Consider the following 744,478-nt stretch of genomic DNA (forward strand, 5'->3'; position numbering starts at 1 on the left):
CAACACTCCTTGCGCTTACGCAGTTTGTAGTGTGTTGCATCGACGGGTTGAAATCAAGGCCGAAAGCAGCCAATCAAGAAAAGACTGCTTCCTAGGTGCGTCTCACCCTGAGGGTCTCAAACAAGCAAACTGCCGCAGCGGTAGATACGTTAAGCGATTCCACTCTCGGATCAATTGGAATAGATACGCCTTTAGCTTGAGACATGAGATCTTCAGAAACACCTTGTCCTTCACTTCCCATCACCCAAGCAACTGGATGCATTAATACCTTAGGCATATTGAACAGATCAAGCTCACCATCAGCAGTAGCGGCTAGTAAAGGCGCCGTTACAGCGCTCAGGACTTGCGGGGTTGACCAACCCTCATACAGGTCTAGCAAACGATGGGCGCCCATACCAGCACGCAATACCTTGCTTGACCACAGATGGGCACAACCCGTTAATGCGATTACTTGAGTAAAGCCAGCTGCTGCAGCTGTGCGTAAGATAGAGCCCACATTACCCGCATCCTGAATACGATCCAAAATAATCACATCCCCAGAAATCGTCGCAACTGATTTTTGGGGATTTAATGCGGACTCCGGGAGATCTAGTAAGCCCGCAATCTGCGGAGCATTGACCAAATCACTCAGCAAATCCCATAGACCTTTATCCAACTGATAAACACGAGTATCAGGACAAATTTCTACATGGTCATATACAGCTTGAGCAATCTCTGGGTTTTGCAAACCCAATTCAGATGTAATTAAGGTCTTGAGTCCTGGATTGCCTACCCAGGTTTGCACTAAATGAATCCCTTCTAGCAAAGCCTGACCGCAAGCAAACCTTGCCTTCTGACCTTTGGGGCCAGTGGCTTGTAATTGACGTATCTCCTTAAACAAGGAGTTGTCTTTTGAGCTGATAAATTCCATTTTCATAATTGGGATTATCAGCTATGCAGGGCCAAGACATTGCGAACAGGAGAAAAGCTCCGACGATGCTGATCACAGGCACCAAACTCTTTAAGAGCGGCAAAGTGCGCTTCTGTCGGATAGCCCATATGCTGAGCAAATCCATACTGTGGGTGAAGCTCATGCAAAGCCATCATTTGACGATCACGCGTCACCTTAGCCAGGATCGATGCCGCTGAAATCGCCGGCTCCTTTGCATCACCCTTCACAATAGCTTCAGCTGAGATCGGAAGCTCAGGACAGCGATTGCCATCAATTAAGGCTTTATCTGGCCAGCCGCCCAAACGTGTGGTGAGATCTTCGATTGCACGGCGCATTGCGAGCATCGTTGCTTGCAAAATATTGATCTCATCAATCTCAGCTGGACTCGCTTCGCCAATCCCCCAGGCTTTTGCCTTGAGCTGAATTTGCTCAAACAAAAACTCGCGTCTCGCTGCTGATAACTTCTTAGAATCTTTTAATCCAGCAATGGGGTTTTCAGGGTCGAGAACGACAGCACCAGCGACAACCGCCCCCGCTAATGGGCCACGCCCTGCCTCATCAACACCGCATACCCAAATCATGCTCACACAGTGGTCCGATTTTTACTGGCAGTAATTGTTTGTGCCACAGCCTGAGCAACCAATAAGCCCGTTGGCCTACGCAAGGTCTCATGCATTTCTGCAAAACGGGTTTTTAGTTGAGTAACTTTGCTAGGATTATTTAACCAAGCCAATAAAGCATCAGCCAATTTACTTGGAGTCGCATCATCTTGCAGAAGCTCAGGGACAACGAACTCGCCACAGAGGATATTCGGCAAACCTACATAGGGTAAGTAACCTTGTCGCTTCATGATCTGTGCGGTTAACCAAGGCACTTTATAGGAAATCACCATCGGCTTTTTCCAGAGCGCCGCCTGCAATGTTGCGGTACCACTGGCAATCAACACAACATCAGCAGCTTCTAGGACTGTATCCGCCTCACCATCAATTAAATGGATCTGAAGGTCTGGGTATTTATCAAGGGAAGTTTTAAGTAAAGCTTCTAGCGGTGCACTTAAGCGCGGTGTAGCAACCGGAATGACAAAATGAATCGCTTGCCCCGGCATGCGCTTCGTAAGCTCGGCCATCGTCTCAAAAAATACTGGCGCGATGAGCTCAATCTCGGAACTGCGACTACCCGGTAGAACGGAAACCACAATGCCATTTAATGCATTGGGTGCGAGGCTCAAGGTCTTTTCTATCTTTTGCCTGGCTGTCGTTGGATTTGGCTCTAGTGGAATCTCACTTGCTAGCGGATGCCCAACATAAGTAGCACTAATGCCAGCACGTTCATAAATCTCAGTTTCAAAGGGAAAGATGCAGAGCATACGCTCTACCGCTTGTTTAATCTTCGTAATACGCCCCGCTCTCCAGGCCCAAATAGATGGCGATACGAAGTGCAAGGTTGGAATGCCTGCCTTACGCAAAGCCAACTCAACACCCAAATTGAAGTCCGGCGCATCAATACCCAAATACACATCAGGGCGACCTTCACCAGTGAGATTGCTAATGAGTTCCTTACGTAGTTTTAGAATGGCAGGCAGTTGCTTGATAGCCTCAACATAACCACGAACACTCAGGGTCTCCATTGGCCAATCCGAGCGCAGACCCTCCGCCTGCATACGAGGGCCACCAATACCATAGACCTCTAGACCGGAAGTATCAGGGATCTGCTTTAGCGCACTCAATACTGGCGCTGCCAGCAAGTCACCCGAGGGCTCTCCGGCAACACAAGCAAGTTTGGACACTCGATTGACTCTATCGAATAATGCCGCGCGTGGAGGCGGCAATAAAGTCATGAAACTCGGTCAGCTTTTCTGCTGTAGCGGCATCAGATGCACTAGCTTGCGCCATCTTCTGAATCTCTACCTTAGCCTCTTCGAAGCTGAGGCCGTCCTTGTAAAGAACTTTATATGCCTGACGCAGCGCAGAAATCGTTTCACTGGAGAAGCCCCGGCGCTTGAGGCCTTCAACGTTAATCCCATGTGGAGAAGCTTTGTCTCCGGCCGCAATCACAAATGGTGGAATGTCTTGCACTAATGCAGAGGCGCCACCCAGCATAGCGTGTTGACCGATGCGGACAAATTGATGCACACCAGACATGCCACCCATAATCGCCCAGTCACTCACCTTCACATGACCAGCAATTTGTGCGTTACTCGAGAAAATCGTGTGGTTACCAATTTGGCAGTCATGCGCAATGTGCACATATGCCATGATCCAGTTGTCATCACCGATGCGAGTAATGCCTTCATCCTGAGATGTACCAGTATGGATAGTCGTGAACTCACGAATCGTATTGCGGTCACCAATAATGAGTTGTGTTGGCTCGCCACGGTATTTCATATCCTGAGGGGCGCCGCCAATAGCCGCAAAATGTGCAAAGTTATTCTCTTTACCGATCGTGGTGTAACCCTCAATCACCGTATGGGAGCCAATCTTGCTACCAGCACCAATTTTGACGTTTGGCCCGATAACAGAATATGGACCAATCTCTACGTCGCTAGCGATCTCAGCCTTACTATCAACTACAGCGGATGCATGAATCCGAGTCATTACGCACCTTTCGTACGAACAGCACAAGTGATATTGGCTTCAGCAGCAAGCTCACCATCAACCGTAGCTTGCACTTGAAACTTATAGATGCCAGCACGCTCGCGCTCTAACTTGGCTGTCATGATTAATTGATCACCAGGCAATACCGGCTTCTTAAAGCGGGCACCATCAATACCAGCGAAATAGTAAATAGCATTTTCTTCACGCACTTCAGAAAAGGTGAGGAGCGCAGCAGTTTGTGCCAGCGCCTCAATAATTAAAACGCCCGGCATGACTGGAAAATCTGGAAAGTGTCCCTGAAAAAATGGCTCGTTCATGGTGACATTCTTAAGCGCAGTAATACTTTGGCGAGGCTCAATCTCCAACACGCGATCAACCAATAAAAAAGGATAGCGGTGTGGTAACAACTTCAAAATTTGATTGATGTCGATAGCGATGGGTTTGCTCATGTATTTACCTACTGGATAAAGTTTCTATTTTTTTAATATGGTGACGAAATTATTTAGATTTATCTAATAATCGTAAGCGTTGACGTATTTTATCGAGGCCACGCAAAATAGCTGCATTTTTCTCCCATGCGCCATGAAGCATTGAAGGGTAAACGCCCGTGAAGTGCTGGCCCGGCTCTGTGATAGAACGAATAATGGAGGTATTTCCAGAAACAGTAGTTTTATCAGCAATGGTGAGATGACCTGCAAAGTTGGCGGCACCACCAATGATGCAGAAGTTACCAATTTTGGTACTACCAGAGATAGCAGCACAACCTGCAATGACGCAACAGTTGCCCACCACTACGTTATGAGCAATCTGAACTTGGTTATCAATCTTCGTTCCATTGCCTATGATGGTATTACTCATGGCGCCACGATCGATGGTAGTTGACGCACCAATTTCAACATCATTACCAATCACTACAGCACCAGTTTGAGGGATCTTGACCCACTCAGCACTACTTGCAGAAAAATCAGGGGCAAAACCAAAACCATCCGCGCCGATCACAGCACCACTATGAATAATGCAGCGTTCGCCTATGGTGGTTTCTGAATAAATAGATACATTGGGGTAGATCAAGGCGTCGCTAGCAATACTGGAATTGCTAGCGATAGAAGTATTGCCCAACAAGACCACCCGCTCGCCCAATTTCACGCCAGGACCGATTTGGACAAACGGACCAATGTGACATGAAGCAGGAATAGTTACAGAAGAATCAATGGCAGCGCTAGGGTGCACTCCAGGCGCATAAACAGGAGCCAAGGTCTTGGCAAAGCACTGCGCCATTCTGGCAAAAGTAGCGTACGGATTCTTGGAAACAAAATAGACGCGCCCTACTGAGCCACTCCCAGGATTTGCCTGAAGAAAATCCGCATCCGCTTGATTAACAATCAAGCCACCAGCAGCACTATCACTAGCCTGTTGACGATATAGCGGATTTGAGAGAAAGGAGATCTGACTAGATTGAGCTCGCTCGAGCGGAGCGAGACCCTGAAGCGCGAGGGAGCCATCCCCCACCAAGCTTACTTGAAACTGTTCGGCCAGCTCGATGGCGGTGGGCATAAAACTTACTTGAGACTATTCAAAGCCTTGATGACATCATCAGTTACATCAACCTTAGGATTGGCATAGGCTGGATCTTGAATAATGACATCAATTTTTCTTTGGTCAGCAATTTGCTTGAGGGCTTGGTTTGCTTTTTCAGCAATCTTGGCACGCTCTTCAAAGTTGCGCTGATTTAGATCTTCTGTGTACTCTCGTTGCTTGCGCTGCAGTTCACGATCTTGGTCAGCCAACTCGCGCTGACGACGAACACGATCCGCTTCGGACATCACTGCTGAATCACGATCTAATTTTTCTGCTGCAGCCTTAATTCTTTCGGCGCTACTACGAATCTCATTCTGGCGCTTTGTAAATTCATTTTGCAACTTAGTCTGACTGGCTTTAGCCATATCCGATTCGTTGAATACTTTTTCAACGTTCACAGCCGCAACGCGAGTGCCGGCATCTTGCGCAAATGCCTGCGGCAAAGCGATTAGTGAAGAAACAGCAATTAAGCTGTATTGAATCCATTTTGAAGAATGATGAAGATTCATAAAACTTTCCTTAAGCAATTAAAACGCTGTACCAACTTGGAACTGCAAACGCTGGATATTATCCGTTGGTAACGACTTGATTGGAATACCATAACTGAATTTTAGCGGGCCCAGTGGTGATATCCATGATAAACCTAAGCCATAAGAATATCGCAAGACGAGATTGATGTTTTCGTTATAAACGTTACCGCCGTCTACGAAACCAAATACGCGCAAGGTTTTATCAACGCCAGACCCAGGAACTGGGACGGTGTACTCGACGTTACTCACAATTTTGGACTGACCGCCGGTAGGTTGATTCAGACCGGTATAGGTATTCACGTAGGTAGGCCCAAGTGATCCTGGAGCGTAGCCTCGAACAGAGCCAATACCACCCACATAGTAGTTTTTGGTAATCGGGAATGGGTACTTACCGTATGCTTCACCGTAGCCAACCTCTCCGTTAAAGGACAGGATATTACCCTTTGAGAAAGAGTGATATTTTTGATATTGACCAAACAGGCGGTAGAACATCATGTTTCCAACCGGTGTACCCACTTCAGCATTAAGCTGCTGCAAAGAACCTGTTGATGGAATCAGCGCGCTATCTCGACCATCACGTGACCAGCCAATTGTGATTGGAACGTTGTATGTATTCAGTGTTGCAGGATAGCCTGGGGCTGCAATGCCATAGTCCTGCATGTAATTCAAATATGGTGTTGGCGTGTTAATACTGGACTGGATTTGGAATACCTCAAATCCAGTACCGAAGAAGACTCGATCCACCTCGGTATAAGGAACACCAAACTTAATATTGCTACCAACAGATTTGATTTGGTAATCAGGGTCACCGGTGTAGTACAGCGGCTTGGATGAGCGGTAGTACAAATCGGTGAAGCGGCTAATACCATCCTCAGTGAAGTAAGGGTCATAGTTTGATAAAGCCAAACTTTGATTAATCTTACCGAGGGAGAAATTCAATCCCACTGCAGTACCGGTACCGAAAGCATTCTCTTGATTTATACCAGCGGAAAGAATCAACTTCTCGGTAGATGAGAAACCGGCACCCAAAGTAATTGCACCAGTTGGCTTCTCGGTAACTTTCACGTTCACATCAACCTGATCCGCAGATCCTGGAACATCTTGCGTAGATACATCAGTCTCTGTGAAATAACCCAAGCGACCCAAACGCTTTTTAGACAGGTCAATCTTTTCGCTATCGAACCAAGAACTTTCAAACTGGCGCATCTCGCGACGAATCACCAGGTCACGAGTCTTTGCATTACCGGTAACGTTGACTTGGCGAACGTATACGCGACGGCCCGGATCAACTACTAAAGTCAAGTCCACTTCACTTAATTCGCGACGAATGTCTGGCTGTGGATTAATGGTTGCAAACGCATAACCATATGAGCCTAGAATTTCTGCAATGGCTTTAGTGCTCTCGGTCAACTTAGCGGATGAGAAGGTATCACCTGGCTTGAGACTGACAAGCTGAATCAACTCGGCCTCTTTGCCCAACAATTCACCAGCTAGACGAACATTTTTGACTGTGAACTTATTGCCTTCACGAATACTAATCGTGAGATAGATACCTTTTTTATCAGGGGTAATAGAAACCTGAGTTGACTCAATCACAAACTCAAGGTAACCGCGATTGAGATAGTAAGAGCGAATATTCTCTAAGTCAGCTGTGAGTTTTTGCTTGGAATATAAATTGTCTTTGCTATACCAAGAGAGCCAGCCACCAGTTTTCAACTGCATCTGACTCTTGAGGGTGCTCTCACTGAACACATTATTACCAATGAAGTTGATCTCTTGGATCTTGGCTACAGGGCCTTCATCGACATTGAAGTAAATCGCTACTTGATTGCGCTCTATTGGGGTTACGGTTGCAACTACCTCGGCAGCATACATACCCTTGCCAACATACTGTCGCTTCAGTTCTTGCTCTGCTTTGTCAATCAAGGCTTTGTCATAGAAGCGAGCTTCAGCAACCCCGACAGCTTTGAGCGACTTCCGAACAACCTCTACATCAAACTCCTTCATGCCCGTAAACTCAATCCGAGAGATGGTAGGACGCTCTTCAACGATCACAATCAAGACGTTACCCTGAGCCTGAATTTGCACGTCTCGGAAAAAGCCAGTGCTGTATAGCGCCTTAATGGCCTCAGCACTCTTCTCTTCAGAGAAGGTTTCGCCCACCTGAACTGGCAGATAACTAAATACAGTCCCAGGCTCTACTCGCTGCAAACCCTCAATTCGAATGTCTTTAATAACGAAGGTGTCAGCTGCTTGTGCGTTTACACAAAAACCTGCCGCAATAATGAGAACGACTTGAGCAATAAATCGAGTTGCGGTGCGAAAAGAAGAGGTCAAAAAATTCAAGGTAAAAGGTAGCGTTGCAAATCATTAAACAAGGCTAGTAAGGAAAGGCCTATCAGCAGCAAAAAACCCACTTTTTGGAGCTTTTCCTGCAGAGATATTGAAATTCGCTTACCAGCAACCAACTCCCATGCATCATACAGGAGCTGACCCCCATCTAGCATTGGTAAGGGCACTAAATTCAAGAGTCCAATGCTGATACTCATGAGGGCCAAAAAGGCCACAAATGGCTGCCAGCCCACCTGAGCAGACTTCCCGGCCATATCGGCAATACTCAGGGGTCCGCCAAGCTGTTTTAAGGTCGTTTTGCCGGTAAATAAACCCACCATGAGCCTCGCCGAGACCTTGGTGATCAAATAGACCCGCTGACAAGCAAAGCCGAGGGCATCGATAGGCCCCAATTTGAGCTGATTCCACTCTGAAGGCGGGGTGATCTCGGGAAACAAGCCCAAAGCTTTAAGTGGGTCTGATTCTGGTGTAACTGGCGGTAAATCACCTTGTCTAAAGGATTTGATATGACGCCCACCAGAAACATCCCGTATCTCCAGGGCGAAGCCCTGCTCCCCAGTTACGGCGTCTAAGAGCTGCCAACGGAGGGCATTCCAACTTGGGACGGGGTCAAACTCCTCAAGAATTGGGGCACCGCTATAGTCAGATAGCAACGATTGCCAACCAATCACTTGATCGCCTGCTGCTACCCCTAGTTTGGCAGCAATCGATTGCTCAGGGGGAGCCTGAAGTTTTGCCGGCAACTGAGGTACGCCTGTGACGTAAATGATCGAAAATAAAATGACTGCCAAGAGGAAATTAGCAAATGGTCCGGCAGCCACAATGACAGATCGTTGCCAAAGCGGCTTTACATCAAAGGATTGGGAGCGATCCTCTGCTGAAATACTTTGCTGACCATCGCGGCCATCCAATAATTTGACATAGCCACCTAAAGGGATTGAAGCTACAACCCACTCCGTACCGCTCCTGGCGCGAAAAGTAAATAATGGCTTGCCAAAACCCAAGGCAAAACGAAGTACTTTGACACCGCATAAACGGGCTGCTAAAAAATGACCATACTCATGAAAGCTAACCAGTACACCTAAGGTGACTAAGAATGAAGCAAGGGTGATTAAAGCCTGCACAAATCGCCGATCTATCTTTTGAGATCGCGAATGAAATCATTCGCAGTGCGACGAGCCAGAGCATCAGCCTCGAGAATCTTTTCGAGAGAACTGGCATCAACCGAAGGTAAGGTACTTAAGCAGTGCTCCACTACATTGGGAATGCTTAAGTATGGCAAGCCATCATCCAAGAAAGCGGCCACAGCAACTTCGTTCGCAGCATTCAATACAGCAGGAGTGGTACCCCCAGCTTTTGCCGCAGCAAAGGCCAAACTAAGACAGGGAAATTGAGCAAAATTGGGTTCAGTGAAGCTGAGGCCACTCAAATCAGTGAGATTCAAGGGGGCAACACCAGCATCGATGCGTTCAGGCCAGGCAAGGCCATAAGCAATTGGAGTCCGCATATCAGGCTGACCCATTTGCGCCAGCACCGAGCCATCTCGATAACGCACCATCGAGTGCACTACGCTCTGCGGATGAATCAATACCTTAATCTTTTCTAGCGGCAAGCCAAACAACCAATAAGCTTCGATAACCTCCAAGCCTTTATTCATCATGGTTGCTGAATCAACTGAAATTTTTCTACCCATCACCCAGTTTGGGTGTGCACAAGCTTGCTCAGGTGTAATGCCGGATAAATCTGCAAGCGGTCTGTCTCTGAATGGTCCACCAGAGGCAGTTAACCAAAGCTCTTCAACACCTAAATGCGCAGATGGATTTTTTGTAAAGCGATCGGGCAGACATTGAAAGATCGCGTTGTGCTCACTGTCAATGGGAAGCAACTCTCCACCGCCAGCCTGCATGGCCTGCATAAATAAGTTACCTGACATCACTAGCGCTTCTTTATTAGCCAACAACACCCGCTTACCTGCTTTTGCCGCAGCCAGGGCCGGTACTAGGCCAGCCGCACCCACAATCGCTGCCATAACGGTATCGCACCCCGATTCGGTGATGGCGCTTACTAATGCCTCAGGCCCGTAAAGAACTTGAGTTGCGATCTTTTTTGCTTGCAGGAGTTGAGCCAGCTTGGCTGCGCCCTCAGCGTCAGCCACTACTGCGATAGTCGGTTTGAACTCAATACATTGCTCGGCTAAACGTTCAATCTGTTTAGCAGCGGTCAAAGCGACCACCTTGAAGCGATCTGGATGAGCACGAATAACGTCTAAGGTATTAACGCCAATCGATCCCGTAGATCCTAAGATAGCAATCTGTTTAAGGGGCATCAAATCAATCCAGCTAGTAATGCGGCAATTGGCATTGTTGGGATGAGGGCATCAACCCGATCTAAAACGCCGCCATGGCCAGGCAATAAATGACTGCTGTCTTTGACGCCAGCTAAGCGCTTCAACTGAGATTCAAACAAATCACCAAAGATGCTGAACGCCGCTAATACGGTAACCATCAAGAACATGGGCACCCAACCAAATCGAATAGCCCAAGCACCAAACAAGGTATCACCTAGAGGCAAATAGACCACACATAAAAATGCATAGAGATAGCAAAGAACTAGGCCGCCTAGGGCTCCCTCAATCGACTTTCCAGGACTGATATTCACAGCCAACTTATGTTTACCAAAAGCCTTGCCAACAAAATATGCGCCAATATCGGCAACCCAGACCAAAGCCATAGCGCTTAATAAAAAGACTAGGCCTAGCTCACGTAAAAAGACCAGAGCAAACCAAGTAGCTGGAAGAATAATTAAACCCAGAATGCTATAGAAAGGTTTGAATTTCTGGAGCGAGAGGTTCATCCCCTTTGCCAAAATAAATGGTGCCAGAAAGAACCAAAACAGGACTGCCATCATGAGCAGAGAGAACTGCCATGAAATCGCCTGAGTAGCCAGCAAAAACAAAATGATGGCCAAACAAAAGGCAGCATAGAGCCATGCCGCCTTTTTTGCCTCAGGGGCAATCATGCGACTCCATTCCCAAGCAGCAACAACTAGCGCAACAAGAAAAAATCCGCCTAAGTAGATTGGTGGCAGTAAAAATAAGATGGGCAATAGCACTGCCATCAAGATGGTGGCAGTAATGATTCGGGTTTTTAGCATAAGAGAATAAGAGTGCTTAGACTGCGTCGCTCAAGGGCGCGGAAGCCAGTTGAGCACTAGTGCGTCCAAAACGACGCTCGCGCTGACTAAACCAGTCAAACGCTTTGTGTAATTCAGCCTCATCAAAATCAGGCCAAAGGATATCCGTGAAATACAACTCGGTATAGGCCAGTTGCCATAGCAAGAAGTTGCTGACCCTTTGCTCGCCACCAGTACGAATAAACAAATCTGGTTCTGGAGCATACGCCATGGATAAATGGGGTTGTAATAACTCCTCTGATACTTGCTCCGGCTTTAAGCCAGGATTAGCAGCCAAACATTGACGCATCGCCTGCAAAATATCCCAACGACCACCATAGTTAGCTGCAATCGTAAAAGTTAAACTTTTGCAGCCAGCAGTTTTTTCTTCAGAGAACTGCACCATCTCCTGGATCGCAGAATCAAATCGACTGAGATCGCCAATGAGGCGTAAGGCAATATCGTTTTCAGCCAGCCGAGAGACTTCACTTTTTAATGACTTGAGGAACAGCTTCATTAAAAAACCGACCTCTTCTGGTGGCCGGCGCCAATTTTCAGAGCTAAATGCAAATACAGTGAGGTATTCAACGCCGAGACGCCGGCACTCTTGAACAATCTTTCGTACTGCGCCCAATCCTTCGGAGTGCCCCGCTACCCTCGGCATGAAACGCTTGCTGGCCCAGCGCCCGTTACCATCCATGATGATGGCAACATGGCGAGGAATAGCGCTCACCTCGGGAACAACCAAGGTAGAACTAGTGTGCTGGGTCATGAAGCGAATGATAAAAAATGAATCTGACGATTAAACCGTCATGATCTCTTTTTCTTTTTCAGAAACGATTTTATCGATTTCAACAACGGTACGATCTGTCATCTTCTGAATCTCATCAGTTGCACGACGCTCATCATCCTCAGAAATTTCTTTATCTTTAGTGAGGCGCTTGAGGTGCTCATTGGCATCACGACGTAAATTACGTACGGCGATTTTGGCATCTTCACCCTCGTTCTTGACCACCTTAGTTAAGTCGCGACGACGCTCTTCTGTCAATGCCGGCATTGGTACACGAATCACTGTACCTTGGGAGGCTGGATTGAGACCTAAATCAGAATCACGAATCGCCTTCTCAATTGCGCCAACCATCGTCTTTTCAAATGGTTGAACGTTAATTGTTCTAGCGTCAGCCAAACCTAAGCTAGCCACTTGGCTCAGCGGTGTTGGGTTACCGTAGTAATCTACTTGAATGTGCTCCAAGATTCCTGGGTTTGCACGGCCAGAACGAATTTTTGCCAAATTGGATTTCAAAGCCTCAAGAGACTTCTGCATCTTTTGATCGGTAGTGGATTTAATTTCTGCTGCGGACATCAAGCCTCCTATTAAACGTGTACTAAAGTGCCTTCAGATTCACCCTGGACCACGCGCATCAATGCGCCTGGCTTGAGAATTGAAAACACTTTGATGGGTAATTTGCGATCACGACACAATGCAAAAGCAGTTGCATCCATCACTTGCAAGTTTTTGATGATGGCCTCATCAAAAGTAATTGTCTTGTAAAGAGTAGCTGTTGGATCCTTCATTGGATCGGCACTGTAAATACCATCTACCTTAGTGGCCTTCAGAACAATCTCTGCCGCCATCTCAGCACCACGCAAGGCCGCAGCTGTATCAGTAGTAAAGAATGGGTTTCCTGTACCTGCAGCAAAAATCACTACCTTGCCTTCAGTCAAAGCACGAATTGCACGAGGACGAATGTAAGGCTCAACCACTTGATCCATTCTGAGAGCAGATTGCACTCGCGCTTCGACACCTTTTTGGCGCAAAGCATCTTGCAGTGCAAGTGAGTTCATCATGGTGGCCAGCATTCCCATGTAGTCAGCAGTTGCACGATCCATACCGGCTGCACCACCTGCTACACCGCGGAAAATATTTCCGCCGCCGATCACGATAGCCAACTGAACACCGCTATTCACTACATCGGCAATTTCTTTCACCATGGAATCGATGGTGACTGGATTGATGCCAAAAGCATCATCCCCCATGAGGGCTTCACCAGAAAGTTTTAAGAGAACACGTTTGTAGGCTGGCATCGTTTTATTTTCCGTAATTTGCCAAGCAATTTACTTGCTTAGCTTATTGATCTTTAAGTACTTTTTAATAACTTGCCCAAATTATAAAGGGCTTGGCACAGATCAAACAAAAGGGCATAGAAACCAAGATTTCTATGCCCTTTTGGGTATTACAGCCTTACTGGGCAAGCCCAGCAGTTTTGGAGCTAATTAAGCGCCTTTAGCAGCGGCAACCTGAGCAGCAACTTCAGCCGCAAAGTCGTCTTGACGCTTCTCAATGCCCTCACCCACAACAAACATGGTGAAACCCTTGATTGTTGTGTTAGCGGCCTTGAGCATTTGCTCAACAGTTTGCTTGTCGTTTTTAACGAAAGTTTGGTTCAATAAAGAAACCTCTTTGAGGTACTTCTGAATAGAACCTTCAACCATCTTCTCAACGATTTCTGGCGGTTTGCCAGATTCAGCAGCTTTTTGAACAGCAACACTACGCTCAACAGCAATTGCTTCAGCAGGAACATCAGCCATCGACAAAGCCACTGGCTTCATTGCAGCAATATGCATTGCCACGTCTTTAGCTGCAGTCTCGTCACCTTCAAACTCAACCATCACACCAATACGTGTGCCGTGAAGGTAAGAAACCAACTTGTTGCTACCAGCAAAACGCTTGAAGCGACGTGGCATGATGTTCTCGCCGATCTTACCGATCAAGGCGCTACGAACTTCATCAACAGTTTGACCATTCATTGGCAATGCAAGTAATGCAGCAACGTCAGCTGGATTCTTTTCAGAAATCAGATTTGCGCAGGCCTGTGTGAATGCCAAGAAATCATCATTCTTGGAAACGAAGTCAGTTTCGCAGTTCACTTCCAACAAAGTACCAGTGGTGCCATTGATTGCAGAAGCAACAATGCCTTCAGCAGTAACGCGGGATGCCGCTTTACCAGCTTTGCTACCAAGCTTTACACGCAGAATTTCTTCTGCACGAGCCATGTCACCATCAGCTTCAGTCAATGCTTTTTTGCACTCCATCATCGGAGCATCAGTCTTGGCACGTAACTCGCCAACCATTGCAGCGGTAATAGCAGCCATTATTCAGCTTTCCCTTCTTCAACAAACTCTTCTTCGCCTTCTTTAACGGCAGTCAAGATTTCTTGAACAGAATTAGCTTTACCTTCGAGAATTGCATCAGCAATACCGCGAGCGTAGAGAAGAACAGCTTTGCTTGAGTCATCGTTACCAGGGATGATGTAATCAACACCTTCTGGTGAGTGGTTAGTATCAACCACAGCGATAACAGGAATACCAAGCTTGTTAGCTTCGGTGATAGCAATCTTGTGGTAACCAACGTCCACTACGAAAATTGCATCAGGAACGCCGTTCAAATCTTGAATACCGCCAAGCGCTTTTTGTAACTTGTCGAGATCGCGATCGTTAGTCAAAGCTTCTTTCTTAGAAAGCTTTTCCCAATCGCCAGCTTCTTTAGCAACTGCCATATCCTTCAAACGCTTAAGGGAACCTTTAACAGTTTTGAAGTTAGTGAGCGTACCGCCCAACCAACGGCTGTCGATGTAAGGCATACCAGCACGAGCAGCTTCTTCAGCAATGATCTCGCGTGACTGACGCTTAGTACCAACAAATAAGATAGTTCCACGATTAGCAGCAACTTGTTTTGCAAATTTCAGGGCGTCCTGAAACATTGGCAATGTTTTTTCTAAGTTGATGATGTGAATTTTGTTGCGATGGCCGAAAATGTAAGGGGCCATTCTTGGGGACCAGAAACGGGTTTGGTGACCAAAATGGCAACCGGCTTCCAGCATTTGACGCATAGTTACTGACATAACTTCTCCTAAGGGTTAGTTTCTAAGATTGAGTCCTAGCTGCGCTAAAAAACGCCACCCTGGAAGGCTCAACCCGCGATTTCAGATCTAAATTGACCTGAGAACGAAATTATAGCTTAAATATCAATCACCTAGACCCCTCCCACCTCACTCAAGCAATCTCAAGCCCCGTGTAAATACCTTGAAATGGACTATTTGCCCAATTTTTGAGCATTACAGATCTACCAAAAACTGCCAAGTCGTTGATAATCAAGGCATGAATAGTGTATTTACCGCCGAAAAAGACATCCAAGGGATGCGCGAGGCTGGCCGCCTAGCCAGTGAAGTTCTTGACCACGTAGCCCCGCACGTTAAAGCTGGCGTGAGTACAGCTGAATTGGATCGTATTTGCCACGAGTACATGCGCGATGTCCAAAAGACCATTCCAGCCCCTCTAAATTACCAGCCGCCAGGCTACCCACCCTTTCCGGCATCTATCTGCACTTCAGTCAATGATGTGATTTGCCATGGCATTCCTGGCGAGAAGATTTTAAAAACTGGTGATGTTGTGAATCTCGATATCACCGTCATTACGCCCGATGGTTACTACGGCGATACCAGCCGTATGTTTATGGTTGGTGAAGTTTCCGTATTGGCGAAACGTCTCACTCAAATTACTTTTGAATGCATGTGGCTTGGCATTGCTCAGGTAAAACCAGGTGCATCACTAGGTGACATTGGTCACGTCATTCAGCAACATGCTGAAAATGCTGGCTACTCTGTTGTGCGTGAGTATTGTGGCCACGGTATTGGCAAGGTGTTTCATCAAGACCCGCAGATTCTTCACTACGGCAAACCAGGTACTGGCGAAAAACTGAAAGAAGGCATGACCTTCACTATTGAACCGATGATTAATGCTGGCAAGCGCGATATTCGTACCATGCCCGATCAGTGGACAGTGAAGACTAAGGATCGCAGCCTCTCCGCCCAATGGGAGCACACGCTTTTGGTAACAGCTACGGGTGTTGAGGTGCTCACTTGGTCAGAGGGTAGCAATCCCGCTCCTGATTGCGTGAAAAGTCTTTCATTTAGACCAAGCTTAGCCAACGCTTAATTAATCATTTAGTTCAAACGCAATGGGTCAACCTCTCACAGCGATGAAACCTATTGCAGACGTTGCTAGCTTAAGAGCCGCTCGAGAGTTGGTCTATGCTGATTTTCGCGAGCATCAAGTTGTTGGGCGATTAACCAAGCAATTGAGTAAGCTCAGTGATGAACTCCTCATTAGCTTATGGAACTCCTGTGATTTAAATGCAGATGCTGCTCTGGTAGCGGTAGGTGGGTTCGGTAGAGGTGCACTGTTCCCCTACTCCGATATTGATATTCTGATTCTGCTGCCTGAGGATAAGAAATTCTTCGAAGAAGTATTAGCCACCAAGATTGAAAAGTTTGTAGCGCAATGCTGGGATACTGGCCTAGAGATTGGTTCCTCAGTAAGAACAGTCGCCGAATGCGTCTCGGAGGCAGAGCAAGACATCACCGTTCGTACCTCCCTGCTAGAGTCACGACTCATTTGCGGTAAGAAAGCCCTCTTCAAGGAATTTGAATCTGTTTATGAAAAGACTTTAGATCCCAAGCCCTTCTTTCAGGCAAAGCTAGCAGAGCAAATTCAACGTCACTACAAATACCAAGATACCCCCTACTCACTTGAGCCCAATTGCAAAGAGAGTCCCGGTGGCTTACGTGACCTACAGGTCATCTCTTGGGTCAGTAAAGCAGCGCACCTAGGCAATACGTTTAAAGATCTTAGCCTTACTGGATTGGTAACTCAACGTGAGTTAACTGAGCTCAATCGCAACCAGCGTTTTTTAGAGACCCTGCGTGCTAACTTGCACCTGCTTGCAAAGCGTAGGCAAGACGTATTGGCGTTTGACCTACAAGCTCCACTTGCCGCAGCGATGGGGATTAAAGAAGAGTCTTCCAGACTAGCCAGTGAAGCCATCATGCGTCGCTACTATTGGGCAGCTAAAGCAGTTAACCAATTAAATGATGTGCTGCTGCAAAATATTGAAGCGCTTCTCTTCCCCCAAGAGTCCAAAACAACTCATGCAATTGCTGGTGAAGGTAATGAGTGCTTTATTGAACGTCAAGGTGTCTTGGATATCAGCGACCCCGAACTATTTCAGAAGCATCCAGAGAAAATTCTGAGAACCTTCTTGGTATTTGCTCAAACAGCAAACGTCAAGAGCTTGTCTGCAACGATCTTTAGAGCGCTATACAACGCCCGCCAGAAGATGGATAGTAAATGGCGAAAAGATCCAGTCAACCGCGCACTATTTATTGAGATTCTAAAAGAGCCAGAAGGAGTGAGCCGGGCCTTCCAGCTCATGAATCGCACCAGTGTTCTCGGCCGCTATTTGCCCGCCTTTAGAAAAATTGTTGGTCAGATGCAGCATGACTTGTTTCACGTTTACACAGTCGACCAACACATCTTGATGGTGCTGCGTAATGTACGTCGCTTTATGGTGGTTGAACATACCCATGAGTTCCCCTTCTGCAGCAGCCTAATTGCCCATTTTGAAAAACCTTGGCTATTGGTGATTGCCGCTCTCTTTCATGACATTGCCAAAGGACGTGGCGGCGATCACTCTGAACTTGGCAAAGCAGATATGCGCAAGTTCGCAAAAGATCATGGCTTGGATAAAGCGGATACCGAGTTATTGGTATGGTTGGTTGCGGAACACTTGAATATGAGTCAAGTAGCTCAGAAGCAAGACATCACCGATCCAGAGGTTGTCCAAGCCTTTGCTAAAAAGGTGGGTGATGAACGTCACCTTACCGCGCTATATCTGTTAACGGTTGCCGATGTCCGCGGAACTAGCCCTAAAGTCTGGAATGCCTGGAAAGGCAAACTATTAGAGGATCTGTATCGCGTTACCTTACGTGTATTGGGTGGCGCAAAACCAGATGCATCTTCCGAGCTCGCTCAGCATCAAGAAGAATCCCGTGCCAAGTTGCGCCTCTATGCAATTGAGGACTCTGCCTACGAGAATTTATGGAAGCAATTAGATGTTGCATTCTTTTTACGTCAAGATGCGGCGGATATCGCCTGGCTTACACGCCATCTCTACAACAAGGTGGATAGTGAAATTCCGGTTGTACGGGCTCGCCTCTCTCCAGTTGGAGAAGGCTTACAAATTGCTGTCTACGTCAAAGACCAAGAAGATCTCTTCGCCAGAATTTGTGCTTACTTTGAGCGTCATGGCTTCTCGATTTGGGATGCCCGCATTCACACAACAAAGCATGGCTATGCACTGGATACATTCCAAATCTCAGGCAGTAATTTGGTAGATGAAGGCGGTAGTTACCGCGATCTCATACAGTTAGTGGAATATGAACTGACAGCCGCACTGCAAAACAATGATCCACTGCCCTCACCCAGCATGGGAAGGCTTTCAAGACAGTCTCGCACCTTCCCTATCCAGCCACGCGTTCATATGATTCCAGATGAACGTGGTCATTACTACGCACTGTCTCTATCGGCAAGCGATCGCACCGGCCTACTGTATGCAATATCCAGAGTCTTAGCTAAACACCAAGTCTCATTACATACCGCACGCATCAACACATTGGGCGAGCGAGTGGAAGACGTATTCCTATTGGATGCAGCTAACTTGAGCAAGAACCCTAAACTGCAGATCTTGCTGGAGACGGATTTATTAGAGGCGCTAGGGGCTTAATCGGCAATATCTCCAATGCTTATTTACAAGCAGTGCTTAACATAGATTGCTGCCGGAATGTTCGCCAACGGCCCGAAGCAGACTTTAATGCCTTTATTTCATATGGGCACAACAGATGTCTAGCCAGACCTTCAATCTAGCTAACTCATAGGCATAGTGAAATCTCTTCTTGAACTCAGCTCGCTTTTGGCATTGCCTACCAACCTCAATGCACCTCTCTAATGTCCATGTTGCAGGAACAGAGGGCTTTCTACGAAACCCTTTGATGTGCGTAGTGCATTTGGTAAGCCAACCCCGTTTTATAGCCTTGCTGTAACTGATCGGGCTTTCCCTTTCCCACTGCTCTCTTGTGGAAAAGTGCGACGCCTCTGTAATGCAACGCCCAAGCGTCCAATAACTCTCTTCAACAACTGATTGATTCAAACACCAGCTTCTCACTGGTATCGTCGTTCTGAATTGTTTATAGGGGATACTTGGAAAATTTGAGCTTGCATTAATGTCTCCTACCAATTTATTAATCTGCATAAGCTCCAGCCGATTGGATTACTTTGCCCCAACGATCAACTTCAGCTTCTACGAATTTTTTGTGACCTGTAGGCGTATTGCGATCATCCTTAATGACTGAAATTCCTAGAGCTTCTTCACGCTTAATAAATTCTGGGTCTTTCAAGGCTACTTTTAAAGCAGAATTTAGCTTTGCAATGATTTCTGGTGGCGTGCCCTTTGGTGCATATAAGCCGTGCCAAACTTGAACGTTGAAATCCTTCAAGCCAGACTCGGATAAGGTTGGTACATTTTTTAGTGCGGGAATTGTTGCTCTCTTAGTACTTGTTACTCCAAATACCTTAACCTTACCGCCCTCAATTTGGGGCACTGAATTAGTCGCCTGCTCGCACATAATGTCTACTTGACCAGCCATCAGATCTGCCATTGCGGGCGCAGTACCCTTATACGGAACAGTTGTTAAATCCGCCTTTAATGCCTGCTGAATCATCAACCCACATAAGTGTGACGCAGAACCAATACCAGCGTTTGCCATATTTAATTTACCACCGCTTGATTCAATGTATTTTCTCAGTTCGGCGAAATTTTTAGCGTCAACTGTTGGCTTTGTAATTAAAGTAGATGGAGCTTCATTTACTAAGCCTAAAAACTCAAAATCATCAGGTACTTTGTAGCTCAATTTTCGATATAGAGCTGGGGCTGTCGCCATGCCAATGTGATGAACCAATAAGGTATAGCCATCAGGCTTTGCATTGGCTACCTTGGCTGCGCCAATAGTTCCACCCGCCCCACCAGTGTTATCAACAACAATGGTTTCTTTAAGTGGCTTGCGAAGAGCCTCGGCTAAATCACGAGCAATCTTATCGGATGGCCCACCGGCTGCGAAAGGAACAACGATCGTAATAGGTCTATCAGGATAATCGGCTAGCGCAAATGGTGTTGAACTAGCAATACCTACCGCTATAAGAACTTTAGTTAATAGCTTCATCTTTATCTCCTCAGATAATTAATGTTTTAAGCAGACAACTCACGCATTACTTTGATCAAATCCGCTTTGCCCTCAAATCCAATACCAGGCAAATCAGGCATCGTGATGTAACTGTTTTCCACCTTCACGCCATCAGGGAAACCGCCAAACGGTTGGAATAAGTCGGGATAGCTCTCATTACCGCCCAAGCCCAAACCAGCAGCGATGTTCAATGACATTTGATGACCGCCATGTGGAATGCAACGCTTAGCTGACCAGCCATGCTCTTTAAGCATCTCTAGCGTACGCAGATATTCAACCAAGCCATAGCTCAATGCACAGTCAAACTGAAGGTAGTCGCGGTCTGGGCGCATACCACCGTAACGAATGAGGTTGCGAGCATCTTGCATGGAGAACAAGTCTTCACCAGTTGCCATTGGGTTCTTGTAGTAGCTGCGTAGTGATGCTTGGAGCTCGTAATCCAAGGGATCTCCTGGCTCTTCGTACCAGAACAAGTCGTATTGCGACAATGCTTTTGCGTACTCAATCGCAGTATCACGATCAAAACGACCATTAGCATCTACGCACAACTTCTGACCATCGCCCAATACACTCAAGATTGAGTCAATGCGACGCAAGTCTTCATCTAATGATGCGCCACCAATCTTTTTCTTAACCACTGTGTAACCACGATCAATATAGCTACGCATTTCATCTTTTAGCTTCCCATGGTCTTGACCTGGATAGTAGTAACCACCAGCAGCGTATACAAAGATCTTACGATCTGGTTTTCCATCTCCATAACGGTCAGATAACAATTGGAACAATGGCTTGCCTTCAATCTTGGCAACTGCATCCCAAATAGCCATATCAATAGTTCCCATAGCTACAGAACGCTCGCCGTGACCGCCTGGCTTTTCGTTGGTAAACATCGTCGCCCAAATCTTGTGTGGGTCAAGATTCTTACCAGTGCTATCAAGTAAAGACTCAGGATCAGCTTCCATGATGCGGGGAATAAAGCGCTCACGCATCAAAGTACCCTGACCATAACGGCCATTTGAGTTAAAGCCATAACCCACTACTGGTTTGCCATCACGGATCACATCGGTCATCACAGCCACAAGACTCAAAGTCATCTTGCTAAAGTCAATGTAAGCATTTCGGATAGGCGAACTAATTGGCAGTGTTATTTCTCTAATTTCGGTGATTCTCATGTCTTCTCCAGTAGTTATGAACAACGATGGAAGAATCTTAGGGCCAACTATTTTCTAGCGCCAATGCTGTTTTTCTCGTATCCTATGCTTTGAAAGCATAACTATGAAGACAATGAACTTTACGTGGCTAGAGGACTTCCTAGCCCTAGCCAGCAGCGGTAACTTCTCACGGGCAGCTGAAGAGCGGCACATGACGCAGCCCGCCTTTAGTAGGCGGATACGGGCTTTGGAAGAATGGATCGGGGCAGATTTGTTTAATCGCTCTACTCAGCCAGCGACGCTGACCGATACGGGCACTTGGTTTGAGTCCGTTGCCAAAGACATGATAACTAGAGCAGCAAGAATACCGGGTGAAGCTAGAGCCTTTAATGAGGCGAATTCAAATGCCTTGCGTATTGCCTCGACACACGCGCTGTCATTTACATTCATGCCTAGCTGGTTAAGAGGTCTTGAATCAAAGATCACTATTGGGCAGGTTCAATTAGTTTCGGATGTAATGCAGCGATGTGAAGCTCTATTGCTTGAGAGCCAAGTTCAGTTTCTACTAACCCATTCAAATTCTAATGTTGAGGGCGAGCTTGATAAAGAAAAGTACCCATTTGCAGTCGTTGGCAAAGACACGTTGATTCCTGTCTCAGCACCAAATAAGGCTGGTAATCCCCAGTTCACTTTAGATAAAGCTACGGCTAAGAACCCAATTATGTTGTTGAGCTACAGCCAAGAGTCTGGCATCGGAAGAATTGTTAATGAGATGCATAACAAGCTCACAGACTCACTACCAACCCAGAACATATTTACCGCCCATCTAGCTTCTGTTCTGCGAACAATGGCCTTAGACGCACGTGGTATTGCATGGCTTCCAGAGACATTGATTGCTGAAGATATTGCAAACGGCAAGCTGGTTGAAGCAGCGCCGCATAACTGGTGCATTGAGATGGAGATAAGACTCTATCGCGACAAGGCGACCATTAGCAAGGCAGGCGAGGCATTTTGGGAAGCAATCAAACCCACTAAACAAAGCAAATAGCCAAGCTACTAGAGGCTGCTCATGGCCGAAAGCAGCCATTAAGATTGACGGGTATTTAGCTTAATAAGTCCAGCATTGCAGCTTCATCAATCACTGGAACGCCTAGCTCTTCAGCTTTAGTGAGTTTGCTGCCAGCGTCTGCTCCAGCAACCACATAGTCGGTTTTCTTGGAGACTGATCCAGCGACTTTAGCGCCTGCTTTTTCGAGAAGATCTTTTGCTTCATCACGCGTCATTGTTGGGAATGTACCTGTCAGAACAAAGGTTTTTCCTGCTACGGCTGCGCTGATAACTTTTTCTTCGACAGACAGCTGCATTCCTGAAGCTAAGAGTTGCTCGATCACTTCGCGGTTATGGGCTTCTTCCATGAAGCTGGTGATGGAGTCAGCTACTACGGGGCCAACATCTTTAACTGTTAGCAAGTCTTCGAGATTGGCATCCATCAGGGCGTCCATGGATTGGTAGTGATTGGCCAAGTCTTTGGCGGTTGTCTCACCCACATGGCGAATGCCCAATGCAAAGATGAATCTGGCTAGCGTCGTATTTCTGGATTGATTAATTGCTTGGATTAAATTATCTGCCGACTTCTCACCCATGCGTTCTAGGTTGGCGATTGCAGTAAAGCCCAGGCGGTAAAGATCAGCTGGCGTTCGAACTAAATTGTGATCGACTAATTGGTCAACAATTTTCTCGCCTAGACCCTCAATATCTAACGCTCTTCTGTGAGCAAAATGAATTAAGGCCTGCTTGCGCTGAGCGCCGCAGAATAATCCGCCGCTACAACGCGCAACCGCTTCATCTGCCAAGCGCTCGATATGTGAATCACATACAGGGCAGTGTGTTGGCATTACAAATTCTGCTGCATTAGCTGGTCGACGCTCTTTTACTACCGAAACCACCTCAGGAATCACATCCCCTGCTCGTCTCACTGAAACGGTGTCGCCAATACGTACATCTTTGCGCTTCACTTCGTCTTCATTGTGGAGAGTCGCATTAGTGACAGTGACACCCCCTACTTCCACTGGAGCAAGTCTTGCGACTGGAGTAATGGCGCCTGTACGTCCGACTTGCACATCAATTCCGAGAACGGTAGTTAAGGCTTCTTGCGCTGGGAACTTATGAGCTAAAGCAAAGCGTGGAGCTCTGGATACAAAGCCTAACTTAGCTTGCTCTGCAAAGGAGTTGACCTTATAGACAACTCCATCAATGTCATAAGGCAAAGAATCACGTTTGGCACCTACTTCGTTGTAGAAAGCCAAAATTTCTTCTACAGATTTGAGAACGCGGCGCTCTGAGCAAACTGGCAAACCCAGCTTGACGTAAGCATTGAGCAACTCTTCATGAGTTTTTGGTAGCCACGATTGTGGCTCCAGCGCTCCGAGCCCATAGGCAAAAAATGATAGCGGTCTTTTTGCCGTGATCTTGGAATCGAGTTGGCGTAAGCTCCCTGCTGCTGCATTGCGAGGGTTGGAAAATTCTTTTTCACCCTGAGCAGCGGCTTGCTCATTCATTTTCTGGAAGTCTTTGAGATACATAAAGACTTCACCGCGCACTTCTAATAATTTTGGAATATTGTCACCAGAGAGCTTAAGTGGGATAGCGCGAATCGTTTTGATATTCGCAGTGACATCTTCACCGCTGGCGCCATCACCTCGAGTAGCCGCCCTCACCAATGATCCATCTTCATAGCGCAGGGAGATTGCCAAACCATCAAATTTGAGTTCGCCCGCGTAATCTACATGATCAATATGCAAACCCTCACGACAGCGCCGATCAAAAGCAATCAACTCAGCATCTTCAAACGCATTGTTTAAAGAAAGCATCGGCACGGCATGGGTAACTGAATCAAACTCTTTTAACGCGGTACCACCCACCCTTTGTGAAAGTGAATCTGCAGTAATCCATTCCGGATGAATTGACTCTATCTCGATGAGTTCTCGATATAGACGGTCATACTCGCTATCAGGAACTATAGGGTTATCTAAAACGTAGTAAGCATGCTCAAGGCGCGCCAACTCAGTTTGCAAGAATGCGTAGCGATCCGCTAAGTTTGTCGGACTAGAGGACGACAAAGCGATTCCTTAGCTAAAGAGTCTGCCAGCGGTAGAAGAGCCAGCTGGAACGCCACCCTTCTCAAGATTGGCATACAAAATATCAAGATGCTGGCGAATACTGATCACTGCAGCTTCAGTCAGATTAATGCCGTTGTCATCTACCAAGCGACCGTGGGCAGCCTGGGCAATCTCAATACCTTCACCCAACATACGCTCAAAAGCACGCTCATCATGGGATACCAAAGGTACTTCCAGCAATAGAGTTACTTGTTTGACCGGTGCATTAGGATCAATTTCTGCACTAGTAAAGATAAGTGTGCCATTACTAAAGAACTCATAAGCACGACCATTTCGAGAAAGTCTAAAGCCACGCTTGCGCATCAAGGCATCAAAGTTGGCGCCAGGCGTTGGTTCATCGAACAATACATTGATACTCAATTGAATATCACTCTCAGCAGCCATAGCATCAAGCTCTTTTGCGCTCTCAAGCATAGTGTTCACACTCGGCATATCAATCTGGGAACCCAAGGTTTCTGCAAGCGCTTGAGCGCGTGAACAGAAATCAGATAACTCCAAAACGCCAATTGGGCCTCGACGATTTGCTAACTGAATTGCTAATTGCAACTCAGAATAAGACGCTTCTGGGCGTAAAGCTTCCCAATCTTCAGCGGCATCGACATCTGCATTTAAGCCTTCGCACATCCAACGAGCTGTTGAGCTAGATGGCTCATCAGTCCATGACTTCATTTCATCAAGAATTTCAGCACCGCTAATACCCTCGTCGAAACGCAGAGTGATAACGCAATCGATCCGAGGATCAATTGAAAAAGTTTCTGGGGCGGATACAACTGGGAGGTTTATCTCACCAAAAGAAGGTTCGGAACGCTCTCCAGCCTCAGCAAAGCCCTGGCCAAAAGAAGGCTCTTTGGCAAAACGATCATCAGCAGAGTATTCGCCAGCTGCTTTTGCCTTACGGCGTGCGCGAGCGTACTTAAGATTAAGAATGGCTACTGCTATGAGAATCAGTAGGCCAATAACAGCTAAAGCGAGCTGCAAGTCAGACAAACCTAACATTGTCATGAATTGCTCTAGATCCACTTAAGCTGCCTCCACCATAGATACCGCAGAAGAAATATCCACCGCCACAATACGAGATACACCCTGCTCTTGCATGGTGACACCAATCAACTGATGCGCAATTTCCATAGTGATCTTGTTATGTGAGATGAACACAAATTGAGTCTTATTAGACATTTTGGCAACCATCTGCGCATAACGCAAGGTATTCGCATCATCCAAAGGTGCATCAACCTCATCGAGCAAACAGAACGGTGCAGGATTGAGGAGGAATAAGGAGAAGACTAAGGCAATCGCGGTCAAGGCCTTTTCACCACCAGAAAGTAAGTAGATAGAGCTATTCTTCTTGCCTGGAGGTTGAGCCATCACTTGCACGCCAGCGTCGAGAATCTCTTCACCTGTCATTACCAACTCAGCATGACCACCACCGAATAACTCAGGGAATAGTTTTCCGAAATGGGTATTGACCTGATCAAAGGTGCCCTGCAAGAGATCACGGGTTTCCGCATCGATCTTGGCAATCGCATCCGTCAAAGTCTGCATTGCTTCGTTCAAGTCAGCAGACTGCGCATCCAAGAACTGCTTGCGCTCACGTGAGCTAGATAACTCATCCAAGGCAGCCATATTGACTGGGCCCAAAGATTGAATCTCTGAGTTGAGGCGATTGACCTCGGTTTGTAAGGCACCCACTTTGAGATCAGGACTAAAGCTAGCTTCTAATGCAGTGAGGTCTGCTTCAGCATCTGACAGTAAGGTTGCAAACTGTTCAAAGTTCAAACGGGCAGCCTGTTCACGCAACTGTAAATCGACCACTTTGTCACGCATTGGCTGAAGGCTACGCTCAATCTGTAAACGCACTTCATCCGCTTCGCGCAATTGATGCAATAACGCATCTTGTTCTGTACGTGCATTTGCTAATGCGGCTTCGCGAGCACTGCGAGCCAATAGGAGGCCCTGTAATTTATCTTGCGCCTCTTCATCACTTAGTGTTTCAAGCTCTTGCTCTGAAGTGGCCTGCTTATCCTGAATCTCCATAATCTGCACGCGCGCAGTACTTTGATCACGTTGCAAATCTGCAATACGCTGCTGCAAGGAACGGGTAGCAAATGCCGCCTCTTGAGCTGACATCTCGGATGAGCGCAAAGCTTCACGTAGACGATCACGCTCTTGAGTAGCTAACTCGAGTTTTTCTTGGGCAATAGCCAGGTTTTCTTGCAAGCCTTGCTTAGATTCCTCTGACTGAGCAAGCTCTTCAGCCGATTGCTCTTGAGTCTGAATTAATTGCTCCATTTGTTGGCGCAACTCACTTAACTCACCCTGAATTTGTTCAGCGCGTTGGCTGTACTTTTCTTCAGCTTGAGTTAACTGCATTCTTTCTACTTCAAAGCCGTGCACTTCTTGTACGGCTTGCTCAGCAGCAATGCGGGTTTGCTCAGCAGCTTGGTGTGCAGCCTGATAGTTGGCAACACATTGATCCAACTCACCTTGCAATTCACTTTGAATTAACTTCTGTGCGCGTAATTGCTTCTCGAGACCTTCCATCTCTTGAGCACGCGCCAACATACCAGCCTGCTCGGAGTCGGCTGCATACAACTGCACGCCCACACGACTGACCAAATGACCTTGTTGGGTAACAAAAGCACCGCCAGCAGGTAACTTCTCGCGACGATGCAGAGCATCTTCCAAGCTATTGGCAATATAGATGTTATCTAACCACTCTTGCAATACAGCGGCAACACCTGGCGCACCTGCGCTCTGAACACGAGTCAACAAAGGTGTGAAATCCGCTGGCACATTAGTATGCGCAGGAGAAATATCTTCTGTTAACAAAATTGCTAAACGGCTGGGAGGGGCATCATTTGCTAGAGCCAAAGTTTCTTGAACGCTCTTCGCTGTAACGGCAGCCAAGCGCTCACGCAATACAGACTCTAGGGCAGCTTCCCAACCACTCTCTACTTTGAGCTCTTGCCACAAACGCTTGCTCTCTTTTAAGCCTTTGCTCTCAAGCCATGGGCCGATTTTGCCTTGGGCTTGAACGCTGGCTTGCAATGCAGTTAATGCAGTGAGCTTTGCTTCGGTTTGAGCCAACTCTTGGTTAGCCGACTGAATTTGTTGTTGCGCAGTGTTGCGAGCCTCATCCGCAGCTGGAACGCGTTGTTGCGCTTCGCCTGCTTTTTGTCTTGCTTCGTCGACTTTGCGCTGTGCCATTGCATGGCGATCGATTGCCATTTGCAATGCTTCAGCATCAGGTCTGCGCATACCTGCAAGCTCAGCCTCAAGACGGGTATCGCGCCCTTTGAGCTCTTCTACTTGAGTAGTAATAGCTTTAACACGCTCACCTAAACTCGCCAAGCGCTGATCAATCGTTGCTAAGTTCTCACGGGCATCATTGAGTTCACGTGCATGAATTTGATAAGCCTCTTCGCGGGCCGGCATTTGCTCTTGCAAGCCAGATAAATCCGCTACTAATGTTTGCTCTTTTTCAGCAGCTAAGCTGAGCTCTTGCTCAGCAGTACGTTGTGCTTGGGCAGCATCTGTTTCTTGTACAGTCCAACGCTGCAGTTGGGCTTGTAAATCTTGAGATTGCTGTTGCAAACGCTGACGTGCTTCTTGCACGTAACGAATCTGTGACTCTACTTGACTGACATCAGCATTGGTTTGATACAAATCACCTTGCGCTTCAGAAACCTTATCTTGCAATGCGTATTGTTGTGTGCGCATCGTCTCAAGCTCAGTTTCAGCATGACGCATTTTTGCGGTCTGCTCTTCTAAGCCTACTTGAGTGTCACGAATACCATTGGCATGACGTTCTTGCTCTTTACCAGCCTCAGTCTGACGAACAAACCAGAGCAACTGTTGCTGCGACTTCATCTCTGTGGACAGTTCAGCATGGCGCTCAGCAACAGTCGCCTGCTTCTCTAAGCGAGTTACCTGCTGATCGAGCTCGCGCAGAATGTCTTCTACGCGCACTAAGTTTTCTTTTGTGTCTTCTAGACGTGAAGCAGTCTCTTTGCGACGCTCTTTGTATTTTGAAACGCCGGCAGCTTCTTCCAAGAACACACGTAACTCTTCTGGCTTGGCTTCCAAGATGCGGTTGATGGTGCCCTGCCCAATGATGGCATAGCCTCTTGGACCCATACCCGTACCCAAGAAAATATCTTGAATATCTTTGCGACGAACAACTTGATTGTTCACGTAATAGCTAGAATTACCATCTCGCGTCAGAACACGTTTAATACCCAATTCTGTAAAAGCACTCCACTGACCTTGAGCGCGCCCTTCTGAATTATCAAAAATGAGCTCCACACTGGCACGGCCAGATGGTTTACGTAAACCAGAACCATTAAAAATAACGTCCTGCATCGATTCGCCACGCAACTCACTAGCGCGAGACTCACCCAAAACCCAACGAACAGCGTCAATAATGTTCGACTTTCCGCAGCCGTTAGGGCCCACAACACCGATCAATTGACCTGGCATTTCAAAGTGGGTTGGATCGACGAATGACTTAAAGCCGGAAAGTTTGATGGATTTCAGTTGCACGGCGTACTTTGCAGGGAAAAAAGGGGTTCAAATAAGGGGGTAAAAATTATTACTAAAGTGGGAAGATGATAGCAAGCTTAGGGCTCCTCACACGGGTTTTTGCCCCACCGATATAATGATTAATCTACTTCCAGGGGCAAAACCCCTTAACAATCTGATAGTTAACCGAAAAGCATGAGCCAATCACCACAAAGCATCATCGAACAAGCCTGGGAAAACCGCGCAAACCTCTCTCCTGAAGCCGTTTCCGGGGAAATCCGCAACGCCGTGAACGCTGTTCTCGAAGGCCTAAATACAGGCAGCATTCGTGTGGCTGAACGCCGTAGCGTCGGCAAATGGGAAGTAAACCAGTGGGTAAAGAAGGCAGTTTTGCTATCTTTCCGCCTGGAAGACAACAAACCCATGGGTGCTGGTGGCTATACCCAGTTCTACGACAAGGTGCCAAGCAAGTTTGAGCACTACACGGCAGAAGACTTCGCCAATGGCGGATTCCGCGTAGTTCCCCCTGCAATGGCTCGCCGCGGCTCATTTATTGGCAAAAACGCTGTTTTAATGCCTTCCTACGTCAATATTGGCGCTTATGTCGGTGAAGGCACCATGGTTGATACCTGGGCAACGGTAGGCTCATGCGCCCAAATCGGTAAAAACGTTCACCTTTCTGGTGGCGTTGGCATTGGTGGTGTTTTAGAGCCAATCCAAGCTGGCCCAGTCATTATTGAAGATAACTGCTTTATCGGCGCCCGCTCTGAGGTCGTTGAAGGTGTCGTTATTGAAGAAAACGCCGTGCTTTCTATGGGTGTTTATATTGGTCAAAGCACCAAGATCTACGACCGCGAAACTGGTGAAATTCATTATGGCCGTGTGCCAGCAGGCTCTGTTGTGGTCCCAGGCTCACTTCCATCAGCTTGCGGCAAGTACAGCCTGTACGCTGCGATCATTGTGAAGAAGGTCGATGCCCAAACTAGAGCAAAGACCGCCATTAACGAACTCTTGCGTGATTAAGTTAGATCTATGAGCGCTACCCTCGAGTTAACTGAAGCCCTCATCTCCTGCCGCTCGGTCACTCCAGCGGACGGTGGCTGTCAGGAGCTCATTGCCCATCGGCTTCAAGCAATTGGTTTTCATACAGAAAGCGTTATCAGTGGTCCCGAGAATTTCCAGGTCACTAATCTTTGGGCAATCAAAAAAGGTACATCAGGCGATCAAGGTGAAGTCTTAATGTTTGCTGGCCACACTGATGTGGTGCCTACTGGCCCATTGGAAAAGTGGACTAATGATCCATTTACCCCAACCATTCGAGATGGCATGCTCTACGGTCGTGGCGCTGCGGACATGAAGACCTCGTTAGCTGCCTTTGTGGTCGCCACAGAAGAATTTGTCATTACCCACCCCAATCACAAAGGCTCGATTGCCTTTTTAATTACCAGTGATGAAGAAGGTCCAGCGAACGATGGCACCGTCATCATGTGTGAGCGCTTGCAAAAGCATGGTCAGCGTTTAGATTACTGCGTGATTGGTGAACCAACTTCTGTTGATCAACTAGGCGACATGATTAAAAATGGTCGTCGAGGCTCACTCTCAGGCAAGCTTCGAATCAAGGGTATTCAGGCGCATATTGCCTACCCTCACCTTGGCAAAAATCCCATTCATATCTCCTCACCTGCGATTCAGGCACTAGTTGAGACTGAGTGGGACAAGGGTAATGAATATTTCCAGCCAACCAGCTTTCAGATTTCCAATATTCATGCGGGCACTGGTGCGAACAACGTCATTCCAGGCGAGTTGGTAGTGGATTTCAACTTCCGCTTCTCCACTGAGAGCAAACCAGAAGAGTTGCGTAGCCGCCTAGAAGCAATTCTTAGCGCCGCTGGTCTTGAGTTTGAAGTTGATTGGGTCTTAGGCGGCAGTCCATTTATCACTGGTGATGGCGCCCTTGCTGGCGCTCTACGCAAAGCCATCAAATCCGAAACCAAAATCGATACTGAACTCTCTACCACTGGCGGCACGAGTGATGGCCGCTTCATTGCAAAGATTTGCAAAGAGGTTGTTGAGTTTGGCCCGATTAATGCGACGAGCCACAAAATTGATGAGTGTGTGAATGTGGATGATGTTGTGCCACTCAAAAATATCTTCCGCAAGACTCTCGAGCAACTCGTTGCTTAAACATATTCAGCTAATTACTTCCGACATCAATTCCTAATGGATCCTGCGCCCCAGCAATCTCTATCTCTTGATCAATGCATTGATCAAATTGCACAACGACTAGAAGCGGCAGATTTACATTACGGTCATGGCGCCATCGATGCGCAAAGTGAAGCTCTGTGGATTGTCAGCAAACAACTAGATCTCAGCCCTGCTGATGCACTCGATCACTTAGAGCAGATCATGACTGCCGAGCAAATTGCTAGCGGTTTTGAGGTTGCACAAACTCGCATCTCTACACGCAAGCCCTTGGCGTATATCTTGGGTGAGGCCTGGTTGATGGGTGTGCCATTTTTCTCTAGCGAGCAGAGCATTGTTCCCCGCTCATGGATTGCAGAACTTATCGTAGATGGCTCACTAGAGCCTTGGTTGCCTGCCGATGGCAAAGCGCTCGATCTTTGCACTGGCAATGGCTCTCTAGCGATTTTGCTGGCTTTATCCTGCCCAGATATTCATGTCAGTGCTTGTGACATTAGCTTGCCTGCATTAGCAGTGGCATCTCGCAACCTGGATCGCCATGGTCTCACCTCTCAAGTAGAACTTTTTGAAGGTGATCTCTGGGATGCGCTACCAGAGCCCCACGAAGATAATCTTTTTGACCTGATCATTTGCAACCCGCCTTACGTCAACGCCAATTCCATGAACGCCCTACCCGCTGAATATCATGCAGAGCCTGCCCTCGCATTAGCAGGCGGTGATGACGGCATGGATCTCATTCGCAAGATTATTGCTGGTGCTCCCGACTACTTATCTGAGCGTGGTGCCATTCTGATTGAGATTGGCAATGAGTATGAGCACTTTAAAAAGGCATTCCCACAGATCCCTGTCATTTGGATGGAAGTGTCTGCAGGCGATGAGCAAGTCCTACTCATTCAAGCGGAAGACTTGCGTTAACTTATTGATGTCTTAGCTGAGTTCTGCAGCCGCAGAGATAGCTTGATCAATTCGCTCTACTGGTATCACCCTTAATCCCGGAATCTTTGTCTTTGGCATATTGGCCTTGGGAATAATTGCCACCGTGAAGCCAAGCTTAGCTGCTTCTTTCAGGCGCTCCTGGCCCCGTGGGCAAGGACGAATCTCTCCAGCCAAACCAACCTCACCAAAAACAATTAACTCTTTAGGCAAGGCTTTATTCCGAATCGAAGATTGGATTGCCAATAACACTGCCAAGTCAGCCGCTGGCTCGGAGATCTTCACGCCACCCACTGCGTTTAAGAAGACGTCTTGATCAAAGCACGCTACACCAGCATGACGATGCAAGACTGCCAAGAGCATTGCAAGGCGAGCTTGCTCCAAACCAACTGCTAAGCGACGTGGATTGGGAATATGCGCCGTATCTACTAAAGCCTGAATTTCTACCAAGAGTGGGCGACTACCCTCTTGCGTTACCAATACACAGGCGCCGGGCACCATCTCCGCATGTTGGGATAGAAAAATGGCAGAAGGATTAGCGACGCCACGCAAACCTTTTTCAGTCATAGCAAAGACGCCGAGCTCATTGACTGCACCAAAACGGTTTTTAATCGAGCGAACCAATCTAAATGAAGAGTGCGTATCACCCTCAAAGTAGAGAACTGTATCAACAATGTGCTCGAGCACACGGGGACCAGCTAAGTGACCATCTTTTGTCACATGCCCTACCATCAGGACACAGATGCCACTGGATTTAGCAGCTCTCGTCAGTTGCGCAGCACACTCACGCACTTGCGCAACAGAACCTGGAGCTGAACTCAATACTTCTGAGTACAGGGTTTGAATAGAGTCCACCACTAAGACCTGAGGCTTCACCGTATCCATAATGGATAAGAGTTTTTCCAGCTGAATCTCTGCCAGCACTTCTAATTGAGGGGCATCCAATGCGATCCGTTTTGCACGTAATGCGATTTGCGCAGCCGATTCTTCACCGCTACTGTAAAGAACATTCATGCCAGCAGCACTCATCTCTGCAAGCGCCTGTAGCAGTAAGGTGGATTTACCGATACCTGGATCACCGCCTAACAAAACAACCCCACCAGGAACTAATCCGCCACCCAACACACGATCAAACTCTTCGACACCAGTACTAAAGCGCGGGAGATCTTCGGCCGAAATGGCAGAAAGTTTTTGGCGAGGAAGTGACTGGGCCAAACCCTGAAAGCGGGTATTGGAGCTCGCCTCAGGCAAACCTTCTTCCAGCGTATTCCATGCCTGGCATGAAGGGCATTGCCCTTGCCACTTAGCAGAGGTTCCACCACATGACTGACAGATATAGATTGTTTTAATCTTGGCCAAAGTATTACCTAGTAATTAATAAGTGAGTGCAGCAGTAAAAATCAATTAATCGAGCTGTGTGCCCGCTTTATTCTCTTGAGCACGCTTAGGTGCATCTTTGCGACGTTGCTCAACATCTGCCGCACGAGCAGCTGCTGCCTTTTGCTTCTCTTCAAATTCTTTCTGATTGGCTGCACGCTCAGCCGCTTTTTCAGCAGAGGCACGTTCAGCGATCTTAGCGGCATCGCGCTGATCCTTAATGCTGGCACGCAACTTACGCTGGACTTTATGCAACTCGACTTCTTGTGCGCGAATCGGATCAATCTCTTTGCGGTACTGGGCACGAGAATCTTTCAAGCAACTGTTCACCCAATACTTTTGATAGCACTCAGAGTTGGTTTTTTCCCAGCGGTACTTAGCCCAATCGCGTTGTAACTCCAGCTCACGTTCAATTTTGTCGAGCTGCTCAAGCTGAGCTTCTTCGGCAGGAGTAGCCAGCACTAAAGTGCTGAAGGAGCACACCAGCAGGAACGCTCCTGATGAAATAAGCGAGCGCAAGTTGACAGGCTTTATCAAATTTCCACCTTTGCGCCCAGCTCAACTATGCGATTAGCAGGAATCTTGAAGAAGTCGGATTGGCGACCAGCATTTTGATACATCCAACAGAACAGGCGTTCACGCCATATTGCCATTCCCGGAATTGCTGATGGAACGATCGTATCGCGCGACAAGAAGAATGAAGTGTTCATTAAATCAAACTTCATACCGAAAGTCTTCTCAATCAAATCAATGATGGAGCCCATATCTGGAGTTTCTTTAAAACCATAGATAGCGCGTACTACATGGATGTTGCCACCAAGATCCTTCATAGTGATGCGCTCTTCATCGCTGACATAAGGTACATCCCAAATGCTGACCTTCAAGAAGAAAACTCGCTCATGTAGAACGTGGTTATGTTTAAGGTTGTGCAAGAAAGAAACTGGCAGGTAATCAACATGCGCCGTGAGGAATACAGCAGTACCCTCTACACGATGTGGTGGGTGCTTGAGCAAGGATTCAATGAAACTACCCAGCTGAATACCCTCTTCCATAGCGCGCTTACGCAAAATCTGACGGCCCCTGAACCAAGTAATGAGACAGGTAAAGCACAATAAACCGAGCGCTAATGGATACCAACCACCATCTTTAATCTTAATTAAATTGGCAGTCCAGAATGCAAGGTCAACTACGAAGAAGGCGATCGTGACTAAGCTCACCAAAATGATGTTCATCTTCCACTCACGGAACATCACTACAGCTAGCAGAATGGTTGTAATCAGCATGGTTGTAGTCACTGAAATACCGTATGCCGCTGCCAGATTCATAGAACCTTTAAAGGAAACAACCGTTGCAACCACCATGAAGAGTAGGGCCCAGTTCACAATCGGAATATAAATCTGTCCTTGCTCAGAATCGGATGTGTGCAAGATATTCATACGCGGCATAAAACCAAGCAAGATAGCCTGACTTACCAGCGAGTAAGCGCCAGAGATAACGGCCTGCGAAGCAATCACAGTAGCAACAGTAGCTAAACCCACTGTTGGCCACAAAGCCCAATCTGGAACCATTAAATAGAACGGGTTTTTAATCGCCTCTGGGTTAGATAGAACTAAAGCACCTTGACCTAAATAATTAATTAACAAGCTAGGTAGCACTACGAGTAACCAGGCGTAACGCACTGGGGTACGCCCAAAGTGACCCATATCTAAGTACAGTGCCTCAACACCAGTCACAACCAATACAACTGCACCCATCACAATATAAGCAGTGGTTGGATGGTCGATGATGAAACGCACGGCAAACGCAGGATTAAATGCCTCAATGATCTGAGGTGCTTCCCCGATATTAATAATACCCAATACAGCGAGAGTTAAAAACCATACCAAGGTAACCGGTCCAAATAACTTACCTACGGCTGCAGTGCCTTGCTTCTGTATCAGGAACAAGGCAACCAAAATTACCAATGAAATCGGAATAATGAATTTATGCAAAGCGGGTGCGGCAATCTCAATACCCTCTACTGCAGATAAAACAGAAATTGCCGGCGTGATAACAGACTCACCTAACAGCATGCATGCACCAAACATGCCGATAATCATGAAGAAGAAGTAACTTTTTGATTTGCTATCAAAGGAGCGTAGGGCAAGAGCCATCAGCGAGAGAACGCCACCCTCCCCCTTGTTATCTGCTCGCATAACGAACAAGACATACTTCACTGTCACGACCAAAATCAGGGCCCAGATCATCATGGAGATCACACCAAAGAGTGCCTCTGGTGTGAATGCAATACCATGCTGTGGATCAAAACATTCTTTCAGCGCATAGAGCGGACTGGTACCAATGTCACCGAAGACAACTCCAATCGCCGCAAGCATCATGACGCCGAGGCTTTTTTTATGCTCGCCGCCTGTTCCATGAACCTCAACTGGGTTCAAAAGTGTGGAGCTAGAAAACTCTGGATTGCTAATGGACATCTCAAAACCTTAAGGTGATGTTGCACGGCAATATGTTACTCCTTATGCAGGTTGACTCAGGGAGGATATTGACCCCTCAAAACCGCTTATTTAAGCTCTATTTACAGGTATATCTCGACAGAGAGCCCTAAAAAATGGTAGAATTTCAGCTTCAGACGCGGGGTGGAGCAGTCTGGCAGCTCGTCGGGCTCATAACCCGAAGGTCGTAGGTTCAAATCCTGCCCCCGCAACCAGTATTCATAAGGCTTTCAGGTTAATCGACTTGAAAGCCTTTTTACTTTTCTTGGCCCTCGTAGACGCATCGTAGACAAATAATGGCAAAGGGACCCCCTCAATTTACGTAAAGAACGTTTTTGAGAGGTTTACAGTCGTTCAGCTCGCTACAGCGAGACGAACTACTTACAATGAAAGTAATTAAATTGATAACAAATTCAACATGTCAAATGAAGCATTTGCCAGAGCAAAAATTGATGACCTTCTAAAGGATGTTGGCTGGAACATTACCGATGGAATTAGCGTAAGGTTTGAACATCCGCTTGATGGAACCATGAGGGCGGATTATGTTTTGAATGATCGTCACGGGAGGCCATTAGCCGTCATTGAGGCAAAGAAGGCCTCAATCAACCCTGCTCAAGCAGCAGATCAGGCACTTGCTTATGCGAAAGTATTAAATATTCCCTTGATCTTTTTGACAAATGGTGAAGAAATTCGTTTTTGGGATTATAAAAACGAGGCTCATCCAAGATTAGTAAAGACTTTCTTTAGTCAGCCTGACTTGGAGAGACAGTCAGCGGCTAAAACTCTGAAAGTAGATCTATTAACTATTCCAATTGATTCCAAGATTGCTAGTCGTGATTATCAGCACGAATGTATAGATGCCGTATGTAAGGAAATATCTTTAGGTCGCCGAAAGATGTTGATTGAGATGGCTACCGGCACAGGCAAGACTAGAACTGCTGGAGCTTTAATTAAGAGACTACTTCAAGCCAATCAAGCAACCAGAGTGTTATTTTTAGTTGATCGTATTACTCTTGCGAAACAAACCGAAGATGTGTTCGCTGAAGTATTAAGAGACTACCCCGCCTATGTGTTGAGAGCTGGTCGAGTTGTTGAAGATCAAAAAGTGATCACAATTTCAACTCTACAGACAATGATCAATGAATATCACAAATTTTCATCAGGTTATTTTGATCTAGTAATAAGTGACGAGTGCCATAGATCAATCTATGGTCAGTGGAGCGGCGTTCTTAAGCACTTCGATGGAATTCAAATCGGTTTAACGGCTACGCCTTGTATTGCTAGCGATGAAGTAGAAACAGATGATGACAAGTTTGTTAAAGATACCCTTCGCTTTTTTGAGGTGACTGAGCCAACTTATAAGTATCAAATGAAGCAAGCAATTGATGAGGGGTATCTGGTTCCTTATCACATCTATAAAGCAAAAACAGTAAAAACAGCAAGCGAGGAGGGCTTTCCAGTTAAGCGTAAAGAGTTAGATTGGTCAGCAATGGATGCTGAAACTTCAGCAACTTTTGAAGAGCTGTTTGAGGGAAAAAAAGAAATCATTGTAGATCCAAGCGCCTTGGAAAGAAAATTCACTATCCCAGAGCGAAATCGCTCTATGGTTCGTGAATTCAGAAGGGTTCTCGAAGACGGATTTACATCAAAAGATGGCGTAAAAAGGTACCCTCTTGATGGTAAGACAATTGTTTTTGCTGTTAATAAGCGCCATGCTGAAACGCTTGCCCAAATGTTTGATCAAGAGTTTGCTGATAAAAAGCCAAGTCCTGATGTTAGGTATGCTGATTTTGTTGTTTCTGATTCAGGCGCTGACGATACGATAGATGCCTATACAAAGATAAAGAGATTCAAGGATGAAGAGCTTCCAAAGATCCTTGTAAGTGTGAATATGCTTGACACAGGCTTTGATTGTCCTGAAGTTGTTAATTTAGTGATGGCCCGTTTTACTAAGAGCGCTATTCTTTATCAGCAAATGAGAGGTCGAGGCACTCGTAAGGCTGATCATATTCATAAATCACTCTTCACGATTTTTGATTTTGTGGGTGTTACGGATTATCACAAGGATAATGAGGGCAAAACTGAAGGTGGTTATGTAGTGATTAGTAAGCCACCTGAGCAGCCACAAGGTAAAACAAGGAAGTTGCTCGTATTGGACGTAAATGATTACATTGATCCCTCTAGTAGAGAGTGGGTAACCTTAGACGATGAGGGTAACTATATTTTCACAACCGAACAACAGGTAAGGGCAAATAAACTTGGACTAAAGTTCGAGGCTTGGATTGGCGTTAATAGATTCAACAGTGATCAACTCAGATTACTGAAGATTATGGCTGAGCAGATTAAAGCTAATGTTGAAACAATTACAGAGTGGGATGAATATCTTTTTGTGAATCCTCCATTCTCCTCAATGGGCGGTATTCAGAGGGCGATACAAATCTTTGGCGGCAAAGCAGGACTTGACGCTATGATTAGAAGCCTTAATAAAACTCTCTTCGATAATATTGATACAGTCTACGCTGACAATCAGGCGCTAATAAATTAGGAATTGATATGGCTTTAACGCCTGAATTAAGAAAAGGTATCGATCAGATACGGAATTATTTATTTGGCGGTGGTTATCCCGACCCGATGAGCAATGCTGAGCAATTGTCATTCTTATTCTTCTTCTATTTGATCGAAGGTCTTGATTACGATAACCAGTTAAGAGCAAAAGCAACCAAGCAAGAATATCAAAGTATTTTTTCTGGTGATTGGCAAGTTGTTAATCCACTCAACTCGCCAGATAAAAAGTCTCTAACTATACCCGCAGATCATCTTAGGTGGAGTGTGTGGGCAAAGGGGATGACTGGTGAATTACTCGTTAGATTTGTCAGAGACGAAGTATTTGCTTTCTATTCATCAATAGCAGAAAAGTCAGCCATGAACTTTATGGATGGCGCTCGTTTAGGCGTTGATGAACCTACAGTCCTGACCCAAATTGTCGGGTTAATCGACAACCTAAGACTTGATCAGGCAGACGCTGATACAAAGGGTGACTTGTTTGAGTATGTTCTCAAGCAAATAAATCAGGCTGGAGAACTTGGGCAATTTAGAACTCCGCGCCATGTAATCCGATCAGTTGTAAAGATGGTTAATCCCAAAATCGGAGAAACAATCTACGACCCTGCCGCTGGAACTGCGGGATTTCTTGTTGCCGCCTACAACTATATTCGCCTGGCTAACTCCTCTTTAAATGCCACTGAAGAAATAGAAATGGATGGTAAGCCTGTTCTTCGGGGTTGGGGCGACAAGTTAAGTAAGGAGCAAAACTCAATTCTGGGCAATCAAACATTCTACGGAAACGATGTTGATCCAAAGATGGTTAGATTGGCGACAATGAATTTGACATTGAGGGGCCTGCCAAATGTACGAATTTTGAAAAGAAATGCTCTCACTACGAGCATGGATAAGACAGAAAAAGCAGAGCTAGGTATACCGCTTAATGGTTATGATGTAGTACTTGCCAATCCGCCATTTAGCGGAAGCGTAGATAAAGATCGAATTGTTGATGATGTAAAGATTGGTAATACCACTACAACTGAATTGTTGTTTATGAAGTACATACTCAACTGCCTTAAAAAAGGTGGTCGTTGTGGGGTCATTGTTCCGGAGGGTGTTTTATATGGCTCAACAAATGCTCATAAAGAATTGAGGCGCCAACTTTTAGAGACTAATTCATTGAAAGCCGTAATTAGTTTGCCAGGCGGTGTTTTTCAACCTTACGCTGGTGTGAAAACCTCTGTACTCCTATTTAATAAAGGTGGAACAACAACCAAAGTTATGTTCCTACAAATTGATAACGATGGTTATCGTTTGGATACTAATCATGATGTTGCTATAGAGGAAGATGATTTTCCTGAGGCTATGCGTGATTATCAACACCTTGATGATCGCTGGATGGAATGGCAAAAGCATGATCAAAAATCTGAGTGGTCTAAAAAGTGGTGGTTCTCAGAAATCGAGAAAATCAAAGAAAAAGAGTACAAATTAGATGCTAGTTCTTATCGTCCTTTAACTCTTTCAAAAACAATTCATCGCTCTCCATTTGAGATTATTGATGAATTGAATCAGGTAGAGGATGAAATCAAGGTTGAGATAGTGCTCCTAAAAGAGTTACTTAAGAAAATAAGTTAATGATTGGCGACTTAAAAAATCTTGGCAGTATTGCTCATGTCTTTAATGGGAAAACACCTTCCAAATTAGAGCAGCGAAAGCAAGGGCATCCCGTATTAAAAATTAAGAATGTAAGTGAAAGTGGTATTTTTAGGGGAAATAATGAAAGTTTTGTTGACTCCTCTCTCGCCGATAAATATAAAGATAGGTGGATCCAGGAAGGGGATATATTAATTCTTAACGCTGCCCATAATGCTGATTATGTTGGCAGTAAAGTATTTTTTGCGGATAAGAGTGTTGTAGGATTTCTACCAACTGGTGAGTGGCTCATTATCAGAGCAAACAAACAATGTATTAGCCCAGATTTTTTATTCTTTTGGACTATCAGCCCGAATACAAAAATTAAAATTCGTAAGGTTGTTAAAGGAATTCATCTCTATCCAAAAGATATTGCTGACTTGAAAGTTCTTATCCCCTCTTCTAAAGAAATTAATGAAGTCTTAGAAGTATTAGTATCAGCAAGAAAGATACAGGCGCTAAGACTATCCCTTATTGACTCTATGGCCGAACTTAAAAAGGCTATATTTTTCGAGATATTTGGAGATGTAGTCATAAATGATAAAAGATGGAATTTAGAAAAATTTTCCAATATCGGCGTATTGGATAGGGGAAGGTCTAGGCATAGGCCTCGTGATGCCGCTCATTTGTATGGCGGACAATACCCATTTATTCAAACGGGAGATGTTTCTAATTGTGGTGGCTTGCTAGATACATATACAAATACATATAGCGAGGCTGGGCTTGCTCAAAGTAAGTTATGGGATATTGATACTCTCTGTATTACTATTGCCGCAAACATTGCTAAGACGGGTATATTAAAAATTAAGGCCTGTTTTCCTGATAGCGTTGTTGGCTTTACAGTTAATAAGTCAAAGGCAACCAATAGATATGTTCAGACTTGGTTGAGTTTTCTTCAACCAATTCTTGAGGCCAATGCTCCTCAAGCGGCACAAAAGAATATTAATCTTCAAATACTTAGAGATTTACCTATACCAGTTCCACCGCTTCATATTCAAAATTCATTTGATGAGAAAATAAGTCAAATAGAGGCCATAAAAGAAAAGCAAAATGTTGCTTTGAATAAATCAAAGGAAATCTTTCAATCTTTGCTGAGCAAATTCTTCCCTTAATTTGATTAAGCTCTTACCAGCCTTTAATTGTTGGTACCTGAGGGGCCTGTCTTGGTGTGCTAATAGCTGTATTTAGCTGTGAGTTTATCGGAGCAATTGAACTGCCTTGGTATTGACCTTGTGGAATATAGAAATTAGTCTGCCTATTGATTATCTGACCAATTAAGTTGACTGTAGTATTTCCAAATCAAGAGCGCCTCTTAAAATTTGATATTTACCCAAAAGCACAAGCAATTCATCCCTTTCCATTAACTTAATGCTTAAATTAATTGACTGCTCTCTCGCCGTTTGATTGAAATACTTATTGGTAATAGCAAGCTTTTGAAAGCGCACAGCTGGATACCTAGCTTGATAGGCTGGACTTCCTGCTGAAATTTCTTTTACAGCGTCCCAACCAATCTCTTCTGATCCTGTATGTTTACATTGACAAAGAAGACCTAGTCCACCCTCTTTAAAAACAACAAGATCAACCCCGCCATCCCCCCTGGCCTTTTTAGTTACCTCGGCTCTTACTGCGTCCTGAGATAACAATAGTCTACAAAAGACTTCAAAACTGTTTCCATCAAGCCTATCTACATCGTCAATAGTTACATATTTCTGAGTGTTATTTGATCCTGCCGGGCCAGAGCCTGGCATCAGGCTTGAGATTGATATATCAGACCCTACTCCATCAAGAATATCTCCTGCCAGATCAGATTTAAAACTCATTAACTTGTCTAGATTTTCCTCAAAAGTTACAAAGTCGTTCGCAATAATTGTTGGGCAATAAACTTTTACGTTTCTTGCTTGACCAATTCGATACGCCCTATCAGTTGCTTGCCCTTCTTTAGCTGGATTCCAGGTTCTTGAATAATGAATAACGTGATTTGCCTCCACAATATTTAAGCCAAAGCCGGCAGCAAGCGGGGAAAGAATGATTACCCCGAATCCAGGGCGCTGTTGAAACTCATCAATCACATCTTGCCGCTCATCGGTATCTCCGTTTATCACTAAAGGGGAAAATTTGAAAGTGTGGTGGATGAATTTCGCCAGCGCACGCTGTACTTCACGAATTTCTGTAAATACGATTGCCTTCTCCGAGCTCTCTTGAACATTTCTTAGTACTTCAAGAAGCCACTTCATTTTTGGAGAGTTAGCCTTATGCTGCTCATATCCATTTTTATCGACTTCAAAAGTTCTACTGGGTAAGCAATATGGTTCAGCACATACAGCTTTCATAAAATGTAAGCTAGCAAATGAGAGCGCCCCACGCCTCTTTGCGTCTTTTTCCATGGCAGCAATCTCAAGCTGCCTTAGGCCATCAGCATATAGACCCCTCTGATATTGAGAGATATTAATCCTAAGCCTTTCCCTGTCTTTACCCTCAAAGAAGTAAGAATCATTGGAGATATTCATCTTCTTAGGCAATTCAGAGGCAATTTCCTCCTTCATGCGCCTTAACATTTGCGGATCTATATAAGCCCTTAGTAATGCCTTCATTTCCGCGGCGGAGTCCCCCTTGGATTCGATCGGCTTACGGTACTTATCACTAAATTCCTGTAAAGAGCCCAATAAGCCAGGCTGTACGAAGTCAAATAAACACCAAAGGTCAGCTAGGGAATTTTCAACAGGAGTACCCGTACAGGCAATCCTAAATTTTGCTTTTTGCTTTTTAGCTGCTAATGTAACAAGAGCATTTGGAGTTTTTATCTTCTGAGCCTCATCACAGATCATGTAAGTAAAATCTTGGCGAGCTAATGAGAATTCATAATCACGCAACACCTCATAAGTTGTCAAGACAACCTTGGCGTCGCCAAGCCATCCGGGCTTGAGTAGGCTATCAATTTTTTTATTAATCAATGCCTCAGCTATTTGCCCCTTTGGCTGCCTTCTAATATCTAAATTCCGACTATGAAGCAATAATATTTCAGGGAAATTGTCAAAAAACTTTGCCGCTTCATTAGTCCAGTTTTTCATTAATGCTATCGGAGCAACTACCAATGAAGGCGGATCATTAGCTTTATATTGGTAATGTGCTGACAGTAGCGTTAGCAATTGAAGTGTTTTCCCCAAGCCCATATCATCGGCAAGAATCGCCCCTCTAGTGAGGGTGGGCGACCTGGAGTACAGGAACTGTAACCAAGCCACCCCTTTTAATTGGTGAGACTTAAGTGAAATACCAGGCTTTAAATTTGACGGTAGGGTTGGAATAAAGCCCGACGAGACCGCTAAAGCTTTGGCACGTCCTTCGGCCTCTTCCGTTTCCGTATGCCTCATTTGAGAAACGTTATCTTTGAGGAGCAGAGTCTCCTTCAAAATCTTTGGCTTTTTTGGAGGTCCAGGGGGTTTTGGGGGCGTTTCCCCACCACCGCCGCCACCACTTCCGCCGCCGCCAGGTCCATCGGGTGGAATATCAATTGGAGGCTGAGGTGGTACATCAATTGGGGGTTGCGGTGGAATGTCAACCTCAACCCCTACTTTTAATAGGGTCTGTAGCTCGGCTAACAATTGCTTTGCTGCCTCCAAATTAAGCGGAAAAGGTAAACGACCATCAATAACAATATCTTCTCTAGCTAATTCTGCGAGCTTAATTTTGTCTTCAAAATTAGATAGCCATTCACCATCCAGTTGAATGTAAGTCTCAATCCCGTTTGGGGGTAGGCTAACCTTTAATAAAGGTACTAAGTTCTCTGGAATCCATGGGCCCTTGTTGATCGGAGCTATGTATGGAGAATAAATTGGCTTTGCTTGGCCTATTCCTTCAATTTGATCGCCATAGTTTTCAAGACAGTAGACATCCTCAAAACGAATGAATGAATTAGCTTGATTATTCCAAACGGACAGAATTCCTTTGGCATTTTCAAGCTGTGTATAGGTATCACCATCTATATCAATGGTGTGAGTTCGCCACACAAAATATTGTTTTTCGTTGGCAATTGCCTCATCCATCGCCCCAACTAAGGCAGTCAAATCGCCTATAGATGCTACTACTTCACGCTGAGATTGTGAGGTAAAGTCATCAAAGGTTTTTGATACAACCGCTATTACCTCGCTAAGCAACCCCTCTTCATTTTGATAGGCCTTTATGAACAATGAAGTTGGAACAATTCCTGCTTCTTGTTTGGCAATTTCAATTTGTTTTTCTTTGAGGACTGTATGAGCAAACTCACCCAGCACAGCAAAGGGATTTCTAACGAAGGCTTGAGCTTTAGCTCCGGTGGCTCTTCTTGAAGGAAACTCTCTCTTAATTACTGCCAGGACCTCCCTTACTGGTTCAGACAGAATAAGTTGTAAGCGCCCACCAGGTGTTGAGAAATCAACATCTTTTGGAATTGAATCAGAACTCCACCTATCAAATGCCTGAAGCCATTCTTGAGGTGCACCTTCAAATCCCGGTTCGATAGTTACGACTTCAACCCCAACATAGTCACCTTTAGAAAAATAAATATCTAAGGTATCTTTAGTAATAACAACTGTTTCTTTTAAATACTTAGAGAGCGAAGCATTGGCTGATGATGCTAAAGGCCTCATCTCACCCCATTTTGACTCATTGGTTAGCTGATTTTTTTCGGAATCATTAATTAAAGAGAAGTCGTCAATCTTCTTAATCAAAAGCCACTCTTGAGGTGGCATTAACCAAGTTTCATTACCCCTCTGACAATAGGCACCTACTCTAGTTATTTGGCTGAGTCTTTGATTTCTATCTTCAACGCCATTGATAATGATTTTGAATTTTTTATCTGAAACCGTCCCTAGCTCGCTAATTTTCCATATAGACGTTTTAATCTGGGGAATATTGAGCAAAAAATAACTATCCCGATGATCATCGCTATGGTTTATGTAGTAACAATCCTCCCAGTAAACATTAAACTTACCGTTTTCAAAAGAGGCTAAACCCTCATCAACGAGCTGGGCAAGGTATAGGGCCTGCTGTCCTCCACTTTCAAGCTCAAGAGCCCATTCCATCAAATGCTGCTGGGTAACAACCGAATTTAATCCGGAATAAACGTAAACAAATCCAGAGGCACTCACTGATGGAGATACCAAATCGCTTGAAAGCAAATCAAAATCACTTTTTGACTTTAATTTTGAATTCACTGTGGGCGAATTAAACAATCTGGAAAGCCAATTCATCGTAGGATCCACCCAATTCCATCAGTAAATTTCAAACCAAAGAAACCAAGCTTTTCGGCAACGGGTCCTTTATCTCGCATATATTTGACTATAAACCTTGCACTCTCTTCTTGATATTCGACACCATTTTCTCTGGCCAATTGAATTGCTTTTGCCTTAGCCTCAAAATACTTAAATAGAACTGGTGGATTTGGCGTTTCAGCCCCACCCTTGATAGCAACTTCAACATCTATGTTTGTAGGAACAAATGTAGGTATTTCAAGCTCCGCGTCTTTAACGCTAAACTTAATTTCCTCTGGAGCGGCCGAGTATCCACCCGTAAAGTAATCTCGAACATTAATTGTTTGATTTAAATTTGATGCTCCCGTGATGCGAACCGATGAAGGCGTAATGCCATATTCTTTGCGCAATTTTGCTGGCGCTCTATGAGCATCTGTCCAACCAGGAGTATGGGCAAAGTCCATACCCCCCGTCCTATATTTCTCTTTCAAACCTTTTCTTGAAGTGCTTGAATAATGATATTTGTCAGTAATATTGAATTGATTCTCACCATGCCTATAAACATAACATCCGCCACCAATACTAAAATCCACGATCAAGCAATTTCCAATCGTCATTAAAAAGGCATCATTTCCTGGATTTTGATCTTCGCGCAACTGGGAATAAGCATGCCCATCCCTTTTAAAGACCTTCTTATAGTCCGCCCTACTTTCTACGAGCCCCCGAGAAGTCGGACCCAAAGCTAGCCTTGAAGATTTGACTTGAGGGATAAATTTCAACCAGAAATTTAATCTTTCATCGTCAGCATGACCCCGCTCTTTAAGCAACTTGAAGAATAGACGTAAATTGGTTTCATGAACCCAATTAAGAACCATTGCTAGAGCTGGCTTACTAACAAATTTCCACTTTGATCCAGCTAATTCATGCCCCTCAGGACTAGCCCATAAATCTAACGCATACTCTTTCAGCATTTCATTAACGCTTGTATCCGAACAAATCGCATACCTATCCAAAACAGCGCATAAACCTTTATCTCGATAAATTTTGTGTTTATCAAACAATTTCAGTAATTTAGGGATCGCCTTTTTAAAGCCAAATTCATCAAAATTTAATACGTTTTGAAGGCATGTAACAAAGAGCCTCTCCCAGAACCAACTATTTGAGGAAATTTGAAGATCTCCAGAGATCCTTAGCACCAAGTCTTCATGCCCGTCAAACCACTGCTTAGCAAACTGATCACAGGGATTTTTACCCAATAGCTCGATGTTTTCATCTATCGCCTTCATCCAAGAAAGCCTTAACTCTGTAGAACCTAAAACTGAGCTCCATGTAGAGATCAAAAAGCGTCTAATGTCCTCAAGGGATCCTTCAAACTGTTGTCGATTTGGTGAGTTATTAGGACTTAATTCAAAATAAGCCCCCATTACACCGCGCCAAGTAATCAACATGTCTCTACCGGAAGTACATTTAGCAGAATAGTTATCAAGTAGCGCTTTAAGTTTGCCCTCATTATTAAAAAGGGTGCTTTCCAGCGTTGATCCAACAGGTTTAGCTAAGGCAAATGCAATTAAATCAATGTCTACTTCATCTAATTGAGCCTCTCCAGACAAAAAACGGGAGGCTGCTTTAAGAGCAAGAGCCTCAGGAGGGCTACCGGCATTTTTGAATTTCTTTTTTATTTCTTCAAAGACTAGTTCAAGTGAATTTAACTGCTCTTTTTGTTGAAAAAGCTCTTTCCGAGGCGCTAAAGCACCTGTAATTTGATTAAGAGATTGTCTTAGACGATCTAATTCCAACATTTACCAAACTTCTTATCTGACAAATCAACGCGCTTAGGATTTTCACTATTAAATTTTGCCTCTTCGCCAACTTGCCAGAACTCAAGCTTAAGAACTACAACTCGATTTTCTGCTTTTGAGGGTTTGAAGGAATTAAAAGAGAATCCGCCTACTAAAAATAAGTCTCTAATCTCATTTTGAACAGCCTGAGAAATTGGAATAGACGACCCTAATTCAGGCGAGAGTGAGCACACCACCTGCTGACTACGCCTTAAAGATAGATCTAAGTTGAAGAGATAGTCCCCATCGGTATCGGTATAGCCCTCTACGACAACTCGCCTGAAGTACTGCTTACAAGCAGAAGATTTAACAGCGCTCAATATAGAAGGGATATATTTCCTTAAAAAATTAACTCCTTCTGGACTGATATTGGACTGTCCGGACTGGAAATTAACAATCGATCCTAGATTAATACGAATCGCATCAACGGAGTTGTAATCAAGCTTAGCTTCAGGAAACAAATTTTTTGCCTCACCCCTCAACTCATCAAAGCACTGACCAACAGCCTTTGTTCGCTCGAAAGACTCCTTTGTTGAATATTTCTTTTCCAGTGAAACAATAGTGACCGCCATAACAACTAAAAATAAAGTCATACAAGCAGTCATCAAATCAGAGAAGGAAATCCAGAAGGGCTTTTCAGCCTCATCTTTTCTTGACCTTTTAGGCGAGCGACCAAACAACATTAATTATTTTCCTTGCGTAATTTCAGCACGGAAGCCACCATTACCTCAACAGCACTACTCAATGAACTTGCTGCGGAACTGAGAATCTGAACATTTTCTTTGTTCATTTTTTCAACGGAAGACAGCATTTCAGCATTAAATGTTTCAAATGAATCCTTGAGTACTGAATTGATCTTATCGAGATACTGTGTGCTAGATGCCTCAGCTGTTCTCATGGTGCCTATGACACGCTCCATTTCACCAACAATCTTCTCACCTACGCCGGCCTCTCTTCTCGCAATTTCTACGAGTCCAGTAAGCTCAAGAACATACTTCTCATTTTCACGTTTTGACTGCTGGTAGCCATCAAATAGCTCCCTAACCATTGAGCTGGTTGACTGAAGTGTTGAAGCCGCTTCTTCCATTTTTGTAGTAATACCCTTGCTTTGCTCAAGAACATTATTAACAGCATCACCGGCATTTGTGAATTTATCAGCCGCAATTTTCATATTCAATGCACCATCATTCATTCCAGAAATGGCGCTTGTGGAAACGCGTTGGATCTCGCTAATATTTTGTTCAGTCTTAATTGTGGAATTTTTTATATCTTCAATTAACTTAGAAACATTTTCTGATAATCCACCGTAAAGAGCTTTGGTAGAGTCTGTCAAGTTTTTGGTTCTGTCTCTATCTTGGTCGATCTGAGCTCCGCGCTCAGTCGAGATACTTCTAATTGCCGCCTCTAATTCAGATAAAACTTTTTTCATAGTTTCATCCATGGCATTTTTAGTTTCGCCCTGTTGTTGAATAATTAATTCCTTCAACTCGTTAATAAACGCCCTTAACTGCTCATTCATTCTTTCTTGGGCCTGTGCAGCCCGCTCCATAGACTCCTCTAGCTTTTTAGACATTTGGTTTGTTGCATCCTCTCCAGCGGTAGAGATGTCGCGAACCAAGCCAGTTAGCGCTGTTTGAACGGATACCATAGCATCGGAGGAACGTTGAATTGCCTCATTAACCCCCTGTATCTGAGAACCAAACGTTTGATCCATTTTCTCCATGAAGCCAGCTATCAAGTTTTCCAGAAGACTTGAAACTGCCTGACCTTGCCCGCTTGAAAAGTCTTGCACTACGCCGCCAATTTTTTCCAGAGGGGCTTTCAGTGCCTCACCAATAGAGCCACTAATTTGAACTGATTGTTTATTCATCAATTCCTCAAGATCTCTAATCAGAGCATCTTTAAGGCTTGCTGCATGTGTAGCGGAACTTTCAGAGGCTTTTACAAGGCGAGCGAGATAGTCCTCTCCAACTCCAGCTGCATAGATACTATCGAGTGATTTATTTAACTCTTCTACTTGCTGATAGCACTGGTTTAATACTCGTTTTTCGAAAAAAGTAATGAGAATTGCAAAGAAAATCGCAAATCCTGAACCAATAAATGCCGAGGTTACTTCGCCAAGCAATAAATTTAAAGTGTCACTAGCAGCTTCAGAATTAAATTTACCAAGACCCCACACTAACCCGCTGAAGGTTCCAATAATTCCAACGCCCGTCAAAATCCCTGGCAAGTGCTTATAAAAGTCTGCGTTGACATAGGTGTCAACAATTGACTCCTTATTGAAATACATTTCTGAGCTAGAGGTAGCTCGAATGCTGCTCTTCTCACCATCCTCGCTTGTCATTACATGAAGGCTTTGGCGATACTCTCGCCATAAATTGAGAAACGGTTTTTCACGAAATAAGTCTGCTAGCTCCTCCGGTATAACTGCACCAAAGTCTCTTAAAGATAGTTCAGCTAATAGTGCATTTATTTCTATCAACCGAGCTTTTAGTTGGTTGGCTGGGATTTGATAATGTTTATAGTAAAGATAAGATGGGCCCAAAACAAATATTGAAACAATACCCAAAATTACGGGGTTTAAATGCGAAAGAAAATTCATTTTTTCCTTAATTACCTATTTACTTAAATCATTATTAATTTTATTGACACCCGTCTAGATACTACCCTTTTGGCAGGCTCAATTAGTGAGCTCTTACTATTGTTCAGTAGACCCATAATCTTGCAGTCCACGTCATAAACACGGTCATAAAACACTTCCCCACAACTTTCTTTTTTAACTTTTCTCATAGTAACAGTAATTATTTACAGTTACAGTGTTAATATATTTCTATGGAAGAAAAAAAATACACTTTTGAAGAACTCTGCACCCTAACCGGCGTCAGCTCAAGAACCCTGCGCTATTACATCCAAATTGCTCTGGTAGATAAGCCTATAGGACAAACCCGGGGGGCTCACTATTTGAGCCTTCACATTGAGAAGATCCTTCGTATCAAGCAATTAACTGAAGCGGGTATATCACTTGAGCGAATACGTGAAGTGCTTTCTGGCTCGCCAATGCCGCTACCTGAGCGGGCTAAAAAGCCGGGAGACATTTCGGTACGCACTCACCTATGGGTAGGAGAAGGTATTGAAATAGAAGTCTCGGCTGAAACAGCGGGTTTGAGCCCAGAGCAATTACGTCAATTTTTAAAGGGCGTGATGCAGGTATACGAACAAGTCAAAAAGGATGCGCAATGATCGTCATTGAAAAGGTAAAAAACGTATTTTCTAGCGATAAAAAGAAGTTGGTCCTGCAATCATCCTGCGCAACTGGTGTAGCCAATGGTTTATTGCTCGATTTGACCATACGCCAGCACTATAAAAACAACACCAACAAAACTTTGGAGGTTGTTTACTCATTTCCCATGGCTTGGGGTGCCACATTCATGGGAATGCAGGCAGAGATTGGTGGCCAACGCTTGGTCGGCACTGTGATTGAAAAAGCCAATGCAACCGAACAGTATGAAAAAGCGATAGCTGATGGCGATGCCCCCATCATGATTGAAAAGAATTCTGATGGTCTATATACCGCTAACCTCGGAAACCTTGAACCCAATGAAGATGTAGTCATTGAATACATCTACTCGCAACTTCTCAAGTACGAGCAAGGCTCGATGCGCATCAGCATTCCTACGGTCATCGCTCCGCGCTATGGCGATGCTAAAAAGGGTGGTATTGAAGATCGCCATAGTGTTGAGGCTGATTTCTTAACTGAATACCCATTCACCCTATCTCTGCAATTAACCGGTGGCCTAGAAAAAGCCGTCGTTGAATGTCCATCGCATCAAGTGCAAGTGGCTAAACAAGATAAAAGCTTATTAGTCTCGATTGAACGTGAAGCTTTTTTAGATCGCGACTTTATCCTCAATTTAACTGGCCTACAAAATCAATCTTTTTATATTGTCACACCAGATAAACAACTCGGACCCGATGGTTGCACTGTCTTAGCAAGTTTTTGCCCACCAACCATCGACAATCAAAAAGATAGCTCACTAGATCTGAAGATCTTGGTTGATTGTTCAGGCTCCATGGAGGGTGATAGCATTCAATCGGCAAAACGCGCCCTGCATCACGTATTGAGCCACTTAACTGCAGAAGATCGATTTAGTTACTCTAAGTTTGGCAATCATACCAACCACCTATTTTCTAAAGTTAAGCCAGCCGACCAATTTCATATTTCTGCCGCCTCTTTATTGATAGAGAACACAAATGCCGATATGGGTGGCACTGAAGTAGAAGCGGCATTGCAATCGACTTTCGATCTAATGGGTGCCCAAGGTACGGCAGATGTTCTTCTCATTACCGATGGTGAAGTTTGGTGTACAAATGAAACCATTGCCGCAGCCAAAGAAAGTGGGCATCGCATCTTTGCCGTAGGAGTAGGCTCCGCGCCAGCGGATACCCTTCTAAAAGAATTGGCTGAAATGTCCGGCGGCGCATGTGAGCTAATCTCGCCCAAAGAAGATATTGAGAAAGCGATCGTGCGCATGTTCCACCGGATTCGCCAGCCTAGAGCATGCAATATTGAAATTGACTGGGGTCACCCAGAACAACCAGAATGGACTGTTGGTACCAATACCGCCATCTTTAGTGAGAATACAACTCATGTATTTGCTGGGTTTAAATCCGCCCCATCAAAGCCAGCCTTGCTAAGTTACCAATTTGGCAATAGCTCACAACGCACAGGCATTGGGGCTTCTCAGATCACACACTCTAAATCTCATAACCTACCTCGTTTGGCAGCGGCGCAAAGAATCAAAACTGCGCCCGAAGGAGATCAAATTGCTTTGGCCCTTAGCTATCAACTCATTACAGAGAAGACCAATTGTTTATTGGTTCATATTCGCGCCGAAGACCAAAAGGCAACTGAATTGCCGGAGCTGATGACCATAGCGCAGATGCAAGCGACTGGATGGGGCGGCGCGGGTTCAGTCCTAGATGGATCACCTCATATTCTATTTAGCAAGAGCAAATCATTTACCTCCAAATGCGCTACGCTTAATCTCTCTAGCGCCACCTATGCTTCGTTTGACATGCCAAGGGTATTTAGATCAAGCCCAATCACAGGGGATTCACCCATCTCATTACAAGAATCTATAAGTGGAAATCCAGATTATTACGACATCCCGGCATTCCTCAGAAAGCAGGCAGCCGAGTCAGAACAGGCCGCTCCAAAAATCAAATATCTTGATCCTACTGATGTTATTGAGATAGCGAATACCATTATTTTGAGCAAGACACTTTTTGCCAATTTTGTTAAAACAATGGATCAGTCCTTGTTTGATGCTGAAGTATCAGAAGTGTTTAATAGTTGCTTGAAGTTTTTATCCAAAGAGCAATTGTGGACCACCGCTCTAGCGTGGTTACTCCTCCATCTAGAGGAGTCTGGCAATTGGAATGAGAATACTAAGAGCGCTATTCAAGAACTTACCAACGAGATGGATGCTATTGAGTTAAGTAAAGCATTGCGAGTTTTCAATACCAAAATGAACAACATTGGTATGCATGAATGGCTCTCTTAACTATAATGAACAATAAATTTTTGTTGCTTGTAGTTGTTGCGTCGCAGTGGGTTGCTTGTTTTGAATAGTTAGTGCGGCCCAGTGGATTGGGTACGTTCATCTGCGAACATAAGAAAGGATATATGCCTTTCTCTTACTAACCTCACCAGTCAAAGCAATCCCAGCACCCTCATGCACCAACGCCATTGGCTCTTGCATCATTGCCTTATCCGACAAATAAGGATTTCCATTGGAGTCACGCAACCTGAATTTAGGTAATCCCAAGATCTTGGCGCAATCTACAAAAGCGCCAACCATAAAAAATGGGTTAATCCGATGCCTATAGTGATCGTGAACTTGGATCTGCAAAGGTAGCAATATGGTTATCAAAATTACCCCAAAAATCATTATTTTTTCCATTTTTTAATATTTATTTAAATTGTGATGTGCCACTAGCTCAATAAATGAGCTATAAATATTCATGTGTATTAGGTCAATATATTTATATTGTTAGAAAGCTGAAAATGAGCACCATAGAGCGTCTGCATAAGATCAAATACATGATCCAGGTTCGCAAATGCGTACCTCGCCAAGATTTTCTTGATGAACTCGAAATCTCTCCCGCGACCTTTAAACGCGACTTGGAATATCTGCGCGATCGCATGAATGCCTCAATCATCTATGACCGATCTGATGGAGGTTATAAATTTGAAAAACCCAATGCTGGAGAAAAATTCGAATTGCCAGGCCTATGGTTTTCTGAAAAAGAAGCCACCGCCCTAGCCCTCATGCAACATCTACTCTCATCCCAAGATAAGGGTGGTCTTATTGGTCCCCATATTGAGCCCTTAATGTCAATCATTGACGGGATCTTAGGCCAGTCATCCGCCACCTCTAAAGAGTTGCGTAAAAGGATTAGGGTCTTTGGAATGGCCTCACGCAAAAGCGCGATTGAAAACTTTGAAGAAATTGGTAGCGCTCTACTCAAACGTGAGCGCCTACATATTGCGTATTACTCCAAGGGCACCAATCAAACCACAGAACGCGAGATCTCTCCTCAGCGCCTCATTCATTATCGGGATAATTGGTACCTAGATGCCTACTGCCATCTACGTAATGAGCTACGTAGCTTTGCAGTTGATGGAATTAAATCAGCCGCATTAACCAACAAAAAGGCGGATGATATTTCCGAAAAAGAGCTTCACGAAAACTTTGCCGAAAGTTATGGCATCTTCTCCGGAAAGGCAACCCAAAGAGCAAAGCTGCGGTTTTCCCCGGAGCGCGCCCGCTGGGTTTCTGGAGAGCAGTGGCATGGGCAACAAACTGGCAAATTTGACGACAAAGGCTTTTACATCCTGGAGTTTGATTACAACCAAGATCCCGAGCTAGTCATGGATATTTTGAAACATGGCTCTGAAGTTGAGATTTTGGCACCAGCAAGCCTTAAAACCAAGGTGGTTAATGAACTCAAAAAGGCGCTGTCTAAATATTAGACTGCATGGACTAAATATATTTTCTATTAGCCGATGATCCTAGCTCATTTTTTGAGCTTAAGACACCCTAAGATGGAGTCATAGCACATAGGAGAAGTGATGAAAAAATTAATTGCAATGGCACTTATTGGATTGACATTGAATAGTTTTGCTCAGACTATCAACTGGAATAGCAGCCCACTGAATTATCAAAATAGCGAACTAAACTATAACAACAGTCCTTTAAATTATCAAAACAGTCCGCTCAATTACCAAAACAGTTCATTAAATTACAACTCAAGCAATGGGGTTTATGACAATAGTGGCAATCGGATTGGTTATGAAGTTCAATCACCGCAGGGCGTAACCAATATTTTTGATAACAACGGCAATCGGATTGGCTACTCACCAAGCCAAAGGTCAAAATAAAATATAGACAATATTAGATCACGATAAATCTATTTCGTATAAGCCTAACTGCGTATTGATTGCCCATTAAAACCTAAGTTTTCTGAGATTACTCAATTATAGGAATTAGCAAATATCGCTCTATAGGGATCAACATCAGTATGTTAATTTGAGTATTAGCCATTAAAGATCAAAACTTCTTACCTGACCATTTTTAACGCTTTGATCCATGAAATGATTAATCAAGTCCGCAAGACGTTGGCGGCGATACTCTAAGAACTTACCAAAATTGCCAATCTCACGCATTTCAAATCCTAGTGGTATGGCTTGCTTTAATAGCACATCACCACCCTGGGTATCCACAATTTCCTGGAAGTAGATATTAGGTGCTTTATTAGAAATATTACGATTGGCTTTGCCGCTAATAAAAGCCATATTGGAGATCTCATTAATATCAGCGCCATCAAAACCAGCTTTCTGGAGCAAAGATTTCGGAAAAATATGGTGATACTCAATTAAATGGCTATGACCCTGATGAAACAGGGAGAGCCCCAGGCCTGTATTCCAATCTACTGCATTGGAATATTTCAGCGCCAGATAACTTAACGAGAATAAGAAACTGCGCTGTCCGCGTCCAGCCAAATCCCGAGGTTCAACATTAATACGTCCAAAGCGTTGCTCAAGCATTTGCACCAAATCACCAAAATTTCCGCCATCAAGTAATACGCGTAAATCCGCATCCAAGCTAGATTCACTTGATCCTGAGAAATGCCCTTTAATACCGCCAGCAAAGAGCCATTGGAGCATCTGACTTGAGTCACTAGGGGCTAACTTATAGTCCTTCAGATCCCCATATACTGCAATCGGGATTAAATAATATGGCGATGCAAGCAAAGACATGCCTTCAATACCGGCATTTTGCTTGAGAAAATTAATAGCGTAATCGATTCCGTTCTTGGTTTTCTCCCAACTACTCTGAAGCTTTGCCAGGGGGATCGTACTTACCGTTCTAAAGCGAGATTGTCCGGTAGCAAAAACTACCAATAACCGAACTAACAATCCCGTATCGATATAAAAATTGCTTTGCTCTTCGCAAGTATTTGAAAAATCCTCAAAGATAGTGAGCGACCCAGGCCACTTAGCGGTAATTTGCGCTAAAGCCAAATCTGAGCCCTTGAGCTTGGCACCTAATGAGTTCACCCGCACGAAGATTTCTGCCACCTCCTCATAAGAGAGGTTGCGCGGCAAGATTTCCATGGTGTAAAGGTAATCTTTGATAGCTCGCAGGCGATTTAAACGATTCAAATAGACCGCAAACTGTGGATCATTTGGTGAACTCACTAAATCCTTGACCAGCTCCCAATCATTTTGGCTAGCAAAGACTTTAGAAACACTCACCCAATTTGGGCGATTTAATATTTGACTAGATGCAACCGCAAAGACGCGGCCATTTAATCTCTGCAAAACATTCTCACCACGATCATCATCCGATCCCTCGTCGACTTCCGTGCCCTCCTCATTACCATTAGCATCATCTTCCACCTCGAGAAGATCTATAGGAGGCCCTTCAGGATGATTTAAGTTAAAAGCAATATCAATAGGCCTTTGGCGATTGCGGACCTCAATAGGCTTTCCTGAAAGCACCGCAGTCAAAGATGTTAAACGCTGCTGACCGTCAAGCAATAGTTTCTGAGTGGCAAACGCATTGGGCTTTTGCTGAACTTGTAAATCTCTGGGCTGCTGCTCAGCATCAGTTTCCCAAACAAGAATTGTCCCCGATGGGTAGCCACGATATAGAGAATCCAATAAGTCCCGCACTCGAGTAGATGTCCAAACATAGCGACGCTGCATCTCAGGGAGTCGCAATTCGCCACACTCAATCATTTGCACCAAATCTAAAACACGGGTTTCCTGTTTTGGCATTCCTCAGTCCTTTGTAAAATCTAAATAGTAATAATAACTATACGCTGATTAGCATTAACTTCTTAATATTAATACGATCCAATAGACTTCAAGCTCCAAGCCCATTTTTGAGGGCTATGATCGTGATTGCAGGCAACCAAAAAGTAGATTATTAATTTTGATAAACAGCTACCGCCTTCACCAATACCTCAGATACATGATTTCTTAGGGCTGGAGGATCCACCACCTCGACATCGGCACCTTGGCGCAGAATATCCAAAGTCAACTCCCTCTCATCGCTATAAGGAATTTCTAATAGATAAGAGCCATCTTCCATCACTTCACCACGCTGCTTGGGATGCCATAACTCTTTAGAAACCCACCGGGCTCTAAAGGGCGTAAATTTGAGCCTAGCAATTTGATATTTTTTGCCAGCAAAGATCCCATAAGAAGATTCCAATTCGGACACCAAAACATTCTCATCAACCGATACAGCAGGCTTCTCCAGCCCCTTTATCATCTCAATGGCATCTAGTGAGAATGTTCGCAGATCATCGCGATCGTGACAAAAAGCATCTAAGTACCAGTTATCGCGGTAGTAAACCAATCTCTGGGGTGATACCTCGCGCTCACTGATGCTTTCGTTATATCTTTGCAAATAACGAATATGAATCCGTTTTCTTGCCAACAAAGCATTGGCAATTAATTCAAAATAGGCCGGGGATGTTCTACGTCTGGCTAAACCTACAATCTTAATTCTCTTGGCCACCTCTTTCAGAGAAAAACTACTTTCATCTAGCAACTTTTCTAAGCGACTGCGAATAGGATTAACCTGCGCATTCACCATGCCATTGGGTTCAATATTTTTTAATAACTCAATAACGGATAGCCAAGAATGAATCTCTGATTCATTTAACCAAAGTCCAGGTAGCGAAGTTAATGAATCAACGCCATCCTTCTTGCCATTAAGAACATACCCTTTAAGATCTGCATTCCACTCAATTGGCGCACCCAATCGATCTCGCAAATACTCTAGGTCTCGCCTAAAGGTCGCCCGAGAAACTTCAAGTACTTTCAAAAAGTGTTCAGCGGTAACTACTTGGCGCTCTCCTAACAATTTTTGAATCTTATAAAACCGTTCCGTTCTATCCATTAATTTGCCTTACGTCCTCGTTATGAAATTTATTTAGATTTATTTCATTTTGAGTAGTCACAGTCTCATGGGGTGAGCCTGGCTCAAGTCAAAAATGAATTCTGTTTAATTTTTATAAGGATCGTTATGAAAAAGCTGGGTATATATACAGTAGTTACTGCTTTGTTGACTGTTGGAACAATTGCAAGCGCTAATGCACAATCAAAATTTGAAGGTGCATACGGCCAAATTGGTATTGGCTATGAAAACATCACGCCAACTTTTAACTCTAGTGGATTAAATATTATTGGCGTTGGGGCGGCACCAATTAGCACAAACGTTTCAAGCCAAGGCAGTGTGATGGGCGTTGTCACTATTGGATATATGGCGCCAATTACCAAAGACTTTTTGCTGGGCATCGGCGCTGAATATAACCCGTTTAACTCACAGTCTGGCAATTACAACTACGGCGTAAGTAATGTGAGAGTAAATGGTACATATCAATCACAAAATCAATACAACATCTTCCTTTCACCAGCAACTCCAGTTGGCACAGATGGTTTACTCTACGGCAAAGTTGGCTACACAGGCGCTTCTGTAAAAGCTACCGAAGGTGGCGTTTCAAACACCCAAAACCTAACAGGCTACTCACTTGGACTTGGATATAAGCAAATCATTCAAGGTGGTCTATATGGCTTCGGTGAAGTGAATTACATGGGCTATGGCAATCACACCAACTCTTACAGTGGTGTTGCTGGTGGCTACACTTATAGCTATTCCTTGACCTCTAGCGCAAATGTATTTAACGCGGTTGTTGGTATTGGTTACAAGTTTTAAACAATAAGTTAAAGGGGGATGCAAATCCCCTTTTGAAAAATCACTCTTCATCATCCTCTTATCCAGTCTTGGATGAACTGCATTATCCGGGCACTATTCAACATCCTTGGTGAGCCAAGAAAAGGATATGAACGCTGCCAAGGACGAAGGCGATAACCTATCGATTACTAAGTCTCAAAAAGAGATCAAAGTGGATATGAGCTCATCAGATGCCATCTCTATATTGGGCTCACCCAATATGCTCGCTACCGAAGGGAAGCGACGTGAGTCTTGGGCATAGAAGTTATGGCCTCAAGCTCAGCCGATCGGTCATTTCTACGGTTTCTCGCAGATAGAAGTGCAACCGTGAGTCGAACCAAAAAAATGCCACCCATTGTCATCAAGTGTGATGACAATGGTAATTTAATATATTTACAGTTATATTTACATTAATAGTGTTAATATAACTAGATGGAAACTCAAAAACTCACCTTTGATGAACTTTGCGCCTTATCGGGCTTAAGTTCGCGCACTCTGCGTTACTACACCCAAATTGGCTTAATTGATAAGCCTATAGGGCAAACAAGAGCAGCTCACTACACCAGCCTTCATCTTGAAAAAGCCCTGCGCATCAAGCAATTAACTGAGTCAGGTATATCACTAGAGCGGATACGCGAAGTTTTATCCGGCGAGACTTTACCCCTCCCCGTTCGCACCAAAAAACCAGGGCAAATTGAAGTGAAAACCCATCTTTGGATCGCTGATGGTGTTGAACTCCAAGTCTCCCCAGAATCGGCAAATTTAAGCCCAGAAGCATTACGTGAATTTTTGCAAAGCGTGATGCACTCCTATGAGCAGATTACAAAGGATAAGAAATGATCGCCATCCAAAATCAATCCCCATTACCGTTCAGCCGTAATCAATTGATGGCACTGCAATCAGTAAAAGCCACAGGGGTGGTCAAAGGCCTCATGTTGGAAATGACCATTCGCCAGGAATATCAAAATTTCACACAAGACACTCTTGAGGCTTCCTATACCTTTCCCATGGGTTGGGGTGCTAGCTTTATGGATCTTCATGTAGAAATTGCAGGCAAGCGACTGCGCGGCTTAGTCATCGAAAAGCAGGCGGCAATCACGGGATATGAAAAAGCCATTGCCGAGGGGGACACCCCCATCATGCTCGAGAAAAACTCCGAAGGCATCTACACCGCTAGCTTGGGTAACCTCAAGCCTGGCGAAACCGCAACCATTGAATATCGCTATGCGCAATTGCTACAAGTCGAAGAGGGATGCGCCAGAATTTGTTTGCCCACCACCATTGCACCACGGTACGGAAAAGAACGGTTTGGCGGCATTCAAGAGCATCAAAGCACCCAAGCAGATATATTGGTGCAATACCCTCTTACCCTCTCATTGTGGCTTAGTGGGGGCACCGAAAAATGCACGATTGAGTCCCCCAGCCATCACATTAAAGTAACGCAAAACACCTCTAGAACGCTGGTTGAATTAACTCGCAATGGATTTTTAGATCGCGACTTTATTCTTAACTTGAGCGGACTCAAAAACCAATCTTTTTGCATGGTTGCACCGGATACAAATAGGAAACCAGAGGCTTACACTGTACTAGCTAGCTTTAATCCCAATATTGATAGCAATGAGATTGCTGGACCCATTGCACTGAAGATCCTGGTAGATTGCTCGGGCTCCATGAATGGCGATAGCATTGAATCTGCCAAGGAAGCATTGCATCAGGTTTTAATGAATCTTAATTCCGATGACCAACTTAGCTACTCCCAATTTGGCGATACAGTAAAGCATGCCTTTGAAAATCTGCAACTAGCCACCCCATTTAATATTGCTGCGTCATCCATCTTTATCAGCAATACCGAAGCCAATTTAGGCGGCACACAGATTGAACATGCCCTCCTTTCCACCTTCAAACTCAAAGCGAAGGACGCTCAGGCAGATATTTTGCTTATTACCGATGGTGAAGTTTGGGATACAGCGAACATCATTGAGACTGCCAAGCAATCTGGGCAACGCATCTTTGCCATTGGCGTTGGCAACGCTCCTGCTGAAACGCTCTTACAAGAACTCGCTGAAGAGACTGGTGGCGCTTGCGAACTAGTGCCACCCAACGGGGATGTTCAGATGGGAATTACTCGCATGTTTCACCGCCTGCGCCAGCCTAGAGCACGCAATATTGAAATCGATTGGGGTCATGATGGAAAGCCTGAGTGGGTCAGCGGCATCAGTGCAGCTATATTTAATCTCAATACCAGTCATGTATTTGCCGGCTTTAAATCGCCGCCCCAACGCCCTGCCACCCTATCTTTTCAGCTCGGAAGTAATCCTAAAAGATATTTGGCGCAGGCAAACACCTTAATGCAATCCGATTCAGATCTGATTCCTAGACTAGGAGCAGCACAAAGGCTTAGAATCATGTCTGATGAAGATCAAACTACCTTAGCCATCAATTACCAATTGATCACTAGGCATACGAACTACCTACTCACATATATTCGCCCAGAAGAAGAAAAAGCCACTGGCTTACCAGAGCTCCAAAAAGTAGCTCAAATGCTAGCAGCGGGCTGGAGTGGTGCTGGAACTAGCAAAGACATGAGTGGGCCTCAAGTTCTATTTTCCAGGAGCAGACAATCATTTGATGCTAGTTACGATTTGCCCAGGGTCTTTAGAAGCACGGCAAACTCAAAAATAACAATTCAAGAGTGTGATGATGAATGCAATTCCTTAGAAGAGTTGGCGGCACCAGAAAAAGCAAGCAATCAAAGAACTCAAGGGCCACTCACACCCCATGAAATCATTGATCTTGCCAATCAGTGGATTCAAAATCCCGCAGATATTGGGCAATTTGTAGAAGCAATCCAAGCGCAATTGATTGATGCGAATCTAACGTCCTTACTGAAACAATTTACTCCCATCCTATCTGATAAAGACGCCTGGACTGTCATTCTGTCTTGGTTATTGATTGACTCGCGCACTAAAGGGAAGTGGAAACCAAAAACGAAAACAGCGATTGAGGCTTTGGCAAATACATTGCCCGCAAACCAACTCAAGACCTCACTAGCAATTGTGAAACCCTATTTAAGCAGGCTATTGGATAACCATCCATCGCCTGAAACTGCGACCGTATGGAGCCTCCCCAACTGGCTACGCAAATTAGCTGATTAGGATCTGTTATGAAAAATATTTTACGTCTATCCTTACTGACACTTTGCCTCACAACGGTCCCAGCGCTTGCCCAAAGTGACTTATGCGACTACTACCAACCTCAGTGCGTCAAAAAGTTTGATCAATACACCGAGACAGCGAAACAATTGGATGTTCAGGTAAAAAACAAAGAGTTATCCAATCTTGAAGCAGCGCAAAAAGCAGTTGCATTATCAGATTCGCTTTATCCAAAAGATGTATTGCTGGCGAGTATCAATAAGCAAAATCTCGTGATGGCTCAATTTGCTGAGCGCTACCACCTCTCAGAGAGCCAAATGAGTGAACTCGATAACTCCGCAACAGATACATTTCGTCAAGCCCTATTAGAGCGATTCGCCGTCATGAAAGCAGCCAAGGAAGTCGGTCAGTTTTATAGTCAATATCAGGCGCCACAGCAATATCAACCGCCCCAACAAAATCCAGCCAATACTGCTGCAATAGCGACTTTGCTTAATGGTATTGGCAAGGCTTTTACTAACTCATTTGGTCAATCGATTACCCCACCACCCCGTATCTGCAATTACTACGGCGGCACGAGTTACTGCTTTTAGGAGATTCCTACTGTGAATCCAGAGACAAAACACACGGTATGTCTTTCCTTCTGGAGAAGTCTGAAGGGTGGAGTTTGCACCTCTTACCGAGCTGATGCTGCCATCATTGAAAATGAGGGCTGGCCTGAAATCACGAGTGCACTCTCAATTGAGGGGCTACTGTTTAAACCTACGGTACGAGACTACTATCTGCTCAGACGTCGACCCATCATCCATAAATTGTTTACAAACCACACCACCAATCTGCGTATTTATGGATCATCAAATTCTATATTTGAAATAGAGGATGAGGACTCCAGAATATTTCGCTTTGATCATGCCGGAAAGCAATTTGAGACCAGCATTATTTGGTCGATTGATGATTCATACACACTTTCAAGCATTCTTCATGATGTTCGTAATGCAAACTTCGTCACTGCTTCTATTGAGCTTCTATGCAGCGATAGTTTCTTTGATTTATCTAATCCAAAGTTTGAAGAGGTTGATGAATACGGGCAAACTGAAGTTCATCAACATGAAATTAATATCAAGCGGATTAATTTGGTTTTTGAATAACCGCTGTTGATCAGCGTTATATTTTTTACTAGAGTGATACCTCTACGGTAAAATTTCCCTATTCTCACCAAAAGTGGGAATAGCCCTCGTACACGGCTGGAGCGAGACTTACTTCAATGTAAGCTTTCCAGATTGCCCTGCGGGGGCTTCTTCAAAAGAATGCTGTCATTAAAGCTTCATTGCAGCATGCTACCCACGTTATTTCAACCTTGCTTTTAGAGGATTTAGGATTTGATCGTTAAATACAAAGGCAGGTATTTAAGCCGTTCACGGTAAGTCATCCAAAAACTGTTTAGCAGTGATTTATCCTTAACGCTATGACTGACCCCAAGCCCTCACCCCCTCGGCGGATTGCCCATTTAGATATGGATGCTTTTTTTGCCTCCGTGGAGTTATTGCGCTATCCGCAGCTCAAGGATCTACCGGTAGTGATTGGTGGTAGTGGACATGCCACTACCGAAGAGCTCTTTGCGAAGATTCTTCAAAGCGAACCTGAGTGGGATGACTTTCGTCCTCACAAGATTCCCTTGCGGTTTTTTCCCAGACTATCAAGTTATGTGGGCAGAGGAGTAATCACCACCGCAACCTATGCCGCCCGTCAGTTTGGCGTGGGTTCAGCTATGGGGCTCATGAAAGCGGCTAAGTTATGCCCGGAAGCCATTTTGCTACCAGTCGATTTTGAGCGCTACCGGCATTACTCAAGACTAATGAAAGAGACCGTAGCCGAAATTGCCCCTGTTATAGAGGATCGTGGTTTGGATGAAGTCTACATTGACTTTACAAATGTACCGGGGGTGCAGCGCAAAGGTGGTCATACTTTAGCTCGGGTCATTCAGATGACGGTGCTCAGTAATACCGGATTGACCTGTTCGATTGGCGTAGCCCCCAATAAGCTACTTGCCAAAATGGCCAGTGACATGCACAAACCCAATGGTATTTGTGTTTTACAGGCGTCTGACTTAGAAAGCCTGATCTGGCCCTTACCCTGCCGAAAAATCAATGGCATTGGCCCCAAAGCCGATGCCAAGCTTGCGAAACACGAGATTGCCACCATTGGGCAATTAGCCAGCCAAGATCCGATTTGGCTGATGCAAGAGTTTGGCAAAAGTTATGGCGCCTGGCTTTATGAAAGCGCCCATGGTCGCAATGAGGATCCGGTCTCACCTAGAGGAGAGCCAGTCAACATGAGCCGAGAAACCACCTTTGAAAAAGATCTGCACCCCAAAAAAGATAAAGAAACGCTAGGCCCGATATTGACGCAGCTATGTGAGCGTCTATCCCAAGATTTAAAAGCCAAAGGCTATCTTGGTAAAACCATTGGCATTCGAGTGCGATATGGCAACTTTCAATCGATTACAAGAGATATGACGATTGATGCACCAAGCAATGATCCAAACATCATTCGCCAAACGGCAGGACAGTGCATAAAGCGCATTGATCTTAATAGAAGTTTGAGGCTACTCGGGGTCAGGGCAAGCAACCTTCAGAAATTAGAGGGAAATAAACAGCCTAAAGAAAAAGGTGCGGACAAGGAAGCTCAAGGGCAGCTAGATCTAGAGGGCTCGTAATCAGCCAAAGCGGACATCCGCTCTTAATTAAAATTAGTCGGTTATCGACCCACTTCAGCCGGTGGCCTCGTTGTGAAAAGCCTACAAAGTAGCGTCATTATTTAAGTCGAACTGGCTCAGCCGCAATTGGAATCACAGGAACCTTGACCATTAGGCAGCTAATAGAGCCAACGCTATTCGAGTCGTAAATTAGTCCCTCTGAGGTTTGCTTACGACTGGCTGCATCAGGAGCAAGAACATAGCAGACCACGTTATCAGATTGATCAAATAATTTATAGATGCTTACCCCTGCTTGACCAGCATCAAAAGCGCCCAAGAATTTCATTTTAGGCTTTTCATTGGCCTTTTTTTCTTGAGCATGCACACCCATCGAAATGGTTAATCCCAAGATAATGAGCAGAATGTTTCTATACATAAGATCCATCTATTGAAGAAGAAAAACCCCACCTAAGTGGGGTTATCAATCGGACTAAAAACCACCAAATTAAAAAGAGATACCAGCACCCAATCCATAGACTGTGTTTTGGCTTGAACCTGCGTTATAGCCGTTATTGGTATTGCTTGATGCAACAGAAGCTTTTAGATAAGCGCCATCCATGATGCGGTAGGAGCCACCGAGCGCCAATGAGGTTTGACCCATGTAATTACCAAGGCCAACACCAACAGCAAAATCTTTACCGTTTGCACCCGTCGCAATAGGAATGTTCGCCATCGCTGCAGTACCTGCAACGCCCGAAGCTACAGATTGCAATTGACGATAGTTAACAGCATCAAATGCACCAGTACCATCGGCAACACCGGTTACCTTGATGGGAGCCCCACTTGCCACATTCGCAAAAGTGGCTACGTTATTACTCATTGTGAGGCTAGTTGCACCTGCGCCGTTACCACCAGACATAACTGCCAAGTTTTGATTAGCGACAAAACCATTGCTATTACCCGCAGCATTAACAACCACGATGCCAGCAGCCGACTGATTGGTTGTGCCGGTAGAGATTAGGCCGTTCGGACCCACATTAAAACCAGTAGCGCCTGAGTTAGTAGCCTGAATGGTTGCCAAGTTAGATGCGCTACCAACCGTTGTCGTAGCTTGATTATTCGCCAAAGTTGAAGCTGCATTACCAGCATAGCTATTAATCGTAGTAGCAGCGCTGGTATTACCAATATTGTTGACGCTAGCGACACTGCCGGTACCAATATTGTTCGTCGTGGCATAAGCATTGACACCAATATTGTTGGTAGCGCCATTTAAATTGGTTGATGTACCGTCCTGTCCTATTGAAATTGTCGTTCCTGCTTCGTTTGTAGAAAGCACATTACGTGAAGCTTCAGTGATAGATAAAATCTCACCCGTACCCGTTGTTCCATCGGAATTGCTAATGATGCTCACACCATAAGAAGGATTTGGATTTAAATCACTCGTTGCAGAAAAAGCTAAGCTCGAAGTAAGAGATGTCACCGCTGCAATAAGTAGCGACTTCTTCAATTTCCAGTTCTTGGGGTTTTGATTCATATAAATCTCCATATAAAAAGATAAAGTACTACTAGTGTTAAATGGGTGCGACCTTAAAAAGGTTCATACTAGTTATCAAGATGGTGTTTTAAAGAGAGTTTGCGTGATTGATCAGCGCTTAACATTAAATTACAAACCCACCGTATAAGTCGCCATCACGGTGGTAGTTGATACAGCTTGATAAGCTTCTTGACGATAGATGCCGGTAATACCTAAACGTTGATTCTTGGCTACATCATATGTAGCGCCTAACATCGCTGTTGGTCTGGTTTTGACTGGGTTGGGGTTAAAGTTCACCGGAGTGAGTCCAGTTACGCCTGTAGCAGAGTAAGCACCATTAGCGGTATTGGTATCCGTTTCTACACCCGCACTAGCAAAGAGATTGGTTTGCGGAATGCCTCTGTACGATGCTCCTACTCCCGCTAAGGCGGTAGTCGCGTTGGTATTGAGGGCACTGTAAGTCAAAGGTGCAGTAACGGTTGAACTAGTTGCCTCTGTATAGCCACCCATATTGTTCTGGGTATAACGCATACCAGCATAAGGACTAACAATCACATTGTCCGCAACGCCAAAACCATACTTAGCGACTACTTGAGCGCCCTGACTATTGAGCTGTGAACCACCAGAACCCGCCTCACTAGTGCCAACTACTTGACGATTGATAGTGGTGTTCTTTTGACCGTATGCAGCCGAGACTTTGACTTCAGTACCCGTACCATCGACACGTTCATTCCAGACGCCGAACACACCAATGAGTGGAGTGTTATTACCAAGATTGACTGTAGAGCCGGCATTATTCACTGAGAGGTTTTGATCGGCATAAGCACCCACCCGGTAGTTGGGGTGAGGACGATAGGCGGCAATCAACAGACCGCTAGTATTGTTCAGTCCATTAGCTGCTTGTACTGCGGTATTACGGCCACCAGCAGAGACACAGACATTATTCTTATCAAAGAGAGAGCAGTCATAGCTAAAGCTGTTCGCTAGGACTGAGTTCTGAAGCGTGTAGGTGTTTTGTAGAGCAGCAGCGGTATTGACGAGGGATTGTTGGGTATCGGCGGTGGAGGGGCCGGATGGGGGGGGTAATGTCACCAATATCCAGTACCGTGTTCCCGCGATAAATTCAGCATCAACTAGAGGAATTTGAGACCCGCTGTAGTTTGACACTGAAGTACTACCGAAGCTTATGAAATATTGGGGAACTGAGTTAACAGATAAAGCAAAAACACTAGAGCCACTTGTTAAGCTGGATTGAATAGCGCTATAAATGTGGGTTACTAAGGTCATCTGGGCAGAAGTCCACGCATTCCATCCGCCAGAAGCCCACCATGGCTGCAATTGCAATGTGGGAAGGGCTGTTGCAGTATTGACACCCCAATATTCACTCACATTGTATGTTCCTTCAGCGACGGTAAAGGATCCTAAGTTAACTGTGGTTGCTTGAGCAAAAGCTGAAATTGAACTTCCAACAACCAAAGCTGAAACAATGGCAATTTTTCCAATCTTTAAGACATTCATACAAAAGACGCTCTTTAAGTGACAAAGCTGGGTTGCTCGGGAAATGATTCAGCCCCAATGCTAGTGAATTGCCCCTACTGAGATAACCTACTTTAGTACAGGGTGACCAAAATATTGCACAGATTATTGGTTTGATTGGCGTCTATCTTTTTGTGAGTGAAGTGCTCGTAAGCATTCATAATTGAACTAATTGAGATAAAAAAATGAATTTATTAAGCCCGCTTGCCATTCTTTATACGATGCTAACCCTCACCTCTGGGGGCTTGCTCTATCTAACCCTTAGGGGGAAAGTGGATGCATCAGCTGGATATTTTTTAATTGCTCAGCTCCTTAACGCATTTGGAGCTTCAACCATTTATTTAATTAATAGCGGGATTCAATGGGAGGTGCAGTTCATTTTTGCTGTGCAAAACTTCTTTTTGATTGGCTCAGAAACCGCCATCTTCTTTAGCATTAATTCCATTTTGAGGAGAACGCCCAGAAAGCGCTATTACATTTCAATCTTTGCAATTGCTGTCTACTGCGGCCTAATGGAGCTTGCGCGAAATGTATATGGCATTACCGCCCCAATGTACATGATGAATGGGTTAACTGGCATTTTGGCATTTATTACTTTTAACCTTCTCAGAACTACAACTCAAAATAAACTTAAGGAACACTCATTTTTAGTTCGGCTTAAAGAATTTGAATTCATCATAGCTATTTTTTGGGGCATTCAGGTTTTAGCCACAGCTTTAGGGCACCCACCCATTCCTCGACACCCTACAACATTAACTGTATGGATATATGCCTTCTATATCAGCATTAGCATCTTTCGATATATCTGCTACATCGGCTTTCGAATCACTTGGCTGGGATCAAATAGAACGACTCGCAACAATCTAAATCACCCATTTGCAATGGCAATTGAAGAGAAAGAGAAATTGGAAGATGGATTGATGGCGTCTAATAGGATTATTGGTATTAGCGCATTAGCTAGCAGTCTTGCCCACCAGCTAAGCCAACCGTTAACGGCAATCGCACTTCAGGCGGAGTCTTCTAATCGTGCGCTTAAAAAATCCGTAAATGCGACGCCAAGACTACTTAATTCTCTTGAGGATATTCAGCAACAATCATCAAAATTATCAAGTCTTGTTGATAATTTGAGACAACTATTTAATGAGAAAAAATCCTCATTCCATTCATTTGGTTTAGTTGATGCAAGCAATGAAGTTTTAGAAATTATTGAACCATCTCTGTCACCCAAAAATATTGATTTGGTAAAAGATTTTTATGCCAACCCGATTGTGTATGGCGATGCCATCCAAATCCAACAGGTACTAATAAACCTATTTAATAATGCAGCTGACGCTATTCAAGCCAAAGGCAATAAAGGCGGAAAAATCACCTTAACCATAGGTGTTATCGGCACGAATGCCTACATTCAACTTCAAGATAGCGGCATTGGATTAGATCTCAATTTGCTGCCATCAATTTTCGATTTGCATTACACCACGAAAGAAGATGGTCTTGGTGTTGGTCTATGGCTTTGCAAGACAATTATTAAAAATCACAATGGCTCAATATCAGCATCTAATAGTCCGGCAGAAGGTGCGCTATTTGAGGTGCAAATCCCCTTGGCAACTTGTCCCGAATAAATATCATGAAAAATACTAGGGTAATTATTGTCGAGGATGATCTCGCCGTCCAAAGAGGATTGGTTGAGTGGCTATCTGATGACCATGAGATTAAATGCTATCCGTCTGCCGAACTTTTTTTAGGGGCCTTAAATAATTTTGAATTTGAAGATGGGATCCCTAGCTGTATTTTGCTGGATTTTCAGATGCCCGGTATGAATGGGGTTGAGCTACAGGGGGAACTCAAGAGAATGAATGCAGCATATCCCATAGTATTTATGAGCGGAAATGCTAAGCAAGCCGACATCATTGATGCTTGGCATGGTGGTGCCGTGGACTTCATTCTAAAGCCATTCTCAGGAGATCAAATTAGCATTGCACTCATTAAGCTACTCGACACCCTAAAAGAAGACACCGCAGAATTAACGTTAACAACAGAAGAAATTGATCAACCTATTAGCATCCCCATCTCTCCACGGGAGGCTCAAGCCCTGCTTTTACTGGGAAAGGGTCACCGCCAGAGCGAGGTTGCCGAGATAATGGGGATCGCCCTCACAACCGTCAAAATGTATCGAACTATCTTGAAAAACAAATTAAATCTTTATACCCCTGTCGAGCTTTCAAGATACTGCGACCGATACAAATCTCGAATAGAAGAAATATCAAAAGTGAACTCCAAATAGGTTTGATGGGCACCCAATCACTGAATTTACTTTTTAAGGGTAGTGTTAGATCTCTCGCTGAATACGATGTAGACACTCGGTTATGTGCGGCCCCTCGACTGTCTCAAGGTGGCCGATTTCTGACCCTCAGAAAAGCCCATCGTCCGTCCGCTCAAACTTATAAAGCCGACATTAGCCATACAGTTGAGGCTCTTTTATTCGGAATAAGCAACCCAAACCCTATTGGACCAGTCATAAAGGCAAAACCTCAATCAAAATCCTTTACGCCCCTACCGGAAACTGCCCCCCCCCTGTCGCCATCCCTTCCCATTCACTAGCATCCATGACGCTAGGCTCCACTAAAACGCCATGTGGCTAAACGGATACACATAGGGAACAGGAGCTTTTGCCAGGCACTGCCTGTGTCAACAAACCAATCAATGCCGCGAGTATTCATCACGGTACCGCATTGGCCAGCCGACCCCAAGGGCCATTAACCCCCGTTAAAACCCCTGAAACTCCTATTTTGAAGAGTTGGGGTGCAAAGAAAACTATTCACCAGGCGTCAAAAAAGTCTCAAGCGCTGCAATTACATTCGCCTTGTGCCCCAAGTCAAGACCGGCCGCTCTATCTTCAACCTCTGTAATACCGACTCTCTTTAATACTGTCTTATAGTCAATTCCATGCACCTCGCATACCTCTTTTAACGCCTCAAAATGGGCGGCAATGATTTTCTTCCACCCTGTCAGCAATTCCACATAACCGTCTCTTTTCTGGATGTCGCCTGTAATATGGTGATATGCCATTCCGAGCACATCACCAGCAGATAAAAATTCTAGTCGCCAATAATCATTGGCCCATAAGTAGCCCATGAGATGGAGATGCTCCAAAGCATCTATGAACTGAGCATCCATCATGGAGTAAGTCTTCCAAGGAATTGCCGCTTTAATGCGCAGCGACTCCAATTCATTATCGGCATGGGCGTAGGCTGCCGCTGCAAGCTCTCTACTAGTCATCCCCTCATAAGCTGCGCTTAATGGTCTTTGATTCATTTTTTGACCTTTCTCATTTTGTTTACCTGATCGATTACTTCCACCCGGCGCTGTAGCTCACAAGTCTCATGGGCTTTACGCACCATATCTAAGACATAGGCCAGACGTGTACCGTTCTGCGTGTCAATGCGCCCCATCCTCATATCTCTATAAACCCTGGCCATCTCCATTCGGATGGTTTCGGCATCGTTGAGCCTGATCTTGCTCATGCTATTTAAGGGGGTGGGGTCTAGCAATTTGCCGCCTGTCAGTTGGCTTTGCGGTTGATCTTCTGACCTATACTCGTCTCCAGAATTCAGCCTTTGGTTAGTCGCATCCAAGGACACTATTAGGGCCTCCCTCATGCCTAAACCTCCAATAATGAGGCTTGAGCATTTGCGTGACCTATTGCACCCTCTTCAATAGTCTGCGTGTCCGAGATAACAGCGTCGCCATCATCCCCCACATCACAACCAGCAATGCGGCAAACTGTTTGCACCTTCGCGTAAAGCTTTTTAGCGCTGATTAGATGACATAAGTCCAAATGCTTATCATCAGAAAGCTCCCCCCAATGCTCATAGATAGCATCTGCGAGCTCACCTAATTCAGTGCGCATTACTTGACCCATCCGGGCTGTATGGTTAACCTCAAGCAGATTCATTTGCTCAGCCAATATTTTTATATGAAGTCTATTGAGCTTGATCAGATTTGCTTCCCCGCTATTCACAGATGATTGCTCGAGATGAACCTCATCCAAGTCATGATCAATGAAATAGGCTAGTTCGTAAATCTTAGTTAATTGCTGAGTCATTTTTCATCCTTATTAAGTATTTGAAGTTGGGTATTACGCAGATCGTCAAGAGCCATCTGATTCAAACGCTTTTGATCTAACGCCATCCAATTCATTGAGTAAGTTTTCTCATTCTTTAATGGGTTGTTTAGCTGTATATATGGCATATCTAAGTAGCTCCTAATAATTGGGAATGCATGAGATGAAATTTCTGTATTCTGAGTATTCCCATTCATCCCTTTAGATTGCTTGGGTTTAGTCTTTTTTGATGGGCATTCCCATTTTTGAGTTTGCTCCCTCCCAATTTTTGACCCCTCATTTTTTTCAATGCAGGACTCCAATTGCGATAAGCATTGCTCACAAATTGATTCAAGAATTGCCCCTCACCCTTATTAATAAGTTTCCAAGTAATTGCAAATAAGCTACATACACCGCTAAGACTTCCTCCTCGCCGAGTTTGATAGATAAAACCATGCGCTATCAACTCCTTTACCGCCTTTGTCATGGTGTTTTTGGACAGCCCCCTGTTAATGACGGTTTTGGCTGCTATGTATATGGAGCCGTTATTGTTGCCTCTGTAAAAATGAAGCATCTCAACGAGTATGGCTCTGGCTGAGTAGCTCAAATCTTTATAGGCAGCACTATTCAGCACTTCCGAGGGTATCTGCACGAATGGCTCAACCTCCCTCTTAGGAGGGTGCGACTGAGCGACACCCCTACGGTGTCTATCTTCAGCCATGGGACACCTCCGCATACCCGCTGGTTTGATATTCCACAACCTCTTTGCCAATGTGGCTGCGTGATTCCACCCCCAAGGATTCGCCATTCAAAAGTTTGGCAATCTCGGAGATGGGCCACAATAGGCGCCCACCTACTTTTACAGGTCTAATGCCGTAGCAATGGCCTGTTAGGCAGTGGTTCTTTCTGATTGTTTTTGCTGAGCACTTTAACGACTTGGCGAGCTCTTGCGTTGTTACTACTTTCTGCAAATCCATGATGATTTACTCCTCTATACATTTCCCGATGTGCTGGTATGTGTATGACGATATTCATCATGGATCTTTATGTCATTTTTGTAATTTGGTGTAATTAATGTCTTTTAAATCCTTACAAATCAATGAGTTATATTGCATGAGTGTAATTTGGTGTAATTTGGGGTAATTATTTTTTAGACTTTCCACCCATATGAACCATCCGACCAATCATCTTGGATTGAATTGATTGTGCCGGAGAATTTTTCTTAATCTTTTCAGTGCCTCTAATGGCATTCTGAATTGTATTTTTAGTAATTGGATAATCGGGATTTTTTTGATTCCATATTCGAATAATTTCATCGTTACTAACAATTGCAATCATCACTCTAATCCATCCATTACGAGTAGCAATATCGCTATATGGTGGCGCCGAATAACCATCTACTTTCGGCAAAAATTCTTCGGCAATTTTGCGCGCATCAAACCCCTTCTCAATGCCCCTTTTTTCAATCTCCGAAAAATCCCCTTGAAGATGCTCATCAAAGATGCAGTAACTAGCCACCCCAAGCAACCGAAATGAGTCTAGGAGATGAGATACATCAGCCTGATTCATATCGCCACCAAGAATCTTGGCTTTCTCAACCCTTCTACTTAGGGAGTGCAAAGCTTCTCGCGCAGATACATAGGCCCCAAGTAACTGTCGCTTTTCAGGAGAGTCATAGGCTTTTTTCAAAATGACCCAATTATCCGAATCTCTTAGACTTGACTTACATTTATCTACATCAACCTCTACCCCCAGTCTATCGGCTGAGTTCTTATATAACTCAATTGCCTCTGATAACGCACCATCTAGCTTATCCTGGATTAGTGATGTGTTTAGAGAAGAATTCTTTCCATTGCTTGTATCAAGCAGATTCTTCTCATGACTCTTATCCTGTTTTTTCATAAGACGTTAAGCCTCTTTGCCGTTAACCACTAAACGCTTAATTTTTGGAATGCGGCCTTTCTTAGCCTGCCATAAGTCCCATTGCAACTGCATACCAAGCCACAAGTCTGGCGAAGTACCAAGCCATGCGGATAGTCTTAGCGCCATGTTTGCAGAGATTCCCGCTTTTCCATTCAATATCTTGGAAAAAGTGGGGCGAGAGACTTTCAATTGCTCGGCGGCGTCTGTAACCGTTAAATTCTCAGGCATCCATTCCCGCAGCACTTCGCTAGGGTGAGATGGGTTACGCATGAAGCTCAGCTACGCTCAGCCGTAAACCAACTGAATGCAAAATTCTATTCATGGTATCTAGCGTAGGGTTACCGCCCTCAGCCAATGATTTAAACAATGTTTTCTCTCCCAATGACGCGCAACGAGCTACCTCTGCCATACCGTGAGCTTTAGCCACTTGGCGCAATGCCACCAATAGCGCTGCTTGATCTTCTAACTCCATGACGGCATCCAAATACGCTACCGCCTCTTTTGGGTCGGTTAGCGATAGGACTAGACTGTCCTCATAGTTTTTATCTCGTTTACTCATGGCTTACCCCGCCCTTTCCAGTCTTCCAAATACTCAATAGCTTGCTTAATAGCTCGGTCTTGGTCGCTCTTATCGCTGCCGCATAGCAATAGAACAATCTCATCGCCTTGCCTACTTAAATACACCCGGTAACCCGGGCCGTAATCAAGTTTTAATTCCTGAACTCCTGCGCGCAATGCTTTGCAGTCTCCAAAGTTTCCGGCCTCCACTCTAGCCAGCCGGGCGCGAATCTTTGCCCTTGCTTGAATGTCCTTTAAGCCATGAAGCCAATCTTCAAAAGGCGCCTTACCTTGCGTGTCGGTGTATATTCTGAGTTTCATTATAGTATCTTTTAGAATACCGTCAATTAATTTGTGCCGCCAACTACTTTAAGTAATTGCGCCCCCTCTTGGGGCTTAAATTCAATGCCTGCCTGCTCCAAAATCCAAGCCTCATATTTGGCATGCCAAATCCCCAACAACTCTAAGGGGCGTGATTTATAGTGCTTCTCTGCCGTTGCGCTGGGCTTATGCCCCATAATTTCGGCAACAATACCCACGGGCATTTCTACCCACTCAGCCAATGAGGCAAAAGTGCGCCTTAATCCGTGAATCGTGACGGGCGGGGACTTTTCTCCGTTAGCATCAACACTAATGAGCCCCGCAAGTTCTTGGACGCGATAGTGCGATACGCTAGGGTCAGCGTATCTACCTTCTTTTGAGGTGGGGCTACTAAAAACCCACTCATTGCGCCTTGGTAGGCTCTCAATCAGGCTTTTTAGATACGGAGTGAGTGGAATTTTTCTACCCTCCTCGACCACTTTATCTTTGAGCCATATCGCGCCCCATTGAAAATCCACATCAACCCATTTCAGGTTTGCCATTTCTTCACGTCTTGCACCAGTGAGTATTAGGGCCTGCAAGTAGGCTTTAGCAACTTTACTATTTAGGGCATTAACCGCCTTAAACCATGGCTTTAACTGGGCGCGGTCCAATACATCAAAACGCTTGCTTTTACGACTAGGCACTTCATCGCGCAGCTCCTTATTCTCTACTGCATTGAGATCAACAATCCGCGCAAACTCAGGCCGAATTGCACACCAACGCCAAAAGGCTCTAAACATTTCGAAACCTTGGCGAGCATTATTTGCTCTGGTTGAGGCTTCCACTTTTTGCCAATCTTTAAGGACGTCGGCATTAATATCAGCCATGCGCATAGACATGAGAGGATATAAAACCCCTGCCTTAGTTTTTTCTTTGCTGCGCTTTCTTTCCTCACCACCCGCCTGAGATAAATTCTCATGGTCTTTAAGGTGCCTCGCACCCCACTTCTTACCGCGCTCTATATGAGTGCGCATCATCTTGTCTTTTTGATACTTAAGATACTCATTCCAAGCTTCACCAACCAAAAGCTCTTTGCCCTTTGCTTCAGCCTTCTTTGCCTGCGCTTGTTCTTCCTTGGCTTTAGCAACATCTCTAGGATCTATACCTTGATCAGTTAATGCTTTAAGGCGGGTTGCCTCTGCTTGAGCCTGGCTGATTGTGTAAGTGCGCATATCACCTATGGTCAATCGCGCCGGAGATCGAGTTCCATCTATTCTTGATTCAAAGATATAGGTCTTTTTGCCTGCTGCCGTAACTCTAAGTCCCAATGAGGGCGTTTTAGCGTCCCAATAAAAGCTTTGCTGTTTGCCTTTTTCGCACTCAAAGCCATCTACCCGCCCAGCTGTGAAATTCACTTTTTTAGCCATCATCTAAAATCCGTAGACATATCGTAGACAAATAATAGCAAAATAAGGAAATATAAATCAACCCGAAAAATATACAAAAATCCTTAAATCATTGTATTTAAAGGGTTTTATGGTTAACAGGGGAATATATAGTAATGCGGGTAAACCCTATTATATGCGGGCTCATAACCCGAAGGTCGTAGGTTCAAATCCTGCCCCCGCAACCAAGATTTACAGCTCTAAGCCCTTATTTTTAAGGGCTTTTTGCTTTTTTGGGGTTTGGAGTCCAATTCGCGCCCCAAAATAGGGAAAAGATCCTTTTTGGATGCTCCCAGTCGTCTACTATCTTAAATACAAGGAATGAATCAACAATTCCTATGAAATGCCTATTTTGGAGAACAAGTAATGACATTAACAAGTAAATTGATTGCGATAGCCTGTGGCTCACTCATTAGCTTGGGGGCGATCGCTCAGAACTATCCTAACAAACCCATCAGAATCGTTGTGCCGTTTGCCCCAGGCGGAAGCACTGACATCATTGCGCGCAGTATGGCTGAGCCTTTAGGTAAGCAACTCGGCCAATCTGTCATTGTTGAAAACAAAGCTGGTGGTGGTGGCTCTCTTGGCGCATTAGAAGTGGTTCGCGCTCCCAAGGATGGATACACCCTAGGCATGGCTACCATTTCTACTACAGCTTCTAATCCTGCGATTAATACCAGGATTGGTTACGACCCGCTAAAGGATTTCACAGCAATTACGAATATTGCTGCGACACCTAATGTGATTGTGGTGAACCCGTCATTCCCAGCAAGAGATTACAAAACCTTTATCGAGGTCATTAAAAAGAATCCTGGCAAATATTCCTATGCGAGCTCGGGCACTGGTGGCATCGGTCATATGCAAACAGAATTATTTAAGAGTTTGACTGGAACCTATATCGTTCATATTCCTTACCGTGGTGCAGGCCCCGGCCTCGTTGATGTTGTAGCTGGTCAAGTACCCATCATGTTTGACAACCTACCTTCTGCCCTTCCCTTCATCAAAGATGGTCGCCTCATTCCGATTGTTATTGCTGCTCCAAAACGCCTGGCGATCTTGCCAAATGTGCCTACATTTGCTGAGGTGGGCTTAGCACCAGCAAACAGAATGGCTTACTACGGCCTCCTAGGACCTGCAGGCCTACCTAAAGATGTTGTAGACAAGATTTATGCAGCCGCTCAAAAAGCAGTCTTAGATCCCGCAGTCAGAAAGCGCATTGAAGATACTGGCTCCATCATTAATGTGAATGGTCCCGAGGCCTTCTCTAAGGAAATGGCTGCAGAACTTACAACTTATAAAGAAGTTGTTGCTAAGCAGAAATTAGAATTAGAGTAATGACTAAATAACTAAGCAATTAAGAGCCACCTAAGAATACTGCCCAAGAAAATTTGAGCAGTTTGGCTAAGCTAGATGAAGGGATTGAGTGCGGCGATGAACCGCACCCAATCCCTTTTTCTATGGCCAGTTTTACATCATAGAACCAGCTCAATTAAACCTATCAACATCTCTGCCAGATGCGTGCAAAGCCTTTTGACACAGCGGACAGGTAATGCCATCCCAATCTTGCAATGAGTCAGCCTCATCACATTGACTGCAATTTATACGTTCACTCAATCCAATTGAGTTGGGAACTGTGTACTCAGCAACAGCATGACACTTCTGGCAAAACTTGACGACATGGGTAAAGTAGACATCCCTCCCCCTGGCAAAGGAGCCAATGCAATTAAACCCACAGCCTCGACAAGCAAAGCGATATCTAGTCGTCATAGCAATGGATTTATTTATTTAAGGCGTCAAGAAACTGCATCTTGAATTGAGTCATCAATAAAGAACGCTCCTGATTTGCAACGCCAATCGTAATTTTTTTATAAATTAAGTCATCGTACACACGATCTATTTTTGCGAAATAGCTTTGATAGACCTTGCGAAGAGACGGATTTTGAATTTTCATTGCAATCTGCCTGCACTTTTGTGTTTCTCGCTTGAACTTTGCAAGCAACACCGTCTCATCTGCGCTTAATTTGTTGGGAGATGAGTACAAGAACTTAGAGCTTGGATTCGAAGGGTCTAATGCAAAAATAGTGCCGTCAATCGATTGGGCAGTTTTACCCTCATTGACCGCCTGAATACACTGAGCAATCTCATTTTGAATGTCATCCTTTGGCTTTGGCGCAGAAGCACTCTTCGAGGGCGCAATTGATGGTTTAGATTGCATAGTTGCCACATTCGATTGCGTTGAAATATTTTCATTGCTAGCGCAACCACCCAAAAGCCCAAAAACAATAGAGCCGATTAATAATAGTTTTTTCATTTTTACCCAAATATCTAAAGCAAATAACTCCATGAGTGAAGTCTTTGCTAAATTAGTAATAGCTCTCGTAAGCAGAATGAAGAATACGAAAGCCCTAAATACCTAACATCCATGCATTTGCATGGCATACGCCCTTGCTAGCAAATATCGCTAAACAAATGGCGGGTTTTAAGGAATTAGGATTTGGGTGGCTTGTAAGGACAGTCGGCTATATCGCCAAGAATGGGCCTATCCTCAGATAGGTTGTACGCAGATTGAAAATCTGGTGATACCGGAAGATCTAAGGATGTACTTCCCACATTTCCGGTGACGTGAGACATCAAAAATAAAGTGTATACAGGCTCTTCATCACTTGCCACTTCAACTGCAGATAACGAATTTGCGCTGAGCTCAAGATTTGTGCAGCCAGACGAGTAAAGGCAAGCGCGCTCTACTGCGCTCTGAATAAAAATATTACCCGCCATCACCTTGAAGGTAACAATAAAAATGCAAATAGCGAGAATTAAATTTTTCTTGTTCAAGAACATTGCAAAGATTTTATACTTTTTGTCACATATGTAATTTCATCATACAAAAAAACAGTATCCGCTCAATTGATGATTAATAAGTTGTAAAAAATCATGCACTTAGAGCGCTAAATAGCGATGATCAGCAAGAATCAAAGAGTTTAAACATTCAATAGGTATACTTTGACTTCAGATATCTCCACAGGAGAAGAGCATGAAAGTATTTCTAATGCGTCTATGGAGAAAATTAAATTATTTTCTTCGCACTCAATCTCAAATTGCAGTTCAGTCAAGCAAAGAGGTTTTGCGCAGACAAGAAACACCTAATCAGACAGACGCCCTACATCCAGCACTTTGTAGTGTTGTCATTCCAGCGCTTAATGAAGAGAAGGCAATTGAGTCGGTCATTCAATACGCACAAAAAGATGCTTTCACTGGAGAGGTGATTGTGATTGATGACAGTTCGATTGACAACACAGCTCAAATAGCCCGGGACGCTGGAGCGCAGATTCATACAAGCTCAATGCTGGGTAAAGGCGCCTCGATGCTTGACGGTGTTCAGGTCGCCACGTATGAGTACATTGTTTTTTTAGATGGCGACCTATCGGGCCTAGAAGAAAATATCATTGCAAAAATGTTAGCGCCGTTGATTGCAGATCAGGCTGACTTTGTAAAAGCAAAATTTGGCAGGGGCGGCGGGCGAGTTACCGAACTAACTGCAAAGCCCATGCTCAAGGTATTTTTTCCAGAATTAGCTGGGATTTCTCAACCACTCGGTGGAATTATTGCAGCCAAAGCCTCCTTACTTAAAAAGCTTACTTTTGAATCTGGCTATGGTGTAGATATTGGCCTTCTTATTGACGCTCATCTTAAAGGGGCACGCATCTGCGAGGTTGATATTGGTTCTTTAGAGCATGATAGCCAGCCTTTAGTAGACCTTACAACCATGGCCAATGAAGTGGCTCGTGTGATTCACCACTACTCCCGTCATGCTGGAAGACTACATGTAGAGCAAATTTCTGAAATGTATGAGGAGCAGAGACTAGCTTCAGCCTCATTTGATTACATAATCAATCGTCGCAAGGATCGTCGTAAAGTAGTGCTATTGGATATGGATGGCACCATCACACCAAATCAATTTATCCGGGATTTGGCAAGCTTTACTCATACGGAAGAAACTTTGGCGGCCATACTTGATCTCCATAAAAATGATGCTAGCACTCGCGAACAGAGGGTTGCAGAGATCTTTAAATTTACCCATCGAACTCAGTTTGAAAAGGTCGCAATGTCGATGCCCATCAAACCAGGCGTCGTGGAATTTGTAAATCAAATGAAGCGCAACGGCTTTATGGTTGGACTGATATCCGATAGCTACTTTATTGCCGCAGAAATCATGCGCAAGAGAATTTTTGCAGATTTTGCAATTGCGCATACCCTCAAATTTAGAAACGATATCTGCAGTGGCGAGTTAAATCTCAATAAAGATTTTTATCCAGATCGTAGCCATGGCAATTTGCAGCCTTGCAAAAGCAACGTGATTAAACAATTTCTCTCTAAAAACAATAAACCAAGTTTCACTGAAGTTTGGGCTATTGGGGATCAGTTAAATGATCTTGATATGCTATTACTGGCTGATAAGGCCTTTGTTGTCGACCCCAAGTCTCCAGAGCTATTGAAGCACAAGCATATTAAACATGTTTCTTCGTTTGAGGATTTATCTCAAGTCGATGTCATCATTTAAACGGCTTTGAGTTCTCTCAATTAGACGGGTGTGCCCAAGGATTCGAATTGCCAACTCAAGCAGTTAATGCCAAATGCGCAATGAATGCGGATCTGTTTTCTCCGGCTTTTTTTGCTTTTGCATCCAATCTAGCCAATACCCTTTTTGGAAGGGTGATATTGATTCGCTCTATTTCATCAGAAAGCAAGGCTGGATCAATCTCTACAATCGCCCAAACCCACCCTTTAAATTCTTTCCGCTTTTGCAACTCCCTCAACGAGCTTGGTTTTGGTATTTCTTGATTACGCTCTAAAGCAAGCTCAATCCAAATCTCTATAGCCTCTTTTGCATTTTCTATAGCCTCATCAATATCTCTATCTCCAGCTGAGAAACAGCCTGCCAAATCTGGCACAACTACACCCCAGGCTTCCTTGCTAGATCCCGGCTCAATTGCAATCGGATATTTCATTTATGGCCCCTCTTGATATCTGCCTGTTTTAATATTTTTTCCACTAAACCAAGACCCAAATCCTTTTTAGGATGAGGAATGCAAATATGCCCATCCTTTGTTCTGTGAATGAAGATATGATGCGAACCCCTCGTCCTAATGAGTACCCACCCATCACTCGTCAATAGCTCAATTAGTTTTTTACTGTGCATCGATCTCCTTTTAAATTATACACACCATACACACCATATACGCATATATTGATCTACTCTCCTTTTCGATGCCATAGGCGCTGGCTATGCTGGCGCCAAAATAGCGGCTCACTTTGGTTTAACTCCCATTTAGCTGGAAATTCCCAAACCTGCGCACCAGTGCTTGGTGTTTGATAAAAAGGAATATTCATACTTTGATATCGGGCGGTGACTGTTGGATGAGGGTGCCCGTAACGATTGCGATAGCCGTTTTGCGCAAATGCTTCATCAGGATTCAGTAACCATAGGAGATTTTGGGATGAGGATGTTTTGCTACCGTGATGTGGAGCCATAAATATCAGCGCCTTGTCTTGTAAGTCATTGAGTGCTTCTTGGGTTAAGCGCTCAGTGATATCGGCTTCACCCTGCTTCTCCACATCACCCGTTAACCAGAACGAAGTGTTTGAGTTACGAACCTCCAGAACACAACTGACTTCATTGGGCTTTCTAGGGTGTTGATCTTCAAAAACTGTATCCGCATGCGGATGCCAAATATGAAACTCCACCCCATCCCATGACCATTGCTGGCCGAAGCGACAGGGGATCGCAGGAATCTTTCTACTCTCTAAATTTGCGAGCAATGGGTTGGTACTCGGCAAGGATCCCATCATTGAGTCAAACTGTATTTCTTTTAAAAGAGTTGCGGCTCCTCCAATGTGATCGCTATCACTATGACTAATCACCATACGATCAATATGATTAATTCCCCTCCCTCTCAGATACGGCAGGATGATTCTTTGGCCTGCATTATCTTTCCCTTGAATGGGTCCAGTGTCATATAGCAATCGCTTTGTTTTAGTTTCGATTAGGACTGATGTGCCTTGACCGATATCGAGTACCGTTGCTCGAAATTCACCTAGAGCCAAATTAGTGTTTTGACTTGGGTGGATAAATAAACTCGTAGTGAGTGCGAGCCCGACGACTCTAGAAAACCAACTCTCTCGAATGGATCCAGGGCGAATCGCCAAGATGATGCCAGCGGTGGAGAGTGTTATCGCCCACCAAGCGGGCTGACTGAACCAGGCAACTGCCCATCTCCAATTAGCCATCCAAGCCAGCATGATAGCTAGGCAATCCATCGTGGCATGGGCTGATATTAATAGCCACTTACCCATGAAGTCAGGCAATAAGGCGCCCGCAATCGCCAGAGGCGTCACGATATAACTCACCACAGGAATAGCAATTGCATTTGCCAATGGCGAAACTATCGAGACTTGATAAAACCAATACAGAGTCAATGGCAAAAGTGCGATAGTAACTACGGCCTGCACACGACAAGCCTCTTTAAGCGCTTGAGAAAATCTATATCGCCAATCAAGCTCCAACTCTCTGCCAGTGGGTAGCCCCAATAAACCATCCGAATCCTGCATGGCGAACAAAATTGCCGCTACCGCCCCAAATGAGAGCCAGAATCCCGGCGTATAGGGCGCCATTGGATCAATCAGTAAAACAACAAAGAGAGCCCACCACCAGATATCAAATGATCGGGGGTTTCTGCCAGACCATAGGGCAAACGCAACTACGCCTACCATATACATCGTTCGCTGTGCCGGAATCTGAAATCCAGCTAACCAAGCATATACAAAGGCCGTTAGAAAACCGACTACCGCAGCAAACTTCCCAACAGGAATCAATAAGGGCAGATTATTACGACGCCATAAAAAGGTGGCCAGCATCGCACCGAAGCCAGCCAGCATGGTTACATGCAGACCCGATATCGATATGAGGTGGCCAATACCAGTGGCATTGAATACACGCCAGTCTTCTTGGTCTATTGCATTTTGGTCCCCCATGACCAGTGCTGCAATCACCCCGCCATAACGTGCACTCTTTGGAAGCTGGCGCTGAATTTTTTGCCTTAATTTCCAGCGCTGATATTCCATGGCTAGAGCGAATTCAGACATACCAATATCTTTTTCAAGAAGTAACTTGCCAGACCTCACTGATCCAATGGCACCAAAGTCTTTATGAAAAGACCAGCGCTCAAAATCAAAGGTGTAGGGATTGAGTGACCCATACGGCCTTTTGATTTTGACTTTGAACTCCCAGCGCTGACCTGGAATAATTTGGGGGACATCTTGAGGGTTACGCCATGCTGGCTGCCAACTTAAATACACCTGCGTAGGAATTGAATCAATTGACTCCTTGCCTAACCATGCCCGATCCACCTCAAAAGAAAACTTGGCGCCACCGGACGAACTTTGTGGCAAGGCATTGACTCTGCCTTCAAGAACAAGATCCTTACCCTCATACTCGATGGAAAGAACATGAGTCAGTCGACTTTGTGCGTAATGTGCATTCCATGCAAATCCCAAAGCAAAACAGCATGTAGTGAGTAATGCGCTGCTGACATAGCAATATTGAATTAACGAGCGATTGATGTAGGCGCAGGATAGAGAAATGAAGATGGTTATTATGCATATCCAATACCAATACTCTGGCACAGTAGGCAAAAATAGAAGAAGCGATCCCCCGGCGATGAACGCCGCAATATTGATACGCAAGCTCTTAAGAAGCGGATTGTGGGTTTAGTTTATTGGCCATTAATAATGACCAACGGGGCAATACCTGCATCGCGTTTTGCCAAACTACTTTTGAAAATACTTCTTCACTAATACCGCGAATGCTAGCTAGTTGCTGAGCAATTCTGGGGAGTAAAGCGGGCTCATTGAATTGCCCACCCTCTTCCCTAAGCCATGCCGGCGGAATATCCGGCGCATCTGTTTCAGTAACGATGCTCTCAAGCGGCAATTCGTTTAAAAGACGACGAATCTGCAATGCCCTATCGTAGGTTGCCGCCCCACCAAATCCCAGTTTGAAACCCAATTCAATAAATTGCTCAGCTTGCTGATGACTCCCATTGAATGCATGCGCTATACCGCTGGGAACTTTTCTTTTGCGCAGCGCTTTGAGGATGGCATCTTGTGAGCGGCGCACATGCAAAATGACTGGCAACTGGAACTGTTGAGCCAAATCGAGTTGCTTATGAAAGAAATACTCTTGGCGCTGAGGATCAAGACCCTCGACAAAATAATCTAAGCCAATCTCACCAATACCTACAAATCGAGGATCGTTCAATGATTGCTCAATTTGCTTCTGAAGAATCTCGATATCACTCTCTTGGGCTTGATTGATGTATAGCGGATGGATGCCCAGGGTATAAACCAAGCCTGGAATTTGATTACTAAATTGATCTGCTAATTCTCTAGCCTTAAGCCAATCAGACGATTGAACTGTAGGCAGCAAGATAGCTTTAACGCTTTTACTTGCTGCTCTTGAAACAATTTCAGGAAGTGAGTTTGAGAACTCCGGCGCATCTAGATGGCAATGGGTATCAACCCATGCGAGCTCTTTGCCAACTTCGCTCATTGCGCGAAAGTCTTTAATACTCCGCGCTCTAAATGCAAAATCCGGTCACAACGTTTAGCGCGAATAGGGTCATGGGTCACAATCACGAAAGCAGTACCCTGCTCACGAGCAATATCTAACATCAAGTCAAATACACCATCAGCAGTTTCAGTATCGAGATTGCCAGTTGGCTCATCCGCTAAGACGCAAGCGGGATTGCCCACTAAGGCACGAGCAACCGCTACTCGTTGACGCTCACCACCAGATAGCTCGCCTGGGGTATGTTGAACTCGCTTTGCTAAACCGACCGCATGCAACATCGTATTGGCACGTTCCATAGACTCTTCATTACTCAGTCCACGAATACGTAAAGGTAAGGCGACGTTTTCAACAGCACTGAATTCATCTAAGAGATGATGGAACTGATAAATAAAACCCAAACTCTGATTGCGCAATTGATCCAGTTTTCTCACTGGCAATTGATGGAGATTTTCTCCAGCCAAAATGACTGTCCCTGAGCTAGGCGTATCTAATCCACCCAACAAATGCAACAAAGTGCTCTTACCAGAACCCGAAGATCCAACAATAGCTACCTTCTCAGAAGCGTTTACCTGTAAATCAATTTCCTTAAGGACGTCAACTGCTGTTGGTCCTTTGCCATAAGTCTTTGCAAGGTCGGATGCACTCAGAATCACGCCATTGTTTTTTTCATTCTTGAAATTACTCATAGCGCAATGCCTCCGCAGGTTGAACTTGGGCGGCACGGCGACTTGGATACAGGGTAGCTAATACAGAAAGGCCGAAAGCCATCAAGCCCACTGTCACCACATCAGATAAACGCACATCCGAAGGCAACTCACTAATAAAGTAGACATCGCGTGGCAAGAAGCGCACTCGGAAGATCGCTTCTATAGCAGGAACAATCACATCAATATTTAAAGCAATGAGAAGACCAAGACCAACACCGGCTAAAGAGCCTAGCAAACCAATCGCCAATCCCTGAACCAAGAAGATGCGCTGAATGAGCCCTGGGCTTGCACCCATCGTTCTCAAGATGGCAATATCGGCCTGCTTCTCATTCACCGTCATTACCAAGGTAGAAACCAAATTAAAGGCAGCTACAGCAATAATCAGGGTCAGGATGATGAACATCATCTTCCTTTCGGTTTGAACTGCTGCAAACCAATTCCGATTCGAGCGTGACCAGTCGCTAACCCACAAAGCTTGCGGAACAACCTGGGCTAATTCAGCAGCAATTTCTGGCGCACGTTGCATATCATCGACCTTCACGCGCAAACCAGATGGATCTTGTAAACGCAATAAAGCTGCGGCATCTTTCCAATGCATGATGGCAAGGGAGCTGTCGTATTCATAATGGCCGCTATCCACAATACCAACTACCTGAAGCGTGCGCATTCTAGGCATAGCGCCTGCAGGAGTGAGATCGCTTTCTGGCACGATGAGATTAATGCGATCACCCACGCGTGCCCCAACAATATTAGCGAGCTGGGCGCCCAAAGCAACACCAAAAGCACCTGGCTTCAGATCCTCAATGCTGCCGGCAACAAATTGCTTTGGTAAATCAGAAACCTTACCTTCTTCGCTTGGAAGCACCCCTCGGATCGCGACGCCACGCATCACACTATCGCGACTCAATAAACCTTGTGAGCTCACCATGGGGGCGACACCAACAACGTGAGGCTGAGCAGCCACCTTCAGTGCAATCGGCTCCCAATTGGCCAAACCATCTGGAGCAGTAATTTCAACATGAGAAAGGACGGAAAGCATCCGATCGCGCACTTCCTTTTGGAACCCGTTCATCACTGAAAGCACCACAATCAGGGCGGCAACGCCCAAAGCAATGCCTGCGGTGGAGATTCCGGAGATAAAAGAAAGGAAGCCATCACGCTTACCCACGGTCTTCCGACGCTTAGATCGGGTGTAGCGCAGGCCAATTTCTAGCTCAATAGGAAGTCTCAACATACACACAGTTTAGTGAATTAAATGGGCAAACCGATGGATTCTGTAAATGCCACCTAAAATCAGGGGAATGACTGCCAATTTGACCTCCCCAGCAAGTGCTTTGCGACGCTTTACCCTTATGGTCTCAGGGGAAGATGCTATTGACGCTGGACCGGACCAGAATGTCCCGCCAAGCGGACTGCCACAAGAGCGGTTTCTATTGGGCGATAGGCTCCCAATAGCGCCAGTATTGTTGTTAGGTCAGAGTGACTTGGCGATCAATCCAAATGAAACCATTGCCTGCCTTCAACCGGTACATCTGCACGCTACCCGAGATCACTTGATTTTGATGGCACAAAGTCAGATAGATCTGACTGAAAATGAATCTGCCAGATTACTAAATATTGCCCTCCCATTTATTGAAGAGGATTTTGGCAGCAAAGTCTTATTCCAAGGGCAGCGTGATTGGTTTATTCCAGCAGGACCGTTTGCTAGTCTAGCTACTCACTCGATTGATCAAGCACATGGGCGCAATATCGATTGGTGGATGCCACGCGATACGAGTGAAATTGGAATTGCCAAGCTCTGGCGCAAACTCCAAAATGAAATTCAAATGCTCTGGCATATTGACCCAGTCAATGAAGAACGAGAGCAACGCGGATATCCCAGCATTAACTCGCTTTGGATTAGTGGCATTGGAAAACTAGCGGATATTCAAACTCCTCAATTGTTTGAGAAAGTAAATCAGATATATGGAGATCATGCCCTTCTACCTGGACTGGCAAAGTATCTTGAAATTTCCCAGCGGAACGAAATTGACTTCTCACAACTTCAGAATGCCTTTGCGTGGATTGATCGCCCTGAGGGTATTTTGGATAATTTAAGAAGAGCTCTCTTGAGCAATGAGTTAGATGAAATTGAAATCATCGATTTTCCAAAGGGGCAAGCCCGCCACAGAATCTTCACAGCAAAAGACTTCAATAAAAAGTCTTGGGCCTTCTGGAAAAAATCAGAACCCTTAACTTGGTCAGAAATTATTGCAACATGAGTGTATTTTCTCAGCGCCCCTTTTCTGATCGCACGGCCAGTTGGTTGCAACAAAGCGGTTTACACCCACTACTGGCTAGACTGTATGCAGCGCGTGGCATTGATAAACCCGATGAACTCTCATTAGATCTCAAACAACTTCTCTCGCCAGTGGAGTTGAAAAACTGTATCAGCACTGCTACCCTACTCGCCGATATTCTCGATCGTAAGGAAGCGATGCTGGTGGTAGCAGACTACGACTGTGATGGTGCCACCGCCTGTGCTGTTGCGCTCAGAGGCTTAAAGATGTTGGGTGAGCCAGATACCCCTATTCAGTTCTTGGTGCCAAATCGTTTTACGATGGGCTACGGCTTAACTCCAGAAGTAGTTGACTTAGCGGCTCAGCAAAGTCCTAGGCCTAAATATCTTATTACTGTAGATAACGGTATTGCCAGTGAAGCTGGGGTAGATCGAGCTCGCGAATTGGGTATGGAAGTCATCGTGACTGACCACCATTTACCAGGCGATAGATTACCAAAAGCTACTGCAATCGTAAATCCCAATCAGCCCGGCTGCACCTTTCCAAGTAAAGCACTTGCAGGCGTGGGTGTGATGTTCTATTTATTAGTTGCTCTACGCGCAGAACTTCGTAAGCGTGGGAAATTTACTGCCGAGACTCAACCCAAAATCGAGAACTTATTAGATTTGGTGGCCTTGGGTACCGTAGCAGATGTGGCACAACTTGACCGCAATAATCGCATCCTGGTTTCCAATGGTTTGAAGCGTATTCGGGCTGGCGCATCTCAGGCTGGTATTCAAGCCTTGTTCCAGGCCGCGGTGCGCGATCCGCGCAAGGCGAATACCTTTGACTTAGGGTTCGCTATCGGCCCTCGCTTGAATGCCGCTGGTCGCTTGGCAGACATGACTCTCGGCATCCGCTTATTGCTCAGCGATAAACCCGATGAAGCTATTGAACTAGCTTATGAACTTGATCGCATTAATCGCGAGCGACGTGTGATTGAAGGCGGTATGCAAGAAGCTGCCCTCGCCCACCTCGCAGAAGATCAATTGACGGGCACCATGGCAGAACGCTCAAGCATTTGTCTTTGGAACGCAGAATGGCATCAAGGCGTTGTAGGCATTGTTGCTTCCCGCCTCAAAGAGAGATTCAATCGTCCTGCCATTGTGTTTGCTCCAGCAGATGGCGCTAGTGGTGAAGAATTGCGTGGCTCCGGTAGATCATTGACTGGGTTTCATCTGCGCGATGCTTTAGACATTGTTTCTAAGCGCGAGCCGGGCCTGATTCTCAAGTTTGGTGGTCATGCCATGGCAGCGGGCCTGAGTATCAGAAAAGCAGATTTTGAAAAGTTTGATGCGGCATTTCAAGAGGTTGCCAATCAATTACTGAACGATGAACTATTAGAGCGTCGCCACATTCATGATGGTCCACTCGATCTTTCTGAGTTCACACCCGAAACAGGCGATCTTCTTGCTGAAGAAATCTGGGGCCAAGGCTTTCCTCAACCGATTTTTTATGGGGAATTTGAGGTCGGACAACAAAGCCTCATGAAGGAAAAACACCTACGCTTGCAGCTTCGTCCGATTGGGGATGGGAAGCTAGCTAGCAAGCCATTTACCGGTGTTTGGTTCAACCGGACTCAGCCCTTGCCGGCCAAGGCCAAGCTGGCCTACCGCCTGGTAACCGACCGCTTTCAGGGTCAAGCTCGCGTACAACTCATGGTTGAGGCCCACGACGAGGGTTGAGTAGCAATAACCCCCTTATAATTAGGGGATGGAAGCCGAACAACTCAATATTATTTCAAATACCTTGTCCGATCTGCTCACTCGTGAGCAAGCACTTCGGGGGTATCTTTGACTTCGAAGTAAAGTCACGACGCCTTACTGAAGTTAACTCTATTCTTGAAGATCCCACTATCTGGGACGATCAAAAGAAAGCACAAGCCCTCGGCAAAGAAAAGAAATTGCTCGATGGTGTTGTTGCTACCCTCACCGATTTAAATAGCAATATCACTGGTGCCCTCGAATTATTCGACATGGCTAAGGAAGAAAGTGATTTTGAAACGATTGCTGCTATCGAGCAAGACGTTGAGAGTTATAGCAAGATCATCCACGATCTTGAGTTCCGTCGCATGTTCCATAACGAGATGGATTCCTGTAATTGCTTTATTGACATTCAAGCAGGCGCTGGCGGAACAGAGGCTTGCGACTGGGCCAGCATGCTCTTCCGTCAATACCTCAAGTATTGCGAACGCAAAGGCTATAAAACAGAAATTCTGGAAGAGTCTGATGGTGATGTTGCTGGCATTAAGAGCGCCACTATCAAAGTGGATGGTGAGTATGCTTACGGTCACCTCCGCTCAGAGACTGGCGTTCACCGTCTAGTTCGTAAATCACCATTTGATTCATCAAACGGTCGTCACACCTCTTTTGCCAGTATTTATGTGTATCCAGAGATTGATGACTCGATTGAGATTGATGTCAATCCAGCTGATATTCGTACTGATACCTATCGCGCCTCTGGTGCAGGTGGTCAGCACATTAATAAAACCGACTCTGCAGTTCGCTTGACCCACCTTCCAACCGGAATTGTGGTGCAGTGTCAGAATGATCGAAGCCAACACCGTAATAGAGCTGAAGCGATGACGATGTTGAAATCACGTTTGTATGAGCATGAGATGCAAAAGCGTCGTGCAGAGCAAGACAAACTTGAAGCCAGCAAGACCGATGTAGGTTGGGGTCACCAGATCCGCTCCTATGTACTGGATCAAAGCCGCATCAAAGACTTGCGTACAAACGTTGAGATATCCAATACACAAAAGGTATTGGATGGTGATCTTGACGCCTTTATTGAAGCCAGCCTGAAACAAGGCGTTTGATTTATTTCCCCTATTCCAGTTATTTATATTCCATATGAACGATCAAGTGAACTCCAATCCCAATCAAGCTACTGAAGCTGTTGATGAAAATCACATCATTGCAGAGCGTCGCGAGAAACTAGCTAAGTTACGTGAAGGTGGAGTAGCGTTTCCAAATGACTTTGTGCCAACCCACTTAGCTGCAGATCTTCACACCCACTACGACAGCCTCACCAAAGAAGAATTAGCTGCTAAGAAGGTACATGTCAAAGTTGCCGGCCGCATGGTACTCAAGCGCGTCATGGGTAAAGCCAGCTTTGCGACTATTCAAGATCGTAGCGGTCAGATTCAGTTCTACATCAATGATGAAATCAGTGGTGCAGATACTCATGGTGCATTTAAGCACTGGGACATGGGCGACTTTATCTCTGCTGAAGGCAATTTATTCAAGACCAATAAGGGTGAGCTCTCAGTTGAATGCAGCAATCTACGCCTCCTGAGCAAATCGTTGCGCCCTCTTCCAGATAAGTTCCATGGCCTCTCAGATTTAGAGACTAAGTATCGTCAGCGCTATGTTGATTTGATTGTGAATCCAGAGAGCCGCAATACTTTTAGAGCGCGTAGCAATACGATCGCCTCCTTGCGTCGCCATATGCTAGATGCGGACTTCATGGAAGTTGAAACACCAATGCTCCACCCGATTCCTGGTGGCGCTACCGCTAAGCCATTTATTACGCATCACAATGCTTTAGACATGCAAATGTTCTTGCGTATTGCTCCAGAGCTCTACTTGAAGCGCTTGGTAGTAGGTGGTTTTGAGCGTGTCTTTGAAATCAATCGCAATTTCCGTAACGAAGGCGTTAGCCCACGTCACAATCCAGAATTTACGATGATGGAGTTCTATGCGGCCTATACCGATTACCGCTGGTTGATGGACTTCACAGAGGGTTTGATTCGTGCGGCAGCGATTGATGCGCAAGGCACCGCTGTTCTGACTCACCAGGGCCGTGAACTCGATTTGAGCAAGCCATTCCAGCGCTTAACTATTACTGAAGCGATATTGAAGTATTGTGGCCAATCCAATAAGAGCTATGAGCCAGCCCAACTGGATGATGCTGCATTTATTCGTGCTGAATTGAAAAAAGGTGGTGAGAACCCAGATTCCCCTACTCTCAAGAATGCCGGTATTGGCGCCCTTCAATTGGCTTTATTTGAATTGGTTGCCGAGTCACATCTCTGGGAGCCAACTTACATCATTGATTACCCAATCGAAGTCAGCCCTCTTGCTCGTGAATCCGATACGCGTCCTGGCATTACTGAACGTTTTGAGTTGTTCATTACCGGACGTGAGATTGCCAATGGCTTCTCAGAGTTAAATGATGCCGAAGATCAGGCCAACCGCTTCCGCAAGCAAGTGGAGCAAAAAGAAGCAGGTGATGAAGAGGCGATGTACTTTGACCATGACTTCATTCGTGCACTTGAATATGGCATGCCTCCAACTGGTGGCTGCGGCATCGGTATTGACCGCTTAGTCATGCTATTGACTGATGCGCCCAATATTCGGGATGTGATTTTGTTCCCACATCTGCGTCGTGAAGAAGAGTAATTAGCTCAAACTCTATTTCTAGAAATCAAAAAGCCGCAGGAATTAAATTCTGCGGCTTTTTTCTTGCTTGCCTGGCTTTGCTTATCTTTACTCGCCTGCCGCAATTTTTTTCAAAAACATGCGTACAAAAAATATCGCCATGCCAATAATAAACAGTATTACCGCCAAGCTGAGTTGACCAGCAAAAGTGCCAAACAATTCTTTAAATAAGACCATCTCCATCTCCTTTTAAATTTCCCAATACCACTTTAGGCTTTTCAAAAGGAGACTGTTTTGACCCAAATCAAAGGAAAGTCTTATATCACTGGATATAACTGCTGATTATTAGAGTCGATCACTGTCACATTAACTGGAATACCCAGGCTAACGCTAGAAGATACGGTGCAGAAATCCTGAAACTGAGCCAATACTCGATCCAGGTTTTCTAAAGTTGCGCCTGGAACGCCAATATGAATATCAACGTAGATCGCCAGAATACGTAAGCGGTTTTGTTCATTTCTACCAATCTCGCAACGCGCCTTGGTTTCTATCGGCTCTGGATTTTGCTTAAACTTTCTTAATGCGAATAGCAAGGAGTCAGACAAGCAATTGGCTACTCCAGCCAATAAAAACTGAGATGGCGTAGCACCTTGAGACCTTCCAAGGGGTGGCGGCTCATCGCCATAAACCGGATCACGTTCCTCGTTGTAATAAATAGCAAATTGATAAGCGGACTGTTGAACTAGTCTTACTGATGGGGATTCACTCATATGAACTCCTTAAATGACTGTTTTTAAACAACATTAATGACTACTCAAATACTACAGCTTCGGGCTTGGCAATTGGGTAACCTGCTTCGCTCCAAGCATCAAAACCGCCGCCAATTGATTGGACATGTTGATATCCCATCTCACGCAAGGCTTTTGCAGCTAAGGCCGCCCTTCCACTTGTCTTGCAATAGAGCACAATCTTTAAATCTCGAGCACTGAGTGCCGGATTGCCGCTTAACTTAAATTCCAGCATCCCTCTCGACATGTGGATGGCACCAGGAATATGGCCGCTCGCATACTCATCCGCCTCACGGACGTCCAGCAAGATGTCTGCATTCTGAATTGCCTGCGGTGCATCTGCCAAGCTCACCTCTTTAATGCTACTCTTGGCGAGAGCGACTAAATCATGCGCTGTTTTCATCTGAATTCCTTTTATTTACATTTAATAACATTATATATAAATATATACTAATAGCAGCCTGGAATCAACTTTTTGACTCTGCGCTGATATTCTTTATATGCAGGAAAACGCTCTACCAGCCAAATCTCCTCCCTTCTCGCCTTGACATCAAATAAAACAAGCAAGGCAATTGCATAAGCCAAAACATAAACACCGGGGAAGATAAGCAACCAAGCAAAAGCTGCCAGAAGCACCCCAAAATATATTGGATGGCGCACATAACGATAGAGGCCAGACTGCACTAACTGCGCATTGTCTTTTGGGCATGGCAAGGGGGTAAGATTTTTACCAAGATTGATCACCGCAATAAGCATCACTAAGATTGAAATCAGACCAACCGAAATACCACAGGACAGAAAGATATTTTTGAGAGGCTCGGAAGTCAGTAAATCTGGCCCCCTAGGACCGAATAAAATCAAGCCAATCAGAATTGCCTGAATCACGACATACCAAGCGCCGCGTTCAATAATAGATTTTGGAGCCAAGGTGTTCATTACTAAAGCCTTACGGGGAGCATGTCACAGTCTACCCTTAACAGCAGGTGATGGCTATCTCAAATGTCTCGTTCGGTTTAAAGACAATCACCCTGTTATCACGGTATTAAAGACACTTAATGAAATTCAGGGTAAGCTTTGAAACATAAAAGAATCTCCATCAGAAGGATTGCATGAAAGCTCTCATTTTATTTGGCCACGGCGCCCGTGATGCTCGCTGGCGTGAGCCATTTGACCGCTTAAAGGAAAAATGGGTGGCACAGCGTTCCAATGTATTGGTTGGGCTCGCCTTTTTAGAGCTGATGGAGCCTAGCCTCGAGATGGCAGTAAGTTCTTTAGTATCCAAGGGCGCCAAAGAAATAACGGTTCTGCCCGTCTTTTTTGGACAGGGCGGCCACTTACGTAATGACTTTCCTACCCTACTCGCCGCTTGTCGTGAAAAATTTCCTCAAATTACTTTAAGCACTACGCCGGCAGTCGGTGAGGACGAGGCTGTTTTGCAGTCCATCATTGAGTACGCTACAAGAGTCATCTAACTCCGAGGACAATACTTGTTGCTTCTGTCTTAACGCTTCGCCAATCATAATTAAAGCTGGCGAAGCAGCATTAAACCACCCATTTGCTTCACCATTCGCCAATCGACCAAGAGTACTGGACCAATGACGTTCATTCTTGGTGCTGACGGCCTCCAGAATATGGACAGGCGTCCCATCATCGTGCTTGGCATCACTCTCAATTAATTGCTTGGCAATACTTGTTGCATCTTTACGCCCCATGTAATACACCAAGGTATCTGCATTGGGTTGCGCTAGAGGGGCATGTTCTGATTTTGAAGGATTATCGCCGTCTGAGTCTTGCCCTTGCGCTACAGTGACAAAAGCTACACTTCTACTAACGCCTCGCAAGGTGAGTGATTGCTGCATGGAGGCAGCCCCAGCTAAAGCGGCAGTGATGCCAGGCACCACTTCCACCTCAATACCAGCTAGCTTGAGTGCTTGGATTTCTTCATCAGCACGACCAAACATCATCGGGTCGCCACCTTTTAACCTAATAATGATTTGATGTTTTTTTGCCGCATCCACTAAGCGCTTATTAATAAAATGCTGTGCGGAAGAAAGCTTGCCGCAACGCTTGCCTACAGCTACTTTAGTTGCCTGAGGGCAAAGCTCCAACATTGTTGGATCCACCAAAGCATCGTGAAACACGATGTCCGCCTGCGCCAATAATCTTGCACCACGCAAAGTGATGAGGTCTGCAGCCCCGGGGCCTGCCCCGACTAAAAAAACCTTACCAAGTTCTGGAGTGTGAGTTGTAGACATTCGCTGTTTCTGTAAGGAGTTTATGCAATAGTGGCGCGTTGATCGCGCCAGCTGTTTTGCGTCACCACCGAAAAAAGATCAAACTGCTTGAGAGCAATATTGAGGTTTTGATCGGGGCGTAATTCAAAGGCATCAAAGCCAACCCGTGCACCTTGTAAGAGCTGATCAATCAAGACATCGCCAATGGCACGCACCTCACCCTGCCACTCAAAGCGATCTCTTAGTAGAGCGGCAGTACTAAAGCTTCTACCATCCCTAAAAATAGGGAAATGCGCCCCAACCACCGGCCAGAGTGATTTGCCCTCTTCAATGATTTCAGAGTGCTTCAGAATGTCATCATCGGCAGCAAACCAAACGCCAATCTCGCCTTTACCTGCTCTACTGGCTACATCAGCGTTCTTGTGATGTGTAATCCACCAATGGAATGGCACTAGAACCTTACGAAATCCATGCTCCAAATCTGGAATGCCGCCTTCATCGCGCTCGCCATCCCATACCTGCCAATCATTGGCAATCAAAGTTGGCTTTCCGCCTTTAGGGTAATAAATAATCTGCTGGTTCATAGTGTTTTTGTAATTAGACCGCTGCGCCCTTGGAGGGTTTGCCATTATTTTTATAGGCGGCTTCCTTAAATGGGATCACACCCAATCTGCGATAGGTCTCAATAAAAGGTTCGTCAGTTGAGCGTTGTTCTACATAAGTGTTAATGATGCTGGTCATCACATCCGGAATCTCATTAGCGTAGAAAGAAGGTCCAATGACTTTTCCGATAGAAGCATCATTACCTTGATCACCACCTAAAGTAATCTGATACCACTCTTCGCCATCCTTATCGACACCTAGAACCCCAATGTTGCCGACATGATGGTGGCCGCAGGAATTAATACAGCCAGAAATATTCAAACTAATATCACCTAAGTCATGCAAATAATCCAAGTCATCAAATCGCTCTTGTATAGCTTTAGCTATCGGTAGCGATTTAGCGTTAGCGAGCGAGCAGAAGTCACCGCCTGGGCAAGCAATGATATCTGTGAGTAAGCCAATATTAGGCAGTACTAAATTATAGTTTTTAGCGGCTCGCCAAAGATTCAATAGCTCTGCTTGCTCCACATCAGCTAAAACCAAATTTTGTTCATGCGTTACACGAAGTTCACCAAAACTATATTGGTCGGCTAAGTCAGCGATGGCATTCATTTGCGCGCTAGTGGCATCGCCAGGAGCCGCAGTACCATGGGGCTTGAGCGACAGAATGACTGAGGCATAACCAGGTACTTGGTGCGGCTTGACGTTGCGCCCCAACCAGCGAGTAAATGCAATCCTCTCATTGGCATCTAGCTTTGATTGAGCATGAGACTGCAATTGCTCTTCACTGATTGCTGGAAGTGTTTTGTAGCTTGGCTTGGTAAAGTGCTTGGCGACACGCTCCCACTCAGCTTGTGTGAAGTTATCTTTACCCTGCTTAGTTGCATTATGCAGTTGAGCCCACTCACCCTCTACTTGCCGTGCGAATTCTTCTGGACCCAAAGCCTTGACCAAAATCTTGATCCGAGCCTTGTACAGATTGTCACGTCGACCAAATCGGTTATAGACCCGTAAAAGCGCTGTTAAGTAACTAGGTAGAACCTGCCACGGAACATTCTGCTTGATGAGCGAACCCAGAATCGGAGTGCGTCCCATGCCACCACCAGCATAGATATTTGCTGTCAACTCACCATTATTGATGTCGGGATTTTTCTGGAGCTCAATGCCGACATCATGACAAAGCAATACGGTGCGATCTTCTTTGGCACCATTAATTGCAAATTTGAACTTACGTGGCAGGTGAGCAAACTCGGGATGCAGTGTTGACCATTGACGGAGTAATTCACAGATAGGTCTTGGGTCGATGTATTCATCGGCAGCCACTCCAGCAAATGCATCGCTAGTAATGTTGCGAATACAGTTACCTGAGGTTTGGATAGCATGCATCTCGACTTTGGCTAGCTCAGCCAAGATATCGGGAGTTTGTTCCAGCTCTACCCAGTTAAATTGAATATTTTGACGAGTTGTAAAGTGGCCATAACCACGGTCATACTTATCTGCAATGAAAGCGAGGGTGCGTAACTGTCTTGCACTCAACAAGCCATATGGAATAGCAACGCGCAACATGTAAGCATGGCGCTGATGGTAGAGGCCGTTTTGTAGTCGGAGCGGGCGGAATTCTTCTTCAGCGAGAGTGCCGTTAAGGCGACGCTCAACCTGGTCTCGAAATTGGGTAACCCGCTGATCTACCAGCGTTTGGTCAATATGGTCGTATTTATACATAGCCTGCACATTGTCTAGTTATAGTCATATTTCAACAAATAATTAAATGTAGAATCTATATATCTTTATAGATATATAGAAACTTCCTGCTCAACTAGCCAAAGGCAGCAGACAGGAAGAGATTGGAATTTAGAGTTAGACGCTAAATTCTGAGAGGTCCTTATGCATGGACAGGTCCACAACCTACTTCGATTAGTAAGTAATGGCCTTTTCAAAAGCCTCATCAACATCAGCTTGATCTTGCGCAAATACATGCTGAACAATCAAAAACACTCCCGAAAAAAAGCTAACGCAGACTAATAAACCAAAGGCATGGAATTGATTGAGGCCATTTTGATTAAGCACTTCAAGATAGCTAGCACTCTCCAGAGCAAGGTAAGTCGATAGACTCAAAAGGGCCAAACCCAGCAAAACTCTGGTTAAGGCTAAAAATAAAGATTTTTCGCTTGATGGCTTTGTGGACATAAGACTTCCTTCAAATAGGTACAGGAGGATCTTATGGGCTTGGCGTTTATAAGTAAAAGAATCCCTTTTTATAAGCTAAATACTTTTATATCTATAGAACCACACTCAGAATGAGGATAATTAAGGTTTACACCTCACTCATCAAGTATTTATGGCAGCCTATAACACTGAAACCGTACTCACTGTTCATCATTGGAACGACACCCTCTTTAGCTTCACCACCACTAGAAACAAAGGCTTACGCTTTCGTAGCGGGCATTTTCTGATGATTGGCTTAGAGGTTGAAGGAAAGCCTTTGGTGAGGGCTTATAGCGTTGCTAGCCCAAATTACGAAGAACACTTAGAGTTCTTGAGCATCAAAGTTCAAGATGGTCCCCTCACCTCACGCCTTCAGAAAATTCAGGTAGGCGATCCTATTTTGGTGAGCGAGAAATCTGTTGGCACCTTGGTCATTGATGACTTAAATCCAGGCAAACATCTCTACTTATTTAGTACGGGTACAGGCCTAGCGCCATTCATGAGCATCATTCGTGATCCAGATACTTATGAGAAGTTTGAAAAAGTCGTTCTCATTCATGGTGTACGTTTAGTGAGCGAACTGGCTTATGGTGATTACATTAAGAATGAGCTCACTCAAGATGAATACATTGGTGAGATCATTCGTGAAAAATTGATCTACTACCCAACTGTTACACGCGAAGCATTCAAACACACCGGCAGGCTAACTACCGCCATTGAATCTGGCCAACTCTTTAAAGATATTGGTTTGCCACCCCTAGATCCAGCAGTAGATCGCGCGATGATCTGTGGCAGCCCCTCTATGCTCAAAGAGACCGCAGAGATGCTCGATGCTAAAGGATTCAAAGTCTCCCCAAGCTTGGGGCAATTAGGTGACTATGTATTTGAACGTGCATTCGTAGAGAAGTAATCTATCTTATATAGCTAAAAGTAATTTATTTATATCTATATATTCCTTGTGGATATATAGACCCCTTGGTAAATTATCATTAACGAGATATTTACCAAGGAATAAAGAGATGTCACCCGTACGCGAGCATTACAACCCAATCATTACTAAACTTCTGAAAGAGCACGATCAGTTGCCACATGAAAATGTAGCGGAACGGAAGAGTTTTCAACGCAGAATTTTATTCCTGATGACGACCATCAAGATGGAAGAGTTTGAAAGCGCGTACTTATCCTAAGAAAAATTACCCACCAATGGAGTCTCGATTTTATTGAATTCCATTAAGCCCATTACGAGGAAGTTGTACGACTAAAAACTGGTGAGCCAAAAGCCTGCTGGACAGGCATTAATTCAAGCCTATTGATGCTTACGTGAGAGGGCAGCGTTGCAGCCCAATATATTGCCTCGGCAATATCATCGGCACATAAGGCATTGATTCCCTCATATACCTTGCTGGCTCTAATATCATCACCTAATCTAACATTTGAAAACTCAGTGCCGCTGACCATACCAGGCTCAACTGATGTTATGCGAAGTGAAGAGCCTTCGAGTGACTCCCTCAAGTCTGCTGTATACCCATGAACAAAAGCTTTGGTGGCGCCATATACATTGCCCCCAGGATATGGATAAGTACCAGCGACAGAGCCCACATTAAATATATGCCCCCTAGATCGACTAACCATACCCGGAAGAGTTAGGTTGGTTATATTGATTAAGCCTTTGATATTCGTATCAATCATCTGATCCCACTCATGCAATTCAGCGCGATGGGCGAGATCCAAACCAAGCGCAAGACCCGCATTATTAATTAAAATATCTACCGACTTAAATTCCTGAGGAATACTCTGCACAAAATTCTTGGTAGCCTCACCATCAGAAATATCAAAACTTGAAATTAAAAGGTTCTCTTGCTTCGCCAAAGGGAATGAATTCTTGAATTGCTCTAAGAGAGCATTACGTCGCCCAGTAACAATAACCTTGTGTCCCTCATTAATAAAACGAGAGGCAACCCCGGCGCCAATTCCAGAGGTTGCACCCGTAACTAGAACAATAAATCTCATAATCCCCCCTCAAATAAGCCTGCATACCCACTTCAGCAAAGGTATCAAGGAGTCAATATAACATTCAAGAGCATATTGAGGCTTAATATCGCAAAAGATTAACTGCCTCCTGTGCCGTCAGGACCCCCTCATCCGTGGGTACGACCCATACCTCCACAGAACTACTTGGGGAGCTAATTTTAGTAGTAATATTTTCCGTGGCTTGTCGGTTTAACTCCCCATCCAACTCAATGCCTAGCCAAGCCAATTTCTCACATACAGAAAGTCTTAAAAGAGAATCATGCTCACCTATACCACCGCTAAATGATAAGAGATCTAGTCCGCCAAGACATGCAATCATAGAACCACCCTCACGAATGATTCTATAAATAAATAAATCAATAGCTTCTTTGGCCAAAGGATCAGGATCAGCCCTCAACCTTCTCATGTCAGCTGAAATACTTGATACGCCCAATAAACCGCTTTTACGGTATAAAAGATCCTGTAATTGATCGTGCGTATACCCCCTCTCAACCAAGTACATTAAAACCCCTGCATCAAGAGAGCCGCTGCGAGTTCCCATCATTAGGCCATCTAATGCTGAAAATCCCATAGTAGTTGCAACGCTTCTCCCATTGATCGCTGCACACAAACTCGCGCCATTACCTAAATGGGCCATTAAAACCCTGTCCTTTGCACGAACACTGCTTTCCTTAAGCTCACCAATAATGTACTGATATGAAATTCCGTGGAAACCATAGCGACGCACACCTTGATCAGTGATCTCCTTTGGAAGAGCGAGTGAAGTTTCGAGACTTCCCATTGTTTTGTGAAATGCCGTATCAAAACATAAGACCTGAGGAACGCTTGGAAAAACCTGAGAAAAAGCCCGCACCCCATCTAAGCTGTGAGGCTGATGCAATGGAGCCAGTGCACTAATAGCAGATAACTCCTCAAGAATTACTTTTGTAGAAATAACAGGTCGAAAGAAGCGCGAACCTCCATGCACAATTCTGTGAGAAACAGCCCGAATTTCCGGCAAATCAACAATAGAAAGTATTAGCCCCTTCAAATGCATCAATGCAGCAATAAAAGGATCTTGATTAAGATCCTTAAAATATTCATGACGCTCTACCCCTTGATGGGTGTAGCGCAGCTCCGTATCGCCCCCAGGCTCCAAACCCTCAAAAGTCCCAAATAACATTGACGGAAGAACGGAGCCATGCGAAGTAGGATAAATTGAAAACTTCAAAGAGGAGGATCCAGCATTAACAGTAAGTATTGCCATGAGCGTTTGGTTTATTAAGCATTAGAAAGTGTGGCCTATTAAAATATAGCCACAATGGTCATATCATAACAATGACAATCACCTTCCAAGCTTGTATTTTCGTGTCCCTAGATATTATTCAGGCTGCCGATGTGACATACAAGAAGTCAAATTAACAAGTTACTGAGATTAAGTATTTAATCCTAGAAAATAGCGCTAGATCTCACCAATGAGGCCTACTGAACCCTTGCTTTCGGGGAATAAACTAGTCTTCAATTTGAAAATAAACCTCTGAATTTTCCTGCGGACAAAGTTTTTGAGGAATATAGCCAGCATCAGCATTATTCACGGATGATTTTTTACCAAAAAATGTCGCAGTAAACTCTAAGGACAAATGTTGCTCTCGATCGATGGCTTGCTCCAAGGGATGAACCTTTCATAAAAATTAGCCCTCAGAATAAGACACCCTGCCATGTTCGGGAACAACGAAATTTTTATGTGCTTATATCCAATTAGGTATATACCCAAAAAAAACACCGCTACGAGATGGTAGCGGTGTTTTTTCTAACTAAGCTTAGCCTTGAATTAATTGACTGATGGTAGCCAAGTAGCCAATTGAGGGAATATCAATAATAAAATAACAGCGATAACTTGTAAGACCATAAACTGCGACATTCCAGCGTAAATGTCCGAAATCTTCCAAGTTGGCGCAACCCCTTTCAGGAAATACGCCGAAAGAGCGACAGGTGGCGATAACCAAGCGGTCTGGAGCGTTACCGCAACCAATGTACTAAACCATAACAAATCAATTCCAGCGGCTTTGATAATTGGCAAAAAAATTGGCACCACAATTAGAACAATTGGAACCCACTCTAAGGGCCAGCCGAGCAAAAAAATCAAAAACAGGATCAGAATTAACATTACCATTGGTGGCAACGGCAATGAAGCCAAGAAACCAGCAATCAGATCGGCGCTACCAAGCCTTGAAAAAACTGCTCCAAACAAATTGGAGGTTGTCACCAGCATCAAGATCATGCTTGAAACTTGCAAGGTTTGCGAGATGCAACGCTTTACCTTCGCAAATGAAAGCCGTCCGGATAAAAAAGTAAGTAAAAAGGTTGCCACGCACCCTACTGCACCAGCATCAGTAGGCGTTGCAATCCCTGCCAGAATGACACCCAAAGTAGCAAACAAGACAACGATAACAGGAGCGATTCCTATTGCAAGATCAATCAATACAGGCTTAAGTGATTTTGCCCTCAGCTCTGGAGGTAGTGCAGGCCCAAGATCTGGATTAATCCAACAACGCACCATACACCATGCGGCAAATAAAAACGCTAGTAAAAGACCCGGCAAGACTGCAGCAGCAAATAAATCTGTAGCTGGTATGCCCACCACTGGCCCCATCACAATCAACATCACAGATGGCGGTATCAAGATACCTAACGTACCGCCAGCAGTAATCGCTCCCGCAGACATTCGCACATCGTAGTTGCTCTTAATCATCGATGGAGCCGCCATAACACCCAAAAGAACAACCGATGAACCGACTATTCCAGTTGCCGCAGCAAAAATGGTAGCAGTGACAATCACAGCTAGATAAAGGGATCCCCTAACCCCCGAAAATAATTGTTGTATGGCATCAAAAAGGCGCTCCATAATACCTGATTGCTCTAGCAAAAATCCCATAAAAAGAAAAAAGGGAATGGACGCTAAAACGCTGTCCTGCATCACCGATAGGGTTTGCAAGATTGCAAGATCAAAAACCATGGGGCCAAGCGCAATAAAACCCATGCCAATACTAATTGCACCTAAGGTAAAGGCGATTGGAAACCCAATAAAAATAGCGGCTAGCAAACAAGCTAAGCCAATAATCCCAAGAATTTGATCATCCATTACCGTGCTCCATTCTCACTTGGCTCTAGGGGCCACTGATTTGATCGAATGGCAACTAAGCATTTACCCCCCTCAGAGAGTCCTTGAATAAAGAGCAGAAAACCTGATAAAGGCAATACCAATTTAAATGGCCAAGTTATCGCCATCCATGGACTAGATACAAATCGCTCATCTGTAGTAAACGCCTTATAAAAATATTCCCATCCTTCAATCAAAAAAATAAGAGTAAAGGGATAGAAAAACAAGATGTAGCAAACAAGATCAACAAGCGCTTGTTTTCTTGGCGGCCAGTTGTCATAAAACATGTCGGTACGTATATGACCTTTTTTCTGAAGGGTATAACTAGCGCCCAACATAAAAAAAGCGCCGTACAACATAAAAGTCATATCGTAAGCCCAAATCGTGGGCGCACCAAACGCATACCGAGCAACTACCTCATAAGTTAGGCCAAGAATCATAGGTATAAGCATCCAGCCAACAATATTCCCAGCCAGGGATGTGAATCGATCTATTTTTTTTGAGAATGCGATTAATCCATCGTAATTTTGCATTGATAATTCCATTTAAAAAGAGGGGCAATTCCTTGCCCCTCTTACAAGCATCATTTAACCAACAAATTACTTTTTCTTACTAGTGACGGTTGCGCCAATGTTGTAGTACAGACCATTGATTTGTGTCCAGTAAGGAACAACTACTCCAGCAAATTTCCGCTGAGATTCAAGCACTTCTTTAAAGAATGCATTTTTCTCAGATTCACGAGCATAGACAACTGCAGTAGCCTTTTGGAATGCAGTAAAGAACTCTTTTGGCGTGTCATGAACAGTTACCCCATGATCCTTTTTAAGCTTCTCAAGCGCAATTGCGTTGCGATATACGTTAAAAGTATATGTTTCAGCTATGGTTGCGGAAACAGCAGTTTCAACAATTACCTTAAGATCGGCGGGTAGCTTATCCCAGAAAGTTTTATTGATTAAGAGTTCTGCCACGTCTGTGGACTGGTGTAGACCTTGAAGATAATAATGTTTAAATACATTTTGAAAACCCAGAATCATATCGTCAGCCGGTCCAATCCATTCGGCAGCGTCGATAACGCCACGCTGAGCAGCTGGGACGATTTCTGAACCTGGCATCGCGACAGTTGTCAGCCCCATTTCTTTAAATATCTCAGCTGTCAATCCTGGAGGGGACCGGTACTTCATTGGCTTCATATCGGCGATTGAGTTGATTGGTTTTTTGAACCAACCAAATGGATCGGGCCCCATAGGTTGAATCATAAATGGCTTGATATTGGTTTTTAATACCTCAGTAAACAGCCGGTCGTAGAGCTGATCACCACCACCATTTTTCAACCATGCCATATGCGAAACTTGGTCTAAGCCCACACCTGAACCTGATGCAGGATTGGAAAAGAGCGCGGCGGCAGAATTTTTCCCTGACCAATAATGGGTCCACGCAAAGCCGCCATCAACAACGCCTTTATCGACAGCGTCAAGAATTCCAAAAGCCCCTACGACAGCACCATCAGGCAAAACCTCAACTTTTAGTCGACCATTAGACATCTTGTCTACACGATCACCAAAATTCTTCATTAGTTCATAGTAAATACTTGCGGATGGCACGCCAGTTTGAATTTTCATCTTTATCGGGGCTGACTGGGCGTATGCAGCCCCGCAGATGGTCGCCGACACCACTCCAACGACAGCAACACGTTTTAAAAAATTAATAAGCATTTAAAACTCCTTTTTGAGTTAGTTATGCACTGCTTTCTTCATCTTTGCAATTAAACAGATTTTGTACTCTTAACACCATTGATATTTCCTTAGATGAAATGTAAACTATCACCTGATGAAATACTTTAGGGGTAAACACCTAAAAAACCAAAAAAATCATATGCCTCAGAACTTATCCCGTATTACCCCACCCTCGGAAATGCTCGAAGAATCAGCCAAATCCAGCATGGCGGAAAAGGTATTGCTCATACTAGAAACCATTTCTCTATCGGAGTTTCCTTTGACCTTGGAGTCCATCTCCACAATTACTGGGCTCGCTAAACCAACCGCTTTCAGACTTTTAAATATCTTGGTTGAACAAAGTTTTCTGGAAAGAGATCCAAATGGAAGACGCTTTCAACCAAGCTCAAAACTCAGAATAATGGGCATTAATGTCTTGTCCGTAGATTCAATTCGATCCCAGCGAGTGGCAGTAATGAAGCGCCTTGTCGAAGAAATAGGAGAGACATGTAACTTTAATATTTTGGACGGTAATCGCGTAATGTACTTGGATCGCGTTGAAACAAATGCGCCAATTCGGTTGCATATTGATCAAGGTATGCGCGTTCCACTACACTGCACCGCAAGTGGTCTTTTGTTTTTATCAAAAATGTCGAGGCAGCAAGTTAGCAGAGCTCTGGGAGAAGAGCCTTTTGAAAGTTATTCAGTTAAATCAATTACAACTTATGCCAAGCTTCTACCTGAATTGGATCGAATTCGCTTGAATGGATTTGCATTCGAGGAATCAGCATTCTTGGATGGCTTTATTGGAATTGCAGTACCCGTAATGAATGATAGGAATAAAACATATGCCACCATTACAGCACATGGGCCAGCAAACCGAATACTAGAAAAATCAATTGATTTTTATCTCGCTCCGTTAAAAAGGGCTGCGCAAGACATCCAAAATACCTCATCAGAATCTAATCTAAATATTTAAAAATCAAAACCCCGATTAACATATGGAAAATAACATTTTTAATTACATCGTAGTGGGCGGGGGATCATCTGGCTGCGTTCTGGCGAGTCGCCTATCCGAAGATCCCAACATTAAGGTATGCCTTATTGAGGCGGGCCCAAAAGATCTTTCGCCCTGGATTCACCTTCCAATTGGCTATGCTAAAACAATGTGGGACTCCAAGCTGAATTGGAAGTTTCAGACTGAGCCTGATCCCGGCATGAATAACCGACAAATTTACTGGCCACGTGGAAAAACATTAGGTGGCTCAAGCTCCATTAATGGCTTAATCTTTATTCGGGGGCAAAAAGAGGATTACAACACTTGGCGTGATCTTGGGAATCCTGGCTGGGGCTGGGATGATGTACTGCCCTACTTTAAAAAAGCGGAAGGTAATGATCGCCTCGGTGAGCCCCTGCATTCTCAAACGGGCCCGCTCAAAGCCTCATCAATCCCCAAACAACATCCCCTAGTTGAGGCATTTAAAAAAACTGCGAATGCTCTTGGGGTACCCAGCACAGAGGATTTTAATAACCTTACACAAGAAGGCGTTGGCTATTATCAACTTACAACCAATAAAGGATTCCGCTGTAGCACCGCAGTTGCCTACCTAAAACCCGCAAAGCATAGAAAAAATCTAACGATCCTTACTGAGAGCCAAGCCTGTCGCGTAATCTTTGAAAATAAAAAGGCTCTCGGAGTCGAAATATCTTGTCATGGGGTTAAAAGCATTATTCGCGCAAACCAAGAGGTGGTACTGAGCGCCGGAGCTATTCAAAGCCCACAAATTCTGCAACTATCCGGGGTAGGGCCCGCAAAACTCTTGCAAGAATTTGGCATTCCACTCATTCATGATTTACCGGGAGTGGGCGAGAATTTACAAGACCATCTTCAACATCGACTCATTTATGAATTAAATCAACCCATTTCCACTAACGATCAATTGTCATCATGGTGTGGTCAATTAAAAATGGGTTTAGATTGGCTTCTATTTCGCGGTGGCCCGCTTTCAATTGGAATTAATCAGGGCGGTCTATTCACCCGAGTCATGGCAGACTCCAAAACCCCGGATATTCAGTTTCATCTCGCGACACTTTCGGCTGAAATGGCGGGAGGTAAAGTTCACCCCTTCTCAGGATTTACGATGTCAGTCTGCCAACTGCGACCTGAATCACGCGGACATGTCCGCATTCAATCCAATGACCCCCTTGTACCTCCAAAAATGTTTGCGAACTATTTGGCCACTCAGTATGATCGGGACATCAGTATTGCAGCAGTTAAATACGCACGGAAAATATCTCAAACAGAACCGCTCCGCTCTTTAATTGTGCGAGAGGTTAAACCAAACAATCCTCAAACTGACGATGAGATTTTGGAGTTCTGTCGCAACAATGGCGCGACGATTTTCCATCCAACAGGCACCTGTCAAATGGGTCCAGATAGCGATCCGATGGCAGTTCTCGACTCTTCATTAAGGGTAAAGGGGGTGCAAGGTCTTAGGGTGGTTGATTGTTCAGCCATGCCAACCCTACCCTCAGGAAACACCAATTGGCCTGCTGTGATGCTTGCTGAAAGAGCTGCTGATCTGATTTTGGGTCGCATTTAATTCTAATGCGCTGGCAACTACCGTTTACCAAGTGGCTTCCTGAATATCAAACTGCAGGAACAATACGCGCAGATATTTTTGCAGGACTAACTGGAGCTATTGTTGTCATGCCCCAAGGCATTGCGTTCGCATTGCTGGCAGGCATGCCGCCCCACTATGGCTTATACGCAGCCATGATTCCATGTCTCATAGCGGCTTTATTTGGCTCAAGCCGGTTAATGGTTACCGGCCCCGCTAATGCCATCTCCTTAACAACAATGGCGCTCATTTCTCCGCTAGCACTTCCAGAATCAAGCCAATATGTTGGTTACGTTTTAACCCTGAGCTTTTTAGTAGGCATATTGCAACTTGTACTGGGGGTTGCCAAGGCTGGCAAATGGGTGGAGAAGATTCCTCATTCCGTGATTGTTGGTTTCACCGTCGGTGCCGCCATTCTCATTATTAATAGCCAACTAGGCACTCTCCTTGGAATCAACATTCCAAGAGGAAAGGGGGTTCTAGAATCCATTGGCGCTGTAGCATTAGCACTTTTAAACAACCAATGGCAAATCTCTGCCCCGGCGTTAGTACTCTTCACTTTAATTGCCATTCGCCTTTGGAAACCACTCAATCGATTTCTACCAGCAATGCTTGTGGCCGTTGTACTAGGAAGTATTGCGGCAGCTTTACTAGAAACATTTATACCTGGCATCACCATCTTTAAAAGAGTGCAAGAAATACCGGGGGCATTCCCACCAATTTCTAGCCCAGATTTAAGTAGGGAAAATTTACAAAAGTTATTTAGCGCCGCTCTCATCATGACACTTTTGGCATCGACCGAAGCAATGGCGATCGCTCGAGCGATCGCGTTAAAAACAAAAGATAGTTTTAATGCTAACCAAGAATTTATTGGGCAAGGATTGGCTAATGTATGCGGATCTTTTTTCTCAGCCTACCCTGCTAGCGGCTCTTTTAATCGCACGGGCGTCAACCTTGCTTCAGGAGCAAAAACACCTCTATCAGCAATTTGCGCAGCAGTTTTTCTACTTATTTTACTTGCCTTTGTCTCGCCACTAGCCAAACATATTCCTTACGTAGTTATCGCCTCGCTATTACTGGTGGTTGCCTGGAATTTAATAGATATAAAACAGATTCGCCATGAATTTCACATGGGGGCAAGAGAGTGGGTTCCGATGTTAATTACTGGCATTGGCACCATCACATTCCCATTGGAATGGGCAATACTTTCTGGGATCGCCAGCTCAATACTAATCAGGCGACTCACTAAAAAAACCTAGAAAATCTAGTGCGCTTTCCGCAGATCTAATAACTTTAAGCGCTGAACTTTGCCCGAGGGTCCGCGCGGGAGATCCTCCATAAAGAGAATAATTTTTGGCGTCCTAAATTTACCCAACTCTTTTAAGCAAAATGAGCGCATTTCATCTTCAGAGCATTTTGTATCTGGCTTTAGAACAATGCACACCATAATTTCTTGTCCATAGTTACTATCTGGAATGCCCACTGCAGCTGCATCTAATACTGCGGGATGTTTTAAAACCGCTTCATCGATTTCGCGTGGGGCGATATTTTCACCACCCTTGATGATTAACTCTTTGAGGCGCCCGGTGATGAAATAAAAGCCATCGTTATCACGCATACCCAGATCGCCTGTCTTTAACCAACCCTCATTATCAAAAGCTTTGGCAGTTTCTAGCTCTGCCTTGTAATAAGCATTGAGCACATTCCCACCACGTAGACAAATTTCACCCACAGTTTCGTTACTAAGAGGATTGCCTTCGGCATCAATTACTTTTGCCTCTACACCACAAGGCTGGCCTGGGCTACCATAGCGCCTGCTTTCATCATGGGGGTTACAAAAAACCATTGAAGCTGACTCTGTCATACCCATACCCTCAATGACAGTGATTCCAAATAAAGACTCGAATTCACGATGATGCTCAGGCGGCAATGGAGCGGAAGCAGATCGACCAAATCGTATTGATTTCAAATCCTCACGGCTCGGCAATGCCCCACCACTCTTCGCAGCATTAATCAAATACGCAATGATAGTTGGAACCATATTGATCCAGGTACATTGATACTGAATCGCCAAACTCCACCAACTTGAAACAGAAAAAGCGTGTGGCGCAACTACGGACCCGCCGGATACGAATGGCGTGATAGTTGAGATGACCTGCCCATTGATGTGATAAATCGGCAATGAGCTGAGCACAATATCCGACTGTGTTAATGAGTGCCATGCCGCCATAGAGCGTGCAGCATGCAATAAATTATCATGGGTAAGTAAAACCCCTTTGGGAGTTCCCGTTGTGCCAGAGGTATACATTAGAAGCGCCGGCTTTGAGGAATCAACCGAGGGCAACCCACCAGTTGCGCACTGCATAAACGGTCCCTCAAGTGCATCTGGATCAAGCTCGAATACTTTGAACTTTCTTTTAGTCTTCTCAAGCGCCGCAAATAATCCCTGCTTCTTGTCTGGAGAATAGAACAAAACCTCAATATCACTGTGATCTAATACCCATGCCAGCTGATCGGTAGGCGCCAACAGATTAAAAGGCGTGATAACTCGCCCACAAGCCATGGTTGCCAAAAAAACCGTAGTGGTTTGGCGCCCATTTTGCGTGAAGAGGCCGACATGAGCTTGAGCGCTAATGCCCTCTTGTTCTAGCCATGTTGAAAAATGGCGAGCTTCTTTTGCAAGCTGCCCATAGGTTAGAGCAACTCTAATCTCAGGGGCGAACAGGAATGGTTTATCAGGCTGCACACCCTCCCAATGCGACAGCACCTCACCCAAGCTCTTACAAGAAGAAGTCATATTCAGGCTAAGTCTGAGGATAACGACTGAAATACTCTTTCAGTAAATCTTCAACTTTGGGAACATGCTCAGGAATTGGTCTTACCACCCTCGTAATGTTGAGGTAATGACGATAATTCATATTTTCTGAGAAGTTATTCTTGCCCCATGTTCCACAACCCATGGACAAAGAAAACGGTAGGCTATTTTCAAAACTACCGCCAGTAGCTATTGCATGAGCCTGATTCACAATAATTCTAGCTACCGGCAATTGCTGTGCCAAGGCTGCAGCCCTCGTCTCCAAGACCTCACCGCTTTGCGCAGTATGTAACCCAACAGAATGTCCAGCGCCTTGATATGCATATACATTGGCAATCAATTCTTTTGCCGCCTCAAAGTCAGACGCCTTCCAAACCGTCAAGACTGGACTTAATTTCTCGCCAGAAAAAGGCGCTGATGGTCCAAATCCTTGCTCTTCAACCATGAAGAATTTAGCTGATTTTGCCTTTGGGTTTTGCAATTGCGCACGATCAGCAATCACCGCCGGATTCTGTGCAGTCAATGCTGAAGTCAGCCTGCCATTGTGAAACATGACATCCTCAAGACGCTTCTTATCAGCAGCATCTAACATTAAGCCACCCACCGCTTCGAGTGCGCTAATTACCTTGTCATAAACCTGAGAGCAGATCACCGTACCATTTTCACTAGAACAGCTAGTTGCGTTATCAAATGTTTTGGACTGCAGTATTTTATTAGCAGCACTAGCAAGATCAGCATACTCATCAACAATGACGAGAACATTACCAGCCCCAACACCAAAGGCAGGAGTGCCGCAGGTGTACGCAGCGCGAATATTTGCTTGGGATCCGGTTGCAACCACTAAATCTGCCAAACGCATTAATTCATTGGTGGAATCCTTGGTAATTGGTGAAGGCAACATCTGGACCAAATCTCTCGGCGCATTGACTAGATCTAATTGTTGATGCACAAACTCGAGTAAACGCGCACAGGTAGAGTAACCCTTCGGCGATGGCGCCACCACTACTGCATTACGACACTTCAAAGCATTTAAAATCTTATTAATGGGGGTAGCACCTGGATTGGTTGATGGCGTAATGGCCGCTACAACCCCGACTGGACGAGCATACTCGGTAAGTCCAGTTTTTAAATCCTGTGAAATTATGCCAACTGTTTTTGCGGAACTTAAGTCGCGCACTAAACCTAAAGTTTTTCTGAAGTTTTTTTTGAACTTGTCGGCCACATCACCTAAACCGGTATCTTGAACGGCAAGCTCTGCGAGCTCCTGGTTTCGCTTTGGCTCAAGAATGGACCAGGCTACTGCCTCAACCACTAAGTTCACCTCAGATTGCGTGTAGCCTTCATATATCTTTTGAGCTACACGTCCACGTTCAACAATCGCTTCAACTGGCGTCATCATTAATACTCTTATCTTTCTTAATTGCAGTCAATCTTTAGGCTCATATGCTTACTCAGCTCGAATCGCCGCATCCTTGGTTACCTTTTTCCACTTAACCAATTCAGTTTTCACAATTGCGCCCAGCTGAGCAGGAGTGCTACCAACCGCTTCGGCACCTTGCGCAATTAACTTTTCTTTTACAACTGGTTCGGCTAGCACTTTCACAGTTGCCTTATAGAGAGCATCAACAATAGCTTGCGGTGTTTTGGCAGGGACAAACATTGCATACCATGAGTCCACTTCATAATCTTTAAAACCTAATTCAGCCATCGTTGGCACATCCGGAAATACTGGTGAGCGCTTTACAGTCGAAACCGCTAAGGCGCGCAGCTTTCCAGCTTTCACATAGTTGGCTGCTGCAGGAATCGAAACCCAAAGCAGAGGAACTTGGCCGGCTATCACATCAGTAATAGCTGGGCCGCCCCCACGGTAGGGAATATGCATCATTGAAACACCAGCGGAACCGGCCATCATGGCGCCAGCCAAATGGCCCGGCGATCCGTTACCCACTGATGCATATGAAATCGCATCTGGTTTTGCCTTCGCCATCTCGATCACCTCTTTCACAGACCTGGCTGGAAAGTCTGGATTGGCTACTAAAATTTGCGGCAAAGAAGCTACAAGGGAGACCGGTAGAAAATCTTTTTCGGTATCAAAAGCGAGCTTTGGATAAATTGCAGGATTGATGGTGTGTGATGAAAGCGTGAATAAGACGGTGTAGCCATCCGATGGCGCCTTGGCAGCAATATCGGTTCCGATGGAACCTCCAGCGCCGCCACGATTATCAATAATGACTTGCTGGCCAAGAGCCTGGCTCAATGGCTCTTGCACAATACGCGCAATCACATCTGTACCCCCACCCGGTGGGTAAGGGACAATAAATTTAATTGGCTTGGTTGGCCAGGACTGCGCCAGGGCAAGTTGCGTCAGACCCAGCGAACCCACAAAAGCGATTGTTGACAGAACAGCTACTAATAGATTGCTTCTACGCATGACCAATCTCCTGTTTATAACTACTCTTTTAGGCCTATCTTAGCCCTTTATATTTACTACAAAATGAGCATAAATGATCTTATTCAATGGAACAAGTTGTTTCGTATAAGTAAAAATACTAACATTTTCCCTAGAATTTACAACTTTGTTCTATTAGAATGAACAAAATGACATACTTCATGAGATTTCACCCCTATGCTTGAATTAGAAATCATCGAACAACCGGATACTTCTAAGAAAGATAATTCCAGCGAAAACTCTTCCATGTTGAAGGGTGTAGTGATCTTGGAGGCTCTGGCGGCCCTGCAGCAACCTGCCACCTTGGCTCAACTCATGCAGATTACCGGAATGCCAAAAGCTTCACTACATAGAACTTTAGCTATTTTTGAAGAGGCAGGGTTGGTGGCAAGAGAGCCAGGGGGTCGAACTTATGCGCCAGGCGAGCGACTTTCGCGTTTAGCAATGTCTACCCTGACGCACGATAGCGTTTCAGCCATACGACACACTATTCTTCGGGGCTTGGTGGCTGATCTAGGCGAAACCTGCAACCTTGCCGTCTTGAGACGCGGGGAATTATTTTATCTAGATCGGGTAGAGGCTGACTGGGCCCTGCGCCTTCACCTGCCACCAGGCACAGTATTACCTCCACACTGCAGTGCCAGCGGAAAATTACTTCTCGCATACAAGCCTGCAGATGAGCGCTCCAAGATTCTAGAGAATATGCCACTTCAACAATTTACCCACAGAACCATTACCGATCGCCACCTATTGGAATCAGAAATGGAAAGAATTGTGAGTACTGGTTATGCAATTGATAACGAAGAATATGTATTGGGAGTCTCTTGTGTGGCAGTACCAGTCAGGGACTCTCTAGGCGAGGTAGTAGCTGCAATTGCGGTTCATGCAGCAACAGCAAGACTCCCTTTAAATCAAGCAATGGAGCATATTCCCAAGCTTAAAGAAGCATCTGAGCGTATTTCCCAAACACTTTCCTAATTAGCTCAGCGTCATAGCCACCTTAGGAGAGATCTAAACGTGAAATATCCACTCTTAGAAAAAATGATTGACGAAGCTAGGAGCGATCTACCCCTGGGAGTCGTCTACCCCCTTAGTGCACCAGCTCTAGAAACTGTTTTTGATCTTATTAAAAGACAGTTGTGCACTCCAATTTTGATAGGCCCTAAAAAAGATATTGAGGAGCTTGCAGCAATTGAAAAGCTCTCATTGGACGGCATACAGATTGTCGATACACCTAAAGATCCAATCTTAGCAACCAAGAAGGCAGTTGAGATGGTGAAAGAGGGGAAGTTAGCCGTGTTGATGAAGGGTTCTTTGCACACCGAAGATCTTATGGGGCCAATTGTGCATCGAGATGGGTTGCGCACCAATAAACGCATAAGTCATCTCTTTTTGTTTGAACTTGCCCGTTACCACAAGCTGCTTGGCGTCACTGATGCTGTTGTGAATATTGCGCCTAACGCTCAACTCAAAAAAGAAATCCTAGCCAATAGCTTAGATGCCTTTAAGAGATTAAGTATTAGCAATGTCAAAGTGGCGATCATTGCTGCGACCGAAGTTATCAACCCAGCAATGCCTTCAACCACCGATGCAAAAGTGATTGTTGATGAACATACAGCTTGCCCGATTTTTCCTGATACGGTTATTGAAGGTCCATTTGGATTTGATAATGCAATTTCTGCCCAGTCAGCAAGAACAAAGGGGATTTCCTCAAAGGTTGCAGGAGATCCTGATTTGTTGCTAATGCCTGATTTACAGGTCGGCAATATCCTCTATAAGTCTTTTGTGTATATGGCAGATGCTGAATGTGCTGGGACCATTCTAGGCGCACAAGTTCCAATCACACTGACCTCCAGATCTGATTCTGTTTTTTCTAGAGTGGCATCTACAGCGATGGCCATTTTGCTTGCTAAAAACCCTCAATAATTGAAAAGACCATGTTTAAAATATTTTCTAGCGATCCCGTGCATGACCCGATTAATAAGGAAGCACCAGCAACGGAGATCAAAAAAACAACCTGCTATATGTGCGCTTGTCGTTGCGGTATTCGAGCACATCTTCGCGATGGCAAATTAGTTTATATCGATGGCAATCCTGAACACCCTTTAAACCAAGGCGTCATCTGCGCCAAAGGTTCTTCGGGAATCATGAAACAAAATTCTCCTGCGCGCATCACACAGCCACTATTGCGTAAAGCAGGCAGCGAGAGAGGTAATGGTGAGTTTGAGCCTATCAGCTGGGAAAAGGCGTTTGATATTCTGACCGAGCGTCTTGCGAAAATTCGCACTACCGATCCTAAGAAATTTGCCCTCTTTACCGGTCGCGACCAAATGCAAGCCCTAACCGGGTTATTTGCAAGGCAGTTTGGTACACCTAACTATGCAGCACACGGCGGTTTTTGCTCTGTAAATATGGCTGCTGGCATGATTTACACCATTGGCGGGAGCTTCTGGGAGTTTGGTGGGCCAGATTTAGATCAAGCCAAATTATTTGTCATGATTGGCACAGCAGAAGATCACCATAGCAATCCAATGAAGATTGCATTATCGAAATTTAAACGATCAGGCGGTCGCTTTATCTCAATTAATCCAGTGAGAACTGGATACTCCGCTATTGCTGATGAATGGATTCCAATTAAGCCGGGGACTGATGGTGCACTGTTTATGGCCTTGATGCATGAACTTATCCGCCTCGAAAAGTATGATGCTCCATTCCTAAAGCGCTTTAGTAACTCAGCACAATTGGTTTGTATGGATCCGGGGCCGGAAGAAGGTTTATTTTTGTATGACCCTGACTCTGATCCATTAAATACAGATTTACCTCATAACAAATATATTTGGGACGAAAAATCGCAAAGCGCTAAACCTTGCTTTGCACATGAAACAACACCTGCTCTAGTAGGTGAATACGTCATGGGCCAAGGCCCTCACCAAGGTAAAAAAGTAAGCCCTGCATTTGAGCTACTTAAGAGGCAGGTAAGCGAGACAACACCAGAGTGGGCTGCAGCCATTACTAGCATTCCGGCGGAGCGCATTCGCAAGCTTGCTGTTGAAATGGCAGATACCGCATTTGGTCAAGAATTTAAGTTACCGATACAGTGGACTGACTCTTGGGGTGAAAAACACGAGTCCGTAACTGGTAGACCAGTTGCATTTCATGCCATGCGAGGATTATCTGCCCATTCAAATGGATTCCAGACAACCCGCGGTCTGGCTGTACTGATGTCGCTCTTAGGCACAATTGATCGTCCTGGCGGCTTTAGACATAAAGCTCCCTATCCAAGACAGGTGCCTCCTAATGCGAAACCCCCTTCCTCTGAAAACGATATCAAGCCAAATACCCCACTAGCCAAACCTCCGCTAGGATGGCCAACCCAGCCAGAGGATTTAGCACTGGACTCCGATGGTAAACCACTGCGAATTGATAAAGCCTATTCTTGGGAGCATCCTTTAGCTGCACATGGATTAATGCATAACGTGATTACCAATGCAGTGAAAGGCGACCCTTATTCCATTGATACGCTCATGATCTTCATGGCCAATATGTCCTGGAATTCGACGATGAATACCATGGAAGTTCGCGAACACCTCAATACAAAAAGTGATGATGGCGAATTTAAAATTCCATTCTTGGTAGTATGCGATGCATTCCAGTCAGAGATGGTAGATTTTGCAGATTTAGTACTTCCCGACACCACCTATCTCGAGCGCCACGATGTAATGAGTATGCTCGATAGACCGATTTCTGAATTTGACGGCCCTGTTGATTCCGTGCGCATTCCTGTTCTAGAGCCATTAGGAGAATGCAAGCCATTTCAGGAGGTACTTATTGAACTGGCTACCCGCTTAAAGTTCCCTGCGTTCACCACTCCAGAAGGCGAACGTAAGTTCAAGGATTATCCCGACTTTATCACCCGCTTTCAAACCACCCCTGAATCAGGCATTGGGTTCTTAAGTGGCTGGCGCGGCAAAGATGGAGACAAGCCGCTGCGTGGTGAACCCAATCCTAATCAGTGGCAAAGATACGCTGAAAATAATTGCGTCCATCAATATCACATGCCTCCCGAGCATCAATACATGCGTAACTGGAACAAGGGCTATTTGGATTTCTCAAAAGAGAATGCTCTGCGCCAGAAAAATGATCCAATCATGATTGCGATCTACTCAGATATCTTGCAACGCTTTAGATTAGCATCCACTGGAAAGCGTCCAGGCGCACAACCTCCAGAGCACCTCAAAGCACGTATTTATAAATACTTTGATCCACTACCTTTCTGGTATCCGCCACTTGAAGATGAGGCAACAGACCTCAGTAAATTTACACTCAATGCAATTACTCAACGTCCGATGGCAATGTACCACTCATGGGACTCACAGAATGCCTGGCTAAGGCAAATACATAGTCATAACTATCTATACGTCAACACCGCTACCGCACTCAAGAGTGGTATTGCTGATGGGGCATGGATGTGGATTGAGTCCCAATGGGGAAAGGTTCGTTGCATGGCAAGACACTCAGAGGCGGTTGACCCGGGAACAGTATGGACCTGGAATGCCATCGGCAAAGCAGAATCTGCTTGGAGCCTTACAAACGATGCAGATGAATCTAAAAAAGGATTTCTGTTAAACCACCTCATCTCAGAAGAACTTCCATTGGGCGGCTTTACTGTCAGCAATTCCGACCCAATTACTGGACAAGCTGGCTGGTATGACGTCAGAGTTCGGCTGGCTCCAGCGGATGAGAATGAACCAAAAGAAACTTGGCCACAAGTAAAAGCATTTGAAGTTCCTGGTATGGCCCTCAAAAAAATGGGCGAAATAAAATGAGTAAAAAAAATAAACAGCTAGCTCTCGTTATTGATTTAAATGTGTGCGTGGGATGCCATGCGTGCGTCACCTCTTGTAAGGAGTGGAATACCTCCGGCTCAGCAGGTCCTTTGACTGATCTCAATGCTTATGGGGCTAGTCCAAGCGGCACCTTCTTCAACCGAGTCCAAACCTTTGAAGCAGGCACTTTTCCAAATACGCAAACAGTCCACTTTCCAAAATCCTGCTTGCATTGCGAAGAGCCTCCATGCGTCCCTGTTTGCCCTACAGGTGCAAGCTATAAGCGTAAAGAGGATGGCATTGTTCTAGTTGATTACGAGAAATGCATTGGCTGTAGCTATTGCTCTTGGGCCTGCCCTTACGGTGCGCGCGAGTTAGATCAAGAGCGTCAGGTCATGACCAAGTGCACGCTCTGCGTAGATCGAATCTATAGCGAGACCTTGCCAGAAGCTGAAAAAAAGCCAGCTTGCGTACTCGCCTGCCCTACCAGTGCGCGTATCTTTGGCGATGTCCACGATCCAGAATCTGCCGCCAGCAAAGCAATAGAGGAGCGTTCAGGCTATTCACTCATGCCTGAATGGGAAACTCAACCAGCCAATCACTATTTACCGCGCTCAATTATGGAAACCATTGATGCAGCAAGGAATGACAAATAATGCGTCCACAATTTTCAATTATTTTCTTTACCACCTTGGCCGGCATGGCTCAAGGCCTGTTATTTTTTATAGCGCTAGCAAACTTGCATAGTCAAGCCATCCCCAGCATCTTTCTCACCATTCTTGCTCTACCGGTTGCCTTTGTGTTGCTGACTTTAGGTTTAATAGCCTCATTCTTTCATTTAGGCCACCCTGAGCGGGCGTGGCGCGCTGCCATGATGTGGAGAACCTCCTGGCTCTCAAGAGAAGTTATCGCTCTACCCGCAGTAATGGCCGTAACTGCAGTAATTTACTTTTATGCAGGCGTTAGCGAAGTACCTCGGCTATTATGGTTTGCCCTTCTTTTCACCACACTGGCTCTTTGGATATGCACCGCAAAGATCTATCAATGTATTCGCTTCATTCAAGAGTGGTCACATCCCACTACCTTAGCTAACTTCATCTTGCTGGGAATGACTTCTGGCTGGATTTTGCTAGAGCTGTTGATTGCACTATGGGGTGATACCTCTGTTAAAATGATTGACGCTCCACTTTCTATCATCGCGCCCTCACTGTTATTTCTGTCATTTAATCTGAAACTCTGGATTTGGAGCCGCAACCGCAAACTTAAACCAAAGTCGAATTTAGCTACAGCGACCGGGATCAAAGGCTCCAATATTCGTCAAAGCTCAATGGGGCTCATGGGGGGCAGTTTTAATACTCGCGAATTCTTTCACCATCAAACGGATAAAGTGATCGCCAATTTACGCAAAACTATTTTGCTCTGCGCCTATATCATCCCGATGGCATTAATGGCGTATGCGATCACATCATCCAACTCCTTAGTGATTGCATTGGCATTACTTATTAACTACCTAGGTTTACTTGCCGAAAGATGGATGTTCTTTGCGGAGGCAAACCATCCACAAAATTTGTATTATCAGCGAGTCTCATAAATACACCGGATGCCGATGGATCAATTCGCCATACAACTTATCCACGGAAGAACCCATATATCGCCCAAAAGACTGGGTAACCCTGGCCCCAGCGCATCTCAAAAAGAAACTATCCTCTTGGCAGCTAATGCCGCCCCTGATCACGGCAGAAGGGTGCCATGGCGCTTCATTGAGATTCAAGAAAGTAGTCGCCCCGTACTAGGAGAAGTCTTTCGCCAATGCCTACTGGATCGTGATCAAGAAGCCAATCCAATACAGCAACAAGAAGCACTTGATAAGGCTTATCGTGGCCCACTGCTCTTACTGGCAGTAGCAAATTACAAGGACAGTAATGAGGATATCAGCAAGCAAGAAAAGCTGATATCTCTTGGCTGCGCTATTCAAAATATTCTCTTAAGTACTTATGCCTTAGGATATGGCTCTGGATTATCCAGTGGCAGAGCCTTACAGAGTGATCGCATTAGGGCGCTATTCAAACTCATGGATGAGGAAGAGCCAATCTGCTTCATTACTATTGGAACTGTAATAAAAAATAAGCCCTACCGTATTCGGCCGAACTTATCTGAGTACCACTCAACTTTTTAGATCAACCCTAAAGCACCTCAACCGTTTGGTTTTTGGTATCAATTCGCAACCTGTTTCCACTAGCAATAGCCTGCGTGATATCACAATCAAAACCACTTAGCATAGGTATGCCAGCATGCGCTGCACCTTGAGCCAAGATTGGATTCACAGCATTAAAAATAATGGCTGATGGACAAAGATCTCTGGACTTCATTTCGAAGAGCATCCAGGCGCTTGCCACGCCGCCTTTAGCAGCATCCAGCACTAAAATTTTATCTTTATAAGACTGGCCAAATAGCTTATGAGCAGGTCGTGAAAACACACCCTTTAGGCGATCTAAATCATAGCGAGCTGAAAATCCATCGGATGCACTGAGGCATTCGCCCTCAATACTCTCGCCCTGAGCATGTTTCGCCTTATATATTTTTGCACTCACTTAAGTCTCCCAGTTACGGCTGCTTGAACACAGTCTTCCATTGAAGCCAACATCGGCGTATAGCCATAGCCACCCAAAATATTAACTATCTTTGCACTATTCGTTGCCAATACTTTCCAGCCATTTGTCTCAGCAATTTCTCGCGCATAAGATTGGTAGAAACACATACCAGAAAATACCGTGCCACCAGCACTTTCAATCATGTCGGTATAGCCCATACGATCGGAGTCAGGCTTCACTTGTGGGCTTGTCATTGCAAGCAAGGGTTTGATAAATTTTTTCCCATTACATAGCTCTGCAATACTCTTCATTTCCATTAGACTTAATTGCGGGGCCGAGAAAACAACCACATCAATCTCTTCCGCAATCCGATATGAGCTTTGTAGGCCCATCACCTCTTCTTTAGTAATGATAATCTCCGGGAGATGTAAATATTCAAGATCTCGGGGGCGCAATGCCTCAGGCGTCACACCCAACACATGAAATAGAGCTGTAGAACCAAAGCTGGCCATGGCTGCGCCGAAGTGTTTCATAGCATCAGAACCCGGATGACCCTCAATCCCCTCAAGTAGCGGCACCGACCAATAGTTGCCCGATTTTTTGCCGATCAATCCACCTAGTGCACCCCATTCATTTAAGGTCTGAGGAGTCCATAAAGTTTTGAAACGATGAGTTGGTCTACGATGTTCATCCAGGTGATAGCCGTAACGTGGCGTTCTGCCGGTAAGACCCGCTGCTAATGCAGAAGGACCGCCCTCAAAATTAGAGCGGGCACCACAAACACTATTTGAGTAAATAACAACACCAGTGTCGCCAAACGCTAAATGCTCACCATATACAGGAGCCATAATTGTTTGATAATTAATACAGGTATCAGTCATCGATACCCCAATTTTCACAAAGGCATCGATTGCACGCCTTTCCAGCTCAAGCATTTTTTCAGTTTGGCCTAATTGCTTTGCCTTAGTGAAATCCGTACCCCTTGGGTCAGTAATAGTTGGAATGCGAACTATTCGGTCTGCAACAGAGTTTTTCGCTAGACTCTCCAACCATTCAACACCCGCCTCGCCCAGACTCTCGGTATCAGCCATAATGTGAGCCTGAGATACAGCAACCATGTCTTCAGCCCCAAAAAATTCACCTACCTTGATTTGATGTTGAATTGCGGTCTGCCTGACCGGACCCAACTCCCCAGCCAGCATTGCCTTTTCTTCTGCGTTAAGTTTCATTTTTTCTCTTTTTTACTATTAATCAATAGTGGCACCGGAGTCCCGAACTACCCTAGCCCACTTAGCAATTTCACTAGTTTGAAAGTTAGCCAAACTCTCCTTAAAGTCAGTGTTAGGCTGGACGCCCAAATTTCCCAAGCGCTCCTTAAAGGCGGCTGATTGCGCGACCTTCTCTGCATCAATTCTCAAAGTTTTAGTGATTGGTTCTGGTAATTTTGCGGGGGCAAATAGAGCCCACCATGCAGTTGATTCAAATTGTGGATAACCTAACTCGGCTACAGTAGGTATGTTTGGTAACAAAGGTGAGCGAGTCTTACTCGTTACCGCTAACGCGCGTAATTTTCCAGAGGTGATATGCGGCAATACCGACTGAATTGGGTCAAAAACTAAAGGTATCTGATTCCCAATCAGATCGGTTACTGCGGGCGCACTTCCTTTATAAGGAATATGTTTCAGCTTAATTTGTGCTGTTGATTCAAATAGAGCGCCAGTTAAATGCCCTGGAGTTCCATTTCCAGCCGATCCATATGCGATAGTTTCAGGTTTTGAACGAGCCTCTGCAATCAACTCAGCGAGTGTCTTGATTCGCTCGCTTGAGTTAACCACAATAACAACCGGAGCCGAGGCCACTAAAGCAATAGGTGTGAAATCCCTGGTCATGTCATATGGCAGCTGTTTATACAAACTACCATTAATGGCATTGGTACCTACCGTTCCCATGAATAAGGTGTAGCCATCTGGCGCCGACTTAGCAGCTAGATCAGCCCCAATGGAGCCGCCAGCACCACCCTTATTCTCAATAACGACCTGCTCTTTTAAGCGTTCACCCAAAAGCAATGCTAATGGTCTAGCAACAATATCGGTCGGACCTCCAGGGGGAAATGGCACGATCAAGCGAATCGGCTTACTTGGGTAGACTTGCGACATTGCATTACCTGCAAGCACAAGCAATCCAAGATATACCAAGAAATATTTAAAACCCTTTATTGCTAAGTTATTCATAGCGATCGATCTATATATATGGGGACAGGCTTTACTCTACTGCACGATTTAATTAATGTATATTTATATTTAATTAACTTAAATATAAGTTTTACTTATGAATATAAATCAGATCGATTTGAGACTTCTCCGTAGCTTTATTGCTGTTGCTAGGACTGGCAACTTTGTAAAAGCCTCTGAGATCTTAAACATTACCCAGTCCGCTCTTTCACAACAAATGAAAGAATTAGGGGCCCATCTCGACCTCCCAATTTTAGAAAAAAAGGGGCGTAGTTTAGTTTTGACAAATTTCGGAAATGATTTACTTAATAAGATAGAGCCATTACTAGGCCAGATTGAAGAAGCGCTTCTGCAGACCTCTGATCAAGATCAAAATATTGCGGGCACCTTGCGTGTAGGAGCAACAAATACTTATTCCAAAATAATTGCTCTACCAACTAGCATGGAATTATTAAAAGAAAATCCAAACCTCAAAATTGAGTTGCAGGAGTTATCTGCGCAGAGGGTTTTAAGGGAGCTTTTAGAGGGCGCCATTGATATTGCAATCCTGCCTCAAGACTACCAATTTGCCGAACTTTATTGGCACGACCTTATTACCGAGCAATTCTCAGTGATTGGAACCCCTGTTAGCATCGAGAAGTTGCCAAGAAACATCACAATTAAATCCCTGTCAAGTTATGAACTGGCGGGGCTTAATAGGCAATTTTTAATGCGCCAAAAAATTGACGCTCAAGCTCGAATGGAGGGGGTTTCCTTAAACTTTCGAATGGAGGTCTCGACCATGGGAGCCCTCTTAGAAATCGCCAAATCCGGCGAGCTTTTGGCATTGGGCAGCTCAATTGCTTTGGCAAATGATAAAAAATTATGCGCAAAAGCAATTAAGGGTAATTTTTTAACAAGAACCGCAGCCGTTTGCTGGAGAAAGACAAAGTTCGTCACAAGCGCAATGAGCGCGTTCCAAGAAAAAGCTACTGAAATCGCAAATTTACTTCAATCTGAAATCAGTAAAAGAAAAGGTCCAGCTTAGCCGGACCTTTACCTTGCATAGGAGCTAACTTATACGTAGTCTTTGTACTTATCCAAGAAACGTACTGGCTTAGATAAGGCATCGCGACGGAATGGATCACCAAGCTCACGAGTACACATAATCTCGATGACACAAGTCTTGCCCTCATTCATCTGCATTTCAACTGCTTTCTTGAGTGCTGGCCCAACTTGATCAAGCTGATCAACCACGATACCTTCAGCGCCCATAGATTGAGCAATACCAGCAAAACTTGGGCTCTCGAGCTCACCTGCTACAAAGCGACGGTTATAGAAATCTACCTGATTCTTTTTCTCAGCACCCCACTGACGGTTATGGAACACAACCGCAGTAACAGGGATGTCATGACGAACGGCAGTCAAAATTTCAACCATGCTCATTGCCCAGGCACCATCTCCGGCATAAGCGATTGCAGGACGATTTGGCGCTGCTGCCTTAGCTCCAATAATAGTCGGCAATGCATACCCGCAATTACCAAAGCTCATTGGGGCGAAGAAACTACGTGGCTTTTCAAAGCGAAGATAACTATTGGCAACGGAGTTGATATTGCCAATATCGGTAGACACCATTACATCAGCGGGCATAGCCTTCTCAAGCTCACGCAGAACTTGACGTGGGTGCAAGTAATGACCGCCTGTTGGAGTCACCTCTTTTTTCTGCTCTTCAATCATGTCCAAGCTGAATGAGTCTTTTTCATGAGTCCACTCATCCAGCTCCTTTTCCCATGCAGCTTTTTCAGCTGCAATCGTTTTGGCGCGCTCTGCTTTGGTTGCATCGCAGACCAACTTCTTACCCTCCAAACGCTTAGTTAATGCAACTGCAGCTGCCTTTGCATCACCACAAATACCTACGGAAATTTTCTTCACCAAGCCGAGCATCTTATTATCAGCATCAATCTGAATGATCTTGGCATTTTTTGGCCAGTAGTCCATACCATGCTGTGGCAGTGTGCCAAATGGTCCGAGACGTGAGCCCAATGCAACTACTACATCAGCCTGAGCCATCAACTTCATTGCAGCCTTAGAACCTTGATAGCCAAGGGGACCGCACCATAAGGGATGGCTAGCAGGGAAAGAATCGTTGTGTAAATAACTATTTACCACTGGGGCGCCAAGGCGCTCAGCAAACGCCTTGCATTCCTCAACTGCATCGCCCATCACTACGCCACCGCCAGAAATAATTACTGGAAACTTTGCGTTAGCCAGGAGTTCTGCCGCCTCATCCAAACTCTTTTCGCCACCAGGGCCCCGATCAAGGCGATTAGGCTGTGGAATCTCGACTTCGATTTCGCCATAAAAATAATCACGCGGAATATTCAACTGCGTTGGACCCATCTCTGATAGGGCACGATCAAAACAACGGCCTGTAAATTCAGCCATGCGCTTAGGGTTGTTAACATGACCCTGATATTTTGTGAACTCTTCGAACATTGGCAGTTGATTGGCCTCTTGAAAGCCTCCCAAACCCATACCCATTGTTCCCGTCTCAGGCGTGATGATTACCACGGGACTGTGCGCCCAATAAGCAGCTGCAATTGCGGTAACGCAGTTGCTAATACCAGGGCCATTTTGTCCGATCACAACACCGTGATTTCCGCTAACACGCGCATAGCCATCAGCCATATGTGCCGCGCCCTGCTCATGAACAACTGGAATCAAGCGAATCCCGGCCGGCGCAAAAATATCCATCGCATCCATAAACGCGGAACCCATAATTCCAAAAATATCTCTCACCTTATTAGCGACCATAGTCTCCACAAACGCTTCGGAAGGGGTCATTTTTTGTGGGCCGGTAGGCAGATTGGCGCCAGACTTAGACATAAAGCTCTCCTAGGTATTCAATTAAACGGAACATTTTGTTCTACAATCTGAATAATAATAGCGTATTTTGAGTAAAGTCAAGCATATAAACCCCAATATGGAATATATTTCACAACATATTAAGACTTTTAAAGGTAAGGAAATGGCTGAACACGCTTCTTCAATAGATTTAATGGGCTTACAGCCTGAAAAGTGGGTTTCCCTGCATGCCGCCTTTCCGGAATGCAGAAGCTTTGCTGATTTTGAGATCCCAGCATTCAACCAAACCAGCGAACTTGTACCCGGAACTGATCCAAGCTACCAACTTAATCCAGAAGCAACATTGGCGATACTGGCGGGGTTTGCCTTCAATCGCCGAGTCATGCTGCAAGGTATGCATGGCACTGGGAAATCAACCCATATAGAGCAAGTGGCAGCTAGATTAAATTGGCCTTGCTTGCGCATTAATCTAGACGGTCAAATCACCCGCATGGATCTCATTGGCAAAGATGTTATCAGTCTAGAAGATGGCAAACAAATCACTCGCTTTCAAGAGGGGCTAGTACCGTGGAGCTTGCAACGACCTGTTGCACTCATTCTTGATGAATACGACGCAGGTCAACCAGATGTAATGTTTGTCATTCAGAGAATGTTAGAACGCGAAGGTCGCCTCACCTTGCTTGATCAAAATAGAGTAATTAATCCCAATCCCGCATTTCGTATCTTTGCTACCAGCAATACTGTTGGTCTTGGAAATTGGAATGGGCTATATCAAGGTACGCAACTATTAAATCACGGTCAAATGGATCGCTGGGATATTGTTGCTGCCTTAAATTATTTAGAGCCCGAAGAAGAAGAGAAAATTTTACTCGCCAAGGTTCCTGAGCTGACAACAGAAACTGCTAGTCAAATGATTGCCTTAGCTAACCTAACCAGAAAAGGCTTTGAAACTGGGGACATCTCAACACTCATGTCTACCAGGACTCTGATTACATGGGGGGAAAACTGGCGCATCTTTAAAAATCTACAACTCAGTTTTAATTTAGCGTTTGTAAATAAATGCGAAACCGAAGAAAAAATATTAGTAGCCGAATACTATCAGCGCTGCTTTGCAGTCGAGTTCCCTATTAATCCAAACTAAACCACCAACAGCGACAAACCTTGCAAACCGAATCTCATGATGCAGTAGTGCTACAAGATAGATATAGCGCTCTTGTGCGCTCAATATCAGGAGATGAGCACCTTCAAATTCGAGATTGGCACCTCTTTCGCAAAGGCTTAGCCATAAATACCCTTGCGCCACATCTCAATCTAAAGCATCTATATACCTCTTGGGCAAATCCACGAGGAATTCTGGATGGCATTGCATTACGCCTCAGATACTCAGACCAGGATCTTCATTCAGCACTTTCCCCAAATGGCCTAGTCGAATCGTTAGTATTTGAAGTGCTTGAACAAATCCGAGTTGAAAGCATCTGCCCTATGGAGCTAAAAGGTAGCAAGCAAAATATAGAGAGTCAATTTATTGCTTGGATGCAAGAGTTTATGGCGAATGGCGGGGTAGAGGGCAGTATTGGTCTTTTATTGCTTTCGATTTTTTCTACCGCCTGGGTCAAACTGAACCATCGACCACTTCCACAGCTGATGCAAGATATTGTGGAGACAACTCGAGCGGGTCTCGCAGAGACTGTTGGGCATCATCTGGTTCAGCTCAAAACGGATCAATTTGACCAGGCTAGCTATGCAAAAACTGCACTTGAGATAGCCAAGCTGGTTTCTCACTTAATCGAAGATGAATATCAAAAAATTACAAGCATTAGCACAAAACAAAAAAATATTAGCAATAGTTTTTTGAAGATTGAATGGGCCCAGCCTCCAATACAGAATGCAAATTTAAAATATTCGCAGCATCCAACAGCTCAAACTTCAAAACAGTCCTTGGTTCATGCACTAGAAAGATATACGGTATTTAATACTAGCTACGATATTGAAACTGAAGCTAAAAAGAAAATTCGCCCAGCACAACTTGCAATCTATCAACATCAATTAAATGAGGCAATTAGCAATCTCAATATTCCATGGGGAAAACTAACAAAATACTATCAAAGCATTTTCCTTTCGAAGACACTAAAAAAATGGGAAAACTCCGAATCTGAAGGGTTAATAGATCGACGCTTCTTTACCCGGATTGCAACAGCCCCACTTGATCCGGTGATATATAAGCATCCATCCCAGAAAATAGAGTCTTTGGGTAGGGTGAGCCTGTTAATCGATTGTTCTGGCTCCATGAAAGAGCAACGAGAAAAGATTGCTAGCTGCGTAGACGCGCTTGTAAGAATATTAGAACAAGCACATATTCAAACGGAGGTATTGGGATACAGCACCAGCACTTGGCAAGGGGGTCGTCCCTTCAAAGAATGGCGACGTAGCGGTCAACCCCCTAATCCTGGACGCCTCAATGAGCGCGCCCACTGGATCTTCAAAGACTTTCATACCAATTGGCGTAGAGCTAGACCAGGAATCGCTGCGCTACTTAGACCAGAAATCTATGCTGAAAGTATTGATGGAGAAGCATTGTTATGGGCTGCAGAACGCCTACTGAATAATGGCGGCAAAAATTCTATCAATAAAAAACTTATTTTATTTTCTGATGGATGCCCAATGGATAGAGCGACCATTGAGGCAAATGGTGAGTACTTTCTAAAAAATCACCTATTACAGGCTATTGAGTGGTGCAATGAACAACATTATCTAGAGCTATGGGGGTGTGGGATCGGTGAGGAATTAAGGTCATTCTTTCCAAATCGCCTAAGCTGGGATCGAGAAAATGAAAGCCCACTAGAAAGTCTACTTCATTGGGCGGAAGAGCTAAAAACCCGAAAACCCTAGGCTACTAACTCGCTAAAATATTCGTACTGAGTTGTATTGAGGGTTGATATACGCCACTCTATCGGATCATCCTGAAGACCCAAAGCCACTCTGCGAATCATTAAGACTGGCGAATCCGCATTCAAGCCAAGCCATTCAGCATGTTGCTTTCCAGCAAGACCAGCGCGAAGACGCTCACTACTACGGACAACCGTCTGACCATACTGCGCTTGATACATTTGATAAATACTTCCAGTTCGATCAATAAAGTCTGAGCGAGTAAGATTTTTAAATCGCTTCTTATCCAAAGTAATCTGATCAATCATGACGCATCGCCCCTCCAAAGAAAGGCGATTCGTAATCCTCCAGACTGGGGTGCCCTCTTTGATTTGTAATTTACTAGCCTCTTCTTTATTTGCAGTAGCGCTATTGAGAGAAGCGAGTTCAACCTTGGGATACACCTTTTTTTCAACATCATGCTTCACAACATGAAAAAAATAATACAAAAGTCTTTTGAGATCATGCTCAACAACATAGGTTCCCCTGCCTTGGCGACGGACCACAATACCTTCCGCGACCAACTCGTCCACCGCTTTGCGCAGGGTTCCTATAGATACATCTAACTCTTTCGATAAATCCTTTTCAGCAGGCAATGCCTGCCCCATAGGATAACGACCCCTGACCAGATCTTCGGTGATCTTTTGCTTTACTTCTTGATAAGCGGCCAGGGATTTCATTACTAAGTCTTAAGCTGATTCGTATAAACGAGTTAATACGAACTCACGGTGACCGAGAATCTCAGAAGCAGTCAACTCACCATCAGCTGTGCGCTTTAAGCAGTCCAATAGCTTGTTGCCTGCATCATCCATATTCTCTTCACGACGCAATAAGCCGGACACGTCAACGTCAATGTGCTCACCCATCGTACGAACAGTCTTTGGATTTGCGCAAATCTTAATTACCGGAAGAATGGCATTACCAATCACGTTACCCTGACCTGTTGGGAAGAAATGGGCTGCGAAACCAGCTGCAGCACACAGAGTCACCATTTCAGCTGCTGCTGATGATGAATCCATAAAATGCAGTCCAGGAATCTTTGGCTCTTCACCCTTATCAAGCACGCTATCCACAATACATTTTTTACCAATTTTTTGGATATTGCCGAGGGCTTTCTCTTCGATAGTTGTTAAACCACCTGCAATATTGCCTTTCGTTGGCTGAGAGTCAGATAAATCGCTTGTCTTATGACGCTCAATCACATCCTGATAGCGGTCAAACATCTCGCGAAACTTTTTCTTTACTTCAGGAGTGCGGCAACGCGCCTCAACCAAGTGCTCACCACCAGTCAATTCTGTTGTTTCGCCGAAAACTAATGTAGAGCCAATTTCATAGAGTTTGTCGAATGCATCACCAACGGTTGGGTTTGCACCGCAACCAGAAGTGGTATCGGACTCACCGCACTTAGTAGACACCCACAATTCTGATAAAGGTGCGGACACACGTTTTTGCTTAGATGCATGCTTCATCATGCTGTAGGCAGCTTTGCTTGCAGAAGCAATAGTTGCGGTGTCGCCATTACCTTCAATCCAGAAACCTTCTACCGGCTTGCCAGAAGCTTTGATGCCGTCTACAACAATCTTTGTCCACTGTGGCTCAATACCAATAACTACGACAGCAGCTACGTTAGGGTTGCAGCCAGTTCCAATTAAGGTGCGGAAATGCAAATCTAAGTCAGCTCCGAACTGCAAACGACCATAGGAATGCGGGATTGCCATTGCACCTTTAATGTTGTTTGCTACTGCTTCACAAGCCGCGTTAGACAAGTCATCTAAAGGCAAAATCAATACGTGATTACGAATACCCATGCGGCCGTTTTCACGGCGGTAACCTAAAAAGGTCGCGTCTTTCAAATTAGTCATTTTTTATATCTCTTTCAATGAATAGGTAAATAAGGTGCCGGATTACCAGCGCTTAGTTTTTACGTTTTGGACGTGAAGGTGCTCGCCTTTTTTGATTGGAGCTACCACCTTGCCAATATCAACGCCGTATTTCATCACCGTGTCACCTGGCTTGAAATCGTTCAATGAAATTTTGTGACCAATAGGAATATCACTTTCAGACTTAATGTTTAAGGTGAGATCGCCATCCATGACCCAACCAATTAAATCAGTTCCAGCTTTTACACCCTCAACTACTACTACACCTACGCCATCTGCTGGCTCATGCACGACAAAGTGGATCATTACTATCTCCTCAATAATCTCGTTTAAAAAAACTACTTAGCCCATGACTGGCGAATACCAGCCTGAATTTCCTCTACAACAACATCCGAAACTGTTACGCCGTCTTTAAACCCTGCTTCGCGCCGTTGAAAACGACGCTGGCCAGGGAGACGAGTTCCCGCATCAGCACTCAATACCTTCAAGAAGTCTTGAATACGACTGGCAAAAACAGCTGGGCCTGCCAAGCCTGGATCAATAGCCAATATCAACTGACCAATTCGCGGGCGATTACCCTTGGGGTCAAAAAAAGAATCTGCCTCATATGAAAACCGGCTGCCCGAAAGTCCAACCACTAGCAACTCAACGATCAAAGCAAGCAAAGCGCCCTTATCTCCACCAAGCGGAACCATTAAGCCCTTTAGGCCTTCTTGTGGATCAGTGGTTGGCTTGCCTTCAGCGCTCAAAGCCCACCCCTCTGGAATCTGTTGGCCATTTTTTGCTGCAACCAATAATTTTCCACGAGCAACCGCAGAAAGCGACATGTCAATCACCAATGGATCGGCGCCAGCAATTGGAAAAGCCGCAGCCAAAGGATTGGTCCCAAAAATTGCTTTTGCGCCACCAACCATAGGCATTGCTGCTGGAGTATTCCCAAACAGCAGAGAAATATAACCAGCTCGTGCTGCAGCTTCAACGTAATGGCCCGCAACCCCAAAATGATTGCTATTGGTGACTGCCACCAAACCCAAGCCATTGCTCGAAGCTAAATTCACCGATAAGTCGGTAGCAAAACGAAGTGCTGGAAAAGCCAACCCATCACGCGCATCAACCAAAGCGGCTGAGGTCTTAAATGGCCTCACCTTTAACTTGGGAGCTAATTCAATACGCCCATTTTTAGCATGTCCAGCGTATTGAGCCACTCTCGTTAGACCATGCGATGCAAGGCCGTCTAGTTCAGCCAGAGCCAAAAATTGAGCTGTTTCATGCGCCGCTACCGCATCTATGCCGGCAGCTTTGAGGCCCGAATCCGCTAAAGCGAGTATTTCAGGGTATGTGAGATTCATGCTGGCGCTTTGCAATCAAGAACAATCAAAATCAATCCTGTAAAACACAGGGTTTTAGAGGCTTGACTTAAATGAATGTTAGGGATCAAAATAGGATGCATATCTGAATCATATAGATGATTTAGATATCTTGCAAGAACCAATTCATTGTGCAGCGCAACGAATGTAAAGTGGTGCTACATGATGGGTGGGGGAGACAGTAGTGACGTATAAGCATATAACTAATAAATAGCAATAAAGCGTATTTTTTGATAACAAAGTAGCTAAGATATAAAAATCAAATTACCACTGGAGGTCACCAATGTTTAAGATTGAAAAATATAAGTTAAGTCGACGTTTAGTTTTACTAGTCGGCGCACTTACCCTTGCACTACCGCAGCTAGCAACAGCACAATCTTGGCCCACCAAGCCAATTAAATTAATCATTCCCTTTAATGCAGGGGGAACTACTGATATTTTGGGCCGATTATTAGCCCAGCAGTTAACTAAGGATTTAGGTCAAAACGTCATCGTTGAAAACAAAGGTGGTGCTGGTGGCAATATCGCAGCTGAATTTGTTGCCCAGTCTCCAGCTGATGGCTACACCATCATGCTTGCCTCAGGCAGCATGCTCACCGTGAACCCGAATCTCTACAAAAGATTGCCCATTAATTACAGCAAAGATTTTGTAAACATCACCAATGTGGCTAGCGGTCCAATGATGCTTTCTGTAAGCAATAAAATTCCCGTTAAGAATTTAAATGAGTTCATCACCTACGCGAAAACTAAAGATCTCAATTTTGGATCTGCAGGCATTGGCAGCCAAGTACACATGGCCGGTGAAAATCTCACCTACGCTGCAAATATCCCAGCAACTCATGTGCCTTATAAGGGCGAGTCTGCTGCCATCAATGATTTAGTTGCGGGTCAAATTGACTTTATGGTTGGTAACCTCACCGCCGCAACTGGCTTTGCAAAGAATGGACAAATCAAGCCTATTGCAGTTACTAGCGCTAAGCGTGTTAAGCAACTCCCTGATGTCCCTACTGTTGCAGAGAGCGGCATCCCTGGATTTGAGAGCACCGGCTGGTTTGGATTAGTAGCTCCTGCAAGCACGCCTAAGGCTATTACCGATAAGATCTATGCCGCGACAGTAAAGGCGGTTAACTCTGAAGCAATGAAAAAGAGTTTGGATCTAAATGGCCTTACTGCTGTTGTAAACACTCAAGATGAATTTAATGCCCAAATTAAAGCAGAGTCTGCCAATTGGGAAAAAGTCATTAAAGGTCGCAATATCAGCCCTCGATAACGATCCGGTAAATAATAAAAAAGCGAGGATGAATCCTCGCTTTTTTATTTACTGCTATCGAATTATGCAATCTGCCTAATCAACAGAATTGCACCAGCAAATAGCAAGATTAAACCGTAAGCGAAGCGCATCATTGCATTACTCAACTTAGTATGGACATGTGTGCCAGTCCATATTCCCAAAAAGGCTACTGGCATCAGAAGTACTGCTAAACCCACCACTTCCCAACTTAATATCAATCCAGTTACCAGCATCAGAATCAGTCGCAAGAAGGTCAACATAAAGATGGCAAATGCCATTGTTGCGCGCAATACTTTGGGATTATTAATGCGAAGACCCAGGTAAGAAACGTAGAGAGGACCTCCGGTAGCAAAGAGAGCGGTAAATGCACCCCCCAAGAATCCAAGGGGTAGCGCCCACCATTTACTAATGGGGTCTCTAATTTCGACATTCCTCTGGATGAGAACCCTCATTCCATTGACTGCCGCAAATAATCCAAGAATCAATAACAAAGGTTCGCTGGGGGATTTAACCAGCAAGAAAATACCCAAGAACATCCCCAAGACACTAAAAGGAAAGAGCCATTTAAGCTCTTGCATATCAGCATCACCTGAGGACTTCCTGCCAACATATAAAGAGGCGAAAATGTCCACCAACACCATCATTGGCACGACTACTTTTAAAGGGTACATCTGAACCAGTAGTGGGACTGCCACTATTGAGGATCCAAATCCTGACACCCCAAAGATAAAGAATGCACATAAGACTATTAGTGCTGCCAGCGCAAATGAGAGTGGCTCTATTAAATCAAAAATAATTAGCTCTCAACTAAGATCGTCTCGCCTGGCTTAATCATGGTGAATTGGACTGGTCTTTTTTCAATCTTCAAACCCTGATCGCCTAACTGCACCGCCGTGAAATAAGAGCTTTCTAATGGTCCCGGCTCCGGATAATCATCGCGATAGTGAGCTCCTCTTGAATTTTCTCGCGCAAGAGCCGCTTCAGTTACTGCCTTACTCACCAGAATCAAATTACGTAAATTCATCCAATCCTGCCATGTAATGCTGTACTGCCTCTGAATGTCGCCGACACCTATTTGATCTAGCTGTTGACCCAGTTCATCTAATTTAACTCGAGCCTGAATCAAATTTTCCTTGCTACGGGAAATTCCAACATCGTCCCACATGCACTCCGCCAGAGCATCGCGAATCATTTCAATATCACCTGCGGGTTTCTTGAGAGGAGATTCGTGAGCTTCAATACTAGCTAGAACCTCTGACATATTGCACTCTTGCAAAGATTGTGAAGTCACCCACTTGGCCATCTCTTCACCCGCAATACCGCCATATACAGTGGAATTAGCCACCCCATTACCGCCCAAGCGATTAGCGCCATGCACCCCACCAGTATCTTCACCAGCAGCAAATAATCCCGGCAACTCTGTGCTGCAATCTTTTTTAAATACTAGGCCACCCATCATGTAGTGCGCAGTTGGCACCACCTCCACCAAGTCGCCAGCAAGATCAAATCCACTATCAGCGCAACGCTCCACCATACCCTTAAATTGCTGACGGACATTATCTGGTCCTAGATGACTCATTTGAATATAAACACCACCATTAGGCGTTGCTCTACCAGCCCGAATCTCTGAGTTAATCGATCTCGAAACAATGTCTCGTGTAGCACGCTCATTACGAGGATCATAGTTACCCATAAATCGCTCATGATTGCCATTGAGTAAATATCCGCCTGCACCACGCAGACCTTCCTCAAGAACAGTGCCAGTCATCCTAGTTCCAGGCCCTGCTAACATTCCTGTTGGATGGAACTGCACCATCTCCATGTCACGCAGAGTAAGGCCTGCGCGTAGCGCCATAGCCAAGCCATCACAACTCTTATCACCTGAAGGGGTGTGATACTTATACATAGTAGGTCCACCACCCGTAGCTAAAAGGACTGCCTTAGCGCGTACGAGAGTGAACTGGCCAGTTTGCATGTTGAGCATTAGGACGCCAGCAAGGGATTTGCCATCTGTACTATGAATCAATTCAACAGCCCTGTGCTCCTCGAGACGATGAATACCTCTTGCCCATACTTGCTCGGCAAGACGATTAATAATTTCAATTCCAGTTAAATCACCCTTGTGCACTGTGCGATCAAAGGTTTGTCCTGCAAATGCTTTTTGATGCACAGTCCCATCTGGATTGCGATCAAAAAAACAACCGAGTTCATTCTCCAGCTCATGAATACGTTCTACAGCCTTACTGACCAAAGTCCATGCAAGCTCTTGATCGGATAACCACTTGCCACCCTCAATCGTGTCCATAAAGTGACGCTCTACAGAGTCACCTTCAGCCAACGCTACGTTGTAACCACCCTGAACCATGCGGGTACAACCGCACTTCCCAAGTAAGCCCTTCACAGCTATCGTGATGTGAAGATTTGGATTGGTTTGATGTGCATGCAAAGCTGCAAACAGTCCTGCGCCACCAGAACCCAGAATCAGGATGTCCGTTTCAAGCGTGGCGATATTCATGATGTAATTCCTAGGCTCTTCAATACAGCCTCTTTATTACGAGCAACATCACCTTTAACTTCTTGATAAATACTTCCGCCATGACTATCCATCGCCACTAGCAGAGGGCCAAAATCTTTAATCTTGAAACGCCAGAGAGACTCTGGATTGAGATCATCCATATCTACGTCTTCAATCTGCTCAATCCAAGTTGTCTCAAGCGCTGCTGTACCACCAATAATTGCAAGATACACGCCGCCAATCTCCTGAAAGGCTGCCGCAGATCCTTCGCGCATGCCACCCTTACCAACAATCATGCGAACGCCATTTTCAGTCATTAATGGGCGGGTAAACCGCTCCATGCGATCAGATGTAGTAGTGCCAATACAAATAGCTTGGTATCCAGCTGGAAATTCTTTGCTAACAGGAACTTTGCGTACATTAGGTGCCGTATGGATGACAGCATGGCCACTCAAATCAAATCGAGTTTTCCGACCTTTATCAAACAAGTGAATCTGTGTTGCATCCCGAATACCAAATAAGGTATTTTGCAAAGTGACCGTGTCATTAATGCGCAGTTTACGAATATCAGCCTCACTCACGGGTGTTGGAAGATTGTAATGAGCCATTGCTTCTCCTAGAACCCGTAAGTGACGCCATTAGGCGTAAAAGTGGCACGCGCCCTCCGGGCAGAGTGACATTGCATATTTACGGCTACAGGATTAAGAGTGATATGGGTATGAGCCAATTCAACATGAACTGCAAATGCTGTGCCATCACCACCCAAACCCTGGGGACCGATACCCAACTTATTGACTGCGGCCGTTAACTCTTGCTCTAACTTAGCCCCCTCTTCATCGCTACAGATGCTACCCAAAGGTCTAGTAGCTGCCCTCTTAGCCATCGCAACACATTGTTCAGATGTGCCGCCAATACCAACTCCAACAATAGTTGGGGGGCAAGTTTTGCCTCCAGCAGAAACAACGCTCTCAATCACAAAAGCTTTAACGCCATTAATTCCATCAGCAGGAATGGCCATCTTTAAAAAGGAATTATTTTCTGAGCCGCTTCCTTTTGGGACCATCTCAATTTCAAGCATTTGGTCATCATCACAAAAATCAATGCTAATTGCTGGCATATCAATACCGCAAGAAGTGTGATTATTTTTTCTCGTAATGGGGTGAACTACTGAAGAGCGCAATGGGTATTCAGTGGTTGCACGCTCACAGCCTTTTCTAATAGCTGCCTTAAGCTCCATGCCGTCAAACTGAACATTGCGACCAATCTTTACTTTGTAAATAGGCAAGCCAGTATCTTGGCAGAGAAGGTTATCCTCGCGCTCAGCTACTGAAATATTAGTGATCATGGTTTTTAAGACAACCTGAGCACGTGCATCTGTCTCACCTTGATTTAAACGCTCGATACCAGCCTTCACATCATCTGGCAGAACTTTTAATGCTCGGATATAAAGCTCCTTACAAGCTTCTTCAACTACTTTCATTTGTAACTGCATCACATTGCCCAATCAGTTTGCTAAATACAAAAATAGAAGGCCACAAGCTATACCAAATAAGATAGCTGCTTGCGTCCAAGCCTTACGCAGGCCGCGCCACGGACCAAACTCAATCATGAGCAATCGAATTCCGCCGACCAAATGAATGGCCAGCAAAATAACGAGGGCCCATTCACCAAATTTGAAGACCCAAAAATCGGTTAACCCCAGATAGCGCTCAAAGCCACTAGCTCCGCGCAAAGACTGAGAAAGCATTAAGAAATGCAAAGGAATAAAACAGGCTAATAGCAAGCCAGAGAAACGATGGCATACATAAGCAAAATAAGAGAGATGACTTTTTGCGCGTAAATCGAGTTTTGGCCTAGACCTCATGGAGCACCTCCGGTATAGATGCCAATAACCGCTGCAGTTCCCAGAGTAATAATGAGAGCTCCTAGAATCCAAGATAGCGCCTTGGAAACCAATCCCTTGCAACATGTTTCTTCGAGAATATTAGCCAAGCCAATAGGTGCATGCACAAAGCAGGCCAAGACAAAAATCTCATAAAAAATAGCAAACGCAATATTGCCCTGGGTGCGCCCCAAGATCTCTTCAGCAGTTAGGCCGCCGCGTATTGCGTAGAAAATAATGACGAGATGAATGCTGACACAGAGCCCCAAAATCATGGCGCTAATTCTTTGTGCATACCAAAGCTTCGCCTGCAATACCCCCTGGCTCATAACTTACCCCATTTGCTGCCACGAACAGCAGCTCGGGCCACTAGCTTCTTAAGACCAGCAATGCTGGCTGTAGGCTCCAGCTTCTTCGGGCAGCGCTCAGTACAAGACCCTTGCGTGTGGCATGCATGACAACCTTCATCGCCCGCAACTGCACGCAGACGATCCAATTGCTGTACATCACGTACGTCATTTGTTAGCGTCCACGCACGATTCAAAGCTGCAGGACCAAGATAGTTAGGACGTTTTTCAACCACCTCACAAGAGGAATAGCAGACTCCACAACCAATACACTCAATACCGGCATTTGCCAATTGGCGCTCGGTTGACTCTGGCTCTACTCTTGCAAAATCATCATGACGGGTTTTATCACCCTTAAAGAAGCCAACAGCGCCTTTCCACTTATTAAAGAACTCACGCATATCGGTAGCGAGATCTTTAATTACAGGAAGATTATTTAATGGTGCAATCTCTAATGAATCACCCTCAACAATTTGAGAGACATGGGTGCGGCAAGTCCAACGAGCAACACCGTTAACGGTCATAGCGCAAGAGCCACACATACCAACTCGACAAGCAAAGCGATAGCTAAGAGTTGGGTCTAACTTTCGCTGAATGTAGGTCACCACATCCAAAACCGTTTGATTTGGATTGCGTGGCACTAAATACTCAACAAACTCACCTTCTTGAGCACCGCGCCAGACTTTTACCTTGAGATCTGAATTTGGCATGGATTCATTATATCGATAGATAATAAAAAATAAATCGAATATAATTTTCTTTGAGATAAAGAATAATTTTATATAAATATTGCCATGTCTAGCATTCGGATACTAAAAAACTTTCTAGCAATAACAAGGCACAAGAGTGTCGCGGCTGCAGCTAAAGAAATTGGGCTCACGGCTGCAGCAGCAGGCCAGCAACTTGCGCAATTGGAGTCTGAGCTTGGCGTAGAGCTATTTGATAGAACCAAGCGCTCTCTTAGCCTAAATCACCAGGGTAGATCGTTAATAGAGCCAATTCAAGATATTGTTGCGCGGTATGAGGCCTTGGGTTCTGAATTGAAGTCCGAGCTCAGCGGAACTATTGTTTTGGGCGCTCTTGTTTCAACCTTGATGGGGGCCTTCGGCAGCACTCTCAATAAACTTAAGCAGACCTATCCCAGTCTTGAGGTAAAGCTAATAGCAGGTCTATCCAGCAACTTTTTAGATCAAGTACTTGAAGGGAGTTTAGATGCAGCGATTGTTACTGAGTCCCCATATGCGTTACCGCAAAACATTCAGTGGACGGAGTTGTACACCGAACCCATGGTCTTGATTTACCCTACAGTTAAAAACGCAAAAGGCTCTGATCCTAAAAATATCGCACATGACTTACCGTTTATTCGCTTTGAGAGAAACACTTGGACGGGTCATCTTGTAGATCAAACTATTCGATCTAGTAAGTTAAACGTTAAAGAGGGCATGGAACTCAATTCAGTTGAGGCCATTATTGAGCTAGTACGCCAAGGGCTTGGTTACTCTATTGTTCCCAAGCTAGCCAATATCGCCTGGGAAAGCGACCGCCAACTCAAAATATCCGCACTACCCGGCAAAACAATTTACAGAAAAGTTGGTTTATTGGAAAAACGTAAACACTCCCGTCAAAACATGACTCAAGAAATAAAAAAGTACTTTTTAGAGCAAGTGGGTACAAAAGAAAAACCACCCCGCAGGGTGGTTTGAAAATAAATCTATGGAGGTAAAACTAAAGAATGAACAACAAGTTCATCGTATTCCTCCGGCCCCTCCCTCAATTTTTGGTTTGCCTACTTTAAGTGCGATATGCTTCAATTTGGTGCATTTAGCTCAAATAGCGCCATTTAGTAGAATGATTCTTATTTATTAACACTTAATGAAGGAGTGCCAATGGTGGCATCAAAGAAGGCGGGAATGCCCTCTCGCTTAATTGCAAGTCTTCTCACGGCTGCCCTAGCGCTTCCAGCTGCGGCACCAGTGGCATTTGCTCAAAATAGCAGCCAACAGCAAGCGGCAAAGCTTTCACAAGCACAATTAGAGGCCTTGGTAGCACCAATTGCCCTCTACCCGGATGCACTGGTTTCGCAAGTGTTGATGGCATCAACCTACCCTCTTGAAGTAGCTGAAGCATCTAATTGGATCAAATCCAATGCCAACTTAAAAGGCGATGCTCTGAATAAAGCATTGCTACAGCAAAATTGGGATGCTAGCGTCAAATCTTTAACGTCATTTCCACCAGTGCTGGAGATGATGGGATCCCAGTTGAGCTGGACACAGCAACTTGGTAATGCAGTATTGGCTCAGCAATCTGATGCCATGAGTGCGATTCAAGCATTGCGTGCCAAGGCGAAAAAAGCAGGCACATTAGAGTCAAACTCTCAGCAGACAGTGACCACACAAGGCAGCGGTAGTAGCCAGACCATCATTATTGAACCTGCGAACCCACAAGTTGTCTATGTTCCTACTTACAACCCAACCGTTGTTTATGGCGCATGGGCCTACCCAGCATACCCCCCATACGCATACTATCCACCTGGATACGTAGCAGGCACTGCCCTCCTCTCTTTTGGAGTTGGCATGGCAGTTGGAGCAGCACTTTGGGGTGGCTGCCATTGGGGAGGTGGTTATGGCGGTGGATCACTAACCGTCAATAACAATAACTTCAACAATTTCAATAAGAACACCAATAACAACTGGAACGGTAATCGCAATGGCGGCTCCAGCGACTGGAAACCAGACCAACAGCGCCGTAATGCAAACCTCGGTGGAGGTGCCGGTGGCGCGAACCGTAATGCAGAGCGAGATCAATTACGTCAGAATCTGCAGCGCGGAGATTTGAGTGGTAATCGTGCTGGCGATCGCGCAGGCAATACAGGCGGCGACCGTGGCGGCAATCGGTCAGGCGCTGACAGAACAGGTGGCGACCGTGGCGGCAATTTTGGTGGTGGTGATCGCAACGTCGGCGATCGATCCGGAGGTGGCGATCGATTTGGTGGTGGCGGTGGCTTTGGCGATACACGCGGCGCTCGCTTTGATGGTGGTGGCGATCACTTTGGCGGCGGCCATGGCGGCTTTGGTGGTGGCGGTTTCCGCGGCCGTCGCTAATTACCCTCACACATCTACATTGATATATACAAATTTGATTAAAGGAATAAACATGAAGAAATTTTTATTTGCCGCTACCCTAAGCCTCGGATTGGCAACTGGTATACAAGTAGCCAATGCAACGACTACTGATGAGTTATTGCAATATTGCAAAGGCGAAGGAAGCACGAATGTCACTTGCCAAATTTATGGTCAAGCTGTTTATGACACCTATCTCGCAACTCGTAATCCAAAAACTGCTCCTAGCAAAATTTGTGTCAAGCAGCCTGCACCATCTCGCATACAAGTAGTTGATGAGTATATTGCTTGGGCCAATGCAAACCCAGCCAATGGGCCAAAACCAGCAGCAGAAACAATGTTGAAGTTTTTAGAGGGCGTATTCCCTTGCGGAAAGTAATGCACTACATCTCACTACTCAATCAGATGATTACGTAACAAAAAGCCACCTTCAGGTGGCTTTTTTATTTCTTCAACCGTTCGAAGGTCCTTGAAATAATTAGTGATTTTCTTTTGCGTGATTGATTGAGTATTTTGGAATTTCAATCACCAAGTCTTCGCGGGCAACAATCGCCTGGCAAGACAATCGAGACTGAGGATTGAGTCCCCACGCACGATCCAATAAGTCTTCTTCATTCTCATCGGGCTCATTAAGACTCTGATAACCCTCTTTCACAATGACGTGGCAAGTAGTGCAAGCACAAACCATATCGCAGGCATGCTCAATCGGAATATTATTTTCTAGCAGTGCTTCACAAATAGAAGTGCCGGGAGTTACCTCAACTACAGCACCCTCTGGGCAATATTCACTATGGGGTAGAACAACAATCTGAGTCATCTTGGTAATTTTCTTTGATTAAATTTCTGCAACGTTCTTGCCAGCTAAGGCCTTCTGAATACTTGAGTTCATGCGCTTTTGAGCAAAATCATCGGTAGCTTTTGCTGCATGATCCACAGCCTTTCTGAGAACATCGCTATCGGCCTCTTCTGTAAGAATCTTTTGCAAAGTGGCCATCTCATGATCTACTGCAGCCTGCTCTTGAGGATTTAATAACCCACGATCAGAATTCAATGCAGTTTGAACAGCATCCAATAGTCGCTGTGCATTTACTTGTTCTTCACGCAAAGATCTCGCTAAAAGATCTACTTTGGCAGAAGCAAAACCGTCTTGCAGCATGCGAGCAATCTCAGCATCCGTCAAACCATAAGAGGGCTTAATATCAATCGAGGCTTGAACACCTGAGCCCTGCTCTGTTGCGCTCACTGAAAGCAAGCCATCGGCATCTACCTGGAATGTGACCCGAATACGGGCAGCACCAGCAGCCATAGGCGGAATGCCACGTAACTCAAACTTACCTAAAGAGCGGCAATCTTGCGCCAACTCACGCTCACCCTGCACTACTTGAATAGCTAAGGCTGTTTGACCATCTTTAAATGTCGTGAAATCCTGGGCACGCGCTACCGGAATTGGCGTGTTACGTGGAATAATTTTTTCTACCAAGCCACCCATAGTTTCAATACCAAGGGAAAGTGGGATAACATCCAATAAGAGCCACTCATCATCTTTACTTTGATTGCCGGCAAGCAGGTCTGCTTGCATAGCAGCACCTAGGGCAACAACTTGATCTGGATTGAGATTGTTTAAAGGCTTAGTACCAAAGAGTTCGCCAACAGCACGCTGGACATGGGGCATGCGAGTTGCGCCGCCCACCATCACCACGCCCTTAACCTCATCCGCCTTGAGGCCTGCATCACGCAAGGCCTTCTTTACAGCAACTAAAGTTTTATTGATGAGGTTCTGAGTGATCTCAAAGAACTGAGCTTGGCTGATGCCCACATTAACCACTGTGCCATCGGCAAGCGTTTCGTGAACGCGAGCTAAAGGGTTGTGACTCAATTGCTCTTTTGCATGCTTACAAGAGAGCAAGAGCTTGCGATGATCCTGAATTGAGAGCGGTGGAAGTTTGGCTTGCTCAATCACCCAGCAATATAGGCGATGATCAAAATCATCACCACCCAAAGCGGAATCACCGCCAGTCGAGAGCACTTCAAATACCCCCCTGCTCATGCGCAGGATAGAGATATCAAATGTGCCACCACCTAAGTCATACACAGCGTAGATACCTTCAGAGGCATTATCTAGACCATAGGCAATGGCAGCAGCAGTAGGCTCATTGAGTAAGCGCAATACTTCAATTCCAGCCAACTTAGCAGCATCTTTAGTGGCTTGTCGTTGCGCATCATCAAAATAGGCTGGAACAGTTATGACTGCACCAACGATGTCATCATTAACCGAGTCTTCTGCTAGCTGGCGTAAACGCGCCAAAATTTCTGCAGACACTTCAATAGGACTCTTGTCGCCAGCCACTGTTCGTAGCTTCAACATGCCAGGCTCATCTACAAAGTCGTAAGGAGTGCTTTCAATGTTTTCTACATCGACGATACCGCGACCCATAAAACGTTTGACAGAAACAATCGTATTCTTCGGATCAGAAACAATGCTTTCAATAGCTTCAAAACCAGCTTGCGTTCTCCCATTGGGAAGATAGCGCACAACTGAGGGGAGCAATTCTCGGCCCTCTGAATCTGGGAGCACCTTAGGCAAGGCATCTCGCACAATTGCCACTAGGGAGTTGGTTGTACCCAGATCAATACCCACCGCAATTCGACGTTGATGCGGTGCGAGTGATTTACCAGGTTCGGAGATTTGTAATAAGGCCATGGGGACTAGAGTGTAAAGCTATACCAAGACTGAGATAGCATCATCTAGCTCAAGTGCAAACTTATCAATAAAGAGCAGACCCCTAAGTAACTCAGCGGCACGCTCATAGTTCTTTGCCCCATCAATAGCCTGGGTAATTTCTGCCAGGGTGTCACGCTTGGATTGATCGACTTCTTCTGCCAATGCCTCGAGCGCCCCAAGATCCTCATCTTGATCTTCAAGACTCTCGCGCCATTCCATTTGCTTCATGAGAAAAGCCGCAGGCATAGCGGTATTGGTTTCTAAACGGGCATCTACCCCATGGAGCTGGCAAAGATAGAGGCCACGCTGAATGGGATTTTTGAGGGTCTGAAAAGCGGTATTCGCTAAGGTGGCCATTTGCATGGCGAGTCGTTGCTCAGTATCACTACCCCGAGCATGCCGATCCGGATGCACCTCTTTTTGAATTGCTAGATAAGCCTGATCTAATGCAGACAAATCCAAATTGAATTTCTGCTCTACACCAAAGAAACGAAAGTAATCGTCAGACGCGGAAGGATTCACCACAACCACACTCATCTTTTACGTTTGGATTCTGGAACTTAAAACCTTCATTCAAACCTTCGCGAACAAAATCCAATTCGGTGCCATCTAAATAGGCCAAGCTCTTAGGATCAACAAAGATGGTGATGCCATTGGATTCAAACTGAGTATCCTCGGGCGCAGCCTCATCCACATATTCCAGTTGATAGGCCAAGCCAGAACAGCCAGTAGTACGAACACCTAAGCGTAAACCGCAACCTTTTCCACGCTTATCTAGATTGCGCTGAACATGTTTCGCTGCTTTGTCGGTTAAGGTAATTGCCATGATGAAAGCCTCTTTATCTTTACTTGGCTGGGTGCTTATCTTTGTAATCAGCCACTGCGGCCTTGATGGCGTCTTCAGCCAAAATTGAGCAATGGATTTTTACTGGTGGCAATGCCAACTCTTCAGCAATTAAAGAGTTCTTAATCTCTAAGGCTTGATCCAAGGTTTTACCCTTAACCCACTCAGTTACCAAAGAAGAAGAGGCAATTGCAGAACCACAACCGTAAGTCTTGAACTTGGCATCTTCAATCACGCCTTGATCATTTACACGGATTTGTAATTTCATAACGTCGCCACAGGCTGGCGCACCAACCATGCCAGTACCCACTTGGTCGTCGCCCTTTTCAAAGGAGCCGACGTTACGGGGATTTTCATAATGATCGATTACTTTGTCGCTATATGCCATGGTATTTCCTCGTTATTTCTTTTGTCTTTTATCTTGTTTAAATAATCCATCTTGCTTAATGCGCGGCCCACTGAATGGTGCTGAGATCAATACCATCCTTAAACATTTCCCAAAGTGGTGAGAGCTCGCGCAACTTAGCAATCTTCTCTTTAACTAGCTTGATAGTGAAATCCACTTCCTCTTCGGTAGTAAAGCGCCCTAAAGTAAATCGGATTGAGCTATGGGCCAATTCATCATTACGACCCAGTGCGCGCAATACATAAGAAGGTTCTAAAGATGCCGAAGTACATGCAGATCCAGATGAGATAGCTAAATCTTTCAATGCCATCAACATAGATTCGCCTTCAACATAGTTAAAACTAATATTGAGGTTATGCGGAACACGATCATCCATGTCACCATTGACGTAAACTTCTTCGATATCTTTCAAGCCAGTCAATAAGCGATCGCGCAATGCACGGATACGCGCATTTTCTTCAACCATTTCAATGCGGGCAATGCGGAAAGCTTCACCCATGCCAACGATTTGATGAACTGCTAGGGTGCCAGAACGCATGCCACGCTCATGACCGCCACCATGAATTTGCGCCTCAATACGAATACGAGGCTTACGACGGACAAACAATGCGCCAATACCTTTTGGACCATAAGTCTTATGAGCAGAGAAACTCATTAAATCGACTTTGATCTTTTCTAAATCAATTTCTACTTTTCCAGTGGCTTGTGCTGCATCCACATGGAAAATCACGCCGCGGGAACGACACAATTCACCAATTTTCGGGATATCTTGCACAACGCCAATCTCGTTATTCACATACATCACTGATGCCAAGATCGTTCCAGGCTTCATTGCTGCTTCAAGCTGAGCGAAATCAATTAAACCATCTGGCAAAACATCGAGATAAGTTACTTCAAAACCTTCGCGCTCGAGCTCGCGACAAGTATCCAAGGTAGCCTTGTGCTCAGTCTTCACAGTGATGATGTGATTGCCGCGCTCTTTATAAAAATGGGCAGCACCTTTGAGTGCCAAGTTAATACTTTCAGTAGCGCCGCTAGTAAACACAATCTCTCTTGGATCTGCATGAACTAACTGGGCAACTTCTGAACGCGCCCACTCAACTGCCTCCTCCGCAGCCCAGCCGTAGGCGTGACTACGAGATGCTGCATTACCAAACTGCTCGCGCAAGTACGGCAACATCTTGTCCACAACACGCGGGTCAATCGGCGTAGTAGCTGAGTAATCCATGTACACCGGAAAGTGTTTAGGGCTAAACATCGGTACTGGTTGCTGAGGAATGTCTTGTGGTGCGTTCATTTTTTACTTATCGATTAATAGGCTAAGAAGCTAATCTCTTAACTTTGCTGAGCCAGGTTAAAAACAGAATTCACGAGAGGTCGCTTTGGAGCGGCTTCTTTTGTTGCTGCAACTGCCGATGCCGGCTTTTCAGCCTTGACACTTTCAGTCTTGATTTTCTTGGGGCGCAAATCATGCAATACGATTCCACGTCCTGATTGCTGCTGCACTAAATCACGCAAAGAGACTGAGCTGAGATACTCCACCATCTTGGCATTGAGGTTTGACCACAGATCATGAGTCATACAGCGGCCATGATTCTCTTCATCGTTATGGCAACTACCTTTACCGCCACATTGGGTTGCATCCAATGGCTCGTCCACAGCCACAATGATGTCGGCTACGCTAATTTCCTCTGACTTGCGGGCTAGGGTGTAACCACCGCCAGGGCCACGAGTGCTCTCAACAATATTGAAACGGCGTAATTTGCCAAACAACTGCTCTAAGTAAGACAGGGAAATCTTTTGTCTTTGGCTAATTCCAGCCAAAGTTACAGGCCCGTGCGTCTCGCGCAGGGCTAAATCAATCATTGCGGTTACTGCAAAACGGCCTTTGGTTGTAAGTCTCATATGTCACCTTGGTAATGGATTGTTATGGACAGCTAACAGTCGGGCGGGTAATACCCGACCATTCCACTCAACTTTAACATATACCCCACTAATCTGCTCGGGATTAAAACAGCCCTAAATAGCATCCCTGGAGCGTGCGCCAAAAGCCATCTCCTTAACCTTAGTAAGGCGATCACGGGTAGCTGCAGCCTTTTCAAACTCTAGATTCTTGGCCTCAGAGTTCATTTGCTTCTCCAAACGCTTGATTTCGCCCGCCAGATCCTTCTCGCTCATGTCCTCATAGCGAGCCCGCTCCTGTTCCACCTGCATCTCAGAGCGCTTCTCCTGGACGTCATAGACCCCATCAATAATGTCTTTAATGCGCTTTTGGACGCCCCGCGGCTCAATTCCATTCGCCTTATTAAAGGCAATTTGCTTAGTTCGGCGGCGCTCGGTCTCCCCCATCGCCCGCTTCATGGAGTCAGTAATCCTGTCAGCGTACAGAATGGCCTTACCTTTAATGTTTCGAGCCGCCCTACCGATTGTTTGAATCAAACTCCGCTCGGAACGTAAGAAACCTTCTTTATCTGCATCCAAAATTGCGACGAGTGAGACCTCAGGAATATCCAAGCCCTCGCGCAATAAATTAATGCCCACCAAAACATCGAAGACACCTAAGCGTAAGTCGCGCAAAATTTCTACGCGCTCTACAGTGTCAATATCTGAATGTACATAGCGCACTTTCACACCGTTGTCAGATAAGTAATCAGTTAACTGCTCAGCCATGCGTTTTGTGAGTACTGTTACCAACACCCGCTCATGTACTTTGACACGCTCATGAATCTGACTGAGTAAATCATCTACCTGCGAACTTGCAGGTAAGACTTCGATTTCTGGATCGACTAGTCCTGTTGGTCTAGCTACTTGCTCCACCACTTGTCCAGTATGCGTATTTTCATAGTCAGCAGGTGTTGCCGAAACAAATACCGTCTGACGCATCTTCGTTTCAAACTCTGTGAACTTCAGTGGTCGGTTATCCATTGCTGACGGTAAGCGGAAACCAAACTCCACCAAAGTGTGCTTGCGAGACTTGTCCCCGTTGTACATCGCATTGAGCTGTCCAATCAGGACATGGCTCTCATCTAAGAACATCAAGGCATCATTTGGGAGATAGTCGACCAAGGTGGGCGGTGCCTCGCCAGGCATAGCCCCTGAGAGATGGCGGGAGTAGTTCTCAATACCCTTGCAGAATCCCAATTCGTTCAGCATCTCCAAATCAAAGCGAGTGCGCTGCTCTAAACGTTGTGCCTCAACCAACTTTCCATCTTTAACAAATTCATCCAGGCGTGTACGTAATTCCGTCTTGATTGTTTCAATTGCTTTTAAAACAGTATCGCGCGGAGTGACGTAGTGCGAGCTTGGATAAACAGTGAAACGTGGAATCTTCTGACGAATTTTTCCAGTAAGAGGATCAAAGAATTGCAAACTCTCAATGACATCATCAAAGAGCTCAACGCGCACAGCTAATTCATTATGCTCAGCAGGGAAGATATCAATCGTGTCACCTCTCACCCGGAACACTCCGCGCTTGAAATCCGTTTCATTGCGGTCGTACTGCATTGCAATTAAACGCATCAAAATATCGCGCTGACTCATCTTATCGCCTGGGCGCAAGGTCATCACCATGCTGTGATAGTCGCCGGGATTGCCAATGCCGTAAATTGCAGAGACAGTTGCTACGATGATGACATCACGTCGCTCTAACAAACTCTTAGTAGCAGACAATCGCATTTGCTCGATGTGCTCATTGATTGATGAATCTTTTTCAATAAACAAATCACGTGTGGGTACGTAAGCCTCTGGCTGGTAGTAATCGTAGTAACTAACGAAGTACTCCACCGCATTTTTGGGGAAAAACTCCCGAAACTCACTATAAAGCTGGGCAGCCAAGGTCTTATTAGGGGCAAAAATGATGGCGGGACGGCCTGTTCTAGCGATCACATTAGCCATCGTGAAGGTTTTGCCAGAACCAGTGACTCCCAAAAGGGTCTGGAAGGTCAATCCATCCTCAATTCCGGCCACTAGAGCATCAATTGCGGCCGGCTGATCACCAGCAGGCGGAAATGGCTGATAAAGCTGAAACGGCGAATCTGGGAAGGAAACGAACTTGACTGGATCCAGGTCGTGACCTACCTCACCCAAAGGATCGGCCATAGGGCTTTTCTTGCTTTCTGCGACTTTGGAATTTGAGGAACTTTTAGGCAACTTAGGGGGCATCTCAGCTATCATTTCACCTGTGAGTTTTAGTTCACAGCGAATTTTGTACAAACATTGATTTTGCCGTTTTTATTTGGAAATAGTTGAATCTAGCCTCAAAAACAGCCATTTAAAGTAAATTTAACTGAATTTAACGTCAATTAACCCTGAAATACCTACTTTAAACACTTTCACCACACATTTTTGACCCTCAAATGAACCTTTTTACTTCAGTCCAACTAGCCCCTAAAGACCCTATTTTTGGCCTCACAGAAGCCTATGTCGCCGATCAACGTGCTGACAAGGTCAACCTAGGCGTTGGCGTCTATTACACCGACGAAGGCAAGGTACCTCTTTTGAAGGCGGTAATTAAGGCTGAAGAAGCAATTGTTGCGAAGCACTCCCCACGGAGCTACATTCCAATCGAAGGTCCTAACCCATACAACAGCGCAGTACAAAACCTATTATTCGGCGCTGACTCTTCCCTAATTAAAGATGGTCGCGTTGTAACAGCAGAATGTCTGGGTGGTACTGGTGCGTTACGCGTTGGTGCCGACTTTATCAAGCGCCTCAATTTGAATGCACCTTGCGCCATTAGCAACCCTACTTGGGAAAACCACCGCGGTATTTTTGAATCCGCAGGATTTGAAGTGCTTGAGTACACCTACTTCGACGGTAAAACTCGTGGTGTTGATTTTGATGGCATGGTGAAATCTTTAGAGTCTTTTCCAAAGTTCACCACTGTCTTGTTGCATGCTTGCTGCCACAACCCAACTGGCGCTGATATTACCGAATCTCAATGGCGTCAAGTCATTGATATTTGCAAAGCAAAGCAACTCATTCCATTTTTAGATATGGCTTACCAAGGCTTTGCCGCTGGTATCGAGCAAGACGGTATCGCAGTGCGCTTATTCGCTGAATCCGGCATGTCTTTTTTTGTCTCAAGCTCTTTCTCCAAATCATTCTCACTCTATGGTGAACGAGTAGGTGCTTTATCTATCGTGACCCAAAGCAAAGATGAGTCTACTCGCGTACTTTCTCAACTGAAGCGCGTGATTCGTACAAACTATTCCAATCCACCTACACATGGCGCTGCGATTGCAGCTGCAGTTCTCAATTCACCAGAACTCAGAAAGCTCTGGGAAGATGAGTTGGCTGAAATGCGCGAACGTATTAAAGCAATGCGTCAGGGGCTTGTACAAAAATTGGCCGCTGCTGGCGTAAAGCAGGATTTTGCTTTTATTGAAGCTCAGCGCGGTATGTTTTCTTACTCAGGATTAACTGCTGAGCAAGTAGAGCGTTTACAAAAGGAAGATGGCATTTATGCCCTCTCCACAGGTCGTATTTGTGTGGCTGCCCTCAATACTAAAAATATTGATAAGGTGGCCAAAGCAATCGCCCGCGTATTGGCGTAACAACGCGTAATAAGCGGTTACACTGAATTACCAGGAGGCATCATGCTATATCAGTTACATGAATTTCAAAAAGCTTTACTTCAACCAGTAAGCTCATGGGCTCGAGCAGCATCTGAGGCATTTATCAATGCCTCTAACCCTGCTTCAAAAGTTCCAGGGTCTGATCGTTTGGCTGCCAGTTATGAACTTTTATATCGCCTAGGTAAAAATTACAAAAAACCAGAGTTTGGTATTCGTGCAGTGCAGGCTCATGGTCGCGAAGTCGCCATTCATGAAAGAACAGTTTTAGCTAAACCCTTTTGCAATCTGATTCGCTTCAAGCGCTTCTCCGATGATCTTGATGTCATCAAGAAACTCAAAGAGGATCCAGCGGTATTGGTTGTTGCTCCACTATCCGGGCATCACTCCACATTGCTGCGTGACACTGTTCGCACCCTTTTGCAAGACCATAAGGTGTACATCACCGACTGGATTGATGCACGCATTGTTCCTGCAGATGCTGGCGATTTTGGTCTAGATGACTATGTTCACTATGTACAAGACTTCATCCGCACTATCGGTGCCGAGAACTTACATGTGATCTCCGTTTGCCAACCAACAGTGCCTACACTAGGTGCAATTTCCCTGATGGCTTCCGCTGGTGAAAAGACCCCTGCCTCCATGATCATGATGGGTGGCCCAATTGATGCGCGTAAGTCACCAACTGCGGTGAATAACTTGGCTGACCAAAAGTCCTATGACTGGTTTGAAAGTCATGTAATTTACAAAGTGCCGCCAAGCTACCCAGGCGCTGGCCGCAAAGTGTATCCAGGCTTCCTGCAACACACTGGCTTTATTGCCATGAATCCCCAGAACCACTTGCAGTCGCATTGGGATTACTTCCAGAACTTAGTACGTGGCGATGAGCAAGATGCTGAAGCTCACATTCGCTTCTATGATGAGTACAACGCAGTGCTTGATATGGACGCGAAGTTCTACTTGGACACCATTAAAACTGTGTTCCAAGACTACTCATTACCAAACGGTACTTGGGAAGTTGCTGGCGATCTAGTGAAACCACAAGATATTAAGCAAACTGCCCTCCTCACCGTTGAAGGTGAATTGGATGACATCTCTGGTAGCGGACAAACCCGTTCAGCACACGCCTTGTGCGCTGGGATTCCGAAGGCTGATAAAGACCATTATGAAGTTGCGGGCGCTGGCCACTACGGTATCTTCTCTGGCCGTCGTTGGCGCGAGAAAGTGTATCCAAAGATTAAGTCGTTTATTCGTGAGCACCAAGGTGTTCAGAAGAAAACAAAAGCTAGACCCCCAAAACTGGGTACTAAGAAAGCTGCATAAATCAGCGGCGCGACTTTCGGGTCGCGCTTCTAGTTTTAGGGCTCGTAACTTGCAATGAACATCAAGCAGACGAAAGAACTTGCCGATCGTCTCGAGGATATCCTTCCTCAAACTCAATGTACTAAATGCAGCTACCCAGACTGCAGAGCCTACGCAGAAGCAATGGCGACAGGTGAGGCGCTGCCTAATCGTTGCCCACCTGGAGGCGTAGAGGGCATCCAGAGGCTTAGCGCCATCCTGAAACCTATCTTTCCTCAGGATGCATTTGAGCTTCACCCCAGAATCGACCCTGAATGCGGCATCGAGCGCCCTAGACCGGTTGCTTTTATTGACCCTAAGACTTGTATCGGCTGCACCTTGTGTATTCAAGCATGTCCTGTGGATGCCATTGTTGGCGCCTCTAAGCAAATGCATGTAGTCTTAAGTGAATGGTGTACTGGTTGTGATCTCTGCATACCACCCTGCCCTGTAGATTGCATCTCCATGATTGATGTTACTGATGAGAAAACTGGCTGGGAAGCCTGGTCACCAGAATTAGCAGGGCTAGCACGAGCGCGATATGAAGCTCGCGATCTACGATTAGATCGCGAGCAACGCGACAATGATGAACGGCTAGCAAAGAAAGCGGCTGCGAAATTACAAGCAGTCAATGCAGAAAATCCAGAATCAGAAGAGGCGCTAAAAGAGCAAGAGAGAAAGCGCGCCATTATTGCCGCCGCCATTGCGAGAGCACAGCAAAAGAAATGATGAATCTTGAAAAGCGTCAGACCTTCTTTGAATTGCTCAGGGAAAATAATCCTCACCCAGAGACTGAACTGGAATACAGCTCCCCATTTGAACTACTCATTGCAGTACTGTTATCCGCACAAGCAACCGATGTTTCAGTAAACAAAGGCACTCGCAAGTTATTTAAGATTGCAAACACCCCACAAGCCCTTCTTGACCTGGGAGAAGAAGGTGTTAAGCCCTTCATTCAACATATTGGATTGTTTAATTCTAAAGGCAGGCATATTCAAGAGACTTGCCGACTGCTCATAGATAAACATGGTGGTGAAGTACCCCAAAATCGTGAGGAGTTAGAAGCGCTTCCAGGTGTCGGTAGAAAAACTGCGAACGTCATTCTCAATACCGCCTTTGGTCAACCCACTATGGCAGTCGATACTCATATCTTTAGAGTATCCAATCGGACAGGATTGGCGCCCGGTAAAGATGTTGTAAAGGTTGAAGAGCAGCTACTGAAGCGTGTACCAAAGGAGTTTTTGATGGATGCGCACCATTGGCTTATTCTGCATGGTAGGTATACCTGCAAGGCGCGCAACCCTGATTGCGAGCAATGTATTGTTGAACCACTCTGCAGCTTCAAACAAAAAACTGGGAAAGGAAAAGTTCGTGGCAATATTTAACCCCACTCGTGAAGAAGTGCGTCGTTTTTTTTGTGACACTTGGAAAAAGAAAACCGAGGATCAAATCCTGACGCCAATGGAAATGATTGCTAGCGACTGGATGGTAGAACACCCGGAATATCATGCAGTGTTGGCGGACCCAGAAGGTGCGGTTGCGCAAGACTACACACCAGAACGCGGTGAGACCAACCCCTTCTTGCACCTTTCAATGCACCTGTCGATTAGCGAGCAAATATCCATTGATCAACCGCCAGGAATAAAAGAGATTTTCGAAAACCTGACTATGAAACTAAGTTCCAAGCATGAGGCACAGCACGCCATGATGGAATGTCTTGGTCAGGTTATGTGGGAAGCGCAGAGAGAAGGCCAACCTTTAAGCCCCGAGAAATATTTAGAGGCATTAAAGAAGCTAAATTAGCCGGCAAGCCTTATCAATGCCGCTTAACAAACATCCTTTTACTCAACACTACCGTTGATACCACCAGAAACGCAAAGATCATATTCATCAAGGTTAGTCGATCGCCCAGGATAAGACTGGCTGCAATTAGCGTACAAAAAGGTTGGACCAGTTGCACTTGACTCACTCTAGCAATCCCACCAATAGCGAGACCTCCATACCAAAAGAAAAAACCGAGATACATCGGAAATAAGCCGAGATAACAGAAGCTCATCCAAGTAAAAGAGCTGGCACTCCAATAAGTAGCATCAAATGAGAAATACGTTGCCACCAAATTCACCGGCAATGAAATAACTAAGGCCCAGGAAATCACTTGCGGCGGGCTCATCTTGCGAGATAACTCACCACCCTCCACATAGCCAACACAGGCACAAATACCGCCAAGCACCAAGAGGGCATCAATATAGGTGAAACTCCCGGAGTTTTTAAGAAGCGCATAAACCACAACCAATCCCGCGCCCAATATTGAAACTAGCCAAAATCCGAGAGATGGTCGCTCTTTAAAACGAATAACGCCGATCACAGTAGTTGCTAAGGGCATCATTCCTAAAATCACTGCACCATGGGCTGATGAGCCCTCTTCCATTGCGATTGTTGTCAAAATTGGAAATCCAAATATCACCCCCAAGGCGATAACCACCAACTTCACCAGATCAGACTTAGTGGGAAGCGACGCTTTTGTATATAAGAGATAAGCCAATGCAAATAGACCAGCTAAGAGAGCTCTTCCGAACGCAATGAAATAGGGATTAAAGCTGACTAGAACAATCTTCGTAACAGGCAGTGTGAGGCTAAAAATTAATATGCCAACAAAGCCAATCAGCATTCCCTTGGTTTCTTTATTCACCGTCACCCTTGGGGAAAAATAATGCTAAGCAGTTTTTATGAGAGCGCAGCGATAGCGGCTTTGATTGAAGCAGGCAATTGATCAGCAAGCTGTTTTCGCTCTGCGATCTTATTGACGGGGGCCTCTTGGATTCTTTGCGACCAAGCTGACCCTGGAAAGAATGCATCGTCCTTGTATCTCGGAATGACATGCCAATGTATATGCGGAACCATATTTCCGAGCGCGGCTATGTTGAGCTTATCTGGGTGCATTACATGACGCACCGCCTCCTCCACCGCAAATACCAAGGCCATGAGATGCTCTCGCTCACCATAACTCAGGTCAGTCATTTCTGCGACATGGCGATTCCAGATCACGCGGCAAAAACCCGGCAGGTCGGGATCATTTACAAGGATAATGCGACAGTCATCACCGCGCCAAATCAACTGGCCTTCTTCTGGCTTGAGTTCGTCTTTACAAAGTACGCAATTAGTCATGTGAAGAATGTAAACGAAAACGGCACCTAAGTCACCCTTATGGGGTTATTTAGGTGCCGCGGCAGTATTGGTGTGCTACTGCTTACTACATACTACTTAGGGATTTCTTAGTGGAACTGCTCTTCTTCTGTAGAACCAGTCAATGCTGTTACTGAAGACTTGCCACCTTGAATCACAGTAGTAACATCGTCGAAGTAACCAGTGCCAACTTCTTGCTGATGGGATACGAATGTGTAACCACGATCACGAGCAGCAAATTCTGGCTCTTGTACTTTCTCGATGTAAGCAGTCATACCGCGCTGCATGTAGTCTTGCGCCAAGTCGAACATGTTGTACCACATAGAGTGAATACCAGCCAATGTGATGAACTGATACTTGTAGCCCATTGCACCTAATTCGCGTTGGAACTTCGCAATCGTTGCGTCATCCAAGTTCTTCTTCCAGTTGAAAGATGGTGAGCAGTTGTAAGCCAACATCTTGCCTGGGAATTTCGCACGAATTGCTTCAGCGAACTGACGAGCAAAGTCCAAATCAGGCGTACCTGTTTCACACCAAACCATATCAGCGTATGCAGCGTATGCCAAACCACGGGAGATTGCTTGATCCAAGCCCTTACGTGTTTTGTAGAAACCTTCAGCCGTGCGCTCACCTGTCAAGAATGGCTTGTCATTTGCATCGTAATCAGATGTCAACAAGTCAGCAGCTTCAGCATCAGTACGAGCCAAGATAATGGTTGGAACACCCATTACGTCAGCGGCCAAACGTGCAGAGATCAATTTCTGAACAGATTCAGTAGTAGGTAACAATACTTTGCCACCTAAGTGACCGCACTTCTTAACAGAAGAGAGTTGATCTTCGAAGTGAACACCAGCAGCACCCTGCTTAATTAATGCCTTGCTCAATTCAAATGCATTCAATACACCACCGAAACCAGCTTCCGCATCAGCAACGATTGGAGCAAAATATTCAATATAACCAGCATCGCCTTTATTGATGCCTTTAGCGGTTTGAATTTCATCAGCACGTTGGAATGAGTTGTTAATGCGCTCAACCATCTTTGGAACTGAGTCAACTGGGTATAAAGATTGGTCTGGGTACATCGCTGCGTATGAGTTACCGTCAGCAGCAACTTGCCAACCTGACAAGTAGATAGCCTGAACGCCAGCCTTAACCTGTTGCATTGCTTGACCACCAGTTAAAGCACCTAAGCAGTTAACGTAAGCTTCGTTGTTAACCAATTCCCAGAGACGCTCTGCGCCATGCTTTGCCAATGTGTGCTCAATCTTCAATGAACCACGTAAACGTACAACGTCCTCGGCTGTGTAGCCACGAGTAATACCCTTCCAACGTGGATTGGTATCCCAGTCTTTTTGTAGTGCTGCGATTTCTGCTTTGCGATCTGTCATGTTTTTCTCCCTAAGTTAAACAAGTACTTCAAATATTTGGACATTCAAGTCTTATGTCTTATATAAGAGTTTAAGTATCTAGGAAAAGCATGCAAGAACTATTTCAGCATTTATTGAAAATAATTAGTCCAATAAATTCAATAAGTTGAATTTAATATTTCGCAATATGAAATCATTCACCAAGGGGTGATAGAAACCCCAGACTGAGATGTTGCACTGCATTTTGCGTATGGTAATGTCTTTTCACATTATGAAAAGTTAGAGGATCGTTTACGCAGTTTTGGGGGTGCTGATGCTCGCAACCTTAAATCCAGTCAAAATAATCATCAACTGAAGGACTGCCACACCTATAAATAAGAACCTTGGCAAGCCGATGTCCAAGAAGATCCCGAAGATTAATGGACTCATCGCTGCACCGAGATCAATGCCGGAATAGACGATGCCATACACCCTGCCCGATGAGCCGGAAGGTGTCGCTGAGCGAATCATCAAATCCCGTGATGGGGCAGCGATGCCCAATCCAAGGCCAATCACAATAAAAGAAATCACAATCAATTCAATTGGCACCAATCCGGTAGCCAACAAAAGACCCATCGCGATATTCACCGTGAAGCAGATCGTAATAATGCGTTCGGGCACTTTTAATTTACTAGCCAGATAGCCGCCTAAAAGCATTCCTCCAGCACCGCCCATAGACATCAGAGTGAGATAGTAATTTCCAGAGCTGACGGCAATGTCATAGATTTTAAAAAGTGCTGTTGGTGCAAATGATTGCAAGCCAGTAGTTGCAGCCATGCTAAAGAAAAAGAAAATCCAACAAAGCCAAACTACAGGCAACCTCAGAAAGCCAAAGGTACTCATCGGACCGCCGCCAGGATTACTTTGGGCATGGCTTGCCTTTGATTCTTCTTGCCTCGCATGAACATCATCAATTAAGCGTGCCCGTCCTAGCCACAGGGTTAGCAGTATCAAAGCCTCAAGCAATGCTGCAGATAAAAAGGCGATACGCCAATCAGCAATGCTAGCTACCGCCACCATAAATGCTGGGGCTGCAGCCCAGCCGATATAACCAGCTACCCCGTGAATGGAATAGGCATAAGGCAAATTGGGTGGTGAAATTTTGTGATTGATTAGCGTGTAATCAACAGGATGAAATATCCCATTACCGCATCCTGCAATTACCGCACCCAGCACCAGCATGGCATAACCATTGCTCTGTGAATAAGTGAGCGCAGCCAATGCAAGCAAACCCACTCCAGCAAACAATACAGGTCGAGCCCCAATGCGATCGACTAAAAATCCAGATGCCGCTTGAACAATGCAGGAAACCACAAAGAAAATGGTCATAAGCAGACCTAGCTCTGCATAGTTAAAGCCAAACTCCGCCTTCAACCATGGGAACATGGGTGGCAGAATTAAATGGAAGAAATGGGAGCTGCCGTGAGCCAGGCTAATAAGACCAACAACCCGGACATCACTGGCGCGCCTCATTACTAGGGCATCAGTCATGTACCGAGTTTACTGGCACAGGAATATTCCTGCTGAAATACAGCGGTGTTACTTGCTAAAGCTGAAATCGCCGTTCTTATCGACACCCACAGGAACCGTATCCTTAGGGCCAAACTTGCCTTCCAAGATCATCTTGGATACTGGGTTCTCGATATATTGCTGAATTGCACGCTTCAGTGGTCTGGCTCCAAATATTGGATCAAAACCGACCTCTGCAATCTTGCTTAGAGCAGCATCACTCACTTCCATCTGCATATCGACCTTTGCCAGACGATCCGACAAATTCTTCAGCAAGATCTTCGCGATATTCGCAATATTGTCTTTATCCAAACCATGGAACACGACGATTTCATCAATACGATTGAGGAACTCAGGACGGAAGTGATTCTTCAACTCTTCGAATACCGCATCCTTGATTTCAGATTGCTTCTTATCTGTCATCGATTGAATGAGATGTGAGCCGATATTGCTAGTCATCACAATCACGGTGTTCTTGAAGTCCACAGTACGACCTTGACCATCGGTTAAGCGACCATCGTCCAATACTTGCAAGAGTACGTTGAAGACATCTGGATGCGCTTTTTCAATCTCATCAAACAAGATCACGCTATACGGATGGCGACGCACTTGCTCGGTTAGGTAACCACCCTCTTCGTAACCCACATAACCCGGAGGCGCACCGATTAAACGAGCAACGCTGTGCTTCTCCATAAACTCACTCATGTCGATACGGATGAGATGATCTTCACTATCAAACAAGAAGCCGGCCAAGGCTTTGCAGAGCTCAGTCTTACCAACGCCAGTAGGCCCTAAGAATAAGAATGAACCATAGGGACGATTCTCTTCGGCAAGACCAGCGCGGGAGCGACGAATCGCATCAGATACCGCACGAATAGCCTCTTCTTGACCAACCACGCGCTTATGTAAGAGCTCTTCCATCTTGAGTAGCTTATCGCGCTCACCTTGCATCATCTTCGACACTGGAATGCCGGTTGCACGTGACACGACCTCTGCAATCTCTTCTGCACCTACTTGGGTCCGCAAGAGCTTATTCTTCACTACGCCATCTTTATCGCCTTTGGCTTCAGCAGCGGCTGCAGATTTGAGCTTTGCTTCGAGCTCAGGCAACTTGCCATATTGCAATTCAGCAACTTGCTCCAACTTACCATCGCGTTGTAACTTGGCAATGTCGGCGCGGACTTTTTCAATCTCTTCTTTGAGATGGGCGGCGCCCAGCACGGCACCTTTTTCTGCTTTCCAGATTTCTTCTAGATCAGCATACTCAGCACCTAAGCGTTTGATCTCATCTTCGATCAAACCCAAACGCTTTTGCGAAGCCTCATCTTTTTCTTTCTTGACAGCTTCACGCTCAATCTTGAGCTGAATGAGGCGACGCTCCAGCTTATCCATCACCTCAGGCTTGGAATCAATCTCCATCCGAATACGTGAACCGGCCTCGTCAATCAAATCGATAGCTTTATCCGGTAAGAAGCGATCCGTAATATAGCGGTGTGACAACTCGGCTGCCGCCACAATAGCGGGATCGGTGATCTCAATGCCGTGGTGAAGCTCATAACGCTCTTGCAAACCACGCAAGATCGCAATGGTCGCCTCAACGCTAGGCTCTTCCACCATCACCTTTTGGAAACGACGCTCGAGTGCTGGATCTTTCTCAATGTATTTGCGATACTCATCTAAGGTGGTTGCACCAATGCAATGCAACTCGCCACGCGCTAAGGCAGGCTTGAGCATATTGCCGGCATCCATTGCGCCATCACCTTTACCAGCGCCAACCATGGTATGAATTTCATCAATAAAGATGATGGTTTGACCTTCGTCTTTAGCTACATCGCTCAGAACAGCCTTAAGGCGTTCTTCGAATTCACCGCGGTACTTAGCACCAGCCAATAGCAATGCCATATCCAGCACGAGGACGCGCTTATTCTTGAGAGTTTCAGGAACTTCGCCATTAATAATGCGTTGAGCTAAGCCCTCAACGATGGCAGTTTTACCAACGCCCGGCTCACCAATCAACACCGGGTTATTTTTACCGCGGCGTTGCAAGATCTGTATGGTGCGACGAATCTCATCATCACGACCAATCACAGGATCAAGCTTGCCCATACGAGCACGCTCAGTTAAATCGACGGTGTATTTCTTTAAGGCCTCACGTTGACCTTCAGCATCTGCACTATTCACTGATTCTCCTCCGCGCACTAAATCAATAGCCGCTTCTAACGATTTACGATTTAAACCATTCTCACGAGCAATCTTCCCGAGCTCACCTTTGTCATCGGCCACCACCAGCAAAAACAATTCACCGGCAATAAATTGATCATTGCGCTTGTTAGCCTCTTTTTCACAGAGGTTGAGCCAGTTACTTAAATCACGGCCAACCTGCACTTCGCCACTAGTGCCCTGCACTTCAGGCAGGTTACTAATGAGTTTTTCGGTAGCTTTCTCAAGACCAGGAACGTTGACGCCTGCGCGGGTTAATAAACTCTTGGCACCGCCGTCTGAATCACGCAACATAGCCAACAATATATGGGCTGGCTCGATATATTGATTGTCTTTTGCCAAAGCAAGGCTTTGCGCCTCACTGAGTGCCTCTTGAAACTTAGTAGTTAATTTATCTATTCTCATTTTTCAATCCTATCTACTTCAACTATTTTTAATACATATCTATCTATAGAATATAGGGGCATTCTTCATAATTTCAAGTCTGTTTGACCTCTTTTTAAGCGAATTTACCCCTATTTTGACCTGGCTTGTTTACCTACTAGAGTGTTCTGATGGCAGCTATTACGCTGGGATTACGAACCGCCTAGAACATCGCTTGGCAGCCCATAATTCAGGGGAAGGCGCTCGCTATACAAGGGCTCGTAGACCAGTCACCCTTTTGGCGACCCAAGAGCACCCAGATCGATCTGAAGCCTCTAAGGCAGAGGCTAAATTAAAGAAGTTACCGAGATCAGAAAAGCTGGGCTTTTTTAAAACCTAGAATAGGGTTTCGGACACCCATCACCACACAGTAGCATGGGAGGGTAAAGGATTGCTATTTACCTTGATACTTCGCAATACTTGCCTTCAGATCGCTGTACTCCTCACAACCAAATAGGCAGGCCTTATCTAGCCTAGCCAACATAGCCTCAGCCCCAGGCAAATCCTTCTTCATCAACAGCAACTCACCGTAATATTCCAATGCAGATCTATGGCTTGGATCGATCTTGAGTGCTGCCTGGTAATACTTTTCAGAAGAAACCAAATCAGGTGGCTGCTTTTTGCGAAGACTGTATCCCATCAGGTTATTCCAATCCGCAGAATCGACATCATTGGCTGACTGCAACTGCTTCAATGCTTGGTCGTAATTGTTAGATTTGATGCTGGAGCGAGCATCGGTTAGCCAAGCAGGATCAGATTTAGTTGGAGCACTATCAGCAGCAACAGAAACAACCCATGGCGCTATTGCAATTGCTAAGGATGTAAGTATCTTGCTAAACACATTCCACTTCATTGCCTTCATCTTTTGGAGCCTTATATTGATTCTGCTTTTTGTAGGTAGTCGCCAAAACTGAAAATGGAATTTGGTCCCAGTGGAACATCTTCTACTTTCTTAAAGTGGGTTTTAACTACCCTCTGCACTTCGCCCTTAGACGGCTTGCTCACCTTCAATTCTGGATAAGAAAAAGTCTGACGCTCTGGCGCGGTTTTGGCATCGCTAAATCGTGGTACATAATCTTTAATAGCATCGGAGAGATTCATATTGGCCATGCAACTGAGCATGTAAGTCTCCAAGGATTGGTAGAGCTCACTTGCAATATCGCAAGCTTCAACCTTACGCTTTTTAATGTAATTCATGGCCAACACAACATCCTTAATAGTGACCATTCTAGGATCCTGTAAAAGCGTATAACCTCCGTTCCGACCCTTTGTGCCCTTGACAATTCCGGCGGCACGCAATGCGCTGAGCAAAAGCTCGATTCGGCTAATCGATAATTTTTGGCGCTGCGCCAACTCTAAGCCAGTAACCGGATGGATGCCAGTTGAATGGGTTGCTATGTCAACCAGAGTATTTAGTGCGGCTTTAACAGCGGTATTAACGTTCATGTTGAATTTAACAAATATATTGAATTGAAATCAGTATCGGATTGAATGCCATATTTTGTTGAGCTAGGATCTTTAACCCTTTTTAAGTCATGGTTGTCATTAACCCAAATAAGCTCTTAACTCAGCAATCAGGCTTTTAATTTGCTCTGGCCTGAGGAACTGACCAAGTTCAACCTTCTGCCCCGTCTGCTCTACAAAAAATACCTTCCTATTGCCTTCTGGCTGAGACAACCTCACCCAGCGGGTATTAAATTCCATCACAGTCTCTTTATAGGCAATAAACTTTCTCACCAATAATTGAGTGCCACTGATTTCGACCGCCTCAAAATCCAAGGCATGACGGCAGTAGATCAAAAAACCGACGGTCACCGCGGTCAGCTCTATTGCAGTGAATATCAGGATGATTTTTACGCCAGCCAATAAAAAACCTGTGGCTACAGTTAAGGAAAGAACAACCAGAGCAATGTAGAACTTGAGCAGCTGACCGGGGGTCAATGCGCAATTTCGTCTCATCTTCCAGATTTTCATTGTGAGATATGGATCGTCGTTAATCTTGCGATTTAACTATTCCTTGATTTGGCTTTTTTGGCCTTTTCAAGCTGTGCAGCACTGCGCTCCTGAAAATCCACCATGGGGTGATAGCCCATTTGGTAGCAAGGGCAATGTTTACCTAAAATCCAGCGCGCGAGCCTCACTCGCAGTTTTTGCATCATATTTTTTCTCCTGTGGATACTATGTAACGTAATTGAAATTTGTCATTCCTGTCTGACAAGCGAAAAAAGGCTTACCCCTCGGATGCAGTTTTTTTGACCTCAGGAGCTAAAACGGTTACAGGACTTTTTGCTGACATGAGGGGTGGCGCACTCATTTTCTCGCCATCCCATACTTGGCCACACCAACACTCTCCAGTTTCATTGATGATGCAAACGCCTGAGCCACAGCAACGTTTATCTGGTGGTTTCATGTTTCACCTTTTAATCCCGAACAATTCATAATGAAACCTATTCTAGAGTTTTTATTGAAATAAGGTATTCACCCTGGCTGATAGACAACCCATGCAAAACCAGTTATTTGATCTGCCAGATACCGCCGAGCCGGTAGTCATACTGAAAAAAGATGGGTTGGCTGAATATCTCCATCATTTTTACGATTCCGAAGAATCTGATCATCTTTATAAAAGGCTGCTGAACTCGCTTTCCTGGGAGTCGGATGAGATCAAGATGTTTGGCAAGTTAGTCAGGACAGCAAGAAAAGTTGCCTGGGTAGGTGACCCGGAGTGCATGTACACCTACTCTGGAGTGCAAAAAGCCCCTCAGCCCTGGACCAAAGAGTTAGCTCAAATGAGGCGCAAGCTTGAACAATTCACTGGGCACGCCTATAACTCTTGCTTAATGAATCTTTATCACACTGGTGATGAAGGCATGGGATGGCATAGCGATGATGAGAAAGAGCTAGATAGTACAGCCCCCATCGCATCACTCAGCTTAGGTGCTCGACGTAAGTTTACATTTCGCCATAAGCAGGACAAAACTACTATCTCAGTATTTCTTGATCATGGAAGTTTACTCATCATGCATCCACCCATTCAAGAACATTGGCATCACAGCCTCCTCAAGACAAAGACTGTTACAAGCCCCCGCATTAATCTCACCTTTCGAAAAATACTTCCCGGAAAATGAGGGGTGGCTAATTAATTCCAACGGGCCATTGCAGCATCGTCAGTGACGCGGGCATCAACCCACTTACCACCTTCAGGAGTCTCTTCTTTTTTCCAAAATGGTGCCGCTGTTTTGAGATAGTCCATGATGAACTCACAAGCAGCAAATGCTTCACCTCTGTGGGCGCTAGTAACCGCCACCAGGACAATTTGATCTTCGGGCAAAAGCGGCCCTACTCGATGAATGACTAGAGTCTTGTAAATATCCCAGCGGCCTCTGGCTTGTTGAATGATTTCCTCTAGGGACTTTTCCGTCATGCCAGGATAGTGCTCCAGCGTCATGCCTTTAACTTGACTGCCGTCATTCATATCTCGGACGGTGCCAATAAAAGTCACTACCGCACCTACGCGAGGATCATTCTTGCGCAGTGCCTTCACTTCATTAGTGAGGTCAAAGTCTTGCTCTTGAATGCGGATGAAATCGTTTTGCATCTTAGCCACCAGTGACCGGGGGGAAGAAAGCCACTTCAGCGCCTTCTACTAAGGGAGTGGATTCGCTCACCATCTCTTGATTTAAGGCACAACGAATTACCTTGCTACTTGCCAGCACCTCATCCCAAGGGTTGCCTCGTTGGGCAAGATAACTTCTTAAGTCGGCAATGGTTTTGACTTCAGCTGGCGCAGTGATGCTCTCGGTGGAAAGCCCTAGACCCTCCCTTAAAGAGGCAAAGAATCGTAATTCGAGTTTCATACTGAGATCGTAATACGATTAAGCGAGGAGCGCGTTAAATGGAATGTACTTCACCATATCGCCAGCCTTGAATGTTGCCCCAGGGGCGCAATCTACTAAACCATCACCCCATGAAGCGCTTGTGAGCACTCCAGAGCTTTGGTTGGGAAATAGATCTAAACCACCCTGCGCATTGATTTTTACGCGCAGAAACTCATTGCGACGATCTCCCTTAAGCCAATCAAAGTCGGCTCGCATTGGGTAAGACTGTGGCATACCCGCATCTCGTCCTTGTAGCTTCAGAATAAACGGGCGCACAAATAGGAGGAATGTCACAAAACTAGAAACTGGGTTACCAGGTAGTCCAATAAACCAAGTTTCACCATCTTTATTCTCGGTTGACTTGCGCACAGCACCAAAAGCCAAAGGCTTTCCTGGCTTAATGCCAATCTGCCAAAGATCCAATCTACCCTCAGCAGTCACTGCCGGTTTGATGTGATCTTCCTCGCCAACGGATACTCCACCAGAAGTAATAATCAGATCATGATCTTTGCTGGCCTTGCGCAGCGTTTCTTTCGTAGCCTCAAGACTGTCGGGAACGATTCCAAAGTCTGTGGCATCGCAGCCCAAGGATTTAATGCATGCCAGTAAAGTATCCCGATTGGAGTTGTAGATACCGCCCGGTTTGAGCGGCTCACCAGGAAGAGAAAGCTCATCACCGGTAAAGAATGCAGCCACCCTGACCTTACGCTTCACATTTAAATGCGTTAGGCCAGCAGAAGCTGCAACACCCAATTCTTGTGGGCGTAGGAAAGTGCCTGCACTAAGAGCTGTTTTACCTGCAGTGAGGTCCTCACCTCTTCGGCGAATCCATTGACCTGATGTTGGTGCAATATTGACCTGCACTTGATCAGTTGAACCCTCTGGAATAGCGCAATCTTCTTGCATGACAACTGCATCAGCACCTGGAGGAACTGGGGCACCAGTAAAAATTCTGGCAGCAGTGCCTGGCTCTAGCTGCGTACCCACAGATCCCGCCGGAATACGTTGCGCAATCTTGAGGGTGCTTCCAGGAGTTTGGGTATCGGCAGTACGCACCGCATAACCATCCATGGAGGTGTTATCGAGTGGAGGCACATCTACCAAGCTGTTAACACTTTCAGCAAGCACGCGGCCGAGCGCAGCCTGCATAGCAACTGTCTCATTCTCACCTACAGCTTTTGCATTTGACAGAAGGTGGTCTAAAGCCTGCTGAGCAGTCAACATCGGAGGCTTAGTCATGGCGCTTGATTTCTGAGTTAATTAACGTGGGCAGTAATGAAGTTTTTCACTTGAGTGACATCGGCATCGATATTTTCAACGCGCTGCGGCTTTGACTTGATATCTTTAAATGCTGGCGGGCATTCTGCAGGACGCCCCAATGCCACTTCAATCGTTTCTTCAAATTTAATAGGTAAAGCAGTCTCGAGAACAATCATCGGAATGCCTACTTGCAAGTGCTCACGCGCAACCTTGACGCCATCAGCTGTATGTGTATCAATCATGACGCCATACTGCGAGTCAATATTACGAATTGTCTCAAGGCGGTTTTCGTGAGTACTGCGGCCGGATTGGAAGCCGTACTTAGCAATATCTTTAAAGACGGTATCTTTAGAAATATCAAAGCCACCAGCCTCATCAACCTGCTTAAACATAGTAGCGGTTGCCTTGCCATCTTTGCCCATCAGATCAAAGACAAAGCGCTCAAAGTTACTTGCCTTAGAGATATCCATAGACGGGCTTGAGGTATGTAACGTCTCAGCAGACTTACGCGCACGATACACACCAGTGCGGAAGAACTCATCGAGAACATCATTCTCATTCGTAGCAGCAATCAAATGGGCAATTGGTAAGCCCATCATGCGGGCAATGTGGCCAGCACAGATATTGCCAAAGTTACCAGACGGCACAGTGAAAGATACTTTTTCCTCGCTCGATTTTGTGGCCAACAAATAACCCTGGAAGTAGTAAACCACTTGGGCAACCACACGACCCCAGTTAATCGAGTTCACTGTACCGATTTGGTTATTTGCTTTAAAGGCGTGGTCATTACTGACCGCCTTGACAATGTCTTGGCAGTCATCAAATACACCTGCAACCGCCAAGTTAAAAATATTTGGATCTTGCAAAGAATACATTTGTGCGGATTGGAAAGCGCTCATCTTGCCGCGTGGTGAAAGCATAAATACCTTCACACCCTCTTTGCCACGCATAGCGTATTCAGCCGCACTGCCGGTATCACCAGAAGTCGCGCCCAAAATATTGAGCTTCTGACCTTTTTTCTTTAACGCGTATTCAAAGAGATTGCCGAGCAACTGCATCGCCATATCTTTGAACGCCAATGTTGGTCCGTTAGACAGGCTCAGTAAACCAATACGAGTACCCTGCTCTTCGCCCAACCAATGTAATGGCGTAATGTCTTTGGCATTATCTTCAGTCCGGCCATTGCAATAGACCTGCTCTGTATAGGTCTTGCGTAATAAAGCACGCAAATCCGCTTCAGGAATGTCATCACAATACAAACTCAAGACTTCATAAGCGAGATCTGCATAAGACAATCCGCGCCAAGAATCTAACTGCTCTTTCGTGACTTGTGGATACTCGGTCGGTAGATACAAACCACCATCCGGCGCTAATCCACCAAGAAGGATTTCTAAAAAAGATTGTTGCGGGCTGTTGCCACGAGTTGATTGGTAACGCATGTATTTATTTTAGGAAAGATTTTCTAGGCGGATCTTCACTACTTCGCCAGCAACAGTTTTGAGATTCTGGATCTCAGCAATCGCTGCCAACATGTGTTTCTCTTTAGTCTCGTGAGTCAATGCAACTAAATCAGTCTGGCTTTCGCCTTCGTCTGCTTCTTTTTGTAACAGTGCATCAATGGAGATACTGTGAGATGCCAAAATCTTAGTGATGTCGGCTAATACTCCAGCCTGATCGGCTACACGTAAACGCAAGTAATAGCTGGTGGTGATTTCGCCCATTGGCAATACGGCGATATCACGCACTGCATCCGGCTGGAATGCTAAATAAGGAACGCGATTCTCTGGGCTTGCACCCAATAAACGGGTGATATCTACCAAGTCAGCGATCACAGCAGAAGCGGTTGGTTCTGAACCCGCACCTTTACCGTAATACAGAGTGGTACCAACAGCATCACCAAATACCTGAACGGCATTCATGGCGCCTTCAACGTTTGCAATTAAACGCTTAGTTGGAATCAAGGTTGGGTGCACACGTAACTCAACACCAGTAGTTGTCTTCTTGGCGATACCGAGCAACTTAATGCGATAGCCCAACTGCTCAGCATATTTAATATCGATGGCATCCAGCTTCGTAATGCCCTCAACATGCGCTTTTTCAAATTGCATTGGAATACCAAATGCAATTGCGCTCATGATGGTGGCCTTGTGTGCAGCGTCTACACCTTCAATATCAAATGTTGGATCTGCCTCTGCATAACCTAAACGCTGTGCTTCTTTAAGGACGGTAGCAAAGTCCAAGCCTTTGTCACGCATCTCAGAAAGAATGAAATTGGTTGTTCCGTTAATGATGCCGGCGATCCACTCAATGCGGTTTGCAGTCAAACCTTCGCGGAGTGCCTTGATGATTGGAATACCGCCAGCAACTGCAGCTTCGAACGCAACCATCACACCTTTTTCATGGGCGGCTTTAAAGATCTCATTGCCATGCACGGCGATCAAAGCCTTGTTGGCTGTGACTACATGCTTGCCAGCGGCGATAGCCTCGAGCACCAAATCTTTAGCGATGCCGTAACCACCGATCAACTCAACAACAATATCAATCTCAGGGTTGTTGATCACAGCACGCGCATCGCTCACCACTTGGGCACGATCTTTTACCAACTCTTTAGCGCGCTCTACATTGAGGTCGGCAACAGTATTAATACGGATACCACGGCCAGCGCGACGGGTAATTTCATCCTGGTTACGCTCGAGAACAGTAAATACTCCACCACCTACAGTGCCAATACCTAATAGACCAACTTGAATCGGTTTCATGATGCCTTTGTTGCTGTTGAATTAGCCGCTTTACGACTATGTTTTTGACGATAACGCTCTAGAAAACGTGCAAGACGACCAATCGCCTCTTTAAGCACATCTTCGTGAGGTAAGAACACTACACGGAAGTGGTCTGGCTTACCCCAGTTAAAACCGGAGCCCTGCACTAACAACACTTTTTCTTCTTTCAAAAGATCGGCAACAAATTGCTGATCATCCTCAATCGGATACATCTCGGGATCGAGCTTCGGAAATAAATACAAAGCAGATTTTGGCTTGACGCAAGTCACACCAGGGATCTCAGTAATGAGTTTCCAAGCAAGATCACGTTGCTTGGCTAAGCGACCACCCTCATTTACTAAATCATTAATACTTTGATATCCACCCAGCGCCGTTTGAATGGCGTACTGACCTGGAACGTTGGCGCATAAACGCATTGAGGACAACATATTGAGACCTTCGATGTAATCTCGAATCATCTCTTTATCCCCAGAAACTATCATCCAGCCAGCACGGTAGCCGCAGGAGCGATAGTTCTTGGATAAGCCGTTGAAGGTAATAGTGACTACATCGGTGGAAAGAGATGCCAAAGAGATATGCTTCTCCTTGTCGTACAACATCTTGTCGTAAATCTCATCAGCAAACAGAATCAATCCATGCTCACGGGCGATGGAGGTTAGCTCTGTCAGCACTTCCTTCGAATAAATAGCGCCTGTTGGATTGTTGGGGTTAATCACCACAATTGCTTTAGTGCGCGGTGTAATCTTTTTACGCAAGTCTGCTAGATCAGGAGCCCACTCTTTGGACTCATCACAGAGGTAGTGGACTGGGGTGCCACCAGACAAACTCACGGCAGCCGTCCACAACGGGTAGTCAGGAGCCGGCACCAAAACTTCATCACCGTTATTGAGCAATGCGTTCATTGCCAAGACAATCAGCTCAGAAACGCCATTGCCGGTATATATGTCATCCAAAGTAACGCCTTGGATGCCTTTTTCTTGGCAATACTGCATGATGGCCTTACGGGCCGCAAAGATTCCTTTGGAATCGGAGTACGCTGAGGCATTACCCAAATTGCGGATCATGTCCAACTGAATCTCTTCTGGAGGATCAAAGCCAAAAACACCCACATTACCGATGTTTAATTTGATGATTTTGTGACCCTCTTCCTCCATGCGCTGAGCAAGCTCCAGCACGGGTCCACGAATGTCGTAGCAGACGTGATTGAGTTTTTCGGACTTTAGGATTGGTTTCACAATAAATTAAAGGGTAAGTTCTTGAAAACTAGGAAAAAACAGCTAGCTATAATCCTCATAATTATGACAGAGAGTCCATGTGAAGCTTCAATCTGACCCCCATTCAGGAGCCAATACGATCACCGGTTACGGTGATGGCTACATCGAGATCAATAAGATCCCCTACAGTCACGCGGTTTTATTGAGCTCGGATGGCGAAATCCTTGAATGGGGCGTTAAATCCTTTGAGGAGCTGAGTTCGGCAGATTTCACTCAAATGGCCTCCCTCAAGCCTGAATTAATCATTATTGGCACCGGAAAGCGGCAGCGCTTTCCAAAGCCCGAGTTACTAAAGACCCTCATTGAGGCCAAGCTAGGCTTCGAAATAATGGATTCTCAAGCAGCTTGTCGCACCTACAACATTCTTGTCGGCGAAGGTCGCCAGGTTCTACTTGCCCTTATTGTGGAAGCTATCTAATGCAGTTTGGCCAAATTCGGCAGTCGAGCGCCCTCAACCCGGCATCTATTTTGGTTCTGGTGCTGATTTATGCCCTAGTGTGGTTTGGCACCTTGAACTACCGCCATCTGATTCCATCAGACGAAGGACGTTACGCTGAAATTGCTCGCGAGATGCTCGTCACTGGTGATTGGGTTACCCCTCGTTATAACGGCTACAAGTATTTTGAAAAACCCCCATTACAAATTTGGGCTACCGCTACCGCCTTCAATCTTTTTGGCATCGGCGATTGGCAAGCGCGTTTATGGACTGCGCTCACTGGATTTCTCACAATCGTATTTATTGGGTTTACTGGTGCACGCATCTATAGCGCTCGAGCAGGCTGGTTGGCCGCTATTGCTTTAGCATCCAGCCCAATGTGGGTGATTGGTGGACACATCAATTCACTGGATATGGGCTTGTCAGCTTTTTTAGTAGCTGCACTCTGCAGTCTTTTATTGGCGCAAACGAGTCATAACCCGAGTGGTACCAGAAGGTGGATGTGGGCCTGCTGGGCCTTCATGGCCCTAGCAACACTATCCAAGGGTGTCATTGGGCTAGCCATACCGGGAATGGTATTTATTGTTTATTCCATTACGGCTTGGGACTGGAAAATCTGGAAGCGGCTACACATCATTAGCGGCACGATTTTATTTTTAATTATTACTGCGCCTTGGTTTTTTCTAGTAGCCCAACGCAATCCAGAGTTTCTAGAGTTCTTCTTTATTCATGAACATCTGCAACGTTTTACTCAAACTGCTCATAGTAGAACAGGGCCGATTTATTACTTCATCCCACTGCTGCTGCTAGGCTTTTTGCCATGGATTGCACAAACCCCCGGAGCCCTTGCTCAGGCTTGGCGGGAGCGCAACCGTGAGTTCTCGAGCGGCTGGTTGCTCACCTGCTGGTTTGCCGTGATCATGGGCTTCTTTAGTGTTTCTCAATCGAAATTACCTGGCTACATCATTCCAGTCTTTCCAGCCTTAGCAATGCTTGTCGGTCATCGCTTGGACCGCAATCTGGGCTTTAGCAATTCACTGGGAGTGCCTTGGAAGTTGCAAGCCCTCTTCTTTGTAATCTTGGGGGGCGTAGGCTTTTTCTTTTTAGGTGAAGTTGGCAAGCAAGCAAGGCCAGATGAGATTGAATCCTACGCTCAATATACCTATTGGATCGTTGCAGCACTGATCACATTAATTGCATTTAGCTTGCTGGCATTCATACAAAGCAAACGCAATGGTTTGAGCAGCATCACGAGTTTTGCAAGTGGCTTTTTTCTCTGCGCAATGATCGCGGGCACGGGCCATGAAACTCTGGGTCGTGCGGTCTCTGGCATCGACCTAGTGGAAAAAGTGAAATCTGAGATCCCAGAAAAGGTGAATTTTTATTCCATCCGAATCCTGGATCACACAGTACCCTTCTATTTAGGTAGAACCATGATCATGGTGGAGTTTCCGGATGAGCTGGAGTTTGGTGTAAAGCAAGAACCCCAATTGTGGCTTCCAAGCTTTGATGCATTTATCGAGCGCTGGCAAGAAGACCAGACTGCTTATGCCTTAATGGTTCCAGAGCAATATATCGAATTACAGAAACTGAATGTCCCAATGCAAGAAGTAGGAAGAGATTCGCGGCGCGTCATTGTTAAACACCCAGAGCCACAAAGCAGCTCTGCACAATAAATTCCTAAGGCCACTATGTCAGTCACCCTAAGTACCCTGCCTTTTATTCCATTTACGCGCCCACACTTCAATCAAGAAACGATTGATGCTGTTGCCGAAGTGTTGCGTTCTGGCTGGGTGACTTCAGGACCCAAGTTAGCTGAATTTGAGGCGACCTTAAGTGACTATTTTGGTGGTCGCCCTGTGCGCTGCTTTGCCAATGGCACTGCCACCATGAAAATCGCCCTGCAAGTTGCTGGCATTGGACCGGGTGATGAGGTAATTACCACCCCAATCTCATGGGTAGCTACTTCCAATGTCATTCTGAGTGTTGGGGCAACACCTGTATTTGTGGATATTGATCCCACCAGCCGCAATATCGACTTAAATAAAGTAGCTGTAGCCATAACACCTAAGACGCGCGCCATCATGCCCGTCTACTTAGCCGGACTACCAGTCAACATAGATCAACTCTATGACTTGGCTAAGCAGTACAAGCTGCGCGTGATTGAAGATGCTGCTCAAGCCTTTGGCTCGCAATGGAAAGGCCAAAAGATCGGTAGCACTGGTGATCTCGTGAGCTTTAGTTTTCAGGCAAATAAAAATTTATCCACAGTTGAAGGTGGATGCCTTGTACTCAACAATGATGACGAAGCAAAACTCGCAGAAAAGTTTCGACTACAAGGACTCACCCGCCAAGGCATGGACGGCATGGACGTTGACGTCCTTGGTGGCAAAGATAATTTGACAGATGTGAATGCTGTTATTGGTTTACATCAACTTAAACAATTACCAGGATTTCAGGCACGCAGAAGTGCTTTGGCAAGGCAGTACTTTGATGCGATTCGCAGCGAATTGAAGTCTGCTGGTTTAGATCAACTCAAGCTAGAGTTACCAGTAGAAAACTTTATCGATAGTAATTGGCATATGTTCCAAGTTGTTCTGCCGCTTGAGCAATTGAATGTAGATCGCGCGCAGGTGATGACTGAACTCAAAGATTTGGGCATCGGTACAGGCGTTCATTACCCCACCATTACTGGATTTACGCTTTATCAAAAGCTGGGTTACAAAGTTGAAGCTACCCCAGTGGCCGAGCGTATTGGCCGCTCCATTTTGACCCTCCCCCTCTTTCCAGGCATGGCAGATCAAGATATTGGCCGTATAGCCAGTGCTTTGACTGGGATTCTGAAGAAACATCGCAAAATCTAGTACCGCGAGTGGAATCAGGCAAAATTGCAGCATGACTGCAAATTTAGCTACCCAAGCCTGCAATCCGACACTCAGTGTTGTCATTCCCGTTTACAACGAGGAAGACGGTCTTCAAGCCCTCTTTGATCGCCTATATCCTGCGCTAGATGTCATGGCTAGCAAGCGCAACATTGCTTATGAAGTGGTGTTTGTGAATGATGGCAGTAAAGATCGCTCAGCTGGCATCCTAGCCAATCAAGTTGAATTGCGCCCTGATGTCACAAGGGCGGTTTTATTTCATAGCAACTTTGGTCAGCATATGGCGATCATGGCTGGCTTTGAATACTCCCGTGGTGAATACATCATCACGTTAGATGCTGACTTGCAGAATCCCCCTGAAGAAATTGATGCCCTAGTTAATGAGTTACTCAAGGGTCATGACTACGTTGGCACTATTCGCGCCGATCGTCGCGATAGCTTCTTCAGAAAATTTGCTTCACGCGCAATGAATCATTTGCGAGAGAAGATTACTCGCATCACAATGACTGACCAAGGCTGCATGCTTCGTGGCTATAGTCGTCGCATTGTTGATCTTGTTCGTCAGTGCGATGAGAGTAATACTTTTATTCCAGCACTGGCTTACACCTTCGCATCCAACCCAACTGAAATCAGCGTCAAGCATGAAGAACGTTTTGCGGGTGAGTCGAAATACAGCTTGTATCAACTCATTCGCTTGAACTTCGATTTGGTAACCGGTTTCTCGGTCATGCCTTTGCAGATTTTCTCGATCCTGGGAATGCTCTTAGCCATGGCTGCAGGCAGCCTGTTTATATACCTCCTAGTCCGCCGCTTTGTTCTAGGCGCTGAAGTGGAAGGAGTGTTCACACTCTTCGCCCTCACCTTCTTCTTGATTGGTGTGATGCTATTTGGCCTTGGCTTGCTCGGTGAATATATTGGCCGCATCTATCAACAGGTTCGTGAGCGTCCACGCTATGTTGTGCAAACTGTTTTAGAGAAAAAATAATTGCACGCAGTCGTCTTTGCTTATCACGATGTTGGCGTGAATTGCCTCAAGGCATTGCTCAATGCAGGCATAAATGTTGATCTAGTAGTCACGCATCAAGATGATCCCAATGAGAATGTTTGGTTTGGAAGTGTTGCCAAGCTTTGCGAGGAGCGGCAGATTCCTTACATCACACCCAATGCAAATCAACTGATGAATCTCGTGCCCCAGATTCAGAAACTGGCGCCTGATTACCTCTTCTCTTTTTACTATCGCCACATGATCCCGGCAGAACTCTTGGCCTGCGCCAAGATTGGCGCCTTAAATATGCATGGCTCACTACTGCCAAAGTATCGTGGGCGAGCACCGGTTAATTGGGCGATCCTCCATGGAGAATCCGAAACTGGTGCCACTTTGCACATCATGGAAGCCAAACCAGATGCCGGAGATATTGTTGGTCAATCCGCAGTCCCGATTGGACCCAATGAAACTGCCACAGATGTCTTTGGCAAAGTCAGTCAGGCTGCAGTTACCGTAATGAACCAAACTCTCCCGGAGCTTGTACAAGGCCGCATCCCCAAAAAACCCAATAATCTAGCCCAAGGAAGCTATTTTGGAGGTCGAAAGCCTGCGGATGGGCAAATTTTGTGGCATCAGACTGCTCAGCAGGTTCACAACCTCGTCAGAGCCGTTGCACCCCCTTATCCCGGGGCCTTTACCGACTGGCAAGGTCAGCACATAATTGTGACCCGCACGAGCCTAGAGGGGCCATTTCCAAGGCAACTGGATCTTCAGGCTCCCGGCATCCAAGTGGTTGATAATCAGGTATTCGGCGTTTGTGGCGACCAGAGAGCGGTAGCGATACTGGACTGGTTCCCAGCAAACAGCTAACAAATTAAAAGCAGCACTCTTTAGATTAAAAACGAGGCAGTAAAGATGAAAAAAGTACTCATTCTTGGCGTAAACGGCTTTATTGGTCACCACCTCTCAAAGCGCATCCTGGAGACAACCGATTGGGATGTCTATGGCATGGATATGCAAAACGATCGCCTTGGTGATTTAGTGAACCACCCCCGCATGCATTTCTTTGAGGGTGATATCACCATCAATAAAGAGTGGGTTGAATATCACATTCGTAAATGCGACGTCATTCTGCCTTTAGTAGCTATCGCAACACCGGCCACTTATGTTCAGCAGCCACTCAAAGTATTTGAGCTCGATTTCGAAGCCAACTTACCCATCGTGCGCTCTGCCGTTAAATACAAGAAACATTTAGTGTTTCCATCCACATCTGAAGTCTATGGCATGTGTGAAGATAGCGAATTCGATCCTGCCAAATCGAATATGGTTTATGGCCCGATCAATAAGCCACGCTGGATCTATGCTTGCTCCAAGCAATTGATGGACCGTGTGATTTGGGGTTACGGCATGGAAGGTTTGCGCTTTACCCTCTTCCGTCCATTTAACTGGATTGGCCCTGGCTTAGATAGCATCTATACACCAAAAGAAGGCTCCTCCCGCGTGGTGACTCAGTTCCTAGGTCATATCGTTCGTGGTGAATCTATCAACGTCGTAGATGGCGGCGCGCAGAAACGTGCTTTTACTTATGTTGACGATGGTATCGATGCTCTAATGCGCATCATCGATAACAAAGATGGTGTTGCTAACGGCAAGATATACAACATCGGCAACCCAAAGAACAATCACTCCATTCGTGAGCTTGCTAATCAGATGTTGGAGATTGCTCGTAGCATTCCTGAGTATGCAAAAACAGCGAATGAAGTAAAGATTGTCGAAACCACTTCTGGCGCTTACTACGGCGAAGGCTATCAAGACGTTCAGAATCGCGTTCCTGCAATTGACAACACGATGAGTGAATTAGGTTGGAAGCCAACTACCAATATGAGTGATGCACTGAAGAATATTTTCGAAGCCTATCGCGAAGATGTGGAAAAAGCACGTCATTTGGTAGATAACGAATAAGCACCGAGGTTCATGGCTAAGATTGCACTCAAGGTAGATGTTGATACCTTACGCGGCACCAAAGAAGGCGTCCCCAACCTAGCACGTACGCTTGAACGCTTTGGCCTTAAAGCCACTTTTCTATTTAGTCTGGGTCCCGACCATACTGGTTGGGCTCTCAAGCGAGTCTTTAAACCAGGCTTTCTAAAGAAAGTAAGCCGCACTTCTGTTGTTGAACATTACGGCATTAAGACCTTGCTCTACGGTGTCCTCCTACCTGGTCCCGACATTGGAAAACAAGCTGCTGCCGAAATGCGTGCCATTGATGCTGCCGGTCACGAGACTGGCATCCACACTTGGGACCATGTAGCCTGGCAAGATGCAGTGCGTAATCGCGACCCAGAGTGGACCAAAGTACAGATGCAAAAAAGTTGGGATCGCTTTGTAGAAATTTTTGGTCATCCGCCTATTACTTATGGTGCTGCGGGCTGGCAAATGAATGAAGCCGCTTTTGAGCAACTCGATCAATGGGGCATTAAATATTCCTCCGATGGCAGAGCCGAGCCTAACTTAATGCCTTATCGCTTTGATCTACCCTCCGGGAAAGCGAAACATGTCCAGTACCCCACCACCCTCCCCACTTTTGATGAGTTGATTGGCATTGATGATGCCGACGAGTTTGGCGCTGTAAAGAAACTCTTGGAAATTACCCAAAGCAATCCAAATGATCAGGTGTTTACCTTGCATGCAGAACTAGAAGGTCAAAAGCTGCTCCCCGCTTTTGAGCAATTGCTCGCTGGATGGCTAAACCAAGGTCACGATCTGGTCACGATGGGCGAACTACATCAATCCTGGGAAGCCACTAAGCAACTCGATAAAATAGCAGTGCAGCCTGTCACCTGGGGAGAAATCCCTAATCGCAGTGGCGAACTCATTTTGCAAGCAGTTTAAGCAGCATCAGAATACGTAATACATAAAGTTAAATAAGAGAGACCATCATGACAGTAGAAATCGGTAAACAAATGCCCCAGTGCGCAATCCCAGCAACATCCGGATTAACCTTTACGCCAGATTCCGCTAAGGGGAAAAAGCTAGTCATCTACTTTTATCCAAAAGATATGACTCCTGGTTGCACCGCAGAGTCTGGTGAATTCCGTGACAACATTGATGCCTTCACTAAAGCCAATACTCTGGTTGTTGGTGTTTCTCGAGATAGCCTGAAATCACATGATAATTTTCGCAGCAAACTGGAGCTACCATTTGAGCTGGTTGCCGATACCGAAGAAACTCTCTGCCAACTCTTTGGCGTCATGAAGTTGAAAAATATGTATGGCAAACAAGTTCGTGGTGTTGAACGCAGCACCTTCCTTTTTGATTCTTCAGGCAAGCTCGTAAAAGAGTGGCGTGGCCTTAAGGTTCCTGGACATGTGACAGAGGTATTACAAGCAGCCCAAGATACTAAATAATTTTTTTAAAGAATTTAATCTAGGGTACTTGCAAAGCCCAAAATTTGGGGTAAAGTTGTTTATATGCACCGTAAACGACGGGAAAGTCTAACAATCCGTTTGACTCCTCAGCCTGAACATTTAAGAACAGGCTCGGTAAACATCCCCCGCCGTTTTACAGATTGTTTTACACCCAGTTTTGTTATAAACCGTCAATGCAATCCGCTTGACGGTTTTTTCTTTTAGGAGAGTCTGCATGCCATTGCCCCCAATCCCAACTCAAATTGCTGGCCAAGTAAAAATTAGCAGTAAGGACACTCCAAATCTAAAGAAGCGCCCTGCACCAGCAAAAACTGTTGTGATGGAAAGTCATGCTCCAGATTGGGCGACAGATGCAGAAGAGGATTTATCTGCCGCTGAAGTCGCGCTTGAAAAAATCAAAAGTGACCGCAGTCCAGTTGCACCGCGTAATGAGCGTGGCGATAGGAAAGCGGCAAGCGTCCCAGAAAAGCCAAAGCGCATTGTTCGGACTGGCCCACCCAGCTTATTTGTACTTGATACCAATGTATTAATGCACGACCCAAGCTCCCTATTCCGCTTCTCCGAGCACGATCTCTTCTTGCCAATGACCACTCTTGAGGAATTAGACAACCACAAGAAAGGGATGACTGAGGTTGCTCGCAATGCTCGTACCGTTAGTCGCTCTTTAGATCAATTGGTTGCTGGCACTAGTGGCACGCTGGATGAGGGCATTCCACTCAATAAGTTGGGTAATCAGGATGTCTCTGGTCGACTCTTTTTCCAGACCAAGTTAACTACCCAAGCGCTGCCAGAGGGATTACCTGAAGGCAAAGGCGATAACTTGATCTTAGCGGTGGTGAGCGAGCTCCAAAAAACCCGTAAAGGCCAGGAAGTTGTCTTGGTATCTAAAGACATCAATATGCGTATTAAGGCTCGCGCCTTAGGTCTGCCTGCTGAAGACTACTTCAACGATCAAGTGCTAGAAGATCGCGATTTAATGTATTCAGGAGTCATGACATTACCGGCAGACTTTTGGCCTAAACACGGTAAAGACATGGAGAGTTGGGCTGACGGCAAATCTGGCACGATGTTCTATCGTGTTACAGGCCCCTCAGTTCAAAGCATGCTGGTGAATGAGTTTGTCTATCAAGAAAATCCTGATGGCTCGACACCTTTCTATGCTCAAGTCAAAGAGATCAACGGCAAAACTGCTCTCCTTCAAACTTTGCGAGATTTTTCTCATCAAAAGAATAATGTTTGGGGTGTAACAGCACGCAACCGCGAACAAAACTTTGCCATGAATCTACTCATGAACCCGGATGTGGATTTCATTACATTACTAGGCCAAGCTGGTACCGGAAAAACCCTTCTGGCCTTAGCTGCTGGCCTGGAGCAGGTCCTAGATAGTAAGCGCTATAACGAAATTATCATTACACGCGCTACGGTTCCTGTAGGCGAAGATATTGGCTTTTTGCCAGGTACCGAAGAGGAAAAAATGCAGCCTTGGATGGGTGCTTTTGACGACAACCTTGAGGTCTTGCAACGCAATGAAGATGGTGGTGCTGGTGAGTGGGGACGCGCCGCTACTCAAGAATTGATTCGCTCACGCATTAAAGTGAAGAGCATGAACTTTATGCGTGGTAGAACCTTTGTGAGTAAGTTTGTGATTATTGATGAAGCACAAAACTTAACACCAAAACAAATGAAGACTTTAGTAACTCGTGCAGGCCCAGGAACGAAGATTATCTGTTTAGGCAATATTGCCCAGATCGATACACCTTACTTAACCGAAGGCTCTTCAGGTCTTACTTATGTGGTTGATCGCTTTAAAGGCTGGCGTCATGGTGGGCATGTGACTTTGGCTCGTGGTGAGCGTTCACGTCTTGCGGATCATGCTGCTGACGCACTCTAAGTCATCTCTCTCATGCCGCACTCTAATAGGGTGCGGCATTTTTATTTGCACCCTTCTCTCGCTATCGGGATGCGCTAGCTTCGGATCAAAAAATAATGCTGCCAAGGTTTCCCAATTTAAACAAGATACTAGCGTAGGCACTGAAGATATCTCCATTGCTGCAGTAGGTTTGGTGGGGGTGCCCTATCGCTATGGTGGCAATAATCCAAAGGGCGGATTTGATTGCAGTGGACTCATTGCCTATGTTTACAACAAGTCTGCCAATATCAAGCTACCGCGCACCATTCAAGAAATGAGCACCAAAGGTAAAAGTGTTGAAAATCAACCGCCCGCACCAGGGGACCTAGTGTTTTTCAATACTACCGGCGCAAAGTATTCACATGCGGGGATCTATGTGGGGCAAGGCAGATTTGTGCATGCGCCAAGCGCTGGGGGGACAGTGCGCCTTGAGTACATCACTAAGCCCTATTGGGCGGCAAGATTTACTGAGGCAAGAAGACTGACTTCAACAAGTCCCCAGAATTAGATTAGAGACCAACCGTATAGGTAGCCATGACTGTAGTTGAAGTAATGGCCTGATAGGCCTCTTGCCGATAAATTGCCGAGAGCCCAATGCGCTCATTGACACTTAAATCATGAAAAGCTCCCAAACTTGCAGTTGGTCTTGTGCTTCGATAATTATTGTTCATTGCAATATTGAAGTAGCCATTTCCAGTAGTAACTAAATTACCTACATTGGAATTGGTATCTTTTTCTACGCCAGCACTCGCAAGTAAACTTGTTTTCTCGCTCAACCTATGAACCCCAGAAATACCCGCGAGCACAGTGGTTGTGTAATTATTAATAGCGTCATACGTCAGCGGACTGGAAACCGTATTTGATTGGCTCTCACCGTACCCACCCATTACACCAACCATATAGCGCATGCCGGCATATGGTGAAAGTATCGTTTTATTTCCCATACCAAATCCATACTTAAGCAAGCCAAGTACGCCTTGTGATGTCAAAGAGGTTGAGCCCGTGCCCGCCTCAGAGACACCAACCACTGGACGGGTTAAGCTTGCACCCTTGTTTGCATACCCCGCAGAAAGCTTTGCCTCCAAACCCGTGCCATTTGGGTTTTGCGACCATACCCCAAATACACCAACCATCGGACTGCCATTATTTAATTGAGCAATTCCACCTGGAGTGCTTTGAGATAGATTTTGATCTAGATATCCACCAAATCGAAGATTATTTGAGAGGCGATAAGCCCCAATGATCAGCGCACTGCTATTGTTGTACGGGTATGCGCTAACGTTAGTAAATCGACCACCTGCTGAAATACAAATGTTATTAGCACTAAATAGCGAGCAGTCATAGCTCATGCCATTGATTACCCCAGCAGACTGCATTGCAAATAATCCTTGCAAGGTGTTAGCCATTGAATTGAGCGCAATCTCAGTATCAGGTCCAATCGGAACAATTAAAAGAGACTGAGCTGCAAGAGTCTCCTCGAGGGCATCTAAGGTTGGCTGTACAACAGTACTCAATACTAAATCTGCCTGATCAGCGGACCCATTAATGCGATGCACCAGCGCCCACTGATACTCAGTTCCACCAATAGTGACCGTCCCATAAGAGTTAGCGAGATTATTAATCTTGATGCCTGAAAGTACTGTGGAGTATGTGGTTGGGGATACCGTTGAATTGGTAGTGATGCCAAAGTTCATTACCCCAGTTACCACCCCATTACCGGCATCCAACTTTCCATAATTGGTCGCACTAGAAATCTTAGTGTTGTAATTACTTGGCAGCACTCCTGAGTATGTTAGTGGATTCGATCCACCTTGAGAATTAGTCATAGTGGTGATATTTCCAGCACTATATATACCAAATGCATTTACCCCATTAGCTGTGATCGTTCCAGTGTTTTCAATCGTGACTGCCCCAACCCCCGATACCTGAATACCATGAGCCGCTGAACCATTTGTCGTAATAAGGCCAGTATTTACAATGGAATTCACCACAGAACTTGATGTGGCGCCAGAAACCAAGCGCATGCCTGCGGCACCAACACCATCAGTCTGAATGCGGCCATTATTAGTTAAGGCATTAGCAGCTGATGAAGCATTAGTAGCGCTTACGTACATACCAGCAGCATAAGTTCCACCGGCATAAATTGTGCCATCTGATTCATTCGTAAAGGAGGTTCCCCCTGCTTGAGACCGGCCATTTGCGCCGGAAGACATGCCATACCCATAATAAAAAGAGCTGGTATTTAAATTTCCATGGTTACTAACACTTGCATTGCTGCCAAGCCCGATGGTTGAACCATTAATTACGAGCGAAGTTCCATTTGCAACATCTACTGTTACATTATTTCCAACTGTAGTTGAATTCTGAGTTGAAATGACGCCAGTAGTTGCCGCCGGAGTTATGCTACTAGTACAAGCAACAGTCTGGGAACTTCCGCTTACTGTATTTGGAGTATAGGAGTCGCATCCGCCAGTTGATTGCGCGATGGCAATATTAGACATAGCAGACAAAGCAGCCATCGCAGCAGTCCAAATTAAATAATGGCGCAAGAAACTTATAAATTGCATGGCTAGGTATGTAAAAGAAATTTATTTAAATTTCTCCAATAATAATTAGCTATAAAGTTAATATCTATTAACCCTTAAGCTAATATCCTTATATATAGTTATTGGAAATAATCACTATTAATGGGTTTTTATATTTTTGCTTGAACCACATAGGAATTTAGCAATGAATCAAATTGATTTAGATCGTATTCAGGAGATTTTGGTAACTGCTGCTACGGATATTGGCCTCAAGATCTTGGCAGCCATTGTCTTTTGGGTTGTGGGCCGCTGGTTAATTAGCGTCGCCTTAAATATTTTGCGTAGAGGATTGGAGCAACAAAAGTTAGACCCAACGATTCTGCGATATGTTGGCTCAGTTGTTTCCGTAACACTAAACATTCTGCTCGTTATTGGAATTCTGGGTTATTTTGGCATTCAAACTACAAGCTTTGCCGCTTTAATTGCTACTGCTGGTATTGCAATCGGCGCCGCGTGGGCAGGTCTGCTCTCTAATTTTGCAGCCGGTGTATTTGTGATTGTGTTGCGCCCCTTCAAGGTCGGTGACTTCGTTACTGCAGGTGGCGTCACTGGAACCGTTAAAGAGATTGGACTGTTTTCCTCAACCATCTATACACCAGACAATATTGCAACGATGGTTGGTAATACCAAAATTTTGGGTGACACCATTCAAAACTTTAGTAACAGCCCCTATCGCAGAGTCGATCTCAAGTGCCAATTGGCTGGTGCAGCAGATCAAAATGCTGCCATGAAACTGCTTCGCGAAAAGATTGCCTCAATTCCAAACGTGCTGCAAGATCCAGCTGTTGAAGTCAATATTTTGGAGTTCAATTTAGTAGGCCCAGTATTAGCTGTTCGCCCTTACTGTAACAATGATCACTACTGGCAAGTCTATTTTGATAGCAACCGCGTTATGAGTGAGTCCCTTACTGCAGCTGGCTTCCCTGCTCCAGTAGCCACCCAAAACATGGTGATGAAACAGAATTAATTTCGCAGCAACCAACCAGGAGAATTTCACATGAAAAAAAAAATGATTATCGCTTTAAGCATTGCATTTAGTTTTGCAATTCCATCTATCGCTTTTGCGGATCAAGCCGCCTGTGAAGCTAAGGCAGTTAGTAAAGATGGTAAGCCACTCTACGGTGCAGCTAAAGATGCATCTATTAAAAAATGTATGGGAGATGCCAAGCCCAGTGATTGTGAAGCTAAGGCAGTCAGCAAAGATGGTAAGCCACTATATGGTGCAGCTAAAGCCGCATCGATTAAGAAGTGTGAAGGTGGCAAGTAAATATCTTTTGCATCAAGTTAAAAAGCCTCGCATTGCGAGGCTTTTTTATTTCAATTGTTTGTTATTGTGGAATTAGAAAGGCTCGTATCCACCAGAGGAGTAGCCAACCGATCCCATAGCCAAATTGTCGAACTTGGTATACGGGCCCTGCCAACTGAGACGCACAGTACCAATTGGTCCGTTACGCTGCTTGCCAATAATAATCTCTGCCATGCCTTTATCAGTTGTCGTATCTGGGTGATAAACCTCATCACGATAGATAAACATAATTAAGTCGGCATCTTGCTCGATCGCGCCTGACTCTCGCAAGTCCGACATGATTGGGCGCTTGTTCGGGCGTTGCTCAAGACCACGATTTAACTGTGACAGGGCCACTACAGGGCACTGCAATTCTTTTGCGAGTGATTTGAGTGAGCGTGAGATCTCAGAAATCTCAGTAGCTCGGTTCTCCGAACCAGAGCCACTCATCAACTGCAAGTAATCGATTACAACGAGGCCAAGCGTTCCACCAAAGTTACGGGCAATACGACGTGCACGTGCACGCAACTCTAAACTGGAAAGAGCACCAGTCTCATCAATCAAAATTTGGGTATTACTTAAGCGGGCAATTGCATCGGTAACGCGTGGCCACTCATCATCCTGCAGCTTACCTGTACGCATGCGACCCTGGTCAACGCGCCCTACTGAGCCTAGCAAGCGAGCAGCTAATTGCTCGCCAGACATCTCCATTGAGAAAACAACGACTGGCAATCCTTCAGCCAATGCGACGTTCTCTGCAATATTGAGAGCAAATGCAGTGTTATGGGTTACTACATATTCATTGGTTACGTAGGTTCTATCTGGGTGACTGACAGAGATGCATTGAGCTTCAGACACTCTAGATGGCTCGATACTCTTAAAGGTAAGTCTGCGCTGGCGATCCCAAGTTGATCTGAGTCTTTCTTTCTTTTCAGGCAAAGTGAATGCTTGAAAGCCAGGGCCAAAACTCATATTCAGAACATAAGATAGGCGTCCCTGCTTCTTCTCACCTTTATAGGTATAGCTTGTTTGCTTATGAGCGATTGAGCAAAAACCACCCAATGATCTAGCCAAGGATGCAACATCTTCTGACAATTGCTTACTAGCTGTACAAAAACGAATAGAGCCCCACTTCTCAATCCAGCCATCAGTGTCCATCAGACCCTGAAAGAGTGCGAGACGAGAGGTCTTATTTGCCTCAAGGTAAGTAGCGGGAATATATTTATCAAAACTTCTGCAACCAAGAACACCTAAGTCTTGTAATGCAGAACGGAAATAATTTGTTGGTACAGATTGACGCTGGCCATTGGCAGCAATTCTGGTTTTGGAGACTAATCTCCAGTCATATGCGTTTGCGTGAACCAACTCCATCTCATAGCCAGCTAGAGCATTCATGCGCTCAATCAGTTCTGGAGATTTAGTGGAGAACATCACGCTGCCATGCGATAAAGCTAAAGTTCCATCACCAAGCAATGCACCCAGTACCCAAGGATTTATTGGGAGTTTATTTGAATGGCCAAAATCACCTGAAACAGGATCAATCCACAAACGATTCTTGTATCGAACACAAGAGAGCATTTCCATTAAACGTGCAGTATTAATGACTTTAGGTGCATCCCAGTCACGATACATAACTCGCCACAAATGCTCATAGCAGCACTCAGCCTCTCTACCGTCAGAAAAGGTGACTTTGTAGATCTGCTTAATGCCTTGAGGATAGATGCCAGTAACCATCGAATGCTGACCATCTACAGAGGCTAGGCGATCGCCGAAACGCAAATCGCCCATCAACTTCCAACCATCAACCGTTTTTACTTTTGCATCTAGCGGCTGCGCCTTACCCATCGACGGTCTGCCTGCAACAATCACTAAGTCGCCTTTTTGTAGGCCACTAGTTTGTTTATCTAAATCAATAAATCCAGTTGCAATACCGGTGATGTCGCTACCGCCTTGACGGTTGTATAACTCATCAATACGAGCAACAACGGTTTTGAGTAAGGGTTCGATTTCGAGGTAGTCAGCTTTACGACTACCCTCTTCACCAATTTGTAGAATGCGTGACTCCGCTTCATCCAAAAGCGTTCTCACTGAACGGCCCTCTGGAACAAATGCAGAGTTCACAATGTTGTCAGAAACTTCAATTAGGCGACGCAGAATGCTGCGGTCACGAACAATGTCGGCATAGCCTTTGATATTCGCTGCGCTTGGAGTGCTTTGCGCTAAAGAATTAAGGTAATCAATTCCGACCAAATCACCACCCTGTTCAGACTTAACAGCCTCATGAACAGTAATGACGTCAGCAGGATGATTGTCGCCAACTAAACGCTGAATGACCTTATAGATCAGAGCATGTTCAGGGCGATAGAAATCTTTATCAGTTAACACCCCACCCAGGCGATCCCAGGCTGTGTTATCGATCAGTAGACCGCCGAGCAAAGATTGCTCGGCTTCTACAGAATGCGGCGGTACTTTTAAGGCCTGCAAGGCTGCATCCCCAGAACCCATCATGCCAGGATTTGACATAAGGGAGCGTGAGCGGGATTCAGCCATGAGGCTAGCTTACAGATCTAAAACTTAAGCTTGCTCGCCAACGACACGGATAGTGATGTCAGCCACTACATCGGTATGAACAGCTACCGCTACAGGGTGATCACCAACCATCTTCAACGGGCCAGTAGGCATACGTACAGAAGCTTTTTCGATTGCAAAGCCTTTGGCTTTCAAAGCATCAGCGATGTCATGATTGGTTACAGAACCAAACAAACGACCGTCAACACCTGCTTTTTGACCGATTTCGAGAACCAAGTCTTTGAGCTTCGCGCCAACTGCTTCAGCAGCAGCTAATTTCTCAGCAGCCAATTTCTCTAACTCTGCGCGACGTACTGCAAAGTCAGCGATAGCTGTTTCAGTTGCACGACGAGCTTTGCGTTGTGGGATTAGGAAATTACGAGCGTAACCGTCTTTAACACGAACGATGTCACCGAGGTTGCCCAGGTTAATTACTTTTTCTAAAAGAATGATTTGCATTGAGGGCTCCCAATTATTTCTTGTGTTGATCGGAGAATGGCAACAAAGCCAAATAACGAGCACGCTTGATAGCAGTGTCTAACTGACGCTGATATTTAGCTTTTGTGCCTGTCAAACGTGCAGGAGTGATCTTGGCGTTTTCGCCAATAAAGTCCTTCAATGTGTCTACATCTTTGTAATCAATTTGTTCTACACCAGCAACAGTGAAACGGCAATAACGCTTACGCTTGAACAATGGGTTCTGAGCTGGTTTCTTTTTGAAATCGGGTTTCTTTCCAAACGCCATGATGATTTCCTCTTTAATTTTTCAATTGAATATGGGTGATATGGAAAACAAGTCTTTGATTACGTAGAGTCTTGGGTGCTAAGAATCCCTCAAACACTGCCTCGGCTCCTAAATCCATTTGCTCTAAGCCCTTTTGTATCGGGCCAATCGCTATGGCTTCAACGCTCATCTGAATTTTCCTTGCATTTCCTACCTCGCTTACTTCGCCGCTATGTTCTAGCTGGCAATGCATCACCGGTATTCCTGCTGGTGTAAATCGAATTGCGTCTTTAGCTACCAAGAATGCAGTTAGGGTGAAATGATTCAACGCCGCTCCGTCACTCTGATACGTTTTCTAGTCTGTGTATTCCTCTTCAAATTTCTAACTTAAGCCGCTGCTACAGGAGCGTCGGTTTGAGCTGATTTGCGCGCTTCTTCACGTTGCACTTCTTTCATCATGATGGAAGGCTCTGTTTCAGCTTTCTTAGTCTTGATGATGAGGTGACGCAAAACAGCATCGTTAAATTTGAATGCGTGCTCGAGCTCGTCCAGAGTTTTCTGGTCGCACTCAATGTTCATACAAACGTAATGGGCTTTAGCAAGTTTGTCGATCATGTAAGCCATCTGACGACGACCCCAATCTTCCATACGATGAATTTTGCCGCCAGCAGCAGCTAATGTCGCTTTGTAGCGATCGATCATCGCAGGCACTTGCTCGCTTTGGTCCGGGTGGACGATAAAGACGATTTCATAATGACGCATCTAACACTCCTTAAGGATAAAGTCACCTGGGCGTCTTGCTAACTTCCGATGGTTTTAAAGTTAGCGCCAGTGTGACAAGGTAGTAACAAATTGTAGGTAAAACTAACTACAGAAATTTACAGCTTTTTAAGTCCTTACCGAATTTCAGGTAAGTCCGCTATTCTAGCAAAAAAATCCTGCCAAGTCAGGGGTTTACCAGCTTTATTCGCCTGGTTTGCCGCATTTAAAGCCAATTGGAGAGCAATTCTGGCTCTTGGAGCGGTGAATGATCCAGAGGCTCTGCATCCCGGGGGATCCAGTTCAGGAATATGAGGCAAAGTAGATCCAGCGCCAGTTCTGGTTGTCCTGACCAGAGCAATACCTTGAGCCATTGCCTGATCTAGGGGCTGCACCCATGCATCATGAAAGCCGCCATGCCCTGAACCGGCAAGCACAAAGCCCTGAACATCACTATCCAGCCACTGCATGATGGTTTCAGGACGCGCACCTGCATGACTAGTCAAAATCTCAACCCAAGGCCACTCACCCACCTCAGGAATAGGCAAATCTTCATTCCAAGCTGCCTGTACGGCCTTCACCCCAGATAACCAAGATGGATTAATCAGGCCTACTGAGCTTGATGGGGCATTTTGCAAGGGAGCGTTCAGAGCCGTAGCGTGGCGCTTAGCCAAATCCATTGCCATGCATCCGCGCCCATCCATCACCGCATAGACGCCACCAGGACAGTTATCTATGGAAGTCGACGCCCAGCGCAAGGCATCCAGAAGATTAGACGGGCCATCAGCCCCAGGCGCATTACTTGGCAACATTGCCCCTGTCAAAATGACCCGCTTGCCCTGTGTCTGAGCCAGCTTTCCGCAAGTTGCCTGCAAAAATAAACCGGTCTCTTCAATCGTATCCGTGCCGTGGGTAATCACAATCCCCCTTACAGCGGTATCCAATAGCGCCTCTCTCACTGCAAATCCCAATGTACTGAGATTGGCATCAGTCAAATTGCGACTATTCACGTTTGCTACCTGCCGGGTCACCAGCTTGACCCCCTCAGGCACAACTGATTGAACATGCGCCACCAATACGTCAACCCCTACTTGACCAGCCTGGTATTGGAGAGGGTTTTCATCGGGGTTAGGCGCCAGGCCTGCAATCGTGCCGCCCATGCCCAAAACTAAAAGATGGGGTGTATTTTCAGAAACATTCGAAATTGAGCTCATTTCTCCATTATCCGCCTCCAAATTGCTTGAATATTCAAATAGTGCTGTATACAATCCCAGTATGGACATAAATACAGTCGATTTTCCAGAGGAGCTGACTGCCCTCCCCAAACTCACCTCACGTCAAAGTGAGATTTTGGAATTGATTACCAAGGCCATCGATGAAAGTGGCTCGCCACCAACTCGCGCGGAAATTGCAGCGCAACTCGGCTTTGCATCTGCGAACGCTGCTGAAGAGCACTTACGCGCATTAGCAAAAAAAGGATATATCGAACTGACGCCCGGAACTTCGCGCGGCATTCGTATTCCACAACGCTTTAACCAGACACACAATCCAAACAAATATCGTCAGATGTCTTTACCTTCTGGCGCACTTCAGCAACTTACACTGCCACTCATTGGTCGTGTTGCTGCAGGCTCTCCAATCACAGCAATCGAACACATTGAAAAGCAAGTGCCGATTGACCCAAGCTTGTTTAGCAAAGGTGCTGATTACTTATTAAAAGTGGTTGGCATGAGCATGCGCGATGCTGGTATTTTGGATGGCGACTATCTTGCCGTCAGAAAAACTTCTGAAGTACGCAACGGCGATATCGTGGTTGCACGCTTAGATGATGAAGTCACAGTAAAGCGTTGGAACCAAAAGAAAACTACGGATGGCATGGTGATTGAATTACAAGCCGAGAACCCAGACTTTAAAAACATTTTGGTAGACAGACATCAACCGAACTTCGCTGTAGAAGGCCAGGCTGTTGGCCTGATTAGGGCTGGCGGGCTCTAAGCCCTCACCCAGTAAAGAAAAAGGCCTCGTTTAGAGGACTTTCTATTGCTACTGTTGTAACTAATTTATTTCCTGGTCGGCGCAACTACGTTTGCATTTTTTGGTGATGCCGTAATTATGATGATTGTTTTAGGCCCACCAAATGAACCTTCATTTACCTCGATAGTTGAAGTGCGATCACCTTTAGTGAAAACCAAAATACTGGTTTTTGATTTCACGGCACTTACAGTAGTCCATCCTACCTTAGGATATTCTGCTTGGAAGAAAGCATAAATATCAGTTGGGGTTTGTACGCCAGACAAAACTACACGACCTACCCAGTTATCACCACGGCCAATGATTAAAGAATCTGAGCCAATAATTTTTGATGCCGCGGGCAATGGCATATCGCCCAAGAGTTGTGACTGAATTTCCTGAACTTCACTAGGGGTGCCTGTAGGAGAGTCACCAGAGGATGCACAAGCAGCTAACAGTAGAGAGAGCCCTACAGCTGATGTAAATGTTTTGAGTCGCTTGAGTCGGATCATCATGTTCTTGCCCTGGTAATCAATCTAAATTACTGGAGGCGCGTGAGGGAATCGAACCCCCGTACGAAGCTTTGCAGGCTCCTGCCTAACCACTCGGCCAACGCGCCATATGCTTGAATCAAAAATGGGAAGCTTTTTAGGGCTTCCCATCGAACTTGGAGCGGGAAAGGAGGTTCGAACTCCCGACCTATACCTTGGCAAGGTATCGCTCTACCAGCTGAGCTATTCCCGCATAACAGGGCAGTAGTTTAACAAACAATTTGAGAGAACGCATTATTTCTGGGTAAGACTAAAAATTGACAGCCTTTATGTTTACACCAAACCCTTATCAGCATTGGGTTTGAGGACTTTATTTAGCCTTCTCTACGAGTTGAGGCAAAGCTTTTTTCATGTAATAGAACATCGACCAAAGTGTTAAAAAGGATGCGATCCAGATTAACCAAGTGCCCACTTGCGCACAATTTAGCCATCCAAATAAAGTGTCGTTTAGCAATAAAAATGGAATAGCCACGAGTTGAGCAGTAGTTTTTAACTTACCCACCATGTGCACCGCAACGCTTTTTCCAGCGCCTAAAAGCGCCATCCACTCTCTTAGCGCTGAGATAGTAATTTCGCGACCAATAATGATTAATGCCACCCAAACTTGGACGCGATCCATATTGAGCAAAACAAGTAATGAGGCAGCAACAATTAATTTGTCTGCTACCGGATCTAAGAATTGCCCAAATGCTGACTCTTGTTTCATTTTGCGAGCCAAGAAACCATCGAGCCAATCAGTCACTGCCGCAAAAACAAAAATCACGGTAGCGGTGAGATTCTTATCAAAAGGAGTTAGCCAGCTATTAGGCAGATAGAACACTGCAACCACGAGCGGAATTGCGGCTACGCGCAACCAGGTCAGGGCAATAGGCAAATTAAATGGCATGACTCAAGCATAAACTAATGTGCATGCGCTGGGCAATCAATGAAGCTGCCTGTAGATTTGCTCAGCCAATGCCGTAGATATTCCCTCAACACTGGAAAGCTCTTCAATCGAGGCATTAGAAACGCCACGTAGTCCACCAAAACGAGCCAGTAATTTTTGACGGCGTTTTGCGCCAATCCCCTCAATTTCCTCCAACTGAGAAACCGTTCTGGCTTTTGCCCGCTTTGCACGCATTCCCGTAATCGCAAAGCGATGCGCCTCATCGCGGATTTGCGCTACCAACAGCAAGGCGGCACTATCAATGCCTAGCTCGAGCGACTTACGTCCATCAGCAAAGATCAGAGTCTCAAGACCTACCTTACGCCCCTCACCTTTAGCGACGCCCACAATCAATCCAATATCCATCCCGAACTCAGGGAGAACCTGCCTTGCCATCTCAACCTGCCCTTTACCACCGTCGATCAAAATCACTTGCGGCATCTTTTCAACAGGAAGCTCTTGGAAGTTCGCATAACGGCGTTGCAAGACCTGACGCATGGCTGCGTAGTCATCACCCGGGGTAATGTCATTGATATTGAAACGGCGATACTCACTAGGCTGCATCGCGTTTTTGGAATACACCACACAAGAAGCTTGCGTAGCTTCGCCAGAAGTGTGGCTAATATCAAAACATTCGATGCGAAATTGCTCAAGACTTTCTAATTCCAAAGCCAATACATCAGCCAATGCTCGTGCTCTTGCCAGTTGACCGCCCGTCTCTACCAAACGCTTTGCTATCGCAATCTTGGCATTGCCTTCAGCCATAGCTAGCCAATGCCGTCTCTGTCCTTGCGGCTGGTGAAGGAAGGTAATGCGCTTACCAGCTTGTGCATTAAGCAAATCGTGCAAACCCTCTGGAGCTGATTGCTCCGAAACATCCTCAGCACTCTCTTCTGGTGCCGCAATATCATCCACCAGCTTTTTCAGGGGATGATTCAGAATCAGCACTGGTGGAATTAAATTAGTTGTAGCTTCACCATCACCAGACTTCTCCTCCAGATAATGCTGAGCAATAAAGGCTTCGAGAATTTCTGCAGGTGGCGGCAGCTCTCCTGAACTTGAGCGCAAGCCTTTCGGGAAATAAGCGCGGTCACCCAAATGTCGACCACCTCGAATCATTGCCAAATTGACGCAGACCACTCCCTCCATTTGAGCGACGGCAATCACATCAACATCACCCTCGCCATCTGCAACAGCGTCCATTGATTGTTGCTGCAGGACACTAGAAAGATCTGCAATGCGATCCCTTAGTACTGCAGCCATTTCAAATTCCATCGCGTTGCTATATGCGTGCATTTTCTTTTCAAGCTCAGAAAGTACGCGACTATGATCACCTTCTAAAAACCGGGTTGCTTGGGCTACGTCCTGCCCATACTGCTCAACACTCAGACGCCCAACACAAGGCGCGCTACAGCGATGAATTTGATGCAATAAACAAGGACGGCTACGATTTTTAAATACAGAGTCCTCGCAAGTTCTCAGGCGAAAGACTTTCTGCAGAATCTGCACGCTATTGCGAACTGCCCATGAATTTGGGAATGGCCCAAAGTAGTTGTTACGCTTATCCGTTTTACCGCGATAGGAGGCCAAACGTGGAAACTGGTGTCCCGTCAACATCACATAGGGATAGGACTTATCATCTCGAAAGAGAATATTGAATGGGGGAGCCAACTCCTTAATGAGATTGTTCTCTAGAATGAGGGCTTCGGTTTCTGAGCGTGTTACTGTAGTTTCGTAGCGGGCAATTTTTCCCACCATCAGCTCTATTCGTGGTGAAAGCTGGGTTCGCTGAAAGTAACTAGATACACGCTTTTTGAGGTTGCGCGCTTTCCCGACATACAAAATATGTCCCGCCTCATCAAAGAAGCGATAGACTCCCGGCAGTCCGGGTAGCCGTTTAACATCCTGCTGAAGGGTTTCAAAAAGCGAATTGCTCATGCGTTGGGATATTTTCTGTCAAATCGTAGACAACTATGGTGATGCCGGTGTTTGCTGGCGTCTAGCAAGAAGCTTAACAAGTCTTCACGGCCAAGACGTGCGCATTTTCTGTGACGATCTGCCAACCCTTAATTTACTCGCTTCCGGAGTGAACCGGGAAATCAAAGATCGCATTGACATCCAACCCTGGGAAGCTAGCCATAACAATAGCCGGCATCCAGTAGAAACGCCTGATGTAGTCATTGAGGCATTTGGGTGCGACCTTCCCGAGCGCTATCTTGCGGGCCTGCTGATTGCTCCTAAAAAACCAATCATCATCAACTTAGAGTATTTAAGTGCAGAACCCTGGATTGTGGACTTTCATCAAAAGGCATCCCCACAGGCACACGGCATTCCGAAGTACTTCTTCTTCCCAGGCTTCCAGGAGAATGCGGGCGGCATTTTGATTGACCCAATACCTCAGGAGCAATCACTCACCGAGCAATTGATTCCGGACAGTTTAAAAGCGAGCTGGAGACTCCTGCGACCCAATACCAATCGCATCAGTGTTTTTTGCTACCCGGGAGTACCGCTACTGAAGTGGCTAGAAGATCTAGCGACATTAGATGAGAACTTTGACATCGTGTTGACGCATGGTCAACGTGAGCAATTGCAGTTCAGCTCTACCCACCCTACTCAGCCACTTTCCCTACCCGACTCCATTCAGTTAATCTCCATTCCGTTTGTTTCTCAAGATGAATACGATTGGGTGCTTTCACAATGTGACTTCAATATCGTTCGGGGTGAGGATTCTTTTGTCAGGGCACAGTTAGCTGGCAAGCCCTTCATTTGGCATATTTATCCGCAAGACGATGGTGCTCACAAAACCAAGTTGGCCGCCTTTTTAGACCTCTATCTTGAAGATGCATCACAAGAGCTTAAACACGCCGTAATAGCTGCAATGACTTGGGCAATGCCTAGCGAGTGGTATCAATCTATTGATGAATGGGGTGCCCATTCCAAGGCTTGGCGAGAGGATTTACTCGAAAAACAAGCTGATGGTGGCCTGGCTGCCCGTCTTATGAGGTTTGCAGCCTGATCTTGAGCAAAATCAGCCTGCGGGCGGTTACAATCTTGTTTTTGATAAAAACCGCAGAAAATCAGCTCTGCACCCAGGAATAGCAAGATGAAAACAGCACAAGAACTCCGCGTTGGTAACGTAGTAATGATCGGCACCGATGCCATGGTCGTTTTAAAAGCAGAATACAGCCGCTCAGGCCGCAACTCTTCAGTTGTAAAAATGAAATTTAAGAACTTGTTAACCGGCGCACCTAACGAAGGTGTTTACAAAGCTGATGACAAGTTCGATGTAGTGATCCTCGACAAGAAAGACTGCACCTACTCTTACTTCGCAGATCCAATGTATGTATTTATGGATGGTGACTATAACCAGTACGAAGTTGAAGCTGAATTCATGGGTGATGCATTGAACTACCTCGAAGAAAGCATGCCTTGCGAAGTAGTGTTCTACGAAGGTAAGGCACTCTCAGTAGCAATGCCTAACTCTTTGGTTCGTGAAATCATTTACACAGAGCCAGCAGTTAAAGGCGATACCAGCTCAGGCAAGGTATTGAAGACTGCAAAATTGGCTACTGGCTATGAATTGCAAGTTCCATTGTTCTGCAACACTGGCGACAAGATCGAGATTGATACTCGTACCGGTGAATATCGTAGCCGCGCTAACTAATTAGCTCACTCGATAGCAAAAAGCCCGGTTCGCCGGGCTTTTTTCTTTCCCAAGTACAAGTCATAATATCCAAACTATGACTAATACCAACCCCCCAGAAATCACCAGATTAAAGCCAGCCGATCTTCCTCAGCTGATTGACTGCGTTCGCCGCTGTTATGGTGAAAGCTATCCAAACAAGGTGATGTATGACATCAATCAATTAGAAGAAATTACCGAGAATAAGTTGATGCACTCAGTGGTAGCAAAACTCGGTAGCGGTCAAATCATTGGGCATTGCGCTCTTACATTTGATGGCACTCATAATGTTTCGCCTGAAGCCGGAAAGATGATGGTTGATCCAAATTTTAGAGGTCAGCATATCGCCGAAATCATGGCAAAGGAGCGAATTGAGATTGCCCAAGAACTTTCTTTGCCGGGGTTTTGGACTGAGTGCGTAACCAACCACCCATATAGCCAACATGAAATGATTACCTTTAACGCCAAAGAAACGGGTTTGTTTATTGGCGATACCCCAGCAACTATCTCTATGAAAGGTCTAGAAAATCATCCTGATACCCGGATGTCACTGCTAGCTTTTTATTTGCAGCTAAATGATCGCCCGCACACCATTTTTATGCCAGCCCAACATGCAGAGCATGCAAAATCATTGGTGCAGGATTTAAATATTCAACGCAATATTGTGAGCTCGAATATAGCGGCTAGCGGAACAACGACATTTCATACCGTTATCAATTCCAATATTCAAACAGCCAATATTGCAATCGATCGCATTGGTAGCGATTTAGTTGCTGCAGTCAAACATGAGCTCACTAAATTAGAAGCCCTCAATCTGGCATCTATTTATTTAGATATACCGATTGAACAAGAAGCGGCAGCCCATGCTTATCTTGAGCTAGAGAGTATTGGATTTTTCTGGGGATCCTGGATGCCAAATTTTTCAACTAAAGGTGACATGCTAAGACTGCAAAAGATATATCAGCCGGTCGATGTAGAAACCATTGTCTGCGCCAGAGAGCAAGGTTACAACATTAAAAAATTTGTTCTCGCCGAATGGGAAAGAGTTTCAAGGAAATAGAAACTCTATCCAATCAAATTCAGTTGCTGCAGCAAGGCTTTGGCATGTTGATATTGGGCTTCAGACTGCAACTCATCCCAGGTTGGAGCTGTGGCAGTTGGCATCAAGCGATTTAATCGAATAGCAGACTCTGCTTGTTTTGCTTTGGGGACTTTCAACTGGCTGAGCAATTGATCTGCAAGGTCCGGACGATTGCAAATCAATACAGCATCACATCCTGCTTCAAGCGCCATATCAGCGCCCTTCACTACAGAGCCGGCAACACTGGCACCTTCCATCGAAAGATCATCGCTAAAGATCACGCCTTCAAAGCCTAACTCTTGACGCAAAATAGAATGCAACCAAACCTTAGAAAAGCCTGCTGGGTTCTTATCTACTTTTGGATAGATCACATGGGCTGGCATGACTGCGGTCAAACTCAGATCCAACCACTCGTAAGGCTTAGCATCCTCATTCAGAATTTCTTTCAAAGGACGCTCATCCACCGGAATAGCTACATGAGAATCTGCCTCTGCCCAGCCATGTCCAGGGAAGTGTTTACCGCAGTTCGCCATACCTGCAAGACGCAGACCTTCATTCAGACTCTTAGATAATGCAAAAGTAATTTGTGGGTCACGGCTAAATGCACGATCTCCAATGACACCGCTACGACCAAAATCAAGATCCAGCACCGGAGTAAAGCTGAAGTTCACACCACAAGCACGCAACTCGGCAGCTAGGACATAACCACAAGCTGTTGCTGCTGCCATCGCAATAGCAGCCGACTCCGCGGGATATTTTGATTTATCCGTTGATTTAATTTTGGATCCCCAGAGTTCACCAAGCTTGCGCATAGCAGGCAAAGGGGTAAAGCCATCAGTCCTACAGCGCTGAACGCGTCCGCCTTCATGATCAATCGAGATCAGCACATCAGAGCGGAGTTTTTTAATTTCTGCAGTGAGTTTGGTGAGTTGCTTGCGACTACTAAAGTTTCTACCAAACAAAATTACACCGCCAGTCAGTGGATGCAAGATGCGACGACGATCTTCTGCATTTAACTCAAGGCCCACAACATCTAAAGTAATTGGGCCTGGGCTCATAGTCGACTTACTCATATTTTCCTCGGTATGTAGATGGTGTATTGCTGTTATTTATTACTGTGTTTATCTTTGCGTCACAATGACATGGGCAATTCCCATGTCTTGCTCATCACTGACCGTGACATGCGCTTCCCAGTTCTTTTCTTGCATAAATTGGGCCAGAGCACCTAAATAAGAAGTAACCGGCTTACCGCTGGGCTCATTTAAGGTTTGCAATGAGCGCCAAGTCATGGGCATTCTCATGCCCAGGCCAATTGCTTTGGAAAAAGCCTCTTTAGCAGCAAAGCGTGTTGCCAAGAAAGCAATGCCCCGCTTGTGATTCCTGGCTAAGCGATGCTTGAAAACTACCATCTCATCTGGCCCCAGGATTTTTTCAGCTAGGCGACCATTAGTACGATCGTAAGCAGCTTGAAGCCGCTCAATCTGCAAAATGTCTGTGCCAATACCGATGATCATATTTATATTACTTAGCTGATTCTGGTTTGGAAGCGTTAGCCCTGCCCTGATCCATCAGAGCCTTCATATCGGTAATTGCTTTTTGCCAACCCTTAAATAGGGCCTCGGCAACGATGGCGTGACCAATATTGAGTTCGGAGAGTTCGGTAATGGCAGCCATCGGCATCACATTACCCTCGTGTAAGCCATGACCTGCATTAACTCGCAAGCCAATACTTTTTCCAAACTGCGCTGCTGCTCTGATGCGCTCGAGCTCTTGCTTCTGTTGATCGCCAGCTAGGTCTGCGTAGCGACCAGTATGCAATTCCACAACGGTTGCACCAACATCTTTGGCAGCCTGAATTTGCTTTTCTTCTGGATCAATAAAAAGGGAAACCCGAATACCTGCAGCTTTTAACTGTGCAGTAGCTGCTTTGACTGCATCAAAGTGACCCAGCACATCCAAGCCACCCTCAGTAGTCACCTCTTCACGCTTTTCAGGAACCAAGCAAACATCATGCGGCTGAACACGACAGGCAATATTGATCATCTCCGGCGTCACGGCGCACTCCAAGTTCATACGCGTCTGGATTAAGGGGCGTAAGGCCATCAAATCCGCATCTTTAATATGGCGGCGATCTTCGCGTAAATGCAGGGTGATTAAATCAGCACCCGCCTCTTCAGCTAAACGGGCGGCCTTTAAAGGATCTGGGTAAACCGTGCCACGTGCATTACGCAAGGTGGCGACGTGATCGATATTGATGCCAAGCTCAAGCTTTGATTGGGTATTCATGAGCTTAGATTACTAGATTTTCTTCAGATCAATCAAAATCTGACGGGTGGTGAGCACTTGATCCTGAAGATGCAATCCCAATAAGAAGCGCATGAGCTGTTTACTCTCAGAAAGCGTCTCTTGATCAGAAAAGTCTCCCGCTGCAATAGCTAGCAGGGATTTGCCACTCAAGACCGGCCAGTGGCCTGGATCGTCCCCTTGAGCAGGCCTCACGCCACGCTCTGGCTGATAAACATATTGCTCATTCGAGATGGGGGCACTATTGGTTTCAACGCAGCGATCCAGCGCTGCAGCATAACCAGTTTCTTGTAAGAGTGTTAACTCAAAAGGACGCAGAATTTCTTCTAGACCCTTGGATTCAAATTCAAGATTAGATAAAGCGGAGATGGTATCGGTGTAATGATCGTAGAGTTTTTCGTAGTCATCCTCACGAGCCAGGAACTTGACGAGCAACTCATTGAGATAAAACCCGCAGAGTAAGGCATCGCCCACCAATGAAGGTGTACCGCCAACCCACTCTGACTTCGTTAAAGTGCGCAACTCGGACTTGCCACTCCATGAAACCAATAGAGGCTGAAAGCGCTGCAAAACTGGACGGAGGGTTGAGTGCGGACGCTTAGCGCCCTTAGCAATCAAGGCCATACGGCCATATTGCCGAGTAAAGACATCCAGAATTAAGCTGGTTTCCTTATAAGGAATGCTGTGCAATACAAAAGCAGGTTCGTCAGCAACACGAATGGAGGCCATGAATAATTACTCTAGACCTTGCGCCCGTAATTCAGCACGATCATCTGCCCAGCCACGCTTCACCTTGACCCAAGTCTCTAGGAACACCTTCCCATCAAAGAGCTTTTCCATATCAATACGGGCATCAGTAGAGATCTTCTTGAGTCGCTCACCCTTGGCGCCAATAATCATCGCCTTATGGCTATCACGATCAACCAAAATAGTGGCAGCGATACGGCGCATCTTGCCGTCCATCTTGAACTGATCAATGACTACTGTGCTGGTGTAAGGCAACTCTTCCCCGGTAAATCGGAAGACCTTCTCACGCAGGATCTCAGCAGCCAAGAAACGCTCGCTGCGATCAGTGATGGTATCGCCATCGAACACAGCCGGCGCCTCAGGCAAGTAGCCTTCAAGCACATCTAATAATCTTTCGACATCCCCAGGGCTTTTGGCACTCATCGGGACGATTTCAGCGAACTCACACTTCTGATCTTCATGGCCACCTAATTCACACCAAGGGCGGGCCATCTCTTTAATAAAGTTGAGTAATGCCTGATCCCGCTCAGAGGGAGTCTGAAAACGACTATTAAATAAATCCAGTTTATTTAATACCAAAACAACAGGTAGATCATCTGGCAGTAACTTCAAAACCTTCTTGTCATCCTCACCAAAGTAACCTGCTTCAACTACAAAGCAAGCTACGTTCACATCCTGCAATGCTGTGGTTACAGTACGGTTTAATGCCTTGTTGAGGGTATTCATTAAACGAGTCTGAAAGCCTGGCGTATCGATGAAGATGAACTGTGCCTCTTCACGATTCTGAATACCTAAAATACGGTGGCGCGTAGTCTGAGCTTTACGGGAGGTAATACTGATCTTCTGACCAACCAAAGCATTCAAGAGAGTCGATTTGCCCATATTGGGACGGCCAACAATGGCGATAGTGCCGCATCTAAACACGATTAGCCCTTCAGCTTAAGATTTAACTGTTCTTCGGTAGCTACTTTTTTTGCCGCTTTCTTTTTTGCTGACCGAGTCTTTTTAGGTTTACCCAATTCTTGTGGCAAAGCTTTTAGTGCGGCAATTAAGGCAATTTTCGCGGCTGCCTGCTCTGCTGCACGTCGAGATGCGCCTTCCCCCTTAACCGATACCTTGAGATTCGGTATTAAGCACTCAACCTCAAATTGCTGGTTATGTGCCGCACCACTTGTACCGGTCACGTTATAAGCAGGTAGCGGCAACTGATAACTCTGTAAACACTCTTGCAACAAAGTCTTATCGTCTTTACCCAAAGTCTTAGGATCAACGTTAGCCAAGATGATGGAATACAGCTTACGAAGACAGGTCTTAGCTGCGTCAAATCCACCATCCAAAAAGATTGCACCAGTGACTGCCTCAAGCGTATCCGCCAGAATAGATGGACGACGGAAGCCACCGCTCTTTAACTCGCCCTCGCCCAAGCGAAGGTAGTCCGATAAAGATAAGGTTTGAGCAATTTCATAGAGCGCTTGCTGCTTGACCAAGTTAGCTCGAACACGAGAAAGGTCACCCTCATCTAAATCGGAATAACGCTCATAGAGCATTTCAGCAACAACACAATTGAGGATGGAGTCACCTAAAAACTCCAGGCGCTCATTATTTTTCTTGCTATGGCTTCGATGCGTAAGAGCTTGATTCAGTAGCTCCAGCTTTTTAAATGTATAGCCCAGTTGCGCTTGCAGTGGTGCAGTTTCGATGACGGCGCGGGCATTCATAGCATTACTCGAAGCCGCCAATGCGACCAAGATCTCCGAGGTTCAACCAAACAAAGAATGCTTTACCTACGATATTTTTATCTGGTACAAATCCCCAGTAACGAGAATCTGCACTATTGTCTCGGTTATCGCCCATAGCAAAGTAATGGCCAGCAGGCACCTTGCAGGTAAGTCCAGCATTAATGTATTGGCAGTTTTCAAATCCAGGGAAACGTTCTGTAGGGAACATGCCAACAGGTCGATCAGGATGATTCAAGATCTCATGCTGGTTGCCGCCTAAGTCTGCAGGAAATGTTTCTGAAAAGCGCTTGGCATAACGCATATTTTCTGGGTCAAGGTAAGGCTCACCGCCACTGTATTGCAATGGCTGATTATTTACCGTTAAACGCTTATCTTGATAGGTAATAGTGTCACCAGGTATGGCCACTACGCGCTTAATGTAATCAATGGATTCATCGCGTGGATAGCGAAATACCACAACATCGCCACGTTTTGGAGATCCTAAATCAATCACCTTCTGATTGATTACTGGCAAACGAATACCGTAGGTAAATTTATTCACCAGAATAAAGTCACCAATTTGCAGGGTTGGGATCATCGAGCCCGATGGAATTTTGAATGGCTCTACAAGAAATGAGCGCAATACAAATACCGCGCAAATTACCGGGAAGAAGCCGGCCGTATATTCCAACCACAATGGCATGCGATCAATACCAGCCACACGTCTTTGCGGAGCAAAGTAGTAGCGGTCAGCAATCCAAGCGATACCTGAGACCACTACCAAGATAAAAAGGATGAGGGCAAAATTCATTAATCGTCCACCTGCAAAATAGCCAAGAAGGCTTCTTGTGGAATCTCCACGTTACCCACTTGCTTCATGCGCTTCTTACCTTCTTTTTGCTTCTCTAATAATTTGCGCTTACGAGAAATATCGCCGCCATAACACTTAGCCAATACGTTTTTACGTAAAGCCTTCACGTTTTCACGTGCAACAATATTGCTGCCGATCGCCGCCTGAATGGCGACATCAAACATCTGACGCGGAATAATGCCGCGCATCTTAGCAACCACTTCGCGCCCGCGATGCTGGCTATTGCTACGGTGAACGATTACCGACAGCGCATCAACGCGCTCGCTATTAATCAGGATGTCGACTTTAACCACATCAGCTGGACGATATTCTTTGAACTCGTAATCCATGGATGCATAGCCACGCGAGATGGATTTCATCTTGTCAAAGAAATCCAAAACAATCTCAGCCATGGGTAGCTCATAAGTGAGCTTCACCTGCCGGCCAAGGTAATTCATGTCCATCTGAATACCGCGCTTACCAACACATAGCGTAATGATCGAACCCACATACTCTTGTGGCATGTACAAATTAACCGTCACGATGGGCTCAAGAATCGTATTGATCTTGCTGGCCTCAGGCATCTTTGATGGGTTATCTACCGAAAGAATGGTGCCGTCAGACTGCTCCACTTGATACACCACCGTTGGTGCAGTAGTGATGAGGTTCATGCCGTACTGACGCTCTAAACGCTCTTGCACAATCTCCATATGGAGAAGACCCAAGAAGCCGCAGCGGAATCCAAAACCCAGTGCTTGTGAAACCTCAGGCTCATACAAGAGTGAAGCATCATTTAATTGCAGCTTCTCTAAAGACTCTCGGAGTTGATCGTATTCACTAGACTCAACCGGGTATAGACCTGCAAAGACCTGCGGCTTTACTTCTTTAAATCCAGGAAGCGGTTCTGTCGCAGGCACTCGACCTTGTTGTCCAGGGCTATGCGTAACCGTATCACCCACCTTGGCAGCTTTTAACTCTTTGATGCCAGCAATCACGAAACCTACCTGACCAGCAGATAACTCTGGGCGATCTACGGACTTTGGACTAAATACACCAACATGCTCGACCAAATGACTTGAGCCATTTGCCATCAAGGTAATTTTTTCTTTTGGCTTTAAGGTGCCGTTTACAACGCGCACCAGCATCACCACGCCAACGTAGTTATCAAACCAAGAATCAATGATCAAAGCCTGTAAAGGATCTGATGCATTACCCTTTGGTGGAGGTACGAGCGCAATCATTTCTTCAATGACATCCTGCACGCCTAATCCTGTCTTAGCAGAACAGGTCACTGCGTCTGATGCATCAATACCAATGACATCTTCAATTTCTTTTTTGGCACGCTCTGGATCTGCCTGCGGCAAATCAATCTTGTTGAGCACTGGCACAACTTCAACGCCCAACTCCAGCGCCATATAACAGTTAGCAACTGTTTGAGCCTCTACCCCTTGACTCGCATCCACCACCAGCAATGCGCCTTCGCATGCTGATAAGGAACGACTCACCTCATAGGAGAAGTCAACGTGTCCCGGTGTATCAATCAAATTGATGTTGTAAGTTTTACCGTCTTTGGATTTATAAGTCAGCGCTGCTGTTTGCGCCTTAATCGTGATCCCACGCTCACGCTCGATATCCATCGAGTCCAGAACTTGCGCTTCCATTTCACGATCAGAGAGACCACCGCAAAGCTGAATAATGCGATCAGCAAGCGTTGATTTGCCGTGATCAATATGGGCGATGATAGAAAAATTGCGGATTAAATCCATAGCGTCTTATTTGGTCTTCAAAAAACGCCTTGTCAGAACGCACCACAATGATGCGCTGCAAAAAGCCGTCTTAAAGTGATTGTAATGGGTGGCGCCAAAATAGCGCCAAACCCGTTTATTTCATCGAAAAACCCTGGTTTTGGCTTATTTTGACCTTACAGGAATAATCATGGTGCTATCAGCACGACGGACAAAAACTGGGACCGTCTTATTGGAATCCAAGGCCTTTACCAGCCCCTCAAACTGCTTTACTCCAGTGATGTCAGTATCCGCAATCCGAATGATCACATCCCCAGGACGCACTCCTGCACGCGCCAAAGGACCTTCGCCCAAACTGGTAACCTCAACGCCCCCACGGATATTAAGCTCTTTCTTCCTGCTATCTGAGAGCTCGGCAACTGCCACCCCAAGAGAATTGGCATTGCCACTAGATGGCCCAGATTTATCAGCCTTCTTCACAGCAGCAACAGCTTCAGTATCGGCTACAGTTACCATCAAGTCCCTAGAGCTTCCTTTACGCCAGACCTGCACTGTCGCACTAGTTCCGGGTTTGGTCTCCCCAACAGCTCTTGGCAGGTCGGTAGACTTTGCAATATCACGGCCATTGAAACTGAGGATCACATCCCCAGACTCAATCCCACCTGTAGCTGCCGGACCACCAGGCTCTACGTTCCGAACATAAGCACCGCGCGGTTTACCTAAACCTAAACTTTCAGCGATCTCTTTAGTCATCTCACCTAAAGCAACACCAATACGACCACGCGACATTTTTCCATTGGTACGCAATTGATCTGCAACCCGCATCGCCTCATCAATTGGGATGGCAAAGGAGATGCCCATGTATCCGCCAGAGCGACTAAAGATTTGCGAGTTAATGCCAATTACCTGTCCAGCTGTGTTTAACAAGGGGCCACCAGAGTTACCTGGATTGACCGCCACGTCAGTCTGAATGAAGGGTAAGTAATCACCAGTATCACGACTCTTGGCGGACACAATGCCTGCCGTCACCGTATTTTCCAAGCCAAACGGAGAACCAATGGCCAATACCCACTCACCCACTCTTACGCGAGAAGAATCGCCGAGTGGCAGCTTAGGCAAATCACGCGCATCAATTTTGACCACCGCCACATCGGTACGCTTATCCATACCCAATAATTTGGCCTTGTACTCACGCTTATCGGTCAAAGTCACATAAATGGTGTTCGCACCTTCAACCACGTGGGCATTTGTCAAAATCAAGCCATTAGACTCAATAATGAAACCGGAGCCTACGCCGCGATCAGCTTCTTGCGGCTTACCGGAGTTTGGTTGAGCCTGTTTAGGTCCGTTGGGCATTCCCGGGATAGGCACACCAAAAAAACGGCGAAAGAATTCCGCTTGATCCTCCGGCATTCCTGGGATACCACCCTGGGCTTGCTGCTGCATCACCTTTTCAGTAGTTCGAATATTGACCACTGCTGGACTGGCACGTTCCACCAAATCAGCAAAATCTGGAATAGAAACCCGCGGGCTCTGAGCAGAGGCCTGAGAAATAAATGCAAATTGCCCCAAGCTGAAGATAGCCAAGAGCGTAATAAGGTACTTTTTCATAATGCTATAGACCTGCTTGGTAAAAACCAACAAATGAAGAAACAAAGAAAGGAAAAAACCTAATATGTATATTAGGTCAGTTTGCCAAAAATCAAGGTACCGTTAGTACCCCCAAAGCCAAAGTTGTTTTTGACGGCATGGTCAATCTTCACATCACGAGCGGTATTGGCGCAGTAGTCCAAATCACACTCAGGATCTTGATTGAAGATGTTGATTGTCGGTGGAGACTTTTGATTGTGTAAAGCCAGAATAGTAAAGACAGACTCCAAGCCGCCAGCGCCACCCAGGAGGTGACCAGTCATTGACTTGGTGGAGTTAATCAAAGTCTTCTTGGCATGGTCGCCAAGAGCGGCTTTGATGGCACCGGTTTCATTCTTGTCACCCAAGGGTGTAGATGTGCCGTGTGCATTGATATATTGAATTTGATCTGGATTTAAACCTGCATCGCGCATGGCATTGACCATACAACGACGTGGACCATCCATATTTGGGGCAGTCATGTGGTACGCATCGCCACTCATACCAAAGCCCAAGAGCTCACAGTAGATTTTGGCGCCACGGGCTTTAGCGTGCTCGTACTCTTCTAACACAACAACACCAGCACCCTCACCTAGAACGAAACCATCACGATCCCTATCCCATGGACGAGAAGCAGTAGCAGGATCATCATTGCGAGTAGACAGAGCTCTCGCAGAAGCAAAACCACCAACACCCAATGCAGAAATCGTAGATTCAGCGCCACCAGCAACCATCACATCGGCATCGCCGTACTGAATTAAGCGAGCTGCTAAGCCAATGCTATGCAAGCCAGTAGTACAAGCCGTCACTGCAGCAACGTTTGGACCTTTGAGACCGAACAAGATGCTGAGATGACCAGAAATCATATTAATGATTGAACCTGGTACAAAGAATGGCGAGATGCGACGAGGTCCACGAGCCAACAACTCAGCGCCGGTCTCTTCAATCATCGGCAAACCACCGATGCCTGAACCAACCATAACGCCAACGCGCTCGGCGTTCTCTTCTGTTATCTGTAAACCACTGTCACGAATTGCTTGCGTACCAGCAGCGATGCCGTAATGGATAAAGGTATCCATATGACGCGCTTCTTTAGCAGAAACATATTCTTCGACATTGAAATCTTTCACCTCGCCGGCGAAATGCACGCTCAGCGGAGTGTGGTCAAACTTCGTGATGGTAGCAATGCCTGATTTACCCGCGAGCAAATTAGACCAAGCTACATCAACCGAGTTACCAACTGGTGAAATAAGGCCTAAGCCGGTAACTACAACCCGGCGGCGGCCATTTGATGCTGACACAGTAATAGCTTTTAACTAAGCTAGGGAATTAACCCTGAGCTTTTGACTGAGCAAAATCGATAGCGAGCTGAACAGTAGTAATTTTTTCAGCTTCTTCATCCGGAATTTCAATCCCGAATTCATCTTCCAAAGCCATTACCAATTCAACAGTGTCAAGAGAGTCTGCGCCCAAGTCATTCACAAAAGAAGATTCATTCTTGATCTCTGCTTCTGCGACGCCCAATTGCTCAGCGACGATCTTCTTAACGCGTTGTTCGATGTTATCCATTAATTCCCCCAAGGGTTGTAAAAAAACGATGAAAAGGATTTTATCAGCTTGGCGAGCTAAATTAGTAAATCCGCCCAAAAATGATCAAATTTCTGCCTTATTTTTAGGCTAAATAAAGGCCACCATTAACGTGTAAGGTGTTACCCGTAATGTATCCAGCGGCTGGAGAGGCTAAAAACGCCACTGCCTGAGCCACATCTTCGGGGCTACCTAGGCGAGCCAAAGGAATGTTCGCTTTTAGCGAATTTTGCTGCTCTTCGCTCAAAGCGCGGGTCATATCGGTATCAATAAAGCCAGGGGCTACACAGTTCACCGTGATATTACGGCTACCGATTTCGCGTGCCAAAGCACGAGTCATGCCAGAAACACCTGCTTTAGCAGCGGCGTAATTGACCTGTCCAGGGTTGCCCATATGGCCAACAATCGAGGTGATATTAATAATGCGGCCACCGCGAGCTTTCATCATGGGGCGCATTACCGCCTGTGACAAACGAAAAACAGCGCTTAAATTGGTATCGATTACATCGGTCCATTCGTCTGTTTTCATGCGCATGGCTAAGTTATCGCGGGTGATGCCTGCGTTATTCACCAAAATATTGATGCCGCCAAAATCCTTCACGATTAAATCAATGATGTCTTCGCAAGCCTTTGGATCAGTCACATTTAATACCTCGCCACGACCACCACTCGCTTGTAAACGCGTATTGATTGCTTTAGCGCCATCCTCAGACGTGGCAGTACCAATTACTTTGGCACCACATTTCACTAACTCATCTGCAATAGCCTGACCAATACCGCGCGATGCGCCCGTAACCAGTGCAATTTGTCCGCTTAAGTCGAGATTCATAATTATCTTCCGTTGTTTCTTCGTTATTTCTTTGTTATTTCTTTGTTATTGCGGGATCGTATTTTTACTTTACTGCAGCCAATGCCTCGTTGAGACTGACTTCATCAAAAATAGGTAATCCAATAACATTCTCATTGATACGCTTAGTCAGCCCAGCCAATACCTTGCCAGGACCACACTCAATCACTTGGGTGATGCCTTGTTGCGCCATGGCATTGATTATTTCTTGCCAGCGAACTGGCTTAGCAGCTTGACGCACTAAGGCATCCTTAATCGCCGCAGGATCATTGAGGACGTTCACATCAACGTTGTTGACCACAGAAATAGTAGGCACCTTAAATTCAATATCAGCCAAATAGCCTTTGAGTTTATCTGAAGCAGGCTGTAGTAATGATGAATGAAACGGTGCAGATACGGGTAATGGCAAAGCGCGTTTTGCGCCAGCTGCCTTGAGCAATTCGCAAGCCTTAGTCACTGCATCACTACCACCTGCAATAACCACTTGCCCTGGCGCATTGAAGTTCACCGCTTCCACGACACCACCAGATGCAGCAGCAGCTTCAGCGCAAACAGTTTTCACAATTGCATCATCCAAGCCCAAGATCGCAGCCATGCCGCCAGTACCAACTGGTACCGCTGTTTGCATTGCTTCAGCACGAAAGCGCACCAAAGGTACTGCATCTTTAAAAGAGATGACACCGGCAGCAACCAAGGCGGAGTACTCACCAAGGCTATGACCAGCCATCATCTGAGGAACCGCGCCACCAGAGGCCAACCAAGCGCGATAAAACGCGATCGCTGCAGTCAACATCACTGGTTGAGTATTGGTAGTTAAGGACAATGCTTCGGCAGGGCCCTCTGCAATGAGTTTTGCAATATCTTCACCTAAAGCTTCTGAAGCTTCTTGAAGGGTCGCACGCACTTCAGGGCGATCGGCAATCGTGTTGAGCATCCCCACTGATTGGGAACCTTGGCCAGGGAATACAAATGCAAATGTCATATGAATAATCGCTGAATAATAGTTATGAATGTATTTTTAGCTTTAGTGTTTTGCTTTAGTGCTTCGCTTTAGTATTTAATAACTGCCGCACCCCAAGCAAAGCCTCCGCCTACGCCCTCTAGCAAGAGGTGTTGACCGCGTTGAATTTGACTAGAGCGCACACCTGCATCTAAAGCAAGTGGAATTGATGCAGCGGAAGTATTGCCATGCTCATGGACAGTCACAATCACTTTATCCATTGACATGTTCATCTTGCGGGCCGTGCTCTCCATAATGCGAATATTGGCTTGATGGGGAACCAGCCAATCAATTTGTTCTGGCTTGAGATTGGCTTTTTCTAGCGCTTCATGAGCAACTTGCTCGAGTACTTTGACTGCCAACTTAAAGACTGCGGGACCATCCATAGTTAAGTAAGCAGAGCCATCTACACCGCCCTGCTTAGCACGCCCTGGTACGCACAGAATATCGCGTTGACTGCCGTCAGCATGTAAAGCGGTTGCCAAAATGCCGGGCTCTTTTGAAGCCTCGAGAACTACTGCCCCAGCACCATCACCAAACAAAACAGAAGTAGTGCGATCCTGGAAATCCAAAATACGGGAGAATGTTTCTGCGCCAAGAACTAAAACTTTTTTGTAAGTCCCCGTACGAATAAAGGCATCTGCAATCGCGAGAGCATAAGTAAATCCGGCACATACTGCCTGGACGTCAAATGCTGCGCAATTGGTATGCGCGCCTAATTTATCTTGCACTACGCAAGCTGTACTAGGAAAACCACCTAAATGATCTGGTGTAGAGGTTGCCAAAATAATCAGATCAAGATCTTCTGAAGTGCAAGCAGCAGCCTCTAATGCCGCTTGAGCAGCTTTGACCGCCAAGTCACTGGTGAGTTGATTATCTGCAGCAAAGTGACGTGCAGAAATTCCACTGCGAGACACAATCCATTCGTCGCTAGTCTCAAGACCAATCTTAGCTAAACGCTCAACAAGATCGTGATTCGTTAAACGCTGCTCCGGAAGATAGCTTCCAGTTCCCGCTATCCGTGAATAGGTACTCATGATTATTTTGTCTCCACCACAAACGCCTGAGCAATACGCTCTACCATGCGATTCTTTGCCGCTTCATATGCACGATCAAGTGCAAAACCAAATGCAAAACGATCTGCTGAGCCATGACTCTTGATGACGCAACCACGCAAGCCTAAGAGTACTGCTCCGTTGTAGCGACGATGATCTACACGCTTGCGAACACGCAAGAGCGGTACCATGGCACAGATCGCCATGAGCTTAGTAAGCCATGATCGATTAAATTCTTCTTTAATTAAACCACTCATCATCTTCGCCAAGCCTTCGCTTGCCTTGAGGACTACGTTACCAACAAATCCATCGCACACCACGATATCCGTAGTGCCTTTAAAAATATCATTACCTTCTACATTGCCATAAAAGTTTAAGTTGGTTTGGCGCAGCAACTCACTCGTCTGCTTTACCACCTCATTACCTTTAATCACTTCTTCACCAATATTCAGTAGACCGATTGAAGGGTTTTGTGTGCCATCAACCACTTGAACCATGACGTTCGCCATTTGTGCAAACTGCACTAAATGCATAGGCTCGCAATCTGCGTTAGCACCGAGATCCAGCATGGTGGTGCCGCGTCCTTTTTCATTGGGAATCGCAGTAGCAATCGCAGGACGATCAACACCATCAAGGGTTTTGAGAATGTAGCGAGAGATCGCCATCAAGGCGCCTGTATTGCCAGAGGAAATAATCGCGTCTGCTAGACCCTCTTTAACTTGCTCGATAGCGACGCGCATCGAAGAATCTTTTTTACGACGTAGTGCCACCTCGATGGGGTCATCCATCAAGACAACCTCGCTAGCGGGAATAATTTGAATGCGCTCCATTGGCGCTTTTGGAAATTTACTCAAAGCTTGCTTGAGCACTTCCGGATTGCCAACCAAGGCAATCTTCACATCAGCATGTTTTTCGAGAAAATCGCAACAAGCGGGAACCGTAACAACTGCTCCGTGATCTCCGCCCATGGCATCGATAGCAAGAGTGACACTCATAAAATCAGGTATTGCTGCAAGTGGTTTTATCCAAGAAAAAAGCGGCTTTAATGTGAGCCGCTTCTATCTTTTTAGACTAAAGAATTAGTCGTTTTTGGTTTTAACAACTTTACGACCACGGTAGTAGCCGTTTGGTGAAATGTGGTGGCGCAAATGAGCCTCACCAGTTGTGGCTTCAACAGCCGTAGCAGGTGCGGTCAAAAAGTCGTGCGCACGGTGCATGCCACGTTTGGATGGGGATTTTTTATTCTGTTGGACGGCCATATTGAACTCCTAAGCAAGGCGACATTCTAGCATGTAAATTGAGCTAAATGCTTGATTAATTGATAAAACAGGTTTGAAATGCAAGCCCTCAAATATTGGGTCAAATCAATTTTTCTTCATATTTTTCAATATGTTAAAGGGATTCTGAGGCTTTTCAGAGGCATCGGCAGACTCACCAGCCTCTCCAAATGAGGAGGCATGTGGCTGGCAAGCACCCTCTGGATGCTTTGGAATTAAAGGGAGGGAGAGGAGGATTTCATCCTCAATTAAGCCCAATAGATCAAAGTGCTGGCTTGCTACCAAAGGCTCCTGTTGGTCATCCTCCATAGGAAAGGCATCTGCTGCCTCCTCGGTAGCAACCAGGACAAATCGACTCTCCTGAGCCAAATCTAGGCAACAGTCCTGCAAACAGCTCTGACAGATAAGGTGAATCTGCCCTTTTACGGCCAATTCTAGAATTTGCTGAGACTCAGAGCCTGGAGAATCAGCAAAATGGGTCTTTACCTGCCATTGGAAGCCATCACCCGGCTCAACACTAGAAGCCTCTTGAGCCACCCGTGGCAAGGCTCCAATCTCCAGAAATCCAGCCCCTTGATAGGACTGAGGGGCGCAAAAATCGATCCGACTCAAAGCCTTGGGATCGGTGGATAGCTCAACTTGAGGTAAAACTTGATTACGATTCATGACATCAGTCTAAATGAAGGCTTCAGCGAAAGTACAAGTAGCAATGAGTAATTCTGCAAAAAAACTAATTCTGGCATCCACCTCGGTCTATCGTCGAGAGCTCTTGGAGCGCCTACGCATCCCTTTTGCTGTCATCTCACCCAAGGTTGATGAAACCCCTCTCCCTGGTGAAAGCACTGTGGATCTCGCCTTACGCTTAGCCAAAGCAAAAGCTACTGCAGTAGCCAAAGATCACCCCGAGGCCTGGGTCATTGGCTCTGATCAAGTGGCTGACCTTTGTGGTGCGGCAATTGGTAAACCAGGAAACTTTGAGCGCGCCATGGCGCAACTGCAACTGATGCGCGGCGCAACGGTGACTTTTCAAACAGCGCTATGCCTGATGCGTGGTGATGCAGAAACAACTGTCAATGTTCCTACGCAAGTGACCTTTCGCAAACTATCGGATGATGTTCTTGAGGCATACCTTCATGCCGAAGAACCCTATGACTGCGCTGGTAGCGCCAAATCTGAAGGCTTAGGAATCTCGCTCTTGGAATCCATTCAGAGCGATGATCCCACTGCATTAATTGGCCTGCCATTGATAGCGCTGAGCGGACTCTTGCGTGATGCGGGTTTTGTCATTCCAGCAAAAAAATGAATGAACTTAATTAAAAAGAAATTTAGCAAAGAGAAAAGAATTAAATAATGAGTTCAACCTTAGGCACCCTCTTTTTAATTCCCAATACTTTGGGTGATGATTCTCGCGTTGAACAATTACCGTGGGTGCTACCCAATGAAACCATTAGCCAAACTGCCAAACTCACCAACTGGATTGTTGAAGATGCAAAAACAGCCCGTGCGTTTTTAAAGGCAATCGATAGCGTTTCACCTTTAGCTTGCACCATTCAAGAAATGCAGATGAGCGAGTGGCGCGGTGTTGCACGCAATGCTAAGTATGGTGATGCCGTCAAACCAATGGACCTACTCAAACCCCTCATCGCCGGGAAAGATATGGGCCTCATGTCAGAGGCTGGCGTTCCGGGAGTTGCAGACCCGGGTGCAGAGCTTGTATTGGCAGCGCATAAGTTAGGCGCCAAAGTGAAACCCTTGGTTGGCCCAAGCTCTATTCTGTTAGGTCTGATGGCTAGTGGTTTAAATGGTCAGCGCTTTGCATTTCAAGGCTATGTTCCGCATGATGCGCAAGACCGCATTGCACGACTCAAGCAACTAGAAGTGGAATCTAGAAAACTACAGCAGACACAAATCTGGATTGAAACGCCATATCGCAATACCGCCATGCTGATGGCTTGTTTGAGCGCACTGTCACCGCAATCATTATTGTGTCTTGGCATGGATCTCAGCCTGCCAAGCGAGACCATTACAACGCTTTCGATTGCAGACTGGCGTAAGCGCTTCCCAAATGAAGCTGCCTGCGCCCCACTACAAAATAGGCCAGCAGTATTTCTATTGCTGGCCTAGGTGTTTGATCTACTACTTTGTTGATCTATCGTTTTTACTTCAGGTCTGGCGTCTTAATTAAAGCCTTGCCTGCCGCAGCGCCAACCTCAGCACCGAAACGTTTAGCAACACGCTCTGCGAAATTCTCTTTCATGGTGTAGTCCAGAATGTCTGGCGCTTTAAAGATATCGCGCGCTACAGTCTCTACCGTGCCATAGCCATCCACCAAACCAATTTTGATTGCTTGCTCGCCATTCCAAACGCGACCCGAGAACATTTCTGGAGTTTCTTTGAGACGATCGCCACGACCTGCTTTGACCACCTCAATAAATTGCTGATGAATTTCATCGATCATGGTTTTAATCATCTCCACTTGCTGTGGATTTTCTTTAGAGAACGGATCCATCATCCCCTTATTCGAACCTGCAGCAATCATGCGACGAGTTACGCCTAACTTATCCATCAAGCCAGTGAAACCAAAACCTTCCATGATCACGCCGATAGATCCGATCAAACTCGCCTTATCAACCAGAATTTGATCTCCCGCGACGGCCACATAGTAACCACCTGAGGCACAAATATCTTCCACAACGACATACAGTGGTTTAGCTGGATAGAGTTTGCGTAAGCGATGAATCTCATCATTCATCATGCCGGCCTGCACTGGAGAACCGCCAGGGCTATTAATACGCAGGACAACACCAACGCTATTCTCATTTTCGAATGCAGATGTGAGTGACGAGTTGATGTCTAAGGCATTTGCCATCGAGCTTGAGGAAATCTCCCCTTCGATCGTTACCAAAGCGGTGTGCTTCTCTGTACCCATACCGCGACCAGGTAGATTGAAATCAAATACTGCCAGCACTACGCCAATAAAGATGATCAGAGTGAGGATGCGAAAAACTGCTTTCCAGCGGCGCGCTTTACGAGTCTCTTTTAAATTCTCCAGCAATAAATGCTCAAGGGCTTGACGCTCCCAATTTTGATTCGCGTTTTCGGATTGATTTTGATCCATCTTTTTAATCCTTAATGACTAACTAGTTTTTAACAGTGAGATTGTTACTAAGCCATTGACTTAGCTGTGAGACATCATCCACATGAATTAATGATGGCGCCTCTTTTAAAGTGCTCGGAGGGTGTGCGCCATAAGTTACCGCTACCGCATCAACGCCTGCATTAGCCGCCATATCCAAATCATGGGTGGTATCACCAATCATCAACATCCGACGCATCGGAACTTGCATGACATCAGAAAGCTCCAAGAGCATTCCAGGATGGGGCTTTGAGAAAGACTCATCTGCAGTGCGTGTCTCATGGAACATCTGCTCTAACTGATGATGCTGTAGAGATCGATCCAAGCCCACGCGGGATTTGCCTGTGGCAACACCTAATAGGTAGCCATCCTCACGCAAGCGATGCAGTAGCTCACGAATGCCTGGGAATAAATCCAACTCGTGATCTTTAGCGAGATAGTGATAACGAAAGCGCTCAGTCAGCTTGGGGAAATGCGCTGGCTCAATCCACGGCACCGCTCTTCTGAGTGAATCCTGAATACCCAGACCAATGACTGAACTCGCAAGAGTGTCGTCCGGCTCCTTGAAACCCAAATCCCGACACGCCTGCTGAATACAGTTCACGATCGTCGGCGTGGAGTCCATGATGGTTCCATCCCAGTCCCACACGATCAAGTCATAACGTCTATCGGGTTTTTGCTCTTCAGGCATTGCTAGGCACTTCAAAGGTTTTCATCATGGCAGTAAATTCAGCAGGTAGTAGTGATTCAATGCGCATTTTCTCGCCAGTACGGGGATGCGTAAAGCCAGCCAAGTGGGCATGCAGATACAGACGTTTGGATTTCACAATCTTGTCTTGATCTTCAAAGCCATATTTATCATCACCCAAAATCGAGTGACCCAATTTTTGGAGATGTACGCGGATTTGGTGAGTACGTCCGGTTTTGAGCTGAGCCTCAGCCAAGGTGACTGCCGTATCTCCACGCTTCATTACTTTGGTAACACGCAAAGCGGTATGGCTTGGCAGACCATCTGGGTCAACGCGAACACGACGCTCACCGTTGGCCAATAGGTATTTATGTAATGCGAACTTCAGTTGCATAGTGCCCGCACCTTGAGCAATCTCGCCATGGGCTAGCAAGTAGTAACGCTTGTCTGTTTGACCCTCGCGGATCTGGCGATGTAATTCCACTAAAGCGCTGCGCTTTTTAGCCAAGAGCAGGACACCGGAGGTATCGCGATCCAAACGGTGTACCAATTCCAAAAATTTGAGCTCAGGGCGTGTAATACGCAAGGTCTCAATCACACCCAAGGCAATGCCTGAGCCACCATGGACTGCTAAACCTGCTGGCTTGTTCACTATTAATAGAGCCTCATCCTCAAACAAAATAGGCATTTTGTCGGAATAGCCCTGCGCCCGATTCTTAGTTTGGGCGGTATTGACTGCCGCCATTTGGGCAGGCTCCGCAATCCGAACTGGTGGAACTCTGACCACATCCCCCTCAACTAGTCGTGTAGTTGGTTCGGCCCTTTTCTTATTCACCCGAACCTCGCCAGAGCGAATAATCCGATAAACGTGGCTTTTAGGAACCCCCTTGGCCCAGCGTAAGAGATAGTTATCCAAGCGCTGGCCAGCCTCTTCTGGACCAATAGTCTGAAGATGAACAGCGGCCGGAGCACTGGTTTTTGCCTGCAAAGGCTTGGAAATGGGTTCGGATTTCATGATTTATCTCTCTTGCCACCCCGACGGAGGTCGACAAGGGACTTAACAATACCCCATTGTCCTTCAACTTGTGCCGTATAATCAACGCTCTAGCCAATTTATTGGCCCGAGACTAGCCTGATTCAGGCTCGAATCGTGGAGCTTGGAGTCGCCCTTAATAGACTCCCGGGGTTGCCCCTCCCCCGTTGTAATGAGGCGCAGGGTTGGTGTGCCGTATGCCGCGACCCGCGATTAGAAGACAGTTTTCAGGCGCGCGCCTGCATTGATGACCTAAAGGAGGTCTCTGCGGCGATCGTCAAGTGTGGCACCGGTTTAACAACATTGAACTTGGTGTACCAGGCAATAAATGCCTGGATTTGCTTGATCCACACTCCAAAGCCGCCAATGGGCTATGCCCCAAGCGGCAATTAACCTGTCCCTAACGCAGCGCGCAACGACGCACTCCCAATAGGAGAGTGTTATGAAACGCATGTTATTTAATGCAACTCAACAAGAAGAGTTGCGAGTTGCCATCGTCGATGGTCAAAAACTCATCGATATCGATATCGAAGCTGCCGGTCGTGAACAACGCAAAGGCAATATTTACAAAGGTGTTATTACTCGTATTGAGCCTTCGCTCGAAGCTTGCTTTGTAAATTACGGCGAAGAACGCCATGGCTTCCTGCCATTTAAAGAAGTTGCCCGTACCTACTTTAAAGAAGGTATTGATGTCCGTAATGCCTCTATTAAAGATGCTTTACGCGAAGGCCAAGAAATCATTGTTCAGGTAGAAAAAGAAGAGCGCGGCCAAAAAGGCGCTGCCCTCACCTCTTTCGTCTCCCTAGCGGGCCGCTATTTGGTATTAATGCCAAATAACCCACGTGGAGGCGGCGTTTCTCGTCGCATTGAAGGCGAAGATCGTCAAGAACTCCGTGAAGCAATGTCCCAATTAGAAGTACCAGATGGCATGAGCATCATTGCTCGTACAGCCGGTATTGGACGTGACGCTACTGAATTGCAGTGGGATTTAAGCTATCTCATGCAGTTGTGGACTGCAATCGATGAAGCCGCTAAAGGCAATTCAGCACCATTATTGATTTACCTCGAATCCAGCTTGGTGATTCGTGCGATTCGTGATTACTTCCAGCCAGATATTGGCGAGATTCTCATCGATACGGATGACATCTACGAGCAGGCTGCAGCCTTTATGTCTGTAGTAATGCCGGATAACTTGCCTAGAGTGAAGCGTTACCAGGACGATGTTCCATTGTTCTCCCGCTTCCAAATCGAGCATCAGATTGAAACTGCGTACTCACGTACCGTGCCATTGCCATCCGGCGGCGCGATTGTGATTGACCATACTGAAGCTTTAGTTTCAGTGGACGTTAACTCTGCACGTGCAACCCGCGGCTCTGATATTGAAGAGACTGCAACCCGCACCAACTTAGAAGCTGCCGATGAAATCGCTCGTCAAGCACGTTTACGTGACTTGGGTGGCTTGATCGTGATCGACTTCATTGATATGGAATCGAGCAAAGCACAGAAAGATGTTGAGAATCGTTTACGCGATGCTCTGCGCCACGACCGTGCTCGTGTTCAGATGGGCAAGATCTCCAAGTTTGGTTTGATGGAAATGTCACGCCAACGCTTACGCCCTGCTCTGTCTGAGGGTAGCCATGTAACCTGTCCACGTTGTAACGGCACAGGCCATATCCGCGATACCGAATCTTCTGCATTGCAAGTCTTGCGCATCATCCAAGAAGAGGCAATGAAAGAAAATACTGCTGCTATTCATTCACAAGTTCCAGTCGAAGTGGCTGCATTCTTGCTCAATGAAAAGCGCGCTGAAGTCATCAAGATTGAGACACGCTTCAAAGTCAATGTCTTAATGATTCCAAACAAGCATTTAGAAACCCCGCATTACAAGCTCGAGCGTTTACGTCATGACGATCCACGTCTTGATGACCAAAAAGCCAGCTATGTAATGGCTGAAGAAGCTGCTGCTGAACTCGAAACAGATACCGCAGTAAGTCGCAAAGATGCAGATGTCAAAGTTCGCCCAGAAGCTGCTGTTAAAGGTATTACGCCAAATGCACCAGCACCTGTAAGTCAGCCACGTCCTGCACGCACTGAAAAAGCGAGCGCTGAAACTGCTAGCTCCGGTGGATTCTTCGGATTTATTAAGAGCCTATTCTCTTCAGCACCTGCGCCAGAAGTGAAGCCTGCTCCAAGCGCACCACGTGGTCGCAATCAAAACAATCGTAACGGCAATAACCGCAACCGCGGTCGTCGTGGCGAACGTAGTGATCGTGGTGAGCGTTCAGCCGAAGGTGCAGCAAGCGCCGAGGGTACAAATGCTCCACGCGAAGCGGGTGCAGGTAGAGGTCGTCAAGATGGTCGCAACCGCAATGGCAATAACGGTAATCGCAATCAAAATCCAAAATCAGAAAGCCCAGCTGCGGTAACTCCAGCTACTGAGGCTGCTCCCGGTACTGATGCAGCACCGAGTGCGGATGGTGAAGAGCGTCGTGGTCGTGGTCGCAACCGTCGTGGTCGTGGTCGTGGTCAACGTGGTGAGCGCACCGAGTCTACTGGTGATGCGGCGATTGCTTCTGTTGTCGCAGTAGCCACTTCATTCTCCGGTCCTCCAGTTGGAATGGCTGGGGCATCTGCTTCCATGCCGATCCAAAACCTTGCCCAAAGCTTTGGAAATACTGTTGCACCTGTAGCCTCTAACGAAGTAAAAGAGCGCGCACCTCGCGCACCTAGAGAGCCAAGAGAGCAACGTGCACCACGTCAGAACAATCGTCCTGATAACACTGCTGTAACACCTACCCCACAGGTAGCGGTTGCAGCCGTAACAGCAGCGATTGAAGTGATTGTGAAGCCAGTGCCTGAGCTTCCTAAAGTTGCCTTCCAGGCGCTCGAAGAAACTCCATTGCATAGCGTAGTTCAATCTGCTGGCATGGTTTGGGTGGCTACAGACTCAAGCAAACATCAAGAAGCGCAATCACAAATCAAAGCTGAGCCAGAAATTTTGCCTATGGGCAGAACTCCTAAGGCTCCGGTTAGCTTACAAAATGGTCCAATGGTTTTAGTTGAAACTGGCGGCCAAGAAAAAACGGTTTAATCCAATTTCTCCAGACTGCTATTTATCCCACAAGGATATTTGGCAGTTTGGCAGAAACACCGTTTCACAGCCATAATGAGACATGGTTGAAAAAGTCATTCCCATACGTGTAGATGAAGGCAAAGGCCTGACGCCGTCCATTCCTGGGCAGCTTGTTGCCGCCAATACTTTAACCAAAGATACTCGTGGGCGCCCTCTTCGTGATTTACGAATCTCCGTAACCGATCGATGTAATTTCCGCTGCACCTATTGCATGCCTAAGGAAATCTTCGACAAAGACTATCCCTATCTCTCTCATAGTGATTTACTGAGCTTTGAAGAGATCACCCGCTTAACAACTATCTTCGCTACGCTTGGTGTGGAAAAAATTCGTCTTACCGGTGGCGAACCATTGCTGCGTAAAAATCTCGAGGTGCTTGTTGAAATGCTGGCCAAAGTTCGTACTACAGTAAATCAACCGCTTGATTTAACGCTCACTACTAATGGCAGCATTTTGCGCAAAAAGGCAGCCGCGTTGAAAGCGGCAGGCTTGCATCGCCTCACCATTAGTCTGGATGGTCTAAATGACGACATCTTCAAAAAAATGAATGATGTCGATTTCCCAGTTACAGATGTACTGGATGGAATTGCTGCGGCTCAAGAAGTAGGCTTCACTAATCTCAAAGTCAATATGGTTGTTAAGAAGGGTACAAATGACCAAGAGATTATTGGCATGGCCAAGCACTTCAAAGGTAGTGGTGTGACGCTACGCTTTATTGAATTTATGGATGTGGGCAGCTCGAACGGTTGGGATATGTCACAAGTACTCCCCTCACAAGAAGTTGCCAATCGTATTAACGCTGCCTTCCCAATAGAGCCCATTGAGGCCAACTATCCTGGTGAAGTAGCTCAGCGCTGGCGCTATCTTGATGGCTCCGGTGAAATTGGCTTTATTTCTAGCGTGACGCAAACTTTCTGTCATGAGTGCACACGCGCTCGTATTTCCACAGACGGTCAAATGTATCTTTGCTTGTTTGCAAACGAAGGTTTTGATTTCAAAACCCTCTTGCGTTCTGGTAGAAGTGATTTAGAAATTGCCAACGCCATCATGTCCACATGGTCCGGACGCAATGATCACTATTCAGAAATTCGGGGATCCAATACCGCTGGATCGAAATCCTCGCGCAAGGTAGAAATGTCTTACATCGGCGGCTAATGATTACCTCAGAACACATTACTGGACTCATTTTGGCAGGAGGTCGCGCTCAGAGAATGGGTGGCATCGATAAAGGTTTAATCCCTTTTCATGGCAAGCCCCTGATTGAATCTGCCATTAGTCGACTCAAGCCTCAAGTCAGCACCATTCTGATTAATGCCAATCGCAGCATTACCAAGTATGCACACTACGGTTACCCGGTACTCATGGATGAAACCCCTGACTTCTCCGGCCCCTTGGCTGGTTTTTCAGTAGGCCTCAAGCACTGCAAAACACCTTACTTACTTACATCACCCTGCGACTCCCCTTTATTGCCGGACGATCTTGCCCAAAAAATGGCAGCTGAACTGGAGAGTAATAATCTAGAGCTCGTCTTTGCTTCCTCAAAGGAAGAAGATGGCAAGATTTGGTCTCAGCCTGTTTTCTGCTTAATGAAAAGTCATTTACAGGATTCTCTGGATACCTTTTTAAGTAAAGGCGAATTAAAAATTGATCGCTGGTTTAAAGAGTTGCGATCTGGCACGGTGGTTTTTGAAAATCCACAAGCGTTTGCCAATGTGAACACACCAGAAGAGTTGGCGGTTTTAGAAAAAATATCTTCATGTCGAACTTAAAGCACATACCTCCAAGCGATCCGATTTACATCAGCGGCTCACTGCATGTTGACCAAGCTCGCATCGCGATCTCCGATCTAGTAAAAGACTTAATCGCCGAATCACCTGAAGGTGCTGAGTCTGACGCTATTGAATGCATCACATTAGATCAAGCTATCAATCGCATCCTGGCGAAAGATTTGCTCTCACCGATTGATGTTCCTGTTGCCGATAACTCAGCAATGGATGGCTTTGCATTTAATGGCGATTGCCTAGATCAAAGCGAAGATCTGATTACCCTCAAAGTGATCGGCACTGCCTTTGCTGGCAAGCCCTATGAAGGTAGCATTGCTCCAGGGGAATGCATCAAGATCATGACTGGTGCCCTGATGCCAAATGATTGCGATACCGTAATCCCTCAAGAATTTACGGAACCCCAAAGTCCTGGTGATGACTCGATCACGTCATTCAAGGCAAACCGAGTGAAGCGTGGTGAAAACCGACGCTTACGTGGAGAAGACTTACAACAAGGCAAACCAGCAATTGCTGCAGGGCGCTTATTGCGCCCTTCTGATCTCGGTCTTGCTGCCTCCCTCGGCATCTCCGAACTTGAAGTCCATCGAAAGTTAAGGGTCGCCATACTCTCTTCAGGTGATGAATTACGCCCATTGGGACAAACATTAGAAGCTGGCAATATTTACGATAGCAATCGCTATAGCTTGATCGGATTACTCAAGCGCCTGGACTTAGAAATCATTGATTGCGGAATTGTGCGTGATGATCCCGCCTCACTGAAAGCCGCCTTTATAGATGCTGCCTCAAAAGCAGATGTCCTCATCTCTTCTGGTGGCGTCTCTGCTGGTGAAGCAGACTTCACTAAGCAAATCATGCAAGAACTCGGTGATGTCGGGTTTTGGAAAATCGCTATGCGGCCAGGTCGCCCCATGGCTTTTGGGATGCTGAGGCCAGTTCAAGGCTCCAACCGTAAAACCCTCTTCTTTGGCTTGCCTGGAAATCCAGTAGCAGTGATGGTGACCTTCTATCAATTTGTGCGTTCCGCTTTATTGCAACTCAATGGCGCAAGCCAGACTGAGCCACCAATCATGCAGGCGATTGCCGAGGCGCCCATTAGAAAGCGTCCGGGCCGGACAGAGTTTCAACGCGCCATTTTGGAGCGCGGCGCAGACGGAAAACCTGTGGTCAAGCTGACTGGCAGCCAAGGCGCTGGAATTTTGCGATCCATGAGTGAGGCAAATTGTTTTGTGATTCTGTCTCACGAGCAGGGAAATGTGGCTGCTGGGGACTGGGTAGATGTGGCGCTTTTCGACGGACTGCTTTAAGATTGCACCTCATGAAACTCACCAAAAAAGAAATTGTCTTCCTAGACCCAATGCATACCGCCAAAACTCTGGTTTTGGTTTACCTCTGCTTCTCTGTTCCAATTGTGTTGTTAGCCTTATTTGTGGCATTCATTCGTGATGGTGCGATACCTGGATTTACCGTACTATCAGCACTGATACTCAATGCCTTACTTGGCTTCGCACTGCTGTGGATTGCCTGCAAGGTTTACAACTGGGTAGCAGGAAAATTTGGTGGGATCGAACTGGCTCTTCGTGAGCTTCCAGAAGAAATTGAAGCCGACTAATTTCTTAGTCGACTTCATTTTTCCAGCTTATTTGATTGTCTCTTACTTAAGCACTTAATACTTCAGCATTAATTAAGCTTGGTGGTTTTTTTCCATCAAGTGCTGCTCGTAAATTTTGTACTGCGAGATCAACCATCGCTCTACGCGTTTTTTCTGTAGCGCTGGCAATGTGTGGAGCCAACACAATATTGCTGCACTTGAGTAACTCCGGATGCACTTGAGGCTCACCTTCAAAAACATCTAAGCCTGCCGCAAATATTTTTCCACTTTGCAATGCTTGCGCTAACGCTGCATCATCCACAATACCGCCGCGAGCAATATTCACCAGGGTTGCAGATGGTTTCATCATGGCGATTTCTGCGGCGCCAATCGTGTGATGATTCTGCGCTGTGTACGGTAGAACTAGTACAACATGGTCAGCAGTGCGGAGCAATTCTTCTTTCGACACATAAGTAGCGCCGCACGCTTTTTCATCAGCTTCAGATAAAGGTTTTCGATTGTGATAAATCACCTTCATCCCAAAACCCAAAGCACGCTTAGCAATACCTTGACCAATACGGCCCATACCGATGATTCCAAGAGTGCTGTGATGCAAATCCATTCCTAATGGGTTAGTCACAATCGACCATTGCCCCCACTTACCAGCCCGTACCCAATGTTCGGATTCCGTAATCCGCCTTGCAGTTGCCATTAACAAAGCAAAGCCAAAATCAGCCGTTGTATCCGTAAGAACATCAGGGGTATTAGTCGCCATGACACCAGCAGCAGTAATCGCTGGGACGTCAAAATTGTTATATCCAACAGAAATATTGGCGACCACCTTCAAATTTTTAGCCCCTGAAAGAGCGGTAGCATCAATCCTCTCACTACCTGCTACCAAAGCCCCTTCAACCTCTGAAAGCGCTTTTTTTAGCTCCTCAGGGGTCATTACTTTATCGGGTTGGTTAGAGATAACCTCATAGGACTCCTCCAATTTAGCTAGCGCCTCAGGAAATATCGCCCTGGCGACCAAAATCTTGGGTTTAGAGGAAGTTGTAGAGTGATTTGCTGGAGTATTCATAGCGTAACTTTACCTCATCTAAATTGCGGACTTTGCCTGAAAGATAGGCTGATTCAGCTAAAATTGAGTTTTTATAACTTGGCAGTCCATTGGTATGGACGCCTTACAAGTAAACCATCATGACTTACGTTGTTACCGAAGCTTGTATCCGCTGCAAATACACTGATTGCGTTGATGTCTGCCCAGTCGATTGCTTTCGTGAAGGCCCTAACTTTTTAGTAATCGATCCTGATGAGTGTATCGATTGCGCGGTCTGCGTACCTGAGTGCCCAGTCAACGCAATTTATGCAGAAGATGATGTGCCAGGTGATCAGCAGGCATTCATCAAACTCAATGCTGAATTGTCACCTTCATGGACATCGATTACCAAATCTAAAGCTGCATTGCCAGAGGCGGAAGAGTGGAAAGACGTTAAAAATAAACTTGACCAACTGGTAAAGTAAATTGCACTCCCCCATTGAAACCGATGCAGTCATCATTGGCGCCGGTCCGGTGGGACTCTTCCAAGTCTTCGAGCTTGGACTTCTAGAAATTAAAGCGCATGTCATTGACTCCCTTCCTGAAGTAGGTGGTCAATGTATTGAGCTCTATCCAGATAAGCCAATCTATGACATTCCGGCAATTCCGGTTTGCACTGGTCGCGAACTGATTGGCAATCTACTCAAACAAATTGAGCCATTCAAGCCACAGTTCCACTTAAATCAAGAGGTCTCCACTCTAGAAAAGCAAGCTGATGGCCGCTTTCTGATTCGCACAAGCCAAGATCAACAATTCCTAACTAAGGCCATTTTTATAGCTGCGGGCGTTGGTGCATTTCAACCACGCACACTCAATCTGGATGGCATTGAGGCCTTTGTAGATAAACAAGTCTTCTATCGCGTCACAAACCCTGAACAATTTTCAGGCAAGCGCATGGTCATTTGTGGTGGCGGAGATTCCGCGCTAGATTGGGCCTTACATTTTGTTGATCATGCTGCAAGCGTCACACTAATTCACCGCAGAGATGAATTTAAAGCTGCGCCTCAATCAGTTGCCAAGATGCGCGCGCTTTGCGCCGCCGGGAGGATGCAACTCATCATCGGACAAATTACCGGTCTTGAAAGCTCTCATGACAAACTCACTGAAATTGCTGTTACCAATATTGATGGTGAAATTCAAAACATCGGCCTAGATGCACTCTTATTGTTTTATGGTCTCTCCCCTAAGTTGGGCCCTATTGCTGACTGGGGTCTCGGTATCGATCGCAAGCAAATTGCTGTAGATACAGCCTGCTTTCAGACTAGCACTCCCGGCATTTACGCTGTTGGAGATATCAATATCTACCCTGGCAAGAAAAAATTGATTCTGTCCGGCTTTCATGAGGCGGCATTAGCAGCCTTTGCTGCCGCAGCCTATCTGGCCCCAGAAAAGCAGATTCAGCTCCAATACACCACCACCTCCCCAAAGCTTCATAAAGCGCTTGGGGTCAGCCCACCGACATTCGAGTAAGCTCTTAATATCACTGAATCATTTAGCTGAATAAACCTATGCGTCAATATCACAACCTCATGAAGGAAGTCCTCGAAAAGGGCGTCCAAAAGTCCGACAGAACCGGAACCGGAACGATCTCCATCTTCGGCCATCAGATGCGTTTTAATCTGGCTGAAGGCTTTCCGATGGTCACTACCAAGAAGCTCCATCTCAAGTCCATCATTCTCGAATTACTCTGGTTTCTGAAGGGCAGCACCGATAACAACTGGCTCAAAGAGCGTGGTGTTTCTATTTGGAATGAATGGGCAGCTCCTGATGGTGACTTGGGTCCAATTTATGGCTACCAGTGGCGTTCATGGCCCGCGCCCAATGGTCAACATATCGATCAGATTGCCGAAGTGGTTGAGACTCTCAAAAAGAATCCAGACTCGCGTCGCATTATTGTCTCCGCATGGAACGTGGCGGATATTCCTCGTATGGCTTTAGCACCTTGCCATGCTTTCTTTCAGTTCTATGTTGCTGATGGCAAGCTTTCTTGCCAGCTATACCAGCGCAGTGCCGATATCTTCTTAGGCGTGCCTTTCAATATTGCTAGCTATGCCCTATTGACCCACATGATGGCTCAGCAGTGCAATTTAGAGGTAGGTGACTTTGTCTGGACTGGCGGCGACTGCCATCTGTATAGCAACCATTTAGAGCAAGTAGATCTTCAATTATCAAGAGACTTCTTCCCACTGCCTAAGCTCAATATTTTGCGCAAGCCAGACTCCATTTTCGATTATGAATTCGAGGATTTTGAAATTGCTGGCTATGAGTCCCATCCCGCCATTAAAGCTCCAGTAGCTGTTTAAGAAATGAGAACCGCATGACTGTAGCTAAACACCCCGCTATCTCGATGATTGTTGCCCGCTCACGTAATCACGTGATTGGTCGTGATAACCAAATGCCTTGGAAGATTTCTGCTGATCTGCAGTTCTTTAAAAAAGTAACCATGGGACACCCCGTCATCATGGGTCGCAAGACTTGGGAATCTATTGGTCGCCCGCTTCCTGGACGTCGCAATATTGTGGTGAGTCGCAATGCTGACTTACAGCTCACAGGCGCAGAAGTCGTCAACTCACTCGATGCAGCACTCACTACTTTGAACGAATTCCCACGCGTATTTGTGATTGGTGGAGAACAACTCTTCACCCAAGCATTCCCTCAAGCAGATCGTCTTTACATCACAGAAATCGATATGGATGTTGAGGGTGGGGACACCTTCTTTGAAGTTCCCGATCCAGAGCAATGGAAAGAGATTGAGTGCACCCCAGCGTCTGAGGGAGAGATTGCCTTTAGCTTTATTACGCTTGAGCGCAACTAAGTAGATTGAAAGGTAAAAGACAAAGGGCTCCTAGGAGCCCTTTTCTAATCCACTGCCAGCATCCAAAGTTTTAAAGTTTCTTCGCAAAACTGTATTGTGCAAATGCCTGTTCTGCGACATTAAACCACTGCGCTTCCATGTTTCTGAAGACGCGATAGTCTTCAAAGATCTTTTTGAACTGAGGGTTCTTGGCGGATTCCTCAGCGTAGGTTTCTTGGCTAGCCTTAAAGCAGGCATCCATAACTGAGGCATTGAACTTGCGCAATACTGCGCCACCTTGAACCAGTCGTTGTAACGCCGGTGGATTCAAGGCATCGTACTTGGCACACATATCAGTGTGAGCCTCAAAACAGGCTGCTTGCCATGCAGCTTGGTATGCAGGCGGCAATGAATCCCACTGCTTTTTATTCACTAGGAATGAAAGGCTAGCCGCACCCTCCCAGAATGCGGGGTAGTAATAATTTTTAGCAACCTTAGCTAAGCCCAACTTCTCATCATCATAGGGGCCCACAAATTCTGCAGCATCAATCGTACCTTTTTCTAATGCTGAATAAATTTCGCCAGCAGGCAACTGTTGTGGCACCACACCTAACTTCGCAAGCACTTGGCCCGCAAATCCAGCGATACGGAACTTGAGCCCCTTGAGATCTTCTGGTGATTTAATTTCTTTGCGGAACCAGCCACCCATCTGAGTACCAGTTTGCCCACCCAAGAAGTTGACGACGTTGTAGCTAGCGTAGAGCTCGCGCATCAACTTCATGCCGTTACCATGCAACATCCAAGCAGATTGCTGGCGCGCTGTCATGCCAAATGGTGCTGCAGTATCAAAGATAAAGGCGCTGTTCTTGCCTATGTAGTAATAGCTGGCAGTATGACCACACTCCACCGTACCATTTTGAACTGCATCCAATACTTGTAGGGCTGGAACTACCTCACCCGCAGCGAATACTTTGACATTGAACTTACCATCAGTTGCTTTGCGCAAGGCGTTGGCAAATACTTCCGGCGCACCAATTAAAGTATCTAATGATTTAGGAAAACTTGAGACCAAACGCCAATTCAAGGTTGGCAAACTCTGTGCAATAGACGGAGCAGCTAATGCAGCTGCACCCGCACCAATAGTTGCCTTCTTTAAAAAGGAACGTCTTTGCATCTTCTTCTCCATAATATTTTTATTTTATAAGGTTGTTTCGTATTTTTATTTACCGCCAACAGTCATTGATCCAATTAAGATGGAGCCCGTTTCTTTGGTTCCACGAATCAGCGAATCACTACCAATCATCTGAATATCCATCAGCATATCGCGCAAGTTACTCGCAATCGTAATTCCCTCTACCGGGTACTGGATCTCACCGTTCTCTACCCAATAACCAAAAGCGCCGCGAGAGTAATCGCCAGTGACGTAGTTCACGCCTTGGCCCATGAGCTCTGTGACTAAGAGACCCGTACCCATTGCCTTTAAGAGTGCGGGTAATCCACCTTTAGGTGTCTTACGACTTTGTAATGTCAGGTGATGGGAGCCACCAGCATTACCAGTAGTTTTCATGCCGAGTTTTCTGGCGGAGTAAGTGGACAAGAAATAACCCTGCAAGACACCCTTGTCAACCACTGTTCTGGCTTTAGTTTTCACGCCCTCTTCATCAAAAGGTGCGCTACCCGTCATCGATTTTAGGTGCGGGTTTTCAAAGAGGCTTACGTGCTTAGGTAATACTTGTTTACCCAGACTATCCAACAAAAAACTCGAGCGACGATATAGAGCACCACCAGAAACGGCCTGCACCAAACCACCTAAAAGTCCAGCCGCTAAGGGCGCCTCAAAAATAACGGGGCAACGGCGGGTCGTTAGTGATCTTGCCTTAAGGCGTGAGAGTGCACGCTCTGCCGCATACTTACCAATCGCAGCCGGATCAGCCAATTCTTCTGGGATACGCGAACTGGAATACCAATCGTCTCTTTGCATCAGTGACTTCTTACCGCCCTCATTTGCTATTGGTGCGCAAGAAATGTAGTGACGAGAGAATGGGTAGCCACCCATAAATCCATGGCTAGTCCCCATCATGAAATGCGCATGATGTGCCGATACCGAAGCTCCATCGCTATTTTGAATTTGCTTACTCACTGCAAAAGCGGCACCTTCAGCAGCGCGCGCAATATCAATTGCAGTTGCTGAATCTAAATCCCATGGATGAAACAAGTCGAGATCAAGCGGATGTTTTTCGAGAAGTTCTTTTTCAGCAGGGCCGGCGCATAAATCTTCCGCCGTATGTTGAGCGATATGGTACGCAGCTTCAACCGTAGCCTTTAAAGACTCCTTGGTGAAATCACTGGTACTAGCATTGCCGCGGCGATGGCCCAGGAAGACCGTTACCCCAACCTGCTTATCCAAGCTTTGCTCTATGGTCTCAACCTCACCCTTGCGGACGGTAACGGAAAGACCTTGCCCCTCAGAAACTTCTGCCACCGCATCTGAGGCACCCCGCCTTTTGGCTTCCGTGAGCATGAAATCAATGATTTCTTGAAACTGATTTGATGAGTATGTAAACATGTCCTAATAATAGCTAGAATAGAAACATGAAGCATACCGAAGCCTGGAAACGATCCTCCCCTGACGAAATCAAAATTGGCCTAATCTCGATCTCTGACAGAGCGAGTAAAGGCATCTACACGGATGAAGGGGTCCCCGCCCTCCGAAGCTGGCTAGAAAGCGCCCTCAGCACACCCTATGTCTTTCATGAGCGCCTGATTGCCGATGAGCGAGAAGTCATCACTGAAACCATCGTGGAGCTCACGGATGATCTTGGCTGTGATTTAGTCCTCACCACAGGCGGCACAGGCCCTTCTCGGAGGGATGTAACCCCTGAAGCCACTATGGATGCCGGAACCCGGGAAATGCCCGGATTTGGCGAGCAAATGCGCCAAATTAGCCTACGCTTTGTACCTACGGCGATTTTGTCCCGACAAACCGCTGTTTTGCGAGAAATCGAAGGGCATACCGCCCTTGTCATCAACTTACCAGGACAACCCAAATCCATCAAGGAGACGCTCGAAGGGCTGAAAGACGCTGAAGGCAAGCCCGTTGTGCAGGGTATTTTTGCTTCAGTACCCTACTGCATTGAGCTGTTTGGCGGTCCCATTATCCAAACTCATGAATCGGTCATTAAAGTCTATAGACCCAAAAGTGCCGTCAAGAAGTAAGGCGTCCTCACGATTGAATAAAAAAGGGTCTATTACTAGACCCTTTTTACATTACTCATACCAAGAAGCCGAATTACTCCGGTAAAGGCACGATGAATTTTTCTCGGTAGTACTTAAGCTCTTCAATAGACTCTTCGATATCCGCCAAGGCAGTGTGAGCCTGCTTCTTGGTGAAGCCCTTTACCAACTCCGGATGCCAGCGCTTGCAAAGCTCCTTGAGAGTAGAGACATCGATATTTCGATAATGAAAGAATGCCTCTAGTTTTGGCATGTACTTCGCCATAAAACGGCGATCCTGACCAATCGTATTGCCACACATTGGAGCAATACCAGGTTTGATGTACTTCTTCAGAAAAGCGATGCATTCTGCTTCAGCGGCCGCTTCATCCATAGTCGATGCCTTGACCTTATCAATCAGCCCAGAACGTCCGTGGGTACCCTTATTCCAAGCATCCATGGCATCCAATAGGGCATCTTCCTGATGAATCACCCAAACAGGGGCGGTGGCAATGGTGTTGAGATGCGCATCGGTGACAATCACGGCGATTTCCAAAATACGCTCTTTTTCAGGGTCTAGGCCCGACATCTCCATATCCACCCAAATCAGGTGTTCACTGGGTGACGCTGTCTTAACTGCTGGGATAACTATTTTTTCACTCATATCTATAATCATCTCATGACATTCACAATTGTTTTTCTAATCGCCTTCATCGCCAGCTTTGGTCTACGCCACTGGTTATCCCAACGCCAAATTCGTCACGTCGCCCTTAACCGCGATGTGGTGCCCACCGAGTTTGCCCCTCAGATCTCACTAGCCGAGCATCAAAAAGCGGCCGACTACACCATCGCTAAATTGCGCCTCGGTATTTTTGAAAACGGTGTCAGCGCAATTATCTTGATCAGCTTCACACTCTTGGGTGGTCTGCAAATTTTAAATCTATCCCTTCTGCAACTATTGGGGGAAGGCATTGCGCAGCAAATGGCTTTACTTATATCCATCGTCATCATCTCCGGAATTATTGACCTACCTTTCTCCTGGTACAAGCAATTCTATTTGGAAGAACGCTTTGGCTTTAATCGTATGAACGCTCGACTATTCTTTAGCGATATGTTCAAAGGTCTAGGGGTTGGTGGTGCGATTGGTGTTCCCCTCCTCTGGGTCATTCTGAGCTTGATGGCCCAAGCAGGAGACCTTTGGTGGCTCTGGGCCTGGGGCGTTCTTACTGCCTTCAGTTTGTTAATGCAGTGGGTATTTCCGACCTTTATCGCACCAATCTTTAATAAGTTTGAAGCACTAGAAGAAGGCGCACTCAAAACACAAATCGAAGCCCTACTAAAACGCTGTGACTTTGCAAGCCAAGGTTTATTTGTGATGGATGGCAGCAAACGTAGCGCACACGGAAATGCATTTTTTGCCGGCATGGGTAAAGCAAAGCGCATTGTCTTTTTTGATACCTTGATTGAGAAACTCAACGCCGGCGAAGTAGAGGCAGTACTGGCTCATGAACTCGGTCACTACAAGTGCAACCATATTCGCAAACGCCTACTGGTTTCTTTTGCCTTAAGCTTTGTCACTCTCGCGCTATTAGGCTGGGTCAGCACACAGCCATGGTTCTACAGCGACCTTGGTGTGATGCCCAACCCGAATGGATATAACGGCGGCTTGGCTTTAGCGCTCTTTATGCTGGTATCACCAGTATTTAGCTTCTTCCTCACCCCACTATCTAGCTTGGCATCACGTAAACATGAATACGAAGCAGATGGTTTTGCTGCAGACAAATCCTCTGCAAATGATTTGATCTCTGCCCTGGTCAAGCTCTATCAAGACAATGCTTCTACTTTGACGCCCGATCCGATCTACACCACTTTTTATAGCTCGCATCCTCCCGCACCATTGCGCATTGCTAATCTCAAACGATTCAACCAAGCTACCTAGGATTGATGGGGTTAATGGAACAATTTCATGCGCTATTGACTGCCTCCTATGGAAGACATTATTTAGCGCAGCGCTTAGTAAAAGATGAGCGCGGCAATGAATCTCCTATCGGTGAATTAATTCAGGTAAGCACACCAGCAAAGCAGCACATCGGCGCGGTAGGTGATCGCATGTTGTTGGAGATGACTTCGGCCGATCAAGCGCGCATTATTCGCATCGAGCCACGAGAAAACTTACTCTATCGATCGGATGCCTTTAAAAGCAAACTCATTGCCTCAAATGTTGATCAAATATTGGTGGTACTAGCTACACAACCCGCATTCTCTCCTGACCTACTAGGAAGAGCGGTTGTTGCTGCTGAGACCAATCAAATTGGTTTGCATATTCTGCTCAACAAATGTGATCTCAAAGACAACTTAGAGCATGCCCGCAAAATCATTGCGCCCTATGCGCGTATGGGCTACCCCATAACAGAGGTATCTGCCAAGTTTGATGAAGCCTCCATCGAAGCATTACGCCCCGCTATCTGCGGGAAGGTTTCCGTGTTTGTAGGTCAATCTGGCATGGGTAAATCTAGCCTACTCAATGCCTGGGTTCCCAATGCAGCAGCAATTACTCAAGAGTATTCAGTTCGCTTAGATACCGGTAAACACACCACAACAGCTTGCCGCTACTTTGAGTTGCCAGAAACTTGGGGTCGTGATGCTAGCGGAAAATTGGGCGCCTTAATTGACTCCCCAGGTTTTCAAGAATTTGGTTTAGCCCACATGTCTGTGAGTGAACTAGAGCATGCCTTTAGGGAGTTTCATGATCTGCTAGGCAAGTGCCGCTTTCATAACTGCGCACACCAATCCGAGCCAGATTGCGCAATACGAGAAGCAGTCGACAGAAATGAAATAGCGCCAGAAAGACTGGCGCTATTTAGACAATTGCGTTCTGACTCAAAAACAGCTGATACGCAGATTCAGGGAATTAGCCAAGCCAAAGAGCGATGGTCAGCATTAGCAATAAAGCCATCCAAGCGATAACCAAACGCCATACCAAGCCAATTGCAGATCGCATCGTGCGCTCATTCGGCTCAAGACCTACTTCGTAAACAACAGGCTCACCTGCTTCAGCCATACGCAAAGCTTCATCGCTGTCAGGCTCACTCATAGGCTCACCAAGTCGCACGCCTAAGGCACCACTACCTGATGCCAAGATTACTGCTGACAAGGAGTCAGACCATTTGCCAGTGAGGTGGCGCCATGCATACACAGCGCCTTCGAAGTTACCAACAATCGCAAAGCCCATTGCGGTGATGCGAGCTGGGACCCAATCCAATACGTAGAAGAAATGACGAGCGGCTTCGCTGAGATTGAAATCACCTTTTTCTGACCAACGCTGGGCAGCTGTATCAGCCAAGCGATACAAGACCACGCCTGCTGGCCCCATTGGCATTAAGAACCAGAACAGCACACCAAATACATGGTGATGTGCGCCAATAATGGCGCGCTCTAAAGCAAGTGAAATGACTTCAGTCTCGGTGAGATTGGAAGTATCCAATTCGGGGCCGTACCAGTCGCCTAAAGCTGCACGTGCCGCCGGCAAATCATAATTTGCAATTGCCTCATGAACCAGCGTAAAGGAGTGGCTAAATTGACGGAAGCCAAAAAATAAATAGGCAATGATGACGTTCCACACAAATCCCAAAATTGGGAAGGTCACCATAAACACAACATAAATAATGAAGACCAAGAATGTTGGCAGTATGAATGCAACTAGGCAGGCCATACGAGCACCAACCGGGCTTGCACCTTCCTCAGTCTTGCCGCCGAATTCGCCAGCAACCCAATCCAACCAGCGAGCACTCATGCGGGCACTCCAATGACTTGAAGTTACTGGTCGGTATTGCTCAGCAATGAGGGCGAAAAGAATAGAAAAGAAAGTCATACTTTTAATAAATGATAAAGGTTACGCAACATTCCAGCAGTAGCACCCCAGATAAAACGATTTTCATAGGGCATTGAATAAAACCGACGACTACCCTGATCACTCTCCCAGATCCGCACTTGATGATTCGCGGGATCCATTAAAAAATGTAAAGGCACTTCAAACACATCTGCTACTTCAAAAGTATCTAAGACATATTCTGCCTGAGGTTTTACAAATCCAACAACCGGAGTCACACTATAGCCCGAAACCGTTAAATACTGGGGTAAATGGCCGATGATCTCCACTGCAGCTCGATCAAGTCCAATTTCTTCTTCACTCTCCCGCAAAGCAGTGTCATGAGGGTCAGCATCACCCGGATCCATGCGACCGCCTGGAAAGCTAATTTGACCAGCATGATCATGTAAATGATCGGTTCTCTGGGTTAGTAAAACAGATAAGCCTTCACTCCTCAGCAACAAAGGAATTAAAACTGCTGCCCGAGTAATCTTCCCAGCCGCCTGACGCTTGGCAATAATATCGGCAGCAATCACCTGACGATTTTCATCGGTAATCTCTGGCTGCCAAACTGGGGGGCTCTGAAAGCGACTTTTCAAAGCTAAAGGATCCAGAATATGCTGGGCTACCTTGGCCTGATCGTGACACACCTCATGGATCGGAATGGCCTGCGCATCAAAACCCAGTGGAGCTGCAGCACTCAATCTTTGATCTTGGGGTTTGGACTTTTGTGTCATTCGCTTATTTTAGGGGAATAAAAAAAGGCAGCCTAGGCCGCCTTCTTTTTGGATTAAAGCAAACCTTATTCCGCTGCTGTCTCAGCAACTGCTTTAACTTTGCGCGCAGGAAGTTTTTCTTTAATACGTGCAGACTTACCTGAACGATCACGCAAGTAGTACAACTTCGCGCGACGTACATCACCGCGACGCTTAACTTCAATGCTAGCGATCAATGGTGAGTAAGTTTGGAATGTACGCTCTACACCTTCGCCAGATGAAATCTTGCGAACGATAAAGCTGGAATTGAGTCCGCGATTGCGCTTGGCAATCACAACGCCTTCAAAGGCCTGGGTACGCTTACGTGTACCTTCAACTACGTTTACACCAACAACTACTGTGTCGCCAGGAGCGAAAGTAGGAAGCACTTTGTTAGCACTTAAGCGAGCAATTTCTTCTTGCTCAATTTTTTCGATCAAATTCATTATTAATCCTTAAACATCTTGTCAGCGTTTAATCCCGAGACTTTCATCAACGGACCAGACAGAGGATGCAGTTAAAACCATTTCACTAAATCAAAACACAAACACTTCATTCAAAACCATAATCACTTACAGCGTTCGAAGAAATTGCTCATCTTCTTTACTTAGCAACCCATTTGCTCTTGCTGATTTAATTAAATCAGGTCTAAGCTTGAACGTCAGCTCTAAAGACTTCTGCCGACGCCAATCCGCTATTTTAGCGTGATGTCCGCCCAAAAGCACGTCTGGGACAGATAAATTTTCATATATTTCAGGACGGGTGTAGTGCGGATAGTCCAAAAGACCGTTAATAAAGCTATCTTGGACGGCAGACTCCCCATCCCCTAAGGCCCCTGGAATGAGGCGAATAACCGCATCCATCATGGTCATAGCGGGTAATTCACCACCAGAAACCACAAAATCACCCATCGAGAGCTGTAAATCGACATTTCGATCAATAAATCGCTGGTCAACAGCCTCATATCGACCACAAATAAAGGTTAAATTGCCGTAATTGAGGATATCTGTCGCTATCTTCTGAGAAAAGACCTCGCCTTGAGGTGCCAAGAGGCAAATGGGACCAGATTGAATTTTTTGCGCCTGATGAGTCGCTTTAACAGCAAATATCGTATCTTCCAAAGGTTTTGCCATCATCACCATGCCAGGGCCGCCACCATATGCCCGATCATCCACAGTCTTACGTGGATCGGAACAATAATCCCGAGGATTCCAGAGATTGACCTTAGCGAGACCTTGCTCACAGGCGCGCCCAGTGATGCCCCACTGCGTTAATGCGGAGAACATTTCAGGAAATAAGGTGACTACATCAAAGCGCATATTAGAAATGGAAAATCAGTTACTTTTTTTGAGCTTAGCTCCTACTACCAGTCAAGCTGCCAATCTAGAGTAATGAGTCTATTAGGTAAGTCAACGTTTTGCACCACTTCTTTTACGAAGGGCACCAACTGTTTTACTGTTTTAGTTTCTGGATCGCCAAGTGCAATGATTCCGTGAGCTCCGTTATCGTTAACGTCAATCACCACACCCAGACTCTCGCCTTCAAGATTAACTGCCTTACAGCCAATCAGATCAACCCAGTAATAACTATCGCTCTCTGCTTTTGGAAATACTTCGCGTGCAACTAAGATGCGAGCACCTTTTAAAGCCTCGGCCTGGTCACGATCGGTGATGCCATCTAAAGCGATCACTACGGTACCGCTATGCATCTTGGCCTGCTTCACCTTGTAAAGCTTTAATGAAGCCTGCTCATGAGACGCAGCAACACCAGCACTCCGACGAGGAATGAGAGATAACCAAAGTTCTTTGCTAGATAAGAGCGCTACGGGATCGGAAGAATGAGGGCGAACCTTAATCTGACCCTGTAAGCCTTGAGCGTCCTGAACTGCACCGAGCTCAATCAAATCATCTAGGGAAGGTGTATTCATATTGAAGCCACCTCAACTCCCCAAATAACACTACCAGTAAATTCTGCTACCAAAGACTTCATCACTAAGAAAAAGTCTTTGGATGTGAAGTCTTTAGACTGCAGGATTGTTTTTGATCAAACGAACTACTGTTGGAGAGATCTGCGCGCCAACTCCAGTCCAATAGGTCAAACGATCTTGAGCGATACGCATTGCTTGCTCAGTCGCTGCTGCCTGTGGATTGAAGTAACCAATACGCTCGATAAAGTTCGAGTCGCGACGATTGCGCTTGTCTGTAGCCACGATGCTATAAAAAGGGCGCTTCTTTGAACCGCCGCGTGCCAGTCGAATGACGACCATACTTATTCCTTAAAATCTAAAATGAAAACAGGTTGATTACAACCCAATGAAATTACTACAAAATCTTGGGCTCCAACTAACTGAGCAAATTAACAAAACAAATGCACGGTATAGCGGAAAACCTCACATTCTAGACGAAAACCCCTACTTGATCCACCTATTTAAGCGGGCAGCCTTTTGGCTTCAACAGTAGAATAGATTGCAATCAAACCCAAAATAATTATTAAAAACAATAACTTACAGAAATATTGAGATGAAAACTGCCATTTTTAGACCCTCCAGAGGCCCTATAAAGCGCTTTTTTCTGATTCTTTCTTGCCTCAGCTTGGGTTTTTTGACCGCTTGCGCCAATGTGATTCCACCCTGCACCGCCAAAACTAGCCCGCCCAGTACTGAATTCCGAAACACCAAATGGGAGCTAGTTCGCTGGAATCTAGCGCCCAATGCCAGAGGCGAGGTGCGCGCCAGACAAATCCCTCAGGGTGAGAATAGCAACCCAATCCAAATCACCTTTGATGCCAATGGTGAACGTGTGAGTGGATCTACAGGATGCAATCGATTTACCGCTCGTATTACTGAAGATGCCAGAGGCTTCACGCTTGATCAAATAGCAACTACAAAGATGGCCTGCACACCACAACGCATGGAGCTAGAGAATGACTTTCTCTATGAATTAAATGATTACCGCTCAATTGTGCGCAATGGCGATCAGCTATTGATGATTGGCGCGGATCGTCAAGTCTTAAGCTTTATACAAAAAAGCAATTCAACAAAATAAAATATCTCATTATTGAAATTAAAGTTCATCACTGAAAGTCTGAATGAAAAAATACAAACTCCTATTCTGCTCACTCGGATTATTTTTCCCTGGGACTGGCTTGAACTGTTTTTATTTGCAAGGGCTTAAATCCTTCTGGGGCTGGGCTCAACTCTTTTCATTTATTGGTGGAATTGCTGGTTGGCTTATCCTTAAAGACTCGCAATTTAATTCTGCGCCTGGTTGGGTTCTCATCACGTTTGGCTTTATTAGTTTTGAGGCAAGCTGGCTAACCACCATCGCCTATGGTTTACGTGCTGATGAAAAGTGGGATGCGGAATTTAATCCAAACATAGATCCGAGCAAAGCCACTAAATCAGGCTGGCCGGTTGTATTAACTGTGATCTTTTCTTTAGTGTTTGGCGCTGGCGTCATGATGACCTTCCTCGCCATTGCCTTTGAGCAATTCTTTATTTCGCAGCTTCAGGAAGCAAGAAAGCTATCCCAGTAACGCGGATAGCTTTTTGAATGGCGGTGACAGTTTTTTAAATCTTAAAACTGCTCCGCTGTCAGCGCATTCGTGGAATGCCCGCTCTCTAGGATCGAGGTTGCTAGAGCTTGAGATTGTGGCAATAGATTTTCTGCAAAGAATCGTGCAGTGGCAATCTTGGCATCATAGAAATTAGGATCACCCGCGCGCAGCTCCTGCGCAGCCAGTAAGGCACGTGCCATTTGCCAGGCACCTAATACCAAGCCACATAAACGTAAGTAAGCAAAGCTACCGGCGTACACAGCCTTAACATCTGTCTTTGCATTTTCCACAATAAACTCAACAGCAGATTCAAAGGCAATACGTGCGGCGGTTAGTTGCTTTAGCACTGCCTTTGCATCTGCGGTGCCACTGCTTGCGAGATCTTTTTCAGTTTGCTGAATTTTTTCAGAGAATAGTTTTGCAGTTGCGCCACCATCACGCACCGTTTTTCTACCAATCAGATCATTTGCCTGAATAGCTGTAGTGCCCTCATAGATTGTCAGAATACGAGCATCACGGTAGTGCTGCGCCGCGCCCGTCTCCTCAATGAATCCCATGCCACCGTGCACTTGCACACCGAGGCTAGCTACCTCAATCGACATTTCAGTTGAGAAGCCTTTCACAATCGGCACCAGAAATTCATAAACCGCTTGACTCTGCTTGCGAGCGGCTTCATCAGGAGATGCATGTTGGGCATCATATGCAGCCGCAGCGTAATACGCTAAGGCTCTAGATGCCTCAATATAGCCGCGCATAGTCATCAGCATCCGCTTTACATCTGGTTGATGAATAATTGCTACAGGACCTGGAGAGCCGGCTAGATCGCGACTCTGTACGCGGTCTTTTGCATACTGCACCGCCTTTTGATATGCACGCTCTGCAACCGCAATACCCTGCATACCAACTGCAAAGCGAGCTGCATTCATCATTACGAACATGTATTCCAGGCCACGATTTTCTTCGCCTACTAAATATCCAGTTGCGCCACCATGATCGCCAAACTGTAAAACTGCAGTTGGGCTAGCCTTGATACCAAGCTTGTGCTCAATCGAGACACAGTGAACATCATTACGCTCACCAAGTAAGCCATCTGCATTCACCAAGAACTTCGGCACCACAAATAAAGAAATACCCTTCACGCCTTCTGGCGCATCTGGCGTTCTAGCTAATACGAGATGGACAATATTCTTTGCCATGTCGTGCTCACCATAGGTGATATAGATCTTGGTGCCAGAAATTTTGTATGTGCCATCGGCTTGGGGCACGGCACGAGCGCGCACCATTGATAGATCAGAGCCAGCTTGAGGCTCTGTGAGACACATGGATCCAGTCCACTCTCCAGAAATCATCTTCGGCACATAGCGCTCTTGCAACTCAGGGCTTGCTGCAGTTAACAAAGCCTCAATAGCACCATCGGTCAGCATTGGGCATAAAGCAAACGATAGGCTAGCTGAATGAACCATCTCAAAACAAGCTGTTGCAATAAGCTTTGGTAAGCCCTGACCGCCAAACTCTGCAGGATGAACAACGCCCTGCCAACCTGCCGCAGCAAATTGCTCAAAAGCATCTTTAAAGCCAGGGGTAGTGGTAACGATGCCGTCCTTTAAAGAGCTAGGATTTTGATCGCCAGCCCAATTAAGGGGTGCTACAACATCTTGATTGAATTTGGCAGACTCCTCCAAGATTGCTGGGGCTAAATCGACATCAGCTCCAGCCTCAGCATAGGAAGGATATGAAACAACCTGAGATAGCCCCGCTAGTTCGTTCATCACAAATAGCATGTCTTTTACTGGGGCTACATACGGCATAAGTATTCCTATGGATTAGATGTAAAGATAGTTAAAGGGATGTCCTAGCCAAGCAAGTTAGTCAGTTCAGGTACAGCGGTATTCAAATCCGCAACTAAGCCGTAATCAGCAACACTAAAAATCGGCGCTTCAGGATCTTTGTTGATTGCTACGATTACCTTAGAGTCTTTCATACCTGCTAAATGCTGAATCGCACCAGAGATACCTACTGCGATATACAACTGTGGAGCAACAATCTTGCCAGTCTGGCCCACTTGATAGTCATTCGGAACATAACCGGCATCTACCGCAGCACGGGAAGCACCCAAAGCAGCACCAAGCTTGTCCGCTAAAGGCACAACAATCTCTTGATACTTCTCACCAGAACCTAAACCGCGACCACCAGATACGATAATTTTGGCAGCAGTGAGCTCAGGACGATCCGACTTAGTCAGCTCGCGACCCACAAAAGAAGATTTGCCAGAAACCTCAGTAGCCGCTTGCTTTTCCACTGCAGCAGATCCACCGCTTGCAGCAACTGGATCAAAACCGGTTGTACGAACAGTAATCACTTTGACGGGGTCGGTGGATTGCACAGTAGCAATCGCATTACCGGCATAAATCGGGCGCTCAAAGGTATCAGACGAAACAACCTTAGTGATATCGGATAACTGCGCAACATCTAACTTTGCAGCTACCCGTGGCAATACATTCTTACCATTGGCAGTTGCTGGAGCCAAGATGTGGCTATAGCCATTAGCAATCGAAAGAATCTGCGCCGCTAAAGGTTCAGCGAGTTGATCTGCTAAAGATGGGGCGTCCACCTGAATCACTTTACGTACTCCAGCAATTTGAGCAGCAGCAGAAGCGGCAGCATCTGAGCCACTACCAGCCACCAATACATCTACTTCTGGGGAGCACTGCAAAGCAGCTGCTACCGCATTGAGTGTGGCTGCTTTTAAAGATTGATTATCGTGTTCAGCAATAACGAGTGCGGCCATTTAAATCACCTTCGCTTCATTTTTAAGTTTATCTACCAAAGCTACTACATCAGCCACCATCACACCAGCAGAGCGCTTTGGGGGCTCTTCCACTTTAAGAGTTTTAAGGCGTGGAGCAATATCTACACCAAGCTCTTCAGGCTTCACAATTTCCAAAGCCTTCTTCTTCGCCTTCATAATGTTTGGCAAAGTTACATAACGCGGCTCATTTAAACGCAAGTCAGTAGTAATCACCGCAGGCAAGGTAATCGCGATTGTTTCTAAACCGCCATCTACCTCGCGAGTCACACTTGCTTTACCGTCTGCAACTACCACTTTGGAGGCAAAAGTTGCTTGCGGAATATCCATCAAGCTAGCCAACATCTGTCCAGTCTGATTGCTATCATCATCAATTGCTTGCTTACCCAAAATTACAATCTGCGCTTGCTCTTTTTCAGAAAGGGCTTTCAGAATTTTTGCAACCGCTAAAGGCTGCAGCTCGGCATCAGTCTCTACCAAGATGGCGCGATCTGCGCCAATTGCTAAGGCAGTGCGCAACGTTTCCTGGCATTGAGTTGGGCCGGCAGAAACTACTACTATCTCAGTCGCAACACCCGACTCCTTGAGTCGAACCGCCTCTTCCACTGCAATCTCATCAAAAGGATTCATACTCATTTTGACGTTCGCCAAATCGACACCAGAGTTATCCGATTTCACCCGAATTTTGACGTTGTAATCAACGACACGCTTTACTGCTACTAAGATTTTCATGCTGAATTCTCTATTTTTGAGTAACTTTTCTATTTTATCCGTCTAGTACCAATTAGAGCTAGACGTCGATTGCTGAAGCGGATCCTGCCTGCTTACGCAATTCAAACTTCTGAATCTTGCCGGTAGAGGTCTTTGGTAACTCACAGAACACAATAGCTCTTGGCACCTTAAAACCAGCCAAATGCTGCTTGCAATGGGCGATGATGTCGGCGGGCGTCACCTCCATACCGGGCTTGATCTCCAAAAAGGCGCAAGGCGTCTCGCCCCACTTATCGTCAGGCTTAGCAACTACTGCGGCAGCAATGACTGCTGGGTGACGATAGAGAACATCTTCAACCTCTACAGAGGAAATATTTTCACCACCAGAAATGATGATGTCCTTACTGCGATCTTTCATCTTGATATAGCCATCAGGGTTCATCACCGCTAAATCACCAGAATGAAACCAGCCCCCCTCAAAAGCCTCTTTGGTTGCCTTCTCATTCTTGAGGTAACCCTTCATGGCGATATTGCCTTTAAACATAATCTCGCCCATGGTCTCGCCATCAGCAGGGACGGGCTCAAGGGTCTCAGGATCAAGAACGGCAATTGCTTGTTGCATGTGATAACGAACACCTTGACGGGCATTGAGGCGAGCTCTCTCACCAATATCCACATCATTCCACTCATCCTGCTTCACGCAAACTGCTGCGGGACCGTAGACCTCAGTTAATCCGTAGACGTGCGTCAAGTCAAAACCAAGCTTTTCCATACCTTCAATAATCGAAGCTGGAGGCGCGGCGCCTGCGATTAAACCCTTCACACCAGAAGGTACACCCTCTTTTAATTCATCGGGAGCATTGACTAATAGGTTATGCACAATGGGAGCCGCACAGTAATGCGTAACATCGTGCTCTTTAATGGCGGCAAAAATATGTTGCGCATCAACGCGACGTAGACAGACATTAATACCTGCACGAGCCGCTATCGTCCATGGGAAGCACCAACCATTGCAATGGAACATGGGTAGTGTCCAGAGATAAATGGGGTGCTTATTGATATCCCAATCCAAAATATTTGAGACAGCATTAATCGCTGCGCCACGATGGTGATACACCACGCCTTTTGGATTGCCGGTAGTTCCAGAGGTGTAATTGAGGCAAATAGCTTGCCATTCATCGGCGGGGACTTTCCATGCAAACTGGGGGTCGCCCTCAGATAAGAGCTTCTCATAAGTCAGTGTGCCTAACTTCTCACCAGGAACATCAAACTCTTTTTCCTCAACATCAACCACCAAAAACTCGCGGCCACTTTCTTTCTTGGCGATTTCAAGAGCTTTTTTCATCACTCCCGAGAATTCGGGATCCACCATCACCACTTTTGCTTCACCATGATTCAACATAAAGGCAACTGACTCTGGATCAAGGCGTGTGTTTAGGGCATTTAATACCGCTCCAGCCATCGGGATTCCGAAATGTACCTCAACCATTGGGGGTGTATTGGGCAACATCACGGCAACGGTATCGCCCAAGCCAATTCCATGCTTTTGCAGAGCGCTTGCTAGGCGACGACAACGCTCATATGTCTGACTCCAAGTCTGGCGTAGCTTGCCATGAATGATTGCCAAGCGATCTGGATAAACCTGGGCTGATCGCTCAAGAAATAATAGTGGGGTAATCGGAGTGAAGTTGGCCGAGTTTCGCTCTAAACTTTGCTCAAAAATATTAGCCATATGCGCCTTAAATATTGGTCATTTTTTAATCTGAATTTCTAATTCCGCTTAGATATCTGCGAGTGCTTTCACATGCGCAACCACGCTACGGCCTAAAGCAGACAGGTTGTAGCCACCCTCTAGGCAACTGACAATGCGACCTTGGGCATATTGATTTGCAACCCCCTTAAGCTGCTTAGTCATCCAAGCATAATCATCCTCTACTAACCCCATCTGCCCTAAATCATCCTCACGGTGAGCATCAAAGCCTGCAGAGATGATGATGAGCTCTGGCTCAAAGTCTCGTAAACGAGGCAACCATTGCTCTTCCACTATCGAGCGCACCACATCACCACGTGTAGATGCAGGAAGCGGAACATTCACCATATTGTTTGCCCCATCCAAGCCACTGTAGGGGTAAAACGGGTGCTGAAAGAAACTACACATCAGCACATTGGGATCATTAAAAAAAGCAGCTTCAGTACCATTGCCATGGTGCACATCAAAGTCAATAATCGCGACTCGCTCAATACCATACTGTTCCATCGCATATCGTGCTGCTACGGCAACATTATCAAAAACACAAAATCCCATAGAGCGGGTTGGCTCCGCATGGTGGCCTGGCGGGCGCACCGCACAAAACACGTTTTCAACCTCACCCTTCATTACGGCGTCCACACCGGCGATAGCAGCACCCGCAGCACGCAGAGCGGCACTCCAGGTATGAGGGTTCATAATAGTGTCACCATCGAGCATGAAGTAACCGCTTGCAGGCGAACGCTCTTTAACAAAGGCAATATGATCTGGGCTGTGAACTAACTCCAATTGATCTTCAGTTGCTAGTGGCGCATCTAAATGATGCAGAAAGCGATCTACACCACTGCGAATCAGTTGATCATTAATTGCCTGAATGCGCTCTGGGCACTCGGGATGATGACTACCCATCTCATGCTTTAGAAAGTCTGGATGAGTTATGTATCCTGTTGTCATTACTAGAAATCCTCAAATAACAAAACTATTATTTTTATAATTTAATCAAACCTAGCAAAACATCAAAAACCCAATTTCTTATCCATGAATTTTCGCGTCTCCTACCTCACTTCAACACTCCTCACAGTGCTTCTGCTTGGTGCTTGCTCCAGCGTTCCCACCCAGCAAGTTAGCCCTACAGAGACTATCGTAAACCAGTCTGAAGATGTCGCAACAGAAGCCCGTTTTAGCCAAAATCTCAATCAATTAATCACTCAAATTGCCCAAACCCAGGGAATCCCTCAGGCCAGCCTAGAATCAGGCTTCTCTGATGCTAAAACGATCCCCTCCATACGCAAATTGGTATTACCCCCAGCAGGTGGCTTTAAAAAGAATTGGGTCGCCTATCGCAAGCGTTTTATTGAGCCAGTTCGCATTAAGGCTGGGAAGGCCTTTTGGGAGCAAAACCAGGCATTCTTAAGCAAGGTTGAGCAAGAATCAGGCGTCCCAGCTGAAATCATCGTCTCCATTATTGGCATTGAAACCATTTATGGCCGTCAAACTGGAAACTTCCGGGTCAAGGATGCACTTTCTACATTAGCCTTCAGCTACCCAGATACACCCAATAAAGCTAGTCGAGAGCAACTCTTTAAAGACCAACTTCAAGAGCTCATCCTGATGTGCTGGACCGAGGGGGGTGGCAACTTGCCTGCCAACAATAGCAAGCAAGGATTGAATCAGGCACGGTTTAATGCCTGCCTAAATCAGAATAGCTCCTATGCCGGTGCGATTGGTCTGCCACAGTTCATGCCAAGCAGTATTCGCAGCTTTGCAGTAGATGGCGATGGAGATGGGCGTATTGATCTCAAACAAAGCCCTAAGGATGCTATTGCTAGCGTAGCTAACTTTATGAGAAAGCATGGCTGGCAACCTGGCATGCCGATTTACTTCCCCTTACAGGAAGGATCAATCAGTGAGGCAAGCGCCCTAGCTGATGGGGAGCCTCAACTGAAGTACTCAGTTCAAGAACTCATCGCAAAAGGTATCCTCACTAAAGAGCAAGGTGACCTTCAGTCAGGCGGGGTTGAGCCGCAAAGCAAGGCCCTTATTGTTGATCTACCCTACCCAGATAAAGATGGTAGCGATCAGGTTCGTTACGTAGTTGGGCTCAATAATTTTCTGGCGATTGTGCAGTACAACCGCAGTTACTTTTACGCGCAAAGTGTTGCTGAGTTTGCAGAAGCATTAGGATATAAAAATCAAAGTGCAGTTCCTACCTCAACAACTAAAGCGAAGTCAGAAACAAAGTCAGCAGAACCGGTCAAATCTAAACCCAAAAAGTCTGCCAGTAAGAAAAAACAAAAGCAGGCTTAATGCACTCAGACTGAATGTATTACGCTGGGAAAACGCCAGTAGAAAGATAACGGTCGCCACGGTCGCAGACAATAAAGACAATCGTGGCATTTTCCACTTGGCGAGCAATGCGTAAGGCAACAACCAAAGCACCGCCAGCTGAGATACCGCAGAAGATACCCTCTTCAGCAGCAAGGCGACGAGCCATTTCTTCAGCATCCGCTTGGGTCACATACTCAATGCGATCAACTTTATCACCCTGATAAATCTTTGGCAGATACTCTGGAGCCCATTTACGAATACCTGGAATCTGTGAACCCTCTTCCGGCTGCGCACCAATAATCTGAATAGCGGGATTCATGGACTTGAGATAAGTGGAGACTCCGGTAATTGTTCCGGTGGTACCCATCGCTGAAATGAAGTGGGTAATCTGACCATCGGTATCACGCCAGATTTCGGGACCAGTGGTCTCGATATGAGCACGAGGGTTATCTGGGTTCGCGAACTGATCAAGCAATCTACCGCGCCCCTCTTTTTGCAATTGCAATGCATAGTCTCGGGCAAATTCCATACCGCCAGATGCTGCTGTCAGGATTAACTCTGCACCGTAAGCAGCCATACTTTGGCGGCGTTCAATGCTTTGATTTTCAGGCATCACCAAAACCATCTTGTAGCCCAACATCGCAGCAGTCATCGCCAACGCAATGCCAGTGTTGCCACTGGTAGCTTCAATCAGAGTGTCGCCTGGTTTAATTTCACCACGCTCTTGAGCGCGTAAGATCATCGACAGCGCAGGCCGGTCTTTAACCGACCCCGCTGGATTATTACCCTCTAACTTTCCTAAGATCAGATTATTTTTAGTATCGTTTTCAGCGCCAGGAATACGTTGCAAACGAACCAAGGGCGTATTACCCACGGTCTGCGAAATAGTTAAGTAAGAAGGTGTGCTCATGAAACCATTTTAGCCATAAGCTAGGCTAGACGTAAAAGGGTTTAATTTCGGCGATTTGCTTCCGCACGATCCTGATTATGGCGAGAGCCACTTTGACCGCGCGAGCCACGTCTGCTAGCCTTGGAGCCCTCTTTATTGGTTCTACCATGCGGTTCACGAAATGAACTGGGCGCCTCTATGGTTAAGCCGTTATCCACCATCTTTTCAACTGATTTCATACCAATGCCACGCACGCGCTTTTGCAGGTCATTGGCATCCTGAAAATGCCCACCATCCAAACGTTCAGCAATAATGGTTTTCGCTTTAGACGGCCCAATACCTTTAATACTTTCCAATTCGGACTGGGTTGCAGTGTTGACGTTGACTGGTGAAGCAGCAGCCAATCCTGAGACAGCTACAAATACTGAAAATACCAAAGACTTTAATAATTGATTCATTTAATCTCCATCGGTTAATAAAAAATCCACTTACACGAAGTGCAAGTGGATCAGTTACAACGAATGAAGATTCAGTCGGTTGACTGTTTTTTAAAGCTTAAAGTGGACTTGCCAAGAAATCTGAATTCTCTGATAGCCAGGCAATATAACGACTGACACCCTGCTCCACATTGAGGAAGGGCTCAGAGTATCCAGCGGCACGCAGCTTAGTTAAGTCAGCCTGAGTAAAGCACTGGTACTTGCCTTTGAGTGCATCTGGAAATGGAATGTACTCAATCGCTTTTTCTTTGACCAACTCTTCCAAGCTAGCAGGATTGGCTTTATCAATTTTGCGCATGGCATTGGCTACCGCATGAGCAACATCATTAAATGGTTGCGCGCGACCACTGCCGAGATTAAAGATGCCACTGATTTCTGGATGATCCAAGAAATATAAATTCACTTTCACCACATCTTCTACCGAAACAAAGTCACGACTTTGTTCACCGGCGCCATAACCACCATATTCGCCAAAGAGCTTTACCTTACCGTTGGCTTTGTACTGATGGTATTGATGAAAGGCTACTGAAGCCATGCGACCCTTATGGGATTCACGTGGGCCATAGACATTGAAATATCGAAAGCCCACAACTTGTGCTGTATTAGCCTTCTCGGCAAAACGCTTACGCATCACTTGATCAAATAAGAATTTAGAGTAGCCATAAATATTCAATGGCTTCTCATGCTCGCGACTTTCAACAAAAACATCTGAGCCACCATAAGTAGCGGCAGATGAAGCGTAGAGCAGCTGGACTTTTTGCTCTGTACAGATATCAAGCAGGTCCATGGTGTAGCGGAAGTTGTTTGCCATCATGAAGATGCCGTCAGTTTCCATCGTATCGGAGCAGGCCCCCTCATGAAACACCGCCCTGACCTTACCAAAACGACCGCTTCTAAATGCTTCTAGAAACTCATCCTTATCAAGATAATCAATGATGTCTAGATCAGCCAAATTACGATACTTATCAGCGGGACGTAAATCATCAACCGCAATAATGTTTTTCTCACCACGCGCATTGAGCGCTTGAACAATATTGGCGCCGATAAATCCGGCAGCGCCAGTTACGATAATCGTCATTGCAATTCCTCAGAAGTAACGGTGGCTGTTCCTAGCTTGCCAACCACAATACCACCAGCTCGGTTAGCTAAAGCCATGGCTCTTTCCAGGGGCCAGCCAGCTGCTAGCGCCACTGCCAGCGTACCAATGACAGTGTCACCTGCGCCAGACACATCAAATACTTCGCGCGCCTGCGCCTTTACATGACTCACACCAGCCTCAGTAAATAAACTCATACCCTCTTCAGAGCGAGTCAGGAGAAGCGCTTCCAGGTTTAATGATTTTCTAAGATCTTGCGCTCTCTTTGTGAGATCTTCTTCACTAGTCCATTGACCAACTACCTGACGCAACTCACTACGATTAGGTGTCAGTACGGTTGCGCCACGATACTTAGCGTAGTCATCACCCTTAGGGTCCACCAAAATCATCTTCTTCTGAGCACGAGCCTGCTCGATCATCAAAGCCACTTGTCCCAATGCACCTTTGCCGTAGTCAGACAAAATCACCACATCAGCATCACCGACTAGCTTCTCATAACGCTCCAACTTATGAGCGAGGGCAGCCTCACTAGGGGCTTCTTCAAAATCCAAACGAATCAATTGCTGTTGCCTTGCGATGACACGTAGCTTCACAGTTGTTGGTACCTTGCCATCAACCTCAAGCTGACTATCAACGTGACTAGATGTCAGCAATTCAGAAACACGGCGGCCTGGCTCATCATCACCAATCACACCCAAGATGGTTGTCTTTGCACCAAGAGCGGCTACGTTACGGGCTACGTTAGCCGCGCCCCCCAAACGTTCATCAATCTTACCCACTTGAACTACAGGAACTGGTGCTTCTGGAGAAATCCGATTCGTATCGCCAAACCAATAGCGATCCAGCATGACATCGCCCACCACTAATAAACAGGCTTTAGAAAATTGTTCTCGGTTGGCTTTTTCCACGATGTAACTGATCTCTCTAATCTTTCAAATAGATTCTTTTGTGCTGGTAATTAATTATGACGACCAATACCTTGGTATTCAATGCCTAATTCTTGCATAGCTTGTGGCTCGTACAGATTGCGGCCATCAAAGATAATCGGGTTCTTCAAATTGGCTTTGAGTTGCTCAAAATCGGGGCTACGGAAGGCTTTCCACTCAGTCACGATGACTAGAGCATCAGCACCTTGGGTAGCTGTCATGGGGTCATCTACCAAAGTCACTTGTTTGAGGCCGTCTGGGCTGCCTTTAAAGTCCACCTCAAGACAATGCTTGGTCTCCGGCATCGCTACTGGATCGTGAGCCACTATCTGGGCTCCGCGCTTAACCAGCTCTTGAATAATCACACGACTCGGGGCTTCGCGCATGTCGTCGGTATTGGGCTTAAATGCTAATCCCCACATGGCGAACTTCTTACCCTTAAGATCCGCACCAAAACGTTTTTCAATCTTCTCTACCAAGATGTATTTTTGCGCTTCGTTCACGGCCTCTACGGCATCGAGGATCTTGAGATCACGGCCATGCTCAATTGCAGTCTTAGATAAGGCGGAGACGTCTTTCGGAAAGCAAGAACCGCCATAACCGGTACCGGAATACAAAAATCCGTAACCAATACGAGAGTCCGAACCAATACCTTGGCGCACTGCTTCAATATCCGCTCCAACTAAGTCTGCCAAATTAGCCAACTCGTTCATAAAAGAGATACGGGTAGCCAACATCGCATTTGCGGCGTATTTAGTCAACTCGGCACTTTTGACATCCATGTAATAAGTGCGCTCATGATGGCGGTTAAATGGGGCATAGAGTTTGCGCATTTGCTCTTTAGCGCGCAGACCTGCTGGGGTGCTTTGTGTGCCAATCACAATGCGATCGGGGCGCATAAAGTCTTCTACAGCCGCCCCCTCTTTGAGGAACTCCGGGTTAGAAACTACGGAGCACAGCTCTGGTGAGAGGCCTCTTTTAGTAAGTTCCTCTGTAATCGCAGCAGAAACCTTATCAGCAGTGCCGACGGGTACAGTTGATTTATCGACAATCACTTTAGCTGTGGTCATATGACGGCCAATATTGCGAGCTGCTGCCACTACGTATTGAAGGTCAGCCGAACCATCTTCATCAGGAGGGGTGCCAACGGCAATAAATTGAATATCGCCATGGGCAACAGAAGCGGCAATATCAGTAGAAAACTGCAAACGGCCAGCAGCGCGATTGCGCTCAATCATCTCTTTTAAGCCTGGCTCATAAATCGGCACGCCGCCAGAATTGAGGATCTCGATCTTTTTAGGATCAACGTCGACACAAAAGACGTTATTGCCCTGCTCCGCTAAGCAAGCGCCAGTAACAAGTCCAACGTAACCGCTGCCGATGATGGTGACTTTCAAGATATCTCCAAGTAATTCAGATTACATTGAAGGGCCGCTAGGAACGGCTCCTTCACTGCGTCTTGGGGAGTATGCCTCCCAATGATTGCAACCTGGGCACTGCCAGTAAAAACGCCGCGCACGGAAACCACAATTGCCACAGGTATAGCGGGCCAAACTGGTTGTACGCTGCTTCAATAAACTGAGTGTTGCCTGTAAATCTGATACTCGCTCTGGTGTACCGTTACTTTCCGCTAAAGCTAAACGGGTCTCAGCCAACTTAGAAAGCGCACTCAAGCTTGGTGAATGCTGCATCACCTCAACCAGCATCACTTCAGCAGCTTGAGCCCCACGAATTTGAGTCATATGCTTTTGCACAATATCGAGCAATTCACCAGAAGCTTGGGTCTTTAACAATTCACAAAGCGCACTTAAGCCTTCATCGGCTTTATTTAGCGCAGTATGTGCCGCCATCCACCGATCTGCAAGCAAATGCATGTAAGCAGGATGTGTTTTAGCAATCACTGCCCATACTTCGATTGCCTGGGCCGGACGATCCATGGCAATTAAATAATCACCTTGCAAAATGAGTGCACGAGCATGATGCGGAACTGCTTGCAATGCCAATTGGACAGATTGCTCAACCTCTGGCAAATCCTTACGGCGTAATGCTTCTTGGCCCAACTCACAATGAAATTGCGCTATCTCAGTGTGATGCGACTTACCCTGTAAGCCCTCAAGCTCGCTGGCAGCAATAATAGCTTTCTTCCAATCTCGCTCGATCTGATACATCTCGAGCAGACTTTCTTTTGCGGGAGCGGCAAACTTACCCTCACCCACACGATTTAATGATGCTTCGGCTCGATCCAATAAACCGGCACGCAGAAAATCTCGACCTAATTCATAAGCAGCATGATCTCGATCACGGGGCTTCAAGTCATCGCGATTAGCCAAGTGTTGGTGTACTCGAATTGCACGCTCCGTCTCACCGCGGCGACGGAATAAATTCCCCAAAGCAAAATGAAGTTCAATGGTTTCAGGATCGAGCTGAGCAATCTTGACTAGAGTTTCAATCGCCTGATCTGGCTGCTCGTTTAATAAGAGACTTAAACCTTTAAAGGTTGAACGTTGCTGACGCATACGCTCACGCTCATCCATGCGATTCTCAAGACGCAGATCCCAGCGCGAAGCCAGCCAACCAATACCAAACATGACTGGTAGTAACAGTAGCCAAGAGGTTGCAATCTGGATCATGCTGTGCAGAACTTAAATAAAAAAATGGTCCGAATGGACCACTGGATATGCGCTATTTGACTAGGCACCAGAACCCTCTTTAGGGCTCACTTGCTTTAGAGGCTTGTAGTCAACGCGCTCACGCAATTCTTTACCAGGCTTGAAATGGGGCACTCGTTTTTCTGGGATCAATACCTTCTCACCAGATTTGGGGTTGCGACCAGTACGTGCAGGACGGTGATGCAAAACAAAGCTACCAACACCGCGCAACTCAATACGCTTGCCTTCGGCTAAAGCGTGAGTCATCGTGTCTAGCAATGTTTTTACTGCCAACTCCACATCTCTAGGAAGTAGCTGGGGGAATTGTTCCGCCAAGCTCTCCACGAGTTCGGAGCGAGTAATTGCTTGTTGCTCTTGATCTGACATGATCTATCAATAAAAAAACCGCCGCTCTCCTAGTGGAAAGCGGCGATATTGATTTAGCCTTGATTGTCCAACTTCGCTTTTAACAAAGCACCCAAGTTGGTTGTGCCGGACTGCGCATCACCTTGGAGCTTGCTCATAGCGTCTTGTTGGTCAGAGCTGTCTTTAGCTTTGATTGAAAGATTGATTGCACGTGACTTACGATCAATATTAATGATCATGGCAGTCACAGTGTCGCCTTCTTTCAATACATTGCGTGCATCTTCAACGCGATCTGTTGAGATCTCAGAAGCACGTAAGTAAGCTTCAACTTCATCAGCCAAGTGAATAGTTGCACCCTTAGCATCAACAGCCTTCACAGTACCAGTTACAAGGCTACCCTTGTCGCTGACAGATGTGTAGTTATTGAATGGGTCACCAGACAATTGCTTGATACCGAGAGAGATACGCTCTTTCTCAACATCAATGGCCAATACAGTAGCTTCAACTTCGTCGCCTTTTTTATATTTCTTAACAGCTTCTTCTCCTGGCTCATTCCATGAAAGGTCTGAGAGGTGAACCAAACCGTCGATACCGCCAGGCAAGCCAATGAACACGCCAAAGTCAGTAATAGACTTGATTGCGCCAGTCAACTTGTCGCCTTTTTGTTGGCCACGTGAGAACTCTTCCCAAGGATTTGCTTTGCACTGCTTGATGCCCAAGCTAATACGACGCTTGTCTTCATCAATATCCAGAACCATGACTTCAACTTCGGTTCCTAATGCAGTAGCTTTGCTTGGAGCAACGTTCTTGTTAGTCCAGTCCATTTCAGAAACGTGTACCAAACCTTCGATACCAGATTCGATTTCCACGAATGCGCCGTAGTCAGTCAGGTTAGTTACCTTACCGAATAAACGGGTGTTTGGTGGGTAACGACGAGCGATACCAACCCACGGATCATCACCAAGTTGTTTCACGCCGAGTGAAACACGGTTCTTCTCTTGATCAAACTTCAAAATCTTAGCGGTAACTTCTTGACCAACAGTCAACATCTCGCTTGGGTGACGCACACGACGCCATGCCAAATCGGTAATGTGCAAGAGGCCATCGATACCACCGAGGTCCACGAATGCGCCGTAGTCAGTGATGTTCTTAACGATACCTTGAACAACGCTGCCTTCTTTGAGGTTAGACATCAACTTAGCGCGCTCTTCACCTTGGCTAGCTTCAACAACTGCACGACGTGACAACACAACGTTGTTACGCTTACGGTCAAGCTTGATAACCTTGAACTCCATCGTCTTACCTTCGTAAGGGCTGGTGTCTTTGATTGGGCGTGTGTCAACGAGTGATCCAGGCAAGAATGCGCGGATACCGTTAACCATGACTGTCAAGCCGCCTTTAACCTTACCAGTAACAGTACCGGTAACGATCTCAGCTTGCTCGAGAGCTTTTTCCAAGTTCATCCATGATGCCAAGCGCTTAGCTTTGTCACGGGAAAGGATTGTGTCGCCATAGCCGTTCTCAAGAGCGTCAATAGCAACAGAAACGAAATCGCCAGGAGCTACTTCAATCTCGCCAGCGTCGTTATGGAATTCTTCAACAGGAATAAACGCTTCGGATTTCAATCCAGCGTTAACAACGACGAAGTTATGGTCGATGCGAAGTACTTCAGCCGAAATAACTTGGCCGGTCTTCATATTCGATCGGGTTAATGATTCTTCAAATAATTCTGCAAATGATTCAGACATTTATATATTCACTTTGTGCCGCCAGAAGGCCTGACGGGTTAGGTTAAAAAAGCCCCAAGAAACACGCTAAATTAGAAAATCGCGTTGTAGAGTTTCTTAAGACGCCAAAACAACTTCTACTACTGTTTACTACCCACCAAAAACTAAGCTATTTTTGATTGATACCAATCCAAAACCGTCTTAACCGCTTGATCTATCGATAATTCTGATGTTTCAAGCACTTTAGCGCCGTCTGCAACTAACAAAGGTGCGGCACCTCGACTACTGTCTCTGGCATCGCGCTCTTGTAAATCTTGCAGCAAGTCATCGAGTTTAGCAGAAATTCCCTTAGCTATCAATTGCTTATACCGACGTTCGGCCCTAGCTTCAGCCGTTGCCGTCAGGAAAACCTTCAAAACCGCATCAGGGAATATCACGCTAGCCATATCCCGGCCATCAGCAACCAAGCCAGGAGGGACCCTAAAACCATGCTGAACACCCACTAAAGCATGCCTAACCTCTGGGTGCACCGCAATTGCTGAGGCGCGCAATCCAATCTCCTCGGTGCGAATAGCGTCAGTGACATCTTCAGAATTGAGCAAAATTTGGCCATTTTTGAAGGAAATCACCAGTTTTTTAGCCAAAATACCCAGTTCTGGGCCATTTTGAGGATCAATGGATGCTTTCTGACTACCCAAGGCAACCAGTCGATACAAGGCCCCACTATCCAGATAATGAAAACCTAACTTTTCTGCTACCAAGGAGGCAACCGTACCTTTGCCAGAAGCGGTAGGTCCATCAATCGCGATGACTGGAGGTAAATTCATCAAAAAAGACTTTTAAGAAACGATCTTTGCAAATTCAGCAAAGTAAGTAGGGAAGGTTTTTGCAACGCAATTGGGATCATTGATCTTTAGCGCATTAGGGCCAAAAGCAGCCAATGAGAAACACATCGCCATGCGATGATCATCATATGTATCAATGCCTTCAGCGGGAGACTTCCAATCAGCAAGCGATGAAGGCGCCTGCACCACGATGTAGTCAGCGCCCTCCTCAACCATAGCGCCAACTTTTTTCAACTCTTTGGCCATCGCTGCAATCCGATCGGTTTCTTTTACGCGCCAACTGGCAATATTGTTTAGGCGAGTCGGGCCCTCAGCAAACAATGCAGCAACAGCAAGTGTCATCGCCGCATCCGGAATTTCGGTGCAATCAATCGTGATGCCATTCAATTTGCCATTGGCATTCGCAACACCAGCAACTTCAATCCAATCTTCACCAGAAGAAATCTTTGCACCCATTAATGCGAGTGCATCAGCAAATGCAACATCACCTTGAATGCTCTCACTACCCACACCCAAGACGCGCACCGGTCCACCACCAATGGCGCCAAGTGCCAAGAAGTAAGAAGCCGAAGATGCATCACCCTCAACAGATAAAACGCCGGGACTTTGATAGACCGCGTCAGAAGTTTTGGCAGGGATTACAAATGACTGTGCATCAGGAGAAGCTACTTTGACGCCAAAGCGTGCCATGAGCTTGAGTGTGATATCGATATAAGGGCGAGAAATCAATTCACCAATCACTTCGATCTTGACGGGCTCTTTTGCCACCAAAGGTAAAGCCATCAACAAAGCAGTAAGGAACTGGCTAGAGACATCGCCACGGACCTTCACAACATCGTTGATTTCAATATCCGCAGCAAGAATCTTGATGGGTGGATAGCCTTCTTGTAATTCGTAGTCAATCTTCGCGCCCACTTGACGCAATCCATCAACTAAATCCCGAATAGGACGCTCATGCATGCGAGGCACGCCAGATAAACGATAGTTACCACCTTGCATTGCCAAAGCCGCCGTTAAGGGACGAATCGCTGTGCCTGCATTACCCATGAAGAGGTCTGCGTTTTGTACGGGGAACTTGCCACCGCAACCCTCGACTACGCAGACTTTGTCAGCTTGATCGGTTACCGACAAACCCAATTGACGAAGCGCATTACGCATCACTTGAGTGTCGTCAGCATCCAATAAATTTTTGAGAGTTGTTGTGCCTGAAGATAAGGCAGCCAATAACAAGGCGCGATTGGAAATGCTCTTAGAACCTGGCAACACAATCGAGCCTTGTGCTCGTTTGAATGGACCAATCTGGATATCAGGCAAACCACTCATCAAAGCACATCCAAATCTTGACGTGCTTTACTGGCTTTATTAAATAGTTTTTCTAAGCCCGCACCATCATTATCAGCAATCAATTTACGCATGTGATTGACGATGAGTAGATATTGATCGAGCTCTTTCAGAACTGCTGTGCGATTACCCAAGCAAATGTCGCGCCACATTTCCGGGCTCGATGCAGCGATGCGGGTGAAATCCTTAAAGCCTGCTCCAACATGACTGAGCTTTTGATCGGCATCTTCAGAATTAACCACGCTGGCCATTAATGCATAAGACAGAATATGTGGCAGATGAGAAACCGCTGCGTAGATCGCATCATGTTGTACACAAGAAATCTTTTTCACTACAGAGCCAACCGACTGCCAGAAACCCTCAATGAGATCTGTATCTTGCGGGGAGTTTTCTTGTAGCGGACAAAGAATTGTTTGTTTACCCACAAATAAATCAGCTTTAGCAGCGCTCGCACCATGTTGCGCGCCGCCAGCAATGGGGTGTGCAGGAACAAATTGGCAAGCCTTCTTACCCAATACTTCCTTAGCAGCCAAAATCACATCACCTTTAGTGCTGCCAGCATCTGTCAACATAGTCCGAGGTTCTAAGTGTGGCTCGATGACTTCAAAAGCAGTGCGCATTTGAGCAACCGGTACACACAAGACAATCACATCAGATTGTTTTGTAGCCTCAACCAAATCGACCACTGCATCAATCGCGCCCATCTTGAGGGCTTGATCTAGATTCTGCACACTGCGTCCAACACCCAATACTTTATTGACCACACCAGCTTTTTTGAGAGCCAAACCCAAAGATGCACCAATCAAGCCAACACCAACAATAGTGACGGTACCGTAATTACTGGATGGATTGATGATGGCCATTGGCTAATTCAGCTTATCTATTTTTTATTGAATGACTACTTCGCCAAAATATCTTTGAGTGCGGTAATAAAGGCGGCATTTTCTTCGGGCAGGCCAATGGAAATACGCAACCATTGCGGCAAACCATAATTACCCACTGGGCGAACAATAATGCCGCGCTTCAGTAACTCTAGATTAATGCGAACACCGGCACCATCATCCTCGCCTACCTTGACCAACACAAAATTGCCAGCCGATGGGAGATAAGTCAGGCCAAGCGCATCAAATGCCTGGGTTAACTGAGCAAATCCAGCACGATTGAGTTCAAAGCCTTGTTGCAAGAATGCAGAATCCTGAAATGCTGCGATCGCTGCTGCTTGTGCAAGGCTATTCACGTTAAATGGCTGACGAATGCGATTCAATAAATCGGTCAAACCAGGCTGGGCAACGCCATAACCAATGCGTAAGCCTGCTAAACCATATGCCTTAGAAAAACTGCGCGACAAAATCATATTGGGGAAACGCTTCACCCAAGCAATTGCGTCATAGCGCTGCTCTGGAGTGAGGTACTCGTTATAAGCCTCATCCAAAACTACCACTACATGCGGTGGCAATGCTATCAAGAAATCTTCGATTTCTTTCGCTGTCAGATAGCTACCAGTAGGATTATTTGGGTTAGCGACAAATACCAGCTTAGCTTTATCGTCCGCAGCTTTTACTGCTTGCAGCATCGCAGGCAAGTCATGACCATACATTGCAGTAGCAGGCACTTCAACTGCCTTAGCACCAACAGCCTGTGTCGCCAGCGGATAAACCGCAAAAGCATGTTTAGAGAAGATAACTTCATCTCCAGCCTGAGCAACTGCACGCGCAGCCAACTCCAAAATATCGTTACTTCCATTGCCTAAGGTAATCCAATCTGTTGGAACACCTAAACGCGCTGCTAAAACATTCTTCAACTCAAAACCATTGGAGTCGGGATAGCGCCCCAAATCTGCCGCCGCCTTAAGCATCGCATCTTGCGCGGACTTTGGCATACCCAATGGATTCTCATTGGAGGCGAGTTTCACAATCTTGCTTTCATCCAGACCGTATTCGCGCGCAACCTCACTGATAGGTCGCCCACCAACATAGGGCGCTATCGCATGAATATGCTTTAAACCGATATTAGATTTTGATGTCATGCTGAACGAGGATAGGAGCCAAGATTTTTATAAAAAGCGGCTGTTGTTTTTAACTCTTCCAATGCTTTGGCTACTTTTGCGTCTTCAGCGTGACCAGCAACATCGATATAGAAGTGATACTCCCATGTACCCTTGCGAGCCGGGCGAGATTCAAAGCGATTCATAGAAACGCCGTGCTTGGCCAAAGGCTCTAGTAAGCGATGAACAGCACCCGGCTGGTTATCAACCGATAGCACTAAAGAGGTTTGATCTGCACCAGTGGGCTGACACTCGTAAGTGCCGACCACAACAAAACGGGTACGGTTATGTGGATCATCCTGAATCTGCGCAGCAACTGCCTGTAAGCCATAAGCTTCTTGCGCTGGGTCGCCGGCAATCGCAGCCAAGCTTGGATCGATTGATGCCATGCGGGCTGCCTCAGCATTACTGCTAACTGCTTGGCGTTTTAATTGTGGAGCATGCACACTCAGCCATTGCTGACATTGCGCTAAAGCTTGGGCATGAGCGCAAACAGTTGTGACGCCATCTAGCTTGCCACTCTTCGTTAAAAGATGATGGCGAATCGGTAGAACTACCTCACCGCTAATACGCATTGGAGAATCCAACAGCAAATCTAAAGTGCGAGAGATAGCCCCCTCACTAGAGTTCTCAACAGGAACAACGCCGAACTGGGCTGCACCCTTCTCTACTGCCTCAAATACTTCATCAAGGCTATTGCAAGGTAAGCCAGCAATCGAGTGACCGAAATAGGTTTGCGCCGCTTGCTCTGAAAATGTTCCCACTGGTCCGAGATAAGCAATTGTCTGACGAGCCTCCAAGGCGCGACAGGCAGACATGACTTCACGCCAAATTGCAGCGATGCCATCCGCTAATAGTGGGCCCTTGCTGAGTTCCTGTAAGCGCGCAACCACCTGACGTTCACGTTCAGGCCTAAACACTGGGGAAGAAAATCCGCCCTTAATGTGTCCAACTTCTTGAGCCGCTTTTGCACGCTGAGATAACAACTCCAAAATCTGCGCATCGAGCGCATCAATCTTGTCGCGAATAGGTGCTAAGCGCTGCTCTTCAGTGCTTTGGTCTTTGGAGCTCATTAGGCACGCCTTTCAAAGTCACGCATAAATTCCACCAAGGCTTTAACACCCTCGATTGGCATTGCGTTGTAAATACTGGCACGCATACCGCCAGCAGCCTTGTGACCACGCAGAGCAACTAAGCCTGCTACATTGGATTGCTCCAAGAACTGAGCATTAAAATTCTCATCCCTCAGGAAGAAGGTGACATTCATGCGGGAGCGATATTCTTTAGGAATGCGATTCTCATACAAGCTACTTTGATCTAAGAAGTTGTAGAGCAAATCTGCCTTTTCTTGATTGCGCTTCTCAATCGCCTTCACGCCACCCTGTTTGAGTAGCCACTTAAACCCGAGGCCAGCCATATAAATCGAAAAAGTTGGTGGTGTGTTGAGCATCGAGTCAGTAGCAGCTTGTTTTGACCAATCCCAAATCGATGGGGTGATCTTCATACTGTGGCCCATCAAATCTTTGCGAACAATCACAATCGTCACACCAGATGGGCCAATATTTTTCTGAGCTCCACCAAACCAGACGCCGCACTTAGTGACGTCCATCTCTTTAGAAAGAATGTTGCTAGAAATATCTGCAACCAATAACTTGCCCTTGACATCAGGCACATCTGGAAACTCCACACCGCCAATAGTCTCATTGGCACAGTAGTGAACATAGGCAGCATCATCTGAGAGCTGCCAAGTAGAACGATCTGGAATCGTATTGAATTTTTCGGAGGCAGAAGATGCGGCTAAATGAGCAACACCATATTTTTCGGCTTCTTTAAAAGATTTTTCTGACCAAATACCAGTCACCAAAAAATCTGCCTTTGGGCCATTCTTAGCTAAGGGCATAAGGTTCATTGGAATGGCGGCATTTTGACCTAAACCACCACCCTGCAGCATCAAGATTTCATAGGAATCTGGGATATTCATGAGGGTGCGTAGATCTTGCAGCACCTCCTCATAAAGCGCCATAAACTCTTTGCCGCGATGACTAACCTCCATCACGCTTGCGCCTAAGCCCTGCCAGTTCAACATCTCCGCTGCAGCCTGCTTTAACACCTCTTCCGGCAAAGTAGCAGGCCCCGCAGCGAAATTGAAAATGCGGCGGTCAAACGTCATGATGAATTAATTAACCTTGTATGAATGCCAATTAGGCATCACCAGCTTCATCAGAATTGGAATCGACTGCTGGATCAGCTGAAACATCTCCACCCTCACCGTCTTCACCATCATCCAAATCATTCTCATCATCCGAATCGCTTTCAGCAATGCGCTGCAAACCAGACAAACGTGTGCCTTCATCGACGTTGATCAATGTGACGCCTTGTGTTGCGCGCCCCATCTCACGAATCTCTGAAACACGGGTGCGAACCAAGATTCCGCCAGTCGTAATCAACATGATTTGATCTTCAGGGGATACCAAAGCAGCAGCGACGACTTTACCGTTACGCTCAGTTGTCTGAATCGCGATCATGCCTTTAGTGCCACGACCATGACGGGTGTATTCACCAATTGGAGTGCGCTTACCAAAACCATTTTCTGTTGCAGTCAATACGCTACTTGGAATGGCAAGGCCATTTGCATCAACCACAACTGCTTCTGCACCTTCAGCAGCTTCAGCCGGGGCAACCAACATGGCGATGACTTGATGACCCTCACCCAAATTCATACCGCGCACACCACGTGCCGTACGACCCATTGGGCGAACATCATTCTCATCAAAGCGGACTGCTTTACCAGCGTCAGAGAACAACATCACATCATGCTGACCATCAGTAATTGCGGCCCCAACTAAGAAGTCGTTTTCGTTTAAATCGACAGCAATAATTCCGGCCTTACGTGGATTTGAGAAGTCAGACAAACGTGTCTTCTTCACGGTACCCAGGCTGGTTGCCATAAAGACGTAATGATCATCTTGATATCCCTTAATCGGGAGAATCACAGTAATCTTTTCGCCTTCAATCAATGGGAACATATTGACGATCGGCTTGCCACGTGAGTTGCGGCTACCTTGTGGAACCTCCCACACTTTGAGCCAATACATACGTCCGCGATCAGAGAAGCACAGAATGATGTCGTGCGTGTTCGCAACGAAGAGTGTTTCAATCCAATCTTCATTCTTCGTAGCTGCAGCTTGTTTGCCACGACCACCACGTTTTTGAGCGCGATATTCACTCAGAGGCTGGCTCTTCATATAGCCGGTGTTCGAAAGCGTGACCACCATATCTTGCGGAGTGATCAAATCTTCTGTGAACAACTCGGTTGCGTTCATTTCAATAAATGAACGACGACCAGTGTCACCACCAGCAATACCAAACTCAGCTTGGACTTCTTTCAATTCGGACTCGATGACTTGAGTGACACGCTCCGGCTTAGCAAGTAAGTCGAGCAAATCAGAAATCTCTGCCATCACATCTTTGTACTCATTCACAATCTTGTCTTGCTCAAGGCCAGTCAAGCGTTGCAAACGCATCTGCAAAATTTCTTGCGCTTGACTATCAGACAAACGATAGAGACCAGTAGATTGCATGCCGTACTCAGGCAATAAACCTTCAGGACGATAGGCATTGCGACCGCCCGGAGTATCCGTCTCTGCGCGTGCCAACATCTCGCGCACCATGGAAGAATCCCATGCCTTACTCATCAATTCTGACTTAGCCACCACTGGGTTTGCTGCAGCTTTAATGATGGCAATAAATTCATCAATGTTTGCCAACGCAACTGCCAAGCCTTCTAAGACATGGCCGCGTTCACGTGCTTTGCGTAATTCAAAAATCGTACGACGCGTCACAACTTCACGACGATGTTGTAAGAAGTACTCCAACATTTGCTTCAGATTCAATAGGCGCGGCTGGTTATCCACCAGAGCCACCATATTCATACCGAAGTTGTCTTGCAGTTGAGTGCTCTTGTACAAATTATTGAGAACTACTTCCGGCACTTCACCGCGCTTGAGCTCGATTACTACGCGCATACCTGACTTATCAGACTCATCACGCAGATCAGAAATGCCTTCTACTTTTTTCTCATTCACTAACTCAGCAATGCGCTCGAGCAAGTTCTTTTTATTCACCTGGTAAGGCAACTCGTCAACGATGATGGCCTGACGAGCGCCCTTATCGAGGTCTTCAAAGTGGGTTTTGGCACGCATCACGACACGGCCACGGCCAGTGCGATAGCCTTCACGAACCCCTTGAACACCATAAATAATGCCGGCGGTCGGGAAATCCGGAGCGGGAATGATCTCAATCAGCTCATCAATCGTGCATTCTGGGTTGTGTAATACATGCAAACAGGCTGTAACCACCTCATCCAAGTTATGGGGAGGGATGTTGGTTGCCATACCCACAGCGATGCCTGAACTGCCGTTAATCAGCAAATTAGGCACTTTTGCAGGAAGAATCAGGGGTTCTTTCTCACTACCGTCGTAATTTGGCCCGAAATCCACGGTTTCTTTGTCCAAATCGGCCAATAACTCATGGGCGATCTTACGAAGGCGGATCTCGGTATATCGCATCGCAGCAGCGTTATCACCGTCTACAGAGCCAAAGTTACCCTGTCCGTCAACCAGCATATAGCGTAGAGAGAAGTCCTGAGCCATACGAACAATGGTGTCATACACCGCAGAATCGCCATGTGGATGGTATTTACCGATCACATCGCCAACTATACGGGCAGATTTTTTGTAAGCGCGGTTCCAATCGTTGTTTAATTCATACATAGCGAATAAAACACGTCGGTGAACCGGCTTCAGGCCGTCACGCACGTCTGGCAGGGCTCTGCCGACAATGACGCTCATTGCGTAGTCCAAATAGGACCGCCGCATTTCGTCTTCGAGGGATATTGGTAGTGTTTCTTTAGCGGCTTGTTCCATTTAGAAATAATATCATTTTGATGACTGATAGCCCCTATGCTAAGATTCTGTCAGTTTGTACGAAATTGAGATGTGTCGCTTTGCGGTTTTTGCTTCAAAGTAGGGCGAATTACATTTAAGTTTGACTTTAATTAAAAAAGAGATTTTTGAGGACTAAAAATGAACAAAACCCTAAAAGTGTTGTTAGCTTCTGTTGTTACTGTTTCTGCTTCTGCAGCAATGGCTTCTGATAACTGGGAAAACAGCTCTGGCTTGAACTGGAAAAACGGCGACGGCACATTGTGCTGGCGTGATAACAACTGGACTCCTGCTACTGCAGCTCCTGGTTGCGATGGCTACTTAACAGCTAAAAAAGCTTCTGGTGTAAGCCAAAGCAAGATCACTTTGCAAGCTGACACACTTTATGACTTCAACAAGTCTGACTTGAAGCCAGAAGGTAAAGCTACTTTAGACAAAATCGCTAAAGACTTAAGCAAGATCAAATTAGAAGTAATTATTGCTGTTGGTAACACCGATAGCGTTGGTACTGATGCTTACAACATGGCTCTCGGCCAGCGTCGTGCTCAGTCCGTTAAGGCTTACTTGGTAAGCAAAGGTGTTGACGGTAGCCGTATTTACACAGAATCAAAAGGCAAGAGCAATCCAGTTGCATCAAATGCAACTGCTGAAGGCCGCGCTAAGAACCGCCGTACTGACATCGAAGTTGTTGGTACAGCTAAAGTTAAGTAATTCTTTTTTACTTGTAAAAAAGCCCGGTTCTGCCGGGCTTTTTTATTTCCGCTATATTCGTAATTCCTTTATCTCCGGCACACATTGTGCCCTCACCCTATGAACGTCGATCAATCTGAAATCGCTAAATTCAGCGCTCTAGCCCATCGCTGGTGGGATCCCGAGAGTGAATTCAAGCCCTTGCATGCCATCAACCCATTGCGCCTGAACTGGATCAAGACCTTTGTCGACCTTCATGGCAAGAAAGTATTGGATGTGGGTTGTGGTGGCGGGATTCTAGCGGAGTCTATTGCCCAATCAGGCGCCGATACCTGCGGAATTGATTTGTCAGAAAAAGCTCTCAAAGTAGCTGAATTACATGCACTTGAAGTAGGCGCCACTCTCCAATACCGCTCTATTTCAGCTGAAGCGCTGGCTGTGGAAGAGCCAGGGCAGTATGACGTTGTGACTTGCATGGAGATGCTAGAGCATGTCCCTGACCCGGCTTCAGTCGTTCAGGCCTGTGCAAAGCTCTGTAAGCCAGGTGGCACCCTCTTTTTTAGCACCCTAAACCGTAGCCCTAAGTCCTACTTATTTGCCATTATTGGCGCCGAATACGTCCTCCGCCTGCTACCAAAAGGTACCCACGAATACGCTAAATTCATCAAACCTTCTGAATTAGTCGCATTTACTCGCCAAGCAGGCTTAGAAATGATTGGCATGAAAGGTATGAGCTATAACCCTCTCACTCAAGTCTATAGCTTGGGTGATGATGTTGATGTGAACTACATGATTGCCGTACGTAAATGAGTAGCGGGTTAGCAAGCCCTTACAAGGGTGTCTTTTTTGACTTGGATGGCACGTTAGCTGATACCGCCCCAGACCTTGTGGCAGCAGCCAATCAGCTTCTCATCGCCCGTAATCTTCCTCCCAAGTCATATGAGGTCTTACGCCCCTGCGCCTCTGCAGGAGCCCGTGGCTTAATTGGGGGTGCATTTGGAATCAACCCTGAGCACCCAGACTTTATTCCGCTGCGAGATGAATTTTTCAGGAATTATGAAAAAGCACTCTTGGTCAACAGCGTGATTTTTGACGGCGTTGACCACCTCTTAGATCAATTGGATGAAGCAAAGCTCCCTTGGGGCATTGTGACTAACAAAAGTGAACGCTTTACCCATCCACTGACAGACCTCATGGGACTTCGTCAAAGAGCAGTCTCTACAGTTTGTGGTGATACCACCCCACACTCAAAACCCCACCCAGAACCCATTCTTCACGCAGCCAGAATCGCCAATATCGATCCCAGTAAATCAGTCTATGTTGGCGATGACATCCGGGACATCATTGCCGGTAAAGCTGCAGGCATGATGACTATCGCAGCAGCCTACGGCTATTGCGGCTGCGAGGAACCCCCAGAAGCCTGGGGCGCAGATTATCTTGTACGCCACCCAAAAGAATTACTCCAAATCATCTTCCCGCAGTAGGGCTAAATCGCTAATCTGCAAGTTATCCAGCAATTTAAGGCTAAGAGCCTTAAAATAGAACCTCCAATGCATGCATTCTGGGACCGACATGGTTTCGACGTGGGTTACAAAGCATCAAGGGCATACCGAGGACCCGTTATCTCGTAAATCAATGGGAATGTAATAACTGCAAACGACGAACGTTTCGCACTAGCCGCTTAATTGCGGTTGCCCCTGAACTGACTCTCTCTTGGGTCAGCTAGCGCAAGCTAGATCAGGGTCATTTACAAGAGATAAGATCATTTCATGTCACGGGGAATGGTTCGAAAACTTAGTGAATCGCCAGCGTGGAACATGTCAGTCTGTGACTAGCTAGCTAAATTAAATGACATGACTAAGTATGTAGAACTTGTTGTAGAGGATTTGCGGACGCGGGTTCGATTCCCGCCGGTTCCACCATTTTGAAGTACGTAACAGTCTAACGCCACCCACTAGGGTGGCGTTTTTCTTTTAGCGCTTCGGTGTTTTTCCTGCCATCTTCACTGCTCTCAGAAAATCAAAGTCCACACCTTTGTCTGCTTGCGTAACTGTATCTAAGAATAGCTTTAGATAGCCGCGCTCTGCAGTGGGCTCGACTACTGGATTATCTTTTGCGCGCTTAGCCAATTCTTCTTCTGAGACTAGCAAACTAATCTCGCGATTCTTCACACTCAAACGAATGCGGTCACCATTTTTTACATATGCGAGTGGCCCACCAACTGCGGCTTCTGGAGTCACGTGTAAGACGATCGTTCCAAATGCTGTGCCACTCATGCGGCCATCAGAAATACGCACAATATCTTTTACACCAGCACGCGCAAGCTTCATCGGAATCGGAATATATCCCGCTTCAGGCATGCCTGGCGCACCTTTGGGACCAATATTTTTTAGCACCAAAATATCATCTGCAGTGACATCTAAATCAGGGCTATCAATTCGATTGGCAAGATCTTCAGAATTCTCAAAGATAACTGCTCTACCCTCATGCTCCATCAATTTTTCGTGAGCCGCTGACTGTTTGATGATGGCGCCACCAGGCGCTAAATTGCCATGCAATACGGCAATACTGCCACGGGGATAAATTGGATTGCTAAACGGGCGCACTACATCTTGTTTAAAGCTGGGTGGGGCGGCATCAATTTCTTCACCCAAGGTACGACCTGTTACCGTCATTGCATCTAACTTTAATAATGGTTTTAGCTCACGGAGCAAGGTGGTCATACCACCAGCATCATGAAAGTTCTCCATGTAGTGATCACCGGAAGGCTTGAGATCAACTAGAACCGGGGTTTCATCACCCATCTTATCGAGTGCGTCCAAGTCAATCTCGAGCCCCATGCGGCCAGCAATAGCAGCTAAGTGAACAATGCCGTTGGTTGATCCACCAATCGCTAACAACACACGCATGGCGTTTTCAAATGCATCGGCGGTGAGCACCTTATCAATAGTTAAGCCATCTTTTGCCATTTGGACTGCACGTGTGCCCGTCTCTTCTGCAATCCGAATGCGGTCTGCAGTGACCGCAGGTGGCGTTGCACCGCCTGGCACAGTCATTCCCAATGCTTCAGAGATACAGGCCATGGTGCTAGCGGTACCCATTACAGAGCAAGTGCCAACACTCGCTACCAATTGATCATTCACCTCATCTTTTTCAACTTCATCAATTTCACCGGCGCGGAATTTTCCCCAATAGCGGCGGCAGTCTGTACAGGCGCCCACACGCTCACTACGATGAGACCCCGTTAACATTGAGCCGGTAATTAACTGAATTGCTGGCAAGCCTGCAGAGGCTGCACCCATCATTTGAGCTGGCACAGTCTTATCGCAACCACCAATCATGACCACTGCATCCATCGGTTGAGCGCGGAGCATCTCTTCCGTATCCATGGACATGAGATTGCGCAAATACATACTGGTTGGCGCAGCAAAACTCTCATGAATGGAGATGGTTGGGAAGTCCATTGGCAATCCACCCGCCAACATCACACCCCGTTTCACAGCCTCAATTAATTGCGGCATATTGCCATGACATGGGTTGTAGGAGCTTCCCGTATTAATGATGCCAATGACAGGACGATCTAAGACGCTATTGGTATAGCCAGCCCCTTTAATGAATGCCTTACGCAAAAATAAAGAGAAGCCTTTATCGCCATAACTTGTTAAGCCCTTACGCAAGCCACTTTCAGGAGTTTGATTTTTGTCTTTATTGTTATTGCTTGTCATAGGTGAATGTCTCTTATTTGGCACAATATTTTTATATCGCAAATATACTAAACTTTGCCTTAATTAACCTTTTAAGCTTTAAAACTACAGCCAAAACAAATACAAGGACATCCATGTCAACCATCCAACCCTTTCACCTTGCCTTTCCAGTTAACGATCTAGCGGCTGCTCGTACCTTTTACGGCAGCACACTAGGCTGTCCAGAAGGACGTAGTTCAGATGAATGGATTGACTTTGATTTCTTTGGACATCAACTCGTTGCACATCTTGCCCCTGAAGAATGCGGCCATGCGAGCTCAAATGAGGTTGATGGGCATCAAGTTCCGGTAAAACATTTTGGGGTTGTTCTTACGATGCCAGATTGGCATGCGTTGGCTGAAAAATTAACTCAGAGTGGCATCAAATTCATCATCGAGCCGCAAATTCGCTTTAAAGGCAAAGTTGGTGAGCAGGCCACCATGTTCTTTTTAGATCCTGCTGGCAATGCTTTGGAATTCAAAGCATTCGAAGATCCAAGCCAGCTATTTGCAAAATAATTGGCTTGGATAATTGAGCTATCAATTTTTAAAAGAATTGGTAGCTCATCCCCGCCTGAAAGTTTAAGGGTGCACCAGCAAATATCCCATCCGGACTTCTGCTAGAAATATAACGTCGATTCAAGAGGTTGTTGACCACCCCAAAGATTTTTAAAGATTTATTCACCTCATAATTTGCACTCCAATTCACAGTGGTGATCGAAGGGATCTCACCTAAAGTACCAATTGCGTTTTGAATTACAGTGTTCGCGGAATCCGCATATTGGGATGACAGGTAATTCAGGCTTAGCAATGTTTTAAAACCATTCGCCTGATAATTAACCCCTAGGTTTGAAACCAACTTTGCGGTGTATGGAATTCGATTTCCATCGGCGCCCATAGACGAATTTCCGACAAACTTTGCAACGGGAATATAAGTCAGATTTCCATTGATGCCCCATCCTGTATCTAGTTGATACCCCAAAGCTAGCTCCGTACCTTGATGCAAACTCTTGCCACCATTTGCTTTAGAAATGCCTGAAGCAAGACTTTGATGCACAATCTGATTGCTAAAGTTCATACTAAAAACAGCCGCGTCATATGTGAATCCGGCATTCTTACCGCGCAAACCGAACTCAATATTGGTGGAGCGCTCCGGATCTAATTGCTGATCTACACCCTTTTCACTAATGGCAGTTGCAAGTTGTGCCGGCGCAAACCCTTTGTAAATACTGGAATAAATCTGTAGCTCAGGTTCAATCTGCCAAGTTGCTCCAATTTGAGGAACGTATTCGAGGTTTTTAGTGCTTCCCGAGGCATTTGTGATGACGTTGTTTCTACTCTGCCTATAGCTCTCAAGTCGCAACCCAGGAATAACAGCTACGTTCTTGCTCAGCAGAAAACGATTCTGAAGATACATGGCCATTGAGTTAGCCTTATTTTCCTCGTGACCTAGAACGCTCCCTGACTTCACAAAACTAGTTGAGCCCACCATTTGGTTAATTTGCGACTCAGTATGTAAACGTATTCCAAACTCAAGTTCATTATCAATCCCCATAGCATTAAAGGATTGATTTAAGCGGGAGTCCATTCCCAACATTTGGAATTCACGATTGCGCCCGAACATGCAGTTGGCAGAGCCATTACAAGTATTAAAGACTGTTTGATCAGCATTTCGGGTGCGGATACTTTGCCGCCAATAATCACGGTCCAATTTGCTCCAATAGACCAAGGTATTTAACTTAGTGTCGGGACCAATCTCCCACGAGTGGTTTAGATCAACTGCATTGCGTTGAGTAACAAAATAATCGTTTGGCGCTGGATTTGCTGAATACTTGCCCAGGTATTGATTTGGCCTTAAGCCAACATATGAAGTATTGATATTGTTGTCGTAATGGGTGTACTTCAGACTCAGCCATTGGTCTTGATCAATCGCTATCCCACCCTTAAATAAAATGTCGTACATCTTGTAGCCATTTGCCTGATAGCCATCAGATTCTGATTTGATGATATTGATCCCTGCAACTGCGCCATTAGATTCAGACTTACCGCCAGCCTCAATCTGAGCCAATCGATACCCGTAATTACCGGCTTTGCCAGAAAGCTTAAAGCCATGTTCAGGAGTCTTAGTAAGGTAGTTAATGACGCCTCCAATATTTGAAGGCCCATATTGAAGTCCAGATGCGCCCTTAAGCACCTCTATTCCACTCATACGATCTACTGGAGGGCTGTAATAGGATGCACTCGAAATAAACAAGCTTGGATGAATTGGCGCTCCATCCTCTAAGAGCAATACTTTTTGGCTACGACTGGGATTTAAACCCCGTATTCCAATATTTGGTATGGAACCAAGTCCGCCCTCGTCCCCACGAATATTGACGCCTGGAACAGTCTTTAGAGCATCCTGAAGCGATAAGGGCTGGAGTAGCTCTAATTGCTGCTGATTAATAACATCAACCGTACCTGGAATCTTTGAGCGCGCACTCTCATCTCGCCCCACTATATCCATTCGTGGTAACTCCACATCTTGAGCATAAGCACTCATTACCAATGTTCCTCCACAAGCCAATAGGGCGCTTGAGGCCAACGCCATTCCTTGCTGCTTCATATGCAATCTCCAGAGATATAAACAAAAAATCGCTGGCTACTTGCATATTGAAAATACGTTTGCTGGCTAAAAAGGGGTACGCACTTACTTAGTCAAAATTAACTTTCCAAGTTTAGTAATGCTTAAAACATAGCGCTGATCATCATGCACAATGACGACTGACTTATTTTTTCCAAGTAAGCTTTCGCTTGATATCGCCTTGCCCCAAACTGGGTCGTAGCTTGGAGCTAATTGAGCAAGATCACTCATGCGCAGATTCATATCAGGACTCCAATTGAAAGTGGATCGGTAGTTGATAACATTCAGGTGCATTTTCTGATGTCGCATTCAGCGCCGAAAATCTCCATGCTTTTACTGCTTCAATAGCAGACCGATCTAAGTTTTGGTAGCCCGAGCTTTGGGTCATTTGCACGCTCTCGACAAAGCCACGAGATTCAATACATAGCTGGAGATGAACAGCTCCTTGCTCACCCATGCGCCGACTCGCTAGCGGATAAGAAGGCTTCGGATTAAAAAATAGACTTCTTCCTGCAAGTTCATGAGCACTTTTCTTGGATGATGAACCCTGCTGAGCAGCATTCTGTACCGCAGGCCTTCCTTGAGTTGAGATAGTTGCGGTAGAGACATCATTTTTTGTAGCAAGCGGGGAAATATTGACACGATTTGAGAATTGATTTTGAGCTTGAGTGCTAGAGCGGCTCTCCCCGCCGTGCAAACTGAGGGTAATGACATTCTGTGAATCAGAATGCAATACTCCTAATGAGGTATACAAAGTCAAGATAAGTAATCCCACATGCACAGCAAGAACCAAGCAGACAAATGGGAAATATCTTCCAAGCGTGGATTGCTGGTCCTTCACAAAAATACCTTTTTACACATTGACACACCCATATTAGATGATAATTATTCTCATTTATTTTATGGAATGGCAATGGCATTAACAACCCCTGCAAGCAAGTGGACGAATGCTGTAGGGGTATTAAAAGTTTACGAAAGTAACAAAAATTACTTAACTGCTAAGCGCCACAGAGATGTGGTTTCAGCAGATCTTGGAAAGTACAGAAGGTCAGATTGATCAAAAGGCTTATGGTGCTTTGGCTTAGTATCAATACGATTAATTACCTTAAGCCCTCCTGCCTCAATCCACTCTAGCAATTCTTTTCTTGCTCTTAACCCGAGATGCTCGGCTAAGTCAGACAAAATTAACCAAGCCTCTCCATCGGGTAGTAAATGGTTTTTTAAATCAACTAAAAACCATTTCAGCATTTGGCTCTCAGGGTCATAAACAGCATGCTCCAAAGTGGAACTGGGTCTTGCGGGTATCCACGGAGGATTGCAAACAATCAAAGATGCTTTCTCTTGCGGAAATAAATTAGCCTTGATGATTTGGATGCTGGAATCCAAACTCAATCGCTTGATATTTTCTTGAGCACAAGCAAGCGCTCGATCATCTTGATCAGTGGCAACAATCTTTTGTACGCCTCGCATTGCCAAGATAACTGACAACACGCCAGTCCCTACGCCGATATCAAAAGCAATGGACTCTTTTTCGAGTGATTTAGGCAACGGGGCGCTACAAACTAACTCGAGATACTCCCCGCGTATCGGCGAGAAAACACCATAATGGGGGTATATAAAAATAGGTTCGCCTTCCCCATCAGCGAGAACGGGTACACCATTTTTACGCCACTCATGTGCACTGATCACTCCCAAGAGCTCACGCAAGGAAATCACATAAGACTCAGTAGTTAAGCCATAGGCCTCAAGGCAAGCAACCGAAACATCAGGCGCGCGTCGCAATGGAATAGTGTGATCAAGATTGCATTGAATTAGCAACATGCCGAGGATTCGAGCTCTTTGTGACTGAATCAAACGATGCTTGTTAAATAGATCAATCGAAGTTGGCGATTGAAGATCACCGGAAGATTGATCTACTCTCTTACCAGCGCGCTTGGATTTCTTAGAGGGCTTATCAATGCGTCTTACCAAAGCTTGCAATAACTGACGGGCATTCTGGAAATCACCCTTCCATAAGATCGCAGTTCCCTCACAGGCTAGGCGATAGGCGTCGTCCGCCGTGAGGGTGTCATCAGCAATGACTACCCGTTTATGCGCAGCAATGCCATTCTCAGAATGCCAGGCCGCTGAATATGTCTGACCACCTTCTTGCCAGGTAATGGAGTTGCTCTGGCTCATGAATTACTCAGGAGGATGCTCCTCAGGATTCACATCCAAGGCAATCAAAAATCGAGAAACCATGTTGTAGGCCGCCACCACAGTCACAAGCTCAACAGTGTCAGTATTGCCAAGCGCGGTTTGCAAACGTTTCATCAGCGCACTATCAACCTGAATATTGCGTGTCATCTGAAATGTCAGCTCTACCGCATCGTTTTCAAGGGTAGAGAACAAGGTGGTTGGGAAGTTAGGCTGGCCAATTAAACGCAGCGCCTTCACTTGTTCCTCGGTACCGCCTGCTTTGATAAATGGAGGAGCGTGATGAAAAAACTCGTACTCAGCACCATTGAGAACAGCTACCCCACACATTGCAAGTTCACGCAGCTTTGGATCCAAGGAGAGGTTATTGCGTATCTCACCAACAAAATGATTCCAGCCCTCAGCAATGGGGGTGCTGTGTAACAGCATGCGGTCTAAATTGATGAATTGGCCACCTCGACGCTGGCGAATCGCGGCGACTAGCTCGGCCGGCTCTGCCAAATCCATAGGCTGGTAAGGGATTAAACGTTCAGACATGGGTGCTCTTTGGGTTTTTATAGGATTGGGTCTGTAGGATCGTAGATTATCACTCGAATACCATCTTCCTCGATAATGTCGCAATCGACACAAAATATTTGCCATGAAACCGATTCTGAACATAGCCGCCTACTTATTTGTCAGCCTAGACAATCTGATTGAATTGCGCGCCAAAATTCTTGAAGAATGCAACGCCCGGCAACTTAAGGGAACCATCCTCTTAACGGGGGAAGGCATCAATATGTTCTTGGCTGGTAGTGAGCCAGAGTTAAGGGGCTTTTTGGATTGGCTGCGATTAGATCCACGTTTCAAATTATTGGAATCAAAAGATAGCTGGTCCGAAACACAACCATTCAAAAAAATGTTGGTCAAGATTAAGAATGAAATCATTCGGATGAATCACCCTGCGATTCGTCCAGAAGAAGGTCGTGCAAATTTCATTACACCGAAGAAATTACAAGAATGGCTCGATCGCGGAACGGACGACTTAGGTCGCCCTGTAGTCATGGTGGACACGCGCAATGCATTCGAAGTTGAGTATGGGACGTTTGAGAATGCACTGCATTTCAATATCGAGAAATTTACAGAATTTCCAGCAGCAATCACTGCGCATAAAGATGCACTAGCCGATAAAACATTGGTAAGCTTTTGCACTGGCGGAATTCGCTGCGAAAAATCCGGTCTCTACATGCGTGAGATTGGTATGCAGCATAGCTATCAGCTAGAGGGCGGCATCCTCAAATACTTCGAGGAAGTTGGCTCAGACCACTACACTGGGAGTTGCTTTGTATTTGATGAGAGAGAGGCTCTAGAGCCCAACCTGGACTCTATCCCACTAGAGCGCTCTATTCGTAAAAAACAAACTGCCTAAATACTAAAAACCTAGTCGGATTTACCGACCAAAGTCATGTGCTCAACAAAAGGTGGCTTTGCAAAGAAAGGGCCAACAATGGCTCGCCAATCAGCAAATGCTGCTGACCCCCGAAAGTCCACAGTGTGATTTTCCAAACTATCCCAGTAAATTAGCAGCAAGTATCGTGCTGGACTCTCAATAGTGCGGTTCACCTTAAATCCTCGAAACCCTTTAGCTTTGGAGATCACAGTATTGACGCCATGCAAAATGGCTTCTTCAAACTCAGCAGACTTACTAGGATCAATTTCTATATCGCAGTGTTCCAAAATCATGGGTATTCCTTTATCAAAATCAATAAAGATAGATAGTAAACTCAAACAGCATAATTAATAACGATTCGAGAGACATGGCTAATTTACCTAACGTTGTCATTCTTGGCGACTATGAGCGCGCCCTCCGTCGCTTTTCCAATTGGGACAAAGTAGATCGGCGCTGCCATATCACCATTCATCATGAACCCCTTCATGGTGAAGCCCTATATGAAGCAATTAAAGATGCAGATGTCATTGTACTGGTGAGGGATCGCACCCCGTTTAATGAAGCTCTAATTGCTCGCCTCCCAAAGCTGAAGTTATTCCTATTTACCGGCAAGCGTAACGGCACCCTAGATGCACCTGCCCTGATTTCACGCAATATTCCGGTCGCCTGCACGCCAGGAGGCCCCTCCAAGGAAACTACTACCGAGTTAACTTGGGCTTTAATTCTAGGTGCTTCAAAACATTTAGTTCGCCAAAATAACTTGTTGCACTCAGGTGGCTGGCGCGATGAACTTTCTGTTCTACCAATGCTCTCCGGTGAACGTCTTGGAATTATTGGCTTAGGCTCGATCGGTAGTGCCGTTGCCAAAGTGGGGAAAGCCTTTGGAATGGAGCTTGTCACCTGGAGCCCCAATATGACCACTGAACGGGCTGCCGCCCAAAATGCCAAGTCCGTCAGTCTAGAAGAGCTTCTAAAAACATCTAAGGTTGTTAGTCTGCATCTCGTAGCTGGGCCAAAAACAAAGGGATTGATTGGCGCCCAAGAATTAGCGATGATGCGGTCCGACGCACTGCTCGTGAACACCTCACGTTCCGCCCTCATTAATACACAGGCCCTACAAGCAGCGCTAGCCGCTGGTAGGCCCGGTCAAGCAGCCATTGATGTATTTGAGATTGAGCCACTCCCCATAGATGATGCCCTAAGAAACATACCCAATTTACTTACCACGCCTCACCTAGGGTTTGTGGCTGAACCTGTTTTTGCAACATTCTCCAAAGGAATTGTTGATACTCTAGAGTCATGGCTCGAGCACAAGCCGCTACTACATCCATTTGAGCCTTAATCATTCTTTGAAGACGCTTACTCCGACAGAATTATTTATCAGCTTCAGCAAAATCGGTATGTCTGGTTTTGGTGGTGTCCTGCCATGGGCGCGACGCACACTAGTTGAGCAAGACAAAATTCTGACGTCTGAAGAGTTCAGCTCCATCCTAGGTATCTGCCAAATTGTTCCCGGCCCAAATATTGTCAACCTAGCAGTGTGTATTGGCTCACGCTTTGGTGGGGCCAGGGGTGCTTTTGCAGCAGTTGCAGGCCTGACATTGGGGCCAATTTGTATCGTCATGTTGCTGGCACTCCTGTATACACACTATAGCTATTTGGAATCAGCTCAAGGGGCTCTACGAGGAATATCTGCTGTTGGCGTTGGCTTAATCGCCTCCACTGGCATCAAGATGTTGCGTGATGAGTTGCGCTTTCCGGCAATGCTCCTGGTGGTGCTTGTGACTGTAATTGCTGCCAGCTACTACCAGCTTGGTCTTGGCTGGGTGGTGCTGATTGCATCACCACTTGCTTGGATTTTGGCGCAAAAGAAAGCTCGCAAACTATGAGTATTTTGCTGAGCCTGTTTCTCAAGCTATCGGCTTTTTCGCTCATTGCATTCGGCGGAGTAAATGCACTACTTCCCAGCCTACTCAATTTATCGGTTTACCAAGAGCATTGGATAGACCTTCAAACTTTTGCCGATTACTTTGCAATTGCTCAGGCCGCTCCAGGGCCAAACTTCATGACAGTCACGCTGATTGGATGGCATGTCTATGGAGTTTTAGGTGCCCTGATTGCAACCATTGCCATTTCGTGGCCTTCCTCCATCTTGGTTTATCACTTGCAGCGTCTGATCTTGAGCATGAAGGATCAGCACAAAAAGAAGTCTATTCAATATGCAGCGGCAGCTCTTGCCATTGGCTTAGTGCTTTCTTCAGCGTGGCAAATTGCACTACAAATTAATCACAGCTATGCCGCATATGCACTCACACTCACCACCATTGGAGTTACTGTTTTTACTCGCTGGCACCCTTTGTATTTAATTGGTCTAGGAGCGGCTTTGGGCGCCTTGGGGCTCATCTAAAGTTTACTTCAGTGCCTGGTAGGTCAAAATACCCAAGAAGGTTAAGGCGAGCGAGCCAAACAAATTTAGAAGTGCAGTTCCTAGCGCCCATGTCATTTCGCCACGCTGCATAAAACCAACCACTTCAGCAGAAAAACTAGAGAAAGTGGTGAGGCCACCCAAGAAGCCAGTAATGATGAACAACTTCCATTCAGGGGAAAGACTTGGGTTATTGCCAAAGAAGGCTACGCCAATTCCAATCAAGTAGCCGCCAACCATATTGGAGATAAAAGTTCCCAAAGGAAGCGTCGCCGCAAGACCAACTGTTGCAAGATTAAACCCGGCTCTCAGCAAAGCTCCGAAACCAGCACCACAGAAGATTGCAAGAATAGATAGCCACATATTAGATATTTATTGAATTGAAAAAGTAAGCATACCGATGGAACCCATTTCTATTCCATCCACCAATACTTTAGGTACCTCATCGTGTTCTTGCAAAGCAAGGATATACAAGGCAGGCCAATAATGTTCAGAGGTTGGAATAGACAAATGAGCAGAGTCACCAAATTGCTCCCAATGAATCAAAGTCTCATGGTGACTAGCCTTCATCTCTGAAACAAAGAAATCATTGAACTCTCTAGCCCATGGATAGGGTGTTACACCCTCACCCCAATCAATGGTGCGTAAGTTATGCACAACATTGCCACTCGCCAAAATCAGAATATTCTCATCACGCAAAGGACGTAACTTCTTGGCAAGTTCGTAGTGCTCATCCGCAGACATTGCGCCATCTAGACTCAACTGAACTACAGGAACATCAGCATCGGGATAAAGGTGTTTGAGGACAGACCAGGCACCATGATCAATACCCCATTCATTCTCTTCAAGAACAACGGGAACATCTAGCAGCTCTTTCACTCGATCAGCTAACGCGGGACTACCAGGCGCTGGATATTGAATATCAAACAAGGCTTGCGGAAATCCACCAAAGTCATGAATTGTTTTGGGTTTAGGCATTGCGGTAACCCACACTCCCCGGGTTACCCAATGTGCCGAGATGACTAGGATGGCATCTGGACGTTTAAGCGATTTACCAAGACTGGCCCATGCCGCCGTGTAGCGATTGGGCTCAATAGCGTACATCGGACTGCCATGGCCAGCAAATACTGCAGGTTGGCGATGGCTAGTCATTAATGCAGATTAGCCGAATACGTAACCAGTATGAGCAGCAACCAATGCAAACAAAATAGCCAGGCTAGTAGCGGCTGCCAACATCACGATCAAAGTGATGATTTTCTTATTGACTTCGTCTTTTGACTCGTTATGCCATTCGTTCATGCTAAATCCTCATTAAACACATTAATTAGTGCTGCAATTATCCACTATCGGCCGCGGCCAGCCTTACGCATCATGCCTTTTCCGCCGCCAAAGCCTGCTTGAGGCCTGCCACCAGGACCAGATGGGCCTTTTGGGGCTGGTGGACGGGCTACCGGCTTGGCTGCCACTGGTTTAGCCAGGGTCTTTGATTCAGGTTTTTTATCGTCAGTCACTTTTTGCTCCTATGGATATCATATTGCCATGATTACTGACTATTCTATCCAAGCTATCGCTATTAATGCGATTCCTTTGATTTTTGCCATCACCATCCATGAGGCAGCACATGGCTATGCAGCCCGCTATTTTGGTGACAATACCGCGTATATGCTAGGCAGGGTCAGCCTGAACCCCATTAAACATATAGATCCAGTGGGCACTATCCTGATCCCCCTGATGTTGATTTTGGCAAGCTCACCATTTTTAATTGGCTACGCCAAGCCGGTACCGGTGAACTTTGGGCGCTTACGCAACCCCCGAATTGACTCGATTTGGGTAGCCCTAGCAGGACCTGGCTCAAATTTCGCTCAAGCCCTCATTTGGGCTATTTTCTTGATTACCCTCATTGGATTTGGAGTTAATGAGCGGTTCCTATTGGGAATGTCACAAGCTGGTATCACTTGGAATTTAGTGCTCATGGTGTTTAATCTATTCCCCCTGCCACCCTTAGACGGGGGTCGCATTCTATCCAGCCTTTTGCCGGCGCGCCAATCGATTGCCTTGGGTAAGCTGGAGCCCTGGGGTTTCTTTATTGTTCTTGGGCTTGTATTTACCGGCATCATTGGCAGCTTTTGGATGGAGCCTTTGATTGCCTTCTTTAAATCCATCCTCTACTTCGTAACGCTGCCATTACAGATGGTTTTCTAAATAAACTCCAACTGCAAGGATCGGCATTCGAGAGTATGCTGATCAGATAAAACCTCACCCCCATATTTAATGAAATGAATGGAGCCCTTATGAAACTCAAGCACCTTGTTATAGCAGCACTTGCACCAACATTATTGGCAAGCGGAATCGCTTATGCACAATTTAAAAAACCAGAAGATGCCATTAAGTATCGTCAAAGCGTTTATACGGTAATGGCTAATTCTTTTGGAAAAATTGGCGCAGTAGTCAAAGGTGAAGCACCATTTAATAAAGATGAAGTGGCCAAGAATGCAGCGGTTGTTGCCATGCTCTCCACTTTGCCATGGCAAGCATTTGGTCCAAGCACTGAGGGCGGCAATGCACTTCCAGGCGTTTGGTCAGATAACGCTAAATTTAAAGCTGCTGGAGAAAAAATGCAGCTTGCCGTGGCAAACCTCAATACTGCAGCACAGTCAGGCGATCAAGAAGCCATCAAGAAGGCCTTTGGTGCGGCTGGTGCTACCTGCAAAGGTTGCCATGATGACTTTAAGAAAAAGTGATCAGCCCTTGATGAAGTAAACCAGAACTAATGCAATCAGGCTTAGCAGCAATAAAGCCAGGCCGCGTTGCAGACCTCCATCCTTGGAGGCTTGACCCAAGTCAGATGGCAGATACTTTGCCTGCTCGCTTGGGTCAATTTCTTTATCACCCACTAGCATGGGTTTGATTAAATTCTCGCCTTTGAATTTTTGGTAATACACAATCGCACAAAGATGGAGTGCGATCAATACGATGAGGATGTTCTCATTAAAGTAGTGAATTGAGGTTAGCAGCTGAACCGTATCATTCGAAACATATTTTGCGAATGGTCCCTCAAAAGCGATATCGTCATTTGCAAATAAACCAGTTACGGCCTGAAGGCCAACTGAAAAAAGTAAGCCTAGAACGGATAAAGCGCCCAGAGGGTTATGACCAAGACCAGCCTTGGTTTTACCTAATAGGTAATCAATCAGTCCTTTAGGGCTTGGGACAAAATGAATGAAGCGGGCATGGTATGAACCAATCAAACCCCAACAGATTCGAAAAATAATTAAGCTCAGAACGCAGTAACCGACTAGCGCATGGAACTCCATGGCATTGCCGCCAATCTTGACAGTAATAAAGCTCAGAACAATACAAATCACTAAGAGCCAATGAAACAGGCGAATCGGCAAATCCCAAACACGAATGATTTTTTTCATCTGTGCAGAATAAATCAATGTAAGAGCTTGCCCCTGGATTTATTTAATCTCAGGCAAATCCTTTTGAATAATCTTTAACCCTTCCCGCAAAGCATCTTGATAACGCTCTCGCTCTGCCTTCATGGTCTCTGCGGTCCAAGAATAGAAACCCTCACCGGTTTTCATACCCAACTTACCGCTGGCGATACGATCACTTAAGCATTTCGCAATATCAGGCGAGTTGTTCAGGGTTGGATATATCGTTGCTCCGCCTGCACCATGAACATCTAGACCCGCATGATCTCTTTGCATTGCAGGGCCTGCGGCAATGTAACGAAAGCCAAAGCCAAAGCGGACAGCCTTGTCGATGTCTTCCAAGCTAGCGATGCCAGCATCGACCATGGCAAAAGCTTCGCGTGATAAAGCATGTTGCAAACGGTTAGCCAGAAAACCTGGCAGATCTTTTTTCACGGTAACAGGAACCATGCCACAAGCTGTCATCAGACGAGAAAGGCTTTCGCCAACCATGGGAGAAGTCTTCTCTCCATAAACCACCTCAACGCAAGGCACTAAATGCGCAGGCATGAAGAAGTGCAAACCAATCATCCTTGCAGCCGTCTTTAATCCTCTTGAGATATCGCTGATTGGAAAGCTGGTGCTGTTGCTGGCTAGCACTGCCTCTGGTTTTGCGTATTGCTCCAGCTTAGCAAATAACTCTTGCTTAATATCCAAGCGCTCGGGGACACACTCAATCACCAAATCAATCTCTGACCAATCTATCTCCTCCAAGGATCCAGCAGTAGTCAGCAAATGCAGACGATGTTCGTAACCCAAGTCAATCATGGTATTTGCAAAGTAATCTGGCAAAAGTGCTCGACGCTCTGTAGTTGGCTCCAGCACCTGAACCGCGCAACCCCCGCGTGCGCATACAGCCGCAACATCAGCACCCATAGTGCCGCCACCAACGACGACGACCTTTGTTTCAGACGGGGTAAACAACATTTCCATTTCTCCTTCGGGGGTAAGATAAGGATTACAAATCCTCTTACAATGATTTCATTATTCCAATAAAAAAGTAAGTGAGACATGATCCCAGTCAATTCAGTGCTGCAGGTCGGACAATTTCCTGAGGTAATGCAAACGGCAATTGACCAGCGCATTACCCCAGTTCGATATCCAGACCTCAACTCCAGCATTCCGCCCGGCTCTTACGAGAGCATTTTGATTCGCTCAAACACTCAACTACCTATTGAGTTACTAGAGAAACTCCCCCAGGTAAAGATGGTAGCTACTTGCGGTGTAGGCTATGACAACCTTCCCTTAGACTATCTCAAAGCCAAGGGAATCAAAGCCAGCAATACCCCAGGCGTTTTAAATGACGCTGTTTGTGAACTGGCGGTTGGCATGATGTTTGGCTTATTGCGTCGTATACCCCAAGCGCATGAATTTGTTAAAAGTGCAGCCTGGTCAAAAGGTTTATTTACAGTTACCACTACTCTTGCCGGCAAGTGTGTCGGCATTGCGGGAATGGGTCGCATCGGACAAGACCTGGCTAAGCGCCTAGAAGCATTCAATGTCAAGATTGCCTACACTGGCCCAAGCCGTAAGGAAGTTCCTTATGAGTACTTTCCCGATATCCAATCTTTAGCAAAGGCATCTGACGTCCTTTTTCTGGCCTGCCCTGCCACCCCAGAAACAGAAAGAATGATTGATGCTGAAGTCTTAGAGGCCTTAGGGTCTAAGGGCTACCTGATCAATATCGCACGCGGGAGCGTGGTGGATGAGGCTGCACTTTTAGTTGCACTGCAGCAAAAAATCATTGCTGGAGCGGCGCTCGACGTGTTTGAAAATGAACCAAATCCGAACATCGGGTTTCTAAATCTTGATAATGTCTTACTAACACCGCATATTGGAAGTGCCACTTCCGAAACGCGACAATTAATGACAAACCTGGCGATAGATAATTTAGAAGCTTTCTATAATAAAAAACCACTTCTGACAGAAGTAAAAAATTAAAACGGAGTAAGCATGACAATTTCCCTACACCCTTCCACACTACCTGCGGTGCTCTCACCTGTACTGACTCCATTTAAAGAAGATGGCAGTCCCGACGCCCAGAAATTACTGAAGCAATGTCAATGGCTTGAGGCTAATGGTGTTGGCCAAGCGATCTTCGGGACAAACTCTGAAGCTAATTCCATGTCTGCCCGCCAAAAGATGGCTACATTGACAACACTAGTAGAAGGCGGCTTAAACCCAGCACACATGATGCCTGGCACGGGCGCTACATCTATTGATGCCGCAGTCAATATGACTCGTCACGCTCTTGACCATAAGTGTGCTGGCGTATTGATGCTGCCACCGTTCTACTACAAAGACATTACCGATGACGGTCTCTTTGCCTACTTCTCAGAAGTGATTCAGAAGGTTGGCAATGCAGCATTGCAAATTTATATTTACAACATACCTCCAGTTACCAAAATTAACCTGAGCCTTTCTTTACTTGAGCGCTTAGCCAAGGAATATCCAAAAACTGTTGTTGGCATGAAAGACAGTTCTGGTGATTGGGCTTACACAGAATCCGTCATTAAGTTATTAGCGCCATCAGGCTTCCGCGTATATGCTGGTAGCGAAGTCTTCCTCATGCGCACCCTCCGTGCGGGTGGAGTTGGCTGCATCTCAGCAACTGCTAACGTAAACCCTAGGGCTATTGCTGAATTAGCAGCGCATTGGAGAGAATCTGACGCAGATCAACGTCAAGCTGCCTTAGATCAAGTACGCTCTGTATTTGCTCAGTATCAAATGATTGCCGGTATGAAAACTGCAGTTGCCCATTTCAGTAAAGATCCAGAGTGGTTACGCGTACGCCCACCACTCATGCAACTCAGTGCAGACCAGCAAGCAAAGTTACTTGGCGAGCTACAAAAAATCAATTTCAGCATGCCGGGCCTTTAATTACATAGATGTAAAACAGGAGACAAAAATGAAGCTTATTAAAGTAATTGCAGTATCACTCACCATGTTGTTCGGTTCAGTACAAGCACAGAACCTCTCAATTGCAACCGGCGGTACTGGTGGCGTTTACTACCCTATGGGTGGTGGCTTAGCCTCAGTACTTTCTAGCAAAGTACCGGGTATGTCTGCGACTGCTGAAGTTACTGGCGGATCAGTAGATAACTTGAACCTAGTTGGCTCTGGAAAACCTTATGTTGGCTTCTCCATGGCCGATGCTGCTAAAGATGCTGAGTCTGGCCAGGGGAAATTCAAGGGTAGACCAATTGATTTGAGCACGCTACTCGTTCTCTACCCAAATCTCATGCACGTTGTCACAGTTGAATCAACTGGCATCAAGTCCATGAAGGACCTCAAAGGTAAGCGCGTTAGTACTGGCTCACCAGGTAGCGCTACTGAAGTAATGGCATTTCGCCTGCTTGAGGCTGCTGGCCTAGACAAAGATAAAGATGTTCAACGCGAGCGTTTAGGTGCAGCAGAGTCTGTTAATGCGATGAAAGACCGTAAGATTGATGCCTTTTTCTGGGTAGGTGGCTTACCAACCTCTGCAGTGACTGACTTGGCTAATAGCCCAGGTATGACTATTGTGATGGTTGACAATGCTGATGAAGTAGCCGCTATGAACAAGAAATATGGCAATCTCTACTTCAAAGCAGTAATTCCTAAAGCTACCTACAAAGGTATGGCTAAAGACAATCAAGCTGCCGGTGTTGCCAACATTTTGGTTGTTAACGCAAAAATGCCAGATGACGAAGCATACAAAATTGTTAAAGCGGTATTCGATAACAAAATTGATTTAGTTCGTACTCATAAGGAATACATTAACGTAACCCTTGAAAATCAAAAGCAAAGCTCCTCTCCAGTGCAGTATCACCCTGGTGCTTTGAAGTACTTCAAAGAAAAAAACATTAACGTAAATTAATGTAGTTAAAAAGAGCGAGGCATGCCTCGCTCTTTTTTTGCAACCCCAATAAAAAATATAAGTAGAGACATGACTCAAAACGTAATAGACAACGAGACTCAAGCCAAGCTAGACGCCTTCATTAAGGAAGAGGAAGGTGATTCCAATGACTACAAAGGATTGCTAGCAAAATTTATTACCCTGGTGGCGGTGGGGATGTCTCTCTTTCATCTCTATGCAGCATATTCAATTGTTCCAACTCAAGAGTTACGGGTTATTCACGTTGCTCTTGTACTCTTTTTGATCTTTTTAAGCTTCCCCATTGCATCTCGCTTTAAGAACCGACTCATGTGGTGGGATGTCATATTTGCAGTTGGCTCGCTATTAATTGCGTATTACATGCTGAGTAATGCAGATGACTTGTTTGACAGAAATACATTTCCAACCCAATTTGATGTTTTTGTGGGGATTTGCCTAATCCTCATGATTCTCGAAGCAGTACGAAGAACCAACGGCCTAATTCTAGTTACGGTAACTGTTCTATTCCTCTTGTACGCTTTATATGGCAATTACCTTCCCGCTCCATGGACCCATAAAGGCTACGATCTTGATCGTTTAGTGGGCTACATGTACATGACGCTTGAAGGTATTTATGGCACCGCAGTAGACGTGTCAGCAACCCTAATTATCCTCTTCACAATTTTTGGCGCCTTCTTGCAGTTCACTGGCGCAGGTAAATTCTTTATTGATTTTTCGTTTGCAGCTATGGGTGGCAAATCCTCTGGTGTTGGCAGAACTATTGTGATGTCATCATTCCTATTAGGAGGACCATCTGGTTCTGGTGTTGCAACCACTGTTACCGTTGGCTCTGTAGCAGCTCCCATGCTAGAAAAAGTAGGCTACGAAAAAAATGCGGCGGGCGGCTTACTGGCTGCAGGTGGTTTAGGCGCCATCATTTCTCCGCCAGTTCTAGGGGCGGCAGCATTCTTGATCGCTGACTTCCTCAAAATATCGTATTTAGATGTGTTACTGATGGCTACCATACCAACCATCTTGTTTTACCTTGGCTTATTTGTCATGGTAGAAATTGATGTTCGTAAATATGGAATGAAGAACCTGCAATTCAAGGCAGCTGAAACCGCCTGGCAATTAACCAAAAAATACTGGTTCCACTTTTTCTCTCTAATCTCCATCGTTGTATTCATGATGATGGGATTCTCACCAATCATGTCTGTCTTTGCTGCAACAATCGTGTCGGCTTTTTCAAGTATGTTGCGTGAAGATACCGCCATCATTCCATGGGCCTGGTTTAGAGGTAAAGAGCCGTTTTGGTCTGGCCTTTATCAATCCAACCTAACAAAATCTCTTGCTGCTGGTTCAACTGGGGTGTTAGCAATCGCTGCTACTTGTGCTGGCGCTGGTCTGATTGTGGGTACAGTTACCTTAACGGGCTTAGGACTGAAATTTAGCGCTATTGTGATTCAGTATGCTGGCGGCTCGCTACTGCTAACTGCGATTTTTACCGGCTTGGTTGTCTGGGTGGTTGGTCTTGCAGTGCCAGTTACGGCGTCATACATTATTTGCGCTGTGATTGCCGCTCCTGCCCTAATCAACTTGGGTGTACCTGATTTTGCGGCGCATATGTTCATCTTCTACTACGCTGTACTTTCTGAGGTTTCCCCTCCAACAGCCCTCTCGCCATTTGCGGCGGCAGCAATTTGTAAAGGCAATCCTTACAAGACAACACTTCAAACCTGGAAGTATGTTGCCCCCGCCATCTTGGTGCCATTTATGTTTGTTTTAGATAAATCTGGTGTGAGCCTTTTATTAATGGGATCAACCACTGCATTAGCCCAAGCGGATTGGAGTCAAATTGCCTGGATCTCCTTTACTGCAGTCATGGGCGTGATTTGTCTTGCAGGCGGATTGCAGGGTTGGTTTATTGAAAAAACCAATATATTTGAGCGAGTGGTGATGGTGGCTTCAGGTGTTGCTCTCGCCTACCCCGCAAATGAAGCTGATTTATTAGGCTTTGCAGGATTTGGTATTGTGCTCATCACGCAAGCGCTCAGAAACCGTCGCCTTCGAAGAATTTCGCCGTAAACTAAACGTCATCAAACAATAAAAAATCCCGCATTATGTGCGGGATTTTTTATTTTCTAGCAAGCTACTAATTACATTAGGCAATCTTAGTCCAGACCGCTTTACCGGCATACTTTTTAACTGCAGCCTCATCAAACTCAAAACCCAATCCTGGGGTTTTATGCAGAATTAAATCGCCGTTCTTAAAGGCCAGCTGTTTGTTAATTAATCTACGGAAGTTCAAGACCTGATCATCCAAGAAAAATTCCACAAAGCGGGCATTAGGAGTTGCGGCCACTAAAGGCGCATGTAGGTCATGCATCCAATGCGGGCAAACAATCACCCCTTTTAAATCTGCATAGGCTGAAATACGACGCCATTCGGTAATGCCGCCACACACCGCTGCATCCGATTGCAAAATAGCTGCACCGCCAGCATCAATCAACTCCCTAAAACGCCAGCGTCCAGCCTCCATCTCGCCGGTAGCGACGTTGATCTTAGTTTGGCGTGCCAGCGCCGCATGCAGGTCAATCGCATCTGGTGAAAATGGCTCCTCAATCCAGTAAGGGTTGTAAGCCTCAAAGCGACGGATGTATTCCAGAGCAGTTGGCAGATCACGCCAAGCATTATTGGCATCCAAGGTCAGCAAAACATCCTCGCCTACAGCCTTACGAGCAGCCTTAACACGTGCCTCTTCTTCTCTTGGGGATAGGCGCCCCACCTTCATTTTGACGGCCTTAAAACCCTGTTTAACGTAAGACTCCATCTCCTTACCCAGCTTGGCAGGTGTTTTACCATCTAAATAATATCCACCACTGGCATAAGCCGGCACACGGTCATCTACAACTGAGCCCAAATAATGGTGAAGAGGTAATTTTGCGGCGCGGGCATTTAAATCCCAAAGTGCGGTATCCAAAATGGAGATGCCACGCATGACTGCGCCAGCACGCCCCTGCAAAATAGACTCGTTATACATATCCATCCACAAGCCTTCGCTGCGATGACTATTTTGACCAATCAGTTTTGGGGCCAGTAATTGCTCTACCGCAATCTTGGCAATATCCCCGCCAGCACTACCAACGTAGCAAAAGCCAATACCTTCATTACCATCCTTACCACGCACCTTGACTAAGCAGTAGTGGCGCTCTGAAACTGTGCGCGTGGAAAAAGAGGTGACCTTATCTAGAGGCACTGCTACTGCAGCTACTGATACTGACTCAATAATGGGCATGAGGGCTCCTGTATTCAAAAAATTATTGTAGCCATAATTAGGGATGTATGACGGCCCATAAATAAGGAATAATGGGTCGCTAATTAACATGCATCATTTACAAATTTGGGAAAGTTATGAGTAAAGTCATTGTGATAGGCACAGGTACCATGGGCGTGGGTATTGCTGCCGGCTTTCTGGCATTTGGTGCCAACACGATTTTGCTGGGCAGAGATCTTGAGAAAGCAAAACTGAGCCTTCCCAAAGTGGAGGCATGTGCCGACTCTATTAATCCAACATGGCGAGAAAGCCGTGCGCAACTCATTGCCGGCACCATTGCAGACTGGTCGGATTGGGACAATACCGATCTCATTATTGAAACTATCTCTGAGCGTCTTGAACTTAAACAAGCAATATTTAGCGAACTTGATCAGCGTGTACCACCCAGCATTCCGATTGGTAGCAATAGCTCAGGTTTCCCCATCAGCGATATTGCGCAAGGTCTTCCAACAAGCCACCGCATGTTCAATACCCACTACTTCATGCCTGCCCATATCGTTCCCTTGGTGGAAGTGGTATTGGGCACAGCATCAGATACTCAAATGGCAGAGCAGGTTTGCAGCCTCTATCGCGCCCATGGCAAAAAACCCGTGTTGGTCAAGCGTGATATCCCGGGATTTCTGGCTAACCGAATTCAGCATGCCTTAATGCGCGAAGCACTCTCTCTGGTTCAAGAAGGAATCGCCACGCCAGATGATATTGACACTGCGGTGCGCTATAGCTTTGGCTTTCGTTACGCAGCAGTTGGTCCAATGACTCAAAAAGAAATTTCCGGATGGGAGGGTATGGCACTAGCTGCAGAGGTAATCTACCCTTCCCTCTCCAACATTACCAAGCCACCTGCTTGGGTCATGGATCTAGTGAGTAGCGGAAATACGGGTATGGCCAAGGGCGCAGGTTTTAGAGAGTGGTCACCAGAAGAAGCAAGGGAGATGAAGCAAGTCTATGAAATGCGCCTCAAAGCAGCGTTTGAGGTGCTCAAAATAGCCCCCGAACTCAATTAAGTCGATATTGTTGCGGCACAGCATATTCCAAAACACGTAGATCTTTGGCAACAATATTGGATAATTGATGAGTGAAGAAAAAAGTCTGTGAATGGCCCCTGTTTTTAAAAAGGGTAATCAAAGTAACTGGGTTTGCCCTTCTAGGGTTTATTCAACTGCCAGGGGTAGAGCTCGTCTCTAGCGCTCTGGCGCAAACTACTAGCCAAAACAGTAAGGCCAGCAAAGTGCCTCAAGTCAAGCAAAAGGCTGTAGTACCAAAAAGCAAGCAGGCCGGGCTTCAAGTGAAGAATGACTCTTTAAGTCAGTCCTCCAAAAGTATGAGTTTAAATCCCGAGTTATTCAAACGAATTGAGGGAGCACCCAATAATCAAGATATCGCAAACCTAGATTACCGCGTACAGCGTGGCTGTCTACGTCGCAGCTATAACGAAGAAAATCTCCCAGCCAATTTAGGCTTAGACGATAGCAACTTGAATGATTTTTTTAAATCGCAAACCAAAGGGTTTTTTGATCGAATGCGTGGCAATTGCATTCCTTACGCTCTAGCCCTGGGAAGTCGCAATCGCTTTGAATCCCTCAGCATCATGAATGGCCCCATACAAGATGCTAAGACGGAGATTTGGACTTTTACACCTTCGGCAGCTGGTAGCTTCTTGATTCAACAAGACTACCTCAGGGATGAGTCCAAACGCTTTACAGAGATTCAATTACCACTGAGCGATGTTTTGTATGACCCTAAAAAAGTAGGCGATAAATTACCAGTTGAACTGGTTTGGGAACTGAACTCGGTCATCAAGCAAATTTATCCAGAAGAAAATAATGCGCTTGAAAATACCAATAGCGTTGTTCGACTGATTGTGGACTTTGGCGATAAAGAGCGCTGGGCACAAATTTGGGCTGCGGAAATTATTGACCCAGCAAGTGGCGAAGTCTTTTCAAGCGCATTTTGGGTTGAGCGGAATGATATTCCGGGTGGTTTTTATACCGCTAGCGGGGAATCTATTGAGCGCACTTTTTGGACTAACCCCTTAAGCTATCGACGCATATCCAGAGGTGTCGGCAGCGTGCGAGCATCCAGCAAAAAAGCGGCGCCGTCCAAGAATGGTGCACCTGTAGCAGCACCTAAACAGCGCTATCGAACTCATATGGGCATTGATTATTCAGCGCCAAAAGGCACGCCAGTTTTTAGTGTAGCCACAGGCAAGGTAGTGCATCTAGGCTATAGCGGCGCGTTTGGCAACCTGATCATCATCGAACACCCTGGAAACTATCGCACCTACTATGCGCATTTAAGCGCCTACAACGTTGAGTTACAAGTGGGCAACGAAGTCCGACGCGGTTTAGAGATTGGCTATGTTGGATCAACTGGTCGCTCTACTGGACCCCATCTTCACTTTGAATTAAGAAAAGATGGGGTCTATGTCGATCCCTACGCCTCAAAAACACAATTAGATTTATGGAATATGCGCGATAGCGATAGCGGCTTACTTACCAGAGAAATTCTATTGCTAGGAACACCTGTATTAAATTAATTTAGTGAATTTATTTAGTAGATTAATTTTTTGCAAATAAAAATGAATATAAAAAAGGGTCCAAATGGACCCTTTTGTTTGACGCTATCGATATCAGCCGATAACTAATACTGGCAACTTGGAGTGCACAATCACCTCATGTGTTTCGCTACCCAATAAAACACTCTTAATACCAGTGCGTTTATGAGAGGCCATCACGATGACATCGGCTTTGGCTTTCTTGGCACCATCCAAAATACCTTCAGATAGGTTGCTATTGGCAATATGCAGGGTATTAGCCTTAATAGCGGCACCCAATGCAACTGCTGACTTTTTCAGGATATCCGCTGCAAATGCATCACATACCTTTTTATGCTCTTTTAGAGAGATGCCATACCCCATGGTGCTATCGGAATACACCATCGGCGGCATTGGATCAGATACATAAACCAATGTCACTGCGGCCTTATCCGCCTTAGCAAGCTCAGCGACCCTTTTTAAGGACTTTTTACTGATATCCGAACCATCAACCGGTACTAATAAGTGCTTGAACATATTGACTCCTGTTAAATTAAGCCTCAATGGCTTTCATTCCATCATAATCCTTAATACTCTCGTATAAAAGCATAAAAAGGAAACTGAATTGCTCAAGTATTTAGCGGTATATTTTTCATTTCTAATGTCATTCGTCATCATTGATTTCATTTGGCTTCTTGGTATCGCCAAAAATCTCTATCGCGATGACATGGGCTCGCTCATGGCCAGCGAGCCCAAGCTATTAGCTGGGCTTGGCTTCTATTTACTCTATGCGCTTGGTGCATCTATTTTTGTCATTCTTCCAGCAATTTCAAAACAGTCTTTCTTATATGCGGTGCAATATGGCGCCCTATTTGGTTTCTTTTGCTATATGACTTACGATCTCACCAATCTTGCCGTCATCCGTGACTTCCCTATGCGACTGGCATTTGTGGATATCGTTTGGGGCTCAGCGGTAACCGCGGCATCCTGCGCTCTAGCCTACTGGCTTGGTAGTAAGATAGCCTGAAAATCTTTTTCCCATGAATCTATTTCACCCAAAACTACTTGATTCCTTTAAGGGCTATAACGGCGCCCTTTTTAGTAAAGATATATTGGCGGGCATCACGGTCGGTGTAGTTGCGCTACCTTTAGCAATGGCCTTTGCAATTGCCAGTGGACTCAAACCAGAAGCAGGCATTTTCACAGCGATTATTGCTGGCGGACTCATTTCTGTATTAGGAGGTAGTCGCGTACAAATTGGTGGGCCAGCGGGCGCTTTCATTGTCATCGTTTACGGCATTGTTGAGCATTACGGTCTTGCTAATTTGCTGTTGGCAACTGCCATGTCTGGGGTGTTCTTATTTTTGATGGGACTCTTTCGACTTGGGACTTTAATTCGCTTTATTCCAATTGCCGTCATTATTGGATTTACCAATGGTATCGCCGTCTTAATTGGTCTTTCTCAAGTCAAAGAGTTTTTTGGTCTACAAATTACCAAGATGCCTGCTGAATTTTTTCAAGCAATCGAAGCTTTGTATGCTGCCGCTGATACAGTAAATCCCATTGCCCTTATGTTGTCCATAGGCAGCTTAGCTCTTTTAATTGCTTGGAGAACTTTTCAGAAACGTCTTGGACACCTAAGCCATATCCCAGCAACAGTCATTGCAATGACTGTTGCCACCATCATCACCAGCATATTTAACCTGCCTGTCGACACCATTGGCAGTCGTTTTGGCGGTATACCATCAGGACTACCTAGCTTTGAATGGATTCCAGTGAGCTGGAGTACTGCACAGTTTGTCATTGCGCCAGCTATCACATTAGCCGTGCTTGGGGCCATTGAATCGTTGCTATGTGCACGCATTGCCGATGGACTGATTCATGATCGCCACAATTCTAACCAGGAGCTGATGGCGCAGGGAGTAGCTAATTTAGTCACTCCATTTTTTGGTGGCATGCCAGCAACAGGAACAATTGCAAGAACAGTTACCAACATCCAGAGTGGCGCTAGCACACCGATTGCCGGCATAGTTCATGCCTTGACATTGCTGGTGATTGTTTTATTTGGAGCTCCACTTGCAACCAATATTCCTTTAGCTAGTCTAGCTGCGATTCTCATGTTTGTTGCTTGGAATATGGGTGAGTGGAGAAAGTTTGCTGATCTCAAGCAATTCCGCATGCCTTATCGCTTAACAATGTTGAGCGTGTTTTTCCTAACCATCATCTTGGATCTCACTGTTGCAATACAGGTGGGCCTGTTATTGGCCTTCATTACTTTCATCTATCGCATCTCCAGCCTATCTCGCTATGAGTCGGCAAGTGCAATCGATTTTCCAGAACTACAAACACATCAAGGAAAAATTGCTGTTTTCAGAATCTATGGCGCCATCTTTTTTGGGGCAGTCAAGCTTCTAGAAAATATCGAAAAGGAATTACCTTCACAAGTTTTAGTCTTGGACATGAAGAATGTGATCTATATCGACGTCTCCGGAATGGATGCCCTGCTTGAGCTTGAGAGCGTTTGCAAATCCAAGGGTGTCAAGCTCGTGATTTGTGGTCTAGTACATCAACCCTATGATATGGCAGTGCGTGGAGGCCTATTTGATAGAGTGCCTCAGGATTACATCCAAGCTGACCTGCAGCAAGGCATTCGCACTGCAGTCAGTCACGTCAGCTGATACAGAAACCACCTTTTAGCAAAGCTTCCGGCAAATACCAAGCACGATAAAGGCCGAAAATTCCTGCGGACAATAGCAGACCTGCAGCGATATATCTCACCCAAACATATTGCCCAAACTGCGTCAAAGCAGCTGAGAATTTAGATATCAATAAGAGGTTGGGTAAGGTGCCCAATCCAAATGCCAGCATAAGTGCGGCACCCGTCAAGACATCTCCAGACAAAAAGGCTAGTGGTAAAACGCTATAGACCAAGCCGCAAGGAACCAGACCCCACACCATTCCGCTAAACCAGCGAGATGAACGACCCGTGAAACTCCCTAAATATTTAGCCCAATAGCTAGCCATCCGTGCACCAAGCCACTTGCCGACCAATAAGGGACTATTCGATCTCTGTCGCAAAAGACGCAAGCCCATTACTAGCAAAATCAGTGAAGTCAAAGCGAATAGAGGTCGCTGAATAGGCACTACGTTTTGCTGCCACAGTACGGCGCCTACCCACCCTGCAACAGCGCCTAGCAAAACATAGGTCGTCAAACGTCCAAGGTGCATGATGAGCTGGAGATGAAAAAGCTCAGACTTACTTTGCAATGGGATGTAGGTCGCCCCCTGCGTATTGCCTTGGCGCTCAATTGCCGCAGCTATACCGCCACACATTAAGGCGCAATGCCATCCACTGACCAAAGCCCCCAAAAATACCGCCAGCAAAAGGCTAGTAGTCAGCATTTAGGCATCCAGCGCTGCATAGAAATATTGAAATTGCACATTATCCGAGTAGAATAAACTGAACTGGTAACTTGATCCAATATGAATTACACCAACTCAGATGTCCCTAGTAGCAAATGCTCAGTCTGTGTACTGGGTCAGTTTTGTCTGCCAGTCGGAATCAGTCCGAGTGATATTGCCAAGATTGACACCCTCGTCAAAGAACGTGTCCACCTACAAAAAGGTGAAAGCCTCTACCGTCATGGAGACCCACTCTCTGCGGTGTACAGCGTACGTTATGGGACTCTCAAGACTGAATATGGTCTCGAAGATGGACGTCAACAGGTAATTGGCTTTCATTTACCTGGCGAAATCTTGGGGCTGGATGGTATTGGTGAAGGTAGCTATCAATCTGAGGCCATTGCCCTAGAAGAAAGCGAAGTCTGCATCATTCGCTATGAAGCATTTGAAGATTTAGCACGCCAAATTCCAGTACTGCAAAAGCAGTTTCACCGCATTCTAAGCCGTGAACTCACGCAAGATCAACGTCACCTACTCTCGCTCGGCAGCTTGCGTGCTGAAGAGCGTTTAGCAGCATTCTTATTGAATCTTTCTCAACGCCTAGCCGCTCGTGGTTATCAAAACAATGAATTTGATTTACGCATGAGTCGCGTAGAGATTGGTAGTTACTTGGGAATTCAGATTGAAACGGTTAGCCGCATGCTCTCACGCTTTGCTGAATCAGGCTTGATTCAAATTAAGCAGCGTCATATCAAACTGATAGATATGGATGGGCTTTATGAATTGGCCAGTATTCCCAACCCAGACCGCGCACTTCAACTCAAGCCAATTAGCGCTTAAATACCAGGCTTAAATCAAACCCTGATCTGACTCTTTACTAGTGTCCTCGCTGATGCCCGGCAGAATATAAGCAGTTAAAGCGCTGGAGAATGAGCAAAATATCCAGATGATAAAAAATCCGATGGTGTAAATACCTTCATCTGAAATATTAGGGTGATGGCCAAAGAATAAAAGTTCAGAGGGATGCACAATACTAAAGAGCAAGCCCTCAGCCAGGATCGAGACCAAAAATGATGGCCACATAATCCAAATGAATAGGCGGTACTTCATTTACGATCCTGGTCTACTTTAAGCTGCTCAACCTTGAGTCCACGCTTGACTACGCCATCACGGACCGGCTTATCTGAGTAAAGGTTTACAGCCAAATAAATAGTGATCACACAACCAATAGCCGCCACAGCAGGGCCGCTAATCAGTAGCCATGGCCAGAGCTGTTTAAACCAAGGCTTATTTATTTCGTGTTCTGACATATTCATCCTCTCCATCTTTCGCTATCTAGCTTAGCGGGGAACAATAAAGCTTGATTTTTCATCACGCGTCCTGGTAATCAATTCATTACCCGACATCTCATGACCAATTACATCAAAATGAATTGGGTAATTACCAGGCTCGTGCACTCCAACCGTAGTACTTACTTTAACCGGAATCAGCAGATTGCTGGCAGGCCCCACTTCAATTTCAGTAACAACTTGTCCCTGGGAATTCAGGATTTTTAGGTCATCCAAGCCTGTTGCCTTAACTTGCACGTTCATATTATTTTCTGAGGCGTTCATGATCTGAATACGGTAAATGTTCTCAATCCGAACCCCATCAACCTCCCTAGCCAGTGCGCCACGGTCCCGCATCACATCCACCCGCAATGGGTTTCGGGTTACCAGGGAAATTAAGAAAGCACTGGTCAGCACTGTAATAAATGCAATATAAATCAATACGCGGGGACGCAAGATATGGCGTATCGCACTTTGATTGGTCTCTTTATCCTCAATGGCTCGCTCGGTCGTATACCGAATTAAGCCTTTTGGATAATCCACCTTCTCCATCACTTGATCGCAAGCATCAATACATGCCCCGCAACCAATACACATGTATTGAAGGCCATCACGAATATCAATACCAGTTGGGCAGACTTGCACGCAAATACTGCAATCAACACAATCACCTAAGCCCAAGGTCGTATGATCAACTGACTTACTGCGACTACCTCTTGGCTCGCCACGCACTTTATCGTAGGTCACAAGGAAGGTGTCTTTATCCACCATCACGCTCTGAAAGCGTGCATATGGGCACATGTATTTGCAAACTTGCTCGCGCATGAAGCCAGCATTACCCCAGGTTGCAAAGCTATAAAAACATAGCCAGAAGGTTTGCCATGGGCCAAGCGAAAAATGCAGAATAGCAGTACCTAAGGTTTCAATTGGGGTGAAGTAGCCAATAAAGGTAAAGCCAGTCCAGAAGGCGATCAGGAGCCACAAGAAATGCTTCGTGATCTTGAGGCGCCACTTACGAATACTCCAAGGCCACTCCTCCCCATCCAAGCGAATGCGGGCAAATCGATCACCTTCAACCTTGCGCTCGATCCACATAAAGATTTCGGTATAGACAGTTTGTGGACAAGCGTAACCACAAAATAAACGACCAGCAATTGCAGTAAAGAGAAATAGCGCAAGTGCGGAAAGAATTAACAGGAGCGTGAGATAGATCACATCCTGCGGCCACAACACGAGGCCAAAGATATAGAACTTACGCTGAATTAAATCAAAGAGTACTGCTTGGCGATCATTCCAACTAATCCATGGAAGGCCATAAAACAGCAACTGAGTTGCAACAACCAAAATGATGCGCCAGCGGGCGAATAGCCCAGTAACAGAACGCGGGTAAATCTTTCGCCGGACCTCATAAAGAGATTCCTCGATAACATCTATAGGAATAGGCTTCCCAACCGGCGAATTATCTGACACTGATTACTTAGCTGCTGCAGTCTTATTGTTAGATAAACCCCAAACATAAGCCGTCAAGAGATGAATCTTCTCTGGACTCAACACTTTGTCTTGAGCTGGCATCATCGCCATGCGGCCCTTGGTGACAGTCTCAACAATCGCTGCCTCTGAACCACCGTACAACCAGGTTTTATCAGTCAAGTTAGGGGCACCTAAAACAATATTACCTTTACCATCTGCACCGTGACAGGCCACACAATTGGCCTTAAATACTTCTGCGCCACGAGCAGCCTTCAAGTCATCCGATGGTAAACCTGAAAGGCTACGAACATAATTAGCTACATCCACGATTTGCTTACTATCAAGCTGTGGGAATGGAGGCATTACACCAGCGCGACCATTAATCAATGTAGTTTTGATATTTTCTGGGGAACCGCCATAGAGCCAGTCCTTGTCAGTTAAATTCGGGAAGCCTTTTGCACCACCCGCATCTGAACCATGGCACTGAGCGCAGGAATTCAAGAACAAACGTTGACCCATCTCGCGTGCTTTTGGATCAGCAGCAACTTGCTCAATATCCATCTTCACGTATTTCGCGTAGACCGGCTTTAATTCATCGTTGGCCTCTGTCATAGAGCTCATTAAAGCGCCATCAGTTGTATAACCAACTACACCTGGAAATGAGCCTAAACCTGGGAACAGAACCAAGTAACCCAGCGCAAAGAAACAAGATAACAAGAACATCCAAGCCCACCAGCGTGGCAGCGGATTGTTCAGTTCACGCAAATTTCCATCCCAGACATGGCCAGTATCCGCTACTGCGCCATCTTCTGTATGGATTACCTTAGCTTTGCGCTGCGAAGCTAGTAACCAAATACACCAAACAATACCGACTAATGAAACAAGCGCGATGTAATTACTCCAACCGCTATTAAAAAAGTCACTCATGATTTGTCCTTACTAAATTCATCTGGAAGATCAAATGGAAGCTCTGCCGATTCTTCATTGGCTGACTTTCTGCCAGGCGACCAGGCCCACCAAACAATCCCAACGAAGAAGACGAGTCCAATTACTGTTGAAAAAGCGGAGAGATAGGCTGTGATCTGTTCCATTTGATTTATATAGTTTTAAATTAATAACCTTGGTGATTACTTCGTTACCACTTCATCAACCATGATGTAGCGACGATTGACACCCAAACCTTGAAGGTAAGCAATCAAAGCATCTTCTTCGGTCTTGCCTTCCAACTCTTTAGGAGCTTCTGCAATCATTTCATCGGTGTAAGGAACACCCAAACGACGCATTGCAAGCATATGAGACTGAATAGAGGAGGCATCAGCAGCATTTTTCTGCAACCAAGGATATCCAGGCATATTGGACTCAGGCACCACATCACGCGGATTACGTAGGTGAATACGATGCCAATCATCAGAATAGCGAGCACCAACACGAGCTAAATCAGGACCGGTACGCTTACTACCCCACAAGAATGGATGATCAAATACTGACTCACCAGCTAAAGAATAAGGACCGTAACGCTCGACTTCAGAACGCAGTGTACGAATCTGTTGTGAGTGGCAACCAACACAACCTTCACGCTGATATACGTCACGGCCAGCTAAACGCAATGCTGTATATGGCGCTACGCCAGGACTTGGTTCAGTGGTCGTGTGCTGAAAGAACAATGGAACAATTTGCACCAAGCCAGCAATCGAAACCACAATAATCGTGGCAATAATTAACCAACCGACGTTTTTCTCAAGCGTTCCGTGGGAAAAGAATTTATTTTCATTAGACATTTTCTTCTCCTTAGTGAGCAGTTGCAGATGTTTGTGGAATTGAGGCATTCACGAATGTCTTACCAATCACTGTCTTATAAACGTTGTAGGCCATTAAGAACATGCCACTCAAGTAACAGAGGCCACCTAATAAACGAATTACGTAGAAGGGGAATGTTGCTTTTACAGATTCAACGAAGCTGTATGTCAAAGTTCCGTCTGGCTCAAAAGCTCTCCACATTAGACCTTGCATCACTCCAGCAATCCACATCGCAGCGATATACAGAACAACACCGATCGTAGCGATCCAGAAATGCACTTCAATTAAGCGTGTGCTGTACATATCCTTTTGACCAACTAAACGTGGGATCAAATAGTACAAAGAGCCGATCGTAATCATGGCAACCCATCCAAGAGCGCCTGAGTGAACGTGGCCAATAGTCCAGTCTGTGTAATGGGACAAACTATTTACAGTCTTGATCGACATCATTGAGCCTTCAAACGTAGACATACCGTAGAAAGACAGTGCTACTACCAAGAATTTCAAGATTGGATCGGTGCGCAATTTAAACCAAGCGCCAGATAAAGTCATGATGCCGTTAATCATGCCGCCCCATGATGGGGCCAATAAAATAATGGAGAACACGGTTCCCAATGACTGAGTCCAGTCTGGCAGGGAAGTATGTTGTAAATGGTGAGGACCCGCCCACATGTATGTGAAGTTCAAAGCCCAGAAGTGAACGATGGACAAACGATATGAGTAGATTGGACGCTCTGCTTGCTTAGGAATGAAGTAGTACATCATGCCCAAGAAGCTGGTGGTGAGGAAGAAGCCAACCGCATTATGGCCATACCACCACTGAACCATGGCATCTTGCACACCAGCATATGCAGAATAAGATTTCCACAGGCTTGCTGGCATTTCTAAGTTATTAAAAATATGCAGAATTGCAATGGTCAGAATGTAGGCACCGAAGAACCAATTGGAAACATAAATATGTTTTGTTTTGCGCTTCATGATGGTGCCGAAGAACACTACTGCATAAGCTACCCAAACTAATGTAATGAGCACATCAATTGGCCACTCTAATTCAGCATATTCCTTTGAAGTTGAATAACCCAAAGGCAATGTAATGGCCGCCAAAACAATAACCAACTGCCAGCCCCAGAAAGTGAAAGCAGCTAACTTGTCACAAAAAAGTCGTGCCTGACAAGTGCGCTGCACAATGTAATAAGAAGTCGCAAATAAGGCCGATCCACCAAATGCGAAAATTACCGCATTGGTATGCAAAGGACGTAAACGACCATAGCTTAACCAAGGGATATTGAGTGTGATATCAGGCCAAATGAGCTGCGCAGCGAGGATAACCCCCACGAGCATGCCCACAATTCCCCAAAGTACCGTAACGATGGCAAATTGGCTGACAACCTTGTAATTGAAGGTATCTTGATTGCTCCCCACGGTAATTCCCATGGTCTCTCCTTTTTTTGTGACCAAACAGCGACATAATCCAAATAGACTGCTGTCATTATCAAAGTAAGGTCGAGGGTGTGTTTTGATCTATGTCAAAAAGGATGCCTGCATTTACGATTTACAGAAACTGCTGTATTAAGGCGTAATTGCTAACTAATTGATAAATATAGATTTTTTAGTTAGTTATCACTAACATTTTTAGATTTAGGCGTATCGTCATCCATCAAAATCGCCTCACCCGGCCCCTCTAAATCATCAAACTGACCTGCCTTCACAGACCAGAAGAAAATCCAGGCCAAAAGACCAATTAAGAGCAATGAAATGGGGATTAAGAGAAAAAGACTTTCCATCCCTATAGTCTAGGCCTTTCTGAGTCGCCAGGCGTTCAATGTGACTGCCAGGGAAGACAAGGACATGCCGATACCCGCAATCCAGGGATTGACCCAGCCCATCATGGCCGCCGGAATAGCCAAGAGGTTGTAAACCAGAGCCCAAATCAAGTTTTCTTTAATAATCATTTGAGTTTTGTCTGCCAGCAATAGAGATTTGGCTAGAGGAGCCAAGGAGCTCGCCGTCAAAATTGCATCTGCACCTGCGGTTGCAAGCGGTGCGCCTGCACCAACCGCAATCGAAACATCTGCTTTTGCTAATAGAGGTGCGTCGTTAATGCCATCTCCAATCGCCCAAACAAAATGGCCTTCTTTTTGCAAACGCTCAATGTAGTGATATTTATCTTCTGGTGAGCAAGCGCCTTGGAAGCGATCAATCCCAACGTGATGAGCCCACCATGACACTGTTGCAGGATCATCTCCAGAAACCAAATGCACGGTGATCTTGCGAGATTTTGCAGCAGCCAATAATTTCTCGAGCCCCGCTCTCGGAGTATCTAAGAACAAAAAGCTTGCAATCAATCCTTTGTCATCAGCCAGATGCACTTGCCCATATTGCCCTTCTTGCGCAATCTGTTGAGCACCTACCCATGCCGCACCTCCCAATCGATATAAACCGGAGCTCAAGCCTTTACCCAATTGATTGGTAACAGGCTCAGCTAAGTTTTTCAGTGGGCAATTTTCAGTTTCAGCTGCACGCAACAAAGAAAGTGCCAGAGGATGTTTTTGCCCAGCCTCCATTGATGCGGCAATACCCAGTACATCTGCTCTAGAAAACTCTGAGCGCGCAATCAGCACCTCTTTTAATTCTGGCTGCCCCATGGTGAGAGTGCCAGTCTTATCCAAGACCAAGTCGGTAGTTTTGACCAAACCTTCCAGTACATGGCCGCGCACAATTAATAAACCCAATTTGGTTACGGCACCTTGGGCTGCAGCCATGGCTGTTGGAACGGCAAGCGATAAAGCGCATGGACAACTAGCAACGAGAACTGAAACTAAAACTGTCCACGCTCTGCTGGGATCGACATACCACCAAATTGCAGAAGACAGAAATGCCACGATTAATAAGAAACCAACAAAGTATCCAGCCCACTTCTCTGCCAGACTAAGCATCAAAGGCTTCGCTTGTAATGCTTGATCCAGTAATGAAGCAATGCCTGCGATACGAGTTGATTGACCTACCGCATCAATTCTCATGAGCATGGGATTCAGAATATTGTGCGTACCTGCATACACACGATCACCAATCTTTTTATCAATGGGTTTTGATTCGCCAGTCAGCAGTGACTCATCTAAAGCGCTCTCGCATTCAATCAATATGCCATCAGCTGGGACCACATCACCAGGTGGAACACGAAGCACCTCACCAGGGTTGCAATTAATAACCGGAACAATCTCTACTTGCTGAGATGCGGGATAGTTGGGCAACCTCTCACAAGTGGCGGGCAACTGTTTTGCTAAAGCCTCTGCCCCACCCTGCGCATCTTGACGTGCTAATAACTCTACATAACGTGCCGCCAAGATAAAGGCAACAAACATGGTGATGGAGTCAAAGTAGCCTTGACCTGAGCCGGTAGCAAGGTTCACGGTACCAGCAGAAAATGCTAGAGCTAAAGCTAGGGCAATAGGAACATCCATGCCCAACATATGCGTCTGACGAAATGAGGCAACGCTTCGCCATGCAGCCTGAAAAATCGGACCAGCTGAATACACCATCACTGGAACAGTGAGAGCCCAACTAGTCCAACCCAGCAAGAGGTCATACTCAGCGGTAATATCACTATCACCTACGTATGTTGGCCAGGCATACATCATGACTTGCATCATGCCTAATAAAGCAACGCCTAGTCTCGTCAGCAACTGACGGCGTTCTTTCTTGGATTTTTCAATTGACAGTGAAGGCTCAAATGGCCAAGCCTCGTAACCAATGCGCTCCACTTCAAATAGCAAACGCGCTAAGCTGGTTTGCTCAGGAGAAAACTCTGCCTTGACCTTTTGACTTACGTAATTAATCTGCACATCTTTCACGCCAGGAATGCGCCTGAGATGTTGCTCACATAACCATACACAAGCAGCACAGCGAATCTTCTCAAGTCGCAAAGTCGTTTCTAGATTACCCTCCTCACCACTGGGTCGAGTGTATCTTACCAACAAAGAGGGATCGTCATAAGGAGTAAGGCTGTCTGGAATTTCATTGGAAGCAAGGTAAGCGGCAGGCTTATCACTTGACTGTGCACGACGTGCATAGAACACTTCCAAACCTTCACCATGAATAGTTTGCGCAATTGCCATGCAACCAGCACAACAGAATTTTCTGCTGACCCCTCCCAATTCAATTTCATAAGAGTCATCCGGAAGAATAAAACTTCCACAGTGATAGCAGCTATTACTTGGCATGCTAGAGCTCATGAATATGTCATTAATTGCGAGTAAAGGACTTGCTTACCCAGCCATTGCGGCGTTCATATAGAACAAATAGAACACCCCAGATCACGATAGCGAAATATGCCCAGACCCAAGCAATTTGCGAGCTACGTGAACCTGTTAAATCAAGCACAAATCCAAAAATCGCCGGACCCAACAAACCGCCACCAAAACCCATTAAAGAATGGAGGCCCATTGCAGCACCTTTAATATTTTCTTGCGCACTCACCACCAAACCCGCAGTTAAAGTGGCGGAGTCAGCCATAATAAAAATCGCGTGCCCCGTGGCCAAAGCAACAATTAACCACCAAGATTGTCCGGTTGATAAAGCCAGCGCCATACCAAATGCTGCACTAGTGAGCATGACAATGAAAATCCATTTTTGACGCCCTATTCTTAAGGCAATCTCATTTCCGGTAATGGATGCTGGAACACCAAAAAAGTTAATGACACCAGCAAGGGTGGTAGCGGTTAAGAGAAAAGAGTCGCCAGTCGTGATTGCACAGAAAGCAAAAAAGGCAACCAACCAGCTACGAGAAGCAAATAGTTCAATCGAATGTACGGTGTAACCAAAAATAAATCCTGAAGCTGTTTTGTCTTGCAAAACTAAGCGCCATTTTTCCACCGGAAAAATATCATGCAATCGAATATGAATAGGGCCATGCCATTTTTCATGAGTGAGTGCAGGGATAAATATCAGCACAATCAATAATGCGATAAATGGACCTAAGGCAATGATTCCAAAAACATAACGCCAACCTAAGCCATCCAATATCCAGCCTGAGCAAAGATATGAAAAGCCAGTACCAATACCAAAGAACGCGGTATAAAAAGCAATGTGGCGGCTCAACTCTCCAGTCTTAATGCGATCAGAAAGAATCTTTAAGCCAGGCATATAGGTGCCCGCTAAACCAGCCCCATTAATCGCCATAAAGATCAGGGCAGTCCAGAAGTTATAAGCAAGGATCCCCATGCCAAGTAATCCACAGGTAGCTAAAAGACCACCTACAAGATAGACTTTTTTTGCATCGACACGATCTGTCAACGCTGTTGCCAAGGGAACCATCAGCATATAGCCGAAGAAAAAAGCGCTCGCAATTAAACCTGACTGCAAATTACTGAGATGCCATTCATCTTGCAATGTTGTTAACACGACAGCGTAGCAAGCGAAACCTAGTAATGCACAGGTTTGCGCCATCAGCATGAAAGGGGTGTAACCGGTAGGTTTAAAGCGCATAGGGCTTATTGCTGACTACGACCTGGTGAATCCTGGAAGCCATTCGAACGGAAAGTGAGAACAAGAGTATCCCTATAGCCGTGAGGACCTAAGGGCTGAATGGGAGTCGACTCATGAATCATGCGCTCATCATTCATGAGCAATAAAGACCAAGGTTCAGAAAGTGTAAATCTCAAACCAGCAGAACCATTTGCATCAAAAATGCGAGTCTCACCACCCTTAATGCCAACTCGATTGAGCAAAAAGACAGCTACAAAATCCACGCCATCACGATGCGCACCTTCGGGAGTTGGGCGGCCAATTCCATCAGTCGTATCAATCCGAAATTGATGCGCTTCAACAAACCAGGTATTGACCTGCTTTACTCCATTCAGAATATGGGCCAGTCCCAACAAAAGAGATTGCCAGGCAGGATTATTCGTGAGCTGAGCCTGCGAGGGTTCAAACCAACGCTCGATACCGCCATGCAAGGCGTTGTAGTCAACAGACTGCCAATGGGCACGATGCGGCACTATAGCCAGACTGCCACCCTTTATCTCGAAGCTTGAATGGCGTCGAAATCGATAGCGCCCACCATCTTTTAGATACGGATCACGTGGCAAACCTTCCCAAAACTGGTTGAGACTTAAGAGCTGCTCTAGATCCACATGGGCTATTTTCGCCACATCCTGTGCGGATAGGACTGCATAACCCTGCTCTCGCAAAGATTGGGGCAACTCTTTGACGGGAGTCAGCGGGGGCAACAGGCTTGAGAGATTCATAGGCTTATTTTAGGCGTTTAGCAATCAACTTAGGAATGCAAATTCAAACGGCCACGCACCTCTCCTACATGCCCCTTTAAGTCGTATAGCTCTTTTGCGTCCAGCATGGACACCTTGATATTGCCCACCCTTCTCTCAATATCCGCCAATTCCTTAAAGTTCTTTTCCTTCAGGTCTGGATTAGCGGCATTTTTCTCTATCACCTTTAGCTCTTCATAAACTCTAGATAACTTGAGTCGCAATAACAAATTCTTGGCTGCAGGAATATAGGTAAACAAGGGAATAAAAATCACTAACAGTGGGATAACGATTTTTGCAAATCGCCCAATCCAGACTGCAGTCCAGAAAGGTAAATGGCGATGCAATAAAGAAGGTCCGTCCTTCATATAGATTTCTGCATCCACATGCAAAGGAAAATCAAGCCCGGTGCCCGATGGAAACTCTCCTGGCTTTTGTAAATAGGCATAGGACTTCAAAATATCGTAAGTGTCGCCAAGCAATAATGTCACCAAAGCAGGACTGATGCCCTCCTTACCTACCAAAGTAGCTGTTGCTGCCAAGACCTGAATATCTTGGCGAGGCAAGTCATACGCAATACTGACCACTCCACGCGGGACTGTTACCTTAGAAAGAAATGGGAATAAATGAACATAAGCTTCAGCCTGCTCAAAACTCATTAAGCGGATGCCGGGAGTTTCGTAAAAATTTTTAAGTAAAGGTGCTTCAGCAGCGCTCACTAAAAAAATGGCGTCCAACTCCCCTTTTTTGAACTTTTCTAATGCCTCCAGTGGCTTGAGCTTTTCAGCGCGAATATCGTTCATACCGATTCCGCTTACCTCCAGCAATTTCGAGGCTAAATTTAAGGTGCCACTTCCTTCATTGCCGATGGAGACGCGCTTGCCTTTCAGTTGACTCAGCAGACCCAAGCGACCAGCCTCGTTAGGAAAACTAGCCTCTCGATACCAAACCCATACAGGCTCATAAAACAGTCCTGCAATAGAAACCAGGTTGGGATGTTGAGATAAATCTGCCACTCCACCTTGAACCATTGCAAAATCGATACCTGAATGCGGATCATTTAATAAGGCCAAGTTATCACTTGTGCCACCAGTGGTTCTCAAGCGCAGAGAAATTCTTTCCTCAGCAAGCTCTTTCTGAAGTCTTTCACCAAACTGCTGATACAAGCCAGTAGGAAAGCCTGTTGCCAATTCGATGGACCTGGGGGGTGGTGGCACCAAAACCCACAAGGTGGCAAAAAGTATCGCCACCAGTACTAAAAAGGCTACGCCGAATGCGATAGGGTTATAGATATTTTTGCGTATGAAGTCCATAAGAATTCTTCTTGTTTTTGCCATTATGCCCCGAGCCCACAGATCAAGAGCGGAATGAATTCATCCCGATTCATTTAGGATAAGATGAATCTTTTAAAAGAACCCTTAGGATCGAAATGAACTCAAACCTCAATAAGGTAGCTCTGGTTACAGGAGCTGGAACGGGTATCGGCAAGGCGGCTGCAAAAGCGCTGCTCAAGGGCGGCTTTCAAGTTGTCTTAACTGGCAGAAACCTTGAGAAGCTAAATAAAGCCATTCAAGATATTGGCGGAAATAGCCAAAACTGCTTAGCTCTTGCCTGCGACGTGGGTAGACCAGAACAAGTAAAGCAGTTATTTTCAGAGATCAAAAAACATTTTGGCCGCATTGATGTGCTCTTTAATAATGCGGGTATGGGTGCTCCAGCAATCCCGATGGAAGAGATCAGTTACGAACAATGGATGAACGTGGTCAACGCAAACCTTTGCGGGGCTTTTCTTTGCTCGCAAGAAGCAATTCGTATGATGAAGGCGCAATCACCTCAAGGTGGCCGCATTATCAACAATGGCTCGATCTCCGCGCATGCGCCACGCCCAATGTCTGCTCCTTACTCATCTACTAAGCATGCCATCACCGGACTAACTAAGTCCATTGCCCTAGATGGTCGCCCGTTTAACATTACCTGCGGTCAAATCGATATTGGTAATGCGGGTACTGAAATGACCATCCCTATGGCTGCCGGAATTTTGCAAGCCGATGGTTCAAAGAAGGCTGAGCCATTAATGGACGTGGATCATGTTGGGCAAGCTGTACTGCACATGGCTCAACTGCCTCCAGAGAGCAACATTCTGACAATGACCATCATGGCAAGCAATATGCCATTTGTTGGCCGAGGCTAGTTAAGGCCTAACCTGATCGATCAATATGCGGGCATCTGTCGTGCCCACTTTGATGGTTTGCGCAGCAGAAATCAAGTCACCAGATTCTGGCATTGCCATACCCGTTTTGGAGATGCGCACCTCAACTGATACCTCAGGTAATTGAGAGATCAAGGCATTTGGACTCATTGCTAAAGCATCATTTAAAACAAAGCTCACCGGGAATGTAGTCACTGGGGTTTTGAGAACTGCTACTGGCATACGTTCGCCAGGCTTACGAGCAATCACCATCAAAGTATCGCCTGCATTGACTTTGGATTGCAGTGCGGAAGATATTCCTACTCGCCCGCTCACCCCTCGATTATTAATCGCTGGTGTAGCAGCTGGTGCTAACCCACCCTTGCTGCGAGCTTCAGCAATAGAGCCGGCAATTGCACGCGCCTCATCTGTTTCAGGAGGCAATTGCTTTTCTAGTTTTTCCCAATATTGCACTGCGGCTTTGTAGTTTTGTGCATTAAAAGCTGCAGTTCCAGAAAGCCACAAGGCCAATAAATTATTTGGATCCAGCGCCAAAGCTTTATTCAGTAATTGCTGTGGTTTACCAGCAAAGTTACCATTCGCATTGGCTGCCAATACATCGGCATAGTCAGCCAATAGCTGTGGATCAGTATCCACAAAAGAGCCGGCACGAGCATAGGCTTTTGCGGCCTCAGCATTTTGACCCAAAATTCGGTAGGAGCGTGCCAGCATGGCCCAGCCCTTTAGATTGTCAGGCTCTTTCTCCATCTTGGCGGCAAACTCAGTCACCATCTTTTCAACAGCCTCTTGGGTCATTGGCTGCTCAGCACTCTTTTCAGCAATTCGAGCGGCATCACCAAGATAGAAATACAGCCCCGCTGAAAGTAACACTACAAACAGACAAATCCCAACGATAGTTTTCTTTGGGGAACCCAATACAGCGAGATCATCCGCCTCATCCGTATCTTGAAAAAGGCGTTGACGCATTTCTGCATGAGCTTGCTCATAATTATCAGCATCAACCGTGCCTGCCAAACGATCAGCCTCGAGCTTATCGAGCTCCTCCCGATAAATAGCAGCATTCATCTGACGACGGGAAGTTTCTGATTCTTTGGCTGGAAAAAATAATGGGCGTAGCAATAACACCAAGACCAAGATCAACAAAAGGAGGGCGGGTATTAAAAAACTAGTCATGTGCATTTTCTGTTGAACTGGATTTTGCATCCCGAAGTAATGCATCAATACGACGATTGTCCTCTGCGGACAGCGTAGTACTTGGCACACTTTGATTTCTGCGGCGTAGATAAACCAACAGACCAATAATGCCAGCAAGCAAAATCACAAAAGGGCCAATCCATAAAAGCCAAGTGATCGGTTTAACTGGCGGGCGATACAAGACAAAGTCGCCATAGCGCTCCACCATAAATTCCCGAATTTGTTTATCGGTTTTGCCTTCGCTAATCAAAATCCGAATTTCTTTACGCAAATCATTTGCTAAATCAGATCGTGATCCCGCAAGCGATTCATTCTGACAAACCAGGCACCGCATTTCTTCTGAAATGGTAATAAGACGCTGCTCGGTAACTGGATCATCCGCAAGCGGAACAGCATCTTTAGCTGAAGCGATATTGATCGTGCAAGCAATCACAATACTTGTAAAAGTCGATAGGATTAGCCTATGCAATATCACTTGAGCTCACCCAACAAAGGAATAATCTTCTTGTTCAATAGCTCCATGGTGATTGGACCGATATGTTTGAACCGAATTACTCCGCTCTTATCAATAACATATGTTTCTGGAACACCATACACACCATAGTCAATACCAACGCGGCCGTTAGCATCAAAAGCAGATAAAACGTAGGGGTTGCCTTGGCGAGCCAGCATGGCCATCGCATCTTCACGCTTGTCTTTGTAATCCAAGCCAATAATCGGCGCGACACCCAGCTTACCCAACTCAACCAAAACGGGATGCTCTTCACGACAAGCAACGCACCAAGAGGCCCATACGTTCAAAATCCAGGGCTGACCTTTCATACTCTCTGGCGAAAAGGTTTTTTGGGGATCAGCCAATTGGGGCAATTCAAAAGCTGGGGCTTGCTTACCAATCAGTGGTGAAGGTATTTCATGTGGATCGCGATTCAAGCCTATCGCTAAAAATCCAACCAAAATTACAAACAAGAAAAGTGGAATTAAAAACTTGGCTTTCATGCTGCAGCTTTCCGCAATTTCATACGGTAACGCTTATCCGATATTGCTAGAACGCCACCCAGAGCCATCAATAGACAACCGCCCCAAATCCAATCGACAAAAGGCTTGTAATAGACGCGTACAGCCCATGCTTTATCTTCGAGCTCTTCACCCAAGGAGACATAGATATCTCTAGTGAGGCCTGCATCAATTGCAGCTTCAGTCATTGGCATAGTGGAAGAGAAGTAGCTTCGTTTTTCTGGGTACATCGTGGCTTCTAACTTCCCATTACGGGAAAGCAAGAAAGTGCCTCGCATTGCGTTGTAGTTTGGGCCCGGTACAGTACCAACCCCTTGAAGCTGAATTTGATAGCCACCAACACTGACACTTTCACCAGGCAGCATACGTACGTCTTTTTCTTCTTGGTACGCACCGACCATGGTGACGCCAATAACGAATACTGCTATACCTAGATGCGCTACCTGCATACCAATAAAGGAACGTGTAGGCTTACCTGCTTTTGCTTGACGAATGATCTGCAAAACGCCCGAGGAGATTACCCAGAATGCTAATAAGAAACCAAGACTGCTGAGCCAGGTGAATTCACCCATGGTGAAGGGAATCAAAGCGGCAGCAATCACCGCCACTAGAGCTGCAATCCACAAGCGCTTAATGACATCAACAAGATTAGAGTTCTTCCAACTGGTCCAAGGCCCAATTCCCATTAAGACCAGCAAAGGAATCATGATGGGCACAAATACACTATTAAAGTATGGAGGACCTACTGAGATCTTTCCTAGGTGCAGAGCATCGATCAGCAAGGGATAGAGCGTACCCAAGAGTACAGATGCAGCAGAGGCCACCAAGAAAACATTGCCGAGCAAAATAAAGGTTTCGCGGGAGGTGAAACTGAACTTACCACCCAGCGTGCTTTTGGGAGCGCGCCAAGCGTAGAGAGTTAAAGAAGAGCCCACTACCAGCACCAAGAAAATCAAAATAAAGATGCCGCGCTTAGGGTCAGTCGCAAATGCATGCACTGAAGTGAGCACTCCAGAGCGCACTAAGAATGTTCCTAAAAGTGAAAGTGAGAAAGCCGTAATAGCCAAGAGTACTGTCCAACTCTTAAATCCACCACGCTTCTCAGTAACCGCAAGTGAATGTAACAAAGCAGTGCCAACTAACCAAGGAATGAATGAAGCATTCTCAACAGGATCCCAGAACCACCAACCGCCCCAACCCAATTCGTAATAAGCCCACCAAGAGCCTAGTGCAATACCCAGAGTTAAAAATACCCAAGCAGCTGTTGTCCAAGGACGTGACCAGCGTGCCCAAGCAGCATCAAGGCGACCAGATAATAAAGAAGCAATTGCAAATGCAAAGGCTACTGAAAAGCCAACATAACCCATATACAACATTGGCGGATGAAATACCAATCCTGGATCTTGTAAGAGCGGATTAAGAGATCGCCCCTCCTGAGCAGCTGGCAACAATCGCTCAAAGGGGTTAGAAGTTAAGAGAACAAATAAGAGTAGTCCAGTAATAACCAAGCCCAAGACACCAATGACACGAGCCACCATAAACTCATCCAAGGCTTTGGAAAGTTGGGCTACTAAAAATGTCCAAGTTGATAGCAAGAAAACCCACAACAATAGAGAGCCTTCGTGACCACCCCAGACCGCACCCAAACGGTAGATGACTGGCATTTGTGAGTTGGAATGATCTGCAACATAGAGCACAGAAAAATCATTCGTATAAAAGCTCCACGCTAAGATGATGAAGGCAATAGCGAGCAATAAGAAAACAGTTTGCGCAGCTGGCCTGGCTAACAAAATCCATTCACGGCGACTTTGATGCGCGCCGACCAATGGAAGAATTCCCTGAAGAATGGCAACACATAAAGCCAGGATTAACGCGTAATGCCCAAACTCAGGAATCATTGTTTATTTCCATTTTTTTGAGCCTGATCCAAGGCATGCTTGGCCTCTGGTGGCATGTAGTTCTCATCATGCTTAGCCAGCACTTCGCTAGCAACAAATTGTCCATCGGGATTTAGGCGACCTTGGATAACTGCGCCCTTTCCTTCTTTAAATAAATCCGGAAGAATGCCTGTATAGGCAACAGGAATATCTTTCGCCATATCGGTAATCACAAAGTGCACAGTCAAACCATCTCGCTTCACTGAACCATCTTTGACCATGCCGCCAATCCGGAAGACTTGACCAGCCGGTGACTTACCAGCAGCAACCTCGCTGGGGGTGACATACAAAGCAATATTGCTATTGAGCGCATTCAAAATCAATGTTGCTGCGATGCCAATGGCAATGAGTGCACCAACAATAATGGCAGCCCGTTTATGTCTTGGTTTCACTTACCGCCCTTTTGATCAAACTGTTCCGCCATCACTTCACGCTGAAGTCTTCGCACAATTACTCTGTGTCGCGCCCGAACAGCCAAGGGCTCAAGTAAGAGTACCAAGGCACAAACGCCAAAGCTACTCCATACATAGAGCGCATAACCACCCATCGCAAAGAATTCAGCCGGACTATTCCACATTAACGCTTTACCTCATTTAATTGCTTAACCCAGTCAGTATGAGCCTCGCGCTCCAAAATAATGGCGCGCACACGCATTAACCCTACTGCGATTGAGTACATCCAGAAGCATAAAGCCATTAATAACATTCCCCACAGCATGGTCTGGGCCATTGCCGGAGCCTTGGTTAAGGAAACCGAGGCGCCTTGATGCAAGGTATTCCACCATTTCACTGAAAAATAAATGATGGGGACATTCACTACGCCAACTAAAGCCAAAATTGCCCCTGCTTTGTCAGCACGGCGAACATTATCAATCGATGCTTGCAGGGCAATAAATCCAAGGTATAGAAAGAGCAGAATTAACTCGGAAGTTAAGCGTGCATCCCATACCCACCAAGCACCCCACATGGGCTTGCCCCAGAAGGCCCCAGTCCATAGGGATAAAAAAGCCATCCAGGCACCGATTGGTGCGAGCGCCTGAGCCATCATGGCCGACAGACGCGCATTAAATATCAAACCTAATCCCGCCCAGGCGGCCATCACTAAGTAGATGAACATCGACATCCAGGATGCAGGTACGTGAACAAAAATAATGCGATAACCTTGACCTTGAACAGCATCTACCGGAGCCACAAAAAAACTGACCCACAATCCAGCAAGGCCAAAAATAATCGTTAGCGCCCAAAACCAAGGAATCATTTTTCCAGCAAGCGGATAAAAGGTGCTCGGGCTCGAGAATTTGAACCAGTTAATGATGCGACTAGAAGATGGATTGTTTACATTACTCATTCGATAGCAATCTTTACTGCAATAGCACTGACCCAAGGGATAAATGCTAATGCCAAAATCAATAAGGCGCCCAATAGGGAGAAATGTCCTGTGATATCAAGCCCTACGCTGCTAGCGTACACAGCACCAGCACCAAAAATCAATACGGGAATATACAGCGGCAAAATCAGTAGACTCATTAAAACGCTGCCACCCCTTACTCCTAGAGTTAAAGCAGCTCCAATCGAACCCACCAAAGATAAAACCGGCGTTCCCAACAATAAAGATGCCATTAAGACCTGCAAAGACTGCGCATCTAAATCAAACTGAATTCCAATCACCGGCGCCAGCAAGACTAAAGGCAGTCCGCATACCAACCAATGGGCAAGCACTTTGCCAAACACCGCTACTGTAAAGGAATTTGGGGACAAGACCAATTGCTCTAGAGTGCCATCCGCGTAATCAGCTGCGAACATCCGCTGCAAACCAAGCAAGGTGGAAAGCAAGGCAGCAACCCAAATGACGCCGGGCGCAATTTTTCTTAGTAAAGCGGTATCAGCCCCGATGCCCAATGGGAACAAGCTAGTTACGATGACAAAGAAAAATAATGCAGTTAAGACCTCGCTCTTGCGACGCATCACTAGCAATAGATCACGATGAACAATGGCTACAAAGGCGTTCATAGATCCAACACTCGCAGACCAGGAATAGATAAGGGTTGATGACTGGTGAGTACTACCACGCCATTGTGCTCAAGATGCTCTGCTATCAAGCCAAGCAACTCTTGGGCTGCATGAGTATCTAGAGCATTAAAAGGTTCATCCAAAATCCAAACTTGCGCCCGTCGCGTCACCATGCGAGCCATCAAGACACGCTTTTTTTGGCCTGCAGATAAGCAATTGACTGGCAGATCTTCGCGCCCCTTCAGACCAAATCGCCATAAGGATGCAAATGCATCTTGCTCGGAAAGCAAAACGCCATCAATCGCTGCATACATACGCAAATTTTCAAGGGCGCTGAGATCCTCTTTCAAGGCATCGCGATGACCTAAAAATAAGAGCTTGCCGTGATACTCCGATGCCGCTTCTTTAATGGAATGGCCATTCCACAAGATGTCACCAGACTCTGGGGAAGCTAAGCCGGTAAGTAAACGTAAAAGACTTGTCTTACCAACCCCATTCTCACCCCGAATATGGAGGCACTGACCGGTAAGGACCTGTACATTTAATCCTGAAAACAGGGTCCGCTCGCCTCGCACGCAAGTAATCTCCCGAGCCTCAAGAGCTACATTTGGAGATGCTGGGAAGGAAGAATAAGTGGCTGTCATCGGAAGAAATGGCTTGAATCAAACCACCCCAGGCATTGTCCAAGACCCACTAGGGACTGTCAAACGACCTAAAACAGCAATTAGAGAATAAATCTCTTTTAATTCAAGCGCTTAGCCAATTATAGAGGCTATTCAAGCAGAATAGCTCACCTAGAACGCCAGGGATTACCTATGGCAAGCGCCTTATTTCCAAAAAATAGCCAGTTTTTGGGGTCCAGAGCCCTGAATCAGTACAGACTTCTTCTGGATACTTCCCTGATAGGAGGCTTCGATCTGATATTGGCCGGCAGTCAAATTAATCAACATATAGGGTCCATCGGCCTGTGCATCAAAAATCACTTGATTCTTGGTATTGAGCACTTTGATCTTTGCACCAAAAATCCAAACGCCACGACCATTTTCCAATTGCGATAACTCAAGCAATAAAGGCCATTGCTTTGACTCCTTCAAAATTGCTTCTGATTCTCCCTCACCAACCCCGCCTGAGATATAAGAAATTCCTTGGGAATATTGGGTATCTGGTATTTGTGCAAACACCATTGAAGAAAACGTGAAACATGCTGCAGAAAGAATCAATCGGGCGTTGAATTTCATGTGAGCCTCATTTCATTAGCGTAAGTGTGTAATTCATTCTACAGTCAAGCGCTTTACTCAAGTAAAAAAAATGGTCATTAAAAAAGCCCCGCACAAACGGGGCTTTTCAACAAACTAGTTTAATCAAGCTAATGTTCGGTAACCCACATTAAGGGATCATGATGATCGCACCCGAGACTTTTCTTCCTTCGGCTGCTTTATGCGCCTCAGCAGCTTGTTCAAGTGTGAACTTGGCACCAATTTGCACCTTCACTCGACCTTGTGCAATCGCATCAAACACTGCACGAGCATTTTCTTGAAGCAGCTCTGGAGTAGCGTTATGTGGAAATACAGAAGGTCTGGTTAAAAAGAGGCAGCCTTTCTTATTCAGAATCTCCGGCTGAATCTCTGGGGCTGGACCTGAGGCAGCACCAAATAAAGCAACCATGCCAAATGGTGCAGCACAATCGAGCGATCCCAGGAATGTCGTTTTAGCAACGGAGTCATAAACCACATTCGCTTTACGTCCACCTGTTGCCTTGAGTACCTCTTCCACCCAATTAGGGTTTGAGTAATCCACCACAGCATCGCATCCCGCTTCCTTAGCTGCTGAAACCTTGGCTTGAGAGCCAACAGTGCCGACAACAAAAGCACCTAATGATTTTGCCCAGCCAGCCAAGATTTGACCAACACCACCGGCAGCAGCATGAACTAGCACGACATCGCCAGCCTTTACCTGATATGTTTTCTGAATTAAATACTGCGCAGTCATTGCCTTAAAGAACACGGCTGCAGCGACTTCATCAGATACGTTGTCTGGCACTGAGACCAACTTATCTGCTGCGACATTACGTGCACTCGCATAAGCACCAATACCAGCATTGATATACATGACACGATCACCGATTTTGAATCGAGTGACACCCTCACCAAGCGCCTCAACTACACCAACCGCTTCATGACCCAAACCTGTTGGCAGCTCGAGTGGGTAATAACCAGAGCGCTGATAGACATCAATAAAGTTAAAACCAATCGCAGTTTGACGAAGCTGAACTTCCCCTTTTCCTGGAGCTGGCAGCTCTTTATCAATTAACTGAATCACATCAGCATTGCCGAGTTCTGAAAGATTAACAATTCGAGCAGTTGTCACAAGTCACCTTATTATTTTTATAGAAAAATTTATCTTACTGCAACAGCAGAAGAGGCAAGCTCTTCATCCTCAACAACAGCCCAAGTACTATCTCCGAGCTTTTTGACCGCCATAGAATAAGTCCAGGAATCAGGGATACCGCAACTCCATTGATCTGGGCCATTCTGAATCAACACATTGGCGCCAATGCGACTATCAAAATACAAATGATATGTTTTGCCATGCAGAGGGTTAAAACTGAATTTGGCACTATGCACCATCTCAGTGGCATCTAATCGCGCTTGAAGCGAGCGCGCTTGCTTCATTAATACTTCAGCCTGCTCCATAATGCGATCGTATTCGAGCTTGGCATTTTGACGAGCAACATTGACTGCCTTGTCTTTTTCTTCCAAGACTTTAATCGGCGCAAACACGGGTGCGCCGACCTCCATGGGATATTCAATGCCGGCATGCCGTGCTGGATCGGTGTCTTCTATTCTCATGGCTTAATTAACCCACTGATTTATATAGCGAAAGTGTGACACAAATTCACAAAATGCGTTGCTGCTGCTTATGGAGCAAATAAGTCAATTACAGGGCGTTCAAATCTTCTAGAAGCCCTTTGGCATGAATTTGGATTTCCTGCTGATCAGCATCGCTAATGCGAGATAAGTTGGCAGTCATCAGCCTGGTCCGAGGGCTGGCCTCAAACTGCTGACGATGCTTTATTAAGAAATTCCAATACAGATTGGTCATTGGGCAGGCGCCCTCCCCAAACCGAATATCAGGCTTGTATTGGCAAGACCCACAATAGTTATTCATTCTCTTAATGTAGGCGCCACTGGCAATATAAGACTTACTAGTGAAACGACCACCACTCGCAAATAAGGCCATGCCCGCCGTATTGGGCAACTCCACCCACTCAATCGCATCAATATAAATTGCCAGATACCAATCACACACCTCTTTTGGCAGAATTTCTGCGAGCAAGGCAAAGTTACCCGTCACCATCAAGCGCTGAATATGATGTGCATAGCCATACTGCAAGGTCTGCCCTATCGCCTCTTGCATGCATTTCATATTCGTTTTGCCAGTCCAATACCAATTGGGCAATGGATTGCGATGGTCGTAAAAATTATCCTCAGCCATTTGAGGTATATCCAGGTAGTACATGCCGCGGACAAATTCTCGCCAACCTAGAATCTGACGAATGAAACCTTCTACTGTCGCCAACTCCAAGTCATCTTTTTTCCAAGCCAGTAAAACGGCATCAATGACTTCTCTGGGATTGAGCAACTTTAAATTCAGCGAACTCGACAACAGCGAGTGCCAACCAAATGGGGTATCTGTCCACATCGCATCTTCATAAATGCCGAAGGTCGCTAAGCGATGCTCTACAAACCCCTCGAGTGCTTGAAGTGCTTGCTGGCGAGTCACCGGCCACTGAAAGTGAGTCAGCGATCCAGGGTGATCCGAGTAACGCTCTTCTACCTCAAGCAATACGGCTTTAGTAATCGCATCTGGTTCAAATAATTCTGGAGGCGGAATAAGGCCCGGCCCCTTCTTAGGAAAGGGTTTGCGATTATCTCGATCGAAGTTCCACTGCCCACCCTCTGGATTACCTTCTTTATCAACCAGGATGTTGTGGGTCTTGCGCATGAGTCGATAGAAATACTCCAAACGCAACTCTTTTTTGCCTGCAACCCAGTTAGAAAATTCATGGCGTGAACAATAGAAATGGGGATCCTCCTGCATTTCTAATTCAATACCCAATTCAGAGGCCAATGTTTCAATCTCGCACTTAAGTCGATACTCCCCAGGCTCAAGACAAACTAAATGAGTGCATTGATCATTTTTCAGAATTTCGCGCAATGTGTCAGCAATTGATTTGGGGGATTGCTTGATATATTGCAGCGGTATACCAAGCCCTTCTAATTCCTTAGCGAAGTGACGCATAGCCGACAAAAACAAGGCAATTTTTGCTTTATGGGACCAAACATACTGAGCCTCATCCGCAGACTCAATCATGACTACCTGATCAGCCTGAGGATTGAGATTTTTTAATACCGGACTATTGATGTCTAGCTGATCACCCAAAATGAGAACAAGCTTCTTCAAATATCTTTTCTCGCCAATCGCTGGGCTTAGCGCTTGTAAAAGCTCAGGGTAACCTCGCCAAGATCAATTCCAAATTTACTCATCTTGGCCTTATTCAGCATGACCTTGGGTGTGACAAGGTACATCCAATCATTAAATTGCATGTGATAAATTGTGCCGTCTACTGGTAATGCCAAGGTGTAAGCCCAGTTAAGGGCATTACCCGCTGACTCACCCAGTGCATCACCCACTACATCATCTGCCCTACCAATATATTTACCTGGTGCAGTTTCAGTCAAAGTCCAGATACGCTTTTGCTTAGTGCCGTCGGAATATTCAAAGCTCTCATCGAGAGTGCCCACTTTTTTACCATCAACGACTTTCCACTGCGCCACCAAGAGAACCGTGAAGCGCTTCTTAACTTCGCCACTGCGGTCAGTAAAGATTCCATAGGCATCTATCGTGCCGTTAAAGTATTCACTCAGATCTAGATTGGGTTTCTCATTAGCGTACTGCGTTACCGAAGGAGAAGAACAGCCAAATAGACCGAATGCAAGCAAGCAAACACTTAAGCACTTTGAAACGAAATGGATCTTGCACATTAACATGCTCCTGAAATGAGTGGTGGCGGGCAGCCCTGCCCCAAGAGTTCAGTCCTGAGTTTTGGGACGCTTGTTTTTGAATCTAACCAAATACCAAAAAAAGCTTTTGCAAAATCAGCACCCTGAATTTGCGATATCTTCCTGCCCTCATAAAAGAAGCTGGTGCCCTGCTTAGGGATATAGACAGCAGCAATAGTCTGGCCAGGCTCCACGTTGGGAAGGATACCTGCTAGCTCCTTACCCCAAGATGTTGCTTGGGGATCGGCAACACCTAAGCTTTTCATTTCATCAGCCGTACGGTTGGCGATTGCCTCCCCTAAGAATGCCCTCTGATACTTCAGCTCGAGTGCGAACTCCTGAGAATCCTTAGCGGCACCACGATATAGATTGGCATCGTAAACGTGAAAGCCCCAAAAGTTGAGTCTGCCCAGCCCCTGCAATTGTGTTTGACCCATCATACTTTTAATATGCGGCGGCTCTTTAGCGAAACTCATAGGAGTTGCTGCGCCAAGGGCTAAGGTGATTACCAATACATGAGAGAGTTTCATATCCTTATGCCTTTCTATTGACCAGTCGCAAAGCAAGCGGTCCCAGTAGTGCCGAAATAGCATGGCGATGCTTTGCGAAGAATCGATAACCCACATTCCAAATCGGCTTGAGAGTTGACCTAGAAAATAGCCATACCAATTTAGGAAGATTGGCCCGGCTATAGGCTGCTGAAAATACCTCCACTCCTTGGATCAGCTCACCATCATCATATTGGGCGCACATAGAGGCCAAAGCTTGGTCGCAAGAGACACCAACACGATCAGGGGCATATTGCTCCGAATTAATATCCACGAAGCTAAGCAATCCTGCTTGATTACGCCCAGAAAGAAACTGGATTTCTGCCTGGCATAAAGGACAAAGTCCGTCATAGAACATGGTCAGCTTTTTCATGATGCCGATTTTTGCTTGTACTGAGTTGCGCAGTAAGCGCGGTTAACTAATTTACTGCGTAGGGCGAGATGCTTAGTTGCTCTGCCAGTCACCCGCTTGCGCCACAATTCAAAGGAGTTGCGTTTTAGCTGCTTTCTCATCAAAGCAATCACTTGAGGCTCTGAATACCCAAAAGTAAGTTCAATGGCATCAAAAGGCGTGCGATCCTCCCAGGCCATCTCAATCAACCTTGAGAGGTCCGCTTCTGAAAGCGTCTGGGGTAGTCGTGTCGTCATCGAGCAAGTTTAAGACTTATTCAATAAACTGGCTGAGACCTCCTCCAAATACCCTATTCATGCCATTAATTCCAAATTCCTTCCGTGCGCTTGTGATTGGCTCCTCCGGAACCATCGGCTCTGCCTTCATGGAATTACTGGAAAAGCATCCCGCATGCACGAAAGTAATAGGCATGCATCGAAACTCTGCCAATCCGATTGATTACCAAGATCTCAACACCATTGAAGAGGCAGCAAAAGCCCTTTCAGGAGAAGCTCCTTTTCAGTTGATCATCAATACCATCGGCGTATTGCACTCTGCGGATTGGATGCCAGAAAAGAAACTGGATGATCTCAATGCCGAGCAATTGCAGTTATTGATGCAAATGAACGCCATTGGTCCTGGATTAACTATCAAGCACTTTTCTAAGTTACTGGATCCAGCCAACTCGGTCATGGCAACGCTCTCTGCCAAGGTTGGCAGCATTGAAGACAATCGTCTCGGCGGCTGGTACAGCTACCGCGCCTCTAAGGCAGCACTCAATATGCTGATCAAGACGGCATCGATTGAATTCTCCAGAACTAAACCCAATACCGCACTTGTGGCACTTCACCCAGGGACCGTCAATTCTCGCTTATCAAAACCCTTCAAGGGCGAGCAAATTGGTAGACCCCCTTTAGATGCTGCCAACGATATGCTCAATGTTCTTTTCTCGCTCAGCAAAGAAGATTCAGGTAGCTTCATTACTTACTCTGGCGAGAGACTACCCTGGTAACTCACAACATCTGATGAGCTATTTTTCTCATATTTTTCTCTCACTACTCATGCTTGTCGGGGCGCAAACTTCTCTCTTCGCGTAAACTGAGTTCGCTAGGGCTATGCAAGATGGTCAACATGTCTTGCTCATGCGTCATGCTGATGCGCCGGGGTTTGGTGATCCTCAGGGTTACCAGTTAAGCCAATGCTCCACGCAACGCAATCTAGGTGAGCGTGGCAAGAAACAGGCTAAGGCCACTGGCGATTGGCTGGCCAAGCAGGGCATTACGAAGGCGCAGGTCTACAGCAGCCCCTGGTGTCGTTGCTTTGATACTGCAAACCTACTCAATAAGGGCGAAGTTAAGAAGGAGGCGGCACTCGGCTCCTTCTTTGATGACATGAGTCAAGCCCAAAAGCAGACCGAAGCTTTAGCGAAACTCATTCAGCTTGAGCGCATTCAGCATCCAAAAACACCAATCATTATGGTCACTCATCATGTCAATATTGAATCCTTCACTGGCCAGGTTCTCAATTCGGGTGACATGATCTTGGTCAAAGTAGATTCTTCAGGCAGAGCGCTATCTCATACGCGATATCCAAGCCCATAGCGTCTTTTTTATTTAACAAACTTCATGCAATCGAAAGCATCCATCATGACTGACTTACCCCTGAATGTTCTTGGACAACCACTGGTTCCCTGCTCTTTTGATCCTTTGACGGGATTTTTTAGAGATGGCTGCTGCAAAACAAATGAACAAGATCTCGGCAGCCATTTGGTCTGTGCGATTGTCAGCAATGACTTTTTGCAATTTAGCCTTAAGCGCGGCAATGATTTGATTACCCCAAGACCGGAATACCAGTTTCCAGGTTTGATTGCGGGTGATCAGTGGTGTCTTTGCTTGAACCGTTGGATCGAAGCTTTAGAAGCGAATTGTGCGCCGATGATTAAATTAGAAAGTACTCACATCAAAGCTTTAGAGAAAATCTCTCTAGAAGTGCTGGAGCAATACGCAGCATTGGAGCAGTTATAAAACTCTACTAGGATGAGAGCCAAAGCTTGCGGTAGATTTCTTTTGGATCGTGGTCTTGAGTTTGCTTGGCAACATTAAAGGGTCTACCTCCCCTGGGGTCAGTACCTCGTCCAGCTATATAGAGCCAATTACCTTGATTGCTGTAGACGTCATAGTCGATTAGTTGAGACTCAAACCAGGCCGCACCCGCGCGCCAATCACCCTGCATGTCGTATATCCAGTAACTAGCCACAATCTGACGCATCCTATTGGAGAGATAACCGCTCTGGTAAAGCTCACGCATGCCAGCATCCACCAACTCAGATCCAGTATTGCCAAAGCGCCATTGTTCAAAACTAGCCTGAGATGATGGTTTTACAGCGAGCCCCGTTAAGCCGCTAGCGCGATACAGGTTCTGGCCATACTTGAAGTGAATAAAGCGGAAATAATCCCTCCAGAGTAATTCAAACCAAAGCCAATAAGTACCATCATTAGCACCATAGCGATTTTCATAATCGCTTAATTGAGCCGCTATCTCACGCGCTGAAATACAACCCAAGGCAAGCCATGCTGAAAACTTACTGGAGTAATCCATACCAATCAGTTGATTGCGAGTCTCTTTATAGCTGTCGGGTAAACGCCGCTCAAGATATTGCTTTAAATGGGCCTGGGCATGACTAGCCCCTCCCACAAAATACGGATGTGAAGCTGATTGAGTTCTAGAAGGTGCTACTGAGCGCTGAGGTAAAGACCCTGGTAGCAAGGGAATATTCTTGGGCGTATTGATGGGCTGTGCAAACTTGAGCTGTGCCCGTTCAACCTCACGCCTAAATCCCGTAAATACATCGGGCATCTTTTCTAAAGCAAATGGTAAGTCTTGCGGCTCCAACATACTCGATTGCCAGAACTCCTGAACCTCAACTCCCTGCTCTTGCAAAATGCGTACTTGCTCTATTTCTTCGGGTGCTTCAATTTGCTCGCAATAAATTGCTGTTGCAGCAGCATCCTTAACTAACTGCAACAACACCTCCGTCGACTTGCCAGCCAACTCGAATAGATCTGATCCCTGGGCCTGTAGCTGAGCCTTTAAGTCATTCAATGAGGCTCGCAAGAAGGTCTTTCGATGCAGTCCTTGTCGCTCAAAACCATAAACCATGTCTTGCTCTTTGGAATCATGTATGTACACCGGCAAAAGAGAATCCGCATTTAAGCAAGCTTGTGCAAATGCTGGGTTATCCGCCAATCGCAAGTCATTTCGAAACCAGTAAATTAAGGTGCACATCGATTACACCTCAGCCTTACTGCCGGACTTTTTGGAGCGGCAGGCATCAGAGCAATATTTGACCTCATCCCAATTTTTGGCCCACGACTTACGCCACGTCATCTCCTTGCCGCAGACCAGGCAGGTCTTGCTGGGCAAAAATGATTTATTCCCCTTAAAGCCTGCTTTTTCAGATCGAGCCATACCTACCTATAGAAAAACGAATAGACTATTCAACACAATTAAAAGTCAAATGAAAATAAGATTGCTTTGAAAGCTTTTTATACCGACCACTATGTTTTACCACTTCCACCGGGACACCGCTTTCCGATGGAAAAGTACAGCCAGCTGCGCGACCTCGTTACACAACTAAAGGGCATCGAGCTCGTAGAAGCGCCTGCCGTTACCGATACACAAATTCTGTATGCGCACGACCCTAGCTATCTCATGAAAGTCATTGCGGGGGATTTAAGCACGAAGGAACAACAGGAGATTGGCTTTCCTTGGAGCGAAAAAATGGTGGAGCGATCACGCCGTTCCGCTGGGGCAACTGTGGCAGCGGCAAAGGCGGCACTAGATGAAGGTTTGGCAGTAAATCTAGCGGGCGGCACCCACCACGCCTATCGGAATATGGGTGGTGGATTTTGCGTTTTTAATGACTCCGCGATTGCAGCGAGAACCTTACAAAAAGAAGTGGACTCAACACTGAAAGTAGCCATCGTCGATTTAGATGTACATCAAGGAAATGGCACAGCATCTATTCTTCAACATGACAAATCCATCTTCACGCTATCGATTCATGGTGAAAATAATTTCCCATTTACTAAAGAGCAGAGTGATTTAGATATTGGCCTACCCAATGGATGTGCAGATGAGGATTACCTCAAAGCTTTAGACCAGGGACTAGAGATACTAGATACATTTAAGCCTGACTTCATCATTTATCTAGCTGGTGCAGATCCCCATGAGGGCGATAGACTGGGAAAGTTAGACATCAGTAAAGCGGGCATGCGCCAAAGAGATGAGCGTGTCTTTCAATATAGTGCAGACCGCCAGATCCCAATTGCCTTCTCAATGGCAGGCGGCTATGGAAAAGAGATTTGTACTACTGTAGATATTCATTTCCAAACCATTCAAACTGCACTTCAATTTACTTCTGCTTCTTAGGTAAATTATTGAGCGTCCTAGCATCGTTGAGCTGCTGATCAACTAGGTACAGCGTTCCGCCATAGTTGGCCTGTAAGTCGTAGCCCTTAAGCCCAACCGTATAAATAGTGATGTAGGGATTAAATGAGCGGATAGTGCCACCAGAGCCAGCAGAAAAATTAGCATCCACATCCATGCCGCCACGTTGCCCATCAATAGAGGTTAATAAAAACTGATCGATCGCATCTGTATTCTTAAAGAGAATAATTTGATATTGATCTTGATATCCCGCACCAATACCCTCACCGGTTTTCATGGCTTGCATAAAGATAGGCTCTGGACGGCGCTTATCAAATAAGACACCCTCACCTCTCGCCAGTACCAATAAGACCACATTGACATTAGTAGTGTTAAAGACTGCATATCCTGGAGCGGCCTCTATATCCTTCCTGATTGCGGGATTTTGCTTAATGAGAGCAGCCAAACCCACCTTAGACATTTCAAGAGTTGCATCTCTTTTTTGCACAATCTCTTGAGCAGTTAAAGGCTTTCCGTCGACTCCTGTTGACTGGCAGCCAGATAGCATCACCAAGCCAAATGCCATGCATAAGGCTGGGAATATTGTGGAAGGGTGATTCATGGCGGCCTAAGAAAGAGTCAATATTCAAAAAATAGGGTTATCAAGCCTTATTTTATATGCCTTAGATAAGCTTAATAAAAGATATCGAAATGCACATTAAAATCGCCGAACTATGTTTAGGATTAAAAATCTCCTCCTGCTGATGGCTTTTGGGCCAGGTTTAGCTTGGGCGATCGATTTACAGCCGAACGATATTGTTGCCCCTGCACCCAATAAAAACTACTTAACTTTGAGTTACATCAATTCAGAGAACACCACTCAATACAGAAAGGGCTCCGCGCAACCTGGTAACCCAGTAATTGGTACGCAAAGCGCAATTTTGCGCGGCTCTCGTACCTTCAATATAGGTGACTTGCCTGCAGTAAGTTATCTTCAGTTACCTTATGGAGCGATCAGTCCCGCCGGTTCTTTTGCGAGTGCGCCTGGCGATACCGGCATTGGCGACCTTAGCTTTGCTACCGCAATCTGGCCCTATGCCAATAAAAGTACTAGAACCTATTTAGGAATAGCTGGCTATCTCATTACTCCAACAGGAAGCTATTCCAGCCAGAGAGTCTTTAATCTTGGTGAAAACCGTTTTCGAACAGACTTGCAGATTGGCTTTCAGACTCCAATCACTTCAAACGTCGATGGCATGATTGCCGTAGATACGATGTGGTTTGGTGGCAATAGTCAGTGTGGAGCAGCTTGCGGACTCAGTACCAATGGCTCCTTGAGCCAAAAACCCCTCACCACCACACAGCTTGGCCCAATCTATCGTATTAACCAAATCTTTACTGTTGGTGCCTCCTATTTTTATGTAGCAGGAGGAGCAACCTCGATTAATAACAATTATCTAAATAACGTGGTGAACACCCAAAGATTTTTGCTAAGTGGTCAGGCGCACACACCTATTGGAAGATTCTCCCTGCAATACGGCAGAGATATGGAAATCAAAAATGGATTTGTGCAGACTCGAGTACTCGCAATCAGACTCGCAAAAGAGTTTTAAAGCTATCTTATAGGTGGCAATGGGGAGCCACAAGAAGAACAATAATGATCCTCACGGCCATATCCATCGCGCATACAAATTAAACAGGCACGATCACTATTTGCTCGATGCGCCTTTTTTGTATAAGACATTTCTGCTGTAACAATTCCGGTGGGCACTGCTAGGGTTCCCCAGCCCATTAACATCATGAGCGAGGCAATCAACTTGCCTAAATCCGTTTGCGGGGTGATGTCACCAAAACCTACCGTGGTCATTGTGGTGATTGCCCAATAGATCGAAACCGGGATGCTCGTAAAGCCATGGACCGGCCCCTCAACCACATACATCAATGTTCCCATCACCATCACCACCATGAGAACAACAGACAGAAAGACCAAAATTTTTCTTCTGCTAGCTGCCATCGCATCAGCTAGATGCTGATATTCAGACATGTATTGAGTCAGCTTAAAAATTCGGAAGACCCTAATGAGGCGCAAAATTCTGACATCAATTAAGGCATGCAACTCTGGGAAGAGTAAGGCCAAATACGTTGGCACGACGGCAAGAAGATCGATGATGCCAAAAAAACTCGTAATGTATTTAATGCGATTCGGGGCGCAGTAGATTCTGACAAGATATTCCACCGTAAAGAGTCCCGTAAATACCCACTCAAAAAACGAGAGCTCTGTATGGAAGTTTTTCGATACTGACTCAATGCTATCCAATACCACCACCAACAAGGAAAGTAGTATGGCGAAAATTAATACCTGGTCAAAACGAAGGCCTAAAGGTGTGTTCGCCTCAAAGACAATTACTCTCAGCTTTTCTTTGAAGGAAATTTGTCTAGGCATTTTGTCTACTCGGCTCCATTCGATCTAGATAAAGTCCAATACTTTTGCATCTCGATAAAGAGAAATGAAGCAGACCAGGTAATCAGGATGAAGCCTGTGAGCGCCTCTACTCCAGTCAAATAACGTAAGTAGCCTTGTGCCACGATCTCGCCATAGCCCAATGTCGTAAAGGTAACAAATGATAGGTAGGCGCAATCTAACAACATGCCATGGCCTGAAAGCTCGCCAACAAGTCCGCCCATCACGGGAAACTGCAAGGTAACGAAGTAGCCTAAGGCAAACAGCCAGATCTCCGCCACGTGCGCCATGAAGATGGCGCCGACCCCTATTAACACCCGAAAACGTGGTGCAATGTGGGCTAGCTTGGGGAGCAGCTTATCAAGCTGAAAAAGGGCCTCGTAATGCAAAAGGATCGCAATAAGTGCTAGAGATCCATTGATGACGAAGGCAGTAATGAGCAACATCGATAAATTATCCCCCATTTTCAGGGGGATAAAAACATCAACCAGTAATAACGGTATCGCCTTTTAGAGCATCTACTTTGGCAAAGTACTTTTTAGCGTAAGCCAATAATTGCCCATCAGTAGGATGGTCTACAGTTTCAATACCAACCACCTTTTCAGCAATGGTGTGATCGTGCTTAGTGGCATGCTTCATCAAATCTAATTTTGCAGAGCCAGGGCCCACGATCAAAATCTCTTTAGATTCCATCACCGCTTGAATCACTTCATGTAAGTAATGCTGATCTGGCTCAGCACGTGCGCCACTGACAGAGCCACTTTTGTGATGAACATTCTTATGAGTAGATCTAGTCTTAATAACTTCGCTCTCACTAGCAGTGGGGTTGAAGTAAATAACGTGCGCCTCTTGATGATCGATCCAAATTACTGAGTGATTAAATGACATACTTTCTCTTTCTAAATAAAACAACAAAATATTAAATGCGGTAGACCGGAAATGCTTAATCTAAAACTAAGTCGTGACTAAACACATGTACTGCACCATCTACAGCGTGACCGGCTAAAATTTTATTTTCCGCAATCGATAAAAGCTTTAGCTGATGATTCTGGAATAAACGCAAAGAATCCTTTTCAACTCCATCTGCATCCAAATCTTGCAGCGCTTCAAAGCTAAAAACACATTGCATTGGCTTGGCATCAAGTAATGCCGGAAATGCCACATTGCCATTCTCTAATAGGCTGGCAGGGCCAATAAACTCAAGCTTCATTATAAGACTCACTTTATTTAGAAATATACAAATCGCTTTCTTATTGTGGTCTTATTTGACATGGAAGTGTTGATTTATATCAAAGATCTATCCATCGCACTCAGAATGGGTCAAATTTCATTGTAAAAGAAAATTCTGCGCCGTTCTAGGAAGATGAATTTCATGGGATTTACTGAGCTGGGCAGATCGGCGCAATAATTCCTCGGCCGATATCTTTAATAAATCCCCTTTGCAGGCAAAGAGAATTTGATTATCTGATACCCTAAAAAGAAACACCCGCATCAGCGAGTGTTTCTTTTGCAAACTGTACCGATCAGGACTTACTTAAGACTCACCTGCTTACCATCAACCCAAGTTGCCTTGACTTTGATATTACGAATTTCTGCAGGTGGTGTCTTGCGTGGATTCTTCTCCAATATCACCAAGTCAGCCTGCTTGCCGACTTCTAAGCTACCAACAATATTATCAGCAAAGATTTGATATGCGGCATCAATCGTAATCGCACGAATCGCATCATCAACAGAAACGGCCTGAGTTGGTCCAAGCACTTTCTGCGGAGGCAGTTGCCATAAACGTGTTACTTCTTCGCTCACATAGTTCAAAGGGCCAACATTGGAAACTGGCGAGTCACTATGCAGCGTAAATTTACCGCCTGCACGCTTAAAGTCTCCAGCCGGGTCAATACGCTCAGCACGCTCAGGCCCAATGATGTGGTTATTAAAGGCTGCGCCCCAGTAATCAACGTGGCCAATAGTAAAGCTTGGTATTACACCCAATTTGACAGCCTTATTAACGTGCTCTGGATGATTGACCGTGAAATGCTCAATACGCAGACGACGCTCTTGCGGCTTAGGATTCCCTGCCAATAATTTAGCGTAGCTATTTAAAGCCTGATCAATTGCTTTATCACCATTGGAGTGCGAAGAAATCTGCCATCCTTGATCAAAATACGACTTCATGGATGCATAAATATCTGCATCTTTAAAGTTGAGTGAACCACTCCATTTGCTATCTTTGGGATAGCTATATGGCTGATTGAGCGCGGCAGTTAAGCCTTGAGTAGACCCATCAGTAATGTATTTAACGCCAATGAAGCGCAACTTATCATCGCCATCATTGGGCTTAATGGCTTTATATCCAACAGGTAAGGTCTCGCTAAATAAGTATCCGCGCACCCGAATCGGTGGTGCATTCTTTGCAAAAATAGCTTTATAAATAGCCACTTCTTTATCAACACCAAAATTACCACCAACACTCATATCGGAGGCTGTTGTTACTCCAGTGGATGCCATTTTCTTCATGGTGCCCTCAATAGCAGCAAACAATTGCTCTTCTGTTGGGTTTGGCATTTTGGCCATAAATGGTAAATAAGTTGGTGGCTCCACTAGCTTGCCAGTGAGTTGACCCTTTGCATCTTTCACATAAATACCGCCGCCAGCTGGATTTGGGGTTTTGTTTGTAATACCGGCAAGTTCTAAAGCCTTGTGATTAACGTAGCCGATATGACCAGATTGATTGACGATAAAAATAGGAACTGTAGTGGATACCTTATCCAAATCATCAGCAGTGAGTTCTGCCATAAATGGCGTGGTACGTGATGGATCAACACCAAAACCAAATAACCAACCACCAGCAGGCACATTCTTTAGTCCTGCTTTCATTTTTTGAATTAAAGTTTCTTTAGTGTCATAAGGCAAGGTGAAGTTACTTAAATTCAATCCCAAGCCTTCAAAGACCGCAGTCACCATGATGTGCACGTGAGGCTCTACAAAGCCCGGCATCAGTGTTTGGCCTTGCAGATCAATGGCCTTAGTATTGCCAGCCTGCCACTCTTTGGTAACTGCGTCTTTAGTCCCGACTGCAACAATCTTGCCATTTTGGACAGCTAATGCTTGAACTTCTTCGTTCTTCGCATTAACGGTGACGATAGGGCCACCATAAAAAATAGTATCTGCATTGCCTTTAGCAAATGCAAATGCACAGTGAGCAATCAAAAGGGATGCGAGTAACTTGGGTGCGAATTTCATACTTATTTCCTAGATGTGAACGGCGATTATTTGAGGCTTATTTGAGACTTACTTAGAATTTGAAAGTTACTGCCACTTGAGGGCCTTGCATAGTGGTCTTTTGCAATACACCACCAGCTTTCATATCGTAATAGAGTGCGCGATAAGTTAACGAGGCATCAACCAAGCTGCCAAATGATTTTCCAACGCCGGCCATTACCTGCCATGTTAGGTTAGTAGTGCCACCGCCGCTACCAATATCAGCATACGCAGGGATGTACCAACTAGTGTCTGCAATGCGATAGCGGCCTTTTGCGCCCACTATAGGATCAACAGTAGATGTGGTCTTAGATGCGGTGCCATACCCATTGACATTCAAAGTTGCGGTTGCATAAATTGCACGTGCTCCGAGCATGGCATCTACATATGCATCTTTAGTATTGGCTACTGTATAGGTAGCAACGCCCGTTAAGATTGTTTGCTGAAGTGTAATCTTGTCGCCGACTGTGTCTCCAGTGTTTGGAATCGCACCAGTTTTTTGCAATGTTGCAGATACTACATCACCCATCACACCCCACTGACCCTTATGTGCCTCGGCTGAAATCATGCCGCCCGACTTGAGATTACTCACCACATCGTTAGATGTAAAGTCAGCGGATTTAGCCAACCCACTATCTAGGCCAAGAGTACCCTTAATCCCAGAAGCCCAAAGATAGGGTGTGATTTCAAAGCGCCACTCATTTGAGGCCTTGGGAATTGGAGATACTTCTTGGGCAAGAGCAAAACTTGAGGAAGCTAGTAGCGCGAAGATTCCAAAGAAAGCCTTAAAGAGGGAGTTTTTCATAAGGGGTGAGTAATTCAGAGTTAATTAGGAAGGCGATAAAAATGACAATCGTTATTTTAAATGGCTTTACCTATTTAAAGGCTTATTGGAAACCCCAATAATGTTGGTGACTCTGCAATTAAGCCTAGGCTCCGCTAAACTCATTTGAAACAACCATACATACCCCTAAAAGGATCAAAAATGAGCTTAATTGATAAATTGCAGTGGCGCTACGCGACTAAAAAGATGGATGCCACAAAGCTGGTTCCAGAAAGTAAGGTCGAGCAAATCCTCGAGGCTATCCGCCTGACTGCAAGCTCAAGCGGACTTCAGCCCTACGAAGTGATTGTTATTACCAATAAAGATATTCGCCGGAAGATTAGAGCAGCTGCTAATGATCAGTCTCAAGTCACTGATTGCTCCCATTTACTCGTTTTTGCTGCATGGGATAACTACACCGCAGATCGCATCAATGCCGCCTTTGATATGACTGAATCCATTCGTAACTTTACAAGCGAGTCAGGCACTGCATACCGCCAAATGCTCCTGAAAGCATATCCCGCTAGAGACGCTGAAACAAACTTCACCCACGCTGCTAAGCAGGCCTATATTGGCTTAGGCACAGCTTTAATTGCTGCCGCCTATGAACAGGTGGACTGCACTCCTATGGAAGGCTTTAATCCAAGCGCAGTGGATGACATTCTGGATCTGCCTGCCAAGGGCTTAAGAAGTGTGATCTTGCTTCCCTTGGGATATCGCAATGCCGATGAGGATTGGCTTGTCAAACTCAAAAAGGTACGGAGAGCAAAAGAGCAATTCATCTCTTGGATTAAATAAAGCAATATCAGCTTGCATTCAATCTAGATTAAATGCCCGGTCTTCACAAAGATCGTGCAACCTTCTTTACTAAAAGGTTGATGCAAGCTCATATGCGGGCTGCGAATCCATGAACCAGCTGGATAGCGTCCATGCTCATCCTCAAATACGCCATCGACTACAAAAATCTCTTCGCCACCATAATGCTTATGTGGGTTGAAGTAAGTTTGCGGCGCCCACCTGACTAATGTAGAGCCCGCACCCTGCCTCATCAGAGGCATTACGGTTAAACCAGGCACCATCCCCTGAAACCATGGCGCAGAGTGGGTATCGACAATCTCACGCTCAATCTGCTCAGGCCCCAGATGTCGTAACTTTACAAAAAGAGTGCAGCCTTTCTCACTAAAAGGCGCATGAGATGAGCCAGGAGGATTCATGATGTAGGTACCGGCTGGGTAGTTGCCAGTCTCATCACTAAGCACCCCCTCCAACACCAAGATCTCTTCTCCAAATTCATGGGTATGGACTGGAAATTTCGCCCCGGGTTCGTATCTAACGATTGAGGTAGCTTTCGCTACTTCATCACCCTGTCGATCAAGCATGCGTCTCTCAACACCCTTTGCAGGACTTGATGCCCAATTGAGATCATGATGATTCAGTACTACACGCTTACTGTAGTCAGAATGAATATCCATAAAATATTTTCAGTAATTAATGATTGGGTATAAGAATAACAATGGAACAGAATTGCTGCTCAAATGAGAAAAAACCACCCGAATGAACTGACCCACAACAGTTGGACAGTTTGATTGCTATTTTCTACCAGCTGCCTTCGGGCACATTTCTGGATTGGTAGAATCTTTTTGCCATTCTTTAAAACAAGCACCTTGATGGTCTAGAGTTAAAGGCGTAGCTTGATCCCAACGTCTAGCCACCACTAGCTTTTGTTGATTAATCCATAAGTTATTTTGTAGATTCGTTGAAAATAAAACTTGGTGCGCTATCTCTTTATTAGGCGCAATATTAGGAGGGTAGAAACCTTCCTCTGGCACCAATGAATACAAGGCACTGGCAGCAAATTCGCCAGACTCTTTTGGAAGATAGTTAGCTACAAGCGTATAGGCTTGAGAGTACTTTGCAATATCAAACCACATATACATGCCTCGATTGCTAGCTGCCGGCACCAATCCCTTAGGAATATTCACTTCACCGCCATACGCCTTGCCATCGTACATTGCTGGAATCAGGATAAGATTTGCCCTATTTAAAGCATAAACTTCCGTTAGCTCAGGAATGCGCACCTCATCATTGAGCATGACAGCGACTCTACCTAAGTCATTAGTACTGAATACAGGGAGATCATTCCCGGCCGTGGCCCACTTCTGCTCCTCAGCATTTAAATGTGATTTACGATACACGCCAACTTGCTTACCATTGAAGTCAAGCAGGATCGCAGTTTCATAGTACTTTCCATCCTTTGATTCTGGCATTGAAAATAAAAGATAAGTCTTATATTTTTTTGCAATATCAGCAGCCAATGATGCGCTCTTACCGTCAAGAGCCTCAGCATATTGAGAAATATTAGACTTATTTAGGGCTACTTTTCCCAAAAATGAATTGAATGGCAGAACTGCGATATTAAATCCATTGGGATTGGCATTAATCAAACCATCCACTTTTTTAGCATTGGCACTAACATCCCCATTGACCGGATCATATTGAACTAAAAGGGCTGCAATTTGATTCTGAGAGTTATTAGTCGCTGGATCATCCGGCGCTTTATATAAGTTATAGATGCCATACAGCTCGGGTCTGCGATTCTTTAACCAGAATTCTTTTTGATCACTCTTTTTAGCTGTATCAATTGTGGCGTATATGATCTGAGGATCTCGAGGCTTAGTCCAAGTGGATGCCTTTGAACTAGCGAGCTGTTTACCACTACTGCTCATAATAGAGGAGCCACCAACGAACTGATCAACAAATTGAATTTTTGGAATGCGGACTAAGCCAGCTTGATTTGTAGCAACAGTATTGATGCCAATCCAAGGTGACAACGTAGCAATATTTGCAATGGTTGAGTGATTTCCAATGCTTGCTTTTTCAAACTTAGGCATTGCATCGGAGCCAATTGGTATAGCCAATATATCCATTCCACGCAAACTGGGAAGCAATAGAGACTGTAGGCGGCTATCATCGAAACAAATCAGCATTCCTATCCTGCCAATCTCAGTGTCAAAGACGGGGAAGCCAAGATTTCCAGGTGTAGCCGCTTCAAAATCCCCAGGGGGTAATTGATTTTTACGGTATTTACCGATGTATCCCTTTGGCCCTATAAGAGCAGCTGCATTGTGAGTTAATCCGGTTACAGGATCATTTTCATATAAGCCAATCACAACATAGTTGTTATATTTCTTCGTAATCTTTTCCATCGCTGCAGTCGCTTTACCTGGAATCGTATCCGAGTCCTTTTTACTGGCGATAATCCAACCTGTTACAGCAACCTCTGGCAGAACAATTAACTTAGCACCATTCTGAGAGGCAGTCGTTACTTTCGTGACTATCCCATCGATATTGGCCTGTACATTCTGTTCAACAGGATTAAATTCGACGGCAGCAACCTTAATTTCTGCAGCATGAATCATGACTGGGAAGAAGGCTAAAAAAGTAATGAGGGATGCTGTAATTTTTTTCATGGGCTTGATGGGTTGGCTTGGCTTGGCTTGGCTTGGCTTAGCTTGGCTTGGCTTGGCTTGGCTTGGCTTCAAAAACTATATCAGATACTAGGGATATTCATTGCTACGTGCTATTTAAATAAAAGCCACCCGAAGGTGGCTTTCCAATAGAGATGAGTAACTACAGCACACACTTAAAACTTCAAGTTGTTAAAGAGGTAGTGCGGGAAGCATTTTCCCTGGATTAAGGATGTTGTTTGGATCAAATACTGCTTTGATTGCACGCATGTATTCAATCGCATCGGCACCATGCTCTTCAAGCATAAATTGTATTTTATGCATGCCTACCCCATGCTCACCTGTGCATGTCCCGCCAACACTAAGGGCATCTTGAACAATAAGTCGATTCAATCTCTCTGCTTCTTGAATATCCTCATTACGATTGGGATCAATGATGATCAAGGCATGAAAATTACCATCACCTACATGGCCTAGTATGGTGCTCTTTAAATAGGATTGATTGAGCATATCTCGAGCCCGATCAATGCAATACGCCAACTTGGAGATTGGCACACAAATATCAGTATTGAGGATGCGCGCTCCGGCTTGCATTTGTAAACAGGCGTAATAAGCATTGTGCCTAGCTTGCCACAGCCTGGTTCGATCCTCTGGATTTGCGGACCACTCAAAACCACTTCCATCGAATTCTGAACATATCGATTGAGTATTTTCAGCTTGCTCTTGCACGCCAAGCGGCGATCCATGAAACTCAAAAAATAGGGTTGGTCTCTCCTGCAGACTCAACTTGGCATAGCGGTTTATCGCCGTTATAGCAGTCTCATCCACTAGCTCAACACGCGCAATCGGAATGCCGTATTGAATAATGGCAATAACCGCTTGAACCGCAGCGCTCACTGATGGGAAAACACATGTTGCGGCAGAAATTCCCTCTGGCAAGGGGTAAAGCTTTAAGGTAATTTCTGTAATGATTCCGAGGGTACCTTCACTGCCAATAAAAAGCCGCGTTAGATCATATCCAGCAGATGATTTACGTGCACGAGAACCAACTCGAATGATAGCTCCAGCGGAAGTGACTACAGTTAAAGCGACGACATTCTCACGCATGGTGCCGTAGCGCACAGCATTAGTTCCAGAGGCGCGGGTGGCACACATTCCGCCAATACTGGCATCTGCCCCAGGGTCTACAGGAAAGAATAATCCCTGATCTTTGATTTCCTGATTGAGCTGCTTACGCAGCACTCCAGCCTGTACAGTCACTAGAAAATCATCGGGTGAAATTTCTAGAATGGCATTCATTTGACTTAGATCGAGACATATTCCACCATGAATCGGCAATACATGCCCTTCTAAGGATGACCCTGCACCATAAGCTACTACTGGCACATGATGTTCATTGCATAGCTTAACTACACAAGCCACTTCTTCATTGGTCTGGACAAATACTACGGCGTCTGGAGCCAATTCGGGATAAGGTGATTCGTCACGCCCGTGTTGATCTCGCACCGCCTTTGCCATGCTAAAGCGATCGCCCAGAAGGGCTTGTAATTCTGTAATTACTCCCAGAGGCAATAACATCCCAGGAACTCTCTTTCAATAGATTTATCTGTTCTATTGGATATTATCAGCGTTAAATTAGCTCTCACAAGCAAAAATATAAACATTGCTTCAATCAACCTTCAAATGACAAAACCCTCACCATTGCTGATGAGGGTTTGCATTTCTGGTGGGCCCACCAGGACTTGAACCTGGGACCAAAGGATTATGAGAGCAGAAACCCAAGATAGACCCTTATAAAAAGAGGCTCTGCGGGTGGTCAATGTCGGTGTGTAAGTAAATGTGTAAGCAAATTCGTGGATTTAAAAGAAGTGTGGAGTCACTCTTTGGTTTTCAAAACCAAAGGATTTTTGGAGCAACCATCTAGCACTTCGTTTCTCCAAAGTTCTTTTTTTGAAGATTGATAAGCGTTTCTTTAAGTAACGCTTAAGAGGTATGCTTCTTGGAGAGAAATCAAAATCCGTTGCCCCAATTTCTAAAAAATTACTGTCACATTGTGTTGAAGAGGTAGTCATGATGGCTCCTCGTATTATTCGACTTAACAGCTTCGGTACATCGCATGTTTATTAACTACGCTTTGAAAGTCGATTCAGAAAAATGAGTCCCAACACAGGGCCCGGCAGCAATAGCCAGGTGATGTATTGATTCATAAATGGTAAGACTACGATACTGATTTGAATTGAGATCATCGTTATCGTAAAGCCAATTGCATTTTGAATAGTAAGTGCAGTACCGACAATCTCGGGCGGGCATGCTTGTGCTGATAGCGCTGAAAATTGTGGCGAATCAGCGACGACACTCATTCCCCAACTGCCCCAAAAGAGAATTTGTGCCCATAACGGTAATCCAGAAATCCATGGATACAGTAGACAACAAATTCCCGATAGCGCCAAAGCTGTTGAGGCAACTTTCACTCCCCCAATAGATTTGCTAAGTTGCCCTCCAAGAAAGCAGCCAATTGCGCCAATCCCGATTACTGAGAATGCTAGCCCCGATAAATGAATCGGATTCTGAATTGAATAGGTGCTAGCAATCAGAAATGGCACAAGTGCCCAGAATGCATAGAGCTCCCACATGTGACCGAAATATCCCAAAGCAGATCGACGATATTCTGAAATTGCAAAGAGTTCACGAAAGCCGCTTAGTTTGATTCGTGAAGTACTGCCTAATTTGAGATGAGGGCCATCACCGAGCCAGAAAATCATTCCCATTGCAACCAGAGCGAAGAAGGAAGATAAAAGAATAACCTCTTGCCAAGGCCAATCGACACCGAAGTAACGGGTAGCATGCGGAATTGCTGTTCCCAGCGTTAGCATTCCAACCAATTGAGCAATGCGCGAGCTCGCCTTTTGGGGGTCCCAAGTCATGATGAGCTTCATACCAATTGGATAGATACCGGCCAAACAAATTCCAACTAAAAAGCGTAAGCAAGAACCTACCAAAATACTGTCAGCCCAGATAGCAAATGCAGCGTTAAATAATGCCCCAAGTAGAGCACATGCAGAAAAAATATGGCTGGGCTTGTACCGATCTGCCATCCCACTAAAGGCAAAGACCAAAGTACCTGCCACAAAACCGAGTTGCACAGCATTGGTAAGTATGCCTATGCCTGCAAGATTGGTGCTCCACGATTCTATTAAATTGTCAGCCACTCCATTGATAGAAAACCACAAAGAGGTACCCATCAACTCCGCAATTACAATCAATAGTGAGGCTAAATTAGGACTTATGGGTCGAGAAGTTGTCGTATTAGTCAATTGAGGATAAAAAAATTAGTGACAGTCGAAGCAACTTCATTATGTTACGACCTTAATCCCAAAACTAAAAAATATTTAACGATTTTTATTTAGGTTTTCAATATCACGCTATTGATCTTGAAGCCATTAAGGCATGCATTATTTGATCCAAACTAAAAATCATTTGAGGCCTAAATACTCTCCTCGACCCGACGAATATTGAGAACATGAGCATCAAGCATCGCTTGTAGCTGAAAGCGAATATTCGGCTCTTGAATTCTTGGAATTAATTTTTCTAGACGTCGTGCTACCCATGCCTGCCCTCGATTCAAAAAAAGCAAGCGTTCCTTGAGATCTTCAATGGAGATCGCTTTTTCATAAAATTCACCCGTGGCAGTTGATGGCGAAAAACCGAGTGATCCAATAATTCCGAGCAACATCTTGCACCAGCGCACTTCATCGTGTTGAATATCGGTGACTAACGGAGCTAATTCGTGACTCTTTATTTGATTGGCTGTTTCCAAGGTTACTCGAGCGCCAGCCCTTTCCGCCTCCAGCAATTCATTTAGGGCAGCAATCAGCTCATCGCCGCTAATTGGATTTAATGCTGATAAATCATGCATATGATGACCTCTTGTGAATGGGATGCTTATTTCCTAGCAATATCTCATGTATTTGTGACCATTCTAGGGCGATTTGCTCATACTGCATATGAAAACAGCCAAACTTACCAAAATTGGGAGAGTGTCATGGCTCGGGACAGAATCGACCAGGGAAAAGGGTTCTTGACTCTAGCTCTGGACTGTCGTTTAAAACGACACGAATTGATAATGATTTAATTCTCTTTTCTATCTGATTGCTTTTTCAATTAATCGATTAAGGCGAATTAATTGCTTAAAGTCCTCAACCACCGATGGCACCAAGTTTGAAGATGTGAATTTTGTGTCACTGAGTGTCTTTACAACTAAGAAGTTTTTGAGCATAAGCCAATCCATATCCGGATGGTTTGGATCAAAACCGCGTGGAGGGCGAGAGGCTACGTTCTCACGAGAAAAATTTGTCTTAAAGCGTGACTTGAAAGCTGGGTCAGCAAATAAGGCATGGAAAGGCCGAGCGTCTTTTGCTATCGCCTCCCTCATCTTTTTTAATTGGGGGCCAGATGGCATAAAGAGCCCACCGGCGACAACTACCCCCATGTATGGAGGGATATTGTGAAGAATGCCAAAGAATAAGTGTGGGTTTCTTTCAAAGCGAGACTCAGAAGGTTTCGCAATCGAAATAGATAACCAGCTTTTATAGCAGGTACTGCCACGCACAATCTTATTGGCATTCTTTTTAATCCTACCAATTCCTTTTGTAGGAAAGTGATAATCTGGAACGCTACTTTGTAACGAAGTCTTAAGTCGCTCCGCTAAATCAATAAAAGGCTGCCTTACGAGTGTTTCGTAGCTTTCTTGATTCTTATCGAGCCAAGTTGGATCTGTTTGTTTACCAGCCTCAGTCATGAAAGGAAGAGTCTGCTTTGAAAATTTAATACTCATAGCTTTTCCAATCTTGTATTGAATTAATCTAAATAAAACATGTTTCTCTTATTAGCATCATTCTACTTAAAGGGGGCAGGTAATACGTGGAAGACACCAACCAACACAGAAACAAAAAAACCACCCGAAGGTGGTTTATAGAATCTTGGTGGCCCGGGACTGAATCGAACCACCGACACAAGGATTTTCGACCCTCTGCTCTACCGTCCGCTATTGGCCGCTTTAAGCGTTGCTTGTTACAGCTGCGCTGTCGGTTTCAGGAAGAAATCCATTGCCAACGCAACCACTGACGGCTCGATGCGGTGCGGGCCTCTGAATTCCAAGGGGGTTACGTCATGACCTGCGGCCTTAAGTTTGGCTACGTGAGGACGGGCACTAGTTTCAATTGGCAGCTGCTCGTCTTCCAAACCGTGAGCGATGAAGATGCGGGGTGTACCATTTTGCTGAAAGACTGACATAAATCCTGCGGAAAATGCGATCACGTGACTAACGACGTCGCCATTGGTCAAGCCTACTGACAGCGCATAGCTGCCTCCATCTGAAAACCCAGCAAATCCCAAGCGGCATGGATCGATAGAAAAACGTGACGCCACTTCGCGTAATGCTTTATCCAGCCGCTCTAGATCTGGGCCGTTACCGCCCACAACTAAGTCCCAAGTCGGAAACTGAGACTGCGGCAGCAGAAGCAAAAAGCCATGCTGATACGCGTGGTCGATCACGAATGGCAGCACCTTCTCGGCGCTGCCACCAGCGCCATGAAACATCACCAGCAGAGGAACTGGAACTCCAGGCTGCAGGCCGTCCGGCACGATCAATACAGCGTCGCGCTCGCTAGCAATACCCAGGTCGTGACGACCAGCGGGCAAGGCTTGCTTATCGGGTACAGTGCCGGATCGAAAACTGAGCCGGCCCAGCAGCGAATCTCCCAGGAAAGATGCGTCAAACATTGCCATCCTCGACGGATTTACCGATGCTGCGGAAAGCCGCGCACTGAGCAAAGGCTTCCTCACTAAGCAATAAATTCCTACCCTTGCAAAACTTGAGTGTCAGTTTGAGTAACTCCTTAATATCGCGGCCACTGGCAGCTGCGTAGGTTATTACCAAGCGCTCAACTAGGTCGTCGGGCAGTTCGGTGTTGAACTGCTGCGCTAGCGATTTCCATAGTTGTTTCGCCTGCTCTTGTGTCGGTGTCTCAAACTGAATGATGGCGATGCAGCGCGACAAGACAGCGTCATCAATGTCGGCTACGCGGTTGGTAGTCATGAACAGTAAACCATTGAAGTACTCAAGGGTACGCAAAAACTCAGCGACGATGGCGTTGTGCTGCAGATCGTTATCGCGGCGGCGAATGTAGACGTCGGCCTCGTCGAGCAACAGCACCGAGTCCCAGCGCGCAGCGCGCCGCAGGATTTTCGACAGGCTGGCTTCTACTGAGCTTGCCGTCACGCCGAGTTGACCAGAATGTACGCGGTATAGTGGTTTCTGGACAACCTCGGCATAGACCTCTGCTGTCAGCGTCTTGCCTAAGCCAGGCGCGCCTTTGCACAGAATGGTTGTGCCGCCCGACTTACCCTCGACGATGTCCTCCATTAGGAAGTTACGATCAGCGGTCAAGATATCAATCAGCTCGCGATGAGCATGCGGCAGAACCAGCTTGTCACGCAATTCTGGCTTGTAACGATACGACTCAACATTTTGCACATGCACCCATATGCTGCGGTGGTAATCCAAGTGGAATAGGTGTAGATAGCAATGCTGGGGAATTCGTTCAAAACCCTCGCTGATACCGCTTCCGCGCCAGAAGCTTGCATCGGCAGTCGTGTCAAAGTGGCGTTCTAGCAGCTCTTCGTCATTGACGCATCGGGCAGTTGTGCCTGCCTGCAACCGCATGCATTCGAGTTGTGGACGAGACCCTTCGCTGGACATCCAGACTGCACCAGAAACAGTAAACTGCGCACCAAACTTCGGCTGCATCTGCATGAAACGCTTTAAGTGTCTCTCGTATTCATTCTTGAATTCGGCACATTCTTTAAAGTAACCATAACCTGTCATCAATTCGGGAATCGTGCAATCCAGAATATCTTCAGCATAAAAGGTGATGCTGTTGGTCATGCCAGTACGCCTTAGCCTCGGATCGGTAACCGGCCCCCGTTCTGCAGCCTGCAAGGTATTAGCCAGAAGGCCGATGATGACATAAGCCGCACTATCGACAGGCTGCACAAAGCGCATGGAATGGACCAGCCAGGGCAGCAACACACCATCCTTGCCGAGCTTATAGAGCCAGCCATCTATCATGTCACGCGACAGCCAAGCGATCAGACCAGGGATCAGATGCTCCAAGCTAGGAATTTTTCGGGCAGCTGGCGCGGCGTGGATATTGTCCAGCGCCAACATTTGGAACATTAACCCACGCTCGTTGGCCGTTCGGCACAGGCCGTAGAGTGTGTTAAGTGAGGCGGCGTCGAAAAGGTGGCTGGGCACCACACGTTTGCCTCGGGAAAGGCCGTACTCGCTCAGCCGCTTAGCAAGCAGTGAATCTTCATCGATCGTTCCAAGTAGCTCATTGGCCAGGGTTTCTGGTATTTCGAATTCCATGTGCTCTTTTTACTCCTTTTACTAAATCATAAAAAGTTAGGTCTGAAACATGCTTGACTGCAGTCAATGTGGGTCAAAATAGGGTCCATTTCGGGTGTGGTGTGCGCCCGCAGATGACTTACGACGCCGACTCCAGCCATCCCATTTTTGATCTTTTCTTTTATGTGTTGACTTGCCTGCATACGTTTGAACTTCTTCAGCGTCATCAAGAAACTCACATAGCTTTTCAACTCAACTTAGATCTTGTTCTCTCTTCAAACTGCCTCTTATTAATGATGATCCTCTCATGACATCCTTTGGATACTAATTCCACGTCATCATAGGCTTCAACAGAGAAGATGAGCTTCTTGCCACGTACCTCAGTTAACTCAACCTTCGCTGTAACTTCCATGCCAGGAGGAGTGGCTGCTTCATGCGTGACGCTAATGAAAGTACCAACTGCCTGCTCTTCGGGCCAATCTAGATGAGAAGTAATAGCCTTGACACAAGCCAACTCCAAAAACCCAATCAAAAAACCTGTGGCAAAAACTTCAGGCCTCACTGCTGCTTCTTTGGACTCTGGATACATAGCAAGAACAGTTTGCGCATCAGTCACCATGAATTTGTATTCGTATTTAATGCCAGGTTTTAGGGAAGTCTTCATTGCAAACCTAACTCTAACAATTTAATTCGATTCAATATCTTCATTTGAGGAGCGAAAATGCTCTCTATACTCCAGCGGAGTAATACCCAACCTTCGGACAAATATTCTGCGAAGAGCTTCGGCGCTCTCTAAGCCACAACGCTGAGCTATATCCCTATATCCCATATCTGTTGACTCAAGATATCGCCGTGCAAAATCGATACGAGCATCATTTACGTAATTCATCGGAGTCATGCCGCATTCTTTCTTAAAAATACGAGTTAAATTTCTTGGACTCATATTTAAATGCTCGGAGATTGACTCTAAAGTATGACGAGCCTCGGGATTGCCAAGAATATAGCTATGGACAGATGCGACTACGGAATTTTCAGCAGCTTGAGATTCAAGTAATGGGCTAAATTGACTTTGCCCTCCAGATCTTCACAAATACACAATCAAATATTTGGCTACATCAAGCGCCATCTTCTTATCAATATCTTCCTCAATAAAAAGGAGCGATAAATCTATACCAGCAGTTACCCCAGCAGTCGTATAGATATGGCCATCTTTTACGAAAATACGATCTGGCTCGATAACAGCACGTTTAAACATACTGGCTAATCGCGGGACATCCATCCAGTGAGTGGTGACTGTCTTGCCATTAATCATTCCTGCGGCACCTAATGCGAAGACTCCATTGCATATGGCGCTGATTCTTCTGCACTCATCCCCTTGTTTGACAATCCAATCAATCACAGTGGAATCCTCAAGAAGATTAAAGATTCCGAGGCCTCCGGGGATAATCAAAGTGTCAAAATGAGGGCATGGATCAAAAATCGTGCGATCAGGCGTTAAGGTAATTCCACTTGAAGACTGTACTGGACCCCTAGTTGTGCCAACAGTGAAAATTTCATACTCTGATTCACCATTGCTCAGGACCTTCACCTCTCCAAAGGCATCGCAAGGACCGGCTAAATCAAGCAGTTGAAAGCGCGGAAATACGAGGATGCCAATAGTAATCTTACGCATAGGATTGACACTCTACACAGCAAGCTAATTAAGCGCCATGATTGAATTAAATGATGTCCACATATGAAAATATTGTGCCTTATTTACACTCTACTATGGCTTAAATTGTCTGGATGGTAAAAAATAGACATAAATAGTTAGCCCATCAGACAACCGTTACTTAAAGTAAGGCTCAAAAAAATACCAACCCGAAGGTTGGTATTTTCATTTCTGGTGGGCACACCAGGACTTGAACCTGGGACCAAAGGATTCCGGTTTGCCTAGCTTTCACTACTCCCTGGACTATGCTTTCACCATGTGCTTACGCACTTAAATGAGGTGTCCAGTTTTTATCCCAAATTACTTTGAGCAGCCTTAATCATTTTTTTGACCTCTAGGCTCTCATTAATAGAGTGAATAGTAATTTGAGGATTTTGATTTACAAAAACTCGAAATACTTCATCTGCGAATGCCTGACCAATTGACTCAACACCCTTAAAGTCCAATAACACTGTCTTAAAACGATCCACGCGATTTAGAATTCTTTTCGCCTGCGAACGCGAAATAAGCTGCCCACCTTCATACAGAGCTAGCTTAACTGGAACAATGGTTTTATTAAATGCGTAATCCTCGTCTTCCGTTCCGCTAAAACTATCAAATACTTCACGTAGCGTTCTTTGGGAGTTGAGTGCAATTTTCATGATCACCCGTGTGCCTTTATGACTCTTTTCGTTATGAAGCAAGAAGTCCATATCCGAACCATCAGCATGCGTAAAAACTAAATCACCAGAGAAAATAAAAAATTCATCAAAGGCTCGGGATGAGAAAAAGATTCCTTGCCCAGTATGATTACTTGGATCAGTAGTGAGCTTACCTTTGCTCAACTCCAAAATAGACTCTCGTGGATCGTGCAGCTTTAATAATCTTGCGATGTGGTTAAAAATTCCCTCGCCATTATCAACAATTGATATTGAAACAAAATCGGGTGTTCTCTCTACATGAATATAGACCTCAGTACCCTCTGAGTGATCAATAGCGTTGTTCAGTATTTCAGTAAAACCGTAATGGCAAATATTGGCAATTTCTTTAGGCAAGTCATTAAATATTTCCCCAAAATCACGTGAATAGACCTCAGACTCCTCTAGCCCCTTTAATTTAAATAGGCCATCATGAAATCGCTTTGTGCCCAACTGATATACACGCGCCTTCGTACTGCCGCTGGAAGCTAAAAATCTATCCCTGACCAACGCTGCGAAATGCGCATGAATAGCCTGCCTTGTCAGGCCAAACTGTTCCATTGCAGCATGAGCTAAGTCAGGCCTATTGGCCTTGACCCCATCCACCAGGAACTGACGTACTTCTTGGGAGCGCTTTGTATTGGCAAATTTCATGTCTATTTTTGTAAAGTTTTATGAAATTATTGTAAAGTTTTATGAAATTATTGTAAAGTTTTTGATCAAGGATTGACAAGAAACCATCAATAAATAGTGCTTATATGCACTCTGAGGCCTATTTAACTCTATTTACTGCCAATTCAAACTGAGTCTCTTTAGTAGTAGCCCATATCCACTTGTTATCTACCTTATAGCGACATTGCCATACGGCACTATGCTCGCGTTGATAAGCGTTACTTAACGCATCGCTCAAATGACAAACCCCCATCATTGCTGATGAGGGTTTGCTTTTCTGGTGGGCCCACCAGGACTTGAACCTGGGACCAAAGGATTCCGGTTTGTGTTAGTTTCCTAACTCCCTGGACTATGCCTTCATCATATCGATTGCTCGACTTAGATGGGTGCCGTCTAGTCTCTACACGTTCAAAGTATTTCTACTAAGCTTCGCTCGGCGTTAGCTTGTGCAGCTTTTGGCTACCTTTAGCTTTCTCCGAATTTGACACCATCCCATATACAGTTTCCACGTATATGGCACAACTTACGCCATGAGTCCTCTGCTCTAACCAACTGAGCTATAGGCCCTAAAATTACACTTTTTAACCCGATAAAACTGGGCTAAAACTACTGCTTTACAACTTGCCTCGGTGTGTAAGCGGTGTGCAAGCAAACTTATCTACCCTTACCACGCTAAGACCCTTATGTTTATTAGGTTCTTAGCAAAATACAACGAGGTTGTCTCTCTTATGAGTCCTCTGCTCTAACCAACTGAGCTATGGGCCCGTATAAACCTTGTTGGAATCTATAGGTGGCTATTGTAATAGTTTCTCTATGCTAACGAATGTTCTGACTGTGCTAATCCTATCAAACCTTTATACCTTCAAGGGTGGGAGTGCTAGATAATGCCTAAGTCTAGCTAGAAAGTTGCTGACCAGCCTTAGCCAACTGAGCTTGTGCCTTAGCGACCTTCTGACGCTGACGCTCTGCTTTCACAGCTTCTTGACTGCGTTTAACTTGTTGCTTGAGCGTGTCAATACGCTGTTGCTGTGGCGTCAGTGGCTTTATAGGCTTGATGGTGGCAATTTCTTTGATGAGCATATATCTACTTATCAAACACCTTGCGAACATTGACACTTGCGTTGTTGATTTGTGCGTCAAGCTCTCCAGCCTCAACAGCTTGCTTCACAATCTCTAACGCCTTAATCAACGCTGATGCACTATCTACTTCAATGCTGTATTTTCCTTTAGCAAGTTCAATCATCTGCGTTCCATAACGAATGTTTACGCACATCTTTCCTTGCTCATTCATAAACCACCACTCACGAAGACGCTTAGGAATCTCAACTTGCTTACGCAAACCAGTTTCTTTATCAACAACACTTCTGAACTTTTTCACAACAAATTGTGTTCCATCAATTTGACTTTTAGCTAATTGAATTTGCTCCCACAGCTTATTCGATAGTTTGTTGCGACGAAATACTACTGCTGGAATATGTGCTGGTTTTTTTGCTGTGCTAAGTTTTAATCCATCTAATGTGCTCATAGTAATCTCCTATTTAAGTAAGCATCTTTAATATAGTTTCGAGAAAGCAATGAGAACAACCAGAAATTTTGGTCAAATCAATAGTCATACCAAATAAATGGATGGAAAATATAACGAATCATTTGGTTATGTATAAATATATATATGCGTAATGACGAAAAAGTAGCAAATGATTGGTTAAAGCAAAATGGTATTGCTATAAAGCATATGGACAAAATGGACTTATGCTTACAGCAAGCACAAATGGTTGCAACTAACTTACTCAAACATCACGCAAATTGGCTAAACAGTGAGCAGCTCAATTTACTTACGACATATACGAAAATCGTGCAGATAAAGTCCAAGCAGAATATGGCTTGTAGGGCGATGGCTTACAAAGTGCTGAATTTAGGAAAAAAATTGAATAGGCAACTGTTTAGAAAGAACAACACAATGGACGCACACAGATAAGTCACTGTGCAATAAAGGACAAAAACACGAAGTGGAATATAACGGCTAATGACTTCGTGCTCGTATAGCAATCGCTGTAAAGGTTGCGATACATATGAGCGAGCCGCAGAATTACTGTTTAGCAAACCAATGCAAAAACTGGTTGAGAGTTTCAATACATTCGTCTCTCGTTAAATTCTTTTACAGTTGTATGTGATGGAATCAGAACATTACATACAAACGACGACTATCAATGCTACTTTTATACAAGTCGCATATAGCCGTTGTTTGCTCCAAAATCAGTCAAACAACAAAGCAAAAGCAAATCAATAATGAGCTGAAGAAAGTGTGGCGAGCGAAAGCGACAGCTTTAGCGAAGACACAGCAAGCAACGAAGTTGGCTTGCTTAATCAATACGCTTATTTGTCTTTTGTACTGTCTCAGAAATTAACCCACCCACAAACCAAATTGAAAAAATAATTTGTGTAACAGCGCTTCCATATAAGAATGACCCGATTAACAACAATCCGCTAATAGCAGTAAATATTGATACAAACATAAAGACCCTTCTTAAAAAATCTAGTATTCACCTTATGCCTTATTGCTATCCTTTTAATGGTAATGGCTTCCAGCTTGATTGCTCTGAAAAAGAAGCTGAACATTGCCAGCATTCAACATCCTTTGAGTTAATTGGCGCATCACAGTTTGGACAAATGGCATCTACAACTTCAGGCTGAGCTTTACGAGTTACAGTTTCTATTTTTGGCGTATCGCACTTGTACGCATAATTTAAGGCATCGTCAACAGTATCAAATAACTTATCTTTGCAAATTATCTTATTCAATGCAAGGTTTTTATTGATGTTATATTTTTTAGTAAGAAATATTTTGTACGCATCATTATCAATATTTTTTTCTTCAGAAAAAGTCATTTCTTCTGATGCCAATTCCTTATTAGCATGTGATTTTTTATGTAATATAAACAACATCATTCCGAACAGCACAAGCACACCACCAATAATCATTGTTGGAAAGTTAGCAACTCTATTCCCATAAATTCCAACCTGAGTACCAACAACTCCTCCCCAAAGCAGCATTACAAACCCAACAACCACAATAATTGTAGCCACCATATATAGCCTTTCTTATTTTCGAGTTTATTAACTTTACTCTACCACCAAATCCACGCTGTAAGCAGTTAAAACATCTCTGCGAATATCTACTTAGTAGAGATTACCTAAAACAGCGTATAGACGCTGTACGCAAGTCTGCGTCTTTTTGTAGTCAATTCACAACAAATCCAATAAATACTCATATGTAAGGAAATATACAAATCATTACATTTCGCTTTTAAAACAGCATATCCCATTGATTATTGGAAGGATTTTAATTTGACAGAGTATTTTCACAAAGAGGTCGCAGAAAAGAAACAAAGAAAACACAATTTAGCTATAGCAAAACTTTGGTTAGGAAGAAAGACTATGGCTAAACAAGCAAAGACACTTACACAAGTAGAAATTCGTAGAGTTTTAGATTTCGTAGCTACACGCAAACACAGCACACGCAATCGTGCATTAGTAATGACAACCTTTTTGAGTGGTGTTCGAGTTGGCGAATTGGCAAGTTTGCAATTTAAGGATGTTGTTGATACAGAAGGCAATATAAGGAATGAAATTAGATTGAGTGCTGAACAAACAAAAGGAAATGAAGCAAGAGTTGTATTTGTTAGCGAAAAACTACGCAAGGAATTGGAGCGCTATACAAAATTCTATCAACCTAAAAACATCAACTGCAAGTTCTTTTACAGTCAAAAAGCAGATAGCGATGGATTTACAGCAAATACGCTAACTCAATTCTTTCACTACTTGTATAAGCGTAGTGGAGTATATGGAGCAAGTTCGCATAGTGGTAGACGCACTTTCATTACCAATTTGGCAAATAAAGGAATTAGCGTAAGAGTTTTGGCAAGTTTAGCTGGACACAAAAATATCAGCACTACGCAATGCTACATAGATGTTAATGACGAAATGAAGCGTAAAGCTGTAGAGTTGGTATAACTTGGTTGGGATGGTTTGGATGGTTTGGATGGTTTGAGAAATTATCACAGCAGAAAAACAAGCATATGTAGGACATATAGCTATTGGGCTGTATATGTAGGTTTTTCTGCTGTGTTATTAGCAAAACCAACCATCATCAAACCAAACAACTATCTACGCTTCTTCAAATCTGCAAGCAAGCTCTTTAACTTCAATGCTTGTTGATTATTACGCTCAATTTCAGCTTCAACATCTTCTGCTGTTACTTCTTGCTTATCAAACTCTTCAAATGCTTCACGCAACACATCTAACTTAACCTCAGACATTGTTTGCCAACCAAACCTTTTCATTCCTTCGTCTTTTGCCAAGTTATCCAAACTTTTACTTGTTATGACACGAGGCATACCTATAGGGTCAATACTTAAATGACTGCCAAAATTAAAATCAATATCCCTATCAAACCAAATGCGTAATGTTTGATCAGCTGAAATTATTTCTTCCAATCTTTCCATTGCATCCTCAAATAAACTATCTGTCTTATTGCTTAGTTCGTCTAATATTTTCTTACGCTCTATATAAGTGCCAGATTTATGATTTTTATCCACAGTAAATTGTTCATATCTACCATACATCATTAGTGCTTCTTGTAGCATTCGTTCATACTCTTTAACTTCACTTGGGGCTTCCATTTTTCGTATCTCTTGTTGCTCAGCCCAACGCTGTTTGTATAGCTTTGCAAAGTTTTTACCAACAGCATTCTCAAAATCACGCTTGGTAACTTCCAAGTTTTTTTCGAGCATACGCATTAGCTCTTTAATTCGCTTCTTGCGTGTCTCGTTATTAAAGCGTGGCATATTTACATAAACAAAAAGTAAGCAGATACCTAAATATTACAACTATGCCAACATTTCAGCACTAAGCATTGGGGTTATCTTGCTATAGTGCTTTTCAATCATCAAAACACTTGTTCCCATTTGGCGTGCCAATGTGTGTATATCAACACCTTTTGCCAAAGCTCTTGTTGCGTATGTGTGACGCAAGCTATACAGCGTTCTTCGCTGTCCTCCACTATCAAACATTAGCTTGCTATGTTTCATTAAATTACGAAATATATTTTCCATATTGCTAATTTGCTCACCAGTCGTCAGTCTAAATATCAACTTGTCCAACTTATCTTCAATCAATGCATCTAATGTAGCGTATGGAAGTTCGTGCCAAAGCATTATCTTCTCCAATACTGCAATTACTTCATTCTTAGCAATCAAATAGCGTGGTCCAGTTTTACCACTCACCCAAATTCTCAAATACTTCTTCTCACCTATCCAATGCCACTGCAAGTGTTTCCATCTCAATGGCAATGCTTCAGTTCCGTGTCTAATTCCAGTATTGACGAGAAACTCTATATACGCACCACACAATATTCGCATCAACCTTGTTCTTGTTGTATAAGATTTTTCAACCCAACTTGGGACAAATGCAATCATCGCCTCCAACTCCTTGTCAGCAAAGGCTGGGCGAGCCCTACTCTTTTCTCCTTTGCTATCTAACATTGGCACAATACGAGTGCTACTAATTACACCTTTTTCTTTTGCTAAGTTGATGACGCGTATATAGGCTGATGCGTGATTACGCTTTGTGCTTGACATTGGTATCTTACCCATCATCGCAATACGCCATCCTTCAAAGTCTTTTAATAACTCTGTAGTAATTTTCTCTATCGTATAGTTGCCAAAAAATGGAATGAGATATTTGTTGATAGCAAATATATAGTCTCTGTATGTTCTCTTGCCAACACCATTTGCGATTGCTTGTGACATATTCGCCAACTCTTCTGTAGCAATTTGCTTAAATGTTTTTGTCACTGGAGTTAGTCCAGCTTCAGTTTTTATTTGGACTGTTTGATAAATGTATTCAGCATTTGTTACTGCCTCATCTTTATCTGCTGTGCAAGTTGATTGCGAATGCCACTTCCCATTCGCTAACTTAAAACGCACTTGCCAATGCATCGAGCTGGAACGCTTATACAGCGTGGCTTTTCCAGCCACTGCTTTTATTTTTTTATCAGCGTCAGCATCAACTTGTGCTTTGTAGAATTGTTGTAGTAGTGACATACACACAAGTGTGCTGTCAAAAACATTTTCTCGCGACTACATACGCTTGAGAGCGTTGTCACAAACCCACGAATATGCAACGAGATTGCTGTAAGGAGGACTTACAGTTTTGCTGTGCTTAAAACAATGTAGCAAAACTGTATTAGTCCTCTATCCAACTTTATGAGTCCTCTGCTCTAACCAACTGAGCTATGGGCCCGTTAGTCTTTGGATCAATCTTCTTCGAGGAAGGTCTTGAGTTTGTCGCTACGGCTTGGATGACGCATTTTTCTCAAGGCTTTGGCTTCGATCTGACGAATACGCTCACGAGTAACGTCAAACTGCTTGCCCACCTCTTCGAGAGTGTGGTCTGTGCTCATCTCAACACCAAAGCGCATACGTAATACTTTTGCTTCACGCGGTGTTAGTGAATCCAATACATCTTTAACCACATCGCGCATGGAGTCATGCAATGCTGCTTCAGCTGGAGCCAAGGTATTGCCGTCCTCAATAAAGTCACCCAAATGAGAATCTTCATCGTCACCAATTGGTGTTTCCATGGAGATAGGCTCTTTAGCGATCTTCATAATCTTGCGGATCTTGTCCTCAGGAATTTCCATCTTGAGCGCCAAGGTTGCGGCATCTGGCTCATGACCAGTTTCTTGCAAGATCTGACGGCTAATACGGTTCATCTTATTGATCGTCTCAATCATATGAACTGGAATACGGATCGTACGTGCTTGGTCAGCAATCGAACGAGTAATCGCCTGACGGATCCACCAAGTTGCATAAGTAGAGAACTTATAGCCACGACGGTATTCAAACTTATCTACCGCCTTCATCAAACCGATATTACCCTCTTGAATCAAATCCAAGAATTGCAAACCACGGTTGGTGTATTTCTTGGCAATAGAGATCACCAAACGTAAGTTGGCTACAGTCATCTCACGCTTAGCTTCACGCGCACGCTTCTCGCCCGCAATCATTTGCTTGTTCACTTCCTTTAATTCTGGAAGTGGCAATACAACACGAGTCTGAATATCAATTAACTTCTGTTGCAGTTCCTGAATGGCCGGAACATTACGTTGTAGCAATGCTGTATATGGCTTGTTTTCTTTTAGGAGCTTTGTGGTCCACTCTAAATTCATGGACATCTTCGGGAAGTCTTTGAGTACTTCACCACGATTGACGCCCACCTTATCCACCAACAAACTCACAATACCGCGCTCAAGTTTCCAAACTTGGTCTACTTGTGAGCGCATGGTGTCGCATAACTTCTCAACACTCTTGGCAGTCAAGCGGAAACCAAGTAGCTCACCACGAATAGCTTCTTGTGCCTTGATATACGCTGGGCAGTTGTAACCCTCTTTATCAAAAGCACGGCGCATTTTGTCAGCTTGAGTGCGAACAATTGCAAACTTCTCTAATGAGATTTGCTTCAATTCTTCTAACTGCTTGGCGTTAGCCGTAGCTGTGCCACCGCCGCCACCGCCGCCTTCATCTTCTCCGCCTTCTTCATCGCCCTCTTCAGCATCTGGATCAATTTCAGGCTCTTCTGGTCCAAGCTTAATATCTTCGGCATTAGGATCAACCAATCCGTCAACGAACTGATCAATCTCCATCTCACCGCTAGCAATCTTGTCTACGTTAGCCAAGATCTCGCCAATTGTGACAGGGCAAGCAGCCAAAGCCATCACCATGTCTTTAAGACCTGCTTCAATCTTCTTCGCAATGACGATCTCGCCTTCACGAGTCAAGAGGTCAACAGTACCCATCTCGCGCATGTACATACGCACTGGATCGGTTGTACGTCCGAACTCTGAATCCACGGTAGCTAAAGCAGCTTCCGCTTCTTCTTCAGCCTCTTCTTCGGAAGTAGTTGCTGAAGCATTTTCATTGAGCAACAGTGTTTCAGCGTCTGGAGCTTGTTCGTAAACAGTAATGTTGATGTCGTTTAAGAGACTGATCAATGTTTCTAATGCATCTGCATCAGACAGCTCATCTGACATCACGTCATTCATTTCGCCATGAGTTAAGTAACCCTTGGACTTACCCATCTTGATCAATGTCTTCAAACGGGTACGACGTAACTCTTGCTGCTCTTCAGAGCCCAGCTGTTGTGCTGCAAATTCTTTTAAGAGGGCTTTTTCTTTTGCTTTACGTTCACGCGCTTTTTGGCGATCAGTCAATACAGGCTCAGCGCCTTCTGCAGGAGCGTCCGCTTTTGGCTTGCGACCTTTCTTCACTTCTTCAGTGGCAACACTCTCAGTCCCAACATCAGCTGCTTTGGCTTTTTTTCCCTTAGCTTCTTTTGTCTCTTTAACTTCTTTTGCAGGCTTAGCTTCTTTAACCGCTTCAACCTTAGGGGCTGCTACCTTACCTTTTTTAGGGGCCTCAACCTTGGCAGCTTTAGCTGGAACTTTTGCAGGAGCCTTGGTAACTGTTTTAGCTGGAGCCTTACTTGGCTTAGCTGCAACCTTTACTACCGCCTTTACCGGCTTTGCTGGAGCTTTTGCTACAGGTTTAGCTGGGGCTTTTGCTTTCGGTGCTGGTTTTGCTGGGGCTTTTACTGGCTTAGCAGGCGCCTTCGCTTTTGCTGCAGGTTTAGCTGGGGCTTTTGCTTTCGGTGCTGGTTTTGCTGGGGCCTTTACTGGCTTGGCAGGTGTCTTCGCTTTTGCTGCAGGTTTAGCTGGAGCCTTTGCTTTCGGTGCTGGTTTAGCAGGTGTCTTGGCTTTTGCCACTGGCTTTGCAGGTGCCTTAGCTTTCACTACAGGCTTGGCTGGTTTAGCTGCTGGTTTTTTCTTAATATTTGGCATTTATTCGCACTTACTCACGTTACTGATGATTGTTCTCGACTGCTTAGGCGCAGCTACTTTGTCCACTTGCCCCAAATTTCTTCAAAATAAAGCGCAAGTGGCTGAATTAAATCGGTTTTTTTCTGGGAATAGAGGATTATAGTCGATTGCGACTTTTTTACCCCCTCCACCACTAAAAATATGGGGTAATTTTCGGGTTTTTCTAGGGCTAAATCAGAAAATTCTTAGAAGAATTTCAATTTTTCGCCCAACTCGCGATATCGAGCCCGATCTTGCTCGGTTGCCGTGCTTGCAGCGATCTTTTGGGCGATTTCTGTCATTTCAGTTTTGAGGTGGGTGAGCTCAAGCTTTTTGAACGCCCCTTCAAGATCTGCAACCGCTCCCTCGAGATCCAAATCCGAACCCATCACCCGCTTTCTAAGGACTTCATATAAGGGGGCGAGATCACTGCGCGATAGTTGGTCTTGGAATAAAGCAAATGCACCAGCACCTACTGTAGATGGCTTGCCGTTTTCACCAGGAATCAATTCGACCTGATCGCATTGAGCTAATAAATCTTTCATCAGCTCAAGTGCTTTTGCAGAACGTAATTCAGAGGCTTGCAAAGCAAGGGCCCTCTTATTGGCATCTAGTGCTTTGCCCAAATGGGGAAACTGAATCAAGACCCGCAACATCTGCTCAGCTAAATCAGTTGGTGCTTGTGGTGGTGCAATATTTTGTATTGAGACTCGCTTAGCGGAACCCTTGGATGCCTGCCATGGAGCACCTTGAGTTCTGTTGCCAGAATTGCCTTGGTTGAAATTGGGTGCACGCTGATTGGTACTGGAGTAAGAACCTTGCTGCACTGGTGCAGGTGCTACTGTTAATCCACAGAAAGACTCTAACTCGGCAGGCGTTGAATTTGTTCGAATTGCCAGCTCACGCAGAATTTGCGTACGCAACGCAATTGGTGGCATGGATAGCAATAACGGTTTTGCAGCATGATGGGTTTGCGCTCTACCCTCTGGAGTTGTCAGCTCATGATCTTGGCTAACGATCTTGAAGAAGAAGCTTGAGATCGACATGGCTTCTTTAATAACCTTCTCAAAGGCAGGCGCGCCATAAGCACGAACATAGCTATCTGGATCATGCTCTGTCGGCAAAAATAAGAAGCGAATCTCTTTGTCATCCGACATTAATGGCAGACATGCTTCTAATGCACGCTGTGCAGCACGCTGACCCGCAGAGTCGCCATCAAATGAAAACACTACTTTATCCGTTTGGCGTAACAGCATCCGTACGTGATTTGCAGTGCAAGCTGTACCTAAAGTGGCAACAGCATTAGGGAAACCTAATTGTGCGAGCGCCACGACATCCATGTAACCCTCACATACGAGGACATATTCTTGCGAACGAATGGCTTGCCTTGCCTCAAACAAACCATACAGCGTATTACCTTTAGAGAACAGTGGCGTTTCAGGGGAATTTAAATACTTCGGCTCACCTTGATCTAGGATGCGCCCACCAAAGCCGATGGTCTGACCCTTAGGATTACGAATAGGAAACATGATGCGATCACGAAAACGATCGTAGCGCCGTGTTGTTTGATTTGCAGTCTGATGATTGTCAGCCTGCTCGCTCTGAATCAGCAGACCACCTTCAAGCAAAGTTTTTGCCACTTCATCATTGGCATAAGTACCAAAGACCGCTTCAAGACCCTGCCAGCCATCGGGTGCATAACCTAAGGCATAGCGTTTAGCTATCTCGCCAGTCAGGCCGCGCCCCTTAAGGTATTCCACTGCACGAGGCGCTGTTTTGAGTTGCTGGCGATACCAATCGGCTGCTGCACTCATGACCTCACTTAAGGCCATAGTCTGCTGTTGGCGCGCAATGTCATTTGCGGTACGCTCTTCACGCGGTACATCTAATCCCGCAGAGCGCGCCAAGTCTTCGATAGCATCCACATAGCCAAGACCGGAGTACTCCATGAGAAAACTAATCGCAGAGCCATGTGCGCCACAGCCAAAGCAGTGATAGAACTGCTTGGTAGGCGATACAGAAAATGAAGGAGATTTCTCAGAATGGAAAGGGCACAAACCCTGAAAGTTCGCGCCCGCTTTTTTTAACTTCACGTGCTGCCCAACCACATCCACGATGTCAACCCGATTTAACAAATCGGCGATGAAGGATTGGGGAATGAGAGCCATCAGTAGTGGGTGAGGCTTTTTTAAGTGTTGAGTTTTAGCTTATTTCGAACTTACTTCGCGAGCGCAGCTTTAACCAAACCAGAAACTTTGCCCATATCGGCTTTACCAGCCAACTGACCTTTCAGAACGCCAATCACTTTGCCCATGTCTTGTGGGCCAGCCGCTCCAGTTGATGCAACTGCTGCAGCTACAGCTGCTTCCACTTCAGCATCAGATAATTGCGCAGGCAAGTAGTCTTGCAGAATAACCATCTCAGCAGCTTCAATTGCGACTAAATCATCACGATTGGCTTTTTCAAATTGAGAGATCGAGTCTTTACGTTGCTTAATCATCTTCTCAACGGTAGCAATGACACTCGCATCATCCATCACAATGCGATCGTCTACTTCACGCTGTTTGATGGCCGCCAATAAAAGACGAATAGTTCCAAGGCGTGCCACTTCTTTTGCACGCATCGCGTTTTTCATATCTTCGGTGATTTGATCTTTCAGACTCATGGCATTTTTCCCGGTATTCAGTATCTAATAAATTGCTGGTGATTCAAAAGCAAAAACCCGCTGCGTTTCACCGTCAGCGGGTTTCAAAGCCTCTCGGTGAGGAGAGCTTTTAAATTCGATTAGTAAAGCTTTTTAGGCAACATCTGGCTGCGAATACGCTTGTAATGGCGTTTAGCAGCAGCGGCCTTCTTACGCTTACGTTCAGCCGTTGGCTTCTCGTAGAACTCGCGGGCACGCAAGTCTGTCAAAAGACCATTTTTTTCAATGGTGCGCTTGAAACGGCGCAATGCCACTTCAAAAGGTTCGTTCTCACGGAGGCGGACTGTAGTCATACTTGTTTAACTCGTATATGCTCGAAAAATATCGAAAAATTAACTGAAACGCGATTCTAGCACGACCAAGCAAAAAAATGATTGTTTTAGGCATAGAAACTTCTTGTGATGAGACCGGGGTGGCCCTCTACGACACCTCCCCCTGGGAAAACCACGCCCCAGCCCATCAAGGCATCCTAGGACAGGCTTTGCACTCCCAGATTGCCATGCATCGGGATTATGGGGGTGTTGTCCCAGAATTGGCCTCCAGAGACCATATAAGACGGGTTTTACCCCTTTTGGACGATGCTTTGCATGAAGCTGGGCTCAAATTAAAGGATATTGATGCCGTGGCCTATACCCAAGGCCCTGGATTGGCTGGCGCCCTTCTGGTAGGTAGCGCTTTTGCCAAATCCTTGGCTCAAGGCCTGAATTTGCCCTCCATTGGGGTGCACCACCTCGAAGGACACCTACTTTCACCGCTTTTAGGGGCTTCAGTACCGGAATTCCCCTTTATCGCCCTCTTAGTCTCCGGTGGGCATACCCAGCTGATGCTGGTCAGCGGGGTTGGTAAATACCAACTTCTGGGGGAAACATTAGACGATGCTGCCGGCGAAGCCTTTGATAAAACCGCCAAATTATTGGGTTTGGACTACCCCGGCGGTGCCGCCATCTCCAAATTGGCAGAAAAAGGACAATCTGGACGATTTGATTTGCCCAAACCAATGCTGCATTCAGGAGATTTAGATTTTTCTTTCTCCGGACTAAAAACTGCGGTCCTGAACCAGGTGAAAAAATTTGAGGTACTGGGCATTACCGATCCTAAAGAGATTGCAACATTTCATGCAGATCTTGCACGTAGCTTTGTCGATTCTTTAGTAGCAGTGCTGGTCAGCAAATCAGAGAAAGCACTCAAGCAAACGGGTTGTAAACACTTGGTACTAGCTGGTGGTGTAGGCGCCAATTTGCAATTGCGCGCAGCTCTCAATGCTAGCGCCAAGAAGAATCGATTTGAAGTGCACTATCCACCAGTCGATCTATGTACCGATAACGGCGTCATGATTGCATTTGCTGGAGCGCTGCGCATGTTGGCAGAAAATAATGGCTCAACAACTTCAGGTGCTTTTGATATCAAACCCCGTTGGGATCTGGCGAGCAATAATCTGAGTTGATTACTTAGCTAGACTAATTTTGGCGTAGGCACTGTGATTGTGAATCGACTCAAAGTTCTCAGCCTCAACCACCAAAGACAAAATACGATCATCGTCTTTTAGTTGGCCAGCAACATCACGCACCAAGTCTTCTACAAACTTTGGATTGTCATACGCACGCTCTGTAACCCACTTCTCATCAGGGCGCTTGAGTAAGCCCCACAACTCGCTTGAGGCTTGGCTCTCAGCGGCTGCAACCAAATCTTCTACCGTCATCTTGGTCTGCGGATCAAGCTCAACAGACATGGTTACGTGTGAGCGCTGATTGTGTGCGCCATATTCAGAAATCTCTTTAGAGCAAGGGCACAAACTCATCACTGGAACTAAGGCGCGGAGGTTTAACTCAACGTCGATTGCACCAGCCGCATTTTGTTTTGCTTTCGCGGTCCAAGTCACTTCGTAATCCATCAAGCTTTCAACACCAGATACGGGCGCAGCTTTTTTTACGAAGTGTGTGTAGGTAAATTGAATACGACCTTCTGTTGCATTCAGTAAAGGCAACATCTCACGCACCATGGCTACGACCGATGCACTGTCAATTGGTTCATTGTGTTTTTGCAAAAGCGCAATGAAGCGGGACATATGAGTACCCTTCACATGCGCAGGCAAAGCTACATCCATTTCAAAATTACCAACAGCTGGCATCACACCTGTCTGGGTGCGAATGCTTAATGGATGACGCAACCCCCGAATGCCCACCTGCTCAATTGGTAGCGCACGCTCATCATGCGAGGACTGAATGTCCGGCATGGTTTGCGGTTTGAGAAAGGCGGTGTTGATGTCGTTCATGGCTCTATTTTCAGGCAAAAATGACTTATTTGCCTGCGGCGACAGGATTTGCAGCGGTTTTAACAGGAAAACGCAAGGAAATCGCCTTTGCAATCCCCTCGGAGTCTAGGCCACATTTACTCATCAGCAGCTTGTAATCACCATGCTCCACGAATTGATCTGGAAGACCTAGTTGCAATAGGGGCTTGTTAATACCCATAGCAGAGAGGGCTTCTAAACACGCACTACCAGCACCGCCCTGAATCGCACCATCCTCAATCGTCACAAAATAATCATGGTCTTGTGCCAAGGATTTGAGCAGCTCAAGATCTAATGGTTTTACAAAACGCATGTTGGCAACCGAGGCATCCATTTGCTCTGCCACTTCAAGCGCTGGGTACAGCAAAGTACCAAAAGCCAAAATCGCAATACGCTGCCCAGCAGATGCATTGGACTTACGGCGTAACTCACCTTTGCCTAATGGCACGGTACGCAATTCTTTTGAAGGAATCGTCCCCACACCGGCACCACGTGGGTAACGCACTGCGCTTGGGTGAGGCTGATGAAAAGCAGTGGTCAATAAATCACGGCACTCCGCTTCATCTGCCGGCGTCAATACCAACATATTCGGAATACAGCGCAAGAACGGAATGTCATATGCGCCTGCATGCGTTGCTCCATCTGCGCCAACCAAACCAGCGCGGTCCAATGCAAATAGCACTGGCAAATCCTGAATAGCTACATCATGAATCAGTTGATCGTAAGCACGTTGCAGGAAGGTTGAATAAATCGCAACGACCGGCTTCATGCCTTCGCATGCCATACCCGCAGCAAAAGTGACTGCATGTTGTTCGGCAATGCCGACGTCGTAATAACGCTTCGGGAAATTCTGTTCAAACTCAACAAGACCGGAACCTTCACGCATGGCTGGTGTGATGCCAATCAACAATGGATCGGCATGCGCCATATCGCAGAGCCACTCTCCAAATACTTGCGTAAAGGTTTTTTGAGTTGCACCAGTGGACTTCTTAACACCCTCTTCCGGATTGAACTTACTTGGTCCGTGATACAGAACTGGGTCTGCTTCAGCTAACTCATAGCCCTGACCCTTGCGCGTCACGACATGCAAGAACTGTGGGCCACGGCCTTCAAGCGCCAAGCGGCGTACGTTTTGCAACATCGGAATGAGCGCATCTAAATCGTGACCATCAATTGGGCCGAAATAGTTAAAGCCAAACTCTTGAAAAATCGTAGAGGGTGAGACCATGCCCTTGGCATGATCTTCTAAGCGTTTAGCAAACTCACGCAAAGGAGGCGCAATGGATAGAACGCTATCAATACCCTTTTTGGTTGCAGAGTAGATATTGCCACTCAGCAATCTAGCGAGGTGTCGATTGAGCGCGCCCACTGCTGGAGAGATCGACATATCGTTGTCATTCAGAATTACTACCAATGGTAAGTCGTCATACACACCGGCATTGTTCATGGCTTCAAATGCCATGCCGCCAGTCATTGCGCTATCACCAATCACTGCAACGGCAACTTGTTTCTCGCCCTTGGTCTGGAAGGCACGTGCCATACCCATCGCTGCAGAAATACTCGTAGAAGAGTGGCCAGTACCAAAGGCATCGTATTCACTTTCAGCGCGACGAGGAAAACCGGACAAGCCATCGAACTGACGCAAGGTATTCATGCGCTCGCGACGACCAGTTAATATTTTGTGCGGATAACTTTGATGACCCACATCCCACACCACACGATCGGCCGGTGTATCAAACACATAGTGCAGCGCGATTGATAACTCGACCGTTCCTAAATTAGAGGAAAGGTGTCCCCCTGTTTTAGAAACAGAATCCAAAACAAACTGACGTAACTCATCTGCGAGTGCAGGAAGCTGCTCACGGGGAAGTTTTTTTAAATCTGCAGGGGAGTGAATGGAATTTAAAGTCATCAAATCTTCAGTAATCTTATTTGCCTCTATTAACTACTAACAGAGCCAAATCTTTTAGGGCTTGGGCTTTAGGACCAAAACTCTCTAAGCTAGCAATTGCCGTTTCTTGCAAATCTTTTGCCGCTTTCTGTGCATAGTCTAAACCCATCAAGGTCACATAGGTTGGCTTGTCATTCGCAGCATCTTTTCCGGCAGTTTTACCCAGGGTTTGACTATCCGCAGTGGCATCGAGCACATCATCCACAATTTGAAAGGCCAGACCTAAGGCTTGGGCGTAATTTTGTAGATGCTGCATTTGACTTGGATTAAGTTTGGCAGCAATACCACCCATCTCTACCGAACAAGAAAGCAGAGCTCCTGTTTTCATCGCATGCATTTGCTTTAAGCCAGCGAGATCCAGCTTCTTTCCCACGCTGTCCAGGTCGATTGCTTGCCCGCCTGCCATGCCGCGCGAGCCAGATGCACTAGCTAATGCACTAATCATCGCCAAGCGAATGTCGGCGTCACACTGCGCATTTGCCAACACTTCAAATGCGCGAGTCTGCAATGCATCGCCAACCAACAAGGCAGTTGCCTCGTCATAGGCCTTATGTACTGTAGGTCGACCACGACGCAAATCATCATCGTCCATACAAGGTAAGTCGTCATGCACCAAGGAATAAGCATGAATGCATTCAATCGCCACTGCAGCCGCATCTAAGGCAGCTTGCCTTACTTCACTGGTTTCATCACCTAACTCACCAGCGGCATAAACCAATAAAGGACGAATACGTTTGCCGCCACCTTGAGCGGCGTAACGCATAGCTTCATGCAAACGCGCAGGGTTTGTATTGGCAGCATCGAGCAAGTTCTCTAAAGCCAATTCAGTTCGTTGCCCGTGAGCACGAACCCAATCCTCGAATGAAAGCGTATTGTTCATGAAGGCTTAATTTGCGCGTGACTTAGGCTTCAAATACTCGAACTTGCTGCTCAACTTGAGCCAGCATGGCCTGGCAGTGTTTCAGGAGAGCTGCACCACGCTGGTAAGCCAAAAGTGTCTCTTCCAGGGAGAATTTGCCAGACTCCATGTCAGAAATTAGCTTTTCCAGCTCCTTTACAGCCTGCTCATAACGCAAGTTAGGGTCGATTTGAACCTCAAGACCGGGTTTCTGACCCTCAGATTTCTTTGCTGGCATTGGCTTATTTCCTTCAAATTTCTTACAGATATAGCCCTACATATTAAAGCGAGACGGGGGTCAGATGGGTATAATCCCCTCCTTCCTTTCCAATATCGATCCGTCGATGGTTGGATTGGTTATTCCGCTTAGCTTCGGCTGACGTTTTCGGGGGTGGGGAGAATGACTAATCTGGCTACCGCGCAGCAGCTTGCGCCGTCCAACTTACAACTGCCGGTTTCGGCTTATTTTGACGTTGAGCTCTATCAGCGTGAAATTGAACTGCTTTTTAAGCAGGGCCCGGGCTATGTTGGTCACGAACTCATGGTTCCTGAAGTTGGCTCCTACCAAACCTTGACCTCAGAAAATGAAGGTCGCCTCTTGGTCCGCAATCAAGAAGGTATTGAACTCCTATCCAATGTCTGCCGTCATCGCCAAGCACTCATGCTCAATGGCAAAGGCAAAGCGGACAATATTGTTTGCCCATTGCATCGTTGGACCTATGATTTAAATGGTCAACTCATGGGCGCACCCCATTTTGAAGATAAGCCTTGTCTAAATTTAGGTAAATCTCCTTTGCAGAATTGGCAGGGACTCTTATTTGAAGGTCCGCGTGATGTGCGAACCGATCTTGCCAAACTCGGCGTCGCTAATGATCTCAACTTTGAAGGTTATGTACTGGATCACGTTGAAGTCCATGAATGCAATTACAACTGGAAGACTTTTATTGAGGTCTACCTCGAGGACTATCACGTTGTTCCATTTCACCCAGGCTTGGGTAAGTTTGTTTCTTGCGAAGACCTGCGTTGGGAATTCGGTGACTGGCACAGCGTACAAACTGTTGGCATTCACAAGAATCTAGAGAAACCTGGATCACCGGTTTATCAAAAGTGGCATGAAGCAGTACTGCGCCACCACGAGGGCAAAACACCCCGCCATGGCGCCATCTGGCTGACCTACTATCCGAATGTGATGGTGGAGTGGTACCCAGGCGTGCTATGCGTCTCCACCCTGCACCCCATGGGTCCGAATAAAACTCGGAACGTAGTTGAGTTCTACTACCCAGAAGAGATCGCCCTCTTTGAGCGTGAGTTTGTGGAGGCAGAGCGTGCAGCCTATATGGAAACCTGCATTGAAGATGATGAAATTGCGGAACGTATGGATGCCGGTCGCGCCGCCCTGCTAGCCCGCGGTCAAAATGAAGTGGGCCCATACCAAAGCCCAATGGAAGATGGCATGCAACATTTCCATGAATGGTACCGTCGCGCCATGAGTTACGAAGGCGCATAATTTAGTAACACCCATCCCGCTCTCAATAGGAAGCCATCATGACGCCTCTCATCACTGCAAACCAGTTAGAAGAAATCATTAACAGTGGCGAGAATGTATTGCTCTGTGATTGCCGCTTTGATTTAGTTGATCCAGAAGCTGGTCGCAAGTCTTATTTAGAGGGGCATATTCCTGGGGCTCTTTATGTCGACCTGGACCACGATTTGTCTGGTGAAAAGACAGGTAAGAATGGCCGTCACCCGCTACCTAGTCCTGAGGCTTGGGCACAAACTAAATCGCGCTTGGGTATTGATTCAAATACCTTGGTAGTTGCTTACGATAATCAAGGTTCCGTATATGCCAGTCGCTTATGGTGGATGCTCAGAGCTACTGGCCATGCAAATGTGCAGGTCTTAGATGGTGGTCTAGACGCCTGGAATGGCCCGATTGGCACAATGCCACGTGAAGCAAAACCCACAACAACACCGGTACCTGCAATGCCTTATGTTGGCCTAGTAACGGTAGAGGAAGTTGTTCATAATCTCCAAGCCAAAAATAATGTCGTTGTGGATGCTCGTGCAAATGATCGCTTCCATGGTCAAAATGAAACCTTAGATCCTGTTGGCGGACACATCCCCAATGCAATGAATTATTGCTTCAGAGAAAATCTCTCCAGAAAAAGTTTCAAGACCCCAGAACAACTTTATAAAGACTTTGTAGGCCTCTTGGGATCAACCAAAGCTTCTGAAGTCATTCATCAATGTGGCTCTGGAGTTACAGCCTGTCATAACCTGTTGGCCATGGAGATTGCTGGCCTCAAAGGTTCACGTCTGTATGCAGGTAGTTGGAGTGAGTGGTGCGCCGACCCAAGCAGGCCAGTAGCGCTTTAATGCAGTAGCGAGAGCAAGATTACAAACCCAACGCCGCAAGCAATCAAAATCGTTTGACGTAAAGACTCGGCCCAATGTGGGCGGCGATGCATTTGTGGAATAAGATCACTCACTGCAATGTAGATAAAACTACTTGCAGCAATCACGAGCAAATAAGGCATTGCCGCATTCACTCGCTCTAAAAAGAAATACGCCAACACCCCGCCGACTACCGCAGATAAACCACAAATCAGGTTGTACATGAGCGCACGCGTGCGCGTGAATCCTGCATTGAGTAATACGATGAAATCGCCAATTTCCTGCGGGATCTCGTGGGCAATAATGGCAATCGCAGTAAAGATACCAACCTGGTAATCAGCCATAAATGCAGCTGCAATCAAAACACCATCAACAAAATTATGCAGTCCATCGCCCACCAAAATCATCCAACCACTGCGGCCTGCTACTTCTGCATCATGTCCATGGTGATGGCCATGACCATCCCCTTCGTGATGATGGCTATGACGTAGTAAAGCAATTTTTTCAAGCAAGAAAAAGCCCAAGAGGCCTGCCAGCAAGGTAGCAAATAGCAACTGAGCATCTACACCTGGCATCGTAAATGCCTCAGGCAATGAATGCAGCAAGGCAGTAGCTAGCAAAATACCTACCGACACACTGACCATGCTGTGAACCATCTTTGACAGAAAAGATAATGAAAAGCTTGCTGCAACAAGAACGCTAGCAGCTCCTGCTAGCGCTGTTACCAACAAAATGCTTTGTAGTACTGACATGTAAATTAAGCAACCCCGTTTTGTTTAAACCAGGCAATACATTTTTCCCAGCCATCTTTAGCTGGACCTTCGCGATATAAAGCGCGATAGTCTGCGTGGAAGCCATGAGGTGCTTCTGGATACACCTCAAAACGAGAAGCTTTAGCAGCTGGATTTTTAGGGGCTGCTGCTAGCGCTTGACGCATTTGCTCAACAGTTTCGAGCGAGATGCCCGCATCGGCTCCGCCATATAAACCTAAGACTGGGGCCTTCAAGTCAGCAGCAATATCAACCGGGTGACGAGGATTACCTTCAGTTTTTTCACCAACTAAACGGCCATACCAAGCTACACCCGCCTTGACCTGAGGTAGCGTAGCTGAGAGCCAAGTAATACGGCCACCCCAGCAAAATCCTGTGACGCCAACTTTTTTTACATCACCACCGTTTTTGCCAGCCCATTGAATAGCTGCCTGCAAATCATTTAAAACTTGAGAATCCGGAGTCTTGGCAACAATATTGCTCATGATCTCGGCAGTAGTTCCATAGGTATTAGGATCGCCTGCACGGATAAAGAATTCCGGGGCAATCGCCATGTAACCCAATTTAGCAAAACGTCTAGTAACGTCAGCAATGTATTCGTGTACACCAAAGATTTCGCTAGCGACGATCACAATCGGCAAATTACCTTTGGCTTTTTCTGGACGAGCAACATAAGCTGGCATCTGAAAGCTGCCGACTGGAATCATTTGCTCACCCGCTTTAATGCCCTTGAAATCCGTTTCGATTGCTTGTGCCATCACAGGCTCTGAAGCAGCTACAAAACCAATTCCCATCGTGGTTGCCGTAATGGCAGAAGCTTTCATGAAGCCTCTTCTGTCGGTAGCAATTGCTTTTGAATCCAGATCTTTTTTAGCAGTCATTTTTTGTCTCCCCACCTGTAATTAATGTGCTTCTTCCCAATTATCGCCAATCCCAATACCCACTACCAAGGGAACCTTCAACTCAGCCACCTTACACATCAGATCAGGTAGCTTTGCCTGCAAGAGCTCCAGCTCATCTAAGGGTACGTCAAATACCAATTCATCGTGCACCTGAAGCAACATGCGAGTCTTGAGACCCTCTTTTTCTAGCCAATTTTCAACTGCCACCATGGCTAATTTAATCAGGTCGGCCGCAGTTCCTTGCATAGGGGCATTAATCGCAGCCCGCTCCGCACCCTGGCGACGAGGGCCATTTGAACCCTTAATCTCCGGCAGCCAGAGGCGTCTACCAAAGACTGTCTCGACATAGCCATTCTCTCTGGCCTCCAAGCGAGTGCGCTCCATATATTGAGCAACCCCAGGATAGCGATCAAAGTATTTGGCAATGTAATTCTGAGCTGCCGAGCGTTCAATACCTAAGTTTCCAGCTAGACCAAAAGCGCTCATGCCATAGATCAGGCCAAAGTTGATGACCTTGGCATAGCGACGCTGCTCTGAATTAACACTCTCGAGCGGCACACCAAAAATCTCAGCGGCGGTAGCTTGGTGAACATCTTTACCAGCAGCGAATGCAGCTAGCAAGTTTTCATCTTCAGCAATGTGTGCCATGATGCGCAATTCAATTTGAGAATAGTCGGCAGAGAGAAGCTTGCAACCTTCAGCTGGAATAAACGCCTCTCGAATTCGTCGACCCTCCTCTGTACGAACAGGAATATTTTGCAAGTTCGGATCGCTTGAAGCCAAGCGTCCTGTCACTGCAGTCGCTTGAGAAAAACTCGTGTGAACGCGGCCGGTTTTAGGATCAGCCATGCGTGGCAACTTCTCAATATAGGTCGACATTAACTTAGCAAGACTGCGGTAATCCAAAATACGCGCAGGCAAAGGATAGTCTTCAGCTAACTTTTGCAAAACCTCCTCATCAGTTGATGGTGCGCCTGATGGTGTCTTCTTAATTACGGGAAGCTCTAGCTGTCCAAACAAAATTTCTGCAATCTGCTTAGGGGACTGAATGTTGAATGGCTGTCCAGCAAGCTTATGAATCTCTCCCTCCAAGGCAAGCAAACGCTTGCCGACCTCTTGGCCTTGCTGAGACAACAGCGCAGAATCAATCCGAATGCCATTGCGCTCCATGATGCCGAGCACACGCATTGCTGGTATCTCAATGTTTTCATAAACATAAAGAAGGCCTGGGCTTGCCTGGATTTGCGGCCATAACGCTTGATGTAAGCGCAAGGTAATGTCGGCATCTTCTGCCGCATAGTCTGTAGCAATCTTTAAATCTACTTGATCAAAACCAATCTGATGCACTCCTTTACCACATACCTCTTCATACTTAATGGTCTTCATGCCGAGGTGTCGCTCAGCTAAGTTATCCATGTTGTGAGGCATGTGCGATTCCAGGACGTAAGACTCCAGCATGGTGTCAAATGCAATGCCCTGCATAGTAATGTTGTAGTTCGCAAATATATGGCTGTCGTACTTGAGGTTTTGACCCACCTTCAGATGGGTGGCGCTTTCTAGCCAGGACTTCATGCGCGCTAAAACCAACTCACGGCTCAGTTGAGTCTCTCCATTGCGGTGCGTCACCGGGATATAGCAGGCCTCTCCAGGAGTGACGCAAAGCGAGATACCGACTAGCTCAGCAGCCAACGCATCCAGGCTAGTAGTTTCTGTATCGACAGCTGTTAGTTCTGCGCCTTCAATCTTTTTAATCCAGCGATCTAGCGCAACTTCATCAACAACACACTCATAGTGTTTGGCAATCGCACCTTGCAGATCGGTTGTTTCTTGCGATAAGGCAGTTGTTGCCTCTGTAGCAGTGGGGCCAAACTTCTTGGTAGCAGCTTTTACATTTTCTTCCGAAGAGTTTTTGATGGGGCTGCCAGCTAAATCAAAACCGCCGCTAGCTTCAGGAGTCGCTCCACCCAACTGCTTCTCTACATCACGCAACCAAGTCTTAAATGCGTAGCGTTCAAATAGCTCACGCAGAAGTGGTGCGTCTTCTGGTTTTGCGTGTAGATCATCTAAGCCAGGAAGGTGAGGAGATAAATCGCAATCTGTCTTTACAGTAATGAGTTGGCGAGCCTTTGGAAGCCATTCCAAACTATTACGCAGGTTCTCACCAACAACGCCTTTTACTTGATCGGCATTGGCCATTAAATTATCTAAGTCGCCAAACTCAGCTAGCCACTTATTGGCTGTTTTAGGACCCGCCTTCGGAACACCGGGTACGTTATCAACGGTATCCCCAATGATCGAAAGGTAATCGACAATGCGCTCCGGAGGTACGCCAAACTTGGCAATCACCCCATCGATGTCCAATTTCTCGTCGGTCATCGTATTAATCAAGGTGACCGAAGAATTTACTAACTGAGCCAAATCTTTGTCGCCAGTAGAAATAATGGTTTCCCAACCAGCTTGAGTAGCCTGGCAAGCTAAGGTACCAATCACATCATCAGCCTCAACCCCAGAAACCATTAGTACTGGCCAGCCCAAAGCCTTCACCATGGCATGGATCGGCTCAATTTGCTTAACCAGATCCTCAGGCATGGGAGAGCGGTGAGCCTTGTACTCGGAGTACATTTCATCTCGGAAAGTCTTACCTTTGGCGTCAAAAACACAGGCAATATGGTCAGCCTTGAGTTCCGAACGGGCTCGGCGCATCATATTGACCATCCCATAGATTGCCCCCGTTGGGTCACCAGCCCCATTTCTGAGGTCTGGCATGGCATGAAAGGCGCGATAGAGGTAGCTAGAACCGTCTACCAACAAGAGTCTATGTTTAGTCATACCGCAATCGTACAATCTAGTTGCTAACTGCCTACAGATCAGGTTCAAATCCTCCTGAAAAGAGGCCTAAAAAGGTGAAAAATGATGCAAGCTCTAACTAACTTACTCCACTCTTCTGTGAGCCAACCCCTTGTTCTAACAAGCTTTTTAGTGGCTTTTGCCGCTTTTGGCCTAAATTCAGCGCATGCCCAAAACAATTCTCAGGCATTGAGCCCATCAGAGCTGCAACGCATCAATAACCAGCCATTAGCACCAGCCGTCAGCGCATCTGAAGTAACGAATGCACCCGAAGGTCGCAAACCGAGCTTTCAGCATAAAGAGGTTACTGGCACTGAAATTACTGAATACAAGGATGCGAATTCACCAACGCAAGTGGACGTAAAAACACGCTACACCACTTATGAAATGGCGCCCCCAGCAACCGTTATGCCGGGAGTCCCGAAGGAAACTGATCTCATTAGCGTTCCAAGCGTCAAGATTCCTTTTTAATCATTAACACTCTGCTCCTCACCGTTCGCATCTTTCATTTTTAGTCATGGCTGTTTTCACACCTGTTGAATTGAGCGATATCTCACATTGGATCGCAAGTGATTTTGATATTGGCCAAGCAGTCGATATTCGCGGTATACATGGTGGCATTGAGAACTCGAATTTCTTTCTCGACACTGAAAAGAATGGCAAGAAACAGGAATACGTTCTCACTATTTTTGAAAGACTATCAGCGGAGCAGTTGCCGTATTACTTAGAGTTAATGCGTCACTTGGCTAACAAAGGTATTCCAGTACCTAAGCCACTTGAGAATAAACAAGGGCAAATTCTGTTTAACCTAAAGGGTAAGCCTGCAGCTATTGTGAGCAAACTTCCAGGCCTTTCCAGGCTCGCTCCTGAAGCAAAGCATTGCGCCCTAGTTGGTGAAAATTTAGCCAAGATGCACTTGGCTGGCAGTGACTTCAAGCAGACTCAAGAAAATCTTCGTAGCCTGTCTTGGTGGAGAAAAACGGTTCCTCAGGTGCTCACTCACTTGAGTGATTCTCAAAAAGAATTGCTTACAACTGAGCTCGCCACTCAAGAACAATTCTTTAGCTCTGAAGCTTATGCATCACTACCCCAGGGTGCAAGCCACTGCGATCTGTTTAGAGATAACGTACTATTCGATCCCCAAGGTGCTGGCGATAGCTCTCAAGATCAGTTAGGTGGTTTCTTCGACTTTTATTTCGCTGGAACAGATAAGTGGTTATTTGATTTAGCGGTGACGGCAAACGATTGGTGTCTTGCCGAAAACAAACAGGATTTAGATCCTGCTCGCTTCTCAGCCTTGATGGATGCCTATCAATCTGTTCGACCACTCACCGACAGCGAGAAAGTAAGTTGGCCATTAATGGTGCGCGCTGCGGCTCTGCGTTTTTGGATTTCTCGCTTGTGGGATTTTTACTTGCCGCGTGATGCGCAAATGCTGACCCCACATGACCCTCGTCATTTTGAAAATATTCTCTTAAGTCGCAAAGCAATATGAAACTAAATTCCGTCTCCCCAAAAGAAGGCTATACCTGGATCCGTCAAGGTATTTGGCTTTTTAAACAAAATCCATTGGGATTTTTAACTTTGATTTTTCTGTATGTCTTTGTGGCACAACTAGCAGTTCTCGTTCCGGTGATTGGTGTTTTTGCCGTTTTATTACTCACACCTACTTTATCGGTTGGCTTTATGACAGCTTGTCGCTTAGCCATTCAAAAAGAACGCATTCGTCCAACAGTCTATGTGACTGCCCTGCAATCTACCCCCCTGATTCGCAAACGTATTCTTCAGTTAGGTTTGGTGTATGCAGCGCTCATTCTGATGTTGAGCTTTATCTTGGGAATGATGGTGGATTTTGATGTACTGATCCCGCTCATGACAAATGAAAAACCCATTACACCGGAAGCACTCAACCAGATTTATTTGATTCTCTTTTTTGGCAGCCTGCTCTATGTACCAGTTGCGATGCTAATGTGGTTCTCCCCTGTGCTCGTTGCTTGGGCTGACATGCCAGTAGCACAGGCGCTCTTTTCTAGCGCCATTGCGTGCTGGACAAATCGTGGTGCATTCTTTTTATATATCGCAATTTGGGGTGCGATCCTGGTGGCCATTCCATTAAGCATTGGCTCCATTCTGGATGCGCTAGATTTTGGTCAAGCTGCATCATTCATCATTGCCCCCATCTCCATGGCGGGACTTACTGTGATGCATTGCTCTTTCTTTGCAACCTGGAAAGCATGCTTTGCTGAAAAAGAATCGGCAACCTTGATTGCGTAATTGCAGGCTTAGCTTCTTATTTAGTCTATTGCAGCAAGCTTAGCGATACTGAGCTGTAGCCATTTGACACCATGGCGCTTGAAGTTCACTTGAGCGCGCGCATCAGCATCATTACCCTCCAAGCCTGTCACCCTTCCTTCGCCAAACTTGGTATGGAAAACATTTTGACCAATCGTAAATGGGTAATTGCCACGAGGTGGCGAGGCCATTCTGGTCACTGAGGTTGAGGCGGAGCCTACGCGTCCAATTTGTCTTGCAGGTCTCTCACGCTCATTACCGCTGTCAAAGAAATCATTCGATCCAAACTCGCGTTGACGCGTGTAGCCATCTTGCCAAGTTGATCCTGCACGACCACCATTTCCACCATTAGTTCCGCCCCAGCGAGCATCCTTTACTTTTGGAGTGAGCCACTTCAGCGAATCGGATGGCAACTCTTCCAAGAAGCGAGACGGCATGTTGTAACGCACCTGGCCATGCAGCATACGTGACTGCGTATGGGAGAGATAGAGACGTTCTTTAGCACGGGTAATCGCGACATACATTAAGCGACGCTCTTCTTCTAAGCCATTCTGCTCATTAATACTGTTCTCGTGCGGGAACAGCCCCTCCTCTAAACCGGTAATAAATACGGAGGTGAATTCAAGACCTTTTGCCGAATGCACCGTCATCAACTGAACAGCATCTTGACCTGCCTGAGCCTGATTGTCACCAGCCTCGAGAGAAGCGTGAGAGAGGAAAGCTGCCAAAGGGGATATCTCCACCGTGCCAGGCGCGTTTTCACCTGGTAGCGTAGCAGCAGTAGCGTCTTGACCATAACCCTCTTCGGCAATAAATGCAGTTGCAGCGTTAATGAGTTCTTGTAAGTTTTCTACGCGGTCTTGGCCTTCGCGCTCTGAGAGATAGTGCTGAATCAAGCCGCTATGCTGAATCACAAACTCTACGGTCTCCGGCAAGGTGTTATGACGCGTAGCTTCACGCATGTGATCTACCAGACGCACAAAGCCGCCTAAAGCTGCGCCCGCCTTGCCGTCCAATGTCGATGCCGCTAAATACAAAGAGCTATTTTGCGCACGAGCGGCATCTTGCACAGCTTCAATCGATCTTGCGCCAATTCCGCGCGTTGGGAAATTGACTACACGCGAGAAGGAGGTGTCATCGTTTGGATTTTCCAAAAGACGGAGGTAGGCAAGAGCGTGTTTAATCTCAGCACGCTCGAAGAAGCGCAGTCCACCGTATACGCGATATGGAATCGCTGCAGAAAATAAGGCGTGCTCGATGATGCGTGACTGAGCATTACTACGATAGAGCAAAGCAATTTCAGTACGCTTGATGCCGCTATTAACTAGTGCTTTGATTTCATCTACGAGCCAAGTGGCTTCGGCATGATCGCTCGGCGCATCATAGATGCGGACTGGCTCGCCATGCCCAGCATCGGTGCGCAGGTTTTTACCTAGGCGATCTGTGTTGTTGGAAATAAGATAGTTGGCTGTATCTAAGATGTGGCCATGCGAACGATAGTTTTGCTCAAGCTTAACCATCATGGGGTGGTATTGCTTTTCATATAGACGCATATTCTCTACGTCCGCACCACGGAAGGCATAAATACTTTGATCATCATCGCCCACTGCAAAAACCGCACTACTTCCCATACCGCTAACATTTACACGGCTAGCGTCGTGGCCAGAAAGTAATTTAAGCCAAGCGTATTGCAGTGCATTGGTATCTTGAAACTCATCAATCAAGATATGACGGAAGCGCTCTTGGTAATGCGTCCGAATCGCTTCATTGTGTTTCAGCAATTCATAACTGCGTAATAAGAGTTCGGCAAAGTCGACTACACCCTCACGCTGACATTGCTCATCGTAAGCTTCGTATAACTGGGCCATCTTGGCCTGAAAGTCATCTCCGACAGATAACTCTTTCGCACGTTGGCCACGCTCTTTGGCGTGCGCAATGAAATACTGCAACTGCTTAGGGGGGTATTTCTCATCATCGACCTTTAAACCCTTCAAAAGGCGCTTAATCGCAGAAAGCTGATCTTGAGTGTCCAAAATCTGAAAAGTGGACGGCAAACCTGCTTCTTTGTGATGGGCACGCAGTAAACGGTTGCAAAGACCATGGAAAGTGCCAATCCACATACCCCGGGTATTAATTGGCAACATCGCGCTTAAGCGCAACATCATCTCTTTGGCCGCCTTATTGGTGAAGGTCACCGCGAGTACACCAATGGGCGATACCTGCCCTGTTTGGATCAACCAAGCTATACGGGTCGTGAGGACGCGGGTCTTTCCACTGCCAGCACCAGCCAAAATCAGGGCTGACTGGGCCTGGCCATTTGAATTTACAGGCGGGAGGGTCACTGCCTCGCGTTGTTCTGGATTAAGGTTTGCGAGCAAGTCTGAGTACATCGCCCCAATTATAATTTGCCTCTTATGCCAAATGCTTCGAATACCCCCAATTCACCTGCGGCCAGTTCCTTAGATGAACTAGCCAAATCCTACGAACCTGCCCCAATTGAAGCTTATTGGGGTCCGGAATGGGAACGCCGAGGCATTGCCGACGCCACCCTAGATGAGGGCAAGGGAGATTTCTCGATTCAATTGCCGCCACCGAATGTGACAGGCACCCTCCACATGGGTCATGCCTTCAATCAAACCATCATGGACGGCTTGGTACGTCATGCCCGCATGTCTGGCAAAAATACTTTATGGGTTCCAGGCACAGACCATGCTGGTATCGCTACACAAATCGTGGTTGAACGCCAACTTGATGCACAGAAAGTTTCTCGCCATGATTTAGGCCGTGAGAAATTCTTAGAAAAAGTCTGGGAATGGAAAGAGACTTCAGGCAACACCATCACGCGTCAGATTCGTCGCTTAGGCGCTTCGATTGATTGGGGTAAAGAATATTTCACAATGGACAGCAAGATGTCCAAAGCGGTTGTTGAAGTGTTTGTTCGTTTGCATGAGCAAGGCTTAATTTATCGTGGCAAACGTTTAGTGAACTGGGATCCGGTTTTAGGAACAGCAGTTTCGGATTTAGAAGTGGTGAGCGAAGAAGAAGATGGCTCGATGTGGCATATCCGCTATCCATTAGCAGATGGATCCGGACACCTGACCGTTGCCACTACTCGCCCAGAGACCTTATTGGGTGACGTGGCTGTGATGGTTAATCCAGAAGACGAACGCTACAAACACCTCATTGGCAAGTCAGTACAACTGCCACTATGCAATCGCGAGATCCCGATCATTGCAGATGATTATGTAGATTTGGCTTTTGGTACTGGCGTTGTGAAAGTGACTCCTGCTCACGACTTCAATGACTATGCAGTTGGACAACGCCACCAGTTACCACTCATTAATATTTTGACACTTGATGCCAAGATTAATGAGAATGCACCAGTGGTGTATCAAGGTCTTGAGCGTTTTGCTGCACGCAAACAAATTGTTGCTGATTTGGATGCTGCTGGTTTATTAGAAAAAGTACAACCGCATAAATTGATGGTGCCCCGTGGCGATCGCACTCAAACCATCATTGAGCCCATGCTCACTGACCAGTGGTTTGTGGCAATGTCTAAGCCAAGTCCAGACAATAAATATCAACCAGGTTCATCCATTGCTGGCGCAGCATTAGATGCAGTAACCAAGGGTGACATTAAGCTCGTCCCTGAAAACTGGATTAATACCTATACCCAGTGGCTAGAGAACATTCAAGACTGGTGCATCTCACGTCAACTCTGGTGGGGCCATCAAATCCCAGCCTGGTATGGCGATGATGGCCAGATCTTTGTCGCTCGCTCTGAAGAAGAAGCCAAGGCCAAAGCTGCTGTTGCAGGCTATACCGGCAAACTCAACCGCGACCCTGATGTCCTAGATACCTGGTTTAGCTCCGCACTGGTGCCCTTTAGCTCATTAGGCTGGCCAGAAGAAACGCCTGCTCTCAAGCATTTCTTACCTTCATCTGTTTTGGTCACTGGTTTTGACATCATCTTCTTCTGGGTAGCCAGAATGGTCATGATGACTTGTCATTTCACTGGCAAGGTCCCATTTAATACCGTCTATGTTCATGGCTTGGTACGTGATGCCGAAGGTCAGAAGATGAGTAAGTCCAAAGGAAACACTTTGGACCCAATCGACCTCATTGACGGCATCAAGATTGAAGATTTGGTTGCTAAGCGCACCACTGGCCTAATGAACCCTAAGCAAGCGGAAAGTATTGGCAAGAAAACCAAGAAAGAATTTCCGGAAGGTATTCCCGCGTTTGGGACGGATGCTTTACGCTTTACCTTCGCTTCACTCGCTTCACTTGGTCGCAATATTAACTTTGACCAAAAGCGCTGTGAAGGCTATCGCAACTTCTGCAACAAGCTTTGGAATGCCACTCGCTTTGTGCTCATGAATTGCCCTGGCAATGAACAAGAAAATGGTTTTGCTCATTGCGACAACCAATGCGGCCCAGAAGGGCAATTAGACTTCTCTCCCGCAGATCGCTGGATTGTTTCTTTACTGCAGAGAACGGAAGCTGATGTTGCTAAGGGCTTCCAAAACTATCGCTTTGACAATATTGCTAGCAGCATTTACCAGTTTGTTTGGGATGAGTATTGCGATTGGTACCTAGAGTTAGCAAAAGTTCAACTACAAACCGGTACGCCTGCGCAACAACGCGCAACTCGCCGTACCCTGCTGCGCGTTTTAGAAACTATCTTGCGCATGGCCCACCCACTCATTCCATTTATTACCGAAACCTTATGGCAAACCGTTGGGCCTAAAGTCGGCAAAGAGTTGGCGCAACAAGATAAGCAAACGATTGCACTGCAGCCCTACCCTGTTGCTCAGCTCGATAAGATTGATGAGCAAAGCGAAGCTTGGGTAGCCCAGATTAAATCGATTGTGGATGCTTGCCGCAATTTACGTGGTGAGATGCAAGTCTCTCCCGCACTCAAGGTGCCTCTCTGGATTAGTGGGCCGCAAGACTTCCTGAAGAAGGCTAGCCCATACTTAACCGCGCTGGCCAAGTTATCCGAAGTCAAAATCTACGATGACGAGTCTGCTTTGGAGAAAGATGCTCCTGGCGCCCCAATGGCCTTAGTTGGCAATCTCAAGCTATTACTCAAAATTGAAGTGGATGTTGCGGCTGAGAGAATTCGCCTGAGCAAAGAAATTGAGCGCCTAGCAATCGAGATTACTAAAGCACGCAGCAAGCTAGGTAACGAAAGTTTCGTAGCTCGAGCCCCAGAAGAGGTAGTTGCCCAAGAAAAGCAACGTCTTGCTGGGTTTGAGCAGAACCATGAGAAGCTTGTTGCACAATTAGAGCGACTGAAATAAAGCAGCAATAAAACTGATCGGAATTTCTATGCCATTAAGCACTAAAGCCGTTACCAAAGCTGTCTTCCCTGTTGCAGGTTTGGGTACACGCTTCTTGCCAGCTACTAAAGCCAGTCCAAAAGAAATGCTGAATGTCGTGGATAAACCCCTGATTCAGTATGCGGTTGAAGAAGCGATTGCTGCCGGCATTACTGAAATGATTTTTGTTACCGGCCGCAGTAAGCGCGCCATCGAAGATCACTTTGATAAGGCTTATGAATTAGAAGCCGAACTCGAAGCCAAAAATAAGCAGGCACTCTTAGAGATTGTCCGTAGCGTTAAACCAAGTCATGTGGACTGCGTGTATGTACGTCAACCTGAAGCGCTAGGTTTGGGTCATGCCGTTCTGTGTGCAGAAAAGTTGGTTCGCGATGAACCCTTTGCCATCATCCTTGCGGATGACTTACTCGATGGTCAACCACCAGTTCTGAAGCAGATGCTCAAAGTGTTTGATGAGCAAAACGGCTCAGTCTTAGCAGTAGAAAAAATTGATCCTTCCAAAAGCAGCTCCTACGGCATTATTTCTGGGGCGGAAGTGTCCAAAGGGATCTATCGTTTAAATGGGATTGTGGAGAAGCCACAACCTCAGGATGCACCATCCAACTTGGCGGTGGTGGGTCGCTATGTTCTGTCTTCAGACATCTTTAATCACATTCGCAATCTCAAACCCGGTGCTGGTGGTGAAATCCAACTCACCGATGCGATTGCCTCACTACTCAAAGAAGAGCCAGTCTTCGCTTATGAATACGATGGTGTGCGCTATGACTGCGGCAGCAAGCTAGGCTACCTTAAAGCTTCTGTGGAATTTGCATTACGCCATCCAGAGGTGAGTACTGAGTTTGCGGCGTATTTAAAAGGCCGCTCTTTAACTTAGACTCAAGTTCATCTTGGGCAGATTTAAATTCTGCGGGATAAAAGCAAAAAAGGCAGAAATCACTTTCTGCCTTTTTCTTTGATGCTGAGAGTTTCAGACGTTTAAAGCACCCTATCTTCTCTTGAGGAAGAAAACCAATACATCGCCCTCGGTAGTACTGGAAAGTAATTCATTGCCAGTCTGTTTTGCAAAGGCAGGAAAGTCATTTGCCGCACCTGAGTCAGTAGCCTTGACTTTCAGGACTTGACCAGATTGCATTGTGGCTAAAGCCTTCTTAGTACGTAAGATCGGCAAAGGGCAATTCATGCCAATGGCATCGACCTCGAGATCAAATTCAATGGGATTACTCACTTAGAGGCCACCCAATCTTTCACACCAGCTAATGCCGCGCCCAACTTGCTTGGGTCAGTACCGCCAGCCATCGCCATCTCTGGTTTGCCGCCACCCTTGCCACCAACCTGCTGGGCAACAAAGTTCACCAAGTCACCCGCTTTAACTTTGGCAATCGAATCTGCAGTCACGCCAGCAATGAGGCTGACCTTATCACCCTGCACAGAAGCCAAGACAATTGCGGCTGTTTTCAATTTCGCCTTTAAGGCATCCATGGTTTCGCGAAGTACTTGCGCGTCTGCACCATCCAAACGAGCGGCTAAGACCTTGATACCGTTGACATCAATTGCTTGTGTCGCCAATTCATCACCTTGGCTTGCAGCAAGCTTGGAATTCACTTTATCCAACTCACGCTCGGCTTGACGTAGGCTTTCTTGGAGTTGAGCAACACGATTTACTAAATCACCTGGATGGGTTTTTAAGATTGTTGCTGCTTCGTTGATCTTATCTTCCATGCCTTGCAAGAAGTTCAAAGCGTTTCTGCCAGTGACCGCTTCAACACGGCGAATACCTGCAGCAACACCACCCTCAGAAACAATCTTCAAGCTACCGATATCCCCAGTACGACCAACGTGGGTACCACCACAGAGCTCTTTAGAGCTACCGATTTCTAGAACGCGGACCTCGTCGCCATACTTCTCACCAAAGAGCATCATGGCGCCCGTTTTTTGCGCATCATCCAAAGACATTACTTTTCCGGAGGTCGCAGTATTAGCAAGGATCTCCGCATTCACAATATCTTCTATGCGACGAATCTCTGCTGCAGTAATAGGTGCATTGTGAGTAAAGTCAAAACGGGTTTTACTGGCATCCACCAAAGAACCCTTTTGCTGCACATGATCACCCAAGACTTCACGCAACGCTTTATGCAGGATATGCGTAGCACTGTGGTTGCGCATCGTTTCAGTTCTTTGTTCAATATCTACCAAGGCATTGATTGCATCGCCCACCTTGAGCTCGCCTTCTTGCACTTCACCTTGATGACCAAACACATCAGCCTGAATCTTGAAGGTATCTTCCACTGCGAAACGCACTGCCTCATTGCGCAACTCACCCTTATCACCAACCTGTCCACCAGATTCAGCATAGAAAGGGGTGTTATCTAATACGATCACGGCGGCATCACCAGCCTTGACAGACTGCACGGCTGAGCCATCAACGTAGAGTGCTGTTACTTTAGCGCCCTCATGCTTCAGAGTGTCATAGCCATGAAACTGGGTTGGTTTGCCGGAGTATTCCAGGCCTTGTGCCACTTTGAACTTGCCGGCTGCTCTTGCTTGATCGCGCTGCTTTTGCATCGCTAATTCAAAGCCTTCTGCATCAACTGTCACGTCACGCTCACGGCAAACATCGGCAGTTAAATCCAATGGGAAACCGAATGTATCGTGCAAACGGAAAGCAGTTTCACCATCAACCGTCTTCGCACCGCCTGCAAGCGCACCTTCCAAAATCTCCATACCGTTAGCGATTGTCTGGAAGAAGCGCTCTTCTTCCTGCTTAATCACATCACTTACTTTGTCCTTGGCAGCTTGTAACTCTGGATAAGAAAGCCCCATCTCTTTTACGAGGGCGGGAACAAGTTGATAGAAAAACGGTTTACGTGCACCCAACTTGTAGCCATGACGAATTGCGCGGCGCGTAATACGGCGCAGGACATAGCCGCGCCCAGCATTACCTGGGATCACACCATCCACCACAATAAAACTACATGCACGAATATGATCAGCAATCACCTTCAGTGAAGGGCTGTCAATATCGCAATTTCCGCCGCCAGCTGCATCAACTGCTTCTTTAGCAGCCTTGAGCAAATTCACAAAGAGATCAATCTCATAGTTGGAATGCACGTGCTGCAATACTGCTGCAATACGCTCCAAGCCCATACCAGTATCGACGCTAGGCTTAGGCAAGGGATGCATATTGCCCGCTTCGTCGCGGTTGAACTGCATGAACACGTTATTCCAGATCTCAATATAGCGATCACCATCCTCATCAGGGCTTCCTGGAGGGCCACCAGCAATATGCGGGCCATGGTCATAGAAGATCTCGGTACAAGGACCACAAGGACCGGTGTCACCCATCATCCAGAAATTATCTGAAGCGTAACGCGCTCCCTTGTTATCGCCGATGCGAATAATGCGCTCAGCTGGTACACCAATTTGCTTATTCCAAATCTCATAAGCTTCGTCATCTTCCGCATACACGGTGACAAGTAGCTTTTCTTCTGGAAGCTTAAAGACCTCGGTAAGTAATTCCCAAGCAAATTGGATTGCATCCTTCTTAAAGTAATCCCCAAAAGAGAAGTTACCCAGCATTTCAAAGAAGGTGTGATGACGGGCTGTATAGCCAACGTTATCTAGGTCATTATGTTTGCCACCCGCACGGATGCATTTTTGAGCAGTGGTTGCGCGGTTATAGGGACGCTTATCAAAACCCAAAAAGACGTCCTTAAACTGGTTCATCCCCGCATTTGTAAATAACAGGGTTGGGTCATCCCCTGGCACTACCGGGCTGGAGGCGACAATTTGATGGCCTTTTTGGGCGAAGAAGTCCAGGTATGCCTGGCGAATTTGGGAGACTTTCATGCGAATAATTATCGCATTGGCACTAGTCGGGGGCAAACCCTAGGCAAAGCGCCCTAATCCTGCCTTACAATCCTCCTACATTAATAAATAGATCGGCATTTGAGCCGATATAAGGAGCTCAACTTGAAAATTCGCAATCAACGGGATTTTGGCGCTGGAATCATGTACATGGTGATCGGCCTTTTCTTTGCAGGCATCGCTACTACCTATTCTTTGGGCACCGCGGCCAAGATGGGGCCTGGATATTTCCCGCTTGCCCTGGGAATACTCATGTTTTTATTGGGTTTACTTGTACTCGTTACCTCATTGAGGGCTAGTGCAGCTATAGACCAAATCCCCAAATTTAATTGGCGGGTGATCGGCATTATTACCGGATCAATTTGTCTTTTTGGCATTTTGTTACCAACCATGGGAGTTTTGGTAGCGATTTTTGCCCTGGTTTTTGCATCCTCCACAGCCAGCAAGGAATTTAGCTGGAAAGCAGCTACCCTGAATTCTATTGTGCTGATGGGATTTACTTACCTGGTGTTTATCGTTGGCCTTAAGCTCACGTTCCCAGTTTTACCGTTCTTTTTCGAATAATCACCGGGAACCTGAAAAATGGAATTATTTAATAATCTCGCTCTCGGCTTTGATACCGCGTTTACCCTTCAAAATTTAATGTATTGCTTTATTGGCTGCCTATTGGGCACGCTAATTGGCGTACTCCCAGGCCTAGGCCCTGTAGCTACTATTGCTATGTTGCTCCCAGCAACCTATGCACTGCCTCCAATTGCAGCCTTGATTATGTTGGCCGGTATTTATTACGGCTCACAGTACGGCGGGTCTACTACTGCAATTTTACTCAACATCCCTGGGGAAACGTCCTCGGTGGTGACGGCGATTGATGGCTACCAAATGGCCAAAAATGGGCGTGGTGGTGTTGCTTTATTTACTGCCGGTATGGGTTCATTCTTTGCTGGTTGCGTAGCTACTTTAGTTTTAGCCGCTTTTGCCGCACCACTCTCTGAATTAGCATTTAAGTTTGGTCCAGCCGAATACTTCTCCCTGATGGTTTTAGGATTAATTGGTGCAGTTGTGTTGGCTTCAGGATCTTTGATCAAAGCGATCGGCATGATCATCCTGGGTCTCTTGATGGGCTTGATCGGTACCGACGTGAACTCTGGCGTTGCTCGTTACTCCTTTGACATCCCACAATTAAGCGATGGTATTGGCTTTGTTAGTGTGGCTATGGGCGTATTTGGCTTTGCTGAAATCATGGGCAATTTGGAGAAAAAAGATGATGAAGAGGGCTTCCTCAACAAAGTCACCTCCATGATTCCTACCAAAAACGATATTAAGCGCATGGTTCCATCCATCCTGCGCGGCACTACTATTGGCTCTATTTTGGGAATTCTGCCAGGTGGTGGCGCAGCTCTAGCCGCCTTTGGTGCTTACTCAGTTGAGAAGAAATCCTCAAAATACACCCACGAATTCGGTAAGGGTGCTATTGAGGGTGTTGCGGGTCCAGAAGCAGCCAATAATGCTGCAGCTCAAACCTCTTTCATTCCATTGCTCACTTTGGGTATTCCGCCAAATGCAGTGATGGCTCTGATGGTTGGAGCGATGACTATTCATAACATTCAACCTGGTCCACAAGTGATGACTAGCAACCCAGCCCTGTTCTGGGGTCTGATTGCGTCCATGTGGATTGGTAACGTGATGTTGATTCTCTTGAACTTGCCTCTCATTGGTATCTGGGTAAAGCTCTTGAAGATCCCTTACCGCTTGATGTATCCAGCCATTCTGGTCTTCTGCTGTATTGGCGTTTACACCGTCAACAACTCCGTATTTGACGTTTACGTAACTGCTGGTTTCGGTTTAGTTGGTTACCTCTTCTTCAAACTCGGCTGCGAACCTGCTCCATTACTCCTTGGCTTCGTACTCGGGCCAATGATGGAAGAGAACTTCCGTCGCGCTTTGTTATTGTCACGCGGTGATTTCACAACCTTCTTTACGCGCCCACTATCTCTGAGCCTGCTCATTGCAGCGGCTCTCTTGGTAGTGATCGTAGCCCTCCCGTCGGTTAAGAAAACCCGTGAAGAGGCTTTTGTAGAGGAATAATTCCCGAAAGCTTCCCAGAAACGAGCCCGCAGTAGTTTGCGGGCTTTTTTCTTTCTGGGCGGGGGTTTTCTCTACAATGGGCGCATGTCCCAAGATAGCAAACCCTCTAAAGTTCCTGCCAGCGCGCTTGCTGAGCCTTCTAACTTTTTGCGCCAGATCATTGACCATGATTTGGCGAGTGGCGCCTATCAGAACCGCAGTAGCCGTGATGGCCAAGCTATCCCCTCCATCATTACGCGCTTTCCCCCTGAGCCCAACGGCTACCTTCATATTGGTCACGCCAAAAGTATTTGCTTGAACTTTGGCTTAGCTGCTGATTACAACAATCAAGCAGGTGGCGCCCGATGCAATATGCGTCTGGATGACACCAATCCAGTTAAAGAAGATATTGAATACGCCGATAGTATTTTGGATGCGGTCAAATGGCTTGGCTTTGATTGGGGATCACACCTGTATCACGCGAGTGATTACTTTGATCAGCTTTATGAGTTTGCAGAAATTCTGATTCAGAATGGCAAAGCCTATGTCGATAGTCAAAGCGCGGATGATATTCATACCAATCGCGGCAACTTTGGCCAAGCAGGAAAAAATAGTCCTTATCGCGATCGCACTCCAGATGAGAATCTCGCTTTATTCCGCGAGATGCGTGATGGCAAATACAAAGATGGCGAACATGTTCTACGTCTAAAAATTGATATGGCGCATCCTAATATTGTGATGCGTGATCCTGTGGTCTATCGCATTCGTCATACCGATCACCACCGGACTGGCAGTAAGTGGTGTATCTACCCTTTATATGATTTCACGCACTGTATTTCCGATGCACTGGAAAATGTCTCACACTCGATCTGCACTTTGGAGTTTGAAAATAATCGCCCGCTCTACGATTGGATTGTTGCCTCACTAGCAGAACTGGGGATCTTCAAAAATCCAGTGCCACATCAGTATGAATTTGCCCGCCTTAACTTAACTTACACCATCACTAGCAAACGTAAGTTGCTGCAATTAGTCGAAGAAAAACATGTTGATGGCTGGGATGACCCGCGAATGCCAACCATCGTCGGCATTCGTCGCAGAGGCTATACACCAGAGAGTATTCGCTTGTTCTGCGAGCGCATCGGGGTTTCTAAAGCGGATAGCTGGATCGACATGAGCACGCTGGATCAAGCCTTGCGTGATGATCTTGAAGCCAAGGCACCACGTGCCACAGCGGTTCTGAAGCCACTCAAACTCGTCATTGAAAATTTTGATGCCTCTGCAAGTGAACCTTGCTCAGCACCGCGCCATCCTCAGCACCCTCAATGGGGCAATCGAGAATTTCATTTCACAAAAGAATTGTGGATTGAGGAAGATGACTTTATGAAAGAGCCCATCAAGGGATTCTTCAGACTCTATCCACCAATCGGTGATCAGCCCGGTGGACGCGTGCGTTTGCGCCATGGATTTGTGATTGAGTGCACTGGCTTTGAAGTAGACGCCAATGGCAATGTGATTCAAGTGAACGCGACTCACTTCCCAGATAGTAAGAGCGGTACTCCTGGTTCAAACAATTACAAGGTCAAGGGCAATATTCATTGGGTCAGCGCAGCTGAGGCTGTGCCTGCGCAAGTGCGTCTCTATGATCATCTGTTTAATGATCCACATCCAGATAGTGGTGATAAGAATTTCCTTGATGCGATTAACCCAAGCTCTAAGCAAACGATTACTGCCTACTTAGAGCCTTGCATGAAAGATGCTAAAGCAGAAGATCGCTTCCAGTTTGAGCGCCACGGTTACTTTGTGGCGGACCAAAGCGATTCTAAGCCGGGTCAGCCTGTATTTAATCGTACGGTTGGTCTTAAGGATTCTTGGAAATAGTTTTCAGAAACTCTGCGACGCTGGGATAGCGTAGCGGAGTTTTTAATTCTGCCAGTCGTGTATTCGTTACGCGCCGAGACTCACGCATAAAAGACCACAGCATGGGAGATACGATCTTCTCCAACTGCGCAGCAGGCATTCTTGGTGGCCGATCTAAGCCAAAGGCATCAGCCACTTCATCAAAGTAATCGCCCATCCTAGTTTCACCGCCGTCACAGGCATTAATGACACGCTGTGGTTTACCGTGATAAACGGCAGCACAAACCAATCTCGCCAAATCATCACTCTGAATATGGTTTGAGTAGGCATCCTCATCTGCGATTAAGGCGGGTGTTCCCGCTTGAATACGCTCAACTGGCAATCGGTCAGCAGCATAAATACCTGGCACACGCAAAATCGTCAGGGCTACACCGTGAGCTGGGGCCCAAAGGCGGAGGCAATTTTCTGCATCCACTCTTCGCGTAGCCCTCTCACTTTGGGGGTTAACAGGGGTCACTTCACTCACCCTGCCACCTGCGTGATCTCCATAAACACCGGTAGTGCTCACATAAATCAAGCGCCCAACAGTATCAGAGCCTTGGGATAAAATTCGGAGAAGGTTGCGAGTTCGGCAATCACGATGACCTGTATTTTGGGGTGGTGCCAGGTGGATCACGGTTTGCGCTAATCCACTTAAACGCCACAAGCTATCGGGCTTATCCAGATCCCCCAAAATCGGAATCGCGCCAACCGCTCTCAACTCCTGAAAACGGGTTTTCTGGGAAGTTAAGGCATATACCCGATGACTTCGGGCAAGCTGCTTGGCAACACGAAGGCCAATGTCGCCGCAGCCAATGATCAGGATTCGAGGTTTACCAAAAGATTGCATAGGTCACATCGTAACGATTTATTGAAAGGAATGAGAGTGTCTTACCAAGTCACGCTCAAGGCGAGCGGCAAACAATTTACCGTCCAGAAGGATCAAACCCTACTTGAAGCAGCGCTCCAACAAGGCATCACGCTCCCGTATGGCTGTAAAAACGGTGCCTGCGGATCCTGTAAGGGCAAGGTTTTAGAAGGCGAGGTGGAGCACGGTCAACATAGTGCTGCCGCCTTAAGCCCTGCTGATGAAGCCGCTGGGGGCACCTTGTTTTGCTGTGCCCATCCTAAGTCAGACCTTTTGATCGAGGCTCGTGAAGTTCAAGGTGCCGGCGATATCGCCATCAGAAAGGTGCCTTGTCGCGTGAATGCGATTACCAAACCAAGCACTGATGTGGCGATTCTCAAACTGCAATTACCAGCTGCCGAGCGCTTTCAATTTCTGGCGGGTCAGTATTTAGAATTCCTCCTCAAAGATGGACAGCGCCGCGCCTACTCCATTGCCAATGCGCCCGATCAAGAGGGGCCTCTCGAGTTACATATTCGCCACTTACCGGGCGGGCTCTTTACCGACTTCGTTTTTGGTGCAAAAGATCCCGCATTAAAAGAAAAAGATATCCTGCGCTTTGAGGGTCCATTAGGTAGCTTCTTCCTCAGAGAGGACTCCAAGAAGCCCATCATTTTTGTTGCGGCAGGCACTGGCTTTGCACCCATCAAATCCATTGTTGAGCAAATGCAGCTCAAAAAGATCCAGCGCCCGATTCATTTGTACTGGGGTGGACGGCGCCCTAGCGACCTCTATTTGGATGAGCTCTGTCAGTCATGGGCAAGAGATATTCCTAATTTCAAGTACATCCCCGTCGTTTCCGATGCACTTCCAGAAGATCAATGGACTGGGCGCACAGGCTTTGTGCATCAAGCCGTGATCGCCGACTATTCTGACCTTAGCCCCTACCAGGTCTATGCCTGCGGCGCCCCTGTCATGGTCAACGCAGCCCGCCAGGACTTTTCTTCTCAGTGCAAGCTACCTGAGGAGGAGTTCTTTGCAGACTCCTTTACCAGCGCAGCTGATCTTGCAACAAGCTAGCCTGCTAAGCGTGATAATAGAAACTTCATTTGATCTCACTTCGCACACGATATGAATAAGCCAGCCCAATCCGTAGATGCCCACTCAGTGATGTTTATTACTCCACGACCAGAAGTGATGATGGTTGAGGGCAAAGGTTCATGGCTCACCGATAACAATGGCAAGCGTTACTTAGACTTCTTGCAAGGCTGGGCTGTGAACTGCCTGGGTCATAGCAACCCAGGAATGATTGAAGCGCTCAATGCTCAAGCAAAGAAACTGATTAACCCGAGTCCAGCGTTCTATAACGAACCAATGATTCGCCTCTCCAATCTTCTAACTGAGAACAGCTGCTTTAACAAAGTATTTTTTGCCAATAGTGGCGCTGAAGCAAATGAAGGTGCTATCAAGCTGGCTCGTAAATGGGGTCAACTGAATAAACCAGGTGCCTTTGAAATCATCACCTTTGATCACAGCTTTCATGGTCGTACCTTAGCGACCATGAGCGCATCTGGCAAGCCAGGTTGGGACACCATGTTTGCCCCGCAAGTTCCCGGCTTTCCAAAAGCAGATTTGAATGACTTGGACTCTGTCAGAAAACTAGTCACTGACAAAACAGTTGCAGTCATGCTCGAGCCAGTTCAAGGCGAAGGTGGCGTGATCCCCACTACGAAAGAATTTATGCAAAGCCTGCGTAAATTCACTAAAGAAAACAATATTCTGTTGATCGTGGATGAAGTACAAGCCGGCTGTGGGCGCACTGGAAAACTCTTTGCCTATCAACATTACGGCATCGAACCAGACATCATGACCTTAGGCAAAGGTATTGGTGGTGGCGTTCCCCTGGCCGCGCTAATGGCAACTGATGCAGTTGCATGCTTCGTTCCAGGCGATCAGGGCGGCACCTATAACGGCAACCCACTCATGACCGCAGTAGGCATTAGTGTGATCGAACAGTTATTAGCTCCAGGATTCTTGGATGCAGTCCGCGCAAAGGGTGAACTACTTAGCAAAGAGTTGTTTTCTATCTCTGCAGAATTTAATCTGAATGGTGAACGTGGTGAAGGCTTATTGCGCGCCCTCATGCTGAGCAGTGATGTTGGCGCCAAGTTAGTTGAACTTGCTCGCGATAGAGGTCCAGAAGGATTGTTGATCAACTCACCAAGGCCAAATCTCCTGCGCTTTATGCCTGCACTCAATGTATCCGATGATGAAATCCGTCAGATGTGCAACATCTTGAGAGAGCTCCTAAAGCAGGTGACCTAAAAGTATCTAGATGGAATGTAATAAAGGAGCCTTAGGCTCCTTTATTGTTTATGGCTAGCCAACTAAATTCTTTGGTAGCGAGAACGTGACATCCTCCACAACGCCCTCCAAGTTGCGAATGGAGCGTGGGCCAAATTCTTGAATCTTTTCCACAATCGAGAGCGCTAAGCTCTCTGGCGCTGACGCACCTGCAGTAAGGCCAACACGTTTCTTGCCCGCAAACCATTCAGCTTGAAGCTGTCCGGGTGCATCAACCATGTAAGCTGGTACACCGAGTTTTTCAGCTAATTCACGCAAGCGATTCGAGTTCGAGCTTGCCTTGCTTCCCACCACAATAACTACCTCAACCTGAGGTGCCATAAATTTCACAGCATCTTGTCGGTTCTGAGTGGCATAACAAATATCTTGTTTACGCGGCTGAACAATATTCGGAAATTTTTGAGTCAAGGCGTCGACAATTTCTTTCGTCTCATCTACGGAGAGTGTAGTTTGCGTTACAAAAGCAATTTTTTCATTCTCAGTAAAAGGCAAATTCGCAACATCTGCCACCTTTTCGATCAGATGAATGCCTTTGTCTACCTGCCCCATCGTGCCTTCAACTTCGGGGTGTCCTGCATGACCAATCATCAGGACTGTAAAACCATCTTTACACATTTTGACGACCTCAAGATGCACCTTGGTAACCAATGGGCAGGTAGCGTCATATACCTGCAATCCGCGTGCTTCAGCATCTTGGCGCACCTCTTGAGAAACACCATGAGCACTAAATACCACGATGCCGCCTTTGGGAACTTCATGCAACTCATCGACAAATACAGCACCTTTTTCGCGCAGTCCATTGACGACATAGGCGTTGTGAACAATTTCATGACGCACATATATTGGTGCGCCAAAACGAGTCAATGCTTCATTGACAATATTGATGGCACGATCCACGCCCGCGCAAAAACCGCGAGGCTGCGCCATCAAAATTTCTGCTTGGACTTGATTGCTCATCAGTTACAGAATCGCAACGATTTCAGCTTCAAAGGTAACAGGCCTTCCAGCAAGCGGATGATTGAAATCAAACCATGCACCTTCTTCATTAATGGATTGCAGTACCCCGGCATATTGAGCGCCACCAGGCGCATTAAATTCAATCACGTCGCCAGGATTAAATTCCACATCATCATCGCGCCCTTCTTTGAGCGCCCCCAAAGAAACCCACTGAATTAATTCTTCCTTACGCTCACCAAAGCTTTCTTCAGGCGGCAGCAAGGCACTTTTCTTTTCACCCACAGCTAACCCGATCAACACCTTTTCAAAACAAGGCGCAAATTGTCCAGAACCCATCAACACCGTCGCAGGGCGATCAATAAAAGTATTGATGTAATCATCCCCGCTGGGCAAAATCAGCCGATAGTTGAGGGTCAAGAAGGAATTGGGCAAAACCGTAAGCTTAGTCATAAGGTAATTGTATCTAGGCCCGACGCGAGCGTGCACTCGCCGATTACCGATTGGCCAAAAATAGAGCAGCCACGCGAGAAGCTGCGCACCCTTGGAGCGGCAGCCCTAACTGATGCCGAATTACTGGCGATCTTTCTGCGGGTTGGCGTCAAAGGCAAAACCGCTGTGGCCCTAGCTGAAGATCTTCTCCATCATTTTGGCAATTTGCCACGCCTCCTATCCTGCGCTCCAGAAGAATTAACCCAGATTCATGGCATGGGTATTTCCAAATGGTCTCAAATTCAGGCAGCGTACGAGCTCGTCAAGCGCAGTCTTGAGGAATCCCTTTCTCAGGAGTCAGTTTTCTCGTCACCAAGCTATGTCAAAGAGTTCTTGCAAGCCCGATTTGGGCGTCTACCGCATGAAGTCTTTCTTTGCCTATACCTTGACTCCCGCCTACACCTGATTGAGTGTCAGGAGCTCTTTAGGGGCTCCTTGACCCATACAGCTGTCTACCCCCGAGAAATCCTCAAGGAAGCCCTTGCCAGGAATGCTAGCGCCCTTATCGTGGCCCATAACCACCCTAGCGGCAACCCACTGCCCAGCCTTGCCGACCAGGAATTAACCAAAACGCTATCTAAAGCCTTGCAGTTGGTGGATATTCCGCTCCTAGATCACTGCATAGTTAGCGATAGCGGATTTTTCTCATTTTCAGATTCAGGCCTTATGAAAAATGACTTTAATCATAAGTAATCACTAACTTTTTGCTTATTTTTGACCCATATTGGCGGCTAAACCGCTAAATCCTTAAAACTAAAGCGAATTAGGGCTAGATCAAAGTACTCGGAGACTGATACAATCTTCTTTTTTCGCAATTAATGGAGTTATGTCATGGCAAAAGTTTGCCAAGTCACTGGGAAGAAGCCGATGGTTGGCAACAATGTATCCCATGCAAACAATAAAACGAAGCGTCGCTTTTTGCCGAATTTGCAAAACCGTCGTTTCTGGGTTGAATCTGAAAACCGTTGGATTAGCTTGCGCTTAACCAATGCTGGTTTGCGCGTTATCGACAAGAACGGCATTGATGCTGTGTTGTCTGATCTCCGTGCACGTGGCGAAATTTAAGGAGCGCACAAATGGCTAAAGGCGGCAGAGAAAAAATCAAATTAGAGTCATCAGCTGGTACTGGTCACTTCTATACCACTTCAAAAAACAAGCGTACAAAGCCTGAGAAAATGGAGATCATGAAATTCGATCCAACCATTCGCAAGCACGTTGCTTACAAAGAAACAAAGCTCAAGTAATTTATCGATTCGATATTTATTTGCTGCAAATAAAAAACCCGCTACATCAGCGGGTTTTTTATTGTCTTGATTTTCACCAAGATCAAAGTCATGCCATCACCTAAGCGTAACGACGTAATCTCAAAGAGAAGTCACGCAGACTAGATAAACCACTCTCCTCGGCACGCTGACACCATGCATGCAATTGAGAAACCAACTGATCGCCTGTAGCGTTAGAGCGACTCCAGATGGCTTGTAAATCACGACGCATCTCAATCATCTTGCGAAGCTGCGCATTACTTGCCATCAACTCTTCTAGTTTGATTTTTTCTTCCGCAGTCAAACGGGATTCATCTTTACCTAACCAGGTACGCGCATCCTTCAGATGAGCAGCCAACACTTGCATGTGCTGAACTTCATTGCTGAAGAAAGTGCTCAGAGTCTTACTGTAACGGGCCATGATTTCATAACGATTTGCAATGATGGCTTCGAGCGTACCTTGATCGGCGGGGCGTAAGTCACTGAGTACCGGCTTAGGAGATGTCTTCTTCACTTTAGCCAAGCCCACTGCACTCATCATCTGAATGTACATCCAGCCAATGTCAAATTCATACCACTTGCTAGAGAGCTTAGCGCTCGTGGCAAATGTGTGATGGTTGTTATGCAGCTCTTCGCCGCCAATCAAAATACCCCAAGGGAAAATATTTCTAGAGGCATCTTCACAGTCGTAGTTGCGATACCCCCAGTAGTGACCAATACCATTAATAATTCCGGCGGCAGTAATTGGAATCCACAGCATCTGCACTGCCCACACAGTTAAACCAATAGCGCCAAACAAAAACACATCGATGATCAACATCAAGGCAACACCTTGCCAAGAAAACTTGGAATAGACATTGTGCTCGAGCCAATCATCTGGTGTGCCATGACCAAACTTATCTAGAGTCTCTTGATTGTGAGATTCTTTTTTATATAACTCCGCACCGCGAGAAAGCACGGTGTTGATACCGAGAACTTGCGGGCTATGCGGGTCATCAACAGTCTCACACTTGGCATGGTGTTTGCGATGAATGGCTGCCCATTCTTTAGTGACCATCCCGGTAGTTAGCCATAGCCAAAACCGGAAGAAATGGGACATGATCGGATGCAGATCTAAAGCACGATGCGCTTGGCAACGATGCAAGAAGATCGTTACAGCGGCAATCGTAATGTGTGTTGCCACCAAGGTGAAAACAAGAATCTGCCACCATGACCAATCCAAATAGCCATTAGCAAGCCAGTGGAGAAAGACATCAAAACCTGAAGCTGAATTCAAAAGGGTTTCCTTAAGAGGAGGTATAAACCCTTATTTTAGTTCTTTAGCGACTTTCTTGGTTTTGATCTTTGTCTCTTTTTCTTCGCCTTTTACGTCATCCTGATCAATCTTCTCAACAGGAGCGGAAGCCTTCTTTTGAAAAACAGCCCCAAAGAAGCCGTCTGTCCCGTGAATATGAGGCCAAAGCTGCCACCAAGGGTTGTCAGGACTACATCCCATGGGGATTTTATCCTTTGGAAACAATGGCTTAAGAACCTCAGCTGCTCGAACAACCTCAAAATTGGGGTGCTTTGCCAAGAAATCTTCTGCAATTTGCTGGTTTTCTTGAGGTAATAAGCTGCATGTGGCGTAAACCAAGCGGCCTCCTGGCTTGAGCAAGCGACTTGCCGAAGCCAATATATTCATTTGCTTTTGATTAAGTTCCAGAACCCCTTCTGGGGTCTGACGCCATTTCAGATCCGGATTACGGCGCAAAGTACCCATACCACTGCAGGGTGCATCCACTAAAACGCGGTCAATCTTGCCGGCCAAGCGCTTGATCTTGGTGTCATTCTCGCTATCAATCCAAACGGGATGGACGTTAGAAAGGCCACTACGAGCTTGACGTGGCTTCAAATTGGCTAAGCGACGCTCTGATGTATCCAGCGCATACAAACGGCCTGTGGAGCGGATGATGGCTCCAATCGCCAAAGTCTTGCCACCAGCACCTGCGCAAAAGTCCACCACCATCTCACCGCGCTTAGGCGCCAGCAAATAAGCCAAGAGCTGACTGCCTTCATCTTGAACCTCAAACATCCCCGCTTTAAAACCAACCGTATTTTGCAAAGCAGGCTTACCCATAATGCGCACACCATCAGGAGCATACGGAGTTGGGATTGCTTGATAGCGACCGCCAAGGGCATTCATCTCAGCAAGCAATTGCTCACGAGTCGTCTTCATGGTGTTGGCACGCAAATCTAAAAGAGCTGGGTGCATGAGTGATTTAGCTAACTCTTCGCGAGATTCTTCACCAGGATATTTTCCAAAAGCTTCCCATAACCATTCTGGCAAATTATTCCGAACTAAAGGATTGAGTGCAGATGGATCCACTATTGCAAAACGTTGCAACCATTCATACTCACCTGTCTTCAGCACATGGGCTAAGTCGGCAATTGCACTCTCAGCTCGATTAGCAGAACCAAGACCACCTTCAGACAGAGCAGACAGCAAACCCAATAGGGCTAAGCGTCTGGCCTGTGATCCCTCACCACTTGAAGCAAATTGTGAAAACTCATTTTTACGACGCAAGATGGCAAAAGCACTCTCAGCAATTAAAGCGCGATCGCGATTACCTAGCTGCGGTTCAGAGCGGAAATACCGACTCACTACACGATCAGCTGGTTGCTCAAAATTCAGTAGCTCTGGCAGCAAGCGCTCCAAATGAATCGCATGTTGTGGCAATGCTTTTGCATTGGAAAAGTTTTTTTGACCTTCGGGCGCAATGATGTTTCCGCTCGCATTACGACGCTCTGGGCGACGCAATGGATCCTTAGATTTAGCGGCATAACTCTTTTGTGGGCCTAGGCGTGATCCAGATCTGGATCCAGACTTTGAGCCAGTACCGGCTCCGCGGGATGAACGTTCTTTACTCATAATTTTATTAATTGCGACTCCGGTGGTTGAACCTGAACTTGATTACCTTCTATTCGCAATCGTCCATCTAGGAACCATTTTACGGCCCGCGGGTAAATCTGATGTTCTGCAGCTAAAACTCGTGCCGCCAAACTATCTGCATCATCGCCCGGAAGCACTGGGACCGAGGCCTGGCAGATGATGGGGCCTTCATCGACACCCTCGGTAACAAAGTGCACACTGGCACCATGTTCGGCTACACCAGCCTCCAAAGCCCGCTCGTGGGTATGCAAACCTGGGAAGGCTGGCAGCAAGGCTGGGTGAATATTGATGAGTCGACCCTCAAAATGGCGGATAAAGCCCGGGGTCAGAATGCGCATAAAACCCGCGAGAACCACTAAATCAGCCCCCAATTCATCGATTTTCGCGATGAGGGCGGCATCAAAGGACTCGCGCGTAGCATGCTCTTTGTGCTCAATAACAAAGGCAGGAATGCCCTGAGAGCGAGCAAAATCAAGGCCCTTAGCCGCAGAGTGATTAGCAATCACCCCCGCAAACGTGACGGGCCACTGCTCATTTTGAGCTGTTTTGACGATAGCCTCGAAATTGGATCCGCGGCCTGAGATTAAGGTGACGATAGATGGCATGCCCACAATATAATTGATGGTTACCCCGAAAGCGACCCTGAAAGCGATTTAGTGAACGTATTCCGTGGCCCCACCCAGTTTTCTGCAGGACCGGCTTGTGCCTTAACCATCGGTAATTTCGATGGCGTGCACAGGGGTCATCGCGCCCTGCTCAAACAACTGAAGGATGGCGCCCAAGAGCGTGGCTTGGTTAGCTGTGTGATGACTTTCGAGCCACACCCTAAGGAATTCTTTTCCCCAGAGCAGGCGCCGCCTCGCATTTTAAATTTACGCGATAAGCTTGCCGCCTTTGCCGACATCGGCATCGATCGTGTAGTGGTGGAACATTTCAACACTGCTTTCGCTCGACTAACTCCAGAAGAGTTCGTTTCTGAAATCATCATCAAACAACTCAATGCCAAATGGATTTTGATTGGGGATGATTTTTGCTATGGCGCAAAGCGCGCGGGCAATTTTGGAAGCCTCAAAGCTGCTGGTGAAAAATATGGTTTCGAAGTTTCCAGCATTCACACCGTGCAAGAAGATGGCGAAAGAATTTCCAGCTCAGCACTTCGCAATGCCTTAGCTAACGGAGACATGGATCAAGCCAGCAAGTTATTAGGACGCCCCTATGGCATTTCTGGTCATGTCATTCACGGACAAAAGCTAGGGCGCACTTTAGGATTCCCCACACTCAATCTCGCTGTTGCCAATCACCTGCATCACCGCAAACCTGCCTGTTCTGGCATATTTACTGCACAAGTAGTAGGCCTTGGAGACAAGCCACTTCCTGCTGTAGCCAGCCTCGGGGTAAGGCCAACAGTCGAAGACGAAGGTCGAGTTCTCTTAGAGACACACATCTTTGATTACAACGCAGATGTTTACGGAAAAATTATTACCGTTGAACTCTTAGAAAAAATCCGTGACGAGGCGAAGTACTCTGACCTCGACACTCTTACCAAAGCGATTGCATCTGATGCAGCGCATGCCAGAAATTATTTCCAGAAAAAAGCTTATGTCTGAAAAAGAAAACTCTTATCCCGTTAATCTTCTAGAGACCTCATTCCCAATGCGGGGAGACCTGCCAAAGCGTGAGCCTCAATGGGTTGCTCAATGGCAGAAAAATATACTCTACGAAAAGATTCGCGCAGCACATGCTAATCAACCAAAATTTATTTTGCATGATGGCCCCCCGTATGCAAATGGCGATATTCATATTGGTCATGCCGTAAATAAGATCCTCAAGGATATGATCGTGAAGTCCCGCTGGTTAATGGGCTTTGACTCTACATACGTGCCAGGCTGGGATTGCCATGGCATGCCGATTGAGATTCAGATTGAAAAAGAGTTTGGCAAAAATCTACCTACTGCTGAAGTTCAATCAAAAGCTCGTGCTTACGCCAAGGTACAGGTAGACAAGCAGAAAAAAGACTTTGAACGTTTGGGTGTATTGGGCGACTGGAATAACCCCTATCTCACCATGAATTATCGCAATGAGGCCGATGAAATTCGTGCACTCGGGAAAATCTGGGAAAAGGGATACGTATTCCGCGGCCTAAAGCCTGTCAACTGGTGCTTTGATTGCGGCTCCGCATTAGCCGAAGCTGAAGTGGAATACCAAGACAAGACTGATCCAACGGTCGACGTTGGTTTTGCTTTTGATGATGCGCAGCGTCCACAATTGGCAAAAGCATTTGGTCTACCTGAGATTCCAGCCAAGCCCGGAATGATTGTGATTTGGACCACAACACCTTGGACCATCCCATCCAATCAAGCGCTGAATGTTCACCCTGAACTCAGCTACGCTTTGGTAGATACCGGCGATAAGTTACTCATCCTGGCAAAAGACCGAGTAGAGACTTGCCTCGAAGATTTTGGCCTTGAAGGTAAAGTGATTGCTACTTGTTTAGGTAGTCAATTAGCAAACATCTCATTCTGGCATCCGCTTGCTCCATTGCACGAGGGATACAAGCGCCTCTCACCAATCTACCCAGCTGAATATGTCACGCTCGATACTGGTACTGGTGTTGTGCACTCTGCACCAGCCTATGGTGAGGAAGACTTTAAGTCTTGCAAAGCAAATAAGTTAGCAGATAAAGATATCTTGAACCCAGTGATGGGTAATGGCGTCTATGCCTCCTGGTTGCCACTCTTTGCCAATGAATATATTTGGAAAGCCAATCCGAAGATTGTCGAAGCCATGCGTGAAGCAGGCAGCCTCTTGCGCGATAAGACTTATACCCACTCTTACATGCATTGCTGGCGTCACAAGTCGCCAATTATTTATCGTGCAACCTCACAGTGGTTTGCAAGCATGGATAAGAGACCATCTGATGGCAAAGCAAGTCTGCGCGAGGCAGCCTTAACTGGCATTGAAAATACTGAGTTCTTCCCGGCCTGGGGTAAGCAGCGCCTAAAGAGCATGATTGCCAACCGTCCAGATTGGACCTTGTCACGTCAACGTCAATGGGGTGTGCCCATGGCCTTCTTTGTGCACAAGGAAAGCGGTGAACCCCATCCTCGTACAGTGGAATTACTCGAAGAGATTGCAAAGCGAGTTGAAAAAGAAGGTATTGAAGCTTGGCAAAAACTTGAGGTGGCTGAACTGCTTGGTGAAGAAGGGGCTCAATATGAGAAGAATCGTGACACCTTGGATGTGTGGTTTGATTCCGGCACTACGCATTGGCACGTCATTCGTGGCTCACACCGTGATGAGCTCTATCGCCCTGAAGCCGAAAGCGCTGATGGTCGTTTAGCTGATTTATATCTTGAAGGTTCAGACCAACACCGCGGTTGGTTCCACTCATCTCTGCTTACTGGCGCAATGCTCGATGGCAAGCCGCCGTACAAAGCACTGCTGACGCATGGCTTTACCGTCGATGGACAAGGCCGCAAGATGAGCAAGTCTGTGGGTAACGTCATTGCACCTCAACAGGTTGCCGACAAGCTGGGTGCAGAGATTATTCGCTTGTGGGTAGCGTCTACCGATTATTCCGGTGAGATGACCATTTCCGATGAGATTCTGAAACGGGTAGTGGAAAGCTATCGTCGTATTCGCAATACTTTGCGTTTCTTGCTGGCCAACCTCTCCGACTTTGATCCATCAAAGCACAGCATGCCTGCAAGCGAGTGGCTTGAGATTGATCGCTATGCTGTTGCTCTCGCCAATCAATTACAAAATGAAGTTCAGGCTCACTACAAGGCTTATGAGTTCCAGCCTGCTGTAGCTCGCATGCTAACTTTCTGTTCGGAAGATTTGGGTGGCTTCTACTTAGATATTCTGAAAGACCGCCTCTATACCAGTGCTCCAGACTCTAAAGAGCGTCGTGCCGCACAAAATGCACTGTTTCACATCACTCGCAATCTACTTAAATGGCTAGCGCCGTTCCTCTCCTTTACCGCAGAAGAAGCCTGGACATCGCTCCCCCATGCGGCTAATGAAAAACTCAGTGAATCCATCTTCATGGAAGAGTTTGGCACCTTCCCAAAAATCAACCATGCAACAGAGCTACTTGCAAAGTGGGGACGCATTCGCGAAATTCGCTCCGAGGTAACTAAAGCTATTGAGATTGAACGTGAGGCTGGCAACGTAGGCTCATCCCTGCAAGCAGAGCTGACCATTAAAGTGGGTGATGTCGATTTTGCGATTTTGCATTCTCTTGAAGATGACTTGCGCTTCGTCACCATTACCTCCAGTGCCAATATTGAATTGAGTAATGGCGGTCTAGAAGTCCTTGTGCGAGGCAGCCAATATAAGAAGTGTGGCCGTTGTTGGCATCACACTGCCGATGTTGACGCTAATGCTGAACATCCAGAGTTATGCGGCCGCTGCATCAGCAATCTTTTTGGGGGTGGTGAAGCACGTTTGTTTGCATAAACAATCAGCATTCATACCACTACATCATGAGCGCAAACCTATCATTTCTTCGTTATCTAGCAATTGCAATCATTACGCTATTGCTAGACCAACTGAGTAAATGGTCTGCCTTAAGCAATCTTCAATTAGGCGTACCGGAACCGGTCCTGCCATTTATGAGCTGGTTGCTGCTATTTAACCCAGGAGCTGCGTTTTCTTTTTTAGCGCAGAGCTCGGGGTGGCAGCGCTGGTTCTTTACGGTCTTAGGCTTATTAGCCTCAGCTTATATCCTTTGGTTGCTACACAAGAGTCTGGCCGACAAAATGCTCTGCTGGGCTCTCAGTCTCATTCTAGGGGGCGCTCTAGGGAACGTCTTGGATCGCATCATGTATGGTGCTGTAGTAGATTTTATTGACCTACATTACGCCAATTGGCATTGGCCCGCATTCAATATTGCCGATAGCGCCATTTGTGTTGGTGCTGGCCTCATTATTTGGGGCGAGCTTCGCAAGTCATTTGGCAAAACGCCTCAATCCTATTAAGCTGGCCCCATGCAATCACTTTTAAATAAGAAAATCGTTCTCGGCATTTCTGGTGGCATTGCGGCCTACAAGTCGGCTGAGCTAGCACGTCAGTTAATACAAGAAGGTGCCAGCGTTCAAGTGGTGATGACCCAAGCTGCTCAACAATTTGTGACACCAGTCACCATGCAAGCGCTCACAGGCAATCCGGTTTACACCAGCCAATGGGATAGCAGCATTGCCAATAATATGGCTCATATTGAACTATCTAGAGCTGCAGATGCGATTTTGATTGCGCCAGCAAGTGCAGATCTGATGGCTAAACTATCTCTTGGCCTGGCTGATGATTTACTCACCACACTTTGCCTGGCAAGGGATTGCCCCTTATTGCTTGCTCCCGCCATGAATAAACAAATGTGGGAGCATGCCGCAACCCAAAGAAGTGCTGAACGACTGATTAAAGACAATGTCACCCTACTCGGCCCTGCAAGTGGCTTTCAGGCGTGTGGCGAAGTGGGTTTTGGTCGCATGCTCGAACCCGCAGAAATTACCGAGCAATTAATTGCCTTCTTTCAGAAGAAACCGTTGGTAGGTAAGAGAGTTTTAATTACTGCGGGACCTACCTTTGAAGCAATCGATCCTGTTCGCGGTATTACCAATCGCAGCTCTGGCAAGATGGGGTTTGCAATCGCTCGCGCCGCTGTAGAGGCTGGTGCAGAAGTTCACCTGATAGCTGGCCCTTGCGAGTTAGATACACCACTGGCTGCCACTGGCAAAATTACGCGCACTAATGTAGTTAGCGCCAGAGAAATGCACGCAGCCACCATGCAATCTACAGACTGCGATATTTTCCTTGCGGTATCTGCTGTTGCCGATTGGGGTATTGCAAAACCCGCCAAAGAGAAGATAAAGCGTCAAGGCAAGCAGGCTCCAAACCTTGAATTTATTGCTAATCCAGACATTCTGGCGGATATTGCAAAGACAGTAAAAACAAAAGGTGGCAAGCCCCACCCTTATTGCGTTGGCTTTGCTGCAGAATCCACAGACCTTCTGAAGCATGCGCAAGAAAAACTGCAGCGCAAAGGTATTCCGATGATCGTAGGCAATATTGGCCCCGATACTTTTGGCAGCGATCTCAATGAATTACTCATTGTAGAAAAAAATACTAGTAAGAAAATTGCCAAGGCTGACAAGCTTCAGCTAGCACGCCAACTCATTGCACTAGTTGCTAAGAAAATTTAATCCCCCAAACCAATACCCTGCTTTAGGAAATTGTATGCAAGAACTTCAAGTCAAAATTCTCGATGAACGTATGCGAGACCAGTTGCCAAGCTATGGCACACCAGGCAGCGCCGGTTTGGATCTGCGCGCCTGCATTGATGAAGCCATTGAAATCGCTCCAGGACAAACCGTTCTCATCCCAACAGGTTTAGCGATTTATGTAGAAGATCCACGCTATGCAGCGTTCATCCTACCACGTTCTGGTTTGGGCCATAAACATGGCATCGTACTGGGGAACCTCGTGGGACTGATTGATTCAGACTACCAAGGCCAACTCATGGTGAGCACCTGGAATCGCGGATCTACAACATTCAAGCTCGAGCCTATGGAGCGCCTGGCTCAGTTAGTAGTGATGCCAGTGCAACAAGTTCAACTCAAAGTAGTTGAAGAGTTCACTGAGAGTAGTCGTGGTGCGGGTGGTTTTGGGAGCACTGGAAGAGCGTAGTTACCTACTCAATACGGGATGTATTCGCGCATCACGAGTGTCAATGATTGTTTTGAATCCAGATATGGGATCAATAGTTTCTGTATAGCTAGCGCCTAAGTTTGAGATTACAGCAAACTGCTGAGGTATATCAAATGCGAGCGCTTCCGCTTTTTTCCGCAATTCATCCTCCTGCTCACGAAGCTTAATGCAGCTGGGTGCAGCTGCAGAATATTTACTGGTGCATTTAATTGCTAAGGCATCTTCATACATACCAACCTGATCAAATGATCTTGCCGCCTCAAAAGTCATGCACTCTGCTGCCTCCCAGGATGAGCCAGCACTAAAACCAAACAAGACTGCAGAGCCCCCAATAGATGTGGACCCCATACAGGGAGCAGTGGGATGATTTGCCGGAGAAAATGCTGTAGCTACAGGAATCTTAGGGGCTGCATAGGAGGTTGAAATGGTGGTGTTTCCTGAAATATTTCCTTGCGAGCTGGAGGCGCCTGTAGAGGTATTGCCTACTGATCCACCGAGCGATGTTGAGCTTGATGATCCAGTAGTAAGGTCTCCAACACTTGAACTCGACGGGCCAGCTATGACGTCACCGACAGTGGAAACAGAATTACTGAGAGGGCTACTGGTAATAGCACCACCTGTAGTAGTCGCTGATGTGTCGATATTAATTTGAGCATGGGGCATGCTACATACAAGCGCAATTAAACTTGCCGTTGCAAGTTTTTTAAACATATAAAAAATTTTCTGAGAAGAATGAGGCCTACTCTAATTCGCTAGAGAGGATGACTGTTACGTGAGGTTGAGAAGCCCAAGGCTGTAACAGTTATAAGCCTTCGGATACCTTAAAGATACTCTTTAAGCGCAACAATAGATATAACTCATTGGCAAAGCCTATCTCAGCGCTTGAATGAGAGTTTATTTACAGGGTGAAGACTGATATTCAGCGGTGTGCCGCCACATTAAATACAAAAACCACCCGAAGGTGGCTTTTGAGTAACTAAGAGTTAAGGATAAAGTAAGTTAAATTTCTTCAACTGGCGCTACATCCGCCTTAGGCCGCTTACCCGGAATCACGGGGGCATCAAACTGAAGTTGAACTTTGCCATCAGCATCAATGTCAACGTCCACATGACCGCCCTGCGCCAATTTACCGAATAGCAATTCATCAGCCAAGGCTTTGCGAACTGTATCTTGAATAATGCGTTGCATTGGTCTTGCACCCATAAGTGGGTCAAAACCATGCTTAGCCAGATGCGCGCGCAATGCCGGACTAAAGCTTGCATCCACTTTCTTCTCATGCAATTGCTCTTCTAACTGCATTAAGAACTTATCAACAACTCGCATGATGATAGTTTCATCAAGCGCCTTGAAGGAAACAATCGCATCTAGACGGTTACGGAACTCTGGTGTGAAGAACTTCTTGATATCCGCCATCTCATCACCAGACTCACGTGCATTGGTAAAGCCAATGGTGGACTTCTGCATGGCTTCGGCACCAGCATTAGTGGTCATAATGATGATGACATTACGGAAGTCGGTCTTACGGCCGTTGTTATCCGTGAGGGTGCCATGATCCATTACCTGCAAGAGAATATTGAAAATGTCTGGATGAGCCTTTTCGATTTCATCAAGCAAGAGTACGCAATGTGGCTTTTTATTTACGGCCTCAGTCAGCAAGCCGCCTTGATCAAAGCCAACATATCCAGGTGGCGCGCCAATCAAGCGGCTGACAGCATGACGCTCCATATACTCCGACATATCAAAACGCAAAAGCTCAATCCCGAGTATGTAGGCAAGCTGCTTAGCAACTTCAGTCTTACCAACACCAGTTGGACCAGAGAACAAGAATGATCCAATTGGCCTATCGATCTTGCCAAGACCAGCGCGAGTCATCTTAATAGCACTCGCCAACGCCTCAATTGCAGGATCTTGACCAAACACCACGCTCTTAATATCGCGATCCAGTGTTTGCAACTTGCTACGATCATCCACAGTTACAGACTGTGGCGGTATGCGAGCAATCTTCGCAACGATCTCTTCAATCTCTGGACGGCCAATGGTTTTCTTCTGCTTAGACTTTGGCAAAATGCGCTGCGCTGCGCCTGCTTCATCAATTACATCAATTGCCTTGTCTGGCAAATGACGATCATTGATATAGCGTGAAGATAGCTCAGCAGCAGCCACTAAAGCAGCGGAAGCATATTTAACACCATGATGCTCTTCAAAACGAGATTTAAGGCCACGCAGAATTTGCACAGTCTGATCGACGGTTGGCTCAACCACATCCACTTTTTGGAATCGACGTGATAGCGCTGCATCTTTTTCAAAAATGCCGCGGTATTCAGTAAAGGTAGTTGCGCCGATACACTTCAGCTGGCCATTTGATAAAGCAGGCTTTAATAAATTGCTCGCATCTAATGTACCGCCTGAGGCCGCACCAGCACCAATCAGAGTATGAATCTCATCGATAAATAAAACGCCATGCGGGCTGTCTTTTAAGGACTTGAGAACACTCTTCAAGCGTTGCTCAAAATCACCGCGGTATTTAGTACCCGCCAAGAGCGCGCCCATATCCAATGAATAGACTGTGGCATCAGCCAGGATTTCAGGCACATCGCCCTTCACAATTCTCCAGGCAAGGCCTTCAGCAATCGCAGTCTTACCCACACCAGCCTCACCCACCAAGAGCGGATTATTTTTACGACGACGGCAAAGCACCTGAATCACACGCTCAACTTCGCTCTCACGGCCAATGAGTGGATCAATCTTGCCCTGTTTAGCCATGACATTCAGGTTCTGAGTGTATTGCTCCAATGGACTCTCTTTACCGCCAGAGGATGCGTCTTCAGTCTCTTGAGTAGATTCAGCAGGCTTCACTTGCTCAGTTTGATCCTTGCGTACACCGTGGCTAATAAAGTTCACGACATCCAAACGAGTCACGCCTTGTTGCTGCAAGAAATAAACCGCGTGCGAATCTTTTTCACCAAAGATGGCAACCAGTACGTTCGCACCAGTCACTTCTTTTTTGCCGCTTGATGTGGATTGCACATGCATGATGGCGCGCTGAATTACGCGCTGAAAACCTAAGGTTGGCTGCGTATCAACTTCATCGTTACCAGGTACAACTGGTGTGTTGTCATTAATAAAGTTTTTGAGTTGCGCACGCAGCTCAGCAATATTGACAGCACAGGCTTTTAAAACCTCGACTGCCGTAGCGTTATCTAACAAAGCGGCAAGCAAATGCTCAACCGTAATAAATTCATGTCTTGAAGCTCGCGCATCAACAAATGCCATGTGCAAACTGACTTCTAGTTCCTGGGCAATCATGCTTCCTCCATAGTGCACTGTAGTGGGTGACCCGCTTCGCGGGAGAGCTCGATAACTTGATGCACTTTTGTTGCCGCAACATCACGTGTAAATACACCGCAAATGCCTTTGCCAACTAAATGAACCTGCAACATGATCCGTGTAGCTGTTTCATGATCTTTATTAAAATACTCCTGAATAACCATCACCACAAATTCCATTGGTGTGTAATCGTCATTCAATAGTAAAACTTTATACATCGAAGGCGCCTTTAATTTCTCGGCCTGCTTTTCGAGAAGAATGGTGTCTTCAATGTGAGGGTTATTTGGATTGCCAACCGTGGGATTTTTCGTTGTACGACTCATGAGAAACATTCTAAACACAGATGTAAAAATTTGGATTTGAGGGCTTTGTTGCAAAAAACCATCAAGAAAGGCCTCCTAACCCCATATTGGGGCATTTTTCGATAAAAAAAGGGGTCTTTAGCAGTAACTATCTTTACCCAACCCCTTGACACCCCACCATAAAGGGCAAACAATCAGGGGGTAGGCTTTATTTGGAGTCCTATTTAGGCGTGTTGTAGAGCGAGACTGATTAAAAAGTATTCACCCTCATCACGGTTGTTTTAAGTTTATGTAATGGAGTTCGCATGGCGACCGGAATTGTTAAGTGGTTCAATGATGCAAAAGGTTTTGGCTTTATCAAACCTGATGATGGTGAAGAAGAGTTGTTTGCGCATTTCAGCGCAATCACAATGCCTGGGTTCAAAACCCTCAAGGAAAACCAAAAGGTAACGTTTGACATTACCCAAGGCCCTAAAGGCAAACAAGCTACTAATATCCAAGCAGCTTAATCTGCTTTAGATCATTATTAAAAACCCAGGACTTGTTCCTGGGTTTTTTTTCGCCTGAATTTTCTTTCCCTGCTTGTACCCTGACTTAGAATTACCCTCACACCAACGGATCACTCAGAACACCATGCTCCAATCCAAAATCAAAAAAATTCTTACCCTACTAATCACCGCTTCCAGCTTCTTTTCTGCTGTTAGCTTCGCGCAGGTCAATACTGGTCTGCCAATCGTTGAGCTTAAGGCTGGTATCTATCGCATTCAGGCGGAGTTAGCCGACACCCCTAAAGCACGTGAAGTCGGACTCATGAATCGCACCAACATGCCTACTAACTCAGGCATGTTGTTTATCTTTGAGCAAAAAGCAGGGCATTGCTTCTGGATGAGCAACACCAAGATCCCACTATCCATCGCCTTCATTGCTGATGATGGCAAGATTGTGAATATCGAAGAGATGCAAGCGCAGACAACTAACAATCACTGCCCTCAAGCTCCAATTCGCTATGCTCTAGAGATGAATAAACAGTGGTTCTCTGAAAGAGTGATCGTGCCAGGTACCGTTATTCAAGGCTTGCCCAAGAGATAAGGTCATTCAGTCGGGGTTAGCAATAAAAAACGCAGACCGAGGCCTGCGTTTTCTTTTGGATGCAAGAGGAATGCTTCTCTTGTTTGCTCGCCTACTTATTCAAAGTGGCAAACATAGTGCACTGGTGACTCGGCACGGATAATGAAATAACCACCCTTTTCCACTTCCCAGCTTTGACCAGCCTTGAATTCGACTTCAGGAGCGCCGTTGATGCTGACAAATGCATTTCCATCGACTACTTCCATGACTTCTTTAGTGCTCAGATCAAAACGTAAAGTACTTGGTAACACTACGCCGACAGACTTACGAACGCCATTAGGCAAAGTCACAGTGTGAGATACGCACTTACCATCAAAAAATACATTGGCTTTCTTGCCTACAGAAACTTGATCAAATTGCATCTTTATTCTTTCTAATCTGAATTTACTAGTTAGTTATTTATCGAAATTATTTAGCACGCTTACGTCTTGCAGTTTCAGCAATTCGCATGCGCAAAGCATTGAGCTTGATGAATCCACCAGCATCAGCTTGGTTGTATGCACCACCGTCATCATCAAAGGTGGCGATAGTTTGATCAAACAGGGTGTTCGCTGAATCACGTGAGATCACAGAAACAGACCCCTTATACAGCTTCAAACGCACAACGCCATTAACCATCTGCTGCGTATGATCGATCAATGTTTGCAGAGCCAGACGCTCTGGCGCCCACCATAAACCGTTGTAGATCAAGCTGGCGTAACGTGGCATCAAATCATCTTTGAGGTGGGCTACTTCACGATCCAAAGTAATGCTCTCAATACCGCGGTGCGCTTTCAACAAAATAGTGCCGCCAGGAGTTTCATAGCAGCCGCGGCTCTTCATACCTACAAAGCGGTTCTCAACCAAGTCAAGTCGACCAATGCCATGCATGCCACCGATGCGATTGAGCTCAGCCAACAACTCATGGGGCTTATATGCCTTGCCATTGATGGCTACTGGATCACCAGCACGGAATTCAATTTCAATGATTTCTGGGGTATCTGGAGCCTTCTCAGGAGAGACCGTCCAGCGCCACATGGATTCTTCTGCTTCAGCATTTGGGTTCTCGAGATGACGGCCCTCGTAACTAATGTGCAATAAGTTGGCATCCATAGAATATGGGGAACCACCTTGCTTGTGCTTCATCTCAACTGGAATACCATGCTTTTCTGCATAAGCCATCAATTTTTCACGAGAAAGCAGATCCCACTCACGCCAAGGAGCAATGACTTTGATTCCTGGCTCAAGTGCGTAGTAACCCAGCTCAAAACGAACTTGGTCATTGCCTTTTCCAGTGGCACCATGCGATACAGAATCAGCACCAGTTTGGCGAGCAATTTCAATTTGACGCTTAGCGATTAATGGACGCGCGATGGAAGTACCTAAAAGATATTCACCTTCGTAAATCGTATTAGCGCGGAACATCGGGAATACAAAGTCACGCACAAACTCTTCGCGCAAATCATCGATAAAAATATTTTCTGGCTTGATACCAAACTGCAGCGCTTTAGCGCGCGCTGGCTCAAGCTCCTCACCCTGACCTAAATCGGCCGTGAAAGTAACGATCTCGCATTGATAAGTATCTTGAAGCCATTTCAAGATCACGCTAGTGTCAAGACCGCCGGAATACGCTAGAACTACTTTTTTAATATCAGACATGATTTCTTTTCAATTAAAAATGAACTAATAACCAACCAAAATAAATTGCTTCAAAAAATTAATCCAAACGGCCGCAGAGTAAATACTCCATCAAGGCCTTTTGAACATGCAGACGATTTTCAGCTTCTTCCCAAACAATACTTTGAGGGCCATCAATCACTTCCGCCGAAACCTCTTCACCACGATGGGCAGGCAGACAATGCATGAACAAGGCATCTGGCTTTGCCAAAGACATTAATTCTTCATCCACCATCCAGTCCTTAAAAGCGCTCATGCGTGAGGTGTTCTCATCCTCATAACCCATGCTGGTCCATACATCGGTAGTCACCAAGTCAGCATCCTTGCAGGCATCTTTTGGATCAGCACAAACAGTAAGGTGTTGCTTCGCTTTAGCAGTCAATCTAGACTCATCAAGCTGATAGCCGCCTGGCGCAGAGAAACGAATTTGGAAATCTAAACACTCAGCTGCCTGTATCCAGGTATAGGCCATATTGTTAGCATCACCCACCCAAGCTACAGTTTTGCCTTGGATCGGGCCACGAGCCTCAACGAAAGTAAAGATATCGGCTAATACTTGGCAAGGATGGTATTCATTAGTAAGGCCATTGATCACCGGCACACGAGAATTCGCAGCAAAGCGCTCAATAATCTCTTGGCCGAAAGTGCGGATCATGATGATATCGGTCATCCTAGAAATGACCTGCGCAGCGTCCTCTACAGGCTCGCCACGACCCAACTGGGTATCTCTGGTGTTCAGGTATACCGCATGCCCGCCAAGCTGGTGTATGCCAGCCTCAAAAGAAAGACGAGTACGAGTCGAATGCTTCTCAAAGATCATCGCTAGAGTGCGATCGTGCAGGGGATGCCAAGTCTCGTAACTTTTGAACTTAGTCTTGAGCCAAGCAGAACGCTTGAGGAGATAGTCATACTCTTCGCGTGTCAGGTCAGCAAACTGCAAGTAATGCTTAACCTGGCCAGGCACTTGAGGCTTTGCCAAAGATGTCATTGTTGAGCTTTCTACTAGAGTTTTAGCTTGCATTTTTTGTTTGGAGCACCGAACTGCACGAAAATAGTTCCTAAAGTCATCTTAAGGCCTTCGCAGACTGTTAAGCTAGAGGGCTGAGTAACACTGATTCCTTACAACGATTTCTACGCCAACTTGAACCACAAAAAGCTTTTTATTCAAGGCATTACAACTTCTGGCAAACCTTTTCGTCCCAGCGACTGGGCCGAACGTCTTTGCGGAGTGATGGCCACTTTTCGCCCACCAGGCGATGCTGGTGACCCCCGCTTCACTTACTCACCTTATGTCAGGCCAGTGGTTATTGCAAAAGTGAAATGCGTTGTTATTGATACCAGACTGAGAGACCTTGATCCGAGAGCGCTCGACTTTGTCATGAACTTTGCCAAAGACAACAGCCTACCAATCGAAGAGGCCTGTGAATTCGAACCGAATTCACAATCCCAGTCCTAAAAACAAAAACCCGCTCTGATAAGGAGCGGGCTTAGACCCCGATTACTCTAGAGTCTGCCTAAAACTATAAAAGTCTTACGCTGCCATTGCCTTGATAGCTGCAGACAAACGTGACTTCTGACGTGATGCAGTATTTTTGTGAGCAATCTTTTTATCAGCAATCTTGTCGATTGTTGATTGAGTTGCTGCGAACACTTTAGCTGCAGCAGCCTTGTCGCCAGTTTCAATTGCTTTGCGAACTGCCTTGATTGAAGTGCGAAGCTTTGAACGCAAACTGGAGTTGTGCTCATTCTGTTTTACTGCCTGCCGTGCGCGTTTACGCGCTTGTGCGGTATTGGCCATCTTTAAACCTTGCTATATAAAAATTACAAAATACGATTAACTGAAAATCTGCGTGGGTTCGCCAAATTTGTAAGCTGACTCACCAAAACCCAAGATTTTACATTAAAGGACTAAAAAAGCCCAGTCGCTTGATAAATAGGGGAAAATTAGCCCATGAATCTGCTTTCTGCTGCCGCCAAGGTTAGCTCCCTCACCATGCTCTCTAGGATCACCGGACTCCTCCGGGAGACCCTGATTGCCCGTAGTTTTGGGGCCTCTGAGTGGACGGATGCCTTTAATGTGGCCTTCAGACTGCCTAATTTACTACGCCGACTCTTTGCTGAAGGGGCCTTTTCTCAGGCATTTGTACCCATTTTGGGGGAAATTTCCAGCAAGGGTGACGTAAAACAGTCCCAAATCCTCGTAAATGCCGTTGCCACGCTCTTATTCTGGGCTTTGTTGCTTACGGTACTCCTTGGAGTGATCGGCGCCCCCTTGTTGATTTTGGTGATTGCTACAGGCTTTGAGGGCGGACCAGCATACGAGGCAAGCGTAGTCATGACCCGAATCATGTTCCCTTACATTGGCCTTATTTCCATGGTTTCTCTGTCAGCTGGGATCCTCAATACTTTTGGCCGCTTCGCCATTCCGGCGTTTACCCCAGTTTTACTCAATTTAGCCCTGATCGGCAGCGCCATATTTTTGGCGCCCCACTTGGATCAACCGATTTATGCCTTGAGCATTGGCGTGCTCGTGGGTGGCTTCTTGCAACTGGCGATTCAGGTTCCAGCGCTATCCCGCCTCGGCTTATTGCCTAAAGTAGGTCTCTTGCCAGGCGCCATCAAAGCAGCCATTCAAAATCCAGATGCAAGGCGCGTCATGAAACTCATGGGGCCTGCGGTGTTTGCAGTCTCTGTTGCCCAAATTTCTCTGATCATCAATACCAATATTGCTTCTCGCTTGCAAACCGGTAGCGTGTCTTGGCTCTCTTACGCGGATCGTCTGATGGAGTTTCCTACGGCCCTATTAGGCGTAGCACTAGGAACCGTCTTACTGCCAAGTCTCAGTAAAGCAAATGCAAAAAATGATTTAGTGCATGCTGGTGAACTTCTTATTTGGGGATTGCAGCTCACCTTTTTGCTAGCGGCCCCTTGCGCAATTGCTCTCTTTATTTTTGGTGAGCCACTAGCAGCGGTGCTGTATCACTACGGCAAGTTCAACGCCATGGATGTCCTAATGACACAGCGTGCACTAGCAGCTTATGGCGTTGGACTGATTGGTCTCATTTTGGTGAAGATCCTGGCTCCCGGCTTTTATTCACGACAAGATATCCGCACACCAGTGAAAATTGGTTTGTTGGTCTTGGTTGCGACCCAATTGGCTAATTTAGTTTTTGTTCCTTGGTTAGGCCATGCCGGCCTCGCCCTTTCCGTGGGTGCTGGTGCCTGCCTAAATGCAACGCTACTCTGGGTTGGCCTCCATCGTCGTGGCGCTCTACCTAGCGCTGCATGGTTAAAGTACTTAGGGCAGCTCTTACTTGCCTTAATTCCTTTTGCCTTTCTCTTGTATTACGCCGCTACTGCACACGATTGGATTGAGCTGCAATCTAGTCCATGGATTCGCATTGGATTAGTGGCTGCATGGCTAGCTGCTGCAGCTGTGGTTTATTTTGCAGCCCTATGGCTTGTTGGCATTCGCTGGCAAAAATTCCTGCGTCATGCAAAATAGCTTTTATGCCAACACAACAACTTGACTATTTCACATCCCTCGTAGCTGAGGACGAGCACTTCCCTTTAACTGAGGCGACGGTTGCGGTTGCACAACATGCTTATCCTGATCTGGATGTTCAAGGTGTTCTCGATCAGATCGATCAATGGGGCAATAAGTTGAAGCAACGCATTACTTCTGATACGCCACCGATTCAGCGCCTGCAATTGCTCAAGCATTTCTTTTACAACGAATTGGGATTTGGCCCCAATCCGAATGATTTTTACGCGCCCGAGAATTCTTATCTTCATCAAATCATTGAGAATCGCCGCGGCATTCCAATCTCATTGGCAATCTTGATGATGGAGCTTGGTCAGCAAATTGGTTTGAATATTCGCGGGGTATCTTTCCCTAATCACTTCATGATGCGCATCTCCTTACAACAAGGTGAAATCATCATGGATCCTTTGAATGGCGAGTCCCTCTCCAAAAATCAATTACAGGAAATGCTCGATCCTTACCTCGATGCCAAAGGCTATCGTGGTGAGCTCAGTCTGCCACTCAATATTTTCTTGCGCGCCTCTAGCTCTCGAGAAATCCTTTCTCGCTTTATGAGAAATCTCAAAATGATTTACTCCGAAGATGAGCGTTGGGAGCGTCTGCTGGGTATTCAAGAACGCCTTGTCATTTTGTTGCCAGAGTCAAGCGAAGAGGTTCGGGATCGTGGATTAATCTTCGCGCAACTAGAGTACGTTCGTCCTGCGATAGCCGACCTTCATCGCTACTTAAGTGAAATGCCTGGCGCAGAAGATGCAGCCGACATTCGTGAGCATATTGCCACGCTAGAGAGTCAAACAAAACTACATTAAGCAGTAGGCTCGTTAATCTCAATAGAGATTGCAGCATTTCATTCCTATAATGTCTTATGCAAACTGAACCTCACATTCAGCCTACGCATTTACCTCATCAGCCACCCATACTCTGTATTGTTGGCCCTACAGGCGCAGGCAAAACTCATCTCGCCATGGCTTTGGCAGAGCATGCCAAGCTCATAGGTAGAACCGTTGAAATCATCAGCATGGACTCTGCCCTGGTTTATCGCGGACTAGATATTGGAAGTGCCAAACCAAGCAAAGCAGAGCAGGCTGCGGTTCAACACCACCTGATTGATATCTTAGAGCCCACCGAATCCTATTCAGCAGCACGCTTTGCAAATGATGCTAAGCGACTATGCGAAGAAATTCGTGATCGTGGGAATATTCCCATTGTGGTGGGTGGCACGATGTTGTATTGGCGGGCCTGGGCCTATGGACTCTCTTCTTTACCGCCAGCAGATCCAGAAATCCGCTCCCGCCTCGATGAGCAAGGCAAATTGATTGGCTGGCCTGCGATGCATGCCGAACTCGCCAAAGTAGACCCCATCACTGCGGCACGTTTACAACCCAATGACTCACAACGGGTACAACGCGCTTTAGAAGTTTTTGAAATTACTGGCAAACCAATGTCGGAACTGCTCGCAGATGCGCCAAGCGAAGATGGCAGAGAAGGTTCAACTATTCCGGAGTGGATTGACCTCATTTCGCTCGAGCCCAGCGATCGCTCGCGCTTACATCAGAACCTAGAAAAAAGATTTGATGAAATGCTCATCGGAGGATTATTAGAGGAGGTTCAGCTGCTCAGAAAAAATCCAGACCTGCATGGTGACTTACCTGCGATTCGCTCTGTTGGCTATCGACAAGTCTGGGAGTTCTTATCCGGGGAAGTTGATCAGACTGAAATGCGCTACAAAGCACTCGCTGCGACTAGGCAGCTTGGTAAGCGGCAATTAACTTGGTTGCGTGCAATCGCTGGAAGAAAAACATTTGACCCATTTAACCCAAGCGAGTTGAATGCGGCCCTAGAGCACTGCAAGCAAAGCCTCAGCAAATAGGCTTTAGGCTTATTAAATAACGATGGTTTGTGGTGCGCCAGTTGGACGCTCTACAACCTCACCAACCGTCCATGCATGCAAACCTTCAGCCTTGAGAGATTGAATTGCAGCATCTGCCTGATCGGCAGACACAATGACCACCATACCAATACCGCAGTTAAATACACGCACCATTTCTGCATCGGCAACGCCACCCTTCATCTGCAACCAGCGGAAGAGTTCTGGCATTTGCCAGCTATCGCGATGTAATACAGCTTGCGTATTTTCTGGGAGAACACGCGGCACGTTATCCACTAAACCGCCACCAGTAATATGCGCCATGCCCTTTACATTGATCTCATTGATCAACTTCAACAGCTGCTTCACGTAAATTTGTGTAGGGGCCATCACCACATCACCCAATGAACGGCCACCTAAATCATCAGTTGGTTTTGCGCCGGCACGCTCAATAATTTTGCGAACCAATGAGTAACCATTGGAATGGGCGCCACTCGAAGCAATTGCCAACACCACATCACCCGGAGCAATCGTTGCACCAGTAATGATTTTGGATTTTTCAACAGCGCCAACAGCAAAGCCGGCTAAGTCGTATTCACCTGGAGGGTACATGCCAGGCATCTCAGCGGTTTCACCACCAATCAATGCGCACCCCGACAATTCACAGCCCTTAGCAATGCCACCAACGACAGTAGCCGCAGTATCGACAGTAAGCTTGCCGCATGCGAAGTAGTCTAGGAAAAAGAGGGGTTCAGCACCCTGAACCAAAATGTCATTCACACTCATTGCCACCAAATCCTGGCCGATCGTGTCATGGCGATTCCACTCAAAGGCTAATCTGAGCTTTGTGCCAACGCCGTCAGTACCAGATACCAATACTGGCTCTTTGTAGCGTTTTGGCACTTCAAACAGGGCACCAAAGCCCCCAATACCTGCCAATACGCCTTCGCGCATGGTTTTCTTAGCCAAAGGCTTAATGCGATCTACCAGATCGTCTCCAGCATCGATATCGACACCAGCGTCACGGTAGGAAAGGCCTTTTGCGGAAGAATTGGTAGTTGAGTTCATGGCAGAGATAGAAGATTAGTAAAAAACGCTACTTGGTCGGTAGAATCATTGAATTCTAGAGGATTCGAGCACGATGGCTGAAATTTTTACCCCTTTTCTAACCGCATTTATTCTGGCTTATGCCTTGCGCCCAGTTTGCTTGTGGCTTGAGGGGCATAAGCTACCCCGTGCAGCTGCAGCAGCGATTGCCATGATTCTGGGCCTGGGAGTGGTTTTTTTGATTTTGAGCCTGTTTATTACCCTCCTCAAAACCGAAATCCCCCTTATCAAGGCGCAATTTCCAGAATGGATTCAAAACACGCAAGCCTGGCTTGGGCCAAAACTGAGTGAATTTAATATCCATGTGGATTGGAGCACTCTAAAGTCCAGCGCCACCGAGAAAATTACGACGCATCTCAATGACAATTCCGATGCACTGATGACATCCACACTAGAGACGGTATTGATGTCTGGTAGTTCAGTAATTACCGGATTCGTAAATGCAGTGCTGACGTTATTTGTGATGTTTTATCTACTGATCGACTGGGATCATTTTTTTCAGTTACTGAAAAAAATTGTGCCTCTGAGAGCGCAAGATACAGTGCACCATTTAATCAAGCATGCTGATGGCTTACTCTCGCAATATCTGAGAGGCATGCTCATGGTGATTTCCATCATGTCTGTTTTTTATAGTACTGGATTAAGCATCATCGGAATTAAAGGCGCCGTGGCCTTAGGCGTATTCACCGCACTCATGATTGTGATTCCTTATATTGGCATTACCGTGGGATTCACCTTGGCCATCCTCGCAGCCCTTCTGCAATTTGGACCGGGTGGTGCAATCATTGGCGTGCTGGTGCTATACGGGCTGGGTCAATTCATTGAAGGCTTCTTCCTCACGCCACGCCTAGTGGGCGAGCGTATTGGCCTTCATCCAGTTGCCGTGCTATTTGCATTGCTACTGTTTGGAAACTTATTTGGCTTTTTTGGCGTGCTCCTAGCATTACCAATCAGCGCAGTCGGTTTGGTACTTTTGCAATATGGCTGGTCACGCTATACCCAAAGCTCTTGGTATCAAAAGTAAATTTCTGCAGCAATGAATAAGCCGTCACTACCAAAGCAGTTTGCGCTCGACATTGGTCATACACCCAAACCCAGTTTAAGTAATTTTTTGGCTGGAGAAAATCTTGCGCTGCACTCTGCTTTAGTAGCACTAGTCAAATCCTGGGAATCACACACTCCAAGATTGGTCAGCGAGAATCCCCTGAATCAACGCTGGATCTATTGGTGGGGGTCAGAAGGTTCTGGTCGCACCCACCTACTCGATGCAATTGGCAACGCAGCGCAACAATTGGGTTTGGAATACTTCCCCCTCACGCCCAATGAACCCATTTCCTGGGTTCGCCTGGAGGAAGGCCTACCCGCCCTCTGTGCAAGCGATAAACCCTCTGTAATCACCGTGGATGACGTGGATCGACTGGATGAGCGTTTGGTGGCCTCTTTATTTCGTATTCTGAATGCGATTCAGGGCAGCAAAGCGGTGCATATTTTTATGGCTGGCAATGCCGCCCCAGGCGCTTTAAGGCTTAGAGAAGACCTTCGCACCCGCCTGGGATGGGGCTTGATCTTTCAAACTCACCTTTTGGGCGATGATGAGAAAATAGAAGCCTTACAACAAGCGGCGCTAGCGCGCGGTTTAGTTTTATCCCCAGATGTATTGCCTTGGTTATTAAATCGCTTTTATCGCGATATGCCTAACCTCATGGCCTTAATTGATGCTTTGGATGCCTATTCACTAGAAACAAAACGTGCTGTCACATTACCTCTCGTACGAGAGCTGTTGCAGCCAAAATAAATTAATTCATATTCAATTCGTGACCCAATTAGCCCTTTTCGACCTAGATCACACATTACTCCCCTGCGATAGCGATTATGAATGGGGCCAGTTCTTGGCACGCATAGGCGTAGTAGATAGCAAATACTATGCACAGCAAAACGAACGCTTCTATCAAGATTACAAGGATGGAAAGCTCAACATCCAAGAGTTCCTTCGGTTTGCTTTAAAACCGCTCTCAGAACATTCTCGCGCGCAACTCAAAGAATGGCATGACGCCTTTATGCATGAAGTAATTACTGGTCAACTTCGTCAAGAGGCGATTGATCTAGTGAAGCGTCACCAAGATGCTGGCGATCTTTGCTGCGTTGTCACTGCAACCAATAGCTTTGTGACTAGGCCCATTGTTGAAAGTTTTGGCATAGAACATCTTGTAGCCACTGAACCTGCCACTGTGGATGACAACCCCCTCGCTGATTTCACTGGTGAAGTCAAAGGTATTCCGAGTTTCCGGGAGGGCAAAATTCAGCGAGTACACGATTGGCTTGCCACGCAAAATCACGCATTGGATCAGCTGCCACAAAGTTATTTTTATTCGGACTCGATGAATGATTTACCTCTCCTGGAAAAAGTCAGCAATCCTGTTGCCACCAATCCAGATACCCGCCTGCGTGAAGAAGCTACAAAACGCAACTGGCCCATACTTGAACTGTTTGCATGATTACCAAATTTATTAAACGTATTTTGCGTCGTGACCCCATGGTCAGACACACTGCCGTACATACCTCTGGCGCGCCCAAACGAATTCCTAAAAAATCTCACCGCATTGACCCGGCCTTACTCTCCAAAAATGCAGTGAAAGTAACCCAGACATTGCAACAAGCTGGCTATGAAGCTTTTATTGTCGGTGGTGCAGTGAGAGATTTAGCGCTAGGCATTGGACCTAAAGATTTTGATGTGGCAACCAATGCCACGCCTGAGCAAGTGCAAAAACTGTTTCGCAAAGCGCGCTTGATTGGTCGCCGCTTCCAGATTGTGCACGTCACTTTTTTTGGCAAAGGTCAACCTGAAATCATTGAGGTATCCACCTTCAGGGCCTTGCTGGAGAACGCTGGAGAACATGTCGCCGAAAATGGTCGCATCCTGCGTGATAACGTCTGGGGCAGCCAACATGAAGATGCTGCACGTAGAGATTTCAGTATCAATGCGATGTACTACGATCCCGCCACCGAGACCGTGCTTGACTATCACGGCGGTATGGCTGACATGCAGAAGAAAACATTACGCATGATTGGCGATCCCGCCAAGCGCTATCGCGAAGATCCCATCCGCATGCTGCGTGCGATTCGATTTGCAGCTAAAACGGGCTTTACTTTGGATGCGGCGACAAGTGCGCCTATCGCTAAATTGGGCAAGCTGATTCATGATGTTCCATCAGCCCGCCTCTTTGACGAAATCCTCAAGCTACTGATGTCCGGTTATTCATGGGCTGCGATTCAAGGTTTAAAAGATGCAGGACTACATCACGGGCTGCTTCCTTTACTCGATCACATCTTAGATAAGGGCGCGGATTCTAAAGAGGCAAATGATTTTGTGCGCATTGCACTAGCCAATACCGATCAACGCATTCAATCTGGCAAAAGTGTTTCAGCAGGCTTCTTGTTTGCCACCTTGCTCTGGCCAGACCTTCTCAGCAATTGGAAAAAGAATATCGCCAAAGGGATCTCCAATATTCCCGCATTACATGATGCGATGGATGAGACCATTGCCAGCCAAAGTAGCGGCATGGTGATCCAGCGTCGCTTCGAAAGCGATATGCGAGAAATCTGGTCTATGCAACCTCGCTTTGAAAAGCGTGTTGGACGTTACCCGTACCGCCTCATTGAGTCCCCTCGCTTTAGAGCGGGTTATGACTTTATGTTGTTGCGCTGCGCCACTGGCGAGAAAAGCCCATCCCTAGGTCAATGGTGGACCGACTTCATTGCTGCCGACCCCGCAGGGCAGGAAGCCTTGATGGCCAGCGTCAAAAATGAGGCAGGTAATAGCGCCTCCCCTGCAAAACGACGCCGCCGGAGAAAACCCAAGGCAGCTAGCCCAGCAGAAGCTTCAACAGACTAAGCAGACTTGAGAAAAATTCAGTAAAGTAGGCCCGATAGTTTCATGTAGTTTTCTCTTGTTTGGAATGAGCATGGCTCGAGCTTTTATTGGATTTGGCGGCAATATCGGTGACACACGTCAGCTCATTACTGACGCGATTGTGTGCCTCGCGCAGCGTTGCGAACTCCAAATTCTTGCCAAAAGCTGTTTCTACCAAAGCGCCCCTTTTCAAGCTGTTGGGGGTGACTACATCAATGCGGTCATTGAAATTGAAACGCAACTAAGCCCTTACGGCTTATTGCACGTCTGCCAAGCAGTTGAACAAGAATTTGGCCGTGAGCGGCCTTACACCAACGCACCTCGCACAATTGATCTGGACATCCTGGCATTTGAGGGTGTATCCCAAACAGATACAGAACTCACTATTCCCCACCCCAGAATCATTGAGCGCTCTTTTGTTCTCCTACCATTACTGGAAATTGCCCCGGATTTCTTTTTACCCAACTGGGGTGAGCTCAAGGCCTATCTACCCAACGTAGCTGACCAGCGCATCGAAAAACTCCCTTGCCGCAACTGTAATTGCGGTGAAAAAGACGTTTATAGCCAATCAGCGCATTAATTCATTAAACTCACGCCATGGGTTACTTACAAGGCGAAAAGCCAATCACAATCTCTAAACTCCTCTCCATGCATGCTGAGGGTGAAAAAATTTCGATGCTGACAGCATACGACTCCACCATGTCGGCCTTATTAAATCGCTGCGGGGTGGAAACTATCCTCATTGGGGATTCCTTGGGTAACGTGATTCAAGGTCACTCATGTACTACGCCAGTAACCGTTGAGCAAGTGGCATATCACACCGAATGTGTAGCCCGCGCCAACTCTCACGCCTTCATCATTGCCGATCTTCCTTTTGCCAGTTATGGTGATCCGGTTCAAGCCTTAGACTCGGCTGCAGAACTCATGCGTGCTGGTGCAGATATGGTCAAGCTTGAAGGTGGTGATTGGCAAATCGACATCATTCAATACCTTGTAGAGCGCAGTGTTCCTGTTTGTGCCCACCTGGGACTGCTGCCTCAATCTGTGCATCTCTTGGGTGGCTACAAGGTTCAAGGTAAATCAAAGGATGCCGCAAGCTTAATGTTGGAACAAGCGATTGCTTGTGAGCAAGCAGGTGCCCAGATGATTGTGCTCGAGGCCATCCCCTCTTCATTGGGCAGACTCATTACTGAATCACTTTCTATTCCTACCATTGGAATTGGCGCAGGGGCAGATTGCTCCGGTCAAGTGTTGGTATTGCAAGATATGTTGGGCATCAGCCCTGGAAAACCACCAAAGTTTGTAAAAAACTTTTTGGATGGTCATGCCTCAATTGAAGCTGCAGTCAAAGCCTATGTTCGAGAAGTGAAAACCGGAAAATTTCCCGGACCCGAACACGGCTTTGCTGGATAAACTTTACTAGCTAGCTAAAAAAACTCTTCACGCCATCAAACCAACCCTTTTGATGAGGGTTATGTTTGTCGCCACCAGATTTGAGGCTGTCATCAAACTTCTGCAGTAATTTTTTCTGCTCTTCAGTCAGCTTCACCGGCGTTTCAACGGCAACGTGAACGAAAAGATCACCTACCATCGTAGAGCGCAAACCTTTAATTCCCTTATTACGCAAACGGAATGTTTTTCCGGTCTGCGTTCCCTCAGGAATTGGAAACTCGACGCGCCCTGAAAGCGTTGGCACCTCAATATCACCACCAATTGTCGCGGTAGCAAAAGAGATCGGCATTTGCACATGCAGATCGCTACCATCGCGCTCAAATACCTTGTGGGGCTTCACTCTCACTTCGACATAGAGATCGCCAGATGGTCCGCCATTTACACCTGGCTCGCCGTTACCAACTGAGCGTACGCGCATACCATCATCAATACCCGCAGGGATTTTGATTTCGAGTGTTTTTTGTTCTTTGTGTTTACCGCTGCCATGGCAAGTCTTACATGGCTTCGGAATGTACTCGCCAGTGCCACGGCACTTAGGGCAAGTTTGTTGCATTGAGAAGAAGCCTTGCTGGACACGAACTTGGCCATGACCATCGCAAGTAGTACATCTCTCAGCTTTGCTGCCAGGCTCAGCGCCAGTACCGTGACATGGTTTGCAGTCACTCCAACTTGGCACTCGAATTTGCGTGGTGTAACCCTCAGCAGCTTGCTCGAGAGTGATTTCCATGTTGTAACGCAAATCGGCACCCTTATAAACCTGAGGTCCTGACTGACGTCCACCACCCTGGCCGAAGATATCGCCGAAGATATCGCCGAAAGCATCAGCAAATCCACCGCCAGCAAAGCCGCCGCCAAATCCACTAGACTGATCAACACCTGCATGACCGTATTGATCATAAGCAGCACGTTTGTTGGGATCGGTTAAGGTTTCGTAAGCTTCTTTAACTTCTTTAAATTGCGCTTCTGCTGTTTTGCTATCGGGGTTGCGATCAGGGTGATGCTTCATCGCCATTTTCCGATAAGCCTTTTTTAGCTCCTCATCGCTGGCACCTTTCGCAACACCAAGCACTTCGTAATAATCGCGTTTACTTTTAGGCACAAAATTCCTCTCAACAACCTGAATGACACAAGTCGGCACGAGGCCGACTTGTTATTGAAGTACTTCTAAACTACGTTAAATGGCTCTCAATTAAGGGATTATTTCTTGTCATCCACTTCTTTGAAATCTGCATCTACTACGTCAGCATCTGGAGCAGCCGCTTGCGCACCGCCAGGAGCTGCGCCAGGTGCAGCGCCACCAGCTTTAGCTTGTTCAGCAGCCATGGCTTTTTCACCCAACTTCTGACTTGCTTTACCTAAGGCTTCGGTCTTAGCTTCAATAGCAGCTTTATCGCTACCCTTGATTGCCTCATCCAAGTCTTTCAAGGCGGCTTCGATAGCTTCTTTCTCAGAAGCTTCTAAAGCGGAACCATGCTCTTCCAAGGCTTTCTTGGTTGAGTGAGCTAAAGCATCAGCGGTGTTGCGCGCCGTTACCAATTCCAACGCTTTTTTATCTTCATCGGCATTCGCTTCAGCATCTTTCACCATGCGCTGAATTTCTTCTTCAGTCAAACCAGAGTTTGCCTTGATGGTGATCTTGTTCTCTTTGCCAGTCGTTTTGTCTTTTGCAGTGACATGCAAAATACCGTTGGCATCAATATCAAAAGTCACTTCAATTTGTGGCATACCACGTTGTGCTGGAGCAATGCCTTCTAAATTAAACTCACCGAGCAATTTGTTGGCAGCAGCCATCTCACGCTCACCCTGGAAGCACTTAATTGTTACCGCAGGTTGGTTATCTTCCGCTGTGGAGTAAACCTGTGAATGCTTAGTAGGAATGGTTGTGTTCTTCGGAATCATCTTGGTCATTACGCCGCCCAAGGTTTCGATACCCAATGACAATGGGGTTACGTCCAAGAGCAATACGTCTTTACGATCGCCAGACAATACGGAGCCCTGAATCGCAGCACCAACAGCAACAGCTTCGTCTGGGTTCACGTCTTTGCGTGGCTCTTTACCAAAAATCTCTTTTACCTTGTCTTGCACAGCAGGCATACGAGTCTGACCACCAACCAAAATCACATCGTCGATGTCAGATACATTGACGCCAGCATCTTTGATTGCTGTCAAGCAAGGACCAGCCGTACGGTTGATCAACTCTTCTACCAAAGACTCCAACTTAGCGCGAGTCAGTTTCAAGTTCAAATGCTTAGGACCGCCTGCATCAGCAGTCACATATGGCAAGTTGATTTCAGTTTGCTGTGCAGATGACAATTCGATCTTAGCTTTTTCAGCAGCATCTTTTAAACGTTGCAATGCCAATACGTCTTTGCTCAAATCGACGCCTTGCTCTTTCTTGAACTCAGCAATGATCCAGTCAATGATGCGTTGGTCAAAGTCTTCACCACCCAAGAAGGTGTCGCCGTTAGTGGAGAGTACTTCGAACTGCTTCTCACCATCTACGTTAGCAATTTCAATAATGGACACGTCGAATGTACCGCCGCCCAAGTCATACACAGCGATCTTACGATCCACTTTGTCTTGCTTGTCGAGACCAAATGCCAATGCTGCAGCGGTTGGCTCGTTGATGATGCGTTTGACATCCAAACCAGCAATACGGCCAGCATCTTTAGTAGCTTGACGTTGGCTATCGTTGAAGTAAGCAGGAACGGTAATCACTGCCTCAGTCACTTCTTCGCCGAGATAATCTTCGGCTGTCTTTTTCATTTTGCGCAGAATTTCTGCTGATACTTGTTGTGGCGCCATTTTTTTATCACGCGCTTCAACCCAAGCATCACCATTGTCTGCTTGAACAATTTTGTAAGGCATCAAACCGATGTCTTTTTGCACTTCAGCATCAATAAACTTACGACCCATCAAACGCTTCACCGCGTAGATGGTGTTTTTAGGATTGGTAACTGATTGGCGTTTTGCGGGTGCGCCAACCAATACTTCACCGTCTTCAACGTAAGCAATGATGGATGGGGTTGTGCGAGCGCCTTCAGCGTTCTCAACAACTTTAGGTGCATTGTTTTCTACAACGGAAACGCACGAGTTTGTGGTTCCTAAGTCAATTCCGATAATCTTTCCCATAATGGCTCCAAAAATTAAGTTATGTGTAATTTCGTAATACTGCGAATAAATCGATATCCAATAAATGGGGTCAAAAAGAGGGAATTCAAGGGCTAAAAATGCAAAAAAGGCAGATTTCTGCCTTTTTATCCCGCTTCTTGGTGAAAAACCCCTAATTTAGGGGTTTAAATGACTTATTTCGGTGCGCTCACGGTTACCAAGGCTGGTCGCAAAATGCGATCGGCAATCGAATACCCCCTCTGGAGCACTGAAACCACGGTATTTGCCTCTTGATCAGATGGCACCGAAGCTATCGCCTGGTGGTGGTGCGGATCGAACTTGTCACCTACAGCAGGATTAATCTCCGTCATACGACCTTTTTCAAAGGCGGAAAGTAGCTGTTTTAGGGTAATTTCCAAGCCCTCTTTAAAGGCTTTGGCATCCACTGCCTCTGTATTCAAAGCGGCATACAGACTATCGGTAACCGGCACGAGATGCTCAGCAAAACTCTCAATCGCAAACTTATGGGCCTTAGAGACATCTTCAGCAGCACGACGACGAATATTCTCGCCTTCAGCCTTGGCGCGAAGATAGTTATCTTGCATCTCGGTGAGCTTTTGGTTTAACTCAGCAATCTCTTGCTCTGGAGTTTTGACTTCATCGGATACGGGCGCCGCATCAGCGCCACCCTCTGCTTGAGCAAGCGGCTCAATATTATCTTGCTCAGGGGATGGATTTTGATTTTCTTGGGTCATGGGTACAAATTCACTTTTCTATCAGAATGGCTACTTCTCAATGATATGGGGCTGATTCAGGTAATTTCAAGAGTGACGGAGTTTAAGCAATTCTGGCTTTAGCCAACTCAGCCAAGCGATCACGCTCCTGCAATACCGCATCAGACTCAACACCCAGACTCCAGCCAGATAAATGCTGCTGGGCAATCTCGTACATTGCATCAATCCATTTTGGATTGCTATTGAGGCACGGAATATAGCGATAGTCTTTGCCGCCATGCTCTAGAAAGATCTCGCGTGCTTCCATGGCAATTTCCTCCAATGTTTCCAAGCAATCTGCTGGAAATCCTGGGCAAAAAATATCGACTCGCTTGCAGCCTTGTTTGCCCAACTCCTCAATCATTGGAGCTGTGTACGGCTTGAGCCATTCGGCTTTACCAAAACGAGATTGGAAAGTTACTAGATACTGACCGGGCTCTAGACCCAAAGATTCGCCAAGTAAGCGACCAGTTTTTAAGCACTCGCAATGATAGGGATCGCCCTTCATCAGATTTCGCTTGGGCAAGCCATGGAAAGACATCACTAGACGATCACCAGAAGCGAAATCTGGGCGACCATCTTTATCCCATGCGGTTAATACTTGGTCGCGCAGCGCGCTAATGTAGGCAGGATTATCGTGATAGTGCTTTATCAAGCGCAGCTCAGGTTGGTTACGCCAAGTTCCGAGAACACGAAACACTTCATCAAAACTGGAAGCAGTCGTTGTTGCTGAATACTGCGGGTATAGCGGTAACAACAAAAGACGCTCCATACCTTGTGCCTGCAAGGCTTCCAAGGCTTGCTGTGTAGAAGGCTCACCATAGCGCATGGCTAAATCTACCAGCACCACCTCCCCATGATTAGCGAATTTCTCACCCAACTCTTTGGCCTGTAGGCGCGAGTAATGCATCAATGGGGAACCTAATTTTGGCAACCAAATAGAGGCGTATTTCTTTGCAGAAGCGCCACTACGAATCGGCAAAATAATGCCATTCAAAATGCACCACCAAATGATGCGAGGAATCTCTACAACACGAGGATCAGATAAAAATTCTTTGAGATAAGCCCTCACCGCTTTAGCGGTTGGCGCGGAAGGAGTGCCCAAGTTCAGCAATAGCACTGCTGTCTTGGTAGGGCGTAAATGGGGATTTTGGTTCAAGGAGGATCCGTCTTAATTAAAAAGAGCTAAAAAATGATTACTAAAGGTTTGTTGGGGAACTCAACGCGCCTGACAAGAGCTTAGAGGTGATATCAACGATCGGAATCACCCGATCGTATGCCATACGAGTTGGGCCAATCACACCAAGCGTTCCAACAACCTGTCCATCCACACTGTAGGGCGCACTAATGACCGCCAAATCTTCGTAAGGTAGCAAATCACTCTCGCCCCCAATAAAGATCTGAATACCATCAGCATGACTAGATACGTCCAGTAACTGCATGAGTACCGACTTTTGCTCCAGCATATCGAACATCTTGCGCAGCTTGTCTAAATTGGTACTGAGGTCACCGACATTGAGTAAACGACGCTCACCCGATAGCAGCATGTCTCCTTGGCCCATGCCGTAGTCACTCACACCACTGTGGAGCGCCAAGGCCATCAAGCCAGAGATATCGCTTCGCAAGTTATCCAGATCGGAGGCCAAATGTGCACGCACCTCAGCAAAGCTTTTACCGGCGAACTGCGTATTAATGTAATTGCCTGCTTCTACCAATTGGCTTGGGGTGTAGTCCTGTGTAGTAGGCAGTATGCGGTTTTGAACATCGCCTTCAGGAGTCACCATAATCAGCAAGATCTTGCCTTCACCCAGCCGCAAGAACTCGATGTGCTTGAATACTTGGGCCCGCTTCGGCGTCATCACCACCCCAGCAAAATGGGTCAAATTAGACAGAATTTGGGCGGCGGAGTTCATTACCCTTTGCGGAGAATCTGGCAAAAGGCCTTTTTCCATCTCACGGGTGGCAATTTCTTCTAGGGGGCGAACGGTCACCATCGTATCTACAAAGAGGCGATAACCTCTTGGGGTGGGTATGCGACCAGCCGAGGTATGGGGGCTAGTCACTAAGCCCATCTCCTCTAAATCCGCCATCACATTGCGAATCGTGGCCGCAGAAAGATCCAATCCCGAGAACCGCGATAGGGTACGTGAGCCAATAGGCTGCCCCTCTTCGATATAGCGCTCGATGAGGGTTTTCAGTAAGGCGCGTGAACGATCATCCATAGTGGAAGGGATTTTATGCGTATGGTTTAATCGTTATATGTTAAGCCCATCCCCAAATTCCAGCAAAAAGGCGTTTAGCCGGGTTGCACTCGTCGGCAAATATCAGGCCGACGGTATGCAAGAGCGCCTTAAAGACCTAGCCAGCCTTCTGGCCGAGCAAGGCTGTGAGGTTTTTGTCGAAAGCGCTACCGCAAGCCATTTGGGGCTAACTGCCTACCCAATCAAGAAAGTCGAGGAGTTTTCGGATGCCATCGATCTAGCAGTTGTTTTGGGTGGTGATGGCACGATGCTTGGGATTGGCCGTCAGTTGGCAGGCAGCAAAGTCCCTCTAGTTGGCATCAATATGGGTCGCTTGGGTTACATGACCGATATCCCAATTCAAAACGTTCAAACAGTCTTGCCGCAAATTATTGCTGGTGAATATGAAGCTGACACGAGGACCCTACTCGATGCAGTTGTCATGCGCAATGGCAAACAGATTAATCAAGCCCTCGCATTAAATGATGTTGTTGTAAATCGTTCCGGAATTTCAGGAATGGTCGAACTTGCAGTCCGCGTTAATGGCTCATTCATGTACAACCAACGCTCTGATGGCTTGATTGTATCGACCCCAACTGGCTCAACCGCCTACGCACTCTCTGCTGGCGGACCTATTTTGCATCCGCGCGTTGCTGGAATTCTGTTAGCCCCAATTGCCCCGCACTCTTTATCTAATCGCCCTATCGTATTGCCACAAGATATTGTGGTGAGCATTGGGGTGGTGGATGGCAGAGAGGTAATTGTGAACTTTGATATGCAATCGCAAACAGACTTGCAAACAGGCGACACTATTGAAGTTAGTCAGTCTCAAAAAACGATCACCCTACTTCACCCTCGCAGTCATAGTGATTACAAAACCTTGCGAGAAAAATTACATTGGAATGAGTATCCATCGACATTCTGATGTCGAAATTTTCGGTACGCTAAGGCATGCTTCAAACACTATCGCTTCGCGACTTTGTCATTGTTGACCAGCTAGAGTTAGATCTTTCCTCAGGCTTCACAGTCCTCACCGGTGAAACCGGTGCTGGTAAATCAATCCTCTTAGATGCGCTCAGCCTAGTATTAGGTGAACGTGCGGATAGCAGCCAGATACGCGAGGGCTGCAACCGAGCGGAAATCAGTGCCCTCTTTCGAATCGATCCCCAGCTAATCCAGCACTTTAATCAATGGTTGGATGAGCAAGGCTTTCCGATTGATGATGAAGGACAAACCCTACTACTCAAAAGAACTGTAGAGAGCAATGGCCGCAGCCGCGCGTTCGTTAATGGCAGCGTAGCAACCTTGGCTCAACTACGTGAGGCAGGCGATCAGTTGGTGGATATTCATGGGCAACATGCACATCAATTGCTACTTAAAGGCGGTGCACAACGTGAGCTACTAGATCGCCACGCAAATCACATGGATCTGGTTGCCGAGGTCTCTCAACTATTTAAAACCCTCAATGAATCACGTCGCAAGCTAGAGCAAGCTGAAAATGCTGGGCAAGATATCGAGCGTGAACGTGAGCGTCTGGAATGGCAGCAAGAAGAACTGAGTGAACTCTCTCCACAAGAAGGGGAATGGGCGGCCATTCAAGGTGAGCATGCTCGCCTAGCAAACGGGGCAAAAATTATCAGTGGCTGCCAAGAAGCAATTGATGTTCTCAGCGATGCTGATAACTCGGTAGAGTCCATCCTCTCTAAAGCCAGCACCAATATGAGTGCATTAGCAGAACATGACGCTACATTGAGTGCTATTAGCGAAGCATTGGAGTCTGCACAAATCCAGATTGATGAAGCAGTGCATAGCCTTAATCGCTACTTACAAAAATTGGACTTAGATCCAGCCCACCTTAGTGAAGTTGAGGAGCGTATGCAAGCTCTCCATGGTGCCGCAAGAAAATATCGCACTGAAGCAGATGATTTACCAAAACTACTTCTAGATACTACAGAGCGTTTAGAGGCATTAACAGCCTCACAAAATATTGAGGCATTACGAGAAAAAGTAAAGCAGGAAGAACTTGCCTACCTGAAACAAGCAAAGCAACTCACACAAAAGCGCAACAAAGCCGCGCTGGATTTAGGCAAGCAGGTTACCGCTGCTATGCAAGACCTATCGATGGCAGGCGGGCAACTGGAAATTGCCTTGCAGCCCTTAAACGAAGGCGGTGCTCACGGTCTTGAGCAAATTGAGTTTTTGGTTGCGGGCCATGCTGGCAGTACCCCGCGCTCACTAGCAAAAGTAGCTTCCGGCGGCGAATTGGCTCGCATCAGCCTAGCCATTAGCGTCATCACTAGCAAGGCGGCATTTACCCCAACTCTGATATTTGATGAGGTCGATGCTGGTATTGGCGGCGCTGTTGCAGAGACGGTTGGCAAGTTATTGCGTCAACTAGGCGAATCGCATCAAATTCTCTGCGTGACCCATTTGCCACAAGTAGCTGCGCAAGGAAATCACCACCTGAAAGTCAGCAAATCCCAGGAGGGTGATACAACTCTTTCCCAGGTCATGCCACTAGGTAGATCTGAGCGAGTAGAGGAAGTGGCTCGTATGCTGGGCGGAGCAACCATTACCGACACCACACGCCGACATGCGAGAGAACTGCTAGAGCAACATTAAGTTTTCAAGTGTTCGATGGCGCAAGAAATATCTCTTGCCATAAAGCTAACACCACTTCTCTTGCTTTAACCAATTGAGGTTCAAGCTCCAAATCTACCCGTGTCTTTTCAGCGCCATCTAAACGCAAACGATGTTGACGCGCTCGCAGCAAGCGATAAGCATCCCCGACCTCTTGAGCCATAGAAGCTTGAATTAAACCTACCTCTCCAGCAATTCTGAGCAAGGCGATATTACCTAGATTGCCGATCAGTTGTGGGTGGGTATTTGAAAATGCCAAGACTAAAAACTGTACGATAAATTCAATATCGACCATACCGCCGGCATCATGCTTTAAATCAAAATCAGGTGTCGGATTTGGATGTCCAGCATGGACCTTTCGACGCATTTCTAAAATCTCATGGCGGAGCTGATCAATATCACGCTTTTGGCTTAAGACTTCAAAACGCACATCATCAAAGAATGCTCCAACCCCTTTACTTCCCGCAGAGAACCTTGCGCGCGTTAGGGCTTGATGCTCCCAAACCCATGCAGCATTATCACCTTCACGTAGTTGGTATTTTTTAAACGCATCGGCATTGGTTACTAAGAATCCTGCAGAACCGTTTGGGCGAAGACGTGTATCGATTTCAAACAGGCTACCGGCAGATGTGTAAGCTGTCAGCCAATTGATCATGCGCTTGGCTAGTAAGGCGTAAATTTCTTGAGCAGCAAAATCCGTTTCCTCGGCTTGATATAAAAAAACCAAATCCAAATCGGAGGCATATCCCAATTCTTTACCGCCCAACTTTCCGTAGGAGATCACCGCAAAGGGTGCGGCCGCATCAAGATGTAACCCAAACTTCTTAGCAACGCTAGGCCATACACGCTCAAAAGTAGTCTGCAATATTAAGTCGGCTAAAGCGGATAAATGATCGCTAACCTTCTCGACTGAAAGCTCATGATCAACACCAATTCCCAAATCAGCCAACAGAGTGATGAATGTTTCGGTATGGTGGGTAATGCGCAAAATATCCATGGCCTGCTCTGAGCCATCGCCATCAGCCATCACGTCATCCAAACGCATTTCTAATGTGGCTTTTACTTCCCGCCAATATTGCTCAGGATGTTCAATAAGCGCTTTTTCGGTGCGTGAGTTCAGCAGATAATCCAGGAGGTGGGGGTGCCTAGTTAAATACTCCGCACCCCACTGAGAGGCCTTGAGCAAAGCCAATACATTAGATAGCGCCTGCGGATACTCGGAAAGAATCGACAGATATGCACTGCGCCGAGCAACCGCCTCTAATAAATCAAAAAAGCGAAGCAAGGTCTGGTCTGCACTAATTCCTGTAGGCTGATCTGCTTGCAAACTATCTGCAGCTTTACGAATCAGATTATTAAAAATGATTCTGCTTTTCTCTGGCAACTGTCTTTGCTTGGAGCTATCAGCCCAAGACAGCCAGCGAGCTGCAGAATCTGGGAACACCTTTCCGTCCGGCTCCCATCCAGCCGGTAAGGAGGTATTGTCTAGACGTGCAGCATCATCAAGTACAAATGCTTTTTCAAAATACTGCGCTACTGCCGCTTGATGTTTATCGAGCTCCGACATGAAGGCATCTTGCCCTTGAACTTGATTGGGGCCAATCATGCTTGCAGCTAAGCGAGTGCGCGCACCTTCATCCTCAGGTAAATAGTGGGTCTGCTGATCTTCCCAAACCTGAATACGGTGCTCTAAGCGGCGCAAGTATATATAAGCCGCCTTCAGATCTTCCACCTCACCAGCAGGCAGAATTTCTTTTTGCTTGACCAAGTCCAAAACTTCTAGAGTAGGACGAATGCGAAAACGCGGATCCGTACCTCCGCGCATTAACTGAAACATTTGCGCCAAGAATTCAATCTCACGAATGCCGCCACGGCCCAACTTAATATCCCTGGATCGACCATGATGATTGGAGGAGCGCTTCTCAGCTTCATGCTGTATCTGCGCATGCAATTCTCGGATGGATGCAATCACACCATAATCTAGGTGTCGGCGATAGACAAAAGGACGAATGAGTTGATCCAGCTCCCGCTCGCAATGAGTAAAAGCCGGTGATTCCGGTAAAGGCGCAATCAACCTTCCCTTAATCCAAGCGTAGCGCTCCCACTCCCTGCCTTGTACTAGGAGGTACTCTTCGAGCATATCGAGACTACAGACTAAGGGGCCAGAATCTCCATTGGGTCTCAGGCGCATATCCACCCGAAATACAAAACCATTTGCATCATGCTCTGCTAATAGCTTTATCAAACGCTTGCCCATTCGAGTAAACCACTCGTGATAAGAGAGGCTCTTAGGTCCGCCTTGCGTATCCCCTTCATGCTCATACAAAAAGATCAGGTCGATATCAGAGGAAAGATTGAGCTCTAAGCCACCCAACTTACCCATACCCACCACCATCAAAGGCATCTCTGAATCAGTGACCTTGCTCCAAGGCAAACCAAAGCGACGCTGCAGGTCTTCGCGAATATAGGCAATCGATAGTGCTACCACCTCCTCAGCAAAGTGACTGAGTGCATGCGTCACCTCACCAAGACTGGCCATACCATTGAGATCTCGGAAGGCAATCCAGAGCATGAGGCGCTGCCTCGCCAACCTCAGATCAGCCATAAATTGAGCCTCATCCTGGTCTGGAACTGCCAAAGCATCACGACAAGGCCTCAATAGATCCCTAATTCCGGCAACATCTACTTTGCAAGAGCCCTGTAAACAAAGCCACTCTACCCATTCAGGGCGAGAATGAAGCCAACGTTGAGCGTAGCTGGAGTGCTGCTTTAGAAATTCAATTTGGGCAGGAAAGCTGGTCATTTCTCTATATTAATCCGACTCTAAATTGAAACCGCAGAAGCTTGGCGAGTAAGCAAGGGCTGACGGATAATAGAGCCCATGCTTCGAAATATCATCCGGACTCGCCTGCAAAGCGTACTTCAAAAACGTCCACCAGGTTCTGGCGGTCGTTGGCGTAAGCGTGCACTCATTCTTGCTGGCATCACCGTGGCTTTTTTTGTACTTGGCCATCTTGGGGTGCGCTTCATTCTCTGGCCTCAGATCGAAAAATCTAAGCCCACACTAGAGCAGTTGATGAGTACGCGCTTAGGTGCCAATATCACGATGGACGACGTACAAGTATCTTGGACTGGAATTCGTCCGAGTTTTGCAGTTCAAGGATTGAGATTTAACAGCACAAAAACATCAACCCCACCCCTATTTATTCAAAACATCAAGGGGCAGCTTAGCTGGCTATCTTTTTATCACTTAGCCCCGTACTTTCATGAGATCACATTTGATCAAATTGAACTTTACGCACAACGAGATGCAAAAGGTGCAATCTCGATTGCTGGAATTCCTATTCACAGCAAAGAAGATGATTTTTCTGCCGAGAATTGGTTGCTCGCCCAAAACGACATAAAAATTAATAACGCTAAAGTTTTTTGGGAAGACCAGCAAAGTCGAAAGCTAAAGACTTCAGTTAATGTTCAAAGTATCCATCTAACAAATGGTATTCGCAGACATGAGGGTCAATTAATTGCTCAGACCCCTTGGAGCCCAAACACGATCCGTCTACAAGCTGACTTTGTGCATCACCTTGGCGGACAAGAAGGAGATTGGCGAGATTGGATCGGCAGTTTTTCATGGGAGCTTGATGAACTCAACCTCAGCCAAATTTCCAAGGATCTTAGCCTTCCACTCTCTGACCTCGGCGGCAATGTCAGCACTAAGGGCAGTATCAAACTCGATAGCGGGAAAGCTGATGGCGGACAAATCTTTTTGGCAGCCGACAATCTCCGAGTCCAATTAAATAAAGGTGAAGATCCCCTTGAGTTCGGCAGGTTGGAAACCAATCTAGTACAAGGAATAGATGGCGGCCTAAATTCCATCACAACAAAAACTTTGGCATGGCGCAATATCGACAGCCCCAGCACCGCCCCTCTTGAAAAATTAAGCCCCATAACTTTCCGCTGGCGCACACCAAAAGATGGTGGCGAGATCACAGAGTTCGGCTTTTCCTCACCCAAAATACAAGTAGAAGATATTGCACTCTTTGCACTCAATCTTCCTCTGCCGAAAAAAATACATCAGTGGATCAAGATTTCTAAGGCAGATGGCGAGCTGGAGAACTTAGATATCAATTGGTCTGAAAAAAAATCTGCTTTATCGACTTTACCAATTCCGGGAAATTGGTTTTCCGCCAATAGGCTTGATTACACCATCAGCGCAAAACTCAATGAGATCAGCTTTGCCGGAGTGAATAATTCGATGCCATCAGCATCGAATTTGTCCGGCACCTTAGTCGGCGATCAGAAGCAGGGTAGCTTCACGCTTGATTCTATAAACCTTGAATTGGAGATGAATGATTTTTTATCTGATCCCGAGATTCAATTAGACCGCGCAAAAGGCGCCATTAGTTGGTCCAAGCAAAAAGGTGGCTGGCTCATTAATGCCAAGAAAATGCAGTTGAGCAACCCCGAAATAACCACTAATTTTGATCTCAGCTACCTTATTGGGGCGCCTAAGCAACCCGATCAAATGACGTTGGATATGGAATTCGTTAAGGCCAAATTAGCGACAGCTCATCGCTATCTACCCGTTGGAATGGATAAGGATAGTCGCGTCTATCTCAGTAAATCTTTTGAGGCTGGAGAGATTCAGAATGGTTCTCTCCACATCAAGGGAGATCCTGATCAAGTACCCTTCCCCACAGGAACAACTGGCGAACTTACTCTTCATTTGCCTTTTTCAAAAGCCATCTTTAAGCCGGCACCCTTATTGCCAAGAAGCAAAGGGGTTTGGCAAGCCTTCAACAATGTCAGCGGTAACATTGACATGAAGCAAGCAATTTTGAATGTTGATATCGATAAAGCCAACTACAAAAAAGTGGTGCTTACGAATGTCAAATCACAAATCCCTAATCTCAGCGCCAAAAATTTGACCTTACTCATTGGCGGCTCTGTTGAGGGTGAGGGCTCGGAAATCTTGGACTATCTATTTGCGTCTCCAGTAGGAGTACGGCAAGCCAACCTAGCCAAGAACTTCACATTACAGGGTCCAATTAGTCTGGGTCTTGATTTAAAAATTCCACTCTCCGGAAATGATGATGTTAATTTCGATGCAAAAATTAACCTCACCGGAAATCAAGCTCAATGGGGGCAAACTCCCCCACTCCAGAACCTAAAGGGCAAGATACGTATCACCGAAGTCAATCCTGAGTTTGAAAATGTCACTGCAAACTTTTTAGGCGGAGCCTTGAAAATTGCAAGCGCACCTTCCACAGCAGGAAATACTAGCTTCACTATTGGAGGTGACATTAATGCAAGCTTCATCAAAGATTACATTTCAGGAAATTTAAAATCTCCAGCTCATCCAGCACTACTAACTGCAATGGGCGGATCAGCTAAATACGAAGGCTTGATCAACTTTAATAAAGCAGGAAGTCAAACCGATCTGAAAATCGATTTACGCAATTGGGTGAGCTCTGCCCCCGCTCCCGCCAAGAAATTAGCAGGGACCCCCATGCTGGGCGAGCTTAACTTAAGAACTCACACAGCAGGTAAAAATAGTCCAGTGCGCGCAGATTGGTCGGGGAAATTGGGCGATCAATACTTCCTTCAAGGAAATCTCAACTTCGCGAATGAAATCAAAAACGCCATAGGAGTTGGGTCCCCAGCGCCGCCGCTACAACCAGGTACTTCCCTTCATTTAGCAAGCAATGAACTCGATCTTGATGAGTGGGTTGAGTTTTTGGGTAAAGGAAGGCCAACAAATAAAGTGAGTGGGGCTAAACAGTCTGAAGCACCTGAGGAGGATGTCCAAATATCCGCTCAAGTAAAGAAATTAATTGCTCTAGATCGCGAATGGATGGATGTCAGCATGCAGTCCCAGAAAAGAAACATGGTCTGGCAACTGAGACTAAATGCACCTCAAATTGCCGGACAAGCGCAATGGCACCCCAGCAGCAGCGAACATCCGAGCGGATTGCTTGCTGGAAAACTTGCACGCTTGAAAGTACCAGATCAGCGCATAGCTCCAGACTTACTCAATAAGGAAGATGGTCCACAAAAACCATCTCCACTGAAGACCCCCGTCAGCCCCAATGCGATTCCCAGTTTAGATTTAGTAATTGATGACTTGAGTTGGACCAAGGCAAAACTGGGTACAGCAAAGATTAAATCCAAAACTAGTCAGGATCTCATTAAGGTCGAGTCTATTCAGATTAATAATCCCCAAGGCAACTCCACCATCAAAGGTCAATGGAGCGCCAAAACTCCAAATGTCGCGGAACAGAGTGCTTTCACTGCGAATGTGAATATCCAAGATGCTGGACAAATCATTTCGCATTGGAGTAACTCTAAATCGGTGGAAGGCGGAGAAGGAAAACTCAATGCTTCACTCTCATGGTCTGGATCACCCTTTTCACCAGCCTATGATTCACTGGCCGGCGATGTCAGCATCAATCTGGCAAATGGTCGCTTGCTCGAAGTCAATTCCGATGGCGCGAAATTGCTGGATGTCTTGAGCCTACAAAGCTTGTTTAAGTTTGCCACTTTGGACTTAAAAGGCAGTCTGGGCAACTTGGTCACCAAGGGTACGCCATTCAACTCAATTAATAGCAATTTTGAGGTCGCGCAAGGAATTGCACAAACTAAACAATTCACGATGATTCTGGATCAGGCCCGTGTTGCAATGACAGGGCAAATTAATGTGCCCAAAGAGACCCAAGATTTACGCATTACCATCTTCCCAACAATTGATGCCACAGCCGGATCACTGGCGGCATTTGTGATTAACCCGATCATTGGTCTAGGAGCAGTCGTAGGCCAATACCTCATTACCAATCAAATTAATCGCAATATGCAAACAGATTATCTGATTCAGGGTTCTTGGGATAATCCAGAAGTGATCCCGCTCGATCAGAAGGGCCAACCGCTTGATGCAAAAACCCTAGAAACAATTCGCACTAAAAATCTTTTGAAAGAGCAAACTAAACCTAGTACGCCAAATTCTGCACCCGCAAGTCCACCTGTAAATCAAAACATCTCTAATTAAATTCCAGGCTAATAAGATGAATTTGCCAAAAAATCCTTCTGAACTCAGTATGGCCTCGATTCAAATGGTATCGACCCCTAGCCTCAGTGAAAACCTTGAGGTTGCGGCAGGCTTGATTAAAGCTGCCGCAGATTGCGGCGCTCAGCTGGCTGTACTGCCTGAATATTTTTGCTTAATGGGCTTGAAAGATACGGATAAAGTAAAGGCGCGAGAAGCTGCCGGATCAGGTCCAATTCAAGAGCGCCTCGCAGCCATGGCACAGGAAAATAATATTTATCTCGTCGCCGGAACCATTCCTCTTGAGGCGAAAGAATCCAATAAAGTTCTCAATACCTCTCTAGTATTTGATCCCCTGGGTCAGCAAATCGCTCGCTACGACAAAATCCATTTGTTTGGCTTTCAAACTGAAACAGAGCGTTACGAAGAATCGGAAACGATTGCAGCAGGCAGCCAACCAGGTCAATTTGCAATCAGGATCAATGAAGTTGACTGGCGTTTTGGCTTAAGCATTTGCTATGACCTACGCTTTCCAGAGCTATACCGCGCCCTTGGACAAGTCGATTGCCACATCATTCCAGCCGCATTTACCTACACAACCGGTAAGGACCATTGGGAGATCCTCTTGCGTGCACGCGCTATTGAAAACCAATGCTACGTACTAGCTTCTGCTCAAGGTGGTGTGCACCTCAATCAACGTCGAACCTGGGGAGAGAGCATGCTCATTGACCCTTGGGGAGAGGTCCTGAGTAATCTGCCCGAGGGGGAGGGATTTATTCAGGGCAAACTGAGCAAAGATAAATTAAAAGAGGTACGCTCTAAGCTACCGGCACTAAAACACCGCAAGCTTTAATACAGAAAGTTCAGCTAAATTAAGATGAGAGCACCAGAAGCATTATTTCCGAGCGATTGGACCAAGCCAAAGAAGCAGGCCGACCTTCTTAAGCTAGCGAAATCGATTTTGTTGGAACCTACTGGCCTCTCCGAGCAGGATTTGCGCCATACCTTTGGCAATATGTTTACGCACCAACTCGATGATGCTGACCTTTACTTCCAGCACACTCGTAGCGAGAGCTGGAGTCTTGAAGAAGGCATCGTGAAATCCGGTAGCTTTAGCATTGATCAAGGCGTGGGAGTGCGCGCAATTTATGGAGATAAAACTGCTTTTGCTTACTCCGATGAAATTAATTTAGAAGCTCTTAACAAAGCAGCTAAATCTACTCGTGTGATTGGGCCCCAAGGCGGTACACGTGCTGTTGCAAGCAAAATCTTTACGCCCGTTTCTAACCAGCTCTACTCAGACTTAAATCCCCTAGACTCACTCGCACCGCAAGAAAAAATTGCGCTTCTTGAAGGGATTGAGCGTCGTGCAAAAGCGCGAGACCCGCGCATCATTCAGGTCATGGCCAGTCTTGCTGGTGAGTTTGATGTGGTGCTCGTGGTTCGGGCTGACGGCTTATTAGCTGCTGACGTACGTCCGCTGGTGCGAGTATCAGTACATGTGATTGCAGAACAAAATGGTCGCCGCGAGTCTGGATCTTCGGGTGGCGGCGCTCGTCATGATTATCACTACTTCAATACAGAACTCATTAATCAATATGTTGACGAAGCTGTGGATGGCGCCCTGATTAATTTAGACTCCCGCCCCGCTCCAGCTGGTCCAATGACAGTAGTCATGGGGCCAGGATGGCCTGGAGTGTTACTACACGAAGCTGTAGGTCATGGCCTCGAGGGTGACTTTAATCGCAAAGGCTCTTCTGCTTTTGCTGGCTGCATTGGACAACGCGTTGCCGCTAAGGGTGTCACTGTAGTAGATGACGGAACACTTTCTGGTCGTCGTGGCTCACTCAATATTGATGATGAAGGTACGCCCACCCAATGCACCACTCTGATTGAAGACGGCATTTTGAAGGGTTACATTCAGGATAGCCTGAATGCCCGACTCATGAATATGCCCCTCACCGGCAACGGAAGACGGGAGAGTTTTGCCTCTTTACCAATGCCTCGGATGACCAATACCTACATGATGGCTGGCAAAGATGATCCCCAAGAAATCGTAGCCAGCATTAAACGTGGTCTTTACGCAGTGAACTTCGGGGGCGGCCAAGTCGATATTACGAGTGGAAAATTCGTATTTTCAGCTTCCGAGGCCTATTGGGTAGAAAACGGCAAAATTCAATATCCCGTTAAAGGCGCAACCATCATCGGTAGCGGCCCCGAATCCCTAAAACAGGTCTCTATGATCGGAAATGACCTGAAATTAGATGGTGGTATCGGGGTTTGCGGCAAAGAAGGTCAGAGCGTCCCCGTAGGCGTTGGACAGCCAACTTTACGTATCGACAGCCTGACTGTCGGAGGAACTGCTTAATACGGCTTAAAATAGCCGTATGAGCCAACAAAACACTAATCCCGCAAACTGGTACGCTGCCGTCGACAAAACGTCAGACACAGATGATCAACGCATTCACAACATTACTGTTCTGCCACCGCCAGAGCATTTGATTCGCTTTTTCCCGATCTCGGGAACGCCGACTGAGGCATTGATTAGCAAAACGCGTAAAAAGATTCGCGACATCATTCATGGAAAAGATGATCGCTTGTTAGTCATTATTGGGCCTTGCTCGATTCACGATCCTAGCGCTGCTGTTGAGTACTGCCAACGACTACTTGCTGAGCGCGATCGTTTTGCAGGCGAACTTGAAATTGTGATGCGTGTCTATTTTGAAAAGCCACGCACGACAGTGGGTTGGAAAGGTTTGATTAATGATCCGTACTTGGACGAGAGCTATCGCATTGAAGAAGGTTTGCGGATTGCACGTCAAGTGCTGATGGAAATCAATCGCCTCGGCATGCCAGCTGGTAGCGAATTCTTAGATGTTATTTCTCCACAATATATTGCCGACCTGATTTCTTGGGGCGCCATCGGAGCACGTACAACCGAAAGCCAAGTTCACCGTGAACTAGCATCAGGTCTTTCTGCGCCAATCGGATTTAAGAATGGTACCGACGGCAACATCAAGATCGCCACTGATGCGATTCAAGCAGCTAGCCGTCCACACCACTTTTTATCTGTGCATAAGAATGGCCAGGTTTCTATTGTGGAGACTAAAGGCAATAAAGACTGTCACGTTATTTTGCGTGGTGGTAAAGAGCCAAACTATGAAGCGCAGTATGTTCAAGCAGCCTGCTCCGAGCTAGCAGCAGCAAAGCTTCCAGCCAGTTTGATGGTTGACTTGTCGCATGCAAACTCCAGCAAAAAACATGAGCGTCAAATTGTGGTGGCAGAAAATATTGCTGAGCAAATTGAATCTGGCTCAAATCAAATTTTTGGAGTGATGATTGAGAGCCACCTGAATGATGGTGCGCAAAAATTCACACCTGGAAAAGATGATCCAAATAAGTTGGAATACGGAAAGAGCATTACCGATGCCTGCATTAACTGGGAAGATTCAGTCAATGTATTGCAACGCTTAGCATTAGCCGTAAAGAATCGTAGAAAAGCGAAGAAATAAGATGTAAGAAAATAAAGCAAAGATGCTTTATTCATTCAAAAAGAGACTATTTATTTAGTCTCTTTTTTTTCATGTTTCCAGAGAACATCTTGGCCGCCTGCCGCACGATTGAGAACACGCGCCAATACAAACAACAAATCGGATAAGCGATTGACGTATTGACGAGGAGCATCGTACAAAGGCTCTTCCCAACCCAAACGCACAATCGAACGCTCGGCACGCCTGCAAACTGTTCGACATACATGGGCCTGAGCGGCAGCACGTGTCCCACCTGGGAGAATAAATTCAGTCAAGGGAGGCAAAGTTGCATTGTATTTTTCTAGCCAAACATCCAGTTGGGCTACATGCTCAGGTTTAAGCAAGGTGTAATTAGGAATGCAAAGCTCGCCACCCAGGTCAAATAAATCATGCTGCACTTGCAAAAATAAAGCTTTTAACTCCTCAGCAAGGCTCTCAGGGATCGATTCAGTCATCAAAACACCGATTTCGGAGTTCAATTCATCTACATCGCCCATGGCGCAAATGCGCAAATGATCCTTTTCTACTCGGCTACCATCACCAAGCCCGGTCATGCCTGCATCACCAGTTCTGGTGGCTATTTTTGAAAGTCGATTTCCCATGAACTAATTATAGGTAAATGGCTAAAATGATTCTTATGAATATGGTGACCCCACCCCCCGAGCTCGCGGCCATTACCGCCCTTCAATCCAAATTGGTATCGGCCTTGCGCCCCATTCTTCCAGAGCATGCTTTGCTTTGGGAGCCTGAGGACACGATTCCCTATGAATGTGATGGTCTAGCAGCCTATCGACGCATGCCCCTAGCAGTAGCCTTACCGGAGACTGAGGAGCAGGTTTCCCAGATCCTAAAGACCTGCTTTGAAATGCAGGTACCGATCGTTCCACGCGGTTCTGGCACTGGCTTATCCGGTGGCGCCATGCCTATTTCTCAAGGCTTAGTGCTCTCACTGGCTAAACTCAAAAAGATTATCAGCATTGATCCCTTTACCAGAACTGCGGTTGTGCAACCCGGTGTTCGCAATTTAGCTATCTCAGAAGCAGTTGCTCATCTTGGCCTGTATTACGCTCCAGACCCCTCTTCACAGATTGCCTGCTCCATTGGTGGCAATGTGAATGAAAACTCTGGCGGGGTGCATTGCCTGAAATATGGGCTCACGCTTCACAACGTATTAAAAGTCCGTGGCATTTTGATGAACGGCGAGATTGTGGAATTTGGCAGTCTTGCTCCAGACTCCCCAGGGCTTGATTTATTAGCAATCGTGATGGGCAGCGAAGGCATGCTTGCAGTAGTGACTGAAGTCACGGTCAAGCTGATTGCTAAGCCAAAATTAGCTCGCGTCATCATGGCCAGTTTTGACGATATTGAAAAAGGTGCAGATGCAGTTGCAGCCATCATCGCTGCCGGCATCATTCCTGCTGGCTTAGAAATGATGGATAAAGCCACTACTCGTGCCGTAGAAGAATTCGTTCATGCAGGGTACGACCTTGAAGCTGAGACCATTCTCCTGTGCGAGTCCGATGGCACGCCTGAAGAGGTTGCAGAAGAAATTGAGCGCATGACCAAGGTGCTTGAACTAGCAGGTGCAAGCGGTATTCAGATTTCTCAAAATGAAGCGGAGCGCCTGAAATTTTGGAGTGGTCGCAAAAATGCCTTCCCTGCAGCTGGACGCTTAGCGCCTGATTACTACTGTATGGATGGAACAATCCCTCGCAGAAATATTGGCACTCTACTCAGACGCATTCAGGTTATGGAAAAGAAATATGGTCTTGCTTGCTTGAATGTATTTCATGCGGGCGACGGCAATATGCATCCACTCATTTTATTTAACGGCGCCGATCAAGATGAGTGGCATCGCGCTGAAGAATTCGGCACTGAAATTTTAGAAGCCTGTGTCGAGCTTGATGGCACGATTACTGGTGAGCATGGCGTTGGAATTGAAAAGATTAATTCCATGTGCGTTCAATTTGGTGAAGGTGAACGTGAATCTTTCTGGGGTGTTAAAGCCGCATTTGACTCTGAACGATTATTAAATCCTGATAAGGCTATCCCCACATTAAATCGCTGCGCTGAATATGGTCGTATGCGCATTAGTGGTGGTAACTTGCCGCATCCTGAGTTGGAGCGCTTCTAATGTCCACATCCAACAATATGGCTATTGATTTATTTCGCGAACAAATTCTGGCAGCAGCCAAAAATAAAACACCCTTATCCATTGAAGGTGGTGGAACAAAGTCTTGGTATGGCAATACCAATTCCTATGCCAAGTTAGATACGCGCTCCTACTCTGGCATCTTGGAATACCAGCCTGAAGAGTTGGTGATTACCGCTTGTGCTGGTACGCCATTAAAAGAAATTGAAGCAGCACTAGCTGAGAAAAATCAAGTGCTGGCTTTTGAGCCTCCCCATTTTGGTGATAACGCAACTTTTGGTGGCGCCATAGCTGCGGGCTTAGCAGGACCTGGTCGTATTAGCACTGGTAACTTACGTGACTTTGTTCTTGGTGCACGCATCATGGATGGCAAAGGCCAAGACTTATCTTTTGGCGGCAAGGTGATGAAAAATGTGGCGGGATATGACGTTTCGCGTTTGATGCCAGGATCTTTGGGAACCCTCTCACTATTACTCGAGGCCTCTGTAAAAGTGCTGCCAAAGCCAGCAGCAACAGCTACCCTACGCTGCCAGCTCAGCCAAGAAAAAACTTTGCGCCTCTTAAATGAATGGGCTGGGCAACCCTTACCACTCTCAGCTAGTTGCTGGATTGGAAGCCCAACCGGTGGTGATGGTGAGCTAACTATTCGTCTCGCTGGCGCCGCTGCCGCTGTTAAGGCCGCGATTCCATTGATGAATGCAGCTATCGATGCTGTTGAAGTAGATCCGGTAGTTGCACAAAATTTTTGGACCGACTTACGTGAACAGCGCTTAGCTGTTTTCACAAGCCTAAATAGCACCGACACACTCTATCGCTTAGCTCTGCCAGCCGCATGTGGCCCACTAGCAATTGAAAATGCTGTTGGTGATATTGCTTTGGAATGGCATGGACAGCAACGCTGGGTTAAAGCGCCTGGCGATGATGCGACTTTTGCATCCATCAAAGCATTAGCCAATGCTAATGGTGGACATGCAACACGCTTTAAGCAAGGAAGCAGTGTTGACTCAAGCAAGCAACGCTTTACCCTTCTGAGTGAGCAAGCGCACTCAACTGCTTTAGAGGCAGTACAAGCACGCCTAAGAGCCGCCTTTGATCCAGCAGGCGTATTTGCTACTTCACGCCTTCCTTAAGTCTTTATATGCAAACTCAATTAGCCCCCCAATTCGCCAATACTCCTGAAGGAATAGAGGCTGCCAGAATTCTTGGAAAATGTGTGCACTGCGGCTTCTGCACTGCTACTTGCCCCACCTATCAAATTCTGGGTGATGAACTCGATGGTCCGCGTGGTCGCATCTACCTCATCAAGCAAATGGCTGAAGGGCAAGCGCCGACTGAAAAAACACGTATGCATTTAGATCGCTGCCTCACTTGCCGCAATTGTGAAAGTACTTGCCCAAGCGGCGTGCAATACGGCAACTTAGTGGATATTGGTCGCAAGTGGGCAGAAGAAAACACTCCTGAGCGTCCTCTTGGTCAGCGCCTCACCCGATGGGCTCTGAAAGAAGGTTTAACTAGTCCTAAGTTATTTAATTCAGCGATGGCGATTGGTCGTTTAGTCCGCCCACTGATGCCGGCTGGTATCCAGCGCAAAATTCCGGAAGCTAAAAATAAAGCGCTCAATACAAATACAGATCCCTATGCAAGGCCACAGACTAGCCACTCTCGCAAGATGCTATTGCTCGAGGGTTGCGTCCAACCAGGCATGCTTCCCAATATTAATTCGGCTACTGCGCGCGTTTTAGATGCACTCAAGATCCAGCTCATTAGCGCGCCTAACGCCACATGTTGTGGCGCATTGCGTTATCACCTAAACGATCAAGCTGGTGGCCTTGATAACGCCAAACAAAATATTGATGCCTGGTGGCCACAAGTTGAACAAGGTGTTGAAGCCATCGTCATGACTGCATCTGGTTGTGGCGTGATGGTCAAAGACTATGGCCATTTATTTGCAAATGATCCGCAATACTCAAGCAAAGCAAAGAAGATTTCTGATCTCACCAAAGATATTTCAGAAATATTGCCGGCGCTTGAGAGTGAGTTGATTTCTCTAGTAGGTAGCAATCCCAAGCCTGGCGTGGTGTATCACCCACCCTGCACACTGCAACATGGTCAACAAATTCGCGGGAAGGTAGAAGGCCTGCTAGCTAGCATTGGTATTGGTGTGCGCTTATGCACTGATAGCCACCTCTGTTGTGGCTCTGCAGGCACCTACTCTGTAACCCAGCCAGAACTCTCAGAGCAGCTGCGCAATAATAAACTGACCCACCTGAATGCCGCTTGCGAAGAGTCTGGTGCGAAAGTCATTGTGTCCGGAAATATTGGTTGCATCACCCATCTTCAGCAAGATGACACCCCAGTACTACATTGGATCGAGATGGTTGATCAACTCATCAGTCAACAAGGTCAGACTAGATAATGAGTCAAGTGACCACCAACCTGATGTTGGTAAGGCGAAGGTTGGAGCTCGCAGCGTTAGCAGCAAAACGTGAGCCGGAAGACATTCAACTACTTGCGGTGAGTAAAACCTTTCCAGCAATAGCGGTTGAAGAGGCCATGCATGCCGGCCAAACTGCCTTTGGTGAGAACTATGTTCAAGAAGGTGTTGAGAAAATTCAACAACTTGCGAAGTTGCGTCCTTGGCTAGAGTGGCATTTCATTGGTCCACTTCAGAGCAATAAAACGCGAGATGTCGCAGAACATTTTGATTGGGTACACAGTATTGACCGCCTCAAAATTGCAGAGCGTCTTTCCGCTCAACGCGGAGAATTTCCTGACCTGGGTGAACTTCAAGTCTGCGTTCAAATCAATGTAAGCGAAGAAGAGTCCAAAAGCGGGATAGCGCTTGAGGAAGTTGAAACACTTTGTGATGCCGTTGCCAAACTTCCCAACCTGGTACTTCGTGGACTGATGGCCATCCCAGCGCCCAGCGATGATGTGAGCCAACAGCGCCAAGCCTTTGCTGCTGTCAGGGAGTGTTTTGTCGGACTTAAAGCAAAGCACAGCAATGATCTTGGGTATGACTTTTTCGATACCCTCTCCATGGGAATGTCGGATGATATGGAAGCTGCAATTGCTGAAGGCAGCACCATGTTACGTATAGGAAGCGCTATTTTTGGGAAGCGCGATAAGATAAAAGTATGAGCACACAACAAACAAACCAAAATGCCCACATCACCTTTATTGGCGGTGGCAATATGGGTCGCGCATTAATTAGCGGATTACTCGCCAACGGTTTTGAAGCCAAGCAACTTTCTGTAGTGGAAGCCAATGCGAGCACGGGCCTGCAATTGCATCAAGATTTTGGCGTGCAGATCATTGGCGCTTTGGATCAAATTGCTTTTGACTTCTCTAAGAACAATGTTGTAGTCATGGCGATTAAGCCTCAGGACTTCAATGTAGTGGCAAAGTCTTTAAGCGCAAAACTAAAACATGCAACAGCACCAGGTCCGTTGATCCTCAGCATTGCTGCTGGCATCCGCCTCAAAGATATGAGTCGCTGGCTTGACCACGCACGTTGCGTTCGCGCTATGCCAAATACCCCCGCCCTCATTGGTAAAGGTATTACAGGTCTATTTGCAGATCCTGGCGTCAGCGCATCTGATCGCGCTCTAGCAGAAACCATTTGCAATGCAGTTGGCCAGGCAGTCTGGGTCAATGAAGAAAAACTCATGGATGCTGTGACTGCGGTTTCCGGAAGCGGGCCAGCCTATGTTTTTGCCTTCTTGGAAGCCATGCAATCGAGTGGTGAAAAGCTTGGGCTTGATGCAGCCACTGCTCGCAAACTAGCTTACGCCACCCTAGAAGGTGCCACACAGCTTGCCCATAACTCTGATGAGCATGCAGGGGTTCTTCGCGAACGGGTCACTTCTAAGGGCGGTACAACTGCTGCTGCACTCGATACACTCAAGCAACTTGATTGGCATGGTGCGCTTGAAAAAGCGATTGATGCTGCAAGTCAACGTGGCAAAGCCATGGGCGATGAACTAGGTAAGACCTAAAAGGATTCCAAAAAATAGGAATCCCCCCAGCCAGTTGTTGTGGCGAAATGCCTTGAAGCAATCCTCACGCTTGCGGGTCGATACCAGTTTCAGGTGATAGATGGCGCAAGTTAAAGCCAAACACCAACCCACCCAGAAATAATTATTGAGATTTGCCAGTTGGGCAACCAAAACTTGGCTCAGAAATAGCACGCCGTAACTCAGCGCAATTGCAAGCACGTCAAAGCGACCAAAAGTAATGGCTGAAGTGCGCAAGCCCAAGCGCAAATCATCATCACGATCAACCATAGCGTAAGCCGTGTCATAAGCAATGGCCCAGAAGATATTGCCGATAAACAGAATCCAAGCCTCAAGAGGAATAAAGCCAAGAACTGCGGCATAGGCCATCGGAATGCCGAAACCAAAGGCGATACCAAGAACGGCTTGTGGAATCGCAAAGAAGCGTTTGGTAAAGGGATAGAGGATCGCAACTGCCAAGGCAAAGAAAGAGAGTTCTTTGGTCAGAGCATTTAGAGGTTGAATGAGTAGGTAGGCTATAAAGGCTAAAGTGGCCGCTACGACTAGCGCCTCTTTTCCAGAAATCTTGCCGCTGGTAATCGGTCGATCCTTAGTTCTCAAGACATAACGATCAAAATCTTGATCCGCATAGTCATTAATGGCACAACCGGCACTACGCATTAAAAATGTACCCAAGCTAAAAATGATGAGTAGATGAAATTCAGGAAAGCCGCCACTCGCGAGCCAAAGTGCCCACAAAGTTGGCCACAATAGTAGTAGCGTGCCGATCGGCTTATCTAGACGGATTAAATAGGCGTAAGCAACAATGCGATTGCGCATTAGATCAATCATCTTTCTTTTTAACAATCATGCTCATGATCGCATTATCAAGCTTTTAGAAATTCGGTACGAGAGCCAAGCCAACGCTCTAAATGTCTTTCTACCAACTCCCCATGCTCTGCTAGCAAACGCTCTGCGGCCATCTGGGCCAACTCAATTAACCAGGCATCCCGCTGTAGATCCACAAACCGCAGCATCGCATCACCAGATTGCTTGGCACCCAATAACTCGCCAGGACCCCGCAATGACAGATCTCTCTCGGCAATGACAAATCCATCTGACGTTTCTCGTAAAGTTTGTAAGCGCTCTTTCGCAGCTAAAGATAGAGGTTCTGCATACATCAAGATGCAAACCGAATCTGCTGAACCCCGTCCTACACGCCCACGCAACTGATGAATTTGCGCATAACCAAAGCGCTCTGCATGCTCTATCACCATGAGAGCTGCATTGGGCACATCAACACCGACTTCAATCACGGTAGTTGCAACTAAAAGCTGGATTTCATTGGCTTTGAAGGCTGCCATCACCGCAGCTTTTTCTTCACTCCTCAAGCGGCCATGCACTAAACCCACTTTGAAATTTGGCAAAGCTTGTGTGAGCTGCTCAAAACTTTCAACCGCAGTTTGCAATTGCAATACCTCTGACTCTTCAATCAAAGGACAAACCCAATAGGCTTGCAGTCCCTTTGCTAGCCAATCATGCAAACCGCTAATCACTTCATCCCTACGTGCAGCCTTCACCACCTTCGTCGCAATCGGTTTTCTACCAGGAGGCAATTCATCAATCACGGAAACGTCTAAGTCAGCGTAATAGGTCATCGCCAAAGTCCGTGGAATCGGAGTGGCCGACATCATTAATTGATGGCAATAGAACAGCTCCGAGCCAACGCGTTGCTGAATCTCTAGACGCTGTCTCACACCAAAACGATGTTGCTCATCAATCACTGCTAAACCCAACTTAGCGAAACTCACCTTATCTTGAATAAGAGCATGTGTGCCGATAATGAGTTGGGCCTCACCACTCTCAATTATGTCTTGGGCAAGTCTTTTCTCTTTAACCTTCAAGCTGCCAGAGAGCCAGGCAATCTTGATGCCTAGAGGTCCAAACCACTCCTGCATTTTGAGGTAGTGTTGCTCCGCCAGAATTTCTGTAGGCGCCATGATGGCAGCTTGATAGCCATGATCCATGGCTCGTGCAGCAGCTAATGCGGCAATCACCGTTTTTCCACTACCCACATCGCCTTGCAATAGGCGATTCATTGGAAAGGTATTGGATAGATCAGCTCCAATCTCTGCCCAGACTCGGGCTTGAGCACCAGTCAACTTAAAGGGCAAAACTTTCAGTAAGCCATCTTCAATACTGGTAGTTTTTTTGCTTACCTTACTTACTGACTGATCCTTTGCAAAACTAGGAGCACGCCTTTCTCTACGAATAGCATGCGCCCGCTTTAAAGAAATCTGCTGGGCGAGCAATTCTTCGAACTGCACCCTGCGCCATGCAGGATGTGTGCGCTCCAGCAGAGATTGGGTATTAGCGTCGGCAGGTGGCTGATGCAAATACGCAATTGCATCTTGCAGTGGCGGCCAATCATTGCTTGGCAAAATTTCTGTCATGAGTTTGGTGGGCAAAAATTCCGCCAAACTTTCTTTCAGGCTAGCATCCCGTAAAGCCTGTAAGACCGCCTTACGAATAATCGTTTGTGAGATACCTGCACTTGCGGGATAGACCGGGGTCAAACTTGCTGGCAATGGCGCATCTGGCGTTACAGCCCGAACTATAGGGTGAACCATTTCAGGGCCTTGATAACCCTCTCGGACCTCGCCTCGTACTCGGACATGGGCGCCAACTGCCATTTGCTTTTGCTGGCTTGGATAGAAATTGAGGAAACGGAGCTGTAGCGAAGCGGTGTCATCTTCAATCGTGACCAAAAGCTGCCTTCTAGGGCGGAACATCACCTGATTTCGAATCACGACACCTTGAGTCTGAATTGAATGAAACCTTCCTAAACCCAAAGCCTCCTCGATAGTGAAAAGCTCAGTCTCGTCCTCGTAACGGGATGGCAGGTGCAAAGCAAGTGCCATAGGGCTGTTTAAACCCATCTTTTCGAGTGCAGTTGGTGGTCGCTTAGTCGTCATCGTTAAAATCCAATACCTGATGGTAATGCTATGCAACTTTCCGACTTCAATTACGACCTCCCGCCCGAACTAATTGCCCAGCATCCCCTGGCCAATAGAACGGATAGTCGCCTCTTAGAACTGAATATAGAGGGGGGTAATGTCGCCCAATTGATCGATCGGAAATTCCCAGACATTCTTAACCTTATCAAACCTGGGGATTTACTCGTCTTTAATGACACCAAGGTAATCCCTGCGCGCCTACATGGCAAAAAGGAGACGGGTGGCAATGTGGAGCTCCTCATTGAACGCATCAGTGGCGATCAACAAGCCTGGGTGCAAATTAGAGCTTCCAAGGTTCCCAAGACCGGGAGCATTGTCCATGTCCACAACAAAGCGGGTGAAACCTTCCCAGTGGAAATGCTTGGCTATGACGGCAGATTCTATGAAGTGCGCTTTCCAGAGAATGTGTTTGATTTGCTTGAGCGATTCGGTGAATTGCCACTGCCACCATACATAGAGCATCAGCCAAATCAGGAAGATGCCAATCGCTATCAAACTGTGGTTGCCAAAAACCCTGGTGCTGTTGCAGCCCCTACGGCAGGATTGCACTTTGATGAAGTTATTTTGAAGAAGCTAAATGAGCTTGGAGTTAATCAAGCTACCGTCACCCTCCATGTAGGCGCAGGTACTTTCACACCAGTTCGCGAAGAAGACCTTAGCAAACACAAAATGCACTATGAGTGGTTTTCGGTTCCAGCAGATACTATTGAAGCAATTAAAACCACTCACAAAACAGGTGGCAGAGTCATTGCTGTCGGGACAACGAGTCTACGAGCCTTAGAGAGTCAGGCTCAAAGCCAACAAGCCAGCGGCGAAACCAATTTATTTATTACCCCAGGCTATACCTTCAAGGCTGTAGATTGTTTGCTTACAAACTTTCATCTACCAAAATCCACTTTACTGATGTTAGTGAGTGCCTTTGCTGGTGTAGACAATATCCGCCATGCCTATCAACATGCCATCCAAAATGAATATCGCTTTTTTAGCTACGGCGATGCGATGTTCTTAAGCCGTACCAACTAAACAAGCACATGACAAAACCCGTTCACTTTAATATTCTCGCGCGCGACTCTGCGAGTCCTGCACGTCTTGGCCAACTTGATCTTCCTCATGGCAGCGTTCAAACGCCGATCTTTATGCCGGTCGGAACATATGGCACGGTGAAGGCCATGACGCCTCGGGATTTAAATGAAGCCAAGGCGCAAATTATTTTAGGCAACACCTTTCATCTGTGGCTAAGACCCGGTTTGGATGTGATTAAGAAGCATGGTGGCTTACACCGCTTCATGGGCTGGGATAAACCCATCCTCACTGACTCAGGCGGCTTTCAGGTCTTTAGCTTGGGAGCTCTACGAAAAATCTCCGAAGAGGGTGTGACCTTTGCATCTCCAATCAATGGCGATAAATTATTTATGTCTCCAGAGGTGTCGATGGAAATTCAGGCGGTACTCAATAGTGACATTGCCATGCAATTTGATGAGTGCACGCCTTATGAAGTCAAAGGACAAGCAACCTCAGAAAAAACTGCGCGTGCTTCACTAGAAATGTCCCTACGTTGGGGTGATCGCTCCTTAAAACGCTTTCGCGAGCTCGAAACAGGCAATGGCCTCTTTGGCATTGTTCAAGGTGGCATGTTCGAGAATTTACGAGAATTCTCCTTGGATGCTGTCAGCCAACAAGGCTTTGATGGCATTGCTATTGGGGGCCTGTCCGTTGGAGAACCGAAACCCGAGTTTGAGCGCATTCTGAATTTCACAGCCCCCAAGCTGCCAGAGCATATGCCTCATTACTTAATGGGGGTTGGGACACCAGAAGACCTCATGCTTGGCGTCAGCCTAGGCATCGATATGTTTGACTGCGTGATGCCAACTCGCAATGCTCGAAATGGCTGGCTTTTTACCCGCTTTGGCGACTTGAAGCTGCGTAATTCAGGCTACAAGGACGATGACCGCCCTGTCGACCCTACTTGCGGCTGCTATACCTGTAAAAACTTCACCAGATCCTACCTAAACCACCTGCAGAAGGCGAATGAAATCCTTGGGTCACAGCTGAATACGATTCACAATCTCTCCTACTACCTCCAGCTCATGGAAGAGGTGAGGGACTCCCTTGCCAAGGATCGATTTAGCGCCTATCGCGAGGAATTCCATCGGAATCGTCAGCGCGGCGTAGAGCCTGGACAGGATTAATAGCCCTAGAGCGTCAATGGGCACCTCCTATTGACCCAAAATCAGCCCTCCAAGCCCCATACAGTTTAGAATTGCGGGTTTACGGCTTTGCTTTAAAAGCCTAAAAACTGAAGCATTTTCCAATCGGTAACTCATGGAGGTTTTGTATGTGGATTAGTAACGCTTTTGCCCAGGCTCCAGCCGCGGGTGCAGATTCTGGTGGCTTGATGAGCTTCCTCCCCCTGATTTTGATGTTTGTAGTTTTGTACTTCATCATGATTCGCCCACAAATGAAGCGTCAAAAAGAAACTAAAGCAATGCTTGAGTCTCTTGCTGTTGGCGATGAAGTAGTGACAGTTGGCGGCATCATCGGCAAAGTGACCGGATTGAAAGACCAAGTAGTGACTGTTGAAATTTCTGCTGGCACTGAAGTGCAAATGCAAAAAGGCGCCATTACAACAGTATTGCCAAAAGGCTCAATGAAGTCTGCTTAATAAGCTTGTTTAAAAGTATCTCGATATGAATCGCTACCCCCTCTGGAAATACATAGTCATCCTATTTGCACTGCTGATTGGAGGACTATATTCATTACCCAATTTCTACGGGGAGGCTCCAGCGGTTCAAGTCTCGTCCGCCAAACCAACCATCAAGGTTGATTTGGCGACACAGTCTCGAGTCGAAAAGATTCTGACGGATGACAACATTAGTAATACTGGCATCTTCTTTGAATCTACAGGCAATGTAGGTTCAATCAAAATTCGCTTCAACAATACCGATATTCAATTGCGCGCACGTGACTTGCTGCAACAGAAATTGAATATTGATCAAAATGATCCCAATTTCACAGTTGCATTAAACCTACTCTCCAATACACCGAGTTGGCTCAATGCGCTTAATGCATTACCGATGCCTCTCGGCCTTGACTTGCGTGGTGGCGTTTACTTCTTGCTGCAAGTGGATATGAAGGGCGCAGTTCAAAAGAAGGTTACTTCTTTGGCAACCGATATTCGTAGTCAGTTGCGTGATAAATCGATTCGTCAACAAGGAATTGAACGCGGCCAGGACAGCATCACGTTAACTTTTGGTAGCACTGAAGATGCTGAAAAAGCACGTTCAGTATTGATGGCTAGCCAGCCTGATCTGATCTGGCAAATTAAGCCTACTGGGCTATCACCTAAACTCGTAGGCGAATTTAAGCCAACTGCCTTAAAAGAAATCCAAGACAACGCAGTGAAGCAAAATATCGTGACGCTCAATAAGCGTGTGAATGAGCTGGCCGTTAAAGAGCCGGTCATTCAACAGCAAGGTGCAGAGCGCATTGTTGTTCAACTGCCAGGCGTACAAGATACTGCTCGCGCAAAAGACATCATTGGTCGCACAGCAACTCTGGAGTCCAGATTGGCTGACCCCATCGTCTCGACTATTGCGATTGGTGAGACCCCTCCCCCAGGAATGGATGTTTTCCGCTTTGGTGAAAACCGCCAAGGCGTGTTCAAAAAATCTGTGATCTTTAGTGGTGATCGCATTACGGATGCAAGCGCAGGCTTCGACCAAAACCAACGTCCTGCAGTGAATATTTCTTTAGATGCTGCCGGCGGTCGCGTAATGCAAGAAGTGACACGTGAAAACATTGGCAAGCCAATGGGCATGATCTTGTTTGAAAAAGGCAAAGGTGAGGTTCTCACAATTGCCACTATTCAAAGTGAGTTTGGCTCCAAGTTTCAGATCACTGGTCAACCAACTACTGAGAGTGCGAATGATTTGGCACTCTTGTTGCGTGCGGGTTCCTTAGCAGCCCCAATGGAAATCATTGAAGAGCGGACGATTGGACCAAGCCTCGGTGCTGAAAATATTGAGAAAGGCTTTAAATCCCTCATCATTGGTTTTACAGCAATCGCTATTTTCATGATTGCCTACTACCTCTTGTTTGGTACTTTCTCAGTTGTGGCACTAGCAGTGAACTTACTGCTCTTAATCTCCGTTTTATCCATGCTGCAAGCTACCTTAACCCTGCCAGGCATTGCTGCGATGGCATTGGCACTGGGTATGGCGATTGACTCCAACGTGTTAATTAACGAGCGTATTCGTGAGGAGCTACGTAATGGTGCAGCTCCGCAAACAGCTATTGCTATTGGCTTTGATAAGGCCTGGGCAACCATCTTGGATTCAAATATCACTACCTTAATTGCTGGTCTAGCATTGCTGACATTTGGCTCCGGCCCAATCAAAGGCTTCGCGGTAGTGCATTGCCTTGGTATTTTGACTTCGATGTTTTCAGCGGTCTTTTTCTCACGTGGCCTGGTTAACCTCTGGTACGGCAGAGGTAAAAAAGTTCAAAAACTCGCTATCGGCCAAGTTTGGCGTCCTCAGGAGAAATAAGTCATGGAATTTTTCCGGATCAAAAAAGACATTCCCTTTATGCGCCACGCATTGGCGCTCAATGCAGTCTCTCTCATCACCTTCTTAGCTGCCGTTTTCTTCCTCTGGCATAACGGTCTTCACCTATCAATTGAATTTACTGGCGGTACGGTAATGGAGGTTACTTATCCACAAACCGCCCCTTTAGATTCAATTAGATCGAATGTGGAAAAGTTAGGTTATTCCGATACCCAGATTCAGAACTTTGGTAGCTCACGTGATGTGATGATTCGCCTGCCACTCCAAAAAGATGCCGAAGGAAAAATGATTTCCTCTGCTGATCAAAGTGCGGCTGTGATGCAAGCGCTTGAGCCAGCAACAACTGGAGCAAAGCTACAGCGCGTGGAGTTCGTAGGCCCCCAAGTAGGTCGTGAACTCGCAATTGATGGATTAATGGCCTTGTTGTTTGTAGTGATTGGCATCGTGGTTTACCTTTCTTTCCGCTTCGAGTGGAAATTTGCTGTTGCCGGCATCATTGCGAACTTACATGACATCGTCATTATTTTAGGCTTCTTTGCTTTCTTCCAATGGGAATTCTCACTCTCCGTTTTGGCCGCAGTACTGGCTGTGCTGGGTTACTCAGTCAATGAGTCAGTGGTGATCTTTGACCGTATTCGCGAAAACTTCCGCAAGTACCGCAAGATGAATACCCGCGAGATTATTGATAACGCCATTACCAGCACCATTAGCCGCACCGTAATTACTCACGGTAGTACTGAGATGATGGTTCTGGCGATGCTGATTTTTGGTGGCCCTACCCTCTTCTACTTTGCCTTAGCATTAACCATCGGTATTTTGTTTGGTATTTACTCTTCTGTATTCGTTGCTGCGGCTTTAGCAATGTGGCTTGGTGTTACTCGTGAAGATTTAGTGAAGGGCGACAAGAAGCCGGATGATGCTGCCCGCAATGATGATCCAAACTTTGGAGCTCAGGTCTGAGCTCTATCTGAACGGTTAATTTAGTGTGAAATTCTGATACTCAAGGGCGGCTAATATTTTCTTAGTCGCGCCTTGATGCTCAATCGAGTAGGCCGTTGCGGCACTCGACATCCTTGCCAGCTCGGCAGTATTCAAAAGTAATTCTTTTAAAGCTTCCATGAGAGCCACTGGTTCACTCAATATAAGCTCACCCTGAATACGCTTTGCAGCGCCCATCTTGATAGCATCCAAAGCAGCCTGCTGAAAGTTGTAGGTATGCTCACCGAGTAATACCGGGCAACCAGCAGCACATGCTTCAATCAGATTCTGACCACCAAACGGAAGAAGGCTTCCGCCCATCACTACCAAGTCAGCGGCGCTGTAATACATGGGCATCTCACCCATGGAGTCACCCAGAATCACATCCACATCAGCATCACCCTTTGGCGCTTCAATCCATTCTGAACGGGGGCGAAATTTCAATCCGGCATCCTGAATTTGATTTGCAACTTCTGAGAAACGCTCGGGGTGACGGGGCACCAAACAAAGTAATGGGGCAACATCAAAAGCATTGCTGAGGAGCAAATCCCTCCACGCTTGCAAAATAATCGCCTCCTCACCATCACGGGTACTGGCAGCACAAACCATCAGACGCTGATTTGCATGCAACTCTTGTTTCCAGGATTTACCTTGTTGGACCAGGCTTGGATCTAGTGGCACATCAAACTTGAGATTGCCAACAATCTCCACATTGTTTACGCCAAGGCTACGGTAGCGGTCAGCATCGAATTGGGTTTGAGCCAAGATGCCTGTAAATGCTTGAAACAAAGACCTTCCTGCTTTACCAAATCGATTTACTCGACGCGCACTGCGCTCAGATAAGCGCGCGTTCACCAAAAATAATGGCAGGCTGATTTCTGCGCAATAGAAGACTACGGTTGGCCAAGCTTCGGTCTCCATAAATAGACCGAATTTCGGCTTAAATGCGCGCATGAAATTGGCAACCGACCAACAAAGGTCATAGGGCAAATAGACTTGACGTAGTCGACCAGCGGCAATCGCCTTAGCAAATAAGGCAGCTCCAGTGCGACGGCCATTAAGCGTCATATGGGTCAGCAGAACTGTTTCACCACGCTCTAGATAAGCCTCAACTAAAGGTTGGGCAGCCCTGGTTTCACCAACTGATACCGCATGAATCCATACTGATCCCTGAGTGATATTTTTGCCGTAAGAAAAGCCTAGACGCTCAGAGAAATGATTTAAATAGTCAGATGAGTGGCGCATGCGCCAGGCAAGGCGAATAAATGCAAAGGGCAATAAGAGATGCCAAAGCAGTTGATAAACGGCAAACCAGATCTTTGGGCGGGCACCGTATTGCAAATCCTGCGGTGCGCGCCCAAGGTTTGGAGTCAAACTCACTTTTTCAGACGTTCGGTCAATTCGACCGCCTTGCCCAAATAAGAAGATGGTGTCATCTCGAGCAACAAGGTTTTTGCATCATCAGGAATTTGCAAACCACGAATGAAGGTTTGCAAATCAGCCTGATTAATTCCCTTGCCACGAGTGAGCTCTTTGAGTTGCTCATACGGATTTTCAATGCCATAACGACGCATGACAGTTTGCACTGGCTCTGCTAATACTTCCCAGCACTCATCTAGGTCAGCAGCGATCGCCGCATGGTTTACTTCCAATTTACCAAGGCCACGCAAGGCGCTGTCATAAGCCAAAACGCTGTGGCCAAAAGCTGGGCCGAGGTTGCGCAATACAGTTGAATCAGTAAGGTCACGCTGCCAACGAGAAATTGGTAACTTCTCAGCCAGGTGACGCAATAAAGCATTGGCTACACCCAAGTTGCCTTCGGAGTTTTCAAAGTCAATTGGGTTCACTTTATGCGGCATAGTTGATGAACCAATCTCACCTGCTTTAGTGCGTTGCTTGAAGTAACCGATCGAAATGTAAGCCCAGAAATCACGGTCCATATCCAACAAGATTGTGTTGGCGCGAGCAATCGCATCAAACAGTTCAGCCATGCCATCGTGCGGCTCAATCTGAATTGTGTACGGATTAAATGTGAGACCTAAACGCTTTTCGACTACGTTTTTGGAAAAATTTTCCCAATCAAAATTTGGGTAAGCAGATAAGTGGGCATTGTAATTACCAACCGCGCCATTCATTTTTCCTAAAAGCGGGACTGCGGCAATCGTTGCAATCGCTCGCTCTAAACGTTTCGCAATATTAGCCAATTCTTTACCTAAGGTGCTTGGGGAAGCTGGCTGACCATGCGTACGCGACAACAAAGGAACCTTCGCATTCTCAATTGCCAAATCCGTTAATACAGAAAGAACTTTTCTGAGTTGCGGCAATAACACTTCGTCACGCGCACCACGCAACATCAAACCATGTGAAGTGTTGTTAATGTCTTCAGAGGTGCAGGCGAAATGAATAAATTCACTAGCTTTCAATAGATCTGGTCGACCAGCCACTTTTTCTTTTAAGAAATACTCAACCGCTTTCACATCATGGTTGGTCACCGCCTCAATGTCTTTAATGCGCTGCGCATCGGCATCAGAGAAGTTTTCAGGCAAAGACAATAAAAATGCCTCATCTGCTGCACTAATTTTTGGCACATCAGGAAGTCCTGCCGAGGCCAATGCCAATAGCCAATGAATCTCAACAAATACACGCTGGCGCATAAATGCGGCCTCGGATAACCAAGGCCTTAAGGCATCCAGTTTGCCGGCATAGCGACCATCTAAAGGGGAAAGTGCATTAAGGGTAGAAATCGGCTGACTCACGAATATTGCCTTTACATTGAATGTGTCAATAAACCCTGATTTTAATCGTTCTAAGGGGGCAACCCAATTTGGCTGAGATAGCTATACTTGGGAATATGAAACTCATCGGATCCCTCACTAGCCCCTACGTACGCAAGGTACGTATTGTTCTCATGGAAAAAAAGGTTGATGTTGACCTAGAACTTGAAAATGTCTGGGCTGCAGATACCAAAATTGCCCTCAATAACCCCTTAGGCAAGATTCCTTGCTTGATTTTGGATGATGGCGAGGCCATTTATGACTCCCGAGTGATTGCGGAGTATGCCGATACCCTGAGCCCAGTAGGAAAGCTGATTCCGGCAGGTAGCCGCGAACGTGCCACAGTCAAAACCTGGGAGGCTTTGGCTGATGGGATTAAAGATGCTGGCATTTTGGCTCGTTTAGAGCATACATTTCATACGCCTGAGCAGCAGAGTGATACCTGGCTTGAGCGCCAAATGGGCAAAATTGATGCTGCTTTAGCCCAAATGTCCCGTGAATTAGGCGAAAACCCCTGGTGTCACGGCAACCAGATGACTTTGGCTGATATTGCAGTGGGATGTGCACTGGGCTACCTGTTGTTCCGCTTCCCAAATGTAGCGTGGCAAGCTCAATACCCCAGTCTAGACGCTCTGTATCAAAAGCTGATGCAAAGACCTTCCTTTACAGAAACAGCGCCTCCAGCGGCTTAAATTCAGAAATTACTTCTAAAGTACCTGAGGGTACTTAGGCGGAAATAATTCCGCCGCCCAAGCAAATATCGCCGTCGTACAAGACGGCAGACTGGCCAGGCGTCACTGCCCACTGAGCCTCCGGAAAAGTTAATTGGAAACTGAGGGGCCCTTCAACTCCTGCGACTAGCGAGCATGCAGAGTCAGCTTGGCGATAGCGGGTTTTTGCAGAATACTGGCCAGGCATTGGAGCTGTGCCTGCAACCCAGCTGGCATCAATTGCAGAAAGCTGATTGGCTAGAAGCCATGCGTGCTCGTGCCCTTGTGCCACATATAGCGTGTTGTTCACTACGTCTTTGCGGGCGACATACCAAGCATCCCCATTGCCATTTTGACTGCCGCCTAAGCCAATACCTTTACGCTGACCTAGAGTGAAAAAGGCAAGCCCCATATGCTCTCCCACCGTTTTGCCTTCAGGGGTTTTAATGGGTCCAGGTGTACGAGGCAAGTAGCGGTTTAAGAACTCACGGAAGGGGCGTTCGCCAATAAAGCAAATCCCAGTGGAATCTTTTTTGCGCGCATTGTGTAAACCAATTTGCTCGGCGATCTTGCGGACCTCTGTCTTTGGAATTTCCCCAAGTGGAAAAAGAACGTTTGCTAATTGGGCTTGGGTTAAGCGGTGCAAGAAGTAGCTTTGATCTTTGCTGGCATCAAGCGCCTTTAATAATTGCGTCCGCCCACCCTCATGACGCACCCGCGCATAGTGGCCAGTAGCAATCGCATCTGCACCCAAGCTCATGGCATGGTCTAAAAAGGCTTTGAACTTAATTTCTGCATTGCACAAAACATCAGGGTTGGGCGTTCGCCCTGCAGCGTATTCGCGCAAAAACTCGGCAAAAACGCGCTCTCGGTACTCGGCAGCAAAATTGACCGCCTCAACATCAATTCCGATGAGATCTGCCACGGAAACGACATCTAGCCAATCCTGGCGTGCGGAGCAATACTCATCATTGTCATCGTCTTCCCAGTTTTTCATGAAAAGGCCAATCACTTCATAGCCTTGCTGCTTCAGCATCCAGGCCGCAACAGACGAATCTACACCCCCAGACATGCCTACAACGACTTTGGATGGCTTTGAAGCGGGTATTGCGGAAGAATTGAGCGGGATCATCAAAAAATGCGAGAATTCAATATAAGCTGAAAACCCCATTGTAGAAGCCTTAACTCAAGTTAGCCTGAAGAGCTTAAATGAGCCGGTACAAAACATAAGGGTATGCATATATATGTGTATTCGCGTATATATACCTAAAATAGATTATTTGAATCATTAGCATTTGGAGACATGCCATGCGCATAGGAGTACCGCTGGAAATCAGACCTGGGGAAACTCGGGTTGCTGCCACACCGGAAACCGTTAAGAGGCTGATTAGCCAAGGTCATACGGTTGTTATACAAAAGGATGCGGGCGTAACAGCCAGCCAGCCAGATTCTGCCTATGAAGCCGTTGGCGCAACAATTGGTAGTGCTGTTGACGCCTTTGGTGCAGAGATCGTACTCAAAGTACGTGCGCCCGAAGCTACCGAGCTCAAACAAATTAAATCTGGCAGCGTGCTACTTGGCATGCTTGACCCATTTGATAACGAAAATATTGCAGCCATGGCTGCGCAAGGTGTGACCGCATTCTCATTAGAGGCTGCTCCACGAACCACACGCGCCCAAAGTATGGACGTTCTGTCTTCTCAAGCGAACATCGCAGGTTACAAAGCCGTCATGGTCGCAGCCAATGAGTATCAGCGCTTTATGCCAATGCTCATGACTGCAGCTGGAACGGTTAAAGCGGCACGCGTGCTGATCTTGGGTGCCGGTGTTGCTGGTCTTCAAGCGATCGCAACGGCGAAGCGTTTAGGCGCTGTTATCGAAGCATCTGATGTACGCCCTGCTGCTAAAGAGCAAATCGAATCTCTCGGCGCGAAGTTTGTTGACGTTCCTTATGAGACTGACGAAGAACGTGAAATCGCTCAAGGTGTTGGCGGCTATGCTCGCCCAATGCCAGAAGCCTGGATGAAGCGTCAAGCAGCTCTCGTTGCTGAACGCGCTCAACAAGCTGACATTGTGATTACCACTGCTTTGATTCCAGGTCGTAAGCCACCCGTCTTATTGCACAGCGATACCGTTGCCAATATGAAACCAGGCTCTATCGTGATCGACTTAGCAGCTGGTCGTGGCGACAATGGCTCAGGCAACTGTCCTTTGACAGAGGCTGACAAGATCGTTGAAAAAAATGGTGTGAAGATTATTGGTTACACCAATCTCGCAAGTATGGTGGCAGCAGATGCTTCTGCTTTGTATGCCCGTAACTTACTCGACTTCATGAAACTGATCGTTGATGCTGAGGCGAAGTTAGTAATCCCAACGGATGACGACATTGTTACTGCCTGCCTCATGTGCCGTGATGGCCAAGCCATCCGTAAAAACTAATAAAAAATTATTCAAAGGAAACATCATGGATCTCGCTGCTTTTCAAAGCATCCTCACAGTCCAAAACATCACCGTGTTTGTGTTGGCCATTTTTGTTGGTTACCACGTGGTTTGGAACGTCACTCCTGCACTGCATACTCCACTCATGGCGGTTACTAACGCTATTTCTGGAATCATTATTGTTGGCGCCTTACTTCAAACTGAAGTGATTGGTGGCGATGAGATCACTCTCACCAGCATCATTGGTGCGATTGCAGTCTTTTTGGCTTCAATCAATATTTTTGGTGGCTTTATGGTCACCCGTCGCATGCTGGAGATGTTCAAGAAAAAAGCCCCAAAGGCTGATGCGGCTGGAACTAAATAAAACTAGAACAAGATCTTATAGAGACCACAATAATGTCAAACATAACCGCGATTTCCTATCTCATTTCATCGGTGCTGTTCATCCTCGCTTTGCGTGGATTGTCTTCACCAACTACTTCACGCCAAGGTAACACCTTCGGCATGGTCGGCATGCTGCTCGCCGTGATCACCACCTTCATGATTCCTGACTTTAAGCCAGTCTTCTCATTGATTATTGGCGCGATTGTTGGTGGCGCTATCATTGGAACGATTGCCGCTAAGCGCGTGCAGATGACGAAGATGCCTGAGCTCGTAGCGCTCATGCACTCCTTCGTTGGCTTATCAGCAGTATTGATCGCTATCGCAGCGGTATATAACCCTGCTCATGATCACACTGGCGCACAAAAGATCGAACTCTTCATTGGTGCATTTATTGGCGCGATTACCTTCACAGCTTCCGTTATTGCTTTCGGCAAATTATCAGGAAAAGTGAGTGGTAAACCAGTGACTTTTGCCGGTCAACATTTACTCAATTTGATTCTTGCTATCGGCATGGTTTCTGGTGGCGTTATGTATTTCATGACAGGCAGCCACGAAGCATTCTTGGTAATGTGTGCCATTGCTTTGGTATTGGGCGTGACATTGATCATCCCAATCGGTGGTGCCGATATGCCGGTGGTGGTATCGATGCTGAACAGCTACTCTGGTTGGGCAGCTGCAGGTATTGGTTTCACATTGAACAACCCAGTTTTGATTATTGCCGGCGCTTGCGTGGGATCTTCTGGCGCAATTCTGTCTTACATCATGTGTAAGGCCATGAATCGCTCTATCTTGGCGGTCTTGCTGGGCGGCTTTGGCGCCGAAGCTTCTGCTGGTGGTGCTGATGATGGCGGTCCAAAGAACTACAAAACTGGCTCCCCAGAAGATGCGGCCTTCCTCATGGAAAACGCTGACACTGTGGTGATTGTTCCTGGTTACGGTTTAGCAGTTGCCCGCGCTCAACATGCTCTCAAAGAATTGACAGAGAAGTTAACTCACCATGGCGTCACTGTGAAGTATGCGATTCACCCAGTGGCTGGTCGTATGCCTGGTCATATGAACGTACTCTTAGCTGAAGCTGAAGTTCCATACGATCAAGTATTTGAGATGGAAGATATCAACAGCGACTTTGGACAAGCTGACGTAGTGCTAGTACTTGGTGCAAACGACGTGGTGAACCCTGCCGCTCGTACACCAGGCAGCCCAATCTTTGGTATGCCGATCCTGGAAGCATTTAAAGCTAAAACGATCATCGTAAATAAGCGCTCCATGGCTGCAGGTTATGCAGGTCTTGATAATGAACTCTTCTACATGGACAAAACGATGATGGTCTTCGGTGATGCGAAGAAAGTTGTGGAAGATATGGTGAAGTCTGTCAGCTAAGTATCTAGCTGTATTCATCTAAGTGAAATTTAGATGGTTAACAAGTTAAACGGTGGATAAGTGAAAAACTTACCCACCGTTTTTTTATTCCTACCTACTCATTATTTATTCATTATTCAAATGAAACTACTTAAATTTATCGCGCTCATTTTCATATCTATAGCATCTCAATATGCTCAGGCTGATGCAGAACGAAAACATTACTACACTGATATTCCGGGCGTAGAGGCTAATGTCTTAATCAAAACTACAAAGTCATGGAATGGTGCCGTACTTCCCTCATATGGCGAAGGTCAAGCTGAAATTACTATTATTCGATACAGATTTGCTCCGGGCGCATCCATACCAATGCATATGCATCCCGTTATTAATGCTGGAGTTCTGCTCAAGGGTGAGCTCAATATCTTTACAAAAACTGGTGAAAAAATAACCCTCAAAGCGGGTGAGCCATTGGTAGAACTGTTTAAAGAATGGCACTACGGCTCAAACCCAGGGACTGAGCCAGTTGACTTAATTGTTGTCTATGCAGGAACGGTCGGGACTCCCTTAACAATTCGGAAGAAGTGAGCTTAGAAATCAATCCTATTCAGGAATAAAAAAACGCCTGGTCTTGTGAACCAGGCGTTTTAGTTTCTACAGCTTGATAGCTGAGGAAATTACGGCTATTACATCATGCCGCCCATTCCACCCATACCACCCATGCCGCTCATATCAGGCATCCCACCACCAGCGGAATCATCCTTTGGTGCTTCGCAGATTGCGCAATCAGTAGTCAACAATAAGGCTGCAACAGAAGCGGCATTAACCAATGCAGTTTTTGTTACCTTAGTTGGGTCGATCACACCTTGAGCTACGAGGTCGCCGTATTCACCAGTTGCTGCGTTGTAACCGTTGTTGCCTTTGCTAGCCAACACTGCATTAACAACTACGCTAGCTTCGTCACCTGCGTTAGAAACGATGATACGAATTGGCTCTTCCATTGCGCGCAATACGATGTTGATACCAGCGTCTTGGTCAGCGTTATCGCCTTTCAAGCCCTTAATACCCTGCATCGCACGTAACAATGCTACGCCACCACCAGGAACAATACCTTCTTCAACCGCTGCACGAGTTGCATGCAATGCATCATCAACGCGGTCTTTCTTTTCTTTCATTTCAACTTCAGTAGCAGCGCCAACACGAATTACTGCAACACCACCTGCCAATTTGGCAACGCGCTCTTGCAATTTCTCTTTGTCGTAGTCACTAGTTGCTTCATCGATCTGAACACGGATATTCTTCACGCGAGCTTCAATTGCTTTAGCATCGCCAGCACCGTCAATGATGATGGTGTTTTCTTTGCCTACTTCGATACGCTTGGCTTGACCCAAGTGCTCAAGAGTTGTTTTCTCGAGTGTGAGGCCGATTTCTTCAGCGATTACTGTACCGCCAGTCAAGATTGCAATATCTTCCAACATGGCTTTACGACGATCACCAAAGCCAGGAGCCTTAACAGCGCAAGTCTTGATGATGCCGCGAATGTTGTTTACAACCAAAGTTGCTAAGGCTTCGCCTTCAACATCTTCTGCAATGATCAACAATGGACGACCAGACTTAGCCACTTGCTCGAGTACTGGGAGCAAATCACGGATGTTGCTAACTTTCTTGTCAAACAAGAGAACGTATGGAGTTTCCAATACGGCAACTTGCTTTTCAGGTTGGTTAATGAAGTATGGAGAGAGGTAGCCGCGGTCAAACTGCATACCTTCAACAACTTCAAGCTCATCTTCCAATGACTTGCCATCTTCAACAGTGATAACACCTTCTTTACCTACTTTTTCCATTGCCTCAGCAATACGCTGGCCAATGCTGTGATCGCTGTTAGCTGAGATTGAACCAACTTGAGCGATTTCTTTAGTGGTTGTGCAAGGCTTGCTGATCTTCTTGAGTTCTTCGATTGCAGCTGCAACCGCTTTATCAATACCGCGCTTCAAGTCCATTGGGTTGTGACCTGAAACTACGTATTTCATACCTTCGCGAACGATAGACTGAGCCAATACAGTAGCGGTAGTTGTACCGTCACCAGCGATGTCATTGGTTTTGGAAGCAACTTCCTTCACCATCTGAGCACCCATGTTCTGGAGCTTGTCTTTAAGTTCGATTTCTTTTGCTACGGATACACCATCTTTAGTGATGGTTGGGCCGCCAAATGAACGCTCGATAACCACGTTGCGACCTTTTGGTCCCAAAGTTGTTTTTACTGCGTTCGCAAGAATGTTTACGCCTTCTACCATCTTGGTACGGGCGTTATCTCCAAATACGACGTCTTTTGCTGCCATGATTGAGTTCCTTTCTTAGGTACCGATTACTTCTGTACAACAGCCATGATGTCTTCTTCGCGCATTACGAGAAGCTCGTCGCTGCCGACCTTAACTGTTTGACCTGCATATTTGCCGAATAACACGCGATCGCCAACCTTGACGTCTGGTGCATTCAACTTACCGCTGTCATCACGCTTGCCTGGGCCAACTGCCAATACTTCACCTTGGTCTGGCTTTTCAGCAGCAGCATCCGGAATAATGATTCCAGAGGCGGTTTTTGATTCTTGATCTAAACGTTTAATGATTACGCGATCATGTAAAGGACGCAGATTCATTCCTTCTCCTATGTTAGTAAGTGTTAACTAATTAAAAAACCAATATAAATCAATGTGTTGCAGTCTCTTAACACGAAGGCAACAAGCTTTTCAGCTGAATAAGCCTGTTTTAGCACTCGCGTGTAGGGAGTGCTGATTATATAGGTCTGATTCCAGGGATTTCAAGGGCAAATTCACCTTAAATTTCAAAAGGAATCCCGCGCTTTCTATAATGGAGGGAGGCAAGTAGGTAGATTCCTACATATAAATAAGCCTTAAGCCCTTACCGCTCCAATCTGACCTGCCTAGACTGGCTATTCAATGATTGGAGAATGCTGATGAGCCCGAAATCCCGGCTGTACACGCTTGTAAAGGCTTGGAAGAACAAACCCTTCCAAGAAGTGCGCGACGCCTGCGGCCAGCCTTGGCTAGGCCTTAGTGGCGAAGCGCTCGAAGAACACCGATCCTGGTCCCAGCGACAAGCGATTAGCAACGAACCTATCTTTAATAGCCAAGGAAGCAAGCTGACGAGCTCATTATTTAGACCATTACTGGCGGCCACCGACACACAGCTCCTCAGATTGTTCATGGAGGGCTTGGATACGATTACCTATTGGTACCGAAGTGGTCGCTTCATTCCAGGCATCTTGCCTCTGCCGACTCAACACTTAGCTTCAGCTGGGTTTATTGATGCCTTAAGCGACCTCATCCTGAACTCACGACTCCCGGTTGGTCTCATTAGTTTAGGCATCAATAAGCTCAATGATGTTGACTCCATGCATTCCTGCATGGAGGGCTTATTGAGAATGCGCCGTCTCGGGGTTTTGATTCATCTTCTAGATTTTTCTGGAAGTAGCTCTCAAATCCGGTGGATCGAAGAAATGGAACCTGAAGGCATACATATCGATATAGGGCAATTCCGTGCCGAAGGATTGCCAAATGAAATGATTTCTCTTCACCAGAAATTCCACACCCAAATCTATGCCGGCAACATCACCCTGGTAAAGGATTTAGAAAATGCCATGGCAATGGGAGCGCACCACTGCTATGGCGGACTGATGATGTCACCGATAAGTCGACATCAAATGTTACACACGAGCGATAGCCGTATCGCTAAGGCCATTTTTTCGCTGCACCCTCATAAAAACCTAAACGGAGACAAGTAATGAGAAAACGCGTGATGTTGGTAGATGACCATCCAGCAATGCTGATGGCATTAAAAAGTATGTTGCAGGATCAATTGCTTTTTGAGATAGCAGGACAAGCGCAGCATGGAGAAGAGTGTCTTCGCTCAATCAAAGAAGTCAATCCCAATATGGTGATCTTAGATTTAGATATGCCCAAGACCGATGGCTTTGATGTCATTCGCCGGATTGGCTTGATGTATCCAGACGTTCGCATTCTGGTTTTATCTAGCTTAGATGAAGCAGTCTACGGGGGTAGAGTGCGCTCTCTAGGGGCTCATGGTTTTGTAAATAAGACCGCTGGTGCTGATGTCATTTTGGCGGCATGTGTTGCGATCTCACAGGGGTACACCTTCTTCACGCACGGGAAGAATGGCAATACCTCTTTAAGTGATAACGATAAATTGGCACTGATATCGGATCGCGAGCTACAAGTCATGAAGTATCTCGGCAAAGGCAATACCAATCAGCAGATATCAGACTTACTTCACATTAGCAATAAGACCGTGGCAACCTATAAGACTAGAGTCTTTGACAAACTGGGCATTAACAATATTGCCGACTTGATCTTGTTCTGCCGCATGAACAACATCATCGAAAGCTAAAGACGGCATGCATCGATTCATTTTGAAAAAAGTATTTGTACTCTGCTCTGTCTATGTAGGCCTGACATATGCAGGCCCATTTAACGCTGCAGAGCAATCATGGATCGATGCCCATCCAGTTGTGCGATTTAGCATTCATGAAAAATATGCCCCCTACCTTAACCAAACTTATCAGCAAGAAGGTACTGCACCATTTAAAGCTCTCATATCAAAAATTGAAGAATGTACGCGACAGCAATATGTAGCGGTATGGAGAAAATCAGATCAAGAAGGTTTAAAACAGCTCAGCAAAGGCGATGTGGATTTCATCATCGATCCACCCAGAATTAATGATCATGTTCTGCAATTTGGTTCCTTATCTGAAGCCATCTTTTGGGGGCATGATGCCGTTGTTACCAAGAACTCGAGTAAGCTAGATTCTCCGAGTCTAAAAATTGCCTATTTCGATCGAGGCCTTGAGAATACGCCTTCCATCTTTAATGACTATGCCAAAGATAAAGAGGATCAGTCACCCGATGACTTGATGCAATCCCTGATCAAAAGCGATATCGAGGCATTGGTGATGCCAATCCGCTTAGCGCGTCGATTGATACAAGAAACCCCAAATTCAGATCTAAAAATAGATGGGCTATACAGTCGAGATCCATTTGCCTACCGCTGGTTAATCTCCGATCAAGATGCTCCACTGCATGATGTATTGAGTCATTTTTTAAATGACTTGGATCCCATTGCCTCACGCCAGCTCTTTGCCTTAGGTGATGAAGCCAAGCCAAAATCAAGCTTACTGCCCTGGCTGAGTGCTATCCTGGTATTCATTATTGGCGGGGTAATGCTCTATCAGCTCCAAAGAAAGTATTTTCATCAGAAGAAAACTGCTCTTGAGTTGTTGCAGTCTAAGGAGTTAGCTGAAAAGGCCAATGCAGCCAAATCCGCATTTCTCGCAACCATGAGTCATGAAATTCGCACTCCCATGAATGCCATTCTAGGAGTGCAGGAGCTGCTACTCAGTAGCGCGCAATTTCCTAAAAAAGATAAATCACTATTAAAGAGCGCTCAAGCTTCAGCTGAATCACTTTTAGGGATGCTCAATCAAGTATTGGATATTTCAAAGATTGAAGCTGGCAAGCTCACTCTCAATCTCGAGCCATGCAACCCCCATCAATTGATCATGGATATTCATGCGGCATTTTCTACTATGGCTCAGAAACAAAATCTACTACTGCATACCTCGATTGACCCCAGAATCGCCGAAGTACTGATGATAGATTCCTTACGTCTACGACAAGTTCTGCAGAACTTACTCAGCAATGCCATTAAGTTCACCAATGAAGGCGAGGTGTACTTTTCTACCACCGTGCTCGCAGATGATCATGCTGGTCAATTACTCGAGTTCAGAGTGATCGACACTGGGGTGGGCATGGGCAGCGAGCAAATTAAACTGGCTCTGCAAGCTTTTGAGCAATTACCGGCTACGCAGGACTCTTATCAATCAGAACAAGATAGGGGTACAGGGCTTGGGCTTACTATCACCAATCATTTGGTGAGCTCCATGAACAGTCACCTCTATTTTGAAAGTGCTCCCGGATTTGGAAGTAACGTTCATTTCTCAGTAGCTTTTCCGAGAACGAGTATTGCTGCCCCCCAACCCACTAGCTTCGATTCCTTACAAACGTCATCCAAAAACTTGATCTCAAAAAAGGTGGGGCGGAAAAACTGTCCCATTCAAGCCTTGGTAGTGGAAGATCATCCGGCCAGTCGACAAATTTTGTCACTGCAATTGGAGGCATTAGGAATACACACTCGTGTTTGTGAGAATGCTGCCGCTGCACTCATATTGTTGAAAGACCATCATTTTGATCTCATGCTCACAGATCAGTCTATGCCAGGTATGCAGGGCTCTGAGCTGGCTAAACAAATTCGATCTCTGGGTAATCGTGACTTAGTCATCATTGGCGTCACGGCTGATATTTACGCTTTAGACTCACGCCATCAATTTTTATCCTCTGGCATGAATGGTGTTCTTATCAAACCATTGAGTTTGAGTGCCCTTGAAAATGAACTCATGCGCTATTTTGAATCTAGCCAAGACCCCAGTAGTAGTTATGAGGTCTATTCATTTGAGGCTTTCTCCAATCTCATTAAAGATGACCCTCAACAAATCATCGTGATTCTGGAAGAAATTGAAAAGGTACATCTAGAGGTTCTAAATCAGCTTGCATTCAATAACGATCAAGCCCCTATTAACGAGGCGCAGTTTCGAAGCCTGGTCCATAAAGTCAAAGGCGGGGCACAACTGTTACAGGCTACTGAATTTATCCACACCTGTGAATCACTTGAAATTGACGGGCCGCTATCAGATCGGATAAAGCGATTTATGGCCCTTCTCGAAGAACAAAACCAAACTATCGATACTTATAAGAAAAGATATCAGCATTAATTTGCGGCTGTTGTAACCCACCGGGCATCAAGGTTTATCCTATGGGGAATGCGTACCCAGAATTCTTCAACCTCAGTCCTAGCTCAAGCGGCCATTCTTTTGGCTGGCCTGTCCATTCTGGTCTTGATCCCTCAGGCACACTCTGCCGACTTAGTCTCGCAAGAGACTGCTCTCAAATACATCCCCAAGGCTGTAGCTGCTAGCCTTGAGAAAAGTCAGATTCCTAAAGATGCGATCAGCATATCCGTGATGGAAATTGATCAAGCACGACCAGGAAAAGTGACAGCAAAAACAGAATTGGACTGGCGCTCTCAAGAGGCAATGAACCCTGCGTCCACCATGAAGCTCATCACCACCCTTGCCGGATTGGATGTATTAGGCCCGCAATATCGTTGGCGCACAAATATTTATACCGATGGACTGATTCGCAAAGGAACTCTTAAAGGCAATCTCTATTTACAAGGCACGGGCGATCCTAAGCTCATCCCTGAAGAATTCGCCAAAATGATGAAGGCTATACAGAATTTAGGTATCCAAAAAATTGATGGCAATTTATTCTTTGATCGAAGTGCTTATGCTCCTAGCGTGATGGAACACAACACGATCGATGGCGAATCTTTGCGTGCCTATAACGTCCCACCAGATCCCCTGCTGTATGCATTTAGGACCCTCTCGTTTCAACTGGGCAAATCGCGTACTGCAGACTTTATTGACATTAGCTACACACCGCCACTTTCCCAACTCAAAGTGATTAACCAAATGCAATTGGTTAATCAATCCTGCGACAGCTGGAAAAGCAATCTTCGTTTTAACTTAGAACCTGAGGGTGATGGCACCAGCACTAACCAAGCTCTCACTGCGCAGTTCTCAGGTAGTTTTCCCAATGCCTGCAAAGGGGTGAATTACAACGTTGTCGCCCTGGATGCCAATACCTTTCTGACTCAAGGCTTTGCTGCAGCCTGGGAATTGGCTGGCGGCACTTGGGCCCAAGCACCCACCGGAAATTCTGGCGCCGTTCCCTTGGCGGCACGACTACTGCTACAGTTTGAAGGCATCCCTTTAGCTGATGATGTACAAGATATCAATAAGTTTTCTAACAACGTGATGGCAAGGCAATTGATGTTGACCTTAGCATTTGAGAAGATGGGTAAACCAGCGACCACTGAAAATGGTGAGCTTGTGATTCAGAGCTGGTTAAAGGGATTGGGGCTCGAGTTTCCAGAACTGATCATTGAGAACGGCTCTGGCCTATCACGTACTGAAGCAATATCTGCCGAGCATTTGACGCAATTATTAGTAGCTGCTCGCAATCTATCTGTAGCGGACAATTTTTATAACAGCCTACCGATTGCAGGAACAGACGGCACCATGCGCAATCGCCTCATGGGGCATTTACGGAAATTTCTGCATTTAAAGAAAAAACCTGAGGCCCGAATTAAAACAGGATCGCTGGTTGATGTCCGAGCAATATCGGGTTATGTGATGAGTAAGTCCGGGAAAATGTATGCGGTGAGCTCATTCATCAACCATCCCAATGCTGGGAAAGGTTTAGAGGCGCACGATCAACTATTAGCGTGGCTACTGGATGATGGTCCAGAACCAAAACAGGCCCGCTGAAGTCGGTCCCTGACGCCATCCCACTCTTCCCCTGCTGGCGGCTCCGGAAACAAAATCAGATCCCATCCTTGCTGATCTAAATCTCGCAGGGAGCGATACAAGCGACTTGCAAATGCAGCGCTATCACTAGGCACGAGCACTTCCTCAAAATGAGCTGATGGGTGTCCATCAACGCCTAATGAAGATTCCGAATCCCATACTGCAACCGCTACTCGCGACTTAATATCCGGGAACTCGCTGAGCGCATCCAAGACTCTGCCCGAGGCATACATTCTGAGAGGGGTTGTCGGGGCGTAATGGGCACGAAGACTACCAGAGACCCTTGGCATATCTCCACCCTGCTTCACCGAATCAATTTCACCAGGCAAATAAACTTGAATACCCGTTTTGGCAAGAATTTCCCCTGGAGTAATAAGGCCTGGGCGCAATAAAACTGGATGATCACCAGAAGACAAATCAATGATGGTCGATTCAATACCGACTTCGCAATCACCACCATCCAAAATCATAAGCTCCAACATGCCTTCAAACTCGCTACGCACATCAGCTGCACTAGTGGGTGAAACTTTTCCGAAACGATTAGCCGAAGGAGCAACCACCCCACCCTTAAACTTACGCAGCAATTCTTGTGCAATCGGGTGCGCAGGCGCCCGAATCGCCACGGTATCTTGACCGCCGGTAAGTTCATTTAAAACGCTTTTATCTTTTTTAAAGACTAAGGTCAGCGGACCCGGCCAAAATGCATTGATGAGTTTTAATGCGTCTTCTGATAAGTCCCTTACCCAAGGCGCTAGAACTGGAACCCAATCAACCTGAGCCTGGTCAAACTTATCAGACGCTGCCAAGTGAACAATAAGCGGGTGATTTGAAGGTCTGCCTTTAGCGGTAAAAATCCGTTTGATGGCATCAGGGTTCTTCGCGTCCGCCCCTAAGCCATAAACAGTCTCAGTCGGAAAGGCAACTAAGCCACCATCTCGCAAAGTCTGTACTGCTTCATTAATCACTGCGGATGATTGCAGTGAGCTACTATCGCTGGGCATTTCTAGGGCTCGATCCCTAATTCAAGTGCAACAGCTGCACAATTTTGGCGCGCTTGATTCAGCGACTCACCCAAGCAATTGATGTGACCCATCTTGCGACCCATGCGTGGATCGGATTTTCCATAGAGGTGTAACTTGGCATCTGGATGCGAGAGCACCTGATCCCAAGCAGGTTCTCTTGCCTTATCTTCGCTACCTTCATACCAAAGATCACCTAAGAGATTAAGCATAGAGACTGGTGCCAGCAAGCGGGTATCACCCAGAGGTAGACGAGCCATGCTTCGAACCTGCTGCTCAAATTGACTACTGACACAGGCATCCATAGTGTAGTGGCCAGAGTTATGCGGACGAGGTGCAATTTCATTAGCGATGATGTCACCGCTCTTGAGGACAAAGAACTCGACACATAAAACACCTACGTAATCAATCTTACGAATGAGTGCTTTTGCAGCCTCAATAATTTTTTTCTCTTGAGGAGGCTTCAGCGATGGTGCAGGCACAGTGGAGGTGTGCAAGATGCCATCACGATGGATGTTTTGAGAAACTGGATATGCAACAACCGCATCATCATATCCACGCACCACTAAAGCGGACACCTCAAAATCCAAATCCATACGCTTTTCAAGAACACACGGCACCTTACCCAATTCAGCCCAGGCAGCAACTAGATTGGCAGAGTCGTAAACAGTAATTTGTCCTTTGCCGTCGTAACCCATGCGCGCGGTTTTCAGAATACCAGGGAATAAATCCGCAGGCACATGCTCAATATCGGCATCATGCTCGACTACGCAATAAGGAGCGGGGCCAATATTGGTTTCCGCTTTCCAGGTAGCTAAGAATTTTTTCTCAGCAACGCGGTTTTGAGCCAAAGAAACACAACTACTGCGAGGCGCTACGAAGACACCCAAAGATTCCAGCTCATCTAAAGCTTGAGCAGGAACATTTTCAAATTCGGTGCTAACGGATTTACATAATGCTGCCATCTCTTTTAGAGCTGCGGAGTCAGTGTAATCAGCTTGAATGAATTTTTCTGCAATAGAACCTGCAGGGCTATCTGATCCAGGATCCAGCACGCAGACCTTGTACCCCATAGCTTGAGCTGCCTGGGTAAACATGCGCCCCAATTGACCACCACCTAAAATTCCTAAATACGAGCCCGGCAAGATGGGCTCCAAACGATCTGCCATCTTTTAATATCCCGGCAAATTCATGGCGCGCGCAGTATCGGACTGCTTCACACGGAACTCTTCTAACTGTTTTGCTAAAGCAGCATCATTGACCGCCAAATTAGCAATCACATGCAAAGCGGCATTTGCAGCTCCAGCCTCACCAATCGCAAATGTTGCCACTGGAATGCCCTTAGGCATTTGAACGATGGAGTACAGGGAGTCTTCACCACGTAAATATTTGCTGGCAACCGGAACACCGTAGATTGGAACGATTGTTTTAGATGCCAACATGCCTGGCAAATGCGCAGCACCACCAGCGCCAGCAATAATTGCCTTTAGTCCATTTTTGGAAGCATTTTCTGCATACGCAAACATATCGTCTGGCATGCGATGAGCTGAAACCACTTTAGCTTCATGAGCAATACCAAATTGCTCCAGCATTTGAGCGGCATGCTGCATGGTGTCCCAATCTGAATTGGATCCCATTACTATTCCAACTACTGGCTTTTTGCTCATTGACCTCTCCAAATGCCCTGATCTACACCGTTAATCTATCTAAGGTCTTATTATCCCAGCCTTTTTAGGGGCCCTAGGAAATTAGCCCTTAGTTAAGCGAGCGAGGGCTTCGCGGTACTTTTCTGCTGTTTTATCAATCACATCAGCCGGCAAAGCAGGCGCAGGGGCCGTTTTTGGCCAAGGCTTACCGTCGACCATGGCTGTTTCTAGCCAGTCTCGAACGAATTGCTTGTCATAAGAAGGTGGATTTGCACCGACATAGTAGGTTTCAGCAGGCCAAAAACGGGAAGAGTCGGCAGTGAGGATTTCATCCATTAAGACTAACTGACCATCATCATCCAAACCAAACTCAAACTTGGTATCAGCAATGATGATTCCACGAGTCGCGGCAAATTCAGAAGCTTCTTTGTATAAGCGAATGCTGACCTCACGAATTTGATTGGCTAATTTCTCACCAATCATCTCAATCACCTTGTCAAAGGAAATGTTTTCATCATGCTCACCCACTTCTGCTTTAGCTGCAGGAGTAAAAATAGGTTCAGGTAACTTCTGTGCGTTTTCTAAACCTTCTGGCAATGCAATACCGCAAACTTTTCCAGTCTCTTTGTAGTCTTTCCAACCGCTACCAGCTAGGTAGCCACGCACTACCGCTTCAACCAAAATTGGCTTCAAGCGTTTAGCCACTACCGCACGACCTTTAACTTGATCCACTTCATCAGCAGGCACAACGCTCTCAGGATCAATACCTGTCAGGTGGTTCGGAATTACCTTGGCTAATTTGTCAAACCAAAAGTTGGCCATTTGGTTAAGCACAATACCCTTCTCAGGAATCGGCTGACCCATGACTACGTCAAAGGCAGACAAGCGATCGGTGGTGATCATGAGTAGCTTGTCATCACCTAGCGCGTATACATCACGCACTTTTCCTTTGGAGAGCAAAGGCAGGGACTTAATGGAGGTGGCGTACAAAGCTGGCATATTTATCTCACTTCACGATCTGGGCTAATTTGCCACTCTTGTAAAGCTCTGCCATTTTTTCCAGGGGAATTGGCTTAATTTTGGATGCTTGACCTGCGCTGCCGAAAGCATTGAAACGTGCAATACAAACCTTCTTGGCGGCTTCACGTGCGGGCTTTAAATAATCGCGTGGATCAAACTTGCTTGGGTTCTCGAACATATAGCGGCGAATAGCAGCAGTCATCGCCAAGCGAATATCGGTATCAATATTGATCTTACGCACACCATTCTTAATGCCCTCTTGAATTTCTTCAACAGGCACGCCATAAGTTTCTTTCATATCCCCACCAAACTCACGAATCTCTGCGAGCAATTCTTGTGGAACGCTAGAAGAACCATGCATCACTAAATGTGTATTCGGAATACGTGTGTGAATTTCTTTAATACGCTCGATAGCCAAGATGTCACCAGTAGGCTTCTTCGTAAATTTATAGGCACCATGACTAGTACCAATCGCAATCGCTAAAGCATCGCACTGCGTAGCCTTTACAAAGTCAGCCGCTTGCTCAACGTCTGTCAACAACTGCTCACGCGTCATCTTGCCATCAGCACCATGACCATCTTCTTTGTCGCCCTGCATCGTCTCCAATGAACCTAGAACACCCAATTCCGCTTCAACCGTAACCCCAATAGAGTGGGAAAACTTCACCACTTCCCTAGAAACATCGACGTTGTATTCATAGCTGGCAACCGTCTTGCCATCGGCCTCTAGCGAGCCATCCATCATCACGCTAGTAAAGCCGCTCTTAATCGCAGCCATACAAACCGCTGGACTTTGGCCGTGGTCTTGATGCATTACAACGGGGATATGTGGGTAAGCCTCAACCGCAGCAGAAATCAAATGACGTAAGAATGATTCACCGGCATATTTACGAGCACCAGCAGAAGCTTGCATGATGACTGGAGAATCAGCCTCATTTGCTGCCTCCATGATTGCTGTAACTTGCTCTAAATTGTTCACATTAAATGCTGGCAAGCCATAGCCATTTTCAGCTGCGTGATCCAAGAGTTGTCGTAAAGATACTAAAGCCATGATGGTCTCTTAATTAAAAATGTTAGTAATGAATTATTTGAATCAATATTTTAAAAAGTGAATTACTTCACTTGAATAATCTTGAGTGAGTTCGTGCCACCTGGCTCACCCATAGGCTCACCTGAAGTTAGAACCACTACATCACCCTTCTTCACCGCCCCTAACTTCTTCAGGCAATCCTCCACCTCTTGCAGCGCAGTATCACGTTGCTTGGTGTAATCTAAGCCAACAGGAAATACATTCCGATAAGTGCTCAAGGCACGCTGAGTTGCAATCTTTGAAGTTAAGGCAAAGATGGGCAAATGAATATTGTGTCGACTCATCCAAACCGCAGTGGATCCTGATTCTGTCAAAGCGGCAATCGCATTGGCATTGAGGTGATGCGCTGTAAAGAGCGCGCCCAGGGCAATTGTTTGATCAATGCGTGAGAAGGTTTGATCCAGGAAATCAGTATCCAGCTTTACACGGTCTGACTTTTCAGCCTCAACACAAATCTCAGCCATCGCTTTGATGGTTTGCACGGGATACATACCAGCAGCAGATTCAGCAGACAACATCACTGCATCTGTGCCGTCCAATACCGCATTAGCTACGTCACTGACTTCAGCACGAGTAGGCACTGGAGCATTAATCATGGACTCCATCATTTGTGTAGCGGTAATTGTGAATTTGTCAGCCTCAAGTGCCAGCTTAATCATGCGCTTTTGCAAAGCAGGGACAGCAGCGTTACCCACTTCAATCGCTAAGTCGCCACGCGCAACCATGATCCCATCACTCTCCGCGATGATGCTGTTCAATGCATCAAACTCAATCGCCTCTGCACGCTCTACTTTTGCAATCGTGCGCACTTTACCAACACCATACTTTGCGCTAGCGGCATCTGCCAACTTGCGGGCATAAGCCATATCTGCGCCATCTTTAGGAAAGCTAATCGCCAGAAAATCTACACCCATCGCGATCGCTGCGTCTAAATCAGCAATATCTTTTTCTGTCAGCGCTGGTGCAGTCAGACCACCACCAGCACGGTTAATGCCTTTGTTATTCGAGAGTGGGCCACCTTGCTCAACGAGGGTAAAGATTTCTCCACCTTTAACACTCTCAACGCGAAGTACAACTAGACCATCGTTTAACAAGAGGCGATCGCCCGGTTTGACATCTTGTGGCAACTCTTTGTAATCCAAACCAACGCGCTCTTGATTGCCCAACTCACATGCGACATCCAGAATAAATTGCGCGCCTTCTTTTAAAAGAATTTTGCTATCAACAAATTTACCCACGCGAATTTTTGGACCTTGAAGATCGGCCATGATGCCAACCTCTTTCCCAGCTTCAGCAGAAATACTGCGCACTAAATCATGACGCGCCTTATGGTCAGCAACAGTGCCATGAGAAAAGTTCATCCTCACGACATCCACACCTGCACGAATCATCTCACGCAATACTTCTGGCTTTTCTGATGCAGGGCCTAATGTGGCAATGATCTTTGTTGCTCTCAACATAGTTAGTCTTTCGCTCTTTCAGCTAGTACTGCAAAGGCTGGCAAGGTTTTGCCTTCCAAGAATTCCAAGAAGGCACCGCCGCCAGTAGAGATGTAATCCACCTGATTTTCAATACCGTATTTCGCAATTGCAGCCAATGTGTCACCGCCACCAGCAATTGAAAATGCTGGTGAATGCGCGATTGCTGCAGCCAACATTTTGGTGCCACCGCCAAACTGGTCAATCTCAAATACGCCTAATGGGCCGTTCCAAACGATCGTGCCAGCATGCGCCAACATGATGGATAAACGCGCAGCAGTTTTAGGGCCAATATCCAAAATCATGTCGTCTTCCGCAACTTGATCAGCAGGCACACGATTCGCACGCGCTAATGGAGAGAGTTCGTTTGCAACCACGACATCCTCAGGAATGGGAACGTGCGCACCGCGCTTTTCCATAATCTCCATAATTTCTCGCGCCTCATCAACCAAATCCGGCTCTGCTAATGACTTACCAATCGGTAAGCCTTTAGCCAACATAAAGGTATTTGCAATGCCGCCACCCACAATCAACTCATCCACCTTGTCAGCCAATGCTTTCAGAATGGTCAGTTTTGAAGATACCTTAGAGCCAGCCACAATCGCCACCAATGGGCGCTTTGGGCTTGCTAGAGCACGGCTCAAAGCATCTAACTCAGCGGCCATCAAAGGACCGGCACAAGCAATCGGCGCAAACTTAGCAACGCCATGCGTGGTTGCTTCAGCGCGGTGAGCAGTACCAAAAGCATCATTGACATACACATCACACAGAGCGGCAATCTTCTTAGCCAACTCATCGTTATTCTTTTTCTCGCCCACATTGAGACGACAGTTCTCTAGCAGTACCAATTCACCTGAATTGACTTCAAAGCCACCATCAACCCAATCGCTAATTAAGGGAACCTTACGATTTAAGAGGGTGGCAATTCGATCGGCTACTGGAGCCAAACTATCCTCGGGCTTGAACTCGCCCTCAGTTGGACGCCCTAAATGTGAGGTGACCATGACGGCCGCACCAGCATCCAAGCACATTTGCACCGCAGGCATAGAGGCCTTAATACGGGTGTCTTCTGTGATGTTGCCCACATCATCCTGAGGCACATTGAGATCGGCGCGGATTAAAACCCGCTTTCCCTTCAGCAGACCTGCTGCAGCGAGATCACTGAGACGTTTTACTTTAAAGAGAGTTTCCGGCATGAGAATGGCAAAATTAGTGGTTTTAGGGGAATGCTCCATTCTAAATCGTCTGGGCTTTCTACCCCAAAGGAATTGGACTACCTCACCCCGCTCCCTGCTCTACAATAAAGGCTGAGACGTATCCCAGGCCTAGGGGCTCCCTAGCAGCATGGCACCCAGTTTTACCGAATTGAATCACCCTATTTATTACATATTTAAAAGGTAGAGAAAATGTCGATGTCCGACCGCGATGGCTTTATTTGGTCCGATGGGAAGCTCATTCCCTGGCGTGAGGCCAATATTCATGTGCTAACCCACAGTCTCCACTACGGAATGGGTGTATTTGAAGGCATTCGCGCCTACAAAACCCCCCAGGGCACCGCTATTTTCCGCCTTCCAGAGCACGTTAAGCGCCTTTTCAATGGAACTAAGATTTTCCAAATGACTATGCCTTGGACCCCTGAGCAAATCACCAGCGGCATTATTGAGGTCGTTAATAGCAATAAGCTGGAATCTTGCTATATCCGCCCAATCATCTTTATTGGCTCCCAAAAGCTCGGCATCTCTCCAAAAGGTAACAGCATCCATACCGCGATCGCCGCCTGGGAATGGGGTGCTTATTTGGGTGAAGATGGCATTAACAAGGGTATCCGCGTTAAAACCTCCTCATTTACACGTCACTTTGTAAATTCATCACTGGTACGCGCCAAGGCCTCTGGTTACTACATCAACTCTATTTTGGCCAACCAAGAAGTAACGGCTAATGGCTACGACGAAGCCCTGCTACTGGATACAGAAGGCTATGTATCTGAAGGATCTGGTGAAAACGTTTTTATGGTGAGTGATGGGATCGTTTACACCCCAGATCTGGCTTCTTGCTTAGACGGCATTACTCGTGACTCCATTATTGAGATCGTCAAAGATCTCGGCCTTGAATTGCGTGAGAAGCGCATCACCCGCGATGAGATCTACTCTGCTGATGAGGCTTTCTTTACTGGTACCGCTGCAGAAGTAACGCCAATTCGTGAATTGGATGACCGCACTATTGGTGACGGTAAGCGCGGTCCGATTACCGAGAAAATTCAGAAGACCTACTTTGATGCGGTCTACGGTAGAAGCGATAAGTACAAGTCTTGGTTAACTTACGTTAAGTAATAGGAAATCAGAGAATGAGTGAAGCTCAAGTTGTGATGGTGAATGGCAATACTGATTTGCCTTTACATTGCCCAACCAATAAAACCCCTAGCTGGAATTCACATCCACGTGTATTTCTGGATGTTGCTAAAACGGGTGAGGCAAAGTGTCCTTATTGCGGCACTGAGTACAAACTCATTCCTGGCACCGAACCCCACGGGCACTAAGCCCATCAGCACCCCGCTCCGGGGTGCTGTGTCGGGATACCTCATATGAATCGTATTCTGATCATCGCCCCCAACTGGATTGGTGATGCCGTAATGTCCCAGCCTCTGCTGGCGAATCTCAAAGTAATTTACCCGCAGTCGCAGATTGATGTTTTAGCAAGTCCATGGGTTGCGCCCATCTATCGCGCCTGCGCTGAAGTTCATCAAGTCATTGAAGCGCGCCTAGAGCATAAGCAATTGCAGTGGGGTCTACGCAAGCAGCTAGCAAGGCAACTGGAATTAACTAAATACGACGCCTGCTTTGTTCTTCCCAATAGCCTGAAGTCTGCCTTCATTCCTTGGCTCGCTAATATTCCGCTACGAATTGGCTATCGCGGAGAGATGCGTTTTGGACTCATCAATTTTGCTTTAGATAATCCCAGTAAGACTAATCGCCCCCCGATGGCAAATCATTACTTTGCACTGAGCAATGTAATACAGCCTTCACAAAAGATTGATGTCAATCAATCAGCAGATCCCACACTCAACATCTCACCCGCAGCCAAACAATCTGTCAGCACTAAGTTGCAAACAGCGGGAATGAATGAAAAATCAATCTATGTGTTTTGCCCAGGCGCTGAGTACGGCGTCACTAAACGCTGGCCCACCGATCACTTCGCTACTCTCGCAGAGCAATTAATCACGCATGAATCTGATGCGCATGTCATTCTCTTGGGCAGCAAGAGTGATCACAAATTGGGTAAGGAAATTATTTCCCAGGTGACAAATACTTCTCAGATTCAGAACTGGTGTGGCGAGACTTCACTGGATGAAGCGATTGCACTCATTGGTATGAGTAAGGCACTGGTCAGCAACGACTCTGGCTTAATGCATATCGGCGCAGCACTAAAAGTTCCTCAAGTGGCGATCTTTGGCTCAAGCGATCCACACCATACGCCACCGCTATCCGATAAGGCAAAAGTCATTTGGCTTAACTTGCCATGTAGCCCCTGTCACAAAAGAGAGTGCCCGCTTGGGCATCTCAAATGCTTAAAAGATATTTTGCCCACGACTGTATTGGGCACCATTCAATCACTCCACTAATTTTGTCGCGATACACATCACCAGAAAGTAAGCCATGACTAAACTTGCCAGACTTTTTCATAATGCCGATGAAGTGGTGGATGCCTGGCGTGATGCGTTGAAGCATCGTGACGTCAAAGGCGCCCTGGCAATCTGGCTAGATGACGACTCAATTACTTGCGTGCTCCCAGAGGGGCAACGCTTAAGTGGACATGCAGAAATTCGGGAGGGTTTAGAACGCCTGTTGGCAAAGCAAGCTCTCTTTTTAGAGCCGATTGCCTGTATTAGCCATTCTGTTTTAGGTGCCGCAGTCTACGACACTACTGAAGCCGTGCATCTGCGCGCCGATCAAATTGAAGCCGAGTTCTTCCTCAATATCACTTTGGTCTTATTGCAGGATAGTCAGGGCTGGCGCATTGCTCACCTGCATGCAAGCCATTCAACTGAAGATACTTTTGATGCCCCATCTACTCCACACGGACTGCACTAATTAGTGATGGCTCAAAGATTGCCACTTCATGGATGAGCAAGTACTCCGGTCTCTCATTAAGTGGCCCAATGTTCCTCACTGCTTTGGATGGTTAGCCCTGGATCGTCGCGGTCAATGGCGTATGCGCGATGAGTTCGCCCAAACCAACAAACTAGCTGGCAGCGTCATTCAGCATGCGGCCCTCAATGAATTTATCTGCAGAAATTATGCGCACGATGAATTAGGTCGATACTTTTTTCAGAATGGTCCACAACGGGTTTTCATCACACTGGATGCCACGCCATGGATTGCCAGAATCATTCCCACTGAAAGTGGTCCTCAGCTATTAACCCAGTGCACTACAGAAATAAAACCGCAGGGTGCTCTGAGTGATGAAAAAGGCAACATCTACATTACTGGACTGATCCCTCAATCAAGCTCAGATCAAGTCGATGACACCGCGTTCGCCAAAACAGAATCTTTATCGGTTGCACTATTGCATGATCATGATTTGGAGCTCTTCTCAGAACAATCTCAAGTTCAAGAAGATGCCTGTAGCTTCAGAGGATCTTGGCGGTGGCATGGCAAAAATTTACCGATCGAACCCATTCATTCGGCGGAACTAAGTGAGCGCTTCCACTTCATCAAAGCGCCTAGCAATTAATTAGCTAGGCATATTTTTGCCCTGCTCCTTCAGCTCTTCTTGATACTCTTTCTGCATTTCACGCAGGCGCGCATCAATACTAGAAGCCTGATAAAAGTCGGCGCCACCAGAAGATCTAGCAATCTTGAGTTGCTCAATGGCGGATGGCCAAGCACCCTCTAGCGCATACTTCTCTCCAAGAGCGTAATGGCGCATCGGCACATTCTTTGCCTGATCATAGGCATTCGATAGCATGGTCCACCACACCACCTCATTAGGCTGCAACCTAGTGCGCGCCTTTAACCAGGCAATGGCATCATTAGTGCGGCCTAGTTTCAGGTAAGCATTCATCATCGCTGCGCCAGCAGCATAGGATTGTGGGAAGGCCTTTAAAGTCGCTTGAGCAATTTGCAGGGCCTCATCACCCTTACCCCTAGCTAATGCTAATTCGGAGGCGGTAATGTCTAAAGATAGGCTCTGTCGAATTATGGGAGATCCAGACGCACTTGCGCTATTGGCTAGATTGCGTGCTTGTTGCAAATAGCTGGCAGCCTGATCGAACTTACCTTGCTTTTGAGCAACGAGCGCTAGCCCATAAAAACCTTCCATCTGTTTGCCTGGAGAAGACTGCTTACTCAAGCTATCAAAGGTATTTTTTAAGTCATACATTTGACTAGAGCTTCCAGACTGCTCCATACGAGCACGTGCCTTAATGAAATAAAACTCCACCGCAGTTGGCACATTTCGGCTGGCGACATTACGAGCGCGATCTTGCATATCCGCAATACGATCAGTGGTTAATGGGTGAGTGCGTACATAGGATGGAACACCGCTATCCATAATCCCCGTAGCTTTTTGCAACCTCTGGAAGAATCCTGGTGCACCATTCACGTCGTAACCGCTTGCCGCCAGAATCTGAAAGCCAATACGATCAGCCTCGCGCTCAGCATCTCTGGAGTAGGAGAGTTGATTGTTCACTGCCACCGCCTGACCACCCTGCATCAAACCAGAAGCAGCTCCTGGGTTACGTGAGGCGGCTAAGGCGCCCAACAAAATACCTGCAAGGGCAATCATCGTGTTGGTGGTCTGCTTGTCCATCTGACGCGCTAGATGGCGCTGTAAAACGTGGCCAGTCTCATGCCCCATAACTGAGGCTACCTCTGAATCTGTTTCAGCACTCACTAACAAGCCTGTATGAAAACCAATAAATCCACCAGGCAATGCAAACGCGTTAATACTGCTGTCTTTAACAGCGAATACCTCAAAGTTATAGGCGCCACTGCCCTGCTCATTAGCCCCACCCAATTGCAAACGTTTTGCAGCTTGCAATAGGCGTCGCTCCATTTGATTTAAATAATCATAGATAGGCAAGTCATTGGAATAATCTGGATCTGGACGAATCTGGCGCATGATCATCTCGCCATACTTTTTCTCATCCATACGACTTAAGCTATCGCCACCTGGATCACCCATATCTGGGAGTACAAAGCTTGGCTGAGTTAGGGGTGTATTGCGAGAGGGTAGATTTGAAGAGCGGGCATCGGGCGACTGAACTGCTCTATCCAGGTTCTGCAAGGCTGCAGACTCACCCTGAACCGAGACATCCCCTGTGATTGAGGAAGGCGCAGGACCAGCGGCATAAACAAAGCCGGCACTTGGCCAAGCCAAGCTCAGAATGAGCTGAGCAGCCAAAATTCGCTTAAATAGCGATAGTTTTTGCGATGTCTTTATGACTTCCATCCCTATATGGTAAAACCTATTCCATGAACAAACTAACTCATTTTGATGCCTCCGGCCAAGCCCATATGGTTAATGTGGGCGACAAACCCAATACCCACCGAATCGCCCTTGCCGGCGGCAAGATTTCGATGTTACCCAGCACCTTCAAAATGGTAGAGGAAGGAACGCATAAAAAGGGTGACGTTCTCGGTATCGCCAGAATTGCAGGTATTCAGGCATCTAAAAAGACATCTGATCTGATCCCGCTTTGCCACCCCTTGGCCTTGACTCATGTAAGCCTAGAATTTCTCCTACACCCAGAAACCAGTAGCATTAGCTGCCAAGTGAGAGCGGAAACCACCGGGCCCACAGGCGTTGAAATGGAAGCCCTTACTGCAGTCCAAGTTGCCCTACTCACAATCTACGATATGTGCAAAGCAGTAGACCGTGGCATGGTCATGGGGGATGTGAAGCTACTCGAGAAGAGTGGTGGCAAGTCTGGCGAATGGAAAATTGCCGAATAATTTTGGAGGATATATGGCTGGAAAACTCAGTAAAAACAGTATTGCAATCCTTGCCAGCTTGGGTGTTGGCATCACCATGACTATTTTGTACTTCAACGAAAACATCAGCTTGTTTTTCGCTATTGTGTTTGCTTTAGTGTTCAGCACAATCTCGAATTACGTCATCCTCGGTAGGGAAGCCTTCAAAGACAAATACGGCATGAACAAGAAGAAGAAATAAAAAATGCCCGTCAGGGCATTGATTTAACTCTTCTTTCTACCCCATGGCTCCATATGGGCATGGCGACGAATAATAAAATCGAAAATAATCTTCATCCACAAGGTTGAACCAGCAATTGCTGACCAGGTTTCGTAAGGCAAACCTAAAACCACTACGCCAAAAATAGCGTAAGTCATGATTAAACCCCCAAGCAAATTGAGAGCGCCAACAATCAGGGCAAATTTTTGAGGATTCTTAGGTGACTTACCGCCCTTCAGAGCTACCTCTGAGTAGTCTTTCTTAACCAGCACCCTCCAGGCGCGGCGATACCAGTAAAACGCAATAGGGAACATGGCCAGAAACAAAATCCATGTCAGGGCTGTACTGATATCAAAAACCATTGAATACCTCTTTAATTAAAGTCGATTCATTTTAGACTAATAAAAAAGGCCCTCTTGCGGGGGCCTTTTTTATTAGTCGGCACTAGCGAACTAGTACCGACAATGACATGCACTCTAATTAGTGTGCGCCATCTACTGCTTTTGAACCACGTGGGATACGTACAGCTTCAACCATTGCTTGGATGTGTGCTGGTGGCTCTTTAGTCACTTTATCTACCATGAAGGCAACGATAAAGTTCACACCGGCACCAACTGCACCGAAGGCTTCTGGAGTGATACCAAAGAAGCTGTTCGCACCACCAATGAGACCAAGATACTCAGTACCCTTGATGAAGAAGATACCTTTGTGTGCGAACACATAGAACAAGGTGATGAATAGACCAGCAAGCATACCGGCAATTGCACCTTCTTTGTTCATCTTCTTAGAGAAGATACCCATCATGATTGCAGGGAACAAGGAACTAGCAGCAATACCGAACGCTAACGCCACAGTACCCGCCGCAAAGCCTGGTGGATTGAGGCCCAAATAACCTGCCACGACGATGGATACCGCCATTGCAACCTTACCAGTCATCAACTCACCCTTCTCACTAATCTCTGGCATAAATACGTTCTTCACCAAGTCATGAGAAATCGCAGCAGAAATCGCCATCAACAAACCAGCCGCTGTAGAAAGCGCCGCAGCCAAACCACCCGCCGCAACCAGACCGATAACCCAGTTTGGCAACATCGCAATTTCAGGGTTAGCCAACACGATGATGTCAGCATTCACTGTCAACTCGTTGCCTTTCCAACCAGCAGCAGCAGCCTTGTCAGCAGCAGCTTGATTTTTGGTTTTGTCGTTGTAGTACTGAACACGACCGTCACCATTTTTATCTTGCCACTTCAACAAGCCAGTTTTTTCCCAACGAGCCATCCATCCTGGACGATCATCAGCTTTGATGCTTGATTCAACAGCATATAAATCACCGTTTGTTGCAACAGCTGTATTTACTGTAGCGATCAAGTTGTACTTAGCCATTGCTGCAACAGCAGGAGCAGTAGTGTACAAAGCAGCAATAAAGATCAATGCCCAACCAGCAGATGAACGTGCATCAGCAACTGTTTTCACAGTAAAGAAGCGCATGATCACGTGTGGCAAACCAGCAGTACCAATCATCAATGAGAGTGTGTACACAAACATATTGAGCTTGCTACCAGCAGTTGTGGTTGTGTACTGACCAAATCCAAGCTCAGTTACAACAGTGTCAAGGCGAGATAACAGGGACACATCTGTGCCAACCAAGTTAGAACCCAAACCGAACTGTGGAATTGCTACACCAGTCAATGCTAAAGAGATGTAAACAGCTGGAATGATGTAAGCAACGATCAATACGCAATACTGGGCTACTTGGGTATAAGTAATACCTTTCATACCACCGAACACAGCGTACGCAAACACGATAGCCATACCGATATAAATACCAGTTTCCTTAGAAACTTCAAGGAAGCGGGCAAATGCGATACCTACACCAGTCATCTGACCAATAATGTAAGTTAAAGAAGCTACGAGCAAGCACAAAACCGCCACTGTAGATGCTGTCTTGGAGTAGAAGCGATCACCAATGAACTGCGGTACTGTGAACTTACCGAACTTACGCAGGTATGGAGCAAGCAAAAGAGCCAAGAGAACGTAGCCGCCAGTCCAACCCATCAGGAAGAGACCGCCGCCGTAGCCCATATTGGAAATCAAGCCGGCCATCGAAATGAAAGAAGCAGCAGACATCCAGTCAGCAGCTGTCGCCATACCGTTCATAACAGGGTTAACGTCGCCACCGGCAACGTAGAACTCGCTAGTAGACCCAGCACGGGCCCATATCGCAATGCCGATGTAGAGCGCGAAGCTCAGACCAACAGCGATATATATAGTTGTTTGTAAATCCATGAATATCTCCTGTTAATCTTCGTGAACGTCAAACTGACGATCAATCTTGTCCATACTGCTCTTGTACCACCAGATTAAGGCGATAAAGATTACTAAGGAACCTTGTTGAGCAAACCAGAATCCAAGTGGATATCCACCAAGATAAAACGCATTCATTTGTTCAACAAATAAAATGCCGGCGCCGAAAGAAACTAGGAACCAAACAATCAGGATCTTAGTCAATAAGCTCAGGGTTGCTTTCCAGTAGCCGTGAGCGTCATGAGAATGTTGCATATTCCCTCCAGAGAATCGCTTTTGTTATAACCATAATTCCAGGTTTCCCCAGAGTCCTATCCGATCAATAACCGCAAAACACGCAGCTATTCATCATTAACCGCTAATATCCTGGGTATTGGCAAAAGAAATAACTAGTATTAACCCTAAAAATTGCTAGGTATTAACCCCTGATTTCCTTATAAAAAACAAGTACTTAATTGAGTCAAACCCCAGCCCTTTAGGGGTTGCGCGGGATTTACTAGTGACGAGGCAATTTGCGCAGACGCTTCTCGAGTTGCTCAATGTCTTCAATTGAGCTGGCATGCTGTCTTAATAGTGGCCAAATCTGCATCATGATTTCTGCAGTGGCAAAGGTATCAGCTGCAGCCTGATGACGCACTGCACACTCAATCCCTAAAAACTGCATCCAATCATCCATATATTTAGCCTTTACTTCAGGATGACACTTCGCCACCAATGGCTCAATGTCAATCCAGGCATTCTTTAGCTTTCGCCCTAAGAATTGCTTAAAGGTTTTTTGAATCATGGCCTCGTCAAATACCGCATGAAAGGCAAACAATGGAGAATTACCAACCCACTCCTCAAACTTGAGTAGTGCGGTGGCTGGATCGATACCCGCCTTTTGAGCCTGCACCCCAATACCATGCAGCAAAATATTTTCTTTATCAGATGTCTTGTTGGCTTGCTGCTTGAGCACAATTTCAAAGCTATCAGCCAGGTCAATTTTTATAGTTTGGGTCACTGGATCCAAATGAATGCAGATTGCAGCAATTTCTATCAAGCTGGCTTTTCGGGTATTTAAGCCGGTAGTCTCCACATCCAACACAACCCAACGATAAGGATCCATGGGCGCCGCGCCCCACAAACCCTTAATCCAATCGATATTCATGTTTATTGACCAAATGCGCGCTCGAGGCGCTGCTGGAAGTTTCGTGTGACGCTCAGGGATTCTTTCAAAATACGTCGATCAATATTATTTAAGCTATTGAGCTCAATAGCATTTGGATTGCCATCGATTTCATGGCCATCAATCTGAATCGATAAACGTAGCATCTGTAGATATTCAAATGCTGTCACCCAGGACATGTACTCTGCCTCAGGGACTTTTAAAGCCTGACCTACTGCTATGAGACGCTCTCTGGTATTGGTTTCAGGTATGGCGTTTGCCAAAGCATAAATTCGTGCAGCATCCACCAAGATAGCAGTGCCATGTTTTTTCAAATCAATGCACTGCTTACCATCAAGCTTAATCGTATCCAAGCCGCCGTGCCAGGTAATAGGCACCTTCATGCGTAATGAATTGTCTGCCAACTGCTTCAGGAAACGCAGATTGCGGGGAGCATGAGTCAGGATAATTTCCTTCATCTTGAGAAGTAAGTCGGGATTACCGGCAACTCTTCTAAAGTCAAAGTAAATACTGGCGTTCAATAAATTCTCACCAGAACCTTCGTCAATCCAATGGGCAAACTTGCGATTCCACTCGGCCTCACTTAAACAGATCTTCGGATTGCTTGCCATCACATTGCCCTTGCACAATGGATAACCACAGACATCTAGAGCCTGGTTAACATCTAGAGCAAATGCAAGATACTTGTCCCGCACAGCATCGCTTGCTTCTCCTGCAAATACCAGAGCATTGTCTTGATCGGTCGCAATGGTTTGCTCAGACCGGCCCTCAGAACCCAAGGCAATCCACGCAAAGCTTTTCATATCAATGTGGTGCTGGTGCGCATACAACTCAATCAACCTGTCACACACTAGATCATTCAAATCACTAATTAATCTGGTTAGCTGCTTAGCCTGAACTCCTTGACCAATGAGGTTCTTAGCAAAACGTCGAACATCTTTTGCGCACAGGGCTACGCTCGCCAAATCAGGCGCAGAGCGGATTGCCATACTGATGTGCTTTAGCGAGAGTCTCTGCATCGCAAATAAATCTCTCTCAGAGAGAATGTTGACTACTTCACTGCCATCCATCACCGGGATATGCCTAATCCCCAACTGCAAAAACATCAATGCAGCATCCTGCGCGCTATCGCGGATGGTGAGCGATTTCACGCCTTTAGTCATCACCTCTTTGATGGGTAGATGCACATCTATCTGAGGAATCGTCACTCTTCCCAAGATGTCATAACGCGTCAAGATACCCTGCAGCCCTTCTTCTGAGTCACCTACCAGGATCGAACCAACTCTGCGCTCATGCATTAATGTGAGCGCTTCTTTGATGCTGGTATTAGGAGTGACACACAATGGTTTTTTACGAGGCAAATCTCCCAAAGGGGTTTCTAAAGACTGCTCTGAGAAAATTTGGGACGTATAGGTTCTCTGCAATACCTGCCAAGAACGCTCTAAGAATTTCATAATGCTTTGACTTAAAAAGTCAGCAAACTGTGGTGACATTTCTGCCAAGCGCCGCATCACGTCAGTTGTAATGCTTAAACAGAAACAATCTCCAATAGCGGCATAGGTTGCGGTTGGAGATCGCCCTGCCATTGCAGTGCTGACTGGAAAGAGTTCCCCCGCTTCAAACTCATGCGCCTCACCCGCTTCATTGGAGAGACCACGACGAGAGACAACGCCGCCCTTACGAATAAAAAATAATCTATTGACCGGAGGACTTTGCGGCGATAAAAATACCTCGTCTGGCGCAAAGTACTCTTCCTGCGAATTTTCAATGAAAAAATCCACATGCTCTGGCTTCATTTCAGAAAATGGCAGAACCTGCATCATCTGCTGGGTCAGATTCACAATCAAACTGCGAGATGGGCTGGTTTTCTTCAAGGCATCCTCTGTTCTTCGCTTTACTTTAACCATTCAATTTATCGCGTCATTACGCTACTGTCTATATGATTTGACCCACTTATTTGATCGTAATCAAATAAGTGGGTCATTCTCTTATCTAAACGCTCTCACCTTGCCTCTACGAAGCAAAGAGAGGCTTACTTAGTGAGTCGGCACTCTGAAGGCAGTAATTGTGGGGATAAGTTGCTATCTGGGCTTCTACAAGACCAACCCCCTGACCATGATGAGGACTCAGGTCTTGATAAATCCATTGCACTTGGAATGACAGCATCAGGCTCGTTTGTTGGAATGAGATACAAGGTGTTTTTACCTGCAGGCGCCACATTGGCTTGATAGCCAATGACAATGGTCCCAGAAGGATCGATTTCAATGAACTTCACATTGCGCGTTGGCGCAAAAGTAAAGGCCCCCTGAGTTGCCTCATCCATTGCTACAGCGCCTCGACTCGAAAATACCTCTGTGACGGCAAGCTTGGCAGTAGAGGCGAGATTCAAGCCCTCCACAACTCGACTTCGGGCTATGTAATCTTGATATTTAGGAACGGCAACAGCAACCAAGATGCCAATGATGGCTACAACCACCATCACCTCGATCAAGGTAAAGCCAGCCTCTTTGGATTGAGCTAAGTTATTGCGCGATGCTGAATTTTGCATGTAAAAACCCCTAGTTAAATCACCCTATGATCCAACATAGAGCCATTTTTCTAGGGGCCTACTGCTATCAGATTGTTCTGATTTTAATGCGCGCTACTCGGTAAAACTAATTAAGCCTTCTTATGTTTGCGCTTAACCAACTCACCTGCAGCCATTACTGCAATCGCACCAATAGCACCAGCTACCAAGCTATATGACTCTACTCCAGCACCAAAGAACTTCATCACACCTGGGTCAGACATAATCATGCCGCCTGCAATCCAGCCCAGCAAGCCAGCACCCGCGGTAACGATAATCGGGAAACGATCAATCAGGTACAGCACGATGCGACTACCGCCAATGATGAGTGGTACTGAAACCAACAAACCAAAGATGATGTAGCCCAGCTGATGTGCCTGGTCATCAATTTGACCAGCAGCACCGGCAATTGCCAACACGTTATCCAAACTCATCACGATGTCAGCAACGATGATGGTTTTAATGGCAGCAAAGAGCTTATCTGGGGCTTGGAGATCATGTCCTTCTTCACCGCCAGAGTCCACCATCAATTTGTAGCCGATCCATAGCAATAACAGACCACCGACAAACTTTAAGAACGGAATCTGCAGCAGTGTCACAGCAAAGGCCACTAAGACAATGCGCAAGATGATCGCGCCAGCCGTACCCCACAAAATACCTTTACGGCGTTGATTTGGGTGTAGATTTCTGCAAGCTAAGGCAATTACAACAGCGTTATCACCGCCCAACAGAATATCGATCAAGATGATCTGCGCAACGACAGACCAATCTAACATTGTTAAAAACTCCATGTCATCCTCTTATATTTTTATGTTTTAACTACGGGCACTGCAAAAAGGATGCTATTACGCATCCTTTTCTTAAACACAATTACAACATGGCTTTAAGCAAAGCTGCCATTTCTGATGGATTTCTTGTTACTTTAAAGCCACATTCTTCCATCACCGCTAGCTTAGCATCGGCTGTATCGGCACCACCAGAAATCAATGCGCCAGCATGGCCCATACGTTTTCCAGGAGGCGCTGTTACACCAGCGATAAAGCCAACAACCGGCTTCTTCATATTGTCTTTGCACCAGCGAGCTGCTTCTGCTTCGTCAGGGCCACCAATTTCGCCAATCATAATGACCGCGTCAGTATCAGGGTCTTCGTTGAACATACGCATCACGTCAATGTGCTTCAAGCCGTTAATTGGGTCGCCACCGATACCAACCGCTGTGGACTGACCCAGACCAATCGCAGTCAATTGACCAACCGCCTCATAAGTCAAAGTACCGGAACGGCTAACAACGCCAATGCGACCCTTCTTATGAATATGGCCAGGCATGATGCCGATTTTGATTTCATCTGGAGTAATGATTCCAGGGCAATTTGGGCCAAGTAATAAAGTTTTCTTACCGCCTGCAGCTTCTTTTGCATGCATCTTGTTACGTACTTCCAACATATCCTTGACCGGAATGCCTTCGGTAATACAGATAACAAAATCGAGGTCAGCTTCAACAGCTTCCCAAATCGCAGCAGCAGCGCCAGGAGGCGGAACATAAATTACAGAAGTAGTAGCGCCAGTTTGCTGAGCAGCTTCTTTTACAGTTCCGTAAATTGGAATGTTAAAAATGGACTCGCCCGCTTTTTTAGGATTTACACCCGCTACAAAACAGTTTTTTCCGTTTGCGTATTCCTGGCACTTCTCAGTGTGGAACTGACCAGTCTTACCAGTAATACCTTGAGTAATCACTCGTGTATTTTTATTTACCAAAATAGACATATTGAAGTTCCTTGATTATTTGTTTTTCGCAACAGCAGCAACTACCTTCGTAGCAGCTTCTGCCATTGAATCGGCGCTAATGATTGGCAAACCAGAGTCTGCAAGAATCTTCTTGCCCAACTCCTCATTGGTACCCTTCATGCGAACAACCAAAGGTACAGTCAAATTCACCGCTTTGCAGGCTGTCACTACGCCATCAGCGATCACGTCGCAACGCATAATGCCACCGAAAATATTTACCAAAATCGCTTCAACACTCTTGTTTTTGAGCATGATCTTGAATGCTTCAGTAACCTTCTCTGCTGTTGCGCCACCGCCAACGTCCAAGAAGTTTGCTGGCTCACCACCAAACAATTTAATGGTGTCCATCGTAGCCATTGCTAAGCCAGCACCATTCACTAAGCAACCGATATTGCCATCGAGTGAAATGTAAGCTAAGTCGAATTTAGAAGCCTCAATCTCAGCTGCATCCTCTTCATCGATATCGCGGTAAGCCACGATCTCTGGATGACGGTACAAAGCATTGGGATCAAAATTAAATTTAGCATCAAGAGCTTTGATCTTGCCGTTGCCTTCAAGAATTAATGGGTTGATCTCAACCAATGAAGCATCAGTTTCCCAATAGGTCTTGTACAAATTCTTGAATACATCACGCGCCATTGGAATAGAAGCATCGGGAACGCCGATACCCTTAGCAATGATGTCGCAATCAGCATCTGTCAACCCAATCAATGGATCAACAAATACTTTGATAATTTTTTCTGGGTGAGATTCAGCAACCTCTTCAATGTCCATACCGCCTTCGCTGGACGCCATGATCACATTCTTTTGTGTGCCACGGTCAGTAACGATACTGAAGTAATACTCTTTTTTGATATCAGCGCCATCTTCAATTAAGAGGCGATTTACTTTTTGACCTTCTGGGCCAGTTTGGTGAGTCTTTAACTGCATACCCAAAATTTCAGAAGCGTACTTTTTCACTTCGTCCATGCTGCGAGCTAATTTCACACCGCCACCTTTACCGCGACCACCTGCATGAATCTGAGCTTTAACAACCCATACTGGGCCGCCTAGCTTTTCTGCAGCTTTAATAGCCTCATCAACACTGAATGCAGGAATGCCATTTGGAACAGGCACATTAAATTGGCGCAAAAGTTCTTTGCCTTGGTACTCGTGAATTTTCATAATTACTCCGAAACGGTGTCTTTTTTAGCAAGCGATAAGAATGTGTAAAACCAGCACCTTTTTTAGCTTTTTTCTTCATCAAACCAAAAAATGGCGTGTGGTTCACGCAACTTTATAAGTCTATCATGCTGCAATGCATCAACTTGGGATTTTTAGCTCCGTAATTGCCCTAGTCAGGGCGTCCAGCGACCACCTTGGAGACCACGTCAGAGCTAAAGCCCTTGGAGGCCAGAAATCGATACTGGCGAGCCCGCTCTTTTTGCTCAGATGCCAACGCACCAAACTTGCGCAACCACAACTCGTGGGCACGCTGGTATTCGGTTTCCTTAAGATTCTTAAGCAGATCAATGGTCTTTGCACTATCTACCCCGGCCTGAGCGAGTTCATCCTGTATTTTTCGAGTACCAAAGCGCTCGCTACGGCGTCTGACTAGAGCCTCTGCAAAGCGCTGGTCAGACAACCAACCACGAGCCTCAAAATCATCTAGAACAGCTTCAATTTGCGTGGTCAAGGGAATTGCTGGGACAAGCACCTCAGCTTCCTCCTCGGAAGACTGGAACTTCAACATCCTTGCTGCAGACTCCTCAAGCTTTGCAGCCAGTCCTTTGCGGCTGTACTCTCGCATAGACAAAAGGCGCAAAGCCCGAGCTTTAAGACTCGGGCTTTGTTTTTTACTCTTCTTAACAGTGCTACCTAATTCTGACATTGAAGAATTACGCTTCCTCTTCTTCACTCAAAACGTCGCTCACTACTGCTGTGCCAGCCTTGACGCCCAATTTCGCACGAATCTTCGATTCGATATCTTGTGCAATAGCTGGGTTCTCTTTTAAGAACTCGCGCACATTATCTTTTCCTTGACCAATGCGATCACCGTTGTAGCTGTACCAAGAGCCTGATTTTTCTACGATATCGGCTTCAACACCCATATCAATAATTTCACCTTCTCTAGAGATGCCAGCGCCGTACATGATGTCAAAGATGGCTTCACGGAACGGAGGTGAAACCTTGTTCTTGACTACCTTGACGCGAGTCTCATTACCGACGACTTCGTCACCCTTCTTAATACTACCGATACGGCGAATGTCTAAGCGCATAGAAGCGTAAAACTTCAGCGCATTACCGCCAGTAGTGGTTTCAGGGGAGCCAAACATCACGCCAATCTTCATTCGAATTTGGTTAATGAAAATGACTGTAGTGTTGGTGCGCTTGATTGCACCGGTCAACTTACGCAATGCTTGACTCATCAAGCGTGCCTGCAGACCCGGTAATGAATCACCCATGTCGCCTTCAATTTCCGCTCTTGGCACCAAGGCTGCGACTGAGTCGATCACGATTAAATCGATTGAACCTGAACGCACCAATGCATCTGCAATTTCCAATGCTTGTTCGCCAGTATCGGGTTGTGAAATCAATAGATTATTAACGTCTACCCCCAAGCGTGAAGCATATTGAACATCTAAAGCATGTTCAGCATCGATAAAAGCGCATGTGCCACCAATCTTTTGCATTTCTGCAATTGCATGCAATGTGAGTGTTGTTTTGCCTGATGATTCAGGACCGTATATTTCAATGACGCGACCGCGTGCTAAACCACCAACACCCAGGGCAATATCTAAGCCCAATGACCCACTAGAAACCACTTGAATATCTTGATGAATCTCTGCATCACCCAATCTCATGATTGAGCCTTTGCCAAATTGCTTTTCAATTTGCGCCAAAGCAGCCGTTAATGCCTTTTGCTTGTCTCCACTCATGCCGTCAAACTCTGATGAGGCTGATTTCTTCTTATCATCCAAGGCCATTTTTTAATTCCTTTTCGCTATGTATTGGGCTTTTTCCCGAAGTTTCTGTACTGTTTAACAACTTAGAAGTTACTGTATATAAAAACAGTAGTATTTGCAAGAAACTTTTTTGGCTCTATGGCTGATTTTTATCTAGGACTACTCTTACGCGATCCCAATACAAGAACAGTGGAATTGCCGCGCCCCAAACGATTGCTAAAAGCATGAGTCCGCCCACTTGTCCCTGCGGCCCCCATGCTCCAGCACCCATTCTGATGCCCGCTTCATAAGACATCGGGCCTGCAATTGCACCCAATACTGCTGCCAGAATAGGCCTTCCACGCAACCAAGACAGTGATCCATTGATTGTGCTGGCAACCAAAGCCCAGAGCGTCCACATCCAAATAGGTGATAAATATCTGCTTGGCCAAGCATCTTCAAAGATTAAAAATCCAGATAAAGATATAAGTGAGTCAGCGCTTACTCCATATATGGATGCCTTTAATAAAAGGTTCATCTCTGAAGATGGCTGATTGGAGCGGGCAACATGGATAGCCAGATAGAGTAAGGTGATAACAACAGGCCAAAACACCTGATGATTTGCAGCGCCAATGACACACGCAAACCAACCCAACTGGAAAAGCACGAAGTTCCAAAATTTAGCCATCGCTTACGCCCAAGCAGTCACACCCAAGAAAAAGGCCACTGCCGCCGGGCAATGGCCTGAAGATATGGTGGCGAATCAGGGACCGGACACCAAAACAATAAATCCATAAAAAACAATGGGTTACGACCTTACATTGTAACCTATATCGCACCTTTTTAACACACTAAAAACCACTTGTTCTCGGCTCTCCATAAAACTGCTTTGGTGGTGATTGCTGATCTACATTAGGCTTTACTCCCAAGGGAAATGTAGCTGTACCCACTGGTGAACCATATTTATCTTTGTATGTCACTTCATTATTGCCTTGCGTGGCTGTACCAAGTGGGGCTCCATATTTATCTTTGTATGTAACGACACCTCTAGTTTCCGTAGAAGTACCAACTATCGCCCCATATTTATCCTTATATGTGACAGTTTGATCTGCAAACACACCGCACGCCAATAAAGAACTAAATATTGCTACGAGCCACTTTAGATGAATAGCCATCATTTGCCTACCTCTGCAATTCTCTGCTTATAGACTGTCATCAGGCAACTCTTATCCGAGCAAGCGTTTCTAGATGACTTTATCCAATAAATTTGCTCAGATTGGACTTTATTCGGATTTACAGAATTTTCTCGCGCTTTAGCATACGCAATGCTCAAATCAACGTCCAACTTCGATAAATCCCTATCCCTGCAAATTAATTTCTCAATTCCCGTGCTTGCTTTCGCACAGTCAAAACTTGGTGAAAAAGAATTGCTCATCTCTACTTTTGGAGACATTAGCGGCGCTACAGGCATCACTGGTGCTGGAGCATCCTGCACTTTGCCCATTAAAGCCGTCGGGTTTTCCTTGCACACCCTTAAAGCCTCTTGAGAAAAAGCGATAAATCCTGGGTAAGTTTTATCGCCGAAGAGCTTAAACATTGGTCGTGCTCCCACATATCCTAATCTTTCCAAATCCTCCTGGTCAACAACCTGTTCAAATTTATTAATTAAACATTCACATACTGCCTTTGATTGACCTACTTTTATACAGCTCTGTATAGCAATCCCTTTGTACTCCGCAGAATACGGCATCGTGTTTTTAGATGAAGCTGTAATATCTTTAACAGATGCAGATATAAGAGCGTATGCATTTATATAAACATCCAATTCTCTATCAAAATCTCTAGACTCAGGCTTAAAATTATCGACAACAAAATCTTGTTCGTTCGAGCCTTGTTGTTTATAAACCTTATAACTAAACCTACCAGTCATTACATTCGATGCAGGCTCAACCCATCCAGATATCGCTGAAGCCAACGTTTGTTGTGATGCCCTATCCATATCCTCTTGTGGAAATGAAATTACCATATTACCCGCGCACTCAACATACTTGGATTCAGTATTTCTTTTCGTTTCTACCACTTGCTCTATGCTCATCTTAATTCTGTTTTTCTTGATAGCCATTACCAAATCAGGAGGCATTCCAGGTTCGCTCATCACGGAGATAAATCTACCAACAAGTGTTTCTTTTACAGCAGAGTCACCGCATCCCTTAACGCCAGCGTTCATATAAATATAAGACAGGGCTATTAGCAGTATCGCAATACCACTCATAGCTAGAACTTTTCCCATGATTTTTAGAGTCGATACGTCCCCGCCGGCTTCACGTATTTTCTTGATCAATTTATACCTATTAAATAGATACAAAGGCAATGTAATCAGCCCCAAAAAAAACGTAATAATTGCCCATGGAAGTGGCTCAACGATCGTTGCATTCGGATCAATACGAAGTAAGGCGCCATTAACCTTACGGCTATCAAAATACAGCCAAATAGCGCTTATAAGTAACAGTAATGGCCCTATTAATAAAATAATCATGTAGTTCTTAAGCCCTTGGTTTTCATTTAAATTATATTTTTTATAACTACGTGGCAACTATACTACGCAAACAAACGTGAACAGTCTGCCCTAAAGAGCATCCGCTTTGTTTTATTATTTTTTAGGTTGTACAACGGGCTTTGCTGTTCTTAACTCACTTGAGCCCGTGCAATCAGGATGCATTCCCGTCAATACTGGATAAGCACATATTTCATCTATTCTTTTTTCGTATGAAGACGTTAAACACGCAGAGTCTAAGCACTTATTTCTTTGAGATATCCAAGTTTTTTGTGTCGACTTAAGAGCATTTCTGGCGCCGTCTCCAATATCCGCAGCGCCCATATTGGAATAATTACTCGCCAAAACCTCATCTAGCTTTCCTAGCGCTGGATCACTGCAAATTATTTTTTCAACGGTTGTTGAGGCTTTTTTACAATCGAAGGATGCCCCATGGGCAAAATTTAAGAAAAAAATTGTGCTAACAAATAAAAATATAAACCTGCTCATAAAACCCTCATTATTAATTAATTTCTCTGATAATTTTATATGTTCTACAACTTCCAGCCTATTAGAGCATGATAAATACCCTCAAGAGGTTTTTTTAATCTATATATTCTCCATGTTTTTCTTTTTTAAACAATAATTGATCCAATTACTCAATTCATCAGATCTCATTGGCTCTATTAAGAGACTAGATACATATCTCAAACTCTTAATATCTTTCACTATTCTAGTGTTTACTCTTTTCAACTCATAATTCCAAAAATTACCCATATATTTTTTATCAATTGGTAATATTCCATGAATATGATTTGGGGTATTCATACTATCCCTTTTAAAAATACTTTTCTCATCATATTCATGGTACCTAAAATACTCATATGGAATAGTATCTAAATTTTTTTTATAATTTCTCCATAATTGTTTTCTTATTTTTCTTAATATATTAAAATCATACGTATCCAAACAAGCATTTGTTACACCTTTAGATCCATATGAACATTTAAAACTTACGGTAATGGTAAATAATTCACAATGATTTAATTTTTCTCTAAAAAAGTTACTATATTCACTTAATAATCTATCTCTCATCTTATTCTCATTAATTTTTGACAAAGTAAGGGGTTTGTTTCTCTAAAGAAACATTAAAAAATAACTATAAAAACTCACGGCTAATATAGTGAAGGTTAAAAATGGCTAGCCTTCAACTGTATTTATATAAACTGAGCTATTTTTTACCCCAAATTTATTCCACGATATGAAATAAATAAGATTATTTTTAGATTATATATACTTTTATTGATTAGTTAGTGAATACTAACTATTATTGAGAGTGATTAATGGGGCCTCCACCCTTTTAAAAAGGCAACTACTCCAAGGCTTGATTTTTTCAAAATCCAAAGGATAAGCAAGCTTATTGATAGCCACTAATTTTTGTTTTGTTAGTTTTGAGTGTGTATAAACCTTACTTCCAATTGATCTCTCAGCACTGCTATGGCCAACAATCGAGTCAATCGTTCTCTCTTCTATGTTCTGGTCTACAAGTTGCGTACGAACTGTATGTCTGAAAGAATGAAATACTCTAGTTGAGCCCTGATCACTCAATATTCCCACCGTTTTAAATCTATTCGCAATTCTCTTTTGAATAGCATCAAATTTATTAAGGGCAGTTCTCCTCTCCAAGGGGAATAATCTGATCTGATTTAGCTTCTTAAGGTAGTCAATGTATCCCTTAATATCAAGGGCTATTAATACTTTATGCACGGGTATTGTTCTCGCCGAGCCTTGTTTGCTCTTAATACTTTTATATTTGTCATTTTCATTAATATCAAAACATAAAACGCCATCAATTTCATGGATATCAGAAATAGATAACTGACAAATTTCACCCAGTCTTGCACCAGTAAAAAGAGCAATGAGTGGAACCCAATAATCAGATGATCTTTTAAATTTCCCGCCAAGATATTCAGTAGATATAAATATCTTACTTAAATCCTCGTTAGAAAATGGAACTCTATTACTTGACGACTTCTTGGGAACACTCTTTTTGGATGACTGTAAGATTGATTTGAATCTTGTGTTTTCAATATAGCCCTGAGATTCCAACCAATTCAAAAAATCAATGATTGTATTTACATAATAATGATACGTTTTTGAGGATATTTTTAAGCCATCTAGCCTGCTTAATTCCAGAAATGGCATATTGACCATTTGCTTTGAACTTCTTCTTGCAGGTAGTCCTTGAAGGAGATCATTGAATTGACGCATTAAATCAGGGGTGATCTCACCAACCCTACACTCACCTCCTTTTAACTCGATCAAAGCCTTGCAAAATACCTCTATATGACTTCTTGCCGACTCTAAAGACCCTGGCTTAAGAGTTCTTTGCTTTGCCTCAAGCCATTTCGCCACTAAAGTGCCAATGATGGGAGATTCTTTATCAATTTCACCTCCAAGAGCCTTAGATTTCATTTGCGCTTGTAGGTGGGCAAGGAGCTCCTCGTATTTAACAGACTCATGATTTCCACTGCTTGCGTCCTCCTTTTGTTGCTCAATCCCCAATGTGAGCAACCGATCATCATCAGCATCTAATTTTGATAAAAAGTGATCGACCGCCTCCCAACCATCTAAGCTAGCCGCCTCATAGCGAGACAGGAGGTCCATAGCCTGACCATACAACTTAGGATTGGAGAAGTATTTTTTTCGTATTCGTTCCACAACCAACCATAGGTAGCGTGCAGCAATAAGCGCAACACCCCTATCTCTCGTTCTTAAACTTTTCCTAAAAAGCTTCCTGTTTTTACTTGGAAAGCACGTTGAATCAATATTAATGGCATATGAATACTGAAAACAGAAGATTCCAAGTCTATTTTTTGTTATGTAGGATGGACTTTTATTCGACATGGGTTACGTATTTTGTTAACGTACCCAGTGAATTTCATGGAAAATTAATGATATAAGTCGTTGATTTTAAACGACTTATTAAAGAATTTGGTGGCGAATCAGGGATTTGAACCCCGGACCTGCGGATTATGATTCCGTCGCTCTAACCAGCTGAGCTAATTCGCCGAAGCTGTGATTTTAGCTTATTTGACTAAGTCGATCAATTTATTTAGTGCGGTGAGAGAGTTTTTTAAAGACCTCTTTCATAAAAATCCACAGGGCTGGTAAGCCCGGAATGACAATCATTGCCAGCGCCACGAGTGAGAAATTGCTCTTCACCCAGGGGTGATCGCCAATGAAGAAACCAAGGCTGGTCAGACTGCATACCCAAACAATGCCGCCAATCACGTTATAGAAAACAAAGACGGAATAGCGCATATGAGCCACCCCAGCTACAAAGGGGGCAAAAGTACGAATAAATGGCATAAAACGCCCCAGAACAATGGTGATTGGGCCATATTTCTCATAAAAAGCATGCGCCTTATCAAACGCATTCCGATTAAACCAACGTGAGTTTTCCCAAGAAAAAACCCGGTTACCAATTTTTCTACCAATGGAGTAATTCAGGGCATCACCCGTTACGGCAGCTGTAGTGAGAAGGGCCATCAAGGCAAATAAATCTAAACCCCCTACTGCTGCAATCGCACCAGCAACGAATAACAAAGAGTCGCCAGGCAAAAAGGGCATGACCACTAAACCGGTTTCCACAAAAATAATGGCGAATAGCAGGGCATAAATCCAAACGCCCCACTGGTTAGCGACTAATGCCAGATTTTTATCTAGATGCAGAAATAGATCGATAAGGTATGAAAAGTCCAAAAGGGCTCCAGGGTTTAATAGGTGAGCTGATGTGAGGTCTGAGCTAGGATGCTACTTGATTTGAAAAGTGCTGATGGCTTCATCTCGGTTGTAACGAACAAAAACCTCAATCTTCTTTGCTAAAAAGAGTTTTTTGAGCACCTCATCCTTATTCTCAAAGGTAATTGCGGTTTGCTCAGGGTAGCGTGAGAAAGGATCACTCATCACTTCAATGGGTTGATCATCGATCTTAATTAAGCGAATTGTGCGCTTATGGAGGCGGTCGGGCCGAATAAAAATGAGGCGCTTTACATATTTATCGAGCACTAGCTTTTGCCCCTGCTCATTAGTTTTAAAGTAGTACACGAGCTCATCTTTACCATTGACGGTGACATCACGCTCCTCATCCCATTTTGCGAGGGCTGGCTGGCTCAGACAAATACCCAGAATCACCCCTACTACGATCCTATACAGTTGCATTATTTGCTTTCTTCATGTGATCGTTCAATCTTATCAGCGAATCCCTATGCGACTACTATCGATTTCCTGCGGCAAAGTAACCCCCTTGTTTGAATTAAATCACCCCAACTACTCAAGCGTAGCTTCCGCGATTAATAAAAAGCCGGTGAGTACCCTAAGCCAAGCAACTCCAGTGGAAATCAAATCACTAGGCGTTGTAGGTGACGAACAGGCCGATTTATCAGTACATGGGGGTCTTGAAAAAGCGATATATGTTTATCCAATCGAACACTATGCATTTTGGAATGAACTACTCAGCAGAGAAACCAAGCAAATAGTTAATCTCCAGCCTGGGTCTATGGGTGAGAACTTCACGATCGAGGGACTTCTTGAGGATGAAGTATTTGTGGGGGATAAGTTGTCTATTGGCGAACTTGAATTTACTGTCGTAAAACTCAGAGAGCCATGTTTTAAGTTCAACGCAAAGATGAAATACAAAGGCGCGGCCAAGGCAATGCTGCAGTCCGGAAAAAGTGGCTGGTACTTACGGGTTAATAAACCAGGAATCCTTGCAGCGGGCGCCAACATTCATCTGATTCCTGGACAAAGAATTACCTCGATAGCCAGTCAAAACAAAGCCCTCTTTCAGCGCGGTAATCAAAAAGATCTTTGGGATTAATGTTGGCAATAAAAAACCCGACCATAAGCTGATCGGGTTTTTTATTGAGCAAAAGATTAACTAATCGTTCGCATAAATATCCACATCTTTTGTCTCGCGAATAAACAAAGTACCAATTACTAATGTAATCGCAGCAATGATGATCGGATACCAAAGACCATAGTAAATATTTCCGTTTTGAGCCACCAGGGCAAATGATATTGTTGGCAGCAGACCCCCAAACCAGCCGTTACCAATATGGTATGGCAAGGACATTGATGTATAGCGAATGCGTGTTGGGAACATCTCAACTAGCATTGCTGCAATAGGTCCATACACCATGGTCACCAAAATAACCAAATAGGCCAATAACAACAGTACTGGCACATAACTGATTTCTTCAGGGTTGGCTTTCGCTGGATAGCCCGCATCATTTAGCGCATTACGGATAGCATTTTTAAACTCTGCATCTCTCGACTGACTCTCTACTAAAGTCATTCCCTTTGCTGAATACGCCTGAATTTCAGTTTCACCAATTTTGATAATGGCGGGGCTTCCTACTGCACCAGAAATTGTTTTGTAGCTCGCAGAGTAAGATGCCATAACCTGCTTAGCAATGTCACATGAACTCGTAAACTTAGCTGTGCCAGTTGGATTGAACTGGAAACTACATTCACTCAAATCAGCAGTAATCGTTGCTGGCGCAGCAACCATCGCTTTTTCTAAGGCGGGATTTGCGAAGTGGGTTAATGCGTTAAATACAGAAACTGGCGTGCCTGGGATATAGGTCACTACAGCGAGCAACAGTCCACCCATGATGATGACCTTGCGACCAATCATGTCCGACAAGGTTCCAAAAACAACAAAAAACGGTGTACCAATGATTAAGGCGGCAGCGATTAATAGATTAGCTGTTGTGGAGTCTACTTTGAGCACCTGAGTAAGGTAGAACAAAGCGTAAAACTGGCCTGTGTACCACACCACTGCTTGACCAGCCACCAAGCCAAATAAGGCCAAGAGAACAATCTTCAAATTCTTCCAGCGGGCAAACGACTCGGTCAGCGGCGCTTTAGATAGCTTGCCCTCCTCTTTCATTTTTTTGAAAGCAGGCGATTCATTCATGGACAAACGAATCCAAATCGATATGCCAAGCAATGCAATGGATACGACAAATGGAATACGCCAACCCCAAACCTCAAAATCAGAACCCGTCAGCTCACGAGCACCCAAGATCACCAGGAGAGATAAAAACAAACCCAAAGTAGCCGTCGTCTGAATCCATGATGTATATGCACCGCGACGACCATGCGGTGCATGCTCGGCAACATAAGTGGCAGCGCCGCCATACTCACCACCCAAGGCCAGGCCCTGTAGCATCCGCAATGCAATGAGGATGACTGGGGCAGCAACACCAATCGAGTCGTAATTTGGCAAGATGCCAACAACAAAGGTTGAGACACCCATTAACAAAATGGTGACTAGGAAGGTGTACTTACGACCAATCAGATCTCCGAGCCGTCCAAATACCAAAGCACCAAACGGTCGGACGATAAAGCCAGCAGCAAAAGCCAACAAGGCAAAAATAAAAGCGGAACCCTGGTCTAGCCCTGAGAAAAACTGTTTAGCAATAATGGCAGCCAATGAGCCATATAAATAAAAGTCATACCATTCGAAAACAGTACCCAAGGACGAAGCAAAAATAACTTTGCGTTCCTCAGCAGTCATGGGGGCGACCTTAGTTGATCGTGACATCTCCAACATTCCTAATAATTTTTTTCAGGGGCAGATTATCCCTTGGAAATTTACTTTCAAATATACAAATTAGGGTATCTCCTCATCAAGTTATAAAAAATTTTGAACAAAAAAAAGAGGAGGCAATGCCTCCTCTTTTTTATGAACAACTCTTCTACCAACCAATTGCTTTAGGCAACCAAAGTGAAATTTGTGGGTAGTAGAAAACTAAGAACAATGCTACACCCTGCATAAACAAGAACGGCAAGACACCAATGTACAAGTCCCTAATTTTTACTTCAGGCGGGGCAACTCCTTTGAGATAAAAAAGTGCCCAACCAAATGGCGGCGTTAAGAATGATGATTGTAGGCAAACCGTAATCATCATCGCAATCCAAACAGGATCTGCACCTTGCGCCAAGAGAACAGGCAGAAATAATGGTACTGCAATGTAACTAATTTCAATCCACTCAATAAAAAATCCGAGCACAAAAATTAGCAAGAGCATGAACCAAATATCGCTATTAATACCGCCGGGTATTACCTCGAACATCCCAGAGATGAGCTCCTCACCATTAAGCCCCCTGAAGGACAAAGCAAAGACTTGTGCACAAATTAAAATAAACATCATTAATGCACTGATCTTGGTGGTATCTATTGCGACTTGCTTCAAAATATCCCACTTAAAGCGACCAGATAAAAAAGTTACCAAAATTGAACCGACGGCACCCATCGCTGCAGCTTCAGTTGGTGCAGCAACACCGCCAACGATAGAGCCCAATACAGCAACTACCAACATAATTGGTGGAACCACGACTTTCCAAAAACGTACCCATAGCTCTTTACCAGAAACACGACTGCGCTCTTCCTTAGGAATAGGCGGCATCAAATCAGGTTTGAGCCAGCCTAAAATCAAAATGAAGACTATATAAACCACCACCAAAATCAACCCAGGGCCTACTGCAGCGGCAAACAAAGTACCAACCGACAACTGCATGATGTCGGAGAGCAAAATTAAAATGAGACTAGGTGGAATAATTTGACCCAAAGTACCAGAGGCACAAATCGCACCGCAGGCAATACTCTTGTTATAGCCACGTCGTATTAAGGTTGGCAGGGTCAGCAGACCCAAGGTGATGACAGTAGCACCAACAATCCCGGTGGTAGCACCCATCAAAGCCCCGAACAAAATAATTCCGACCGCCATGCCGCCCTTGACACCACCAGCTATGTGCCCAATCACGTCTAACAAATCATCCGCGAGCCGGGATTTTTCCAGCATGATCCCCATAAAGATAAACAAGGGAATTGCAAGCCATTGATAACCCGCCACAATGCCAAACACTCTTGCTGGCAATAAGTTAAACAAGGAGGTTCCGAATCCTAAAAATCCAAATACGAACCCCACTGTCGCCAAAGTAATAGCAACTGGAACACCAATCATCAATAGAATGAAAAAGCCTATCAGCATCAGAATGGCCATCACATGCATATCAAACATGCTGACCTCCTTTGGTGCTATAGCCATTCAGAATCACCCGACAGAGCTCCCCGACGCCTTGCAAAGCCAGTAAAGCAAAGCCAATTGGAATTAATCCCTTCACAATCCAGCGATAAGGAATACCTCCTGGATCGGGCGACATTTCTCCAATCGAGAAAGACTGGACAACATATGATGAGGACAAGTAGATAAATAGCAGCGCCACAATGATTGTGAGCACTGCTGAAAGAATGTCTACTCGATATTTTGTCTTAGGTGAGTAATTGGCGTAGAACAAATCAACCCGAACATTATCCCCACGTAACAAGGCATAACTCATACCGAATAAGATTAATGCCGCCAATAGATGCCACTCAAGCTCTTGTGCCCACACCGAACCAATGCTCATGGTGTAGCGTAAAAAAACGTTAACTGTTATTAATCCCACAATGGCCAAGGCCACGTAAGACGTGGCCTTGCCAGTGAAATCAATTAAGCCTTCGATACGCAATGCGATTTTTAATAACAAAGGATGCACTGATATTCCTAACTTAAATGATTAAAACAAAAATCAACCGCGAACTTTGCTGTGGTACGTTGCCTCGCTGTAAGAAGCCCAGGAATCGTAATTGCGCTTAAAGGCAAAATAAGAATCATGTACTTTTTTAGTCATAGGATCAGCAGCGGCAGACTCGTCCAAAATCTTCTTCGTTTCAGTGCGCATCGCAGCTACTACTGAATCTGGCAATTGCAGAGCAGTAACGCCTTGCTTCTCAACCAAATCTTTCATTGCCTCGGCATTGTTACGCTGACACCATGCCTCACCAATGACATTACAAGCTGCAGATGCATTTTGCACAACCGCTTGAAGATCTTTAGGTAGCTTTTCCCAAGCTGCTTTATTAATCAAAAGCTCAGAAGTAGTTGCTGGCTCATGCCAACCAGTGGTGTAGTAGAACTTAGCTGCTTTTTGCAATCCAAGACGACGGTCTTGAAATGGGCCAACGAATTCAGCTGCATCAATCACGCCACGCTCAAGCGCCGGGAAAATCTCACCGCCTGGCAATACTTTTACATCAACACCCAACTTGGCATAGACCTTACCAGCAAGTCCAGGGATACGCATTTTTAGACCCTTGAGGTCTGCGACGCTATTAATTTTCTTTTTAAACCAACCAGTCATTTGCACACCGGTGTTACCGCAAGGCATGGCAATCATGCCAAAAGGTGCATAGGTTTCATTCCAGAGATCAATACCGCCACCGTCATATAGCCAACCATTCATCCCTTGAAAATTTAGGCCGAATGGCACAGCCGTAAAGTACTGAGCTGCAAATGTTTTGCCAGTCCAGAAATAACTATTAGCATGATTCATTTCAACCGTGCCAGATCGAACAGCATCAAAACCCTCAAATGCGGGAATCAATTCTCCAGCGCCAAAAACTTGAATCTTTAAGCGGCCATTGGACATCTCCCCAATGCGTTTTGCTAAATCAGTTGCGCTACCAGGTCCATCCATGTAAAACGGCGCACCCTTTGGGTAGGCGCTGGTCATCTTCCAGTTAAAAGTTTGTGATGATTGCGCTCGCACGATGGATGGAGCGCCCAAGGTAGCCCCAACAACACCTGCACCAATTCCTGCACTGAGAAACTTACGACGGTTTGTTTTCATAATTGACTCCTCCTGAAAAAATACTAACTACACACATATGGTTAAAAGTTGATGAACATCAAGATTTCCGAAATGACTTATCAGCATTGCAATGCAACAAATCATGTTTTTTCCTGCTGAGTCAATGTAGAGCATATTGATCAAGACAAGGTCAGTACATTCCCTAATGCAGTGCATAAAGCGCACTTTTTTTGGGATGATGGAACTTCATGCTTCAATTTGGTGTCTGCAAGAATCTAAACTACCTTTACTAAATTAATTACTCATAACTGCAATAGGAGAAATACAAATAATGCAACCAAAATGGGGTATTCGTGGAATGGCGGTAGCGCCACACTCGCTAGCATCTGAGTCAGCCTTAGGAGTTCTTAAAGAGGGTGGTAACGCTTTAGAAGCAATGATTGCTGCTGCAGCAACGATTGCAGTGGTCTATCCCCATATGAATTCGATTGGTGGAGACTCATTCTGGGTAGTTCATTCACCCGGAAAAGCAATGGGGGGCATTGACGCCTGTGGAGCTGCAGCAGGATTGGCCACTAAAAACTGGTACGCAGAGCGCGGTATTACTAAAGCGATTCCATTTAGAGGCGCTGTTGCAGCCAATACTGTTGCTGGAACTATTTCTGGTTGGGGTGCTGCTCAGAAACTTTCTCAACAAGGTCTTCGCGGCAAGCTTCCACTCTCCCGCCTCTTGGCTGATGCTATCTACTACGCAGAAGCTGGCGTGCCAGTTACTTACAGTCAATCGAGCTTAACTGACAAAAAACGTGCAGAGCTCATTGATATTCCAGGTTTCGCAAATACCTTTTTAATCAACGGTCAAGCGCCTGCGGTTGGCAGCATCTTTAAACAAGATCGCCTTGCTAAGACCTTGCGCCAAATTGCACGCAAAGGAACTGATGATTATTACCGCGGAGACTTAGCAGAGTTATTAGCCAAAGAACTGACTGAACTCGGTAGCCCACTCAGACTGAGTGACCTTCATCGTCACCACGCAAAATTAATTGATCCACTGGAGTTAAAGCACAGCATCGGAAATGTGTACAACATGACTCCACCAACTCAAGGTGTTGTGTCATTGATGATTTTGGGAATCTTAGATCAACTCAATCTCAAGCGCTTCAAAGTAGACAGTGCTGAGTATGTACACCACTGTGTTGAGGCCACTAAGCAGGCTTTTAAAGTCAGGGATCGATACGTCACGGATCCAGCTTACATGACTAAACACGCACAGTCTTTCTTGGCACCAGCATTCTTAAAAAAACTGGCTAAAAATATTGACCCTGAAAGAGCATTGCCTTGGGGTCAAGGTAAGGGTCCTGCTGACACGATTTGGATGGGCGTTGTCGATGGTGAAGGCAACTGCGTTTCTTTTATTCAAAGTATCTATCATGAATTTGGTGCAGGAATTGTGTTACCGAAATCCGGTGTCAATTGGCAAAATCGCGGCTGCAGTTTTTCATTAGATCCTAAAACACTGAATCACTTAGAGCCCTATCGCAAGCCGTTCCACACCTTAAATCCAGCCATGGCTTTATTTAATGATGGACGTTCTATGGTTTATGGAACGATGGGAGGCGATGGACAGCCCCAAACACAATGTGCGGTCTTTACGCGCACAGCTACTTATGGACTTGATCCTCAGGATGCAATTAGTCGTCCTCGCTGGTTACTGGGACGTACCTGGGGGCAAACCAGTGATAGCTTAAAACTCGAATCGCGTTTTAACCCATGGGTCGCTAAAGAGCTCCATGCTCTTGGACATGAAATTGAAATGCTAGATGCTTTTGATGAAACCGTAGGGCATGCGGGCTGCATTATTCGAGAGCCCTCCGGAACCTTGCGCGGCGGCTGGGACCCTCGTAGCGATGGAGCAGTTAGCGCTTATTAGTAATAAATAATTTGGGTACGCGTAGATCCCAATGAATGGCAGCTACGCGTAATCCGAATATAGCAAGCATGCAAACTACCGAAGCTTCTAGCGTGTATTGCGGCAAGTAATTCAGCGCCAACACATAGAGAGTGCATCCAATAGTCACGGGAATCGCATATAGCTCATGGGACATCAGCAAGGTTTTTCTGCCCGCTAGAACATCTCGTAATAGGCCGCCCCCAATAGCAGTAACCACGCCCAATATGACAGGCGCTACCGGCAAACCGAATCCAAGATTCCAGACTTTATCCGCCCCTTGAATCCCAAACAAAGCCGCGCCCAGACCATCTATATAAAGCATCGTCCGATAGATCTGCGGTTGTGTAAAAAACGATTCCGCCACAAACGTCAACACACAAGCACCAAGAGCAACCCAGATATAAATTTGCGAAATTGACCAAAAAGCTGGGACATCCAAAATCATGTCGCGAATCGTACCGCCGCCAATTGCAGTAATGACGCCCAAAACCAAGACGCCAAATAAATCAACGCCACGATCAGAGATGGCTAAAACCCCTGTAACAGCAAAGGCAACTGTGGCGATCATGCCAATCCAGAAATTAATTTGATCCATGACCTTGAGTCTAAAGCACTCGGGTGTGACGAGCAATGAAGTCCTGAATATACTGAGACTTACGATCACAGGAAATTCTTATGAAAACCCAACTTTATAGTTTTTGGCGTAGCTCAGCAGCTTTTAGGGTGCGCATTGCCCTCAATTTAAAAGGGGTCGATCATCAAATCATTCCGATTCATCTTCTCAAGAATGGTGGCGAACAGACTAGTGCGGAATACACAGATAAAAATCCTACTCGCTTAGTACCTCTTTTAATTGAAGGTGATCATGCTATTCATCAATCACTCGCCATCATTGAGTATCTGGAGGAAACGCACCCCAACCCTCCACTACTCCCAAAGAGTGCAATTGATCGGGCTTGGGTGCGCGCTTTAGCAATGGATATTGCTATCGATGTTCATCCCATTGGTAATTTGCGGGTGCTGCGCTACTTAATGAAAAACCTGGGTGTGAGTGCAGAGAACAAAGATGCTTGGAGCCAGCATTGGATGATGCTGGGTTTAGAGAACCTAGAGAAACAATTAACTAAAAACGCTAGGGTGGGTCGCTTTGCTTATGGAGATATGCCGGGTCTTGTCGATATTTGTTTAGTGCCGCAAATATTTAATGCGCTCAGTGCGAAGATGGATATGAAGGCCTACCCGACACTCATGAAGATATTTAATGAATGCATGACCTTGCCTGCTTTCATTGATGCTGCCTGGGAAAAACAAATTGATGCAGAGGGATTAAATCCCTCTATTCCACCAAAGGAATAGTGAGAGTGTCAGTAGTGATCCAACAGTAGTTACCAGCACCACTCGAGAAATGACTCTACCATCCGCCATATAGTATTGAGCCAGCATGTATGGCCCTGTGCCAGTTGGCATGGCCGCTAAGATCACTGCCGCATTGACCCATAGCGTAGGCAATTCCAGAAGAGGGCCAGCAATTAACCAGGCAATGATTGGCTGAATAATCAGCTTGCCAAAGCTAATGCCCCACACCTTGCTCGAAGCATTTTCATCTTTACGAATCAGAAATAATCCGATTGATACCAACGCGCAAGGTGTTGCTGCTGCAGCCAAAAATGAAATCACTTGTGCCAATGGGTCGTAAATTACCCAACCAGAAGCAGACCATGCTAGACCTAATACGGGTGACACTAAAAGTGGATTGGAGGCCAAGGACTTCAGCACACTCCAAACTATTTCATGGGACTTTTTATGCGACAACATATCGATCTCAATCAGAATCGTCGCCAATGCAAACAGAATAAACACCAGGAATGTAGCAATGATGGCTGGTGCTAGGCCATCTTGACCAAGCGCGAGTAGACATAACGGAATACCCATGTAGCCGGTATTCGAATAAGAGGCGCTCAAACCAGCAAAGCTTGCTGCTGCTAAGTCACGCCCTTGATACCAATAGAAGATCAGAACGAGAACAAAGACAATTAAGGCACTGATTAAAAAGGCGGCAATAAATCCAGGCTGCCAGAGCGTCTCCCAGCCACTATTGGCTGCGAAGTTAAAGAGTTGGGCAGGGAGCGCAAGCCAGATAACAAATCGATTGAGTTCAATAGATGCATTAGCGCCCAACTTACCACTTTTGCCACTGAAGTAGCCTAATAAGATCAGCGCAAAAACAGGAAAGAGAACGTTGAAGACGTAGATCACGGGTAAGTCTTAATTATGCAATCTTGCGTAGTGTCGCTTGATAACGAAGCGCATTCTGAACATAGCGTCCCGCGATGTCATTAATGCCAGCAATTTGTTCGGGGCTAAGCAATTTAACAACTTTCGCTGGCGTGCCCAAAATCATGGAGCCATCCGGAAACTCTTTTCCTTCTGTGATTAAAGCGCCTGCACCTACAAGACAGTTTTTACCAATTTTGGCGCCATTCAAAATAACTGCACCAATACCAATCAAACTACCGTCACCAATCTGGCAACCATGCAACATCACTTTGTGACCAACAGTCACGTGTTTGCCAATGACTAAGGGATAGCCAGGGTCAGTATGCAAGACAGAAGCATCTTGCACATTACTTCCCTCACCAATCTGAATATGGTCGTTGTCCCCGCGTACTACTACCTGAGGCCAAACGCTCGCATTTTTTTGGAGCTCAACCATGCCAATTACTTCAGCGCTCTCGGCAACCCAAGCCCCCTCAGCTAACTGGGGAGCATTTCCGTCTAGTTCAAATATAGCCATGACCCATTATAGGTAATGACTATATTTATGAAAGCCTACCAGTTAGGCTCGCGGTCTGGAGTGGAAGAAATGCGGTGAATACTCAAATCAGCACCGTCATACTCTTCTTCATGCGACATACGGATGCCCAAGAATGCTTTCAAGAGGCCGTAAACCACGATACCCCCTACCAAAGCAATCCCAACTCCTAAAAGGCTGCCGATGAGCTGCCCTAAGAAAGTGACCCCACCCATGCCGCCAAGCGCTTTACTTCCAAAAATACCTGCGGCTAAACCGCCCCACAAACCGCATAAGCCGTGTAATGGCCAAACGCCCAATACATCGTCAATCTTCCAGCGGTTTTGCACTAAGGTAAACATATATACAAATAGGCCGCCAGCAATTAAGCCCACGACTAATGCGCCTAATGGATGCATTAAGTCTGATCCAGCGCAGACAGCTACCAAACCAGCCAAAGGGCCGTTGTAAGTAAAGCCAGGGTCATTGCGACCAATCACCCATGCAGCCAAAGTCCCGCCAACCATTGCCATCAAAGAGTTCATGGCGACTAAGCCGCTGACCTTATCAATGGTCTGCGCACTCATTACATTAAAGCCAAACCAACCCACTGCCAAAATCCAAGCGCCCAAAGCCAAGAATGGAATGCTTGATGGTGGGTGTGCGGCAATATGACCTTCTTTGGTGTAACGGCCACGTCGTGCGCCCAGCAAAATAATGGCCGGCAATGCAATCCATCCTCCTACTGCATGAACCACGATCGAGCCCGCAAAGTCATGAAACTCTTCGCCAGTCAGCCCTTTAATCCAGGCCTGAATGCCGTAGTGCTGATTCCATGCGATTCCTTCAAAGAAGGGATAGACAAAGCCCACCAAGACAAAGGTTGCAATTAATTGCGGATTAAATTTAGCGCGCTCTGCAATACCGCCAGAAATAATGGCTGGAATTGCAGCAGCAAAGGTCAATAAGAAAAAGAATTTGACTAGCTCATAGCCATTTTTCTCGGCCAATAATTCTGCCCCTGAGAAAAAGTTCACGCCATAAGCAATGCTGTAGCCAATAAAGAAATAAGCGATTGTCGAAACAGCAAAGTCGACCAAGATTTTGACTAAAGCATTGACTTGGTTCTTTTTGCGAACCGTGCCGAGCTCTAAAAAAGCAAACCCTGCATGCATTGCCAAAACCATAATGGCGCCGAGCAATATAAATAAGACATCACTGCCTGATTTCAAGACTTCCATTGAAGTACCTCCCAGATATTTTGTGCATCATTATGGGGAATGCATAAGGCAATTTTTTCTGGTGTTGCACCCATTTAGTGCAATTTATGGGCATCAATATGGTTTATGATCGAAATATATACACCCGAGGGAGAACCCATGAAAAAAGTTTTATCAATTTTGGCTATTTTGGCTGCTTTTTCTGGCTTGGCACAAGCGCAGGAAAAAATTCCTGTTCTGAGTACGCAAGAGCTGGCAAAAGTCTGCAAATTACCAGCCAGCCCAGAATCCCGTAGCTTTTGCATTGGTTACACCACAGCTATTTATGACACTTACTTAGCCACACGTCACCCACAACGTGCCAAGCCTTACATTTGCGTTAAGCAACCTGCTCCGGCCCGTGATGAAGTTATTGGTGAGTTTGTAAAGTTTGCTGACGCCAATCAACAAACTGCAGACAAGCCAGCAGCTGGTGTTTTCTTGGGCTTCTTGGCGGCACGTTTTCCTTGCGCCAGAAAATAATCCAAGCCACTCAGCATATTTAATCTATAGACATAAGGAACAGTTGATATGAAAAAAATTATCGCTATTACTGCTGCAACCCTAGCAATCGCAGGTTGCTCCAACATGAGCAATACAGAACAACGCACCTTATCTGGCGCTGGTATCGGCGCAGCTGCAGGTGCAGTTGGTACAGCCATTTTTCACGGCAACCCAATCTGGGGTGCAGTTGGTGGCGCGGCAGTTGGTGCAGCATCTGGCTATGTATACGATGCCTACAAAAAAGAGCAAGCATCTGAGTACAACTCTGGTTACAACGCTGGCAAAAATAATCAACCAGCTAAAGCACCGAACTAATCTGCCATTACCTGTATCGGTAGTGCTGTAGATTTAAAGTAGTCAACAAAAAACCCGACTTGTTAATTGCAAGTCGGGTTTTTCTTTTAATACCTCAGTTGCAGTCTTAACTTAAAAGCAATTGATTAATCCGCTTTACATAAGCAGCAGGATCACTTAACTGACCACCTTCTGCCAAGAGCGCTTGATCAAAAAGCACCTCAGTCCACTCATCAAACTGTTTGTCATCTGACTTGAGCTTCAGTAGCAGTGGATGCTCAGGATTAATTTCCAAAATCGGCTTCATGTCGGGCGCTTGTTGGCCTGCAGCCTTGAGCATCCGCAATAAATTACCAGATAGCTCATTCTCATCAGAAACTAAACATGCTGGAGAGTCAGTCAAACGGAAAGTAACGCGCACATCCTTCACCTTGTCTTCCAAGGCAGCTTTCATACGATCGAGCAGATCCTTGAAATTCTTTTCAGTTTCTTCATGCTCTTTCTTTTCTTTCTCATCACTAAGATCGCCAAGATCAAGTCCACCCTTGGCAACTGAAGTCATCTGCTTGCCATCAAACTCTGTAAAGAAAGAAAGCATCCACTCATCCACGCGATCGGACAGCAGAAGCACTTCAACACCCTTCTTGCGGAAGATTTCTAGATGCGGACTATTTTTTGCAGCGTTAAATGAATCGCCAGTGACGTAATAAATTTTGTCCTGACCTTCTTTCATTCTAGAAATGTAGTCCGCCAAAGAAACTGTCTGCTCAGCTGAATCAGAGTGCGTACTTGCAAAACGCAAGAGCTTCAAAATGCGCTCTTGGTTTGCTTGATCTTCGCCAACACCCTCCTTCAGAACCTGCCCAAACTGCGCCCAGAAGGTGCGGTACTTTTCTTTCTTGGTCTCATCATCGCTATTAGCCAGCTCCTCAAGCATGCTCAGCACACGCTTAGTAGAGCTCTCCCGAATAACCTTGACATCACGCGACTCTTGCAGAATTTCACGAGACACATTCAATGGCAAATCTGTTGAGTCAATCACGCCTGTAACAAAACGTAGATACATAGGCATCAATTGCTCTGCATCATCCATGATGAATACTCGCTTGACATACAACTTGATCCCACCACGTTTATTTCGATCCCATAAATCAAATGGTGCTCGCGCTGGAACATATAACAGTTGTGTAAATTCGCTGCGACCCTCTACCCGATTTAATGAATAGCAGAGTGGGTTTTCATAATCATGGGATAAGTGCTTATAGAACTCGTTGTATTGCTCCTCGGTAATTTCTGATTTGGAGCGCGCCCATAAAGCGCTGGACTGATTAATGCTCTCGAGCTCATCCTTTATGACCTGCTCTTTTTTATCAGCATCCCACTCTTCTTTATTCATCTGAATAGGTAGCGAGATGTGATCGGAATATTTGCGAATAATTGACTTCAGCTTGTGCGTAGAAAGGAAGTCATCTTCGTCTTCGCGCAAATGCATGGTGATGGATGTGCCGCGTTGTGGGCGATCGATGCTCTCTACAGTGAATTCACCCGAGCCATCAGACTCCCAACGCACGCCATCGGCTGCTGGCAAACCAGCTCGACGAGTTTCCACGGTAATGCGATCAGCAACAATAAATGCCGAATAAAAACCAACGCCAAACTGACCAATCAAGGCTGCATCTTTCTGCTGATCACCAGAGAGTTTTGAGAAAAACTCTTTTGTTCCGGAACGAGCGATCGTTCCTAAATTGGCAATCACCTCATCTCGACTCATGCCAATGCCATTATCAGAAATGGTGACGGATCTAGCGGCCTTATCAAAACTGACCTTGATCTTTAAATCAGGATCATCACCATACCAATCTGGATGCTCTATCCCCTCAAAGCGGAGCTTGTCTGAAGCATCAGACGCATTAGAAATTAACTCACGAAGAAAAATTTCCTTGTTGGAGTACAAGGAATGAATCATCAACTGCAATAATTGCTTTACTTCGGCCTGAAAGCCTAAAGTCTCTTTACTAGCAACAGTCATGTAGCTACCCCCTTAATGAATACCAATCAACTAGATTGACCCTAGATGGGGTCAAAATCTAGCATTTCAAGGCTCAAAAATGAGGAAGGGTTAGCCTGAATGGGGTTTTGGGTGCTTTTCTGCCACGGGGAGCCCCGCCTTTTTCCAGGCGCTAAAACCGCCCTCCAAGTGGCAAACACAGGGAACTCCCATTTTTTGAAGGGTTTCGGTGGCCAAGGAAGATCTCCAGGCCGAGGCGCAATAAAGCACTAAACGCTTACCCTCACCAAAAACCGGCTTGAAATAGGGGCTTTTAGGATCCACCCAAAACTCCAGCATGCCCCGAGGAGCATGAAAAGCACCAGGAATCATGCCTTCGCGCTCTAACTCCCGAACATCCCGAATATCAATAAAAACCGTGTTTTCATCATCAAGCAGGGTTTTGGCCTGATCCAAGGGCACCGTTTCAATCTGAGCCATTGCGTTGGCAATTAAATCCTCATACCCCAGAATTAAACTCATATTTACCCCAATATAGATAGCGATTAATGGCAGTCAAACAAAATCGAATTAGTTAAAACTACAGTCTGATAATATCTTCCCATGAACTTTACCCCTACAGAACTCGGTGCCAGTATTATTTTCGCGATAGCGGTACTGCACACCTTTAGCACCTCCTATTTTGAAACTCTAGCCAAAAAGTCTCGCCTGCATTCTGGCTTATGGCATCTACTTGGCGAAGTAGAGATTGTTTTTGGTTTCTGGGCAGCAGTGCTGTTAATTTACATTGGCTTTGCAACTGGTCTTGATAGCGCCAGAGAATACGCAAGCAAGCGTAATTTCACAGAGCCGCTTTTTGTATTTGCCATCATGGTGGCTGCGGGTAGCAAACCGATTCTGACTTTTGCAACCCACCTTCTCTATAGTCTAGGAAAATTTTTACATGTCGCCTTGCGAACACGCGAAGCGCCAATGCTGTATTTCCTCACCTTATCCCTTACTCCGTTACTTGGTTCATTTATTACCGAACCAGCAGCAATGACGCTTGCGGCATTCTTATTACGCGATCTGGTTTACAAACATAAATGCTCTACCCCCTTGCTGTTTGGAACTTTAGGGGTACTTTTCGTCAACGTTTCGATTGGCGGTACATTGACCAATTTTGCTGCGCCGCCCGTACTGATGGTGGCTTCTACTTGGGGTTGGTCCAGCAGTTTCATGTTCTTCAACTTTGGCTTAGCGTGTAGTGCGGCGATCTTCATCAACTCACTGATCCTGACATTGTTGTTCCACCGCCAGCTCGTTGAACCAGAAGAGAAAAAGATTCCTGAAAAAATTCCGTTCACCGTTACTTCAGTTCATTTGCTGTTTTTAGCGGGCATTGTTTACTTCGCACATGACCCAGTTATTTTCATGTGGCTCTTGTTATTCTTTATTGGCTACACCACTGCTTATCCAAAACATCAAAGCCCATTGATTTTGCGTGAGGCATTATTGGTTGGATTCTTCCTTGCCGGCTTGGTGGTCTTAGGCGCCCTGCAAGGCTGGTGGTTGCAACCACTCCTGGAGAAGATGAGTCCAACAGCAGTCTTCTACGGAGCGACAGCACTTACTGCGATTACTGATAATGCAGCACTAACTTACCTTGGCTCTCTAGTAACCGGCACGTCTGCAGAATTCAAATTAGCTTTGGTGGGTGGCGCAGTTGCTGGTGGCGGTTTAACCGTTATTGCTAATGCACCTAACCCAGCTGGTTTGGCAATCTTACGCAGCCATTTCCCGAATGGCGCGGTTTCTGCACTGTATCTGTTCCTAGGCGCACTACCTCCAACGATTGTTGCTATTTTGGCTCTGCGCTTGCTGTAATTTGTTTTTTGTAAAATTTGAGCTTGGCCCCCAGTTATAAACCTGAGAACGGCATATGAAAAAGCTCTATATCAAAACCTTCGGCTGTCAGATGAACGAGTATGACTCGGGCAAGATGGCCGACCTCCTGCATGCCGATGAGGGCATGGTTATGACTGACACGCCTGAAGATGCAGATGTTGTTCTACTGAACACCTGCTCTATTCGTGAAAAAGCGGAAGATAAGGTATTTTCCGATTTAGGTCGCTTACGTGAACTCAAGAAAACCAAACCCAATTTATTAATTGGTGTTGGAGGTTGCGTCGCCAGTCAGGAAGGTCAACAAATTATTAGCAGGGCGCCTTATGTTGATGTCGTCTTTGGCCCACAAACCTTACATCGCTTATCTGATCTGATCGCTCAACGTCGCGAAACCGGTAGATCTCAAGTAGATATTTCTTTTCCAGAAATAGAGAAGTTTGACCGCCTACCTGCCTCGCGACAAACTCGTGGCTCTGCTTATGTCTCCATCATGGAAGGTTGCTCAAAGTATTGCAGCTATTGCGTAGTTCCTTACACTCGTGGTGAAGAAGTATCACGCCCATTTGATGATGTATTAACTGAAGTAGCAGGCCTAGCTGCGCAAGGCGTTAAAGAAATTGTGCTGCTCGGTCAAAACGTCAATGCCTATTTAGGCAAAATGGGTGATACAGAAGAAATCGCAGACTTTGCACTCTTGATTGAATATGTTGCAGAAATTCCAGGCGTCGAAAGAATTCGCTTCACGACTAGTCATCCCAAAGAATTTACTCAGCGCTTAATTGATGTCTACGCCAAAGTTCCCAAGTTGGTAAGTCATTTACATCTTCCAGTACAGCACGCATCCGACTCGGTTTTATCCGCCATGAAACGGGGTTATACCGCCCTGGAATACAAGAGCATTATTCGTAAGATGCGCGTTGTGAGGTCTGACTTGACGCTCTCTAGCGACTTCATTGTGGGCTTTCCAGGCGAGACCGATGAGGATTTTGCAAAGCTACTTAAGATGGTTGAAGAGCTTAATTTTGATAACAGCTTTTGCTTTATCTTCAGCGCACGTCCCGGTACACCTGCTGCCAATTTGAGTGACGACACTCCTTATGAGGTCAAACTTAAGCGGCTACAAACATTGCTTGCCCTACTGGAGTCACAAGCAAATCAAATTAGTAAAAACATGTTGGGTAATACTGAGCGAGTACTCGTTGAAGGCCTAGCAAAAGACGGTGTCAATCTACAAGGTCGCGCCGCTAACAATCGCGTAATTCATTTTGCTGCACCAAATGAAGATATTGAATCCCTCATAGGTGAAATAGTAGACATACGCATTACTGAAGTGCTCAATTACACCCTCCGAGGTGAGCTTATTGGCGAACTCACTTCAACCCATACCCACTAAGATGGCAATCAAGCAAGCGACTTCCTCTAAATTGGAAATTGATATTCAATTTGCTAGTGATGCCATTGAAGATAAAGTGCTAGCGATTGCCTCTTTAGCAGCAATGAAAAAATGGGTGAAAGCAAGCACCCTCCTCAACGGCCTTGTCACCTTGCGCTTCGTCAATGCCGCTGAGGGTAAAAAGTTGAATTTTGCTTTTCGGAACAAAGATTACGCAACCAACGTACTCACCTTTCCATATGAGCTAACTAAAACGACATTGGCTACTGATATTATTTTTTGCCTTCCCGTAGTTCAAAAGGAGGCAAGGGAGCAAGCTAAAACTACTAAGGCTCACTTAGCTCACCTCATCATTCATGGTTGCTTACATGCCCAAGGCCTTGACCATGAGAGCAATGCTGAAGCACGCAAAATGGAAGGTAAAGAAATTGCGATTCTCAAATCACTGGGTTTTACAAATCCTTACGCACCCATTTAAAGCATTCTTAACGCCCTCTTCACTGAATTTACATATTTTTACGATATTCTTATTACATGCCTGACCCCAATAAATCCCTTTTAGAACGATTGGCCGATTTTTTAACGCCACAACCAACCAGCCCAGCAGAACGTCGCCAAGAACTCATTGAGACCCTCAGAGAAGCGCAGACCGAGGGCTTAATTGATGCAGATGCTCTCTCCATGATTGAGGGCGTATTTCAGGTGGGCCAGCTATGTGCTCGTGATATTTTGATTCCTAGAGCCCAGATTGATTGGATTGATATCAATCAATCTCTACCTGAAATTATCCAAAACGTGATTACTGCCGCTCACTCACGCTTTCCTGTGTTTGAAGGTAGCCGCGACAATGTCATTGGCACCTTGCTAGCAAAAGACTTATTGCGTCACTCCTCTGAAAAAGATTTTCAGGTACGTGATTGGCTCCGCCCTGCAGTTTTCATTCCAGAATCTAAACGTTTAAGCGTTTTGCTGCGTGACTTCAAAGATAACCGCAATCACCTGGCAATCGTTGTAGATGAATACAGTGGTGTTGCTGGTGTGATTACGATTGAAGACGTGCTGGAACAAATTGTTGGTGATATTGAAGATGAGCATGATATTGATGAAGAGGCAGACAACCTGATCTCTTTAGATAATGGCGATATTCGAGTTAAGGGTATTACAGAGCTAGCACAATTTAATGAGGCTCTAGGCACTCAATTCCACGATGAAGATATTGAGACTGTTGCTGGCTTAGTCATTCAACATCTTGGTCGAGTACCAAAGATGGGTGAAGTTATTGAGATCGACGGAATTGAATTTGAGGTTCAGCGCGCTGACCCAAGACAGATCCATATTCTGCTCGCACGACAACTTCCTAAAAAACTTCCCTGAGAATTAATTTGATTGATCAGCAATCAACCAGGTTTGGTAATGGCATCAATGTATTGCTGCTATTTTTTCTGGGAGTCTTGCTAGCCGCTGCTGCTGAGCTCACTTATGGTGGCTGGATACAAATCCCCATTCTGAGTTTGATTTGGTGGCGGATGAGTCAGCAAGCAAGACCATCCATTAAAAATCAATTTACCTCTGGAATGGCCTTTGGTCTAGGCTACTTTGTTCTGGGCTTATGGTGGATCTACATTAGCCTGCATGATGTTGGTGGTATGCATGCAGCTCTTTCTGGGTTTGCCGTCCTGCTCTTATCTGCCTTTTTGGCTATCTATTTTTCAGTCGCCACCCTCATCCTCTGTTTACCTAAACGCAAGTACTTAACAGGCTTGGTACTAGCAGCATCTTGGGTGCTCATTGAATACTTACGTAGCGTAGTCTTAACTGGCTTTCCTTGGATGGGGCTTGCTGAAGCACAATTCAACGGCCCCTTCGCGCCTGTTGCGCCATTCTTGGGTGGCCTAGCCTGCACATTTTTAGTGGTATGGGTCTCTTGGGAGTTCAGTCAATTAAAGAAAAATATATTCTTTAGCAGTGCTTGCATTATTTCTACGATCGCACTTGCACAACTCGCGAGCTTCTGGACCTTCACAAACCCAATTGGCGAGCCGCTCAGTGTTCGTTTAATTCAAGGTAATTTTGAGCAAAGCCTCAAGTTCAACCCCAAATCCATTGAAGACCAGTTTAGTTTTTATACCAATGCCATCGAAAGCCAAGCAGCTGATCTCATCATTACTCCAGAGACTGCATATCCTTGGCCACAAAGTAACCTACCTGCAGGCTTATTAGGATCACTCCAACAGTTTTCTACCAATACCTCCAGCAATGTTTTGCTTGGCTTGATTGGAGAGACTGGTGGCTCTACTGGTGTGAAATACACCAACCGGGCTCTTGGACTTTCTCCAAACGCTCCAAGTTATCAATATGACAAATCCCACTTGGTACCCTTTGGTGAATTTATTCCGCCCGGCTTTCAATGGTTTGTGAATGCATTTCATGTTCCTATGAGCGACTTTGCACGTGGCACATTAGATCAGGCCCCCTTCAGCATTATTCGATCTGGCAAAGAATCAATTCATGCAGCCATCACGATTTGCTATGAGGACGTATTTGGCGGGGAGCTAGCGTCCCGAATTCATCACAGCAGTAAACCCGTTAACTTGTTGATCAATATGACTAATCTGGCCTGGTTTGGGGATTCTCAAGCGCCAGCACAGCAATTAAGGCTGTCCCAGTTACGCTCCCTGGAGACTGGCCTCCCAGCGCTGCGAGCTACAAATACTGGTATTACGGCAGCCCTTGGCCCAGACGGGAAAGTGCTATCTCAGCTTGGTGAATTTACCCAAGGCGTGCTCAGCCTGAAGATTCAAGCCTACTCAGGCAAAACCCCTTATGTCATTTGGGGAAATGCCCCCATTTTGAGCCTTTCTTGCCTCTTGCTCATCCTGGGCCTGATTCGCCATAAACGAAACTAATCGCGATTTCATAGTTCACCTGCTTAGCCATGTAAAATCAAAGGCTTAGCCAGGTAAATCATGCTTACTTTTCAGCAAATCATTCTCAAACTCCAAGATTACTGGGACCAACAAGGTTGCGCCCTATTGCAACCTATTGACCTTGAGGTCGGTGCCGGTACATCTCATACAGCCACTTTCTTGAGGGCCATTGGCCCTGAGCCATGGAAAGCGGCTTACGTCCAACCTTCACGTAGACCAAAAGATGGTCGCTACGGAGAAAATCCAAACCGTTTGCAGCACTACTACCAGTACCAGGTAGTGCTTAAACCTGCACCAGAAAATATTCTTGAGCTCTACTTGGGCTCCCTAGCTGCTTTAGGTCTTGATCTTCAAAAAAACGATGTCCGCTTTGTTGAGGACGATTGGGAGAACCCAACCCTCGGTGCCTGGGGCTTGGGCTGGGAAGTGTGGCTGAACGGCATGGAAGTCACTCAGTTCACCTATTTCCAGCAAGTGGGCGGCATTGATTGCAAACCTGTTTTAGGCGAAATCACCTACGGTATCGAGCGTTTGGCGATGTACATCCAAAATTGCTCCAACGTATATGACCTCGTTTGGGCCGATGGCATCTCTTATGGTGATGTGTATCACCAGAATGAAGTAGAGCAATCTTGCTACAACTTCGAACACTCCAATACCGACCTCTTGTTTGCAAACTTCACCAATTATGAGAGTGAGGCCAAACGCTTGATGGAGGTGCCATTAGCCTTACCCGCCTATGAAATGGTGCTCAAGGCTGGGCACACCTTTAACTTACTAGATGCGCGCGGTGCTATTTCAGTGACTGAGCGTGCCGCCTATATCGGACGCATCCGCAATCTATCTCGTGCAGTGGCGCAGGCTTACTTTGAGTCTCGTGAGAAGTTGGGTTTCCCGATGTGCCAACGTCAATCCAAAGCCTAATCAGCTCGATCTAATTATGAGTACACCGAATTCCCTTTCTCAATCAGACAATCTCCTGATTGAAGTGTTTACCGAAGAGCTTCCACCAAAATCCTTACGCCGCCTAGGTGATGCCTTTAGTGAGGGCATTTATTCCACACTGAAGTCCGCTGGCCTCTTGAGTGAAAATTCCGTTGCCACTGGCTACGCAACACCGCGTCGCCTTGCTGTTCAGATTACTCATGTCTTGAGTCAAGCGCCAGACTATCCAGTACGCGAAAAATTACTGCCGACCAGCATTGCTTTTGATGCAGCAGACAAACCTACTGCGCCACTTCAAAAGAAATTAGCCTCTTTGGGTTACGCTGATATTGATCTCTCCACCCTAGAAAAATCAGGCGAAGGAAAAAATGAGGCACTGTATCTCAATGTCGTTGCTAAAGGCGCAGCATTAGAGCAAACCGCCCAACAAGCACTTGAGCAAACACTCAGCAAATTGCCTATCGCCAAAATGATGCACTATCAAGTGCTACAGAAAAATGGTGAACTGGCAGACGTTGAGTTTGCTCGTCCTGCACATCGCATCATTGCCCTGCATGGCAAACAAGTCCTTAATATCAGCGCACTAGGAATAGATGCGGCCAATCAAACTGAAGGTCATCGCTTTTTAGCTCCAGGCCTTATTACGATCGCCTCCGCAGATCAGTATGAATCCGATCTCAGCACTAAAGCCAAAGTATTACCAAGCTTTGATAAGCGTCGTACATTTATCGAATCTGCATTATTAAAAGCTGCTGGTGCTGATTTAGTGTTGATGCCAGATAGCCTATTGGATGAAGTAACTGCTCTGGTTGAGTGGCCAGCAATTTATGAATGTCATTTTGATCAAGAGTTCTTGGGGGTTCCTCAAGAGTGCTTGATCCTGACAATGCAGACTAATCAAAAATACTTTGCATTGACTGATAAGCAAGGCAAGTTACGCAATCGCTTCCTCATTGTTTCCAATATCGAGACTGATAAGCCAGAAGCGATTATTTCTGGTAACGAACGTGTAGTGCGCCCGCGTCTATCCGATGCGCGCTTTTTCTTCCAGCAAGATCAAAAGCGCCCGTTAGCATCCCGAGTAGCTGATCTTGGAAAAGTGGTTTATCACAACCAGCTTGGCAATCAATTGGATCGCACTAAGCGTGTTCAAGGAATTGCAGTAGGTATTGCCAAAGCCTTATCAGCTGACGAGACGCTAGCTAGTCGCGCCGCTGAAATTGCTAAAACTGATTTACTAACCGATATGGTTGGCGAGTTCCCAGAGCTCCAAGGCATCATGGGTCGCTACTATGCAACGCATGATGGCGAAAATGCCGAAGTCGCGTCCGCTTGCAGCGAACACTACATGCCCCGCTTTGCTGGTGATGCATTGCCACAAACTCAAATCGGCACCATCCTCGCTATTGCGGACAAGCTAGAAACATTGGTCGGCATTTGGGGTGTTGGTCTTGCACCGACAGGTGACAAGGATCCATATGCCCTGCGTCGTCACGCTTTAGGTGTTTGCCGTCTCTTGCTAGAGAAGAACCTGAGCCTAAGTCTGCCCGACTTAATTGAGTTGGCTCGCAAACAATTTTCACAAAAAGACGTACAAGAAAAAGCTAAAGCAGAAGATATTTACGCTTTCATCATTGATCGTCTGCGTGCCTACTTACGCGACCAAGCAGTTGCAGGCAAGCCATTCACGACTGAAGAGATTGATGCTGTATTAAGTCAGTCACCTGCTCAACTCAATGATTTAATCGATCGCTTAGCTGCATTGCGTGAATTTAACGCCTTGGCGGAAGCTACTCAACTAGCTGCTGCCAATAAACGCATCAGTAATATCCTCAAAAAGAATGTAGGCGCTATTCCGGCGGCTTGCTCAAGCAAGCTCTTGCAGGTTCCCGCTGAAATCGCGCTCCATCAGGCGCTTGAGAAACTCACCCCAACACTGAGCGCCGCCTATGAGCAGCGTCAGTTCGTAGATCTATTGAAGGCACTCGTAGCTCTCAGCGCCCCAATTGATCAATTCTTTGCCGATGTGATGGTGATGGATCCAAATCCAGAGCTGCGTGATAACCGCTTGGCTCTCCTGCAACAACTTCACCAGAAAATGAATCTCATTGCCGATCTCGGCAAATTAGCATGAGCATCAGCTCTTCTAAACTCATCATTCTGGATCGCGATGGCGTGATCAATGAAGATCGAGATGATTATGTGAAGTCGAGTGATGAGTGGATTCCTTTGCCAGGCAGTCTTGAGGCAATTGCACTACTCAATCAAGCCGGCTACCAAATTGCTGTAGCGACGAATCAGTCTGGCTTGGCAAGGGGTTATTTCAATATCAATGATCTCCATGCGATGCATGGCAAGATGGATAAGCTACTCAAACCCTTGGGTGGTCATATCGATAGCATTTTCTTTTGTCCACATACCGATGCCAATGCATGCGATTGTCGCAAGCCTTTGCCGGGAATGATGAAAGAGATCGCACTTCGTTATAAAAAAAATCAGAGCGCTACACCCTTATTAGGGGTGCCGATTGTTGGTGATTCCTTACGTGACCTTCAAGCGGGCATTGCTTTGGGTGCTAGCCCGCATTTAGTCTTAACCGGCAAAGGCAATAAAACTTTGGCAAAGGGTGGCCTCCCTGAGGGGACACAAATTCATGCAGATTTGATGGCATTTGCGACCACACTCCTGCAAGATAAGGTTTAATAGAAATATGATTTTTATTCGCTCAGCCCTATTTACGATCTTCCTGCTGATATTCACGCCGATCTGGTCAGTGCTCTGCATTCTCGTTTTTCCTTTCTTAAATCCTGAGAATCGCTATCGCTTTATCGGACTCTGGAATAAGGTGGTGATCTGGATCTTGCAACCCCTCTGTGGTATCCATTACGAGATTCGGGGCATGGAAAACATGATGGCGGTTTTGGATAAACCGGTTGTTGTGTTGAGTAAACATCAATCTGCCTACGAAACCATTTTTTATATTGCCAAGCTTCCTAAGCAAGTCTGCTTCGTTTTTAAAAGAGAGTTGCTTTGGATTCCTTTCTTTGGCTGGGCTTTGGCTTTGCTCAAGATGATTCACATTAATCGCAATAGCAAAGAAACTGCTGCACTCTCCGTTGTTGGACAAGGAAAAAAACGTTTGAGTGAAGGTAAGTGGATTTTGTTATTTCCAGAAGGCACTAGAACACCTACTGGATCACATAAGCCCTATAGCAAGGGTGGTGCAAGGCTTGCCAGCGCTACTGAAGCCTTAGTAATCCCAATTGCCCACAACGCAGGTCGTTGCTGGCCTAAGAATAGCTTCCTAAAGCAGCCTGGAACAGTCATCTTCTCAATCGGCCCCGCCATTACTTCTGCTGGAAAAACTGGCGGGCAACTGCATCAAGAAGTGGAAAAGTGGATTGAAGCTGAAATGCGGGTGATTGATCCCGCCGCCTACAAGTAATACTGAGCGGTTAATGGGCTAAAGTTTTGGCCCACTCAATATAGCGCTCCACCGGAATATCCTGGGCACGCGCCTTTAACTCCGATTCGGATAAAGAGAGTCGATCTGCAAAGGCGGATAAGTTTGTACGCAGTATTTTTCTTCTTTGGGAAAACGCTGCGGCCACGACCTTTTCCAAGGCATGCCACTGCGCATCACTTAAGTTGAAATCCCGTCGCGGAATCATGCGCACGACCGCTGAATTGACTTTAGGTTGTGGGTCGAAAGCTTCGGGCGGGACTTCTAAAACTTGCTCCATATCGTAGCGAGCTTGCAGCATGACAGATAGTCGGCTGAATTCAGAACCGCCAGCCTTAGAGACCATACGCTCAACCACTTCGGCTTGGAGCATGAATACCTGCTCATCAATCGCATGGGCAGCAGAAACAAGATGAAAGAGTAATGGGGAGGAGATGTTGTAAGGCAAGTTACCAACTACCTTACACAAGCCACTATTAGCCGGTCGTGCGTTTGCCCATTCGAGGAAATCAAACTTGAGTGCATCACCCTCGATGACATTCAGACCCTGAAGATTCTCCTGATTCCAATAGGCAACTAAATCTCGATCAATTTCCAAAAGATCTAAGTGATCTAGATTATTTAATAAGGGTCTTGTGAGTGCACCAAGGCCGGGGCCGATCTCAATCACATGCATATTTTCACTCGGATTGATTGCGGCAATAATGGAATAAATTACTCCAGAATCCTGCAGAAAATTTTGGCCAAATCGTTTACGAGCGCGATGCGTCATGTTTTTAAATTCTTTACATTGATAGCCAATTGGTAGGCCAAGCGTAGTGCCTCCAACATGCTGCCTGAGTCAGCTAAACCTTTACCAGCAAGATCTAACGCTGTGCCGTGATCTACCGAAGTACGAATAATTGGCAAACCTAAAGTGACATTCACTCCACCACCAAAGCTCACAAACTTAAATGGCGCCAAACCTTGATCGTGATACATCGCAATGAATGCATCTAAGCTATCCAAGGCTTTGGCATCAAACATCGTGTCACCTGGATAAGGTCCACTCACCTGAATGCCTAGTTCTTTAGCAGCTTTGATAGCAGGTTCAATCACATCAATTTCTTCACGACCGAGATAGCCTGATTCACCTGCATGAGGATTAAGTCCCGCCACCCGAATCACTGGCTTAGAAATTCCAAATCTTGTCTTCAAATCCCGATCGACAATCTGAATCGTTTCCAAAATATGCTGTTGATTTAGCGCTTCAGGAACTTCTCTCAAGGGTAGATGGGTTGTAGCTAAGGCTACCCGAAGGTCACGACTTTGATGCAAGCCTAAAAATCCTTCTGGCAATGTTGTACATAACATCATGACAACATGCTCTTGATGACAAAGCTGAGCTAGATATTCAGTATGTCCTGTAAATAAGCCATCACTTGAAACATTGCCTTCGTTGATAACACTCTTTTGTATCGGAGCGGTCACCATCGCATCAAAACGACCTTCAAGACATCCCTTAACGGCGGCATCCAGGATATTCAGGACATACTGAGCGTTTTTCGGATTGAGCTGACCTGCTATTGCTGGTGTAGCTAAGGCGATTGATTCCACCTGCAATCGATTCGTTAACTCTTGAGGAATCTTAGTCGCTGAAATTAAGCTGGGGTCAGCAAGCAAAGTAATCGTGCTTGCAGGCTGCTCTTGCAAGAATGCTAAAGCAGCTACAATAGAAACCTCTGGACCAATCCCTGCAGGCTCTCCAGAGCTAATGACTAAATTAACGAGGGCTGGCTGCTGGATCATCTGCATTAATGATCTTCACCGTAGCGGTGTCGCGTAATTCACGTAACCAATCTTGATAAGCTTGTTCAAATTTACGCTCACGGATTGCCGCACGGGCAAATTGACGCTGCTTCTCCAGAGTTAATTGCGCTTCACGACGCTCGAGAACCTGAATCAAATGCCAACCAAACTCGGTTTTCACTGGGTTACTGACTTCACCAATTTGCAAGCGATTCATTGCTTGATCAAATTCTGGAACCAAATCACCAGGACCCATCCAACCCAGATTGCCACCGTTCGCAGCAGATCCATCTTCAGAATACTTTTTAGCCAGTTCGCCAAAATCAGCAGTCTTTGCGCGAACTTGATCGCGATAACCAGCCAATCGTCTTTCGGCATCTTGATCTGTTAAGCCTGCGCGACTACGCAACAAGATGTGACGAGACATAGTCTGTGTCACCATGATGTTTTGTGGAGTAGTCGCACTTTCTTGGGGAGCTGCTTGCTGTGGCTCAGGTGCACCAGCAACTAAGGCGCGTCGATCCAGAACCTTGAGTACGTGATAGCCAGCGGGGCTCTTTACCACTGCATTAGCAAGTTGCCCACCACCCGTATTTCTCACAGCTTCATAAAATAATTGTGGCAAGCGATCTGGGGTACGGTAACCCAAGTCTTGAAACTTAATTTTTGGATTGTCTTTTGCAGCCATTGCACCAAGCTGCAAAAAATCGACGTCACCACGTGCTTCACGCAATAAAGATTCCGCCTGCTCCTTTGCTGCAGCCTGAGCACCGGCACCTGCATTTGCATCTACTGGAATAAAAATTTGAGCTACGTCGATTTCCTCTGGCTCACCCTTAGCAGCTGGGGTAGAGCGCGTCGCCCTTCCCCCGCCAGCCGCCTCACGATTGCGATCAATAATGAAATTGTCCACCTCTGCATCAGAAATCTTAATCTTACCTTCTACCTCGCGCTCACGATAGCGACTAATAATCACATCATCACGCAACATTTGGCGATAGCGATCATAAGTACTCCCAGTAGCGGCAATTTTTACCTTCAACTCCGCAATGGTTAATTTATTCTTAGCCGCAATATCGCCAATAATCTTGTCGAGCTCTTTATTGCTTACCGTTACACCTTCTTGCTCGGCATTTTGCAACTGGATCTTTTCAACGATGAGACGCTCAAGCACTGTCTTGCGTAGAGTAGCTGGATCGGGAAGCTTGGCACCCTGCTTTTGAAGCGCTGCAATACGATCATCAATCTCCTTACGCGTGACATAACCTGTATTGACGACCGCTGCAACACCATCAATATTGCGAATTTTGCTATCAGCCGAAGTCTTGGAGCCATCTTGTGCAAATGCAAACTGAGACATAAAAGCAGTAGAGGCCAAAATCATGGCCGCAAGGGCTTGGTTAAATCGATTCCTATACATCATTGATAGTTCTCATATATTGAAGGTGGTATAGGCTTGGAAGTAGGCATATATCCAGGAACATTAAGTCTCATGATATCAACTGGATTGCTGCCAGCGCTACCAAAACCCCTAAATTCTATTTGGAATAAAACCTGGGTGGTGGTTATTTGCGAGGTATTGAGCATTTGAGAGTAGGCGCCACGTAAAGTCCAGCAATCCTTCATCCATTCAAGGGCTACTAAGGTATTCAGGGTCCTTGTTGATAGAGCGTCGTAACCCCAACGGCCTAAGACTGAAACCTCTCGCGTAAGAGGCCACTGGCCGGAGATGTTATATTGGTCAGTGGTAGTGACTGCGGTTGAAACGGGGGTTAACTGATTAGTTGATCCAAAAACGTTTCGATAACCAAAATTTAAGCTACGCCCGGGTGTTGGACGCCAACTCCCGCCAACAGTTGTTTGCATTAAGCGGTTTAATTGCGTGTTGTACTGACCGAACACATCAGCAGAAAAGTTTCCAAGCAGGCGAATCGATCCAGCCCCTAGAGTGTCTGAATACGTTGTTGGATTTGTATTAGTAGCTCCAAGCGTCACTTTCTGCCCAGTAAAGTCCTGCCTTTGCGCCAGCGTTACTGTCGCACGTTCTGCACCAGTATTTGCCTCAATCATACGGCTGGTCATGCCCATAGTCAGTTTATTGTTGTCCGCAATGCGGTCATTACCTACAAAGTCATTTTCAGCAAAGATTTGACTTATTCCGAAACCCGCATATGCCGTATCAAAAACTGGTGTGTAGGTTTGATTCTGATAGGGCGTGTAAACATAAAAAGCCCTTGGTTCCATCGTGAGCAACATATCACGCCCAAAGAAACCTTTTAACTCGGTAGCATCTCTTTCGAATGCTAAACCTGAGTCAAGACTGAAGGTGGGGATCGTAAAACCTTGGGCATTAGGGGCTCCAGGTGTATAGGCAGTTGCTACATAAGTATTCGACTGAAAACTCACCTTGGGAGTAATGTAGTACCCAGGGGTGATTTGAGGTAAGGCCATAGCACCCTTAATAACCGTTCTATCTGCCTGGCTATACAAGAACGTACCGTATGGAGCGCCTGCAGGTGCTGCCAAAGGGTTTCCGTTTACGTTGTAAGCAAACCTGGTGAAATCCGTTGAGAATGTAGTGACCGGACCAGAAGGCAGCGCCAAATACTTACCGCTAGCATCTGCAACTGTTGGCGTTAAACGATTGCTATAACTCGCGTTAATGTTTGGGAGAATGTTATATGGTGACTGAACAGTCACCGTTGGGTCAGGTTGCAAAGTCTGGAAGGTGGCTGCCTTTGCTGACACGTTCCAATTACTTAAGCTACCCGTCAAGTTTTTAGTAGTGCCCACTTCTTGACGGAACTGACTAGTTACAGCCCCCGCAATACTTTGCGAAAAGTCGGTTGGATAAAGGTTATCCGAAACCCTCGCCATATTGGCATATCCAGTCCAGGCGCCAGCAATGGGGATGCCACCCATTCCCAATAAGTCACCACTAAAGTTTTGCCTCTGCTGCCAGTCATAACGCCAACGATCGGTTCCAGTCTTTCGGTCGTAAGGAAGATAGTCCCCCATTAGATTGCCAGAGTACTGCTTGTCCAAGAACTGGTACCTAGCGCCCAACTGCACACCACGTTGACCCATGACTCGGGGCAGTAACAGCAAATCACGATTTGGCGCAATATTGACATAGTAAGGCTGGGTCACATCAATACCATTATTGGAGTTATAACCAGCTACTGGTGCCAAGATTCCGGAACGCCGTTGATTTGATGTTGGCGCAGTGAAGTAAGGCACATAAGCGATTGGCACATCATAGAACCGCATGACCCCATGCGTACCAACCATTTCTTTTTGCTCGTTATCAATCTCCAAAGTACTCGCCGTGAAATACCAATCTAAATTTTCTGGAGTACAGGTTGTGTAGGTGGCTTTATCAAACACAAATACATCAGCAGTTTCAATCGTTAATTTTTTTGCATTACCACTAGCACGGTTATCACGCAGCTCGTAGTTGGGGCTTTCCATTTCTCCTTCACGCGCATCTACTTTAAAACGCGCTTTTGGCCCTCTGAAAGATGCGTTGCCTTTTGAAAATTCAGTATTGCCTAATAAGTTGGCTACATCAGAATCAGGGTCGTATTTAATTTCATCCGCTTTCATCACTGCGCCATTACGACGAATTTGTGCGCGTCCCTTTAAGCGCATTTCACGATCAACGATTCCATCAATCGAATCGCTAGAAGTAAACGTTAAAGCCTGCCCATCATTAATCGGTTTTCCAACCCGCAGTTGATCGTCTAACTTGAGGACAGTAACATCACCCCGATCAGGTATTAAAACGGAGTTGGCAGATCTGCCTAAAGACTGTGCAGAAGGAGGTAAAGGTGCGGGTGCCTGGGCCATAGTTGAGAGGGCAAATTGCGACAATGCAACCCCCATGATTACGCGCAGGGTGACAGCTAAAAAAAGAGGGGCGCAAAGGCCGGCGCGACGGCGATAATGACTCATAGATCCAGACCCGCCTTATTATACGAATCGACCATGACTGACTCTCGCTTAGACTCCCTCCGTAGCTGGCTAAAAGGCCTTGAACCTAGCTGGCAATTAGATCTCCCCACTTTGGCCCCCGCCTCGGCAGATGCCAGCTTTCGACGGTATTTCCGGATTGGGTCCAAAAAGCCAGATTTTCCGACTTTAATCGTGATGGATGCCCCACCCCAACATGAGCCCTTAGATGCCTTCATTAAGGTCGATTTATTGCTTGAAAGTGCAGGTTTAAATGTCCCAAAAATTCTAGAAAAAAATTTGGGTGAGGGCTTTCTTTTGCTCAACGATCTTGGCACCAAAACCTACCTCGCAGAACTCAATTCTGAGAGTGCCGATCATCTCTACAAAGATGCGACCCATGCTTTGGTACAAATGCAGTTGGCAAGCAAACCTGATGTCCTGCCAAATTATGATGAGGCACTCTTAAAACGTGAGCTGGATTTATTTCCTGAGTGGTATCTCAAGAAGCACTTGCAAATCGAATTAACTGAACTTCAGCATTTTCAAGTCAAGCAAGCATTTGAACTCATCATTCAAAATAATCTTGCACAAGCAAAAGTCTATGTTCATCGCGACTATCACTCACGCAATCTGATGGTGACGGAAAAAAATAATCCAGGCGTGATCGATTTTCAAGATGCAGTTTATGGTCCCATTACTTACGATGCCGCCTCGCTCTGGCGTGATGCTTATATTGCATGGCCTGAAGAACGGGTGATTGATTGGGTGATTAAATTTTGGGAAGCCGGACGCAAAGCAGGATTGCCAATGCCAGATGATTTTGGTCAGTTCTATCGTGACTTTGAGTGGATGGGCTTACAGCGACATCTCAAAGTTTTAGGTATTTTTGCAAGGCTGTTTCATCGCGATGGTAAAGATGGCTATCTCAAAGATATTCCATTGGTGCTCGAGTATGCGATTGCTACTGCAAATCGTTATATCGAATTAAAGCCTTTGGCACGCATTTTGGAATTGACGCGTCCTACCAAGGAATAACAGCAAACCATCATGAATCATCACAACCTCATTCCATGTTTTTTACTGGCTGCCGGTCGTGGCGAGCGTATGCGTCCGCTAACGGATGAATTACCTAAACCGCTGCTCACCATCAAAAATAAGTCCTTGCTTGCCTGGCATTTGGAAGCTTTAAGTGCAGCAGGCCTAAAAGAGGTTGTCATCAATCATGCTTGGCTTGGCAAAAAGATTGAGGAAGCTCTAGGAAATGGCAGTCAATTTGATCTAAATATCACCTACTCCCCAGAAATTAGCGCCCTCGAAACTGCTGGGGGCATTCGCAAAGCACTCCCTTTGCTGAACCCCAGCGATTATTTCTTGGTGATTAATGGGGATGTTTTTAGCCCAAAGCTGCCAATTCAGGGACTTTTGGATCAAGTTTCTGCCTTACGCAGCATGCCAAATCAGCCTTTGGCCCATCTGTTGATGGTTCCAAACCCAATTCAACATCCTGAGGGGGACTTTTATCTGAAAGACTCCAAAGTGACTAATGAACCACTAGATGGAGCTGAAAAACTCACCTTTTCCGGCATTGGGCTTTATCACCGAGATCTCTTCAAAGAGTTAGAGTTAAATGTACCTACCAAATTAGCCCCACTCCTCAGGGAGGCTATGGCCAAAAATCGAGTGTCCGGTGAAAAATATGCCGGTCCGTGGCACGATGTAGGTACACCTCAACGATTACAAGATCTCAATGCAGCGCATGAATAAGTCTAATATTTACCAACAACGCCGAGTTGAACTCGCAAAGCTGATCTGTGCAAAAACTGGTGGGGGCATTGCCATCATTACTACGGCACCTGAGACTGCCCGCAATCGAGATAGCGAATTTCCTTATCGTCACGACAGTGATTTTTTCTACCTCACTGGTTTTGAAGAGCCGGGTGCAACGCTCGTATTAAAGATTGCTGGATCAACATCACAACCAAAGCTGGAATCACATCTTTTTTGCAGACCTAAAGATGCGGAGCGTGAAATTTGGGATGGCATTCGTTTGGGACCAGAAGCTGCGCCATCGATCTTGGGTGTGGAATACGCCCATAGCAATCATGAGCTCGATAAAAAACTGGGTGAGTTATTAGCAGATCAAGATGCCGTCTATATTCGCCTCTCAGAAAGCGCTGAAACAGATCGTCGCTTACGTCATTGGATGAAACAAGTACGGGCCCAAGCACGTGCTGGTGTGAACCCACCATCTGAGTTTCATGATGTAGAGAGTTTAATTCATGAAATGCGTCTCTTTAAAGATGCTCATGAAATCGATGTCATGCGTCGCGCTGCCCAAATTTCTGCACGCGCCCATATTCGTGCCATGCAAACCTGCAAACCCGGTATGCGTGAATACCATCTCGAAGCAGAACTGCTTCATCAGTTCCGCTATAGCGGTGCGCAAAGCGTTGCGTATAACAGCATCGTTGCTGGTGGTGCCAACTCTTGCATCCTACATTACCGCGCTGGCGATACTGAACTGCGCAGCGGTGAACTCTGCTTGATTGATGCGGGCTGCGAACTAGATGGCTATGCTTCCGACATTACCCGCACATTCCCAGTGAACGGTAAGTTCACTGGGCCGCAACGCGCTCTGTATGACATCACACTAGCTTCACAAGAAGCTGCCATTGCAGCAACAAAGCCAGGCAATACATTTATGCAGCCACATGAGGCAGCATTAAAGGTGCTCACTCAAGGCCTGCTTGATGAGAAGCTTCTCAAGCTTGCAGAAGTAGGTTCTTTAGATAATGCAATTGAGACTGGCGCCTATCGTCGCTTCTATATGCACCGCACCTCGCACTGGTTGGGCATGGATGTGCACGATGTTGGTTCGTATCGCGAGCCACTTGGCACATCTACAGATTCCACTGAAAAACCATGGCGCCACCTTAAGTCTGGCATGGTCCTCACCATTGAGCCAGGTTTATATATTCGTCCAGCAGATGATGTAGATGAGCGCTTCTGGAATATTGGCATCCGCATTGAGGATGATGCGGTAGTGAATGATTCTGGATGTGAATTAATTTCTCGCGGCGTACCAGTCAAGGCCGATGAGATTGAAGCGCTAATGAAGAATCATTAAGTTACTAAGCATGTCAGCAAAGAACTTCGATATTTTGATTCAAGGTGGCGGGCCAGTTGGCTTAGCCTGTGCAGCATGGTGCTTGCAAAAATTTCCAGAAGCTAAGATTGTCTTGCTCGATCGCAACCCTATTGATGATGCTGATTTAGCTGCTGCCGATAGCAGAGGAATAGCCTTATCGCACGGCAGCAAATTATTGCTAGACACCATTGATGCGTGGCCTACGGAGTGCGCAGATATTCATCGAGTGCACGTATCACAAGCAGGTCGCTTTGGTCGTGCCCTGATGACTCGCGAAGAACTTGGAGAGGATGCATTAGGTCACATCATTCGCTATCGCGATATTCATCTCACACTGCGTCAGGCTTTAAGAGTCATTCAAACAAAGAGTCCCAATTTTGTTTGGGAGCACATCAATACCAACAAAGGTGCCGATACCGATACTTCACATATTCAAGCCAAATGCGTAGTGCATGCTGAAGGTGGTTTATTTAAAACCCAGGATTGGGTGGAATCCGGTAGAGACTACGAGCAATCCGCCTTAGTTGGCTTAGTCGAGGTTGAGAATGCATCGCCCCATCAAGCATGGGAGCGATTTACTTCTGAAGGACCTTTGGCAGTTTTGCCAAGTCACTATGGCCCCAACATTCTCAATTTGGTTTGGTGTGGAACGCCAAGCTCTTCGCAAGCGCGTCTTGCTTTAAGTGATACTGATTTCCTGAAAAGCCTGCAAGCCGAGTTTGGTTCACGTATTGGTCAGTTCCTCAAAATCCATGATCGCCGCCTTTATGAGTTGGGACTTAATTACCGCAAAGAAATTAGTCAGGGTAATGAAGTTTGGATTGGCAATGCCGCCCAGACTTTGCATCCTGTTGCAGGACAGGGTCTAAACCTTGGATTGAGGGACGCCTACCTCTTGGCCGAAAAACTCAGCATCCTGTTCTCTAAGCCTGAAGATCAAAAAACTGCACCAGCGATTGAGGCAACATTGCAGGACTATGCCCAAAGCCGTAAGGCGGATCGGTCAGCAACCATAGGCTTAACTGACTTCATGGCTCGAATCTTCACCTCCAAGCTATTCCCTATTGTGATCGGTCGTGGATTGGCTTTATCGACCCTCCAATGGCTCCCACCAATCAAGACAGCCTTAGCTCGCCAGATGATGTTTGGTAGGCGCTAAGAGGCTGAAACAGCCCTCAAAATTCAAGCATTCCTCATTTGATCTAAATCACAGAATCTGCCTATTTTTTAGGCAGATTGAGGCTGACTTGTGCTAAAGTGACACCCTTTCCCCAGCACTAGAAGCCCTCCAGAACGCATCCAAAACCCATGAAGATTGGCCCGCACCTTCTCGCAAATAGATTATTTGTTGCCCCAATGGCAGGGGTAACGGATCGCCCTTTTCGCCAGCTTTGCAAAAAGCTTGGTGCCGGCTATGCCGTGTCTGAAATGATTGCCTCTAACGCATTGCTGTGGAAGAGTGAAAAAACCCAGCGTCGCGCTAATCACCAAGGTGAATTTAAGCCGATTGCAGTCCAGATTGCTGGAGCTGATCCCAAGATGATGGCTGCAGCTGCCAAGCTTAATGTCGATCATGGCGCCCAGATTATCGATATCAATATGGGTTGTCCAGCCAAAAAAGTGTGCAATGTTGCAGCCGGTTCTGCGCTATTGAGAGACGAACCTCTAGTGCAGCAAATCTTGGAAGCTGTAGTTCAGGCTGTAGGCATAGGATCTGACGCAGTACCAGTGACCTTAAAGATTAGGACAGGTTGGGACCGCGAACATAAAAATGCAATTGATATTGCACGTCTTGCTGAGAAATCTGGCATCTCCATGTTGACCGTTCATGGTCGCACGAGAGCTGACCTGTATCACGGCGAAGCTGAGTACGAAACCATTGCCGCCGTGAAGAATAGTGTTGCCATTCCGGTGGTTGCTAATGGTGATATCACTACCCCAGAAAAAGCCCAATTTGTTTTAAAAGAAACTGGTGCTGATGCCATCATGATTGGCCGTGCCGCTCAAGGGCGTCCCTGGATTTTTCGTGAGATTCATCACTACCTGGAAACTGGCGGCAAGTTACCTACACCGCAGATCAATGAGATTCAAGAGATCATGAATGCCCATCTGATTGATCACTACGAGTTCTATGGCGAATATGTCGGCTTGCGTACAGCGCGCAAGCATATTGGTTGGTACTGCAAGGGATTGCGTGACTCCCATGCCTTCCGCCAAAGAATGAATACCGCCGATGATTGCAAAACCCAATTACAGATGGTGAATGATTTTTTCAATGAAATGAAATCCCATTCTGATCGTTTGTTGTTTTTAGAAGCAGCCTAAATTTAGTTTTTAGTTATTTAATTTATCCATGACCACTAAGCACCCCATCACTGAATGTATTGAGACCCAACTCCAAGGCTATTTGGATGATCTCAAAGGAACGCCCCCATCTGACTTGTACCAAATGGTTCTCGCAGTAGTTGAAAAGCCGATGCTCGAACTAGTGATGCAGCACGCAAAGCAGAATCAATCCTTGGCTGCCCAATACCTTGGTATCAACCGCAACACACTGCATAAGAAGTTAGTTGAACACCAACTCCTGAAATAAGCCCAACCCTATTTGCAAATTCTTGATTAATTAAACCTTCTGAAAAATATGATCCGCACAGCCCTACTCTCTGTTTCCGATAAAAATGGCATTGTGCCGTTCGCTAAAGCCCTTCATGAGCAAGGTGTCAAGCTGATCTCTACAGGTGGCACAGCAAAACTCTTAGCTGAAAATAATTTGCCTGTAGTGGAGGTATCTTCACTCACTAAGTTTCCAGAGATGTTGGATGGCCGCGTGAAGACATTGCATCCCATGGTTCATGGTGGCTTATTGGCTCGCCGGGACTTCCCTGAGCATATGGCCGCTTTAAAAGAGCATGGCATCGATACGATCGACATGCTCGTGATTAACCTCTATCCATTTAATGAGACGGTTGCTAAAGCGGATTGCTCATTTGAAGATGCGGTTGAGAATATCGATATTGGTGGACCGGCAATGTTGCGTGCTGCCGCTAAGAACCATCAAGATGTGACCGTACTCATTTCTCCAGAAGATTACGCACCCGTACTTGAAGAAATGAAAGCCAATAAGAACGTGGTTTCTTATAAGACCAATTTGGGTCTAGCTAAAAAAGTATTTGCCCACACAGCGCAATACGATGGCGCAATTGCAAATTATCTATCTGCATTAGGTGATGACCTCGATCACAAGAAGCGTTCTGCTTATCCAGAAACCTTGCATCTTGCCTTTGAAAAGGTACAAGAGATGCGCTATGGTGAAAATCCACACCAATCAGCTGCCTTCTACAAAGATATCTACCCAGTTGATGGCGCACTTGCCAATTACAAACAATTACAAGGTAAAGAACTTTCTTATAACAACATTGCCGATGCTGACTCCGCCTGGGAATGCGTCAAGAGCTTTACTGGCAATGCTGGCGGTGCTGCAGCGTGCGTCATCATCAAACACGCAAATCCTTGCGGCGTAGCTGTTGCTGCTAATGGTCTAGAGGCTTATCAAAAGGCATTCAAAACAGATCCGAGCTCAGCATTTGGCGGAATTATTGCCCTCAATGTGCCATGTGATGGCGCTGTTGCTGAAGCGATTTCCAAGCAGTTTGTAGAAGTATTGATTGCACCTAGTTTTAGCGATGAAGCAAAGGCTATCTTTGCTGCCAAACAAAATGTACGTCTCTTAGAAATTCCTCTAGGTACTGCATTTAATACTTTTGACTTTAAACGTGTTGGCGGTGGTTTATTAGTTCAATCTCCTGATGCGAAGAACGTCCTTGAGAACGAAATGCGTGTTGTCAGCAAGCGCCTCCCAACCCCAAGCGAAATGCACGACATGATGTTTGCATGGCGTGTTGCCAAGTTCGTCAAATCCAATGCGATTGTGTATTGCGCTAATGGCATGACCCTAGGCATTGGCGCTGGCCAAATGAGCCGCGTAGACTCTGCACGTATGGCAAGCATTAAAGCTGAAAACGCAGGCTTAAGCCTCAAAGGTTCTGCGGTAGCAAGCGATGCCTTCTTCCCATTCCGTGATGGTTTGGATGTCGTTGTGAATGGTGGTGCAAGCTGCGCAATCCAGCCGGGCGGCAGCATGCGTGATGATGAAATCATTGCGGCTGCTAATGAGCATGGCATCGCCATGATCTTCACTGGCACGCGTCACTTCCGTCATTAAACAAGGCAAATAACAAGTCACCCATGCGCTGGATAGGAATCGACCCTGGTCTACGAACAACGGGTTTTGGTGTCATTGATGTTGATGGCCAAAAACTGAGCTACGTAGCCTCTGGGACGATTGAAAGCGGTGATCCAGACCAAGGCCTTCCTGTGAGATTGGGGATCCTGTACGCCGGTATTAAAGAAGTTCTAGAGACCTACCAACCAGAACAGGCGGCTATCGAAGAAGTATTTCTGAACGTCAATCCTCGTTCTACCCTGATGCTGGGTCAGGCCCGAGGTGCAGTGATCGCAGCCCTCGTATCCGACAAACTCCCTGTTGCAGAGTTCAGTGCACTCAGAGTAAAGCAGTCCATCGTAGGAACAGGTAGAGCCACCAAGCCTCAAGTTCAGGAAATGGTGAAGCGATTACTGCGTCTAAGCCGTGCCCCTGGAACCGATGCGGCCGATGCCTTAGGGGTAGCGATTTGCGCTGCGCATCATGCCCAGATTCCGAAAGCAATTACTGCTGCTCTTGCACCCAAAAAGACTAGCAAGAAATAACAATACAAACAGGTTAAGATCTTTACATGATTGGTCGCATACAAGGCATTCTCGTTTCAGTTCATCCACCCCGTCTCTTGGTCGATTGCCAAGGCGTTGGCTATGAGATCGATGTGCCAATGAGCACTTTGTATCAACTGCCAGAGACCAATCAAAAAATTACGCTTCTCACCCACTTTCAGGTGCGGGAAGATGCGCAGCAACTCTTTGGCTTTGCTACAGAAACAGAGCGCGCAGCTTTTAGACAACTGATCAAGATTAGCGGTGTTGGTTCACGCACTGCCCTTGCCGTACTTTCTGGCATGAGTGTCAATGAATTGGCTCAAGCCATTGCTATGCAAGAAGCAGGGCGCCTGACTCAAGTCCCCGGCATTGGCAAAAAGACTGCTGAACGCCTTTGCCTTGAGCTCAAAGGTAAGTTGGCTCCAGATTTAGGAATTGTTGGTGGCAAGCCCCAAGCAATTGAGGCAAGCAGTGAAGTATTACAGGCCCTCTTGGCGCTGGGTTATTCAGAAAAAGAAGCGCATCTTGCCCTCAAACAAATACCGCCTGATACCACTGTGTCCGATGGTATCCGCATGGGTCTCAAATACCTCTCGAAGTCTTCATAACTAGTCACCCAAACACCACTACACTTGCAGTATGGCAATCCACACAGAAGACCTCAGCTCAATTCCAGAAGATTTACCGGAAGGTAATGACCGCATCGTTAGCGGTGCAGCCGGAAACTCGGAAGCCGTCTTCGAAAGAGCCTTGCGCCCAAAACAGCTTGATGAGTATGTTGGCCAAACTAAGGCACGCGCCCAATTAGAAATTTTCATTACTGCGACAAGAGCAAGGCAAGAAGCTCTAGATCACGTTCTTTTGTTTGGCCCCCCAGGCCTTGGTAAAACTACCCTAGCCCACATCATTGCCAGAGAGCTTGGTGTGAACTTGCGCCAAACTAGCGGCCCTGTTCTGGATAGACCTGGTGATCTTGCTGCATTGCTGACCAATTTAGAAGCAAATGATGTGCTCTTTATTGACGAGATTCATCGCCTCTCTCCAGTAGTGGAGGAGATTCTGTATCCCGCACTAGAGGACTACAGCCTAGACATCATGATTGGCGAAGGCCCTGCAGCACGTAGCGTCAAGATTGATCTCAAGCCATTTACTTTGATTGGCGCGACTACTCGTGCTGGCATGCTCACCAATCCTCTACGTGATCGCTTTGGCATTGTGGCAAGACTGGAGTTCTACACCACTGAAGAGCTCACCAAAATCATTACACGCTCCGCCAGCTTACTAAAGGCCGATATTGACCCAGAGGGATCGATTGAGATTGCAAAGCGTGCTAGAGGCACTCCACGTATCGCCAATCGCCTATTACGTCGCGTACGTGACTATGCTGAAGTCAAAGGCACTGGTACGATTACCAAAGATATGGCCGATGCAGCATTGAAGATGCTCGATGTCGATCCAAGTGGTTTTGATGTGATGGACCGTAAATTACTAGAAGCCATCTTGCATAAGTTTGATGGTGGCCCTGTAGGTATTGATAACTTGGCCGCAGCAATTGGTGAAGAGCGTGACACCATTGAGGATGTCTTAGAACCCTACTTGATTCAACAAGGCTACTTGCAAAGAACCTCGCGTGGCCGAGTAGCAACTCGTCAGGCTTATGAGCACTTTGGCCTCACCCCGCCTAGCGGCTCTGCTAGCCTCGATATTTGAGATTTAGCTCAGCGTAACCTTGGCAAACTTACGCTTGCCAACCTGAACAACATAAGTACCCGCATCAACCTTTAACTGTTTATCGGTAACTGTTGCGCCATCAACTTTCACGCCGTTTTGCTCGATGTTGCGCATCGCTTCAGACGTAGATGGCGCCAAACCTGCAGCCTTCAAAAGGCTAGCAATTCCCATTGGGGCACCAGAAAGAGTTACTTCCGGGATGTCGTCCGGAATCCCGCCTTTAGCGCGGTGATTAAAGTCTTCTAATGCTTTTTCTGCAGCAGCTTGAGAATGAAAGCGTGCAACGATTTCTTGTGCGAGTAGCACTTTGCAATCTTTTGGATTTCTGCCGGCAGCCACCTCTTGCTTCATTAAATCAATTTCAGCCATGGGGCGGAATGAGAGCAAGGTGAAGTAATCCCACATTAATTCATCGGAGATGCTCAATAGCTTGCCAAACATCTCGCCAGCAGGCTCGCTGATGCCAATGTAATTGCCTTTGGACTTACTCATCTTGTCTACGCCATCCAAACCAACGAGGAGAGGCATAGTCAAAATACATTGCGGCTCTTGGCCATACTCACGTTGGAGCTCGCGCCCAACTAAGAGATTAAATTTCTGATCCGTACCACCAAGCTCCAAGTCGCTCTTCAAGGCAACAGAATCATAGCCCTGCATCAATGGATATAAGAACTCATGTACAGAGATGGGCACGCCGCTACGGTAGCGCTTAGTAAAGTCATCACGCTCTAGCATTTGGGCAACGGTATATCGAGCTGCCAGCTGAATCATGCCGCGTGCACCTAGAGGGTCGCACCACTCGCTGTTGTAGCGCACCTCAGTTTTAGCAGGATCCAGCACCATACTCGCTTGACGATAGTAGGTCTCCGCGTTCACAGCAATCTCTTCAGCGGTCAGCGGTGGACGTGTTGCATTACGTCCAGAGGGGTCACCGATCATGCTGGTGAAGTCGCCAATCAAGAAAATCACAGTGTGACCTAAATCTTGTAACTGACGTAACTTGTTCAAAACAACGGTATGGCCCAAATGAATATCAGGCGCAGTTGGATCTAAACCCAACTTAATACGCAAAGGCGTACCTGTCGCCTGGCTCTTAGCCAACTTCTGAATCCAATCTGCCTCGACCAATAACTCATCACAACCCCTCTTGGTTACTTCAAGGGCTGCAAAAACTTCAGGAGTCAGTGGGTATTTTTGTTCTGGTTTAGCCGTCATGCTGATTGGGTTAGCTTAGTGACTTACTTAGTCGGTTAAATTAGTATTTAGATTGCTAAAGCATAATTGTCGCATTCCTGAGAATAAAGCCCTGATACTGCATGAATAAGCCTCAATCTCTCTATATTGGCCTGATGTCTGGCACTAGCCTGGATGGGATCGATGCCGTGCTGGCAAAGATTGAAGCCTCCGGTCAGACCTCCCTTTTGGACTCCGCAAGCATTGCCTTTAGCCCTGAATTACGCAAAGCCCTACTGGATCTCCAGACCCCCGGGCCAAACGAGATTCACCGGGAAAATCAGGCTGCTAATGCCTTAGCAGTAGCCTATGCGGATGCAGTCAAGCAATTACTAAGTCAGGCCAAGCTGTCTTCAGCAGATATCAGCGCGATTGGCGCCCACGGTCAGACTATTCGTCACCAAGCTGATCTTGCTCATCACCTTGCCTATACCCATCAAACTCTCAATCCAGCGCTTCTGGCAGAGTTGACCGGAATTGATGTCATCGCGGACTTTAGAAGTCGCGACTTAGCAGCAGGTGGTCATGGTGCGCCTCTAGTGCCAGCCTTTCATGCCCAACAGTTCGCTACAGATAAAAATATCGCTGTACTCAACCTTGGCGGTATTGCTAACCTGACCCTATTACCCAAAGATGGTGAAGTAAAAGGATTTGATTGCGGGCCCGGCAATATGCTGATGGATGCTTGGATTGCAGATCAGCAAGGTCATGCTTTTGATGAGAACGGTACTTGGGCATCACAAGGCAAAGTCAATCAAGCGCTGTTATCAAGAATGCTGACAGATTCATTTTTCGCAAAAGCGCCACCAAAGAGTACAGGGCGTGATGACTTTCATCTAGAGTGGTTGCAAAAGCAAGTTGGCTCAGACAACATTAATGCAGAAGATGTTCAAGCCACACTATTGCAATTAACTGTGGACTCAGCCTTGCAAGCTTTAGAGCGCTATGCCCCGCAAACCCAGACACTGATTATCTGTGGTGGTGGTGCACGTAATAGCGCACTTCTCAATTTATTTAAATCCAGAGCTGAAATCTTATTTAAAAACACACTAGAGATTGTGACCAGCGATGCGCTCGGCATTGATCCACAGCTAGTGGAAGGTCTTGCATTCGCATGGCTTGCTTGGGCCCACAAAGAAAAACGGCCAGCGAATTTGCCAGCCGTTACGGGAGCGAGGGGTCCTAGAATTCTAGGCGCTTGCTATCCTGCGTAAATAAATTGCTTTCTCTCTTTAAGCAGAGAAAGAAGATCCGCAACCACAAGTAGTTTGGGCATTTGGATTTTTGATTACGAACTGTGATCCGTTGATGTCTTCTTTGTAATCAATCTCAGCACCAACTAAATATTGGAAGCTCATCGAGTCAACCAACAAAGTGACGCCATTCTTTTCAAAAAGTGTGTCATCTTCATTCACAGCATCATCAAATGTGAAGCCATACTGAAATCCTGAGCAACCACCGCCTTGAACAAACACGCGCAGTTTTAATTCAGGATTGCCTTCTTCAGCAATCAAGTCGGCCACTTTTGCAGCAGCGCTATCCGTAAACACCAATGGAACTGGTGGCTCGGCTAAATCTTGTGCAGTGTCTTGCGTAGCTAATTGGGTCATGATTTACTCCTAATTCAAAAGGCAATGGTTCATTTTAGGCTTTTAATTCCAAGTGTGCTGAAGGGTCTTTCCAGCACCCTCAGTTACGGGGAAACAGCAATTTGCGTTAATCCAGTAGTCTCCGGCAAGCCAAACATCAGGTTCATACACTGAACACCCTGACCTGAGGCACCCTTCACCAGGTTATCTTCCACCACCAAAATGACTAAAGTATCCCCATCGCCAGGACGGTGAATAGCAATTCGCAAGCCATTGCTGCCCCGCACAGACCGTGTCTCTGGATGACTACCGGCAGGCATCACATCTACAAAAGGCTCGCCTTTGTAGAAATCCTCATACAGCTTCTGGAAATCCACCTTCATTCCAGCCTCAGTCAAGCGAACATACAGCGTTGAATGAATACCCCTAATCATTGGTGTCAAATGCGGCACAAATGTCAGACCAATCTGATCGTGACCAGCGATAGCCTTCAATCCCTGGATGATTTCTGGAAGATGACGATGTCCTTTAACTCCATAAGCCTTGAAGTTGTCTCCCGCCTCTGACAGCAATGTGCCGATTTCCGCCTTACGGCCAGCACCAGATGTACCTGACTTAGAGTCAGAAATAATGTGTGTGCCATCAATCAGTTGTTTGCCGCCAGTAGACTTTGGTGAAAGCAATGGCGCAAGCCCAAGCTGCACAGAGGTTGGGTAGCAGCCAGCCAAACCCACTACGCGGGCTTTTTTAATTTCTTCACGATTGATTTCTGCCAAACCGTAAACTGCCTCAGCCAAAATTTCTGGGCAACCGTGTTCCATGCCATACCACTTGGCAAATTCTTTGACGTCTTTTAAACGGAAGTCAGCTGCGAGATCCAAAATCTTCACATTGTTCGCGAGCAGTTCTTTTGCTTGTGCCATTGCTACACCATGAGGTGTTGCAAAGAACACCACATCGCACTCATTTAACTTAGCTTCATCCGGTGTCGTGAATTTGAGATCAATGCGGCCACGTAAAGATGGAAACATCTCAGCTACTGGCATGCCAGCTTCTGTGCGAGAAGTAATTGCTTGGATCTTTACTTCGGGGTGTTGCGCGAGCAAACGCAGCAATTCCACTCCGGTATATCCAGTGCCACCTACGATGCCAACTTTAATCATGTCATTCTCCAAAATACTGACTGATGAATTTTATTCCTTGAATACCTCGATTGTAGAAACAAAAAGGGCCGCTTGCGCGACCCTTTCGATAAAACTTTAAGCGACTGAAAGAAATTAGCGCTTGCTGAACTGCTTACGACGACGCGCGCCATGCAGACCAACTTTTTTACGCTCAACTTCACGAGCATCGCGAGTTACCAAACCTGCTTTAGACAGGGCTGGCTTCAAGGCGTTGTCGTAGTCGATCAATGCACGAGTAACGCCGTGACGAACTGCACCAGCTTGACCAGTTTCACCGCCACCGCTAACGTTTACTTTGATATCAAAGGTTGTTAGGTGAGCTGTGAGAGCCAAAGGCTGACGAGCGATCATGCGTGATGTTTCGCGAGCAAAGTAAGCATCGATAGGTTTACCGTTAACAGTAATCTCACCTTTGCCAGATTTAATGAATACACGTGCTACAGAGCTCTTGCGACGACCTGTACCGTAATTCCAATTTCCGTAATTAATAGCCATTTGGTTTCCTTAGATCTCTAACGCTTTTGGCTGTTGAGCCGCATGCGGATGACTGGCGTCGCCATAGACTTTTAATTTCTTAATCATGGCATAACCTAGTGGGCCTTTTGGCAACATACCCTTCACAGCCTTCTCCAAAGCGCGACCTGGGAAACGATCTTGCATCTTGTCGAAGTTAGTCGAGCTAATACCACCTGGGTATCCGCTGTGACGGTAATAAATTTTGTTCAAGCCTTTTGTGCCTGTAACACGCAGCTTAGAAGAGTTGATGACAACAATGAAGTCGCCGGTATCAACGTGTGGGGTGTATTCAGGCTTGTGCTTGCCGCGTAGACGGAGTGCCACTTCACTGGCGACACGACCGAGGACTTTGTCCGTAGCGTCAATCACGAACCATTCATGCACTACCTCATGGGATTTTGCAGAAAAAGTTTTCATGATTTCTAAAATTGTTATGGTCAAAAAAAATTACTCCAACCAAATTACGTCCACCTTGGCCCTGCTTATGTTTGCAAGCTCGCAGATTCTGCAATTTAACTGGTACAACAAATTACCGCTGACCGGCTCGGTAATCCAGTAAAGCCTTGAATTGTAACCCAAAAAAAACCCAGGAACGAGTCCTGGGTTGGAATCCACCTATGTTTAAGTGGAGGAGACACTGGGAGGCATATCGATCTCTTATATAAGACTGACAGCCAATATGGTTATTCTACACAAAAAATATGGTGCAACGCAAGAATATTGACCAAAATCAATTTTTTGATGTTTTTTAGCAATATCAACGCCAAAACAAAGCTCCACTATTATTGGTAAACTATTGATAATATTGATTAATTTACTAATTTAGGGGCCACTAACATGGAATGTCGAGTATCTTGGTTGGGTATTGGCGGAATGGCCTTTTCAGCAGAAACTGGAAGCGGCCATCAAGTCACCATGGATGGGCCACCTGAAGCTGGCGGTAAAAATAGTGCTCCAAGGCCTATGGAACTACTTTTAGCAGGGACTGGCGGCTGCTCAGCCTTTGATGTAGTTTTAATCCTACAAAAGGCACGCCAGGAGATCAGCGCCTGTGATGTCAAGCTAACCGCCGAGAGAGCCGAGACTGAGCCTAAGGTATTTACCAAAATTAACCTGCATTTCACGGTTAAAGGCAAAAATCTCGATTTAAGCAAGGTTGAGCGCGCAGTGAAGCTATCCCACGAAAAGTACTGCTCAGCCACAACGATGCTCGCCAAAACAGCTGAGATCACCTATTCCATTGACGTTCTAAACGACGAATAAGTATTGAGAGAAGTGCAGAGTCAATCGATAAGCCGGATTCTGTCGCCTAGATTTGCATCTAGGGGCAATCATTCCTCTAGGCCGGCAGTTACCTGACGGCTCAAGCTCCCTACCCGCAGACTCAGCGGGACGCCTCATCGCCTGCTTACTTGGGATTGCTCCAGGTGGAGGTTACCGCGTTTCACCGTAACTAAATACGCTCGTCTCTGTGGCCCTATTCCTCACGTCACCGTGGATGGCCGTTAGCCATCACCCTTCCCTATGGAGTCCGGACTTTCCTCCCCCTCAATAAAGAGGCGGCGATTGCCCAATTGACTCTGCGCCTGCAGTCTAACGCAGTCGCAGAAATTTAGTCTAAAAATGAATTAGGGAAGTGTTGAATGACTTAAGCCAAAGTCCAGGCAATGGTCTCACCAGCACGTAGCGGCACAATCGTGGCATCACCCAAAGGAAGTTCTGCTGGAATGCTTTGTGCCTGCTTCACCAAAGTAATTTTCTTAGTATTGCGGGGCAATGAATAAAAGTCAGGACCATAAAAACTAGCGAAACCTTCAAGCTTATCTAACTTGCCAACACTCTCAAATGCCTCAGCGTATAAACCCAAGGCATTGAAAGCGCTGTAACAACCAGCACAACCGCAAGCAGCCTCTTTAGCACCCTTGGCGTGTGGCGCACTATCGGTGCCCAAGAAAAATCTGGGGCTGCCACTCGTCGCCGCTTCTACTAAAGCAACTCGATGCTCTTCACGCTTGAGTACTGGCAAGCAATAATTGTGTGGGCGAATTCCCCCAGCAAAAATCGCATTACGATTCATGAGTAAATGTTGCGGTGTAATAGTTGCAGCTATGGTATTTTTTCCAGCAGTTTGTGCATCACGCACATAGTGTGCAGCTTGCTTAGTAGTGATGTGTTCAAACACAATCTTCAGCTCAGGAAAATCTTTACGCAAAGGCTCGAGCACTTGATCAATAAATACCGCCTCACGATCAAAGATGTCAATATGCGCACTAGTGACCTCGCCATGCACTAACAAGGGCATGCCGACAGACTGCATTGCCTCAAGCGCAGCGTAACAACGCTTGATATCACTGACCCCTGCATCACTATTGGTTGTTGCGCCAGCTGGGTAAAGCTTAAATCCAACAATGCCAGCCTCTTTTGCCTTGCGTACCTCATCAGCTGATGTGTTATCAGTGAGATATAAAGTCATCAAAGGAGTAAAGCTCGTCACACCCAATGATTGAAGATTCACTTCAATCCGAGTGCGATAGGCATTTGCCAAATCCACTGTCGTCACAGGCGGCTTCAAGTTCGGCATGATAATGGCGCGGGCAAATTGGCGCGCAGTATCTGCCAATACATCTTTCATGACTTCACCATCACGAATATGTAAATGCCAGTCATCCGGCTGAATCAGTTCAATTTGTATTGGGCTAATGGTCATAATTATTTATCAAGCAAGATGATGCGGAAATCATTCACATTTGTCAGTGTAGGTCCAGTTTCCACCAATGCATCTAATTGTGCAAAAAAATCGTAGCAATTGTGCTGAGTTAAATACTCCGCAGGAATGAGACCTTCCTTGCTTGCAGCCAAGCGAGTCTCGGGAGTGAACCACGCACCGGCATTCTTCTCGCTCCCATCAATCCCATCAGTATCGGCTGCCAATGCCGCCAATTGAGGAATTTCCTGGGAAGCGGCAAACAGTGAGAGTAAGTATTCGCTGCAGCGACCACCACGACCTTTTATTCCATTGGGAATTGTGACGGTGCACTCACCACCTGAAATAAGGGCAATGGGCTTGCCAGTCTTAGCCAACAAATGCTCACGCACCAAAGCCGCTTGCTCAATACCGACATCCCTAGCTTCGCCTGTAACCGTGTCGCCCAAGATCACCGGCTCGTAGCCTTGTGTCCGGACGTAATCTGCTGCAGCCTCAAGACTCTTATACGCAGTAGCGATCACATGATTGTTTACTAGAGCGCCCTTTAGATCAGCTTCTTTTAAAGTCTCAGGAATTTCACCAGCAAGACCACGCTTTAAGTGCGATAAAACAGATGATGGAATAGCGTCAGCACTTAGCTCATGTTTATCCAGGATATCCAAGGCATCTTGATAGGTGGAGTAGTCTGGAGCACAAGGGCCACTGGCAATATCCGCAGGTGCATCTCCCGTAACATCAGAGATCAGCAAAGCCTCAACTCGGGCGCCACGTGCAATTGCTAGTCTTGCCAAGTTGCCACCCTGAATCGCTGACAAGTGTTTGCGAACAACGTTCATCTCCTCGATCGGTGCGCCAGAACGCAATAGCGCTTCAGTAGTCTTGCGCATATCGTCAATACTGATCCCGGCCTGAGGCAAAGTAAGCAAGCTTGAGCCACCACCAGAAATCAAGGTAATCAGAATATCGCCAGCCTGCAGCTCAGCAACCAAGCGATAGATTTCTTTAGCGCCATCCATGCCCGCCTGATCGGGTACGGGGTGACCTGCTTCAATAATTTGAATATGACTGGTTGGGGAGTGGTGCCCATATCGAGTTAACACTACGCCCTCAAGAATTGCATCAGGCCAACAACTTTTCGCATGAGACTCTAGGGCTGTTGCCATAGACGCACTTGCCTTACCGGCCCCCACCACCAAACATCTTCCTTTAGGCTCTGAACCTGGTGGAAAGATCTTGCTGAGATACTCTGGGACGATTTTCTTGGGATCGGCAACCGCCAAAGCTGCCGCAAAAGCATTTTTGAGAATAGTTTCTTGCTGGCTCATACGGATATTCTAATCAAGAGTACTTCGCTCTTGCATTTGCCACATCTCAGCATATCGGCCATTAGCAGCCAAGAGTTCAATATGGGTTCCACGCTCCACAATTTGGCCATGATCCATGACCAAAATTTGATCGGCATGAACAATGGTCGAAAGCCTGTGTGCAACGATCAAAGTTGTACGGTTTTTGGCGAGGCTAAGCAATTCTTCCTGAAAGGCTCGCTCCGTTTTGGAATCCAGCGCCGATGTTGCCTCATCAAAAATGAGCATCGCTGGTTTTTTGAGGAGGGTTCGTGCAATCGCAACACGCTGCTTCTCGCCACCTGACAGCTTTAAGCCACGCTCACCTACTTGGGTTTCATAGCCATCGGGGAGATGTTGGATAAAGCGATCTATCTGTGCGGCTCTTGCGGCCTCGTGCACCTCTTCAATCGAGGCATTGGGATTGCCATAGGCGATGTTGTAGCCAATCGTATCGTTAAATAGGACTGTGTCTTGTGGAACGATACCAATCGCCTTTCGTAAACTCGATTGAGTGACATCGACAATATTTTGATCATCGATCAAGATCTTGCCAGATTGAACATCATAAAAACGGAATAACAAGCGCGCCAATGTGCTCTTACCCGCACCACTCTGTCCCACGACAGCGGTAATTGTTCCCGCAGGGATATTAAAACTCACGTCTTTCAGAATTTCACGTTTGGCATCGTAATGAAACGAAACATTCTCAAAGCGAATATCAGGTCCACGACTTTGATTCCTAATTAGTAAAGGTGTCGCATTGGGTGCATCAGCAATCTCTTTCTCGGTGTTAAGGAGTGAGAACATGCGATCCATATCTGTGAGCGCCTGCTTGATCTCACGATAAATCACCCCCAAGAAATTCAATGGAATATATAACTGAATCATCAGGGTGTTCACCAAAACTAAGTCACCCAAGGTCATCGATCCATCAATCACACCGGAGGTCGCACGCCAAAGTATGAGAACCAAACCAACCGCAATAATAGTTTGCTGCCCAAAATTCAGAACTGCTAAGGATTTCTGAGATTTAACGGCAGCGGCTTGATAGCGCATTAAATTCTGATCGTAGCGACTCGCTTCAAATGCCTCATTACCAAAATACTTAACTGTCTCAAAATTCAATAGTGAATCAATTGCTTTTTGATTGGCCTTGGAATCCATATCATTCATGGTGCGACGGAAATGGGTTCGCCATTCAGTAACAATGACCGTAAATGCAATATAGAGTACTAAGGCAACCAGGGTAATAATGGCAAACCAAATATCGTATGCATAGGCTAAGAATCCCAGCACCAAACAAAATTCAATTAGTGTTGGAAGGATGCTGTAAAGCGAATAAGAGATCAGAGACTGGATGCCGCGGGTACCACGCTCAATATCCCGACTCACTCCGCCAGTCTGACGAGCCAAATGAAAGCTCAGCGCCAAGGAATGTAAATGCTCAAAAACTTGGAGCGCTACTTTACGTACCGCATTTTGGGTGACCCGCGCAAAAAGAGATTCACGCAACTCAGTAAAAATTGAAGCAGAGATTCTTAAAAGGCCATAGGCCAGTATCAATCCGGCCGGGACTACTAACAATGCTTGCGGAGAATCTGCCTTGATATTAAGAGTATCAATTAATTGCTTCATCAAAATCGGAATACCGAGATTGGTAACCTTAGCAGCAACTAAGCATGTCAGAGCAATAGCTACCCTAAACTTATATTCGAGAAGATAAGGCAGTAAATCGCGAATAACCTTCCAATCACTCCCTTGTGAAGGCTTAGAAGCTGCTGCCGAATGATGATGCCCTGATGAATGTCTCATCGCTCTATCTTAGTCACTTCTGCACTAAGGCGCAGAGAACAATTGCAGAATGGCCTGACCATTACTGGGAGAAAAACATTTAGTAGCGGCCTCTGTAAATGGGAGCCACTGATAGGCGATATGCTCCCGGGGAGCTAATTGGACTTGAGTATCATTCGGCACCAGAAGTGAAAACCAATGCTCAGTATTTCTAGTGACACCAGGAGCATAGCGAAGACGCCACTGTGGATAAATCTCATACTCAATCTGATGATGCATATCTCGTAAAGAGTTTGCTGGGAGAGATTGAACATCAATACCAGTTTCTTCAAGGACTTCGCGCGCAGCAGCGACACGAAGATCTTCATCAGCGAAATCAACGCTTCCGGTAACAGATTGCCAGAAGCCGGATTTATCGGCCCGCTCTATCAGCAAGACCTCCCCATTCGATTTATAGATGACAACTAAAACCGAAATGGGGATTTTCAAGATGCTTTAAATACTCTTTTACTTAAGCAGCTGGGGCAGCTTGGCGCAAGCGAATGTGCAGCTCTTTTAACTGACGCTCATCTACTGGGCTAGGAGCTTGAGTCAATAAACACTGTGCACGCTGCGTTTTAGGGAAGGCAATCACATCACGAATAGATTCAGCACCAGTCATCATGGTGACAATGCGATCCAAACCAAACGCAATACCGCCATGCGGAGGCGCGCCATATTGCAAGGCATCTAATAAGAATCCAAATTTAGCCTGTGCTTCTTCAGCGCCGATCTTCAATGCACGGAATACCTGGCTCTGAACTGCTTCCTGGTGAATACGAACTGATCCGCCACCAATCTCGCTACCATTGAGAACCATGTCATAGGCTTTAGCCAAGCACTTGCCTGGGTTGGATTCAAGATATTGCATATGCTCATCTTTAGGGCTAGTGAATGGATGGTGACATGCAACCCAACGGGCGCTGTCTTCATCGTACTCAAACATTGGGAAATCTACTACCCACAATGGCTTCCAACCCTCGGTAGAGAGACCATGCTCTTTACCCCAAGCAGAATGACCAATCTTCAAGCGCAATCCACCGATAGCGTCATTCACTACTTTTTCTTTATCAGCACCGAAGAAAATGATGTCGCCATCTTTAGCGCCAGTGCGTTTCAAGATGCCTTCAATGGCAGCATCATGCAAATTCTTCACGATTGGTGATTGCAAGCCATTACGGCCTTCTGCAACGGAGTTCACCTTAATCCATGCCAAACCTTTAGCGCCATAGATTGCTACAAATTGAGTGTAGTCATCAATTTCACTACGGCTAATTTCAGCGCCACCAGGTACGCATAAACCAACTACGCGCCCACCTTCTTGATTAGCTGCGCCGGAGAAGACTTTGAAATCGACATCTTTCATTAAGTCAGTCAATTCAGTGAATTCAAAATTCACACGCAAATCAGGCTTGTCTGAACCAAAGCGTGCCATACCTTCTGAATATGGCATTGTTGGAAACGGGTTTGGCAATTCCACATTCATGGTGGTTTTGAAAATATGACGAATCATGTTTTCAAATAAGTTACGAATTTCCAATTCATCTAAGAAAGCGGTTTCACAGTCGATCTGAGTAAATTCAGGTTGGCGATCAGCACGCAAATCTTCGTCACGGAAACACTTTGTAATTTGGTAGTAGCGATCAAAGCCGGCCACCATCAACAACTGTTTGAACAACTGAGGAGACTGTGGCAGTGCAAAGAACTGGCCATCATGAACACGTGAAGGAACTAAATAGTCGCGCGCACCTTCAGGAGTGCTCTTCGTCAACATCGGCGTTTCAATATCAATAAAACCCGCAGCATCCAAATAGCGCCGGCATTCCATAGCGACGTTGTAACGTAAGCGCAAATTCTTTTGCATTTGTGGGCGACGCAAATCCAGAACGCGGTGAGTTAAGCGAGTGGTCTCAGATAAATTCTCATCCTCTAATTGGAATGGGGGAGTGATGGATGCGTTCAAAATCACCAAGCTATGACAAAGCACTTCAATCTTGCCGCTCACTAAATCATTATTCTCAGTGCCAGCTGGACGCGCACGAACCAAGCCTTTGATCTGAATACAAAACTCATTACGCACCTGCTCAGCTAAAGCAAACATCTCTGGACGATCCGGATCACATACCACCTGCACAAAACCCTGGTGATCTCGTAAGTCAATAAAGATTACGCCACCGTGATCACGGCGTCGATTTACCCAACCAGAGAGGGTAATTTCCTGACCAATGAGTGATTCAGTTACCTGACCGCAGGTATGGCTTCGCATCGACATAACAATTTCCTATAAATCAAAGATGACGGTTTGGCCCAATCGCGGGCAAACCAGTTGAACTAGTGGGAGGAACAGATCCCATTGAAACAATGTGCTTGAGCGCCGCTTCGACACTCATCTCTAATTCAATGGTGTTCGCACGGGGGACAATCATAAAAAATCCAGAAGTCGGATTTGGTGTGGTTGGTAGGAATACGTTGACATATTCCTCACCCAACTTCGCAGCCACTTCTTTAGCTGGCATACCAGTCTGAAATGCAATCGCCCAAGAATCTGCATGGGGATAACGAATTAATAATGCTTTACTAAAAGCTTGGCCACTACCAGAAAATAGCGTGGAGGATACCTGCTGAACGCTGGAATAAATTGATCGCACAATAGGAATGCGATTCATGAACTGGTGCCATATCTTCAGCCACCATTGCCCTGCAAAACTAATTGCAAGCAATCCAGTAAGCATGATGACCGCAACAACAATCAGAATGCCGACACCTGGCAACTCACGGAAATGCCGTAAATCTCCAGCAAACTGATTGGGGAAAATGGTGATGAGGGCTTGCATAACAGAGCCAAAAACACCGTCGAGCAGGCCCAAACCCCATGCAATCACCCAAATAGTGACTGACATTGGTGCCCACACCAGAATGCCTGCGATGAAGTATTTTTTCATTTGCCTATGCTTGAACTTTGCCTAACCTGGCATTTTAGCGGTTTAAGCGCCGGCAGGCGACAGACTAGTAAAGACCAAGGCCGATTATCAGAATCCCAGCCAAAAAACCGCCGGCAAATAGCAAAGCCCCTGCCAAAAGGCGATGGGTGCGTCTTTCCTGCAATAAAAGGCCTTTTAAGACCTCCAATTCAGCATTTGACTCTCTTCGAGGGATGCGTGCCTGCGCCAAACTCTCCGCAATCAAACGCGGCAGGGTCGGCAAGATTTGTGCCCAGCTTGGCGCCTCAGCCTTGATACCGTCAACCAAAGCCCGCCAACCAAGCTGCTGACTGACCCATTTTTCCAAAATTGGCTTTGCAGTCTTCCAGAGGTCTAAGTCTGGATCAAGCTGACGCGCAAGACCTTCAACGTTCAGTAAGGTCTTCTGAAGCAAAGTGAGTTGCGGCTGAATTTCCACCTTAAACCGTCGGGAAGTTTGGAATAAACGCATCAGCACGATCCCCAGGGAAATTTCTTTCAGTGGTCGATCAAAGTAAGGCTCACAAACGGAACGCACCGCCCCCTCAAGCTCTTCGACGCGCGTGTTTGCCGGAACCCAACCAGACTCGATATGCAATTCAGCAACACGACGGTAATCGCGATTAAAGAAGGCGAGGAAATTTAATGCCAAATAACTTTTATCAGACTGACTCAGCGCGCCAACAATACCGAAATCCAAAGAAATAAATCGGCCGAATGTTTCTGGCTCAAGACTGATCATGATGTTGCCAGGGTGCATGTCCGCATGAAAGAAACCATGCTCGAAAACTTGCGTGAAAAATATTTCTACGCCATCGGCTGCAAGTTTTTTAAAGTCAACACCTGCAGCGCGCAACTCGGCTGTTTTCCCAATCGAGATGCCATCCATCTTTTCCATCACGATGACATTCGTATGACACAAATCCCAATACATCTCTGGAATCATTAACTTTTTAGAATCAACAAAATAGCGACGCAACTGACTTGCATTTGCTGCCTCACGCATCAGATCTAATTCATCATGCAAATGAGTGTCAAACTCAGCAACGTTTTCACGAGGCTTTAAGCGACGTCCATCTTCGGAAAGTCTCTCAATAATTTTTGCTAAGTCATAGAGCAAAGCAAGATCGCCATCAATGATTGGCAGAATGCCAGGGCGCAGAACTTTAATCGCAACAGCGCGGCCCTCCCACTCTGGATGCTTCTCGGTTCCACGCAATAAGCCAAAGTGCACTTGGGCTACGGAGGCACTCGCTACGGGGGTTGCATCAAAACTAATAAATACTTCTTCGATGGACTGCCCAAGTGCTTGCTCAATGAGGCGACAAGATTCTTCATTCGAAAATGGCGGGACTTGATCTTGCAGTTTCGCCAACTCGTTAGCAATATCTTCAGGCAATAAATCACGACGTGTAGAAAGCACTTGACCAAATTTCACGAAGATTGGGCCCAGCGCCTCTAGAGTCAATCGAATCCGCTCACCTCTGGGTAAAGATTGACCTGGAGAGGTCCAACAAATGACAGTCAATATGCCACGACGAATACCAGGCTTCAGAATATCGCGCAGTAATGGCAACATGCCATAGCGCCATGCAGTAAAGAAAATAAAGGAAAGGCGGGCTAGACGACGCACAATGAATTAACCTTTTCGCTCTATAAGTTGGATGCGCTTTTCTATGCGATCAACTGCATCACGCAAAGAATTTAATTCATTTTTACGAATCATAAAATCTCGTTTATTCAAAAGTACTTTTCTTTCTTCGCTGACATACTCAATAACATTTTCCAACAAGTCAGTCGCCGCAGATTTCCCGGCAGAAACGAATTTTTTACCCTGGCGTACAGCAAAATTAGCAGGTGCATCTCCAATGAAACGCGCCAGATCCTCTTCATACTCCCACCGAATCTGCCCTGCCAAGCGACCTAATAATTGCGCTAGGTCAGCGTCGCCAGTGATCTTGACGGACTTCATGGCCTGTTCCCGCAAATTACCAGAACCGCCAGCTAATGAGCTAAGCACCTCAGAAGAGACTTCCAGCTCAAGAGATGGGGCATCAATATTGCTTACAGCAACCAAAGAGCCCTCGGGCGCTATCTCAAAACCCAAATTGCCGATTGGCAAACCCAACAAAATCACTTTGCCAGCATGTCGAGCCAACTCTGCCATAGCCCATGGCTCAGCTTTGAGTACGTGATTAATTCCTTGAGAGGCAGCAGAAGCAGCAATTTGATGGGTAGTAGAAGTGGTGGTCATAAGTGTAAAAAACCCGCACAAGTGCGGGCTTTCAAGGGAAAGTACCTCAAGCTTAAACTAACTGTGAAATACCCGCTAGTACCCAGCCTCCAGGACCACTTACAGGCTTACTTAAGTTCCAAATTTCAGAAAAATTATTTGCCTGTGCACCTGCTTGCTCACGGATCATGCCCGTGAACTGAACGCTACAGTAATAAGTATTGTCAGCTGTTTCAATTCCCAATAACTGTGCATTGAGCGTAACCACATCAGTTTGGTTGGCACTGTCGGCGCGACCAGATAGGTCTTGTTCAATTGTTGCGAACATTTCAGGTGTGGTGTACTCGCGCAAAGCAGCTAAGTCGCCCTGATCCCATGCTTTTTGCAGGGTTGAGAAATATTGCTTTGCATTATCCAAAAATGCGTACTCATCGAAACCTGGTGGCAGGGTGGACTGGAATGGCGCTGGCTCACTAGAAATTCCACCAAATGCATTTGCAGCTGGCGTAAACGCAGGCTCCTGCCTAGGCGCCTGATCCACATTGGCACGTTGCATTCCTTGGGAAGCTACTTGCGGGCCTTTGTTAGCACCAGATAAAGCAGGCATCATTCTTCTCATGACGAACATGATGGCAAAACCTGCTAAAGCAGCAATCAATAATCCAGTAATCAATGAAGCGGCGCCCTCACCCAAACCGAAATGAGATAAGAGGTAGCCAATACCAAGTCCCGCAGCAAGACCACCGAGGATTCCACCCATGCCGCCAAAACGACTGGCTGCTGGTGCTGGTGCTTTAGGAGCTGTAGCCGGAGCAGCTGGCTGAGCTTGTTGAGCTGGTTTTTGTACAGGAGCAGCTTGTTTTTGCATTGGCGCACTTGGTGCCTTACCAATACTTCTACCGCCACCTAAACGAGCGGCATCAGCATGACCAACCGTGGCAAAAATTAAGCTGACACTTAATAGCGTTGCCTTGAAAAAATGCTTATTCATCTTTTTTATCTCCTATGGAACTACTTTAATTCTGGACTGCTAAAAACTACAAATTCACTAGTATTTAATACCAATATGAAGTGCAACGATACCCCCAGTCATTCTATGGGTATCCACTTCATCAAAACCCACTCCCAACATCATTTCCTTCAGGGTTTGAGCATCTGGGTGCATCCGAATGGATTCGGCTAAATAACGATAGCTCTCAGAATCTTGAGCGATTTTTTCACCCAACCAAGGCAAAACCTTGAATGAATACGTGTCATAGACTGGCTGTAAAAAAGCATCTGGCTTAGAAAACTCCAAGACTAGAACTCGACCGCCAGGTTTAATGACCCGCAACATCTCCGCTAGAGCAACATCTTTGTGCGTCATATTGCGCAAACCAAAGGCTACCGTCACTACATCAAAATGATTATTGGGGAAAGGGATTTTCTCTGCATCGAACTGAACGCAAGGCAAAGCCAAGCCCTGATCTAAAAGACGATCGCGACCAACTCCGAGCATGGAAGCATTAATGTCGCTTAACCACACTTGTGCCTCTGGGTTATGACCCCAGCCAGCTGCACGTGCAAATGCCGCAGCCAAGTCACCTGTACCACCAGCAATATCTAAAACTTTTTGCCCGGGACGAACTTGTGCACGAGCAATCGTGACTTTCTTCCACAGGCGATGAAGGCCGAATGACATTAAGTCGTTCATCACATCGTATTTGCTAGCTACAGAATGAAATACCTCTGCGACCTTACCTGCTTTTTCAGTCTCATCGACGCTTTGGTATCCAAAGTGAGTCTTACTCATATTCTTTGCTCTATCTAATGAAATACTCAATGACTACCGCAAGACTTGCCACCAGCAACACCCATTGGAGCATCTCGGTCTAATCCAGCAGCAGCTAATTTATCTAAATGCTCTTTCCAAAGTGCGTCGTGGTTCTCACACAAAAATTCTAAGTAGTCCCAAGAATACAAACCAGAATCATGACCATCTGAAAAAGAAGGCTTCAAGGCGTAGTGGCCTACAGGCTCAATATTGGCAATGAGGACTTCACGCTTACCGGTTTGCAAAGTTTCCTGTCCAGGACCGTGACCCTGAACCTCAGCAGAAGGAGAAACCACTCTTAAGAACTCAAAAGGAAGGCGATAAGTGTTGCCGTTTTCATAAGAGAGTTCTAAAACTTTTGACTGCTGATGCACTACAACATTCGTTGGAATCATTAAACCAATACCCTTTCAATGCCGCCTTGATTTGCCTTAGTAACATAATCCTTCATCCAATCAGGGCCTAACAATTTTTGTGCCATTTCAACTACGATGTAATCGGCAGTCGTATCACTATCGGCATCAAAGCGAGTAAGCCCTTGTAGGCAAGAAGGGCAGCTTGTTAGCACTTTGACATCACCAGTGAAATCGTCTTTACGTAATTCATTGGCAGCCTTCTCCATCTCGATCTGCTTACGGAAGCGCACTTGAGTGGAAATATCAGGGCGAGTTAGAGCAAGGGTTCCAGACTCACCGCAACAGCGATCATTCTTCTGAATGGCTTTGCCATCTTCAAGCTGAATCAACTCATTTACCGTTTTCATTGGATCCTGCAACTTCATCGGTGAGTGGCATGGATCGTGATACATATATTTCACGCCAGTGACGTTTGAGAGCTTAACGCCCTTCTCGAGTAAATACTCATGAATATCAATGATGCGGCAACCTGGGAAGATCTGTTCAAACTGATAACCCGCTAACTGGTCGTAGCAAGTGCCACATGAAACTACAACCGTCTTGATATCTAAGTAGTTCAGGGTATTAGCAACGCGATGGAAGAGAACACGATTATCCGTAATCATCTTCTCTGCCTTATCAAAGTCACCATTGCCGCGCTGTGGATAGCCACAACAGAGGTAGCCTGGGGGTAATACCGTTTGTACACCCACATTCCACAACATTGCTTGCGTAGCCAAACCCACTTGCGAGAACAAACGCTCAGATCCACAACCAGGGAAATAAAACACGGCTTCCGTATCCGCAGAAGTCGTTTTTGGATCACGAATAATCGGCACGTAATTCGCATCCTCAATATCTAAAAGTGCGCGCGCAGTTTTCTTCGGCAAATTACTAGGCATCTTCTTATTCACAAAGAAAATAACCTGCTCTTTTATATTGGGCTTAGTAACTGTTGCAGGTGGATGAGCAGTTTGCTTACGCGCCAGCTTACGGAATACATCGTTACCCAAACGCTGAAGCCTATAACCCCAACCAATCATGGTCTTACGAGCCAACTTGATTGTGTCTGGGTCGGTGGCATCCAAGAAGAGCATAGATGCCGCCGTTCCTGGATTGAAACGTTGTTGACCCATCTTACGCAACAAGTTGCGCATATTCATGGTGACATCACCGAAGTCAATTTTGACTGGGCATGGCGTTAAGCACTTATGACATACGGTGCAGTGCGCTGCAACGTCATCAAACATCTCCCAATGACGAATCGACACGCCACGGCGTGTCTGCTCTTCATATAAGAAGGCTTCGATTAACAGCGAGGTTGCCAAAATTTTGTCGCGTGGACTGTAAAGCAAATTTGCGCGCGGTACATGCGTAGAGCAGACTGGCTTGCACTTACCGCAACGTAAACAATCTTTCACGCTATCTGCGATCGCGCCAATATCGCTCTGCTGCATGATGATGGACTCATGGCCCATCAAGCCAAAGCTCGGAGTGTAGGCAATGCTGAGATCCGCATGTGGCATTAATTTGCCTTTGTTAAAGCGTCCCTCAGGATCCACACGTTTTTTGTAAGCGCGGAAATCTTTGAGCTCTTCCTCAGTCAAATACTCGAGCTTTGTAATACCAATCCCATGCTCACCAGAAATCACACCATCCAATGAGCGGGCTAATTTCATAATCCGATCAACTGCACGATGTGCATCTTGCAACATCTCGTAGTCATCCGAATTCACTGGGATATTGGTATGCACATTACCATCACCAGCATGCATATGTAAGGCTACAAATACACGCTTACGTAGGATGTTTTTGTGAATAGCCTCTAATTCATTGAGGATCGGCTCAAACACCAAGCCGCCAAAAATGATTCTCAGTTCAGCACGAACCTCAGCCTTCCATGAAGCACGCAAACTGTAATTCTGCAAATCTGGGAAGTACGTATCCATCTGCGTCAGCCAGTCTGACCAACGCGCCCGCACTTTAGAAATAAGCTCTAAAGCTTGTTGAACGCGATCACCCAAAATCTCTGCAGTTGGAATCTCGTACTCTTCGGTAGATTTACCTAGTGGCAATGCGCTCTTTTTCAAGAAAGCTTCGAGACCATCTAAAACTTGTAATTTATTTTTAAGCGAGAGCTCAATATTGATGCGCTCGATGCCCTCGGTGTACTCACCCATACGAGGTAATGGGATCACCACGTCTTCGTTGATCTTAAAAGCGTTAGTGTGACGAGCAATCGCAGCAGTGCGCGCACGATCAAGCCAAAACTTCTTACGTGCTTCAGCACTCACCGCTACAAAGCCTTCGCCCACTCGGTTGTTAGCCATGCGCACAACTTCACTAGTCGCTGCCGCCACCGTTTCTTCATCATCGCCAGCAATGTCGCCAATCAATACCATCTTAGGCAAAGCATTGCGCTTGGACTTCGTGGAATATCCAACTGCTCTTAAGTAGCGATCATCCAAGTGTTCTAGGCCGGCAAGGATTGGCCCACCATCCTTACTCAAACCATCGAGATAGGCCTTGATTTCTACAATGCTCGGAATCGCCTCTTGTGCTTGACCAAAAAACTCTAAGCAAACAGTTCGCATGAACTTAGGCATGCGATGCAATATCCAAGTAGCGCTGGTAATTAAGCCATCGCAACCTTCTTTTTGAACGCCAGGTAAGCCTGATAAAAACTTATCAGTCACATCCTTACCTAAACCTTCTTTACGGAAGCGCTTACCTTCTACTTCTAAAATTTCTGTTTTAAGAATGCGTTCGCCTGGCTCACTCAAGCCATCAGACCAAGTCAGCTGAAAACGTACTTTTTCTACTACGTGAATTTTTCCCAGATTGTGGTCAAGACGTTCGATATCTAGCCAATTACCCTCTGGATCGACCATGCGCCAGCTAGCTAAGTTGTCCAGTGCAGTGCCCCACAAGACCGCCTTCTTACCGCCAGCGTTCATGGCAATGTTGCCACCAATGCAACTCGCATCCGCTGAAGTTGGGTCGACCGCAAACACCAGCCCAGAGCGCTCTGCAGCATCTGAAACTCTACGAGTGACTACACCAGCCCCAGTAAAGATCGTAGAAACTTCATGCTCTACACCCGGTAAGTGTTTAAGCTTGACAGCATCGATTTGCTCAAGCTTCTCAGTATTAATCACTGCCGACATAGCGTAGAGAGGAATAGCGCCGCCGGTATAACCCGTACCACCTCCGCGAGGAATGATGGTTAAACCCAATTCAACACAGGCTTTCACTAAACCAGGGATTTCAGATTCGTAATCCGGCTTAAGCACTACCAATGGAAACTCAACACGCCAGTCTGTTGCATCAGTCACATGCGCTGCACGTGAGACACCATCAAAACAAATATTGTCAGAGGCGGTAATTCGACCCAACTCTTTACGAGCGCGCTTACGAATTTCTGCAACCTCTTTAAAGCCCTGCTCAAAACTATCAACCGCATGGTGTGCGGCTTTCAATAAAACCTGCACTTGCTCAGCAGATTCGCCGCTAGATCTTTTCTTCACCTCGCCAAGGCGATGCCACAAAGCATCAATCAACAATTTGCGACGATTGGCGTTATCCAATAAGTCATCTTGCAGGAAAGGATTGCGTTGCACAACCCAGATATCACCCAGAACTTCGAACAACATACGGGCAGAGCGGCCAGTTCGGCGCACACCACGCAAATCATTCAGAACGCGCCATGACTCCTCACCCAACAAGCGAATAACGATTTCACGATCGGAAAAAGAGGTGTAGTTGTAGGGGATTTCGCGGAGGCGGGGTGAGCCCGCTTCGGCATCCAACAACTGGTTCAAAGCTAATGGAGCGTTCATAGCGTCATATTTGATAAATATGCATTTTAATTGAGGGATCCTGATATTGGCAGGAAACCAAGAAAGATGTTGGTCTAAGGCGATAAACCCTTGCAAATCTAAGGGCTTAGAGCCCATTCATGGTACGCTCATCGCATGGCAACGAACTATTTAAAGAAAATTTTATCGGCCCGAGTCTACGATGTGGCCAGGGAAACAGAGCTCCAAGTAGCCCCCGAACTCACGAAGCGCTTAGGTAACCAAGTTTTACTCAAAAGAGAGGATAACCAGCCGGTTTTCTCCTTCAAACTGCGTGGCGCCTACAACAAAATGGCCCATTTACCCCCAGAAGCCCTAAAACGGGGGGTTATTGCAGCTTCAGCCGGCAATCATGCCCAAGGCGTGGCCTTGGCGGCAGCCAAAATGAAGTGCAAAGCGGTCATCGTGATGCCCCTCACCACCCCCAGCGTCAAAATTGATGCAGTCAAGGCACGCGGTGGGTCTTGGGTTGAAGTGATCTTGCATGGTGAGTCCTATAGCGATGCTTTCCAATACTCTGAATTGTTGGAGAAAAAACGGGGCTTAACCTTTGTCCATCCTTTTGATGACCCCGATGTCATTGCTGGACAAGGAACGATTGCCCAAGAAATTTTTCAGCAACACCAAGAGCCTATCGATGCCATTTTTGTCGCTATCGGTGGTGGTGGCCTCATTGCGGGCATTGGTGAATATGTCAAAGCAGTCAGCCCCAAGACCAAAGTAATCGGCGTTCAGTCAGTTGATTCAGATGCAATGAGAAGATCGCTCGAAGCCAATAAGCGCATCGAGATGAAAGATGTCGGCCTCTTCTCGGATGGCACTGCAGTCAAACTCGTTGGCAAAGAAACTTTTCGTATCTGCAAACGCGTAGTTGATGACATCATCACTGTTGATACTGATGAAATCTGCGCCGCTATTAATGATGTCTTCACAGATACTCGCAGCATTTTGGAACCGGCTGGCGCTTTAGCCATTGCCGGCATGAAGAAGTATGTCGAGAAGCATCACCTGAAAAAGAAAACATTGGTAGCAATTGCTTGTGGCGCGAATATGAATTTCAGTCGCCTACGCTTTGTTGCTGAACGCGCTGATGTTGGTGAATTCCGCGAAGCTGTTTTTGCGGTCACCATTCCTGAAGAGCGTGGCTCATTCAAGCGCTTCTGCGAGTTGCTTGGCAAGCGTAATGTCACTGAATTTAACTACCGCATTGCCGACCAAAGCGAAGCGCATATTTTTGTTGGTATTGGCACTCAAAAGGCCGCTGATAGCACCACTATTGCAAAGCATTTTCGCAAAGCAAAATTTGCAACGATCGATCTGACGCATGATGAGTTAGCAAAATCTCACCTGCGCCACATGGTGGGTGGTCGCTCCACTCTTGCTCAAGATGAATTGCTCTATCGCTTTGAATTTCCTGAGCGCCCAGGCGCTTTGATGAAGTTCCTGACCAGCATGGCACCCAACTGGAATATCAGTCTTTTCCATTACCGCAATCACGGTGCAGACTATGGTCGCATCTTGGTTGGCCTGCAGGTTCCCAAAAATGAGCAGAAGAAATTTCAAAATTTCTTAGCTTCACTCGGTTACCCACACTGGAATGAAACTGATAATCCTGCTTATCGCCTGTTCCTTAAATGAGATGTAATCCGTAAATGTCATACACACTCACCGGGAAACTCGTCGTTGCGATTTCATCGCGCGCTTTATTTGATTTTGAAGAAGAAAATCGTATCTTCGAATCAACCGATGACAGCGCCTACATGAAACTCCAATTAGAGCGCCTATCTAAAGCTGCACAAACTGGAGTTGCATTTCCGTTGGTAAAGAAGTTGCTCGCTTTTAATGAAGAGGGTGAGCAACGTGTTGAGGTAGTAATTCTTTCTCGCAATGATCCAGTGAGCGGCTTACGCGTATTCCGTTCAGCCGAACATCATGGCCTTCATTTAGAGCGTGGCGTATTTACTAGAGGGCGCCCACCCTATCACTACCTTCGATCACTTCATGCCAACCTATTTCTCTCGGCTAACGAAGATGATGTGCGTGCCACAATCGATGCAGGTTTTCCTGCGGCACGTGTTTATCCAGAATCGAGCAAGACTGCAGAGTCTCACCCAAATGAAATCCGTATCGCCTTTGACGGAGATGCTGTTTTATTTTCCGATGAGGCGGAGCAAGTATTCCAGAGCGAAGGCTTGGTTGCCTTTGTCGATCATGAGAGTAAGAAGGCTGCGATCCCATTACCACCGGGCCCATTTAAACCCTTGCTAGAAGCGCTGCATCGCTTACAACGTAGTACCAGTGAAAAAGGGATGCGTATTCGTACTGCTTTAGTCACCGCTCGCTCTGCACCCGCACATGAACGTGCCATTCGCACACTCATGGCTTGGGGTATCGATGTTGATGAAGCCATGTTCCTCGGCGGACTTTCCAAGAGCGAATTCCTGCGCGAGTTTGAGCCAGACTTCTTCTTTGATGATCAAACAGGTCACTGCCAATCTGCCGCATCAGTAGCGCCTACTGGTCACGTTGTATCTGGCGTTTCCAATAAACCTAAAAGCTAATGTCCACAATCCCGCTTGGCCAGGCAACACAATATCCCGATCAATACGATCCGAGCCTGCTCTTTCCTATTCCGCGTTCTGAGAATCGCCTCAAGCTAGACATCAAACCCAATCAAGCTTTACCGTTTGTAGGTGTTGATATTTGGAATGCCTTTGAGCTTGGCTGGCTCAATAAAAAAGGGAAGCCCCAGATCGCTTTGGCAGAGTTTCAGATTCCAGCAGACTCGCCAAACATGATTGAATCCAAGTCATTCAAGCTGTATCTGAACAGTCTCAATAGCGCCCGCTTTGAAGATGAAGCTGAAGTACGCGAAAGATTGATCACAGATTTATCGGCAGTAGCTGGGAGCAAGATTGCCACTCGTATCAATCCAACCGAGATGGTTGCCAAAAATGGAATGCAGGAGATGAGCGGCGTTCTCATGGATCGTCTTGATATCGAAATCGATCCAAACCTATCCGCTGATCCTGCTTTGCTTGAGGTGAATGAATCGTTTGGACCCATCGAGCAATGCTTGGTTTCTCATTTACTCAAATCCAATTGCCCGGTGACCGGTCAACCAGATTGGGCTAGCGTGCAAATTCGCTATCAAGGCCGTCCCATTTTGGAAGAAGGCTTGCTGCGCTACTTAATCGGATTTAGACAAAAAGGTGAGTTTCATGAGCATTGCGTTGAAACCATCTTTACGGATATCAAGCGCCAATGCAAACCAGAGAAGCTCTCTGTCTACGCTCGTTACACCCGACGCGGTGGTCTAGATATCAACCCCTTCCGCACCGATCACAATGCGCCCTGGCCTGACAATACGCGCCACGCTAGGCAATAACTAAGGCTCGGTCACCTGTTTTACTGGTGCTACGCTGGGCCCATAAATCAGCTCAAGATTTTTTTGAATACTAGGCGCTTGCGAGAAACAGCTTTTAACTAGCGCTGGATTTGCATACCAATCGGCATCATCTCTCGCTTCGTCAATAAATGATTTCATGACAATGGCACTATCGACATCATCAAGCCCAGCAGCCTTGAGTTTTGTAAATCCCGATGAACAAGCTTTTGCCAAATCAAGGCCTTCTGCTTTAGAAATACGCTGAAGTAGGCTAGGTGCTGAGCTATTTAAGATCTGCATAAAATTGAGTCCTGAGCCAGGCATTTGGAAATTCAAAATGTATTCAGATGAAAGATTTTCTCGACTTGCCAGTCCCTCAATTTGGGACACTGTTGGATAAAACACGCTACGGAAAAATTGAAACTCCAGTTTTACAGTAAACAGAAGTTGTTTTTCAGATTTAGGATCTTTTTGTAATTGCAGAATTTGCTTGTCACTCAGGCTGCCAACACTTTGATCCGCTTTATAAACTAGGATTTCAACCGCTCGAATCCCTTTGCGCAATTCTGACCAATTAAAAGTAACGGGCACCTTAGCGTCAATCATTCCCTGTAAAAGACTATTGGCTTTCTTTTGGGTCTCACCTACCACTGAGTTTCCAACTGTTGCTGAAATTCCGCCGATCGCAGCTGCTGAACCACCAGTTGCAACAATTGCAGCAGCCCCCAGTAGCAATTTGGCAGAACCAATGAAATCCTGATTAGAGTCACTTGAACTTCTGACATTGAGTACTAAGGAGAGTGCTCCTGGATTGAATATGGAATAAGTTCCCAGCACCGTCATGGGCACTATTAATAATGGAGTCGTACTCAATGAGGCGCACTCAGAACCGCCCTCTCTTCCATCAAAGGTAGCAATTGGAATTTCTAACTTATCGAGCTTACCCTTGAAGCCCTGAGTCACAACCGATAATACGAGTTGCGTTTTATCAGATCCCCAAAAACTACGACTAGCCATTTGCGTACAACTACTCACAGGAATTACTTCAGAACTAATCGTGAGGTATCCGTCATTACCTCGCCCTTCATTTAACCAATCCGGAGGATCCCCTTTAACAAAAGAGGGGTTCATGTCTGGAAAGAAAAAGGGGGCTGCTAAGGACGACTGCGGCAAAGCACCAATACAAATGGCTATAGATGCCAAAAGTGGAGATTTGCTTATCCCTAGGAGATTCATGAGCACATTTTAAGGTGAATACAGCAAATTAAGCATCGCATACGCCTACATCAAAAAGAAACCCCAGGAAGCTCATGCTTGCTGGGGTTGATTGCTACGCAGTCAAATAACTGCTTACGCACCAATTAAAACGGGATATCGTCATCCATTGCACCAAGGGATGCAGCATTTGAAGATGCTGGTGCAGACTGCTCAGCCGGCTTTGAGCGGCTATAACTTTCACCACCATCACCACCGCCGCCTACTGGCTTACCACCAAGCATTTGCATTGTTTCTGCAACGATCTCAGTGGAATATTTTTCCTGGCCACTAGCGTCAGTCCATTTACGTGTTCGCAAACGACCTTCTACATAAACCTGTGAACCTTTTTTGAGGTATTGACCAGCGATCTCTGCAAGTTTTCCAAAGAATGCAACGCGGTGCCATTCTGTGGTCTCTTTCATTTCGCCAGACTGCTTATCTTTGTAACGATCTGATGTCGCTACTGAAATGTTGGTTACTGCGTCGCCGCTTGGCATATAACGTGTTTCTGGGTCGCGCCCTACGTTACCTACGATGATGACCTTATTTACCGAAGCCATGTTGTCTCCCGAAGAAAATACTACTGTTATTACTGCTAAAAAATAAACTACTCGCTTTAATTAAACCAATGAAGCTACGGTTATGCCTTTGCCGCTACATCCTTTGAATCCACTACTTTTGCAGGTAATTCGCGCATCGACCAAGCAATTATAAGCCAGCATAAAAGGAGGGCTGCACCCATCGTAAAGACCGATAAATCTCCAAGGCTATCCATCAAGTAACCACCGATTACAGCGCCTGTAAAGAGGCCAATCGACTGGGTAGTGTTGTAAACACCCAATGCAGTACCTTTAGATTCTTTGGCAAAGCGAGAGACTAATGATGGTTGTAATGCTTCCAGTAAGTTGAAGCCTACAAAGTAAATTAACAAGGCAATCGCAATGCCAATAATAGAGTGAGTACTTGTAAACACAACCTCAGCAATCAGGAGCAACACAATCGCCACCAATAAGATGGTTCTTAGCTGCTGCTTCTTTTCACCAAAAATTAGAATCGGCGCCATTAAGAAAAAAGAAAGCAAAACAACAGGGAGATAAACCTGCCAATGTGATGCCAAGGGTAATCCTGCTTGCACTAATAAACGTGGCACCACTAAGAACATCGCTACCTGAGTTGCATGCAATACAAATACACCGGCATTGAGGCGCATTAACTCAGGGCGCAAAAATACCTCTTTCAGACTGGCTTGTTGAAGCTTGGGCTCAGGCTTAGTGCTTGGCAAAATGTAATAAGCCACAAACATCGCACCAATACCTAATACTGCTAAGACTACAAAAATTCCGCTCAAACTAATTAAGCGATAGATTGGCGCAGCAATCACGAGCGACAAAGCAAAAGACAAGGCAATGCTACCTCCCACCAAGGCCATTGCACGGGTACGAACCTGCTCACGCGTTAAATCGGCAACCCAGGCGGAGATTGCTGCTGAGACCGCGCCAGCGCCCATCACCCCACGCCCAATAGCAATCCAAAGAAGATCGTCTTGAGCGGCACAAATCAAGGCGCCCGCGACAAATAAAGAAAGTCCCCACAAAACGACTGGTTTTCGACCGATTCGGTCAGAAAGCCGGCCTAAAGGGATATAGAAGCAGGCCTGAACAATATTGAAGATTCCCAGGGTTAATCCAACCCATAGGGCATGCTCGCCACCCGGCAAACCATGCGCATGAATGCTGAAAACCGGCAAAAGCAGAAATAGGCCCAACATACGGAGGCCAAAAATGCCTGCTAAGGCCAGAGTGGAGCGAAGTTCAGAAGGATTCATGGGAAAGGGCTATATTAACAAGTTACGCTAAAAAATCATGAATAACGAAATTAAGATCCGCGGTGCGCGCACGCACAACCTCAAAAACATCAATCTAGATATCCCTAGAGAGAAACTAGTCGTTTTAACTGGTCTGTCTGGCTCGGGTAAAAGCTCATTGGCTTTTGACACGCTGTATGCCGAAGGTCAACGTCGATATGTTGAGTCCTTATCGGCTTACGCACGTCAGTTTTTGCAATTAATGGAAAAACCGGATGTTGATACGATCGAAGGCCTCTCCCCGGCAATCTCAATCGAGCAAAAAGCCACCAGCCATAATCCGCGCTCAACCGTAGGTACGGTGACAGAAATTCATGATTACTTGCGTTTACTCTTTGCCCGCGCTGGCACCCCGCATTGCCCAGACCATGATCTACCACTAGAAGCACAAAGCGTTTCCCAAATGGTAGATACGGTTTTAGCAATGCCCGAAGACACCAAACTCATGATTCTGGCTCCGGTAGTCAGCGAGCGTAAAGGTGAATTCGTTGACTTATTCCAAGATCTTCAAGCCCAAGGCTTTGTGCGCTTTCGGGTGCGCTCTGGTGGCGGCACAACCAATACTGCTAAAGCAGAGATCTTTGAAGTCGATCAATTACCAGCACTAAAGAAAAATGATAAGCACTCAATCGAAGTCGTTGTAGATCGCATCAAGGTGCGCCCCGATATTCAGCAGCGCGTAGCAGAATCATTTGAGACAGCTCTGCGTCTTGCTGACGGCAAAGCCATGATCGTCAATATGGACACAGGCAAAGAGATGATTTTCTCCAGCAAGTTTGCTTGCCCTATCTGCTCGTATTCATTGCAAGAGCTAGAACCACGTCTCTTCTCATTTAATAATCCAATGGGTGCATGCCCATCTTGTGATGGCCTTGGGCATCAGTCTTTTTTCGATCCAAAACGCATTGTTGCGCACCCCGATTTATCCCTCGCCTCTGGTGCCATCAAAGGTTGGGATCGTCGCAATCAGTTTTATTTCAAGCTCTTACAGACACTTGCAAAGCATGGCGGTTTTGATGTCGAGAAACCCTTTGAGACTCTGAATAAGAAACAACAAGATCTTATTTTGCTTGGCTCTGGCGATGTCACCATTCCATTTGAATACATCAACGAGCGTGGCAAGAACAGTATTCGTGAGCATGCCTTCGAGGGTATTGTTGCCAACTTTGAGCGCCGCTATCGTGAGACTGACTCGGCAACAGTTCGTGAAGAATTATCACGTTATCAAAATGTACAAACCTGTCCATCATGCAACGGTAGTCGTTTACGAAAAGAAGCTCGCTTTGTCAAAGTAGGTGATGGCAAGCAGTCCCGCGCTATTTATGAAATCAGTGCCCTACCTTTAAAAGAAGCTAAAGAATATTTTGAATCTTTAGAGCTCAAAGGCGCTAAACGAGAAATCGCCGACAAAATTGTCAAAGAGATTGGCTCACGTCTACGCTTCCTCAATGATGTTGGCTTAGATTACCTCTCATTAGAACGGAGTGCAGACACTCTCTCCGGTGGTGAAGCGCAGCGTATTCGTCTGGCATCACAGATTGGCTCCGGCCTAACTGGTGTGATGTATGTACTAGATGAACCTTCGATTGGTCTACATCAACGTGATAACGATAGACTCATCGGTACGCTCAAGCATTTGCGTGATCTGGGTAATAGCGTTCTCGTTGTTGAGCACGATGAAGATATGATTCGTGCCTCTGACTATGTCATTGACATTGGTCCTGGCGCTGGAGTTCATGGCGGTGAAGTCGTAGCTGAAGGTACTCCTGCAGAGGTGGAAGCCAATCTAAAGTCTTTAACAGGTGCCTACCTATCTGGTCGTGAGTGGATTGCAGTTCCAGAAAAACGTATTCCAGTAAATGACAAGTTCTTAGAAATCATTGGTGCACGTGGCAACAATTTGCAATCTGTTCATGCCAAGATTCCAGTCGGCCTCTTAACCTGTGTCACTGGTGTATCTGGCTCTGGCAAATCGACACTGATTAACGACACACTGCATCATGCAGTCGCACAACATATTTATGGCTCAAATGCTGAACCTGCAGCGCATGATGCAATTAAAGGCTTAGAAAACTTTGACAAGGTCATCAGTGTCGACCAATCTCCAATTGGTAGAACGCCCCGCTCTAACCCCGCTACTTACACCGGATTATTTACACCGATTAGAGAGCTCTTCTGTGGCGTACCTGCTGCACGCGAGCGCGGATATGAAGCTGGACGTTTTTCTTTCAACGTCAAAGGTGGTCGTTGCGATGCTTGCGAGGGCGATGGCGTTATTAAAGTTGAAATGCACTTCTTGCCAGATGTCTATGTACCTTGCGATGTCTGTCATGGCAAACGATACAACCGCGAAACATTAGACATTCGTTACAAAGGTAAGAATATTCATGAAGTGCTGTCGATGACCATCGAACAAGCTCATGAATTTTTCCAAGCCGTTCCAATTGTCAAACGCAAACTCAAAACCTTGCTCGATGTAGGTTTAGGTTATGTGAAGCTAGGTCAAAGTGCCACCACCTTATCTGGTGGTGAGGCGCAACGCGTCAAACTCTCGCTAGAACTTTCTAAACGCGATACTGGCAGAACACTGTATATCTTGGATGAGCCAACTACAGGCTTGCATTTCCATGACATTCAACTGCTACTAACTGTTCTTCAGACCCTGAAGAAGCAAGGTAATACGATCGTCATCATTGAGCACAATTTAGATGTGATTAAGACTGCCGACTGGATTATTGACTTAGGCCCTAAAGGTGGCGCTGGTGGCGGGCAAATTATTGCTACCGGTACGCCTGAAGAAGTTGCGAAGAACGAGGCTAGCTTTACCGGCCACTACTTAGCACCATTGCTACTTCGCAAACCAGCTCCAGCCAAAAAGAAAAAATAATTCAGAAAACGGAAGTAACTAGGTGTACTCAGAGCAATTTAGATTCGGCTAAATCAGTCGCCTCTGAATTGCCTGAGAGCACCAAGATATCATTGGCCTGCAAGCGCAAGTCTGGAGTGAGCTCCAATTTGACATAGTCTGACCCGCCGACTTTTCGTCTGACTGCTTGCACGCTCACACCTTCATTTTCAAGATGCAATTCTTCAAGAGTCTGCCCAATACTGGCTGATTCAGGCAACAAAGTAACTGAATGCAAGCGCCATGATTCCTTGGAATCGACTTCATCAGCGACACCGCGGAAGTAACCGCGTAATAGACTGTAGCGAGCTTCACGTGCATTCGTAATACGGCGCACTACCTTACGCATCGGCACACCCATCATCAATAAGACGTGTGAGGCCATCATGAGACTACCCTCAATCAATTCCGGCACCACCTCAGTAGCGCCAGCTGCTTGCAGCTTTGCTAAATCCGCATCGTCTTTTGTACGCACCAATACAGTCATGCCCGGACGTAAGTGCTCAACTTGATGTAATACCTTTAATGTTGCCGGCGTATCTGCATAGGTAATCACTACCGCCTTTGCTCTGGACAAACCAGCAGCTACCAAATAATTTTCTCTACTAGCGTCACCGTAGACCACGTTATCACCGGCCGCAGCGGCCTCCTTTACTCGGTCCGGATCCATATCCAATGCAAGGTAAGGAATTTTTTCCTGATCGAGCATGCGGGCCAAGCTTTGTCCTGAACGACCAAAACCACAAATAACAACATGGTTTTCTGTACGAACACTTTTTGCTGCGACCCGTGTAAGTGCCAATGATTGCAACAGCCATTCATTACTCGAGAAGCGCATCGCAATTCGATCGCTGTATTGAATTAAGAAAGGCGCTCCAAACATCGAGAGCAACATCGCCGCCAATACTGCTTGACTTAACTCCGGGTCAATTAAATTCAGGCCATCGATCTGATTTAGCAATACAAATCCAAACTCGCCTGCTTGCGCAAGACATAAACCGGTTCGAATAGAAACACCAGGACTTGAGCCGAAAGCGCGTGACAGCAATGCAATCAAACCGAACTTGAAAATCAGAGGACCGATCAATAAGAGTAAGACCAGCATCCACTGCTGATAGATCACCTCGAAATCGAGCAGCATGCCAACGGTAATAAAGAACAGACCCAAGAGCACATCTCTAAAGGGCTTTACGTCCTCCTCCACCTGATGGCGATAGGGTGTCTCAGCAATCAGCATCCCGGCCAAGAAAGCTCCGAGCGCAAGTGATAAACCAAAATGCTCAGTGAGGGCTGACATACCCAAAACAATGAGTAGCAAGTTGAGCATGAATAGCTCTTGAGAGCGCAGCTTTGCAACCACACTAAACCACCGACTCATTAAAGTCTGGCCAATAAAGAAAATGAGAATCAGCGCTACCGTAATCTTGATCGATGCCGTAGTAAGGGCAAGAAATAAATCGCTTGGGTTACTTCCCAGGGAAGGTATCAAAATCAATAAAAAAACTACTGCTAAGTCCTGGAATAACAAAATACCAATGACGTTTCTGCCATGTTCGGTTTCTAGCTCTGAACGGTCTGAAATGAGTTTAGTAACAATGGCAGTGGAAGACATGGCTAATGCACCTCCCAGGGCGATAGCTGCCTGCCATGAAATGGGGTATGCCCAATTGAGCAAAAGACTGGCTGGCACAGCCAAAAGCATCGTCAAAACGACTTGGCTGCCACCCAGGCCAAATACGATAGTTCGCATAGCCCTCAGCTTATGGAGATTGAATTCCAGGCCAATTGAGAACATCAAGAAAACCACCCCAAATTCAGCCAAATACTTGACTGTGGCGGAATCACTGGCCAAACCAAAGGCATGCGGCCCAATCAGGACGCCAATGGCAAGATAGCCCAAAATAGGGGGTAGCCCAAAATAGCGGAAAATAACTACCCCGGCCACTCCGGAGGCCAGCAAGATGAGAGTTAACTGAAGGACTGACGGCATATACTCACCCCATGATAGCTAAGACTCGTGACCGAACCCTAAAGCTTGCGCGCGACACCCTCACAATTGAGGCTGCTGCACTGCACACAATGCGTGATCGCCTTGAGGGCGCCAACGCCGACGCCCTTGTTTTGGCGGTAGATCTTCTTCACTCCTGCAAAGGCCGTATCGTTGTTTCTGGGATTGGTAAATCGGGGCATATTGCACGTAAGATTGCTGCTACCTTTGCATCTACTGGCTCACCTGCGTTTTTTGTCCATCCAGCCGAAGCCAGTCATGGCGACCTGGGAATGGTCACGCGTGATGATGTCTTCGTCGCACTTTCTAATTCTGGCGAGACTGATGAGCTTCTCACCATCGTGCCAATTGTCAAACGTACTGGTGCAAAACTCATTGCACTGACTGGCGCACCAAACTCTTCTTTAGCAAAATTGGCGGATGCCCATTTAGATACCAGCGTTGAGAAAGAGGCATGCCCTCTGAACTTGGCGCCAACCACCAGCACGACTGCTGCACTCGCCATGGGGGATGCTTTGGCTGTTGCCCTACTGGATGCGCGCGGCTTTGGGGCTGAAGATTTTCAGCGTTCCCACCCAGGCGGCCGCTTGGGTCGCAAGCAACTGATGCATGTCAGTGAAGTGATGCGCAACTTTGATGAGACTCCGAAGATTGCGATCTCTGCGTCTCTGCAAGAAGCTTTACTCGAAATGACTTCTAAACGCATGGGTATGGTGGTGACTTTAGACAATGCAAATAAAGTCGCCGGTATCTTTACTGACGGCGACTTACGTCGGCTACTGGAGAAGAGCACCAATCTGGATGGCCTCACTTTAGAAAAAGCAATAACTTCAGCGCCACGCACAATTCCTCCTGAGCTACTCGCAGAAGAAGCTATTGAGATGATGGAAAAACATCGCATTAATCATTTAGTGGTGACCGACCCCAAAGGCACATTACTAGGAGCGCTTAACCTCCATGATCTATTTGCTGCCAAGGTTATTTAAGTCGCTTACTTTTTAATCATTCAACTATTCATCACATGCCAACTGCCTTTAGCACTCATAACACTAACCCTCTGAGCCAATATCCACAGGCATGGGATCGGGCTGGGGCAGTCAAGCTGCTTGTTCTTGATGTCGACGGAGTACTAACGAATGGTCAAGTGTTTATTGGTGAAAACGGTAAAGAATCTTTGAAGGCTTTTGATATTCAGGATGGCTTGGGAATCAAGCTCTTAGAGAAAATTGGCATTTCAACCGCCATCATTACTGGGCGTAGCTCCAAAATGGTTTTAGCCCGTTGCGATGAGTTGGGGATTAAACATGTACATATGGGCGTTGAAAATAAAGCTGCGGCCTTAGAAAACATGTTGCAATCGCTTGGACTTAAGCCATCTGATTGCGCCGTCATGGGTGATGACTGGCCTGATTTTCAAATGATGAAATCTGCAGGTTTAAAAGTATGTCCTGCACAAGGACATGATGCCGTGAAAGAAATTGCTCATTTTGTCACTACTCGAGCTGGCGGTAGTGGTGCAGTTCGTGAACTTTGCGACCTGATCTTAAAGGCGCAAAACCGCTATGACGAATTGCTCACTCAAGCGCGCGCTTAAGGTCACTTTGTAATGGAATTGAATGCCCAAAAAATCAAGCTCGGAATCTGGCGTACCTTATTACGCGTGATGCCCTTGATCTTGATGGGCACACTCACGCTCGTCACTTTTTGGCTGGTCAAGAAAAATGCTCCGGCAGAAAAATCGGCCATTGAACGGGTGCGCTTACATGAGCCTGATTACACCATTACCAATGGTGCCCTATCTGCCCTCAATGAATCTGGCAATACCAAATATCGAGTACTAGGTAAGAAAGTCATTCACTACGACGATGATGCTTCGATTGATATTGAAACACCCCGTATTCGCTTGTTTCCCCCTGAAAAATCGCCGATTACTGTTAAGGCAGATACGGGTCATATAGATGGTGATATCACCATACTGGATCTCATTAATAACGCTGAAATATTTCGTCCACCACAAGCTGCCACCGCCACTGAGCCAGCAAGACCACGCATGCTTGCACGCTCTTCCTATTTCAAGGTACTTATTAATGACGACATTATTGAGACCGATAAGCCTATTACGCTTGAGCAAGGAGTTTCCGTCATGCGCTCAACTGATGGCGGCGTGTTCAATAACATCGAACAAAGTATGGTTTTATCTGGGCAAGTAAGAGGCCGTATTGAGCGCGTTCAACCTGGAGCACAACCATGAGCTTATTACGCCTATTCAGAATGTCATCCGCAGCATTGGCAGTCTGCTTCTTTACCGCCACCCATGCTGAAAAAGCAGATCAAGATAAACCAATTGTTTTGGAGGCTGAAAAAGTTTCCGTAAATGATGTGCAGCAGATATATGAGCTTAACGGTCAAGTACTCTTAACCAAAGGTAGCATTTTGATTACCGGCGAAAAAGGTAATATCAAGGTTGATCCAGAAGGCTATGAGTATGTTGATGTTCAAGGTAAGCCAGAATTGACTGCTAGTTTCAGACAAAGACGCGAAGGCCCCGCTAATGAGTTTATGCAGGGCCGCGGTCAGACAGTTACTTACAATGCAAAAACTGAGCTACTGACCTTGACGGGAGACGCCAGCTTAAAGCGTCTTTTGAATATGCAAATGCTGGATCAATTACACGGCTGGAAAATTGATTATGACGATGTCCTGCAGCGCTATCAAGTCACGCCGCCGCCAAATGCTAAAGCAGAAGATCTGCCCTTGGCTAAAGCTATCCTTTCACCAAGAAGAAAAGCTACACTAGAGAAATGACCACGGATTCCAGTAGCATTCAAAAGCCAGCAACCCTCAGCGCTCAACACCTTCAAAAGCGTTACGGCTCTCGCACGGTAGTGCGGGATGTATCAGTAGAGGTTAAGTGTGGTGAAGTAGTTGGGCTCCTAGGGCCAAATGGCGCCGGCAAAACAACCTCTTTCTACATGATTGTTGGTTTAGTTCCTTTAGATGGTGGTAATATTGTTTTAGATGGCACCGACATTACCCATCTTCCCATTCATGAGCGAGCTCGTATGGGCTTGTCCTATCTTCCACAAGAGGCTTCTGTATTTAGAAAGCTCAATGTGGCTGAAAATATTCAAGCCGTATTAGAGCTACAAGTACAAGGCGGTAAGCCATTAAGTAAGACTGAAATAGCACAGCGCCTGGATGAGCTCTTAGGCGAACTTCAAATTAGCCATCTTCGTGACAATCCGGCGCTTTCCTTATCTGGCGGTGAGCGTCGTCGAGTTGAGATTGCAAGAGCACTTGCCTCTCAGCCTAAATTCATTTTGCTGGATGAGCCATTTGCCGGCGTTGATCCGATTGCAGTTGGAGAGATCCAGCGGATTGTACGTTTCTTAAGAGATCGTCAAATTGGTGTGCTCATCACGGACCACAATGTACGAGAAACCTTAGGCATTTGTGACCATGCCTACATCATCAGTGAGGGCAGTGTGCTAGCAGAAGGCAAGCCGGATCAAATCATTGAGAATGATGCCGTTAGAAGAGTCTATCTAGGCGAAAACTTCCGCATGTAAATATTCAGAGTTTTTTGAATATTTATTAAATAAACATGATCTGCCCACTTGGTTTTCAGCAAAATCGCTGATACGCTGGAGGTTCATGAAGTTCATTTCCAAATAATTAAGTACAAGATTACAGGGGCCTGCTGCGCACCCCAGGTAATTATTTGCGCATGCATTTGTTTTGCTATGAATAGGAGCTGCTGATGAATCTGAAAATTAATAGCCGTCATGTTGAAGTTACTCCAGCCATGCGTTCCCACCTCGAAGCCGGGTTAGCTAAAATTCGCAAACATTTTGATCACGTCCTAGATGCATCAGCATTTTTGATAGTCGACAACGCTAAAGAAAAAAATCTTCGTCAAGCAGCCGAGATCACGATTCACCTTAAAGGCAAGGATCTCTATGCCGAAGCGCATAACGCTGATCTGTACCATGCAATGGATGCGGTGGTCGATAAGCTGGAGCGTCAAGTTGTTAAGCACAAAGAAAAGATTCAAGACCATCACCATGAAAAGCATTTTGAGTGATGTTCAGCGTCAGGACACCTATAATCAATTGACATGAATGCCCTGACCGATCTTTTCGCTATAGACCGCATTGCCTTAAATAGCCCCTCTAAAAATCGGGCTGAGGCATTTGCGGCCGTAGGACAGCTATTTGCCAAGCAGGCTGGGCTTGAATCCGAAGCAATTGTTGGCTTCTTAAATGCTCGCGAGGACTTAGGCTCTACCGCCTTAGGCGCTGGCGTTGCCATACCTCACGGCCGCGTAAAAGGCCTGAAGAGTCCGATTGCTGCGTTTGTTAAATTAAAGGATCCGATTGAATTTGCTGCGCCCGACGGTGCGGCCGTCTCTATTTTGATTTTTTTGCTCGTCCCTGAAAAAGCGACTCAGCAACATCTAGAAATTCTGTCCTCCATTGCACAACTCCTCTCCGACGCAGACGCTCGCAAATCGCTTGCAACGGAAGATAGCCCAGAAAAGGTGTGCCAGCTGTTACAGACTTGGGGCTCCGCTTGACAACCCAACCCCTGCTCCTTGAGGGAGTAACTGCCCAGCAGATCTTTGATGACAATGTCTCTGACTTAAAGCTCTCCTGGATTGGGGGGCTCGAAGGGGCAGATCGCACTTTTCCTCCAGAGGCTGTTAAAGCTGCTGCAGCTAGCTCAGACCTAGTAGGTCACTTAAACCTCATTCACCCAAGCCGTATTCAGATTTTCGGTGAGCAAGAGGTTGACTACCATGCTCAGCTAGAACAAAAACAAAGGCAAGATCAGATCTCTAGCTTAATCTCCAAAACGCCACCTTGTGTCATTGTGGCGGATGGAAAAACAGCTGATGCCGATCTACAACTGTTCTGCCAAAGATCATCCACCCCACTCTTTACAACCACCATTTCTGCCGCCGAGGTAATTGACCACCTCCGCACCTATCTCACGAAGATTGGCGCACCCCAGATTACGATGCATGGTGTGTTCATGGATATCTTGGGCTTAGGCGTCTTAATCATGGGCGAATCAGGCTTAGGAAAAAGTGAGTTAGGCTTAGAGTTGATTTCTCGTGGCCATGGTTTAGTTGCTGATGACGCCGTGGACTTTGCTCGTCTTGGACCAGATTACATTGAGGGTCGCTGCCCTGTGATTCTGCGCAACCTCCTAGAGGTTCGTGGGCTAGGCTTATTGGATATCCGCACTATTTTTGGTGAAACAGCCGTGCGTCGTAAATTGAAATTACGCTTGATCGTACAGCTCGTTCGTCGTAACGATGGTGAATTTGAGCGCCTTCCATTGGAAGCGCAGCATATTGATGTGCTGGGCATTCCGATTAGAACCGTTAAGATTCAAGTGGCTGCAGGACGCAACTTGGCAGTTTTAGTAGAGGCAGCAGTCCGCAATACTATTTTGCAACTGCGGGGCATTGATACTCTAAAAGAATTTATGGAGCGTCAGCGTCTGCAAATGAATGCAGAGGCGGAATCCACTAAGTCACAGGGTCGACTCATTTAATATGCAAATCAATCTGATTACCGGTATTTCCGGCTCAGGTAAATCTGTTGCGCTGAGGGCCTTTGAGGATGCAGGCTATGACTGTGTAGACAACCTTCCGGTCACTCTCTTGGAAAACCTCATCACCACACTAGAGAGTGAAAAGAGTGAACGCGTTGCAGTAGCCATTGATGCCCGTCGTGGCCAGTCAATTGCAGAGCTACCCCAGATCTTAGAAAACTTACGGCGCAATCATGATGTACGAGTTGTTTTCTTGAATGCAGATACCAATACACTCATCCAGCGTTTTTCAGAGACCCGTAGGCGTCATCCACTCTCTGGAAAAACGCAAGAGACTCAGGCAGCCACCCTGATAGAGGCAATTGATACAGAGCGCAACCTCCTAGAGCCCCTTCGTACTCAAGCGCATAGTATTGATACCAGCAACCTGCCTGCCCATGCGCTGCGCTCTTGGATACAGGATCTTCTGAAAGACAAGCCCCAAGGGCTTACCGTGATTTTTGAATCCTTTGGATTTAAAAAAGGTTTGCCAAGTGAAGCAGATCTCGTATTTGATGTTCGTTGCTTACCCAACCCACACTACGACAAAGCTTTGCGACCGCTATCTGGCAAAGATCAGCCTGTGCGTGAGTTCTTGGAAAAAATTCCTGAAGTGGTCAGTATGGAAAGTGACATTATTCAATTTATTGAAAAATGGTTGCCCCACTATATTGCAGATGGCCGTAGTTATTTGACTGTTGCCATCGGCTGTACTGGTGGACAGCATCGCTCGGTCTATTTAGTCAGTCGCATTGCTGCGCATTTTCTGCCGCAAAAAGATTTAGCGGCACTGCAGATTAATTTCTTAAGTCGTCACCGTGAGCTAGACTCAATCCCTGCAGTAGCAATTTGATTGGTTGAGGTAAGCCGTACTTGCCAAGCTGACGCAGTGGCACCCACTTCAAATCATCACTAGAGAATTTCACGGCATTACTTGAAGTCACATGCCAGATCTGCATCCATAAACGTCGATGCGTAAAGATATGTTTAATCTCCACCCCCTGCTCGATGGATTGGCAATTTTTTAAAGCAGAAGTAGTCTTTTCCTCTGGCAACACCAGCCGCAACAACTCTTTCGCAGTAAAAGCATCTGAATTGCTGACTGAAGGTTTAGAGTTCTTTTCCTTAGCCCTCCACGCAGATTCGGGCAAAGACCACAGCCCACCCCAGATAGCTTTGTCTGGGCGTCTTTGCAGCAAGACTGAATCACCATGTCTCAGTAGCAACATATCACAATTAAATTCAGGGGACTTTGCTTTGATTACCTTACGAGGTAATTGCAAAACCTGATCGCTGAGATTGGCCTGGCATTCTTTTTCAAATGGGCATTTTCTCTCGCCACTTAAACACACCGGCTTACGAGAGGTACACCACGTTGCCCCAAAATCCATCAGAGCCTGTGTGTATACCGGCATATCCGAAGATTTTTTAGGAAGGAGTATTTTGGCTAGGGACCATAATTCTTCATTCACTGCCTTTTCTTGGATAGCGCCATCTATACCAAAAAGTCTTGCCAAAATGCGTTTGACATTTGCATCCAAGATGGGTGCTCGCTCATGAAATGCAAAGGCTGCGATGGCGCCTGCAGTCGACCTACCAATCCCCTTAAGCCGCTCAAGCAGAATCGGATCTTCTGGAAATTTCCCACCAAACTCCTCCATGACCTGCTTAGCACAGGCATGGAGATTACGAGCACGCGTGTAATAGCCGAGTCCCGCCCATTCCGCTAAAACATCATCTACTGGTGCAGCAGCCAATCTCTTCACATTTGGAAAGCGTTTCATGAAACGCGGATAGCGCTCCAGAACAGTAGCTACTTGAGTTTGTTGCAGCATGATTTCAGAAACCCACACGGCGTATGGATCACGAATACTCTGCCATGGCAAACCTTGCCGTCCGTCTTTGCCATGCCAAGCAATGAGCTTGGTGGCGAAATGCTGAATTAGCGCTTCTGACATTGAGGACAAAAATAAGTGGAACGTTGACCTTGCACTATTTGTTTAATCGGCGTCTTGCATATCTTGCAGGGCTGATCTTTGCGATCATAGACTTTGGTTTGCACCATGAAGTGGCCTGGGTCACCCTCACTGTTTACAAAATCTTTCAAAGAACTGCCGCCTGCAGCAATCGCTTTTTTCAAAATCAATCTCACTGCATTAGCCAGCCTCGAACATTGTGGACGGGTTAGCTTTCCAGCAGCCTTTGCTGGATGGATGCCAGCCTCAAATAAACTTTCTGAGCAATAGATATTGCCGACACCTACTACCGCCTGTCCTGCTAATAAAAACTGCTTCACGGCAACACTACGCTTACGTGAACATTGGTATAGGACATCTGCGCCAAGCTCACCTTCAAACTCCGGTGAAAACGGCTCAACCCCGAGTTTTTGCAAGAGTGGGTTGCTCTCAATCGGCCCTTTGGATTTCGGGTGCCACAAAACGGCGCCAAACTTTCGGGGGTCATGCAGACGCAAACTCAGCTTGTCAAACTCGAATGTCACTCGATCATGTGGCTTGAGGATGTCACTGCTAGGCAGTACGCGCAATGTGCCTGTCATTCCTAGATGCAGCAATAAATACCCGGCATCAAACTCCATTAAGAGGTATTTGCCTCTGCGTTCTATTCCCAAGACTTTCTGGCCAGAAAGTACTGTATTTAAATTGCTGGGTACAGGCCAACGCAGTCGACCATCAATAATTTTGACTGCGCTCACCCTACGCCCCTCTAAGTGGGGCGCAATACCCAAGCGGGTAACTTCAACTTCTGGGAGTTCAGGCATAAATGGATTGTAGATTCGCGGATTAGAATGTGCTCATGACCAAATTTTCATTAAAGCCTTCTTTAAGGGTCTTATTGCTCGCAGGCGGACTTGGCTTGAGCCTTTCTTCCAGCTATGCCAGCGCCCAAAACAGTAGCCTAGAAAGCGGTCAAGCGGTGTTTGAGGTCTTAGCCTCCGAAATTGCCCTGCAACGCGGTGAAGCTGGTCTGGCATACACGACCTATTTGGAGCTTGCTCGCCAACTCGATGACCCCCGTTTAGCCCAAAGGGCCATGGAGATTGCCATTACTGCAGGGGCACCTGATTTAGCACTTCAAGCAGCCCAAACCTGGGATAGTTTGGCTGGACCAAAGCAAACAAAACCCAAAGAAGTGCTCATCACACTCTTAATCTTGAATCAACGCTGGTCAGATGCAGTTCAACCTGCCATCTCTCTTCTAAATCAGCAAACTCCTGCGCAGCGCGAAAAAACTTTGCTACAGATTCAGTCCTTACTCGGTAAGGCAAGTAATGAATCAGAAGCCTTAAGGGCTTTTTACGAAATCGTCTCAACATTAAAGCCAGAGCCACAAGATCCTGGGCTGCTCTATACCTACGCCATGTCTGCCGAAAAATCCGGACACCTCGATGTGATGGAAAAAACTCTGCGCGAAATCTTGCGCAAGAATCCAAATGACGTTAATAGCCTGAATGCACTTGGATACTCCCTGGCCGATCGGAACCAAAAATTACCCGAGGCGTTCAAGCTCATTAGCAAAGCAAATCAACTCTCACCTAGAGATGGTTTTATTTTGGACAGTCTTGGTTGGGTGAACTTTCGCATGGGCAAAAATGCTCTTGCGCTCGAACAACTGCAACAAGCATTCAATATGAAGCCCGAGGCAGATATTGCTGCGCATATTGGTGAAGTCTTATGGGTTATGAATCGCCCAATCGAAGCCGAAGATATGTGGCGAAAAGGCCAGCAATTAGATGCCAACAACCCCACCCTCAAGGAAACTTTGAAACGCTTAAAGCCTGATTGGTCTGTGGCGGATACCGCCCTCAAAGGCTCATGGGACGGGCGCTTCGCGGTGAAGGTCACTGGGCTTACCGAAGGTACAAATCAAGGTGGATCAGGTGGATTCACCTTGACTCAAGATGCACTCACTGACGTTTTAGAAATTCGTAATCCAGTCGGCGGTTCAATTGCCAAAATTACGATTAAGCCTGGAGAGGCGATTCTGGAACGCGATGGTCAACTCACCACAGCCATTGATGCCGACACTCTTATTCAAAATACATTAGGACTTCCACTACCAGCCCGTGGTTTATCTGACTGGTTACGGGGACAAACCCGACCTGGTAGCAATGCGAGTGTAGAGCGAAATGAAAAAGGTCAAGTCAGCAAAATTACACAAGACGGCTGGACCTTAAATTACAACTGGAATGATGCTCAGCGCTTAGAAAAACTGACGATGACTCGCAGCTCTAATATCGGATCGATTGATATCCGCTTGGTATTTGATACTCCGAACGAGTAAAGAATGAATCATGAGTAATGCGCTAGAAGTCGCTTGCCCCGCAAAGCTCAATCTCTTTTTGCATATCGTTGGGCGCCGTGATGATGGCTACCACCTTCTGCAATCTGTTTTTCAACTGATTGATTGGTGCGATGTTCTCAACTTGAAACTCATTCCGGAAAACGAAGTTCGCCGCATCAATCCCATTCCTGGAGTCCCTCCTGAGCAAGACTTGGTCGTTCGCGCAGCCCAACTTCTTAAGGGGCACTGCAGGATTGATCGGGGGGTTGAAATCAGTCTCAAGAAAAATATTCCAATGGGCGCCGGTCTCGGTGGCGGGTCCTCCGATGCCGCATCCACCCTGATTGGATTAAATACCCTTTGGGATCTTCATCTCGATATCGCCACACTTTGCCAACTTGGCCTAAAACTTGGCGCTGACGTGCCATTTTTCATCTTTGGCCAAAATGCTTTTGTTGAGGGGGTTGGGGAGAAATTACAGGCAATTTCCTTGGCAACCCAAGATTTTGTGGTGATCTTCCCCAACAAGGGGGTGGCCACTGCTCAGATTTTTCAAGACCCTCAATTGACCCGAGATCACGCTCCGATTACAATAGATGGCTTTCTTGCATCGCCAAGGTCATATCAGTCGAATGATTGTCAGGCAGTAGCGGTGCAGAAATGTCCTGAAGTGAAGCAAGCATTAGATTGGATTTACAAGGCAGTGCCAAACTCGGCGCCTTGCATGTCCGGCTCTGGAAGTAGCGTTTTTGCCGCCTTAGACCCTAAGACGGACACCGCGAATCTGGAAATTCTTCTGCAAAATCTTCCAAAAGGATGGATAGGTCGAATTGTTCGAGGGCTAAATAAAAATCCCGCTTACAATTTGGTTTCTTCAGATTGACCTGTAGGGGAATCGCCAAGCTGGTTAAGGCACTGGATTTTGATTCCAGCATGCGAAGGTTCGAATCCTTCTTCCCCTGCCAACTACTGTAGATACGACCAAAAGACATCCATTCGACCCCTACCAAAATTCCAAAATCACCTATGTCCGCCCCAATGAACGCTGATTTACTGACTCTTTTCACAGGCAATGCAAATCCGGTTTTGGCCCATGCGGTAGCCAAAGAGCTCAATCTCCCGATGGGAAAGGCATTTGTTGGTCGGTTCTCCGACGGTGAAATCCAGGTAGAAATTCAAGAAAACGTTCGCGGTAAGAACGTGGTTGTTATCCAATCGACCTGTGCCCCAACAAATGATAGTTTGATGGAGCTCATGATCATGATTGATGCCCTCAAACGAGCATCAGCAAGCCGCATAACCGCAGTGATCCCTTACTTCGGTTACGCTAGACAAGACCGCCGCCCACGCTCAGCACGGGTTGCCATCTCTGCCAGAATCGTTGCAAACATGCTTCAGTCCGTTGCCGGTGTTGAACGCGTTTTGACTATGGATCTCCATGCTGACCAAATTCAGGGCTTCTTTGATATCCCAGTTGATAACATTTATGCCTCACCAGTTCTATTGGCTGATTTAGAGGCCCAAAAAACCAAAAAAGATCTCATCATTGTTTCGCCGGATATCGGCGGCGTAGTTCGCGCCCGTGCGATGGCCAAACAACTGGGTACAGATTTGGCAATTATTGATAAACGCCGCCCTAAGGCAAACGTATCAGAAGTAATGCACCTTATCGGCGAAGTGGAAGGCCGTCATTGCGTCATTATGGATGACATCATTGATACCGGTGGAACGCTCTGTAAAGCCGCTGAGGCGCTTAAAGAGCGTGGTGCTAAGGGCGTAACTGCCTACTGTACTCATGCCGTGCTTTCTGGCGGTGCTGTGGCCCGTATCGCCGCCTCTGAATTAGACGAATTAGTCGTTACCGACACGATTCCATTGACTCCAGAAGCAATGAAAATTGCCAAAATTCGTCAATTGAGCGTTGCGCCCATCCTCGCTGAGACCCTTTCCCGCATTAGCAAGGGTGATTCAGTGATGTCGATGTTCGCTGAATAAGCCAAAAATAGCGTTTCTACCCCTGTTTTTGGCAGTTTTGAGCCTTTTCTAGGCAAAAAACACCATTCCCACGATATAATTGAAGGCTTTTCTGTTTGGTCGCGAACGGAAATTAACCTTAATTTAGGAATTCAATATGAAAGTAGTAGCCTTTGAAAGAAGCGTACAGGGAACGGGTGCGAGCCGCCGTCTGCGCAACTCCGGTAAAACTCCGGGCATCATTTATGGCGGTAAAGACGCCGCAACTGTAATTGAGTTGGATCACAACGCACTGTTCCATGCTCTCCGCAAGGAAGCATTCCACTCATCTATCCTTGATCTCGAAATCGGCGGCAAAGCACAAAAAGTGTTGTTGCGCGATTACCAGATGCATCCATTTAAGCCTTTGGTTCTGCACATCGACTTCCAGCGCGTTTCTGCGACTGAGAAAGTTCACATGCGCGTTCCATTGCACTTCATCAACGCTGACACATCAGCTGCAGTGAAATTGCAAGGCGCTGTAATCAGCCACATCGCAACTGAATTGGAAGTATCTTGCTTGCCAGCAGACTTGCCAGAATTCATTGAAGTGGACCTGAACAAGATTGAAGTTGGTCATGGTATCCATGCTAAAGACATCGCATTGCCAAAAGGCGTTACCTTGGTATTGCATGTTGAGCAAGAAAACCCAGTATTAGCTAACGCACGTATCCCAGCAGTGAAATCTGCCGATACTGAAGCTGCTCCTGCAGCCGCTGCGGCTCCTGCTGCTGAAGCTCCAAAGGACAAAGCTTAATTATTTAAGCCTTATCTTTGCGACAGAGGAAGCCCGCTTACAAGCGGGTTTTCTTTTTTGCAGAAATGCTTTTATCCTTAAGCACTCATCATGACTAAATTAATTGTTGGCCTTGGCAATCCAGGCGAAGAACACATAGAAGATCGGCACAATGCTGGCTTCTGGTTTGTTGACGCCCTTGCTAAACAATTGAACACCCGCTTTGAAACTGAAAAACGCTTTCATGGCAAAGTGGCTAAAGCTAAATGGGGGGATGAAGATCTCTTCTTGCTCAAACCCAGCACCTATATGAATCTTAGCGGTCAGTCTGTCGGGGCACTGTGCCGCTTCCACAAAATTACACCCAAGGATGTGCTGGTAGTACAGGATGAGCTTGATCTCAAGCCCGGCACTGCACGCATCAAGCTTGGTGGTGGCACCGGTGGACACAATGGCCTAAAAGATATCCAAGCTCACCTAGGAACTCCTGAGTACTGGCGCTTGCGACTGGGCATCGGGCATCCACGCGACCGCGCCGCAGAAGGTGCGCGAGTGATGGACGTTGCTGACTATGTTTTGAGAAGGCCTTTGCAGCTTGAGCAAAAGCAGATCGATGCGAGTATCGAAGATGGCTTACAGATTCTGGGTTTGTTTATGAAGGGCGATACTCAGGCAGCAATGCTGGAGTTACATTCCAAATCAAACTAGCCCACTCAGACATACTGGGGCTATAACAAACTTTATTTAGCGAGTGCTTTTTTAGCCGCAGTTAAGGTTTGATACTTCACCATGAGTTGCGTTTGGTCTTCTGGGAATGCGGGGTTCAGTGGAATGCAATCCACTGGGCACACCTGCTGACACTGAGGCGCATCGTAGTGCCCTACACATTCAGTGCATTTATTGGGATCAATCTCATAGATCTCTAGACCCATGTAGATTGCATCATTCGGGCATTCAGGCTCACACACATCGCAGTTGATGCATTCGTCCGTGATCATTAGAGCCATCTTGTTTCCCTGGCGCCTTACTCTTTACTCTTATTGGCTTCGATCTTTTTCACCAACCACTTTTCTACAGATGGGAATACAAACTTACTCACATCACCACCCATCGAAGCAATTTCACGTACAAAGGTGCCAGAGATGAACTGGTATTGATCAGAAGGCGTCAAGAATAGTGTCTCAACATCCGGCAACAAATAACGGTTCATGCCTGCCATCTGAAACTCATACTCAAAATCCGAAACTGCACGCAAGCCGCGCACGATCACCCTCGCATTATGTTCGCGGGCAAAATCTTTTAACAGGCCTGTAAAACCTACAATCTTCACATTGGAATAATGGCCAAGAACCTCTTTAGCAATCTCAATACGCTCATCTAAAGTGAAGAAGGGGCGCTTGCTGCGGCTATCGGCAACACCAACAATCAATTCTCCAAAAATACTGGAGGCACGGCGCACTAAGTCCTCGTGACCACGAGTAAAGGGATCAAATGTTCCAGGGTATACAGCAACAGTCATAACGCTCCTCAGGCTTTTTCGGCTACAGCCAAGAGTTTAGCCCCTCTTAGAGCGAAATAGACAAGCTTTTACCTGCCCAGCCTCTAGGTATTTCCCGCAATGCCATTCGGGCACTAGGGCTTCGATCTGATCACGTGAGCGACTAGAGGGAAACTCGACATAAATTCCCCCGCCGGCACTGTCATCGCAAACGCGAGCGGCCTCTACTAGAGTTTGATTCAATAAGCCCTCCTCCTGAAAGGGTGGATCAATAAAGATCAAATTACTGGACCGATCAGCCTGTTGCTTTAAAAACTCTAGACTATCTCTATGCAAAATCTGTACCTGCCCAGGAGCGGGAGATGACTGGAGCAAAGCAAAATTAGCCAAGAGTTTGGCATGGGCCTTCTTATCTTTTTCTAATAGCGTGACTGCATCCGCCTGTCGTGAGGCAGCCTCAAAACCCAATGCACCCGTACCAGCAAATAAATCCAGACAACTTAATCCTACCAAGTCCTGCCCTAGCCAATTAAACAAAGTCTCACGAACACGATCAGTGCTCGGACGGAGGCCAGGTAAATCCAACACACTCAATAAACGACTGCGCCACACTCCACCAATAATGCGAATTTTCTGAGGAGGCTCTGGGCGCTTGCCTAATGAAGCAGACTTTGTTGGCTTATTTATTTTTAGCCCCTAAGACCACAATCTTCATCCGATCCATGGCTAAGTATTTTTGGAATGCCGCCTTAACTTGCTCTAAGCTCACCGCCTCTACTTGTTTAGTCCACACCTCCATCGTATCGAGCGGCAAATTATTCCAAGCAATAGATGAAACGTTATCAAGCAGCTTACGGTTGTTATCAATCCTTAAAGGATAACCATTGATTAAATTTGATTTAGCTGCATCAAGTTCAGATTGCGTAGGGCCGTTAGCAATAAATTGTCCAATGGTAGAACTCATCACCTCAAGGGCCAAAGTAGCTTGATCATTCTTGGTCTGTACACCCGCCTGAAATATCCCCACATCCTTACCGGGAGCAAAGTAACTGAACACGCTATAGGCGAGACCGCGCTTCTCGCGAACCTCTGACATCAGACGCGATACAAAACCTCCGCCACCCAAGACATAGTTTCCGACTAGCAATGGAAAGTAATCGGGATTGCTACGGGTTACCGCAGTCATTCCCATAGCAATATGCGCTTGTTGCGAATCAAATGGAATAGTGACTTCGCGTTGACTTAAAGGCTCTACTGGTGAGCGCTCAAACTCTGGCAGCTTGGCAATAGCCGATCCAGACTGAGGCACTTTTTGCAATAAACCCTGAACGATTTCAGCGGCCTCGACTTTACTCACATCACCAACAATGCTGACAATCATCCGATCACCACGGTAGAACTGCTTATGAAACTGCTGCAAATCAGTAGCATTGATGTTGGCAATACTTTGCACCGTTGGTGAGTTAGCCAAGGGATAGTCGCCATAAACCAATTTTCTAAAACGACGATCCAATACTGACTCCGGCTTTGTCTCCAACTCTAACAATGCCGTAGTCATTCTTTGCTTCTCACGGGCTAAGATTTTGGCATCGTAAGTAGGTGCACTCAACATGGTTGATGCCAATTGAACGGCGCGATGACGCAAATCTTTGCGACTTAAACTCCGAATGCGCATGATGGCACGCTCTCCGCTGACAGAAACCCCAAGATTAGCGCCTAAATCAGCAATCTCATCGGCAATCTGTGCCTCATTCAACAAACCCTTCTCTGACTTGGCGCCATAGTTCATTAACTGCCCAGCCACAGTAGCTAAGCCACTCTTGGCCGATGGATCATAACGATCGCCTGCATCAATACTGATTTCAATATCGACCATCGGTAGGGATTTGGTTTGAACTAGATAGGCCTGCGCACCCTTGAACGAGTCCAACTTTTCAATTGGCAATATCGCATGGGCAGAGGTGCTGACTCCTGCTATCAGTGCGAATGTAAGACAAGCTTGCTTGATCAATTTATTTAGCAGCATGATTACCCCCTTGCTTGCTCTCAGCGGACTGACGTCCCTGCGGATCTAGCACTGCAATAGTCAGACCCTCATCTACCAAATATTTTTTTGCAACGGCTTGAACTTGTGTGGGAGTGATTTTTTGCATCTTATCCAACATCACATCAATATCCCTCCATGAGAATCCCGCCATCTCTGTACTGCCAATTTCCATTGCCTGACCAAAGATCGAATCGCGCTTATAAATCTGATCAGACAGAATGCGTACCTTGATGCGCTTGAGCTCCGATTCCAGAATGCCTTTATCAACAACTTCCTTCAGAGCTTTCCGAATACTGCTCTCAGCCTGCTCCACTGTTTTTCCTTTAGCCATACTAGCGCTAATCAAAAAAAGCTCTGGGCCTCTTGAAACCATGTCGTAGCCGACACTCACATCATTGACTACACGCTCTTGCTTTACTAATACTCGATTCAGGCGTGCGTTGTCATAACCATCAAGCACTGCAGCCAACAATTCCAATGCATAAGGCTCATCATCATCTAGCTTGCCCACTTGTAGCTTGGGAACCTTCCAGGCCATTGCCAGCTGCGCACTATCTGCGGGTGCTTTAACCTGGACTCGCTTAATCCCTTTTTGCGGAGGTTCAATCTGGGGCTTGCGATCTGGCAACTCTCTTGCAGAAGCAACTCCATAATATTTTTCTACGGCTCGCAAAATCGCTTTAGGATCCACATCGCCCGCAATCACTACTGTTGCGTTGTTTGGTTTATACCAACTGTGATACCAATCACGTGCATCAGCAGCCTTCATATTGACTAGATCATTCATCCAGCCAACTACTGGATGACGATAAGGCGAGCTCATGAAGGCAGTAGCCATTAGTGACTCATACAGCAAACTGGTGGGGTTATCTTCAGTGCGCAAACGACGCTCCTCCATCACCACCTGAATTTCTTTTAAAAACTCCGCATCATCAAAATTGAGATTAGACATGCGATCAGCTTCTAGCCTCATGACTTCATCCAACTTAGACTTTTCAACTTGCTGAAAGTAGGCCGTGTAATCTCGAGAGGTAAATGCATTTTCGCGACCGCCTACCGCAGCAACCAGGCGAGAGAACTCACCCGACTTCACTTTGTCAGTACCCTTGAACATCATGTGCTCAAGCACATGGGCTACCCCAGTTTTGCCGTTAACCTCATCCATCGAGCCGGCACGGTACCAGACCATATGCGCGACCGTAGGCGCCCGATGATCTTCGCGCACAATCAACTTCAGACCATTGGAAAGCACAAACTCATGGGTATTGGATGGGGCCACTTCTGGGGCTGCCCAAGCTGCTGAGCAAGAGATCAGCAAAAAGAAAGAAAAACGCAATAAAGTGGAGCGCATCTGTAAGATCACCTATCCCAAGAATTTAATTGATAAGATGCAAGGATTAAATTGTATCGATTATGTTCGGCTTACGTAAAACCCTCGGATCCCTATTCAAATCGAATCAGACTGATGAAGCCTGGTTTGATGCCCTAGAAGAATCTCTCATTCTGAGTGATGTGGGTCTGCCTACGACTGAACAACTGATTAGCAAACTTCGTAAGGCTGCCAAATCAGAAAAAGCCAGTAGCCCAGAAGACTTGAAGCAACTACTGATTCAAGAGGTGGCAAGTCTCTTAAAGCCTTTGGAGCCAAGCCCGAACCCTTTGTATGTGCATGAACAAAAGGCCATTCCGGAAATATGGCTAGTAATTGGCGTTAATGGTGCTGGTAAGACCACCACCATCGGCAAGCTCTGCAAGCTCTTTCAGTCTCAAGGTAAATCCGTCTTGCTGGCAGCAGGCGATACTTTCCGAGCGGCTGCACGCAATCAACTCCTGGAATGGGGTGGTCGCAACCAAGTTGACGTCATCATGCAAGAAAGCGGTGATGCTGCAGCCGTGGCGCATGATGCAATTCATGCGGCAGTGTCTCGCAAGAGCGATATTTTGATTATTGATACCGCTGGCAGATTAGCCACTCAAGACCATCTCATGGAAGAATTGAAGAAGGTTAAAAGAGTCATCGGCAAGGCCCTTCCCGGGGCTCCTCACCAGACTTTGCTGGTGCTTGATGGCAATACTGGTCAAAACGGTTTAAGCCAAGTAAAGGCCTTTCATGCCGCTTTAGGACTGTCCGCCTTAATCGTGACAAAGTTGGATGGCACCGCCAAAGGTGGGGTGATCTGCGCACTGGCCCACACCCTCAATGATGGGTCAAAACCAGCGGTTTTAGCCCTAGGCAAAGGTGAGGGAATTAATGATTTAGCCCCCTTCACTGCCGCCCAATATTCATCCGAATTATTCAATTAAATCAGATACTTATAGAAGTAAAAAACCATTAGCACTCTCTTGACAAGAGTGCTAAAATAGAACTCCATTAATACCTAAAATATATAAAAAGAAAATGGTTCAAAAGAAAGCATACAACCCGCAATTGCAAGCAAGGCAAACACTGCCAGCAGCGCAGACTGCTGCGGCTTCGCTTGCCTTTCCAATGTTGCCCTCCCTCGGGGTTGGCACACTTGACTCTTACATCTCGTACGTGAATCGCGTACCTATGCTCAGCGCCGCAGAAGAGCTTCACCTTGCGCAGGAATTTCGTCGTACTGAAAATGTAGATGCTGCAAAAACTTTGGTTCTCTCACACCTTCGCCTGGTGGTATCTGTTGCTCGTCAGTATTTAGGCTATGGCATTCCACATGCCGACCTCATTCAAGAGGGCAACATTGGTTTGATGAAGGCCGTTAAGCGCTACGACCCAAACCAAGGCGCACGCCTTGTCTCTTACGCAATCCATTGGATTAAGGCAGAGATTCATGAGTACATTCTCAAGAATTGGCGTTTGGTTAAAGTTGCTACAACTAAAGCGCAACGTAAGTTGTTCTTTAATTTACGCAGCAACAAACCTACTTTAGCTGCGCTGACCCCAAATGAAGTTGAGGCATTGGCCAAGGCCCTGGATGTCAAAGGCTCTGACGTTAAAGAAATGGAAATGCGTCTTGCTGGTGGTGACGTTGCCTTAGAGGGTGATGACACAGATGATGAGTCTGCCTATGCACCAATTCAGTGGTTAGCAGACAATAGTCAAGAGCCTACCGAGATGATGGCTGCTGCCGCAACAGATGCGTTGCATGGCCCGCAACTCGATCAAGCACTCATGGCTTTAGATGAGCGTAGTCGCAATATTGTGCAATCCCGCTGGTTAGCAATGGATGCAGATGGCAATGGCACAAAGACATTGCATGATCTCGCTAGTGAATATGGCATCTCTGCAGAGCGTGTGCGTCAGATTGAGACTGCCGCTCTCAAAAAGATGCGTAGCCTCTTACAAGCTGAAGCTGCTTAAGCAGCTTCGCTTACCCAACTCTTACTTCAGTAATTCTTTCAAGTCTTGTGCCAAGGTCTCTGGGCCTTGCGCATGCTTGATGTACAAGCGCAATTGCCCTGCTGGATCAAATGCATAACTTCCGGCTGTGTGATCCATGGTGTATGAACCAGGGCTAGTGCCAGGAACTTTCTTGTAATAAATCTTGAAGTCCTTGGTGACCTTTTCTAAAGCTGCTTCGTCTGCTGGACGTAGACCCAAGAAGCGCGAATCAAATGCAGGCACATACTGCTTCAAGATATCTGCGCTATCTCGCTCGGGATCGACCGTGACAAATAGCACTTGAACCTTATCAGCCTGAGGCCCTAAGAGAGTCATCACTTGCTGCATCTCAGTCAGGGTCGTAGGACAAATATCTGGACACTGCGTATAGCCAAAGAACACCACAACGGCTTTACCCTTAAAGTCAGCTAGCGTTCGCACTTTGCCATCGGGGTCAAGTAAACTAAATTCTGTACCAAATGCCTTACTACCCGTGATGTCTACATTCTTAAAACTCTGATTCGGGCTGCATGCCGTCAGAGCCAAACCGGCAAGAAACAGCATGAAGAAGCGAAAAATAGGATTCCAAGGTTTTGATAAATTCATATTCAACTCAAATGAAATAATGATCAATTAATAGTGCTGCAAATAGCAAAGACAAATAAGTTATCGAAAAGCGGAAAGTCTTTTTAGCAAGATCATCACTATAAGAAATAAACAAGGCAATCACATAGGCAAGGAACATCAGGCCCAATATGATTGCGGAAATTAAATACACCAGCCCACTCATGCCATAAATGTAAGGCAGCAAAGTAGCAGCAATCAAGATCAAGGTATACAGCAAAATATTGAGTAGCGTAAAGCGCTCACCATGAGTCACTGGTAGCATCGGCAAACCACTTTGTACATAGTCATCGCGACGATATAGGGCAAGCGCCCAAAAGTGCGGCGGAGTCCAAACAAAAATAATGAGCACCAAGAGCCAAGCCTCGGCAGATAAGCCATTAGTCACGGCAGCCCAACCTAAGGCAGGTGGCATGGCGCCAGAAAGCCCACCAATCACAATATTCTGTGGTGTAGCAGGCTTCAGCAACCAGGTATAAATCACGGCGTAACCCACGAAGGTTGCTACGGTAAGCCACATCGTTAATGGGTTACAGAAGCTCCATAGGATGACCATCCCCAAGCTGCCAAGAACGATCGAGAAAATAGTAATGTGAAAAGGGGTTACTTCACCAGTTGCAGACGGCCTCCAAGAGGTTCGCTTCATCTTGGCATCAACCGCTTGCTCAATTAAACAATTCATTGCAAACGCTGCGCCTGCCAATAACCAGATACCCAAAATGCCACCAATCAGCACTGGATAGGGAACCATACCAGGAGTGGCCAAGAACATGCCAATCACTGCGCAGAAAACAGCCAGCAGAGTGACACGAGGCTTAGTGAGCACCCAGTATTGACGCCAACGCGGCATCGCTACAGGAGCGGAAGAAGTGGAGCTACTCATAATGATTTAACCATCTTAATATGAATGGGCGCACTCCAAGAGGACCATTGAGTCAAGCGAACCAAACAGAACACCAATGCAGCTGAACCAGCGGTATGCAGTAAAGCGGCAAGCAGAGGCCACTGGAATACCACATTGGAAATACCTGTTAACGCCTGAAGAATTAATAAGCCTAGCAATAGCTTAGCAATACCACTCATTCTGGGCAATGCTGAATTACTTAACTGGATAGCGCTGACCCCTAGAAGACCGAGAGCTGCTACAGCAACAACAGCAAACACACGATGCGCCCAATGAATTGTTTGCAAAGCAACAGGGGAAATAGATTCACCCTGTGCATTCAGACCTAACTGACGCCATAGAGTGAAGCCCTCTTGCCAATCAGTTTCAGGCATAAAAGTACCTAGGCAAGTTGGAAAATCAGGGCAAGCTAATACAGCGTAATTTGTACTTACCCACGCACCTAAAAAGATTTGGATGGATAAGACAACCGAAGCAAATAAAAGCAACTTCGCAGAAAGAGGTTTGATCTGCATCCGAAGAGCTGAGGATGATTTTTCTTCCCACTCTTGTTGTGCGTATGTCGTTAAACAAGCCAGCAAAACTAAAGCCAGCATTAAGTGGATCGTCACAATGATGGGTTGCAATTTGAGCGTCACTGTCCAAGCACCAAACGCGCCCTGAATACATACTAAAACCAGCAAACCGAGACTACCCAATAAAGGCCACTTGCCCAAGCTTCTTAACTTACCCCAAGCTACCCCTACCTGAATCAAAATTAATGCGCCAACCGTCATTGCTAAATAGCGATGAATCATTTCAATCCAAGCCTTGATCACAGTAACTGGGCCAGTAGGCATGTTGGCTTCAGCCAATTGAATCTCACCGATTGCATGCCATGGATTAGATGTGCCATAGCATCCAGGCCAATCGGGACAACCCAAACCCGAGTCTGTGAGACGGGTAAAGGCACCAAAGACAATTAAGTCAAAAGTCATAAAGACCAAAACCCAATTGAGCTTTTGGAAAAAATTGAATCCCGACCGAGTCCAGAGATAGAGCAAGGGTAGACCTGCAAAGACAATTGCAATTGCAGCCAACTCCGCAAGCAATAGTGCACTACTCATTGCAACTTCTCACCCTTACGATTGAGACGCAGTAGTTTCTCGAGATCTTTTTTAATGTTGCCAAATTCCTTTGGAGAATTCGTCACCGGGAAGACCATCATTTTTGCCGGGCTCGGGTCAATCAACTGAATTTTTTGACCAGCACCTTCACGATTAAGCCAAGCATCAAACTCGGCCTTTAACTTAGCATCTGCTGGCAAACTCAAAACATAAAAACCTGCCGCCTTCTGATCATAAGCCAACAATACCTCTGGATCTACTGGCTTGCCATCGGTATTGACCCAGACTAACTGAACGCGGCCACTCTCACGACCAACTGCAACACGTAACTGACGCATTAAAAATAAGGCTTCAAGGCAAGATTCATTTTTGATAGTGCACTCACCCGCTGGCCTTGCCACCAGTAATGTCCACTTGCCATTAAATGGAATATCAAACCACGCAGGATTTACATCTTGCACCGGCTGAACCAGGGTTCCGAAATTAGTCTTTCCACCTTCTGGCTTAAAAACGTAATACGCCAAATAGGAGGCGATGACAGGTGCTGCGCAAGCAAGCAATAGAAATAACATCTGCAGACGGCCACGGCGGGTCTGCGCATTAATTGCGGAAGAATCCATTTGCGAAGCTGGGATCAATAACTCTTTATCACTCACACTCTATCTCCATTTACCGCTAGCTCTCGCCGATATTTCATAAGCCCATTAATGAGCCAAAATAAAAATCCAGCCAATGCCAAAGCAAACCACTGAAAGGCATAAGCATAATGGCGATCGACTCCGCTTGTTGGGGAGGGCCAATTTCGGACTAAACCATCTTTATTGGCTGAATCAGATTCACGAACAATAAATGGCAACTGCTTCCACTCATGACTTTGGGCTTCAAGAGCTAAATCAAAATTTTGCTCGATTCTAGGGCTCGATTTCGTATCGCTTTTTTGACCCAATTCATAAACCCTTCCTGGGTGAGCAAAGGCAACACCTTCAATAGTCACAAGCTCATCAGCAGTCTTGACCGGGGGAAGCTCAACACGATCTTGATTATTACGAGGCGCCCAACCTCGATTAACCCAAAGGACAGCTTCTTGACCATCTAACTTCAAGGGCATCATCACATAAAAGCCGGATTGCCCAGAAGCACCAGATCCACCCTCTGGGATGGGGCGAGGACGATTGTCGAGCCAAATAGCCTCAACTGGGATAAAACGACCACGGGCAAGAATACGACGCTCTGCAGCCTGCTCTAAGCTCAAGCCATCTAAATTAGCGTTGAGTACAGGCATTTGCAGTTTGGCGGCCAGAGATTCGCCCAGGCGAATCTTTTGATCCGCGCGATTGAGCTGCCAGATACCAGCTCCACAGCCCACTAAAATCACCAGAAGGGCTGATAAAGTAGCGACTATACGACTAGTAATTAAGCTAGAAAACATATTTACAGAGGTATTTTGAGATGAAATGGATTATTCCAGTTGCACTGCTAATGATTGTAGGAAGCTTGGGCTCTGCTCTCTACTTCATGATGAAAGACAAAGGCGGAAGCTCAAGAATGGTTCAGTCTCTCATGCTGCGTATTGGACTATCAATCGTACTCTTTTTAGGGATTTTAATTGCCCACTACTTTGGCTATATCGAGGCTAGCGGCGTTCGGGTTGGCACGAACTAAGCAAATAAAAGTAGCAACCCAAAACAAATCGGGGCTTAACGCCCCGATTTTTATTTCCTTACATCCAGTAAACAGCGATGTAGAGACCAAGCCAGACAACGTCAACGAAGTGCCAGTACCAAGCGGCACCTTCAAACGCAAAATGATTGTCAGCAGTGAAGTCACCACGAATCATTCGACGCAACACAATAGCTAACATTAAGCCACCCAGGAATACGTGGAAGCCATGGAAGCCAGTCAACATAAAGAAGGTTGAGCCATATACGCCTGAAGTGAGCTTTAAGTTCAAGGCATGATATGCATGGTAGTACTCATACATCTGAAAACCCAAGAAGATAATGCCAAGGCCAACCGTTGCAGCCAAACCATTAATGGCTTTCTTCATGTGATTTTCACGAATCGCGTGATGGGCGTACGTAACAGTCACACCTGAAGACAAGAGCAACAAGGTATTAATAGTTGGGATTGGCCATGGGCCCATGGTCGTGAATTTCTCTACCAAGCCTGCTGGACCATCATTAGGCCAAACCGCCGTGAAATCAGGCCAGAGTAATTTACTTTCGACGTCACCCATCCAAGGCATCGCAATATTACGCGCATAGAACAAAGCCGCAAAGAATGCTCCGAAGAACATAATCTCGGAGAAGATGAACCAAGCCATTGACCAGCGATAGGAGATATCTACGTTTACACCGTTTTTGCCAGCATTAGACTCGGCAATCGTGTCACCAAACCAGTTATAGAGCACGAACAAAACCCAGAGCACACCAACTGCAGTTACTGGGCCACCCCAGGCTGCATGGTTTACCCAGCCAGACATTCCAGCGCCAAAAGCAAGCAAGCCTAAAGCTGCAGATGCTGGATGACTGGATAGCCCAGGAACGAAATAGTAAGGGGTTGAATTGGATGACATCTTATTCTCTCTATTCAATCAAAAAATAATCAATGGGACACAACTGCTTTAACTATTAAGAGGAGTACGCCCATAAAAATCAAGGCACCTAAAACTCCCGCAATAACAATGTGGACAAAACTTAATGAAGCTACATCTTCCTGCAATCCTGATTTCTTACGCACACCCAAAAAAGCCCACAATACAGCGATCATGGATTGCATAAAAGTACTTTTCTTGCTCATGACGTCGTTTTCGATTTAGGAGTTGTTGAGCCTGCTGGCTGCTGACCAACACCTAACTCAAAGAAGGTGTACGACAAGGTAATCGTTTTCACATCCGCAGGCAGTCCCGCATCAATCACAAACAGGACAGGCATCTTTTTCATTTCATGAGCTGCCAAGGTTTGCTGCTGAAAACAAAAACACTCTAATTTGGTGAAGAACTCCATGGCGCTTTTAGGCGCATAACTTGGTATCGCTTGAGCATCCACTGGGCGATTCAAGTTATTTGTAACTTCGTAAACAATCTCGGTCATCTCGCCTGGATGCACCTCTAAAAAGTTCTTTACCGGGCGAAATGTAAATGGGCCGCGACTATTGGAATCAAACTCAATAGTTACCTTGCGGGAATAATCAACCTGGGTATTGCCTACCTTGTTTGCACTGTAAGCCCGGATACCGTAGTCATTCTTGCTGGTGACTACGTTGATGCCAGTCACTTCACACAAGGCCTTATACATTGGAACTAGCGCATATCCAAAACCAAACATCATCACAGAAGCGATCAATAGCTTCAACAAGATTTGGCGATTAACGGAGGCGATAGCAGACATAATTATGCAAGGGCCTTAACCCAGTACGCTCCGTTTAATTACGATACCGACAAAGAAAACCAGGGCAACGCTTAAAAGGATAAAACCCAATCTGCGATTGCTAGCAGATTGGGATTTGTGTGCGGCCAATTTAGATTCCTGCAGCATGCAACTCTTTAGCATCAGGAGGTGTTTCAAATGTGTGATGTGGAGCAGGCGATGGAATTGTCCACTCCAAACCTTTAGCACCATCCCATGGCTTCATTGGTGCTTTTTCGCCTTTACCGTTGTAAGCTGGCAAGACAACAAAGAGCAAGAAATACACTTGTGCCAAACCAAAACCAAGCGCACCAATCGAAGCGATCATATTGAAATCAGCAAACTGAGTTGGGTAATCAGCATAACGACGTGGCATACCTGCTAAGCCCAAGAAGTGCATTGGGAAGAAGGTGATGTTGAAGAAAATCATGGAAGCCCAGAAATGGATCTTGCCGCGAGTTTCATTAGCCATGTAGCCAGTCCACTTTGGACACCAGTAGTAGAAGCCAGCGAACATTGCGAACAATGAACCTGCTACCAATACGTAGTGGAAGTGGGCAACAACGTAATAAGTATCTTGAACACCAATATCAATTGGAGCCATTGCCAAGATCAAACCTGTGAAACCACCCATCGTAAATACGAAGATAAAGCCAACAGACCACAACATTGGAGTTTCGAAAGTCATCGAACCCTTCCACATTGTCGCAACCCAGTTAAAAATCTTCACGCCAGTTGGAACGGCGATCAACATAGTTGCGTACATGAAGAACAGCTGACCTGTTACTGGCATACCGGTTGCAAACATGTGGTGAGCCCAAACGATGAATGACAAGATCGCAATGGATGCAGTTGCATAAACCATGGAGCTGTAGCCAAACAATGTTTTTCTGGAGAATGCAGGAACGATTTCGCTAATGATTCCGAATGCTGGAAGAATCATGATATATACCTCTGGGTGACCGAAGAACCAGAAAATATGCTGGAACATGATTGGGTCACCACCGCCAACTGCGGAGAAGAAAGAAGTACCGAAATGACGATCTGTCAGAACCATGGTAATTGCACCAGCCAATACTGGCATTACAGCGATCAACAAATAAGCAGTAATCAACCAAGTCCAGCAGAACATTGGCATCTTCATCAATGTCAAGCCAGGAGCACGCATGTTCAAGATGGTCACGATGATGTTAATCGAACCCATGATGGAAGAAGCACCCAATAAGTGGAGTGCAAAAATACCCATATCTAAACCTGGGCCCATCTGTGAAGTCAACGGAGCATACAAAGTCCAACCGCCTGCAGGAGCGCCGCCTGGAGCTAAGAATGAGCCGAACAATAAGCAAGCTGCTACCGGAAGAATCCAGAAGCTAAAGTTGTTCATACGAGCAAAGGCCATATCGGATGCGCCGATTTGCAAAGGAATCATCCAGTTTGCAAAGCCAACGAATGCCGGCATGATCGCGCCGAACACCATCACCAAACCGTGCATGGTGGTTAATTGGTTGAAGAACTCTGGACGCAAGAACTGCAAACCCGGTTGGAATAATTCCAAACGAATTCCCAAAGCCATAACGCCACCAGCCATCAAACTCACGAATGAGAAGATGAGGTACATCGTGCCGATGTCTTTGTGGTTGGTTGCAAACAACCAACGACGCCAACCATGTGGCGTGTGATCATCATGCGCGTGATCGTGTGCGTGATCGTGGGTGGTAGAGACTGTGCTCATGGATTACTCCGGTTTAGTTTGATCTGTATTAATAAATAAATTACTTGCCTGCGCGTGCAGAGACAATATCTTGGGTCTGAATAACCTCACCCGTTTTATTGCCCCATGCATTGCGGGTATAAGTCATTACTGCAGCAATATCGCCATCAGAAATTACGCCAGCCCACTTTGGCATCGCTCCCTTGCCGTTGATGAGAATGTTGTACTGGGCCGCTTTAGGTCCAAGCACCATCTTGCTTCCATCCAAGGCCGGGAAAGCGCCAGCGCCTTTTCCGTTTGGCTGGTGGCATGCTGCGCAATTGGCTGCATATACCTTGGCGCCACGTTCTTTTTGCTCATCCAGGGTGTAAACCTTTGATGGATCATCAGAAGCTGCACCCATTTCTTTTTTCTTCTCTGCTACCCACTTGGTGTAGTCATCTTGTGAAACTACATTGACTACGATAGGCATAAAGGCATGCTCAGCACCACACAACTCTGAACATTGACCGCGGAATTTACCAATGGTCTCTGCACGGAACCAAGTGTCACGTACAAAGCCAGGAATCGCATCTTGCTTTACGCCAAATGCAGGGATAGTCCAAGAGTGAATCACGTCATTAGCTGTAGTAATCAGACGAATCTTTTTACCAACAGGTACAACCATTTCGTTATCTACTTCCATCAAGTAGGTGTTGGATTTAGGCTCTAAATTATTGATCGCCTCGCGTGAAGTAGACATCGTAGATAAGAAGCTAATGCCTTCACCTTCACCTTTGATGTAGTCGTAACCCCACTTCCACTGGTAACCAGTGGTCTTAATGGTGATATCTGAATTCGTGGTGTCTTTCATTGCAACAACTGTTTTTGTTGCTGGCAAAGCCATGCCGATCACAATTAGCAATGGAATCACTGTCCAGATGATCTCAACAGTGGTGCTTTCGTGGAATGAGGCAGATTTTGCACCCAATGATTTGCGATGCTTGAGGATGGAATAGAACATCACCCCAAAAACGCCCACAAAAATGAGAGCGCAAATAATCAACATCATCCAATGCAACCAATGGATTTCTTGCATGATTTTTGTTGCAGGGGCAGTGAAGTTCAGCTGATTGACGGCTGGGCCGCCTGGCATATCTTCAGCGGCTTGCGCAAGCGCCGTGCCAAAGGCTGCTACTAAATAGAGCGAAGCCCTAGTGACTTTTCCAAATAAATTCATCTTATTCTCTGTTTATTGTCGTGAACTTCTGCGGCAATACAGCCTCAGAAAGCCCAAAAAAACGGTATCAAGCAATTCAACTAGCGCTAATTATAGGGTTATTTAGACTCAACAACAAACGGGGTAAACCATGTCAGCCTCAATCTTGGCAATGGTTTAAAAGATAGTAAGCACTCACACTTAAGCAGAATCACTGCTAGTCTTGCGTCCGATTTGATTTGGATCAATATAGGCAACATGATCTTGTGGTTTAGCAAGGTTTTTACCTAAAGCCCAAGCATGTCCATAGACCACCTCTAAGGTGAGTTTGCTGGGCAATTGAGTGAATTGAGCATCATTTTTATCTTCTACAGCGAGCAGATTTAATGCCTTGGCATCTGATAGCAGCAGTGCATCTGAGTCGTAATCCAGCTTTAAAAACTCCATATCCATTACAGGATCAGAAAAACGCTCGCCCAAGAGAGCATCTCCCATGTCGTGCATATCCCAGGGGCTAGGCAAGTTCCGAATTGGCAATTGTTGAGCCAAGGATTCAGACCTGAGTTCTTTAGCGGTATCGGGACCTAAATAACTCAAGGTCAGTAAGCCACCTTCTTTAAGCACTCGCCAGCACTCCTTCAAGAAATGCTTAGGGTCGGCCAAATTCTGAATCAATAGAACACTCACTACTAAATCTACAGAATTGCTAGGAAGATTAATACTTCCCGTTTTCATATAGTCCTCTAGAGAAACTACAGCAGTAGATTTCATTTTGGAATTCCAAAAACGAGTCAGTCTCAATTTATATAAATCGAAACCTGATAGCTCACTTTCTGGCGCACTATGAAAACGAATTCCAGGAAAACGTTTTGTCAGAAAAGGGGCATGCGCTCCAGGGAAATCTGGAATCAACAATACATCTTTTACCTCCAACTTCACGATGTCTAATTTTTGCAGCATGCGGGCTGCAATTTCATCCTGAAGCCATCTGATTGATTGGGTCATTGGCTCAGTATACTCAGCAGCCCATGCATCCAATAGAGAATATTTTCCAAGCAGTCTGTTCTCACCTTCTACCCAGCGCTTGCATTATTTGTGGCAGATTTCAGCAACTCACTCTCTGCAAAAATTGCTCCACCATATTGGAATCAGAACAACTATTGAATTACGAATGCTGCCAGCAATGCGGCCTTACTCTTCAAGTGGATGAGCTAAAAGAAAACACATGCCGAGAGTGTTGTACCAACCCACCCTACTTTGATGCAACTTACTGCTTAGATCGATATGATGGCAAACTGCAATCAGCATTGCATCAACTGAAATATCAGCGTCGACTGGCATATGCACATGGCTTGGCATCCACATGGAATGCCCTGCTTGCAAAGAGGCTCATAACAACCCAAGCAGACTATCTTCTTCCGGTACCGCTGAGCCAAGAAAAACTCTGTGCCCGAGGCTTTAATCAAAGTTGGGAGTTAGCTAGACGGATTAGTTGCGATAAACGCATTCGTAAAAACCCACATATCTTGAAGCGCCATCACAGCGCGCAGCATCAGGCTCAAGGGAATCGTGCTGGTCGTCAAATCGCCATTCAAGATATGTTTTATATCAACCCGCAGTACCAGGGACAACTAGAGTCTGCTTCTGTCATTGTGTTTGATGACGTGATGACTAGCGGAGCAACCTTAAATGAAATCGCGCGCATATTGAAGGACAATGGGGCATCTCGTGTTATTAATTGGGTTTTACTAAGAACACTTCGTCCATCACAAAGATCTGAGTATGTTTAACATTGTTTTATTCGAACCAGAAATTCCGCCCAATACAGGCAACATCATTCGCCTGTGTGCAAACACGGGCGCAAAGTTACACCTCATCGAGCCGCTTGGTTTTCCCATGGAAGATGCCAAACTTCGCAGAGCAGGGCTGGACTATCATGAGTTCGCTAAAGTAAAAGTTCATAAAAACTGGGCGCAATTTCTGATTGATGAAAAACCTCAGCCCGAGAGAATGTTTGCTCTGACTACCAAAGGATCTGGGAAGTTTCATGATGGCAACTATTTGCCAAATGACTATTTTATTTTTGGCTCAGAAACCAAAGGCATTAATGACGAAGTGAGAAGCTCAATCCCGACGCCCAATCAAATGCGCTTAGCGATGCAAGATAGTAGTCGCAGCTTGAATCTCTCAAATACGGTAGCGATTGTGGTGTATGAAGCATGGCGCCAAAACGGATTGCTTGGCGGAAATTAAGAAACTTAAACTTCAACCTTGGGGTCGCGCCCCATCAGTTTTTTTACTGCTTCATGCGGTGAGAGCTTTCCAGACAAGACCTCCCCCATCATGGCGGTGATTGGCATCTCTACACCCAAGCGAGTCGCCAGATTTCCGACTGCAGAGGCGCACAGTACGCCCTCAGCAACATGTCCTAAGTTACCCAAAATTTCAGGTAGAGGTTTTCCTGCAGCAAGCGCCAAACCAACTCGACGATTGCGTGAAAGATCACCAGTAGCAGTCAAAATCAAATCGCCAACACCAGTCAATCCCATACAGGTCTCTGGTCGACCGCCAGCAGCCTTCACTAGACGCATCATTTCTGCAAGGCCACGAGTTAATACTGCAGCACGCGCATTTAAGCCAAGATCTAAACCATCGCCAATACCAGCTGCAATTGCAAGAACGTTTTTAATTGCGCCGCCCAGCTCAACACCAACTAAATCGTCGCTCGCATAGATACGCATATTGCCGTGATGAAATGCGCCTTGAACAATGTCGCATAAGGCGTTTGATTTACTAGCAATGGTTAATGCACAGGGCATTCCATTGCCAACTTCTTGCGCAAAACTAGGTCCGGATAAAGCGCCGTAAGAATGCTGAAGACCATGACTATGTAACTGATCTTCACGCGCTACTACCTGGTGTGGCAACAAAGTAGTACTGGGCTCTAAACCTTTGCACAACCAAACGATATTTAGCGGATGCTTTGCGAGGCGCAATACCTGCGCTACCGTTTCTGACAACCCTGACATTGGAGTCGCAATGACCAAAAGATCATTTTCAGAAAGGCGTTCGATAGCCCGCTCAAAACTCTCCTCTAATTGCAAGCCCTTAGGCAAGATAACGCCAGGCAAATAATCTGCATTCTCGCCCGACTTTTGAATATCTCTTAACTGCTCGGCACTTCTCGACCACAAACACACGTCGCCTGACTGAAGATGGCGCGCAGCTTGCGCGGCCATAGCAGTGCCCCATGAACCAGCTCCAAGCAGCGTCACTTTCATGATCTGTGAGCTTTAACTAATTCAGCTTAGTGAGGAAGAATGATTTTGCTTTCATCGGTAGAGCCACCTTCCGTTGCGGCAGCTTGTGCAGCCTGCATCAGGCGATGTTCGTACATACCGTGGAAGTTAATCTCATTCAAATGTATTGGCTGGAAACCAGCGCGGCTGATGGTATCAGCAATATTTGAGCGCAAGTAAGGATACAAAATTGTTGGACATGCAATACCTAACATGGGATCAATCTGCTCTGGAGGAATATTGCTAAATTCAAAAATACCAGCTTGCTTTGCTTCAACCAAAAACAGCACTTTGCTTTCTACTTTGGCGGTTACTGTCGCAATTAAAGCAACCTCAAAAATCTCATCACCCAAACGAGTAACGGCAACATCCACCTCAACCTCTACTTGAGGCTCAGCTGCGACCAATAAAATTTGTGGGGCGTGTGGCTGCTCTAAAGACAAGTCTTTGAGGTAAATACGTTGAATACGAAAACCAGGCTCTTTTGAATTTTCAGCTGCGTCTGGAGCGGAAGTAGTTTGATCAGTCATGGAAAACTTTCTGAGTAAATTTTTAAGCTAATAGTGGATCAAGTTGGCCGGCACGATCTAAGGCGACTAGATCGTCATAACCACCAACATGGGTTTCACCGATATAAATTTGCGGCACTGTACGACGGCCTGTCCGAGTCATCATGATTTCGCGCTGCGCAGGATCACGATCAATCAAGATCTTCTCTAGATTGGTAACACCCTTTTTCTGCAAAAGCTTCTCTGCCATAACGCAGTAAGGACAAACCTGGGTGCTGTACATCATGACTGGTGGCATATCTAAAACCCGCTAAATTATTTGATTAATGGGAGGGCTGCAGCTTGCCAACCCTGAACGCCGCCGTCCAAAACCGCAACTTCAGAAAATCCCAGTTTCTTGAGCTCTGGAAGCGCTTTGCGGGCACTCACACCGGATTGGCATACCAGAATGACCGGATTCTTACGATCCAGTTTGAGCTTGTCGAGTCCAGTAGAGATTCGGTCGGCCAAGATATGCTTAGACCCAGGCAGATGACCCGCTTTAAAGTCCGATTCTGGACGCAAGTCCAAAACAGCCGCTTTTCGGCGATTAATCCAAATAGTTGCCTCCGAAGGCGATAAGCCTTTTCCGCTAATAAGCGTAGATAATGTGGGGAGGAAGAGCGCTGCGCCCGAAACAAACAAGAGGGCGATAAGCGCTAGATTATCAATTTGCGTGAGAAAGTTCATCACCGGATTATAGAATGGCTCTATGAAACAACTTGTCCTTATTCGTCATGGCGAATCCGCCTGGAACCTTGAAAACCGCTTCACTGGCTGGGCGGACGTTGACTTAACCCCAAAAGGCACGGAACAGGCCCTAGCTGCAGGAGAAAATCTCCGCCAAGCAGGCTACGAGTTTGATTTAGCTTACACCTCGGTACTGAGAAGAGCGATTCGTACCCTGTGGCATGTTCAGGACACCATGGACCTCATGTGGTTACCCGTAGTCCATAGCTGGAGACTAAACGAACGTCACTATGGCGCCCTCACTGGTCTTAATAAAGCTGAAACTGCCCAGCAGTACGGAGATGCCCAAGTTCATATTTGGCGACGCTCCTACGATGTGCGCCCACCACTCCTAGAAAAGGGTGACGAACGTAATCCGCAGAATGATCGACGTTACGAAAAACTCAATGCTTCTGACATTCCTTTGGGCGAGTGCCTTAAAGATAACGTCGAGCGTGTATTGCCCCTTTGGAATGAATCTATCGCTCCCGCCCTCAAAGCAGGTAAGCGCGTATTAATCGTTGCACATGGCAATAGCATCCGCTCTTTGATTAAGTATCTCGATCAGGTTTCTGACGAAGACATCATGGAAATCAATGTTCCCAATGGTATCCCGCTTGTTTATGAGCTCGATGACAATCTCAAACCCATTCAGCATTTTTATTTGGATTAAGGTAAAACATAAGCATGCGCGTATTTTTCAAGAACTTTGCCCTAGTCTCTGTTGGCCTCATCGCCGGGGTTGCAGCCACCATCCAACTCTCTGCCACTGCCCAGCAAGGCACGACACTACCTTTAGATGAACTGCGCACACTATCAAATGTGTTTGCGCAAATCAAACGTGAGTATGTTGAGCCAATTGAAGACAAGCAGTTACTAACTGATGCAGTCAAGGGCATGGTGAGCAGTCTTGATCCGCACTCCACCTATCTTGATAAAAAAGATTTTTCTGAGATGCAAGAACAAACTAGCGGCAAGTTCGCTGGCCTTGGTATTGAAATCACTTCAGAAGATGGCGTTGTAAAAGTACTCAACCCCATTGAAGATAGTCCTGCTGCACGCGCTGGCTTACAAGCCGGGGATCTCATTACACGCTTAGATGACAAACCCGTTCGTGGCATGTCTCTAGATAAAGCGGTACGCACCATGCGTGGTACGCCGGGCACAAAAATTACTTTGACGGTCTTTCGCAAAAGTGAAGAGCGCAGCTTTCCAGTAACTATTACTCGTGCTGAAATTAAAGTGCAATCTGTTAAAGCCAAAATTTTAGATAACGACATTGCCTGGGTAAGAGTCACAAGCTTTCAAGAGCGTACCGTTCCTGATCTAGCAAAAAAATTAAGCGACCTTGCCGCTCAAGACCCTAAGATGAAGGGCATCATTCTTGACCTCAGAAATAATGGTGGTGGCTTGTTGCAAGGTGCAGTTGGTGTTGCAGCGGCCTTCTTGCCGGCAGATGCCGTGATCGTCTCCACTAAAGGTCAGACAGCCGATTCAAAGCAGGTGTTCAATGCAACGCCAGCAATGTATCGCCTGAGTGAGCCTGGCGATCCTTTGGCTGGTGTGCCTGAGATGTATAAAAAATTACCAATGGTAGTTTTAGTCAATGCCTACTCTGCTTCTGCCTCTGAAATTGTGGCTGGCGCATTACAGGATTACAAACGCGCAACTATTATTGGTAAAACCACCTTCGGTAAAGGCTCCGTTCAGACCGTACGCCCACTGACTAATGATTCCGCATTAAAAATTACCACAGCCTATTACTACACACCAAGTGGTAAATCGATTCAAGCTTACGGCATTAAGCCCGACATCGCAGTTGATCAAAATAAAGATGGCGATCCCGATGATGTGCTGATTACTCGCGAGATCGACAGCGAGAAACATTTACGCAATAAGCAATCTTCAGAAGAAAAACTCGTTGCTGATCGTGAAAAACGTCGTCTCGAAGAGTTACAACGCATTGAAGAAAAAAATGCCAAGAAGACTCCTGAAGAGAAAGAAAAAGAAAAGTCTAAGAAGCCTATCGAACTTGGTACTGCAGATGACTTCATGCTTTCTCAGGCAGTTGCGTTTATCAATGGTGAGCCAGTAAAACGCTCGGCCTCTAAGCTAGAGTAAGTTCTAGCAATGGGGTATACACATGAATGATGAGCAGCTACTTCGCTACTCGCGACATTTACTATTAGAAGAAATTGATGTTGCTGGCCAAGAAACACTTCTTGGCTCACACATCCTCATCATTGGCGCTGGCGGACTTGGAAGCGCTGCTGCGCCTTATCTAGCCGCGGCTGGTGTCGGAAAAATAACACTGGTTGATCATGACAAAGTTGAGCTTACTAATTTGCAGCGACAAATCATGCATAGCCAGAACTCCATTGGCAAAAGTAAAGTGGAGTCCGGTAAACAATTTTTGCAAAGTATTAATCCGACTCTCACGATTAATACAATTGCAGAGAAGGCAACGGAGGATTTATTAAAACAAGTCTTGCCAACGGTGCATCTTGTTCTAGATTGCACGGATAACTTTGCTACTCGTCAGCTCATCAATGCAGCCTGCTTTCACCAAAAGGTGCCTCTTGTATCTGGATCTGCACTCAAATTTGACGGTCAATTAAGCGTCTTTGACTTTCGTAACGCCACCTCCCCTTGTTACGCCTGTCTTTTTTCTCCAGAAGAACAGTTTGAGGAGGTCAGCTGTGCCAGCATGGGCATCTTTTCACCTCTAGTGGGCATTATTGGCGCGATGCAAGCAGCCCAAGCACTCCAGGTATTAATTGGCTTTGGTCAGCCTTTGGTGGGAAGAATGCTGCTTTGGAATGCACTCAACACTCAGATTGATGAGATTCGTATTTCTCGAAACCCCGCATGCAAGGTTTGCGGATCCCAACATTAGGGAATTAAGAGAGCAAGCGCTCCAATGCTTTAGCCTGCTCCTCGGGCTCGTAGGCACGCAGAACTCTAGGAACGCGGGCTTTTAATAGGCCTACATTTGCCTTTAAGATCTCGCGCTTCACCAATAACAGTTGACTAAAGTGCATTGAGAAATCTGTCAGGCCGAGTGCAAGCAATAACTTTGTTAATGTAGGGTCTCCAGCCATCTCTCCACAAACGGCAACCGGCACATCCGCGCGCTTAGCTTGATCAATGATGCTTGATAGCAAATTCAAAATAGCAGGATGCAGGGGATCATATAAATGTGCAACTGCATGATCTGCGCGATCGATTGCCAAGGTGTACTGAATTAAGTCATTCGTGCCAATAGAAAGAAAATCGAATCGATTAATAAATAAGGGCAGCATCAAAGCAGCCGCAGGAATTTCAATCATGGCACCAACTTGAATGTTGGGGTTAAATGCCTTGCCGCGTTGGTGTAGTTGCTGCTTTGCTTTTTCAATCAATCTAAATGTTTCGTCAATCTCTTTAACATGAGCCAACATCGGGATCATAATGCGCGCCTGGCCATGGGCTGATGCGCGCAAGATAGCTCTGAGTTGCGTTAAAAAGATTTCCGGCTCAGTCAGAGACCAGCGAATCGCACGCAATCCCAGTGGTGATGCACCCGTTTGAGAAACATCACCTCCACCGCCCAAGGCCTTATCAGCACCAACGTCAATAGTTCTAATATTGACAGGCAAGCCATGCATTAAATCGACTACGCGACGATATTCTTGATACTGCTGCTCTTCATCGGGGAGGGCCTGCTTGCGATCCATAAATAGAAATTCAGAGCGGAATAAGCCCACACCTACAGCACCCAACTTCACTGCCTGAATAGCATCCTCAGGCAACTCAATATTGGCAAATAATTCAATCTGAACGCGATCAGCTGTTTCTGTCTTGGCATGCTTTAACTGCTTTAGTTTGCGGGCCTCTTTTAAGGCTTGCGCCTGTAGCTTTCGATACTCAGCAAGAAGTTGTTCATCGGGAGCAACAACGACAACCCCATGCTCCCCATCCAATATCAACCAATCGCCATGACGAATCATTTCACTGGCATGTCGCACACCGACTACTGCTGGAATCTCCATACTGCGCGCAACAATAGCGGTATGAGAGGTTTTACCACCAAGATCTGTGACAAAGCCTGTAAAAGCATGCTCTTTAAAACGCAGCATGTCATGGGGGGCAATGTCGTGCGCCACAATAATGGCATCTACTCCAACATCACTAGGCGACAACAAATCAGAATCGCCTAAACCATCTTTTTTCTGCGCATGCAGTGCCTTTAATACTCTCTCAGCTACCTGTCGAATATCGTTGGCACGCTCTTTTAAGTACGCATCCTCAATCTCTGCAAATTGCTCCAAAAGATCATTGAGCTCGGTTGTTAAGGCCCAAGCGGCATTCAACCTTTGCGTACGAATTAATTTAATCGGCTTCTCAGCTAGAGCTGGGTCTGCCAGAATCATGCCGTGCACATCTAAGAATGCGGCCATTTCTTGTGGCGCATCTTTAGGCAATCCTTGACGCAATTGCGCCAACTCAAGGCGTACCTGCTCAAAAGCGTCTAATAACTTTTTGGCTTCAGCCTCTTCTTTGCCAGCTTCAATCAGGTAATGGCTAACCTCTAATGCTGCACGTGATATCAGTACGGCTTTGCCAATAGCAATGCCTTTAGATACTGCAATTCCGTGCAAAGCAAAGGTCATCCTTATTCGCCCTCACCAAATCGATCGTTAATTAATGCTGTTAAGGCCTGCATTGCCTCATCTTCTTTTTCACCAACTGTCTCCAGAGTGACTGTGCTGCCAATTCCAGCGGCCAGCATCATGACACCCATAATGCTCTTCGCATTGATTTGACGACCATTACGAGATAAGAAAATTTCACAAGGAAACTCTGCGGCAAGCTGGGATAACTTCGCAGATGCCCGGGCATGCAAGCCCAACTTGTTAATGATTTCGATTTCAGCAACAGGCATATTGAGTCCTATTTCTCCGTAGTGACTTGCGGTGTTTTGGTACCCAAACGCAAAATTCCATTTTGACCACCCAGAAGTGCCTTATGAGCAAGCTCTTCGAGACCTTCACCACGATGAGAAATACAACGCATCAGCATGGGTAGATTTAATCCGGCCAAGACAATCACAGGTGCATTCAAACCAGATAACGGTCCCAGAGCTTCAAGCTTAGATGCCACATTAGCTGGGGTCGCGCCCATTACATCCGTCAGTATTAAAACGCCCTGACCTGTATTGACGCCATATGCCGCTTTCAACAGTCGATCGAAACTAGCCTTTGTATCTTCATAGGGCGGAATATCAACCGCCCTAACTCTCTCCGGCACCACACCAAACGCATGCTCAGCAAAACCGAGCATCGCACTTGCGACTGGGGTGTGAGCAACAATTACGATTCCAACCATTTTTATGCCAATGCCTTTTCAAGCGCTGTTAACCAAAATTTCGGAACATCAAATCTGCTTTGCTCAGTAATCTCTACAAAACAGGTTGGGCTAGTCACATTAATTTCTGTGACATAAGCGCCAATTAAATCTAATCCTACCAAGAACAAGCCCCGGGCATTCAAAATAGGGGCAAGGCGCTCTGCAACCTTCCTCTCAGCATCCGTTAATGGCATAGCGACCCCTTTGCCGCCAGCAGCTAAGTTACCTCTGATCTCACTCCCCTGCGGAATGCGGGCTAGTGCAAATGGCACTACCTCGCCACCGATGAGCAGCACACGTTTATCGCCTTGAGCTATCTCAGGTAAGAATCTTTGCACCATCAATGTACGTGCGCCATTCTCACCTAGAGTCTCGACAATACTGGCGAGATTTAAACCGTCTGGCCCTACACGAAACACGCCCATACCACCCATACCATCTAGGGGCTTAATGACAATATCTTGATGCTCTTGGTGAAATACTTCAATCGCACTCAGCTCACGCGTTACTAAAGTTGGCGGGATGAGCTCTGGAAACTCTGTGATGGATATCTTTTCAGAGTGATCTCGAATAGCTGTTGGATTATTAAATACTTTTGCACCTTGACGAACCGCAGCAGATAACAACCAAGTGGTATTGAGATACTCGATATCAAATGGCGGGTCAGTACGCATCATGACTGCGTTAAAAGTATTTAATGGGCGGCCCTCAATGGAGCCCAACTCAAACCATGCTGTGCCACTTGGCTTAATGGTGAGCGACTGACAATCCGCTACTACAAAGTCATCTCTCCAGAGAATATTGCGGCTTTCGCAAAACCAAAGTTGATGACCCGCTTCTTGCGCAACGCGCATCATTGCCAAAGTGGAATCTTTGCTAACCTTAAATGACTCCAAAGGATCGGCAATGAAAAGAAAGTTCATCTTATGTCCGAGCATTCAAATAAAGTTAAGCAGCTTCAGCATTAGGATCAGAGCGCTCTAACTCTAAAGAGGCGGATAACAAAGCTAAGCGAGCGACAACACCATAAAGATAAAAACGATTTGGCGGCGCACTACCAGGCTTGGCACCTAGGTCTGGCATAGAGTTTTGCTCGAACGCCAAAGGTACAAAATGCATGCCAGGTGCGTTTAGATTCTCGTCTGGACCACGATCAGTATGCACACGATAGAAGCCGCCAATCACATAGCGGTCAATCATGTACACCACTGGCTCTGCAACTGCTTCATTGACCTTTTCGAAGGTATATACACCCTCCTGAATTAAGACATCGCTGACTTCAAGGCCTTCTTTAACAACACTCATCTTATTGCGGTCTTTGCGATTCAGACCCTTGAGTTGCGCAGGATCGTTTACTACCATGACACCCATACCGTATGTACCAGCATCAGCCTTCACTACGACGTAAGGCTTTTCTTTAATGCCGTACTCTCGATATTTCTTCGCAGTTTTCTTGAGCACCTTCTCAACAGCAGCCTGCAACTCTTCTTCGCCCTTACGCTCATGGAAGTTCACATTAGAGCAACTAGCAAAGTAAGGATTAATCATCCAAGGATCAATATCAACTACCTTTGCAAATTTCTTAGCGACTTCATCGTAAGCTGTAAAGTGATTTGACTTACGGCGGACATGCCAACCGGCATGCAGGCCTGGCAAGAGATATTGCTCGTGGAGGTTTTCTAGGATCGGAGGAATACCCGCTGATAAATCGTTGTTCAGCAAAATTGAACAGGGATCAAAGTCTTTTAAACCTAAACGCTGCTTCTTCAAACCTAGGCGAGACAAAGGCTCCATCAAGAGACGATTACCATCAGGCAAATCAATCCAAGTTGGTTTTTTAATCTCATCAGACAAAGTACCTAAGCGAACATTCAGACCGGCTTGGCGCAAGATCGAAGACAGACGTGCAATATTCTGCAAATAGAAAGTATTGCGAGTGTGCCGCTCAGGTATTAGTAGTAAATTTTTTGCTTCCGGGCAAATTTTCTCAATGGCTGCCATAGCTGCCTGAACTGCCAAGGGCAACATCTGGGGCGAGAGGTTATTAAACCCACCCGGGAAAAGATTCGTATCAACTGGCGCAAGCTTAAAACCTGCATTACGCAAATCAACTGAGCAGTAGAACGGCGGAGTGTGCTCCTGCCATTCAAGCCTGAACCAGCGCTCAATCGTTGGGGTTGCTTCCAATACCTTCGACTCGAGATCGAGAAGAGGGCCGCTAAGGGCAGTGATGAGATGTGGGACCATGACACTATTGTAAGATTTTTAAAACACAAAGGGCGGCATCCGAAGATACCGCCCTCTTTACCCACTAAATTGACCGATATTTACCTCTAGGGGGTCATTCAACCCCCTAATTAAGTCAATTAGTTTGAATACGCTGTTTCGCCATGAGAAGTGACATCCAAACCTTCACGCTCTTGATCTTCAGGAACACGTAGGCCAACCACCATATCCACCACTTTGTATGCAATCACTGAAACTACTGCACACCAGATAATAGTGATGATGACGCCTTCAGCCTGAATAATGGTCTGACTAAAAATTGAGAAGTCAGCAGGAGCAGCTCCGCCAGTGCCACCCAAACTAGGCGCAGTAAATACACCAGTCAAGATCGCTCCAACGATACCGCCAACACCATGGATACCAAATACGTCGAGAGTGTCATCTGCGCCAAGCATTCTTTTCAGACCACTCACCGCCCATAAGCAAACTAGACCAGAGATAAAGCCGATAGCAATTGCACCCATTGGGCCGACAGTACCGCACGCTGGAGTAATACCAACCAAACCAGCTACCGCACCAGAAGCAGCGCCCAACATTGAGGCTTTACCTTTGAACAAAGTTTCGCCCAAGTTCCATGCCAATACTGCAGCAGCAGGTGCAAGCAAGGTGTTAATGAATGGCAGTGCAGCACCTTCATTAGCCTCTAGGTTTGAGCCTGCATTAAATCCAAACCAACCTACCCACAATAATGCAGCACCAACCATAGTGAGAGTTAAGCTATGAGGAGTCATTGCATCTTTGCCATAACCCAAGCGCTTGCCAATCATGTATGCACCTACTAGGCCAGCAATACCAGCATTAATGTGTACAACTGTACCGCCAGCAAAATCAAGCGCACCCTTACCAAGCAAGTAACCACCAGCACCCCAAACCATATGTGCAATCGGGAGGTAGCAGAAAGTTAACCATATTGCGCAAAAGAGCAACACAGCAGCAAACTTCACGCGCTCAGCAAATGAACCTACGATCAAGCATGCAGTGATGCCAGCAAATGTTGCCTGGAATGCGATAAAGATAAATTCTGGAATCTTTGATGTTGGTGTGAAAGTATCGGCTTGTGAGGCAGTTGTAACGCCGGACAAGAACACTTTACTAAAGTCACCAATAATCAAACCTTCTGCACCAAATGCTAATGAGTAGCCATAGACAACCCACAGTACAACCATTAAAGAAAATACTGTCATTACTTGCATTAAGACTGACAACATATTTTTGCTTCTGACTAAGCCGCCATAGAAAAGCGCTAAGCCTGGCAACACCATCAAAATAACCAAGATGGTACTGAGCATCATCCAAGCTGTATCAGCCTTATCAACAGTAGCTGCCACGGTACTAGCCACACCAGCAACACTGGCAGCAGCAGCCGCTACAGGCTCATCAGGAGCCGCATAAGCGACTGAAGTTACCATTGCGCCAGATACGCCAATAGCCAAGGCTACAGCGGTTCCAGCAAGAAGTTGTTTCATTCGAGCAAACATTTTGAACCCCTCTTTAAAGTGCTGACGCACCGGTTTCACCGGTACGAATGCGAATGACGTGTTCAACTGGTGAGACAAAAATCTTGCCATCGCCAATCTTTCCAGTACGAGCAGATTTTTCAATTGCTTCAATCGCTCGCTCCAAGATGCCATCTTCAACAGCAGCTTCAATTTTTACTTTTGGCAAAAAGTCGACTACATACTCTGCACCGCGATACAACTCGGTGTGACCTTTTTGACGACCAAAGCCTTTTACCTCAGTGACGGTGATGCCCGAAACTCCCACTTCCGAGAGAGCTTCGCGCACTTCGTCAAGCTTGAAGGGCTTGATGATTGCGGTAATTAATTTCATACGTTTCTCCGTTCAGAGGAAAGAATTAGAAAGTTTTTGTGAGGGCAACAACTGCGCCGCCACGACCGGCTGCACTATTTGGCGTACCTAGCGGACTACCGCTGTATGTATTCCACCAAACTGGATTAGCATTAGTCGCCACATAAGAGGCTGAAAGAGCTAGGCCACTACCAAAATCTTTGGTTACACCAAGCTTCCAGTCTGTATAACTAATGTTATTTTCAGTCTGATTTATGCCACCAGTAGATGCTGGTTGACCCGCAACATACTGATAACCTACGTGCGCATTAGCCGTTAAACCCCAAAATCCTGTGTCATAGTTCACTGTTAAATCTGGGTACATAGAGCCTGCACTATTTGGAATACCGAAGAGTGTTGTTACTGCATATGAGAGTTTCACAAAACCAGTTAAAGGTCCTAAAGTGAAGTTCTGAGCAGCGTAAAGCTCAGTACTGTTTGGATTTAGCATTGCAGAATACTGACCCTTACTTGGATAGTAGTACTGGAGTACACCAAAGTCAGATGCGAATCCTGGGGCAATCAATTCTTTCTTAAAACCGCCATAAAAATCCATCTCGATTGGTGCTGATACATTACCGCTTGTAGTGTTTCCAACCCAGCTGATGGTGCTATTCCAGTTACCAATATAGAAACCACTCTCATGGGCATAGTCGAAGCCGCCTTGAATGGCTGGCTGATAGTTGGATTGCGTAATACCACGATAGCGATAGTCGTTAGTGATAGTCACGTTTGCAGAGATCGGATTGCCTGCATCTTCAGGATTAGTTGGGGTATCGGCAGCAAATGCTGCTGTAGCAAATAGGCCAGATGCTGCTAGAGCGATGGCTGTCTTTTGAATAGTTTTCATGTGTTGCTCCTTGCTGTGTGTAATGAAAAAGGGATAAATGCTTTATTGCATGGAGTGATCATGAATCTCCCGCCCCCTTTCAATTTGGTGCAATTCCCCTAAATAAGGCTTATGCCCAGCTTTAGTGCACTTATTTGCACCAATTTGGTTCATTTTGGTGCAACTGCAGCATTTTTGACTGGTTTCAGCTGTTTTTGACTCAACAACATAAAATGACCGGTGTGTCTTTTATGCAACTCTCAATAGAACGGCGGTCGGCATTATGCAAAAAACAGGCGAAATCCTAGAACAAATTCAGCGCATTGCTAGCGATATGCAAAACAAGGTTGGGGATGCTATTCGTAACTCACCTGCACAAGAGATTGAAAAGAATGTGCGCGCCATGATGAATCAGGGCTTCCAGAAAATGGACCTAGTGACTCGTGAAGAGTTTGATTTGCAATCGAAGGTATTAGCAAAGACCAGAGAAAAACTAGAAGCTCTTGAAGCTAAGGTAGCTGCTTTAGAAAAGCCTTAACCAGAATTACGGTTTCGCCTAGAAACTATTCCGGGCGGAACTCATCGAAGAAGTTGGAGTAAACCTCTTCAGAGAAAAACCGTTTTGCAGCCACCCTTGCTGGAGCTGTATGCAAAACGGAGATTTGATAAATCCAAGTTCCATTATCTGGACCAACTCTGGTAATCCAACGCACACGCATTGACTGCTCTACTGCACCAGTAGATTTAAATTCTAAGAAGTAATCCTTAGTAGCAACACGCTGTTTATTGGCAGTCTGATAAAGAGCATCAACACTCAGCGCACTCTCCAAACTGACATTTGCACGATTCAATAAGTTGCCTTGCAATTGATCCAACAATTTAGGTGCTAGGGCGGACTGATCTTTGGTCAGGTGAATTGTGCTCACTGAATAAATATCATCCTCAATTTTTACAGCTTCTAAAGTTTGAGGAATCTCTTGATTTTGATAAGAGATTTTTCGCTGAATCTTTTCAGGCTTACCTGGAAATAAAGCGCTATAGCCATCTTGCGGAGACTGCACAGTCCGCCAATCTAGCTTGGGACTACAAGCAGAAAGTAGCAATGCAAGTGCTAGAACTACACCAAACTTTTGGAGCATACGTTTAGACAAGACCTGCGCTATGCGCTTGTTGATCAGCATGGTAACTAGAGCGCACCATTGCGCCCACGGCGGCATGTGAGAAGCCCATGGCATAGGCCTCTTCCTCGAAATGCTTAAAGACGTCAGGGTGCACATAGCGACGAACTGGCAGGTGATGTCCTGAAGGAGCTAGGTACTGACCAATAGTCAGCATATCAATATTGTGCTCACGCATGTCACGCATGACTTCTAATATCTCCTCGTCAGTTTCCCCCAAGCCAACCATTAAACCGCTCTTGGTTGGAATATGTGGAAAGCGCTCTTTGAAATCTTTCAGTAACTTTAAAGAATGTGCGTAGTCAGCTCCAGGTCGAGCCTCTTTGTATAAGCGCGGAACTGTTTCTAAATTGTGATTCATCACATCAGGTAGGCCTTGAGGCGCATGCTCAGAAAAAATATCCAACGCTTTATCTAAACGACCACGAAAATCTGGGACCAAGACTTCAATACGGGTATTTGGAGAGAGATCTCGTGATTGAGAAATACAGTCCACATAATGCATGGCGCCACCATCACGCAAATCATCGCGATCGACGCTCGTAATCACCACATAATTTAATTTCAGAGCAGCGATCGTACGCGCTAAATTACCAGGCTCCTTGGTATCCAGTGGATCTGGTCTACCATGACCCACATCGCAAAATGGGCAACGACGCGTACATTTATCACCCATGATCATGAAGGTAGCAGTGCCTTTTCCAAAGCACTCACCAATATTGGGACAACTTGCCTCTTCACAAACCGTGACCAACTCATTCTCACGCAATATTTTTTTGATCTCATTAAAGCGAGAGTTTCCGGAAGCAGCTTTTACACGAATCCAATCTGGCTTCTTAAGCACTTCCTCTAAGGGCACGATCTTGATTGGAATACGTGCAGTTTTCTCATTCGACTTTTGCTTACGCGAAGCATCGTAATTTAGGTCTTGGCGACTATTAGTAGTAGCGGTATCGAGGTCCGGCTTATTGGTGGTCATGATGAAGTCAGTTGCTTTTGCAAATGCCCTAAAAGGGTTTGGCTAATAATGCCTATATTGTCCTTGATCCCAAGGGTTTGCATATCCACCGTCCTTAAGCCCTCATAACCACATGGGTGAATACGGGAAAAAGCCTCTAAATCAGTCGATACATTCAGGGCAAGCCCATGATAGGAGCATCCTTTTGAGACTTTAAGGCCTAAAGCAGCAATCTTTGCACCCCGATACTCCAATGGAACTGGACCGTCTTGAGCAATATAAATACCAGGCGCACCAGCATTTCTTTCCGCTTGAATACCAAAATCTGCCAGAGTATCAATTAAAGCCTGCTCAATTCGGGAGACAAGCTCTTTTACAAAAATTCCTAAGCGCCTGAGGTCGAGCAGTAGATACACCACTATTTGGCCAGGGCCGTGATAAGTAATCTCACCTCCGCGATCGACCTGCACTAAGGGAATTTGATTGCTAGGGGAATGGAGGTTGCTAGCATCGCCCGCCAAACCTAAAGTAAATACTGGCGGATGCTCCAGAATCCAAATTTCATCTGGGGTTTCGCCATCTCGCTGCTGCGTGAAATCTCGCATCGCTTGATAGGTTGACTCGTAGTCAGCGACCCCTAAATGTTTTACTAAAAAACTCATGCAAATAATTTAGAGGACAACACTGACCAAAGGATGCGTGGATAAAGTGCGATACAGCTCATCTAATTGCTCACGGCTAGTTGCAGTGATCGGCAAAGTAATTCCCAGATAATTTCCATCTTTAGAAGGTCGCTGTTCAACCTTGCTCTCGTCAAGCGTAGGGTCAAATTGACGAGCAATGTGCAAAATTGCTGGCAGGTATTCTGGGTTGGTCTTGCCCATTACCTTAATTGGAAACTCAGATGGGTACTCGATAAGAGATTTTCTATCCTCAGTCATGCTTTATCTTCCTTATTTACTTTGTAGTTTATTGATTGCGATGATCTGGCATACCTAACCAAGCACCAGTGATGATGTTGCGTATGCAATGTAGACGTCGGTGGAAAAAATGATCTGCGCCCGGAACCACCTGAACTGTTAGCTCTTGAGGGCGCGCCCAATCTAAGACATCGATCAAGGGAATAGTTTCATCCACTTCGCCATGAATCAAAATCGTATCCGCAGGCACGGGCGCCAAGACCCACTTGCCTGCTGCACTACCCACCATGACGAGCCGCTCAGCTGGGCGCCCAAGTTCTGACAAGCGTTGTACTAAATGCGTCCCAACAAAACTTCCAAATGAGAAACCCGAAACGACTAAAGGTAAAGTATTTGCAGTCTGAGTCCACGCTTGTTGTGAGCTAGCCTCAAATTGATTCCAGCTTGAGGGAGTGCGCATCCAATCAGTGACATGAAGCAGATCTTCCATCTCACCAACGCCGTCATCATGCACACCAGCAGTGGCTCCTACACCTCGAAAATTCGGACGGACGCTGACGTAACCCAGTTGATTAAAGGCACGCGCCATAGTTTGTGCAACTTTGTTATCCATCGTTCCACCCATTAACGGATGAGGATGGGCAACTAAAGCTAAACCCCTTACCAAAAAATCTGGATTAGTTTTTAATTCATCTGGCAGATCAATCGACATTTCGATTTGACCCACAACACCATCAATATGAATGATTTTTGTACGGCTATTCATGAGAAACGCTTTCTGAAATCTTTTTAAGCTAATTGCAATCGCTCTACCGGGCGCCCTTGCACCAAGTGTGACTGAATAATTTCTTCGATGTCTTCAGTATCAACAAATGTGTACCAAATACCCTCTGGATAAATTACTGCTACCGGTCCATCAGCGCAGCGATCTAAACACCCCGCCTTGTTAATGCGGATTTTTCCTGGGCCAGATAAACCCAATTCTTTCACGCGATTTTTTGCATACTCAAATAAGGCAAACGCGTTATGGCGATCGCAACAATCTTCGCCATTCTTACGCTGATTTAGACAGAAAAAGACATGGTGTTTAAAGCTCATACATACTCTCAATCAAGTTTTTGAATTAAAGGTGGTCCGATTTCGGAGTGCCCAAAATAAAGCCAATGGCAACCATACTACTGAAACCCATTGCATTAATTCGTTAAAGTGTAATAGCCGACCCTGGTACCACTGCCGTAATGTCAAAATGAAATAAGGATTGTCTGGCAAAAGATTAATTGCCAGGGTGGCACTCAGCAAGCAAGTGATCGCAAGCCAAGCTTTATTGCTTACAGATAACCTGAGAGCCCATCTCAGCAATAGACTTCCCAGCAGCATCCCCCAGATAGCTCCAGCCGTGAGCCACACCAAGCTAAATACCGCCCCGAATTGCAATGTCGTAAAGGCAATTTTTACTAGAACGGTGAAGCAGAGTAGGCCATTCAAGATTTTCCACTGGGGGGCTTTTGCGCGCATCCCTAGCGATAGTAAAAGCCCGGTACCTAGCCAGCAGACCGCTGTAATGATGGACTCCTGTACAACATGGTTTATCACCATGGTTCCCCAGTCAACCGAGGCAAAAATCGCATGCCCCCACACCCCTGTACCCAACCAAGAACTCTGAGGGTAGATCTGGGTCCAAGGAAAAAGTAGAAACAGGGCGCAAGCAGCCCAGTTCAAACCAAACCATTGGTCAAAACGACGGCGCACCACGCTACCAGAAAGCCACTGGGGGCCCAAGGGTATAGCTAGCAAGCCACCTAACAGAGCGCCCAACACATTAGCCCACCAATCCATTTGACTCGGTATCCGAGTAGGGAGCCAAGTTTGCAAGGATTCCACACTCAACGCTAATACCGCACTCAAACCCAAAGCAATGCCTAAGGCAACAAAATTACGCCAACGTGGGTAACAGGCAAAAACCAAGATAAACCCTAGAGGGATATAGGCCAATATATTGACCGAGACATCAAAGAGCGTGATAAAGCGAGGCAAAGGGGCATCCAACCACGCTAATGCTGCAATACCATTGTCCAGGTGGAAATCAAAAGGGTTGAGGCTGACGTAAAGGATTAAAAGTGCGTAGCTCAAGCTAATAGCCCTAGCTAAAGGCATCGCCTGGAGAGGCCAAACAAACTTGCGAGGACGCTGATCTTCGTGATGCATTCCCTTATTCTAGGTCAGCTGGGCCATATCTTTCTACAATAGGAAAATGAGTCCGAATTGCATCCTAGAACGTGTTGCCACCACCAAATCGACCAATGATGATTTATTGGCCCGTTGGCGTGCCGGGGAATTAATCGATCCTGTTGCTCGAATTGCCCACGAGCAGACCTCTGGCAAAGGCAGAGCTGGGAGGGCTTGGCTTTCCAACCCAGAAGACACGCTATGTTTTTCCTTGGCCTACCCATTCAATAAACGCCCTAATGAGCTTAGCGGACTCAGCTTAGTAGTTGGACTGGCAGTCGTTTCCGGCATTGCCGAGGCCTTGGGAACCAGTGAAGTCGCACTCCATCAACAAGGCATTCGACTGAAATGGCCCAATGATTTGCTACTAAATCATTCCAAACTTGGTGGCATTCTGATTGAAGGTGGACAAAGCAATCCAAGCTCACCTACTTGGATGGTGATTGGGCTGGGCCTCAATCTTCGCAATGCATTACTGATTGAAAGGAATCTGGATGCCCAATCCTCAATCGGCGCTGCTGCTTTAGATCAACTCGTGCCTGACAAAACATTACTTCCTGATACTGAATTTATTTGGCTAAAACTCATTGAATCATTTGAAAAGTATTTAGCCCAATTTAAGCAACATGGATTTGCTTACTTTAAAAACTCCTGGACGCAGTGGGATGCATATAACAATCAATCTGTTTGCATATCAGGTGCGGGCAAAGAGCCTATCATCGGAATTTCTACTGGGGTTGATGACACTGGTGCACTTATCCTAAAGCAGCAGGACCAATCCATTGTCATTCATGCAGGCGATGTTTCTTTGCGAGTTCAATCATGAGTCTGTATTTAGTATTTGATCTTGGTAATACTCGGCTGAAGTGGGCCGCTGTCGAATCAACACAAAACATTTCAGACCGAAACAAAAAACTGTGGGCATATTCTGGATCGATTAGTAATCAATCTTTCCAATCTCCCGAGCTGCGAGCTGAGCTATCCGACTATATTTCTAAAACATTACCAAAGCCAGATGCAATTGCATTTTGCTGTGTGGCTGGCAATACTGCCATTGAAAATCTGCGCAGCCTATTTCCGCAATGGCAAGAGCTTGAGTGGAAGCAGCTTTCAGGTGGTAGTACTTATGAGGGTGTACGCACACTCTATCAAGACCCAAGTAAACTGGGCGCAGACCGATGGGCAGCATTGATTGGTGCAAGAGCACTCTCCAATACCAATACCCTGGTGATTAACGCGGGGACGGCTACGACCATTGACTTACTGGGCGGTAACGGCGTTCATTACGGCGGCTGGATCTTGCCGGGTCTTAGTCTGATGCAAGAAAGCCTGCAACAGAATACAGCCCAACTTCCATTAGCAGTTCGCCCTAGTAATTCTGAAATACAAGCAGGCTTTGGCATAACAACAGATGAAGCTATTACCGGAGGGTGTGATGCGGCTCAAATGGGAGCAATACTGCGAGCAGTGTATTTAGCCAAAGCAATGAATCATCCTGTCGAACGAATTTGGCTTGACGGTGGTAATGCCAAGATTTTGGCAAATGCAATTAAACAATTTCCTGAGCTAGCAGTACTACCCATTGAACCTATCGAAGGCTTGGTACTGCGCGGGCTTTGGGCTTGGCTCTTGCAAAATATTTAGACCAGCCCACTTTAATTTGCAGGGCTTAGCTAGTACGAATCTTTCCCAGTAGCGTTGTAGTAGAACGCTCATATAAAAATGGAACGGCGACTGCTTTGCCACCCCAGGTTTTTACTAGACGAGTTTCTTCAAGGGTATCGATCTCATAATCTCCACCCTTGACATAGATATCCGGATGAATTTTTGCAATCAAATTCACTGGCGTCTGTTCTGTAAATAACATGACCAAATCAACACTCTCCAGCGCCGCTAATAAAGCTTGTCGGTCTGCCTCGGTATTGATAGGTCTGTCATCACCCTTACCCAACATCTTGACTGAGGCATCCGAGTTCACACCAACGACCAGACTCGCTCCTAATGCTCGGGCTTGAGCTAAGTAACTAGCATGGCCGCGGTGCAAGATATCAAAGACGCCGTTCGTAAATACCAGAGGTCTTGGAAGCGCGGCAATACGAGCCTCCAGCTCAGCCGGCGGACAGACTTTGGACTCAAAAGAAGGTAAAGGTAGAGAGCTCATAACGTCATATTAATGGCATTGAGCCTAGCTCAACGATATTTGCCAGAATGTCTTAGACTTGGACATCCCCACCCCTTTAATAGGCTCAAAATGATTCGTAACATGCCAAGGTATTTATTGGCACTTCTCTTTCTGATGGCTGCAACGCAATTGGTCCAGGCTGCGCCCCCAGCATCAACCAGCTGTAGCCCTCTTTTGTCTCATACTTTTCCAAGATTGCAGGATGAAGCACCTCAAAACCTGTGCCAATACCAAGGGAAAGTCATTTTGGTCGTTAATACAGCTAGCTTTTGCGGCTTTACAAGTCAATATGAGGGTCTAGAGAAGTTATATGCCAAATATAAAGATCGTGGCTTAGTTGTATTGGGATTTCCATCAAACGATTTTGGGCAACAAGAGCCGGGTAGCAATAAAGACATTGCCGACTTCTGCAAAAATACCTATGACGTGAAGTTCCCCATGTTTGCCAAGAGCGCAGTCAGCGGCAGCAACCCGAATCCTTTATTTAAGATGCTCATTGCCAAAACTGGTACAACTCCTAAATGGAATTTTTATAAATATCTAATTAATCGCAATGGTAATGTAGTGGACTCATATGGCAGTCTGACTAACCCGACAAGCAGCAGCATTACCAGTGAGATAGAAAAACTTCTTGGAGAGAAAATTTAGTGGTTAAGAAAAAAGTTGCCATCATTGGCGCTGGTATTTCTGGCTTAGGATGCGCATACGCATTAAGACAGCACCCAGACTTAGATCTCACCGTATTTGAAGGTGGCAATCATATCGGTGGTCATAGCAATACAGTAGATCTCACACTAGACACTTCTGAAGGCAAGGTGTCTCATGGAGTGGATACTGGCTTTCTAGTATTTAATCGCAAAACCTATCCTCGATTAGTTCGTCTATTTGAGGAAATTCAAGTGCCGATTGCACCATCAGAGATGTCTTTTTCTGTATCAATTGATGCGAGCGAAAAAACGGGGCATGCCAAAAAGATTGAATGGGCTGGTAATGACATCAATTCCTTCTTTGGACAAAGAAGCAATTTATTCTCATTGTCATTCTGGAGAATGGCTTATGACATCTTACGCTTCAATCGTTTAGCCACTCGACTCGCAGAAGAACAAATTACTGCCAAGCTTGAATACTCAGAACCGGATGAGCGTATTAAGGATTTTTTAGATCGTAATCACTTTAGCACTAGCTTTAGAGAAAATTATTTCCTGCCAATGATTGGTGCCATTTGGTCATGCTCTGTTGAGCAGATGCTGGAGTTTCCAATTCAGACAATGGTCCGCTTCTGTCATAACCATGGGCTTTTACAGATTCAAAATCGCCCACAATGGCTTACTGTTAAAGGTGGTTCGCGAGAATATGTGAAGCTTTTGGTTGCAGTCCTGGAGAAACATCAAGTCCAGTTTGTGCGCGAATCCGTTTCCCGTGTCAACACCTGTCAAGCAGAAAATTCTCAGGTCGAAGTCATTACCCCTTCAGGGTCACACTGGTTTGATGAAGTAGTGATGGCTTGTCATAGCGATCAGACTTTAGACTTAGTACATGGTATTGACCAAGATGCCCGAAATATTTTGGCCTCCGTACCCTATCAAAAGAATCGTGCAATTTTGCACACTGACAGGAATTTTCTACCAGCTACTGAGCGCTGCTGGGCTGCCTGGAACTACACTGCAAAGTCTGGTGCAACACCAAGCGCACAACAACACGTCAGCGTCAATTATTTAATCAACCGCTTGCAACCTCTGCCTAAGGCATTCGAGAGTACGCAGATTATTGTGAGCCTGAACCCACTAACTGATCCAAACCCATCACTAGTTCATGAAGAAATTCATTACTCGCATCCAGTATTCGATATGCGTGCTGTCCAGGCTCAAAAGGAGCTCCCTTTAATTCAGGGCAACTCCTCAATTTGGTATTGCGGTGCATGGACTGGCTTCGGCTTTCATGAAGATGGCCTCCGTTCAGGTGAATTGGTAGCGATGGATCTGATGGAAAAAATTGCTCATCGCGTTCTACCTAGCTCGATTAAAGATGTTCAGTAAATGAATTTGCCAACGATTAATTTTGGGACGGTAAAGCATCGGCGTTTTCGCCCCGCTAAAAATGCGTTTGGCTATGGTGTATTTACTTTATCCATTCCAATGCGCGCACGCAGGAATGATCCAACATTACTCAGCAAGCATGGTCTTAGAGACAATCAATTCGGACTTTTCTCATTCTTCGACCAAGATCATGGCTTAGGTAATGGGGATAGCCTGTCCTGGATGGAAGAAATCCTTGAGGCAAATCATATTCAGCATATTGATGGTGAGATCTGGTTACAAACCTTTCCGAGGGTGCTGGGCTATGTCTTTAACCCTGTCAGCTTTTGGATCTGCACTCAAGCCAATGGTCAGGTTCAGGCTGTATTGGCGGAGGTAAACAACACCTTTGGGGAGCGACACTGCTACTTACTTCATCATGATTCTGGAGCAGCACTGCAATCTGGAGAGACTCTGGTGAGTAAGAAAGTGTTTCATGTGTCGCCTTTCTGTGACGTGAGTGGGGAATACCACTTTCGCTTTTTGTTTTCTCAAGACAGTCGCTCCAAGAGAAATATTGTTTGTCGAATTGAACTCCATGAGGATGGGAGTCCATTGATTAACACCAGCATCAGCGGTCTAGCCCAACCCCTGACTAAAAGCGCACTTTATCTTGCCTTCCTGCGCTACCCTCTAATGAGTCTTGGCGTGATTGGCCGTATTCATTGGCAGGCATTGAAATTATGGTTAAAAGGTGTACCCTTTCATTCAAAACCTAAACCACCAGAACTTGAAATTACCCGATGAATCGCCCCGGTCAATCATTACTATCTCGCCTCACATTCTCCCGTCCGGAGAAGCGAGAATCAAAACAACAACAATATCGCACAAGTACACGTACCCTCTTAGGTCTCTTAGCGCAATTGAGAAGTGGGCATTTGGTTCTCACATTGCCAAATAATGAAGTAAGGGAATTTGGAGACAACTCAGACCAACTGCATGCAGAGATTCAAGTTTTAGATTGGTCTGTATTTAAGCAAGTTTTATCTCATGGTGATATTGGCTTTGCTGAGAGTTATATTCGAGGTGAGTGGAATACGCCAGACCTCAAGGCTGTTCTAGAGCTAGCTATTCGAAACCGCACCATTCTAGAAAAAGCAATCTATGGAAGCTGGTTAGGCTCCATAGCGTATCGCCTAAGACATTGGTTTAGAGATAACTCCAAATCTGGGAGTCGTAAAAATATTCATGCTCACTATGATCTAGGGAACGCCTTCTATACCCTTTGGTTAGACCCCTCCATGAGCTATTCAAGCGCATGGTTCTCAGAGGGTGACAAGCAATCACTGATGGAGGCGCAGCGCGCCAAAATCAAACGCATACTCGACTCCATTCACGCCAAACCGGGTGACCAACTTCTAGAGATTGGCTGTGGTTGGGGTGGATTTATGGAAGAAGCCATACGCAATGGCAATCAAGTTACCGGCCTGACTTTATCCACGGAGCAAAAAGCCTTTGCAGATACCAGACTTCAAAAGGTCAATGCAGAGGTGGATAATCAACAACAATTCGAGGTTCGCCTTCAAGACTATCGAGACTGCGCTGAGCAATTTGATGGCATTGCCTCCATTGAAATGTTTGAAGCAGTCGGCGAAAACCATTGGAATGAATATTTCCAAGCGGTTGCAAAGCGCCTCAAAGCAGGTGGCCGTGCCTGCATCCAAACTATCGTCATTGCAGAAGACTTATTTGATCGCTATCGTCATAACACCGACTTTATTCAGCAATACGTTTTCCCAGGCGGCATGTTGCCCTCGCCCTCTAAATTTAAGGCTGCTGCAGCTCATGCGGGTTTAGAGGTGGAGGCTGAGTTTGCATTTGGTTCTGACTACGCTAAAACCTTATGTCTATGGCGCGATAGCTTTAATCACAAGATTGAAGAAATCTATCGACTTGGCTTTGATGAGGCTTTTATTCGACTATGGAATTTCTATCTCATGTATTGCGCCGCTGGATTCTCCGAAAAGAATATTGATGTTGTGCAATACACCCTCAAACACCAAGATGCTATTCACTCAGGTGATGCCCTGCGCCCATGAAACAAAAAGGAATTAATTCATTTGTAAATCAACGCATTTGGATCATTGGCGCTTCCAGCGGAATTGGTGAAGCCTGCACTCAAGCCTTCATCAAGGCTGGTGCAAAAGTCGCCCTCTCTAGTCGTCGTGCTGAGCGCCTCAATGCCCTTTCCAAATCAGCACGGTCGGGACAAGCATTAGTACTCCCCCTTGATGTCACAGAGCAAGAGCAGATCGTCTCTGCCTACCAAAATATTCTAGATACCTGGGGTGGCCTGGATCTTCTGCTATTTGTTTCGGGTGTATATACCCCATTACGCGCTGACAATTTTGAGTTTGAGATTGCACAGAAGACAATCGATGCCAACCTGCTCGGCCCTATGAGAGCAGTGAGTATTGTTTTACCCAATATGCTCAGAGAGCATGCTGGTCATATTGCCATCGTGGGTAGCGTGGCTGGATACAGTGGATTGCCAAAAGCGCTAGCCTATGGACCAAGCAAAGCAGGGATTATTAATTTCTGCGAAACCCTGTATTACGACTTACTGCCACAGGGTGTGAGCGTGCACATGATTTCACCAGGGTTTGTGGCCACAGAAGCGACCGCACAGAATGATTTTGAAATGCCAGCACTCATCACTGCTGACGAGGCTGCAAAAGAAATTCTCGCAGGACTACAGGCTGGAGAGTTTGATATTCACTTCCCTAAGCGGTTTTCAGGATTTTTAAAATTCCTCAGAATCCTGCCCTACCCACTCTATTTTTGGATCGTACGACGCTTCGTCAAAATCTAAGACTTTGAATTACTTGTACTTATCCTTGCGGATTTTTTGCTCTAAGAAATCCATTACTGCAATCGCTTTAGCTTTAGTCCCAGCAATGGATGGAGAGGTCACATAGCGACCCTGCATCACAATAGTTGGTACGCCATCAATACGATAGGTGTCAGCCATCTGTCTTGCAGCACGGGCTTTAGACACAACAGCAAATGAACGGTAAGTAGCCAAGAAAGTATTGCGATCAATACCTTGGGAAGCGACCCAATCAGCAATCTCATTTTCAGTCATGAGACGCTTATTTTCTTTATGCATGGCATACATGACTTTGTCATTCATCGCCTCGCCCTTACCCATAGCCTCTAAGGCATAGAACAGCTGGCTGTGAGGCATGAAGTCATCACGAAAGGCAACAGGTACTTTACGGAAGGTGACGTCTTTTGGTTGGCGCTTGAGCCATGCACTGAGCTCGGGCTCAAAGTCATAGCAATGCGGGCAACCGTACCAAAAAAACTCGATGACCTCAACCTTGTTCTTAGACTCAACTGGTTGAGGGATAGGAAGAATGCGGTAATCAAAACCCTCTTCAATCTTAGGGCTTTGCGCACTAGCAATGCCTGAGAATGAAACCGCCAAACTCAGAATAGTGGCAGATAAAAAAGTTCTCTTTGATTTAGATAATGTAATCATGATTTACTAGATTTGATAACGTTTGGTTTAATGCCCATACTATTTAACTTATCTCGCACGGGATTGCTTTCTTCAACACTGTTATACGGACCCACACGAACACGCCATAGTGTGTTGCCCTCACTTGTGATCTCACTTAATTGAGACTGAATACCCTGAATAGCTAAACTGGCTTTTTGAGCATCTGCATCCGCGCGCTTATTAAATGCGCCAACTTGCAAGAAATAAATTGCATCAGATTTTGCGACAGGGGCTGGAGGCGCTTCAGCAGGCTTCTTACCATTAGCTAAATCAGCAATTGGGTCTGAGGTATCGGCGGCAGGTGCTGCAGACTTACCTTGTAAAGGTTTATTCAAATCTAGCGGCTCTGCGGGGGCAGCAGCTTCACCTTCAGCAGGCGCTGGTCCTGATTTAATGGTTAAGGGAAGATTGGGGGCTCTCACTCCAGGGCGCTCTTGGGGCGTGTTTTTTGAGAGGTAAAAAGCGATCACAAAAGCAACACCCAAGCCAACCCCAAGCCCTAAGATAAAGCCAAGGATAGTGCCACCATACTCTGAGCTCGTAGATTGAGTCTTTGGAGTGAAGCTGGCGTGTTGATTGTCTTTTTTCATCGTGTCCCCATCCTTCTTTTTACTTCTTAAGCGCTAACGAGTCCTACAGCCTACATCTTAGCGGGTGCTGATACACCTAATACTTTTAATCCATTTTCAAGCACTTGGCGAGTCGCCGATAGCAATGCAAGACGAGCTAATTTCAATGCAGGGTCATCCACCAAAACGCGGTCTGCGTTATAGAAGGTATGGAAATCTCCCGCCAAATCACGCAAGTAGAAAGCCAATGCATGTGGAGCTAAATCTGCCGCTGCATCAGTGAGCATTTCTGGATATTCAGCTAGACGACGCAAGAGATGATCTGAGGCTTTACTTTGTAGCAGGGAAAGATCCGCGCCCTTCAGGTCAGAAACCTGACCACCCCATTGAGTCAAGATGGAGCAAATGCGCGCATGAGCGTATTGCACATAGAACACGGGGTTCTCATCATTTTGCTGTAAAGCCAAATCAACATCAAATACAAACTCCGTATCAGCTTTGCGGGAGATGAGGAAAAAACGTACTGCATCACGTCCACGCTGTAGCGCAAGCTCACGTTCATCAGGAGTCATCTCTGGCGTAACACCGCCGGACCACTCAACCAAGTCACGCACAGTCACATAAGAACCTGCACGCTTAGAAATTTTGACTTCCTCGCCATGGCGCATCACAGTCACCATCTTGTGAAGCACATACTCGGGGTAGGTTTTCGGAATCCCCCAACCGCGCTTCTGAGCTACACCTTGTAAGCCTGAGCGTACGCGAGCGATCGTGCCATGGTGATCACTACCTTGGATGTTAATCACTTTTTCAAAGCCACGATTCCATTTGCTGGTGTGATAGGCAACATCAGGCACGAAGTAGGTGAAGCTACCATCAGACTTTCTCATGACGCGATCTTTATCATCGCCATCGTCGGTTGTCTTTAGCCAAAGCGCGCCTTCAGACTCATAGGTCTTACCAATACTCTGTAGCTCGTCGACAATTTTTGCAACACTACCATCGGTATACAAAGAAGACTCTAGGTAATAGCAATCAAACTTGACGCCAAATGTTTTCAGATCGATATCTTGTTCATTGCGCAAATACGCCACGGCAAATTGACGAATAGCCTCAATATCATCTTTATATTCAGATGAAGCCTTAAAAGCAGCGGCAATTTCCGCAATGTATTCACCGTTATAAGCACTCTCTGGCCAAGCAGCATCGCCTGGCTTAAGCCCGTTTAATCGAGCCTGTACTGAGAGAGCTAAATTCGCAATCTGTACACCAGCGTCGTTGTAATAAAACTCGCGGTGCACCTTAATACCTTGAGTTGCCAATAAGTTTGCCAAGGCATCGCCGAGTGCAGCCTGACGGCCATGACCAACGTGTAGTGGTCCAGTGGGATTGGCAGACACAAACTCAATCATGGCGCTGGAGACTGGGGCTACTTCTGGAGCTAACTGACCAAACTGGGGTCCTGCCGTGAGGACCTCTTGCACCACCGCAGTTTTAGCCGCATTACTCAGGCGGAAGTTAATAAATCCAGGGCCCGCGATTTCGCATGAAGCAATAAGGTCACCATAGCCGGGTTGCTGTTCCAAACGCTCAACCAGTGCTTGCGCCAGTTCCCTGGGATTTAGTTTCCAAGCCTTAGAAAGCTGGAGGGCAATGTTACAAGCAACATCACCATGGTCTACCGCCTTAGGGCGCTCTAAACGAGGTATTGGGGCGTCACCCAAACCACGCTCCTGAGCCAAACCCTGGAGGGCAGCGCTCAGCATTTCAATTAAACGATTTTTATTAGTTAACAACATAGATAAGTGAGTTTATCAGGTGGTAAGCTATCGAAATGATCTATCAATTTCGCTCCAAAGCGGGTCCTGACGTCATCATGCTGGCCGATCTGACCCAGCGAATCTTTGATATTTTGGGTCGCCCATTAGAGCCCAGAGGTATTTTGACGGTTGAGCAACTGCCAACCCTCATCATCGCCTTAGAAACAGCCATCCTCAAAGATTTGGAAGATCGGGCTAAAAGCAATACAGCCGATCAAGAAAATACTGAAAAACCGAAGCTTGCCGATAGACTGGGGCAGCGCGCCTATCCCTTTCTGGAACTTATGAAGCAGGCTAAAGCCAAGGATGAACCGGTGATGTGGGGGGTTTAAACCCCAGCACCCCACTCCAGTACGGCAGACTAGTCGATTGAACTTGCTAGTTGGCGGCGGATGTCTTCAATAGACTCATTACGACGCTTAGCAAGATCTTCAATTTGATCCGTTGACAGCTTACCCACATTGAAATAACGCGCATCTGGATGGGCAAGGTAAAAACCGCTGACGCTGGAAGCCGGATTCATAGCCATCGATTCGGTCAATGTCATACCAATATCTTCTGAGCCAATCACACGCAATAAGTCTTTTTTAACTTCATGGGCAGGACAGGCTGGATACCCTGGCGCCGGACGGATGCCGCGATACTCCTCATTGATCATTTGATCATTTGTCAAAATCTCATCGGTCGCATATCCCCAAAGATCAGTACGAACACGGTGATGCATTAATTCTGCAAATGCTTCCGCTAAACGGTCGGCCAAAGATTGCAGCATGATTGCGCTGTAGTCATCATGCTTTGCATGAAACTCAGCCACTTTTTTCTCAACACCGTGACCAGTCGTAACAGCAAAGCAGCCAAGGTAATCAGCCACATTGGAATCTTTTGGTGCCACATAATCCGCCAAGCAACGATTAGGTCGACGAACGCCGTCGACTACGGGGCGCTCAGACTGCTGACGTAAGTTATGCCAAACAAATAATGGGTGCTCACGAGATTCATCGCTGTACAAGACAATGTCATCACCTATCGTGTTTGCTGGATAGAACGCTACTACAGCATCAGCTTGCAACCATTGGCCTTTGATTAATTTATCAAGAAGCGCCTGGCCATCTGCAAATACTTTACGAGCCTCTACGCCAACGATTTCATCATCCAAGATGGCTGGGAACTTACCAGCTAAATCCCAAGTTTGGAAGAATGGTGTCCAGTCAATATATTTAGCAATATCACTTAAAGCGAAATTCTTAAAAACGCGGCGGCCAACAAACTTAGGCTTCTCAGGCACATAATTAGCCCAATCAATCAGCTCTCGATTCTTGCGTGCAGCCTCTAAAGAGATGGTTGGTGATGCTTTCTTATTGGCATGCTGTTCACGAATACGCACATAGTCATCGCGTAAGTCTTGAATAAATTTCTTAGCACTCTCATCAGATAGCAAGCTAGATGCTACTGATACAGATCGGGATGCATCGGGTACATAGACCACAGGGCCATCATAGTGTGGCGCAATCTTCACAGCAGTATGAACGCGTGAAGTTGTCGCGCCACCAATCATCAATGGGATTTGACGCTCACGGAAATAGTCATCACGCTGCATCTCTTGAGCAACATAAGTCATCTCTTCTAAAGACGGCGTAATCAAGCCAGAAAGGCCAACGATGTCCGCTTTTTCTTCTTTCGCGCGCTTCAGAATTTCTGCACAAGGTACCATCACGCCCATATTGGCAACTTCAAAGTTATTACATTGCAGCACCACTGTCACAATGTTTTTACCGATATCGTGCACGTCACCTTTAACAGTTGCCATCACAATCTTGCCTTTGGCTTTGGCTTCGCCACCAGAGGCAATATGCAGGCGTTTTTCTTCCTCAATATAGGGAATCAAAATAGCCACTGCTTGCTTCATCACACGCGCACTCTTAACCACTTGAGGCAAGAACATCTTGCCGGCTCCAAACAAATCGCCGACGACATTCATTCCGTCCATCAGAGGGCCTTCAATCACCTCGATCGGACGACCGCCCGCACCCATAATTTGCGCGCGCAGCTCTTCTGTATCTTCTTCAATGAAAGTGGTGATGCCATGCACCAAAGCATGGGTTAAACGTTCACGCACTGGGGCTTCACGCCACGCCAGGTTCTCTACCTGCTTGGCGCCACCGCCCTTAAATTGATCAGCAATATCTAGCAAGCGCTCCGTTGGCGTCTTACCGTCTTTTTCTTTAAAGCGATTGAGTACCACGTCTTCAACACGCTCGCGCAACTCAGGATCTAGATCTGCATAAACGCCCAGCTGGCCTGCATTGACGATACCCATGTCCATACCCGCCTGAATGGCGTGATACAGGAATACCGTATGAATAGCTTCACGCACACGATCGTTACCGCGGAACGAGAAGCTAACGTTGGAGACGCCACCACTGACCTTCGCGCCCGGCAGGTTTTCTTTAATCCAGCGAGTCGCATTAATGAAATCTACTGCGTAGTTGTCATGTTCTTCAATACCAGTCGCAATGGCAAAGATATTGGGGTCAAAAATAATGTCTTCTGCTGGAAAGCCAATCTCATTCACAAGAATTTGATAGCAGCGCTGACAAATTTCAGTCTTGCGCTTAAAGGTATCAGCTTGACCCACCTCATCAAATGCCATCACTACAGAAGCTGCGCCGTAACGGCGAATCAAACGTGCTTGCTTTCTGAAGGGCTCTTCACCCTCTTTCAGTGAGATCGAATTAACAATCGGCTTACCTTGAATACATTTCAGGCCTGCCTCGATCACACTCCATTTAGAGGAATCGATCATGATTGGCACACGAGCAATATCAGGTTCTGAAGCAATCAAATTCAAGAAGCGCGTCATCGCCGCTTCAGAATCTAACATCGCCTCATCCATATTGATGTCAATCACTTGAGCACCATTCTCAACTTGCTGTCTTGCAACCACCAAGGCTTCATCAAATTGATTATTCAAAATCATGCGTGCAAATGCTTTAGAGCCCGTCACGTTAGTACGCTCACCAATATTCACAAAGCCGACATCAGCTGTGACATTGAAAGGCTCTAAGCCTGAAAGCTTCATCGACGGCATTGTCTTTGTTGTCTTGCTCATGCCGACACCTCCGCGCTCTCACGATAGAATGCGCGTGGCTTGCGCTTAGCAACTGCGTTCGCAATCGCACGAATATGATCTGGTGTCGTTCCACAGCAACCGCCTACGAGATTAACTAAACCATCTTTTGCAAAACCATCAACAAGGCTAGAAGTAATTTCTGGGGTCTCATCAAATCCAGTGTCACTCATCGGATTAGGCAAGCCGGCATTGGGATAGCAAGATACTGCGGCATCACAAATACGAGCAAGCTCAGCAATATAAGGGCGCATGAGCGCTGCACCTAAAGCGCAGTTCAAACCAAAGGTCAGAGGCTTGATATGGCGCAAGCTATTCCAAAACGCTTCGACTGTTTGACCCGACAAGATACGACCAGAAGCGTCAGTGACTGTTCCAGAAATCATCACCGGCAAACGCTCGCCAGTCTCTTCAAAAAATTCATCCAACGCAAACAATGCAGCTTTAGCATTCAGTGTGTCAAAAATTGTTTCAACTAAAAATAAATCAACGCCGCCTTCAAAGAGACCTTCGATCTGCTCGCGATAAGAGAGACGTAATGCATCAAAGGTGACATTGCGCGCACCTGGATCGTTTACATCCGGAGAAATACTTGCTGTCTTTGGAGTGGGTCCAATTGCGCCTGCTGCAAAACGTGGCTTATCTGGAGTGGAATGTTTTTCACATGCAGCACGCGCCAATTGAGCAGAGATGACATTCATCTCACGCGCCAAGCCTGCCATTTTGTAATCTTCTTGCGCAACCGAAGTGGCGCCAAAAGTATTGGTCTCAATAATGTCTGCGCCTGCGTCTAAATATTGCTCATGAATCTTGCTGATGATTTGAGGCTGAGTCAGGACCAAGAGTTCGTTATTGCCCTTAATATCGCCAGGATGAGCCTCAAAGCGCTTGTTGGCTGGCAATCCACGGTAATCTGCCTCATTGAGCTTGTATTGCTGAATCATGGTGCCCATAGCGCCATCCAAAATCAGAATGCGCTGCTTCAGTAGCTCGGGAAGTGCCTGACCACGGGTGTAAGGCTGGGATAAACCATTAGATTGCATTGCTTAACCGGGATTAATCTCTAGAATCTCTTATTGTATTGGCAATAAGCCACTTTTATCTGACCCCGGAGCCCCATATGTTTGGAACTATCCCTGAATTCAATCAAAGCCTTGAAATGATGAAAACCATGTGGGGACAAGCGGCTGGTGGGCAAACTCCAGGCCAATTCCCCTTCACTACAGATGCCTCTAAGGCTGCCGGGGGGTTCGGCTCCGCATTTCCAGGGCTAGATACCGATGAGCTAGAAAAGCGCATCAAGGACCTGAAAAGCGTTGAAAACTGGCTAAACCTCAATCTCAACATCTTGAAGTCCACTATTCAGGGCCTAGAAGTACAACACGCCACCATGATGGCACTCAAATCCTTTGGAGATGCCGTTTCAGCAACCGCTGCCGCCGCTACTGGATCTTCTGAAGAATCTGAAACAAAGGCTGCTAAACCACGCAAAACCGCAACACGCCGTCGTCGCAAAGCTGGCGACTCAACTTTCCTCGACGAAGTAGGTAATTCAGATGAGCAATAGCCTCACCCATGGCAAATGTCATTTGGTGAATATCTAATTCACGCTTAAATAAAACCGGCACGATCTCACGAGCAGTTGCCGGTTTTTTACATGCACCAAGCGTTTCTGCCAAACGATCATCGTGATGGGCTTTTAGCTGATCAATTCGCGGCTTCATTCCTGTAAATGGCTTGCCATGTGATGGCAAGACTAGAGTGTTATCGGGGAGTGGGAGATATCGATCTAATGAGCTGAGATACAAACCCAAAGGATCAGCATCTGGATCGGCATCGTAAACACTGACATTAGTGGAAATCCGTGGCAACAACATATCCCCAGAAATCAACACACCGAGATCCTTGCAAAATAGTGAAGCATGCTCCGGTGCGTGACCAAACCCCATGATCACTTGCCACTCATGCCCACCAATCAAAATCATTTCACCATCGATGATGCGACGATATTGCCGCGGCACGCCTGGGACCATATTGCTGTAGTAGTTTGATCGCGCCCGAATTTTTTCTAAATCCTCTGGGGCAATGAGTCCATGCTTTTGAAAGTGATCTGCAGAACCACCGCCGCCAGCACGTGCACCAACTGCAGCACCGCCCTCTTTGTGGCTCAGCCATTGCGCAGTTAAATAATCCGTCATAGAAATCCAAAGCGGTGCATTCCATTTTTCGCAGAGCCATTGAGAGAGCCCTACGTGATCTGGATGCATATGAGTCACGATCACCCTCAGCACTGGCAAGCCTTCTAGCTGAGTAGCAAATATCTGATCCCAGGCTACTTTCGTCTCTTCGTTGGCAATGCCACAATCCACAATCGTCCAACCTTGAACACCTTCAAACTGATCACGCAGTAGCCATAAGTTAATGTGATCCAAAGCAAACGGTAGGCGCATTCTCAACCAACGTACGCCAGGCGCGACCTCCATTGAGATACCCACTTCCGGCAAAGCATCGGCTAAGGGATAATGAATAGAACTCAGATCGCTGGATTGGTTTTTGGTATTCATCTATTTCTACTCTAGGTTTACTTTGACAACAGTTTCATCACCTTGCATTAACTGGTGCAACATTAACCCTGAAAATGGTTTCTGTCGTGGTTGCTATCGCACGCTTACTGAAATTGCTGATTGGTCTGAACTCTCTAATCCTGAAAAGCTTGAGGTCTGGGCAAAATTGGAAACGCGCAAACCTCAAGCACCGCAGTAAATATTGCTAATTAGCAATTACTTATTTACATCTACGATTAAACGGCCACGCACATTTCCGGCCATCAGCTCTGCAGCATATTTAATGGATTCCTCCAAGCTAATTTCATGAGAGATCTCTTCTAAAGTTTTAAGATCAACTAGCTTACTCAATTGCTCATAGGCAGCAATACGTTTGGCTTTTGGGACTGTTACGCTATTGATGCCATACAAAGTCACACCGCGCAAAATAAATGGTGCCACGGTTGAGGGAAAATCCATTCCCTGCGCAAGGCCACAGGCAGCAACTGCGCCATCACTTTTGGTTTGCGCACAAGCATTAGCCAAGGTATGACTACCAACGCTATCCACTACCGCTGCCCAACGCTCTTTTGCCAACGGCTTCCCAGGCGCTGACAGTGCAGCACGATCAATCACTTCACTTGCACCTAATTTCTTCAAGTAATCAGCCTCGGACATACGCCCAGTACTGGCAACAACCGTAAATCCTAATTTACTCAACAGAGTAATAGCAAAGCTACCCACTCCACCCGCTGCACCAGTGACCAATACCTCTCCATCACTAGGCTTCAAGCCATGCTTTTGCAATGCCATCACACACAGCATTGCGGTATAGCCAGCAGTACCAATAGCCAGGGCCTGCTTAGCAGTAAACCCTTTTGGCAAGGGAATGAGCCACTCTGACTTCACGCGCGCTTGTTGAGCCAATCCACCCCAATGACCTTCGCCAACACCCCAGCCATTTAGTAGCACCATATCCCCAGCCTTAAATTCTGGGCTAGCACTCTCCAAGACTTCTCCTGCGAAATCAATTCCGGGAACCATAGGAAAGCTACGCACCACCGGACCTTTCCCAGTAATCGCTAAACCGTCTTTGTAATTTAGAGTGGAATAGAGCACCTTCACTCTGACATCCCCCTCGGGCAGGCTGGCCTCATCAACCTGAGTTAGCTCAGCCCGATAACCGCGATCATCCTTATTTACCAAAATAGCGTTAAACATGTCTCTTCCTTTTAAATGCGCTGCATTCCCCGCAGCAAATGCGTAATAGGTTTATCCTAACGAGCATTGCTGATTATGGAGGCTTCCATGAAAAAAATTCTACTATTAACTACGATTTCTGGCTTAGTGTTGGCCGGCTGCTCATCGAGCCAAATTAATATGTCTATGGGCAATATGCGCTTAATCAGCTCCAGCGCCTCCCCACAAGATGTGATGGATTTTGCTAATACGACTTGTAAGAATGACTTTTACCAAGGTGCAAGCTTCCTTTCAAAGGCGGGGAAGGAATATCGCTTTAAATGCGTCAAAGCTGAAGAGAACGAAATCCTGACCCCGATTCCCGGCACAACCATCCCCGCTGAAGCTCCAGCTCCAGCAGCAGCAAAGTAATTAATTAATCAAGAAAGCTAGATGGCCCCATTTACCTCCCAAGAGCTCCGCAAAGGCTTTTCCTCCTTTGCTACAGGGGTCACAGTTATCACCTGTCTAGATGCGGCCCAGAACGCGCACGGCATCACTATTAGCTCATTCAATACAGTTTCGCTAGAGCCGCCACTCATTTTGTGGAGCCTAAAGAAACATTCACGCCTGATGCCCAATTTTGAAGTGGGTCATAAACAGTTAATTCATGTACTTGAGCGTTCGCAGGAAGCCATGGCAATGCACTTTGCTACCGTCAAAGAGAATCAGTTTGTTAGCATTCCGCACAAGATTGCAGCAAGTGGCCTCACTCAAATTGAAGGGTGCTCAGCCTACTTTGAATGCGAAACTGTTTCAGTCCACACTGGTGGCGATCACAACATCATTGTTGCTAAAGTACGCAACCTGAAGCACATTCCAGAGCGTCATCCGCTGATATTTGCTCATAGCCAATTTATGGGATTAGATTCATCACTTTAAAAATAGGGGCTCACATGATGCGCTTATGGGGAAGAAAAAGTTCTATTAATGTGCAAAAGGTATTGTGGTGCCTTGCAGAACTAGGACTTGAGGAAGGCAAAGATTTTGAACGCATAGACGCCGGCCTTCATTTTGGAATTAATCACACCCCTGAATTTCTAACACTCAATCCCAATGGTTTGGTGCCCACCTTAGAAGACGGCGATCTTGTGCTCTGGGAGTCCAATACCATTTTGCGATATCTGGTTCGTCAGTACGATCCGTCAAAACGCTTAACAAGCACTATTGCCGCGCAGTATCAGTCGGAGAAGTGGATGGACTGGCAACTGGGAACTATGTGGCCACCATTACGAGTTGCATTCCTAGGGCTCACTCGTACTCCGGAAGCTGATCGTAACTATGAGCTAATTCAGGGTTCGTATCAAGAGGCGGATGCATTGCTAGCATTACTTGATCAGACCTTAGAAAAATATACTTACTGCGCTGGCGAACAATTCAGTGTCGGAGATATTCCATTAGCCTTATGTGTCAGTCGATGGGTCTTGCTACAAGAAACCTTTCCTGAACAAACTGGGCCACGTTCAGATTTACGCAATATTGATAAATGGATGAAACGGATTGAACTAGAAACGCAATACAAGATCGTGAAACAAAAAGAGCTCAATATAGTGAAGTAAGGTAAGGACTCAAATTAAAAAGGGTGAACTCAGTTCACCCTTTTTCTTTGGCACTCCAGTAAAAATATTACTGTTGCTTAAATTTCTTCTGATGGTGATCTGCGCCAATAAACAAGTACATTGCTGGCACCACAAAGAGCGTAAACAAAGTGCCAATCGACAAACCCGTAAAGATTACGATACCCATAGATTGACGGCCAGCAGCACCTGCACCAGATGCAATCACCAAGGGAACAACACCCAGCACCATTGCCGCAGTTGTCATCAAGATCGGGCGCAAACGCACGCTACTAGCTTCAACGATGGCATCTAACTTACTGCGACCAGCTTCCTGCAACTCATTAGCAAATTCCACAATCAAAATACCGTGCTTACTAATTAACCCCATTAGCGTGACCAGTCCAACCTGGGTATACACATTCAAAGTTGTGAATCCCAAATTAATAAAGATCAATGCACCAAACAAGGCGAGCGGCACTGAAACCAAAATCACAATCGGATCGCGGAAGCTTTCAAACTGTGCAGCTAAGACCAAGAATACGATCAAGATAGCAAAGAACATTGTTACCAAGAAACCACCAGACTCCGCCATAAACTGACGGGATGGGCCGGCGTAATCCATGGTGTAACCATTGGGCGCCACTTCCTTCAAAGTTTGACGCATGAACTCGAGCAAATCTGCCTGAGAAATAAATGGTGTACTCACACCAGAAATCGTTGCGGAGTTCAACTGCTGAAAGTGATTAATAGATTGCGGAACCACTTTTTGCTTAATTGTTGCTATGGTGCGCGCCTGAATCATCTGCCCACTTGGAGTGCGTATGTAGTAATCCAAGATTTGATCTGGGTTGAGACGATCCACCTGCTTGACTTGTGGGATAACGCGATAGGAGCGACCAGCGACAGAGAAGTAATTGACATAACCGCCACCCAGGGCAGCAGAGAGGGCGCTACCCACTTGCTGCTGGGTCATTCCCAGTGCAGCGACTTTCTCACGATCAATTTCTAAAACATCTTGCGGCTTATCAATCTTCAAATCCGAATCCACGAAGAAGAAATTGCCGCTACGACGCGCTTTATCCAGCACCGCTTGAGATACTTCATTAAGTTGCTCATAAGACTCAGTGGTATTAATAACTACCTGAACAGGTAAGCCCTGTGCGCCTGGTAAAGCCGGGAACTGGAAGGCTGCTACACGAGCACCGGCGATCGAATTCCACTTACTTTGCATATCTTCCTGAAACTTCGTGGCATTACGACTGCGTTGATCCCAATCCTTGAGCAATACACCACCGAAACTACTGGTTGGGCTAGTGATCTGAAACATCTGCTCATATTCAGGCTCTGCTGCTGATATTTGATAAATCTGATCAGCATAAGTCTGCATTTGATTGACCGTACTGTTCGGCGGGCCTGAAGCCTGCATCAACACAATGCCCTGGTCTTCTGTTGGCGCTAATTCAGCGCGAGCAGTAGCGTAGAGATAGGCCACTCCTCCCAGCAAAATCACACCCATCACAATGATGACCTGCCAGGTGCTCAGGAGCTCACGCAAAGTGGATTGATAGCTGTGGTGCACCTTATCAAAAATGCGATCGATCTTTTGTACAAACGATGAAGCTTCTTGCTCTTCAGTAAAGATCCGTGAACACATCATCGGTGAAAGCGTCAATGCAATCAATCCCGATACTGCGACTGCACTTGCTAAAGTAAAGGCAAACTCGGTAAAGAGCGCTCCCGTTAAACCGCCCTGGAAGCCAATCGGGATATAAACCGCAATCAATACAATCGTCATTGCCAAAATTGGGCCGCCCAACTCGCGCGCAGCAATTAAGGAGGCCTCGAGCGGAGATTTACCTTCCTTCATATGACGGTCAACGTTCTCAACCACAATAATGGCATCGTCGACCACCAAACCAATCGCCAATACCAAGGCAAGTAGTGTCAGCAAATTAATGGAATAGCCTAATACTTGCATTAAGAAGAATGTGCCAATCAATGAGAGTGGCATCGCAATCACGGGTACAGCAACTGCGCGTGCGCTTCCTAGGAAAAGATAAATCACCACTGTCACAATTAACAGCGCTTCCAATAGGGTGGCCACCACCTCATCAATTGAAGTAGTAATGAACTTAGTCGAGTCATAAACCACTTTGCCCGACATACCAGTTGGCAACTGCTTCTGAATATCTGGCACTACAGCACGAACACGCTCTGCCACATCAAGCAAGTTCGCCTGAGGTGCCACCTTGATGGCAATAAATACTGAGCGCTTGCCACTAAATGCGACATTCGTGTTGTAGTCCTCCGACCCCATGCTCACGGTCGCCACTTGATCTAAATAGACAATATTGATGCCATCTTTTTTGACAACCAATTTGCGGAACTCATCGAGCGTGTGTAGATCTGTACCGGCCACTAAATCGACAGCAACCATATCACCCTTAGTACTACCTACTGCGGATAAGTAGTTATTGGCTGCCATGGCGCTATAAACATCATCGGCACCCACACCAAGGCCAGCCATCTTCTCGCGATCAAGCCAAGCACGCAGAGCAAACTTTCTTCCACCAGTGATTTCAGCATTTTGGACGCCATCAACGGCATCCAGCTTCGGTTTAACCACCCGCAACAAGTAATCGGTAATCGCATTATTCGGAATGTCATCGCTATAAAAGCCCATGTACATTGCCGCAGTAGACTGGCCAATTTGCACAGTCAATACGGGTTGCTGAGCTTGCGGTGGTAACTGATTCTTAACCGAACTAATCTGTGTCTGGATCTGTGTCAGCGCAGCATTGGAGTCGTAATTGAGCTTGAGAGTCGCGGTAATGGTCGAGAGGCCACTCACACTCATCGAGGATAAATAGTCGATACCTTGAGACTGAGCAATCGCCGTCTCTAGTGGCTGCGTAATAAAACCTGCAATCGTCTCTGGATCAGCGCCATAGTAAGCCGTTGTAATGGTGACAATCGCATTTTGGGTTTGCGGGTATTGGTTGACTGGCAAAGAACCAACCGCTTTCAAACCAAACACCAAGACAAGCGCACTCACTACCAGTGAGAGCACTGGCCTACGAATAAATATGTCAGTCCAATTCATCTAGGACTTATTCCTGTGGCTGTGGGTTTGGTGAATTCGATGGCAACACCTTGTTATTCACAATCAGCGGTGTGCCATTCTTCAACTTAAGTTGGCCACTAGTAACAACCGTGTCCCCCTCTTCAACCCCTTTGAGAATTGCAACTTGATCGCCTCGCGTTAGTCCTGTGGTTACAAAGACTTGTTGTGCCTCAAGCGTAGGTTTGCCCTGTTTATCTTTTTTGCCAGTTGGCTTGGCAATAAATACTGTCGAACCATACGGGTTATAAGTCACAGCAGTTTGAGGCAATGTCAGTAACTTCACTTCATCACCCAGCTTAATATTCACGTTAGCAAACATGCCTGGCAAAATCTTTTTATCTGGATTGGCCAGCTGGGCTTCAATCTGAATATTGCGCGTATTGGTATCCACTTTAGGACTCACGGCAGTAACCTTGCCAGTAAAGCTTGCACCCTTGAATGCATCCGTTGTCACCACAATTTCTTGTCCAACCTGAATCTGCTCAGCATTACTCTGGGGGAGATTGAAATCTACAAAAATAGGGTCTAAGGTTTGGAGGGTGAGCAACTTATCGCCTGGATTAACGTACTGACCAGGGTTAATCATCACGATACCGACGCGTCCACTGAAGGGGGCTTTTAAATTCTTCTTGGCCACTAGAGCAGTTTGCTGTTCTACCTGAGCCTGCTTGGACTTAGCATCAGCTTTACTAGTGTCAAATACGTTCTTACTAATCGCCTGAATCTCTAGCTGCTGTCTATCACGCTCATTAATTACCTTGGCTAAATCTGCCAAGGCTTTTAAAGAATTCAATTGGGCAATGTCTGATGCGTCATTTAATTTAATTAACAACTCACCCTCTTTAACATCCATGCCGGATTTAATGGGTACGTTTTGAACCAAGCCACCAATTTCAGTGCTGAGCTCTACCCCTCTAAACGCACGCACATTTCCAACGCTAGATAACTTGGGTTGCCATGCTGTTGTTTCGACCACCATCGTAGAAACCGTTGCAGGCGGTAAACCCATACCCGCAATGAAATGCTTAATCATGAAGGTCTTGAGTTGATTGAATCCAAAGATCAAGCCCAATAATAAAAATACGCCACACAACATAATGGTCATGCGTCGACCCAAGGGGGTCATAGACTGCAGTTTGGCGTTAGCTTTACTGCGCTGGAAGCGTTCGCGCAAACGTGCCCAGAATCCTTTTACCTTTTCCCAAAGCGCAACGAGTCTCTCGCGAAGTTTCCACTCAACTGCCTTCGCACATATCCAAGTCCACAAGGCAAGTGCTGCTGCCGTTACCTTGGTTTTAATTGTTTCCAGAAGTTTCATTTTGATCTTTGTTCGCTATGGCTTTTGGTTGAAAGGCTGGGCCGGTGCGATTCCACCAGCCGCCGCCTAGTGCTGCAAATAATGCTGCTGTGTCAGAGAATCGAGTTGCTTGCGCAGAAACCGATTTGACTTTAGCAATTTGATATTGATTTTGATAATAGAGAACGGCCAAGTAACTTGCAGTGCCCAACTTATATTGCTGCTGTACTAACTCTAAAGTTTCATAAGCGTAACGCTCTGCATCTGATGCAGACTTCAATGCTTGAGCACCGGTCTCTAGAGCGCGCAAGGCATCTGCCACTTCTTGAAAGGCTTTCAGCACGGTGGCTTGGTATTGGTAAACCGCTTGCTCGTAATTCGCAATAGCACCACGACGTTGCGCCAATAATTGTCCACCCTGAAAGAGCGGCTGAAATATACCGCCGGCAATAGACCATAGAGTTGCGTTCGGCCCAAATAGAGCCGCACTAGTCAACGCTGCGGAACCAATTGCACCAGTGATATTAAATTGCGGTAATAAATTGGCAGTAGCCACACCCACCAAAGCATTCGTAGCCTTGAGCTGTGCTTCTGCAGCACGTACGTCCGGGCGTTGGCGCACAAGACTCGATGGCACTGAAAGCGGCAGCTTCTCTGGCAAATGCAAAGACTTCAAGTCAAACTTAGTGATGTTGGCATTACTAGGGAGCTCCCCAACTAATACGGCCAACTGATTGCGTGCAAAGGAAAGGTTGCGCTCATAGGTAAATAAATCCACTTGGGAGTTAGATACCAAAGTTCTTTGTGATGTCACATCCACTCGAGAAACTGTACCAATCGCCAATTGCTTCTCTGTTACTTCGGCTAAATTCGTTTGCGCCTTCAGAATTTCTTCTGTGGCCTGCATCTGTGCGCGCAAAGCAGCTTCGCGTACTGCACCAGTAACGATGTTAGCTGTCAGAGAAAGGTATGCGCCTTCTAGCTGGAACTGTGCAATCTCTGCTTGCGCTCTTGCACCTTCAACTGCACGACGCGCACCACCAAAAACATCAAGCTTATAGGTGACGTTTACGGAAGCGTTGTAGAGATTGTATGTATCGGAGCCATAAGGCAAGCCATAGATGGCAGAAGGTTGTAGCTGACGTGTCACGCCGCCACCTAAACCAATGGCAGGGAAATACTGCCCACCAATTTGTGCGCTAACATTTTCTTGGCTCGCACGCAGGGCAGCATCAGCTGCGCCTAAATTTGGGTTTTGTTGCAAAGCTTTTTTAATCAATACATCTAGCTCAGGAGATTTAAATAATTCCCACCACTGAGCCTCAATATCAGCGCCTTCAATAAATTCTTGATCCGTTCCACCAGGCACTCCAGGCGCAGTGGCCAACTTTTGTGAAAGTGTAGTTTCGGTATACCCAGATGTATTGGGAGCATCGGGCTGCTTGAAGTCTGGCCCTACCGCGCATGCAGAAAGAAATCCCGCAAAAATAAGCGGAAGCCAACGCAAACTAGAGAAATCTTTGGAGCCAAACATGAACGGTGACAAATATCCTTTTCTACAGTAGATATTTGAACACACTTTTCTAATCGAGTCTGTGTAACACCTTGATTTGACTAATAAATTTTTGTACACAGCTGCGCGTAGAAGTCAAACAGATTTTTTATACCCCAACCCTATTCTTCTTAGGCGATTCTTCCAAAGCTTCCGCTGTTGAAATCTTGCATTGCTTGAGCAATCTCTTCTTTAGTATTCATGACAAATGGGCCATACCCAACAATAGGTTCATTAATCGGCTCCCCACTCAGCAGCAAAGCAATAGAGTCCTCAAGCACATTGAATTGAATATCTTGGCCCTGATTACTAAACATCAGCATCTGAGCATCTTTAGCAACCACGCCCTCACCAGCCTCAACTGCGCCCTTCAAAACAACTAGGGAAGCATTCCAGCCTTCAGACACAGGAATGCTTGCCGAACCCCTTTTTAACTTCAGGTCAATCACATTCAGAGGCGTGAAGGTGCTAGCTGGTCCTGTATGACCATAAAACTCTCCAGCAATAATGCGCGCTTGCCCTGCGCCATTACTCAAATCCGTTACAGGAATCTGTTTATCCAAAATGGCTTGATAAGCTGGCTTAGTCATTTTGAGCTGTGCTGGCAAATTCACCCAGAGCTGCACCATCTCCAAAGTTCCGCCGCTTCTGGCAAAACTTTCTGAGTGAAACTCTTCATGCAAGATCCCAGAGCCGGCAGTCATCCACTGCACATCGCCAGCGCCAATAACACCGCCCTGACCCGTTGAATCTTTATGCGCTACTTCACCTTCATAAACAATGGTGACTGTTTCAAAACCGCGATGAGGGTGTGAGCCCACACCCTTGCGCTCAGTTGTGGAGGGGAACTCTGCTGGACCTGCATAGTCCAATATCAAGAATGGGCTCATTTGCTTGCCCAGGTCTTGATAGAAAAACAAGGTGCGCACAGGAAAGCCATCGCCAACCCAGTGACCCTGATCATTGCCTCGTATACCAATGAGTTTTTTCATCATTCCCCCAGTTTTTCAGAAAATAAATTCTTACTTCGCTTTTAGTTCGCCAGCAATCTTTGCAATACGCTCGCCGTAGAGACGTGCGGTTTCTAAGTCGCCTACATTCACTTCATCAGCACTTGCATCTGAAGGTGTTTGCATCATTGCGCCAGCAGATGAACCAACATAGTTCACATCATCACGCTTCGCTGCTTTGGAATTCGAAGGCATCAAACCAGTACCAACCCAAACACCTGAATGCTGCATTGCTAGGGTGAAGAAGTAATGCAAGGTGGAATGCTTATCTCCGTTCATGGTGGCAGAGTTGGTAAAGCCACCAAATACTTTATCTTTCCACTGTTGTGAAAACCATTGCTTAGAGCTAGCATCAGCGAATTTCTTAAACTGCCAGCTCACAGTACCCATATAGGTTGGTGAGCCAAATACGATGGCATCGGCAGTGTTTAGGGTTTCCCACTGCGCATCTGTAATATTGCCTTCAGCATCAATGGCTATCAGGGTTCCATTGGCACCCTTAGCAAGAGCTTCAGCTTGTTTAACTGTGTGGCCATAACCACTGTGAAATACAACGGCTACTTTAGTCATGATCTTTCCTTTGAAAAATTGTTTTAACTTCTTTTAAAACTGTGACTGCTTGTTCAATATCTTTTTTACTTAACTTCACGAAAGCTTTCCCAAGATATTCCACATGCTCCGGAAATACCTTCTTAAATAATTTGTCACCACTCTTTGATAAACCGATCTTGTAACTGCGACCATCCTCGACATTTAGAAACTTTTCAATCAAGCCTTTTGTCTCGAGCCTTTCCAAAACACCAGTCATGGTGCCTTTTGAGACGAGAGTCTTCTCGCCTAATTCCTTACAAGTCATTGGTGGCTGGTTACCCAAGGTCGCAACAATATCGAACTGGGTAGTAGTTAAACCCATCTCTTTAATATGCGCCGCAGAATATGCCTCAAATGCCTGATATGCCTGAACCAATTCCTTAACTAGCCTTAGATGACTCATTAAATATTCTCAAATTAGTCTGTATGCGTACTAGTTTAGTACTAGTTCGTACTAATTACAAGACCCTAGACAATCAAAGGAATACACCCGATTGATTGGCTTACGCCTGGGTTAATGGCATTACTTAGAGTTTTGAGGTAAATTTACCCCAGAGCAATTACTCGACCGTAACGCTCTTTGCGAGGTTACGTGGCTTGTCGACATCAGTCCCTAGGGCGCAGGCTGTGTGATAGGCCAGAAGCTGCAATGGAACAACATGCAGGATTGGAGAAAGCTTGCCGTAGTGCTCAGGCAAGCGAATGACGTTAATACCCTCGCTACTAGTAATCTCGGTATCTTGATCTGCAAAGACATACAACTTGCCACCGCGAGCTTTAACTTCCTGCATATTGGACTTCAGCTTTTCAAGCAAGTCATCATTAGGCGCTACCGTCACTACTGGCATCTTTTCAGTAACCAAGGCAAGCGGGCCATGTTTTAACTCACCAGCTGGATAGGCCTCAGCATGAATATAAGAAATCTCTTTTAACTTGAGTGCACCTTCAAGGGCAATCGGGTAATGCATGCCGCGCCCGAGAAATAAAGCGTTTTCACACTTAGCAAATGCAGTACTCCAAGCAATGATCTGTGGCTCAAGCGCTAATACGGCATGCAAGGCTTTTGGTAAATGACGCAAGTCGCGCAAGAGCTCTTTTTCTTGCTCAGGACTCACCTTACCTGCACGCTTAGCCAATGAAACAGCCAGCAGATAGAGTGCAACTAGCTGGGTTGTAAAGGCTTTAGTAGAAGCTACGCCAATCTCAGTACCGGCTTTGGTTAAAAAATTCCAATTTGTTTCGCGAACCATGGCACTACTTGCAACGTTACAAATTGCTAGCGTGTATTGATGGCCCAAAGACTGAGCATGACGCAAGGCTGCCAAAGTATCTGCAGTCTCACCAGACTGCGAAACCACCACAACCAATGTATTCGGATTGGGAACGGTTGTGCGATAACGATATTCACTAGCAATCTCAACTTGCGTCGGAATGCCAGCTAAATCTTCTAACCAGTATTTAGCAACACAAGCAGAGTAGTAACTAGTGCCGCAAGCCAAGATCAAAATTTGATCAAATTTTTTCCATTGCTCAGGATCGGCATTAAAGAGCTCCGGACCAAAACTGGCAATGTTAGCCAGCGTATCGCCGATCGCTCCTGGCTGCTCAAAAATCTCTTTTTGCATGTAATGCTGATAAGGACCTAGGTCTACTGAGTCAGCTTGCGCGGGCATAGCCTTATGCTCTCTCTGTACAGATTTGCCAGCTTGATCAAGGATCTCAATACCTTCAGCCTTCAAAATGGCAACATCACCCTCTTCCAAATACATCATCGAATGTGCGCGACCAGCTAAAGCAAGCGCATCAGAGGCAAGAAAGTTTTCATTTTCACCAAGAGCAACGACTAGTGGAGAGCCCACGCGAGCACCCACCAAAACATCTGGACGATCTTGCGCAATCACACCAATCGCATAAGCACCATGCAGGCGCGGCAATACAGAGCGCACCGAAGCAACCAGATCTGCCTGCTTACTTGCCACATAAGCTTGATGAATTAAATGCGCAATCACTTCAGTATCGGTTTCTGAGGCAAATACATAGCCCGCAGACTTCAACTCAGTGCGTAATGATTCGTAGTTTTCAATAATGCCGTTATGCACTACAGCGATTAATCCACCAGAGATATGGGGATGTGCATTTTGTGTATCAGGTTTACCGTGGGTTGCCCAGCGAGTATGTGCAATACCTAGTGTGCCATCAAATTCTTTGCCCTGCTCTGCTAACTCAGAAACACGAGCAGTAGTACGAGCACGTTCAATTGGGTGCTTGGCATCATTGCTGTTAATTACTGCAAAACCACATGAATCGTAACCGCGATATTCAAGGCGACGAAGTCCTTCAATCAAAACCTCAACAATATTCTTGCGCGAGACTGCGCCAACGATCCCGCACATTATTTTTTAGCCTTCACGGATTTTTTGGCGGCTACTTTTTTTACAGCGGCCTTCTTGATTGCCGGCTTTTTCTCTTTCTTTAGTGGGCGTTGCCACTGCAAAGAGATTTGTTTGGCTCGTGACACGGTAAGTTGATTAGGTGGCGCATCTTTAGTCAGAGTTGTACCTGCACCCAATGTGGCACCACGGCCAACGCGTACTGGGGCAACCAACTGAGTGTCCGAACCAATGAAGACATCATCTTCAATAATCGTTTGGTGTTTATTCACACCATCGTAGTTGCAAGTAATCGTACCTGCGCCGATATTGACTCTAGAGCCCACAATCGAATCACCCACATAGGCCAAGTGATTGGCTTTACTGTTTGCGGCAATCTTGCTGTTCTTCACTTCGACAAAGTTGCCAATATGTACATCATTGGACAAATCTGCACCGGGGCGCAAACGAGCATAAGGGCCGATCAATGAACTTGCTCCAACTTTTGCACCGTCTATATGGCTGTATGGGTGAATGGTGACATTCTTACCAATCACGCTATTACGAATAATGCAGTACGGACCCACTTTTGTGCCCGCAGCTAAAGTCACGCAACCTTCAAATACACAGCCGACATCAATAAATACATCAGTGCCGCACTCTAGTGTTCCACGGATATCAATCCGTGCTGGATCAGCCAAAGAAACCCCAGCATCCATGAGTACATTTGCTTGATTGAGCTGATGCACTCGCTCGAGGGCAGCTAACTGGTCTCGACTATTTACTCCAACCGTCTCATATTCAGCATCAGCTTGTGCAGTACGAATGGGTACGCCGTCTTTTACTGCCATCGCAATCACATCGGTTAAGTAGTATTCGCCCTGGGCATTACTGGCTCGCAAAGACTTCAACCACTTCTTGAGTGAGTTGGTTGGCAGTACCATGATGCCGGTATTGATTTCTTGAATGCGCTTTTGCGCAGGCAAAGCATCTTTTTCTTCCACAATCGCCTTTACCGACTCATCGATATCGCGCACGATGCGGCCATAGCCCGTTGGATTGTTGAGGTTTTGAGTTAGCAACGCTAATGCAGAATCTTGGCCACGCACACCATCAGCCAACTTAGCTAATTTAGAGAGCGTCTTTTTACTTGTAAGAGGTACGTCGCCATATAGAACTAAAGTCGGCTCATTTACATCCAATTTAGGCAAAGCTTGCAATAGAGCGTGGCCTGTTCCCTTTTGTGCAGCCTGCAGTGCAGTGCTGACTTTGCTAAAGCGAGAATCTTGCTCGCTAGCAATTTGAAGAAACTCTTTGACATCAGCAGCGCCATGGCCAACAACCACGATGGGGCCAGTTTTAGCACTTTTGCCCTGCAAATCCAGAGCTGTATTGAGAACGTGCTGGAGAAGGGGTTTCCCGGCCAAGGTTTGGAGAACCTTGGGTAATGCGGACTTCATCCGCTTTCCCTGCCCAGCAGCCAAAATAACGATGTTCATAAAGAGGGATTATAAGACCCCTGAATCAGCGTTCCACAGGCTATTTCATCGATCCCCGTCTCGTCAATCGCTTTATCGCCAGCAGATCTGGCAGCAATGCCCGACAGCTCTGTAGAAATCTCGAGATTCTTAAAATCAAAGGCCTCGCCATCCATTAAATGGGATGGCACGATATGGTGCATTGAGCGGAATAGATTCTCGACGCGCCCTGGGTGCTTTTTCTCCCAATCACGCAGCATCTCTTTCATGGCGCCGCGCTGCAAGTTAGGCTGACTGCCGCAGAGATTACACGGAATAATTGGGAAGCTCATATCTACCGCATATCGTTCAAGTAACTTTTCAGGAACGTATGCGAGAGGACGAATGACAATATGCCTGCCATCATCAGATCGCAACTTTGGCGGCATACCTTTGAGCTTGCCGGCAAAGAACATATTGAGCATTAATGTCTCTAAGATGTCATCACGGTGATGGCCTAAAGCAATCTTGGTAGCACCCAACTCATCTGCTACGCGATACAAAATTCCACGACGCAAACGAGAGCAAAGACCACAAGTCGTTTTTCCTTCTGGAACTACACGCTTGACGATGCTGTAGGTATCTTGGTTTTCAATATGGTACTGAACACCCAAAGCTTTTAAGTAGTTCGGCAAAATTTCTGCCGGAAATCCTGGCTGCTTTTGATCTAAATTAACAGCAACAATTTCAAAATTAATTGGGGCACGCTCGCGCAACTTGAGCAGAATATCGAGCATGGCATAACTATCTTTACCGCCTGATAGACAAACCATTACCTTGTCGCCATCTTCAATCATGCCAAAGTCACCAATCGCTTGGCCGACTAAACGACATAGCTTTTTCTCAAGCTTGTTTTCTTCGAAGACGACTTTGCGGATATCGCTCATGGCTACTGAATTCTTTTCTGAAATTTCTTTAAGCCTGCTTCATCCGAAATACTTCAACACCAACGGAGTGGCAATCTGGATAAACATCCGGCTTTGCTGTGCTGACGCGAGCCGCAATCACCTTCGGATGCAAGAGCATCGCAGTCACGATGTCGTCGCAGAAGGTTTCCTGTAAATGGATATGGCCCTGAGAAGACCGCGCCTTAATGGTTTCACGCATGAAGTCGTAATCCACAACCTCTTCTAATAAGTCTTTCGAAGGGGTATTCATATTCAAAGGAATATAGAGATCTACATTCAGAATGACACGCTGCTCAGCCTTCTTCTCAAAATCATGTACGCCGATATTGATATAGATTTCATAGTCACGCAAAAACAAACGGCGGCAATCAACTAAGGCAGGATGAGAAAGAATAGCGTGCATAAATTTTTAACTTTTAGTTTGTTTTAAACATTACATCGCGTGATGATGGCAATAGATGTTGTCCACCATCCACATATAAGGTCGTGCCCGTAATCGCATTTGAGCTGGCCAAAAATACAGCGGCTTTTGCAATATCGCTTGGTGTTGATGACTTACCTAATGGCGTCATCTGATGGGCCTTGGTAAAACCTGCTGCAGTTTGATCGCCCGAAGTCAGCGTAATACCAGGAGCCAAACCAATCACCCGTATGTGCGGAGCAAAATCTACCGCCAACACTTCAACTGAAGTGAGTAGTGCAGCTTTAGACAATGTGTAAGACAAATAATCTGGATTGAGATTGATCAGTTTTTGATCGAGCAACTGAATCACCGAGGGAATTGATAAATTGCTCTCACTTGCTTTCTTTGTCTGACGCTTGTGATATTCAAACATCAGCTGAGATAGCAAAATGGGTGCGGCTAAATTGACTTGCATGTGGTCTTGCAAACTTTTACCGCTCAGCGGAGTATTCGAATTGGCACGATCGTATTCAAAGATTGAGGCGCTATTGACGAGACACTGAAGGTTTTGAAATTCAACAACAACTGCAGCAAACAGGGAGTGAATTTCTGCTTCGCTGGCGAGGTCAGCATTAAAAGCCGCTGCCTTAACCCCCAATTTTTGGATTTCGGCTACGGTAGCTTGGGCATCCGACTCAGACCAGCCATAATGGACCGCCACATCCCAGCCCTGACGAGCAAATTCCAAGGCAATTTCCCGACCAAGACGCTTCGCAGCGCCGGTCACTAAAACCGCTTTATTTTGCTGAGGTGATGGGTTTGAACTCAAGTTCACTTAAATTCTCTTAGACTAGCGAGCTATGGATATTACCTTGACCAGCCTTGAAACGGCTCATACCGAGCTTCTTAGCCAAAAAATAATGGCTGAAATCGTCTCCAAAGGCGGCTGGATGCCCTTTTCAAGGTATATGGAAATGGCTTTATATGAGCCAGGCATGGGTTATTACAGCGCTGGAGCCCACAAATTGGGTGCTGGTGGTGATTTCACGACAGCCCCAGAGCTGTCCCCCTTATTTGGCGCCGCCATTGTAGAAACCCTTTTGCCCATTCTAGAAGGGCTGAAGGCTCAGGGGCTCCCTACCCAAATTCTGGAATTTGGCGCTGGCACTGGCAAGTTAGCTGAATCTATTCTCACCCGATTCCACGATCTGGACTTCAACCTGGATCGCTACGACATTATTGAGATCTCACCCGACCTAGCCCAAAGGCAAGAAGAGCGCCTCAAGCAAGTTGTAGAAAAACTAGCCCTTTCTACTCAATGCCATTGGTTAAGTTCTTTACCTAGCAACTTCAAGGGCATCATTCTGGCAAATGAGGTGATAGATGCCATTCCGTGTGATGCCATCATTTTTCAAAATGGCTTTTGGTATTGGCAAGGTGTTTCAGTTATTGATGGCAAGCTTACTTGGTCAGCAGGACAGCCTGTTGAGCAGTCACTACTTCCAGAGACTTTGCTCACTGGAAACTTTTCTGAAGGCTACATTACCGAATTACATGCACCCGCCAATGCTTGGATGCACCAAGTAGCCAAGCATCTCGATACCGGACTCTTCATCACCTTTGATTACGGATTTCCGGAGAGTGAGTATTACCATGCACAACGCCTAGAAGGCACACTCATGGCACACCATCGGCATCATGCTATTCAAGATCCATTTCATCTTCCAGGTCTTTGTGATTTAACAACGCATGTAGAGTGGTCACAGATTGCACGCAGTGCACTCGAAGAAGAAGTGGATGATGTCTATCTCAGCAATCAGGCGTCTTATTTACTAGATGCTGGCATTGGCGATATTGCATTGGAGATTGGCGATCCCAGCAAGCCAGAAACTTTCTTACCTATTTCAAACTCGCTACAAAAACTATTGTCTGAAGCAGAGATGGGTGAGCTCTTCAAAGTTTTTGCATTCTCAAAGAAACTATCCGACGTATTGCCAGATCATGTCTTAGAAGACTTACCTGGCCTTCGAGGCAGAAACCGGCTGTAAGCTTTTAGTTGTTTATGGCTGCAGTAATGGCGGAGAGTCTTGCGGCATCCACCGCACTACGAATTCTTTCACCATTAGTTCTCTGGTCTGCAGGAACACCTTCGATAATTTCGGCCGTATTGAGCGATTGGGCATTTTGCATTGCTGAAATTAAAGTATCGACATTCAAGCCAATATGCCTTGCCAAATCCAACAAAGCATTTCCACGCTCGGGCTTACGCCAAACATCTGCGCGATTAAACCAAGTCAATACATCTATGGGCTGATAGCTAGTGTCTGCCTCGTTGACTGATTTCTCGATAAGTACATTGAGCTCACTAAATATTTCACTGAAATCACGTACCTCATTTGGCATCTTGACGCACTCTGCCCATGAACGAATTTCACTAGCGGGTAAATGCATGAGAGTGACAGCACACCGATCTTCCAGGCGATCATCTGCTGCATGCAAATGTGCAATGAGTTGCTCGCGGAACTCTTCTTTAGCTAAATAGGATGTCAGCGCCAATGGTAGTAAAGCTTTGGCTGCACCAGAATCTAACAAGACTTGAAACATGCGCATTGGCTTATTTGCAGTAAAACCTCTGGCCAACTCCTGCCAGATTCTCTCAGCCGAGAGTGCTGACAATTCATTGGATTGAACAATTGCCTGCAAGGCGGCCATGGTTTCTGGTGCAACCGTAAACCCAGGAAAGCGCGCTGCAAAACGAGCGATACGCAATAGACGCAATGGATCCTCAGCAAACGCATCGGACACATGACGAAATACCTTAGCCGCTAAATCTTGCTGACCGTTATAGGGATCCAAAATAGGTCCTGCCCATTTACCATCAGCACCGACCTCTTGCGCCATTGCATTGATCGTCAGATCACGACGTTCTAAGTCCTGCTCCAAGGTGACGGTCGGGTCAGCGTAAAACATAAAGCCTTTGTAGCCCTTGCCAGTTTTACGCTCTGTGCGCGCCAAGGCATATTCAGCTTGCGTCTCTGGATGCAAGAACACTGGAAAATCTTTACCCACCGGACGAAAGCCCTGAGCAATCATCTCTTCTACGCTAGAGCCAACCACTACATAGTCAATGTCGTGCACCGGCAAACCCATGAGGGTATCCCGAATGGCGCCACCAACAGCGTAGATCTTCATGAGCTTATTTCATACCTTCTAAGGTGCGCCGACTAATACCAAAGACTTTAGATAATGCGTCTACTCCATTGAGCGGAAGAATATTGGGCAACTGCATTGATGCAATATTGTCGCGTGACATTAAAGTTGGGACAGGCAGAAATTCAAAAGCCAAGGCCTGAAGATAACCAACAAAAGCAGGCACAGGAATAATGGCGCATTTTGTATTGGCCTTACGCGCAGCAAATTCCACAATCTCTTTCATGGTGTAAACAGTAGGCCCCACCAAATCATAAGACTGATGAATCGTAGATGGCATCGTTAGTGACTTGGTAAATGCACTAGCTACATCATCTACGCTGACTGGCTGGAACTGTGCCCCCGAGTTTGCCAATGGCATCGCTGGAAACAACTTCGTTAGCTTGGCAAACAAATTAATAAATTGGTCTTGCGCGCCAAAAATGACTGAAGGTCTAAAAATAGTCCAATTCAAGTTACTTGCTTTTACTGCAGCCTCGCCATCACCTTTACTACGCTGATACATTGATGGACCATTTGAGTCTGCACCCAATGCACTCATGTGAAGGTAACGCTTGATACCATGAAGTTGCATAGCAGTGATGATATTTTTAGGAAGCTCTACATGCGCAGCTTCAAACACTTTTCCATAGGGCTGAGCTGGCTTGTCATGCAGTACACCCACTAAATTAATGACTGCACCGCCAGGCTTAATTCGTGAGCAAAGCTCTTGCAAAGCATCAAACTCATGAACATCAGCATCTTCTAGATGTACCTTCGGGAGCATGCGCAATTCACGTACGGATGCTAAGTGTCGAGTTGGCAGTAAAACGGAATAGCCGTCTGCTTGCAGTTGGGCTGCCAGGACTCTGCCTACAAAACCGTTACCGCCAATTAGCAGAATGTCATATTTCATAAAACTCCTATGCAGTTGAAATACTAAGGTAGCTCTGATGCGTTTGCTGCTTTAGGAGCAATTACCCCTAAACGTTGCTTTAAAGACTGTGTCTGACCATGCATCACCGATGAATAATACGTTGCATTCGCCAAAACGTTTTTTACATAGGTACGCGTCTCATTAAATGGAATCGTTTCTGCGAAGATCGCGCCCTCAGTCGGGCTGGTGAGTTTTTCTCTCCAGTTTTTAGAGCGTGATGGACCAGCGTTATAAGCTGCAGATGCGAGAACCCAAGATCCATCTAAATCTATCAACACCATATTCAAGTAGTTACTACCCAAGGTGAGATTGGTATTGGTATCGGCGAGCTTGTCACTGGTATAGGAGGTCATGCCAATTTTCTTAGCAACATACTTCGCCGTATTCGGCATCACCTGCATCAAACCTGAAGCGCCAACTGAAGAAGAGGCATTCATGATGAAGCGTGACTCTTGACGAATCAAGCCATATGCCCACGCCAAGTTCAAATCAATTTGCTTAGCAATTGGCGAGAGCTCATCACGATAAGGGGTTGGGTAGCGTAAGCTGAAGTCATGCTCTTGCTTGGTACGATCTGCCGTATTTACAACACGGTCGTACAAACCAATCCGCTTAGCGTATTCAGCAGCTGCAAGTAACTGCTTATCACTCATATTACGCAACTCCCAGTTCCAGTCGCGATTGCCTTCAAAGCGCAAATTCATGGCATAGAAGCGTTCGCCTCTAATGAACCCTTTGCGTTGTGACATAGCTTCGATTTCCGCATCACTCACTTTGGTTCGGGCGGGCGCATGATTCGGTTTACCTAAGTCTTCGCGCGCAAGCTGCCCATAAAAGTTGTACTGGTCAGCAATGAGTTCAAGGTTCTCGTGCGCTTTTTCATTTTGGCCATCAACTTTTAATGCGCGCGCATACCAATAAGTCCACGCCGGATCCTTACTGCGCACCACAGGATTCATGCCCTCAATTGCATTCTTTACCAGCGTCCAGTCTTTAGCCCGTAAACCTGCACGTACTTTCCACTCTTGACCTTCAGTAGACAGAAGCTCGTTGTAGCCCAGCTCTTGTTGAAGGCGATACGCATCATCTGCATTCGGATCTAATTTCTTTGCGAGGAATTGACCAATCACACCCCAAGCTACGGCTTGATTCTCTTTACTATAACGAGATGCATTTTGAGAAAAATCTCTAAATGCCTTTGCAGGATCTGCTTTAGCAGCTTTCACAATGTCAGCAATAGGATCTTCACCGCCAATGCGACGCGACATGGATTCAAAACCCATCTCAGCTGCAGCGCGTCCCAATGCCTTTGCCTCGCTAGGAGTCATTCCTCCAGCGCCAACTAAAGTTGGTATTAGCTCCTGGCAAGCCTGACCGAAATAACGTGGATCCAATAATATTGCGCGCGCATCAATCGCTATTTTAGTTGGGTTCTCGCCTTGCGCCAATTTAGATTGGAGTGAATAACACTTCACCTGAGTGTCATCATCCAAAACAAACTTAGGATATTCAACATCAAAGCGTGACCAATCTTTTCGCTTACCTAAAACGAGTAGCCAGTCATTGCGCATCCGATCAGCCAAAGCAGTACCCTGGTATTGATTTAGGAAAGCAACTACCTGTGAGTCTGCATTACTATCAGCTCGAGCCACACCAGCACTATCAAATAGCTGAGGCTTGATACGGAAATAGGCTACATAGTCTTCGTAAGGGTAGTTTGAGAGAGTGGCAGCCAAGGTCTGTGCGCGAGCTACGTCATTTCTTTTGGCAGCCTCACGCAACTCAATAAAGGTACGATCACCCTCAGTGACTTCAAAGGCCGAAATTCTGCTTGCTTTGGCGGGAACAGTTTTCTTGGCTTTTTCCGCAAAAATGCTGGGCGCAGAAACTGCAAGGGCTAGAAATAGAACTCCGCCCACCGTTTTTTGCCAACCACCAAAAACATCAAACCTCTTTTTCACTGTCTAGCCTTATGGATTTACTATATCTCTTAATTTTCGCCTGATAATGGTCTATATGCACGGCAATTCTCCAAAATCGCTACGGCAGGACTTACTGGCCCAAAGGAAACAGTTTGCGGCTAGCGCAAGCTATCCCATTGCACAAGAAGCTATTTTGGCTGGCCTAACCAGCTTTCTAGCTGACCATGACACCCAGGTTCAATCTATTGCCTTGTATTGCCCCATACAGGATGAACTTGATCTTCGGCCGGCTCTATTGGCATGGGCGAAGAGCCATGCAGACAAAACGCTGACTCTCCCTTTTGCGCGCCCCGATAAACATTTAGATTTTTATGTCTGGCAAGAAGGTGACTTACTGATTCCAAGCCGCCATGGTGTGCCAGAGCCAGACCCCAACAACCCCCGCAGACCTCAACTCACTCCAGACTGCATCTTGATTCCCTGCGTAGGCTGGTCAGAATCCAGGGAGGGCGATAGAACACACTATTGGCGGCTTGGATATGGGGGCGGCTACTTTGACCGCACCTTGGCTCATTTGCGCAAAGCTAAACCAAGCCTATTGTGCATAGGCATTGGCTTTGACTGGCAAAAATTAAATGATGCTCAATGGCAGGCTCAAACTCATGATGAGCCTTTGGATGCCATGCTGACTGAGTCAGGCTTATTAATTACTTATTGAGACTGAGATTATCAGCAATTGCTAAAACAGCGTCTGCCTGATTTAGCGAATAGAAATGCAATCCTGGGGCGCCAGCAGTCAAGAGCTGATCGCAAAGATCGGTCACCACCTCTTCGCCAAACGCACGAATCGAGGCAGTGTCATCGCCATAAGACTGCAAGCGCAAACGAATCCAGCGTGGAATTTCTGCGCCACAAGCATCTGAAAAACGTAGTAACTGAGTGCTGTTGGTGATCGGCATAATGCCCGCAATGACTGGCTCAGTAACACCCAAGTCATAAGCCTCGTCAACAAAGCGGAAGTAAGCATCGCTGTTGTAGAAATACTGAGTTACTGCTGAATTGGCGCCAGCTTTCATTTTCTGCACAAAGAAATCCACATCTGTTGCAGGTGACTTTGCCTGAGGATGAGTCTCTGGATAGGCGGCTACATCAATGTGAAACCAATCACCAGTTTCTGCACGAATAAATTCAACCAATTCATTGGCGTGATGAAACTCACCATACTGACCCATGCCAGATGGCAAGTCGCCACGTAAAGCTACGATCCGTTTAACGCCTAAAGCTTGATATTGCTTCAACATCTCGCGCACGCTTTCACGTGAGCTACCAACACAAGATAAATGGGGAGCAACCGCTGCACCTGCAGCATGAATATCACTCACCACTTTTAATGTGCCAGATTGTGTAGAACCACCGGCACCAAAAGTCACGGAATAAAAAGCGGGCTTGAGCGTTTCACTAAAACGCTCGCGCACCAGATGAAGCTTAGTCTCACCTTCAGGTGTTTTTGGAGGGAAGAATTCAACGCTTAATTCCATGATCTTGGGCCTGTGTCTCTATTTCTCTATTGAACAATATCTAGCAATGTGCAGATTAATAACGGTAGTGGTCAGCCTTATAAGGGCCTTCCTTCGTTACGCCAATGTAAGAAGCTTGCTGATCTGACAATACAGTTAACTCTGCATTCAATGTCTTGAGCTGCAAACGAGCAACCTTCTCATCCAAATGCTTAGGCAAGGTGTAAACACCGACTGGGTATTTATCTGTGCCAACTGCATTCCACAATTCGATCTGTGCAATTACTTGGTTCGCAAATGAAGAGCTCATTACATAAGATGGGTGACCTGTACCGCAACCGAGGTTAACCAAACGACCTTTAGCAAGGATGATGATGCGCTTCTCAGGATTGCCATTAGCTGCTGGGAAAATCACGTGATCTACTTGTGGCTTGATTTCTTCCCACTTGTATTTTTCAATACCAGCAACATCAATCTCGTTATCGAAGTGCCCAATATTACAAACGATGGCTTGATTCTTCATCTTCACCATGTGGTCATGTGTAATCACATGGTAGTTACCTGTTGCTGAAACAAAGATGTCCGCCTTATCTGCAGCGTAATCCATTGTGACAACACGGTAGCCTTCCATTGCTGCTTGCAATGCACAGATTGGATCCACTTCAGTAACCCAAACTTGAGCAGACAAAGCACGTAGAGCTTGAGCTGAACCTTTACCCACATCGCCATAACCACAAACCACCGCAACCTTACCGGCAACCATCACGTCAGTAGCACGCTTGATCGCATCAACTAAAGATTCACGGCAACCATAGAGGTTATCGAACTTGCTCTTAGTAACAGAGTCGTTCACGTTGATTGCTGGGAATTTCAAATCACCTTTTGCAAACATCTGATAGAGGCGATGTACGCCAGTAGTTGTTTCTTCAGTTACGCCTTTTACTTTTTCTAAGCGTGTGGAGTACCAAGTTGGATCTTGCGCCAATTTATTTTTAATGGCTGCGAACAAAATAGTTTCTTCTTCGCTAGTTGGGTGATTCAAGCAAGCTTGATCTTTCTCAGCGCGTGCACCGAGATGCAATAACAAAGTCGCATCGCCGCCGTCATCCAAAATCATATTGGTGAAGCCGCCATCTGCCCACTCGAAAATACGGTGGGTGTAATCCCAGTACTGCTCAAGGGTTTCACCCTTGATCGCAAACACTGGAGTGCCGTTAGCAGCAATTGCTGCAGCAGCGTGATCTTGTGTGGAGAAAATATTGCAAGATGCCCACTGCACTTCGGCGCCGAGAGCTTCAAGCGTCTCGATCAACACTGCAGTTTGAATAGTCATGTGCAATGAGCCAGTAATGCGTGCGCCACGCAATGGTTGCTGTGATGCGAACTCGTCGCGAATAGCGATGAGGCCTGGCATTTCTGTTTCAGCAATTGCGATTTCTTTACGACCAAAGTCAGCCAAAGAAATATCGGCAATAGCGCAACGGGTTGCTACAAAATTATTTAAATCGGAAACGGTACTCATGAATGCTCCAGCTAAAGACGATCCAATGCTGGAGTAAGAACTCGCTAGCCATTGAATCATGGGTTAGCGAGCGCAGTTGCAATTAGCAAACTCTGGGGTTACCTAGGAGTCCACTCCCTTCAAGCCTGGGGAAACACTGGTTCTCAGTATTCCTTGCAACGCTCCTTGAAGGTATGGCGAAATTGTAATCAATTTCGCCATATTTCGCCTCAATACAACTACATACTGCAAATTTACTAGCTAGAAAGCGGATTACAAGCCAGCTGCTGCGCGTAAGGCAGGCGCCTTATCGCACTGTTCCCAAGTAAATTCTGGCTCTTCACGACCAAAGTGGCCATAAGCAGCAGTCTTGCGATAAATCGGACGCAAGAGATTCAACATCTTGACGATACCCTTTGGACGCAAGTCAAAGTGCTCAGATACCAGTTGTGCAATCTTCTCATCAGAGATCTTGCCAGTGCCAAAGGTGCTCACCATCACTGAAGTTGGCTTAGCTACACCAATCGCATAAGAGATCTGAATCAAGCACTTACTTGCCAAACCAGCGGCAACCACGTTCTTGGCCACATAGCGACCAGCGTAAGCAGCAGAACGGTCAACTTTGGATGGATCTTTGCCTGAGAAAGCACCGCCACCGTGAGGAGCCGCACCGCCGTAGGTGTCCACAATGATCTTGCGACCTGTCAGACCGCAATCGCCTTGCGGGCCGCCAATAACGAATCGACCTGTTGGGTTTACCAAGAAGTTAATCGCACCTTTAATCAAATGCTTCGGCAATACTGGTTTGATGATTTCTTCGATGACTGCTTCGCGCAATTTCTCGAGAGAGATTTCTTCATCATGTTGCGTGGAGAGAACGACTGTATCGATTGAGTCAGGCTTGCCATCCACATAGCGCAAGGTCACTTGAGACTTCGCATCTGGACGCAACCAGTTCAAACGGCCATCACGGCGTAGTTGAGACTGACGCTCTACCAAGCGGTGTGACAAATGAATTGGCAAAGGCATCAGCTCTGCAGTTTCGTCACAAGCGTAACCAAACATCAAACCTTGGTCACCAGCGCCTTGATCTAAACCGTCGTCATGCGCCTTATCTACGCCCTGAGCGATGTCTGGGCTTTGCTTGTCATAAGCAACCAACACAGCACAACCTTTGTAATCAATACCGTAGTCAGTGTTGTCGTAACCAATTTCACGCAAAGTATTGCGAGCTACTTGGATGTAATCCACATTGGCGTTCGTTGTGATTTCACCAGCTAAAACTACCAAGCCGGTATTGCACAAAGTTTCTGCAGCAACGCGCGCAGTTGGGTTCTGAGCTAGGATTGAATCCAGGATGGCATCAGAGATTTGGTCTGCTACTTTATCGGGGTGACCTTCAGAAACGGATTCTGAGGTAAAGAAGTAATCATTTGCCATTGCATATTCCTTTAAAAATTAACACGATCTATGGGACAACTCGACGTGCCAGGAACTTCAACGGCGACGCTTTAGCAGAATTTATGAATCGCCCTGCAAGTTGCCTTAACTCAGCGATGGGTGAATTCTATCCGAAAAACGCCTTATTCATCAAGCGGCATAGGAAATTTGGCCCTAGCGCTGGCATTGAATATCATTAGAGGGTGCGCAAACTCCTTCTCAAGCTAACCCTCGCTGCAATTGCAGTGTTGCCCTTATTCCTAGTTCAGGTCATTGGGGGTGTTTTGGGAATTTTGGCTTATGTCGGCTCAAAGCAATATCGATCACTTTTTCGCCCTCAATATGAGGCCGTTGTTAAGAGTCATCATTTACCCCTGCAAATCTGGCATGCGGCGGCGGCCTCAGGTCAACTTTTCTCAGACAGCCTGTGGATTTGGCGAAATCCAAAAAAAGCACTTTCCCTTGTTGAAGTACAAGACTGGGATCTCGTTGAGGCGGCAATCAATGAGGGTCATGGCTTAGTCATGCTCACCCCACACCTTGGTGGTTTTGAAATCATTCCTAGGGTATTAGCCCAGCATTTTCCAGCGACCATTCTTTATCGCCCATCCCGCCAAGAGTGGCTAAATGAAGTAGTTGAAGAAGGTCGCGCCTATCCCAATATGCACTTCGTGCCAACTAATCTGAATGGCGTTCGTCAAATGACTCGGGCGCTGACACGGGGTGAAGCCATTGGCATTCTTCCAGATCAGGTACCTAGCGGCGGTGAAGGCGTTTGGGTACCCTTCTTTGGACGCCCAGCCTACACAACTCCGCTACCGGCACGTCTAGCTAATCGCAACAACACGCCAGTGGTCATGTTTACCGCCAAGCGCAAAGGTCTTGGCAAAGGTTGGCTAATGCAGGCTAAGAGATTGGCGCCACTCTCTGAAGACTCCATGCTTGCTGCAGCTGAACTGAACACTGCCATTGAGAATGCGATCCTAGTTGCGCCCAATCAATTTATCTGGGCATATAACCGCTACAAACATCCTAGCGGAGCAGAATTACCACCAAGCAATTAGTTAATAAATTTATAATTTATTCAACATGACCTGGTTACAAAACGTTTTTAATTTTCTGGCGCTGAACTTACTGCGCCTTTTTGCATTTTTGCCTTACGCCCTCACCATTTATATTGGCTACGGTCTCGGATGGTTGGCGGCACACATACCAAATGAGCGTGCCAAGGTTGTAAAAACGAACTTGCGCTTGTGCTTCCCTGATCTGAGTGAAGATGAAATTGATTCTCTTGCACTAGAGCACTGGAAACTATTTGGGCGTAGCGTCATTGAGAGAAGTCGTATTTGGCTTGGTAGCGGAAAACAAATTACCGATATCGTCACCATCAACTCTGCAATCACTTTAGGCGATCGGAAGCCACGACTCTTAATTAACCCTCATTTTGTAGGGCTTGAAGGCGGCTTCATGGCGCTGTCTGTTTTAGCAAGTCAGCATGATTGGCCTCGTGGTGCCGGCCTCTACCAGAATATGAAGAATCCATTCTTTAATCAAAAGATGATTGAATGGCGTAATCGTTTTGGGGGTAAATCCATTGAGAGGCAAAGTCGCTTACGTGATTTGATTCGTGAAATTCAAACAGGGAACTTTATTTTTATTGCCCCTGATATTGATCTCGGCCCCCGTGACTCTGTTTTTGTTCCCTTCTTTGGAATCCAAACCAATACGATCACTTCAGTCTCGCGCCTAGCTAGGCTCAGTGGCGCAGAAGTTTGCCTCATGACCACCACATTAAATCCTGATCGCATGGGCTATACGTGCAATATCAGTGCACCACTACCCAACTTTCCAACAGATGACGTTGAGGCAGATACCGCACGCCTGAATAAATATATCGAAGACCTTGTTCGCGAAAGGCCTGCAGAGTACTATTGGGTACATAAACGCTTTAAGCATCGGCCAGCTGGCGAGCCTGGTCTTTATAACTAATTGGAAATCTTTTGAGTACGAATTTAAACAAGCCTACGCGCACATTACGCTTCACCAAAATGCATGGTGCCGGCAATGATTTCATTGTGCTCAATGGAATTGATCAAGACCTCAGCGATATCACTCGCGAGCAGTGGCAAAAAATAGCCCATCGCCAATTTGGTATTGGTGCTGATCAAATCCTGCTGGTTGAAAAAGCCACGCGTCCTGATGCAGATTTTCGTTATCGCATTTTTAATGCGGATGGCGGCGAGGTGGAACAATGCGGCAATGGATCACGTTGCTTTGTTCGCTTTGTGCTCGACCAAGGTCTTTCTACAAAGAATCCTTTGCGCGTTGAAGTTGCGCATACAGTGCTTACACTCAAATCTCATGAAGATGGCCAGGTGGAAGTGGATATGGGCGCTCCGATTTTTGATCACAGCCAAATTCCATTTAATGCGAGTGGCTTAGCAAGCAAGCAAGAGTTTCATGAAATGCTCTACGCATTACCGATTGCAACGCCTGCTACACACGATAGCTGGATTGGCGTCTTATCGATGGGCAATCCCCATGCAGTTCAAGTAGTCGGTGATGTGGATAGTGCACCTGTACTCGAAGAGGGTCCATCCATTGAAAGAGATCCTGTATTTCCAAAAAGAGTTAACGCTGGCTATATGCAAGTTATTAATCGCAATGAAATCAAGTTGCGTGTTTATGAGCGTGGCGCTGGCGAAACTCTCGCCTGTGGCACTGGTGCATGCGCAGCAGTAGTCTCCGGCATTCGTCGTGGCTTACTTTACTCACCCGTCAAAGTGCATACCCGCGGTGGTGATTTGCAAATTGCCTGGGGCGGTATGATCAATGAAGTTGCTCAGCCCGTCATCATGACTGGGCCAGCCATCACCGTGTTTGAGGGTGAAACAAAGATCTAAGAGTGAAAATGTGAGCGCTGCTGCTAACACTCTTTAGATTAAATGCCGTATTTCTCGCGATAAGCCTTCACGGCTGGTAGATAGTTTGTTAGCTCAGCATTGCTGGAGGTGGTTAAGAAAGCCATCAGGTCTGCCAAGTTTGCAATTGCAACCACTGGCAATCCAAACTCTTGCTCTACCGCCTGTACTGCCGACTTATCGCCAATCTCCGTAGCAGTGCCTGACTTTTCCATACGATCCAAAGCAATCAATACCGCCGCTGGCTCTGCACCTGCATCGCGAATGAGCTTTACGGACTCACGTACAGACGTGCCTGCAGAAATCACATCATCGATGATGACTACTTTGCCTTTGACTGGAGCGCCCACCAATGAGCCTCCCTCGCCATGATCTTTGGCTTCTTTACGGTTGTAGGCATAGGGCACATTACGGCCAGCATCAGCCAAAGCGATTGCAGTGGCAGCAGCCAGGGTGATGCCTTTATAGGCCGGTCCATAAAGCATGTCGTATTGCAAGCCAGACTCTTGCAAGGCTTTGGCGTAGTAACGGCCTAAGGCGCTTAAGCGAGCTCCATCATTAAATCCACCCGCATTAAAGAAATAGGGAGAAAGGCGACCCGCTTTAGTTTTAAACTCCCCAAACGACAAAACATTTGCCTCCAAGGCAAATTGAATAAAGTTATCTTGATTAGAATTTTTTGAGCTCATAGGCCTATATGTTACGCATCATTTCTGCCAACCTCAACGGTATCCGTTCTGCGGTCAAAAAAGGCTTCATGCCTTGGGTTGTAAAACAAAAGGCCGACTTTGTCTGCATGCAGGAGCTCAAAGCTCAACAGGATGACTTAGAAGATGCCATTCTCAATCCGGATGGGTTACACGGCTTTTTTCATCATGCTGAGAAAAAGGGCTACAGCGGCTGCGGCATCTACACCCCACATCAGCCTGACGAGGTGCTCTATGGCTATGGGAATGAAGAATTTGATGCTGAAGGGCGCTATGTAGAGGCTCGATTCAAGAAGCTCTCAGTAATCTCGGTATATATGCCCTCAGGCTCCAGCTCACCAGAAAGGCAAGAGGCGAAATATCGCTATCTGGATTCTTTTCTACCGCATCTGCTTGAACTCAAAAAGTCAGGACGTGAGATTGTGCTGTGCGGGGATGTAAATATTGCCCACAATGAAATCGATCTGAAAAACTGGAAAGGCAACCTGAAGAACTCAGGATTTTTACCAGAAGAGCGTGCTTGGCTGACAAACCTATTTGGCAAAGTCGGTTACGTAGATGTCTATAGAAAGCTAGAGCCAGAAGCGACCGATGCCTGCTACACCTGGTGGAGCAATCGGGGTCAAGCGTATGCAAAGAACGTGGGCTGGCGTATCGACTATCACATCACCACTCCAGGAATTGCAGCAAGCGCTAAAAATACTGCGGTGTATAAAGAGGAGCGCTTCTCAGATCACGCACCACTCACAGTAGATTACGACTGGTCTATTTAGCGACCTGTGAGTCGTGTTTTTTAAATTCCACAACTTTGAAATGAATAGTCAGCCAAATCAGAATTAAGACCGGCGCGCCAATAATTGCCGTGCTAATAAAAAAGTTTGAGTAGCCAAAAGCATTAACAAAGACACCTGAAAATCCAGCCAACCACTTTGGCAAAAGGAGCATCATGGAACTAAACAATGCGTACTGGGTTGCAGAGTATTGAATATTCGTCAGCGCCGACAAGAACGCAATAAAGGCGGCCGAAGCAATTCCGGAACTCAGGTTATCGGCAGAAATTACCCAGATCAAGCCATGTAAGTCATGACCCTGAGTGGCAAGCCAGGCAAATAATAAATTGCTAACAGCCGATAAAATTGCACCCAACAACAAAATGCGCATCACACCAAAACGTAAAGTGAGCACACCTCCAAGGAAGGCGCCGACTAATGTCATCACTACGCCAAAGACTTTACTAACAGCTGCCACCTCATCTTTGGTGTAACCCATATCTACATAAAAGGGGTTAGCCATGATGCCCATAACCACATCACTAATGCGATAGATGGCAATTAAGGACAAAATCAAAATTGCGTGCCAACCATAGCGTTTAATAAAGTCGGAAAATGGTTCAATCAAAGTTTGATGCAGCCATGCTTTTGCATTGCGAGCTTTTGCCAGCTCAATACGAACAGGCTCTTTACTAAACAAGGTAGTGACCACACCGACGCCAATCGAGAGCGCCATACAAAGATAGGCAAATTGCCATGCAGCAGGATCATAGCTGGCTGAGCCTGACTCAGCGCGGGCAGCCAACCAAAGAACGCCAGCACCAGCCCAAATTAAGGCGAGTCGATAACCTGTTTGATATGTGGCCGCTAAAGCTGCTTGATGATCGCTATCAGCAGACTCGATCCGAAAAGCATCCAGGGCAATATCTTGAGTGGCAGAACCAAAGGCAACCAGGAGTGCGCACCATACAACCGGCGTGAGCTGAACTTTGGGATCAATACTAGCCATACCGAGCAGACCAAGAACAATTAGCAGCTGCGCAAAAAGCAGCCAGCTACGTCTTCTGCCAAATAATGTTGATAACAAGGGAATGGGCAATCGATCTACTAAAGGTGCCCACATCCATTTAAACGCGTAGATCAAACCAACCCAAGTGAGATAGCCAATAGTGCTGCGATCAATGCCAGCCTCTCTTAGCCAAAAGCTCAAGGTACCCAAAATAAGCAGCAGGGGTAGACCAGCGGAGAAGCCCAGGAAGAGCATTCGGAGGCATGGCCATTCGAGATAAACCCGAAAATCTTTCAGCCAGGACTGAAGGCTACTAAGCACGTCGAACGCGGAACAGCGCTAGGCTTCCAAAAAGATTGGGCATCAAAGTAACCTGGCGACCCTCATGCAAGATGCATTGATCCAGAATTTGCAGGCCCAAGCTTGAGGCTAATTTTTCAAAGTCAGCAACAGTCAGAACGCGTACATTGGGTGTGTTGTACCACTGGTAAGGCAAGCTTTTAGAAACTGGCATATGGCCAAAGCCAACCGCTAGGCGATGAGACCAATGGCCAAAATTTGGGAAAGAAACAACTGACTCTTTGCCAACGCGCACCACTTCACGCAGGATCTTTTCAGTTTCATGAATGGTTTGCAGTGTTTGGGAGAGTACGACCGTATCGAAACTATTATTCTCAAAAAGCGCCAAGCCGCCTTCAAGATTTTGCTGAATGACGTTCAAGCCTTTTTGCACGCAAGAAAGTACGCGAGCGTCATCTATCTCAACACCATAGGCATGCACTGGCTTTTGTTTCTGCAAGTACTCCAAGAAACTGCCATCGCCGCAACCAAGGTCAAGCACCTCGCTATTAGGAGCAATCCAGTTCGCTATTGCGGCAAAGTCAGCGCGCTTCATGATTTAGCCTCTAGCATTTGTTCGAAATAAGCACGAATCAGATTGTGATAACGCGGGTCATCCAATAAGAAAGCATCATGCCCATGTGGCGCATCAATCTCTGCATAACTCACTTCACTCTTATTGCTGAGTAAGGATTCCACAATTTCGCGACTGCGGTTGGGAGGAAAGCGCCAATCCGTAGAAAAGCTCACAACTAAAAACTTGGCTTGCACTTCGGCTAGGGCACGATTCAAGCTGCCCTCGTAACGACGAGAAGGGTCAAAATAATCTAGCGCCCGAGTAATGAGCAAATAGGTATTGGCATCAAAGTAAGTAGAAAACTTATCACCTTGATGACGCAAATAACTCTCCACCTCAAATTCCACATCAAAGCTAAAGCGATAGTCGTGAGACTCGCCATTTGGTCTTTGTAGTTCACGCCCAAACTTTTCCGCCATGTCATCGTCAGAAAGGTAAGTGATATGCCCAACCATGCGAGCCAATCTGAGGCCCCGCTTAGGCACTACACCATGCTCGTAGTAGTTGCCTCCATGAAAATCTGGGTCAGACAAAATAGCATTACGCGCCACTTCGTTAAATGCAATGTTCTGTGCGCTGAGTTTTGGCGTAGATGCAATTACCAAACAATGTGCAAGGCGTTTTGGGAACTGGATGGACCAAGCCAGTGCCTGCATTCCGCCCAAGCTTCCGCCGATAACTGCAGCAAAACGACGAATGCCCAACTTATCAGCCAAGCGCGCCTGAGTGTTGACCCAGTCTTCAACCGTAATTACTGGGAAGTCTGCGCCATAGGGCTTACCAGTAGCCGGATTAATACTCATGGGACCTGTGGATCCAAAACAAGAGCCTAAGTTATTGACGCCAATAACAAAGAAATGATCCGTATCAACCGGCTTACCCGGTCCAATCATGTTGTCCCACCAGCCAATATCGTTTGGATCATCTGGGTTGGGGCCGGCTACATGATGCGATGCATTCAATGCATGACAAACCAGCACGGCATTACTTTTATCGGCATTGAGTTTGCCGTAAGTTTCAATTACTAAATCGTAGCCCGATAAGATGGCGCCACTTTGCAAAGGCAAGGGCTCGGCAAAGTGGATGGTATTTCTAGAGAGGTGTAGCTCGCTCATTCGGACAGAAGAATGCGAAGACTAATATCAGATGCTTCCGTTGGCAGCTTCTTAAAGCCACTGCGTGCAAATCGGTGCCAGCGCCCTAGCACGCAACTCATCAACATAGCCGCTCGGATGCTAACCTCATCTTGACTAACATTCGCCCAAGCTCCGCCTTGAGTTTGAGCAATGCGCAAAGACTGCTTTAGAGATGCCTCCACGCGGTCTAGCACTTGTGTAATACGCTCTTGCAGGCGATCATCCTCTTGCAATAAGGCATCACCCAAAAGTACGCGAGTCATGCCAGGATTCTTTTCTGCGAAGAACAACAACATCTGCAAAATCCCGCGCGCTTGCGCAAGGCCAGACTCTTCTTTTTGATTAATCTGATTAATCAAGCCAAAAACGGTTTGCTCAATAAATGAAATCAAGCCCTCAAACATCTGCGCCTTACTAGCGAAGTGTCGGTAGAGTGCTGCTTCTGAAACTTGAATTTTTGCTGCTAACGCTGCAGTGGTTACGCGCTCACCCTTCGGGTTTTGCAACATCTCAGCCAATACTTGCAAGATCTGTAAACGGCGCTCGCCAGGGCGTGGGCGCTTGCGTGTCTTACCCTCTTCGGCAACTGTCGCCTCGATCTCTGATGCAGTAGGGTCTAAAGAATCACGCATGTCTATATCTCTTATTGGTCTCTTAGCGGGAGCGAATCATTGTTCCAAAAGCCTGCTCTGTCAGAATTTCTAACAATAAAGAGTGCTCAATGCGTCCATCAATAATGTGAACTGAATTCACGCCACTCTTTGCCGCATCCAATGCAGAGGAAATCTTCGGCAACATTCCGCCCGAGATCGTGCCATCAGCAAAAAGGCCATCAATTTCACGCGCAGTCAGGTCAGTTAAGAGCGTACCGCTTTTATCCATCACACCAGGGATATTAGTCATCATGACCAATTTCTCTGCATGCAAAATTTCCGCCATCTTGCCAGCGACTAAGTCAGCATTGATGTTGTATGCCTGACCCTCTTCGCTAAATCCAATTGGAGAGATCACCGGAATAAAGGCATCGTCTTGCAATGCTTTTACAACTGCCGGGTTAATGGCTTCAATCTCACCAACAAATCCTAAATCAATAGTGCCGCCAGCGTTCTTCTCATCGGCAACAAACATTTTCTTGGCCCGAATCAAGCCGCCGTCTTTACCAGTTAAGCCAACCGCCTGACCACCAAAGTGGTTAATCAACATCACAATATCCTGCTGCACTTCGCCGCCGAGAACCCACTCCACCACTTCCATAGTTTCTTCATCGGTTACGCGCATGCCCTGAATAAAGGTGCCCGTCTTGCCAATCTTTTTGAGGGCCTCATCAATTTGTGGGCCGCCGCCATGAACGACGACAGGGTTCATGCCAACCAGCTTCAGCAGGATGACATCACGAGCAAAACTTTCTTTCAGGCGCTCTTCAACCATCGCATTTCCACCGTACTTAATCACAATAGTCTTACCGTGATATGCACGAATGTAAGGCAAAGCCTCGGCCAAAATCTCCGCCTTCAGTAAAGGTGAGATTTCGCTAATAGATGGGGATTGCTTGGTCATTGCTACTTTTATATTCAGTCTAGTAATTAATCGCCAAACAACTTTTGACGAAGTTCGCGACGCTCTTGCGCCTCAAGTGAAAGATTGGCTGTTGGGCGAGCAATTAAACGGTTCAAACCAATCGGCTCACCAGTCTCTTCACACCAACCATAATCACCGGACTCAATACGGGCCAAAGCCTGCTCCACTTTTTTCAATAGCTTGCGCTCACGATCACGAGTGCGCAACTCGAGCGCATGCTCTTCTTCAATCGTTGCACGATCCGCAGGATCAGGAACCAAAATGTTTTCACGCAAATGCTCTGTGGTCTCAGAGGCATTTTTCAAAATATCGTCTTTTAAGGTCAGAAGCTTTTGACGGAAAAAATCCAACTGAGCCGTATTCATATAGTCCTTTTCGGACATCTTGAGCAATTCAACTTCTGTTAAAGGGGCACCCTTAGCAGCCTTTGCACTTGCAGCCTTACTAGGTGCTTTTGCTGTAGCCGTAGATTTCGTTGGTGTTTTTACCGTCATTTCATTCTTTCCATGGTTCTAAACCATTATTACTTCATTCTGCCAAACTTTTACCGCCCTTTTGCCAATATTTACCAATATTGACCGTGGCGCCGGATTGTACTTGATATTTCCTAGGCCAAACAGCCTTCAAGCCCAGCCAGCAGGGTGTCTTTAGGTAAATCGATGCCAATAAAGACCATCCGCGTTTGCTTCGGCTCGGCACCCCAAACACCCGCTAAATCGCTCCCCATCATCTGATGGACGCCCTGGAACACGACTTTTCGGTTACTACCCTTCACATAGAGCACACCTTTATAGCGCAACATCTTCTCTCCAAAGACCTCCAAAATACCCCCCAGGAAGTCCTCTAATTTTTTATGGTCAAAGGGTTTATCACTACGAAAAACGAAGGATTGGATGCGGTCCGTATGGCCCGCATGGCCATGATGGTCGTGACTATGGTCATGCCCACAAGTGCTGTGATCATGGTGGTCATGGCTATGATCGTGGCCACAAGTAGCGTGATCATGGTCATCTTGCTCCAAGAAGTGCGGGTCAATATCGAGCTTGGCATTCAAATTAAAGCCCTTGAGATCCAAAACAGCATCTAAAGGCACTACCCCCTTAGAAATTCCCTGAATTGGGGCGCGAGGATTCATATGCATTAAACGATTGCGCAAAGCATCCACCTCAGCCGGCGTTACCAAATCCGTCTTAGTAATGAAGATTTGATCGGCAAAGCCTACTTGGCGCTGCGCCTCTTCATGCTCAGTAAGCTGCTGTGGGCCATGCTTGGCATCCACAAGTGTCACCACCGCATCTAATACGTAATGATCTGCAACATCATCATCCATAAAGAATGTTTGGGCCACCGGGCCTGGATTAGCCACACCGGTAGTCTCAATGACTACGCGATCAAAGCTAATCTTTTTATCTTTACGCTGCTCCCAAAGTGAATTGAGCGCCTCTACTAAATCGCCGCGAATAGTGCAGCAAATACAACCATTGCTCATTTGCACAATATTTTCTTGATTGTCTTGAACCAAGATGTCGTTATCAATATTCTCTTCGCCGAATTCGTTTTCAATCACAGCAATTTTTTTGCCATGCTCCTCAGTCAAGATATGTTTGAGCAAAGTCGTTTTGCCGCTACCTAAAAAGCCTGTGAGAATTGTTACCGGAATTAACGCCATGATCGATCCATTCAAAATCTATAAATACATTTCCCAAACGGGAAACCTTCTATCTTACCGAGTTCCTCAAGCTTTGCCAGCCTTTGCGCGAGGATGGGCTTTATCGTATGCCTGCGCTAGGTGCTGGAAATCTAAAGAGGTATAAATCTGTGTGCTGGCAATGCTGGCATGCCCCAGCATCTCTTGTACCGCCCGCAAATCTTGGGATGATTGCAATACATGACTGGCAAAGCTATGGCGCATCATGTGTGGGTGCACATGGGTTGGTAGCCCAGCCCTCATTGCCAAAGTCCGCAGACGCGCCTGCACCGTCCGAGGGGATAAACGCGCACCTGTAGCGGAAATAAATAAAGCCATCGACACATCCGCTTGCTCCAGTTGGTCACGAACCGCACGCCAGACCTTGAGAGATTGCATTGCAGGTCCACCAATCGGAACTGAGCGGCGCTTGCCACCTTTACCCAAAACCGTTACTTCTGCTGCATCCCAATCCAACCATCCTGCAGACTCATGCTGGCGATCCTTGCTTTGCATTACATCTACCCCCAGCAACTCAGACAGTCGTAGGCCAGAGGAATACAGCAAATCAATGATTGCTGCATCACGCACCGTTTCTAAATCTTGCTTTTCTTCAGCCTCTTTTACGGCTTGATTAACCAAGGCAAGAGCTTGCTCAACCGAAAGTGCTTTAGGCAAAGACTTCAAACGTTTGGGAGCCTTCACATCATCTACTGGATTAGCCACTAGGTTTGCAGTGACTCTTCCCGCCTGCGCATCACGACGCGCATCTTTTTCTGTGAGCCAGTCATACCAGCCGCGCCAAGCAGATAGTGCTCTAGCTATCGTGCGAGATGACTTTCCCTTTGAATGTAAGCGGCCTGCCCAGCGGCGAATATGCGCATTGGTAACTTTTAACAACTCAACGGCATCGTCCGCTGCAAACGCTTGCAGCTCACTAAGATCCATGCGGTACGCTTTAAGCGTATGCGGTGATAGCTGCCTTAATACATGCAGCTCGTGCAAATACTCTTGCACTAAGGGATGAAGATCAGCTGGTACTTGGCTCATAAGCTTGGATACGATCCAAAGCTGCAGCAGTAAGTTCAGCAATCTGACGCAAATAAAATGCGCCCATATCTGCAGTAAAGCGAGACTCATCTTTACTTGCTAGCAAAAGTACTGCTGGCGATTGCACCACACCAATACTCTTACCTAATGGCAAACCAATCGCCACCATGCTTTGCCACTCAGGATTAATGCTCACTTGAGTTGCCAGCAAATCAACGCTCGCTGCAGCCAGCTCTTTGGCAGAACCACATAAAGGCGTATCGACCCAAGGACCAAACGCCGTATTTGGCGAGAGAAGTTGTGCCGCCTCCACTTCAAATACTTCCGCTAAACCCGCAGTGACCGCAGACTCAACATCAGCCTTTGTATTAGCGCCCATCAGGCGCAACAACCAGGCCACTAAACTCTGTTGAGTCTTGTCATTTCGACTTCCAAAGTGCAACATCTCGCTAAGACGGCGGTTAAGTTCTTGGTTTTGCGTGCGCAACAAAGTCATCTGGCGCTCTTGCAATGAGATCGTGCGATCTTCATGTGGATGCTTCAAGCGAATTTCATTTAAGAGATTGGCATAGCGCTCAAAGAAACCAGGGGTGGCACGCAACCACTCCGCCACCAATTCTTCTTGCTCGGCCTGCTTGGGATCTATCGCGCTCATGTATGTCTTTCTCGCTTATTTTCTGATTTAACTTTTTAGCTCAGCTTCTTACGTAGCAACTCATTCACCTGACCTGGATTGGCTTTACCCTGTGAGGCTTTCATGATCTGACCCACCAAAGCATTAAATGCTTTTTCTTTGCCAGAGCGGAACTCTTCAACTGACTTCTCGTTAGCGGCCAATACTTTATCAATCATGGCCTCAAGCTCACCACTATCGCTAATCTGCTTTAAACCTTTAGCGTCAATCACTTGATCAACAGTGCTAATTGGCTTGCCTGAAACAGCCTCTTCCCACAGAATCGCAAAGATATCTTTTGCAATTTTGTTAGAGATGGTGCCATCTGCTACGCGAGTTAATAGCGGGGCTAAATGTTCTGCCTTTAGTGGTGCATCTGCAGTAGCAATGCCGGCGCGATTGAGTGATGAGGCAAACTCACCCGCAATGAGGTTGGCTGCAGCCTTTGCCAGCGGCTTACCAACAATAGCCAAAAGTTCTTCAAATACTTTAGCGGTATCTCGATCTTGCGTGAGCAATTGCGTATCGTAGGCACTTAAACCAAACTCGCCTTGCCATTGTTCACGGAGCTGGGCTGGGAGAGCAGGCATCTTGCTACGCACATCAGCAATCCATGCATCATCAATGACTACCGGCAATAAATCGGGATCTGGAAAATAGCGGTAGTCGTTTGCATCCTCTTTACTTCGCATGCTGCGAGTTTCTTGGCGATCGGGATCGTAAAGGCGAGTTTCTTGCACGACTTTGCCGCCATCTTCAATTAATTCAATTTGACGACGCACTTCATATTGAATCGCTTCCTCTAAAAAGCGGAAGGAATTTAGGTTCTTAATCTCGCAGCGGGTACCAAATTCTTTTTGACCCACTGGTCGAACGGATACGTTGGCATCACAACGGAAGGAGCCTTCTTGCATATTGCCATCACACACACCCAACCAAACAACTAGTGTGTGGAGTGCTTTGGCATAAGCCACTGCTTCAGCAGCACTACGCATCACTGGCTCAGTCACAATTTCTAACAACGGTGTGCCAGCACGATTTAAATCGATACCACTGGATGCTTCGCCATGCGGCCCTAAGAAGCCCTCCTCATGAACTGACTTACCTGCGTCCTCTTCCATGTGGGCGCGCGTGAGCTCAACTACCTTGACTTGATCGCCGACTAATATTTCCAGATGGCCGCCCACAACCACCGGAAGATCCATCTGACTAATTTGGTATCCCTTTGGCAAGTCGGGGTAAAAATAGTTCTTGCGGGCAAAAATACTTGCAGGCGTAATCTTGGCATTGACTGCCAAACCAAAACGAATGGCATGCTCAACTGCCTGACGATTTAATACTGGCAAAACACCAGGTAAGGCCAGGTCAACTGCACAAGCTTGGGTATTAGGGCCAGCACCAAAGCGCGTACTTGCGCCACTGAAAATTTTCGATTGCGTTTGAAGCTGTGCGTGAGTCTCTAGACCAATAACGATTTCCCATTGCATCATGCCACCTCGCTTGCTTGACGCAAATGCCAATCAGTACTTTGTTGATATTGATGCGCCACCTGAAGTAAGCGCGCCTCAGAAAAATAATTACCAATAAGCTGCATGCCAATTGGTAAATTATTTGAACTAAACCCACATGGGGCGCTCATTGCTGGCAACCCTGCTAAGTTTGTTGAGAGCGTGTAAATATCTTCTAAATACATCTGCACTGGGTCTTTTGATTTTTCACCTAAACGCCATGCAACATCTGGCGCTACTGGTCCTAAGATGACATCGCACTTTTCAAATGCTGCCTGAAAGTCCGCCGCAATAATGCGACGAATTTTTTGGGCTTGCAGGTAATACGCATCGTAATAACCATGACAAAGCACATAGGTGCCAACTAAGATGCGACGCTTTACTTCTGCGCCAAAACCTTCAGTACGTGACTTCTTATACATATCAGATAAATCACGATATTCATTTGCGCGGTGTCCGTAACGCACACCATCAAAGCGACTCAAATTACTTGAGGCTTCAGCTGGGGCTAAAACGTAATAGACAGGAATAGATAACTTGGTTTTAGGCAAACTCACGTCCACAAGCTGTGCACCTAAGTCTTGCAATGCTTTTGCAGCAGCATTAACGGCATTAGCTACTTCCAGCGCGAGACCTTCTGCAAAGAATTCTTTTGGCAATCCAACTCGCAAGCCTTCTAAAGGTTTTGCTGGATTAGAGGCGCCTTCTTTCCAATTCTGTGTGAGATAGCGTCCGTAGTCCTCGCCAGAGTCAGCGAGAGAGGTGGAGTCACGCGGATCGTGGGAAGACATTGCGGAAAGCAATAGAGCGCAGTCCTCAGCGCTCTTGCCCATGGGGCCTGCCTGATCTAAGGAAGATGCGTAGGCAATCATCCCGTATCGAGATACGCGCCCGTAACTTGGCTTAATCCCAGTCAGCCCACAAAAAGCGGCCGGCTGACGTATTGAGCCACCAGTATCTGTGCCTGTTGCAATCGGAGCTAGTCCAGCTGCCACGGCCGCTGCAGAACCTCCAGAAGAACCACCAGCAACATATTCTGAATTCCAAGGATTTAAGACTGGCCCATAGGCTGAATTTTCATTAGAGGAGCCCATAGCGAACTCATCCATATTGGTCTTGCCAAGGCAAACCATACCGGCACCATTGGGGTTGATTTCATCTGGAATTCCAAGATTAGAAACTACCGTTGCATCAAATGGACTAAGGTAACCCTCGAGCATTTTGGATGCTGCAGTGGACCTCCATCCGCGCGTAACAAACACATCTTTGTGAGCTACGGGAATGCCAGTCAGCTTTCCGCCTTTTCCAGAGGACAATAAGGCATCTGCTTTAGAGGCTTGCTCTAAACTTAAGTGAGCACTTACATCAAGATATGCATTCCAGCGTTTTCCAGCCTCAATACGCTCCAGAAAGTACTTGGTCAGCTCAGTGCTAGAGACCTCTTTAGCGGCCAATGCTTTTGCCATTAAGGCAATGGAGGTTTGGTGCCAGCTCATTCGATCACCCGCGGAACTAAAAAGTAGCCATCCTGCACGGCAGGGGCGGATTGCATATTTTCGGCGCGATGGTCGACTTCGGTAACCGCATCCGTTCGTAAGGGTTGGGCCAAGTCTCGCAAAAAGAGAATGGGGTGCGCCAAAGGTGCCAAGCCGGTCGTATCGACAGCCTGCATCTCCTCAACCAAGGCAAAAACTGCCTGTAATTGAGGCAATACTGCCTCGGCTTCTGCCTGGCTTAAGTCAAGGCTGGAAAGGTGCGCAATGCGCTGGACATCATCAAGTTTCATGGGGCGCTAGAGTATCATTCATATATATATTTTTTAACACTTACTTATTTTCCCACTACATCATGTTTGGTTTTTTCCGCAGCTACTTTTCTAATGACCTGGCCATCGACCTAGGTACCGCCAACACCTTAATTTACATGCGTGAACGGGGTATTGTGCTTGATGAACCGTCAGTTGTGGCAATTCGCACAGAAGGTGGCCCAAGTGGCAAAAAAACCATTTTGGCCGTCGGAAAAGAAGCAAAAGCCATGTTGGGGCGTGTTCCTGGAAATATTGAGGCTATTCGCCCTATGAAAGACGGCGTTATTGCCGATTTCACGATTACCGAGCAAATGCTCAAGCAATTTATCAAAATGGTGCACGAGAGCAAGCTGCTAAAGCCAAGCCCACGCATCATTATTTGCGTACCGTGTGGATCAACTCAAGTTGAGCGTCGTGCCATTCGCGAATCCGCGTTAGGTGCAGGCGCATCACAAGTATTTTTAATTGAAGAGCCAATGGCTGCTGCGATTGGTGCTGGCTTGCCAGTTTCCGAAGCCGCCGGCTCCATGGTGGTTGACATTGGCGGCGGTACAACCGAAGTTGGCGTGATGTCATTGGGCGGCATGGTTTACAAAGGCTCCGTTCGTGTTGGTGGCGATAAGTTTGATGAAGCTATCACCAATTACATTCGTCGTAACTATGGCATGTTGATTGGTGAGCAAACTGCAGAGTTAATTAAGAAAACGATTGGCTCCGCATTTCCTGGGGCTGAAGTTCGCGAGATGGAAGTAAAAGGTCGCAATCTCTCTGAAGGTATTCCACGCAGCTTCACGGTAACTAGCAATGAAATTTTGGAAGCCTTAACTGATCCATTGAACCAAATCGTGACAGCAGTTAAAGCAGCACTCGAGCAGATTCCACCTGAGCTGGCATCGGACATCGCTGAGCGCGGCATGATGCTCACTGGTGGTGGCGCACTATTGCGCGACCTCGATCGCTTGCTGCTTGAAGAAACTGGCCTACCAATTCATGTTGCTGAAGATCCTCTCACTTGCGTTGCTCGTGGTTGCGGCATCGCCTTAGAGCGCATGGATAAGTTGGGCGGCGTGTTCTCACAAGAGTAATTGACTTAAACGTCGACTAGGGAATTGCAACATAGCGCTCCTCCACTTTTCAGACAAGGCGTTCCGGCTTTAGTAAAACTGATTGTCTGTCTATCGATCAGCATCGCATTGATGTTGATCGATTTTCGCTTTAAGGCACTGGATCCAATTCGCAGTAACGTCAATTGGTTGTTGCGTCCACTCGAGTATGTGATGATGATGCCGCGTAATGCATATGAAGCAACATCAGAATATTTCACCAGCCGCGGAACGCTTGATAAAGAAAATCAAGAAATGAAAGTGCGGCAAGCAGAACTCTCTTTGCTCGCCAATCAATCAGAATTTCTTCTTGTAGAAAATCAAAACCTGCGACAGTTAATGGACCTGCAAAAGCAAGTGCCATTCAAAACATTGCCTGTGGAAATTTTATTTAATCCACCCAATCCGATTTCTCAGCGCATTGTGATTAATCGCGGAAGTAATGATGGCCTCAAACTAGGCAACCCCATCGCCAATGATTCCGGAATCCTTGGTCAGGTAGTGCGCCTGTACGACAACTCCGCTGAAGTTTCTCTGCTGGAGGATCGTGACTTTGCCGTCCCTGTACAAGTAGCACGCAATGGCTTGAGAGCTGCAGTATTCGGCGCAGGACGGGGCAACCCCCTTGAGCTTCGCTATCTACCGGTAGCAAGTGACTTAGAAGTCGGTGATGTGCTCATTACCTCTGGTATCGATGGCGTTTATCCGCCTGGCTTTGCAGTGGCAGTGATTAGCCGGATCGAGCGCAATGCCGACAAAAACTCTTCTAATGTATTTTGCGTACCGGCAGCACCAGTCAATCGCTATCGCCAGGCCCTTGCCCTTCTCTATGATCCGCAATGGGATGCTAAGGCGTCTATCGCCACCAAGCCCGGTGCGCCACTGACCAATACTCCAGGTCGCCGCCAAACTCGTGCGCGAGGCATGCAATGATTGACTTTCAAAGCGGCTATATTCTGCGTCCGGTCAATCCGGTCTTTATCTATTTCAGCTTGTTTTGTGCGTTGCTGCTAAACCTATTGCCTATTGGTAACTATGATTGGGTTCCTGACTGGCTCATTATTTGCACCGTTTTTTGGAATATCCACCAGCATCGATATGTGGGCGTGATCATTGCCTTCATTCTTGGTCTACTAATGGATGTTCACAACTCTGATCTTTTGGGTCTTCATGCATTTAGCTATTCATTGGTGGCTTACATTGCCATATCTTGGCATCGACGAATCATCGCCCTGCCAGTGCTAACGCAAGCCCTACATCTTTTACCAATCTTTTTATTGGTTTCTTTGTTTCCAGTGCTGGCCCATTGGCTCTTAAGTGGTGAAGTCTATTGGTGGGCACTTACTGGAGCTATTCAGGCTCTCATTGAAGGGCTCCTATGGCCCATAGCAACACGTATCCTGCTATCACCTCAACGTCGACCAATTGACGTTGATCACAATCGTCCGCTTTAACGCGTCACATGGTTTCTTTTAAAAAACCAAATCTCGATTCGTTTCAAGAGCGCATTCATATTGCGACCTTGTTTGTTACTTTTTGCTTCCTATTGCTAATTACGCGATTGGTTTGGTTGCAACTAGTCAGTCACGGTAAATACGCCCTATTAGCAGAGAACAATCGCATTGCCCTAGTTCCAGCACCAGCCAATCGGGGCCTCCTCATAGACCGCAATGGAATCGTGATTGGTAGAAACTATTCAGCGCTGACTCTAGATGTCAATGCTGAAGAAGTTAAAGGCAATGTTGATGATCTGATCGATGAACTCTCCCAAATTGTGCTGATTTCTCCTAGAGACCGTCGAAATTTCAAGCGCTCACTTGAAGATTCTCGAAAAATGGGTACATTTCCGCTTAGATCGATGCTTACCGAGGCCGAAACAGCCAGATTTATGGCTAATCGCTATCGATTTCCTGGTGTTGAGATCCGCGCCCGTAGCTTCCGAGAGTACCCCTATAACGAATTAGCATCCCATTTAATTGGCTATATCGGGCGCGTTTCTCAAAAAGACAAAGAGAAAATGCAGGTGGAAATTGAGAACTCCAAAGCAGATGATCCGGATGCTTTGCAGACTTCTTTTTTGCCGGGCATTCAATACGTTGGAAAAATTGGCCTAGAGCAAAGCTATGAATCGGTTCTTCGCGGAGTGCCAGGATATGACCAGGTAGAAATTACTGCAGGAGGCAAACCAGTACGCACACTCTCTAGCTCACCTTCAATACCCGGAAAAAATGTGGTGCTGTCAGTTGATATCAAACTGCAATATTTAGTAGAGCAGCTCTACGGAAATTTCCGCGGTGCATTTGTAGCGATTGAACCTGAGACTGGCGATATCCTAGCCTTTGTATCGAAGCCCAACTTCAATCCAAATGACTTTGTTGAGGGTATTGATTCGGTGACGTGGAAAGAGCTGAATGAATCCCCACAAAAGCCACTCTATAACCGCCCGCTAAAAGGAATTTATCCACCGGGTTCTACATATAAACCATTTATGGCGCTCGCAGCTTTAGAAACTAAAAAGCGCACACCATCACAGTCAATCTCTGACCCGGGTTATTTTGAATTTGGTAATCACACCTTCCGTGATGATAAAAAAGGTGGGCACGGTATCGTTGATATGCAAAAGTCCATTGTTGAATCTTGCGATACTTACTATTACTTGTTAGCTCGCGATATGGGCGTCAACATGATGCATGACTTTATGAAGCCGTTTGGTTTTGGGCAAATCACTGGCATCGATTTGCAAGGTGAATCCAAGGGCGTTCTTCCATCCACTGAATGGAAGAAAAACACTTTCAAAAAACCAGAGCAGCAAAAATGGTACGAAGGTGAAACAATTTCTTTGGGCATTGGTCAGGGATATAACGCATTTACCATTTTGCAACTGGCTCATGCCATGGCAAACCTCGCTAACAATGGCATTGTGATGAAGCCGCATCTAGTGAAGGCAATTGAAGATCCGTTTACAAGAAATCGTACGCTCACAACCCCAAAAGAAAGTTATCGCATTGACCTGGTTCCTGAGAATATTGAGACCATCAAAAAGGCCATGGTTGAAGTGAATATTTCTGGAACCTCTGCTTCTGTTTTTAAAGGAACAGGTTATCAAGCTGGGGGAAAAACTGGAACGGCACAAGTGTTTAGTTTGAACTCAAAAGAGTATCACCACGGATCTACAGCAGAATTTTTGCGAGACCATGCTTTGTATGTAGCTTTTGCACCCGCAGATAAACCTACGATTGTGATTGCAATGGTTGTTGAGAACGCTGGATTTGGAGCGCAGCATGCTGCGCCGATTGCACGTAAAGCGCTTGATTTTTATCTTGAAGGTAAATGGCCCAAGGAGATTCCTGAATGGAAAAGAGCGCCATAGGCAAAGTAAAAAAAATATTTTTCAGTATTTTTAGCGGACTTGATCGACAGCTAGGCCTTATTTTACTTGGCTTGGCAGGAATTGGATTTATTATATTTATATCTGCAAGTCAAAATACGCCCGTTCGATTTGAAGACGAGCTTCGCAACTTAGCGCTTTCATTTGCAGTGATGTGGATTGTTTCCCGCATTCCACCAAAATGGTTAGAGATGGCTGCCGTTTGGATTTATGGGATTGGAGTTGCACTACTCATCGCAGTTGCCATATTTGGATTAATTAAAAAAGGTGCGAGGCGCTGGCTCAATATTGGTTTTGTAATTCAGCCCTCAGAGTTAATGAAGATTGCCATGCCACTGATGCTCGCATGGTATTTTCAAAAGCGAGAAGGCATACAAAAATCCTGGGATTATGGCGTGGCCGCGATTATTCTTGGCATACCAGTACTTCTCATTGCCCGCCAGCCAGACCTAGGAACTTCATTATTGGTTTTTGCAGCAGGCATGTATGTGATTATTCTTGCCGGTTTACCTTGGAAGTGGATCTTGCCATTCATAGGCATTGGAGCCCTCGGAATTATTCTGATTATTATTTTTGGCAGCACTATTTGCGCGCAAGATGTCGTGTGGCCATTTGTACATACCTATCAAAAGTATCGAGTGTGCACCCTGCTTGATCCAAGCAGTGATCCGCTCGGGAAGGGCTTCCATACGATCCAGTCCATGATCGCAATCGGTTCGGGTGGATTTTTTGGCAAAGGCTGGTTTCAGGGTACGCAAGCCCACCTTGAATTTATTCCAGAAAAACATACCGACTTTATATTTGCCGTGTACTCTGAAGAATTCGGCCTGCTAGGCAATCTAGTCTTGATAGCACTTTTCTTTGCCTTAGTTAAACGAGGTCTAGCCATCTCCGCCAGCGCGCCCAATTTATTTACACGACTACTAGGCGCATCAGTGACGATGATTTTCTTTACTTACGCCTTTGTCAACATTGGCATGGTCAGCGGCTTGTTACCAGTTGTAGGCGTTCCACTACCCTTTATTAGCTACGGAGGCACTGCTTTAGTAACGCTGGGATTTGGTGCCGGCATTTTGATGAGTATTCATCGCCACCGAAGATTGGTGCAAAGCTAATAATTCAGATTCAATATTTGCACCAAAGCTTTAGCTTATCTATAGAAACAAAAAAGCCCGGCATGCCGGGCTTTTTCATCAACAAAGCAAGAATTACTTCTTACGCTTGTTAACTGAATCTTTAAATGCTTTACCAGCAGAAAACTTAACAGTTTTAGCAGCAGCAATTTTGAGTGGCTCGCCAGTTTTTGGGTTGCGACCCATGCGTGCAGCGCGCTTACCAGAAGCAAAAGTACCGAAACCGATCAGTTGTACTGAGTCGCCTTTAGTAACAGCTTTAATGATTTGCTCAATAGCAGAATTCAATGCAAATTCAGCTTTGGCTTTTGAGATCTCAGCGTCGTCAGCAATCGCTGCGATTAGTTCTGCTTTGTTCAAGTGAAGCTCCTTATAGATATTGATGTCAGCGCACCTTGCGCTTACATGATTTTAACCACAAAAAATTACAAAAATAAAGCTGCGTCACAGCAATTTTTTTATTGCCGCTTTTTACTCTTCTAGAACTGTCACATCTGACACAAAATACTCGGTGTCACCAAAGCAAGTGGTTGGCAATCCAATGTGCTGATCGTACTTAAGTGCAACTTTTTTGCCCAAATTGGCATTAATTTTTTGCGCTACAGCATCTTCACGTACCGTAAAGAGGAATTTTTCTGACATAGTTCCCGGCATAGACACCATCGCCAGCTCACCCTCCCAAGTTTTGCAAATATAGCCCCGATTGGAAAATTTCTGAACATAACCAGCACGCTCACCACTGCCATAGCTCCAATTCAGCATAATCCAGGTATAAGCTGCTAAACCCGCTAGGCCTATCAATACAAGGCTTAAAAGCCATTTTGCGAATCCATTCATACAGTTTTCCTTAATAAATCATCTTTGCAGCCCTAATTAGGTGCATTTACCACGGCCTCTTTTGACCATAGCCAACATTTGAGCATATTCATTACAAAAATAGGGGTGAAATGGCGCTCCATCCAAATTAAAATACTAGTGTTAACGCTAATTGGTAAACCTCATGGAACTTCGTCATCTTGTCTTTTTGATCTTTGTTGTCTCAGCTGTTTATGTTTATTTCAGAGGCAAGGTCCGATTTGGCTTAGTGCGCTCATTAACAGACTATCAAGTACTTTTAGCGCCAATTAATAGCCTGCTCTACTTATTCTCAAAAACCAAGGCTGGGGCATTTATTCCAGTTGCCGACTTTCCTGAAATGAAGCCGCTTCAAGATAACTGGCAAATCATTCGTGATGAAGCTCTTGCCCTAAATGCAGATGGTGCCATTGCAGCCGCTACCGGATATAACGATATTGGCTTTAATTCCTTCTTTCGGACGGGCTGGAAACGCTTTCACCTCTATTGGTATGGCAAGGAAATGCCATCCGCACAGCTTAATTGCCCGAAAACTGTCGCCCTCCTGAAATCCATCCCCTCAATCAAGGCAGCAATGTTTGCCTCGCTACCCCCTGGAGCAACACTAGTACGCCACAGAGACCCTTATGCAGGCTCACTACGCTATCACATTGGCCTAGTCACCCCAAATGATCCCAAGTGCTTTATTGACGTCGATGGTGAGCGTTATTTCTGGAAAGACGGCGAACCAGTGATGTTTGACGAAACCTATATCCACTATGCAGCTAACGAAACTGACCACCAACGCATTGTCTTGTTTTGTGATGTTGAGCGGCCAGTTCACACTAAATTGGTGCAATTGCTCAATCGCTGGTTCGGGCGCTATGTAATGAGTGCCGCCTCCTCACAAAATGTTGAGGGAGAGAAAGTTGGATTTGTAAATATTCTCTTTAAGTATTTTTATCACCTCAGAGCCCAGGCAAAAAAGCTGAAAGCGAAGCATCGCAGCGTTTATTACGTCGGAAAATGGGTGCTGATATTAGGGATTCTGTGGGCGATATTTTGGTAAACCTTAGGGGCTTAGCACTTCAATAATTTGCTCTGGGGTGATCGAGCCCCAGATTTCTACCCTCTTAATGCGGCTACTTTGACCCGATAAGAGTTGAATTTGCTTTTGGGGCACTCTTAACTGCTTGGAAAGCCAAGATAAGAGCATCTCATTTGCCCTGTTTTCAAGCGCAGGGGCCTGCAGAGATATCTTGAGACAGCCATCATGAAGACCAACTACCTTGGTCAGCTTTGCACCTGGCTGACAATGCAAATTAAGGACAATGCCAGTGGGGGTTTGTTTTAACCAAATAGGCATCATAAGAATACTTTAAACTCAAAACATGATTATGAAGAACTCCAGCGCCTTAGACCAGCTATTTGCCAATAATCGCGAATGGGCGGAAGCCATGATCGCCAAGGATGCTAATTTCTTTAAGCGCCTAGTTTCTCAGCAAGCGCCAGAATATCTTTGGATTGGCTGCTCAGATAGTCGTGTTCCTGCTAATGAAATCGTAAATCTTCTTCCGGGTGAATTATTCGTTCACCGAAATGTTGCGAACGTAGTGGTGCATACCGATCTCAATTGTTTGTCTGTAATTCAATTTGCAATTGATCTTTTAAAGGTCAAACATATTTTGGTTGTTGGTCATTACGGATGCTCTGGTGTGCACACCGCAATGGCAGATAGGCGCATAGGCTTGGCCGATAACTGGTTACGTCACGTCAAAGATGTGCATCAAAAACATGAGCGCTATCTTGGCGAAGCCATCCCAACCCCCAAACGTCAAGACCGCCTATGCGAACTGAATGTGATCGAGCAAGTTGTTAACGTCTGTGAAACCACGATTGTTAAAGATGCCTGGGCTAGAGGGCAAGAGCTCACTGTTCATGGGTGGGCTTATCGACTAGAGACTGGATTGGTCAATGATCTAGGAATGTCGATTAGTTCAGATGAAGAGGTGAATATTCGCTACGCCAAATCATTGACTCGTTACAGCTCAGAATAAATTCTGTTTTGTTTAAAAACCTTTCAAACTACTCTGGGGTAGCGCTCCTCAGATTTCTGGTATCACTCCCGTACAAGACCCTGGTCTCTGTTGGCTATGGCTTAGGCTACCTAGCAGCGCATATTCCCAATGCTCGCAATCGTGTAGTCCAGAAAAATTTAGAGCTTTGCTTTCCTGAGCTGAACGCCCAAGAGATCGATCAACTTCGCAAACAACATTGGCGACTGCTTGGTCGTAGTCTAGTAGAGAAAAGCATCATTTGGCTCGGCAGCAAAAAACAGCTTGCCGATATGATTGAAGTTCGATCAGAAGTTGATCTAAAGGACGGGCAACCGCGCATCCTAGTCAATATGCATTTCATTGGCATTGAAGGCAGCATTATTTTGAGTGCGCTTGCTGACGATAAAGGCTGGCCTCGCACGTCTGGATTTTTCCAGAGAATGAAAAGCCCCTTCTTCAATAAGAAAATTATTGAGTGGCGCAATCGCTTTGGTGGAAACTCGATTGATCGCCAAGGTAACACTATTGAGCTGATCCGAGAAATCCGCAAGGGCAGCTTCATCATCATTGCACCTGATATTGACTTGGGCCTGAAAGACTCTACTTTTGTACCCTTCTTTAATATTCAAACTAATACTATTACTGCTGTATCACGGCTCGCCAAAATCACGGGGGCACAGGTCTGCATGATGATCACGACTCTCAAGCAGAATGAGGCTGGCTATGTTTGCTCAATCAGTAAGCCGCTTGAAAATTTTCCAACTGAGAATCCAGAAGTAGATACCGCGCGCTTAAATCAAATTTTTGAACAAGAAATAAGGCTCAGGCCTGCTGAATACTATTGGGTCCATAAGCGCTTTAAAAATAGGCCCTTTAACGAAGCCAGCCCCTATTAAACCCATTCAGCATTCATCTACTCAGAACCTGGTCTTTATTAAAGTAATTGCCCGATAATGTAGCCATGGAAGAAAAAATTCGTGTCTCCAAGCTACTCTCTGAACTAGGTCTATGCTCCCGTCGTGAAGCTGACTCTTATATTGAGCAGGGCCTGGTAACCGTAGATGGCGAAGTAGTCAATGAACTAGGCTCTCGAGCTTTTCGTCATCAGAAAATTGAGCTGCAGTCTGGAGCTAAAGCGCAGCAGGCATCCAGGATTACCGTCATCCTCAATAAACCAGTGGGCTTCATCTCCCACTACGATGATGAGCAAGAGTATCAACCCGCCGCTTCACTCATTACCCCAGACAATTACTTTGCTAGCCCGCTTGATAAGGGGCGTAACCCTCGCTTTAATACCCGAGGACTTGCACCTGCGGGGCGTCTCGACATCGACTCTACTGGCATGCTGGTATTAACCCAAGATGGTCGTATTGCCAAGCTTCTGATTGGTGAAAACAGTCCTATTGAGAAAGAGTATTTAGTCCGGGTTGAAGGCGCTCTCTCTTTTGAAGATTTAGACAGGCTAAAACATGGCCTGGAATTAGATGGGGTTGTATTAAAGCCAGCCCAAGTGAGCTGGCAGAACGAAGACCAGCTTCGATTTGTTCTACGAGAAGGTCGCAAGCGTCAAATTCGGCGCATGTGTGAGATGGTTGGCCTTCGAGTTTTAGGTCTGAAGCGTGTCCGCATGGGCAGAATTTCTCTGGGCGCCCTGCCGCCTGGAAAATGGCGCTTTGTGAGGCCTGAAGAGCAATTCTAAGAAGCCCTCCCGCTTATAATTCTGTCAATTAGATTAAGCGCAGAATTACCATCGATACCATTACCTCCAGCACTCCCGGCGCAGAAGTTTTAAGACGCCGTAGCTTTGCCATCATCTCTCACCCAGATGCTGGCAAGACCACGCTTACTGAAAAACTCTTGCTATATGCAGGTGCCATTCAGATTGCTGGCAGCGTCAAGGCTCGGAAAGCCAGTCGCCATGCGACATCTGACTGGATGGAGATCGAGAAACAGCGTGGCATTTCTGTAGCTAGCTCAGTAATGCAAATGGAGTATCGCGATTGCATTATTAATCTGCTAGACACGCCGGGCCACCAAGATTTCTCGGAAGATACTTATCGCGTTTTAACTGCGGTTGATTCCGCCCTGATGGTGATTGATGCTGCGAATGGTGTCGAATCACAAACCCTACGTTTGCTTGAAGTCTGTCGTGCACGCAACACGCCAATCGTCACCTTCATCAACAAGATGGATCGCGAAGTAAAGCCGCCCATGGAGCTGATGGATGAAATCGAAACTGCACTAGGCATTGAAGTAGTTCCTTTTACCTGGCCTGTAGGCATGGGCAAATCATTTGCGGGTGTAATTGATATTGCCAAATCCCAAATGCGCATGTTTAAAGCAGGTGAAGATCGCGTAACTGAAGATTCTCATGCAATTGTTGGCGTCAATGATCCAGCGCTAAAAGAGCGTCTAGGTACTGATCTTGAAAACGCACTTGCTGAAGTGGATCTCATTCAAACTGCAATGCCCGCATTTGATCTGGAAGCTTTTTTGGCGGGCCGCCAGTCACCGGTATTCTTTGGCTCAGCCATTAATAATTTTGGTGTGCGTGAGATTCTAAATACTTTAGTGGAGCTCGCACCATCACCAGGCTCACGCAAAGCCTTGCAACGCGAGGTGAGCCCCGCTGAAAATAAATTCTCTGCAGTAGTTTTCAAGATTCAAGCCAATATGGATCCGGCCCATCGAGATCGCGTTGCCTTCTTACGCATCTGCTCAGGCCATTTTCAACGTGGCATGAAACTCAAGATCTGCCGCAATGGCAAAGAGGTGCGCACCAACAATGCATTATCCTTCTTGTCACAACGCCGTGATATCTTAGATGAAGCCTTTCCTGGTGACATCATTGGATTACCAAACCACGGTCTTCTCAGACTAGGCGATACACTCACCGAAGGTGAACAATTGCAATTCACAGGTCTACCATTTTTTGCTCCAGAAATTTTCCGCATGGTTGAATCTGCCGATCCATTGCGCTCAAAACAACTGCGCACAGGCTTAATGCAACTTGGCGAAGAGGGTGCGATTCAAGTATTCCGCCCAATGACTGGCGGCACGATGTTGCTCGGCGCTTTTGGGCAACTACAGTTTGAGGTTGTGAGCCATCGCCTGCAAACTGAATATGGCGCTGAAGTACGCTTGCTACCTGCACGCTACAACTTAGCACGCTGGGTCAGCTCAGATGATCCTGTAGCACTCAAAAAATTCATTCAAGAAAATATTCACCGCATGGCAGAGGATGTTGTGGGGGCCTCTGTATTTTTGGCTAGTCATAAATCCGAATTAGATGTAGCTCAACAGCGCTGGGAATCTATTCAATTCCATGCACTAAGAGAACATGCAGGCCTCATCTACCAATCAGACCTTGCTGGCTAAGTCTAGCGAGGACTAGATGTTGGCCAGTTACAGTCAAATACCGCAACTAACTGAGTGTCACTTTTTCTAAACGACGCAGTCTTGCCGTATTGAGCGCAATACGCATTGGCCTTTGGTGTTAACGATGCAATGGATTCACCATCACTAATGAGAAAGGTGACATGGTTTGAATCTGATGCATCTGTGTAAACCGCAGCACAGGCACCGAGGCTAAGCACGCTCAGTAACAAAAAATATTTAAGGTAAGACATGCGAGTCCTCATGTTCAGCAAACGTATTGGAGCTAATTTCAGATTAGGTGCACTCATTAGATCTAATCATAGCGCCTGAACGGCTTAACTGTTATTCTGATTTGTGATCACTATTCCGCGCCCTACTTAGGGGAGTCTGCTGAGCAAGCTCAGAGGTTCATCATTCCAAGACTCAAGGAAAAATTATGGCTGTTGGCCAAAATCAAAGAAATAGAAAAAACGACCCTATGGTTAGCAAAACCGGCAAAGCTAAATTGGGTCCACTCACAACAACTCAATTAAGCAAATTGCTTGAATCCAGCACTAAGCCTAAAGAGAAGGCAAAGATTCAGAGGGCCATCAATAAGCGACCTCCAGTCGCGGCACCAACAGCTGAACCTATCGCAGCATAAGTACTAAGCCCCGAAATTACCGGGGCTTTTTCTTATGTACTATGCTCTTATCATGACAGTATCTCCGCAAATTCATTCAATTCAAATTGCCTCTCGAGCGGGCGAATCGATGATGCAACTTGCACAAGCCAATATCGTTGCTGGCAAAGGAATTGAGGGTGATCGCTACGCACTAGGCATAGGTGCATTCTCTAAAACCAAACCCAAGATTCGACATATTTCTCTCATTGCGCTTTCTGGCATTGAGGATGCCAATCAACAGCTCCTTACCAAACAATATGCAGTTTTTAGTGAAAGTGATGCCCGCAGAAATCTCGTTATTAGCAATATTTCTGCAAGTGAGCTTAACGATCTGGTTGGTAAGATTTTCTATTTAGGTAGCCTTGCGTTTAGGGGCACAGAATTGTGTGTGCCCTGCCAGCGACCAGCCAATCTACTCAAAAGGCCTGATTTCCTGCATGCATTTGATAATAGAGGCGGCATTAGAGCGGAGGCACTCGAGTCCGGATATCTTATCCCCGGAGATCTCCTCCACTTTTCAAAATCCGAAAGAAGTTAACTCGACTTATTATTGCCATATGCCAACAACAACACTCTGCCTGATTCGCCATGGTGAAACCCCCTGGAATGCCGAAAGACGATTGCAAGGCCACACCGACACCCCCCTTAATCCCAAAGGTATATTACAAGCACGTCAAATGGCTCAAGCACTTAAAGACATTAATCTCAAATTTGATGTCTTGTATACCAGCGACCTGAAAAGAGCGGTTGATACTGCAAATGCTGTGGTTGAATTATTTGGAGTGGAAGCACAAATCGATAGCGCCTTACGAGAGCGCAATTTTGGCGCACTTCAAGGGCTATCAATTACTGAAGCCCCACTGCTGCAGCCCGATATATGGCAAGCGCATATTGCTCGCGACTTAGATCATGATCTCGCAGGTGGCGAAAGTATTCAGCAGTTTGCAGTTCGCGTACAAAATGCCCTGGACAGAATCCAAGAGCGCCATGCTGGTAAAACTATTTTGGTGGTGAGTCATGGCGGCACACTCGACATGATGTATCGCATTGCAAGCAAGCAATCTCTCAGCGCCCAGCGAATTGTCTCGGTACCAAATGCATCATTAAATTGGATTAGCCATGAAGAAGCCAGTGGCTGGACAGTAGAACAGTGGGCAGATACTCGCCACTTGAAAGGCCCCGCTCTAGAAAACGTTGACCTCTAAGTAAAAAGTCACCTGATGGTGACTTTTTACTTGGCAGAAATGATTTATTTTCTGATATGTGCGTGACGAGCAGCATCTTGTGACATGCCCTCACCCTTTGGCTTGCCTTCAAGCGCTTCTTTTTCAGCAGTAATTTCTTTGCGGCGCTCTTTACAAGAACCAGCAATCTCTTGTAAAGCCTTACGAGCTCTAGCAGCAGAAGCTTTAATCCCTTTACCGTGGAATTTTTCATTCTCTGATTGGTATGTTTCGAAAGCGGCAATTAATTTGTCATGATGGGACATATTTTTCCTTATGAATAATTGAAATAATCAGCTTAGAAACACTTTAACCCAATATATCAAAATCACTACAATTTATTTCGTCCAGCGATTAATTATTGCCTTTAATTTTTCTGGGCCCAGCTCAGAAAGATACAAATTAAAGTCATCCCTCAATTTGGAGCCTTTTTTAAAGGCAAATCCTAGATTATCAAATCCAACTACTTGGTAGCTACTGCTCACCGGGAGATTTAATGATTTTTGATAACTCTGCAACATTACGCTATCCACAAATACCAGGTCCACATTGCCATTTTGTAAGGCAATCAAGGCCTCTGCGGGTGATGGATATAGCTTTACTCGGCCTAAGGAGTAATACCCTTTTGGCTGCAACACATCTTTTACATAATCATCAAAGACGCTACCGGTGGGATAAGCAATAGTGTATTTTTTTAACTGAGATAAATCGGTAATCTTGATATGGCGATTTTGCAGGCTAATTAAATCCCAAGTGCTAGTGAAATATGGCTTGGAAAAATCTATCACTTCTTTGCGTTTATCTGTAATAGATATCCCCGAGAAAGCGACATCGGCTTGCCCACTAGTTACAGCGCCCAACATGCCCAGCCAATCATATGCAGTCATTTTGAATGTGCAGCCCCGGGACTTGCAGTAGCCTTCAAATATCTCCAAATCAACGCCCGTATATTTGCCATCTTTCTCAAATAGCATTGGAGGGATAGCAGGCGACACAGCAACCTTAATCACATTAGACTGCTCCTCTTTGGAACATGCACTCAGCACAAATAGGCTTGCTAACAATATCGATATTATTCTGACTATTCTCATGATGTATTCAGCATTCAATTGGATGAATGATCTTATCAAGAATTGAATGTAAAAAACCACCCGAAGGTGGCTTTTACTTTTTAATGCCTACTTTATAGCTATTACTAGCCAGCGCTTACTTTTTTAGCAGGTACGTGACTCGCTTTACAGAAGTCCACAATGGCATCTGCAAATTTCAGATAGCGCGCATTTACCAGCCGCAGTTCGCTTAACTCCGATACGCCTTTTGACACTTCATGCTTAAACGAGGCATCCTCATAGCCTGGATGGTATGGGGCTTCCTTAGTGTAGATATTGCTCATATTGTTTGCCTGATTCAGTAAGATTTTTAATGGTCCCAATACGGGGAAATTGCTAATGCGCTCTTACTGATTTAGCTTGGGGCGGTATTCATGCAGGACTCCTAACATGCGCGTGCGCATTAAATGCGTCACTCGCTTGCCGCTCCCCCTGTCCTTGATACCTGAGAGATTCACACTAAGTCCTAGCTTAGTGCTTGCTCCTTCGGTGCACCATTAAAATGGTGGCTCTCCAGACGGCTGTTTAGGATAAGCAGTACCTTCCTAGTGGGTACCTGAGCGTTCATGGGAGTTTGCGCCTTCGGTGGAGGCCAATAGCCTCTCTCTCCTGCTTGTGCTTAGTATATCTCGTGAACTTATTTTTGTAATGCTGGCTTACACCTAGTTCAATGACTGACGAGAAATTAATTGACCTTCTTAATTTCTTTAATGCTATTGCCTTCGCCCAGCAGCACAATCTTGGGGACATGCTTTGCAATCTCATCGTTGCCGACTTGTCCGTATGTGCAAATAATCAGATGGTCGCCAACATGTGCTTTACGTGCAGCAGCGCCATTCAAAGAAATGATCCCGGAGCCACGCTTTGCTTTAATGATGTAAGTTGAGAAACGTTCGCCATTGTTAATGTTGTAAAGCTCGATCTTTTCGAACTCACGCATATCGGCAGCATCGAGTAAATCTTCATCGATTCCACAAGAGCCTTCGTAATGCAAATCCGCCTCTGTAACGGTTGCTCTGTGAATTTTTCCCAACAACATAATGCGATTCATACGATTTCCTCAAGAATTAAAAGCGCGCCTCTTCAAGCATTTTTAGCGGCTATCTTGCCATTTTCTCAAATTTTTTTGCAATTACACCAGTAAAAAACCCCGCTTACACGGGGCTTTCTGTTTGGCTATTATCTACTAATTACTTAGCGCGGCTTTTTGCTGCCTTAGTAGCCTGCCCAAATTGACCTTCTGCAGTCTTCATTGCTGTTTCAACGCTTTTCTCAAAGTTTGCAAAAGCGTCTTGAGCAGTTGAACGCACTTGATCAAAGTTTTGCATTGCCGTGTTAAATGCAGACGTAAATGCGCTTACATATGCTTCTGAGCCAGCAGGCGCCTTGGAGGTGGCAGTCGCTACAAAGCTCTTCAAGTCATCTTGTGATTGATCAATGGCGGCTTCTACAGCTTCAACTAATTCTTGGTTTCCGCGACGCAATACTGCGGCCACTTTTTTCTGATAAGCAGCAACCTCAGCAACCGCCTCTTGTACTTCTGGGCTTTGCAGGAGGTCTAAGGCTGCTTTGGCATCTTTGCCCTTTAACAATTCAGCAGCCTTAGCTTGCGCATTGGCTACAGCTTGTTGAGCTGCCTGGTAATTGATTTCTGCCAGCTCTTGAGCATTCTCGAGAGCAGTTTGACCTAATGCGCGGGCGCTTTCTACGGATTTAGCTTGATTTTCTGCGAATTGATTTTTGAACATGATATTTCCTTTGAGGGTTATTTGTTGCACTGCACCATATTAATAGCTTATTTTGGGCTTAGCAAGGAAATATTGCTGCAAAGCAACATATAATCCTGTCAGTTCAAGTAGTTTGTTACAAAAACAGCATTAAACCTCGCTTTAGAGATGTTTTGCTTTATCTAGTTCAGAAATTAATAGTTATGTGTCGTAGATTCATTGTGCTTCTGCTTTTCTGCATTCCGCTGATCTCCTCACACGCAGAAAGTGCCTCCGAGTGGTTTCAAAATACGACAAATCACCTGGAGTCCATTTGGGATAAAGGTGGAAATGAGCTTTACGTTCCCCTCTATACGTACCACATGCCTTATGCGTACTCCCAAGACAAAATCAATCAATACACCGAATATCCGATGGGTATTGGTTTTGGCAGAGGCTTAGTAAACAACAGCGGTAATTGGGAGGGCATTTATGGGATGACCTTCAAAGACTCACATGGAATTTATCAGTACATGGTCGGCTATGGCTGGATTCCAATGTGGAACATCGGCAATAGTCCCGACTGGAAGTATGGTGTTGGAGCAACTGCCTTCATCATGTCGCGCCAAGACATCATGAACTACATCCCCTTCCCTGGCGTACTCCCCATTGCCTCCATCAGCTACAAAGATCTCAGCATTCAGACTGCCTATGTGCCTGGTGGGCAAAACGTCGGTAACGTCTTGTTCACTTGGGCTAAATACAATTTGCCCTAAATATAACTAAGCAGGATGGTTTTTTAAGTAGTTGATCACCCAAGCCGGATCACTATCGCTTGGAAAAATGGGGTAGTGAGTCGCTTCAATCACACCATGATTCACAATCAAAGTAATGCGCTTTAGCAAAGTCATTCCAGCAGCAATAAAAGTAGGTAGCTGCAACGCCTTCTGAAATTGATAACCCTCATCACTCAATACCGCAAACGGCAAATGCAAGCGATCCGACATCTCCTTTTGGTATTCGGTAGATTGCACACTCAAGCCAACCACCTCTGCGCCCAAAACGCGTAACTCTTGATAGTGATCTCTAAACGAACAGCTTTGCGGAGTACAACCCCTTGCCCCCGGTATTTGATCCCAACCTTCTGGCAAAGCAACGTTCGGCTGACCTGTCATCGGGTAGCAGTAAATCACCAGGCGGCCCTTACTCTCGCCAGGGTTAAATTGGCCACCGGTGGTGGTCTTCAAGGCAATGGAAGGCAAGCGCATGCCTATCAAATGAACGGCAGCCCCATCATCCTGAGGAATGGGTAAGTCGCTAGGTAATTCATTGAAATTGGTCATAGTCATATTTATCTAAGCCAGACTAAACATTACAGCTTGCATGCCGTCTTTTGGGAGGATCTTCTCTGGGACGCAATTTCAGCCATAGACTCAAACTGTCGGCGCACGATGTTTTTGATGAAGAAATCGATTATTGCTGATGGCACCATCGAATTTGGCTCAACCTGTGCATCGTATTTAAAGATGGTGGAATCTTTCTCCGCTGAAAGCCTCCAACTTCCTTTGTAATATTTTGTATCGCCACTGAGCTGCTCAAATAGCAATGCCTTGTTAGGAAACTCCACATACTCCAACTCGGAGCGCATCTCAAAGGGGATGAATAAAATTCTTTCTTCGAGCAAGCGGGCCACCTTCACTTTATTGCCAGATCTAGAGATTACTTTTGAATCTACGATTCCAGGCAAACTTTTAGCACCCTCATAATCAGTAATAAATGCAAAGGCTTCGCATGGAGTAATTGGCACCTCATAGCTTGCATTCACTTGAAAGCGATCTCCTGCCCTAGTGACAGCAACCCTTAAGTCGTAAGAATTAGATGCATCTTGCGCAAAGGTAATACCAGATACTGCAATCAGAAAACAGCTGAGAAGTCGCTTCATTCCAATAGTGTAGAGGTTAATAAGACTGCTTAACGCTCATCACCAAGAAGAATTCAGCTCTTATTCCGCCGCTGAGCGCATTAACCTCAAGAGTTCAACATCATGCTCGGGCAGGCCATCCAATACGCCGGTGAGACTTGGCATCTTTGCAATAATTTCCTTTGCCAAGAAAAAGCGCATTGACCATGCAGGAAAACTTCTTTTTTCAATTTCTTCCAGCTTCAATAAGCGCACTTGCTGATGACGTGGATCTCGCTGAATTTTTTCCCATATTGTCATGACCTCCGTGCGAGGCCCTTCTAATATTTGGCCAAAATGCTGGTTCTCGTAGAAGAGCACTCCCGATAAGCCTAATTTTTGATTAAGTTGCGCAGCCTGATCGGTAAGGCGCATCAATGCCAAGACACCCATATCCTGCGTTGCCTTGCTGATATAGCTCACAGAAATTAATTGGGACTTGCTTATCTTCTTATTTTGGGATCGAATCTAGCGAATCATAGATATTAGCTTTTGATATGACTTCAATCAATGCTGATTTACCCGAAAGGCTGAGAGCTGCAGACAAGTCATTAAGAGCGCCTCTAACTCACCTAACCTACTTAGTTATCTAATAATTAGATTAATAAGTTCATATTAATTCATTGGACGAATCGATTGATTGGGAACAAGATGACTTCATCGCAACACACCAGGAAGGGAGTTAAAAATGAAAATTCAAAATAAATTAGCTGGGATCGCGGAAGGCTTGTACTTTCTCAATCATCAGCATGAAAGTAGCTTACTAAAAATATTGAAGCCAGAGACTATCAAAGGGAGTGAATCATGAACATTCTGATCGCATTCATGGCTGGTGAGTAGATGGCTCAGCCAAACCCGAACAAATAATTGCTTTATCAGTTAACCTGAGTTGGTCAGGTTACTAAACCAAAAATGATTTACCTACAAGGAGATCTAAATGACATCACAAGGAATGTGCCCAGTTGCTCACGGAGCCAATACTGAATCCAGTAATACCCCAATGGCATGGTGGCCAAAATCACTTAACCTCGATATTCTTCATCAACAAGATACAAAGACAAACCCGATGGGGCCGTCTTTTAACTACCGAGACGAATTGAAAAAACTCGATGTAGCTGCACTCAAGCAAGACATGAAAGAGCTGTTGCTGAATAGCCAAGACTGGTGGCCAGCAGACTGGGGTCACTATGGCGGGCTCATGATTCGTATGGCCTGGCACTCTGCTGGTAGCTATCGGATTGCAGATGGAAGGGGTGGCGCCGGCACTGGCAATCAACGCTTTGCGCCATTAAATTCTTGGCCAGATAATGCGAACCTAGATAAAGCGCGTCGCCTCTTATGGCCTATCAAAAAGAACTACGGCAACAAAGTAAGTTGGGCTGATCTCATGATCTTGGCAGGCACTATCGCTTATGAATCTATGGGGCTCAAGACATTTGGTTTCTCATTTGGTCGCGAAGATATTTGGCACCCAGAAAAAGACATCTATTGGGGATCAGAAAAAGAATGGCTCCAAAAAAGTGGTGGTGAAGGAAGCCGCTATTCCGGTCAGCGTGACTTGAGTAATCCATTGGCAGCAGTGATGATGGGTTTGATCTATGTAAACCCAGAAGGCGTAGATGGCAATCCTGATCCCTTGAAAACCGCTCAAGACATTCGGGTTACTTTTGCTCGTATGGCTATGAATGATGAAGAGACTGTTGCACTAACTGCTGGTGGACATACTGTTGGCAAAGCACACGGCAATGGGAATGCGGCCAACCTTGGTCCTGCACCAGAAGGCGCACCGATTGATGAACAAGGCCTGGGCTGGATGAATCATAAAACTCGTGGTGTTGGTAGAGATACTGTCACCAGCGGAATTGAAGGCGCCTGGACAACAAACCCAACTCAGTGGGATAACGGTTACTTCCACTTACTCCTTAACTACGAGTGGAAGCTGACTAAAAGTCCAGCAGGCGCTTGGCAGTATGAGCCCATCAATATCAAAGAAGAAGACAAGCCAGTCGATGTTGAAGATACCTCTATTCGCTGCATGCCCATGATGACAGATGCGGATATGGCGATGAAGATGGATCCAGAATATCGCAAGATCTCAGAAAAATTCTATAAGGATCAGGCTTATTTCTCTGAAACCTTTGCACGCGCTTGGTTCAAGTTAACTCATCGCGACATGGGACCAAAAGCAAGATACTTCGGGCCAGATGTTCCTAAGGAAGATTTGATTTGGCAAGACCCTGTACCAGCAGGTTCAAAAGACTACGGTGTCGAAGCCGTGAAAACAAAGATCAAGGCTAGCGGCTTATCGATTAGTGATCTAGTAGCAACTGCTTGGGATAGCGCTCGTACTTATCGTGGGTCCGATAAACGCGGTGGTGCAAATGGCGCACGCATTCGTTTGGCACCTCAAAAAGACTGGGCAGGAAATGAGCCAGATCGTTTGGCAAGAGTGCTCTCCATCTACGAAACAATTGCCAAAGAGTCAAGCATCAGCATTGCTGACACTATTGTGCTTGGCGGCAATATCGGCATTGAACAAGCTGCCAAAGCTGGAGGGTTTGACGTAAAAGTGCCATTCACTCCAGGTCGTGGAGATGCAACTCAAGAAATGACAGACGTAGAGTCATTTGAAGTTCTTGAGCCACTGGCAGACGGCTATCGCAACTGGTTAAAAGAAAACTACGTTGTCACGCCAGAAGAAATGCTCTTAGACCGCACACAGTTAATGGGGCTCACTGCCCAAGAGATGACTGTGCTGGTTGGCGGTATGCGTGTTATTGGAACAAACTATGGTGGAACCAAACATGGCGTATTCACAGAAAGAGAAGGTGCATTAAGCAATGATTTCTTCGTCAATCTCACTGATATGAATTACCAGTGGGAACCTACTGGTCGTAATAGCTACGATATTGTTGAGCGTAATACAGGAAAGGCGAAATGGACTGCTACTCGAGTTGATCTGGTCTTTGGCTCTAACTCTATCCTGCGCGCCTACGCAGAAGTATATGCACAAGATGACAACAAAGAAAAGTTTGTAAATGACTTTGTTGCGGCTTGGGTCAAGGTAATGAATGCAGATATTGCAAATTAATTACCGAGCTTAGGAAGTTTGATAAAGGGGCGAATTTCTGCCCCTTTATTTTTTCCAATTTGATTGACAACAGTTTTTATAGTTTTTTCATTTATGTAACAAATTGATCTCGTTCGCCTTCCTAAGATTATGGGCTTATTCAAGAAATTGATCTCCAGCCAACGCACATTACTATACTGAGACATTACTATTCCTGATATGCGAGTGATCACGCCATGGACTTAATCGCAATTGTTGTTTCCCTCGGTCTATTGATGTTGCTCGCTTATCGCGGCATGAGCGTACTGATCTTAGCGCCAGTCATGGCTCTCTTAGCGGTCCTGCTGAGTGGCAACCCTGGTGATCTATTGCCCGTTTATACCCAAGTATTTATGAAGGCCATGGGTGGCTATCTTATTCAATACTTCCCACTCTTTTTGCTAGGCTCTGTATTTGGCAAGTTGATGGAATCTTCAGGCTATGCACTAGTGATTGCAAATGGCATCACTCAAAAACTAGGTTCTCAGCACGCCCTTTTAGCGGTGGTCTTAGCTTGTGCCATTTTGACGTATGGCGGCGTATCTCTATTTGTAGTCGCATTCATGATGTATCCGATTGGCAAGTCACTGTTTGAACGCTCAGCTATCTCACTCAATCTTCTTCCCGGCGCAATTGCTCTTGGCGCGTTCACCTTCACCATGACCGCCCTCCCTGGAACACCGTCTGTACAAAACTCAATTCCAAGTCCTTTCTTTGGAACAGATGCATTTGCAGCACCGGGCTTGGGCTTGATTGCTAGCTGCGTCATGCTAGGTTTTGGTACGATGTGGCTCAATCGTCAAAAACGTTTACTCGGCAAAATACCTGCTAAGCAAGAAGATATGGCAGTGGATTTTCAGCCATCAGAAAAGATGACGGCTGATCCCAAAAATATTTCATTTCAGCTGGCTATTGTTCCTATTTTGCTCATGGGCCTGACTAACTTGTTAATGGCTAAATGGTTTTTGCCCAACTGGCGCCCCGAGTTTTTGCAAAACAATACTTTTAGCATTACCTCGCTCTCATCCCTTGCTGGAATCTGGGCCATCATCATCGCCCTAAGCGTGGGTATTTTATTTATTTATGCACTGCAAGTGATTTTCGCCAAACAAACTGCAAGAGCAAATGAGGCAATTAATCAGGGCTCTATTGGCTCCATGCTGCCAATTTTGAATACAGCGTCAGAGGTTGGATATGGCTCAGTCATTGCAAGCTTGGGTGGGTTTATTCTGATTCGAGAATTTGTTCTCAGCATTGCGCCCGGTAACCCCCTCATTAGTGAAGCTGTTGCCGTTAATGCGCTAGCGGGCATTACAGGCTCAGCATCCGGCGGCATGTCCATTGCCCTACAGACGCTTGGTGCCGACTACTTAGCCAAGGCAGTTGCCCTCGGAATCAGCCCCGAGATCCTTCACCGAATTGCTGTGATGGCCTCAGGCTGCATGGATACACTTCCCCATAATGGTGCTGTAATTACTCTGCTTGGAATTTGCCAACTAACCCACAGAGAGGGTTATCGCTACATTGCGATGGTGACTATTGTTTTCCCATTAATTGCTTTAGTTTTAGTGATTACTCTAGCCTCACTCTTTGGTAGCTTTTGATCGGGGCCGTCCTTCGCTAGCTCGCAATATCCCTTAAATAACTTCTAGCACCTTGCTTAAGGAATTGCCCTCAAAATTTGGCTTCTCACCAATTTCTTCAAAAGGATGGCCGAGACGATTAACCCAAAACACATCAAACCCAAACCACTTTGCAGCCAGGGCATCCCAAGCATTACTTGACACAAAAAGAACTTCTTCTTTGTTGACTGGAAATGCTTTTAATAAAAGCTCGTAAGCTTGTGGGGCTGTCTTAAATAACCGTATATCTTCAACCGTAATAACTTGATCCAAATAGGGCATCAACCCATTGCCCTTAACTACTGTTGCTAGCATCTCTCTGCTGCCATTCGACAAAATTGCTGTAGAAATTCCTTTACCTTTAATTGTCTTGAGAACTCTCAAGCTGTCTTCAAAACTAGTGAGCTTCGCATACTGGTCCATCAAGCGCCTCTCATTGTTCTTGGTGAGATTTAAGTTCATACGCTTGCAAACGTAATGTAATGAGCGAACTGTTAACTCCCAAAAGGGAAGGTAATGCTTGCTACCGTCGGGACTAGGGTCACTCATAGTGACGAGGCGGGTGTATTCAATTTGGCGATCACGCCACATTAAAGCGAAGGCTTGGCCATTGCCGGGAAATAACTCTTCCGCCAACTCTCCCATGGAATAAACATCAAACAATGTGCCGTAAGCATCAAAGGCTATGAGCTTATACATGTAGTCTCCTCATTATTGGTATTTGCTTGTATTGTCGTTTAAAACGACACTGTCTGAAGATGTCTTATCCAAGCTCTGACTCACTAAATGCATCTCTCATATACACAGGAAGGTCAATTGATGGCGGCCTAAAGCCTGACTGATAAAACATATCTCCGATATGGCCACGATGAAATGCTTTGTGATTACAAACATGAATCAGAATGTCGCCTCTTGTCATTTCTCCGGCGCCACCATCAACAAATAAAAAGCTAAGCTTTTCATTGATGAGTGGCTCAGTCATCAAGTCAGCATACTGGATATACCAATCGCCTGTTTCATTTAACTTTTCAGTTAGAGCCCCCAAAGAATCTGGTGACTCTGTTGTGCGAGACTTAAACCCATGATCTTTTCCAAGCAGATGAGCTTGCCAGATTTGATCAACAATGGCCACGTGGGCCAAAGCAAAAGACATTCCACCAAATGCCGCGGCGCGCTTTTTGATTACCTCATCTAATGGCAAGGCAGCAATCGCATCCAAAAGCATATTGTTTGCCCACTTGTTATAGCGTGTAAGCATGCGGATATTGCGAACAGCAGACATATAGCGCCCTTTAAGTCAGTAAGCACAGTCTAGGCTATCAAACCCTATGCCCAGAATTCTTTAATTTTTAGTGCTTCAATTTTTGAACGGTCATAGCCCGTTCGTAATGCCCCAGTAATTTGTTTGGGGTCAAGCAGATCAACCCCCTTAGGTGTGCCAGCCACTATCCACATCACCTTTGTACCGGTCAACTTTATATCTTCAATATTTTGAGCAATCGGGTGCGGGATTGTTGTCAAAATTGCCCCCGTTACACCGTCAGTTAAAGTAATAATTAACGATCTCTTAGATCCAGCTACTAAATCTACGTGGGCTGGGTTAGAACAAATCCCACCATCCATCACATAACGCTGACCCAATAATGTTGGCCCAACAACCCCCGGCAATGAGCTACTTGCTGCCGCACCATGTGCCAAAGGAATATTATTTTTTCTAGCGGCCTGCTGACCAACAACAATTCGCTCACCTGTGTAGCAATCTATTCCTGTTGTGAACATCCGGCTAGTTGGCCAATCTTTTTTACTATCGCCCGTCAATAATGCAGCTACCTTTTCAACACGCTCACCGTTTAATTTATTGTTGGCAGCTAATGCGGCATGACCAATTACCCTACGAGTTTCAATACTGCCATCCGTTGCGCTCATATTGATTTGATCGGCCCTCATTTGGCTGATATCGGGCTTGGTTACTGGAGCAATCTTGGCAAAAATCTCCGGAAACTTTCCAAAAAAATCAAACTCTGCCCGCAAGCGGGCAAACTCACCCGAGAGCAATGAGGAGCCCATATAAGAACCAGCAGAAGTTCCAACTACCATCTCAGGAAGCTGAGTCATATCCAGCCCCGCCTCCATCAGGCCATGAAAAAATCCGCAATACCAAGCGATGTAATACTCTCCGCCGCCGCCAAGCACCATGGTTCGATCAAGACCCTTTGCCAATTTAGAAACTGTAGGCTTTGTGGCAATTGACATTGCCAAACCATCATCGGTAAATAGTTTTTGAGAAATTTCATGCGCCTTTAGTTCGATACTAGATTTTGGCGGCTTTGACTGAGCGTAAGCAGAATCAATACTAGGGCTAGAGGCGGCGCCAATAGCAACAGCACCCACAGCAGATGTTTTTAGGAAATTACGGCGTGATTGTTGTTTCATATCAGATCCATATGTATTTCACTAATTTATAGCAGATCTCCAAATCAAAAAGCTCGAATGTGATTTTGCTATTTCTTGGTTGGCCGTGGTCAATGATGACCCATGCTAGGAAATCTACTTTTACTTACTTTTCAGGAAGTAAATCAGCTGATCCGATGTACTCCTTAAACTGCTTACACCAAATCAACACACTACTTACATCTTCTGGATTTTGTGTTTTTAAAAGATAGAATGCGGCGCCATTGGGTTTTTTAATACGACTGACCTCAATTTGCTGAGCACTAAACTCGTCATTGTCTTTAATAGCAGGCTTGCTACTGATATAGATATGATAGTCTGGCCCAGGGCTAGATTTAAAGTCCTCGCTTGATTGTAAAAATAATTGATTACCAACCTTGACTAGGGACCACTCGCCAGAAGAGCTGTGAATCAAATCCTGCCCTTTAGCGTTTTTATCAATTTGTCCTCGCTTTATGATGACACCTTCAATCTTTTGATGCTCTTCCATGCGCGCCTTCAGATCCTGAACGTGGCCACGGATTGCATCAAGAATCTGCGCGTTTGCAGTGGGCATGATGCAAATAAATAGAAAGCTGAAGAGTATTTTTTCATATTGGCGGCATTACAAAATTGACCGCATATCTATGTGTGAGCGCACTTAGTCTTTAGGTGCATATTGCATCTCACCATGACCAAATGACCAATTTTCTTTATTGACTTCTACTAAGTTAATAACGATATCTTCTGGTCGAATTTTAAGTTTCTCCACTACCTCGTCGCAGATAGCCTTATAGAATTTTTTCTTAAGCTCTGTAGTGCGGCCCTCATTCAAGGTTACTTGAATGAAAACAATGCCCTGCGAGTATTCAATGCCAAGATAGCTTTTAGGAACCACTAGTTCATTGGCATCATGCTTAGTGATAACTTGAAACTTATCGTCGGCAGGTACATTAATCTGCTTAAGCATGGCCTCATAAACAATATCCCCGATTTTCTGGGCCACCCCATCGGGATATTGCTTACCTAAATCTATTCGCACAAATGGCATCTTTAGATATCCTATTTTTTACATTGACTAAGCAATCATTACTTACACAGCACCAGTGTATTCACCACGCGCTGGATAATCTTTGGCCAAGGCAAAATCAATCGCACCCAATAGGTCGGTGAAATTAGGGCGTGCGAAAGGCATCGTTTGGACAGCGCCGTAATACAGCGAAGTGTCCGGTCTTACGATAAAGACCGCTGGCTCAGAGAATAAGGCAGGCTCTTCTATTCCAATTGATGTTAAACCGCGTGAGGTGCTGATATACATACCCCATTGACGCGCAACATCCAAGCTTAATCCATAGCCCATTCGCAATTCAGCGGCGTTGAGTTTTTCAGCCATTTGCTCTGCACGCTCTTTAGTATCGCTAGAGATGGCAATGACTTTAACGCCACGTTTTTCAAACTCGGGAACTAAACGTGCCAACTCCAACAGATACTTCATGCATATTGGGCAATGAAGGCCACGATAAAACACTATTAATGTGAAATTCTCGGCAGCATCATTGGACGTATCAAAAGTGCCATGATGCAAGGTGGGGATGCTTAATGCAGGAGTAGTTTGACGGGGTATCAGCACAGAAAGCCTCTTCTTAAAAAGTTATGAATTTTGATTATTGCTGATTAAATGCAACAATGTGTCCATATTTATTTGCTTTTAGTACAAATATGTCCGCCCCAAATCTAGATCGACTATCCGCCCTCTTGCAGGGGCTCGCTCCCCGAGTCTCACTTCATGAGCAGCCCGTTGGCTTTGGATTGCATATTTTGGTTGATGAGCATCCGCAAGAACTGGGCCACCCTCTTGAGAATATGGCATTACTCGTCTGCTCATCACTTGATGATATGGTTTTGCCACCGCATACAAAGAAGTGGATGAGTTTTGAGGTGGAGCTAGATGGGCCATTGGCACCCATGTTTTTATCGGAGTTTTCAGAACAGCTTTTAATTAACTTAGACAGCGCAGATGCCTCACTTACTCAAATAGTGCGTTTAATTTCAAGTGAAATGGCTGCTACCAGATGCGGTCAGCCTTTATTAATTAATCGTGCTGGAGATATTTTGTTGATTGGCTTACTGAGGCATTTGGTTGCTCGGCCACAAAAAACTACCGGCCTATTTAGTGCGTTAGCCAATCCAAGAATTGCCAAAACACTTGTTGCCATCCATGAGGACGCATCAAAGAACTGGTCTCTAGAAGTTCTTGCACAAGAGGCGGGGATGTCACGTACATCGTACGCCTATCAATTTAAGCGACTAATGCAAATAACACCCGGTAAATATATAGAATGGATTCGGCTGAATTTAGCGCGACGACTCATTGTTGACGGCATAGGCCTAAAGCAGGCGGCGCGTCATACAGGCTACTCAAGTGCATCTACACTCTCTCGCGCAATGAGCCGACGATCAACTAAAGAGCAATGAACTACTAGGGCTTAGAAGAAACTCTATCCAACAAGCTCATACAGAGCCCATACTAAGTTCAAAATTACCAATGTAATTAACGTAGCAAATGTAAACTTCATTCCCAAAATGCGCTTACTGAAATCTGGTGGTGGCTCATTAATGCCTACGGCATGAATTAAGCGTCCGATAATTAAAGTGATGCCTGGAATAGCAACCAACCACCAAGGCGCACCATTTAACTCTAGACAAGCAATCAAAATGATTCCGAAAGGCACGTATTCAGCAAAGTTTCCTTGGGCACGAATCGCCCTCTCTAGATCATCATGACCTCCAGCCCCTAGGCCAACCTTGTTCTTTCTTCTAAGTCCAATGACGGCAAATGAGAGTTTGATAAAGATGATGGTTAATACAGAAGCAATGATTGAAGTGACTAATAGCATTTAGAGCTCCCAGGAGAATTCTTAGATATTAATCAGAAAAAGAAAAAACCGCCCGAAGGTAGTTTTAGTGTTTCTTAGTGCCTAGGGGCGGAATCCACCAAGGCCCGAGGAGATCTTATGCAACTCTAGACTATTTCTAGCTATCGCCCACAATTGTCCCGTCTGAACCTCTTATTTTGCGATAAGTGCGCATCATATCCATCATTACAGCGGTGCTCCAAGCAAAGCAAAAAAGACTGCTCATTGAAAGAACCACGGCAAGAATGCGATATCTACTTGGCAGATTTGAAACAGCCTGCTCAGATCCAATCGTTGTGTATATGCCACCAATCACAACAATAGCGTGATCAATACTTGTTGCCACCCCATGCATTAAACCCAAGAGAGATAGTATGCCAATCTCGCTTAAATGAATTAACGCTAGCGCAGATAAGCCCATAAAGAAAAAAATTTCCATGCGGAAATATTGCTTCTTGGCAATCAATTTATTCGCGTGTCGATGGTACATAGATTGTGCGGCCCACAAACATAAACCGTGATACACAATCAATACCAAAAACACGACAATAAAGCCTATCAATAAGCCGAAAGAAGATAAGTCACCAATTGAAATGTCTTTCATTTTTGAGCGCCTAATTAATACCGTTCAGTTAACTTTTACAACTTATTGGATGGATTGTATCTAGCATCGAGACTAACTAAGAAGTAATTTTGATGGCACATACAGAGCCGTAAGCCCCAATTGAAGAACCACCCGAAGGTGGTGTTAGTGTTTCTTGGTAGCCGGGGCGGGATCGACCGGGGACTAGGAGAATCGCTCCCTCAGGATCACCCTAATATCTCGATAAATCTGTAAACCGGCAATGAGAATAAGGGAGAGGGATAGCGGCACTACCGAAATATAGCCAAGCTTCTTAAAACCAATTGCACCAACAATTCCGCCAATCAAAAACATCCCAAAGATGAATAAATGGGTTTTAAGCCTCTCTCTATTCGCCTTGACATACCCACTCACATTGGCCTCTGGTGACTTGTTCCAGTAAATCAATTTACCCAACTCTATTCCAATATCAGTAATTATTCCCGTCATATGGGTAGTTCTAATTTCTGCCCTAGAGGCCTTCGTAACAATTGCGTTCTGAAGGCCCATTACAAAACATAAAAGGAGGGCAATGGCCGGAACTGTTAATGGTAAATACAGATTCAGGTTAGCGCCAACCAAACCAAAAACCAACAGCAAGACAGCCTCAACCAGCAAAGGCAAAGCAAACTCGCTATGAATCTTTCGCCTATGCCCCCAGTTAACAATAATGGCTGTAGTCACTGCGCCAAATAGAAATGAGAGCAAGAGAGAGATCCCGCCTAAAACGGAAATAAAGTCATTAAGAGCTAGATCATCGCCAATTGCTGAAATAATTCCACTCATATGGGATGTGTATCTGGCAATAGCCAGAAATCCACCGGCATTGACCGCGCCCGCTACAAACGCCATATAAGCGCCCAACTGAATATTAGTTTTATGGGTGCGCTCGGCGCTAGTTAAAAGCTGAATGAACTTGATTGGCATTGAAACTACATTCTACGTCCGAGTGTTATTCATCAATTTCTTGACCGCCTTTGATGAGATAAACCACCCGAAGGTGGTTTTAATGCTTCTTGGTGACTCGGGGCTGAATCAAGCCTGGGTCTAGGGGCTCTCATCCTGGTGGAAAATGCTCAACATGAACCTCGCCTTGTCGCCCGAAATAACTCACATGTCTTCCAGTTATCCAAACGATGTATCCGACACAGCCGGCAGCCATGGTTAACTTAAGAAATTCAGGATATCTCACCGCATCACTTTGAGCGCCGCGAATGGCTGAAACAATGCCATCTTTATTAAATGAGTTTGGAATCTCAATTGAGGGCATCGCCATGGGAATACTAAGTGCGTCATTCCTTGATAAATAGTATGTGGTTGATTGATTGCGATAGTCAGCGAAATAGGACTCAACGCCAACCTCAATTAAGCGTCCCAATACCTCTGGGAAGGTTAGAAGACCAGCATGAGATTGATGGGCACAGTTTTCAATAACTTCTTTTGTATTCGGATTCATAAGCAACCTTAAATTGATGGTTTGAATTATCCAACTCTAGAAGTGAAAAAACCACCCGGAGGTGGTTTTGGTGTTTCTTGGTGGCCCGGGGTGGGATCGACCAGGGCCTAGGATGACTTATTCTACCTATAGGCTTGGTAGATAGTGGATTTGCCATTAAATCCAATTAATAAAACATCGTAGGGATCTTTTCTACCCTTATATTCAGGGCCATCCATACCCGGCGAGCCCACTGGCATAGCAGGAACAGCTAAACCAATGGCTTTAGGTTTTTCTGCCAAGAGTCGCTTAATTTCTTTAGCAGGCACATGACCTTCAATCGCGTACCCACCAATTAATGCGGTGTGACAAGAGCCAAATTGGATAGGCATTCCCAGCCTCTTGCGAATCTCATCATTGCCATCTGTATAAGTCTTAACAGCAAAGCCATTCTTTTCAACATGGTCAACCCAATCTTTACAACAGCCGCAAGTAGGACTCTTCCACATAGTAATCACAGGTTTTTCAGTGGCCGCAAAACTTAGCGTAGGTAATAAAACCAGCCCTAAAGAAATAAGTCTTCTTTGTTGATTTATTAGTTTCATCTTTTAACCATCACTTTCTTAAAGTAGAGATTGCCCTTACGGGCAATCCCCTGATTAATGATTGTGTCCTTGGGTATTCATTGGCATGTTTTGTTTCATTTGGCCGTTACCCATCATTTGCTGATGTTGCTTCGCCATCTTTTCATGCTCATCTGGGTGACAAAATTCATGACTCTCAGCACCAGAACTCATTTGATGAGAACTAGCTCCCCCGTAACCAAGAATGGATGGGTCAAGCATGCCTGCGATCATGGCGATATGGCCGAACACCAAAAACAAGGCAACACAGATCGCATGAATCTTTAACTTACCCATTTGATCTAGCGCCCGATTAACTAACCCAAACTCTTGTAGGGCAATCCAGATCAGCGGTAATCCTGCGATGACATAAGTGCTGACAGCAATTACATCTATCACCGTTCTCCACTCGCCTGCCTGTGTAATAGGAATAATGGCGTTCGTCACAATGTAGTAAATGATCCCAACAAAGTAGACGCCAACAGCAATCCCAGAAAAGCGATTTAGATAGTAAACAGCGCCATCAAACTTGCGAGTAAAGAGTAGGTATAACTCAGTGATAGCTAAGGTTTCGGCCAAAACAATTGGTATAGCCATAAAGATCATTAAATTCCAAGGCTGATTAACAGCCAACAACTCCATGTAATGAGTCATATTCATAAGATTTCTCCAATAGATTACGGTGGCTAAATGCCACAAAAATTAGTTAATGAGTAGTTAACTAATCAGCCTTGGAGGTTTAAATATATGACTTGGAGCTGCCTCAACAATGAGTTGGGGCACTTGAGAAACAAAGTGGTTTGAGAAATCTGGCTGGATATATTGACCTGTGGATAAGTTTGCCATTACACCCAAACAGCATTGATGTTGTGCTTGATGATTGGTTGATTGCGAGTTCTCAACATTCACATCGCTTTTTGTATGGCAATCATGCTGAACTACATGCCCAGAATGGGCCTGTGATGTGGAGTCGGCAGATACAGGCATGCTACCCGCGTGAATCAAGCTGGCAAATAAACTAAAACAAAGGGCGATACATATCCTCTTCATATATCAATTCTATGCTCATTTACTAGATTTGTCGTTTTAAACGACATTCCTATAATGAAGTAGGCACACACAATAAAGGCTTCTATGACTTGGATCATCACAAAGTATCTATTAACAGCAGGAATGGTTGTTTTTATTAGTGAAGTCGCCAAACGAAGCGATAGGTTGGGTGGCTTTATTGCGGCATTGCCACTGATGACCCTATTAACTCTTGTATGGCTCTACATAGAAAATCAGCCAGAAGACAAGATTGCCAATCACGCCTATTACACCTTTTGGTATGTGATTCCCACATTACCAATGTTTCTGCTGTTCCCATACCTACTTCCAAAAATTGGGTTTTGGTTAACTATGGGTGCGTGTGTAGTGGCAACTGTTATCTGCTTTGGTTTATTTGTCTTGGTGATGAAGGGCTTTGGAATTAATCTGCTCTAAACGAAAAAACCACCCGAAGGTGGTTTATATGTACGACCTGAGACATACTTTACAGTTTATACCGGACACATACTTTACAGTTTTTGGCATAAGGAGGATCAACTTATGCCATGGAATGAAAGTACGAAGATGGATGAAAAGCTCACATTTGTGTAAACCATGTGATCGGTATGAGCATTAAATAAAACAGCTCCATATAGGAGCTGTAGTGAATTCTTGGTGGCCCGGGGCGGAATCGAACCACCGACACAAGGATTTTCAATCCTCTGCTCTACCGACTGAGCTACCAGGCCAAGAATGTGCATTGTACTATAAAAGGTGCGCTATTTAAAATGTACGGACTGTATACGCTCTATCTCAACGCTCCAATCCTTATGTATAGGATGCTTAATCCTGTTTGACGGTACAGCAACTGGGTGGAACACGCAGACAATAACTAATCCTCTATCTATCGAGGCTTGATGGGATAGGGCTAGTAGGCTGTAAAAGAAAAACCGCCCGAAGGCGGCCTAGAGATGCGTCTTTAAGAACATGAACATCCACCACCGCAGCCCCCACCCTTCTTTATTTGGGTGGCAGCACCAGCATCTAGTTGGGCTGGATATCCGTCCTCAATTAATGCGGCAATCAAATCATCCGTCTTATCAGTAGCCCTTGTCACCTTTACCTTGCCAGCGGCTAAGTCAACATTTACATCACCAACACCATCTAATGCTTTAAGGGCACTAGTCACATGCTTTACACAAGAACCGCAAGTCATACCACTTACATTTAGATTAATTTCACTCATTTTTATTCCTTTATCTGTAGGACTGGTAAACGCTTGGTTTTCCATTCATCCCAATTAATAAAACATCGTATGGATCTCTTCTTCCCTTATATTCAGGGCCATCCATACCCGGGGAGCCAACAGGCATCGCTGGAACGGCTAGGCCAACGGCTTTAGGTTTTTCTGCCAACAATCGCTTGATCTCTTTAGCAGGTACATGCCCTTCAATTGCGTAACCTTCTATAAGTCCAGTGTGGCAGGATCTAAACTGAATCGGCATTCCCAGCTTTTTACGAATTTCATCATTGCCGTCTGTATGGGTTTTGACGGTAAAGCCATTTTTTTCAAGATGGTCTGCCCAATCCTTACAACAACCACACGTAGGACTTTTCCACATCGTAATGACGGGCTTTTCGGTTGCGGAAAAACCGAACGTAGGCAACAAAACCATTCCTAAAGAAATAAGTCTTCTCTGTATATCAACATTATTCATAATTCTCTCGCAATCTAAAGTGAATAGTAATAATTACTGCAGTTGTTTAATTTGCTTTACGTAAAGCTTTCCACTTTTTTGATCAGCTGTAAATTCAATTTGATCGCCTGGCTTCAGACCTTTCAAGGTTTCAGAGTTATCGACATTAAAAACCATAGACATCGGAGGCATATCTAGGCTTTTAATTTCTTCGTGCTTGATTGTCACTTTTTTATTATCAATATCTATGCGACGAATTTCTCCTTTCGTCCATTCGCTGGCGTTAGCAAAGAAGCTTGCAACCATCAAACCTACAAAAATAAGCTTTTGCATCATTTCACCTCAATCTTTCCGACCATGCCTGCCTGGTAATGCCCTGCAATAAGACAAGCAAATTCAAAATTTCCTGGGCGATTAAATTTCCAAACAATTTCGCCTGATTTTTTAGGTGGTACATGAGTCATGTAGGGCTCATCATGCTCCATATTGGGATGCTTAAGCATCATTTCTGCATGTTTATCGAGTACAGGCTTTGTTCCTATCACCATTTCATGCATTAATTTTCCATTATTTTTGATGACAAATCGAATCGTCTCACCTTGCTTGATATCGATCTTATTGGGATTAAATTTCATATCATCAGACATAGCAATTGTGATGGTTCGTGTAACTTCATTCTTATTGCCGCCGATTCCCCAATCTTCCTGCTGAGCAGGCATTTGTTGAGTCATAGCCTTAGAATGCTGATCACCATGAGCAAAGCTGAGTGAAGATATTGCAAGACCAATAGTCAAACATAAAGTTTTAAGTTTCATTTTGAATTTCCAATTAGTGGTTATGAGTTAAATGGCCTGATGGCTTTTTTACTTTTAGCTCAACTTCTGGTGTCGGATTGACTGGTTTCATAGCCGAATCACCAGCATTATTTGTGCGACTTACTTGAGGTGTAGATCCACGCCATTCGAATGCTTGGGTTCCTTTGGGTTGCTTAAACCAACCAGGATTCTTATAGTCGCCTGGAGCTTGATCTTTACGAACTTTCAGAACGCTAAACATACCACCCATCTCCAATGAGCCATAAGGACCATCACCCGTCATCATGGGTATGGTATTTGCAGGCAGCGGCATCTCCATTTCAGTCATGTCAGCCATACCCCGCTCTCCCATCGCCATATAGTCTGGAATTAACTTCTTGATTTTTCCTGCTATACCACGATGATCTACCCCAATTAAATTGGCCATATCGTGTCCCATGGCATTCATGGTGTGATGACTCTTATGACAGTGAAATGCCCAGTCTCCTTCTTCGTCTGCCAAGAACTCAATCTGACGCATTTGACCTACAGCAACATCGGTTGTGACCTCATACCATCGGGCTGCCTTAGGCGTGGGACCCCCATCAGTGCCTGTAACTTGAAATTCATGCCCATGCAAATGAATGGGGTGATTGGTCATTGTTAAATTACCAACTCGAATCCTAACCTTGTCATTTAAGCGAACATTGAGAGTATCAATACCTGGAAATACTCTGCTATTCCAAGCCCAAATATTGAAGTCCAACATCGTTGCTGGTTTTGGTGTGTAACTTCCAGGATCTATATCAAAGGAATTCAAAAGAAAGCAAAAGTCACGATTGACTTCACTAATGTCAGGATTTTTTTCTTTCGGGTGGGTGACCCAAAAGCCCATCATTCCCATTGCCATTTGCGTCATTTCATCGGCGTGAGGATGGTACATAAAAGTTCCTGGGCGACGGGCAGTAAATTCATATACAAAGGTTTTGCCTGCTGGAATTGCTCTTTGATTTAATCCAGCAACACCATCCATGCCGTTTGGTAATCGCTGCCCATGCCAATGAATAGAAGTATGCTCAGGCAATTTATTGGTAACAAAAATACGGACTTTGTCACCCTCAACCACTTCAATCGTGGGTCCTGGAGATTGACCGTTGTAGCCCCACAGGTGCGCTTTAAAACCAGGCGCCATCTCGCGAATCACGGGCTCTGCTACCAAATGGAACTCCTTTACGCCATCATTCATCCTCCAGGGTAAAGTCCACCCGTTAAGCGTGACTACTGGGTTATAGTCCCTACCATTATTCGGATATAAAGGCTTTTGTGTATTAGGGCTTTTTTGAATTACTGGCTCAGGCAGTCCCGCTAATGCATGACGGCTCACCCCCACAGCAGCCATCGTCACAGCCGCCCCAGTTAAAAATTTTCTACGAGTATTCATTTGCTACCTCACATTAATATTTGAGTAATCCATCTGTGCATCGACTAGATCTTTTTCTAATCGCACAGACTGAATTAAAAAGGCTAGATTGGCATCAATGTATTCAATCACTGCTTTACTTTGATTTTCAGCATCTTCCAGTAAGTGAAATACATCAATTAGCATTCCGTTATATCTGAGCAAATTCTCTTCAGATATTTTCTTTTGAGTAGGCAATATGCCATCTTTATAAGTCTTCGCCTTGTAATACTTTTCTAAATAACTATCGTATGAAACTCTGCCTGTAGAGCGGGTTTGAACCGTTCCAGGGTTATTAATTACCCCCAAATCAATTGCTCTTTGCTCTTTCTCTGTTAATTTTCTAGAGTCTTTTGGTGGGTCTGGCAAACGTTGCTCTACATCCGTTTTGAGATCGCGGCTGTCGAAATTCATTCTTTGAATGAACCGCTCCTTTGCATCTAAATACTTGGCTTGCAAAGATTTATATTCCAGTCTTTTTTTGTATAAATCCTTCTTTTGCGTTAAAAGCTTAAGCTCGTTGACATTGCCCACTTTGTACATCCGACTAGTGAGCTCTGAGGCGGCTTCGACTGCCTCAAGAACATTCTCCATGTGTACCAACTTTTCTCGCTGAGCTACCAGCTCATAGTACGCTCTTGATGTTTCATAAATGATTGAATATCGCTGTTGTAAAGCAGAACGCTGTGCTGGACTCAATAGATAGTAATTAACGATTGACTCCGACCCAGGGAGATAATTTACTGAGTCAAGCTGATGGCGCAACATACGTTCAATAGCTTGATTTAAAGTAAAAACATCTGCGCTTGGCGTGACTGTGTTCGGTGACTGCTCTTTGGCATAAATCCTCCAGCCACCAATCTCCCCAACAAGTTTATTTTGCTCAACCCACACAGAATTTGCCTGGGCGTGCAATGCCGTAAAAACGGCAACAACAAAAAATAGTTTTCTCATGTAACTCTCCGATAACAATCAGACCCAAATTTTGGGCGGACTTATGCTAGGGCGAGTTAAAGAATGGGTGGTTTGATTAAGCCAAGAACATCGTAACTTTCAAAGCTCGTGCTGCTTTTTTTGAAAGTTACCGAATATTGATTCACAGCAATTGAAGGATGGAAAGAGAAAAAAGCAAATGCCATGCACAAGGTACAGGAATCGCAACCATCAGATTGAGACGGTGCGAGATTGTCTACAACGACTGAATCAGCAATATCTTGGTGGCAATGGTGATCTGAAGCCTCAGTTACTTCAAAATGAGATGCTGGTAAAGAATGTTGAAAAGGCATCTGCGACGCAGCCAATAACTGTATTGGCGAGCAAATAATTAAAAAGACAAAAAATACTTTTTTCAACATTCTTAAACTTTAGCACTTTTGATGGCATTTCGCCAAAAGTCAAAATTAGAGGCAAATTCTACGTTTTAGGTAACGTTTTTATAATGGGATCACTCTCAAAAATCAAAGGTTTATATGTCTTGGATAATTACCAAATACTTGCTGACAGCCGGAATGGTTGTATTCATTAGCGAAGTCGCCAAGCGAAGCGATAAGTTGGGCGGCTTCATTGCGGCATTGCCGTTGATGACACTACTTACCCTGACTTGGCTGTTCATTGAAAATCAATCAGAAGAGAAAATAGCAAACCACGCTTATTACACTTTTTAGTATGTACTTCCAACACTACCGATGTTTTTACTATTTCCCTATTTGCTACCAAGACTGGGATTCTGGATGACTATGGGCGCAAGTGTTGTGGTGACGGTTATCTGCTTTGGACTCTTTGCCCTATTGATGAAAAACTTTGGGGTTGAGCTTCTTTAAGTTACAGCGTCCATTAACTAGACGCCGAATGAATTAGCTTAATTTAGAACAGACAATAAGTAATCCTCTATCTATCCAACCCCGTAGAATCAGGGCATGAGATCTAGACCCTCTTTTCTTGCGGAAATATCACAGCACCCAGCACAGTAAACAAACTCAATGCCGCAATCGATTTGAGCATTAAATCAAACCCGCCTTGGTTATAAAGAATAGAGACCAAGCCAACAGATAATCCAGCCGCAGTAAAGCCCAAGAAGTATCTTGCTGAATACGCTCTGCCACGCCATTCATCTATTGTGTATTTCCCAAGCATGGTGTCATTGACTGTGACTTGTCCAAACACAGCGGCAATAATCACAATGGCCAAGACGATAAGTCCGTAATCAGTCATTGTGGACGCGAAAAATAATGCTGGAACAATCACCAGGGCTAACGGCAAGAACACATTCTTTAATGAATGCTTATCTAGCAAATGCCCAATGATGAACTGAGCCAAGGCGCCAAACAAATACACAAAAAAAGTAATCGTACCTAGTGCGGCAGTATTGCTCGTGAGATTAGAGAGCCTTTCTTGAAAGATTTTTGGCAAGGCTACTGTTACTGAGTTAAAAGTAATTGAACTAGCAATAATGGTGATGATTAAAGAGGCAATAACCCATGCCATGACTGACTTAGGCACGCGAGCAGTACCGGCCGCTGAGTTTTTAGAAATGCCATCAGCAGATTTTGGAACGGCACGCATAAAGAGATAACCAATCACTAAGCAAGCAATCCCAGGCACCCAAAAGGCGGCACGCCAACCAAAGTATTCGTTGATTACCCCAGTAACCAATGCCGAAGAAGCAACGCCAACATTACCCCACATACCATTAATGCCCATTTCTTTGCCAAGCTTATCGACATTCGAGACCAGCATCGCAGTGCCAACAGGGTGATAGATAGAAGCAACAATGCCCACTGCCAACAACATTGCGCCTAACTGAAGCGGTGTTTGTACAAATGAAATTCCCGCAAGTACCAATCCCATTCCCACAAAAAAGATAGCCATCATATTGCGACGACTCCACTTATCGCCCAACCATCCTGAAAATAATGAACCCGCACCGAAAGCAATAAAGCCCGGTGTCGCATAAGGAAGCAATTCTCCGTAAGTCATTCCAAAAGTTGGCGCAATCACAATCACTGCCGCCGCAAATATCAACATGGCGTAATGGTCTATGAAGTGCGCGATATTCATATACGCAACAATTTTGGAATGGCTCATTAAGTTCTCCTTGTTTTGAAAATCATAATGTGGCAACCTATCGATGAAATGCCAAAAGACATCGCTAAAACGCCAAATCTTAAATCTGAAATCATTATTCATCCTCGCACCTACAAACGAGGACATCAAATTGGTTCGCATGTTCATGCTCAAGCCCAATTTCTATATTCCATCAGCGGGCTAATGAATGTCACCACCCCTGCGGGAAGATTTTTTGTGCCGCCACAACGAGCCGTATGGATACCAACAAATATTGAACATAGCGTTGATGTGATTACCGACATCGAAATGCGAAGTGTCTACATAGAACCCTCTTGGTTAAAGCGACATACCAATTATTCAAAACTCAATCAGGTTTATCTCATTGAAGTAAGCGCATTGTTACGAGAACTCATATTGGCAACGCATCAGCAGAAGGCAAGTAAAGAGAAAATTAATTTATTAATGACGCTTGCGCTACTTGAATTAACTGGGGCGGAAGATGCCAGCACTTTCTTGCCAATGCCAATAGATGCTAGAGCAAAGAAGGTGGCTGAATTAATGCTGGGTGATATTCATTCAATGAAAGATTTTGAGCAACTTTCCTTTGAAGCAAGTACCTCAAGCCGAACCATAACAAGACTCTTTACAAAAGAAACCAAAATGAGTTTTAGAGAATGGCGCCAAAGGGCAAGGATTATGAATGCTCTTGAATTATTAGAAAACAAAAAGCTCTCAATTAAGCAAGTGGCAATGAGTTTGGGGTTCTCAAGCACCGCATCATTTGCTCACGCATTCAAAGAAGTAATGGGAATGACCCCCACAGAGTTCTAACAGGCGTCCCGTAACTAGACGCCAAATAAATTTGTTCCATTTGGAACAGAGGATTAAGTATCCTCTATCTATCGAGGCCTGGTGAGGTGAGGGCGACGATGCCCACCCCTATTTCAACCTCAATATCCGAATTGCCCCACTAAGCACTAGAAAGCCAATTAAAATACCAATAATCCAATCAGGAATGGGACTATTGAACCAAGCAACTAATACACCAGCAATAATGACGCCTAGATTAGCCAGAACATCATTGGCAGAGAAGATATAGCTTGCCCGCATATGAACTCCATCATTCTTGCGATGAGATATTAAAAACAAGCAAGTCACATTCACTGCTAAAGCCAATACAGAAATCCAAATCATCGTATTGGCTTCGGGCTCTGCCCTTGTATAGATTTGATAGTTAGCTCGCCAAATTGCGCCAGCGGCTAAAAATAACTCAACGACTCCGGCTAATTTCGCAGCCTTCAATTTATTAGAGGTGGCTTTTCCAACAGCATATAAAGCAACCCCATAAACCGCTGCATCAGCGAACATATCCAAAGCGTCGGCAATTAAGCCCGCTGATTGCGCCAACCAACCAGCAATAATTTCTATGAAAAACATGGCTCCGTTAAAGACCAAAAGCCAAATAAGAACCTGTCGTTCTCTTGCCGCTTCCCCTTTATCTTTAGATTGATTGGACACAGAATCAACCAATTTATTGCTCAGAATACTTGCGCCAAAATTTAATGGCTCTAATTTAGCCAACACTTCACTGGGATCCTCAGAGTGACAAATCACCACTTTCCGATTAGGAATGTCAAAACTCATTGAATGGGTTAGCAATGAGCTTAATGCCATACGAATCATTTGCTCTTCAGAAGGGCAATCCATTGCCGGCACTAAAAAAGTGGTTTCGGTAACAGCAAAGATCTGATCGGAACTCATGCTTCAATACTTTAGCGGAATTACGGCGTCTCGTAACTAGACGCTGACAAATATGTTCCAAATAGAACAGACAATAAATAACCCTCTATCTATCGAGGCTTGATAGGATTAGCTACTTTGCCTTGAATAATCTCAAATGGTTGATAGTCTCTTCCTAAATCTTGGTAGGTTTTTTTCAAGAGATCTTCAAGATGTCCAGGAGTCATGCAGCCCGTTATTACCAGGAAGAATGATTCTCCAAATTTCGCCTGTATAAGAATTAAATTTTTATCATCGGAGAGCGAGAACTTATATTCAAACTGGTTGTTCAATACAACCCTATTTCTACTCAGCTCATGCGTCACCCCGTTAATGTGACCCAGTATTTCAAATACTTTATGGCCACCATCCTTAATAACATTTGCATTCGTAAACCAATTGAGCGCCAGACAATCCTCATTTTTAAAAATAAGCCCTGACTCAAAATATGTAATTCCTTTGGCCAACTTCTTCGCAAAAACTCTAATCGCCGCTCTTGTTTCGTCATTAATGTTTAAAACACCCATCTCCTGATGCGTCATTCCTACGCCAGGTTCAATGCCTAATTGGCGATTGTTTGCCCTTGCTTCAGTCGCTGAAGGCAAAAAGGTTTTGTAGAACTCGGGCCTTTGTCGATTTAAAGCCTTCATCATTCCCACCAACTTGCCATCAGAGTCACCAAACTTTGGGGAGCCCATTCTTGCAATAACAGCAACAATCAAGTCCTCATCAGATGAATAGGTATTGCACGGGACACATGATGAAAATTCAAACCCATCAGGAGCAGTTCGATTTTGAAATAATGCGCGAGGAGGACAATGCTCAATAGTTGTCGCATCTACAATTCCGCCACAAAAAATACATTTCTTGTGTTGACTAAGAAATTGCTGCAATTTTCTTTTTCGCTCTCCCATACTGAAACTCTACTATGCAAAATATAAATAGGAAAAGTATTTTCGATCGCCAACACGACGCTGTCGATGCCATTTGGGAAATATTAGAAACCGCTGCGAGCCATGAAATTCGGTGCTTGTAGGGCGGTGGGTCACAACCAGCTAAGACCCAATGTGCAGAACTGTTTTAGTCCTCTATCCTAGCTTTTCAATCCTCTGCTCTACCGACTGAGCTACCAGGCCAAGAATGTGCATTGTACTATAAAAGGTGCGCTATTTAAAATGTACGGACTGTATACGCTCTATCTCAACGCTCCAATCCTTATGTATAGGATGCTTAATCCTGTTTGACGGTACAGCAACTGGGTGGAACACGCAGACAATAACTAATCCTCTATCTATCGAGGCTTGATGGGATGCGAAAAAATGGTATGGAATACAAACCTCACCTCCACTCAAGTTTCCTTTAGTACTTTTTCTATGCAGGCAGATAGTTGCTCGTAATGCTTGATGGCTTTTGCTGTTGGCATGACAAATTTTTTACGGCCATCTTTTTTATCTTCAACTAGCTTTATGTATCCCATTACAACTAAATTTTTAATCCGCCCATGAAGTGTTGCTTGTGAGCCGAGCTCACTTAAAGAGATTAGATCACCCACCAAGAGTTTCGCACCTTTGGCGCCAGCTAAGGTAAACCTATTGAGCAGTTGTTCTTCGGTTGCATCTAATTTTCTGCCAGGATTCATTCGATCAAGCGCATCAATCAGATTTAAAAAGCGAATATAGGCATTTGGCATGTATGGATAATAAGCAATCCTAGGCCTGCATTCATTGACCATCATCAAGCAAAACCATTACTACCCATAAGCCCTATTGTAATTTTGCGGCGGTGCATTATAAAAATTAGAACCAATTCTCTTGTTCTAGGCGTATAGTGAATTCCATAGGAATGACTATGAAACGTATTGTTGATATCTTCTGCATAGACCAACGTGAGCCGACTCTATGGGCCGACATTGTTTCGTTAGGGGGCGATGGTTCCCACCCTGACCTTATAGATTTTAAGCAAGCAGGACTAAGACTTGCATTACTAGGCAAACTTGGTCAAGCAGATAGTCTTGATGCCGATACTCATATAGAGATTATTTAATAAAAAGATGGGCAATAGCGCACTACATGCGGTAATCATCGAGGAGTTGCGACACTCTAACCCTCTCTTTTATCAAGAATATTGCATGCTGGTTGAAGGCATTAGCAATCAAATTCGCCAAACTACCAAAGAGCATCCTGACGTTTTGGATTACACCAGTTTTACCGAAAACTATAACCGAGCTACTCATGAACCTGTACTCCAGATTGTGATTGGTACCCACAAGAGTGATCTTTATATTCACATCTTCATTCATAAAGAAAACTACTTTGTTATAGGCGAATGCGGCGGTGGCACGATAGCCAGAAATTCTCAAGAAGCTCTTGAAATAGTTGCTCAAAAGATCAATACGATCCTCTTATGAATGTCCAGCAGACAATACCTAACCCACTTGACAGCAATCCTCTGACGAGGACTGGTGTCGTCTATGTAATCGATGATGATGAGGCTGTGCGAGATTCGTTAGCACTACTTCTCAAAGCAAATGGATTAAAGGTCAGTCCACACGAAAGTGCCGAGAGATTTTTAACATCCTTGGAATCTACCGACTTACAAGCTCCAAGTTGCGCCCTGATCGATATTCATCTTGGGGGCATATCCGGAATCGAGCTGCAAGAAAAGCTATTAGATTTAAACATCAATATTCCAATCGCCTTTATTACAGGTCACGGAGATGTTACTACGGCAGTCCATACTTTAAAGAAAGGGGCTTGTGACTTTATTCAAAAACCTGTCAAAGAAAATGCGCTTTGTGATCTCATAAGTCAAATGCTTTCTAAGGCACACTCAATACAAGAGCAAACTACTACCCTTGAGCAGATGAACGAACGATTCAAACTTCTCACCCCTAGGGAGCTTGATGTTCTCGATCGCATCGTTGCCGGCAGAATTAATAAGCAAGTTGGAGCCGACCTTGGAATTTCAATTAAAACTGTAGAAGCGCATCGAGCAAACATCATGGAAAAGCTCAAGGTTAATCGAGCAGCTAATTTGGTTCAGGTAGCACTAAAATATCAAGCAGCTAAAGCGCAGAGATTGATCTGAAAAAAATGTTTCTTGGTGGCCCGGGGCTGGGCTGACCAGTCCTAGGATGCTAAATCTGAATGAATTATTGTGGCTTAAGCCAAAACTTCCACCAAGGCTTCCTGTTTTGTAAGGCAATTTCTTGCTCGTCTTCCTGCAATTTAAAGAATGGCAGCAAGAGATCTTCCATGGAATAAAAACCTTTTGACTTACCTGACAGCTGTTCTATAGCAAATAAAATACCATTTCCAAATGCCTCTCGTGAAATAGATTCATGCTTAAGTCGCACAGTTTGGTACGGGAAGCCAAATAAAATTTCGTGCGTGCCAATAATTCCACCAGCCCTTACAGTTTTAATGGCGTCTTCTGATAAATCAAGCTCTCTTGCTATAACCTTGGCCGTACCAGAAACTTCTGGCTTTTTCTTAAAGTGTTCTTCAATAATTTCAATATCGGTATACGGGGCAATATTTTTTAAAATTTTGGCGGCAATCAATAGGAAATTAATGCCCAATGTAATGTTAGGTGAATGCATTACTACCGTTCTATCTTGAAAACTCTTCAATCTTGCAAGGGCTACTGGCTCATATTGAGAAACTGCGCTTACGATAATCACTCCACGTTTTGCCGCAGCTTCAGCGTAATACTCAAAACCTGACTCATTTGAAAAGTCGATAATGGCATCAACTGGCATATGATCTAACAACTGATCTGCGGTAAATTCATCTTTAGAATGAATGAGTCCAGGATCATCCGTCTTAATTCCTAAAAATTCAGGCGCTGAGCGATGCTCAAGCGTAGTGGATTGCCTAACAACCCACTGCAAGTGTTCAGATTCTGACTCAAGCAAAACCGTGGCAACTGAACGTCCGGTTTTTCCAAAACCAATTAGACCTACTTTCATATTTTCTCCTGCGGGATCCATGGAAAGAAAGTGGAATGCTGTAGATTTGCATGACCGTTGGTCAACGCATTCACACTCGGCAATTAACTGAAGAGTTAAAAGACTGCTTTTTTATACCTTATCACATTAAGAAAAATTAATTGGCGTTTTCTTTCTAAGTTATTGATAGATATAGAAAATATTCAGAATTGACTTACATATTCTCCTTAAGAATCCCCATCAATGGCAAATTTAGGATATTTCTTGCAAAGTCTAATAATCCCATATAAAGTATTATTAATCGTATTATTTAGGAGGTTGTTATGGGTGCTGTTGTAGCCAATGATTTAAAGACCAAGGGCATTAAAGCCATTGAAGACGCTTTACTAGGCCAACTAGAGGCGCCTGTTTCTGTGCGCGGGCAAATTAAATATGTTGTCATGAGTCAACAGCAATATCTATATCTACGCGAGTGCGAACTTGAGGCTGCTCTAGCCGAATCCAAAGCTGATTTGGCTAATGGTAAGTTTGTGAAAGAAACTGTAGCTGAGCATATCAAGCGTCTTAAGCAAATCAATAAAGCCGCGTAATGGCCTGGCAATTAATCTTTACTGATCAGTACAACAGGCGCGCCGCCAAGTTTTTAAAGCGCCATCCTGATGCAGAGGCTCAATACACCAAAGCACTTGAACTGCTAGAACTTAATCCGCACCATCCATCACTTCGCCTCCATGGCTTATCAGGAAAACTTGATGGCTTGCAAAGCATTTCGATCAACTTGAAATATCGCATCGTCATTGAAATGATTATTACTGAAACTGAAATTGTGTTGATCAATGTTGGCGACCATGATGCAGTCTATTAATCGAGCGCCCCATAACTAGACGCTGAATAAGTTTGCTCTATTTGGAACAGACAATAATTAATCCTCTATCTATCGAGGCTTGATGTGGCGAGACTTACGAAGGGCTGCTAACGACCTTAGCCGCCACTTAAGCAATTCTCAGGTTACTCATTGACCCGCCTAGATTCCTCAATGGTTTGCCCGTCTCGAATTGCATAAATGCGTTTAAATAGTGGGATAATTTTTTCATCATGGGTAACCACAATAATCGCAGTCTGATATTGACTGGCCATTTGATTTAAGATCCCCATCACCCCTAAGGCTCTTTCGCTATCCAAAGGAGCTGTCGGTTCATCAGCCAAAATGACGGGCGGCTTATTAGCCAATGCTCTTGCAATAGAAACCCGTTGTTGCTCTCCACCGGATAATTCTGATGGGCTAGCATTAGCCCGATGTGCAACATCTAAAGCCTCTAGCAACTCTCTAGCGCGTGCTCTAGCAATATTGTTTGGCACTCCCGCAAGCATAGGTAAAAGAGCCACGTTATCAGTCACGTTCAGAAAGGGAATTAAATAAGGTGCCTGAAAAATAAAGCCGATTTTGTCCCTTCTGAGTGCTCTTAGGTCTTTAATTTTCCAGCCATTCTCGTAGATAACTTCGCCGCCCAGAGTCATGCGACCTGCAGTGGGCTCAATGACTGCTCCTAGACATTTCAGTAGCGTACTTTTTCCGGATCCAGATGGGCCAATAAGCCCCACCACTTCACCTGGAGCAATTTGCATATTGACATTTTTGAGGGCATCTACAGCAGCGTCACCATGTCCGTAAGTTTTTCTAAGCCCTTCTAATTGAATGCTGTAAGTACTCATATCAGCCTCCAATTGCTTGGGCGGGATCTACCAGCAAAGCAGCTCTAATCGCCAAGGTACTAGCTAAAGCGCATATGACCATCACTAAAATGAATCCGATGATTGCGTCTACAGGCTCTAATAAAACATACTTTGGAAACAGCGGCGCCCAAAAAGTAGCAGAAGTTTTTCCCACAACAAAACCAATTAACCCCAAGCCAAGGGCTTGCTGCAGAATCATGCTGCCAATAGTACTATTTTGAGTGCCAATCAATTTCAACACGGCAATCTCCCTAATCTTTCCTAGGGTCATGGTGTAGATAATGAAAGCCACAATGGCAGCGCTTACTACCGCCAAGATCACTAGAAACATACCAATTTGTTTCGCAGAATTTGCAATCAACTTGGCAACAAGGATTTCTTCCATCTGCGCTCTTGTATACACCTCAAGATGTTTCCAGCGACGGATTGGTTTAGCCACCTCCTCCGGAGTTCTTCCTTCTTGGATTTGAACAAGGATGGCATTCACACTGTGATTGGTAGATTGCGATGCCGTAATAGCATCCAATAACCCAGGAATGGGGCGATTCAAACTGGGATTGGCTACGTTTCTGGCGCGATCATTCAGAATCGCATCGTTGTCCTTTAGAAATTGCGCCTCTTGCGCGTCTTTAATCGGGATGAATACCATGGGATCGCCACCCGATGAGACCATACGGCGAGTTAAGCCCACTACCCGATACTGATGGCGCTTAATTTGAATGAGGTCGTTTAGCTCAAACCCCGTTTTAACATCCGCCAATGCTTCATAGTGTGACTGAACAATATGTCGACCGGAAATCAAATAGGCCGGCTCACCAAGCTGCCCACTTTCTACCCCAACCACCATGACTCGAGTATCACTTTGTCCTTTGCGAACCTGCATTGTGAGATAGGTAATGTTAGCTGCGCGTGCAACGCCTGGCATTCCCAGCACACCCCTTACATAGTCATCTCGAATGCTGGATGCTTCAGCATAAGGGCCTTGGGTATCTTTTTGTACTACCCAAAGATCTGCACCGCTATTGTTTAGTAGGGCCATGGCATCATCCACCATGCCTCGATATACCCCTGCCATTGTTAGAGTGACACCGATTAGCAGCCCAAGACCCAATCCGGTGAGGGCAAACTTACCCCAAGAATGCGCAATGTCACGGCCCGCTAAGCTAATCACGGTGATTTCTTCAATAAAGAATCAACTACCTTAATGCGCTGCCCTTCTTTAATTTCAGCATCGCTATAGAGAACAACTTCATCACCACTCTTAAGTCCACTCAGAATAACCACTTGACCATTTAAGCCGTTTTGTCCAATTTGTACCCGAGCAAAGTGGGGCTTGCCATCCTTGAGCACCCATACCCCAGTTTCATCACCCCTCTTTTTAATGCTTGCGTTGGGCAAGCTAAGGCCATATTCACTGGGGGCTAATTGCAATGTCACTTCTGCCATCTCTCCAATTGAAACAGTCTTAGGCATATCTATCATTTCAATTTGGGCGATGCGTTCTTCTGCAACACTATCACTGAGCATCTCAACGCGAACTACCTTGCCCGAGATTGGGTGATGTGGATTAGAGCGCAATATCACATTTGCATCTAAGCCAACAGCTAATCCCATTGACTTACCTTGATCAAACCGTGTCTTAATCCATAGGCTCGTTGGGTCGATTAACTTTAAAACTGCCTGACCAGCAATAACAGTTGAGCCTGGCTCGGCATCCCTAGAAGTAATGATTCCATCTACTGGGGCCCTTAATTTAATATTGAGCTCTTGTTGTTTAAGACCATCCAAATCAGCAGTTGTTTTTTGAACAATCGCTTTTGCTGAATTGAGTTCCTGCAACTTTCCGTCCACTGCAATCGGGCTAATGAAATTTTTCTTTCCCAACTCTTCATATCGCTTGTGCGTTTCAGAAGCTAACAGCAAACGTGCCCTTGCATCAGTCACTTGTGCCTGAGCAGCAACCATTTTCTGACTTAAATCAATTGAATCCATCTCGGCAAGTAATTGCCCCTCTTTAACTGAATTACCCACATCCACGTACACGTTTAAAACGCGTCCAGCAACTACCGGCCCCATCAAGTAAGACCGCCTAGCTTCAATTGTTCCCACCCCAAATAGTGTTGGCGCAAGCGATTGGTCGCTGACTTTAATGGTCGTGACTTTAGTGGATGCTAAAGGCCCAGAATTTAGAACAACAAATCCAAATACGACTAATAAAAATGTAAGCGTGAGACCCATCAGCAATTGACGACGGGTAATGTCCAATTCACGCATTCGGAGCAGAAGCGAACTTAAGAGTTCTTTTAATTTAATTGTGGTATTCATATTTGAATCTAGGTTTATATTTTGCGAACCATCAATAAACTTAAGTGAACGAGATGTGTCCCTTAATGATGCTCCTTTTGGTTGTCAAATAGCGATTTAATTACCCATCTCACAGGAGATCAACTCAATCAAAGTTAACTCTCGCTTTTTGTCTACTTTGCTTTTTCTTGGATCATTATTCATTATACTTTAAGATATAATGAATAATGATCTTCAGGCAGCAAAAAAATTAAATAAACTAAAATTGCATTATTTGTACCCGAAGATAAATCCAAAAAACACAACATTGATAATAAGAATTCAATGGCCAATATGTGATCGCTTAATCTAGCAATAGCTGTCCTTCTATTGTAGATTTGGGTATTTGCGAAGTCTTTTGAAGCTTAAACCTTAGTCAAAGCAACGCCTAGATAAATAACCCAACTAAATTTAAAGGTTCTCGTAGTTTAATTTCAGATTGGAGATTTTGCGTTTTCAAGTGTATCGATTAATGCCTCCAAAAAAGAAATTAATCCTCAAAAATATTAGGAATTCCATTTAATAAAATTTTTTTTGAACTTGATACTGACTCATCCAGATCAGACTCTATAATTTTCCTAAAATTAGTGCAATTATCTCTATGCACACACTCAGACAGAGTTTGATGCTTTTTACGATCGTTATATGCCGTGCAATGATCGCGAGTCCAGCTTCCGTCCAACGGGCAAGAATCTTTCTTTCCCATACACACCCCCACTTAGTCAAAAATACTGCATTGAGGTAATTTAAAGCGCATCCTAAGACTAGGACTTAATCTAAATTACATATGTTGCGTTGCTTTTAACCCTGTTTGCTAAGTTCCTTAATCGGGTAGGGTTTCTTGGTTAATTTTCCGTACAGATATGCAGCGGCAACCAGGACTAACGAGTCCGCAAAAATAGGATAGATCGCAAAGTAATAGCTACTAATATTTCCAGCGGCGATAAACATTGCCAGTAATAAAGCTGTTGGGCTAAAGCACTTTAAACTATACATAGCTAAAGCTGAAGCGACAACCGCTGCTGGCATTCCCACAAATGGCGAAGGGAAGATAGAGACGCTGGCTGCAGCCAATAATGCAGAAACCACGTTGCCTTCGATAATTGCCTTAGGATGAAACATCGGGCTAGATGGCATTAGAAAAATCATCAGCGCCATCACCAAAAAAACAGCATTGATAGGCACCGCTTGCTCAGTTGTGCCAACTAGCTCGTTAAACATGATGACAGCAATAATCAGTACATCTACCCCAAAGCAAATCCTAAGGATTTCTAGCCAAGAAAATCCATAAGGATCGGGCGGAATATACTTTTTAAGTCTAGATAGATAGTTTTCCCAACGATTACTCATATCTTATAGAATTTAGCAGAAATCAATATTCAATCCATGTTTCTTTAGGCTATTAATTAATTAGGCGCTTAGAATTCCAATGTAGACACAAATTCAGAAGGGATCATACGTGGCTTTGGAGGGGTGGATCTATCTGGCGTACCTATATTAATAAAACATAATGGATCCTCGTAATCTTGAAGGCCAAATAGCTCCCTTACCGGCTTCATATACATTGATTTACCACTTGTTGGGCTTGCACCAAACCCCATAGCATGGGAAATTAAAAAGATGTTCTGTATGGCACATCCAGCGGAAATGATTCGTTCGCTAGGTGGAACTTCTGAATCCGTACCTCTAGCATTCACAATTGCTAGCATTACCAAAGGTGACCTATGGGCTTTCACCATGGCGTCCTGAACTTGTTGCTCAGTTGCACCCGGGTCCCGCTCAAGCAATGATTTTGCAAAGGCGTCCGCTAATAATCCCCTGCACTCAAGAGGGCAGATAACAAAACGCCACGGACGAGTCAAATTATGATCAGGCGCCGTCGCAGCCATCGAAAAAATAGTTTCCAATTGCTCTGGGGTAGGCCCAGGCTGAAATAGCCTTTTAGGCAAAAATGATTGTCTTGAGCTAATTAATGCTGCCGCCATTTCTGCAGTCTGGTTATTCGACATGTTTTGGATCTCCATCAAAATGATCATCAGCGTAAGGCCCGGTTCCGCAGCTATCTGCATGGTGCGCCGGGATAAACTTTCCTTCAGTTACATCAAATACCTGCACTTCACCCTCTTCAATTACGTAATACCAACCGTGAAGGGTTAACTCCTTGTTTTCAACTTGTGAGCGAACCATTGGGTATTCCATTAAACGTTCTAGCTGCAAGATGACTGAGCGTTGCTCCACCCTTCGGAGTGCCTCAGGGGTTTGGCAGACCGGCAAAAGTGCCTCATCAATTAATTCAAGCCAAGCACTTAAATTAATCGCCTCTTCTGGCACCCCTTCATAAGCTGACCTGACTGCCCCACAATGACTATGTCCACATACAACAATTCGACTAACATTAAGTTGCATTACTGCAAATTCAATTCCTGCAGCCGTCCCATGAATACCATAGAAACCATCGTAAGGTGGAACAATGGCGCCTACATTGCGCAAAATAAACAAGTCTCCAGGCCCCGTTCCGGTAAGTAAATATGGAACAATTCTGGAATCAGAACAACCTAAAAATAAGGTTTTAGGTGTCTGCCCATTTTGAATAAGGCTTGTAAATTCTTGGCGATGCGCCGGGAAATATTCTGTCCGAAATTTGCGCAGTCGATCTAATAACTCATCTGGCATCGTCAATTGCTCTCATCGTTTACTTACGACCCATACCGAATTTTCTACTACGTACAATTTGATATGGTCTTACCAGATAGGTGATGGATGCAAACCCACTCCAAATATGAACAAGTCGGGTAAATGGAAAGATTAAGAAAATTGTCATTCCTAAGAACATGTGCAATTTAAATACCCAATCTACCCCACTTAATAACTCAACAGCTCCACCACGTAAGGTGACTATATGTTGAGCCCAGCCTGCCAGCTTCATCATGACCGAACCATCTAAATGTTGGCCAGATAGAGGAATGGTTGCAAGGCCAAGAAATAACTGAAGCCAAAGCAAAACTGCAATCAAAATATCGCTAGGCCTAGATGTCGCGCGAATGCGGTCATCAGTTAAACGTCTGTGCAATAAGATTGTTAGGCCGATAAATCCAAACACCCCAGCAATTCCCCCGCTAGCCATAGCCATTACTTGCTTTTGACCGGCCGTAATAAATGGCTCATACAAGAAATGTGGTGTCAGCATGCCAAAGAAGTGGCCAAAGAATAAAAAGAGCACGCCAATATGAAAGAAGATGCTGCCTATGCGCAATTGTTTCTTACGTAATAATTGGCTTGAGTCGCTTTTCCAGGTGTACTGATCCCTATCAAACCGAATAAGACTTCCTACAAAAAATACCGCAAGGCAAATATAAGGATAAATTCCAAAAATAAATGTATCTAGATAGCTCATGGCTGAACTCCTTTGAACTCTTTCGCACGTTTGACAAATTGAAGCGGTTGCTCTTCACCAGGTTTGGATTGGCCACGGGTTGAGCATCCGCCAAATGCTGGAGGCTCTGCCCACTCTTCATCCATAGACTCTTCCTCAATCTTCAATTCAACAATTTTGAATTTTTCACCGGAGAACTCTATAGCTGCAGCTATCAACCATGCGTAACGGTTGTTACGAGCAACTAAAGTGGAGTAGACGGCATTCAAGATATGGGCCATTTCCCCAATAAATTGCCTGGACTGATCTAAGGGTAGTGTTGAGGCAAACTCGAGAATTACCGACAAGTGATCGGGAAGCTCATTAGCGCTTAACTCTAAACCACCATCTTTATAAGTTTGAAGTAAGTCAACCATAGCTTGACCGCGCTCACGAGAGTCTCCATGAACATGCTCAAACAAGTGCAGGGATGTCGCCCTACCTCGATCAAAGCACTCTACATATTCTTCCTGCAGGTCATACAAATCTGCAGATTCCAGGTGGTTAACAAAATCAACTAGACCGGCATAAACCTTTTTATTGAGCTTTGGCATTGCCAATAGCGCACTAGTCACTTCGGCTGAATGCTGAATAATCTCTGCATCTGGATACTGAAGAAATCTAGAAAGCGCTCGTAATGGTAGTGAATGTTTCATCATTTCTCCTAAACAGCCGGCTTAATTGGAATGGTGCGACGCTTAGTACCGCCGAAGAGACTTGCTTCAGAGTCGCCATCAGAGCATCCGTTTCCAAAAGTAAAGCCGCAACTTCCCTTCATATCGAATGTATTTTCTGCATACTCACGATGCGATGTTGGAATGACAAAACGATCTTCATAGTTAGCAATCGCCATGGTCTGATACATATCTTCTACCTGATCTTCGGAGATGCCAGCCTGTTTCAATGCCTCTAGATTGCGTGTGCCATCCACATGCTTATCTCGCTGCCATGCCCTCATTGCCAACATTTTTTCTAAGGCGGATATCACCGGAGCCTCATCTCCAGCAGTTAACATATTGGCTAAATATTGCACCGGAATACGTAACTGCTTCACATCTGGAATATGGCCATTTACTCCGACATAACCAGCCTCCACTGCCCCAGTAACCGGGGAAAGTGGTGGAACATACCAAACCATTGGAAGCGTTCTATATTCTGGATGAAGTGGTAATGCAATTTTCCAATCCATCGCCATTTTGTATACAGGACTCTTTTTGGCAGACTCCACCCAAGATGGAGGCACGCCGTCAGCTAAAGCTTGTTTCTGTACTTCTGGATCATTTGGATCCAAAAATACCTTCAACTGTGCTTTATATAAATCTTTTTCGTTCTCAACGCTGGCAGCGCTTTCAATTTGGTCGGCATCGTAAAGCATGACACCTAAATAACGGATACGGCCAACACAGGTTTCCGAACAGACTGTTGGTTGACCCGCCTCAATACGTGGATAGCAGAAAATGCATTTCTCTGCTTTACCGCTTTTCCAGTTGTAATAAATCTTTTTGTACGGACATGCAGAGACGCACATACGCCATCCACGGCATTTATCCTGGTCAATTAAAACAATCCCATCCTCTTCACGCTTGTAAATAGAACCTGATGGACAAGATGCAACGCAAGCAGGGTTCAAACAATGCTCACACAGACGTGGCATATACATCATGAATGTATTTTCGAACTGTCCCCATACGTCTTTTTGCATTTGATCAAAGTTGGAGTCTTTACTACGTTTTGCGAACTCACCACCAAGAATTTCTTCCCAGTTTGGGCCCCACTCTATCTTCTCCATGCGCTTGCCAGTGATTAAGCTTCTTGGGCGAGCAGTCGGAGTGGCCTTAGATTCGGGAGCGCTTTGTAAATGCTCATAGTCAAATGTAAATGGTTCGTAGTAATCGTCTATTTCTGGCAAATTAGGGTTGCCAAATAAGTTCATCCAAATCTTGGACCTACCACCTTGTTTAGGCTCAATCTTGCCATTGCTTTTACGCTTCCAGCCACCCTTCCACCTCTCTTGATCTTCCCAATTTTTTGGGTAACCGATTCCTGGTTTTGTTTCAACGTTATTAAACCAGGCGTACTCCATCCCTGGACGATTCGTCCAAACCTGCTTGCAAGTAACGGAGCATGTGTGACAGCCGATACATTTATCCAGATTTAAGACCATGCCAATTTGTGCGCGAATTTTCATCTATTTTCTCCGTTACGCTTGAACTGTGTTGGCATATTCACTATCAAGCCAATCAATATTTCGCATCTTCCGAACTGTCACAAACTCATCTCGGTTAGTTCCAATCGTTCCGTAGTAATTAAATCCATAACTAAGTTGCGCATAACCACCAATCATGTGTGTGGGCTTAAGAACAATCCGCGTTACCGAGTTATGAATACCACCGCGCATACCAGTAATCTCAGATCCTGGCGTATTGATGATCTTCTCTTGAGCGTGATACATCATGACCATTCCTGGATTTACCCTTTGGCTCACGACAGCTCTCGCTGCTATTGCTCCATTGGCGTTATATAGCTCAACCCAATCGTTATCCACAATACCAGCTTTAACCGCATCATCTTCACTCAACCAAACGACTGGTCCACCACGATTCAGAGTCAGCATCATCAAGTTATCGCTATAGGTGGAATGAATGCCCCACTTTTGATGCGGCGTAATGAAGTTCAAAACAATTTCTTTATTTCCATTAGGCTTAATGCCCTTGACCTCAATAATGGTCTTTAAATCTACCGGCGGTCTATAAGAAACAAATCCTTCGCCAAATGCCCGCATCCACTTGTGATCCTGATAGAACTGTTGACGGCCAGTCAATGTTCTCCAAGGAATGTACTCATGAACGTTTGTATAACAAGCGTTATAAGAAACTTTTTCACTCTCCAGTCCAGACCAAGTTGGCGAACTGATGATCTTTCTTGGCTGCGCCTGAATATCACGGAAACGAATCTTCTCATCCTCGCGATGCAAAGCTAAATGCGCATGCTCAAGGCCCGTGATTTTGGATAATGCATCCCAAGCCTTGACTGCTACATGACCATTTGTCTCAGGAGCAAGCATTAATACAACCTCAGCAGCATCAATATCCGTTGAGATTTTTGCCATCCCCTTCATCTCGCCATGCTCAACACGACCATTGAGCTCCCGCAACTGCTCCACTTCAACCTTGGTATCCCAAGCAATACCCTTCCCGCCGTTTCCAACCTTGTCCATGAGCGGACCTAAGGCCGTAAAGCGGTTATAAGTATTTGGATAGTCACGCTCTACTACGGCAATTTGAGGCGCAGTTTTTCCGGGTATGAGATCGCACTCACCTTTCTTCCATTCCTGCACATCAAATGCCTGAGCTAATTCAGCGGGCGTGTCGTGCATTAAGGGAGTCATCACAATCTCTTTTTCAACACCCAGATGACCTACGCACACCTCTGAAAACTTTTTCGCAAATCCTTTATAGATATCCCAATCACTACGAGCCTCCCAAGCGGGGTCAACGGCTGTAGATAACGGATGGATAAATGGATGCATGTCGCTAGTATTAAGGTCATTCTTCTCATACCAAGTAGCAGTAGGTAGAACAATGTCGGAATACAAACAGGTAGTACTCATCCGAAAATCTAAGGTCACTAATAAATCAAGCTTGCCTTCAGGCGCCTTATCATGCCACTCGACTTCAGAAGGTCTTGCCTCATCAGCTCCAAGATCCTTGCCCTGAACACCGTGACTTGTTCCCAGTAGGTGTTTTAAAAAATACTCGTGCCCTTTTCCTGAGGATCCTAAAATATTAGATCTCCATACGAACATATTTCGCGGCCAATTGCTTGGATGATCTGGGTCCTCGCAACTCATTTGCAATGTTCCAGACTTCAAGCCATCAACAACATATTTCTTAGGATCTTTACCTGCAGCAAGAGCCTCTTTTACAACCTCAAGGGGATTTTTCTTTAACTGGGGAGCTGATGGCAACCAACCCATCCGCTCTGCACGGACGTTAAAGTCAATCATGCTGCCCGTGTACTCCTCTTTATTTGCTAGGGGCGATAACACCTCCTCCATACCAAGTTTTTCATAGCGCCATTGATCGGTATGCGCATAAAAGAAACTGGTAGAGTTTTGCTGACGCGGTGGACGAATCCAATCCAGTGCAAAAGCCAGGGGGGTCCAACCAGTTTGTGGGCGCAATTTTTCTTGACCTACATAGTGAGCCCAGCCACCACCGCTCTGGCCGATACAGCCACACATCATTAACATATTGATGATGCCGCGGTAATTCATATCACAGTGATACCAATGATTCATCGCAGCGCCAATAATGACCATTGACTTGCCTTTAGTCTTTTCTGCATTTTCTGCAAATTGACGAGCCACTGTGATTACTTGCTCACGCTTTACTCCGGTAATGGATTCTTGCCATGCTGGAGTATAAGGACCATTGTCATCATAAGATTTGGCGCACTCACCACCTAATCCACGGTCAATTCCATAATTACCTGCCAATAAGTCAAAAACTGTTGCTACAAATACTTCTTTTTCAACGCCATTCTCAGTAAGAATAATTTTCTTAGCAGGTATATTCTGAACAAGAACATCACTTTGCTTATTTGCATCAAAATATGGTGTATCAATACCACCAAAGTATGGGAATCCAACGGGGACAACCTCATGTATTGACTGATCCTCCATTAGTGATAACTTCAATTTCACATCATTACCGTAATTAGCTTCTTTTGATTCTAGATTCCATTTACCCTGGTCTTTACGTCGCTCCGGACCCCATCTAAATCCAATGGACCCATTCGGTACTACCGGCTTGCCAGCCGTATCGAATGCAACCGTTTTCCAGTCGGCGCCATTAGTCTGGCCAAGCTTGCCATCAAAATCGCTTGAACGCGCATAGCGTCCAGGAACCAATACTTTTCTGCCGTCATCCAATACTTTTTCTTCCAGCATCACCAGATTTGGCATATCTGTATAGCGACGTACGTAATCATCAAAATACTCAGTGCGCTTATTGAAATAAAACTCTTTCAGAATGACATGCCCCATGGCCATCGCAATCGCAGCATCTGTACCCTGCTTAGGGTGCATCCAAATGTCTGCTAATTTAGAAATTTCGGCATAGTCCGGAGTGATTGCCACCGTTTTAGCACCCTTATATCTCACCTCGGTAAAAAAGTGCGCATCGGGAGTACGTGTTTGAGGGACGTTAGAGCCCCATGCAATGATGAAAGTAGAGTTATACCAATCAGCAGATTCCGGCACATCGGTTTGCTCACCCCATACCTGGGGGCTAGCTGGCGGCAAATCACAATACCAATCGTAAAAGCTCATGCATACGCCACCGATTAGACTTAAGTAACGTGATCCAGCCGCATAACTCACCATTGACATTGCTGGGATCGGAGAGAAGCCAATAATCCGATCGGGTCCATGCTTTTTAATCGTATAGACATTCGCTGCGGCAATGATTTCATTTACCTCATCCCACGAACTGCGAACGAAACCACCCTTACCCCGTAACTCCATCCACTCTTTGCGCTTAGCAGTATTTTCAACTAAATTTGCCCAAGCATCTACCGGAGATTTGGCGACCGACTTTGCTTCACGCCACTGCTTTAGCAGTCGGCCGCGAATCATTGGATACTTCACGCGATTGGCGCTATACATATACCAGCTGTAGCTTGCGCCGCGTGCGCAACCCCGAGGCTCGTGATTAGGCAGGTCAGGTCTAGTGCGCGGGTAATCAGTTTGCTGAGTTTCCCAAGTAACAATGCCGCCTTTGACGTAAATTTTCCAAGAACATGATCCCGTGCAATTGGTACCATGCGTTGAACGTACGATCTTATCGTGCTGCCAGCGCGAACGATAAGAGTCTTCCCACGTGCGGTCTTCTCCGACCGTCACACCATGGCCATCTGAAAACCCTTCTTTATCTGCAGATAAAAACTTGAGGCGATCTAAAAAGTGACTCATATCAATCCTTTAATATTTTCTTAGCAAGGCATTGGTGCGTTCTTACGGCTGTAATACCACCAAGTAATGAACGTACAGGTAACGTAAAAAATAATGAACGAGTACAGGGCAGCTTCAGGACCGCCTGTAGCAGCAATAGAACTTCCATAACTCTTGGGAATGAAGAATCCGCCGTAAGCACCTACTGCAGAACTAAAACCGAGCACTGCTGCAGCTTCTTTATTGGCATCACGAATTGCTTGGTCCTTGTCAGCCTGAGTATTGCCAGCGGCACGTTGACGCTCTGTCATGAAAATGACTGGGATCATGCGGAAAGTTGATCCATTGCCAATTCCAGATGTTGCAAACAACACCATAAATGCAAACAAGAATCCGTAGAAGTCACCACCCGCGCCTTTGTGAGGCAGATAATTCAAGACTGCAAGTACACCAGCACCCATTGCAATGAAGTTCCAGAATGTAACTCTGGCGCCGCCTAGCTTATCTGCCAGCCATCCACCTATAGGTCTTGCTAATGCGCCAACCAATGGTCCAAGCCATGCATAACTAAGCGCGTTAACGCCAGGAAATTGGCCCTTAATCAGCAAAGGAAAGCCAGCTGAGTAGCCAATAAAAGAGCCGAAGGTACCCAAATACAACCAGCACATGAGCCAGTTATGTTTGCGCTTAAAAATCACTGCTTGATCAGCAAAAGAGGCTTTTGCCTCAGCCAAATCGTTCATACCAAACCAGGCAGCAATTGCCGATACCGCAATAAAAGGCACCCAAATGAAGCCAGCATTTTGCAGCCACATTGGAACTTCTTTACCGGCTTTTAAAATTATTGTGGAGTCACCACCTAAACTACCAAATACGCCTGCTGTAATCACTAGCGGTACAACTAACTGAACAATAGATACCCCCAAATTACCTAGACCTGCATTAAGGCCTAATGCCGTGCCTTTTTGCGCTTTGGGGTAGAAGAAGCTGATATTAGCCATTGAGGAAGCAAAATTTCCGCCACCCAACCCACATAACAAGGCTAGCAAGATGAAAAACTCATAAGGGGTTGCCGGATTCTGGACTGCAAATCCGATGCCAACAGCAGGAATTAATAATGATGCCGTTGAAATTGCCGTCCAGCGTCTGCCTCCAAAGATTGGAACTGCAAAAGAATAAAAAATTCGCAGAGTAGCGCCACATAATGCAGGAAGGGATGCCAACCAAAAAAGTTGATTCGTCGAGAATTTAAATCCAACATTCGGCAAGTTCACCACTACTACTGACCACACCATCCAGACTGCAAATGCGAGGGTTAATGCCGGAATCGAGATCAATAAATTGCGCTTCGCGATCGGCTTTCCAGTAAATTCCCAAAACTGCTTATTCTCCGGCTCCCAGCGCGAAATTACGGTCGAGGACATGATGTTTCCTTTTCTTTGCGATATTTAAGAAAGCGATGGAATGGATTTAGCACCCATCACTTCAGATTTACGAACTTCAGTGAGATACATCCAGATAAGCGATACCCACACTACGCCGTACATCAGCATGAATGCACTTGAACGAATCCCTGTGATATCTAAAATGGCGCCAAACATAATCGGCAGAATGAATCCGCCAAAACCACCGGCCAAACCAACAATTCCTGAAATGGTGCCGATATTTTCTGGGTAGTCGTCGCCGATATATTTGAAAACACTGGCCTTACCAAACGCCCATGCAATGCCCAAGATGAACATGAGGCCAGTAAACAAATAAATATTTAGGCCAATGTGAAAAGTCTCAGGCCCATTAATCGTTTGGATAGTGAAATCGGTTTGGGGGTAAGAGAGTAAAAAAAGGCAAATCCAACTTACCCACATTACCCACCAAGTGACCTGATGGGCACCATATTTGTCAGATAACCATCCACCAATTGCTCTTAATACGCCACCAGGTAATGAGAAACATGCAGCAAGTAATGCGGCGGTCCGAATTTCCAGACCAAACTCACCGACGTAGTACTGCACCATCCACAAACTGAGGCCAACATAACCACCAAAGACAATGCTGTAGTACTGGCAGTAGCGCAATACTTTCGGGTCTTTTAGGGCTTTTAATTGATCTTTAAAGGAAATATTGCTCGTTACCAAATGAGAAGGATCGCTAGCACTAAAAATCCAAAATAAGAGTGCTGCGCCCAACATAACGCCTGCATATACCTGCGGTACTACAGCCCAACCAAATGCCACCACCAAGGCAGGCGCTATAAATTTGTTAACTGCGGCACCAGAGTTACCAGCACCATAGACGCCCATTGCAAAACCCTGACGATTTTTTGGGAACCATCTTGCTACATAAGGAGTGCCGACAGAGAACGATCCGCCAGCCAAGCCTACGAATAGACCAATAACCAGAAAGTGCCAATATTGGCTGGCATAACTCATCATCCAGATAGGAATAACTGTAGAGAGCATCAGTAAAAACATCACAATGCGACCACCGAATCGATCGGTCCAGATTCCCAGGGGCACACGTACAAGTGAACCAGTCAAAATAGGGGTAGCTGTTAAAAGACCAAATTGAGTTGCACTTAAGTCGAGTGATTTTTTAATCGGTATACCAATCACCCCGAACATCATCCACACCATAAAGCAAACGGTGAAGGCAAATGTGCTGACAATCAAAACTGAATATGCTTTAGCGCTAGTTTTGGCTATCGAACTCATGAATACCCCTTAATGTCATGAGTTAATTATCAAAACTAACGGGGATTAAGAATATCCTCCAAAAGACTACTTTCAAAAAGCAGTCGAACTATAGGCAGCTGTGGCTTATAGTTCTTTAGGACTAGTACTTACGAAATAATGCCTTCAGCATTGGCAAACACTGCCACCTGTACTCGAGAAGTCAAGTTGAGCTTTCTCAAAATATGCTGTACGTGAATCTTGACAGTAGTTTCAGCTATGCCAAGCTGCCGAGCGATTTCTTTATTACTTGACCCAACGGCAATCAAGCGGACAGTATCGATCTCCCTGGGTGATAACGTAGCCGCCAAAGAAGTATTTGAGGGCTTATCTTCTTTTCTGGTATTGGTCTTAAAGGCACTAACTAGCTTATGAGTCAGCTCCTTGCTAATAACCGACTCACCTTCAAACGCCTTCCGAATGCCAAGTAGAAGCTCGTCTTTCTCGCTAGTTTTAAGCAAATACCCCTGGGCGCCATTTTGCAAAGCTTGCATTAAATCAGATTCATCTTCGCTCACTGTAAGCATGATGACAGTCGAATCAGGGGATGCATGAAAAATATCAGGGAGCGATTGAATGCCACTGGCGCCAGGCAAATGATTGTCAAGCAAGATTACATCCGGCTTTAGAGATTTACATAAGCGCAACGCCTCAATAGCGTCCCCAGCTTCGCCGACAACATCAAAGTCACTGGCCTGCGAAATTAAAGCGATCAAACCTCGCCTAAATAAGGTGTGATCGTCAACAACTAGAATCCGGATTTTTTCCAATTTTTTCCACACCTTCAATATTGAGATAACAGAATATCACCTACGTAGGTAAAGTTAACGATATGCAGGTTCCTGCCAATGCCTCCGAGCTCAACTCCAGCTTGGCTCCAATTTTATTGGCACGTTCCTGCATGATACTCATCCCCACATGCGTGCTATCAACCGTATTTAGCTCTGTTGAAAAACCAATCCCATCATCAATTACTCTAAACGTCCATTTTGGCGATTGCGCTACTTCGACTCTTACAATGCTCGCTTTCGAATGCTTTCTGATATTTGATAAGGCCTCTTGAATGACATGCATTACCTGAATCTGAACATCTGGCGCTAAAGGAAGTCCTTGCCCTTCAACAGATAGCTCAGTATGAATACCGGATTGGTGCTCGAATTTTTGTAAAGTCGTCTTTATCGCAGGTTCAATATCCTCGGTATTAGTACGCGTTCTAAAATGCAACAAAAGCTCGCGCACGTCACTATAACTTTCTCTCAAGCCTTCATCCAGCTCACCTAGGATAGTTTTGGCCTTTTCCGTAGCGGGCTCTACGATCTCATCTCTGAGCATTCCAACCTGTAATTTTAAAAACGCTAGTGACTGCGCAATTGAATCATGCAACTCTCTTGCTAATAAACTGCGCTCCTCAGAAATTGCCGCCTCTTTCTCCAAAGCTTTAATTCTCAAAGCCTCCATTGCCCCAGCCAAATGATGCGCCAAGGTCCCTAGCAAGGCCCTCTGATCTGAATCTATCGACTGCTCCTTAGTATAAAAAATATCAATTTCGCCAAGTAAATCTTGCTGAAATAGGATCGGAACCGAAATGAGGGCGTTATAACCTGCCTTTACGCAATGCCGATCCGCCTCTATCTTTGGATCAAATGTAATTACCTGAATTTCTGCATTACCACTAGACTGCCCACAGTAACAGTCTCCAGCAACCAAACATTGCTCATCCTCGGTAATAGATGAGGGTAAATTTGCGCCAGATAATAAAAAATATCTCTTATTTGCCTGATCTGTCCAACGTATCGCGATGGCAGAAGCGTCCGTTATAGACAAAATTCGCTTTGAAAATCCCTGAGCCAATCTTTCCAGATTATCTTCTGTTGAAACGAATGAACTCAAATCATATAGCGCTTGCAAACGATTTTGTCGCTCTTGTAAATGGAATGTCTTTTCCCGGACCTTTGCCTCTAACCCGCTATATAAGTCACTAATAGTTTCAGTCATTGAATTAAAGCCGATTGCCAAATCACCAAATTCATCTTTTGCCTCGATTTGAACTCGTGTATTTAATTTTCCGGATCTCACACCATCAAAACCAATGCGCAGCTTCTCTACTGGATCTAAAATAACGGAATACCCCACATACATGATGACTAATGTGGCAAAAAGAGAGATAGCCAACATAGCAAACTGGAATAGATGGAGCATATTTGTCCAGTAATCAACCTCGACTTCTATTGACCCGACAAACCGATCAATATTCGCAACAAAATTATCAATGCGCGATACAGAAATACTGGTAGCCTTCCTCGTCTGTAGATCATCTTTGATGCTGCTCCATTGACCAGAAATATTTAGAAACAATTGTTTATTTAATTGATTCCAAGGCACAAATAGCGGCCGAGCTGGATCTCCATATTTAAGGGTAATGATGCTGTTGTCAAACTTAGTTATTAGCTTAGTTGTTGCCGCAGCATCACCCTCATTTACCAGAAGGGCTAACTGATAAGTTTGCATTCTCATGCGGCCAGCCTCATTGATTGCTGCCGCGCCACCCTCAAGCTTCCAAGTAACCCATAAAGTAAAGCTAATAGAAATCATCGCCAACACCAAAAGTGTCGTGCCAATGATCATTAGTTTCTTTTTTAAGGTAAATTCGGTATTCTTCATTCCACAACATAGAAATAATGATACAAAGAGACAAAGAGCCCAATTGGCTTCATCGCCTACACCCAGGACTATTTGGCATGTCCCTAAGCTTACTTAGCCTCTCCTTCGCATGGAGTAAATACTCTCACGTCACTTCAATTTCAACTTTTTGGATTGAACGTTTTTTTCTTGTACTCGGCATCTTCATTCTATGCTTTCTAACAATACTCTGGAGTATTAAGGCGATTTTTTATCCTCAAGCGATTAGGGAGAAGTTCTTAAACCCGGTTTTAGGCCCAATGATGGCTTATTTTCCTATTAGCACAATGCTTGCTATCGCTCTACTATTCCCCAGATTTCCGGAATACTCTACGTTTGCTTATACGTTAACTGCTATCGCGCTCATTATTCAAGTCACCATTGCTTGGCGAGTGGTTCATATGCTCTCAATGGGTAATATGCCCACTGACCAAGTAACACCAGCGCTGTATCTACCCATTGTTCCTGGCGGCTTAGTTGGAGGCGCTGCGTTAGCTGCAATTGGATTGCCTGGATTTGGATATCTTGTATGGGGAATGGGTCTTGGAGGTTGGGCGTTATTAGAAATGCGCATTTTGCATCGCTTGTTTGCAGGCCCTCTGCCACCGCAATTTCGCCCAACCATTGGAATTGAAATGGGTCCAGCAGCAGTTAGCACCATCACCGCCATTACGATTTGGCCAAACCTTCCAGTTGATGCCATCTTGGTAGGTTTGGGTATTGCATCAGGTCCTATTTTTGCAGTACTCACGAGATGGCGGTCTTGGACGGCGGTCCCCTTTTCATTTGGATTTTGGTCATTTGCATTCCCTGCTGCTGCAACCACCTCTTGCGTCATTGAGGCGGTTATACGAGGAGGCTGGCCCCATCAAGCTGCGACGATTGCAATTGCTATTTCTACTGCGCTTGTCCTATTTTTGCTAGCCCGAACAATAATCTTGTTGATTCAACAAAAACTATATTGAACTCACTGCATCCACAGATGATTAGCCACACGCTCCGACGTAACCACAACTTGTGCAGTAATCACAGCCATCTTTTTTTATCATCGCATGAGCGCCACAGTCCGGACATTTTTTCCCAGCCATTAGGCCCCCGCCCGTGCTTTTTTGAGAATCAAGCTCACCAATCGTAAACTCCTCTGCAGCTTTAAATTCTGTAATTCCCCTTTTGGCTAGGATATTCTCAATAGCAAAAGCTACAGCAGCCACTTCAGAGTCATGCCACATTGGGGCTACAGCACCATCTTGCTTTTTCTTCGTTCCTAATCGAACAGGCCCTCTATCCCAAGCAACCTTCCTCATATCGCTTAAAGCTCTAGCAAGAAAGCCTCCCCGCGCTGCAAGAGAGAGCATTCGCATACTCGAAGTAATCCACTGCTGAGACTCTCCACTTTGACCTACAGGCATAAAAAATTCAATTGCCCTCTCAACACTTGCTTTCTTGCCAGCAACCACCCCCTCAACAGTCAAAAAGGAAATAATTAAATACAGCGTTTTTTGCCCATCCTGAGTCCAGTAATTAATTTTCTCAGCCACCGCAGGTAATTCGCCATTAGGACGGCGATCCACCACTTTTTTTGACGGACTATTTCTCCAATCCTCGCCATCTAGATCTGCGCTTAAGGGATTCTCGTTTGGACTAGGAGTTACCTGCAATACCGAACCCAAAATACTATTGGGTCGATAGGTGGCCATTCCCTTGAGCCTGGACTTCCATGCCGTTAGATATAGATCCTTAAATTTCTCATAAGGATAATCTGCCGGAACATTTACCGTTTTTGAAATGGCGGTATCAATAAATGGTTGAACTGCTTCCATCATCAAAATATGATCTTCAGCAGACATTTCTAAGGCAGTTACGAAATACTCTGGCAATACATTGACGTCTCCACCCAATTCCTTATACATCCTCCAAGCGTGATCCTCAACCGCATACTCTTTCGTTGAGCCATCAGCCTCTCTTTTCTTTCTGGTATATGTCCATGAGAAAGGAGGCTCAATTCCATTTGATGCATTATCTGCGAATGCAAGACTCACTGTTCCAGTAGGCGCTATCGACAACAGGTGGCTATTTCTCAAGCCAAACTGCCGAATTTTTTTCTTCAAATCCTCACCAAGTCGACTCGCAAAATTTCCACCCGAAAGATATTGGTCGATATCCAAATCTGGAAATGACCCTTTCTCCTGAGCCAATGCAATTGAAGCCTCGTAGGAAATATCACGCAACTTTTCTGATATTTCCGCGGCCTTTAATCTCGCTGGAGCGCTGTTGTATGCCAGCTTAAGCATAATTAAGGCATCTCCAAGACCGGTAAAGCCTACGCCAATACGTCGCTTTGAGTGGGCCTCTAATCCCTGCTCTTCAAGTGGCCAGTATGTTGCATCCAAGACATTATCAAGCATGCGTACTTGAACCTTCACTACTTCAGAGAATTTATCAAAATCAAAATAAGGTTCACCTGAAAACCCGAAAGGATTGACGATAAATCTGGGGAGAATTATAGGGCCTAGGTCACAACAACCATAGGGAGGCAAGGGCTGCTCACCACAAGGATTGGTCGCCTCAATCCTCTCGCAATAATACAAATTATTGTCCTGATTAATATTATCAAGAAATAAAATTCCAGGCTCAGCAAAATCATAGGCAGATTGCATTACCGCATCCCAAACATCTCTTGCTTTTACTTTTTTGTATACCCAAATTCGATCGGTTTTTTGGTAAGCTCCATCAGCAATCAATAATTCACCAGGCTTTGCCTTGTGTATTAGCTCTATCTCTTCATCATCTTCAACCGATCGCATGAAGGCATCTGAAACGCCAACGGAGACATTGAAGTTATTCCATCGACCCGGCGTTCTTTTTGCCGTAATGAAATCTAATATATCTGGGTGGTCTATTCTCAATACCCCCATTTGCGCTCCTCGTCTTGCTCCAGCACTTTCTACTGTGGAACAGGATTGATCAAATACATTGATGTAACTACAAGGGCCTGAAGCAATTGAGGCGGTTCCTTTAACCTCGGCACCTTTGGGTCGAATTCTAGAAAAGTCATACCCAACGCCGCCGCCACGACGCATAGTTTCGGCAGCCTGCTTTAAAGCCTCATAAATACCAGGGTATCCATCCTCATCTAAGTCCTGAATACAATCTCCAACGGGCTGCACAAAGCAATTAATAAGTGTTGCCTTAATCCCAGTTCCAGCCGAGCTCATAATGCGACCGGCGCCAATGGCACCTGCATTGAAATTCTCCAAGAATTTCTTCTCCACTTCTTCGCGTAAAGACGGCTCTTCTACTGAGGCGAGACTTTTTGCCACCCTTGCAAAAATAGTTTGCTCATCTTTTTCACCATTTTTTAAATACTTTTCAGCTAATACATCAAAACTAATTGGCTGCATAACCATAATTTTCTGGCTCCACTTCTGACAATAATTGGGTAATTAATTCGATGACGGGGCGTATCTGATTGCCAAAAGGTAAGGCGCCGGCCCCTCGAAAAAACAACCCTTTCTGTACATTGCCAGTAAGGGCGCTCCCAAGGACCTTATCAATGCAAAATTGACCCCATGAACTATTACCATCACGCAAGCCGCAATCATGAAGGCAATCAAAAATCATTGTGCAACGTGGTTTTTTGCGAGCCGTACCTTGCAGAATGCTCTCAACCTTTAGATACTTTCCAAGCCAGGGAGTTTTGACTGCTCTAGCTGGAAGTCCAGCCACACTTAAAAACTCAACTAAATCCTTTTGTTTGGCATTAGCCAGCACATGTTTAAATGCCTCGTCAGCGTCGCTCTCACAAGTTACCGCAAAAGCAGTGCCTAACTGGACGCCAGATGCTCCAAGTGCCTGCAAGCGCTTAATGTCTTGTAAGGAAGAAACTCCGCCAGCTGCAATTAGCGGAATCTGCCCTTCAATTCCGATGGATTTAAAAAAAGTAAGCACCTCAGGGATGACATTTTCAAAATCAAATTTTGGGTTGTGAATATCCCCCACGCTAGATGCCCCTACATGCCCTCCAGCCAATCTAGGATTCTCGATCACAATGGCATCAGGAAGACGCCCTTTCTTCATCCATTTTTTTACTAATAATTGAACGCCTCTAGATTCTGACAGAATTGGAATCAAAATGGCATCCGGAAAATCTGCCGCTAGATCCGGTAAATCAAGCGGTAAGCCGGCACCCACTACGATGGCATCAGCTCCATTCTCTAAGGAACACCTTACATAGGCGGCATACTCATTCACAGCCTTCATGACGTTTACTGCAATTAAACCAAATCCCTCAGAATCTACTTTAGCCTGGGTAATTTCCCGCCTTAATGCCTCAATGTTCGCTTTATTAATGACCTCTCGACTATCCGAACAAGGAGATAGGTGTTGGGTCTCTTGCATTAAGTCTGGATGCAAACGCCTCAAATCAATGGAGGAGATCGTTCCCATGCCTCCATTTTTTGCAACTGCGCCCGCAAGACGATGAGCTGATACCCCTACACCCATACCGCCTTGCACAATAGGAAGAATTGTCTTGCCTTTGATGACTAGCGGTGTAATCCCGCTCTTAGTTAGTAGATCTCCTGAAAAGGAAGGAATCATCATATTCATTGGCATACCCATATAAGAGACTGCGCTATCAACTCAATAGCGCCACTACCCTGGTTGCCCATCCAAGCGGGGCTTGGTAAGCCAAGGAAAGTACTTGTAGATGTAAAGAATGAAAGCCAAACACCAGCAGATACCAGCTAACCCAATCGTAAAATGGAACCAAACGCCCACTGTTAAATGCGCAACCATCCAAATGACTGCTGTCACCTGCACCAATACATAACAGCTCACTTCTATTGCCCCTGCCTTAATCAGCCTGCCTGTATGCCCCATAGCCGTTCTGGTAATCATGCCAATAATTAAGCCGCCCGTAGCACCAATACCAAAAGCATGCAGAGCGATATACATGGAGACCAGCCCAAAAGATGAAAAGCCGAGGAGGATAAAACCTAAAGGAATCCAAAAATAGGCAGCGTGTAGGATCCATACGATTGGCTTGGATCGTGTAGCCAAAGGCTTCCAACCTAACAGCAAAATAAACTGTAATACGCCGGTCAGAATGCATATGAGAGCAGTAACAACGCTGACTGAAAAGAATATCCAAAGCAAAAAGGACGTCGCACTGAATGCCAGCACAACAGTTGCAAATGATTTATTGCGAAACTGCTTTATTCCCACAATGGCATTCGCGGTAAAGCTTGGAATAACTCGACCACCAATCATGATTTCAATCATCACAATTAAAAATAACGATGAAATCAAAGGGGCATTACTATCAATGCTGATATGCCCATAGGCAGACATATAGAACAGCCCATTCAATACTCCCAAAACACTAAGAATCAGGGGCAGGAATAGATTTCTCATCATGTTTCTTT

General features: G+C 45.9%; 751 protein-coding genes, 6 tRNA genes, 2 other RNA genes, 2 pseudogenes and 2 riboswitches. Of the genes and pseudogenes, 283 read left to right on the forward strand and 478 right to left on the reverse strand.

Going from position 1 to position 744,478, the window contains the following annotated elements:
* Window positions 1-91: 91 nt before the first annotated feature.
* The 16 genes from A2X74_RS00005 to rpsB all read right to left on the reverse strand — a co-directional run bounded on the left by A2X74_RS00005 (window position 92) and on the right by rpsB (window position 15,058).
* A complete protein-coding gene (locus A2X74_RS00005) occupies window positions 92-916 on the reverse strand; it encodes an RNA methyltransferase (protein WP_299763920.1) in 825 nt (274 codons plus the stop codon).
* Between the two features lie 11 nt (window positions 917-927).
* A complete protein-coding gene (gene rnhB, locus A2X74_RS00010; protein WP_293627145.1) occupies window positions 928-1,518 on the reverse strand; it encodes a ribonuclease HII in 591 nt (196 codons plus the stop codon).
* Window positions 1,515-2,768, reverse strand: a complete 1,254-nt coding sequence (lpxB, locus tag A2X74_RS00015) for a lipid-A-disaccharide synthase (RefSeq protein WP_293627147.1) — start codon at window positions 2,766-2,768, stop codon at window positions 1,515-1,517. Before lpxB ends, rnhB begins: the two co-directional genes overlap by 4 nt.
* Window positions 2,728-3,525 (reverse strand): acyl-ACP--UDP-N-acetylglucosamine O-acyltransferase, encoded by a 798-nt coding sequence (gene lpxA, locus A2X74_RS00020; protein WP_215301274.1) that lies wholly within the window; start codon window positions 3,523-3,525, stop codon window positions 2,728-2,730. Before lpxA ends, lpxB begins: the two co-directional genes overlap by 41 nt.
* Window positions 3,525-3,974, reverse strand: a complete 450-nt coding sequence (gene fabZ, locus A2X74_RS00025) for a 3-hydroxyacyl-ACP dehydratase FabZ (protein ID WP_015421422.1) — start codon at window positions 3,972-3,974, stop codon at window positions 3,525-3,527. The genes lpxA and fabZ overlap by 1 nt, the downstream gene beginning before the upstream one ends.
* Window positions 3,975-4,023: 49 nt before the next feature.
* Window positions 4,024-5,079 carry a UDP-3-O-(3-hydroxymyristoyl)glucosamine N-acyltransferase gene (gene lpxD, locus A2X74_RS00030; protein ID WP_293627150.1) on the reverse strand — a complete coding sequence of 352 codons (1,056 nt, stop codon included), beginning with the start codon at window positions 5,077-5,079 and terminating at the stop codon, window positions 4,024-4,026.
* Between the two features lie 5 nt (window positions 5,080-5,084).
* Entirely contained in the window at window positions 5,085-5,612 is a 528-nt protein-coding gene (locus A2X74_RS00035) for an OmpH family outer membrane protein (protein WP_293627152.1), read from the reverse strand.
* Between the two features lie 18 nt (window positions 5,613-5,630).
* Window positions 5,631-7,919 (reverse strand): outer membrane protein assembly factor BamA, encoded by a 2,289-nt coding sequence (bamA, locus tag A2X74_RS00040; RefSeq protein WP_293627806.1) that lies wholly within the window; start codon window positions 7,917-7,919, stop codon window positions 5,631-5,633.
* Between the two features lie 56 nt (window positions 7,920-7,975).
* Window positions 7,976-9,109, reverse strand: coding sequence for a site-2 protease family protein (locus A2X74_RS00045; RefSeq protein ID WP_293627154.1), 1,134 nt, complete (start codon window positions 9,107-9,109; stop codon window positions 7,976-7,978).
* Window positions 9,110-9,120: 11 nt separating this feature from the next.
* The gene (ispC, locus tag A2X74_RS00050) at window positions 9,121-10,311 is read right to left on the reverse strand and encodes a 1-deoxy-D-xylulose-5-phosphate reductoisomerase (RefSeq protein ID WP_293627156.1); all 1,191 of its coding nucleotides are present in this window, start codon (window positions 10,309-10,311) and stop codon (window positions 9,121-9,123) included.
* Window positions 10,311-11,138 (reverse strand): phosphatidate cytidylyltransferase, encoded by an 828-nt coding sequence (locus A2X74_RS00055; protein WP_293627158.1) that lies wholly within the window; start codon window positions 11,136-11,138, stop codon window positions 10,311-10,313. The genes ispC and A2X74_RS00055 overlap by 1 nt, the downstream gene beginning before the upstream one ends.
* A gap of 16 nt (window positions 11,139-11,154) precedes the next feature.
* Window positions 11,155-11,928, reverse strand: a complete 774-nt coding sequence (gene uppS / locus A2X74_RS00060; protein WP_293627160.1) for a polyprenyl diphosphate synthase — start codon at window positions 11,926-11,928, stop codon at window positions 11,155-11,157.
* 30 nt (window positions 11,929-11,958) lie between these two features.
* Entirely contained in the window at window positions 11,959-12,519 is a 561-nt protein-coding gene (gene frr, locus A2X74_RS00065; protein WP_114653462.1) for a ribosome recycling factor, read from the reverse strand.
* 11 nt (window positions 12,520-12,530) lie between these two features.
* Window positions 12,531-13,241, reverse strand: coding sequence for a UMP kinase (gene pyrH, locus A2X74_RS00070; RefSeq protein WP_114653464.1), 711 nt, complete (start codon window positions 13,239-13,241; stop codon window positions 12,531-12,533).
* A 189-nt stretch (window positions 13,242-13,430) separates the two neighbouring features.
* Window positions 13,431-14,309, reverse strand: a complete 879-nt coding sequence (gene tsf, locus A2X74_RS00075; protein ID WP_216197613.1) for a translation elongation factor Ts — start codon at window positions 14,307-14,309, stop codon at window positions 13,431-13,433.
* Complete coding sequence (rpsB, locus tag A2X74_RS00080) at window positions 14,309-15,058, reverse strand: 30S ribosomal protein S2 (protein ID WP_216189398.1); 750 nt, start codon at window positions 15,056-15,058, stop codon at window positions 14,309-14,311. Before rpsB ends, tsf begins: the two co-directional genes overlap by 1 nt.
* A gap of 193 nt (window positions 15,059-15,251) precedes the next feature.
* Between rpsB and map the strand changes: the two genes are divergently transcribed.
* Window positions 15,252-16,151 carry a type I methionyl aminopeptidase gene (gene map / locus A2X74_RS00085; protein WP_293627808.1) on the forward strand — a complete coding sequence of 300 codons (900 nt, stop codon included), beginning with the start codon at window positions 15,252-15,254 and terminating at the stop codon, window positions 16,149-16,151.
* A 22-nt stretch (window positions 16,152-16,173) separates the two neighbouring features.
* Window positions 16,174-18,777 carry a [protein-PII] uridylyltransferase gene (locus A2X74_RS00090; RefSeq protein ID WP_293627176.1) on the forward strand — a complete coding sequence of 868 codons (2,604 nt, stop codon included), beginning with the start codon at window positions 16,174-16,176 and terminating at the stop codon, window positions 18,775-18,777.
* A gap of 514 nt (window positions 18,778-19,291) precedes the next feature.
* On the opposite strand, the gene A2X74_RS00095 is transcribed toward A2X74_RS00090, so the two are convergent.
* Together A2X74_RS00095 and A2X74_RS00100 are read right to left on the reverse strand one after the other, a co-directional pair.
* Complete coding sequence (locus A2X74_RS00095; RefSeq protein WP_293627178.1) at window positions 19,292-20,269, reverse strand: tripartite tricarboxylate transporter substrate-binding protein; 978 nt, start codon at window positions 20,267-20,269, stop codon at window positions 19,292-19,294.
* Window positions 20,270-20,295: 26 nt separating this feature from the next.
* Window positions 20,296-21,462 carry a mandelate racemase/muconate lactonizing enzyme family protein gene (locus A2X74_RS00100; protein ID WP_293627180.1) on the reverse strand — a complete coding sequence of 389 codons (1,167 nt, stop codon included), beginning with the start codon at window positions 21,460-21,462 and terminating at the stop codon, window positions 20,296-20,298.
* Window positions 21,463-21,565: 103 nt separating this feature from the next.
* On the opposite strand from A2X74_RS00100, the gene A2X74_RS00105 reads away from it, so the two are divergent.
* Window positions 21,566-22,489: a LysR family transcriptional regulator gene (locus A2X74_RS00105; RefSeq protein WP_363925291.1), complete on the forward strand. Its 924-nt coding sequence runs from the start codon at window positions 21,566-21,568 to the stop codon at window positions 22,487-22,489.
* Window positions 22,490-22,544: 55 nt separating this feature from the next.
* On the opposite strand, the gene ligA is transcribed toward A2X74_RS00105, so the two are convergent.
* Genes ligA through smc form a run of 3 tightly spaced genes read right to left on the reverse strand, consistent with a single transcriptional unit; the run spans window position 22,545 to window position 29,162 of the window.
* Window positions 22,545-24,560 (reverse strand): NAD-dependent DNA ligase LigA, encoded by a 2,016-nt coding sequence (ligA, locus tag A2X74_RS00110; protein WP_293627182.1) that lies wholly within the window; start codon window positions 24,558-24,560, stop codon window positions 22,545-22,547.
* A 9-nt stretch (window positions 24,561-24,569) separates the two neighbouring features.
* Window positions 24,570-25,622 carry a cell division protein ZipA C-terminal FtsZ-binding domain-containing protein gene (locus A2X74_RS00115; protein ID WP_293627184.1) on the reverse strand — a complete coding sequence of 351 codons (1,053 nt, stop codon included), beginning with the start codon at window positions 25,620-25,622 and terminating at the stop codon, window positions 24,570-24,572.
* 18 nt (window positions 25,623-25,640) lie between these two features.
* A complete protein-coding gene (gene smc, locus A2X74_RS00120) occupies window positions 25,641-29,162 on the reverse strand; it encodes a chromosome segregation protein SMC (protein ID WP_293627186.1) in 3,522 nt (1,173 codons plus the stop codon).
* A 174-nt stretch (window positions 29,163-29,336) separates the two neighbouring features.
* On the opposite strand from smc, the gene dapD reads away from it, so the two are divergent.
* From dapD to prmB, 3 genes are read left to right on the forward strand one after another with little or no spacing between them, the layout of a single operon-like run.
* Window positions 29,337-30,164 (forward strand): 2,3,4,5-tetrahydropyridine-2,6-dicarboxylate N-succinyltransferase, encoded by an 828-nt coding sequence (dapD, locus tag A2X74_RS00125; RefSeq protein WP_215333495.1) that lies wholly within the window; start codon window positions 29,337-29,339, stop codon window positions 30,162-30,164.
* Between the two features lie 9 nt (window positions 30,165-30,173).
* On the forward strand, window positions 30,174-31,325 hold the full coding sequence (dapE, locus tag A2X74_RS00130) for a succinyl-diaminopimelate desuccinylase (RefSeq protein WP_299763938.1): 1,152 nt from the start codon (window positions 30,174-30,176) through the stop codon (window positions 31,323-31,325).
* A gap of 36 nt (window positions 31,326-31,361) precedes the next feature.
* Window positions 31,362-32,258, forward strand: a complete 897-nt coding sequence (gene prmB, locus A2X74_RS00135) for a 50S ribosomal protein L3 N(5)-glutamine methyltransferase (protein ID WP_293627191.1) — start codon at window positions 31,362-31,364, stop codon at window positions 32,256-32,258.
* Between the two features lie 12 nt (window positions 32,259-32,270).
* On the opposite strand, the gene radA is transcribed toward prmB, so the two are convergent.
* Genes radA through A2X74_RS00150 form a run of 3 tightly spaced genes read right to left on the reverse strand, consistent with a single transcriptional unit; the run spans window position 32,271 to window position 36,028 of the window.
* Entirely contained in the window at window positions 32,271-33,635 is a 1,365-nt protein-coding gene (radA, locus tag A2X74_RS00140; RefSeq protein WP_293627193.1) for a DNA repair protein RadA, read from the reverse strand.
* A 45-nt stretch (window positions 33,636-33,680) separates the two neighbouring features.
* Window positions 33,681-34,136, reverse strand: a complete 456-nt coding sequence (locus tag A2X74_RS00145) for a hypothetical protein (RefSeq protein WP_293627195.1) — start codon at window positions 34,134-34,136, stop codon at window positions 33,681-33,683.
* A gap of 50 nt (window positions 34,137-34,186) precedes the next feature.
* A complete protein-coding gene (locus tag A2X74_RS00150) occupies window positions 34,187-36,028 on the reverse strand; it encodes a potassium transporter Kup (protein ID WP_293627812.1) in 1,842 nt (613 codons plus the stop codon).
* A 255-nt stretch (window positions 36,029-36,283) separates the two neighbouring features.
* On the opposite strand from A2X74_RS00150, the gene A2X74_RS00155 reads away from it, so the two are divergent.
* From A2X74_RS00155 to A2X74_RS00170, 4 genes are all read left to right on the forward strand, one after another.
* A tRNA-Met gene (locus tag A2X74_RS00155) sits at window positions 36,284-36,360 on the forward strand.
* A 203-nt stretch (window positions 36,361-36,563) separates the two neighbouring features.
* Window positions 36,564-38,690 (forward strand): DEAD/DEAH box helicase family protein, encoded by a 2,127-nt coding sequence (locus A2X74_RS00160; protein ID WP_293627197.1) that lies wholly within the window; start codon window positions 36,564-36,566, stop codon window positions 38,688-38,690.
* An 8-nt stretch (window positions 38,691-38,698) separates the two neighbouring features.
* Window positions 38,699-40,321 carry an N-6 DNA methylase gene (locus A2X74_RS00165; RefSeq protein WP_293627199.1) on the forward strand — a complete coding sequence of 541 codons (1,623 nt, stop codon included), beginning with the start codon at window positions 38,699-38,701 and terminating at the stop codon, window positions 40,319-40,321.
* The gene (locus A2X74_RS00170) at window positions 40,321-41,490 is read left to right on the forward strand and encodes a restriction endonuclease subunit S (protein ID WP_293627201.1); all 1,170 of its coding nucleotides are present in this window, start codon (window positions 40,321-40,323) and stop codon (window positions 41,488-41,490) included. The genes A2X74_RS00165 and A2X74_RS00170 overlap by 1 nt, the downstream gene beginning before the upstream one ends.
* Window positions 41,491-41,652: 162 nt before the next feature.
* Here A2X74_RS00170 and A2X74_RS00175 read toward each other — a convergent pair whose 3' ends face one another.
* Genes A2X74_RS00175 through zorA form a run of 4 tightly spaced genes read right to left on the reverse strand, consistent with a single transcriptional unit; the run spans window position 41,653 to window position 50,043 of the window.
* Window positions 41,653-45,603: an SNF2-related protein gene (locus A2X74_RS00175; RefSeq protein ID WP_299763945.1), complete on the reverse strand. Its 3,951-nt coding sequence runs from the start codon at window positions 45,601-45,603 to the stop codon at window positions 41,653-41,655.
* On the reverse strand, window positions 45,600-47,402 hold the full coding sequence (locus tag A2X74_RS00180; protein WP_293627205.1) for an EH signature domain-containing protein: 1,803 nt from the start codon (window positions 47,400-47,402) through the stop codon (window positions 45,600-45,602). The genes A2X74_RS00175 and A2X74_RS00180 overlap by 4 nt, the downstream gene beginning before the upstream one ends.
* Complete coding sequence (locus A2X74_RS00185) at window positions 47,390-48,124, reverse strand: flagellar motor protein MotB (RefSeq protein ID WP_293627207.1); 735 nt, start codon at window positions 48,122-48,124, stop codon at window positions 47,390-47,392. The genes A2X74_RS00180 and A2X74_RS00185 overlap by 13 nt, the downstream gene beginning before the upstream one ends.
* Entirely contained in the window at window positions 48,124-50,043 is a 1,920-nt protein-coding gene (zorA, locus tag A2X74_RS00190) for an anti-phage ZorAB system protein ZorA (RefSeq protein WP_293627209.1), read from the reverse strand. The genes A2X74_RS00185 and zorA overlap by 1 nt, the downstream gene beginning before the upstream one ends.
* Window positions 50,044-50,273: 230 nt before the next feature.
* On the opposite strand from zorA, the gene A2X74_RS00195 reads away from it, so the two are divergent.
* Together A2X74_RS00195 and A2X74_RS00200 are read left to right on the forward strand one after the other, a co-directional pair.
* Window positions 50,274-50,681, forward strand: coding sequence for a helix-turn-helix domain-containing protein (locus A2X74_RS00195; protein ID WP_293627211.1), 408 nt, complete (start codon window positions 50,274-50,276; stop codon window positions 50,679-50,681).
* A complete protein-coding gene (locus A2X74_RS00200) occupies window positions 50,678-53,005 on the forward strand; it encodes a VIT domain-containing protein (protein WP_293627213.1) in 2,328 nt (775 codons plus the stop codon). Before A2X74_RS00195 ends, A2X74_RS00200 begins: the two co-directional genes overlap by 4 nt.
* Window positions 53,006-53,101: 96 nt before the next feature.
* On the opposite strand, the gene A2X74_RS00205 is transcribed toward A2X74_RS00200, so the two are convergent.
* On the reverse strand, window positions 53,102-53,374 hold the full coding sequence (locus A2X74_RS00205) for a hypothetical protein (RefSeq protein WP_293627215.1): 273 nt from the start codon (window positions 53,372-53,374) through the stop codon (window positions 53,102-53,104).
* A 134-nt stretch (window positions 53,375-53,508) separates the two neighbouring features.
* On the opposite strand from A2X74_RS00205, the gene A2X74_RS00210 reads away from it, so the two are divergent.
* Together A2X74_RS00210 and A2X74_RS00215 are read left to right on the forward strand one after the other, a co-directional pair.
* A complete protein-coding gene (locus A2X74_RS00210) occupies window positions 53,509-54,477 on the forward strand; it encodes a WYL domain-containing protein (RefSeq protein WP_293627217.1) in 969 nt (322 codons plus the stop codon).
* A 99-nt stretch (window positions 54,478-54,576) separates the two neighbouring features.
* Complete coding sequence (locus A2X74_RS00215) at window positions 54,577-54,885, forward strand: hypothetical protein (protein ID WP_293627219.1); 309 nt, start codon at window positions 54,577-54,579, stop codon at window positions 54,883-54,885.
* Window positions 54,886-55,047: 162 nt separating this feature from the next.
* On the opposite strand, the gene A2X74_RS00220 is transcribed toward A2X74_RS00215, so the two are convergent.
* Both A2X74_RS00220 and A2X74_RS00225 read right to left on the reverse strand, forming a co-directional pair.
* Window positions 55,048-56,787 carry a DUF262 domain-containing protein gene (locus A2X74_RS00220; protein WP_293627221.1) on the reverse strand — a complete coding sequence of 580 codons (1,740 nt, stop codon included), beginning with the start codon at window positions 56,785-56,787 and terminating at the stop codon, window positions 55,048-55,050.
* Between the two features lie 151 nt (window positions 56,788-56,938).
* Entirely contained in the window at window positions 56,939-57,919 is a 981-nt protein-coding gene (locus tag A2X74_RS00225) for a WYL domain-containing protein (RefSeq protein ID WP_293627223.1), read from the reverse strand.
* 126 nt (window positions 57,920-58,045) lie between these two features.
* Here A2X74_RS00225 and A2X74_RS00230 point away from each other — a divergent pair, with 126 nt between their 5' ends.
* The 7 genes from A2X74_RS00230 (at window position 58,046) to A2X74_RS00260 (ending at window position 64,621) form a co-directional block, all read left to right on the forward strand.
* Window positions 58,046-58,735 (forward strand): outer membrane beta-barrel protein, encoded by a 690-nt coding sequence (locus A2X74_RS00230; RefSeq protein WP_293627225.1) that lies wholly within the window; start codon window positions 58,046-58,048, stop codon window positions 58,733-58,735.
* Window positions 58,736-58,862: 127 nt separating this feature from the next.
* On the forward strand, window positions 58,863-59,015 hold the full coding sequence (locus A2X74_RS00235) for a hypothetical protein (RefSeq protein ID WP_293627227.1): 153 nt from the start codon (window positions 58,863-58,865) through the stop codon (window positions 59,013-59,015).
* 170 nt (window positions 59,016-59,185) lie between these two features.
* Window positions 59,186-59,593 (forward strand): helix-turn-helix domain-containing protein, encoded by a 408-nt coding sequence (locus A2X74_RS00240; RefSeq protein WP_293627229.1) that lies wholly within the window; start codon window positions 59,186-59,188, stop codon window positions 59,591-59,593.
* Complete coding sequence (locus A2X74_RS00245) at window positions 59,590-61,908, forward strand: VIT and VWA domain-containing protein (RefSeq protein WP_293627231.1); 2,319 nt, start codon at window positions 59,590-59,592, stop codon at window positions 61,906-61,908. The genes A2X74_RS00240 and A2X74_RS00245 overlap by 4 nt, the downstream gene beginning before the upstream one ends.
* Before the next feature lie 8 nt (window positions 61,909-61,916).
* On the forward strand, window positions 61,917-62,498 hold the full coding sequence (locus A2X74_RS00250) for a hypothetical protein (protein ID WP_293627233.1): 582 nt from the start codon (window positions 61,917-61,919) through the stop codon (window positions 62,496-62,498).
* 12 nt (window positions 62,499-62,510) lie between these two features.
* Window positions 62,511-63,053 (forward strand): hypothetical protein, encoded by a 543-nt coding sequence (locus A2X74_RS00255; RefSeq protein ID WP_293627235.1) that lies wholly within the window; start codon window positions 62,511-62,513, stop codon window positions 63,051-63,053.
* 317 nt (window positions 63,054-63,370) lie between these two features.
* A complete protein-coding gene (locus A2X74_RS00260) occupies window positions 63,371-64,621 on the forward strand; it encodes a DNA polymerase IV (protein WP_293627237.1) in 1,251 nt (416 codons plus the stop codon).
* 97 nt (window positions 64,622-64,718) lie between these two features.
* Here A2X74_RS00260 and A2X74_RS00265 read toward each other — a convergent pair whose 3' ends face one another.
* The 3 genes from A2X74_RS00265 to A2X74_RS00275 all read right to left on the reverse strand — a co-directional run bounded on the left by A2X74_RS00265 (window position 64,719) and on the right by A2X74_RS00275 (window position 67,652).
* Window positions 64,719-65,036: a hypothetical protein gene (locus A2X74_RS00265; RefSeq protein ID WP_293627239.1), complete on the reverse strand. Its 318-nt coding sequence runs from the start codon at window positions 65,034-65,036 to the stop codon at window positions 64,719-64,721.
* A 69-nt stretch (window positions 65,037-65,105) separates the two neighbouring features.
* Window positions 65,106-66,134, reverse strand: coding sequence for a YadA-like family protein (locus A2X74_RS00270; protein ID WP_293627241.1), 1,029 nt, complete (start codon window positions 66,132-66,134; stop codon window positions 65,106-65,108).
* Window positions 66,135-66,263: 129 nt separating this feature from the next.
* Complete coding sequence (locus A2X74_RS00275; RefSeq protein WP_293627243.1) at window positions 66,264-67,652, reverse strand: autotransporter outer membrane beta-barrel domain-containing protein; 1,389 nt, start codon at window positions 67,650-67,652, stop codon at window positions 66,264-66,266.
* 203 nt (window positions 67,653-67,855) lie between these two features.
* Between A2X74_RS00275 and A2X74_RS00280 the strand changes: the two genes are divergently transcribed.
* Entirely contained in the window at window positions 67,856-69,289 is a 1,434-nt protein-coding gene (locus tag A2X74_RS00280) for a HAMP domain-containing sensor histidine kinase (protein ID WP_293627245.1), read from the forward strand.
* Between the two features lie 5 nt (window positions 69,290-69,294).
* Window positions 69,295-69,951: a response regulator gene (locus tag A2X74_RS00285; protein ID WP_293627247.1), complete on the forward strand. Its 657-nt coding sequence runs from the start codon at window positions 69,295-69,297 to the stop codon at window positions 69,949-69,951.
* Window positions 69,952-70,481: 530 nt separating this feature from the next.
* Here the strand turns inward: A2X74_RS00285 and A2X74_RS00290 are convergent.
* From A2X74_RS00290 to A2X74_RS00300, 3 genes are read right to left on the reverse strand one after another with little or no spacing between them, the layout of a single operon-like run.
* Window positions 70,482-70,982, reverse strand: coding sequence for a hypothetical protein (locus A2X74_RS00290; RefSeq protein WP_293627249.1), 501 nt, complete (start codon window positions 70,980-70,982; stop codon window positions 70,482-70,484).
* On the reverse strand, window positions 70,979-71,302 hold the full coding sequence (locus A2X74_RS00295) for a hypothetical protein (RefSeq protein ID WP_293627251.1): 324 nt from the start codon (window positions 71,300-71,302) through the stop codon (window positions 70,979-70,981). The genes A2X74_RS00290 and A2X74_RS00295 overlap by 4 nt, the downstream gene beginning before the upstream one ends.
* 26 nt (window positions 71,303-71,328) lie before the next feature.
* On the reverse strand, window positions 71,329-71,772 hold the full coding sequence (locus A2X74_RS00300; RefSeq protein ID WP_293627253.1) for a hypothetical protein: 444 nt from the start codon (window positions 71,770-71,772) through the stop codon (window positions 71,329-71,331).
* Between the two features lie 451 nt (window positions 71,773-72,223).
* On the opposite strand from A2X74_RS00300, the gene A2X74_RS00305 reads away from it, so the two are divergent.
* Window positions 72,224-72,367, forward strand: a complete 144-nt coding sequence (locus tag A2X74_RS00305; protein WP_293627255.1) for a hypothetical protein — start codon at window positions 72,224-72,226, stop codon at window positions 72,365-72,367.
* 115 nt (window positions 72,368-72,482) lie between these two features.
* On the opposite strand, the gene A2X74_RS00310 is transcribed toward A2X74_RS00305, so the two are convergent.
* The 6 genes from A2X74_RS00310 to A2X74_RS00335 all read right to left on the reverse strand — a co-directional run bounded on the left by A2X74_RS00310 (window position 72,483) and on the right by A2X74_RS00335 (window position 75,983).
* The gene (locus tag A2X74_RS00310; RefSeq protein WP_293627257.1) at window positions 72,483-72,746 is read right to left on the reverse strand and encodes a helix-turn-helix domain-containing protein; all 264 of its coding nucleotides are present in this window, start codon (window positions 72,744-72,746) and stop codon (window positions 72,483-72,485) included.
* Window positions 72,747-72,912: 166 nt separating this feature from the next.
* Entirely contained in the window at window positions 72,913-73,671 is a 759-nt protein-coding gene (locus A2X74_RS00315; RefSeq protein WP_293627259.1) for a hypothetical protein, read from the reverse strand.
* 6 nt (window positions 73,672-73,677) lie between these two features.
* Window positions 73,678-73,962 (reverse strand): HigA family addiction module antitoxin, encoded by a 285-nt coding sequence (locus A2X74_RS00320; protein ID WP_363925293.1) that lies wholly within the window; start codon window positions 73,960-73,962, stop codon window positions 73,678-73,680.
* A complete protein-coding gene (locus A2X74_RS00325; RefSeq protein ID WP_293627261.1) occupies window positions 73,955-74,251 on the reverse strand; it encodes an addiction module antidote protein in 297 nt (98 codons plus the stop codon). Before A2X74_RS00325 ends, A2X74_RS00320 begins: the two co-directional genes overlap by 8 nt.
* Entirely contained in the window at window positions 74,248-74,571 is a 324-nt protein-coding gene (locus A2X74_RS00330; protein ID WP_293627263.1) for a type II toxin-antitoxin system RelE/ParE family toxin, read from the reverse strand. Before A2X74_RS00330 ends, A2X74_RS00325 begins: the two co-directional genes overlap by 4 nt.
* A gap of 26 nt (window positions 74,572-74,597) precedes the next feature.
* Window positions 74,598-75,983 (reverse strand): integrase family protein, encoded by a 1,386-nt coding sequence (locus A2X74_RS00335; RefSeq protein WP_293627265.1) that lies wholly within the window; start codon window positions 75,981-75,983, stop codon window positions 74,598-74,600.
* A gap of 381 nt (window positions 75,984-76,364) precedes the next feature.
* Between A2X74_RS00335 and A2X74_RS00340 the strand changes: the two genes are divergently transcribed.
* Complete coding sequence (locus A2X74_RS00340) at window positions 76,365-77,333, forward strand: tripartite tricarboxylate transporter substrate binding protein BugE (RefSeq protein ID WP_293627267.1); 969 nt, start codon at window positions 76,365-76,367, stop codon at window positions 77,331-77,333.
* A gap of 442 nt (window positions 77,334-77,775) precedes the next feature.
* Here the strand turns inward: A2X74_RS00340 and A2X74_RS00345 are convergent, their stop codons facing one another.
* On the reverse strand, window positions 77,776-78,309 hold the full coding sequence (locus tag A2X74_RS00345) for a hypothetical protein (protein ID WP_293627269.1): 534 nt from the start codon (window positions 78,307-78,309) through the stop codon (window positions 77,776-77,778).
* Window positions 78,310-78,485: 176 nt separating this feature from the next.
* Window positions 78,486-78,836 carry a hypothetical protein gene (locus A2X74_RS00350; RefSeq protein WP_293627271.1) on the reverse strand — a complete coding sequence of 117 codons (351 nt, stop codon included), beginning with the start codon at window positions 78,834-78,836 and terminating at the stop codon, window positions 78,486-78,488.
* Between the two features lie 193 nt (window positions 78,837-79,029).
* On the opposite strand from A2X74_RS00350, the gene A2X74_RS00355 reads away from it, so the two are divergent.
* Window positions 79,030-80,556 carry an HAD-IB family phosphatase gene (locus A2X74_RS00355; RefSeq protein WP_293627273.1) on the forward strand — a complete coding sequence of 509 codons (1,527 nt, stop codon included), beginning with the start codon at window positions 79,030-79,032 and terminating at the stop codon, window positions 80,554-80,556.
* Between the two features lie 55 nt (window positions 80,557-80,611).
* Here A2X74_RS00355 and A2X74_RS00360 read toward each other — a convergent pair whose 3' ends face one another.
* From A2X74_RS00360 to A2X74_RS00385, 6 genes are read right to left on the reverse strand one after another with little or no spacing between them, the layout of a single operon-like run.
* On the reverse strand, window positions 80,612-81,004 hold the full coding sequence (locus A2X74_RS00360; protein ID WP_114653502.1) for a type II toxin-antitoxin system HicB family antitoxin: 393 nt from the start codon (window positions 81,002-81,004) through the stop codon (window positions 80,612-80,614).
* A complete protein-coding gene (locus A2X74_RS00365; protein WP_293627275.1) occupies window positions 81,001-81,195 on the reverse strand; it encodes a type II toxin-antitoxin system HicA family toxin in 195 nt (64 codons plus the stop codon). Before A2X74_RS00365 ends, A2X74_RS00360 begins: the two co-directional genes overlap by 4 nt.
* A 53-nt stretch (window positions 81,196-81,248) precedes the next feature.
* A complete protein-coding gene (locus A2X74_RS00370) occupies window positions 81,249-83,738 on the reverse strand; it encodes a DNA internalization-related competence protein ComEC/Rec2 (protein WP_293627277.1) in 2,490 nt (829 codons plus the stop codon).
* 4 nt (window positions 83,739-83,742) lie between these two features.
* On the reverse strand, window positions 83,743-84,603 hold the full coding sequence (locus A2X74_RS00375; protein WP_293627279.1) for a TatD family hydrolase: 861 nt from the start codon (window positions 84,601-84,603) through the stop codon (window positions 83,743-83,745).
* Window positions 84,600-85,310, reverse strand: a complete 711-nt coding sequence (lolD, locus tag A2X74_RS00380) for a lipoprotein-releasing ABC transporter ATP-binding protein LolD (RefSeq protein ID WP_293627281.1) — start codon at window positions 85,308-85,310, stop codon at window positions 84,600-84,602. The genes A2X74_RS00375 and lolD overlap by 4 nt, the downstream gene beginning before the upstream one ends.
* On the reverse strand, window positions 85,303-86,562 hold the full coding sequence (locus A2X74_RS00385) for a lipoprotein-releasing ABC transporter permease subunit (RefSeq protein WP_293627815.1): 1,260 nt from the start codon (window positions 86,560-86,562) through the stop codon (window positions 85,303-85,305). Before A2X74_RS00385 ends, lolD begins: the two co-directional genes overlap by 8 nt.
* Window positions 86,563-86,632: 70 nt before the next feature.
* Between A2X74_RS00385 and A2X74_RS00390 the strand changes: the two genes are divergently transcribed.
* From A2X74_RS00390 to lysS, 4 genes are all read left to right on the forward strand, one after another.
* The gene (locus A2X74_RS00390; RefSeq protein ID WP_299763974.1) at window positions 86,633-87,592 is read left to right on the forward strand and encodes a hypothetical protein; all 960 of its coding nucleotides are present in this window, start codon (window positions 86,633-86,635) and stop codon (window positions 87,590-87,592) included.
* Window positions 87,589-89,334 (forward strand): single-stranded-DNA-specific exonuclease RecJ, encoded by a 1,746-nt coding sequence (gene recJ / locus A2X74_RS00395; protein WP_293627285.1) that lies wholly within the window; start codon window positions 87,589-87,591, stop codon window positions 89,332-89,334. The genes A2X74_RS00390 and recJ overlap by 4 nt, the downstream gene beginning before the upstream one ends.
* Before the next feature lie 28 nt (window positions 89,335-89,362).
* A protein-coding gene (prfB, locus tag A2X74_RS00400; protein ID WP_144050716.1) for a peptide chain release factor 2 occupies window positions 89,363-90,467 on the forward strand; the annotation gives its coding sequence in 2 pieces (ribosomal slippage) (window positions 89,363-89,443 and window positions 89,445-90,467; 1,104 coding nt in all).
* A 34-nt stretch (window positions 90,468-90,501) separates the two neighbouring features.
* Entirely contained in the window at window positions 90,502-92,052 is a 1,551-nt protein-coding gene (gene lysS, locus A2X74_RS00405) for a lysine--tRNA ligase (RefSeq protein ID WP_216133935.1), read from the forward strand.
* An 87-nt stretch (window positions 92,053-92,139) separates the two neighbouring features.
* Here the strand turns inward: lysS and A2X74_RS00410 are convergent, their stop codons facing one another.
* The 4 genes from A2X74_RS00410 to A2X74_RS00425 all read right to left on the reverse strand — a co-directional run bounded on the left by A2X74_RS00410 (window position 92,140) and on the right by A2X74_RS00425 (window position 93,755).
* The gene (locus tag A2X74_RS00410; RefSeq protein WP_216230011.1) at window positions 92,140-92,268 is read right to left on the reverse strand and encodes a DUF3149 domain-containing protein; all 129 of its coding nucleotides are present in this window, start codon (window positions 92,266-92,268) and stop codon (window positions 92,140-92,142) included.
* Between the two features lie 80 nt (window positions 92,269-92,348).
* The gene (locus A2X74_RS00415; RefSeq protein ID WP_293627296.1) at window positions 92,349-92,801 is read right to left on the reverse strand and encodes an OsmC family protein; all 453 of its coding nucleotides are present in this window, start codon (window positions 92,799-92,801) and stop codon (window positions 92,349-92,351) included.
* Between the two features lie 40 nt (window positions 92,802-92,841).
* Window positions 92,842-93,222: a rhodanese-like domain-containing protein gene (locus A2X74_RS00420; RefSeq protein WP_293627298.1), complete on the reverse strand. Its 381-nt coding sequence runs from the start codon at window positions 93,220-93,222 to the stop codon at window positions 92,842-92,844.
* A gap of 47 nt (window positions 93,223-93,269) precedes the next feature.
* Window positions 93,270-93,755, reverse strand: coding sequence for an isoprenylcysteine carboxylmethyltransferase family protein (locus A2X74_RS00425; RefSeq protein ID WP_293627300.1), 486 nt, complete (start codon window positions 93,753-93,755; stop codon window positions 93,270-93,272).
* A 173-nt stretch (window positions 93,756-93,928) separates the two neighbouring features.
* On the opposite strand from A2X74_RS00425, the gene A2X74_RS00430 reads away from it, so the two are divergent.
* Window positions 93,929-94,291: a CbiX/SirB N-terminal domain-containing protein gene (locus A2X74_RS00430; protein ID WP_293627302.1), complete on the forward strand. Its 363-nt coding sequence runs from the start codon at window positions 93,929-93,931 to the stop codon at window positions 94,289-94,291.
* Here A2X74_RS00430 and cobA read toward each other — a convergent pair.
* The 4 genes from cobA to A2X74_RS00450 form a co-directional block, all read right to left on the reverse strand.
* The gene (gene cobA / locus A2X74_RS00435) at window positions 94,214-95,074 is read right to left on the reverse strand and encodes a uroporphyrinogen-III C-methyltransferase (RefSeq protein WP_293627304.1); all 861 of its coding nucleotides are present in this window, start codon (window positions 95,072-95,074) and stop codon (window positions 94,214-94,216) included. The genes A2X74_RS00430 and cobA overlap by 78 nt on opposite strands.
* Window positions 95,075-95,094: 20 nt before the next feature.
* Window positions 95,095-95,637: a DUF934 domain-containing protein gene (locus A2X74_RS00440; protein WP_293627306.1), complete on the reverse strand. Its 543-nt coding sequence runs from the start codon at window positions 95,635-95,637 to the stop codon at window positions 95,095-95,097.
* Window positions 95,638-95,650: 13 nt separating this feature from the next.
* A complete protein-coding gene (locus tag A2X74_RS00445) occupies window positions 95,651-97,378 on the reverse strand; it encodes a nitrite/sulfite reductase (RefSeq protein ID WP_293627308.1) in 1,728 nt (575 codons plus the stop codon).
* A 192-nt stretch (window positions 97,379-97,570) separates the two neighbouring features.
* Entirely contained in the window at window positions 97,571-97,843 is a 273-nt protein-coding gene (locus tag A2X74_RS00450; protein WP_293627310.1) for a hypothetical protein, read from the reverse strand.
* Between the two features lie 151 nt (window positions 97,844-97,994).
* On the opposite strand from A2X74_RS00450, the gene A2X74_RS00455 reads away from it, so the two are divergent.
* Both A2X74_RS00455 and A2X74_RS00460 read left to right on the forward strand, forming a co-directional pair.
* Window positions 97,995-98,771 carry a ferredoxin--NADP reductase gene (locus A2X74_RS00455; RefSeq protein ID WP_216180507.1) on the forward strand — a complete coding sequence of 259 codons (777 nt, stop codon included), beginning with the start codon at window positions 97,995-97,997 and terminating at the stop codon, window positions 98,769-98,771.
* A 109-nt stretch (window positions 98,772-98,880) separates the two neighbouring features.
* Window positions 98,881-99,048, forward strand: a complete 168-nt coding sequence (locus A2X74_RS00460) for a hypothetical protein (RefSeq protein WP_293627315.1) — start codon at window positions 98,881-98,883, stop codon at window positions 99,046-99,048.
* Between the two features lie 52 nt (window positions 99,049-99,100).
* Here the strand turns inward: A2X74_RS00460 and A2X74_RS00465 are convergent, their stop codons facing one another.
* The 6 genes from A2X74_RS00465 to A2X74_RS00490 all read right to left on the reverse strand — a co-directional run bounded on the left by A2X74_RS00465 (window position 99,101) and on the right by A2X74_RS00490 (window position 104,743).
* Window positions 99,101-99,871, reverse strand: coding sequence for an SDR family NAD(P)-dependent oxidoreductase (locus A2X74_RS00465; RefSeq protein ID WP_293627317.1), 771 nt, complete (start codon window positions 99,869-99,871; stop codon window positions 99,101-99,103).
* Between the two features lie 82 nt (window positions 99,872-99,953).
* A complete protein-coding gene (locus tag A2X74_RS00470; protein ID WP_293627319.1) occupies window positions 99,954-101,138 on the reverse strand; it encodes an acetate/propionate family kinase in 1,185 nt (394 codons plus the stop codon).
* A 244-nt stretch (window positions 101,139-101,382) separates the two neighbouring features.
* Complete coding sequence (locus tag A2X74_RS00475; RefSeq protein ID WP_293627321.1) at window positions 101,383-101,541, reverse strand: hypothetical protein; 159 nt, start codon at window positions 101,539-101,541, stop codon at window positions 101,383-101,385.
* Between the two features lie 161 nt (window positions 101,542-101,702).
* Window positions 101,703-103,013 carry a TRAP transporter large permease subunit gene (locus A2X74_RS00480; RefSeq protein ID WP_293627323.1) on the reverse strand — a complete coding sequence of 437 codons (1,311 nt, stop codon included), beginning with the start codon at window positions 103,011-103,013 and terminating at the stop codon, window positions 101,703-101,705.
* Window positions 103,013-103,564, reverse strand: coding sequence for a TRAP transporter small permease subunit (locus tag A2X74_RS00485; RefSeq protein WP_293627325.1), 552 nt, complete (start codon window positions 103,562-103,564; stop codon window positions 103,013-103,015). Before A2X74_RS00485 ends, A2X74_RS00480 begins: the two co-directional genes overlap by 1 nt.
* Before the next feature lie 66 nt (window positions 103,565-103,630).
* Window positions 103,631-104,743: a TRAP transporter substrate-binding protein gene (locus A2X74_RS00490; RefSeq protein WP_293627327.1), complete on the reverse strand. Its 1,113-nt coding sequence runs from the start codon at window positions 104,741-104,743 to the stop codon at window positions 103,631-103,633.
* 160 nt (window positions 104,744-104,903) lie between these two features.
* Between A2X74_RS00490 and A2X74_RS00495 the strand changes: the two genes are divergently transcribed.
* Genes A2X74_RS00495 through A2X74_RS00505 form a run of 3 tightly spaced genes read left to right on the forward strand, consistent with a single transcriptional unit; the run spans window position 104,904 to window position 108,623 of the window.
* A complete protein-coding gene (locus tag A2X74_RS00495; protein WP_293627328.1) occupies window positions 104,904-105,722 on the forward strand; it encodes an IclR family transcriptional regulator in 819 nt (272 codons plus the stop codon).
* 22 nt (window positions 105,723-105,744) lie between these two features.
* Entirely contained in the window at window positions 105,745-107,346 is a 1,602-nt protein-coding gene (locus tag A2X74_RS00500) for a choline dehydrogenase (protein ID WP_293627329.1), read from the forward strand.
* Window positions 107,347-107,351: 5 nt separating this feature from the next.
* Window positions 107,352-108,623: a SulP family inorganic anion transporter gene (locus A2X74_RS00505; protein WP_293627330.1), complete on the forward strand. Its 1,272-nt coding sequence runs from the start codon at window positions 107,352-107,354 to the stop codon at window positions 108,621-108,623.
* A 5-nt stretch (window positions 108,624-108,628) separates the two neighbouring features.
* Here the strand turns inward: A2X74_RS00505 and A2X74_RS00510 are convergent, their stop codons facing one another.
* From A2X74_RS00510 to A2X74_RS00520, 3 genes are read right to left on the reverse strand one after another with little or no spacing between them, the layout of a single operon-like run.
* Window positions 108,629-110,161, reverse strand: coding sequence for an AMP-binding protein (locus tag A2X74_RS00510; RefSeq protein WP_293627332.1), 1,533 nt, complete (start codon window positions 110,159-110,161; stop codon window positions 108,629-108,631).
* Window positions 110,162-110,168: 7 nt separating this feature from the next.
* A complete protein-coding gene (locus A2X74_RS00515) occupies window positions 110,169-111,578 on the reverse strand; it encodes an aldehyde dehydrogenase family protein (protein ID WP_293627334.1) in 1,410 nt (469 codons plus the stop codon).
* Window positions 111,579-111,626: 48 nt separating this feature from the next.
* On the reverse strand, window positions 111,627-112,610 hold the full coding sequence (locus A2X74_RS00520; protein WP_293627336.1) for a tripartite tricarboxylate transporter substrate binding protein: 984 nt from the start codon (window positions 112,608-112,610) through the stop codon (window positions 111,627-111,629).
* A 195-nt stretch (window positions 112,611-112,805) separates the two neighbouring features.
* On the opposite strand from A2X74_RS00520, the gene A2X74_RS00525 reads away from it, so the two are divergent.
* The 6 genes from A2X74_RS00525 to A2X74_RS00550 are packed head-to-tail and all read left to right on the forward strand — an operon-like array spanning window position 112,806 to window position 119,630.
* Window positions 112,806-113,606, forward strand: a complete 801-nt coding sequence (locus A2X74_RS00525; RefSeq protein WP_293627338.1) for an IclR family transcriptional regulator — start codon at window positions 112,806-112,808, stop codon at window positions 113,604-113,606.
* Between the two features lie 39 nt (window positions 113,607-113,645).
* Window positions 113,646-114,554, forward strand: a complete 909-nt coding sequence (locus tag A2X74_RS00530; RefSeq protein WP_293627340.1) for a bifunctional enoyl-CoA hydratase/phosphate acetyltransferase — start codon at window positions 113,646-113,648, stop codon at window positions 114,552-114,554.
* Window positions 114,555-114,565: 11 nt separating this feature from the next.
* Window positions 114,566-117,454, forward strand: coding sequence for a molybdopterin oxidoreductase family protein (locus A2X74_RS00535; protein ID WP_293627342.1), 2,889 nt, complete (start codon window positions 114,566-114,568; stop codon window positions 117,452-117,454).
* Window positions 117,451-118,110: a 4Fe-4S dicluster domain-containing protein gene (locus A2X74_RS00540; protein WP_293627344.1), complete on the forward strand. Its 660-nt coding sequence runs from the start codon at window positions 117,451-117,453 to the stop codon at window positions 118,108-118,110. The genes A2X74_RS00535 and A2X74_RS00540 overlap by 4 nt, the downstream gene beginning before the upstream one ends.
* Entirely contained in the window at window positions 118,110-119,045 is a 936-nt protein-coding gene (locus A2X74_RS00545; protein WP_293627346.1) for a DmsC/YnfH family molybdoenzyme membrane anchor subunit, read from the forward strand. Before A2X74_RS00540 ends, A2X74_RS00545 begins: the two co-directional genes overlap by 1 nt.
* Before the next feature lie 15 nt (window positions 119,046-119,060).
* A complete protein-coding gene (locus A2X74_RS00550) occupies window positions 119,061-119,630 on the forward strand; it encodes a nitroreductase (protein ID WP_293627348.1) in 570 nt (189 codons plus the stop codon).
* A gap of 7 nt (window positions 119,631-119,637) precedes the next feature.
* Here A2X74_RS00550 and A2X74_RS00555 read toward each other — a convergent pair whose 3' ends face one another.
* From A2X74_RS00555 to A2X74_RS00565, 3 genes are read right to left on the reverse strand one after another with little or no spacing between them, the layout of a single operon-like run.
* Window positions 119,638-120,045: a DUF126 domain-containing protein gene (locus A2X74_RS00555; protein ID WP_293627350.1), complete on the reverse strand. Its 408-nt coding sequence runs from the start codon at window positions 120,043-120,045 to the stop codon at window positions 119,638-119,640.
* The gene (locus A2X74_RS00560; RefSeq protein WP_293627352.1) at window positions 120,042-121,274 is read right to left on the reverse strand and encodes an aconitase X catalytic domain-containing protein; all 1,233 of its coding nucleotides are present in this window, start codon (window positions 121,272-121,274) and stop codon (window positions 120,042-120,044) included. The genes A2X74_RS00555 and A2X74_RS00560 overlap by 4 nt, the downstream gene beginning before the upstream one ends.
* 18 nt (window positions 121,275-121,292) lie before the next feature.
* Window positions 121,293-122,276: a tripartite tricarboxylate transporter substrate binding protein gene (locus A2X74_RS00565; protein ID WP_293627354.1), complete on the reverse strand. Its 984-nt coding sequence runs from the start codon at window positions 122,274-122,276 to the stop codon at window positions 121,293-121,295.
* Between the two features lie 97 nt (window positions 122,277-122,373).
* Here A2X74_RS00565 and A2X74_RS00570 point away from each other — a divergent pair, with 97 nt between their 5' ends.
* Entirely contained in the window at window positions 122,374-123,303 is a 930-nt protein-coding gene (locus A2X74_RS00570; protein WP_293627356.1) for a LysR substrate-binding domain-containing protein, read from the forward strand.
* Between the two features lie 29 nt (window positions 123,304-123,332).
* On the opposite strand, the gene xsc is transcribed toward A2X74_RS00570, so the two are convergent.
* On the reverse strand, window positions 123,333-125,141 hold the full coding sequence (gene xsc, locus A2X74_RS00575; protein ID WP_293627358.1) for a sulfoacetaldehyde acetyltransferase: 1,809 nt from the start codon (window positions 125,139-125,141) through the stop codon (window positions 123,333-123,335).
* 142 nt (window positions 125,142-125,283) lie between these two features.
* Here xsc and A2X74_RS00580 point away from each other — a divergent pair, with 142 nt between their 5' ends.
* Together A2X74_RS00580 and A2X74_RS00585 are read left to right on the forward strand one after the other, a co-directional pair.
* Complete coding sequence (locus A2X74_RS00580; RefSeq protein ID WP_293627360.1) at window positions 125,284-126,261, forward strand: MoxR family ATPase; 978 nt, start codon at window positions 125,284-125,286, stop codon at window positions 126,259-126,261.
* Between the two features lie 74 nt (window positions 126,262-126,335).
* Window positions 126,336-128,009: a hypothetical protein gene (locus A2X74_RS00585; protein WP_299764002.1), complete on the forward strand. Its 1,674-nt coding sequence runs from the start codon at window positions 126,336-126,338 to the stop codon at window positions 128,007-128,009.
* On the opposite strand, the gene A2X74_RS00590 is transcribed toward A2X74_RS00585, so the two are convergent.
* From A2X74_RS00590 to A2X74_RS00605, 4 genes are read right to left on the reverse strand one after another with little or no spacing between them, the layout of a single operon-like run.
* Window positions 128,006-128,725 (reverse strand): GntR family transcriptional regulator, encoded by a 720-nt coding sequence (locus A2X74_RS00590; protein ID WP_293627364.1) that lies wholly within the window; start codon window positions 128,723-128,725, stop codon window positions 128,006-128,008. The two genes, A2X74_RS00585 and A2X74_RS00590, sit on opposite strands and share 4 nt — an antisense overlap.
* 9 nt (window positions 128,726-128,734) lie before the next feature.
* Window positions 128,735-129,907 (reverse strand): UxaA family hydrolase, encoded by a 1,173-nt coding sequence (locus A2X74_RS00595; protein WP_215301361.1) that lies wholly within the window; start codon window positions 129,905-129,907, stop codon window positions 128,735-128,737.
* Between the two features lie 42 nt (window positions 129,908-129,949).
* On the reverse strand, window positions 129,950-130,231 hold the full coding sequence (locus A2X74_RS00600) for an SAF domain-containing protein (RefSeq protein ID WP_015421504.1): 282 nt from the start codon (window positions 130,229-130,231) through the stop codon (window positions 129,950-129,952).
* Between the two features lie 32 nt (window positions 130,232-130,263).
* Entirely contained in the window at window positions 130,264-131,274 is a 1,011-nt protein-coding gene (locus tag A2X74_RS00605) for an Ldh family oxidoreductase (protein WP_293627367.1), read from the reverse strand.
* Window positions 131,275-131,575: 301 nt separating this feature from the next.
* Between A2X74_RS00605 and A2X74_RS00610 the strand changes: the two genes are divergently transcribed.
* Complete coding sequence (locus A2X74_RS00610; RefSeq protein ID WP_293627369.1) at window positions 131,576-132,562, forward strand: tripartite tricarboxylate transporter substrate binding protein; 987 nt, start codon at window positions 131,576-131,578, stop codon at window positions 132,560-132,562.
* A 62-nt stretch (window positions 132,563-132,624) separates the two neighbouring features.
* On the opposite strand, the gene A2X74_RS00615 is transcribed toward A2X74_RS00610, so the two are convergent.
* Genes A2X74_RS00615 through A2X74_RS00645 form a run of 7 tightly spaced genes read right to left on the reverse strand, consistent with a single transcriptional unit; the run spans window position 132,625 to window position 138,037 of the window.
* Window positions 132,625-133,380: a sulfite exporter TauE/SafE family protein gene (locus A2X74_RS00615; RefSeq protein ID WP_363925307.1), complete on the reverse strand. Its 756-nt coding sequence runs from the start codon at window positions 133,378-133,380 to the stop codon at window positions 132,625-132,627.
* Window positions 133,380-135,098: an FAD-binding protein gene (locus tag A2X74_RS00620; protein ID WP_293627371.1), complete on the reverse strand. Its 1,719-nt coding sequence runs from the start codon at window positions 135,096-135,098 to the stop codon at window positions 133,380-133,382. The genes A2X74_RS00615 and A2X74_RS00620 overlap by 1 nt, the downstream gene beginning before the upstream one ends.
* Window positions 135,095-135,706 carry a fumarate hydratase C-terminal domain-containing protein gene (locus tag A2X74_RS00625; RefSeq protein ID WP_293627373.1) on the reverse strand — a complete coding sequence of 204 codons (612 nt, stop codon included), beginning with the start codon at window positions 135,704-135,706 and terminating at the stop codon, window positions 135,095-135,097. The genes A2X74_RS00620 and A2X74_RS00625 overlap by 4 nt, the downstream gene beginning before the upstream one ends.
* An 8-nt stretch (window positions 135,707-135,714) precedes the next feature.
* On the reverse strand, window positions 135,715-136,590 hold the full coding sequence (locus A2X74_RS00630) for a fumarate hydratase (protein ID WP_293627819.1): 876 nt from the start codon (window positions 136,588-136,590) through the stop codon (window positions 135,715-135,717).
* Window positions 136,591-136,602: 12 nt separating this feature from the next.
* Window positions 136,603-136,962 (reverse strand): succinate dehydrogenase, cytochrome b556 subunit, encoded by a 360-nt coding sequence (sdhC, locus tag A2X74_RS00635; RefSeq protein WP_293627375.1) that lies wholly within the window; start codon window positions 136,960-136,962, stop codon window positions 136,603-136,605.
* On the reverse strand, window positions 136,959-137,309 hold the full coding sequence (locus tag A2X74_RS00640; protein ID WP_293627377.1) for a succinate dehydrogenase: 351 nt from the start codon (window positions 137,307-137,309) through the stop codon (window positions 136,959-136,961). Before A2X74_RS00640 ends, sdhC begins: the two co-directional genes overlap by 4 nt.
* On the reverse strand, window positions 137,306-138,037 hold the full coding sequence (locus tag A2X74_RS00645; protein WP_293627379.1) for a succinate dehydrogenase/fumarate reductase iron-sulfur subunit: 732 nt from the start codon (window positions 138,035-138,037) through the stop codon (window positions 137,306-137,308). Before A2X74_RS00645 ends, A2X74_RS00640 begins: the two co-directional genes overlap by 4 nt.
* A gap of 84 nt (window positions 138,038-138,121) precedes the next feature.
* On the opposite strand from A2X74_RS00645, the gene A2X74_RS00650 reads away from it, so the two are divergent.
* From A2X74_RS00650 to A2X74_RS00660, 3 genes are all read left to right on the forward strand, one after another.
* The gene (locus A2X74_RS00650; RefSeq protein ID WP_293627381.1) at window positions 138,122-139,030 is read left to right on the forward strand and encodes a LysR family transcriptional regulator; all 909 of its coding nucleotides are present in this window, start codon (window positions 138,122-138,124) and stop codon (window positions 139,028-139,030) included.
* Between the two features lie 183 nt (window positions 139,031-139,213).
* Window positions 139,214-140,428, forward strand: a complete 1,215-nt coding sequence (locus A2X74_RS00655) for a DUF3300 domain-containing protein (RefSeq protein ID WP_293627383.1) — start codon at window positions 139,214-139,216, stop codon at window positions 140,426-140,428.
* Between the two features lie 52 nt (window positions 140,429-140,480).
* Window positions 140,481-140,825: a Rap1a/Tai family immunity protein gene (locus A2X74_RS00660; protein ID WP_293627385.1), complete on the forward strand. Its 345-nt coding sequence runs from the start codon at window positions 140,481-140,483 to the stop codon at window positions 140,823-140,825.
* A gap of 99 nt (window positions 140,826-140,924) precedes the next feature.
* Here A2X74_RS00660 and fdx read toward each other — a convergent pair whose 3' ends face one another.
* The 8 genes from fdx to uvrB all read right to left on the reverse strand — a co-directional run bounded on the left by fdx (window position 140,925) and on the right by uvrB (window position 148,516).
* Window positions 140,925-141,263 (reverse strand): ISC system 2Fe-2S type ferredoxin, encoded by a 339-nt coding sequence (fdx, locus tag A2X74_RS00665; protein ID WP_114653559.1) that lies wholly within the window; start codon window positions 141,261-141,263, stop codon window positions 140,925-140,927.
* An 18-nt stretch (window positions 141,264-141,281) separates the two neighbouring features.
* Window positions 141,282-143,147 carry a Fe-S protein assembly chaperone HscA gene (gene hscA / locus A2X74_RS00670; protein WP_293627388.1) on the reverse strand — a complete coding sequence of 622 codons (1,866 nt, stop codon included), beginning with the start codon at window positions 143,145-143,147 and terminating at the stop codon, window positions 141,282-141,284.
* 18 nt (window positions 143,148-143,165) lie between these two features.
* Window positions 143,166-143,690, reverse strand: a complete 525-nt coding sequence (hscB, locus tag A2X74_RS00675; protein ID WP_293627390.1) for a Fe-S protein assembly co-chaperone HscB — start codon at window positions 143,688-143,690, stop codon at window positions 143,166-143,168.
* Complete coding sequence (gene iscA / locus A2X74_RS00680; RefSeq protein ID WP_015421521.1) at window positions 143,671-143,994, reverse strand: iron-sulfur cluster assembly protein IscA; 324 nt, start codon at window positions 143,992-143,994, stop codon at window positions 143,671-143,673. The genes hscB and iscA overlap by 20 nt, the downstream gene beginning before the upstream one ends.
* A gap of 19 nt (window positions 143,995-144,013) precedes the next feature.
* Window positions 144,014-144,400 (reverse strand): Fe-S cluster assembly scaffold IscU, encoded by a 387-nt coding sequence (gene iscU / locus A2X74_RS00685; RefSeq protein WP_114653565.1) that lies wholly within the window; start codon window positions 144,398-144,400, stop codon window positions 144,014-144,016.
* A gap of 55 nt (window positions 144,401-144,455) precedes the next feature.
* Entirely contained in the window at window positions 144,456-145,676 is a 1,221-nt protein-coding gene (locus A2X74_RS00690; RefSeq protein WP_293627821.1) for an IscS subfamily cysteine desulfurase, read from the reverse strand.
* Window positions 145,677-145,753: 77 nt separating this feature from the next.
* Window positions 145,754-146,323: a Fe-S cluster assembly transcription factor gene (locus A2X74_RS00695; protein WP_293627396.1), complete on the reverse strand. Its 570-nt coding sequence runs from the start codon at window positions 146,321-146,323 to the stop codon at window positions 145,754-145,756.
* Between the two features lie 114 nt (window positions 146,324-146,437).
* Window positions 146,438-148,516 carry an excinuclease ABC subunit UvrB gene (gene uvrB, locus A2X74_RS00700; RefSeq protein WP_293627398.1) on the reverse strand — a complete coding sequence of 693 codons (2,079 nt, stop codon included), beginning with the start codon at window positions 148,514-148,516 and terminating at the stop codon, window positions 146,438-146,440.
* A 257-nt stretch (window positions 148,517-148,773) separates the two neighbouring features.
* Between uvrB and A2X74_RS00705 the strand changes: the two genes are divergently transcribed.
* The 5 genes from A2X74_RS00705 to A2X74_RS00725 are packed head-to-tail and all read left to right on the forward strand — an operon-like array spanning window position 148,774 to window position 153,135.
* The gene (locus A2X74_RS00705) at window positions 148,774-149,973 is read left to right on the forward strand and encodes an amino acid aminotransferase (RefSeq protein WP_293627400.1); all 1,200 of its coding nucleotides are present in this window, start codon (window positions 148,774-148,776) and stop codon (window positions 149,971-149,973) included.
* 42 nt (window positions 149,974-150,015) lie between these two features.
* The gene (gene phaZ / locus A2X74_RS00710; RefSeq protein ID WP_293627402.1) at window positions 150,016-151,314 is read left to right on the forward strand and encodes a polyhydroxyalkanoate depolymerase; all 1,299 of its coding nucleotides are present in this window, start codon (window positions 150,016-150,018) and stop codon (window positions 151,312-151,314) included.
* Between the two features lie 54 nt (window positions 151,315-151,368).
* Window positions 151,369-152,061, forward strand: a complete 693-nt coding sequence (gene rsxB, locus A2X74_RS00715) for an electron transport complex subunit RsxB (RefSeq protein WP_293627404.1) — start codon at window positions 151,369-151,371, stop codon at window positions 152,059-152,061.
* Window positions 152,061-152,717: an endonuclease III gene (gene nth / locus A2X74_RS00720; RefSeq protein WP_293627406.1), complete on the forward strand. Its 657-nt coding sequence runs from the start codon at window positions 152,061-152,063 to the stop codon at window positions 152,715-152,717. The genes rsxB and nth overlap by 1 nt, the downstream gene beginning before the upstream one ends.
* Window positions 152,710-153,135, forward strand: coding sequence for a DUF1841 family protein (locus tag A2X74_RS00725; RefSeq protein ID WP_293627823.1), 426 nt, complete (start codon window positions 152,710-152,712; stop codon window positions 153,133-153,135). Before nth ends, A2X74_RS00725 begins: the two co-directional genes overlap by 8 nt.
* 13 nt (window positions 153,136-153,148) lie before the next feature.
* Here A2X74_RS00725 and A2X74_RS00730 read toward each other — a convergent pair whose 3' ends face one another.
* From A2X74_RS00730 to clpB, 5 genes are all read right to left on the reverse strand, one after another.
* Window positions 153,149-154,021, reverse strand: coding sequence for a DMT family transporter (locus tag A2X74_RS00730; protein WP_293627408.1), 873 nt, complete (start codon window positions 154,019-154,021; stop codon window positions 153,149-153,151).
* Between the two features lie 35 nt (window positions 154,022-154,056).
* Window positions 154,057-154,497, reverse strand: a complete 441-nt coding sequence (locus A2X74_RS00735; RefSeq protein ID WP_293627410.1) for an HIT family protein — start codon at window positions 154,495-154,497, stop codon at window positions 154,057-154,059.
* A gap of 107 nt (window positions 154,498-154,604) precedes the next feature.
* Entirely contained in the window at window positions 154,605-155,903 is a 1,299-nt protein-coding gene (gene aceA, locus A2X74_RS00740) for an isocitrate lyase (RefSeq protein ID WP_293627412.1), read from the reverse strand.
* A 270-nt stretch (window positions 155,904-156,173) separates the two neighbouring features.
* Window positions 156,174-157,412 carry an MFS transporter gene (locus A2X74_RS00745; protein ID WP_293627414.1) on the reverse strand — a complete coding sequence of 413 codons (1,239 nt, stop codon included), beginning with the start codon at window positions 157,410-157,412 and terminating at the stop codon, window positions 156,174-156,176.
* Between the two features lie 48 nt (window positions 157,413-157,460).
* Window positions 157,461-160,055, reverse strand: coding sequence for an ATP-dependent chaperone ClpB (gene clpB / locus A2X74_RS00750; protein ID WP_293627416.1), 2,595 nt, complete (start codon window positions 160,053-160,055; stop codon window positions 157,461-157,463).
* A gap of 115 nt (window positions 160,056-160,170) precedes the next feature.
* Here clpB and A2X74_RS00755 point away from each other — a divergent pair, with 115 nt between their 5' ends.
* Entirely contained in the window at window positions 160,171-160,413 is a 243-nt protein-coding gene (locus A2X74_RS00755; RefSeq protein WP_293599707.1) for a GIY-YIG nuclease family protein, read from the forward strand.
* Window positions 160,414-160,467: 54 nt separating this feature from the next.
* Here A2X74_RS00755 and A2X74_RS00760 read toward each other — a convergent pair whose 3' ends face one another.
* From A2X74_RS00760 to A2X74_RS00780, 5 genes are all read right to left on the reverse strand, one after another.
* Entirely contained in the window at window positions 160,468-160,935 is a 468-nt protein-coding gene (locus tag A2X74_RS00760; protein WP_293627418.1) for a tetratricopeptide repeat protein, read from the reverse strand.
* Window positions 160,936-160,946: 11 nt separating this feature from the next.
* On the reverse strand, window positions 160,947-161,519 hold the full coding sequence (locus A2X74_RS00765; RefSeq protein WP_293627420.1) for an Rrf2 family transcriptional regulator: 573 nt from the start codon (window positions 161,517-161,519) through the stop codon (window positions 160,947-160,949).
* Window positions 161,520-161,618: 99 nt separating this feature from the next.
* On the reverse strand, window positions 161,619-162,032 hold the full coding sequence (locus A2X74_RS00770; RefSeq protein WP_293627422.1) for a DUF2244 domain-containing protein: 414 nt from the start codon (window positions 162,030-162,032) through the stop codon (window positions 161,619-161,621).
* A gap of 47 nt (window positions 162,033-162,079) precedes the next feature.
* Entirely contained in the window at window positions 162,080-162,232 is a 153-nt protein-coding gene (locus A2X74_RS00775) for a hypothetical protein (RefSeq protein WP_293627424.1), read from the reverse strand.
* 71 nt (window positions 162,233-162,303) lie between these two features.
* The gene (locus A2X74_RS00780; RefSeq protein ID WP_293627426.1) at window positions 162,304-162,483 is read right to left on the reverse strand and encodes a hypothetical protein; all 180 of its coding nucleotides are present in this window, start codon (window positions 162,481-162,483) and stop codon (window positions 162,304-162,306) included.
* Between the two features lie 91 nt (window positions 162,484-162,574).
* On the opposite strand from A2X74_RS00780, the gene A2X74_RS00785 reads away from it, so the two are divergent.
* Window positions 162,575-163,198: an alpha-ketoglutarate-dependent dioxygenase AlkB gene (locus A2X74_RS00785; RefSeq protein ID WP_293627428.1), complete on the forward strand. Its 624-nt coding sequence runs from the start codon at window positions 162,575-162,577 to the stop codon at window positions 163,196-163,198.
* A gap of 11 nt (window positions 163,199-163,209) precedes the next feature.
* On the opposite strand, the gene moaE is transcribed toward A2X74_RS00785, so the two are convergent.
* Genes moaE through A2X74_RS00815 form a run of 6 tightly spaced genes read right to left on the reverse strand, consistent with a single transcriptional unit; the run spans window position 163,210 to window position 169,223 of the window.
* Window positions 163,210-163,668, reverse strand: a complete 459-nt coding sequence (gene moaE / locus A2X74_RS00790; protein ID WP_293627430.1) for a molybdopterin synthase catalytic subunit MoaE — start codon at window positions 163,666-163,668, stop codon at window positions 163,210-163,212.
* A gap of 1 nt (window position 163,669) precedes the next feature.
* The gene (gene moaD, locus A2X74_RS00795; RefSeq protein ID WP_293627432.1) at window positions 163,670-163,927 is read right to left on the reverse strand and encodes a molybdopterin converting factor subunit 1; all 258 of its coding nucleotides are present in this window, start codon (window positions 163,925-163,927) and stop codon (window positions 163,670-163,672) included.
* A gap of 18 nt (window positions 163,928-163,945) precedes the next feature.
* Window positions 163,946-165,187 (reverse strand): gephyrin-like molybdotransferase Glp, encoded by a 1,242-nt coding sequence (gene glp / locus A2X74_RS00800; protein ID WP_293627434.1) that lies wholly within the window; start codon window positions 165,185-165,187, stop codon window positions 163,946-163,948.
* A gap of 17 nt (window positions 165,188-165,204) precedes the next feature.
* Complete coding sequence (thrC, locus tag A2X74_RS00805; protein ID WP_293627436.1) at window positions 165,205-166,647, reverse strand: threonine synthase; 1,443 nt, start codon at window positions 166,645-166,647, stop codon at window positions 165,205-165,207.
* Between the two features lie 9 nt (window positions 166,648-166,656).
* Entirely contained in the window at window positions 166,657-167,967 is a 1,311-nt protein-coding gene (locus tag A2X74_RS00810) for a homoserine dehydrogenase (RefSeq protein ID WP_293627438.1), read from the reverse strand.
* Window positions 167,964-169,223 carry a pyridoxal phosphate-dependent aminotransferase gene (locus A2X74_RS00815; protein WP_293627440.1) on the reverse strand — a complete coding sequence of 420 codons (1,260 nt, stop codon included), beginning with the start codon at window positions 169,221-169,223 and terminating at the stop codon, window positions 167,964-167,966. Before A2X74_RS00815 ends, A2X74_RS00810 begins: the two co-directional genes overlap by 4 nt.
* 79 nt (window positions 169,224-169,302) lie before the next feature.
* Here A2X74_RS00815 and A2X74_RS00820 point away from each other — a divergent pair, with 79 nt between their 5' ends.
* The 10 genes from A2X74_RS00820 to A2X74_RS00865 all read left to right on the forward strand — a co-directional run bounded on the left by A2X74_RS00820 (window position 169,303) and on the right by A2X74_RS00865 (window position 179,410).
* Entirely contained in the window at window positions 169,303-169,680 is a 378-nt protein-coding gene (locus tag A2X74_RS00820) for an Mth938-like domain-containing protein (RefSeq protein WP_114653598.1), read from the forward strand.
* Window positions 169,680-171,374 (forward strand): glycosyltransferase family 39 protein, encoded by a 1,695-nt coding sequence (locus tag A2X74_RS00825; RefSeq protein ID WP_293627443.1) that lies wholly within the window; start codon window positions 169,680-169,682, stop codon window positions 171,372-171,374. Before A2X74_RS00820 ends, A2X74_RS00825 begins: the two co-directional genes overlap by 1 nt.
* 15 nt (window positions 171,375-171,389) lie before the next feature.
* Window positions 171,390-172,562, forward strand: coding sequence for a DegT/DnrJ/EryC1/StrS aminotransferase family protein (locus tag A2X74_RS00830; RefSeq protein ID WP_293627445.1), 1,173 nt, complete (start codon window positions 171,390-171,392; stop codon window positions 172,560-172,562).
* Window positions 172,563-172,593: 31 nt separating this feature from the next.
* The gene (locus A2X74_RS00835) at window positions 172,594-173,565 is read left to right on the forward strand and encodes a glycosyltransferase (RefSeq protein WP_293627447.1); all 972 of its coding nucleotides are present in this window, start codon (window positions 172,594-172,596) and stop codon (window positions 173,563-173,565) included.
* The gene (locus A2X74_RS00840) at window positions 173,566-174,435 is read left to right on the forward strand and encodes a formyltransferase (protein WP_293627449.1); all 870 of its coding nucleotides are present in this window, start codon (window positions 173,566-173,568) and stop codon (window positions 174,433-174,435) included.
* Window positions 174,436-174,480: 45 nt separating this feature from the next.
* On the forward strand, window positions 174,481-175,527 hold the full coding sequence (locus A2X74_RS00845) for a bifunctional UDP-4-keto-pentose/UDP-xylose synthase (RefSeq protein WP_216180337.1): 1,047 nt from the start codon (window positions 174,481-174,483) through the stop codon (window positions 175,525-175,527).
* Between the two features lie 12 nt (window positions 175,528-175,539).
* Window positions 175,540-176,457, forward strand: a complete 918-nt coding sequence (locus A2X74_RS00850) for a polysaccharide deacetylase family protein (RefSeq protein ID WP_293627455.1) — start codon at window positions 175,540-175,542, stop codon at window positions 176,455-176,457.
* A 47-nt stretch (window positions 176,458-176,504) separates the two neighbouring features.
* Entirely contained in the window at window positions 176,505-176,972 is a 468-nt protein-coding gene (locus A2X74_RS00855; RefSeq protein WP_293627457.1) for a peroxiredoxin, read from the forward strand.
* Window positions 176,973-177,207: 235 nt separating this feature from the next.
* Window positions 177,208-178,884: a PhoH family protein gene (locus A2X74_RS00860; protein ID WP_293627459.1), complete on the forward strand. Its 1,677-nt coding sequence runs from the start codon at window positions 177,208-177,210 to the stop codon at window positions 178,882-178,884.
* Window positions 178,865-179,410 carry a C40 family peptidase gene (locus A2X74_RS00865; protein WP_299764048.1) on the forward strand — a complete coding sequence of 182 codons (546 nt, stop codon included), beginning with the start codon at window positions 178,865-178,867 and terminating at the stop codon, window positions 179,408-179,410. Before A2X74_RS00860 ends, A2X74_RS00865 begins: the two co-directional genes overlap by 20 nt.
* A 1-nt stretch (window position 179,411) precedes the next feature.
* Here the strand turns inward: A2X74_RS00865 and A2X74_RS00870 are convergent, their stop codons facing one another.
* Window positions 179,412-181,469, reverse strand: a complete 2,058-nt coding sequence (locus A2X74_RS00870) for an autotransporter domain-containing protein (protein WP_293627463.1) — start codon at window positions 181,467-181,469, stop codon at window positions 179,412-179,414.
* Between the two features lie 163 nt (window positions 181,470-181,632).
* Between A2X74_RS00870 and A2X74_RS00875 the strand changes: the two genes are divergently transcribed.
* Entirely contained in the window at window positions 181,633-182,454 is an 822-nt protein-coding gene (locus tag A2X74_RS00875; RefSeq protein ID WP_293627465.1) for a mechanosensitive ion channel family protein, read from the forward strand.
* Window positions 182,455-182,484: 30 nt separating this feature from the next.
* The gene (locus tag A2X74_RS00880; RefSeq protein WP_293627467.1) at window positions 182,485-182,754 is read left to right on the forward strand and encodes a hypothetical protein; all 270 of its coding nucleotides are present in this window, start codon (window positions 182,485-182,487) and stop codon (window positions 182,752-182,754) included.
* 72 nt (window positions 182,755-182,826) lie between these two features.
* Here the strand turns inward: A2X74_RS00880 and dnaB are convergent, their stop codons facing one another.
* From dnaB to A2X74_RS00910, 6 genes are all read right to left on the reverse strand, one after another.
* Window positions 182,827-185,322, reverse strand: a complete 2,496-nt coding sequence (gene dnaB / locus A2X74_RS00885; protein WP_363925296.1) for a replicative DNA helicase — start codon at window positions 185,320-185,322, stop codon at window positions 182,827-182,829.
* 24 nt (window positions 185,323-185,346) lie between these two features.
* A complete protein-coding gene (gene rplI / locus A2X74_RS00890; RefSeq protein WP_215301469.1) occupies window positions 185,347-185,799 on the reverse strand; it encodes a 50S ribosomal protein L9 in 453 nt (150 codons plus the stop codon).
* Window positions 185,800-185,812: 13 nt separating this feature from the next.
* Window positions 185,813-186,085: a 30S ribosomal protein S18 gene (rpsR, locus tag A2X74_RS00895; protein WP_011902267.1), complete on the reverse strand. Its 273-nt coding sequence runs from the start codon at window positions 186,083-186,085 to the stop codon at window positions 185,813-185,815.
* Window positions 186,086-186,098: 13 nt separating this feature from the next.
* Window positions 186,099-186,392, reverse strand: a complete 294-nt coding sequence (gene priB, locus A2X74_RS00900; RefSeq protein ID WP_216273367.1) for a primosomal replication protein N — start codon at window positions 186,390-186,392, stop codon at window positions 186,099-186,101.
* A 59-nt stretch (window positions 186,393-186,451) separates the two neighbouring features.
* Window positions 186,452-186,826, reverse strand: a complete 375-nt coding sequence (gene rpsF, locus A2X74_RS00905; RefSeq protein WP_293627486.1) for a 30S ribosomal protein S6 — start codon at window positions 186,824-186,826, stop codon at window positions 186,452-186,454.
* Window positions 186,827-186,960: 134 nt separating this feature from the next.
* Complete coding sequence (locus A2X74_RS00910) at window positions 186,961-188,037, reverse strand: asparaginase (RefSeq protein WP_293627488.1); 1,077 nt, start codon at window positions 188,035-188,037, stop codon at window positions 186,961-186,963.
* 61 nt (window positions 188,038-188,098) lie between these two features.
* Here A2X74_RS00910 and lexA point away from each other — a divergent pair, with 61 nt between their 5' ends.
* The gene (gene lexA / locus A2X74_RS00915) at window positions 188,099-188,818 is read left to right on the forward strand and encodes a transcriptional repressor LexA (protein WP_293627490.1); all 720 of its coding nucleotides are present in this window, start codon (window positions 188,099-188,101) and stop codon (window positions 188,816-188,818) included.
* Window positions 188,819-188,883: 65 nt separating this feature from the next.
* Here the strand turns inward: lexA and A2X74_RS00920 are convergent, their stop codons facing one another.
* From A2X74_RS00920 to uvrC, 5 genes are all read right to left on the reverse strand, one after another.
* The gene (locus A2X74_RS00920; protein ID WP_293627492.1) at window positions 188,884-189,348 is read right to left on the reverse strand and encodes a hypothetical protein; all 465 of its coding nucleotides are present in this window, start codon (window positions 189,346-189,348) and stop codon (window positions 188,884-188,886) included.
* A 30-nt stretch (window positions 189,349-189,378) separates the two neighbouring features.
* Window positions 189,379-189,452 (reverse strand) — tRNA-Cys (locus tag A2X74_RS00925).
* Window positions 189,453-189,501: 49 nt separating this feature from the next.
* A tRNA-Gly gene (locus A2X74_RS00930) sits at window positions 189,502-189,577 on the reverse strand.
* A 117-nt stretch (window positions 189,578-189,694) separates the two neighbouring features.
* Window positions 189,695-190,270, reverse strand: a complete 576-nt coding sequence (pgsA, locus tag A2X74_RS00935; protein ID WP_293627494.1) for a CDP-diacylglycerol--glycerol-3-phosphate 3-phosphatidyltransferase — start codon at window positions 190,268-190,270, stop codon at window positions 189,695-189,697.
* A gap of 36 nt (window positions 190,271-190,306) precedes the next feature.
* Window positions 190,307-192,247, reverse strand: coding sequence for an excinuclease ABC subunit UvrC (gene uvrC, locus A2X74_RS00940; RefSeq protein ID WP_293627496.1), 1,941 nt, complete (start codon window positions 192,245-192,247; stop codon window positions 190,307-190,309).
* On the opposite strand from uvrC, the gene earP reads away from it, so the two are divergent.
* From earP to A2X74_RS00955, 3 genes are all read left to right on the forward strand, one after another.
* Window positions 192,246-193,325 (forward strand): elongation factor P maturation arginine rhamnosyltransferase EarP, encoded by a 1,080-nt coding sequence (earP, locus tag A2X74_RS00945; RefSeq protein ID WP_293627498.1) that lies wholly within the window; start codon window positions 192,246-192,248, stop codon window positions 193,323-193,325. The two genes, uvrC and earP, sit on opposite strands and share 2 nt — an antisense overlap.
* A gap of 87 nt (window positions 193,326-193,412) precedes the next feature.
* Complete coding sequence (efp, locus tag A2X74_RS00950; protein WP_215301485.1) at window positions 193,413-193,973, forward strand: elongation factor P; 561 nt, start codon at window positions 193,413-193,415, stop codon at window positions 193,971-193,973.
* A gap of 76 nt (window positions 193,974-194,049) precedes the next feature.
* On the forward strand, window positions 194,050-195,051 hold the full coding sequence (locus A2X74_RS00955) for a GNAT family N-acetyltransferase (protein WP_293627500.1): 1,002 nt from the start codon (window positions 194,050-194,052) through the stop codon (window positions 195,049-195,051).
* Between the two features lie 5 nt (window positions 195,052-195,056).
* Here A2X74_RS00955 and nagZ read toward each other — a convergent pair whose 3' ends face one another.
* The 17 genes from nagZ to A2X74_RS01040 all read right to left on the reverse strand — a co-directional run bounded on the left by nagZ (window position 195,057) and on the right by A2X74_RS01040 (window position 210,497).
* Window positions 195,057-196,145, reverse strand: coding sequence for a beta-N-acetylhexosaminidase (gene nagZ / locus A2X74_RS00960; RefSeq protein WP_293627502.1), 1,089 nt, complete (start codon window positions 196,143-196,145; stop codon window positions 195,057-195,059).
* Between the two features lie 48 nt (window positions 196,146-196,193).
* Window positions 196,194-196,586, reverse strand: a complete 393-nt coding sequence (gene acpS / locus A2X74_RS00965; protein WP_293627504.1) for a holo-ACP synthase — start codon at window positions 196,584-196,586, stop codon at window positions 196,194-196,196.
* Window positions 196,587-196,593: 7 nt separating this feature from the next.
* Window positions 196,594-197,358 (reverse strand): pyridoxine 5'-phosphate synthase, encoded by a 765-nt coding sequence (gene pdxJ / locus A2X74_RS00970; RefSeq protein ID WP_293627506.1) that lies wholly within the window; start codon window positions 197,356-197,358, stop codon window positions 196,594-196,596.
* 12 nt (window positions 197,359-197,370) lie between these two features.
* Entirely contained in the window at window positions 197,371-198,105 is a 735-nt protein-coding gene (recO, locus tag A2X74_RS00975; protein WP_293627508.1) for a DNA repair protein RecO, read from the reverse strand.
* A gap of 6 nt (window positions 198,106-198,111) precedes the next feature.
* Window positions 198,112-199,047, reverse strand: a complete 936-nt coding sequence (gene era, locus A2X74_RS00980; protein ID WP_293627510.1) for a GTPase Era — start codon at window positions 199,045-199,047, stop codon at window positions 198,112-198,114.
* Window positions 199,048-199,049: 2 nt separating this feature from the next.
* The gene (rnc, locus tag A2X74_RS00985; RefSeq protein ID WP_293627512.1) at window positions 199,050-199,841 is read right to left on the reverse strand and encodes a ribonuclease III; all 792 of its coding nucleotides are present in this window, start codon (window positions 199,839-199,841) and stop codon (window positions 199,050-199,052) included.
* Between the two features lie 4 nt (window positions 199,842-199,845).
* Complete coding sequence (lepB, locus tag A2X74_RS00990) at window positions 199,846-200,652, reverse strand: signal peptidase I (protein ID WP_293627514.1); 807 nt, start codon at window positions 200,650-200,652, stop codon at window positions 199,846-199,848.
* Window positions 200,652-202,457, reverse strand: a complete 1,806-nt coding sequence (lepA, locus tag A2X74_RS00995; protein ID WP_293627516.1) for a translation elongation factor 4 — start codon at window positions 202,455-202,457, stop codon at window positions 200,652-200,654. The genes lepB and lepA overlap by 1 nt, the downstream gene beginning before the upstream one ends.
* A gap of 144 nt (window positions 202,458-202,601) precedes the next feature.
* Window positions 202,602-204,047: a DegQ family serine endoprotease gene (locus A2X74_RS01000; protein ID WP_293627518.1), complete on the reverse strand. Its 1,446-nt coding sequence runs from the start codon at window positions 204,045-204,047 to the stop codon at window positions 202,602-202,604.
* Window positions 204,048-204,118: 71 nt separating this feature from the next.
* On the reverse strand, window positions 204,119-205,366 hold the full coding sequence (gene fabF, locus A2X74_RS01005; RefSeq protein ID WP_293627520.1) for a beta-ketoacyl-ACP synthase II: 1,248 nt from the start codon (window positions 205,364-205,366) through the stop codon (window positions 204,119-204,121).
* A gap of 28 nt (window positions 205,367-205,394) precedes the next feature.
* Window positions 205,395-205,634, reverse strand: a complete 240-nt coding sequence (gene acpP / locus A2X74_RS01010; RefSeq protein WP_046330561.1) for an acyl carrier protein — start codon at window positions 205,632-205,634, stop codon at window positions 205,395-205,397.
* Between the two features lie 103 nt (window positions 205,635-205,737).
* On the reverse strand, window positions 205,738-206,481 hold the full coding sequence (gene fabG / locus A2X74_RS01015; protein ID WP_293627524.1) for a 3-oxoacyl-ACP reductase FabG: 744 nt from the start codon (window positions 206,479-206,481) through the stop codon (window positions 205,738-205,740).
* 64 nt (window positions 206,482-206,545) lie between these two features.
* A complete protein-coding gene (gene fabD / locus A2X74_RS01020) occupies window positions 206,546-207,481 on the reverse strand; it encodes an ACP S-malonyltransferase (RefSeq protein WP_293627526.1) in 936 nt (311 codons plus the stop codon).
* A gap of 68 nt (window positions 207,482-207,549) precedes the next feature.
* On the reverse strand, window positions 207,550-208,536 hold the full coding sequence (locus tag A2X74_RS01025) for a beta-ketoacyl-ACP synthase III (protein ID WP_293627528.1): 987 nt from the start codon (window positions 208,534-208,536) through the stop codon (window positions 207,550-207,552).
* Between the two features lie 2 nt (window positions 208,537-208,538).
* Window positions 208,539-209,549 carry a phosphate acyltransferase PlsX gene (gene plsX / locus A2X74_RS01030; protein ID WP_293627530.1) on the reverse strand — a complete coding sequence of 337 codons (1,011 nt, stop codon included), beginning with the start codon at window positions 209,547-209,549 and terminating at the stop codon, window positions 208,539-208,541.
* 84 nt (window positions 209,550-209,633) lie between these two features.
* Window positions 209,634-209,813, reverse strand: a complete 180-nt coding sequence (gene rpmF / locus A2X74_RS01035) for a 50S ribosomal protein L32 (RefSeq protein WP_011902241.1) — start codon at window positions 209,811-209,813, stop codon at window positions 209,634-209,636.
* Between the two features lie 105 nt (window positions 209,814-209,918).
* On the reverse strand, window positions 209,919-210,497 hold the full coding sequence (locus tag A2X74_RS01040) for a DUF177 domain-containing protein (RefSeq protein WP_293627552.1): 579 nt from the start codon (window positions 210,495-210,497) through the stop codon (window positions 209,919-209,921).
* Window positions 210,498-210,540: 43 nt separating this feature from the next.
* On the opposite strand from A2X74_RS01040, the gene A2X74_RS01045 reads away from it, so the two are divergent.
* Both A2X74_RS01045 and A2X74_RS01050 read left to right on the forward strand, forming a co-directional pair.
* The gene (locus tag A2X74_RS01045) at window positions 210,541-211,134 is read left to right on the forward strand and encodes a Maf family nucleotide pyrophosphatase (RefSeq protein WP_293627554.1); all 594 of its coding nucleotides are present in this window, start codon (window positions 210,541-210,543) and stop codon (window positions 211,132-211,134) included.
* A gap of 47 nt (window positions 211,135-211,181) precedes the next feature.
* Window positions 211,182-211,955, forward strand: coding sequence for an SAM-dependent methyltransferase (locus A2X74_RS01050; RefSeq protein ID WP_293627556.1), 774 nt, complete (start codon window positions 211,182-211,184; stop codon window positions 211,953-211,955).
* A 34-nt stretch (window positions 211,956-211,989) separates the two neighbouring features.
* On the opposite strand, the gene A2X74_RS01055 is transcribed toward A2X74_RS01050, so the two are convergent.
* From A2X74_RS01055 to A2X74_RS01065, 3 genes are read right to left on the reverse strand one after another with little or no spacing between them, the layout of a single operon-like run.
* Window positions 211,990-212,949: a S49 family peptidase gene (locus tag A2X74_RS01055; protein WP_293627558.1), complete on the reverse strand. Its 960-nt coding sequence runs from the start codon at window positions 212,947-212,949 to the stop codon at window positions 211,990-211,992.
* A gap of 22 nt (window positions 212,950-212,971) precedes the next feature.
* Complete coding sequence (locus tag A2X74_RS01060) at window positions 212,972-213,658, reverse strand: HAD-IIIA family hydrolase (RefSeq protein WP_293627560.1); 687 nt, start codon at window positions 213,656-213,658, stop codon at window positions 212,972-212,974.
* Window positions 213,651-214,670, reverse strand: a complete 1,020-nt coding sequence (locus A2X74_RS01065) for an RluA family pseudouridine synthase (RefSeq protein ID WP_293627562.1) — start codon at window positions 214,668-214,670, stop codon at window positions 213,651-213,653. The genes A2X74_RS01060 and A2X74_RS01065 overlap by 8 nt, the downstream gene beginning before the upstream one ends.
* A 135-nt stretch (window positions 214,671-214,805) precedes the next feature.
* On the opposite strand from A2X74_RS01065, the gene A2X74_RS01070 reads away from it, so the two are divergent.
* From A2X74_RS01070 to A2X74_RS01095, 6 genes are all read left to right on the forward strand, one after another.
* Entirely contained in the window at window positions 214,806-215,081 is a 276-nt protein-coding gene (locus A2X74_RS01070) for a hypothetical protein (protein WP_293627564.1), read from the forward strand.
* A 49-nt stretch (window positions 215,082-215,130) separates the two neighbouring features.
* A complete protein-coding gene (locus A2X74_RS01075) occupies window positions 215,131-217,779 on the forward strand; it encodes an Rne/Rng family ribonuclease (RefSeq protein WP_293627566.1) in 2,649 nt (882 codons plus the stop codon).
* Between the two features lie 82 nt (window positions 217,780-217,861).
* Window positions 217,862-218,974, forward strand: coding sequence for a GTP 3',8-cyclase MoaA (gene moaA / locus A2X74_RS01080; RefSeq protein ID WP_293627568.1), 1,113 nt, complete (start codon window positions 217,862-217,864; stop codon window positions 218,972-218,974).
* A complete protein-coding gene (gene mobA, locus A2X74_RS01085) occupies window positions 218,974-219,588 on the forward strand; it encodes a molybdenum cofactor guanylyltransferase MobA (protein WP_293627570.1) in 615 nt (204 codons plus the stop codon). The genes moaA and mobA overlap by 1 nt, the downstream gene beginning before the upstream one ends.
* Window positions 219,576-220,907 carry a gephyrin-like molybdotransferase Glp gene (gene glp / locus A2X74_RS01090; RefSeq protein ID WP_293627572.1) on the forward strand — a complete coding sequence of 444 codons (1,332 nt, stop codon included), beginning with the start codon at window positions 219,576-219,578 and terminating at the stop codon, window positions 220,905-220,907. Before mobA ends, glp (A2X74_RS01090) begins: the two co-directional genes overlap by 13 nt.
* Window positions 220,908-220,918: 11 nt before the next feature.
* Entirely contained in the window at window positions 220,919-221,212 is a 294-nt protein-coding gene (locus A2X74_RS01095) for a hypothetical protein (protein ID WP_215301529.1), read from the forward strand.
* A 46-nt stretch (window positions 221,213-221,258) separates the two neighbouring features.
* Here A2X74_RS01095 and A2X74_RS01100 read toward each other — a convergent pair whose 3' ends face one another.
* Window positions 221,259-222,272 (reverse strand): D-glycerate dehydrogenase, encoded by a 1,014-nt coding sequence (locus A2X74_RS01100; protein WP_293627574.1) that lies wholly within the window; start codon window positions 222,270-222,272, stop codon window positions 221,259-221,261.
* Between the two features lie 119 nt (window positions 222,273-222,391).
* Here A2X74_RS01100 and fdxA point away from each other — a divergent pair, with 119 nt between their 5' ends.
* From fdxA to A2X74_RS01120, 4 genes are read left to right on the forward strand one after another with little or no spacing between them, the layout of a single operon-like run.
* Window positions 222,392-222,715 (forward strand): ferredoxin FdxA, encoded by a 324-nt coding sequence (fdxA, locus tag A2X74_RS01105; protein WP_041485149.1) that lies wholly within the window; start codon window positions 222,392-222,394, stop codon window positions 222,713-222,715.
* 1 nt (window position 222,716) lies between these two features.
* Complete coding sequence (locus A2X74_RS01110) at window positions 222,717-223,760, forward strand: NAD(P)/FAD-dependent oxidoreductase (RefSeq protein WP_293627577.1); 1,044 nt, start codon at window positions 222,717-222,719, stop codon at window positions 223,758-223,760.
* Between the two features lie 38 nt (window positions 223,761-223,798).
* Window positions 223,799-224,593: a thymidylate synthase gene (locus A2X74_RS01115; RefSeq protein ID WP_215301534.1), complete on the forward strand. Its 795-nt coding sequence runs from the start codon at window positions 223,799-223,801 to the stop codon at window positions 224,591-224,593.
* A 14-nt stretch (window positions 224,594-224,607) separates the two neighbouring features.
* Window positions 224,608-225,105, forward strand: a complete 498-nt coding sequence (locus A2X74_RS01120; RefSeq protein WP_293627579.1) for a dihydrofolate reductase — start codon at window positions 224,608-224,610, stop codon at window positions 225,103-225,105.
* Window positions 225,106-225,175: 70 nt separating this feature from the next.
* Here A2X74_RS01120 and dctP read toward each other — a convergent pair whose 3' ends face one another.
* Together dctP and pmbA are read right to left on the reverse strand one after the other, a co-directional pair.
* Window positions 225,176-226,258 carry a TRAP transporter substrate-binding protein DctP gene (dctP, locus tag A2X74_RS01125; RefSeq protein WP_293627581.1) on the reverse strand — a complete coding sequence of 361 codons (1,083 nt, stop codon included), beginning with the start codon at window positions 226,256-226,258 and terminating at the stop codon, window positions 225,176-225,178.
* Between the two features lie 45 nt (window positions 226,259-226,303).
* A complete protein-coding gene (gene pmbA, locus A2X74_RS01130; protein ID WP_293627583.1) occupies window positions 226,304-227,650 on the reverse strand; it encodes a metalloprotease PmbA in 1,347 nt (448 codons plus the stop codon).
* A 26-nt stretch (window positions 227,651-227,676) separates the two neighbouring features.
* Here pmbA and mog point away from each other — a divergent pair, with 26 nt between their 5' ends.
* Window positions 227,677-228,300 (forward strand): molybdopterin adenylyltransferase, encoded by a 624-nt coding sequence (gene mog, locus A2X74_RS01135; RefSeq protein WP_293627585.1) that lies wholly within the window; start codon window positions 227,677-227,679, stop codon window positions 228,298-228,300.
* Window positions 228,301-228,373: 73 nt separating this feature from the next.
* Here the strand turns inward: mog and orn are convergent, their stop codons facing one another.
* Window positions 228,374-228,961 carry an oligoribonuclease gene (gene orn, locus A2X74_RS01140; RefSeq protein ID WP_293627587.1) on the reverse strand — a complete coding sequence of 196 codons (588 nt, stop codon included), beginning with the start codon at window positions 228,959-228,961 and terminating at the stop codon, window positions 228,374-228,376.
* Between the two features lie 15 nt (window positions 228,962-228,976).
* On the opposite strand from orn, the gene A2X74_RS01145 reads away from it, so the two are divergent.
* Window positions 228,977-230,236, forward strand: coding sequence for a M48 family metallopeptidase (locus A2X74_RS01145; protein ID WP_293627588.1), 1,260 nt, complete (start codon window positions 228,977-228,979; stop codon window positions 230,234-230,236).
* Window positions 230,237-230,250: 14 nt separating this feature from the next.
* Window positions 230,251-231,264, forward strand: a complete 1,014-nt coding sequence (rsgA, locus tag A2X74_RS01150; protein ID WP_293627590.1) for a ribosome small subunit-dependent GTPase A — start codon at window positions 230,251-230,253, stop codon at window positions 231,262-231,264.
* Here the strand turns inward: rsgA and A2X74_RS01155 are convergent.
* The 6 genes from A2X74_RS01155 to rpsP form a co-directional block, all read right to left on the reverse strand.
* Window positions 231,209-232,168, reverse strand: a complete 960-nt coding sequence (locus A2X74_RS01155; RefSeq protein ID WP_293627592.1) for a CobD/CbiB family protein — start codon at window positions 232,166-232,168, stop codon at window positions 231,209-231,211. The genes rsgA and A2X74_RS01155 overlap by 56 nt on opposite strands.
* A complete protein-coding gene (locus A2X74_RS01160; RefSeq protein ID WP_293627594.1) occupies window positions 232,165-232,902 on the reverse strand; it encodes a CoA pyrophosphatase in 738 nt (245 codons plus the stop codon). Before A2X74_RS01160 ends, A2X74_RS01155 begins: the two co-directional genes overlap by 4 nt.
* 65 nt (window positions 232,903-232,967) lie before the next feature.
* Window positions 232,968-233,366, reverse strand: a complete 399-nt coding sequence (gene rplS, locus A2X74_RS01165; RefSeq protein ID WP_114653724.1) for a 50S ribosomal protein L19 — start codon at window positions 233,364-233,366, stop codon at window positions 232,968-232,970.
* A 126-nt stretch (window positions 233,367-233,492) separates the two neighbouring features.
* Window positions 233,493-234,239, reverse strand: coding sequence for a tRNA (guanosine(37)-N1)-methyltransferase TrmD (gene trmD / locus A2X74_RS01170; protein WP_293627596.1), 747 nt, complete (start codon window positions 234,237-234,239; stop codon window positions 233,493-233,495).
* Window positions 234,240-234,283: 44 nt separating this feature from the next.
* Window positions 234,284-234,847 (reverse strand): ribosome maturation factor RimM, encoded by a 564-nt coding sequence (gene rimM, locus A2X74_RS01175; RefSeq protein WP_293627598.1) that lies wholly within the window; start codon window positions 234,845-234,847, stop codon window positions 234,284-234,286.
* 93 nt (window positions 234,848-234,940) lie between these two features.
* Window positions 234,941-235,186: a 30S ribosomal protein S16 gene (gene rpsP / locus A2X74_RS01180; protein WP_011902362.1), complete on the reverse strand. Its 246-nt coding sequence runs from the start codon at window positions 235,184-235,186 to the stop codon at window positions 234,941-234,943.
* Window positions 235,187-235,439: 253 nt separating this feature from the next.
* On the opposite strand from rpsP, the gene A2X74_RS01185 reads away from it, so the two are divergent.
* On the forward strand, window positions 235,440-235,964 hold the full coding sequence (locus tag A2X74_RS01185; protein WP_293627600.1) for an META domain-containing protein: 525 nt from the start codon (window positions 235,440-235,442) through the stop codon (window positions 235,962-235,964).
* Window positions 235,965-236,007: 43 nt separating this feature from the next.
* Window positions 236,008-236,454 (forward strand): hypothetical protein, encoded by a 447-nt coding sequence (locus A2X74_RS01190; protein WP_215301561.1) that lies wholly within the window; start codon window positions 236,008-236,010, stop codon window positions 236,452-236,454.
* A 41-nt stretch (window positions 236,455-236,495) separates the two neighbouring features.
* Here the strand turns inward: A2X74_RS01190 and A2X74_RS01195 are convergent, their stop codons facing one another.
* From A2X74_RS01195 to A2X74_RS01215, 5 genes are read right to left on the reverse strand one after another with little or no spacing between them, the layout of a single operon-like run.
* Window positions 236,496-238,283, reverse strand: a complete 1,788-nt coding sequence (locus tag A2X74_RS01195) for an acyl-CoA dehydrogenase (RefSeq protein WP_293627602.1) — start codon at window positions 238,281-238,283, stop codon at window positions 236,496-236,498.
* Between the two features lie 44 nt (window positions 238,284-238,327).
* Window positions 238,328-239,263, reverse strand: a complete 936-nt coding sequence (locus A2X74_RS01200) for an electron transfer flavoprotein subunit alpha/FixB family protein (RefSeq protein WP_293627604.1) — start codon at window positions 239,261-239,263, stop codon at window positions 238,328-238,330.
* Window positions 239,264-240,013, reverse strand: coding sequence for an electron transfer flavoprotein subunit beta/FixA family protein (locus A2X74_RS01205; RefSeq protein WP_293627606.1), 750 nt, complete (start codon window positions 240,011-240,013; stop codon window positions 239,264-239,266).
* 58 nt (window positions 240,014-240,071) lie between these two features.
* Complete coding sequence (locus tag A2X74_RS01210; protein WP_293627608.1) at window positions 240,072-241,724, reverse strand: acyl-CoA synthetase; 1,653 nt, start codon at window positions 241,722-241,724, stop codon at window positions 240,072-240,074.
* A 48-nt stretch (window positions 241,725-241,772) separates the two neighbouring features.
* The gene (locus tag A2X74_RS01215) at window positions 241,773-242,693 is read right to left on the reverse strand and encodes a histone deacetylase family protein (protein WP_293627610.1); all 921 of its coding nucleotides are present in this window, start codon (window positions 242,691-242,693) and stop codon (window positions 241,773-241,775) included.
* A gap of 84 nt (window positions 242,694-242,777) precedes the next feature.
* Between A2X74_RS01215 and mltB the strand changes: the two genes are divergently transcribed.
* On the forward strand, window positions 242,778-244,046 hold the full coding sequence (mltB, locus tag A2X74_RS01220) for a lytic murein transglycosylase B (RefSeq protein ID WP_293627612.1): 1,269 nt from the start codon (window positions 242,778-242,780) through the stop codon (window positions 244,044-244,046).
* Between the two features lie 19 nt (window positions 244,047-244,065).
* On the opposite strand, the gene cysM is transcribed toward mltB, so the two are convergent.
* The 15 genes and pseudogenes from cysM to gyrA form a co-directional block, all read right to left on the reverse strand.
* Entirely contained in the window at window positions 244,066-244,977 is a 912-nt protein-coding gene (gene cysM / locus A2X74_RS01225; RefSeq protein ID WP_293627614.1) for a cysteine synthase CysM, read from the reverse strand.
* A 41-nt stretch (window positions 244,978-245,018) separates the two neighbouring features.
* The gene (locus A2X74_RS01230; protein ID WP_293627616.1) at window positions 245,019-245,414 is read right to left on the reverse strand and encodes a helix-hairpin-helix domain-containing protein; all 396 of its coding nucleotides are present in this window, start codon (window positions 245,412-245,414) and stop codon (window positions 245,019-245,021) included.
* A gap of 97 nt (window positions 245,415-245,511) precedes the next feature.
* Window positions 245,512-246,531, reverse strand: coding sequence for an ADP-glyceromanno-heptose 6-epimerase (gene rfaD / locus A2X74_RS01235; RefSeq protein ID WP_293627618.1), 1,020 nt, complete (start codon window positions 246,529-246,531; stop codon window positions 245,512-245,514).
* Entirely contained in the window at window positions 246,528-247,457 is a 930-nt protein-coding gene (rfaE1, locus tag A2X74_RS01240) for a D-glycero-beta-D-manno-heptose-7-phosphate kinase (protein ID WP_293627620.1), read from the reverse strand. Before rfaE1 ends, rfaD begins: the two co-directional genes overlap by 4 nt.
* A 50-nt stretch (window positions 247,458-247,507) precedes the next feature.
* Window positions 247,508-248,872, reverse strand: coding sequence for a UDP-glucose/GDP-mannose dehydrogenase family protein (locus tag A2X74_RS01245; protein WP_293627622.1), 1,365 nt, complete (start codon window positions 248,870-248,872; stop codon window positions 247,508-247,510).
* 21 nt (window positions 248,873-248,893) lie between these two features.
* The gene (gene lapB, locus A2X74_RS01250) at window positions 248,894-250,105 is read right to left on the reverse strand and encodes a lipopolysaccharide assembly protein LapB (RefSeq protein WP_293627624.1); all 1,212 of its coding nucleotides are present in this window, start codon (window positions 250,103-250,105) and stop codon (window positions 248,894-248,896) included.
* A gap of 108 nt (window positions 250,106-250,213) precedes the next feature.
* Window positions 250,214-250,510: pseudogene (locus A2X74_RS01255) on the reverse strand (integration host factor subunit beta); the annotation flags it as partial.
* 53 nt (window positions 250,511-250,563) lie between these two features.
* Window positions 250,564-252,237, reverse strand: coding sequence for a 30S ribosomal protein S1 (rpsA, locus tag A2X74_RS01260; RefSeq protein ID WP_215301598.1), 1,674 nt, complete (start codon window positions 252,235-252,237; stop codon window positions 250,564-250,566).
* Between the two features lie 143 nt (window positions 252,238-252,380).
* Window positions 252,381-253,043, reverse strand: coding sequence for a (d)CMP kinase (gene cmk, locus A2X74_RS01265; RefSeq protein ID WP_293627626.1), 663 nt, complete (start codon window positions 253,041-253,043; stop codon window positions 252,381-252,383).
* Between the two features lie 12 nt (window positions 253,044-253,055).
* Window positions 253,056-254,375, reverse strand: coding sequence for a 3-phosphoshikimate 1-carboxyvinyltransferase (gene aroA, locus A2X74_RS01270; protein WP_293627827.1), 1,320 nt, complete (start codon window positions 254,373-254,375; stop codon window positions 253,056-253,058).
* 8 nt (window positions 254,376-254,383) lie between these two features.
* Entirely contained in the window at window positions 254,384-255,265 is an 882-nt protein-coding gene (locus A2X74_RS01275) for a prephenate dehydrogenase/arogenate dehydrogenase family protein (protein WP_293627628.1), read from the reverse strand.
* Window positions 255,266-255,300: 35 nt separating this feature from the next.
* Entirely contained in the window at window positions 255,301-256,428 is a 1,128-nt protein-coding gene (hisC, locus tag A2X74_RS01280; protein WP_293627630.1) for a histidinol-phosphate transaminase, read from the reverse strand.
* A complete protein-coding gene (gene pheA / locus A2X74_RS01285; RefSeq protein ID WP_293627632.1) occupies window positions 256,425-257,519 on the reverse strand; it encodes a prephenate dehydratase in 1,095 nt (364 codons plus the stop codon). Before pheA ends, hisC begins: the two co-directional genes overlap by 4 nt.
* Window positions 257,519-258,616, reverse strand: a complete 1,098-nt coding sequence (serC, locus tag A2X74_RS01290) for a 3-phosphoserine/phosphohydroxythreonine transaminase (RefSeq protein ID WP_293627634.1) — start codon at window positions 258,614-258,616, stop codon at window positions 257,519-257,521. The genes pheA and serC overlap by 1 nt, the downstream gene beginning before the upstream one ends.
* A 31-nt stretch (window positions 258,617-258,647) precedes the next feature.
* Complete coding sequence (gene gyrA, locus A2X74_RS01295) at window positions 258,648-261,371, reverse strand: DNA gyrase subunit A (RefSeq protein WP_293627636.1); 2,724 nt, start codon at window positions 261,369-261,371, stop codon at window positions 258,648-258,650.
* 159 nt (window positions 261,372-261,530) lie between these two features.
* On the opposite strand from gyrA, the gene ompA reads away from it, so the two are divergent.
* The 4 genes from ompA to ssrA all read left to right on the forward strand — a co-directional run bounded on the left by ompA (window position 261,531) and on the right by ssrA (window position 264,001).
* Window positions 261,531-262,100, forward strand: a complete 570-nt coding sequence (gene ompA / locus A2X74_RS01300) for an outer membrane protein OmpA (RefSeq protein WP_293627638.1) — start codon at window positions 261,531-261,533, stop codon at window positions 262,098-262,100.
* A 99-nt stretch (window positions 262,101-262,199) separates the two neighbouring features.
* Window positions 262,200-262,889: a bifunctional 2-polyprenyl-6-hydroxyphenol methylase/3-demethylubiquinol 3-O-methyltransferase UbiG gene (gene ubiG, locus A2X74_RS01305; protein ID WP_293627640.1), complete on the forward strand. Its 690-nt coding sequence runs from the start codon at window positions 262,200-262,202 to the stop codon at window positions 262,887-262,889.
* Window positions 262,886-263,563: an HAD-IA family hydrolase gene (locus A2X74_RS01310; protein WP_293627642.1), complete on the forward strand. Its 678-nt coding sequence runs from the start codon at window positions 262,886-262,888 to the stop codon at window positions 263,561-263,563. Before ubiG ends, A2X74_RS01310 begins: the two co-directional genes overlap by 4 nt.
* A gap of 79 nt (window positions 263,564-263,642) precedes the next feature.
* Window positions 263,643-264,001, forward strand: a transfer-messenger RNA (tmRNA) gene (ssrA, locus tag A2X74_RS01315).
* 51 nt (window positions 264,002-264,052) lie between these two features.
* Here the strand turns inward: ssrA and A2X74_RS01320 are convergent.
* Complete coding sequence (locus tag A2X74_RS01320) at window positions 264,053-265,804, reverse strand: IlvD/Edd family dehydratase (RefSeq protein ID WP_293627644.1); 1,752 nt, start codon at window positions 265,802-265,804, stop codon at window positions 264,053-264,055.
* 113 nt (window positions 265,805-265,917) lie between these two features.
* Here A2X74_RS01320 and A2X74_RS01325 point away from each other — a divergent pair, with 113 nt between their 5' ends.
* Complete coding sequence (locus A2X74_RS01325) at window positions 265,918-266,340, forward strand: VOC family protein (RefSeq protein WP_293627646.1); 423 nt, start codon at window positions 265,918-265,920, stop codon at window positions 266,338-266,340.
* A gap of 28 nt (window positions 266,341-266,368) precedes the next feature.
* On the opposite strand, the gene A2X74_RS01330 is transcribed toward A2X74_RS01325, so the two are convergent.
* From A2X74_RS01330 to A2X74_RS01350, 5 genes are all read right to left on the reverse strand, one after another.
* Complete coding sequence (locus tag A2X74_RS01330; protein WP_293627648.1) at window positions 266,369-268,426, reverse strand: TonB-dependent receptor; 2,058 nt, start codon at window positions 268,424-268,426, stop codon at window positions 266,369-266,371.
* Window positions 268,427-268,510: 84 nt separating this feature from the next.
* On the reverse strand, window positions 268,511-268,687 hold the full coding sequence (locus A2X74_RS01335) for a hemin uptake protein HemP (protein WP_293627650.1): 177 nt from the start codon (window positions 268,685-268,687) through the stop codon (window positions 268,511-268,513).
* 1 nt (window position 268,688) lies between these two features.
* Window positions 268,689-269,285 carry an energy transducer TonB gene (locus A2X74_RS01340; RefSeq protein ID WP_293627652.1) on the reverse strand — a complete coding sequence of 199 codons (597 nt, stop codon included), beginning with the start codon at window positions 269,283-269,285 and terminating at the stop codon, window positions 268,689-268,691.
* A 146-nt stretch (window positions 269,286-269,431) separates the two neighbouring features.
* Window positions 269,432-270,622: a class I SAM-dependent methyltransferase gene (locus tag A2X74_RS01345; protein ID WP_293627654.1), complete on the reverse strand. Its 1,191-nt coding sequence runs from the start codon at window positions 270,620-270,622 to the stop codon at window positions 269,432-269,434.
* A gap of 3 nt (window positions 270,623-270,625) precedes the next feature.
* Window positions 270,626-271,177, reverse strand: a complete 552-nt coding sequence (locus A2X74_RS01350) for a carboxymuconolactone decarboxylase family protein (protein ID WP_293627656.1) — start codon at window positions 271,175-271,177, stop codon at window positions 270,626-270,628.
* Between the two features lie 103 nt (window positions 271,178-271,280).
* Between A2X74_RS01350 and A2X74_RS01355 the strand changes: the two genes are divergently transcribed.
* A complete protein-coding gene (locus tag A2X74_RS01355) occupies window positions 271,281-272,048 on the forward strand; it encodes a sulfurtransferase (protein ID WP_293627658.1) in 768 nt (255 codons plus the stop codon).
* 11 nt (window positions 272,049-272,059) lie between these two features.
* Here A2X74_RS01355 and A2X74_RS01360 read toward each other — a convergent pair whose 3' ends face one another.
* Window positions 272,060-272,362 carry an antibiotic biosynthesis monooxygenase gene (locus tag A2X74_RS01360; protein ID WP_293627829.1) on the reverse strand — a complete coding sequence of 101 codons (303 nt, stop codon included), beginning with the start codon at window positions 272,360-272,362 and terminating at the stop codon, window positions 272,060-272,062.
* A gap of 74 nt (window positions 272,363-272,436) precedes the next feature.
* On the opposite strand from A2X74_RS01360, the gene A2X74_RS01365 reads away from it, so the two are divergent.
* Genes A2X74_RS01365 through A2X74_RS01375 form a run of 3 tightly spaced genes read left to right on the forward strand, consistent with a single transcriptional unit; the run spans window position 272,437 to window position 274,476 of the window.
* Complete coding sequence (locus A2X74_RS01365; protein ID WP_293627660.1) at window positions 272,437-273,411, forward strand: D-2-hydroxyacid dehydrogenase family protein; 975 nt, start codon at window positions 272,437-272,439, stop codon at window positions 273,409-273,411.
* Entirely contained in the window at window positions 273,401-273,958 is a 558-nt protein-coding gene (locus A2X74_RS01370; RefSeq protein WP_299764115.1) for a chromate transporter, read from the forward strand. Before A2X74_RS01365 ends, A2X74_RS01370 begins: the two co-directional genes overlap by 11 nt.
* Window positions 273,955-274,476, forward strand: coding sequence for a chromate transporter (locus A2X74_RS01375; RefSeq protein ID WP_293627664.1), 522 nt, complete (start codon window positions 273,955-273,957; stop codon window positions 274,474-274,476). The genes A2X74_RS01370 and A2X74_RS01375 overlap by 4 nt, the downstream gene beginning before the upstream one ends.
* Before the next feature lie 3 nt (window positions 274,477-274,479).
* Here the strand turns inward: A2X74_RS01375 and crcB are convergent, their stop codons facing one another.
* The 4 genes from crcB to A2X74_RS01395 are packed head-to-tail and all read right to left on the reverse strand — an operon-like array spanning window position 274,480 to window position 276,005.
* Window positions 274,480-274,857: a fluoride efflux transporter CrcB gene (crcB, locus tag A2X74_RS01380; RefSeq protein ID WP_293627666.1), complete on the reverse strand. Its 378-nt coding sequence runs from the start codon at window positions 274,855-274,857 to the stop codon at window positions 274,480-274,482.
* A 9-nt stretch (window positions 274,858-274,866) separates the two neighbouring features.
* On the reverse strand, window positions 274,867-275,646 hold the full coding sequence (ygiD, locus tag A2X74_RS01385; protein ID WP_293627668.1) for a 4,5-DOPA dioxygenase extradiol: 780 nt from the start codon (window positions 275,644-275,646) through the stop codon (window positions 274,867-274,869).
* Between the two features lie 9 nt (window positions 275,647-275,655).
* A complete protein-coding gene (locus A2X74_RS01390; RefSeq protein WP_015421674.1) occupies window positions 275,656-275,793 on the reverse strand; it encodes a hypothetical protein in 138 nt (45 codons plus the stop codon).
* A 44-nt stretch (window positions 275,794-275,837) separates the two neighbouring features.
* Window positions 275,838-276,005 carry a hypothetical protein gene (locus tag A2X74_RS01395; protein ID WP_293598444.1) on the reverse strand — a complete coding sequence of 56 codons (168 nt, stop codon included), beginning with the start codon at window positions 276,003-276,005 and terminating at the stop codon, window positions 275,838-275,840.
* A gap of 28 nt (window positions 276,006-276,033) precedes the next feature.
* Between A2X74_RS01395 and A2X74_RS01400 the strand changes: the two genes are divergently transcribed.
* Together A2X74_RS01400 and A2X74_RS01405 are read left to right on the forward strand one after the other, a co-directional pair.
* Entirely contained in the window at window positions 276,034-276,696 is a 663-nt protein-coding gene (locus tag A2X74_RS01400; RefSeq protein ID WP_293627673.1) for a site-2 protease family protein, read from the forward strand.
* Between the two features lie 89 nt (window positions 276,697-276,785).
* Entirely contained in the window at window positions 276,786-277,235 is a 450-nt protein-coding gene (locus A2X74_RS01405) for a cytochrome c (protein ID WP_293627675.1), read from the forward strand.
* Here A2X74_RS01405 and A2X74_RS01410 read toward each other — a convergent pair whose 3' ends face one another.
* Together A2X74_RS01410 and A2X74_RS01415 are read right to left on the reverse strand one after the other, a co-directional pair.
* Window positions 277,236-277,916: a cytochrome b/b6 domain-containing protein gene (locus A2X74_RS01410; protein ID WP_293627677.1), complete on the reverse strand. Its 681-nt coding sequence runs from the start codon at window positions 277,914-277,916 to the stop codon at window positions 277,236-277,238.
* Window positions 277,917-277,955: 39 nt separating this feature from the next.
* Window positions 277,956-278,897: a 3-hydroxyacyl-CoA dehydrogenase NAD-binding domain-containing protein gene (locus A2X74_RS01415; RefSeq protein ID WP_293627679.1), complete on the reverse strand. Its 942-nt coding sequence runs from the start codon at window positions 278,895-278,897 to the stop codon at window positions 277,956-277,958.
* Between the two features lie 84 nt (window positions 278,898-278,981).
* On the opposite strand from A2X74_RS01415, the gene A2X74_RS01420 reads away from it, so the two are divergent.
* From A2X74_RS01420 to A2X74_RS01435, 4 genes are all read left to right on the forward strand, one after another.
* Window positions 278,982-279,911, forward strand: a complete 930-nt coding sequence (locus A2X74_RS01420; protein ID WP_293627681.1) for a 2-hydroxyacid dehydrogenase — start codon at window positions 278,982-278,984, stop codon at window positions 279,909-279,911.
* A 12-nt stretch (window positions 279,912-279,923) separates the two neighbouring features.
* Window positions 279,924-280,850 (forward strand): dihydrodipicolinate synthase family protein, encoded by a 927-nt coding sequence (locus A2X74_RS01425; RefSeq protein WP_293627683.1) that lies wholly within the window; start codon window positions 279,924-279,926, stop codon window positions 280,848-280,850.
* Between the two features lie 28 nt (window positions 280,851-280,878).
* Complete coding sequence (locus A2X74_RS01430) at window positions 280,879-281,829, forward strand: TAXI family TRAP transporter solute-binding subunit (RefSeq protein ID WP_293627685.1); 951 nt, start codon at window positions 280,879-280,881, stop codon at window positions 281,827-281,829.
* A gap of 69 nt (window positions 281,830-281,898) precedes the next feature.
* The gene (locus tag A2X74_RS01435) at window positions 281,899-283,911 is read left to right on the forward strand and encodes a TRAP transporter fused permease subunit (RefSeq protein WP_293627687.1); all 2,013 of its coding nucleotides are present in this window, start codon (window positions 281,899-281,901) and stop codon (window positions 283,909-283,911) included.
* A gap of 76 nt (window positions 283,912-283,987) precedes the next feature.
* Here A2X74_RS01435 and A2X74_RS01440 read toward each other — a convergent pair whose 3' ends face one another.
* Complete coding sequence (locus A2X74_RS01440; RefSeq protein ID WP_293627689.1) at window positions 283,988-285,121, reverse strand: mandelate racemase/muconate lactonizing enzyme family protein; 1,134 nt, start codon at window positions 285,119-285,121, stop codon at window positions 283,988-283,990.
* Between the two features lie 116 nt (window positions 285,122-285,237).
* On the opposite strand from A2X74_RS01440, the gene A2X74_RS01445 reads away from it, so the two are divergent.
* Window positions 285,238-286,164, forward strand: coding sequence for a 3-hydroxyacyl-CoA dehydrogenase NAD-binding domain-containing protein (locus tag A2X74_RS01445; RefSeq protein ID WP_293627691.1), 927 nt, complete (start codon window positions 285,238-285,240; stop codon window positions 286,162-286,164).
* A 71-nt stretch (window positions 286,165-286,235) separates the two neighbouring features.
* Entirely contained in the window at window positions 286,236-287,696 is a 1,461-nt protein-coding gene (locus A2X74_RS01450; RefSeq protein WP_293627693.1) for a M23 family metallopeptidase, read from the forward strand.
* A 93-nt stretch (window positions 287,697-287,789) separates the two neighbouring features.
* Here A2X74_RS01450 and A2X74_RS01455 read toward each other — a convergent pair whose 3' ends face one another.
* Window positions 287,790-288,230 carry a universal stress protein gene (locus A2X74_RS01455; RefSeq protein ID WP_293627695.1) on the reverse strand — a complete coding sequence of 147 codons (441 nt, stop codon included), beginning with the start codon at window positions 288,228-288,230 and terminating at the stop codon, window positions 287,790-287,792.
* Between the two features lie 88 nt (window positions 288,231-288,318).
* Here A2X74_RS01455 and A2X74_RS01460 point away from each other — a divergent pair, with 88 nt between their 5' ends.
* The gene (locus A2X74_RS01460; RefSeq protein ID WP_293627697.1) at window positions 288,319-288,720 is read left to right on the forward strand and encodes a DUF2177 family protein; all 402 of its coding nucleotides are present in this window, start codon (window positions 288,319-288,321) and stop codon (window positions 288,718-288,720) included.
* A 13-nt stretch (window positions 288,721-288,733) separates the two neighbouring features.
* On the forward strand, window positions 288,734-290,371 hold the full coding sequence (locus A2X74_RS01465; RefSeq protein WP_293627699.1) for a SulP family inorganic anion transporter: 1,638 nt from the start codon (window positions 288,734-288,736) through the stop codon (window positions 290,369-290,371).
* Here A2X74_RS01465 and A2X74_RS01470 read toward each other — a convergent pair.
* Entirely contained in the window at window positions 290,364-291,095 is a 732-nt protein-coding gene (locus A2X74_RS01470) for a sulfite exporter TauE/SafE family protein (protein WP_293627701.1), read from the reverse strand. The genes A2X74_RS01465 and A2X74_RS01470 overlap by 8 nt on opposite strands.
* A gap of 81 nt (window positions 291,096-291,176) precedes the next feature.
* On the opposite strand from A2X74_RS01470, the gene A2X74_RS01475 reads away from it, so the two are divergent.
* Window positions 291,177-291,935: a helix-turn-helix domain-containing protein gene (locus tag A2X74_RS01475; protein WP_293627703.1), complete on the forward strand. Its 759-nt coding sequence runs from the start codon at window positions 291,177-291,179 to the stop codon at window positions 291,933-291,935.
* A 9-nt stretch (window positions 291,936-291,944) separates the two neighbouring features.
* Here A2X74_RS01475 and A2X74_RS01480 read toward each other — a convergent pair whose 3' ends face one another.
* The 12 genes from A2X74_RS01480 to A2X74_RS01535 all read right to left on the reverse strand — a co-directional run bounded on the left by A2X74_RS01480 (window position 291,945) and on the right by A2X74_RS01535 (window position 303,266).
* Entirely contained in the window at window positions 291,945-292,205 is a 261-nt protein-coding gene (locus tag A2X74_RS01480; RefSeq protein ID WP_215386427.1) for a hypothetical protein, read from the reverse strand.
* Complete coding sequence (locus tag A2X74_RS01485; RefSeq protein ID WP_174221124.1) at window positions 292,202-292,405, reverse strand: FixH family protein; 204 nt, start codon at window positions 292,403-292,405, stop codon at window positions 292,202-292,204. The genes A2X74_RS01480 and A2X74_RS01485 overlap by 4 nt, the downstream gene beginning before the upstream one ends.
* A 30-nt stretch (window positions 292,406-292,435) precedes the next feature.
* Window positions 292,436-293,893: a cytochrome c oxidase accessory protein CcoG gene (gene ccoG, locus A2X74_RS01490; RefSeq protein ID WP_293627710.1), complete on the reverse strand. Its 1,458-nt coding sequence runs from the start codon at window positions 293,891-293,893 to the stop codon at window positions 292,436-292,438.
* Between the two features lie 3 nt (window positions 293,894-293,896).
* Window positions 293,897-294,820, reverse strand: a complete 924-nt coding sequence (gene ccoP / locus A2X74_RS01495) for a cytochrome-c oxidase, cbb3-type subunit III (RefSeq protein WP_293627712.1) — start codon at window positions 294,818-294,820, stop codon at window positions 293,897-293,899.
* A complete protein-coding gene (locus A2X74_RS01500; protein WP_197712926.1) occupies window positions 294,817-294,975 on the reverse strand; it encodes a CcoQ/FixQ family Cbb3-type cytochrome c oxidase assembly chaperone in 159 nt (52 codons plus the stop codon). Before A2X74_RS01500 ends, ccoP begins: the two co-directional genes overlap by 4 nt.
* Window positions 294,976-295,020: 45 nt before the next feature.
* Window positions 295,021-295,671, reverse strand: a complete 651-nt coding sequence (ccoO, locus tag A2X74_RS01505; protein WP_293627714.1) for a cytochrome-c oxidase, cbb3-type subunit II — start codon at window positions 295,669-295,671, stop codon at window positions 295,021-295,023.
* A gap of 10 nt (window positions 295,672-295,681) precedes the next feature.
* Window positions 295,682-297,124, reverse strand: coding sequence for a cytochrome-c oxidase, cbb3-type subunit I (gene ccoN / locus A2X74_RS01510; protein WP_293627716.1), 1,443 nt, complete (start codon window positions 297,122-297,124; stop codon window positions 295,682-295,684).
* Window positions 297,125-297,303: 179 nt separating this feature from the next.
* On the reverse strand, window positions 297,304-297,474 hold the full coding sequence (ccoS, locus tag A2X74_RS01515) for a cbb3-type cytochrome oxidase assembly protein CcoS (RefSeq protein ID WP_293627718.1): 171 nt from the start codon (window positions 297,472-297,474) through the stop codon (window positions 297,304-297,306).
* A 9-nt stretch (window positions 297,475-297,483) separates the two neighbouring features.
* Window positions 297,484-299,910, reverse strand: a complete 2,427-nt coding sequence (locus A2X74_RS01520) for a heavy metal translocating P-type ATPase (protein ID WP_293627720.1) — start codon at window positions 299,908-299,910, stop codon at window positions 297,484-297,486.
* A gap of 22 nt (window positions 299,911-299,932) precedes the next feature.
* Window positions 299,933-301,174: an MFS transporter gene (locus tag A2X74_RS01525; protein WP_293627722.1), complete on the reverse strand. Its 1,242-nt coding sequence runs from the start codon at window positions 301,172-301,174 to the stop codon at window positions 299,933-299,935.
* Window positions 301,175-301,179: 5 nt separating this feature from the next.
* Window positions 301,180-301,935 carry a 2OG-Fe dioxygenase family protein gene (locus tag A2X74_RS01530; RefSeq protein WP_293627724.1) on the reverse strand — a complete coding sequence of 252 codons (756 nt, stop codon included), beginning with the start codon at window positions 301,933-301,935 and terminating at the stop codon, window positions 301,180-301,182.
* A 29-nt stretch (window positions 301,936-301,964) separates the two neighbouring features.
* Entirely contained in the window at window positions 301,965-303,266 is a 1,302-nt protein-coding gene (locus tag A2X74_RS01535) for a TAXI family TRAP transporter solute-binding subunit (protein WP_293627726.1), read from the reverse strand.
* Between the two features lie 116 nt (window positions 303,267-303,382).
* Here A2X74_RS01535 and A2X74_RS01540 point away from each other — a divergent pair, with 116 nt between their 5' ends.
* Window positions 303,383-304,144: an SDR family oxidoreductase gene (locus tag A2X74_RS01540; protein WP_293627728.1), complete on the forward strand. Its 762-nt coding sequence runs from the start codon at window positions 303,383-303,385 to the stop codon at window positions 304,142-304,144.
* On the opposite strand, the gene ccmI is transcribed toward A2X74_RS01540, so the two are convergent.
* From ccmI to A2X74_RS01625, 17 genes are all read right to left on the reverse strand, one after another.
* Window positions 304,145-305,335 carry a c-type cytochrome biogenesis protein CcmI gene (ccmI, locus tag A2X74_RS01545; protein ID WP_293627730.1) on the reverse strand — a complete coding sequence of 397 codons (1,191 nt, stop codon included), beginning with the start codon at window positions 305,333-305,335 and terminating at the stop codon, window positions 304,145-304,147.
* Window positions 305,328-305,831 (reverse strand): cytochrome c-type biogenesis protein, encoded by a 504-nt coding sequence (locus A2X74_RS01550; protein ID WP_363925298.1) that lies wholly within the window; start codon window positions 305,829-305,831, stop codon window positions 305,328-305,330. Before A2X74_RS01550 ends, ccmI begins: the two co-directional genes overlap by 8 nt.
* Complete coding sequence (locus tag A2X74_RS01555; protein ID WP_293627732.1) at window positions 305,828-306,352, reverse strand: DsbE family thiol:disulfide interchange protein; 525 nt, start codon at window positions 306,350-306,352, stop codon at window positions 305,828-305,830. Before A2X74_RS01555 ends, A2X74_RS01550 begins: the two co-directional genes overlap by 4 nt.
* Complete coding sequence (locus tag A2X74_RS01560; RefSeq protein ID WP_293627734.1) at window positions 306,349-308,268, reverse strand: heme lyase CcmF/NrfE family subunit; 1,920 nt, start codon at window positions 308,266-308,268, stop codon at window positions 306,349-306,351. Before A2X74_RS01560 ends, A2X74_RS01555 begins: the two co-directional genes overlap by 4 nt.
* Entirely contained in the window at window positions 308,265-308,699 is a 435-nt protein-coding gene (gene ccmE, locus A2X74_RS01565; protein WP_215386455.1) for a cytochrome c maturation protein CcmE, read from the reverse strand. The genes A2X74_RS01560 and ccmE overlap by 4 nt, the downstream gene beginning before the upstream one ends.
* Window positions 308,696-308,884 carry a heme exporter protein CcmD gene (gene ccmD, locus A2X74_RS01570; RefSeq protein ID WP_215301703.1) on the reverse strand — a complete coding sequence of 63 codons (189 nt, stop codon included), beginning with the start codon at window positions 308,882-308,884 and terminating at the stop codon, window positions 308,696-308,698. The genes ccmE and ccmD overlap by 4 nt, the downstream gene beginning before the upstream one ends.
* On the reverse strand, window positions 308,884-309,654 hold the full coding sequence (ccmC, locus tag A2X74_RS01575; RefSeq protein ID WP_293627739.1) for a heme ABC transporter permease CcmC: 771 nt from the start codon (window positions 309,652-309,654) through the stop codon (window positions 308,884-308,886). The genes ccmD and ccmC overlap by 1 nt, the downstream gene beginning before the upstream one ends.
* Window positions 309,651-310,316 (reverse strand): heme exporter protein CcmB, encoded by a 666-nt coding sequence (ccmB, locus tag A2X74_RS01580; protein WP_293627741.1) that lies wholly within the window; start codon window positions 310,314-310,316, stop codon window positions 309,651-309,653. Before ccmB ends, ccmC begins: the two co-directional genes overlap by 4 nt.
* Entirely contained in the window at window positions 310,313-310,960 is a 648-nt protein-coding gene (ccmA, locus tag A2X74_RS01585) for a cytochrome c biogenesis heme-transporting ATPase CcmA (protein WP_293627742.1), read from the reverse strand. Before ccmA ends, ccmB begins: the two co-directional genes overlap by 4 nt.
* Before the next feature lie 183 nt (window positions 310,961-311,143).
* Complete coding sequence (locus tag A2X74_RS01590; RefSeq protein ID WP_293627744.1) at window positions 311,144-311,554, reverse strand: carboxypeptidase-like regulatory domain-containing protein; 411 nt, start codon at window positions 311,552-311,554, stop codon at window positions 311,144-311,146.
* A gap of 148 nt (window positions 311,555-311,702) precedes the next feature.
* Complete coding sequence (locus A2X74_RS01595) at window positions 311,703-312,683, reverse strand: quinone oxidoreductase (protein WP_293627745.1); 981 nt, start codon at window positions 312,681-312,683, stop codon at window positions 311,703-311,705.
* Window positions 312,684-312,712: 29 nt separating this feature from the next.
* Complete coding sequence (locus A2X74_RS01600; protein ID WP_293627746.1) at window positions 312,713-313,165, reverse strand: DUF2452 domain-containing protein; 453 nt, start codon at window positions 313,163-313,165, stop codon at window positions 312,713-312,715.
* Window positions 313,166-313,253: 88 nt separating this feature from the next.
* A complete protein-coding gene (locus A2X74_RS01605; protein ID WP_293627747.1) occupies window positions 313,254-314,780 on the reverse strand; it encodes a cryptochrome/photolyase family protein in 1,527 nt (508 codons plus the stop codon).
* A 26-nt stretch (window positions 314,781-314,806) separates the two neighbouring features.
* Entirely contained in the window at window positions 314,807-315,361 is a 555-nt protein-coding gene (locus A2X74_RS01610; RefSeq protein WP_293627748.1) for a DUF3833 domain-containing protein, read from the reverse strand.
* Complete coding sequence (locus A2X74_RS01615) at window positions 315,361-315,909, reverse strand: chalcone isomerase family protein (RefSeq protein ID WP_293627749.1); 549 nt, start codon at window positions 315,907-315,909, stop codon at window positions 315,361-315,363. The genes A2X74_RS01610 and A2X74_RS01615 overlap by 1 nt, the downstream gene beginning before the upstream one ends.
* A 4-nt stretch (window positions 315,910-315,913) precedes the next feature.
* Entirely contained in the window at window positions 315,914-316,300 is a 387-nt protein-coding gene (locus tag A2X74_RS01620) for a DUF393 domain-containing protein (RefSeq protein WP_293627751.1), read from the reverse strand.
* Window positions 316,297-316,575, reverse strand: a complete 279-nt coding sequence (locus A2X74_RS01625; RefSeq protein WP_293627753.1) for a TIGR03643 family protein — start codon at window positions 316,573-316,575, stop codon at window positions 316,297-316,299. Before A2X74_RS01625 ends, A2X74_RS01620 begins: the two co-directional genes overlap by 4 nt.
* A 59-nt stretch (window positions 316,576-316,634) precedes the next feature.
* Here A2X74_RS01625 and A2X74_RS01630 point away from each other — a divergent pair, with 59 nt between their 5' ends.
* The 3 genes from A2X74_RS01630 (at window position 316,635) to A2X74_RS01640 (ending at window position 318,342) form a co-directional block, all read left to right on the forward strand.
* Window positions 316,635-317,330 carry an SDR family NAD(P)-dependent oxidoreductase gene (locus A2X74_RS01630; RefSeq protein ID WP_293627755.1) on the forward strand — a complete coding sequence of 232 codons (696 nt, stop codon included), beginning with the start codon at window positions 316,635-316,637 and terminating at the stop codon, window positions 317,328-317,330.
* Between the two features lie 103 nt (window positions 317,331-317,433).
* Complete coding sequence (locus A2X74_RS01635; RefSeq protein WP_293627757.1) at window positions 317,434-317,919, forward strand: histidine phosphatase family protein; 486 nt, start codon at window positions 317,434-317,436, stop codon at window positions 317,917-317,919.
* Window positions 317,920-317,943: 24 nt separating this feature from the next.
* Window positions 317,944-318,342 (forward strand): DUF2237 domain-containing protein, encoded by a 399-nt coding sequence (locus A2X74_RS01640; protein ID WP_293627759.1) that lies wholly within the window; start codon window positions 317,944-317,946, stop codon window positions 318,340-318,342.
* Window positions 318,343-318,349: 7 nt separating this feature from the next.
* Here A2X74_RS01640 and A2X74_RS01645 read toward each other — a convergent pair whose 3' ends face one another.
* Window positions 318,350-319,603 (reverse strand): DASH family cryptochrome, encoded by a 1,254-nt coding sequence (locus A2X74_RS01645; RefSeq protein WP_293627761.1) that lies wholly within the window; start codon window positions 319,601-319,603, stop codon window positions 318,350-318,352.
* 3 nt (window positions 319,604-319,606) lie between these two features.
* The gene (locus A2X74_RS01650; protein ID WP_114653853.1) at window positions 319,607-319,786 is read right to left on the reverse strand and encodes a DUF2256 domain-containing protein; all 180 of its coding nucleotides are present in this window, start codon (window positions 319,784-319,786) and stop codon (window positions 319,607-319,609) included.
* A 66-nt stretch (window positions 319,787-319,852) separates the two neighbouring features.
* Here A2X74_RS01650 and A2X74_RS01655 point away from each other — a divergent pair, with 66 nt between their 5' ends.
* Window positions 319,853-320,749 carry a histone deacetylase gene (locus tag A2X74_RS01655; protein ID WP_293627762.1) on the forward strand — a complete coding sequence of 299 codons (897 nt, stop codon included), beginning with the start codon at window positions 319,853-319,855 and terminating at the stop codon, window positions 320,747-320,749.
* Here the strand turns inward: A2X74_RS01655 and A2X74_RS01660 are convergent.
* Window positions 320,733-321,368: a hypothetical protein gene (locus A2X74_RS01660; protein WP_293627763.1), complete on the reverse strand. Its 636-nt coding sequence runs from the start codon at window positions 321,366-321,368 to the stop codon at window positions 320,733-320,735. The genes A2X74_RS01655 and A2X74_RS01660 overlap by 17 nt on opposite strands.
* A gap of 112 nt (window positions 321,369-321,480) precedes the next feature.
* Between A2X74_RS01660 and A2X74_RS01665 the strand changes: the two genes are divergently transcribed.
* Window positions 321,481-322,359 carry a transporter gene (locus A2X74_RS01665; RefSeq protein WP_293627765.1) on the forward strand — a complete coding sequence of 293 codons (879 nt, stop codon included), beginning with the start codon at window positions 321,481-321,483 and terminating at the stop codon, window positions 322,357-322,359.
* Window positions 322,360-322,361: 2 nt separating this feature from the next.
* Here A2X74_RS01665 and A2X74_RS01670 read toward each other — a convergent pair whose 3' ends face one another.
* From A2X74_RS01670 to A2X74_RS01695, 6 genes are all read right to left on the reverse strand, one after another.
* Entirely contained in the window at window positions 322,362-323,189 is an 828-nt protein-coding gene (locus A2X74_RS01670) for an ion transporter (RefSeq protein ID WP_293627767.1), read from the reverse strand.
* Between the two features lie 5 nt (window positions 323,190-323,194).
* Window positions 323,195-323,653: a potassium channel family protein gene (locus A2X74_RS01675; RefSeq protein ID WP_293627769.1), complete on the reverse strand. Its 459-nt coding sequence runs from the start codon at window positions 323,651-323,653 to the stop codon at window positions 323,195-323,197.
* A 37-nt stretch (window positions 323,654-323,690) separates the two neighbouring features.
* Complete coding sequence (locus A2X74_RS01680) at window positions 323,691-324,095, reverse strand: translational machinery protein (RefSeq protein ID WP_215301736.1); 405 nt, start codon at window positions 324,093-324,095, stop codon at window positions 323,691-323,693.
* A 55-nt stretch (window positions 324,096-324,150) separates the two neighbouring features.
* Complete coding sequence (locus tag A2X74_RS01685) at window positions 324,151-324,417, reverse strand: DUF1488 family protein (RefSeq protein WP_293627771.1); 267 nt, start codon at window positions 324,415-324,417, stop codon at window positions 324,151-324,153.
* Window positions 324,418-324,737: 320 nt separating this feature from the next.
* Entirely contained in the window at window positions 324,738-326,444 is a 1,707-nt protein-coding gene (locus tag A2X74_RS01690; RefSeq protein ID WP_293627773.1) for an amidohydrolase, read from the reverse strand.
* Window positions 326,445-326,496: 52 nt separating this feature from the next.
* A complete protein-coding gene (locus tag A2X74_RS01695) occupies window positions 326,497-327,267 on the reverse strand; it encodes a hypothetical protein (RefSeq protein ID WP_293627775.1) in 771 nt (256 codons plus the stop codon).
* A 180-nt stretch (window positions 327,268-327,447) separates the two neighbouring features.
* Here A2X74_RS01695 and A2X74_RS01700 point away from each other — a divergent pair, with 180 nt between their 5' ends.
* On the forward strand, window positions 327,448-328,083 hold the full coding sequence (locus A2X74_RS01700; protein WP_293627777.1) for an NAD(P)H-dependent oxidoreductase: 636 nt from the start codon (window positions 327,448-327,450) through the stop codon (window positions 328,081-328,083).
* Window positions 328,084-328,106: 23 nt separating this feature from the next.
* On the opposite strand, the gene A2X74_RS01705 is transcribed toward A2X74_RS01700, so the two are convergent.
* The 15 genes from A2X74_RS01705 to A2X74_RS01775 form a co-directional block, all read right to left on the reverse strand.
* Complete coding sequence (locus tag A2X74_RS01705) at window positions 328,107-328,757, reverse strand: cupin domain-containing protein (protein ID WP_293627779.1); 651 nt, start codon at window positions 328,755-328,757, stop codon at window positions 328,107-328,109.
* Window positions 328,758-328,874: 117 nt separating this feature from the next.
* The gene (locus A2X74_RS01710) at window positions 328,875-330,827 is read right to left on the reverse strand and encodes a nitrilase-related carbon-nitrogen hydrolase (RefSeq protein ID WP_293627781.1); all 1,953 of its coding nucleotides are present in this window, start codon (window positions 330,825-330,827) and stop codon (window positions 328,875-328,877) included.
* A gap of 117 nt (window positions 330,828-330,944) precedes the next feature.
* Complete coding sequence (locus tag A2X74_RS01715) at window positions 330,945-332,330, reverse strand: FAD-linked oxidase C-terminal domain-containing protein (protein WP_293627783.1); 1,386 nt, start codon at window positions 332,328-332,330, stop codon at window positions 330,945-330,947.
* A gap of 281 nt (window positions 332,331-332,611) precedes the next feature.
* The gene (locus A2X74_RS01720; protein ID WP_293627785.1) at window positions 332,612-332,824 is read right to left on the reverse strand and encodes a hypothetical protein; all 213 of its coding nucleotides are present in this window, start codon (window positions 332,822-332,824) and stop codon (window positions 332,612-332,614) included.
* A gap of 51 nt (window positions 332,825-332,875) precedes the next feature.
* On the reverse strand, window positions 332,876-333,994 hold the full coding sequence (locus tag A2X74_RS01725; RefSeq protein ID WP_293627787.1) for an MFS transporter: 1,119 nt from the start codon (window positions 333,992-333,994) through the stop codon (window positions 332,876-332,878).
* A 242-nt stretch (window positions 333,995-334,236) separates the two neighbouring features.
* Window positions 334,237-334,668, reverse strand: coding sequence for a DUF6306 domain-containing protein (locus tag A2X74_RS01730; RefSeq protein ID WP_293627789.1), 432 nt, complete (start codon window positions 334,666-334,668; stop codon window positions 334,237-334,239).
* A gap of 225 nt (window positions 334,669-334,893) precedes the next feature.
* Window positions 334,894-335,586 (reverse strand): DUF2461 family protein, encoded by a 693-nt coding sequence (locus A2X74_RS01735; RefSeq protein ID WP_215364062.1) that lies wholly within the window; start codon window positions 335,584-335,586, stop codon window positions 334,894-334,896.
* Window positions 335,587-335,822: 236 nt separating this feature from the next.
* On the reverse strand, window positions 335,823-336,533 hold the full coding sequence (locus tag A2X74_RS01740; RefSeq protein WP_293627794.1) for an esterase: 711 nt from the start codon (window positions 336,531-336,533) through the stop codon (window positions 335,823-335,825).
* Complete coding sequence (locus A2X74_RS01745) at window positions 336,526-338,181, reverse strand: ATP-binding protein (RefSeq protein WP_293627796.1); 1,656 nt, start codon at window positions 338,179-338,181, stop codon at window positions 336,526-336,528. Before A2X74_RS01745 ends, A2X74_RS01740 begins: the two co-directional genes overlap by 8 nt.
* A gap of 226 nt (window positions 338,182-338,407) precedes the next feature.
* Window positions 338,408-338,824 (reverse strand): thioesterase family protein, encoded by a 417-nt coding sequence (locus tag A2X74_RS01750; RefSeq protein ID WP_293627798.1) that lies wholly within the window; start codon window positions 338,822-338,824, stop codon window positions 338,408-338,410.
* Window positions 338,825-338,845: 21 nt separating this feature from the next.
* Window positions 338,846-339,160, reverse strand: a complete 315-nt coding sequence (locus tag A2X74_RS01755) for a helix-turn-helix domain-containing protein (protein ID WP_363925309.1) — start codon at window positions 339,158-339,160, stop codon at window positions 338,846-338,848.
* Between the two features lie 84 nt (window positions 339,161-339,244).
* Entirely contained in the window at window positions 339,245-339,832 is a 588-nt protein-coding gene (locus A2X74_RS01760) for an AraC family transcriptional regulator (RefSeq protein ID WP_293627800.1), read from the reverse strand.
* A gap of 329 nt (window positions 339,833-340,161) precedes the next feature.
* Window positions 340,162-341,202 carry a DUF4325 domain-containing protein gene (locus A2X74_RS01765; RefSeq protein WP_293627802.1) on the reverse strand — a complete coding sequence of 347 codons (1,041 nt, stop codon included), beginning with the start codon at window positions 341,200-341,202 and terminating at the stop codon, window positions 340,162-340,164.
* Window positions 341,203-342,114: 912 nt separating this feature from the next.
* A complete protein-coding gene (locus A2X74_RS01770) occupies window positions 342,115-342,300 on the reverse strand; it encodes a hypothetical protein (protein WP_293626613.1) in 186 nt (61 codons plus the stop codon).
* Between the two features lie 4 nt (window positions 342,301-342,304).
* Complete coding sequence (locus A2X74_RS01775; protein WP_293626615.1) at window positions 342,305-342,745, reverse strand: DUF6641 family protein; 441 nt, start codon at window positions 342,743-342,745, stop codon at window positions 342,305-342,307.
* Between the two features lie 144 nt (window positions 342,746-342,889).
* On the opposite strand from A2X74_RS01775, the gene A2X74_RS01780 reads away from it, so the two are divergent.
* Window positions 342,890-343,195, forward strand: a complete 306-nt coding sequence (locus tag A2X74_RS01780) for a hypothetical protein (RefSeq protein ID WP_293626617.1) — start codon at window positions 342,890-342,892, stop codon at window positions 343,193-343,195.
* A gap of 583 nt (window positions 343,196-343,778) precedes the next feature.
* Here A2X74_RS01780 and A2X74_RS01785 read toward each other — a convergent pair.
* Entirely contained in the window at window positions 343,779-344,303 is a 525-nt protein-coding gene (locus A2X74_RS01785; protein ID WP_293626619.1) for a hypothetical protein, read from the reverse strand.
* Window positions 344,304-344,654: 351 nt separating this feature from the next.
* On the opposite strand from A2X74_RS01785, the gene A2X74_RS01790 reads away from it, so the two are divergent.
* Window positions 344,655-345,230, forward strand: a complete 576-nt coding sequence (locus tag A2X74_RS01790) for a site-specific integrase (RefSeq protein WP_293626677.1) — start codon at window positions 344,655-344,657, stop codon at window positions 345,228-345,230.
* A gap of 149 nt (window positions 345,231-345,379) precedes the next feature.
* On the opposite strand, the gene A2X74_RS01795 is transcribed toward A2X74_RS01790, so the two are convergent.
* The 6 genes from A2X74_RS01795 to rpsU form a co-directional block, all read right to left on the reverse strand.
* On the reverse strand, window positions 345,380-346,063 hold the full coding sequence (locus A2X74_RS01795; protein ID WP_299764167.1) for a hypothetical protein: 684 nt from the start codon (window positions 346,061-346,063) through the stop codon (window positions 345,380-345,382).
* A 42-nt stretch (window positions 346,064-346,105) separates the two neighbouring features.
* Window positions 346,106-347,320, reverse strand: a complete 1,215-nt coding sequence (locus A2X74_RS01800; RefSeq protein WP_293626624.1) for a tyrosine-type recombinase/integrase — start codon at window positions 347,318-347,320, stop codon at window positions 346,106-346,108.
* A 212-nt stretch (window positions 347,321-347,532) separates the two neighbouring features.
* On the reverse strand, window positions 347,533-350,115 hold the full coding sequence (rpoD, locus tag A2X74_RS01805; RefSeq protein ID WP_293626628.1) for an RNA polymerase sigma factor RpoD: 2,583 nt from the start codon (window positions 350,113-350,115) through the stop codon (window positions 347,533-347,535).
* A gap of 224 nt (window positions 350,116-350,339) precedes the next feature.
* Entirely contained in the window at window positions 350,340-352,301 is a 1,962-nt protein-coding gene (dnaG, locus tag A2X74_RS01810) for a DNA primase (protein WP_293626635.1), read from the reverse strand.
* 50 nt (window positions 352,302-352,351) lie between these two features.
* The gene (locus A2X74_RS01815; RefSeq protein WP_216225261.1) at window positions 352,352-352,798 is read right to left on the reverse strand and encodes a GatB/YqeY domain-containing protein; all 447 of its coding nucleotides are present in this window, start codon (window positions 352,796-352,798) and stop codon (window positions 352,352-352,354) included.
* Between the two features lie 119 nt (window positions 352,799-352,917).
* Complete coding sequence (rpsU, locus tag A2X74_RS01820) at window positions 352,918-353,130, reverse strand: 30S ribosomal protein S21 (protein ID WP_011903537.1); 213 nt, start codon at window positions 353,128-353,130, stop codon at window positions 352,918-352,920.
* A gap of 77 nt (window positions 353,131-353,207) precedes the next feature.
* On the opposite strand from rpsU, the gene tsaD reads away from it, so the two are divergent.
* Window positions 353,208-354,281 carry a tRNA (adenosine(37)-N6)-threonylcarbamoyltransferase complex transferase subunit TsaD gene (gene tsaD, locus A2X74_RS01825; protein ID WP_293626641.1) on the forward strand — a complete coding sequence of 358 codons (1,074 nt, stop codon included), beginning with the start codon at window positions 353,208-353,210 and terminating at the stop codon, window positions 354,279-354,281.
* On the opposite strand, the gene folE2 is transcribed toward tsaD, so the two are convergent.
* The 4 genes from folE2 to xseB are packed head-to-tail and all read right to left on the reverse strand — an operon-like array spanning window position 354,282 to window position 358,214.
* Entirely contained in the window at window positions 354,282-355,109 is an 828-nt protein-coding gene (folE2, locus tag A2X74_RS01830) for a GTP cyclohydrolase FolE2 (RefSeq protein ID WP_293626644.1), read from the reverse strand. It lies immediately after the preceding gene.
* 25 nt (window positions 355,110-355,134) lie between these two features.
* Window positions 355,135-357,039: a 1-deoxy-D-xylulose-5-phosphate synthase gene (gene dxs / locus A2X74_RS01835; RefSeq protein WP_293626647.1), complete on the reverse strand. Its 1,905-nt coding sequence runs from the start codon at window positions 357,037-357,039 to the stop codon at window positions 355,135-355,137.
* Window positions 357,040-357,055: 16 nt separating this feature from the next.
* Window positions 357,056-357,958: a polyprenyl synthetase family protein gene (locus tag A2X74_RS01840; RefSeq protein ID WP_293626649.1), complete on the reverse strand. Its 903-nt coding sequence runs from the start codon at window positions 357,956-357,958 to the stop codon at window positions 357,056-357,058.
* 22 nt (window positions 357,959-357,980) lie between these two features.
* A complete protein-coding gene (gene xseB, locus A2X74_RS01845; protein WP_015421852.1) occupies window positions 357,981-358,214 on the reverse strand; it encodes an exodeoxyribonuclease VII small subunit in 234 nt (77 codons plus the stop codon).
* A 162-nt stretch (window positions 358,215-358,376) separates the two neighbouring features.
* On the opposite strand from xseB, the gene A2X74_RS01850 reads away from it, so the two are divergent.
* Both A2X74_RS01850 and A2X74_RS01855 read left to right on the forward strand, forming a co-directional pair.
* A complete protein-coding gene (locus tag A2X74_RS01850) occupies window positions 358,377-359,483 on the forward strand; it encodes an aromatic ring-hydroxylating dioxygenase subunit alpha (RefSeq protein WP_293626651.1) in 1,107 nt (368 codons plus the stop codon).
* 38 nt (window positions 359,484-359,521) lie between these two features.
* Window positions 359,522-360,352, forward strand: a complete 831-nt coding sequence (locus A2X74_RS01855) for a sulfurtransferase (protein WP_293626653.1) — start codon at window positions 359,522-359,524, stop codon at window positions 360,350-360,352.
* Here the strand turns inward: A2X74_RS01855 and A2X74_RS01860 are convergent.
* The 3 genes from A2X74_RS01860 to polA are packed head-to-tail and all read right to left on the reverse strand — an operon-like array spanning window position 360,349 to window position 364,871.
* A complete protein-coding gene (locus tag A2X74_RS01860; RefSeq protein WP_293626655.1) occupies window positions 360,349-361,122 on the reverse strand; it encodes a ZIP family metal transporter in 774 nt (257 codons plus the stop codon). The two genes, A2X74_RS01855 and A2X74_RS01860, sit on opposite strands and share 4 nt — an antisense overlap.
* A 5-nt stretch (window positions 361,123-361,127) precedes the next feature.
* Window positions 361,128-362,021 carry a dienelactone hydrolase family protein gene (locus A2X74_RS01865; protein WP_293626657.1) on the reverse strand — a complete coding sequence of 298 codons (894 nt, stop codon included), beginning with the start codon at window positions 362,019-362,021 and terminating at the stop codon, window positions 361,128-361,130.
* Window positions 362,022-362,042: 21 nt separating this feature from the next.
* Entirely contained in the window at window positions 362,043-364,871 is a 2,829-nt protein-coding gene (polA, locus tag A2X74_RS01870; protein WP_293626659.1) for a DNA polymerase I, read from the reverse strand.
* A gap of 81 nt (window positions 364,872-364,952) precedes the next feature.
* On the opposite strand from polA, the gene A2X74_RS01875 reads away from it, so the two are divergent.
* Genes A2X74_RS01875 through A2X74_RS01885 form a run of 3 tightly spaced genes read left to right on the forward strand, consistent with a single transcriptional unit; the run spans window position 364,953 to window position 367,163 of the window.
* Window positions 364,953-365,360 (forward strand): hypothetical protein, encoded by a 408-nt coding sequence (locus A2X74_RS01875; RefSeq protein WP_293626661.1) that lies wholly within the window; start codon window positions 364,953-364,955, stop codon window positions 365,358-365,360.
* Between the two features lie 46 nt (window positions 365,361-365,406).
* Complete coding sequence (locus A2X74_RS01880) at window positions 365,407-366,384, forward strand: homoserine kinase (protein ID WP_293626663.1); 978 nt, start codon at window positions 365,407-365,409, stop codon at window positions 366,382-366,384.
* Window positions 366,381-367,163 (forward strand): BPSS1780 family membrane protein, encoded by a 783-nt coding sequence (locus tag A2X74_RS01885; RefSeq protein WP_293626666.1) that lies wholly within the window; start codon window positions 366,381-366,383, stop codon window positions 367,161-367,163. The genes A2X74_RS01880 and A2X74_RS01885 overlap by 4 nt, the downstream gene beginning before the upstream one ends.
* 20 nt (window positions 367,164-367,183) lie before the next feature.
* On the opposite strand, the gene A2X74_RS01890 is transcribed toward A2X74_RS01885, so the two are convergent.
* Window positions 367,184-369,571, reverse strand: a complete 2,388-nt coding sequence (locus A2X74_RS01890) for a UvrD-helicase domain-containing protein (protein ID WP_293626668.1) — start codon at window positions 369,569-369,571, stop codon at window positions 367,184-367,186.
* 24 nt (window positions 369,572-369,595) lie between these two features.
* Between A2X74_RS01890 and A2X74_RS01895 the strand changes: the two genes are divergently transcribed.
* Together A2X74_RS01895 and galU are read left to right on the forward strand one after the other, a co-directional pair.
* Window positions 369,596-372,487: a valine--tRNA ligase gene (locus tag A2X74_RS01895; protein ID WP_293626670.1), complete on the forward strand. Its 2,892-nt coding sequence runs from the start codon at window positions 369,596-369,598 to the stop codon at window positions 372,485-372,487.
* 28 nt (window positions 372,488-372,515) lie between these two features.
* Window positions 372,516-373,400, forward strand: a complete 885-nt coding sequence (gene galU, locus A2X74_RS01900; protein ID WP_293626673.1) for a UTP--glucose-1-phosphate uridylyltransferase GalU — start codon at window positions 372,516-372,518, stop codon at window positions 373,398-373,400.
* Window positions 373,401-373,511: 111 nt separating this feature from the next.
* Here the strand turns inward: galU and A2X74_RS01905 are convergent, their stop codons facing one another.
* Complete coding sequence (locus A2X74_RS01905; RefSeq protein ID WP_293626679.1) at window positions 373,512-373,739, reverse strand: sulfurtransferase TusA family protein; 228 nt, start codon at window positions 373,737-373,739, stop codon at window positions 373,512-373,514.
* 8 nt (window positions 373,740-373,747) lie between these two features.
* Window positions 373,748-376,372 carry an alanine--tRNA ligase gene (gene alaS / locus A2X74_RS01910; protein WP_299764196.1) on the reverse strand — a complete coding sequence of 875 codons (2,625 nt, stop codon included), beginning with the start codon at window positions 376,370-376,372 and terminating at the stop codon, window positions 373,748-373,750.
* Between the two features lie 123 nt (window positions 376,373-376,495).
* Between alaS and A2X74_RS01915 the strand changes: the two genes are divergently transcribed.
* The 3 genes from A2X74_RS01915 (at window position 376,496) to A2X74_RS01925 (ending at window position 380,332) form a co-directional block, all read left to right on the forward strand.
* On the forward strand, window positions 376,496-376,954 hold the full coding sequence (locus A2X74_RS01915) for a tripartite tricarboxylate transporter TctB family protein (protein WP_293628572.1): 459 nt from the start codon (window positions 376,496-376,498) through the stop codon (window positions 376,952-376,954).
* Window positions 376,955-376,972: 18 nt separating this feature from the next.
* A complete protein-coding gene (locus A2X74_RS01920; protein WP_293628571.1) occupies window positions 376,973-378,475 on the forward strand; it encodes a tripartite tricarboxylate transporter permease in 1,503 nt (500 codons plus the stop codon).
* 84 nt (window positions 378,476-378,559) lie between these two features.
* The gene (locus A2X74_RS01925) at window positions 378,560-380,332 is read left to right on the forward strand and encodes a glutamine--tRNA ligase/YqeY domain fusion protein (RefSeq protein ID WP_293628570.1); all 1,773 of its coding nucleotides are present in this window, start codon (window positions 378,560-378,562) and stop codon (window positions 380,330-380,332) included.
* Here the strand turns inward: A2X74_RS01925 and A2X74_RS01930 are convergent.
* Window positions 380,313-381,200, reverse strand: a complete 888-nt coding sequence (locus A2X74_RS01930) for an SDR family oxidoreductase (protein ID WP_293628569.1) — start codon at window positions 381,198-381,200, stop codon at window positions 380,313-380,315. The two genes, A2X74_RS01925 and A2X74_RS01930, sit on opposite strands and share 20 nt — an antisense overlap.
* 36 nt (window positions 381,201-381,236) lie before the next feature.
* Here A2X74_RS01930 and A2X74_RS01935 point away from each other — a divergent pair, with 36 nt between their 5' ends.
* Both A2X74_RS01935 and A2X74_RS01940 read left to right on the forward strand, forming a co-directional pair.
* A complete protein-coding gene (locus A2X74_RS01935; RefSeq protein ID WP_293628568.1) occupies window positions 381,237-382,277 on the forward strand; it encodes a CDP-6-deoxy-delta-3,4-glucoseen reductase in 1,041 nt (346 codons plus the stop codon).
* Between the two features lie 51 nt (window positions 382,278-382,328).
* On the forward strand, window positions 382,329-383,522 hold the full coding sequence (locus A2X74_RS01940; RefSeq protein ID WP_293628567.1) for an acetylornithine transaminase: 1,194 nt from the start codon (window positions 382,329-382,331) through the stop codon (window positions 383,520-383,522).
* A 54-nt stretch (window positions 383,523-383,576) separates the two neighbouring features.
* On the opposite strand, the gene ispH is transcribed toward A2X74_RS01940, so the two are convergent.
* Together ispH and A2X74_RS01950 are read right to left on the reverse strand one after the other, a co-directional pair.
* Window positions 383,577-384,518: a 4-hydroxy-3-methylbut-2-enyl diphosphate reductase gene (gene ispH, locus A2X74_RS01945; protein ID WP_293628566.1), complete on the reverse strand. Its 942-nt coding sequence runs from the start codon at window positions 384,516-384,518 to the stop codon at window positions 383,577-383,579.
* A gap of 3 nt (window positions 384,519-384,521) precedes the next feature.
* A complete protein-coding gene (locus A2X74_RS01950) occupies window positions 384,522-384,968 on the reverse strand; it encodes an FKBP-type peptidyl-prolyl cis-trans isomerase (protein ID WP_293628565.1) in 447 nt (148 codons plus the stop codon).
* Window positions 384,969-384,998: 30 nt separating this feature from the next.
* Here A2X74_RS01950 and radC point away from each other — a divergent pair, with 30 nt between their 5' ends.
* From radC to rpmG, 3 genes are all read left to right on the forward strand, one after another.
* A complete protein-coding gene (radC, locus tag A2X74_RS01955; RefSeq protein WP_293628564.1) occupies window positions 384,999-385,700 on the forward strand; it encodes a DNA repair protein RadC in 702 nt (233 codons plus the stop codon).
* A 138-nt stretch (window positions 385,701-385,838) separates the two neighbouring features.
* Window positions 385,839-386,072, forward strand: coding sequence for a 50S ribosomal protein L28 (rpmB, locus tag A2X74_RS01960; protein ID WP_011903570.1), 234 nt, complete (start codon window positions 385,839-385,841; stop codon window positions 386,070-386,072).
* 11 nt (window positions 386,073-386,083) lie between these two features.
* On the forward strand, window positions 386,084-386,251 hold the full coding sequence (gene rpmG / locus A2X74_RS01965) for a 50S ribosomal protein L33 (RefSeq protein WP_015421876.1): 168 nt from the start codon (window positions 386,084-386,086) through the stop codon (window positions 386,249-386,251).
* 100 nt (window positions 386,252-386,351) lie between these two features.
* Here the strand turns inward: rpmG and A2X74_RS01970 are convergent, their stop codons facing one another.
* From A2X74_RS01970 to purN, 3 genes are read right to left on the reverse strand one after another with little or no spacing between them, the layout of a single operon-like run.
* Window positions 386,352-387,545 carry an acyl-CoA desaturase gene (locus A2X74_RS01970; protein WP_293628563.1) on the reverse strand — a complete coding sequence of 398 codons (1,194 nt, stop codon included), beginning with the start codon at window positions 387,543-387,545 and terminating at the stop codon, window positions 386,352-386,354.
* A 30-nt stretch (window positions 387,546-387,575) separates the two neighbouring features.
* On the reverse strand, window positions 387,576-389,177 hold the full coding sequence (locus A2X74_RS01975) for an RsmB/NOP family class I SAM-dependent RNA methyltransferase (RefSeq protein ID WP_293628562.1): 1,602 nt from the start codon (window positions 389,175-389,177) through the stop codon (window positions 387,576-387,578).
* Window positions 389,174-389,803 carry a phosphoribosylglycinamide formyltransferase gene (gene purN / locus A2X74_RS01980; RefSeq protein ID WP_293628561.1) on the reverse strand — a complete coding sequence of 210 codons (630 nt, stop codon included), beginning with the start codon at window positions 389,801-389,803 and terminating at the stop codon, window positions 389,174-389,176. The genes A2X74_RS01975 and purN overlap by 4 nt, the downstream gene beginning before the upstream one ends.
* Window positions 389,804-389,854: 51 nt before the next feature.
* Between purN and A2X74_RS01985 the strand changes: the two genes are divergently transcribed.
* Genes A2X74_RS01985 through dut form a run of 5 tightly spaced genes read left to right on the forward strand, consistent with a single transcriptional unit; the run spans window position 389,855 to window position 395,885 of the window.
* Window positions 389,855-390,805 (forward strand): bifunctional riboflavin kinase/FAD synthetase, encoded by a 951-nt coding sequence (locus A2X74_RS01985; RefSeq protein WP_293628560.1) that lies wholly within the window; start codon window positions 389,855-389,857, stop codon window positions 390,803-390,805.
* Window positions 390,798-393,659, forward strand: a complete 2,862-nt coding sequence (gene ileS, locus A2X74_RS01990) for an isoleucine--tRNA ligase (RefSeq protein WP_293628559.1) — start codon at window positions 390,798-390,800, stop codon at window positions 393,657-393,659. Before A2X74_RS01985 ends, ileS begins: the two co-directional genes overlap by 8 nt.
* 26 nt (window positions 393,660-393,685) lie before the next feature.
* Entirely contained in the window at window positions 393,686-394,180 is a 495-nt protein-coding gene (gene lspA, locus A2X74_RS01995) for a signal peptidase II (RefSeq protein ID WP_293628558.1), read from the forward strand.
* Between the two features lie 9 nt (window positions 394,181-394,189).
* Window positions 394,190-395,401 carry a bifunctional phosphopantothenoylcysteine decarboxylase/phosphopantothenate--cysteine ligase CoaBC gene (gene coaBC / locus A2X74_RS02000; protein ID WP_293628557.1) on the forward strand — a complete coding sequence of 404 codons (1,212 nt, stop codon included), beginning with the start codon at window positions 394,190-394,192 and terminating at the stop codon, window positions 395,399-395,401.
* A 34-nt stretch (window positions 395,402-395,435) separates the two neighbouring features.
* On the forward strand, window positions 395,436-395,885 hold the full coding sequence (dut, locus tag A2X74_RS02005; RefSeq protein WP_293628556.1) for a dUTP diphosphatase: 450 nt from the start codon (window positions 395,436-395,438) through the stop codon (window positions 395,883-395,885).
* On the opposite strand, the gene A2X74_RS02010 is transcribed toward dut, so the two are convergent.
* The 3 genes from A2X74_RS02010 to clpS form a co-directional block, all read right to left on the reverse strand.
* Window positions 395,886-396,617, reverse strand: coding sequence for a hypothetical protein (locus A2X74_RS02010; RefSeq protein WP_293628555.1), 732 nt, complete (start codon window positions 396,615-396,617; stop codon window positions 395,886-395,888). It lies immediately after the preceding gene.
* Between the two features lie 288 nt (window positions 396,618-396,905).
* Complete coding sequence (clpA, locus tag A2X74_RS02015; protein ID WP_293628554.1) at window positions 396,906-399,212, reverse strand: ATP-dependent Clp protease ATP-binding subunit ClpA; 2,307 nt, start codon at window positions 399,210-399,212, stop codon at window positions 396,906-396,908.
* The gene (gene clpS, locus A2X74_RS02020) at window positions 399,209-399,565 is read right to left on the reverse strand and encodes an ATP-dependent Clp protease adapter ClpS (RefSeq protein WP_062310600.1); all 357 of its coding nucleotides are present in this window, start codon (window positions 399,563-399,565) and stop codon (window positions 399,209-399,211) included. The genes clpA and clpS overlap by 4 nt, the downstream gene beginning before the upstream one ends.
* A 275-nt stretch (window positions 399,566-399,840) precedes the next feature.
* On the opposite strand from clpS, the gene A2X74_RS02025 reads away from it, so the two are divergent.
* Together A2X74_RS02025 and A2X74_RS02030 are read left to right on the forward strand one after the other, a co-directional pair.
* Window positions 399,841-400,044, forward strand: a complete 204-nt coding sequence (locus A2X74_RS02025; RefSeq protein ID WP_011903586.1) for a cold-shock protein — start codon at window positions 399,841-399,843, stop codon at window positions 400,042-400,044.
* Between the two features lie 124 nt (window positions 400,045-400,168).
* Window positions 400,169-400,624, forward strand: coding sequence for a DUF192 domain-containing protein (locus A2X74_RS02030; protein WP_293628553.1), 456 nt, complete (start codon window positions 400,169-400,171; stop codon window positions 400,622-400,624).
* 95 nt (window positions 400,625-400,719) lie between these two features.
* Here the strand turns inward: A2X74_RS02030 and A2X74_RS02035 are convergent, their stop codons facing one another.
* Genes A2X74_RS02035 through argF form a run of 3 tightly spaced genes read right to left on the reverse strand, consistent with a single transcriptional unit; the run spans window position 400,720 to window position 403,307 of the window.
* Window positions 400,720-401,025 carry a pyrimidine/purine nucleoside phosphorylase gene (locus A2X74_RS02035; protein WP_215308360.1) on the reverse strand — a complete coding sequence of 102 codons (306 nt, stop codon included), beginning with the start codon at window positions 401,023-401,025 and terminating at the stop codon, window positions 400,720-400,722.
* A 46-nt stretch (window positions 401,026-401,071) separates the two neighbouring features.
* Window positions 401,072-402,301, reverse strand: coding sequence for an argininosuccinate synthase (locus A2X74_RS02040; RefSeq protein WP_114653916.1), 1,230 nt, complete (start codon window positions 402,299-402,301; stop codon window positions 401,072-401,074).
* Window positions 402,302-402,359: 58 nt separating this feature from the next.
* The gene (gene argF / locus A2X74_RS02045; RefSeq protein ID WP_293628545.1) at window positions 402,360-403,307 is read right to left on the reverse strand and encodes an ornithine carbamoyltransferase; all 948 of its coding nucleotides are present in this window, start codon (window positions 403,305-403,307) and stop codon (window positions 402,360-402,362) included.
* A gap of 153 nt (window positions 403,308-403,460) precedes the next feature.
* Here argF and A2X74_RS02050 point away from each other — a divergent pair, with 153 nt between their 5' ends.
* Window positions 403,461-403,775 (forward strand): DUF3579 domain-containing protein, encoded by a 315-nt coding sequence (locus tag A2X74_RS02050; RefSeq protein ID WP_114691861.1) that lies wholly within the window; start codon window positions 403,461-403,463, stop codon window positions 403,773-403,775.
* Between the two features lie 75 nt (window positions 403,776-403,850).
* Here A2X74_RS02050 and rpsT read toward each other — a convergent pair whose 3' ends face one another.
* Window positions 403,851-404,117 (reverse strand): 30S ribosomal protein S20, encoded by a 267-nt coding sequence (gene rpsT / locus A2X74_RS02055; RefSeq protein WP_015421893.1) that lies wholly within the window; start codon window positions 404,115-404,117, stop codon window positions 403,851-403,853.
* Between the two features lie 153 nt (window positions 404,118-404,270).
* Between rpsT and murJ the strand changes: the two genes are divergently transcribed.
* Genes murJ through miaA form a run of 3 tightly spaced genes read left to right on the forward strand, consistent with a single transcriptional unit; the run spans window position 404,271 to window position 407,733 of the window.
* A complete protein-coding gene (murJ, locus tag A2X74_RS02060; protein WP_293628540.1) occupies window positions 404,271-405,824 on the forward strand; it encodes a murein biosynthesis integral membrane protein MurJ in 1,554 nt (517 codons plus the stop codon).
* Window positions 405,825-405,829: 5 nt separating this feature from the next.
* A complete protein-coding gene (locus A2X74_RS02065) occupies window positions 405,830-406,672 on the forward strand; it encodes a tetratricopeptide repeat protein (RefSeq protein WP_293628538.1) in 843 nt (280 codons plus the stop codon).
* Window positions 406,673-406,728: 56 nt separating this feature from the next.
* Window positions 406,729-407,733: a tRNA (adenosine(37)-N6)-dimethylallyltransferase MiaA gene (miaA, locus tag A2X74_RS02070; RefSeq protein ID WP_293628536.1), complete on the forward strand. Its 1,005-nt coding sequence runs from the start codon at window positions 406,729-406,731 to the stop codon at window positions 407,731-407,733.
* A 12-nt stretch (window positions 407,734-407,745) separates the two neighbouring features.
* Here miaA and purM read toward each other — a convergent pair whose 3' ends face one another.
* Window positions 407,746-408,798: a phosphoribosylformylglycinamidine cyclo-ligase gene (purM, locus tag A2X74_RS02075; protein ID WP_293628534.1), complete on the reverse strand. Its 1,053-nt coding sequence runs from the start codon at window positions 408,796-408,798 to the stop codon at window positions 407,746-407,748.
* Between the two features lie 73 nt (window positions 408,799-408,871).
* On the opposite strand from purM, the gene A2X74_RS02080 reads away from it, so the two are divergent.
* From A2X74_RS02080 to panB, 6 genes are all read left to right on the forward strand, one after another.
* A complete protein-coding gene (locus A2X74_RS02080; protein WP_293628532.1) occupies window positions 408,872-409,861 on the forward strand; it encodes an AI-2E family transporter in 990 nt (329 codons plus the stop codon).
* A gap of 12 nt (window positions 409,862-409,873) precedes the next feature.
* Complete coding sequence (hda, locus tag A2X74_RS02085) at window positions 409,874-410,632, forward strand: DnaA regulatory inactivator Hda (RefSeq protein ID WP_293628530.1); 759 nt, start codon at window positions 409,874-409,876, stop codon at window positions 410,630-410,632.
* A gap of 19 nt (window positions 410,633-410,651) precedes the next feature.
* On the forward strand, window positions 410,652-411,332 hold the full coding sequence (locus tag A2X74_RS02090) for an HAD family hydrolase (protein WP_293628528.1): 681 nt from the start codon (window positions 410,652-410,654) through the stop codon (window positions 411,330-411,332).
* A complete protein-coding gene (pcnB, locus tag A2X74_RS02095; RefSeq protein ID WP_293628526.1) occupies window positions 411,329-412,729 on the forward strand; it encodes a polynucleotide adenylyltransferase PcnB in 1,401 nt (466 codons plus the stop codon). The genes A2X74_RS02090 and pcnB overlap by 4 nt, the downstream gene beginning before the upstream one ends.
* Window positions 412,730-412,799: 70 nt before the next feature.
* Entirely contained in the window at window positions 412,800-413,327 is a 528-nt protein-coding gene (folK, locus tag A2X74_RS02100; protein ID WP_293628524.1) for a 2-amino-4-hydroxy-6-hydroxymethyldihydropteridine diphosphokinase, read from the forward strand.
* Window positions 413,328-413,344: 17 nt separating this feature from the next.
* The gene (gene panB, locus A2X74_RS02105) at window positions 413,345-414,160 is read left to right on the forward strand and encodes a 3-methyl-2-oxobutanoate hydroxymethyltransferase (protein WP_293628522.1); all 816 of its coding nucleotides are present in this window, start codon (window positions 413,345-413,347) and stop codon (window positions 414,158-414,160) included.
* Window positions 414,161-414,170: 10 nt separating this feature from the next.
* Here panB and dnaJ read toward each other — a convergent pair whose 3' ends face one another.
* The 5 genes from dnaJ to hrcA form a co-directional block, all read right to left on the reverse strand.
* Window positions 414,171-415,298 carry a molecular chaperone DnaJ gene (gene dnaJ, locus A2X74_RS02110; RefSeq protein ID WP_293628520.1) on the reverse strand — a complete coding sequence of 376 codons (1,128 nt, stop codon included), beginning with the start codon at window positions 415,296-415,298 and terminating at the stop codon, window positions 414,171-414,173.
* Between the two features lie 98 nt (window positions 415,299-415,396).
* Window positions 415,397-417,331, reverse strand: coding sequence for a molecular chaperone DnaK (gene dnaK, locus A2X74_RS02115; RefSeq protein ID WP_293628518.1), 1,935 nt, complete (start codon window positions 417,329-417,331; stop codon window positions 415,397-415,399).
* Between the two features lie 173 nt (window positions 417,332-417,504).
* Window positions 417,505-418,065, reverse strand: coding sequence for a nucleotide exchange factor GrpE (gene grpE, locus A2X74_RS02120; protein WP_293628516.1), 561 nt, complete (start codon window positions 418,063-418,065; stop codon window positions 417,505-417,507).
* Window positions 418,066-418,147: 82 nt separating this feature from the next.
* Window positions 418,148-419,242, reverse strand: a complete 1,095-nt coding sequence (gene hemH, locus A2X74_RS02125) for a ferrochelatase (RefSeq protein WP_293628514.1) — start codon at window positions 419,240-419,242, stop codon at window positions 418,148-418,150.
* 40 nt (window positions 419,243-419,282) lie between these two features.
* The gene (hrcA, locus tag A2X74_RS02130; RefSeq protein ID WP_293628512.1) at window positions 419,283-420,305 is read right to left on the reverse strand and encodes a heat-inducible transcriptional repressor HrcA; all 1,023 of its coding nucleotides are present in this window, start codon (window positions 420,303-420,305) and stop codon (window positions 419,283-419,285) included.
* A gap of 37 nt (window positions 420,306-420,342) precedes the next feature.
* Here hrcA and A2X74_RS02135 point away from each other — a divergent pair, with 37 nt between their 5' ends.
* A complete protein-coding gene (locus tag A2X74_RS02135; RefSeq protein ID WP_293628510.1) occupies window positions 420,343-421,248 on the forward strand; it encodes an NAD kinase in 906 nt (301 codons plus the stop codon).
* A 26-nt stretch (window positions 421,249-421,274) separates the two neighbouring features.
* Window positions 421,275-422,945 (forward strand): DNA repair protein RecN, encoded by a 1,671-nt coding sequence (gene recN, locus A2X74_RS02140; protein ID WP_293628508.1) that lies wholly within the window; start codon window positions 421,275-421,277, stop codon window positions 422,943-422,945.
* A gap of 4 nt (window positions 422,946-422,949) precedes the next feature.
* On the opposite strand, the gene glnE is transcribed toward recN, so the two are convergent.
* A complete protein-coding gene (glnE, locus tag A2X74_RS02145; protein WP_293628506.1) occupies window positions 422,950-425,766 on the reverse strand; it encodes a bifunctional [glutamate--ammonia ligase]-adenylyl-L-tyrosine phosphorylase/[glutamate--ammonia-ligase] adenylyltransferase in 2,817 nt (938 codons plus the stop codon).
* Between the two features lie 78 nt (window positions 425,767-425,844).
* Between glnE and A2X74_RS02150 the strand changes: the two genes are divergently transcribed.
* Genes A2X74_RS02150 through A2X74_RS02165 form a run of 4 tightly spaced genes read left to right on the forward strand, consistent with a single transcriptional unit; the run spans window position 425,845 to window position 433,511 of the window.
* Entirely contained in the window at window positions 425,845-430,002 is a 4,158-nt protein-coding gene (locus tag A2X74_RS02150) for a YhdP family protein (protein WP_293628504.1), read from the forward strand.
* 16 nt (window positions 430,003-430,018) lie between these two features.
* Window positions 430,019-430,852: a carbon-nitrogen hydrolase family protein gene (locus A2X74_RS02155; RefSeq protein WP_293628502.1), complete on the forward strand. Its 834-nt coding sequence runs from the start codon at window positions 430,019-430,021 to the stop codon at window positions 430,850-430,852.
* Between the two features lie 24 nt (window positions 430,853-430,876).
* Window positions 430,877-432,367, forward strand: coding sequence for a metalloprotease TldD (tldD, locus tag A2X74_RS02160; protein ID WP_293628500.1), 1,491 nt, complete (start codon window positions 430,877-430,879; stop codon window positions 432,365-432,367).
* A gap of 19 nt (window positions 432,368-432,386) precedes the next feature.
* Window positions 432,387-433,511 (forward strand): 3-deoxy-7-phosphoheptulonate synthase, encoded by a 1,125-nt coding sequence (locus tag A2X74_RS02165; protein ID WP_293628498.1) that lies wholly within the window; start codon window positions 432,387-432,389, stop codon window positions 433,509-433,511.
* Window positions 433,512-433,561: 50 nt separating this feature from the next.
* Here A2X74_RS02165 and A2X74_RS02170 read toward each other — a convergent pair whose 3' ends face one another.
* Window positions 433,562-434,131, reverse strand: a complete 570-nt coding sequence (locus tag A2X74_RS02170) for a cob(I)yrinic acid a,c-diamide adenosyltransferase (protein WP_293628496.1) — start codon at window positions 434,129-434,131, stop codon at window positions 433,562-433,564.
* A 26-nt stretch (window positions 434,132-434,157) separates the two neighbouring features.
* On the opposite strand from A2X74_RS02170, the gene A2X74_RS02175 reads away from it, so the two are divergent.
* From A2X74_RS02175 to proC, 5 genes are read left to right on the forward strand one after another with little or no spacing between them, the layout of a single operon-like run.
* A complete protein-coding gene (locus tag A2X74_RS02175) occupies window positions 434,158-435,663 on the forward strand; it encodes an FAD-linked oxidase C-terminal domain-containing protein (RefSeq protein WP_293628585.1) in 1,506 nt (501 codons plus the stop codon).
* Complete coding sequence (gene glcE, locus A2X74_RS02180; RefSeq protein ID WP_293628494.1) at window positions 435,663-436,811, forward strand: glycolate oxidase subunit GlcE; 1,149 nt, start codon at window positions 435,663-435,665, stop codon at window positions 436,809-436,811. Before A2X74_RS02175 ends, glcE begins: the two co-directional genes overlap by 1 nt.
* A gap of 8 nt (window positions 436,812-436,819) precedes the next feature.
* Window positions 436,820-438,097, forward strand: a complete 1,278-nt coding sequence (glcF, locus tag A2X74_RS02185) for a glycolate oxidase subunit GlcF (RefSeq protein WP_293628492.1) — start codon at window positions 436,820-436,822, stop codon at window positions 438,095-438,097.
* Window positions 438,097-438,822: a YggS family pyridoxal phosphate-dependent enzyme gene (locus A2X74_RS02190; protein WP_293628490.1), complete on the forward strand. Its 726-nt coding sequence runs from the start codon at window positions 438,097-438,099 to the stop codon at window positions 438,820-438,822. Before glcF ends, A2X74_RS02190 begins: the two co-directional genes overlap by 1 nt.
* The gene (proC, locus tag A2X74_RS02195; protein WP_293628488.1) at window positions 438,819-439,679 is read left to right on the forward strand and encodes a pyrroline-5-carboxylate reductase; all 861 of its coding nucleotides are present in this window, start codon (window positions 438,819-438,821) and stop codon (window positions 439,677-439,679) included. The genes A2X74_RS02190 and proC overlap by 4 nt, the downstream gene beginning before the upstream one ends.
* Here proC and ubiA read toward each other — a convergent pair.
* Together ubiA and recG are read right to left on the reverse strand one after the other, a co-directional pair.
* A complete protein-coding gene (ubiA, locus tag A2X74_RS02200; RefSeq protein WP_293628486.1) occupies window positions 439,665-440,516 on the reverse strand; it encodes a 4-hydroxybenzoate octaprenyltransferase in 852 nt (283 codons plus the stop codon). The two genes, proC and ubiA, sit on opposite strands and share 15 nt — an antisense overlap.
* A 47-nt stretch (window positions 440,517-440,563) precedes the next feature.
* Window positions 440,564-442,651, reverse strand: coding sequence for an ATP-dependent DNA helicase RecG (recG, locus tag A2X74_RS02205; RefSeq protein WP_293628484.1), 2,088 nt, complete (start codon window positions 442,649-442,651; stop codon window positions 440,564-440,566).
* Between the two features lie 30 nt (window positions 442,652-442,681).
* On the opposite strand from recG, the gene queA reads away from it, so the two are divergent.
* The 5 genes from queA (at window position 442,682) to secF (ending at window position 448,218) form a co-directional block, all read left to right on the forward strand.
* Complete coding sequence (queA, locus tag A2X74_RS02210) at window positions 442,682-443,716, forward strand: tRNA preQ1(34) S-adenosylmethionine ribosyltransferase-isomerase QueA (protein ID WP_293628482.1); 1,035 nt, start codon at window positions 442,682-442,684, stop codon at window positions 443,714-443,716.
* Between the two features lie 8 nt (window positions 443,717-443,724).
* Window positions 443,725-444,882, forward strand: coding sequence for a tRNA guanosine(34) transglycosylase Tgt (tgt, locus tag A2X74_RS02215; RefSeq protein ID WP_293628480.1), 1,158 nt, complete (start codon window positions 443,725-443,727; stop codon window positions 444,880-444,882).
* Window positions 444,883-445,028: 146 nt separating this feature from the next.
* The gene (gene yajC / locus A2X74_RS02220; protein ID WP_293628478.1) at window positions 445,029-445,355 is read left to right on the forward strand and encodes a preprotein translocase subunit YajC; all 327 of its coding nucleotides are present in this window, start codon (window positions 445,029-445,031) and stop codon (window positions 445,353-445,355) included.
* Between the two features lie 25 nt (window positions 445,356-445,380).
* Window positions 445,381-447,240: a protein translocase subunit SecD gene (gene secD / locus A2X74_RS02225; protein ID WP_293628476.1), complete on the forward strand. Its 1,860-nt coding sequence runs from the start codon at window positions 445,381-445,383 to the stop codon at window positions 447,238-447,240.
* 3 nt (window positions 447,241-447,243) lie between these two features.
* A complete protein-coding gene (secF, locus tag A2X74_RS02230) occupies window positions 447,244-448,218 on the forward strand; it encodes a protein translocase subunit SecF (RefSeq protein WP_293628474.1) in 975 nt (324 codons plus the stop codon).
* 15 nt (window positions 448,219-448,233) lie between these two features.
* On the opposite strand, the gene A2X74_RS02235 is transcribed toward secF, so the two are convergent.
* Window positions 448,234-449,616 carry a 3-deoxy-D-manno-octulosonic acid transferase gene (locus tag A2X74_RS02235; RefSeq protein WP_363925301.1) on the reverse strand — a complete coding sequence of 461 codons (1,383 nt, stop codon included), beginning with the start codon at window positions 449,614-449,616 and terminating at the stop codon, window positions 448,234-448,236.
* On the reverse strand, window positions 449,613-450,992 hold the full coding sequence (gene purB, locus A2X74_RS02240; protein ID WP_293628470.1) for an adenylosuccinate lyase: 1,380 nt from the start codon (window positions 450,990-450,992) through the stop codon (window positions 449,613-449,615). Before purB ends, A2X74_RS02235 begins: the two co-directional genes overlap by 4 nt.
* A gap of 95 nt (window positions 450,993-451,087) precedes the next feature.
* On the opposite strand from purB, the gene A2X74_RS02245 reads away from it, so the two are divergent.
* A complete protein-coding gene (locus A2X74_RS02245; RefSeq protein ID WP_293628468.1) occupies window positions 451,088-451,702 on the forward strand; it encodes a glutathione S-transferase N-terminal domain-containing protein in 615 nt (204 codons plus the stop codon).
* 34 nt (window positions 451,703-451,736) lie between these two features.
* On the opposite strand, the gene mnmA is transcribed toward A2X74_RS02245, so the two are convergent.
* Window positions 451,737-452,852, reverse strand: coding sequence for a tRNA 2-thiouridine(34) synthase MnmA (gene mnmA, locus A2X74_RS02250; protein ID WP_293628584.1), 1,116 nt, complete (start codon window positions 452,850-452,852; stop codon window positions 451,737-451,739).
* A gap of 176 nt (window positions 452,853-453,028) precedes the next feature.
* Between mnmA and A2X74_RS02255 the strand changes: the two genes are divergently transcribed.
* The 4 genes from A2X74_RS02255 (at window position 453,029) to A2X74_RS02270 (ending at window position 456,490) form a co-directional block, all read left to right on the forward strand.
* Window positions 453,029-454,159 carry a Re/Si-specific NAD(P)(+) transhydrogenase subunit alpha gene (locus tag A2X74_RS02255; RefSeq protein ID WP_293628466.1) on the forward strand — a complete coding sequence of 377 codons (1,131 nt, stop codon included), beginning with the start codon at window positions 453,029-453,031 and terminating at the stop codon, window positions 454,157-454,159.
* A gap of 25 nt (window positions 454,160-454,184) precedes the next feature.
* Complete coding sequence (locus A2X74_RS02260) at window positions 454,185-454,523, forward strand: proton-translocating transhydrogenase family protein (protein WP_068320920.1); 339 nt, start codon at window positions 454,185-454,187, stop codon at window positions 454,521-454,523.
* A 32-nt stretch (window positions 454,524-454,555) separates the two neighbouring features.
* A complete protein-coding gene (locus tag A2X74_RS02265; protein WP_293628464.1) occupies window positions 454,556-455,923 on the forward strand; it encodes an NAD(P)(+) transhydrogenase (Re/Si-specific) subunit beta in 1,368 nt (455 codons plus the stop codon).
* A 120-nt stretch (window positions 455,924-456,043) separates the two neighbouring features.
* Window positions 456,044-456,490 (forward strand): cupin domain-containing protein, encoded by a 447-nt coding sequence (locus A2X74_RS02270; protein ID WP_293628462.1) that lies wholly within the window; start codon window positions 456,044-456,046, stop codon window positions 456,488-456,490.
* A gap of 98 nt (window positions 456,491-456,588) precedes the next feature.
* On the opposite strand, the gene groL is transcribed toward A2X74_RS02270, so the two are convergent.
* On the reverse strand, window positions 456,589-458,241 hold the full coding sequence (groL, locus tag A2X74_RS02275; protein ID WP_293628460.1) for a chaperonin GroEL: 1,653 nt from the start codon (window positions 458,239-458,241) through the stop codon (window positions 456,589-456,591).
* Window positions 458,242-458,267: 26 nt separating this feature from the next.
* Entirely contained in the window at window positions 458,268-458,558 is a 291-nt protein-coding gene (locus A2X74_RS02280; RefSeq protein ID WP_015421939.1) for a co-chaperone GroES, read from the reverse strand.
* A 317-nt stretch (window positions 458,559-458,875) separates the two neighbouring features.
* On the opposite strand from A2X74_RS02280, the gene A2X74_RS02285 reads away from it, so the two are divergent.
* From A2X74_RS02285 to dacB, 4 genes are read left to right on the forward strand one after another with little or no spacing between them, the layout of a single operon-like run.
* Window positions 458,876-459,703: a diguanylate phosphodiesterase gene (locus tag A2X74_RS02285; RefSeq protein ID WP_293628458.1), complete on the forward strand. Its 828-nt coding sequence runs from the start codon at window positions 458,876-458,878 to the stop codon at window positions 459,701-459,703.
* Window positions 459,703-460,326: a response regulator transcription factor gene (locus tag A2X74_RS02290; RefSeq protein ID WP_293628456.1), complete on the forward strand. Its 624-nt coding sequence runs from the start codon at window positions 459,703-459,705 to the stop codon at window positions 460,324-460,326. Before A2X74_RS02285 ends, A2X74_RS02290 begins: the two co-directional genes overlap by 1 nt.
* Window positions 460,327-460,333: 7 nt before the next feature.
* The gene (locus tag A2X74_RS02295) at window positions 460,334-462,763 is read left to right on the forward strand and encodes a response regulator (RefSeq protein WP_293628454.1); all 2,430 of its coding nucleotides are present in this window, start codon (window positions 460,334-460,336) and stop codon (window positions 462,761-462,763) included.
* 48 nt (window positions 462,764-462,811) lie between these two features.
* Window positions 462,812-464,380 (forward strand): D-alanyl-D-alanine carboxypeptidase/D-alanyl-D-alanine-endopeptidase, encoded by a 1,569-nt coding sequence (gene dacB / locus A2X74_RS02300; RefSeq protein WP_293628452.1) that lies wholly within the window; start codon window positions 462,812-462,814, stop codon window positions 464,378-464,380.
* Here dacB and A2X74_RS02305 read toward each other — a convergent pair.
* From A2X74_RS02305 to A2X74_RS02335, 7 genes are all read right to left on the reverse strand, one after another.
* Complete coding sequence (locus A2X74_RS02305; protein ID WP_293628450.1) at window positions 464,326-465,420, reverse strand: L-threonylcarbamoyladenylate synthase; 1,095 nt, start codon at window positions 465,418-465,420, stop codon at window positions 464,326-464,328. The two genes, dacB and A2X74_RS02305, sit on opposite strands and share 55 nt — an antisense overlap.
* 2 nt (window positions 465,421-465,422) lie before the next feature.
* Window positions 465,423-466,607, reverse strand: coding sequence for a 5-(carboxyamino)imidazole ribonucleotide synthase (locus A2X74_RS02310; RefSeq protein ID WP_293628448.1), 1,185 nt, complete (start codon window positions 466,605-466,607; stop codon window positions 465,423-465,425).
* Window positions 466,608-466,610: 3 nt separating this feature from the next.
* Window positions 466,611-467,105 carry a 5-(carboxyamino)imidazole ribonucleotide mutase gene (gene purE, locus A2X74_RS02315; protein ID WP_215301991.1) on the reverse strand — a complete coding sequence of 165 codons (495 nt, stop codon included), beginning with the start codon at window positions 467,103-467,105 and terminating at the stop codon, window positions 466,611-466,613.
* An 81-nt stretch (window positions 467,106-467,186) separates the two neighbouring features.
* Window positions 467,187-468,083, reverse strand: a complete 897-nt coding sequence (locus A2X74_RS02320; RefSeq protein WP_293628446.1) for a phosphoribosylaminoimidazolesuccinocarboxamide synthase — start codon at window positions 468,081-468,083, stop codon at window positions 467,187-467,189.
* 7 nt (window positions 468,084-468,090) lie between these two features.
* Entirely contained in the window at window positions 468,091-469,155 is a 1,065-nt protein-coding gene (gene fba, locus A2X74_RS02325; RefSeq protein ID WP_293628444.1) for a class II fructose-bisphosphate aldolase, read from the reverse strand.
* 62 nt (window positions 469,156-469,217) lie between these two features.
* Complete coding sequence (gene pyk / locus A2X74_RS02330; protein WP_293628442.1) at window positions 469,218-470,654, reverse strand: pyruvate kinase; 1,437 nt, start codon at window positions 470,652-470,654, stop codon at window positions 469,218-469,220.
* 2 nt (window positions 470,655-470,656) lie between these two features.
* Window positions 470,657-471,868, reverse strand: a complete 1,212-nt coding sequence (locus tag A2X74_RS02335; protein ID WP_293628583.1) for a phosphoglycerate kinase — start codon at window positions 471,866-471,868, stop codon at window positions 470,657-470,659.
* 210 nt (window positions 471,869-472,078) lie between these two features.
* Here A2X74_RS02335 and A2X74_RS02340 point away from each other — a divergent pair, with 210 nt between their 5' ends.
* From A2X74_RS02340 to A2X74_RS02360, 5 genes are read left to right on the forward strand one after another with little or no spacing between them, the layout of a single operon-like run.
* Window positions 472,079-473,002 (forward strand): branched-chain amino acid transaminase, encoded by a 924-nt coding sequence (locus A2X74_RS02340; protein WP_293628440.1) that lies wholly within the window; start codon window positions 472,079-472,081, stop codon window positions 473,000-473,002.
* 14 nt (window positions 473,003-473,016) lie between these two features.
* Window positions 473,017-473,208: a zinc-finger domain-containing protein gene (locus A2X74_RS02345; RefSeq protein WP_015421968.1), complete on the forward strand. Its 192-nt coding sequence runs from the start codon at window positions 473,017-473,019 to the stop codon at window positions 473,206-473,208.
* A gap of 45 nt (window positions 473,209-473,253) precedes the next feature.
* Window positions 473,254-474,291, forward strand: coding sequence for a lipopolysaccharide heptosyltransferase II (gene waaF / locus A2X74_RS02350; RefSeq protein WP_293628438.1), 1,038 nt, complete (start codon window positions 473,254-473,256; stop codon window positions 474,289-474,291).
* A 34-nt stretch (window positions 474,292-474,325) separates the two neighbouring features.
* A complete protein-coding gene (locus A2X74_RS02355; RefSeq protein ID WP_293628436.1) occupies window positions 474,326-474,760 on the forward strand; it encodes a nuclear transport factor 2 family protein in 435 nt (144 codons plus the stop codon).
* Between the two features lie 28 nt (window positions 474,761-474,788).
* A complete protein-coding gene (locus A2X74_RS02360) occupies window positions 474,789-475,403 on the forward strand; it encodes a DUF2946 family protein (RefSeq protein WP_293628434.1) in 615 nt (204 codons plus the stop codon).
* On the opposite strand, the gene A2X74_RS02365 is transcribed toward A2X74_RS02360, so the two are convergent.
* Entirely contained in the window at window positions 475,404-477,122 is a 1,719-nt protein-coding gene (locus A2X74_RS02365) for a M48 family metalloprotease (RefSeq protein WP_293628432.1), read from the reverse strand.
* Window positions 477,123-477,145: 23 nt separating this feature from the next.
* Between A2X74_RS02365 and moaC the strand changes: the two genes are divergently transcribed.
* Window positions 477,146-477,625, forward strand: a complete 480-nt coding sequence (gene moaC / locus A2X74_RS02370; protein WP_293628430.1) for a cyclic pyranopterin monophosphate synthase MoaC — start codon at window positions 477,146-477,148, stop codon at window positions 477,623-477,625.
* Between the two features lie 13 nt (window positions 477,626-477,638).
* A complete protein-coding gene (locus A2X74_RS02375) occupies window positions 477,639-477,845 on the forward strand; it encodes a hypothetical protein (protein WP_293628428.1) in 207 nt (68 codons plus the stop codon).
* 23 nt (window positions 477,846-477,868) lie between these two features.
* Here A2X74_RS02375 and A2X74_RS02380 read toward each other — a convergent pair whose 3' ends face one another.
* The 20 genes from A2X74_RS02380 to A2X74_RS02475 all read right to left on the reverse strand — a co-directional run bounded on the left by A2X74_RS02380 (window position 477,869) and on the right by A2X74_RS02475 (window position 495,364).
* A complete protein-coding gene (locus tag A2X74_RS02380; RefSeq protein ID WP_293628426.1) occupies window positions 477,869-478,225 on the reverse strand; it encodes a hypothetical protein in 357 nt (118 codons plus the stop codon).
* A 118-nt stretch (window positions 478,226-478,343) separates the two neighbouring features.
* Window positions 478,344-480,149, reverse strand: a complete 1,806-nt coding sequence (locus A2X74_RS02385) for a sodium:solute symporter family protein (RefSeq protein WP_293628424.1) — start codon at window positions 480,147-480,149, stop codon at window positions 478,344-478,346.
* Window positions 480,150-480,161: 12 nt separating this feature from the next.
* Window positions 480,162-480,422: a DUF4212 domain-containing protein gene (locus A2X74_RS02390; RefSeq protein WP_293628422.1), complete on the reverse strand. Its 261-nt coding sequence runs from the start codon at window positions 480,420-480,422 to the stop codon at window positions 480,162-480,164.
* Between the two features lie 241 nt (window positions 480,423-480,663).
* Complete coding sequence (locus tag A2X74_RS02395) at window positions 480,664-481,314, reverse strand: 3'-5' exonuclease (RefSeq protein WP_293628420.1); 651 nt, start codon at window positions 481,312-481,314, stop codon at window positions 480,664-480,666.
* A 2-nt stretch (window positions 481,315-481,316) separates the two neighbouring features.
* Window positions 481,317-483,239, reverse strand: a complete 1,923-nt coding sequence (locus A2X74_RS02400) for a DUF294 nucleotidyltransferase-like domain-containing protein (RefSeq protein ID WP_293628418.1) — start codon at window positions 483,237-483,239, stop codon at window positions 481,317-481,319.
* A gap of 125 nt (window positions 483,240-483,364) precedes the next feature.
* Window positions 483,365-483,880 (reverse strand): pilin, encoded by a 516-nt coding sequence (locus tag A2X74_RS02405; protein WP_293628416.1) that lies wholly within the window; start codon window positions 483,878-483,880, stop codon window positions 483,365-483,367.
* Window positions 483,881-483,990: 110 nt separating this feature from the next.
* Window positions 483,991-484,689: a TerC family protein gene (locus A2X74_RS02410; RefSeq protein ID WP_293628414.1), complete on the reverse strand. Its 699-nt coding sequence runs from the start codon at window positions 484,687-484,689 to the stop codon at window positions 483,991-483,993.
* 79 nt (window positions 484,690-484,768) lie between these two features.
* Window positions 484,769-485,662, reverse strand: a complete 894-nt coding sequence (sucD, locus tag A2X74_RS02415) for a succinate--CoA ligase subunit alpha (protein WP_293628412.1) — start codon at window positions 485,660-485,662, stop codon at window positions 484,769-484,771.
* A gap of 15 nt (window positions 485,663-485,677) precedes the next feature.
* Entirely contained in the window at window positions 485,678-486,847 is a 1,170-nt protein-coding gene (gene sucC, locus A2X74_RS02420) for an ADP-forming succinate--CoA ligase subunit beta (protein ID WP_215302026.1), read from the reverse strand.
* A 169-nt stretch (window positions 486,848-487,016) separates the two neighbouring features.
* On the reverse strand, window positions 487,017-487,553 hold the full coding sequence (locus tag A2X74_RS02425) for a RecX family transcriptional regulator (RefSeq protein WP_293628410.1): 537 nt from the start codon (window positions 487,551-487,553) through the stop codon (window positions 487,017-487,019).
* 7 nt (window positions 487,554-487,560) lie between these two features.
* On the reverse strand, window positions 487,561-488,649 hold the full coding sequence (gene recA, locus A2X74_RS02430; protein ID WP_215302030.1) for a recombinase RecA: 1,089 nt from the start codon (window positions 488,647-488,649) through the stop codon (window positions 487,561-487,563).
* A 115-nt stretch (window positions 488,650-488,764) separates the two neighbouring features.
* The gene (locus A2X74_RS02435) at window positions 488,765-489,295 is read right to left on the reverse strand and encodes a DUF2878 domain-containing protein (RefSeq protein ID WP_293628408.1); all 531 of its coding nucleotides are present in this window, start codon (window positions 489,293-489,295) and stop codon (window positions 488,765-488,767) included.
* 163 nt (window positions 489,296-489,458) lie between these two features.
* Complete coding sequence (locus tag A2X74_RS02440) at window positions 489,459-489,782, reverse strand: hypothetical protein (RefSeq protein ID WP_293628406.1); 324 nt, start codon at window positions 489,780-489,782, stop codon at window positions 489,459-489,461.
* On the reverse strand, window positions 489,782-491,200 hold the full coding sequence (locus tag A2X74_RS02445) for a lysozyme inhibitor LprI family protein (protein WP_299764273.1): 1,419 nt from the start codon (window positions 491,198-491,200) through the stop codon (window positions 489,782-489,784). The genes A2X74_RS02440 and A2X74_RS02445 overlap by 1 nt, the downstream gene beginning before the upstream one ends.
* Window positions 491,201-491,257: 57 nt before the next feature.
* Window positions 491,258-491,650, reverse strand: a complete 393-nt coding sequence (locus A2X74_RS02450; protein ID WP_293628402.1) for a lysozyme inhibitor LprI family protein — start codon at window positions 491,648-491,650, stop codon at window positions 491,258-491,260.
* A 99-nt stretch (window positions 491,651-491,749) separates the two neighbouring features.
* Complete coding sequence (locus tag A2X74_RS02455) at window positions 491,750-492,235, reverse strand: hypothetical protein (RefSeq protein ID WP_293628400.1); 486 nt, start codon at window positions 492,233-492,235, stop codon at window positions 491,750-491,752.
* A gap of 225 nt (window positions 492,236-492,460) precedes the next feature.
* Window positions 492,461-494,047 (reverse strand): tyrosine-type recombinase/integrase, encoded by a 1,587-nt coding sequence (locus tag A2X74_RS02460; RefSeq protein ID WP_293628398.1) that lies wholly within the window; start codon window positions 494,045-494,047, stop codon window positions 492,461-492,463.
* Window positions 494,048-494,135: 88 nt separating this feature from the next.
* Window positions 494,136-494,212 (reverse strand) — tRNA-Met (locus tag A2X74_RS02465).
* Window positions 494,213-494,251: 39 nt separating this feature from the next.
* Entirely contained in the window at window positions 494,252-494,905 is a 654-nt protein-coding gene (locus tag A2X74_RS02470) for a VTT domain-containing protein (RefSeq protein ID WP_293628396.1), read from the reverse strand.
* Window positions 494,906-494,956: 51 nt separating this feature from the next.
* Window positions 494,957-495,364, reverse strand: a complete 408-nt coding sequence (locus tag A2X74_RS02475; RefSeq protein ID WP_293628394.1) for a hypothetical protein — start codon at window positions 495,362-495,364, stop codon at window positions 494,957-494,959.
* 46 nt (window positions 495,365-495,410) lie between these two features.
* Between A2X74_RS02475 and A2X74_RS02480 the strand changes: the two genes are divergently transcribed.
* Window positions 495,411-496,022, forward strand: coding sequence for an MOSC domain-containing protein (locus A2X74_RS02480; RefSeq protein ID WP_293628392.1), 612 nt, complete (start codon window positions 495,411-495,413; stop codon window positions 496,020-496,022).
* Window positions 496,023-496,082: 60 nt separating this feature from the next.
* Here the strand turns inward: A2X74_RS02480 and A2X74_RS02485 are convergent, their stop codons facing one another.
* The 4 genes from A2X74_RS02485 to A2X74_RS02500 form a co-directional block, all read right to left on the reverse strand.
* Window positions 496,083-497,753: an MFS transporter gene (locus A2X74_RS02485; RefSeq protein ID WP_293628390.1), complete on the reverse strand. Its 1,671-nt coding sequence runs from the start codon at window positions 497,751-497,753 to the stop codon at window positions 496,083-496,085.
* Window positions 497,754-497,907: 154 nt separating this feature from the next.
* Window positions 497,908-499,233: a TRAP transporter large permease subunit gene (locus tag A2X74_RS02490; protein WP_293628388.1), complete on the reverse strand. Its 1,326-nt coding sequence runs from the start codon at window positions 499,231-499,233 to the stop codon at window positions 497,908-497,910.
* Window positions 499,226-499,750 carry a TRAP transporter small permease subunit gene (locus A2X74_RS02495; protein ID WP_251367866.1) on the reverse strand — a complete coding sequence of 175 codons (525 nt, stop codon included), beginning with the start codon at window positions 499,748-499,750 and terminating at the stop codon, window positions 499,226-499,228. Before A2X74_RS02495 ends, A2X74_RS02490 begins: the two co-directional genes overlap by 8 nt.
* Window positions 499,751-499,783: 33 nt before the next feature.
* On the reverse strand, window positions 499,784-500,884 hold the full coding sequence (locus tag A2X74_RS02500) for a TRAP transporter substrate-binding protein (RefSeq protein ID WP_293628387.1): 1,101 nt from the start codon (window positions 500,882-500,884) through the stop codon (window positions 499,784-499,786).
* Between the two features lie 292 nt (window positions 500,885-501,176).
* On the opposite strand from A2X74_RS02500, the gene A2X74_RS02505 reads away from it, so the two are divergent.
* Window positions 501,177-502,775 carry a gamma-glutamyltransferase family protein gene (locus tag A2X74_RS02505; protein WP_293628385.1) on the forward strand — a complete coding sequence of 533 codons (1,599 nt, stop codon included), beginning with the start codon at window positions 501,177-501,179 and terminating at the stop codon, window positions 502,773-502,775.
* On the opposite strand, the gene A2X74_RS02510 is transcribed toward A2X74_RS02505, so the two are convergent.
* The gene (locus A2X74_RS02510) at window positions 502,762-503,391 is read right to left on the reverse strand and encodes a trimeric intracellular cation channel family protein (RefSeq protein ID WP_293628383.1); all 630 of its coding nucleotides are present in this window, start codon (window positions 503,389-503,391) and stop codon (window positions 502,762-502,764) included. The two genes, A2X74_RS02505 and A2X74_RS02510, sit on opposite strands and share 14 nt — an antisense overlap.
* A gap of 80 nt (window positions 503,392-503,471) precedes the next feature.
* Between A2X74_RS02510 and maiA the strand changes: the two genes are divergently transcribed.
* A complete protein-coding gene (maiA, locus tag A2X74_RS02515) occupies window positions 503,472-504,152 on the forward strand; it encodes a maleylacetoacetate isomerase (protein ID WP_293628381.1) in 681 nt (226 codons plus the stop codon).
* Here the strand turns inward: maiA and A2X74_RS02520 are convergent.
* Genes A2X74_RS02520 through A2X74_RS02530 form a run of 3 tightly spaced genes read right to left on the reverse strand, consistent with a single transcriptional unit; the run spans window position 504,123 to window position 506,828 of the window.
* Window positions 504,123-505,052 (reverse strand): AEC family transporter, encoded by a 930-nt coding sequence (locus A2X74_RS02520; RefSeq protein WP_293628379.1) that lies wholly within the window; start codon window positions 505,050-505,052, stop codon window positions 504,123-504,125. The two genes, maiA and A2X74_RS02520, sit on opposite strands and share 30 nt — an antisense overlap.
* 13 nt (window positions 505,053-505,065) lie before the next feature.
* Window positions 505,066-505,590: a gamma carbonic anhydrase family protein gene (locus A2X74_RS02525; protein WP_293628377.1), complete on the reverse strand. Its 525-nt coding sequence runs from the start codon at window positions 505,588-505,590 to the stop codon at window positions 505,066-505,068.
* Window positions 505,591-505,625: 35 nt separating this feature from the next.
* A complete protein-coding gene (locus A2X74_RS02530; protein WP_293628375.1) occupies window positions 505,626-506,828 on the reverse strand; it encodes an ammonium transporter in 1,203 nt (400 codons plus the stop codon).
* Between the two features lie 138 nt (window positions 506,829-506,966).
* On the opposite strand from A2X74_RS02530, the gene A2X74_RS02535 reads away from it, so the two are divergent.
* Together A2X74_RS02535 and A2X74_RS02540 are read left to right on the forward strand one after the other, a co-directional pair.
* On the forward strand, window positions 506,967-507,329 hold the full coding sequence (locus tag A2X74_RS02535; protein WP_293628373.1) for a Rap1a/Tai family immunity protein: 363 nt from the start codon (window positions 506,967-506,969) through the stop codon (window positions 507,327-507,329).
* A 48-nt stretch (window positions 507,330-507,377) separates the two neighbouring features.
* Window positions 507,378-507,665 carry a glycine zipper domain-containing protein gene (locus A2X74_RS02540; protein WP_173943507.1) on the forward strand — a complete coding sequence of 96 codons (288 nt, stop codon included), beginning with the start codon at window positions 507,378-507,380 and terminating at the stop codon, window positions 507,663-507,665.
* A gap of 106 nt (window positions 507,666-507,771) precedes the next feature.
* Here the strand turns inward: A2X74_RS02540 and htpG are convergent, their stop codons facing one another.
* On the reverse strand, window positions 507,772-509,673 hold the full coding sequence (gene htpG, locus A2X74_RS02545; RefSeq protein ID WP_293628368.1) for a molecular chaperone HtpG: 1,902 nt from the start codon (window positions 509,671-509,673) through the stop codon (window positions 507,772-507,774).
* Window positions 509,674-509,763: 90 nt separating this feature from the next.
* Complete coding sequence (locus tag A2X74_RS02550; protein ID WP_293628366.1) at window positions 509,764-510,174, reverse strand: rhodanese-like domain-containing protein; 411 nt, start codon at window positions 510,172-510,174, stop codon at window positions 509,764-509,766.
* Between the two features lie 81 nt (window positions 510,175-510,255).
* Between A2X74_RS02550 and A2X74_RS02555 the strand changes: the two genes are divergently transcribed.
* The 9 genes from A2X74_RS02555 to A2X74_RS02595 are packed head-to-tail and all read left to right on the forward strand — an operon-like array spanning window position 510,256 to window position 520,249.
* Complete coding sequence (locus A2X74_RS02555; protein WP_293628364.1) at window positions 510,256-511,518, forward strand: putative Na+/H+ antiporter; 1,263 nt, start codon at window positions 510,256-510,258, stop codon at window positions 511,516-511,518.
* 55 nt (window positions 511,519-511,573) lie between these two features.
* The gene (miaB, locus tag A2X74_RS02560; RefSeq protein WP_293628362.1) at window positions 511,574-512,932 is read left to right on the forward strand and encodes a tRNA (N6-isopentenyl adenosine(37)-C2)-methylthiotransferase MiaB; all 1,359 of its coding nucleotides are present in this window, start codon (window positions 511,574-511,576) and stop codon (window positions 512,930-512,932) included.
* A gap of 1 nt (window position 512,933) precedes the next feature.
* The gene (gene ybeY, locus A2X74_RS02565; RefSeq protein ID WP_293628360.1) at window positions 512,934-513,410 is read left to right on the forward strand and encodes an rRNA maturation RNase YbeY; all 477 of its coding nucleotides are present in this window, start codon (window positions 512,934-512,936) and stop codon (window positions 513,408-513,410) included.
* Window positions 513,411-513,466: 56 nt separating this feature from the next.
* A complete protein-coding gene (locus tag A2X74_RS02570; RefSeq protein ID WP_293628358.1) occupies window positions 513,467-514,306 on the forward strand; it encodes a transporter associated domain-containing protein in 840 nt (279 codons plus the stop codon).
* Window positions 514,307-514,314: 8 nt separating this feature from the next.
* Window positions 514,315-515,838, forward strand: coding sequence for an apolipoprotein N-acyltransferase (gene lnt / locus A2X74_RS02575; RefSeq protein ID WP_293628356.1), 1,524 nt, complete (start codon window positions 514,315-514,317; stop codon window positions 515,836-515,838).
* A 60-nt stretch (window positions 515,839-515,898) separates the two neighbouring features.
* Entirely contained in the window at window positions 515,899-516,783 is an 885-nt protein-coding gene (glyQ, locus tag A2X74_RS02580; RefSeq protein ID WP_015422011.1) for a glycine--tRNA ligase subunit alpha, read from the forward strand.
* Between the two features lie 16 nt (window positions 516,784-516,799).
* Entirely contained in the window at window positions 516,800-518,938 is a 2,139-nt protein-coding gene (gene glyS, locus A2X74_RS02585) for a glycine--tRNA ligase subunit beta (RefSeq protein ID WP_293628354.1), read from the forward strand.
* Window positions 518,935-519,507: a D-glycero-beta-D-manno-heptose 1,7-bisphosphate 7-phosphatase gene (gmhB, locus tag A2X74_RS02590; protein WP_293628352.1), complete on the forward strand. Its 573-nt coding sequence runs from the start codon at window positions 518,935-518,937 to the stop codon at window positions 519,505-519,507. The genes glyS and gmhB overlap by 4 nt, the downstream gene beginning before the upstream one ends.
* A gap of 7 nt (window positions 519,508-519,514) precedes the next feature.
* Entirely contained in the window at window positions 519,515-520,249 is a 735-nt protein-coding gene (locus tag A2X74_RS02595) for a lysophospholipid acyltransferase family protein (protein ID WP_293628350.1), read from the forward strand.
* Window positions 520,250-520,259: 10 nt separating this feature from the next.
* Here the strand turns inward: A2X74_RS02595 and rsmA are convergent, their stop codons facing one another.
* The 4 genes from rsmA to lptD are packed head-to-tail and all read right to left on the reverse strand — an operon-like array spanning window position 520,260 to window position 526,009.
* Window positions 520,260-521,039 carry a 16S rRNA (adenine(1518)-N(6)/adenine(1519)-N(6))-dimethyltransferase RsmA gene (gene rsmA / locus A2X74_RS02600; protein ID WP_293628348.1) on the reverse strand — a complete coding sequence of 260 codons (780 nt, stop codon included), beginning with the start codon at window positions 521,037-521,039 and terminating at the stop codon, window positions 520,260-520,262.
* Window positions 521,036-522,055 carry a 4-hydroxythreonine-4-phosphate dehydrogenase PdxA gene (gene pdxA, locus A2X74_RS02605; protein WP_293628582.1) on the reverse strand — a complete coding sequence of 340 codons (1,020 nt, stop codon included), beginning with the start codon at window positions 522,053-522,055 and terminating at the stop codon, window positions 521,036-521,038. Before pdxA ends, rsmA begins: the two co-directional genes overlap by 4 nt.
* The gene (locus A2X74_RS02610) at window positions 522,030-523,478 is read right to left on the reverse strand and encodes a peptidylprolyl isomerase (protein ID WP_293628346.1); all 1,449 of its coding nucleotides are present in this window, start codon (window positions 523,476-523,478) and stop codon (window positions 522,030-522,032) included. Before A2X74_RS02610 ends, pdxA begins: the two co-directional genes overlap by 26 nt.
* Window positions 523,475-526,009 (reverse strand): LPS assembly protein LptD, encoded by a 2,535-nt coding sequence (gene lptD, locus A2X74_RS02615; RefSeq protein ID WP_293628344.1) that lies wholly within the window; start codon window positions 526,007-526,009, stop codon window positions 523,475-523,477. Before lptD ends, A2X74_RS02610 begins: the two co-directional genes overlap by 4 nt.
* 33 nt (window positions 526,010-526,042) lie before the next feature.
* Here lptD and A2X74_RS02620 point away from each other — a divergent pair, with 33 nt between their 5' ends.
* The 10 genes from A2X74_RS02620 (at window position 526,043) to ruvB (ending at window position 535,637) form a co-directional block, all read left to right on the forward strand.
* Window positions 526,043-527,044, forward strand: coding sequence for a phosphotransferase (locus A2X74_RS02620; protein WP_293628342.1), 1,002 nt, complete (start codon window positions 526,043-526,045; stop codon window positions 527,042-527,044).
* A gap of 12 nt (window positions 527,045-527,056) precedes the next feature.
* A complete protein-coding gene (gene murU / locus A2X74_RS02625; protein ID WP_293628340.1) occupies window positions 527,057-527,773 on the forward strand; it encodes an N-acetylmuramate alpha-1-phosphate uridylyltransferase MurU in 717 nt (238 codons plus the stop codon).
* Complete coding sequence (locus A2X74_RS02630; RefSeq protein WP_299764298.1) at window positions 527,757-529,136, forward strand: aminopeptidase P N-terminal domain-containing protein; 1,380 nt, start codon at window positions 527,757-527,759, stop codon at window positions 529,134-529,136. The genes murU and A2X74_RS02630 overlap by 17 nt, the downstream gene beginning before the upstream one ends.
* A 10-nt stretch (window positions 529,137-529,146) precedes the next feature.
* Window positions 529,147-530,316, forward strand: coding sequence for an FAD-dependent monooxygenase (locus A2X74_RS02635; RefSeq protein WP_293628336.1), 1,170 nt, complete (start codon window positions 529,147-529,149; stop codon window positions 530,314-530,316).
* A 149-nt stretch (window positions 530,317-530,465) separates the two neighbouring features.
* Complete coding sequence (gene dusB / locus A2X74_RS02640; RefSeq protein WP_293628334.1) at window positions 530,466-531,482, forward strand: tRNA dihydrouridine synthase DusB; 1,017 nt, start codon at window positions 530,466-530,468, stop codon at window positions 531,480-531,482.
* A gap of 28 nt (window positions 531,483-531,510) precedes the next feature.
* Window positions 531,511-531,750: a helix-turn-helix domain-containing protein gene (locus tag A2X74_RS02645; protein ID WP_293628332.1), complete on the forward strand. Its 240-nt coding sequence runs from the start codon at window positions 531,511-531,513 to the stop codon at window positions 531,748-531,750.
* Between the two features lie 48 nt (window positions 531,751-531,798).
* Window positions 531,799-533,379: a bifunctional phosphoribosylaminoimidazolecarboxamide formyltransferase/IMP cyclohydrolase gene (gene purH / locus A2X74_RS02650; protein WP_293628330.1), complete on the forward strand. Its 1,581-nt coding sequence runs from the start codon at window positions 531,799-531,801 to the stop codon at window positions 533,377-533,379.
* 23 nt (window positions 533,380-533,402) lie between these two features.
* Window positions 533,403-533,924: a crossover junction endodeoxyribonuclease RuvC gene (ruvC, locus tag A2X74_RS02655; RefSeq protein ID WP_216178557.1), complete on the forward strand. Its 522-nt coding sequence runs from the start codon at window positions 533,403-533,405 to the stop codon at window positions 533,922-533,924.
* Window positions 533,925-533,950: 26 nt separating this feature from the next.
* Window positions 533,951-534,535, forward strand: coding sequence for a Holliday junction branch migration protein RuvA (gene ruvA, locus A2X74_RS02660; RefSeq protein ID WP_293628322.1), 585 nt, complete (start codon window positions 533,951-533,953; stop codon window positions 534,533-534,535).
* Window positions 534,536-534,566: 31 nt separating this feature from the next.
* A complete protein-coding gene (gene ruvB / locus A2X74_RS02665; protein WP_293628320.1) occupies window positions 534,567-535,637 on the forward strand; it encodes a Holliday junction branch migration DNA helicase RuvB in 1,071 nt (356 codons plus the stop codon).
* Window positions 535,638-535,640: 3 nt separating this feature from the next.
* Here the strand turns inward: ruvB and tyrS are convergent, their stop codons facing one another.
* The gene (tyrS, locus tag A2X74_RS02670) at window positions 535,641-536,873 is read right to left on the reverse strand and encodes a tyrosine--tRNA ligase (protein ID WP_293628318.1); all 1,233 of its coding nucleotides are present in this window, start codon (window positions 536,871-536,873) and stop codon (window positions 535,641-535,643) included.
* Window positions 536,874-536,974: 101 nt separating this feature from the next.
* Here tyrS and A2X74_RS02675 point away from each other — a divergent pair, with 101 nt between their 5' ends.
* Complete coding sequence (locus A2X74_RS02675; RefSeq protein ID WP_293628316.1) at window positions 536,975-538,105, forward strand: anhydro-N-acetylmuramic acid kinase; 1,131 nt, start codon at window positions 536,975-536,977, stop codon at window positions 538,103-538,105.
* An 18-nt stretch (window positions 538,106-538,123) separates the two neighbouring features.
* On the opposite strand, the gene erpA is transcribed toward A2X74_RS02675, so the two are convergent.
* The 4 genes from erpA to rplM all read right to left on the reverse strand — a co-directional run bounded on the left by erpA (window position 538,124) and on the right by rplM (window position 540,597).
* A complete protein-coding gene (gene erpA / locus A2X74_RS02680; RefSeq protein WP_114654018.1) occupies window positions 538,124-538,501 on the reverse strand; it encodes an iron-sulfur cluster insertion protein ErpA in 378 nt (125 codons plus the stop codon).
* Between the two features lie 83 nt (window positions 538,502-538,584).
* Window positions 538,585-539,643, reverse strand: coding sequence for an N-acetyl-gamma-glutamyl-phosphate reductase (gene argC / locus A2X74_RS02685; RefSeq protein ID WP_293628312.1), 1,059 nt, complete (start codon window positions 539,641-539,643; stop codon window positions 538,585-538,587).
* Window positions 539,644-539,757: 114 nt separating this feature from the next.
* Window positions 539,758-540,159, reverse strand: coding sequence for a 30S ribosomal protein S9 (gene rpsI / locus A2X74_RS02690; protein ID WP_076023685.1), 402 nt, complete (start codon window positions 540,157-540,159; stop codon window positions 539,758-539,760).
* 9 nt (window positions 540,160-540,168) lie between these two features.
* Window positions 540,169-540,597, reverse strand: coding sequence for a 50S ribosomal protein L13 (gene rplM / locus A2X74_RS02695; RefSeq protein ID WP_015422034.1), 429 nt, complete (start codon window positions 540,595-540,597; stop codon window positions 540,169-540,171).
* A 420-nt stretch (window positions 540,598-541,017) separates the two neighbouring features.
* Between rplM and A2X74_RS02700 the strand changes: the two genes are divergently transcribed.
* A complete protein-coding gene (locus tag A2X74_RS02700; RefSeq protein ID WP_293628298.1) occupies window positions 541,018-541,443 on the forward strand; it encodes an OsmC family protein in 426 nt (141 codons plus the stop codon).
* 12 nt (window positions 541,444-541,455) lie between these two features.
* On the opposite strand, the gene rnpB is transcribed toward A2X74_RS02700, so the two are convergent.
* The 13 genes from rnpB to A2X74_RS02765 form a co-directional block, all read right to left on the reverse strand.
* Window positions 541,456-541,762: RNase P RNA component class A (gene rnpB, locus A2X74_RS02705), an RNA gene on the reverse strand.
* Window positions 541,763-541,828: 66 nt separating this feature from the next.
* Entirely contained in the window at window positions 541,829-542,887 is a 1,059-nt protein-coding gene (pyrC, locus tag A2X74_RS02710; protein ID WP_293628296.1) for a dihydroorotase, read from the reverse strand.
* A gap of 2 nt (window positions 542,888-542,889) precedes the next feature.
* Window positions 542,890-544,212, reverse strand: a complete 1,323-nt coding sequence (locus A2X74_RS02715; RefSeq protein WP_293628294.1) for a glycerate kinase — start codon at window positions 544,210-544,212, stop codon at window positions 542,890-542,892.
* Between the two features lie 9 nt (window positions 544,213-544,221).
* The gene (locus tag A2X74_RS02720) at window positions 544,222-546,045 is read right to left on the reverse strand and encodes an ABC transporter ATP-binding protein/permease (RefSeq protein ID WP_293628292.1); all 1,824 of its coding nucleotides are present in this window, start codon (window positions 546,043-546,045) and stop codon (window positions 544,222-544,224) included.
* 24 nt (window positions 546,046-546,069) lie between these two features.
* Complete coding sequence (gene nudB / locus A2X74_RS02725) at window positions 546,070-546,513, reverse strand: dihydroneopterin triphosphate diphosphatase (RefSeq protein ID WP_293628290.1); 444 nt, start codon at window positions 546,511-546,513, stop codon at window positions 546,070-546,072.
* A 22-nt stretch (window positions 546,514-546,535) separates the two neighbouring features.
* Entirely contained in the window at window positions 546,536-548,335 is a 1,800-nt protein-coding gene (aspS, locus tag A2X74_RS02730) for an aspartate--tRNA ligase (RefSeq protein WP_293628288.1), read from the reverse strand.
* A gap of 16 nt (window positions 548,336-548,351) precedes the next feature.
* A complete protein-coding gene (locus A2X74_RS02735; RefSeq protein WP_293628286.1) occupies window positions 548,352-549,005 on the reverse strand; it encodes a DUF502 domain-containing protein in 654 nt (217 codons plus the stop codon).
* Window positions 549,006-549,069: 64 nt separating this feature from the next.
* Complete coding sequence (gene ubiB / locus A2X74_RS02740) at window positions 549,070-550,656, reverse strand: ubiquinone biosynthesis regulatory protein kinase UbiB (protein WP_293628284.1); 1,587 nt, start codon at window positions 550,654-550,656, stop codon at window positions 549,070-549,072.
* A 6-nt stretch (window positions 550,657-550,662) separates the two neighbouring features.
* Window positions 550,663-551,277, reverse strand: coding sequence for an SCP2 sterol-binding domain-containing protein (locus A2X74_RS02745; RefSeq protein ID WP_293628282.1), 615 nt, complete (start codon window positions 551,275-551,277; stop codon window positions 550,663-550,665).
* Window positions 551,278-551,329: 52 nt separating this feature from the next.
* Window positions 551,330-552,247: a Tim44-like domain-containing protein gene (locus tag A2X74_RS02750; RefSeq protein WP_293628280.1), complete on the reverse strand. Its 918-nt coding sequence runs from the start codon at window positions 552,245-552,247 to the stop codon at window positions 551,330-551,332.
* A 57-nt stretch (window positions 552,248-552,304) separates the two neighbouring features.
* On the reverse strand, window positions 552,305-553,048 hold the full coding sequence (gene ubiE / locus A2X74_RS02755; RefSeq protein ID WP_293628278.1) for a bifunctional demethylmenaquinone methyltransferase/2-methoxy-6-polyprenyl-1,4-benzoquinol methylase UbiE: 744 nt from the start codon (window positions 553,046-553,048) through the stop codon (window positions 552,305-552,307).
* A gap of 26 nt (window positions 553,049-553,074) precedes the next feature.
* Window positions 553,075-553,464 carry a DUF971 domain-containing protein gene (locus A2X74_RS02760; protein WP_293628276.1) on the reverse strand — a complete coding sequence of 130 codons (390 nt, stop codon included), beginning with the start codon at window positions 553,462-553,464 and terminating at the stop codon, window positions 553,075-553,077.
* A complete protein-coding gene (locus A2X74_RS02765; protein ID WP_293628275.1) occupies window positions 553,464-557,303 on the reverse strand; it encodes an FAD/FMN-binding oxidoreductase in 3,840 nt (1,279 codons plus the stop codon). The genes A2X74_RS02760 and A2X74_RS02765 overlap by 1 nt, the downstream gene beginning before the upstream one ends.
* Before the next feature lie 135 nt (window positions 557,304-557,438).
* Here A2X74_RS02765 and ilvA point away from each other — a divergent pair, with 135 nt between their 5' ends.
* Genes ilvA through queF form a run of 3 tightly spaced genes read left to right on the forward strand, consistent with a single transcriptional unit; the run spans window position 557,439 to window position 560,709 of the window.
* The gene (ilvA, locus tag A2X74_RS02770; protein WP_293628273.1) at window positions 557,439-558,959 is read left to right on the forward strand and encodes a threonine ammonia-lyase, biosynthetic; all 1,521 of its coding nucleotides are present in this window, start codon (window positions 557,439-557,441) and stop codon (window positions 558,957-558,959) included.
* A gap of 14 nt (window positions 558,960-558,973) precedes the next feature.
* Entirely contained in the window at window positions 558,974-559,882 is a 909-nt protein-coding gene (locus tag A2X74_RS02775; protein WP_215333972.1) for a 5'-nucleotidase, read from the forward strand.
* A complete protein-coding gene (queF, locus tag A2X74_RS02780) occupies window positions 559,882-560,709 on the forward strand; it encodes an NADPH-dependent 7-cyano-7-deazaguanine reductase QueF (protein ID WP_293628271.1) in 828 nt (275 codons plus the stop codon). Before A2X74_RS02775 ends, queF begins: the two co-directional genes overlap by 1 nt.
* Here queF and A2X74_RS02785 read toward each other — a convergent pair whose 3' ends face one another.
* From A2X74_RS02785 to A2X74_RS02795, 3 genes are all read right to left on the reverse strand, one after another.
* The gene (locus A2X74_RS02785) at window positions 560,710-561,912 is read right to left on the reverse strand and encodes a hypothetical protein (RefSeq protein WP_299764321.1); all 1,203 of its coding nucleotides are present in this window, start codon (window positions 561,910-561,912) and stop codon (window positions 560,710-560,712) included.
* A 158-nt stretch (window positions 561,913-562,070) separates the two neighbouring features.
* Window positions 562,071-562,526 carry a single-stranded DNA-binding protein gene (ssb, locus tag A2X74_RS02790; protein ID WP_015422053.1) on the reverse strand — a complete coding sequence of 152 codons (456 nt, stop codon included), beginning with the start codon at window positions 562,524-562,526 and terminating at the stop codon, window positions 562,071-562,073.
* Window positions 562,527-562,606: 80 nt separating this feature from the next.
* On the reverse strand, window positions 562,607-563,791 hold the full coding sequence (locus A2X74_RS02795; protein ID WP_293628266.1) for an MFS transporter: 1,185 nt from the start codon (window positions 563,789-563,791) through the stop codon (window positions 562,607-562,609).
* 37 nt (window positions 563,792-563,828) lie between these two features.
* On the opposite strand from A2X74_RS02795, the gene uvrA reads away from it, so the two are divergent.
* Window positions 563,829-566,717, forward strand: coding sequence for an excinuclease ABC subunit UvrA (gene uvrA, locus A2X74_RS02800; protein WP_293628264.1), 2,889 nt, complete (start codon window positions 563,829-563,831; stop codon window positions 566,715-566,717).
* Between the two features lie 28 nt (window positions 566,718-566,745).
* Here the strand turns inward: uvrA and A2X74_RS02805 are convergent, their stop codons facing one another.
* Window positions 566,746-568,725 (reverse strand): monovalent cation:proton antiporter family protein, encoded by a 1,980-nt coding sequence (locus tag A2X74_RS02805; RefSeq protein ID WP_293628261.1) that lies wholly within the window; start codon window positions 568,723-568,725, stop codon window positions 566,746-566,748.
* A gap of 11 nt (window positions 568,726-568,736) precedes the next feature.
* Here A2X74_RS02805 and A2X74_RS02810 point away from each other — a divergent pair, with 11 nt between their 5' ends.
* The 9 genes from A2X74_RS02810 (at window position 568,737) to rapZ (ending at window position 575,197) form a co-directional block, all read left to right on the forward strand.
* The gene (locus tag A2X74_RS02810; protein ID WP_293628259.1) at window positions 568,737-569,729 is read left to right on the forward strand and encodes a KpsF/GutQ family sugar-phosphate isomerase; all 993 of its coding nucleotides are present in this window, start codon (window positions 568,737-568,739) and stop codon (window positions 569,727-569,729) included.
* A gap of 35 nt (window positions 569,730-569,764) precedes the next feature.
* A complete protein-coding gene (locus A2X74_RS02815) occupies window positions 569,765-570,337 on the forward strand; it encodes an HAD-IIIA family hydrolase (protein WP_293628257.1) in 573 nt (190 codons plus the stop codon).
* A gap of 12 nt (window positions 570,338-570,349) precedes the next feature.
* The gene (lptC, locus tag A2X74_RS02820) at window positions 570,350-570,994 is read left to right on the forward strand and encodes an LPS export ABC transporter periplasmic protein LptC (protein ID WP_293628255.1); all 645 of its coding nucleotides are present in this window, start codon (window positions 570,350-570,352) and stop codon (window positions 570,992-570,994) included.
* Window positions 570,991-571,548 carry a lipopolysaccharide transport periplasmic protein LptA gene (gene lptA / locus A2X74_RS02825; RefSeq protein WP_293628253.1) on the forward strand — a complete coding sequence of 186 codons (558 nt, stop codon included), beginning with the start codon at window positions 570,991-570,993 and terminating at the stop codon, window positions 571,546-571,548. Before lptC ends, lptA begins: the two co-directional genes overlap by 4 nt.
* Entirely contained in the window at window positions 571,545-572,312 is a 768-nt protein-coding gene (gene lptB / locus A2X74_RS02830; protein ID WP_293628251.1) for an LPS export ABC transporter ATP-binding protein, read from the forward strand. Before lptA ends, lptB begins: the two co-directional genes overlap by 4 nt.
* A 191-nt stretch (window positions 572,313-572,503) precedes the next feature.
* Complete coding sequence (raiA, locus tag A2X74_RS02835; RefSeq protein ID WP_215302122.1) at window positions 572,504-572,827, forward strand: ribosome-associated translation inhibitor RaiA; 324 nt, start codon at window positions 572,504-572,506, stop codon at window positions 572,825-572,827.
* Window positions 572,828-572,860: 33 nt separating this feature from the next.
* Complete coding sequence (locus tag A2X74_RS02840) at window positions 572,861-573,319, forward strand: PTS sugar transporter subunit IIA (protein WP_293628249.1); 459 nt, start codon at window positions 572,861-572,863, stop codon at window positions 573,317-573,319.
* Between the two features lie 11 nt (window positions 573,320-573,330).
* A complete protein-coding gene (gene hprK / locus A2X74_RS02845) occupies window positions 573,331-574,305 on the forward strand; it encodes an HPr(Ser) kinase/phosphatase (protein ID WP_293628581.1) in 975 nt (324 codons plus the stop codon).
* A gap of 1 nt (window position 574,306) precedes the next feature.
* Entirely contained in the window at window positions 574,307-575,197 is an 891-nt protein-coding gene (rapZ, locus tag A2X74_RS02850; RefSeq protein ID WP_293628247.1) for an RNase adapter RapZ, read from the forward strand.
* Here rapZ and mutY read toward each other — a convergent pair.
* Together mutY and mutM are read right to left on the reverse strand one after the other, a co-directional pair.
* A complete protein-coding gene (gene mutY / locus A2X74_RS02855) occupies window positions 575,142-576,302 on the reverse strand; it encodes an A/G-specific adenine glycosylase (RefSeq protein WP_293628245.1) in 1,161 nt (386 codons plus the stop codon). The genes rapZ and mutY overlap by 56 nt on opposite strands.
* Window positions 576,287-577,123 carry a bifunctional DNA-formamidopyrimidine glycosylase/DNA-(apurinic or apyrimidinic site) lyase gene (mutM, locus tag A2X74_RS02860; RefSeq protein WP_293628243.1) on the reverse strand — a complete coding sequence of 279 codons (837 nt, stop codon included), beginning with the start codon at window positions 577,121-577,123 and terminating at the stop codon, window positions 576,287-576,289. The genes mutY and mutM overlap by 16 nt, the downstream gene beginning before the upstream one ends.
* Before the next feature lie 35 nt (window positions 577,124-577,158).
* On the opposite strand from mutM, the gene A2X74_RS02865 reads away from it, so the two are divergent.
* The 6 genes from A2X74_RS02865 (at window position 577,159) to pth (ending at window position 582,103) form a co-directional block, all read left to right on the forward strand.
* Window positions 577,159-578,646, forward strand: a complete 1,488-nt coding sequence (locus A2X74_RS02865) for a lipoprotein insertase outer membrane protein LolB (protein WP_293628241.1) — start codon at window positions 577,159-577,161, stop codon at window positions 578,644-578,646.
* A gap of 10 nt (window positions 578,647-578,656) precedes the next feature.
* Entirely contained in the window at window positions 578,657-579,529 is an 873-nt protein-coding gene (gene ispE, locus A2X74_RS02870; RefSeq protein ID WP_293628239.1) for a 4-(cytidine 5'-diphospho)-2-C-methyl-D-erythritol kinase, read from the forward strand.
* Between the two features lie 5 nt (window positions 579,530-579,534).
* Window positions 579,535-579,611, forward strand: a tRNA-Gln gene (locus A2X74_RS02875).
* Window positions 579,612-579,684: 73 nt separating this feature from the next.
* The gene (locus A2X74_RS02880; RefSeq protein WP_041485203.1) at window positions 579,685-580,641 is read left to right on the forward strand and encodes a ribose-phosphate pyrophosphokinase; all 957 of its coding nucleotides are present in this window, start codon (window positions 579,685-579,687) and stop codon (window positions 580,639-580,641) included.
* A 136-nt stretch (window positions 580,642-580,777) separates the two neighbouring features.
* A complete protein-coding gene (locus A2X74_RS02885; protein ID WP_215302130.1) occupies window positions 580,778-581,416 on the forward strand; it encodes a 50S ribosomal protein L25/general stress protein Ctc in 639 nt (212 codons plus the stop codon).
* A 90-nt stretch (window positions 581,417-581,506) separates the two neighbouring features.
* Window positions 581,507-582,103 carry an aminoacyl-tRNA hydrolase gene (pth, locus tag A2X74_RS02890; RefSeq protein WP_293628237.1) on the forward strand — a complete coding sequence of 199 codons (597 nt, stop codon included), beginning with the start codon at window positions 581,507-581,509 and terminating at the stop codon, window positions 582,101-582,103.
* Between the two features lie 32 nt (window positions 582,104-582,135).
* Here pth and A2X74_RS02895 read toward each other — a convergent pair whose 3' ends face one another.
* The 5 genes from A2X74_RS02895 to A2X74_RS02915 are packed head-to-tail and all read right to left on the reverse strand — an operon-like array spanning window position 582,136 to window position 586,291.
* Window positions 582,136-582,402 carry a YfhL family 4Fe-4S dicluster ferredoxin gene (locus tag A2X74_RS02895; RefSeq protein WP_293628235.1) on the reverse strand — a complete coding sequence of 89 codons (267 nt, stop codon included), beginning with the start codon at window positions 582,400-582,402 and terminating at the stop codon, window positions 582,136-582,138.
* A gap of 17 nt (window positions 582,403-582,419) precedes the next feature.
* Window positions 582,420-582,914, reverse strand: coding sequence for a pantetheine-phosphate adenylyltransferase (gene coaD, locus A2X74_RS02900; RefSeq protein WP_015422075.1), 495 nt, complete (start codon window positions 582,912-582,914; stop codon window positions 582,420-582,422).
* Between the two features lie 36 nt (window positions 582,915-582,950).
* Window positions 582,951-583,580 (reverse strand): 16S rRNA (guanine(966)-N(2))-methyltransferase RsmD, encoded by a 630-nt coding sequence (gene rsmD, locus A2X74_RS02905; RefSeq protein ID WP_299764515.1) that lies wholly within the window; start codon window positions 583,578-583,580, stop codon window positions 582,951-582,953.
* Window positions 583,573-584,919, reverse strand: a complete 1,347-nt coding sequence (locus tag A2X74_RS02910) for a pitrilysin family protein (RefSeq protein ID WP_293628231.1) — start codon at window positions 584,917-584,919, stop codon at window positions 583,573-583,575. The genes rsmD and A2X74_RS02910 overlap by 8 nt, the downstream gene beginning before the upstream one ends.
* Window positions 584,906-586,291 carry a pitrilysin family protein gene (locus tag A2X74_RS02915; RefSeq protein WP_293628229.1) on the reverse strand — a complete coding sequence of 462 codons (1,386 nt, stop codon included), beginning with the start codon at window positions 586,289-586,291 and terminating at the stop codon, window positions 584,906-584,908. Before A2X74_RS02915 ends, A2X74_RS02910 begins: the two co-directional genes overlap by 14 nt.
* A 62-nt stretch (window positions 586,292-586,353) precedes the next feature.
* On the opposite strand from A2X74_RS02915, the gene ftsY reads away from it, so the two are divergent.
* Both ftsY and rpoH read left to right on the forward strand, forming a co-directional pair.
* The gene (gene ftsY, locus A2X74_RS02920; RefSeq protein WP_293628227.1) at window positions 586,354-587,244 is read left to right on the forward strand and encodes a signal recognition particle-docking protein FtsY; all 891 of its coding nucleotides are present in this window, start codon (window positions 586,354-586,356) and stop codon (window positions 587,242-587,244) included.
* 94 nt (window positions 587,245-587,338) lie between these two features.
* Window positions 587,339-588,280 carry an RNA polymerase sigma factor RpoH gene (gene rpoH / locus A2X74_RS02925; RefSeq protein ID WP_293628225.1) on the forward strand — a complete coding sequence of 314 codons (942 nt, stop codon included), beginning with the start codon at window positions 587,339-587,341 and terminating at the stop codon, window positions 588,278-588,280.
* A gap of 21 nt (window positions 588,281-588,301) precedes the next feature.
* Here the strand turns inward: rpoH and A2X74_RS02930 are convergent, their stop codons facing one another.
* The 5 genes from A2X74_RS02930 to A2X74_RS02950 are packed head-to-tail and all read right to left on the reverse strand — an operon-like array spanning window position 588,302 to window position 592,364.
* Window positions 588,302-588,907, reverse strand: coding sequence for an SCO family protein (locus tag A2X74_RS02930; protein WP_293628223.1), 606 nt, complete (start codon window positions 588,905-588,907; stop codon window positions 588,302-588,304).
* Between the two features lie 7 nt (window positions 588,908-588,914).
* The gene (gene cyoE / locus A2X74_RS02935) at window positions 588,915-589,808 is read right to left on the reverse strand and encodes a heme o synthase (RefSeq protein WP_293628221.1); all 894 of its coding nucleotides are present in this window, start codon (window positions 589,806-589,808) and stop codon (window positions 588,915-588,917) included.
* Window positions 589,805-590,935 carry a COX15/CtaA family protein gene (locus A2X74_RS02940; protein WP_293628219.1) on the reverse strand — a complete coding sequence of 377 codons (1,131 nt, stop codon included), beginning with the start codon at window positions 590,933-590,935 and terminating at the stop codon, window positions 589,805-589,807. Before A2X74_RS02940 ends, cyoE begins: the two co-directional genes overlap by 4 nt.
* A complete protein-coding gene (locus A2X74_RS02945; protein WP_293628217.1) occupies window positions 590,932-591,591 on the reverse strand; it encodes a hypothetical protein in 660 nt (219 codons plus the stop codon). The genes A2X74_RS02940 and A2X74_RS02945 overlap by 4 nt, the downstream gene beginning before the upstream one ends.
* Window positions 591,588-592,364 (reverse strand): SURF1 family protein, encoded by a 777-nt coding sequence (locus A2X74_RS02950; RefSeq protein WP_293628215.1) that lies wholly within the window; start codon window positions 592,362-592,364, stop codon window positions 591,588-591,590. The genes A2X74_RS02945 and A2X74_RS02950 overlap by 4 nt, the downstream gene beginning before the upstream one ends.
* Before the next feature lie 20 nt (window positions 592,365-592,384).
* Between A2X74_RS02950 and A2X74_RS02955 the strand changes: the two genes are divergently transcribed.
* Entirely contained in the window at window positions 592,385-592,597 is a 213-nt protein-coding gene (locus A2X74_RS02955; protein WP_215302142.1) for a twin transmembrane helix small protein, read from the forward strand.
* Between the two features lie 58 nt (window positions 592,598-592,655).
* Here the strand turns inward: A2X74_RS02955 and A2X74_RS02960 are convergent, their stop codons facing one another.
* From A2X74_RS02960 to A2X74_RS02990, 7 genes are all read right to left on the reverse strand, one after another.
* Window positions 592,656-593,510 (reverse strand): cytochrome c oxidase subunit 3, encoded by an 855-nt coding sequence (locus A2X74_RS02960; protein WP_293628213.1) that lies wholly within the window; start codon window positions 593,508-593,510, stop codon window positions 592,656-592,658.
* Between the two features lie 29 nt (window positions 593,511-593,539).
* Window positions 593,540-593,734, reverse strand: a complete 195-nt coding sequence (locus A2X74_RS02965) for a DUF2970 domain-containing protein (protein ID WP_197712874.1) — start codon at window positions 593,732-593,734, stop codon at window positions 593,540-593,542.
* Window positions 593,731-594,324 carry a cytochrome c oxidase assembly protein gene (locus A2X74_RS02970; protein ID WP_293628209.1) on the reverse strand — a complete coding sequence of 198 codons (594 nt, stop codon included), beginning with the start codon at window positions 594,322-594,324 and terminating at the stop codon, window positions 593,731-593,733. Before A2X74_RS02970 ends, A2X74_RS02965 begins: the two co-directional genes overlap by 4 nt.
* 15 nt (window positions 594,325-594,339) lie before the next feature.
* Window positions 594,340-594,471: a cytochrome oxidase small assembly protein gene (locus A2X74_RS02975; RefSeq protein WP_216229743.1), complete on the reverse strand. Its 132-nt coding sequence runs from the start codon at window positions 594,469-594,471 to the stop codon at window positions 594,340-594,342.
* On the reverse strand, window positions 594,455-596,074 hold the full coding sequence (gene ctaD, locus A2X74_RS02980) for a cytochrome c oxidase subunit I (RefSeq protein ID WP_114654067.1): 1,620 nt from the start codon (window positions 596,072-596,074) through the stop codon (window positions 594,455-594,457). The genes A2X74_RS02975 and ctaD overlap by 17 nt, the downstream gene beginning before the upstream one ends.
* 40 nt (window positions 596,075-596,114) lie before the next feature.
* Window positions 596,115-597,272: a cytochrome c oxidase subunit II gene (gene coxB / locus A2X74_RS02985; RefSeq protein ID WP_293628203.1), complete on the reverse strand. Its 1,158-nt coding sequence runs from the start codon at window positions 597,270-597,272 to the stop codon at window positions 596,115-596,117.
* A 180-nt stretch (window positions 597,273-597,452) separates the two neighbouring features.
* On the reverse strand, window positions 597,453-598,256 hold the full coding sequence (locus A2X74_RS02990; protein WP_293628201.1) for a methyltransferase domain-containing protein: 804 nt from the start codon (window positions 598,254-598,256) through the stop codon (window positions 597,453-597,455).
* A gap of 155 nt (window positions 598,257-598,411) precedes the next feature.
* On the opposite strand from A2X74_RS02990, the gene A2X74_RS02995 reads away from it, so the two are divergent.
* Together A2X74_RS02995 and trmL are read left to right on the forward strand one after the other, a co-directional pair.
* A complete protein-coding gene (locus tag A2X74_RS02995; protein WP_299764361.1) occupies window positions 598,412-599,041 on the forward strand; it encodes a phosphoribosyltransferase family protein in 630 nt (209 codons plus the stop codon).
* Window positions 599,034-599,504, forward strand: coding sequence for a tRNA (uridine(34)/cytosine(34)/5-carboxymethylaminomethyluridine(34)-2'-O)-methyltransferase TrmL (trmL, locus tag A2X74_RS03000; protein ID WP_293628197.1), 471 nt, complete (start codon window positions 599,034-599,036; stop codon window positions 599,502-599,504). The genes A2X74_RS02995 and trmL overlap by 8 nt, the downstream gene beginning before the upstream one ends.
* A gap of 5 nt (window positions 599,505-599,509) precedes the next feature.
* On the opposite strand, the gene A2X74_RS03005 is transcribed toward trmL, so the two are convergent.
* Genes A2X74_RS03005 through A2X74_RS03020 form a run of 4 tightly spaced genes read right to left on the reverse strand, consistent with a single transcriptional unit; the run spans window position 599,510 to window position 601,788 of the window.
* The gene (locus tag A2X74_RS03005) at window positions 599,510-600,532 is read right to left on the reverse strand and encodes an NAD(P)H-dependent glycerol-3-phosphate dehydrogenase (RefSeq protein WP_293628195.1); all 1,023 of its coding nucleotides are present in this window, start codon (window positions 600,530-600,532) and stop codon (window positions 599,510-599,512) included.
* 26 nt (window positions 600,533-600,558) lie between these two features.
* Window positions 600,559-601,080: a protein-export chaperone SecB gene (gene secB, locus A2X74_RS03010; protein ID WP_293628193.1), complete on the reverse strand. Its 522-nt coding sequence runs from the start codon at window positions 601,078-601,080 to the stop codon at window positions 600,559-600,561.
* 22 nt (window positions 601,081-601,102) lie between these two features.
* On the reverse strand, window positions 601,103-601,357 hold the full coding sequence (gene grxC / locus A2X74_RS03015) for a glutaredoxin 3 (RefSeq protein ID WP_215386910.1): 255 nt from the start codon (window positions 601,355-601,357) through the stop codon (window positions 601,103-601,105).
* A 17-nt stretch (window positions 601,358-601,374) separates the two neighbouring features.
* Complete coding sequence (locus A2X74_RS03020) at window positions 601,375-601,788, reverse strand: rhodanese-like domain-containing protein (protein WP_293628190.1); 414 nt, start codon at window positions 601,786-601,788, stop codon at window positions 601,375-601,377.
* Window positions 601,789-601,810: 22 nt separating this feature from the next.
* On the opposite strand from A2X74_RS03020, the gene gpmA reads away from it, so the two are divergent.
* From gpmA to moeB, 3 genes are read left to right on the forward strand one after another with little or no spacing between them, the layout of a single operon-like run.
* On the forward strand, window positions 601,811-602,500 hold the full coding sequence (gene gpmA, locus A2X74_RS03025) for a 2,3-diphosphoglycerate-dependent phosphoglycerate mutase (protein WP_293628188.1): 690 nt from the start codon (window positions 601,811-601,813) through the stop codon (window positions 602,498-602,500).
* Window positions 602,501-602,514: 14 nt separating this feature from the next.
* Window positions 602,515-603,948 carry a S41 family peptidase gene (locus A2X74_RS03030; protein WP_293628186.1) on the forward strand — a complete coding sequence of 478 codons (1,434 nt, stop codon included), beginning with the start codon at window positions 602,515-602,517 and terminating at the stop codon, window positions 603,946-603,948.
* A gap of 22 nt (window positions 603,949-603,970) precedes the next feature.
* Window positions 603,971-604,723: a molybdopterin-synthase adenylyltransferase MoeB gene (gene moeB / locus A2X74_RS03035; protein WP_293628184.1), complete on the forward strand. Its 753-nt coding sequence runs from the start codon at window positions 603,971-603,973 to the stop codon at window positions 604,721-604,723.
* A gap of 4 nt (window positions 604,724-604,727) precedes the next feature.
* Here moeB and ptsP read toward each other — a convergent pair whose 3' ends face one another.
* From ptsP to A2X74_RS03075, 8 genes are all read right to left on the reverse strand, one after another.
* Window positions 604,728-606,479, reverse strand: a complete 1,752-nt coding sequence (ptsP, locus tag A2X74_RS03040) for a phosphoenolpyruvate--protein phosphotransferase (protein ID WP_293628182.1) — start codon at window positions 606,477-606,479, stop codon at window positions 604,728-604,730.
* Between the two features lie 2 nt (window positions 606,480-606,481).
* Complete coding sequence (locus tag A2X74_RS03045) at window positions 606,482-606,751, reverse strand: HPr family phosphocarrier protein (protein ID WP_015422104.1); 270 nt, start codon at window positions 606,749-606,751, stop codon at window positions 606,482-606,484.
* An 8-nt stretch (window positions 606,752-606,759) separates the two neighbouring features.
* Window positions 606,760-607,194, reverse strand: a complete 435-nt coding sequence (locus A2X74_RS03050; protein WP_293628179.1) for a PTS fructose transporter subunit IIA — start codon at window positions 607,192-607,194, stop codon at window positions 606,760-606,762.
* 2 nt (window positions 607,195-607,196) lie between these two features.
* Window positions 607,197-608,138: a glutathione synthase gene (gene gshB, locus A2X74_RS03055; protein WP_293628177.1), complete on the reverse strand. Its 942-nt coding sequence runs from the start codon at window positions 608,136-608,138 to the stop codon at window positions 607,197-607,199.
* 25 nt (window positions 608,139-608,163) lie between these two features.
* Window positions 608,164-609,462 (reverse strand): glutamate--cysteine ligase, encoded by a 1,299-nt coding sequence (gene gshA, locus A2X74_RS03060; protein WP_293628175.1) that lies wholly within the window; start codon window positions 609,460-609,462, stop codon window positions 608,164-608,166.
* Window positions 609,463-609,581: 119 nt separating this feature from the next.
* Window positions 609,582-610,967, reverse strand: a complete 1,386-nt coding sequence (gene amt, locus A2X74_RS03065; protein WP_293628173.1) for an ammonium transporter — start codon at window positions 610,965-610,967, stop codon at window positions 609,582-609,584.
* A 25-nt stretch (window positions 610,968-610,992) separates the two neighbouring features.
* Window positions 610,993-611,331 (reverse strand): P-II family nitrogen regulator, encoded by a 339-nt coding sequence (locus A2X74_RS03070; protein WP_011903792.1) that lies wholly within the window; start codon window positions 611,329-611,331, stop codon window positions 610,993-610,995.
* Window positions 611,332-611,356: 25 nt separating this feature from the next.
* Window positions 611,357-612,199 carry a TorF family putative porin gene (locus A2X74_RS03075; protein WP_293628171.1) on the reverse strand — a complete coding sequence of 281 codons (843 nt, stop codon included), beginning with the start codon at window positions 612,197-612,199 and terminating at the stop codon, window positions 611,357-611,359.
* 262 nt (window positions 612,200-612,461) lie between these two features.
* On the opposite strand from A2X74_RS03075, the gene A2X74_RS03080 reads away from it, so the two are divergent.
* A complete protein-coding gene (locus tag A2X74_RS03080) occupies window positions 612,462-612,716 on the forward strand; it encodes an accessory factor UbiK family protein (protein ID WP_293628169.1) in 255 nt (84 codons plus the stop codon).
* Between the two features lie 25 nt (window positions 612,717-612,741).
* Here the strand turns inward: A2X74_RS03080 and A2X74_RS03085 are convergent, their stop codons facing one another.
* The 7 genes from A2X74_RS03085 to A2X74_RS03115 are packed head-to-tail and all read right to left on the reverse strand — an operon-like array spanning window position 612,742 to window position 617,439.
* A complete protein-coding gene (locus tag A2X74_RS03085) occupies window positions 612,742-613,359 on the reverse strand; it encodes a hypothetical protein (protein WP_293628167.1) in 618 nt (205 codons plus the stop codon).
* Window positions 613,322-614,335 (reverse strand): lipoyl synthase, encoded by a 1,014-nt coding sequence (lipA, locus tag A2X74_RS03090; protein WP_293628166.1) that lies wholly within the window; start codon window positions 614,333-614,335, stop codon window positions 613,322-613,324. The genes A2X74_RS03085 and lipA overlap by 38 nt, the downstream gene beginning before the upstream one ends.
* Entirely contained in the window at window positions 614,332-614,976 is a 645-nt protein-coding gene (lipB, locus tag A2X74_RS03095; protein ID WP_293628165.1) for a lipoyl(octanoyl) transferase LipB, read from the reverse strand. Before lipB ends, lipA begins: the two co-directional genes overlap by 4 nt.
* Before the next feature lie 9 nt (window positions 614,977-614,985).
* Window positions 614,986-615,255, reverse strand: a complete 270-nt coding sequence (locus A2X74_RS03100; protein WP_114654086.1) for a DUF493 family protein — start codon at window positions 615,253-615,255, stop codon at window positions 614,986-614,988.
* 28 nt (window positions 615,256-615,283) lie between these two features.
* Window positions 615,284-616,000 (reverse strand): alpha/beta hydrolase, encoded by a 717-nt coding sequence (locus A2X74_RS03105; protein WP_293628163.1) that lies wholly within the window; start codon window positions 615,998-616,000, stop codon window positions 615,284-615,286.
* A gap of 23 nt (window positions 616,001-616,023) precedes the next feature.
* Window positions 616,024-616,332: a ferredoxin gene (locus A2X74_RS03110; RefSeq protein ID WP_114654088.1), complete on the reverse strand. Its 309-nt coding sequence runs from the start codon at window positions 616,330-616,332 to the stop codon at window positions 616,024-616,026.
* A gap of 12 nt (window positions 616,333-616,344) precedes the next feature.
* Window positions 616,345-617,439, reverse strand: coding sequence for a VanZ family protein (locus A2X74_RS03115; RefSeq protein ID WP_293628161.1), 1,095 nt, complete (start codon window positions 617,437-617,439; stop codon window positions 616,345-616,347).
* Between the two features lie 46 nt (window positions 617,440-617,485).
* Here A2X74_RS03115 and A2X74_RS03120 point away from each other — a divergent pair, with 46 nt between their 5' ends.
* Together A2X74_RS03120 and A2X74_RS03125 are read left to right on the forward strand one after the other, a co-directional pair.
* Window positions 617,486-618,286 (forward strand): biotin--[acetyl-CoA-carboxylase] ligase, encoded by an 801-nt coding sequence (locus tag A2X74_RS03120; protein ID WP_293628159.1) that lies wholly within the window; start codon window positions 617,486-617,488, stop codon window positions 618,284-618,286.
* A complete protein-coding gene (locus tag A2X74_RS03125; protein ID WP_293628157.1) occupies window positions 618,283-619,104 on the forward strand; it encodes a type III pantothenate kinase in 822 nt (273 codons plus the stop codon). Before A2X74_RS03120 ends, A2X74_RS03125 begins: the two co-directional genes overlap by 4 nt.
* Before the next feature lie 25 nt (window positions 619,105-619,129).
* Here the strand turns inward: A2X74_RS03125 and rfaE2 are convergent, their stop codons facing one another.
* A complete protein-coding gene (gene rfaE2 / locus A2X74_RS03130) occupies window positions 619,130-619,621 on the reverse strand; it encodes a D-glycero-beta-D-manno-heptose 1-phosphate adenylyltransferase (protein WP_293628155.1) in 492 nt (163 codons plus the stop codon).
* 135 nt (window positions 619,622-619,756) lie between these two features.
* On the opposite strand from rfaE2, the gene A2X74_RS03135 reads away from it, so the two are divergent.
* Genes A2X74_RS03135 through A2X74_RS03155 form a run of 5 tightly spaced genes read left to right on the forward strand, consistent with a single transcriptional unit; the run spans window position 619,757 to window position 624,529 of the window.
* Complete coding sequence (locus A2X74_RS03135) at window positions 619,757-620,290, forward strand: glutathione peroxidase (RefSeq protein ID WP_293628579.1); 534 nt, start codon at window positions 619,757-619,759, stop codon at window positions 620,288-620,290.
* Entirely contained in the window at window positions 620,290-621,678 is a 1,389-nt protein-coding gene (locus A2X74_RS03140; RefSeq protein WP_293628153.1) for an NAD(P)-binding protein, read from the forward strand. The genes A2X74_RS03135 and A2X74_RS03140 overlap by 1 nt, the downstream gene beginning before the upstream one ends.
* Window positions 621,679-622,464, forward strand: coding sequence for a DUF1365 domain-containing protein (locus A2X74_RS03145; RefSeq protein WP_293628151.1), 786 nt, complete (start codon window positions 621,679-621,681; stop codon window positions 622,462-622,464).
* A complete protein-coding gene (locus tag A2X74_RS03150) occupies window positions 622,461-623,756 on the forward strand; it encodes a cyclopropane-fatty-acyl-phospholipid synthase family protein (RefSeq protein ID WP_293628149.1) in 1,296 nt (431 codons plus the stop codon). The genes A2X74_RS03145 and A2X74_RS03150 overlap by 4 nt, the downstream gene beginning before the upstream one ends.
* Window positions 623,753-624,529, forward strand: a complete 777-nt coding sequence (locus A2X74_RS03155; RefSeq protein ID WP_293628147.1) for an SDR family NAD(P)-dependent oxidoreductase — start codon at window positions 623,753-623,755, stop codon at window positions 624,527-624,529. Before A2X74_RS03150 ends, A2X74_RS03155 begins: the two co-directional genes overlap by 4 nt.
* 9 nt (window positions 624,530-624,538) lie before the next feature.
* Here A2X74_RS03155 and A2X74_RS03160 read toward each other — a convergent pair whose 3' ends face one another.
* The 3 genes from A2X74_RS03160 to argS are packed head-to-tail and all read right to left on the reverse strand — an operon-like array spanning window position 624,539 to window position 627,590.
* On the reverse strand, window positions 624,539-625,201 hold the full coding sequence (locus A2X74_RS03160) for a thiol:disulfide interchange protein DsbA/DsbL (RefSeq protein ID WP_293628145.1): 663 nt from the start codon (window positions 625,199-625,201) through the stop codon (window positions 624,539-624,541).
* Window positions 625,198-625,812 carry an SPOR domain-containing protein gene (locus A2X74_RS03165; RefSeq protein WP_293628143.1) on the reverse strand — a complete coding sequence of 205 codons (615 nt, stop codon included), beginning with the start codon at window positions 625,810-625,812 and terminating at the stop codon, window positions 625,198-625,200. The genes A2X74_RS03160 and A2X74_RS03165 overlap by 4 nt, the downstream gene beginning before the upstream one ends.
* 50 nt (window positions 625,813-625,862) lie before the next feature.
* Window positions 625,863-627,590 (reverse strand): arginine--tRNA ligase, encoded by a 1,728-nt coding sequence (gene argS, locus A2X74_RS03170; RefSeq protein ID WP_293628141.1) that lies wholly within the window; start codon window positions 627,588-627,590, stop codon window positions 625,863-625,865.
* Window positions 627,591-627,625: 35 nt separating this feature from the next.
* On the opposite strand from argS, the gene A2X74_RS03175 reads away from it, so the two are divergent.
* Window positions 627,626-627,943, forward strand: a complete 318-nt coding sequence (locus tag A2X74_RS03175) for a DUF1840 domain-containing protein (RefSeq protein ID WP_293628139.1) — start codon at window positions 627,626-627,628, stop codon at window positions 627,941-627,943.
* A gap of 29 nt (window positions 627,944-627,972) precedes the next feature.
* On the opposite strand, the gene metH is transcribed toward A2X74_RS03175, so the two are convergent.
* Window positions 627,973-630,720 (reverse strand): methionine synthase, encoded by a 2,748-nt coding sequence (gene metH, locus A2X74_RS03180; protein WP_293628137.1) that lies wholly within the window; start codon window positions 630,718-630,720, stop codon window positions 627,973-627,975.
* The gene (locus A2X74_RS03185) at window positions 630,717-631,781 is read right to left on the reverse strand and encodes a homocysteine S-methyltransferase family protein (protein ID WP_293628135.1); all 1,065 of its coding nucleotides are present in this window, start codon (window positions 631,779-631,781) and stop codon (window positions 630,717-630,719) included. The genes metH and A2X74_RS03185 overlap by 4 nt, the downstream gene beginning before the upstream one ends.
* A 77-nt stretch (window positions 631,782-631,858) precedes the next feature.
* Here A2X74_RS03185 and A2X74_RS03190 point away from each other — a divergent pair, with 77 nt between their 5' ends.
* Entirely contained in the window at window positions 631,859-632,305 is a 447-nt protein-coding gene (locus tag A2X74_RS03190; protein WP_293628133.1) for a PhaM family polyhydroxyalkanoate granule multifunctional regulatory protein, read from the forward strand.
* On the opposite strand, the gene A2X74_RS03195 is transcribed toward A2X74_RS03190, so the two are convergent.
* Window positions 632,217-633,302: an MBL fold metallo-hydrolase gene (locus A2X74_RS03195; RefSeq protein ID WP_293628131.1), complete on the reverse strand. Its 1,086-nt coding sequence runs from the start codon at window positions 633,300-633,302 to the stop codon at window positions 632,217-632,219. The genes A2X74_RS03190 and A2X74_RS03195 overlap by 89 nt on opposite strands.
* A 22-nt stretch (window positions 633,303-633,324) precedes the next feature.
* On the opposite strand from A2X74_RS03195, the gene A2X74_RS03200 reads away from it, so the two are divergent.
* The gene (locus tag A2X74_RS03200) at window positions 633,325-633,501 is read left to right on the forward strand and encodes a DUF1289 domain-containing protein (protein ID WP_293628129.1); all 177 of its coding nucleotides are present in this window, start codon (window positions 633,325-633,327) and stop codon (window positions 633,499-633,501) included.
* A gap of 17 nt (window positions 633,502-633,518) precedes the next feature.
* Here the strand turns inward: A2X74_RS03200 and A2X74_RS03205 are convergent, their stop codons facing one another.
* Window positions 633,519-634,502: an MDR family oxidoreductase gene (locus A2X74_RS03205; protein ID WP_293628127.1), complete on the reverse strand. Its 984-nt coding sequence runs from the start codon at window positions 634,500-634,502 to the stop codon at window positions 633,519-633,521.
* Window positions 634,503-634,589: 87 nt separating this feature from the next.
* Here A2X74_RS03205 and A2X74_RS03210 point away from each other — a divergent pair, with 87 nt between their 5' ends.
* From A2X74_RS03210 to A2X74_RS03220, 3 genes are read left to right on the forward strand one after another with little or no spacing between them, the layout of a single operon-like run.
* Window positions 634,590-634,892 (forward strand): hypothetical protein, encoded by a 303-nt coding sequence (locus A2X74_RS03210; RefSeq protein ID WP_293628125.1) that lies wholly within the window; start codon window positions 634,590-634,592, stop codon window positions 634,890-634,892.
* A 21-nt stretch (window positions 634,893-634,913) separates the two neighbouring features.
* On the forward strand, window positions 634,914-635,402 hold the full coding sequence (locus A2X74_RS03215) for a flavin reductase family protein (RefSeq protein WP_293628123.1): 489 nt from the start codon (window positions 634,914-634,916) through the stop codon (window positions 635,400-635,402).
* Window positions 635,403-635,416: 14 nt separating this feature from the next.
* On the forward strand, window positions 635,417-636,079 hold the full coding sequence (locus A2X74_RS03220) for a glutathione S-transferase N-terminal domain-containing protein (protein WP_293628121.1): 663 nt from the start codon (window positions 635,417-635,419) through the stop codon (window positions 636,077-636,079).
* 67 nt (window positions 636,080-636,146) lie between these two features.
* Here A2X74_RS03220 and A2X74_RS03225 read toward each other — a convergent pair whose 3' ends face one another.
* From A2X74_RS03225 to A2X74_RS03275, 11 genes are all read right to left on the reverse strand, one after another.
* Entirely contained in the window at window positions 636,147-639,182 is a 3,036-nt protein-coding gene (locus A2X74_RS03225; RefSeq protein ID WP_293628119.1) for an efflux RND transporter permease subunit, read from the reverse strand.
* 7 nt (window positions 639,183-639,189) lie between these two features.
* Complete coding sequence (locus A2X74_RS03230; protein WP_293628578.1) at window positions 639,190-640,329, reverse strand: efflux RND transporter periplasmic adaptor subunit; 1,140 nt, start codon at window positions 640,327-640,329, stop codon at window positions 639,190-639,192.
* A gap of 169 nt (window positions 640,330-640,498) precedes the next feature.
* A complete protein-coding gene (locus A2X74_RS03235; RefSeq protein ID WP_293628117.1) occupies window positions 640,499-642,034 on the reverse strand; it encodes an efflux transporter outer membrane subunit in 1,536 nt (511 codons plus the stop codon).
* 149 nt (window positions 642,035-642,183) lie between these two features.
* On the reverse strand, window positions 642,184-643,044 hold the full coding sequence (locus tag A2X74_RS03240) for a pirin family protein (protein WP_293628115.1): 861 nt from the start codon (window positions 643,042-643,044) through the stop codon (window positions 642,184-642,186).
* A 30-nt stretch (window positions 643,045-643,074) separates the two neighbouring features.
* A complete protein-coding gene (locus A2X74_RS03245; RefSeq protein WP_293628113.1) occupies window positions 643,075-643,632 on the reverse strand; it encodes a flavodoxin family protein in 558 nt (185 codons plus the stop codon).
* Window positions 643,625-644,056, reverse strand: coding sequence for a MarR family transcriptional regulator (locus A2X74_RS03250; protein ID WP_293628111.1), 432 nt, complete (start codon window positions 644,054-644,056; stop codon window positions 643,625-643,627). The genes A2X74_RS03245 and A2X74_RS03250 overlap by 8 nt, the downstream gene beginning before the upstream one ends.
* Before the next feature lie 157 nt (window positions 644,057-644,213).
* Entirely contained in the window at window positions 644,214-646,046 is a 1,833-nt protein-coding gene (gene glmS / locus A2X74_RS03255; RefSeq protein ID WP_293628109.1) for a glutamine--fructose-6-phosphate transaminase (isomerizing), read from the reverse strand.
* The gene (gene glmU / locus A2X74_RS03260; protein ID WP_293628107.1) at window positions 646,046-647,521 is read right to left on the reverse strand and encodes a bifunctional UDP-N-acetylglucosamine diphosphorylase/glucosamine-1-phosphate N-acetyltransferase GlmU; all 1,476 of its coding nucleotides are present in this window, start codon (window positions 647,519-647,521) and stop codon (window positions 646,046-646,048) included. The genes glmS and glmU overlap by 1 nt, the downstream gene beginning before the upstream one ends.
* Window positions 647,518-648,426, reverse strand: a complete 909-nt coding sequence (gene ttcA, locus A2X74_RS03265; protein ID WP_293628105.1) for a tRNA 2-thiocytidine(32) synthetase TtcA — start codon at window positions 648,424-648,426, stop codon at window positions 647,518-647,520. The genes glmU and ttcA overlap by 4 nt, the downstream gene beginning before the upstream one ends.
* Window positions 648,427-648,454: 28 nt before the next feature.
* Entirely contained in the window at window positions 648,455-648,850 is a 396-nt protein-coding gene (locus tag A2X74_RS03270) for a dihydroneopterin aldolase (RefSeq protein WP_293628103.1), read from the reverse strand.
* Window positions 648,851-648,863: 13 nt separating this feature from the next.
* Window positions 648,864-649,685: an SDR family oxidoreductase gene (locus A2X74_RS03275; RefSeq protein ID WP_293628101.1), complete on the reverse strand. Its 822-nt coding sequence runs from the start codon at window positions 649,683-649,685 to the stop codon at window positions 648,864-648,866.
* An 85-nt stretch (window positions 649,686-649,770) separates the two neighbouring features.
* Here A2X74_RS03275 and A2X74_RS03280 point away from each other — a divergent pair, with 85 nt between their 5' ends.
* Window positions 649,771-650,898 carry an SAM-dependent methyltransferase gene (locus tag A2X74_RS03280; RefSeq protein ID WP_293628099.1) on the forward strand — a complete coding sequence of 376 codons (1,128 nt, stop codon included), beginning with the start codon at window positions 649,771-649,773 and terminating at the stop codon, window positions 650,896-650,898.
* Window positions 650,899-650,902: 4 nt separating this feature from the next.
* Here the strand turns inward: A2X74_RS03280 and A2X74_RS03285 are convergent, their stop codons facing one another.
* The 3 genes from A2X74_RS03285 to A2X74_RS03295 are packed head-to-tail and all read right to left on the reverse strand — an operon-like array spanning window position 650,903 to window position 654,937.
* On the reverse strand, window positions 650,903-652,042 hold the full coding sequence (locus tag A2X74_RS03285) for a polynucleotide adenylyltransferase (RefSeq protein ID WP_293628097.1): 1,140 nt from the start codon (window positions 652,040-652,042) through the stop codon (window positions 650,903-650,905).
* Window positions 652,043-652,046: 4 nt separating this feature from the next.
* Window positions 652,047-652,955, reverse strand: a complete 909-nt coding sequence (locus tag A2X74_RS03290; protein WP_293628095.1) for a complex I NDUFA9 subunit family protein — start codon at window positions 652,953-652,955, stop codon at window positions 652,047-652,049.
* A gap of 23 nt (window positions 652,956-652,978) precedes the next feature.
* The gene (locus tag A2X74_RS03295; protein ID WP_293628093.1) at window positions 652,979-654,937 is read right to left on the reverse strand and encodes a lytic transglycosylase domain-containing protein; all 1,959 of its coding nucleotides are present in this window, start codon (window positions 654,935-654,937) and stop codon (window positions 652,979-652,981) included.
* A 55-nt stretch (window positions 654,938-654,992) separates the two neighbouring features.
* On the opposite strand from A2X74_RS03295, the gene A2X74_RS03300 reads away from it, so the two are divergent.
* Window positions 654,993-655,616 carry a 5-formyltetrahydrofolate cyclo-ligase gene (locus tag A2X74_RS03300; RefSeq protein WP_293628091.1) on the forward strand — a complete coding sequence of 208 codons (624 nt, stop codon included), beginning with the start codon at window positions 654,993-654,995 and terminating at the stop codon, window positions 655,614-655,616.
* On the opposite strand, the gene metF is transcribed toward A2X74_RS03300, so the two are convergent.
* The 3 genes from metF to metK form a co-directional block, all read right to left on the reverse strand.
* Window positions 655,606-656,436, reverse strand: coding sequence for a methylenetetrahydrofolate reductase [NAD(P)H] (gene metF / locus A2X74_RS03305; RefSeq protein ID WP_293628089.1), 831 nt, complete (start codon window positions 656,434-656,436; stop codon window positions 655,606-655,608). The two genes, A2X74_RS03300 and metF, sit on opposite strands and share 11 nt — an antisense overlap.
* A 55-nt stretch (window positions 656,437-656,491) precedes the next feature.
* Complete coding sequence (gene ahcY / locus A2X74_RS03310; protein ID WP_293628087.1) at window positions 656,492-657,937, reverse strand: adenosylhomocysteinase; 1,446 nt, start codon at window positions 657,935-657,937, stop codon at window positions 656,492-656,494.
* Window positions 657,938-657,998: 61 nt separating this feature from the next.
* Window positions 657,999-658,110: riboswitch (S-adenosyl-L-homocysteine riboswitch) on the reverse strand.
* Window positions 658,111-658,189: 79 nt separating this feature from the next.
* Window positions 658,190-659,356, reverse strand: coding sequence for a methionine adenosyltransferase (gene metK, locus A2X74_RS03315; RefSeq protein WP_293628085.1), 1,167 nt, complete (start codon window positions 659,354-659,356; stop codon window positions 658,190-658,192).
* A 203-nt stretch (window positions 659,357-659,559) separates the two neighbouring features.
* On the opposite strand from metK, the gene A2X74_RS03320 reads away from it, so the two are divergent.
* From A2X74_RS03320 to dapF, 3 genes are read left to right on the forward strand one after another with little or no spacing between them, the layout of a single operon-like run.
* Complete coding sequence (locus A2X74_RS03320; RefSeq protein ID WP_293628083.1) at window positions 659,560-660,420, forward strand: lysophospholipid acyltransferase family protein; 861 nt, start codon at window positions 659,560-659,562, stop codon at window positions 660,418-660,420.
* A gap of 25 nt (window positions 660,421-660,445) precedes the next feature.
* Window positions 660,446-661,345, forward strand: coding sequence for a lipid A biosynthesis acyltransferase (locus A2X74_RS03325; protein ID WP_293628081.1), 900 nt, complete (start codon window positions 660,446-660,448; stop codon window positions 661,343-661,345).
* A gap of 59 nt (window positions 661,346-661,404) precedes the next feature.
* The gene (gene dapF, locus A2X74_RS03330; RefSeq protein ID WP_293628577.1) at window positions 661,405-662,259 is read left to right on the forward strand and encodes a diaminopimelate epimerase; all 855 of its coding nucleotides are present in this window, start codon (window positions 661,405-661,407) and stop codon (window positions 662,257-662,259) included.
* A 38-nt stretch (window positions 662,260-662,297) separates the two neighbouring features.
* On the opposite strand, the gene pyrE is transcribed toward dapF, so the two are convergent.
* Window positions 662,298-662,966 (reverse strand): orotate phosphoribosyltransferase, encoded by a 669-nt coding sequence (pyrE, locus tag A2X74_RS03335; protein WP_293628079.1) that lies wholly within the window; start codon window positions 662,964-662,966, stop codon window positions 662,298-662,300.
* A gap of 8 nt (window positions 662,967-662,974) precedes the next feature.
* On the opposite strand from pyrE, the gene A2X74_RS03340 reads away from it, so the two are divergent.
* A complete protein-coding gene (locus A2X74_RS03340; protein ID WP_293628077.1) occupies window positions 662,975-663,757 on the forward strand; it encodes an exodeoxyribonuclease III in 783 nt (260 codons plus the stop codon).
* On the opposite strand, the gene A2X74_RS03345 is transcribed toward A2X74_RS03340, so the two are convergent.
* The 12 genes from A2X74_RS03345 to gatC all read right to left on the reverse strand — a co-directional run bounded on the left by A2X74_RS03345 (window position 663,750) and on the right by gatC (window position 675,097).
* Window positions 663,750-665,084, reverse strand: coding sequence for an MFS transporter (locus tag A2X74_RS03345; protein ID WP_293628075.1), 1,335 nt, complete (start codon window positions 665,082-665,084; stop codon window positions 663,750-663,752). The two genes, A2X74_RS03340 and A2X74_RS03345, sit on opposite strands and share 8 nt — an antisense overlap.
* Window positions 665,077-665,658 carry a methionine biosynthesis protein MetW gene (metW, locus tag A2X74_RS03350; RefSeq protein WP_293628073.1) on the reverse strand — a complete coding sequence of 194 codons (582 nt, stop codon included), beginning with the start codon at window positions 665,656-665,658 and terminating at the stop codon, window positions 665,077-665,079. Before metW ends, A2X74_RS03345 begins: the two co-directional genes overlap by 8 nt.
* The gene (locus tag A2X74_RS03355) at window positions 665,655-666,794 is read right to left on the reverse strand and encodes a homoserine O-acetyltransferase (protein WP_293628071.1); all 1,140 of its coding nucleotides are present in this window, start codon (window positions 666,792-666,794) and stop codon (window positions 665,655-665,657) included. The genes metW and A2X74_RS03355 overlap by 4 nt, the downstream gene beginning before the upstream one ends.
* Window positions 666,791-667,447, reverse strand: coding sequence for a nucleoid occlusion factor SlmA (slmA, locus tag A2X74_RS03360; RefSeq protein ID WP_293628069.1), 657 nt, complete (start codon window positions 667,445-667,447; stop codon window positions 666,791-666,793). Before slmA ends, A2X74_RS03355 begins: the two co-directional genes overlap by 4 nt.
* Window positions 667,448-667,469: 22 nt before the next feature.
* Window positions 667,470-668,372 carry an acetylglutamate kinase gene (gene argB, locus A2X74_RS03365; protein ID WP_293628067.1) on the reverse strand — a complete coding sequence of 301 codons (903 nt, stop codon included), beginning with the start codon at window positions 668,370-668,372 and terminating at the stop codon, window positions 667,470-667,472.
* 26 nt (window positions 668,373-668,398) lie between these two features.
* Window positions 668,399-668,776 (reverse strand): RNA polymerase-binding protein DksA, encoded by a 378-nt coding sequence (gene dksA / locus A2X74_RS03370; RefSeq protein WP_293628576.1) that lies wholly within the window; start codon window positions 668,774-668,776, stop codon window positions 668,399-668,401.
* 224 nt (window positions 668,777-669,000) lie between these two features.
* Complete coding sequence (locus A2X74_RS03375) at window positions 669,001-670,065, reverse strand: GTP-binding protein (protein ID WP_215303995.1); 1,065 nt, start codon at window positions 670,063-670,065, stop codon at window positions 669,001-669,003.
* A 63-nt stretch (window positions 670,066-670,128) separates the two neighbouring features.
* A complete protein-coding gene (locus A2X74_RS03380) occupies window positions 670,129-671,130 on the reverse strand; it encodes a tyrosine recombinase XerC (RefSeq protein ID WP_293628065.1) in 1,002 nt (333 codons plus the stop codon).
* Window positions 671,111-671,785 carry a DUF484 family protein gene (locus tag A2X74_RS03385; protein WP_293628063.1) on the reverse strand — a complete coding sequence of 225 codons (675 nt, stop codon included), beginning with the start codon at window positions 671,783-671,785 and terminating at the stop codon, window positions 671,111-671,113. The genes A2X74_RS03380 and A2X74_RS03385 overlap by 20 nt, the downstream gene beginning before the upstream one ends.
* A 35-nt stretch (window positions 671,786-671,820) precedes the next feature.
* Complete coding sequence (gene gatB, locus A2X74_RS03390; RefSeq protein WP_293628575.1) at window positions 671,821-673,290, reverse strand: Asp-tRNA(Asn)/Glu-tRNA(Gln) amidotransferase subunit GatB; 1,470 nt, start codon at window positions 673,288-673,290, stop codon at window positions 671,821-671,823.
* Window positions 673,290-674,807 carry an Asp-tRNA(Asn)/Glu-tRNA(Gln) amidotransferase subunit GatA gene (gene gatA / locus A2X74_RS03395; protein WP_293628061.1) on the reverse strand — a complete coding sequence of 506 codons (1,518 nt, stop codon included), beginning with the start codon at window positions 674,805-674,807 and terminating at the stop codon, window positions 673,290-673,292. Before gatA ends, gatB begins: the two co-directional genes overlap by 1 nt.
* Window positions 674,804-675,097, reverse strand: coding sequence for an Asp-tRNA(Asn)/Glu-tRNA(Gln) amidotransferase subunit GatC (gene gatC, locus A2X74_RS03400; RefSeq protein WP_293628059.1), 294 nt, complete (start codon window positions 675,095-675,097; stop codon window positions 674,804-674,806). The genes gatA and gatC overlap by 4 nt, the downstream gene beginning before the upstream one ends.
* A gap of 62 nt (window positions 675,098-675,159) precedes the next feature.
* On the opposite strand from gatC, the gene A2X74_RS03405 reads away from it, so the two are divergent.
* Genes A2X74_RS03405 through rodA form a run of 5 tightly spaced genes read left to right on the forward strand, consistent with a single transcriptional unit; the run spans window position 675,160 to window position 680,724 of the window.
* Complete coding sequence (locus A2X74_RS03405; RefSeq protein ID WP_293628057.1) at window positions 675,160-676,203, forward strand: rod shape-determining protein; 1,044 nt, start codon at window positions 675,160-675,162, stop codon at window positions 676,201-676,203.
* Window positions 676,204-676,227: 24 nt separating this feature from the next.
* Window positions 676,228-677,154 carry a rod shape-determining protein MreC gene (gene mreC, locus A2X74_RS03410; RefSeq protein WP_293628055.1) on the forward strand — a complete coding sequence of 309 codons (927 nt, stop codon included), beginning with the start codon at window positions 676,228-676,230 and terminating at the stop codon, window positions 677,152-677,154.
* Window positions 677,151-677,675 (forward strand): rod shape-determining protein MreD, encoded by a 525-nt coding sequence (gene mreD, locus A2X74_RS03415; protein ID WP_293628053.1) that lies wholly within the window; start codon window positions 677,151-677,153, stop codon window positions 677,673-677,675. Before mreC ends, mreD begins: the two co-directional genes overlap by 4 nt.
* 8 nt (window positions 677,676-677,683) lie before the next feature.
* Window positions 677,684-679,591 carry a penicillin-binding protein 2 gene (mrdA, locus tag A2X74_RS03420; protein WP_363925304.1) on the forward strand — a complete coding sequence of 636 codons (1,908 nt, stop codon included), beginning with the start codon at window positions 677,684-677,686 and terminating at the stop codon, window positions 679,589-679,591.
* Window positions 679,573-680,724: a rod shape-determining protein RodA gene (gene rodA, locus A2X74_RS03425; protein ID WP_293628051.1), complete on the forward strand. Its 1,152-nt coding sequence runs from the start codon at window positions 679,573-679,575 to the stop codon at window positions 680,722-680,724. The genes mrdA and rodA overlap by 19 nt, the downstream gene beginning before the upstream one ends.
* A 93-nt stretch (window positions 680,725-680,817) precedes the next feature.
* Here rodA and A2X74_RS03430 read toward each other — a convergent pair whose 3' ends face one another.
* Window positions 680,818-681,120, reverse strand: a complete 303-nt coding sequence (locus tag A2X74_RS03430; RefSeq protein ID WP_353055748.1) for an HU family DNA-binding protein — start codon at window positions 681,118-681,120, stop codon at window positions 680,818-680,820.
* Window positions 681,121-681,213: 93 nt separating this feature from the next.
* Entirely contained in the window at window positions 681,214-681,579 is a 366-nt protein-coding gene (locus A2X74_RS03435; protein WP_293628049.1) for a hypothetical protein, read from the reverse strand.
* A gap of 163 nt (window positions 681,580-681,742) precedes the next feature.
* Between A2X74_RS03435 and A2X74_RS03440 the strand changes: the two genes are divergently transcribed.
* Window positions 681,743-682,645 carry an aspartyl/asparaginyl beta-hydroxylase domain-containing protein gene (locus A2X74_RS03440; protein WP_293628047.1) on the forward strand — a complete coding sequence of 301 codons (903 nt, stop codon included), beginning with the start codon at window positions 681,743-681,745 and terminating at the stop codon, window positions 682,643-682,645.
* A gap of 3 nt (window positions 682,646-682,648) precedes the next feature.
* Here the strand turns inward: A2X74_RS03440 and A2X74_RS03445 are convergent, their stop codons facing one another.
* Window positions 682,649-682,942, reverse strand: coding sequence for a DUF167 domain-containing protein (locus tag A2X74_RS03445; protein ID WP_293628045.1), 294 nt, complete (start codon window positions 682,940-682,942; stop codon window positions 682,649-682,651).
* Window positions 682,943-682,967: 25 nt separating this feature from the next.
* Between A2X74_RS03445 and can the strand changes: the two genes are divergently transcribed.
* The 4 genes from can (at window position 682,968) to A2X74_RS03465 (ending at window position 687,011) form a co-directional block, all read left to right on the forward strand.
* Window positions 682,968-683,633 carry a carbonate dehydratase gene (can, locus tag A2X74_RS03450; RefSeq protein WP_293628043.1) on the forward strand — a complete coding sequence of 222 codons (666 nt, stop codon included), beginning with the start codon at window positions 682,968-682,970 and terminating at the stop codon, window positions 683,631-683,633.
* An 8-nt stretch (window positions 683,634-683,641) separates the two neighbouring features.
* Window positions 683,642-684,529, forward strand: a complete 888-nt coding sequence (locus tag A2X74_RS03455; protein WP_293628041.1) for a lipid A biosynthesis acyltransferase — start codon at window positions 683,642-683,644, stop codon at window positions 684,527-684,529.
* 65 nt (window positions 684,530-684,594) lie between these two features.
* Entirely contained in the window at window positions 684,595-685,332 is a 738-nt protein-coding gene (locus tag A2X74_RS03460; protein ID WP_215334090.1) for a pseudouridine synthase, read from the forward strand.
* A gap of 50 nt (window positions 685,333-685,382) precedes the next feature.
* A complete protein-coding gene (locus A2X74_RS03465) occupies window positions 685,383-687,011 on the forward strand; it encodes a peptide chain release factor 3 (protein WP_293628574.1) in 1,629 nt (542 codons plus the stop codon).
* 2 nt (window positions 687,012-687,013) lie between these two features.
* On the opposite strand, the gene A2X74_RS03470 is transcribed toward A2X74_RS03465, so the two are convergent.
* Window positions 687,014-687,319 (reverse strand): hypothetical protein, encoded by a 306-nt coding sequence (locus tag A2X74_RS03470; protein WP_299764443.1) that lies wholly within the window; start codon window positions 687,317-687,319, stop codon window positions 687,014-687,016.
* Window positions 687,320-687,447: 128 nt separating this feature from the next.
* Here A2X74_RS03470 and A2X74_RS03475 point away from each other — a divergent pair, with 128 nt between their 5' ends.
* Genes A2X74_RS03475 through A2X74_RS03485 form a run of 3 tightly spaced genes read left to right on the forward strand, consistent with a single transcriptional unit; the run spans window position 687,448 to window position 688,880 of the window.
* Window positions 687,448-687,654 (forward strand): hypothetical protein, encoded by a 207-nt coding sequence (locus A2X74_RS03475; RefSeq protein WP_293628037.1) that lies wholly within the window; start codon window positions 687,448-687,450, stop codon window positions 687,652-687,654.
* A gap of 52 nt (window positions 687,655-687,706) precedes the next feature.
* Window positions 687,707-688,213 carry a sulfurase gene (locus tag A2X74_RS03480; protein ID WP_293628035.1) on the forward strand — a complete coding sequence of 169 codons (507 nt, stop codon included), beginning with the start codon at window positions 687,707-687,709 and terminating at the stop codon, window positions 688,211-688,213.
* A gap of 19 nt (window positions 688,214-688,232) precedes the next feature.
* Window positions 688,233-688,880 carry a histidine phosphatase family protein gene (locus A2X74_RS03485; protein ID WP_293628033.1) on the forward strand — a complete coding sequence of 216 codons (648 nt, stop codon included), beginning with the start codon at window positions 688,233-688,235 and terminating at the stop codon, window positions 688,878-688,880.
* Between the two features lie 44 nt (window positions 688,881-688,924).
* On the opposite strand, the gene A2X74_RS03490 is transcribed toward A2X74_RS03485, so the two are convergent.
* The 5 genes from A2X74_RS03490 to A2X74_RS03510 form a co-directional block, all read right to left on the reverse strand.
* Window positions 688,925-689,164 carry a hypothetical protein gene (locus A2X74_RS03490; protein ID WP_015422196.1) on the reverse strand — a complete coding sequence of 80 codons (240 nt, stop codon included), beginning with the start codon at window positions 689,162-689,164 and terminating at the stop codon, window positions 688,925-688,927.
* 72 nt (window positions 689,165-689,236) lie between these two features.
* A complete protein-coding gene (locus tag A2X74_RS03495) occupies window positions 689,237-689,908 on the reverse strand; it encodes a transporter substrate-binding domain-containing protein (protein WP_293628031.1) in 672 nt (223 codons plus the stop codon).
* A gap of 185 nt (window positions 689,909-690,093) precedes the next feature.
* Window positions 690,094-690,291: a hypothetical protein gene (locus tag A2X74_RS03500; protein ID WP_293628029.1), complete on the reverse strand. Its 198-nt coding sequence runs from the start codon at window positions 690,289-690,291 to the stop codon at window positions 690,094-690,096.
* Window positions 690,292-690,429: 138 nt separating this feature from the next.
* A riboswitch (glycine riboswitch) is annotated at window positions 690,430-690,534 on the reverse strand.
* Between the two features lie 158 nt (window positions 690,535-690,692).
* Window positions 690,693-691,058, reverse strand: coding sequence for an aspartate 1-decarboxylase (panD, locus tag A2X74_RS03505; RefSeq protein ID WP_293628027.1), 366 nt, complete (start codon window positions 691,056-691,058; stop codon window positions 690,693-690,695).
* A 139-nt stretch (window positions 691,059-691,197) separates the two neighbouring features.
* On the reverse strand, window positions 691,198-691,755 hold the full coding sequence (locus A2X74_RS03510) for a phasin family protein (RefSeq protein ID WP_293628025.1): 558 nt from the start codon (window positions 691,753-691,755) through the stop codon (window positions 691,198-691,200).
* A 200-nt stretch (window positions 691,756-691,955) separates the two neighbouring features.
* Here A2X74_RS03510 and pagP point away from each other — a divergent pair, with 200 nt between their 5' ends.
* Window positions 691,956-692,489: a lipid IV(A) palmitoyltransferase PagP gene (gene pagP, locus A2X74_RS03515; RefSeq protein ID WP_299764450.1), complete on the forward strand. Its 534-nt coding sequence runs from the start codon at window positions 691,956-691,958 to the stop codon at window positions 692,487-692,489.
* Between the two features lie 6 nt (window positions 692,490-692,495).
* Here the strand turns inward: pagP and A2X74_RS03520 are convergent, their stop codons facing one another.
* The 3 genes from A2X74_RS03520 to A2X74_RS03530 are packed head-to-tail and all read right to left on the reverse strand — an operon-like array spanning window position 692,496 to window position 694,096.
* On the reverse strand, window positions 692,496-693,056 hold the full coding sequence (locus tag A2X74_RS03520; protein WP_293628021.1) for a peroxiredoxin: 561 nt from the start codon (window positions 693,054-693,056) through the stop codon (window positions 692,496-692,498).
* A gap of 29 nt (window positions 693,057-693,085) precedes the next feature.
* The gene (locus A2X74_RS03525; RefSeq protein WP_293628019.1) at window positions 693,086-693,655 is read right to left on the reverse strand and encodes an SRPBCC family protein; all 570 of its coding nucleotides are present in this window, start codon (window positions 693,653-693,655) and stop codon (window positions 693,086-693,088) included.
* 60 nt (window positions 693,656-693,715) lie between these two features.
* Window positions 693,716-694,096: a BLUF domain-containing protein gene (locus tag A2X74_RS03530; RefSeq protein WP_293628017.1), complete on the reverse strand. Its 381-nt coding sequence runs from the start codon at window positions 694,094-694,096 to the stop codon at window positions 693,716-693,718.
* Window positions 694,097-694,610: 514 nt separating this feature from the next.
* Between A2X74_RS03530 and katG the strand changes: the two genes are divergently transcribed.
* Both katG and A2X74_RS03540 read left to right on the forward strand, forming a co-directional pair.
* Window positions 694,611-696,764 carry a catalase/peroxidase HPI gene (katG, locus tag A2X74_RS03535; RefSeq protein WP_293628015.1) on the forward strand — a complete coding sequence of 718 codons (2,154 nt, stop codon included), beginning with the start codon at window positions 694,611-694,613 and terminating at the stop codon, window positions 696,762-696,764.
* Between the two features lie 215 nt (window positions 696,765-696,979).
* A complete protein-coding gene (locus tag A2X74_RS03540; protein WP_293628013.1) occupies window positions 696,980-698,386 on the forward strand; it encodes a GntP family permease in 1,407 nt (468 codons plus the stop codon).
* A gap of 33 nt (window positions 698,387-698,419) precedes the next feature.
* On the opposite strand, the gene A2X74_RS03545 is transcribed toward A2X74_RS03540, so the two are convergent.
* From A2X74_RS03545 to A2X74_RS03570, 6 genes are all read right to left on the reverse strand, one after another.
* Window positions 698,420-699,103 (reverse strand): haloacid dehalogenase type II, encoded by a 684-nt coding sequence (locus A2X74_RS03545; protein ID WP_293628011.1) that lies wholly within the window; start codon window positions 699,101-699,103, stop codon window positions 698,420-698,422.
* Between the two features lie 64 nt (window positions 699,104-699,167).
* Entirely contained in the window at window positions 699,168-699,686 is a 519-nt protein-coding gene (locus A2X74_RS03550) for a DinB family protein (RefSeq protein WP_293628009.1), read from the reverse strand.
* A 44-nt stretch (window positions 699,687-699,730) separates the two neighbouring features.
* On the reverse strand, window positions 699,731-700,837 hold the full coding sequence (locus A2X74_RS03555) for a patatin-like phospholipase family protein (protein ID WP_293628006.1): 1,107 nt from the start codon (window positions 700,835-700,837) through the stop codon (window positions 699,731-699,733).
* Window positions 700,838-700,961: 124 nt separating this feature from the next.
* Window positions 700,962-701,411 carry a DM13 domain-containing protein gene (locus tag A2X74_RS03560; RefSeq protein WP_293628003.1) on the reverse strand — a complete coding sequence of 150 codons (450 nt, stop codon included), beginning with the start codon at window positions 701,409-701,411 and terminating at the stop codon, window positions 700,962-700,964.
* Window positions 701,412-701,495: 84 nt separating this feature from the next.
* Window positions 701,496-701,885, reverse strand: a complete 390-nt coding sequence (locus tag A2X74_RS03565; protein WP_293628001.1) for a tautomerase family protein — start codon at window positions 701,883-701,885, stop codon at window positions 701,496-701,498.
* A gap of 42 nt (window positions 701,886-701,927) precedes the next feature.
* Window positions 701,928-702,464 (reverse strand): peroxiredoxin-like family protein, encoded by a 537-nt coding sequence (locus A2X74_RS03570; protein WP_293627999.1) that lies wholly within the window; start codon window positions 702,462-702,464, stop codon window positions 701,928-701,930.
* An 89-nt stretch (window positions 702,465-702,553) separates the two neighbouring features.
* Between A2X74_RS03570 and A2X74_RS03575 the strand changes: the two genes are divergently transcribed.
* Window positions 702,554-703,309, forward strand: a complete 756-nt coding sequence (locus A2X74_RS03575) for an AraC family transcriptional regulator (protein ID WP_293627997.1) — start codon at window positions 702,554-702,556, stop codon at window positions 703,307-703,309.
* A 23-nt stretch (window positions 703,310-703,332) separates the two neighbouring features.
* Here the strand turns inward: A2X74_RS03575 and A2X74_RS03580 are convergent, their stop codons facing one another.
* The 7 genes from A2X74_RS03580 to A2X74_RS03610 all read right to left on the reverse strand — a co-directional run bounded on the left by A2X74_RS03580 (window position 703,333) and on the right by A2X74_RS03610 (window position 707,416).
* Complete coding sequence (locus A2X74_RS03580; protein ID WP_293627995.1) at window positions 703,333-703,731, reverse strand: MAPEG family protein; 399 nt, start codon at window positions 703,729-703,731, stop codon at window positions 703,333-703,335.
* 136 nt (window positions 703,732-703,867) lie between these two features.
* On the reverse strand, window positions 703,868-704,353 hold the full coding sequence (locus A2X74_RS03585) for a hypothetical protein (RefSeq protein ID WP_293627993.1): 486 nt from the start codon (window positions 704,351-704,353) through the stop codon (window positions 703,868-703,870).
* A gap of 183 nt (window positions 704,354-704,536) precedes the next feature.
* Window positions 704,537-705,298 (reverse strand): YoaK family protein, encoded by a 762-nt coding sequence (locus A2X74_RS03590; RefSeq protein ID WP_293627991.1) that lies wholly within the window; start codon window positions 705,296-705,298, stop codon window positions 704,537-704,539.
* Between the two features lie 130 nt (window positions 705,299-705,428).
* The gene (locus A2X74_RS03595; protein ID WP_293627989.1) at window positions 705,429-705,827 is read right to left on the reverse strand and encodes a DUF1398 family protein; all 399 of its coding nucleotides are present in this window, start codon (window positions 705,825-705,827) and stop codon (window positions 705,429-705,431) included.
* Between the two features lie 122 nt (window positions 705,828-705,949).
* Window positions 705,950-706,411: a DUF411 domain-containing protein gene (locus A2X74_RS03600; protein WP_293627987.1), complete on the reverse strand. Its 462-nt coding sequence runs from the start codon at window positions 706,409-706,411 to the stop codon at window positions 705,950-705,952.
* A 54-nt stretch (window positions 706,412-706,465) separates the two neighbouring features.
* The gene (locus A2X74_RS03605; protein WP_293627985.1) at window positions 706,466-707,089 is read right to left on the reverse strand and encodes a DUF6803 family protein; all 624 of its coding nucleotides are present in this window, start codon (window positions 707,087-707,089) and stop codon (window positions 706,466-706,468) included.
* Between the two features lie 57 nt (window positions 707,090-707,146).
* Window positions 707,147-707,416: a hypothetical protein gene (locus tag A2X74_RS03610; protein WP_293627983.1), complete on the reverse strand. Its 270-nt coding sequence runs from the start codon at window positions 707,414-707,416 to the stop codon at window positions 707,147-707,149.
* Between the two features lie 147 nt (window positions 707,417-707,563).
* On the opposite strand from A2X74_RS03610, the gene A2X74_RS03615 reads away from it, so the two are divergent.
* Window positions 707,564-707,914, forward strand: coding sequence for a DUF3147 family protein (locus tag A2X74_RS03615; RefSeq protein WP_293627981.1), 351 nt, complete (start codon window positions 707,564-707,566; stop codon window positions 707,912-707,914).
* A 217-nt stretch (window positions 707,915-708,131) separates the two neighbouring features.
* Here the strand turns inward: A2X74_RS03615 and A2X74_RS03620 are convergent.
* From A2X74_RS03620 to A2X74_RS03655, 8 genes are all read right to left on the reverse strand, one after another.
* A tRNA-Phe gene (locus tag A2X74_RS03620) sits at window positions 708,132-708,207 on the reverse strand.
* Window positions 708,208-708,437: 230 nt separating this feature from the next.
* The gene (locus A2X74_RS03625) at window positions 708,438-708,704 is read right to left on the reverse strand and encodes a cation transporter (protein ID WP_293627979.1); all 267 of its coding nucleotides are present in this window, start codon (window positions 708,702-708,704) and stop codon (window positions 708,438-708,440) included.
* A gap of 10 nt (window positions 708,705-708,714) precedes the next feature.
* The gene (locus A2X74_RS03630) at window positions 708,715-709,176 is read right to left on the reverse strand and encodes a DUF411 domain-containing protein (RefSeq protein ID WP_293627977.1); all 462 of its coding nucleotides are present in this window, start codon (window positions 709,174-709,176) and stop codon (window positions 708,715-708,717) included.
* 33 nt (window positions 709,177-709,209) lie between these two features.
* Window positions 709,210-709,491: a copper-binding protein gene (locus tag A2X74_RS03635; protein WP_293627975.1), complete on the reverse strand. Its 282-nt coding sequence runs from the start codon at window positions 709,489-709,491 to the stop codon at window positions 709,210-709,212.
* The gene (locus A2X74_RS03640) at window positions 709,488-709,970 is read right to left on the reverse strand and encodes a cupredoxin family protein (RefSeq protein ID WP_293627971.1); all 483 of its coding nucleotides are present in this window, start codon (window positions 709,968-709,970) and stop codon (window positions 709,488-709,490) included. Before A2X74_RS03640 ends, A2X74_RS03635 begins: the two co-directional genes overlap by 4 nt.
* A 13-nt stretch (window positions 709,971-709,983) precedes the next feature.
* Window positions 709,984-711,390 (reverse strand): copper oxidase, encoded by a 1,407-nt coding sequence (locus tag A2X74_RS03645; protein WP_293627969.1) that lies wholly within the window; start codon window positions 711,388-711,390, stop codon window positions 709,984-709,986.
* Between the two features lie 3 nt (window positions 711,391-711,393).
* Window positions 711,394-712,362, reverse strand: coding sequence for a TolC family protein (locus A2X74_RS03650; protein ID WP_293627967.1), 969 nt, complete (start codon window positions 712,360-712,362; stop codon window positions 711,394-711,396).
* Between the two features lie 56 nt (window positions 712,363-712,418).
* Window positions 712,419-712,763 (reverse strand): hypothetical protein, encoded by a 345-nt coding sequence (locus tag A2X74_RS03655; RefSeq protein WP_293627965.1) that lies wholly within the window; start codon window positions 712,761-712,763, stop codon window positions 712,419-712,421.
* A gap of 114 nt (window positions 712,764-712,877) precedes the next feature.
* Between A2X74_RS03655 and A2X74_RS03660 the strand changes: the two are divergent.
* Window positions 712,878-713,228 (forward strand): annotated as a pseudogene (locus tag A2X74_RS03660) (DUF3147 family protein).
* Between the two features lie 103 nt (window positions 713,229-713,331).
* Here A2X74_RS03660 and A2X74_RS03665 read toward each other — a convergent pair.
* The gene (locus A2X74_RS03665; RefSeq protein ID WP_293627958.1) at window positions 713,332-714,492 is read right to left on the reverse strand and encodes an MFS transporter; all 1,161 of its coding nucleotides are present in this window, start codon (window positions 714,490-714,492) and stop codon (window positions 713,332-713,334) included.
* A gap of 27 nt (window positions 714,493-714,519) precedes the next feature.
* Between A2X74_RS03665 and A2X74_RS03670 the strand changes: the two genes are divergently transcribed.
* A complete protein-coding gene (locus A2X74_RS03670) occupies window positions 714,520-715,305 on the forward strand; it encodes a helix-turn-helix transcriptional regulator (protein ID WP_293627956.1) in 786 nt (261 codons plus the stop codon).
* Window positions 715,306-715,413: 108 nt separating this feature from the next.
* On the opposite strand, the gene A2X74_RS03675 is transcribed toward A2X74_RS03670, so the two are convergent.
* From A2X74_RS03675 to A2X74_RS03685, 3 genes are all read right to left on the reverse strand, one after another.
* Window positions 715,414-716,235, reverse strand: a complete 822-nt coding sequence (locus A2X74_RS03675) for a cation diffusion facilitator family transporter (RefSeq protein ID WP_293627954.1) — start codon at window positions 716,233-716,235, stop codon at window positions 715,414-715,416.
* 89 nt (window positions 716,236-716,324) lie between these two features.
* Window positions 716,325-717,167, reverse strand: a complete 843-nt coding sequence (locus A2X74_RS03680; RefSeq protein WP_293627931.1) for a hypothetical protein — start codon at window positions 717,165-717,167, stop codon at window positions 716,325-716,327.
* Between the two features lie 434 nt (window positions 717,168-717,601).
* On the reverse strand, window positions 717,602-717,943 hold the full coding sequence (locus tag A2X74_RS03685) for a hypothetical protein (RefSeq protein WP_293627924.1): 342 nt from the start codon (window positions 717,941-717,943) through the stop codon (window positions 717,602-717,604).
* 158 nt (window positions 717,944-718,101) lie between these two features.
* On the opposite strand from A2X74_RS03685, the gene A2X74_RS03690 reads away from it, so the two are divergent.
* Genes A2X74_RS03690 through A2X74_RS03700 form a run of 3 tightly spaced genes read left to right on the forward strand, consistent with a single transcriptional unit; the run spans window position 718,102 to window position 719,340 of the window.
* A complete protein-coding gene (locus A2X74_RS03690; RefSeq protein ID WP_293627922.1) occupies window positions 718,102-718,296 on the forward strand; it encodes a hypothetical protein in 195 nt (64 codons plus the stop codon).
* A 7-nt stretch (window positions 718,297-718,303) separates the two neighbouring features.
* Window positions 718,304-718,660, forward strand: coding sequence for a hypothetical protein (locus tag A2X74_RS03695; protein WP_293627920.1), 357 nt, complete (start codon window positions 718,304-718,306; stop codon window positions 718,658-718,660).
* Window positions 718,657-719,340, forward strand: coding sequence for a response regulator (locus tag A2X74_RS03700; protein ID WP_293627918.1), 684 nt, complete (start codon window positions 718,657-718,659; stop codon window positions 719,338-719,340). The genes A2X74_RS03695 and A2X74_RS03700 overlap by 4 nt, the downstream gene beginning before the upstream one ends.
* Before the next feature lie 64 nt (window positions 719,341-719,404).
* Here A2X74_RS03700 and A2X74_RS03705 read toward each other — a convergent pair whose 3' ends face one another.
* Window positions 719,405-720,223: a dihydrodipicolinate reductase C-terminal domain-containing protein gene (locus tag A2X74_RS03705; RefSeq protein ID WP_293627916.1), complete on the reverse strand. Its 819-nt coding sequence runs from the start codon at window positions 720,221-720,223 to the stop codon at window positions 719,405-719,407.
* Between the two features lie 302 nt (window positions 720,224-720,525).
* Between A2X74_RS03705 and A2X74_RS03710 the strand changes: the two genes are divergently transcribed.
* Both A2X74_RS03710 and A2X74_RS03715 read left to right on the forward strand, forming a co-directional pair.
* Entirely contained in the window at window positions 720,526-720,792 is a 267-nt protein-coding gene (locus tag A2X74_RS03710; RefSeq protein WP_293627914.1) for a hypothetical protein, read from the forward strand.
* A complete protein-coding gene (locus A2X74_RS03715; protein ID WP_215301824.1) occupies window positions 720,792-721,067 on the forward strand; it encodes a hypothetical protein in 276 nt (91 codons plus the stop codon). The genes A2X74_RS03710 and A2X74_RS03715 overlap by 1 nt, the downstream gene beginning before the upstream one ends.
* Before the next feature lie 143 nt (window positions 721,068-721,210).
* Here the strand turns inward: A2X74_RS03715 and A2X74_RS03720 are convergent, their stop codons facing one another.
* The 14 genes from A2X74_RS03720 to A2X74_RS03785 all read right to left on the reverse strand — a co-directional run bounded on the left by A2X74_RS03720 (window position 721,211) and on the right by A2X74_RS03785 (window position 739,034).
* The gene (locus A2X74_RS03720) at window positions 721,211-721,915 is read right to left on the reverse strand and encodes an ABC transporter ATP-binding protein (RefSeq protein ID WP_215302288.1); all 705 of its coding nucleotides are present in this window, start codon (window positions 721,913-721,915) and stop codon (window positions 721,211-721,213) included.
* A 1-nt stretch (window position 721,916) separates the two neighbouring features.
* Window positions 721,917-723,107 carry an ABC transporter permease gene (locus A2X74_RS03725; RefSeq protein WP_293627904.1) on the reverse strand — a complete coding sequence of 397 codons (1,191 nt, stop codon included), beginning with the start codon at window positions 723,105-723,107 and terminating at the stop codon, window positions 721,917-721,919.
* Window positions 723,104-724,261 (reverse strand): efflux RND transporter periplasmic adaptor subunit, encoded by a 1,158-nt coding sequence (locus A2X74_RS03730; RefSeq protein ID WP_293627902.1) that lies wholly within the window; start codon window positions 724,259-724,261, stop codon window positions 723,104-723,106. The genes A2X74_RS03725 and A2X74_RS03730 overlap by 4 nt, the downstream gene beginning before the upstream one ends.
* Before the next feature lie 819 nt (window positions 724,262-725,080).
* Window positions 725,081-725,629 carry an HPP family protein gene (locus A2X74_RS03735; protein ID WP_293627901.1) on the reverse strand — a complete coding sequence of 183 codons (549 nt, stop codon included), beginning with the start codon at window positions 725,627-725,629 and terminating at the stop codon, window positions 725,081-725,083.
* Window positions 725,630-725,697: 68 nt separating this feature from the next.
* Window positions 725,698-726,288, reverse strand: coding sequence for a nitroreductase (locus tag A2X74_RS03740; RefSeq protein WP_293627899.1), 591 nt, complete (start codon window positions 726,286-726,288; stop codon window positions 725,698-725,700).
* Entirely contained in the window at window positions 726,278-726,952 is a 675-nt protein-coding gene (locus A2X74_RS03745; protein ID WP_293627893.1) for a carbonic anhydrase, read from the reverse strand. Before A2X74_RS03745 ends, A2X74_RS03740 begins: the two co-directional genes overlap by 11 nt.
* Window positions 726,953-726,971: 19 nt before the next feature.
* Window positions 726,972-727,673 (reverse strand): respiratory nitrate reductase subunit gamma, encoded by a 702-nt coding sequence (narI, locus tag A2X74_RS03750; protein WP_015420604.1) that lies wholly within the window; start codon window positions 727,671-727,673, stop codon window positions 726,972-726,974.
* A complete protein-coding gene (narJ, locus tag A2X74_RS03755; protein ID WP_015420603.1) occupies window positions 727,670-728,347 on the reverse strand; it encodes a nitrate reductase molybdenum cofactor assembly chaperone in 678 nt (225 codons plus the stop codon). Before narJ ends, narI begins: the two co-directional genes overlap by 4 nt.
* A gap of 8 nt (window positions 728,348-728,355) precedes the next feature.
* Window positions 728,356-729,879, reverse strand: coding sequence for a nitrate reductase subunit beta (gene narH / locus A2X74_RS03760; protein ID WP_293627892.1), 1,524 nt, complete (start codon window positions 729,877-729,879; stop codon window positions 728,356-728,358).
* A gap of 12 nt (window positions 729,880-729,891) precedes the next feature.
* Entirely contained in the window at window positions 729,892-733,665 is a 3,774-nt protein-coding gene (locus A2X74_RS03765; RefSeq protein ID WP_293627891.1) for a nitrate reductase subunit alpha, read from the reverse strand.
* Between the two features lie 20 nt (window positions 733,666-733,685).
* A complete protein-coding gene (locus tag A2X74_RS03770; RefSeq protein WP_293627890.1) occupies window positions 733,686-735,068 on the reverse strand; it encodes a NarK family nitrate/nitrite MFS transporter in 1,383 nt (460 codons plus the stop codon).
* Between the two features lie 24 nt (window positions 735,069-735,092).
* Complete coding sequence (locus A2X74_RS03775; RefSeq protein ID WP_216228703.1) at window positions 735,093-736,355, reverse strand: nitrate/nitrite transporter; 1,263 nt, start codon at window positions 736,353-736,355, stop codon at window positions 735,093-735,095.
* A gap of 128 nt (window positions 736,356-736,483) precedes the next feature.
* Complete coding sequence (locus tag A2X74_RS03780) at window positions 736,484-737,134, reverse strand: response regulator (protein ID WP_216182511.1); 651 nt, start codon at window positions 737,132-737,134, stop codon at window positions 736,484-736,486.
* Window positions 737,135-737,183: 49 nt separating this feature from the next.
* On the reverse strand, window positions 737,184-739,034 hold the full coding sequence (locus A2X74_RS03785) for a type IV pili methyl-accepting chemotaxis transducer N-terminal domain-containing protein (protein WP_293627888.1): 1,851 nt from the start codon (window positions 739,032-739,034) through the stop codon (window positions 737,184-737,186).
* A gap of 17 nt (window positions 739,035-739,051) precedes the next feature.
* Here A2X74_RS03785 and A2X74_RS03790 point away from each other — a divergent pair, with 17 nt between their 5' ends.
* Complete coding sequence (locus A2X74_RS03790; RefSeq protein WP_015420595.1) at window positions 739,052-740,017, forward strand: potassium-tellurite ethidium and proflavin transporter; 966 nt, start codon at window positions 739,052-739,054, stop codon at window positions 740,015-740,017.
* A gap of 21 nt (window positions 740,018-740,038) precedes the next feature.
* Here A2X74_RS03790 and A2X74_RS03795 read toward each other — a convergent pair whose 3' ends face one another.
* The 3 genes from A2X74_RS03795 to A2X74_RS03805 form a co-directional block, all read right to left on the reverse strand.
* Complete coding sequence (locus tag A2X74_RS03795) at window positions 740,039-742,459, reverse strand: adenosylcobalamin-dependent ribonucleoside-diphosphate reductase (RefSeq protein WP_293627880.1); 2,421 nt, start codon at window positions 742,457-742,459, stop codon at window positions 740,039-740,041.
* Window positions 742,440-743,654 (reverse strand): nitronate monooxygenase family protein, encoded by a 1,215-nt coding sequence (locus A2X74_RS03800; RefSeq protein ID WP_255537731.1) that lies wholly within the window; start codon window positions 743,652-743,654, stop codon window positions 742,440-742,442. Before A2X74_RS03800 ends, A2X74_RS03795 begins: the two co-directional genes overlap by 20 nt.
* A gap of 51 nt (window positions 743,655-743,705) precedes the next feature.
* On the reverse strand, window positions 743,706-744,478 hold a 773-nt coding region (locus A2X74_RS03805; RefSeq protein WP_299764496.1), incomplete at its 5' end, for an NnrS family protein.

Origin of the sequence: Polynucleobacter sp. GWA2_45_21 (assembly GCF_001830325.1) — a bacterium.
Taxonomy (GTDB): domain Bacteria; phylum Pseudomonadota; class Gammaproteobacteria; order Burkholderiales; family Burkholderiaceae; genus Polynucleobacter.

Bases quoted from the DNA above. Each gene is read 5' to 3' on its own strand.
- A2X74_RS00005 (WP_299763920.1), bottom strand. From the start codon at position 916: ATGAAAATGGAATTTATCAGCTCAAAAGACAACTCCTTGTTTAAGGAG.
- lpxB (WP_293627147.1), bottom strand. From the start codon at position 2,768: ATGACTTTATTGCCGCCTCCACGCGCGGCATTATTCGATAGAGTCAAT.
- lpxA (WP_215301274.1), bottom strand. From the start codon at position 3,525: ATGACTCGGATTCATGCATCCGCTGTAGTTGATAGTAAGGCTGAGATC.
- fabZ (WP_015421422.1), bottom strand. From the start codon at position 3,974: ATGAGCAAACCCATCGCTATCGACATCAATCAAATTTTGAAGTTGTTA.
- lpxD (WP_293627150.1), bottom strand. From the start codon at position 5,079: ATGCCCACCGCCATCGAGCTGGCCGAACAGTTTCAAGTAAGCTTGGTG.
- A2X74_RS00035 (WP_293627152.1), bottom strand. From the start codon at position 5,612: ATGAATCTTCATCATTCTTCAAAATGGATTCAATACAGCTTAATTGCT.
- ispC (WP_293627156.1), bottom strand. From the start codon at position 10,311: ATGCCCCTTAAACAGATTGCTATCTTAGGATCTACGGGATCGATTGGC.
- A2X74_RS00055 (WP_293627158.1), bottom strand. From the start codon at position 11,138: ATGCTAAAAACCCGAATCATTACTGCCACCATCTTGATGGCAGTGCTA.
- uppS (WP_293627160.1), bottom strand. From the start codon at position 11,928: ATGACCCAGCACACTAGTTCTACCTTGGTTGTTCCCGAGGTGAGCGCT.
- frr (WP_114653462.1), bottom strand. From the start codon at position 12,519: ATGTCCGCAGCAGAAATTAAATCCACTACCGATCAAAAGATGCAGAAG.
- pyrH (WP_114653464.1), bottom strand. From the start codon at position 13,241: ATGCCAGCCTACAAACGTGTTCTCTTAAAACTTTCTGGTGAAGCCCTC.
- tsf (WP_216197613.1), bottom strand. From the start codon at position 14,309: ATGGCTGCTATTACCGCTGCAATGGTTGGCGAGTTACGTGCCAAGACT.
- rpsB (WP_216189398.1), bottom strand. From the start codon at position 15,058: ATGTCAGTAACTATGCGTCAAATGCTGGAAGCCGGTTGCCATTTTGGT.
- A2X74_RS00090 (WP_293627176.1), top strand. From the start codon at position 16,174: ATGGGTCAACCTCTCACAGCGATGAAACCTATTGCAGACGTTGCTAGC.
- A2X74_RS00095 (WP_293627178.1), bottom strand. From the start codon at position 20,269: ATGAAGCTATTAACTAAAGTTCTTATAGCGGTAGGTATTGCTAGTTCA.
- A2X74_RS00100 (WP_293627180.1), bottom strand. From the start codon at position 21,462: ATGAGAATCACCGAAATTAGAGAAATAACACTGCCAATTAGTTCGCCT.
- A2X74_RS00105 (WP_363925291.1), top strand. From the start codon at position 21,566: ATGAAGACAATGAACTTTACGTGGCTAGAGGACTTCCTAGCCCTAGCC.
- A2X74_RS00115 (WP_293627184.1), bottom strand. From the start codon at position 25,622: ATGACAATGTTAGGTTTGTCTGACTTGCAGCTCGCTTTAGCTGTTATT.
- dapD (WP_215333495.1), top strand. From the start codon at position 29,337: ATGAGCCAATCACCACAAAGCATCATCGAACAAGCCTGGGAAAACCGC.
- dapE (WP_299763938.1), top strand. From the start codon at position 30,174: ATGAGCGCTACCCTCGAGTTAACTGAAGCCCTCATCTCCTGCCGCTCG.
- prmB (WP_293627191.1), top strand. From the start codon at position 31,362: ATGGATCCTGCGCCCCAGCAATCTCTATCTCTTGATCAATGCATTGAT.
- A2X74_RS00150 (WP_293627812.1), bottom strand. From the start codon at position 36,028: ATGCTTGCGGCGATTGGAGTTGTCTTCGGTGACATTGGTACCAGTCCG.
- A2X74_RS00160 (WP_293627197.1), top strand. From the start codon at position 36,564: ATGTCAAATGAAGCATTTGCCAGAGCAAAAATTGATGACCTTCTAAAG.
- A2X74_RS00165 (WP_293627199.1), top strand. From the start codon at position 38,699: ATGGCTTTAACGCCTGAATTAAGAAAAGGTATCGATCAGATACGGAAT.
- A2X74_RS00170 (WP_293627201.1), top strand. From the start codon at position 40,321: ATGATTGGCGACTTAAAAAATCTTGGCAGTATTGCTCATGTCTTTAAT.
- A2X74_RS00175 (WP_299763945.1), bottom strand. From the start codon at position 45,603: ATGAATTGGCTTTCCAGATTGTTTAATTCGCCCACAGTGAATTCAAAA.
- A2X74_RS00180 (WP_293627205.1), bottom strand. From the start codon at position 47,402: ATGTTGGAATTAGATCGTCTAAGACAATCTCTTAATCAAATTACAGGT.
- A2X74_RS00185 (WP_293627207.1), bottom strand. From the start codon at position 48,124: ATGTTGTTTGGTCGCTCGCCTAAAAGGTCAAGAAAAGATGAGGCTGAA.
- zorA (WP_293627209.1), bottom strand. From the start codon at position 50,043: ATGAATTTTCTTTCGCATTTAAACCCCGTAATTTTGGGTATTGTTTCA.
- A2X74_RS00195 (WP_293627211.1), top strand. From the start codon at position 50,274: ATGGAAGAAAAAAAATACACTTTTGAAGAACTCTGCACCCTAACCGGC.
- A2X74_RS00200 (WP_293627213.1), top strand. From the start codon at position 50,678: ATGATCGTCATTGAAAAGGTAAAAAACGTATTTTCTAGCGATAAAAAG.
- A2X74_RS00210 (WP_293627217.1), top strand. From the start codon at position 53,509: ATGAGCACCATAGAGCGTCTGCATAAGATCAAATACATGATCCAGGTT.
- A2X74_RS00215 (WP_293627219.1), top strand. From the start codon at position 54,577: ATGAAAAAATTAATTGCAATGGCACTTATTGGATTGACATTGAATAGT.
- A2X74_RS00220 (WP_293627221.1), bottom strand. From the start codon at position 56,787: ATGCCAAAACAGGAAACCCGTGTTTTAGATTTGGTGCAAATGATTGAG.
- A2X74_RS00225 (WP_293627223.1), bottom strand. From the start codon at position 57,919: ATGGATAGAACGGAACGGTTTTATAAGATTCAAAAATTGTTAGGAGAG.
- A2X74_RS00230 (WP_293627225.1), top strand. From the start codon at position 58,046: ATGAAAAAGCTGGGTATATATACAGTAGTTACTGCTTTGTTGACTGTT.
- A2X74_RS00235 (WP_293627227.1), top strand. From the start codon at position 58,863: ATGAACGCTGCCAAGGACGAAGGCGATAACCTATCGATTACTAAGTCT.
- A2X74_RS00240 (WP_293627229.1), top strand. From the start codon at position 59,186: ATGGAAACTCAAAAACTCACCTTTGATGAACTTTGCGCCTTATCGGGC.
- A2X74_RS00245 (WP_293627231.1), top strand. From the start codon at position 59,590: ATGATCGCCATCCAAAATCAATCCCCATTACCGTTCAGCCGTAATCAA.
- A2X74_RS00250 (WP_293627233.1), top strand. From the start codon at position 61,917: ATGAAAAATATTTTACGTCTATCCTTACTGACACTTTGCCTCACAACG.
- A2X74_RS00260 (WP_293627237.1), top strand. From the start codon at position 63,371: ATGACTGACCCCAAGCCCTCACCCCCTCGGCGGATTGCCCATTTAGAT.
- A2X74_RS00265 (WP_293627239.1), bottom strand. From the start codon at position 65,036: ATGTATAGAAACATTCTGCTCATTATCTTGGGATTAACCATTTCGATG.
- A2X74_RS00270 (WP_293627241.1), bottom strand. From the start codon at position 66,134: ATGAATCAAAACCCCAAGAACTGGAAATTGAAGAAGTCGCTACTTATT.
- A2X74_RS00275 (WP_293627243.1), bottom strand. From the start codon at position 67,652: ATGAATGTCTTAAAGATTGGAAAAATTGCCATTGTTTCAGCTTTGGTT.
- A2X74_RS00280 (WP_293627245.1), top strand. From the start codon at position 67,856: ATGAATTTATTAAGCCCGCTTGCCATTCTTTATACGATGCTAACCCTC.
- A2X74_RS00285 (WP_293627247.1), top strand. From the start codon at position 69,295: ATGAAAAATACTAGGGTAATTATTGTCGAGGATGATCTCGCCGTCCAA.
- A2X74_RS00290 (WP_293627249.1), bottom strand. From the start codon at position 70,982: ATGAATCAAAGACCATTAAGCGCAGCTTATGAGGGGATGACTAGTAGA.
- A2X74_RS00300 (WP_293627253.1), bottom strand. From the start codon at position 71,772: ATGACTCAGCAATTAACTAAGATTTACGAACTAGCCTATTTCATTGAT.
- A2X74_RS00305 (WP_293627255.1), top strand. From the start codon at position 72,224: ATGCGCTATCAACTCCTTTACCGCCTTTGTCATGGTGTTTTTGGACAG.
- A2X74_RS00310 (WP_293627257.1), bottom strand. From the start codon at position 72,746: ATGGATTTGCAGAAAGTAGTAACAACGCAAGAGCTCGCCAAGTCGTTA.
- A2X74_RS00315 (WP_293627259.1), bottom strand. From the start codon at position 73,671: ATGAAAAAACAGGATAAGAGTCATGAGAAGAATCTGCTTGATACAAGC.
- A2X74_RS00320 (WP_363925293.1), bottom strand. From the start codon at position 73,962: ATGCGTAACCCATCTCACCCTAGCGAAGTGCTGCGGGAATGGATGCCT.
- A2X74_RS00325 (WP_293627261.1), bottom strand. From the start codon at position 74,251: ATGAGTAAACGAGATAAAAACTATGAGGACAGTCTAGTCCTATCGCTA.
- A2X74_RS00330 (WP_293627263.1), bottom strand. From the start codon at position 74,571: ATGAAACTCAGAATATACACCGACACGCAAGGTAAGGCGCCTTTTGAA.
- A2X74_RS00335 (WP_293627265.1), bottom strand. From the start codon at position 75,983: ATGATGGCTAAAAAAGTGAATTTCACAGCTGGGCGGGTAGATGGCTTT.
- A2X74_RS00340 (WP_293627267.1), top strand. From the start codon at position 76,365: ATGACATTAACAAGTAAATTGATTGCGATAGCCTGTGGCTCACTCATT.
- A2X74_RS00345 (WP_293627269.1), bottom strand. From the start codon at position 78,309: ATGAAAAAACTATTATTAATCGGCTCTATTGTTTTTGGGCTTTTGGGT.
- A2X74_RS00350 (WP_293627271.1), bottom strand. From the start codon at position 78,836: ATGTTCTTGAACAAGAAAAATTTAATTCTCGCTATTTGCATTTTTATT.
- A2X74_RS00355 (WP_293627273.1), top strand. From the start codon at position 79,030: ATGAAAGTATTTCTAATGCGTCTATGGAGAAAATTAAATTATTTTCTT.
- A2X74_RS00360 (WP_114653502.1), bottom strand. From the start codon at position 81,004: ATGAAATATCCGATTGCAATTGAGCCGGGATCTAGCAAGGAAGCCTGG.
- A2X74_RS00365 (WP_293627275.1), bottom strand. From the start codon at position 81,195: ATGCACAGTAAAAAACTAATTGAGCTATTGACGAGTGATGGGTGGGTA.
- A2X74_RS00375 (WP_293627279.1), bottom strand. From the start codon at position 84,603: ATGAGCGAAGTTGGCAAAGAGCTCGCATGGGTTGATACCCATTGCCAT.
- lolD (WP_293627281.1), bottom strand. From the start codon at position 85,310: ATGAGTAATTTCAAGAATGAAAAAAACAATGGCGTGATTCTGAGTGCA.
- A2X74_RS00390 (WP_299763974.1), top strand. From the start codon at position 86,633: ATGACTGCCAATTTGACCTCCCCAGCAAGTGCTTTGCGACGCTTTACC.
- recJ (WP_293627285.1), top strand. From the start codon at position 87,589: ATGAGTGTATTTTCTCAGCGCCCCTTTTCTGATCGCACGGCCAGTTGG.
- lysS (WP_216133935.1), top strand. From the start codon at position 90,502: ATGAACGATCAAGTGAACTCCAATCCCAATCAAGCTACTGAAGCTGTT.
- A2X74_RS00410 (WP_216230011.1), bottom strand. From the start codon at position 92,268: ATGGTCTTATTTAAAGAATTGTTTGGCACTTTTGCTGGTCAACTCAGC.
- A2X74_RS00415 (WP_293627296.1), bottom strand. From the start codon at position 92,801: ATGAGTGAATCCCCATCAGTAAGACTAGTTCAACAGTCCGCTTATCAA.
- A2X74_RS00420 (WP_293627298.1), bottom strand. From the start codon at position 93,222: ATGAAAACAGCGCATGATTTAGTCGCTCTCGCCAAGAGTAGCATTAAA.
- A2X74_RS00425 (WP_293627300.1), bottom strand. From the start codon at position 93,755: ATGAACACCTTGGCTCCAAAATCTATTATTGAACGCGGCGCTTGGTAT.
- A2X74_RS00430 (WP_293627302.1), top strand. From the start codon at position 93,929: ATGAAAGCTCTCATTTTATTTGGCCACGGCGCCCGTGATGCTCGCTGG.
- cobA (WP_293627304.1), bottom strand. From the start codon at position 95,074: ATGTCTACAACTCACACTCCAGAACTTGGTAAGGTTTTTTTAGTCGGG.
- A2X74_RS00440 (WP_293627306.1), bottom strand. From the start codon at position 95,637: ATGAACCAGCAGATTATTTATTACCCTAAAGGCGGAAAGCCAACTTTG.
- A2X74_RS00445 (WP_293627308.1), bottom strand. From the start codon at position 97,378: ATGTATAAATACGACCATATTGACCAAACGCTGGTAGATCAGCGGGTT.
- A2X74_RS00450 (WP_293627310.1), bottom strand. From the start codon at position 97,843: ATGTCCACAAAGCCATCAAGCGAAAAATCTTTATTTTTAGCCTTAACC.
- A2X74_RS00455 (WP_216180507.1), top strand. From the start codon at position 97,995: ATGGCAGCCTATAACACTGAAACCGTACTCACTGTTCATCATTGGAAC.
- A2X74_RS00460 (WP_293627315.1), top strand. From the start codon at position 98,881: ATGTCACCCGTACGCGAGCATTACAACCCAATCATTACTAAACTTCTG.
- A2X74_RS00465 (WP_293627317.1), bottom strand. From the start codon at position 99,871: ATGAGATTTATTGTTCTAGTTACGGGTGCAACCTCTGGAATTGGCGCC.
- A2X74_RS00470 (WP_293627319.1), bottom strand. From the start codon at position 101,138: ATGGCAATACTTACTGTTAATGCTGGATCCTCCTCTTTGAAGTTTTCA.
- A2X74_RS00480 (WP_293627323.1), bottom strand. From the start codon at position 103,013: ATGGATGATCAAATTCTTGGGATTATTGGCTTAGCTTGTTTGCTAGCC.
- A2X74_RS00485 (WP_293627325.1), bottom strand. From the start codon at position 103,564: ATGCAAAATTACGATGGATTAATCGCATTCTCAAAAAAAATAGATCGA.
- A2X74_RS00490 (WP_293627327.1), bottom strand. From the start codon at position 104,743: ATGCTTATTAATTTTTTAAAACGTGTTGCTGTCGTTGGAGTGGTGTCG.
- A2X74_RS00495 (WP_293627328.1), top strand. From the start codon at position 104,904: ATGCCTCAGAACTTATCCCGTATTACCCCACCCTCGGAAATGCTCGAA.
- A2X74_RS00500 (WP_293627329.1), top strand. From the start codon at position 105,745: ATGGAAAATAACATTTTTAATTACATCGTAGTGGGCGGGGGATCATCT.
- A2X74_RS00505 (WP_293627330.1), top strand. From the start codon at position 107,352: ATGCGCTGGCAACTACCGTTTACCAAGTGGCTTCCTGAATATCAAACT.
- A2X74_RS00510 (WP_293627332.1), bottom strand. From the start codon at position 110,161: ATGACTTCTTCTTGTAAGAGCTTGGGTGAGGTGCTGTCGCATTGGGAG.
- A2X74_RS00515 (WP_293627334.1), bottom strand. From the start codon at position 111,578: ATGATGACGCCAGTTGAAGCGATTGTTGAACGTGGACGTGTAGCTCAA.
- A2X74_RS00520 (WP_293627336.1), bottom strand. From the start codon at position 112,610: ATGCGTAGAAGCAATCTATTAGTAGCTGTTCTGTCAACAATCGCTTTT.
- A2X74_RS00525 (WP_293627338.1), top strand. From the start codon at position 112,806: ATGCTTGAATTAGAAATCATCGAACAACCGGATACTTCTAAGAAAGAT.
- A2X74_RS00535 (WP_293627342.1), top strand. From the start codon at position 114,566: ATGTTTAAAATATTTTCTAGCGATCCCGTGCATGACCCGATTAATAAG.
- A2X74_RS00540 (WP_293627344.1), top strand. From the start codon at position 117,451: ATGAGTAAAAAAAATAAACAGCTAGCTCTCGTTATTGATTTAAATGTG.
- A2X74_RS00545 (WP_293627346.1), top strand. From the start codon at position 118,110: ATGCGTCCACAATTTTCAATTATTTTCTTTACCACCTTGGCCGGCATG.
- A2X74_RS00550 (WP_293627348.1), top strand. From the start codon at position 119,061: ATGGATCAATTCGCCATACAACTTATCCACGGAAGAACCCATATATCG.
- A2X74_RS00560 (WP_293627352.1), bottom strand. From the start codon at position 121,274: ATGAAACTTAACGCAGAAGAAAAGGCAATGCTGGCTGGGGAGTTGGGT.
- A2X74_RS00565 (WP_293627354.1), bottom strand. From the start codon at position 122,276: ATGAATAACTTAGCAATAAAGGGTTTTAAATATTTCTTGGTATATCTT.
- A2X74_RS00570 (WP_293627356.1), top strand. From the start codon at position 122,374: ATGAATATAAATCAGATCGATTTGAGACTTCTCCGTAGCTTTATTGCT.
- xsc (WP_293627358.1), bottom strand. From the start codon at position 125,141: ATGTCTAAGTCTGGCGCCAATCTGCCTACCGGCCCACAAAAAATGACC.
- A2X74_RS00580 (WP_293627360.1), top strand. From the start codon at position 125,284: ATGGCTGAACACGCTTCTTCAATAGATTTAATGGGCTTACAGCCTGAA.
- A2X74_RS00590 (WP_293627364.1), bottom strand. From the start codon at position 128,725: ATGAAATCCCTGGCCGCTTATCAAGAAGTAAAGCAAAAGATCACCGAA.
- A2X74_RS00595 (WP_215301361.1), bottom strand. From the start codon at position 129,907: ATGACTAATTTGAAAGACGCGACCTTTTTAGGTTACCGCCGTGAAAAC.
- A2X74_RS00600 (WP_015421504.1), bottom strand. From the start codon at position 130,231: ATGATCCACTTTGTCGTGCATGAGCCAGCAGATGGCGTAGGTGTAGTA.
- A2X74_RS00605 (WP_293627367.1), bottom strand. From the start codon at position 131,274: ATGAATCTCACATACCCTGAAATACTCGCTTTAGCGGATTCGGGCCTC.
- A2X74_RS00610 (WP_293627369.1), top strand. From the start codon at position 131,576: ATGTTTAAGATTGAAAAATATAAGTTAAGTCGACGTTTAGTTTTACTA.
- A2X74_RS00620 (WP_293627371.1), bottom strand. From the start codon at position 135,098: ATGAATATCGCCACGCTTGAAACGGACATCCTGATTCTGGGTTCTGGT.
- A2X74_RS00625 (WP_293627373.1), bottom strand. From the start codon at position 135,706: ATGGCTCATTACAATCTTCCAACACCCGTGAGTGAGGCTGATATTCGT.
- A2X74_RS00630 (WP_293627819.1), bottom strand. From the start codon at position 136,590: ATGCAGTTACAAATGAAAGTAGTTGAAGAAGCTTGTAAGGAGCTTTAT.
- sdhC (WP_293627375.1), bottom strand. From the start codon at position 136,962: ATGAGGTCTAGGCCAAAACTCGATTTACGCGCAAAAAGTCATCTCTCT.
- A2X74_RS00640 (WP_293627377.1), bottom strand. From the start codon at position 137,309: ATGAGCCAGGGGGTATTGCAGGCGAAGCTTTGGTATGCACAAAGAATT.
- A2X74_RS00645 (WP_293627379.1), bottom strand. From the start codon at position 138,037: ATGCCAAATTCAGATCTCAAGGTAAAAGTCTGGCGCGGTGCTCAAGAA.
- A2X74_RS00650 (WP_293627381.1), top strand. From the start codon at position 138,122: ATGTCTAGCATTCGGATACTAAAAAACTTTCTAGCAATAACAAGGCAC.
- A2X74_RS00655 (WP_293627383.1), top strand. From the start codon at position 139,214: ATGGTGGCATCAAAGAAGGCGGGAATGCCCTCTCGCTTAATTGCAAGT.
- A2X74_RS00660 (WP_293627385.1), top strand. From the start codon at position 140,481: ATGAAGAAATTTTTATTTGCCGCTACCCTAAGCCTCGGATTGGCAACT.
- fdx (WP_114653559.1), bottom strand. From the start codon at position 141,263: ATGACTCAGATTGTTGTTCTACCCCATAGTGAATATTGCCCAGAGGGT.
- hscA (WP_293627388.1), bottom strand. From the start codon at position 143,147: ATGGCCTTATTACAAATCTCCGAACCTGGTAAATCACTCGCACCGCAT.
- iscA (WP_015421521.1), bottom strand. From the start codon at position 143,994: ATGGCAATTACCTTAACCGACAAAGCAGCGAAACATGTTCAGCGCAAT.
- iscU (WP_114653565.1), bottom strand. From the start codon at position 144,400: ATGGCATATAGCGACAAAGTAATCGATCATTATGAAAATCCCCGTAAC.
- A2X74_RS00690 (WP_293627821.1), bottom strand. From the start codon at position 145,676: ATGTTTAGCCCTAAACACTTTCCGGTGTACATGGATTACTCAGCTACT.
- A2X74_RS00695 (WP_293627396.1), bottom strand. From the start codon at position 146,323: ATGAGACTTACAACCAAAGGCCGTTTTGCAGTAACCGCAATGATTGAT.
- uvrB (WP_293627398.1), bottom strand. From the start codon at position 148,516: ATGGCCGATCCTTTGGGTGAGGTAGGTCACGACCTGGATCCAGTCAAG.
- A2X74_RS00705 (WP_293627400.1), top strand. From the start codon at position 148,774: ATGAACCTTTTTACTTCAGTCCAACTAGCCCCTAAAGACCCTATTTTT.
- phaZ (WP_293627402.1), top strand. From the start codon at position 150,016: ATGCTATATCAGTTACATGAATTTCAAAAAGCTTTACTTCAACCAGTA.
- rsxB (WP_293627404.1), top strand. From the start codon at position 151,369: ATGAACATCAAGCAGACGAAAGAACTTGCCGATCGTCTCGAGGATATC.
- nth (WP_293627406.1), top strand. From the start codon at position 152,061: ATGAATCTTGAAAAGCGTCAGACCTTCTTTGAATTGCTCAGGGAAAAT.
- A2X74_RS00735 (WP_293627410.1), bottom strand. From the start codon at position 154,497: ATGACTAATTGCGTACTTTGTAAAGACGAACTCAAGCCAGAAGAAGGC.
- aceA (WP_293627412.1), bottom strand. From the start codon at position 155,903: ATGACAGATCGCAAAGCAGAAATCGCAGCACTACAAAAAGACTGGGAT.
- A2X74_RS00745 (WP_293627414.1), bottom strand. From the start codon at position 157,412: ATGACTGATGCCCTAGTAATGAGGCGCGCCAGTGATGTCCGGGTTGTT.
- clpB (WP_293627416.1), bottom strand. From the start codon at position 160,055: ATGAGAATAGATAAATTAACTACTAAGTTTCAAGAGGCACTCAGTGAG.
- A2X74_RS00760 (WP_293627418.1), bottom strand. From the start codon at position 160,935: ATGAAGGCAATGAAGTGGAATGTGTTTAGCAAGATACTTACATCCTTA.
- A2X74_RS00765 (WP_293627420.1), bottom strand. From the start codon at position 161,519: ATGAACGTTAATACCGCTGTTAAAGCCGCACTAAATACTCTGGTTGAC.
- A2X74_RS00770 (WP_293627422.1), bottom strand. From the start codon at position 162,032: ATGAGACGAAATTGCGCATTGACCCCCGGTCAGCTGCTCAAGTTCTAC.
- A2X74_RS00775 (WP_293627424.1), bottom strand. From the start codon at position 162,232: ATGATGCAAAAACTGCGAGTGAGGCTCGCGCGCTGGATTTTAGGTAAA.
- A2X74_RS00780 (WP_293627426.1), bottom strand. From the start codon at position 162,483: ATGAAACCACCAGATAAACGTTGCTGTGGCTCAGGCGTTTGCATCATC.
- A2X74_RS00785 (WP_293627428.1), top strand. From the start codon at position 162,575: ATGCAAAACCAGTTATTTGATCTGCCAGATACCGCCGAGCCGGTAGTC.
- moaE (WP_293627430.1), bottom strand. From the start codon at position 163,668: ATGCAAAACGATTTCATCCGCATTCAAGAGCAAGACTTTGACCTCACT.
- moaD (WP_293627432.1), bottom strand. From the start codon at position 163,927: ATGAAACTCGAATTACGATTCTTTGCCTCTTTAAGGGAGGGTCTAGGG.
- glp (WP_293627434.1), bottom strand. From the start codon at position 165,187: ATGACTAAGCCTCCGATGTTGACTGCTCAGCAGGCTTTAGACCACCTT.
- thrC (WP_293627436.1), bottom strand. From the start codon at position 166,647: ATGCGTTACCAATCAACTCGTGGCAACAGCCCGCAACAATCTTTTTTA.
- A2X74_RS00810 (WP_293627438.1), bottom strand. From the start codon at position 167,967: ATGAAACCGATTCAAGTTGGTCTATTAGGTATTGGCACTGTAGGTGGT.
- A2X74_RS00825 (WP_293627443.1), top strand. From the start codon at position 169,680: ATGCAGTTTGGCCAAATTCGGCAGTCGAGCGCCCTCAACCCGGCATCT.
- A2X74_RS00830 (WP_293627445.1), top strand. From the start codon at position 171,390: ATGTCAGTCACCCTAAGTACCCTGCCTTTTATTCCATTTACGCGCCCA.
- A2X74_RS00835 (WP_293627447.1), top strand. From the start codon at position 172,594: ATGACTGCAAATTTAGCTACCCAAGCCTGCAATCCGACACTCAGTGTT.
- A2X74_RS00845 (WP_216180337.1), top strand. From the start codon at position 174,481: ATGAAAAAAGTACTCATTCTTGGCGTAAACGGCTTTATTGGTCACCAC.
- A2X74_RS00850 (WP_293627455.1), top strand. From the start codon at position 175,540: ATGGCTAAGATTGCACTCAAGGTAGATGTTGATACCTTACGCGGCACC.
- A2X74_RS00855 (WP_293627457.1), top strand. From the start codon at position 176,505: ATGACAGTAGAAATCGGTAAACAAATGCCCCAGTGCGCAATCCCAGCA.
- A2X74_RS00860 (WP_293627459.1), top strand. From the start codon at position 177,208: ATGCCATTGCCCCCAATCCCAACTCAAATTGCTGGCCAAGTAAAAATT.
- A2X74_RS00865 (WP_299764048.1), top strand. From the start codon at position 178,865: ATGCTGCTGACGCACTCTAAGTCATCTCTCTCATGCCGCACTCTAATA.
- A2X74_RS00870 (WP_293627463.1), bottom strand. From the start codon at position 181,469: ATGCAATTTATAAGTTTCTTGCGCCATTATTTAATTTGGACTGCTGCG.
- A2X74_RS00875 (WP_293627465.1), top strand. From the start codon at position 181,633: ATGAATCAAATTGATTTAGATCGTATTCAGGAGATTTTGGTAACTGCT.
- A2X74_RS00880 (WP_293627467.1), top strand. From the start codon at position 182,485: ATGAAAAAAAAAATGATTATCGCTTTAAGCATTGCATTTAGTTTTGCA.
- dnaB (WP_363925296.1), bottom strand. From the start codon at position 185,322: ATGGCTGAATCCCGCTCACGCTCCCTTATGTCAAATCCTGGCATGATG.
- rplI (WP_215301469.1), bottom strand. From the start codon at position 185,799: ATGCAAATCATTCTTTTAGAAAAAGTAATTAACCTGGGCAACCTCGGT.
- rpsR (WP_011902267.1), bottom strand. From the start codon at position 186,085: ATGGCGTTTGGAAAGAAACCCGATTTCAAAAAGAAACCAGCTCAGAAC.
- rpsF (WP_293627486.1), bottom strand. From the start codon at position 186,826: ATGCGTCATTATGAAATCGTCTTTATCGTCCACCCGGACCAAAGCGAG.
- A2X74_RS00910 (WP_293627488.1), bottom strand. From the start codon at position 188,037: ATGAGCTCAATTTCGAATGTTTCTGAAAATACACCCCATCTTTTAGTT.
- lexA (WP_293627490.1), top strand. From the start codon at position 188,099: ATGGACATAAATACAGTCGATTTTCCAGAGGAGCTGACTGCCCTCCCC.
- A2X74_RS00920 (WP_293627492.1), bottom strand. From the start codon at position 189,348: ATGATGATCCGACTCAAGCGACTCAAAACATTTACATCAGCTGTAGGG.
- pgsA (WP_293627494.1), bottom strand. From the start codon at position 190,270: ATGCCATTTAATTTGCCTATTGCCCTGACCTGGTTGCGCGTAGCCGCA.
- earP (WP_293627498.1), top strand. From the start codon at position 192,246: ATGCGTTGGGATATTTTCTGTCAAATCGTAGACAACTATGGTGATGCC.
- uvrC (WP_293627496.1), bottom strand. From the start codon at position 192,247: ATGAGCAATTCGCTTTTTGAAACCCTTCAGCAGGATGTTAAACGGCTA.
- efp (WP_215301485.1), top strand. From the start codon at position 193,413: ATGAAAACAGCACAAGAACTCCGCGTTGGTAACGTAGTAATGATCGGC.
- A2X74_RS00955 (WP_293627500.1), top strand. From the start codon at position 194,050: ATGACTAATACCAACCCCCCAGAAATCACCAGATTAAAGCCAGCCGAT.
- nagZ (WP_293627502.1), bottom strand. From the start codon at position 196,145: ATGAGTAAGTCGACTATGAGCCCAGGCCCAATTACTTTAGATGTTGTG.
- acpS (WP_293627504.1), bottom strand. From the start codon at position 196,586: ATGATCATCGGTATTGGCACAGACATTTTGCAGATTGAGCGGCTTCAA.
- pdxJ (WP_293627506.1), bottom strand. From the start codon at position 197,358: ATGAATACCCAATCAAAGCTTGAGCTTGGCATCAATATCGATCACGTC.
- recO (WP_293627508.1), bottom strand. From the start codon at position 198,105: ATGGCCTCCATTCGTGTTGCTGACGAACCTGCTTTTGTATTGCACAGC.
- rnc (WP_293627512.1), bottom strand. From the start codon at position 199,841: ATGAATGCCCGCGCCGTCATCGAAACTGCACCACTGCAAGCGCAACTG.
- lepB (WP_293627514.1), bottom strand. From the start codon at position 200,652: ATGAATTTTGCCCTCATCCTTTTTATCTTGGTAGTGGTCTCAGGTATC.
- lepA (WP_293627516.1), bottom strand. From the start codon at position 202,457: ATGGATTTAATCCGCAATTTTTCTATCATCGCCCATATTGATCACGGC.
- A2X74_RS01000 (WP_293627518.1), bottom strand. From the start codon at position 204,047: ATGAAAAAGTACCTTATTACGCTCTTGGCTATCTTCAGCTTGGGGCAA.
- acpP (WP_046330561.1), bottom strand. From the start codon at position 205,634: ATGGATAACATCGAACAACGCGTTAAGAAGATCGTCGCTGAGCAATTG.
- fabG (WP_293627524.1), bottom strand. From the start codon at position 206,481: ATGAATCTCGACTTAAGCGGACAAATTGCACTGGTTACGGGCGCATCG.
- fabD (WP_293627526.1), bottom strand. From the start codon at position 207,481: ATGACATTTGCATTTGTATTCCCTGGCCAAGGTTCCCAATCAGTGGGG.
- A2X74_RS01025 (WP_293627528.1), bottom strand. From the start codon at position 208,536: ATGAGTACCTATTCACGGATAGCGGGAACTGGAAGCTATCTTCCGGAG.
- plsX (WP_293627530.1), bottom strand. From the start codon at position 209,549: ATGAGTGTCACTCTTGCTATCGATGCCATGGGCGGAGATCACGGAGCA.
- rpmF (WP_011902241.1), bottom strand. From the start codon at position 209,813: ATGGCCGTCCAACAGAATAAAAAATCCCCATCCAAACGTGGCATGCAC.
- A2X74_RS01040 (WP_293627552.1), bottom strand. From the start codon at position 210,497: ATGAATCGTAATCAAGTTTTACCTCAAGTTGAGCTATCCACCGATCCC.
- A2X74_RS01045 (WP_293627554.1), top strand. From the start codon at position 210,541: ATGAGTAATTCTGCAAAAAAACTAATTCTGGCATCCACCTCGGTCTAT.
- A2X74_RS01050 (WP_293627556.1), top strand. From the start codon at position 211,182: ATGAGTTCAACCTTAGGCACCCTCTTTTTAATTCCCAATACTTTGGGT.
- A2X74_RS01055 (WP_293627558.1), bottom strand. From the start codon at position 212,949: ATGGATCAAAATCAATCCGAAAACGCGAATCAAAATTGGGAGCGTCAA.
- A2X74_RS01060 (WP_293627560.1), bottom strand. From the start codon at position 213,658: ATGCCTGAAGAGCAAAAACCCGATAGACGTTATGACTTGATCGTGTGG.
- A2X74_RS01065 (WP_293627562.1), bottom strand. From the start codon at position 214,670: ATGAAATCCGAACCCATTTCCAAGCCTTTGCAGGCAAAAACCAGTGCT.
- A2X74_RS01075 (WP_293627566.1), top strand. From the start codon at position 215,131: ATGAAACGCATGTTATTTAATGCAACTCAACAAGAAGAGTTGCGAGTT.
- moaA (WP_293627568.1), top strand. From the start codon at position 217,862: ATGGTTGAAAAAGTCATTCCCATACGTGTAGATGAAGGCAAAGGCCTG.
- mobA (WP_293627570.1), top strand. From the start codon at position 218,974: ATGATTACCTCAGAACACATTACTGGACTCATTTTGGCAGGAGGTCGC.
- glp (WP_293627572.1), top strand. From the start codon at position 219,576: ATGTCGAACTTAAAGCACATACCTCCAAGCGATCCGATTTACATCAGC.
- A2X74_RS01095 (WP_215301529.1), top strand. From the start codon at position 220,919: ATGAAACTCACCAAAAAAGAAATTGTCTTCCTAGACCCAATGCATACC.
- A2X74_RS01100 (WP_293627574.1), bottom strand. From the start codon at position 222,272: ATGAATACTCCAGCAAATCACTCTACAACTTCCTCTAAACCCAAGATT.
- fdxA (WP_041485149.1), top strand. From the start codon at position 222,392: ATGACTTACGTTGTTACCGAAGCTTGTATCCGCTGCAAATACACTGAT.
- A2X74_RS01115 (WP_215301534.1), top strand. From the start codon at position 223,799: ATGCGTCAATATCACAACCTCATGAAGGAAGTCCTCGAAAAGGGCGTC.
- A2X74_RS01120 (WP_293627579.1), top strand. From the start codon at position 224,608: ATGACTGTAGCTAAACACCCCGCTATCTCGATGATTGTTGCCCGCTCA.
- dctP (WP_293627581.1), bottom strand. From the start codon at position 226,258: ATGCAAAGACGTTCCTTTTTAAAGAAGGCAACTATTGGTGCGGGTGCA.
- pmbA (WP_293627583.1), bottom strand. From the start codon at position 227,650: ATGTTTACATACTCATCAAATCAGTTTCAAGAAATCATTGATTTCATG.
- mog (WP_293627585.1), top strand. From the start codon at position 227,677: ATGAAGCATACCGAAGCCTGGAAACGATCCTCCCCTGACGAAATCAAA.
- orn (WP_293627587.1), bottom strand. From the start codon at position 228,961: ATGAGTGAAAAAATAGTTATCCCAGCAGTTAAGACAGCGTCACCCAGT.
- A2X74_RS01145 (WP_293627588.1), top strand. From the start codon at position 228,977: ATGACATTCACAATTGTTTTTCTAATCGCCTTCATCGCCAGCTTTGGT.
- rsgA (WP_293627590.1), top strand. From the start codon at position 230,251: ATGGAACAATTTCATGCGCTATTGACTGCCTCCTATGGAAGACATTAT.
- A2X74_RS01155 (WP_293627592.1), bottom strand. From the start codon at position 232,168: ATGACTTTCTTTTCTATTCTTTTCGCCCTCATTGCTGAGCAATACCGA.
- A2X74_RS01160 (WP_293627594.1), bottom strand. From the start codon at position 232,902: ATGACACAAAAGTCCAAACCCCAAGATCAAAGATTGAGTGCTGCAGCT.
- rplS (WP_114653724.1), bottom strand. From the start codon at position 233,366: ATGAATTTGATCGAAAAAATTGAGCAAGAAGAAATTGCTCGCTTAAGT.
- trmD (WP_293627596.1), bottom strand. From the start codon at position 234,239: ATGCGCTTTGATGTAGTCACCTTATTTCCTGAAATGTTCTCCGCATTA.
- rimM (WP_293627598.1), bottom strand. From the start codon at position 234,847: ATGAATACACCTTCCCTAGATGATTTGATTGAGCTCGGTGCAGTTCAG.
- rpsP (WP_011902362.1), bottom strand. From the start codon at position 235,186: ATGGTCGTCATTCGACTGGCACGCGGCGGTTCAAAGAAGCGCCCTTTT.
- A2X74_RS01185 (WP_293627600.1), top strand. From the start codon at position 235,440: ATGAAAACTGCCATTTTTAGACCCTCCAGAGGCCCTATAAAGCGCTTT.
- A2X74_RS01190 (WP_215301561.1), top strand. From the start codon at position 236,008: ATGAAAAAATACAAACTCCTATTCTGCTCACTCGGATTATTTTTCCCT.
- A2X74_RS01195 (WP_293627602.1), bottom strand. From the start codon at position 238,283: ATGCCGTATGTAGCCCCAGTAAAAGACATGCTATTTGTGATGAACGAA.
- A2X74_RS01200 (WP_293627604.1), bottom strand. From the start codon at position 239,263: ATGGCCGCACTCGTTATTGCTGAACACGATAATCAATCTTTAAAAGCA.
- A2X74_RS01205 (WP_293627606.1), bottom strand. From the start codon at position 240,013: ATGAAAATCTTAGTAGCAGTAAAGCGTGTCGTTGATTACAACGTCAAA.
- A2X74_RS01210 (WP_293627608.1), bottom strand. From the start codon at position 241,724: ATGGCTAATATTTTTGAGCAAAGTTTAGAGCGAAACTCGGCCAACTTC.
- A2X74_RS01215 (WP_293627610.1), bottom strand. From the start codon at position 242,693: ATGACAACAGGATACATAACTCATCCAGACTTTCTAAAGCATGAGATG.
- mltB (WP_293627612.1), top strand. From the start codon at position 242,778: ATGAATTTTCGCGTCTCCTACCTCACTTCAACACTCCTCACAGTGCTT.
- cysM (WP_293627614.1), bottom strand. From the start codon at position 244,977: ATGAGCACACCTTCTTACTTAACTATTTCGCAGACCGTGGGTAATACG.
- A2X74_RS01230 (WP_293627616.1), bottom strand. From the start codon at position 245,414: ATGAATCAATTATTAAAGTCTTTGGTATTTTCAGTATTTGTAGCTGTC.
- rfaD (WP_293627618.1), bottom strand. From the start codon at position 246,531: ATGACGATTATCGTAACTGGCGCTGCCGGATTTATCGGCGCCAATATT.
- lapB (WP_293627624.1), bottom strand. From the start codon at position 250,105: ATGATCCAGATTGCAACCTCTTGGCTACTGTTACTACCAGTCATGTTT.
- rpsA (WP_215301598.1), bottom strand. From the start codon at position 252,237: ATGTCTGAATCATTTGCAGAATTATTTGAAGAATCATTAACCCGATCG.
- cmk (WP_293627626.1), bottom strand. From the start codon at position 253,043: ATGAATTTACCTCCAGTCATCGCGATTGATGGACCTACCGCTTCTGGC.
- A2X74_RS01275 (WP_293627628.1), bottom strand. From the start codon at position 255,265: ATGGCCATCATCAATCCATCCAGTAATTACGGTACCGTCACTATTGTT.
- hisC (WP_293627630.1), bottom strand. From the start codon at position 256,428: ATGACATCAAAATCTAATATCGGTTTAAAGCATATTCATGCGATAGCG.
- pheA (WP_293627632.1), bottom strand. From the start codon at position 257,519: ATGAGCTCCAAAGACCAAAGCACTGAAGAGCAGCGCTTAGCACCTATT.
- serC (WP_293627634.1), bottom strand. From the start codon at position 258,616: ATGACGTTTGACCGCCGCATTTTCAATTTCGCTGCGGGGCCTGCTACT.
- gyrA (WP_293627636.1), bottom strand. From the start codon at position 261,371: ATGGAACAAGCCGCTAAAGAAACACTACCAATATCCCTCGAAGACGAA.
- ompA (WP_293627638.1), top strand. From the start codon at position 261,531: ATGAACAAAACCCTAAAAGTGTTGTTAGCTTCTGTTGTTACTGTTTCT.
- ubiG (WP_293627640.1), top strand. From the start codon at position 262,200: ATGAACGTCGATCAATCTGAAATCGCTAAATTCAGCGCTCTAGCCCAT.
- A2X74_RS01310 (WP_293627642.1), top strand. From the start codon at position 262,886: ATGAGTAGCGGGTTAGCAAGCCCTTACAAGGGTGTCTTTTTTGACTTG.
- A2X74_RS01320 (WP_293627644.1), bottom strand. From the start codon at position 265,804: ATGACAAGCAATAACAATAAAGACAAAAATCAAACTCCTGAAAGTGGC.
- A2X74_RS01325 (WP_293627646.1), top strand. From the start codon at position 265,918: ATGTCAACCATCCAACCCTTTCACCTTGCCTTTCCAGTTAACGATCTA.
- A2X74_RS01330 (WP_293627648.1), bottom strand. From the start codon at position 268,426: ATGAAGCAGCAAGGAATGGCGTTGGCCTCAAGCGCCCTATTGGCTTGT.
- A2X74_RS01335 (WP_293627650.1), bottom strand. From the start codon at position 268,687: ATGAATCTGCGCATGAGTGATCTTGCTCAATTAGCTCCAAGCTACGAC.
- A2X74_RS01345 (WP_293627654.1), bottom strand. From the start codon at position 270,622: ATGAGCCAGAGCAACTCCATTACCTGGCAAGAAGGTGGTCAGACATAT.
- A2X74_RS01350 (WP_293627656.1), bottom strand. From the start codon at position 271,177: ATGTCTGAACGTTTAATCCCTTACCAGCCTATGGATTTGGCAGAGCCG.
- A2X74_RS01355 (WP_293627658.1), top strand. From the start codon at position 271,281: ATGAAACCGATTCTGAACATAGCCGCCTACTTATTTGTCAGCCTAGAC.
- A2X74_RS01360 (WP_293627829.1), bottom strand. From the start codon at position 272,362: ATGATTTTGGAACACTGCGATATAGAAATTGATCCTAGTAAGTCTGCT.
- A2X74_RS01365 (WP_293627660.1), top strand. From the start codon at position 272,437: ATGGCTAATTTACCTAACGTTGTCATTCTTGGCGACTATGAGCGCGCC.
- A2X74_RS01375 (WP_293627664.1), top strand. From the start codon at position 273,955: ATGAGTATTTTGCTGAGCCTGTTTCTCAAGCTATCGGCTTTTTCGCTC.
- crcB (WP_293627666.1), bottom strand. From the start codon at position 274,857: ATGTGGCTATCTATTCTTGCAATCTTCTGTGGTGCTGGTTTCGGAGCT.
- ygiD (WP_293627668.1), bottom strand. From the start codon at position 275,646: ATGACTAGCCATCGCCAACCTGCAGTATTTGCTGGCCATGGCAGTCCG.
- A2X74_RS01390 (WP_015421674.1), bottom strand. From the start codon at position 275,793: ATGAACGAATGGCATAACGAGTCAAAAGACGAAGTCAATAAGAAAATC.
- A2X74_RS01400 (WP_293627673.1), top strand. From the start codon at position 276,034: ATGATTACTGACTATTCTATCCAAGCTATCGCTATTAATGCGATTCCT.
- A2X74_RS01405 (WP_293627675.1), top strand. From the start codon at position 276,786: ATGAAACTCAAGCACCTTGTTATAGCAGCACTTGCACCAACATTATTG.
- A2X74_RS01410 (WP_293627677.1), bottom strand. From the start codon at position 277,916: ATGAAAAAAATCATTCGTGTTTGGGATTTGCCGATTCGCCTGTTTCAT.
- A2X74_RS01415 (WP_293627679.1), bottom strand. From the start codon at position 278,897: ATGTTGTTTACCCCGTCTGAAACAAAGGTCGTCGTCGTTGGTGGCGGC.
- A2X74_RS01420 (WP_293627681.1), top strand. From the start codon at position 278,982: ATGATCCCAGTCAATTCAGTGCTGCAGGTCGGACAATTTCCTGAGGTA.
- A2X74_RS01425 (WP_293627683.1), top strand. From the start codon at position 279,924: ATGACAATTTCCCTACACCCTTCCACACTACCTGCGGTGCTCTCACCT.
- A2X74_RS01430 (WP_293627685.1), top strand. From the start codon at position 280,879: ATGAAGCTTATTAAAGTAATTGCAGTATCACTCACCATGTTGTTCGGT.
- A2X74_RS01435 (WP_293627687.1), top strand. From the start codon at position 281,899: ATGACTCAAAACGTAATAGACAACGAGACTCAAGCCAAGCTAGACGCC.
- A2X74_RS01440 (WP_293627689.1), bottom strand. From the start codon at position 285,121: ATGCCCATTATTGAGTCAGTATCAGTAGCTGCAGTAGCAGTGCCTCTA.
- A2X74_RS01445 (WP_293627691.1), top strand. From the start codon at position 285,238: ATGAGTAAAGTCATTGTGATAGGCACAGGTACCATGGGCGTGGGTATT.
- A2X74_RS01455 (WP_293627695.1), bottom strand. From the start codon at position 288,230: ATGTTCAAGCACTTATTAGTACCGGTTGATGGTTCGGATATCAGTAAA.
- A2X74_RS01465 (WP_293627699.1), top strand. From the start codon at position 288,734: ATGAATCTATTTCACCCAAAACTACTTGATTCCTTTAAGGGCTATAAC.
- A2X74_RS01470 (WP_293627701.1), bottom strand. From the start codon at position 291,095: ATGCTGACTACTAGCCTTTTGCTGGCGGTATTTTTGGGGGCTTTGGTC.
- A2X74_RS01475 (WP_293627703.1), top strand. From the start codon at position 291,177: ATGAATTACACCAACTCAGATGTCCCTAGTAGCAAATGCTCAGTCTGT.
- A2X74_RS01480 (WP_215386427.1), bottom strand. From the start codon at position 292,205: ATGAAGTACCGCCTATTCATTTGGATTATGTGGCCATCATTTTTGGTC.
- A2X74_RS01485 (WP_174221124.1), bottom strand. From the start codon at position 292,405: ATGTCAGAACACGAAATAAATAAGCCTTGGTTTAAACAGCTCTGGCCA.
- ccoP (WP_293627712.1), bottom strand. From the start codon at position 294,820: ATGAGTGACTTTTTTAATAGCGGTTGGAGTAATTACATCGCGCTTGTT.
- ccoO (WP_293627714.1), bottom strand. From the start codon at position 295,671: ATGTCTAATGAAAATAAATTCTTTTCCCACGGAACGCTTGAGAAAAAC.
- ccoN (WP_293627716.1), bottom strand. From the start codon at position 297,124: ATGGGAATTACCGTGGGGAGCAATCAAGATACCTTCAATTACAAGGTT.
- ccoS (WP_293627718.1), bottom strand. From the start codon at position 297,474: ATGGAAAGTCTTTTTCTCTTAATCCCCATTTCATTGCTCTTAATTGGT.
- A2X74_RS01520 (WP_293627720.1), bottom strand. From the start codon at position 299,910: ATGCCAAGTAATAGCTGCTATCACTGTGGAAGTTTTATTCTTCCGGAT.
- A2X74_RS01525 (WP_293627722.1), bottom strand. From the start codon at position 301,174: ATGCGCTTTAAACCTACCGGTTACACCCCTTTCATGCTGATGGCGCAA.
- A2X74_RS01530 (WP_293627724.1), bottom strand. From the start codon at position 301,935: ATGAATCTCTCAAGCCTGTTGCCCCCGCTGACTCCCGTCAAAGAGTTG.
- A2X74_RS01535 (WP_293627726.1), bottom strand. From the start codon at position 303,266: ATGGACTTCATACGCAAAAATATCTATAACCCTATCGCATTCGGCGTA.
- A2X74_RS01540 (WP_293627728.1), top strand. From the start codon at position 303,383: ATGAACTCAAACCTCAATAAGGTAGCTCTGGTTACAGGAGCTGGAACG.
- ccmI (WP_293627730.1), bottom strand. From the start codon at position 305,335: ATGACTAGTTTTTTAATACCCGCCCTCCTTTTGTTGATCTTGGTCTTG.
- A2X74_RS01555 (WP_293627732.1), bottom strand. From the start codon at position 306,352: ATGAAAGCCAAGTTTTTAATTCCACTTTTCTTGTTTGTAATTTTGGTT.
- A2X74_RS01560 (WP_293627734.1), bottom strand. From the start codon at position 308,268: ATGATTCCTGAGTTTGGGCATTACGCGTTAATCCTGGCTTTATGTGTT.
- ccmD (WP_215301703.1), bottom strand. From the start codon at position 308,884: ATGTGGAATAGTCCGGCTGAATTCTTTGCGATGGGTGGTTATGCGCTC.
- ccmC (WP_293627739.1), bottom strand. From the start codon at position 309,654: ATGAGTAATGTAAACAATCCATCTTCTAGTCGCATCATTAACTGGTTC.
- ccmB (WP_293627741.1), bottom strand. From the start codon at position 310,316: ATGAACGCCTTTGTAGCCATTGTTCATCGTGATCTATTGCTAGTGATG.
- ccmA (WP_293627742.1), bottom strand. From the start codon at position 310,960: ATGACAGCCACTTATTCTTCCTTCCCAGCATCTCCAAATGTAGCTCTT.
- A2X74_RS01590 (WP_293627744.1), bottom strand. From the start codon at position 311,554: ATGAAATTCAACGCCCGATTGATTCTTTCTGCAGCATGTTTCACGTTT.
- A2X74_RS01600 (WP_293627746.1), bottom strand. From the start codon at position 313,165: ATGAGAATAGAAGACACCGATCCAGCACGGCATGCCGGCATTGAATAT.
- A2X74_RS01610 (WP_293627748.1), bottom strand. From the start codon at position 315,361: ATGTGCAAGATCCATTTCGTTTCAAAGTGCTTAAGTGTTTGCTTGCTT.
- A2X74_RS01615 (WP_293627749.1), bottom strand. From the start codon at position 315,909: ATGAAACTCTCTCATGTATTGGTAATCACCTTAGCCCTTGGCGCAGCA.
- A2X74_RS01620 (WP_293627751.1), bottom strand. From the start codon at position 316,300: ATGAAAAAGCTGACCATGTTCTATGACGGACTTTGTCCTTTATGCCAG.
- A2X74_RS01625 (WP_293627753.1), bottom strand. From the start codon at position 316,575: ATGACGACACGACTACCCCAGACGCTTTCAGAAGCGGACCTCTCAAGG.
- A2X74_RS01630 (WP_293627755.1), top strand. From the start codon at position 316,635: ATGCCATTAATTCCAAATTCCTTCCGTGCGCTTGTGATTGGCTCCTCC.
- A2X74_RS01635 (WP_293627757.1), top strand. From the start codon at position 317,434: ATGCAAGATGGTCAACATGTCTTGCTCATGCGTCATGCTGATGCGCCG.
- A2X74_RS01640 (WP_293627759.1), top strand. From the start codon at position 317,944: ATGCAATCGAAAGCATCCATCATGACTGACTTACCCCTGAATGTTCTT.
- A2X74_RS01645 (WP_293627761.1), bottom strand. From the start codon at position 319,603: ATGTGCACCTTAATTTACTGGTTTCGAAATGACTTGCGATTGGCGGAT.
- A2X74_RS01650 (WP_114653853.1), bottom strand. From the start codon at position 319,786: ATGGCTCGATCTGAAAAAGCAGGCTTTAAGGGGAATAAATCATTTTTG.
- A2X74_RS01660 (WP_293627763.1), bottom strand. From the start codon at position 321,368: ATGAATCACCCTTCCACAATATTCCCAGCCTTATGCATGGCATTTGGC.
- A2X74_RS01665 (WP_293627765.1), top strand. From the start codon at position 321,481: ATGTTTAGGATTAAAAATCTCCTCCTGCTGATGGCTTTTGGGCCAGGT.
- A2X74_RS01670 (WP_293627767.1), bottom strand. From the start codon at position 323,189: ATGCCTAGACAAATTTCCTTCAAAGAAAAGCTGAGAGTAATTGTCTTT.
- A2X74_RS01675 (WP_293627769.1), bottom strand. From the start codon at position 323,653: ATGTTGCTCATTACTGCCTTCGTCATCAATGGATCTCTAGCACTTATT.
- A2X74_RS01680 (WP_215301736.1), bottom strand. From the start codon at position 324,095: ATGTCATTTAATCACTCAGTAATTTGGATCGATCATCAAGAGGCGCAC.
- A2X74_RS01685 (WP_293627771.1), bottom strand. From the start codon at position 324,417: ATGAAGCTTGAGTTTATTGGCCCTGCCAGCCTATTAGAGAATGGCAAT.
- A2X74_RS01690 (WP_293627773.1), bottom strand. From the start codon at position 326,444: ATGAAATTCGCACCCAAGTTACTCGCATCCCTTTTGATTGCTCACTGT.
- A2X74_RS01695 (WP_293627775.1), bottom strand. From the start codon at position 327,267: ATGAAAAACTCCCTCTTTAAGGCTTTCTTTGGAATCTTCGCGCTACTA.
- A2X74_RS01700 (WP_293627777.1), top strand. From the start codon at position 327,448: ATGAGCTTAATTGATAAATTGCAGTGGCGCTACGCGACTAAAAAGATG.
- A2X74_RS01705 (WP_293627779.1), bottom strand. From the start codon at position 328,757: ATGGATATTCATTCTGACTACAGTAAGCGTGTAGTACTGAATCATCAT.
- A2X74_RS01715 (WP_293627783.1), bottom strand. From the start codon at position 332,330: ATGTTATTGCCTCTGGGAGTAATTACAGAATTACAAGCCCTTCTGGGC.
- A2X74_RS01720 (WP_293627785.1), bottom strand. From the start codon at position 332,824: ATGACTACCTCTTCAACACAATGTGACAGTAATTTTTTAGAAATTGGG.
- A2X74_RS01725 (WP_293627787.1), bottom strand. From the start codon at position 333,994: ATGGGTACCTCTTTGTGGTTTTCTATCAATGGAGTGGCTGACAATTTA.
- A2X74_RS01730 (WP_293627789.1), bottom strand. From the start codon at position 334,668: ATGCATGATTTATCAGCATTAAATCCAATTAGCGGCGATGAGCTGATT.
- A2X74_RS01735 (WP_215364062.1), bottom strand. From the start codon at position 335,586: ATGAGTATTAAATTTTCAAAGCAGACTCTTCCTTTCATGACTGAGGCT.
- A2X74_RS01740 (WP_293627794.1), bottom strand. From the start codon at position 336,533: ATGTTTGACGCATCTTTCCTGGGAGATTCGCTGCTGGGCCGGCTCAGT.
- A2X74_RS01745 (WP_293627796.1), bottom strand. From the start codon at position 338,181: ATGGAATTCGAAATACCAGAAACCCTGGCCAATGAGCTACTTGGAACG.
- A2X74_RS01750 (WP_293627798.1), bottom strand. From the start codon at position 338,824: ATGAAGACTTCCCTAAAACCTGGCATTAAATACGAATACAAATTCATG.
- A2X74_RS01760 (WP_293627800.1), bottom strand. From the start codon at position 339,832: ATGCGTAAGATTACTATTGGCATCCTCGTATTTCCGCGCTTTCAACTG.
- A2X74_RS01765 (WP_293627802.1), bottom strand. From the start codon at position 341,202: ATGAAATTTGCCAATACAAAGCGCTCCCAAGAAGTACGTCAGTTCCTG.
- A2X74_RS01770 (WP_293626613.1), bottom strand. From the start codon at position 342,300: ATGCTCATCAAAGAAATTGCCACCATCAAGCCTATAAAGCCACTGACG.
- A2X74_RS01775 (WP_293626615.1), bottom strand. From the start codon at position 342,745: ATGAGCACATTAGATGGATTAAAACTTAGCACAGCAAAAAAACCAGCA.
- A2X74_RS01780 (WP_293626617.1), top strand. From the start codon at position 342,890: ATGCGTAATGACGAAAAAGTAGCAAATGATTGGTTAAAGCAAAATGGT.
- A2X74_RS01790 (WP_293626677.1), top strand. From the start codon at position 344,655: ATGGCTAAACAAGCAAAGACACTTACACAAGTAGAAATTCGTAGAGTT.
- A2X74_RS01795 (WP_299764167.1), bottom strand. From the start codon at position 346,063: ATGCCACGCTTTAATAACGAGACACGCAAGAAGCGAATTAAAGAGCTA.
- A2X74_RS01800 (WP_293626624.1), bottom strand. From the start codon at position 347,320: ATGTCACTACTACAACAATTCTACAAAGCACAAGTTGATGCTGACGCT.
- rpoD (WP_293626628.1), bottom strand. From the start codon at position 350,115: ATGCCAAATATTAAGAAAAAACCAGCAGCTAAACCAGCCAAGCCTGTA.
- dnaG (WP_293626635.1), bottom strand. From the start codon at position 352,301: ATGGCTCTCATTCCCCAATCCTTCATCGCCGATTTGTTAAATCGGGTT.
- A2X74_RS01815 (WP_216225261.1), bottom strand. From the start codon at position 352,798: ATGAGTCTGAAAGATCAAATCACCGAAGATATGAAAAACGCGATGCGT.
- rpsU (WP_011903537.1), bottom strand. From the start codon at position 353,130: ATGACTACAGTCCGCCTCCGTGAGAACGAACCTTTTGAAGTGGCATTG.
- tsaD (WP_293626641.1), top strand. From the start codon at position 353,208: ATGATTGTTTTAGGCATAGAAACTTCTTGTGATGAGACCGGGGTGGCC.
- folE2 (WP_293626644.1), bottom strand. From the start codon at position 355,109: ATGAACGACATCAACACCGCCTTTCTCAAACCGCAAACCATGCCGGAC.
- dxs (WP_293626647.1), bottom strand. From the start codon at position 357,039: ATGACTTTAAATTCCATTCACTCCCCTGCAGATTTAAAAAAACTTCCC.
- A2X74_RS01840 (WP_293626649.1), bottom strand. From the start codon at position 357,958: ATGAACAATACGCTTTCATTCGAGGATTGGGTTCGTGCTCACGGGCAA.
- xseB (WP_015421852.1), bottom strand. From the start codon at position 358,214: ATGCCAGCAAAGAAATCTGAGGGTCAGAAACCCGGTCTTGAGGTTCAA.
- A2X74_RS01850 (WP_293626651.1), top strand. From the start codon at position 358,377: ATGACTAATCTGGCTACCGCGCAGCAGCTTGCGCCGTCCAACTTACAA.
- A2X74_RS01855 (WP_293626653.1), top strand. From the start codon at position 359,522: ATGACGCCTCTCATCACTGCAAACCAGTTAGAAGAAATCATTAACAGT.
- A2X74_RS01860 (WP_293626655.1), bottom strand. From the start codon at position 361,122: ATGTCAGTACTACAAAGCATTTTGTTGGTAACAGCGCTAGCAGGAGCT.
- A2X74_RS01865 (WP_293626657.1), bottom strand. From the start codon at position 362,021: ATGACTGCTAAAAAAGATCTGGATTCAAAAGCAATTGCTACCGACAGA.
- polA (WP_293626659.1), bottom strand. From the start codon at position 364,871: ATGACTAAACATAGACTCTTGTTGGTAGACGGTTCTAGCTACCTCTAT.
- A2X74_RS01875 (WP_293626661.1), top strand. From the start codon at position 364,953: ATGATGCAAGCTCTAACTAACTTACTCCACTCTTCTGTGAGCCAACCC.
- A2X74_RS01880 (WP_293626663.1), top strand. From the start codon at position 365,407: ATGGCTGTTTTCACACCTGTTGAATTGAGCGATATCTCACATTGGATC.
- A2X74_RS01885 (WP_293626666.1), top strand. From the start codon at position 366,381: ATGAAACTAAATTCCGTCTCCCCAAAAGAAGGCTATACCTGGATCCGT.
- A2X74_RS01890 (WP_293626668.1), bottom strand. From the start codon at position 369,571: ATGTACTCAGACTTGCTCGCAAACCTTAATCCAGAACAACGCGAGGCA.
- A2X74_RS01895 (WP_293626670.1), top strand. From the start codon at position 369,596: ATGCCAAATGCTTCGAATACCCCCAATTCACCTGCGGCCAGTTCCTTA.
- galU (WP_293626673.1), top strand. From the start codon at position 372,516: ATGCCATTAAGCACTAAAGCCGTTACCAAAGCTGTCTTCCCTGTTGCA.
- alaS (WP_299764196.1), bottom strand. From the start codon at position 376,372: ATGAAAGTCTCCCAAATTCGCCAGGCATACCTGGACTTCTTCGCCCAA.
- A2X74_RS01920 (WP_293628571.1), top strand. From the start codon at position 376,973: ATGGAATTATTTAATAATCTCGCTCTCGGCTTTGATACCGCGTTTACC.
- A2X74_RS01925 (WP_293628570.1), top strand. From the start codon at position 378,560: ATGTCCCAAGATAGCAAACCCTCTAAAGTTCCTGCCAGCGCGCTTGCT.
- A2X74_RS01930 (WP_293628569.1), bottom strand. From the start codon at position 381,200: ATGCAATCTTTTGGTAAACCTCGAATCCTGATCATTGGCTGCGGCGAC.
- A2X74_RS01940 (WP_293628567.1), top strand. From the start codon at position 382,329: ATGAATAAGCCAGCCCAATCCGTAGATGCCCACTCAGTGATGTTTATT.
- ispH (WP_293628566.1), bottom strand. From the start codon at position 384,518: ATGAGCAATCAAGTCCAAGCAGAAATTTTGATGGCGCAGCCTCGCGGT.
- A2X74_RS01950 (WP_293628565.1), bottom strand. From the start codon at position 384,968: ATGACTAAGCTTACGGTTTTGCCCAATTCCTTCTTGACCCTCAACTAT.
- rpmB (WP_011903570.1), top strand. From the start codon at position 385,839: ATGGCAAAAGTTTGCCAAGTCACTGGGAAGAAGCCGATGGTTGGCAAC.
- rpmG (WP_015421876.1), top strand. From the start codon at position 386,084: ATGGCTAAAGGCGGCAGAGAAAAAATCAAATTAGAGTCATCAGCTGGT.
- A2X74_RS01975 (WP_293628562.1), bottom strand. From the start codon at position 389,177: ATGAGTAAAGAACGTTCATCCCGCGGAGCCGGTACTGGCTCAAAGTCT.
- purN (WP_293628561.1), bottom strand. From the start codon at position 389,803: ATGCCATCTATCGTCACCTTAATCTCAGGCCGCGGATCCAATTTCGAG.
- ileS (WP_293628559.1), top strand. From the start codon at position 390,798: ATGTCTGAAAAAGAAAACTCTTATCCCGTTAATCTTCTAGAGACCTCA.
- lspA (WP_293628558.1), top strand. From the start codon at position 393,686: ATGAGCGCAAACCTATCATTTCTTCGTTATCTAGCAATTGCAATCATT.
- coaBC (WP_293628557.1), top strand. From the start codon at position 394,190: ATGCAATCACTTTTAAATAAGAAAATCGTTCTCGGCATTTCTGGTGGC.
- dut (WP_293628556.1), top strand. From the start codon at position 395,436: ATGCAAGAACTTCAAGTCAAAATTCTCGATGAACGTATGCGAGACCAG.
- A2X74_RS02010 (WP_293628555.1), bottom strand. From the start codon at position 396,617: ATGTTTAAAAAACTTGCAACGGCAAGTTTAATTGCGCTTGTATGTAGC.
- clpA (WP_293628554.1), bottom strand. From the start codon at position 399,212: ATGATTGCCCAGGAACTAGAAGTCAGTTTGCACATGGCATTTGTTGAT.
- clpS (WP_062310600.1), bottom strand. From the start codon at position 399,565: ATGTTTCTCATGAGTCGTACAACGAAAAATCCCACGGTTGGCAATCCA.
- A2X74_RS02025 (WP_011903586.1), top strand. From the start codon at position 399,841: ATGGCGACCGGAATTGTTAAGTGGTTCAATGATGCAAAAGGTTTTGGC.
- A2X74_RS02030 (WP_293628553.1), top strand. From the start codon at position 400,169: ATGCTCCAATCCAAAATCAAAAAAATTCTTACCCTACTAATCACCGCT.
- A2X74_RS02035 (WP_215308360.1), bottom strand. From the start codon at position 401,025: ATGCAATTTGATCAAGTTTCTGTAGGCAAGAAAGCCAATGTATTTTTT.
- A2X74_RS02040 (WP_114653916.1), bottom strand. From the start codon at position 402,301: ATGTCTGATATTAAAAAAGTAGTTCTAGCGTATTCCGGCGGTCTTGAC.
- argF (WP_293628545.1), bottom strand. From the start codon at position 403,307: ATGACATCTTTGGCAAAGCCTCAAGTGCCTGGCCAGGTTAAGCATTAC.
- rpsT (WP_015421893.1), bottom strand. From the start codon at position 404,117: ATGGCCAATACCGCACAAGCGCGTAAACGCGCACGGCAGGCAGTAAAA.
- murJ (WP_293628540.1), top strand. From the start codon at position 404,271: ATGAATCTGCTTTCTGCTGCCGCCAAGGTTAGCTCCCTCACCATGCTC.
- A2X74_RS02065 (WP_293628538.1), top strand. From the start codon at position 405,830: ATGCCAACACAACAACTTGACTATTTCACATCCCTCGTAGCTGAGGAC.
- miaA (WP_293628536.1), top strand. From the start codon at position 406,729: ATGCAAACTGAACCTCACATTCAGCCTACGCATTTACCTCATCAGCCA.
- purM (WP_293628534.1), bottom strand. From the start codon at position 408,798: ATGAACTCAACTACCAATTCTTCCGCAAAAGGCCTTTCCTACCGTGAC.
- A2X74_RS02080 (WP_293628532.1), top strand. From the start codon at position 408,872: ATGGCTGAAATTTTTACCCCTTTTCTAACCGCATTTATTCTGGCTTAT.
- hda (WP_293628530.1), top strand. From the start codon at position 409,874: ATGAATAAGCCGTCACTACCAAAGCAGTTTGCGCTCGACATTGGTCAT.
- pcnB (WP_293628526.1), top strand. From the start codon at position 411,329: ATGATTACCAAATTTATTAAACGTATTTTGCGTCGTGACCCCATGGTC.
- folK (WP_293628524.1), top strand. From the start codon at position 412,800: ATGGCTCGAGCTTTTATTGGATTTGGCGGCAATATCGGTGACACACGT.
- panB (WP_293628522.1), top strand. From the start codon at position 413,345: ATGGGTTACTTACAAGGCGAAAAGCCAATCACAATCTCTAAACTCCTC.
- dnaK (WP_293628518.1), bottom strand. From the start codon at position 417,331: ATGGGAAAGATTATCGGAATTGACTTAGGAACCACAAACTCGTGCGTT.
- grpE (WP_293628516.1), bottom strand. From the start codon at position 418,065: ATGACCCAAGAAAATCAAAATCCATCCCCTGAGCAAGATAATATTGAG.
- hrcA (WP_293628512.1), bottom strand. From the start codon at position 420,305: ATGGATGATCGTTCACGCGCCTTACTGAAAACCCTCATCGAGCGCTAT.
- A2X74_RS02135 (WP_293628510.1), top strand. From the start codon at position 420,343: ATGTTAAGCCCATCCCCAAATTCCAGCAAAAAGGCGTTTAGCCGGGTT.
- recN (WP_293628508.1), top strand. From the start codon at position 421,275: ATGCTTCAAACACTATCGCTTCGCGACTTTGTCATTGTTGACCAGCTA.
- glnE (WP_293628506.1), bottom strand. From the start codon at position 425,766: ATGACCAGCTTTCCTGCCCAAATTGAATTTCTAAAGCAGCACTCCAGC.
- A2X74_RS02150 (WP_293628504.1), top strand. From the start codon at position 425,845: ATGCTTCGAAATATCATCCGGACTCGCCTGCAAAGCGTACTTCAAAAA.
- A2X74_RS02155 (WP_293628502.1), top strand. From the start codon at position 430,019: ATGAATTTGCCAAAAAATCCTTCTGAACTCAGTATGGCCTCGATTCAA.
- tldD (WP_293628500.1), top strand. From the start codon at position 430,877: ATGAGAGCACCAGAAGCATTATTTCCGAGCGATTGGACCAAGCCAAAG.
- A2X74_RS02165 (WP_293628498.1), top strand. From the start codon at position 432,387: ATGAGCCAACAAAACACTAATCCCGCAAACTGGTACGCTGCCGTCGAC.
- A2X74_RS02170 (WP_293628496.1), bottom strand. From the start codon at position 434,131: ATGGGAAATCGACTTTCAAAAATAGCCACCAGAACTGGTGATGCAGGC.
- A2X74_RS02175 (WP_293628585.1), top strand. From the start codon at position 434,158: ATGATTCTTATGAATATGGTGACCCCACCCCCCGAGCTCGCGGCCATT.
- glcE (WP_293628494.1), top strand. From the start codon at position 435,663: ATGTCCACATCCAACAATATGGCTATTGATTTATTTCGCGAACAAATT.
- glcF (WP_293628492.1), top strand. From the start codon at position 436,820: ATGCAAACTCAATTAGCCCCCCAATTCGCCAATACTCCTGAAGGAATA.
- A2X74_RS02190 (WP_293628490.1), top strand. From the start codon at position 438,097: ATGAGTCAAGTGACCACCAACCTGATGTTGGTAAGGCGAAGGTTGGAG.
- proC (WP_293628488.1), top strand. From the start codon at position 438,819: ATGAGCACACAACAAACAAACCAAAATGCCCACATCACCTTTATTGGC.
- ubiA (WP_293628486.1), bottom strand. From the start codon at position 440,516: ATGCGCAATCGCATTGTTGCTTACGCCTATTTAATCCGTCTAGATAAG.
- recG (WP_293628484.1), bottom strand. From the start codon at position 442,651: ATGACGACTAAGCGACCACCAACTGCACTCGAAAAGATGGGTTTAAAC.
- queA (WP_293628482.1), top strand. From the start codon at position 442,682: ATGCAACTTTCCGACTTCAATTACGACCTCCCGCCCGAACTAATTGCC.
- tgt (WP_293628480.1), top strand. From the start codon at position 443,725: ATGACAAAACCCGTTCACTTTAATATTCTCGCGCGCGACTCTGCGAGT.
- yajC (WP_293628478.1), top strand. From the start codon at position 445,029: ATGTGGATTAGTAACGCTTTTGCCCAGGCTCCAGCCGCGGGTGCAGAT.
- secD (WP_293628476.1), top strand. From the start codon at position 445,381: ATGAATCGCTACCCCCTCTGGAAATACATAGTCATCCTATTTGCACTG.
- secF (WP_293628474.1), top strand. From the start codon at position 447,244: ATGGAATTTTTCCGGATCAAAAAAGACATTCCCTTTATGCGCCACGCA.
- A2X74_RS02245 (WP_293628468.1), top strand. From the start codon at position 451,088: ATGAAACTCATCGGATCCCTCACTAGCCCCTACGTACGCAAGGTACGT.
- mnmA (WP_293628584.1), bottom strand. From the start codon at position 452,852: ATGATCCCGCTCAATTCTTCCGCAATACCCGCTTCAAAGCCATCCAAA.
- A2X74_RS02255 (WP_293628466.1), top strand. From the start codon at position 453,029: ATGCGCATAGGAGTACCGCTGGAAATCAGACCTGGGGAAACTCGGGTT.
- A2X74_RS02260 (WP_068320920.1), top strand. From the start codon at position 454,185: ATGGATCTCGCTGCTTTTCAAAGCATCCTCACAGTCCAAAACATCACC.
- A2X74_RS02265 (WP_293628464.1), top strand. From the start codon at position 454,556: ATGTCAAACATAACCGCGATTTCCTATCTCATTTCATCGGTGCTGTTC.
- A2X74_RS02270 (WP_293628462.1), top strand. From the start codon at position 456,044: ATGAAACTACTTAAATTTATCGCGCTCATTTTCATATCTATAGCATCT.
- groL (WP_293628460.1), bottom strand. From the start codon at position 458,241: ATGGCAGCAAAAGACGTCGTATTTGGAGATAACGCCCGTACCAAGATG.
- A2X74_RS02280 (WP_015421939.1), bottom strand. From the start codon at position 458,558: ATGAATCTGCGTCCTTTACATGATCGCGTAATCATTAAACGTTTAGAT.
- A2X74_RS02285 (WP_293628458.1), top strand. From the start codon at position 458,876: ATGAGCCCGAAATCCCGGCTGTACACGCTTGTAAAGGCTTGGAAGAAC.
- A2X74_RS02290 (WP_293628456.1), top strand. From the start codon at position 459,703: ATGAGAAAACGCGTGATGTTGGTAGATGACCATCCAGCAATGCTGATG.
- A2X74_RS02295 (WP_293628454.1), top strand. From the start codon at position 460,334: ATGCATCGATTCATTTTGAAAAAAGTATTTGTACTCTGCTCTGTCTAT.
- dacB (WP_293628452.1), top strand. From the start codon at position 462,812: ATGCGTACCCAGAATTCTTCAACCTCAGTCCTAGCTCAAGCGGCCATT.
- A2X74_RS02305 (WP_293628450.1), bottom strand. From the start codon at position 465,420: ATGCCCAGCGATAGTAGCTCACTGCAATCATCCGCAGTGATTAATGAA.
- A2X74_RS02310 (WP_293628448.1), bottom strand. From the start codon at position 466,607: ATGGCAGATCGTTTGGAGCCCATCTTGCCGGGCTCGTATTTAGGAATT.
- purE (WP_215301991.1), bottom strand. From the start codon at position 467,105: ATGAGCAAAAAGCCAGTAGTTGGAATAGTAATGGGATCCAATTCAGAT.
- A2X74_RS02320 (WP_293628446.1), bottom strand. From the start codon at position 468,083: ATGCCAGCTTTGTACGCCACCTCCATTAAGTCCCTGCCTTTGCTCTCC.
- fba (WP_293628444.1), bottom strand. From the start codon at position 469,155: ATGGCTTTAGTATCTTTACGACAACTCTTGGATCACGCAGCTGAAAAT.
- pyk (WP_293628442.1), bottom strand. From the start codon at position 470,654: ATGTTGAGAGCAACAAAGATCATTGCCACATTAGGCCCTGCATCAGAA.
- A2X74_RS02335 (WP_293628583.1), bottom strand. From the start codon at position 471,868: ATGCCGGAAACTCTCTTTAAAGTAAAACGTCTCAGTGATCTCGCTGCA.
- A2X74_RS02340 (WP_293628440.1), top strand. From the start codon at position 472,079: ATGTCGATGTCCGACCGCGATGGCTTTATTTGGTCCGATGGGAAGCTC.
- A2X74_RS02345 (WP_015421968.1), top strand. From the start codon at position 473,017: ATGAGTGAAGCTCAAGTTGTGATGGTGAATGGCAATACTGATTTGCCT.
- waaF (WP_293628438.1), top strand. From the start codon at position 473,254: ATGAATCGTATTCTGATCATCGCCCCCAACTGGATTGGTGATGCCGTA.
- A2X74_RS02355 (WP_293628436.1), top strand. From the start codon at position 474,326: ATGACTAAACTTGCCAGACTTTTTCATAATGCCGATGAAGTGGTGGAT.
- A2X74_RS02360 (WP_293628434.1), top strand. From the start codon at position 474,789: ATGGATGAGCAAGTACTCCGGTCTCTCATTAAGTGGCCCAATGTTCCT.
- A2X74_RS02365 (WP_293628432.1), bottom strand. From the start codon at position 477,122: ATGGAAGTCATAAAGACATCGCAAAAACTATCGCTATTTAAGCGAATT.
- moaC (WP_293628430.1), top strand. From the start codon at position 477,146: ATGAACAAACTAACTCATTTTGATGCCTCCGGCCAAGCCCATATGGTT.
- A2X74_RS02375 (WP_293628428.1), top strand. From the start codon at position 477,639: ATGGCTGGAAAACTCAGTAAAAACAGTATTGCAATCCTTGCCAGCTTG.
- A2X74_RS02380 (WP_293628426.1), bottom strand. From the start codon at position 478,225: ATGGTTTTTGATATCAGTACAGCCCTGACATGGATTTTGTTTCTGGCC.
- A2X74_RS02385 (WP_293628424.1), bottom strand. From the start codon at position 480,149: ATGGATTTACAAACAACTATATATATCGCTGTTGGTCTGAGCTTCGCG.
- A2X74_RS02390 (WP_293628422.1), bottom strand. From the start codon at position 480,422: ATGCAACATTCTCATGACGCTCACGGCTACTGGAAAGCAACCCTGAGC.
- A2X74_RS02395 (WP_293628420.1), bottom strand. From the start codon at position 481,314: ATGAATATCGATTGGATTAAGGGTTTGTGGGGCGCGGCGCCCATGGAT.
- A2X74_RS02400 (WP_293628418.1), bottom strand. From the start codon at position 483,239: ATGGTTAAAGTAAAGCGAAGAACAGAGGATGCCTTGAAGAAAACCAGC.
- A2X74_RS02405 (WP_293628416.1), bottom strand. From the start codon at position 483,880: ATGCAAAATTCAGCATCGCGCAATAACTTAGCTCAATCCAAAGAGGCT.
- A2X74_RS02410 (WP_293628414.1), bottom strand. From the start codon at position 484,689: ATGGAGTTTTTAACAATGTTAGATTGGTCTGTCGTTGCGCAGATCATC.
- sucD (WP_293628412.1), bottom strand. From the start codon at position 485,662: ATGTCTATTTTGGTAAATAAAAATACACGAGTGATTACTCAAGGTATT.
- sucC (WP_215302026.1), bottom strand. From the start codon at position 486,847: ATGAAAATTCACGAGTACCAAGGCAAAGAACTTTTGCGCCAATTTAAT.
- A2X74_RS02425 (WP_293628410.1), bottom strand. From the start codon at position 487,553: ATGTCAGAATTAGGTAGCACTGTTAAGAAGAGTAAAAAACAAAGCCCG.
- recA (WP_215302030.1), bottom strand. From the start codon at position 488,649: ATGGCCTTGGATGATAAGAAGAAATCAGCCTCATCAGAGTTTGACGGC.
- A2X74_RS02435 (WP_293628408.1), bottom strand. From the start codon at position 489,295: ATGGCTAAATTTTGGAACTTCGTGCTTTTCCAGTTGGGTTGGTTTGCG.
- A2X74_RS02440 (WP_293628406.1), bottom strand. From the start codon at position 489,782: ATGGCTATTCATCTAAAGTGGCTCGTAGCAATATTTAGTTCTTTATTG.
- A2X74_RS02450 (WP_293628402.1), bottom strand. From the start codon at position 491,650: ATGAGCAGGTTTATATTTTTATTTGTTAGCACAATTTTTTTCTTAAAT.
- A2X74_RS02455 (WP_293628400.1), bottom strand. From the start codon at position 492,235: ATGAGAGATAGATTATTAAGTGAATATAGTAACTTTTTTAGAGAAAAA.
- A2X74_RS02460 (WP_293628398.1), bottom strand. From the start codon at position 494,047: ATGTCGAATAAAAGTCCATCCTACATAACAAAAAATAGACTTGGAATC.
- A2X74_RS02475 (WP_293628394.1), bottom strand. From the start codon at position 495,364: ATGCAACTGTATAGGATCGTAGTAGGGGTGATTCTGGGTATTTGTCTG.
- A2X74_RS02480 (WP_293628392.1), top strand. From the start codon at position 495,411: ATGCGACTACTATCGATTTCCTGCGGCAAAGTAACCCCCTTGTTTGAA.
- A2X74_RS02485 (WP_293628390.1), bottom strand. From the start codon at position 497,753: ATGTCACGATCAACTAAGGTCGCCCCCATGACTGCTGAGGAACGCAAA.
- A2X74_RS02490 (WP_293628388.1), bottom strand. From the start codon at position 499,233: ATGTTTGATATGCATGTGATGGCCATTCTGATGCTGATAGGCTTTTTC.
- A2X74_RS02500 (WP_293628387.1), bottom strand. From the start codon at position 500,884: ATGAAAACAAACCGTCGTAAGTTTCTCAGTGCAGGAATTGGTGCAGGT.
- A2X74_RS02505 (WP_293628385.1), top strand. From the start codon at position 501,177: ATGCAACCAAAATGGGGTATTCGTGGAATGGCGGTAGCGCCACACTCG.
- A2X74_RS02510 (WP_293628383.1), bottom strand. From the start codon at position 503,391: ATGGATCAAATTAATTTCTGGATTGGCATGATCGCCACAGTTGCCTTT.
- maiA (WP_293628381.1), top strand. From the start codon at position 503,472: ATGAAAACCCAACTTTATAGTTTTTGGCGTAGCTCAGCAGCTTTTAGG.
- A2X74_RS02525 (WP_293628377.1), bottom strand. From the start codon at position 505,590: ATGGCTATATTTGAACTAGACGGAAATGCTCCCCAGTTAGCTGAGGGG.
- A2X74_RS02530 (WP_293628375.1), bottom strand. From the start codon at position 506,828: ATGGAAGTCTTGAAATCAGGCAGTGATGTCTTATTTATATTGCTCGGC.
- A2X74_RS02535 (WP_293628373.1), top strand. From the start codon at position 506,967: ATGAAAAAAGTTTTATCAATTTTGGCTATTTTGGCTGCTTTTTCTGGC.
- A2X74_RS02540 (WP_173943507.1), top strand. From the start codon at position 507,378: ATGAAAAAAATTATCGCTATTACTGCTGCAACCCTAGCAATCGCAGGT.
- htpG (WP_293628368.1), bottom strand. From the start codon at position 509,673: ATGACTGTTGCTAGTAAAGAGACTTTAGGCTTTCAGGCCGAAGTAAAG.
- A2X74_RS02550 (WP_293628366.1), bottom strand. From the start codon at position 510,174: ATGAGTTTAATTCTGGGGTATGAGGATTTAATTGCCAACGCAATGGCT.
- A2X74_RS02555 (WP_293628364.1), top strand. From the start codon at position 510,256: ATGAACTTTACCCCTACAGAACTCGGTGCCAGTATTATTTTCGCGATA.
- miaB (WP_293628362.1), top strand. From the start codon at position 511,574: ATGAAAAAGCTCTATATCAAAACCTTCGGCTGTCAGATGAACGAGTAT.
- ybeY (WP_293628360.1), top strand. From the start codon at position 512,934: ATGGCAATCAAGCAAGCGACTTCCTCTAAATTGGAAATTGATATTCAA.
- A2X74_RS02570 (WP_293628358.1), top strand. From the start codon at position 513,467: ATGCCTGACCCCAATAAATCCCTTTTAGAACGATTGGCCGATTTTTTA.
- glyQ (WP_015422011.1), top strand. From the start codon at position 515,899: ATGCTTACTTTTCAGCAAATCATTCTCAAACTCCAAGATTACTGGGAC.
- glyS (WP_293628354.1), top strand. From the start codon at position 516,800: ATGAGTACACCGAATTCCCTTTCTCAATCAGACAATCTCCTGATTGAA.
- gmhB (WP_293628352.1), top strand. From the start codon at position 518,935: ATGAGCATCAGCTCTTCTAAACTCATCATTCTGGATCGCGATGGCGTG.
- A2X74_RS02595 (WP_293628350.1), top strand. From the start codon at position 519,515: ATGATTTTTATTCGCTCAGCCCTATTTACGATCTTCCTGCTGATATTC.
- rsmA (WP_293628348.1), bottom strand. From the start codon at position 521,039: ATGACGCATCGCGCTCGTAAACGATTTGGCCAAAATTTTCTGCAGGAT.
- pdxA (WP_293628582.1), bottom strand. From the start codon at position 522,055: ATGATCCAGCAGCCAGCCCTCGTTAATTTAGTCATTAGCTCTGGAGAG.
- A2X74_RS02610 (WP_293628346.1), bottom strand. From the start codon at position 523,478: ATGATGTATAGGAATCGATTTAACCAAGCCCTTGCGGCCATGATTTTG.
- lptD (WP_293628344.1), bottom strand. From the start codon at position 526,009: ATGAGTCATTATCGCCGTCGCGCCGGCCTTTGCGCCCCTCTTTTTTTA.
- A2X74_RS02620 (WP_293628342.1), top strand. From the start codon at position 526,043: ATGACTGACTCTCGCTTAGACTCCCTCCGTAGCTGGCTAAAAGGCCTT.
- murU (WP_293628340.1), top strand. From the start codon at position 527,057: ATGAATCATCACAACCTCATTCCATGTTTTTTACTGGCTGCCGGTCGT.
- A2X74_RS02630 (WP_299764298.1), top strand. From the start codon at position 527,757: ATGCAGCGCATGAATAAGTCTAATATTTACCAACAACGCCGAGTTGAA.
- A2X74_RS02635 (WP_293628336.1), top strand. From the start codon at position 529,147: ATGTCAGCAAAGAACTTCGATATTTTGATTCAAGGTGGCGGGCCAGTT.
- dusB (WP_293628334.1), top strand. From the start codon at position 530,466: ATGAAGATTGGCCCGCACCTTCTCGCAAATAGATTATTTGTTGCCCCA.
- A2X74_RS02645 (WP_293628332.1), top strand. From the start codon at position 531,511: ATGACCACTAAGCACCCCATCACTGAATGTATTGAGACCCAACTCCAA.
- purH (WP_293628330.1), top strand. From the start codon at position 531,799: ATGATCCGCACAGCCCTACTCTCTGTTTCCGATAAAAATGGCATTGTG.
- ruvC (WP_216178557.1), top strand. From the start codon at position 533,403: ATGCGCTGGATAGGAATCGACCCTGGTCTACGAACAACGGGTTTTGGT.
- ruvA (WP_293628322.1), top strand. From the start codon at position 533,951: ATGATTGGTCGCATACAAGGCATTCTCGTTTCAGTTCATCCACCCCGT.
- ruvB (WP_293628320.1), top strand. From the start codon at position 534,567: ATGGCAATCCACACAGAAGACCTCAGCTCAATTCCAGAAGATTTACCG.
- tyrS (WP_293628318.1), bottom strand. From the start codon at position 536,873: ATGACGGCTAAACCAGAACAAAAATACCCACTGACTCCTGAAGTTTTT.
- A2X74_RS02675 (WP_293628316.1), top strand. From the start codon at position 536,975: ATGAATAAGCCTCAATCTCTCTATATTGGCCTGATGTCTGGCACTAGC.
- erpA (WP_114654018.1), bottom strand. From the start codon at position 538,501: ATGACCCAATTAGCTACGCAAGACACTGCACAAGATTTAGCCGAGCCA.
- argC (WP_293628312.1), bottom strand. From the start codon at position 539,643: ATGATTAAAGTTGGCATCGTAGGTGGCACTGGATATACCGGAGTGGAA.
- rpsI (WP_076023685.1), bottom strand. From the start codon at position 540,159: ATGGCTATTAATTACGGAAATTGGAATTACGGTACAGGTCGTCGCAAG.
- rplM (WP_015422034.1), bottom strand. From the start codon at position 540,597: ATGAAAACTTTTTCTGCAAAATCCCATGAGGTAGTGCATGAATGGTTC.
- A2X74_RS02700 (WP_293628298.1), top strand. From the start codon at position 541,018: ATGGAATGTCGAGTATCTTGGTTGGGTATTGGCGGAATGGCCTTTTCA.
- pyrC (WP_293628296.1), bottom strand. From the start codon at position 542,887: ATGACCATTAGCCCAATACAAATTGAACTGATTCAGCCGGATGACTGG.
- A2X74_RS02715 (WP_293628294.1), bottom strand. From the start codon at position 544,212: ATGAGCCAGCAAGAAACTATTCTCAAAAATGCTTTTGCGGCAGCTTTG.
- A2X74_RS02720 (WP_293628292.1), bottom strand. From the start codon at position 546,045: ATGAGACATTCATCAGGGCATCATCATTCGGCAGCAGCTTCTAAGCCT.
- aspS (WP_293628288.1), bottom strand. From the start codon at position 548,335: ATGTCGATGCGAAGCCATACCTGCGGTCAGGTAACTGAATCACTCATT.
- A2X74_RS02735 (WP_293628286.1), bottom strand. From the start codon at position 549,005: ATGAAAAAATACTTCATCGCAGGCATTCTGGTGTGGGCACCAATGTCA.
- A2X74_RS02745 (WP_293628282.1), bottom strand. From the start codon at position 551,277: ATGACCACCACTTCTACTACCCATCAAATTGCTGCTTCTGCTGCCTCT.
- A2X74_RS02750 (WP_293628280.1), bottom strand. From the start codon at position 552,247: ATGAATAAGCATTTTTTCAAGGCAACGCTATTAAGTGTCAGCTTAATT.
- ubiE (WP_293628278.1), bottom strand. From the start codon at position 553,048: ATGAGTAAGACTCACTTTGGATACCAAAGCGTCGATGAGACTGAAAAA.
- A2X74_RS02760 (WP_293628276.1), bottom strand. From the start codon at position 553,464: ATGATTCCAACGAATGTTGTAGTGCATCAGCAGTCAAAAGTTTTAGAA.
- A2X74_RS02765 (WP_293628275.1), bottom strand. From the start codon at position 557,303: ATGAACGCTCCATTAGCTTTGAACCAGTTGTTGGATGCCGAAGCGGGC.
- ilvA (WP_293628273.1), top strand. From the start codon at position 557,439: ATGGCAACGAACTATTTAAAGAAAATTTTATCGGCCCGAGTCTACGAT.
- A2X74_RS02775 (WP_215333972.1), top strand. From the start codon at position 558,974: ATGTCATACACACTCACCGGGAAACTCGTCGTTGCGATTTCATCGCGC.
- queF (WP_293628271.1), top strand. From the start codon at position 559,882: ATGTCCACAATCCCGCTTGGCCAGGCAACACAATATCCCGATCAATAC.
- ssb (WP_015422053.1), bottom strand. From the start codon at position 562,526: ATGGCTTCGGTAAATAAGGTCATCATCGTAGGTAACGTAGGGCGCGAC.
- A2X74_RS02795 (WP_293628266.1), bottom strand. From the start codon at position 563,791: ATGAATCCTTCTGAACTTCGCTCCACTCTGGCCTTAGCAGGCATTTTT.
- uvrA (WP_293628264.1), top strand. From the start codon at position 563,829: ATGAATAACGAAATTAAGATCCGCGGTGCGCGCACGCACAACCTCAAA.
- A2X74_RS02805 (WP_293628261.1), bottom strand. From the start codon at position 568,725: ATGCCGTCAGTCCTTCAGTTAACTCTCATCTTGCTGGCCTCCGGAGTG.
- A2X74_RS02810 (WP_293628259.1), top strand. From the start codon at position 568,737: ATGATAGCTAAGACTCGTGACCGAACCCTAAAGCTTGCGCGCGACACC.
- A2X74_RS02815 (WP_293628257.1), top strand. From the start codon at position 569,765: ATGCCAACTGCCTTTAGCACTCATAACACTAACCCTCTGAGCCAATAT.
- lptC (WP_293628255.1), top strand. From the start codon at position 570,350: ATGGAATTGAATGCCCAAAAAATCAAGCTCGGAATCTGGCGTACCTTA.
- lptA (WP_293628253.1), top strand. From the start codon at position 570,991: ATGAGCTTATTACGCCTATTCAGAATGTCATCCGCAGCATTGGCAGTC.
- lptB (WP_293628251.1), top strand. From the start codon at position 571,545: ATGACCACGGATTCCAGTAGCATTCAAAAGCCAGCAACCCTCAGCGCT.
- raiA (WP_215302122.1), top strand. From the start codon at position 572,504: ATGAATCTGAAAATTAATAGCCGTCATGTTGAAGTTACTCCAGCCATG.
- A2X74_RS02840 (WP_293628249.1), top strand. From the start codon at position 572,861: ATGAATGCCCTGACCGATCTTTTCGCTATAGACCGCATTGCCTTAAAT.
- rapZ (WP_293628247.1), top strand. From the start codon at position 574,307: ATGCAAATCAATCTGATTACCGGTATTTCCGGCTCAGGTAAATCTGTT.
- mutY (WP_293628245.1), bottom strand. From the start codon at position 576,302: ATGTCAGAAGCGCTAATTCAGCATTTCGCCACCAAGCTCATTGCTTGG.
- mutM (WP_293628243.1), bottom strand. From the start codon at position 577,123: ATGCCTGAACTCCCAGAAGTTGAAGTTACCCGCTTGGGTATTGCGCCC.
- A2X74_RS02865 (WP_293628241.1), top strand. From the start codon at position 577,159: ATGACCAAATTTTCATTAAAGCCTTCTTTAAGGGTCTTATTGCTCGCA.
- ispE (WP_293628239.1), top strand. From the start codon at position 578,657: ATGAGTAATGCGCTAGAAGTCGCTTGCCCCGCAAAGCTCAATCTCTTT.
- A2X74_RS02880 (WP_041485203.1), top strand. From the start codon at position 579,685: ATGAACGCTGATTTACTGACTCTTTTCACAGGCAATGCAAATCCGGTT.
- A2X74_RS02885 (WP_215302130.1), top strand. From the start codon at position 580,778: ATGAAAGTAGTAGCCTTTGAAAGAAGCGTACAGGGAACGGGTGCGAGC.
- pth (WP_293628237.1), top strand. From the start codon at position 581,507: ATGACTAAATTAATTGTTGGCCTTGGCAATCCAGGCGAAGAACACATA.
- A2X74_RS02895 (WP_293628235.1), bottom strand. From the start codon at position 582,402: ATGGCTCTAATGATCACGGACGAATGCATCAACTGCGATGTGTGTGAG.
- coaD (WP_015422075.1), bottom strand. From the start codon at position 582,914: ATGACTGTTGCTGTATACCCTGGAACATTTGATCCCTTTACTCGTGGT.
- A2X74_RS02910 (WP_293628231.1), bottom strand. From the start codon at position 584,919: ATGCTGCTAAATAAATTGATCAAGCAAGCTTGTCTTACATTCGCACTG.
- A2X74_RS02915 (WP_293628229.1), bottom strand. From the start codon at position 586,291: ATGCGCTCCACTTTATTGCGTTTTTCTTTCTTTTTGCTGATCTCTTGC.
- ftsY (WP_293628227.1), top strand. From the start codon at position 586,354: ATGTTCGGCTTACGTAAAACCCTCGGATCCCTATTCAAATCGAATCAG.
- rpoH (WP_293628225.1), top strand. From the start codon at position 587,339: ATGGTTCAAAAGAAAGCATACAACCCGCAATTGCAAGCAAGGCAAACA.
- A2X74_RS02930 (WP_293628223.1), bottom strand. From the start codon at position 588,907: ATGAATTTATCAAAACCTTGGAATCCTATTTTTCGCTTCTTCATGCTG.
- cyoE (WP_293628221.1), bottom strand. From the start codon at position 589,808: ATGAGTAGCTCCACTTCTTCCGCTCCTGTAGCGATGCCGCGTTGGCGT.
- A2X74_RS02940 (WP_293628219.1), bottom strand. From the start codon at position 590,935: ATGAGTAGTGCACTATTGCTTGCGGAGTTGGCTGCAATTGCAATTGTC.
- A2X74_RS02950 (WP_293628215.1), bottom strand. From the start codon at position 592,364: ATGTTTTCTAGCTTAATTACTAGTCGTATAGTCGCTACTTTATCAGCC.
- A2X74_RS02955 (WP_215302142.1), top strand. From the start codon at position 592,385: ATGAAATGGATTATTCCAGTTGCACTGCTAATGATTGTAGGAAGCTTG.
- A2X74_RS02960 (WP_293628213.1), bottom strand. From the start codon at position 593,510: ATGTCATCCAATTCAACCCCTTACTATTTCGTTCCTGGGCTATCCAGT.
- A2X74_RS02965 (WP_197712874.1), bottom strand. From the start codon at position 593,734: ATGAGCAAGAAAAGTACTTTTATGCAATCCATGATCGCTGTATTGTGG.
- A2X74_RS02970 (WP_293628209.1), bottom strand. From the start codon at position 594,324: ATGTCTGCTATCGCCTCCGTTAATCGCCAAATCTTGTTGAAGCTATTG.
- A2X74_RS02975 (WP_216229743.1), bottom strand. From the start codon at position 594,471: ATGCTGCAGGAATCTAAATTGGCCGCACACAAATCCCAATCTGCTAGC.
- ctaD (WP_114654067.1), bottom strand. From the start codon at position 596,074: ATGAGCACAGTCTCTACCACCCACGATCACGCACACGATCACGCGCAT.
- coxB (WP_293628203.1), bottom strand. From the start codon at position 597,272: ATGAATTTATTTGGAAAAGTCACTAGGGCTTCGCTCTATTTAGTAGCA.
- A2X74_RS02990 (WP_293628201.1), bottom strand. From the start codon at position 598,256: ATGACCCAATCAATCAGATGGCTTCAGGATGAAATTGCAGCCCGCATG.
- trmL (WP_293628197.1), top strand. From the start codon at position 599,034: ATGTTTAACATTGTTTTATTCGAACCAGAAATTCCGCCCAATACAGGC.
- A2X74_RS03005 (WP_293628195.1), bottom strand. From the start codon at position 600,532: ATGAAAGTGACGCTGCTTGGAGCTGGTTCATGGGGCACTGCTATGGCC.
- secB (WP_293628193.1), bottom strand. From the start codon at position 601,080: ATGACTGATCAAACTACTTCCGCTCCAGACGCAGCTGAAAATTCAAAA.
- grxC (WP_215386910.1), bottom strand. From the start codon at position 601,357: ATGCCACCAGTCATGATGTACAGCACCCAGGTTTGTCCTTACTGCGTT.
- A2X74_RS03020 (WP_293628190.1), bottom strand. From the start codon at position 601,788: ATGAACTTTCTCACGCAAATTGATAATCTAGCGCTTATCGCCCTCTTG.
- gpmA (WP_293628188.1), top strand. From the start codon at position 601,811: ATGAAACAACTTGTCCTTATTCGTCATGGCGAATCCGCCTGGAACCTT.
- A2X74_RS03030 (WP_293628186.1), top strand. From the start codon at position 602,515: ATGCGCGTATTTTTCAAGAACTTTGCCCTAGTCTCTGTTGGCCTCATC.
- moeB (WP_293628184.1), top strand. From the start codon at position 603,971: ATGAATGATGAGCAGCTACTTCGCTACTCGCGACATTTACTATTAGAA.
- ptsP (WP_293628182.1), bottom strand. From the start codon at position 606,479: ATGACCTTTGCTTTGCACGGAATTGCAGTATCTAAAGGCATTGCTATT.
- A2X74_RS03045 (WP_015422104.1), bottom strand. From the start codon at position 606,751: ATGCCTGTTGCTGAAATCGAAATCATTAACAAGTTGGGCTTGCATGCC.
- A2X74_RS03050 (WP_293628179.1), bottom strand. From the start codon at position 607,194: ATGGTTGGAATCGTAATTGTTGCTCACACCCCAGTCGCAAGTGCGATG.
- gshB (WP_293628177.1), bottom strand. From the start codon at position 608,138: ATGAACTTTCTTTTCATTGCCGATCCTTTGGAGTCATTTAAGGTTAGC.
- gshA (WP_293628175.1), bottom strand. From the start codon at position 609,462: ATGGTCCCACATCTCATCACTGCCCTTAGCGGCCCTCTTCTCGATCTC.
- amt (WP_293628173.1), bottom strand. From the start codon at position 610,967: ATGAAACAACTTCTTGCTGGAACCGCTGTAGCCTTGGCTATTGGCGTA.
- A2X74_RS03070 (WP_011903792.1), bottom strand. From the start codon at position 611,331: ATGAAATTAATTACCGCAATCATCAAGCCCTTCAAGCTTGACGAAGTG.
- A2X74_RS03075 (WP_293628171.1), bottom strand. From the start codon at position 612,199: ATGAAAACTATTCAAAAGACAGCCATCGCTCTAGCAGCATCTGGCCTA.
- A2X74_RS03080 (WP_293628169.1), top strand. From the start codon at position 612,462: ATGCAAAAAACAGGCGAAATCCTAGAACAAATTCAGCGCATTGCTAGC.
- A2X74_RS03085 (WP_293628167.1), bottom strand. From the start codon at position 613,359: ATGCTGATCAACAAGCGCATAGCGCAGGTCTTGTCTAAACGTATGCTC.
- lipA (WP_293628166.1), bottom strand. From the start codon at position 614,335: ATGACCACCAATAAGCCGGACCTCGATACCGCTACTACTAATAGTCGC.
- lipB (WP_293628165.1), bottom strand. From the start codon at position 614,976: ATGAGTTTTTTAGTAAAACATTTAGGGGTCGCTGACTACGAGTCAACC.
- A2X74_RS03100 (WP_114654086.1), bottom strand. From the start codon at position 615,255: ATGACTGAGGATAGAAAATCTCTTATCGAGTACCCATCTGAGTTTCCA.
- A2X74_RS03105 (WP_293628163.1), bottom strand. From the start codon at position 616,000: ATGAATAGCCGTACAAAAATCATTCATATTGATGGTGTTGTGGGTCAA.
- A2X74_RS03110 (WP_114654088.1), bottom strand. From the start codon at position 616,332: ATGAGCTTTAAACACCATGTCTTTTTCTGTCTAAATCAGCGTAAGAAT.
- A2X74_RS03115 (WP_293628161.1), bottom strand. From the start codon at position 617,439: ATGCATCACGAAGATCAGCGTCCTCGCAAGTTTGTTTGGCCTCTCCAG.
- A2X74_RS03120 (WP_293628159.1), top strand. From the start codon at position 617,486: ATGAGTCCGAATTGCATCCTAGAACGTGTTGCCACCACCAAATCGACC.
- A2X74_RS03125 (WP_293628157.1), top strand. From the start codon at position 618,283: ATGAGTCTGTATTTAGTATTTGATCTTGGTAATACTCGGCTGAAGTGG.
- rfaE2 (WP_293628155.1), bottom strand. From the start codon at position 619,621: ATGAGCTCTCTACCTTTACCTTCTTTTGAGTCCAAAGTCTGTCCGCCG.
- A2X74_RS03135 (WP_293628579.1), top strand. From the start codon at position 619,757: ATGGCTGCAACGCAATTGGTCCAGGCTGCGCCCCCAGCATCAACCAGC.
- A2X74_RS03145 (WP_293628151.1), top strand. From the start codon at position 621,679: ATGAATTTGCCAACGATTAATTTTGGGACGGTAAAGCATCGGCGTTTT.
- A2X74_RS03150 (WP_293628149.1), top strand. From the start codon at position 622,461: ATGAATCGCCCCGGTCAATCATTACTATCTCGCCTCACATTCTCCCGT.
- A2X74_RS03155 (WP_293628147.1), top strand. From the start codon at position 623,753: ATGAAACAAAAAGGAATTAATTCATTTGTAAATCAACGCATTTGGATC.
- A2X74_RS03160 (WP_293628145.1), bottom strand. From the start codon at position 625,201: ATGATTACATTATCTAAATCAAAGAGAACTTTTTTATCTGCCACTATT.
- A2X74_RS03165 (WP_293628143.1), bottom strand. From the start codon at position 625,812: ATGAAAAAAGACAATCAACACGCCAGCTTCACTCCAAAGACTCAATCT.
- argS (WP_293628141.1), bottom strand. From the start codon at position 627,590: ATGTTGTTAACTAATAAAAATCGTTTAATTGAAATGCTGAGCGCTGCC.
- A2X74_RS03175 (WP_293628139.1), top strand. From the start codon at position 627,626: ATGATCTATCAATTTCGCTCCAAAGCGGGTCCTGACGTCATCATGCTG.
- metH (WP_293628137.1), bottom strand. From the start codon at position 630,720: ATGAGCAAGACAACAAAGACAATGCCGTCGATGAAGCTTTCAGGCTTA.
- A2X74_RS03185 (WP_293628135.1), bottom strand. From the start codon at position 631,781: ATGCAATCTAATGGTTTATCCCAGCCTTACACCCGTGGTCAGGCACTT.
- A2X74_RS03190 (WP_293628133.1), top strand. From the start codon at position 631,859: ATGTTTGGAACTATCCCTGAATTCAATCAAAGCCTTGAAATGATGAAA.
- A2X74_RS03195 (WP_293628131.1), bottom strand. From the start codon at position 633,302: ATGAATACCAAAAACCAATCCAGCGATCTGAGTTCTATTCATTATCCC.
- A2X74_RS03205 (WP_293628127.1), bottom strand. From the start codon at position 634,502: ATGTTTAACGCTATTTTGGTAAATAAGGATGATCGCGGTTATCGGGCT.
- A2X74_RS03210 (WP_293628125.1), top strand. From the start codon at position 634,590: ATGAAAAAAATTCTACTATTAACTACGATTTCTGGCTTAGTGTTGGCC.
- A2X74_RS03215 (WP_293628123.1), top strand. From the start codon at position 634,914: ATGGCCCCATTTACCTCCCAAGAGCTCCGCAAAGGCTTTTCCTCCTTT.
- A2X74_RS03220 (WP_293628121.1), top strand. From the start codon at position 635,417: ATGATGCGCTTATGGGGAAGAAAAAGTTCTATTAATGTGCAAAAGGTA.
- A2X74_RS03225 (WP_293628119.1), bottom strand. From the start codon at position 639,182: ATGAATTGGACTGACATATTTATTCGTAGGCCAGTGCTCTCACTGGTA.
- A2X74_RS03230 (WP_293628578.1), bottom strand. From the start codon at position 640,329: ATGACCCCCTTGGGTCGACGCATGACCATTATGTTGTGTGGCGTATTT.
- A2X74_RS03235 (WP_293628117.1), bottom strand. From the start codon at position 642,034: ATGTTTGGCTCCAAAGATTTCTCTAGTTTGCGTTGGCTTCCGCTTATT.
- A2X74_RS03240 (WP_293628115.1), bottom strand. From the start codon at position 643,044: ATGAAAAAACTCATTGGTATACGAGGCAATGATCAGGGTCACTGGGTT.
- A2X74_RS03245 (WP_293628113.1), bottom strand. From the start codon at position 643,632: ATGACTAAAGTAGCCGTTGTATTTCACAGTGGTTATGGCCACACAGTT.
- A2X74_RS03250 (WP_293628111.1), bottom strand. From the start codon at position 644,056: ATGAGTCATCTAAGGCTAGTTAAGGAATTGGTTCAGGCATATCAGGCA.
- glmS (WP_293628109.1), bottom strand. From the start codon at position 646,046: ATGTGCGGGATCGTTGGCGCAGTCTCGCGCAAGAATATTGTTGAGGTT.
- glmU (WP_293628107.1), bottom strand. From the start codon at position 647,521: ATGAACATCGTTATTTTGGCTGCTGGGCAGGGAAAGCGGATGAAGTCC.
- ttcA (WP_293628105.1), bottom strand. From the start codon at position 648,426: ATGAGCGATATCCGCAAAGTCGTCTTCGAAGAAAACAAGCTTGAGAAA.
- A2X74_RS03270 (WP_293628103.1), bottom strand. From the start codon at position 648,850: ATGCACGCTATTCTTTCTCATCCTGCCTTAGTTGATTGCCGCCGTTTG.
- A2X74_RS03280 (WP_293628099.1), top strand. From the start codon at position 649,771: ATGGCTGAAATCGTCTCCAAAGGCGGCTGGATGCCCTTTTCAAGGTAT.
- A2X74_RS03285 (WP_293628097.1), bottom strand. From the start codon at position 652,042: ATGAAGATCTACGCTGTTGGTGGCGCCATTCGGGATACCCTCATGGGT.
- A2X74_RS03290 (WP_293628095.1), bottom strand. From the start codon at position 652,955: ATGAAATATGACATTCTGCTAATTGGCGGTAACGGTTTTGTAGGCAGA.
- A2X74_RS03300 (WP_293628091.1), top strand. From the start codon at position 654,993: ATGCACGGCAATTCTCCAAAATCGCTACGGCAGGACTTACTGGCCCAA.
- metF (WP_293628089.1), bottom strand. From the start codon at position 656,436: ATGGAATTAAGCGTTGAATTCTTCCCTCCAAAAACACCTGAAGGTGAG.
- ahcY (WP_293628087.1), bottom strand. From the start codon at position 657,937: ATGAGTACCGTTTCCGATTTAAATAATTTTGTAGCAACCCGTTGCGCT.
- metK (WP_293628085.1), bottom strand. From the start codon at position 659,356: ATGGCAAATGATTACTTCTTTACCTCAGAATCCGTTTCTGAAGGTCAC.
- A2X74_RS03325 (WP_293628081.1), top strand. From the start codon at position 660,446: ATGACCTGGTTACAAAACGTTTTTAATTTTCTGGCGCTGAACTTACTG.
- dapF (WP_293628577.1), top strand. From the start codon at position 661,405: ATGCATGGTGCCGGCAATGATTTCATTGTGCTCAATGGAATTGATCAA.
- pyrE (WP_293628079.1), bottom strand. From the start codon at position 662,966: ATGAGCTCAAAAAATTCTAATCAAGATAACTTTATTCAATTTGCCTTG.
- A2X74_RS03340 (WP_293628077.1), top strand. From the start codon at position 662,975: ATGTTACGCATCATTTCTGCCAACCTCAACGGTATCCGTTCTGCGGTC.
- metW (WP_293628073.1), bottom strand. From the start codon at position 665,658: ATGAAGCGCGCTGACTTTGCCGCAATAGCGAACTGGATTGCTCCTAAT.
- A2X74_RS03355 (WP_293628071.1), bottom strand. From the start codon at position 666,794: ATGAGCGAGCTACACCTCTCTAGAAATACCATCCACTTTGCCGAGCCC.
- slmA (WP_293628069.1), bottom strand. From the start codon at position 667,447: ATGCGTGATTCTTTAGACCCTACTGCATCAGAGATCGAGGCGACAGTT.
- argB (WP_293628067.1), bottom strand. From the start codon at position 668,372: ATGACCAAGCAATCCCCATCTATTAGCGAAATCTCACCTTTACTGAAG.
- dksA (WP_293628576.1), bottom strand. From the start codon at position 668,776: ATGTCCGAAAAGGACTATATGAATACGGCTCAGTTGGATTTTTTCCGT.
- A2X74_RS03380 (WP_293628065.1), bottom strand. From the start codon at position 671,130: ATGAGCCAAGTACCAGCTGATCTTCATCCCTTAGTGCAAGAGTATTTG.
- A2X74_RS03385 (WP_293628063.1), bottom strand. From the start codon at position 671,785: ATGAGCGCGATAGATCCCAAGCAGGCCGAGCAAGAAGAATTGGTGGCG.
- gatB (WP_293628575.1), bottom strand. From the start codon at position 673,290: ATGCAATGGGAAATCGTTATTGGTCTAGAGACTCACGCACAGCTTCAA.
- gatA (WP_293628061.1), bottom strand. From the start codon at position 674,807: ATGAGCTGGCACCAAACCTCCATTGCCTTAATGGCAAAAGCATTGGCC.
- gatC (WP_293628059.1), bottom strand. From the start codon at position 675,097: ATGAAACTTGATGATGTCCAGCGCATTGCGCACCTTTCCAGCCTTGAC.
- A2X74_RS03405 (WP_293628057.1), top strand. From the start codon at position 675,160: ATGTTTGGTTTTTTCCGCAGCTACTTTTCTAATGACCTGGCCATCGAC.
- mreD (WP_293628053.1), top strand. From the start codon at position 677,151: ATGATTGACTTTCAAAGCGGCTATATTCTGCGTCCGGTCAATCCGGTC.
- mrdA (WP_363925304.1), top strand. From the start codon at position 677,684: ATGGTTTCTTTTAAAAAACCAAATCTCGATTCGTTTCAAGAGCGCATT.
- rodA (WP_293628051.1), top strand. From the start codon at position 679,573: ATGGAAAAGAGCGCCATAGGCAAAGTAAAAAAAATATTTTTCAGTATT.
- A2X74_RS03435 (WP_293628049.1), bottom strand. From the start codon at position 681,579: ATGAATGGATTCGCAAAATGGCTTTTAAGCCTTGTATTGATAGGCCTA.
- A2X74_RS03440 (WP_293628047.1), top strand. From the start codon at position 681,743: ATGGAACTTCGTCATCTTGTCTTTTTGATCTTTGTTGTCTCAGCTGTT.
- A2X74_RS03445 (WP_293628045.1), bottom strand. From the start codon at position 682,942: ATGCCTATTTGGTTAAAACAAACCCCCACTGGCATTGTCCTTAATTTG.
- can (WP_293628043.1), top strand. From the start codon at position 682,968: ATGATTATGAAGAACTCCAGCGCCTTAGACCAGCTATTTGCCAATAAT.
- A2X74_RS03460 (WP_215334090.1), top strand. From the start codon at position 684,595: ATGGAAGAAAAAATTCGTGTCTCCAAGCTACTCTCTGAACTAGGTCTA.
- A2X74_RS03470 (WP_299764443.1), bottom strand. From the start codon at position 687,319: ATGAGTGCACCTAATCTGAAATTAGCTCCAATACGTTTGCTGAACATG.
- A2X74_RS03475 (WP_293628037.1), top strand. From the start codon at position 687,448: ATGGCTGTTGGCCAAAATCAAAGAAATAGAAAAAACGACCCTATGGTT.
- A2X74_RS03480 (WP_293628035.1), top strand. From the start codon at position 687,707: ATGACAGTATCTCCGCAAATTCATTCAATTCAAATTGCCTCTCGAGCG.
- A2X74_RS03485 (WP_293628033.1), top strand. From the start codon at position 688,233: ATGCCAACAACAACACTCTGCCTGATTCGCCATGGTGAAACCCCCTGG.
- A2X74_RS03490 (WP_015422196.1), bottom strand. From the start codon at position 689,164: ATGTCCCATCATGACAAATTAATTGCCGCTTTCGAAACATACCAATCA.
- A2X74_RS03500 (WP_293628029.1), bottom strand. From the start codon at position 690,291: ATGAGCAATATCTACACTAAGGAAGCCCCATACCATCCAGGCTATGAG.
- panD (WP_293628027.1), bottom strand. From the start codon at position 691,058: ATGAATCGCATTATGTTGTTGGGAAAAATTCACAGAGCAACCGTTACA.
- A2X74_RS03510 (WP_293628025.1), bottom strand. From the start codon at position 691,755: ATGTTCAAAAATCAATTCGCAGAAAATCAAGCTAAATCCGTAGAAAGC.
- A2X74_RS03520 (WP_293628021.1), bottom strand. From the start codon at position 693,056: ATGACCAATTTCAATGAATTACCTAGCGACTTACCCATTCCTCAGGAT.
- A2X74_RS03525 (WP_293628019.1), bottom strand. From the start codon at position 693,655: ATGAAGCGACTTCTCAGCTGTTTTCTGATTGCAGTATCTGGTATTACC.
- katG (WP_293628015.1), top strand. From the start codon at position 694,611: ATGACATCACAAGGAATGTGCCCAGTTGCTCACGGAGCCAATACTGAA.
- A2X74_RS03540 (WP_293628013.1), top strand. From the start codon at position 696,980: ATGGACTTAATCGCAATTGTTGTTTCCCTCGGTCTATTGATGTTGCTC.
- A2X74_RS03545 (WP_293628011.1), bottom strand. From the start codon at position 699,103: ATGTATAAGCTCATAGCCTTTGATGCTTACGGCACATTGTTTGATGTT.
- A2X74_RS03550 (WP_293628009.1), bottom strand. From the start codon at position 699,686: ATGTCTGCTGTTCGCAATATCCGCATGCTTACACGCTATAACAAGTGG.
- A2X74_RS03555 (WP_293628006.1), bottom strand. From the start codon at position 700,837: ATGAAACAACAATCACGCCGTAATTTCCTAAAAACATCTGCTGTGGGT.
- A2X74_RS03560 (WP_293628003.1), bottom strand. From the start codon at position 701,411: ATGCCCACTGCAAACGCGCAGATTCTTGATGCAATCCGTGGCCACGTT.
- A2X74_RS03565 (WP_293628001.1), bottom strand. From the start codon at position 701,885: ATGCCATTTGTGCGAATAGATTTAGGTAAGCAATATCCCGATGGGGTG.
- A2X74_RS03575 (WP_293627997.1), top strand. From the start codon at position 702,554: ATGTCCGCCCCAAATCTAGATCGACTATCCGCCCTCTTGCAGGGGCTC.
- A2X74_RS03580 (WP_293627995.1), bottom strand. From the start codon at position 703,731: ATGCTATTAGTCACTTCAATCATTGCTTCTGTATTAACCATCATCTTT.
- A2X74_RS03585 (WP_293627993.1), bottom strand. From the start codon at position 704,353: ATGAAAGACATTTCAATTGGTGACTTATCTTCTTTCGGCTTATTGATA.
- A2X74_RS03590 (WP_293627991.1), bottom strand. From the start codon at position 705,298: ATGCCAATCAAGTTCATTCAGCTTTTAACTAGCGCCGAGCGCACCCAT.
- A2X74_RS03595 (WP_293627989.1), bottom strand. From the start codon at position 705,827: ATGAATCCGAATACAAAAGAAGTTATTGAAAACTGTGCCCATCAATCT.
- A2X74_RS03600 (WP_293627987.1), bottom strand. From the start codon at position 706,411: ATGAAACTAATAAATCAACAAAGAAGACTTATTTCTTTAGGGCTGGTT.
- A2X74_RS03605 (WP_293627985.1), bottom strand. From the start codon at position 707,089: ATGAATATGACTCATTACATGGAGTTGTTGGCTGTTAATCAGCCTTGG.
- A2X74_RS03610 (WP_293627983.1), bottom strand. From the start codon at position 707,416: ATGCCTGTATCTGCCGACTCCACATCACAGGCCCATTCTGGGCATGTA.
- A2X74_RS03615 (WP_293627981.1), top strand. From the start codon at position 707,564: ATGACTTGGATCATCACAAAGTATCTATTAACAGCAGGAATGGTTGTT.
- A2X74_RS03625 (WP_293627979.1), bottom strand. From the start codon at position 708,704: ATGAGTGAAATTAATCTAAATGTAAGTGGTATGACTTGCGGTTCTTGT.
- A2X74_RS03630 (WP_293627977.1), bottom strand. From the start codon at position 709,176: ATGAATAATGTTGATATACAGAGAAGACTTATTTCTTTAGGAATGGTT.
- A2X74_RS03635 (WP_293627975.1), bottom strand. From the start codon at position 709,491: ATGATGCAAAAGCTTATTTTTGTAGGTTTGATGGTTGCAAGCTTCTTT.
- A2X74_RS03640 (WP_293627971.1), bottom strand. From the start codon at position 709,970: ATGAAACTTAAAACTTTATGTTTGACTATTGGTCTTGCAATATCTTCA.
- A2X74_RS03645 (WP_293627969.1), bottom strand. From the start codon at position 711,390: ATGAATACTCGTAGAAAATTTTTAACTGGGGCGGCTGTGACGATGGCT.
- A2X74_RS03650 (WP_293627967.1), bottom strand. From the start codon at position 712,362: ATGAGAAAACTATTTTTTGTTGTTGCCGTTTTTACGGCATTGCACGCC.
- A2X74_RS03655 (WP_293627965.1), bottom strand. From the start codon at position 712,763: ATGTTGAAAAAAGTATTTTTTGTCTTTTTAATTATTTGCTCGCCAATA.
- A2X74_RS03665 (WP_293627958.1), bottom strand. From the start codon at position 714,492: ATGAGCCATTCCAAAATTGTTGCGTATATGAATATCGCGCACTTCATA.
- A2X74_RS03670 (WP_293627956.1), top strand. From the start codon at position 714,520: ATGTGGCAACCTATCGATGAAATGCCAAAAGACATCGCTAAAACGCCA.
- A2X74_RS03675 (WP_293627954.1), bottom strand. From the start codon at position 716,235: ATGAGTTCCGATCAGATCTTTGCTGTTACCGAAACCACTTTTTTAGTG.
- A2X74_RS03680 (WP_293627931.1), bottom strand. From the start codon at position 717,167: ATGGGAGAGCGAAAAAGAAAATTGCAGCAATTTCTTAGTCAACACAAG.
- A2X74_RS03685 (WP_293627924.1), bottom strand. From the start codon at position 717,943: ATGCCAAATGCCTATATTCGCTTTTTAAATCTGATTGATGCGCTTGAT.
- A2X74_RS03690 (WP_293627922.1), top strand. From the start codon at position 718,102: ATGAAACGTATTGTTGATATCTTCTGCATAGACCAACGTGAGCCGACT.
- A2X74_RS03695 (WP_293627920.1), top strand. From the start codon at position 718,304: ATGGGCAATAGCGCACTACATGCGGTAATCATCGAGGAGTTGCGACAC.
- A2X74_RS03700 (WP_293627918.1), top strand. From the start codon at position 718,657: ATGAATGTCCAGCAGACAATACCTAACCCACTTGACAGCAATCCTCTG.
- A2X74_RS03705 (WP_293627916.1), bottom strand. From the start codon at position 720,223: ATGAAAGTAGGTCTAATTGGTTTTGGAAAAACCGGACGTTCAGTTGCC.
- A2X74_RS03710 (WP_293627914.1), top strand. From the start codon at position 720,526: ATGGGTGCTGTTGTAGCCAATGATTTAAAGACCAAGGGCATTAAAGCC.
- A2X74_RS03715 (WP_215301824.1), top strand. From the start codon at position 720,792: ATGGCCTGGCAATTAATCTTTACTGATCAGTACAACAGGCGCGCCGCC.
- A2X74_RS03720 (WP_215302288.1), bottom strand. From the start codon at position 721,915: ATGAGTACTTACAGCATTCAATTAGAAGGGCTTAGAAAAACTTACGGA.
- A2X74_RS03730 (WP_293627902.1), bottom strand. From the start codon at position 724,261: ATGAATACCACAATTAAATTAAAAGAACTCTTAAGTTCGCTTCTGCTC.
- A2X74_RS03735 (WP_293627901.1), bottom strand. From the start codon at position 725,629: ATGAGTAATCGTTGGGAAAACTATCTATCTAGACTTAAAAAGTATATT.
- A2X74_RS03740 (WP_293627899.1), bottom strand. From the start codon at position 726,288: ATGTCGAATAACCAGACTGCAGAAATGGCGGCAGCATTAATTAGCTCA.
- A2X74_RS03745 (WP_293627893.1), bottom strand. From the start codon at position 726,952: ATGCCAGATGAGTTATTAGATCGACTGCGCAAATTTCGGACAGAATAT.
- narI (WP_015420604.1), bottom strand. From the start codon at position 727,673: ATGAGCTATCTAGATACATTTATTTTTGGAATTTATCCTTATATTTGC.
- narJ (WP_015420603.1), bottom strand. From the start codon at position 728,347: ATGAAACATTCACTACCATTACGAGCGCTTTCTAGATTTCTTCAGTAT.
- narH (WP_293627892.1), bottom strand. From the start codon at position 729,879: ATGAAAATTCGCGCACAAATTGGCATGGTCTTAAATCTGGATAAATGT.
- A2X74_RS03765 (WP_293627891.1), bottom strand. From the start codon at position 733,665: ATGAGTCACTTTTTAGATCGCCTCAAGTTTTTATCTGCAGATAAAGAA.
- A2X74_RS03770 (WP_293627890.1), bottom strand. From the start codon at position 735,068: ATGTCCTCGACCGTAATTTCGCGCTGGGAGCCGGAGAATAAGCAGTTT.
- A2X74_RS03775 (WP_216228703.1), bottom strand. From the start codon at position 736,355: ATGAGTTCGATAGCCAAAACTAGCGCTAAAGCATATTCAGTTTTGATT.
- A2X74_RS03785 (WP_293627888.1), bottom strand. From the start codon at position 739,034: ATGAAGAATACCGAATTTACCTTAAAAAAGAAACTAATGATCATTGGC.
- A2X74_RS03790 (WP_015420595.1), top strand. From the start codon at position 739,052: ATGATACAAAGAGACAAAGAGCCCAATTGGCTTCATCGCCTACACCCA.
- A2X74_RS03795 (WP_293627880.1), bottom strand. From the start codon at position 742,459: ATGGTTATGCAGCCAATTAGTTTTGATGTATTAGCTGAAAAGTATTTA.
- A2X74_RS03800 (WP_255537731.1), bottom strand. From the start codon at position 743,654: ATGATGATTCCTTCCTTTTCAGGAGATCTACTAACTAAGAGCGGGATT.